Source organism: Streptomyces humicola (assembly GCF_024436035.1).
Lineage (GTDB): Bacteria > Actinomycetota > Actinomycetes > Streptomycetales > Streptomycetaceae > Streptantibioticus_B > Streptantibioticus_B humicola.
Window position 1 is genome coordinate 1 of the sequence record NZ_JANFNG010000001.1, and the last position, 727,573, is coordinate 727,573.

634 protein-coding genes and 38 pseudogenes are annotated in these 727,573 nt (G+C 68.9%); 364 read left to right on the forward strand and 308 right to left on the reverse strand.

Translation table 11 applies throughout. From position 1 onward, the window contains the following. Positions 1–180: 180 nt before the first annotated feature. On the reverse strand, positions 181–984 hold the full coding sequence (locus NGB36_RS00005; protein ID WP_255917902.1) for a DUF427 domain-containing protein: 804 nt from the start codon (positions 982–984) through the stop codon (positions 181–183). A gap of 592 nt (positions 985–1,576) precedes the next feature. Here NGB36_RS00005 and NGB36_RS00010 point away from each other — a divergent pair. The 3 genes from NGB36_RS00010 (at position 1,577) to NGB36_RS00020 (ending at position 4,029) form a co-directional block, all read left to right on the forward strand. Beyond that, positions 1,577–2,980 (forward strand): S53 family peptidase, encoded by a 1,404-nt coding sequence (locus tag NGB36_RS00010; RefSeq protein ID WP_255917903.1) that lies wholly within the window; start codon positions 1,577–1,579, stop codon positions 2,978–2,980. Positions 2,981–3,062: 82 nt separating this feature from the next. Next, positions 3,063–3,584, forward strand: coding sequence for a hypothetical protein (locus NGB36_RS00015; protein WP_255917904.1), 522 nt, complete (start codon positions 3,063–3,065; stop codon positions 3,582–3,584). Between the two features lie 214 nt (positions 3,585–3,798). Next, positions 3,799–4,029 carry a cytochrome P450 gene (locus NGB36_RS00020; protein WP_255918496.1) on the forward strand — a complete coding sequence of 77 codons (231 nt, stop codon included), beginning with the start codon at positions 3,799–3,801 and terminating at the stop codon, positions 4,027–4,029. Positions 4,030–4,376: 347 nt separating this feature from the next. Here the strand turns inward: NGB36_RS00020 and NGB36_RS00025 are convergent, their stop codons facing one another. Then, the gene (locus tag NGB36_RS00025) at positions 4,377–4,568 is read right to left on the reverse strand and encodes a ferredoxin (RefSeq protein ID WP_255917905.1); all 192 of its coding nucleotides are present in this window, start codon (positions 4,566–4,568) and stop codon (positions 4,377–4,379) included. A gap of 20 nt (positions 4,569–4,588) precedes the next feature. After that, positions 4,589–5,806, reverse strand: a complete 1,218-nt coding sequence (locus tag NGB36_RS00030; RefSeq protein WP_255917906.1) for a cytochrome P450 — start codon at positions 5,804–5,806, stop codon at positions 4,589–4,591. A 108-nt stretch (positions 5,807–5,914) separates the two neighbouring features. Here NGB36_RS00030 and NGB36_RS00035 point away from each other — a divergent pair, with 108 nt between their 5' ends. Continuing rightward, entirely contained in the window at positions 5,915–6,586 is a 672-nt protein-coding gene (locus NGB36_RS00035) for a TetR/AcrR family transcriptional regulator (protein WP_255917907.1), read from the forward strand. A gap of 11 nt (positions 6,587–6,597) precedes the next feature. On the opposite strand, the gene NGB36_RS00040 is transcribed toward NGB36_RS00035, so the two are convergent. Then, positions 6,598–6,912 carry a hypothetical protein gene (locus NGB36_RS00040; protein WP_255917908.1) on the reverse strand — a complete coding sequence of 105 codons (315 nt, stop codon included), beginning with the start codon at positions 6,910–6,912 and terminating at the stop codon, positions 6,598–6,600. Between the two features lie 455 nt (positions 6,913–7,367). Between NGB36_RS00040 and NGB36_RS00045 the strand changes: the two genes are divergently transcribed. From NGB36_RS00045 to NGB36_RS00055, 3 genes are all read left to right on the forward strand, one after another. Next, on the forward strand, positions 7,368–8,195 hold the full coding sequence (locus NGB36_RS00045) for a serine hydrolase (protein ID WP_255917909.1): 828 nt from the start codon (positions 7,368–7,370) through the stop codon (positions 8,193–8,195). Positions 8,196–8,266: 71 nt separating this feature from the next. Further along, a complete protein-coding gene (locus NGB36_RS00050) occupies positions 8,267–9,052 on the forward strand; it encodes an ABC transporter ATP-binding protein (RefSeq protein ID WP_255917910.1) in 786 nt (261 codons plus the stop codon). Beyond that, positions 9,049–10,692 (forward strand): transporter, encoded by a 1,644-nt coding sequence (locus NGB36_RS00055; protein ID WP_255917911.1) that lies wholly within the window; start codon positions 9,049–9,051, stop codon positions 10,690–10,692. Before NGB36_RS00050 ends, NGB36_RS00055 begins: the two co-directional genes overlap by 4 nt. Positions 10,693–10,953: 261 nt before the next feature. Here NGB36_RS00055 and NGB36_RS00060 read toward each other — a convergent pair whose 3' ends face one another. After that, positions 10,954–11,298, reverse strand: a complete 345-nt coding sequence (locus NGB36_RS00060) for a hypothetical protein (RefSeq protein WP_255917912.1) — start codon at positions 11,296–11,298, stop codon at positions 10,954–10,956. A 620-nt stretch (positions 11,299–11,918) separates the two neighbouring features. Here NGB36_RS00060 and NGB36_RS33580 point away from each other — a divergent pair. Continuing rightward, positions 11,919–12,050, forward strand: a pseudogene (locus NGB36_RS33580) (DUF4232 domain-containing protein); the annotation flags it as partial. Positions 12,051–12,093: 43 nt separating this feature from the next. On the opposite strand, the gene NGB36_RS00065 reads toward NGB36_RS33580, so the two are convergent. The 4 genes from NGB36_RS00065 to NGB36_RS00080 all read right to left on the reverse strand — a co-directional run bounded on the left by NGB36_RS00065 (position 12,094) and on the right by NGB36_RS00080 (position 16,078). Continuing rightward, the gene (locus tag NGB36_RS00065) at positions 12,094–13,518 is read right to left on the reverse strand and encodes an FAD/NAD(P)-binding protein (RefSeq protein ID WP_255917913.1); all 1,425 of its coding nucleotides are present in this window, start codon (positions 13,516–13,518) and stop codon (positions 12,094–12,096) included. Beyond that, positions 13,515–14,084: a cysteine dioxygenase family protein gene (locus tag NGB36_RS00070; RefSeq protein ID WP_255917914.1), complete on the reverse strand. Its 570-nt coding sequence runs from the start codon at positions 14,082–14,084 to the stop codon at positions 13,515–13,517. The genes NGB36_RS00065 and NGB36_RS00070 overlap by 4 nt, the downstream gene beginning before the upstream one ends. Positions 14,085–14,171: 87 nt before the next feature. Next, positions 14,172–15,077 carry a LysR family transcriptional regulator gene (locus NGB36_RS00075; RefSeq protein WP_255917915.1) on the reverse strand — a complete coding sequence of 302 codons (906 nt, stop codon included), beginning with the start codon at positions 15,075–15,077 and terminating at the stop codon, positions 14,172–14,174. A 170-nt stretch (positions 15,078–15,247) separates the two neighbouring features. Next, positions 15,248–16,078 carry a neprosin family prolyl endopeptidase gene (locus NGB36_RS00080; protein WP_255917916.1) on the reverse strand — a complete coding sequence of 277 codons (831 nt, stop codon included), beginning with the start codon at positions 16,076–16,078 and terminating at the stop codon, positions 15,248–15,250. Positions 16,079–16,267: 189 nt separating this feature from the next. Between NGB36_RS00080 and NGB36_RS00085 the strand changes: the two genes are divergently transcribed. The 4 genes from NGB36_RS00085 to NGB36_RS00100 all read left to right on the forward strand — a co-directional run bounded on the left by NGB36_RS00085 (position 16,268) and on the right by NGB36_RS00100 (position 21,912). Beyond that, entirely contained in the window at positions 16,268–17,662 is a 1,395-nt protein-coding gene (locus NGB36_RS00085; RefSeq protein WP_255918497.1) for a tetratricopeptide repeat protein, read from the forward strand. Between the two features lie 426 nt (positions 17,663–18,088). After that, positions 18,089–18,700, forward strand: coding sequence for a PadR family transcriptional regulator (locus NGB36_RS00090; protein ID WP_255917917.1), 612 nt, complete (start codon positions 18,089–18,091; stop codon positions 18,698–18,700). A 557-nt stretch (positions 18,701–19,257) separates the two neighbouring features. Continuing rightward, positions 19,258–20,934 (forward strand): glycoside hydrolase family 30 protein, encoded by a 1,677-nt coding sequence (locus NGB36_RS00095; protein ID WP_255917918.1) that lies wholly within the window; start codon positions 19,258–19,260, stop codon positions 20,932–20,934. A 75-nt stretch (positions 20,935–21,009) separates the two neighbouring features. After that, complete coding sequence (locus NGB36_RS00100) at positions 21,010–21,912, forward strand: glycoside hydrolase family 16 protein (protein ID WP_255917919.1); 903 nt, start codon at positions 21,010–21,012, stop codon at positions 21,910–21,912. A 194-nt stretch (positions 21,913–22,106) separates the two neighbouring features. On the opposite strand, the gene NGB36_RS33585 is transcribed toward NGB36_RS00100, so the two are convergent. The 9 genes and pseudogenes from NGB36_RS33585 to NGB36_RS00150 all read right to left on the reverse strand — a co-directional run bounded on the left by NGB36_RS33585 (position 22,107) and on the right by NGB36_RS00150 (position 36,706). Next, on the reverse strand, positions 22,107–23,093 hold the full coding sequence (locus NGB36_RS33585; protein WP_269469670.1) for a trypsin-like serine peptidase: 987 nt from the start codon (positions 23,091–23,093) through the stop codon (positions 22,107–22,109). A 468-nt stretch (positions 23,094–23,561) separates the two neighbouring features. Beyond that, positions 23,562–23,993, reverse strand: a complete 432-nt coding sequence (locus NGB36_RS00110) for a MarR family winged helix-turn-helix transcriptional regulator (protein WP_255917921.1) — start codon at positions 23,991–23,993, stop codon at positions 23,562–23,564. Positions 23,994–24,019: 26 nt separating this feature from the next. Further along, positions 24,020–25,864, reverse strand: coding sequence for an asparagine synthase (glutamine-hydrolyzing) (gene asnB, locus NGB36_RS00115; protein WP_255917922.1), 1,845 nt, complete (start codon positions 25,862–25,864; stop codon positions 24,020–24,022). Positions 25,865–26,201: 337 nt separating this feature from the next. Continuing rightward, a pseudogene (locus NGB36_RS33035) lies at positions 26,202–26,684 on the reverse strand (GMC family oxidoreductase N-terminal domain-containing protein); the annotation flags it as partial. Between the two features lie 143 nt (positions 26,685–26,827). After that, entirely contained in the window at positions 26,828–29,713 is a 2,886-nt protein-coding gene (locus tag NGB36_RS00130) for a SpoIIE family protein phosphatase (protein ID WP_255917923.1), read from the reverse strand. A 208-nt stretch (positions 29,714–29,921) separates the two neighbouring features. Next, entirely contained in the window at positions 29,922–32,030 is a 2,109-nt protein-coding gene (locus NGB36_RS00135; protein ID WP_255917924.1) for a SpoIIE family protein phosphatase, read from the reverse strand. Between the two features lie 659 nt (positions 32,031–32,689). Beyond that, positions 32,690–34,147 carry a M14 family zinc carboxypeptidase gene (locus NGB36_RS00140; RefSeq protein ID WP_255917925.1) on the reverse strand — a complete coding sequence of 486 codons (1,458 nt, stop codon included), beginning with the start codon at positions 34,145–34,147 and terminating at the stop codon, positions 32,690–32,692. Positions 34,148–34,625: 478 nt separating this feature from the next. Beyond that, the gene (locus tag NGB36_RS00145; RefSeq protein WP_255917926.1) at positions 34,626–35,642 is read right to left on the reverse strand and encodes a DNA-directed RNA polymerase subunit alpha; all 1,017 of its coding nucleotides are present in this window, start codon (positions 35,640–35,642) and stop codon (positions 34,626–34,628) included. A 458-nt stretch (positions 35,643–36,100) separates the two neighbouring features. Next, positions 36,101–36,706 (reverse strand): CGNR zinc finger domain-containing protein, encoded by a 606-nt coding sequence (locus tag NGB36_RS00150; RefSeq protein ID WP_255917927.1) that lies wholly within the window; start codon positions 36,704–36,706, stop codon positions 36,101–36,103. Positions 36,707–36,863: 157 nt separating this feature from the next. Between NGB36_RS00150 and NGB36_RS00155 the strand changes: the two genes are divergently transcribed. Beyond that, complete coding sequence (locus NGB36_RS00155) at positions 36,864–37,796, forward strand: ketopantoate reductase family protein (protein ID WP_255917928.1); 933 nt, start codon at positions 36,864–36,866, stop codon at positions 37,794–37,796. A gap of 103 nt (positions 37,797–37,899) precedes the next feature. On the opposite strand, the gene NGB36_RS00160 is transcribed toward NGB36_RS00155, so the two are convergent. After that, a complete protein-coding gene (locus tag NGB36_RS00160; protein ID WP_255917929.1) occupies positions 37,900–38,151 on the reverse strand; it encodes a DUF427 domain-containing protein in 252 nt (83 codons plus the stop codon). A 223-nt stretch (positions 38,152–38,374) separates the two neighbouring features. On the opposite strand from NGB36_RS00160, the gene NGB36_RS00165 reads away from it, so the two are divergent. Further along, a complete protein-coding gene (locus NGB36_RS00165) occupies positions 38,375–39,055 on the forward strand; it encodes a nucleotide-binding protein (RefSeq protein WP_255917930.1) in 681 nt (226 codons plus the stop codon). Further along, positions 39,052–39,297, forward strand: coding sequence for a hypothetical protein (locus tag NGB36_RS00170; RefSeq protein ID WP_255917931.1), 246 nt, complete (start codon positions 39,052–39,054; stop codon positions 39,295–39,297). The genes NGB36_RS00165 and NGB36_RS00170 overlap by 4 nt, the downstream gene beginning before the upstream one ends. Positions 39,298–39,372: 75 nt before the next feature. On the opposite strand, the gene NGB36_RS00175 is transcribed toward NGB36_RS00170, so the two are convergent. Then, a complete protein-coding gene (locus tag NGB36_RS00175; RefSeq protein WP_255917932.1) occupies positions 39,373–39,855 on the reverse strand; it encodes a hypothetical protein in 483 nt (160 codons plus the stop codon). 357 nt (positions 39,856–40,212) lie between these two features. Between NGB36_RS00175 and panD (NGB36_RS00180) the strand changes: the two genes are divergently transcribed. The 4 genes from panD (NGB36_RS00180) to NGB36_RS00195 all read left to right on the forward strand — a co-directional run bounded on the left by panD (NGB36_RS00180) (position 40,213) and on the right by NGB36_RS00195 (position 44,008). Continuing rightward, positions 40,213–40,632 (forward strand): aspartate 1-decarboxylase, encoded by a 420-nt coding sequence (gene panD / locus NGB36_RS00180; RefSeq protein ID WP_255917933.1) that lies wholly within the window; start codon positions 40,213–40,215, stop codon positions 40,630–40,632. A gap of 129 nt (positions 40,633–40,761) precedes the next feature. Further along, positions 40,762–42,129, forward strand: a complete 1,368-nt coding sequence (locus NGB36_RS00185; RefSeq protein WP_255917934.1) for a DUF6002 family protein — start codon at positions 40,762–40,764, stop codon at positions 42,127–42,129. Between the two features lie 41 nt (positions 42,130–42,170). Further along, complete coding sequence (locus tag NGB36_RS00190) at positions 42,171–42,923, forward strand: TauD/TfdA family dioxygenase (protein ID WP_255917935.1); 753 nt, start codon at positions 42,171–42,173, stop codon at positions 42,921–42,923. Then, positions 42,920–44,008 carry a hypothetical protein gene (locus NGB36_RS00195; RefSeq protein WP_255917936.1) on the forward strand — a complete coding sequence of 363 codons (1,089 nt, stop codon included), beginning with the start codon at positions 42,920–42,922 and terminating at the stop codon, positions 44,006–44,008. Before NGB36_RS00190 ends, NGB36_RS00195 begins: the two co-directional genes overlap by 4 nt. A gap of 336 nt (positions 44,009–44,344) precedes the next feature. On the opposite strand, the gene NGB36_RS00205 is transcribed toward NGB36_RS00195, so the two are convergent. Further along, positions 44,345–45,772 (reverse strand): alkaline phosphatase family protein, encoded by a 1,428-nt coding sequence (locus NGB36_RS00205; protein WP_255917937.1) that lies wholly within the window; start codon positions 45,770–45,772, stop codon positions 44,345–44,347. A gap of 301 nt (positions 45,773–46,073) precedes the next feature. Here NGB36_RS00205 and NGB36_RS00210 point away from each other — a divergent pair. Next, positions 46,074–46,175, forward strand: a pseudogene (locus NGB36_RS00210) (30S ribosomal protein S14); the annotation flags it as partial. Between the two features lie 116 nt (positions 46,176–46,291). Beyond that, positions 46,292–46,899: pseudogene (locus NGB36_RS00215) on the forward strand (helix-turn-helix domain-containing protein); the annotation flags it as partial. A 186-nt stretch (positions 46,900–47,085) separates the two neighbouring features. On the opposite strand, the gene NGB36_RS00220 reads toward NGB36_RS00215, so the two are convergent. Further along, the gene (locus NGB36_RS00220) at positions 47,086–48,291 is read right to left on the reverse strand and encodes an SPFH domain-containing protein (protein ID WP_255917938.1); all 1,206 of its coding nucleotides are present in this window, start codon (positions 48,289–48,291) and stop codon (positions 47,086–47,088) included. A 41-nt stretch (positions 48,292–48,332) separates the two neighbouring features. Then, complete coding sequence (locus NGB36_RS00225) at positions 48,333–48,551, reverse strand: NfeD C-terminal domain-containing protein (protein WP_255917939.1); 219 nt, start codon at positions 48,549–48,551, stop codon at positions 48,333–48,335. A gap of 176 nt (positions 48,552–48,727) precedes the next feature. Between NGB36_RS00225 and NGB36_RS00230 the strand changes: the two are divergent. The 3 genes and pseudogenes from NGB36_RS00230 to NGB36_RS00240 all read left to right on the forward strand — a co-directional run. After that, positions 48,728–48,862 (forward strand): annotated as a pseudogene (locus NGB36_RS00230) (IS982 family transposase); the annotation flags it as partial. A gap of 252 nt (positions 48,863–49,114) precedes the next feature. Next, entirely contained in the window at positions 49,115–49,237 is a 123-nt protein-coding gene (locus NGB36_RS00235) for a hypothetical protein (protein WP_255917940.1), read from the forward strand. A gap of 739 nt (positions 49,238–49,976) precedes the next feature. Further along, positions 49,977–51,063: pseudogene (locus NGB36_RS00240) on the forward strand (PP2C family protein-serine/threonine phosphatase). Between the two features lie 29 nt (positions 51,064–51,092). On the opposite strand, the pseudogene NGB36_RS34020 reads toward NGB36_RS00240, so the two are convergent. After that, a pseudogene (locus tag NGB36_RS34020) lies at positions 51,093–51,191 on the reverse strand (IS481 family transposase); the annotation flags it as partial. Between the two features lie 457 nt (positions 51,192–51,648). On the opposite strand from NGB36_RS34020, the gene NGB36_RS00245 reads away from it, so the two are divergent. Then, positions 51,649–52,446: an AAA family ATPase gene (locus tag NGB36_RS00245; RefSeq protein WP_255917941.1), complete on the forward strand. Its 798-nt coding sequence runs from the start codon at positions 51,649–51,651 to the stop codon at positions 52,444–52,446. Between the two features lie 111 nt (positions 52,447–52,557). Here the strand turns inward: NGB36_RS00245 and NGB36_RS00250 are convergent, their stop codons facing one another. Next, a complete protein-coding gene (locus NGB36_RS00250) occupies positions 52,558–53,103 on the reverse strand; it encodes a hypothetical protein (protein ID WP_255917942.1) in 546 nt (181 codons plus the stop codon). Positions 53,104–53,472: 369 nt separating this feature from the next. Here NGB36_RS00250 and NGB36_RS00255 point away from each other — a divergent pair, with 369 nt between their 5' ends. Continuing rightward, entirely contained in the window at positions 53,473–56,949 is a 3,477-nt protein-coding gene (locus NGB36_RS00255) for a S8 family serine peptidase (protein ID WP_255917943.1), read from the forward strand. A 322-nt stretch (positions 56,950–57,271) separates the two neighbouring features. Here NGB36_RS00255 and NGB36_RS00265 read toward each other — a convergent pair whose 3' ends face one another. Then, positions 57,272–58,600, reverse strand: coding sequence for a C1 family peptidase (locus NGB36_RS00265; protein WP_255917944.1), 1,329 nt, complete (start codon positions 58,598–58,600; stop codon positions 57,272–57,274). 196 nt (positions 58,601–58,796) lie between these two features. Further along, positions 58,797–58,955, reverse strand: a complete 159-nt coding sequence (locus tag NGB36_RS00270) for a hypothetical protein (RefSeq protein ID WP_255917945.1) — start codon at positions 58,953–58,955, stop codon at positions 58,797–58,799. Positions 58,956–59,120: 165 nt separating this feature from the next. Here NGB36_RS00270 and NGB36_RS00275 point away from each other — a divergent pair, with 165 nt between their 5' ends. The 3 genes from NGB36_RS00275 (at position 59,121) to NGB36_RS00285 (ending at position 61,715) form a co-directional block, all read left to right on the forward strand. Beyond that, positions 59,121–59,636, forward strand: coding sequence for a nitroreductase family protein (locus tag NGB36_RS00275; RefSeq protein WP_255917946.1), 516 nt, complete (start codon positions 59,121–59,123; stop codon positions 59,634–59,636). 199 nt (positions 59,637–59,835) lie between these two features. After that, positions 59,836–60,312 carry a carboxymuconolactone decarboxylase family protein gene (locus tag NGB36_RS33040; RefSeq protein ID WP_269469671.1) on the forward strand — a complete coding sequence of 159 codons (477 nt, stop codon included), beginning with the start codon at positions 59,836–59,838 and terminating at the stop codon, positions 60,310–60,312. Between the two features lie 173 nt (positions 60,313–60,485). Beyond that, on the forward strand, positions 60,486–61,715 hold the full coding sequence (locus NGB36_RS00285; RefSeq protein ID WP_255917947.1) for a bifunctional alpha/beta hydrolase/OsmC family protein: 1,230 nt from the start codon (positions 60,486–60,488) through the stop codon (positions 61,713–61,715). 88 nt (positions 61,716–61,803) lie between these two features. On the opposite strand, the gene NGB36_RS00290 is transcribed toward NGB36_RS00285, so the two are convergent. Together NGB36_RS00290 and NGB36_RS00295 are read right to left on the reverse strand one after the other, a co-directional pair. Beyond that, positions 61,804–62,712 (reverse strand): DMT family transporter, encoded by a 909-nt coding sequence (locus NGB36_RS00290; protein ID WP_255917948.1) that lies wholly within the window; start codon positions 62,710–62,712, stop codon positions 61,804–61,806. A gap of 303 nt (positions 62,713–63,015) precedes the next feature. Next, the gene (locus NGB36_RS00295) at positions 63,016–63,432 is read right to left on the reverse strand and encodes a hypothetical protein (protein ID WP_255917949.1); all 417 of its coding nucleotides are present in this window, start codon (positions 63,430–63,432) and stop codon (positions 63,016–63,018) included. Positions 63,433–63,999: 567 nt separating this feature from the next. On the opposite strand from NGB36_RS00295, the gene tkt reads away from it, so the two are divergent. From tkt to gnd, 3 genes are read left to right on the forward strand one after another with little or no spacing between them, the layout of a single operon-like run. Next, positions 64,000–66,048, forward strand: a complete 2,049-nt coding sequence (gene tkt / locus NGB36_RS00300; protein ID WP_255917950.1) for a transketolase — start codon at positions 64,000–64,002, stop codon at positions 66,046–66,048. Positions 66,049–66,057: 9 nt separating this feature from the next. Continuing rightward, positions 66,058–66,216 carry a hypothetical protein gene (locus tag NGB36_RS00305; protein WP_255917951.1) on the forward strand — a complete coding sequence of 53 codons (159 nt, stop codon included), beginning with the start codon at positions 66,058–66,060 and terminating at the stop codon, positions 66,214–66,216. A gap of 25 nt (positions 66,217–66,241) precedes the next feature. After that, positions 66,242–67,279 (forward strand): phosphogluconate dehydrogenase (NAD(+)-dependent, decarboxylating), encoded by a 1,038-nt coding sequence (gnd, locus tag NGB36_RS00310; RefSeq protein WP_255917952.1) that lies wholly within the window; start codon positions 66,242–66,244, stop codon positions 67,277–67,279. A gap of 111 nt (positions 67,280–67,390) precedes the next feature. On the opposite strand, the pseudogene NGB36_RS00315 reads toward gnd, so the two are convergent. Next, positions 67,391–67,672 (reverse strand): annotated as a pseudogene (locus NGB36_RS00315) (transposase); the annotation flags it as partial. A gap of 383 nt (positions 67,673–68,055) precedes the next feature. Here NGB36_RS00315 and NGB36_RS00320 point away from each other — a divergent pair. From NGB36_RS00320 to NGB36_RS33045, 21 genes and pseudogenes are all read left to right on the forward strand, one after another. Continuing rightward, entirely contained in the window at positions 68,056–69,531 is a 1,476-nt protein-coding gene (locus NGB36_RS00320; protein WP_255917953.1) for a YHS domain-containing protein, read from the forward strand. A 52-nt stretch (positions 69,532–69,583) separates the two neighbouring features. After that, a complete protein-coding gene (locus tag NGB36_RS00325) occupies positions 69,584–69,832 on the forward strand; it encodes a toluene-4-monooxygenase system B family protein (RefSeq protein WP_255917954.1) in 249 nt (82 codons plus the stop codon). Beyond that, on the forward strand, positions 69,829–70,182 hold the full coding sequence (locus NGB36_RS00330; protein WP_255917955.1) for a Rieske (2Fe-2S) protein: 354 nt from the start codon (positions 69,829–69,831) through the stop codon (positions 70,180–70,182). The genes NGB36_RS00325 and NGB36_RS00330 overlap by 4 nt, the downstream gene beginning before the upstream one ends. Continuing rightward, a complete protein-coding gene (locus NGB36_RS00335; protein ID WP_255917956.1) occupies positions 70,179–70,520 on the forward strand; it encodes an MmoB/DmpM family protein in 342 nt (113 codons plus the stop codon). The genes NGB36_RS00330 and NGB36_RS00335 overlap by 4 nt, the downstream gene beginning before the upstream one ends. Beyond that, positions 70,520–71,533: a ferritin family protein gene (locus NGB36_RS00340; protein ID WP_255917957.1), complete on the forward strand. Its 1,014-nt coding sequence runs from the start codon at positions 70,520–70,522 to the stop codon at positions 71,531–71,533. Before NGB36_RS00335 ends, NGB36_RS00340 begins: the two co-directional genes overlap by 1 nt. Positions 71,534–71,612: 79 nt before the next feature. Continuing rightward, the gene (locus tag NGB36_RS00345; RefSeq protein WP_255917958.1) at positions 71,613–72,023 is read left to right on the forward strand and encodes an SCP2 sterol-binding domain-containing protein; all 411 of its coding nucleotides are present in this window, start codon (positions 71,613–71,615) and stop codon (positions 72,021–72,023) included. A gap of 529 nt (positions 72,024–72,552) precedes the next feature. Next, the gene (locus NGB36_RS00350) at positions 72,553–73,005 is read left to right on the forward strand and encodes a hypothetical protein (RefSeq protein WP_255917959.1); all 453 of its coding nucleotides are present in this window, start codon (positions 72,553–72,555) and stop codon (positions 73,003–73,005) included. Positions 73,006–73,195: 190 nt separating this feature from the next. Then, a complete protein-coding gene (locus tag NGB36_RS00355) occupies positions 73,196–73,804 on the forward strand; it encodes a hypothetical protein (RefSeq protein ID WP_255917960.1) in 609 nt (202 codons plus the stop codon). Positions 73,805–73,815: 11 nt separating this feature from the next. Continuing rightward, positions 73,816–74,352, forward strand: coding sequence for a hypothetical protein (locus NGB36_RS00360; RefSeq protein ID WP_255917961.1), 537 nt, complete (start codon positions 73,816–73,818; stop codon positions 74,350–74,352). A gap of 98 nt (positions 74,353–74,450) precedes the next feature. Then, positions 74,451–74,972 (forward strand): hypothetical protein, encoded by a 522-nt coding sequence (locus NGB36_RS00365; RefSeq protein WP_255917962.1) that lies wholly within the window; start codon positions 74,451–74,453, stop codon positions 74,970–74,972. A 5-nt stretch (positions 74,973–74,977) separates the two neighbouring features. After that, positions 74,978–75,631 (forward strand): hypothetical protein, encoded by a 654-nt coding sequence (locus tag NGB36_RS00370; protein WP_255917963.1) that lies wholly within the window; start codon positions 74,978–74,980, stop codon positions 75,629–75,631. A gap of 36 nt (positions 75,632–75,667) precedes the next feature. Next, positions 75,668–76,195, forward strand: a complete 528-nt coding sequence (locus NGB36_RS00375) for a hypothetical protein (protein ID WP_255917964.1) — start codon at positions 75,668–75,670, stop codon at positions 76,193–76,195. A 151-nt stretch (positions 76,196–76,346) separates the two neighbouring features. Next, positions 76,347–76,790, forward strand: a pseudogene (locus tag NGB36_RS00380) (ISAzo13-like element transposase-related protein); the annotation flags it as partial. Positions 76,791–77,725: 935 nt separating this feature from the next. After that, complete coding sequence (locus NGB36_RS00385) at positions 77,726–78,484, forward strand: IclR family transcriptional regulator (RefSeq protein ID WP_255917965.1); 759 nt, start codon at positions 77,726–77,728, stop codon at positions 78,482–78,484. Between the two features lie 362 nt (positions 78,485–78,846). Beyond that, on the forward strand, positions 78,847–79,635 hold the full coding sequence (locus NGB36_RS00390) for a 2-keto-4-pentenoate hydratase (protein ID WP_255917966.1): 789 nt from the start codon (positions 78,847–78,849) through the stop codon (positions 79,633–79,635). 2 nt (positions 79,636–79,637) lie between these two features. After that, complete coding sequence (locus NGB36_RS00395; RefSeq protein ID WP_255917967.1) at positions 79,638–80,543, forward strand: acetaldehyde dehydrogenase (acetylating); 906 nt, start codon at positions 79,638–79,640, stop codon at positions 80,541–80,543. After that, positions 80,540–81,589 carry a 4-hydroxy-2-oxovalerate aldolase gene (dmpG, locus tag NGB36_RS00400; RefSeq protein WP_255917968.1) on the forward strand — a complete coding sequence of 350 codons (1,050 nt, stop codon included), beginning with the start codon at positions 80,540–80,542 and terminating at the stop codon, positions 81,587–81,589. Before NGB36_RS00395 ends, dmpG (NGB36_RS00400) begins: the two co-directional genes overlap by 4 nt. Beyond that, a complete protein-coding gene (locus tag NGB36_RS00405) occupies positions 81,589–82,371 on the forward strand; it encodes a 2-keto-4-pentenoate hydratase (RefSeq protein ID WP_255917969.1) in 783 nt (260 codons plus the stop codon). Before dmpG (NGB36_RS00400) ends, NGB36_RS00405 begins: the two co-directional genes overlap by 1 nt. A gap of 1 nt (position 82,372) precedes the next feature. Continuing rightward, a complete protein-coding gene (locus tag NGB36_RS00410) occupies positions 82,373–82,621 on the forward strand; it encodes a tautomerase family protein (protein WP_255917970.1) in 249 nt (82 codons plus the stop codon). Further along, positions 82,621–84,066 carry an aldehyde dehydrogenase gene (locus NGB36_RS00415; RefSeq protein ID WP_255917971.1) on the forward strand — a complete coding sequence of 482 codons (1,446 nt, stop codon included), beginning with the start codon at positions 82,621–82,623 and terminating at the stop codon, positions 84,064–84,066. The genes NGB36_RS00410 and NGB36_RS00415 overlap by 1 nt, the downstream gene beginning before the upstream one ends. A 577-nt stretch (positions 84,067–84,643) precedes the next feature. Then, positions 84,644–85,495, forward strand: coding sequence for an SCO1860 family LAETG-anchored protein (locus tag NGB36_RS33045; protein WP_269469673.1), 852 nt, complete (start codon positions 84,644–84,646; stop codon positions 85,493–85,495). Between the two features lie 575 nt (positions 85,496–86,070). Here the strand turns inward: NGB36_RS33045 and NGB36_RS00430 are convergent. From NGB36_RS00430 to NGB36_RS00505, 16 genes and pseudogenes are all read right to left on the reverse strand, one after another. Beyond that, on the reverse strand, positions 86,071–87,066 hold the full coding sequence (locus tag NGB36_RS00430) for a 2Fe-2S iron-sulfur cluster-binding protein (RefSeq protein WP_255917972.1): 996 nt from the start codon (positions 87,064–87,066) through the stop codon (positions 86,071–86,073). A gap of 5 nt (positions 87,067–87,071) precedes the next feature. Then, positions 87,072–87,350 carry a hypothetical protein gene (locus NGB36_RS00435; protein WP_255917973.1) on the reverse strand — a complete coding sequence of 93 codons (279 nt, stop codon included), beginning with the start codon at positions 87,348–87,350 and terminating at the stop codon, positions 87,072–87,074. Positions 87,351–87,776: 426 nt separating this feature from the next. After that, positions 87,777–87,953, reverse strand: a pseudogene (locus tag NGB36_RS00440) (IS256 family transposase); the annotation flags it as partial. A gap of 192 nt (positions 87,954–88,145) precedes the next feature. Beyond that, entirely contained in the window at positions 88,146–88,586 is a 441-nt protein-coding gene (locus tag NGB36_RS00445; protein ID WP_255917975.1) for a VOC family protein, read from the reverse strand. Positions 88,587–88,877: 291 nt separating this feature from the next. Further along, the gene (locus tag NGB36_RS00450; protein WP_255917976.1) at positions 88,878–89,660 is read right to left on the reverse strand and encodes a 2-keto-4-pentenoate hydratase; all 783 of its coding nucleotides are present in this window, start codon (positions 89,658–89,660) and stop codon (positions 88,878–88,880) included. A 224-nt stretch (positions 89,661–89,884) separates the two neighbouring features. Continuing rightward, the gene (locus NGB36_RS00455; RefSeq protein ID WP_255917977.1) at positions 89,885–90,331 is read right to left on the reverse strand and encodes a GlcG/HbpS family heme-binding protein; all 447 of its coding nucleotides are present in this window, start codon (positions 90,329–90,331) and stop codon (positions 89,885–89,887) included. A 19-nt stretch (positions 90,332–90,350) separates the two neighbouring features. Beyond that, positions 90,351–91,175, reverse strand: coding sequence for an alpha/beta fold hydrolase (locus tag NGB36_RS00460; protein WP_255917978.1), 825 nt, complete (start codon positions 91,173–91,175; stop codon positions 90,351–90,353). Positions 91,176–91,180: 5 nt separating this feature from the next. Next, on the reverse strand, positions 91,181–92,239 hold the full coding sequence (locus NGB36_RS00465) for an NADH:ubiquinone reductase (Na(+)-transporting) subunit F (protein WP_255917979.1): 1,059 nt from the start codon (positions 92,237–92,239) through the stop codon (positions 91,181–91,183). A 70-nt stretch (positions 92,240–92,309) separates the two neighbouring features. Beyond that, a complete protein-coding gene (locus NGB36_RS00470) occupies positions 92,310–93,224 on the reverse strand; it encodes a catechol 2,3-dioxygenase (protein WP_308288780.1) in 915 nt (304 codons plus the stop codon). Next, positions 93,224–93,676 carry a 2Fe-2S iron-sulfur cluster-binding protein gene (locus NGB36_RS00475; RefSeq protein WP_308288781.1) on the reverse strand — a complete coding sequence of 151 codons (453 nt, stop codon included), beginning with the start codon at positions 93,674–93,676 and terminating at the stop codon, positions 93,224–93,226. The genes NGB36_RS00470 and NGB36_RS00475 overlap by 1 nt, the downstream gene beginning before the upstream one ends. Then, complete coding sequence (locus tag NGB36_RS00480) at positions 93,591–93,965, reverse strand: phenol hydroxylase subunit P4 (protein ID WP_255917981.1); 375 nt, start codon at positions 93,963–93,965, stop codon at positions 93,591–93,593. Before NGB36_RS00480 ends, NGB36_RS00475 begins: the two co-directional genes overlap by 86 nt. After that, positions 93,917–95,449 (reverse strand): YHS domain-containing protein, encoded by a 1,533-nt coding sequence (locus tag NGB36_RS00485; protein WP_255917982.1) that lies wholly within the window; start codon positions 95,447–95,449, stop codon positions 93,917–93,919. The genes NGB36_RS00480 and NGB36_RS00485 overlap by 49 nt, the downstream gene beginning before the upstream one ends. A 14-nt stretch (positions 95,450–95,463) precedes the next feature. Next, a complete protein-coding gene (locus NGB36_RS00490; protein ID WP_255917983.1) occupies positions 95,464–95,760 on the reverse strand; it encodes an MmoB/DmpM family protein in 297 nt (98 codons plus the stop codon). Then, the gene (locus NGB36_RS00495) at positions 95,757–96,776 is read right to left on the reverse strand and encodes a ferritin family protein (protein WP_255917984.1); all 1,020 of its coding nucleotides are present in this window, start codon (positions 96,774–96,776) and stop codon (positions 95,757–95,759) included. The genes NGB36_RS00490 and NGB36_RS00495 overlap by 4 nt, the downstream gene beginning before the upstream one ends. Before the next feature lie 81 nt (positions 96,777–96,857). Next, entirely contained in the window at positions 96,858–97,196 is a 339-nt protein-coding gene (locus NGB36_RS00500; RefSeq protein WP_255917985.1) for a hypothetical protein, read from the reverse strand. Between the two features lie 261 nt (positions 97,197–97,457). Next, positions 97,458–98,258, reverse strand: a complete 801-nt coding sequence (locus NGB36_RS00505) for an IclR family transcriptional regulator (RefSeq protein WP_255917986.1) — start codon at positions 98,256–98,258, stop codon at positions 97,458–97,460. A 272-nt stretch (positions 98,259–98,530) separates the two neighbouring features. Here NGB36_RS00505 and NGB36_RS33590 point away from each other — a divergent pair, with 272 nt between their 5' ends. Both NGB36_RS33590 and NGB36_RS00510 read left to right on the forward strand, forming a co-directional pair. Continuing rightward, a complete protein-coding gene (locus tag NGB36_RS33590) occupies positions 98,531–98,671 on the forward strand; it encodes a group II intron maturase-specific domain-containing protein (protein ID WP_372509342.1) in 141 nt (46 codons plus the stop codon). Between the two features lie 579 nt (positions 98,672–99,250). Continuing rightward, positions 99,251–100,228, forward strand: a complete 978-nt coding sequence (locus tag NGB36_RS00510) for an AraC family transcriptional regulator (RefSeq protein WP_255917987.1) — start codon at positions 99,251–99,253, stop codon at positions 100,226–100,228. A gap of 185 nt (positions 100,229–100,413) precedes the next feature. Here NGB36_RS00510 and NGB36_RS00515 read toward each other — a convergent pair whose 3' ends face one another. Together NGB36_RS00515 and NGB36_RS00520 are read right to left on the reverse strand one after the other, a co-directional pair. Next, positions 100,414–101,106, reverse strand: coding sequence for an SDR family oxidoreductase (locus NGB36_RS00515; protein ID WP_255917988.1), 693 nt, complete (start codon positions 101,104–101,106; stop codon positions 100,414–100,416). Positions 101,107–101,695: 589 nt separating this feature from the next. Then, positions 101,696–102,508, reverse strand: coding sequence for an esterase/lipase family protein (locus NGB36_RS00520; protein WP_255917989.1), 813 nt, complete (start codon positions 102,506–102,508; stop codon positions 101,696–101,698). An 844-nt stretch (positions 102,509–103,352) separates the two neighbouring features. On the opposite strand from NGB36_RS00520, the gene NGB36_RS00525 reads away from it, so the two are divergent. Beyond that, complete coding sequence (locus tag NGB36_RS00525) at positions 103,353–104,627, forward strand: phosphodiester glycosidase family protein (RefSeq protein WP_255917990.1); 1,275 nt, start codon at positions 103,353–103,355, stop codon at positions 104,625–104,627. Positions 104,628–105,130: 503 nt separating this feature from the next. Here NGB36_RS00525 and NGB36_RS00530 read toward each other — a convergent pair. Beyond that, the gene (locus tag NGB36_RS00530; RefSeq protein ID WP_255917992.1) at positions 105,131–105,697 is read right to left on the reverse strand and encodes a MarR family winged helix-turn-helix transcriptional regulator; all 567 of its coding nucleotides are present in this window, start codon (positions 105,695–105,697) and stop codon (positions 105,131–105,133) included. Positions 105,698–106,115: 418 nt separating this feature from the next. On the opposite strand from NGB36_RS00530, the gene NGB36_RS00535 reads away from it, so the two are divergent. The 3 genes from NGB36_RS00535 to NGB36_RS00545 all read left to right on the forward strand — a co-directional run bounded on the left by NGB36_RS00535 (position 106,116) and on the right by NGB36_RS00545 (position 108,211). Continuing rightward, entirely contained in the window at positions 106,116–106,565 is a 450-nt protein-coding gene (locus NGB36_RS00535; protein ID WP_255917993.1) for an SPW repeat protein, read from the forward strand. A gap of 81 nt (positions 106,566–106,646) precedes the next feature. Beyond that, complete coding sequence (locus NGB36_RS00540; protein WP_255917994.1) at positions 106,647–106,976, forward strand: DUF3040 domain-containing protein; 330 nt, start codon at positions 106,647–106,649, stop codon at positions 106,974–106,976. A gap of 68 nt (positions 106,977–107,044) precedes the next feature. After that, positions 107,045–108,211, forward strand: coding sequence for a tellurite resistance/C4-dicarboxylate transporter family protein (locus tag NGB36_RS00545; RefSeq protein ID WP_255917996.1), 1,167 nt, complete (start codon positions 107,045–107,047; stop codon positions 108,209–108,211). A 30-nt stretch (positions 108,212–108,241) separates the two neighbouring features. On the opposite strand, the gene NGB36_RS00550 is transcribed toward NGB36_RS00545, so the two are convergent. Beyond that, positions 108,242–108,685, reverse strand: a complete 444-nt coding sequence (locus tag NGB36_RS00550; protein ID WP_255917997.1) for a MarR family winged helix-turn-helix transcriptional regulator — start codon at positions 108,683–108,685, stop codon at positions 108,242–108,244. Between the two features lie 769 nt (positions 108,686–109,454). Between NGB36_RS00550 and NGB36_RS00555 the strand changes: the two genes are divergently transcribed. The 3 genes from NGB36_RS00555 (at position 109,455) to NGB36_RS00565 (ending at position 113,354) form a co-directional block, all read left to right on the forward strand. Then, entirely contained in the window at positions 109,455–111,389 is a 1,935-nt protein-coding gene (locus NGB36_RS00555; protein ID WP_255917998.1) for a chloride channel protein, read from the forward strand. Between the two features lie 331 nt (positions 111,390–111,720). Beyond that, positions 111,721–112,794, forward strand: coding sequence for a 2-trimethylaminoethylphosphonate dioxygenase (gene tmpA / locus NGB36_RS00560; protein ID WP_255917999.1), 1,074 nt, complete (start codon positions 111,721–111,723; stop codon positions 112,792–112,794). Further along, a complete protein-coding gene (locus tag NGB36_RS00565) occupies positions 112,791–113,354 on the forward strand; it encodes a phosphonate degradation HD-domain oxygenase (RefSeq protein ID WP_255918000.1) in 564 nt (187 codons plus the stop codon). Before tmpA ends, NGB36_RS00565 begins: the two co-directional genes overlap by 4 nt. A gap of 454 nt (positions 113,355–113,808) precedes the next feature. Here the strand turns inward: NGB36_RS00565 and NGB36_RS00570 are convergent, their stop codons facing one another. The 3 genes from NGB36_RS00570 to NGB36_RS00580 form a co-directional block, all read right to left on the reverse strand. Then, on the reverse strand, positions 113,809–114,519 hold the full coding sequence (locus NGB36_RS00570; protein ID WP_255918500.1) for a dienelactone hydrolase family protein: 711 nt from the start codon (positions 114,517–114,519) through the stop codon (positions 113,809–113,811). 458 nt (positions 114,520–114,977) lie between these two features. After that, positions 114,978–115,514 (reverse strand): zinc-binding dehydrogenase, encoded by a 537-nt coding sequence (locus tag NGB36_RS00575; RefSeq protein WP_255918001.1) that lies wholly within the window; start codon positions 115,512–115,514, stop codon positions 114,978–114,980. A gap of 142 nt (positions 115,515–115,656) precedes the next feature. Continuing rightward, positions 115,657–115,959, reverse strand: a complete 303-nt coding sequence (locus NGB36_RS00580; protein WP_255918002.1) for a hypothetical protein — start codon at positions 115,957–115,959, stop codon at positions 115,657–115,659. 360 nt (positions 115,960–116,319) lie between these two features. Between NGB36_RS00580 and NGB36_RS00585 the strand changes: the two genes are divergently transcribed. Both NGB36_RS00585 and NGB36_RS00590 read left to right on the forward strand, forming a co-directional pair. Further along, entirely contained in the window at positions 116,320–117,405 is a 1,086-nt protein-coding gene (locus NGB36_RS00585) for a PP2C family protein-serine/threonine phosphatase (RefSeq protein WP_255918003.1), read from the forward strand. A gap of 447 nt (positions 117,406–117,852) precedes the next feature. Next, positions 117,853–117,996: a hypothetical protein gene (locus NGB36_RS00590; RefSeq protein WP_308288782.1), complete on the forward strand. Its 144-nt coding sequence runs from the start codon at positions 117,853–117,855 to the stop codon at positions 117,994–117,996. Between the two features lie 73 nt (positions 117,997–118,069). Here NGB36_RS00590 and NGB36_RS00595 read toward each other — a convergent pair whose 3' ends face one another. Together NGB36_RS00595 and NGB36_RS00600 are read right to left on the reverse strand one after the other, a co-directional pair. Continuing rightward, positions 118,070–118,864 carry an alpha/beta fold hydrolase gene (locus NGB36_RS00595; protein ID WP_308288783.1) on the reverse strand — a complete coding sequence of 265 codons (795 nt, stop codon included), beginning with the start codon at positions 118,862–118,864 and terminating at the stop codon, positions 118,070–118,072. Between the two features lie 248 nt (positions 118,865–119,112). Next, positions 119,113–119,298: pseudogene (locus NGB36_RS00600) on the reverse strand (integrase); the annotation flags it as partial. Positions 119,299–119,621: 323 nt separating this feature from the next. Here NGB36_RS00600 and NGB36_RS33595 point away from each other — a divergent pair. The 7 genes and pseudogenes from NGB36_RS33595 to NGB36_RS00640 all read left to right on the forward strand — a co-directional run. Continuing rightward, positions 119,622–119,894 (forward strand): annotated as a pseudogene (locus NGB36_RS33595) (PHP domain-containing protein); the annotation flags it as partial. Between the two features lie 515 nt (positions 119,895–120,409). Next, on the forward strand, positions 120,410–121,453 hold the full coding sequence (locus NGB36_RS00615) for a DNA polymerase Y family protein (RefSeq protein ID WP_255918004.1): 1,044 nt from the start codon (positions 120,410–120,412) through the stop codon (positions 121,451–121,453). Between the two features lie 611 nt (positions 121,454–122,064). Further along, entirely contained in the window at positions 122,065–123,849 is a 1,785-nt protein-coding gene (locus NGB36_RS00620; protein WP_255918005.1) for an ATP-binding protein, read from the forward strand. A gap of 33 nt (positions 123,850–123,882) precedes the next feature. Further along, a complete protein-coding gene (locus NGB36_RS00625; RefSeq protein ID WP_255918006.1) occupies positions 123,883–124,317 on the forward strand; it encodes a roadblock/LC7 domain-containing protein in 435 nt (144 codons plus the stop codon). 3 nt (positions 124,318–124,320) lie between these two features. Further along, positions 124,321–124,692, forward strand: a complete 372-nt coding sequence (locus NGB36_RS00630) for a DUF742 domain-containing protein (RefSeq protein ID WP_255918007.1) — start codon at positions 124,321–124,323, stop codon at positions 124,690–124,692. Then, a complete protein-coding gene (locus NGB36_RS00635; RefSeq protein WP_255918008.1) occupies positions 124,670–125,254 on the forward strand; it encodes a GTP-binding protein in 585 nt (194 codons plus the stop codon). Before NGB36_RS00630 ends, NGB36_RS00635 begins: the two co-directional genes overlap by 23 nt. 48 nt (positions 125,255–125,302) lie before the next feature. Then, positions 125,303–125,902: a GAF domain-containing protein gene (locus tag NGB36_RS00640; protein WP_255918009.1), complete on the forward strand. Its 600-nt coding sequence runs from the start codon at positions 125,303–125,305 to the stop codon at positions 125,900–125,902. A gap of 33 nt (positions 125,903–125,935) precedes the next feature. Here NGB36_RS00640 and NGB36_RS00645 read toward each other — a convergent pair whose 3' ends face one another. The 3 genes from NGB36_RS00645 to NGB36_RS00655 form a co-directional block, all read right to left on the reverse strand. Beyond that, complete coding sequence (locus tag NGB36_RS00645; protein WP_255918010.1) at positions 125,936–127,138, reverse strand: acyl-CoA dehydrogenase family protein; 1,203 nt, start codon at positions 127,136–127,138, stop codon at positions 125,936–125,938. A gap of 324 nt (positions 127,139–127,462) precedes the next feature. Next, positions 127,463–127,897: a putative Ig domain-containing protein gene (locus tag NGB36_RS00650; RefSeq protein WP_255918011.1), complete on the reverse strand. Its 435-nt coding sequence runs from the start codon at positions 127,895–127,897 to the stop codon at positions 127,463–127,465. Between the two features lie 44 nt (positions 127,898–127,941). Continuing rightward, entirely contained in the window at positions 127,942–129,420 is a 1,479-nt protein-coding gene (locus NGB36_RS00655) for a DHA2 family efflux MFS transporter permease subunit (RefSeq protein WP_255918012.1), read from the reverse strand. Between the two features lie 236 nt (positions 129,421–129,656). Between NGB36_RS00655 and NGB36_RS00660 the strand changes: the two genes are divergently transcribed. Both NGB36_RS00660 and NGB36_RS00665 read left to right on the forward strand, forming a co-directional pair. Further along, the gene (locus NGB36_RS00660; protein WP_255918013.1) at positions 129,657–130,082 is read left to right on the forward strand and encodes a MarR family winged helix-turn-helix transcriptional regulator; all 426 of its coding nucleotides are present in this window, start codon (positions 129,657–129,659) and stop codon (positions 130,080–130,082) included. Continuing rightward, positions 130,079–133,930 carry an ABC transporter ATP-binding protein gene (locus NGB36_RS00665; protein ID WP_255918014.1) on the forward strand — a complete coding sequence of 1,284 codons (3,852 nt, stop codon included), beginning with the start codon at positions 130,079–130,081 and terminating at the stop codon, positions 133,928–133,930. Before NGB36_RS00660 ends, NGB36_RS00665 begins: the two co-directional genes overlap by 4 nt. 219 nt (positions 133,931–134,149) lie before the next feature. Here NGB36_RS00665 and NGB36_RS00670 read toward each other — a convergent pair whose 3' ends face one another. Continuing rightward, positions 134,150–134,353 carry a hypothetical protein gene (locus NGB36_RS00670; RefSeq protein WP_255918015.1) on the reverse strand — a complete coding sequence of 68 codons (204 nt, stop codon included), beginning with the start codon at positions 134,351–134,353 and terminating at the stop codon, positions 134,150–134,152. A 99-nt stretch (positions 134,354–134,452) separates the two neighbouring features. Here NGB36_RS00670 and NGB36_RS00675 point away from each other — a divergent pair, with 99 nt between their 5' ends. The 3 genes from NGB36_RS00675 (at position 134,453) to NGB36_RS00685 (ending at position 137,637) form a co-directional block, all read left to right on the forward strand. Next, on the forward strand, positions 134,453–135,412 hold the full coding sequence (locus NGB36_RS00675; protein WP_255918016.1) for an alpha/beta fold hydrolase: 960 nt from the start codon (positions 134,453–134,455) through the stop codon (positions 135,410–135,412). Between the two features lie 383 nt (positions 135,413–135,795). Further along, a complete protein-coding gene (locus NGB36_RS00680) occupies positions 135,796–136,776 on the forward strand; it encodes a quinone oxidoreductase family protein (RefSeq protein WP_255918017.1) in 981 nt (326 codons plus the stop codon). Between the two features lie 102 nt (positions 136,777–136,878). After that, positions 136,879–137,637 (forward strand): enoyl-CoA hydratase/isomerase family protein, encoded by a 759-nt coding sequence (locus NGB36_RS00685; protein WP_255918018.1) that lies wholly within the window; start codon positions 136,879–136,881, stop codon positions 137,635–137,637. A gap of 233 nt (positions 137,638–137,870) precedes the next feature. Here NGB36_RS00685 and NGB36_RS00690 read toward each other — a convergent pair whose 3' ends face one another. The 3 genes from NGB36_RS00690 to NGB36_RS00700 form a co-directional block, all read right to left on the reverse strand. After that, a complete protein-coding gene (locus NGB36_RS00690) occupies positions 137,871–138,650 on the reverse strand; it encodes a FadR/GntR family transcriptional regulator (RefSeq protein ID WP_255918019.1) in 780 nt (259 codons plus the stop codon). Positions 138,651–138,818: 168 nt separating this feature from the next. Further along, positions 138,819–139,601, reverse strand: coding sequence for a FadR/GntR family transcriptional regulator (locus tag NGB36_RS00695; RefSeq protein ID WP_255918020.1), 783 nt, complete (start codon positions 139,599–139,601; stop codon positions 138,819–138,821). A 128-nt stretch (positions 139,602–139,729) separates the two neighbouring features. After that, positions 139,730–140,743, reverse strand: a complete 1,014-nt coding sequence (locus NGB36_RS00700; protein ID WP_255918021.1) for an LLM class flavin-dependent oxidoreductase — start codon at positions 140,741–140,743, stop codon at positions 139,730–139,732. A gap of 191 nt (positions 140,744–140,934) precedes the next feature. On the opposite strand from NGB36_RS00700, the gene NGB36_RS00705 reads away from it, so the two are divergent. The 16 genes from NGB36_RS00705 (at position 140,935) to NGB36_RS00780 (ending at position 158,049) form a co-directional block, all read left to right on the forward strand. After that, positions 140,935–141,867: an LLM class flavin-dependent oxidoreductase gene (locus NGB36_RS00705; protein WP_255918022.1), complete on the forward strand. Its 933-nt coding sequence runs from the start codon at positions 140,935–140,937 to the stop codon at positions 141,865–141,867. 121 nt (positions 141,868–141,988) lie between these two features. After that, a complete protein-coding gene (locus NGB36_RS00710; protein WP_255918023.1) occupies positions 141,989–143,164 on the forward strand; it encodes an acyl-CoA dehydrogenase family protein in 1,176 nt (391 codons plus the stop codon). A 1-nt stretch (position 143,165) separates the two neighbouring features. Continuing rightward, positions 143,166–145,100 (forward strand): AMP-binding protein, encoded by a 1,935-nt coding sequence (locus NGB36_RS00715; protein ID WP_308288785.1) that lies wholly within the window; start codon positions 143,166–143,168, stop codon positions 145,098–145,100. Positions 145,101–145,200: 100 nt separating this feature from the next. Further along, a complete protein-coding gene (locus NGB36_RS33315) occupies positions 145,201–146,268 on the forward strand; it encodes an acyl-CoA dehydrogenase family protein (protein WP_255918024.1) in 1,068 nt (355 codons plus the stop codon). A 46-nt stretch (positions 146,269–146,314) separates the two neighbouring features. Continuing rightward, positions 146,315–147,490, forward strand: a complete 1,176-nt coding sequence (locus NGB36_RS00725; RefSeq protein WP_255918026.1) for an acyl-CoA dehydrogenase family protein — start codon at positions 146,315–146,317, stop codon at positions 147,488–147,490. Next, positions 147,490–148,239, forward strand: coding sequence for an SDR family NAD(P)-dependent oxidoreductase (locus NGB36_RS00730; protein ID WP_255918027.1), 750 nt, complete (start codon positions 147,490–147,492; stop codon positions 148,237–148,239). Before NGB36_RS00725 ends, NGB36_RS00730 begins: the two co-directional genes overlap by 1 nt. Beyond that, positions 148,239–149,426 (forward strand): thiolase family protein, encoded by a 1,188-nt coding sequence (locus NGB36_RS00735; protein WP_255918028.1) that lies wholly within the window; start codon positions 148,239–148,241, stop codon positions 149,424–149,426. The genes NGB36_RS00730 and NGB36_RS00735 overlap by 1 nt, the downstream gene beginning before the upstream one ends. Next, positions 149,426–150,664 (forward strand): acetyl-CoA hydrolase/transferase family protein, encoded by a 1,239-nt coding sequence (locus tag NGB36_RS00740; protein WP_255918029.1) that lies wholly within the window; start codon positions 149,426–149,428, stop codon positions 150,662–150,664. The genes NGB36_RS00735 and NGB36_RS00740 overlap by 1 nt, the downstream gene beginning before the upstream one ends. Beyond that, positions 150,661–151,605, forward strand: a complete 945-nt coding sequence (locus NGB36_RS00745; protein ID WP_255918030.1) for a hydroxymethylglutaryl-CoA lyase — start codon at positions 150,661–150,663, stop codon at positions 151,603–151,605. The genes NGB36_RS00740 and NGB36_RS00745 overlap by 4 nt, the downstream gene beginning before the upstream one ends. A gap of 27 nt (positions 151,606–151,632) precedes the next feature. Beyond that, the gene (locus NGB36_RS00750) at positions 151,633–152,391 is read left to right on the forward strand and encodes an SDR family NAD(P)-dependent oxidoreductase (RefSeq protein ID WP_255918031.1); all 759 of its coding nucleotides are present in this window, start codon (positions 151,633–151,635) and stop codon (positions 152,389–152,391) included. 102 nt (positions 152,392–152,493) lie between these two features. Next, positions 152,494–153,282 carry an enoyl-CoA hydratase/isomerase family protein gene (locus tag NGB36_RS00755; RefSeq protein WP_255918032.1) on the forward strand — a complete coding sequence of 263 codons (789 nt, stop codon included), beginning with the start codon at positions 152,494–152,496 and terminating at the stop codon, positions 153,280–153,282. Between the two features lie 111 nt (positions 153,283–153,393). Beyond that, positions 153,394–154,221 (forward strand): PaaI family thioesterase, encoded by an 828-nt coding sequence (locus NGB36_RS00760; protein ID WP_255918033.1) that lies wholly within the window; start codon positions 153,394–153,396, stop codon positions 154,219–154,221. A gap of 79 nt (positions 154,222–154,300) precedes the next feature. After that, on the forward strand, positions 154,301–155,113 hold the full coding sequence (locus NGB36_RS00765) for an enoyl-CoA hydratase/isomerase family protein (RefSeq protein WP_255918034.1): 813 nt from the start codon (positions 154,301–154,303) through the stop codon (positions 155,111–155,113). Positions 155,114–155,145: 32 nt separating this feature from the next. Beyond that, complete coding sequence (locus tag NGB36_RS00770) at positions 155,146–155,961, forward strand: enoyl-CoA hydratase/isomerase family protein (protein ID WP_255918035.1); 816 nt, start codon at positions 155,146–155,148, stop codon at positions 155,959–155,961. A gap of 10 nt (positions 155,962–155,971) precedes the next feature. Then, a complete protein-coding gene (locus NGB36_RS00775) occupies positions 155,972–157,039 on the forward strand; it encodes a phosphotransferase family protein (RefSeq protein ID WP_255918036.1) in 1,068 nt (355 codons plus the stop codon). Then, entirely contained in the window at positions 157,036–158,049 is a 1,014-nt protein-coding gene (locus tag NGB36_RS00780) for an Rv3169 family protein (protein WP_255918037.1), read from the forward strand. Before NGB36_RS00775 ends, NGB36_RS00780 begins: the two co-directional genes overlap by 4 nt. 63 nt (positions 158,050–158,112) lie before the next feature. Here NGB36_RS00780 and NGB36_RS00785 read toward each other — a convergent pair whose 3' ends face one another. Further along, positions 158,113–159,297, reverse strand: coding sequence for a thiolase family protein (locus tag NGB36_RS00785; RefSeq protein WP_255918038.1), 1,185 nt, complete (start codon positions 159,295–159,297; stop codon positions 158,113–158,115). A 142-nt stretch (positions 159,298–159,439) separates the two neighbouring features. On the opposite strand from NGB36_RS00785, the gene NGB36_RS00790 reads away from it, so the two are divergent. The 3 genes from NGB36_RS00790 to NGB36_RS00800 all read left to right on the forward strand — a co-directional run bounded on the left by NGB36_RS00790 (position 159,440) and on the right by NGB36_RS00800 (position 162,317). Next, positions 159,440–160,204, forward strand: coding sequence for a helical backbone metal receptor (locus NGB36_RS00790; protein ID WP_255918039.1), 765 nt, complete (start codon positions 159,440–159,442; stop codon positions 160,202–160,204). 180 nt (positions 160,205–160,384) lie between these two features. Next, the gene (locus NGB36_RS00795) at positions 160,385–161,179 is read left to right on the forward strand and encodes an enoyl-CoA hydratase-related protein (protein WP_255918040.1); all 795 of its coding nucleotides are present in this window, start codon (positions 160,385–160,387) and stop codon (positions 161,177–161,179) included. Between the two features lies 1 nt (position 161,180). After that, the gene (locus tag NGB36_RS00800) at positions 161,181–162,317 is read left to right on the forward strand and encodes an acyl-CoA dehydrogenase family protein (RefSeq protein WP_255918041.1); all 1,137 of its coding nucleotides are present in this window, start codon (positions 161,181–161,183) and stop codon (positions 162,315–162,317) included. A 100-nt stretch (positions 162,318–162,417) separates the two neighbouring features. Here the strand turns inward: NGB36_RS00800 and NGB36_RS00805 are convergent, their stop codons facing one another. The 7 genes from NGB36_RS00805 to NGB36_RS00835 form a co-directional block, all read right to left on the reverse strand. Continuing rightward, positions 162,418–163,875, reverse strand: a complete 1,458-nt coding sequence (locus NGB36_RS00805; RefSeq protein WP_255918042.1) for an aldehyde dehydrogenase — start codon at positions 163,873–163,875, stop codon at positions 162,418–162,420. A 14-nt stretch (positions 163,876–163,889) separates the two neighbouring features. Continuing rightward, complete coding sequence (locus NGB36_RS00810) at positions 163,890–164,993, reverse strand: NAD(P)-dependent alcohol dehydrogenase (protein ID WP_255918043.1); 1,104 nt, start codon at positions 164,991–164,993, stop codon at positions 163,890–163,892. Between the two features lie 36 nt (positions 164,994–165,029). Continuing rightward, positions 165,030–165,347: a 2Fe-2S iron-sulfur cluster-binding protein gene (locus tag NGB36_RS00815; protein ID WP_255918044.1), complete on the reverse strand. Its 318-nt coding sequence runs from the start codon at positions 165,345–165,347 to the stop codon at positions 165,030–165,032. A 15-nt stretch (positions 165,348–165,362) separates the two neighbouring features. Next, complete coding sequence (locus tag NGB36_RS00820) at positions 165,363–166,574, reverse strand: NAD(P)/FAD-dependent oxidoreductase (protein ID WP_255918045.1); 1,212 nt, start codon at positions 166,572–166,574, stop codon at positions 165,363–165,365. After that, a complete protein-coding gene (locus NGB36_RS00825; protein WP_255918046.1) occupies positions 166,571–167,893 on the reverse strand; it encodes a cytochrome P450 in 1,323 nt (440 codons plus the stop codon). The genes NGB36_RS00820 and NGB36_RS00825 overlap by 4 nt, the downstream gene beginning before the upstream one ends. A gap of 131 nt (positions 167,894–168,024) precedes the next feature. After that, on the reverse strand, positions 168,025–169,215 hold the full coding sequence (locus tag NGB36_RS00830) for a LuxR C-terminal-related transcriptional regulator (RefSeq protein ID WP_255918047.1): 1,191 nt from the start codon (positions 169,213–169,215) through the stop codon (positions 168,025–168,027). Between the two features lie 289 nt (positions 169,216–169,504). Further along, complete coding sequence (locus NGB36_RS00835; RefSeq protein WP_255918048.1) at positions 169,505–171,208, reverse strand: AMP-binding protein; 1,704 nt, start codon at positions 171,206–171,208, stop codon at positions 169,505–169,507. A 465-nt stretch (positions 171,209–171,673) separates the two neighbouring features. Here NGB36_RS00835 and NGB36_RS00840 point away from each other — a divergent pair, with 465 nt between their 5' ends. Continuing rightward, positions 171,674–172,981: a cytochrome P450 gene (locus NGB36_RS00840; RefSeq protein ID WP_255918049.1), complete on the forward strand. Its 1,308-nt coding sequence runs from the start codon at positions 171,674–171,676 to the stop codon at positions 172,979–172,981. 92 nt (positions 172,982–173,073) lie between these two features. On the opposite strand, the gene NGB36_RS00845 is transcribed toward NGB36_RS00840, so the two are convergent. From NGB36_RS00845 to NGB36_RS00850, 3 genes are all read right to left on the reverse strand, one after another. Next, positions 173,074–174,291, reverse strand: a complete 1,218-nt coding sequence (locus NGB36_RS00845) for an NAD(P)/FAD-dependent oxidoreductase (RefSeq protein WP_255918050.1) — start codon at positions 174,289–174,291, stop codon at positions 173,074–173,076. Then, positions 174,291–174,569: a ferredoxin gene (locus tag NGB36_RS33320; RefSeq protein WP_308288786.1), complete on the reverse strand. Its 279-nt coding sequence runs from the start codon at positions 174,567–174,569 to the stop codon at positions 174,291–174,293. The genes NGB36_RS00845 and NGB36_RS33320 overlap by 1 nt, the downstream gene beginning before the upstream one ends. Positions 174,570–174,775: 206 nt before the next feature. Next, positions 174,776–175,636 (reverse strand): 3-hydroxybutyryl-CoA dehydrogenase, encoded by an 861-nt coding sequence (locus NGB36_RS00850; RefSeq protein WP_255918051.1) that lies wholly within the window; start codon positions 175,634–175,636, stop codon positions 174,776–174,778. Positions 175,637–176,004: 368 nt separating this feature from the next. Between NGB36_RS00850 and NGB36_RS00855 the strand changes: the two genes are divergently transcribed. The 23 genes from NGB36_RS00855 (at position 176,005) to NGB36_RS00965 (ending at position 201,723) form a co-directional block, all read left to right on the forward strand. Continuing rightward, positions 176,005–176,475 carry an SCP2 sterol-binding domain-containing protein gene (locus NGB36_RS00855; protein WP_255918052.1) on the forward strand — a complete coding sequence of 157 codons (471 nt, stop codon included), beginning with the start codon at positions 176,005–176,007 and terminating at the stop codon, positions 176,473–176,475. Positions 176,476–176,553: 78 nt separating this feature from the next. Next, positions 176,554–177,546 (forward strand): alcohol dehydrogenase catalytic domain-containing protein, encoded by a 993-nt coding sequence (locus tag NGB36_RS00860; protein ID WP_372509343.1) that lies wholly within the window; start codon positions 176,554–176,556, stop codon positions 177,544–177,546. Between the two features lie 6 nt (positions 177,547–177,552). Continuing rightward, positions 177,553–179,064, forward strand: a complete 1,512-nt coding sequence (locus NGB36_RS00865; protein WP_255918053.1) for an aldehyde dehydrogenase family protein — start codon at positions 177,553–177,555, stop codon at positions 179,062–179,064. 371 nt (positions 179,065–179,435) lie between these two features. After that, positions 179,436–179,822: a hypothetical protein gene (locus NGB36_RS00870; RefSeq protein ID WP_255918054.1), complete on the forward strand. Its 387-nt coding sequence runs from the start codon at positions 179,436–179,438 to the stop codon at positions 179,820–179,822. Further along, the gene (locus NGB36_RS00875) at positions 179,819–180,661 is read left to right on the forward strand and encodes an MlaE family ABC transporter permease (RefSeq protein ID WP_255918055.1); all 843 of its coding nucleotides are present in this window, start codon (positions 179,819–179,821) and stop codon (positions 180,659–180,661) included. The genes NGB36_RS00870 and NGB36_RS00875 overlap by 4 nt, the downstream gene beginning before the upstream one ends. A gap of 75 nt (positions 180,662–180,736) precedes the next feature. After that, complete coding sequence (locus NGB36_RS00880) at positions 180,737–181,540, forward strand: ABC transporter permease (RefSeq protein WP_255918056.1); 804 nt, start codon at positions 180,737–180,739, stop codon at positions 181,538–181,540. Between the two features lie 40 nt (positions 181,541–181,580). After that, positions 181,581–182,429, forward strand: coding sequence for an ABC transporter ATP-binding protein (locus NGB36_RS00885; RefSeq protein WP_255918057.1), 849 nt, complete (start codon positions 181,581–181,583; stop codon positions 182,427–182,429). 6 nt (positions 182,430–182,435) lie between these two features. Continuing rightward, complete coding sequence (locus tag NGB36_RS00890; RefSeq protein WP_255918058.1) at positions 182,436–183,668, forward strand: MlaD family protein; 1,233 nt, start codon at positions 182,436–182,438, stop codon at positions 183,666–183,668. Then, a complete protein-coding gene (locus NGB36_RS00895; protein ID WP_255918059.1) occupies positions 183,665–185,026 on the forward strand; it encodes an MlaD family protein in 1,362 nt (453 codons plus the stop codon). The genes NGB36_RS00890 and NGB36_RS00895 overlap by 4 nt, the downstream gene beginning before the upstream one ends. Continuing rightward, positions 185,023–186,312: an MlaD family protein gene (locus tag NGB36_RS00900; protein WP_255918060.1), complete on the forward strand. Its 1,290-nt coding sequence runs from the start codon at positions 185,023–185,025 to the stop codon at positions 186,310–186,312. The genes NGB36_RS00895 and NGB36_RS00900 overlap by 4 nt, the downstream gene beginning before the upstream one ends. Further along, positions 186,309–187,655: an MlaD family protein gene (locus NGB36_RS00905; protein WP_255918061.1), complete on the forward strand. Its 1,347-nt coding sequence runs from the start codon at positions 186,309–186,311 to the stop codon at positions 187,653–187,655. The genes NGB36_RS00900 and NGB36_RS00905 overlap by 4 nt, the downstream gene beginning before the upstream one ends. Continuing rightward, complete coding sequence (locus NGB36_RS00910) at positions 187,652–188,923, forward strand: MlaD family protein (RefSeq protein ID WP_255918062.1); 1,272 nt, start codon at positions 187,652–187,654, stop codon at positions 188,921–188,923. Before NGB36_RS00905 ends, NGB36_RS00910 begins: the two co-directional genes overlap by 4 nt. 11 nt (positions 188,924–188,934) lie before the next feature. Continuing rightward, complete coding sequence (locus NGB36_RS00915) at positions 188,935–190,230, forward strand: MlaD family protein (RefSeq protein ID WP_255918063.1); 1,296 nt, start codon at positions 188,935–188,937, stop codon at positions 190,228–190,230. After that, a complete protein-coding gene (locus NGB36_RS00920; RefSeq protein WP_255918064.1) occupies positions 190,227–192,608 on the forward strand; it encodes an RND transporter family protein in 2,382 nt (793 codons plus the stop codon). The genes NGB36_RS00915 and NGB36_RS00920 overlap by 4 nt, the downstream gene beginning before the upstream one ends. Beyond that, complete coding sequence (locus NGB36_RS00925; RefSeq protein ID WP_255918065.1) at positions 192,605–193,840, forward strand: peptidylprolyl isomerase; 1,236 nt, start codon at positions 192,605–192,607, stop codon at positions 193,838–193,840. The genes NGB36_RS00920 and NGB36_RS00925 overlap by 4 nt, the downstream gene beginning before the upstream one ends. A gap of 17 nt (positions 193,841–193,857) precedes the next feature. Continuing rightward, positions 193,858–194,073 (forward strand): hypothetical protein, encoded by a 216-nt coding sequence (locus NGB36_RS00930; protein WP_255918066.1) that lies wholly within the window; start codon positions 193,858–193,860, stop codon positions 194,071–194,073. A 256-nt stretch (positions 194,074–194,329) separates the two neighbouring features. After that, positions 194,330–195,388: an amidohydrolase family protein gene (locus NGB36_RS00935; protein WP_255918067.1), complete on the forward strand. Its 1,059-nt coding sequence runs from the start codon at positions 194,330–194,332 to the stop codon at positions 195,386–195,388. Positions 195,389–195,415: 27 nt separating this feature from the next. Further along, complete coding sequence (locus NGB36_RS00940) at positions 195,416–196,492, forward strand: DODA-type extradiol aromatic ring-opening family dioxygenase (RefSeq protein WP_255918068.1); 1,077 nt, start codon at positions 195,416–195,418, stop codon at positions 196,490–196,492. Further along, entirely contained in the window at positions 196,489–197,334 is an 846-nt protein-coding gene (locus NGB36_RS00945) for an alpha/beta fold hydrolase (protein WP_255918069.1), read from the forward strand. The genes NGB36_RS00940 and NGB36_RS00945 overlap by 4 nt, the downstream gene beginning before the upstream one ends. Before the next feature lie 21 nt (positions 197,335–197,355). Further along, positions 197,356–198,648: an aromatic ring-hydroxylating oxygenase subunit alpha gene (locus NGB36_RS00950; protein WP_255918070.1), complete on the forward strand. Its 1,293-nt coding sequence runs from the start codon at positions 197,356–197,358 to the stop codon at positions 198,646–198,648. Then, the gene (locus NGB36_RS00955) at positions 198,645–199,157 is read left to right on the forward strand and encodes an aromatic-ring-hydroxylating dioxygenase subunit beta (protein WP_255918071.1); all 513 of its coding nucleotides are present in this window, start codon (positions 198,645–198,647) and stop codon (positions 199,155–199,157) included. Before NGB36_RS00950 ends, NGB36_RS00955 begins: the two co-directional genes overlap by 4 nt. Further along, positions 199,157–199,936, forward strand: coding sequence for an SDR family NAD(P)-dependent oxidoreductase (locus NGB36_RS00960; RefSeq protein ID WP_255918072.1), 780 nt, complete (start codon positions 199,157–199,159; stop codon positions 199,934–199,936). Before NGB36_RS00955 ends, NGB36_RS00960 begins: the two co-directional genes overlap by 1 nt. A gap of 68 nt (positions 199,937–200,004) precedes the next feature. After that, entirely contained in the window at positions 200,005–201,723 is a 1,719-nt protein-coding gene (locus NGB36_RS00965) for an AMP-binding protein (protein WP_255918073.1), read from the forward strand. Between the two features lie 35 nt (positions 201,724–201,758). On the opposite strand, the gene NGB36_RS00970 is transcribed toward NGB36_RS00965, so the two are convergent. Next, a complete protein-coding gene (locus NGB36_RS00970; RefSeq protein ID WP_255918074.1) occupies positions 201,759–202,757 on the reverse strand; it encodes a LuxR C-terminal-related transcriptional regulator in 999 nt (332 codons plus the stop codon). A 513-nt stretch (positions 202,758–203,270) separates the two neighbouring features. Between NGB36_RS00970 and NGB36_RS00975 the strand changes: the two genes are divergently transcribed. The 4 genes from NGB36_RS00975 (at position 203,271) to dmpG (NGB36_RS00990) (ending at position 207,545) form a co-directional block, all read left to right on the forward strand. Next, the gene (locus tag NGB36_RS00975; protein ID WP_255918075.1) at positions 203,271–204,527 is read left to right on the forward strand and encodes an NAD(P)/FAD-dependent oxidoreductase; all 1,257 of its coding nucleotides are present in this window, start codon (positions 203,271–203,273) and stop codon (positions 204,525–204,527) included. A 176-nt stretch (positions 204,528–204,703) separates the two neighbouring features. Beyond that, positions 204,704–205,537 carry a 2-keto-4-pentenoate hydratase gene (mhpD, locus tag NGB36_RS00980; protein WP_255918076.1) on the forward strand — a complete coding sequence of 278 codons (834 nt, stop codon included), beginning with the start codon at positions 204,704–204,706 and terminating at the stop codon, positions 205,535–205,537. Then, entirely contained in the window at positions 205,534–206,505 is a 972-nt protein-coding gene (locus NGB36_RS00985; protein WP_255918077.1) for an acetaldehyde dehydrogenase (acetylating), read from the forward strand. The genes mhpD and NGB36_RS00985 overlap by 4 nt, the downstream gene beginning before the upstream one ends. Then, positions 206,502–207,545: a 4-hydroxy-2-oxovalerate aldolase gene (gene dmpG, locus NGB36_RS00990; protein WP_255918078.1), complete on the forward strand. Its 1,044-nt coding sequence runs from the start codon at positions 206,502–206,504 to the stop codon at positions 207,543–207,545. The genes NGB36_RS00985 and dmpG (NGB36_RS00990) overlap by 4 nt, the downstream gene beginning before the upstream one ends. Positions 207,546–207,814: 269 nt before the next feature. Here dmpG (NGB36_RS00990) and NGB36_RS00995 read toward each other — a convergent pair whose 3' ends face one another. Further along, positions 207,815–208,870: a lytic transglycosylase domain-containing protein gene (locus NGB36_RS00995; RefSeq protein ID WP_255918079.1), complete on the reverse strand. Its 1,056-nt coding sequence runs from the start codon at positions 208,868–208,870 to the stop codon at positions 207,815–207,817. A gap of 592 nt (positions 208,871–209,462) precedes the next feature. Here NGB36_RS00995 and NGB36_RS01000 point away from each other — a divergent pair. Beyond that, positions 209,463–209,783: a 2Fe-2S iron-sulfur cluster-binding protein gene (locus NGB36_RS01000; protein ID WP_255918080.1), complete on the forward strand. Its 321-nt coding sequence runs from the start codon at positions 209,463–209,465 to the stop codon at positions 209,781–209,783. 24 nt (positions 209,784–209,807) lie between these two features. Here the strand turns inward: NGB36_RS01000 and NGB36_RS01005 are convergent, their stop codons facing one another. Further along, entirely contained in the window at positions 209,808–211,256 is a 1,449-nt protein-coding gene (locus NGB36_RS01005) for an MFS transporter (protein ID WP_255918081.1), read from the reverse strand. An 89-nt stretch (positions 211,257–211,345) separates the two neighbouring features. Further along, positions 211,346–212,044 (reverse strand): LppX_LprAFG lipoprotein, encoded by a 699-nt coding sequence (locus NGB36_RS01010; RefSeq protein WP_255918082.1) that lies wholly within the window; start codon positions 212,042–212,044, stop codon positions 211,346–211,348. 297 nt (positions 212,045–212,341) lie between these two features. On the opposite strand from NGB36_RS01010, the gene icmF reads away from it, so the two are divergent. From icmF to NGB36_RS01025, 3 genes are all read left to right on the forward strand, one after another. Beyond that, entirely contained in the window at positions 212,342–215,593 is a 3,252-nt protein-coding gene (gene icmF / locus NGB36_RS01015; protein ID WP_255918083.1) for a fused isobutyryl-CoA mutase/GTPase IcmF, read from the forward strand. Positions 215,594–215,703: 110 nt separating this feature from the next. Continuing rightward, a complete protein-coding gene (locus NGB36_RS01020; RefSeq protein ID WP_255918084.1) occupies positions 215,704–216,489 on the forward strand; it encodes an electron transfer flavoprotein subunit beta/FixA family protein in 786 nt (261 codons plus the stop codon). Positions 216,490–216,557: 68 nt separating this feature from the next. Further along, positions 216,558–217,520 carry an electron transfer flavoprotein subunit alpha/FixB family protein gene (locus NGB36_RS01025; RefSeq protein ID WP_255918086.1) on the forward strand — a complete coding sequence of 321 codons (963 nt, stop codon included), beginning with the start codon at positions 216,558–216,560 and terminating at the stop codon, positions 217,518–217,520. On the opposite strand, the gene NGB36_RS33600 is transcribed toward NGB36_RS01025, so the two are convergent. From NGB36_RS33600 to NGB36_RS01040, 4 genes and pseudogenes are all read right to left on the reverse strand, one after another. Further along, entirely contained in the window at positions 217,484–217,663 is a 180-nt protein-coding gene (locus NGB36_RS33600) for an AraC family transcriptional regulator (RefSeq protein WP_372509344.1), read from the reverse strand. The genes NGB36_RS01025 and NGB36_RS33600 overlap by 37 nt on opposite strands. Positions 217,664–217,859: 196 nt before the next feature. Next, positions 217,860–218,321 (reverse strand): annotated as a pseudogene (locus tag NGB36_RS01030) (hypothetical protein); the annotation flags it as partial. 209 nt (positions 218,322–218,530) lie between these two features. After that, positions 218,531–218,944, reverse strand: a complete 414-nt coding sequence (locus NGB36_RS33605; RefSeq protein WP_269469681.1) for a chaplin — start codon at positions 218,942–218,944, stop codon at positions 218,531–218,533. Positions 218,945–219,124: 180 nt separating this feature from the next. Continuing rightward, positions 219,125–219,365, reverse strand: a pseudogene (locus NGB36_RS01040) (chaplin). A gap of 274 nt (positions 219,366–219,639) precedes the next feature. On the opposite strand from NGB36_RS01040, the pseudogene NGB36_RS01045 reads away from it, so the two are divergent. Further along, positions 219,640–219,955 (forward strand): annotated as a pseudogene (locus NGB36_RS01045) (IS5/IS1182 family transposase); the annotation flags it as partial. A 132-nt stretch (positions 219,956–220,087) separates the two neighbouring features. Here NGB36_RS01045 and NGB36_RS01050 read toward each other — a convergent pair. Beyond that, entirely contained in the window at positions 220,088–223,660 is a 3,573-nt protein-coding gene (locus NGB36_RS01050) for a choice-of-anchor D domain-containing protein (protein ID WP_255918087.1), read from the reverse strand. 565 nt (positions 223,661–224,225) lie between these two features. Between NGB36_RS01050 and NGB36_RS01055 the strand changes: the two genes are divergently transcribed. From NGB36_RS01055 to NGB36_RS01075, 5 genes are all read left to right on the forward strand, one after another. Beyond that, entirely contained in the window at positions 224,226–224,744 is a 519-nt protein-coding gene (locus NGB36_RS01055; protein WP_372509345.1) for a substrate-binding domain-containing protein, read from the forward strand. A gap of 48 nt (positions 224,745–224,792) precedes the next feature. Beyond that, complete coding sequence (locus NGB36_RS01060; RefSeq protein WP_255918088.1) at positions 224,793–226,154, forward strand: ABC transporter substrate-binding protein; 1,362 nt, start codon at positions 224,793–224,795, stop codon at positions 226,152–226,154. 68 nt (positions 226,155–226,222) lie between these two features. Further along, positions 226,223–227,164 (forward strand): carbohydrate ABC transporter permease, encoded by a 942-nt coding sequence (locus NGB36_RS01065; RefSeq protein WP_255918089.1) that lies wholly within the window; start codon positions 226,223–226,225, stop codon positions 227,162–227,164. Further along, on the forward strand, positions 227,161–228,027 hold the full coding sequence (locus tag NGB36_RS01070; protein ID WP_255918090.1) for a carbohydrate ABC transporter permease: 867 nt from the start codon (positions 227,161–227,163) through the stop codon (positions 228,025–228,027). The genes NGB36_RS01065 and NGB36_RS01070 overlap by 4 nt, the downstream gene beginning before the upstream one ends. Before the next feature lie 21 nt (positions 228,028–228,048). Then, positions 228,049–229,650, forward strand: a complete 1,602-nt coding sequence (locus NGB36_RS01075) for a glycoside hydrolase family 13 protein (protein WP_255918091.1) — start codon at positions 228,049–228,051, stop codon at positions 229,648–229,650. A 77-nt stretch (positions 229,651–229,727) separates the two neighbouring features. On the opposite strand, the gene NGB36_RS01080 is transcribed toward NGB36_RS01075, so the two are convergent. The 3 genes and pseudogenes from NGB36_RS01080 to NGB36_RS33610 all read right to left on the reverse strand — a co-directional run. Further along, on the reverse strand, positions 229,728–230,015 hold the full coding sequence (locus tag NGB36_RS01080) for a hypothetical protein (RefSeq protein WP_255918092.1): 288 nt from the start codon (positions 230,013–230,015) through the stop codon (positions 229,728–229,730). Positions 230,016–230,069: 54 nt separating this feature from the next. Then, on the reverse strand, positions 230,070–230,390 hold the full coding sequence (locus tag NGB36_RS01085; RefSeq protein ID WP_255918093.1) for a hypothetical protein: 321 nt from the start codon (positions 230,388–230,390) through the stop codon (positions 230,070–230,072). A gap of 61 nt (positions 230,391–230,451) precedes the next feature. Continuing rightward, positions 230,452–231,954, reverse strand: a pseudogene (locus NGB36_RS33610) (CoA transferase); the annotation flags it as partial. Positions 231,955–232,184: 230 nt separating this feature from the next. On the opposite strand from NGB36_RS33610, the gene NGB36_RS01100 reads away from it, so the two are divergent. Continuing rightward, positions 232,185–232,655, forward strand: coding sequence for a MarR family winged helix-turn-helix transcriptional regulator (locus NGB36_RS01100; protein WP_255918094.1), 471 nt, complete (start codon positions 232,185–232,187; stop codon positions 232,653–232,655). Positions 232,656–233,060: 405 nt separating this feature from the next. On the opposite strand, the gene NGB36_RS01105 is transcribed toward NGB36_RS01100, so the two are convergent. The 5 genes from NGB36_RS01105 to NGB36_RS01125 all read right to left on the reverse strand — a co-directional run bounded on the left by NGB36_RS01105 (position 233,061) and on the right by NGB36_RS01125 (position 240,194). Then, positions 233,061–234,470 carry an aromatic amino acid ammonia-lyase gene (locus NGB36_RS01105; RefSeq protein ID WP_255918095.1) on the reverse strand — a complete coding sequence of 470 codons (1,410 nt, stop codon included), beginning with the start codon at positions 234,468–234,470 and terminating at the stop codon, positions 233,061–233,063. Positions 234,471–234,505: 35 nt separating this feature from the next. After that, positions 234,506–235,864: an MFS transporter gene (locus tag NGB36_RS01110; RefSeq protein WP_255918096.1), complete on the reverse strand. Its 1,359-nt coding sequence runs from the start codon at positions 235,862–235,864 to the stop codon at positions 234,506–234,508. Between the two features lie 267 nt (positions 235,865–236,131). Beyond that, positions 236,132–237,484: an MFS transporter gene (locus NGB36_RS01115; protein WP_255918097.1), complete on the reverse strand. Its 1,353-nt coding sequence runs from the start codon at positions 237,482–237,484 to the stop codon at positions 236,132–236,134. Positions 237,485–237,651: 167 nt separating this feature from the next. Further along, positions 237,652–239,121, reverse strand: a complete 1,470-nt coding sequence (locus tag NGB36_RS01120; protein WP_255918098.1) for an NAD-dependent succinate-semialdehyde dehydrogenase — start codon at positions 239,119–239,121, stop codon at positions 237,652–237,654. Positions 239,122–239,363: 242 nt separating this feature from the next. Beyond that, positions 239,364–240,194: an IclR family transcriptional regulator gene (locus tag NGB36_RS01125; protein WP_255918099.1), complete on the reverse strand. Its 831-nt coding sequence runs from the start codon at positions 240,192–240,194 to the stop codon at positions 239,364–239,366. A gap of 245 nt (positions 240,195–240,439) precedes the next feature. Between NGB36_RS01125 and fae the strand changes: the two genes are divergently transcribed. From fae to NGB36_RS01150, 5 genes are all read left to right on the forward strand, one after another. Further along, positions 240,440–241,012 carry a formaldehyde-activating enzyme gene (gene fae, locus NGB36_RS01130; RefSeq protein WP_255918100.1) on the forward strand — a complete coding sequence of 191 codons (573 nt, stop codon included), beginning with the start codon at positions 240,440–240,442 and terminating at the stop codon, positions 241,010–241,012. Beyond that, positions 241,009–242,121 (forward strand): mandelate racemase/muconate lactonizing enzyme family protein, encoded by a 1,113-nt coding sequence (locus NGB36_RS01135; RefSeq protein ID WP_255918101.1) that lies wholly within the window; start codon positions 241,009–241,011, stop codon positions 242,119–242,121. The genes fae and NGB36_RS01135 overlap by 4 nt, the downstream gene beginning before the upstream one ends. After that, positions 242,118–243,653 carry an aldehyde dehydrogenase gene (locus NGB36_RS01140; RefSeq protein WP_255918102.1) on the forward strand — a complete coding sequence of 512 codons (1,536 nt, stop codon included), beginning with the start codon at positions 242,118–242,120 and terminating at the stop codon, positions 243,651–243,653. The genes NGB36_RS01135 and NGB36_RS01140 overlap by 4 nt, the downstream gene beginning before the upstream one ends. 66 nt (positions 243,654–243,719) lie before the next feature. Further along, on the forward strand, positions 243,720–244,658 hold the full coding sequence (locus NGB36_RS01145) for an NAD(P)-dependent oxidoreductase (RefSeq protein ID WP_255918103.1): 939 nt from the start codon (positions 243,720–243,722) through the stop codon (positions 244,656–244,658). 48 nt (positions 244,659–244,706) lie between these two features. Next, positions 244,707–245,870: an iron-containing alcohol dehydrogenase family protein gene (locus NGB36_RS01150; RefSeq protein ID WP_255918104.1), complete on the forward strand. Its 1,164-nt coding sequence runs from the start codon at positions 244,707–244,709 to the stop codon at positions 245,868–245,870. Between the two features lie 302 nt (positions 245,871–246,172). Here NGB36_RS01150 and NGB36_RS01155 read toward each other — a convergent pair whose 3' ends face one another. Beyond that, the gene (locus NGB36_RS01155; protein WP_255918105.1) at positions 246,173–246,406 is read right to left on the reverse strand and encodes a hypothetical protein; all 234 of its coding nucleotides are present in this window, start codon (positions 246,404–246,406) and stop codon (positions 246,173–246,175) included. A gap of 509 nt (positions 246,407–246,915) precedes the next feature. Between NGB36_RS01155 and NGB36_RS01160 the strand changes: the two genes are divergently transcribed. Both NGB36_RS01160 and NGB36_RS01165 read left to right on the forward strand, forming a co-directional pair. Beyond that, entirely contained in the window at positions 246,916–247,680 is a 765-nt protein-coding gene (locus tag NGB36_RS01160; RefSeq protein WP_255918106.1) for an SDR family NAD(P)-dependent oxidoreductase, read from the forward strand. A 549-nt stretch (positions 247,681–248,229) separates the two neighbouring features. Next, on the forward strand, positions 248,230–248,967 hold the full coding sequence (locus tag NGB36_RS01165; RefSeq protein WP_255918107.1) for a flavodoxin family protein: 738 nt from the start codon (positions 248,230–248,232) through the stop codon (positions 248,965–248,967). Between the two features lie 12 nt (positions 248,968–248,979). Here NGB36_RS01165 and NGB36_RS01170 read toward each other — a convergent pair whose 3' ends face one another. Then, the gene (locus tag NGB36_RS01170; protein ID WP_255918108.1) at positions 248,980–249,165 is read right to left on the reverse strand and encodes a hypothetical protein; all 186 of its coding nucleotides are present in this window, start codon (positions 249,163–249,165) and stop codon (positions 248,980–248,982) included. A gap of 446 nt (positions 249,166–249,611) precedes the next feature. On the opposite strand from NGB36_RS01170, the gene NGB36_RS01175 reads away from it, so the two are divergent. Next, positions 249,612–251,444: a glycoside hydrolase family 15 protein gene (locus NGB36_RS01175; RefSeq protein WP_255918109.1), complete on the forward strand. Its 1,833-nt coding sequence runs from the start codon at positions 249,612–249,614 to the stop codon at positions 251,442–251,444. A 34-nt stretch (positions 251,445–251,478) separates the two neighbouring features. On the opposite strand, the gene NGB36_RS33335 is transcribed toward NGB36_RS01175, so the two are convergent. Further along, entirely contained in the window at positions 251,479–251,685 is a 207-nt protein-coding gene (locus NGB36_RS33335) for a hypothetical protein (RefSeq protein ID WP_255918110.1), read from the reverse strand. On the opposite strand from NGB36_RS33335, the gene NGB36_RS01185 reads away from it, so the two are divergent. Together NGB36_RS01185 and NGB36_RS01190 are read left to right on the forward strand one after the other, a co-directional pair. Further along, the gene (locus NGB36_RS01185; RefSeq protein ID WP_255918111.1) at positions 251,642–252,535 is read left to right on the forward strand and encodes an NAD(P)/FAD-dependent oxidoreductase; all 894 of its coding nucleotides are present in this window, start codon (positions 251,642–251,644) and stop codon (positions 252,533–252,535) included. The two genes, NGB36_RS33335 and NGB36_RS01185, sit on opposite strands and share 44 nt — an antisense overlap. A gap of 215 nt (positions 252,536–252,750) precedes the next feature. Continuing rightward, a pseudogene (locus NGB36_RS01190) lies at positions 252,751–253,080 on the forward strand (amidohydrolase family protein); the annotation flags it as partial. A gap of 108 nt (positions 253,081–253,188) precedes the next feature. Here NGB36_RS01190 and NGB36_RS01195 read toward each other — a convergent pair. Further along, positions 253,189–255,270: a SpoIIE family protein phosphatase gene (locus NGB36_RS01195; RefSeq protein WP_308288787.1), complete on the reverse strand. Its 2,082-nt coding sequence runs from the start codon at positions 255,268–255,270 to the stop codon at positions 253,189–253,191. 216 nt (positions 255,271–255,486) lie between these two features. Then, positions 255,487–255,675, reverse strand: coding sequence for a hypothetical protein (locus NGB36_RS01205; RefSeq protein WP_255918112.1), 189 nt, complete (start codon positions 255,673–255,675; stop codon positions 255,487–255,489). 711 nt (positions 255,676–256,386) lie between these two features. On the opposite strand from NGB36_RS01205, the gene NGB36_RS01210 reads away from it, so the two are divergent. Beyond that, the gene (locus NGB36_RS01210; protein ID WP_255918113.1) at positions 256,387–257,616 is read left to right on the forward strand and encodes an MFS transporter; all 1,230 of its coding nucleotides are present in this window, start codon (positions 256,387–256,389) and stop codon (positions 257,614–257,616) included. A gap of 2 nt (positions 257,617–257,618) precedes the next feature. Continuing rightward, a complete protein-coding gene (locus NGB36_RS01215; RefSeq protein ID WP_255918505.1) occupies positions 257,619–258,635 on the forward strand; it encodes a sugar ABC transporter permease in 1,017 nt (338 codons plus the stop codon). A 6-nt stretch (positions 258,636–258,641) separates the two neighbouring features. Here the strand turns inward: NGB36_RS01215 and NGB36_RS01220 are convergent, their stop codons facing one another. Continuing rightward, complete coding sequence (locus NGB36_RS01220) at positions 258,642–259,841, reverse strand: acyl-CoA dehydrogenase family protein (protein WP_255918114.1); 1,200 nt, start codon at positions 259,839–259,841, stop codon at positions 258,642–258,644. 142 nt (positions 259,842–259,983) lie between these two features. Between NGB36_RS01220 and NGB36_RS01225 the strand changes: the two genes are divergently transcribed. Both NGB36_RS01225 and NGB36_RS01230 read left to right on the forward strand, forming a co-directional pair. Further along, entirely contained in the window at positions 259,984–261,750 is a 1,767-nt protein-coding gene (locus NGB36_RS01225) for a CoA transferase (protein WP_255918115.1), read from the forward strand. Continuing rightward, a complete protein-coding gene (locus NGB36_RS01230; RefSeq protein WP_255918116.1) occupies positions 261,747–263,411 on the forward strand; it encodes a class I adenylate-forming enzyme family protein in 1,665 nt (554 codons plus the stop codon). The genes NGB36_RS01225 and NGB36_RS01230 overlap by 4 nt, the downstream gene beginning before the upstream one ends. 84 nt (positions 263,412–263,495) lie before the next feature. On the opposite strand, the gene NGB36_RS01235 is transcribed toward NGB36_RS01230, so the two are convergent. Genes NGB36_RS01235 through NGB36_RS01245 form a run of 3 tightly spaced genes read right to left on the reverse strand, consistent with a single transcriptional unit; the run spans position 263,496 to position 265,695 of the window. Beyond that, on the reverse strand, positions 263,496–264,293 hold the full coding sequence (locus tag NGB36_RS01235; protein ID WP_255918118.1) for an ABC transporter substrate-binding protein: 798 nt from the start codon (positions 264,291–264,293) through the stop codon (positions 263,496–263,498). Continuing rightward, positions 264,251–265,114 carry a metal ABC transporter permease gene (locus tag NGB36_RS01240; RefSeq protein WP_255918119.1) on the reverse strand — a complete coding sequence of 288 codons (864 nt, stop codon included), beginning with the start codon at positions 265,112–265,114 and terminating at the stop codon, positions 264,251–264,253. Before NGB36_RS01240 ends, NGB36_RS01235 begins: the two co-directional genes overlap by 43 nt. Next, positions 265,111–265,695, reverse strand: a complete 585-nt coding sequence (locus tag NGB36_RS01245) for an ABC transporter ATP-binding protein (protein WP_255918506.1) — start codon at positions 265,693–265,695, stop codon at positions 265,111–265,113. Before NGB36_RS01245 ends, NGB36_RS01240 begins: the two co-directional genes overlap by 4 nt. A gap of 204 nt (positions 265,696–265,899) precedes the next feature. Here NGB36_RS01245 and NGB36_RS01250 point away from each other — a divergent pair, with 204 nt between their 5' ends. Then, on the forward strand, positions 265,900–266,676 hold the full coding sequence (locus tag NGB36_RS01250; protein WP_255918120.1) for a hypothetical protein: 777 nt from the start codon (positions 265,900–265,902) through the stop codon (positions 266,674–266,676). A 197-nt stretch (positions 266,677–266,873) separates the two neighbouring features. Next, entirely contained in the window at positions 266,874–267,548 is a 675-nt protein-coding gene (locus tag NGB36_RS01255) for a sigma-70 family RNA polymerase sigma factor (protein WP_255918122.1), read from the forward strand. Positions 267,549–267,720: 172 nt separating this feature from the next. Here NGB36_RS01255 and NGB36_RS01260 read toward each other — a convergent pair whose 3' ends face one another. From NGB36_RS01260 to NGB36_RS33615, 12 genes are all read right to left on the reverse strand, one after another. Continuing rightward, positions 267,721–268,113, reverse strand: coding sequence for a Fur family transcriptional regulator (locus tag NGB36_RS01260; RefSeq protein ID WP_255918123.1), 393 nt, complete (start codon positions 268,111–268,113; stop codon positions 267,721–267,723). Positions 268,114–268,224: 111 nt separating this feature from the next. Continuing rightward, the gene (locus NGB36_RS01265; RefSeq protein ID WP_255918124.1) at positions 268,225–269,061 is read right to left on the reverse strand and encodes a metal ABC transporter permease; all 837 of its coding nucleotides are present in this window, start codon (positions 269,059–269,061) and stop codon (positions 268,225–268,227) included. Between the two features lies 1 nt (position 269,062). Further along, on the reverse strand, positions 269,063–269,995 hold the full coding sequence (locus NGB36_RS01270) for a metal ABC transporter permease (RefSeq protein ID WP_255918126.1): 933 nt from the start codon (positions 269,993–269,995) through the stop codon (positions 269,063–269,065). Then, entirely contained in the window at positions 269,995–270,867 is an 873-nt protein-coding gene (locus NGB36_RS01275; RefSeq protein WP_255918127.1) for a metal ABC transporter ATP-binding protein, read from the reverse strand. The genes NGB36_RS01270 and NGB36_RS01275 overlap by 1 nt, the downstream gene beginning before the upstream one ends. After that, positions 270,867–271,829: a metal ABC transporter solute-binding protein, Zn/Mn family gene (locus NGB36_RS01280; RefSeq protein WP_255918128.1), complete on the reverse strand. Its 963-nt coding sequence runs from the start codon at positions 271,827–271,829 to the stop codon at positions 270,867–270,869. Before NGB36_RS01280 ends, NGB36_RS01275 begins: the two co-directional genes overlap by 1 nt. A 368-nt stretch (positions 271,830–272,197) precedes the next feature. Beyond that, positions 272,198–273,283: a hypothetical protein gene (locus tag NGB36_RS01285; protein WP_255918129.1), complete on the reverse strand. Its 1,086-nt coding sequence runs from the start codon at positions 273,281–273,283 to the stop codon at positions 272,198–272,200. A gap of 200 nt (positions 273,284–273,483) precedes the next feature. After that, on the reverse strand, positions 273,484–274,443 hold the full coding sequence (locus NGB36_RS01290; protein ID WP_255918130.1) for a glycosyl hydrolase family 18 protein: 960 nt from the start codon (positions 274,441–274,443) through the stop codon (positions 273,484–273,486). 307 nt (positions 274,444–274,750) lie between these two features. Next, positions 274,751–275,905 carry an LLM class flavin-dependent oxidoreductase gene (locus NGB36_RS01295; protein WP_255918131.1) on the reverse strand — a complete coding sequence of 385 codons (1,155 nt, stop codon included), beginning with the start codon at positions 275,903–275,905 and terminating at the stop codon, positions 274,751–274,753. A 30-nt stretch (positions 275,906–275,935) separates the two neighbouring features. Then, a complete protein-coding gene (locus NGB36_RS01300; protein ID WP_255918507.1) occupies positions 275,936–277,123 on the reverse strand; it encodes an SfnB family sulfur acquisition oxidoreductase in 1,188 nt (395 codons plus the stop codon). A 100-nt stretch (positions 277,124–277,223) separates the two neighbouring features. Continuing rightward, the gene (ssuE, locus tag NGB36_RS01305; protein WP_255918132.1) at positions 277,224–277,778 is read right to left on the reverse strand and encodes an NADPH-dependent FMN reductase; all 555 of its coding nucleotides are present in this window, start codon (positions 277,776–277,778) and stop codon (positions 277,224–277,226) included. Positions 277,779–277,880: 102 nt separating this feature from the next. After that, positions 277,881–279,014 (reverse strand): dimethylsulfone monooxygenase SfnG, encoded by a 1,134-nt coding sequence (gene sfnG / locus NGB36_RS01310; protein ID WP_255918133.1) that lies wholly within the window; start codon positions 279,012–279,014, stop codon positions 277,881–277,883. Positions 279,015–279,316: 302 nt separating this feature from the next. After that, positions 279,317–279,451 (reverse strand): putative leader peptide, encoded by a 135-nt coding sequence (locus NGB36_RS33615; protein ID WP_372509346.1) that lies wholly within the window; start codon positions 279,449–279,451, stop codon positions 279,317–279,319. Positions 279,452–279,500: 49 nt separating this feature from the next. Here NGB36_RS33615 and NGB36_RS01315 point away from each other — a divergent pair, with 49 nt between their 5' ends. Continuing rightward, complete coding sequence (locus tag NGB36_RS01315) at positions 279,501–280,457, forward strand: LysR family transcriptional regulator (protein WP_255918134.1); 957 nt, start codon at positions 279,501–279,503, stop codon at positions 280,455–280,457. Positions 280,458–280,672: 215 nt separating this feature from the next. Here the strand turns inward: NGB36_RS01315 and NGB36_RS01320 are convergent, their stop codons facing one another. Next, complete coding sequence (locus tag NGB36_RS01320) at positions 280,673–281,362, reverse strand: VC0807 family protein (RefSeq protein WP_255918135.1); 690 nt, start codon at positions 281,360–281,362, stop codon at positions 280,673–280,675. 763 nt (positions 281,363–282,125) lie between these two features. On the opposite strand from NGB36_RS01320, the gene NGB36_RS01325 reads away from it, so the two are divergent. The 3 genes from NGB36_RS01325 to NGB36_RS01335 are packed head-to-tail and all read left to right on the forward strand — an operon-like array spanning position 282,126 to position 284,612. Then, positions 282,126–282,761, forward strand: a complete 636-nt coding sequence (locus NGB36_RS01325; RefSeq protein WP_255918136.1) for a hypothetical protein — start codon at positions 282,126–282,128, stop codon at positions 282,759–282,761. Between the two features lie 19 nt (positions 282,762–282,780). Next, positions 282,781–283,941: a sensor histidine kinase gene (locus NGB36_RS01330; RefSeq protein ID WP_255918137.1), complete on the forward strand. Its 1,161-nt coding sequence runs from the start codon at positions 282,781–282,783 to the stop codon at positions 283,939–283,941. Continuing rightward, the gene (locus NGB36_RS01335; protein WP_255918138.1) at positions 283,938–284,612 is read left to right on the forward strand and encodes a response regulator; all 675 of its coding nucleotides are present in this window, start codon (positions 283,938–283,940) and stop codon (positions 284,610–284,612) included. Before NGB36_RS01330 ends, NGB36_RS01335 begins: the two co-directional genes overlap by 4 nt. Positions 284,613–284,910: 298 nt before the next feature. Here NGB36_RS01335 and NGB36_RS01340 read toward each other — a convergent pair whose 3' ends face one another. Both NGB36_RS01340 and NGB36_RS01345 read right to left on the reverse strand, forming a co-directional pair. Further along, positions 284,911–285,408, reverse strand: a complete 498-nt coding sequence (locus NGB36_RS01340; protein WP_255918139.1) for a VOC family protein — start codon at positions 285,406–285,408, stop codon at positions 284,911–284,913. Positions 285,409–285,526: 118 nt separating this feature from the next. Then, positions 285,527–285,844, reverse strand: a complete 318-nt coding sequence (locus NGB36_RS01345; protein ID WP_308288788.1) for a YceI family protein — start codon at positions 285,842–285,844, stop codon at positions 285,527–285,529. Between the two features lie 78 nt (positions 285,845–285,922). Here NGB36_RS01345 and NGB36_RS01350 point away from each other — a divergent pair, with 78 nt between their 5' ends. Further along, positions 285,923–286,330, forward strand: a complete 408-nt coding sequence (locus NGB36_RS01350; RefSeq protein ID WP_269469730.1) for a MarR family winged helix-turn-helix transcriptional regulator — start codon at positions 285,923–285,925, stop codon at positions 286,328–286,330. A gap of 324 nt (positions 286,331–286,654) precedes the next feature. Here NGB36_RS01350 and NGB36_RS01355 read toward each other — a convergent pair whose 3' ends face one another. The 8 genes from NGB36_RS01355 to NGB36_RS01395 all read right to left on the reverse strand — a co-directional run bounded on the left by NGB36_RS01355 (position 286,655) and on the right by NGB36_RS01395 (position 301,229). Beyond that, on the reverse strand, positions 286,655–289,636 hold the full coding sequence (locus tag NGB36_RS01355) for a pectate lyase-like domain-containing protein (protein ID WP_308288789.1): 2,982 nt from the start codon (positions 289,634–289,636) through the stop codon (positions 286,655–286,657). 1,242 nt (positions 289,637–290,878) lie between these two features. Further along, positions 290,879–292,099 carry an SGNH/GDSL hydrolase family protein gene (locus tag NGB36_RS01365; protein WP_255918141.1) on the reverse strand — a complete coding sequence of 407 codons (1,221 nt, stop codon included), beginning with the start codon at positions 292,097–292,099 and terminating at the stop codon, positions 290,879–290,881. 149 nt (positions 292,100–292,248) lie between these two features. Beyond that, positions 292,249–294,666, reverse strand: coding sequence for a glycosyl hydrolase family 95 catalytic domain-containing protein (locus NGB36_RS01370; RefSeq protein ID WP_255918142.1), 2,418 nt, complete (start codon positions 294,664–294,666; stop codon positions 292,249–292,251). A 185-nt stretch (positions 294,667–294,851) separates the two neighbouring features. After that, positions 294,852–296,729, reverse strand: coding sequence for an alpha-galactosidase D (locus NGB36_RS01375; protein ID WP_255918143.1), 1,878 nt, complete (start codon positions 296,727–296,729; stop codon positions 294,852–294,854). Between the two features lie 118 nt (positions 296,730–296,847). Continuing rightward, positions 296,848–297,669, reverse strand: coding sequence for a carbohydrate ABC transporter permease (locus NGB36_RS01380; protein ID WP_255918144.1), 822 nt, complete (start codon positions 297,667–297,669; stop codon positions 296,848–296,850). 98 nt (positions 297,670–297,767) lie between these two features. Beyond that, complete coding sequence (locus NGB36_RS01385) at positions 297,768–298,712, reverse strand: carbohydrate ABC transporter permease (RefSeq protein WP_269469685.1); 945 nt, start codon at positions 298,710–298,712, stop codon at positions 297,768–297,770. Positions 298,713–298,731: 19 nt separating this feature from the next. Then, positions 298,732–300,045 carry an ABC transporter substrate-binding protein gene (locus tag NGB36_RS01390; protein WP_255918146.1) on the reverse strand — a complete coding sequence of 438 codons (1,314 nt, stop codon included), beginning with the start codon at positions 300,043–300,045 and terminating at the stop codon, positions 298,732–298,734. A gap of 8 nt (positions 300,046–300,053) precedes the next feature. Then, positions 300,054–301,229 (reverse strand): ROK family transcriptional regulator, encoded by a 1,176-nt coding sequence (locus NGB36_RS01395; protein ID WP_255918147.1) that lies wholly within the window; start codon positions 301,227–301,229, stop codon positions 300,054–300,056. Between the two features lie 182 nt (positions 301,230–301,411). Between NGB36_RS01395 and NGB36_RS01400 the strand changes: the two genes are divergently transcribed. Then, positions 301,412–303,562 carry an alpha-galactosidase gene (locus NGB36_RS01400; protein ID WP_255918148.1) on the forward strand — a complete coding sequence of 717 codons (2,151 nt, stop codon included), beginning with the start codon at positions 301,412–301,414 and terminating at the stop codon, positions 303,560–303,562. Between the two features lie 23 nt (positions 303,563–303,585). Here the strand turns inward: NGB36_RS01400 and NGB36_RS01405 are convergent, their stop codons facing one another. From NGB36_RS01405 to gad (NGB36_RS01425), 5 genes and pseudogenes are all read right to left on the reverse strand, one after another. Further along, complete coding sequence (locus NGB36_RS01405) at positions 303,586–304,107, reverse strand: glucose-6-phosphate dehydrogenase (protein ID WP_308288790.1); 522 nt, start codon at positions 304,105–304,107, stop codon at positions 303,586–303,588. Further along, positions 304,104–304,610, reverse strand: coding sequence for a hypothetical protein (locus NGB36_RS01410; RefSeq protein WP_255918536.1), 507 nt, complete (start codon positions 304,608–304,610; stop codon positions 304,104–304,106). Before NGB36_RS01410 ends, NGB36_RS01405 begins: the two co-directional genes overlap by 4 nt. Before the next feature lie 3 nt (positions 304,611–304,613). Then, a pseudogene (locus NGB36_RS01415) lies at positions 304,614–304,987 on the reverse strand (thiamine pyrophosphate-binding protein); the annotation flags it as partial. A gap of 207 nt (positions 304,988–305,194) precedes the next feature. Beyond that, positions 305,195–305,437, reverse strand: coding sequence for a hypothetical protein (locus NGB36_RS01420; RefSeq protein ID WP_255918149.1), 243 nt, complete (start codon positions 305,435–305,437; stop codon positions 305,195–305,197). A 413-nt stretch (positions 305,438–305,850) separates the two neighbouring features. After that, a complete protein-coding gene (gene gad / locus NGB36_RS01425; protein ID WP_255918150.1) occupies positions 305,851–307,242 on the reverse strand; it encodes a glutamate decarboxylase in 1,392 nt (463 codons plus the stop codon). A 401-nt stretch (positions 307,243–307,643) separates the two neighbouring features. Here gad (NGB36_RS01425) and NGB36_RS01430 point away from each other — a divergent pair, with 401 nt between their 5' ends. Next, entirely contained in the window at positions 307,644–308,228 is a 585-nt protein-coding gene (locus NGB36_RS01430; RefSeq protein ID WP_255918151.1) for a thioredoxin domain-containing protein, read from the forward strand. A gap of 1,461 nt (positions 308,229–309,689) precedes the next feature. Here the strand turns inward: NGB36_RS01430 and NGB36_RS01435 are convergent. After that, positions 309,690–310,283, reverse strand: a complete 594-nt coding sequence (locus NGB36_RS01435; protein ID WP_255918152.1) for a TetR/AcrR family transcriptional regulator — start codon at positions 310,281–310,283, stop codon at positions 309,690–309,692. A gap of 136 nt (positions 310,284–310,419) precedes the next feature. Between NGB36_RS01435 and NGB36_RS01440 the strand changes: the two genes are divergently transcribed. After that, positions 310,420–311,166, forward strand: a complete 747-nt coding sequence (locus NGB36_RS01440) for an SDR family NAD(P)-dependent oxidoreductase (RefSeq protein WP_255918153.1) — start codon at positions 310,420–310,422, stop codon at positions 311,164–311,166. Between the two features lie 36 nt (positions 311,167–311,202). Continuing rightward, positions 311,203–311,535: a VOC family protein gene (locus NGB36_RS01445; RefSeq protein WP_255918154.1), complete on the forward strand. Its 333-nt coding sequence runs from the start codon at positions 311,203–311,205 to the stop codon at positions 311,533–311,535. A gap of 127 nt (positions 311,536–311,662) precedes the next feature. Here the strand turns inward: NGB36_RS01445 and NGB36_RS01450 are convergent, their stop codons facing one another. Beyond that, on the reverse strand, positions 311,663–312,595 hold the full coding sequence (locus tag NGB36_RS01450) for an NADP-dependent oxidoreductase (protein WP_255918155.1): 933 nt from the start codon (positions 312,593–312,595) through the stop codon (positions 311,663–311,665). Positions 312,596–312,734: 139 nt separating this feature from the next. On the opposite strand from NGB36_RS01450, the gene NGB36_RS01455 reads away from it, so the two are divergent. Then, positions 312,735–312,887, forward strand: coding sequence for a hypothetical protein (locus NGB36_RS01455; protein WP_255918156.1), 153 nt, complete (start codon positions 312,735–312,737; stop codon positions 312,885–312,887). Here the strand turns inward: NGB36_RS01455 and NGB36_RS01460 are convergent. Beyond that, positions 312,884–313,312: a PPOX class F420-dependent oxidoreductase gene (locus NGB36_RS01460; protein ID WP_255918157.1), complete on the reverse strand. Its 429-nt coding sequence runs from the start codon at positions 313,310–313,312 to the stop codon at positions 312,884–312,886. The genes NGB36_RS01455 and NGB36_RS01460 overlap by 4 nt on opposite strands. Positions 313,313–313,993: 681 nt before the next feature. Between NGB36_RS01460 and NGB36_RS01465 the strand changes: the two genes are divergently transcribed. Then, positions 313,994–315,052: a flavin-containing monooxygenase gene (locus tag NGB36_RS01465; protein WP_255918158.1), complete on the forward strand. Its 1,059-nt coding sequence runs from the start codon at positions 313,994–313,996 to the stop codon at positions 315,050–315,052. 58 nt (positions 315,053–315,110) lie between these two features. On the opposite strand, the pseudogene NGB36_RS01470 reads toward NGB36_RS01465, so the two are convergent. Together NGB36_RS01470 and NGB36_RS01475 are read right to left on the reverse strand one after the other, a co-directional pair. After that, positions 315,111–315,427, reverse strand: a pseudogene (locus tag NGB36_RS01470) (bifunctional 3,4-dihydroxy-2-butanone-4-phosphate synthase/GTP cyclohydrolase II); the annotation flags it as partial. Positions 315,428–315,793: 366 nt separating this feature from the next. Continuing rightward, the gene (locus NGB36_RS01475) at positions 315,794–315,973 is read right to left on the reverse strand and encodes a hypothetical protein (RefSeq protein ID WP_255918159.1); all 180 of its coding nucleotides are present in this window, start codon (positions 315,971–315,973) and stop codon (positions 315,794–315,796) included. A gap of 153 nt (positions 315,974–316,126) precedes the next feature. Between NGB36_RS01475 and NGB36_RS01480 the strand changes: the two genes are divergently transcribed. After that, positions 316,127–316,348, forward strand: a complete 222-nt coding sequence (locus tag NGB36_RS01480) for a DUF6458 family protein (RefSeq protein ID WP_255918160.1) — start codon at positions 316,127–316,129, stop codon at positions 316,346–316,348. Between the two features lie 454 nt (positions 316,349–316,802). Then, complete coding sequence (locus NGB36_RS01485) at positions 316,803–316,964, forward strand: YqaE/Pmp3 family membrane protein (protein ID WP_255918509.1); 162 nt, start codon at positions 316,803–316,805, stop codon at positions 316,962–316,964. A gap of 728 nt (positions 316,965–317,692) precedes the next feature. Here NGB36_RS01485 and NGB36_RS01495 read toward each other — a convergent pair. Further along, complete coding sequence (locus tag NGB36_RS01495; RefSeq protein ID WP_255918161.1) at positions 317,693–317,830, reverse strand: hypothetical protein; 138 nt, start codon at positions 317,828–317,830, stop codon at positions 317,693–317,695. A 118-nt stretch (positions 317,831–317,948) separates the two neighbouring features. On the opposite strand from NGB36_RS01495, the gene NGB36_RS01500 reads away from it, so the two are divergent. Continuing rightward, the gene (locus NGB36_RS01500) at positions 317,949–318,326 is read left to right on the forward strand and encodes a hypothetical protein (protein WP_255918162.1); all 378 of its coding nucleotides are present in this window, start codon (positions 317,949–317,951) and stop codon (positions 318,324–318,326) included. A 148-nt stretch (positions 318,327–318,474) separates the two neighbouring features. On the opposite strand, the gene NGB36_RS01505 is transcribed toward NGB36_RS01500, so the two are convergent. The 3 genes from NGB36_RS01505 to NGB36_RS01515 form a co-directional block, all read right to left on the reverse strand. Further along, a complete protein-coding gene (locus NGB36_RS01505) occupies positions 318,475–319,257 on the reverse strand; it encodes an Fpg/Nei family DNA glycosylase (RefSeq protein ID WP_255918163.1) in 783 nt (260 codons plus the stop codon). A gap of 180 nt (positions 319,258–319,437) precedes the next feature. Then, a complete protein-coding gene (locus tag NGB36_RS01510; protein ID WP_255918164.1) occupies positions 319,438–319,857 on the reverse strand; it encodes a CBS domain-containing protein in 420 nt (139 codons plus the stop codon). Between the two features lie 564 nt (positions 319,858–320,421). After that, a complete protein-coding gene (locus tag NGB36_RS01515; RefSeq protein ID WP_255918165.1) occupies positions 320,422–322,173 on the reverse strand; it encodes a penicillin-binding transpeptidase domain-containing protein in 1,752 nt (583 codons plus the stop codon). A gap of 467 nt (positions 322,174–322,640) precedes the next feature. Here NGB36_RS01515 and NGB36_RS01520 point away from each other — a divergent pair, with 467 nt between their 5' ends. Further along, positions 322,641–322,796, forward strand: coding sequence for a hypothetical protein (locus NGB36_RS01520; protein ID WP_255918166.1), 156 nt, complete (start codon positions 322,641–322,643; stop codon positions 322,794–322,796). Between the two features lie 25 nt (positions 322,797–322,821). Beyond that, positions 322,822–323,640: an ATP-dependent DNA ligase gene (locus NGB36_RS01525; RefSeq protein ID WP_255918510.1), complete on the forward strand. Its 819-nt coding sequence runs from the start codon at positions 322,822–322,824 to the stop codon at positions 323,638–323,640. Positions 323,641–323,644: 4 nt separating this feature from the next. On the opposite strand, the gene NGB36_RS01530 is transcribed toward NGB36_RS01525, so the two are convergent. The 13 genes from NGB36_RS01530 to NGB36_RS01590 form a co-directional block, all read right to left on the reverse strand. Beyond that, entirely contained in the window at positions 323,645–323,995 is a 351-nt protein-coding gene (locus tag NGB36_RS01530; RefSeq protein WP_255918167.1) for a hypothetical protein, read from the reverse strand. Positions 323,996–324,070: 75 nt separating this feature from the next. Then, positions 324,071–325,717, reverse strand: a complete 1,647-nt coding sequence (gene pgm, locus NGB36_RS01535; protein ID WP_255918168.1) for a phosphoglucomutase (alpha-D-glucose-1,6-bisphosphate-dependent) — start codon at positions 325,715–325,717, stop codon at positions 324,071–324,073. Positions 325,718–325,727: 10 nt separating this feature from the next. After that, positions 325,728–327,098, reverse strand: coding sequence for an FUSC family protein (locus NGB36_RS01540; protein ID WP_255918169.1), 1,371 nt, complete (start codon positions 327,096–327,098; stop codon positions 325,728–325,730). A gap of 53 nt (positions 327,099–327,151) precedes the next feature. Then, a complete protein-coding gene (locus NGB36_RS01545; protein WP_255918511.1) occupies positions 327,152–327,601 on the reverse strand; it encodes a DUF1931 family protein in 450 nt (149 codons plus the stop codon). A gap of 220 nt (positions 327,602–327,821) precedes the next feature. Continuing rightward, positions 327,822–328,301 carry a thioredoxin gene (gene trxA, locus NGB36_RS01550; protein WP_372509347.1) on the reverse strand — a complete coding sequence of 160 codons (480 nt, stop codon included), beginning with the start codon at positions 328,299–328,301 and terminating at the stop codon, positions 327,822–327,824. Between the two features lie 21 nt (positions 328,302–328,322). Further along, on the reverse strand, positions 328,323–330,956 hold the full coding sequence (clpB, locus tag NGB36_RS01555; RefSeq protein WP_255918170.1) for an ATP-dependent chaperone ClpB: 2,634 nt from the start codon (positions 330,954–330,956) through the stop codon (positions 328,323–328,325). 30 nt (positions 330,957–330,986) lie between these two features. Next, positions 330,987–331,343: a chaperone modulator CbpM gene (locus tag NGB36_RS01560; RefSeq protein WP_255918171.1), complete on the reverse strand. Its 357-nt coding sequence runs from the start codon at positions 331,341–331,343 to the stop codon at positions 330,987–330,989. 1 nt (position 331,344) lies between these two features. Further along, positions 331,345–332,310 (reverse strand): DnaJ C-terminal domain-containing protein, encoded by a 966-nt coding sequence (locus NGB36_RS01565; RefSeq protein ID WP_255918172.1) that lies wholly within the window; start codon positions 332,308–332,310, stop codon positions 331,345–331,347. 4 nt (positions 332,311–332,314) lie between these two features. Further along, positions 332,315–332,836: a nucleotide exchange factor GrpE gene (locus NGB36_RS01570; protein WP_255918173.1), complete on the reverse strand. Its 522-nt coding sequence runs from the start codon at positions 332,834–332,836 to the stop codon at positions 332,315–332,317. Positions 332,837–332,845: 9 nt separating this feature from the next. Continuing rightward, positions 332,846–334,759, reverse strand: a complete 1,914-nt coding sequence (dnaK, locus tag NGB36_RS01575; RefSeq protein ID WP_255918174.1) for a molecular chaperone DnaK — start codon at positions 334,757–334,759, stop codon at positions 332,846–332,848. A 246-nt stretch (positions 334,760–335,005) separates the two neighbouring features. Next, entirely contained in the window at positions 335,006–335,704 is a 699-nt protein-coding gene (locus NGB36_RS01580; protein WP_255918175.1) for an HAD family hydrolase, read from the reverse strand. A gap of 94 nt (positions 335,705–335,798) precedes the next feature. After that, positions 335,799–336,188: a hypothetical protein gene (locus tag NGB36_RS01585; RefSeq protein ID WP_255918176.1), complete on the reverse strand. Its 390-nt coding sequence runs from the start codon at positions 336,186–336,188 to the stop codon at positions 335,799–335,801. Positions 336,189–336,280: 92 nt separating this feature from the next. Next, positions 336,281–336,700 (reverse strand): Hsp20/alpha crystallin family protein, encoded by a 420-nt coding sequence (locus NGB36_RS01590; protein ID WP_255918177.1) that lies wholly within the window; start codon positions 336,698–336,700, stop codon positions 336,281–336,283. Between the two features lie 732 nt (positions 336,701–337,432). Here NGB36_RS01590 and NGB36_RS01595 point away from each other — a divergent pair. Then, on the forward strand, positions 337,433–338,626 hold the full coding sequence (locus tag NGB36_RS01595; RefSeq protein WP_255918179.1) for a PucR family transcriptional regulator: 1,194 nt from the start codon (positions 337,433–337,435) through the stop codon (positions 338,624–338,626). A gap of 66 nt (positions 338,627–338,692) precedes the next feature. Here NGB36_RS01595 and NGB36_RS01600 read toward each other — a convergent pair whose 3' ends face one another. The 3 genes from NGB36_RS01600 to NGB36_RS01610 all read right to left on the reverse strand — a co-directional run bounded on the left by NGB36_RS01600 (position 338,693) and on the right by NGB36_RS01610 (position 340,347). Continuing rightward, positions 338,693–338,830 (reverse strand): DUF6126 family protein, encoded by a 138-nt coding sequence (locus NGB36_RS01600; RefSeq protein WP_255918180.1) that lies wholly within the window; start codon positions 338,828–338,830, stop codon positions 338,693–338,695. Positions 338,831–338,919: 89 nt separating this feature from the next. Then, positions 338,920–339,546, reverse strand: coding sequence for a helix-turn-helix domain-containing protein (locus NGB36_RS01605; protein WP_255918181.1), 627 nt, complete (start codon positions 339,544–339,546; stop codon positions 338,920–338,922). Positions 339,547–339,630: 84 nt separating this feature from the next. After that, a complete protein-coding gene (locus tag NGB36_RS01610; protein ID WP_255918182.1) occupies positions 339,631–340,347 on the reverse strand; it encodes a cytochrome P450 in 717 nt (238 codons plus the stop codon). A 730-nt stretch (positions 340,348–341,077) separates the two neighbouring features. Here NGB36_RS01610 and NGB36_RS01615 point away from each other — a divergent pair. The 15 genes from NGB36_RS01615 to hypE all read left to right on the forward strand — a co-directional run bounded on the left by NGB36_RS01615 (position 341,078) and on the right by hypE (position 355,966). Further along, entirely contained in the window at positions 341,078–342,814 is a 1,737-nt protein-coding gene (locus NGB36_RS01615; protein ID WP_255918183.1) for a hydrogenase maturation protein, read from the forward strand. A 78-nt stretch (positions 342,815–342,892) separates the two neighbouring features. Next, complete coding sequence (locus NGB36_RS01620) at positions 342,893–343,975, forward strand: NADH-quinone oxidoreductase subunit B family protein (protein WP_255918184.1); 1,083 nt, start codon at positions 342,893–342,895, stop codon at positions 343,973–343,975. A gap of 99 nt (positions 343,976–344,074) precedes the next feature. Further along, complete coding sequence (locus NGB36_RS01625; protein ID WP_255918185.1) at positions 344,075–345,859, forward strand: nickel-dependent hydrogenase large subunit; 1,785 nt, start codon at positions 344,075–344,077, stop codon at positions 345,857–345,859. Further along, positions 345,856–346,428, forward strand: coding sequence for a NifU-related iron-sulfur-binding protein (locus NGB36_RS01630; RefSeq protein WP_255918186.1), 573 nt, complete (start codon positions 345,856–345,858; stop codon positions 346,426–346,428). The genes NGB36_RS01625 and NGB36_RS01630 overlap by 4 nt, the downstream gene beginning before the upstream one ends. After that, positions 346,425–347,078 carry a DUF5947 family protein gene (locus NGB36_RS01635; RefSeq protein ID WP_255918187.1) on the forward strand — a complete coding sequence of 218 codons (654 nt, stop codon included), beginning with the start codon at positions 346,425–346,427 and terminating at the stop codon, positions 347,076–347,078. Before NGB36_RS01630 ends, NGB36_RS01635 begins: the two co-directional genes overlap by 4 nt. Beyond that, a complete protein-coding gene (locus tag NGB36_RS01640; RefSeq protein WP_255918188.1) occupies positions 347,075–347,746 on the forward strand; it encodes a DUF6084 family protein in 672 nt (223 codons plus the stop codon). The genes NGB36_RS01635 and NGB36_RS01640 overlap by 4 nt, the downstream gene beginning before the upstream one ends. Continuing rightward, entirely contained in the window at positions 347,743–349,164 is a 1,422-nt protein-coding gene (locus tag NGB36_RS01645) for a hypothetical protein (RefSeq protein ID WP_372509348.1), read from the forward strand. The genes NGB36_RS01640 and NGB36_RS01645 overlap by 4 nt, the downstream gene beginning before the upstream one ends. Beyond that, positions 349,161–349,712, forward strand: a complete 552-nt coding sequence (locus NGB36_RS01650) for a hydrogenase maturation protease (RefSeq protein WP_255918189.1) — start codon at positions 349,161–349,163, stop codon at positions 349,710–349,712. The genes NGB36_RS01645 and NGB36_RS01650 overlap by 4 nt, the downstream gene beginning before the upstream one ends. Continuing rightward, complete coding sequence (locus tag NGB36_RS33620; RefSeq protein ID WP_372509349.1) at positions 349,709–349,813, forward strand: DUF6893 family small protein; 105 nt, start codon at positions 349,709–349,711, stop codon at positions 349,811–349,813. The genes NGB36_RS01650 and NGB36_RS33620 overlap by 4 nt, the downstream gene beginning before the upstream one ends. An 89-nt stretch (positions 349,814–349,902) precedes the next feature. Next, entirely contained in the window at positions 349,903–350,292 is a 390-nt protein-coding gene (locus tag NGB36_RS01655; protein ID WP_255918514.1) for a hydrogenase maturation nickel metallochaperone HypA/HybF, read from the forward strand. Between the two features lie 4 nt (positions 350,293–350,296). After that, a complete protein-coding gene (hypB, locus tag NGB36_RS01660; protein ID WP_255918190.1) occupies positions 350,297–350,998 on the forward strand; it encodes a hydrogenase nickel incorporation protein HypB in 702 nt (233 codons plus the stop codon). After that, positions 350,995–353,439, forward strand: a complete 2,445-nt coding sequence (gene hypF / locus NGB36_RS01665; RefSeq protein WP_372509350.1) for a carbamoyltransferase HypF — start codon at positions 350,995–350,997, stop codon at positions 353,437–353,439. Before hypB ends, hypF begins: the two co-directional genes overlap by 4 nt. A 19-nt stretch (positions 353,440–353,458) precedes the next feature. Beyond that, a complete protein-coding gene (locus NGB36_RS01670; protein WP_255918191.1) occupies positions 353,459–353,746 on the forward strand; it encodes a HypC/HybG/HupF family hydrogenase formation chaperone in 288 nt (95 codons plus the stop codon). Continuing rightward, on the forward strand, positions 353,743–354,879 hold the full coding sequence (gene hypD / locus NGB36_RS01675; RefSeq protein ID WP_255918192.1) for a hydrogenase formation protein HypD: 1,137 nt from the start codon (positions 353,743–353,745) through the stop codon (positions 354,877–354,879). The genes NGB36_RS01670 and hypD overlap by 4 nt, the downstream gene beginning before the upstream one ends. Next, positions 354,872–355,966, forward strand: a complete 1,095-nt coding sequence (gene hypE / locus NGB36_RS01680) for a hydrogenase expression/formation protein HypE (RefSeq protein ID WP_269469687.1) — start codon at positions 354,872–354,874, stop codon at positions 355,964–355,966. Before hypD ends, hypE begins: the two co-directional genes overlap by 8 nt. 89 nt (positions 355,967–356,055) lie before the next feature. Here the strand turns inward: hypE and NGB36_RS01685 are convergent, their stop codons facing one another. Together NGB36_RS01685 and NGB36_RS01690 are read right to left on the reverse strand one after the other, a co-directional pair. Continuing rightward, complete coding sequence (locus NGB36_RS01685) at positions 356,056–356,304, reverse strand: hypothetical protein (RefSeq protein WP_255918193.1); 249 nt, start codon at positions 356,302–356,304, stop codon at positions 356,056–356,058. Beyond that, positions 356,291–356,545: a DUF6400 family protein gene (locus tag NGB36_RS01690; protein WP_255918194.1), complete on the reverse strand. Its 255-nt coding sequence runs from the start codon at positions 356,543–356,545 to the stop codon at positions 356,291–356,293. The genes NGB36_RS01685 and NGB36_RS01690 overlap by 14 nt, the downstream gene beginning before the upstream one ends. 686 nt (positions 356,546–357,231) lie before the next feature. Between NGB36_RS01690 and NGB36_RS01695 the strand changes: the two genes are divergently transcribed. The 3 genes from NGB36_RS01695 to NGB36_RS01705 all read left to right on the forward strand — a co-directional run bounded on the left by NGB36_RS01695 (position 357,232) and on the right by NGB36_RS01705 (position 359,869). Next, positions 357,232–357,669, forward strand: a complete 438-nt coding sequence (locus NGB36_RS01695) for a DUF1360 domain-containing protein (protein ID WP_255918195.1) — start codon at positions 357,232–357,234, stop codon at positions 357,667–357,669. Between the two features lie 602 nt (positions 357,670–358,271). Continuing rightward, positions 358,272–359,000 carry a class I SAM-dependent methyltransferase gene (locus NGB36_RS01700; protein ID WP_255918196.1) on the forward strand — a complete coding sequence of 243 codons (729 nt, stop codon included), beginning with the start codon at positions 358,272–358,274 and terminating at the stop codon, positions 358,998–359,000. 191 nt (positions 359,001–359,191) lie between these two features. After that, positions 359,192–359,869 carry a hypothetical protein gene (locus NGB36_RS01705; RefSeq protein ID WP_255918198.1) on the forward strand — a complete coding sequence of 226 codons (678 nt, stop codon included), beginning with the start codon at positions 359,192–359,194 and terminating at the stop codon, positions 359,867–359,869. A gap of 235 nt (positions 359,870–360,104) precedes the next feature. Here NGB36_RS01705 and NGB36_RS01710 read toward each other — a convergent pair whose 3' ends face one another. Beyond that, positions 360,105–360,884 (reverse strand): glutathione S-transferase C-terminal domain-containing protein, encoded by a 780-nt coding sequence (locus tag NGB36_RS01710; RefSeq protein ID WP_255918199.1) that lies wholly within the window; start codon positions 360,882–360,884, stop codon positions 360,105–360,107. Positions 360,885–360,914: 30 nt separating this feature from the next. Between NGB36_RS01710 and NGB36_RS01715 the strand changes: the two are divergent. The 6 genes and pseudogenes from NGB36_RS01715 to NGB36_RS01740 all read left to right on the forward strand — a co-directional run. After that, positions 360,915–361,700, forward strand: a pseudogene (locus tag NGB36_RS01715) (ABC transporter substrate-binding protein); the annotation flags it as partial. A gap of 32 nt (positions 361,701–361,732) precedes the next feature. Further along, the gene (locus tag NGB36_RS01720) at positions 361,733–362,509 is read left to right on the forward strand and encodes a GNAT family N-acetyltransferase (RefSeq protein WP_255918200.1); all 777 of its coding nucleotides are present in this window, start codon (positions 361,733–361,735) and stop codon (positions 362,507–362,509) included. Between the two features lie 276 nt (positions 362,510–362,785). Next, positions 362,786–364,030, forward strand: coding sequence for an LLM class flavin-dependent oxidoreductase (locus tag NGB36_RS01725; RefSeq protein WP_255918201.1), 1,245 nt, complete (start codon positions 362,786–362,788; stop codon positions 364,028–364,030). Next, entirely contained in the window at positions 364,027–365,409 is a 1,383-nt protein-coding gene (locus NGB36_RS01730) for an NtaA/DmoA family FMN-dependent monooxygenase (protein WP_255918202.1), read from the forward strand. The genes NGB36_RS01725 and NGB36_RS01730 overlap by 4 nt, the downstream gene beginning before the upstream one ends. Then, positions 365,406–366,475, forward strand: a pseudogene (locus tag NGB36_RS01735) (LLM class flavin-dependent oxidoreductase). The gene NGB36_RS01730 and the pseudogene NGB36_RS01735 overlap by 4 nt, the downstream one beginning before the upstream one ends. A 14-nt stretch (positions 366,476–366,489) precedes the next feature. Continuing rightward, complete coding sequence (locus tag NGB36_RS01740; protein ID WP_255918203.1) at positions 366,490–367,617, forward strand: LLM class flavin-dependent oxidoreductase; 1,128 nt, start codon at positions 366,490–366,492, stop codon at positions 367,615–367,617. Positions 367,618–367,766: 149 nt separating this feature from the next. On the opposite strand, the gene NGB36_RS01745 is transcribed toward NGB36_RS01740, so the two are convergent. After that, positions 367,767–368,063 carry a hypothetical protein gene (locus NGB36_RS01745; protein WP_255918204.1) on the reverse strand — a complete coding sequence of 99 codons (297 nt, stop codon included), beginning with the start codon at positions 368,061–368,063 and terminating at the stop codon, positions 367,767–367,769. A 216-nt stretch (positions 368,064–368,279) separates the two neighbouring features. Between NGB36_RS01745 and NGB36_RS01750 the strand changes: the two genes are divergently transcribed. Both NGB36_RS01750 and NGB36_RS01755 read left to right on the forward strand, forming a co-directional pair. Continuing rightward, positions 368,280–369,779 (forward strand): DUF2079 domain-containing protein, encoded by a 1,500-nt coding sequence (locus NGB36_RS01750; protein ID WP_255918205.1) that lies wholly within the window; start codon positions 368,280–368,282, stop codon positions 369,777–369,779. 97 nt (positions 369,780–369,876) lie between these two features. Further along, positions 369,877–370,023 (forward strand): hypothetical protein, encoded by a 147-nt coding sequence (locus NGB36_RS01755; RefSeq protein WP_255918206.1) that lies wholly within the window; start codon positions 369,877–369,879, stop codon positions 370,021–370,023. A 186-nt stretch (positions 370,024–370,209) separates the two neighbouring features. Here the strand turns inward: NGB36_RS01755 and NGB36_RS01760 are convergent, their stop codons facing one another. Continuing rightward, positions 370,210–371,205, reverse strand: coding sequence for an aldo/keto reductase (locus NGB36_RS01760; protein WP_255918207.1), 996 nt, complete (start codon positions 371,203–371,205; stop codon positions 370,210–370,212). 884 nt (positions 371,206–372,089) lie between these two features. Between NGB36_RS01760 and NGB36_RS01765 the strand changes: the two genes are divergently transcribed. After that, the gene (locus tag NGB36_RS01765; protein ID WP_255918208.1) at positions 372,090–372,659 is read left to right on the forward strand and encodes an NADPH-dependent FMN reductase; all 570 of its coding nucleotides are present in this window, start codon (positions 372,090–372,092) and stop codon (positions 372,657–372,659) included. 197 nt (positions 372,660–372,856) lie between these two features. Here NGB36_RS01765 and NGB36_RS01770 read toward each other — a convergent pair whose 3' ends face one another. Further along, on the reverse strand, positions 372,857–373,204 hold the full coding sequence (locus tag NGB36_RS01770) for a winged helix-turn-helix transcriptional regulator (protein WP_308288791.1): 348 nt from the start codon (positions 373,202–373,204) through the stop codon (positions 372,857–372,859). Positions 373,205–373,281: 77 nt separating this feature from the next. Between NGB36_RS01770 and NGB36_RS01775 the strand changes: the two genes are divergently transcribed. Together NGB36_RS01775 and NGB36_RS01780 are read left to right on the forward strand one after the other, a co-directional pair. After that, on the forward strand, positions 373,282–374,343 hold the full coding sequence (locus tag NGB36_RS01775) for an NAD(P)H-dependent flavin oxidoreductase (RefSeq protein WP_255918211.1): 1,062 nt from the start codon (positions 373,282–373,284) through the stop codon (positions 374,341–374,343). A gap of 330 nt (positions 374,344–374,673) precedes the next feature. Beyond that, positions 374,674–375,264, forward strand: coding sequence for a carboxymuconolactone decarboxylase family protein (locus NGB36_RS01780; RefSeq protein ID WP_255918212.1), 591 nt, complete (start codon positions 374,674–374,676; stop codon positions 375,262–375,264). 154 nt (positions 375,265–375,418) lie between these two features. On the opposite strand, the gene NGB36_RS01785 is transcribed toward NGB36_RS01780, so the two are convergent. The 3 genes from NGB36_RS01785 to NGB36_RS01795 all read right to left on the reverse strand — a co-directional run bounded on the left by NGB36_RS01785 (position 375,419) and on the right by NGB36_RS01795 (position 377,560). Beyond that, on the reverse strand, positions 375,419–375,847 hold the full coding sequence (locus tag NGB36_RS01785) for an ATP-binding protein (protein ID WP_255918213.1): 429 nt from the start codon (positions 375,845–375,847) through the stop codon (positions 375,419–375,421). Between the two features lie 278 nt (positions 375,848–376,125). Next, positions 376,126–376,932 (reverse strand): zf-HC2 domain-containing protein, encoded by an 807-nt coding sequence (locus NGB36_RS01790; protein ID WP_255918214.1) that lies wholly within the window; start codon positions 376,930–376,932, stop codon positions 376,126–376,128. 25 nt (positions 376,933–376,957) lie between these two features. Then, positions 376,958–377,560 carry a sigma-70 family RNA polymerase sigma factor gene (locus NGB36_RS01795; protein WP_372509351.1) on the reverse strand — a complete coding sequence of 201 codons (603 nt, stop codon included), beginning with the start codon at positions 377,558–377,560 and terminating at the stop codon, positions 376,958–376,960. 587 nt (positions 377,561–378,147) lie between these two features. Here NGB36_RS01795 and NGB36_RS33340 point away from each other — a divergent pair. The 8 genes and pseudogenes from NGB36_RS33340 to NGB36_RS01835 all read left to right on the forward strand — a co-directional run. Beyond that, positions 378,148–378,681 (forward strand): COG4705 family protein, encoded by a 534-nt coding sequence (locus NGB36_RS33340; protein WP_255918216.1) that lies wholly within the window; start codon positions 378,148–378,150, stop codon positions 378,679–378,681. 1,309 nt (positions 378,682–379,990) lie between these two features. Further along, the gene (locus NGB36_RS01805) at positions 379,991–380,299 is read left to right on the forward strand and encodes a cupredoxin domain-containing protein (RefSeq protein ID WP_255918217.1); all 309 of its coding nucleotides are present in this window, start codon (positions 379,991–379,993) and stop codon (positions 380,297–380,299) included. After that, positions 380,296–381,288, forward strand: a complete 993-nt coding sequence (locus tag NGB36_RS01810; RefSeq protein WP_255918218.1) for a metallophosphoesterase family protein — start codon at positions 380,296–380,298, stop codon at positions 381,286–381,288. Before NGB36_RS01805 ends, NGB36_RS01810 begins: the two co-directional genes overlap by 4 nt. Next, complete coding sequence (locus NGB36_RS01815) at positions 381,285–381,785, forward strand: hypothetical protein (protein WP_255918219.1); 501 nt, start codon at positions 381,285–381,287, stop codon at positions 381,783–381,785. Before NGB36_RS01810 ends, NGB36_RS01815 begins: the two co-directional genes overlap by 4 nt. Before the next feature lie 212 nt (positions 381,786–381,997). Beyond that, positions 381,998–383,029: a DUF1611 domain-containing protein gene (locus NGB36_RS01820; protein WP_255918220.1), complete on the forward strand. Its 1,032-nt coding sequence runs from the start codon at positions 381,998–382,000 to the stop codon at positions 383,027–383,029. Then, positions 383,026–384,210, forward strand: coding sequence for a hypothetical protein (locus NGB36_RS01825; RefSeq protein WP_255918221.1), 1,185 nt, complete (start codon positions 383,026–383,028; stop codon positions 384,208–384,210). Before NGB36_RS01820 ends, NGB36_RS01825 begins: the two co-directional genes overlap by 4 nt. Then, a complete protein-coding gene (locus tag NGB36_RS01830) occupies positions 384,207–385,994 on the forward strand; it encodes an ABC transporter ATP-binding protein (RefSeq protein ID WP_255918222.1) in 1,788 nt (595 codons plus the stop codon). Before NGB36_RS01825 ends, NGB36_RS01830 begins: the two co-directional genes overlap by 4 nt. Positions 385,995–386,636: 642 nt before the next feature. Then, a pseudogene (locus NGB36_RS01835) lies at positions 386,637–387,041 on the forward strand (alpha/beta hydrolase fold domain-containing protein); the annotation flags it as partial. Positions 387,042–387,300: 259 nt separating this feature from the next. On the opposite strand, the gene NGB36_RS01840 reads toward NGB36_RS01835, so the two are convergent. Beyond that, positions 387,301–387,441: a hypothetical protein gene (locus tag NGB36_RS01840; RefSeq protein ID WP_255918223.1), complete on the reverse strand. Its 141-nt coding sequence runs from the start codon at positions 387,439–387,441 to the stop codon at positions 387,301–387,303. A 539-nt stretch (positions 387,442–387,980) separates the two neighbouring features. Between NGB36_RS01840 and NGB36_RS01845 the strand changes: the two genes are divergently transcribed. The 3 genes from NGB36_RS01845 (at position 387,981) to NGB36_RS01855 (ending at position 391,353) form a co-directional block, all read left to right on the forward strand. Beyond that, positions 387,981–389,282: a Dyp-type peroxidase gene (locus NGB36_RS01845; RefSeq protein WP_255918224.1), complete on the forward strand. Its 1,302-nt coding sequence runs from the start codon at positions 387,981–387,983 to the stop codon at positions 389,280–389,282. A 76-nt stretch (positions 389,283–389,358) separates the two neighbouring features. Next, positions 389,359–390,408: a YVTN family beta-propeller repeat protein gene (locus NGB36_RS01850; protein WP_269469689.1), complete on the forward strand. Its 1,050-nt coding sequence runs from the start codon at positions 389,359–389,361 to the stop codon at positions 390,406–390,408. A 567-nt stretch (positions 390,409–390,975) separates the two neighbouring features. Continuing rightward, the gene (locus tag NGB36_RS01855) at positions 390,976–391,353 is read left to right on the forward strand and encodes a hypothetical protein (RefSeq protein ID WP_255918226.1); all 378 of its coding nucleotides are present in this window, start codon (positions 390,976–390,978) and stop codon (positions 391,351–391,353) included. An 84-nt stretch (positions 391,354–391,437) separates the two neighbouring features. On the opposite strand, the gene NGB36_RS01860 is transcribed toward NGB36_RS01855, so the two are convergent. Further along, complete coding sequence (locus tag NGB36_RS01860) at positions 391,438–391,977, reverse strand: hypothetical protein (RefSeq protein WP_308288792.1); 540 nt, start codon at positions 391,975–391,977, stop codon at positions 391,438–391,440. A 397-nt stretch (positions 391,978–392,374) separates the two neighbouring features. Between NGB36_RS01860 and NGB36_RS01865 the strand changes: the two genes are divergently transcribed. Together NGB36_RS01865 and NGB36_RS01870 are read left to right on the forward strand one after the other, a co-directional pair. Continuing rightward, a complete protein-coding gene (locus tag NGB36_RS01865) occupies positions 392,375–392,536 on the forward strand; it encodes a hypothetical protein (RefSeq protein ID WP_255918227.1) in 162 nt (53 codons plus the stop codon). 315 nt (positions 392,537–392,851) lie between these two features. Beyond that, positions 392,852–394,492: a PucR family transcriptional regulator gene (locus tag NGB36_RS01870; protein WP_255918228.1), complete on the forward strand. Its 1,641-nt coding sequence runs from the start codon at positions 392,852–392,854 to the stop codon at positions 394,490–394,492. Between the two features lie 33 nt (positions 394,493–394,525). On the opposite strand, the gene NGB36_RS01875 is transcribed toward NGB36_RS01870, so the two are convergent. From NGB36_RS01875 to NGB36_RS01890, 4 genes are all read right to left on the reverse strand, one after another. Then, a complete protein-coding gene (locus NGB36_RS01875) occupies positions 394,526–396,073 on the reverse strand; it encodes an NCS1 family nucleobase:cation symporter-1 (protein WP_255918229.1) in 1,548 nt (515 codons plus the stop codon). 101 nt (positions 396,074–396,174) lie between these two features. Beyond that, positions 396,175–397,191, reverse strand: coding sequence for a TIGR03842 family LLM class F420-dependent oxidoreductase (locus tag NGB36_RS01880; RefSeq protein WP_255918230.1), 1,017 nt, complete (start codon positions 397,189–397,191; stop codon positions 396,175–396,177). A 21-nt stretch (positions 397,192–397,212) separates the two neighbouring features. Then, positions 397,213–398,613, reverse strand: coding sequence for a dihydropyrimidinase (gene hydA / locus NGB36_RS01885; protein ID WP_308288793.1), 1,401 nt, complete (start codon positions 398,611–398,613; stop codon positions 397,213–397,215). 20 nt (positions 398,614–398,633) lie between these two features. Further along, a complete protein-coding gene (locus NGB36_RS01890) occupies positions 398,634–399,476 on the reverse strand; it encodes a nitrilase-related carbon-nitrogen hydrolase (protein ID WP_255918231.1) in 843 nt (280 codons plus the stop codon). 98 nt (positions 399,477–399,574) lie between these two features. Here NGB36_RS01890 and NGB36_RS01895 point away from each other — a divergent pair, with 98 nt between their 5' ends. Beyond that, complete coding sequence (locus NGB36_RS01895) at positions 399,575–399,703, forward strand: hypothetical protein (RefSeq protein ID WP_255918232.1); 129 nt, start codon at positions 399,575–399,577, stop codon at positions 399,701–399,703. Positions 399,704–399,986: 283 nt separating this feature from the next. On the opposite strand, the gene NGB36_RS01900 is transcribed toward NGB36_RS01895, so the two are convergent. From NGB36_RS01900 to NGB36_RS01915, 4 genes are all read right to left on the reverse strand, one after another. Continuing rightward, positions 399,987–400,352 (reverse strand): Rossmann-fold NAD(P)-binding domain-containing protein, encoded by a 366-nt coding sequence (locus tag NGB36_RS01900; protein WP_255918233.1) that lies wholly within the window; start codon positions 400,350–400,352, stop codon positions 399,987–399,989. A 608-nt stretch (positions 400,353–400,960) separates the two neighbouring features. Then, on the reverse strand, positions 400,961–401,647 hold the full coding sequence (locus NGB36_RS01905) for a hypothetical protein (protein WP_255918234.1): 687 nt from the start codon (positions 401,645–401,647) through the stop codon (positions 400,961–400,963). 648 nt (positions 401,648–402,295) lie between these two features. Further along, positions 402,296–403,039: a hypothetical protein gene (locus NGB36_RS01910; protein WP_255918235.1), complete on the reverse strand. Its 744-nt coding sequence runs from the start codon at positions 403,037–403,039 to the stop codon at positions 402,296–402,298. Between the two features lie 66 nt (positions 403,040–403,105). Then, a complete protein-coding gene (locus NGB36_RS01915) occupies positions 403,106–403,471 on the reverse strand; it encodes a hypothetical protein (RefSeq protein WP_255918236.1) in 366 nt (121 codons plus the stop codon). On the opposite strand from NGB36_RS01915, the gene NGB36_RS01920 reads away from it, so the two are divergent. Both NGB36_RS01920 and NGB36_RS01925 read left to right on the forward strand, forming a co-directional pair. Further along, on the forward strand, positions 403,452–403,673 hold the full coding sequence (locus NGB36_RS01920; protein ID WP_308288794.1) for a sigma factor-like helix-turn-helix DNA-binding protein: 222 nt from the start codon (positions 403,452–403,454) through the stop codon (positions 403,671–403,673). The genes NGB36_RS01915 and NGB36_RS01920 overlap by 20 nt on opposite strands. A gap of 193 nt (positions 403,674–403,866) precedes the next feature. Continuing rightward, positions 403,867–404,082 carry a hypothetical protein gene (locus NGB36_RS01925; RefSeq protein WP_255918237.1) on the forward strand — a complete coding sequence of 72 codons (216 nt, stop codon included), beginning with the start codon at positions 403,867–403,869 and terminating at the stop codon, positions 404,080–404,082. Here the strand turns inward: NGB36_RS01925 and NGB36_RS33625 are convergent. Both NGB36_RS33625 and NGB36_RS01930 read right to left on the reverse strand, forming a co-directional pair. Further along, positions 403,995–404,300 carry a copper chaperone PCu(A)C gene (locus NGB36_RS33625; protein WP_372509355.1) on the reverse strand — a complete coding sequence of 102 codons (306 nt, stop codon included), beginning with the start codon at positions 404,298–404,300 and terminating at the stop codon, positions 403,995–403,997. The two genes, NGB36_RS01925 and NGB36_RS33625, sit on opposite strands and share 88 nt — an antisense overlap. Before the next feature lie 90 nt (positions 404,301–404,390). Continuing rightward, positions 404,391–405,221 (reverse strand): ferric reductase-like transmembrane domain-containing protein, encoded by an 831-nt coding sequence (locus NGB36_RS01930; protein ID WP_255918238.1) that lies wholly within the window; start codon positions 405,219–405,221, stop codon positions 404,391–404,393. Between the two features lie 306 nt (positions 405,222–405,527). On the opposite strand from NGB36_RS01930, the gene NGB36_RS01935 reads away from it, so the two are divergent. The 5 genes from NGB36_RS01935 to NGB36_RS01955 all read left to right on the forward strand — a co-directional run bounded on the left by NGB36_RS01935 (position 405,528) and on the right by NGB36_RS01955 (position 408,024). Further along, entirely contained in the window at positions 405,528–406,502 is a 975-nt protein-coding gene (locus NGB36_RS01935; RefSeq protein WP_255918239.1) for an ATP-binding protein, read from the forward strand. 52 nt (positions 406,503–406,554) lie between these two features. Then, a complete protein-coding gene (locus tag NGB36_RS01940; protein ID WP_255918240.1) occupies positions 406,555–406,947 on the forward strand; it encodes an SCO5389 family protein in 393 nt (130 codons plus the stop codon). 122 nt (positions 406,948–407,069) lie between these two features. Then, a complete protein-coding gene (locus NGB36_RS01945; protein ID WP_255918519.1) occupies positions 407,070–407,363 on the forward strand; it encodes a L28 family ribosomal protein in 294 nt (97 codons plus the stop codon). A gap of 60 nt (positions 407,364–407,423) precedes the next feature. Next, entirely contained in the window at positions 407,424–407,594 is a 171-nt protein-coding gene (gene rpmF / locus NGB36_RS01950; RefSeq protein ID WP_255918241.1) for a 50S ribosomal protein L32, read from the forward strand. A 115-nt stretch (positions 407,595–407,709) separates the two neighbouring features. Next, on the forward strand, positions 407,710–408,024 hold the full coding sequence (locus NGB36_RS01955) for a hypothetical protein (RefSeq protein ID WP_255918242.1): 315 nt from the start codon (positions 407,710–407,712) through the stop codon (positions 408,022–408,024). On the opposite strand, the gene NGB36_RS01960 is transcribed toward NGB36_RS01955, so the two are convergent. After that, on the reverse strand, positions 408,012–408,290 hold the full coding sequence (locus NGB36_RS01960) for a helix-turn-helix domain-containing protein (RefSeq protein WP_255918243.1): 279 nt from the start codon (positions 408,288–408,290) through the stop codon (positions 408,012–408,014). The genes NGB36_RS01955 and NGB36_RS01960 overlap by 13 nt on opposite strands. Here NGB36_RS01960 and NGB36_RS01965 point away from each other — a divergent pair. Beyond that, positions 408,256–408,591: pseudogene (locus NGB36_RS01965) on the forward strand (HoxN/HupN/NixA family nickel/cobalt transporter); the annotation flags it as partial. The gene NGB36_RS01960 and the pseudogene NGB36_RS01965 overlap by 35 nt on opposite strands. A gap of 48 nt (positions 408,592–408,639) precedes the next feature. Here NGB36_RS01965 and NGB36_RS01970 read toward each other — a convergent pair. The 3 genes from NGB36_RS01970 to NGB36_RS01980 form a co-directional block, all read right to left on the reverse strand. Further along, on the reverse strand, positions 408,640–409,137 hold the full coding sequence (locus NGB36_RS01970) for an ArsR/SmtB family transcription factor (RefSeq protein ID WP_255918244.1): 498 nt from the start codon (positions 409,135–409,137) through the stop codon (positions 408,640–408,642). Continuing rightward, positions 409,118–410,194, reverse strand: a complete 1,077-nt coding sequence (locus tag NGB36_RS01975; RefSeq protein WP_255918245.1) for a PP2C family protein-serine/threonine phosphatase — start codon at positions 410,192–410,194, stop codon at positions 409,118–409,120. Before NGB36_RS01975 ends, NGB36_RS01970 begins: the two co-directional genes overlap by 20 nt. 554 nt (positions 410,195–410,748) lie before the next feature. Next, positions 410,749–411,249 carry a winged helix-turn-helix transcriptional regulator gene (locus NGB36_RS01980; RefSeq protein ID WP_255918246.1) on the reverse strand — a complete coding sequence of 167 codons (501 nt, stop codon included), beginning with the start codon at positions 411,247–411,249 and terminating at the stop codon, positions 410,749–410,751. Between the two features lie 296 nt (positions 411,250–411,545). On the opposite strand from NGB36_RS01980, the gene NGB36_RS01985 reads away from it, so the two are divergent. After that, complete coding sequence (locus NGB36_RS01985) at positions 411,546–411,668, forward strand: hypothetical protein (RefSeq protein ID WP_255918248.1); 123 nt, start codon at positions 411,546–411,548, stop codon at positions 411,666–411,668. A 383-nt stretch (positions 411,669–412,051) separates the two neighbouring features. Here the strand turns inward: NGB36_RS01985 and poxB are convergent, their stop codons facing one another. Both poxB and NGB36_RS01995 read right to left on the reverse strand, forming a co-directional pair. Continuing rightward, positions 412,052–413,788 carry a ubiquinone-dependent pyruvate dehydrogenase gene (gene poxB / locus NGB36_RS01990; RefSeq protein WP_255918249.1) on the reverse strand — a complete coding sequence of 579 codons (1,737 nt, stop codon included), beginning with the start codon at positions 413,786–413,788 and terminating at the stop codon, positions 412,052–412,054. A 908-nt stretch (positions 413,789–414,696) separates the two neighbouring features. After that, complete coding sequence (locus tag NGB36_RS01995) at positions 414,697–415,194, reverse strand: hypothetical protein (protein ID WP_255918250.1); 498 nt, start codon at positions 415,192–415,194, stop codon at positions 414,697–414,699. A gap of 240 nt (positions 415,195–415,434) precedes the next feature. Between NGB36_RS01995 and NGB36_RS02000 the strand changes: the two are divergent. Together NGB36_RS02000 and NGB36_RS02005 are read left to right on the forward strand one after the other, a co-directional pair. Further along, positions 415,435–415,884: pseudogene (locus NGB36_RS02000) on the forward strand (IS110 family transposase); the annotation flags it as partial. A gap of 38 nt (positions 415,885–415,922) precedes the next feature. Next, positions 415,923–416,687: pseudogene (locus NGB36_RS02005) on the forward strand (FAD-dependent oxidoreductase); the annotation flags it as partial. A 289-nt stretch (positions 416,688–416,976) separates the two neighbouring features. On the opposite strand, the gene NGB36_RS02010 reads toward NGB36_RS02005, so the two are convergent. The 3 genes from NGB36_RS02010 to NGB36_RS02020 form a co-directional block, all read right to left on the reverse strand. Beyond that, positions 416,977–418,977: an oxidoreductase gene (locus NGB36_RS02010; RefSeq protein WP_255918251.1), complete on the reverse strand. Its 2,001-nt coding sequence runs from the start codon at positions 418,975–418,977 to the stop codon at positions 416,977–416,979. A 602-nt stretch (positions 418,978–419,579) separates the two neighbouring features. Further along, on the reverse strand, positions 419,580–421,055 hold the full coding sequence (locus tag NGB36_RS02015; protein ID WP_255918252.1) for an NCS2 family permease: 1,476 nt from the start codon (positions 421,053–421,055) through the stop codon (positions 419,580–419,582). 225 nt (positions 421,056–421,280) lie between these two features. After that, positions 421,281–422,171: an EamA family transporter gene (locus NGB36_RS02020; protein ID WP_255918253.1), complete on the reverse strand. Its 891-nt coding sequence runs from the start codon at positions 422,169–422,171 to the stop codon at positions 421,281–421,283. 880 nt (positions 422,172–423,051) lie between these two features. On the opposite strand from NGB36_RS02020, the pseudogene NGB36_RS02025 reads away from it, so the two are divergent. The 3 genes and pseudogenes from NGB36_RS02025 to NGB36_RS02035 all read left to right on the forward strand — a co-directional run. Continuing rightward, a pseudogene (locus tag NGB36_RS02025) lies at positions 423,052–423,216 on the forward strand (cupin domain-containing protein); the annotation flags it as partial. 26 nt (positions 423,217–423,242) lie between these two features. Beyond that, a complete protein-coding gene (locus NGB36_RS02030; protein WP_255918254.1) occupies positions 423,243–423,668 on the forward strand; it encodes an alpha/beta fold hydrolase in 426 nt (141 codons plus the stop codon). Between the two features lie 38 nt (positions 423,669–423,706). Further along, positions 423,707–424,033: an alpha/beta fold hydrolase gene (locus NGB36_RS02035; RefSeq protein ID WP_255918255.1), complete on the forward strand. Its 327-nt coding sequence runs from the start codon at positions 423,707–423,709 to the stop codon at positions 424,031–424,033. 239 nt (positions 424,034–424,272) lie between these two features. Here the strand turns inward: NGB36_RS02035 and NGB36_RS02040 are convergent, their stop codons facing one another. Beyond that, positions 424,273–424,863: a TetR/AcrR family transcriptional regulator gene (locus NGB36_RS02040; protein WP_255918256.1), complete on the reverse strand. Its 591-nt coding sequence runs from the start codon at positions 424,861–424,863 to the stop codon at positions 424,273–424,275. Between the two features lie 90 nt (positions 424,864–424,953). Between NGB36_RS02040 and NGB36_RS02045 the strand changes: the two genes are divergently transcribed. Next, the gene (locus NGB36_RS02045) at positions 424,954–425,865 is read left to right on the forward strand and encodes an aldo/keto reductase (protein WP_255918257.1); all 912 of its coding nucleotides are present in this window, start codon (positions 424,954–424,956) and stop codon (positions 425,863–425,865) included. A 227-nt stretch (positions 425,866–426,092) separates the two neighbouring features. Here NGB36_RS02045 and NGB36_RS02050 read toward each other — a convergent pair whose 3' ends face one another. From NGB36_RS02050 to mgrA, 3 genes and pseudogenes are all read right to left on the reverse strand, one after another. Further along, a complete protein-coding gene (locus tag NGB36_RS02050) occupies positions 426,093–426,659 on the reverse strand; it encodes a TetR family transcriptional regulator (protein ID WP_255918258.1) in 567 nt (188 codons plus the stop codon). Between the two features lie 120 nt (positions 426,660–426,779). After that, positions 426,780–427,145, reverse strand: a pseudogene (locus NGB36_RS02055) (cupin domain-containing protein); the annotation flags it as partial. A 130-nt stretch (positions 427,146–427,275) separates the two neighbouring features. Next, entirely contained in the window at positions 427,276–428,316 is a 1,041-nt protein-coding gene (gene mgrA, locus NGB36_RS02060; protein ID WP_255918259.1) for an L-glyceraldehyde 3-phosphate reductase, read from the reverse strand. A 48-nt stretch (positions 428,317–428,364) separates the two neighbouring features. Here mgrA and NGB36_RS02065 point away from each other — a divergent pair, with 48 nt between their 5' ends. Beyond that, the gene (locus tag NGB36_RS02065) at positions 428,365–428,841 is read left to right on the forward strand and encodes a hypothetical protein (protein WP_255918260.1); all 477 of its coding nucleotides are present in this window, start codon (positions 428,365–428,367) and stop codon (positions 428,839–428,841) included. Here NGB36_RS02065 and NGB36_RS02070 read toward each other — a convergent pair. Both NGB36_RS02070 and NGB36_RS02075 read right to left on the reverse strand, forming a co-directional pair. Continuing rightward, positions 428,816–429,016 carry a hypothetical protein gene (locus NGB36_RS02070; protein WP_255918261.1) on the reverse strand — a complete coding sequence of 67 codons (201 nt, stop codon included), beginning with the start codon at positions 429,014–429,016 and terminating at the stop codon, positions 428,816–428,818. The two genes, NGB36_RS02065 and NGB36_RS02070, sit on opposite strands and share 26 nt — an antisense overlap. A 230-nt stretch (positions 429,017–429,246) precedes the next feature. Then, positions 429,247–429,708: a MarR family winged helix-turn-helix transcriptional regulator gene (locus tag NGB36_RS02075; protein WP_255918262.1), complete on the reverse strand. Its 462-nt coding sequence runs from the start codon at positions 429,706–429,708 to the stop codon at positions 429,247–429,249. 50 nt (positions 429,709–429,758) lie between these two features. On the opposite strand from NGB36_RS02075, the gene NGB36_RS02080 reads away from it, so the two are divergent. From NGB36_RS02080 to NGB36_RS02095, 4 genes are all read left to right on the forward strand, one after another. Continuing rightward, on the forward strand, positions 429,759–430,637 hold the full coding sequence (locus tag NGB36_RS02080) for an SDR family NAD(P)-dependent oxidoreductase (RefSeq protein WP_255918263.1): 879 nt from the start codon (positions 429,759–429,761) through the stop codon (positions 430,635–430,637). 241 nt (positions 430,638–430,878) lie between these two features. After that, positions 430,879–431,385 carry an SRPBCC family protein gene (locus tag NGB36_RS02085; protein ID WP_255918264.1) on the forward strand — a complete coding sequence of 169 codons (507 nt, stop codon included), beginning with the start codon at positions 430,879–430,881 and terminating at the stop codon, positions 431,383–431,385. After that, positions 431,385–432,440, forward strand: coding sequence for an LLM class flavin-dependent oxidoreductase (locus tag NGB36_RS02090; protein ID WP_255918265.1), 1,056 nt, complete (start codon positions 431,385–431,387; stop codon positions 432,438–432,440). The genes NGB36_RS02085 and NGB36_RS02090 overlap by 1 nt, the downstream gene beginning before the upstream one ends. A 60-nt stretch (positions 432,441–432,500) precedes the next feature. Then, a complete protein-coding gene (locus NGB36_RS02095) occupies positions 432,501–433,001 on the forward strand; it encodes a winged helix-turn-helix transcriptional regulator (RefSeq protein WP_255918266.1) in 501 nt (166 codons plus the stop codon). 208 nt (positions 433,002–433,209) lie between these two features. On the opposite strand, the gene NGB36_RS02100 is transcribed toward NGB36_RS02095, so the two are convergent. From NGB36_RS02100 to NGB36_RS02170, 15 genes and pseudogenes are all read right to left on the reverse strand, one after another. Then, a complete protein-coding gene (locus NGB36_RS02100) occupies positions 433,210–433,686 on the reverse strand; it encodes a (2Fe-2S)-binding protein (protein WP_255918267.1) in 477 nt (158 codons plus the stop codon). 7 nt (positions 433,687–433,693) lie between these two features. Next, a complete protein-coding gene (locus tag NGB36_RS02105; protein WP_255918268.1) occupies positions 433,694–436,036 on the reverse strand; it encodes a xanthine dehydrogenase family protein molybdopterin-binding subunit in 2,343 nt (780 codons plus the stop codon). Between the two features lie 153 nt (positions 436,037–436,189). Beyond that, complete coding sequence (locus NGB36_RS02110; RefSeq protein ID WP_255918269.1) at positions 436,190–437,395, reverse strand: PucR family transcriptional regulator; 1,206 nt, start codon at positions 437,393–437,395, stop codon at positions 436,190–436,192. Between the two features lie 570 nt (positions 437,396–437,965). Next, positions 437,966–438,877, reverse strand: coding sequence for a TauD/TfdA dioxygenase family protein (locus tag NGB36_RS02115; protein WP_255918270.1), 912 nt, complete (start codon positions 438,875–438,877; stop codon positions 437,966–437,968). Between the two features lie 28 nt (positions 438,878–438,905). Then, complete coding sequence (locus tag NGB36_RS02120; protein ID WP_255918271.1) at positions 438,906–440,252, reverse strand: LLM class flavin-dependent oxidoreductase; 1,347 nt, start codon at positions 440,250–440,252, stop codon at positions 438,906–438,908. Beyond that, complete coding sequence (locus NGB36_RS02125; protein WP_255918272.1) at positions 440,249–440,995, reverse strand: ABC transporter ATP-binding protein; 747 nt, start codon at positions 440,993–440,995, stop codon at positions 440,249–440,251. Before NGB36_RS02125 ends, NGB36_RS02120 begins: the two co-directional genes overlap by 4 nt. Further along, positions 440,971–441,822, reverse strand: coding sequence for an ABC transporter permease (locus tag NGB36_RS02130; protein WP_255918520.1), 852 nt, complete (start codon positions 441,820–441,822; stop codon positions 440,971–440,973). Before NGB36_RS02130 ends, NGB36_RS02125 begins: the two co-directional genes overlap by 25 nt. A gap of 38 nt (positions 441,823–441,860) precedes the next feature. Continuing rightward, complete coding sequence (locus NGB36_RS02135; protein ID WP_255918273.1) at positions 441,861–442,928, reverse strand: ABC transporter substrate-binding protein; 1,068 nt, start codon at positions 442,926–442,928, stop codon at positions 441,861–441,863. A gap of 427 nt (positions 442,929–443,355) precedes the next feature. Continuing rightward, entirely contained in the window at positions 443,356–444,591 is a 1,236-nt protein-coding gene (locus tag NGB36_RS02140) for an ROK family protein (protein WP_255918274.1), read from the reverse strand. A 376-nt stretch (positions 444,592–444,967) separates the two neighbouring features. Next, on the reverse strand, positions 444,968–445,090 hold the full coding sequence (locus tag NGB36_RS02145) for a hypothetical protein (protein ID WP_255918275.1): 123 nt from the start codon (positions 445,088–445,090) through the stop codon (positions 444,968–444,970). A gap of 12 nt (positions 445,091–445,102) precedes the next feature. Then, a complete protein-coding gene (locus NGB36_RS02150) occupies positions 445,103–448,306 on the reverse strand; it encodes a lectin (RefSeq protein ID WP_255918276.1) in 3,204 nt (1,067 codons plus the stop codon). 458 nt (positions 448,307–448,764) lie between these two features. Next, positions 448,765–448,968, reverse strand: a complete 204-nt coding sequence (locus NGB36_RS02155) for a hypothetical protein (RefSeq protein WP_255918277.1) — start codon at positions 448,966–448,968, stop codon at positions 448,765–448,767. Between the two features lie 27 nt (positions 448,969–448,995). Then, entirely contained in the window at positions 448,996–450,807 is a 1,812-nt protein-coding gene (locus tag NGB36_RS02160) for a SpoIIE family protein phosphatase (RefSeq protein ID WP_255918278.1), read from the reverse strand. A gap of 456 nt (positions 450,808–451,263) precedes the next feature. Then, positions 451,264–451,473: pseudogene (locus tag NGB36_RS33630) on the reverse strand (ArsR family transcriptional regulator); the annotation flags it as partial. After that, positions 451,470–451,754, reverse strand: coding sequence for a hypothetical protein (locus NGB36_RS02170; protein ID WP_255918280.1), 285 nt, complete (start codon positions 451,752–451,754; stop codon positions 451,470–451,472). The gene NGB36_RS02170 and the pseudogene NGB36_RS33630, both read right to left, overlap by 4 nt. Positions 451,755–453,007: 1,253 nt before the next feature. On the opposite strand from NGB36_RS02170, the gene NGB36_RS02175 reads away from it, so the two are divergent. Beyond that, on the forward strand, positions 453,008–453,574 hold the full coding sequence (locus NGB36_RS02175; protein ID WP_255918281.1) for a hypothetical protein: 567 nt from the start codon (positions 453,008–453,010) through the stop codon (positions 453,572–453,574). 256 nt (positions 453,575–453,830) lie between these two features. Here NGB36_RS02175 and NGB36_RS02180 read toward each other — a convergent pair whose 3' ends face one another. Then, positions 453,831–454,670, reverse strand: a complete 840-nt coding sequence (locus NGB36_RS02180; RefSeq protein WP_255918282.1) for a helix-turn-helix transcriptional regulator — start codon at positions 454,668–454,670, stop codon at positions 453,831–453,833. 103 nt (positions 454,671–454,773) lie between these two features. Here NGB36_RS02180 and NGB36_RS02185 point away from each other — a divergent pair, with 103 nt between their 5' ends. From NGB36_RS02185 to NGB36_RS02200, 4 genes are all read left to right on the forward strand, one after another. Beyond that, positions 454,774–455,481, forward strand: a complete 708-nt coding sequence (locus NGB36_RS02185; RefSeq protein ID WP_255918283.1) for an SDR family NAD(P)-dependent oxidoreductase — start codon at positions 454,774–454,776, stop codon at positions 455,479–455,481. Between the two features lie 195 nt (positions 455,482–455,676). Then, positions 455,677–455,844: a hypothetical protein gene (locus NGB36_RS02190; protein ID WP_255918284.1), complete on the forward strand. Its 168-nt coding sequence runs from the start codon at positions 455,677–455,679 to the stop codon at positions 455,842–455,844. 227 nt (positions 455,845–456,071) lie between these two features. Next, positions 456,072–456,272, forward strand: coding sequence for a hypothetical protein (locus NGB36_RS02195; protein WP_255918285.1), 201 nt, complete (start codon positions 456,072–456,074; stop codon positions 456,270–456,272). An 829-nt stretch (positions 456,273–457,101) separates the two neighbouring features. Beyond that, complete coding sequence (locus NGB36_RS02200) at positions 457,102–461,331, forward strand: GH92 family glycosyl hydrolase (protein ID WP_255918286.1); 4,230 nt, start codon at positions 457,102–457,104, stop codon at positions 461,329–461,331. 496 nt (positions 461,332–461,827) lie between these two features. Here the strand turns inward: NGB36_RS02200 and NGB36_RS02205 are convergent, their stop codons facing one another. After that, positions 461,828–462,232: a DUF5997 family protein gene (locus NGB36_RS02205; RefSeq protein ID WP_255918287.1), complete on the reverse strand. Its 405-nt coding sequence runs from the start codon at positions 462,230–462,232 to the stop codon at positions 461,828–461,830. A 58-nt stretch (positions 462,233–462,290) separates the two neighbouring features. Between NGB36_RS02205 and NGB36_RS02210 the strand changes: the two genes are divergently transcribed. Together NGB36_RS02210 and NGB36_RS02215 are read left to right on the forward strand one after the other, a co-directional pair. Then, positions 462,291–463,055, forward strand: coding sequence for a LysR family substrate-binding domain-containing protein (locus NGB36_RS02210; RefSeq protein WP_255918288.1), 765 nt, complete (start codon positions 462,291–462,293; stop codon positions 463,053–463,055). Positions 463,056–463,321: 266 nt separating this feature from the next. Continuing rightward, positions 463,322–463,534 (forward strand): hypothetical protein, encoded by a 213-nt coding sequence (locus NGB36_RS02215; RefSeq protein WP_255918289.1) that lies wholly within the window; start codon positions 463,322–463,324, stop codon positions 463,532–463,534. 242 nt (positions 463,535–463,776) lie between these two features. On the opposite strand, the gene NGB36_RS33635 is transcribed toward NGB36_RS02215, so the two are convergent. Continuing rightward, positions 463,777–465,396: a phospholipase D-like domain-containing protein gene (locus tag NGB36_RS33635; RefSeq protein WP_443740699.1), complete on the reverse strand. Its 1,620-nt coding sequence runs from the start codon at positions 465,394–465,396 to the stop codon at positions 463,777–463,779. Positions 465,397–465,476: 80 nt separating this feature from the next. Here NGB36_RS33635 and NGB36_RS02230 point away from each other — a divergent pair, with 80 nt between their 5' ends. After that, positions 465,477–466,970 carry a hypothetical protein gene (locus NGB36_RS02230; RefSeq protein ID WP_255918290.1) on the forward strand — a complete coding sequence of 498 codons (1,494 nt, stop codon included), beginning with the start codon at positions 465,477–465,479 and terminating at the stop codon, positions 466,968–466,970. Between the two features lie 55 nt (positions 466,971–467,025). Here the strand turns inward: NGB36_RS02230 and NGB36_RS02235 are convergent, their stop codons facing one another. Then, positions 467,026–467,280 (reverse strand): type A2 lantipeptide, encoded by a 255-nt coding sequence (locus NGB36_RS02235; protein ID WP_255918291.1) that lies wholly within the window; start codon positions 467,278–467,280, stop codon positions 467,026–467,028. Positions 467,281–467,806: 526 nt separating this feature from the next. Further along, positions 467,807–469,687, reverse strand: a complete 1,881-nt coding sequence (locus tag NGB36_RS02240; RefSeq protein WP_255918292.1) for an RICIN domain-containing protein — start codon at positions 469,685–469,687, stop codon at positions 467,807–467,809. Positions 469,688–470,053: 366 nt separating this feature from the next. Here NGB36_RS02240 and NGB36_RS02245 point away from each other — a divergent pair, with 366 nt between their 5' ends. After that, entirely contained in the window at positions 470,054–471,442 is a 1,389-nt protein-coding gene (locus NGB36_RS02245; protein WP_255918293.1) for a DUF2079 domain-containing protein, read from the forward strand. Positions 471,443–471,459: 17 nt separating this feature from the next. On the opposite strand, the gene NGB36_RS02250 is transcribed toward NGB36_RS02245, so the two are convergent. From NGB36_RS02250 to NGB36_RS02260, 3 genes are read right to left on the reverse strand one after another with little or no spacing between them, the layout of a single operon-like run. Beyond that, complete coding sequence (locus tag NGB36_RS02250) at positions 471,460–471,870, reverse strand: DUF742 domain-containing protein (protein ID WP_255918294.1); 411 nt, start codon at positions 471,868–471,870, stop codon at positions 471,460–471,462. Beyond that, complete coding sequence (locus tag NGB36_RS02255; protein ID WP_255918295.1) at positions 471,867–472,289, reverse strand: roadblock/LC7 domain-containing protein; 423 nt, start codon at positions 472,287–472,289, stop codon at positions 471,867–471,869. Before NGB36_RS02255 ends, NGB36_RS02250 begins: the two co-directional genes overlap by 4 nt. Then, positions 472,286–474,427: a sensor histidine kinase gene (locus tag NGB36_RS02260; RefSeq protein WP_255918296.1), complete on the reverse strand. Its 2,142-nt coding sequence runs from the start codon at positions 474,425–474,427 to the stop codon at positions 472,286–472,288. Before NGB36_RS02260 ends, NGB36_RS02255 begins: the two co-directional genes overlap by 4 nt. A gap of 258 nt (positions 474,428–474,685) precedes the next feature. Here NGB36_RS02260 and NGB36_RS02265 point away from each other — a divergent pair, with 258 nt between their 5' ends. Then, the gene (locus NGB36_RS02265; RefSeq protein WP_255918297.1) at positions 474,686–475,384 is read left to right on the forward strand and encodes a DUF4360 domain-containing protein; all 699 of its coding nucleotides are present in this window, start codon (positions 474,686–474,688) and stop codon (positions 475,382–475,384) included. 57 nt (positions 475,385–475,441) lie between these two features. On the opposite strand, the gene NGB36_RS02270 is transcribed toward NGB36_RS02265, so the two are convergent. Then, a complete protein-coding gene (locus NGB36_RS02270; RefSeq protein ID WP_255918298.1) occupies positions 475,442–476,188 on the reverse strand; it encodes a CAP domain-containing protein in 747 nt (248 codons plus the stop codon). A 441-nt stretch (positions 476,189–476,629) separates the two neighbouring features. On the opposite strand from NGB36_RS02270, the gene NGB36_RS02275 reads away from it, so the two are divergent. From NGB36_RS02275 to NGB36_RS02290, 4 genes are all read left to right on the forward strand, one after another. Then, entirely contained in the window at positions 476,630–478,111 is a 1,482-nt protein-coding gene (locus NGB36_RS02275) for a hypothetical protein (RefSeq protein ID WP_255918299.1), read from the forward strand. A 207-nt stretch (positions 478,112–478,318) separates the two neighbouring features. Then, a complete protein-coding gene (locus tag NGB36_RS02280; RefSeq protein WP_255918300.1) occupies positions 478,319–478,813 on the forward strand; it encodes a SigE family RNA polymerase sigma factor in 495 nt (164 codons plus the stop codon). Beyond that, complete coding sequence (locus NGB36_RS02285; RefSeq protein WP_255918301.1) at positions 478,813–479,571, forward strand: hypothetical protein; 759 nt, start codon at positions 478,813–478,815, stop codon at positions 479,569–479,571. Before NGB36_RS02280 ends, NGB36_RS02285 begins: the two co-directional genes overlap by 1 nt. An 87-nt stretch (positions 479,572–479,658) precedes the next feature. Beyond that, positions 479,659–481,209 carry a CocE/NonD family hydrolase gene (locus tag NGB36_RS02290; protein WP_255918302.1) on the forward strand — a complete coding sequence of 517 codons (1,551 nt, stop codon included), beginning with the start codon at positions 479,659–479,661 and terminating at the stop codon, positions 481,207–481,209. A gap of 43 nt (positions 481,210–481,252) precedes the next feature. Here the strand turns inward: NGB36_RS02290 and tuf are convergent, their stop codons facing one another. Continuing rightward, entirely contained in the window at positions 481,253–482,425 is a 1,173-nt protein-coding gene (gene tuf / locus NGB36_RS02295) for an elongation factor Tu (protein WP_255918303.1), read from the reverse strand. Positions 482,426–482,969: 544 nt separating this feature from the next. Here tuf and NGB36_RS02300 point away from each other — a divergent pair. Further along, entirely contained in the window at positions 482,970–483,332 is a 363-nt protein-coding gene (locus tag NGB36_RS02300) for a cupin domain-containing protein (RefSeq protein ID WP_255918304.1), read from the forward strand. A 45-nt stretch (positions 483,333–483,377) separates the two neighbouring features. On the opposite strand, the gene crcB (NGB36_RS02305) is transcribed toward NGB36_RS02300, so the two are convergent. The 3 genes from crcB (NGB36_RS02305) to crcB (NGB36_RS02315) are packed head-to-tail and all read right to left on the reverse strand — an operon-like array spanning position 483,378 to position 484,779. After that, positions 483,378–483,746, reverse strand: a complete 369-nt coding sequence (gene crcB / locus NGB36_RS02305; RefSeq protein ID WP_255918305.1) for a fluoride efflux transporter CrcB — start codon at positions 483,744–483,746, stop codon at positions 483,378–483,380. Next, positions 483,746–484,192 (reverse strand): DUF190 domain-containing protein, encoded by a 447-nt coding sequence (locus tag NGB36_RS02310; RefSeq protein ID WP_255918306.1) that lies wholly within the window; start codon positions 484,190–484,192, stop codon positions 483,746–483,748. Before NGB36_RS02310 ends, crcB (NGB36_RS02305) begins: the two co-directional genes overlap by 1 nt. Continuing rightward, positions 484,189–484,779, reverse strand: coding sequence for a fluoride efflux transporter CrcB (gene crcB / locus NGB36_RS02315; RefSeq protein ID WP_255918307.1), 591 nt, complete (start codon positions 484,777–484,779; stop codon positions 484,189–484,191). The genes NGB36_RS02310 and crcB (NGB36_RS02315) overlap by 4 nt, the downstream gene beginning before the upstream one ends. A gap of 770 nt (positions 484,780–485,549) precedes the next feature. On the opposite strand from crcB (NGB36_RS02315), the gene NGB36_RS02320 reads away from it, so the two are divergent. Genes NGB36_RS02320 through NGB36_RS02340 form a run of 5 tightly spaced genes read left to right on the forward strand, consistent with a single transcriptional unit; the run spans position 485,550 to position 490,704 of the window. Next, positions 485,550–486,275 (forward strand): WXG100-like domain-containing protein, encoded by a 726-nt coding sequence (locus NGB36_RS02320; protein WP_255918308.1) that lies wholly within the window; start codon positions 485,550–485,552, stop codon positions 486,273–486,275. Positions 486,276–486,283: 8 nt separating this feature from the next. Beyond that, the gene (locus NGB36_RS02325; RefSeq protein WP_255918309.1) at positions 486,284–487,099 is read left to right on the forward strand and encodes a nucleic acid/nucleotide deaminase domain-containing protein; all 816 of its coding nucleotides are present in this window, start codon (positions 486,284–486,286) and stop codon (positions 487,097–487,099) included. 18 nt (positions 487,100–487,117) lie between these two features. Continuing rightward, complete coding sequence (locus NGB36_RS02330; protein WP_255918310.1) at positions 487,118–487,978, forward strand: nucleic acid/nucleotide deaminase domain-containing protein; 861 nt, start codon at positions 487,118–487,120, stop codon at positions 487,976–487,978. A gap of 37 nt (positions 487,979–488,015) precedes the next feature. Further along, the gene (locus NGB36_RS02335; RefSeq protein ID WP_255918311.1) at positions 488,016–488,573 is read left to right on the forward strand and encodes an SUKH-4 family immunity protein; all 558 of its coding nucleotides are present in this window, start codon (positions 488,016–488,018) and stop codon (positions 488,571–488,573) included. A 22-nt stretch (positions 488,574–488,595) separates the two neighbouring features. After that, positions 488,596–490,704 (forward strand): ATP-binding protein, encoded by a 2,109-nt coding sequence (locus NGB36_RS02340; protein ID WP_255918312.1) that lies wholly within the window; start codon positions 488,596–488,598, stop codon positions 490,702–490,704. Positions 490,705–490,774: 70 nt separating this feature from the next. Here the strand turns inward: NGB36_RS02340 and NGB36_RS02345 are convergent, their stop codons facing one another. Both NGB36_RS02345 and NGB36_RS02350 read right to left on the reverse strand, forming a co-directional pair. Beyond that, complete coding sequence (locus tag NGB36_RS02345; protein WP_255918313.1) at positions 490,775–492,094, reverse strand: carotenoid oxygenase family protein; 1,320 nt, start codon at positions 492,092–492,094, stop codon at positions 490,775–490,777. Next, complete coding sequence (locus tag NGB36_RS02350; protein WP_255918314.1) at positions 492,091–492,684, reverse strand: DUF3159 domain-containing protein; 594 nt, start codon at positions 492,682–492,684, stop codon at positions 492,091–492,093. Before NGB36_RS02350 ends, NGB36_RS02345 begins: the two co-directional genes overlap by 4 nt. Positions 492,685–492,758: 74 nt before the next feature. Here NGB36_RS02350 and NGB36_RS02355 point away from each other — a divergent pair, with 74 nt between their 5' ends. Next, positions 492,759–493,079 (forward strand): virulence activator alpha C-terminal domain-containing protein, encoded by a 321-nt coding sequence (locus NGB36_RS02355; RefSeq protein ID WP_255918315.1) that lies wholly within the window; start codon positions 492,759–492,761, stop codon positions 493,077–493,079. A 25-nt stretch (positions 493,080–493,104) separates the two neighbouring features. Here the strand turns inward: NGB36_RS02355 and NGB36_RS02360 are convergent, their stop codons facing one another. The 3 genes and pseudogenes from NGB36_RS02360 to NGB36_RS02370 all read right to left on the reverse strand — a co-directional run bounded on the left by NGB36_RS02360 (position 493,105) and on the right by NGB36_RS02370 (position 495,792). Then, positions 493,105–493,860: an SDR family oxidoreductase gene (locus NGB36_RS02360; protein WP_255918316.1), complete on the reverse strand. Its 756-nt coding sequence runs from the start codon at positions 493,858–493,860 to the stop codon at positions 493,105–493,107. Next, entirely contained in the window at positions 493,857–494,864 is a 1,008-nt protein-coding gene (locus NGB36_RS02365) for an NADP-dependent oxidoreductase (RefSeq protein WP_255918318.1), read from the reverse strand. Before NGB36_RS02365 ends, NGB36_RS02360 begins: the two co-directional genes overlap by 4 nt. Positions 494,865–494,972: 108 nt before the next feature. After that, positions 494,973–495,792, reverse strand: a pseudogene (locus NGB36_RS02370) (maleylpyruvate isomerase family mycothiol-dependent enzyme). Positions 495,793–496,358: 566 nt separating this feature from the next. On the opposite strand from NGB36_RS02370, the gene NGB36_RS02375 reads away from it, so the two are divergent. Further along, positions 496,359–497,180, forward strand: a complete 822-nt coding sequence (locus NGB36_RS02375; RefSeq protein ID WP_255918320.1) for a transglycosylase SLT domain-containing protein — start codon at positions 496,359–496,361, stop codon at positions 497,178–497,180. Between the two features lie 20 nt (positions 497,181–497,200). Here NGB36_RS02375 and NGB36_RS02380 read toward each other — a convergent pair whose 3' ends face one another. From NGB36_RS02380 to NGB36_RS02400, 5 genes are all read right to left on the reverse strand, one after another. Continuing rightward, complete coding sequence (locus NGB36_RS02380; RefSeq protein WP_255918521.1) at positions 497,201–498,265, reverse strand: PP2C family protein-serine/threonine phosphatase; 1,065 nt, start codon at positions 498,263–498,265, stop codon at positions 497,201–497,203. A gap of 224 nt (positions 498,266–498,489) precedes the next feature. After that, positions 498,490–499,623 (reverse strand): XdhC family protein, encoded by a 1,134-nt coding sequence (locus NGB36_RS02385; RefSeq protein WP_255918321.1) that lies wholly within the window; start codon positions 499,621–499,623, stop codon positions 498,490–498,492. 70 nt (positions 499,624–499,693) lie between these two features. Beyond that, the gene (locus NGB36_RS02390; protein WP_255918322.1) at positions 499,694–501,835 is read right to left on the reverse strand and encodes a xanthine dehydrogenase family protein molybdopterin-binding subunit; all 2,142 of its coding nucleotides are present in this window, start codon (positions 501,833–501,835) and stop codon (positions 499,694–499,696) included. Further along, positions 501,832–502,821 (reverse strand): FAD binding domain-containing protein, encoded by a 990-nt coding sequence (locus NGB36_RS02395; RefSeq protein WP_255918323.1) that lies wholly within the window; start codon positions 502,819–502,821, stop codon positions 501,832–501,834. The genes NGB36_RS02390 and NGB36_RS02395 overlap by 4 nt, the downstream gene beginning before the upstream one ends. After that, positions 502,818–503,357, reverse strand: coding sequence for a 2Fe-2S iron-sulfur cluster-binding protein (locus NGB36_RS02400; RefSeq protein WP_255918324.1), 540 nt, complete (start codon positions 503,355–503,357; stop codon positions 502,818–502,820). Before NGB36_RS02400 ends, NGB36_RS02395 begins: the two co-directional genes overlap by 4 nt. A gap of 312 nt (positions 503,358–503,669) precedes the next feature. Here NGB36_RS02400 and NGB36_RS02405 point away from each other — a divergent pair, with 312 nt between their 5' ends. The 3 genes from NGB36_RS02405 to NGB36_RS02415 all read left to right on the forward strand — a co-directional run bounded on the left by NGB36_RS02405 (position 503,670) and on the right by NGB36_RS02415 (position 505,917). Then, on the forward strand, positions 503,670–504,254 hold the full coding sequence (locus NGB36_RS02405; RefSeq protein ID WP_255918325.1) for a TetR/AcrR family transcriptional regulator: 585 nt from the start codon (positions 503,670–503,672) through the stop codon (positions 504,252–504,254). Between the two features lie 225 nt (positions 504,255–504,479). Further along, the gene (locus NGB36_RS02410; protein WP_255918326.1) at positions 504,480–504,977 is read left to right on the forward strand and encodes a TIGR00725 family protein; all 498 of its coding nucleotides are present in this window, start codon (positions 504,480–504,482) and stop codon (positions 504,975–504,977) included. 112 nt (positions 504,978–505,089) lie between these two features. Further along, complete coding sequence (locus NGB36_RS02415) at positions 505,090–505,917, forward strand: SAM-dependent methyltransferase (protein ID WP_255918327.1); 828 nt, start codon at positions 505,090–505,092, stop codon at positions 505,915–505,917. A 76-nt stretch (positions 505,918–505,993) separates the two neighbouring features. On the opposite strand, the gene NGB36_RS02420 is transcribed toward NGB36_RS02415, so the two are convergent. From NGB36_RS02420 to NGB36_RS02435, 4 genes are all read right to left on the reverse strand, one after another. After that, a complete protein-coding gene (locus NGB36_RS02420; RefSeq protein ID WP_255918328.1) occupies positions 505,994–506,545 on the reverse strand; it encodes a CchlQ in 552 nt (183 codons plus the stop codon). A gap of 363 nt (positions 506,546–506,908) precedes the next feature. Continuing rightward, on the reverse strand, positions 506,909–508,165 hold the full coding sequence (locus NGB36_RS02425; RefSeq protein WP_255918329.1) for an RNA polymerase sigma factor: 1,257 nt from the start codon (positions 508,163–508,165) through the stop codon (positions 506,909–506,911). A 60-nt stretch (positions 508,166–508,225) separates the two neighbouring features. Then, positions 508,226–508,582: a YciI family protein gene (locus tag NGB36_RS02430; RefSeq protein ID WP_255918330.1), complete on the reverse strand. Its 357-nt coding sequence runs from the start codon at positions 508,580–508,582 to the stop codon at positions 508,226–508,228. Positions 508,583–508,739: 157 nt separating this feature from the next. Next, a complete protein-coding gene (locus tag NGB36_RS02435; protein ID WP_255918331.1) occupies positions 508,740–509,591 on the reverse strand; it encodes a LacI family DNA-binding transcriptional regulator in 852 nt (283 codons plus the stop codon). Between the two features lie 12 nt (positions 509,592–509,603). On the opposite strand from NGB36_RS02435, the gene NGB36_RS02440 reads away from it, so the two are divergent. The 4 genes and pseudogenes from NGB36_RS02440 (at position 509,604) to ddaH (NGB36_RS02455) (ending at position 513,311) form a co-directional block, all read left to right on the forward strand. Next, complete coding sequence (locus NGB36_RS02440; protein WP_255918332.1) at positions 509,604–509,984, forward strand: hypothetical protein; 381 nt, start codon at positions 509,604–509,606, stop codon at positions 509,982–509,984. A gap of 268 nt (positions 509,985–510,252) precedes the next feature. Further along, positions 510,253–511,872 (forward strand): S53 family peptidase, encoded by a 1,620-nt coding sequence (locus NGB36_RS02445; protein ID WP_255918333.1) that lies wholly within the window; start codon positions 510,253–510,255, stop codon positions 511,870–511,872. 281 nt (positions 511,873–512,153) lie between these two features. Further along, a pseudogene (locus tag NGB36_RS02450) lies at positions 512,154–512,339 on the forward strand (keto-deoxy-phosphogluconate aldolase); the annotation flags it as partial. A gap of 114 nt (positions 512,340–512,453) precedes the next feature. Beyond that, positions 512,454–513,311, forward strand: coding sequence for a dimethylargininase (gene ddaH / locus NGB36_RS02455; RefSeq protein ID WP_255918334.1), 858 nt, complete (start codon positions 512,454–512,456; stop codon positions 513,309–513,311). A gap of 24 nt (positions 513,312–513,335) precedes the next feature. On the opposite strand, the gene NGB36_RS02460 is transcribed toward ddaH (NGB36_RS02455), so the two are convergent. After that, on the reverse strand, positions 513,336–514,568 hold the full coding sequence (locus tag NGB36_RS02460) for a glycoside hydrolase family 76 protein (protein ID WP_255918335.1): 1,233 nt from the start codon (positions 514,566–514,568) through the stop codon (positions 513,336–513,338). 794 nt (positions 514,569–515,362) lie between these two features. On the opposite strand from NGB36_RS02460, the pseudogene NGB36_RS33640 reads away from it, so the two are divergent. Together NGB36_RS33640 and NGB36_RS02470 are read left to right on the forward strand one after the other, a co-directional pair. Beyond that, positions 515,363–515,757 (forward strand): annotated as a pseudogene (locus NGB36_RS33640) (MFS transporter); the annotation flags it as partial. Between the two features lie 92 nt (positions 515,758–515,849). Then, entirely contained in the window at positions 515,850–516,434 is a 585-nt protein-coding gene (locus NGB36_RS02470) for an isochorismatase family protein (RefSeq protein WP_255918336.1), read from the forward strand. A gap of 25 nt (positions 516,435–516,459) precedes the next feature. Here the strand turns inward: NGB36_RS02470 and NGB36_RS02475 are convergent, their stop codons facing one another. Continuing rightward, on the reverse strand, positions 516,460–516,861 hold the full coding sequence (locus NGB36_RS02475; RefSeq protein ID WP_255918337.1) for a hypothetical protein: 402 nt from the start codon (positions 516,859–516,861) through the stop codon (positions 516,460–516,462). Between the two features lie 362 nt (positions 516,862–517,223). Between NGB36_RS02475 and NGB36_RS02480 the strand changes: the two are divergent. Then, positions 517,224–517,646 (forward strand): annotated as a pseudogene (locus NGB36_RS02480) (sterol desaturase family protein); the annotation flags it as partial. A 27-nt stretch (positions 517,647–517,673) separates the two neighbouring features. Here the strand turns inward: NGB36_RS02480 and NGB36_RS02485 are convergent. Then, complete coding sequence (locus tag NGB36_RS02485; protein WP_255918338.1) at positions 517,674–518,990, reverse strand: ricin-type beta-trefoil lectin domain protein; 1,317 nt, start codon at positions 518,988–518,990, stop codon at positions 517,674–517,676. A 228-nt stretch (positions 518,991–519,218) separates the two neighbouring features. Continuing rightward, positions 519,219–520,142: a phytoene/squalene synthase family protein gene (locus NGB36_RS02490; protein ID WP_255918339.1), complete on the reverse strand. Its 924-nt coding sequence runs from the start codon at positions 520,140–520,142 to the stop codon at positions 519,219–519,221. Between the two features lie 107 nt (positions 520,143–520,249). On the opposite strand from NGB36_RS02490, the gene NGB36_RS02495 reads away from it, so the two are divergent. Continuing rightward, complete coding sequence (locus NGB36_RS02495; RefSeq protein ID WP_255918340.1) at positions 520,250–520,885, forward strand: alpha-ketoglutarate-dependent dioxygenase AlkB; 636 nt, start codon at positions 520,250–520,252, stop codon at positions 520,883–520,885. Between the two features lie 39 nt (positions 520,886–520,924). On the opposite strand, the gene NGB36_RS02500 is transcribed toward NGB36_RS02495, so the two are convergent. The 6 genes from NGB36_RS02500 to NGB36_RS02525 form a co-directional block, all read right to left on the reverse strand. After that, positions 520,925–523,270 (reverse strand): glycoside hydrolase family 65 protein, encoded by a 2,346-nt coding sequence (locus NGB36_RS02500; protein WP_255918341.1) that lies wholly within the window; start codon positions 523,268–523,270, stop codon positions 520,925–520,927. Further along, a complete protein-coding gene (locus tag NGB36_RS02505) occupies positions 523,267–524,010 on the reverse strand; it encodes a beta-phosphoglucomutase family hydrolase (protein ID WP_255918342.1) in 744 nt (247 codons plus the stop codon). Before NGB36_RS02505 ends, NGB36_RS02500 begins: the two co-directional genes overlap by 4 nt. Positions 524,011–524,084: 74 nt before the next feature. Further along, positions 524,085–524,510 carry a lasso peptide biosynthesis B2 protein gene (locus NGB36_RS02510; RefSeq protein ID WP_255918343.1) on the reverse strand — a complete coding sequence of 142 codons (426 nt, stop codon included), beginning with the start codon at positions 524,508–524,510 and terminating at the stop codon, positions 524,085–524,087. Next, positions 524,507–524,761 carry a lasso peptide biosynthesis PqqD family chaperone gene (locus NGB36_RS02515; protein ID WP_255918344.1) on the reverse strand — a complete coding sequence of 85 codons (255 nt, stop codon included), beginning with the start codon at positions 524,759–524,761 and terminating at the stop codon, positions 524,507–524,509. The genes NGB36_RS02510 and NGB36_RS02515 overlap by 4 nt, the downstream gene beginning before the upstream one ends. Before the next feature lie 5 nt (positions 524,762–524,766). After that, on the reverse strand, positions 524,767–525,513 hold the full coding sequence (locus tag NGB36_RS02520) for an asparagine synthase-related protein (RefSeq protein WP_505016735.1): 747 nt from the start codon (positions 525,511–525,513) through the stop codon (positions 524,767–524,769). A gap of 185 nt (positions 525,514–525,698) precedes the next feature. Then, positions 525,699–525,833: a hypothetical protein gene (locus NGB36_RS02525; protein WP_255918345.1), complete on the reverse strand. Its 135-nt coding sequence runs from the start codon at positions 525,831–525,833 to the stop codon at positions 525,699–525,701. Between the two features lie 214 nt (positions 525,834–526,047). Here NGB36_RS02525 and NGB36_RS02530 point away from each other — a divergent pair, with 214 nt between their 5' ends. After that, positions 526,048–526,902, forward strand: coding sequence for a class I SAM-dependent methyltransferase (locus NGB36_RS02530; protein ID WP_255918346.1), 855 nt, complete (start codon positions 526,048–526,050; stop codon positions 526,900–526,902). Here NGB36_RS02530 and NGB36_RS02535 read toward each other — a convergent pair. Further along, positions 526,849–527,277: a protein-tyrosine phosphatase family protein gene (locus tag NGB36_RS02535; RefSeq protein WP_255918347.1), complete on the reverse strand. Its 429-nt coding sequence runs from the start codon at positions 527,275–527,277 to the stop codon at positions 526,849–526,851. The genes NGB36_RS02530 and NGB36_RS02535 overlap by 54 nt on opposite strands. 139 nt (positions 527,278–527,416) lie before the next feature. Between NGB36_RS02535 and NGB36_RS02540 the strand changes: the two genes are divergently transcribed. From NGB36_RS02540 to NGB36_RS02550, 3 genes are all read left to right on the forward strand, one after another. Further along, positions 527,417–528,286: a HalD/BesD family halogenase gene (locus NGB36_RS02540; RefSeq protein ID WP_308288795.1), complete on the forward strand. Its 870-nt coding sequence runs from the start codon at positions 527,417–527,419 to the stop codon at positions 528,284–528,286. Between the two features lie 68 nt (positions 528,287–528,354). Further along, positions 528,355–529,278: a class I SAM-dependent methyltransferase gene (locus tag NGB36_RS02545; RefSeq protein ID WP_255918349.1), complete on the forward strand. Its 924-nt coding sequence runs from the start codon at positions 528,355–528,357 to the stop codon at positions 529,276–529,278. A 2-nt stretch (positions 529,279–529,280) separates the two neighbouring features. Then, entirely contained in the window at positions 529,281–531,101 is a 1,821-nt protein-coding gene (locus tag NGB36_RS02550) for a choline/carnitine O-acyltransferase (RefSeq protein ID WP_255918350.1), read from the forward strand. A gap of 189 nt (positions 531,102–531,290) precedes the next feature. On the opposite strand, the gene NGB36_RS02555 is transcribed toward NGB36_RS02550, so the two are convergent. Beyond that, complete coding sequence (locus NGB36_RS02555) at positions 531,291–533,603, reverse strand: FdhF/YdeP family oxidoreductase (protein WP_255918351.1); 2,313 nt, start codon at positions 533,601–533,603, stop codon at positions 531,291–531,293. 288 nt (positions 533,604–533,891) lie between these two features. Further along, on the reverse strand, positions 533,892–534,173 hold the full coding sequence (locus tag NGB36_RS02560; protein ID WP_255918352.1) for a hypothetical protein: 282 nt from the start codon (positions 534,171–534,173) through the stop codon (positions 533,892–533,894). 119 nt (positions 534,174–534,292) lie between these two features. On the opposite strand from NGB36_RS02560, the gene NGB36_RS02565 reads away from it, so the two are divergent. Continuing rightward, positions 534,293–534,658 carry an arsenate reductase family protein gene (locus NGB36_RS02565; protein WP_255918353.1) on the forward strand — a complete coding sequence of 122 codons (366 nt, stop codon included), beginning with the start codon at positions 534,293–534,295 and terminating at the stop codon, positions 534,656–534,658. Between the two features lie 23 nt (positions 534,659–534,681). Here the strand turns inward: NGB36_RS02565 and NGB36_RS02570 are convergent, their stop codons facing one another. Genes NGB36_RS02570 through NGB36_RS02580 form a run of 3 tightly spaced genes read right to left on the reverse strand, consistent with a single transcriptional unit; the run spans position 534,682 to position 538,270 of the window. Continuing rightward, positions 534,682–536,985 (reverse strand): ABC transporter permease, encoded by a 2,304-nt coding sequence (locus tag NGB36_RS02570; protein WP_255918354.1) that lies wholly within the window; start codon positions 536,983–536,985, stop codon positions 534,682–534,684. 5 nt (positions 536,986–536,990) lie between these two features. Continuing rightward, positions 536,991–537,719 (reverse strand): ABC transporter ATP-binding protein, encoded by a 729-nt coding sequence (locus tag NGB36_RS02575; RefSeq protein WP_255918522.1) that lies wholly within the window; start codon positions 537,717–537,719, stop codon positions 536,991–536,993. 44 nt (positions 537,720–537,763) lie between these two features. Beyond that, positions 537,764–538,270, reverse strand: coding sequence for a PadR family transcriptional regulator (locus tag NGB36_RS02580; RefSeq protein WP_255918355.1), 507 nt, complete (start codon positions 538,268–538,270; stop codon positions 537,764–537,766). Positions 538,271–538,402: 132 nt separating this feature from the next. Between NGB36_RS02580 and NGB36_RS02585 the strand changes: the two genes are divergently transcribed. From NGB36_RS02585 to NGB36_RS02600, 4 genes are all read left to right on the forward strand, one after another. Beyond that, complete coding sequence (locus tag NGB36_RS02585) at positions 538,403–539,671, forward strand: ABC transporter substrate-binding protein (protein ID WP_255918523.1); 1,269 nt, start codon at positions 538,403–538,405, stop codon at positions 539,669–539,671. Between the two features lie 267 nt (positions 539,672–539,938). Continuing rightward, positions 539,939–541,708 carry a glycoside hydrolase family 13 protein gene (locus NGB36_RS02590; RefSeq protein WP_255918356.1) on the forward strand — a complete coding sequence of 590 codons (1,770 nt, stop codon included), beginning with the start codon at positions 539,939–539,941 and terminating at the stop codon, positions 541,706–541,708. Between the two features lie 199 nt (positions 541,709–541,907). Continuing rightward, positions 541,908–543,350 carry an MFS transporter gene (locus NGB36_RS02595; RefSeq protein ID WP_255918357.1) on the forward strand — a complete coding sequence of 481 codons (1,443 nt, stop codon included), beginning with the start codon at positions 541,908–541,910 and terminating at the stop codon, positions 543,348–543,350. Positions 543,351–543,518: 168 nt separating this feature from the next. Then, positions 543,519–543,800: a hypothetical protein gene (locus NGB36_RS02600; protein WP_255918358.1), complete on the forward strand. Its 282-nt coding sequence runs from the start codon at positions 543,519–543,521 to the stop codon at positions 543,798–543,800. Between the two features lie 10 nt (positions 543,801–543,810). On the opposite strand, the gene NGB36_RS02605 is transcribed toward NGB36_RS02600, so the two are convergent. After that, complete coding sequence (locus NGB36_RS02605; RefSeq protein ID WP_255918359.1) at positions 543,811–544,338, reverse strand: DUF488 domain-containing protein; 528 nt, start codon at positions 544,336–544,338, stop codon at positions 543,811–543,813. After that, positions 544,335–546,419, reverse strand: coding sequence for an ATP-binding SpoIIE family protein phosphatase (locus tag NGB36_RS02610; protein WP_255918360.1), 2,085 nt, complete (start codon positions 546,417–546,419; stop codon positions 544,335–544,337). The genes NGB36_RS02605 and NGB36_RS02610 overlap by 4 nt, the downstream gene beginning before the upstream one ends. 154 nt (positions 546,420–546,573) lie before the next feature. Here NGB36_RS02610 and NGB36_RS02615 point away from each other — a divergent pair, with 154 nt between their 5' ends. The 4 genes from NGB36_RS02615 to NGB36_RS02630 all read left to right on the forward strand — a co-directional run bounded on the left by NGB36_RS02615 (position 546,574) and on the right by NGB36_RS02630 (position 549,700). Beyond that, the gene (locus tag NGB36_RS02615; RefSeq protein WP_255918361.1) at positions 546,574–547,188 is read left to right on the forward strand and encodes a TetR/AcrR family transcriptional regulator; all 615 of its coding nucleotides are present in this window, start codon (positions 546,574–546,576) and stop codon (positions 547,186–547,188) included. Then, a complete protein-coding gene (locus NGB36_RS02620) occupies positions 547,185–547,880 on the forward strand; it encodes a mycothiol-dependent nitroreductase Rv2466c family protein (RefSeq protein WP_255918362.1) in 696 nt (231 codons plus the stop codon). The genes NGB36_RS02615 and NGB36_RS02620 overlap by 4 nt, the downstream gene beginning before the upstream one ends. Beyond that, the gene (locus NGB36_RS02625; RefSeq protein WP_255918364.1) at positions 547,877–548,689 is read left to right on the forward strand and encodes a maleylpyruvate isomerase family mycothiol-dependent enzyme; all 813 of its coding nucleotides are present in this window, start codon (positions 547,877–547,879) and stop codon (positions 548,687–548,689) included. Before NGB36_RS02620 ends, NGB36_RS02625 begins: the two co-directional genes overlap by 4 nt. A gap of 186 nt (positions 548,690–548,875) precedes the next feature. Further along, positions 548,876–549,700 carry an SAM-dependent methyltransferase gene (locus NGB36_RS02630; protein WP_255918365.1) on the forward strand — a complete coding sequence of 275 codons (825 nt, stop codon included), beginning with the start codon at positions 548,876–548,878 and terminating at the stop codon, positions 549,698–549,700. 82 nt (positions 549,701–549,782) lie between these two features. Here the strand turns inward: NGB36_RS02630 and NGB36_RS02635 are convergent, their stop codons facing one another. Both NGB36_RS02635 and NGB36_RS02640 read right to left on the reverse strand, forming a co-directional pair. Further along, positions 549,783–551,003, reverse strand: coding sequence for a S53 family peptidase (locus NGB36_RS02635; protein ID WP_255918366.1), 1,221 nt, complete (start codon positions 551,001–551,003; stop codon positions 549,783–549,785). Positions 551,004–551,343: 340 nt separating this feature from the next. Beyond that, positions 551,344–552,195: an SAM-dependent methyltransferase gene (locus NGB36_RS02640; protein WP_255918367.1), complete on the reverse strand. Its 852-nt coding sequence runs from the start codon at positions 552,193–552,195 to the stop codon at positions 551,344–551,346. Between the two features lie 258 nt (positions 552,196–552,453). Between NGB36_RS02640 and NGB36_RS02645 the strand changes: the two genes are divergently transcribed. Both NGB36_RS02645 and NGB36_RS02650 read left to right on the forward strand, forming a co-directional pair. Continuing rightward, positions 552,454–553,434 (forward strand): phospholipase D-like domain-containing protein, encoded by a 981-nt coding sequence (locus NGB36_RS02645; protein ID WP_255918368.1) that lies wholly within the window; start codon positions 552,454–552,456, stop codon positions 553,432–553,434. A gap of 209 nt (positions 553,435–553,643) precedes the next feature. Beyond that, on the forward strand, positions 553,644–554,750 hold the full coding sequence (locus NGB36_RS02650; protein ID WP_372509354.1) for a sugar ABC transporter substrate-binding protein: 1,107 nt from the start codon (positions 553,644–553,646) through the stop codon (positions 554,748–554,750). A 19-nt stretch (positions 554,751–554,769) separates the two neighbouring features. Here NGB36_RS02650 and NGB36_RS02655 read toward each other — a convergent pair whose 3' ends face one another. Further along, the gene (locus NGB36_RS02655; protein ID WP_255918369.1) at positions 554,770–555,120 is read right to left on the reverse strand and encodes a hypothetical protein; all 351 of its coding nucleotides are present in this window, start codon (positions 555,118–555,120) and stop codon (positions 554,770–554,772) included. A 95-nt stretch (positions 555,121–555,215) separates the two neighbouring features. After that, on the reverse strand, positions 555,216–555,728 hold the full coding sequence (locus tag NGB36_RS02660; RefSeq protein WP_255918370.1) for a flavodoxin family protein: 513 nt from the start codon (positions 555,726–555,728) through the stop codon (positions 555,216–555,218). 142 nt (positions 555,729–555,870) lie between these two features. On the opposite strand from NGB36_RS02660, the gene NGB36_RS02665 reads away from it, so the two are divergent. The 8 genes from NGB36_RS02665 to NGB36_RS02700 all read left to right on the forward strand — a co-directional run bounded on the left by NGB36_RS02665 (position 555,871) and on the right by NGB36_RS02700 (position 568,148). After that, complete coding sequence (locus tag NGB36_RS02665) at positions 555,871–556,242, forward strand: VOC family protein (RefSeq protein WP_255918371.1); 372 nt, start codon at positions 555,871–555,873, stop codon at positions 556,240–556,242. Positions 556,243–556,461: 219 nt separating this feature from the next. Next, the gene (locus tag NGB36_RS02670) at positions 556,462–557,439 is read left to right on the forward strand and encodes a L,D-transpeptidase (RefSeq protein ID WP_372509356.1); all 978 of its coding nucleotides are present in this window, start codon (positions 556,462–556,464) and stop codon (positions 557,437–557,439) included. A 96-nt stretch (positions 557,440–557,535) separates the two neighbouring features. Further along, a complete protein-coding gene (locus NGB36_RS02675) occupies positions 557,536–558,522 on the forward strand; it encodes an LLM class flavin-dependent oxidoreductase (protein WP_255918372.1) in 987 nt (328 codons plus the stop codon). Between the two features lie 101 nt (positions 558,523–558,623). Then, positions 558,624–561,404, forward strand: coding sequence for an ATP-binding protein (locus NGB36_RS02680; protein ID WP_255918373.1), 2,781 nt, complete (start codon positions 558,624–558,626; stop codon positions 561,402–561,404). A gap of 359 nt (positions 561,405–561,763) precedes the next feature. Then, positions 561,764–561,997, forward strand: coding sequence for a type A2 lantipeptide (locus NGB36_RS02685; RefSeq protein ID WP_255918374.1), 234 nt, complete (start codon positions 561,764–561,766; stop codon positions 561,995–561,997). Between the two features lie 220 nt (positions 561,998–562,217). Further along, positions 562,218–563,024 carry a biotin/lipoyl-containing protein gene (locus NGB36_RS02690; protein ID WP_255918375.1) on the forward strand — a complete coding sequence of 269 codons (807 nt, stop codon included), beginning with the start codon at positions 562,218–562,220 and terminating at the stop codon, positions 563,022–563,024. Continuing rightward, entirely contained in the window at positions 563,021–565,249 is a 2,229-nt protein-coding gene (locus tag NGB36_RS02695) for an NHLP family bacteriocin export ABC transporter peptidase/permease/ATPase subunit (RefSeq protein ID WP_255918376.1), read from the forward strand. Before NGB36_RS02690 ends, NGB36_RS02695 begins: the two co-directional genes overlap by 4 nt. 1 nt (position 565,250) lies before the next feature. Beyond that, positions 565,251–568,148, forward strand: coding sequence for an NHLP bacteriocin export ABC transporter permease/ATPase subunit (locus NGB36_RS02700; RefSeq protein WP_255918377.1), 2,898 nt, complete (start codon positions 565,251–565,253; stop codon positions 568,146–568,148). Between the two features lie 27 nt (positions 568,149–568,175). Here the strand turns inward: NGB36_RS02700 and NGB36_RS02705 are convergent, their stop codons facing one another. The 6 genes from NGB36_RS02705 to NGB36_RS02730 all read right to left on the reverse strand — a co-directional run bounded on the left by NGB36_RS02705 (position 568,176) and on the right by NGB36_RS02730 (position 576,349). After that, on the reverse strand, positions 568,176–568,931 hold the full coding sequence (locus NGB36_RS02705) for a TIGR00266 family protein (protein WP_255918378.1): 756 nt from the start codon (positions 568,929–568,931) through the stop codon (positions 568,176–568,178). A 39-nt stretch (positions 568,932–568,970) separates the two neighbouring features. Continuing rightward, complete coding sequence (locus NGB36_RS02710; protein ID WP_255918379.1) at positions 568,971–570,875, reverse strand: ArnT family glycosyltransferase; 1,905 nt, start codon at positions 570,873–570,875, stop codon at positions 568,971–568,973. A 68-nt stretch (positions 570,876–570,943) separates the two neighbouring features. Continuing rightward, entirely contained in the window at positions 570,944–572,029 is a 1,086-nt protein-coding gene (locus NGB36_RS02715) for an NlpC/P60 family protein (RefSeq protein ID WP_255918380.1), read from the reverse strand. 50 nt (positions 572,030–572,079) lie between these two features. Continuing rightward, positions 572,080–572,562, reverse strand: a complete 483-nt coding sequence (locus NGB36_RS02720) for a poly-gamma-glutamate biosynthesis protein PgsC/CapC (protein ID WP_255918381.1) — start codon at positions 572,560–572,562, stop codon at positions 572,080–572,082. Further along, positions 572,559–574,043, reverse strand: a complete 1,485-nt coding sequence (pgsB, locus tag NGB36_RS02725) for a poly-gamma-glutamate synthase PgsB (protein ID WP_255918382.1) — start codon at positions 574,041–574,043, stop codon at positions 572,559–572,561. Before pgsB ends, NGB36_RS02720 begins: the two co-directional genes overlap by 4 nt. 14 nt (positions 574,044–574,057) lie before the next feature. Then, positions 574,058–576,349, reverse strand: a complete 2,292-nt coding sequence (locus NGB36_RS02730) for a HAMP domain-containing protein (protein ID WP_255918383.1) — start codon at positions 576,347–576,349, stop codon at positions 574,058–574,060. A 395-nt stretch (positions 576,350–576,744) separates the two neighbouring features. Here NGB36_RS02730 and NGB36_RS02735 point away from each other — a divergent pair, with 395 nt between their 5' ends. The 3 genes from NGB36_RS02735 to NGB36_RS02745 are packed head-to-tail and all read left to right on the forward strand — an operon-like array spanning position 576,745 to position 580,492. Then, entirely contained in the window at positions 576,745–577,815 is a 1,071-nt protein-coding gene (locus NGB36_RS02735) for an extracellular solute-binding protein (RefSeq protein WP_255918384.1), read from the forward strand. Continuing rightward, on the forward strand, positions 577,815–579,404 hold the full coding sequence (locus NGB36_RS02740; protein WP_255918385.1) for an ABC transporter permease: 1,590 nt from the start codon (positions 577,815–577,817) through the stop codon (positions 579,402–579,404). The genes NGB36_RS02735 and NGB36_RS02740 overlap by 1 nt, the downstream gene beginning before the upstream one ends. Next, positions 579,401–580,492: an ABC transporter ATP-binding protein gene (locus tag NGB36_RS02745; RefSeq protein ID WP_255918386.1), complete on the forward strand. Its 1,092-nt coding sequence runs from the start codon at positions 579,401–579,403 to the stop codon at positions 580,490–580,492. The genes NGB36_RS02740 and NGB36_RS02745 overlap by 4 nt, the downstream gene beginning before the upstream one ends. Positions 580,493–580,562: 70 nt before the next feature. Here the strand turns inward: NGB36_RS02745 and NGB36_RS02750 are convergent, their stop codons facing one another. The 3 genes from NGB36_RS02750 to NGB36_RS02760 form a co-directional block, all read right to left on the reverse strand. Next, complete coding sequence (locus tag NGB36_RS02750; RefSeq protein ID WP_255918387.1) at positions 580,563–582,215, reverse strand: APC family permease; 1,653 nt, start codon at positions 582,213–582,215, stop codon at positions 580,563–580,565. Between the two features lie 520 nt (positions 582,216–582,735). Beyond that, positions 582,736–583,617 carry a diacylglycerol/lipid kinase family protein gene (locus tag NGB36_RS02755; protein ID WP_255918388.1) on the reverse strand — a complete coding sequence of 294 codons (882 nt, stop codon included), beginning with the start codon at positions 583,615–583,617 and terminating at the stop codon, positions 582,736–582,738. Continuing rightward, entirely contained in the window at positions 583,614–585,233 is a 1,620-nt protein-coding gene (locus tag NGB36_RS02760; RefSeq protein ID WP_255918389.1) for an FAD-binding oxidoreductase, read from the reverse strand. The genes NGB36_RS02755 and NGB36_RS02760 overlap by 4 nt, the downstream gene beginning before the upstream one ends. 17 nt (positions 585,234–585,250) lie before the next feature. On the opposite strand from NGB36_RS02760, the gene NGB36_RS02765 reads away from it, so the two are divergent. The 4 genes from NGB36_RS02765 to NGB36_RS02780 all read left to right on the forward strand — a co-directional run bounded on the left by NGB36_RS02765 (position 585,251) and on the right by NGB36_RS02780 (position 588,798). Further along, on the forward strand, positions 585,251–585,898 hold the full coding sequence (locus tag NGB36_RS02765; protein ID WP_255918390.1) for a TetR/AcrR family transcriptional regulator: 648 nt from the start codon (positions 585,251–585,253) through the stop codon (positions 585,896–585,898). After that, positions 585,895–587,469, forward strand: a complete 1,575-nt coding sequence (locus NGB36_RS02770) for a glycerol-3-phosphate dehydrogenase/oxidase (RefSeq protein WP_255918391.1) — start codon at positions 585,895–585,897, stop codon at positions 587,467–587,469. Before NGB36_RS02765 ends, NGB36_RS02770 begins: the two co-directional genes overlap by 4 nt. Then, positions 587,444–587,620, forward strand: a complete 177-nt coding sequence (locus NGB36_RS02775) for a hypothetical protein (RefSeq protein ID WP_255918392.1) — start codon at positions 587,444–587,446, stop codon at positions 587,618–587,620. Before NGB36_RS02770 ends, NGB36_RS02775 begins: the two co-directional genes overlap by 26 nt. Before the next feature lie 353 nt (positions 587,621–587,973). After that, positions 587,974–588,798 (forward strand): lysozyme, encoded by an 825-nt coding sequence (locus tag NGB36_RS02780; RefSeq protein ID WP_255918393.1) that lies wholly within the window; start codon positions 587,974–587,976, stop codon positions 588,796–588,798. Here NGB36_RS02780 and NGB36_RS02785 read toward each other — a convergent pair whose 3' ends face one another. Further along, a complete protein-coding gene (locus tag NGB36_RS02785) occupies positions 588,799–589,932 on the reverse strand; it encodes a glycoside hydrolase family 3 N-terminal domain-containing protein (RefSeq protein ID WP_255918394.1) in 1,134 nt (377 codons plus the stop codon). It lies immediately after the preceding gene. 20 nt (positions 589,933–589,952) lie between these two features. Beyond that, complete coding sequence (locus NGB36_RS02790) at positions 589,953–591,746, reverse strand: serine hydrolase (RefSeq protein ID WP_255918395.1); 1,794 nt, start codon at positions 591,744–591,746, stop codon at positions 589,953–589,955. A 216-nt stretch (positions 591,747–591,962) separates the two neighbouring features. On the opposite strand from NGB36_RS02790, the gene NGB36_RS02795 reads away from it, so the two are divergent. From NGB36_RS02795 to NGB36_RS02815, 5 genes are all read left to right on the forward strand, one after another. After that, entirely contained in the window at positions 591,963–592,085 is a 123-nt protein-coding gene (locus NGB36_RS02795) for a hypothetical protein (RefSeq protein ID WP_255918396.1), read from the forward strand. Between the two features lie 96 nt (positions 592,086–592,181). Beyond that, positions 592,182–592,958 carry a dimethylargininase gene (ddaH, locus tag NGB36_RS02800; RefSeq protein WP_255918397.1) on the forward strand — a complete coding sequence of 259 codons (777 nt, stop codon included), beginning with the start codon at positions 592,182–592,184 and terminating at the stop codon, positions 592,956–592,958. Positions 592,959–593,048: 90 nt separating this feature from the next. Next, on the forward strand, positions 593,049–593,579 hold the full coding sequence (locus NGB36_RS02805; RefSeq protein ID WP_255918398.1) for a GtrA family protein: 531 nt from the start codon (positions 593,049–593,051) through the stop codon (positions 593,577–593,579). A 35-nt stretch (positions 593,580–593,614) separates the two neighbouring features. Continuing rightward, positions 593,615–594,550, forward strand: a complete 936-nt coding sequence (locus NGB36_RS02810) for an NAD-dependent epimerase/dehydratase family protein (RefSeq protein WP_255918399.1) — start codon at positions 593,615–593,617, stop codon at positions 594,548–594,550. Beyond that, complete coding sequence (locus NGB36_RS02815) at positions 594,547–595,374, forward strand: glycosyltransferase family 2 protein (protein ID WP_255918400.1); 828 nt, start codon at positions 594,547–594,549, stop codon at positions 595,372–595,374. The genes NGB36_RS02810 and NGB36_RS02815 overlap by 4 nt, the downstream gene beginning before the upstream one ends. A gap of 22 nt (positions 595,375–595,396) precedes the next feature. Here the strand turns inward: NGB36_RS02815 and NGB36_RS02820 are convergent, their stop codons facing one another. Further along, positions 595,397–596,575, reverse strand: a complete 1,179-nt coding sequence (locus NGB36_RS02820; RefSeq protein WP_255918401.1) for an AZOBR_p60025 family cell surface glycopolymer formation protein — start codon at positions 596,573–596,575, stop codon at positions 595,397–595,399. 81 nt (positions 596,576–596,656) lie between these two features. Between NGB36_RS02820 and NGB36_RS02825 the strand changes: the two genes are divergently transcribed. Beyond that, positions 596,657–598,198 (forward strand): hypothetical protein, encoded by a 1,542-nt coding sequence (locus NGB36_RS02825; RefSeq protein WP_255918402.1) that lies wholly within the window; start codon positions 596,657–596,659, stop codon positions 598,196–598,198. Positions 598,199–598,319: 121 nt separating this feature from the next. Further along, positions 598,320–599,498 carry an NAD-dependent epimerase/dehydratase family protein gene (locus tag NGB36_RS02830; RefSeq protein ID WP_255918403.1) on the forward strand — a complete coding sequence of 393 codons (1,179 nt, stop codon included), beginning with the start codon at positions 598,320–598,322 and terminating at the stop codon, positions 599,496–599,498. A 32-nt stretch (positions 599,499–599,530) separates the two neighbouring features. Here the strand turns inward: NGB36_RS02830 and NGB36_RS02835 are convergent, their stop codons facing one another. Next, complete coding sequence (locus tag NGB36_RS02835) at positions 599,531–600,313, reverse strand: L,D-transpeptidase family protein (protein ID WP_255918404.1); 783 nt, start codon at positions 600,311–600,313, stop codon at positions 599,531–599,533. 136 nt (positions 600,314–600,449) lie between these two features. Between NGB36_RS02835 and NGB36_RS02840 the strand changes: the two genes are divergently transcribed. Together NGB36_RS02840 and NGB36_RS02845 are read left to right on the forward strand one after the other, a co-directional pair. Beyond that, complete coding sequence (locus tag NGB36_RS02840; protein ID WP_255918405.1) at positions 600,450–601,454, forward strand: aldo/keto reductase family protein; 1,005 nt, start codon at positions 600,450–600,452, stop codon at positions 601,452–601,454. A 400-nt stretch (positions 601,455–601,854) separates the two neighbouring features. Continuing rightward, on the forward strand, positions 601,855–602,058 hold the full coding sequence (locus tag NGB36_RS02845; protein WP_255918406.1) for a potassium channel family protein: 204 nt from the start codon (positions 601,855–601,857) through the stop codon (positions 602,056–602,058). 5 nt (positions 602,059–602,063) lie between these two features. On the opposite strand, the gene NGB36_RS02850 is transcribed toward NGB36_RS02845, so the two are convergent. The 3 genes from NGB36_RS02850 to NGB36_RS02860 form a co-directional block, all read right to left on the reverse strand. Beyond that, positions 602,064–603,218, reverse strand: a complete 1,155-nt coding sequence (locus NGB36_RS02850; protein ID WP_255918407.1) for a sensor histidine kinase — start codon at positions 603,216–603,218, stop codon at positions 602,064–602,066. 71 nt (positions 603,219–603,289) lie between these two features. Then, the gene (locus NGB36_RS02855) at positions 603,290–603,964 is read right to left on the reverse strand and encodes a response regulator (RefSeq protein WP_255918408.1); all 675 of its coding nucleotides are present in this window, start codon (positions 603,962–603,964) and stop codon (positions 603,290–603,292) included. 644 nt (positions 603,965–604,608) lie between these two features. Next, complete coding sequence (locus tag NGB36_RS02860) at positions 604,609–605,613, reverse strand: chitinase (RefSeq protein ID WP_255918409.1); 1,005 nt, start codon at positions 605,611–605,613, stop codon at positions 604,609–604,611. Between the two features lie 408 nt (positions 605,614–606,021). Here NGB36_RS02860 and argJ point away from each other — a divergent pair, with 408 nt between their 5' ends. Next, positions 606,022–607,197: a bifunctional glutamate N-acetyltransferase/amino-acid acetyltransferase ArgJ gene (gene argJ / locus NGB36_RS02865; protein ID WP_255918410.1), complete on the forward strand. Its 1,176-nt coding sequence runs from the start codon at positions 606,022–606,024 to the stop codon at positions 607,195–607,197. 148 nt (positions 607,198–607,345) lie between these two features. Here the strand turns inward: argJ and NGB36_RS02870 are convergent, their stop codons facing one another. The 3 genes from NGB36_RS02870 to NGB36_RS02880 form a co-directional block, all read right to left on the reverse strand. After that, positions 607,346–608,170 carry an LLM class F420-dependent oxidoreductase gene (locus NGB36_RS02870; protein ID WP_255918411.1) on the reverse strand — a complete coding sequence of 275 codons (825 nt, stop codon included), beginning with the start codon at positions 608,168–608,170 and terminating at the stop codon, positions 607,346–607,348. A gap of 52 nt (positions 608,171–608,222) precedes the next feature. Continuing rightward, positions 608,223–608,819: a hypothetical protein gene (locus NGB36_RS02875; protein WP_255918412.1), complete on the reverse strand. Its 597-nt coding sequence runs from the start codon at positions 608,817–608,819 to the stop codon at positions 608,223–608,225. 110 nt (positions 608,820–608,929) lie between these two features. Next, positions 608,930–610,579, reverse strand: coding sequence for an APC family permease (locus NGB36_RS02880; RefSeq protein ID WP_255918413.1), 1,650 nt, complete (start codon positions 610,577–610,579; stop codon positions 608,930–608,932). 480 nt (positions 610,580–611,059) lie between these two features. Between NGB36_RS02880 and NGB36_RS02885 the strand changes: the two genes are divergently transcribed. The 4 genes from NGB36_RS02885 to NGB36_RS02900 are packed head-to-tail and all read left to right on the forward strand — an operon-like array spanning position 611,060 to position 615,456. Further along, positions 611,060–612,022, forward strand: a complete 963-nt coding sequence (locus NGB36_RS02885; protein ID WP_255918414.1) for a DUF1611 domain-containing protein — start codon at positions 611,060–611,062, stop codon at positions 612,020–612,022. Next, positions 612,019–613,143, forward strand: coding sequence for a hypothetical protein (locus NGB36_RS02890; protein WP_255918415.1), 1,125 nt, complete (start codon positions 612,019–612,021; stop codon positions 613,141–613,143). The genes NGB36_RS02885 and NGB36_RS02890 overlap by 4 nt, the downstream gene beginning before the upstream one ends. After that, on the forward strand, positions 613,140–614,957 hold the full coding sequence (locus NGB36_RS02895; RefSeq protein ID WP_255918416.1) for an ABC transporter ATP-binding protein: 1,818 nt from the start codon (positions 613,140–613,142) through the stop codon (positions 614,955–614,957). The genes NGB36_RS02890 and NGB36_RS02895 overlap by 4 nt, the downstream gene beginning before the upstream one ends. A 46-nt stretch (positions 614,958–615,003) precedes the next feature. Further along, positions 615,004–615,456, forward strand: a complete 453-nt coding sequence (locus NGB36_RS02900; RefSeq protein ID WP_255918417.1) for an SRPBCC family protein — start codon at positions 615,004–615,006, stop codon at positions 615,454–615,456. Positions 615,457–615,653: 197 nt separating this feature from the next. On the opposite strand, the gene NGB36_RS02905 is transcribed toward NGB36_RS02900, so the two are convergent. From NGB36_RS02905 to NGB36_RS02930, 6 genes and pseudogenes are all read right to left on the reverse strand, one after another. Beyond that, entirely contained in the window at positions 615,654–616,265 is a 612-nt protein-coding gene (locus NGB36_RS02905; protein ID WP_255918418.1) for an SRPBCC family protein, read from the reverse strand. 14 nt (positions 616,266–616,279) lie between these two features. Next, on the reverse strand, positions 616,280–617,383 hold the full coding sequence (locus tag NGB36_RS02910) for an XdhC family protein (protein WP_255918419.1): 1,104 nt from the start codon (positions 617,381–617,383) through the stop codon (positions 616,280–616,282). After that, positions 617,359–617,571: pseudogene (locus NGB36_RS33070) on the reverse strand (VWA domain-containing protein); the annotation flags it as partial. The pseudogene NGB36_RS33070 and the gene NGB36_RS02910, both read right to left, overlap by 25 nt. Before the next feature lie 236 nt (positions 617,572–617,807). Further along, entirely contained in the window at positions 617,808–618,671 is an 864-nt protein-coding gene (locus tag NGB36_RS02920) for an FAD binding domain-containing protein (RefSeq protein ID WP_255918421.1), read from the reverse strand. Beyond that, complete coding sequence (locus tag NGB36_RS02925) at positions 618,668–621,073, reverse strand: xanthine dehydrogenase family protein molybdopterin-binding subunit (RefSeq protein WP_255918422.1); 2,406 nt, start codon at positions 621,071–621,073, stop codon at positions 618,668–618,670. The genes NGB36_RS02920 and NGB36_RS02925 overlap by 4 nt, the downstream gene beginning before the upstream one ends. Then, on the reverse strand, positions 621,070–621,627 hold the full coding sequence (locus NGB36_RS02930) for a (2Fe-2S)-binding protein (RefSeq protein ID WP_255918423.1): 558 nt from the start codon (positions 621,625–621,627) through the stop codon (positions 621,070–621,072). Before NGB36_RS02930 ends, NGB36_RS02925 begins: the two co-directional genes overlap by 4 nt. A 108-nt stretch (positions 621,628–621,735) precedes the next feature. On the opposite strand from NGB36_RS02930, the gene lpdA reads away from it, so the two are divergent. Then, complete coding sequence (gene lpdA, locus NGB36_RS02935) at positions 621,736–623,136, forward strand: dihydrolipoyl dehydrogenase (protein ID WP_255918424.1); 1,401 nt, start codon at positions 621,736–621,738, stop codon at positions 623,134–623,136. 319 nt (positions 623,137–623,455) lie between these two features. Here the strand turns inward: lpdA and NGB36_RS02940 are convergent, their stop codons facing one another. Then, positions 623,456–625,030 carry an amino acid permease gene (locus NGB36_RS02940; protein ID WP_255918425.1) on the reverse strand — a complete coding sequence of 525 codons (1,575 nt, stop codon included), beginning with the start codon at positions 625,028–625,030 and terminating at the stop codon, positions 623,456–623,458. A gap of 381 nt (positions 625,031–625,411) precedes the next feature. On the opposite strand from NGB36_RS02940, the gene NGB36_RS02945 reads away from it, so the two are divergent. The 4 genes from NGB36_RS02945 (at position 625,412) to NGB36_RS02960 (ending at position 629,479) form a co-directional block, all read left to right on the forward strand. Beyond that, positions 625,412–626,497, forward strand: a complete 1,086-nt coding sequence (locus tag NGB36_RS02945) for an S-(hydroxymethyl)mycothiol dehydrogenase (protein WP_255918426.1) — start codon at positions 625,412–625,414, stop codon at positions 626,495–626,497. A gap of 237 nt (positions 626,498–626,734) precedes the next feature. Continuing rightward, positions 626,735–627,097, forward strand: coding sequence for a bifunctional 3-phenylpropionate/cinnamic acid dioxygenase ferredoxin subunit (locus NGB36_RS02950; protein WP_255918427.1), 363 nt, complete (start codon positions 626,735–626,737; stop codon positions 627,095–627,097). Next, positions 627,094–628,260 carry an NAD(P)/FAD-dependent oxidoreductase gene (locus NGB36_RS02955; RefSeq protein WP_255918428.1) on the forward strand — a complete coding sequence of 389 codons (1,167 nt, stop codon included), beginning with the start codon at positions 627,094–627,096 and terminating at the stop codon, positions 628,258–628,260. Before NGB36_RS02950 ends, NGB36_RS02955 begins: the two co-directional genes overlap by 4 nt. A gap of 52 nt (positions 628,261–628,312) precedes the next feature. Continuing rightward, complete coding sequence (locus tag NGB36_RS02960; protein WP_255918429.1) at positions 628,313–629,479, forward strand: aromatic ring-hydroxylating oxygenase subunit alpha; 1,167 nt, start codon at positions 628,313–628,315, stop codon at positions 629,477–629,479. Here NGB36_RS02960 and NGB36_RS02965 read toward each other — a convergent pair. Further along, on the reverse strand, positions 629,451–630,263 hold the full coding sequence (locus tag NGB36_RS02965) for an IclR family transcriptional regulator (RefSeq protein WP_269469692.1): 813 nt from the start codon (positions 630,261–630,263) through the stop codon (positions 629,451–629,453). The genes NGB36_RS02960 and NGB36_RS02965 overlap by 29 nt on opposite strands. 249 nt (positions 630,264–630,512) lie before the next feature. Here NGB36_RS02965 and betA point away from each other — a divergent pair, with 249 nt between their 5' ends. From betA to NGB36_RS03005, 8 genes and pseudogenes are all read left to right on the forward strand, one after another. Then, positions 630,513–632,192, forward strand: coding sequence for a choline dehydrogenase (gene betA / locus NGB36_RS02970; protein ID WP_255918430.1), 1,680 nt, complete (start codon positions 630,513–630,515; stop codon positions 632,190–632,192). Further along, a complete protein-coding gene (locus NGB36_RS02975) occupies positions 632,192–634,630 on the forward strand; it encodes a GcvT family protein (protein WP_255918431.1) in 2,439 nt (812 codons plus the stop codon). Before betA ends, NGB36_RS02975 begins: the two co-directional genes overlap by 1 nt. A gap of 148 nt (positions 634,631–634,778) precedes the next feature. After that, on the forward strand, positions 634,779–636,011 hold the full coding sequence (locus tag NGB36_RS02980) for a sarcosine oxidase subunit beta family protein (protein WP_255918432.1): 1,233 nt from the start codon (positions 634,779–634,781) through the stop codon (positions 636,009–636,011). Positions 636,012–636,022: 11 nt separating this feature from the next. Further along, positions 636,023–639,165 (forward strand): annotated as a pseudogene (locus tag NGB36_RS02985) (sarcosine oxidase subunit delta family protein). Continuing rightward, complete coding sequence (locus NGB36_RS02990) at positions 639,158–639,769, forward strand: sarcosine oxidase subunit gamma (protein ID WP_255918433.1); 612 nt, start codon at positions 639,158–639,160, stop codon at positions 639,767–639,769. Before NGB36_RS02985 ends, NGB36_RS02990 begins: the two are co-directional and overlap by 8 nt. Before the next feature lie 8 nt (positions 639,770–639,777). Then, entirely contained in the window at positions 639,778–640,200 is a 423-nt protein-coding gene (locus NGB36_RS02995; protein ID WP_255918434.1) for an HIT family protein, read from the forward strand. Between the two features lie 286 nt (positions 640,201–640,486). Then, positions 640,487–640,774 (forward strand): hypothetical protein, encoded by a 288-nt coding sequence (locus NGB36_RS03000; protein ID WP_255918435.1) that lies wholly within the window; start codon positions 640,487–640,489, stop codon positions 640,772–640,774. 68 nt (positions 640,775–640,842) lie between these two features. Next, on the forward strand, positions 640,843–641,751 hold the full coding sequence (locus tag NGB36_RS03005; protein WP_255918436.1) for a GNAT family N-acetyltransferase: 909 nt from the start codon (positions 640,843–640,845) through the stop codon (positions 641,749–641,751). A gap of 167 nt (positions 641,752–641,918) precedes the next feature. On the opposite strand, the gene NGB36_RS03010 is transcribed toward NGB36_RS03005, so the two are convergent. Then, a complete protein-coding gene (locus NGB36_RS03010) occupies positions 641,919–642,914 on the reverse strand; it encodes a hypothetical protein (protein ID WP_255918437.1) in 996 nt (331 codons plus the stop codon). A gap of 493 nt (positions 642,915–643,407) precedes the next feature. On the opposite strand from NGB36_RS03010, the gene NGB36_RS03015 reads away from it, so the two are divergent. From NGB36_RS03015 to panD (NGB36_RS03075), 12 genes and pseudogenes are all read left to right on the forward strand, one after another. Further along, positions 643,408–644,364, forward strand: coding sequence for a patatin-like phospholipase family protein (locus NGB36_RS03015; protein WP_255918438.1), 957 nt, complete (start codon positions 643,408–643,410; stop codon positions 644,362–644,364). Between the two features lie 514 nt (positions 644,365–644,878). Then, positions 644,879–645,094 carry a hypothetical protein gene (locus NGB36_RS03020; RefSeq protein WP_255918439.1) on the forward strand — a complete coding sequence of 72 codons (216 nt, stop codon included), beginning with the start codon at positions 644,879–644,881 and terminating at the stop codon, positions 645,092–645,094. 261 nt (positions 645,095–645,355) lie between these two features. Next, positions 645,356–645,490, forward strand: coding sequence for a hypothetical protein (locus NGB36_RS03025; RefSeq protein ID WP_255918440.1), 135 nt, complete (start codon positions 645,356–645,358; stop codon positions 645,488–645,490). Between the two features lie 261 nt (positions 645,491–645,751). Then, a complete protein-coding gene (locus tag NGB36_RS03030; protein WP_255918441.1) occupies positions 645,752–646,057 on the forward strand; it encodes a hypothetical protein in 306 nt (101 codons plus the stop codon). A gap of 471 nt (positions 646,058–646,528) precedes the next feature. After that, on the forward strand, positions 646,529–647,068 hold the full coding sequence (locus NGB36_RS33350; protein ID WP_308288796.1) for a MarR family winged helix-turn-helix transcriptional regulator: 540 nt from the start codon (positions 646,529–646,531) through the stop codon (positions 647,066–647,068). Positions 647,069–647,306: 238 nt separating this feature from the next. After that, on the forward strand, positions 647,307–649,199 hold the full coding sequence (locus tag NGB36_RS03045) for a chloride channel protein (RefSeq protein WP_255918442.1): 1,893 nt from the start codon (positions 647,307–647,309) through the stop codon (positions 649,197–649,199). Between the two features lie 643 nt (positions 649,200–649,842). Next, positions 649,843–652,179: an FHA domain-containing protein gene (locus NGB36_RS03050; RefSeq protein WP_255918528.1), complete on the forward strand. Its 2,337-nt coding sequence runs from the start codon at positions 649,843–649,845 to the stop codon at positions 652,177–652,179. A 502-nt stretch (positions 652,180–652,681) separates the two neighbouring features. Further along, positions 652,682–654,037, forward strand: a complete 1,356-nt coding sequence (locus NGB36_RS03055; protein ID WP_255918443.1) for a wax ester/triacylglycerol synthase family O-acyltransferase — start codon at positions 652,682–652,684, stop codon at positions 654,035–654,037. A gap of 52 nt (positions 654,038–654,089) precedes the next feature. Continuing rightward, positions 654,090–654,299, forward strand: a pseudogene (locus NGB36_RS33645) (Glu/Leu/Phe/Val dehydrogenase dimerization domain-containing protein); the annotation flags it as partial. A gap of 149 nt (positions 654,300–654,448) precedes the next feature. Next, positions 654,449–655,117 (forward strand): annotated as a pseudogene (locus NGB36_RS03065) (hopanoid C-3 methylase HpnR); the annotation flags it as partial. Positions 655,118–655,290: 173 nt separating this feature from the next. Beyond that, positions 655,291–656,036 (forward strand): annotated as a pseudogene (locus NGB36_RS03070) (class I SAM-dependent methyltransferase). Between the two features lie 60 nt (positions 656,037–656,096). Then, positions 656,097–656,534 carry an aspartate 1-decarboxylase gene (gene panD, locus NGB36_RS03075; protein ID WP_255918444.1) on the forward strand — a complete coding sequence of 146 codons (438 nt, stop codon included), beginning with the start codon at positions 656,097–656,099 and terminating at the stop codon, positions 656,532–656,534. On the opposite strand, the gene NGB36_RS03080 is transcribed toward panD (NGB36_RS03075), so the two are convergent. The 4 genes from NGB36_RS03080 to NGB36_RS03095 all read right to left on the reverse strand — a co-directional run bounded on the left by NGB36_RS03080 (position 656,519) and on the right by NGB36_RS03095 (position 661,510). Continuing rightward, positions 656,519–657,091, reverse strand: a complete 573-nt coding sequence (locus tag NGB36_RS03080; RefSeq protein WP_255918445.1) for a nitroreductase family protein — start codon at positions 657,089–657,091, stop codon at positions 656,519–656,521. The two genes, panD (NGB36_RS03075) and NGB36_RS03080, sit on opposite strands and share 16 nt — an antisense overlap. A 307-nt stretch (positions 657,092–657,398) precedes the next feature. Further along, positions 657,399–657,830 (reverse strand): hypothetical protein, encoded by a 432-nt coding sequence (locus NGB36_RS33075; protein ID WP_308288797.1) that lies wholly within the window; start codon positions 657,828–657,830, stop codon positions 657,399–657,401. 76 nt (positions 657,831–657,906) lie between these two features. Further along, positions 657,907–660,447 (reverse strand): transglycosylase domain-containing protein, encoded by a 2,541-nt coding sequence (locus NGB36_RS03090; RefSeq protein ID WP_255918446.1) that lies wholly within the window; start codon positions 660,445–660,447, stop codon positions 657,907–657,909. Positions 660,448–660,652: 205 nt separating this feature from the next. Continuing rightward, positions 660,653–661,510 carry a hypothetical protein gene (locus NGB36_RS03095; RefSeq protein WP_255918447.1) on the reverse strand — a complete coding sequence of 286 codons (858 nt, stop codon included), beginning with the start codon at positions 661,508–661,510 and terminating at the stop codon, positions 660,653–660,655. 156 nt (positions 661,511–661,666) lie between these two features. On the opposite strand from NGB36_RS03095, the gene NGB36_RS03100 reads away from it, so the two are divergent. Then, positions 661,667–662,047, forward strand: coding sequence for a hypothetical protein (locus NGB36_RS03100; protein ID WP_255918448.1), 381 nt, complete (start codon positions 661,667–661,669; stop codon positions 662,045–662,047). Continuing rightward, positions 662,044–662,256, forward strand: coding sequence for a CAP-Gly domain-containing protein (locus tag NGB36_RS03105; protein ID WP_255918449.1), 213 nt, complete (start codon positions 662,044–662,046; stop codon positions 662,254–662,256). Before NGB36_RS03100 ends, NGB36_RS03105 begins: the two co-directional genes overlap by 4 nt. A gap of 59 nt (positions 662,257–662,315) precedes the next feature. On the opposite strand, the gene NGB36_RS03110 is transcribed toward NGB36_RS03105, so the two are convergent. The 3 genes from NGB36_RS03110 to NGB36_RS03120 form a co-directional block, all read right to left on the reverse strand. Then, on the reverse strand, positions 662,316–662,879 hold the full coding sequence (locus tag NGB36_RS03110; RefSeq protein WP_255918529.1) for a cupin domain-containing protein: 564 nt from the start codon (positions 662,877–662,879) through the stop codon (positions 662,316–662,318). A gap of 43 nt (positions 662,880–662,922) precedes the next feature. Continuing rightward, positions 662,923–664,137, reverse strand: a complete 1,215-nt coding sequence (locus NGB36_RS03115; protein WP_255918450.1) for a cytochrome P450 — start codon at positions 664,135–664,137, stop codon at positions 662,923–662,925. A gap of 74 nt (positions 664,138–664,211) precedes the next feature. After that, positions 664,212–665,282 carry a type III polyketide synthase gene (locus NGB36_RS03120; RefSeq protein WP_255918451.1) on the reverse strand — a complete coding sequence of 357 codons (1,071 nt, stop codon included), beginning with the start codon at positions 665,280–665,282 and terminating at the stop codon, positions 664,212–664,214. A gap of 493 nt (positions 665,283–665,775) precedes the next feature. Between NGB36_RS03120 and accD the strand changes: the two genes are divergently transcribed. From accD to NGB36_RS03140, 4 genes are all read left to right on the forward strand, one after another. Then, positions 665,776–667,563: an acetyl-CoA carboxylase, carboxyltransferase subunit beta gene (accD, locus tag NGB36_RS03125; protein ID WP_269469693.1), complete on the forward strand. Its 1,788-nt coding sequence runs from the start codon at positions 665,776–665,778 to the stop codon at positions 667,561–667,563. Continuing rightward, entirely contained in the window at positions 667,560–668,156 is a 597-nt protein-coding gene (gene accB, locus NGB36_RS03130) for an acetyl-CoA carboxylase biotin carboxyl carrier protein (protein ID WP_255918453.1), read from the forward strand. The genes accD and accB overlap by 4 nt, the downstream gene beginning before the upstream one ends. A gap of 68 nt (positions 668,157–668,224) precedes the next feature. Continuing rightward, positions 668,225–669,640 carry an acetyl-CoA carboxylase biotin carboxylase subunit gene (locus NGB36_RS03135; protein ID WP_255918530.1) on the forward strand — a complete coding sequence of 472 codons (1,416 nt, stop codon included), beginning with the start codon at positions 668,225–668,227 and terminating at the stop codon, positions 669,638–669,640. 99 nt (positions 669,641–669,739) lie between these two features. After that, on the forward strand, positions 669,740–670,663 hold the full coding sequence (locus tag NGB36_RS03140) for an SDR family oxidoreductase (protein ID WP_255918454.1): 924 nt from the start codon (positions 669,740–669,742) through the stop codon (positions 670,661–670,663). Between the two features lie 269 nt (positions 670,664–670,932). On the opposite strand, the gene kilB is transcribed toward NGB36_RS03140, so the two are convergent. Beyond that, complete coding sequence (gene kilB, locus NGB36_RS03150) at positions 670,933–671,367, reverse strand: plasmid transfer protein KilB (RefSeq protein ID WP_505016736.1); 435 nt, start codon at positions 671,365–671,367, stop codon at positions 670,933–670,935. A 199-nt stretch (positions 671,368–671,566) separates the two neighbouring features. Next, entirely contained in the window at positions 671,567–672,577 is a 1,011-nt protein-coding gene (gene ligD, locus NGB36_RS03155) for a non-homologous end-joining DNA ligase (RefSeq protein ID WP_255918456.1), read from the reverse strand. 66 nt (positions 672,578–672,643) lie between these two features. On the opposite strand from ligD, the gene NGB36_RS03160 reads away from it, so the two are divergent. Further along, positions 672,644–673,705, forward strand: a complete 1,062-nt coding sequence (locus tag NGB36_RS03160; RefSeq protein WP_255918457.1) for an ATP-dependent DNA ligase — start codon at positions 672,644–672,646, stop codon at positions 673,703–673,705. Positions 673,706–673,819: 114 nt separating this feature from the next. Here the strand turns inward: NGB36_RS03160 and NGB36_RS03165 are convergent, their stop codons facing one another. Next, a complete protein-coding gene (locus NGB36_RS03165) occupies positions 673,820–674,599 on the reverse strand; it encodes a G1 family glutamic endopeptidase (protein ID WP_255918458.1) in 780 nt (259 codons plus the stop codon). Between the two features lie 219 nt (positions 674,600–674,818). Here NGB36_RS03165 and NGB36_RS03170 point away from each other — a divergent pair, with 219 nt between their 5' ends. From NGB36_RS03170 to NGB36_RS03205, 8 genes are all read left to right on the forward strand, one after another. After that, complete coding sequence (locus NGB36_RS03170) at positions 674,819–676,315, forward strand: carboxylesterase/lipase family protein (protein ID WP_255918459.1); 1,497 nt, start codon at positions 674,819–674,821, stop codon at positions 676,313–676,315. Then, positions 676,312–677,283 (forward strand): MBL fold metallo-hydrolase, encoded by a 972-nt coding sequence (locus NGB36_RS03175; protein ID WP_255918460.1) that lies wholly within the window; start codon positions 676,312–676,314, stop codon positions 677,281–677,283. Before NGB36_RS03170 ends, NGB36_RS03175 begins: the two co-directional genes overlap by 4 nt. Before the next feature lie 106 nt (positions 677,284–677,389). Next, on the forward strand, positions 677,390–678,817 hold the full coding sequence (locus NGB36_RS03180) for a His/Gly/Thr/Pro-type tRNA ligase C-terminal domain-containing protein (RefSeq protein ID WP_255918531.1): 1,428 nt from the start codon (positions 677,390–677,392) through the stop codon (positions 678,815–678,817). Continuing rightward, positions 678,814–680,955 carry an AMP-binding protein gene (locus tag NGB36_RS03185; protein ID WP_255918461.1) on the forward strand — a complete coding sequence of 714 codons (2,142 nt, stop codon included), beginning with the start codon at positions 678,814–678,816 and terminating at the stop codon, positions 680,953–680,955. The genes NGB36_RS03180 and NGB36_RS03185 overlap by 4 nt, the downstream gene beginning before the upstream one ends. A gap of 93 nt (positions 680,956–681,048) precedes the next feature. Then, positions 681,049–681,624 carry a cupin domain-containing protein gene (locus tag NGB36_RS03190; protein WP_255918462.1) on the forward strand — a complete coding sequence of 192 codons (576 nt, stop codon included), beginning with the start codon at positions 681,049–681,051 and terminating at the stop codon, positions 681,622–681,624. Continuing rightward, on the forward strand, positions 681,621–683,009 hold the full coding sequence (locus NGB36_RS03195; protein WP_255918463.1) for an aldehyde dehydrogenase family protein: 1,389 nt from the start codon (positions 681,621–681,623) through the stop codon (positions 683,007–683,009). Before NGB36_RS03190 ends, NGB36_RS03195 begins: the two co-directional genes overlap by 4 nt. A gap of 24 nt (positions 683,010–683,033) precedes the next feature. Then, complete coding sequence (locus NGB36_RS03200) at positions 683,034–684,275, forward strand: ATP-grasp domain-containing protein (RefSeq protein WP_255918464.1); 1,242 nt, start codon at positions 683,034–683,036, stop codon at positions 684,273–684,275. Further along, positions 684,272–686,014 carry an MFS transporter gene (locus tag NGB36_RS03205; protein WP_255918465.1) on the forward strand — a complete coding sequence of 581 codons (1,743 nt, stop codon included), beginning with the start codon at positions 684,272–684,274 and terminating at the stop codon, positions 686,012–686,014. The genes NGB36_RS03200 and NGB36_RS03205 overlap by 4 nt, the downstream gene beginning before the upstream one ends. A 19-nt stretch (positions 686,015–686,033) precedes the next feature. Here NGB36_RS03205 and NGB36_RS03210 read toward each other — a convergent pair whose 3' ends face one another. Then, entirely contained in the window at positions 686,034–686,654 is a 621-nt protein-coding gene (locus NGB36_RS03210; RefSeq protein ID WP_255918532.1) for a Type 1 glutamine amidotransferase-like domain-containing protein, read from the reverse strand. 30 nt (positions 686,655–686,684) lie between these two features. Here NGB36_RS03210 and NGB36_RS03215 point away from each other — a divergent pair, with 30 nt between their 5' ends. After that, positions 686,685–688,013 carry an MFS transporter gene (locus NGB36_RS03215; RefSeq protein WP_255918466.1) on the forward strand — a complete coding sequence of 443 codons (1,329 nt, stop codon included), beginning with the start codon at positions 686,685–686,687 and terminating at the stop codon, positions 688,011–688,013. Here the strand turns inward: NGB36_RS03215 and NGB36_RS03220 are convergent. Both NGB36_RS03220 and NGB36_RS03225 read right to left on the reverse strand, forming a co-directional pair. Further along, entirely contained in the window at positions 688,006–689,460 is a 1,455-nt protein-coding gene (locus tag NGB36_RS03220) for a metallophosphoesterase family protein (protein ID WP_255918467.1), read from the reverse strand. The two genes, NGB36_RS03215 and NGB36_RS03220, sit on opposite strands and share 8 nt — an antisense overlap. Positions 689,461–689,550: 90 nt before the next feature. Then, positions 689,551–691,671: an alpha-galactosidase gene (locus tag NGB36_RS03225; protein WP_255918468.1), complete on the reverse strand. Its 2,121-nt coding sequence runs from the start codon at positions 691,669–691,671 to the stop codon at positions 689,551–689,553. A gap of 217 nt (positions 691,672–691,888) precedes the next feature. Between NGB36_RS03225 and NGB36_RS03230 the strand changes: the two genes are divergently transcribed. From NGB36_RS03230 to NGB36_RS03245, 4 genes are all read left to right on the forward strand, one after another. After that, positions 691,889–692,275 carry a hypothetical protein gene (locus tag NGB36_RS03230; RefSeq protein WP_255918469.1) on the forward strand — a complete coding sequence of 129 codons (387 nt, stop codon included), beginning with the start codon at positions 691,889–691,891 and terminating at the stop codon, positions 692,273–692,275. A 495-nt stretch (positions 692,276–692,770) separates the two neighbouring features. Continuing rightward, positions 692,771–694,231 carry a nucleobase:cation symporter-2 family protein gene (locus tag NGB36_RS03235; RefSeq protein ID WP_255918470.1) on the forward strand — a complete coding sequence of 487 codons (1,461 nt, stop codon included), beginning with the start codon at positions 692,771–692,773 and terminating at the stop codon, positions 694,229–694,231. A 117-nt stretch (positions 694,232–694,348) separates the two neighbouring features. Next, the gene (gene gad, locus NGB36_RS03240) at positions 694,349–695,803 is read left to right on the forward strand and encodes a glutamate decarboxylase (protein ID WP_255918471.1); all 1,455 of its coding nucleotides are present in this window, start codon (positions 694,349–694,351) and stop codon (positions 695,801–695,803) included. A 99-nt stretch (positions 695,804–695,902) separates the two neighbouring features. Beyond that, the gene (locus NGB36_RS03245; RefSeq protein WP_255918472.1) at positions 695,903–696,667 is read left to right on the forward strand and encodes a metallophosphoesterase family protein; all 765 of its coding nucleotides are present in this window, start codon (positions 695,903–695,905) and stop codon (positions 696,665–696,667) included. Positions 696,668–696,674: 7 nt separating this feature from the next. On the opposite strand, the gene NGB36_RS03250 is transcribed toward NGB36_RS03245, so the two are convergent. Both NGB36_RS03250 and NGB36_RS03255 read right to left on the reverse strand, forming a co-directional pair. Then, positions 696,675–698,123, reverse strand: coding sequence for a sugar porter family MFS transporter (locus tag NGB36_RS03250; protein ID WP_255918473.1), 1,449 nt, complete (start codon positions 698,121–698,123; stop codon positions 696,675–696,677). A 44-nt stretch (positions 698,124–698,167) separates the two neighbouring features. Beyond that, a complete protein-coding gene (locus tag NGB36_RS03255) occupies positions 698,168–699,748 on the reverse strand; it encodes an APC family permease (RefSeq protein WP_255918474.1) in 1,581 nt (526 codons plus the stop codon). A 368-nt stretch (positions 699,749–700,116) separates the two neighbouring features. Here NGB36_RS03255 and NGB36_RS03260 point away from each other — a divergent pair, with 368 nt between their 5' ends. Both NGB36_RS03260 and NGB36_RS03265 read left to right on the forward strand, forming a co-directional pair. Beyond that, positions 700,117–702,234 (forward strand): DUF6807 family protein, encoded by a 2,118-nt coding sequence (locus tag NGB36_RS03260; RefSeq protein ID WP_255918475.1) that lies wholly within the window; start codon positions 700,117–700,119, stop codon positions 702,232–702,234. After that, positions 702,231–702,959, forward strand: a complete 729-nt coding sequence (locus tag NGB36_RS03265; protein ID WP_255918476.1) for a cupin domain-containing protein — start codon at positions 702,231–702,233, stop codon at positions 702,957–702,959. The genes NGB36_RS03260 and NGB36_RS03265 overlap by 4 nt, the downstream gene beginning before the upstream one ends. A 297-nt stretch (positions 702,960–703,256) precedes the next feature. Here NGB36_RS03265 and NGB36_RS03270 read toward each other — a convergent pair whose 3' ends face one another. Then, positions 703,257–704,186, reverse strand: coding sequence for an ornithine cyclodeaminase family protein (locus NGB36_RS03270; protein WP_255918477.1), 930 nt, complete (start codon positions 704,184–704,186; stop codon positions 703,257–703,259). A gap of 199 nt (positions 704,187–704,385) precedes the next feature. Between NGB36_RS03270 and NGB36_RS03275 the strand changes: the two genes are divergently transcribed. Continuing rightward, a complete protein-coding gene (locus tag NGB36_RS03275; RefSeq protein ID WP_255918478.1) occupies positions 704,386–705,327 on the forward strand; it encodes a hypothetical protein in 942 nt (313 codons plus the stop codon). Positions 705,328–705,413: 86 nt separating this feature from the next. On the opposite strand, the gene NGB36_RS03280 is transcribed toward NGB36_RS03275, so the two are convergent. The 3 genes from NGB36_RS03280 to NGB36_RS03290 form a co-directional block, all read right to left on the reverse strand. Then, entirely contained in the window at positions 705,414–706,505 is a 1,092-nt protein-coding gene (locus NGB36_RS03280; RefSeq protein WP_255918479.1) for a PP2C family protein-serine/threonine phosphatase, read from the reverse strand. A gap of 295 nt (positions 706,506–706,800) precedes the next feature. Continuing rightward, positions 706,801–707,625: a M55 family metallopeptidase gene (locus NGB36_RS03285; RefSeq protein ID WP_255918480.1), complete on the reverse strand. Its 825-nt coding sequence runs from the start codon at positions 707,623–707,625 to the stop codon at positions 706,801–706,803. Further along, positions 707,622–708,569: a glycosylasparaginase gene (locus NGB36_RS03290; protein WP_255918481.1), complete on the reverse strand. Its 948-nt coding sequence runs from the start codon at positions 708,567–708,569 to the stop codon at positions 707,622–707,624. Before NGB36_RS03290 ends, NGB36_RS03285 begins: the two co-directional genes overlap by 4 nt. A 193-nt stretch (positions 708,570–708,762) precedes the next feature. Here NGB36_RS03290 and ctaD point away from each other — a divergent pair, with 193 nt between their 5' ends. The 5 genes and pseudogenes from ctaD to NGB36_RS03315 all read left to right on the forward strand — a co-directional run bounded on the left by ctaD (position 708,763) and on the right by NGB36_RS03315 (position 714,237). Further along, positions 708,763–710,541 (forward strand): aa3-type cytochrome oxidase subunit I, encoded by a 1,779-nt coding sequence (gene ctaD, locus NGB36_RS03295; RefSeq protein ID WP_255918482.1) that lies wholly within the window; start codon positions 708,763–708,765, stop codon positions 710,539–710,541. 4 nt (positions 710,542–710,545) lie between these two features. Continuing rightward, a complete protein-coding gene (locus NGB36_RS03300; RefSeq protein ID WP_255918483.1) occupies positions 710,546–710,908 on the forward strand; it encodes a hypothetical protein in 363 nt (120 codons plus the stop codon). Positions 710,909–711,044: 136 nt separating this feature from the next. Further along, on the forward strand, positions 711,045–711,707 hold the full coding sequence (locus NGB36_RS03305) for a TetR/AcrR family transcriptional regulator (RefSeq protein ID WP_255918484.1): 663 nt from the start codon (positions 711,045–711,047) through the stop codon (positions 711,705–711,707). Positions 711,708–711,825: 118 nt separating this feature from the next. Beyond that, positions 711,826–713,301: pseudogene (locus tag NGB36_RS03310) on the forward strand (MFS transporter); the annotation flags it as partial. A 192-nt stretch (positions 713,302–713,493) separates the two neighbouring features. Beyond that, positions 713,494–714,237 carry an MSCRAMM family protein gene (locus tag NGB36_RS03315; RefSeq protein ID WP_255918533.1) on the forward strand — a complete coding sequence of 248 codons (744 nt, stop codon included), beginning with the start codon at positions 713,494–713,496 and terminating at the stop codon, positions 714,235–714,237. A 76-nt stretch (positions 714,238–714,313) separates the two neighbouring features. On the opposite strand, the gene NGB36_RS03320 is transcribed toward NGB36_RS03315, so the two are convergent. Then, entirely contained in the window at positions 714,314–715,663 is a 1,350-nt protein-coding gene (locus tag NGB36_RS03320; RefSeq protein ID WP_443740766.1) for a S53 family peptidase, read from the reverse strand. Between the two features lie 276 nt (positions 715,664–715,939). Next, positions 715,940–716,179, reverse strand: coding sequence for a chaplin (locus tag NGB36_RS03325; RefSeq protein ID WP_255918486.1), 240 nt, complete (start codon positions 716,177–716,179; stop codon positions 715,940–715,942). Positions 716,180–716,600: 421 nt separating this feature from the next. Here NGB36_RS03325 and NGB36_RS03330 point away from each other — a divergent pair, with 421 nt between their 5' ends. Continuing rightward, positions 716,601–718,040: a lipase maturation factor family protein gene (locus NGB36_RS03330; protein ID WP_255918487.1), complete on the forward strand. Its 1,440-nt coding sequence runs from the start codon at positions 716,601–716,603 to the stop codon at positions 718,038–718,040. 36 nt (positions 718,041–718,076) lie between these two features. Then, positions 718,077–718,805 (forward strand): Mut7-C RNAse domain-containing protein, encoded by a 729-nt coding sequence (locus tag NGB36_RS03335; protein ID WP_255918488.1) that lies wholly within the window; start codon positions 718,077–718,079, stop codon positions 718,803–718,805. On the opposite strand, the gene NGB36_RS03340 is transcribed toward NGB36_RS03335, so the two are convergent. Further along, the gene (locus NGB36_RS03340; RefSeq protein WP_255918489.1) at positions 718,802–719,578 is read right to left on the reverse strand and encodes a DUF72 domain-containing protein; all 777 of its coding nucleotides are present in this window, start codon (positions 719,576–719,578) and stop codon (positions 718,802–718,804) included. The two genes, NGB36_RS03335 and NGB36_RS03340, sit on opposite strands and share 4 nt — an antisense overlap. An 84-nt stretch (positions 719,579–719,662) precedes the next feature. On the opposite strand from NGB36_RS03340, the gene polX reads away from it, so the two are divergent. Together polX and NGB36_RS03350 are read left to right on the forward strand one after the other, a co-directional pair. Continuing rightward, the gene (gene polX / locus NGB36_RS03345) at positions 719,663–721,441 is read left to right on the forward strand and encodes a DNA polymerase/3'-5' exonuclease PolX (protein WP_255918490.1); all 1,779 of its coding nucleotides are present in this window, start codon (positions 719,663–719,665) and stop codon (positions 721,439–721,441) included. Between the two features lie 9 nt (positions 721,442–721,450). Further along, positions 721,451–722,596, forward strand: coding sequence for a baeRF2 domain-containing protein (locus NGB36_RS03350; RefSeq protein ID WP_255918534.1), 1,146 nt, complete (start codon positions 721,451–721,453; stop codon positions 722,594–722,596). Positions 722,597–722,750: 154 nt separating this feature from the next. Here the strand turns inward: NGB36_RS03350 and NGB36_RS03355 are convergent, their stop codons facing one another. From NGB36_RS03355 to NGB36_RS03380, 6 genes are all read right to left on the reverse strand, one after another. Next, a complete protein-coding gene (locus NGB36_RS03355) occupies positions 722,751–723,959 on the reverse strand; it encodes a cytochrome P450 family protein (protein ID WP_255918491.1) in 1,209 nt (402 codons plus the stop codon). 102 nt (positions 723,960–724,061) lie between these two features. Further along, positions 724,062–725,246: an MAB_1171c family putative transporter gene (locus NGB36_RS03360; RefSeq protein WP_255918492.1), complete on the reverse strand. Its 1,185-nt coding sequence runs from the start codon at positions 725,244–725,246 to the stop codon at positions 724,062–724,064. After that, positions 725,239–725,823 (reverse strand): hypothetical protein, encoded by a 585-nt coding sequence (locus tag NGB36_RS03365; RefSeq protein ID WP_255918535.1) that lies wholly within the window; start codon positions 725,821–725,823, stop codon positions 725,239–725,241. Before NGB36_RS03365 ends, NGB36_RS03360 begins: the two co-directional genes overlap by 8 nt. Before the next feature lie 123 nt (positions 725,824–725,946). After that, positions 725,947–726,417: a helix-turn-helix domain-containing protein gene (locus NGB36_RS03370; protein ID WP_255918493.1), complete on the reverse strand. Its 471-nt coding sequence runs from the start codon at positions 726,415–726,417 to the stop codon at positions 725,947–725,949. A 141-nt stretch (positions 726,418–726,558) separates the two neighbouring features. Beyond that, the gene (locus NGB36_RS03375; protein ID WP_255918494.1) at positions 726,559–726,708 is read right to left on the reverse strand and encodes a hypothetical protein; all 150 of its coding nucleotides are present in this window, start codon (positions 726,706–726,708) and stop codon (positions 726,559–726,561) included. Between the two features lie 73 nt (positions 726,709–726,781). Next, positions 726,782–727,573 (reverse strand): IclR family transcriptional regulator domain-containing protein (locus NGB36_RS03380; protein ID WP_255918495.1); only part of this gene is annotated, 792 nt, incomplete at its 5' end.

A 727,573-nucleotide genomic window follows, 5' to 3' on the forward strand; every position in this document is an offset into this window, starting at 1 on the left:
CGACGACAACCCATGGGGGATACCACAGCACAGAGACGACTCGTGAAACTCTCGGTAGCCGCGACCTGGCGAATTTCATCGCGGGTCTTCCCGCGCCCGACGCCGCATAGAGCGATCGAGGGCTACAGCCGACGCGCGATCGCGCCGCACCCCCCGCCGTGCACTGCGGGCCATTGCGCGTCACGCAGGGTGTTGATTTTCCCAGATGGCCCTGGTGACGGGAGCGGGGCGGGGGAGCAGTCGGCCGTCGAGGTAGTGGTCGGCGTTCTCGTTGTAGAAGGCGACCAGTCCCGCGATGGGCGACACTTGCCGGGTGGGGAAGTCGTAGGCCCAGGCGAGGTCCGGATATGTGGCCTTGTCGGTCCTGACGGACCAGTAGCCGCTGGTTTTTCCTTTGTACGGGCAGCTGGTGACGGAGTCGGTGGGCTGCATGCGCGTCCAGTCGAGATGCACGCGGTCGAGGTAGTAACGCGTCGGCAGACCCGTCTCCAGCACCGTCACCGAGGAGGGTGCGTCGGCGAGCACGGCACCGTCGAGCATCACGCGGACGCTGCGGCCCGACCGGAGCGCGTCGACGCGGGTGTAGGGGTTGCGGGGGTGGACGAATACCTGCTCGTCCTCCTCGAACCATGCGTCGATGGCCTCCCAGCGGAAGCTGACACAGCCGACGATGTCCGAGGGTGCGTCGTCGCCCCACTCCCAAGCCGCACCCGGGCGGCTGACCGAGTCGAGCTGGAGGGTATGGCGGCGCGCCCTGCCGACCCTTAGTGCGAGGGTCCGGCCCTCGTCGAGGAGAGCGCCGTCAACGATGTCCTTGCGGGGAATGCAGTACTGCGGGTAGCCCGGCCACAGCCACACGTACCGTGCCCGCACGGTGTCGAAGACAAGACGGTCGGCCGCAAAGCCGCGGATGCGGCGCGGTACAGGTTCGACGTGCCCGACCGGGACGATCATCCCGGGGTAGTCCGGTGTGTAATGTTCCATGGTTACTTGCCCCTCGTGGCATTTCCTGCCTGTGCCGGGCGGGCCGGGGTCAGGCTCGCTCCGACGTCTCCAGGCAATCACCAGGGCCGCTGTCCGGCATCTAGGGGAGCCAACCGGAATACGCCGGGAACGTGCCGTAGGCGGTAGGGGTAAGGCTCTGGGCTTCGCCGGACGCGGGGTGCGTGGCGTGGAGTGCCTGTCCGGGTGAGCGAGCAGAAGAAGGCGCCGCAGTTCGTCCGTCGGGAGGTGGTGGAGCAGGCCGGTGAGCATAGGCGACGGTGCCTGCCCCCGGTCAGTGCGCGCCCGCTACGGCGACATCCCGCCCCGGACCCTCACCACCGAATGCCCTCCCGGACTGGACACGGTTCCACCCGCGATCGAGATTACCCGGCTGGCCGCCGAGCGTGACTGGGTCGCAGGACTGCTGACCGAGCTGGAGTCCTCGCCTGCAGGTTGGGATAAGAGGCGAAATCAGCGGCTCGCCGGTCTGTCAGACATCACGATTAGATGACATTCATGACATGCGCCAGACGCATCCAGTCGCATAGGACCGCAGCCGTCGAGGACGGTACCTCCACAACCAAGGACTCCTATGCGACGCAATCCTGCCACCCGGGGCGCAGCGCCCAGCCGGGCCATACGCACCACCGCCGTTGCGTTCACCGCCGGAGCCACCGCTCTGGCACTGGGCATGGCACCCACCAGCATCACGGCGAGCACGAAGGCACTCGCTGCTGACAGCGCGAGACCTGGGGCGATGATCCGCCCGATCTCCGTCGGCGAGCACATGGCCGGCGTGCACGCCGCACCTATCACCACCTCGCAGTGCGTCTCGCAGTTCGGCATCCACTGCTACTCGCCGCTCCAGTACCGCAACGCGTACAACCTCAACCCGCTCTACTCCAAGGGAATCACCGGGAAGGGCCGCACCATCGTCATCGTCGACTCCTTCGGGTCGCCGACCATTCAGAACGACCTGCACGTCTTCGACAAGCAGTGGGGCCTGCCAGATACCAACGTCGACGTAGTGAAGTGGGGCAGCGTCCCGCCCTTCAACCCCGGCGACTCCGACATGTCAGGCTGGGCCGGAGAGACCACTTTGGACGTGGAGTACGCTCACGCCATTGCCCCCGACGCCCGCATTGTCCTCGTTGAGACCGGTGTCTCGGAGACCGAGGGCACCCAGGGCTTCCCCGAGATGATGGACGCCGAGAAGGCCATGATCGACCACGGCGTTGGCGACGTGATCTCGCAGAGCTTCGGCGCCACCGAGAACACTTTCCCCGGCTCCGCACAAGGCGACTACTCGTCACTGACCAGTCTGCGCTACGCCTTCAAGGACGCGGCAGAGCACGGGGTGACCGTCCTCGGCGCATCGGGGGACAACGGCGCAACCGATGCCGAACTGGACGGGACGACGCTGTACCCCTACCGCGTCAACTCCTGGCCATCGTCCGACCCGCTGGTCACGTCCGTTGGCGGCAGCCAGCTGCTGCTGGACGATCAGGGCAACCGGCTCTCGCCCGACAAGGTCTGGAACGATGGATACGGCGCCGGTGGCGGCGGGGTCTCGGCGGTATTCCCACGACCGTCGTACCAGTCCGGGGTGAGCTCGGTGGTCGGCAGCCACCGCGGGACACCCGACATCAGCATGAGCGCCGCGGTCGATGGGGCGGCTTGGACGTATTCATCCTACGACCCGAGCCAGACCGGATGGGGCCTGGTCGGCGGCACCAGCGAGGCCACTCCCATCTTCTCCGGTGTCGTGGCGCTGGCCGACCAACTGGCCGGGCACCGGCTCGGCCTGATCAACCCGGCCCTCTACACACTGGCGCGCCTCCCCTCGCGAGTGAGCGGTCTGGTAGACATCGACAGCGGGAACAATTCCTTCGGCGGCGTCACCGGCTACACCGCAGGCCCCGGCTACGACCTGGCCTCCGGCCTGGGCACCGTGAACGGTGGGCAGTTCGTCCGGATGCTGGCCCGGCTGGGCTAGGCTGCCAACTCCGGCAGGGCGTCATGGCCTCTGCGACATCCCGCACCATGAGGTCGGGTTCGCAGGGGCCATACGTCCAACTATGGCCAAGGTGACCATCGAGGAGCTGCTGGCGGCGCAGGAGTGCTCCTTCGGCAACCGGGTGCCGGACGTGCCGTCGGCTGAGCAGTGGCCCATCCCGCGGACCCTCGCCGAGAAGATCACCTACATGATGACGACCTACCCGCCGGGCAAACAGCCCCCGCAGGAGGAGGAGATCGCCAAGGCCTTCAATGCCAAGGCCGGCCGGGGCTTGGTCACCGAGGACATCGTACGGACGCTGCGGACCGGTGAGGAGACCGCCGTCGACCCGCAGGACCCCGTGGTGCTTGAGGGCCTGGCCGAGGCTTTCTCCGTCCCCGTGATGTTCTTCCAGCCGAACGAGCAGGCCGCACGGCAGCTGACCGAGGTCGTCGAGCTGCTCAGAGCCATCAACGACCGAAGGATCCTGGCTTTGGCCGCTCGCGGCAATGAGGACAGCCTCTCGCCGGAGATGATCAGCGTCGTGACCAATCTGGCTGCCGGGATCCGCAAGGGCACCGTCCCGCGGACCGGCCGGAGGTAGGACCCGGCTGCTGAGGTCACATCAGCAGTACGCCCGCGGTGAGGGCGCCCAAGGAGGCGGGCCACGGTCTGCGCGACGGAGTGGTAAGTCAGCGCCACGCGGCTCCAGCCGGCCACCGTCTCCACCGCCGCCTCTGCGCCCGGGGTCGGCCCGGGCGCAGAGGCGGCGGGATCCGGACCATGCCCAGACAGGGGCCGAAGGGTCACGGCGCTTCATCACCTCGGACGGCCGGCCTACCCACCCGGGCGCCTTCTTCCCCTTCGGCATCGGTCCCCGTGCCTGCCTCGGTCTGCAATTCGCGCTCCGCGAATCGACCGTCCTGCTCGAACACCTGCTGCCTGCCCACACCCTTGCCTTCCACTCCACCCCCACGAAGGCGTTGTACGGCATCACCGTCCGCCCCGACGGCCCCACCCCCGCAACCTTGGAACCGCCCCTCAGCTGAAGCGTGCCATTGTGCGGCTGCACCACATCGGTGACGGTTCGAGCGATGTTCATACGGCGGGCTCCTGCTCGGCCTCGGCAAGCAACTGCTCGGCTTGTGTGCACACCGGGGTCCACTCAGAGTGACTTAGCGGAGCAGCTACGTCGATCCAGATCAACGCGATGCAGGCCGCCGTGTAGTTGGGAGTACCCGGTCGCTCGCGCTGCCAGGCCGGCTGCGATGCCGGCGGCGGAGCGCGCGGGCTCGGGGCCCTGTGCGGCGGCCGCCGGCACCACCGATGATCCAAGGCTGCGCCACCTTGCTATCGGCGAGCCGTTCAACTCGACCGGTGTGGTCGGGCAGCCGCTCTACTCGACCACGCGCACCGCGCCCGACGGGCAGAGCGTGCCCGCCTCACGCGCCGCGGCGCGGGCCTCGTCGCGGGGCTCGGCGGCCAGCACCATCACCACACCGTCGTCGTCCTGGTCGAACACCTCCGGCGCCGTCAACGCGCACAGGCCCGCCCCCACGCAGACCTCCCGGTCGGCCGTCACACGCATGGCTGCTCCTTTCGCCGCGGTCACCAGGTGACCGGAAGTTCATTGACGCCCTGGATCGTCGTACCCGGACGTAGTGTCAGCCGGCCCACCGGCACTGCCAGCCGCAGGCCCGGAAGCCGCTCGATCAACGCTGTGAGGATGACCTCCAGTTCGAGGCGGGCGAGGTTCTGGCCGAGACACTGGTGCACCCCGTAACCGAACGCCAGGTGGTGGCGCGCCGCGCGCCGCACGTCGAGGGTGTCGGGGTCCGCGAAGACCGAACCATCTCGGTTGGCGATGGAGTTGGTGACGATGACGCCCTCGCCCGCCCGGATGCACTCCCCGTCGACCTCGATGTCCGCTGTCGCGACGCGCCCCCCGGCGATGTCGGCGATCGCCAGGTAGCGCAGCAGCTCCTCTACCGCGCCCGGCACCAGCGACGGGTCGTCACGCAACACGGCGTATTGATCGGGGTGTTCGAGCAGGGTGATGACGCTGAGCGAGGTCATCGACGCCGTCGTCTCGTGGCCGGCCACCAGCAGCAGGATGGCGGTCGCCACCAGCTCCTCGCGGTCGATCGTGCCCTTCTCCATCTGCTCGGTGACCAGGGTGCTGAGCAGTCCCGGCCGGGGCGCGCCGCGCAGGGTGTCGACCAGGCCGCCGAGGTAGCCCTCCAAGTCGTCCCGAGCCGCACGGACCCCCGCCGCGTCCGGGGACTGGACCAGTCGCCTGCTGGCGTCCTGGAAGTAAGAGTGGTCGGCGTAGGGCACGCCGAGCAGGCGGCAGATCACCATGGACGGCACGGGCAGCGCGAACTGGCTGACGAGGTCGGCGGGCGGCCCGGCGGCGATCATCTCGTCCAGGAAGCCGTGCACGATCCGCTCGACGTCGGCCCGCATGCCCTTGATACGCCGGACGGTGAACTCGCTGATGGTCATGCGCCGCTTCGGCCCGTGCTCGGGCGGGTCCAGGCTGATGAATGCAGGCCGGCGGTCCCGGAAGCTCTCCACCCGCTCGGAGGTCGCGGGGAAGTCGACGTGCGTTCGATCGGATGACAGCCGGGGATCGGCCAGCAGCTTCCGCGCTGTCTCATACCCCGTCACCACCCACGCCTGGCGGCCGTCGTAGAGGGTGACCCGCTGCAGCGATCCCTCCCGCTCCCGAAGGTCGTTGTATCGGTCGGGCAGGTGGTAGGGGCAGGTGCGGTCGCTGGGGAAGGCGGGAGCGCCTGATGGGGGCGTCGCAACGGTCTCGGTCATCGGTACCTCGATGTGCTCGACGCTTAAAGAACTGTCAGTTCTCTAAATCGGAGGCTAGGCTAACTCACCCGAGGCCCACAACGGATGTTCGACAAATGGCCGGGAGTCATGCCTCCAACCAACGCGGATGCGCCGGACCGGTCGGCCGGCGACCATCGCAGAAACCCTCGCCGCCGAGGCGAGGCGCTGGAGCACGCCATCCTGACGGCGGTCCTCGAGGAACTCGCCGAGGTCGGTTACGCCGGACTGACAATGGAGCGCGTGGCCGTGCGTGCCCGCACCGGCAAGGCCACCCTGTACCGCCGGTGGCCCGGCCGCGCCGAACTCGTCGTCGACGCCTGCGCGGCCCACCGCCTCTCCGACGCCGACCTGCCCGACACCGGAGCCCTGCGCACCGACGTCATCGCGGCACTGCGGCAACTCTCCGCCAGATTGACCACCTCGCACGGCGACATCCTCCGCGGCCTGCTCACCGAGATCATGCACAACCCCGAGTTCGCCCGGCTGGTACGCGAACGCGTCCACACCGCCGGCCCGGGACCGATCCATGGCCTCCTGCAACGCGCCGTCCGCAGGGGCGAGATCGAGCCATGGGTCCCCGCCTCACGACGCGCCACCGTGGCGGTCGACCTGCTCCGCAACCACTACCTGCTCCACGGCGCCCCGATCCCGGAGGACGTCATCACTGAGATCGTCGACGACGTCTACCTCCCCCTCCTCCTCGCCCCACCGGGCACTCCCGCGGCCCCGCCCTCGAACGGCCCCGCCGGGGGCGCGTAGCCGACCACCCGTCAGAGTCCATGAAGCGCCCGAGGCGAGCGGGCGGCGACGATCACGAACAGGGCGTACAGGCGGTGCGGGCCGAGGGTGTCGATGGGGAACAGGTCGGTGGCGAGGAGGCCGTGAGCCTGGGACTTCCCGAACGCTGTCCACTCGCCGCGTGCGGGGTGGCGGCGCGGGGCGGGTCCGAGGTCGGCGCCGCGTAGGATGCGGCGGACGGTGGGCGGGCTGACCTTGTGCCCGAGGTGGCGGAGCTCACCGCGGATGCACCGGGATCCCCACCGGGGATTCTCGGTTCCGAGTCGGTTATCAAATCGTGCGTTCACCGGACCGCACGGACCACTCAACAACCAAGATCAGCCGCTAAGTTGACACACCCCTGTCAGGCAGTGCGCGAAGAAGTCCACCACCCCTCGCCTGCGCCGCAACGGTTGAAGATCAAGCTGGGCCAATTTCCGGCTATCAAGGGCTATTGCAAAGCCCTATGAATCGCAACCTTTCCTCATTGGTGTGACCGGGGTAATGGGGCGTGGATCGCTTCCCGGTGGATGGTGCGGGCCTTGCCCGTGTGGTGAGAGTCACGTTCGAAGTCAATTAGTAGGCGTCCCTACCATTGGTGTGCCCCTCGCGCGGCGATTGCACCGAGCTTGGCAGAGCTGAATACGTAATCGCTTAGTAGAAATAAGGAAAACGCCTCTTGGCTCGCCGGTTTTGAGCGGATAGAACTTGCGGGATTCCCGAGGGAAGAGGTAATCCTCGCATGCAGCGCCCCGCTAAGCCCATGAGCGGTCGTCTTGCCAAGGCCCGCACGCTCATTCTCGGCGGCATCGCCGCCATAGGCATGACCCTTCTGGTCGTCAACGTCGCGGCGCCGAGCGCCTCCGCAGCCACGGCATTGCGCGTGGGCGTAGGGGCGACGCCGGCACTGCAGGTCGGGCAGCAGCCGCGTACGAGTACTCCGGTCGCTGCCGCGACGGCGACCAACACGTCCAGGGCGGCGGCGACACCGAAGGCGGGGGAGAAGGAGGCGAGCCTGTCCAAGGTGCTCGGCGGCCTGCGTACCGACGGCGCCCGGATGTCGGTTGCGGTGCTCGACACCGCCACCGGCGCGGGCGGCTTTTACGGCAGCGGCTCCTACGACACTGCGAGCATCGTCAAGGTCGACATCCTTTCCACCCTCCTGCTGCAGGCCCAGGACGCCCGGCGCGCCCTGACCGATCAGGAGCAGGATTACGCAACCGCCATGATCGAGCACAGCGATAACAACGCCGCGACCGCCCTGTGGGACGAGATCGGTGCCGCCCCGGGCCTCGACGCGGCCAATAAGCGCCTCGGCCTGACCAACACGCAGGCAGGCCAGAACGGCTACTGGGGCCTGACTCAGAGCCGCAGGTCTTCCCCGTCCAGCTCTACGGGGACGCCGACCGGCAGGGTGAGGACCGGATCGGCGTGTCCGACAGCAGCGCGGGGCCGGAGCCAAGCGCCCGCGCCTGAGACCCCGCGTATCCCGTACACCCGCTCCCACCGTGCGGATGAGGTTTTCGGCAAGCGCGGCGTCGGGTCGGCGTTCAAAGAGGGTCGGGTCCGGCGATTCGCTCGTAGCCGGTGAAGTTTAGGGTGATCGCACGGAGGGGCACGACCGGCCCCTCGTGATCCGTCGATGGGGAACGAGGAACACCAGTGGAGCATGGCAGGGCACCAGCTGCCGTACGCATCGAAGGCCTGTGGAAGCAGTTCGGCCAGCAGGCGGCGGTCGCCGGGGTCGATCTCGAGCTGCCTGCGGGGCAGTTCATCGGGCTCGTCGGGCCGAACGGGGCCGGCAAGACCACCACCTTGTCGATGGTCACCGGACTGCTGCGCCCCGACTCGGGCCGGGTCGAGATCGGCGGCCACGACGTATGGAGCGACCCGGTCGCCGTCAAGTCGCGGATCGGTGTGCTGCCCGAGGGGCTGCGGCTGTTCGAGCGGCTTTCGGGGCGCGAGCTTCTCTCCTACACGGGACGGTTGCGGGGCCTGCCCGGCGACGAGGTGGACAGGCGGGCCACCCAACTGCTGGACGTACTCGATCTCGCGGGTGCGCAGCACAAGTTGGTGGTCGACTACTCCACTGGTATGCGCAAGAAGATCGGACTGGCGGCGGCGCTGCTCCACAATCCTGAGATTCTCTTCCTGGACGAGCCGTTCGAGGGCGTGGACCCCGTTTCGGCGCAGACCATCCGTGGGGTGCTGGAGCGCTACACCGCTTCCGGCGCGACCGTCGTCTTCTCCAGCCATGTGATGGAGCTGGTGGAATCCCTGTGCTCCTGGGTCGCGGTGATGGCCGCAGGCCGTATCCGCGCGTACGGGCCCGTCGCGGATGTACGGGGCACCGCTGCGAGCCTGCAAGCGGCGTTTCTGGAACTAGTAGGTGCCCAGCGCACCGCGTCCGGTGACAGCCTCGACTGGCTCGGCGGCGACGCCCGATGAACGACACGCACCAGGCAGCCACCGGACAGGTGGCCGTGCGGCCCGGCGCCGCGTCCCTCACCTCGGTCTTCGTCCGGCTCAAGCTCGCTCTCCTGCGTAACGGGCTGCGCCAGTCCTCGGGCCGCAGGGCCGTCTACGTCACCTCGATCGTCCTCGTCATGCTCGTCACCGCGCTCCAGATGCTCGGTCTGATCGCGCTCCGCGGCACCGCGCACTCCGCCGCCCTGACCACCCTCCTCGTGGTGGTACTCGCGCTCGGCTGGGCCGTCATGCCGCTGTTCTTCGCCAGCGGGGACGAGACCCTCGACCCGACCCGGCTGGTCATGCTCCCGCTGCGGCCCATCCCGCTGGTGATGGCGCTGCTGACGGCGTCCCTGGTCGGTATCGGGCCGGTGTTCACGCTCGCGATCATCGTCGGCTCGGTGATCGCCACGGCGCACGGCGCCGCGGCCACGGTCGTCGGGGGGCTCGCCACGGTGCTGACAGTGCTGGTCTGCCTGGCGCTGGCCCGGGCCGTCGCGACCGCCAACATCCGCCTGCTGACCAGCCGCAGGGGCCGCGACCTCGCGGTGCTCAGCGGCCTGATCATCGGCGTCGGCATGCAGTTCGTGAACCTCGGTGTGCGGCAGCTGGGTGCGGCAGGGGGCCTGCAGGCTTTGCAGCCGGTCGCCGACGTCCTGCGATGGGTGCCGCCGGGTTCGGCGATGGACGCGGTACGGGCCGCGAGCGACGGCAAGTACGGCATAGCCGTGGCTGAGCTCGGTATAACAACCACGGGACTTGTCCTGCTGCTGTGGTGGTGGCTGCGGTCCTTGACCCGGCTGATGACCTCCCCGGACTCCTCCACCCTGCAGGCCGCCGCCCAACCGGACACCGCACGCGGGGGCCGGGCGGGGATCGCAGGTCTGCTGCCTGCGGGCCGTACCGGCGCGGTGATGCTGCGGTCACTGCGCTACATCTGGCGGGACCCGAAGACAAAGACGGCGTGGATGTCCTCACTGACCCTCGGTCTGCTGGTGCCGATACTCAACGCGGCGCAGGGACACGGCTCCTTGTACTTCGCCTTCTTCGCGCCGGGATTGCTCGGCATGCAGATGTACAACCAGTTCGGCCAGGACACCTCCGCCTTCTGGATGGTGCTCCAGACCATCGCCTCCCCGGCGGACGCCTATGCGGAGCTGCGCGCCCGCGCCTTGACGATGTCTCTCATCGCGGTCCCGTATGTAGCGCTCGGCGTCACCGCAGTGGCCGCGGTCACTGGCGACTGGCGGGGACTGCCGGAGGTGCTTGGACTGTCCTTCGCTCTGCTCGGCACGCTCCTTGGCACGGGCGCCCTGACTTCGGCGCTGTTTCCGTACTCGATCCCGCAGGGCAGTGGCTTCAAGAACGTCGCCCCGGGGCAGGTCGGAATCGCCTGGCTCTCTCTCTTCGGCGGACTGGTCACGGGCGCCCTGTTCTGTTCGCCGCTGATCGCGCTGACGATCTGGCTGCATATCTCGGGCAGCTTCGGACTTGTGTGGACCCTGCTGCCGCTCGGCGCAGCGTATGGGTTCTGCGCAGCATGGGGCGGCCTGCGGCTCGCCGGGCCACGGGTCGCTGCACGACTGCCCGAGATTCTGCTGGCGGTCAGCAAAGGCTGAGCTTCGCCTTGTGACAAGCCGGGATCCTGAGGCCGCTATTCAATCGATGGGATGAATAGCGGCCTCAAAATGGATCGGTCTCCGCACTTCGCAGTCTTCCCATCGCGAACTGGGGGAGATCCAGCCGACAACGGTTGCATGCCCTGCCGGCGCAGCGACGGCCACAACTACACGTCCGGGGCTCCATGGCGATTACTCTTGTGCTTCGTTCCGGTCGTGGCCAGCGCGGACGCCCCCCAGCTCCGCTGCAGGAGACCGTGATCACTCCGTCCGATTGGTTGGCCTCAGCCGAGACCGGCGAGTGGTGAAGAGGTGCACGGTCGGCCCATCGAGCTGTGTGCCGGTGTCGATGTCAGATAGCTCGAAGCCGTAGCCGTACCCGGACTGCAGTGCTTCCACGAACGCGGTCCGTTCGTTCTCATCAGCCAGAAGGGTTTCGATGGCCTCTGCAGCCGCCGCCGACAGATGGACGCTGACACTGGAGGCACGCTCAAGCACCCACCGCAGCGCTGCCTCGGGATCCACAGCCTGATACGCCGCCAGCACGATGCGATGCTCGCCGCCCTGAGGCAGGATCACGACGTGCTCGCACCGGTATCCGGCCATACCGTCTCCTGCGGCGACATGGTTCTGGTGGTGTCCCACGGGACAGTTGATCCATTCAGTGACAGTGAGTGACAGTGACAGCGGACGCAGCCCCGCGGGGCCGCACCTGGTGTCGCCACAGCGCTACGCCGCCGGCAGCGGCTGGTCGAGACAAGCGCCGCGCAGACCAATCTCCCGACCCGACTTGGACCTCCCCAAGGGCGATAGTCATGATCCAACAATATCGGGGCTCACGCATTCGTGGTGCTCGTTGAGGCGGAGCAGTACGGCCGTGAGGTCAACCGGTGACGAGGCCGGCTGTTCGAGCTGATGCTGCGCTGGTCCCCGACTTCAGTGCGCCTGAATAAACGCACCTGCTGCGGGATGTGCGCTTCGATCAGCTCGTCGATCACGGTATCGGCGTCCCCGCGACGGCGCGCACGGCCGCAGCAGCTCCGCCCGCGATGCTCCGTCAGTCAGTTGAAGTTCTCGACTCACAGGGCCGTCGTCCCATGTGACGAAACCGTGATCCGACTGCGGCGGCTCGTCCGGCATCGTCTGGTACCGCCCCCGCCCCCACGACGAACACGACGGCACCCGCCGGTGCCGCCGCCTGCCCGACACGCTCGCTGGAGGCGAAGGTGGGCTTCAGCCAGGGCACCGCGGGCAGCACCTATACCGTGCTCGACTTCACGAACATCTCCCAGACGACCTGCACGCTCTACGGATATCCCGGGGTCTCGCTCGCCGGCGGGACACCGGCGACCCGGATCGGCCTCGCGGCCACCGAGAGCAAGACCACCCCACGCAGACCGGTCACCGTTGGAGGAGGGTCCGGGCCAGATCGTCGGCCTGGCAGCGGATTTCGGGAACCGCGGTCGTCTCCAGGAGGTTGCCGCGGCGAAGCGACCCGAGTGTCCACAACGGTGCGGGGACGCCGTGCGATGCGGGGCGGAGCTGTCCGGTGGGAGCGGTGTCGAAGCCACCGCCGATCGCCGCAGGGCGGCCCAGGCCGGACGCGAGCAGGCTTGCGACCAGGGGGTCGTCGACTCGGGTGAGATCGGTCTGTGAACCCGTGCAGTTCACCACAGCACCCACCTGCAAACAGCGGCCGTCGTCCAACCGGATGTGGAGATGATCCGCCGCGGGCCGGGCATCAGCCACCGTACCCTTGCCGATTACGACGAGGCCAGCTCCCATGGCTGTCTCAAGGGCCCTGGCGCTGACCGGCGGAATCCTGTGGCGGTGGGTCTCCCACAGGCGGAGGTGTTGGCTGAGGAAGCGGGCCCGGTCCGGTGGGGGTAGTTGCAGCCACAGGGTGACGGTGACGGGGCGGAGGCTGTCCATTCCAGGCCGCCAGTCGCCGTACATGCGGCGACAGCCGGCGATGTGGCGCAGGACCGCCCGGCGCAGGGCGGTCAGGCCGGATCGGGCGTCCAGGCACGGGACGGTGGGCATGGTCAGTGGGGATGCGGGCGATTCGGCGTGGGGTTGTGGAACCAGTCCGTTGCGTGAGACTGCGTGGACGACGCGTCCGGGGCGCTTGAGCGTGAGCGCCGCATCCACCATGGTGAGTCCGGTGCCGACGAGAAGGATGTCGCGGTCGTCCGGCACGGACGCCAAGGCGCCGGGTGCCCACGGGTCGGTGAAGAACCTGGGCGAAGTGCGCAGCGACGGTGGCGCCCAGCTCTGGTCGGGGGGGAAGTTTCCCAGGGCAAGGACGGCAGCGTCGACGTCGAGAGTCCGGCCTGCTCCGAGTTGCAGGCAGAGCGACGACCCGGCGCGTTCCGGACGGTGACTGATTCCGACAACGCGGTCGTGGGTGCGGACCAGGTGTGTCGTGCCACAGCGTTCGCTCGCGGCCTCCAGGCTTTCGGCGAGGTACCGCCCGTAGAGACCACGGGTTACGAAGTCCTGGCCGGTGCCGCGGTGGGCGAGCCAACGGACGAAATGGTCGGGATCGTCGCGGTGGGCGCTCATGCCGGCGGCCGGGACGTTCAGGAGGTGGTGGGATGCGTCGGTGGCGAAGGCGAGGCCCCGCCCCGTGGTGCCGGGATCGATGAGCCAGACGCGACAATGGTCTCCCTGCTCCGGCGAGTTGTGGAGCAGGCGCATCGCCGTCAAAGTGCCCGCCGCTCCCGCACCCACTACGGCGATGTTCCGGTAGGCACCGCTGTGGCGCCAGTCGGTGTGACCGACCGGTTCGTCACCGATTCGCTCGGTGTTCTCCGCCGGGCTCACCGATCACCCTCAGGCAGGTCGTAGACGCGACGAATGCTGGTGCCCAGCTGTGCTACGTTCGCGCCGTAGACGTGGACCGAGATCGCCTTGGACGAACCGCCGTTGCACACCTGGTGGATGTCGCCGGGCGGAGCGAATGCGACGACCGATCCGGTCGGGTTGTGCACCGTCTCGGTCGGGACCAGACGCGAGGTGCGTCCGTCAGTCATCAGCCGATAGCGGTGCTCGAGCTCCTGGCCCTCATGGACACCGGTCACGCACCAGCAGACATGGTCGTGGATCGGCGTTCGCTGCCCCGGTAGCCAGACCAGCGCGACGATCGAGAAACTTCCGTCCTCTTCGGCATGGAGAACATGCTGTCGGTAGCGATCCGGATGGCCCTCGTGCTGCTCAACGATGAGCAAATCACGAGCGCCGAGCGAAGACGCAAGACACCCGGCCACCAGATAGGCCGTCGACTCCGGTGGAAGTCCTCGTCGCACGGCCTCGCGTACCTGGACGATGAGGTCGTCGACTCGTTGAGTGACCTTTGCGACGACTACGCCGGAGCCAGTGAGAGATGTCATGATGCAAACGTCGACCCCGGATGGCTGCTGCGTCCAACGACAATCCTTAAGCCACCTTCAAAGCCGGGCTTATGGCCCGCGGCGGGATCAGCAGCCGTCGCGGGCGGCAGCCGCCGCCTTGAGCGCGTCCAGCACCAGTATCGTTGCCGGTACCCGGCAGTGCTCTCGGAGCACATAGGCCGACACCTTGCGTCTGGTATGCGGTTTCACCGCCCGTCCGGTCAGCTTGGCATGGCAGAGGAACGACAGGACCAGGGCAGGCACCAGCGCCACACCCGCGCCGGCCATGACCAGGCTCTGCACCGCGAGGTTGTCGTCGGTGCTGAACACGATGTCGGGCGTGAATCCCTCCTCCGCACACACGTGGAGGAAGTTCGCCCGGCAGCGTGGACAGCCGGCTATCCAGCGTTCGCCGGAGAGGTCGCTGAGACGCACGGCCTGGCGACGTGCCATTGGGTGGCCAGCTGGGAGGAGGACGGTCAGGAGGTCCTCTGTCAAAGGAAGTTCGACCACTTCGGTCGGGACCTCTACCTGCAGACCCGGGTAGCTGAACGTCAGTGCGATGTCGCACTCTCCGCGCACCAGCCGCTGCACGGACTCCGGCGGCTCGTCCTCCAGCAGCTCGATTCGGATGCCCGGGTGTTCGACAGTGAGTTGTGCGATCGCCTCGGGGAGCAAGGTGGCGTTCGCGCTCGGGAACGCACAGACCCTGACCCGTCCGGCGCGTAACCCGGCCAACCCCTTGAGCTGCTGCTGGGCTGCGGAAAGATTACCGAGGATGACCCCTGTGTGCCTGGACAGGGCCTCTCCCGCCTCGGTCAACTTCAGTCGTCGTCCGACCCGGACGAACAACGCCAGGCCGACGGTCCGTTCAAGCGCTTTCATCTGCTGGGTGACGGCCGGCTGGGTATACCCGAGCGCCCGAGCGGCCGCCGAGTAGGATCCGGTACGGACGACTTCGTGAAAGGTCGCAAGGTGACGCGAGTCCAGCATTCCGGCAGCATAAGCAGAATTTGGGCACAGAGACGAGGGTTCAAAGCCTCGACCTCACGTCCCCTCCTGGCCGGACGTGAGGCCGGCCAGGAGCCGACTGCTGCCTGGTGTCGTGCTCGCGGCTGCCGTCCGGGTGCTTGACCGCTCGTCGGCGGTATGCGGCGGAAGCATCAGCAAGCGCCCTTGCCAGGGCCGCCGAGGCGGAACGAGGTGGCGGTGACCTGCCCCGCGTCGTAGTACGCCGGGCTGGTTGTTGTGACGGTCAGGGATGGGGCGTTGGTGGTCCCGAAGAGGCGGTAGCCGGCAATCCAGGAGGACCGCGGGCGGCTGCCGTAGCGGCCGTTACCCATTTGGGTACAGGACGGCAGGTCGGTGGGGTTGAGCGCGTTCTCGCCGAATGCGGTGACGAGCTGGGCCCTGGTGTAGCTGTCGCCCCACAGCGAGCCCGGGAAGTAGCCGATCTTGAGGTTATCGAACAGGACCCACCAGTCGCCGTCGATGTTGCGCAGGCCGAACTCCGCGGGAACGTAGCTCTCGAGTGGCATGCCGGGGGTGATGGTGTGGGACACCTGGACGAAGCCACAGCCGTTGTAGCAGGTGGTCTGTCCGTTCACCCAGTGGTAGACGAACAGGTGTGGCAGGTAGTCACCGTTGAGTGGCTCGTCAACGGTCCAGCCGACTTCGACGGTTGACTGCTGTGCGCTGTCCTGCAGGGCCAGCTCCTGGAGCGAATGCTCGCCGTTCTGTGTGGGATCGACCACCGGATCGCCGACCAGCATGTCCACGCTTGCTCCGGCGGTGTCAGTCTGCTGGCGGCCGTAGACGTAGTCGTAGCAGGCATCGAACCAGCAGATCGGGTGTTCACTGCCCGAGGCGGCGGCTCTGGCCACGGGCGGAACCGTCGGAGTCACCCCGGAGACGGCCGCCTGGGCGGGCGGACCTGTCAGCAGTGCGGCGACGGTGGCCACGGCCCCGAGGCCGGCTATGAGTGGGGCGCGCATGCGCATGAGCTCTCCCCTCGTGGATGGCACGACGGTGATTGACGTAAGTAGCAATGTAAGAGCGATTACGCGATGACTTAACATAGGGTGGCGTGAGCGCGGAGGGCAATGGCCCGTCAGGAAGTAATCTGGCGGTAACTCCCGCCAGATGGAGGGGACTTGGTGGCGACAGGCGAGGGGCCGGTCAGGTTGGATGAGGGAAGGGCGATCGGGGCACGTGTCCAGAAGCTCCGTATTCAGCGGAAGCTGACTCAGCGCCAGTTGGCCGAGCCCAAGTACACGGCTGCCTACGTATCCACGCTGGAGGCCGGCAAGGTCCGCCCATCGGAGACCGCCCTGCGTTACCTGGCCGACAGGCTGGGCACCAGCTACGAGCAGTTGGTCACCGGCATTCCGGCCGAGTTGCGGACGGAGCTGCGCGAGGGTCTGGCCGAGGCCCGCACTCTCATGAGCCAGGGATCAGAGCCGCACCGCGTCGAGGGCCTTCTCAGCCGTCTGCTCGTGCGGGCAGAGCAGTACAATCTCGCCGATCTGCAGGCCGACCTGCACGTCGCGCTGGGTGACCAGCGGATCAATCAGGGTGAACTTGCCGAAGCCCGCGAGCATTTCGAACGGGCTGAGCGGCTGCTCGGGGACGAGCCTCTGCCCCGCCGGGTCCCGGCGCTGCGGGGCGTGGCCAGAGCCCACCACCTGGCTGGAGAGCTCCGATACGCCTGCTACCGGCTGGAGAGCGGCATCGACGAGCTGAACGGTACCGGACTGCCCGACCCGGAGGCACTGCTGCTGCTCTACACCGCCGTGATCACCCCCTACCTGGACATGGGCTCTTTCGAACGTGCTGGCAAGGCCGCCGCCCTTGCGCTCGAACTGGCACCCCAAGTTCGGGATCCGGTCGCGGTCGCCGCGCTGCACCGCTCGGTGGCCCGCACCCTGGCTGCTCAGGGTCGTTTTGAGGATGCCGAGACGTACCTGCTCCGCGCCCAATCGGTTTATCAGCAGTGGGAGATCCGCGCTGACCTCGCGCACTGCCATTGGATGCGCGGCTATCTGCACACCCAGCACGGCCTGTTGGCCGAGGCCGAGGACGAACTCCGGGCAGCAGGCGACATGCTCCGGGAGACGGGCGCCGAGCTCTACGCCGTGCAGGTCGAGGTCGAACTCGCCGACGTGCGATGGCGGCGCGGCCGGGCTGCGGACGCCGAGGAACTTCTCACCGCGCTGCTGGGCGGCCTTGGGCCGGGGCATGGCGCGGTGCATGCCGCCGCCGCGCACCGCCTTCTCGGGATGATCCGGGAGCAGCACGGTGACGACGAGGCGGCCGAGCGCCACTACCAGGCCGCCGTACTGCTCCAGGAGGAGGCGGACGTCACCGGAGATCTTGCCGACACCTCCCGGCTGCTGGGGGATCTGCTGTACCGCCGAGGCCGCACCGATGAAGCGGTGGAGGCATACCGTCACGGGTTGACCCGCCTCGCAAGGCCGGGAACCACCACGCTAGGCCCGTCCCCGGCGACCCCGCCCATCGCGACCCCGCCCCTGAGCGGTGGCCGGTCGGACCGGAGCAGCCCGGACTTGAACGGCTGATGACGCCCCGCCGGGCTGCAGGCTTGGCTTACGGCCGCTGTACCGGACGGAGCGCGTGCCATCGGCCCGCTCCGCCCCAGAGCGATTGCGTGCCGCGTCGTGGGACTGCCCGTGTGTCCCGAGTCGTCGATGCGCTGCCGATGGCCATCCCGGTTGCCGCCGGTCAGCGCGACGGCGAGCGGGTGCCACGCGCGCTGTATTCGCCGTTAGCTCGTGACCACGACAAAGTCCCAGGCGCGTCCGGCCCTGCGAGCCGTGGCCAGTTCCAAAAGGACCCAGGGCAGGAAGGGGCGGATGACGCCAGGCTCGGGATTCCCCCTGATCAGGGGCGGCAGGGCCGCGACGGATGCGACACTCCAATTGCGACATGTCGAAACTAGAAGCTCCGCGCTCAACATGTCAACAGTGGAATGTAGAATCATGGTCATGACCCTTCGACACGCGATGCTCGGACTGCTGGCCAACGGCCCGGCCAGCGGGTACGACCTGCTGAAGACCTTCGACCTGTCGCTGGCCAACGTCTGGCCGGCCACGCAGAGCCAGGTCTACACAGAGCTCGGCAAGCTCGCCGACAGCGGGCTGATCACGGTCTCCGCCGAAGGGCCGCGCGGCCGCAAGGAGTACACGATCACCGACGAAGGCCGCGCCGAACTGCGCCACTGGCTGACCGAGGTGGAACCGGAACTGCCGGGCCGCAATGGCGCCCTGCTGCGGGTCTTCTTCCTCGACCAGGTCGAGCGAAGGGAAGCACTCGGCTACCTCGGGGGCCGGGCGGAGCGGGCGGCCGAGGAGCACGCCAGGCTCACCGCCCTGCGCGAGGCCCTGACCGGCGAGGGCGAGAGCGGCCCGCTGACGACACACGGGCTGCTCGCCCTGGAGTACGGGATCCGGTTCACGGCGATGATCGAGGAGTGGGCCCGCTGGGCGGCGGACCAGCTCAACCAGGTGGAGCACGTCGGGGACCCGGCCGACTCGCCGGCGCAGCCCCCCGCCCCCGCGGACTCCACACCAACCGCACCCAGCGGAATCCCGATGTGATCAGCGGCCGATCGCCATCGGGGACGCCGGCACCCGAACTCCGGGGCTGGTCTTATTCCTGACAGCGTGCCGGTCCATGATTGTCGCGGGGCATGCGAGTCCGAAGGACGCCGAGGCGGCGGTTCCCTGGCCGGCGGACCCGTCCCGTACCGACCATGCGGCGCGTGTCTGCCGCTGACAGTTTCACGGTCTCCAGGGACGCCCAGGGTGAATGCGGGTGTGCGAGAGCTTCTCCCGTCTGCCGCAGGTGGTCGTCGGTCAACGCCGCGCTGCGAGAACTCCGGGAAGAGCCAGGCGGCGTGAGCCCTGCGGGGCAGTAACGGCGGCGACGTCGCCGCGAGCCATCCGGTCCGTGACGGACTGAACGCTCCCTGTGTCACCACCATTTGAAGACTGCCACACCTCTTGACGCTCCATCGCTTCACGAGTTGAATCACGGCGCGAACTAAGCCGTACATGAAGGCCGCCTTGAAGCGCCGTTCGCGCTCAGTCGGCCAGACCCATATTTCCGCCCACTCCCGCCCCCACATCCGGCTCCACTCCGGAAGGGAGATCCCATGGCACCGCCCCTCCCCGGTCGGCACCGCCAACGCCGCCCTCGTCGGCTCATAGCCGCGTTCGCGTCCGCAGTCCTGGCGTCCGCGGGCCTGCTACTCGCCGGCCCGAGCATCCTCGCGCATGCCGGCGCCGTCACCGTCAGGACTGCCGCCCCGGGCTCCCCGGCCGCCGGCGAGCCGGTGAACATCTGGCTTACCAGCACAGACGATTCCGCGGGACGGCACGTCACCCGCGGTCTGGAACAGCAGACACCGATATCGTTCTCCTCCGGAACGGGCAGCGCCGGGCAGACGGTGACGGTCGACGAGAACACCCGGTACCAGCAGTTCACCGGTGGCGGGGCGTCGTTCACCGACACCGCGGCGTGGCTGATGAACAGCAGCGGCGCGCTCAGCCCGGGCATCCGCAACCAGGTGATGCAGAAGCTGTTCGACCCCAAGTCGGGGATCGGTCTGGACTTCCTGCGCAATCCGATGGGCGCGTCCGACCTCGCGCGGTACGACTACACCTTCGACGACATGCCCGCAGGCCAAGCCGACCCGAACCTCGCCCATTTCTCTATCCAGCACGACCTCACCGACGTGCTGCCGCTCACCAAGCAGGCCGAGCAACTGAATCCGGAACTGAAGGTGCTGGGCACGCCCTGGACCGCCCCCGCATGGATGAAGGACAACGATGCCATGGACCAGGGGTGGCTGCAGGCCCAGTACTACGCGGCGTACGCCCAGTACTTCGTGAAGTACATCCAGGCCTACCAGGCCCAGGGCGTGCACATCGACTACGTGACGCCGCAGAATGAGCCGACCTGCTGCTCGGGCTACCCCTCGATGCAGTGGAACGGATCAGGTCTCCACTACTTCACTGGCACGGACCTGCTGCCGGCGCTGCACGCCGCGGGACTGTCGACCAAGGTACTGGTGCTCGACTGGAACTGGGACAGCTACGACTCCTACGGCGCCCCGACCGTCGACGACGCGGCCATCCGCAACGACCCCCTCTTCGGCGGCATCGCCTGGCACGGCTACAGCGGCGACGTCTCCGAGCAGACGACGGTCCACAACAAGTATCCGAGCGTCGATGCGTACGACACCGAGCACTCCGGCGGTACCTGGATCGCCAACCAGCAGCAGGAGGACATGAACAACATCATCGACTACACCCGCAACTGGGGTAAGTCGGTGGTCAAGTGGTCGCTCGCCGTCGACCAGAACATGGGCCCGCACAACGGCGGCTGCGGCACCTGCACCGGCCTGATCACCGTGCACAACGGCGACAGCCGCAGCGGCCAGGTCGACTACACCATCGAGTACTACGACATGGGACAGCTGACCAAGTTCGTGAAGCCGGGCGCATACCGCATCGACTCAACCGCCAACTCGACCATTTCGAACGTCGCGTGGCTCAACCCCGACGGCTCCAAGGCGCTCATCGCGTACAACGGCAGCGGCTCCGCACAGCAGTTCACGGTGAACTGGGTAGGCCAGACCTTCACGTACTCGATCCCCGCGCAGACGTCGGCGACCTTCACCTGGACCGGGTCACAAGGCAATCAGGCATCGGGTGCCCACGCGGCGGGTCTCCATCTCTCCTCCGGCGCCTCCGCCCAAGGCACGCACACCGCGTCGTTCCTCCCTGCCGTCGTTCCCACCCGGCACACGCGTCTCACCCTCAGCTGACGTGAGGCCGGCCTCCCCCCACACACACGGGGCCGGCGTCACGTCCCCATCCCCCCACACCACAGGAGTCCGTTCATGCCGCGTTCATCCCTCCTCCGCCGTTCCCGCGTCGGCGCCACTGTGGCCGCCGCCCTGCTCACCACCGGCTGGACCCTCGCCACCACCTCGTCGGCCGACGGCGCCCAGGTCAAGCCGTCGGCGCCGGCCGCCACGACCACCTTCTCCGACGATTTCAACGGCCCGGCGGGCAGCGCGGTCGACTCGAGCAAGTGGCGGTACGAAACCGGCGACAACGTCAACAATCACGAGCGGGAGTACTACACCTCGGGCACGAACAACGCGGCGCTCGACGGCCAGGGCGATCTCGTCATCACCGTGCGCAAGGAGAACCCGGCCAACTATCAGTGCTGGTACGGATCATGCCAGTACACCTCCGCGCGGCTCAGCACCGCGCAGACCTTCACCCAGGCGTACGGCCACTTCGAAGCGCGGATGAAGATCCCGCGCGGCCAGGGCATGTGGCCTGCCTTCTGGATGCTCGGTGACGACATCGGCAGCGTGGGCTGGCCGAACTGCGGCGAGATCGACATCATGGAGAACATCGGCAAGGAGCCCGGCACCGTGCACGGCACCATCCACGGACCGGGCTACTCCGGCTCCAACGGCCTCGGCGCCGCCTACACGCTGCCGAATGGCCAAGCCTTCGCAGACGGCTTCCACACCTTCGCCGTCGACTGGTCGCCGAACTCGGTCTCGTTCTCGGTGGACGGCAACGTATACGAGACCCGTACCCCAGCGGACGTGGGCAGCAACAAGTGGGTCTTCGACCACCCCTTCTACATCATCCTCAACCTTGCCGTCGGCGGTTACTGGCCGGGCGACCCCGACAGCAGTACGCAGTTCCCGCAGCAACTCGTCGTGGATTACGTGCACGTCACCAGCGGGAAAAGCGCGGCCGCCGTACGCGCGCACGGCTGAGGCTTCCCGCCCGCAGGACGTCAACCATCCACGCCTATGGCCAGACCGGGACCGGGCGGCGTGACGGCGGGCGATCAGGTCGCGGTGCCGGCCCAACACCGTGTCCGGCTGTACCAACAACCGCATCTGATCGTCCGATGCAACAGCATCTGCGCCGGGAGCCGGTTGTTCGGTGAGTGCGGCGTTCGCCTCGCTCAGTTCCCGTAGGACACGGCCTGGTCGTAGAACGTCTGCACGCTGGGGCCGAAGACCACGCTGTACGAGATGTCCGGGGTGTCGCCGCCCTCCTCGTAGCCGCCGATGACTCCAATGATCGTGCCCGGGCTGCCTCCGACGAGCCACGGGCTGCCGCTGGTGCCGCCGGTGAACCCGGTGCATGCGATCTCCAGTTGTGTGCTGCTGAAGGCGGAGATGCTGTTCGTGCACGTGATGGGTTCCTCGGAGGTCTCCGGGTAGCCGGTGATGGTGACCGGGGCGGCCGTGCCCTGGTCGATGCCGAGGGCGTAGCCGCCGGTCACCGATTGGATGTCGCGGCCGTTGAGGGGTGTCACTACGGCGAAGGCAACGTCGTAGTCCTGGTCGGAGTCCTGGGACCACTGCGCGGGGACGATGACGCGTTCCAGGTGCCAGACCCCGTAGGGGGCCACGCCGTCGTGGTATCCGGGGACGAAGACATCGGACGTCGACTCCAGGCAGTGCGCCGCCGTCACGATCAGGTCCTTGCCGGGACTGTCCACCACGCTGGCCGTGCAGTGGTGAGGTCCGCTCAGTCCGTCGCTGAACACTGCGCCCGTCTGCGGGGCCGTCTGGGAGGGCGGGACCGTCCGCGAGACGCCCGTCGGCCACGTTGGTGAAGGGGAGGTGGCAGGAGTGGTCGCCGGGGCCGACGCGGGCGCCGGGGGGTGGTGCGAGGCGGTCGCAGTCTGGGCAGCGTGCACCGGTGAGGGGCCAGGCGTCGCGGACGCGGTCGGCCTGCCCGGGGACCGGGGCCGCGGGGTGGCGCTGGATGACGGCCGGGGTATGCCGGTCGGGGACGGGAGGTTCGCGGCGGTGGGTTCGAGGGCCTGGCTGGCCGCGGCGCCGCCGGTGATCAACAGGGCGAACGCCGTGAGTAACACGGTGCCCCGGAGCGGACGCCGCCTCCCGGCATGCCTGTCGCGTCCCAACTGCCCATGCTTCATCGAGGAGTTCCTTTCCTCTTGCTGCCTGTGCGTTACCCGTGCGGTGATCGCACATGCAGCACGGTCACAGCTGCCGATGAGGTCCTGATGGCAGGAGGGTGAGAAAGGAATGATTCATGCTGTGAGCGGCGGAAGCGTCTGGTCGAACAGCCAGGCGCGGAAGACGTGGCCCAGGTCCCGCCCCGTGCGGTCGCCGATGAGTGCGAGGAACTGAGGTGTTCCGGCGCAGCCGTGTCGGTGGCAGTCGGCCCGCTGCGGCAGATCGCGGCGGACTGGACCCTCGGCCAGTACATCGACCGCATGCTGCTGGAACTCGGTCCGAGATTCTCCCCGGAGGACGTGTATGTGGCCGAACTGCTCGGCGCGATGCGCTCGACTGCGGCGCGGGCTTGGCTGACGACCGGGCCGCCGACGGTGGCGGCCCGGTCGTCAGCCAAGCCCGCACGCGCCTGTTCCTTGGCGGTGGTCTCAGTCGGGGTCGGTCAGCCTGCGCAGCAACCGGCCCGCCTCCAGCACCTTCTGCGCGTCCTGCGGCGACAGCGTGCCGAGGCGCTCGGCGAGTGCCCCGGCCTGGCTGTGCGCCACTGTGGACATCGTCCCTGAACTCGACTCGGTGATGACCACGCGAATGGCACGGCCGTCGGCCGGGTCGGGTTCACGGCGTACCAGCCCCGCGGACTCCAGGCTCGCGACGGCGGCGGTGACCGTCGGTTGCGAGCACGGGATCCGGTCGGCGATCACGCCGATACGCAAGGGACCGTACTGGGCGAGCAGGGCGAGGACGACGAGCTGGGTCGGTTGCAGGCGCGGATCAGGCCGCGCCTTGCGCAGGGTGCGCAGGAAGCGGTGCAAGGACACCAGGAGTTCCAGTGCCGCTTCCTCACTGACTGCCGCCGTCATTCGCTCCTCACACTGCCTCGGTCAGGTCAAGCGAGGGTAATCGTAGGCGAGTACAGGTCCATCCACAGCGCGAGATCGAGCGTGCGCTCCAGACCGTGCCGGGACGCCTGGTGGATCTGCGGAGTGTCGACCTTCACCGCCTGCTCCAGCCATGCGCGGTCGACCAGGTCGAAGACCGGGTGCGAGGGCTTGGCCAACAGGTCCTTGGCATTGTCTTGCAGCGCCAGGGCGTACTTGGGATCCTGCGTCGAGGGGTACGGGCTCTTGACCCGGTCGTAGACGGACTTGGGCAATACGTCCGCGGTGGCCTCGCGCAGCAGGCTCTTCTCCCTGCCGTCGAAGGACTTCAGTGCCCATGGGGTGTTGTAGACGTACTCCACCAGGCGGTGGTCGCAGAATGGGACCCGGACCTCCAGGCCGACCGCCATGCTGGCGCGGTCCTTGCGGTCGAGCAGGATCCGCACGAAGCGGGTCAGATGCAGGTAGCAGATGACGCGCATCCGGTACTCGAAGTCGCTCTCGCCGTCGAGGCGTTGGACACCGGAGACCGCCTTGGCGTAGCTGTCGCGGATGTAGCCGCCCAGGTCCAGGGAGTTGGTGACGGCAGCGGAGAGGATGTTGCCGTCGTCCCCGAAGTGCTGGGCGTACCGCACCAGCCAGGGGAATGTGTCCGCCTTGCGGGCGTCCTCGTCGAAGAACTGCTTGTAGCCGCCGAAGACCTCGTCCGCAGACTCGCCGGACAGGGCAACCGTTGAGTGCTGACGGATGGCTTTGAAGAGCAGGTAGAGGGAGGCGTCCATGTCGCCTAGGCCCGCGGGGATGTCACGGGCGCGGATGACCTTGGACCGCACCTCTGGGTCGGCGAGCTGGTCCGAGTCGAGGACGATGTCCTGGTGCTCGGTGCCGGAGTTGGCGGCGACGGCATGCACGAACGGGGTGTCGGGGGTGCCCCGCAGGTCGTCGGCGACGAAGTTCTCGGTCTGGCCGACGAAGTCCACCGCGAAACTGCGGACCGTCTTGCCCTCGGCGGCGAGCTGCTGCGCGGCGATCGCGGTCATGGCCGACGAGTCAAGGCCGCCGGAGAGCAGGGTGCAGCGCGGCACGTCGGCGACGAGCTGGCGGCGCACGATGTCGTCGAGGAGCGTGCGGACGTGCGCGATCGAGGTCTCCTTGTCGTCGGCGTGCTGCTGGGTCTCGAGCTTCCAGTAGACGTGGGTGCGTATGCCGCTCCGGCCTACAGTCACCACGGTCCCGGGCTCGACCTCGCGCATGCCCTCCCACACGGCGTGACCGGGCGTCTTGACGAACGCGAACAGCTCGCGCAGACCGTCCAGGGTGACGGTGCGTGCGGCGAGCGGGTTGGCGAGGATCGCCTTGGGCTCGGAGCCGAACAGCACCCCATCGTCGGTCGGGTAGTAGTAGAACGGCTTGATGCCCATCCGGTCGCGGATCATGACGAGCTTCTGCTCGCGGCTGTCCCAGATGGCGAACGCATACATCCCGTTGAGGCGGTCGGCGACCGCCTCGCCCCACTCCAGGTAGCCGTGGAGGACCACTTCGGTGTCGGAAGTGGTGGAGAAACGGTGCCCGCGCGCAGCCAGTTCCTTGCGCAGCTCGGTGAAGTTGTAGGCCTCCCCGGAGTACACCATGGCCACGCTGCCGCCACCGGGGGCTTCGACGGTCATCGGCTGGCGGCCGCCGGGCAGATCGATGATGGCAAGCCGTCGGTGGCCGAGCGCGGCCGGTCCGTCGACCCAGGTGCCGCGGTCGTCGGGGCCACGGCAGGCCATCGTTTCGGTCATGGCGTCCACGGCGGCTTGTTCGTTCCGCAGGTCACGCTGGAACGAGACCCATCCGGCGATTCCGCACATGTGTCGTCCTCCTACTGCACCGCAGTGTGTTCGTGTTTCCGTGGCGTTACGACCCCGTTGACGTGCGACGTCTCGTAGCGCCCTCTTCATGGAATGTAATTTGTATCGGGCACCTATGTAATTAGCATGCGTCCCCCGGCGCTGTTCGTCAACGCCGCTCGACGGCGTCCGAGATCTCGGGGCATGATTTCGGCCAAGCTGCTAAATCCCCCCTGGCCTACGGCGTGTCGCTGCGCGAGCGCCGTCGACGGGCTCTGCGGGAAACGGGAAACGGGCCGCGGTCCGGGCGCTCGTGCGAAGGGGGTGCGGGCGCGGGAGGGGCTGGATCTGATCGGCCCGCGCGGGTCCGTACCTCCAGATTGGGGCGGCTCATGGCGGGGTGCAGGTAGGCGCGGGCGGCGCTGAGTCGGCGCCCGCGGTGCACATTGCGGTCGAAGGCGGCAAAGCCCTCCTGGCGGTAGCCGTTGACATCGTCGGTCAGCGGGGTGACCCGCCCGCTGCACGGCTTGGAAGAAGGCGCCGTACAGCGGGTTGGTGGCCGGTCCACGTTCGAGTACGAGAGGTCCATGATGGCCACGGAAGACCCTCTCTCGTACTGCCAGTCGTAGAGCCGCTTGCCGATGGGGAAAGTCAGCGCCGCCGGCATGTGGATGAGGACATCCCACCGGTAGTCGGGGCGCCCCGCTTCCAGCACCAGCACCCGGTTAGCGGGGTGGGCACTGAACCGCGCCGCCAGTACGCAGCCGGCAGAACCCCCGCCGACGATAATGAAGTCGTCTGCCGCTCCGAAGCCATGGTCTCCTGCCGTAGCTATGGGCATCTGAGGTGCGATGCCTTTCTCTTCGGGCAGCTCAGCGCACACCATCTCCACCCGCACCGGGCCGCCGCCCGGCCCTTTGAGGCCGGACCGCCCCACCACCGGCACCCTCCTCGACGAGCACGGATCGGTACATGGACCGGCGGTCAGGCCGGAGGCAGCGGCTGCTCGGCCCAGATGACCTTGCCTTGAGCGGTGTAGCGGGCACCCCAGCGTTGGGCGAGCTGGGCGACGAGGAACAGGCCACGGCCGCCTTCGTCGGTTGCGGCGGCTTGGCGTAGGTGAGGGGAGGTGCAACTGGTGTCGGAGACCTCGCAGACAAGCGTCCGGTCGCGCAGCAGGCGCACCTGGATGGGGCCGGTTGCGTGGCGGATGGCGTTGGTGAGCAGCTCGCTGAGGATCAGTTCGGTGGTGAAACAGATCTCCTGCAGTTCCCAGATGGCGAGCTGCTGGGTGACCGCAGCACGAATGTCGGGCACGATGGCCGGGTCGGCGGGGAGGTCGTCCCAGCAGGCGATGTCGAACGGATCCAGACCGTGCGGTCGTACGACAAGCAAGGTGACGTCATCATCGCTTGGTTGGGACGACGGCAGCCCTTCGATAACGGCCAGGCAGGTCTCCTCCGGCGAGCGGTGAGGCCGGCCAAGAGTCCGGCGGAGATCCTCCAGAGCGATCTCTATGGATCGCTCGCGGTCCTCCACGAGCCCGTCGGTGTAAAGGACCAGTTGGCTGGCGTCCGGCAGTTCGATTTCGGCCGACTCGAACGGGAATCCACCCAGGCCGAGCGGCGGCCCGGCGGGAAGCTCGGGAAATGTCACCGTCCCGTCGGGCTCGACGAGCGCCGGCGGAAGGTGTCCCGCACGAGCCAGTCTGCAACGCCGGGACGTCGGATCGTAGATCGCGTAGAGGCAGGTGGCTCCCACGAACACGTCTGCCTCGCTCTCCTCCCTGGCCATCTGGTCGACCAGGTCGTCGAGGTGCGCGAGCAGTTCGTCCGGGGACAGTTCGAACGTCGAAAAGTTGCGCACGGCAGTGCGCAGACGCCCCATGGCCGCTGCGGCATGGACGCCGTGGCCGACCACGTCGCCGACGACCATGGCAACGCGGGTTCCCGACAGGGGTATGACATCGAACCAGTCACCACCGACTCCGGCGTGTGCGGGCAGGTAACGGTGAGCGACTTCCAAGGCATTCTGTTCGGGTAGGCCCCGGGGGAGCAGGCTGCGCTGAAGGGTGAGGGCCAAGGTGTGCTCGCGGGTATAGCGGCGCGCGTTGTCGATGCAGACGGCGGCGAAGGCGACCAGCTCCGACGCGACGCAGAGATCGTCGTCTTCGAAAGGTACCGAGCTTTGCGAACGGTAGAAACTGGCCACCCCCAGGGCCACTCCGCGCGCGCTCAGAGGGACGGCGATGAGGGAATGGAATCCCTGGTCGAGGATCGCTCCGGCGCGTATCAGGTCCTGGGCTGCCCAACCGCCCGCTGCCTTCAGGTCCGGCTCGATCGCCGGCGAACCGCACGCCAGGCACCTGGCCTGCGGTGTGCTGGGGGCGAAGCTGACCTGCTCACCCGCGGCATAGAAGAGGGAACTGTCCCGCCCGCCCACGGCAGCACGGTGCAACATCGCGATCGTGGCTGAGGGCTCGTCCCCGCAGAGCACGGAAGGGTACAGATCGACGGTGACGACATCGGCGAAGTTTTCGATCACCACCTCAGTCAGTTCTTCGGAGGTACGGGCCACATCCAGGGTGGTGCCGATATGGCGGACGGACTCGCGAAGCAGCTCCAGGCGGCTGCGAGCCGCGAGGACGAGCCTGCCGACGCCGGGCTCGCCAACGGCCAGCAGCGATCTGGAGTGGCGCCCAACGACCCCGTCGGCCACTGAGGCGACGGTGGGAGCGGAGGACGCAGACCCAGGGGCCCTGGCCGTCTCGTGCCCGTCGATCCTCGACAAGGGCGTCGATATGGAATCGGGCAAGTCACCCGTCGTGAATACTGTGGCGCAGGCAGGGATGACCACCTCGACCGAGACACCCTCGGATGCGTCCGCCACCGGCCGGGCCAGGAGGGTGGCCGCGCGACCGCCGGACAGCGGCACTTCGATGGCGGCCCTTCGACCAGAGGCGATCAGCTCTGCCGCCTTCTCCTCCACGATGAGCCGGTCGGAGCCGTTCGGTATGCCGTCGGTCGGGGCACCGAGGTCGATCCGCCTTCTCCCCTCGAAGGCGGATAGCCGCGCGCGGCGTTCGGCCTCCAGGTATGCCTGCAGCAGGGCACGCTCGCGATCCGTCGTCTGTGACAGCAACCTCCGTTCGATCGCGAGGCCTGCTTTCCGGGCCATGGCTTCCAACGTCGGGGCGAATTCGGTTCTCCGGGACGCAAAGTCCAGGACACCGACGATGCGTCCGCTCAGCGGGTCGTGCACCGGAACGGCCACGCAGCTTTCCACCGTCCATGCATCTGCGAAGTGCTCATGACCGTGGACGCGAGAAATGCTCCGCTCCACGAGTGCGAGGCCGATGGAATTGGTACCGGCGAGCGACTCGTGGAAGCTGAAGCCGGGTGCGCTACCGCCGACCTCCTCCAGATATTTGGTTACCCGCGGTTCGCCGGCCAGGCATCCGAGTACCACGCCATCGCCGTCGGTGAGGGTCACCGTCACCCACGCACCCGCAATCGCCGTTGCCAATGTGTCGAGCACAGGCTGCGCCGCGCGAACAAAATCGGTGTCCAGGTCGGGTTCTCCCTGGTAGGTGGACTCGACGCCTGCTGGCGTAAGACCCAGGGATTGGCAGCGGCGCCACGAAGACAAGATTGCGCTGCGCACCCGGGCGACTACCGGCTCACCCGCAAGGAACCGCTCACGGCCGCGCGCGACGAACTCGTCGCCCCGATTGTCGTGCGCCACATGGATCACTTCCCACTCGTGGAAGTTTCGGCGGTCGTACAGTCCAGCACTTAACAGGCGAGGACGCAGGTGAACGGCATTCCGGGCGAATATATCCCGTTCAATCGAACGGGGAAAGTCCTCCACCGATCAGGCGATCCTTCCTCTCACCTGCATGGATGGACTTTTCGGCCCCCACAACGTCGCGGGCGTCCGCAAGGCTCTCGTCGACCAGGGTTCAGCCGTCGCTGACCACGGTGCCGCTCTCGGCATCGAGTGGAGATCGTCGAGCCGAACCCGCAGCCGGTCGGCTTCGTGCCACAGCTTCGATGCGACAGGATCCGTGCGAATGTGGTCAGTTGGCTCGTCCCGGGGGGTGTCCTCCGCTGGGGGCGAAGGGTTGTGCGTGGGCGATGAGCAAGGCGACGTCGTCGTGGTCCTCGGGGCTTCGGAGTTCTCGAAGGAGCCGGTCACAGGTGTCCTCCAGGAGCCGGTCGGGGGCGTCGAGCAGGTGGAGGAGGGCTTCGAGGCGCTGGTCAATGGGGTGGTGGCGGGTTTCGACGAGGCCGTCGGTGTACAAGACGAGCCTGTCGCCGGGGTCGAGGCGGAAAGTGGTGGTCTCAAAGAGGACACCGCCCAGTCCCAGCGGCGCGCCGGTGGGAAGATCGAGCAGTTCGGGATCCTTGCCACCGCGTATGAGAGCGGGTGGCAGGTGTCCGGCGGTGGCGATGCGACACCTGGCGGTGTGTGGATCGTAGACGGAGTAGCAGCAGGTGGCGATGTAGTTCTCCAGACCTGTGGTGATCCTGTCCAGGTGATGGAGCACGTCGGCCGGGTCGAGATCGAGGTCGGCGAAGGCGCGGGTGGCAGTGCGCAGGCGTCCCATGGTGGCAGCGGCGTCGATGCCGCTGCCCATCACGTCGCCTACCACGAGGGCGGTCTTGTCTGCGTCGAGAGGGATGACGTCGTACCAATCGCCGCCGACCTCATAGGCGGCCTGCGCGGGCAAGTACCGTGAGGCGACTACCAGGCCAGGGTGACGAGGCGGATGTTCCGGAAGCAGGCTGCGCTGCAGGGTCTCGGCGGCGTTACGCACGCTCTGGTACCAGCGGGCGTTGTCGATGCACACCGCCGCGCGGGAGGCAAGCTCACATGCGAGGGTGAGATCGTCCTGGTCGAGCGGCCGCGGATTGCGGGCACGCGCGAGGCCGAGGAAGCCCAGGACCTCACCGCGGGCGATGAGCGGAACCGCCAGGTAGGAGTGAATCCCGGCTCGCGCAAGGAGGGCGGCGGCGTCGGAGTCACGGGCGATGCGGGCCAGGTCTCCGTCGTCGACATGGGAGATCAGAAACGGGCAGCCGGTACGGACACAGCGAGTGGCCAGGCGGTCGGGCTCGTATGCGGCGATGTGGCCTGGCGGATCGGCGGCCTGGACGGCTTCGGTGGAATAGGCCGCCTTCACCGCGAGCGCGCGGAACAGTGCCGGGCCGCCGCTGGGGGCAGGCGCGCGGTTGTCCAGGACAGAGTCGAGGACATCGACTGCTGCCATGTCGGCGAGTTCTGGCACGGTGACCTCGGCCAGCTCGCAAGCGGTCTGCTCCACTTCCAAGGTGGTGCCGATACGGGCGGAGCCGTCGGCGATCAGGGCCAGGCGTCGCCGAGCCCGGGCGGCCTCGGTGATCGCTTGGTATCGTTCAGTGACGTCAACGACCGAATCGGCCACCCCCAGCACGTTCCCGGCGGGGTCCTCCAGTCGGTAGAACGACAGCGACCAGGCGTGGTCGTGATCCGGGTCGATGGGCGGTCGGGCGATGGTGTAGCGATCGACCAGCGGCACGCCGGTCTCCAGGACCTTTCGCATCGCGGCCTCGAGCACGTCGACGGGCAGGCAAGGCAGGACATCGCGGTAGCGGCGGCCGAGGTGGTCCTTCGCCGGAAGGCCGTGAATCCGCTCGAGAGCGGGGTTGACGGCCACATAGCAGAGGTCGGTGTCAAGGACGGCCAGCCCGATCGGTGACTGGGAGACCAGCCGGGTGGACAACGCGAGGTCCCGCTCCACCTCGCGCAGGGTGGGCTCATCGGTGGCCAGCCCCAGGGCGTAGAAGTCCCCGCGATCATCCAGCAGCCGCATATTGCGGAATTCCACCAGGCGGGTGGTGCCGTCCTTGTGCCGGATGGGGAAGGCCCCGGCCCACGTCTCACCGCTCGCCATGACGTCGACGAACAACTTGATGATCAGATCCTGGTTCTTCTCGTGAACCAGCAACGGCGCCGCGTACTGGCCAAGCGCCTCACCGGCCGTGTAGCCGAGTAGCTCTTCGGCCTGCGGACTCCACAAGACGATGCGCCCATCAGCGTCCAACAGCACCGCGGCGACAGAGAGGAGATCCATCAGCCCGCTCGGCCGAGATGAGCCGTCCGCCGGCCGGCTGGTGTCAGTCGGACGCCTGTCGGTTGTGCTCATTGCAGGCACTCCCTTCGCCTGCCGGCAACATGCGAGCCCTCCGCCAGCTCCCTACCGCGACCTGCAGCTCAGCTGGCTTGCATCAGGTTCCATGGTCTCGCGGATCGGCCGAGCGCACAGCCCCCGGTCCAGCCGCGTCGCGCCGGAAGGCCCACCGCTCACCGTTGTGTCCTGCCGGTGGCGAGCCGCCCTTGCCGGAGCGTCTGCGCAGGACTGAGGGGTCAGCCCCAGTCCGACCCCTCCGACCCCTCAGTCCTGGGAGCTCAGTAATAGCTCTTGTGGCACCGCTTGCGGCGACGACGGTGCCTGCCGTCGAGCCATCCGAAGATGCCCATGTTCGACCTGCCTCCTGCGCATCACCCGGTCGAGAGGATCACCCTCGTCGCATATTCGCCTACCCGCTCTGCGCGTGTGCACCAGCCGAGCTGTCCGGCCCGCCCCGGCGAACAGAGCACCGCCGCGTCACGGCGACGGTGGGGCTTTCGGAGGCCCCTCAGACGTCGGCCGGGTGCCTGGATGCCGTCCGCGCAGTCGATGTTGCCCTTGCCCTTGGCGGCGGGACACGGTAGTGGAACTGCACGGCGATCGGGTCGTGGCCGCCTTTCGTCGGCAGGTTCGGTGCGGGACGACTCAACGTCCCACACCGGGCCGCCGAGTTGTCACCGCCGGTGTGCCGAGGCGGCTGTTGAGCTGGGCGTCGTTTGGTATGGCGCCGTGGCGTGCTGGGCTGCGTAGAGCAGCGCGGGCTTCATCTTCGGCCAGAAGTAGCTGTCCTGGCAGGAGTACGGCGGCGTGAATCCGTCGCAGCCGCGGTTGTCGACGTCGCCGATCTCGATGGTGAAGCTGGCGAGGCCGAGCTTGTCGTAGGTCCAGTCGTCGGTACCGCCGGACGCGTCGTAGAGGATCTCGCCGGCCTGGCCGTACTGGTAGCCGGTGATCGAGCCCAGCTGGGCGGCGATGCCGCGCAGCGCGCTGTCGTTCCCGGTGTGCACGGTGGAGTCGTACTCCCATGGGAACAGCACCATGCTGGCGTCGCTGTGCATGGTGATCATCATGCCCCGGGCGGTGTCCGGTGCCGGGTCGGTGACGCCGCTGCCGGTGCGCACCGCGGGGTACAGCTCGCGGAAGAGCCCCTCCAGCGCGGTGTTCTCGGTCTCGGAGTCCGCGGCGGGGCCGTCGTACTCCTGGTCGCACGGCTGGTGCGAGATTCCGGTGGTGTCCCAGTGGGTGCCCGCGTTGCGGTTGAGGTCGACGCCGATCTGGCTCTCCGCGCTCGCGCCGCAGGACGAGCCATTGGTGTCGTCGGCGTTCTTGCGCTGCAGAACGGGGTTGTCACCCCCCTGTGCGACCATGTCGACGCCGTCGGGATTGGCGTCGGGAACGACCCACATCTCGGTGGTGTCCATGAGCTTGGTGATGTCCGAGTCCTTGCCGTACTGACCCGTCAACTCGTCGATCCAGCGCCACGAGATCTCCCCGGTGGCGATCTCGCGCGCATGGATCTGGCTCATCAGGAAGAACCGCGGTTTGGCCGAGTTGGGGTTGAGCTGACAGTCCCCCTGCTGCATCTTCGTGATGCAGATGGCCTTGAGATCCTCACCGCCCTTCCCCTGCTTCTTCAGCCACGACTGCCCGTACGTCACGACTGTCGCGAGGTCCGGGTGCTGGCTGACGACCTGGTCCATGTGCGCGTACTGCGCGTCCACGGTGTGATAGCCGCCGTCGTATGTGTCGTCCACGCCGGTGGCATGGGGCTTGTCCAGCCTGAGGGGCTTCGGCTTGGGCATCGACTTGACGACCTTCGGCGAGAAGCCGAGCGTGCGCAAGCCGCTTGCGGCCGTCGAATCGCCCATCACGAACAGGTCGTTGCCCTGCCGGTGTTCCATCAGGTCGTACCCGTCGCGCATCAGCGTCTGGGCGTCCTGCTCAAGGTGGTGCGTCCGCACCCGGTAGACGAACACGGTGTTCTGGGTGGCGTTCTGGGCTGTGTCGCCGGCCGCCCGCGCGGGGTTGGCGTACGTGGTGACGTGGGCCGATGCGGCCTGGGGCAGTAGGGCCGCGGCGACCGCGACAACCGCTCCGGCGGCTATGCCCGCCGCCAGGCGTTTGCGTGGCATGGGTGGGGGACCTTCCGTGGGGGGACAGGTGCCCCGCAAATATGGCATGCCCGCGTCACGCGCGAGAATGTGTCGTCAAAGGAGACGCACAGCTTTCGGCCGTTCGCCGACGCCGCCGGTCGGCTACTCCAGCGGTTGGTCGGTCCGGATGACCTTGCCGGTCTCGGCGTAGCGGGTGCCCCAGCGCTCCGTGAACTGGGCAACCAGGACGAACCTTCGTGTTTCGGTTCGGGCTGACTGATCTGGGGGATCCCCGTGTTGGTGGCCGCGAGGCTGCTGTCGGAGGGCGGGCATGTCGAGGGCCCGGCGCCATGGCCGGGTGCTCCTGGGGATCCTCGGGTCGTGGGTGGTCGGTGGCGGGCTCGTCTCTCAAGTGGCCGGTCGGGGCAGTGCCGGCAGGCGGCTGAACGCCGCGTTCACGCGAGCGCCTCGCCGGGATTCCGGGGGCCGCAGGTCAGGCGGCCTGCGTGAGAGCGCCTCAGTACTGCTCGGTTTCGATGTACCCCGTGTCGTCGTCGGCGCCGAAGGCGCCCGCGGCAGCGGTGGTGTCGAATCCGGGCGGGCTGTCCTTGAAGGCCAGGCCCATACCGGCCAGCTTCGCCTTGACCTCGTCGATCGACTTCGCACCGAAGTTGCGGACGTCGAGCAGGTCGGCCTCGCTGCGCGCCACGAGCTCGCCCACGGAGTGGATGCCCTCGCGCTTGAGGCAGTTGTAGGAACGGACGGTCAGCTCGAGCTCCTCGATCGGCAGTGCGAGGTCAGAGGCTAGGGCGGCGTCCGTCGGGGACGGGCCCATGTCGATGCCCTCGGCGTCGATGTTGAGCTCGCGGGCGAGCCCGAAGAGCTCGACCAGCGTCTTACCGGCCGAGGCCATCGCGTCACGCGGGCGCATGGCCTGCTTGGTCTCGATGTCGAGGATCAGCTTGTCGAAGTCGGTGCGCTGCTCGACACGGGTCGCCTCGACCTTGTAGGTGACCTTGAGCGCCGGGCTGTAGATGGAGTCGACCGGGATCCGGCCGATCTCCTGGCCCTGCTGCTTGTTCTGGACCGCGGAGACGTAGCCGCGACCGCGCTCGACGGTCAGCTCCATCTCCAGCTTTCCCTTGCCGTTGAGGGTGGCGAGGACCAGGTCCGGGTTGTGCACCTCGACACCGGCCGGCGGGGCGATGTCGGCGGCGGTGACCAGACCGGGCCCCTGCTTGCGCAGGTACATCACGACCGGCTCGTCGTGCTCGGAGGAGACGACCAGGCTCTTGATGTTGAGGATGAGGTCGGTCACGTCCTCCTTGACGCCCGGCACGGTGGTGAACTCGTGCAGCACGCCGTCGATCCGGATGCTGGTGACGGCAGCGCCGGGGATGGAGGAGAGGAGAGTGCGACGCAGGGAGTTACCGAGGGTGTAGCCGAAGCCCGGCTCCAGCGGCTCGATGACGAACCGGGAGCGGTATGCGTCCACGACCTCTTCGGTGAGAGACGGACGCTGAGCGATCAGCATGAGGTATTGCCTCCAGTTTTCGGCGCCCGCTATGTGATGCCGGTCCACCGAGCGGTAGCCCGGTGTTGATACTGCAAGGCTACGGGCGTACGAGCTGAATAGCTTCGTACCACCCGTAATGGGGCGTGGCGAGCGCGCGACGATCTTCGTCAACCTGCGGCATCGATCGGAGTGCCAGGCGGTGGCGCGGCCGGAGCGCGATCTACCGGGCCGCCGCCCCGGGCGTCGAGGCTCATGTCCGGGTAGCGGACAGCGAACGACAAGTGGGGAGGCCATCGGCGTTCACTTCTGACTACCACGGTCACGCCTCAGTCACCGGACGCTGCTACGCGCGCAGCAGGGGGGCGTTTCATCCAGAGATGCAGGGAACGCAGAACGGCAGTCGACGATCGAAGCGTACGTTGTGCACGCCGGGCCGCACGTACCTACTGCGTCTCGGCTCGCCACCGGAATCGTGACTACTGAAAGCGGCCGCGATGCCGGGCGGCCTTGGCGCTGTTGCCGCAGCGTTGCATGGAGCACCACTTGCGGGGCTTTCCCTGAGCGGTGTCCAGATAGATCATGCGGCAGATCTCGGAGTCGCACTCTCGGAGCCGCCCTCGCAGGTCCGGGGCGGTGATCAGGGTGATCGCGTCGCGCGCGATCACGGAGAGCAGCGCGGGAGCCGCGAGGCGGGGGCTGCCACCCGATTCGGGGAGTCCGTCCCTGCCGATGCGCAGCCTGGGTGCCGGCGGCTCGACCTGGGCCAGGCGGTTGACCAGGTCCACCGATTCCGGCTGCGGCGTGCGGCTGTGGAGGTAGGCGACGACGACGTCGTACGCGGCGGAGCGGAGGTCGTGGAGTGCGGTGACGAGCGCCGGCGTGGCGTCGTCGGGGTCGAGGGCGAGGTTGACCCCTTCGCACCAGGCTCCCAGGCGGTCGAGGCCGTCGAGTCGTTCGATCGGGGAGCTGGGCCGGCGGCCGACCGTGGCGATGAGGTTGAGCGACAGCGTGCCGCCGTCGAAGCGCAGCTCGCGAAGGCGGGCCGTGTTCCGGGTGCGGGGGGTTGATACGCCGGCGCTCATGGCATGATAGTAACCTGAAGAACGGTTACTAAGGAAAGTGTGCGAAACCCTCACCCTGGCCGACGTCGGGGACGATCGCGGTCAGCGGGACATCCCATTGCCCCGACCACCTCGCGTGAGCCTCCTCATCCGCCTCGTTCAACCGGAAGGACGTGTCATGCGTATCGCTGTCGTGGGAGCCGGCGGTGTCGGAGGGTATTTCGGGACCCGTCTCGCCGAGGCAGGCAACGAGGTGACGTTCGTCGCCCGTGGCCGGCATCTTCGGGCCGTTCGCGAGCACGGCCTGCTGGTGCGCAGCCCGCTGGGAGAGTTCCGGGCACCGGCCGCGTCGTTCGTCCCGCGCATCGGGGACGTGGATCCCGTCGATGTGGTGCTGGTGGCGGTGAAGCTGTGGGACACCGAGGAGGTGGCCGCCCAGTTGCGGCCGCTGGTGGACGCCGGTGCCAGGGTGATCTCGTTGCAGAACGGCGCTCACAAGGACAGCGTCTTGCGCCGCTATCTGCCGCCGGAGGCGGTGTGGGGCGGTGTCTGCTACATCTCCGCGGTCATCGAGGAGCCCGGGGTCGTCTCCCATCGAGGGCAGATGCAAAAGCTGGTCTTCGGCACATACGGCGACCAGGAGGACGCCGGGGCACGGAACTTCCTCGATGCGTGCGTGAAGTCCGGTCTCCAGGCGGAGATCAGCGCGGACATCGCTCGGGCCATCTGGGAGAAGTTCGTTTTCCTGGTGGGGCTTTCGGCGACAACTACGGTGGTGCGGCAGCCGATTGGCGTCATCCGGCGTGACACCAGGACACGGGCGTTGCTGCGCGACGTGATGGCTGAGGCAGTCGCCGTCGGCCGAACGGCCGGGGTGAACCTCGACTCCGGATTCGCCGACGACCGGCTGGCGTTCTGCGACACCCTGCCGGAGTCGATGACCTCGTCCATGCACCACGACCTGGACCAAGGCAACCGGCTGGAACTGCCGTGGCTCAGTGGCGGTGTCGTCGACCTCGGCCGGGAGCTGGGCGTCGACACTCCCCGCAACCGGACGGTTGCCGACATCCTGGCCCCCTACACGTTCGGCCGGCCGGCCGTGAACGGTTGACGTTCACTCCCTTGGGTTGGCGGTGGTGACCTCCCACTAAGGATGAAGGCCAGCGGGTGCTGACTTCGTCGGTATCCAGACCGCGGTGAAGCAATCCGTCCCCTCAGCTCGCTGGCGTACTCCGGAAGGCGGGCCAGTTCCCACGCCGCCCGCTCAGTGGTGCGGCCGCCGGTCTGCACGGCGAACCAGGACGTCTCCCCGAGGTCCTTGTGCCGGTGATCCGGTCGCTCGCCGTGAGTGCGCAGGCATTTACGGCGGCGCGCGGGAAGTACGCCACCGGGTACCGGCCGGGCTCGTGCAGCAGGATCACGTCCTCGCTGTCGGCGATCCACTCGCCGTTGAAGAGCACACGCATCCGCCGACGCAGTCGCTCGGCGAACAGCAGCCGCTCGGGTAGCGGATCAGACGTCAGGAGCCGTCCAGTCGGCGGGTCCGAGGCCGCCCGTAACCCAGGATGCACTTCGGTGGGCCACCGCTCGACCCGTGCGTTATTTATGAATGTTGGCCGTCCAGCGCCGAGCCGGCTCTGATGCCGACGGCGGTGACTGCTTGTGGGTGAACGATGAGACTACGCCCTCGTGCCGACGACAACTCGTCGATCGGGCCCATTATGGTTGGTGTTTGTGCCGTTGAGCTGTGCGTTTGTGAACCTCAAACCCGGAGTGGGAAAGACGACCAGTGCTGTCTGGCTGGCCCATGCGCTGCACGAGTCGGGACTTTCGCCGCTGCTGGTCGACGGCGACCCCGCGGCCTCCGCGCTGCGCTGGAGCGAACTGGCCGAAGGCTTTCCGTTTCCCGTGATCGCCCTTCCGGTGGGGGACGTCCACCGGCGCGTGAACGACTTCCTCGGCGAACGGCAGGCCGTCGTGCTCGACGCGCCGCAGCTGGAGGACCACGCCCGCATCACCCGCAGCATCATGAGGTACGCGAGCGAGTGGATCGTGCCGGTGACCCCCGCGCCCATCGAACTGGACCGGATGGCCCCCATCCGCGGAGAGATGGAAGACGTGCAGTCCTTGCGCGCCGAGCCGGCCCGCACTGCGGTCCTGCTGAATCGCACCAATCGCCCCGATGCCACGCGCACCGGCCCCGATGCCGACGCTCGTGAGGCGCTCACCGAGTGGGGCTTCGACGTGCTGGACACCCAGATCGCGCGGCTCGACTTGTATGCCCAGTCGTTCGGGAGCGCGGTCGAAGTCACAGGCTCGGCGTACATGGACCTCGCGGATGAACTCATCAAGCGTCAGGAAGAGGCATGAACCAGCGCAAGGACAGCTACCGTGCGGCACTGCGGCGCGGACAGGACATCGCCGCACCCAGGCCCGCCAAGGTCACCACACTGGACAGCAGATACGTCCGGGTGACCATCGAGGTGGACCCGGACCTACGGCGCGACCTGACGCGATGGGCGGGCACGCCGGTCTCCGCGCTGGTGCTCACCGGTACCGCCCTTCTACGCACCGTCGCCAGGGTGGCCGGATCCGCCGACGCGGAGGCCTGACCAGGCCCGCCGGCGGGGTGCGGGCACGGGGGCAGCACATCAGCCCCGACGACACGGGTTTTCTGCTGTCGGGACTCAATAAGTGGACAGGGGGGCGAGACGGTGTCCGTGCCAGGGCCCGGGGTGAGCAAGACAGCGGCAGATTGGCTGGTTGGTCGTTACCGGGTGATCGAGCAAATCGGGCGGGGCGGTATGGGCGAGCCGCAGCACCAGGGCCTGGATGGACCGGATGGTCCGCGAGTGTCCTGGTCGCTTCGGCCTGCGCTGCTGGGCGTTGCCCTTGCCGCCGGACAGGCGTGTCAGGCTCATCGATCGGGCGGCATGCTGCACACCCTGCCGTTCCTGATCCCCAGTACCGCGGACGCGCCGGCCGTGGCGCTCGCCACGATCGCCTTCGAACTGGTGGCCCTGGCCTGGATCCGATGGCTTCGGTACCGGCTTCCTCCGCTCCTTCGCCGTCATCGCGATCGGTGGGTCGGTCATCACGAACGTCAGCGCCGTGCTCGGCGCGGTCAGCTGACCAGGCAGGTCCCCGCAGCAGCGCTGCCAGCGGCCCATGGCTCCAACAGTGCATGGCCCCGGCGCGGTCGGTGAGCACGGCTACGTGCCGTCTCACAGGGTCGCATGACGACGGATGCGCACGGTCGTTACGGGATCCAGCTTCGAGGGCCCCGACAAGCCCTGCAAAGAACCAGCAAAGGTGTGATGCCCGGCCTCGCCGGGCGCCACGGAAACCTCATCGCTGAGGTGTCCGCAGGAATGGCCCCTGCCTACGCTTTACAAGGCAAAGGGGCCCTTAGACCTTCGGATTCCGTTGACGCCAGGGGGTTGTGGCGACGTTTTAGCCATGGCACGCTCCACTGCGTCGCGACACCGAGATCACCGCCTGACCAAACGCAACCGCGAAGGGCCACCGTGTATTTCGAGACGCTCAAAGCCAAGATCCACCGTGCCACCGTCACCCAGTCGCACCTCAACTACGTCGGCTCCATCACGATCGACCTCGATCTGATGGAAGCGGCAGGCATCCGTCGCCACGAGAAGGTCGACCTGGTCAACGTCACCAACGGCGCCCGTCTGTCGACCTACGTCATCGAAGGACCCAGGGGATCTGGCGTCATCGGGGTCAACGGCCCATCCGCCCGGCAAGCCCAGGTCGGCGACCTCGTCCTGATCGTGTCGTACGCCTCGGTCACGCCGGAGGAGGCCGATGGGTTCGAGCCGAGGGTCGTCTTCGTCGACAGCAAGAACAAGATCACTGGCTTCGGCGGGGACGCAGCCGAAGTGCCGCCCGGGAGTGGCCTCGTGCGTGGCGACCAGATAGCCGGTGTCTGAGCGGATGGGCCCCGGGGCGCGCCGGGCCCGTCCGTATCACCCTGCTCCTCAGGCAGCCTCCCCCGCCTCCTCGGCGACATCTCGACCCCGAACGGGAATAAATTGACCTCCACGCTTTGCGCATCCACGGTGCTGAAGAACGCTCTCACGCACTACCACGCAGAACTGCAGGACGCTATGGCGGCCTTGGAAGGCGACCGCGTCGAAGGCGACGAAGCCTTCTCGCCCGCCTTCCGCCTGCCCGACCCCAGTGCCGCCCTCGAGCGGTTCTTCTCGGTGTCCGACATCGGCGTCACCGAACTGCCCGCCTATCATGGTCACGCCCTCCGCCTTCTCGACTTGATGCGGAACCCGGGAACGCATACCACCAAGACGCTCGCCTCGCTCACCATCATCGCCCGGGCCGTGCGGCACATCACCGAGACCGGTGAACGCATCATGATCGTCACCCCGTCGTCCGCGAACAAGGCCACAGCCCTGCGTGACGCGGTTCATCGAGCCATTAGCGCTGGACTGGTGACGGAGAATCAGCTGCAGATCACCAGTGTGGTGCCCGCGGTGTCCACCGCCAAGCTCTGGTCGTCACCGTTGAGCGAGCACGCTGAGCTACGACGTCGCAATCCGCTGGTGGTGCACGAATCGGAAGAGCCGGCCTCGGTCAAGGAACTGGCGTCCGCGTTCGCGGCCGAAAACGCCGAACGTCTCCAAAGACGGTACGGCGTCCGTATCTGGTACACGCTCGGGCTCGACAACTACCGGGCCGCGGACATGATCCGCGCGTTCGCCGAGCGGGACCTGCTGCCCGGAGCGGACAGCGGCACTCCAACCCGTACCCATGTCCACTCCGTCTCCAGCGCCTTCGGCCTGCTCGGTCATGACCTGGGGCACCGCAAGGTCACGGAAAACGGCTGCCGAACGCTGCCGCAGGCCCGCTATTTCCTCGTCCAGCACCTCGGCACTCCGGACATGGTGCTCAGTCTCCGCCATGGCACACACGACCGCGGAAACCTGCCCGTGTACCGCCTGGACCAGGCCGAGGGCCTGTACCGACAGGACGAGGACCCGCACTTCCCTGCGACGACGTTTGATCCCGAGGAACAGCTCGATCCCACTTTCTACACCCGCCGTCCGGTCACCTCTGCGCAGATGGATAGCATCATCGCCGCGCAGGGCGGAGGCGGCGTTGTCGTCTCGCTGCACGAGTGCCTGAGCCGGTACGCCGAAGTGCGCGCCCTGCTGGCCGATGCCGATGTCACGTTGCCCGTCGACCCCCGACGGCTGCGCGAGTGGTCGCTCGTGATGGCGGTCACCGGAACCCTGAACGCCGCCGACCGCGGGCTGCTGCCGGACAGTGGCGACGTGCTGATCCACGGCTCCGGCAGCTACAGCGACCGGGATTACCATCCAGTGCCTGCCCATCACCGTTTCACGGCGGCGGACATGACGGCTCTTGCAGGCCACGTCGAGGACGCAGTCCGCGCCGCAACCTCCCGCTGAACCCGCCGCGTCCGCCGGTAACCATACGAACAGGAGCAGTCATGCCCAGGCAACCGGACAGTCTGCTGTCCCTCACCGACTTCAACGGCACGCCATTGGCGGAAGAGATGGTGTGGAAGACGTTCCACGGCCTGATGGAGCGCCATGGCTATGTCTTCATGAGTAACGTGCCCGACGCGTTCGATCCGGTGGCCTTCTGCAAGAGGCTCGGCGACTTCGTCCCTCAGTACACCGGTGTGCTGGTCGGCGACGTCACCCCGGAGCCGGGAATGGAGGAATTCTATCACGCGGGAAACACCAAGCCCCTGTATCCGCATTCAGAAGGCTACGACTTCGAAGGTCTGCCTCCCCGCTACCTCGCCCTGTGGTGCGAGACCCCCAACACCGGCGCAGGCGGCGAGACGACGATCGCCGACGCCCGCGCCTGGACTGAGTCGCTGGCCGAGGCCGACCGCGCGTATCTGCGCGAGCGCATCTGGGCGTGGGAGACCACGGACGCGATGCGTCATCTCGGCCTCGACCTGCACCCCGAGCACCCGGTCATCGAGGACCACCCGGACGGCACCATCGTCCGCTACTCCTTCAACAACCTGGTGCGCGGCGGGGATGATCGGATCGGGCCGCTGCTCGACAGCGCGAAGGAGTACTTCGAACGCGAGCACGTGGCGATCCAGTACGAGCGGCGAGACATGCTCGTCTTCGACAACTGGCGCATGCTGCACGCCCGCAACGCGTTCACCGACACCGGGCGCCACCTGCGCCGTATCCAGATCGCCCACCGGATCACGGCATGACCGCTGCAGCACCGGCGGGCGTCGCCGTGGTGGGCGGCGGATCGCTGGCCCGCAGCATCTGTTACTCGCTGGCACTCGCAGTCGATCCGCCGCCCGGCACCGTGACCGTTCTCGCCCGTTCCGCACGGGCGGCGAGGGAGATCGCGTGCATCGCCAACACGCGAGCCGCGACCTCCGCGTCCCCCACTCGGTTCACAGCCGAGGTCCTGGACGCCTCGGACCACGGGACGGCTGCCCGCTTGCTGCAACGCATCCGACCGCGCGTCGTACTCCACTGCGCGTCACTGCAGTCACCTTGGGAGAGCACACGCGCTCCATCCGCCTGGACCAAGCTCCTAGCAGCCGGCGGGTTCGGCATCGCTCTACCGCTGCACGCGGTACTCGCCCGGGACATCGCCCGAGCAGTCCAACTCAGCGGTGTCCCCGCGATGTTCGTCAACGCCTGTTATCCGGACGCAGTCAACCCTCTTCTGCACGCCGAGGAACTGCCCGCGTTCTGCGGTGTGGGGAACTCCGCAACGCTGGCGGCCTCGCTCCACGCCGTACTGCAACCGCAGGCGGACGAGCGGCTGCGTATCCTCGCCCACCACGCCCATCTGCACGCTCCCGTAGATCCCTCGGACGAGGTCCGGGTGTGGCTCGGTGACAGGTCGGTGGAGCGGGTGGGTGAACTGCTCGCAAGCCACCGTGCCTGCTCCCGCGAGGAGTTGAATGCGGTGACGGGACACACGGCTGCCGTGCTCGCTTCCCGCCTGGCTGCCGGTACCGAGGTACGCGCCAACCTTCCCGGGCCGCTGGGACTGCCGGGCGGCTACCCCGTCCGCATCCAGGATGCCCGGGTCACGCTTGACCTGCCGAACGGCCTCACTCCGGAAGAGGCCGTCGCGTGGCAGCTGCGCATGGCCGAGCACGACGGCGTCGTGGTCACGCCTTCCGGCGATGCGCGCTTCGGCCAACGGGCCCAAGAGGCCCTGTCCGAACATCTGGCGGACGTACCGGAGTGCCACAGAGCACCGGAGGTGAAGGTGCTGGCGTTGCAACTACTGAGCCTGCGCGAGAAGTTGCGCAGAAAGCCGTCCGTGTGACGTCCGCTGCCCGCCGGGGTGCGGCGGTCGGGCACGGGCGAGGACAACGGCTCAACCTTGAAGGTGGCAGGCGAGCCGGCCGCCACGCCTGTTGGAGACAGCGGCGAGCCGTCCCGAGGCCCGCGTGCTGCTCGCCCTGGCCCCGACCCCGGCGCGGGCGGCCCGCCTGTCCATGGCACAGCTCCGGTCGGGTCTCGAGCGAGCGGGCCCCAGCCGCGGTATCGAGGCCGAAGCCGAGCGGCTGCGCGAGGTCTTCCGGGCCGACTACGCCCACGAATCAAGGGCGCCCCCTGCCGCCGCGGCGGAAGGGGGCGCCCTCGTACGCGTGCCGGTGGATCAACGCCGCTTGCGGGCGCCGCCCTCCTGGTGGGGCGGGGTCTGCTGCGTGCCCGGGAGCGTTGGCTTCGGTAGGGTCGCGACTTCCTGCTTGGCCTGCGCCAACTGCTGCGCGGTGTCGTCAGGCAGCTGTGGCGGGCGCGGCGCCGCATGCGAGAAGCCGAAGGCGGAGGTCAGGTCGCCGAAGGTGCGGCGCCGCCACTGGCTGATGTTGGGCTCCTCGACACCGGTGAAGCGCTCGAGGAACTGCAGCACCGAGGTGTGGTCGAAGGATTCACCGGCCGCCCAACCGCCCACCGTCCACGGCGAGATGATGATGCACGGCACCCGGAAGCCGCCGCCGATCGGCAGGCCGTCGACGAACTCGTCGGCCGTACCGGGGTTGGGGGTGGGCGGCGGTACGTGATCGAAAAGGCCGTCGTTCTCGTCGTAGTTGAGGATGAACGCCGTCTTCGCCCACACCTTCGGGTTACTGGCAATCGCCTCGATCTTGGAGGCGACGAAGTCGGCACCGGCGGCCGGCAGATAGTCCGGGTGTTCGGACTGGGTGCTGGTGGGGAGGATCCACGAGACCGCGGGGAGGCGGTCATTGCGCGCGTCGTCCTCGAAGGTGCCCTCCGGCTGGAAGGTCATGCCGTTGTCGTACAGCGGGTCGCCGGGCTTGGCGTCCTGGAACTGCTGGAACTCCGACAGCATGTTGGTGCCGTAGTTGTCGGTCTGCTGGTAGACCTTCCAGCTGATCCCGGCCGCCTGCAGCCGCTCCGCGTACGTCGTCCAGCGGTAGGGCTCGGGCGCGACGTTGGAGAGTACGGGCCCGCCCCTGGTGCCGGAGGGGTCAATCGTGCCGGTCATCCAGTACAGGCGGTTGGGCCAGGTCGGGCCCATGATCGAGCAGAAGTAGTTGTCGCAGATGGTGAAGTTCTCCGCGAGCGCGAACTGGAACGGTATGTCGTCGCGGGTGTAGTAGCCCATGACGTACGGGCCGTTGGCACCGTCGGCAGCCCGGTGCGCGGGCAGCCACTGGTCCATCTTGCCGCCGTTCCACGCCTGGTGCTGTACGGCCCAGGCGTGGCTGGTGGACGGGATCGACTGGGCGCTCGTGGTGTGCGTATCCAGGTGGAACGGCAGCAGGTAGCCGTCGGGGTTGACGGAGTCGGGCTGGTAGAAGACCGAGCGGCCTGTGCTGAGGCGCAGGGCGTCGGGGTCGCCGAAGCCGCGTACGCCGCGCAGCGTGCCGAAGTAGTGGTCGAAGGAACGGTTCTCCTGCATAAGCAGGACGACGTGCTCGACGTCCGCGAGCGAGCCGTGCGTCGCGGGTCCCGCCGCGACCGCCTGCTGGATGCTCGGCGGGAGCAGCGTCAGCGCGGCGGCCCCGCCGACCGCGCCCGCCGCCGCGCCGAGAAGTCTGCGTCGGGTCATGTCCGGCATGGATGTCTCTCCCTTGAATCGCTGAGATCCAGGCCCCGGGGACGGGCCGCAGTCGACTCTGCTGGCGGGTTCGAGTCAGAGGGAGGATGGATTGCGTGAACAACGCATCAACTGAAAGGGAATTAGTATTGAGTTGACGGGGTGGGTCGGCCGGACTGTGCGGCGGATGTGTCGTCCGGCCCGGTCATGCCGTTCTGGCCGCGGCGCAGCTGTTCCTCGAGCGACTGAAGAAATTCGGGGTTGTCGTCGGGGGCGACTCAGCCCGCCGGTGGTTCGGTGAGGGGCCTCCGGCCGCGAACACCGGCTCCGGGGCCACCTGCGTGCCTTCGGCATGTCCCGCGTCCGGCTGCGCGAGGTGGCGCATGCGGGGGAAATGCCGCGGGTGCGGCAGAGCCGCTTGTAGCCGCACAGACGTGGCGGTGAGGTTGCGGGTGCCGAAGACCCCCTCCGCATCCCGTGACCCACGTGTTCTCATGAGTGGCCGACGTTCGCCGGATGGGCGTGTCAGGCTGATCGATCGTGCTGCTGCGACTGCCCTACCTCGCCATGTCGATCGTGTTCGCCGTCATACGGCTGCTTCCGATGAGCGATGTAGACAAGGACATCCAGATATTGACGCTGCGCCACCAGCTGGCCGTCCTGCACCGGCAAATCGACAGGCACAGGTCGTCCCGGCGGACCGCGCCTTCCTCGCCGCGTTCCTTCACCGGCTGCCCCGCATTCTCCCCGGACACGATCCTGCGGTGGCGCCGCGACCTCATGCGCCGCCGCCACGCCGATACCTTCCGCCGCAAGCGGGCCGGCAGGCCGCCGACCCGCCGCGCCACCCAAGCCCTCGTCCTGCGCCTGGCCCGCGAGAACGCAGGCTGGGGCTACCGGCGCATCCACGGCGAACTCGCCGGCCTCGGCATCAAGGTCGCACCCTCCACCGTGTGGGAGATCCTCCGGGCGCAGGGGATCGAGCCGGCGCCCGAACGCGATCACCAGACCTGGGCCGCCTTCCTGCGAAGCCCGCCCACACGATCCTGGCCTGCGACTTTTTCACCGCCACCACGCTCAGCGGGGCGAGACTCTATGTCTTCGCCGTCATCGAGCACGCCAACCGCCGCGCTCGCCTCATCGGTTCCGACTGCGGACAACGCCCGTTGCCTGACGCGCTTCAGGCAAGGGGGGCGTAACGCTGATTTTCGACTTCATGCCGGAGCAACCGGATATGCCGACGTTTCGCCTGCCGAAAAACCTATCCAGTGACGTCAGGCGGATTGACTGTCCACGTCGCCTTGAGTGATGGCCAGCCGACTCACTGGAGTTGTTCATGCTTCTCGGGGAGCCGAGGCGGCGGGGGCCGGTGCGGAGACCGCTCCGTCCATGCTTGGTGCGAGGGTGGAGTTCCGCAGCGTCTCCAGGACTGCCAACCCCTGCGCGACAACCCCTGATGCGACCTCGTTGACACCCTCGGTGCCGTTGAGGATGGTCAGGCGGGACCCGGCGATACCTCGGGCTGCCGCCTCGGTGAGCACCGGCAGGTTTTCCACGACGCGATTCGCTGCGATGAGCTCCTGGTTGCCGTCTCTTAGTGACGCCGCCCGGGCGGTGTTGGCGTCGGCTTGCGCCTGCGCGATGGCCCGCTCGGTGTAGGCCCGCCCGTCCGCCTCGAACTTCGTCCGGTCGCGTTGGGCCTCGGCCAGGGTACGCTGCCGGTAGGCTTCCGCGTCTGCGGGGCGGCGTACTTCGGCTTCCAGCCGCTGTGCCGCGAGAGCTGCCTGACGCTGTGCCAAGGCAGTTTGTTCCTCGATGACTTCCTGGGACGCCCTGGCTTCGGCCAGCGGGCCCGCTTGGGCGGCACGGGCGTTGGACTGCTCGGTCTCGGCCAGGAATCCTGCCCGCTTGATCGCCGTGTCGCGTTCGTACTCGGCCTTCAGAGCAGCGGCCTGCTGTTCACGCTCGGCCGCTTCTTGGTCGGCCTTGGCCTGCGCGATCCGGGCCTGGCTGGCGACGGCCGCGGCATGCGGGGCCGCCAGGTTGTTGATGTAACCGGTTGCGTCTGAGATCTCTTGGATCTGCAGGGCGTCGACGACGATGCCCAGCTTTTCCATCTCGGTGTGGCTGGCCTCCTTGACCTCCTGCGCGACCCTGTCGCGTTCCCGGATGATCTGCTCGACCGTCAGACCGCCGACGATGGAGCGCAGATGCCCGGCGAAGATACGGCCGGAGAGTTCTTCCATGCGTTCCTGTTCGGTCAGGAAGCGCCGGGCTGCGTTGGCGATGGACACTGAGTCGTCGCCCACCTTGAACGCTGCGACGGCGCGGACGTTGAGCCGGATGCCTTGTTGCGTGACGCAGTCCTCGACGATCTCCGCCTCCCGTAGCGCGAGAGACAGCATGCGAGCCTTCTGTTTGATGGGGAGCACGAAGCTGCCGTGTCCGGTAACGATGCGGAACTGCGTGTCGTGCGCCGGACGCTTGGAGCCGGAGATGAGCATGGCCTCGTTGGGCGCGGGAACGTGCCAGAACAACATAGAGGCCTCCTGTCGGATCGATTACGGCGAGTCGATTGCGGCTATGGGAAGGGCGCGACAATGACAGAGCGAGCCGAGGTACAGTCCACGACGATCACGAGGGCGTGTTTGCCGATCGGCTTCTCGGACCAGGCCGCGAACGCCTCGGTCCCGCCGCGCACCGCGACCAGAACTTCGCCAGGCCCGTCCGGCGGGATCGAAACGGTCACCCGCCCGATGGCTCCGATCGGACTTTGGTCTGCCTTGTCCAGTGGCTCCATACATTTATCATCCCGCCCTCTGCTCCGACGGGCCCCCAGCCTGCGCGAACGGAACTCGCCCGCCCGGCGCTCGGTCTGTGGCCGGCTCCGGATACGCCCACGGACGGCTGCCGGGCGGGCCCCGGTACGCGGGGTGTCCTGGACAGCTCCACCGTACTCCCGGCGCGCTGCGCGGGCCCTGCTCGAAGGAGACCACCAAACGCTCCTACCTGGCCGGCTGGGCCGAGTACGGCTACTGCGCCAGCCACAGGCGCTACTTCTGGGGCCTGCGATTGCACCTGGTCTGCACCGGCCGGCCGCATCCGTACGTGCCGCGGGACGAGGGGTTCCCGGCCGACAGCTGTGGTTATGGCAATGCGTGCCCTTTGGGTAACTCATTGCGATTCACCAGACTTCGCCACTTCTTGACGATCCGAGCAGCCACTATCACTTCCCGACTTGGGTTATTGCGTCCGTAGTGCGAGCCTTGTAGATAGAGATCGTTGGGGCAAAGTTTGAGGCCCCAACCGGGTGCCGGTTCCCCCTGGCACCCCGGCCGCGATCAGCAGGAAGGAGGGTCGGACATGGCTATATTCGGAGCCTTCGGCCGCCATTACGGCCGCCACTTCGGGCGTCACTGGGACGGTGGCGACGGTGGCGACTGGGGCGACGACTGGGGATACGGATGGGGCGACTGGTGCGACTGAAGCACCCTTGACGATCCCTCGCCATGATCCTTCACGTACAAGTTAAAAGGGACTGCAAAAGGGGTCGGCGGTCTGCCCGTCGGCCCCTTTTCCCTGCATCCTGCGATCACAACGGGCGATCGAACGCTCTGCGAACGCGATCGAAGGCGTCATCCCCGTCATCTACGACCAGAACTCGTTCACCGCATCCAGGTCCTCAACACCCGTGCAGGTCGGTCACCTTCTCACCTACGATCCGGAACGCGATGGCCACCGATCTGGTCCAGCTTTTTGCCGCCTCGCTGGCCGTGATGTGGTGCACGCACATCACATGTCCCCTGCCATCCACCGAGCGCATGGACGGAGCCGCTTACCGGCGGGGGCTTTCGCACGCGCAGCGGACGCGACGGGCCGGGAACCGGCAGCAGCGGGCACCAGCATTGCTGATCAGTCGCGAGCGATGGCATGGGCCCCACTGGTTCACCTCGTGCGCCGCGCTTCACTACCTGGCTGACACGCGAGCCGAAGTGCAGTCTGGTCGCATCCGCCGGTTTCCCCACGGCCCCCGCAGTCCGGAAGTCCACGCCTGGGCCGCCCACCAACCGCGGCGTGTCGCGGACGGGCTGCGTGGGGAGGGAGGAGGCGCGGTGGGGCGGCGTCCTGGCTGGTCGGCGGCGCTGGGACGGTGCAGGGTGGAGACGTGGTGGCCTGGCAACGCGTTGCCGGTCCGCGGCAGCCATGGCAGGGAAGCCGTGCGCTGATGGCGCTGCCCCTCATGCTCATCGTGCTCATCACCGTGGTGGACGTCCATTCTCCCGCAGGCGTCCATCTGGGGCCGGCGCTGGTCATCGCGCCCGCGATCACTGCTTCCTTCGCCGGCCCCCGTCTGACGGGTTTCATCGGAATCCTGGCCCTGGCGGCCCAGGTGCTCATTGCCGTGTTCCATGGCGGCGTGATCACCACCAACCACATGGTGCAGATCGCCACCCTCGCCGTCCTCTCGGTCTTGATCGTGTCCTTCTGTGCGGTGCGCGAGCGGCGCGGACGGGAGCTGGCTCAGGTCCGGTCGGTGGCCGAGGCCGCGCAGCACGTCCTGTTGTGGCCGCTCCCGGAGAAGATTGGTCCGCTGCGGATCGCCTGCCTGTACCTGGCCGCCGAGGACGAGGCCCAGATCGGTGGCGACCTGTACGCCGCCAGCCGCACCGAGACCGGCGTCCGCGTGATGATCGGCGACGTGCGGGGGCAAGGGCCTGTCCGCCATCGGAGAGGCCGCCCTCCTGCTCGGATCCTTCCGCGAGGCCGCCCACCAGCACACGACCCTGCCCGCACTGGCCGCCGCCCTGGAACAAAGCGTTACCCGCTACCTGGCCGACTTCGAGCCGGCCGACGAGGCAGGGGAACGCTTCGCCACCACTTTGCTGCTGGAAATCCCCGACGACGGCCACATCACATCGATGACCAGCTGCGGCCACCCCCCGCCCCTGCTGCTCAGCCCCGGCAACGCCGTGCACCCCGCACCCCCGCTCGGCATCGGCGGCACAGGCCCGGAGGACTACGGTCTCGATGTGGTCTCCTTCGAGCCCGGAGACACCCTCCTGCTCTACACCGACGGTGTCGTCGAAGCCCGCGACGCCGACGGCGGCTTCTACCCGTTCACGGAGCGGGCCGCACAGTGGACCGACCACAGCCCCGAGGCACTTCTCCACCACCTCCGCCGCGATCTCCTCTCTCACGTCGGAGGACGCCTCGGCGACGACGCCGCACTCATCGCGCTCCACCGCACGCCGACCGTCCACCGGGACCGCCACCACGGAAAGATCACCCACGGGCTCCGCCACCGCCCCTGAGCTCCGCCACCGCCCCTGAACCTTGTCGGTCTGATGACTTCCACCTGGAACGGCAGGCGTTGGACGACGTAGTCGAGGAACTGGATAGCGGTGGCCTGGTTCAGCGTCGGGTAGATGCGGGCAGCACGCGCAGCCTTGTGCGACATGGCGTATGACCGCCCGGCGCCGCTTGGCCTCACGATCAAGCGGTGGTTCTTCGACATGGGTGATCTCCGTAGTGGCCGGAGACCCAGGCGCACGCGACCATGAACGCACCCCCGCCTACGCCGAACCCACCTCGCCTGGAGCGTCGTCACCTTCATGCTCCGACGCCTTGTCCGCACCAGCGTTCCAGCGGCCTGCTCGCCGCGTGAGCGGCGGGTTCAACGCGACCCTTCCCGAAGCCGCAGAACTCAGTCGGCGCAGTCCGGCCCGGGACCACTCTCCACCCAACCTGTCGGCGAGGACCTGTAGCGTGACCGCAGATGCCGCCTTTTCGCCTCACGGCCAGGACGTTCGGGAGCCCCACGTGGCCAAAGACGACGAACTTTCGCCACCAAGCAGGCACCAGGCCACGGTCCTGCATGCAAGCGTGGGGTGTGCCTCATGACCCCCGCTTACGGCACTTACGGCAGGTTCATCCAGCAGATCCGGCTGGCCTCCGGTGTCGACCACAGCCGGTACCCGTTCAGCCTTCCCGCTGTGAGGCAACTTGCCTGTTCAGGCGCACTCGCCCTGGCGCCGGGGGTCACGTTCCTCGTGGGTGAGAACGGCGCAGGCAAATCGACGCTGATCGAGGCGATCGCGGTGGCCGCAGGGTTCAATCCCGAGGGTGGTAGCCGGAACTTCCGGTTCGCCACCCGAGCCACCGAGTCCGTGCTGGGTGACCACCTGATCCTGACCCGGGGGATCCGCAAACCTCGTACCGACTTCTTCCTGCGCGCGGAGTCCTACTACAACGTGGCCAGTGAGATCGAACGACTCCATCGAGCCGGAGGCCCGCCACTGCTACGGGCCTACGGTGGCGTGTCCCCGCACGAGCGCTCCCACGGGCAGTCGTTTCTCGATCTGGCCACCCACCGCTTCGGACCCGAGGGACTGTACCTGCTGGACGAGCCGGAGGCCGCCCTGTCAGTCCAAAGTTGCCTCGCCCTGCTCTCCCGCATGCACGAACTGGTCGAACAAGGCAGCCAGTTTCTCGTCGCCACGCACTCGCCGATTCTCCTCGCTCTCCCCGGCGCGACGATCATGGAGATCTCCGACGAAGGCACGCTGGAGCAGGTCGACTTCGACCAGGCCCTCCCAGTGCGCCTGACACGCGAGTTCCTCGGAGCACCGGGCCGGTTCCTGAATAATCTTCTAGGGACCGGCGAGATCAACGGTACTCAAGGCAGTTGGCACTGAAGCAGGTATTGGAGAGCGCCCTCAGGCCCGCATTCTGCTGACCCGGCTCCATACCGAACACCCCGAAATCGCGCTGGTCCGGGGCGGACAACGCCTATGGCGGTGAGGAGTTCACCACCTGGGGCCGGTGGGCGTTGTGGTGCAGCTCGAACTGGCGGAGGGCGTGGCGCAGGTGGCGCTCGTTCCAGATGAGGGTGCGGTCCAGGAGTTCGTGGCGGCAGGTCTGGACCTAGCGCTCCCGTGCACCCTGCGGTAGCCCCACGATGGGTTCTCCCGGACCAGGTGCGGGATCAGGATGCGGATCGAGCGAACGGCGGACGGGCGGCCTGGCCCCTTCGGTCGGCAGGTGCGGGCGTGGCGCTGCTTGATCAGGTCGCGGTGCCATCGCAGCACGGTGTCGGGTTGGACCAGGAACCGGAGCCGGCGCAGAACCTGGCCCGGCAGCGGCACCAGCGGAGCGGCGAGGAAGGCCCGGCCTTCCGAGGCGGACTTCGCCCGGTCCGTATCGAGCTGCCGCTCAAGGGCCATGATCTGGTGGCGCATGGCGAGAATCTCCGCGTCCTTGACGCGGTCGCTCGTCGGTAGCAGCCGCAGCGCGGCGAACGCGCTGGTGACGGTCAGGTAGGCGAGCGGCGAGACGAAGCAACGAGTGCTCATCCTGCCGCAGCGCCGAACAAGCCCCTGAGCTGTATGGATGACATTCTCGGCAGGCGCACTGTGCTCGCGGGCGGGCAACTCTCAAGTCGCATCACGATAGCCCGGCGCTCCGGCGAAGGGCGCATCTCGGGGCCTGAGTTGATCTGCACGGAATCGTGAACCGGCCGGAAGGCAGGGTTCCAGCGAAGGCGAATGCTCCAATTGCCCCAGCTCGCGCACGCTGTTGTCCTGGCCCTCTTGTCTGGGTGCCGTCAAATGCGCTGGAATGCGTGAGCTTGTCGGGACGGGTGTTCCAAAAGCACACACGCGTCCAAGACCGGCATGCGCCCCTGCATGCCCCCTGACGTCTTACCAGACGAGAGGATGTCAATGTTCGGCTGGAGAAAATCCCAGCTCGTTGGTGTCACACTCACCGCCGCGTCCCTCGCCCTGGCCTTCGGGACCACGGCGAACGGCGCCCCGCTGCCTTCAGTGCCCAATGCCCAGGCGGTCGCGGACAGCAGAGCACCGGCACCGGTGATCGTGATTTTGAAGGACCAGATACCGGGCGTCCCCGCCGACGCCGCGCATCTGAAGGAGCGAGCGCAGAAGACCGCAGCGGCGCAGGCCCCGCTGCTGGCCAAGGTCAAAGCGGAGGGCGGCACCCGGATCAAGACCTTCGTGGTCGGCAACGCCTTCTCCGCGACGGTGAGTCCGGCGCTGCGGGCCGCGCTGCAGGCCGACCCGGCGGTGGCCTCCGTCGTGCCCGACGAGTCGGTGTCGGTCACCCCGACCAGCGGCACCGACACCACACAGGGGACCGCGAGCGCCGCAACGGCCCACGCGGCGGCAGCGCCCAAGGCGCACCGCACCTCCGGTAACGAGCTGCCCACCAACACGATTTGCCCGAGCAACCCGGCCAAGCCCCTGCTGGAGCCCGAGGCGCTCTACTCGACGCACGTCGAAGGCACCCCCGGATCGCCGGGCGCCCACGCCATCGCCACCGGCAAGGGCGTCAAGGTCGCCTACATAGCCGACGGCCTGGACCCCAACGACCCGGACTTCATCCGCCCCGACGGCTCGCACGCGGTCATCGACCACCAGGACTTCTCCGGTGACGGTTGGGACGCGCCGAGCGGTGCGGCGGAAGCCTTCGGCGACGCCTCGGCGATGGTCGCGCAGGGCACCCAGACCTACGACCTGTCGAAGTTCGTCAACCCCACGCACCCGCTGCCCGTCGGCTGCAACATCCGGATCGAGGGCGTGGCGCCCGGTGCCTCCCTGGTGGCCCTCAAGGCCGGCGGCACCCTCTTCCCCAACTCGGCGATCCTGCAGTCCATCGACTACGCCGTCTCGGTGGCTCACGTCAACGTGCTCAACGAGTCGTTCGGCAGCAACGTCACCCCGGACAGCGGCGCGCACGACACCATCTCGCTCTTCAACGACGAGGCGGTCGCCGCGGGTGTGACGGTGACGGTCTCCAGTGGGGACGCCGGAGTCAACAGCACCGTCGGCACTCCGTCGACCGACCCCAACGTGATCTCGGTGGGCGCCTCGACGGACAACGAGTCGTATCTGCAGACCGGTTACGCGGCCGCTCAGTTCTCCAACGGCACCTGGGCGGACAACAGGATCTCGGCGCTCTCCTCCGGCGGCTTCACGCAGGCGGGGCGCACCGTGGACCTGGTCGCCCCGGGTGAGGCGGACTGGGCGCTCTGTTCGCCCAAGATCACCGAGTTCACCGAGTGCACCAACTACAACGGCAGCGGCAGCCCGATCCAGCCGTTCGGCGGGACCAGCCAGGCCGCGCCGCTGACGGCCGGTGCGGCTGCCCTGGTGATCCAGGCGTACCGGGACGGCCACCACGGCCAGTCCCCGACCCCCGCGCTGGTCAAACAGTTCCTCACCGGCACTGCCCAGGACCTCGGCCTGCCGGCCCAGGAGCAGGGCGCGGGTCTGCTGAACGTGCGCGGCGCCGTCGAAGCCGCCCGCGGCTACCAGAGCCCGGCGGGCGCGCAGGCGAGCAGCACGGTCGCAGTCACCACCGGTCAGGTGGACATCACCGGCCGCCCCGGCTCGTTGCACACCGCGAACGTCACCGTGGTCAACACCGGCCACACCGCGCAGACGGTGACGGGCGCCACGCGCACCTTTGCCCCGCAGTCCAACGCGCAGCAGACGGTGGCGCTCAACTCCACCACCGACCCGCAGTTCCCGTACGCCACCAACGGCGCGCCTTGGGTGCATCACGATGTGAAGTTCACCGTCCCGCCGGGGGCCGACCGGCTCTCCGCGTCGATCGCCTGGCAGGGCAAGGCACAGCCGTCGGGGTCGTCCACGGTGACCCCGGTGGTCCGGATGACCCTGCTTGATCCGTCCGGCCGGCTGGAGACCAACACCCGGCCGCAGGGCGCCGCGGTCTCGCCGAACTTCGGCGTGGTCGACGTCCCGCACCCGGTCGCCGGCCAGTGGACCGCGATCCTCTACACCCCGGCCGGCAGCAACGGCTTCACCGGTCCGGTGCTGCTGGACACCGCCACCCAGCGCGCGGTGCAGGACGGCTTGGTGAGCCCGCAGGTGACCACCTTGGCCCCGGGCCGGAGCGCCACCCTGCACGTTCACCTCACCACCCCGGCGACCAGCGGTGACGCCGCCGAGTCGATCACCGTGGCGAGCTCAGGCGGCCACACCACCAGCGTTCCGGTCATCCTGCGCAGCCTCGTCGACCTCTCCGGGAAGAGCGGTGCCTTCAGCGGTGTCATCACCGGTGGCAACGCCCGCGACGCCTCGCCCGCGCAGCAGTTCACCTACGCGTTCGATGTGCCGGCCGGCCACCGCGACCTGCGGGCCGGGGTGGACCTCAGCGACTCCAACGTGGTGGTGCAGGCCGCGCTGATCAGCCCCAACGGCACCCCGATCGACATCGAGAGCAACGGGCTCTTCAACGCCGCTGGCGCCCTGACCGGCACCGGGCGTGGCGTGTCGGTCACCACCGTCAACCCGGCTGCCGGTCGCTGGCGCCTCGTGCTGGTGGTGGTCAACCCGGTGAGCGGCGCCGAGCTCAGCTCCCCGTTCCAGGGCACCATCGGCTTGGACCAGGACCAGGCGACCGTGCCCGGCCTGCCGAACAGCGCGGCCACCAAGCTCCCGGCCGGCAAGCCGACCACGCTCAACGTCTCTTACACCAACAACACCGCGGCCACTCAGCTGGTGCAGGCCGACGGCCGGCTCGCCACATACGTGGACCTGCCGTTGGTGCCGCAGGGCACCTCGGCCACCGTCACCCTGCCGCTCAGCGTGACCTCGGTGACCCCGGGCTTCCTCGTACCGCCGGGCACCGACAAGTTCACCGCCGTGGCATCCTCCTCGACCTCCGCGCAGCTGGAGATGAGCGGCGTGGCCGGATCGCCCGACCTGTTCGGTGACCTCACCTCCGCGCAGGCCGGCTCCACGATCTCGGTGGTCAAGGACGAGGGCAGCACCTCGCAGCCGATCGTGCCGGGCTTCTGGGGCAGCTACGTGCAGCAGATCGGCCCGTTCCCGGCCGCGGGCGCGCCAGCCGGCACCTCCACGCTCACCGCGAGCGCCCACACCCTGGCGTTCGACCCGGCGCTGACCTCCAGCACCAACGACCCCTTCGCCGCCGCGTGGAATGCCTCGGCACCGGCGGTCGCGCCGCTCGCCGTCAAGCCCGACGCCATGGGCACCCTGCGGATCACCATCACCCCGCAGGGCCCGAAGGGCAGCATCGTGCACGGCGTGCTGTACCTGGTGTCCGACCCGGAGGGCGTACTCACCGCCAACAACCAGTTCGGCACCACCGGTTCGGTGCTGGCGGCGATTCCGTACAGCTACACCGTGAGCTGACATCTGTCAGTGAACAGGCCGAGGCTGCCCCGCACCGGGGCGGCCTCGGCTGCTTATGGTCTGCCGCTCGAAAATACGAAGCGCTGGCACGCCACGACCTGCGTGCCGAAGCGTCGCTGGGCGCCCGCCCACCGTAGCCTCGATCCGCGCCCCGGTGCTGTGCCTGGCCCGGGAGAACAACCCGTGGGGATATCGCCGGATCCATGGTGAGCTCGCGGCGCTGGGGATCAATCACCCGGATCGCGAGTGGGGATGAGGCCCATGCCTTGGAGTGTCAGGGAGCTCGCGGGCCCGCGAGGTGCGGGCCGCCTGCCCGACATCCTCAGTCGGCGAGGGCGCCCATGGGGTCCCAGGCGGGGAGGACGATCGGCGGTTGGTCGAGGGCGGCAGCCAGCTCCGGCGGCAGCGCGGAGCGCCGGACCGCGATCTCGAAGACATGCTCACCGAACCACGAGTCGTTCATGGTCCAGAAGCCCTTGTCGGCCTTCTCCTCACCCCAGCTGTTCTCCACCCGCCAGCGGCGCGGGCTCCCGTCCACCACGTCGACGCCGGTGAACAGCATCGCGTGAGTCATCTGCGTGTCGTGGTGCAGCAGCCGGGCGGCCTTGTCCATGGTGAAAGGGGCGTCGTAGACGGCCGCGTAGTCGAAGAGCCCGGCGTCCCAGACACCGACGTCCGCGCGCATCATCTTGGCCACGTCGCAGCCGAACCACACCGGCTCTCCGCCGACGATCGCGTCCATGGCCAGCCGCTTCAGCAGCTCCATCTGCGCGTTGAGATAGACCACCGGCGGGGCGTCCACGATATTGCCCAGATACTCGACGGTGAAGGTGCGGCCCACCGGGCTCGACTCACGCGGATCGTGCACCAGGCAGACGTACTCGTCCAGCGGCAGCTGCACATACGAGGCGGCGAACTCTGCCGGGGTGAGCCAGCCGTCGCGGTGGAACTCCCTGTCCTTGTCCTCCCACTGCCACAGGAAACGCTGCGGAGGCGTGCCGAGGTGGATGCTGAGCACCCGGTGGACGGCGGCCAGCACCTCCCGCTTGCGCTCCCGCTGCGCTTCGACTCCCTCGGTGGCCTGCTCGCGCAGGTCGCGGGCGCCCTGGCGGAGCAGAGTTTGCAGGGCCCGGTTCATCGCCCGGGTCGCGGAGGAGCTGTCGGTCTCCGGCATGGCCGACTTGGGTACCAGGCCGTGCTTGGCGACCAACGCCACGAACATGTTCCACTGCCCGCCGTCACCGATGGGGTCCGCCAGCAGGTGCGCCACCGTGCGGTCGTCCACATCCCGGTCTGAGGTCTCGATGACCGCCTCGAAGAAGTGGTTCGCCCGTTCGAACTTGTCCCACCAGAGCAGGTAGTTCTGGGAGAACTCGAAGTCCTTCACGCCCAGCTTCCGCGCGGCGCCGACCCGGAGCAGGTTGAGCCCGGCGAACATCCAGCAGCGCCCACTCTGCTTCTGGTTGGTGACCTTCCAGTCGTCCAGGTGGTGGGAGACCGAGTGGTCGATGCCGGTGAGGACCCGCCGGTCCAGGGCGACATCGTCCACCGGTGTCTGAGTGACGGCGTTCTGCATCAGCTGGTTCACCGGCCGGGCGGCGAACTCCTTCTCGAAGAGCTTGAGCTGATCCGAGGTCAAACTGCGATCCATGGCCTGACGAGAGTCATCGTTTCCGAAGGTCACAGCGGTCTGCCTCCAGTTCCCAGTGGTTCTCGAGCAGTCATCGAGAGGGGCGCGGCCCTCACCGTCGCACGGCCGTTCAGCCGGAGTCAACGGAGTACCGAAGGTGAGCCGCCACCGCCGAGAAGTGCCGCTCGCCCACCGACTGGACGGGCAGCACGGGTGCTCAGCCGTAGGGGAAGCGGGCCGGGTCGGGGGCTGGGTGGCGCGGGCGTTCGCCGGCGGAGAGAGCGGCGGCGTACACGCCGGAGGCGGGGACGATCTTGAAGCCTTGCCGGAGAATCCCGTGGGACGCCCTCTTCGCCGCCCGGATCAACCTCAACATCCACGCCATCCGCGCCACCGCCGAGAGCCGACCGATCGTCGACCCCGGCTCGAGCGCCTGACTGAGAGACCCTGCACACGGCGCCGCCGCCGGGCGCGGGACCGGCGTCGCACGCTCGGAGCAGCGGAAGAGCGCGACTCGTCGAATGGGGGAATGGTGAGACCTATGGAGACATGGGATGCAATCACCTCGCGGCGCAACGTACGGGACTTCACCGACCGTCCGATCCCCGACGAGGACCTCAGACGAATCCTGGAAGCCGGGCGCCGCGCGCCCTCCTCGCGGAACTGGCAGCCGTGGGACTTCGTGGTCGTGACCGAGCACGCCCAGCTCGCCGAACTGTCGAAGGTGTGGCGGGGCGCGGGATACGTGGCAGGCTCGGCGGCGACGATCGCGCTCGTCGTCGGCGTCTACGACGGCGCCGACGAGCGGGAACGCGCCCAGTACGATCTGGGGCAGGCCACCATGGCGATCATGGTGACGGCAGCGGACCTCGGTGTCGGGAGCGGCCATGCGGCGGTCGCCGACCAGGACCTCGCACGCCAGGTCCTCGGCCTGCCCGCCGACCGGGAGTGCGCCTACCTGATCGCGCTGGGCTACCCGGCCGAACGACCGCTGAGCCCCCTGCAGCGTCCGGACCGTCGCCCGTTCGACGAGGTGGTCCACTGGGGCCGCTGGTAGGAGCGGGCCGCGCCCGTACCGCCCGCACGGGGACCGGCATCGCTGCACGGACTGCGCGGGATGGGATCTATGCGTTGGAGCGTCCGCGGGGATGCCGACGGGGGCTGAGGGACGTCAGCCCGTAAACCTGTGAGGCACGCTTGTCCGAGGAGGCGATTGGGACTCTGGCAGCCTGGTGCGGCTGCGTACGGGCGCCAACATGGCCGCTACATTGCGATATGGCTCGCTACTTAGAGTAGCGACATGCTGGCTCGCCCTGTCCAAGGCCCTGGGCGACGGCATCATCCCTGCACCCGTCCGCGAGCGGCTCTCCCTCGCCACCGCGGAGTCCAACGGCTGCGAGTACTGCCTGTCCGCCCACACCTTCCTCGCAGCCAAGATCGCCAAGCTCGACACCGAGGAGATCGAGCGCGCCCGCCACGCCGACTCCTCCGACCCCCACACCGCGGCGCGGCTCGCCCTTTCCGACGCCATCGCGCGCGGCCACGGCACCACCGACGAGATCACCCTCAAGAGCGCCCGGGCCGCCGGGGTCACCGACGCCGAGATCGCCGAAGTCGTCGGCAACCTCGCCCTGAACATCCTCACCAACTACTTCAACAACCTCGCCGACACCGACACCGACACCGACACCGACAACGAATACCCGCCGGTCCGCCCACACGCCCACAGCTGATACCGCCGCATTGTGGCTGCCCAACGCCACAACTCCGAGGTGCGAGCGAGAGGAGGAGCCGGTCCGCCGCTCACGAAATCGGTGGGCGGCGGGCCATTGGTAACGGGATCGAGAAAATGATGCACTGTTGAAATGTGGTGCGTCCGCGTTGAGATGGTTCGAGGGAGCTGATGATGCCGAGCGAGAAACTCACGTTCGTCGGATCGCAGGGTGCGCCGTTGGCCGGCCGGCTGGACCTGCCCGAGTCGGAACCAGGCGCCTACGCCCTGTTCGCGCACTGCTTCACGTGCAACAAGGACGTTGTGGCCGCGTCAAGGATCTCCCGGGCACTGGCCGGGCTCGGGATCGCGGTTCTGCGATTCGACTTCACAGGACTCGGCGAATCCGGCGGGGATTTCGGCAACACGGATTTCAGCTCCAACATCGACGATCTGGTGTGCGCGGCCGACTACCTTCGAAAGCACTTCGCTGCACCGACCCTTCTTGTCGGACACTCGCTCGGTGGCGCGGCCGTGATCGCTGCTGCGCACCGCGTCCCAGAGGTGCGGGCCGTGGCGACCATCGGTGCCCCTGCCGACGCGGGGCATGTGCTTCGCCTGCTGGGCCGCGGCCAGGCCGACTTCGAGCAGCGGGGTGAGGCCGAGGTGATCCTTGCCGGACGCTCCTTCCGCATCCGCCGGCAGTTTCTCGACGACGTCGCCGCGCAACCGCAGGCCGAGCGCATCGCCGATCTCGATGCGGCGCTGCTGGTACTGCACTCACCGAACGACGAGATCGTTGACGTGGACAACGCACGGCGCATCTTCGACGCCGCCCATCACCCCAAGTCCTACATCTCTCTCGACGGTGCCGACCACCTGCTCGGCAAACGCTCCGACGCACAGTTCGCGGCGACCGTACTCGCCGCCTGGGCCGCCCGCTATGCCATCGATCCGGCGGCCAGCCACCCGCAGCCTCAGCCGGAGCACACGCCGGCCGAGGGCTGCGTCGAGGTCGCCGAGAACAGCAACTCCCCGTTCGGGCAGCGCATCACGGCCGGTCGTCACGTCCTGGCCGCGGACGAACCCCGGCCGATCGGAGCCGGCAGCGGACCCGGTCCGTATGACCTGTTGTTGGCCGCACTCGGTGCCTGCACATCGATGACGGTTCGAATGTACGCCCAGCGCAAGCAGTGGCCGTTGGAGAAAGTGACGGTACGGCTGAGCCATTCACGTATTCATGCGCAGGACTGCGCCGACTGCGAGACGCGGACCGGAACACTGGATCGGGTCGAGCGCACGATCCACTTCGCCGGCAGCCTCGACGACGATCAGCGTCGGCACTTGCTTGAGATCGCGGATAAATGCCCTGTGCACCGCACGCTGTGCTCCGAGGTGCAGATAGAGACCACCGAGGCGTCCTGAGAGCATGCCGCGAGAAGCAGCCACCCGAGTAGCGAGGACACCTCTCGGATGCCGCCGAGGTACACCGCTCACGCTCGTCGGCCCCCAGTCAGGAGTCTGCGGCGGTCCTGGCGGCAGGCTGCCGCTGTCGCGGGTGGGCCACCACGGACTGGGCGAGCGGCTGGCTGGTGAGCAGCACCGCTCCACACAGCACGACCGCCGCGCCCAGCACCTCCGGCAGAAGCCACCATCCGCCGCGCACGTGCTCTCCGTAAAGCGTGACGCCCAGGGAGAGGCTCACCAATGCGTCCCCCAGGGTCAGGGCTGGCTGCGAAGCGGTGATGGGTCCTGACTGAACGGCGTTCTCCAGGAGGAACAGCGCGCTGACGCCTACCACGGCGAAGGCGTAGGTCTGCCAGGCGAGGAAGAACCCCGAGATGCCGCCGACCTGCCAGGCGTATGTGGCCTCCTTGATCAGAGCCGCGGTGAGGGCATACCCGATGGCCGACGCCGCCCCGAAGCCCGACGCCCGCACTGCGCCGGCTGGCCGGCGCAGTGCGACAGCCACGAGGGCGACGATGGCGGCGCAGCAACAGATCAAAACCAGCACCCACGGGCCCAGGCGCGGATGGCCGGTCCCGGGCGACGGCGCGGCTGCGGCCAGCCCCCCGCCCAGCCCGACCACGATGCACACCACCCCCGCCCAGCACCGGTGGGACAGCCGACGACCCAGCACCACACCGCCGATCAACAACGCGAACGGCAGCTCCAGCACGAAAATCGGCTGCACCACCGACAGCGCTCCCAACGACAACGCGACGGCTTGGAAGACGGCAGCTCCGATCACCCCTGCCATGCCGCCCAGCCAGACACGGCGGTGCAGCAGCGTGACGGCGAGTCCCAGTCGCAGATGCTCCGAGACCGGTACCGTGCGTGCCGCACGCCGCTGCAGCACCGTTGCCAGCGCGTTGCTAGCCGCCGCCAGCAACGCGAACACGATCGAAAGCGCACCCTCCACCGAGCGCCTCCCTGTTCATCGATGGGCTGGCCGTGTAATCCCGGGCGGCTGACATGTCAACGACCACTCCGTTGCCATCCCATCCACTGAGGAGAGGAGCCGCCTGCGCGCCATGGTGAGCCGATGATGGGTCAGAGGTACGGCCTTGATACATGTGGTGGTCAATTACATAGCGCGGTCAATCGACGAAGTCTTCTCCGTGCCCAGGCTTATGCGGCCTACCGGGCCCGGCAGGAAAGTGCGCATCGGAACCCGCCGCCGTGATGGGCACCGTCTGATGACTCGGTGATGCTAGGAGACGGATCACAGGTCCGGGAAAGGCTCGGCCAGCGATGCCAGCACATGGTCGGCCTTCGTGGCGCGCAGCTCCGGAACCGTGTAGTGACCGGTGGCCACCCCGATCGCGGTCGCGTTCGACGCGAGCGCTGCCTCGACCAGCACGCGATATTCCATCGAGGACCAGATGTCCTCCGACAGGTGACACAGGTACGCGGTGTACAAACGGCCCAGCTCGTCGCAGCTGGGCTCGCGGCCAAGTACTGCGCGGAACGTTTCCCGTCCGACCTGTGGATCGGTCTCTCCGGCTGAAGAGTGCTCTCCGATGTCGGCTGCCACACCATACAGGCGGTCGAATGCCCAGGCCCAGCTGCGCGCCCCTGAGCCCCCGGTGTGGACGAGGGTTTTGTCAATATCAAACAAAACCGCGATCGGACCCGACATCTTACCTTCTCCTCTGAATCACCGCCGGGCTGCCTGGACGGGCAGCGGTCTTCTCGCCAGCCAACGACACCACCTCCTGCTAGCCGCTATACGGGCACCGCGGACCCTTCGCCGATGAACAGCACCATGACGTGCCGGTGCAGCGTCCATTCTGCTGCCAATTCGCCCATGAGGCGCGGCGACACAGGCGGCGCCCGGCTCACCTTCGTTGCAGGCCTCGACCGTCGTCTTCGGCGTGCCGGCCGTGTTGCGCTCCAACGCGCTGACCACCGGGCGCAACGCCCTACGCGGCTCGCCCGGACGCCGCCCCGGGGCCCCACCTGATAGAAGCCGGGCTGGGGCCGGGCGAAATGTTGAGGGGGCGTATCGGCGGACCTAGGCTGGTGGGAGTGGGTCAGCGAGACGCCCCGCACTCGGCCAAGCAGCATCCTTCCTGGACAGGCGGTCCTGCCGGAACCGGTGACCTGCCTCATCGCGGCCGTGGCTCTACTTCGGCTTCTCGGTCAGGCTCGTCGACGCAGTGCACAAGCGTAGACATTCCTCGCGAGCATGGAGGGCGGCTAGCCGATGACCGATCTGGACACGCTGTCGGTGAACACGATTCGCGGGCTGTGTATGGACGCGATCCAGAAGGCCCAGTCTGGGCACCCGGGGACTCCGATGGGGATGGCACCCGTTGCCTACACGCTGTGGCAGCGTTTTCTGCGTTTCGATCCTGCCGATCCGATCTGGCCGAACCGCGACCGGTTCGTGCTTTCGGAGGGTCATGCCTCCGCCCTGCTGTGGTCGCTGTTGCACCTGACCGGCGTCCGCGCGGTCGATCCCGACTACGAGGTGCTGGGTCGCCCGTCGGTCGCACTTGATGACCTGAAGTCGTTCCGGCAGCTGAATTCCCGCTGTCCTGGCCACCCTGAGTACCGGTGGACGAGCGGTGTCGAGACGACCACCGGTCCGCTCGGACAGGGGGTGGCCACCTCGGTCGGCATGGCCATCGCCGGCCAGTGGCTGGCGGCGCGGTACAACCGTGACGACTTCACGCTCTTCGATTTCGACGTGTATGCGCTCGCCGGGGACGGCTGCATGATGGAGGGCATCTCCTCGGAGGCCGCTTCGCTCGCCGGACACTTGCAGCTGTCCAACCTGTGCTGGATCTACGACTCCAACCGCATCAGCATCGAGGGCTACACCGACATCACCTTCACCGAGGATGTCGCCGCCCGCTTCCTGGCCTACGGCTGGAACGTGACTGTCGTCGCCGATGCCAACGACCTCGATCAGATCAGCCGCGCCTTCCACACCTTCCGGGCCGAAACCGAGCGTCCGACCCTGGTCCTGGTCCACAGCCACATCGGCTACGGCTCGCCGGTCGAGGACTCACCGAAAGCACACGGGGCTCCGTTCGGGATCGAGGGGGTCAAAGCGACCAAGCGCTTCCTTGGGATGCCGCCGGACGCCGAGTTCTACATCCCCGATGGCATCTACGACTGGTTCGCACGGGGGATCGGGGCGAGGGGCGCCGAGCTGCGCAGTGGCTGGGAGAAGCAGTTCGTCGACTACCGCGGATTGCACCCCGATTGCGCCGACGAGTTGGAGCGGATCCAGCGCCGGGAGCTGCCCGAGGGCTGGGAGCAGGCGCTGCCTACCTTCCCGCCCGACCCGAAGGGTCTGGCGAGCCGCGATTCATCGGGTCAGGTGCTTCAGGCCGTTGCCAAGGCGGTGCCGTGGGTGCTCGGTGGATCCGCCGACCTGGCACCGTCGACCAAGACGCGGCTCGCCTTCGACGGAGCGGGTGATTTCCAGCCCGGCGAACGGTCCGGGCGCAACTTGCACTTCGGAGTCCGTGAGCACGCGGCGGCGGCCGTCGTGAACGGTATGGCGCTGACGAAGCTGCGGCCGTACTGGTCCGGGTTCCTGATCTTCTCCGACTACGCCAAGGGAGCCATACGCCTCTCCGCGCTGATGGAGATCCCGACCGTGCACATTTTCACCCATGACTCCATCGGGGTCGGTGAGGACGGACCCACCCACCAGCCCGTCGAGCAGCTCGCGGGGCTGCGTGCGACGCCCGGGCTACTCGTCTTCCGTCCTGCCGACGCGAACGAGGTGGTGGAGACCTGGCGGGTGGTCACTGCCCTACGCCGGGAGCCGGCGGCGCTGGTCCTCTCCCGCCAGGCCCTTCCCACCTTCGACCGCAGTCGGCTCGGGGCGGCCAGCGGGGTTGCGCGGGGTGCCTATGTGCTGGCCGATGCGCCCTCGGGCGAGCCGCAGGTGATCCTGCTCGCCACCGGCTCGGAGGTGTCGTTGGCCATGGCCGCGCATGAGGAGCTCACATCCGAGGGCATCGCGTCTCGGGTGGTGAGCATGCCGTGCTGGGAACTGTTCGACCGCCAACCGCGGGAGTACCGCGACCAGGTGCTGCCACCCGCGGTGACAGCCAGGGTCGCTGTCGAGGAGGCGTCCACGCTCGGCTGGGACCGGTACGTCGGCGACGGTGGTGCCATCGTCGGCATGCACACCTTCGGCGCCTCCGCGCCCCTCAAACAGCTGCTCAACAAGTTCGGCTTCACTCCCGAGCGCCTCGCCCAGGCAGCACGTGAGCTGGTGTCACAGGGCTAGGAGACAGACGTGAAAGCGACTCAATCCCTGCACGAACTGCAGAGCCTGTGGTTGGACAACATCACCCGCGGCATGCTCGACTCCGGGCAGCTCCAGCACTCCAGCTTCCTCGGACAAGTCCATGGAGGCGCGTCATCCCGTCGTGAGCCATCAAGCCGGATCAATTGACGACACGTGCTAGAGGAGAGCAGCCATGGCAACCGACACCCCCATGCAGCTCGGCGTGATCGGGCTCGGACGGATGGGCGCGAACATCGTCCGCAGACTCATGCGGGACGGCCATCACTGTGTGGTGTACGACCTGAACGAGACCGCCGTGAAAGAACTGGAGGGCGAGGGCGGCGTCGGTGCCAGTTCGCTCGAGGACTTCGTGGCCAAGCTGGAGCGGCCCCGCGCTGCCTGGCTCATGCTGCCTGCCGCCGTCGTACAGCGGACCCTCGACCAGCTGGTCGAACTGCTCGATCCGGACGATGCGGTCATCGACGGAGGCAACTCCTACTACCGGGACGACATCACCCGCTCCAAGCAGCTTGCTCCTCGCCGGATCCACTACCTGGACTGCGGGACCTCAGGCGGTGTCTGGGGACTGGAACGCGGCTACTGTCTCATGATCGGCGGAGAGCCCGAATCCGTTGCCCGACTCGACCCGATCTTCCGCACCATCGCGCCGGGTGCCGGCTCCGCGGAACCGACACCGAGCAGGACGCGGACCGACGGGACAGCGCCCGACGGATATCTGCACTGCGGACCGAGCGGTGCCGGTCACTTCGTGAAGATGGTCCACAACGGGATCGAGTACGGGATGATGGCCGCGATCGCCGAGGGACTGAGCATCATCAAGAACGCCGACGCCGGACTGCGCGACCGCACCGCCGACGCCGAGACCGCCCCGCTGCGCGAGCCGGAGGCCTACCAGTACCGGATCGACGTCGGCGAAGTCGCCGAGGTATGGCGCCGCGGCTCGGTCGTGGGGTCGTGGCTCGTCGACCTGACCGCCGACGCCCTCGCCCGATCGCCGCGGCTGGAGGAGTTCACCGGCCGCGTCTCGGACTCCGGCGAAGGCCGCTGGACGGTCCTCGCGGCAGTCGACGAAGGCGTACCCGCCGCCGTGATCACCACGGCGCTCACCGAGCGATTCGAATCCCGGGGCCTCGGCGAGTACGCCGACAGGGTCCTGTCCGCCATGCGCAGCGAATTCGGCGGCCACGCCGAGAAGAGGAGCCAGCCCTGACGCGTCCGGACGATCACGTGATCGCACTCTTCGGAGCCACCGGCGACCTCGCCAAACGCAAATTGATCCCAGGGAAAGCACCATCTCGTCGACACCGCACAGGCGCCGCTATCGCCTGCGCATGATCTGCGGCTCGAAGCTGCCCTCGCGATCGCGTGGCACGTCGACCTCGACCGGGCCGACCTCAGTGATGACGGTCTTCGACCGTGTTCCATCGCGTGAGTTCCCCGATCCAGCCCCGGGCTTGTCGCGCTTCTCGTAGCCAAGATGGCCGGTGCTCTCGCCCTCGAGGGCAGACTCCAGAACCCTTTTCGTCAGCTGTTGCAGCGGCCCACACCCGCCGGTCAGCTTGATGTCTTGGGCACGAGCACAGTCGACCAACTGTCCGGTCAACTCAACTGCTCGTCCAACGCGTCCGGCTTCTGCTCGATCCGCTGGACTTCCTCAACCGCCTCGGCAGATGCGATCACATCGCTCATCAGGTGTTCTTCCTTGATCGGGAGTTACACCGATGACCGTACAGTCTCCGGTTGACGAGCGGACTGTGGAGGATCTCTGAATGAACTGGGGGAGTTGTGTCGGTGGCCGATTGGCGACGATGCCGCCGCGGCCTCTTGACCTGCATAGCCGGGTGATCGACTTCCTTTGCATCGTACTTGTCGCCGCGGGCGCGTTCCACGATGAGGAACGGCCAACGGAGTGCGGCCTCGTGGGGGCAGACAATGCATTAACCCTCCTGACAGGCCAGGGACGGCAACACAGCAAAGGAGCGGGAAATGGCACTTCAGCGAGACGACTGGCTCGACGTAGCACGCAAGGTGGACTGGGAGTTCCGCTACGTCGATGAGCGCGAGGTGTATCCGGAGGTTGTCAGCGGTTCTCCGTGGTTGTCCCACGAGTCGTGGAAGAACTGGGAGGAGGCGTACCGGAACACCTACCGCGAGTATGTTCAAAACCAGCTCGTCAAGGACGACTCCGTATTCGCGGTCCGGGACGCGCTCGGCAAGGCTAAGATCACGGAGCGGTTGGACCCTGCGTGGGTGCAGCTGGCAAAGTTCCATAACGGAGCGATTGCCCTCGGGGAATACGCTGCATGTCTGGGCGAGCTGCGAATGGCGCGCTTCGGCAGGGATGGCGCGTGGCGGACGATGGCGAACCTGGGTGCGCTCGACGAGATCCGGCACACGCAGATTCCGCTGATGATCGGTCAGGACCTGCTGAAGTTCGACTCCAGGTTCGACTGGACGCATAAGGCGTACCACACCAACGAGTGGGCGATGATCGCTGCCCGTCACCTGTTCGACGACATGTTCACCGCTGCGAATGCGTTGGACACCGCGATTCAGCTCACGTTCGTCTTCGAGACCGGGTTTACGAACCTGCAGTTCATCGCTATGGCGGCGATGGCAGACGGTGCGGACGACCATGTGTTCGAGAAGATGCTGGCGAGCATCCAGACCGATGAGTCACGGCATGCTCAGCAGGGTCATCCTGTGCTGCGGACGCTGATCGAGAATGGCGGCAAGGAATACGGACAGTACCTGCTGGACAAGATGTGGTGGCGGTCGTGGCGGATTTTCCTCGCGCTCACCGGCACATCGATGGACTACCTGACTCCGGTTCATGCCCGTCGGCAGTCCTTCAAGGAGTTCATGGAGGAGTGGATCAACGACCAGTTCCTCAAGAACCTTGAGGAGTTCGGTCTGGAGAAGCCATGGTTCTGGGACCAGTTCGTGGAGGAGTTGGATCACGCCCATCACAGCTTCCAGCTCGGTTTGTACACCTACCGGCAGACTCTGTGGTTCGACGAGCCGGTGCCCAGCCCGGAAGAGCGGGCTTGGCTGGAGGAGAAGTACCCGGGCTGGACTGAGACGTACGGCTCCATCTGGGACAACATCGAGAAGATGTGGGATGAGCGCGGCGAACTGGGAACGCTGCCGTACTCGTTGCCGTCGCTGTGTAACCTGTGCCAGCTCCCGACGGCGTTCCGGGGGCCTGGCAAGAACACGGCATGCACTCTCGAGCACAACGGTCGGAAGTACCTTTTCTGCTCCGAGCCGTGCCGGTGGATCTTCCAGCAGCAGCCGGAACGTTTCGCGGAGCATCAGTCGGTCATCGACCGGATTTTCAAGGGCGACTGCCCCACGGACATCTACGCGGTACTGGACTGGATGGGCGTGGAGCAGCACGGAAAGGACCTCCACAACGGGGAACACCCGTGGCGGCAGAAGCGCGCGGCGGTGTCGGCGTGAGCATGTACTGGGATTTCCTGCTACCTGCTGAGCAAGAGCTGAAGGAGACGACGTGATTATCCCGCTGTACGGCTTCTTCGAAGGGGACTTTCTGGGTCTTGTGTTGATCGCGATGCCGGATCAGCCGGTCTCCACGCTGGCTGAGCAGCTTTCTGGTTGGGTGCTCGACCTGCGGGTGGATCGCACGGGTGGTGCGCTTGAGGTCCTGAACGAGGCCGGAGAGATTCTCGATCAGAGCAAGTCGATCGAAGAGGCGGGCCTAGGTTACGGCGACATGTTCCATGTGAGGCAGGCGGCGTGAGCACTCAAGTCAGCAGCACGTGGGTTCAGGTGACGACGCTGGATGAACTCTGGGAGGGCGAGATGCTCCCGGTCAGTGTCGATGAGACCGACGTGCTGGTCGTGAACGCCGGGGGGACAGTTGTCGCTTTCGAGGACAGCTGCCCCCACGTGGGCACCGCATTGTCCACGGGCACGTTCGACGGCAAAGAGATCATGTGCCCTTCGCATGAGTGGACCTTCACGGCGACCACGGGGAAGGGCATTAATCCGGCGGCTGCGTGTCTTCGTCGTTATGCGGTTCGGATCGAGGGCGAGGCCGTGTATATCAACCTGCACGACGTCCTGCAAGAGGAGAAGGGAATGGCATGACGGAAAACGCTGACGAGCGCCGGACACTCAGTCAGGTTATCGAGCGCGGCGTCGGACCGGTGCTGCAGTCGACACCGCTGGGCAAGGCGATCATCGCGGCCATCGAGGAAGAGAACGAAGAGGTCTTCGTCGAGGACGCCGGCGCCTACTTCCGGGTGTTCGTGCCGGACGAGTGTCGGGTGACCCGTGAGGCGATCGAAGGCAACTACGGCCGCAAGATCCGGTTTCCTGGCGATCTAGAGGTGATCATGTCCTCATTTGCCGGAGTCCTGTCTATGAGTCAGGACCGGGCTGTCTGGTCGCTTCCGCCACGGCACCTTTCCTCTTCAGGAGCGTGATGACAATGACCGAACGGAGCGAGAAGAAGCTCAAGACATACTCGATGCTCCAGACTGGTCGGAGGTTGCCGTCCAACTACGAGCTCGTGAGTTCGCGGCTGCACTACCACTACCCGCACAACTTCGAGCTCAGCAACGAGAACCCGGTCAGCAAGTGGTACTACCAGTACCGCGAGTCGTCGCCGTTGCAGGCCCATGACTGGGAGGCTTTCGCTGATCCCCGTAGCACGACCTACCGGGGTTACAACGAGCTGCAGAACGACAAAGAGACCGTTGTCGACGGGCTCCTGCGAGAGATCGACGAGAGCAACTACGACGACGAATTGGCAGCCGAGTGGGTTACCTTCCTGCATCGCTGGTATGGTGCGTGGCGCTTTCCGGTGCACGGGCTGGAGATGATCAGTGCCTACGTCGGGCAGATGGCTCCGGTGTCTCGTATCACGAACGCTGGTGCGTTCCAGTCTGCTGACGAGATGCGCCGGATCCAGCGAATCGCTTACCGTTCAGCGCAGCTGAATGCGCGTAGGGGAGGCTGTGAACCTGGCGAGCAGAAGGCGTTCTGGGAGGATGGCGAGCCGTTCCAGGCGGTGCGGGAGCTCATCGAACGGGCGCTGATCGCGTATGACTGGGGCGAGGCGTTCACCGTGCTGAACCTGGTCATCAAGCCACATCTCGATAGGTTGCTGAACGAGGAACTGGCAGGGGTGCTGGCTGCGACAAACGGCGACACCATGTTGCGTGAGATTCACTTCTCCCTCAACGAGGACGCGCTGTGGCATCGGGAATGGTCCCGCGAACTCGCGCGTGTCGCCATCGCTGACACTCCAGTGAATGCTGACCGGTTTGCTGCCTGGGTCGACGAGTGGCGACCGAGGGCTGTCGCGGCAGTCGAGAGCTATGTGTCGGTCTTCGAGCAGGCGCCGGTTCGGGTGGATGCGAATGGGGTGTTCGCGCGGATCACGGCGGCTGCCGAGGAGGACGTGAAGGCGGCTCTCGCGACGCCGGTCGGCTGAGCGGCGGAGTGTGGGCTGGAGGGTGAGCTCACGTCCGTAGATGTAACTCGAAACAATCTCAAGGAGAACGGAGAGAATTATGGCTGGAGAGCTGAAGTTCTTCTCGCCCGAATGGTGTGCTGCCGCGATTGAAGTGTGCAACGCGAGTGAGCGTATGTACCAGGGTTTCAAGGACCCGAAGAACTTCACACACAGGATGGAGTTCGGGTGTACGGACCGGGACCTGCCTACGCATGTGGAGTGGAGGGAAGGCCAGGTCGTGGCCTGGGGTCCTGCGCAGTACGAAGAGTCGGACCTGTGGCTGAAGATTCACGCGGACATCGACACATGGCGTGATGTGGCCGAGGGCAAGATCGAGGGTGGGAAGGCCCTGATGGCCGGCCGGATCAAGTTCGTCAAGGGACCGATGTCGGCGGCGATCGAGAATGGCGGGGCGTTCAACGGCTTCCTCGCGGCCTGGGGTGATGTCCCGACCGACTGGGACGTCTGAGCAGGAGTTCTGCACGAATAGGTGTGGGAATTGATGGAAGGCGGGTCGGTGTGCTGGTAGCTGGGGTGTTCATGTCGGCCGTGCTCGCAACTGGAGTCGGTGTGGCGGCTTGGCTTGACACTCGTCCACGTGCACAGACCCCGGGTGTTGATTCTGCAGCCGGATGCACCCCGGTCCGCCTTCCGTTCCCCAAGGGTCGACGGGCTGCACGTTGGTGACGATACTGCTGTGATCCTTCGTCCCAGTGCACGCCTTGCCGGGAACCTGGCAGCGGCAGGCCGATGCATTCCTGGAGGATCTGCAGATTTCACCCCGGGTGACGAACTGGCATCGGAAATATTCCGAGGGCGGTACGTGTCCTGCTGGCGGTGCTGCTCGGACTGGTTGCGTTTGAGTATGGCTGGTGTAGTCGTAGCGGCGGATGCGAGGCGGTCTTCTCCTACTCCAACTCGGTGTCCACCCCTTGAATGGGGCGAGGACGCCAGGTCGGATATCCCTAATGGCGCAGGATTCTTTTGAGGTGTCAACGATGAAAGCAGCAACGAAGAAGGACTATGGAGTCTCCCTCTACGACGGGGACCTTTCGAACGGTCTCGCCAATATTTTGGCAACGCTGCTGGCACAAAACTTCGAGAATTTCCCGGAGCGGGTGAAGATAGCTCGGCGCATGCCGCGGCCAGTGGCTGTTTACAGCACGGATACCGACAGCACTGCAACGATCGTGTTCGGTGCAGAGGAGGCCGTCATTTACAACGATCTGGTCGGCCGTCCCAGTGTGCTGGTGAAGGCCACCGTCGACCAGATTCTCGATGTCTCTCAGCTCAAAATGGTCGGTTCCGGTCTTGTCCCGGTCGGTTTCTTCACCAGGCGTGGTGTTCGTGTACTTGGTGAGATTGCCAAGCACCGGCTCGTCGTCAAGGGTCTGCTCACCCACACGGTGATGTCGCTGCAGCTTATCGCCCTGTTGTCCATCGCTGAATGAGAGAAGGCCGGAGGAGAAACGCCACAATTGCGAGGTGGCTTGCGAGGTGGCGGGGTACGCGGTTGCCGGCCGGACGAGAAGTATTTTATGCAGCAGTGTGTGGTGGAGCGCTGACAGCATGCGCTCAGTGCCTCGGGGTCGTGGCCGTCGATTGGTAAGGGCCTATAGTGCACGCGCGAAAGGACGCGATGTGAGTAGTCATGCGAAAGCCCAGTCCCTGTACAGCCGAACAGATGTGACGTTGCCGTTGCGGGTGAAGAGGGCGGGCCCGGTAACGCGGGTTCTTCAGGTAGTGGTCATCCTCGCCCTGATCCCGGTGGGCGCGTTCTATCTGTATCCCCGGATATATAATCTTGTGGCCACGCCGTATCGATTGGACAAGGCGGTGGTCTATGCAAACCGCTACAACCCTGGACTCTTCAAGATCGTGAACGAGGAACAGGTGACTTTGCAGGCATTCGGCGCTCTCGATCAGATGAACGCAGCCATCGCGAGGGTCCAGGGTGTCGATTCCCAGGTCGCGGACCAGCTGAGGACCTTGGTGGGGCAGATCAGGGGTGATCTGCAGGCGACCTTGAATTCGGCGGACGGGGACGTGAGCGGTCTTGTCAGCAGCCTCAACGCGTTGGACGCACGGTTGGAGGGACTCAATCCTCCCGTGGACGGAGCAACCAGCGCTGTGGCACGAGATCGGGCAACGCTTGCCGGGATCCTCGACGAGGCACGGGCTACCGCCGCGAAGGTGCATACCGCCCGGGAAGAAGCGGACGGCTCCGCTCAGAATGTTTCTGGGCATTAACTCGTAGGGAGATGACCGTGTTTTTCGGACGTGCACACGGCCCGGCCCGCATGATTTTGGCCATTGCCGCTGTTGGTGTACTTGGTCTACTCAGTTTCGTCGTGTTCAACCTGAACCACCGTCTGGACAACCAGCAACGCGCGAACTTGCAGACCTTGGCGGCATCGAAAGCGATCGTCGAAGTCAACGACAAGGTGACCGAACGCCTGGCCCAACTCACCGCACTCACAGGTACGGCGCGTCAGGCGGTGAGGCAAACCCAAGGGCTGGAACCGCTGTTGGAGCAGCTGAAGACGGCTGTCCAGCCCGCCGCGGCAGCGGTTTCCACCGGTAGCTCCGGCGCGCAGACCAGCAACCGTCAGCTCACAACGATCCAGAACGTACTCAACGAGGTACGCGACAAGGTCGTTCCCTTGGTCGATTCGGCGGGCAAGTTCGGCGACCAGGGAAAACAGCTCGTGTCGATCGTACAGGGACTCGTGTCCGACCTGCAGGGCGCTGTGGCCGACGCGAAGACGATTAACCAGTCACTGCCACTGCCCAGCTGACGGATCGATTTCCACCGCCGCGGGAACTGACACACAAGAGGTGAACCGTGAACAGGCGCACGGATATCCCAGACTCGGTGCTACGAAGCTCAAGCACCGTGGCTATCACCACCGAGTGGATGGGGAAGATTGCCGCCATCATCGCCATAGCACTTTTCTTCCTGGTGATGACGGCTATCCACAAGGGCCTGCTCGTGCAAAGCAGCGCACGATCGATTGTTCAGAACTTCCACACCACCAACAATTTTTTCGCCACCCGGGCGGACTTCAATGACCCGGCACTGGCAAAGCAGGAACTGCAAACGCTGGCCGGAGTGCTGACTCAACTCAATGGCACCACGGTGCAGGATGTGAATGACCTCGCAGCGACTCTGCCGAACGTCGCCCGTCTGCTGGATGCGGGCAAGGGCGATGTGGACATCGCCAAACAGATGCAGGGTGTGGCCGGCACGCTGCAGGGTTCGGCCAGCAGCTTGCACCGGATCGCCGGGGGTGCCGAGGGCAGCGTCTCCACCGTCAACAATTCGCTGGCCGCGGCTATCAACCTGGTCGGTCAACTCAACGCGCAGCTTGCCATTACTGAACAGAAACTGTCAGTACTGCCCGCGACAGGGAGGTAGAACCCGTGCTTACCAAGAAGGTCTGGTTCGCGACAGTGGCCACCCTGGGAGGCGGGGCGTGCATTGTCATCGGAATGCTCAACCGATTTGTTCCCCACCTGCAGGACCTCTCCGACCCGCTCGGTAGGCCCTCCGCACTGAGTCTTCAGGTCATCCACTCGGCCAGCCAGTTCGACAGCATCACCTCGGTGCTGGTACCCAAGCACCACGACTTGGGCCAGCGCATCCAGGTACTGCACACCGTCGCCGACGACCTGGACGGGCTGGTGAACAAGGCCGGCGGCCTGGTGCCTTCGGCGCAGGCGGTCAACGGCGATACCACCACCGTTCAGGGTGTTGCCACGCCGCTGCCGCCGCTGATCAACAAGGTGACCGGGCGGGCTCAACAGGCCACTCCGCAGGTGAATGCGCTCGGTAACGCGGTCTCTTCGGTGACGACACAACTGAACGCGGTTGACGTCAACATGACGGCCATTGCCACGGACCTCGGCGCGCTCGGTCCGCGTGCGCAGGAGATCGTCGCGATACTTCAGGAGATCGAAGCGGAGTCAGAACGCATCCGGCCTGTCGCTCCGCTGCTGCCGGTGCTCAGCACGGTGACCAACATCACCTCCAGCAACGGCCAACCGATCCTTGGACTGCTCGGCCCGCTGACGTGACCCGGACAACAACAGCCGTACAAGGGAGGCAGCTTTATGTTCCGGCTCTCCTGGGCCATTACCCTTATCTTCTCGCTCGGCATGCTGACGGGAATCCTGGTTGTCACACGGGACCTTGCCGAGACCAACGCCATCTTCAAAGACGGCGTCGTTCAAGCGGAGAAGGTCAACTCCACCACCGATACAGCGTTGGGTGCGACCGGCCAGCTGCCGCCCGCAGACAAGGCGATCGGCCAGGGACTGCCGCAGGTGGTCGATGTTCTCGGTTCGCTGAGCAAGGCGCAAACCACGCTCGGCACGCTGGGCAACCAGCTCGGTAATCTCGGCACCGTGCTCACCCGAGCGGATCCGCCGCTGGTGGGAATTATTGGTGCCGCACAGCAGTCAACCAATCAGGCCAATGCGGCCGCCGCTCCTGCCGCGTCGATCGTGCGGCTGCTCGCCCAGGCGGATCAGCGAGTACAGGCCCTGGCCCCGCTTTTGGACCAGACCGCGGCACGTGCCCGGAACATCAACTCCAAGCTCCACGTGTTGATGCTGCTGCCGGGCTCCGGAGGCGGCTGACTACGAACCGTCCTCCACTCTCGCTTGGAGAGTGGAGGACGAGTGGATGTTGCTGCGGATGAGGCTGGACTCGCAGTCCAAATGATCATTTCAAAATGAGATCGGCGTGGCGGTTGCGTAGGTGTACTCGTATCGAGCACCCTCACGCGGCGGCGGAGCCCGCCCCGTCGCAAACCCAGCCAGCTGTTCGCCAACCGCGCCTACACACGGGGATGCGCGAACTGGAAGGCGGTGGGGAATCGCTCGGCCGGGTGCGCAAGCCGGGTGGCCGGTCGTAAGCGGTCTCGGAGCGGGATGGGGGACTGCGAGCTCCACTGCTGGCCCTGGTCGAGCCCGACGAACGCGGGGACCGGATGTCGCCGCTGCGCTGGACGGTGAAGTCGATCCGACAGCTGGCTGTCGAGCTTTCCGGTCATGGCCACCGCGTCGGCCGCGACACCGATCGTGACCTACTGCGCGCTGAGGGCTTCAGCAGGCCAACGCCAAGGCTCTGGAGGGCAGGTAGCACCTGGCCCGCGACGCGCAGTTCCGCTACCTCATCGAGCAGGCCCGCGAGCGCCGCGATACCGGGAAGTCGGTCATCGGTACGGACACAGCCGCCGAAGCGGAGGAGATCATCCGGCGCTGAGGGAGCAGGTAGTCCATCGAACAGGCGATCACGGACGCGAAGGACCTTCCTCGGCACCGGCGGCGCGCGCAGCCGCACCGACCAGGCGCTGGAAGTCGCTGTTCCCTTTCAACTCGACTGTCGAACCGTGCTGGTGCTCTGGTACATCCGCGCCGGCAACGCTCAACGCGACGTCCGCGCCCGCCGCGCAGCGGCCCGTGGTACCGCCCCAAGCAGCACGTCTCCCTTCAAGGCAACGATCACCGCATTCCAGCGGGCCCGGATTACCGCAGCCGCCAGGCCAACCCGGCTTCGTGCTATTCCACAACGCCCCACTGACCCGTGCCGCTCCCGCCGCGTAACGGCGAAACTTTAGTTCCTCATTTGTCCTCACACCGCCGTTCCGCAGGAAGGAACGTCTCCTGCGGACAGGCCGAAGCCACAGTAAATACAACCGGAGATTTCTCTGTGGGTTGGGGTCGGTCGGGCCAGCGGTGCATGTGAGGAGGTAGCGCGTGTTCTCGTCGACGCTCTTGTGGATGTGCGTCCGGACCGCATCTGGAGATCGAGTCGAGGTACGGGCGGGCGTGAGATTTCGTCTTGGAGGGGGAGGGGCCTAAATCACGTACGTCGACGGTCAGGGGCCGTGCCGGGGCGCACCCTGCCCAGTGGATCGGCCGCAAATGTCAAGGCCAACCAGGCATCGAGGTGTCTTTTGTGTGCCTATCGGCCGTACTGCTTTGCGGGGGGGAAGCTGCCACGGGTAAGGCAGCGCAATCCGACAGGCGTGCATCAGGTCCAAAGTGGCGTACCGGCAGGGCCCACCCTCCGACCACCCTCGACCGGTGTGCTCCGTGTGGGGCTGTTGCACTACTGACGTACGTGGCGGGGAGACCGAGGTGCCCGATATGAGGGATGTGCCTGTGAACCGCTCCACTGTCGACGGAGGGCTGAAATCAGTATGGGCCGCGCTGGAACTGCTGGACTGTTTCGAGGCCGCCCATGAGCTTGGAGTCTCCGACATCGCCCGACAGTTGGGTGTCGCGAAGAGCACTGCTCACCGGCTGCTCACCACGTTGTGTGCCCGCGGGCTGGTTGAGAAGAACCCGCAAAGCGGGCAATACCACCTGGGTTTGCACTTGTTGGAGTTGGGCCTGCTGGTGGCGGGCCGCTTCCGGCTCCGTCAGGCCGCGCTGCCGTTGCTGGAAGAGCTGCGGCAGCGTACCGGCTGCACGGTCCACCTGTCGGTCCCAGAGGGTGCGGACGTTTTGTTTGTGGAGCGTCTCCAGTCGCTGAACGGAATGCATCTGCTGGCCAACGTCGGACGGCGGCTGCCGGCACACTGCACCAGCTCAGGTAAGGTGATGGCGGCCTTCGACGCCACCCTTGCCCGGCAGCGACGTGAGGCCGGATTCCCCGTCCTCACGTCTTCCACAATTCGCACTCCGGCCGTCTGGGATCGGGTTCTTGTCGAGACGCGACGGCGCGGGTTCGCAGTCAGCCGCGACGAGATGACGGTCGGGCTGACGTCATTGGCTGCACCGCTCCGCGACAACGCGGGGCGGGCCCGTGCAGCGATCTCCGTCGTCGGACCGACTCGGGAGGTCGGAGACAGCATTGAACGCTCGGCGCGACTGGTGACCGAGGCTGCGCGCAAGCTCAGCCGCCGCCTGTGCCTGTGATGAGGGCTGCGGGTCGGGAAGATGTGGTGCGTGGCCGCCGCCAGGTGAGTATGGACGCCTGTTCGGGAACGCTGTGAAGATCTGGGGGAGTGCAGGAGCCGGATCAATCGGCCATCGGGTTCCGAAGCGCGCTGACAGCGTCCGGAGCATCCGAGTACTGCGAAAGCCGGACGCAAGCCGGGCGATCCACCGTCGGTTACGACTTTCTGTGCGGCCCCTGCCTGCTGCCCGCCGCGATTGGCGGACGGCGCACCGAGGATTGGAGCGTTCCACGCTCAGGAACGTATGCACGATCGACATCGCCCCGTCTCTAGCTTCTACGACCAGTGGTCCGTTCCGTACGAGTCGAGGTGGTGTGATACGTGAACGCAGTCGCTCAGGCAGAGGCAGCCGATCTGCTTTTGTCTGCCTACGAGTCCCGGGTTCCGGTGGATCCGTTGGTGGAGAAGTACGGAGGGCTCACGCTGGACGATGCGTACGAGATCCAGCTGCTCCAGATCCGCCACCGGATGATGGCCGGAGCCACGGTGAAGGGGCACAAGGTGGGCCTGTCGTCACCCGCCATGCAGCGGCAGATGGGCGTCAGCCAGCCGGACTACGGCCATCTGCTCGATGACATGTTCTGGCTCGAACACCTACCGATCCCGGCCGACCGGTTCCTTCAGCCACGGGTCGAGCCGGAGGTCGCTTTCGTGCTCAAGCGTCCGTTGCAGGGACCCGGTGTGACGGTTGCCGAGGCAGCTGCGGCAGTCGACTTCGTCCTGCCCGCACTCGAGCTCATCGACAGCCGGATCCGGGACTGGAAGATCAGCATTTTCGACACCATCGCGGACAACGCGTCATCGGGCGGCGTGGTGCTCGGCAGCACCCTCACGCGTCTGTCTGCAGTGGATCTGCGTCTCGTTGGCTGCAACCTGCACAAGGACGGTGAGCTCGTTGCCACGGGCGCGGGCGGCGCGGTCCTGGGGTCGCCGCTGACGTCGCTGGTGTGGCTGGCCAACACGGTCGGCGCGCATGGCGTCGCACTGGAGGCAGGACACGTCGTGCTGCCCGGTTCTGTCACCGCGTCGATCCCGGTTCGCGGAGGCGACAGCGTGACCGCCGCCTTCGCCGGGCTCGGCAGCGTGACCGCGCGTTTCACGGAGGAGTGAGCATGACGAAGGCGACGGCCGCGATCGTCGGCCCGGGCAATATCGGCACCGACCTGTTGGCGAAGCTGCAGCGCAGCGAGCACGTCGAGGTGCGCTACATGGTGGGTGTCGACCCGACGTCGGACGGCCTGGAGCGGGCACGCAAGCGCGGCGTTGAAGCGTCGGCCGGCGGCGTCGATTGGCTGCTGGCCCAGGATGACTTGCCGGACATCGTGTTCGAGGCGACGTCGGCGAAGGCGCACCAGGCGAACGCCCCGCGGTACGCGGAGGCCGGGATCCAGGCGGTGGATCTGACACCGGCTGCGGTCGGTCCTCTGGTCTGCCCACCGGTCAATCTCAAGGAGCACCTGACTGCGTCTAACCTCAACATGATCACTTGCGGCGGGCAGGCCACGATCCCGATCGTGAGCGCGGTCTCGCGCGTCGTGCCGGTGCCGTATGCCGAGATCGTGGCGTCGATCGCGTCGCGGTCGGCGGGCCCCGGCACGCGGGCCAACATCGATGAGTTCACCGAGACCACGGCGCGGGCGATCGAGCGGGTCGGTGGCGCGCGGCGCGGCAAGGCCGTCATCATTCTCAACCCGGTCGAGCCGCCGATGATCATGCGGGACACGGTGTTCTGCGCGATCCCGGCGGATGCCGACCGTGCCTGCATCACCGAATCGATCGAGAAGATGGTCACCGACGTGGCTCGGTACGTGCCGGGCTACACGCTCCGTGCAGAACCGCAGTACGACGACCCGCGCGATATATGGGCCGGGCAGGCCCGAGTGGCGGTCTTCCTTGAAGTGCGGGGGAACGGCGACTACCTGCCCCCGTGGGCAGGCAACCTGGACATCATGACCGCCGCAGCGGCTCGCGTCGGCGAACTGCTGGCGGTCGCAAAGAAGACGGCGGTGGAGGCATGAGTACTAACGAGGCAACCCGTGACCTTCGCATCACGGACTCGACGCTGAGGGACGGCTCTCACGCCATGCGGCACCAGTTCACCGAGGAGCAGGTGCGTGGCGTGGTGCATGCCCTCGACGCTGCTGGTGTCGAGGTCATCGAGGTTGCCCACGGGGACGGGCTCGGCGGCTCGTCGTTCAACTACGGCTTCTCCAAGGTTGACGAGATCCAGCTCATCCGGGCCGCCGTCGACGAGGCGACGGCAGCGAAGATTGCGGTGCTGCTGCTGCCCGGCGTCGGCACGGTCGAGAACCTCAAGGCCGCGCACGAGGCCGGTGCGTCGGTGGCGCGTATCGCGACACACTGCACCGAGGCGGACGTGTCGATCCAGCACTTCGGTGCCGCGCGGGACCTCGGTATGGAGACCGTCGGGTTCCTGATGCTCTCGCACCGCATCGGGCCGGAAGCGCTGGCCAAGCAGGCGCGCATCATGGTCGATGCGGGTGCGCAGTGCGTCTATGTAGTGGACTCCGCCGGAGCACTCGTCCTCGCCGAGGCCCAGGCCCGCGTGCAGGCGCTGGTTCTGGAGATAGGGACGCAGGCTCAGGTCGGCTTCCACGGCCACCAGAACCTGTCCCTCGGCATCGCCAACTCGGTGCTGGCCTTCCAGGGAGGGGCGAGGCAGATCGATGGTGCGCTGTGCGCGCTCGGCGCGGGCGCGGGGAACTCGCCGACCGAGATCCTCGCCGCAACTTTCGAGCGGCTCGGGATCTCCACCGGTGTGGACGTGCAGGGTGCGATGGCCGCTGCCGAGGACGTGGTCAAGCCGTTCATCCCGCGCCTGCCGTGGATGGACCGCTCGTCGATCGTGCAGGGCTACGCGGGCGTCTATTCCTCGTTTCTGCTGCACGCCGAGCGGGCGTCGGAGCGGTACGGCGTACCAGCGCACGCGATCTTGGAGCGGGTCGGCGAGGCCGGCTACGTGGGCGGGCAGGAAGACATGATCATCGACATCGCGCTCCAGCTATCGCAGGAACGCGAACTCGCCGCTGAGGGGGCACGCTGATGAGCACGTGGGATATCGACCGGGCCGCCACCGTGCTGCTCGAAGCGGAGGATACGCGCACCGACCGCGCTGCGATCACAGAGGAGTGGCCCGGCCTCGACCTCACGACCGCCTACGCAGTGCAGGACGAAACGCTGCGACGTCGGCTCGAGCGCGGGGAGAAGCTGACCGGCGTCAAGCTGGGACTCACCTCGCGTGCCAAGCAACAGCGGATGAACGTCGCCTCACCGCTCACCGCGTGGCTCACCGACGCGATGGTCCTGCCCGCCGGTGACCCGGTCGCGCAGGACAGGCTCATCCACCCGCGCGCGGAACCGGAGATCGTCTTCGTGATGCGCGACCGGGTGGCCGGACCCGGTGTGACCGCGGCCGCCGCCCTCGCGGCTGTCGGTTCGGTGCACGCTGGTATCGAGGTCATCGACAGCCGCTACCGCGACTTCAAGTTCACACTCCCCGACGTGGTGGCCGACAATGCGTCATCCGGTTGCTACGTGACCGGCCCGGTTGGCCGACCGCCCGAGGCGCTGGACCTGGCGCTCGAGGCGTGCCTCGTCGAGGTCGACGGCCAGGTCGTCGACTCGGCCACTGGTGCCGCCGTACAGGGGCACCCCGCCGAGGCGCTCGCGCTCGCCGCGAACGACCTGGGCCGGCGCGGACACGCCATCGAACCGGGATGGGTCGTCCTCACAGGCGGCATGACAGACGCGGTCTTCGTACCGCCCGGGGCCAAGGTGGCCGCGCACTTCACCAACCTCGGTTCCGTCTTCCTCGCTGGAGGCTGACGTGCCGCTGATCGAAGTGACCCTGGTCAAGGGTCGCACACCGAAGCAGATCCGGTCGCTCATCCGCGAGCTGCATGAGGCGGTCGTCCGCGCGGTCGACGCACCGCCGGAGAACGTACGCGTCGTCGTCCGCGAGGTGCCGCCCACCCACTGGGCTGCGGGCAACGTGACGATTGCGGAGCGACGAGCCGGCGCAGAGCTCGCGGCGCAGGGGCGGAGCGCAGTCGACAACGGAGGGAGGCGCAGTTGATGGATTTCTACGGACACGTGATCGACGGCGAAGAGGTAGCGTCACTCGACGGTGCACGGTTCGACACGATCGACCCGTTCACGCGTCAGCCGTGGGCTCTGGTCGCCCTCGGCGGAAAGGGTGACGTCGACCGCGCGGTCGCTGCCGCGCGCAGCGCATTCGACGAAGGGCCCTGGCCACGGATGGGGTTCGTCGAGCGCGGCCGGATCCTGCACAGGCTCGCCGATCTGATCGAGCAGCACGCCGACGAGCTCGCCCTTGCCGACACCCGCGACATGGGCAAGCCGATCGCGCAGTCCAAGGACAACGACGTGCCGCGGGCAGCGCGCAACTTCCGGTTCTTTGCGGACCACGCGAGGTTGTCGACCGGTGAGGTGATGCCGATGGACACCGGCCATCACACGTACACGAGATTCGAGCCAGCCGGCGTGGTGGCGGCGATCGCGCCGTGGAACTTCCCGCTGATGCTGGAAAGCTGGAAGATCGCACCCGCACTCGCGTGGGGCAACACCGTCGTGCTCAAGCCGGCGGAGGACACTCCTGTCTCGGCAACGATCACCGCCCGGCTGGCCCTCGAAGCGGGTATGCCCCCCGGCGTGTTGAACGTCGTGCACGGCTATGGCCCCCGCTCGGCGGGGCAGGCTCTGACCGAGCACCCGGACGTTGATCGCATCACCTTCACCGGCGAATCCGGCACCGGCCGGATCATCGCGGCAGCGGCCTCGGCACACCTGGTGCCGGTCAGCCTGGAGCTCGGTGGCAAGGGCGCCAACGTCATCTTCGCTGACGCGGATTTGGACAACGCAGTGGAGTGGTCGATCCGCGCGATCTTCACCAACGCCGGGCAGGTCTGCCTGGCCGGCAGTCGGCTCTACGTACAGCGCGCCGTCTACGATGACTTCCTCTCCCGGTTCGTCGACGCCGCCGACGCCATGGTGACCGGCGATCCTCGGGATCCGCACACGCAGATCGGGCCGCTCGCGTCGGAGGAGCACTACCGCAAGGTGCGCGGCTACGTGGAGACCATCGAGTCCGAGGGCGGCAAGCTGCGTACCGGTGGACTCGGTGACGGCTGGTTGGTCCGGCCCACGGTGATCACTGACATGCCGTCGGACGCGCGACACTGCCGCGAGGAGATCTTCGGCCCCCTCGCCGTCATCACCCCGTTCGACACCGAGGGGGAAGCGGTGGCACTCGTAAACGACAGTTCCTACGGGCTCAATGCGATGCTGTTCACCGAGAACCTGCACCGCGCGCACCGGGTCTCGGCCGCGCTGAAGGCAGGCACCGTCTGGGTGAACTGCTTCTTCGTCCGCGATCTGCGCGCCCCCTTCGGCGGGGTCGGCGACTCCGGCATCGGCCGCGAGGGCGGCAACTTCAGCCGCGAGTTCTTCACCGAGCCCAAGGCCGTGGTCATGCAGATCACCGGCGAGGAGGAATGCTAGAGAGCGCTCCGGGCTGGTTGGAAGGAGACTCGAAGGTCCAAAAGAGCCGGGTCCGTCACGCGAAAGCCAGGATCGACGGATGGATGGGACGGGCGGCTCACGGCTGAACGTGTCAACGGGCGAGCGAGCAGGACCCGTCCCGTCGGATCTGGGGTCAGCGGGGCGGCCTTTCCGAATCCCAGTGGAACTCTGCCAAGGCCCGACAGCATTTCTCAGCATGGCGCTTGCCAGCACGGCCAAGACAGAAAGATCACAGATGGACTATTGTATCCCTTGCCGTCGACAACTCAATGGCCATTTATGTTGTCCCGGTTGCGGCATAGAAATCCAGAATATGGTTTCGCTCCCACCTCGCCGTAGCATCGCCTCGGCTGCGCTGGGGGTGACATCGGAGTGTGATTCGGAGTCCTTTCCTGACGTGGCGGCAACCATCGATATCGGCACGGCGGTGGCATCCGGTAGGGTCAGCATACTTTAGCAGGAGGCTGATCGTGACCTGCCCGCTGTGTCCTGTGCCGAAGACTATGTCGACCGCACCTCGAGCAGTAACGCAGTCCGTTACCAGCACGGGAAAGGAATGCAGCGTCACGCTTTCTTTGGTGTCACCGCCGCGTTGATAGGCGGTCTGGTCTCCAACGTTCCGGTGAACGCGGTGCTCGACGACGTGCACGCGCCCGCGGATGCCCGGCAGAACACGCTCAATGCCAAGGTTCAGGTGCCGGTCAGCGGCCAGCAGTTCAACATCCTGACCGCGGACGTCGCCACTGCCAGCGCCACCGCCGACCAGCAGAAGGCCGAGGGTTATGCGAACCTGGTCAACGTCAAGGTAGAGCTGCCCGGCTTGCCGGAGCCCGTGCTGCAGGCCAAGGCGCTGACCGCGCGGGCGACCTGCGTGGCGGGCGAGCAGCCGACGGCGAACGCTTCACTTCTCAAACTCGTCGTGCTGGGTAAGGCGCAGGAAGTCAAGGTGGGCCAGACCATCACGGTGCCCGTTCCGGGTGTCGGTCAGGTCAGCGTCGCCCTTACGACGACGACAAACACTGCTAGCGCCGCCGCCGCGACCGCTCTCGGCCTGCACGTCTTGGAGAATCCGCTGAAGGCGGGCTTCGCAGAGGTGAAGGGGGACATCACGCTCGCGCACGCGACGTGCGAGACGCCTTCAGGCGGCGGGACATCCACCGGCGGCTCGTCGGGTGGTGGCAGCGCGAACGGCGGGTCCACCAGTGGTTCGACGGCGGGTGGCAGCACCAGCGGCGGATCGCAGGGCGCCAGCAGCGGCACCACCGCAGGTACCGGCAAGCGTCTCGCCGAAACCGGTGCCAACTCGAATACACCGTACATTGCAGGTGGTGCGGCAGCCCTCATCGTCGCCGGCGGAGCCGTGGTCTACGCTACGCGGCGTCGCAAGTCGTCTGCGGCAAGGGACTGAGCCCCGGCTCACCGGCCGGCTACGTAGCGGGCCGGTGAGCGGCACGCATGTAAGGGTGCTCTCATGTAGAGAGATGAGGCAAGGACCCTGCTGCTTCCCGAGTTGACGTTGTCCGTGGAGTTGGTGGGGGACAAGGCAGTGAGCTGGACGCTGCGCAGGGAACTGTGCAAGGCTGTGGCCCGTTAGCCCAAGTGCATTGGGGGTCCTGGAAGGGGCTGTGGGGAATCCCCGGTGGAGGCGGACCATGGTTTGGCGGCGGCTGGCGCGTCTACGGCCGTGACAGCGAGCGTTGCGACTGCAGCCGCATGATCGACGTCGATTACATCCGCTCGGCCGTCGATGACTGCACTCGACTGGGCTACGGCAAGGCCTATCCCGATTAGAGGACCGCTACCTACGCCGGGCTGCGGTCTTCTTCGCTATGGTGGGCGACTTGAGCGGGGGTTCTCACCGCTGGTGTCATGGTCTACCGGCGGATTCCGACCCCGGTAGCACGCCCTGGCCCACCTTGCTGCGGTCGGTAGGCGCGGGTGCCCCTACCGACCGCAGACGCCTCCGTTTCACCATCGACGGTGTCAGCCGAAGCTGTCGTAGTGGATCCGGTCGAACTGGACACTGTGCTCACGCAACAGCACGCGAACGGCGTTCACCATGGGAGGCGGACCGGCCAAGTAGATGTCGCTGTCGGCCATGGCTTCCAAATACGGGGTCAAAGCGTCGGTGACCAACCCGGTGGTGCCTACCCAGGAATCTCCTCCCGTCAGCAATGCCCCGTGCAGACGACCGGAAGGCAAGCGATCGACCAGTGACGCGAGTTCATCCCAACAGACCAGCTGGTCCTGCGTGGTGGCGCCGTAGAAGACGCGCACCGGCCTTTGGTCACCGCTCTCCACCAGCTGCCTCACGAGCGCAAGAATCGGGGAGACACCAGTGCCTCCGGCGATAAGAACGACAGGTCGTAGGCCCTCGCGAAGCCACATGTCACCGTACGGCAGCTCCATATTGATGGAGCTGCCAACCGGAAGCCGGAACAGTTGCTCACTTCCCGGTCGGCCTTCGTACCGCTTCGCGATCAACTCGACAACCGGGGAACCGGGAAGATCCGACATCGAGTAGCAGCGTCGCAGTTTGGGTGCGAGTTCAAGGATGGCGTACTGTCCCGCACGGTAAACTGCCTCGCCCTCGAGCTGGAAGCGGAATCTGCAGATCTGCAAACCCAGCTCCTCGACCTCGACCAACTGTGCCTTGTGGTCCGCGGTTGGCAGCTCGGGGCGGGGTTCATCGCTCACCCACGTGGGCTTGATGACGAGATCCGACAATGGCCTACTCTGGCAGGTCACCATCCGTCGCCGCCTGGCGTCCCTTGCATCCATCGCTGGAGCCTCGGCGAACAGCAGGTCAGCCTCGCCCTCGACCACGGTCACTTTGCAGGTTCCGCAGCTACCCCAACCACATTCGAAGGGAAGCCAGACCCCCGCGCGCCTGGCGGCAGCAAGAATCCGGTCGCCTTCACCAACCTCGAACGTCTCACCCGTGTTTGCTAGGGTGACCCGATAGGTGCGCATCGTCATAGCAATCAGAGACCGCACGAGTCAAAGGTGTCACGGCACCGCTCTTCCACGGCGCCCACGAAGTCGTCCCTGGTGACGTTGTTCACCGAGAACCCCACCTGGTTATGGACGTACTCGCAGTAAGTGATCTTATGGGGCTCATCCCATCTCCACCACGCCTCAGCCGGAACACCGAAGCTGTTGGAGAGATCCTCAGGCCATGCCTGGTCCTCATCGACGTAGGAAACCTTCCCGTTCATGTCCCGAGTGAGGTCGTAGCACTCGGAACGGGCAAGACCCGGCATGAGTTCTCCCTTCTCGTCACCGACGGCATCGTCCCTTGTCCGCCGACGCTTGCGCCCGGCGGCGGGTCCGCGCCACCACGGGCTGTGCCCTTCGTGGCGGAATACAGCGTGGCGGATCCGCTGACGGGCCCGCAGGGGCCGTTCCCTCCTGCGGAACGACTGCGCACAAGACATCGTCTGCTGGAGGACGCACAGGCGAACACGTGGTTTCGCGGACCCGTGCCGAGCGGCACCCTGACTTGGTCATTGGCCTCGGGCGTCGAACGACACAGTGCCGGCTGCCGACATCCCCTGCTGGCTGCGGCCGGGAACGAAGAAGTCAACGAACCTACGACCACGCCGCGCAGGTTAAACAAAGACGTGCTCGACGCGGGCGCGGTCCGGCGGTGAGAGGCGTTGGGTTTCCTGCTGCCGGGGCGGCAGGTCGTGACGGCCGGGCTTGCGGCGGTGTGGGATGACCAGGCCGGTGCCGAGGTAGCCGTCGTCGGTGGCCTCGATCAACTTCTGCAGGATCCGCTGGGCCAGGACCCTGAGCAACTCGATTCCGTCGGCCGTGCCCAGTGACTCCATGAGGTGGCGTACATCAGATTGAGACAAGGCCATCGCGCACCTCTCACTTCAACGAGCCTCACCACGTGAGAGCCGCTTCGCACCTGGTGGCCATGCAGTTACACCCTCGGCGGACTCTGCTCACGGTAGTGGTGCGTACTTGCGCCGCCACTGCCGTGAGGGGAGTCCGGCCCGCTCACCGCTGTCTCGTGTGACCGCATGTCAGCCGCCGCGGGACAGGGGCCGTCAGCCGGTCAAGGTGAACAGCTCAAGCTGGATGCCATCGGGATCGCGGAAGACGAGCACCGAGTAACCGAATGGCTCGTGCATGTCGGTGACACCTGCATGCTCAACCCCCAGCTCGTCCAGCCAGGCCACCCAGGCTTCCAGTGTCGTTCTGCTCGACACCGACAAAGCGAGGTGATCGAGCCCGGTACGGGTCTCGTCGAACTGCTCGCCCATGTTGGCCCGGTGATGGTGGAGGCCGATGGCGAGGCCCGAGTTCGGATCGGTAAGCAGAATCGCATACCCGCTGTCTTCCGAGCCGTAGTGCGGGAAGGGCACCGGTACGCGCTCCAGCCCGAAGACACGCTGGTACCACTCGGCGCTTGCCTCTATGTCGGTGACGGTCGGCGAGAAATGGTGAATGCCATCAACCGTCGGCTGCTGGGTCTTTCTCTGAGTCATGTCTGCTCCCTAGTTCGTGTATGCATATGGCGAGCGTGTTCTCGGTACCACGATCTTGGAGGGTGTGCCGGCTACCCAGAAACGTCTTCAGGTGTACCTACTCGTTCCCGGGGCCGACCACGTCTCTCTCCCTGAGTCGGACGTCTTCTCGCTTCGCCGAGAAGACGTCTGGGGGCGTCGACCGGTGGCGATCGGCAAGCGGTCAAAGCAACTGCGCCAGGTGTAAGCTGCACACGCCCTCGCTGCTTGCCTCCCAGTAACCACAAGGACCCGACAAGCACGGCGAGCATTTCAAGCGCTTCGACGGCCGCTGCGGCTCACGCCTATGCCGAACAGCCCGCCGAAGGTTGCAGACACGGTGCCACCGGCGGGCAGCGGTACCGCGGCCGTTAGCCCGCCGGTGATGATGATGTCGCCAGGCTCGAGCCGACCACCGTGAGCAGCCAGTTCGGTCGCGAGCCAGGCCACTGCCTGCGCCGGGTGGCCCATCGCAGCCGCACCTGTCGCCTCGGCGACGGGCCGACCGTCGCACGCCAGCTCGACACGTAGACGCGAGAGGTCGCCGCATCCTTTGAGCTGAGGGCCGAGCACGACATAGGCAGCCGAGGAGCCGTCAGCGGTGTTGTCCTCGAGCCGAAACCTGTAGTCGCGCCACACCGGGTCTACCACCTCGAGAACGGCCCGGGGCTGCGCGCAGGCTGCCAGTACCTGTTCCGGCGTCGCTCCCGCAGAAACCGGTCTCGACAGAACGAGGGCAATCTCAGGCTCGACCCTGGGCTGTATAACCCGATCACTTATGATCTCTCCGTCGTGCATCACCATTCGGTTGGTGAGTGGCGCGAAGTTTGGTAGGTCAATGCCCATCTGCTCACGCATCGAGAGAGACGTGTAGCCGAGCTTCCACCCGATCCGCCGTTCCCCACGCTCGATACGAGCGGACAGCACCCTCGCCTGGATCGCGTACGCATCGTCGAGAGTCAATGGCACCTTGTCTGAGATCGGGTCCAGCAGCCAACCGTATCGCCGTGCCATGACAATGACGTCAGCCCAATGCTGCACGTCCGCCTCGTACATCGACTCGCTCCTCGGTTTAGGTATAGAACATCTTGGCGCGATCGTCAGAGGAGCACCCGCACCATGCATCCACGACATCCCAGTCGAAGCAGATCACCTCGCACAGGACATCCAGTACCAGGACAGATCTATGTCAAGGTGACGTCGTTATTGCACGAGGTTGACCCACTCAGGGACGCAGATGGCTTTGGACTGCTGGCGCAGAACGCCATCGAGGCGAACTGTCAGACCGTACGAGCCTGGCTGCTGTCTCGTATCGCCGCCGCCGCACCGCATTCGGCGACCAGCCGATCCTCTTCGGTGCTGCCGCCGGAGACGCCGACTGCCCCGACCAGCTCGCCATCGACGGTGACAGGCACACCACCGCCGAAAACCACAAGACGCTCGGTCTTGACAATGCCATGAAGCAAGGCCGTTTCATCCTTGATGAGGTTGAACCACTCATGGGTTGGCAGGCCGAATGCCGCCACCGTGTACGCCTTGTCCTGGGCCAGCTGTCCCGACAGGAGCGGAGCACCGTCCATCCGGCCGTACGCCAGCAGATGACCGGCTCTGTCAACCACCGCAACGCACACCACGACACCCAACGACGTGGCCTCGGCCACCGCGGCATCGACTGCGTTCCGGGCTGCCTCCCAACCGATGGTGCTGGCGTTGATCAGTGCCATCATGCTCCTCTCCATCGTGTGCTCAGGCGGCCAGGAAGTCGGACACCAGCTGGTTGAACGCCGTGCTCCACTCGATCTGAGTCCAGTGGCCGCACTGGCCGAAGACGTGCAGCCGTGACCTTTCGATGAGGTGGTGCAGCCGCAGCGAGGTCTCGAGGGGAATCACCTTGTCGTCGCGCCCATGTACCAAGAGCGTCTCGTGTGGGAGCCGCGCGATCTCATCATCCGGCGTGGCCAGGGCGTCCACCCAGCGTTGCCGCGGCGCTGGGAACATCGTTGCGAACGCTTCTTGAAAGCCTGGCTGGATGCTGGCTCGGTAGCGCACCTCGGCGAGTTCCTCGGTGAGTAGTTCCCGTGAGTGGGCGAACACGTCGAGAATGCGCCGCATATTGTCCACCGACGGCCGGTAACCCCACACTGCGTCGAGCCCCGGGGTGATCCGGAATGGCACACCCACGCTGCCCATGAGCACCAGACGTTCCACACGGTCGGGATACCTGGCAGCCACCCGCAGTGCGATCGCGCCACCGAAACTGTTGCCCACCAGTGAGACCCGCGGCAGATCCATCGCGTCGAGGAACCCGACGAGCTGGTTGATCCAGGTGGACAAGTCGTACGTAACGTCAGCCGGACGCTCGGTATAGCCGAAGCCGACCATGTCCGGGGCGATCACCCGAAAATGCTGTGCCAGTGCCGGCATCGTCAGCCGCCAGTTGGCATATGCCGTAACACCTGGCCCCGAACCGTGCACCAGCACGACCGGTGCACCCGAACCAGCCTGCAGATAGTTGGTCCGGATGCCATTGGCGACGGTCGACAAGCCGATCTCGGGCCGCTGCTCCTCCACCGTCGTCACCTCTTGAGCAGCGGACTCTTAAGACCGCCACTGGCCTTGTCGGACTCGTCGAAGAAGTCCTCGCGGTAGATGTCGCGAGGGAACAGCCGTTTGCCCATCAGCGTCTTGATTGCCGCATCGACCATTGGCGGGGGCCCACACACGTACGCGACATGGTCCCGGCAGCTGGCCATCTCCCGGTCAAGCACATCGGTAACCAGCCCAGTCTCGAAGCCGTCCACCTCCTGCGCCGACAGGCAAGGGCGGTAGCGGAACCGGCCGGGACGCTCCTCCTCGAGCGTGCGGAAGAAGTCGACGTCGTAGAGCATGTCCACGCTGCGGGCACCCTGGTAAAGGGTCATCTGCTGCTGGGCTTCACCGGCCAGCACATGTTGGACCATCGACTTGATCGGCGCCAGCCCGGTCCCGCCAGCAATGAGAAGGACGGGCTCGTTGCGCATCTCGTGGAAGAAGAACCGGCCGTAGGGCCCCGAGACCCGCAGCTCGTCACCGATAACAAGATTCTTAAAGATCCAGCCGTCGGTGGCGAGACCGCCTCGCACGCGGCGCACGTGCAACTCGATACGGCGTCGGTCGGAGGGGGGGTTGGCCATCGAGTAGGTCCTGGTCACTCGTGTACCCGGGACCGACACCTGGAGGTACTGACCTGGGTTGAACGCAATGTCGTCATCGAGATCCACCGTCAGTCGCCGAGTGTCGGTCGCGCAGTCCTCGATGGCGGCGACTGTCCCGGTGAAGTCGCGTACCGGGTGGGTGGTGACACCCTCCTCGACGTCCACGTCACCCTCGACGACAACGTCTGACCGGGGCCGGGCGCAGCACAGCAGAGCCTTGCCCTCGTCACGCTCGAACTCCATCAGCGCGAATGTCGAGGCTTCCCCATGGTCCACGTCCCCGTCCAGCACCTCTGCCTTGCAGGTGCCGCAGGTGCCATGAGTACAGGCATGTGGCAGCCACACGCCGGCGCGTAGACAGGCGTCGAGTATCGTCTGATCTCCTCGGCAGGAGACGCTCTTGCCGAGCGGCTCAACGGTAACGGTATATCTGGCAGACATCGCACCTCCTCCGGCGAAGGAACACGCGGCCGGGAGCGGGGGAGCGCCCCCGGCCACGCCAGCGGTTGGATCAGGTAAGGACGGTGGTGAACCGTTCGTTCAGTTCGCGGCTGATGTAGAAGATGCCCTTCGCCAGCTGGTCAGGGGTCCAAGTGATCGTCGGGAAGTCAGGGTATGTGATGTAACCGCCCGAGAAGACCTCGTTCCGGTTGCCCGACGGATCGAAGAAGTAGATGGTCTCGCCACGGGTAATACCGTGACGGGTTGGTCCCACGTCGACGGACACATCGTCCATGGCGAACAGGTCGCCGGCGTGGCGGATCTCATTCCAGTCGTTGAGCCAGTAGGCGAAGTGGTGAAGCTTACCGTTGGGGCCCTTGATGAACGCGATGTCGTGCGGGGTGTTCGTGCAGAACATCCATGAGCCGATCAGATCCGCGTCGCGGTCCAGCCCGGTGACCACCCGCTCGGACGGCTTGAAGTCGAGGCACTCGGCGAAAAACCGCTCGAGAGTTGCCGGGTCTTCACAGGTGACAAGCGTGTGGTCGATACGGGGCACGCCCACGCCGACGAGGTGCCGCGGGAACGGGTCGGGATTGAGTGACCCGGTCTCCGTACCGACGACATCGATCTCGGAGTACAACTCGAGCACATGCTCTGACGGCAATACGACGCGGATACCGTCGCCAACGGACAGGTTCTCGCCCTTGCTCATGCGCTCGGTGACCGCACCGAAGGACTGGATGCGGTTCTCGAAAGCCGCGATGTCGTCGGGTGTTCGGCACTTGTAGCCCAGCTTCACCAGCCCGACGCCGCCTTCTTCGAGGACCACCGAGTGATGGTCGTACTCGTCCCAGGCCTTGAGAAACAGCTTGCCCGGCTCCTCGGCAACGACCCGCATGCCCAGGGTGTCGACGTAGTGCTTCCGGGACTCCTCGAGGTCCGTGACGCGTGTGTGCACGTACCCCAGTCGCATGACGCCCATCAGTCTTTTCCCTTCTGTACAGAGGAGTTGCCGCTCGATCCGCCCCGCACCGCTGCCGCGAGGAACGGCGCGACGCAGCGCAACCGGTCGTCCTCGCGAAGCCGAATCACCGAGTCGGTGACAGGGACCGCTCGGCAGGACAAACACACACCAGCAGCACGCTCATCCGGAGCGAGAACCTCATCGGACACTGTTACCGGATAGTCGACCGCGCCCTCGACGAGGTCGACCTTGCATATCCCACAGCCGCCGCGCTTGCACCCGACGCGGTAGGCGTAGCCGGAGCGGAACAGTCCGCTGAGCATCGGCTCGCGATCATGGAGTTCCACGGTCACGTCCGCTCCGGCTACAGTCAACCACGTCATGTCATGCCTCGAAGGTGAGCAGGCTCTTGTGCCCGACGCCGAGACTGGCGAGTGACATACCCGGCTGCGGCGAGAAAGGGTCGTCATCGAGAATCCAGGCTTGAGTCGAACCTGGCACAAAGCTGGGGTCGGACGCTGCCCACGGCTCGACCATCCCGGCAGTGAATTCAGCCCAGGTCATGGCCCGTGGTGCTCGGAAGCAAGCCGCTGCGCAGAACATCTCGTTGTTTCGCCAGAGCACGTGAACAAGCTGGTCGTCGCCGTAAAGTTCCTGCCTGGACCTCGAGGGGAACTCGTACGTTCCGATCGATTGCACCGCCACTGCGATCAGCTCTCCTTGGTTGTCGAGGCCACTGCCGGCTCGCTCGCGTGCCATCGCCGCCAGTCGAGGTGGTCGAGGGACCCGGTGTATTCGCCGTTGTCGCCATCTTGGATCCCGTACCAGGCAAGGACCTCAGGCACCGACGGACCACCGCAGTTGCCCTGGTAGATCTGGTGCACCGGCATCCATGCCTGGACGTACTTCTCCGGCTCCCGATCGAAGATCCACTTGCAGCCGTCGGAGCAGAAGTCGAAGCGCTCGCCCCTGTAGACGCTGTGCCGCTGGCACAGCGTCGTGGGGTCGCCGGGTTCGGTGAACACCATCGGAATTTGACAGGTCTGGCACAGCTGTGGCAGGCCCTGGAAGAAGAAACGCCCACCACCGTCAATGATTGCTTGAGCCTTGTCCCAGCGGGGCTTGTAGAACGTGTTGAACGTATCCGGATACTGCTCGGCCAGCCAGGCCCGCTCGCCAGCCTCAGGCACGGTCGTCGTGAACGCCGCGGCAAAGGAGAACGAGTACAGCGTCCAGTAAACCTGGTGACTGAGCAGGTCCTTCTCCGCGATCGCGTGCTCGACGTGGCGTGGTGGGGTGATGCCGTAGAACTCCAGGTCCTTAAAAAGGCCGCCCAGCATCTGCTCCTCGAAGTAGAGCTCGAATGCCTCCTTCCAGCTCATCACCTTCCGGGGAAGCATGTAGTCGAGCATGCCGGCGACGAGCGCGGTGACCCGATACCCGCGCCAGAACCATTTGTCAATCCATCCCTGCACGATCGGGACGTTGCCCTCATCCTGCTCGAGCAGGAACTTGATGGCCTCAAGGCCGAGCGTCATGTGCCGGCTCTCGTCACTCTGCGCAGAGAAGCCGAAGGTCATCGACGGGAGGTCCCCGTTGAAGCTGGCACCGCTCATGAACGGGACGAAAAGCAGGTTGGTCAACAAGTACTCGAAGGAGAATCCAATCGCGATGAGGAACTCGAACGGCCCAGCCGAGATGGCGTCGTCGAAGAACGACTTGGGCACCGAGAGGTACCACACTCGGTCATGCATCTTGCTCCATGAATGCAGACCGCCATAGTACTTGTTGTAGTTCGACAGCGTGTGGATCTCGGTTTGCGTGTGCCGCAACTCGTCGATCGACTGACACAGCGCCGCGAACCGCGGGCCCGGGCCGTTCAAGTGCCGTGCGAGATAGCCGAAATGGCGGTGTGCCTGGTACTCCAGCGGCGTCACGCCCTGGAGGAACAGCTTCATCGCGTTCAGGTAGCGGGCGTCCGAGAGCGTGAGGTGCCCCTGTGACTGCGCGAAGCCGTCAAGCACGGCGTAAAGCCGCTTGTCCTTCTCCGCCTGGTACTTGCAGTATGCGTCGATGGTGAGCCGGAACGGATCCTCCCACTTCGCCCAGTCATGGATCTTGATGCCTTCGAACTTCGTGTGCGGGAAGAGCTCTTCCTCGCTCACATAGGATGACTCCCAGTCAAGATCACGAGTCAGCGCCGAGTACCGCTGCTTCATGGAGAGCTTTTTCGTGTTAGCCATTGTCGGTCGTCTCCTCAGTGGTCCCACTTGATGACGATTTCGTCGTCATCCCACTCAGCGATGTGGCCGTAGTACGAGACAATCGCGAGCTGGAACTCGTGGGTCTCCCACGGACGGCCGAGCAGGTCCTCGACTGTTTGCCTTCGCACCACCAGGCGCCCAGGCGCCTGAATCTTCACGAGTCCGGGCAGGTAGCTGACGGTGGCGTCCTCATTGTCGCGTTCGATTGCCTCGACGACGCGGCGGGTGTCCTCCGTCGCCTCCTGGAGGTCGACGCCGACCTTGCGGACGTCAGTGGCTTCGCTGGTCATGCCATCTCCTCCGTGTTCATCGTGGCATCCAACGCCGCGGTGAGCTCTTGGGCTTGGCGTCGTACGGCGTCGATGGCGCCTACGTCAATGGCCCCGTCGATAGCAGTGGCCACCGCGGTGACTGCCTCGATCGCCTGCGGCAGGCGTGCGGTCACGATGGCGCCAAGTGCTGAGCGGTTGGCCGCACCGTGCTGCTCGTCCGTGACCCACGCGGCGATCAGCGCGTCGATCCAGCGACGGTGGTCAGCGAACCAGCCGGTAAGGTGCTGCGCTACCAGGCTGTATGCGCCGGCGCCGCCCAAGAGCGCAGCCTCGTCGAGGTACCGGTACAGCAGCGGATACAGCATTCGGTCAACAAGATCGAAACCGACGACCCCGGTGGCCCAGTCCCGTTCGACGAGCAGTTCCTCTACCAGCCGGCGCAGCCCCTGCAGGCTGCCATCGTCGACCCAGGCCCGCTTCGCGTCGGCAAGGGCGTCCGCAGTGCCGCCCGCGGCTGTGATACCAACCCTGCTGAGTAGTTGTGCATTGCCGATGCGGTCGAACGCCGCGTACGACAGGCACTGCTCCACGGTCGTGCCGTAGGCGAACCTCGCGCCGTTTACGGTCACAAGCTGAGCACCTGACTCGTAGTGGCGCAGGGGCACCATCAGCTGCATCAGCACGGTGCGCCAGCCATCGGGAAGCCGGTCGAACAAGTCGCGGCTCTCGAGGTAACCCAGCGTCTTACCAAAGGACTCGTGCAGCTCCGCGCGCGAGGCAACGTACGGCGCGTAGTAATACTGCCGAGGATCGGTGAAGGTATACGGATCGGTCAGTTTCAGCGCCGAGTAATCCTGGTCGTACAGCTCATGCGCGGGATCCCACAGGGGACGGTAGTGAAAGTTCTCCGTCGCCTGAACGTCGATGGTCCCTTCCTCGTAGCGACTCGCTCCGCGGTCTCCGTACCGCTCGATCAGGTGCTGAAATGTCTTGCGCCGCGGCTCGATCACCTGCTGGCGTAGCTCATACTGCACGATTCCTCCTCGGGTTAACTGCGACTGTGCGCCGGTTCCAAGCGGTCTGCCGCGGTCGTTCCGCAATGGGGAACGACGTGCTTAGCCAGCGGGGCTGCTGGTGGCGTCTGGATCAGTAAGGAGCAGCAGGAGAAGCGTCTCCACCTCCTCCGGGCTGGTCAGCTCACAGGGCTGGCTGGTGCCCACTCCATCGCCGAGCAGCCGGCCCAAGGCACGGCCCCGCGTGAATCGCGTAACCACCCGAGCACAGCGGTCCCGGTAGGCCAGACGGAATCCGAGTCGGCCGTCAGCAAGTTCGTCCTCCAGCGTGATCACCTCTCCATGGTTGGCGAGCACGGCATTGGCCTCCGACACGAGCTGCTCAGCCAGAGATCTCATCAGCACGTGGTCGTCCGCCCCGACGCCCACGGGTTTCGGCATGCTGGGCCTGATCGCTGGTAGTAGCCCCCGGTCGGGAGGTCTGCCGACGATGTGGGCCACACGGGCCATAAAAGGTGTCATCGCGACCTCCTCGATAGCGCGGCGGCGGAGATCCGTCGCTGGAGACACGGTGCGCCCATTGACCGAGCATCGCTGGCTGCGTTCCGCGGCGCGGAACAGGGGCCCATGCCCGAGGGCGCAATCCGCAGCGGATGCGCACGGTGAGCGCTCCCCTCAGCAGCCCCCGCTCGCCTACGGGCGTTACAGGTAGGGGGAGGAAGTGAACGGCAGGCGGCCGGCCAACTTGTTCGCTGCAAGGATGACGAGTCGTGCATAACCTTCGGCGTGGTCCGCCACGCCGAGGCTCGGCCCGTCAATGGAGATCGCAGCGCGGGCCCGCCCGGTATGATCACGTACAGGTGCGGCAAGCGAGCTCAGGCCATCCGCAGCTTCATCCCGGCTGACTGCAACGCCACGTCGGCGCGTTTCGTCCAGTGCGCGATCCCAACTTGCGGGCGTCGTTATCGTCGATAAGGTCAAACCGGGAAACCCGGCGGCCAGGCGACGTTGGGCGAATTCGCGGTCGAAAGCAGCTATTGCCTTGCCGGAACTGGTGGAGTGCGCCGGCAACCGGAGTGGAGAGTTGGCGAACACCCGCATACCGTTGGGCGAATGGAGTCGCTCAACGTAAAGGACGTCCACGCCGTCAGGCACGGCCAGGTGCACCGTGTATCCGGTCCGCTCTCGTAGATCCTCAAGCAAGGGCAGAGCAGATTGGCTGAGCGGGAATCTACTTGCCGCTAGCTGACCCAGTTCCATCAGATGGAGTCCGAGGTGATACCGCCCCGTCTCGGGATTCTTCGCGACCAGTCCGCTCTTGGACAAAGTTGTCAGCAGCCGGTGTACCGTGCTTTTCGCCACACCAAGCCGTCGGGCGAGGTCCGAAACGCCCAGTTCGCGAGCACCTCTAAAGCACGCAAGCAACTCAAAAGCTGTCGAAACCGACTTCAATCCACCATCGACGGTAACACGCTCAACAGTACCTGTGGTTCGATTGTGCATCGGCACTCCCGTCCTCCAAGGGTATTGAAGCTCGAGATCGTTCTCAACAGGCCAGTTCCGCGCCGGGGATCGCGCCCATGGACCGACCGCACCGGAAATGGCGCTCCCATGGGGCTCGAACCCGAAAAAGTTGCAGTTCTTCCTATGTGATGCGGGCTACTTGAATCCTGGGAGAGTAGAAGGGGCGCCGCGCCACAACAATCCGCTTTGCGCGACAGCGGTCCGGATCCCGCGGTGATGGGATCGTGGAGCGATGTACACGCCGCGTTTACATGCGTGTTGATCGGGTGTCCGCGGGTGGAGGCGCGCGTGAAGGCGCGCTGACCGACAGGTCCACACGCTGGCGAATGTCAGGCCTGGCGCGCGGTCTCAACCCGATGCTGCGGGGTTGGTGCTCTTACTTGCGGCACTGACGTGTCCGCAGCAACCTTCCGATATCTGGGAGAGTGAGCCTGGCTGCGAGTCGTTGCCTGGCTCGGCAGGCGACACCAGGCGCATCGTAGCTATGCCCATCGGCGCCGCTACCTCCGGGGGTAGCAGCCGATGCCGGACCGACCGCCAGTTCGACCCCGGCTCGGTCGCGAGCAGCCGCAACCGCTACCGGGGCCGCCGGACCCCGAGGAGACCATCAGTCCCCTCGTTGCAAGACGGATTGTTCCGGTTTCGACGCCGGCGACCAGGCCACAGCCCTATGCCGCCGCCACTGGCGCGTCACCCGAAGTCGCGAAACCTTCGGGCAATGTGTCGGTATGTCAGTCAGTCCAACTCACAGAAAACGGGCCCTGGTCAGTGGGGATAGCACATTACTGCCGGAGGTGTCGCCGGGCTGCTCGACGTTCACTTGGTGGGGCGACGGTGTCAGCCCGCAGGCGAGCGGAGTAGCAGGTATCACCAGGTACGCCGAGAAGCGGGACGTACGTCGGGAGTCTTGCATCGGATGAACGGAACCGGTAAAAGCTAGCTACGTGACAGTGCGTGAAGGGTGATGTGCGATGCGCGAGGAGCCGCTCACCGAGTACGAACAGTTCCGCACCAGCGATCTTGACTTGATTCGTGAGGTCAGTGGGCGGGTTCTCGTTCCCCACCGCGTGGAAGCTTTGGGGCGGATGTCCTCCAATGCCCGTCTGAATGCGGCATCGCTGGGCAGCATCACTCTGGCGTATCTGCGCTACGAATCCGACATGCGGCTGGAGGCGCCGACGACTGAGGCGAGGTACTTCTTCACCGTGCCGCTCACCGGGAAGGCGGAGGGAGTGCGGGGAAAGGGGGAAGTCGCCTCATCGGCGCGCTGTTCGGGACTTGCCTACCAGGCGGATGACCGCGGTGTGATCACCCTCAGTCCTGACTACACCATGTTCTTCCTGCGTATCGAACGGCCCGCTCTCGAACGCCAGCTCGAGGGCTTGCTGGGTCGCGACGTCGTCGCACCGTTGCGCTTCGAGTTTGCCATGGACCTGTCCCAGCCTCCCCTGCGCAGGTGGGTCAACTCTGTTGGTTTGCTCAGGTCGGAACTCGAGCTGGGCCCGGAGGTCGATCAAGCGCCCCTCCTGAGGAACAGGATAGAGGAACTCGTCATAATGGGCCTCCTGCTCGGTCAACCGCACAACTATGCGGAGCTGTTGCACAACAGCCACCATCCGGCTCGGCCGCGCACAGTGAAGCGCGCGATCGATGTTATCGAGCAACAGCCCGAGCGACCCTGGTCCTTGGCAGATCTCGCACGGGTGACCGGGGTGAGCGGGCGAACCCTCCAGGAGGGGTTCCAACGCTATGTCGACATGACTCCCACCGCCTATCTCCGCGATGTCCGGCTGCAACGTGTACACGCGGATCTGACCCAGGCAGCTTCGCATACCTGCGTTTCCGAGACGGCGTACCGATGGGGCTTCTCGCACCTCGGGCGGTTCGCCTCCGCATACCGACGAAAGTTCGGCGAGTCACCGTCAGAGACACTGCGGCGCAGCGTCTAACTGAAGGACCTGCTCAAACGCCGCCATGCGGCGACCTGCACTCGGACTGTCGCGACCACACGGATGCGCACTTTGGAGTGATCCACCAACTTCTCGATCACCGGAAGGGTTCAATCGATCATCCGCGGGTGGCGGGCTGCCTTCTCCGGGACAGGCCCCCACATCTCGGCGGTCGACGCGAAACCTCACCTGCGGGGTTCGAGAGGTTGCGACAAGGCCTCCTTGACCTGTCTGGTCCGCTGGTCGGTGAGGACCTCGACGTGGTCGTTCGCCAGGGCTTCCATGGTCTGCTGCGCGACGTCGTCCGCGCTGATCTTCGGCGCGTCGGTGAAGGAGCTGAGGTCCGTCTCCACGAAACTGGCGTGGACGCCGACCACGAGCGTCCCCTGTTCGCGCAGGCCTTGCCGCAGCGCGCCCGTCAACGACCACTGGGCCGCCTTGGAAGCCGCATACCCGGGGTAGTCCGGACGTGAGGCCCAGGACGCCGTCGACAGCATGTTCACCAGTGCGCCGCCGCCGTTGCGGGCCAGGATCGGGGCGAAGGCGCGGGAGACGGCCCAGGTGCCGAAGTAGTTGACCTCCATCGCCTGGCGCGCGCCGTCGAAGGAACCCGTCAGGAGCTTGGTGCCGAAACCTCCGATGCCCGCGTTGTTGATCACAATGGTGACGTCACCTGCGGCGGCAGCTGCGTCGGCAACCTCCTCGGGCTGGGTGACATCCAGACGTAGCGGAGTAACGTCCTGATCGCTCACGCTTGCCGGATCACGGACGCCGGCGTAGACCTTGGACGCTCCGTGGTCGATCAGCGCGCGAGCGAACGCGCGGCCGATGCCGCGATTCGCCCCCGTCACCAGGGCAACTGATCCTTTGATCTCCATCCGCGCTTCCTCCCTGCCCGCCATGCCGTGCCCGGCAGGCACCCGGGATGAGTGATGCTCTCGCGACCGGGATCAGCCCGGCTTGCACCGCACCGGACACGCCTATGCCCATCCGCTGCGTGCACGGAGAGCGGGCCATCGACCCCAGGTTCGGTATGGGTTTCTTGGCCGCGTTTGAGGGCGATGCCGGGCGGACAGGCAGTCGTGCGCCTCGGCACACCCTGGAGCGTGTTTCCTCAACTTCAGCCTGCACCGGGTGCGGCGGCTTTGCATTCGAACAGACCCCGGTTTCTCACGGGAGCCACTTGGATAGCTCTACCCGCTGCGAAGGCCCGGTGCGCTACCACGCCGAGGCGGTCGTGGGGCTCGACCTGTTCGAGTCGTCCGTGGGCCACTGTGGCGGCTTACTCGGCGGGTGCCGGTCGCGGTGACGCGGGCGAAGAATCGCGCGGACAGCAGCGTACGGCACCGAGCTGGCGACTACGAGTGATCACCGTGTCGTGTGCCGGTCACCGAGGGCCAGGCGGTGGCCGCACGCGTCAATGCATCGACCCACCTTTGCTTGCTGACGTCGCCATCGAGAGCGTGGTCATCCCGCTGCCTGACCGGGTTGCCCCTTCGGGGGAACCGCACTGATGTCGGCCAGCAGTGTGCGGATCTCGTCAATGGCCGGCCTGTGGATGGGGAGGGACAGATGGCCGACTCCGCGTACGAGGACGTTGCGAACGTCCAGGTCCGGATGGTCGATGCGCGCCCTGCTGGTCGGGATGACGGCCTCGTCCAGATCGCTGTAGAAGGCGACGAACCGTGTGCGGCAGCCGACGGCCGGCTCGGCGAGCTCTCTCAGCACGTCGCTCCCGGGCCGCATCTGGCGCAGGTACGGGTGGGCAGGGACCCATGCCGCTGCCGTGGTGCCGCCGTGCGGTGTGCCCAGGGTGATCAGCAGCGTTACGTGCGCGTCTCCGCCGAGCCGCTGTACGTAGTAGCGGGCGATCAGCCCACCCAGGCTGTGACCTATGACACAGACGGGTCGGCCGCCGCTGTCGACGCGTGCCTGCTCGACCTGATCGCCCAGTGTCCGAGCCGCCTGGCGGATGTCGGGCAGCACTCCGTTGGTGACCGAGATCAACGCACCTGCGCCGCAGTCCCGCAACCCGCGGCGCAACGCCATGAAGACCGATGGCCGGTCCGCCAACCCGTGGACCAGCAGTACCGGCAGCCCCGGCCCGGCCGACGCTGCCACCTCGCACGACGTCGGCGGCCTCGGTGCCGACTGGCCCAGTCGCCCGGCCAGACGTCTCAGCCCACCGGCGGTCAGTTCCGCCGGGATCCCGGCCACCCGGACTGCAGCCCAGCCGGCTTCCAGGGCGGCACCACGTGCGATCACCCACAACGGCGTCATCGAGATCAACGCCTCTCTCAGAACGCGGGTGCTCTACCCGCACGACCTCCGGCGCCACTTGACGGGTCACACGCACACGCGGTGGCAGACCGCCGCACGTGACCGGCAGGCGCGTCGTCAGTCGATAGCGGAGCGAGGGTCCCTGAACCTCGCAGTGGTTGTGAGCGGACACGCTACGCACGCTTCGCGCCCCTGGAGGCCACCGAGTGACAACCCTCACACCCGCCCATGAGGAGGTTGGGCATGGGCGAACCCGTGCTCACGGGAGGTCGTCACTGGACGTTTTGGGAGTGTTCGTTCAACTTTGGGCCGCGGCTTGACGCCACTCCGTGCGGGTGCACGGGCGGGGCGTCGTCAACAAGCCGGGGACGGACTCGGCCAGGACGCTATGACCGACGAAGCGCTCGAGAGTGGCGCGGGTGTCATCGACCTGCTTCGGCTCCGACCCGGCGGACAGGGCCTGACGCGCGTCGTACCCACGACTTCGGTGGGTGCGGCGGGACAGCGTCCGTCCCCAGCTCCCGTCCCAGTTCGAGCGGCTGGTGCGCCGTGTGTTCGTCTGCATGACCAGTTGAAACCAACGTGCAGCCGCCGCCCACAGACCCTTCCGAGCAGGCAAGGCCTGGCCTGCCACCGCAATTCACCTATGGCATAGGGATCGGCCCGAACCTCGCCCGTGAGCCGGGCGGCACCGCCGGCCGGTGGATCCTTCGTCCGCGGTCGCGCGTGACCTCGTGAATTCCTCGAACGGTCAGCGGGTATATGCCAGTTGTCCGCTCGCGGTTGCCCGAGGGTGTGGTGCCATGCCGTGGTTGTCGGCTGATGGCGGACCGGTGGGGGAGCCATGACGCACCGCACGCATGCTCGTTCCGACCTGATCCGGCCGCGCCGCGTTGCTGTGGTGATGGCGGTGTTCGCCGCCACCGCGGCGCTGTTGGCAGGTGCCGGGACGGTGCACGCCGCGGCCGTCGAACGCTTACGGCTCGGCGCGGCGACCTGGATCGCGCCCGGGGTGGAGTACGAGTCGTTCTCGATCACCACCACGCGAGATGTCGCATACGGGCACCTGCTCACCGCCGACCTGAGCAACCGCCATGTCTCCGTCGACCTGTTGACCCCGGGAGCTGTCACCGCGCGTGAGCCGCTGAGCGAGATGGCCGACGCGCAAGGCGCCGTCGCGGGAGTCAACGGCGACTTCTTCGACATCACCGAGGCGCAGCATGCCGACGTGGCGGCCACCGGTGCCGCCGATGGTCCGGCGATCGGACACGGGGTACAACTCAAGGCGGCGGTACCGGACGGACAGCGCTTCGGCCCGGCGATGCCGCCCAGCGACTCGGCGCAGGACGTGATCGCGGTGGCGTACGACGGCGTCGCCCGCCTCGACCGGCTGGCGCTCGCAGGTTCCGCGTCCTGGCCGGGCGGATCGGTTCCATTGGGCGGCTTCAACCAGTACGCACTGCCCGTCGGCAGCGTCGGCGCCTACACCTCACAATGGGGGCAGGTCTCGCGGGAGCGCGCAGTGTGCGGCACCGACATTGACCGGGCTGCGCCATGCACATCGGACGCATATGAGGTGACGTTGCGTCAGGGGAGGGTGAGGGCCGTGTCGGCGCAGCCGGGGGCCGGCCCCATCGCACCGGGCACAGTGGTGCTGCTCGGCCGGGAGTCCGGCGCGCAGGTACTGCGCCGGCTGAGGGTGGGTGAGCCGGTCCGCGTCGGCGCGCACCTCATGGCGAGCGATCACGTGCCGCTGCGGTTCGCTGTCGGCGGCTTCCCGATCCTCCGGGGCGGCACGCCGCTCGCCGGACTCGACGATACGGCGGCGGCAACGCGCACGGCTGCCGGATACGGCAACGGCGGACGGCGCTTGTATCTGCTGGCGTTGGACGGCAGTGCGGAGAGCGGCGCCGGACTGACCGTTGCCGAACTCGCCGACGTCATGCACGGGCTCGGCGCGGTCGCGGCCGTGAACCTCGATGGCGGAGGCTCGACGACACTGGTCGCCCGTCCTCCCGGCAGCAGTCGGGTGACCGTGCGTAACCACCCGACGGGCGGCGCCGAACGCCCTGTCCCGGAAGGCATCGGGATCTTTTCGGGGGTCGCGGAAGGCCGCTGACGCTGAGCTGATCCGGGGGGTGCTCGCCGGGGGATGCATGCTCTCGTCCCGAGAGACGCGCAGAGACGCGCAGAGACGCGCAGGGTCCTCTCCCGGAGCAGTAGGGGGCGCGTTCCGGGAGAGGACGTCCGGTCACCGGGGCCGATGCCCCGGGCGGCAACGGAGTCGTCGCGTACGTGCCGTCAGGCCGGGAAATGCTCTGCCGGTGATGGCAGAGCTCGTGATGGATCACGGCCTGGACACCGGCGTGCCGGCTCCCTCGCGACTCGGCCGAACGCACCACGTTCGTTCCGTAGCGCTGTTCCAGACGTCGCACCTTCCACCAGGCCACGCTGCCCAGCCAGGCGACGAGGAAGATCGTCACAATGGCGTACCCGATCTTCGCGGCAGCAGCGTTCCGCAGTCGCGCGCTCGTGCTGCCCGGTGAGCGGCGTTCCGTCCTTCGAGTGTCTGGGCCGGGTTTTGTACGGGCATCTCGCTATGCCGTACCACGCCCCGCGCGGTCACGGGTGATCGATGAACAGATCGGGAGCGGATAGGGGGTCGATGGCCGGCTCGTCCGCAGCGGTGATGAGTGCCTGCAGCGCCTGGACGAGGCCAGTGCGCTGGTCGGCCGGGAGGCGCGCCACGATCGTGGCGATCTCCTGGTGCCTGCGCGTCATCACCTGCGCGACCAGGTTGCGGCCGTCCGCGGTCAGGCGGAGTACCACCTCGCGACGGTTGCCGGGATTGACCTGGCGGTCGACGAGGCCGAGCGCTTCCAGTTTGTCGACGGTTCGCATCGCGGTCGAGGGGTTGACTGTCAGGGCTGCTGCGAGCTCCGCCAGCTTGATCGGTCCTTGGGCCTCCAGGACGACAAGGGTCCGCAGCTGCTGCACGGTCAAGGCAGGAGTGATGTCGGCGAGTGCGCGCGCAGAAATCGCGACGAACAACCGGGACGCAGCCATTACCGCGGCTGCGACGTCCGCCACGGCCCCGTCCAGGTTCGCACGGCTCGCACGGCTCGCACGGCTCGCACGGTCCGCACGGTCCGCATCGGATGCGGGTGCGTCGTTGCTGTGCTGCCTCATGGCGTCCTTCTCCCCGTCTGGCCGCGGCCCACAGCGACCGAGCGATCAGCTCATACTCGCGAGAATGTACTGCATCATTGCTGGACGCAATAGTACAATAGGGAACGTGGCTCCGGACCGGCTTCGGGGGCGGCCGGAGCCATCCAAGGGGTGATGCTCATGGACACTGAACCATCCGCGAGGCGACTTCTTCACGTCCCCGCGGTGCGGGCAGGGATGGGAATACCAGACCGGACACGTCGCGCAGGCCGCTCGCCTGCACGTCTGCTGACGCCCAGGCGCATCACTTCGGGGCGTGCGCGGCGCACAGCGCATCTTCGACGCCCTCCGTCAACGTGATCCGGGCACATCAGGTTCGGGCACGCGACCAGATGAACTTCACAGCACGATCTAATGCATTTGAGAGGAAGCGAGCGGCATGTCTGACCTCTCCCATCGCCCCGACATTGCCGGTCACCCCGATGTGGCCGAGATGCGGGAACGCTATGCCCGGGTGGCGGGCGGCCGCCAGGCCGTCGCCGTCGACGGACTGATCCTGCTGACCGGGCTGTACGCGGCGATCTCACCGTGGGTCGTGCACTTCCACGCGCTGCCCGACATCACCGTGAACAACCTCATCGTCGGCATCACCCTGGCGATCATCGGCCTGGGCATGACCCTGGCAGGCGACAGAATGCTCCGGCTGAGCTGGACCGTCGCCGCCATGGGCGTCTGGGTGATCATCTCGCCGTGGGTCGTGACCGCCGGACACGGCGCCTCGCCGGGGATCGTCTGGAACAACTGCTGGATCGGCGGCATCGCCTGCGCCCTCGGACTGGCCACTCTGGCCATGGTGAGGGCGGCCGATCGCACCACCGGCAAGAAGTAGTGCCGAACCGGCGCGGCCCGGGCTCGCACCACCGCGGCCGGCCGCGCCCTGCGGCACGGGGATCGCCCCCGGGAGGTTCCCATGAGTCTTTCCATGCACGACCGGCGGGTCCTCGCCGACATAGAGGAGCGACTGACCGAGCACGACCCGCAGCTTGCGCTGATGCTCAGCTCCTTCGGCAAGGCGACACCCCTGCGCACAGGCCTCCCGCGCCTGCTCCTGCGCCGCCACGCCGTTCTCCTGGCCACCGCACTGTTTCTGCTCCTGGCCGCGCTGCTGCTGGTCGCCGCAGTCGCCGTTCGCAGTCCGGTGGTCTTCATCGCGGCGGTGAGCATGGCAGGTGCCTCCGCATCGCCGAAGCTGATCGGGTTCTGGCTGCGCCGCCCGCGCACCCGCCGCGCGGCCGGCTGACACCGGGACCGCCCCTTGCGGCGTCAGTCGTGAAAGCAGACCTCCATACCAGCGACCGGATGGAGCCCGTGACAGCACGTGTACGCATCGTCGCAGCGGCCAGGCGGCTGGCATTCGCCGAACCGCCCGGCGCCGCGGCGGCGGTGATGGCCGGCGGCGTGCTGTCACTGTGCTTCGGGATGACCGGGCCGCAGTGGCTCTCCGATGCCCTGCTGGCCGTGACCGCGACCGTATGGGTCGTCCTCATCACGGCGTTCGCCGCCTGCCCGGTCTTCGACCCGGCCCGATGGACCCGCGAGGCCGACCTGCCGCCGGCTCTCACTCTGGTCGCCGGCACAGCTGTGCTGGGATCCCGCACCCTGACGCTTGGCCAGGAAGCACTCGCCCAGGGCTTGCTGATCATCGCGACGCTGCTGTGGATCGTCCTGCTGCCGGGGGTTCTGCGGCACTGGCAGACCCCCGCCACGGGGTCAAGTTTCCTGGTCTGCGTCTCGACGCAATCGCTTGCTGTGCTGGCCGCCCAACTCGCACGGCGAACGGGCGATCGGTGGCTGGCGTTCCCGGCCGCTGCCGCCTTCGTGCTGGGGCTCGCCCTGTACGCCCTCGTCCTTGTCCGCTTCGATCTCCGGCACCTCGTACGGGGCCGCGGGGATCAGTGGGTCGTGGGCGGCGCCCTGGCGATCAGCGCTCTGGCGGGCGCCGCGCTGTTGAACGGCGTGAGCGCGGGCGGCAGTATCTGGAGCGCGGCGCAGCCTGCACTGCGCACCATTACGCAGGTGCTGTGGTGGGCCGCGGTCGCCGCCTACTTCCCGCTCGCCGCGAGCGAAGCGGGATGGCCTCGCCTGCACTACGACATCAGCCGTTGGTCCACCGCTTTCCCCCTCGGCATGCTGGCCCTGACAGGCCTTTCGCTGTCCCCGGTCATCCGCAGCCAGCCACTGCACGACGCCGCAAGCGCGCTGTCCTGGCTCGCCATGGCCGTCTGGCTGACCGTGGCGGCCGCGGCGCTGAGGCGAGCACGACCCACCGCCCGCCGCCGTCGCCGGTCCGGGAGCTGTCGGCGACATCATCTCTTCCCGCGAGTTGTACCCGTCGTTTACCCCAGGTACGGGCGAGATGGCGTGGACGTGCGGCAGGGCATGCTCGCCGGAGCATCTGCAGACGCTGCTGAAGACCTGCCAATGGCTCGCGTCCCGGGCGAGCTGACCGCCCGTCACGGGCGGCAGACGGACTGAGCTCCCTGCGACGGTGCGGAGCCTGCGAGCTCAGCAGCGTTCGAGGTGCGACGCCGGGTCGGTCAGCGGGTCGATGGCGGGTTCGTCCGCAGCGACGGTGAGGGAACGCAGCGCCTGCACGAGACCGGCGCGCTGGTCGGCGGGCAGACGGGCGACGATCGCGGCGATCTCCTCGTGCCGGCGGGCCTGCACTTGTTCGACGAGCCGGTGCCCCTGCGCGGTCAGGCGCAGGATGACCTCGCGACGGTTGCCGGGATTGACCTGGCGGTCGACGAGGCCGATCGCCTCAAGCTTGTCGACCATGCGCATCGCCGTGGACGGGTTGACCGCCAACGCGGTCGCCAGGACGGCGAGTTTGATCGGTCCCTGGTTCTCCAGGACGACCAGAGTGCGCAGTTGCGGCAGCGTGAGCGTGGCATCGATGTCGGCGAGCGCGCGGGCGGACAAGGCGACGAACAACCGGGACGCCGTCATGACCGCAGCAGTGACCTGTGCGACATCGTGATCGAGATCTGTACCGTCTGCACCCGGTGCACCCGGTGCATCCGCGTCGAGCGGCCGCCGACCGCTGCTCGCCTGGTGTCCCATAGGGCCTTTATATCGCGTGCCTGGACAGAGCATCGATCGTCGCGCACACACATCCCTATCTTCCTATCTTAATTATTGCGGACTGCAATGGTACAGTGGTCGCAGGCTGGTCCCGGCGTGGGCGCTGCCGGGACTGGAGAGGGGTGGTGACCGTGAACGGACAACAGCTGCACGAAGCGTATTCGTTCGTCTGTCTGCGCTGCGGGCATGGGTGGGAGCAGGAGTACGAGATCGTGCACTGCGTCGATCCGTCGCGACACGAGCACGTCCAATACTTCGTGGGCGCGCATTGCGTTCCCTCGCCTCTGACGCGGGCCACGTGCCCGTCCTGCGGCGGCCGGCAGATCCGGACACTGCGGTACGGGCGCATTGACTCGGCCCGCCTCTACCACGACTGATCGCCCGCCGAGGCAGCCATCCGGCTGCGGCGCGTGCAACGGAGCCCGCGCCGGTCACCGGGACACAGCTGCGGCGACTGGCCCGTGCGGGCCGCGATCGGCGGTCATCCGGCCCGTACGGGGCCTTATCCCATCACGGGCAGTGCCGCCCGTAACCCAAATGTCACAAAGGCAGGACAGTGCTGTCCGCACGGGGGCTTGAGCCCGGGCGGCTGTGACGACCGACCAATTAAGACAGCGAACAGCGGAGGTGTTCCGTGGCGCAGGCCCATGCTGCCCGGATCCGGAAGAAGGACAACGCGCGGCGGCCCATCGGCCATCGCCATCAACCGAAGGTGGCGCACCTGGGCGACTTCGACGTCTCGCCACGCGTGGTGGTGATATCCCTGCTTGCGCTGCCCATCGGCGCCGCCTCGGCACTGGTGGCGGCCGGCCTGCTCAAACTGATCGCCCTGTTCACCAACCTCGCCTTCCACTTCCGCTTCGGCTTCGCGACCAGCGCGCCCGGCGACACGCCGCACCGGTGGCTGATCCTGGTGATGCCGGTCATCGGCGGCCTGGTGATCGGGCTGATGGCCCGGTACGGATCGGAGAAGATCCGCGGGCACGGCATGCCCGAGGCCATCGAATCGATCCTCATCGGCGGCAGCAAGGTCCAGCCCCGCGTCGCCGTGCTCAAACCGCTCTCGTCCGCGATATCCATCGGCACCGGCGGGCCGTTCGGCGCCGAAGGGCCGATCATCATGACCGGCGGGGCCGTCGGCTCGATCGTCGCCCAGTTCCTGCGCGTGACCGCGGACGAACGCAAGACCCTGCTGGTAGCCGGGTCCGCCGCCGGGATGGCCGCGACCTTCAACGCCCCCCTGGCATCGATCCTGCTCGCCGTCGAACTGCTGCTGTTCGAGTGGCGGCCCCGCTCCTACCTCCCCGTGGCCGTCGCCGCAGTCACGGCGACCATCGTGCGCGGACCGATCCTGGGCACCAAGCCGATATTCGGCGGCGCGCACGTCCCGGTACACCTGCAGATGTCCGCATATGGACTGTGCATCGTCGCCGGAGTGGTCGCCGGACTGCTCGCCCTTCTCGCCACCGCGCTGGTGTATTTCTCCGAGGACACCTTCGCCAAGCTGCCGATCCACTGGATGTGGTGGCCCGCAATCGGCGGCGCGATCATTGGCGTCGGCGGGATGATCGAACCCCGCGCCCTCGGCGTCGGCTACGACGTCATCGGTCAACTCCTCACCGGCCAGGCAACAGTGGGCCTGATCATCGGCATCCTGGTCGTCAAGACCCTCATCTGGGGACTGTCACTCGGCTCCGGCACCTCCGGCGGCGTCCTCGCCCCCATATTCATGATCGGTGGTGCCCTCGGCGCAGCCGAGGGCCTGATCTTCCCTCATGTCAGCCCTGGCTTTTGGGCCCTGGTCTCGCTCGCCGGAGTGCTCGGCGGAGTGATGCGCTCACCACTGACAGGCATCGTGTTCTGCCTCGAACTCACCCACGAGATCAACGCCATCATCCCCATGGTCATCACCGCCTCGTCCGCCTACCTCCTCTCGGTGATCGTCCTCAAGCGGTCCGTGCTGACCGAGAAGATCGCCCGACGCGGCCTGCACCTGACACGCGAATACTCCGTGGACCCACTGGAAGTCCACCTGGTGCGCCACATCGAGACCCCCCACGTTGCCGCGTTCACTGCCGACCAAACTGCCGCCGAAGCCACCGCCATGCTTCAGACGGCACACCAGGGCAAGGACGCGGACGGACTGCTGGCCCAACGGCTCTACCCGGTCCTCAACCAGGACGGACGCCTGACTGGGGTGGTCACCCGCGCCGAACTCCTGCACGGCGACCCGCAAGACCTGCGACCACTGGCCGAACTCGCCCGGCCGGCCATCACCGTCCACTCCGAACACACCCTCCGCGAGGTCGCGTCCACCATGGCCAGGCACACCGTGACCCGAGTCCTGGTCGTTGCACAGGACGAACACCAAACTGTCCAAGGCGTCCTCAGCCTGAGGCAACTGCTCCACGCCCGCCGCATCGACCTGCACGAAGAGCACCACAGCGAACGGATCCTCACCCTCCGGCTGCCACGCAACCCCCGCCGAAGCACCACGGATCCCACCGGCAGCTCCGCCGCAACGCCGGAGCACGAGGCGCAGACCAGCAGGGTCGGATCCGCTGCCTGAGCACTGACCTCGTGCCGACCCTGCCCTTGCCGATAACCTAATGGGAGCAGCCGGGTCGTGGAGACTTGGTGCCGTAGCCGCCAGCACGGCCGTGATCGCCTGGAGCTGCAAAGCGCCTGATCCGAGATTGCGCGTGACTTTTGGCACCCGACAACGCTCTCCCGGGCCGGCTGGGACGATCCGGATTCGGTGGGCCTCGAACGGGGCGTCTTGGCCCACCGACGGGTGTTCAAACCGATCGAGCGAACTCAGTCGCGTCGGCCGAACAGGATCGTGCCGAAAGTTGTCTATACAACTTTTCATTCGGGGCTCGTCCAACCAGGAGGTCCTCATGTCCGCCCCCACGCTGCTGCCACCTCTGTGGCTGCGGGACAACTGCGGCTGCGCCGACTGCCGCGATCCGCGCAACGGGCAAAAGCTGTTCCAGATCGACGAGCTGCCGGAGGACCTGGCCGTGGCCGAGGCCAGGGAGCTCGACGGTGGTTGGGAGGTGCGCTGGGCGCCGGACGGTCACAGCTCCTTCTATCCACGTGAGTTCGCCTTCGCGCTCTCCGAGGCCCCGCCGGATCCACGCACCGAGACGGCCAAGCAGCTGTGGCAGGCTGCTGACCTGACGGGGTGTCTGCCGGAGGCCGAGTGGACTGCCTACCGGCAGGATCCGGCCGTGGCGGAGCGGGTGCTCGGCGATGTGGCCAGGCTCGGCTTCTGCCTGCTCCGGGGCGTACCCGCGACCAGCGGTAAGTCGCTGGAGGTCGCCGAGAGCTTCGGCTTCGTCCGCGAGACCAACTACGGGCGGCTGTTTGAGGTCCGGGTCGAGGAAAATCCGAACAACCTGGCCTTCACCAGTGCCCGAATCACCCCGCACACCGACAACCCCTACCGTGACCCTGTGCCCACCCTGCAGATCCTGCACTGCCTTGCCAACGAGGTGGAGGGTGGCGACTCGGGTCTGGTGGACGGCTTCGCCGCAGCCGCACTGCTGCGCGCCGAGGACCCCGAGGGCTTCGCCGTCCTCACCCGCACGCCCGTACCCTTCCGCTTCGCGGACCAAAACACCGAGTTGAGCGCGGAACACCCGCTGATCGCGGTGGACCCGCTCGGGCAGATCCGCGAGGTGCGTTTCAACAACCGCTCCACCGCGACGCTACGCCTACCCGCGGTCGAACTCGACGCCTTCTACCGCGCTTACCGGCGCTTCGCCGCGCTGCTGCTGCGCCCCGCACTCCGGCTCGACTTCAGGCTCGTTCCCGAGGACTGCCTGATCTTCGACAACACCCGCCTGCTGCACGCGCGAACTGCCTTTGACAGTGGTGGCCGACGCCTGCTGCAGGGCTGCTACGCCGACCTTGACGGACTGCTCAGCACACTGACCGTGCTCCGCCGTGACCGGCAGGACCACGCATGACCCTCGATGACAGTCGCCAGATCCTCGACATTATAGAACGACTATTCGAAGGGCCCGGCGCCGGGGAGTACCTCGGCGAGGAGGTCACCCAGGCGCAGCACATGCTCCAAGCGGGAGCGTTGGCCGAGGCCGCCGGGGCACCCGCCGCCTTGATAGCGGCCGCGCTCTTGCACGACGTCGGGCACTTCCGTGGCGAGATCAGTGGCGCGGAGCTGATGGCCGGAACGGACAATCGACACAGTCACACCGGCGCGGACTGGCTGGCCCAGTGGTTCGGCCCGGAGGTCACCGAACCGATCCGGCTGCACGTGGCCGCCAAGCGATACCTGTGCGCGGCCGAACCCGACTACTTCGGCCAGCTGTCGCCCGCATCCGTCCACACCCTGGTGGTCCAGGGCGGCCCGATGTCGGAAGCGGAGGCTGCCGCCTTCGCCGCCCACCGCTGGGGCGCGGACGCGGTGCGCCTGCGCCGCTGGGACGAGGCCGCCAAGGACCCGCAGGCACCCACGCCGCACTTCTCGCACTTCCGTCCCTTGCTCGCGCAACTGCTGAGCAGGTGATCGACGGGACTGACTGTATGCGGTTGCCACGACATGCCGCCGCTGCGGTCCGACCTGTCCGTGGTTGGAGTTGGAAGGCGTGGATCAAGGCCAGGTCGCCCTCGCCGGTAGTCTGACGTCATCCTCCATCTTGGCCTGCCTTTATGCGTGCGGGAGGAGAGTTCGGCGGCTTGCTTCGCGGCTCGTTCGGCCGCATGTTCTACTCGCTCCGTACATCCTTGGACGCTCTACCAGCTCAGCGCGCTCATCGCCGAGGTCAGCGATCCGTGCAATGGGGTTTGGCGCATCTGGGGGGGCGCGAAGTGCTGCGTGGAGGCCGGGGGAGTACGCGCGCAGGTGGGAGCGGAGTCCCGATGGCCGCTGCCCGCTACCGACTCAGGACACTAGGTTGGCCAGGCGCATCTCCAATGATGCGCGTGCCCCGGTCTTGAGCTGCTGGTCTGCGGTCTCGTGGTCAGCGGGTGGCGCCGAGTTGCGCCCAGAGGAATTCGAGAGTACGCCGCCAGGCCAGGGCGGCCTGCTCGGGGGCGTAGGTCCCGAGCAGGTTCTCGTCGTTGAAGAACGCGTGACCGGCCGGATAGAAGTAGAACTCCGGCTTGCGACCCGACTCCCGCTCGATGGCGGCAGCCATTTCGCGGACCTTTGTGGGCGGAAGGAATTCGTCGTACTCGCCGAAGTGCCCCTGCAACCGGGCGGACAATTTCGAGAACTCCGGACTCGGGCCGGGAACGATTCCGTAGAACGTCACCGCCGCGCCGATCCTGACTCCCTGCTTGGCGGCCAGGAGAAGTACGAAGCCGCCGCCCATGCAGAACCCGACAGTACCCGCCGTGCCGCCGGTGACCGCCTCGTGACCGAGCAGGAAGTCCACCGCGCCGGACAGGTCGCGGACGGCACGGTCAACCGGCAGCTGCCGCATGAGCGTGGCCGCCTCCTGGGCGTCATGGGTGGTTCTACCGCCGAACAGGTCGGGGGCGAGCGCGACGAACCCCTCGGCCGCCAGACGGTTGGCCACCTCGGCGATGTGGTCGGTCAGCCCCCACCACTCCTGGATGACGATGACGCCCGGGCCGCTGCCGGACTGCGGCAGTGCGAGGTAGCCGTGCGCGCTGGACCCGTTGCTGGGGAAGGTGACGTTCTGCCTGGGGTTGTCATCATTGACCATGTATCCGATCGCATCATGGGCGGCTGCCGATCGCATCTGATCCTTCATGGCGAGTGATGGTGCAGCGCCCGTTTGGTGTGATCGCCCACAAGGGTGATTGGCCGATGCCCCCATCGGGTCCATGGCCCACGTGTGTTGTCCTGCACCAGTCCCGTCGTGCCCCTTGGCCGGCACGGATGAATTCTCGGCACACGCACGACCCCATGTGCGGGCGATCAGTGCGGGTGGGCGCGGCTGACGACCGTACGCGCCAGGACGTCAGTGGCGTCCATGACGGGGCAGCGCACCAGGGCTCCCCTCAGTGAGCAGGAGTGGGATCTCGGTGCACGCGCCACCGCGATGTCGGCGACGGGCCGTGGCGAGCGCTTCCACGGCCTGTGAGATCCGGGCGCGGGCCGGTCCGGTTCGCCACCGCATGATGTCTTGCTTATTCCCTGTGGTTCTGGGTTGACGCATCTTCAGGCGCTGGGCCGAATTTGGATCTTGCGTCCGGAGCCGTCGCGGAACGTCTGCAGCGCCTGCTCGAACTCCTCCAGTGCGAAGCTGTGCGTGATCATGGTGTCGGCGTCCACGACGCCCTTGGCCATGAGATCGACGGCCCGGCCGAAGCTGTGCAGCACGGCCATGGAGCCCACAATGCTGATCTCGTCGTTGTACACCTTAAACGGCGAGAAGGTCGCGGTAGCGGCACTGGGTGCAACTCCGAATTGCTGGAAGGTGCCGCCGCGCCGGACGCGGCCGACCCCGTCCTCGATCGCGGCGACCACGCCCGTGCAGTCGATGACCGTCTCCCAGCCCTGGGGCCTGTCGAACGCGTCGGCATTGGTGGCCACCGAGTCGGCGCCGAGGCCCTGAGCGACTTTCAGCCTGTCCTCGTTGATGTCGACGACCGACAGCGACGCGGCGCCTGCGATCCTGGCGAGCTGCAGTATCAACAGGCCCATGGTGCCGGCGCCGTAGATCAGGTAATGGTCCCCGAGGCGACGCGGCAGCATATCGAAGCCGTGTACGGCGCATGCCAGTGGTTCGATCAGCGAGCCTTGGGCGAGGTCGAGGCTCTCCGGAAGCCGGTAGCAGTTGCCGCAAAGGGCGGGCCTGGGGCATCGCCCCCGGCCCGCCCTTGTCATGCCGTGTCCGTCAGTGGTCGTCCCAGTGGTGCTCGTGGCTGGCGTGGCGGTGTCCGTCGTGGATGTAGTCGACGTGGTCCTCGTGCGGCACGGCCACGTGGCCGCACCCCGCCCCGTGGCGGTGTTCGTGGTCCTGGTGGACCGCGTGTTCCCCGGATGCGCACTCGTCGACGTGGTCGCCGTGCACCCGGTGGATGTGGCTGTCGTGCACGTAGTCCACGTGATCACCGTGGGGGACCGCGACGTGCCCGCAGCCCTCGCCGTGGGTGTGGGGGTGGTCTTCGTGGGTGCGGTGCAGCGTTGCGGCAGACATCGGGGACTCCCTCTCGTGTGCCACACCTGCCGGAAGACGTGCATCAACGGCGGCACGGCTGTTCACTGCGTAGAGACATCAGTATATAGCAATGTCTGCATGTATTGGCAAGTGTGACATGCGTGACTGGTGGGCCTTCACGTCGCGGTGTCACCGTCTGGTCGTAGCCGTCGGGGTGGGGCGTGCGGAGATCAGCCGGCTGTGGCGCGACTTCCCGGCCGACTGGCCCCGGGGGCCCGGCGGGCCGGGGGCGCCGTGGATGACGCGCTTTTCCCCAACCCCGAAATCTCCTGGGCGCGAGATCATGGGCGGTAGACAGCGACAGTGAAACGTCGTTCATTTAACGAGGTGGGACCGCAGATGCCCGGCAGGATCCGCCGAACGTGGTGGGCCGACTATGCGCTGCTGGCACTCCCTTTGATATTGATCGGGGCCATCGTCACGGCCGATGTGCTCTCGCCGCAGGACATCCACCTGGGGCCGTTGCTGATCGTGGCTCCCGCCATCACCGCGTCGTTCGCCCGGCCGCGCGTCATTGCGGTGATCAGCGTCGTAACCGTGATGGCACTGGTGGCGATCGGGCTGTTGCGCGGGGTGCTGGCCACCCAGAACGTCGAGTCGCAGCTCGGCGCGGTCGTGGTGATCTCTACGGTGGTCACTGTCTTCAGCATCGTGCGGGAACGACGCGGCCGGGAGCTGGCCGAGGTCCGGACGGTGTCCGAGGCCGCTCAGCGGGCGCTGCTGCGGCCGCTGCCGCGTAGGATCGGCCCGCTGCGCGTTGCCTCGATGTATCTCGCCGCTCAGGACCAGGCGCAGATCGGCGGCGACCTTTACGCAGCCGTACGGACCACCGCCGGCACCCGAATCATCATCGGCGATGTCATGGGCAAGGGCCTGACGGCCATCAGCGACTCCGCACTGCTGCTCGGCGCGTTCCGCGAGGCCGCCCACCGCCAGTCCACCTTGCGGGAACTCGTGTCCTACCTGGAGGCCAGCGTCTGCTGGAACATGACCGAGCCGACCGAGCAGGAACGTGACGGTGAAATTTTCATCACCGCCCTGGTCCTCGACATCCCAGACAACTCCTGGACCGCCCAGATGGCCGTGTGCGGGCACCCGCCCCCGCTGCTGCTGCACAACCACCGGGTCACCGAGCTCTACGTCGCGCCCGCATTCCCGCTCGGCCTGTGCCTGACCACCCCGAACCCCGACGTCTGCGAGTTTCGCCTCGAACCCGGTGACGTCCTCGTGCTCTACACCGACGGCGTCACCGAGGCCCGCAACACCAACGGCGCCTTTTACCCGCTCGCCGACCGGATGGGCGCCTGGACCCCCCACCACAGCCCCCAGGCACTCATTCACCACCTTCGCAACGACCTGCTCAGCTACGCCGGCGGCCGACTCGCCGACGACGCTGCCGTCATCGCCCTTCAACGCACCGCCTAGAAGTGCGGTGACCACATACGTTCACCGGGATTGATCACGCGGCTTTCGCGGTCGCTCGCGTGATCAACCCGGCGAACGTTCTTGGTACCGCACCGATCAGTCGATGAAGGCGGCGCGATGGTTGTCGGGGCGCGTGCGGGCGAGTGGACGGGCTACTCGCTCGGCAGCGGGACGTGGCCCAGGCGCTGGCGGTCCACGAGTTTTTGGTCGACACTCAGCGGCCCGGACGTACCCAAAGCGCGGATGGCGCTGTAGCACGTCGACGACCCGGCCTGACCGTGCAGACGGTAGATGCGATGCAGCCCCGCTCCCGGGCACACCCCGGGGCGGAGACTTAGGGGTACCCCGTCCAGGTGCGCCCGACTGGTGGTCGCCGCAGGCTGGGGTATGGAGTATCCGCCGCTGGTCGTGCACCCGCCGCAGCACGGGGGGCGCCTGATGACGGTCATGGGTGAGCCCGTGGGCGTCGCCAAGTCGGTGGACGATGTTGAGGCGGTTCTGCGTCACGCTGGTCTCCACCTGGATGAGGTGGCGCTCGATGATCCGGGTCTGATCGAGTGGCGGGGCGGCGGCCCAGACGCGTGGGGCTAGCGGCTCGTCTCGCGTCGCCGGTTAATCGACGGTGATAGGGGCGCCCCGGGATAGGTATGACACTCCGTCAGTATCAGCTTTTGGCCGCGGCTTGAAGAATGAGCCTGCCGATCACTTCCGGGTGCGTCACGAGCGACAGGTGGCCTGCGTCGACCTCGATGGTCGTGGCGTTCATCCGCTGGGCCATGAAGCGCTCAAGCTCGGGATTGATGGTGCGGTCGTTCTTCGAGACCGCGTACCAAGACGGCTTCTGATGCCAGGCGGCGACGCTCGTGGTGGACGGTGCGGTCGATAGCGGCCCTTGGGCCGCGTACAGTTCGAGAGCCTCCTTCCTGGGCACGCCGTTCGCGAAGTCCTGGATGAACGCCGGCCGGCTCAGAAACTTGAAGCCACGCGAGGTGATGATTCCGGAGTTGACCGGCGGGTTGGGGAACTTCGCGGAGAGCGCGGTGAAGTCTTCGCCGGCTTCTGGGGCGCGGGCGGCAACGTAGACGAGCCCAGCGACGTTCGGGGCGAGCCCGGTCTGGGAGATGACGGTGCCGCCATAGGAGTGCGCGACCAGGACCGTGGGCCCATCCTGCCGAGCCAGTGCGAAGTTCGTGGCGGCGACATCGTCGGCGAGAGACGTGAGGGGGTTCTGCACCGCGATGACGTTCATTCCGGCCGCTTGCAGCAGCGGGATGACCTTCGCCCAGGAAGAGCCATCCGCGTAGGCACCGTGTACGAGTACGACATTGCGTACTGCGGGCTTTCGGCTACGGGTTGCTGCCCGGGCTGTCGGGGCCCCAGAAAGCGTGGTTGCTGCGACTCCCGCGCCGAGAACAGAAAACTGACGACGACTGATCACCATCATTACCGTCCCTTGCATGTACGCACATTTTTGCCTACGGGACAGCGGGCACCTTCAGGTGCGCGAACGAATGCAGCCCGTAGGCACATGACCTGCCTCGTCCAACGAGATCGACGGGACAGAAGGAGGGCGGATGACCGATGGGCATACAGGACACGTTCCGGCGCCATCGCCCGACACCGGATTGTCCTCGATAGGCAATTTACCCTGGGGCGGTGGTTGGCGCTTGGTGGCGACGATGCATACTCCAGCCGTAGATGTGATCACAGCAGGGCGTCGGCCCGCGAGTGCAGGAACGCAGCCCATGTCGTGTCCGTGCGCTGCGGCGCCGGGTCGATTCCCGTGGCGCGCAGGATCTCCCAGACCGTCGAGGCCGCGACACTGATCCCGAGCACCGCGAGCTCAGGGCCTCGCCCTCGTGCTCGTGTCCGGCGCTCGCACCAGGTCAGCAACGGTCGGACGCCAGCCCGCTCGGGGCCTCTTTTGCTGCCCAGGTATCCGCCTCCACCAGCAGGACGCCGGACAGGTCCCGGTGGGTTTCCATAGGTCCCGCACGGGCGCCCAGATGCGTGTTCGCCGGCCTCGACGAGAACCCGGCCCGCCACACCGAATAGGCCAGGTCGTCGGGCAATCAGGTGCATCGGCCACGCCCGGGAGTCTACGTCGGCGCGGTGCGCCGCTGCTCGCATGTTCGAATGTCTTTTCGATAACCTGAGTAATTGGAGGGCTCGAGAGACAGGCCGGGGAGGGGCGAACCACGAAGCAGGAGGTGCGTATGCCGGGCTTCACGCACCTGCACGCCACGTCCGGCTACTCCGCTCGGTACGGGGCATCGCTTACCGACCAGCTGGCGGTCGCGGCCGCCGAGCGGGACCTGGACGCACTCGCGCTGACCGACCGCGACACCGTCGGCGGGGTGGTGCGGTCCGCCAAGGCCTGCACGGCCGCGGGGATCCGCCCGCTGTTCGGGGCCTCGCTCGCCGTCCCCGAGACCACCCCGCCCGCGGCCGCCGAGCGGCGGCGCCGCACCCCGGTACGCGGCGGAGCTTCCGCCCGGATCGTCGCCGGCCGGCCCTACACGTCCCTCCGCGACCTGAGGCACCGCGCCCATCCCTCCCGTCCGGTCGTCGAGAACCTCATCAAGGTCGGCGCCTGCGATACCTTCCTCGCCTCGGGACTGACCCGGCGCGATCTGCTCCTGCAGACTGCCGAGCTGCACCGGGCCCGCCGGGCCGCGGCCGCCGACGGCCAACTGCCCCTCGGCGGCACCACACAGCAACCGACCGCCCCCTCCGGACTTCCCGAGACGATCAGCGTTGTCGGCAGCGCGGCCTGGAACCTTGCCGATCTGGCCCGCCTGCGCACCAAGCATGGCCGTAAGGCAGTCGCCGACCAGATCGCCCGTGGTCCGGGTGAACCCCGGCCCGTCGAGTCGAGCGACGACGGCCGGCGCATCCGGATGCCCACCGGCTACGAGATGAACCCACGGGCCGACCTCGAGCCCGCGGGTGACCGCACTGCCACCGGCCGCAAGCTGTGGCACTCCAGCCCCGGGAGCGCCGGATGAGCAATCACCGTGAGCCCCACGTGCTGTACGTCCAGGCCCGCCACCTGGTCGGCGAGCCATGGACCGACGAGGCATTCGCACAGCTCCTGGCCGTCCTCGCCGATATCACCCCACTCGTTGAAGCCCTCCCGCCCAACGCGGCCTTCGCCGAGGTCCGCGGCGGCCTGCGCTACTTCGGCCGCACCGCCGCCGAACTCGCCGCCATCATCAGACTGCGGGCGCTGGCCCTGCACTCCATCGACTGCACCATCGGCGTCGCCGCCAACCCGCAGCTCGCACGCATGCTCGTCCACCACGGGCCGCCCGGCGCCATCCGCACCCTCGGCAGCGACCCGCACACCACCGAGACCTTCCTGAGGCCACTGACGCCAGAAGCCCTGCCCGGCATCGGCCCGGCCACCGCACGCACCCTCGCCCAATACGGGCTCACCACCATCGGCCGCATCGCCGCAACCCCGCTCGGCACCCTGCAGCGCATCCTCGGCGCCACCGCCGGCCGCCAACTGCACGACCGCGCCCGCGGCATCGACCCCCACCACATCAGCCCCAACGCCCCGGCCCGATCCATCAACGCCCACCGGGAGTTCGACCACGACGAACTCGACCCCGACCAGCAACGCGCGGCGCTGCTGTCGATCGCCGAAGAACTCGGCGTACGTCTCCGCACGGAACGGCAGATCGCCACGTCCCTCACCCTCACCGTCCGCTACGCCGACCGAACAACCACCAGCCGCAGCCGACGACTGCACGAAGCCACCGCCCACGCCCCCGACCTGACCGAGGCCGCGTACGCCCTGCACCAGCACCTTGGCCTGCAACGCGCCCGCGTACGCGCCATCTCCTTGCGAGCAGAAGGCCTTCGGGACGCCGCAGGCGCCACCCACCAGCTCACGCTGGATGCGGCCGACGACAAGAAGCGCCAGCTGGAGGCCGCCGCGGACCGGGCACGACGACGTTTCGGCGCGCACGTGGTCCGCCCGGCAGCCCTGCATGGCACGGCGCGACGACACTGGAAATCCGGTCCCAGCGTGGCCACCTGACGGCCCGGGGCCTCGCCGCTCTCGCCCGCCTTTGAACCACAGCTCCTATGCCCCTGTCCTGACGAGTTTGGCGGCCGCCGCCAAAGCATCGCGAGCATCGCGTGCCTGGCCTTTTGGTGGCGTCGCGTCCCATGAAGTGGTGTAGGGGCAGCTCCGCCAGCAGCGCGGCCGCACACCGACATCTGGCCGACCGCGCATCAGAGAACGGGACGGCGGGACGGTTCGGGACGGGATGGGACGGTAGGCCGCGTCGCGCAGCGTGGGGGAAGCGTGGGGGAGGGGCGCGTTCGCGGCCGTGTCACGGTTCTCGCCGGCGGCCCTGGAACGGCACCGCCGGATTGGCCGATGTGGCTGTCGGTTGAGCATAGGCCAACGGTTGCCCGACAGTCGCATGAGCCGCTTTACTCTTCAACAGATCGTCATGTCGGGTTCGCATTTCGAGAGCGAGTGGCCGACAAGTAGCCGAATGTGCAAGGGTGCTGGCGCTCACTCATCCGGTGACGACGGCATATGCGAGGTGGATGGGTCAACACTGCTCGTTTCTGGCGACACCCGGCGAACGGATCGCCTAGCCTGTCATGTCTGCCGGTCCACATGTTCCGAGGACGCTCATGTCTGAACTCCCCGCTCCCGATGCACGTACCGGAACCGGTCGCCTGACCGTCCGACGCCACGGCAAACGTCCGGCTCGCGGCCTGAGCGCCGCCGGCGGACTCCGGTCGCGGCTCGTCACGATCTGCGTGCTCCCGGCCGCAACCGTCGCGGTGCTGGCAGCCGCCGCCACGACCTACCTGACCACCTCGGCATCCGCTCCTGAGTTCGGCGGGATGACGGCCGTGGTCCTCATCGTCGCCGCGGCTGCCTGCCTGGCCGTCATCGTCGCCGCGGCCAGGCAGGCCAGCGCCGTGGCGCGGGCGATACGCCTGCAGAGCGTCAACGCGGACTCCGAAGTGCAGCAGCGCATATCCCAGTTGCGATCCTCCGTCGCCGTCGGCGTGGAGGAGCTGCAAAGGCTGGCGGAGCAGGGCCAGCGCGGTCAGCACCTGACCCTGCCCGAGGAGACCGTCGTCACCGCGCCCGGGACTCCGTTCGCCCAGCTCGAACAGGATCTGCGGCAGATGCTCCGCGCCGCCCAGTCGGCCGTCGTGCGGGCGGCATCCCACCGGCAGGTGGAGGTCTCGATCAACCTGGCCCGGCGGCTGCAGACCCTGGTCGGCCGGGCGATCAAGGAGCTGGACGAGCTGGAGCGCGAGGTCGAGGACCCCGTGCTCCTCAAGGGCCTGTTCTCCGTCGACCACCTCGCCACCCGGGTCCGCCGTCAGGCCGAGAGCCTCGCGGTGCTCGGCGGCGCCGTGTCCCGGCGCTTCAGCAGCCCGGTCAACCTCTACACCGTGCTGCGTTCCGCGGTGGCCGAGGTCGAGCAGTACGCACGAGTCAAGGTGATCCCACCCGTCGAGGGTGCCGTCCGCGGCCACGCCGTCGCCGACGTGATCCATCTGATCGCCGAACTCGTCGAGAACGCCACGATGTTCTCCCCTCCCGAGACCCAGGTGTCGTTGCGCGCCCAGAAGGTCGCGGCGGGGCTCGCCCTGGAGATCGAGGATCGCGGCGTCGGCATGCCGCCGCAGGACCGGCAGCGGATGAACAACCTGCTCGTCGCGCCGGAACGGTTCGACATCGGAGACCTGCTCAAGGACGGTCGCATCGGACTGTTCGTGGTCTCGACGCTCGCCCGGCGCTACGGGATCGCCGTACAGCTCCAGAGCAACATCTACGGCGGCACTCAGGCCGTGGTCGTCCTGCCGCACGCCCTCCTCGGCGACGCCTCGGCCCCGGAGGGCTCCCAGGCGCAGCCGGACAAGCACCAGCCTGTCCAGCAGGGCCCGGAACCCGTCCGGGGCTCCCATGTCCCCGAGGCGCCCGCTGCCCATCGCACGCGCGTCGCCGCCCCGGCCCTGGACTCCCTGCCGTCCGCCACCACGACACACGCCGAGGTCCGGGAACCGATCGCGCCGCTGTCGGCGCCGGCCGAGCGGGCCGGCGTCCACGCCGCGGAGGCGGAGACCACCGACACATCACCGGCCAACGGTGACCACCCCTCCCGGCTGCCCACGCGGGAGCCCGGAGCACAGATGCCCGCAGCGCCCCCCACCGCCGCGACGCCGCCGAAGGCCGGCGACGATCCCGTCGGCCGTCCCGGCCCCGACCACGCCGCACGACCGCCGCTGCCGCACCGCAGCGGTTCGTACATGGCACCCGAACTGCGTCAGGCCCGCGAAGCCCGGCCGGAGCCGGTCGCCGGCCACACCCCCGGACTGTTGGCCGCCTTCAGGGACGGACTCAGCCGGGCCGATGAACAGAACGGCCCGTTGAGCGAGACCGATCGCACGAGCTGACTGAGTATGGAATCAAGGAGCGTCAACGCTGTCATGGTGAACCCGAGCCCGTACGGCCAACCCTCCGATCTCGACTGGCTGTTGACAAACTTCGCCAAGCAAGTTCCGCATGTTCGCAGCGCCCTGGTGGCCAGCGCGGACGGGCTGAAGAAGTACGTCCACGGCTTGGACCCCGACGGGGCGGACAAGCTGGCCGCGATCGCGTCCGGCCTGTGCTCGCTGGCGCGCAGCAGCAGTGTCACCTTCGGAGGCAGCCCCGTGGTGCGCCAGGTGATCGCCGAGCTCGACGACACGCTGCTGTTCGTCTCGTCGGCCGGCAGCGGGGCTTTGCTGGCGGTCATCGCCTCCAGCGAGGCGGACGCGGGTGTCATCGGCTACGAGATGGCGCAGTTGGTGCGTCGCGTGCCGTCCTACCTGGCGACGCCTCCCCGGTTCGAACCGGCCCCGCCCGGCAGCACGGTGCGGTGAGCCATGCCCTCTGGCGACGATCCGTGGATCGACGAGGATACGGGACGCCTGATCCGCCCGTACACGCTGACGGGAGGACGCACCCGGCCTCGGCACCAGCTGAATCTGCTGTCCCTGGTCAGGACCACGGAGACGGGGGTTCGCGAGCGCCTGGACCCCGAACACGTCCAGGTGCTCGACGTGTGCAGCGGCCCCCCCGTCTCGGTCGCGGAGGTCGCGGCCAGACTGAGACAGCCCGTGCAGGTCGCCAAGATCCTGCTCTCCGACCTGATCGACGTACGAGCCGTGACCACCCGGGCACCCGTCACAAACGCCGACCCCACCACCAGAGAAACCCTGGAGGCAGTGCTCGATGGCCTACAACAGCTCCTCTGAGCCGTTTCCCCAGGCGCTGAAGATGCTGATCGCAGGCGGCTTCGGCGTCGGCAAGACGACGTTCGTCGGCTCGGTGAGCGAGATCGAACCGCTGACCACGGAGGAGATCCTCACCACTGCAAGCGTTGGGATGGACAGCCTGGCGGGGGTGGAGAACAAAGCCACCACCACCGTGGCGATGGACTTCGGCCGTATCACCTTCACGCGGCAGAACATCGTGCTCTACCTCTTCGGCACCCCGGGCCAGCAGCGTTTCTGGTTCATGTGGGACGAGCTGTCCAACGGCGCGCTCGGCGCCGTCGTCCTCGCGGACACCCGGCGCCTGCAGGATTGTTTCGCCGCCGTCGAGTACTTCGAGCACCGCACCATCCCCTTCGTCGTCGCCGTCAACGAATTCGAAGGAGCCTTCCGCTACACGACCGAAGAAGTACGACAGGCGCTGGAGATCAAACCGGAGGTGCCGGTGCTGCTGTGCGACGCCCGCGACCGGGCCTCGGCGCGTGACGTACTACTGTCTCTGATCCAGCGAGCGCTGGTCGCCCTGCCGTCTCCGACCGCGTAGACCTGACCGGACCGTAGCCCTTCCACCGTAGGAATCCAGGAACCCGCCATGACGACCTATGATCCCCTGACAGGGCACCACCTGCTCACCCCCGTGGACCAGGAGGCACCGCGCCGCGTGGCGCGGCTACGCGAACTCGGACTGGGCGAGAAGCCCGACGTCGAATTCGACGTCTTCGCCGCCGATCTGGCCCGTACGGCGGGCGATCTGGCCGGCATCGCCGGTGCCCCGTACGCGATGGTCAACTTCATCAGCGAAGAGCGCCAGTACTTCGCGGGCCTCTATGTGCCGTCCGCCGGCCCCGCGCACGCGGGCCTGGACACGCCCGGCGCGCAGGAGACGGGCGTCAGCCGGGTGATGTCACGCGACCACGGCTACTGCCCGCATGTTGTGGTCCGGCGCAAGGCCCTGGTTCTCGACGACGTCTGCGACTACCCGCGGTTTGCGGGCAATCCGGTGGTCGACGAGATCGGCATCCGTTCGTACCTCGGAGCTCCGCTGATCGACCACACCGGCACCACCCTCGGCACGATCTGCGTGGTGGACACCGAGCCGCGGGAGTGGGGGCGCCCGGGGCTCGAACTCATCAAGGCCAGGGCGGATGAGCTGGTCAGGCTCATCCACCGTCGCGAGGGATATCGGGACTAATCGGGACTAGGTCGACGGGTTCGGACCCATGGGTCAGACCCAGGAGAGGGGCTCGGCCGCCATCTGCTCGGCCAGCCGCTGCGACCACTGACCCTTCGACCTGCCGAGCGCAACCTCGGCGAGGCGCAACAGTTGCACGTCGGAGGTGCCTGCAGGGGCGAAGATGTGGTGGGCGTCCCGCAGGTACCGTTCGATGGGCCGGTCGGTGAACAGCCCGCAGGCGGCATGCACCTCCATGGCCGTCCGGGCGGAGTCGAGGGCGGACTCGACGTTGACGAGCTTGGCGTTCATCAGTTCCGCGTCGCACGGCAGACCGCGGTCCAGGAGGTGCACCGCGTGATAGGCGGTCAGCCGTGCCGTCATCAGCCGGGACTGCATCTGCCCCAGCTTCTCTTTGACCGTGGGGAGTTCGCACAGCGGCTTGCCGTACCGGTGCTGCCGGGCGGCGAAGGCCACCGTCTCCTCCACCACCGCCTGGTGGATGCCGAGCGAGACGGCGGTCAGGTTGGGCCTGCCGTACAGGATGCTGGAGGAGTAGGCGACGGCCAGGCCGTCGCCTTCCTGGCCGAGCAGATTGTCGGCGGGCACCCGGCAGTCGTCGAAGACGAGTTCGCCGAAGCTGAATCCATGCAGGCCCATGGCGGGCTTGTGCACGCCGAGCGAGAAGCCCGGCCGGTCCGACTCGACCAGGAAGGCCGACAGGCCCTTCGAGCCGGGGCCGGTGCGCACCACGACGCCGTGCAGGTCGCCGACGTGGCTGTTGCCGACGAAGACCTTGCGTCCGTTGAGCAGGTAGTCGTCGCCCTCGCGCCGCGCGCTGGCCGTCATGCCCAGCACATGGCCGCCGGACTCCGCCTCGGTGACGGCGATCGTCGGCAGGCACGCGCCCGCCGCTATCGCCGGCAGCCAGATCTTCTTCTGCATCTCGTTGCCGAAGTGCAGGATCTTGGCCACGCCAAGCTGAGATGCCTGGACCATGGCGCCCATGGCCCCGCTGACGCGTGACAGTTCCTCGATGATGATGGTCTTGGCGAGATGCCCCAGGCCCATCCCGCCGTATGCCGCCCCGATCGTGACGCCGATCCAGCCCTGTCGTGCGATCAGACGGGACAGCTCGTGCTGCACTGACCGGGAATCTTCCATCTCCCCTATCCGCGGGCGCACTTCACGCTCGGCGAAGTCTCGCACCCGCTCCCGTAGGCGTTTGTGACGATCCGTGGCGAAGTAGCCGTCCATCGGCAGCCATTCCTCCCGCGTCTCCCGTCGGCCCGATACTGCGGGGACCGCACCGTTCGCGGACCCGCCATGGAACAGACCTACGGCAACACCGTCCAGAATATTCCCCCCACGTTGGCCAAGATCGCTCCGTGGCGTGGCTGAGACTAGCGCATGGATACGTGTAGTGGACACACCGCGCGCGAGTGGCCGGTTCTCCTCCTCCCCGGTCGTCCGCCCATGCATCTGGCATAGCAGGAGTCGGTAGGAATGGATAGTTCCGGTCAACCCCGAAGGGATCGTCTCACGGGTCAACGGCCGCCCTGGGCAGAGGTATTGACAAGTTCACTTCGAGGTATTCGCTTCGTGTGCAGGCACAACGGAAGACGTACGCCTGTCCCGCGCGAAAACCCACGCGTCCCATGTGCCGCTGTGGGCGGGCTGACCCTGGCAGCCGTACTGGCCGATCGCGCCCGGGCTGGCGGACCGGACGGTGTTGCCGGACTCGAAGCTGGGGTTGCCGAGCTTCTGGCCGGTGCTGGTGCAGTTGCCGCCGCCGGAGGGGTTGATCGTCCAGGTGGACGTGACGGAGCCGGTGGCGCCGGTGGTGTCGGTGTCGGTGTCGGTGTCGGCGTACGTGCCTGCGATGGTGGCCGTGCCGGAGATCTGGCCGGTGCCCGCGTCGATCGCCAGGCCGGGCGGCAGGCCAGTGGCGCTAGGTGAGGGTCGCTGACGAGGAGGAGTCGGTTGCCTTCCCTGGAGGTCGGCCGCATTACCCACCTGGGGCGGGAGGTTTTCGGCACCCACAACCCCGCGGGCCCGAGTCAGCGGGGCAGGAGCTGCGTGCCGTCACGGAGAAACGATTCCTGGACCCTGCGCCGCCACCCGTGCACCAGCATGAGGGCGGGCAGCACGCTCAGTCCGGCCATCGTGCTGAGCACGCGGTAGGCGACGTCGAAGGTGTGGGTCTGCGGTATGGGGTCGTGGCCGAGCGCATGGGGGATGCGGGCCAGGACCATGACGAGGATCGCTGTTCCCAATGAACCGCCGATGTGGTGCAGCGCGTTGAACTGGGTGCTCGCCTCGCTGGCCTGGCTGGGGGAGAGCGTCTGGTATGCGGCGGTCATCGCGGGTGTCATGGCGAGCCCGATGCCGATCCCCCGAATCAACGTCAGGGTGACCAGCCATCTGTACGAGGTCGTCGGGGTGAGGAAGGCAAACGGCACGGTGGCGGTCAGCAGGATGCTGGTGCCGGCGAGCACTGTCAGGGTGCCGATCCGCTCGAAGAGCCTGCCGGACAGCCAGGTCGCGGCGGCCACGCCCACGCCCTGCGGGGCGATGAGCAGACCGGTGCGCGAGAGGTTCTCTCCCCGTACGGTCTGCAGGTACAGCGGCAGCAGAATGGTTCCGCCAATGACCGCGGCACCGGTGACCAGCGCCGACTGCGCGGCGGCCCTGAACACCACGTGGCGGTAGAGCCGCACGTCCAGCAGCGGCCTGCGGTCCCGGACCGACCAGACGACGAAGGCCACGATCAGCGCCACCCCGGTGCACGTCGGCACCGCGACCATCGGGGAGTCGACGCCTCCGCCGTGGCCCGCGTTCGACACGCCGTAGGTCAAGCCGACCAGCCCTGGTGAGATGAGCACGAGACCGACCACATCGAGCGCCCGCTTGGGGCCGGACGGTCTCGGCCGCTCCAGACGGCGTGCGACGGTCATCGCGAGCAGGCCGATCGGGACGTTGATGAAGAAGATCGAGCGCCAGCCCCCATAGGTCAGCAGCTCCCCGGCGACCAGGGACCCCGCCACCGAGACGAGCATCACTGGGACCCCGAACGCCGCCATCACCCGTGGTAGCCGCCGCGGGCCGGAGGCGGTGACCAGCATCATCCGGCTCACCGATCCGAGCACCCCGCCCGCGGCCCCTTGCACCGCACGAGCGGCGATGAGTTGCCATGGCGCGTTGGACGCGCCGCACAACACGGAGGCGAGGGTGAACAGGCCGAGCGCGGGCAGGTACGCGCGCTCGGGTCCGAAGCGCTGCATCACCCACGTGCTCGTCGGAACGGCCGCCGCGAAGGCCAGCAGGTACGCCGTCACGGTCCACTGGGCGGTGGGCAGCGGCATCCTCAGGCCGGCCGCCAGCGGCCGCAGGGCGACGTGCATGATGGCGGAGTCGAGGAGGGGCATGACCTCTCCCGCCATGACGACGAACATCGTCATCCTCAGGCCGGCGGGCCATTTGTCGCCTCCGGGCGGGAGATCACCGTCCGTGGAAGTGCGCTGGGAGGCTTCGGCCATCGCCGCCCTCATCCCCCTCCGTCCGAGGCACCCGTCTTCAAGGGTGCCCATGTCCGCAAATACAGCGATCAAATAGGGCGATTTGCTGCGTATGCAGGCTTTCCGGGGGGAGGGTTGGTCATCCGGCACGCCGAACCGGATCACCCCAACGATCGAAAGGCCGGTGCGGCGGTTGACGTGAGAGACTGTCTCGTGATGGTTCGCTCGACGAACTACTCTGTGTTAGATTTTTTGCCATGAGCAACGAACTTCGGGAGGCCGTGCGCGCTCTCAGTCTGCTGACCCGGCTGTTGGAGCGCGCCTCGGGCGACATCAGCCTGGCGCACTACAGGGTGCTCGCGGCCATCGGCGAAGGGGACGAGCGTGCCTCCCGGTTGGCCGCCAAGCTCGCCCTGGGCAAGCCCACCATCAGCGCCAGCGTCGACATGCTCACCCGCAAGGGCCTGATCACGCGCGAAGGTGTTCCCGGAGACCAGCGCGCCAGTTCGCTGCGCCTCACTGAGCAGGGCGGCACCATGCTCGCCGCCGTTGAGGGTGAGATGAACGCCGTGCTGCGCGAGCTCACCGAGCGCACACCGGCCGCGCGCTCCGCCATCGCCTCGCTGGCCGCGCTGAGCGGTGCCATGGACAAGATACGCAGCGGGAAAGCCGCGACCCGGTGAGCGCCGGGCAGCCCGGCTGGGTGCGCCGGTTGTCGGTCTACGTGCTGCGTCACCGCCGCAACGTGCTGATATCCGTCGCCGCGGCCGTGCTCGGCAGCACTGTGCAGACACTCGTCCCGCTCATCGCCCGGCAGATCATCGACCACGTCATCGTCGCCAAGGACGCGCCGTTGTGGCCGTGGATCCTGGCCCTGGCCGCGGCCGGGATGCTCGTTTTCGCGATGTCCTTCCTCCGTCGCTACCTGGGCGCGAGGGCCGCGCTGGCCGTCCAGTTCGATCTGCGCAACGAGATGCACGACCACCTGCAGCGCATGGACATGCAGAACGTGGCGCGCATGGCTACCGGTCAGCTCGTGGCCCGCGCCAGCTCCGACTCCGCGCTCGTCCAGGGTCTGCTCAACTTCCTGCCGATCATGGGCGGCAACCTCCTGCTGATGGTGCTGTCCCTGGCGGTGATGGTCTGCCTCTCGCCGCTGCTCGCCGTCGTCAGCCTGATCGCCTTCCCGGCCCTGCTGATCGTCTCGTACCGGATGCGCCGCCGGGTCTTCCCGGCGACCTGGGACGCCCAGCAACGCGAGGGCGAACTGGCCCAGATCGTCGACGAGGACGTCAACGGCGTCCGCGTGGTGAAGGCCTTCGGACAGGAACGGCGCGAACTCGGCCGTCTGGTCGAGGCGGCCCGCTCGCTGTTCGGGGCGCGGATGCGCAGCGTTCGGCTGCAGGCGCGCTACCAGCCCGTGCTCGAGGCCATCCCGTCGCTGTCGCAGGTGGCGATCCTCGCCCTGGGCGGTTGGATGGCGCTGCGTCACCAGATCAGCCTGGGAACCTTCCTCGCCTTCTCCACCTACATCGCCCAGTTCGTGGCGCCGGCCAGGCAGCTCACCGGTGTGCTCACCATCGCCCAGCAGGCCCGTGCGGGGGTCGAGCGGATCTTCCAACTGCTCGATCTGCGACCTGCGATCCAGGAAGCATCGGACGCGATCGAACTGCCCGAGCTGCGTGGTGACATCGTCTTCGAAGACGTCCACTTCGGCTACGACGAGGATGCGCCCGTCCTGCGCGGCTTCGACCTGCACCTCACGCCTGGCGAGCGGGTCGCGATCGTCGGCTCCAGCGGCAGCGGCAAGTCCACGGTCGCCGCCCTCGTCGCCCGCATGTACGACCCCGATCAGGGAAGTGTGCTGGTGGACGGGCACGACGTACGCGACGTGACGCTGCACTCGTTGCGCGGCCAGGTCGGCGTCGCCTTCGAGGAGGCGTTCCTGTTCTCCGACACCGTGCGCGCCAACATCGCCTACGGACGGCCCGACGCCACCGATGCGGAGGTCGAGGCGGCGGCCCGGGCGGCCGTCGCGCACGAGTTCATCACCGCCCTGCCCGACGGTTACGACACGCGCGTCGGCGAGCGCGGGCTGACGCTCTCCGGCGGACAGCGGCAGCGGATCGCGTTCGCCCGGACCATCCTCACCGACCCGGCGATCCTCGTCCTGGACGATGCCACCAGCGCGGTCGACGCCACCACCGAGGTGGCGATCCACGACGCGCTGCGCGAGCAACTCACCGACCGCACGACGCTGCTGATCGCGCACCGGATGTCGACGCTGCACCTGGCCGACCGCATCGTCGTCCTGGACGGCGGGCGGATCGCGGCGTCCGGCACCCACGCCGAGCTGACGGCGAGCAGCATGCTGTACCGCACGCTGCTGTCCGGCCTTGAGCAGGAGGAAGCCGGGCAGGCCGGCGACAGCATCGAACAACTCGCGGCGCGCTGGTCGGTCTCGGACGGCGCCACCGCCTCGGCCTGGTCGGGCGCGCGCCGCCCGGTACGAGCCTCCGGTGGCGCAACGGTCATGGCGGCGATCAGCGCGCCCAGCCTCGGCGCCGGTCTTGGCGGCGGTGCCGGCGGCGGCTGGCGGCGCAACCTCCCCGCGACGCCCGAACTGCTGGCCCGGGTGGAGGCGCTGCCGCCGATCCGTGACACCGCCGAGATCGATGTCGAGCAGGAGGCGCGCCCGGAACCGCACTTCACCCTGGCCAAGCTGCTGCGGATGTTCCGTCGGCCGCTGCTGATCGGGCTCGTTCTCGTCGTACTCGACGCGCTGGCCGGCCTGGCCGGGCCGATCCTGGTCAAGATCGGGATCGACAGCGGCGTCGCCAAGAAGGACATGTTCGTCCTGTTCGCGGCGGCGGGGCTGCTGTTGGCCGTCACCCTTGCCGACCTGATCGTCGAGGTCGGCGAGACGTTCGTGACCGGCGGCGCCGCCGAGCGGATCATGCTGTCGCTGCGGGTGAAGATCTGGGCGCAGCTGCAACGGCTCTCGCTCGACTATTACGAGCACGAGATGGCCGGCCGGATCATGACCCGGATGACCACTGACGTCGACCAGTTCGAGTCACTGATCGAGAACGGTCTGCTCTCGGCACTGGTGTCGTTCGTGACCTTCGTCGGGGTCGGCTGCGCGCTGGTGGCGGTCAACGCCGAGCTCGGGCTGTGGACGCTGACGGTCGCGGTCCCGCTCGCCGTGGCGACGATGATCTTCCGCCGCAAGTCCCGGGTGCTGTACGACCTGGCCCGCGACCGGATCGCGGTCGTCAACGCCGCGTTCCAGGAGAGCCTGTCGGGCGTGCGCGAGTCGCAGGCGTTCACGCACGAGGACGAGACCTCACGCCACTTCCACGGTCTGGGGCGCGACTACCTTCGCGCCCGGGTCGCGGCCCAGCGGCTGGTGGCGATCTACTTCCCGTTCGTCCAGTTCCTGTCGGCCGCCGCGGACGCCATCGTCCTCGGCGTCGGCGTCCGGATGATCGCCTCGGGCCACCTGGCGGTCGGCACGCTGATCGCGTTCATCCTCTACATCGACCTGTTCTTCTCACCCATCCAGCAGTTGTCGCAGGTGTTCGACTCTTGGCAGCAGACCCGGGTCTCGGTCAACCGCATCTCTCAGCTGATGGCGCTTCGGACACTCACCCCCGATGCCCCCGACGCCCTCGTCCCGAGGCGGCTCAGCGGCGATGTGCGACTCACCGGCGTGCAGTTCTCCTACCCGCTGGCGCCCGACGGGTTCCGCGCGCAGCCGGTCGGGCCCGCGGACCCACGGCTGACTCGCTCCGCTGCCCCGGTACCCAAGCAGGAGGCGCTGCGCGGGCTGGACCTGCACGTCCGCGCGGGCGAGACGGTGGCGCTCGTCGGCGAGACCGGCGCAGGCAAGTCGACGGCGATCAAGCTGCTGGCCCGCTTCTACGACCCCGACAAGGGTGCGGTCACCATCGACGGGCACGACCTGCGCACGCTGGACCTGCATGCTTTCCGTACCCAGCTGGGATACGTGCCGCAGGAGGCATTCCTGTTCAGCGGCACCATCCGGCACAACATCGCCTACGGGCGGCCCGACGCCAGCGACGCGGAGGTCGAGGCCGCGACGCGGGCGGTCGGCGCGCACGACTTCGTCGCTGGCCTGCCCGGCGGCTACCTGCACATGCTCTCCGAGCGCGGCGCCTCGCTGTCGGCCGGGCAGCGGCAGCTGATCGCACTGGCACGAGCCGAACTGGTGGACCCGAGCGTGCTGCTGCTCGACGAGGCCACGGCCAACCTCGACCTGGTCACCGAGGCACGCGTGGCGGCGGCGATGCAGCACGTCTCGCGACGGAGGACCACCATCGTCATCGCCCACCGGCTGCAGACCGCCCGCATCGCCGACCGCATCGCCGTCCTCGACCGGGGCCGGATCATCGAGGTCGGCTCGCACGACGAACTGCTCTGCCGCGACGGGCGCTACGCGCGCATGTGGCAGGCGTACGAGGGGGCCTCGGCGCCCGATGCCGGCGGGCGAACCCAAAACGTCGGGTGACAAGATGGCCGGGCTTCGACGTTGCCCTTGCCGAAAACCCATCCGCCCTGGTGGGAGCCGTCGTGCTGGATGTCGACCGCGGGCGCTTGCGCCAGCGCTCTCGCGCGGCCGGCGATTGCCGCGACATGATGATCGGCCGTGCTGCTGCGATCGGCTGATGTGCGCGTCAGGACGCGTTCGCCATGCTGCGTCTGCTGCCGATGAGCGACAAGGACAAAGCTAGGCGGCGCGGCTGTTGTTGATGCCGCCGTAGACGTCGCCCTCGTCCGACTGCCCTCCGGACGAGCCGGAGCGATGGTGAACCGTGAACCAGCACGGCGCCGATCGGCTGCGCGGCGAGAACGCGACACTTACTTCCGTGAACTCGCACGTCATGGCGATCAGGTCTCCCCGCGGAGCGGTCTCGTTCGAGCGGAGCTCCACAGGACGTGTGCCGATGGTCGCTGCCCTCACCATCCACCACCGGGGCAGGCGCCGTCGCGTATTGTGACCTGGAGTCAGCCATCCGGGAGGGCACACGCCATGGTGGAGCACCGCACGGTCGAAACAAACGGCATCCGGCTGCACGTCGCCGAGGAAGGTGAAGGCCCCCTCGTTGTCCTGCTGCACGGCTTCCCCGAATGCTGGTACTCCTGGCGCCATCAGTTCGCGCCGCTCGCCGCCGCCGGATACCACGTCGTCGCCCCCGACCAGCGCGGCTACGCTCGCAGTGACCGCCCCGAGGCCATCGACGCCTACACCATCCTGCACCTGGTCGGCGACGTCATCGGCCTGATCCACGCGCTCGGCGAGGAACGAGCCGTCGTCATCGGCCACGACTGGGGCGCGCCCGTCGCCTGGCACACCGCGCTGCTGCGCCCCGACGTCGTACGCGGCGTGGCCGGCCTGAGCGTGCCGCCGCAGCCCCGCGGCTCCGTACCGCCGCTGCGTGCCATGCACGAGCGCTACAACGGCCAGTTTTACTGGAACTACTTCCAGACGCCCGGGGTCGCCGACGCCGAGCTCGCCGCCGACCCGCGCACCACCTTCCGCCGCACCCTCTACGCGGCCTCCGGCGACAATCCCCGCAATAATCCGCCGGCCCAGCCTCTGGTGCGCCCCGGCCGCGGCTTCCTCGACGCGGCCGAGGACCCCAAGGAACTCCCCTCCTGGCTCGATGAATCCGACATCGACGCGTTCGTCGCCGAATACCGCGAGGCGGGCTTCACCGGCGGCCTCAACTGGTACCGCAACCTGGACCGCAACTGGGAACTGACCGCCGCATGGGAGGGCGCGGCCCTGCGGGTACCCTCCCTCTACGTCACCGGCGACCGCGACCTGGTCTACGCCTTCCCCGGCATGGACCGGCTGATCCCCGCCCTGCCGCAGCTCGTTCCCGGAATCCGGCCGCCCATGATCCTCCCGGGCTGCGGCCACTGGACCCAGCAGGAACGCCCCGCCGAGGTCAACGCCGCGCTCCTGGACTTCATCGGCTCCCTGTAGCGGGAAGCTCCCCGAGCGCGTAGGCGCGCCGGGGATCACGTGGCGCAGTCGAACTCGGTGCGGCACAGCGCGCAACGGGCCGGCACGCGGATTCGCTGGTGGCAGGTCGGGCACCGAAACGAAGCCCGCAGCTGGGCGTTGCCCTCGAAGGCGTAGCCGCCGGAAACGGGTGGCGGCAGCCCGCGGCGGGTGCGGCGCTGCACGCGACCTGACCCTGTGTGGACGGGATTATCGGCAGGGGGCGCCGTTCACCCTGTTGCCTGTTGCCTGTTGCCTGTTGCCTGCGTCGCAGCGACGCCGGGCTTCGCAGCGAAAGAAGCACCCTTGCCTATGGTCAGGCCATGACGTATTTTTAATGGTACATCCTTTTGTCGGAGGTTGCGTTGCAGGCAGTCGTCTTGCGCGAGTTCGGCTCGGCGCGGAACTTGCTGTACGAGGAGCACCCCGACCCCGTCACACGACCGGGATGGACGACGGTGCGCCTCCGTGCCAGCGGGCTGAACTGGCATGACGTACTTGTCCGCCAGGGGAGGTACCGGTCTCCGCTGCCGCACGTCATCGGCGCCGACGGTGCGGGAGTCTGCACCGACACCGGTGAGGAAGTCCTGATCCTGCCGTCGCTGTGGTGGGGAGACGACCAGAGCGCGCCGGCACCCGAGTGGCGGATCCTCGGTGATCGCCACGCGGGGACGTACGCAGAGCTGGTGCAGGTACCGACCGAGTGCGTGCTGCCCAAGCCCACCGGGCTGAGCTGGACCGAGGCGGCTGCCCTGCCCCTGGTGGGTCTGACAACCTACCGCGCCCTGTTCACCCGCGGCCGACTGCGTGCGGGAGAGTCGGTGCTCGTGCTCGGGGCCGGCGGGGGCGTCGCCACGATGGCGGTCACGCTCGCCGCCGGCATCGGCGCCCGGGTCGTGGTCACCTCGTCCTCCATGGACAAGATCGCGCAGGCTCAGTGCCGTGGTGCCGCCGGAGGCGTTCTCTACACGGACGCCGACTGGGCCGAGTCGGCCAGGGAACTCTCCGTCGGAGGCCGTGGCTTCGATCTAGTGCTGGACTCGGCCGGGTGCTGGTCGGACTCCGTGCGGGCGCTGCGTCCGGGCGGGCGGCTGGTCGTGCTGGGCGCGTCCCGAGACGAACACCCGCTACTCGACGCGCGGAAGTTCTACTTCGGCCAGTACGACCTGCTCGGCAGCACCATGGGCAGTCCCCGCGACTTCCGCGGGCTCCTCTCCCTTCTCCACAGCCACAGCATTCCGCCGCCGGCGATCGACAGGGTCTTCCCGCTCGACCAGGCCGCAGCGGCGCACGAGTACATGGAACAGGGCAGCGGGTTCGGGAAGCTCGTTCTGACCCATGCCTGAGCGGGTTCGCCACGGGTTCACCACAGAGGAAGCGGACCAGGAGGGACCGGCCGCGATGCGGAAGGGGAGCGTCGGATGACGGAGAAGCGGGTCCGTTACGCGGTGGACGAGAAGGGAGCCGCCTTCGTCACCCTTGATCACCCTCAGACACGAAATGCCCTCAGCGACGAACTGCTCGACGACCTGCTGGGCGCGCTGGAGGAGGCGCAGCGGGACGAGGCGGTGCGAGTCGTCGTGCTCAGCTCCTCCCACGACCGCATCTTTTCCTCTGGCGGCAATCTCAAGGCGTTCGCGGATGTCCGGGCCGCGATCACAAAGTACGCCGGGCTGTATCGCTTCCCGCGCCTGTTCCGGCTGATCGGTGCTTTGGGGAAGCCGGTCATCTGCGCGGCCAACGGAGATGCCCTGGCGGGGGCGTTCGGTCTTGCCCTGGCCTGTGATCTCGTCATAGCGAAGGAGTCGGTGCGGTTCGGCTGCCCGGAGATCAACGTCGGCGTGTTCCCGTTCATGATCTCGGCCCTCATCTACCGGAACATCGGCCGAATGAAGGCCAACGAGCTCATGATGCTGGGAGAGCTGATCAGCGCCCGGGAGGCGCACGACCTGGGAATCGTCAACGCAGTCGTTCCGGACGAGGAGTTCGACGAAGCGGTCGTCAGGTGGGCGCACAAGGTTGCCGCTAAGTCGCCACTGCTGATGAAGCTGGGCAAGGATGCCATCAACGCCACCCGGGACCTCGCTCTTCACGAGGCGCTTGACGTGCTGCAGGCGCAACTCGCCCTTGCCTTCACGACCGAGGACATGGCCGAGGGTGTCAGTGCGTTCCAGGAGAAGCGCCAGCCGAACTGGCAGATGCGGTGAGAGCCGCGGATCCGGCTTGATCGGCTCTCGAGGCACCCCGGAGACATGGGTCACCCGGAGAATCGCATCCTCCCGGTGACCCACCGGACTGAAACGGTACGGCAGACGGGGTGACCACGGCCCGCGCGCTCGCCCGCACCACCGCCTCGCCACCGCGACCAACGCGGTCGCCGACAAGTTCACTGCTCAACCGGACTCCCTATGTGCGGGGGGATGCCTTGGCCGAGCACCTGTCATGCTCCGCCCGCGACCGAGATCTCGGTGCGCTTGTCCACCTTGAGGACCGCGGCGGCGTAGCTGTGCACGTGCCGGTTCATGCGGCGGACCGCCGCGTCGGGGTCCTGAGCCCGAATCGCCTTGGTGATCGAGCGGTGAGCGCGTACCGTCAGACGGCGCACTTCCTGGTCCACGAACCGCTCGTTCTCGGTGGCGGTGTAGATCGCTTGGGACAGGGCGGTCATGAAGCCGGTGAGGAGCTCGTTGTGGCTCGCGGTCGCGACGGCCACGTGCCAATCGACATTGGCCTGGAGGAATGCCGCCAACGGACTGCCGTCGTCGGCGATCGCGTCGTTCGCGGCATCGAGTGCGTCGAGGTCCTCGGCGGTCCGGTGCAGGGCGGCGAGCTGGGCGCAGTAGGGTTCGATCGCCTCGCGCGTCTCCAAAAGCGCGGACAGCCGGATCTGGCGTCCACGGATCAGCAGGCTCACGGAGCTTGCGACCGCGTCCTTGTTCGGACGCTGCACGAAGGCACCGCCGGCGCGACCCGTCTTGATTCGGACCAGGCCCTGCACTTCCAGGATGCGCAGAGCCTCCCGGATGGTGGCGCGACTCATCTGCGTCTGAACCACGAGTTCGCGCTCGGGGGGCAGAGCAGCGCCTTCCGCGAACTCGCCGCTCAGGATGCGTTCGCGCAGCTCTCTGGCAAGCACGTCCGAGGCCTTGGGCACCTCCATGGGCGCGAGCTGGATAGCGGACTGCCTGCTTCCGGACGAGCGGGCGGTTGCCTCAGGCACGGTCTCTCCCCGTGGTTCATTTGCTAATGGTCCGACCTAAGTCACCTCAATCTAACATACGCGATCGCGGCGGTCGCGAACGGATTGGAGCAAGAGCACCTTGGCGTTCCGGAGCCGACGACCGTCCCATCCAGCGATCACCCGCGCGCTGTCAGGCCCCGGCTTCGGTCATTCACTACCCGGAACCGCGATCTCGGTGCGCTCCTCGATCTTGAGGACCGCGGCGGCGTAGCTGTGCACGTGCCGGTTCATGCGGCGGACCGCCGCGTCGGGGTCCTGAGCCCGAATCGCCTTGGTGATCGAGCGGTGCGCCCGTGCCGTCAGGCGTCGTACCTCAGCGTCGACGAACCGCTCGTTTTCCGTGGCGGTGTAGATCGCGCGGGACAGGGAGGCCATGAAGCCGGCAAGGAGCTCGTTGCGGCTCGCGGTTGCGACGGCCACGTGCCAGTCGACGTTGGCCTGGAGGAATGCCGCAAGGTTTCCGTTCACCTCGTCGAGTGCCGCGTTCGCGGCCTCCAGGGCCACGAGGTCGTCGTCCGTTCGATTCACTGCGGCCAGCTTGGCGCAGTAGGGCTCGATCGCCTCGCGTGTCTCGAGGAGCGAGGAGAACCGGATCTGCTGGCCGCGGATCAACAGGCTCACGGAGCCCGCAACGGACTCCTTACCCGGGCGCTGCACGAAAGCGCCGCCTGCGCGACCCGTCTTGATCCGGACCAGGCCCTGGACCTCGAGGATGCGCAGGGCTTCCCTCACTGTGGCGCGGCTCATCTGTGTCTGGACGACGATCTCACGCTCGGGGGGTAGGGCGGAGCCTTCGGCGAATTCGCCGTTCAGTATGCGTTCACGCAGTTCGCCCGCGAGCACGTCCGAGGATTTTGGGACCTCCATGGGGGCGAGCTGGATCGCGGACTGCCTGTTGCCGGATCGGCGGGCAGGTGCGGCCTCAGGCATGGTTGCTGCTCCTGACACACTGGTGGTCTGACCTGAGTTACTGTAAGACCTCTAAACCACGATTGTGCCGTGTTGTTCCGCGAGTGGTACCCGGGTGATCCCGGCGGTGGTCCGCGCGATCAGGCGGTTCAACGGGCGAAGGCCTCGGTGATCGCCTCGGTGTTCTCCGCGACCCGCCCAGGGGGGAGGGTGAAGCTCGGCGAGTAGAGCGCGGCGTGGTCGTAGCGCTTCTCCAGCGCCGGCAGGGCATCGCGGACCTCGTCGACGGTGCCGGCCACGGCCATCTGCGCAAGCATCGCGTCCGAGACCGCGTCGACCATTCCCTGGTGGTCGCCGGCGCGGAATGCAGCCTGGATCGCGGCGGCCTCGGCCGCGAACCCGGAGACTTCCATCACCGGTCCGTACGCCTTGGGCGCGACGTAGAACGCGATTTGGGCAGCGGCCTCCCGGCGGGCGGTCGCGGTGTCATCGGCGATCGCACAGATGATGACGCCTTTGAGCTTGATCTCCTCGGGCGACCGGCCGGCCTTCTCGGCGCCGCGGGCGATCGCGGGCCGGGCGACGTCGTCGAGGTACCGGTCGGTGATGGTGGGGTGGCAGATCAGTCCGTCCGAGACCCGGCCGGCCACCTCGATCATCCGGGCGTTCACACCGGCGGTATAGACGGGGATCGAGGGGCGCAGCGGTGGCTGGATGTCGGCGGTGGGGTTGATGTCGACGGAGTAGAAGCGACCTTCGTGCCTGACCGGCCCCTCGTGCAGGCGCCAGAGCCGACGCAGCAGCGGGACGAGCTCCTCCATCCTGGTGGCCGGGCCGTCGGGGTCCTTGACGCCGTGCCAGCCCTGCATCATCCGGCGGGTGCCGGTGCCCAGCCCCAGCGTGAGCCGGCCGTCGCTCATCTCGTCCAGGAAGCGGGCGTCATTGGCAAGCACCAGGGGAGAGCGCCCCACGGCATAAGCGATCGCCGATCCCACGCCGATCCGGGTCGTGGCGGCGGCCATTGCCGCCACGGAGACGACGGCGGAGCGGTGCAGGAACTCCCCGGACCACGCCGCATCGAACCCGGCCGCCTCCGCGCGCCGGGTGATCTTCTGGGTCTCCTTGAGCCCGCCGGCAAGAACGGTGATGCCTCGAGTGGTCATGCCAACGCCTTTCACGCCCGCGCCCGGCCGCTACCGGGACTCCCGCCCCTGCAAGAATGAATGGTCAGACCTTATTATGCAACCCGGAGAGGCCGGTGCGATCCGACTCTCACGGTGTCCCGTTCGACTTTGGTCATACCGTAACCGGCGTAAGTGAGCCGGCTCGCTAGGGATTGGAAGGTGGCTGCTTCATGGCACCGCTCAAGCTGGGCATCTCGGACCAGGATGGCTTCACCACGCCCGACCCCCGGGTCCGACGGCGACTGCTCGACCGAGTCGTGGAGGCAGGGCTGGACCACGTGACCATGGGAGACCACATCAGCTTCCACGACGGGAGCGGCTTCGATGGCATGATCAGCGCGACCACCGTGCTGTCCTCGCACGACCGGTTGTCGGTGATCATCGGGGTTTACCTGCTGGGGCTGCGCCACCCGATGCTGGCCGCCCGGCAGTTGTCCACGCTGAGCCAGACGGCGCCCGGACGGCTCACGCTCGGTGTCGGCGTGGCCGGTGAGGACCGCCGCGAGGTCAGCAACTCCGGTGTCGATCCGAAGACCCGGGGTCGCCGCCTCGATGAGGCGCTGATGCTGGTCCGGCGGCTGCTGGACGGCGAGGAGGTCACGCACCACGGAGAGTTCTTCCGACTCGACGAGGCCCGGATCCTCCCGACGCCGGAGCCGAGGATCCCGATCGTCATCGGTGGCAAGGGCGATGTCGCGGTCCGTCGCACCGCCCAGTTCGGCGACGGCTGGTTGGGCATCTTCTGCTCCGCGCGCCGGTTCGCGGAGACTCGGCAGCGGATCCTCGAGGCGGCGGCGGGCCTCGATCGCGAAGCACCGTCGTGGTTCGGGGTGAACGTCTGGTGCGGATTGGACGCCGACGCGGCACAGGCCCGCGAGATGCTGGCCGCGAAGATGGAGGGCCTCTACCACGTGCCCTATGAGAAGTTCCAGTACATCGCCCCGGCCGGGACCCCGGAGCAGGTAGCGGAGTTGCTGCAGCCCTTCGCCGAGTCGGGAGCCGAGTACATCACGCTGATCCCTGTCGGCTCGTCCATCGAGGCGGAGATCGACGCGGTGGCGGAGGTGAAGGAGCGACTCGGGAAGGCCGTTGGCGCGACGTGAGACCGTGGCTGCGCGGTCGACCACGGCACCGATCGGCTCGGCCAAGAGCAGGCTTCCGACGGGCAACTGATTTGGTCTGACCTATAGTATGGTTTGAACTCAGACCGACGAGGTGGTGACCATGGACCTGTCCGACGATCCTGACGAGGCGCAGTTCCGGCACGACGTCCGGACCTGGCTCCACAACAGCCTCCCCAAGCTCCCTTGGCCGGAGCCGGCCGACCTTGGGGCGAAGGCGCCCTTTTGGCGGCAGTGGCAGCGGATGCTCTTCGATGCGGGCTACGCCGGTCTCACCTGGCCGAAGGAGTACGGCGGCCAGGGGCTCGACGAGCGGATGCGCGCAATCTTCACGGAGGAGTGCGATCACGCAGGTGCTCCGGAACGGTTGAACACCATCGGCGAGGATTTCGCCGGGCCCACCATCGCGCACTTCGGCACCGAGGCGCAGAAGGCGCGGTACCTGCGGCCGATCCTGACCGGCGAGGAGATCTGGTGCCAGCTGTTCTCCGAACCTGACTCCGGATCCGACCTCGCCTCACTGCGCACCAAGGCGACCAAGGCCGACGGCGGCTGGCGGATCCAGGGGCAGAAGATCTGGACCAGCCGCGCGCAACTGGCCGCCCACGCGATCCTGCTGGCGCGCACCGGCGGCGGGGAGCGCCACAAGGGCATCACCTACTTCCTCCTGCCCATGGACAGCGACGGCGTCACCGTCCGCCCTCTTGCCCACATGTTGGGTGAAGCGGAGTTCAACGAGGTGTTTCTCGACGAGGTCTTCGTATCCGACGACGCCGTGGTGGGCGAGGTCGATGGCGGCTGGAAGGTGGCCATGGCGACACTGGCCTTCGAGCGGGTCGCCATCGCCACCGGCCGCGTCAACACCACAAAGGCGATCGAGGACATCATCGCCGACATCCGCACCAGGAAGTCCGCCGATGGCAGCCCGCTCGGCGCCGACCCGCACGTGCGGCAGAAGGTCGCCGACCTGTGGGGGCGCGCGCTGGTGCACCGCACGATCAGCCAGCGGGTGATCTCCGGTGCGGAGTCCGACGAACTGCCCGGGCCGGTTACGTCGATTGGAAAGCTCTACTTCTGCCCGCTGGTGGAGGAGCTCGCCGACTTCCGCCTCTCCCTTGAGCCGCTGGGCGGCCAGTTCGCTCTGGACGACGAACGTGCCGAAGCGCAGAGGTGGCTGCGGCTCGCCAACCAGTCCCGGGGCACCGCGATCGCAGGTGGCTCGACCTTCATCCAGCGCAACATCGTCGCCGAGCGGATTCTCGGCATGCCGAGGAGCTGACGTGGTCTACACCTGGCACCCGTCGCGGGACTACCTGGAGAACTCCAACGTCGCCCGTCTCATGCGCACACTGGGCGTGGCCACCGCCGACGAACTGCGCGCCCGGTCGGTGGCCGACATCGGCGACTTCTGGGACCGGGTGGTCAAGGACCTCGGCATCCCGTTCCGCACGCCCTACACGGACGTGGTCGATCTCAGCCGCGGTGTCGAGTACCCCGAGTGGTTCGTCGGGGGCCGGATCAACATCGTCGACGCGGCGCTGACTCGTTGGGCTCGTCAGACCCCCGACGGCATCGCCATCGTGCACGAGAGCGAGGACGGCACAGTACGCCGGTTGACCTTCGCCGAGCTCGACGACCAGGTGGCCCGGGCCTGCGCCGGCCTCCGCGCACGGGGCGTCGGCAGGGGCGACGCCGTCGCGATCTACCTGCCCATGACGCCTGAGGCCGTCGTCGCGACGTACGCCGTGGCAAGCATTGGTGCGATGGCGGTGCCGCTGTTCTCCGGATTCGCGTCCGCCGCCATCTCCTCGCGCATCCGGGACGCGAACGCCAAGGCGGTCATCACCGCCGACGGCACCGTCCGCCGCCGCAGGACCGCGAGCATGCTCCCACAGATGCTGCAGGCGCTGACGTCGTGCCCCAGCGTGGAACTCGTCGTGGTCGTGGACAACCTCGGTGAGCCGCTCGCCCCGCAGGACGGCCGGGAGACCTCCTGGCAGCAACTCCTCGACATCGGGCCCGACTCGGAGGTCGAGGCCACCTCTGCCTCGGACACGCTGCTGCTCGCCTACACCTCCGGTACCACCGGCAAGCCCAAGGGAGCGCTGCACACCCACGCCGGTTTCCTGGTGAAGACCGCCAGCGAGGTGGCCTACGGATTCGAGATCACGCCCGGCCGGACGTTCTGCTGGATCACCGACATGGGCTGGATCATGGGCCCGCTGTCGATCTTCGGGACCCACGCCAACGGCGGCACGCTGCTGCTCTACGAAGGCTCACCCGACGTACCCGACACCAGCCGGCTGTGGCAGCTCGTCGAGCGGCACCAGGTGTCGATGCTCGGCGTGTCCCCGACGTTGATCCGCACGTTGCGGGCTGTGTCCCAGGACCCGCCGGCCGTGGACCTGTCCTCGGTGCGGGTCCTGGGCTCGACGGGGGAGCCGTGGGACCCGGACTCCTACGAGTGGCTCGCCCGCGACGTGTTCGGCAGCCAGGTTCCGGTCATCAACTTCTCCGGCGGCACGGAGGTCGGAGGATCGTTCCTGTGCCCCTACCCGGTGGAGGACATTCACAGCTGCTCTCTGGGCGGACCCGCGCTCGGCATGGACGTCGACGTGGTGGACGACAAGGCCCGGCCGATGCGCGGCAGCATCGGCGAGCTGGTGTGCCGTCAGCCGTGGCCGGCGATGACCCGGGGCGTGTGGAACGACGACGAGCGGTACCGCGAGGCCTACTGGTCCACCTTCCCCGGGCTGTGGCGTCACGGTGACTACGCCCTCGTCGACGAGAGCGGCAGCTGGTTCGTCCTCGGCCGCTCCGACGACGTGATGAATGTGGCCGGCAAGCGCGTTGCGCCGGCCGAGATCGAGTCGGTGCTCGCCGCGGACCCGGCGGTCGCCGAGTCCGCGGTCGTCGGCATCCCGGATGTCAAGAAGGGCGAGGCGGTGTGGGTGTTCTACGTCCCGCGGGCCGGTGCCGAGGACGACGAGACGGTCGCGGCGAGACTGCGTCAGCGCGTGGCCGAGGAGGTCGGCAAGCCGTTCGCGCCCGCTCGGGTGATCCGGGTCGGCCGGCTCCCCAAGACCCGGTCGGCGAAGATCCTTCGGCGTGCGGTCCGGGCGGCGGTGCTCGACTCGGACCCGGGTGACCTGTCGGGCGCGGAGAACCCGGACGCGGTCGAGGAGATCCACCTGCAGGTCAAGGGCCTCCGGTGAACGGTCGGCCTGGACCGGCACCGCTTTTTGGCCATACCTACCTAACAGATCGTCAGCCTCCGTCGGCCGGATCGGCGGTGGCCTCGGGAGAGGACGAGTCGTGCAGTGGAAGCTCTCTGAGGAGCAGGAGGCATACCAGAAGACGTTCCGGGGATGGCTTGCCGACGTGGCGCCCTCGGATAGGGTGCGCCGGTGGCTCGACGCCGGCGACGCCTCCGCCTTCGAGTCGCGTTTCATCGCCGACGGTTGGGCCGGAGTCGGACTCACCGAGAAGCTCGGTGGTCAGGGAGGCGGCCTGGTCGAGCTGGCGCTGACCGCCGAGGAGCTCGCCCGCGCGGCGGCTCCGTCGGCCTCTTGGCTGGCGACGGTGCTGGCCGTGACGGCTCTGGCGGGTCATCCCAAGCTGGTCGAGGCGGCGCTGGCGGGCGAGACGGTGTCCCTGCTGGTACCGGCCGAGGCGGTTCCCGACCGGGCCCCGTCACTGAGCGTCGACGCCGAGGGCATGGTTACCGGTACCGCGGCCCGGGTGCTGGCCGGGGACATCGCCACTCGGTTCGTCGTGCCGGTCGGGGCGGGCGGCGTCCGGGAGCTGCGGCTCGTCGAGGCGGCCGCCCCGGGCGTCAGCCGCACCGCGCGGCGTCTGCTGGACCGCTCCCGGTCGGTCGCCGATGTGACGCTGCATCAGGTGCCGTCGGTGCGGCTGGACGTCGACGCGGTCGACGTGCTGTGGCAGGCGTCGGCCATGGCCGCGGTCCTGGTCGCCGCCGACTCGTTGGGTGCCACCGAGCGCGTGCTCGATCTGGCCGTGGAGTACAGCAAGCAACGCCACCAGTTCGGGTTCCCGATCGGCTCGTTCCAGGCGGTCAAGCACGCGGCCGCCGCAATCCTGGTCAGTGTCGAGGCAGCCCGCTCCGTGGTCTACTTCGCCGCCGCGTCGGTGGACGGCGGTGCGCCGCAGGCGTTGCTGCACGCGGCGGCGGTGAAGGCGCAAGTCACCGCCGATGGCGTCCGCGGCGCCGACAGCGCGCTCACCATTCACGGTGCGATCGGCTACACCTGGGAGCACGACCTTCACCTGTTCTTCAAACGGGCGAAGCTCGACGAGAGGCTGTTCGGCGCCCCGGTGGTGTGGAACGAGCGCATCGCGGAAGGCCTTGCTCTCATTTAATTATGGTCAGTCCTTTGATAAGGTCCTACCAGAGTACGGAGAGGATGTGGGCACCGTGGACTTTGCGCTCACCGAGGATCAGGAGACCATCCGCAAGGCGGTACGCGAGCTGGCCGCCAAGTTCGACGACCAGTACTGGATGGAGAAGGACGCGGCGCACGAGTTCCCGACGGAGTTCTACAAAGCCTTCGCTGACGGCGGCTGGCTCGGCATCACGACTCCGGAGGAGTACGGTGGCCACGGCTTCGGTATCACCGAGGCGTCGCTGCTGCTCGAGGAGGTTGCCGCCTCCGGTGCGGGTATGAACGGCGCCAGCTCCATGCACCTGTCGATCTTCGGGATGCACCCGGTGATCGTGCATGGCTCGCAGGAGATGAAGAGGGAGAACCTTCCCCGGATCGTCAGCGGTGACCTGCACGTATGCTTCGGCGTCACCGAGCCGGGTGCCGGTCTCGACACCACTCGGATCACCACCTTCGCCAGGCGCGACGGCTCCGACTACGTCGTGAACGGCCGCAAGGTGTGGATCTCCAAGGCGGTGGAGTCAGAGAAGGTCCTGCTGCTGACCCGGACCGCGAAGTTCGAGGACTCGCCGAAAAAGACCGACGGGTTGACCCTCTTCTTCACCGACCTCGACCGCGACCACGTCGACATCCGGCCGATCAGGAAGATGGGCCGGAACGCGGTCACCTCGAACGAGCTCTTCATCGACGACCTGCGCATTCCCGCCGAGCACCGGGTCGGGGAGGAGGGCAAGGGCTTCACGTACATCCTCGACGGACTCAACCCGGAGCGGATGCTGGTGGCCGCGGAGGCCCTCGGCATCGGCCGCGCTGCACTGCGCCTGGCGGTCCGGTACGGCAACGAGCGCGAGGTCTTCGGCCGGCCCATCGGCATGAACCAGGGGCTGCAGTTCCCGCTGGCCGACTCACTGGCCCGGCTGGACGGCGCGGAGCTCGTGCTGCGCAAGGCGACGTGGCTCTACGACCACGGCAAGCCGTGCGCGCGCGAGGCGAACACCGCCAAGTACCTCTGCGCGGACGCCGGCTTCCAGGCTGCCGACCGCGCGCTGCAGACCCATGGCGGCATGGGGTACTCCGAGGAGTACCACGTCTCGCGCTACTTCCGTGAGGCGCGGCTGACCCGGATCGCCCCGCTCAGCCAGGAGATGGTCCTGAACTTCCTCGGCGAGCACGTTCTCGGACTTCCCAGGAGCTACTGATGTTCTCTCTGCAGGACCGCTCCGCTCTCGTCACCGGCGCGGGCAACGGCATCGGCGCAGCGGTCGCCAAGGCGTTCGCCCGGGCGGGAGCGACCGTTGTCGTCACCGACATCGACAAGGACGCCGCAGCGTCGGTGGCACAGGAGATCACGGAGGCCGGCGGCCGAGCGGAGTCGGCCGTGGTCGACGTCCGTAACGCCGAGCAGGCCGCCCAGGCCGCCGAGCAGGCCGCAGACCTCAACGGCGGCGTGCTCAACATCCTGGTCAACAATGCCGGCGCCATCGCGCCCGCGATGTTCCCGAAGATGACGGCTGACCAGTTCGATCTCGTGATAGGCGTTCACGTCGGCGGAACCTTCACCGTCAGCCAGGCTGCGCTTCCCTTCCTTCCCACGGACGGCACCGGACGGATCATCAACGTCACCTCGGCCGCCGGGCTGGTCGGCACGATCGGGCAGGTGAACTACGGAGCGGCCAAGGCCGGTATCGTGGGGATCACCAAGTCCCTGGCCAAGGAGCTGGCGAAGAAGCAGATCACCGTCAACGCCCTGGCCCCGCTGGCTGCGACCTCGATGACGGAGAACATCCGCAGCGACGAGAAGCTCGCCGCGATCACACTGTCCCGCATCCCACTGGGACGCTGGGCCTATCCGGACGAGATCGCGGGCAGCTTCGTGTTCTTCGCCTCCGACGCGGCGTCGTACATCACCGGCCAGGTGCTGCCGGTCGACGGCGGGACGGTCATCTGATGCCGGCGAACCCCTTCATCGGCAACGGCCGCGAGGTGCTGGTCGTGGAGGCGCTGCGTACCCCGATGGGCAAGTCGCATCCCGAACGTGGCTGGTTCCGCGACACCCACCCCAACGAGTTGCTCGGCGCCGTCTACACCGCGCTGCTCAAAAGCACTGGGCTGGCGCCCGAGGTGGTCGAGGACCTGGTCATCGGCTGCACGGCGCCGTTCGGCGAGCAGTCCCGCAACATCGCCCGCAATGCATGGCTGCAGGCCGGCTACCCGCCGCAGGTTCCGGCGACGGTACTGGACCGCCGCTGCGGTTCTGCTCAGACCGCGGTGGAGATGGCGGCCGCTCTGGTGTCATCCGGCACCCATGATGTGGTGATCGCCGGAGGGGTCGAACACATGGGACATGTGCCGATGAACTCCCCCGCGAGGATCTCCGAGCTGTACGGCGATCCCTGGCCGGCCGAGCTCCGGGCCCGCTACGACTTTGTGCCGCAGGGGGAGAGCGCCGAGCTGATCGCCGACCGCTGGGACATCTCCCGCGAGGAGATGGACCGGTTCGCGGTCCGCTCGCACCAACTGGCCACCGAGGCGGTCGACGCCAGCCGCTTCGATCGGGAGATGATTCCGCTGGAGCTCGCCGACGAAAAGCGGGACAGCGACCAGAGCATCCGCCCGGGAACCTCGATGGAGGCGCTGGCGGGACTCAAGCCCGTCTTCCGGGAGAACGGCCGGATCACCGCAGGAAGCTCCTCGCCGATCTCCGACGGTGCGGCCGGGGTGCTGCTGGCCTCCAGGGAGGCAGCCGACCGCTACGGCCTGCGGCCGCGCGCCCGGATCCTCGACCAGACCACGATCGGCGTCGACCCGGTCATCATGCTCACCGGTCCCATTCCGGCGACCCGGAAGCTGCTCGGGCGCAACGGCATGTCGATCGACGACATCGATTTGATCGAGATCAACGAGGCCTTCAGCTCCGTTGTCCTGGCCTGGGAGCGGGAGCTTCGCGCGGACATGGGCAAGGTCAACGTCAACGGTGGAGCGATCGCACTGGGCCACCCGGTGGGCGCCACCGGCTCCCGGCTGTTCGGCACGCTCATCTCCGAGATGGAGCGCCTGGACGTCGAGATCGGCCTGGTGACCATGTGCTGCGGTGGTGGGCTCGGCACCGCCACACTCGTGCAGCGGGTGGACTGATGCTCGACCTGACGCCATATATCCGGGCCGGCGACGGCGTCTGGTGGGGTCAGGGCGGTGCCGAGCCCGAGCCGCTGGTCAACGCCCTGCTCGACCAGGTCGACGGCATCGGTCCGGTGCGCGCCTTCTGTGGTCTCACCTGGAACGAGCGGCTCTCCGGCGATCTGCCGGAGTCGCTGACCGTGCTGTCCTACGGTGGCCTGGGCCGACTGCGCGAACTGAGCAGGCACGGACGGCTGGAGGTGGTGCCGTGCCACTACTCGGCGCTGCCGAGGATGTTCGCCCGGGGGCAGCTGCCCTGTGACATCGGTCTGCTGCAGGTGTCGCCGCCGGATGACGACGGCATGGTCTCGCTGGGGATCGGTGTGGAGTACGTCGCCGACGCGCTGCGTCAAACGCGGACTCTCATAGCCGAGATCAACCACCGGATGCCGCCGACCGTCGGCGCCGACCGATTGCCGTTGCGCGCTTTCGCGGCCACGGTGGAGACCGATCGTCCGCTGAGGGAAGCGCCCATGCGTGCTCCGGACGCCGTCGATCGTGCCATTGCCGAGCGGGTCGCCGGGCTCGTCGAGGACGGCGACACCCTGCAGATGGGCGTCGGTTCGTTGCCCAATGCGGTGCTTGAGTCGCTGTCCGGCCACGTTGATCTGGGTTTTCACACCGGGATGATCACAGACGGGGTGCTGGCCCTGATCGAGAAAGGTGTGGTGACCGGCGCCAGGAAGGAGATCGACCTGGGGCTGGTGGTCACGGGCGCGGCGCTCGGGAGCGTGTCGATGTACGACCGGTTGCACGAGTTCCCGGTCGAGTTCCGGGCGGCCAGCTACACGCACGACCCGGGGGTGTTGTCCCGGCTTCGCTCGCTGGTGTCGATCAACTCCGCCATCGAGGTCGACCTGCTCGGCCAGGTCGGTGCCGAGTTGAGCCGCGGGGTCCACATCGGCGCGGTAGGCGGCCAGGTCGACTTCAGCCGTGCGGCGTCGCTGACCGGTGCTCGGTCGATCATCGCGCTGCGGTCGGAGGCGGGCGGGGAGTCGACGATCAATTCGACGCTGCGCGGCGGCGCTGTCACCACGGCGCGAGTCGACGTCGACGCGGTGGTCACCGAGCACGGCGTGGCCATGCTTACCGGCTGCACTGTGGCGGAACGGGCCCGCCGCCTTATCGAGGTGGCCGCGCCCCAGCACAGGGAGAGGCTGGAGAGGAGCCTCGTGGACCAGGAGGTGTCGAGATGACGCAGGACAACCGCACCCCGGGGGAGACCCGGCGGGTGCACATTCGTGAGGTCGGCCCCCGCGACGGCTTCCAGAACGAGCCGGAGACAATCGCGACCGCCGACAAGATCCAGCTGATCAACGCACTCGGGCAGGCCGGCTTCACCCGGATCGAGGTGGCCAGCTTCGTGCGGTCGGACGTCATCCCGCAGCTCTCCGACGGCGTCGAGGTGCTCAGGGGCATCGACCTGCCCGGCAACGTCGAGCGTATGGTGCTGATCCCCAACAGCAAGGGGCTGGACAACGCGCTGAGGGTGCGTGACTTCTTTGAGGACGCCGCCTTGTTCGTCAGCGCCTCCCAGACCCACAACAAGAAGAACATCAACCGGACCATCGAGGAGACCATGGCCGACGTCAAGGCGATGGGCAAGCGGATCCTCGCCGAGGGGCTGAAGTTCTGCGCGGTGATCGCCACCTCCTTCGGATGTCCCTTCGAGGGCAAAGTGCCTATGAAGCGGGTGCTCGATCTCGCCGAGGAGTTCGCCGAGGCGGGTGCCACCGAGGTCGGATTCGGGGACACCACCGGGATGGCGAACCCGGCCTACGTGTCACAGTTCTTCACCGCCGCCCTGGAGCGGCTGCCGCAGGTGGATCTGACCGCGCACTTCCACAACACCCGCGGGCAGGGCCTGGCCAACGCCTATGCCGCCCTCGAGGCCGGCTGCACCAGCTTCGAGTCGAGCTTCGGCGAGCTCGGCGGCTGCCCGGTCCCGGCCGGCTCCACCGGCAACATCGCCACCGAGGATCTGGTGAACATGTTCCATGAGATGGGCGTCGAGACCGGCCTCGACCTCGAGAAGGTCATCGAGGCCGCGCGCGAGGCGCAGACGATCCTCGGTCGCAGACTGACCAGCCACTCGATCGTCGCCGGGCCCGTCCTGTGGACCCCGGTCGCCCACTGAACCACCACGCCTACAGGAGATTTCGCAATGAGCAACCGCGTCGCACTCGTCACCGGCGGTGCCCAGGGCATCGGCAAGGGCATCGCCACCACGCTCGGGTCGCAGGGGTTCAAGGTGGCGATCGCCGACATGAACCTCGACATCGCCACCCAGACCGCCAAGGAGATCACTGAGGCGGGGGGCACCGCCATCGCCGTCGAGGTCGACGTCACCGACACAGCCTCGGTCGAGGCCGCCGTGCGCAAGGTCGAGGACGAGCTCGGCCCCGTCGAGGTCGTGGTCAACAACGCCGGATGGGACGACTTCATGCCGTTCGTCAAGACGACCGAGGAGTTCTGGGACAGGGTCCTCGACGTCAACTTCAAGGGCGCGCTCCGCGTCACCAAGGCGGTCGTCCCGGGCATGATGGAGCGCGGCTTCGGCCGGGTCATCAACATCGGTTCGGACGCGGGCCGCGTGGGCTCCTCGCTGGAGGCCGTCTACTCCGGCGCCAAGGGCGGCATCATCGCCTTCACCAAGACCCTCGCGCGCGAGGTGGCCACCAAGGGCATCACCGCCAACACCGTCTGCCCCGGCCCCACGGACACCCCGGCCCTGCGCAAGTTCATCGACGGGGCCGGACAAGACGCCGAGAAGGTGATCGGCGGCATGACCCGCGCCGTCCCGATGAAGCGGCTCGGCACGCCCGAGGACATCGGCCCCGCTGCCGCCTTCTTTGCCTCCGACGCCGCCGGCTTCATCACCGGCCAGACCCTGTCGGTCAGCGGCGGACTCACCATGGCCTGACCGGCACACCTTCGTCCCGCGTGCCGGGCCATCCGCGGGAGGCTCGGCACGCCGCGCGACGATACGGTCAGACCATATGACTGGATCGAAAGGGAGGAACCCATGGCCGAGCCGAATCAGCCTCACGATGTCGTCACCTGGAAGATGGAAGCGCCGGGGATCATGCACGTGACCATGGCGAGGCCGCCGGCCAACGCCCTCGGCGTGCCGCTCCTCGAGGGCATGCACGCCGCGATCGACGCGGCCGTGGCGGCCGGGAGCGTCAAGGTCGTGATCGTTTCCTCGGCGCTCGACGGCTTCTTCGCGGCCGGTGCGGACATCAAGCACCTCTCGAGCGTCGACGCCGGGTCGTTCACGGCGTACGGCGACCAGATGCGGGCGGTGAACGACCGGCTCGCGTCAGCGTCGTTCCTTTCGATTGCCGCGGTCGACGGGCTGGCCCTCGGCGGCGGCCTCGAGTTGGCCATGGCGTGCACCATGCGGGTCTGCGGCCCCCGGGGGAAGTACGGCCTGCCCGAGGTGAAGATCGGCCTCATCCCGGGCGCCGGCGGCACGCAGCGCCTGCCGCGGCTGGTGGGCCGCGGTCGCGCGCTGGACATCATGCTCACCGCCCGTCAGGTGCCGGCGGCCGAGGCACTGGCCATCGGCCTTGTGGATCGGCTCACCGAGGGCGACGTGGTGAAGGAGGCGCTGGCGCTGGCCGAGGAACTGGTCGGCGCATCGCTGCCGGCGCAGCTCGCCGTCGTCCGCACCGTCGATGCGGCCTTCGACCTGCCGATCGAGGAGGGCTTCGGCTACGAGGTGGCGCAGGAGCAGTCGCTGTTCGAGGACGGCGAGGCGGCCGAGGGCATCACGGCCTTCGTCGAGAAGCGCCCCCCGAACTTCGCCTGACCTCGGCGGTATTCCCCCGGGAAGCCGAAGGACGATATATTTCGAATGGCCTGACCAAATGCCGCGGTGGGTGCCGCGGCTCGCACGAGACGGACGGCGGACTCAGTGACGATGACCGACAAGTTCGGGCAGCGGCAGGCTGTGCCTACCACGGAGAGCGGACCCGAACGCTCGTTCCGGGTTACGGGACTGGCCGCCGATGGAGATCTCGTCTCCGGTTCGATGCCGACGGGCTCATGGCTGAACGGCCCGGCAGGTCGGCCGACCGCCGGGGCGCTGGGTGTGCTCGTCGACGAGGTGCTGGGTCACGCCATCATGCTGGAACCCCCGGTGGATCACTGGTCGGTGAGTTCTGAGATATCGGTCGACATCTGCCGACAGATCCCGACCGACGGGACGCTGCTCTCTGCCCAGGCTCGCATCCTGCACGCCGACTCCCGTGGGGGGATCTCCTCCGGCTCGGTCGTCGACGACCGGGGCAGGCTCGTTTCCGGGTGCCGGCAGCACGGTCGGTGGGTGCGGGAGCTGCCCGCCCAGTTGCCCACGGACGGGGGCGCCACCGTCCCTGACCCGCGGCCGGGCGCGGAAGGCGTGTTGGGGCTGCTCGGCGCGCAGGTGAAGATCACCGGCGACGGTGCTGAGCTGCACCTCGTCGTGACGCCGGAACTGGTCAACCCACTCGGCAACCTGCACGGCGGTATCGCGCTGTGCGCCTCGGACGTCGTTGCTCACGCTGCGCTGGAGGCTGCCGGACGACCGTCCGACACGGCGTCCCTCCATATCGCCTATGCGCGTCCGATCCCCCTGGACACGGCGGTGCGGTTCGAAGCGTCGGTGGCGCACTCCGGGCGCAGTTTCGGGGTGGTGAGGGTGACAGGAACGAATGGGACCGGCAAGCCGTACACGATCGCAACTGTCACGACGGCTGCGCGTGCGTGAGCCCTGGGCCGCCGGCGCAGGGACCAGGGCCCGGCCCCCGGCCCGTGCCGACATGGCAACGCTTGAGCGAGGAGCACTGATGAAGAGCCTGGACACGTCGTACGAAACGATGAGCCTGGAGGAGCGCTCTTCCGGCGTCGTCGTGGTCACGTTGAACCGGCCGGACCGCTACAACGCGATGACGAACACGATGTTCGTCGAGCTCGAGCAACTGGCGATCGCGCTCGACGACGAGGACGACTGCCGGGTCGTGATCCTCACCGGGGCCGGCAAGGCGTTCTGTGCCGGCTACGACCTGGCCGACGCCGAGGAGTTGCCGAACCTCGGCGCGCTCGGCATGCTCGACCAGCAGGAGCGAGCGGCTCGCGCGCTGCTCGCGGTGCGTTCGATGCGGGTGCCGGTCATCGCCGCGGTCAACGGCGCGGCCGCGGGCGGCGGTCTGTCCCTCGCACTGGCCGCCGACATCCGGCTGGCCTCGATGAACGCCAAGTTCAACGCCGCCTTCGTCCGTATCGGTCTTTCCGCCGGGGACCTCGGGGCGTCCTGGCTGCTGACCCGGCTGATCGGGCCCGGTGCCACCAGCGAGATCTGCTTCACCGGCCGCTTCGTGTATCCGGACGAGGCGCTCAGGCTCGGGCTGGTGAACGGCGTCAGCGAGCCGGCCGCCCTCCTCGACGACGCCATCACGCTCGCCCGGTCGATCGTCGCCAACTCCCCAGGCGGCGTGCAGCTCTCCAAACGGGCGCTGCAGGCCAACATGGAGACCGCCTCCTATGCCGCGGCTCTCGAGCTGGAGAACCGCGGCCAGGCGCTGCTGACCAGGAGTTCGGACATGTCCGAGGCGCTGGCGGCCTTCAAGGAGAAGCGTGAGCCGGTCTTCACCGGGCGCTGACGGCGATGACGACGACGATCGAAGGACCCACCATGGCGACCTTGGACCTTCCCGAGCTGGAGACCCTGACGGTCGAGCTGCTCGACGGTGATGTGGCCGCGCTGCGGATGAACCGCCCGGAGCGGATGAACTCGCAGACGGTGAAGATGTTCACCGAGTACGGCACTGCCGCCCGCGCGCTGCGCGACAGCGGCCTGCGGGCACTGATCCTGACCGGGGCAGGGGAGCAGGCGTTCTGCGCCGGCTTCGACCTCGACGAGATCGAGGTCATCACCCGGATGGGTGTGCGCGAGTTTGTCAAGTTCGTGGAGACCGCCACCGGCGGCATCCAGGCGATCCGGCATCTGCCCTTCCCGGTCATCGCGGCCGTCCACGGTGCGGCCACCGGAGGCGGGATGGCCCTGGCCCTGGCCGCGGACATCCGCCTCGTCGCGCCGACGGCCAAGTTCAGCGCCGCCTTCGTGAAGGTGGGCCTGTCGATCGGCGAGCTGGGCACCTCGTACAACCTCAGTCGCCTCGTGGGTCCCGGACGCGCCGCCGAGATCGGCTACACCGGCCGACTCGTCGGCTCCGAGGAAGCCGTGCGGATCGGGCTGGCCAACCGGATGGTGCCGGCCGAGCGGCTGTTCGATGAGGCGGTCGCGACAGCCCGGCTGATCGCCACCAACTCGCCTGGCGGAGTGCGCATGTCCAAGCGGGCCATCCAGCGCAACCAGGAGATCACCTCCTACGCTGCTGCCCTCGAACTCGAGAACCGCGGTCAGGCGCTGCTGACGCGCACCGAGGACATGTCTGAGGCGCTGGCCGCCTTCAAGGAGAAGCGCGCGCCCCAGTTCACGGGAAGGTGAGGTCCGCGGCATGAACGCGGAGTGGACACCGGAGACTCTCGACGCTCTCGCCCGATTCTTGCGCGAACGCGGCCTGTGCGAGGGCGACCTCGACGTGAGGCGGATCGGCGAGGGTCACTCGAATCTCACGTTCCTGGTGTCAGACGGCGTTGGCCGGGTGGTGATGCGCCGGCCGCCGCCACCGCCGACGCCGCCGGGAGCGCACGACATGTTGCGTGAGGCACGGCTCGTGCACGCACTGCGGGACACCCAGGTGCCGGTGGCTCGGGTGCTGGCCACGGCCCGCGCAGGGGAGGTGCTCGACGTGCCGTTCTACGTCATGAGCTTCGCCGAGGGCCCCGTGGTAACCACGTCGACCCCTGCGACGCTCGACCGCCCCGAGATCCGGCGCCAGATCGGCGAGGCCCTCATCGACACCCTCGCCGACCTGCACGCGGTCGACTGGCGTGCCGCCGGCCTGGGTGACCTGGGTCGGCCGGAGGGCTTCAACGCGCGCCACCTGCGCCGGATGGCCCGGCTGGTCGCGGATGCGGACGGCAGTCCACCGCCGCACTTCGCTGTCGTCGAGGCCTGGCTCGCAGCGCACGTGCCACCGGAGTCCGGTGCCGCGATCGTGCACAACGACTACCGGATCGGCAACGTGGTCCTTGCCCCGAACCCGCCGGGGCGCGTCGCCGCAGTGCTCGACTGGGAGTTGGCCACCATCGGCGACCCGCTGTTCGACGTGGGGTACTTCCTGGCCTCGGTGCCCGAGGCGGACAGCCCGCGGACCCCGACGGAGGATCTCGGCACCGCGATGCTCGAGGACGGGTACCCGACCCGCAAGGAGCTCGCCGACCGGTACGCCGAGCGCACCGGACGCGACGTGTCGAACCTGGACTGGTACACCGCCCTCGCGTTCTGGAAGCTCGCGGCGCTCTACGAGTACAGCCGCCGCCGGACCCTGCGAGGGGTGGGCGACCCGTACTACGCCGACCCGGCGCTGGTGCGGTCCTTCCTCGAAGCGGCGCACCGGATCGCGGGGTTGGACGAGCCGCCGGCCGCACCCGAGGACCGGCCCACCGAGGAGACACGATGACGAAAACCTTCCACGACGCCCTGCTGGCGCCGGACACCCCGGGTCTCCCCGAGCGGTTCTTCGACCGGTTCGTGTTCAACCTCCACCCGGCGGACGCCTCGTCACCGTCCATCCTCTTCGGGCTCGGCACCTACCCACCGAAGGACGTGGTGGACGGCTTCGCGATCCTCGTCACCGGCACCGAGCAGCGGAACCTGCGCTTTTCCACCGAGCTCAGCGCCACCGACGGCACCAGCGCCGGACCGATCTCCTGGCACCTGGTCGAGCCGATGAGGACCTGGCGGGTCGTGCTGGGCCCGAACCCGACCGGGCTGGAATTCGACCTCACTTGGCGCGCCCGGACACCGGCGTGGACCGGTGAGGTGAGGGTGACCAACGACGACGGGACATCTTCGTCCTTCACGCACCTGTTCCAGTCCGGGCGCTACTCCGGCACGCTGAGCATCGACGGCCGGCGGCAGCGGATCGAGGGCTGGTACGGCCAGCGCGACCGCTCCCGGGGCGTGCGCACGATGTCCGGGGGCCAGGGGTTGCACATCTGGTACCAGGCCCAGTTCCCGGACCGCTCGATCGGCTTCCTGCTGGTGGAGACTCGGGAGCACGAGCGACTGCTCCTCGAAGGCGCCGTGATGCACGAGAGCGGCCGGCTCGACCGCATCGTGGACGTGCACCACGACCTGCGGTTCGACGAGCACCTGGATCTGAAGAGCGGCACGGTGGAGGTGACCACCGAACGGGGCGTCGTCTACGTGGTGGACACCGACGCCTCCGCCGCCGGTGGCTACATGTCCGGTGGCGGATACGGCGGTCACCACGGCCGGCCGATGGGGCGCGACCACATCGAGCACGACGTCTACCCGCTCGACGGGTCGGTGTCTCCTCGTACGCTGGACTCCGCCCTGACCGACCGGCTGGCGTCGTTCACCTGGAACGGCACGTCTGGGCGGGGGATCTTCGAGTTCGCGCTGACCCGCAGCCGCTCGTACACCTACCGTCCGACACTGCGCTGACTGCCGGGAGGCGCAAGGAAGCGCGGGGACCCTGCCCCGCCGGGCGGAGCAGGGCGCCATCGCTTACCCCACCCTGCGGAAGAGCGCGGCCAGCGCCTGCCCGCCGCCGATGCACATCGTGACGATCCCCAGCTCGAGGTCGCGGCGGACCAGGTCCTGGGCCACCCTCAGGGACAGGATCGCGCCGGTCGCGCCAACCGGGTGGCCGAGCGCGATCGCGCCGCCGTAGGGGTTGGTCTTCTCCGGGTCCAACTTGGCGTCGCGGATCACCGCGACCGCCTGGGAGGCGAACGCCTCGTTCAGCTCGATCGTGTCGATGTCGCCGGGTGTCGTGCCGGTCTGGGCGAACAGTTTCCGCAGCGCCCGCACCGGCGCATAACCCATCAGCTCGGGCTCCATCGCCGCCGTCGCCACGGCCTCGAGCGACACCAGGCCTGTCAGTCCGCGGTCCTTCGCCACGGACTCCCGGGCCAGCACGACCGCCGCACCGCCGTCGTTGATGCCCGAGGCGTTGCCGGCGGTGACGGTGCCGTCCTTGGCGAACGCCGGCCGCAGCTCGGCCAGCACCTCCAGCGTGGTACCGGGCTTGGGGTGCTCGTCCTCGGTCACCGCGAACGGCTTCCGGCCGCCGACCTCGACCGGCACGATCTCCTCGGCGAACGCCGCCTTCGCCGCCTGCGTCGCCGCGCGCCTCTGGGACTCCACCGCGAACTCGTCCTGCTGCCGGCGCGACACGTCGTACTTCGCGGCGACGTTCTCCGCGGTGACGCCCATGTGGATCTGGTGGAACGGGTCGGTGAGCATCAACACCGTGCCGTCCACCAGCTGACGGTTGCCGAGCTTGTAACCTGAGCGTGCGTCAAAGTCGTAGAACGGCATTCGAGTCATGGACTCGTCCCCGCCGGCCAGGGCGAAGTCCACCCCACCCCAGCGCATCTGCATCGCTGCGGACCAGATCGCCTGCAGACCACTCCCGCAGAGCCGGTTCACGGTATAGGCCGGAACCTTTGCCGGCAGCCCCGCCGCGATCGCCACCCGGCGGGCGTTGTAGGCATCCGAACCGACCTGGCCGATACAACCCATCACGACCTCGTCGATGTCCTCCGCGGCGACGCGGGCGCGCCTGAGCGCCTCCTTCGCGGCGGCCGCGCCCAGTTCAAAGCCGGCCACGTCCTTGAACACGCCGCCGAAGCTCCCCACCGGGGTCCGGGCTCCGTCGAGGATGACGATCTTCTCTGCATCAGCCATGTGTGCACCCAATCTTGCGCGCGCCGTAGGGCGAGAGTTGTCGGCGACGATGGTTCGACGGTCTCACGCGGGTTACACGAAATGGTAGGACGTCCTACTATCGGGCCGCCACGACGGATGCGTCACACCAAGGGAAGCAGCAATGCCGCCGCTGTACGACGACATGGGCACCCCCCTGAACCTCGCTCGCCCGCCACGACGGGTGGTCTCCCTCGTGCCGTCGCTGACGGAGGCGATCGCCGCCGGCCGCAGGGATGTCCTGGTAGGGGCGACCCAGTGGTGCACCCACCCCGGCGACCTTGACGTGGTACGGGTGCGAGGCACCAAGAACCCGGACCGTGACGCGATCATCGGACTGCGGCCGGACCTCGTCATCGCCAACAAGGAGGAGAACCGGGAGCTCGACGTCACCCGGTTGCGCGATGCGGGCGTGCCGGTGTGGGTGACCGTCATCGAGACCGTCCCGCAGGCATTGGACTCGCTCCAGCGGTTGTTCATCGAGGCGCTGGAGACGTCAATCCCCGACTGGCTCCGCGTGGCACGAGCGCTCTGGTCGGGTCCGCTTCCGGACGTCGCCGCGACCACCGCAGTCCCGGTCTGGCGGGATCCCTGGATCGTGGTCGGAAGGTCCACCTTCACCGGCGACCTGCTGCGCCGGGCCGGCCTCGCCAACGCCTTCGCCGGACACCGGGACCGCTACCCGCATGTGGCACTGGAGGAGATCGACCGGCCGGACGTGGACGTCGTGCTGCTGCCCGACGAGCCGTACGTGTTCACCGAGAGCGACGGCCCCGAGGCCTTCAACCGCGTGCCGAACCGACTGGTGAACGGCCGGCTGATCACCTGGTACGGCCCGTCCCTGGTGACTGCGCACGACGCGCTGCGGCAGCTCGTCGCGACGCTGTGAGCGCCGTCGCCGTCCCACCGCAGCGGCGTCGGCTGGGGCGTGCGTCACACCTGCCGGCGGCGACCGACAGTTGATAACGACCGTTCACGGCCCTAGAGTTCTTTTGAATGGTCAGGCCGAAACGTCGTTGTGCTCACCCACGCCGCCGGCGTCGGCCATCACCAGAAAGGACCGAGGCAAATGAGCGAGTTCACTGACATCACCTACAAGGTCGAGGACGGCCTGGCCTGGATCACCATCAACCGGCCTGAGCGGTACAACGCGTTCCGGGCGCGCACGGTCGACGAGCTCGTGACGGCCTTCAAGCGGGCCTGGGCCGGCGACGAGGTCGGCGTGGTTGCGCTCACCGGCGCCGGGGACAAGGCGTTCTGTGCCGGGGGTGACCAGAAGCAGCGCATGGAGACCGGCGACTATGGGCCTTCGCAGAGTGGTCTGTTCGAGGTCGACGCCCTGCACCGGGTGATCCGGGACACGCCCAAGCCGGTCATCGCAGCGGTGAACGGTCTGGCGATCGGCGGCGGCCACGTGCTGCACGTGTTGTGCGACCTGACCATCGCGGCGGACACCGCGCAGTTCGGCCAAAACGGCCCGCGTGTAGGGTCGTTCGACGCCGGTCTCGGCTCCGGCTACCTGGCTCGCGTGGTCGGCGAGAAGCGGGCCCGCGAGATCTGGTTCATGCTGCGCCGGATCAGCGCACAGGAAGCTCTGGAGTGGGGGCTGGTCAACAAGGTCGTCCCGGCCGACCAGCTGCGCGCCGAGGTGCGCGTGTGGGCCGACCAGATGCTGCAGTTCTCCCCGACCGCGCTGAAGGTGCTCAAGCAGTCGATGAACACCGACACCGAGCATTTCGTGAGCATCGGCTCGATGGCCTACACCACGCTCAAGCTGTTCGGTGAGACCCCCGAGGCCCAGGAAGGCATCACGTCGTTCAACGAGAAGCGCCGGCCCGACTTCTCCAAGTACCGGGGTGCCTGAGATGCAGCTGAGCAAGGAGCAGCAGCAGTTCGCCGAGGCTGTCCGCGAGTTCTGCCTGCGGGAGTGCGGCACACTGGCGCAGCGGGACGCCGTCACCGAGGGCGGTACGCTTTCCAACAGCCCGCAGATCCTCTCCAAGCTCGCCGCGCTTGGCTGGTTGGGCGTGTCCCTGCCGGCCGAGTACGGCGGCGGCGGTGCAGGCTTCGTCGACGAGTGCGTCTTCCTGGAGGCGACCTCCCGGGGGCTACTGCCCATCACGGGATACATGACTGGCCTGACCGCGGCGCAGACCTACCTGCGGTGGGGGTCGGAGGAGCAGAAGAAGACCATCGTGTCCAACCTGGTCGCCGGCAGGCTGGAGGCGATTGCGTTGAGCGAGCCGGGTGCGGGCTCCGACCTGGGCGGGGTGCGCGTGCGCTCCACGCGGGACGGCGACGAGTACGTGGTCAACGGCCAGAAGACGTGGATTTCCGCCGCGCACGTGGCGGAGCACATGCTGGTGCTCGCCCGTGAGGACAGCAGTGGCACCAAGCACGAGGGGCTCACCCTGCTCATGGTGCCCACGAACACGCCGGGCCTGGAGATCCGCGGCATCCAGACGATGGAGGCGCACACCGTCAACGATGTCTTCTTCACCGATGTTCGGTTGCCGGCGTCGGCCGTGGTGGGCCGGCCACGCAACGCCTGGAAGCAGCTGATGCGCGGGCTCGGTGTGGAACGGCTCATCATCGCCGCGATGAGCCTGGGCGCGGCTCAGCGTGCCCTCGACGACGTGATCGCCTACGTCGGGCAGCGTGAGCAGTTCGGACGTAAGATCGGCAGCTTCCAGGCGCTTCGCCACCGGATCGCCGACCTCGCCACCGACATCGAGCTCGCCCGGGCCTTCGTCTACGACGCCGCCGCTCGGGTCGACACCGGGCAGGAGGACGATCTGGCCCGCGAGAGCGCGATGGCGAAGATGCGCTGCACCGAGATCGCGAAGAACACCGCCCTGGAGGCCATGCAGATGATGGGTGGTTACGGCTACGCCCGCGAGTACGGCATGGAGGGCCAGGTCCGCAGGGCCCTGGTCCCGCCGATCTACGGCGGCACCAACGAGATCCAGCGCGAGATCATCGCCAAGAGCCTGGGGCTGTGAGCTGATCGCGGTCCACAGCCGGCGCAGCCACTCCTCCCCCGGCGCCAGGCGCGGGGGAGGGGGAACCTACGGACCGACCTACCTCGAAGCTGAGAGCCGATCACCCCTTGTGGTTGTCGAGGTAGATGGTCTTGAACACCTGGTAGGAGTGCAGGCCCTCGGGGCCCAGTTCGCGGCCGATACCGCTGGACTTGACTCCTCCGAAGGGCGCGGTCGGGTCGTTGGCGTAGGCGTTGATGCCGATGGTGCCCGACGCGACCCTGCGCGCGACCGCCTCTCCGCGGTCCGGATCCGCTGTCCAGACGGTGCCGCCCAACCCGTATTCACTCGCGTTGGCGATCGCGATCGCCTCCTCCTCGGAGGAATACGGGATGACCGACAGCACCGGGCCGAAGATCTCCTCCCGCGCGATCGTCTGGGTGTTCTCCACGTCGGCGAACACGGTCGGTTCCACGAACCAGCCGCGGTCGAAGCCCTTGGGCCTCCCGCCACCCGTGGTGAGGCGTGCCCCCTCGCCGAGGCCCTTGGAGATGTAGGACTCCACACGTTCGCGCTGACGACCCGAGACGAGCGGACCGACCTGCGTCGAGGGGTCCAGCGGATCACCGACCTGGAGCGACTCGGCCAGCCCGGTGACGGTGTCCACGACCTCCTGGTACCTGGAACGAGGCGCGAGCACCCTGGTGCCCAGCCAGCAGATCTGGCCGTTGTTGAGCAGGGTGGCCGCGAAGAAGCTCTCGATCGTGGACGACAGGTCCGCATCGTCGAGCACGATCGCGGCCGACTTGCCGCCGAGCTCCAACGTCACCGGGCGCAGAAGCCGGCCGCAGGTCTCGGCGATCGAGCGGCCCGCCGCCGTCGACCCCGTGAACGACACCTTGTCCACGCCGGGATGCGCGACCAGGTAGGCGCCGAGTTCGCGACCGCCCGGAATGACGCTCAACACCCCCTCGGGCAGCCCCGCCTCGGCGGCGGCCTCGCTCATCAGCATCGCGTCGAGCACGGTTTCCGGCGCGGGCTTGAGCACCACCGTGCACCCGCAGGCGAGCGCGGGGGCGAGTTTGAGGAAGGCGATGGCCTGCGGCACGTTCCACGGCACGATAGCCGCGACGACGCCGATCGGTTCGCGGACCACCCGGGAACGGCCGCCCAGCATTCCCGGCCGGGTCTCCTCCTGGGGCGATTGCGCCATCACGCCGGAGAAGTACCTCAGCAGCACTGCGGGAAAGCCTGCCTCGAACTGGTTCGCCAGCGTGATCGGCATGCCGTTCTGCATCGTGACCCGCCGCGCAGTCTCCGCGCCACGGTTCTCCAGCGCCACGGCGAAGCGCTCCAGCACTTCGGCCCGCTGTGCCGGATCCCAGCGGGACCACCCCGTGGCGCTGTCGAAGGCTCGCCGGGCGGCCGCGACGGCGTTGTCGACGTCGGCCTCGGAGCCTTCCGGGACGCTGCCGAGGAGCTCCTCCGTGCTGGCCGAGTGCACCGCGATCCGCTGCCTTGTGGCGGATTCCGCCCACCTGCCGGCCAGATACAGCTCGTTGTAGTCGATGGTGGTCATGGTGGCTCCTCGGTTCACTCGTGCACGAGCACGATCTTGACGGCCTCGCCGCGATGCTGGGCGGCCACGGCCTCGTTGATGTGCGAGAAGGGCATGGTGGTGACCAGCTTGTCGAACGGGAACCGGCCGGTGCGGTGCAGTTCGAGCAGCTGGGGGATGAACACGTCCGGGTCGCTGTCGCCCTCGACGATCCCGATCACCCGCACGCCGAGCACCTGCGCCTGGATGAGGTTCAGCGCGAGCGCGGCTTCGGGGTCGGCCGGCACGCCGATGATGCCCACGGTGGCGCGGTGCGCCACGGTGAGCATCGCCTGTTGCAGCACGTCGGCGATGCCGGTCGTGTCGATCGCGTAGTCCACGCCGCCGGGAACGATGGCTCGCACCTGGTCGGGCAGCGGTCCTGCCGCCGGGTCGATCACATGGGTGGCCCCCAGGGACAGCGCCAGGTCACGCCGGCCGGCGTGCGGTTCCACGACGATGATCCGTGCCAGTTCCCGTACGACACCGGCCAGCACCGCGGACAGGCCGACCGAGCCGCCGCCCAGGACGAGCAGCGTCGAGCCGGGCGCGCAGTCCAGCGAGTTCAGCACGGCACCGGCACCGGTCTGGACACCGCAGCCGAGTGGGCCCAGCAGGGCCAGCGGCGCATCGTTGCCGACCTTCACCACGTTGCGCTCGTGCGCGATGGCGTAGGTGGCGAACGAGGACTGGCCGAAGAACTCGGACCCGAGTGACTGCCCGTTGTGGTGCAGGGTGCTCGTGCTGTCCTGACGGGCGCCGCCGAAGTTGTAGGCCATGAACTCGTGGCAGTAGGCGGGTTCGTTCCTGCGGCACTCGGTGCAGCGGCCGCAGCTGTTGAAGCTGAGCACCACCTTGTCGCCGACGGCGACCTTGGTGACGGCACTTCCCACCGCGGCCACGACGCCGCTGCCCTCGTGACCGAAGACCCCAGGTAGCGGGAAGGGGAGGTGGCCGTCTCTGGCGGCCAGGTCGGTGTGGCACAGACCGACTCCGGCGATCTCCACGAGGATCTCGTCGGGAGCCGGGTCGTCGAGCGTGACCGTCTGCAGGGTGAAGGCGCCACCGATCTCGGTGGCCACCGCAGCGGTGATCTCCATGCGAACTCCTTTGTCGGGTGGAGAGGAAAGCAGGGCTCAGCCGTTGGTGCCGGGGACCGTCACGCGCACGGCCGCGCAGCCGTCGCTAATGATCAACTGGCACGACAGCCGCGAGTTCGGGCGCACTCCTTCGGCGAACTCGAGCAGCTCGCGCTCCTCGTCGGTAGGTTCGTCGAAGAAGGACTCTCCCGCTTCGAGGAACACATGGCAGGTGGCGCACGAGCAGCTGCCGCCGCATTCGGCCACGATGCCGGGCAGGTTGTTGCGGACGGAGCCGTCCATCACGCTCTGTCCGCAGGGGACATCGACGTCGTGCACGGTTCCGTCGGGCAGTTCGTAAGTGACCTTGGGCATGGTGGTGCTCCGTAGCTAGTGAAGAATGGCGTCGCGCAGCGGGGTCGTGTCGTCGGCCAGCCGCGCCGGGTCGATCCGCGTCCCTGACGCGATGAACTGCTTGCCCGCCATGAACTCGGCGGCCCGGTTCGCCGATTCGACGGCGATCAGGGTGCCGTTGTCGTGGTGGAAAAGGGCGAAGCGGCCAGCGGACGGGTCTCCTCGGACGACCGTCCGCGGCAGGGGTGGGACGAGCCCGGCAATCTTGAGCTTCAGATCGAACTGATCGGACCAGAACCAGGGGACCTCAGCCGCCGTGGGTACGTCGCCCATGATGGTGGCGACAGCCTGCCGCGCCTGTTCGGCAGCGCTCGGGATGCTTTCCAGGCGCACCAAGGTGCCGGTGCCCAGCGGGCGTCGGGTGACGTCACCGATCGCCAAGATGTGCGGATCGTTGGTGCGTGCCTGCGCGTCCACCACGATCCCCTGATCGCAGCGCAGTCCCGCCGCGGCCGCGAGCTCGTCGCGGGGGAGGGCGCCGATACCGACCAGCACCGCATCACTGGTGATCTCGGTGCCGTCGTCGAGCACGACGGCTCTGACCCGCCCGTCTGCGCCGCTCAGCCTGACAACCCTGGCCCCGGTGAGGATCCTGGTGCCCCGCGCGCGATGGTGAGCCGTGAGGATCTCCGAGAGCCGGGGACTGGCGACCCGGGCGAGTACCCGCTCTTCGCGTTCCACGACGGTGACCTCGACACCGTTGGCGCGCGCGACCGCGGCTACCTCCAGGCCGATGTACCCGCCACCGACGATGGCCAGGCGACGTCGCTCCGCAACGCACTTGCGCAGAATCCGGGCGTCGGCGAGCGTCCGGAGCGACACGGTCCCATCGAGGTCGGCCCCGGGCACAGGCAGCGGCCGTGGCCGGGCGCCGGTCGCCAGGACCAGGTGGTCGTAGTCGTAGGACTCGCCTGAGGCCACGTGCACGCGGCGCTCCGCCCGGTCGATAGCCACGACGCGATCGCCCAGCCGAACGGTGATGTCCTGGTCCTGGTAGAACTCCATGGGCCGGAGCCATTGCTCCAGCTCGCCCTCGGCGAACTTCTTTGACAGCGGCGGACGGTGGTAGGGAAGATCCAACTCGTCGCCGAAGAGCTCGATCGGGCCCGGGTGGCCGGCCTGCCGCAGCAGGCCGGCAAGGGTGGCGCCGGCGTGGCCGGCGCCGATGATCAGGACGCGCTCGGTCACGCCAGCTCCAGCCGGACCGGCAGTTTCTTCAGCCCGCCGACGAAGTTCGTCACCACGCACTTGCGCCGGCCGGTCACCTGAACGCTCTTGATGAGCGGCAGCAGCTCCTCGAACATGATGCGCAGCTCCAGCTTGGCGAGGTGCTGGCCGATGCACATGTGCGGGCCGTAGCCGAATGCGATCTGCTTGTTGGGCCTGCGGTCCAGCCGGAACACCTCAGGGTCGCCGAACACCTCGGCGTCCCGGTTGGCCGACTGATACAGCAGCATGAATCGGTCGCCCTTTCGGATCTCCCGCCCGCGCAAGGTGTAGTCCTGAGTCGCCATGCGGGTGAACTGCTTGACGGGGGACACCCACCGCAGACCCTCGGTGACCAGGTCAGGGATCAACTCGGGGTGCTGCTGCGCCTTCGCGAGCTGGTCGGGGAACTGCGTGAGCGCCTCGATGGTGCCCGCCATCGTGCTGGAGGTGGTGTCGTGACCCGCGGTGGATATCGCGATGAACCAGCCGTAGGCGAATGTCTTGCGGTGGTACTCACCGTTGGCGTCGCGGGCCTGGGCGATGATGGTCGCCAGGTCGTCGCGGGGAGTCGCGCGACGGTCCTCGACCAGTTGGTCGAAGTAGGCGTAGAAGTCGTTGATCGCGGCCGACCACTGCTGGGCTGCGGCCTCCGCGGTCAGCGGCTCGACGTCATCCCGCTGCGCGTCGGGATCGGCGGTGCCGAAGAAGTCCTGCGTCAGCGCCATCATGCGCGGTTCGTCCTCCTCGGGGACACCGAAGAGGCTCATGATCACGTGCAGGGGGTAGTAGAGCGCGAAGTCCTGGACGAAGTCGATGTCGTTGGTGCCGCTGCGCAGGTGCCTGCCGATGGCCTCCTTCGCCAGCGTCCGGATGATGTCTTCCCACTTCTTGAGGTTGGTGGGCCGGAACCAGTCGTTGGCGATGTCCTTGATCTCGGTGTGCTCGGGCGGATCGAGGTAGGTCAGGGTGTCCAGAATGCGAAGGCTGCCGCCGGTGAGCTGCTTGGTGAAGGCATCGCCGGCCTGGTTCTGGAGGATCGGGTTGTGCGATCCGGGCTCGTCCCCACCCCCGCTGGTGAACACATGTGGCTGGCGCTCGATTTCCATGATGTCGGCGTGCTTGGTCACCAGCCACACGGGGTCGTAGCCCTCGACGTGGGCCTGGCCCAGCGGGTTGTTCTCCCGCAGCCACCGGTAGGCCTCGAACAACGGGCCGTCGTCGCGGTGTCCCTCCGGCAGCACGACCCGCCGGGCGATCTCGTCCGGGATCGGGCGGCTCAGTTCGGGCGTGGTGGTCATGACATTCCCTCCGAAAGGTGGCGTCGTCGCAGGTGGTGGTCCAATCTTTGGACCACCACGATGAGTCGTGAATCACCCTCGGGGGAGAGTTTTCTCTACCCTGTGCCTCTCCCGGTCGGCCTCTCCGGGTCTCATCGGCTCCGTTGCATCACTGCGTGGTAGCGCGCGGTGGCCTCGGCACGGTTGGCGACGCCGAGCTTGCGCAGCACGTTCTTGACGTGCGTCTTTACGGTTCCGGGGGAGACGAAGAGCTCTGCGGCGATCTGGCTGTTGGTCTCCCCGCAGACGAGGTGCCGGAGCACTTCGAGCTCGCGGCGCGTCAATTCCGCGAACGGGCCCTCGAACCGGCGCAGCGGATCATCCGGGCGGGACTGCTCGGGTCGCGGTGCCGGCACGTCGCACCCAAGGTACCCGTTGATGAGATCGCCCACCGAGCGGGCCTGGTCCTGCAACTGCCGCCGAATCCCGTCGAGTTGCTCGAAGCACACCAGGCGCTCGAACACACAGCCCAGCCCTTCGGCGAACAGACCGAGCAACCGCCGGTCGAACTCGTCCACGCGGTCGGTATCCACCTGCTGGTCGGCGTGCAGCAGGCCGACGACCTCGCCGTGCCCGACCAGCGGGGCGACCACGTAGTCCCTGGTCCTGGCCAGGTTGATCAGCCGGTGGTGTACCCCCGGGTTGTGCTGCGCGTCCTCGACGAGCACCGGGGTCCGCTTGCGGACCACCTCGGTCTCCGGCAACTCCCTTCCGAGCTGCCCGGGGATGGCGGTACCCAGCCGGACGAGATCGTGCGCCAGTTGGGAATCGGCGTGAACGAACGCCGAGCGGGGGCTCCAGTTCGGCCCGGACAGACGGCAGAACAGCGAGCGCTTGTAGCCCAGGCGGTTGATCTCGACCGGTACCTGCTCGACCAGGTCCTCCAGGGAGGTTGCCGCCCGCAGCCGGGACAGGCAGCGGTGCAGGTCGGTGATGGCGGCCGATCTCGCGTTGAGCCTGCTGTCCCGGATCGCGGCGAGCGTGCCGCTCAGGAGGGCCAGTGTCGCCGCCAACTGCCCTCCGGCGGAGCCTCCGCCGGCATCGCCCCATGCCGCCAGCTTGCGCAGCGCGACGTGTTCCGCCGCCCGCAGCGCGGACTCGGCCGAATGGAGGTCACGGGGCCCGGTCTCCGTCGCGAGGCCCGGCTCCCCGGTCAGGGTCGCGACAATGTCAAGAATGTCCCGGGACCGCCGCAGCAACTCGTCGGCCGGCTCAAGACCGTGCCACCGCGGTTGCTCGTCGTGGCCGCGACGCACGGGGCCGCGTCGAACGTCATCGTTCATGGCCACCGCCTCCGCTCGCCCTCGTGCGAGGGTATCAACGGCTCATTTCCGTTCCATTGTCTCGTCCCGAAGCACGCCGGCCTTTGCCCTGTGGGGAGAAGCGTTCGGGCAACGGCCTCGCGCGCAGGGCCGGTCTCGGTGTGAACGCGGCGGCGCGCCGTCCGAGGCCAGGCGATCCCGGGTTCGTGGTTGGGCGTCCGCGGCACCGGTTGTGGCAGTCGTGACGTTGTGCTGCCGGGTCGTCGTTCGGCCCTGATCAGGGGTGTGGGGTGGTGGGATGTTAGGCGGGTTACGAGATGTCTGTGGTTTGGTCGATCTTGTGGGCGATGTCTTGTCGGAGGAGGTGTTTTTGGATCTTTCCGGTGGCGGTCATGGGCATGGTGTCGAGGATTTCGAGTCGCTCCGGGGTTTTCTGGATGGCGACTCCCTTGTCGTGGAGGTAGTGCTTGAGTGAGGTGAGGGTGGGGGGGCTGGTTGGGTCGGTGGGGACGATGTAGCAGCAGAGGCGTTCGCCGAGGCGTTGGTCGGGCATGCCCACGGCTGCTGCGGCGCGGATGGCCGGGTGGGCGGTGAGGAGGTCTTCGATTTCTCGGACGCTGATGTTCATGCCGCCGCGGATGACGATGTCTTTGGTGCGTCCGGTGACGCGGACGTATCCGTGGTGGTCCATGGTGCCCAGGTCGCCGGAGCGGGAGTATCCGTCGGGGGTGCACAGTTCGGCGGTTTCTTCGGGGCAGTTGAGGTAGCCGAGCATGTGGGAGGGGCCGCGGTAGGCGATGTCGCCTTCTGTGCCGGCTGTGAGCTTGTTGCCGTGTTCGTCGACGATGCGCACGTCGCTGAAGGGTTGTGCGGCGCCGTCGGAGGTCAGGGCGCGTTCGGGGTTGTCGTGGACGGTGCAGGTGGTGGTGGTGAGGTTCTCGCTGCGGCCGTAGAGGCTGAGGATCTTGGTGCCGGGCAGGAGGGTGCGTGCCCGCTCGACGACGGCCCGGGGGATGGGGGCACCGGCTGAGACCCATACCCGCAGGCTGGAGGCGTCGTGCCGGTGTGGGTCGTAGGTGTCCAGGAGCATTTGGATGAAGGTGGTGGCGGTGACGCTGACCGAGCAGCGGTACTGGGCGATCTCGGCGAGTCCTCGGGCCGGGTCCCATTCGGGCATGACGTGGGTGGCTGCACCGTGGAGGAGGGGTAGCAGGATGCTGGTGACCAGCCCGGTGGTGTGGGTGATGGGGGAGGGGCCGAACTGGACGTCGTTTTCGGTGTAGGCGAAGGCGGTGCCGAGCGTGCGTGCGCCGGACGAGTAGGTGTTGAAGGTGTGGACGCAGCCTTTGGGCCGGGCTGTGGTGCCCGAGGTGTAGACGATGACGAAGGGGTCGTCGGCGGTGACGGGTGTGGCGAGTTCGGCGTGTGTGGAGGCAGGGTCGACGTCGGCGGTCGCGGCGGTGAAACTGAGGATAGTGGTTTGGTCGCCGACGGCCTGGCCGTGGGCGGCCGCTGTCGAGGCTGCCTCGTCGTCACGCGCCACCACGATCGAGCGCAGCATGGGTCGGGTGCGTGCCAGCGCGCGGTACATCTGCAGGTAGTCGAACCCCTTGAAGACGGAGGGTATGACGACGGTGCTGACCTCGGCGTCGTCGAGGACGTGTCCGACTTCGTCCCGGCGGTAGATCGGCATGATCGGGACCATGATGGCGCCGAGTCGGGCGACGGCGGCGGTGATGAGGGCGAACTCGGCCCAGTTGGGCAGTTGCACGGCGATCCGGTCGCCGGGTCGTACGCCCAGGGTGCGCAGGCCGGCGGCGAGGCGGAGGGAGTCCTCGTGGAGAGCCCGGTAGCTGATCGAGGTGGTGCCGTCGGTGATGAAGGTCTTGGTGCCGAGCCTGGCGGACTGGCGGGCCAGGATGTCTGAGAGCGTCTCTGGAGTCCAGCAGCCCGAGGCGTAGTACTCCTTGATGTCGGCGGCCGAGTAGCGGTCGTTGACGGTGGGGATCTTCATCGATGGCCGTCCTGGGTCGTGGGGCTGCGGCAGCGCCGAACTCGGAACGAGGTGACAGCGGCGAGCGCGGCTGTCCGCCTTTCGGCCTGAAGTATGCAATGGTCTGGCCAAAAGGACAATGGTTCGCGCACCGTACCGCGACACGGTCAGCCGGCCCCGCACGGTGGCCACTGCGGGTGAAGCTACACACTTCGATGGTTACGTACAAAAGGTGAACAGCCCGTCTGATGCGAGCGCTCGGCGGCCTCCCCCACGAGCACCGGTGGTGTTCGACGTGCGCGGACGAGGTTTCCGGTGGGGACCACGTCAGCACTGCAGGACCCGGAGAGACCTGATGGCCGTCAGACCGCGGTGAGCCGTACGAGAGAAGCGAGCACCTCGTTCGGGAGATGGCACGAGCCGGCGCCGCCAATAGCCTCGGGCAAGGACCGTTGTAGCGGTAGCGCAGGGACGCAAGGAGGAACCATGACGAGCACTTCAAGCGCGGCACAGAACACGCGCGTACCAGACGATATCGCGCAGGCTGTGGTGTTGCCGGAGTCCTACGGCAACGAAACGGAGATCACGTATCCGGCGTTCGCTTGGCTTCGCCAGAACATGCCGGTCGGTCAGGCGTTCGTCGAGGGTTACGATCCGCTGTGGCTGATCACCAAGTTCGACGACATCATGACCGTCGAGAAGAACCACTCGCTGTTCAACGCCACGATGAACAATCCGATTCTCAACACTCAGGCGGGTGACACGTTCCTGCGCTCGCTGACTCCGGATGGTTCGATTCGCTACCTCGACGCGCTCCCGTTCCTCGACCCGCCGGAGCACACTCAGATCAAGGCCGCGACGAGCAACTGGTTCACGCCGAAGAACGTGGCCAAGTACACCGAACGCATTCGCGAGATCGCCAGGGAGGACGTCGAAAAGCTGCTCAGCTATGACGGTGAGTGCGACTGGGCGGCCGACTTCGCGCTGTACTACCCCCTCCGGGTGATCCTGGGCCTGTTCGGCATCCCCCAGGAGGACCTCGGTCTGATGTTGAAGCTGACCCAGGACTTCTTCGGCGCGAACGATCCGGACGAGAAGCGGGACGACATCGAGGTCAGCCCCGAGGCGGCCGCCCGCCAATTCCAGGCGGCCTTCGCCGACTTCTTCGCCTACTTCGACCAGTTCACCGAGGACCGACGGGCCAACCCCAAGGACGACCTCATGTCGGTCATCGCGAACGCCAAGGTCGACGGCGAGTTCCTGTCGCGCGGCATCGTCAACGGAAGCTACCTTCAGGTCGCCACCGCCGGGCACGACACCACTTCGTCGACGATCTCCGCCGCCGCGTTGGCCATGGCCCGCAACCCTGACCAGTGGCAGAAGGTGCGCGAGGACCACTCGCTCATCCCGAAGATGGTCGATGAGGCGGTGCGCTGGGGCTCGCCGGTCAAGCACTTCATGCGCAGCGCGTCGGAAGACACCGTGCTTCACGGGGTGCAGATCAAGAAGGGCGAGCGCGTGATGCTGAACTACCCTTCAGGCAACAGGGACGAGGACTACTTCACCAACGCAAACGAGTTCGACCTGGAGCGTTCGCCGAACAAGCACCTCGGCTTCGGATTCGGTGGCCACATGTGCATCGGGCAGCACATCGCCAGGCTGGAGATGAACATCCTCTTCGAGGAGCTTCTCCCCAAGATCAGGAAAATTGAGCTGGTCGGCGAGCCCAAGCCGATCAAGACGAACTTCGTCTCCAGCTACAAGAGCCTGCCTGTCAGGTTCACCAAGGCCTGACCAAAGGCGGCGGCCCCGGAGACCTTGCGGTATCCGGGGCCGATCGCATTGTCGCGAAATTGCGGTTCCTGTCAGTTCCGCACCTTCTCCTCTCAGTTCCGCACCTTCTCCTCGGCGAATTCTACAGCCTCCTGCCAGCTGGCCCGGCTCGCAATCATTCGCCGCAACTTCATGATCAGGGTCGGGCGGTTCACCGTAAGTGCGGCGACCAACCTGTCTGCCTTCCTGTACAGCGCAAGCAACTTGCCGTCTTCCCACTCCTTGTCGACGACCTGGATGTCGTCCGCGTGGGGCTCGCCCACAAACTGGATACGGCTGTCGTACCAGTCCGACCAGAAGTACGGGACAGTGTCATATGGCTTCGCATCGTCCAAGCTGAGAGCGTTGCGCGCAGCCAGCGACCCCTGCTCGGCGGCACTCGTCCAGTGCTCCAGTCGCAGACGCCCACGGAACAGGTCGCTGATCCAGTGACAGACGTCTCCCGCGGCGTACACACCCGGTGCGTTGACCGCCAGCGTGCTATCGCAGAGAACGCCCTTGTCACGGGGGTCGAGGTCGATTCCGCTGCCCTCCAGCCACCCCGTACACGGTGCAGCCCCGATGCCTACCACGACCAGATCGGCCGGGATCTCGGCGCCGTTGGTGAGCACGACGCTCTCGGCCGAACCGCTTCCGTCGATGCGTTGCACCCCCGCACCCAGGCGGAGATCGACACCCTGGCGACGGTGCAACTCCGCTAGGAGGCCCCCCATTTCGGAGCCCACCGAACGCGTGAGCGGCACTGTTGCCGCCTCGACGAGGGTGACGGGCAGGCCGCGCTTCCGGGCGGCGGACGCGACCTCCGATCCGATGAAGCCGGCTCCGACGATGACCGTGCGGGCTCCCGCGTCCAGCGCTTCACGCACCGACCTCGCGTCGTCGAGCGTGCGCAGAGCGTGGACGCCGCGAAGTCCGGCCGTGTCGGGGAGCGTACGCGCCTGCGCCCCCGTCGCGATGACGAGGGCGGAGTAGGACACCTCTTCGTCGCCGAGACGGACGACGCGCTGCCGACAGTCGAGCCCGGTAGCGTACCGTCCGAGGCGCAGGTCGACGCCAAGCTCCTCACGGAGCGCCCGCTCGGCCCGGAAGACCGGATCCACCGGTTCCCCGGATGCGAGGAACTCCTTGGACAAGGGAGGCCGGTCGTAGGGGAGGTGCTCCTCGGCACCGATGAGAGTGATCCTGCCGGAATATCCAAGCCTGCGCGCGGATTCGACCGCACGCAGTCCGGCCAGCGAAGCCCCTACGACGACCAGACCGTCTTTCTCCATCAGTCCTCTTCGATCCGAAGAGCCTCAGTCGGGCAGCCCTCAACCGCCTCCCGGGCGGCTGAACAGAGACTGCCCTCGGGGCGCTCGTTCAGGATGATCAGGGATCCGTCCTCCTGAACTTCGAACAATTCTGGCGCCAGAGACTCACAGACCCCCAGCGCGGTGCATTTACTACGGTCGACGGTAATTCTCATGAGAAGTTCTCCAAATACTTCGCGGGGGAACGCCGACACCCAGCGGCTGCGCTCCAGCGTAAGGACGTGAAACCGGCGGCTCATCGTCCGTCGGCGGTGCTCTTTTCCCTCGAGTGGGAGACGTCGAGGCCTGCGCCCACCCTCTGACGCCGTTGCAGTGACGAGCCGCAGTAGCCGTCTCTCTCCCCCGCTGCGTCAGGGCAGGTCCGCTACGTCGTTGAATCGCGTCCTGTTGGGTGAGATGACTGAGGACTCTTGCGCGCTTGCGCCCTCCGGCGGGATCGGCCGCGTCAGCCGTATGTGTAGAACCCCTGGCCGCTCTTGCGGCCAAGCCGGCCACCGGCAACCATGCGGCGCAGCAGGGCAGGCGGCGCGTACAGCGGCTCCTTGAACTCCTCGTACATCGATTCGGCGATGGCCTGGGCGGTGTCCAGGCCGATGAGGTCGAGGAGACGCAGCGGTCCCATGGGGTGGGCGCAGCCGAGTTCCATGCCGTGGTCGATGTCTTCGACGCCGGCCGCGACGTTCTCGACCATCCGGACGGCCGCCAGTAGGTACGGGATGAGCAGGGCGTTGACCACGAAGCCGGCGCGGTCAGGGGCTTGCACGACCTGCTTGCCCAGCTGCTCGGTGGCGAAGTGCCGGGCGCGCTCCAGGGTCTGCCGGCTGGTGGTGAGGGCGGGGATCAGCTCGACGAGCGGCTGCACCGGGACCGGGTTGAAGAAGTGCATGCCGAGCAGTTGCTCCGGCCGGGTGGTGACACTGGCAAGGTCGATGATGGGAATCGAGGACGTGTTGCTGGCCAGGATCGCCTGCGGATCGGTGACGGTTTTGTCGAGGGCCCGGAGAACCTCGGTCTTGAGGTCGCGGTTCTCGGCGATGGCCTCGATGACCAACTGGCGGTTGGCCAGATCGCCGCGGTCGTGGGTGAAGGCGAGCCGGGCCAGGGCCTGGTCGCGCAGCTCCTCCGTCAGCTTGCCCCGCCGCACTGCGCGGTCGAGGGAGGCAGTGATGCGCCGACGGCCGGCCTGGGCCGCGGCACGGGTGGCCTCGGCGACCAGGACGTCGAGGCCCCGGCACGCGGCGATCTCGGCGATGCCGGAGCCCATCAGGCCGCAGCCGACGACGCCGAGGCGGGTGATGGTGTCCATGGCGGGTCCTTTACTGGGGATGGCGGATGGGCCGCTGAGCGTCTCTACTAGTTACTCTGCGTTGATGTACTAGGAAGCCCTAGTACATACAGGAGGCTGACATGCCTACAAGTCCCTCAGGGCGGAGGTGGCTCACATCACGGTCGACGTCTGGCGGTTGGGCCGACCTGGACTGGTCCGCCGCCACTCCTCCCACCGGCCAGGTACGCCGCTGATGGCGGCACAGGGCCGCCTTTGTGCGGTTTCACGACGTGTCAATTGCTCATAGTCGCAGAAAGACAGGCTTTCCTCTCGCCTGCTTCCCCGATCAGGAGAGCGATGCACCCCCTGCGGAGGATGAATCACACTTCGCCGCCCCATAAGTTCTGGTGGTCAAGCGGCTCGTCGCTCCTGACGACGACGTGGTGATCAGGGAAGAAAAAGGAGAGGTTGCCGTGGGTTACTTCGCTAACTCCGCCGAAGTGGATAAGTACATCGGCGGCATGTTCCGGGCGGCTGCCGACCATCCTGAGGTCGGTCCGCAAATGAAGGCCGCGAACCTGGTGATGAACGTCGTCTATCAGGAGCCGGACTGTGTGCTGACGGTCGTCTTCAAGGAGCCGATGACCGTCACGATGGAGGGCGCCGAGTACAAGCCTGACATCACTCTGACGATGCGCGCCGACACGGCCGATCAGTACTGGCGAGGCAAGTACAACCTCGCCGTCGGTCTGGCCAAGGGTCAGGTCAAGGCCAAGGGGCCGGTCAGCAAGATTCTGAAGCTGGTGCCACTCACCAAGCCGCTGTTCCCCGTCTACAACGAGCTCGTCAAGGAAAAGGACGCGCAGGCGGCCTCCTGATCGCGGAAAGAGGCAGAACCAATGGCGACAATGAAAGCCGTTGTGCTCCAGGGACCGAACGAAGTTCGAGTCGAGGAGGTGCCCAAGCCCTCCGAGGTCGGACCCACCGACGCTCTGGTACGGATCGATCGAGCCGCGCTGTGCGGCACCGACCTGCACGCCTACGACCAGAGCATGCCGGTGGATCCGGGCACCATCATGGGCCACGAGTTCATCGGCACGATCGTGGAGGTCGGCAGCGCGGTGCAGCAGTTCGAGCCCGGTGACAAGGTCACCGGTGCTTGCATCGTGAGCTGTGGCACCTGCGCGTTGTGTCGTCGCGGCAAGTCCGGAAACTGCCCGGGCATGCGCGTCTACGGTCTCGGCGTGGCCTTCGGCGACCTGCCCGGCGTGCACGCCGAGTACGCGGTGACGCCGTTCGCGGACGTCACCCTACGCAAGATCAACAACGAAAAGAAGGCCGAGGACGTCCTGTTCGTCGGGGACATCCTGACGACCGGATACGAGGCGGTCCGTCGGAGTTACCAGCCCGGCGACGCGGTCGCGATCGTCGGCGCCGGGCCGGTGGGCCTCTGCGCGACCATGTCGGCGGTAGCGCTCGGCGCCGGAACCGTGGCCGTGATCGACCGGGTGCCCGAACGGCTCGCCGAGGCCGAACGGTTCGGCGCTATCGCCATCAATGCTGCGGAAACCGACCCGCAGGACGCCGTCTTCGACCTGACCGGTTGGCGGGGGGCCGATGTGGTGGTCGACGCGGTGGGCCATCCGTCCGCGCTCGAGACGGCGATCCGCGTGGCTTCGGCCGGCGCGTCCATCAATATCCCTGGGGTGTACATCCAGGAGTCGCTGGAACTGCCGATCGGAGAACTCTGGTTCAAGGGCATCTCCGTCAAGGGTGGTGGGTGCAACCTGCTCCGCTACATGGACGAGGTAATGGCGCTGGTCGAAGCGGGGCGGCTCAACCCGTCCTCGATGATCTCGCACCGGATGGGTCTGTCCGAGGCGGAGAAGGCGTACGAGATGTTCGCCAAGCGTGAAGCCATGAAGATCGTCTTCGATCCGACCAAGTGAGGCAGGATGTCTGACATTCCCACCTACGGGCTGCACATCGACGGCCAGCGGGTTGAGACCGGTCAGTGGATGGAGATTCGCAACCCTCAGAACAACGTCGTTGTGGCGAGGGTCGCGAAGGGCGGCTCGGAGCACATCGACCAGGCGGTCGCCGCCGCCAAGCGCTCGTTCGAGTCCGGCGTGTGGTCGCGGCTGGAACCGGTCGATCGCTCGCGCACCATGGCACAGATCGCCGCGCAACTCGCCGAGCAGATCGATACGCTGCTGGCGGCGGAGATCATGGCCAACGGCGCCACCGTTCGCCAAGCCGCCGGATTCCACGTCGGACTGGCCAGCGGGCATATGAACTACTTCGCCGAACTGGCCGCCCGATACGAGTTCGAGCGCGCGGTTCCTCCGGCCCTGTACCCGACGCTGGGCCAGAGCATCATCCGGCGGGAGCCCATCGGCGTGTGTGGTGCCATCACGCCGTGGAACTTCCCACTCGTGCTCACTCTGTGGAAGATCGGGCCCGCGATCGCTGCCGGGAACAGCATGGTGATCAAGCCGGACGAGAAGACGCCGCTGTCTCTCCTGGAGTTCGTCCGGATCGCCGAGGAGTGCGGGCTTCCGCCCGGCGTGATCAACGTGGTGCCGGGTGTCGGCGAGGAGGCGGGCGTTCGGCTCGTCGAGCATTCCGACGTCGGCAAGATCGCGTTCACCGGGTCCACGGCCGTGGGCCGGGAGATCATGAGCAGTGCCGCCGCAACAGTCAAGCGGGTCAGCCTGGAGCTGGGCGGCAAGTCGCCTTCCATCCTGCTGGATGACGCCGACCTGGACCTGGCAGCCGACGGCATCCTGTTCGGATGCTTCCTCTACTCGGGGCAGATGTGCGAGTCCGGCACCCGTGTCCTGGTCCCGCGCTCCCTGCACGACGAGTTCGTGGCCCGACTCGTCGACCGGGCAAAGACCATCAAGCTCGGAGCCATCGACGACTGGGAGACCGATCTCGGCCCGGTCATCTCGGGTGCTCAACAGGCCCGGATCATGGAGCTGATCAGGTCGGGTGTCGATGAGGGCGCGAAGCTGGTTCTCGGCGGCGGGGTACCGGAGGGCCCGGAGTTCGAACAGGGATTCTGGGTCGAGCCGACCATCTTCACCGAGGTGACCAACGATATGCGAATCGCCCGGGAAGAAATCTTCGGCCCGGTTCTTTCCGTCCTTGTCTACGACGACGAGGAGGAAATGCTGCGGATCGCGAACGACACGATCTACGGGCTCGCCGCAACCATCTGGAGCTCCGACAACGAGCGGGCTCTCGATCTCTCCAAGAAATTGCAGGCGGGCACGGTGTGGATCAACGACCACCACCAGGTCAATCCCTCCGCGCCGTTCGGGGGATTCAAGCAGAGCGGGCTGGGACGTGAGCTCGGCGTGGACTGCTTGGACGAGTACACCGAGCCCAAGCACGTCTATCTCGACCTCTCCGGCAAGCGGGAGAGCCGGCCGTACGACCTGCTGCTCAGCCACGTTGACTGATACAGCGGGTCACGCGAACCGGCGGCTGCCCACCCCAACCGGGTGATCACCGCCGGTTCGCCTGCGGAGGCTGAGTGGTCACGGTCCGGCATCCGCCGAACGGGGTGGTGAGGTACCCCCGGCAGGAGAGGTGACCGGCGGTGAGGTGCTGACACTCTGTACGGACGCGCAATCGCGAAGTCAAGAGCCATAGATCTGTTTCCGTTCGGCCAATTCGCATCATTGCAAGGGGATGCCATGTCGAAAATGAGCAGCCGGCTTCCAGCGCGACGCTGTTTCGGGCGAAACAGTGTCGCGGCGTGGGTGAGGGCCGACTGATGAGACCGCGTAGCGGCGTCGCGAAGCGCACGCGGAACGAGGAGACCGGCGCGTTGGGCCTGATGCGCGGTGCCTCGGCGGGCTTCAGCATCCTCGTGGTGGGTGGAGCCATCGCCCCCCTGGCCGGCGACCTTCCGTTGATTGGGCGGTTCTGGCTGACCGCGTCAGCGCTGATCGCGTTCCTGGTCGCCGGTCTGCGCGCCGGGGGCGACGGTCGGATGGGGCCGGGTGTGCTCGCGGCGCTGGGAGCTTACTTGCTGATGCTGCCCATCGTGTGGATGACTTCGCGCGGCTGGGACGTACAGCAGGTATCGGCCACAGCCGCCACCGCCGTTGTGGTCGGTGGTGGCGCGTCGCTCGTCTCCGGCCGCTGGAGCTGGATGAACGGCCTGCGATCCGACAGGGAAAGCCGGTCTTCACACCACCGGGAGGCGGCGTGAGCACCTCCGCGGCAATGAAGGAAGCATCCGCCGTGCGGCGCAGGAAGCCCTGGCTCGGTGCCAGGATCCAGGGACCGCTCGCCGAGGCGGGTGAGATGGTGCAACTGTTGGGCGAGGTGCTCTGGTCGGCGATTCGACACCCGATCGGCTACTGGCATGACGTACGTGACCAGATGTACAGCCTGCTCAAGTTGTGCTGGGCGCCCATGGCCATCTCGACCGTCGCGTTCGGTCTGGGCGCGCCGGGCATCCAGGGCGGCAACATCTTCCACCTGTTCGGCATTCCAGAGCGCCTCGGATCGTTCTTCATCATGGCCAGCGTCCGCGAGTTCGCCCCCTGGATCAACGCCATGGTCGTCGCCGGCGTCGTGGGCACTGCCATGACCGCCGACCTCGGCGCGCGTCGGATCCGTGAGGAGATCGATGCCATGGAGGTGCTCGGCGTCGACCCGATTCGGGACCTGATCCTGCCCCGCGTGATCGCTGTGACCATCATGACGGGCCTGATGGATCTGGTGGCCCTGGTGTTCGGCGTCGTCGGCGGCTACATCGCCGGCGTCTGGGTGCTCGGAGCCAACAGCGGAGCGTTCTTCAACAGCTTCTTCGACAACGCCACCACACCGGACATCTGGGGAAGCGTGGTGAAGACGACGATCTTCGGCCTCATCATCGGCGTGGTGTGCTGCTACAAGGGACTGCACGCCCGCGGCGGCCCGAACGGCGTGGGACGCGCGGTGAACCAGGCCGTCGTCAGCGCCTTCGCCGCCATCTGGGTGATCGACTATGTGTTCACCACCATCCTGCTCGGGCTCAACCCGCAAATGCAGGTCTACAGGTAGGGAAGGCCCTCAGCGATGGCGATGACGACGAAGCCCGGTGACACCGCGTCCGGCCGTGCACCAAAGCCTGAGGACGTGACGGTATCCCTCTCCTCGGTCGGGGCCCGGGTACGCGCCGCGATCGCCACGGGCGGTGAGGTGGCACGCTTCTCCGGGCAGACGATCCGCGCACTGCCGGAAGTGCGCAAGTACCTCACCGAGGCCGTTCACCAGGCGGGAATACTGGTTCTGTCCAGCGGCCTCATCATCTGGATGATGCAGTTCGTCATGGGCTCGGTGTGCGGGCTGGAAGCGAGCTACACCCTCAAGCAGATCGGCGCGCCCGTCTACAGCGGGATCTTCAACACCTACTGTGGCACCCGCGAGATGTCCCCCTACATGTGGGGCTACATCTTCGCGGCGAAGGTGGGATGCGGCCTGGTGGCCGAGATCGGCTCCATGCGGATTTCGGAAGAGATCGACGCCATGGAGGTGATGGGCGTCAAGTCACGTAGCTATCTGGTGGGTACCAGGGTCGTGGCGACGTGGCTGGCGATGCCGTTCCTGTTCACCGTGGGTCTCGGCGTCATGTACATCTCCATGTATCTGGTGACCGTTCTCCAGTTGGGTGGCGTCTCCTCCGGCGGCTACCTCTACGTGTTCTGGATCTACCAGAACCCGCTCGACTTCCTCTACGCACTGCTGAAGGCGATGGCGATGGGTACGGCCGTGGTGTTCGTCGGCTGCTACTACGGCTACACGGCATCCGGCGGACCGGTCGGCGTCGGCCGCAACACCGCGAAATCCATGATGCTGTCCCTCGTCCTGATACATGTGGTGGGGCTGCTTGGTACACAGCTGTTCTGGGGACTGAGTCCGAACGCGCCAATCGCAAACTAGCCGTTGCCCGAACCAGCCTGGCCACGACAAAGGAGACGACATGGATCCCGCCGCCGCCGAGGCAACCAAAGAGTTGACTGCCGTGCAGGCACGGCAGGCCGCACCCGATAAACCACACGATCCGGGTGGCCGTCCAGCACACACCATGGAAGTCCGCAACGTCCATAAGTCCTTCGGTCAGTTCAACGTCCTCCAGGGCATGTCGCTGAACTTCGCCAATGACGCGATCACCACAGTGCTGGGCCCCTCGGGCACCGGCAAGAGCGTACTCATCAAGCACCTGGTCGGTCTCCTGGAGCCCGACCAGGGCGAGATCCTGATATTCGGACAGGACATGTGGCGGATCAGCGAGCACGAGCGGTACGAACTGCGTACGCGTTTCGGCGTGCTGTTCCAGGACGGCGCGCTTTTCGGGTCGATGAACCTCTACGACAACGTCGCGTTCCCGCTGCGGAAACACACCGACATGTCGGAAGCGGACATCGAGGAAGTGGTCATGGCCAGGCTCAGTGAGGTCGGCCTGGAGGCGGCGCTGACGAAGTACCCGAGCGAGGTGTCCGGTGGTATGCGCAAGCGCGCCGGCTTCGCCCGTGCTCTGGTGATGAACCCCGAAATCGTGCTGTTCGACGAGCCCGACTCGGGGCTCGACCCCGTGCGCACCAGCCTGCTGTGCGACCTGATTCTGGAGATGCACGAGCGCCACAAGGGCACCTACCTCGTCGTCACCCATGACATCCGCAGCGCACGCAAGGTCAGCGATTACGTCGGACTGATATGGAAGGGCAAGGTCGTCCACTACGGCGAGGCCAAGGCGGCATTCGAGTCAGAAGACCCGTTCGTCCGGCAATTCCTGGCCGGAGAGTCAGACGGCCCGCTGGGAATGGACTGAAAGCACATGCGACGACTTCTGATCACCACCGTGGCGGTGTTGGCCATGGCGGGGGCCGCATTCGGAGCGTGGTCCGCCCTCCGGCCGAGCTACCACGCAAGCGTGCTACTCGCGTCGGCCGACAACCTGACCACGGGCGGCTGGGTGACGGTGAACGGCTTCAAGGCCGGAAAGATCGACAGCATCACGGTACAGGACGGCAAGGCCCTCGTCGGCTTCACCCTCGACAGCCGTGACGCTCCGCTGCATGACGGTGCGAAGGTGACCGTCGAGTGGGAGGCCCTGCTCGGCGAGCGATGGGTCGAGATCCAGGACGGACCCAAGTCCGATGCCACGATCCCGAGCGGAGGCATGATCCCCGGCCAGCAGGCGACACCCGTGAATCTCGACCAGGTCCTGAACGCGCTGGACCCACCCACCCGCCAGCGCCTCGCGTCCCTGGTCAACCAGTTGAACGACGCGGTTCGCGGCCACGAGGGCGACACCAATGCCACACTGCTGGCGGCCGGACCAGCACTCTCGTCGCTTGGCCAGGTGCTCAGCTCTCTGGGCTCGGACGGTCCGGCGATGCACGATCTGGTCTCCCAACTCAACAAGATGGTCGGCACGTTGTCCGCGCGAGACCAGGACATCCGGGGCGTCATCGACGATCTGTCCAAGACGACGTCGGCGACGGTCGGCCAGCGCCAGCAGCTGGCGGCGGCACTGCAGGCCCTGCCGTCGACCCTCGACACCGCCCAGAACACGTTGAACGACGTGCCGGGCGCCGCGAACAAGGCCGTGCCGCTCCTCAACGACCTTCGGCCCGCGACGAACCAATTGCCGACGGTGGCACAGCATCTCGAACCGGTGCTGACGAACCTGACACCACTGGTCGAAAGGCTGGGGCCGACGCTGACCGCGGCGCAGGCTCTGCTGCAGTACACGCCTGACCTCCTGGATTCGGCCAATGCCACGCTGCCCGGCATCACGAACACGACCAGCTACCTGCAACCGGCGCTCAACTACCTGCGCCCTTACACCCCCGAACTGGCCGGCTGGTTCTCGGAGTGGTCCGGAAACGGATCTCGCTACGACGCCAACGGGCACTTCGTCCGCTTCTACCCCCAGGAAGGCGCGACGACGTTCTCCGACAACCCGGGAGTCGTTCCCCCGGGATCCGTGTACGAGCCGTATCCGCTTCCGGGTCAGAACGTGAACCAGCCGTGGACCGACGCATGGGGAGGTACGGCACGATGAACGCGAGCGGAAAGCCGAGCGCGGCGTCCCGGCGCAGTCGGATCACGGTCGCGATGGTGGCGATTCTCGGCCTGGTGACTACCATCGCGATCACCGCGGGATACAGCCCCACGTCCGACAGGGTGGTGGTCGCGGAATTCAGCGACGCCAGCCCGCTGCTTGTCGGCAACGACGTGAAGGTCGACGGAGTCAAGGTAGGCAGCGTCACCGGCATGTCCGTCGTCGACGGTCATGCCAACGTGGCCTTCACGGTGAGCAACCAGGCGCTGCCGCTGCACATGGATGCACGGGTGGAGGTGCGCCCGGTGAGTCTGCTCGGCGAACGTTACCTGGACGTGTACCGCGGCAGTTCGTCCGCACCGGTTCTGCCGGTGGGCCACGTGATCCCGCTGTCGCAGACGAGCCAGAACACCGACCTCGACCAGGTGTTGAACGTGTTCGACAACCAGACCGGTGACGCGCTGGCCGCGCTGGTGACGGTGCTCGGTCAGGGGATGCAGGGCAACGGGGCGAACATGGCGGCCACGATCAAGGCGCTCGCTCCGGCGATGACCGACACCGACGGGTTGATGCGGATTCTCGACCAGCAGAATTCGACCTTGAACGACTTGGTCGACAACGTCGAACCTGTCGCCCAGGCGCTTGCCCACGACGACGGGAAGACCATGAACGCGCTGGTCGACTCGGCCGATCACCTGCTCGGCACCACGGCCGCCAACCAGCAGGCGCTGGAGTCGCTGCTGGCTCAGCTGCCGTCGACGCTGACAGTGGCGCGGCAGACCCTCGGTGATCTCACGGACACGGCGAACGCCGCCGTACCGACCCTGCGTGCCATCCGGCCCACCGTCGACAATCTGAACGCGATCAGCCATGAGATCGACGAGTTCTCCACTGCGGCCGACCCCGCGCTCGCGCACACGCAACCGGTACTGGACAAGGCGCAGGCGCTGCTGGACGCCGCCCGCCCCGTTGCCGACGAGCTGCTCAGGGCCGGACCGTCGCTGCAGTCCGACGCGGGGTCGCTCGCCCCGCTGGTGACGACGCTGAGCGGCAACATCGACCATGTCATGAACTTCATCCGCGGGTGGGCTTTGTGCACCAATGGCTCGGACGGGCTGTCCCACTACTTCCGGGCCATGGTCATCGTTACCCCGTCCATCGCCACCGGCCTCCTGCCCGCGGGTGGCTCCACACCAACCACAACGCCGCATGCCGCACCGGCTCCGACCCAACCGGGGCTGCCCGGTCTCCCTAGCGGGATCCTCCCCACCAACCCGGGACCGGGCGGTGGAGTCACCGGTCTGACCCCGCAACAAGAAAGCGGCGCACTTCAGTTCCTGCTGGGAGGCGGATCATGAGCAACCAACGCCGGAACGGACGCCGGCGTTCCACGCTGCTGGGCGCCGCGCTGGTAGCCGTGTTCGCGGCGGCGCTGTTCGTCGCCCTGAACGCGGCGAATGGTCTCCCCGACTCCTCGGGGACGGTCGTCAAGGCCGCTTTCAGTGACGTGAGCGGACTGCTGCCGGGCAACGACGTGCGTGTCGCCGGCACCCGGGTCGGCCGGGTGACGGCGATCGACCTCAGGGCAGGCCATCCGGTCGTCACCCTCGAACTGGACGACCACCGGCCGGTCTACCGGGATGCCTCGGCGACGATCGCCGACCAGTCGCCGCTGGGTGAGAAGTACGTCGAGCTGAGTCCTGGTGACGCGAGCTCCGGAACCATGGCGGCCAAGGACACCATCGCGGAGAGCCGGACGAGCCCGTCACAGAACCTGGCGGACCTGCTGCAGGTGCTGGACGGGCCGACCCGCGAGGCCCTGGGATCGACACTGCGGCAGGTCGGCGGGGGAACGGCGACCCACGCCCAGGACCTCCACGCAGCCGGTGCGGCCTTGCCTGCGGCACTGCCCGACCTGGGCACGATATCCAGGGCGCTGAGCGCCAACTCCGGGGCGGACACGACGCAGCTGCTGCATGCGGCCGACAACCTGGCCGGCTCGTTCGCCGGGCGCCAACAGCAGATCGCCGCGTTGCTGGGCAATCTGAACACCACGCTGGCCGCCCTTGACGTGAACAACGGAAAGCCACTGGCGGAGTCGATCGGCCAGGCGCCGACCGCGCTGTCCAACACGCGCAATGCGCTTCACAGCCTGCAGGCCCCGCTGGTGAACGCACGGGAAGCGCTGACCACACTGCAACCCGGGGCGACCGCACTCGGCAAGGCGACGCCAGACCTCCGAGGCGTGCTTCGAGGGAGCGTCCGTCCCATGCAGCGGCTGACGGGCGTGGCCGATCAGGCCGTGCCGGCGGTCGAATCGTTGACGACCACCCTTCGCGATGCCCGCCCGCTGGCTCCGCAGCTGGGGCAGGCCCTCCGAACCGCGACACACCCGCTCGCGGTCATCGCCCCGTACGCGCAGGACATCTCCCTGTTCTTCACCTACTTCTCGGACGCGATGAAGGACGGGGACGACGCCGGCCACTGGCTGCGGATCTATCCGCCGATCGACGCCCAGAGCGCCGCCGGCCTGTTGCCGATCCAGGATCCCACCGCGTCGCACGACGCCTACGCGCCGCCCGGGGTGGCCTACAAGGAGAAGAAGACGACATTGCTTGGTGGCCAGCAGGGAGGCGGACAGTGAGACTGATCTGGACGCTGTTCGGCCGGCGGGGCGCCGGCCCGACGGCACCGAGACTGTCACCGTTCAAGCTGGGCGTCGTGTGCATCGTGGTCGTGCTCGTCGCCGGAATCCTGGTCCTGAACCGGAACTACCTCAGCACGACGTTGCGGTCCGGGCAGACGTTCCGCATCCACTTCGCCCGCGACTACCGGCTGCAACCGGACCTCAGCCAGGTCAAGGTCAACTTCGTCCCGGTCGGGGTGGTCACGGACGTGCAACGCGAGCCGGACAACAGCGCCCTGGTCACGGTCAAGGTGGACAACGGCATCACCGAGAAGATCCGGACCGATCCGACAGCGGTCATCCGCCCCACCACACTGCTCGGGGGCAACTACTTCGTGGACCTCATCCCCGGAGGCGCACCCGGTGCGTTCTCCGGAACGATCCCCCAGGACCACACCAGGCTGCCGGTCGAGTTGGGTCAGGTCGCGCAGGCGCTGCCGCCCCCGGCGTTGTCCGGCCTCCAGCACACCGTGGGTGACCTGGACCAGACACTGCGGGACGGTGGCGGCACGGAGCTGGACAAGTTGCTGGCCGATGCACCCGGTGCGCTGCGCCCGGCCGGTCAGGTCCTGTCCGCAGCGCAGGGCACGCACCCCGACACGGACCTCACCAACCTGGTCAGCGGGCTGGAGACGACGGCGTCTGTGCTGACCGCGCGACAGGGGCAGCTCGACTCGGTGGTGACCAATCTGCACACGACCACGTCGGTGCTGTCGGACAACCGTGACGCGATCGCGCGTACGATCGCGGACCTGCCGAGCACCCTGAACACCGCCAGGACCGGGTTGCAGGACCTGGACACCACACTCGGCAAGCTACGCGACACCGCAGACTCCGCCCGCCCAGCGGTCCAGCAGCTCAACCCAACCCTGCAACACCTGGATCCCGTCCTGGTCCGCACGGCGCCGTTCGTTACCCGGCTCAATGGACTGCTGGTCGACGCCCAGCCGCTGGTCCAGCAACTGGTGCCGGCCAGCCAGCAGAGCACCTCGGTGCTCGACAACCTCCGTGGTCCGGTGCTCGACCGGGTGAACGGCCCGATCAAGCACTTCATTCTCTCGCCCTACAAGGGGACCGGGCCGTACGCGACCTCGACGACCGATCAACCGATGTACAAGGAACTCGCCGGTGCGGTGGCGAACTTGGACAAGACCTCCTCACTGCTCGACGCAAACGGCTACGCGATCGCGATCCAGGTCGGATTTGGGCTGGGCAGTGCGGGTGGCCTCCCCGTGAACCCGCAGGTCCTGCTCGACCACATCATCGGCCAGAGCGCGCCGAACCCACAGGAGGGACGATGACCAAGACAGTCGGTCGGTTCGGGCGCATCTGGCAACGAGTGCGTACCGAACCCAAGCTGGGACGTCACGTCACGGTCGTGGTTGCCCTCATCGTGCTGGCGGCCGTCGCCGGCGGCTCCATCCTGAGCAACGAGCGCTTCAGCTGGCCGTGGAACAAGACCTTCACCTTCTATGCGACGTTCCCCGGCAGCCCGGGCGTGAGCCCCGGACACGGTCAGGAGGTTCGTATCGCGGGCGTGCACGTCGGCGAGATCGAGGCCGTCGACGTGGACAAGCAGGGTCACGCGCGGCTGACGTTGTCCGTCGACCCCAAGTACCCGGTCTACCAGAACGCGACTCTCGTACTGCGGCCGAAGAGCCAGCTGAACGAGATGTACGTGGAGATGAACCCGGGAAGCCCCCCGGCCCAGCGGTTGGCCGCCGGCGACACGCTGCCGGTGACCAGCGCGCAGTCTCCGGTCCAGCTGGACCAGGTGCTCGGCCACCTGGATACGAACACCCGGGAGGCGCTGACCACGCTGCTCCAGCAGTCCGACGTGGCACTCGCCGACGCCGCCAACAACCTGCCGCAGGGACTGTCAGCCGGAGACGTCGTGATGCAGCACCTCCAGCCGGTGGTGACAGCCCTGCAGACCCGGAGGGGGACTCTCCAGAAGCTGGTGACCGCACTGTCGCAGATATCGACCGCGATCGGTGGGGACGACCAGCGCCTCACCGACCTGATCAACTCGCTGGAGGGGACCTTGCAGGCGGTGGGCGGTCACGGTGACGACCTGAGCTCGTCACTGGCCCAACTGCCCCAGGTCACCGCGCAGCTCAAGGACGCCACTTCGGCCGTGCAGACGCTGAGCGACCAGCTCAACCCCACCCTGGACGGCCTGCGGTCGGCATCCGGGTCGCTGCCCGGCGCACTGCGCAAGCTGCGCGGCACGGTGGACCAGGCGGGCAAGGTCGTCGACAGCGGAACACCGGTGGTGCAGCAGGCCGTACCGGTCGTGCAGGACCTGCGCCCTTTCGTGAACAACCTGGACAGCGCCCTGCCCGCCCTGCGCTCGGTGACGAGCCTGTTGAACAAGGACACCGCGGCACTCGTGCCCAGCCTTGACGACCTGGGCCCGTTCCTCATCAACACCCGTTCACTGACCAGTTTCAAGGACGGCAACGGCGGCATCCTGCGCGGCTTCCTCGTCCTCGCGCCATCCATGGTGTCCAGTCCCAACCTCCACTCGCTGTCCACCCCGACCCAGCCTTACCGATTCCCGCAGTAGGTGGTCGCACCATGAAGATCTCGCAAACAGCACTGCCGAGGATCCGGTTCAGCGTGCTGATCGCCTTCACCGCGCTCTGTGCCCTGATCTTCGGGTACCTGTGGGTGAACTCGGGCGGTCGCCTCCCGCTGATCAGCAGCGACGGGTACCGAGTCAGCTTCGACGTCCCCACGGTGGGCAACCTCGTGGACAACTCCGACGTCGTGATCGCCGGTGTCCGGGTGGGCAGAGTCGTCGGCTTGGACACGCAAGGTGGCCAGGCGCACGTCACCATGCAGCTGACCAGTCAGGCGCCGCTCCACCAGGGCGCTCATGTCCAGGTGCGAGAGAAGACGCTGATCGACGAGACGTTCCTCCAGATCGTCGACGGCCACGGCCCGGCACTACCCGGCGGTACCACACTGCCGTCCGGATCGGCGACGCCGGCGGTCGAACTCAACGACATCCTGTCCAGTCTTGACCCGCGCACCCGCAGCGCGCTCGCGTCGTCCGCACGCTCGCTCGGACTGGCCACCAACGGAACCCGGCAGAGCATCAGTCAGGCGCTCGACGGGCTCGGGGCCATCGGTCGGCAGGGCAAGGACACGCTCGACGCGCTCGCGGCGCAGTCCGCCGACCTGCGCGCCATGACAGGCAACACGGCGGCACTCCTGGCGGCGCTCAACACCAGGCAGGGGGAGATCGCCGAGCTGGTCACGGACGCCAACCAACTCGCCTCGGCGACTGCGAACAACACGAGTTCCATCAAGTCCACCATGACCGAGCTGCCCAACGTCATCAGGTCGGCCAACCAGGCCAGTTCCAGTATCACGGCCCTGTCGTCCGCTTTGCAGCCCGTCGCCGGCAACCTGAACGCCGCCGCGCCGGCACTCAGCCAGGCACTCCAGCAGCTTCCGCCAGCGGCGGCGGCGCTGCGCGCCCTGCTGCCGACCCTGGACAGCGTACTGGCCGAAGCGCCGGGCACGTTGGTCCGGGTCCCCGCAGTGGCGACCAACGCCGATCAGCTGATGCCGAGCCTTGAGCAGGACCTGCTCCAGCTCAACCCGATGCTCAGTTACCTGCAACCCTACGGGCAGGACATTGCTCACCTGTTCGTCAACTGGGGCGCCTCGCTGGCCACCGGAGACGGAAACGGACACGCACTGCGTCTGCTGCCAGTGATCAACCGGCAGGCCGTCACCGGTGTCCCGGCCAACACGAACATCGGCCCGCTCAACGAGCGCAACCCGTACCCGGCCGCCGGAACCGCGGATGATCCGCAGCCCTGGCAAGGCCAGTACCCGCGGGTGCAGGAGGCGCCGAAATGATCGTGCGGAACCCTGGATCCGCACGGCCGAGGCGGCGGCGCGTCGTCGGCCGCGCGACAACGGCCCTGCGCGCGGTCGCCGCTCACCGGCGGGGGTGGCACCTGGCCCACCCCTGCCGGTGGACCCGGCGCGGGATCGCGCTGGCCCTCGCACTGGTGCTGGTCTGCGCATGTGGCGCGGCAGGGTTGGCCAGGGTGAGGGTCGAGACGACCCTCGACTCGTTCCTTCCGGCCGGTGATTCCTCCCTCGCCCAGCTCGACCGCGTGGAGCAGAACTTCGGCGGGGACCCCATCGTGGTGTTGCTGGAGTCTTCGCAGCCTCAGCAGCTTCTCGACCCAGGGCACGTGTTGCCGGAACTGAGGCTGGAGGGGACACTCGCCAAGCTGCCGAACGTCGCCTCGGTGTACGGGCCCGCCACCGCACTGAACCAGATCGCCGGCCAGGCACAGGACGTGCTCGCAGAGTTGACCGGACGGCGCGACGCCGCCCGTGCCCTGGCGGTGGCGCAGGCCAAGCAGGCAGGCGACACCGACGCGCAGGCCAACGCGGCCGGGCAACACGCGCTCGAGCAATTCGACGCCCGCTACGGCCCGCTGATGATTCAGGCCATGCCGACCGGTCTGCCCACGCTGTCGAACGCCCGCTTCGTCAGCTCGGTGATCTACGACGGCGCCGGCGGCGTCCGGCCCCAGTGGCATTTCATCGTGCCGTCGGTCACTTCGGTGGCCATCCTGGTCCGGCCACGACAAGGCATGGACGCAGGGTCGATCCGCGGCCTGGTCGATGCCGTTCACCAGACGGTGTCGCAGTCTGCGATCGACGCGCAGCACGTCACGGTGTCCGGGGTACCCGTGATCGCGTCGTCGATCGGCGACGAGGTGGCCCGTGAGGTGCCACTGATCGGTGGGCTCGCAGTGCTGGCCGTCGGGGTCTGCTTCCTGCTGGTGCCCTGGTGCCGGTGGCGACGCCGGCTGCTGCCCGTGTGCACCACACTGATCGCCATCGCGTTGACGCTGGCCGTGTTCGGCTGGATCGGGCGGCCACTCTCCCTCGGTGTGGTCGCGTTCCTCTCCGTCCTGCTCGGTGTGGGGAGTTACTACCCGACGTACTTCGCCCAGCGAGCGCGGACGCGGACCGTCCTGTCGGTGGCCGGCGGCAGCGCCGCGAGTTTCGCGACGCTGCTGACATCTCCGCTGCCCTTCGTCCGGGACCTCGGGATGACGCTCTCACTGGGCGTGGTGATGTCGGCGCTGGTGGGGATGTTGCTGGTACGACGGTTCGCCCGGACCACGGACGAGGCTCGCGACGATGCTCCTGAGGCCGCACGGCCACGAGCCACCCGCTGGGTGGTGGTCGTCGGTGTGGTCGCAGTCGCCATGGCCGGGATCGGCTGGCGGGAACTTCCGACCATGCCGCTGCAGGCCAACGTGGAGAGCTTCGCGTCCGGTCTGCCTGCCCTGAAGGACGCACAGCACGTCGAGAGTGTGATGGGCTCTTCCGGGGAGGCGGACATCGTGCTGAGCGGGCCGGACGTCACCTCGCCGGCAGCGTTCGACTGGATGCGCCGCGCCCAGGACGTCGTCGTCAGCGCGTACGGCGACCGCATGAGGCCCGCGTTGTCACTGCCCACGTTGCTGATGTTCCTCGGGGACCATCCGAGCTCGGAGCAGCTCGCCTCCGGCCTGCGCCTGATACCGCCGTATCTGAGCACCGCGGTCGTCAGCGGTGACGATCACACGGGCGTAATGGTCTTCGGGGTCAGGATGGACGACCTTGAGGCACTGCACGTCCTGCGGGACGACGTGCTGCGCAGCCTGCCGCCCGCGCCCCAGGGCTACCAGGTGTCCCTCACCGGTCTGCCGATGGTGGCTGTGCGCGGCGAGGAGCTTGTGTCCGCCGGGCGAGTGCCCGGCAACCTGCTGGGCATTCTCGTTGCGGGGGCAGTGCTGGCCGTCGGGCTGCGCAGGCGAACCTACGCGCTGCGAGCCGTGGCGGCCGCGCTGATCGCGACCGGGTTGGGCCTGTGCGCCCTGTGGGCCACGCACATCCCGCTCAGCGCCATCACCGCCGCACTGGGACCGCTGACGGCGGCGGTGAGCTGCGAGTTCACCGTACTGCTGGCGGAGTCGAAGAGCTCCGGGAACATCTCGCTGCGCCGTTCGGTGCTCTTGGCCACCGCCACCTCCGCCGTCGGTTACCTGGTCCTGGTCGGCTCCGGACTGGCCGCAATCCAGCAGTTCGGTGTGCTGCTGGCAGGTGCCGTCGTGCTGGCCCTGGGATCGGCCGTCCTGGTCGTGCGGCTGACCGCACCACGCAGATCCGCGCGGATCGAACGCACCCACTCCGAAGAGAAAGTACTTACGGGAGTCAGCCAATGAAGTCGACACGCCTGGAGAGCATCACCGCGAGCACCGAGGACGTGCCCGCTGACCAAGCCGACATCCTTGATGCGCCCACCGGGAGCGAGCCATCCGACGAGACCCCCGCCGAGGGTTGGGCCCGGCGGCTGCGGCGCGCGGCGCGGATGCCCGTCAGCCGCTGGCGACGTGCCGTTCTGGTCGTGGTCGTGGTGCTCCTTCTGGGTGGCGGCACGGGAGGGTATTTCTGGTTGACCGCCGGGCGCTTGCCGTCCGGGGTGGCGCTACGGGTCGACGGCCAGGACGTGACGGTCTCGCAGCTTCAGGCGGAGGCAGCCCGGCTGCGCGCGCTCTACGGCGTCCAGCAGCCCACAGACAAATCCAAAGTCAACGGCTTCTGGCGGTCGATGGCTCAGGCCGAGGCGGTGCGCATCATTCTCGATCACACGGCGCACGATCGGAACGTCGTGATATCGGACAAGGCGGCCCAGGACGTGATCACCCGGTTCGTCACGCAGGAGTACGGTGACGGACAGGACGCGCAGGCCAAGTTCCTCGCCGCGCTGGGGAACGCCGGTACGTCGGAGACCGACGTGCTGGACGAGATCAAGCACATGCTCGCGGTGAACCAGCTGTTCAGCCAGGTCACTTCCGGCGTCACGGTCACAGATCCCGACGTGCGCCGAGCGTACGCCCAACGGCGCGACCAGCTGGGCACCCCGGAACGCCGAGACATCCACAACATCGTCGTCGGCAGCAAGGACGAGGCCATCAGCGTCGTCAACCAGTTGGCACACGGCGCATCGTTCTCGTCGCTCGCCCGACAGGTCAGCCTCGACGACAGTACCCGTGACTCGGGCGGCGACCTCGGCCAGGTCTCCGCTTCGCAGCTCGATTCCGGGTATGCGAAGGTCGCGTTCGCCGCACCGCTCAACGGCGTGTTCGGGCCGGTGCAGAGCCAGTACGGCTGGAACGTCGGACAGGTGACACAGATTCTGCCGCCGGTGCCCGCGTCGTTCGACACTGTGGCGGGACAGCTCAAGCAGGAACTGGTGTCCGAGAAAGCCATGAGTGTGTGGCGCAACTGGCTCAGCCAGCAGATCAGGGGCGCGCATGCCCAGTACGCGGCCACGTACCGGCCCAGCGATCCGAACGCGCTGCCGGCCAGCCCCCAGCCGGGAGGGGCGGGCGCCACACAGAGCGGTGGCAGTGATGCGCTGCCGGCCGCGCCATCGGTTCAGCCCGCACAATGAGAAGCCGGGAGCGAGCCATGCTGGTCGGCATCGTGTCACAGATGGCACTGGCGCTCGGCCTGATGCTGGTCGGCCGATGGGGGCGCCGCCGCGCGGCCGCCCTGGTGCCGGCCAGCCTCAGCGGTACCGATCGTGACCGGCGGATCGTGGCGATGCGCCGAGGCGCGCTGGCATGTAAGGCACTTGGGGTGTTGTTCGCCTTCGCGTCGATTCCGGCCATCGGGTGGCGTTGAACGTTCCCATCCGTCGCCACGGCACGGATGCGCAGATGAGAGGCATGAACACCCCGATCGAGAGATGCGTCCCCCGATGCCTTTCGACACGCTTGGTCACAGGTCAACAGCCCCAACGGATTGGTGGACCCATGGCTCACCGCGAGTCAGCTCGGCGCCGCGCGCGGCGCCTGCATGGACGGAACCTGATGTGGACGAGGACGGCGTGCGGAAGACGACGACGAGGCTCCCGGCAACTGCCCGGGCAGGTGCGGCGATGACGACAACAGTGGAAGGTGAGACCGCGGGGGGTGGCTCGCACGGCTCGCCAGGGCTCGTGGATGTACACACCCATGCCCTGCCACCCCAATTGCCGGACCTGGCCGCCTACCGGTGGGACAGGTGGCCCTCCGTCGAGCGCACGGCCGAGGACCGGGCGCGGATCCTGGTCGGTGGCAAGCCCTACCGGGGCGTGGACGACCGGTGCTGGTCGGCACGTCGACGGCTGGCCGACATGGACGAGGACGGCGTCGCCATCCAGGTCCTCTCGCCGGTGCCGGTGACCTTCTGCCATGACGCGCCGGCCGAGGGCGCGGCCGTGCTGGCCCGGGCGCAGAACGAGTTCCTGGCCGATCTGGTGGCGCAGGCCCCGGGCCGGTTCCGCGCGCTCGGCGCCGTGCCGTTGCAGGATCCGGCCCGCGCGACCGAGGAACTGATCCGTTGTGTCACCGAACTGTCCTTCGTGGGCGTCGAGATCGGAACGCGGGCGGGTGCTCTCGAACTCGGTGACCCGGCACTCGATCCCTTCTTCGACACCGCGGCCGGCCTGGACGCGCTGGTCCTGGTGCATCCCGCCGACACCACGCTCGATCCGCGGCTGGCGAAGCTGGGCATCGCCTTCGGCGCCGGCATGCCGTCGGAGACCGCGATCGCCGCCGCCGGCCTGCTCTCCGGAGCCAGCGCCGCACGGCGGTCGGCGGTGAGATTGTGCCTGGCCCACGGTGGTGGTTCGCTGCCTTCGCTGATACCCCGCCTGGACCGAGGCAAGCTGCTGCAGAGCGGTGGTGACCAGCGGCAGCCGCTGCCCAGTACCCTCGCCCGATCGCTGTACTGCGACTCGCTGACCTATGACGCGGACAGTCTGCTGCTCGCCATTCACCGGTTCGGCGCCGACCACGTCCTCCTCGGGACGGACTATCCCTTCGCGGCACGGGAGGCGCCGGCCGGCGCGGTACTGGCGGCCGCGGGCTCACAGCTGTCGGAACCGCTGCGCTCAGCGATCGGCCGCGACAACGCGCTTCGGCTGATGGCCGGCGCTGGATACCCCATTAGGTGAACACTCGCCCATTCAACGGAGGTGATCATGGCAGAATTCCTGGGTCTCGGACTGACCCACTATCCACTTCTGGCGGGGACCGACGAGCACATGGCGAGCCTGCTGCGCTGGACCCTGCAGGATCCGGACATCCCGGCCGAGCTCAAGGATCCGGCCTCATGGTCCGCGTCGATGCGGGCCGAGTGGTCCGACGACGGCGGCAGGGCGGCCGCGACCGGGCATCGTCGCCAGCTGCTGGAGGGCCTCGCACGCTGCCGGAAGACGTTGGACGCCTTCGCACCCGACGTACTCGTCGTCTGGGGCGACGACCAGTACGAGAACTTCCGGGAAGAGGTGGTCCCGCCGTTCTGCGTCCTCGCCTACGGTGACCTCGAGGTGCAGCCGTTCGAGCTGATGAACAAGCGGGGAAGCCCCAATGCCTGGGGGCGCCCAGAGGATATGACCTTCGTGCTGCACGGAGACCCGGCGACGGCCCGCGAACTGGCCGACGACGTGCTCTCCGCCGGTTTCGACATCGCCTACTCCTACCGCAAGCGTCAGGACGCGCCGTTCCCGCACGCCATCGTGAACACGCAACTGTTCCTCGACTACGACCATGCGGGAACCGAGTTCCCTTACCCGATCGTGCCGATCACGGTCAACTGTTACGGCCAGCACGCCATCGCCCGCAAGGGCGGACTGGCTCGCTTCGCCGAGATCGCCCGCGAACAGCTGGACCCGGCCGGGCCGTCCCCCGCTCGGTGCTTCGCGCTCGGCAAGGCGGTGGCTGCGGCGCTCCGCCGGACAGACAAGCGCGTGGCCCTCGTCGCGTCGTCGAGTTGGTCGCACGCCTTCCTCAACGACAAGGACTGGCACCTGCGCCCCGACACCGCGGCCGACCAGCTCCTCTATCAGGCTCTCGTCAGCGACGACTACGACACCTGGCTGCACCTGACCAGCACCGACGTCGTCGCCGCCGGCCAGCACGAGATGCTGAACTGGTTCTGCCTGCTGGGCGCGGTCACCGAACTCGACATGAAGCTCGACTGGTCGGCGCTCGTCACCACGGACGTTTTCAACTCCAACAAGTGCTTCGCAGTATTCAACGGGAAGGACCCCCGGTGACCCTCACAGCAGAATCGGGCGGGCGCCTCGTCGACGCCGGCGGAATCGCCACTCACTACCACGAAGCCGGCACCGGGGAACCGGTCCTGCTCCTGCACGGTTCGGGCCCCGGCGTCTCGGCCTGGGCCAACTGGCGCCTCACCATACCGACGCTGTCCCGGCACTTCCGGGTCCTCGCGCCGGACAGCGTCGGCTTCGGGTACACCGAGCGCCCGCAAGACGTGCGCTACTCGCTGCAGACCTGGATCGACCACGTGTGGACGTTCATGGACGCCCACGGCATCGCGCGCGCCGCCGTGGTGGGCAACTCGCTCGGTGGCAGGATCGCACTGGGCATGGCAGCGCAGCGCCCGGAGCGGGTGAGCCGGATGGTGCTGATGGGCGCCCCTGGGGTCGGCATGCGGATCACCGAGGGGCTGCGTGCGCTCCGCGCGTACGAACCGTCCCTCGAGTCCATGCGAGACCTGCTGGTCCGCTACTTCGCCGTCGACCCGTCGATCATCACCGACGACCTGGTCCGTGCCCGGTACGAGGCGAGCGTCGCCCCGGGTGCCTACGAGGCCTACCGCGCGATGTTCTTCGACCCCCGGCACGCCGGCAGCGACCTGGCCATCACCGAGGAGGAGGTCACCGGCATCACGACCCCAACTCTGCTGGTGCACGGCCGGGAGGACAAGGTCGTTCCGGTGGACGTCGCCTGGACCATGTCGCAGCTGCTGCCCACCGCGGATCTGCACGTGTTCGCCCGCTGTGGTCACTGGACGCAGATCGAACGGTCGGCGGAGTTCTGCGACGTGGTGCGCTCGTTCCTCGCGGCCCCGCCCGCCTGCCCCATGCGATGAGAACAGGAATGGGAGACAACGATGACTCTTGCACATGACCTTCCGGATGCCGCTACCGCGGTTCCCGCAGTCGACGAGGACCCGGCGGCGTGCCGATTCCGTGTGCATCGCTCCACCATGACCTCCGACCGGATCTACCGGCGGGAACTGGAACGGATTTTCGCGCACTCCTGGCTTTATGTCGGGCATGAGTCCGAGGTGCGCAACCCGGGTGACTATGTGCGCAGGCCGGTCGGTGGCCGGCCGGTGTTCATGGTGCGCGGCGCCAAGAGCGGCCAGGTGCATGTCTTCCACAACACCTGCACGCACCGTGGGGCGGTGGTGTGCCGCAAGGACGCCGGCAACGCGAAGGTGTTCTCCTGCTTCTACCACGCGTGGACCTTCGACTCCGAGGGACGCCTGATCGGGGTGCCGGACCGTGAGGCCTACGGCGCGGGACGGGATTTCTCCACCCTCGGGCTGAAATCCGTCGCCCGGGTGGCAAGCTACCGAGGCTTCGTGTTCGCCAGTTTTGACGCGGACATTGTGGACCTGGAGACCTACCTCGCTGGGGCACGGGAATACCTCGACCTGGTGATCGATGCCGCGGACGGCGAGATGGAGATCATCAAGGGAACCAATCAGTACTGCATCAACGCCAACTGGAAGCTGCTCGTGGAGAACAGCATCGACGGCTACCACGCGGTGTCCACCCACGACACCTACTTCAAGTACCTGCTGTCGCTCGGTACGGACCTCAGCACCGGCGTGAGCGGCTCCGCCACGGACCTCGGCAACGGCCACGCGGTGATCGAGTACCAGGCGCCGTGGGGCCGCCCGGTGGCCAAGTGGGAACCGCTCTTCGGGGAGCAGGCCAAAAAGGAGATCGAGCGACTGCGGCAGCAGCTCATCGCCCGGCACGGCGAGGAGCGCGGTCGGCGGATCGCCGACACCAACCGCAACCTGCTGATCTACCCCAACCTGGTCGTCAACGACATCATGGCGGTCACCGTCCGCACGTTCATGCCGCTCGCGCCGGACAGGATGGACATCACGGCCTGGGAAATGGCGCCTCGGGACGAGCTGCCCCAGCTTCGGCAGCGACGCCTGGACAGCTTCCTTACCTTCCTCGGGCCCGGAGGCTTCGCCACCCCCGACGACATCGAGGCGCTGGAGTCATGCCAGCAGGGCTTCTCCAGCGGGGGAGTGCAGTGGAACGACATTTCTCGGGGAATGGGCCGGGCTTCGCAGGCCAACGACGAGAAGCAGATGCGTGCGTTCTGGCGGCGGTGGCAGGAGCAGGTGGGCGCGACGGTGGAGGAGGACGAGCGATGACGGCGACGATCGGTTCGGCGCTGGACCTGGCGACGCTGCGCCGGGACCAGGTGGAGGACTTCTTGTTCCACGAGGCCGCCCTCCTCGACGACTGGGACCTCGACGAGTGGCTGGCTCTGTTCACCCCGGACGCCAGTTACGTGATTCCCTGCAACGACGACCCGGACGGTGACCCCGATCGCGACCTGGTGCTGGTCGACGACAACATGCTGCGGTTGTCCGCCCGCGTGGAGCGGCTGAACAGCCGGCGAGCACACCGGGAGTATCCACACTCACGAACGAACCACCAGGTGAGCAACGTTCGGTTGAGCCCACCGGACGGTGACGAACTCGCAGTAACCGCGCAGTTCACGGTCTGGAGGTTCCGCAACGGCCGGGCCACCAACTACGTCGGCCGTTACCACTACCGACTCGTCGTGGTCGATGGGCTGCTGCGGATTCGGGCCAAGCGCGTGGTGCTGGACATGACCACGCTGCGTCCCGCCGGAGACATGGCGATCATCCTGTGATGGGCGGTCGACTGGAGGGCCGTACGGCGATTGTCACCGGTGGCGCGACCGGAATCGGCCTGGCGATCAGCCGTCGGCTGCTGAGTGAGGATGCCCGCGTGGTCGTCGCCGCGCTGGCACAGGACGATCTCAAGGCGGCCTTCGAGGAGCTCTCGGGCGTCGGCCGTCACCGGCCTGCGGGATTCGTCGGCGACCTCGCCGCGCCCGGAACGGCGTCGGAGCTGTTGCGCACTGCCTGTACCGAGTTCGGGCAGGTGGACATCCTGGTCAACAACGCCGGGGGCGGTGTGATTCGTCCGACCCTCGAACACACCGAGGAGTCGCTGCGGGCGACGATCGACAACAACCTGTGGACGACCCTCCGGTGCATCCTCGCCGTACTGCCGCACATGGTGGAACGCCGGTACGGACGCATCGTCAACATCGGTGCGGAGTCGGTCCGAAACGGGCTGACCGACCACGCGATCTACAACGCGGCCAAGGGCGGCGTCCACGGTATGACCAGCGGCCTGGCTCGCGAGTTCGCCGAGTCGGGTATCACCGTGAACACGGTCGCCCCGTCCTACGTCGAGACGCCGGAGCTTCGGCACGCACAGTCCAGCGGCGCTCTGCCCCAGCGCCTGGCGTGCGTCATCGAGCGTGCGGTGGAGTTGATACCGATGGGCCGGCCGGGCGGGGTGGATGACATCGCGGGGGCCGTCGCCTATCTGGCGAGCCAGGAAGCTGCCTTCGTCACTGGTCAGGTGATAAGTATCAATGGAGGCAGCAGCATGGGCTGAGCGACCGGGACCGGACGCGTCCGGTCGTCACGTCGGGTAGTGAGGCACGTCTTATCGAAAGAGGGCACATGAGCGGGACAGCTCGTAGCGCAGGCGCGGCGTCGTTCGCCGCAGCACGGGATTATCTGCTGACGCACCGCGAGGACTACGGCAAGGCCAGGCTGGGTTTCCGCTGGCCGCGGCCGACCGAGTTCAACTGGGCGCTGGACTGGTTCGACACGATCGGGCAGCGCCACGATCGCCCGGCGCTGTGGATTGTCGAGGACGACGATTCGGAGCAGATATTGACCTTCGGGCAACTGTCCCGACGGTCGAACCAACTCGCGAACTGGCTGCGGAGTCACGGCGTCGCCCGCGGCGACCGGCTGCTGCTCATGCTCGGCAACCAGGTCGAGTTGTGGGAGTCGATCCTCGCCGCGATGAAGCTGGGGACGGTGATCATTCCGGCGACGCAGATGCTGGGGCCGGACGACCTGCGCGACCGCGTGGAGCGCGGCAAGGTCCGCCACGTGCTGACCACCGCCGACGACACGGGGAAGTTCGCTGAGGTGCCGGGTGACTACACCAGGATCGCGGTGGGCGGGCCGGTCACCGGGTGGCAGGACTACGCGGACAGCGCCGCCGCCGGCGAGGAGTTCACCCCGGACGGCACGACGCGCGCCGACGACACCCTGCTGCTGTACTTCACCTCCGGCACGACCGCCCGACCCAAACTCGTCGAGCACACACACATGAGCTACCCGGTGGGCCATCTGTCCACCATGTACTGGATCGGGCTGGAGCCGGGTGATGTGCACCTGAACATCTCCTCGCCCGGATGGGCGAAGCACGCATGGAGCAACTTCTTCGCTCCGTGGAACGCCGAGGCGACCGTCTTCGTCTACAACTACAAGCGGTTCGACGCCGAACGGTTGCTCCACCACATGGAGCGCTGCCGCATCACCAGCTTCTGCGCCCCGCCGACAGTGTGGCGGATGCTGATCCAGGCCGACCTGCGGACACTGCGCACCCCACCGAAGAAGGTGGTCGGCGCCGGCGAGCCGCTCAATCCCGAGGTCATCGAGCAGGTGCGCGAGGCCTGGGGAGTGACGATCCGGGACGGATTCGGCCAGACCGAGAGTTCCGTGCAGATCGCGAACACGCCCGGTCAGCCGGTCAAGCCCGGTTCCATGGGCCGGCCGCTCCCGGGTTTCGACGTCGAACTGATCGAACCCGTCACCGGAAAGCCCAGCGAGGAGGGCGAGATCTGCCTGAAGCTGGACCCGAGGCCGGTCGGGCTGATGGTCGGGTACGCCGACGACGCCGAACGCACCGCGGATGTCATGCGCGACGGCTACTACCACACCGGAGATGTCGGCTCCCGTGACGCCGACGGATACATCACCTACGTGGGCAGGGCGGACGACGTGTTCAAGGCCAGCGACTACCGCATCTCGCCGTTCGAGTTGGAGAGCGTGCTCCTGGAGCACGAGGCGGTGGCCGAGGCGGCCGTCGTGCCGTCGCCCCATCCTGTCCGCCTCGCGGTGCCCAAGGCATACGTCGTGCTGGCCCGCGGCTACGCACCGGACCGGGCGACAGCATTGTCCCTCCTGCGTTTCGCCCGTGAGCGGCTGGCGTCGTACAAGCGAGTTCGCCGGTTGGAATTCACCGACCTGCCGAAGACGATATCCGGCAAGATCCGGCGGGTGGAGTTGCGGAACAGGGAACGCGACTTGCACGACCACGGCGGCAACGGCAGCTCCGCCGAGTTCCGCGAGGAGGACTTCCCGGAGCTGAAGTCCTCCTGAGCGAACGCGGCGGACCGTCGACGCAGTCCAGCGACTCAGCGCCCCTGCTGTACCAGTACGTGGTAGTGGGCGACGGCCTGCGCTCGGTTCGCCGCGCCGAGCTTCCGCAGAATATGCTTCACGTGAGACTTCACGGTTCCCTCGGACAGCACAAGCCGGTTGGCGATCTGCGCGTTCGTCGCGCCGGAGGCCATGTGCCGGAGGATTTCCAACTCGCGGCGGGTCAGCGGACTCGCCGCCGGCGCGGCACTGAATCCCGGATCCAGGACGCGGGCCGGCCGTGGTGAGACGGGCTCGGCGCCCTCGCTGGCGGTGGAATGCAGCTCGACGTTGGCGCTGACGAACTCGTCGATCAGGTCGTTGACCCCTCGCGAGTAGTCGTGCAGCTGCCCCCGAATCGCCTGGAGACGCTCGTAGAACGCAGTGCGTTCGATGGCGTGTCCGACGCCCTCGGCGAACATGCCCAGCAGGTCGCGGCTGAACTCATCCATCGCGCTTCCGCCGAGGTACTCGTCGGCATGCAGGAAGCCGATCACGTGGTCGCCGGAGATGACGGGTGCCGCGACGTAACATCGCGTGTTCGTCGCCACCTTCAGTTTCTGGTGCATTCGGGGATTCTTCTGGGGATCCCTGACGATCATCGGTCGCCGCCTGCGGACCAGTTCGGTCTCCAGCAGCTGTGTGGTGAGACGGGAAGGTTCCTCACTGCCTGCCTGCACGAGGAGTTCGGCGAGTTCGTCGTCCCGGTCGACGAACGCGTACCGCGCGACCCAGACACCGTCGGTGACCCGGGACACGAGGGAGCGGCGGAATCCGAGCCGACCTATCTCGCCTGGCAGGCGTTGCGCGAGCTGCTCGACGGTGGTCACCGAGCGCAGCCGCTCCAGGGCCTCCCGTATGGTGACGACGGCGGCGCTTCGGTCCAGCAGTACGGCCTCACGCAGAAAGACACTGCTCTGGTGCAGCTGGTTGAGTATGACGAGGAGACGTTGCCAGGCCGCCTCGTTCCGCTCACTCCGAAGACGGTGCGTCACCGCCTCCTCGGCGGCCGCCAGGAGCGCTTGGCAACGCTGAAAGTCGAGGTCGCTCTCGGATGGCACGTCTGGCATCCCGAGCAGGGAATTCACGGTGGCGAGAAGCTGGCGAACACGTTTGCTCTCGTCAGCCACGTCGGCTGGCGTTCGGAACCGGCTCTGGACTCCCGTCCCACCGATCGAGGCGATGGAGGTGGTGAAGTCAGGCATGCATATTGCCCATTCTCGTTGAGTGGCGGCCGTCGCGAGACTCGGTGTTGGAGGCTTGCACATTGTGGGAACCCGTATAGCTGAGAGTCAAGATGTCGTAACTGATTGGCCGCCTTGTGTTCAGTGATGTTGTTGTGTGCTTTGAGTGTGGGCTGTGTGGTCACGGCATCCGAGCCGTCCGGATAGCTGCGGCCGCTGAGCCGAGACCGCGCTGGCAGCCACCTGGGTATACCCATAAAGAGGGAGCGACATCCCCTCGCGGGAAGATGCCCCGGGAGGGGAGACTGCGAAAAGATCGGTTGCGTGACGAGATCGGAGGAACAGCGCCGCGTAGTGATCGTGGGCGCCGGCCACGGGGGTGCGAATGCGGCTGCGCTGCTGCGGCAGAGCGGCTACGACGGTCAGGTCGTCCTCATCGGGGACGAGCCCGAGTTGCCGTACGATCGCCCACCACTGTCCAAGGACTACCTGATCGGCAAGGTCGAGCGGGACGAGATCAGCTTGTTCCCGGAGGATTTCTACCAGGAACAGGGGGTGACGATACGCACCGCTGAGCGTGTCGTGGCGGTGGATCCCGCTGCAGGATGCGTCGTGCTGGATCCTGGCGAAACGATCTACTATGACCAGTTGATTCTCGCGACAGGGGCGGCGGCGCGAACTTTGCCTGTACCCGGCAATGATCTGACGGGCATCCATACGCTGCGCACCGCCGCGGACGCACGGGCCGTGCGGTCCATAATGCGGCCCGGTGTTCGAATCGCGATAGTGGGTGGTGGATACATTGGCCTCGAAGTCGCCGCCTCGGCGGCTCTCCGCGGTGCCCAGGCAACTGTCCTGGAACGCGAGTCCCGCATTCTGGCAAGAGTTGCCAGCCCGACTCTCTCGGAATTCCTGACGCGCCATCACAGCGCCCAGGGCGTCAGTGTGCGACACTCCGTCCACATCGCCGCGTTCGAGGGCGACGCGGCCGGCCGGGTGGTGGTGGTCCGGTTGTCCGACGGCGAGGCGATCCCCTGCGACGCGGTACTCGTCGGGGTCGGCGCGGTGCCGCGTGACGAACTGGCGGTCGCCGCGGGCCTACGGTGCGACAACGGCGTGCTCGTGGACCCCAACGCGCGTACCAGTGTGCCGTCCATCTACGCGATCGGCGACGTGACACGACGTCCGCTGCACTATCGCGACGGTTCCTTCCGCCTCGAGAGCATCCCGAGCGCGCTGGAACAGGCCCGGCGCGCGGTCGCCGCGATCCTCGGCGCGCCGGAGCCGCGCCCGGAGATCCCGTGGTTCTGGTCGGATCAGTTCGACCTGAAGCTGCAGATCGCCGGACTGCTGGACGACGCCGAGCGCACCGTGGTTCGCGGCGACCCGTCGGCACCCAAGTTCGCGGTGTTCCACCTGAAAGGCGCCCGGATCCGGGCGGTTGAGGCGGTCAACTCGCCTGGTGAGTTCATGATGGGCCGTCGGCTGATGGAGCGGGCGATCGACATCGATCCCGGTCGCCTCGCGGACGAGAGCGTGCCGCTGCGACAGCTGGTCGCCCGTACCCCAACGGTGCCTTGACCCCGGTCGTAGCGGGCCACGGGCACGCCGACCGGCGGCCCATCCGTACTGCAGGCGTTGGCAGAGCCTTGGGCACAGCCGACGGATTCCACCCAGCCCGCCATCTGTTGTTCCGGAGGTTCCGACATGTCCGCTTCCTATGCTCTGCTGCCCCGAGCCTGCCGGCGGTGGTGGCGATGAACACTCCGTCGCTCCCCGAAGCGCTACGCAAGGTGGCCGACGTCCTCGCCCAGGCCGAACGGGCCGGCACCCCCTGCCCTCCGGTCCGCGACCAACTCGACGACGGCGACATCGCGGCGGCCTATGCCGTGCAGCAGGTCAACGTCCAACGCCGGCTCGCCCAGGGCCGTCGCGTCGTCGGTCGCAAGATCGGCCTCACCTCGCCGGCCGTTCAGCGTCAACTCGGTGTCGACCAGCCGGACTACGGTGCCCTGCTGTCCGACATGGCGGTGCCCAACGGCGGCGTGATCCCCGCCGGCCGGTTGCTCCAGCCCAAGGTCGAGGCCGAGGTCGCCCTGGTCCTGGCCGCCGACCTGCCGCACGCCGAAACGACGGTGGCAGATGTGCTGCGGGCCGTCGACTTCGCGCTGCCCGCCCTGGAGATCGTGGACAGCCGGATCGCCGACTGGGACATCAGCATCGTCGACACCGTCGCCGACAACGCGTCATCAGGCCTGTTCGTCCTGGGTGGCACCCCTGTGCCGCTCACCTCCGTCGACCTGCGCTCGGTACGGATGACTCTCACGAGGGGCGGCGAGAAGGTCTCCGAGGGCTCAGGCAGCGACTGTCTGGGCGGCCCGCTCAACGCCACGGTCTGGCTCGCCTCGACGCTCGCCGCCATGGGGAACCCCTTGCGCGCCGGCGACATCGTGCTGACCGGAGCGCTGGGCCCGATGGAGGCAGCCTCGCCCGGTGACACCTTCGAGGCCCGGATCTCCGGTCTCGGCTCCGTGCGGGTCGGCTTCGCCCCGCACGACCCCGCAACCCCGGCACAGGGAGACGAGAAGTGAGCAGCGCAGTGACCCGTGGCCGCACGAAGGTCGCCGTCATCGGCTCGGGCAACATCGGCACCGACCTCGTGATCAAGATTCTGCGGCTCTCCGAGAGCCTGGACGTGGTGGCGTTGGCCGGGATCGACCCCGCCTCGGAGGGGCTGGCCCGAGCCCAGCGTCTGAAGGTGGCCACCACCCACCAGGGCGTTGACGGCCTCGTGGAGATGGACGAGTTCGCCGATGTCGAAATCGTCTTCGATGCCACCTCGGCCGGCGCCCACCAGCGCCATGAGGAGGTGCTGCGCCCCCTGGGCCGCACCCTCGTCGACCTCACCCCGGCGGCCATCGGCCCGTATGTGGTACCCCCAGTCAACGGATACGCCCACCTGGACGCCGCGAACGTCAACATGGTCACCTGCGGCGGCCAGGCCACCATCCCGATCGTCGCCGCGGTCTCGGCCGTCACCCCGGTGCACTACGGGGAGATCGTCGCCTCCATCGCCTCCCGCTCCGCCGGCCCGGGCACCCGTGCGAACATCGACGAGTTCACCGAGACCACCGCCTCGGCTATCGAGAGGGTCGGCGGCGCCGCACGCGGCAAGGCGGTCATCATCCTCAACCCCGCCGAGCCCCCGCTGATCATGCGGGACACCGTGTACTGCCTGGTCTCCGACTGCGACCGGAAGGCCGTGCGGGCCTCGATCGAACAGATGGCCGACGCCGTTCGCGGCTATGTGCCCGGCTACCGCCTCAAGCAGCAGGTGCAGTTCGACGATGTCGCCGCCGACGACCCGCTACGGAGTCTTCTGCCCGCCGGTGCCGGTAGCGGCCCGGCCCTGAAGGTGTCGGTGTTCCTGGAGGTGGAGGGCGCCGCTCACTACCTGCCCGCCTACGCCGGCAACCTCGACATCATGACCTCGGCCGCGCTGCGCACGGCGGAGCGCATGGCCGCACACCGCTCGTCCCGTGAGGTGGCAGCCCGATGACCCCGCAAACCTCCAGCACACCGACGTTGTACGTCCAGGACGTCACCCTCCGGGACGGCATGCACGCCGTCCGCCACCGCTACACCGTCGAGCAGGCCTGCACCATCGCCGCCGCTCTGGACGCCGCAGGCGTGAACGCGATCGAGATCGCCCACGGCGACGGCCTGGCCGGCTCCAGCATCACCTACGGCGTGGGCGCCCACACCGACTGGGAGTGGATCGAGGCCGTCGTCGACGTCACTCGCCACGCCGTCCCCACCACGCTGCTGCTGCCGGGCATCGGCACCCTGCACGACCTGAAGCGGGCGAACGCCCTTGGCATCCAGTCCGTACGCATCGCCACCCACTGCACCGAGGCCGACATCTCGGCCCAGCACATCGCCGCCGCCCGCGAGTTGGGCATGGACGTCGCCGGGTTCCTGATGATGTCCCACATGGCCGAGCCCACAGAACTGGCCCGTCAGGCCAGGCTGATGGAGTCCTACGGCGCCAACTGCGTCTACGTCACCGACTCCGGCGGCCGGCTGACCATGGACGGCGTCCGTGACCGCCTCCGTGCGTACCGCGACGTCCTTGATCCGGCCACCGAACTCGGGATCCACGCACACCACAACCTCGCCCTCGGCGTGGCCAACACCGTGGTCGCTGTGGAGAACGGCGTCACCCGGGTGGACGCCTCCCTCGCCGGACAGGGCGCGGGGGCCGGGAACTGCCCGCTGGAGGCGTTCATCGCGGTCGCGGACCTGATGGGCTGGAAGCACGGCTGCGATCTGTTTTCCCTCATGGACGCCGCCGACGACCTCGTCCGCCCACTTCAGGACCGCGAGGTGCGGGTGGACCGCGAGACCCTCACCCTCGGCTATGCGGGCGTGTACTCGAGTTTCTTGCGCCACGCCGAGGCCGCCGCCGAGCGCTACGGCCTGGACACCCGCAGCGTCCTGGTCGAGGTCGGCCGCCGCAAGATGGTCGGCGGGCAGGAGGACATGATCGCGGATGTTGCTTTGGATCTGGTGGCCAGGGGCCAGAGCCCCGGGGTTTAACGACGGTAGGCAGTGCCGCCCGCTCAGCCTCGGGAGCATGCGGTCACGTGGTCCGCGCCCTTTGACTCCGATCTCGGTAAGCATCCGGAACCGGAGCCGGAGGGCGCGGACCACGTGACCGCGTCATGCTGCACGCGGCCGTGTGCCTGGCCACTCCGGCGTGGGAAAGCGTGAGGTGGTGGTGGGTTTTTTCCACCGCCCCCACCACCTGATCCGCACCGGTCAGGTAATCCCGACCGCCGCAGGCCCCTTCAGGAACCCGGGGAATTTCAGGGAAGCAGAGACGGGAGGGCCCCCTGCAGCGAGTTGACCGGAGCGAGGACCGCGGAGACGGATGCCAACGGCTTCGTCACCGGGAGCACCACCTGACCGACTGTGCTGACGACCGGACCGATCACAGGCACGATGGGCGTGGGCGGCGTGGGAGCAGGCCGCGGCTGGCGGGACACTGGCGAGGGCGAGGGCGAGGGCGAGGCCGGCCGGGGCGCCGAGTGGCTCGGTCGGCTGGTCGTCGAGGCGTCGGAGGACGGTCGGACGGTTTCCGACTGGCCAGTGCTCGACGGCGGAGTGAACCAGGTGAATTCAGCTGCACCAGGCTGGTCGGGCACGGGGACACCGCCGTTCTGGTACACCCGCATCCACTGCTCCACGGTCTCCACGTACTGCGCGGAGTGGTTGTAGGAGAAGATGGCGTTGTACTGCCCGGTCGGCGTACTCAGGTCGCCGCCCCCGGAGCACAGATAGCGTGCCGCCGCGAGGGACGCGTCGTAGACGTTCTCGGGGTTGGCCGTACCGTCCCCGTTGCCGTCCGCGCCCCAACGCTGCCAGGTGGACGGCAGGAACTGCATCGGTCCCACGGCGCGCGCCCACGCCCCGCTCTGGTCCCACTGCGGGCCGACGGTGTTCGGCACCGCGGCCGTGGCCTGCGATCCATTCAGGGCGGGCCCCAGAATCGGACGCAGTACATCGCCGTTGGAGCTCACGTCACCGTTCTCAGCGTGGTCGGACTCCACCTTTCCGATGCCCGCGAGCAACGTCCAGCTCAGGTGGCAGCTCGGGTCGCTGGTGGCCATCGCCATCGCGGAACGCCGGTAGGAGTCCAGTACCGTCGCCGGGATGCCGAACTGCGGACTGTTCGCGGAGAGACGCACCGTGCGCATCGGGTCGGAGGGCGAGTCAACAGCCGACGTGGTGGAACCGGGGGAGATCGCTGTCTGACCGGGCGGGTTCGCATGGGCCGCGGGCTCGGTCAGCGATATCGGCTCGGCTCCGGACAAGGCCAGCGCGCTGGCCAAAGCGACCGCAGGATACATCGTGCGACGCATCGGAAATCCGTTCCACTGCCAGGAGTTCAGCCAACGCCGGTGGTTGTCGTCACATCTGTGCTTCGCACACACGATGAAACCGTCCTTCCCTTGGAGATGTCGCGTCAGTGAGAGATTCGCTTGTGCGGAACCAGGCTCCGTGCAGGGGCGAAGTGCCAGACGCGAAGCAGTTGTGTGTCACCGCTCGACTCGGCCGGGGTCAGTCGGCGGGAAGTGCAGTCGTTTACGGCTATCTGCCAGGTGGCTGAAGGCTATTGGGCCGCGTGTGGCGGGCTCATCGCCCGCCAGGGGTGTATGTCTCTCCCCAATGGGACCATTGCTCACCACGACGGATATCAACCCGATACGAAGTCCCAACCGGCGCGTCCGCGGCACGTTTCGCCTGGCCATGTCGGGGGGGCACATAAGCCAAGGGAGAGAGGAAAGTCCTCCTAACGGGGGATGTCCTTCAGTTCGCGCCTTTCCTAGCCTGATCGAACGGCCCAGGACGCCTACGGTCTGATCGCTGGAACTCAGCCAGCGACTTGTGCCGCCGTCCGGCCGGCCGAAGAACCAGTCCGCGATATCAGTTGCTTTTTACCGAGGAAGTGCCATGCCCAAGATCACCTACGTGTTTCCGGACGGTTCCCAAAAGGAAGTGGATGTGCCGTGCGGGCAGACGGTGATGGACGGTTCGGTCCGTAACAACCTTCCAGGAATCGTTGCCGAATGCGGCGGAAGCTGCTCCTGTGCGACGTGCCACGTCTATGTGGATCCGGACAGTCTCGCCTGTTTCGACGAGCCCACGCACGAGGAGCGGGAGCTGCTGGAGTTCGCCGATGGGCTGCAGGAGAATTCACGGTTGTCGTGCCAGCTCGTACTGACCGAGATCTGCGAAGGAGTCCGAGTGACCGTCGCCGACGGCAACGGCTGACCCAACCCCGGCCCGCAGGGTACTTCATCGTCGACGCGTGCCGATGGCCAGTGACATGAGGGAGCCGGCCAGGCAGACCACTGAGGTGATCAGGAAGATTTCTCGGTATTCGGTCAGGAGCGCGGTGAAGACGGCTTGTCGGTACTCCGCCAGCTCGCGTGCTGCCTCCCCCAGTTGCCGGCCGATGGGAAACGGAAGTACGAGGTGGGCGGTGAGGCTGTGGAACCGATGCAGTCCCCATGCCGACAGTGCGGCAATGCCGAGAAGCATGCCGATCATCCGCGCCACCACCACCCCGGCCGAGGCGATGCCGTGCTTGGCCGCGGGTGTCACCCGCAGTGCCGTGGCGGACAGTGGGGCGATCACCAGGCCGAGACCGAGGCCGGCGATGGCCAGGTCGGTGTCGAGCTTCGGCACTGATACCGAGCCAACCGAATATCGGGCTGTCAACACGTGAAGCGACCAGTGCGACATGAGCAGGTAGCCCGATCCGGCTATGAGCATGCCCGCAGCCGCCACCCCACGCTCACCGAGCCGCCCGGCAAGGATGCCGCCGAGTAGTGCGCCGATCGGCAACGCCACCAGGAATCGGAGCAACAGCCCGACGCTGCCGGCATCGTCGCGCCCCAACAGGGTCTGCGAGAACAGGTCCACGTCCACCAGGGTGACCATGAGCGCCGCGCCGGCCGTGACGCTGGTGCCCAAGGCCGCCATCAGCTGACTCATGTGCACACCTGCCGGATCGAGCAGCTTGGTTCGAGCTCGGGACTCCCAGACGAAGAACAGGGCCAAGGCGGTTACGGCGGCCAGCAGCATCGGCACGCCCCACGGGGGCAGCACGGCGTGCCGCGGATCCGGGTTGTACAGCCCGGCCACAGCCAGGCCGAGCGCGGCCGCCAGCAGAGCGCCTCCGGCCACATCGACCTTGGGGGCCTCATCGCGCGCCCGGTCATGCCGCGGCACGCCGACCTGCACGGCGACCGCGGCGAGCACGGCCAACGGCACGTTGACCCAGAACACTGCGCGCCATCCCGCGAGCGCCGAAAGCCCGATCCCGTACAGGGGGCCCAGCACGCTGCCGAGCTCCTGAGCCGCGCCCAGGAATCCCAGCACGGTAGAGCGCCGGCGGCGTTCGCTCCACAGGTCGCCGGCCAGTGCCAGAGTCACCGGCAGCAGAGCGCCGCCGGCGATGCCTTGCAGGGCCCGGCCGCCCACCAACGTTGGGATGTCGTGAGCCAGCGCGGTGATGGCGGAACCGGCCACGAATCCGACGAGGCACGTCTGCAACACCACTTTGCGGCCGAACCGATCGGAGGCTCCGCCCAATAGGGGCATCGCAGCGACGTAACCGAGCAGATACCCGGTGACCACCGGGGTGACCTGGTCCAGCCTGTTCAACGGAACCTGAAGCGCCTCGACGATCTGCCTGAGCAGGCTGGTGACCACATAGGTATCCAGGGCACCCAGCAGCACGGCCAGCCCACCGGCGCCGATCGCGAGCCGTCGACCGCGGCCGGGGACCGTCAGCTCGCCAGTGGTGAGCGTTTCTTGGGATGGTGAAGTCATCGTAGAGCTGGTGCGGCGATGGTGACCGGCTTGTTCGCATTGGACAGAGTTATGTCCACCGAGGACGAGTGGGCGCCCTGCTTGTCCGACGGGAGCTGTATCAAAGCCCGTACCAGTTGGTGCGTACTGTCCGCGCGTACCCAAACCGTCACTTCAACACTGGAGTCGACCCCTGGCACGAGGCCCGCCACCACACCCTTGCCTGCCTCTCCCGTGACCCGGTAGGCAGCGATCCCGTTGATTGTCTCCTTCCCCTGGGTCCGGGCACCGGTGATGCCCGAGAGGACCCGGGCAGCGCCGGTGTTCGGGTTCAGGATCGCCGTCGGATCGTAAAGCCCGGTGCCACCCGGCACCGGACGGAAACCGCCGGTCGGCCCCTCGAGATAGAGCGCTTTGTCGACCAACACGAACTCGATCTGCAGGGGCTGCCCGAACTCATCGACGGTGGCGGTGCCCTTCGCCTTGCCGTCCCTGGTCAGATCGCCGTCCGCAGCGGTCAGCGGCAGGCCGGGCACTGTCCCGTTCACCTTCACGGTGAAGTGCGCGCTGTTCATCTGGCGAGTGGCGCCGGCCGCCTGGTGGAGCAGCGAGGAACCATCGGGCAGGCTGCTCACCGTGCTCGACGAAGCCGAACAGCCGGCCAGCAGGCAGAGAAGTCCACAGGAAACGAGCGCAACCCAACGGCGCATCAACATGCTGGCATCGTAGACGCCTCAGCAGTCAATGCATCAACTCCGGTAACACCGCGAACGAAGTGATCTGCGCCATGTCCGCGTGGACGGGGCTTGTGCAAGGCATGCGTCTCAGATTTACTAGGGCTTCCTAGTAAATCAACGTACGGTCACTACCTGGTCACGCCGGTGGCGGATGGCCGCTCGTGTGGTCCCGCGACGTGTTGCTCACTGTCTTGGTGTGGGGGCCACGGTCCGTTGTGGTTTCCAGGAGCTGGATGCGCCTACTGCCGTCGCGGCAGGGGCTGTTTGGAGGACACCGTGTCCGCTGCCGTCTCTGATGAGCCGTTGTATCGGTCGAAGCACCCAGTGCGGTTCGTCACTGCCTCTTCGCTGTTCGATGGGCACGACGCTGCCATCAACATCATGCGGCGGATCCTGCAGGCGCAGGGTGCTGAGGTGGTGCATCTGGGGCACAACCGCTCGGTTGATGAGGTGGTCACGGCAGCGTTGGAGGAGGATGTCCAGGGCGTGGCGGTGTCCTCCTACCAGGGCGGTCACGTGGAGTATTTCGAGTACCTGGTGGAGCTGCTGCGCGAGCGTGGCGCGGGGCATGTGCGTGTGTTCGGTGGCGGTGGTGGCGTCATCGTGGCTGAGGAGATCGAGCGGCTGGCCCGTTGCGGGGTGCGGATCTTCTCCCCGGAGGACGGTCAGCGTCTCGGCCTGGCCGGGATGATCAACTCGATGATCGAGGCGTGTGATGTCGCGTTGTGGCAGCAGGCGCCGGCTGATGTGTCGGCCGTGCTGGCGGGGGAGAGGCCGGCGCTGGCGCGGCTGATCACCGGCCTGGAGACCGGTGTGGTGCCGGAGGGGAACGTGGCCGTGGTGCGCGAGGCGGCGGCGGCGCGTGCGGTGCCGGTGCTCGGTATTACCGGCACTGGTGGGTCGGGGAAATCGTCGCTGACCGATGAGCTGGTGCGCCGGTTGCGTGTGGATCAGCAGGACAAGCTGAAGGTTGCGGTCCTGGCGGTGGATCCGACCCGGCGGCGCGGCGGCGGCGCGCTGCTGGGGGACCGGATACGGATGAACTGCCTGGACGGGGACCGGATCTTCTTCCGTTCGCTGGCCACGCGCGGTGGTCGGGAGGTTCCCGAGGGTCTGGCGGATGTGATCGCAGCCTGTGAGGCGGCCGGCTACGACCTGGTGATCGTGGAGACCCCGGGTATCGGGCAGGGGGATGCGGCCATCGTGCCGTATGTAGATGTCTCGCTGTATGTGATGACGCCGGAGTTCGGGGCGGCCTCGCAGTTGGAGAAGATCGACATGCTCGACTTCGCCGACGTGGTGGCGATCAACAAGTTCGAACGGCGAGGCGCCCAGGATGCGTTGCGGGACGTGGGCCGGCAGCTGGTGCGCAATCGAGGGGCGTTCGGCTCGCGTCCGGAAGAGATGCCGGTCTTCGGCACCAGCGCGGCGACCTTCAACGACGACGGCGCGACGGCTTTGTACCAGCACTTGCGGGGTCTCCTGGCAGAGCGTGGCTTGCCGGTGCAGGCCGGGACGCTGCCTGAGGTGCCGGTGCGGCACTCCAGCGGTGTGACCCAGATCGTGCTGTCCTCCCGGGTGCGCTACCTGGCCGAGATCGCCGAGACGGTGCGCCGTTACCACGCCACCACCGCCGAGCAGGCCGAGCAGGCCCGCCGCGTCCAGCGGCTGATCGCCGTCCGCGAGGAGCTGGCCGGTGCCGGGGCCGCCACTGCCGATGTCGAGCGGCTGCTCGACCAGGCCCGCGACCGCCTGGCCCCCCAGGCTCATCACCTGCTGGAGGAGTGGCCGGCCACCGTGCGTGCCTATTCGAGCGACGAGTTGGTGGTCACCGTCCGGGACCGTGAGCTGCGTACCGCTCTGACGCGCGAGTCGCTGTCCGGGAACCGGATCCCGCGGGTAGCGCTGCCCCGCTTCACCGACCACGGCGAGCTGCTGCGGTTCCTGCGGGCGGAGAACCTGCCCGGTCACTTCCCGTTCACCGCGGGGGTGTTCCCGTTCAAGCGGGAGGGTGAGGATCCGGCGCGGATGTTCGCCGGCGAGGGCGATCCGCAGCGCACCAACCGGCGCTTCCACTACCTGTCGAAGGACAGCCAGGCCGCCCGGCTGTCCACTGCGTTCGACTCCGTCACCCTCTACGGCCGCGACCCTGACGAACGCCCGGACATCTACGGCAAAGTCGGCACCTCGGGGGTGTCGGTGGCCACGTTGGAGGACATGAAGGAGCTGTACGCCGGGTTCGACCTGGTCGCCCCGACCACCTCGGTGTCCATGACGATCAACGGTCCGGCCCCGACGATCCTGGCCTTCTTCCTCAATACCGCCATTGACCAGCAGCTGGACGCCTTCCTCGCCGAGCACGGCCGTGGGCCGACGCCCGAGGAGGCGGCCGCGATTCGCGCCAGGACGCTGCGTACGGTGCGTGGCACCGTGCAGGCGGACATCCTCAAGGAGGACCAGGGCCAGAACACCTGCCTGTTCTCCACCGAGTTCAGCCTGCGGATGATGGCCGACATTCAGGAGTGGTTCATCCAGAACGAGGTCCGCAACTTCTACTCGGTGTCCATCTCCGGCTACCACATCGCCGAGGCAGGAGCGAACCCCATCAGTCAGCTCGCCTTCACTCTCGCCAACGGCTTCACCTACGTCGAGGCCTACCTCGCCCGCGGCATGAAGGTCGATGACTTCGCGCCCAACCTGTCCTTCTTCTTCTCCAACGGCATGGACCCCGAGTACTCGGTGCTCGGCCGTGTCGCGCGCCGCATCTGGGCCATTGCCATGCGCGACCGGTACGGGGCGAACGAGCGCAGCCAGAAGCTGAAGTACCACATCCAGACCTCCGGCCGATCCCTGCACGCCCAAGAGATGGACTTCAACGACATCCGCACCACTCTGCAGGCCCTCATAGCCATCTACGACAACTGCAACTCCCTGCACACCAACGCCTACGACGAGGCGATCACCACCCCCACCGAGGATTCGGTGCGCAGGGCGCTGGCCATCCAGCTGATCATCAACCGGGAGTGGGGGCTGGCGATGAACGAGAACCCCCTCCAGGGCTCGTTCATCATCGACGAGCTCACCGACCTGGTCGAGGAAGCCGTCCTGGCCGAGTTCGAGCGGATCACGGAGCGCGGCGGCGTGCTCGGCGCCATGGAGACCGGCTACCAGCGCGGCCGCATCCAGGACGAGTCCATGCTCTACGAGCAGCGCAAGCACGACGGCACTCTGCCCATCGTCGGCGTCAACACCTTCCGCAACCCCCGAGCCGACGCCGACCAGGCCACCACGGTGATCGAACTAGCCCGGGCCACCGAGGCCGAGAAGCAGTCCCAGCTCACGCGCGTCCGCGACTTCCAGGCCCGCCACCGCGACCAGGCCCACGCCGCCCTCGCCGACCTCAAGCGCGCCGCCTCCGGCGGCGAGAACGTCTTCGCCGTCCTGATGGACGCCGCCCGGGTCTGCACCCTGCAGCAGATCACCGAGGCGTTCTTCGAAGTCGGCGGACAGTACCGGCGCAACATCTGAACCCGGCCGGGCCCTCCGGCGCAAAGGAATGACAGGTTGAGTCCCAGTAGGGCTTCGAAGAGCGCCTTCCGAGGTGCCTGAGGTCGCGTGGGTTGACGAGGAGACACGCTGTGAGCTTGAGGATCGTTGTCTGCGTGAAGTACGTGCCCGATGCCACGGGTGACCGTCACTTCGCGGAGGACCTGACCACTGCCCGTGATGCGGTGGACGGCCTGCTGTCCGAGCTGGACGAGTACGCGGTGGAGCAGGCGCTGCAGATCGCGGAGGCGGCTGACGACGCGGAGGTCACGGTGTTGACCATGGGGCCGGAGGACGCTAGGGACGCGCTGCGCAAGGCGCTGTCGATGGGTGCGGACAAGGCCGTGCATGTGGAGGACGACGCGCTGCACGGCAGTGACGTGATGGGCACCTCGCTGGTGCTGGCCAGGGCCATCGAGCGGACCGGGTACGACCTGGTGGTGTGTGGCATGGCCTCGACCGACGGCACCATGGGCGTGCTCCCGGCGATCCTGGCCGAGCGGCTGGGTGTCCCGCAGGTCACGCTGCTGTCCGAGGTGGCGGTCGCCGGGGGGAACGTGCTCGGCCGCTGGGACGGGGACACGGCGTCCGAACGGGTGGAGGCGCAGCTGCCCGCGGTGGTCTCGGTCACCGACCAGTCGGGTGAGGCGCGTTATCCCTCCTTCAAGGGGATCATGGCGGCCAAGAAGAAGCCGGTGGAGTCGCTGGAGCTGTCGGATCTGGGTATCGACGCGGGCGAGGTGGGTCTGGCCGGTGCCCGGACGGCGGTAGAGGAGGCTGCCGAGCGCCCGGCGCGGAGTGCTGGAACGATCGTCAAGGACGAGGGCGAGGGCGGCAAGCAACTGGCCGCCTTTCTTGCGGAGAGCAAGTTCATCTGAACCGCGCACTCCTTCCGCCGCCCTGACCAACCCCCTTCACACGCCTTTATTCGCAGGAGAGCAATCCCATGGGTGCAGTCCTCGTCTACGTCGACCAGGTGGACGGTGCCGTCCGCAAGCCGACCCTTGAACTACTGACCTTGGCCCGGCGGATCGGTGAGCCGGTCGCCGTGCACCTCGGCCCGGGTGCCGAGGTGGCTGCCTTGGTGCTGGCCGAGCACGGCGCGGCCCGAGTGCTCGCCGCGGAGGCGCCGGAGTTCGCCGAGTACCTGGTGGTGCCGAAGGTGGACGCGCTGGAGGCGGCGGCCAAGGCCATGAACCCGGTGGCGGTTTTGGTCCCGTCCTCCGGTGAGGGTAAGGAGATTGCCGCCCGCCTGGCGGTGCGCCTGGGGTCCGGCATTATCACCGATGCCGTGGACCTGGAGGCCGGTGTTGACGGCCCCGTCGCGACCCAATCCGTCTTCGCTGCATCGTTCACCACCAAGTCCCGTGTCACCAAGGGCACTCCGGTGATCACGGTCAAGCCAAACTCGGCGACCCCGGAGCAGGCGCCGGCCGCCGGGGCCGTCGAGCCGCTGACGGTGGCCTTCGGCGATGCGGCGAGGGGCGCGAGGGTGGTGTCCCGCAGTCCGCGTGAGTCGACCGGGCGTCCGGAGTTGACCGAGGCCGCGATCGTGGTCTCCGGTGGGCGTGGTGTCGGCGGTGCGGAGAACTTCTCCGTCATCGAGAGGCTGGCGGATTCGCTCGGCGCGGCGGTGGGTGCCTCGCGCGCCGCGGTGGACGCTGGCTGGTATCCGCACAGCAACCAGGTGGGGCAGACGGGTAAGACGGTCTCGCCGCAACTGTATGTGGCCTGTGGTGTCTCGGGTGCGATTCAGCACCGGGCGGGCATGCAGACCTCCAAGACGATCGTGGCGGTCAACAAGGACCCGGAGGCCCCGATCTTCGACCTCGTCGACTACGGCGTGGTGGGTGACCTCTTCGAGGCCGTGCCTCAGCTGACCGAGGAGGTCAAGACCCGCAAGAATTGAACGCATCCGAGAGCGGACGTGATCCTTGTCGTGCCGAGTTCCCGGCGAAAGAGCCTGCTGAAGTGCCGTGTGCTGAAGCCGGCACGGCGGGCCATGGCATCCAGGCTCTGGGGGGCACGGGGATCGGCTGCCATGGCATCCATCACCTGCCCGTACTGCGGGTGCTTCGCCTGGCGCGGGCTCAGACGAGCGCTGAGCTGGGACTGCCCCCCCGGGGCGGGCCATGAAAACGACGAGCTGTCGTGCCACGCTGCGCGCCTTGTCAGCTCCGTGGTCCTTTTCGACCAGCGCGAGTGTCAGGTCGATGCCTGAGGTGACGCCGGCGGAGGTTGAGACGTTGCCGTCTGTGACGAACAACGGGTCGGCCTCGACCTGGACCTTCGGATAGGCCGTTTCCAGCTCCCGGGCCAGTTCCCGGTGCGTGGCGGCCCGCCGGCCGTCCAGCACACCGGTCTCGGCCGGCACAAACGCCCCGGAACACACGGAGATGACGCGCCTGCAACGCGGTGCCAGGCCCGCGGATGGCCGCCGGGGAGTACATCTCGATGCGCAGCCAGCGAGAGGCGTACGAACGCGAAATCGATTATGGGGCGCACCCACGCCCTGCGGGTGACAGGACGCGTTGGGTGACGCACTCGGAGCGGAAAACGCTGCGCAGTCCGCGATGAAGCCCCTGTCAGGCCACGTCAAGGGGGCTTCATCGCGTTCGGACGGCTGTCCCGGCTGATAGATGCCACCCGATGCCGGCCCCGCCTCATGCGGTCTGGATAGAGGCGAGGCCGTACAACACGATGAAAACATCGAGCTGCGCAGATCGGGGGCTGGGACACGCGGGGGCGTACCCGGGTGGCGGCTCGCGTGATGGTCTCGCACCCTCCGGGCGTGGTGAGGCCTGGTCGCGCGTTACGACGAGACGTCCGACGGCTACATGGCGGGGCTTCAGCTGCGCGGATCGAACAACTGGATGCGCAGCCTCCGCCCCGCCACCTGATCACGACTCCGAACCGGTCCTAGGTCCAGTGGCGCCGCGGGGGGCAGTGCTTGCGGTGCTGTGGCGGTTTGTGGTGCCGCGGGTGACAGGGGCACGTCGGCGTCGGCGTCGGTGTGCCCGTCGGTGTCGCTGTCACCGTCTCTGTCACCGTTGGCGTCGGCGTCGGCGTCGGCGTCGGTGTGCCCGTCGGGGTTCTGTTCGCGCAGGTGTTGCCGAAGGCGGGGTTGAAAACGCCGATAACGGTGACGGTGTTGCCGCACAGATTGAGCGGGATATGGACCGGTACCTGAATGACGTTTCCGGACAGCGCGCCCCGCGAGTTGGTGGCGGTTCCTTGCGCGCCGGAGTCTGCGACGGCGTAGCCGGCGACAGCAGCGAGAGCGCTGCCCGTTGCGGCCATCGTGATCACGGCCTTCTTCGCGATTTGTCTCATCGCATCAGTTCCGTTCTTTCTGGCCCTGCGGGATGGTTCTCGCAGGAGCGCTGCAATCGGGGACGACCATGAGCATGGACTGACTGTTCACCTGGTCGCCTGTCAGTCACCGGCCCTTGGCAGCTGGTGCCGAGCGTTGCGGGCACTTGGCACCAGCTCGTGACCGAGCCGGTCGCGGAGTCACTGGCTGGTGCAGGTGTTGCCGAAGGCGGGGTTGAACACGCCGATAACGCTGACAGTGTTTGCCGCACAGATTGAGCGGGATATGGACCGGCACCTGAATGACGTTTCCGGACAGCGCGCCCGGCGAGTTGGTGGCAGTCCCGTTGGCAGTGGCATCGGCCGAGGCTGCACCCGCGGTACCTGCCAAGGCTCCGCCTGTGGCAACGGTCACGACAACTGCTTTGGCAATACGTGGCATTACCGAGCTCCTTCCGAGCCTGAACGGCTTGCTGACCAGCAGCCCCAGAGCCGCAGGGCGCTCGAGCATGCATGCAGACCGACAGGCCCAGCGCCCGGCGCGACCCCAGGAACTATGATCATCGGCACGGCAGCGGCCCGGTTACCGCCCTGACACCTACTCAGGCCCCTAATATCACTATTTTGAGATGAACATCTCGCCCGAACAGCGGACAGCCCGTGGCCCCTGGCCGGCGGCACGGCCGGTAAGGCCCCCGGGAATACACTCCCCAATGGTCCACATGGCGGCGGACCGCCGCTGCCGCCCGCTGGCGATCGTGCTGCCTGCCGGGCAGGCCGCCGACATCCCTCGGTTCGTCGCGGTGCTGGAGAAGGTCACGGTGCGTGGGCCGGTCGGCCTCCACGTACCCGGCCGGACGCGGCCGCCGCCGATAAGACATCCTCCCGGGCCAATGGTGCCTATCTGCGCAAACGCCAGACAAGGCGGTGATGCCGGAGGAAGCCGACCAGGCCGCGGACCACAGGAAGCGCGGCAGCGCCGGCGGGCGGCCGGTCTCCCACGATGCCGACCAGTACAAGGAACGCAACACATCAGGCTGCGGGCCTGTTGGGCCACTCCTCCAGCACCCGCAGCGGGCTGGCCACGGCAGCTCGGCCTGCAGCACGAGATTCCACGGTGCCGCCACGTGCGGGACATGCGGCGGCACCGTGGGGTGGCTCAGCTCACGTGTTCCAGATCTGGAACTCCGAGACCTGGCCCGCCGGCCAGCCGGTGTTGGCGGTGATGTTGACCCGCCAGTACCGCTGGGTGCTTGCCGGGAAGGTGATGGTGACGGTGTTGTTGTCGGCATTCGGGTCGAAGGTGTAGGTGGCCGAGGGGACGACCGTGGTGAAGTGACTGCCGTCGGTGCTGCCCAGCAGAGAGAGCGTCTGGTTGCGGGCGCCCCAGCTGGTGCTCGCGGGCAGTTCCAGGACCGCCCGGCTGACGCTCTGCGCGGAGCCGAGGTCCACCTGCACCCACTGCGGCAGGTCGTTGTTGGCACTCTCCCAGTAGGTGCTCTGGTCGCCGTCCGTGACGTTGGAGGAGACGTAGTTCTGGGTATGGCTGGACTCGCTCGTGGCCTTGCCCAGGGCGAGGTTGCTGCTGGTGCTGCCGGTCCCGGTGCCGGTCAGCGCGACGGTGGTCGGGCTGTTGGACGCGCTACCGGTGATGGTGAGGCTACCGGTACGGGTGCCGGTCGCGGTCGGTGTGAAGGTGACGTTGACCGTGCATGACGCTCCCGCGCTGATCGAGCTGCCGCAGTTGTTGGTTTGCGCGAAGTCGCCCGTGGTCGCGATGGACGAGACGGACGCGGCGGCCGTCGCGGTGTTGGTGACGGTGACGGCCTGCGCGGCGCTGGCGGTGTTGACGGCCTGGCCGGCGAAGCTCAGCGATGTCGGGGCAACCGACAGTGTCGCGGAGGAGGAGCCGCTGCCGCTCGGGAAGACCTCGAAGTCGGAGATCTGACCAGCGGCCCAGCCGGTGTTGGCGGTGATGTTGACCCGTACGTAGCGGGTGGTGGTGGCGCTGAAGGTGATGGTGACGGTGTTGTTGTTGGCATTTGGGTCGAAGTTGTAGCCGGCCGAGCCGACGATGGTGGAGAAGTTGGTGCCGTCCGTGGACCCCAGCACCGAGAGGGTCTCGGTGCGGGCACCCCAGGCTGTCGAGGGCGGGAGCTTTAGCACCAGTTTGCCGATGCTGTAGCGCTGGCCGAGGTCCACCTGGGCCCACTGCGGGAAGGAGCCGTTGGCGCTCTCCCAGTAGGTCGACGGATCGGCGTCGGTCATGTTCGCCGGGATGTACTGACCGTTGCTTGAGCTGGCCGAGGCGGGCTGTCCAGCCGCGATGTTGGTAGTGCTGTCGACGGCGCCGCCGGTCAGTGCGACGGTGGTTGGGCTGTTGTTGGCGTTGCTGGTGACGGTCAGCGTGCCGGTGCGGGTGCCGGCTGTGGTGGGCTTGAAGGTGACGGTCACCGCGCAGGAGGCGCCAACGGCGACCGAGGAGCAGTTGTTGGTCTGGCTGAAGTCGCCGGTCACCGCCACGTTGGATACGGTTGCGGTGGTGGTGCCTGAGTTGGCCAGGGTCACGGTCTGTGCGGCGGCGGAGGCGCCGACGACCGTGCGTCCGAAGGAGAGGCTGCTCGGGTTGGTGCCCAGCACCGGGCCTGGTGCGGTGCCCGTGCCGGACAGGTTGACCGTGTTGGTGACGGCGCCGGCGGTCACGGTCAGGGTCCCTGTGCGGTTGCCCGTCGCGGTCGGTGAGAACGTGACGCTGACCCTGCAGGAGCCGTTCGCGGCGATGGAGTTGCCGCAGGTGTTCGTCTGGGCGAAGTCGCCGGTGGTGGCGATGGAGGAGACGGAGGCGGCCGAGCCGGTCGGGTTGGAGATCGTGACCGTCTGCGCCGTGCTGGTCGCGCCGGTTGCCACCGAGCCGAAGTCCAGCGCGCTGGGAGCGACCGTAACGCTGGTCGGCGGGTATGGCGGGTAGACGGGGGTGGGCCAGCCTCCGCAGTACGGGGCGCCGCTGATGCCGGAGTTGCCGCCGTCGTCAGTGACGGTGAAGTTGCCGCCTTCGCAACTGTAAACAGCGGCTGGGCCGTTGACACCGGCTGCGGTGACGTTGGTGAACGAGGCGCCGCCGCCGGTCTGCTCCTGCATGGCGAAGGTGCCGGTGCCGGAGATGGTGACGTTGTTGAGGTTGACCCCGCTGATCGTGCCCTCGACCCACTGGACGGCCTCGTAGGGGCTCTGCTCGATCAGCGCGTTGCTGACGTTGATCGGCCCGGTGATCGCGCCCTGGCTGCCGTCGAACCAAAGCGATCCGACGCCGAACTGCCAGTTCGGGTCGAGATCGCCGTTCCGGATCAGGGTGTTGTTCGAGATGGTCGTGGTGCCGACCGGCGTCGAGGAGAAGCGCTGGCCGACGTGGATGCCGCCGCCCTGGGTGATGCCGGTGTCCTCGACCAGATTGCCAGTGACGGTGTTGTCGTGCCCGCCGTAGATAGCGATGCCGTTGGCCAGCATCTGCAGTTGCACGGTGTTGTTGGAGATGGTGTCGTTGGCGTCCGCACCGATGCTGGAGTCGGCCCAGGTGGCGATGCCGTCGTCACCGGTGTTGCGGATGTCGCTGTTGGTGACCTTCGAGTTGGTGACGCCGCCGTGGAAGTTGATGCCGTCGGCGGTGGTGTCGCGGATTCGCATGCCGCTGAAGGTCAGACCGTCCATCGGCCCGTCCATCCAGGCGCCGACCTTGTCGTGCTCGATCCACAGGTTGGACACGGTGGAGTTGCTCATTGCGCCGCCGACGCCGTTGACCTGGGCGCTGTCGTTGCGGTCCTGGACGTTGCCGAAGATCGCGAAGTTCTGCAGATGCACATTGGTGCTCGGGTTCGGCGCCGAGTTGCCGTAGAAGCCCGGCGCCGAGCCGGTGACGGTCGAGTACCACATGCCCGCGCCGGCGATGGTCACGTTGTTGACGCTGACGTGGCCCGGGACGTTGTACGTGCCGGGCGGTATCCAGACCGTGCCACCCGGCCCGGCCGCAGTGATGGCGGCGTTGAAGGCGCTGGTCGCGTCGTTGACCCCGGTCGGATCGGCGCCCTCGCTGGTGACCGACACCGACCCCGACGGCTGCGTCAGCGGGGCTCCGACCTGCTCGAAGTCGGCGAAGTCGATGGAATAGGAGGAGGCGTTGTCGCCCGAGTCGACCTGAAGCTTGAAGGTGGTGCCCGCGGGGTAGGTAGTGCTGAAGAGCCGGTGGACCTCGTCGTAGAAGTGGTGCGGGTTACTGCCGGGCGTGTTGGTGAACGGGTAGCTGCCGTAGAACCAGCTGTAGGCGTTGGTGAGAGTGAAATTGCTCTGCTTGACGCCGTTGATGTAGAGCGAGAGCGGTGCGGTGTAGACGGAGCCGTCCGAGCTGTCGGGGATGCTGTAGCGGAAGTCGATCGAGTTGGTCGCCACTGGCGTGCTGAAACTGACGTACTGTCCGCTTCCGTTGCCCTGGAGGGTCACCGCCTTGCGGCCCGACGCCTCGTCGGCCAACTGGCCCTGGGTGTAACTGGGGCCGATCACGGTGCCGTTGGTAGCGGAGTTCTCCGCCTGCACCTCGGCGTAGGGAAGACTCGCACCGTTGCCGCCGGTGGCGGTGGCGGTGGCGTACGCGGGCTGGACCGTCAGAGCGACGGCTGCCGCGGATAGCAGGGCGGTACTGCCGCCGATGGCGACCGCCCGTCTGAGTGAGCGTAGGCGCTGGAACAAGGTCGCTCCTTGGGAACACGGATGGTTACCTGCGACATGCAGCCGCCGCGCGGGATGCCCTGGGACGGGTGGTGGGCACAAGCGGTCCCGGGCATGACAAATTGGCTTACTGGCCCGTGCCGGATGGGCGAAGTGGTGCAGGGACGGTGCGTGCGGTGCGCGTGGAGCGGTCTGGGCGGCTGCGCGTGGGAACCGTAATACATGCGACGTCAGAGCGCAATAAGTCGATAACATAGTGCATGGATTGCTACATCGACGAAAATATTCAGTGTGATGACGTGATCGTAACCGCATGTCCTCGGCTGAAGGGGAGGGGCCGCCGGGGCGGTCCGCTGTAGAGATCGAGCCGTAGAGATCGATTGGCTTGGGTCGCCGCGCCGGGCGCAGCCTGCGTCAACGCGTCCTCCCGGGGCCGCGGGCTATTCGGCTCGCTGCACGTGCTGATGTTTTTTGCGCGTCATAGCAAGAACGAGCAGACCCAGACCGCACTGGATGTACCCGGGTGCGAGCGACTGACCCAGCTGCGCGGCGAGCGCTCGGGGGCCTAGCGCTCTGCGAGAGGGAGGTGGAGCACGCCCTGCTCTCTCCGGAAGACGGCCAGGCGGCAGCCACCCGCCTGCTGCAGTGCGGCATCACGGCATCTGAGCTTCCGACCTCGCTGGCCCTCGGCGCGGTCCGGGCCGCGCGGCGACGGGGCCTCGATGTCCCGAAAGATCTGTCGGTCGTCGGCTACGACGATTCCTCGTTCATGACCTGCATCGATCCGGCGCTCACCATGATTCGCCGGCCCATCGAGTCAATGGGGCGCGCCGCCATCGAGCTGCTCGTGAGCGAGTTGGCCGGCGCCAAAGTCATGCACGACGAGCTGCTCTTCGAACCCGAGTTGGTCGTGCGCGCATCAACCGGGCCGGCTCGTGGCTGTCAGGTCCGCCCATTCGATCGCTCCGCGTCCGGAGCCGCAGAGGGCCGCACTCCCCTGGGTGCGGCCCTCTGCGATCAGAAGTTGCTACATCTCGACTCAGAGTTCGTTGCTTGCAGATTTTCGTCGACATCTTGCGTAGTTGCCTGGCCGCTGCTTAAGTGATGCCCGCCACACCCCACTCGCACTCCGCCCATGAAGGGTCACCTACCCATGCGCAGATCCGCAGCGCTGCTGATCGTCGGCGCCCTCACTGTGACCACCGCTGCCTGTTCCTCATCGACTAGCAACAAAGCCGGCGGCGACAGCGGCGGCAAGGTCACCATCTCCATCGACTGTGAACCGCCCACGAGCCGTCCGACACAGCGTCAGCAGTGGGCCGACGACATCACGGCCTTCGAGAAGCTGCACCCGAACATCACGGTGAAAAGCATCGACACCTTCCCGTGCGAGACCCCGGAGCTGTTCACTGCGGCGCTCAGGGGCCAGACCGAGGCCAATGTCTTCTACACCTATTTCACGGACAGGCAGCAGGTGCTCGACGCCGGCCAGGCCGCTGACATCACCCCGTACGTCACTGCGGAGAACCTGCCGGTCAAGGACGACATCTTGCCCTCCGTGTGGGACGCGATGAAGTCCGACGGGAAGATCTACGGCATTCCCCGCACCAACTACTCCATGGGCATGATTATCAACCGGAAGCTGTTCCAGCAGGCCGGACTCAGCCCTGACCAACCCCCACAGACCTGGTCCGACGTCGAGGCCGATGCGAAGAAGATCGCAGCCCTGGGTCATGGCATCGCCGGTTACGGCGACTACAGTGCGGGCAACAACGGCGGCTGGCACTTCACTGCCGAAATGTATGCCCAGGGCGGCAGGATGGTCAGCACCGACGGCAAGAAGGCGGCATTCAATAATGCCCAGGGCCTGTCCGTCCTGCAGAACCTGCACAAGCTTCGCTTCACCGACAACGTCATGGGCAGCACCCAGCTCTACAAGTGGGGCGATCTGCAAAAGCAGATGGCCGCCGGCAAACTCGGCATGTACATCGCCGCCCCCGACGACATCACGTACCTGGTGCAGAGCCTGGGGGCTCACTACGAGGACTTTGGCATGGGCCCGATCCCCGGCGCCGCCGGCCCCGGCGTCGGTACGCTCGCCGGCGGCGACGACTACATGTTCAACATCAAGGACACCCCCGCACAGATCACGGCAGGCATCCAGCTGCTCAGCTACCTGTGGCTGACAGAGGGCCAGGGGCAGCAGTACAACTACGCCCGTTCCAAGGCTTCCGGACAGGCTGTCGGCCTGCCGGAGCCGGAGCTTTTCCGGGGTGTCACGGCCGCCAAGGACGCTCAGCTCAAGGCCGCCAGCGCCACCATGCCAGTGCAGGACTTCGCACCGTTCGTCAACGCCAACGTGCCCGGCGTGACCGAGCCGCCCAACGCACAGGCGATCTACAAGGTCCTCGACACCACCATGGCCTCCGTCCTGACGGACCCGAACGCCGATCCGCACAAACTGCTGAACACCGCCGAGTCGCAGGTCAACCAGGTCCTGGCCAACGCGCAGTGAGCCTGATCGGCACCGCGGCGAACAGCCGTCCCTGACAGGTATGCCCCGAAGCTCCAAGGAGTCCCGAGATGGCGGTCCTCACCGCATCCTCCGGCACCGACTCGTCGCCCGCGAAGGCGTCGGGCCGGGCCGGGGCCCTGCACAGGAGCGTGCAGCGCAACCTCACCGCGCACGGCTTCCTGATCGGCGCAGTGCTCTGCTTCGCGCTCTTCTCCTGGTACCCGATGGTCCGCGAAGTGATCATAAGCTTCCAGAAGCAGAAGGCGGGCAAGACCACCTGGGTGGGCCTGCACAATCTCAACCAGATCGTGAACGATCCCAGCTTCTGGCCGGCCTGGCGCAACACCGCCGAGTTCACCGGGTTGGCGCTGCTGCTCGGCTTCGGCCTTCCCTTCGTCGTCGCCGTGTTCATGAACGAACTGCGTCACGCCCGCGGTTACCTGAGGGTCCTGGTCTATCTGCCAGTGATGCTTCCACCGGTTTCCTCGCTGGTGCTCTTCAAAGACCTCTACAACCCCAACTACGGGCTGATCAACAGAATCCTGCAGCTGCTGCACCTGCCGACCTCGGGATGGCTGCAGTCCCCGCACATGGCGATGCTCGCCGTGGTCATCGCCTCCACCTGGATGAACATGGGCAGCGCGACCCTGATCTACCTCGCCGCCCTGCAGAACGTCCCCGGCGACCTTTACGAGGCCGCCGAGCTCGACGGAGCCGGACTGCTGAGCCGCATCTGGCATGTGACGATCCCGCAGACCCGGCTGATCCTCTCGCTCATGCTCATGCTGCAGATCGTCGCCACCATGCAGGTCTTCGTCGAGCCCTTCGTGCTCACCAATGGCGGCCAGGGGGTCGACGGCTCCACCACGACCGTCGTCTACCTCATCTACCAGTACGCCTTCAACTTCAGCAACTACGGCGCCGCCTGCGCCCTCGGGCTGCTCCTGCTTCTGTGCCTCGCCGGCTTCTCAGTGCTGTACATCCGACTCAACCGGAGGACCGAGGCGTGAGCGACACCCGAACCCTGATCAACCCGGCACAGCTGAACCGCACTGTCTACCGGGTGGTGCTGGTCCTCGCGGTCACTGCCTTCACCCTGGCCTTTCTCGGGCCGCTGTACCTGCTGGTCACCGACGGCCTCAAGAGCACCGCCGAAGCCATCCAGACCCCGCCTACCTTCTACCCGCACCACCTCGAGCCGAGCAACTACAGCGATGCCTGGAATCGCCTCAACATCGCCCAACTCCTGCTGAACACCCTCTGGTACGCCTTCGGGGCCCTCGCCTTCCAGCTGGTACTGGATGTCGCCGCTGCCTATTCGCTGTCCAAGCTGCGCCCGGTGCTCGGCAATGTCGTCCTCGGCATGATGCTGGCCACCCTGATGATCCCGGCGATGGTGCTAGTCGTCCCGCAGTACCTGACCGTGCTGGACCTGCCACTGGTACACCTGAACCTGCTCAACTCGCCCTGGGCGATCTGGCTGCCCTCGGTGGCCAATGCTTTCAATATCTACCTCCTCAAGCGTTTCTTCGACTCAGTGCCGCAGGAACTGCTCGACTCCGCGTCCATGGACGGCGCCGGGCCGATGCGCACCCTGCTTTCCATCGTGCTGCCGATGTCTTGGCCCATCATCGCTGTGCTGTCCGTCTTCGCGCTCGTCAACGTGTGGAAGGACTTCCTGTGGCCCCTGCTGGCCGAGCCGGACCCCACCAAGCAGACCTTGAACGCGGGCATCTACTCCCTCTCCCTCGGCGTGCCCGAGAACGTGCTCATCGCGGCGGCGGCCATCTCCGCCATCCCTACCGTGCTCTTCTTCCTGATCTTCCAGCGCAACATCATGTCCGGTCTGACCGCAGGCAGCCTCAAGGGCTGACATTCCAAGGAGACTCCTACCTTGTTCCAAGCCGACAAATGGTGGCGCGGCGCCGCGATCTACCAGGTCTACGTGCGCAGCTTCGCCGACGCGGACGGCGATGGCGTAGGCGATCTGGCGGGAGTCCGCTCCCAGCTGCCCTACCTGGCCGAACTCGGCATCGACGCCCTCTGGTTCAACCCGTGGTATGCCTCGCCCATGGCCGACGGAGGCTACGACGTGGCCGACTACCGCGCCATCCACCCCACCTTCGGAACCCTGGCCGAGGCCGAGCGGCTGATCGCGGAGGCACTTGAGCACGGCATCCGTACCGTCGTCGACATCGTCCCCAACCACGTATCCGACCAGCACCGCTGGTTCCAGGAGGCCCTGGCCGCGCGACCCGGATCACCGGAACGGGAACGGTTCTGGTTCCGCGAAGGCCGCGGCGAGCACGGCGAACGTCCCCCCAACAACTGGACCTCCCAGTTCGGAGGCTCCGCCTGGACCCGGGTTCCCGACGGCCAGTGGTATCTGCACCGCTTCGCCCCCGGCCAGCCGGACCTCAACTGGCAGCATCCCGAGGTGCGCAAGGAGCACGAGGAGGTGCTTCGCTTCTGGTTCGATCGCGGTGCAGCCGGCGTCCGCATCGACTCCGCCGCCGAGCTCGTGAAGGACCCGGAGCTGCCCGACCTCGTCGAGAGCACCGAACCGCACCCCTACCTCGACCGCGACGAGATCCACGACGTCTACCGGTCCTGGCGAAAGCTCGCGGACTCCTACGCCCAGCCGCGCGCCCTGATCGGCGAGGTCTGGCTTGCCGACCCCGGACGCTTTGCCCGCTATCTGCGCCCCGACGAACTGCACACCGCCTTCAACTTCGGCTTCCTGACGTGCCCGTGGAACGCCGAGCGGCTCCGAGACGTCATCGCGACGACGCTGGCCGTGCACGCACCGGTCGGCGCCCCCGCGACCTGGGTTCTGGCCAACCACGACATCACCCGCACCGTCACCCGCTACGGGCGCGCCGACACGGGCTTCGACTTCGCGGCCAAGGCTCACGGCATCCCGACCGACCTGGGGCTCGGCACCCGCCGGGCCCGTGCCGCGGCGCTGCTGAGCCTCGCCCTTCCCGGTTCCGTCTACCTGTACCAGGGCGAGGAGCTCGCGCTGCCCGAGATCGAGGACCTGCCCGCCGAAGTCATCGAGGACCCGATGTTCCATCGCACGGGAGGCAGCGACCCCGGCCGTGACGGCTGCCGCGTGCCGCTGCCCTGGCGAGGGGACACGGCGCCCTTCGGTTTCAGCCCCGTGCCTGTCACCACCTGGCTGCCGCAGCCCGCTGACTGGGGCACGCTGACCGTCGAGCTCCAGCAGCGCGACCCGCAGTCGATGCTGAACCTGTACCGCGCGGCCTTGCGGCTGCGGCGCAGCGAACCTGCCCTCGGCGACGGGCAGCTGGCCTGGCTCCCCAGCGGCAGTCAGGCGCTGGCGTTCGCACGCTCGCCACGGTTTGCCTGCGTCGTCAACCTCGGTACCAGCCCCGTCTGTCTTCCCGCTCACGACCGGGTGCTTCTCTCCAGCGGGAAGCTTTTCGACGGACGGCTGCCCCCCGATACCGCAGTCTGGCTGCGCCTTGCCTGATGGGGCGCGGCCAGACCGCATGGGGCGCCCGCGCGTCCGTACAACTGACGCTTGAGTCAGCTCAAACTCCTCAAACGTCAGCGCGCGGTCGGCCCCTCCGGGCCGAACCGCACCTCGGTGGAGTCCTCGTCCGACCAGCCGACCCGCACCCCGTCCGGCAGCGCCTCCGCGGTGGCCATCCCGGCCAGCGCCGGCTGCTCCGGATCCGAGCTGAGACAGGCCAGCTCGGCGAGGGCCGAGCCGCCCGAGGACGTGATCTCCCCGGTCAGCCGCGGCACCAGCGCCCAGCCCCCGAACGCGGTGCCCTTGGGGCGACGACGAAGGCCCGCTGAGCCGAGCGCCCACCACAGGCCAAGCCACAGCATGCCCTACCGCTCCCGGCGGCGCATCACCTGCCGACCGGCCGCGCCCTACCACGCTCAACGAACGACGAGGCGCGGCGCCGCGCTTCGCGGGAGCCAGACGGGTTGGTTGCTGCCACGGGGAACCAGGACGGTCCGGAAGCGGCCGGGGGTGCGAGACATGACGACCTGGTCGGTGACGCCCTGGTAGTGGCCGCAGGGGGTGTCGGCGGTGAAGGTGTCGGGGTCGAGGTAGGCGTGCGCGGAGTCGCGTCCGCCGGTGCCGGCGATCTCGTGGGCGTAGGCGCGGTCGAAGACGCCGAGGCTGAGGATCCACGCGGAGACGCGGCTGAGGTTGAGGGTGACGCGGTAGCTGCCGCCTTCGGTGGCGCGGCGCATCAGTTGCGGCGATGATGCCGGTGGTGGCGAGCCAGGACAGTACGTAGTCGTTGACGACGCTGATGGCGGGCAGCGCGGGCACGCCGTTCTCGCCCTCGGCGAGCATGATGCCGCTGAGGGCCCCGGCGGTCTGGTCGAAGCCGACGCGCTTCGCCCAGGGGCCGGTCTCGCCCGCCAGGGAGATGCTGACGTGAATGATGCCGGGGCGGATGGCGGCGGCTTCCTCGGCGCTCAGGCCGATCTTTTCCAGGTAACCGGGGCGGCGGTTGGCGTGGAAGGTGTCCGCCTCGCGCAGCAGTTCGCGGATACGGGCTCGGCCCTCGGGGCCGTAAGGGTCGATGGTGGCAGAGCGGACGCCGACGTTGGCGGTGTAGTAGGTGACGTCGTGCTCCAGTTCGCCTGGTCGCCACAGGTTGAGCACGTCGGCGCCGTGGTAGGCGAGATCGCGGCCGATACCGGCACCGGCGATGACGTGGCCCATGCCCAGCGCGCGCACGCCGGACAGCGGTTGGGTGGCGCCGGCGGGCAGCGGCTCCGGCTCGCTGTCACCTATCTTGTCGATCTGGATCAGGGGCGCGTGGGCGATGTGGTCCTCATAGGCCGGTTCGGCCAGGAACTCCTCGGTGGTGCGCAACATCGGCATGACGACGCCGAGTTCATCGCCTGCCCGTTCCAGATCGGCCGCGTTCCACGTGCGGATGGCGGCGGCGACCGCCTCCTCCTCGGGCCAGGTGCGCAACAGCTTGTAGACCGCGTTCTTGATCTTCGGGTAGGGGTTGAGCGGCATGACCCAGCGGTCGTCGCGGGTCCGGTAGAACTGGAACCGCAGCGGGTGGCCTGGATCGGCGGGGGTGCCTTGGGGATAGCCGTTGAGCAGCTCCCATTTGTTGTCGTAGAGCGGGCACAGCCGATGCGGGGCCTTGCGCAGGTCCATGGTGATGTCCTGGCCCTCGCCGGTGCGGCTGCGCCACAGTGCGGCCAGGGCGGCGGACTTGGCAGTAATGCCGAGCGCCGGGACGGCGCCGAGGCGCATGACGCTGGGCACGATGGGGTCGGCGCCCAGGAAGGTGATCTTTCCGCCGGTGTCCTCGGGGCGCAGGCAGACCTCGGCGAGCACGTCGCGCAGGGCTTGGTGGATGTCGATGGCCGGGTTGTACTCGCCGCGCTCGCCCTCGTATTCGACGGCGGCGACGTGCCCGGCCTCGGTGTAGTCGCCGAGCCCCGTCACATCCGGCATGCGCATCACCTCGAACCGCACCAGCGGCTCGACCACCCGCAGGGGTTCCGGCACCAGGCGCGTGAGCGCCTCGGGGTCGGTTCGGTAGGTGATGTTCAGGTATTCACGATCTGTGAAGCGGTACCGACCCTTGGGGAAGGCCGGGGCCGCCAGCGGGGTCGTCGGGACGCGGACCACGTCCTCGGCTCGCATGGCTGTCACCTGCCTTGGTGCGGTGGTCCCACCGGATCCCGGTGAAGCCCCGCAGGTTGGTTTCACATCCGTACGAGTTGCATTTTGCAACCACGACGAGGGGGCACGTGCAAAGCTCTGTGATGAAAGCCTCATTCCTGGGCGAAACACCAGGTCATGGACTGCTACATGCAGGGCACACAGGGTGCCGGGCCGACCGCGCCCCCCGCATGAGCGCGCACCCACCCCGCCGTAGCAGCGCCGCAGGTCAGCCCGCGCCCGCGGAGGCGCTCTGTGTACGACGGCCGACCCCGTCTGGCACCGTTGAACAGCGGGAGCCCCTCCCGCCCTGCAACTAGTTGTCGAATGCACCCGAAGGAGCGAGCGTGAGCGCCGACCCAGACGTGACCCAAGGGGTGGTCCGGGAGCTGGTGAACCTCTCACGACGATTCCGGACCAACGCCGACCGACTCCACCCGGAGCTGGGCTTCGTCGACTACTCGCTGCTCACTCAGATGGCCCAGCCGGGCGGCGTCCGAGCGGGGGACCTGGTCCATCTGACCGGACTGAACAAGTCCACGATCAGCCGCCAGCTCGCCGCCCTCCAGCGTGCCGGGCTCGTCGTAAGGGAGTTGCACCCCCAGGACAACCGCGTTCAACTCCTGCGGCCGAGCGAGCGCGGACGACAGCTGCTGGCACTGGCGAACACCCGGATGGAACACGAAGTGTCCCATCGCACCCACGGCTGGACCTCGCAGGAGGTCGACACCTTCCGTACCCTTCTCGCTCGCTACAACGCGGCCACCTCCCCGGCAGCCGATCCACAGGAGAACGATCGTCACCGGCCTGGACGCTGAGCGCGCCGATTCGTGGGCGTGACGAAGGCTTCCGGACAGACGGACGGGAGCGGCGGGCCAAGTGCTGAACCGGCTGCGCCGGCGTGCAGTGGCGGCTGCCCCGCTCCGGAACGGCCGATGCCTGTCCCGGCTCAAGTGGGCCACCGTCTCAAGCAGTTCCGCGCCATCGCCACCCGGTCGACAGGCTCGTCACCCGCTAGCGTGCCGGGCTGCACGTGGCCGCACTGGTGGTGTGGCTGCGAGCCGACTGAGGCGCCGTGCCTCACTCCACCTCGTCTGGCGATGATCCCCCGTTCCACCAGCCGAGCATTGCTGCGAACGCCCACGCCGATCACAACGGCTGAGGCACCGACAAGATCAATTGTCAGACACGGTGTAGGCAGGATTCCACCGTGTAGGCGGGATTCAAGGAGTGGAGAGCAGCCGGGCCGCCGTCTCGACATCCGTGGTCAGCTGGCGGTCGGCGACCGAGGAGTCCAGCAGTTCGGTGGCTTGGTCGAAGAATGCGCGCAGTTCACCGTCGCCCGCCGGGACGAGACCGCGCATGCGCAGAGCGCGGACCGCCGCGACCAGTTCGCAGGCGAGCACCAGCCGGAAGTAGCCGACGGACTCCAGCAGGCGCCGCGCGCCGGTGGAGGCGAAGCTGGCGTGCTCCTCCACTCCGCGCGATATCACCGCATGGCCCAGCATGACGGGCTGGGCGGCACCGCGCAGCTCGGCCAGTGCCGACTGCGCGGCGTACTCGGTGATCATGACGCCGCTGCTGCCGTTCTCGCCGTCGGCGAGGAAGGGCGGCAGGCCGGTGAAGGCGGGTTCGACGAGAATACCGAGCCGGGTGGTGGACAGCTCCGCCGTGCCCAGCAGTCCCAGCCGGAACTGGTCGAGCGCCAGGGCCAGCCGGGCCAGGTGGAAGCCGCCGTGGTGGTGGTAGTCGGCCGCGTCCACGTTGACCAGCGGGTTCTCCGCGGCGGCGTTGATCTCGACAGTGAGTACCTGGTCGAGTGAGGACCAGGCGTCCAGCGCCGTACCATGAACCTGCGGCAGGCAACGCAGCCCGAACGGGTCCTGCACCAGTTGGGGCACCCAAGCCGCAGGAGCCATCAGCTCGCGCATCCGCGCGGCGAGCAACTGGGCCCCTGGATAGGGGCGTTGGGCGTGCACGTATTCGGCGAATGGCTCGAGTGAGCCCTGCAAGGCCGTGAGGGTCAGCCCGGCGACCAGGGGGACCCCGTCCAGCAGCAGCTTGAGATCGGTGATGGCGAGGGCGGCCTGACCGATCGTCAGTGCGTTGCTGGACATCAGCGGCAGTGCGTCCCAGCGGGTCAGCGTGACCGGCTCGGGGGCGGGGCCGGGGCCGCCTCGCCAGGGCAGCTCGCCGGCGAGGGTCAGGCCGAGTTCGGCGAGTGCGGACAGGTCGCCGGTGCCGATCGCGCCGAGCGAGTGGACGGTGGGCAGGTGTCCGCTGGTCAGGGCCTCGGCGATACGGTCGATTACGGCGGCGTTTATGGCGGTGCCCCCGTTGAGGAGTTGGTTGAGCCGGACGACGAGCATCGCCCGGGTCTCCTCGTCCGGTGCGATCGGGCCTATGCCGCCGCTGTGGCTTCGCAGCAGCCGCATGCCGAAGGTGTTCACGTCCGAGTCGGGAACCGCTGTCGTCCGGTTGGCGCCCACGCCTGTGGAGTAGCCGTAGACCGGGCGGCGCTCGATGGCGCGTTCGGCGATCTCCCGGGCCTCTCGGACCCGTCTGCGGGCTTTGGGGTCGACGAGGGCGAGGGCCTCGCGGCGGGCGAGGGAGGTGACCTGGTCCGAGCTCAAGGACCTGCCGTCAAGGATGAGGTGATTGCCTGCCATCAGTGGTGCCAGTCCTCCGCGGTGAGGGTGTTGCGGGTCTCCGGTGCCCACGCGAGGCTGACCAGCGTGCCGAGCAGCAGCACGGCCGCCATCCAGCCCATTGACCAGCCGACGCCGATCTGGTCGAGGCTGACGGGCAGGACGAAGGTGCCGATCGCGGAGGCGACCCGGCTGGTGCCGTTGAGGAAGCCGACGCCGGAGCCGCGCAGCGAGGTGGGGAAGAGTTCGGGCGGGTAGACCTGGGTGATGTTGGAGGCGCCGGCCATGACGAAGGTGTAGACGATGAAAGGAACCATGAGCGCCCAGCCGGAGGCGCTGTTGAGCAGTGCCATCGCGCCCAGACAGACTGCGAGGATTGCGAAGGTCCAGATGGTGAAGGGCCGGCGGCCCATCCGTTGCACCGGCCATAGTCCGATGATCCCTCCCAGCAGCAGTGCCAGATTGAGCACCAGGTTCTGGGTGTTGGCGTCGGAGACATGCAGGGTGCTGAGGATCTGTGCCATGAAGGTGTAGATGGCGAAGTAGGGCAGTACCTGGGCGCTGTAGAAGATGACGCCGAACCAGGTCTTGGTGGCCTGTCCGTGGGCGAAGAGCTCGCGGTAGCCGGCGGTGGGCGGCTGCTCGGCGGCCGCGGCCTCGGCCTCCTCAGCGGTGGCGGTGGTCTGTCCCAGGTGGGTGCGGCGGATCTCGGCGGCCTCGGCAGCCCTGCCGCGCGTGGCGAGCCAGCTGGGGGATTCGGGGATGCCGATGCGGAGCACCAGCACCAGCAGTGCGGGGAGTGCGCCGCTGGCGAGCAGCCAGTGGGCGGCATTGTCGGTGATGGGGATGTAGGTGCCCAGAATGTTGGCGAGCACGTAGCCGACGGTCCACAAGACGGTGAGCGAGCCGAGCAGGACGCCGCGCAGCCGCTGGGGGGCGAACTCAGAGAGCAGGGTGGGGCCGACGGCGTAGTCCGCGCCGAGTCCGAAGCCGATGACCAGGCGGAGCAGGAAGAGGATGAGCGGGGTATGGGCCCAGAACTGGGCGGCCGAGGCGACGGCGATGAGGGCGAAGTTGTACAGGTACAGCTTCTGGCGTCCGATCGCGTCGGCGACTCGGCCCAGGAGGATGCTGCCGAAGAACAGTCCGATCAGTGCGGAGGCGCCGAGCAGTCCTTGCCAGAGGCCGGATAGATGCATGGTCGTGCCGAGGACGGGGAGGACTGCGCCGATGATGCCGAGGGCGTAGCCGTCGGAGAAGTTGGCGCCGAAGGTGGTGGCGGTCACCCGCAGGTGGAAGGCGGTGAGGCGTTCGCGTTCGGTGGTGTCGGACGGGTTCGCCGAAGGCGGGCTGACGGCCCTGGCCGCGTTGGATGTCATACATGACTCCCGGCAGATGAGGTCCTGGGTGGCCGACAGCATGCATGAAATTCAACAGTCAAACAATAGGTTGATTGAAATATCTCATTCAGTGAACGGCGGCGAGGGCGCCGCTTCCGGCACCCCCGACTGAGGGCCGGTCGGGCGCGGTTCGAGCTCGGATGTGCGCCCGAGGCCCAAGAGAGCGTCGCGACACGGCCCACAGCCGGCGCGGCATAAGGCCGCACCGGCTGTTGAGGTACCGATTCCCGCGCGATCGAGGCGCGGTCAGCTGCGGGTGTGAGCGGCGCGGGCCGCTTGGGCGAGGTCGAGGTCGGTGGTCTCGGGGGCGAGGAAGTGGGAGACGAGGCCGCCGAGGGCCAGCACACCGGCCCCGACGAGGAGGACGAACTCGACGCCGAAGTGGCTCAGGCCCATGGGGAGCAGGAAGGTACCGATGGCGGCGCCGACGCGGCTCATGGCGGCCGCGAAGCCAACGCCCGTCGACCGCATGGAGGTGGGGAAGACCTCCAGGGGGTAGACGGCGGTCAGCGCGCTGGAGGCGGCGTTGAGGAAGATGAAGAAGAGGAAGCCGCCGACGATGACTGCCGTGGAGCGGGGCCACACGGCGACCAGGGCGAGGCAGGCGGCGGTGACCCAGAACGGTGGGACCAGCAGCTTGCGCCGGCCGATGCGGTCGACGATCAGGCAGCCGGCGGTGACGCCGAGCACCGCGGTGACCGAGTAGATCAGCAGTGCGGCGGTGGCGTTGCCACCCATGCCGAGGGCGTCGAAGACCTGCGTCCAGAAGGTGCCGATCGCGAAGTACGGCAGTACCAGGCAGGCCCAGAAGGTGCCGGCGAAGATCGTGCCGCGGATGTGCTTGCGGGCGAAGAGCGCACGCAGGCTGTTCTGCCGTTCGCCGTCGGCGAGTTCGGTCTCGACATCGACCTCGATGTCGTATCTGGCTATCAGCTCTTGGGCCTCCTCGCGGCGCCCTTTGCTGAGCAGCCAGCGGGCCGACTCGGGGACACCGCCGCGCAGCGCCACGCAGACGACCGCGATGACGGCGCTGCTCGCCAGCGACCAGCGCCAACCGCCGTGGACACCGGCGAACGCCGCGCCGACCACGGTGGCGAGCATGTAGCCGACGTACCAGCTGATCTCCAGACTGGCCAGCAGGCGACCGCGGTTGTGGCGTGGCGCGTATTCGGACAGCAGCGGCGCGCCGATGGCGTATTCGCCACCGATGGCTATTCCCATCATCAGGCGGATTGCGATGAGTTGCATGCCGTCGGTGACGAAGAACTGGACGAGGGAGCCGAGGAGGAAGATGAGCATGTCGACCAGGAAGACCGGACGCCGTCCGGTCCGGTCGGCGAGCCAGCCGAAGAGCGGTCCGCCGATGAAGATGCCGATCAGCGGTGAGGCGCCGACCAGGCCCTGATCCAGCGTGGACAGGTGCAGGTCGGCGGTGATGGCGGTCATGGCCATGCCGATGCCGCCGATGATGTAGCCGTCGATGCCCTCCCCGATCTGGGTGGCGAGCATGAGCTTGGTCTGCAGCCGCTTGCGTTCGCGGGCGGCGGCAGCCGGTTGTTGTTCGGGGAATCTGTCGCCGGTGACGGGCAGCGTTGCCATGTCGGTCCTTCTCTTTCGGCGTCCGCGCGGGGGAGCAGCGCGGCGGACGGGTCCGGGTGTGCCGGGACGGCGGCGGTCCTGTGAGGCGTCCGTCAGGAAGCCGCCGCCCGTCGTGCGGGCCGGTACGGGGAGCGGATGGGCGCGGGCTGGTGCGGGGCGGCCGGCGGTTACGAGGCGGGCCAGTCCAAGGCGATGTACTTGGTTTCGAGGAACGCCTCGATGCCGTCTCGGCCGCCCTCGCGCCCCAGGCCGGACTGCTTGACGCCGCCGAAGGGAGCCGCGGGATCGGAGATCAGCCCCCGGTTGAGGCCGACCATCCCGGCCTCAAGACGCTCGGCGATGCGCAGCGCCCGGGCGAGATCGCGGGAGAAGACATAGGAGGCGAGGCCATGCACCGTGCCGTTGGCACGGGCCAGCATCTCGTCCTCGTCCTTGTACGTGGTGATCGGTGCCACGGGACCGAAGACCTCGGTGTGCATGATGGCGGCGTCGGCGGGAACGTCGGCGAGGACAGTCGCGGGGTGGAACCAGCCGTCGCCCTTGGGGGTGGAGCCCTGCGCGGTGATCCGGGCCCCGCGCCCGACCGCGTCGGCGACCAGTTCGCGGATCTTCGCCACGGCGGCCGGATTGACCATCGGGCCGAGGGCGACTCCGTCGTCGAGACCGGGCCCGATCCGCACCGCGGCCATGGCGGCGCCGAACTTTTCGGTGAACTCCGCTGCCACGGATTCGTGGACGTAGAAGCGGTTGGCTGCGATGCACACTTCGCCACCGCCGCGCATCTTGGCGTCCATGGCGCCGCGTACGGCGGTGTCGATGTCGGCGTCCTCGCAGACGATGAAGGGAGCGTTGCCGCCCAGTTCCATCGTCACGTTGACGACGTTCTCCGCGGCCTGTCGCAGCAGCACCTTGCCGGTCGCCGTAGACCCGGTGAAGGAGAACTTGCGGACGCGGTCGTCGCTCAGCCAGACCGAGACGACCTCGGCCGCGCGGTCCGTCGGCAGGATGCCCAGCAGGCCGTCGGGGAGCCCGGCCGCCGACAGCAGCCCGCCCACCGCGAGGGCGGTCAGCGGGGTGTCGGGGGCCGGCTTGAGGAGCACCGGGCAACCGGCCGCCAGCGCCGGGGCGATCTTGCGGGTGGCCATGGCGGCCGGAAAGTTCCAGGGGGTGACGAAGGCGGAGAGGCCGACTGGCTGTTTGACCACGACATGCCGATAGCCGCCGGCCGGGGCGTCGCCGAAGCCGGAGCCAATACGGACCGCCTCCTCGGCGAACCAGCTGAAGAACTCCGCCGCGTACCCCACCTCGGCCACCGCGTCCCGGTACGCCTTTCCGTTCTCCACGGTGATCAGGCGGGCCAGCGCGTCGGCATTCTCCCGCATCAGCGTGTACGCCGCGTGCAACACCTCCGAGCGGCGGCGGGCCGGGGTGGCGCGCCACTGCTCGGCCGCGACCTGCGCCGCGTCGACTGCGGCCGCCGCGTCCCGCGCACCGGCCGCCGACACCTGGCGCACCAGGCCGCCGGTGGCCGGGTCGTGGACCGGGAACGTACGGCCGTCGGCCGCCGCGGTCCACTTTCCGCCGATGAGCAGATCGCCCTCCGCGACAGGGGCCTTGGCGAGGGTGTCGATATCCATGCGCTGCTCTTTCTTCCATGCCGGCGCGGGGTTTCCAGGTCCGGTTCGCGGTGAATTTACGAGCGCGCAACATGGCGGAACAAGAGAGGTTCGCGGATCGCAACCCCTGTTGCTCTCAGAACAACCGCCCCCCTGACCGGGCACCGATGGCGTCACGGATTGCGTCCCGACCCCGTCACGCCGCCAACTGCCGGCCGCCGGCCGCATCCGCACCCCGGCTCGCAGGCGAGAGCGCCCGATGATCAGGTGAGGCGCGCTGTCGGGAGGGGCGTACGGCGAGGCTCCCAGCCCAGCAGGGCCGAAACCTTTGCCGCCGCGGCTGCGGTGGCGCGGCCCGCGGTATCGAGGCGGTCGCCGAGGCGGTTTTTCGGCGCCGAGATGTTGATGGCGGCCACCACCCGCCCGCGGAAGTCCCGGATCGGGGCGGAAACCCCGACCAGGCCCGCCTCGAACTCCTCGCTCACCCGGGCGTAGCCGTCACGGCGGGCCTCCTGGATCCGCGCCCACAGCTCCTGCACCGGCACCGGAAGGTCTCCGCCGACCGCGAAGCGCACGTACAGCTCGTCGGGCGTGGCGTCCGTCAGCAGCACCCGGCCCGCCGAGGTGTGCCAGGCGGGCACGCCGCGCCCCTCCCAGCCGTGCACCCGGAAGGAGTGCCCCGACACCGACAGCAAGGTCAGCACCTCGCGGTCGCGCAGCACGCACAGATGGCTGGTCTCCTCCAGGTCCGCCGAAACCGCGTGCATCACCGGCTCGGCCATGCGGACCAGCCGGTTCTCCGAGGTCCTGGCCACCAGGGAGAACAGCCGCCATCCGAGCCGGTACTCCAGCGTGTCCGGGTCCCGCTCGACGATCCCCTCCTCCGCCAGCGCCTTCAGCGCCCGTGACACCTGGCTCTTCTCGCGGCCCACCAGCTGTGCCAGGCGGACCACCCCGAGCCCGCCGGCGTTCTGCGCCTCGGGCGAGGCCAGCGCTTCGAGGAGCGCGATGTCCCGGCGCAGTCCGTGCCCCTGGTGCCGAGCGGCGGGGTCGGGCGGGGAGCCGGAGGGGGAGGCGGGACCGGAGAGGGACACGCCGTCATCCTAGGTCGGCCGGGCACTGTGGAGAACGCCCAGGTCAACGACGGAGTTGTCGCCATCGCAACACGCGTTGCGATTCCCCCGACCGCCTTGCGGCGGGCTGTTCCGGGCTCCTAGATTCGCCGCGTCGGGCAGGAGGAACCGCGCGGTTTGCGCTGTTCCTGCGGAACGCCCCGTACGTTGGCCACCGCCCGGCCGACCGTCGCACAGCCCTCCCTCTCAGGAGCCAGGAGCCCCCCATGCCTTTCGCCCCGACCGCGCTCATCGGCGAATCCTTCGTCGGCGAAGGACCGAACGCCGCCCACACCAACATCGTGCTCGGGCGCAAGGGCGGCCCGGTGGAGACCGCGTGGGCCACCGCCCTGGCCACGCCGAGCGCCGGGCACGTCCCCTACGTGACCGTGGTGCGGCCGTCGGTGCCGGTCAAGCCGCTGACGCTGTTCGTCAACAAGGCAGCCGCGGAGGGCGAGTTGCACCAGCGGGCAACCTGGGGATCGGCCCAGGCGGGACTCGCCCAGGGCATCGCCGACGCCGTCGCCGCGGGGCTCATCCCCGCCGACGAGGCGGACGACCTGCTGATCATCGCCGCGGTCTGGGTCAACCCGGCGGTGGACGACCTGGACCACTCCTTCCGCAACCAGCGCACCGCCGCCTATCGCGCGGTCCGCGCGGCCGTACAAGCGACGCCGAGCGCCGGCGATGTCCTGACGGCTGCCGAGGCCGGTCCCGCGAACCCCTTCTACACCCCCGACGCCGAGCAACTCGCCGCCTCCGACCCCGCGGAGACAGGCCAGGAGGCCCTCGCCCGATGAAGATCACCGACATCACCCTGGACCGACTGCGGCTCGAACTCGACCCGCCGTTCCGCGCGGCCTGGGACCCCGAGCCCCGCCGCCACTTCGACGCCACCGTGGTCCGCGTCCACACCGACGAGGGCATCACCGGCATCGGCTCCGGCGACTCTATGGACGGCTTCGAGACCTACCAGCACCTCTTTGTCGGCGAGGACCCCCTCGACATCACCCGTCATGTCCGAGCCATCGAAACGGCCAACTTCCACGGGGCCTACTACTGGCCGCTGGAAGCCGCCCTGTGGGACATCATCGGCAAGGTGCACGGGCGTCCCGTCGCCGAGCTGTTCGGCAACGCCGCCAAGAAGCTCCCCGCGTACGCCTCCTCCGGCGAGCTCAAGTCGCCCGACGAGCGCGTCGCGACCGCGCTGAAGGTCCGCGAGGCGGGTTTCAGAGCCATGAAGATCCGTATCGACCGGGACCGTGTCGACGAGGGGATCGCCGCCGTGCGGGCCGTCCGCGAAGAGCTCGGCGACGACTTCGAGATCATGGTCGACCTCAACCAGTCATGGCGGATGGCCGGGGACACAGCGAACGCCTCCGACCTCGCCAAGACCCGCAAGACCATCGCGCGCCTCGCCGAACTCGACGTCTTCTGGGTCGAGGAACCACTGCCCTACGCCGACCTCGACGGCTTCAAACGGCTGCGTGCGGAGAACCCGGGGGTACGGATCGCCGCAGGCGAGATGCACCACTGCACGAGTGAGCTGCTGCGCTATCTCGAAGAGGACGCCCTCGACATCTACCAGATGGACGTCGTCCTCGCGATCGGCATGCATCGCGCCCGCACCCTGGCCGAATTGGCGCAACTGAAGCACCGTCACTTCACCCCGCACAGCTGGACCAATGGCATCGGCATCCTCGCCAACCTGCACGTCGCGGCCGGGGTCGGCGGCGGGCCGTACTTCGAATTCCCCTATGACCCGCCCGGCTGGACGCCCGAGCGACGCGACTTCATGCTCGCCGAGTCCGTACGGGTGGGCGCCGACGGCGACCTCGAAGTACCGAACAAGCCCGGCCTCGGTGTCGAACTCGACGAGGCCGCGATCGACCGCTGGAGGATCCTGTGACATTCCCCGACGCGACGGACACCGTCCAGGAGCTGCTGACGCGGTCGTACGAGGACTGGCTGGCCGCTGCCGCCAAACTCTCCTTCGAGACCCGGCTGTTCATCGACGGCGCCTTCATCCGCGCCACCTCCGGCGAGACCTATCAGAGCACCTCCCCGCGCGACGGCAGCGTCCTCGCCCAGGTGCAGTCCGCCGGTGCCGACGACGTCGACCGGGCGGTGCGCGCCGCCCGCACCGCCTTCGACGACGGCCGCTGGCGCGACCTGCCGCCCAAGGAGCGCAAGCGGATCCTGCTGCGCTGGGCGGAGCTGATCCTGGCGCACGCCGAGGAGCTCGCCCTGCTCGACACCCTGGAGATGGGCAAGCCGATCACCGAGTCGGTACGGATCGACGTGGCCAAGGCCGCCGAGACCATCGCGTGGTACGCCGAGGCCATCGACAAGACCTACGACGAGATAGCGCCCACCCCCGGCGACGCCCTCGCTCTCATCACCCGCGAACCGCTGGGCGTCGTCGGTGCCGTCGTCCCCTGGAACTACGCCCTGCTGATCGCCTCATGGAAGCTGGCCCCGGCGCTGGCCACCGGCAACAGCGTCGTCCTCAAGCCCGCCGAGCAGACCTCCCTCGCCGCCCTGCTGCTTGCCCGGCTGGCCACCGAGGCCGGAGTGCCCGACGGCGTGCTCAACGTCGTCCCCGGGCGTGGCGAGATCGCCGGTCAGGCACTCGGGCGCCACCCGGACGTCGACAAGATCGCCTTCACCGGTTCCGCCGAGGTCGCCCGGCTTTTCCAGGTCTACGCGGGCGAGTCCAACGGCAAGCAAGTCGCCGTGGAAGCGGGTGGCAAGTCCCCGCAACTGGTCCTGCCCGACGCCGACATCACCGCCGCCGCGTCCGCCGTTGCCTGGGGCATCTTCTACAACGCCGGTCAGACCTGCAACGCGGGATCCCGGGTCGTCGTCCACGCCTCCGTCAAGGAGCAGCTGCTCGCCGAGGTCGAGCGGATCACCACACAGACCTTCCGTGTCGGCGATCCGCTCGACCCGGCCACCGTGATGGGCCCGATCGTCGACGAGGCCCAACTCGCCAAGGTCCTGGGTTACATCGCCGACGGACAGCGGGAGGGCGCCACCGTGGTCCTCGGCGGCGGGCGCACCCGCACCGACTCCGGCGGCAGCTTCGTGCAGCCGACGGTCCTCGACGGCGTCGCCAACACCTCCGTCGTCGGTCAGGAGGAGATCTTCGGGCCGGTCCTCGCCGTCATCACCTATGAAGGGGAGACCGACGAGGGCATCCGGATCGCCAACGAGTCCGCCTTCGGCCTGGTTGCCTCCGTATGGACCCGGGACATTACCACGGCCCACCGGACCGCCAACCGGTTGCGCGCCGGAACGGTGTGGATCAACACCTTCGACGCCAGCGACGTGATCACGCCCTTCGGCGGCTTCAAGGCCACCGGTGCGGGCCGCGACAAGTCACTGCACGCCCTGGACGCCTACACGGCACTCAAGACCACCTGGATCAACCTGGCCTGAGCGCCAGGCCGCACACCGTCAAACCCTCCCATACTTCATACTTCTTCAGCCGTAGCGAGGACAACGATGAGGATCGGATTCATCGGCCTGGGCAACATGGGACGTCACATGGCCCGCCACCTGATCCACGCGGGACACCTGGTCACCGTGTACGACACCCGGCCCGAGGCCGCCGCCGAGCACCTGTCTCTCGGCGCCCGCTGGGCCGGCAGTCCCGCCGACTGCGCCGCCGACGCCGAGCTGTTGATCACCATGGTTCCCAACCCCCGCATCGTGGAGGACGTGCTGCTGCGCGGCGGGGCCGCCGAGGCGCTGCCGGAAGGCGCGCTGTGGATCGACATGTCGACATCCACCCCGGCGGCAGCCGAACGGGTCGCCGCCGAAGTGCTCGACCGGCGCGGCGTGCGCCGCCTGGACGCCCCCGTCAGCGGTATGGCCCGCGGCGCCGAGGCCGGCACGCTGCAGATATTCGTCGGAGGCGAGGTGGAGGACTTCCGCATCGCGCTGCCCGTCTTCGAGGCCATGGGCGACCCCGGCAAGGTGCTGCACGTCGGCCCGCTCGGCGCCGGATACACCGTCAAGCTCATGATCAACCTGCTGTGGTTCAGCCACCTGGTCGCGACATCCGAAGTCCTCGCCATGGGAGTGAGGGCCGGTGTCGACCTCGGCGTGCTCCGCAACGCCCTGCTCGCGAGCCCCGCCGCCTCCAACTTCCTTGAGAACGACATCATCTGCGTGCTCGCCGACGGTCACTACGACGACTCCTTCGCCATGGCGCTCGCTTGCAAGGACCTCGGACTGGCCGTGGACCTCGGTCGTGACCTGGGCGTCTCCACCGAACTGTCCGCGCTGGTCGAGCAGATCTACCGCCGTTCCAAAGCCCAGCACGGCGAACTCGCCGGCGAGATGAGCCCGATCCGCATCTACGAAGCGCTGGCAGGACAGGAGTTCCGGCTGCCCAGGCCCACCCACGCGCCGGAAGACGCGGCGCTCAGCGTCATCTGACCCCTCCACCATCCACCCGCCGCGCTTCCAGGCCCAGGAGCCGTGATCATGAGCGAGAGCCTCGCCACCGCCCCACTGTCCGTCGAGCCGACCTGCCGCATCGAATTCGGTCCCGGCCGCATCGAGCAACTCCCGGATCTGATCGCCGCGATCGGCCGCAGACGTGCCTTCGTCGTCACCGACCGCGGGCTGCGCGCCGCCGGGATCGTCGACCGCGTGCTGAAGGTACTCGACGGCGCGGGCATGGAATACGGCATCTACGACGAAGTAGGCCCGAACCCCTCGACGGGCAACGTCGACGAAGGCGCCGCCCGTGCCCGTGCCTTCGGCCCCGCAGCCGTCGTCGCCCTGGGCGGCGGCTCCGCACTCGACGCGGCCAAGGGCATCGCGCTTCTCGTGGGCAACCCCGATGCCATGGCCGCCGACGCCGACACGCTGTGGGAGGCCCTCGACGGCCTGCCGCTGGTCGCCGTCCCCACCACCTCCGGCACCGGCGCGGAGACCAACGGATTCGGAGTCATCGAGGACACCGCCGCCTGCCGCAAGGTCTACATCGGCCACCCTTCCGTCAAGCCCAGGATCGCCCTCCTGGACCCCGAACTCACCCTCGGTCTGCCCGCCCATGTCACCGCGGCGACCGGCATCGACGCCCTCGTCCACGGCGTCGAGTCCCTCGCCTCGCGCGGCGCGGACCCGGTCTCCGCCGCATATGCCACGCAGGCCGTGACCATGGTCGGCCGCTGGCTGCCCACCGCCTACCGGGACGGCTCCGATCTCGAAGCCCGCGCCCAGCTGATGCTCGGCGCACACCTCGCCGGGCAGGCCCTCACCCTCTCCGGCCTGGGCCTGGTCCACGGCATCGGCCACGCTCTCACCGCCCACACCGGCACCCCGCACGGCGTGGCGCTTGCCGCGGTCCTGGAGGAGGTCATGGAGTTCAGCGCCCCTGCCGCCCGCGGCGCCTACGAGCAGGCGGCCCGTGCGCTGCGCGTTCCCCCGCCGGCCAACGGCGACTGGTCCCGGGCTGCCATCGTCGCCGTCCGGGAGATCTCCGCCGCGATCGGGGTGAAGAAGCCACTGCGCGAGCTGCGTGTCACCCGAGAGCTGCTGCCGTCGATCGCCAGGGGCGCGGTCGCCGACGCGGTCACCCGCAACAGCCCGCTCCTGCCCACCGAAGAGCAGGTTCTCCAGATCCTGGAGTCGGTCTACTGACGTGACGGCTGACCCGCTGGTTCCTCAGATGGGCTGTGGCTCGAAGTCCGGGGGTGCCCCTATGGGCTTCGCCGATGAAATCGGGTCCGCGCGGGGGCAGCGCGCCGGGCAGGATGGCGTGGTGGCTGATCCGCTGTGGGATGACGTCAACTAACCAGGGAGCATGAGGGCCAGGAGCTGGCGCACCAGGTCCTCAAATGCTCGGTAGCTGACCAGACCCGCCCCATGCACCCGACTGCGGCCGGGAGCTCGGCTGTCGATCCGGCCCGCAGAGATCGTTGAGTTGCTGTGAGCAGGCCGTCCTACCCAAGCACACGATCAACCCCGTCAAGGACGCTCGAGAGTCCGCTCGCGGAGTCGATGGGGTCGCAGTGGTAGCCCCCGTCGCGCGGGTCGGTGTGGCAGACGCTGCCGACGGTGCCGGCCTCGGTGGCTGCGGAAGCCGACGGCGCCACAAGGCCCAGGCAGAGAACCGGAGCGGTGGTGAGCACCGCCGCGACTCGGGCGCAGGCCCGCTTGCAGGTGTGTCGCGACATCTTTGTCCTTTCGACAGGTTCGCGCTGATCAACACGCGTGGTGGGTCTTCCAGTCCGTCCAGTCCGTCACCGGCGCACCCAGCAGCCGCAGGAGGAGGAGTTGGCGGCAGGGGAGCAGCGCGGTGAGTCCTGGATTGCGAGCAGCGGGCTGGTCTCACCCGATCAACGACTCTCACCAGGTGGGGATACGCACCACCCAACCCCCGCTGCCCCATCCGTGAATCTCCACGTCTCAACGCGGGATCTGCATCGGGCCTGAGCCGCGCGCCGGTCAGCTGGTAGAGCAGGTAGGTGAGCGTCAGTGTCAGCCGCGCTGTCGGTGCGCGATACGGGTCATCACCTGCCGCCGTTCGACGGATGCGGTAATCGCATCCGATACGGCTGCCTCGGACCGGGACACCTTGCCTTCAGGGACGCACCTGCCGGAAGAGGAGCCCGGTGTCGTGTGGGTTCCCGGACTGCTTGCTTGCCTGCCGTTCATCTGTGTGTTTGCAGGAGGGACTCTCGACGTGGCTCCCATTGTCCTCATCACGGGCGCGCTCACCGGTATCGGCCGCGCCACCGCGTTGGCCTATGCCCGTGAGGGCGCGGACCTCGTCGTCTCCGGCCGCCACCAGGACGTCGGCGAGCAGCTCGCCAGTGAGCTCGGCGACCTCGGCGCCCAAGCCGAGTTCGTGCGTGCCGACGTCCGCTCCGACGCCGATGTAGGCAACCTCGTCGACCGCGCGGTCGGGCGGTTCGGACGCATCGATATCGCCTTGAACAACGCCGGAACCGAAGGGACGCCCGGGCCGGTCACCGAGGTGACCGACGAGAGTTATCAGGCCACCTTCGATACGAATGTCAAGGGCACGCTGCTGTGCCTGAAGCACGAATTCCGGGTCATGAGGGAGCAGGGCGGCGGCAGCATCATCAACGTCAGCTCCACCTTCGGTCTGATGGGTTACCCCGGCGCGAGCCTGTACGTCGGCAGCAAGCACGCGGTCGCTGGCATCACGAAGGCCGCCGCGCTTGAAGGCGCCGCTCACGGTATCCGGGTCAACGCCGTAGCCCCTGGCTACACCCGGACCGCGATGTACGAGCGATTCACCGGCAACGACGCCGCGCGTGACGCGGTCGATGCGGTGCTGCCCCTGCACCGGGCGGGCACCCCCGACGAGATCGCCGAAGCCGTCCAGTATCTGGGCTCGGACAAGGCGAGCTATGTCACCGGCCATGTCCTCACCGTCGACGGCGGGCTGACGGCGGGCGGACCCCTGTTTCCGGGCTCGTGAATCAGCCACAACCGAGGAGCGATCACGGAGGAGCGCTCGGGCATCGACGCGGTTCACACCTTCTGGGAGCAGGTGTGGCGGTCTCCCCAGAACTATGACGCCATCGACGGCCTTGTCGTCGGGGACTTGGTTCTCATCTCCGGAGGCCGCAGGATCCCCGCCGAGCCGGGCGGCTTCACCCGTATGCTCCTCCGGGGTGTTCTGCCCGCGGTACCACCCCAACGCAGCCATCACCCGCAGCGATCTGCTCTACCGTGGCCGGAGCCTTGCCCCGCATCTTCTTCTGCTCGCTCACCGGGGCAGTCAATCCACGCCACTCACCCCGCGTCCGGCGAAGCCCAGAGCCTTACCCCTACCGTCTACGGCACGTTCCCGGCGTATTCCGGTTACTCAGGGCAGGGCCGTGACCCGCCCGGGGGGTTGTTCGGCTGTCGGGGTGGTCGCCGACAGTTGACTGTGCCGCAGCGACCGCGACGGGCGCCGGGCCAGCACGATGTCAGCGTTGCGCCACCGTGAAGGGCACGGTGGCAGGACTCCCGGGAGGGCTCCTTGACCGCACAGTCGCCGACTGCCGACGCGCCGCCTGCCCGCTACGACGACCTGCGCGCCCTCGTCTTCAACTGCACGCTCAAGCGGTCGCCGGCACGCAGCAACACCCAGGGGCTGATCGACCGCAGCGTGGGCATCATGGAGGGGCAGGGGGTCCACGTCGACGTCGTGCGAGCCATCGATCACGACATCGCCACCGGCGTCTGGCCGGACATGACCGAACACGGATGGCAGATCGACGCCTGGCCGGGGCTGTACGAAAAGGTCCTGGCGGCCGACATTCTCGTGCTGGCGGGTCCGATCTGGCTGGGTGACAACAGCTCGGTGACCAAGCGAGTGATCGAACGCCTGTACGCCTGCTCCAGCCTCCTCAACGAAGCCGGGCAGTACGCCTACTACGGCCGGGTCGGCGGTTGCCTGATCACCGGCAACGAGGACGGCGTCAAGCACTGCGCCATGAACGTCCTCTACAGCCTGCAGCACCTCGGCTACACCATCCCCCCGCAGGCCGACGCCGGCTGGATCGGCGAGGCCGGCCCCGGCCCTTCGTACCTCGACCCGGGGTCTGGCGGCCCGCAGAACGACTTCACCAACCGCAACACCACGTTCATGACCTGGAACCTGCTCCACCTGGCCCGGATGCTCAAAAACGCCGGAGGCATCCCCGCCTACGGCAACCAGCGAACCGCCTGGGACGCCGGCTGCCGCCACGACTACGAGAACCCCGAACACCGGTAGCCGGCCGCGTCGTCACTGCTCGCCGAGCGAAGCCGGCAGACCCTCCTGCTCACCGACGGCAACATCGGCATCGGCGGCGACCCCCGTGCCCTGCTTCGCCGCCGCGCCCAACCCATCGCCCCGGCGGGTGTCCTGATCGTCGAGGTCGACCCCCACGACGTCGAGGAGCTCTGCGTCGCCTGGCTCGAAGACACTCATGGCCATGGCGGTCCGCCACGGCCATGGCGGTCCGCCGTTCCCCTGGGCACGCCTGCGGGCACCAGCGCTCCACAGGATCGCCGAGAACCTCGGCCTCAGCATCACGGACCATTGGACGGGCAGCCACCGGCACTTTTTCCCTCTCCGCCGCCGGGGCTCATCCCCGGGGGATGACAACTGAGGTGGGGCAGCCGATGCCACGGCGAGCGCACCAGCGGTGCGGGAGTGCGAGCAGGCGGCAGCACCAGGCCGTCCCACCCCGTCAGGGCAACCGCCGGCGGCCAGGACGTGCGGTCCGCGGATCGTGCTGTTTGAGTGAGGGTGAACCCGCTGCGCAGGGAGGCTGCGATGGATGACCCGCCAGCACCGCCAGCACCCGAAGCGCCTCGCGTGGGGGGCGACTGCTCAGGCGCATCGGCGGGCCGGGGACGGATGGGGTGTGGCCGGTGAGTGTGCGACCGATCAGTGACCATGCACTGCTGTCCGACTGCCGCTCGGCCGCCCTGGTGACCTCCGACGGCTCGGTGGACTGGCTGTGCCTTCCCCGCTTCGACAGCCCGGCGCTCTTCGCCCGGCTACTCGACGAAGACGCCGGCCACTGGTCCATCCGCCCCGCCGCACCAGCCGAGGTCAGCCGGCGCTACGTCGAGGAGACCCTTGTGCTGGAGACGACCTTCCGCACGACCGGAGGCACGGCGGTGCTGCGCGACGCGCTCGCCCTGGGGCGGCGGGAGCGCGGACACGCGCTCGGTGCCGCGTCCCCAGGAGTCCTCCTGCGGCAGATCACCTGCACCGAAGGACAGGTGCCCATCGAGATCGCCTATGCGCCGCGTCCGGAGTTCGGACTCGTCCACCCCCTCCTGACGCCCGTCCGGGGCGGGCTCGCCGGGTACGGGGGCGCCCACGTCCTGCTGCTGTCGACCTCCGTCGACCTGAGGGTGAGCGGTTCCACCGCGTACAGTCAGATCACGCTGCGGGCGCCGGACCGCCTCGGCTTCGCACTCCATGTCGGGCCGGCATGGGGAAACGAGCCGACACGCTGGCGAGCGGGGTGCATCCGGCGGCGCCTGAACGACACCGTCGAAGGCTGGCGCTCGTGGTCCCGGCTCCACCGCGGCTACGTCGGCCCCTGGCAACACGAGGTGGGCCACAGCGGACGCGTGCTGCGGGCACTGACCTTCGCCCCCACGGGGGCCATCGTCGCAGCGGCCACCACCTCTCTGCCCGAACGCGCGGGCGGCACACGCAACTGGGACTACCGCTACACCTGGGTCCGCGACGCCAGCTTCACCCTTCAGGCGCTGGCCACCGCCGCTTGCGAGAAGGAAAAAAACAAGTTCTTCGGCTTCGTCGCCCGAGCCGCGGCAACCCAGCTCCACCGCGGCGCGGATCTGCCGATCATGTACGGCATCGGCGGCGAACGCGACCTGAGCGAGCGCCCCCTGCCCCACCTGACCGGCTGGCGCGACAGCAACCCCGTGCGCACCGGCAACGACGCATGGCGCCAACGCCAACTCGACGTCTACGGCGAACTCCTCGACGCCGCCCATCAGACCATCCCATCGGGCGAGTGGCTGGACACGCCAACCCGCACCTTCCTGCTCCAAGCCGCCGATACAGCCGCCCGCCGGTGGACCGAACCGGACCAGGGCATCTGGGAGAGACGCGGACCGAGCAGACACTTCCTGCACTCGAAACTGATGTGCTGGGTCGCCTTGGACCGCGCCATCGCCATGGCCCCCGCCCTTCAGGCCGACGAATGCGTATCCCACTGGCAGCACGAGCGTGCCGAGATCCGACAAGCCATCGAACAGCGCGGATGGAACCCCCGCCTGGGCGCCTTCACCCAGGCGTTCGACAGCGACGACCTGGACGCCTCGGCACTGATGCTGCCCATCGTCGGCTTCCTGCCCCCGCAGGACCCCCGCGTCCAGTCCACCGTGCTGGCCGTTGCCACCGGCCTGACCGACCGCAACGGCCTGATCCGCCGCTACCTCGCCGACGAGATCGAGGAAGTGGAGGGCGCTTTCCTGTTGTGCACCTTCTGGCTCGCCCACGCCCTCGCCTTGACCGGCCACACCACCCACGCACGACAGGTGTTCCAAACTGCCATCGCGCGCGCAAACGACGTCGGCCTGCTGGCTGAGGAGACCGACTCCATCACGGGAGAGGCCCTCGGCAACTTCCCACAAGCCTTCAGCCACATCGGGCTCATCAACGCCGCCCGTGCCATCCGCGACGCCGAGCGGCAACCCGTACCGCAAGGAGCCGAACGCTAGGGGAGTGCTTGCCCCGCGGGTGGTGTGCATGGTGCTAGGACGCGGCGGGGATGGGGATGTAGCCCTCGCGGGCGAGCTTGGCCAGGACGCCGCCGGCCGCGAGGATGTCGAGGACCAGCGGTGGGAGGGCGCCGCCGGTGAGGCGGCTGCCGCTGGTGGTGTTCTCGATCCAGCCGTCGGCGAAGTCGAGGCCGGCGGTGTCAGTTGCACAGGAGCAGGGAGTTGAACTCGTCGGGCGCACGCTCGACGACGCGCTCGCCCTGTGCGCCGCGCTGCTCGCCGGGCCCCGGGTGGTCGTGGTGGGGGCCGGGTTCCTGGGTACCGAAGTCGCCGCGGCGGCCCGGACCATGGGCCTGCAGGTGACCCTGGTCGAGCCGGAGCCCGTCCCGGTGCGGCGCCCGTTCGGGGACCGCATCGGCGCACTCGTTGCCGATCTGCGTCGCGACCACGGAACCCGCCTGCGCTGCGGGGTGCCGGTACACCGGCTGCGTCACGCCGGCGGCCGGGTGACCGGGGTGGAACTCGGCGACGGCACCACGCTGCCGGCCGATGTGGTCGTCCTCGCTGTCGGATCGGCCCCCGCGACCGGCTGGGTGACCAGCTCGGGCCTGAGCCTGGGCAACGGGGTGGTGTGTGAGGCGCTTTGCCAGGCCGCTCCCGGTATCTACGCCGCCGGCGATGTCGCCTCCTGGCACAACCCGCACTTCGGCACCCGGATGCGGCTGGAGCACCGGATGAACGCCACCGAACAGGCCATGGCCGCAGTCGGCAACCTGCTCGGCGACTCCGTCCCCTTCGCTCCTGTGCCCTACTTCTGGACCGACCAGTACGACACCAGGATCCAGGCGTATGGCATCTTCCCGCCCGGCGCGGAGCTGCGGATCGTCTATGGCGACCCGCCGAGCGGTCACTTCGTCGCTGCCTACGACCACCACGGAGTGGTGGTCGGCGTGCTCGGCTGGAACAGCCCGCGCGAGGCACGCACGCTGCGCCGCCTGGTCGTCGAACGTGCGCCGCAGCAGAGCCGTATCGAACCGAGTCCGGCTCGGCCACCGCCTCCTGCGACCAGGCCCGCATGCTCGCCGCGGTGAAAGTCCCCGTGATGTTCGCTCACCACTTCCGGAACATCGATGAGGAGACGGGAAGGCTGCAGGGGCCATATCGGATCTCCAGGTACGGTACGTGCGTTCATGCGGTCGCGGCCTACTTGGCCTCGGCCCGACACCCGCAGCAAGGGGCGGGCGCCTCGCCGCCGAAGAACCGGCCACCGCCGCAGCCCGCCCGACAGGAAGAGAGCCACTTCCCCATGCAAACACCAGCGCTGATCGACGTACACGCGCACTTCGTGACCGAGAACTACATCGCTGAGGCGAAGGCTGCCGGGCATGAGCACCCCGACGGGATGCCCACCTGGCCCGAGTGGAGCGCCGAGGCGCATCTGGAACTCATGGACCGCGCTGGCATCCAGACGTCCGTGCTGTCGATTTCCTCGCCCGGCACACACTTCGGAGACGACCGGGCCGCACGGGCGCCCAGCCGCGAGGTCAACGAATTCGCCGCCCAGGTTCGCGAGAAGCACCCCACGCGCTTTGGTCACTTCGCCTCGCTTCCGCTGCCGGACGTCACGCGGACACTGCAATGGGCGGGAAGGATCACGACGGGCCCACGCCCTCCTGGGCCGTGGGACCGGAACCGCCGCGCGCCGAGCAGCCCTCGGACATGAACGGCGGGCGTCTGAGCATCCTCAAGGGCGCATCGGTGCCCGGTGGGACGCTCCCGTGGCGTCGCCAGGGAGACGGGGACGGGTAGGGGTGCGCAGCCCTAGGACGGCCATGTCATCGTGGCCATCGCTGGGATGGCGGTCGGCCAGGATCTGGAGCAACCGCTGCAAGGGCTGGTCTGCGTGAGCAGCGGCGGTGGCCGCGAGAACCTTCAGCCCTTCATCGAGAGAGCGGCGCGGGTGCTCGACCAGTCCGTCGGTGAAGAAGATCACGGTGGTGTCGGGGTGCAGTGGGTGGATGTGGTTCGGGCGGGGCTGCTCGGAGTCCACACACAGCGGCACGCCAGGGTCGGCGGCCAGGTACTCGGGTTCGCTGCCCGGGGCCAACAGAAGCGGAGGCGGGTGGCCTGCGTTGCTCCAGTGCAGCCTCCAGACCTCGCCTGCGGGTTCGACGCGGGCCAGGCAGGCAGTGGTGACCGGGTTCTCGGTGATGGCGTCCAGCGTGCGGTCTAGCTGGGTGAGTACCGCGCTGGGCGGGGTACTCAGGTCATACAGCAAGGCTCGTAGCATGTTGCGGGTCTGGGACATGGACGCCGCGGCTCGAAGGTCGTGCCCGACGACATCACCCACGACGACGGCGCAGGCGCCGTCGGGCAACCGGAAGGCGTCGTACCAGTCGCCTCCGAGATGGCCAGGCGTGGTGGCGGGCCGGTAGTCGGCGGCGACGGTGAAGGGGTGCAGGTCGGGAAGGCGCGGCAGCAACAGACGCTGGAACTGCTCGGAGCTGTTGCGTACCTGCTGGTAAAGGCGGGCGTTCTCGATGGAGACGGCCGCCTTGGCAGCGAGCTCCTCGGCGTCGGAAAGCTCGTCCTCCTCAAATGGCCTGGAACTTTGCGAACGCCAGAAGTTGACCGTTCCGAGGAGTGTTGTGCGGGCATGCAGCGGGACCGTGATCAGCGAATGGATACCGTAGTCGAGCAGTCGCCGGGACTCTTCCGGGCTGTGGTGCTGCCACGTGGTGGAGGTCTGCAGATCCGGCTCGATCGCTGCGGTCCCGATCCAGGGGCCCGGGGGGTGCGAGGGGGTGATCAGTGTGCCCACGGGGTGGAGCGGGCTGTCGCGCCGGACGCCACCGACGGCCACACGGCGCATTTCGGTGGTGCTGTCATCCGGCGTCTCCTTGCCCTGCAGGACGGGTACGGCCAGGTCGACGGTGGCGAAGTCGGCGAACCGCTGCTGCACTGCGACGTCCACCAGCTGCTGCGCGATCTCCTCGCCGTCGAGGGTGGTGCCGACAGCCACGCTCGCGTCGTACAGCAGCTTGAGGCGTTGGTGGGTCTCCTGTGCCCGTTCACGGCTCTTCTCGAGCGAGCCCCCCATCGTGTTGAAGGCGGCTTCGAGCTCGCCGATTTCGCCTGTACCGGTCTCGGGCATACGGGCGGTCAGGTCTCCGCCGGCGAGCCGAGCCGCAAAGGCGGCCGCCCGGCGAATCGGCCAGACGATCGCACGCGTCACGTAGCTGGCGAAAGCAACGATGAGGACAACCGAACCTGCGAGCCCCACTGACGCCAATTCGACCGCCCGCCGGGCTTTGGCTTCGGCAGCCATCCTGCCTGACGCGAGAATAGATCCCTCATCCATCTCGTAGCGGGCGAACTGCTTCCTCAGCGCGTCGACACGCCGCTTACCCTCTTGCGTAGCTGCCACGCTTCGCGCATAGGGGTTCCCTCGACTCGCCATTTCGACCAGTGGAACCGAATAATCGTTGATGAGGGAATTACCGGCCTGGGAAATCTGCTGGGCCAGATTCTTCTGGCCAGGAGTGCTGCTCATCTGTACGAGCTGCCGCGCCTGCCCGGGGAACGTAGAACGAGCGGTTCTCCACGGTTCAAGGAATTGAGCTTGCCGTGTGATGACGTAGCCGCGCTGCCCCGTCTCCAGGTCGAGGATGAGCCCCTCGACCTTGGTGGACTGCGTCAAAGTCGCCTGTGAATGCTGGGTGGCGGCGAGAGAGTCACGCATGTTGACGATCGACCACAGGAGCACCGCGAAAGCAAGGCCAATCAGCAGCGCGAGCAGGCCACTCGTCACGGCCGTAAGCCCCACCAGCCCCATGTTCGCCCGCCGCCGGGTCCTCCCGGACGCCCATTCGCGCATGCTCTGCCCCGTCGATTAGGTGGGATGCGGCATATAGCCATATATGACTCATAAGTGTAAGCGGGAAGGGCAGATCGCCCGCTCCCTGGAAGGCGCGTGGGATGCGGCCCGCGAGGGGCTCAAGGTGCCCGGGCCGGCCGCACCACCGGCTGTTCGCTCGCCGGCCTACGAACGTCCCCAGCTGCAGTCGGATGCGGTGTCGATCTCTCGCCGCTCGCTGACACCTCGTCCGGCAACATCGGGCTGGTCGGCGAACGGCTTGCCGGCCCACGACCCGTCCCACCCATAGGCGGGCCCGGTGTCGACTCCGGCGTCCTGCTTGCGCGGGACGCCCCAGCCCGCGCAACGCGGCATGTCAGCGGCCGATATGCCACCGCAGACCCAGGCGCGACTGCATAGAGGTGCATGAGGATGCCCCAATCCGCACACGACCGGCGCGCGGCCCCCCACCCCACGTACGCACGGGCATCCAATCGCCAGCCGTCTGCCCCTCCCAGACCCCATCAACCTCCTCGTGCGTCTTCCCCTCAGTGCTGACCAGTGCTTGAGGACGGGCCGGTACCACGCCGGGCGCGGCGGCACCCAGCCGAAGCCGAAGGTGCCGCCGCGCTGCCGGGGCCGCCTGTGAACCGGTCGTTGAATAACCGGACCACGACCGATCCGGTCGAGCACGCCTGAATTCATGACATACAGCGTCGTGAATTCGCGAGAATTCCAGCATTATCAGGCTGGGTTTGCGGCTCAATACGCCCGTGGGCAGAGCTGTATTTCAAGCGTTCCCGGGAGGCTGGGAACGAGAAATCCCGACAACGTCTTTTTTCGGGTAATTCCCGCAACGGGGAGGGTGCGGCCAAAAACAGGAGGTCTTTGGTGAATACGGTAATCGTGCCGATCGAGGACCGCGACACCATCGCCGAGTTCGTCACCAAAGCCACGGCAAGCCCGTCACCGCCCTCGCCCTCGGCAGTCCCTCGGTGCCCGGGAACCGGTGGGCCTCCGCGGCCGACTGACTGGACCGGGCCCGGAGCCGATGCCGGGCCTCAAGCAGCGGGAGGGAGAATGCGGGTGCGGACCGAGCGTGGCAGCGGATCGGAGGCAGCGATACGCGGCCGGGGGACGGCCGGGGGACCGGGGGCGGGGCCTGGCCTTGTCGTGGTGCTGACGTGTGCCATGGCGTTCTCGATGATGCAGCTCTTCATTCTTGGGGCGTTCGGGCCGCGCCTGGTGGGGCAATTGGGCATCTCCCGTACGGTGCTGGGGCTGACGACGACGGTCGGTTTCGGGCTGGCCGCGCTGCTGTCACCGGTCGCCGGGAGGCTGGTCGACCGCGTGGGGCCACGGCGCTGCATGGTGGGACTTTTTCTGTTGTCGGCGCTGGCGCTGGCGTTGATCGGGGCCGCGCCGGGGGCTGCGGTGCTGTTCATCGCGGTCGCGCTGGGCGGGGTGCCGCAGGCGCTGGCCAATCCGGCGACGAACAAGGTGATCCTGGCCGCCTACAGGCCGGACCGCCGAGGCGCGGTGACAGGTTTCAAGCAGTCGGGGGTGCAGTTCGGGGCGTTCGCGGCAGGGCTGCCACTGTCGTTGCTGGCTGCCGGGATCGGCTGGCGTGGGGCGGTGTGGGCGGCGGCGGGGATCGCGGTGCTGGCAGGCGTGTGGGCTGCCGTGGCGTTGCCACCGGATCGGGCTCAACTGCGGGCTGCTGTTCCTGGGACCACACATTCCCGGAGCGGTGTCGTGGGGCGGCTGGCGGTCTTCTCGCTGCTGCTCGGGTGCGGGATCGCCTCCGTCAACACGTATCTGGCGTTGTTCGGTGCGCAACGTCTCGGCCTGTCGTCGACCATGGCTGCCGCGTTGGTGGCGGTCCTGGGAGCCGCGGGCATCGGCGGGCGCGTGGCCTGGGCTCGTATCGCCGGCCGGCCGGGGTGGGCGGAGGTGCTGCCTGCGACGCTGGCGGCCGGGGCGGTGGGGGCTGCGGTGCTGCTCGGTCTGGCGGTCGTCGCCCATCCGTTGGCTTGGGCAGGGACGATCGCGGTTGCTGTGTTCGCGGTGTCGGCGAACGCCGTCTCGATGGTGCTGGTCATACAACGGGCCGCGCCTGGACGGGCGGGGATCGACTCCGCGCTGGTGTCGGCCGGATTCTTCGCCGGATTCGCGGTCGGCCCGCCGCTGTTCGGCGTGATGGTGTCGGCTGCCGGGTACGGGCCGGGGTGGCTGCTGGTGGCGGTGGAGTTCGCGGGTGCCGCGGTGGTCGCGCTGCCGCGCGGGTTGCGCGATGCGCGGGGTGCGTCCGCGTGACGATGTGGGCCGAGCGGGCCCTGACGGCGGTATTCGAAAGGGTCGGGACCACGGCGGACGAGGTGGGAGAGCGCTTCCCGCTGTATGCCGAACCGGGCACCGGCCGGTGGACCACGACGTCCCGGGGCTCGTGGACGGGCGGGTTCTGGGCGGGGATGCTGTGGCTGCGGGCGTTGGCGTCCGGTGCCGCGCATGACCACGAGGCAGCCGCCGTGTGCAGCGCACGGTTGGCGTACTGGGTCGAGCAGGACACCGCGGCCCGGGGGTTGGTGCTGTGGTACGGGACAGCGCCGGACGCCGGGCTGCGCGACCGGGCGGCACGGGCGTGCCTGGCGGCGTACGACCCGGCGCTGGGCATCGTGCCGTGGGGCAGTGCGTTCGGCGGGGAGCGGCTGCTGGCGCGGGCGGACGGGGTTCCGGGGCTGGTGCCGTTGTTGGCTTGTGCACCTGGCGGTGCGGTTGCGGCGTACCGCCATCTCGTCCGGCACCTGGAGCTGTGTCTGGCCGAAGAACCACCACGCCCGGCCTGGCGGGCGCTGCCGGGTGGCGGGTGGGCCGCGTACGACGAGCCCGCCCCGGGGTGGAGCCGCACGGTCGCGTGGTTGCTGCTGGGCGTGGCGGACGGCATCCACTGCCTGCCGCCGCAGAAGCGGGCGAACGGTCTGTGGGATGCGGTGGATCGACTGATCGGCATGCGGCTCGCCGACCGCACCCCGCTCATACCCCAACAACCGCTCGACACTTCAGCGGCCGCGATCGAGGCGGTGGCCGCTCTAAAACTGGCCACGCTCGTCAGGGAAGGGGGACGGGAAGATGTGTCCCGGCATCTGACACTCCGTGCCGAGGCAATCCTCCAACGGCTCGGCTCCGTACACCTTTCGCCCTCGGGCGGGCTCATCGATGGCTGCTACGACGCAGCGCACGGCGTGGCCGTTCGTCACGAGCTGGTGTGGGGAGACTTCTTCCTGGCGCTTGGTCTTGCGATCGTGACCGGGCTGGTCGGGCCGTTCGCCGTGTGACACGGATCAGTTCCGCAGGACTCGCCGCGCGACCGCCGCGACGTGCAACTCGTCCGGCCCGTCCAGGAGTCGGGCCGCGCGCCCGGCACGGAAGAGCGCGGGCAGCGGGGTGTCCGGACCGAGGCCTGCCGCCCCGTGGACCTGGATGGCGGCGTCGGCGACGTGCTGGAGCATCCGGGCCGCCGCGACCTTGGCCAGGCCGGTATCCACACGTGCGTCCTCACCCGCCTCCAGGCGTGCCACCGCCTCGTGGACCAGGGGCCGGGTGCTGCGGATGGCCAGCAGGGCGTCGAAAACCAGCTGCTGGACGAGTTGTCGGTCGGCCAGCGGACCGTGCGACTGATGACGCGTCCGGGCGCGGTCACGCATGAGGTCGAAGGCGCGGTTCGCCTGGCCGAGCCAGCGCAGGCAGCGCAGGAGGCGGCCGAGCCGGATCCGTTCGCCTGCGACCCGCAGCGCCTGTCCGCGCGGGCCGATCACATGGTCGGCCGGTACGCGCACGCCGTCGAGTTCGATCTCCCACTGGCCTCCGCCGCCAAGCACCGGCAGCTCGCGGACTACCCGGAAGCCCGGTGCAGTCGTGGGCACGAGCAGCAGGGACAGGCCCTCGGTCCCAGGTGCCCTGCCGTCCGTGCGGGCCATGACGGTGACCAGGTCGGCGTCGCCCGCGCCCGAGGTGAACCACTTGCGGCCGTGGAGGGTCCATAGGCCGTCGGGCCCGGCGACAGCGCGCGTGGTCGTCAAGGACGGGTCAGTTCCGGGGGTGTCCGGCTCGGTCATGGCATAGCAGGCGCGCAGCTCGCCCGCCGCGATCCGGTGCAGATACCGCTCACGCACGGCATCGGTGGCGTGGTCACTGAGCATGAGGACGTCCAGGAGCGCCGCCGAGCCGAGGGCAGCAGGCCCGTGGTCGCTCGCCCCTTCGGCCTCAGCCAGGTGCGCATAATACGACAATTTGAGCCCTTGGCCGCCGAGTTCGACGGGCAGCGGCAGCGCCCACAACCCCGCTCCTCGCGCTTCGCTCTGGAGCTCGCGCAGCCGAGCTGCCGCCTCCGGGCCGCCCGCGTCGAGCAGGGCTTCGTGCGGCATGACGCGATCCCGTACGAACGCCGTCACGCGGTCGCGCAGTTCTGACACCCCTGCCCGGCCGGCCGGCAGGCTGTGCAGGCCTGACAGGCACCCCTGTGCGTTATTGATCACGTTCATGGCTTTCCTCCGCATTCACCGGGAACTAGCAAGGAACGTCGCCCGACTTCCTCGCCGTGCAATTGGTCGGAGCCGAACGCCCTCCGGTTCCCCGCACATTCGTACGACCGGGGTGGTGGGTTGCCACCTGGAGAGGAGAGCCATGGGATCCCTGACCGCACTGCGGGCAGCGCGCCCGCTGGAGGATGTGGCGGTGCGTGTATCAGGACCGCTCGTACTGACCGCGTCCGCGATGGGTCACCTTCGCGAACTGGGGGCGACGGTGTGCCACGACGGCCCTGCGTGCGGCGGGCTCGCTCGATTCGCCCTCAATAGTTCGGGACTCGGCAAAGTCACCGCGAACGCGGCATGGGCGGGCGTGCTCCGCGATGCGGACGCGGCCGACGAGGCGACCGTCCAAGCCGCTACCGGCGTGATGGCCGTGCACGGCAGACGCGACGGAACACCCCGTGGCCTCGCCGTCGACTACGCGGCCACTTGCGCGTCGGTGCTCACGGTTGCGGGGCTGCTGGCCGCCCTCGTGGGGCATGCACGCGGCCGCGGCGCGGGGCACGTGTCCACCGGGGCCGACCGCGCCGCACTGCTGACGGTCTCGCAGTACCTGGCCGCCGCGAGCGCGCCGGAGGCCGAAACCGTACCCGTCGCGCCCGGCGGTCCGCCGTTCACGGCGGCTGACGGGACCCGTTTCGAGCTGGAAGCCCTGGAGCCAGGCGTCTGGGCCGGATTCTGGCGGGCACTGGGCGCTCTGCCGGAAGCGATACGGTCCGGCTGGCCGCCCTTCCAGTTCCGTTACGCCACGGCATGCGCGCCACTGCCCGAAGCCCTGCACGCCATCACCCGAGACGTCTCGTGGTCCCGAATACAGCAGGCTGCCGCCATCTCGGGGGCCGAGGTGTGCGCCGTCCACCGCCTGGACGTCGGCGGGGCCGATCCCGGGCCGCCGTGGCGCATAGAGGCCCGTACGACACAGTGGGCAGGGACAGCGGCAGGACCCACCCCCGAGCCGGGAGGCCCCTTGGCAGGGCTCACCGTGCTGGAAGCCGGCCGGCGCATCCAAGCTCCCCTTGCCGCGCACCTGCTGCGCCTGCTGGGTGCCGACGTAGTACGGATCGAGCCGCCGGGCGGAGATCCGTTGCGGGGCATGCCGCCGTGCTGCTTGGACGTCTCGGCCCGCTGGCTCGCACTCAACCGCCACAAGCGTGCCGTCGAGATCGACATCAAGTCCCCTGCTGGGCAAGCCGAGTTGCTTGAGCTGGCAGCCGGAGCGGATGTCTTCCTGCACAACTGGGCTCCGGGAAAGGCAGAGCAGCTCGGCTTGGACAACGAGACCCTCGGGGCGCTCAACCCTGGCTTGGTGTACGCGTACACCAGCGGCTGGGCCGGGAGGCTGCCCGATCCGCCGATCGGTACGGACTTCATGGTGCAGGCCCGCATGGGGATCGGCGAGGCGGTGCGCTCCGCCGACGAGCCGACCGCCCCTTCCCTGATGACCTTGATCGACGTGCTCGGCGGACTGCTGGGCGCGGAGGCGATCCTGGCCGGACTGCTGCTCCGCGAGCGGACCGGCACGGGCGTACAGGTGGAGTCCTCGTTGCTGGGCGCCGCCGAGACGCTGACCAAGGCCGCCGGGCACCAGCGCCGCCATGCTGGATTCCGGAAGCCCCTGCGAACGGCCGACGGATGGATCGCACCGACCGACCAGTCAGCCGCCGCGGCACAGGCCCACGCGCCGCAGCTCGCCGAGTTGCCGACCGATCAGGCGTTGACGGCTCTTCGCGAGAGCGGCTTGACCGCCACCGCCGTCACTACAGACTTGGCGTCGCTGCCCGCCGACCCGCGTTTGCGCGCAAGCCTCGGCCATGACGCGCACGGCTCCCTCACCGTCCCCTCGCCTTGGAGGTTCTCGTGACGATCCCAAGGTTCCCCGACCTGGTCCCGGCCGCGCTACGGCGTACCTGGGCGGCCGAAGGCCACTACCCCGACCTCGACCTGTACTCCCTGTTCCGCGCACACCGCATCGCCGGCCCGAAACGGATCGCCGTGATCGACTCCGAAGGAGCTGTTTCCTACGCGGAACTGGACCGCCAGGCCCGATGTCTGGCCGCCGGTCTGAGCGAAGCCGGGGTCTGTCCCGGGGACGTGGTCGGCGTGCAGCTGCCCAACGGCCGTGACGCGGTCGCCACCGACCTGGCCCTGGCGGCGCTCGGCGCGGTCGCGCTCCCGTTCCCCGTCGGGCGTGGCGGGCGGGAGGCGATGTCGCTGCTGGGCCGGTCCGGGGCGCGCGCGGTGATCGCGGCGATCGGCCATCGCGGCGTGGAGCATGCTCGTGAACTGGTCGACCTGGCCGACGAACTCCCCGGGCTCCGGCACGTGATCGCCACAGGCCCCGGCCCCGTACCCGGCGGATGCCTGTCCATGCAGGACCTGCTGCACGCTGATCCGGCCTCGTTCACGCCCGTGCGCCCCGACCCGGACACGGCGGCCCGGATCCTGGTGTCCTCCGGCTCCGAGGCCGAACCGAAAATGGTGGCCTACTCGCACAACGCACTCGCGGGCGGACGCGGCAACTTCCTCGCCGCCCTGCTGCCAGGCGGAACACCGCCACGCTGCCTGTTCCCGGTCCCGTTGGCCTCCGCCTTCGGCAGCAGCGGAACCGCGGTCACCCTCGCCCGGCACGGCGGCACCCTCGTGCTGCTCGACCGCTTCACGCCCGCCGCCACGCTGCAGGCCATCCGCGCCCACCGGCCGACCCACGTCCTGGGCGTTCCGACGATGGTCCGCATGATGCTCGAACAGGCGCAACGGGAGAGGCAGGCTTCCCAGGGCCTGACCGCCCTCGTACTGGGCGGCTCGCCACTCGACGACGCCACCCGCGAGGAGGCCGCCACAGCATTCGGCTGCGTCGTGGTCAACCTGTACGGGTCCGCCGACGGGGTCAACTGCCACTCCGGCCTCACCGGCGCGCTTCCCTCCGGCCACGGTCCCGGGACCGTGGCCGGCCGCCCGGACCCGGCGGTCTGCGACATCCGCATCGACCCCTCGCGCGGCAGCGATCCGGCGGCCGGCACCGGTGAGATCCTCGCGCGCGGCCCCATGACTCCGCTGTGCTACGTCGGCGCCCCCGAGCTGAACATGCGCTACCGCACCGCCGACGGCTGGGTCCGCACCGGGGACCTGGGCCTGCTCGACGCCCACGGCATGCTGCGGGTCGTCGGACGCCTCAAGGACATCGTGATACGCGGCGGCGCGAACATCAGCCCCGCCGAGGTCGACGGCGAACTGTCCTCGCACCCGGACGTGCGGGACGTGATGTGCGTCGGCGTGCCCGATCCCCTGATGGGCGAGCGACTCGCCGCCTGCGTGGTGCCGAAGGCCGGGCGCGCGCCGACGCTGGAGAGCCTGTGCGCCCACCTGGAAGCGCGCGGTCTGGAGCGGCGCAAGCACCCCGAACGGCTGCTGATCGTGAAGGACGAACTGCCGCTCACCCCGGCGGGCAAACCTGACCGCGCCGCGCTACGAGACCGACTTGCCGCTGCGTTCCGCGCCGAACGGGAACAGGACGCGGGCTGACAGGCGAAGGCGGGGCCGCCGCTCGTGGCCCCGCCTTTCGCCTTCAACTCGTGCTTCTGCTCAGGCCTCAGCTCAGGTCTCAGCTCAGGAACCGGCGAACGCCTTCTCCATCTGCTGCGCCGCATTGCGGTAAACGGCCATCAGGTCGAGATCTGCGCCAGGATAGTTGACGATCTCCAACTGCTTGGCGCCGGAGCCCGGCAGCACGGTCCCGGTGGACATGTTCTCGTTGTCCAGCACGAGCGCGGGCTTCTTCGCCGACAGGGTGGACAGCTGCGCCGGGGTGACCTCGGCCGGGCCGTAGGTACCGGCAGGCTGCACTCCGGCCAGCTTCGCCGCCCAGGTGGTGAACACCTCCGTCACCACGACCTGCGGCTTGCCGCCGGGCCAGGCGGACCTCACATTCTGCGCCAGGGTCTTCCACTGCGCGGAGAAATCCGCGTTCCACTTCGCGGCAGCCTGCTCGGTGCCGAACAGCTTGCCCAGTTTCGTCACGTCGGCCTGCGTGGTGGCCGGGTCGTTGTCGAGGTTCAGCTCGATCATCTTGGCCTTGGAGCCGGCCGCGTCCTTGATGCGGCCGGCGAAGGGTTCGAAGGAGGCGTAGAGCACGTAGTCGGCACCCGCGACCGCCGTCAGGTCGGACGGCTTGAGGTCGTAGTCCGGTGCGTGGCGGATCGAGGCCGGAACGATGTACCTGACGTTCTTCGCCCCGGCTGCCTTCGCCAGCGCCGCCTCCCACGTGGAGGTCGCCACGACCACGGGACCCGACGTCGCCTCGGTCGTCTTGTTTCCGGAACCGCCGGTGCCGCCGCAGGCGGTGAGCAGGAACAGACCCGCGCTCAGTGCGGTGAGGGAGCGGATGGGGAGGCGGGGACGCGCCATGAGGTGGTTCTCCGTTCGGGTATCAGGTGGGCGGCGAGGGCGAACGCGCCCGCCGCGAGGACGAGGATCGGCCCGGGCGGCAGGTCCCAGGCCAGCGAGATCAGGAAGCCGGCGGCGTTCACCACGGCGCCGATACCGATGGCCCATACGGTGATCGAGCCAAGCGAGCGTCCGAGGCGTCGGGCGGCGAGCGCGGGCAGCAGCGTGAGCGCGTCCACCAGGAGCGCGCCCGTCAGCCGAATCGCCCCAGCCACGGCGACCGCCACCAGGACCAACAGCAGCACCATGAGCCGCTGCACCGCCACGCCCGAGCACAAGGCCAGCTCCCGGTCGTGCAGCAGCAGCGCGAGATCCCGGCGACGCCAGATGAACAACGCGGGCACCGCCACCGCCAGCACGCCCAGCACACCGAGGTCGACAGGCCGCACAGCGAGGATCGATCCCCACAACAACGCGAAGGCCCCGTTGGCGTTCACCCCGGACAGCGCGAGCATCAGCAGCGCGGCGGCGATCGCCAGGCTCATCAACAGCCCCATCGCCCCGGACAGGCTGTCGGCCGTGCGGGCCAGCGGCGCCACCCCAGCCCCCGCCAGCCCGCAGGCCACCAGGGCGCACAGCACCGGATCGAGCCCGACGAGCTGGCCGATCGCAATGCCCAGCAGCGCGACGTGCATCATCGCGAACCGCACCGGCATGATGTCCAGCCCGACGATCAACACGCCGACGACCGGCAAACCAAGGGCGGCGAGCAGCAGTCCGATTCCCGCCCGCTGTACGGGAACGAGTTGCAGCAGACCCGTCACCTGGCCGAGAGTGCTCACCGGACCTCCCGCAAGCGCCCCGCCGCCATCTCCAGTACCCGGTCGCACCGCTCGGCCATCGCCCGGTCGTGGGTCACCACGAGCAGTGTCACCGGCAGCCCGCTGAGCACCTCGGCGGTCTCCTCCTGGCCCGCGAAGTCCAGCGCGGCGGTCGGCTCGTCGGCGAGCACGACCCCGGCCCCGGCGGCCACGCACCCCACCGCCCTGGCCAGATGCATCCGTTGCAACTGCCCGCCCGACAGGCTCGACAGCGGCCGGTCCGCCAGCTCGTCCACGCCCAGCTGCTCGGCGGCACGGGCAGCCTCCGCCGGGGCACCGCTGCTGGCGAGCAGCTCTCTGGCGAGCAAGGGGAAGCGCCCGGCGGCAGGTCGCTGCGGGATCCAGGCGCAGGCGCGGCGCCGCCACGCCCACTCGGCTGCGGTACGGCAGCCGCGGCCACCGACCAGGATCTCGCCGGAGGTCTGGCGATGCAGGCCCAGCACAGCCCGCAGCAGCGTGGTCTTGCCTGAGCCGTTTGTACCTGTCAGCGCGACCCGTTCACCGGCCACCACATCGAGGTCCACCCCTGCAACGGCCTCCAGGCGACCGTGCCGGCACCCGACCCTGCGCAGTCGCACGTCGAGGGCGACGACCGGGGTGTCCAACGGCGCCGCGGTCGAAGGGCCTTGCTGCCTCTTGCTGCCTTTCACGGGAAGGTGGTCGGACGCCGTACGCGACCGGTTCCCGCCATTCTTGCGTCGCCCCGGTGTCAGGGCACGAAACGTGGATGCAACGATGAGGCAGTTATGGATGTGGGGCAGGACTCTCGGGCGGCACGCGCTGCGATGTTCGCGGCCGTCTGTGTGCTGCTCTCCGCTCTCGGCCACGTGATGATGTCCGGGGTAGACATTCCGTGGTGGGCCCTGGCCGCCGCCTTCGCCGCCGCGGGGGCTGTGGGCTGGTGCTGTACGGGCCGCGAACGAGGACCGGTCTTCGTCACGACGTTCACCGTGGTGACCGAGTTCGTCCTGCACTCACTCTTCTCCCTCGGGCAGGTTGCGGCGGAGGGGACGTCGAGTGACGGCGAATCCCTGGCGCAGCAGTGGGCGAAGGTGCTGCTGTGCGGAAATGGTTCATCGGCGCCGCTGTCACCCGCTGCCGCTGAACGCCTCGTGCGGGCCGCGGGCCTCGGCCACCAGCTCAGCTCGCCTCCGCCCAGCATCGGCTCATTGGGCTCAATGAGTTCGATGCCTGGGATGGGCTCAATGGGTTTGATGCCCTCTATGGGCATGTCCCACATGGCCGGTCACGGGAGCACCTACGGCATGCTGGCGGCCCACCTGCTGGCCGCGCTGCTGAGCGGACTGTGGCTCGCCCACGGCGAACGTTCGGCTTTCCGGATCGGCCGTGCCCTGGCCGCCCGGCTGTTCGCCCCGCTCCTGCTCGTCATTCGGGTCGCCGAGCCGCCGCACCGGCCGCGGATCCGCGCCGACCGCCACTGGTCGACACGTCGCCTGCGGTCGCGCCTCCTCGTCCACGCCATCACCACCCGGGGACCGCCTCGCCGGATTGCTGTCGCCTGACAGCTGAAGCCACTGACGCCGTGCCACGCAGCGGCGTGCCCGTACGGGGCGCGCTGGCGCTGACGTGCGCCCGTGTCAGGTCCCGTGGCGGCCGCGAGGACGCACGCCGTCAGCGCGCGTGCGCCCTGACCGCGGCCGTAGCCCCATGTCACCGGGCCGCCTGAACGCTGCCCGGATCCAGCGAAGGACCTTGAGGGATGACCCCTGCCCTGACACCTGTCCCGACTGACCGATGCCGATCGCTCCCATCAGGCACGTGTGCACCGGGACGATCCGCTCAGGCGCGCGATGACGAGTCGACGACGGCACTGGCGCTCGCCGCACGCGACGGCGACCCCGACGCCGTCGAGCGCTTCGTCCGCGCCACCCGCCAGGACGTACGGCGCTACGTCGCGTACCTCAGCGCCGACCCGCAGGCCGCCGACGACCTGACCCAGGAGACATATCTGCGAGTACTGCGCAGCCTGCCCCGGTTCGAAGGCCGCTCCTCTGCCCGTACCTGGCTGCTGTCGATCGCACGGCGGACGGTGATAGACCGCATCCGCTTCGCCGCAGCCCGGCCCCGCCTGTCCGATACGGCCGACTGGCAACTGGCCGCCGAACTCGCACAACCCCGTGGACTGCCCGGCTTCGAGGAAGGCGTAGTGCTGGCCGAGCTGCTGGACGCGCTCCCCGACGAGCGCCGAGAGGCGTTCATCCTGACGGGCCTGCTCGGCCTGCCGTACGCGGAAGCCGCCGCCGCCACCGGATGTCCCGTCGGCACCGTACGCTCCCGGGTCGCCCGGGCCCGCATGTCACTGATCGACGCGATCGAGGCATCCGAACGGGAGAACAGCCGGGGGAGGGGCGCAGCAATCAAGCGCGCCGCCTGACCGCGGGGTTGAAAGGGGGTAGGCCGGTGCTTCCGGGCCGGCCTACCCAGCCGCCGGCACGCAATGCGCGAGGGTGCGAAGCCTTCCCAAGGGCGCCTGGACGGCGTACCGACTGCCTGACGCCCGGGGGCACGATCGTCGGCGCCACCGTGTCACATTGCGACGTGCGGTGTCACGCGGTGGCGTGGCAGGCCGCGCAGATGCCGGTCAGCTCCACGGTGTGCTGGACGTCTGCGAACCCGGTCGTCTTTGCGATCTGATCGGCCCAGGTCTCCACCGCGTCGGATTCCAGCGGGAGGCTCAGGCCGCACCGTCGGCAGACCAGGTAGTGGCGGTGATGGGAGTCCGGGCGGTAGCGGAAGAGCCGTTCGCCGTTGGAGTCGCGGACGACGTCCGCCCGGCCGGTGGCGGCGAGGGCGGTCAGGGTCCGGTAGACGGTGCTCAGGCCCACCCGCGCGCCACCCGCGACCAGGGCGGCGTGCAAGGTCTGGGCGCTGACCAAGTCCTCGCAGCGCATGAAGGCGTGGAGCACCTCGGAGCGCTGTGGAGTAGGGCGTCCCAGCAATTTGACGTCGTCGGGCCGTGGGGGAGCGGGGATTGGGCGTTTGGCATCAGTCACGTTCTCACTGCCCCGTGATGTGGTCAGGCCGCCGCCTGTCGGGCGGCGGTGAGCTGGTCATGCCGCGCTGCCGCCCGGAAGCGGCTTGCGGGCCCGGATCCTCGCATAGCCTTCGCGGGCCCAACGGAGCACGTGTGCCAGCGCGTAGCCGACGAAGGCGAAGGCGGTCACGAAGAAACCGATGGGCCAGTCGGTCTGGTACGCGGCGGCGATCGATGCCCAGACGGTCGCAAGGGCGATCCCGACCGACAGCGCCATGGTGCGCAGCGGCTCGTCGGTGATACAACGCGCCGCGGCCGGGGGCCCGATCATCAGGCTGAACATCAGCAGCGCGCCGACGACGGGCACGGCCGTGGTGGTCGCCAGGGCAACGATGGCAAGGAAGGCCATGTCGATGCGGTGGTTGCGGATTCCCCGTGCCGCTGCGATCTCCGGTACCACCGAGGTGAGCAGCAGCGGCCGGTAGAGTGCAGCGACCGCGGCCAGGCACAGCGCACCGAGCAGCGCGGTGATGCCTATCTCGTTGCTGCTGACGCCGAGGACCTCGCCGAACAGCAGCGAGTAGATCTCCGGTGCGTATTCGGTGCTCCAGCTGAGGAACAGAGATCCCATGCCGAGCATCAGCACCAGGGCCAGAGCGGTCACCACGTCATGTCGGCCCCGTCGTCCGAGCAGGCCGATGGAGAGTGAGGCACCCAGCGAGAACACTCCTAGCCCGACGACGGTGTTGAGCCCTATCAGGCTCGCTCCGGCCGCTCCGGCGAAGGCCGCCTCCGGCACGGCGTGGGCGACGAATGCCGAGCCGCGCAGGACGACGAAGAACCCGACGACAGGGGCGACGATGGCGACGATGGTGGCCACGTCCCAGGCGTTGACCATGTAGTCCGCGAACATGTCAGCTTGACCTCACCGTTGCCAGTGGTTGGGCCGCGGCCGGTGATCCGGTGCGGCGGTCGCGGGCGCGGGCGGCCTGTAGCCGGGTTCCGAGGTCGGCGACCAGGTACAGGGTGAAGATCACGGCCACCACGAAGAAACTCACTGGCCACCCCTTACCGGCCGGTGCCCAGTGGTAGCTGTCGTAGGCCAGGACGATCCCGGCCCAGGTTGAGATCACGCCGATGGCACCGGCCACGGCCATGGCCATGGCCGGTCGTCTGGTCAACCGCAGTGCAGTCGCGGCAGGGCCGATCAACAGCGCGGTGCTGAGGATGGTGCCCACGGCCACCGAGGACAGGGCGGCCGACAGCGCCATGAGCAGCAAAAAGGCCAGGCCCAGTGCCCGCACCGGGATGCCGCGGGCCGCTGCCAACTCGGCGCTGACCGAGCTGAGCAGCAGCGGGCGGTACAGCAGAGCGAGGACCGCCAGACAGACGAGGCTCAGCAGAATCATGGCCGGCACGGTGATGCCGCTGATCGCGAACAGGGAGCCGAACAGGATGGTGATGGTCACCCCCGTCGTGCTGTTGGCGATCGTGTCGAAGTACAGCAGCAGCGCTGACAGTCCGAGCGCGGTGCTCAGCACGAGACCGGTCGCCACGTCACGGCCGCGCCGCCGCTGCGTGCCGACGGCCTCCATTGCTCCCGCCACGACGACGCCGCTGGTGAGGAAACCCCACAGGGGACTGACACCGACCAGGAACGCGGCGGAGCCACCGAGGGTGCCCAGCGCGCTCAGGGCATGCCCGGCGAACGACTGTCCGCGCAGCACGGTGATCACCCCGACCGCGCCGGAGACGAGCGCGACGATGGCTCCGGCGATGAGCGCCGTGCGCACCGGGTCGCTGTGGAAGAACCCGGGAGCGAAGACGGCGTTGACGACGCCCCCCATCACACGTCACCACCGCCTCGGCGACCCGTTGCCTCGGCGGCCGGCCGTCCCGGCTGTGGCTGACGCGGGACCGCTTCGAGCGAGACGTCCGAACCGGAGACGACCAGGACACGTCCGTCGACCCGAAGGACATTGACCGGATGGCCATACAGCTTGCTCAACACCTCGGTGCGCACGACCTCATTGGTCGTCCCGGCCGCCACCCGGCCCCCGGCGACGTACACGACGCGGTCCATCACCGGCAGCAGCGGGTTCATGTCGTGCGCGGAGAGCAGGACGGCGATGTGCTGCTCGCACGCGATGCGTGCGAGCAGGTCGACGATCTCCTGACCGCTGCGGATGTCGAGGTTGGCCAGCGGCTCGTCCATCAGCAGCAGCCGCGGACGGCTGATGAGCGCGTGGGCGATCAGCACCCGCTGTTGCTCGCCGCCGGAGAGGTTGCCGACGCGGGCGTCGGCGAACCGTGCGGCGTCCACCGCCTCCAGCATCTCGTCGACCAGCTGCCGACGCCGCCGGGACGGGATACGTGGCCCCACCCGCTCACCGTCGAGCCCCAGGGCGACCAGGTCGCGGGCGCGCAGCGGGGCATCGGGGTCGATCAGCACCTTCTGCGGGACGTAGCCGACCGAGCGATTGCGCCGGCCCAGCCTGCGGCCGTCGACCAGGACCTTGCCTTCGGCCGGCTCCTGCAGCCCCATGATGATGCGCAGAATCGTCGTCTTCCCGGCGCCGTTGGAACCGATGAGACCGGCGAAATCACCCGGGGCGAGCGTGAATGACACCTCATCGAGGATCTGGCGTCCGCCCAACCACACGCTGACGCCCTCGAGGGCGAGGACGTCACCGCGTAGCGTCGTCTCGTCGCCGCTCATCACAGCGTCGGCGCCGACTGGCCGTGACCCAGCGCGCCGTTGAGCGCGGAGACCTCGGCGTTCATCCAGGACTGGTAGGTGTAACCCGGGGTCGGCATGGTCTCGTAGACCCCGACGACGGGGATGTTGTTCTGCTTGGCCAGCGTCAGCAGCGACTGGGTCAGTGTGTCGGTGACCTGCTGGTTGTAGACGAACGCCTTGACCTTGTGCTGGGTGAAAAGACTCTTCTCGGTAGCGACGTCCTGCGGTGAGGGGTCGGTGCCGTTCATCACGTCGGTCTGGAAGGCCCAGGGCGTCAGGTTCTTGATGCCGGCCGCGTCAAGCAGGTAGTCGGCCACCGGCTCGGTGGTCGCCACCGGTGCGCCGGGGTAGGCGGACTTGAGCTGCGTGATCGCCTGGTTCCAGGACTGCAGCGAGTCGTCGAACTTGGTGACGTTGGCCTGGTAGTACGCCTTGTGTGACGGGTCGATCGTCGCGAGGTCGTCGGCGATGGCCTTGGCCACTGCGGGCATCGTCGTCGGCTTGTACCACAGGTGCGGGTTCGGCGTGGAGTCGGGCAGGCCCAGCAGCTTCTGCACGTTGATCACCTGGCGGCTGGAACTCCCGGATGCCTGCTCGATCTTGCTCATGAAGTCGTCGTAGCCGATGCCGTTTTGGACGATGAGCTGGGCAGTGCTGACAGTGTGTGCGACCTTCGGGTCCGCCTCGAAGGTGTGCGGGTCGGTGTTGGGGTTGCTCATGATCCCTGTCACCGAGACGTACTGGCCGCCGATCTGGTTGATGACGTCCGCGTACTCGTTCTCCGCCCCGACCGCAACGATCTTCTTCCCCGAGCCGCCCGCGCTGCCGTTCGACGACGTGCTCGCGGACGAGTTCGAACACCCGGCGCTGAGCAGCACCGCCCCGACTATGGCGGCTCCGGCCGCGGCCCGGCGACCGCGTGACATCAAGCGAGTACCCATCCTGGAGTTTCCCTTCACCCGTGACGACCTGGCGGCGCATCTCGGCCGCAGGCGAAAGGGTAATCATTTTCATTTTCAAAGTCCAGGGAGTCCAGGGAGGCGGTGTCCGTCGTGGACGTAGTCGACGTGGTCATCGTGCGGCACCGCCACGTGACCGCATCCCGCCCCGTGGCGCGGACCCTGTGCCGGCTGGTCATCGGGTTCGGCCTGTACATGGCCCCTCCACCTTGGGCTGGACCTGACCGGGGGAAACGAACGCCGGAGTTCGCGCCCCTTCTCGGCACGACGTCCGGTCCCGGCGGGTGCCGGGCGCACACACTTTTTGCGCGGGCGGGAAGGACTCCCGTCCCCTTGTCGACCGAGTACACCTAGCCCACGGGACGACGGTCGACCGGGGTGAGCGGGGCGCGGATGGCCACCGGTGTGCGGCGTGCGCCGGACCACGGTGCTGGGACGGCGTCGATGTCCCGTGCCAGCCGGTAGGCGAGGGCTTCGTAGTTCACTCGCCAGCCGCGGAAGTGCGGCCATGCCTCCTGTGGCGTGCGCTGCAGCGGATAGCCTTGCTCCTCCATCCGTGCCACGCCCCGCAGGAAGTCCTCGTAGCTGAGTTCAATCGGGTCGTCCGGGTGGGGATCCTGGGCGTACGGGATGCCTTTCATGTCGGCAATGTCGCGCAGACAGACGAAACCCGCCCGCAGTGCCATCCGTACCTCGGTCTTCGGCAGCGAGGGGTTGAACGCCAGCCGCAGTGCAGCGGCGTCCATCACGGCGAGCAGGGCGATCAGCCAGTTGCGGGTCGCCTTGGGGGAGCGGAAGTGGACGAGGATGGGATATGTGGTGTGGCTCTCGCTCACCTGGGCGCTCCATCGCTCCCAGTTGCGGAAGAGGTCGGTGAGGACGTCCAGCAGCTCCACCTGGGCGTATCGCGCGAGGATCTCCGGCCCCCAGGGCGGGCTCCCGGCACGGGCCTGCAACAGCGTGACCTCGGTCTCGCGGCGCTGGTAGGCGCCGTACAGGGTGGGCAGATAGCCGACCTGTAGTCCGACGACGATCGGTCCGGTGGCTGCGGCGCAGAAGTCGACGACGGTGAGCGTCGTCCGTTTGCTGCTGGCGAACCCGAGCGTGAACAGCGAGGAGCCGGACTCCACCAGGGCATCCCTGATGCCGAACCCGCTGACCGCCGCCTCGAGCAGTGCATAGCCGACCACGAAGCACACCAGCCAACTGACCAGTGTGACGAGGATGGCGAGCGGTGCCACCGGGCCGAGGACCCGGTCCTTCGCCTCGGCGCTGCTCATCAGGTTGGCCAGTAGCTGGAACGGCCTGTGCACCAGGCGCTGCACGACCTGGGTGAAACCGGAACGCGTCGGCCGGGGGATCACCAGTGTCCGCAGCACTGAGGAGAAGATCCCGAGCACGATGACGGCCCCGGCGACGCCCTGCAATACCCGCACCGCAGCTCCGTTCCCTTCCGGCACCTGCCCTGACGAAGGAAGCGTACGGGGCGTGGAACCGCGATAGCCGGGAAGCACCTCGGACGGCCGATCATGCTCATCCCGATGGTCCGGGCCGGCTGCCGGCGGGGTTCGATGTCACCGGGCCCGAGAGCTGCCGGTGCGGCAGCGACACCCCTGCCGCCCCGAGGCGGGAGGGCTCAGCCCATCGCGTCCCTCACGTTCTGGTACCAGCTCGCCGGGCCGCCGCCATTCACGCCGACCGCGTTGAAGTACTCCCAGCCGGCCACGCCTGCGAAGTCCGGATGTTCACCGACGAGGGAGCGCACGGTGTCGGCCAGCGTCGTCGGGTCGACGTACCCGGAGCAGTTGGCGGAGTTGGTCACCGCGCCCGTGACCACGCGGGAAGGGCTGAAGCCGTTGGCCACCACGCTGTCGTAGTCCGTTGTGGAGGACAGATCGCCCCAGCCGCAGTAGAACTGCGCGTTGTACCAGTTGATCTGGGAGCCCATGTCGCTCTCCAGCGTGCGGTAGTCGAAGCCGCCGGAGAAGGTCGAGCCTCCCGACAGGTCGGTCGCCACCGGTGCCATGGTGATGATGAACCCGTTGCCGAAGTCGGCGCGCAACTGCGTGATGAGGTGCTCGGTGTCGGCGAGGGAGAAGGTCTCCTCGATGTCCAGGTCCACGCCGTCGAAGTGATACGTCTTCAGGGTGTCCCGGAGCAGGGGGTAGTACGTGTTGAAGTCGTTGTGCAGATTGGCGTACGTCCCTTGCGCCGCGCCGCCGAGCATCGCCTCAACGTGCACCCCCGATTGCTGGAGCGCAGCCAGGTCGGACCACATGGGGGCGAACTTCGCGGCCGACGGCGGGTCGTCGTTGAGGTGGACGGTGCCGTCGCTGTCGAGGTGGAAGGCGGCCACGTCGATGTCGGTGGCTATGCCGGACAACGATGTCGGCGAAACGTAGGAGCCATTGTCGTACTGCGTCTGGTAGTACGCCACGACATGCTGCGATGGGCTGATGGCGGGAGCGGCATGCGTACGCGCACTCGCCGCACTCGCCGCGCCCGTCGCGGCGTCGGCCGGGGCGGCAAGGCAGGCGATGGCGGCGGCCAGTGCAGCCAGGGCTGCCATCCAGGGGCGGCGCAGAGTGGGAACCATGGGCAATCCTCTCGGTCAGAAGACGCCGCGAGATCATGCCTGACGCGGCCTGTGCCTGACTAGAGGGCAGTCCGGGACTCCGTTCCCCCGCCCATGAAGTGACGCGGCATCAGCGTACCTCCGTCCGAGATTTCCACATGCACCCGCCCGGCGCCCAAGTCACGGCTCAATTCGAAGGTCATCGGCGCGGGCGTGCTCCACGGCGTTGGGGACGAGTTCGGAGACCGTCAGCAGCACCGACTCGGCCACCTCCTCGGGGGCTCTCCACCGGCGGCGATCCAGGTCCTTGGCGGAGTCGCGGGAGCGCTCAACGGGGAAGCCCTGCGGCGAAGGGCACCTCGGGGGCGGGCTCCTCGCGGTCGCTCTCCGGGTGCGACCAGAGCCCGGCCTGGGTCAGCAGCGGCAGGACCCCCTCGCCGAACCAGTAGGCCTCCTCCAGATGCGGATAACCGGACAGGACGAACTCGTCGATGCCGCTGCGGTGGTATTCGGTGATCCGTTCGGCGACCTCGGCGTGGCTGCCGACCAGCGCCGTCCCCGCACCGCCGCGGACCAGGCCGATCCCGGCCCACAGGTTCGGTGAGACCTCCAGGCGGTCGGCGCGCCCGCCGTGCAGGGCCAGCATGCGCCGCTGTCCTTCGGACTCGCTGCGGGCCAGGCCCTCTTGGACGGCGCGGACGTCCTGAGGGTCGAACCCGTCCAGCAGCCGTTGGGCCTCGGCCCAGGCGTGCGCGCTGGTGTCGCGCGAGATGACGTGCAGGCGGATGCCGAAGCGCACATTGCGGCCATGGCGCTGCGCCAGTTCGCGGATCCAGGCGACCTTCGCGGCGACCTGCTCGGGCGGTTCGCCCCAGGTCAGGTAGACGTCGCTGCGTCGGGCGGCGACCTCGCCGGCCGCGGGGGAGGAGCCGCCGAAGTAGATCGGCGGCACCGGCTCCGGGAGCCGGGACAGCTGTGCCTGCTCGACGCTGAGGTGCGTGCCGGAGAAATCGACGGACTTGCCCTCCCACAGCTGCCGCACGATCTGCAGGAACTCGTCGGTACGGGCGTAGCGGGCGTCCTTGTCCAGGAAGTCGCCGTACGCACGCTGCTCGTGGCTCTCGCCACCGGTCACCACGTTGAGCAGCAGCCGCCCCTGGGTGTGGCGCTGGAAGGTGGCGGCCATCTGGGCGGCCAGGGTGGGTACGACGAAGCCAGGCCGGAAGGCGACCAGGAATTTCAGCCGCTCGGTCTCGCGGCTGAGCATGGCCGTGGTCAGCCAGGCATCCTCGCACCAGGCGCCCGTGGGGGTGAGCGCGCCGACGAAGCCGAGCTGCTCGGCGGCGCGGCCGATCTGGGCGAGATAGGCGAGGGTGGCGTGGCGCTGTCCTCCGGCGGCGCCGGTCGGCACGCCGTGGCCGCCGCCGACTACATGGCGGCTGTCGCCGTTGGTGGGCAGAAACCAATGGAAGGTCAGACTCACGATGTCTCCTGGCGCCGGTGGGGTCGGGGGTCACAGCAGGCCGTGGCGCGGCGGGCGGGTGCCGTTCAGCACGTACCGCCCGATGTGCTGCACCTTCCAGCGGACAGGGTCGTGCAGAGTGTGCGTACGCGCGTCGCGCCAGTGGCGGCTCAGGTTCAGGCCGGCGAGGGCCGAGCGGGTGCCGCTCACCTCGAACAGCGCGTCGGAGATCTGCACGGCAGCGGTCGAGGTGAAGGCCTTGGCGGCGGCCACGGCGATGGAGGCTTGCGCCGCGGAGTCGTCGGTGAGGTCTGCTCGGGCCGCGTCCACGGCGCGGGCGGCGGCGTCGAGCAGTGCGTCGGCGGCCTGTGCCTGCAGGCCGAGCTCGCCGAAGCGTTGGATGAGCAGCGGGTCGTCGGCTGCTACTGCCACTCCGCTTTCGAACCAGGGCCGGCTTTTGGTGCGTACGAAGGCCACGGCCTCGGCAAGCGCCCCGGCCGCGATACCGGCGTCGATGGCCGCGTGCAGCAACTGGGCGAGCGCGCCGTGCAGTTGCGGCCCGGTGAAGGTCAGGTGATGCGCCACGATGTGCTCGGCCGGGACGCGTACGCGTACCAGCCGGACGGTTCCGCTGGCGGTGGTGCGCTGGCCCATGCCGTCCCAGTCGTCGACCACGGTCACTCCCGGCGCATTGCGGGGCACGTAGGCAACGTGCAGCTGTCCGACCTCGTCCCCTTCCTCCGACACGCGGGCCAGCACGGGGATCCAGTCCGCGAAGAGTGCGCCCGTGCAGTAGTGCTTGAGCCCGTTGAGCAGATACGACCCGTCGGGTTCGCGCTCCAGCCGGGTCCGGATGTCCTGGACGTGCTGGGTGCCGGCTTCGGACTGGGCGTTGCCGAACCGGCGGCCGGCCAGCACCTGCCCGAGGAAGAAGGCCTGCTGAAACGGACTTCCCTGCTCGCGCAGCACGTTGACGTAGGCGAAGTGGTTCTGCGGGATCTGCGCCAGGCTGGGGTCGGCCGTCGCCAGCAGCCGGATCACCCGGGCGAGGACCTGGGCGCTCACGTCCGCGCCGCCGTACTCGGCGGGGACGGTCACGGCGAGCAGGCCGCTTGCGGAGAGCCGATCCAGCTCCGCATGGGGCAGGGCGCGGTCGAGGTCGCGTTGCGAGGCTCCGGGCCGGAACTCCTCGCAGAGCTCGGCAGCGATGCCAAGGGCCTCGTCGCCGTCGCGGATCACGTGCGCGGAAGCGGCGGGCGGTGTGTTCGGGAAGCCGATCGCGGTCACGGGCGTACCTCCGGGGGCGGGCAGGAGTGGGATGCGCAGTTGCTGACGGAGCTCAGTTAGCTGCCAATGGCTGCGGGTTGCGGTCGAGGGCGGCGGAGAACTGGTCGACGGTCCGGTGCAGGGCCTCGGCCGTGGCGGGTTCCACGGTCACTGAGCCGTGGGTGTTGACGGTGATATGCCGGTCCAGGACGAACCAGCCCTGGACGATATGCGCGGCTCCCATCGAGGACAGCACTGGGCGCAGCGCGTAATCGATGGCCAGCACGTGTGCGGTGGTTCCGCCGGTCGCCAGAGGGAGCACGGTCTTGCCCTCGAGCGCGTACTGGGGGAGCAGGTCCAGCAGCGACTTCAACAGGCCCGAGTAGGCAGCCTTGTAGACGGGGGTGCCGATGACGACTCCGTCGGCGCGGGCGAACAGCTCGGCGGCCCGGACCAGCGCCGGGTGGGAGCCGTCGGCGCCCAGCAGCGCCTCCGAGGGGAGGGTGCGGACGTCGAGCGCGAGCACGGTGTGCCCCTGGGCCGAGAGCCGGACGTCGAGATGGCGCAGCAGACGGGCGGTGCGCGAGGTGGCGGAGGGGCTGCCGGAGACGGACAGGACGGTGGCCATGCGTGCCTCGTTTTCGGAACGGGAGGGGAATGCGGACCCGATGGGCCCGTTGCAGGACAGGGTGGGCATGGGCACACCGGGAGTGAGGTGGTGGGCGGGGCCTCAGGCCAGGGACGCGGCGGGCTCGGGCTCGGCGTCGGGCTGCTGGGCTTCCAGTTCGCGTACCAGAGGGAGGACCCTCTGGCCGAAGTACTCCACTTCTTCCAGGTAGTGCAGGAAGCCGAGCAGGAAGAGATCCACCCCCAGGTGCTTGTAGGCGACGATCCGCTCGGCGATCTGCTCGGGCGTGCCGATGAGGCCGGTGCGGAAGCCGTCGTTGTACTGCACCAGATCCTCGAAGGAGGAGTCCTGCCACATGCCCCTGCCGTCGGCCGTGGACTGGCCCGCCTGCTTCACGGCGGCGCCGAAACCGTGCACTGCCTCGGTGTCGGCCTTCGCAATGATCTCTCGCAGGGTGTCGCGGGCCTCGGCCTCGGTGTCGCGGGCGATGAGGAAGCCGTTGAGGCCGAAGCGGGGGGCCGTGCGGCCTGCCGCGGCGGCGGAGGAGCGCACGTCCTGGATCTGCTCGGTGGCCCCCGCGAAGTCTTTGCCGTTGCTGAAGTACCAGTCCGAGACCCGGCCGGCCATGGCCCGGGCTGCGGTCGAGTTGCCGCCTTGGAAGATCTCCGGGTGGGGGCGGTCAGGCGTGTTGAGCGGCTTGGGCTTGAGGGAGAAGTCGCGAATCCGGTAGAAGTCGCCGGCAAGTTCGGCGTGGTCCTCGGTCCAGATCGCGCGCAACGCGCGGATGAACTCCTCGGAACGGCGATAGCGCTCGTCGTGCTCCAGCCACGGCTCACCGAGAGCGGTGAACTCGCCCTTGAACCAACCGCTCACCACGTTCACGGCGAAGCGCCCGCCGGACAGGTGGTCCGCGGTGGCACCCAACTTGGCCAACACGCCGGGATGCCACAGACCCGGATGCACCGCGGCGATCACCTTCAGGCGCTCGGTGGCCAAGAGCAGCGCCAAGCTGAAGCTGGTCGACTCGTGCTGGTACTCGGCTCCGTAGCTGGCCATGTAGCGGACCTGGCTGAGTGCGTAGTCAAAGCCGCTGTTCTCGGCGAGCACGGCCAGCCGCCGGTTGTAGTCGTAGGTCCAGTCGGTGCGCTGCTCGATTTTGCTGGTGACCAGGCCCCCACTGACGTTGGGGACCCAGTAGGCGAAGCGGACCGGATCGGGAGCGTGGGCTTGGGACATGGCGAACTCCAGGGAACGGAAGGGGAAACGGGGACGAGAGGCAAGGGAGCGCTCTTGCTGCATCGGCACGCGGGGGGCGGTCCACGCGCGGTCAGACGGAGTGCAGGGCCACGAAGTGCCGGGAGACGGAGTGCCGGGAGACGGAGTGCGGCGAGATGGGGAGCATGGCCGGACCTGCCGGAACCCTGCGATCACGCGCGTAGCGGGCAGGGCTTGTCCAGTCCGAGGAGGACCAGTCCAGGACGTCGCGAGTGCACCGAAGGCTGTCGGCACGCAGGCCCGGCACTGGCCAGGCGGGCGTCTCAGGCCACGCGGCGACAGCGACAGACGGCGCTGGACACACGCACCAGGTCGACGTGGCGTCGACGCGTGAGTCCCAGTCGCTTCTTCATGTCCGTGAGGGTAGCCAAGGGGAGGTGGTCGGGTCGAGTAGGCATCTACGAGCGCCTGATAGGGTTTCCCTTACATCGAACGGAGTCTCTCGCGATGCGGATCGAACAGCTGGAGTACATCGAGGCGATCACCCGCCTCGGCTCGCTGCGCCGCGCTGCCGGGGAACTCCACCTCTCCCCACCGGCGTTGAGTGAGACCGTCCGCAACCTGGAGCGAGAACTGGGCGTCGAACTCCTGGACCGCAGGCGCTCCGTAGCCAAGATCAGCGATGAGGGCCGCGAGCTGCTGCCTCATATCACCGGCGTCTTGGAGGCGGTCGACCGGCTGCGCCGCGCAGCCCACGAACATCACCACACCACCCGCATGCTGCGCCTCGGCACGGTCAACGCGGCCACAGTGCCGTTGCTCGTCCCTGCTATCCGGGAGTTCCGGGCCGCGCATCCCATGACGCAGGTCGAAGTTGTCGCCTCGCAGCAGGCGGAGATCCATCAGTCCCTGCTGGATGGCAGTTTCGACCTGGGACTGGTCAACTACCTGCGCGGTGACGACTTTCCGCCCGAGCTGCAGACCACCGAACTGCTACGGGGGCGTCCCATCGCCTGCGTCCGGCCCGACAGCCCGCTGGCCGCGCTGGAGGTGCTGGGCGTGGACGATCTGCTCCGCGAGCCGCTGGTGGTGATGCGGTCGGGATACGTCATGCACCGATTCGTCCACCGCCTGTTGCAGGGCCGCTCGCCGTCCTTCTCCTATTCGACCGACGGTGCGGAGATGGGCAAGCTCATGGTCGCCGAGGGACTCGGCGTGACGGTGCTGCCAGACTTCAGCGTGCGGGACGATCCCCTGGAGCGCAGCGGCGCCATCACCTACCGGCCCATGGCGGACGACTCGACCGAAGTGCTGATGGTCATCCAGTACCGGCGCTTCGGGTCGGCCCCTCGAGCCGCCCGCGACCTTCACGACATCTTCGTCCACCGGGCACAGGAGCGCCGAAAGGCATTGGAGGACCCTCCAGCGCGTGTGGGCCGTGGTCAGCCGGTAATGCCATCGTAGCCGACCCGGAATTCCTCGGGTCCGGGCCGCAGCGTGTTCGGCCGGTACTTCGGCGGATCGACGATCAGGCGCAGGTTGCTCAGGCGGCCGGGCTCGCCGCCCTTCGTGATCTCGCTGCCGTACCTTGGGCGGAGAACCCGACTCCACCTGGGCTCCACGTCGGGTTGGAAAAACCGGCTCCGGCGGCACACCGGCCCCTGCGAGTACGGGGGTCGTCACAACTCGACCATGGTTTGCGGTGCGGCTTGCGCCTTCTTCGCCGAGTGGATGGTCCACAGGATGAGCAGGCCGTAGACGGCGATCATGAGTATCTGCGAGACGTTGGCGGCGAGTCCTATCGGCAGCAGGTAGATGGCCGCGATGCGCAGGCCGGCGTCGACCAGCAGCGAGATCCCCCAGACCAGGGAGGCGCGGAACCAGCGGGCCCGCATGGCAGTGGTCTTCGCGGTGGACTGGAATTCCTCGTGCTGCGCGTTGCCGGCCGAGCGGGCGAAGCGCTGGGCAGCGTAGTAGGCGAGTGGGCGTCTGATGATGCAGCTGCCGACGAGGACCAGGCCGGCGGCGCAGGACATCGTCGAGTCCTTGGCGAGAATGAAGCGGGGATCGCCGGTGACGAAGCTCAGCGCGAGGCCCGCACCGAACAGGGCGAGCAGGAACAGCGCGAATGGATCGAGCCTGCGTTGCCGGACCGCCACCCAGAGCATGCGCAGGCCGGAGACGACGGTGCCGACAAGCAGGGCGAGGTAGTTGCTCGCCCCGAGCAGTTCGGCGACGAAGTAGGCGTTCACCGAAAGGCCGATGTCGTAGAAGAGCGTGGTGACCATCGCACGCGAGGCCGGGTTGAGTCGCCGTCCGCGGGACCGGGTTTCGGTGGGGGTGGCCGGATCGGACGAGGTCTGTGGCATGTGAACTCCCAGTCGGTCGTGTGGCGGGAAACAGTTCGAACATGTTCCCGAGCCGCGAAATGATTCCGGTGACGGTCGGGAACATTTCCTTTTTCGATCGGGGACGACGTTACGTTCGGCGACGTTGATCGTCATGCGGCGATCGCCGTAGATTCGGGTGGACAGATGTCTCCACCCGACGGTCGGCGTGCTGGTATGCGCAGGGCGCGCACCGCAGGACAGCGGGCCGGGAATGGCCCTACGGAACGGGCTACTCGATGAGGTGAACGCCGTTTGTTTTCGTGCTCCCGTCCGATGAGGGGAATGGGAGTCCGATGAGTTGCTTGCGTGGTTTCGTGCCCTGGATCGCGCTTTCCCTCGTGTTTGGACACCGGCAAGGTCGGCTATTTCGGCGAGCTGCCTTTGTCGCGAGCATTCTGTTCAGGCTCGCCCACCAGCTCGTCGGATTCGGCGTTCCCGCGATGTTCACCGACCGGTACGCAGGCGGGTTCGCGCCCGCCGCGCCGCCGCTGTCCCGCTCGTGTCCTCGGTCGAGCCGGCCTGATCGCCGGCAACGGAGTTGAGGAGCGTGATGGTTGCCGACCCGGTGACCGGTCTCGCGCCCGCGGCACCGGCCGGAACGTCCCGAACGAGACGGCGCGCCGGAGTCGACCCGGGTGGAGACGGTCCTCCACCCGGAGATACAGCGCTCGCCGCACGACATCGACGTGGGTCAGCCGTACTTTTCCGGGCATCGGAACAACATCGAGTGGAGGTCATCGAGATGAGCGGTCCCGTTGAGATCGTGTTGATCCTGGCCGCGGTCGGCTACCTGCTGGTCCGGCGCGTGATGGGAGAGCCCGCACAGGCCAAGCGGATACTGATCCTGCCGGCCGTGCTGAGCCTGATCGGCCTGTCAGACGTGTCCGGACAGGTGAAGACGCCGCTTTCGCTGCTGTTCCTGGTCGCCACCGCCGCGATCAGCGTCGTCCTCGGTGCGCTGCGCGGTGCGAGCGTACACATCTCCCAGCGGGAGGGCCTCGCGTTCGTCCGCTACACCGGGGTCACGGTCGTGCTGTGGGTGGTGAACCTGGCGATCAAGTTCGGCGTGAACCTCGCACTCGGCGCTATCGACTCGAAGGACCCGGGCGCGGTTGGCAACAGCCTGCTGCTCACCCTCGGGCTCGGCATCCTCGCCGAAGGTCTCGTCGTGCTCTACCGCGCGCTGCGCAACAATCACCCGGTGATGTGGACCCAGGGCCAAGACGGCGCCCCGCACCAGATGTTCCCGTTCCTGAACGACCCGCAGCGCAGCCTGACCAACCGCGGTGACCACCCGTACGGTGACCACCCGTACGGTGACCACCGGGCGGCCGGATGGAACACTCGGCTCGACCAGCCTCGCGACTGCCGCCGATGAGGACGGGAATCCCAGGACCATGACCGTGACGGAACAGCGGCCGGCGGCTCGCCCCGAACGTTTCCGGGACGAGCTGATCCGGCCGTTCCTCGCGCTCGCCACGATCGTCGGCACCATTGCCCAGTGGCCCTACAGCCGCATCCTGTTCCCGCCGGTCGCGCTGCCTCTGTTCATCCTCGCCTCGATCGCCGCGGTCGGCACGCTGTTGCCGTGGACACGGCTGACCAGCCGTCAGCAACTCGCCGCGATGACCGCCTACGTGCTGCTCGGCTCGCTACTGTTGCCGCTCGCACATCAGACGACGACGGCGGCGTTCTTCCCTTACCTCGCCGCCTCGGCGGCGGGCGGGAAACTCGCCTCCCGCAAGGCCGCCATCGGTGTCGCCGTGGCCGGTGCGGTCGTCGCGTCCGGCGCTACCCGGCTCGTCGAGTTGCTTGCGCCCAACGCATCGCAATGGCCATGGTGGGTGGCGTTGACCGTCGGCCTGCCCGTCTACATCGGAATATCCCAACGGGACCGACTCGACGCCCTGCACAGCGCGCAGCTCGCGGCCGAGGAGGCCCAGCGCGCCACGGCATCCGAGGCGCGCGAGGCGGCGCTGATCGAACGCGGCCGGATCGCCCGTGAGATCCACGACGTGCTCGGCCACTCGCTGTCCGGCATCGCGCTGCAACTGGACATGGCCGACGCACTGCACGAGGGCGGTCACGAGTCAGAGGCGAGGGCGGCCATCCGCAAGGCCCGCGCACTCGCCGTGGACAGCATCAGCGAGACCCGCCGCGCCGTGCACGCGCTGCGCGAGGACACCCTGTCGCTGCCGGACACCCTGCGCCAACTCGCCGAACACAACGCGGTCGACTTCGCGATCGCCGGCGAGGTTGCCGCGGTCGGCGCCGAGGCGACGCACACGATGGTCCGGGCGGCGCAGGAGGCGTTGACCAACGCGGCCAAGTACGCACCGGGCGCGGAGCGCAGCATGCGCCTGGCCTTCACCGACGAGCGCGTCACCCTGACCCTGCGCAACGGGCCCGCGACGGAGGACCTGCGCACCGACCTGGCCGGCGGCACCGGGGTCGGCCTCGTCGGGATGCGCGAACGCGCCGCCCTGCTCGGTGGAACCCTGCAAGCCGAGCCGACCCGGGAGGGCGGCTGGACCGTGGAACTGGAGCTGCCCCGATGACCGAGGACCGCACGATCACCCTGGTCGTCGTCGACGACCAGGCAACCGTCCGCGAGGCGCTCGCGGTCATGCTCGGTCTCGCCGAGGACGTGACCGTCGTGGCCACCGCGACCAACGGCGCGGAAGCCGTGGAGGCCGCCGAGCGGTACCACCCGGACGTGCTGCTGATGGACCTCAACATGCCGGTCATGGACGGGGTCGAGGCGACCGGACGGATCCACCGGGCCGAACCGGACACCACCGTCCTCGTGCTGACCACCTTCGACGACGACGAGTCGATCCTTGCCGCGCTCCACGCGGGCGCGAGCGGCTACCTGACCAAGGAGGCCGGCCGCGCGACAATCTTGCACGCCGTGCGCACCGCCGCCCAGGGCCAGACCGTGCTCGCCCCCGCGGTGCAGCGCCGCCTGCTCACCCTGGCCTCTCGGCCCATGCCGGGCGCGCCGCCCGAGGACCGGGGCGTCGACCTGACCGCGCGGGAACGCGAGATCCTCGGGCTCATCGGCGAGGGCCTGCGCAACCCGCAAATCGCGGCGAAATTGGTGATCAGCGAGGCCACGGTGAAAACGCACATCAACAACCTGTTCGCCAAAGCCGGTTTCCATTCCCGCGCCGACGCGGTCCGCTACGCCCTGCGCAACCAGCGGTCCGGAGAGGCGTCTCAGCAATAGCGGCGGAGGCCGCCCCCCGCGGCGCCGCTGGCCACCGTCCCGCCGTCGCGCAGGCCCCATCGCGGGGATGTCGATCAGGACAGTTCGCCAGGCCGTACGCGGGCGGTACGCGGTCGCCATCGCGATGTCGCTCATGCTGCGGACGCAACGGCACCCGATCGACCCCATTGGGCTTCTCCACTCCGTTGCAGACCCCTGACGGTGTATCGGATTGCCGCGTCCCGGCAGGAGCGCCCGGAGGCACCGTCGGTTAACGCACCCCGTCGTCGTGCTTGAGCAGTTCTTGAGGACGCCGGGGTTACAGGACGGAGTTGCCGTACATCTCGCCGAGCGGGTCGGCGATCAGCTCGATGCGGGCGCCGTCGGGATCGCGGAAGTACACGGACACCTCGCTGTGCACGGTGTGGTCGACGCCGGCCTGCCGCAGATTCTCCACCAGCTGCCGCCACCGATCGGGCGTCACCGAGATGGCGACGTGGTGCAGCCCGCCGAGGACCTCGGCGTAGGGGTCGAGGTCGAGGCCGGGGAAATCGAAGAACGCCAGCAGGTTGCCGTGGCCGATGTCGAAGAAGAAGTGCGAGGAGCCGGGGTAGTCGCGGTTCTCGATCAACTCGGTCAGCGGGAACTCCAGCACTTCCTGGTAGAAGGCGATGGTGCGTTCCACGTCGCTGGAGATCAGCGCCGTGTGGTGCAGGCCGCGTGCGGTGCTGGCCGGGCGCTGCTCGGCGGGGCACAGATGCTTGGCGCGCAGCCGTGCGCGTTCCGCCGCCAGGGCGGCGGTGTCGACGGTGGGCATGCTCGCTCCTGATGGGGTCGGAAGCGTCAGGTCAGCCGAGGGCGGCGTGCATTTCGACGCGCGGACGGAGCGCGATGACGCTCGTGGTGGTGCCCTCCGTGGCTGGGTGTGGCCGTGATCAGACCTGCTTGATGGCCGAAACCTCGAACTCCAGCACGATCTTGTCGCTCACCAGCACGCCGCCGGTCTCCAGGGTGGCGTTCCAGGTGATGCCGAAGTCCTTGCGGTTGATGGTGGTCGAGCCCTCGAAGCCGAGGCGGCTGTCGCCGAACGGGTCGGTGGCCTGCCCTTCGAAGGTGACCGGCACAGTCACCTGTCGGGTCACGCCCTTGATGGTGAGGTCCCCGGTGAGCTCGAAGGCGTCCCGGTCGGTCCGGGTGACCTCGGTGGAGCGGAAGATGATCTCCGGTGTGGAGATAGGTGATGTGTCAACCACTTCGATGGACTTGCCGATGTGACCGAACCCCGTTGGCTCGACGACCGCCGGCAACGCTCCTGGCGCGCCTACCTGGCCATGAACTCCCAGCTCACCGCCCGCCTCCACCGTCAGCTCCAGGCCGACTCCGGACTGTCGCTGGCCGACTTCGACGTGCTGGTCCAGCTCACCGGTCGCCCCGACGGGCGTGTCCGCGTCCTCGAGCTGGCCCGTGCGCTGCAGTGGGAGAAGAGCCGACTGTCCCACCACATCGCTCGCATGCAGCGTCGCGGACTCGTCGCACGCGAGGACTGCCCCGACGATGCCCGGGGCGCTTACACCGTGCTCACCCCCCTTGGACGGCAGGCGATCGAACAAGCGGCGCCCCGCCACGTCGAGACCGTACGCGCACTGTTCTTCGATCAGCTCACCGCGGAGCACGTGGACGCACTGCAGGCCATCGCCCACCGCGTACTTTCCCGCCTGGAGGACAACGCGCAGCCGTAGCCCAGCGACCGAGGGCCGGTCGCTCAGCGGTGGAGCATGCCGGCGCGGTCGCAGCTCCTTCCGCGCGGCCCGATCCTGCGTGGACGCGGACATGATGGGCCAGGCGATGTAGCCGTCGGAGCGCACCAGCAGGCAGCCGTCCTCCTCGGTCTCACAGAGGCGGCGCCAGTGGCCGTACGCGTCGCGGGCCTCATCGGAGCCGAAGCGCACCACCCGCAGCGGAAGGCCCAGTTGCTCGGCGCAGGCGTGGGCGGCGCCCGCCGCCGTGTGGTCATGACGGTGCGGACGGAGCTCGATGGCTCCGTCCGCACCGATGGTGCCGGGTTATGGATAGCTGATCAGATCCGCCACACTAGTGTTCGAGTTGGACGGTCCTCCGGTGCTGTTGACGATGTGGCTGATCGTTCCCGTTCCACCGAGGGAGACGGTCACCATGTCGCTCAGCTGGACACCCGAGGTGTCGGGAACTTCGATGGCGCGGTCAGCGACCACGCTGGGGTTTGTGCTGAAGTAACAGTAGACGCCCAGCCCATATGCCTGGTGGCTGGTGACTGTATCGGCGACCTTGTAGGACGCATAGCCGTTGCTGCTGCCGTTCATCCAGCTGGACTGGTCCGGTGGATCGTAGGGCATTTCGCTCTGGTAGAAGTAGGTTCGGCCGCCGTTGCCGTTCCATGTCACCTGGTACTGCTGGTAGTGCTCGACGGCCAGGCCGTACATGGTGACGTCGGTACCGTTGACTATCAGGCCGTTCGCCGCGGTGTTCGACGTCCACCCGACGCCGTTGCCATGGTCTGCCCGCCATAGCCACATGTTGTCTCCGATGACGTTGTTGCTGTTCACCTGGAGCGTTTGCGTCGCCTGTCCCGGGGTCGCCCCGCCGATGCGGAAGTAGACGTCGGACAGGACGGTCGGGTCATCGGCGTGGTCCGAGGTGGAGCCGGCGGGGCCGACCTGCATCAGGACGGGGGAGTTGGTCGTGCCGGCGTCGACGATGAGGCCGGCGATCTTTACGCCGTTGACGTCCGCAACGGAGATCGCTGTGGTGCCGTTGTTCGCGACCAGGGTTGCCAGGCCGAGGCCGAGCACCACGGTGTCGGGATTGGTCACGTTGATGGTGCCGTCGAGCTGGTAGACGCCAGGAGTGAAGAGCAGGTCCTTGCCTGCGGCGAGGGCGGCGTTGATGGTGTCGGCGGTGTCGGAGGGGGTGGCGATATAGAAGTCGCCGATCGGCAGGGAGGTGCCTGCTGGGGGACCGCCTGACCAGTCGGTGCCCGTGGAGTTCGTCCGGTCGGCGGGGACGAAGACGTTGTAGTTCCCGGAACCGTCGATGTAGAGGAAGGGCTGCTCCGCACTGACCGGGGTTTGGCCGATCGTGGTGTAGGGCGGGTTGGGGAAGCTCTGTGCCGGGGCACCGGTGTCGCCGACGAAGACCATGTTCCAGTTGGATCCGGTCCAGCTGCCCAACTGGTCGTTCCGGGAAAGCCACTGCTGCTGGCTTCCGGAGTTGACCTGGCCGTCGACTTCGGAGTCGCCGAGAAAGCCACCGCTGGACCAGCCGCCGTTGTCGTCGAGCACCAGGTTGCCCTGGACATGCACCCGTCGGAGGGGAGCTGCCTGGGACACGGCCCACTTGGTGGTGCCGGAGGAGGGGGCCATGGTGAGGTTCTCCGCCGAGCGCCAGAAGTTCTCGGTCGCGTTACCCCCGTTCCAGCTGGCGTCGGCGTTGACTCCGCCGCCGGTGATCGTAGTGTCGTTCGGCGACAGGCCCAGGCCGAGCACCTGGGTGTAGAAGCCGACCGGAAGGTTGACGTTGTAGGTGCCCGGCGCGAACAGCAGTGCGTAGCGGCTGGTGCCGAACTGGTTGGACTGCTGTTGGCTGTAGACGTTGTTGATCTCATTCTGGATGGTCGCGCTGGGCATCGACGGATCGAAGGTCAGCACGTTCGGCCCGAGGTTGGGGGCGCTACCACTGCCCCCGCCGGATACGGTGGGCAGGGTCCACTTCTGGTTGGCGTTTCCGGTGCAGTCCCAGATTTGGAGCTGGGTTCCGGGGGTGGTGGACCAGTTGGTGTCGTCCAGGCATTTGCCTGATTGCGGGTTGAGCAGTGCGCCGTTGGATTGTGGTTGCCAGACCTGGGCGCCGGTGCCGTTGCAGTCGTACAGGTCTACGGTGGTGCCGTTTGTGGTGCCGCCGCCGTTGATGTCCATGCATTTGCCGAGCACTTGAAGTGTGTTGCCCGCGGCGACGGTCCATTGCTGGGCGCCGGTGCCGTTGCAGGTGTAGACCTGGATAGGGTTGAAGTTGGCCGTCGAGGCCCCACTGTCATCGACGCACAGACCGCCGTAGCCCGTGATCGGACCCGTGGCTGAGCCGCCCCCGGAACTGCTCCCGGTGATCTGGTTGAAGATCCGCGAGTAAGCGTAATTGACAGGCTTGTCATAGCCGTCGACTTCCCAGAAGGACAACTCCTGCACGCCGTTGGACGCGGCGAAGCTCTCGAGGGCCGAGGCGTCGGACTGGGAGAAGAACTCGTTGTCGTCGTTCTGCCCCGCGATGGGGGTGAGTCCCATCCTGGCATAGGCGGCGGAGGTGGAGATCCCGTAGAGGCTCGCCAGCTGTCCGGCAGTGGCCTGTGCGGCGGATTCGGCATCGCTCAGCGGATTCTGGCCGTCACCGAAGTCCATGGTCATGATGTTGACGAGGCTGACATTGACGCCCTGGCTCTTCGCGTCCTGCAGGACGCCCATCTCCTGTGAGGGCAGCCCGTCAGGGGCCACCGCGAGGGTGTAATCGACCTGTACGGAGGGGTTCTCGGCCTGGAGGGCCGCGAGGGCCTGGTCGCGGCGGGTGTTGGCGGCGGTGTCGCCCAGCACACTGCCTTCGATGTCGAAGTCGAGCCGGGTGACCCCGTAGGTATTCACCACGTTCGCATAAGCTGCGGTGAGGGCGGAGACCGAGGTGCAGGTCTGGGCGAGCTCGCCGCCGGAGGCACCGCCGAAGGAGATGATGACGTTGCCGCCGGCTGCTGTCAGAGAGTTGATCTGTGAGGCGAAGGCGCCCACAGCGGAGCCGTCATCCTCCCATTGAGCGGTGCAGCCGGATTGCGGGATCAAGAACGCAAGGGTGTAGTCCTTCAAGCCTGTGGCGTTCATGTCGGCGGACATGTCGCCGGCGTCGCTGCCCGCGATCTGCAAGTAGGGCGCGGCGTAGTGGGCCGGGAATCCGGTGGCGGCGTGGGCCGTGGCGGTGCTGCCGAGCGTGAGCGCCATCATCGCGACGGGAAGTGCGGCAGCGGCCGCCACTCTTCTTCCATGACGTAGGGTCATAACTGCCTTCACTGAAAGGGCGGTCGGGATACGGGTGGGGGGTATTCCCGGAGGCCTGGTGCCCGGAGAAGGGCGGCCGAGCACCAGGCAGATGCCATGCGGGCCAGGGACTCCGGTGCAGCGGGAATCTGCGGCCGGGATTCGGCCAGCGGCCCCCCAGGCCCTACGGGCCGTCAGGGGTCGCTGGGAGGGATGGTGTGGGGAGGAGTATCGGGTTCCGCCATCGCTTCCGGCACTGGGCGGGTGCGTAAGCAGAAGTGCTGGGGCACATCTCCGGACGGGACTCGCTGGAACTGCTGTGCTGCTGTGCTGCCGTGCTGCCGTGCTTGTGAACACGTGCGGACCGAGGTGACGGGTGGCTCGGCAACGACCCGTGTTCAAGAGATTGAACGGTCGGAGGCTTCTCCAACCTCCTTTGTTCAAGGCATGATTGAACTCCCACGCCATGGTCGCGTCAAGGGTATGGACCAATTCTTCAGGGTGCCTTGCCGTCATGGGGGCCGGGAGGCACGGACGGCCTGGCCCGCGCCTACCGGGTGCAGATCTTCCTCAACCGGATAGAACATGGCCAGTACTTGAACCGCCGCCGAGTCCACCGAACACGAACACCCTCGCGCCGGAGGTTGCGCCGCTCATTGCAATCTCCCTCAAGCACTGTGGGCATGGCTCGGCGATCCGCGCCCGGCGTTCCGGTTCTCTGGCGCGATTAAACGCGGATCCAGGGCCGGTCCCCCGGACCCGCGCCGCTCAGGGGTGCCGTTGTCGCCGCGGACCACCCCAGTGGCCCGTCGCCGCCTGGCGAGGGAGAGGTGAGGCAGGACTGCGGGGACTGCGTGCCTGCCCGGTGAGCGGCTACCCGAGCCGGGTCACGTTCCAGGACACCGGTTAGTACGAGCCGAGGACGCCGTCCCGGAGACCTGGTGGGGGTGGCCGCTCCGGTCGGCGAGAGTGTTCCCGGCGTCGGGGTCGGCGGCGAGCGCGCTGTCCTCGACGACCGACGTCAACTCCTGTACTCACACTGCGACTTCGAGGGACAGCGCCTCGCTGCGGCTGCGGCTGCGGCTGGGGCTGGGGCTGCGGTGACGGCGAAGACGCGCGTGCCACGCGACGGCCGGTGTGCAGACGGGCGCAGATCCTGCCTCGGCAGGGAGGCCTGCGCATCGCAACGACCGGAGCTGCACAGGGCGCTCCGGTAGTGCGCCCGCGGCTCGGCCTGCTTCACCAGCGCAGCAGGCCGAGATCGATCGCGTCGGCCATCGCCTTCATGCCCGCGTCGTTGGGGTGGATGTGGTCGCCCGAGTCGTAGGCAGGGTCGAGGGCGGCCGGGTTCGCGGGGTCGCGCATGGCGAGGTCGAAATCAATGACCCCGTCGAAGGCGCCGCTGGTACGGATCCACTGGTTGACGCTCTGGCGGAGGCTTTCGGCAGCGGCGGAGTAGTAACCGTTTCCCTCGTCAGGCATCAGGGTCGCGCCGATGATGTTGACGTGGGCGGCGTGTGCCTCGTTGATGAGGGTGCGGTAGCCGTTGATGAGGTCCTGGGCGGTCACCGGCCCGCCGTTGGGGCCCGCATTGTTCCCGATGTCGTTGATGCCTTCGAAGAGGATCACATCCTTGACGCCTGGCTGGCCGAGGGCGTCATGGCCGAAGCGCTTGAGGGCGCTGACGCCCTGCCAGAGGTTGGGGACATCGGTGAGGACCCGGTTGCCGCCGATCCCGGCGTCGACGACGCTCAGCTTTTGCGGGTGCGGTTCGGAGCCCAGACGGCGAGCGAGAAAGTCCGGCCACCGCGTGTAGGTGCCGGTCGAGGAATGGTAGCCGTCGGTGATCGAGTCGCCGAAGGCGACCACGGTGCCCTTCGCGGTGGGCGACACGACGTCCAGTCCTGCCAGGTAGTACCACGAGGTCGTGGTGGTGCCGAAGGCGTTCGCGTTGTCGTCACCGGCGTGATTGCCGGGGGCTATGTAGGTGGTGTCGAACGCGTCGGAGTGCCAGGTGGAGCTGCCCGTCGCGCCGGGCAGGTAGAGGCTGACCAGCAGGTTCTCCCCGGCGTTGACCGAGATCGGGATGACGTCGCTGACCGCCTCTTGACCGGCGGGGATGGTGAGGTGGTCGGAGTGGCCGAAGGTGACGTTGAGGGTGGTCCCGCGAACCGCGTCTGCTCCGCTCGTCTGGACGGCGACGTCCACTTCGCTGACATCGAGCGAGGTGTTGCTGTATCGGTTGGACAAAGTGATGCGTGCCTCTGAACCGGCGACGCTGCTGTGGGCCACCATCCGGATCGTCTGGTTGTCGAAGGCCGGGCCGGCGGTCGTCATGCTGGGCGACCAGGCGCTGACCCGGGTGCCCGTGCCATGGGGCGAAGGCTCGGCGGCGCTTGCCGCGCCCGCGGTGCTCAGAGGAACGACCGCGAGGGCCATGCACGCCAACGCACCAGCCATGGACAGCAAGACTCTGCGACGGGGCGGACAGCTCGCCGTCGGCAGCACTTCCTCATGGGGCATCGTCGATCTCTCCACTCTTTTCTATCCCGCAAGGGGCTTGAAAACCGGCGTCAGGGGTGACGTTGATGCGCTGCACGCGGGCGGCTCTACCCGAGGTTGCGCAGTGTGACGGACTCTCCGGGCCTGATACTGAGCTGCCGCGAGGTGCCGTTCGCATAGACGGTCGTGCCGAGGCCGCCGACGCTCTTCAGCGTCGCCTGGGTGACCTTGCCGTTCCTCCAGCTGAAATCGGCGACGAACCCGCCGCGGACGCCGACGCCGGATACCGATCCGGATGCTGCCCAGGCGGCGGGCAGCGCGGGCAGCAATTCCGCGTGTCCCGGTCGCGAATAGACGAGCATTTCGATGACTGCGGAGGAAGTGCCGAAGTTCGCTTCGATTTGGAAGATGCCGTTGCCCGGCGAGAGCTCGTAGATGTCGAAGAGGTTCACCGCCGTCCCGTTGCTGCCGTTGGCCGACGGCTTCAGGTTGTTGACGACGAGCTGGTAGGCCTTCTCCGCGTTCTTCAGCCTCGCCCAGCATAGGCTGCGCCAGGCGTTCGCCCAGCCGAAGCTGTTCATGCCGCGAGCGATGAGGAGGTTGGTCGCGCCGTCGAGGATGTCCTTCGCCGTGGAGTTGTCCGGCCGGATCCTGTCACCCGGGAACAGCCCGATGAGAGGGGAGAGGTGGCGGTGCTGGGGGTCGCCGAGGTTGTCCGGCGTCATCCACTCCTCCAGCCAGCCGGTCGTGGGACTGACCACAGGCAGGTACAGCCGCTCGCGCAGGCCGTCGACGGTTTTGCTGTAGTCGGTGTCCCGGCCGAGTACTTGGGTCGCCGTGAGGTAGTGGCCGAAGAGGTTCCACACCAGCTCCTGGGCATAGGTGATGCCCTTGGCGTCGAGCGGCCCCTGTTCGGGCGACCAGTCGCTGTCGGCGATCAGGACCTCGTACGAGGTGCCGGACGCGTCGGTGACCGTAGTGGTGATGAGGCGAGCCTCCCAGAACTCCACTGCGCCCTTGATGAGGGGGTAGACCTTGTCGAGGTAGGCGCGGTCCTGGGTGTACTCGTAGTGCTCGAACAGGTTCAGACACAGCCAGGCGTTGCCGGCCGGGTGCCACCACCAGCCGCCGCCGCCGTACGGGTTGGTGGAGATGGCGACGGTCCAGCCGGCGATCTTCCCGCTGGAGTTGCGGTATCTGTTGGTCGGGGTGTTGAACAGCCGCTGAGTGATGTCCGTCCAGGAGGGCAGTTGCGCCAGGCAGTAGTCGGCGAAGGCGTCGAAGCAGTCAGACAGACCTGCCCGGTCGGCCATCCAGTAGTTCATCTCGATGTTGATGTCGGTGTGGTAGTCGGCCATCCAGGCCGGGGCGTTGCCGTCCAGCCACAGGCCCTGGAGGTTGAGCGGCAGGCTGCCCCGCGATCCGGATACCATCAGGTAGCGACCGAACTGCACGTAGGCAGCCTCGAGTTCGGGGTCCGGCACGTTGTTCTGCCAGCGGGCCTGCACCCGTCCCCAGGTGTCCAGTCCTCGCTGCGCGGCGGAGGACGTGCCGAGGTCGAGGCCGAACTCGCCGAAGGCGGCCAGAAAGTCGGCGACGTGGGTGTGCAGCAGGGCGGTCACCGACTGCCTCGCCGCGGCGAGCGCCTTGCTCCGGGCCAGGGGCTCCGGGTCGACGGACGGGTCGCGGAAGTTCGCGGCGGCGTCGGGCAGATAGTTGGTTCCGCCGCTGACGACGACGGTGAGGTCCTTGCAGCCGTTGAAGGATAGGGACGTGCCGCTGAGGCCGACCTTGCCGGTGCTGCTGTAGGCGGTGACGGCGGCGCCGTACTTCAGTCCGTTGGCGAGGGAGGCGCCGAACGATGCGCACGGACCTGCGCTGTCGGCGGTGGTGGACTCACCGTGGGTGCCGGTGAGCGAGACGGTGCCGGTGTAGGAGCCGGCGCCCTGCTGGGAGAAGTGCAGGACGATGACGTCGTCGGGGCGGCTGGCGAAGATCTGCCGCTGGTAGGTGACGCCGGAGATCTCGTAGGAGGCGCTGACCAGGCCCTGTGCCATGTCGAGCGTGCGCCGGTAGTCGTTGGCGGAGCTGAGGTCGTGGCCGGGGATGTCGACGGTGAGCTGGGCCAGCAGGGTGAAGGTGCCGAAGTCGTCCTGGCTGTAGGGGAACTGGCCGTCGCTTTGCAGCGTGTCGTTTCGCCCGCCGGTCCACAGCGTGTCGTCGGTGATCATCAGGAGTTCGCCGGCGGGGTCGTTGCTCGTGAGTGCTCCCAGGCGCCCGTTCCCTACGGGCAGCCCCTGCTGGATCATCGAGGCGGAGGAGCCGGGAGCCTGCCACCACAGCTGGTTCTTCGCGGCCTGGGCCGCGGACAGCATGGGGTTCTCCGTGGGACGGAGGGGGGCGGCGGAGGCCGTGAAAGCGGGCAGACCGCCGAGTGCGGTGGCCGCGCCGGCTGCGGCGGTGAGGGCAAGGAAGCCCCTGCGGCTGAGGCGGTTGTCGAGTGATTCGGTGTGCTGGATGTCCACGGTTGTGCGCTCCGTACGTCTGGGGGATGGCGCGTGCGGGAACGACGGCTGCGTGCCGTCGACGGTTCGTGGGAAAGAGCACTCGAAAGGCGTGTGGGGCGCCCGGATGTACGGGGACCGGGTGGGGCCGGTCCCCGGGTGCGGGCCCGGACCGTGGCGGTCTGGCCGGCGCAGGGTTACATGCGTCAGCCGGAACGCGGGACGTCGATCTTGTCGATGTCGGGTGCGTATCCGCTGCCGCTGTCGAAGGTGATCGTGTTGGAGCCCGCCTTCAGGGGCAGCCGGATGCTGACGGTGTCGACGGTGTTCCAGTCGCCCGTGGAGGGGAAGTTGAGGCTGCTGCCGTTGCTGCTGTTGGAGTAGACGGTCACGGAGCGAGGATCGCCGCTGATGTAAGCAACGTTGATGGTGTAGATCCCGTCCTTCTTCACCGTGATGTCGTTGAATTGCAGTTTGCCGCCGAGGTAGAGGTTGCCGACCTTCTCATGGCCCGAGCAGGCGGCACAGCCGACGACGGTGGCACCACCGGTCAGCGTGTTGTCCGGGGACTCGGCCTCGTAGCTTGTGGTGGCCAGTTTGCTGCCGCCGGGCTTGATGGTGAACAACCGTGAGCCGTGCGCGGGCAGTGCCTCGGTGATGCTGTCCTTGTAGTTCCCGATGTCCTGGTGGTTCCACAGGTCGTGCACGGAGGCGTTGCCTTTGAAGCCGAGGGACGCCCAGTCGGCGGTGACGGAGGCGGGTGCGCCGGCGAGGTTGAACAGGGCGACGGTGTAGCTGCCGTCGGGGTTCTTGGTGGCCCAGACCTGTTGGTCGCCCATGGGGGTGACGGGACGGGCGACGGGCGAGTTGCTCTGGTCGACGGCGATGACTTCCTGGTTGGTGAGCAGGGAGAGGCCGTAGCTGTCCAGCTTGGTGAGGTCGTCACCGGTGAACAGCGGCGACTTGTTGATGGCCCAAAGGGTCATGTAGCTCTGTCGCTCGGCGTTGGTCAGGCCGTCCATCTGCCCGTTGCCGACGTCGAGCGAGTCGAGGTCGTTCCAGCCGCCCGGGCCGGCCTTGTCGCTCCACGCAGGGGCGTCGTTCCACCGTACCTTGACCGAGTTGTCCCAGGTGACCAGGGTGTTGCAGTAGCATTCGACGTCGGTGTCGATGCGCCAGCCGTTGGAGTACTGCTTCCAGTCGGCGGCATAGTTGATGTCCAGCGACCAGGAAAGCTCGAGGTGGATCGGGCGCCCGGTGGCGGCGATGGCCTTGTGCCATGCGGCGACGTCGGCGACGTTGTTGTAGTTGTCACCGGACTTGAAGGACCCGGGGCCCACGCCGTCCAGCTTGAGGAAGTCATAGCCCCAGTCGGCGAGCATCTGCGCCTGCGAGTCGATGTACTTCTGCGCGCAGGGGTTGTCGAAGTTCAGCTTGTAGGAGCTGTCCCAGCCGTTGGTGGTGCGGAGATCGGGGTAGACGATGTCGGCGGTGGTGCAGCCGGTAGCGTTCCAGATCGGCACCTTGCCGTCGCCGTACGCCTCCTTCTCCAGGCCGACAGGCAGGTAGATGCCGGCCTTGAGGCCCTTGGAGTGGATGTAGTCGGCGACCGGTTTCATCCCGTTGGGGAAACGGGCCGGGTCGGGCGTCTGTCTGCCGTACTGGTCGTACTCGGGCGTCCAGTTGTTGTCGCGCCACCAGCCGGCGTCGATGTTGACGTAGTCATAGCCGTAGTTCTTCAGTTTGGAGGCGAGGGCGTCCGTCTGCTTCAGGACGTTCGCCTCGGTGAGGTAGCTGTAGTTGCCGTTCGGGTTCAAGCCCGGGTACTGGGAGGACTGCATGCTCCAGCTGGACCAGCCCATGTAGGGCGTGGCGGCGATGTCGGAGGTGCTGCCCGCTGTGGTGGTCGTGGCCGGGGCCGTGGTGGTGGTTGTGGGAGCGGCGGCCGCCCTGGCCTGAGGGCTCGTGGTGGGGAGGGCCGTGGCGAGACCGGCGGTAACGGCCAGGACGAGCAAGGCCCTTATGGTCCGGCGTGCGCAGCGGGCGGTGGCTCCGGGCAGGAGTCGGGACGAGGATGACCGCATGGGTCGGACCTCCTGGTGTCGAAACCTCGGGGAAGGTGCGGGGGAAGCGGGCAGGGGACGTGCTTTCCCGATGCCGAGGACCGGACTTGGTGACCTGCCGTGGCGTCGGGTCTGAGGCTCAGCCCTTGCTCGAGCCGATGGTGAGCCCGCTGATGAACTGGCGCTGGAGCGCGAAGTACACCAGCAGCGTCGGGATCGCGGTCATGAGAGCACCTGCCGCGATGAGGTTCGGGTTGGTGAAGTACTGGCCCTGCAGGTTGGCCAAGGCAGATGTGATCGGACGCTTGTCGCCGGTCTGGATCAGGGTGAGGGACCAGAAGAAGTCGTTGTAGATCCAAATGGATTCCAAAGTCGCGAGCGCCGCGAACGCCGGGCGGCACAACGGCACCACGATCTGGAAGAACTGACGCCACACCGGGGCACCGTCGACGAGTGCGGCTTCGGAGATCTCCTTCGGGATCGTCTTCATGTAGTTGCTGAGGACGAAGGTGCAGAAGCCGCACTGGTAGGCGATGTGGATGAAGATGATGCCCCAGAGGGAGTTGTAGACGAGCAGGGAGTCGCTCATCCACGATGGCAGCGGTATCAGCAGGTAAAGCTTGTACAGGGGTGTGATCAACACCTGTGCCGGGAGCAGGTTTCCCGCGGTGAAGAGCATCAGCAGCACGATGTTCCAGCGGAAGTCGAACCGCGAGACGAAGAAGGCCACCGCCGAGGCGAAGAGCAGGGTGCCCAGGACCGCCGGAACCGTGATGAGCACCGAGTTCCAGAAGAAGTGCGGCATCCCGGACTGGCTCCAGGCGTCCGAGAAGTTCTGCAAGCTGATGCTGCGCGGCCAGGAAAGATAACCGTGCTTCGTGGTGTCCGAGTAGGGGCGCAGTGAGGTGTAGACGGCCCACAGCAGCGGCACGAGCCACAGCAACGCGATGCTGCCGAGCATGATGTGCCGTCCGGACTGTCGCTTCGGCCCTCTCGGGGAGCGGGCGGTACTCGTGAGCGGCGTGCGTGACCGGCGGACCGGTGGCGTGGCGGTCGCGGTCACTGGTCCTCCTTACGGAAAGTCTGGAACAGGAAGGTCCCGATCGCGGCAAGGGAGACCAGGAGCAGGATGACCGCGAGGGCGGAACCGTATCCGATATGGCTGGACTCGCCGGTGATGTTGTCGCTGATGAGCAGGGAGAGCAGTTCCATGCCGGGCTTGCTGCCCGTTCCGCCGCCGAGCACATAGACAATGTCGAAGGCGCGCAGGGACTCCATGACGGTGACGACCAGGATGATGATGTTGACCGGCTTCATGGCCGGCAGCACCACCTTCATGAAGGTCTGGCGTCCGTTGGCACCGTCGAGCGCGGCAGCCTCCTTCAGAGCGGGATCGAAGCCCTTCAGCCCCGCCAGGTAGAGGATCATGATGTAGCCGGTGTGCCGCCATCCTGAGGCGACCAGTACGGCCCACAGGTTCAGGTTGGGATCGCCCAGCCAGTCGATGGGGTGGCCGGACGACACGGTACTGATCACACCGTTCAGCAGGCCGTAGTCGGGGTTGTAGATGATGTCCCAGATGAGGCCGACGACCGCCAGGGACAGCACCATCGGTATGAAGATCGCTGTCTGGTAGACCCGGGTGAAGCGGATTTTGCGGTCCAGCTGGTAGGCCAGGAAGACACCGAACGGGGTGGGCAGCAACGCCGTGAACAGCAGCCAGATCACGTTGTGCGTGACGGCCGGCCAGAACGGCGGGTAGTCGGTGAAGATCTGTCGGTAGTTCTCCAGCCCGACCCAGTGGAGGTCGGACAGGGTCAGACCGTCCCAGCTGGTGAAGGACAAGCCGATGGAGGCCAGCGCCGGCAGCCACACGAAGACCAGCAGGGCAAGCAGTGGGATTCCGACGACAACCGTCAGGAAGAGGCGGTCACCAGGACCGAGTCGGCGGGGACGAGGGTGTGCGCGCGACGAGGCCCGAGGCGCGGTACGCACGGAGGACATGGTGAACCTCTCCGGTGGATCAGGCCGTGAAGAACCGCGAGCGCTGCGACTCGATGGTCCTGAGCAGGGACGAGCCGTCGTCGGGATGGTTCAGCCACTCGGTGAAGCCGGGCTCGACCACGGTGGATATGAATCCCGGGTCGCTGTCGCGGTCCCCGAACTGGGTGATGTACTTGGCACCGGCGATGAGTTCGGCGGACTTCTTCTGCAGGGCGTTGTACGAGCCGGTGCCGGCTGCGGAGTTGACTGCGACATTGCTCGGGTCGACGCTCATGTAGATGCTCTCGGCCTTGGCGCTGCCGAGGAACTCCAGGAACTTGTGCGCGCCGTCGGGATTCTTCGGACTGCGGCTGAGCATGAAACCGTCGGTGGGCGCCTCGACCGCGTCCTGACCGTACGTCGGGTCGATTTCCGGAAACGGGAAGAAGTCGACGTCGGACCGGAGGGAGTCGTCGGTGATCTGCTGGCCGAGGAAGAGCCCGATGACCGCCATGCCGGACTTCTTGTCGAGCAGCGACTGCGCGGCGTCCTGCCATGAGCGGCCGCCCCCGCCCGACTGGAGGTACGGGGCCAGCTCGCGCCACAGATCGATGGTCCCCACGACGCGCCGGTCGGTCCAAGGAGCCTGGCCCCGCATCAGGGACATATGGAAGTCATAGCCGTTGGCGCGAAGGTTGAGGTAGTCGAAGGTGCCGAGGATGCTCCAGCTGTCGCCGCCGCCGTAGCCGGAGGCGATCGGGGAGAGCCCGTCCTTTTGCATCTGCTTGGCCAACGCAGTGAACTGGCTCCAGTTCGCGGGGATCTGGTATCCGTGCTGCTTGAAGACGCTTTTACGGTAGAAGACGGCCCACGGGTAGTTGTAGAGGGGAACGAAATAGTACTTCCCGTCCTCTCCCTTGGACAGCTGCTTGGCCGCATCGCTGAAGCCGGCGCCTATCGTGGCCCACACGTCGTCGATGGGGCTGGCAAGGCCCTTCTTGGCGAAGTACTGCATGCGGTAGCCGGCGAACCAGGTGAAGACATCGTCCGGGGTGCCCTGCAGATAGGTGGAGATGCTCTTCTGGAACGTGTCGTGGTCGACGGTGTTCGTCTTGACGGTGAGCTTGCTGTCCTTCTCGAAGGCGGATGTCACCGCTGCGTAGGCCTTCTTCGGTGTGGCGTCCCCGCCGTTCGACCCGAAGGTCACCATGTTCGGGTCGGACGCCGCTCCTGCGCCGCAGGCGGTGAGGGAGGGCGTGGCCAGGGCGGCGGCGCCGAGGCCGAAGATTCCCTGGACCACCGTTCTGCGGTTCGGACCTGCCAAAGTCTTGAGGGCGCGGCCGTGCAGCGTCATTGCTACTCCTAATCCGTGTCTGATCCGATGAAGGACTGGATCGCAGTGGCCGCGGCCCCTCGCGCCCACTCCTCGAAGGACAGCGGACGGGTCATCACGTCGCACTCCGCGGCGGTTCCGAAGGCGGACGCGGCGAACGCGTTCCGAATCCCCTCCGCAAACAGGTCGTACGCGGCCAGCCCCTCCCCGGAGATGATCACTCGCTCCGGGCCGAGAAGGTTGACCACGGCACCGATGGCCCGGCCGATGGCCTCGCCGGCCCGCGCGTAGATTTCCCGCACCCCGGGATCTCCGCTGCGGGCGAGTTCCAGCGCCTCGGCAGCAGTGGTCACCGCCCTGCCGGTGACCTTGCGTACTGCGCGCAGGATCGCGGGGTCTGCAGCGATCGCCTCGACGCACCCGTTGTTGCCGCAGTGGCAGGGTGGGCCGAGCGGGTCGATGGACAGATGCCCGATCTCGCCGGCCACGCCATGCGCACCCGACACCACTTGTCCGTGCACCACCAGCCCACACCCGATGCCCGCTCCCACGGTCACCAGGGCGAAGTCGGAGAGCCCTACTCCGGCCCCGAACCACTGCTCGGCGACCGTCAGCGCCCGCACGTCGTTGTCCACCGTGACCGGCAGCCCGGTCGCGGTCTCGGCGATCCCAGCGAGCGGTACGTCCCGCCAATCCAGGAAGGGCGAGTAGCGGACCACACCGTCCGCGCGGTCCACGTCTCCTGAGACGGCGATGCCCAGCCCTCGCACCTGAACACCGAATCCTTCGGCCTCCAAGAGGAGTTCATGCACCAGGGAGGTCATCGAGGGGAGCACCGCCTCCGGCTCGCGGTGCGTGAGCCGTATGTGCCGAGCGACCCGGATCCGGCAGCACAGATCGGCCAGGACGGCGATGATCTCGTCTCCCGTCACCTTGACCCCGATGAAGAACGCCCTGCCCGCATTCACCCGTACGGGATTGGCCGGACGCCCGAGCGCGGACCGTGCGCCATCGTTGAGGTCTTCGACCAGGTAGCCGACCTCCATCAGGGGGCGCACCGCCTTGGTGACCGCGGCCGAGGACAGCATGGTCCGCCGTGCTATCTCGGTCCGTGTGAGCGGGCCGTGGGAGAGCACGGTCGTGAAGACCAGGGAAGCGGCCGGAGTCGTCGCCGGGACCGCCTCGTGAGACGAGGTCGAGCGCATGGCCGGAAACGTAGGGCTGTTCTTTTCCTCTGTCAATGAAAGAAGCAGGCTTCTCCTGAAGCTGCATGTGAAACCACCCTCAACCTGTAAAGGCAAGCTGAGGCACGGGTGTTGACAGTCAATCGAAGGCGAGGTTGGCTGCTGCTCACTGCTCCCTGTGGCGCAATCGAACGCGAGGATCTATGGCTGCGATCTCCTTCGCCCCGGACCCCGGGGTCTGGCTGCTGTCCACCGCACGCACGTCGTACGCCGTGCGGATCGACGACACGGGATCGCCCTGCCACCTCGTGTGGGGACCGCGGCTGACGCCCGCGGCGGCCGGGGAACTCGCGCCGTCTCCGGCCGCGGAGATCAGCAGCTTCGAAGGCCGCCCTCCGGCCGGCGAGGAGCTACCCGTCGACGGCGGGGCCCGGTACGGAGCACCGTCCCTGCGCGTACGCTTCGCCGACGGAACCCGCGCCTTCGAGTGGGAGCCACTAGGCCACCGTATCCACGAGCCCGCGGCCGGAACGGCCGAATTGGCCTTGGAGTTCCGCGACCGCCACTACCCGCTCTCGGTCACCCTGCACTACCGCGTACACGACGACACCGACGTCATGGAGCGTTGGACTGTGCTGCGGAACACCGGAGACGAACCGATCACCCTGCTGCGCGCGGACTCGGCGGCCTGGACGCTGCCTGCGCGCGACGACTACCGGATCAGCCACGTCACGGGACGCTGGTCGGCAGAGGGCCAGTTGCACCGTGAATCGGTGCCGCACGGCGAGATGGTCCTCACCAGCCGCCGCGGCATCACCAGCCACCATGCGAATCCCTGGGTGATGCTGGACGCCGGCGACGCCACCGAGGACCGGGGCGAAGTGTGGAGCGCGGCCTTGGCCTGGAGCGGAAGCTGGCACATCACCGTGCAACGCACCTCCGACGGACGCACGGCCTTCACCGGCGGAGCGTGGCACGACGGGACGTCACTGCCGCTCGGGCCGGGGGAGGAGCTTGCGACCCCGCACTTCGCGGCCGTTTACACCGACGGCGGTTTCGGCGCGGCGAGCCGCGCCTGGCATTCCTACGTGCTGGCCCGTGTGCTGCCATACCCCGACGAGCTGCGCCCCGTGCTGTTCAACTCCTGGGAGGCTACTGGGTTCGATGCCAACGAGACCGGACAGAAAGCACTTGCGCAACGGGCTGCACAGCTCGGGGTGGAGCTCTATGTCGTCGACGACGGCTGGTTCGGCGGGCGGCGCGACGACACGGCAGGGCTCGGCGACTGGACACCGGCTGCCAAGGGCTTCCCCGACGGGCTCTCCCCGCTGATCGACGAGGTCCACCGGCTCGGCATGCGCTTCGGACTGTGGGTCGAACCCGAAATGGTCAACCCGGACAGTGACTTGTACCGCGCGCACCCCGACTGGGTACTGCACTTCCGGCACCGCAGCCGCACCGAGCTGCGCAACCAGCTGGTGCTCAACTTTGCACGCGACGACGTGGCCGAGTGGGCCTACGGCTGGCTCACACGGCTGGTCGGGGACAACGGCGTCGACTTCCTCAAGTGGGACATGAACCGTGCCCTCAGCGAGGCCGGCTGGCCCAGCCGCGACGACGGGCAGGACCTGCTGTGGCCGCGGTACGTGCACAACCTCTACGACGTCATCGACCGGCTGCGGACGGAACACCCTGGGCTGCGCATCGAGACGTGCAGCGGGGGCGGCGGCCGTGTCGACCTCGGCATTCTCTCCCGTACGGACCAGGTGTGGCCGTCCGACAACACGGACGCGGCGGATCGGATCTGCATCCAGCACGGCTTCAGCCAGATCTATCCGGCACGAACGATGGCGGCCTGGGTGACGGATGTGCCCAACCAGCTCACCGGCCGCTCGGTGCCGCTGCGTTTCCGCTTCCATGTTGCGATGGCCGGGGTCCTTGCGCTGGGCGGCGATCTCACGCGCTGGTCGGCGGAGGAACTCGCGGAGGCGGCCGAGCTGGTGGCGGAGTACAAGAAGATCCGTCATATCGTGCAGCACGGCGCCCAGTACCGGCTGCGCGGTCCCGTCGACGACGGACTGTGCGCCGTGCAGTACACCACCAAAGACCGCCGCGAGGTCTTCGTGCTGGTGTGGCAGCAGGTCCGCCGCCACGGCACGCCGCGCCCCGTTCTCAGGCTCGCCGGCCTGGATCCCGACGCACGGTACCGGGACACCCGTACCGGTGCCGTGCACCATGCGTCGGTACTGACCGGGCACGGGATCGCGCCCGAGCTGCCGGCCGGGGATTGGTCGAGCGCCTCCCTGCACCTGATGAGGGTGGAGGACGAGGTCGCCAGGACCCGCGGAATGTGACTGGGGGTCAAGGGGCCGCAGGCTCAGATCCTGTCGTCCCGACCAGAGTTTTCGCAGGTCGAAGGCCGTCTCCGCGGGTAGCGGGAGCGGCCTTTGCCAGCTTCGTCGGCGACGCGCCCCCGCACCCGGCAGCCACGTAAGCCCAGGTGGCGATGCATGTCGATGGTGGGCCCGAACGCGGCGGGCGGAGGGGCCAGATGGAACAGTCGCCGTGGCCGCCCGCCGAGGGATTTCTCGGCCGCTCGCACCGCCGCGAGCAGCGGTTCGGGGTCGGTCGGGTCGGCCGCGCCGAAGGAGAGCGAGGCCTCAAAGGACTGCCACGCCTGCCCGGACGGCTCCGCCAGCCCGAAGGTGGCGATGGCGTCGTGCGCGTGTTTGCGGAAGGCTTCGTCACTGAGCGCGGAACGAGCTGAGCCCACGATGCGGTAGCGGTCCGGGAGCAGGCCCGCCCGTGCGAGGTGGAACAGCCCGGGGATTAGTTTGCGCTTGGCGAGGTCGCCGGTGGCGCCGAATAGTATGATCACGTGCTCGTCGGGGCGTTTCATGGCTGGCTCCGCTTCTCGGCGTGGCCGCCGAATTCGCTGTGCATGGCGGACAGGACCTTCTCGGCGAACTCGCCAAGGCCTCGGGATGCGAATCGTTCGGTGAGCGCCGTGGCGATGACGGCGGCGGGTACGCCTTCGTCGACCGCTGCGAGGACGGGTCCACCGGCCTTCGCCGGAGTCCGAGACGCGACCGGTGAACTCCTCGAGGGCCCTTCGCCCGGACTTCCTCCCCGGTCTTGCCGAAGGCGAGCGCCTGGGCGTGGGCGAAGATGTTGGACGACAGGATGCGAGCCGTGGTGGTCGCCGAGTGGGTTGAGATCCGCGGTGCGCTGGAGGTCTTCGATGGCCGGCTCGAAGAAGAGCTCCTCATCCGGTCGTCCGGCCGCGGACTTGGCGCGGATGGCGTCGTCGTACGAGCCGGGGGAGGTGGCCCGGTCGAAGATCGAGAGCGTGAAGCCGCCAGGGTTGAACCGCGCAGCTGGCCACTGGCCCGCGATTGCCATGCCGACCGAGGTGGCGACCCCCTGGCCGTACTCCGGGTGTCCAGGGCAGCGCGAGTCAAGTTGCCGGAATGACTTGAGGTCATCGCGGGTCACCGCCGGGCGGCCCAGCACCTCGCAGTCGGGATCGACCGCGCGGAAGCCTGTCAGGTGCAGCAGCGACCACAGCAGGGCGCAGGCGTGACCTCGGAGAGCACGAAGCGGTCGCGGTTCGGCCAGATCGGATCGGCGGGGCCGAAGCGCAGGAACCACTGCCACAGCGTGTACGCGACAGGTGTCATGCCCATCGGAGTCCCGGGATGCCCCGAATTCGCCTTTTGGATCGCGTCCACGCACAATCCGCGAATCGTATTCACCGACAGCGTGTCCAGGTCGGTCACCGCTCAGCCGCCCTCCGTGATCGCGATGGAGGTCTGCCCTTGTGCACTGCAACGACGAGCCTGGCCGAAGAGGCTGGAGAAAAGCGCGAGAAGCAAGCCGCCGTTCCGGCAGGACCACCCCTGCAGGCAAGATGCTTGGGCCCTTGGCCGAATGTGGGTCATTTCGATCACCCACGCTCACCAGCCTAGGTTTGCCCGTACCCACCCTCAACTTTTCACCACGCGCACACCGACCGTGCCTTCACCGAACTGCAGGTGTCCGGTCCGCTGCGTGTCGGGCTCTCCGTTCAGTGGACGATGTGCTCGGCCGTGCAGGTCCCCGAGTGCGCCGCTGGCCAGCATCAGGGAGGTGAGCGCCAGCGCGTAGCCGTCCACCACCCACTGCAGACCGGAGGCGCCGGCCGCGAGCCCGGTACCGATCCGCGGCAACGCAACGTTGACGATCGTCATGTTGAGCGACGCCAGGAAGCAGCCGACGCACATCACGCCGAGTTGCCGTTGGGGAGGCGTGGCACAGGCGCATGAAGGTGTGGATGCCGGGGTCGGTGGCTGCCCGGCGCACCATGTCGTGCCACTCCGACAGATGCGAGGGTTGTGGTGCGGTGGGTATTGCGCCGGGGCTGAGGGCCTCGTTGTAGGCGCGCAAGGCGCAGGCGGCGGCGTCGGTGGCGAGGAGTTCCAAGGCCTCGGGGTCGATGCCGGGCGCCGGGCCCTCACAGGCCCAGGCAAGTGCCTCCGAGGGTGGGTACGGTTCGATCACCGGTCATACTGCAGGATCCGCCATGCGCAGGCCACGGGATCTGCAGCTCTCGGGGCAGCCGCGAACTCAGGGCACACCCGAAGCGCGATCCACGGCTGGATTATCAGTGGTGGAAGCCGGAGCGGGCCTCGCCCGGCAGCGGCTGGGCGAATCGGTCGAGGTAGTGCACGCTCTCCTCGATATCCTTGAGCAGGGCACGGGCCAGATCCATGCTCAGCCCGTTGCGCACCACGATCCGCTGCACTGTCATGTCGGCCAGGTCGTCAGGCATCGGATAGGCGGGCACCAGCCAGCCCTTCTGGCGCAGCCGGTCCGACAGGTCGTACAGCGTCCAGTTCTCCGTGTGCCCCGAGGCCTGCCGCCAGGCGAACACGGGGATGTCGGACGCGTCGTTCCACAGTTCGAACGCGTCAATCGTGCCGATCCGCTCGGCCAGGAACTTGGCCACGTCCTGTGAGGCCTGTTGCACCTCGCGGTAGCCTTCGCGGCCGAGCCGCAGAAATTGGAAGTACTGCAAGAGGACTTGGGCGCCGGGGCGGGAGAAGTTCAGGGCGAAGGTCGGCATGTCACCGCCCAGGTAACTGACCTTGAAAACCAGGCTGTCGGGCAACAGGTCCCGGCTGCGCCACACCACCCAGCCCATGCCGGGGTAGACCAGTCCGTACTTGTGGCCGGAGGTGTTGATGGAGACGACCCGCGGTACGCGGAAATCCCAGGCCAGGTCAGGCTGGAGGAACGGAGCGACCATCCCCCCTGAGGCGCCGTCAACGTGGATGGGGATGTCCAGCCCGGTTTCACGCTGGATCTCGTCGAGTGCGGCGTTAAGCTGCGCGACGGGCTCGTACATGCCGGTGTAAGTGACCCCGAGAATGGAGACCACACCGATGGTGCCGTCGTCGACGTACGCCCGCAGATTGAACCCGTCGAGGGTCTTGTGCTGCTCACTGATGGGCACGAAGCGTGGTTCGACTTCCCAGTAGTTGCAGAACTTCTCCCACACGACCTGCACCGCCGAGCTCATCACAAGGTTCGGACGGTCGGCGGACTTGCCCTGGGCACGGCGCGCTTCCTGCCAGCGCCGCTTGAGTGCGAGCCCGCCGAGCATGCACGCCTCGGAGGAGCCAACGGTCGAGCATCCGATGCTCGCGGCGGGGTCCGGCGCGTGCCACAGATCCGCGGTGATCCTCCAGCAGCGCTCCTCGATGGCTGCGGTGCTCGGGTACTCGTCCTTGTCGATCATGTTCTTGTCGAAGGTCTCGGCATACAGACGCTTGGCCTCGTCGTCCATCCAGGTGCCGACGAAGGTCGCCAAGTTCAGCCGCGCGTTGCCGTCGAGCATCGCCTCGTCGTGCACGAGCTGGTACGCGGTCTCCGGCAGCATCGGCTGCTCGCCGAGCCGGAATCGCGGCCGGCTGCGAGCCTCGCCGGGACGCGCGAACAGCGGGTTGACGTTCAGGTCCTCGGCGGGCTCATCTGCACTGTGACGATGCGGCATAGTCTCCACCTCAATTTGCCTAACGCGACGGCTAGCGCGCGGGGCCGCCCGGATCGCAGATGACGCGGGCAAGCGTTCTATCAGCAGATTAAGGAATCTCAAGACGACGAGGCCAACGACGACACGCCCTGACGCCGGGCGCTGAGCGTCAGCGCAATGCCAGGCGTGCCTGGTCGTCAGGTCGGCGTGCGAGTCCTGCCGCGGCAGCTTTGCCGCCTCTCTGCCGTGTATACCGAGGCATATTCACGTGGAGCGTGATCGGTTAGACAATTCCGAGCATCAAACTTCGAGATCGCAAATCACCGAACTATTTGCGACGCCCGCTCATGAATTTCGGGTGTGAGGCGGACCTGCGGCCCTGTCGTCGTGCTCACTCGTGCCATCTATGCCATGCTCGTGTCATGATTCCCGCAAATACGACTGGCGTTGGTGGCGCCACGGTGTACTACGGCGCCCTGGACGCGCCTCACGTGCTCCAGGTGTTCGTCGAGCTGCGCGACCGGGCGAGCCACCGCGTGGCAGAAAGTCTTCTCGACACCATCCGCCAAGCCGCCGATGAGGGAAGGTTCGTCGTCAAGTTTCACTTCGCGGCAACGATCGACGACACGGCTGGCGGTAGCGGTTCTCGGCGTGCTCTAGGCGCACTGGCTGCGGCGAGCGACGTGGGACAGACACAGTTCCTTGACTACCTGGGGACGCTGTTCGCCTCTCAGCCGTTTCCCCCCGTTGATGATCAGTTCTCCGATCCCTCGGTGCTGCTGTCGCTAGCCGGCGCGGTAAACGGACTGAGGTCGGCTGACTTCGATCGAAAGGTCACAGATAATACGTACGCGGCCTGGGCTGGAGAAGTAGTCGGAAACTTCGAGTCCTTCGGTGTGGTGGGCGCGCCGGTCGTCTGGTATGACGAAGAGGTCATTCCCGTCGTGAAAATCGAGGGAGGTCCCGCCATCACCCCTCAGGAGTTTTTGGCCCAGCTCCAGGAATAAAGACGTGCTGCTGCCGCGTACACGACTTCAAGCAACTTCCGGCCCGGGAGATGTCCACGCGGCGGCCTGAACGGCCGAAGGACGTTGCCTAGCGTGACAGGGGGCGGGACACCACTCCCGCGACATCGCTGCGAACTGGTGGAAGTCCTACCCGCCGACGAAACCCTCCGCGACACGCTGGTCGAGCCGACCGGGCTGATCGCGATCTCGGTGACCCAGTCGTGCGGCAACTGCCCCCCACATCACAGAAGCTTTCATGCGATCCACGCCGAAGGAGGCGGGAGTCGGCCCGGTGGCAGGGGCATTGGTTTTGACGGTCTCGGCGCTTGTCCAGCCGTCGGTGCCGAACAGGACCGCCTGGAATCCTTGCTGTCGCCGGCGGCGAGGCATCGAATCGCCGCGGTGGCGTCCCGCATGGCATTGCCCCCGGCCCCGGGAGCGATGTACGGCGCGCCGCCGCCGGCCGGCTCGTCGGTGCCGTCCTGGACCGTCGGCTGCGGCATGCTGTCCCGCCATCCTTCCTTGGCACGCCGCACGGTCGGCGAAGGGCGCGCCCCGATTATGGGGAAGGGTGTTCCGCGAGCGGATCAAGCCCGGTGAGCCGGAAGGGGGCGGAGCTGGTCCCGACCCGGCCAGCGGCTGGTGAGGAGGCGTAGATCAGGACGGCAGTCTGCTCGCCGGCTCCGCACGCTGAGGTCCGCGGTTGGCCCTGTTTTCGGCGCATGGCGAACGTTGCCAGGCCAAAAGGCGTGCGGAACGCCGAACGGGCGTCAGCTTGCCGCATGTCAAATCAAAGTAAAACGGTCATAAAGTTCGAGCATCTGGTCACATTCGGACGCGAAACGGGCGAATATGGGCATAGTGCGCCGCACGAAGGCGTGTCTGAAGATCGATCCGAGGAGAGCCTCTTGATCCACGGAATGGCCGACGCCCCCGACCCCGCTCCCCGCGCCAATCCCGCCCTGGCCGTCGACTGCGACATATGCGGCGGCTGGGGAACCGTGATCACTTACCGGGGGAGTCACGAGCTCTGTCCGGCCTGCCAGCCTCATGGCGATCAGAGTTACTCCGACAGCAGCGCCACCCGGGCGGAGTGAGCAGGGTTCGGGATCGACGCTCTCCGGTCGTCACCGCGTTTCTCGGTGCTCCGTCACGGTGAGGGTGCGAAGCGTCACGGTCCAGCAACGGCGGCACCTTTCGCACACCGAACTGCCAGACTCGGCACGCAATTTCGTCTCCCGCTCACTCACGCGGGCGGACTCGGCATCTCGAATCCGTACTCCGACACCAAAGAGGCTCCGAGTCAGTTGCGCATACCCGACTCGGGGCCTCTGTTGCCCGGCTGCCCGCCTCGCCAGCAGGGCGTCGGGTGGTCAGGTCATGATGAATGACCGGAACCCAGCCGCCCGTACACCCTCACCGTTGCAGGCGGGGCACTTCACACGCGAAGCGCCGGCTGGTTCAGTCTGGGATGGCGGCGTCGACCAGGGCGGCGGCTGCGGTGCGGGCGGCTGTTTCGGCGCTGGGGTCGCGGTCCAGCCAGGCGCTGATCCCGGCGCCGTCGTAGAGCAGTACCAGTTGCTGGGCGAGTGATTTCGCGTCCTTGGCGCCTGCCTGCTGGGCGAGGCCGAAGAAGAGTTCGTGGAGCCAGGTGCGGTAGTCGTTCGCGGCCTGTTCGACGACGCCGCCGGGTGGGGCGTCGGCGCTCGCACTGATGAACGGGCAGCCACGGAACCCCGGCTCGCTGAACGAGAGCCCCTGCACCTCGAACGCGCCGACCAGGCGCTCCTTCGGGGTTTCGTAACGCGCTTCGAGCTCGCGTGTCATGTGCTCGACGGTCGCGGCGTGCCGTGCCTGTAGGTAGGCGCGGACCAGGCCGTCCTTGCTGCCGAAGGCGCTGTACAGCGTTGCCTTTGCGACCCCGGCGTGCTGGATGACCCGGTCGATCCCGACCGACTGGACACCCTCGGCGTAGAACAGCTCGTTGGCGGCGGCCAGCAGCCGCGCCCGCGCCGCCGCACTGCGTTCCCGCGGTGAGAGCACTTTCTCAGACATGCCCACAAGGTAGCAGACAGGTCTGTCTGTCTTCAATCGGCCTCCTATGGCCGTTGACATATCCAGACCGGTCTGTCTAGGTTGGAGGCGTTACCAGACAGACCGGTCTGGATAACAATTCCGGAAGGTGCATTCCATGTCCATGGAGCGCGAAGACAACCTCGACCTGCATCCCATTACCGCCCTGGTCACCGGGGCCACATCCGGCATCGGCCGGGCGGTCGCCAAGCGGCTCGCCGCCGACGGAATGTCTGTCGTCGTGACCGGCCGCAACGCCCGGCGTGGCGCCGAGACCGTCAACGAGATCACCGCGGCCGGCGGCCGCGCCCGGTTCGTCGAGACGGACCTGGAGGACTCGGCCGGCATCGACCGGCTCGCCGCGGAGGTCGGCGAAGTCGACGTCCTGGTCAACAACGCCGGGCAAGCCATCTGGGCACCGACAGAGGAGATGAAGGTCTCCGACTACGACGCGATGTTCGCCAGCAACGTCCGCGCAGCGTTCTTCCTCGTGGCCGCGTTCGCCCCGACGATGGCGGCGAAGGGATCGGGCAGCGTGATCAACATCGGCAGCATGGCCGGCAGTCTCGGCCTGGCCGCCGGCGCCGCCTACGGCGCGACCAAGGCCGCACTGGCGTCGCTGACACGAGGCTGGACGGCCGAGTACAGCGCCCGCGGCGTCCGCTTCAACACCGTCGCCCCCGGTCCGGTCTACACCAGGCCCGAGGCCCGCGACCTGTTCGACGCGCTCGCCGAGACCACCGCGTTGAGGCGCGCCGCCCAGCCCGCCGAGGTCGCCGAGGCCGTCGCATTCCTCGTCTCGCCGAAGGCCGGCTACATCACCGGCGCGACCGTCGCCGTCGACGGCGGCCGCACCGCCATCTGAACCTGTCTAATAACCTGCTACAAGAGGACAACATTCTTGAGCAACACCGTGTACGGCCTGAGAGTCGACGCCGCCGACGCCGCCGACGCCGAGAAACTCGCCAACTTCTGGGCCGAGGTACTCGGGAGGGACGTTGCGTCAGGCGCGAGCTCCGAATTCGCCACACTCGATACGGACCTGGCCACCCCTCGGCTGAGCTTCCATCGGGTCCCCGAGCCGAAGTCGGTGAAGAACCGGCTGCACCTCGACCTCATCGGCCCCGCCTTCGAGGCAGAGTCACAGCGGCTGCTCGCGCTCGGCGCCTCCCGGCCGCGGCCGCCCTCTTCCTCGCATCGGACGAGAGCAGCTTCTGTGCAGGCATGGACCTGAGCGTCGACGGCGGCATGGCTCAGGTCTGAGGCTGGAGTCTGAGAATCCGGGGAATCTCGTCTCCTCCACGAGGTGGCTCCTGCACTGCGGCGACGCCACGCTGAGCGCGCACGAACGCAGGCGGTGTTCAGTTACCGCTGTCGACCTCGAGCACGATCTTGCCGCGGGTCCGCCCGGCCATGCTGAGCCGGAACGCCTCGGCGGCGTCGGCAAGCGGCAGGGCGCGCTCGACGTGGACACCGAGCTTGCCGGCGTCGGCGAGTCGGGCGAGTTCGGCAAGGTCCGCGCTGTCCGGCCGCACCCACACATGGTGTCCGCCGCGCCGAGTGACGTCCGGGTCGACGATCGACGCGACGCGGGAGCGGTCCTTCAGCAGTTCCTGGGAGACGGCGACCGCGACACCGCCCACGTAGTCCACGGCCGCGTCGATGCCCTCCGGTGCCAGCCGGCGCACCCGGTCGGCCAGGCCCTCGCCGTAGGTGACGGGTTCGGCGCCCAGGGAGCGCAAGAAGTCGTGGTTGTGTTCGCCGGCTGTGCCGATCACCCGTGCCCCCTTGGCCACCGCGATCTGTACGGCGAAGGCCCCGACACCGCCGGCAGCCGCGTGGACCAGGACCGTGTCGCCCGCGGTGACCCCCACCCGGCCCAGTGACCGCCAGGCGGTGAGCCCTGCCAGCGGGACGCCGGCCGCTTGCTGCCAGCTCAGCGAGGCGGGCTTGCGTGCGAGGGCACGCACGGGCGCGTCGACGAGCTCCGCGTAGGTGCCGTGCTGCACCTCGTCCTTGCGGACGTAGCCGAAGACCTCGTCGCCCACCGAGAACTCGGGGGCGTCCAGGCCGACCGCCTCGACGACGCCCGCGACATCCCAGCCGGGTACGAGGGGGAAGTGGACGTACATGAGCGGGTCGAGATACCCGGCGACGATCTTCCAGTCGACCGGGTTGACCCCGACGGCCTTCACTCGCACGAGGACCGAGTCGGGACCGACCTTGGGATCGTCGGTCTCCGTCAGTTCCAGGGTCTCCGGGCCGCCATAGCGGTTCGCGGTAATTGCACGCATAGCGGACACAATAAGCCAGAGACCTTGGCCGTTCCGTGGCTCCGCCGCGACACGGTTTCCACCAGGTTGCCTGGATGGCCACGAGTCCGTCCGCAAGCGCGGCAAGACCATCGGCGGGACCAGCGTCGCCGATGGCCGGATGCTGTCCATGACCCTCCATCTGCGCGACCAGGAGATGAGCCTGCACGACATCGCCTCCCGGCTCGTCATCACCAGGGGCAAGAAGAAGGGCGGGCACCCTCACCCGCGACCGCCATGCGGATGCCGCGCGAGCGGCAAGCAGACGGCCTAGTCGGTGAGGCCCGAGATCGCGAGCACCTTGTCGATCTGCACCCGGACGAGCAGGGTGCCGGGGACGCCGTTGCGGGCGCCGTATTCCTCGGCGCGCTTGGCGCCCATATAGCGGGCCGCGATCCGGGTGGCCCACTCCCGGACCTGTGACAGGTCGTCCCTGAGCTCCGCGCGGCCCTGCAGCATCGCGAACGCGAACGGCGGACGCTCGTCGTCCACGCACAGCGCAACCCGGCTGTCCCGGGCAAGGTTGCGGCCCTTGACCGTGTTCTCGCCGGTGTTGAATACCAATGCATCGCCGTCGAGCACGAACCAGACGGGGGCGACGTGGGGGCTGCCGTCTGCGCGCACGGTGGAGAGCTTGCCCGTTCGGGTGCCGGACATGACGAATGCGCGCCATTCAGCGTCGCTCATCTTCTGTGCCATGATCGAATGTTGCATGACGATCGCACAGCTGACGGCCAGTGACGCGCGGGCTGGTCGCTCCCACCAGATGGCTGATCACTGCCTTCAGCGGCACGGCAGGGGACGACTTACGGAGAACGATTCACCCGTGCGGATCGCGTCATTCACGGAGCGCACGGTCTCGGCTGCAGACTGGCGCTGAGCCCATGCTGCTACGGCTGCCGTTGATCACACCGTCGGCACTGGATGCCGGGCAGCGCGGGCGGCCCGCGCCCAGTCGCGACAGGGCACTGACGGCAGCGAGGCGACGCACCGGGCCGCGCTGTGGCCGGGACCGGCCGCCCGCATGGGGACTTCCTGCACGCGGTCCAGCCCTCGTCTCCTTCGATATCCCCTAAACTGGTCTGCGGTCGTACAGTTCTTCTCTCCGATTCCGCGGAAGTATCGTCCATGGGCCGAACTCCCTGGGGCATGGTCCGGTCGGCTCGAACACCGAGTGGCGTTGTGCTTCCGCGGTCCCATTCCGCGCTCGGCGTCGCGTCGACGGCGCCGTCTGGGGGGCCTCATCACGGCACGCATGACGACCGGCTTCCCTCGAAGACAAGGCCCGACGCTTCCCGCCTGGAGCGCCGCTGAGCGGCAGCGAGTCGGAGCGCGGCAGGAGAGGCACTGCTGAACGAGTTCGTTGACGAGGAGGCGGCCATGACCGAACGACTGGACACAGTCGTGATCGGCGCCGGTCAGGCCGGACTCGCGGCGGGAGCGTACCTGGCCCGCTATGGGAGGGAATTCGTGATCTTCGACGCCCACGCGAGGATCGGCGAATCCTGGCGCCGCAGGTGGGACTCACTGCTGCTGTTCACACCCGCCGCCATCAGCGGCCTGCCCGGCCTGCCGTTCCCTGCCCCGCCCAGGGCCTTCCCCGGCAAGGAGCAGATGGCCGATTACCTGCAGACGTACGCCGAGACCTTCAACCTGCCGGTCCGTCTGGACACTTGTGTCCGTGAGCTCACCCGGCGTGACGGCAGATTCCTGCTGGACCTGGAGGACGGCAGCCTCGAGGCGGACAGCGTGATCGTGGCCACCGGAGCCCTGCGTGCCCCCCGCAGACCCGCATTCGCCGACGAGCTGGATTCGGCAATACAGCAGTTCACCGTGGCCGACTACCGCAACTCCACCCAGGTCGCCCCGGGGCCTGTACTGGTGGTCGGCGCCGGCAACTCTGGCGTGGAGATCGCAACCGAACTCGCCGCGACGCACCTTGTCTGGCTCGCCGGACGCCACCCGGGCCACTTCCCGTTCAACCCCACCGGCCCCGTCTTCTGGCGACTCGCGCACCACCTCCTGACCGTCGACAGCCCGGCGGGACGCTGGCTCCACGCTGCCACCAACGACAAGGGCACACCCGTGATCAGGAGCAGTCCGCGGAAACTGGCGAAGGCAGGAATCGAACGCCTACCCAGAGTGGAGGGGCACTCCCACGGTCTTCCTCTCCTCGCCGACGGGAGGACCCTGCGCCCCGCGGCCATCGTCTGGGCCACTGGCTTCGGACCGGAATACGACTGGATCAACCTGCCCGCCTTCGACCAGTCCGGCACACCCCGCCATACTCGCGGAGTATCCGTGATCCCTGGCCTTTACTTCGTCGGCCTGCCATTCCAGTACAGCTTCACCTCAGAATTGGGCTGCGGCGTCGGTCGAGATGCCGAATACGTCGTACGACACATCACTGGTCACGTCGGATCCGAGGTCACGGTGTGAAGACCGTGTGGGGCTCTGGGGGCGGCGCTCCCCAGCGTCAGGGCCTGGAGACCAATCGTTACTGGTCGGCAAAGGTACCGGCGCCGCCCGCGTCCAGCCACGGCAGGTCGTGGCCCATTCGGTCCGCTTGGTGCGCAGGTATCACAGGTTGTCCACCCCGGCCTTCACGGGCAGCGGCTCGCGGCCGATCACCCGCAGCCCGTGCCGCTTGAGCTCCGCGATCTTGTCAGGGTTGTTGGTCATCAGGCGGAGTGAGCGCACCCCGAGGTCGGGGAAGATCTGGGCGGCGACGCCGTAGTCGCGAGCGTCGGGGGGCAGGCCGAGCTCCACATTGGCGTCCAGGGTGTCGTGGCCGAGCTCCTGGAGCTCACACGCCACAGGTCGGCCCCACCTGGTCATCGGCACAGGTGGTGGCGACCGTGTCTGAAAGTCCGTTCGAGTCTGTGATGTGCCGGGCTGGCCAAGGCCCAGCCCGGCTGCAGCGCTGCGCATGCATGGTGGGGATCGTCGACGGAATCGCCGTGACTTGCTTGCTGCCGCCCGGCTCCCGCGCCTCCGCGGCCCGAGAGGCATGTTGAACATACACCTATCTTGGGGTAGCGTTCCTGTCGCGCGTGGAAGGGGGTCGTGGTCAGACCCGGCCGGTCATCGCTGTTCCCCCGTGGCGAGAACCGGGACGTACCCCGTGCATCTGGCCCCGCCGAGTGCATCCCCCGCGCCGGCGGGGCCTCCCCCTCGGGCTCATGCCCGGCCGCTGTTGTCATTGGCAGTGGGTCGGCCGACCACGACGCGGGCGATCCGCCGTTCGCTGGCCTGTACCGGCCGCAACGTCTGCATCACACCGTCGCGCTCGCACAGCCACGCGACCGCGGCAGCGGTCTCCTCGCGGTCGTCCCCGCGCGGCGTGAACCGGATCCCCATACGCCGATTGTGACGGGCAATCAGCCGGAACGTGGCCAGAACAGACTAGTACCTGGTTCCGTGTGCAGGGCCCATGTCCCGCATCTCCGTTGCCTCTTCGGGTAGGCGTAGCCCACGAGCCCGAACAGCCAATGAGCCTACGGAGGCGAATTCATGGGCATCGGCGGATGCATTGGTCTGATCGCGCTGGGAGCGATTCTCACCTTCGCGGTCGACTGGCACGTGAAGGGAGTCAACCTGGGCCTGGTCGGCCTCATCCTGATGGGCGTCGGCATCATCGGCCTGTCGGCCTACGTCAGCATCTTCCGGCGGCGCCGCGTACAGCCACCGCCCCCGGCCGCGCCAGTGATCGAGGACCACCGGTATTACGAGTGACCGGCGGTCAACCAACGGCACACCCATCAGGGGGTCAGCGTGAATGGGCAGCGAGCGGATGCGTACGCCGGTGCCGTGTTGGGCGGCGTTGGCGACGCCGGCCTGACCTCGCCCGGACGGATCGACGTCGTTGGTCCGCAGCGACCACAACTCTTCACGGCGAAGCGTCGCATCAGCACCTGCTTCACTCGGCCCCGGCCGGGATCCACGGTATTCCGGTCGCCCCGGAAGCGGATGAACTCCAGGCCGGCCGGCGGCGGGCGCCGTGCCGCGGGCGCGGGGTTGTGCAGGTGGGAGGCATCACGGTACTTCTGGGTCGGGATGGCGGGGAGGGGGCGGCGCGCGCCGCCCGGCCGACCATGGGAGAACGCCTGCGGAAGCCCGTTCTGCCCGTACGTGGCTGGGTACCCGTCTGGCGACGCCGGACGGCGTCATACGAGGAACGGAGGCCGTGATGATCAAGGTGCTGCTTGTGCTGCTTGCCCTGGTGCTGCCCTGGCTCGCCGTGCTGCTCAAGGACGGCCCCAGCATCAAGGTGCTGTGGGCCTTTCTGCTGCAGTTGTGCGGCCATGTCCCCGGCGTGATCTATGGCATCTACCAAGTCGTCCGGGACTGACCTCCTCGACGCGGTGGGCGCGGGGTCGCTCTGGCCCTCCAGAGCGGCCAGCACGCGCTTGGTCAGCTGCTGCGGGATGTCCGCTCTCACCGGCCGGCTGGAGCCCGCTCGCGCGGGCCCGGCCGACCAATTGCCCGATCGACTGGTCGTCCAGCAGGTCCGCCGACAGCTCGACCGGCCGGACCTCCTCAACCGCCTCGGCAGAGGCAGCTGGCCGGCCCAGGAGCGAGCGGTGCCGACAGCGGCAGCGTCAGACGGCAGGACCAGGCTCGCCACGTTCCCGGGGTTCAACATACGTGTGCCAGCCACGGGCAGGGCCGGCTTCACGGTCCCCAGACACGTCACGACGGACGCTCTCGAGGCGTGGACCCGTTCCGCGGTCGCGACCGGACCGGTGTGCGCGTCGTCGTCACCGCAGCTTTTCAGAAGCAGGACGCTGCCCGGGGGTACGTCGACCTCGGTGTTCTCGAAAGAGCGGCCATCGGCACCCAGAGGTGGGCGGAGGGCAAGGTCGGGTGCGCTGACGACCCCGTCCGTCACGCCTGATGCCGCCCATGACGCTGACGGTCCAGCCGCGTGCCGTCGGCGCAGGTAGGCGCGGAACGTGGGGGACGAGTCCGCACGATCGGCGATGACGTGGTCCGGGCGGGTGCACGGATGGCCACCGAGGCGGGCGACGCGGATGCGGTCCATGAAGACCGGGACCGCCCGCAGGCCTGCCTTCGGGGCTACTTCTCCAGGTGGTACTCGACCCGGGGGGAGCGGCCGGTGCTGGTCTCGTTGAGGAGCGCCTTATCCGTCGAACAGCAACCATATGAGAGGCACTCCGCCGCGATGTCGAGCAGTCCGTGCAACTGCCCAGCCACTGCCGTCGTCCCAGGCTCCGTGCCTTTGCCAGGAACAACTCTCCGGAAGCGGCCTGAGCTCGTGCACCGCAAGCCCGGCGTACCATCACGTCGAGCGCATCCCGGACAGGGGGAACCCATGACGATCAACCAGCCGACCGGCGCCGACCTATGGCTACCCGAACCTGAAGACCACGACTTCCCGGCAGCAGCCGACTACCTCGACCTGATCATGGGTGCGGAGCGTGTGGAACGCATCATCGCCGACCTCCAACGGGCCCCGACCCAGATCAAGATGGCCAAGGACATCCTCCGCGCCTCGGGCCTGCCGCTGCTGGGCGCGGACAACGTGCACGTCAAGCACGACATCCAGAAAGCCCGTGACGGGAAACGTCTCTCGCCGGTGCTTCTGGTCCGCGGCACGCCGCTGATCATCGCCGACGGCTACCACCGCGTCTGTGCCGCCTACCACCTCACCGAAGACCTCGTCATCCCCTGCCGCCTCGTCGACCGCTAGAATCACTCTGTCCAGGCGCCCCAAGCCGGTTGGATTGCCTCGCTGTTCACCAGATCCCTGGCACGAATCGCGATCGAGACGTTCTCGGCGAGTTCGGCGTCATCCGAGCCGGATATTCTCTGAGGCGGCTGCCCGGCGCGGTGGTCGGTCAGTCCGCCGGCTGGCACTGCGGGCACCACACCGTGCTGCGGCCGGCGACCCGGCCCCTGCGCAGCGGGCCGCCGCATCGCGGGCACTGCGGATGCGGGTCGTCGCGGTGGCCGGTCAGCCACGACGGCCGCCCGGGCACCCGTCCGGCGCGCACCGACTGGCGCAGGACGCGCCGGGTCTCGCCGTGGAGGCGGCGCAGCTCGTCGTCGGACAGCTCACGGGCGGGGCGCGACGGGTGCAGCCGGGAGCGCCAGAGGATCTCGTCGGCGAGGAGGTTGCCGAGGCCGGCGAGGACGGACTGGTCGATCAGCGCCGACTTCAGCCCGCCGCGGCGGACGCCGATCGCCTCGGCGAACTCCTGTCGGCCCACGTCGAGTGCGTCCGGACCCTGGTCGGCGAGGAGCCGCTCGACCGCCGCCTCATCGTCGGCGAGCCGGATGCCCTGCAGCTTGCGCTGGTCGCGGTAGCACAGCCGGCCGTGGTCGAGGACGAAGACGACGCGGTCGTGCGGATGGCGCTCCTCGGCCTGCGGCCCGCCGACCAGCTCGCCGGTCATTCCGAAGTGCATCAGGACCGCCGGGCCGTCGGTGCGGGCGATCAGCCACTTGCCGTGCCGACCGGGCGCGCGGAAGCGGCGGCCCCTGAGCGCCTGCCGCAGTCGGCGGGCCGTCACGCCGCGCAGCACCCCGGCGTCGTTCACCTCCACGTCCTCGATGCGTCGCCCGCGGCCGTGGGAGTCAAGCACATGGCGGAAGGACTCGACGTCCGGAAGCTCAGGCATGGTGTGTCACCGTCCGTCGCGGCAGGTCGGGGCGCTCGGATGCGGGCTGCGCGGGCAGATGCATCAGCGACCTCCACGGCTGGCTCCGGCGTGCGAACGAGGCCGACTGCACTGGCCGAACCCTGTCCGCCCGGGGCCCGGAGCTGCGCGATCCGGGCCCGTGCGGGTGCAGCCGAACTGTCAGGTATTGGGTTCGGCGGCGATGATGTCGGCGAGTGCGCAGTGTTCGTCGCGTTCGATGGCGAGGTCGCCGAGGGAGAGGATGCCGACGGGTTGGCCGCCGCGTACGACGGGCAGGCGGCGCAGGCTGTGTTTGCGCATCAGTTCGACGGCGGTGGAGACGGCGTGGTCGGGGGAGATGGTGACGACCTGGCTGCTGCAGACGTCGGTGACGGTGGTCTGTTCGGGGTTCTTGCCGTCGGCGGGGGCGCGTACGACCAGGTCGCGGTCGGTGACGAGGCCGCGCAGAGCATTGTCGTCGGCGACGAGGACGGCGCCGATGTCTTCGTCGCGCATGCGCCGGGCGACCTGGGCGATGGAGGTTTGCACCCCGACCTTGACCGGGGCGGTGGTCATGATCTCCTGGACCGTTTGCGGCATGGGTCCCTCCCTGGGGTCGGGCGGCACCGGTGGGCGCCGCCGCTCCTTCGGTGCTGTTTCGCGGGTACCCGGGGTCGGGCGAGTGAATCGTGGAGTGCGCTGGGTACCCGGACGGCTCCGGCAGGCAGCCGGGAACAGGGACACCGTCGGAACGATGCCGGAGAGCAACGACGCAGTCCTGCCGCGCAGGCACCAGCACGGCCAGATCCGGGCGGTGGCTGGACGCGGTGCTCGACGAGACGGAAGAGAGCCTGCAGCACGCAGACCCCAGTGACGAGAGCTCGTCCGAGGGGCCGTGTCGTACGGCCCCTCGGAACGCCTCTCGGAGGAGGTGCTCGGGTCGGCCGTCCTGGCCCGAGCACGGACGCGATGGAAGCGCACGACGCCCGTTCCTTCGCTGCATCCCCTCACAACGGCAAGCGACTGTGCATCAGTGAGGCGTGGCTTGTCGACCTGATGCCGCAGGACGGCGAGCTGGTGGCGCAACGTCAGAATCTCGATGTTCTTGTCGCCGCTCATGGGCAAGGATCACGTCGTCGACTCGCTGCCTCCACCCGGCCGCTTTCACCCGGCGGCCGCCTTCAGGATCGCCGCGACGATCGGGCCTGCGTACTGATAGCCCTCACCGCTGTTCGGGACGGTCGCGGCGGCGGCGACGTCCCCGTCGTACGCGACGAACCAGCTGTTGGGCTTGGTCTGCCCATCGACCTCCGCGGTACCGGTCTTCGCGCCGACATCGCCGCTGAGCCCGGCCATCGCCGGAGCCGCCGTACCGGACTGCGCCGTCAGCTGCATCATGGAGCGGACATCCGCCGCCACCGATGCGGGCAGCGACCGGAAGACCTGCGCGAACGTCCGGCCGTCGAGCGACTGCGGGACGATGAAGGGCTGGTGGAACGAACCGGCCTTGACGGTGGAGACCACCGACGCCATGGCCAGCGGGCTCATCACGTCGTTGCCCTGTCCGATGTACGACATGGCTTTCATCGCGCCGGTCGCGGCGGGGACGCTGCCGGCGTTGCTGGGAACGCCGACGTTCCAGTTCATACCGATCCCGAAGACGTCGTGCGCCTCGTTGGAGACGGCGTCGTCGGGCAGGAAGTTCGCCGTGGAGATGAAGGCCGTGTTGCAGGAGTCGGCGAAGTCCAACGCCATGTTGGGGTTCTGGAGCGAGAAGTTGTTCACGTTGTGAAAGGTCTGGCCCCCGTACTGCAGGTACTTCGGGCAGGGCAGCGGCTTGTCCGGGGCGACCTTGCCGGTCTCCAGCGCCGTCGACGCGGTGATCAGCTTGAAGGTCGAGCCCGGCGCGTAGTTGCCTGACATCGCCTTGTCGAAGCCGACTGCCGGCTGATTGGCGACGGCCAGGATCGCGCCGGTGCTCGGCTGGATCACCACCGTTGACGCGTCCGGTCCCTTGGTCGTGACCGCCTTCTCGGCGGCGGCCTGGATGCGGGCGTCGATCGTCGTCGTCAGCGGCTTGCCCGGCACGCCCTGCGACAGGACGCGCAGGACCTGGCCCGGCGTACCGTCCGCGCCCCTTACGCGGATCTCGGTTCCCGGCGTGCCGCCCGTCGCGGTGCCGTAGGCCTGTTGCAACTGGCTCAGTATCGAGCCGAGGGAGGGGTATTGAGACGCCGTGAGTACTGTCCCGTTGCGGTCGACGACCCGGAGCGGGGGCGGGACCGACCGGTCCGTCTCCAGGGTCTGCCCGGCGCTCAGCTTCGGATACACCACGGCGGGAGCCCACTTGACCACAGGGCGTCCGGTCGCAGCGTCACGCGTGACGGTCAGCGTGGAGTCATAGCTCCAGCTCGATGACCGGCCACCTTGATCGAAGCGTGCCTCGGCGGCGAACGGGACGCTGGTGCCGGTCGCAGGCTTGCCGGTGAGAGTGACCGAGGTGGCGTGCAGCTGGGTGCGGAACGCTGCGAGCCGGCCGGCGGCCTGCGATGCGTCGTCCGTCAGACCGGCCGCCTTCGCCGTGTCGCCGGAGGACCACGCGGCAAGGAAATCGCGCGCGGTGTTCGCCACGTCGGCGGCCGACAGGGCGGCGGTCGTCTTCGACGCGCGCGCCTGGGCCAGGGCGGGAGCCGCGGGGCCCGCGGAATCACCGTTCGGCGTGCCCTGCAGCAGGGCGTAGCCGCCGTAGCAGGCCGCGCCGAACGCCGCCGTGCAGGCCCCGCCTATGAGGGCGCCCTTGACGCCTCGTGGTATGCCCGTGTTCGTCTCGTAAGGCCTGTTCTTCCCTACCGGCCCGCGCCATGCCGAAGGGCGGCGATCGATCGGCCGCCGCGGCTTGCGTCGGTGCTCGCTCATGCTTCCAGCTCCTCGGGCAAACGGCTTCACACTCGGGACGACGACGTCCCTCCAGCGCCACATGGTTCCCGACGACCCCGATGTCGAACAACATCACAGCGTCAGATCCAGAGGAAGTCATATCTATCTGGGCAAAGCTGTCTTTACCTTGAAAGAGACAGGCAAGGGCTGTCGCCGAGCGGCAGGTGGGTCAGAACGCCGGAAGTGGTCACAATTCAGGCGTCGCCGACATGCTTCGAGGCCGAAAGCGTGAGGGAGCGGGAGGTCTCGACTCCCGCGGCGGTCTTGCGCATGGTCTGTGGGTTGCCGAGGGAGCCGGCCCGTTCGCAGGCGATACCCGTGCCCCGTACGTCGCGCCCGGAATGCGGCGCGAGCTCCGTGGGCGCACGCTGGGAGGGAGGGGTTTGGTGTGGGTGCCGTCCTGGAGGTACAAGGCTTCAGGCGGTCACCGGAATATCAGGGAACCCATGGTCAGCGCAATCGCGATGCTGGTCCCGGCGCCGTGCCACCTGAGCGCGAGGCGGTCCGGCTGGGCAGCAGCGGGTCGCGGCACGCTGGTCGAGGAGGCCCCGATGCCGAGGGCGCGCCGAGGCGGCGGCATGGAGGTGGGCGGCCGTGACTGACCCAATCCCACCACCCGTGAAGGTAATGCTGGCCCGGCCCGTCGACCATCTGCCGAGCAGTCGTGGTCCGCTACCGATGGAACCCAAATGGGACGGCTGGAGACTCGTCATCCTGACCGGCCCTGTGCGTCTGCAGACTCGTCCAGGCAGGTTCATCACGGACCGGTTCCCGGAGATCGCCGCTGCGGCGGAGGCCGTGCCCGCAGGCACGGTCTTGGATGGCGAGCTGGTCGTCTGGCGCAACAAGCGCCTCGATTTCGTGGCCTTGCAGTCCCGTGTCGTGGGTGTCGGGACGATGCTTCCGCCCGCCAGTTATGTGGCGTTCGACTTGCTGGCACTGCGTGACGGGGACATGCGTCAGGAGCCGTATGAGGCCCGGCGTGCGGCGTTGGTGGAGCTGCTGGCCCCTTTGGGGCCGCCGTTGCAGCCCACGTCGATGACGACGGATCCGGACGAGGCAGCGGATTGGTACGAGACGCTCTCCGAGTCGGGCATCGAGGGCCTGGTCATCAAGCGGTTCGGGCAGCCGTACATGCCGGACGAACCAGGCTGGATGAAGATCAGGCATGCGGTGCCGCAGGATGCGGTCGCCATGGGCATTATCGACCCACAGCGGTGCCCGGCCGCCCTGGTGATCGACTACGGTGACGGGCCGATCAGCGCGACCGTGGATCCCGCGCAGGCCCGACTCCTTGCTGAACTCGCCACACCGGGCGCCGAGGGGCAGTTGCCCGACGGCACCCACTACGTGACGCTTGTCGATCCGGTTCCGGTGGAGATCCGGCAAGGCGGCGCATCGGATGCTCGGACTGTCGTCACACGGGTCCGTGGCGATGCGGGCTGACTGGTCAGATGGCAACAGGACCGGTCCGGACCGCGTACCAGGAACCCCTGCAATCCCGGAGGGCGTCTCGCTCCTCGAACATTCCGGCGAGGCCGCAGACTCCACCTTGGTCGTCCAGGATGGCGAAGCCGTCATAGAACGTCCCGAAGACACGAGACGCACCGACGCCATGGGCAAGTTGGATGCTTTGTGTCGCGGCGCTGTAACGGCCCTCGACAGGATGATCGGCCAGCCGGGCATCCATCGTCCCGTCGGACAAGACCCTGAAAATGCTCAGAGGCATAGTCCCGGTGGTCCCGTCCAGCCGTCGGGCGCCGCCTGTTTGGAATGTGTAGTTGCCTCTCACGTCCACCATCTGTCGACCTCCTTCGCTGCGGCTCGGTTGGATGCGCGCCCAGACCCCCGTCCAGTGGACCGGGGCGGCTCAGAGCTACAGGGCGTTTCCCAGGGCGGCGGTCACGAGTGCCTTGGCTTCCTCCTGGACTCGGACGAGATGGTCAGGGCCGAGGAAGGACTCGGCATAGATCTTGTAGACGTTCTCCGTGCCGGAGGGGCGTGCGGCGAACCACGCGTGCTCGGTTGCCACCTTGATGCCGCCGATCGGAGCGTTGTTTCCGGGCGCTTTGGTGAGGACGGCGGTGACTGGTTCGCCCGCGAGGGTGTCGACCGCAATCTGCTCGGGCGACAGCTGGGCGAGGACCGCCTTTTGCTCGCGCATGGCGGGCTCGTCGACCCGGGCGTAGGCGGGTGCGCCGAAGCGTTCGGTGAGCGTTGCATAATGCTCGGACGGTGACTCGCTGGTCACGCCGGTGATCTCGGATGCGAGCAGGGCGAGAACGATCCCGTCCTTGTCGGTCGTCCAGACCGAGCCGTCCCGTTGCAAAAAGGATGCACCGGCGGACTCCTCGCCGCCGAAGCCGATCGATGCGTCCATCAGGCCGTCGACGAACCATTTGAAGCCGACCGGCACTTCCACGAGCTTGCGCTCCAGGTGCGCTGCCAGGCGGTCGATCATGCTTGAGGAGACCAGTGTCTTCCCGATTCCGGTGGTGCGTGGCCACTGGTCACGATGCGAGTACAGGTAGGAGATGGCCACGGCGAGGTAGTGGTTGGGGTTCATCAAGCCGGCATCCGGGGTGACGATGCCGTGCCGGTCCGCGTCGGCGTCGTTGCCGGTGGCCACGTCGTACATGTCGCGATGCGAGATCAGTGAGGCCATTGCGTGAGGTGAGGAGCAGTCCATGCGGATCTTGCCGTCCCAGTCCAGAGTCATGAAGCGCCAGGTCGGGTCGGTCAGTGGATTGACGACCGTCAGGTCCAGGTGGTGGCGCTCTGCGATTCGCCCCCAGTAGGCGACCGATGCGCCACCCATCGGGTCCGCTCCGATACGCACGCCTGCGGAGCGCACGGCGTCCAGGTCGACCACGGCGGGCAAGTCGCCGACGTAGCGGTCCAGGAAGTCGTACCGACCGGTGGTCGGCGTGGACAGGGCGCGGGCGTAGGGAAGCCGGCGCACGTCCTTCAGGCCGCCGGCGATCAGTTCGTTGGCGCGGTCCTGGATCCATGCGGTCGTCGCGGAGTCGGCGGGGCCGCCGTTCGGCGGGTTGTACTTGAAGCCACCGTCGGTGGGCGGGTTGTGGGACGGTGTGACCACCACGCCGTCCGCAAGGCCGTGGGAACGGCGGCGGTTGTGGGTGACGATGGCACGCGAGACGGCCGGTGTGGGCGTGTAACCATCGGCGTTGTCGATGAGCACGGGGACGTCATTGGCGGCGAAGACCTCCAGGGCGCTCACCTTTGCAGGTTCCGACAGAGCATGGGTGTCGGAACCGAGGAACAGCGGCCCATCCGTGCCTCGCATCGTGCGGATGTCGCAAATCGCCTGACTGGTCGCGGCGATGTGGTCCTCGTTGAATGTGGTGGACAGCGACGATCCCCGATGTCCGGAGGTGCCGAAGACAACGTGCTGGGACGGTTCGGTGGGATCCGGGTGCAGGGCGTAATACGCCGTCACCAGCCTGGCAACGTCCACCAAGTCCTCCGGTTTCGCCGGCTGCCCGGCTCGTTCGTGCGGCATCGTAGGCTCCTTACCGTTCGACCGGCTCGTCCTTGTCACTTGCAACCGCCGACCGGTCCGGCCGGATCCGGCACCTGTGTGCTCGCGGTCGGTGTTCGCTGCGCTCGGAGCCGGTGCCCGCTGCGTCTGCTGCGGATCTGGTGCCCCACCCGCTGCACGGTGCCCGGGGACGGGGCCTGCGGAGCTGGAGGCGGTCCCGTATTTCACCGCCACCCCAGCCGAGCCAAGGCAGTCGCTGTAGGACGGAATCGGCCGCCGGAGGGGCTTGTCCATCGCCATTCGCCTCGTCCCCGGTCGTCCGCGACCACCGGGCGGTCTCCAACTCCTCGATCATGCGAGCGGCGTTGGCCAGCAGCGTGCCGTGGGTTTCCCAGCTTCCCGGCTCCTTGGCTCTCAGTAGTCTCGCCAACCGCTCCCGCAGCTCACGCGCGTCGGCAAGCGATCTGCCGAGCCCCACGTTGATGCTGTCGGCTTCGGCGACCGCATGAGCCTTGGTCAGGAGACCGAATGCGTGGACGGCATCCGCGAGGTGGGTGAGCAGACGTGCCAGTGGAGCGGCCAGATCGGCGCTGTAGATCCGTTCGCCCCGCTCCCGGTCACGGCCGAGGTCGCTCAGCGAGCGGCAGAGCGAGCGCAGGCTCACCGAGCAGCGCTCCAATGTATCCAGTCCGCCGCGCAGCACCATCCCGGAATGGCGCAACGGACGGGCACGCGGATTGAACCGCAGGCTCTCCTCGGCCCTGTCCAGCTCCCGCTCCACGTGGATGATCTCCCGGTCCAGCCGGCGTGCCGCACGCAACCAGACCTCGGCGCGCTCCCGGGTGGCACCGGACTGCAGCTGGAGCGCCACGTCCCGCAGCAGTCTGCTCATCCGGCCCGCCAGGTCTTGGACCGCCTCTCCTGCCGGCTGTACGTACACCGGTGGCGGGATGAGTACGTTCACAACAACCCCCGCGGCTGCGCCGATGAGCGCCTCGGTCAGCCGGTTCAGCGCGTTGACGGCGGGATTGCTCACGCCGAGCACGAGCATCGCGCTGACCGCTACCTCCGGTACCAGCTCACCCAGCCGCAGCAGATGCCCCACCGTCAAGGAGGCGAGGATGAGTGCGCCCATGCTCCACCAGCTCAAGCCGACCAGGTCACTGAAGACGACGGCGACCAGCAACCCGGTGACAACGGTGGTGATCCGTTTGATGCTCGTGGTCAGTGTCGCGTAGAGCGAGACCTGTACGACGAGCACGGCCGTCAGCGGAGCGAGCAAGGGAAGCCGGTCGGGGGCGAGGCGGAGCGCCACGAGGTACGCCAGGACGGCAGCCGCGGTGGACCTCAGCGACTGCACGACCGGGTCGCGCCGGCGCCTCACCAAGTCGAGCACGGGCACGCTCAAGGGTGTCCGGAACATGGCCTACGCCGCTCTCGAGACGGCCGCGCATCTCATAGAAGCAGGTCGAACAAGCTGAGGACCTGCTCCCACTCCGGAGTGAGCGGATGGCGCCGATCCGGAGCGATGATCCGGAATGACTGTGCCATGGCAACGCTCAGCCCGCCTGCAATGGCCGGCAGTCTCTGCTTCGTCTGGTCGCTGATGGCCACGTCGAGTGCAGGGTGCGCGGCCAACTGGTCAAGCAGCGGCTGCAGCTCGATCTGCTGGTCGAGTTCCTTGAAAGCATGGATGCTTTCCTGCAGCCCCTTGGTGATCGGGAGGTCGTGCGGCTCGATGATGTCCCGACCACTGGCCTTGGCCGCGGCCTCGCCCACGAGGAACAAGTCATAGATCTTCTGGTCGATGAAGTCGGCGTAGCGCTTGAGGTCGTTCTTGTCGACGGCGAGGCCAGCCGCCGCGCGGAAGAAGCGTTCGAATTTGGTTACCCCCATGAACGGCATGCGGATCACCTCCTGAATTGAGTCGGACCTTGCGTCCCCACGCCGATCCCGAGGCACTCGTCGCGTCCGTCGGGGGTCCTCGGCTCGTTCCGCATCAGCCGGGGGCGGGTGCTCCCACCTCCGTCAGCTTCGCAGCGTCGCCTTGACGCGGGTGACGTGTCGAACGAGGGCCGGACGGGTTCGTGGACGACGGTCATGTTGTCTCCCATGACGAGGCGTGTCAGGCGGGCTGTGCGCGCCGGGCGATGGCCTTCTCTGCCCACTCCCGCAGCACGTGGGGTGGTGCGGCACCTGCTTGCCTGGCGATCTCGCGGCCCCGGTCGAGAATGAGCAAGGTGGGCACGGCCATGACGGTGAACCGCTGTTGCAACCGCTGGGACTTGTCCACGTCCACCTTGACCAGCTTGATCCGGCCGGCCATCTCCCGGGCGACGCGTTCGAGTGCCGGGCTGACCATCCGGCACGGGCCACACCAGGCAGCCCACAGGTCCACCAGGACGGGCAGAGTGGCCCGCTCGGCGACCTCGGTGAAGTCCTGCTCGTCGGCGTCGACAATCCATGGCAGTGGGCGGTGGCAGTTGCCGCATCGGGGAGTGCCCTCCGCCGCGACCGGGATCCGATTGGTCTTGCCACAGTGGTCGCAGCGGACGGTGAGCATCCGTGCGCGCGCAGCCGCCCCAGGGTGGTTGTAGCCGCTCATGATGCCTCCCGGCGAATGCGATCACGCAGCCTTGGCGTGCTGTGGAGGACCGGGAAGGTCGACGACCAGCTCGCCGTCGCGGGCGGTGACCACCACCGTGATGCCTTCCCGGATTTCGCCGCGGATCAGGGCACGGCCGATCTTGGTCTCCACCTCGTGCGAGATGAAGCGGCGCAACGGCCGGGCCCCGTAGACGGGGTCGAACCCCTCCTGGGCGATGAGTCGTCGGCCTTCCTCGGTCAGCTCCAAAGTGATCCGCTGGTCCGCCAGCCGCCGGCGCAGCTCGTCGAAGAGCAGATCGACGATCTGTTCGATTTGGGCGAGGCCGAGCGGCCGGAAGAGGACCACGTCATCCACCCGGTTGAGGAACTCGGGCCGGAAGTGGGCGTGCAGGTCGGCCATGACCATCTCCCGCACCTCGGGCTTGATCTCGCCGCCCGCGGTGGCGTCCTGCAGCAGGTACTGGGAACCGATGTTGGAGGTCATGATGATGACCGTGTTGCGGAAGTCGACAGTGTGCCCTTGGGCGTCGGTGATCCGGCCGTCGTCGAGCACCTGCAGCAGCGTGTTGAAGACGTCCGCGTGGGCTTTTTCGATCTCGTCGAAGAGAACCACGGAGTACGGCTTGCGGCGCACGGCCTCGGTCAACTGTCCGCCCTCTTCGTATCCGACGTAGCCGGGTGGTGCTCCGACGAGACGGCTGACGGTGTGCTTCTCCTGGTACTCGCTCATGTCGAGGCGAACAATGTTCTCCTCGCTGTCGAACAGCGCGGCGGCCAGCGTCTTGGCCAGCTCGGTCTTGCCCACGCCGGTCGGCCCCAGGAAGATGAACGAGCCGATGGGCCGACGCGGATCACGGATCCCGGAGCGGGCACGGATGACGGCGTCGGCGACGAGCTGGACGGCTTCGTCCTGGCCGATGACCCGCTCACGCAGGATCTCGTCGAGGCGCAGCAGCTTGTCCCTCTCGCCTTCCTTCAAACGGGCGACCGGGATGCCGGTCCAAGAGGCGACGATCTCGGCGATCTCGTCCTCGGTGACGACCTCCGGCAGTAGCCGTTGTTCGCCTTGTTTGGCGGCGAGTTGCTGCTCCTCGGCGGCAAGTTTGCGGTCCAGCTCGGTGATCTTTCCGTACCGGAGCTCCGCGGCCTTGTTCAAGTCGTAGTTCCGCTCGGCCTCTTCGGCTTCGTGGCGGGCCTGTTCCAGCTCCTGGCGCAGTTGCTGGACGCGCCGGATGGCCTGCCGTTCGGCATCCCACTGGGCGTGCTTGGCATCCGCCTCGGCCCGCAGGTCGGCCAGCTCGCGGCGGAGTTCGTCGAGTCGGGCCTTGCTGGCCGGGTCGTCCTCCTTGGCCAGTGCGGCTTCCTCGATCTCCAGCCGGGTGACGCGGCGGGTGAGCTCGTCCAGCTCGGCCGGCAGGGAGTCGATCTCCGTGCGCAGCCGGGCGCATGCCTCGTCGACGAGGTCGATGGCCTTGTCAGGGAGGAACCGGTCGGAGATGTAGCGGTGGCTGAGGGTTGCCGCGGCGACCAGGGCGGTGTCCTGGATCTTGACGCCGTGGAAGACCTCGAGGCGTTCGCGCAGCCCGCGCAGGATGGAGATGGTGTCCTCCACGCTGGGTTCGTCCACCAGCACCGGCTGGAAGCGTCGCTCCAGCGCCGCGTCGGATTCAACGTACTTGCGGTACTCATCCAGTGTGGTGGCACCGATCATGTGCAACTCGCCGCGGGCCAGCATCGGCTTGAGCATGTTGCCCGCGTCCATCGAGCCTTCGGCTGCGCCGGCTCCCACCACGGTGTGCAGTTCGTCCACGAAGAGCAGGATCCGCCCCTCGGCGGCCTTTACCTCCGCCAGCACCGCCTTGAGGCGCTCCTCGAACTCGCCCCGATACTTGGCACCTGCCACCAATGACCCCATGTCCAGCGCGAACACCGTCTTGTCGCGCAGACCCTCCGGTACGTCACCGCGGACGATGCGCTGCGCCAGACCTTCGACGATGGCCGTCTTGCCGACCCCGGGATCGCCGATGAGCACCGGGTTGTTCTTCGTCTTACGACTGAGGATCTGGATCACCCGGCGGATCTCCGCATCGCGGCCGATCACCGGATCGAGCTTTCCGGCCTGACCCTCGGCGACAAGGTCCCGGCCGTACTTCTCCAGTGCCTCGTAGGCGCCTTCCGGCGTCGCCGAGGTCACCCGTTGGTTGCCGCGTACCCGGGTCAGCGCGGCCAGGAAGGACTCCCTGGTGACTCCGTGCTCCTTCAGCATGCGTCCGGCCGCGGAGGCGCTGCCCTCGTCGATCAGCGCCAGGACCAGGTGTTCCACCGAGACGTATTCGTCCTTCAGCCGCCTGGCTTCGCGATCGGCGGCGTCGAGCAGCCGGGCGAGCCGCTGGGTGACGTATACCTGGCCGGGCGTGGCGCCCGGGCCGGTGACCTTGGGGCGTCGTGCCACCTCGCCTTCCACATCCGCCCGTAGCCGGGCGAGGTCGGCACCGCACTGCTCCAGCAAGCGCGGCACGAGGCCGTCGGCCTGGTCGGCCAAGGCGAGCAGCAGGTGCTCGCCGTCGACCTCGGTGTGGCCCATCCGCGACGCCGTGGTCTGTGCCTCCTGCAGTGCTTCCTGGGACTTCTGGGTGAGTCGGTTCATGTCCACGGTGGTCCACTCCTTGCCTGTCCTGGGGGCCTAGGCCTGCGGGTGGGTGGCGTTCGCGCGGCGCAGCGCGGTCTCCAGTGCCTCGATCCGGTCCAGCAGGTCCAGGACCAGTCCGACGGCGGCGTAGTTGAGGCTGAGCCCGGTCCGCAGCCGTTGGACGCGGGCGATCGTGGCCGGTGCACTCGTGGAGAACCACAGGTCTCCGGAGGCGTCCCGGATCGCGTCCACCATGCTGAGCGCGACGAAACGGCGGACGAGTTCGGGGTGGAGGCCGCAGCGGCGAGCGACGGTGTCCAGGCTCAGCCGGTACGGTCGCGCCAACGGGTAGCGGACCGCGACCGCTTCCGGGGTGCGCTGTGCGGCGGTCGGAGCGGGGCGGAGGCTCATCTCAGTGCCTCCTCGGGTCGTAGGTCGAGACATTGGCCAGCTCCTGCAGCAGCTCCTGCTCCTTTGGCGTCGGAGAGGGCGGGACCATCACGCGGATGTGTGCGTACAGGTCTCCGGGCGTGCCCTTCGAGCGGGGCATGCCCTCCCCGCGCAGTCGCAGCCGGCGGCCGGTGGACGATCCGGGAGGGACCGTGACCTTGGCCGTGCCGTTCGGGGTCGTCAGGGGCACGGTCGCGCCCAGCGCCGCCTCCCACGGGGTGACCGGCAGGTCGACGTGGATGTCGCGTCCGGACACCCGGTACCGGGGGTGGGGAAGAATCCGGACCTTCAGGTACAGGTCACCGGGGGGACCGTTCCCCAAGCCCCTGCCGCCTTGCCCGGCGAGCCGGATCCGCTGGCCGTCGACCACGCCGGGCGGAATGTTCACCTCGTAGCTGCGGGGGTGCTCCGGGCCTCCGAGGGTCACCCGTCGCTTACCGCCGCGGTACGCCTCCTCCACGGTGAGCTTGAGTTCGGCCTCCTGGTCGGCTCCCGGCATCGTGCCGCCCGCGCCGCGTCCGCCGAAGATGCCACCGAACAGATCCTCGATGTCGATCCCGGAACCTTCGAAGCCTCCGCCACCGGCCCAGACCCGCGACCTCCCCGGACCCGCCGCGCCGGAGGTGGACCAGCGGAACCGCCCGCCCGGCCCGCCACCGAATCCCGCACCCGCACCCGCAGCCGCCCGCTCGTCGACGTCCTCGGGGATCTGCCGGAAGTCCGGGCCGAAGCGGTCATAGCGTGCGCGCGTCTTCGGGTCGGACAGTACCTGGTACGCCTCGTTGATCTCTTTGAACCGTTCTTCGGAGGCCGGATCACGATTGATGTCCGGGTGGTGTTGGCGGGCGAGCTTGCGGAACGCCTGCTGGATCTCCTCCGCGCTCGCGCTGCGCGGGACGCCCAGGACCTCGTAGTAGTCGCGCGCCATGGCCTCACTCCTGCTTGCGGCTCACGACGACGGCAGCCGGCCGGAGCTGCCGACCGGGCTCGCCGTAGCCGGCCCGAAGCACACGGATCACGGTGCCCGGCGCGGTGTCCGGCTCGTCGACGACACTGACCACTTCATGCCGGTTGGGGTCGAACGGCACATCCGTCTCGTCGTCGCGCGGATACCCGAGATCCCGGAAGATCTGGACGGCCTGGTCGCGTACTGCCTTGACTCCCTCCACGACCGAGCCGGGTTCGGCCTGGGCGTGGGAGAGGGCCAGTTCGAGGTTGTCGACGACGGGGAGCCAGGCGGCGGCGACCCGGCTGCGTTCGGCTTCCCGCTCATGCTGCAACTCGCGGGCATGGCGCTTGCGCTGGTTGTCCAACTCCGCCATGGCGCGGCGCCAGCGGTCCTCCAGCTCCTCCAACTCCTTGACTGTGGGGGAGGGAGCCGAGCCGTCGCCCCGACCGGTCGCCTCGTCGTCCGCCTGTTCGTCCTGCGGGCGCTGATCCTCATGCTCGGACATGGCGCTGCCTCATCCCCGGTCGAACTCGGCGTCGACGACGTCCTCGTCGGACCCTCCGCCTGTGCCCGGTCCGCCCTCGTCGGCCGGAGTACCGCCGGTCGGCGGGACGCCTCCCGTGGGCGGGGTCCCGGGCTGGCGGGCGACGAGGCCGTGGTAGAGCTGCTGCAGCTCGGAGGTGAGGCTGCGTACTCGGTCCAGCGGCGCCTCTTCCTTGACCGCCTGGCGGGCCTCGGCGACCAGCATCTCGGTGCGCGCCTTTTCGTGTTGCGGAACTGCGTCGCCGAGTTCGCCGACGCGTCGTTCGACCTGGTAGGCGATGGCGTCGAGTTCGTTGAGGGCGTCTACGGCCTGGCGCAGGGACTGGTCCTCGGCGCGGTTGCGTTCGGCCTCGGCGACCATCCGGTCCACCTCGCTGCGGTCGAGGTTGGAGCTCTCGCTGATGGTGATCCCCTGCTCCGCGCCGGTGTCCTTGTCCTTGGCGCTGACGTTGAGGATGCCGTTGGCGTCGATGTCGAAGGTCACCTCGATCTGCGGTTCACCGCGCGCCGCGGGGCGGATGTTCTCCAGCCGGAAGCGGCCCAGGACCCGGTTGTCCGCCGCGCGTTCGCGCTCGCCTTGCAGCACCACGACGTCGACTGCGGGCTGGTTGTCCTCGGCGGTGGAGAAGGTCTCGGAGCGCCGGACCGGGATGGTGGTGTTCCGCTCGATGATCTTCGTCATGACGCCGCCGCGCGTCTCCACACCGAGGGACAGTGGGGTGACATCGAGCAGCAGGACGTCCTTGACCTCGCCCTTGAGTACCCCGGCCTGGACGGCTGCGCCGATCGCCACCACCTCGTCCGGGTTGACGCTCATGTTGGGGTCCTTGCCGCCGGTGAGCCGGCGCACCAGGGCCTGGACGGCAGGGATCCGGGTCGAGCCGCCGACGAGGATGACCTCGTCGATGTCGTTCTCGGTCACCTTGGCGTCGCTCATCGCCTGGCGCACCGGGTCCAGGCAGCGCTCCACCAGGTCGGCGGTGATCTGCTCGAAGGTGGAGCGCCGGACCGTTTCGGTGAGGTGCTTCGGGCCGGAGGCGTCGGCCGTGATGAACGGCAGATTGACCTGTGTCTGGGTGACCGAACTGAGCTCGGTTTTGGCCTTCTCGGCCGCTTCGAAGAGCCGTTGCAGGGCCTGTGGATCGCTGCGCAGGTCGATCCCGTTCTGCTGCTGGAAGTTATCCGCGAGGTGATCCACCAGCCGCCGGTCGAAGTCGTCGCCTCCCAGGTGGCTGTCGCCGGCCGTCGACCGGACCTCCACCACGCCGTCGCCGACGTCCAGCAGGCTGACGTCGAAGGTGCCGCCGCCGAGGTCGAAGACGAGCACCGTCTCGTGGCCCTTCTTGTCCAGCCCGTAGGCCAGGGCGGCCGCGGTCGGCTCGTTGATGATGCGCAGCACGTCCAGTCCGGCGATCTTCCCGGCGTCCTTGGTGGCCGTGCGCTGGGCATCGTTGAAGTATGCGGGCACGGTGATGACCGCCTCCGTCACCCGCTCACCCAACGTCTTGCCCGCGTCATCGGCAAGTTTCCGCAGCACCAGGGCGCTGATCTCCTCTGGCGCGTACTGCTTGCCGCGCACCTCGAAGCGGGCCACCCCGCCCGGCCCTTCCACGACGTCGAAGCCCACCGCCTTGGCTTCGTCCGAGATCTCATCGAAGCGCCGGCCGATGAAACGCTTCGCCGAGTAGATCGTCCCCTTGGGATTCAAGATCGCCTGGCGCCGGGCCAGCTGACCCACCAAGCGCTCCCCGGTGTCGGTGAACCCGACCACGGAGGGCGTGGTGCGCGAGCCCTCGGAATTGGGGATGACGGACGCCTCACCACCCTCCCACGCGGCGATCACGGAGTTGGTGGTACCCAGATCGATCCCGACTGCCTTGGCCATCTGGCACTCCTCGATGGGTTGCTCCCCCTTCATGGACGGTGCGAGCGATCCGGGCTCACGGGTATCTCGCCGCACCTTGTGTCAGCGTGCGCGGGCGGGTGCCTGGTGACATGGACCCGAGGGGACCAATTACGCGCCCGGTACCGACCCAGGAGGTCGACATGCGGCTCTGACCTGCGCCTTTCCGCCGTGCGCCGCTGGTCTGCGGTAGCGGCGCATTGGGTCCTGGGGGCCGGGGCCTGGCGTTCAATCGCCCTGAGCGCCGCGAATACCGAGTTCGTCGATGTGTGTGAGCAGATCCGCCGGATCGGCGTACACGCGGAACGCCTGGGCCCGCTCCAGCTCCTCTTGCCCGTAGCCTCCGGACAGCAGCCCCACGCCGAGGGCATCGGCTCGCCGGGCGGCAAGCAGGTCCCATACGCTGTCCCCAACCACGACGCAGTCACGAGGCGGGATGTCGAGCCGCGCCGCCCCGGCCAGGAACAGGTCGGGGTCGGGCTTGGCACGGGTGACCTCCTCCCGTGTGACCGTCGGGTGGTCGGGCGGCACCCCGAGCTTGGCAAGCATGGGCGTGGCGTCGTCGCGACGGGCACTGGTGGCGATCGTCCAGGGGATACCGCAGTTCGTCAGATGCCGTAGGAGCTCTGGCGCTCCGGGAAGCGGGCGAATGGTGTCGATCCAGTCGGCGAAGCGGCGGTGGTGGGCGTTCTGCAGGTGCTCGGTCTCCTCGGGCGTGAGCCGCTGGCCTGTCTCGCGCAGCATGGCCTGTACGAGCAGGCCGCCACTCATGCCGATCTTCCGGTGAATCCGCCAGATCGAGAGCCCGATGCCGATCTCGCTCAACGCCTGCTGCCACGAGATGACGTGCGCGTACACGCTGTCCACGAGCGTCCCGTCGAGGTCGAGCAGGAACGCCGCGGGCCGGTCGTGCATACGGTCGCTCATCTCTGCACCTGCCGGCGGAGGTCTTACCGGGCGCGCCGCGACGAGGAGAAGCAGTGCCGGCGGCCAGGGGATGGAAGGACCGGACGGGCGGCGTTCACGTCACAGCGGACGTGGGATCGGCCGGTGGTTCGGGCTGTTGGGGCTGTGCATGATCGGCGGCGCCGAGGAGAGGGGCGTCATGCCGGTCGGGCCGGTGGCCGGCTTCGTCGGTAATCTTCTGCCGGGGTGTGTCTGCCGGGCCGGGCGGCGCGGGGATGGGTCTGCGGGCGACGAGACGCCCGACCCAGCGGCGGCCGCACTGCGGGCAGGGCGGGGCGCCCTCGGGCACGTACGGTGAGGCCACAGCGACGCCGTCCCGGGAGAAGTACTCCCATTCATGGCCCTCGCCGTCCCGGTAGTGGAGGACGTCGTAGTCGATACTCCAGCGGTTCCAGCAATGCCCGCATGTGAATTCCACGCGTTCCACGGCCAGCTCGGTGATCATCGCCTGAGCCTCCCCGGTCGGTGAGCTGCGGTCTCGTCCGTCGCGTTGCCGGAGGCAGAAGCACGGCGGGTCACGCGCCTCGCCAGCCGTGTTCAGCTGGTGAGCCGCTTGGCTTCGCCCGTGTGGCCGATTTCGATCTTGCGCGGTTTCGCCTGCTCGGCAACGGGGATCCGCAAGGTGAGAACGCCTGCGTCGTAGCCGGCCTCGATTTTGTCGACATCGAGGGTGTCGCCCAGGAACACCTGTCGGCTGAATACGCCGGAAGGGCGCTCGGCCACAATCATCTCGCGGTCCTTGACGGGGGCGGGACGCTCGGCCCGCACGGTGAGGACGTTCTGTTCGACGTGCAGATCGATGGAGTCGGCGTTGGTTCCGGGAAGGTCGAATTGGATCACGAAGGCGCCATCGGTCTCATAGGCGTCCATCGGCATCGCAGCTGGCCGTGTGGCCGTGCCCAGAACTTGTTGCGTGAGCCGGTCCAGCTCGCGGAAAGGGTCGGTACGCATCAGCATCGTCGGTCACATCTCCTTGTTCGGGCTGTTCAGACCGTGACAGGAGGTCCCGTGCTTCCCTTGTCCCTTCGCGTCTGTGGAGAGCGCAGCCGACCGGGTGACGCAACAGGATCTCTTTTCTCGTGTCAGCCTGCGCGAGACGGGTAACCGAGGGCATGGGCCTGAGGTGACAAAAAGGATGTTCCGGATCACCCTCGCAGGCCGAGGCGGGCTTCGGAAGGAGACCGCATGAATGCCATCGTGTTTCCGTCATTGTCGGATGCCCGGTCCCAGAAGTGCCTGGGCGGGGCGGTCAGCCTTTGTGAGCTGGCGACGATGATGTTCAGCGGGCGGGACGCGAGCCACGTCCTGGATCTTGCCACTACCTGGATCGCCTCGGTGAGTACGTCTCTGACCGCCGTCGGGTATCTGGAAGATGAAGGGCGCCTGCTGCGTGGCGGGACCGCCGTATCCGGGCATGAGGCCCGGGCCATGGACGCCGGCGTACACACGCTGCACGGCGAAGACGCGGCGCTCGACCTGCCAGGATGCGGGTGGGCCCGCGCCTTGGCGTTGAACCACCGGGGCGCGTGCCGCGGCTACCTCGTGGTCACCTCGCCTGAGACTCCCGGGCATGACGACGTCTTCCTTGCAGCTCTCTTGGCGCGTCAGACGGCTGCCGCTCTGGATCATGTCCAGGTGTGTGAAGGAGAACGAGCGCACGCTCGGCGGCTGCGTCGGCTTGTCCATGGCATGACGGCACTGAACATCCGCTTGGGGACCGCTGTGGCTGAACTCCAGCGCCGGGTGGCGATACATGAGGCGCTGAACCGGGCCTCGTGCTCGGGCGGCGGCGAAGAGGACATCGTGCGCGTGCTGCACAAGCTGACGGGATTCCCCGTCCGGAGCGAGGACCGCTTCGGCAATCCGCGGGCCTGGGCTGGGCCCGACAGCTCGGTGCAGCCGGCTGGCGTGGCTCCTGCGCGCAGGGCGGACGTGCTGCGCCGCGCCGAGCGCGAGCGCGGGCCAGTGCGCGACCGTGACCTGTTGTTCCGCGTGGTGCGTCCGCACGGTGAGGTGCTGGGCGTACTGGTACTGGCCGATCCGGACCACCGGGTCAGCGAGACCGAAATGTTCGCCTTGGACCAGGCCGGAACAGCGCTCGCCGTCGAACTCTCCCATCAGCGCAACCTCGCAGACGCGGAGTTGCGCCTGCGCTGCGACCTGGTCGAGGACCTGGTGACCGGGACGGATGAGAGAAGCGCCCTTGCGCGGTGTGAAGCGGTGGGCCACAACCTCCACGGGCCCCACCGTGTGGTGATCGTCAAGTGGAGCGGGCCCTGGGGCGACGGGAAGGTCACCGACGCCGTCGGGCGGGCCGCAACGGCAGGCCGACTCGACTTTCTGCTGGGCCGCCGTTCAGGAGCGGCAGTGCTCGTTGTACGCGGCCCCGCTGTCGATGATGCGTTTTACGAGCAGGTGTCGAAGGAACTTGGCTCCCCGGACTGCGCGATCGGTGTAGGAGGCCCGTGCGATGCCACTGGCGACGTCCCGCACTCCTACCAGGAGGCTTTGCGCGCCCTGGAGATCCGGCAGAATTCCGTAAGACCCTACGGTCTGACCGCCTTCGATCGGCTCGGAATCTACCGGGTGCTGCGCACAGGTGATCACGATGCGCACACCGAGCAGTTCGTGCGCGAATGGCTTGGCTCTCTGATCGACTATGACCGGGCGCACCATGGCGAACTCGTGGCGACGCTCACCGCCTACCTGGAGAACGACAACTACGACTCCACGGCAGCCACACTCACGATTCACCGCAGCACACTCCGTTACCGGCTTCGCCGTATCCGCGAGATATCGGGCCTGGATCTCACGGATGTCGATGCCAGACTCAACCTGCACGTGGCGACCCGCATCTGGAACGTGACCACCGGAACGCATTGACCAGCGCCTCGGCCACTCGCAAGCCGAAGGGTGTCTGCGGCTGCGATTCCGTGAACCGGCCCGCCGTCAGTGCGAATGGTGCGCGCCGACCTCGAAGAGCAGGAAGAGGAAAGCGGCGAACACGTGGGCCCCGACCATGTAGAGGAAGAGACGGATGGCCAGGCCTCGGCTCATCCACTTGGAAGTGAGCGCCTTGATGGGCATGGTGATCTCACCTTTCCTGCGGTCTCGGCGGGGACGAGTAGGGGGTTGCGGGGATGCGTGGGGAGTTGTTGTCTGCCGACCACTCGGCTTCAGGGACCGCGATGCGGCGCGTCGATGCACAGCGTGCCCGCCGGGGCCTGCAACAGCGTGTGAACGAAGATCAATTCGACACCCTCGGCGGACGCGGCCGCGAGGCGATGCGGGGTGAGGGAGTCGAAGTGCGCGGCATCCTCGGGGTCGAGTACGTGGACGGCGTCGCCAAGGGTGAGCCGGAGGCGGCCGGAGACGACGTAAAGCCACTCCTCGCCCGGGTGCACTCGTACGACGGCGTCCTGGATCGCGGAGGGGGAGGGGATGCGGACCCGCAGTGCCTGCATCGCCCCGTGCGGCGCTCCTGCGCGCCGGTAGCTCCAGCCGCCCGCGCGTGCGGACTCCAGACTGCCGGAACGGATCACCGGGTCACGCGCCGGGGAAGCCTCGCCCAACAGCTCGGAGACGGTCGCTCCGTACGCGCGGGAAAGCCCAAGCAGCACAGGGAGCGAGGGCTGTCGCCGGTCGGTCTCCAGCCGGGACAGATACGCTGGCGAGAGTCTGACTCTGGCGGCGGCCGCCTCCAGCGTGAGACCGCTGCGTCGCCGCAGTTCGCGCAGCCGCGGGCCGAGGCCCGAGACCTCCGGAATGCCGGCGCCGCCTTGAGCGTCCGGAGAAGTGGTCATAGGACAAGTGGACACCTGATCATGCCCTGAAGGCAAAAAATTTGCCTCCTCGGCAAAATCGGCTCGTCGATCCTCCGTGCCCGCTCACCACAGGACGTGAAGCCGTTCGGGCACTCGCTTGATGTTTCCCGTCCGCCAGACCAACTGGTCCACGGGCAGGGCCAGCCGCAGCCCCGGCAGGCGTTCCACGAGCGCGCCGAGCGCCTCTGCGGCGTGGACGCGGGAGATCGTTGACGCGGGGCAGTAGTGGCGGCCGGCGCCGAAGGCCATGTGCGGATTGGGGGAGCGGTCGATGTCGAACCGCTCGAAATCGTCGAATTGTTCGGGGTCGAAGTTGGCTGCCTCCACACAGATCAGAACCAGCTCCCCGGATCGGACAAGAACGTCCTCCACCTGCACGTCGGCGAGAGCGATCCGGGGCAGTCCGTCTCCGATGGAGAGCGTGCAACGCATCAGCTCCTCCACGGCGCCCGGCATCAGCTCCGGCCGCTGCCGCAGCCGTTCCATCGCCTTCGGGTGCCGCACCAGGGTCAGCACGGCGTGCAGGAGGAACACATACGTGCTCATGGCGCCGGCTCCGAAAAGGGAGGTGATCACGGCCGCCAGCATCTCGTCGGTCAGGTCTCCTCCGTCACGCGTCGGGTCGTCTCTGAGCTCGCACAGCCTGCGGATCAGCCCCCGCTGGGAATCCCGGTCGGCGCGCACGTGCCCCAGCACGTAGGCGTAGTCCTTGTCCCAGTTGGCGGTGCACCCGTCGAACACGACGGGACTGGTGATGAAGCCGAGGTCCAGACCTGACATGAGCCGTCCCCGTCCTCGCGAGGCAAGCCGAGCACTCCGCAGACCAGGTCTGCGGAGTAGGGCTCGGCGAACCGCTCCCGCAGATCGACGGGTGGTCCTTCCCCGACCATGCTGTCGATCAGTTCGTTCGCCCGGTCGCGCATCCAGTCGGCCGATGCCGGGCCGGACCGGGGACCGAACGCTCTCAGCACCTCTTGGTGGAGGCCTGCGCTGTTGACGTTCCCCATGGTGTTGACGACCTCCGGCGGGATTGTCAGCGCGTACTGGCGCGGCACGTCCGGGGCGGCCGTCTCGCGCAGGCTGAAGCGTGTTCGTCCTCCAGGACCTGCCGAGCGAGCGCGTAGTTGGTGACCAGCCATGCGTCGTCACCGGTCAGCGTCCGCACCCGCGCGATCGGCTTTCCTTGCGCAGTCGCGCGCACTCGGCGGGCACCGCTGCGGCCGCGGCGCCGCGGCGCGGCGACACACCGACGCGCAGACCAGTGGCCTGCGTGGCCGGTATCGCTGCCAGGCTGGCCTTCCCTGTCTTGGCCGGGTCGTCCGGAGCACGGTCGGCCTTGACGAGCTCGACTGTCCGGCAACGGAGTTCCGGTGCGCTCTGCGCCGTTTGATGGGTGGGAGTTGCCGACAGAGTGATCTCCCGGGCGTGGCTCGGGCTCATGTGCGGGGCCAGGGGCGATCCTCCCGGTGGCTTGCCGTCTGTGTTGCTCAGGGTGACGGGGAGGATCGGGATGCGCATTCTGCTGATCGCGAGCGCGTTCAACAGCTTGACTCAGCGGGTCTTCGCCGAACTTGCTGACCGCGGACACACGGTGGCGGTGGAGCTGGCTCTGGGGGACGAAGCGTTGTGCACTGCCGTGGATCGGTACTCCCCTGACCTGATCATCGCGCCGATGCTGACGACCGCGATCCCGAGTGATGTCTGGTCGGAGCACACCTGCTTGATCGTCCACCCGGGACCGCCGGGCGATAGGGGACCGTCGTCACTGGACTGGGCGATTCGCGACGGCATCACCGAATGGGGCGTGACGGTCCTTCAGGCCGTCGCCGAGATGGACGCGGGGGACGTGTGGGCATCGGTTTCATGCCGATTGCCGCAGGTCGGGAAGAGTGATCTGTACCGGGGCGAGATCGCCGACGCGGCATGCGAGGCTGTGCTCCTCGCTGTGCAGCGGTACGCCTCGGGTTCGTACGTGCCCCGATCGCAAAGGAGCCTGGGCACGGAGATCCCGATCCGTGTCCGGCCGTACTTCGACCAGAGCCTCCGGCGCATTGACTGGTCGTCGGACTCCACCGAGACCGTGCTGCGCAAGCTGCGGGAAGCCGACTCGCAACCGGGCGTGCTGGACACGCTCCTCGGCGACGAGTGGTATCTGCATGGCGGCTTCCCGGAGGACACCCTGCGCGGGCGTCCGGGGGAACTCGTGGCGACCCGGGCGGGTGCGGTCTGCCGGGCGACGGTGGACGGCGCGGTGTGGATTCCCCAGCTGAGGCCCAGGCGTCGGCCCGGTGGGCCGGCGGGGATCAAGCTTCCGGCCGTCCTCGCCCTTGGCGATCTCCTGCCGCCGCTGCCTGAGGAACCCGCGCCCTTGTGGCTGCCGGGACAGCGGCACACCTGGGCGGACATGCGGTACCAGGAGCTCGGCGAAGTCGGCTTCCTTCGCTTCTCCTTCCCCGGCGGGGCGATGAGCACCACTCACTGTCAGCGCCTCCTCGACGCGTACCGCTATGCGTGTTCCCGGCCCACCTCCGTACTGGTGCTCGGCGGCGTCAGGGATTTCTTCTCCAACGGCATTCATCTGGGAGTGATCGAGGCGGCCGCCGACCCGGCCGAGGAGTCATGGGCCAACATCACGGCGATGGACGATCTCGTCGAGGCGGTCCTGACCACCCCCGATCGGCTGGTGGTCGCCGCGCTCGGCGGCAATGCGGCGGCCGGCGGTGTGATGCTGGCCCTCGCCGCGGACGAGGTGTGGTGCGCAGAAGGCGTCGTGCTCAACCCGCACTACCGGCTGATGGGGCTGTACGGTTCGGAGTACTGGACCTACACGCTGCCCCGCAGGGTGGGACGGGGTGCAGCGGATCGGCTGACGCAGCGCGCCCTGCCGGTGACGGCGGTGAAGGCCCGCGACCTCGGTCTCGTAGACCGTGTGGTGCGCTGCGGGCCGCAGGGCTTCGAGGCCGAGGTGGAGCGGCTGGCCTCCGCTGCGGCCGCGGCGCCGCGGGTCCAGCGGCGCATTGCCGAGAAGAAGGCGCTGCGGGAGCGGGATGAGGCCGCCAAGCCACTGCGCGCCTATCGCGACGAGGAACTTGCCCGGATGCGCCGGATCTTCTCCGATCCGCAGGAGCCCTACCACCGCCTGCGCAGGGCCTTCGCCCGCAAGGAGCGGCCCTCGTGCACTCCTCGGCATCTGCGTGGCGCAGGGGCGGAGTCCGCCGTCACCGGATTGGTCCCGCCCGACGCGTAGTGAGGCATCAGACCTGGTAAGAAAGAGCCGGATGACTGATTCGTCGCTTCTGTTCCCTATTCTCCCGGAGGCCTCCGTATGAGTGCAGCAACGGCTGTCGATGAAGGCCATGGGCGGGGGCAGGCGGGCGAAGAGCCTCCTCTCGTCCATCTCCTGTGGATCAATGCGGGCTTGAGCTGCGATGGCGATTCGGTGTCGTTGACGAACGCGATGCAGCCGAGCATCGAGGAGATCGCGCTGGGTGCGCTGCCTGGACTACCAAGGGTGGCGGTGCACTGGCCGCTGATCGACTTCGAGTGCGGTCCCGTGCAGGGCGCGGACACATTCATCGAGTGGTTCTTCAAGGGGGAGCGCGGCGAGATCGATCCGTTCGTGCTCGTCATCGAGGGTTCCATCCCGAACGAGAAGATCAAGGCGGAAGGGTACTGGTGCGGTTTCGGTGACGATCCCGACACCGGCCAGCCCATTACCACCAGCGAGTGGATCGACCGCCTGGCGCCCAAGGCCGTCGCCGTCGTCGCGGCCGGGACGTGCGCTACGTACGGTGGCATTCACGCGATGGCCGGGAATCCGACCGGTGCCATGGGCGTGCCCGACTACCTCGGCTGGGACTGGAAGTCCACGGCCGGCCTGCCGGTGGTGTGCGTGCCCGGCTGCCCTATCCAGCCGGACAACCTCTCCGAGACGCTCACCTACCTGCTCTACCAGCTCACCGGGGCCGCGCCGATGATTCCACTGGACGACAAGCTGCGGCCGGCCTGGCTGTTCGGCGCGACGGTGCACGAGGGCTGTGACCGGGCGGGCTATTACGAGCAGGGCCAGTTCGCTGAGGACTACAACTCGCCGCAGTGCCTGGTGAAGGTCGGCTGCTGGGGTCCCGTGGTCAAGTGCAATGTGCCCAAGCGCGGCTGGATGAACGGTATCGGCGGCTGCCCCAATGTCGGCGGGATCTGTATCGCCTGCACGATGCCTGGCTTTCCCGACAAGTTCATGCCGTTCATGGACGCGCCGCCCGGAAGCAAGGTCTCCAGCACGGTCAGTCACTCGTACGGCGGTGTGATGCGAAAGTTGCGCTCGATCACCGCAAGCACCGTGGACAAGGAGCCGAAGTGGCGTCACACCGGGCGCCGGATCACGACCGGGTACCGGCCGCCGTGGTGAGCCCGAACTGCCGTACTGCTCTGTGACGTTTGCAGGACCTCCCCGAACCACGACCGCCGGCGTGACCAAACCGGCTTGAGGAAGGGCACGAGACTCGCAATGGCTCCGACGAAGACAGTGGCCGGTGACGGCAGCGGCCTGGTGGAGATGTCCTGGGATCCGATCACCCGGATCGTGGGGAGCCTGGGCATTCACACGAAGATCGACTTCAAGCAGAAGCGCGTCGCCGAGTGCTACAGCACCTCGTCAGTGTTCCGTGGCTACAGCGTGTTCATGCGCGGCAAGGACCCCCGGGACGCGCACTTCATCACCAGCAGGATCTGCGGAATCTGCGGTGACAACCACGCCACCTGTTCGGTCTACACGCAGAACATGGCCTACGGCGTGAAGCCTCCTCACCTGGGTGAGTGGATCATCAACCTGGGCGAGTCCGCAGAGTACATGTTCGACCACAACATCTTCCAGGAAAACCTGGTCGGGGTCGACTACTGCGAGAAGATGGTGCGGGAGACCAACCCCGGCGTGCTGGAACAGGCCGAACGGACCGAGGCGCCGCACGCGGGGGAGCACGGCTACCGCACGATCGCCGACATCATGCGCTCCCTCAACCCGCTCGAGGGCGAGTTCTACCGGGAGGCCCTGCAGGTCAGCCGCTACACCCGGGAGATGTTCTGCCTGATGGAGGGACGCCACGTGCACCCCTCCACGCTCTACCCGGGTGGGGTCGGTACGGTCGCCTCGGTCCAGCTGTTCACCGACTATCTCAGCCGGCTGATGCGGTACGTGGAGTTCATGAAGCGGGTGGTTCCGCTCCATGACGACCTGTTCGACTTCTTCTACCAGGCGATGCCCGGATACGAGGAGGTCGGGCGGCGGCGGGTGCTGTTGGGCTGCTGGGGAAGCATGAACGATCCCGACCACTGTGACTTCACCTACCGGAACATGTCCGACTGGGGCCGGAGGATGTTCGTCACCCCGGGCATCATCGTCGACGGCAAGCTGGTCACCAACGACCTGACCGAGATCAACCTGGGGATCCGGATCCTGCTGGGCAGTTCCTACTACGACGACTGGGAGGGGCAGGAGCTGTTCGTACCGCACGACCCCCTCGGCAATCCGGTGGACCCACGCCACCCGTGGAATCAGCACACCATTCCCGCCCCCCAGAAGCGCGACTTCGACGGCAAGTACAGCTGGGTGATGTCGCCGCGCTGGTTCGACGGCACGGACCACCTGGCGCTGGACACCGGCGGCGGCCCGCTGGCCCGCCTGTGGTCCACCGCGCTGAACGGCCTGGTCGACATCGGCTACATCAAGGCCACAGGGAACAGCGTGGTCATCAACCTCCCGCGGTCGATGACCAAGCCCGAAACCACCTTCGAGTGGAAGATCCCGCAGTGGAGCAACGCCATTGAGCGCAACCGCGCGCGCACCTACTTCCAGGCCTACAGCGCCGCCATGGCGCTGTACTTCGCAGAGAAGGCCCTGGAGGAGGTACGTGCCGGCCGCACCCAGACCTGGGAGAAGTTCGAGGTGCCGGACGAGAGCATCGGCTGCGGATTCAGCGAGGCCGTGCGCGGTGTGCTCTCCCATCACATGGTGATCCGTGACGGGAAGATCGCCAACTACCACCCGTACCCGCCCACCCCCTGGAACGCCAGCGTCCGCGACAGTTACGGGACTCCCGGCCCGTACGAGGATGCCGTGCAGAACACCCCGATCTTCGAGGAAAATCCGCCGGAGAACTTCAAGGGCATCGACATCATGCGCACCGTGCGCAGCTTCGACCCCTGCCTGCCGTGCGGCGTCCACATGTATCTCGGGGGCGGCAGGTCGATGCAGACGATGCATGTTCCCACCGGGCTGAGCGGTCTGGCCGGATGAGCCCGGAGCAGACCGCGCGACGTCTTGAGGAGATCCTCGACCGCCTGTCCGAGACGGGCGACCCTGCGACGGTCGCAGCCGCCAACGAACTGGTGCGCGTGCTGATGGACTTCTACGGCGCGGGCCTGGCTCGGATCGTCGACCTGATCACCGGGCATCGAACCCGTGGCGAAGACGACCGGCTGCTGGCGGAAGTGCTCGATGACGAGTTGCTCGCGGGCTTTCTGGTACTGCATGGTCTGCACCCGCAGGACACCATGACCCGGATCGCGCGGGCCCTGGACGCCACTCCGGGACGGCCCTTCGAGACCGTCGGCTTCGACGCCGAATCCGGCACCTTGCGGCTGCGCCGGGCCGTGGGCTCCGGCTCGGGCTGCGGCTGTCAGAAGACCGCGCAGGCGGCACGGGAGAAGGCCGAGGCCGCTCTTGCCTGTCTGGCGCCGGAGGTAACCGAGGTACGTCTCGACCAGGAGGATGCCGCCGGCCCCGAGCCGGTTCTGCTGCAGATCGCCTCCGGGCCGCCCCGCCGGGGTACGGCAGCAGACGCCGCCCCCACGGAGTGTTCGTGAGCACTCGTCAGGAAACGCCGGTGTTGGGCATCACCCGGCTTCGCCGCTTTCTCGCGCCCGCGCCCGCCGAGCCCGAGCGGTGCGAGCTGTGCGGACAGCGCCTCACGGAGGACCACCGGCACGTGGTGGACACCGAACACCGCGCGCTGGCCTGCGCATGCACCCCCTGCGCTCTGCTGTTCGCCACGCCAGGGGCCGGCCACGGCCGGTTCCGCACCGTTCCCGACCGGTGCCTCGCCGATCCCTCGGATCAGGGTCTGCGCGACGACGTCTGGGAGAGGCTGCAGATTCCGGTCAGCGTCGCGTTCTTCTTCCGTAACGCGGCGCTCGACCGACTTGTGGCGATCTATCCGAGCCCGGCGGGTCCCACCGAGAGCGAGCTGGATCCAGCCGTTTGGCAGTCCGTCCTCGGTGACAACACCCTCGCCAGGCTTCTCGAACCGGATGTCGAGGCGCTGCTGGTGCACCGCGACGGCGACCGCACCGAGTGTTTCCTGGTGCCGATCGACGACTGCTACGAGCTCATCGGCCGCATGCGCCTGCACTGGAAGGGCTTCGACGGCGGTGCCGCGGCGCGGGCCGACCTGGCCACCTTCTTCCACGACCTCAGACAGCAGGCCCGCACACCGGGGAAGGATGAACGGCCGTGACGGAGTTGAGTTTTTCCTGCACCGACGTGCGAGCCGACCCGTACGCCGCCGGTCCCACACTGATCTTCCGCCTGCGGATCACCGCAGCCGCACCCGACCGCGTCCACGCGCTCGCCCTGCGCTGCCAGATCCGCATCGAACCTGCGCGCCGCCGCTACGAACCGGCCGAAGCCGACCGACTCGGCGACCTCTTCGGCGACCGCTCCCGCTGGGGCCACACCCTCCACCCTCTGCAGTTCGCCCACGCCTCCCTCGTCGTCCCCGGCTTCACCGGCCATACCGAGACCGACCTTGCGGTCCCCTGCACCTACGACATGGACATCTCCTCGGCCCGCTACTTGCGGGCGCTGGATGACGGCGAGGTACCGCTGCTCCTGCTCTTCTCCGGCACGGCCTTCACCGGCGAGGGCGGCTTCCGGGCCGAGCCGGTGCCCTGGGACCGGGAGGCCGCCTTCCGGATGCCGGTGCGGGTCTGGCGCGAGATGATCGAGCAGCACTTCCCCGGATGCGGCTGGATCCGCCTGGACCGCGGCACCATGGACGCGCTGCTGGAGTACCGCTCCCGCAACGCGCTTCCGTCCTGGGAAGAGACCGTTCGGGCACTGCTGCGATCGGCCGATCCGCCAGTCGCCACCCCCTCGCCGGGCGCAGGGGGGATCGCGCCATGACAGCGGCCGCGCGCGCCGAAGGACCCGCCCTCCCGTCGACCCCGGACATGGAGTCGCGTTTCACCGTGGCACGACAGGTCGCGGACGCCGTTTTGTTCGAGGGATACGTCCTCTATCCGTACCGGGCATCGGCGGCCAAGAACCAGCTGCGCTGGCAGTTCGGAGTACTCGTACCACCGTCCTGGGCCTCGAGCGGCGCCGAGCACTCCTCCCAGCGCACCGAGTGCCTGATGGAACCGCGCGCCGGAGCGGCCCTCAGCGTCGAGCTGCGCTTTCTGCGCGCGCAGCGGCGAACCGTCCAACGGGCCCTCGGTGACGGCACATTCGAGACGGTCGCGGAGCTGGATGTGGCCGATCGGGTCCTCGTCCCCTGGGTCGAGGGCGTCGAGGAACGGATTGCGCTGACGGTTCCGGTCGCCGACCTGGTCGCGCATGGCGTCGAGGTGCCGTTCTCGCGCCCCGCTCACCAGGAGACCGAGAGCGTGGTCGACGCGGATCGGACGGTCGGCCGACTCCTGCGGGCGCGCGAACGGGCCGACGGCGTGCTCCGGCTGTCGGCGACCGAGATCGACGGCCCGTACGCCGCCCTGCGACTGACCGCCGTGGTCGAGAACACCAGCGGCTGGTCGCCTGAGGGCGGCGAGGCGGACCGCGATGCCGCCCTGCTGCGTTCGCTGGTCTCGGCCCACCTCCTCCTCGGTTTGAGTGCGGGATCCTTCCTGTCGATGGCCGACCCGCCCGAATGGGCGAGGAGCGCCGCGTCCGCCTGCAGCAACGAGCACACCTGGCCCGTCCTGGCCGGGGAGTCCGGTGGGGCGAATGTGATCCTTTCCTCGCCCATCATCCTGGAGGACCATCCGCGCATCGCACCTGAGAGCCCCGGCGCCCTGTATGACGCCACCGAGATCGACGAGATCCTCACCCTGCGCACGGCGGCCCTCACCGAGCAGGAGAAGCGGGAGGCACGTGGCACCGACCCGCGGGCCGGGGCCGTCATCGACCTCGCCGAATCCCTCCCCGCCGAGGTGCTCGAACGGCTGCACGGCGCGGTGCGCTCCCTGCGCAGTGTCACCGGCCCAGCACCGGCGGAGGGTCCGGGTGACCGTCCGGCCCAGCCGTGGTGGGATCCCGCGGCAGACCCGGGCGTCGACCCGACTCGCGACCGGATCGCGGTCGACGGTCACTCGGTCGGCGCCGGCAGCCGGGTACGGCTGCGCCCCGGGGCCCGGCGTACCGATGCCCAGGACCTGTTCCTGACCGGCCGCACGGCACTCGTCGAAGCCGTGCTCCACGACGTCGACGGCGCCGTGCATCTCGCAGTGACGGTGGACGGCGACCCCGGCGCCGACCTGCGGCGCGAGCAGGGCCGCTTCCTGTACTTCCAGCCCGACGAAATCGAACCGCTGGAGGACGCATGAACTCCACTGGCCGTGACCTCGGCCAAGGGCATCGCACACTCGTCGCCGGAGTGGGCAACATCTTCCTCGGCGACGACGGCTTCGGCGTCGAAGTCGTGCGTCGGCTGGCGTCCCAGCCGCTCCCCGACGACGTCGAGGTCGTGGACAGCGGCGTGCGCGGGGTTCACCTCGCCTACCAACTCCTCGACGGCTACGAGACGGCGGTGCTGGTCGATGCGACCTCCCGCGGCGCGGCGCCGGGAACGATTCACCTGATCGACGCCTCGGCACGGCCGCCACGCGGTGACGCGCCCGCTCCCGTGGCGCCGGACGGGCACCACATGACCCCGGACGCGGTGCTCGCGCTGCTGGAGACGCTGCGCAACAGCGCCGGCGGCACCGGTCCGCGGCGTGTGCTGGTCGTCGGATGCGAACCGGCGAGTGTGGAAGAAGGCATCGGGCTCAGCGAGCCGGTCGCCGCTGTCGTGGACGAGGCGGTGCGATGCGTCCTGAGCGTCGTACGGGACGAGGCATGCCACGCATGCCCAGAAGGGATCAGCGAACCATGAAGAAATTCTGCGTCACGGCGGTCGTCGCGGCGGTGCTCGCCGCCGTCATCGTTCCCAACATCGCGGACATCAAGCGGTACCTGCGTATCCGGTCCATGTAGCCATGGCTCTGATACGAACGGCGGACGCCCGGGCGACCTGGCGGCGCGGCACCGGCCGCACGCTGCGGCCCCGGCCTGTAATGAGACCGATGCACGAGATGTCAGTAGCCCTGGCCGTCGTGGAACAGGTGGAGGAAGCGGCACGCGCAGCCGGTGCGGCCGGGGTCCGTCAGGTGCGGCTCCAGGTCGGCGAACTTGCCGGTGTGGTGCCGGACGCGCTGCACTTCTGCTTCGAACTCGCCTGCGCAGGGACCCTCCTGGAGGGGGCCGAGCTGGTGGCCGAGCCTGTATCCGCCCGCGCACGCTGCGATGCCTGTGGTGCCGAATGGGCGACGGGCATGCCGCCGCAGCTGTGCTGTCCGCGGTGCGACGCTCCGGCGGCCGGATTGCTGTGCGGACGTGAGCTGCACATTGCCGGGGTGCGCTGGCACGAGGACGTCAAGCACGCAGTGCCCGTACCCGTCCCCGAGGAAGGCTGATCGCATGTGCCGAGCCGACGACCTGCGGAAAGCCGTACTCAGCAGGAACGACGAGTGCGCCGCGGAGCTGCGCGCCGAGCTCACCGCCCGGGGGGCGGCCGTCGTCAACCTACTGTCCAGCCCCGGCAGCGGGAAGACCGCCCTGCTGCAGCTCGAACTCACCGCCGCCCGTCTGCGCCGCGTATCCGTGGCCGCGCTGACCGCGGACCTGGCAACGGAGAACGACGCTGTACGCCTGGCTCGCTCGGGCGCGCCGGTCAAACAGGTACTCACCGACGGCCTGTGCCATCTGGAGGCCAGGATGCTCCGCGGACATCTGGACGGCTGGCTGCCCAGCGACACCCGTCTGCTGTTCGTCGAGAACGTCGGGAATCTGGTCTGCCCGGCCTCATACGACCTGGGGGAGTCCCTGCGGGTGGTCCTGGCCTCCGTCACCGAAGGCGAGGACAAACCGCTGAAGTACCCCACCGCGTTCGGACTCGCGCACCTGGTCGTGGTGACGAAGACCGACATCGCGCAGGCCGTCGGATTCGACGAGGCCGCGTTCCGCGCCAACGTCGAGCAAGTCAACCCCGGTGTCGAGGTACTGCTGACCTCCGCCCGCACCGAACAGGGCGTCGGCTCTCTGACCGACCGGGCGCTCGCCGTACGCGACGGCAACCCGGCACACCAGCCCGTCATGGCTGCATCGCAGAGCCGCTCGTGACCGTCCAGCAGGGACGCCCGACACCACCGCACGCGTCCGCATCCGACGCCCCGGCGACGCTGCGTCGACGGGTCACCGTCCAGGGCGTGGTCCAAGGCGTAGGGTTCCGGCCCTTCGTCTTCACCCTCGCCACCGGCCTCGGCCTCTGCGGGCACGTGACGAACACCCCACACGGAGTCGTCGCCGAGGTGGAAGGGCTCCTGGGGGCCGTCACCGCGTTCTGTGAACGGATCCGTACGGACGCGCCGCCGCTGGCCGTCGTGGAATCCGTCGTCCACGCGGACATCCCCACCACGGGCGTCGCCGGCTTCGCGATCCTCCCCTCCCGCTCCGACGGACGGCCGCGCACCCTGGTCCCGCCCGATGTCGCCACCTGCGACGCCTGCCTCGCCGAGCTCGCCGACCCCGCGGACCGCCGCCACCGCCACCCGTTCATCACCTGCACGCATTGCGGCCCGCGTTTCACCATCGTCACCGGCCTGCCCTACGACCGCGCCAACACCACCATGGCCCGGTTCCCCATGTGCCCTTCCTGCGCACGCGAGTATCACGACCCCGCCGACCGGCGGTTCCACGCCCAGCCGGTCGCCTGCCATGACTGCGGTCCGCGCGTGCGCCTGCTCGTCCCCGGAAGCCCTGACTGCTCCGACGCGCAGGCCGTGGCCCGCGCCCGCCGCCTGCTTGCCGACGGTGCGATCCTCGCGGTCAAGGGACTGGGCGGCTACCACCTCGCATGCGACGCCACCGACACGGAGGCGGTCGCCAGATTGCGTCGCCGCAAGGGGCGCGGTGACAAACCGTTCGCCGTCATGGCGCGTGACACCGCAGACATCGAACGGCTGGCACACCTGTGCCCCGCAGAGCTGCAGTCGCTCACCGGCAGCGTCCGGCCGGTCGTCCTGCTGCGACGGCGCCGCGGAGCCGAACTTCCCGCCGACGCGCCGCCGCTCGCCGAGACCGTCGCCCCGGGCAGCCCGGACCTGGGCGTCATGCTCCCCTACACCCCACTGCACCATCTGCTGCTCGGCCTGCCGGGCGACGCTCCCCCGCAGCCCGAAGGGCGTGGGAGGTACCCCCTCGGCCCCCGGCTGCTCGTCATGACCAGCGGCAACCTGGCCGGAGAGCCGATCGTCACCGACGACGACGAAGCGCTCGAGCGCCTCGCCCCGCTCGTCGACGGCTGGCTCACCCACGACCGGCCGATCCATGTGCCGTGCGACGACTCGGTCATCCGGATCTGCGACGGCCAGGAACTCCCCGTGCGCCGCTCCCGCGGCTACGCCCCGCTGCCGCTGACGCTCCCAGTGCCGGTGAGGCCCGCCCTGGCCGTCGGCGGAGACCTGAAGAACACCTTCTGCATGGCCGAGGGGCGCCATGCATGGCTGTCCGCGCACATCGGTGACATGGACGACCTGGCCACCGTCAACGCCTTCGGCCGAGCCGAGCAGCAGCTGGAGGCCATCGCCGGCGTGAGACCCGGACTGCTCGTCGCCGACCGCCACCCCGGCTACCGGTCAGTGCGATGGGCGCGCCGCAACGCCGACGGCAGACCGCTCCACCATGTCCAGCACCACCACGCCCACATCGCCTCGGCCATGGCCGAGCACGGTCTGGACGGCAGCCACCCTGTCATCGGGGTCGCCTTCGACGGCACCGGCTACGGCGACGACGGCGCGGTGTGGGGCGGCGAGGTCCTGCTCGCCGACTACGCCGGATTCCACCGCTTCGCCCAGCTCGCCTACGTCCCGCTGCCCGGCGGCGACGCGGCCGTCCACCGGCCGTACCGGATGGCCCTGGCACACTTGCGCAGCGCGGACATCCCGTGGGGCGACGATCTGCCGTGCACGGCCGCCTGCCCGCCGACCGAACGGAACCTGCTGGCCCGTCAGCTCGAGCGGAACCTGGGCTGCGTCCCCACCTCCAGCATGGGGCGGCTGTTCGACGCCGTCTCCTCCCTCGCCGGAGTGTGCCACCACGCCGGCTACGAAGCTCAGGCGGCGATCGAGCTCGAGGCCGCTGCGATGGGCACGGACACGCCCGACGGGCCCGGCTACACCTTCGCCATCGGCAACGGCCGCCCCGGCCCGCACGCGGCCGAGCTGGTGGCCGAGCCCGCGCCCGTACTGGCCGCGACCGTCGCGGACCTGCGGTCGGGAGCCGGCCCACAGCTTATCGCCGCACGCTTCCACCACGCCGTGGCAGACCTCGTCCGGAGGCTGTGCGCCGCCGCTCGCGACCGCTATGGACTGAAGACGGTCGCGCTGAGCGGCGGGGTGTTCTGCAACGCCGTGCTGTCGGAGGCGTGCGTACGGGAATTGGGCCGGGATGGTTTCACGGTCCTGCGCCACCACCGCGTACCCCCGAACGACGGAGGCCTGGCCCTCGGCCAGCTGATGGTGGCCGCACGCACGACGCAGTCTGCCGGTCGGACAAACCCCTAGCAACAGCGAGGAGAACGCCATGTGCCTGGCCGTACCCGGCAGGGTAATGGAGATCGAGGAACGCGACGGGACCCGGATGGCCACCGTCGACTTCGGCGGTGTCGTCAAGGACGTCTGCCTGGAATACCTGCCGGACCTGGCGGTGGGGGACTATGCCATCGTCCACGTGGGGTTCGCGCTCCAGCGCCTGGACGAGGAATCGGCCAAGCGGACCCTCGCCCTGTTCGAGAACCTCGGGCTGTTGGAGGAAGAGTTCGGCGATCCGTGGCAGCAGGCTGCCGGAGCACCCCAGGAGGCACACAAATGAAGTACATCGAGGAGTTCCAGAACCCGGAGCTGGCGCGGCGCCTGCTTGACGACATCCACACCACGGCGACCCGGCCATGGGCCCTGATGGAGGTCTGCGGCGGACAGACGCACAGCATCATCCGGCATGGTATCGACCAACTCCTTCCGGAACAAGTGGAGTTGATCCACGGCCCGGGCTGCCCGGTCTGCGTGACCCCGCTGGAGGTCATCGACAAGGCGCTGGAGATCGCCTCCAGACCCGGAGTGATCTTCTGCTCGTTCGGCGACATGCTGCGCGTACCCGGCAGCGGTCGCGACCTGTTCCAGGTCAAGAGCGAAGGCGCGGATGTACGGGTGGTCTACTCACCGCTCGACGCGCTACGGATCGCACAGCAGAACCCGGACCGCGACGTGGTGTTCTTCGGCATCGGCTTCGAGACCACCGCGCCGCCGAACGCCATGACGGTCTACCAGGCACGCAAGCTCAAAATCCGCAACTTCAGCATGCTGGTCTCCCACGTCCTGGTACCGCCCGCCATCGAAGCGATCATGACTTCGCCGGACTGCCGTGTCCAGGCGTTCCTCGCCGCCGGACACGTCTGCAGCGTCATGGGCATCAGCGAATACCCGCCGCTGGCGGACCGTTTCAAGGTCCCCATCGTCGTCACCGGCTTCGAACCGCTCGACATCCTGGAGGGCGTACGCCGGGCCGTCCGCCAGCTCGAACGCGGCGAGCACACCGTGGAGAACGCTTACCCGCGGGCCGTCCGGCCGGAGGGCAACCCGGCGGCCCAAACGATGCTGCAAGACGTCTTCGAGGTCACCGACCGCGCCTGGCGCGGCATCGGCGTCATCCCGCACAGCGGATGGAAACTCTCCGACCGCTACCGCGACTACGACGCCGAGCACCGCTTCGCCGTCGGCGCGATCACCACCCAGGAGCCGGCCGCGTGCCGCAGCGGCGAGGTGCTGCAGGGCCTGCTCAAACCACACCAGTGCGAAGCGTTCGGTACCACCTGCACCCCGCGCAACCCCCTGGGAGCCACCATGGTCTCCAGCGAAGGCGCCTGCGCCGCCTACTACCTCTACCGCCGGCTCGGCACCCCCACGTCCTCCACCACCGCACCCAGAGAGACGACCCCCGTTGCCTGACACCCCCGACACCATCGACATCCCGTCGGGCCCGTCCCGCCCCGACCTCTCCTCCTGGACCTGCCCGGCGCCGCTGCGCGACCAGCCCACCGTGGTGATGGGCCACGGGGGCGGAGGCGTGATGTCGGCCGAGCTGGTACAGGACGTGTTCGCCCCCGCCTTCGGCGGCCCCGCCCTCGCCGCCCTGAGCGACTCGGCCGCCATCCGCATCGGTGGAGTGCGGCTGGCCTTCTCCACCGATTCCTTCGTCGTGCGTCCGCTGTTCTTCCCCGGCGGCAGCATCGGCGACCTCGCGGTCAACGGCACCGTCAACGACCTCGCCATGAGCGGGGCCCGGGCGGCCTATCTCTCCTGCGGATTCATCCTCGAGGAAGGCGTCGAGCTCTCGCTCGTCGGACGCGTGTCACAGGCACTCGGGAGCGCCGCCCGCGCCGCCGGGGTCGAGGTGGCCACCGGCGACACCAAGGTCGTCGAAGCCGGCCACGGAGACGGCATCTACATCAACACCGCAGGCATCGGGCTGATCCCGGACGGGGTCGACATCCGCCCGCAGCGCGTTGCGCCCGGCGACCTGGTGATCGTCAGCGGCGCCATCGGACTCCACGGGGTTGCGATCATGAGCGTCCGGGAAGGGCTGGAGTTCGGCGTGGAGATCCAGAGCGACTGCGCGGCTCTCGGCGGTCTCGTCGGGACCATGCTCGCCGTCACGCCCGACCTGCATGCGCTGCGCGACCCCACCCGTGGCGGCCTCGCGGCCGCGCTGAACGAAATCGCCACGGCCTCCGGTACCGGCATCGAGATCCGGGAACGCAACGTCCCCGTACCCCCGGAGGTCAGCAGCGCCTGCGCCTTCCTCGGCCTCGATCCGATGTATGTCGCGAACGAGGGCAAACTCGTTGCCTTCGTCCCCCGCCAAGATGCCGATGCGGTTCTCGAGGCGATGCACGCCCACCCGCTCGGCGGCCAGGCCGCCATCATCGGCGAATGCGTCGAGCACCACCCCGGAATGGTCGTGGCCCATACGGGACTCGGTGGCACCCGTGTCGTGGACCTGCCCATCGGCGAACAATTGCCACGCATTTGCTGACCCGTTGAGACGGCGGGTCGCCCAGGCCGCCGCGGTATCGTCTGCCGCGCAGACTCGGCGACCCGTCGAGCGCGGCGCGCCCAGGCAGCTCAGGGGAGTGGGGGACCGTGGTGGGAAGGGCCCGCCTGGGCCCCGAAACCCGAATCCCAAGACCACAGGTGAGCACAGTTGGGGCACTGCAGGTGCAGAAGGCGCCCCGTGTTCGACAACAGGTAACGCCAGTGGTCCGCGCAATTCCGACCGGCCTCGCACGTTCCGCAGCCCCGGTGATCCTCACAGGCCGGGCACGCCACCCAGGCCCTCCGTCCGATATCCGCGCTGGGATCAATCGGCAGCACGGTCGCCCCCCTCACCAGGCGGCAGCACGCCGGCGGCCACCAGCTTGCGATAGGTGGCCATCTGCTCTTCGTCGAGACCCGAGTACAGGAGGCGGTAAGCCTCCTGCTCGCCCTCGAACACCGCATGAGGGTCCCAGTGCTCCCCCAGCGCGGCGACGACCTCGGCCCGTCGCCGCGCCTCTTCGCGGGTGAGGTCGATCTCCATCGCATACAGATGCCCGGTGGATTCGTCGCTCGTCATGCTGCGCTTCCTGAATCAGTAAGTCCGTAAAACGTGCACGTCCAGCAAAAAGGCATCCACACGCCACGGCATAGGGCAGAGCGCAAAATGTGGTGAAGATCGCACTGAAGCCTTTACGGGGCGATTTGTGCAAAACCGATATATAGGGACATTTTTTTTGAAGTTGTATGGTTCGCCCCGGCGTACTCATATGCGCCGGCGCCCCTAAGGTGTTCGCGGACTCTGCAAAGAGCATGCACGTACTGACCTGGACGGCCGACCCAGCTGCCCAGGGTGCACAGGTTCATCGTTCCGGCAGACGCGTTCGCACGTCGAAGGCGGGCCGCCGCAAGAGCGTCGGCGGCAGCATCGCATTGCCGCCTCGCCGCCGCTCGCCTGGACATGCCGGGGACGATGCTCGGCCGCATACCGCTGCCGGAGGTGACGTTTGGCCCCGCGCTCGCCACGCCACCCCTGCATGCGGCCGGCCGCTCCGGTCTCTCTCGCCGCGGGGTCCATCAATCGAACGATGTACAGCTTCGGGAAGCGTTCTGCAGCATTCTGCGGCCAGGGCGCCCGATCTGCGTCACTCTCCCCTCGGCGGTGCTACGCGCCGAGAGGAGATCACCGGGTCTGCGCAGGACTGGTCTCGGACCTCAACATCGCCGCTACTGCTTCGATGACTGCTACTCCTGAGAGGAGATCACATGATGCCGGCTCCACGGAAGGACGACAACGCCCCGCGGCAGGTGCGCGCGGCCTACGCCGGTGAAGAGGAACGCCCGCTGGGCAGCTTCGCCGCCCTCATGGGCACGTACGCCGTGGTCGTGGCGGGCGTCGCAGCGGCAGCGCGTCTGACCGGACGCAAGATTCCGGAGCCGACGGCATGGGACGTTGTGTTGTGGGCGGGTGCCAACCACAGGCTGTCCCGTCTCATAGCCAAGGACCCGGTGACGAGTCCGCTGCGGGCTCCGTTCACCCGCTTCGAGGGGACGACCGGTCCGGCTGAGCTGGCCGAGCAGGTGCGGGGCCGGGGAACCCGCAAGGCTATCGGTGAGTTGCTGACCTGCCCGTTCTGCACCAGCCTGTGGGTCGCCACGGGTTCGCTGCGGGCACCGTCTTCGCTCCCGCGCCAACGCGGATGACGGCAACGATGCTCACGTCGCTGACCGCGTCGGACCTGCTGCATTTCGCGCGAACCCGCATCCACCAGGCCGCCGGCGAATAGCCTCGGCGGCGACCTGGTAGACAGTTGGACAGTCCTGGCGGAGAGGGGTCCGGCGATGGTCGGTGCGCCGTCAGCGGCCGGGTGCGGCCGATTCGACGCTTCGGGATCCCTACACGGCCCGAGGCCGGTGGCGGCGAGACGTTGTCGCTGTCCTTCTCGGGGGCCAGAAGGTGACGTTCGGTATCACGCAAGGTCGGAAGCGTCGACAGGCGGAGAATGTCCGCCCCGTGTAGCCACACCGAGCGCGGACAAGGCCGGGTACCTGCATGACGCGTCGGGCTCTGCCGCCGTCTCGGAGAGGAAGCGGACGCGCCTGGCCCGGTGGCGCAGTGCGACCGTGCGGGCCGCCACGAGCATCGATCGCTGCTGCTGAGCGTGCATGGCCGCCTTCCAAGCCGCCATTCCCCCAGTTGGACGCCTTCCAGCCTGACGTGGCCAGACCTGTAACGGACGTTCCGGATGTCGGGTGCGACAATCCATTGCGACCCGACATCCGGTGTATGGCCTGCGAATACGCGGATGGAATCGGTTCCGACCGCCAATGCTCTACGAGACCGCAGCAAGGGACCTTTCATGGGAGTAGTCCGCACCGTCTGCGACCGGATCCATCGCGGATTGTTCGACGTACCCTCCTTGCTCGGCCCGGAGAAGCAGGGAAGGCTGCTGCGCGCCTGCTTCGAACACAAGCACAGACTCCCCGATCCGTGGGGCCACGCAGCCAAGCCTTACGAAGCATTCAAGTACGCGAAGACCCTTGCCTGCGTGCCCTCCCGGCCGTATCAGCGGATTGTGGATATCGGGTGCAGCGAGGGTGCCTTCACGTGCCGGGTGGCCGACACCTACCCGGATGTGGACGTTGTGGGCATCGACATCTCCGAGCGGGCGCTCATGCGGGCAAGAAGCCGTGCCGCAGCCGCTGGGCAGAAGGTCAGATTCGAAGCTCTGGATATCCTCAACCGCAGCCCGCACGGTACGTTTGATCTTGTCTTCTGCTGCGAGCTGCTCTACTACCTGGGAAGAAACGATCGACTGTCGTTGGGCTGCGCGAGGATCGCCGCACTGATCGCGCCAGGGGGCTTGCTGGTGCTTGTCCACCCGTGGCCGGAGTCCCGCAGGCTGTACGGGCCTTTCGACGCCAACACAGCGCTTACCCGGCACTCCGAGCACATCGACACCACTTCACATCGCCCATTCGCCGTCACCGTGTATGAACGGCCGTGTGCTCCTGTGAACCCCATTGAACCGTGACTGCCGTGGCTGTGAATATCCGGGTGCGCTCGAGACTGCCCGGCCAGTGCCCGAGCCGTCCATGGAAGACGGTTTGCCCAGGCCGGAGCGGGAGGGCCGGTCTGCCCGGTGCCGTGGACCTGCCGCAGGCCTTGCGGAAGCGTTGCCGGTTCTCAGACGATTCTCATCTGCGGTCCCTACGGTCGCGCCCCATGGACACCATCAAGACTGACGAGCTGGCCGAGAACCCGATGAGCAGGACGACTGGCGAGACGACCGACGTCGATGCGCAGCCGGCACAGGAGGCCATTGCACAGGAGACGATTGCCCAGGGAGTCGCGGCCGAGAGCGCTGCTGAGCAGAGCGTTACCGAGGCGCCCGCAAGTGCCGAGGTGGGCTTCGACGAGCCCCTCGATGAGGACGAACGTGAGGGATCCGCCGCGGGCGGGTCGGGGGACACTGGAGGGACCACCTCCGGCATTTTCGACGGTGGTGCCGCGGTTGTCGGTGCGGGCCTTGGGCTTGCCTCGCTCACCGGCACGTGGCTCGGCACCGTGTTGTCGGCCCGCCAGCAGTTGATAGGCCAGATCAAGACCCAGTCCGGAACCGCCTCCAGCCAGGTCGCCGCCATCTACGGCGACCCTTGGCACACGACCGCTGTTCTCAATGGCACGTTCGCTCTGGTCGCCCTCCTGGTCGCCGGGACGGTGCTGGTGCGGCAGCGGCTTGGTTCGGGTCCGTCGGCCGCCCCGTGGGTCAAGGCTGTCGCCTGGGGAGGTCTGGTACTCGCAGTGATCGGCCTGCTCATCGCCGGGGCCATCTGGTCCGACCTGTTCACCTCCTTGCCGACGGTTCCCGCCTCTTCCGGAGCGAGCGGACCGACCGGCTGACGGAACCAGCCGAGGAGCAACAAACCCGGACCGGCCCTCGCAGGGTGAGAGGGCCGGTGAACGGGCGGCGCAGGGCTCTGACATCGGCCCGGTTCACGGGAAGGGAGACCAGCAGGCGCGGCAGATCGCCGACGCGCACAACGAGGCGGTGCGTCGACCGTTCGTCGAGAACGCCGCCACCGTCATCGCTCTGCCGACCGCGCCGCCGACCGGATCCGATCACTGCGGCAGCCTGTCAGGCCGCGCTGAGTCGGAGGATTCCCGGGAGCGGCACAGCAGCTCCGGAGGATTCCGGGCCGCGGCAGGTGGTGCGGTGGAGCCGGGCCACGTGGTCCTCCCGGAAGTTGTCGTGGAAGGCCGGGTGGCCGTGGAGGCGGCGTACGTGGGCCCAGAGACGGTCGTACTGGGAGATGGCGTGCACGGCGTCGGCGTCCAGGTGACGGCGGTGGACGGCGTTCAGATGAACGAGCGTGACCCAGAGGTCGACGTCCGCGGCCGTCAAGTCGTCGCCGAGCACGTACGGTCCTGATGCCAGCCGGCGGTCGAGCAGGTCCAGCGCCGCGAGCAGCGTCTCCAGCGGTTCTCCCCGGCGGCGGGCCTTCGGCGCCGCTCCTGCACGCTGGGCCGCTTCGGTGACGTCCTCGTCGAGGAGTTCGCGGATGGCGTCGATGTCCGCGGCGCGGGCCGGGGGACGCAGGCGAGGGAGGCCGGGGGCACAGGGGTCGCCGAGGTGGTCGGCGAGGTCGTGGAGGATGTCGGGGGTGTGGTTGCTGACGATGCGTCCGCTCCAGCGGTCACACAGTGCCGGCATGGTCAGCGGGCCGGTGTAGTGGTGTCGGGTGGCTTCGTAGGCTCTGCGCAGCGGGGTGAGGGCATCAGGGGTTTCGGCCGGGAGCGCGATCGCTGTGGTGGTGATCGAGTTCCCCAGCCCGAGCAGGTCGAGGGTGATCGAGACGCGCAGCGAGAGCGGACACCACCGGCCGCAGCGCGAGGGCGCGGGCCTGGGGCACCCCACCGCGATGCGAGGGTTGCCGGCCAGCCAGCCAGGAGCGGCGATCTCGTCATCGGCGTCGGCGCCCTGCCGGCCGGCTTCCCGCCCCTTGCGTACGTCGGCAGCGACCAGAAGACCCTCACCGGCTCCGAGCCCGATTTCGGCCGGCTGGTGGCGGCGGTCCTCGGTCTCAAGCCGGTCATACAGAACTCGACGTGGGAAAACCTCTTCGTCGGCATCGACAGCGGTCGGACCGACGTTGCCTTCTCCAACGTCACCGACACCGAAGAGCGCCAGAAGAAGTACGACTTCGCCTCCTACCGACAGGACAATCTCGCCTTCGAGGTGCTGACGAGCAGCACCTGGAACTTCGACGGCAACTACGAGAACCTCGCGGGAAAGACGGTCGCGGTCGGCGCCGGCACCAATCAGGAGAAGATCCTTCTGGAGTGGAAGGCGAAGCTTGCGGCGCAGGGCAAGACACTGACGGTCAAGTACTTCCCCGACAACAACAGCACCTACCTGGCGCTCGCCGGCAAGAAGATCGACGCCTACTTCGGCCCCAACCCGGACATCGCCTACCACATCAGGCAGGATGCGAACACCCCCAACCCCACCCGCAACGCGGGCAAGTACTCCGGAGCGGGCGCGACCCTGCAGGGCCTGATCGCCGCGACGTCGAAGAAGGGCAGCGGGCTGGCCAAGCCCATCGCCGACGCGATCAACTACCTGATCACGAACGGCCAGTACGCCAAGTGGCTGGCGGCCTGGAACCTGTCCAACGAGGCCGTCAGCACCTCGCAGCTCAACCCGCCAGGGCTGCCGCTCAGCAACTCCTGACGATCCGATCCGTACGGAGACCCGACAGTACGATGTCCACGTCCACCAGTTTCGGTGCGCCCGAGCCGCAGAGCCCTGAGCCGCCGCACGTCCTCGACAACCCCGCGTGGGCCTCACTGGCCGGCCCGCACGCCCGGTTCGCCGAGCGTGTCGGCCGCGCCGCCCGCTACCCCACCGACGTCTCGCCGTTCACTGCCCTCGCCGACCCGTCCGATTCCAGGGCCTGGGACGACCTGACGACCCTGGTCGGTCCCGGCGCCGACGCTGCCGTCCCGGGCGTGCCGACGCCGCCCGACGGGTGGGAGCTCGTGCAGAGCATCCAGGGCGTGCAACTGGTCGACAACGGGCTGCGCGCCGAAACCGCCCCCGAGGCGGTCGTGCTCGGTCCCGACGACGTTCCCGAGATCCTCGAACTGATCGCCCTGACCAAGCCGGGGCCCTTCCTGCCGCGTACCGTCGAACTCGGCACCTACCTCGGCATTCGGCACGGCGGACGGCTGATCGCCATGGCGGGCGAACGGCTGCGGCCACCCGGCTGGACGGAGATCAGCGCGGTGTGCACCCACCCGGCCAACCGTGGCCGGGGCCTGGCCACCCGGCTGATCCGCGCGGTCGCGGCGGGCATCAGGGAACGCGGGGACACGCCGTTCCTCCACACGTCCGCCGCCAACACCGGCGCGATCCGGCTGTACGAGTCGATCGGCTTCACCCTGCGCCGCCGGACGACCTTCAACCTGATCCGTAGCCCGGCCGGTCCACGGAGCGGCGCGGTCAGCATCCGTGCCGAACAGGCGGGACGGGCGGAATAGGAGGTGCGACCGCGCCGTTGTGCATCACGGCGTACCGCAGGCGCGGCCCCTGGACGGAAGGGCGGAGGTGACCGCGATGGACACCGTTTCCCGCCGGCGTGCGACGGTGCTCGCCCCGCGCGGTTGCGTCCGCCTGTACTGCCGGTCGCACATCGACTTGCTGCGTGTCGCCGGCGCGCTTTGTTGTTCCTGACCTATTCCTGACCTGTTCCCCCCGCTGAGGCCCCGCCGTGGGCCCGGCGATCACCTACGGCCGATCAGGAAGGCAGCCCCTTCATGTCCGCAACCCTTCCCCCGCTGCACCTCGCTGTCGCGCTCGACGGAGCGGGCTGGCATCCTGCTTCCTGGCGCGAGCCGCAGGCCCGTCCGCACGACCTGTTCACCGCCGACTACTGGGCCGGCGCCGTCGCCGAGGCCGAACGCGGTCTACTCGACTTCGTGACGTTCGAGGACGCACTGGGCCTGCAATCCTCACACCCGACGGAGCCGGACACTCGTACCGACCAAGTACGCGGGCGCCTGGACGCGGTGCTCATCGCCGCCCGCGTCGCGCCGCTGACCCACCACATCGGGCTCGTCCCCACCGTCATCGCCACCCACACCGAGCCGTTCCACATCTCCAAGGCCATCGCCACCCTCGACTACGTCAGCGCCGGGCGCGCGGGCGTGCGCGTGCAGATATCGGCAAAGGCGCACGAGGCCGCGCACTTCGGCCGCCGCACGTTCCCCCGCTTCGGTATCCAGGAGCTGGACGCCCCGGCCGTACGGGATGTGACCGCCGAGCTCTTCGAGGAGGCCGCCGATTACATCGAGGTGGCCCGGCGTCTGTGGGACAGCTGGGAGGACGACGCGGAGATCCGCGATGTCGCCACCGGGCGCTTCATCGACCGCGACAAGCTGCACTACATCGACTTCGAGGGCAAGCACTTCAGCGTCAAGGGTCCCTCGATCACTCCGCGTCCACCGCAGGGGCAGCCTGTCGTCAGCGCGCTGGCCCACCGGAGCGTGCCGTTCCAACTCGTGGCACACTCGGCCGACATCGGATACGTCACGGCGCGCGACGCCGACCAGGCACGGGCCGTCGTCGCCGAGATCCGCGCCGCACAGGAAGCGGCGGGACGGGCGGAGGAGCCGTTGCACGTCTTCGGCGACCTGGTGGTGTTCCTCGACGACGACCCGACCGCGGCGGCGACCCGCCTGGCCCGCCTCAACGTCTTGGCAGGGTACGAGTACACCAGCGACGCCAAGATCTTCACCGGAACCCCGATCCAACTTTCCGACTTTCTCCGGGAGTTGCAGCAGGCCGGGCTTTCCGGCTTCCGGCTGCGGCCCGGTGTGATCGGCTCCGACCTCCCGGCGATCACCCGGGGCCTGGTACCGGAACTCCAGCGCCGTGGTGCCTTCCGCCGTGCGTACGAAGCGGTCACCCTGCGCGGTCTGCTCGGGCTCACCCGCCCCGCCAACCGCTACGCCAACGCCAACATAGGACCGTCTGAGCCGGAAGGGACCGTAGGACCATGAGCAAGCCGCTGAAGCAGATCCATCTCGCGGCCCATTTCCCCGGCGTCAACAACACCACCGTGTGGAGCGAGCCGCGCGCGGGCAGCCACATCGAGTTCAGCTCGTTCGCGCACTTCGCGCGGACCGCCGAGCGTGCCAAGTTCGACTTCCTGTTCCTCGCCGAGGGGCTGCGGCTGCGCGAACAGGGCGGACAGATCTACGACCTCGACGTGGTGGGGCGGCCCGACATCTTCACCGTCCTGTCCGCCCTCGCTGCCGTCACCGAACGCCTCGGTCTCACCGGCACCATCAACTCCACCTTCAACGAGCCGTACGAGGTGGCCCGCCAGTTCGCCAGCCTCGACCACCTCTCGGGCGGGCGGGCCGCCTGGAACGTCGTGACCTCGTGGGATGCCTTCACCGGCGAGAACTTCCGCCGCGGCGGCTTCCTTCCGCAGGAGCAGCGGTATGCGCGGGCCAAAGAGTTCCTCGTCACCGCAACCGGGCTGTTCGACTCGTGGCGCGGCGGCGAGATCATCGCCGACCAGGCGACCGGCACCTTCCTGCGGGATGCGCGAGTCGGCGCGTTCGTCCACTCCGGCGAACAGTTCGACATCACCGGGCAGTTCAACGTTCCGCGCAGCCCCCAGGGACGTCCGGTGATCTTCCAGGCCGGCGACTCCGACGAGGGACGTGAATTCGCGGCCTCCAGCGCGGACGCCATCTTCAGCCGGCACGCCACCCTGGACGCCGGCCGCGACTTCTACGCCGACGTCAAAGAGCGCCTGGCACGGTACGGCCGCACCCACGACCAGCTGCAGATCCTGCCCGCGGCCACCTTCGTCCTCGGCGAGACCGACGCCGAGGCCCAGGAGATCTCCCACGAGGTACGCCGTCAGCAGGTCAGCGGCGCCACCGCGATCAAGTATCTCGAACACGTCTGGAACCGTGACCTGTCCGCCTACGACCCGGACGGCCCGCTGCCGGACATCGACCCGGCGCCCGGCGAGAACACCATCGCCCGCGGCCGGGCCAGCGTCCGGATGTTCCGGGACCCGCTGGCCACCGCCCGCCAGTGGCGTGAACGCGCGGCGGCGGAGAAGCTGTCGATCCGCGAACTGGTCATCGCCACCACCGCACGCCAGTCGTTCATCGGCTCCCCGGCCACAGTCGCCGACACGATCAACACCTTCGTCCAGGCCGACGCCGCCGACGGCTTCATCCTCGTGCCGCACATCACCCCAGGCGGTCTCGACAAGTTCGCCGACACCGTCGTCCCGCTGCTCCAGGAGCGCGGCGTGTTCCGCACGGAGTACGAGGGCACCACACTGCGGGACCACCTCGGACTGCGCCACCCCGACGCCGAGGCAGACCCGTCCGACCAGCGGGTGGCGTCGTGAAGTTCCTGGCCATCACTCTCATCGTGCACGCCCCTGACCCGGTGACCGGCGTGCAGAAACCGACCAGCGAGCGCTTCCGCGAGGTCATCGACAACGCACTGTTCGCCGAGGAGCTCGGCTTCGACGGCTTCGGCGTCGGCGAACGGCATGAGCGGCCGTTCATCTCCTCCTCACCGCCGGTGGTGCTCAGCCACATCGCAGCCCTCACCGCACGGATCCGGCTGTTCACGGCGGTGACGACGCTGAGCCTGCTCGACCCGGTACGCGCCTACGAGGACTATGCGACGTTGGACCACCTCTCCGGCGGCCGGCTTGAGCTGATCATCGGCAAGGGCAACGGCGCGGCCCAGCGCGAGCTGTTCCACGTCACCCCCGAGGACCAATGGGATCGCAACGCCGAGAGCTACGAGTTGTTCCGGCGGATCTGGCGCGAGCGCAAGGTGAGCGCCACCCCGCGCTTCCGCCCCGCGCTGACCGAGGCCGAAGTCTGGCCGAGGCCGCTCCAGCAGCCCATCCGGGTCTGGCACGGCAGCGCCACCAGCCGGGAGTCCGTCGACCTTGCCGCCCGCTACGGCGACCCCCTCTTCTCCGCCAATGTCACCAACCCCGTAGAGCCCTACGCCGAACTCATCCGCCACTACCGGGAACGCTGGGAGCACTACGGCCACGACCCCGCCCAGGCCGTGGTCGGCGCGGGAACGGCGGGCTACTACGCCGCCCGTACCTCGCAGGAGGCGATCGCCGCCTACCGGCCCGTTTACGACAGTTGGCGCTGCAGCGACGGATTGGTCTGCAGCAGGTGTTCCCCACCCTGGAGGACTTCGTGGAGCGCAGCTCGGCGCTCATCGGCAGCCCCCAGCAGATCATCGAAAAAGTGCACCGCTACCACGAGCAGTTCGGACACACCGTGCTCCACCTGCACGCAGACGCCGGCGGACTCACCGACGCCCAGCACCGCGCCTCGTTGGAGCTCTTCCAGTCCGACATCGCGCCCGTGCTGCGACGCGAGATACCTGACCCGCCGTTTGCATGGGCGCCGGTACTGCCCGCATCCGTACACAGCTGAGGAGAACCCCGACCATGTCCGGCATACCTCTCGGGGTCCTCGACCTCGTCCCGATAGCCTCCGGCTCCACCGCTGCCGAGGCGCTGCGCAACTCCATCGACCTCGCCCAGCAGACCGAGCGGTTCGGCTATGCGCGCTACTGGTTCGCCGAGCACCACCTCAACCCCGGTGTGGCCGGGACCTCTCCCGCCGTCGTCCTCGCCCTGACTGCCGCCGCGACTTCCACGATCCGGCTCGGGTCCGGGGCCGTGCAGCTCGGACACCGCACCGCCCTGTCCACGGTCGAGGAGTTCGGCCTCATCGACGCCCTGCACCCCGGCCGCCTCGACCTGGGTCTCGGCCGATCGGGCGGACGCCCCCCGGGCGGCACCACCGAACCCAGGCCGACGACCACCCCGGTCGTCGACGGGCAGACCCCGAACGGGCTGCTCATCCCTTCCCGCTTCACCTTCGAGCACCTGATCGGCTCACCCCGGATCGCCCTTCAACAGCGCCTGCTGCACCAGCCGGGCGCCCAACCACAGGAATACGGTGAGCAGATCGACGACATTCTCGCCCTGCTGCGTGGCGACTACCGTTCACCGGAGGGCACCGAAGCCCACGCCGTCCCCGGCGAGGGCGCCGGGGTCCAGGTATGGATCCTCGGCAGCAGCGGCGGCGAAAGCGCCCAGGTCGCGGGCCGGGGAGGACTGCGGTTCGCGGCCAACTACCACGTCAGCCCGGCCACAGTCCTGGAGGCGGCCGAAGGTTACCGCGCAGCGTTCCAGCCGTCCGCCGAGATCGACAAGCCGTACGTCGCCGTCTCCACGGACGTCGTCGTCGCCGAGGACGACTCCACGGCCCGGGATCTGGCCGCCGGCTACGGCCTGTGGGTCCGCAGCATCCGTACCGCGCAGGGCGCGATCCCGTTCCCCAGCCCCGCTGAGGCCCGCGCCCACGCCTGGACCGACGCGGACCGGGCACTGGTCGCCGACCGCGTGGACACCCAGTTCGCCGGCTCGCCCGGGCGCGTCGCCGACCAGCTCGAACAACTTCAAGAGGCCACCGGCGCCGATGAGCTGATCATCACGACCATCACCCACGCCCACGCGGACCGGGTGCGCTCGTATCAACTCCTGGCCGAGGAGTGGCAGCGCCGGTGAGCCGGCCCCGGCTCAGTGCGGTCGTCACCGTACAGCGTCCCGATCTCGGCGGCGTGAACGTCCTTGGGGAGGCCGCCGAGGCGATTGATGCCATGCGCCTTGGGGCCGCGCGGTTGCCGCCCGGCCCCAAGTGTGTTGTGCGTGAGGGTTCAGCCGAGCTCTGCGCTCAGGAAGTCGGCGCCGTTGCAGGAGCCCCAGCCGGTGACCATGTCGTAGCCGGAGCCGGCGTTGTAGGCGCCGTTTGCTGCCGCTGGTGATGTCGTGGAAAGCCGAGCCGTAGCTGGAGGACCTGGCCAGGTGTAGATGGCGGGATTGGCGTAGCCGAAGACCGGCTTGGACTTCGCCTTCGCCTCGTTGTCGTAGATGGCGGTGAATGCAGCCCAGTTGGGGGCTGCGGCGCTCGCGCCGCCGATCGCTCCAGCCGCCCTGGATGAACGCCTCCGCAAGGCCGTCGCCTGGCGACGCTTCCTCCGGTGGCACCAGCTGTGCCAAAGCAGTTGTTGTCAGTAGAAGGTGGGTGACTTGCTGTATCATCGCCACACTTTCATCACAAGCCACAGTGGGCATACCTGTCTCCCGACGCGAATTGAGCTGGAGCGTGGGGCGGCGCCAACGGTTGGCGACGTAGTGATACTGCGCTGCTTCGAGGAGATCCACCCGCCGTGCCTGCGACGAGCCCTGCCGACCACAGATACGTCACCCTGCCCGCCCAGCGCGGGCCCCATCGGTGGCGGCCTTCGTTCCCTGCCGTCTCCGCCGGGCGCGAGGTCCCGCGGGCGGCGTGTCCGCGCTGGGTTTGGGGCATGGCCGGACTGCTGTTCGCGGCGTATGCGGCGGTGTCGGTCCGGCTGCATGAGCGGCTACTGAGTTCCGGCTACGACCTGGGAATTTTCGAGCAGGCTGTGCGGTCGTACGCACACCTTCACCTGCCGGTGTCGGAGCTGAAGGGACCGGGCTTTCAGCTGCTGGGGGACCACTTCTCCCCGATCCTGGCCACGCTGGCGCCGTTTTATCGTCTGTGGCCCTCGCCGCTGACGCTGTTGCTGGCGCAGGCCGGCTTGCTTGCGGCCGCCGTCGTTCCCCTGGCTCGGTGGACCGAGCGGGCGGTGGGCCGTGGGGCGGCCGTCGTGGTCGCGGTGGCGTACGGGGCGTCCTGGGGTGTCGCGCAGACAGTGGGCTTCGATTTCCATGAGGTGTGCTTCGCCGTCCCGCTGTTGGCGTTCTCCCTCACGGCGCTGGGCGAGGGACGGCTGCGGGCGGCGGTCGCCTGGGCTGTTCCGTTGCTGCTGGTCAAGGAGGATCTCGGGCTGACGTTGGCGGTCATCGGCGCCTTGGTCACCTGGAAGGGGGCCCTACGACTGGGCCTGCTCGCCGCCTGCGTCGGGCTGCTCGGCACAGTGGTCGAGGTCCTGGTCGTCATCCCCGCATTCAACGCGGCCGGCAGTTTCACGTACTGGGACAAGCTCCCCGGCACGGGATCAGGCTCAGGAGCAACCCCCGGCACGGGCCAAGGCTCCGGGCTGGTGCATCTGCTGTATCAGGTGACGATCGGCATGATCACGCCGGATGTGAAGGCCATGACGCTGCTGACGCTCCTTGCCCCGACCGCTTTCCTCGCGCTGCGCTCGCCCCTGATGTGCGTAGCCGTGCCCACCCTCGCCTGGCGTTTCGTCTCCGACAACTCCATGTACTGGGGGACGGACTTCCATTACAGCGCGGTGCTGATGCCGATCGTCTTCGCGGCCTTCACCGACGCCCTCACCCGGTGGCCCGCCGCCGGGATGCGCCACGTGCTGGCCGTGTCAGGCGGGGTCACCGCGCTGCTGTTTCCGCAGGCCCCGCTCTATCAGCTGGTCCAGCGCAGCACCTGGAGCACTCCGCCGCGGGTCGCCGTCGCCTACCGCATTCTGGACAAGATCCCGGCCGCAGTCACGGTGGCCGCCACCGACCACTTGGTGCCGCAGCTGACCCACCGCGACACCGTGACCGTTTTCGGCTTCTCCGGCAGCCGCCCCAACCCCGAATACATCGTGGCCGACATGCGCGTCCTTGACTGGCCACTCACCCCGTCCCAGAAGTGGCAGCAGATCGACGCCGCCCGCAGTCACGGTTACCACACCATCGCCGACCAGGACGGCATCATCCTGCTGCACCGCGGCTGACCCCAGGTCCTACCTGCCAGGGTCGGGATCGCCGGACGGGTCCTCGAACCGCCACCGGGTCGCGCCATAGGGTTCGACGGTAGCGACGCCGAAGACGGTGCTGATCCGCATCCGGTACAGATGCCACGGCGGTGGCCCGGCGCTGGGAGCGTTGAAAAACGAGGTGATGATGCCCAACGCTCCGGCCCTCAGCGACGGCAGCCCGGAACGGGCGCGGGTCGATCAGGGGATTCTCGACGCGTAGTTCATACCCGACGAAGCCGGACAGCAGCGGAACCGATGCCGCGAAGGCGGCCAGGACGTGGGTCGACGTCCAGGCCATGGCCGGGCCTTTGATGATGCCGAACAGCAGGGCGACGACGACGCAGGTCTCCTACTGATGTGTGGCGGGGCCGGGGTCCGCTCCGGCCCCGCCACGGCCCGGGGGTGGTCAGCGTTCGCTGTCCAGGTGGTGCATCTGCGGGGCGGCGTAACGGGTTCCGGCGGCTGCCCCGGCAGGGATGGCCTGCTGGATGGCGGCGAGGTCGTCAGCGGTGAGCGTGACGGCTTCGGCGCCGAGGGCCTCCGTGAGGCGTTCGCGGCGCCGGGCTCCGACCAGAGGGACGATGTCGGAGCCCTGGGCCGCCACCCAGGCGATGGCGATCTGCGCGACGCTGGCGCCCTTGGCCTCGGCGACCTGGCGCAGGGCCTCGACCAGGGCCAGGTTGCGGTGCAGGTTCTCGCCCTGGAAGCGGGGGCTGATGCCGCGGAAGTCGCCGGCGGCCAGCTGCCGGTCGCGGTTCCAGTGGCCGGAGAGCAGGCCGCGGGAGAGCACGCCGTAGGCGGTGATGCCGATGCCCAGCTCGCGGGCGGTGGGCAGGATGCTCTCCTCGATGCCGCGGGAGAGCAGGGAGTACTCGATCTGCAGGTCGGCGATGGGGTGGACGGCCTGGGCGCGCCGTAGGGTGTCGGCGCCGACCTCGGACAGTCCGATGTGGCGGACATGTCCGGCCTTGATCATGTCGGCGACGGCTCCGACCGTCTCCTCGATCGGCACGTTCGGGTCGAGGCGGGCGGGGCGGTAGATGTCGATGTAGTCGGTGCCCAGCCGCCGCAGGGAGTAGGCGAGGAAGTTCTTCACCGCGTCGGGCCGGGCGTCGTAGCCGATCCAGCCGCCGTCGGCGTCGCGCAGGGCGCCGAACTTCACGCTGATGGCGGCGTTGTCCCGGTTGCGGCCGCGCAGGGCGTCGCGCAGCAGCATCTCGTTGTGGCCCATGCCGTAGAAATCGCCGGTGTCCAGCAGGGTGATCCCTGCGTCGAGGGCGGCGCGGACGGTGGCGATGGATTCGGCGTCGTCGGCCGGGCCGTACAGGTCGGACATGCCCATCAAGCCGAGGCCGAAGGAGGAGACGGCGGGGCCGGTGGTGCCAAGGTTGCGGGTGTTCACAGAGTGATCCCTTCACATGGTGGTAGCGGTGCCAACGCAATCGCGTTAGCGATGATATATCGACGCTAACAGAGACCGGATAGCTTTGATTCCCTCGTCGGCGGATTGACGCTCGACAACCCGATCCGCGTACCGGCGGACGCGCCGGCCCGCTACGGGGATACCCGGGTCACCTCCCTCCCGCGCCGGTCGGCCGGTGCCGAGGTCGGGCCGGCGGGCTCATTCGGGGGCGGGCAAGGCGCCGGCTGCCCCCTGGGACAAGCGTGACCGCCGATCAGGCGTGGCTCAGTGAAGGAGAGCGTCGACAGCCGGATCATGATCTTCCCGTGAAGGGAACCGAGAGAGGCCGATGACGTCTGAGCCGCCGGAGGCGGGCGACAGGCATGCTAGGCATGAACCAGTCGGCCAGACCGAAGCCGCACACCCAGCCGGCCCGGCTGACGGCCGTCGTGATCTTCGTTCATCACCTGGAGAAGTCGCTTTGCGCTTCATCGGTAGGCTCGGGGGCCACCCGATCGGCGGGGTGGGCATCGGTCGCATCGTCAGCCGCCTGCGTCCCGCACCTCCTCCCGGCCATCCCGCGCGGTCACTCCCACGCGGTCACTCCCGGGCGCAGCCCCCGGACGGTGTACGCCCGGTGGCCGACCACTGGACCGCGGGCTGCCACGCTCACCGGCCGCGCCCTCGCCGCCCGCCAAGCCGGGCGATCGTTCTCGAGGACCACCGCGGCCGGGCGTCCCCCTCACCGTCGGGAGGGGCTGGCGGAGGGCTGCCGTGACGCGCCGGAGCGGTCGCAAGGGCCTGCCGCCCGGGATACGTTGCGAACGGACCTCCGGCCCGGCAAGGCGGCCGGTCACTCCCTGGACGGAGGGCAGGGAACGCGTATGACCACGTACACGGTCGGCTACATCATCGGAAGCCTGTCGACGAAGTCGATCAACCGGATCCTCGCCAAGGCGCTGATGCGGGTCGCGCCGCCGGGAATGGAGTTCCGTGAGATTCCCATCAAGGACCTCCCGCTGTACAACCACGACCTCGACGTCGACTACCCGCCCGAGGGCAAAGCCCTCAAGGATGCCATCGCCGCTGTGGACGCGGTGCTCTTCGTCACCCCCGAGTACAACCGGTCCATCCCCGGCGCCCTGAAAAACGCCATCGACTGGGCGAGCCGGCCCTGGGGCACCAACTCCTTCACCCACAAGCCGTCCGCGGTGATCGGCACCTCCCCAGGCAAGATCGGCACCGCCGTCGCCCAGCAAAGCCTCCGGTCCGTCCTGAGCTATTGCAACTCCCCGCAGATGAACGCCCCCGAAGGCTACATCCAGTTCACCCCGGGCCTGTTCAGCGACGACGGCGAGGTCACCGACCCGACCACCCAGAAGTTCCTGAGCGACTTCATGACGGACTTCAAAGCCTTCATCGAACGCGTGCTCACCGTGCTGCCGCCGCGGTAGCCCGTCCGATCACGCCTGTCCAGGGGCCTCGCTGTTCCGGCCTGAACGGCGACGCCGCCCTGCGCAACGGCGTGGCAGGCGTTGCGCGAGCTCACCTGCCCGGCTGGGCTACGAGCGCGGCAGGCCGGCAGATCACCCACGCCCTCAATCCCACAACAAGGCCGAAGACCCATCCATCGCCAGCAGCCGACACCCGATCACCCACCGGTGGAGCCAGGCTTAGAAGTCTTTTCTGTTGGTGGTGGCGGGTCGTCGGTGCGGTCCGCCCCTTGCGGGTCCATCGCTGCGGCCCACCGGTCGGCCCACCGGACGAGCGGGCGAAGCGCCTGGTACGCCTCCTGCCCCAGCGGGGTGAGCGCATAGCGGCTGTCGGGCAGTTGGTGAACCACCTGCGCATCCAGCAGTTCGGTCAGGCGCTGCCGCATCACGCTGGAGGACATGTCGTCGCACTGCTTCTGCAAGGGACGGAATCCGAGGGGTCCCGTGCGCAACTCCCACAAGATGCGCAGACTCCACCGCCGTCCGAACAGATCGAGCGCGGCCATGAGGGGGCGACCGGTGCTCGAGCCGCGAACGGGCTTTCCAGGTCTTGGTGTGGCCATGGCGGGACGTCCAGCTCTCAATGCTTGGTGCTTCGAATTACGACACGCTACCATCGGCGATCGCTTCGGAAAACGATACGAAAGGGGCTGTTGTGCCGACTACCCTGATGACGCAGGTGTGCCGGATGCTGGGTATCTCGACACCGATCATCCAGGCGCCCATCGGATCGGCCACCACCGCGGAGTTGGCCGCCGCCGTAAGCGGGGCCGGCGGCCTGGGGACGCTCGCACTGACATGGGTCACGCCTCAGGAGGCGACGCGTCGCATACGTAGCACACGATGGTTCACCGATCGCCCTTTCGGGGTGAACCTGGTGCTGGACTTTCCCGTCGACCACGTCTTGGCGGCGTGTCTTGAGGAAGGTGTGCCGATCATTTCCACGTTCTGGGGCGACCCGGCCTCCGTGAACGAGCGGGTGCACGCCGCGGGCGCGTTGCATCTGCACACCGTCGGAAGTACCGACGAAGCGCGCCGTGCGGTCGACGCCGGAGTCGATGTCGTCGTCGCCCAGGGGTGGGAGGCCGGTGGCCATGTGCGGGGGCGGGTCGCCACGATGGCGCTGGTGCCCGCAGTGGTAGATACGGTGCACCCCGTCCCCGTGATCGCCGCAGGGGGCATCGGGGACGGGCGCGGCCTGGCCGCCGCCCTGGCTTTGGGCGCGCAGGCCGGGTGGCTCGGTACCCGATTCCTGGCCGCTCTCGAAGCGAACACGCACGAGAGCTACCGCGCGGGTGTACTACGCGCGACCGAGTCGGACACGGTGTACACGCGGTGCTTCGACGGCGGTTGGCCCAACGCACTGCACCGTGCGCTCCGCAATTCCACGATCACCGAATGGGAACGCGCGGGGCGACTGCCGAGTCCCCGTCGACCGGGTGAAGGAGAGGTGTTGGCCACCACCCGCGATGGCCGGAGCCACCTGCGCTACGACGACATGATCCCGACTGCGGACGCATCCGGTGATCTCGAAGCGATGGCCCTGTATGCAGGGCAGTCCACGGGGCTCGTGACGCGCACCGCGCCGGCTGCGGAGATCGTCAGGACGATCGCGGCACAGGCCGCCGACATCTTCGAGCATTGACCTGCCCGGCGTGTGCCATGAGGAACTCGGTGAGGCGCTGACGCAGGACGCTGAATGACACCCGGTCGCCACTGCCGCTGCAGGGAGCGGAACCCCAAGGCGTGGTCACGAAGTTTCCCGCATGATGCCCACAGTCCACCGTCGGCCGAACAAGTCCAGCGCGCCCATGGGCGGGTGACCGGTGGTAAACCGCTGACGGGGTGTCCTGATCCGGGGGGACGTCATCGCGCCGAGCGGTTCCCTCCGTACGGGGGCTGGCGCTTCGATTTTCGACACACTATCCTCCCGGTAGTGCTTTGAGAAGCGAAGCGCCGCCCCGGAGGAGGACCGATGACTGCCCGGATTCCGCCGCTGCAGGCCCCCTACCCTCCGGACGCCGCAGCGGTCCTGCGGCGCATGATGCCGGGCGACGAGCCGCCGATCGCCTTGTTCCGCACCTACGCGCACAACGTGGCCTTGGCCGAGGCGCTCCACGACTGGGGCTCATACCAGCTCAGCGGGCGGCTCAGCCTCACCCTGCGCGACCGTGAGATCGTCATCGACCGCACCTGCGCCCTGTGCGGTTGCGAGTACGAATGGGGCGTCCACGATGCGCGCTTCGCCAAGCGGGCCACTCTGACCACCGAGCAGATCCGCTCGCTGACGCACGGCAGCAGTGCCGACCCGTGCTGGACTGCCGGACGCGACCGGCTGCTCCTTGATGCCACCGATGCGCTGCACGCCCACCACGACCTCGACGACGCGCTGTGGGACCGACTCTCCACCCGCTTCAGACCGGAGCAGCTCCTGGACCTGATCATGCTGTGCGGCTGGTATCACGCGGTCAGCTTCACCGCCCGCGCCACCAGGCTCCCGGCGGAACCTGGCGCACCGCGCTTCCAGGTCTTCCCCTCCGCACCCTCTGACTCTGACCTCTGGTGAGGAGAATGGCGCATGTCAGGTACCGCCTCGGAATGGCATCTGGCCGACGGGCGGGTGGGATGTCCGGAGCCGAACGGTTCCGGCGCGGACGATGCGCCGGTCCGTATACGGCCCGCACCCGACGGTCGGGCTACAGGGGATCTCCCTGGAGCGGTCATGCCGAGCACTCAAGACAGGCGCGTACTTCCCGGCCGCCCAGAGTCTGGTGGACCTCGGTCGACTGTGCGAGGTACTCGACGATGCCGGTGCCGCGGCCGTGTTCGTCCGAGGCGATGTCACGACTGGGGCGGTCCACGGCGGTTCCGGAGTCGATGACCACAATGTGAAGGGTGCGGTGGTCGAGTGCCAGCAGCAGCGTCATGTCCTCGTGGCCGTAGCGGGCCGCGTTAGCGGCGAGTTCGTCGACGATAAGGACGGCGGAGTCCTTCTCCCTCTCCGGAACACTCCAGCACTCCAGCAGGTCCGCCGTGAAGTGACGGGCGGCGGAGACATGGGCCTCCTTCGCCGGCAGGGTGAGCTGCGCGTGGTGGCGGCATGGCGGTGGGAGCAGTGCGCCCTTGAAGGTTGATTCGGTCTCAAACATGGTCCGCTGCTCTTCTGTCGATGCGCGGAGGCAATGGGGCCGGACGGGAGCATCTCGGTCGTCCTCCGCGAAAGTCCGTGTTCAGTTACTTCCACGGCAGGCGGGTCTACGCGGTTCGGTAATTTTGTCTCACTCATCAGATTTCTTAGCAATTGCGCCCATTGGTCGGCGCTATGTCCTGGGCGTGCGCCACTCGCCGTCGCAGACGACGCCCTTAGTCAAGACGGCTTCCGCGATTGAGCCCTTGATGGAGCGTCCGCGGCCTGGGCCCGCCGGCCTCACGCCGAGATCGTGAGGAGTTTCTGGCCGTTGCCTGCGTAGATGTCGAAATGCCCGATCGCTCCGGGAGGCATGGGGACGGTCCCGGTGATGGTGGCTCCGCCCGGGTACTTGCCGGCCTGCCAGGTGGCGCCGATCGCCTTGTCACCCGTCATCCCGACCGCTTGCAGCCTGCAGGTGACTCCGGCGGGCGCCCCTTTGGCCGAGACCTGCAGGGTGCTGCCCCAGGCGGCGGGCGAGACCTTCACCGACGCGGAGACGCCGGTGGTGGGATCGCTTCCGGAGAAGGTGCGGACCGGAGCCGGGGAGGTCGCTCCGGGCTGCGCCACTTGACTGCTCGCGGACTCCACGGCCGCCAGCCACGTGCCGCCGGAGGCCGCCGCCGCGACGAACGCCAGGGTGGCTGCGGCACCGACCAGTTGCCGTCGCCAGGTCGTACGGCGTCGGGCCGCGGCCTGTTGCAGCAGCCGGTCGAGCAGACCGTCCTCGGCCCCTTGCGACACGGCGGGCACGGCGGGCACGGCGGGCTGCGCGGGCGGCTGAGCGATGGGGCGCGCGCTTTCCGCGGCCCGTTGCACGAGCCGGTCGGCCAGGTCCTCGCTGGGCGCGGGCGCCGCCTGGCCCGCGGCTTCGGCCTCGCTGATCGTCGCGAGCAGCGTGGGCAGTCCCGCCAATTTGGTGTGCTCCGCCCGGCACTCGGCGCACTCCGCGAGATGGGCGCGCACCTCCTGCGTTTCTGCGGGGGACAGCGTTCCCAGCACGTACCCGCCCAGGGACAGCCGGATGGCCTCATGGTCCACATTCATGCCGAGCACCTCCTCCACGCAGCCGTCACGGCTCGATGCCCCGTTCTTGGAGCGCCAGCCGCAGCGCCTGCAGGGCGTAGTACGTTCGCGACTTCACGGTGCCCAACGGGATTCCGAGCACTTCCGCGGCCTCGACCATCGTCCGGCCCCTGTAGTACGTCTCCAGCAGCACGGCGCGGTGGTCCGGGGACAAGGTCCGTATGGCATCGGCCACCGCCCAGCTCTGCAGCGCCTGCTCGATCTGATCCTCGCCGGGCGCCCGCTCGGCAATCTTTTCCAGGGCCTCCCCGTCGGCCTCCGGTGGCCTTGCTCGCCGGGCCCGGCGGGCGTCGATGACCAGATGCCGGGCAACCGTGCACAGCCATGCCCGGGCCGGACCGCGTGCCGGTTCGAAGGCGGCGGGGTGCTGCCACGCCCGCAGCAGCGTCTCCTGCACGATGTCCTCGGCCCATTGCCAGTCTCCTGAGGTCAATCGCAGGACGTAGCGGAACAGCGGCTCGGCATGCTCGGCGTAGAGCGTGCGGAGCAGCTCCTCGTCTGCACTCGAAATGGTCCCTTTATCAGAGACACGACTCCCGGAGCGATCCGGCTCAGTCACTGGACCGTGTTTCCGGAGACTCCATGGCATAGGGCGATGATGACGCTTTTCATGCCGTTTGTCGTGTTACGTAATGCGATTGCCCTGTCACGGACTGCGGCAAAAGTGCCGGGTGTGGAGAGAGTCCCGGCGTCGTCTCGACCCCGCCCCGTCTGGCAACGGTGCCATGCCGAGGCGGCCGCCCTCCGGCGGCCCGGACCAGGGACGCCATGCGACTCGGTGAGGTCGCGCTGGTGTGGACCGGGGGCGAGCTCCTCCGCTGACCGGTGCCGTTGCCAGGATTTCTTATAAAAGGTGCGCATCTGCCGAACCGTGGTGCGTGCGGCACCCGTGGAACTCGACAAGCGCTGGTGCCCGGGATCCCGCTCCTCCCAGCCACCCCGCGAGGAGTGAGCCGAGATGTCCGAGGTACTCCAATTGAACGAAGCACCCGTGGCGATTGCGACGTTCGTTGTAACGCCGTACACAGGAGCCTCCGCCGCCGAGGGACCCACGCGTGCTCGGCGCGAACAATACGTGCTGCGCCTCTACAAGGTGCTCGACGAGCAGGGCGGATTCACCGGCTGTGTCAGCGCGTTGTCTTCCTCGTGTGGTGGCGGACCGGGCAGACCTGTGACGTGGAGAACATCGCCAGCCGCAAGGGCGAGATCCTTTACTGGATCGCGATCCTGACCTCGAACACGTTGGGCAGGTTCAGCGGGGACTGGCTGTCCGACGACGCCGGCCTGGGGTTCCGCTACGCATTCCTCGTCATCGCCGGCATCATGCTGTTGCTCGTTGCGGCGCACTACTTGACCAGCATCAACGGCACCGCCTTGTTCTGGCTGGCGTTCGTCCTCACGCGCCCGCTGGGCGCGGGCGGCGGCGATTCGTTGACCAAACCTGCGGACGAAGGTGGCCTGGGCTGGGGCACCCTATGGGGTTCCGCGGCACTGTTTGCCCTGCTCGTGGTCCTGGTCGTCTACCAGACCCGGCTCGTCCACCGGCATCCTTACGCCCCCTTGCCCGCCCCGGTGAACCGGCGCACGGGAGCACCTCACGGCCCGACGGGGCCATTGCCGAAGCGGCAGCGGACGACGCCGCGTTGCAGCTGCAGCAAGACGGTCGCCGCTGATGCAGGCGGCGTCCGGCAGCCGGAGCAAGGCCGGTGACCCGAGGCGGTCGGCGCGCCCGCGGGGTCAATCGCAAAAAGGTGCATATCAGTCGAACCGTGTGGCTTCCGCCGGCCGTGGAAGTGGGCAAGCGCTGGTATTCACGGGGTGGCTCAAGGCCGCAGGCCACGACCCCCCTCTTCCCGTCACCCCGCAAGGAGTGAGCCAGATGAACGAGATTCACCATCCGGAGGAAGCAGGCGTGGCCCTTGCGGCCTTCGTCTCTACGCCTTACACCGAAGCCGCCGCCGGGCGGCCCGGGCATGCACGGTGCGGACACCACGTACTGCGCCTGTACGAGTCTCTCATCGAGCACAGCGAATTCGCGGCCCGCGCCAGCCTCGGCACACGTATCCACGCGCGCAACGGCTACGCCGTCGCAACCGGAGCCGACCGCGTCCGGCTGCCGGCGGACACGACCTTCGCCATGTTCAGCTACGCCGTCGGCATGCTGCTCAGCCGGCACCCCCGCGCGCGGGCGATCGGCGGCTGGGAGCACGAAGGCCACATCTACCTGGAGCCCGTGGAGCTTTACGATTCCCCGGAAGCGGCGCGGAACACCGGCCGGATGCTCGACCGCGTCACGAGGGACGATCCGGGGCCTGGCCAACCCGGGCCCGGCCGCGCGGCGCTCGCCGCGCGGGGACCGTCTGCTGCGAGTCGACCCCTGCAACTGCTCGTTCCCTGCGACCCCCGTGCGCCGCGCCCTGTGGCTTCGTCCGGGAGTGAGCCCGGAGGCTTGCCGGATCGATGGAACTCGGCACCAAGGATCTTTGCGCTGCCCGGCGACCAGCCGCCCCACGCCGGCCCCCTCGACCGGCGGCCATGCCTGCCTGCGCCGCGCCCTCCCGTGAGATCGGCCACCGCGGCTCCAGCGTGTGTCATGCGTACACGTGAGCGGATCGGGCGCCGGCACTGCGCCGGCCGGAGAGTGAGAAGCGCGAGGTGCGGGCGACAGCCATCGCTCGACTGCACGTCATATAGCCGCCGTTGACCGGCTCCGGCCTATGTCTTCGCTCCCGCGCATGTCGTTACAGAGCAATCCGATCAGTAAGGACCGAGAACCATGCACTCGAACGTTCGTCCATCTCCTCGGCGGTCGCGCGTCGCGGCCGGCCTGGCTGTCGCCGCCGTCGTCAGCACACTGGGGCTGCTCAGTGCGTGCGGCGGGCCGTCGCATTCCTCCTCTGTGGGGGTCGGCAGTACCGGCATCACGCCCGGCCCGGGCCAGAGCCAGGCCGGCATGCCCGGTGCCAGCGGGACGGGGGGAGCGTCGAGTTCCGCACCGGGCGCCTCTGCGATGCCCAGCATGAGCATGCCCGCGAGTTCTCCGGCCGGCGGTGCGCCGAACGTGCCGGTGGCCGGGAATGCCGTGTCGATCAAGAATTTCGCGTTCTCGCCGGCCGTGCTGAAGGTCAAGGTGGGCACGACGGTGACCTGGACCAACCAGGACGGCGATGCCCACACCGTCACCAGTGCTGGTTCGGGTGGGCCCTTGAAGTCGGCTCCGCTGACTACCGGCGCCACGTACAGCTACACGTTCACCAAGCCTGGCACTTACGCCTACTTCTGCAGCATCCATCCGTTCATGACTGCGACCGTGGAGGTGACCCGATGAACGAGTACCCCGATGCGCACGACGAGACACTGGACGTCGGCTTCGAGCAGCCGGCTGGCGAACATGGGATGACTCGACGTCAACTTATCAGGCATGCAGGATGGTTCGGCGGTGCCGTGGTCTTGACCGTGGCCGGGGGAGAGGTGATCAGCCATGTCGCCGGCACCCCGGGCACCGCTGCTGCGGCTGCCGCAGGGGGCAGCGGCAGCGCGCTGCGGTTTGTGCAGATCTCCGACAGTCATATCGGATTCCAGGGCCCGGCGAACATGAATGTGGCCGGGACGTTCGCCGAGGCGATCAACCAGGTCAACTCTCTCGGCTTCAGGCCTGACTTCGTTATGCACAGCGGTGATCTGACCCATCTTTCCACGGCGGGCCAGTTCGACCAGGTCAAGCAGATGATGACCGGACTGCGCACGGAACGGGTGTTCACCGTGCCGGGCGAGCACGACTCGATCGGCGACGCAGGCCGCGCCTACCGGCAACGGTTCGGCCAGGGCACGCTGGGCGACGGCTGGTACAGCTTCGACACCCATGGCGTGCACTTCATCGCGCTGGTCAACACCCTGAATCTGGAGGCACTCGGCCACCTCGGCAACGAGCAGATCGACTTCGTCCGCAAGGACGTCGCGGGCCTGTCGTCCGACACCCCCATCGTGGTGTTCAGCCACATTCCGCTCTTCGCCATGTATCCGCAGTGGGGCTGGAGCACGGACGACGCCCTGCAGGTGCTCGCGCTCATGCGCCGCTTCTCCTCGGTTACCTGTCTCAACGGGCACGTCCATCAGCTGTTCACCAAGACGGAGGGCAACGTCACCTTCCACTCCGCCACCACCACCGCCTACCCGCTGCCCAAGCCGGGGCAGGGCCCCGGCCCGGTCCCCCAGGTGCTCCCGGCCGGGAAGCTGAAGGGCGCGCTCGGTATCCGCTCCGTCGGCTTCCGGCAGGGCACCGAGGCGCTGGCGGTCAAGGACGAGAGGCTGGCATGAACACCATTAGAGCCGTAGCCATCGCACTGCGTCTGGCCATCGTCGCCACGCTCGCTGCGAGCGGGTACATCCACGCCCAGCTCTACCTCGGCGAGTACCGCTTCATCCACATCGTCGGCGATCTGTTCCTGCTCCAGGCAAGCGCCTCCTTCGCGGTCGCCGTTCTGATCCTGTTCGCGGCACCGCTGCTGCTGAGGGCTGCGGCGGCCGGGGTGGCGCTGGGCGCGCTCGCCGGGTTCACCGCCTCCCGCACCGTGGGCGTATTCGGATTCACCGAACACGGCCTCCAACCCGCCCCGCAGGCCCTCCTCAGCATCCTCACCGAGACCGGCACCCTGCTGCTCCTGGCGGCCTGGCAGGCAGCCGCGATGCGACAACGCAGCAGTGCCCAGCCGCAAGAGGACGTCCCATCACGGAGCGGCCCGGCACCGCAGCGACCTTTCCACCGGCCAGGGCCCAGACCGGGCCAGGCGAGCAGTACAAGGGGCGACCAGTGATCCTGCCGCCGCAACGCGCCTCCCGGCGGTGTCGGACCGGCGGCCGCAAGTGGCCACCACCGTCGTGCCGCAGGCCGCCGTCCGGCGTCGAGACGGCCACCGCCCCGACCATTACCGCCGCGACGGCCGCGTGCCGTCGCAGCCGACCCGACGATTCCGTCAACAACGAAGGGCTCCTCACCGCCGAGGCTGAGGGCCTGCTGGGAGTACCAATGAGGAACCTGTTCACCATGAAGTGGAGCTATGTCACCCGCACTGTGCCCAATCCGGGTCGGTGTCAGCTCGGCTGGCCGTCCGCGCCGCCCCGGCTCGGCGATCTGGTGGTGGCTCAGGTCACCAGCGTGGGGGCCCACGAGCATCTGGAGGACGCGCATGGCCGCAGGGTGAAGCTCCACCCTGGCGATCTGGTGGTGGGCGCGTGCGGCAACCGGTACGCCACCGATTTCTACGAGGGCTACCACCGGCCCGGGCCGAAGGCGCACCTGCTCACCGCGGGCGGAGTGATCGGCACCGCTGTCTCCTGGCACACCAACTGCCCGGTGCCGACCGAGCTGGAGGTCCTGGGACCGTTGACGGACGACAACGATCAGCCCGTGTCGCTGGACCACTTCGCACGGCCCAGGCCGCCGTCCTCGCCACAGTCGCTCTCCGGCAGCGAACCGTTGGCGGTCGCGGTGGTCGGCTCGTCGATGAATTCCGGGAAGACGACCACGGCGGCGGGGCTGATCAGCGGTTGGACACGCGCCGGTCTGGTCGCCGGGGCGGCGAAGGTCACCGGCTCCGGAAGTGGCAAGGACCGCTGGACCTACATCGACGCCGGTGCCCGGTATGTTGTGGACTTCCTCGACTTCGGGATGTCCTCGACGTTCGGCTATCCGCCTGAGCGGCTGCTGGGGACGATGGCGGCGATGCGCGATGCGCTCATCCAGGACGGTGCCGACGCGATCGTGCTGGAGATCGCGGACGGCTTGCTGCAGGCGGAGACACGCCGGCTGATCGGCCACCTGCCGACTGTCTGCCGTGGGGCGGTGCTCGCGGTGGGTGACGCGCTCGCCGCATGCTCCGGGGTCGACCTGCTCCGTGCGGCCGGGGTGCCGGTGCTGGCGGTCAGCGGGCTGATCACGGCAAGCCCGCTGGCGTCCCGGGAGGCGGCGGTGGTCACGGGACTTCCGGTGCTCTCGCCTTCCCAGCTGGCCGGTGGCGCGGCTTTGGATCTGTTCGCCGACCGGGTTCCGACGACATGATGAGGGTCGCCGCCTACCTGATGGGGGATCACCCCCGTACGGACCGCCGTACCGGGCCGGGACTGCTGGCCGAAGTGGACCTCGACGCGACCGTGACCGGGCCCGCTGAGCTGACGCTGGCCGGGCTGACTGTACGAGACGAACGTGGCGACGACCTCTTCGGCGGTGCCGGTACGCAGGCGTGCCTCTTCGGCCCGGCGGCGGGCGGGGGCCCGCTCGCCGGGCCCGAGGCGGAGCACCAGGCCCGCGGCTTCGGGGTGACCAACACTGCGTATCACGCGGCGCGCGCCCTGGGTCTGGCCGCCCGGCTGCTGGACCGGCCGCTTCCGCCCCTGCTGATCCGGATCGGCCCGCACTCCGTGTTCGGCCGAGGATGGGGAGGCGGGCACTACCGTCTGCCCGGAGCGGCGTCGCCGCCGGAGCCCGACCTGCCGGAGACGGGGGGCGAGATCCATCTGGGCACCGGTCGCCGCTTCATCGAGGACGGTGATCCCCGGCGGCCCCGCTACTTCCACGTGCCCACGCACAATCCGGCGATCATCTACCACGAGGTCGGTCACCACATCTGCCGTCACACCGCCGACTTCCGGGCGAACCGGCTGCGCCCGCCGCTCGACCAGCACAACGGCAAGGTCGCCCTCGACGAGGGCACGGCCGACTTCATCACCGCCGTACTGCTCGGCACGCCGGACATCTACGGCTGGCACCGCGGACACGTGCCGCCGTGGGACCCGCGCCGCCGACGTCTGGACGCCCGCTGGACCGCGGCCTGGCTGTGTCCGGGCGGCGGCCAGGCACACGCCAATGGCACCGTGTGGGCGTCCGCCCTGTGGACGGCACACGAGCGGGTACGCCAGGCCGACAGCGCCGATTTCACCCGCGCCCTGTTCACAGCGATGAACCGATTCGGCAGCCATGAGGGAGAGGTGACGGAGGAACAGCGACGGCGGTCCCGCTTCTCCCAGCTGCTGCGCGAGCTCCTCGCCGCCGATCCGGCCATCGCCCCGACGGTGACCGCCGCCATGGCCGACCATGGCATCCTCCCTTACGGCCGCAACTGCGAACTACGGGCGCGGATGCAGGGCCGCTCCACAGCGCTGCCTGCACAGACAGCGGACGGCGCGTCAGACGCCGGTCCGGCGCCCGGACCGGCGCCGACTCCGGCGGAGGTCCTGTCGTGACCCGGACCAGGACCCAGGGCATGCGGCGCGCGGACCAGAGGCAGGTACTGTGGCGGTTCCGCGGCTACAGCACGCCGTACCTCGGCATGCTCTCACTCGGCCTGGGCTTGCGGATCTGCGAGATGCTCGCCGACCTCGCCACGCCGTGGCCGATTGCCGCCGTCGTCGACCGGGTGCTCGGCGCGACCTCCGCACACAACCCGCTCACCCAACTGCTCGGCACCTTCGGCACCGGCAAGGCGGCCATGCTCGCCACCGCGGCCGGGGCAGTGCTGCTGACCGCCGCCGTCTCCGGGGCGTTCGACTACTCGGGCGACCGGGTGATGAACGGCATCGGCGAGCGGATGAGCGTGGCGATCCGCGCGGACGCCTACGCCCACTTGCAGCGTCTGCCGATGAGCTATCACGACAGGCAAGCAGTAGGCGAGTCGACCAGCCGGATCATCACCGACTGCGGCCGGATCAAGGACAGCCTGGTCGCCCTGTTCTCCACACTCTTTCCCGGAATGCTCTCGGTCGGCAGCTTCGCATTCGCGCTGCTGTGGCTGAACTGGCGGTTCGGCGTGATCGGCATCGGCTGCATGCCGCTGGTCTACCTGATCGGAGTACGCAACCGCAGACTCGGCCACCAGGCGGCACGCCGTGAACGCGAGGCGGAGGGCCACCTTGCCGCGCTCGTCACCGAAACCCTGCACGGCATCCGCACGGTCCACGCCTTCGGCCGCCAGGACCTGCACGACCACCGCTTCGCGGTGGAGAGCGAGGGCGCGTTGCAAGCAGGACTGGCCACGACCCGGGTCCAGGCGCTCCGGGTGCCGCTGCTGGAGCTGGCGACTGCGGGTGGCATCGCGCTGCTGCTGTGGACCGGTGGATCCGGGGTGCTGAACCATTGGTGGAGCGTCGGCCAGCTGGTGGTGGCGGTCAGCTATCTCAACAGCATGGTCTCGCCGATCAAGTCACTGTCCCGGCTCTCAGTCACCTTCGCCCAGGGTCAGGCCTCCGGCGAGCGCATCCTGGGAATCCTGGACGAGCCGTGCAGCCCGGCGCGGAGCGAGGCCGGGCTACCTGTCCGAGCCGCCGGCCGGATCGACTTCCAGGGCGTTTCGATGTGCTACGGATCCCGGCCCGCCCTGCACGGCCTCGACCTCACTGTCCTGCCGGGCGAACGGGTCGCGCTCATCGGCCCGAACGGCGCCGGGAAGTCCACCTCCCTCGCCTTGATCGCGGGCTTGTACCAGGCCACCCACGGCTCCGTGCTGATCGACGGCCGCGCGACCACGGAGCTTCCGGAGACCTGGCTGCACCGACAGGTCGCGGTCGTACTGCAGGACACCTACCTGTTCCCCGGCACCCTGGCCGACAACATCCGCTACTCGCGCCCCGACGCCGACGACGCAGAAGTGGCCGAGGCGGCCCGGGCCGCGCTCGTCACCGACTTCGCCCTGCACCTTCCCGACGGACTCGCCACCCGGCTCGGGGCCCGCGGCACCGGCCTGTCCGGCGGGCAGCGCCAACGGGTGGGCATCGCCCGCGCGATGCTCGCCGACGCACCGATCGTCCTGCTGGACGAGCCGACCTCGGGCCTGGACGCACACGCCGAGCGGCTCGTGATCGGCGCGCTGGAACGGCTGGTCGCGAGCCGGACGGTGGTCATGACCACGCACCGCCCGGCACTGCTCGACATGGCAACCCGCACTGTCCACCTCCCGGCCCGGGACACCGGTCGCCGCACCACCGGAGGGCGGGTGCCGGACGCCTGTCTGCCCGGCGGCCGGCCCGCCTGACACGGCCGATCCGGCCACTGTCAACCGGCTGAGATGAATCGGGAAAGTCCGGCGAATAGGGGCAGTTATCCGAGATCGAATATGGCAGTGAATGGCCAGGCACGGCTGTGACCTCGATTTCCGCGGGAAAAGTGGGCTCAGAAGCGGTTGGCACAGGCCTGCCGAGTTCCAGAACGGAGGTATTCCAGCAATTCCCCCCGGCAATCGACTCTTAACCACCAGTTCACGCGCACGGTGCCGCTACGGAGGTTTTCCATCCCTAAGGCGCATTCACCAGGCAGATTTCCTCGCCGCGATTCCGGCGACAGCGGCCGTGGGTATTGGCCATGGATATAGGGACGGGTCTGAAGGGCGGACGAGTCGGCCTGTGTGCCGGGGCAGTGCCAACGTTCGCGGGATGCAGAAGCGTGATGCCGCGGCGGAAGCGAAGTGCGAAGCGGCCGAGGCCGACTGGAGCTGTCCGTCAACCCGGACAATTCCGCGCACGGATGCCCGGTTCCCGGGTGCGGCCTTGCCGCGCCGCGGGTCGTGCCCGAACACAGCAGCAGGTGGCCGACACGAGATGCGGCTAAAATACCCATATAAGATTATTCAAGGCCTGAAGGTTGGACTCTGAGGGACTCAACTGATCGCGCGGGCGTGATGTACTACCCGGTCACGGATGCGGCGATGGACACCGACTCGTACGAGGATTTCGCGACCGGCTACTACCTCAGCCGCAAGCTGATGGAGTGGTTCTGGGACGCCTACACCACCGACCCGAAGCAACGCGCGGAGATCACCGCATCCCCCAACCACGCCACCGTCGAGCAACTCACCGGCCTGCCGCCCGCGCTGCTGATCGTCGACGAGGCCGACGTGCTGCGGGACGAGGGCGAGGCATACGCCGCCAAACTCCGCGCCGCGGGTGTACCGATCACCACGGTGCGCTATGACGGTACGGTCCACGACTTCATGATGCTCAACTCGCTCAGCCAGTCCAAAGCCGCCAGAGGAGCAATCGACCAGGCCACCGCATTCCTGCGCGACGCACTCGGGACCACCTGAAGACTCGTTTCTGACCGCCGGATCATCGAGCCCCATGGTCGTGCCGGCCGCGGCCGTGACGAAGGACGCCGTTCACCTGAGGTCGTCGTCCGGCCTGGGCGACCTGGAACACCACGGTGGCAGAACCCCGGCGGGAGTGCTCGCCCGCACCCGGCAACGTTTCCTCGCCCTCGCCCTCGCCGCCGTCGTCGGAGACGGACGGGGGACGGCGGGTCCGGCACGGCCGTCGCCCCACCGCAGAACGCGGCCGTCCCCGGACTCACTCCTCGGGCAGGCCTTCCTGCGGCTGGTAGGTCCTGCTGAACGTCGCGCCGCAGCGGCAGCGGGACATCTCGATCAGCTCGCCGTCCTCGGTCACGCCGAGACTGTGATTGACGCGTACGTGCACGTGCTCACCCATGACGGGGGTAACCTCCGCGTGATGGTTCCATCCGTTCCGCCGCAGGATGCGCCGGAACATCCCAGTCATGCGCAGATGGCGCGGTATGGCAATGACCTGCGTCACTCTTGAAGGCCGAGCACCCAACCGACCCCGGGCGCATGGAGGCGAGCGCCGGGGCCCGGGGGCGAGGGTGGTCTGGTCCGCTCAGCGGCGCTGCCACTCCTCGGCCGGCGGCTGGTAAGACCTTTGTCTCTTCGGTAGAGGTGTGGGGGCGCCGTCGGTGGTGGAGCCGCCGTGTCGGCGCCTGCACCACCAGCCCCACACTCGCCTGGCACACCCGGGATGCAGGTGAGCACTCACTGTGGTCGTATGTCGCTGTCGGTTATCCACACGTGCTCTAGGGGAGCCCCCGGCTCTTCCGACTGGGGTGCGGCCGGTCGCAGTCCGGACGCTGATGGGAGGCGACCGCCACCAGTCGTAGCCACACGGTTCGGTCGGGCGAGGCATCGTGCCAAGTCACAGGTGCACACCACCGTGCTCGTTGTGAGAGGGAGAACATGGGCGACGAGATAGGTTCTGCCCTGGCGGACGGGTGGACTGGCGAAGGGTGTCCGGCGGGTCTCTTCGCGCGACGATCGATCCTTCAGGGCACAGCCGCCGGTCTGGTCGGGGCGGCGGGCGGGAGCCTGCTTGGCAGCGATGAGGCTATCGCCCAGGGGGGAGGCGGCAGCGACCGGACGACCGGGCATCTGATTCCGTTTCACGGCTACCATCAGGCAGGCATCGCCACCCCGCCCCAGACGGTCGGGGCGTTCACCTCCTTCGACGCAACAGCCTCGGACCGCGCAGAACTCATCGAGCTCTTCCGTACCTTGACCGCGCGGGCCCGCTTGCTCACCGCAGGCCGCACCGAACCGAACGCGTCCCCGCTCGCGCCGCCGGCGGACAACGGCATCCTGGGACCCGGAGTCGTGCGGGACGATCTCACGATCACCGCCGCCGTCGGCGCGAGCTTGTTCAACTCGCGCTACGGCCTGCAGGCCCGCAAACCCGTCCAACTCAAGAGGATGAAGCCGTTTCTCCACGACGACCTGGACCCCGAACTGTCTAACGGCGACCTGTTGCTGCAAGTTTGCGCCGGACACCGCGACAGCACCGTGCACGCGATGCTCGACATCCTGACCCACACCAAGGGCATGCTGAAGCAGCGATGGAGCTTCCACTGCCAGCGCAACCCGCCTCGCCCCACCGGAATCCCCCGTGACTGGTTCGGTTTCAAGGACGGCATCGCCAACCCCGACATCACCAACACCGCCCAGCTGGACAAGGTGGTCTGGGTGCAGCCCAACACCGACGAGCCGGCCTGGACGGCGGGCGGGACGTACCAGGTGGTGCGCGTCGTCCACTTCTACCTCGAAGCATGGCAGAGGGTACCGCTTGCTCAGCAGGAACGGATCTTCGGACGCCGCAAGACCAGCGGCGCCCCCCTGTACGCCCTCTCCGACGACGCTCCGGACACGTTCGATCCCATTTACACCAACGACCCGCAGGGACTGATCACCCCGCTGAACTGCCATGTCCGCCTGGCCAATCCTCAGACCCCCCAGACCGCGTCGACCAGCACCATCCTGCGACGCAGCTACGACTACGAGCGCAGTCCCGACGTGAACGGCCGCCCGGATCTCGGGCACGTGTTCTGCTGCTTCCAGCGTGAGCTCAACACGTACATCGCCATGCAGACCAGGCTGGAAGCCGAGGCGCTCGTGCCGTACATCAGTCCGCGTGGAGGAGGTTACTTCTTCGCCCTTCCGGGAGTGCGCGACGACCAGGACTACTTCGCCCGCGGGCTGCTGACCTGACTGCTTCTTCCGGGCCGGTTGTGCGGGAGGCGGTCCGGCCACAGACCGACGATCCGCGAAGTGCCCAGGAGGCGAGATGCGTTTCCCCCGGCGAACCCCGACCCGAAACCACACCGACGGCCGCCCGCGCGCGAAGGCCCTCGTCGGCATCGGGCTGCTGCTGGCCTGCGGCCTCCTCACCGCGTGGCTCGTCCCGGCATCGCCGCCGCCGTCGCCCTCCGCCGCCCCGCTCGCGGGCGTCGTTGGCCGCGTGTACGTCACCAATCAGCTCGACAACACGGTCTCGGTGATCGATGCCGGTACCAACAAGGTCTTCGCGACCGTTCCGGCCGGCACGGCGCCCGAAGGCATTGCGATCACCCCGGATGGCAGGTACGCGTATATAGCCGACAACGGATCGGCCAAGATCTCGGTGCTCGACACCCGGACCAACAAGATCGCCGCCACCGTGCCGGTAGGGAACAAACCCACTGCTGTCCGCCTGAGCCCGGGCGGCGGCTCCCTCTATGTTGCCAACGGCGGTTCGGACAGCGTCTCGGTGATCGACACCCGAACCAACCAGGTGACCGCTTCGGTCCCGGTCGGCGTCTCCCCTGTGAGCGTCGCTATCAGCCGCGACGGTGCCACGGCCTACGTCGCCAACTCCGGATCGCGTAGCGTTTCGGTCATCGACACCCGTACGCAACGCGTCGTCCGCAGCGTGCCTGCCGGCCGCTCCCCGGTGGGCGTCGCCGTCACCCCGGACGGTGAATCGGCCTATGTGGCCAACGAGGCGGTAGCAACCGTCTCGGTCGTAGGACTCGGCGCACGGGCGGTTACCGCCACCGTCCCGGTCGGCGAAGGCCCCTTCGACGTAGCGCTGGCACCTGATGGCTCAAGGGCTTATGTCGCTGATCTCGGCCCAGGCAAGGTATCCGTGATCGACACCCGTAGCCACCACGTCTCGGCCACCGTTGCCGTGGGCCCCCCGGGCACCGACCCGTTCAACCTGGCGGTCACCTCTGGCGCGGTCTACGTCACGGAGCAGGGAGCGGGCATCCTTACGGTCATCAACCCCAAAAGCCTGAAGGTCGTCGCAACCGTGACGGTCGGCACCAGCCCCTATGGCGTGGCGGTGAGTCCGTGACCGCGGTGTCACCCGCTTCGAGCGGTCAATCCCGCACCTGGCGCAGGCCGGGTCGACAACAGCGTCCGGATCGGCACGTCCGTACGGATCACAGCCAGGTGCAGCGCTGCGCCCGGCCCGGCAAGGGCTGGACTGATCAGGACGGGGCACGCGGGCCGGTGCCGTCCGCACCTCGAGACTGGAATGGCCGCGATACTTCAGTTGCTGACGGCCGTGGACGAAGGCATCGGCGCGCTGTTTCGGGATCCATCCGGGGCACGTTCACCCTTTCAAGGACGCTGTCGGTGTCCCCGGCGAATTCGAGCCGATCGCCGCCATGGCGATCGGTTACGACGCCGAGGAGCGCGAGCGCGATCTGCGGGCCGGACGGCGGCCGCTGCAGAGCATGGTTCACTACGGCACGTGGAACGGGTGAAACCCACTCGAGCTCTGGTCCATCAGGGTGAAATATTTGGCCCGAGCGAGTGAATGGCGTGCGTGGCGTGGTATCTGTTCGACGGTTCCGGTTATATGCGGTGGCATGGGTGTGCCGTGCCCCGTGAATCCCCGAAATCGAGGAGCGTCAAAGTGAGAAATACCCTGCGCGCGAGCGCCTTGATAACCGGAGCGTGTGGCCTTTTGCTGGCCGCGGCCGGACCGTCGTTCGCCCAGACCCAGCGCGCACCCACTGGCGGCTTTGGCTCCGGCGGCTGGGGCGGCGGGTTGAAATCCATCGACAGCGACACGATCGCCGACTTCCGCATCTTCTTCCACTGCTCGTCGCCCTCCCGGACGTGCATCAACGGGCCGGTGAACAGCGGCAACCTCTGGGGTTCCCAGAACCTCTGGTGGAAGTCCGGCGCCGCCGACGACAGCGGCAGCCCCACCAACACCAACGGCAACACCAACGGCCACATCGAGACCCACGGTCCGCAGGGCCCCAAGGACATTCAAACCGTCCGCTAGGACGCAGGTCAGATACACCGCCGTGATCGCCTGGCCAGTCCTTCCGGGCGAGCACGGACGGCGTCCAAGGCGAGCGTGATCAGGTCAGTGGCGGCCCCTCGCCTTCTGCCGCACCTCCTGCGGCGGCTTGGCCGCACCCTGCGACAACCCCCCGGCGGGGGCGGCACCGCCGGGGGGCGGATCGGCGTGAGCGCCCATGACGGAGTCTCCACTGTTCGTGGAACCGTTCGTGTTCGCAAGGTTCCCGCTGCTGGTGGGGTTCCCCTGGTTGAGGAAGTTCCCGCTGTTCTGGCTGTTTCCGCTGTCTGCCGGACCGTTCACGTCCAAGATGTTACCGGTGTGATAGGGATTTCCCTGGTTGGAGAAATTCCCGCTGTTCAGGCGGTTGTCGCTGTGCGCCGGGCCGTTGATGCAGGGGTGTGGAGAACTGCTCACAGGTGATTTGTAGTTGTAGTCGACGAGGTGGTTGTTGCACAGTACGCCGGAGACCATCCTGCCCAGCGTGCCCACGTCGATACCCACCAGTGAGGAGAGCAGGGATTGTGGCGACGGCTGCGGCGCCGGTTGCGCGTGCGCGGTTCCGGCGCCACACATCACCAGCCCACAGGTGCCGACGACGGTCACGGCCTGCGCGACTCTTCTCACAAAGCTCACCATCCTCTGAATACGCTCCTGCGGGCCTAATCGTGCGGCATCTGCTACGGCTATGTGGTCGGTAACCCGCCGAAAAAAGCTGATCATCCGTCAAATTCATTCGCACGGCTCAGTCGCGGGCTCTCCGGCGTCCCATCTCGAGGGCGAATCAAAGGCGGGTTGACCTCTTCTCTGAGGGCCGGAAGATCGGCGAAGTGAAGTGCAAGGACATCTACACCAAGGGCCGCGAGGGCTGATGGCGGGCCACCCGCGCCAGTTCGGCCCCTGCGGCGCCTACGGCGTCCCCGGGGGAGGGAGCGCCTGCCCGGCAGCTCGACGAGCTGGTCACCGGCATCTCTTCCGCGGTGGAGACCGAGCCGCGGCCTGCATGCGCTACCTCACCACCGGCACTCACGGCTACGAGGCGAAGCGCACGCATCGGCTGGCGGCATCGTCCGGGCTGCGCTGGTGCGCTGACCTGCTGCACGCGATCATCGACTGCTTCGAGAAGCACGCCTGGATGGTCAGCGCGGAGAACCGATCCGCCTGAAGTTGGTCCTCTGGCTTGTCGCGCACTGGCGTAGCGGCCGGGCGACACGCTCGGGGAACCGTTCCGCAGACGCGCCGCACGCGCCGGCCGCGCTCCGCGAACTGGTCCACGCCGAGCTGCGCGAACGGATCATCGGCGGCCGCCCGCAACCCGGCAGCCGCCTGGTCGCGCCCTGCGCCACGTCCGGCTCAACCACGCGCCCGCCCTCCGTCTCCTCTTCGGGTCGGCGCCTCGCCCGCCGTCGGAGCATAAACTCCACGAGATCGGCACCATCGGCAACGCCGGACGCGGCCAGAACCAGCGAGGTCGTCCCACGTGAGCGAAGAGATCGGCATACCGCCCACCCACACATCGTCGCTGACCGTGCGCGATGTGCTGGACCTCGACGTGGTGACCCCATGGGGCCCCGAGGTGGTGGCCGGTGCGGGGAACCTGGGGCGCCGGGTGCGCTGGATTCACGTGGCCGAGGCGACCGACGTGGGGGTCATGCTCACCGGCGGGGAGATGCTGCTGACCACGGGCGTCCTGCTGGCCGGGGACGAGCAGGCCCAGGTGGCCTACGTCCAGTCGCTGCACCAGGCTGACGCTGCCGCCGTGCTGCTGGGCCTGGGGCGGGCGTTCCGGACCACGCCTCCCGCGATGCGGCGCGCAGCGGAGCATTGCGGGCTGCCCTTGATCGTCCTGCATCGACCGGCGCCGTTCGCCCGGCTCACCGAGGAGGTGCACTCCCGGCTGGTGCACGGCCGGTTCGCGGCGCTCAACCTGTCCGAGCGGATCCGTTCCTCGCTCACCGCGCTCAACCTCTCCGGCGCCTCGTTGCAGCAGCTGCTCGACGAGATCGCCTCGTACAGCGGTTGTCCGGCAGTGCTGGTGAACCTGGCGCACCGGGTGCTCGCCACCGCCGGGGAGAAGAACGCGCTGAGCGAGCTGCTGCGTGACTGGGACCGGGTCTCCCGGCAGGTGGCCGATCTGGTGCGCAACGAGCCGGTGACCGTCGGCCCGGACGGCTGGATTGTGGCGGCGCTGGAGGCGCGCGGCCGGCAGTGGGGGCGGCTGGTCCTCTTCGGCTACCAGGGCTCGGAGGAGTCCGGCCAGGTGCTGGCCCGGCGGGCTGCGGAGGCGCTGGCGATGCACCGCCTGCTCGGGGAGGGCGACCGTGGCTGGGAAGGGCATGCGGCGGAGTCGCTCCTCACCGACCTTGCCTCGGGGACGGCGAGGCCGGAGCAGCTGCTCACCCGGGTTCGGGCCGCCGGCCTTCCGGTGAACCGCCGCGTCTTCGTGCCCCTGGTGGTCCGGCTGCCGGGCAACCGGGGGACGGCCGGCCGGGAGCAGCTGCCGGAGCTGATCGACCGGATCCTCGGCGAGGAGCCCGCGGTGGCGGGCCTGGCGGGGCGCATCGGACCGGACGGCGCCGCGGTGCTGCTCAGCATCGCCTTCGACCACGACGTCGACGCCGCCGTGCAGCGGGTCGCGGTGCAGGTCCACGAGCGGCTGGCGGTCCGGGAGTCGGCGGCGGTGATCGGCGCGGGCTTCGGGTGTACGACCCTCGACGAGGTGCGGCGCTCCTTCGTCGAGGCGGTGCATGTCGCCGACGCCGCGGTGGCGGGCCCGCCGGCTGCTCCCGTGGCGCGGCTGCGGGACGTACGGCTGCGCGGGCTCGTGCGGCTGCTGCGCGACGAGCCGCAGTTGCAGGCGTTCATCGAACGCGAACTCGGGCCGCTGCTGGAGAAAAGGACGCTCCTTGGCGTGTTGCGCACCTATCTGGAGACGGGCCGCAACAAGTCGCTCGCCGCGCAGGCGCACCACATCAGCCGGCCCGCGCTCTACCGGCGTCTGGAGTCCATCGAGACGCTGCTCGGGATCGACTTGGACGACTGGGAGCAGGTGGCGTCGCTGTACGTCGCGTTGCTCGCCCACCAGGCGCAGCGGGCCGCCGGCCCCGAGTCCGCCCAGTGAACCGGACGGCCTGCGGCTCGCCGCGTGGTGCTGTCAACGCACGGCCGGGGTCGGCCCGCCCGCCATCTGCCCGGCCGGTGCCAGCCGTGTCAGACCGGTGTAGAGCACGAGTGCGCAGGCGAGTCCGACCGCCCAGCCGTAGTCGGCAAGCGGTTTGAGGAAGGAGATCATGCCGCCGGACGGGAACGGGCCGCCGTACGAGCCGCCGACGGCGAGCAGACCGCCGACGACGAAGGCCACAAGCGCCCGCCAGTTCCAGCCGGAGGCGTACCAGTAGCTGCCGCCGGGGGTGTAGAGCTGGTCCAGCTCCAGGCGGGTGCGGCGCACGATCCAGTAGTCGGCGATGAGGATGCCGGCGACAGTGCCGAGCAGACCGCCCACCACGCCCAGCCACGTGAAGATGTAGATGTGCGGGTTGGAGATCAGCTTCCACGGCATGATGGCGATGCCGACCACGCCGGTGATCAGTGCCCCGGTGCGGAAGGTGATCAGCTTGGGCAGCAGGTTGGCCAGGTCGTAGGCGGGGCTGACGACATTGGCGGCGATGTTCACCGACAGGGTGGCGATCAACACCGTGAACAGCGCGAAGAGGGTGCCCGCGACGCTGTTCATCTTGGCGGCGAGCGCGATCGGGTCCCAGATCGGGGTGTGGTAGACGGCCTGTGAGCCCGAGGTGACCAGCACCGAGAGCAGCGCGAAGAGTGTCATGGTGGTCGGCAGCCCGAGCGCCTGTCCGCGGATCTGGGAGCGCTGGCTGCCGCCGAACCGGGTGAAGTCCGGGATGTTGAGGGAGAGCGTCGACCAGAAGCCGATCATGCCCATCAGAGAGGGGAAGAAGACCTTCCAGAAGCTGCCGCCCCAGCCGAGCTTGGACGGCTGGTGGAGCAGTGGGCCGAAGCCGCCTGCCTTGACGGTGATCCACGCCAGCAGCGCCAGGGCGCCGACGATGACGAACGGCGCTGCCCAGTTCTCGAAGCGCCGCAGCGTCTCCATGCCGCGGTGGATGACGATGATCTCCAGAACCCAGAAGAGCAGGAAGGAGAGCCACTGCGTCCACGGGAAGCCGCCGACGGCGGAGGCGGTCTGCCAGCCGTGCCCGAAGAGCTTACCCGCGAGCAGGAAGATGCCCTCGCCGCCGATCCATGACTGGATGCCGAACCAGGCGCAGGCGACGGCCGCCCGTACCAGCGCGGGAAGGTTGGCGCCACGCAGCCCGAAGGAGGCGCGGGCGAACACAGGGAAGGGAATGCCGTACTTGGTGCCCGCATGGCCGGTGAGCAGCATCGGGATCAGGACGATGACGTTGGCCAGGGCGATGGTGAACACCGCCTGCTTCCAGTCCATTCCGATCGCCACAAGACCGGAGGCGAGGGTCCAGGAGGGGATGTTGTGGGCCATGCCGACCCACAGGGCCAGGAAGTTGTAGGTGGTCCAGTGCCTGCGCTCCACCGGGACCGGCCGCAGGTCGGCGTTGGCGAAGTCGGGGTCGCTGAGCGAGACGCCGTCAGCCAGTTCGACGCGGCCGTCGGGGTGGGTGAGTTGGGCCGCCGAAGGCGAGGGCACGGGAGTTGCAGCGGACATGTACGGCCACCTCGGTTCGCGAGATCTCGCACGGGGGACGGGAGGAAACCCGGCGTGCACGGCGCTGGGCCGCCGGAGGTGCTCCGCTCCGGCCGGAGCGGTCAGCCGAGTGCGGGGATGACGTGGGCGCCGTAGGCGTCGATGACCGGCTCCACGGCATCGTGCATGGCGTAGACCGCGAACTGGTCCACGCCCAGGTCGCGCAGCGCCTTCAACTGGGCGGTCTGTGCCTCGGGCGGACCGATGAGGCAGAACCGGTCCACGATCTCGTCGGGCACGAACGCGGTGTCCGGGTTCCCGGTGCGGCCGTGGTGACGGTAGTCGTACCCCTGCCGCTCCTTGATGTACGCGGTGAGCGCCTCCGGCACCCTCGCCGAGTGCTCGCCGTATCGCGCGACCAGGTCGGCGACGTGGTTGCCGACCATGCCGCCGAACCAGCGGCACTGCTCCCGGGCGTGTGCCAGGGCCCCGGGAGAGTCGTCGTCGGTGACGTACGCGGGCGCCGCCACGCAGATCGTCACCTCGTCCGGGTCCCGTCCGGCCTCGGCGGCCGCGTTCCGTACCGCCTTGACCATCCACTCCGTGAGGAAGGGGTCGGCGAGCTGAAGAATGAACCCGTCGGCCTGCCTCCCCGTCAGGGCCAGCGCCTTCGGCCCGTACGCCCCCATCCACACCGGCAGCGAGGCGCCCTCCCTCACCCACGGCAGGCGCATCGCGGTGCCGTCCACCACCGCTTCCCGGCCCTCCGCTAGCTCCTTGATCGCATGCATCGCCTCGGACAGCCGCCCCAGCGTCGCCGGTTTGCGGCCTGCCACGCGCATGGCCGAGTCGCCGCGCCCGATCCCGCACACCGTCCGGTTGCCGAACATGTCGCCCAACGTGGCGAACAGTGATGCCGTCACCTCCCAGGTGCGGGTCGATGGATTGGTCACCATCGGGCCGACGACCATCCGTTCGGTGGCCGCCAGGATCTGGCTGTAGATGACGAACGGTTCCTGCCACAGCACCGCCGAGTCGAAGGTCCAGCCATGGGTGAAGCCTGCCGACTCGGCGCGCTTCATCCGCTCGACCAGCAGCGAGGCGGGCGGGTCGGTCTGCAGCACAAGGCCGATGTCCATGGGAAACCTCCGGTTCTCGGGTCAGCTGAGGTACTGGCAGGTCGAGCGCGTCTGGTAGCGGCCGTGGCCGGACCGGCCCAGATAGGTGCCGTCGTCGATCACCACCGTGCCCCTGGAGAGCACGGTGGCAGACTTGCCGCGCACGCGCATGCCCTCGTACGCCGAGTAGTCGACGTTCATGTGATGGGTTGTCACGGACAGGATGTGCGTCACGTCCGGGTCGTAGATCACGATGTCGGCGTCGGAGCCGGGCGCGATGGTTCCCTTGCGGGGATAGAGCCCGAACATCCGCGCAGGCGTCGCCGAGGCGATCTCGACCCACCGCCGTCGTGAGATGCGGCCGTCCACCACTGCCTGGTGCAGCAGGTCCATCCGGTTCTCCACCCCAGGCAGGCCGTTGGGGATCTTCGAGAAGTCCCCCGTGCCCAGCTCCTTCTGACCCGCGAAACAGAACGGGCAGTGGTCCGTCGAGACCACCTGGAGGTCGTTGGTCCGCAACCCCTGCCACAGCGCCGCCTGGTGCTCCTTGGGCCGCAGCGGCGTGGAGCAGACGTACTTCGCTCCTTCGAACCCGGGCTCGGCGAGGTTGTCCGTCGACAGGAACAGGTACTGCGGACACGTCTCGCCGAAGACATTGAGTCCCCGGTCGCGGGCCGCCGCAAGCTCCGCCACCGCCGACTCGGCAGAGACGTGCACCACATACAGCGGCGCGCCCGCCACCTCCGCCAGCCGGATCGCCCGGTGCGTCGCCTCGGCCTCCAGCAGCTCGCGGCGCGCCTCACCGTGGTACCGCGGATCCGTCCGGCCGGCCGCCAGCGCCTGCTCGACGAGGACGTCGATGGCGATGCCGTTCTCGGCGTGCACCATCACCAGGCCGCCGCCCGCCGCACCCTGCTGCATCGCCCGCAGAATCTTCCCGTCGTCGCTGTAGAAGACCCCGGGGTAGGCCATGAACAGCTTGAAGGAGGTGACCCCCTCATCCACCAGGAGGTCCATCTCCTTCAGGCTGTCCTCGGTCACGTCTGCGAGGATCATGTGGAAGGCGTAGTCGATGGCGCAGTTGCCTTCCGCCTTGGCATGCCAGGCGTCGAGGCCCTCGCGCAGCGACCGCCCGACGCTCTGCACGGCGAAGTCCACGATGGTCGTCGTGCCGCCCCAGGCCGCCGCCCGGCTGCCGGTCTCGAAGGTGTCCGAGGCGTACGTTCCGCCGAACGGCAGCTCCATGTGCGTATGGGCGTCCACTCCGCCGGGGATGACGTACTTCCCCGATGCGTCGATCACCGTCTGCGCCGACCAGCCCTCCGCCACCGCACTGCCGGTGGTAGCCAGCGCCACCACCCGCTCACCTTCGATCAGGACGTCCGCCGCCATCTCCTCGGCTGCCGTGATCACCAGTCCGCCGCGTATCACCGTACGAGCCACTGCCAGTTCTCTCCTTCACGTCAGGATTCGGTGAGGGGGCTGTACGCCTCGGGGCGGCGGTCGCGGTAGAACGCCCACCGCCGGCGGACCTCGTCGATCACCGCGAAGTCCAGGTCGCGGACGAGGAGTTCCTCCTCCTTGTCGGAGGCGACGTCGCCGACGAACTGGCCACGCGGGTCGACGAAGTAGCTGGTGCCGTAGAAGTCGTTGTCGCCGTACTCCTCGACGCCCACCCGGTTGATGGCGGCGACGAAGTACTCGTTGGCGACCGCGGCCGCAGGCTGCTCCAGCTGCCACAGGTACCCGGACAGGCCGCGCGAGGTCGCGGACGGGTTGTAGACGAGCTGGGCGCCGGCGAGGCCGAGGGCACGCCAGCCCTCGGGGAAGTGCCGGTCGTAGCAGATGTAGACCCCGACCCTGCCGACGGCGGTGTCGAAGACCGGCCAGCCCAGGTTGCCCGGCTTGAAGTAGTACTTCTCCCAGAACCCCTTGACCTGCGGGATGTGGTGCTTGCGGTACTTGCCCAGGTAGCTTCCGTCCGCGTCGATCACGGCCGCGGTGTTGTAGTAGAAACCGGACTGCTCGATCTCGAAGACCGGGACGACGATCACCATGCGGAGCTCCTTGGCGAGCGCCTGCATCCGCTGAATCGTGGGTCCGTCCGGGACCGGCTCCGCCCAGTCGTAGTGCTCCGCCTCCTGCACCTGGCAGAAGTACGGGGCATTGAACACCTCCTGGAACCCGATGATCTGCGCACCTTGGCCGGCTGCCTCACGCACGTACCGCTCGTGCAGATCAATCATCGACTCCTTGTCACCCGTCCACTTCGTCTGGACAAGGGCGGCGCGCACCACACGACTCATCGGTCATCTCCCACGGAATATCGGATTTCCCCGTTGGCGGTGATTCCGCTGACATTAGGAGCCGGTACGACGTCAGGTGTAGTGCCACGGTGTAACGCGTGCTCACCTTTGCGTTCCACGGCGCCAACCCGAAAGTCACCGTGCCGCTGTATGTCAAGAACGGCGACGCGACCGGTGAATTCCTGGTCTCTTCGCGGGCGTCGGCGTTTCCGCCGCGTAACGGCTGACGTCCGGGCGCGGCACCGCCGGCCGTGGGCAGCCGGCCGCGCTGCTGCTGCATGCTGCCCGCGAACGGACGGTCGTCGACGTAGGGACCCCGCCCGGCAGACGGCACAAGCCGGAGGAGGTGGGTCGGGCAGCGCTGCGGGGGTGGCTGCCCGCCGCAGGGATCGACTGACTCGCGCGCTCTGCTCGCGTCGCGAGCACCGAACGGAGTGCTGCCGCTGCCGCTGTCGCTGACCGCACCGGGTCCGTGGGGGCCATGCACAGGGCAACCCCACGTGAGCTGCTTCAGCCGGTGAACAGGCCGGCGTTCTTGCGAACGAAATCGGCTACCCCTGAAGGGGGCCTCCCGGTGACCTGCTCCACGCCGTCCGCCGTGCGATCGTACCGGTTCTCCGCATGAAGCCGAGCCATGGTCGAGATGTGCTGGAAAACGTGGTCCGGAAGCCCGAGCGAACCGAGATCGTTGTCGAGCCATTCCTGCAGTGGAACGTCGGTATAGCTGACCGGCCTTCCCAGAGCCGCGGAAACCTCCGCCGCCATAGCGGCGATGTCGTCCGAGCGCGGGCCGGTCAGCTCGTAGATCCGGCCGATGTGCGGGGCCGGGTCGGCCAGGATCTCCTCCACGACTGCGGCGACGTCGTCAGCCTCCACCGGGGAGGTCTGCTGGTCCGAGGAATCGGGCGACAGAGTCCTCGTGGGACAACATCAGTTCGGTGCCGAGGTACCGGCTGATCTGGCGTGGCGGGCTCGGCGGTCCAGCTTGCCGGCAGCCGAAGTGCCTCAGCGGACGGTGACCAAGCTCGGCGGCGTAGATGCCGAGGACCTGCTCCGGGTCGCTGCCAGCAAGCCGGCCCCCACCAGCACGGGGTGCGCCGCGGCATCACCGCCCACGCCCTCGACGCGGACAAGGCCCCCACCTTGTGGTGGCTGTCCACGGAATTACTGGCCCTCTGAGGGAACGTCAAGGATCGTGACGGGTCGCCCGCGGACGGCCCCGTGCTGGGGAGGTCCAGCCCTGGCCAGCACTGCTCATCGCTGGTCGGACGCGCCTCAGCCCGGATCCGGACTGAGGCGCGTTCCGCGCCGCTCGTGGACGTTGTCCTCGTCCGGGGCGGCCACTGGATCCGTGTACGCCGGCCTTAGCGGCTGCGCAGTTGGCCTGGCCGCGGTTGCCGAGCACAGAGCGCCGCCGCCGTCTCACTTGTACGCATCCCGACGCCGAGCCGCTCACCAGGTGGATGAGCGGGAACGGCAGGTGCTCAGGTGGTCTGGTACAGACCGCGGCCGACGCGCTGGATGTCGTGGTTCACCACGAGCCGCTCCAGGGCAGTGCGTACCGAGTTCACACTGCCGTCGGTCTTCTCCCGGCCGAGAAGTTCATTGACCTCTCCGGCACGCAGGGGCTTTTTGGACTTGCCCAGCACTGCAACGATGGACTTCGACAGTCCCGGCGTCCTGGTGCGCTTCGTGGTTGCGGGGTTGTCCTGCTTGGCTGTTCCGGTGGCCTTTCGAGCTGCCCGAGTCTCGTTCTTCTTCGGCGTCGTCGTCTTCGGGGTCTTGTCGCGGCCGTCGGCGGCCGTTGAATTCTTCACCGCCCGCGGTGCTTTCGTGCCCTTCGCGCGACGCGGCGCGGGTACCGTTTTTGCGGACGCGGTGCTCGGCGTCTGCTCCTCGAGGGCAGATTCCGGCTCTGCGATGGCGGGTGCCGCGGCAGCCGCCGGCGTTGCCGGCGTTGTCGTCGTGGATGCCGGCTCGGGCAGCGGCGCGGGGGCACCGTTGAGGGCCTTCAAGCCGGCCACAGCGGTGCGGACGATCTCAAGGCGTTGGGTCACTGCCGCGAGGTCGTTCTCCAGCGACTTCTGCCGATGTTCGAGCTGGGGGAGTTCCGCCTCCAAGGCGGTGATGGTCGATGCAATGCCGCTATGCGTGCCAGTCGTTGTTGCCACCGTGTGTTCCTTCTTCTCTCAGATGGCCATAGCTACGCCGTACGCAGCTTGGGAGCGATCACACAGATCCTGTGCATGGCCGTTAGTGATCCCATTACGTTAACGCACGTGCTGGATGACGGCATCCAACCGGTGCATCACCGTGTGGTTCGACATCCTTACCAACGCCTGGACGCCTCGCAGGGAAGAGCCCGGTCACTAAGCCGGTAGCGATTGAACTTCCCTGTGTGGACGCGTACTTGGGCGATGCAGGCCAAGCCGGGGGACGGTATGTCGTTGACAGCGGCTGGTCAATACCTGCCGCGGCAACGGGGGAGCGCGCGCTGAGAATGCTCGCGTCCCCAATGATGACGGCATCGCACCGCTTGAGGCCGGCTTCCCATCCTCGGCCGCGCATCACGAAAGGTGCCGAGGGGGGTTGGGGCATACGGAGCACGCTTGGCAGATCCTGGCCTCGGGCGGTCCGTGGACCGTAGGGCACAGACCGGGATCGCGGCGAGAGTCAGGCGTGATCCCGGGCGGGCCCGAGCGCGCGTGCCAGTCGGCTCAAGGGGTGACAGCCGTCATGCTGCCTGCAGTGAGTCTGTCGCGGAGCGTGGCCACCGTGGGCGGCGCCGGTGCACCTCCCGGGCGGCACTTCCGCGGTGCTCAAGATGAGCCGGCACGCGGCCATGGCGATGCCCATTGCGAGATGTGCTGCGTCGATGTCCGGTTCGATCGTCCGACGGCGTAGTGGCGCCACTGCCAGGCGTCCGGCGCAGTAGAGGCGACGACGAGCATGATCACGGCGAATGAGTCGGTCAGCCATGCAGGCCCCATCGTGTTGCCGTCCTTCCGCGATGTGAATGGTGATGAGGTCGTCAGGCCGCGGCCGTATCGGGCACTGGTCGCGCGACTCGGCGGGGCCAGTAGGCGGCGGCCAGCAGTGCCAGCAGCGGTCCGGAGTTGGGGTCGGTGCCCTGGCCGGTGAGCATGCCTCCCAATGCTTCGCCGACCAGCCAGATCACCGCTGAGGGCGAGCAAGGCCAGCACCAGGACTGCGCGAGCGGCCGGAGCGGGGAGGAAGATTCCTGCCGCGACGACGGCGAGGATCACGGCGAGCGCGATCGAAGCGTCGAGTCCGCGGTGCGCGACCACTGTGGCCGAGTGGTTGAGGATCGTGGTCAGCCAGCGGGGTTGCCCGGAGGCCATCTGCGCGATCATGTCGTGCAGCCCTTGCGGGGCCCGATTCGCCCGCAGGACCGCGAAGTAGGCCAGGCTCCCCCACAGCACCAGCCACAGCAACCGTGCCGCCGTGGCGCCTACGGTTTGCGCGGCCACGAACGTATCGGCCCCGCTCTGCTCGCTGCCCGTCGGCCACAGCAGCACCGCCAGCAGTGCGTAGAGGATCACCGCGCCGGGTGCTCCCGAGACGGGGCTCGCGGTATCGGCGAGTACGCCGCCGAGGCCCTCGCCGAACTACCACACCGCCAGTGCCCAGCCGATCGAGGCGGCCAGTGCCCATTTCGTCGTCGGCCGCCAGGCGATCCCCAGGCCCACAGCGAGCTGGACGGTGGCGAAAACGGCGTTCGTCCACACCGGGTGACGTGCGACGATCCCGGCCGCCCAGGTGATCGAGTGCGCGATCCAGGCCGGGTTGCCCTGTGCCGTGACCGCGAGGGTCTGGCTGCCGAAGGCTTTGGTGAACATGTAGGGCTGGAACTGCAGGACTGCGTCGAGGACCCAGATCGCCGAGACCGAGGACTGGCAGACCGCGGCGGAGAGAGCCCAGCCCAGATGGGTACCGGGATTCGACGAGGGAGTGGTGCTGCGCGAGCTCCTCAACGCGCTGGACGAGACCCGCCGCGAGGCGTTTGTCCTCACCCAGATGATCGGACTGCCGTACGCGGACGCGGCAGCAGTCGTAGGGTGCCCGGCTGGCACCGTCCGCTCCCGCGTCGCCCGGGCCCGCGCGGATCTCAGCGGATGGCTGAGCACGGCCGAGGACGGTGCGTACGCGGTGGCCCCTGAGGTAGTCGCCGCATAGCTGTTGCCAGTTCCCGGTGATCTCGGTTGCGCTGAAGCACTGGAGGGGCGCGTTGGGGCACTGACGCCCTCGCTTTTGCCTCCGCGCCGGGATCGGTTCGCGCTTCCCCGCCCAGGTGTTCGGGTATCCCCCCTTCATCAGGGCGGGGACGCGCGAGGCCAACCGCCGTAGAGCGCTCGAAAGGTCGACAACGATGGCGGGGATGAAGGGTCTGGAGCCGGTGGCGACATTCTGCGGGAAGTGCAGCTGTGGCTGCCCGCAGCTCTTCGTGGACTCCGCGGCCGCCAGCGAGCGCCGAGTGGTGATCACCGACGACTTCGGTCAGCGCATACAGATGAGTGCCGACCAGTTCTCGTCGCTGATAGAGGAGGCGAAGGCCGGGCACCTGGACGGCGTCGCGACCGCCTGACGCCCGGGGGCACGATCGTCGGCGCCACCGTGGGTCCGGGTGAGCATCGTCGCACCGGTGACCGGCGATGTGACGCCTACGAGGTCGTCATCAGCGTCCCCGGTGTTGCTCACGGTGAACATGGCGGCGGTCGGCTCACCGTTGCAGGGGGGAGCAGTTCCGCATCGGTGACGCCGACGTCCGCCGGTCTGCCCGCCGATCCACTGACGACGGTCCAGGCGCGCTGGTACTGCTGCCCAAGCGGTACCGCGCCTCGCCCTTCGGTCGTCGTACGTCTGCTCAGCCGCCTCGGAAGACGGGTCTCGGGGTCACTGGATGCTGTGAACCACCGACGCATAGCTCCCGTTCGCGAGGATCACGACGATGCCGACCGCCGCGGCGGCGCTTGCACAGGCAAGTCCGTAGCGGACAGCCCCGGACCACACTCCGTTCCTGCTGCGAGCCGCGGGGTGCAGCAGCCTCCGGATGAAGAGGACGAGGAGCGGGATCTGGGCGACCCAGAGGAGCGGCCGTACCCAGTTGTAGTACTTGATGTCGGCACCGATGATCAGTGTGTGCCACACCGAAAGGACGTAGACGACCAGGGCGAATCGATGGGCCAGCCGCCACGTGCGGACTCCGATCGTGTCGCGCAGGTAGTAAGTGGGGCCGAGCAGCACCGCGAGGTAGAAGGCGAAGATCCCCAGGTTGTATGCGAGGACGGCTGCTTGCCAGCTCGCCTGCCATGGCACGAAAACCGATACGAGACTGTCGCCCATCGCGTCGAAGGCGGTCGCCAGCGCGTGGACCAGGATGAGCGCGATCACCAACACCGAAATCTGACGGTGCAACCGGTCCGTCTGCCGCCGGGACAGCGGGAGCCACCGCATCCTGCGGCCCGACCGGGTAAGACCCAGCGCCACACCGGCATAGGCCCAGACCAGGGCCGCCAACCCGGTGGCCTGAAGGACCGGGAACGCCCAGAAGACGCCCATCTGGTTCATGTGCATCGACGGCATACCGATCGCCGCGGCACTACTGTCACGGGACTGGAGCCGATAGATCCACACATAGAACGGCGCAGTCGTAAGGATGCCCAGCAGCCCCACAATCGCTGCTGAACGCCAGGCGCTCGTGCGGCCGCCATTCGAACTGTCCATCGGTCGGCCGGCCGCTAGATCCGGCCGCTGCTTGCTGAGTTCCACGGCACAGTAGTCGGACCGATTCCTCCGATGGTTCCCCGCGAAATCGCAGATGGATTCAGTGGCGCCCCCGGAACCTACGGGCTGGGAGGACAGCCGCCGGGCGTGGGGCAGACACGGGCGCCTCACCTGCCATCCCAGTGCTCTCCTGGTCCCTGGGCTCAAGCGGGTTGGAGTGGAGCCGGCTTGACATTGCGTCACGTGATGCGTGAGGCTGTGAGTAGATCAGAATGGTTTTCATGTTCGTTAGGGGATCCGGGCATCATGAAGATTGCCTTCGTGGGCAAGGGCGGCAGTGGCAAGACCACCCTGTCGGCGCTCTTCTCCCGTCATCTGGCGGCCTCGGGCGGCACTGTCGTCGCGGTGGACGCCGACATCAACCAGCACCTGGGGGTGGCGCTCGGGCTGTCGGAGGAGGAGGCGGCCTCGCTGCCGGGCATGGGCGGGCGGCTGGCGGAGATCAAAGAGTATCTGCGCGGGAGCAATCGGTTGATCAGCTCCGCAGCGGCCATGGTCAAGACGACGCCGCCCGGGCGTGGATCGCGACTGCTGCGGCCTGGTGGACCCGATCCCCTCCACGATGAATTGGCCCGCCACGTGGACGGAGTGCAGTTGCTGGCGGCGGGCGCCTTCACCGAGGAGGATCTGGGAGTTGCCTGCTACCACTCCAAGGTTGGCGCAGTGGAGCTGTACATGAACCATCTGGTCGATCTGCCCGGCGAGTACGTGGTGGTCGACATGACGGCCGGTGCCGACTCCTTCGCCTCCGGGATGTTCACCCGGTTCGATCTGACCTTCATCGTGGCCGAGCCGACACGTAAGGGCGTGTCGGTCTACCGCCAGTACCGGGACTATGCATCCGAGTACGGGGTCGCACTCGCCGTCGTCGGCAACAAGATCACCGGACCGGACGACGTGGCATTCCTGCAGGAGCAGGTGGGCGAGGATCTGCTGGCGTGCCTGGAGTTCTCGCCGTACGTCCGCGCCCAGGAACAGGGGCGGCACGCCACATTGGAGGAGCTGGAGTCGGCCAACCGTGCCGCACTGGACCGGTTGCACGCGGCGGTGGACGCCCGGCCGAAGAAATGGGCCGCCTTCCAGGCGCATGCGGTGCAGTTCCACCTGAAGAACGCCGCGGCCTGGGCGAACAGCGCCACGGGCGAGGACCTGACCGCCCAGATCGACCCGGACTTTGTTCACGGCCCCGACGCCCTTCGGGCTCAGGCCGGCCTGCACTGACCCCCGGCGCCGACTCAGCACCCCCAACCACGCGCCAACGATTGGAATTCGCATGTCCCTCGAGGTTTCTCCCACGCTCCTCGCTCAGGCGGAGCGTGGCGAGGTCGACGAAGCCGCCTTCGTCGACACCGTCCGCACCTCCCTGCCGTATGCGTACGGGCTGATCTCAGGTCTGGTCGATGAGCTGGAGCGCGGTTCGGCTCCGTTCGCGGACAACACGACCCCGCCGCCCTCGGAGGCCGAGCGCGGCCAGTTGCTGCGGGCCCTGGCGAGCGACGCGATCCGCGCCAGCCTGGAGCGGCACTTCGGGGTGCGCCTGGCCTTCCAGAACTGCCACCGGGTCGCCGCATTCCGCCCGCAGGAGGCGCAGGGCGACAGCTACGCCCGCTTCACCTCGCTGCGTGCCCAGGTACTCAACCAGTCGCCACAGCTACGCGACTGCTGACCCGCCACGCACGATGAATCACCCTCCGTCCGCCTGGTGCGGTCGGCGGAGAGTGAACCTGTTTGCGGCCGGTCCCGGCGGTGGATTTGAGCTTGATGATCGGGCGGAGTTCGTTGCGGGCCATGGCGCCACGATATAAAGAACTGGTTTTCATTTTCATCAAGCGTTACGGTGAGGAGGTGAGGACTTCTACCTCGACCGCCCACCGGAGGGAAACCGTGTCAGCCCATTGCCGGCTCACCGGCCGCAAGCCCGCAGTCGGCAACAGCATCTCCCACTCGCACCGGCATACCAGGCGCCGCTTCGTCGACGGTCGGCCCCGCGGCCACCTGCGCGCCTTCGGCATCTCCCGCATCCGGCTGTGCGAGATGGCGCGCGCGGGAGAACTGCTCGGCGTCCGCGAGAGCAGCTGGTAGCGGACGGCCGACCCGAGAAAAACCCAGAGCCGAGAGAGCCCCAGAGCAAGGAGGCAGGCCATGGCCGTGCCCAAGCGGAAGATGTCCCGCAGCAACACCCGTCATCGCCGTGCGCAGTGGAAGGCGAGCCGCCCCGATCTGGTGCCCATCACCATCGACGGCTCTGAGTACCTGGTGCCACGCAGGCTCGTGCGGGCCTACCAGCGCGGCTTGATCGAGCCCGAGAGCTGACGGTGCCATGAGGCGTCGGGCTGCGGGCGGCGGGCGGGCGTGGGCTCCGGGGGCGCGGCCGTTCACGCTCGTCGTGTGTCGCGCCGGATGCGACGGACCCGCCGCTGCGGAGATCATGGACGAGTTCCGGCGCACCGTACGGGCATGCAGGCACGGGGTCCTGGTATCGACCGGGTGCCTGCGCGGAGCGCTGCGCTGCGACGCCTTCGGACCGTACCGCAGCGGCGCCCGGGGGCTGTTCGCCGTGGCCCAGCCGTGCGATGCGCATCGCCGGCCGGTCGGCGGGGCGATCGCACTCGGGCCCGTCGCCGGTCGTGCGGATGCCTCAGCGGTGTGCCGATGGCTGCTTGCGGGCCTGCCCGACGACGGCAGCCTGCCGGCGCGACTGCTGGCCGCCCCGCCGCCGTGGAAGCTCGCTCACCTGAACTGATCCCGGTCGCGGTCGTCGCCGGCCTTGGTGAGGGCATCGAGCAGGGTGCCGATCTCCTCGTCGCGCAGGCTGTAGCGGACGATGCGGCCGTCCTTGTCTGCCCACACAGCGCCGGAGGCACGCAACAGACGCAGCGCCTGGGAGACGGCGGTGTCATTGATTCCGGTGGCGGTGGCCAGGTCGGAGACGGCGATGGGCCCGGCCCGGTGCACGGCGAGCAGCAGCGACAGGATGAGCCTGTTCGACACCCTCGACGGCACATTCATGAACTTCGCCTACCACTGGGCCTTCGCCAACCCGGTACGCAAGGTCTACTACAACCTCACCATCACCGGCCTGTCCATCGCCGTCGCCTTCATCATCGGCACCATCGAGCTGGTCGGCGTCCTGCACGACCAACTCGCCCTCCACGACCCGGTCACCGACTACATCAGCACCGTCAACCTCAACAACGTCGGCTTCCTCATCGTGGGCCTGTTCGCTGCGGTATGGGCGTGCGCCGTCACGTACTGGCGCCTTGCCAAGGTCGAACACCGTTGGCAGACACCCGCGAACGGCGACCGCTGAGCGCGTCGAGCGTCGGCGCCCAGCAACGTCGCGCAGTGTCGCGCTCGTTCAGCTCTCGGCGGCGTGGCGGATCGCGTCCAGGACGATGTGGGCGATGTGTTCGTCGGTGAGGGAGTATTCGATCTCACGGGCCTTGCGGTGGGCGGTGACGATCCGCGCGGTGCGCAGCACCCGCAGGTGCTGGGAGACCAGGGGTTGGCTCACCCTGAGGGCGTTGACGAGTTCGTGGACGCGCCGGTGCCCGCTGGAGAGCTCGCGCACGATCCCCAGGCGGACGGGTGCGGCCAGCGCGCGCAGGAGTTCGCCTGCGGCCTGCAGATCGGCTGGTGGTTCACCGGGTCGGTGCCGGGGTTGGTACTGAGGTCGGGATGCATCACCACATGCGTACTTTAGTACATGGCAATGGAAATCGATTGCCGTTCGGCGGGGTCGGGGGACGGGATGAGCGGTCGGCGGGTTCGGGCCGCCGAGGCACTTCGAGAGCGGAGCTTCGCCGGCTCGCCGACGGTAGTCGGAGACGGGCCCACTACGTCCCGTGGTCCTCATCGGGGAGTCGGTACGCGGCGAGGGCGGCGGTGTCGTCGTCGAGGGTGGCGTTGCTGTAGGCGAGCAGGTCCCGGTGCAGGCTGTCCAGGAGCTCGCGGGGAGGGAGACCGGCCCATGTGCGGATGCGCTGGGTGAGCGGGTAGAAGGCTCCGGTACGGTCGCGGGTTTCGGTCACGCCGTCGGTGTAAAGCAGTAGTTGGTCGCCGACTCGGAAGGGCTTTATGTCGACGTGGTAGTCGTTCCCGACCAGCATGCCGAGATTGAGAGGCGGTGACGGATCGGTCGGGACCAGCTCGCTGACCTGATCACGGTGGATAAGCAGGGGCGGGGGGTGGCCGCAATTGACGATGCGGACTACGGGTTCGTCGTCGGGAATCTCGGCGAGTACTGCTGTGATGAAGCGTTCATCGCTCCCCGGGAGCTGGGCTGCCCTGCGGCTCATGCTTGTTTCCAGTCGGCGCGCTACACCGGGCAGGTCGGGCTCATCGAAGGCCGCCTCGCGGAAGGCGCTGAGCATGGCCGCGGCTGATTCTACCGCGAGCAGGCCCTTGCCCCGGACGTCGCCGATGAGCAGGCGCACTCCGCGCGCAGTGCTCAGAGCCTCGTACAGGTCACCGCCGATCCGGGCCTCCGCGGCGGCGGACAGGTACAGGGTCTCGATGATGACGTGGCCGAGATGGTGCGGTACCGGGCGCAGCAGCACACGCTGCGCTGTCTCAGCCACGGAGCGCACAGTGGCGAGGGTGCGTTCTCGGCGCCTTCGGTGAGTGGCGAGAATGGTGCCGAGGACGCCGACCATGGCCGTGGATATGTAGGTGGCTACGTAATGGCGCTCCCACAGGTAACCCACGGACCGGCCTGCGCAGCATGGAGTGCCGGCCAGGACGCCTTCGAAGATCACAGCAAAAACCGTGATGGCGGCAACGCTGGCGGGGCCGTGGGCGTAGGCGGCGGCCACGGGAAGGGCGATGAGCAGAAAGCTCACTGGCCACTGCACGGGCGTAATCGGCTCGAGCACCAGGATCGCCGCGACATAGATGGCCGGCAGCCAGCGCATCCACGCTGGCGGAGCAGGCACCTGTAGGCCTGTGCTGCTCTCACGGTGTCTGTCGGTTTTGCCGCGGCTCGGCCGTTTCATTGCTTGCCCCGGTACAGGTGTAGTGGGCGTAGACGCCTCGGAGGACCGGACGAGCGGACGGAGTGCACCTTTCTGACCTGGCATCCTGCGGATCCATCCGGGTGAAACATGTCGATGGGGGTGAGACGTGCATACTCACTCATACGTTTCCTATCATGTCGAACTGCCCTGTGGCCTACACCTCCCAAACCGGAAAGCACGCGAGTGCGCAGGCCCTGAGACAGGTCAGGCCATGCTTGAGGCGAATCGATCCGTGCGGATGCTCGTAAGCCTGGTTCTCGATGAGCCAACCGAACTTGTCTGAGGCGCACGCCGCGGTCAACAAGCCGTCAGGAACCCCGCCCCACATTGAACGGAACGACCCAGCGAAGGGCTCGTCGTTCGACCCGCCGGACACGCCCTAGCCAGTCCTGGCCCGGGCTCCGACGGACGGGCCCTGACAGAGATCTATGCCGCAGGCGCTTCCGCCTCGGTCAACCGCGGCTCCAGCAGCCGGTGCGGCTTGCGCAGCGCGCGGCTGACGGGGTTTCGGGGATCCGACGGGCTGTGCGGACCGGGGCGCATCTCCACGTCCTCCGGTGGCACCAGCACGCCGCACCGCGGGCACACTCCCCGTACTCACCCAGATCGGTGCCGCACGCGACATGGCTGAAGACGTAGACGGGGCCGTTCCCGGTCAGCTCCTGTCCCTGCACGCTCAGCGCCCGCAGCGCGGGCCATAGCCCGTGCCCCTTCGGGGTGAGTACGTACTCCTCGCGCGGCGGCGATTCCTGGTAGCGCCGCTTCTCCAGCGCCCCGGCCTGGGTGAGGGACTGCAGCCGCGCGGCCTGCGCGGGGTCACCGACTGCGTGCTCGGCCAGCGCGGCGAGGCAGGCGCGGACGCGTTCGGCCTGCTCCAGCAGGTCGAGGTGGTGCAGTCGCACCACCTGGGGCAGCAGCGGATTGGGGTCGGCGAGACGGTCGGCGGCAGGCAAGGCAACGGGTGGCGGCGGGCCGACCGGCCCAGCGGCCAGGTCGTTGGCGTACGCGGCCAGGCTCCGGTAGGACGCAGCGCCGCGCGCTCCGGATCACCGCGCCGGAGCGCCCAGGAGACGGTGACAAGGCCCCTTGGAACAGCCCGCCGGCGACCACCAGACCGGCTCGCAGCGCGGCCTGTGACGGGCTCAGCGGAAGACCGACCGCGATCAGCAGCGCGACGGGCCACTGAAGGACTGCCGTGCTCAACCGCGGCCCCAGGCACATGGCAAGCCCGGTGGCGTACCCCCAGATGATGACGACGAGGACGAGCAGCCAAGGAGCGGCAGCCGCGGTGGTGGCGCCGACAAAGGCCGACACCGCCATGCCGGCACTGGCCGCCGCCACGGCCGCCACCTGGGTGCGTGTCACGCCCTGAAACGAGGCGAGCCCGGCAGGCAACGCCCCCAGTGACGCGAAGGCGCCGTAGTCCACATGCCCGCCGGCCGACCCCAGCGCGAGCGGAACCACCACCCCCACGGCCACTCGTACCGCACGCCAGGGTGCGACATCACCCCATCGGAACGGCCCGAACTGCAGCAGTTTTCCGCCACTGGAAACCGGCCCAGATAGCTGCCGGTCGCCCGCAGATCGCCGCGCGTTCGTCCAGGCTCATGATCGGCCATACTCGATGCCTATCGTAGAGCGATGCGTGTCATGGATCGATGCGTGCCCGGCGACGGGCGAGCACCTGTGATGGCACGTCGTGCGCCCCCTCAAGGAGTAGACCGCGGGGTGCCTTCGTGATCAGGTTGCGGTGGGTTACTCGAGGCTGAGTTGGCGAAGGTTGGTCCTGGTGAGCTCCAAGATCTCGTCTCCCTGACCGGAGAGGACGGTGCGGGTGGCGAACAGGGTGAAGCCTTTGAGCTGCTCGAGGGTGATCTTTGGCGGGAGTGAGAGCTCCTGCCGTTCGGTGGAGGCGTCGACCAGTGCGGGCCCGTCGTGCGCGAAGGCCGCTCGCAGGGCGTCCTCCAACTCGCCAGCACGTTCGACTCGGGAGGCGTACAGGCCGGCGGCGCGTGCCTGCGCGGCGAAGTCGGGGTTGTCCAGGCCGGTGCCGTAGTTGACGATGCCGGCGGCTTTCATCTCCAGCTCGACGAACGACAGCGCCGAGTTGTTGAAGACGACGATCTTCACCGGGAGGTCGAGCTGGCGCAGTGTGAGAAGCTCGCCAAGCAGCATGGCCAGGCCGCCGTCGCCGGCGAGCGCGACCACCTGTCGGCCGGGATGGCTGGCCTGGATCCCGATCGCGTGGGGTAGTGCGTTGGCCATGCTGCCGTGGTTGAAGGAGCCGATAAGCCGCCGCTCGCCATTCATGCGCAGGTAGCGGGCCGCCCACACGGTGGGGGTTCCGACATCGGCGGTGAAGGCCGCGTCGCGCGTCGCGAGCCGGTCGATGGCGGCGGCGACGTACTGGGGGTGCATGGGGGAGTCGGTGGGCTTGGCCTCGGCCAGCCGGTCCAGGCGGGAGCGCACCCGCCGGTAGTGGCCGGTCATCGTCCGGGCGAAGGCGTCATCGGTCCGCCGCTCCAGCAGCGGCAACAGGGCCTGAGCCGTGTCCTTGACCGTGCCGACCAGGGCGACGTCCACCGGCGTGCGACGGCCGATGTGCTCGCCGCGCATGTCGACCTGCACCACAGGCACGCTCTCGGGGTAGAACTGGCGGTAGGGGAAGTCCGTGCCGAGCATCAGCAGCCCGTCGCAGTGCTCCATCGCTCGGTAGCCGGAGCTGTAGCCGATAAGCCCGGTCAGACCCACGTCGTAGGGGTTGTCGTACTCGAGAAACTCCTTGCCCCGCAGCGAATGGACCATCGGCGCCTTCAGCACGTCGGCCAGTGCTACCGCCTCGTCGTGCGCGTCCTCGCAGCCGGCCCCTGCCAGGATCGTCACCCGACTGGCTGCGCCCAGGACCTGCGCCGCCCGGGCGAGGGAGGCGTCGTCCGGCCGAATATGGGAGGAGGCTTTCACCACCGGGCGCGGGGCGGCCCCCTTCGGTGCGTCGGCCAGGAACAGCCCGCCGGGGATGACGAGCACCGCCACCCCGCTGCGCTCGAGGGCGTGGCGCATGGCCGACTGCAGCAGCCGTGGCACCTGCTCGGCCAGGCTGGCCATCTCGCAGTAGACGCTGCATTCGCGGAACAGCTCTTGCGGGTGGGTCTCCTGGAAGTAGGAGCTGCCGATCTCCTCCTGCGGGATGTGTGCGGCGATGGCGAGTACCGGCACCCGGCTGCGCTGGGCGTCGAACAGGCCGTTGATCAGGTGCAGGTTCCCCGGTCCGCAGCTGCCTGCGCAGACCGCGAGCCGGCCGGTGACGCCGGCCTCCGCGGCGGCCGCGAACGCAGCGGCCTCCTCGTGCCGTACGTGTCCCCAAGCGATGCCGCCGTCGCGGCGCAGGGCGTCGGTGAAGCCGTTGAGGGAGTCTCCGGGCAGCCCGTAGATGCGCCGCACCCCGGACGCCTTGAGCGTGGCCACGATGACATCCGCGACTGTGCGGGCCATTCGTCCTCCTGACTCGGTCAGCGGTCACACCCACGCGCCCCAAGCCCCGGCCGGTTGCGGCTGCCCCGCAGCCGTATGCGCGAGCGCGGACTCTGCGAATGCCGGTACCTGATGCCGCCAGCGCCACCAGCATGGACCGGCTCCGGCGCTACCGCACCCGCTGGCCGCGGCGCAGCGATCGCCAGCCGGCAAGCGGGACGCCGGCGTGGTTGCCCGCTTTTCGTTCGACCGGTCGAGGCGAAGGCCAGGCCACGGGAGCCGGCAGAACCCACGGCCTCACCGGGACACCTGGACCAGGCCAAGGTCAGCGAGCGGGCGCATTCCGGTTCCGTCGCGTCCGTCGCCGCTGCCTCGCCTCGTACATGCGCCAGGTGAGCGCTTCGGCTGATATGAGCGGCATTGCGGACTGGCAGAGTCCGCTCCGGTCTGGGTGGTGGGACCGGCCTTGATCCCGCCCGGGCGGCGGGCGCTGCCTCTGGCGGCTTGTACAGACATGTTGAACCGTAAACCTACCTTGCAGTAATGTGCGCGGCGCGCGTGGACGGGGTCTTGATCGGACCCGTTCGGTTCCGCTGTTCCCCCGTGGCGAGAACCGGGATGTGCCGCGTGCATCGGGCCCCGCCTGGATCCCCCCGTTCAGGCGGGGCCTCCCCACCATCCGGTCGCGCCGCGATCTCAGGGGCACGGGCCGGCCGGGGCTCGGCCATCGCCGTTCACGCGAGGAGCCGGTCTCTTACCAGAGGCCGGAGGGTCCTTTTTGCATCATCTTGGATGGATAACGCTGATGGCAACGGGTGAGGTAGGTGCGTCGTGGCGGATGAGCGAACGGACTGGCCCTGCCGGCGAGCGGCGTCAACTGCTTCATCGACGTCGACGCCGACGAGGAGAGCGTGCATGGGCCTGCCCCCTCAGCGGCCCAAATCCACGGTCGCGGCTGAGTAACCTACCGCGACGCAGTACTCAAGCGTGGTGCGCAGCGTGGCCCGCCCGGTGCCGGCGGGGTCGCTGCCTCGTTCGCGGCGGTATGGGAGGGCGCCCAGGCGCAGCCCCCAGTCGGCATGGCGTTGGAGCTCTTCCGCCCGTTCGTCGTGCAGCCGCTGTCGGCGCGCCGGTTCGGCCGCCTGGTAGGCGGCGTATTCGGCTGGGTCATCGCTGGTGCCGTCGGACTCGATGTAGGCGCGCAGGAGTTCGTCGTCGCTGCGGTGGCCGGGCGTTGGCCGCTGTGCGTCCGGTGCCCGGACCGCCTCGGCGTGGGCGGCCAGCGCGGCGCTCAGTTCGTCGGAGAGGGTGCCGCCGGGTGCCGCCCCCACAGCCATCCGCACCATACTGGGATCGGCCCTGCGCAGCAGAATCGCCAGGAATTCCTGCGTGTTGGGGGAGGCGGCGTGCACATCATCGAACGCCACCGTCAGCGCACCACCATGTAGGTGGCACCGCTCGGGGGTCTGACCCTCCAACTGACTGACGCTTCGGCTGTCCTTATGTGGAATCGTCGGCCGTCCGGGGGGTGCCGCCATGCACGCGGCCGGTCGGGCGTCTGTGACCTCATAGGAGCCCGGCCAAAGGTCCCATCACAGTCTTGTCCTGCCGCCCGACCGGCGCGTGCCATCCCTCGCACGTCGCACGGAAGGACAGCAGTACCCAGCATGGCAGACGAGATAGCGGTGGTCGGCGGCGTGGATACCCACACCGACTTCCACCAGGCCGCCGTGATCGACTCCATCGGCCGACACCTGGCCACCGAGGCGTTCCCCACCAACCCCGACGGCTACCAGCGCCTGCTGGAGTGGCTGCGTTCGCACGGCGACCTCATGGCCGTCGGCGTCGAGGGCACCGGCGCCTACGGCTCCCAACTCGCCCGCCACCTGCGGGCGAATCAGGTAACCGTCATCGACGTGGACCGACCCGACCGCCGGGCCCGCCGAGCCAACGGCAAGTCCGACCCCGTCGACGCCTACGCCGCCGCCACCGCGGTGCTCTCGGGCCGAGCCGCCGGCATGCCAAAGACCCGCAACGGCATCGTCGAAGCCATCCGGTCCCTACGTGTGGTGCGCCGCTCGGCCATCAAGTCCCGTACCCAGACCATCAACCAGATCCGCAACCTCATCGTCACCGCCCCCGCCGAGGTGCGCGAGAAGCCACCGGCGCCCGGGCGCTGGGCGACGGCTCCCACGAGGTCACCTTCGCCGACGGCACCACCATCGCCACCGGCCTGCTCATCGGCGCGGATGGAGCCTGGTCGAGGGTCCGTCCGCTCGTCTCCGACGCCACGCCCGACTACACCGGCATCTCCTTCGTCGAGACGGACCTGCTGGATGCCGACACCCGCCATCCGGGAAGTGCCGCCCTCATCGGTGGCGGCTTCTTCATCAGCCTCGGTGAACGCAAAGGCTTCCTCGCCCACCGCGAGGCAGATGGCAGCCTGCACGTCTACACCGCGCTGAAGACCGGTGAGGACTGGCTCGGCAGCATCGACTTCACCGACGCCGACGCGGCCAAGAAAGCCGTCCTCACCCACTTCGAGGTCTGGGACGAGGGACTGCGGGCGCTGGTCGCCGACGCCGACGGCGTTCCGGCACCGCGCCGCATCCACGCCCTGCCTGTCGGCCACCGCTGGGACCGCACCCCCCCGGGGGTGACCCTGCTGGGTGACGCCGCGCACCTGATGTCCCCCTTCGCCGGCGAAGGCGCCAACCTCGCCATGTTCGACGGCGCCCAGTTCGGCCGGGCCATCGCCGACCACCCCGGCGACACCGAGGCCGCCCTGACCGCCTATGAGCACGCGCTCTTCCCGCGCAGCCAGACCTCGGCCGCCACGTCCGCCGCCAACCTCAAGCTGATGTTCGGCGACAACGCCCTGGAACGCCTGCTCGACCAGTTCACCTCCGGCCGCCCGTAAGACGACCAACCGGTCGCCTTGCACGCTCGATGCCGACCACCGACCTCGGGGTCATCGCGGGTCGCACCCGCCCTGGCGATCGAGCGACGGCCGGGCGAGGACCGAAACACCGGCCCGCCCACGGGACGTGTGGGCGCTGAACCTGCGACGCCATCAGCCTGTCCCACCGGACCGTTCGCCGATTCCGCTGTGCCATTCGCAACGGACTCTGCGGCCACGTCACCGGCCGCCCCAACAGCGGGGACAGAGGACCTCCGGCCGGCGCATCCATTCGGCACCCTCCATTCCGCTACACCGAGTGACCGGCCTTCATGCCCTCCAGTACAGCCTCCTCGACCGTGCGGGGGGCGACGCAGTCGCCGATCGCGCGTACGTCGCCCGGACAGTCCGCCAGCTCAGTCAGGAGTCCGTCGACCGGCTCCGGCGCGTGCGCCATGACGACAGCTGAGACCCCGTCCACGATGACAGGTTCCCGTGTGAGGGTGTGCTGGAGGTAGACAGTGTCGTCATCCACGCCGTAGATCCGCACGTTGGGCAGGATGCTGATCGAGGCGCGTGCCGCCCTCGCGAGCATGGCGTCGCGGACGTATTGCTGCAGGCGCTGGCCGGCTGTGTAGCCGTTGACTGCGAGTGTCACTGTGCGGCTCCTGTCCGCCAGCAGATGTGCGACCCCCAGGCCGACCCAGTCGCAGCGCCAGTCCGCGATGACGATGTGCCCTGATGGCACATCAGTGCCTCGCACGATGTCCCAGGCATCGATGATGGTCGGCTCGCCGAGAATTTCCAGATTGCTGCGGCGTGGCCGAGCCCCGGTCGCGACGAGGACCATGTCGGGCGACTCGTGCATGACGAATGCCGAGTCAGCCTTGGTACGGGTGAGGATTCGCGCACCGGCCCGCTCAAGTTCACTCGACAGGTTGGTGATGGCGCCACCGAACTCGGAACGGTCGGGTAGACGCTCGGCCAGCAGAACCTGACCGCCGAGCCGGCGCTCGGCTTCGACGAGGGTGACGTCGTGGCCGCGCTGGGCGCAGACGGCTGCCGCCTTCATGCCCGCCGGACCGCCGCCGATGACGAGCACCTTGCGCCGGCGGGTGGTGATGCGCAGGGTGCCGAAGGACAGTTCTCGCCCGGTCTCCGGGTGTTGGATGCAGGAGATCGGGTAGCCCGAGTGGAAGTGGCCGATGCACGCCTGGTTGCAGGCGATGCATGCCCGGATGTCGTCGGTCCGACCGGCCGCTGCCTTCGCCGGCATCTCCGGATCGCAGATCAGTGCGCGGGTCATGGCGCAGGCGTCAGCCTGTTCGGAGGTGATGATCTGCTCGGCCTCCTGCGGTTGGTTGATCCGACCGGCGACCATGACAGGCACCCGGACCTTCGCCTTGATGGCGGCGGCGAGCGGCGCAGTGTATGCGGTTCGTTCGGTCATCGGCGGTGCGATGTGGTCGGATCCGGCCGATGTGGCCGATGTGCCCGCGCAGACGCTGATGTAGTCCAGCCCGCCGTCGGCGTCGAGTTTCTCGCAGACTCCGGCCGTCTGACCGACGTCGAGTCCGGTGTCGTCGTATTCGGTGGCGGAGATTCGCAGCCCCACGACGAAGCCATCACCCACAGCTGCCCGCACCGCCTTGATCGTCTCGCGGAGGAAGCGCAGCCGGTTGTCCTCGGTGCCGCCGTAGCGGTCCTGGCGAAGGTTCACGGCGGGATCGAGGAACTGAGCAGGTAGGTAGCCGTGGCTGCCGACGATCTCGACGCCGTCCAGGCCCGCCGCCTGGATGCGCACGGCGGCATCTGCGTATCCGGCGATGATCTCGTGGATCAGGTCGGTCGTCAGGGCGCGCGGGACCACGTGGAACCGGTCGCTGGGAACAGCCGAGGGAGCCAACGCAACCGGCGCGGAGCCGTCCTGGGATTCCATGATCTCCCGACCCGGGTGGAAGAGCTGTGCGAACACAGCGCATCCGTGGGCGTGGACTGCCTCACCGAGGCGCCGGTAGCCGGGTATCGATGCGTCGTCGGTGGCCATCAGGAGATGGGCGGAGTAGCGCGCGGACTCGTGCACCCCGGATACCTGCAGGACGATCAGTCCGGCACCGCCCTTGGCGCGCGCCTCGTGATAGGCAATAAGCCGGTCGCCGATCACGCCGTCCTCGGCCATCACCGTGTCGTGCCCGGAGGAGAGCACCCGGTTCTTCAGCGTGACGGACCCGATTCGCAGCGGACTGAACAGGCGCGGGAAGCGCCCGGCGGCCCCGTCCGTGGGGAGTTGGTGATTGGCGGTCGTCGTCATCGCTTTCCCTTTCGTCCGGCTCCCGGTGCCGTGTCTGCGGGCCTTGCATCCGGCGGGAGCGCCGCCAGATCTGCCGGTGACACGCGAGCAGCACCGCGGCGGCGGCGAGTACGAGGGTGCCGAAGCGCCGCCCGTCCATCCACGCACTGCTGGTCGCCATCTCGCAGCCGTCGATCTCGACGGTCACGAATCGGCCACGTCGGCGGCGGGCAGCACAGGATGGAACACGCCCGATTGGATGCCCGCCCGACTCCGACCGTCCGTTCGCGCCATTGCTCTTGGACAGCAGCGACCGCGGGCCGCAGCCCTCGATGGCGTGCTGAGCTCGCACAGAACTCGGTCCAGGTCATCGATCGTGCGCACAGATCTCCTCGCATCATCAGCGACTCCGATCAGCGCCGTCAGCCGCTGCCAGGGATCCCGGTCCTCACGGGCAAGTCCCGTCCAGTGCGATACCAGTTCGCGAGTCGCCCAGGTGACCGCCTCGGCCTTGAGACCGTCGCGCGTCTCGGGCAATGCCTTCGTCGAAGTCGGCGGGGACGGTGACACACGTACACCTTGGTGGCAGAGGAGGCGCCGCAAGATCAAATACCGGACTCGGCCTAGCCGAACGCCCTGGAACCCAGCAGCTCTTTGATGGGGTCGAGCGCGAAGTAGACCGCGAAGAAGCCGGAGACCAGCCACATGAGGCCGTGAACCTCACGGATCTTGCCGACCGCCGCCTTGATCACCACGTACGAGATGAACCCCGCGCCGATACCGTCGGAGATCGAGTACGTGAAGGGCATCACGGCGATGGTGAGGAAGGACGGGACGGCGATGTCGAGGCTGGTCCAATCGATTTTGCGGACCTGCGCCATCAGCAGGAACCCGACGCCGACCAGCGCCGGGGTCGCGGCCTGGGACGGGACGATGGTGGCCAGCGGGGCGAGGAACAGCGCGACGGCGAACAGCGCTCCGGTGATGATGCTGGCGAGTCCGGTGCGCGCGCCCTCGGCAACGCCTGCGGCCGACTCCACGTAGGCGGTGTTGGACGAGGATGATGCCGCACCCCCTATGACGGCGGCCATGCCGTCGATGAACAGCGCTTGGCCGATGCGAGGAATCCGGCCCTGGTCGTCCATCAGTCCGGCCTCGCTGCTGACGCCCACGATCGTCCCCATGGCATCGAAGAAGTCGCTGAGAATCAGGGTGAAGACGAAGACGATGGCGGTGGTGAGGCCGGCGTGCGTGAAGCCGCCGAGCAGGCTGAAGTGGCCGATGAGCCCGAAATCGGGGCTGGCCACGAGGTGCACTGGCAGTTTCGGTACGGTCATGCCCCAGTCGGCGTCGGGCACGCCGGCTGCCGCGTTGATGGCGATAGCCAGCAGGGTCGTGGTCGCGATGCTGATGAGGATGGCGCCCTTCACCCGCCGGGTGAGCAGTGCAATCGTGAGCAGCACCCCCAGGCAGAACACCAGGAGGGGCCAGCCGGTCAGGGTGCCGTCGGCGCCGAGCTGTACAGGGGTGGTGGTCTTGGCGGAGTCTGGGACCCGGCTGACGAAACCGGAGTCGACGAAGCCGATGAAGGTGATGAGAAGGCCGATGCCCACGCTGACGGCTTGCTTGAGCGGCTGGGGGATCACGTCCATGACCGCCTGCCGGAACCCGGTGGCGACAAGCACGCAGATGCCCAGCCCTTCCAGGACGACCAGTCCCATGGCGTCCGGCCAGCTCATGACCGGGGCGATCTGGAAGGCGACGACTGCGTTGAGGCCCAGTCCGGTGCCGATGGCCAGCGGAAGGTTGCCGCCCAGCCCCATGAGCAGGGTCATCACGGCGGCGGCCAGGGCGGTAGCTGTCACCAGCTGGGCCGCCGAGAGGTGATTCCCGTATTTGTCCGTACTGCTGCCAAGAATAATGGGATTGAGCACCAGGATGTACGCCATGGTGAAGAAGGTGGCGACACCGCCGCGTATCTCCCGGCTGTACGTCGAGCCGCGCTCAAAGATCCGGAAGTAGCGGCCGATCGGACCGCTGTCGGCGATGGAGGGGGGCGGCGGGGGCTGCACCGTGGAGGAGGGTGCAAATCCGGACATGGTGCTCCTTGAGGGGTTCAACAAATGTTTGAAGCGTGGGGGGGAAGCCGCCAGTTGTACTCCATAGCCCGTGCTCACGGCGAGAGCCGTGCGGCAACAGGTCGGGCACAAAGGGCAGTCGTTCAGGGCAGGTTACGAGTGGTGCACTTCGTCTCGGTGGCCCTCATGCGCGATCCGTTGGCGCCGGGCGCAGCGGACGAGGAGTTGACGCACGCTCCGTCGGGGCTACTCGGACGATGTTCCGGTGCGCAGATGGTCTTGTGCGTTGCCGGGCGTACGGGTGGTGGTCGGTCGGGGAGCGCGGCCGGGGGTGCGGGTGGCGCCGATAGAGGCGAGGGCTACCGCGAGCACTCCGGCCCATTGCGCGGTGGTGAGGTGCTGGCCGATGAAGAGCAGACCGATGAGTGCTCCGACTGCGGGTTCAAGGCTCGTCAGGATGCCGAAGGTACGAGGTGGCAGCCGACGGAGGGCCTCGAGTTGGGCGGTGTAGGGCAGGATGCTGGAGAGGATGGCGACAGCGGCGGCGAGGACGAGTGTGCCGGGGGCCAGGAGCCGAGTGCCCGCTTGGGCGATGCCGTAGGGCAGGCTGAGAAGGGCGCCCCAACTGACGGCGAGGGCCAGGCCTCGGCCGTCGGGAACGCGTTCGGCGAGCCGTTTGGCGACGAGGATGTAGCCGCCCCAGCAGCACCCGGCGAGCGTGGCAAAAGCGAGTCCTGTGGCGTTGAGCGAAACGCCCGAATGGCTGAGCAGCACGACCCCTGCCGCGGCGAGGCAGGCCCACAGCAGGTCGGTGGCACGGCGTGAGGCGAACAAGGCGATGGCAAACGGTCCCAGGAACTCCATGGTGGTGGCGGCGCCGAGCGGGAGCCGGTCGACTGCCTCGTAGTAGCTGAGGTGGTGGACGGCGAGCAGGGTTCCGGCGGCGGCGGCGACCCTCAAGGTGGCCCGGTCCCACCGCATCCCCGGCCGCCACACCGTGATGAGCACCACTGCGGCGATACACAGACGCAGGGTGACCACTCCGGCCGGCCCCACGAGCGGATACATCCGGGTGGTGAGCGCGGCGCCGCATTGCAGACCGACCACGCCGCCCATGACGAGCCCGGGGGCGGGCACGGCGCCCAGCCCGCGACTGATCGCTTCGACGACGTGCTCACGACGGGCGTTGAGCTGACTGATGGGTGGACCTCCGTCATCTCGGGCATGCGACGATCGCCTGCCACCTTCAAGGTTGAGCCGTTGTCGTCGCCCGGGCCCGACCGCCGCACCCCGGCGGGCATTTGGGTGACGGTGGCACGGTGGATCTTGGCTTTGAGCGTCTCGAAATACACAGTGGCCCTTCGCGGTTGCGTTTGGTCGGGCGGTGATCTCGGCGTCGCGACGCAGTGGAGCGTGCCATGGCGAAAACGTCGCCACAACCCCGTGATGCCAACGGAATCCGAAGGTCTGACGCTCTCCTTGCTGTGTAAAGCGCAGGCAGGTGCCCTTGTCTGTGGAAACCTCCGCGATCAGGTTTCCGTGGTGCTCAGCGAGGCCCGCCATCACGGCTTTGCTGGTTCTTTGCAGGGCTCGTCCGTTCCTCAGCCCTCCGCCGCCTTGGTGGCCTTGCCCGGGCCGCGGCGTGCACTGTCAGGGCCTTGGCCGGGGCAGGACGCTCGGGGAGACCTTCCCGCCCGGTGTCCTTGGGCGACCTGCCGCGTGAACGGGCTGATCGCGTAGGCCTGTCGCCCGTCCTGCCGGTGTCGCGCTGTTCGACGTGTTACCGCGCATCGGAGGCCGTACGGGCCGAGCGCGTCGCCCATTGCGGCAGTTGCGCGCCGAGGCAATCATCAAACCTCACACGAGCGCACCCGTTTGCTCGAGCAATGTCAACGTGTCGGCGACGGCTCAGTGCGATGGGTAGTGGTCCGCTGCTCGGCCTCGAAGGCTATGCACCGTTCACCGAAGGCCGGCCTCCTGTGAGCGCAATGCGGCTTCGGTGAGGGCGGTGGCGGTCGGCGACGAGCCGGCCGTGATGCTCAACACCTTCACACCCGACCTGTACGTGAACTACTTCCGCGACCTGCGGGACATGATCGCCGGCGGCCAGGAGCTGACCGCGCAGGCGACCGTCGGCGCGATGAGCCGCTACGCCACCGTTCCCGCCACCGACTTCGCGTAAAGACCTCCACCAACGAGGAGCAATGAATGACCAGTACCCTCCACACCCTGACCCTCGCCCAGGGCGACCTGGAGATCACGGTCGACGACCAGGGCCAGGGCCGTACGTTCGTGCTGCTGCACGGCGGCGGCGGCCCGCAGACCGTCACCCCGTTCGCCCAACCCCTCGCCGAGCAGCGGCCCGCGAGGGTGATAACGCCCGTCCACCCCGGCTTCGGCGGCACCACCCGGCCCGACTGGCTGCACGACATCCCCACCCTCGCCCAGACCTATGCACGCCTGCTCGACGAGCTCGACCTGCACGACGTCACGGTCGTCGGCAACTCCATCGGCGGCTGGATCGCCTCCGAACTGGCACTGCTCGGCTCCGACCGGATCAGCGGCTTCGTCCTCGTCAACGCCGTCGGCATCCAGGTCCCCGGCCACCCCATCGCCGACATCTTCCCCCCCTGACGCCCGCCGAGCTGTCCAAGCTCTCCTTCCACGACCCCGTGAAGTTCGCCATCGACCCCGCAGCCCTTCCCGGGGCCGCGCGTGCGGTGATGGCCGCCAACCGCGCCGCCCTCGCGGTCTACCAGGGCCCGCACTCCACGGGCGACCCCTCCCTGCGCGAACGCCTGGCCAAGGTCACGCGACCGACGCTCGTCGTGTGGGGCGAGAGCGACCAGGTCGTCGACGCCGACTACGGACGAGCCTTCGCCGCCGCCATCCCCGAAGCCGGCTTCCAACTGCTGCACGACACCGGCCACCTGCCTCAGATCGAGACCCCCGACCAACTCCTCGCCGTAGTCTGGGACTTCACCGAGAACCACGCCTGAGCCAAGGAGTGCCAGATCAATGGGCACCCGGCCATCAGCATTCCCGGCGGTACGGCGCTCGCGGGAGATCGTAGGGGACCGGCTCGTCACGCGACGCCTCTCGGTCCGGGCTACGCACCACCAGCACCGCGCCCCATTGACGAAGCCGCCCGCTCCACGCGTAACTCGTCCAACAGGCCGCCCTGCCGCACCGACGGACGCACAGCGCAGCTCGCGCCGCTGCTGCGGGCGGCTTCAGCTCAGGGCTCCGCCCATGGGTTCGGGCGCCGGACGGCGTCCATCAGGAGGTCGAGCATGCGGCCCAGCTGCTGGCGCCCGCCGGCCAGTGAGGTCGCTGTGAACATGCCGACGAGGGTGGCGACGATGTCGTCGGCGCGGACGTCGTCGCGCAGCGTCCCGGCGGCGATTCCGGCATCAAGGATGGTCTGCACCGCGGCGGAGAGCTGCTCACGCGCCTGGGACACGGTCACGGCACCCGACGCGAGAACCGCCCGTAGCGCGTCGGCCATCTCTCGCTTTGTCGTCGCGTAGTCAGCAAAGCGGTCCATCCAGCTGCGCAGTGCACGGTCGGGGTCCTTTGCACCGAGGAGTTCCTCGGCGTCGGCGCACAGCTGGGCCAGTTCCTGCCGGTAGAGCGCCTCGACCAGGGCCTCTCGGGTGGGGAAGTGCCGGTAGAGCGTACCGATCCCGACACCCGCGTCCCGCGCGATCTGCTCCAGGGGCACCGCCGCTCGCCCGGACGCGAAGGCAACGCGCGCGGCATCGAGCAGACGGGCGCGGTTACGCGCTGCGTCTGCACGGATGGGCTTGGTCCTGTGGTGGCCCGACATGATTCGGAGGATCCTCCGGTTATGCTATGGTCGTAATAGCGGAGGGTCCTCCGCATGATGGAACCACTCTGCCACGACAGGAGCGCGCGGATGACGGCAACCGCACCGCTGACCGATCCGTCCAAGACCCCGCCGGGGGGTACCGCGAAGCTGGCGGGACGTACAGTCGCTCGCATCGGCTTCGGCGCGATGCAATTGGAGCGCACGACGGTCGGACGAGACGCTCTTCTTGCCCTGCTGCGCCAGGCGGTCCGATGCGGCGTCAACCACGTCGACACCGCACACTTCTACGGCGTCGGCACCTGCAACGGCCTCATCCGCGAGGCCCTGGCGCCCTACCCCGACAACGTGGTCCTCGTCAGCAAAGTGGGCGCGGACAACGACGCCCGCGGCGCACTGGTCCCCGGGCAGCGGCCTGAACAACTGCGTGCCCAGGTCGAGGCCAATCTCGCGACGCTCGGTGTCGAGCGGCTGGACGTCGTGAACCTGCGGCGTCTCGACGCGCCTCCCGGCCTGATCGCCGAGGGAGACCAGAAGGTCGACCTCGACAGCCAGCTCGGCGAACTGACCGCGCTGCGCGACGCCGGCAAGATCGGCGGCATCGGACTCAGCAACGTCTCCGCCGGCCAACTCCGACAGGTCCTGCCCGCCGGCGTCGCATGCGTGCAGAACGCCTACAGCGTCCTCGACCGGTCCACCGAACCGACGCTCGCCCTGTGCCGTGAGCATGGCATCGCGTGGGTGCCGTTCTTCCCGCTCGGATCGGCGTTTCCAAGCCGCCCGAGAGCAACCGAAAACCCCACCGTTGCCGCCATCGCCGGCGATCTCGCCGCAACGCCGGCTCAGGTGGCACTCGCCTGGCTACTGGCACGCTACGACCACATGCTCCTGATCCCGGGAACATCTGATCCATCCCATTTGGCCGAAAATATCGCAGCCGGCAGCCTTCGACTCCCCCCGGAGGCGGTCGTAGCACTGGACCAACTCGCCGCGGACAGCTGAGGCGGCTCCGAGCAGACAGCTCGCGTACTCCCCATCGATCTCGTCAAGTTCGGCATCATCTCGTTGCTCACCCCGGGCCCGGCTGCGACGTCCCACCGGTGGCCACTGGCCGCAGCCGTCCAAGCCGTCAACCGCGATCGGGTCCCAGGTCTTCGTCGTCAGGTGTGACTGGTGAAGCCGGCGGACCGGCAGCGGGCACGACGTCGCGGCCGGCCTGACGCCGGTGGTCATGTGCCCGCGGTCACGGCTTTGAGCTCGTCGAGCGACTCCCGGATGAGGTGCGACAGGTCCCGCTGGTTGGCTTCGTTGATCCAGCGTTCGAACGCGATCTTGAAGACGGCGATCCCCGCCTCGGCGGCCAGACTCGCGGTCGGCTCTGTGACGCCGCGCCGGCGCAACGCGTCGGCGAGCGCCGAGGCGAGCGATGCGAGCTTGATCAGTTCGCGTTCTTGGAGCTCCGCGTTCGCGGCGATGACGGCCTGACGCTGTCGGGCGTGTTCGCGCCGCTCCCGGAACAGCGCGGAAACGGCCTCGAGGGTCGCGGCGATCGCATCGATGGGCGCTGCCGAATCAGGAGTGCTGGCGAGGGTGCTCACGAAGAACTCCTGCAGTGAGCCCGCGCCCGCGAACAGCACCTCGCGCTTGTCGGCGAAGTGCCGGAAGAACGTCCGCTCCGTGAGCCCCGCCCGCTTGGCGATCTCCTCCACGGTGGTCTGGTCGAAGCCGCGCTCGCTGTAGAGCTCCAGCGCTGCCTGCTCCAGCCGCCCGCGCGCGTTTGGCTCCCATCGACTCATGTTCCCGATCGTACGTGATGACAGCAGCTGACATGGGCGGTTGCGGTGGATGTCAGGAACTGTCATCGGCCTATCTCTTCCCGCAACCCTGCAGCGAGGACGGCCGACCCACCTGGAGGCTTTCGGCAGCTCCGCCATGAGCGAGTGGACGCGGCTGCGGTCGAGCCGGTACTTGCCGCACCACACCTCCACCTCGCCGCAGGCGGCTTGGGGCCCGGGCCGCTGCGTCTGCTCCCGCCAGCTGTCGAAAGGCACTGCCCGCTTCACGGCTGCCGCATCGGCAGGGGAGTCGGCGAGTACATGCCCCGTGCCATGTGGCAGCAGCACCGCGTCTCCGGTGCTGAGCGAGACCGGGGCGCCGCCGTCGGGCAGCAGCCAGCAGCCGCCCTTCAGCACGACATGGAATCCTGCGCCGTCGTACGGCGCGAGCCGCGAGCTCCCGCCCACCCTCACCCGGTTGGACGAGGGTTGCCGCCCTCGGGCGATGGGCGGCTTACAGCACGGAGTCGAGGACGTCTCCGTCAGCTGGGCCTCCTCGTGGAGGCGCGCAATGCGCTGGCCGCGGCGGACGCCGCCCGGGGCGCCGTCGCCGCCGCGACCCCGGGCAGCCCCATGCTCACGCCTCGCTGCTGCGGGCCCAGATGTTCACGCCGGATTCCTGTGCGTAGGCATCGATCTCGGCGAGTTCGTCGTCGGCGAACGGCGGTGCGTCGATCGCGGCGACATTGGCCTCGAGCTGGGCGACGCTGGACGCGCCGATCAGGGCGGAGGTCATCCGCGGGTCGCGCAGCACCCAGGCGATGGCGAGCTGGGCGAGCGACTGGCCGCGCTTGCGGGCGATCTCGTTGAGTGCGCGCAGCCGGGTGAGCACCTCGTCGGAGAGCAGCTTCGGGTCGAGGGACTTGCCTTGGGCGGCGCGGGATCCCTGCGGAATGCCGGACAGGTACTTGTCGGTGAGCAATCCCTGTGCCAAGGGCGCGAAGGCGATGCAGCCCATGCCCTGCTCCTCCAGGGTGTCGAGCAGCTCGTCCTCCTCGATCCAACGGTTGATCATCGAGTAGGAGGGTTGGTGAATGAGTGCGGGCACGCCCATCTGCCGGAGCAGCTCCGCCGCCTCCCGGGTGCGTTCGGCGCCGTATGAGGAGATGCCGGCGTAGAGGGCTTTGCCCCGGTGGACGGCGGTGGCCAGGGCGCCCATGGTCTCTTCGAGCGGGGTGTCGGGGTCGTAGCGGTGGGAGTAGAAGATGTCGACGTAGTCCAGGCCCATGCGCGTCAGAGACTGGTCGAGGCTGGCGGTGAGGTATTTGCGCGAGCCCCATTCGCCGTAGGGGCCGGGCCACATGTCGTATCCGGCCTTGGTGGAGATGACCAGTTCGTCGCGGTAGGGGCGGAAGTCCTGGTCGAGCAGGCGCCCGAAGTTGGCCTCGGCGGCCCCGTAGGGCGGGCCGTAGTTGTTGGCGAGGTCGAAGTGGGTGACGCCCAGGTCGAAGGCGCGCCGCAGGATGGCGCGTTGGGATGCGAGGGTGCGGTCGTCGCCGAAGTTGTGCCACAGGCCTAGGGAGATCGCCGGAAGCTTCAGGCCGCTGCGGCCGGTGCGACGGTATTGCATTGACGCGTAGCGGTCGTCGGCGGCCCGGTAGAGGGATCGGATGTCCATGGGGATCTCCTATCATGCCTGTTCGACACACTGGTTGGTGCGTTCCGGGTGCGCGGCAGTGTGGTGGCGGCGGGTTGTACGGTCTCGGCAAGCGCCTGGTCAGGCCGCATCGAGGCGGCTCATTTCCTCGTCGGTCAGGTTGAGGTCGACCGCGCCGCGGACACCGCTCTTGCCGAACTGGAGGGTCCTGCCCGGCAGGTGCTCGACACCGGCGTACTACTGTTCCCCAACCCCATCGGCCTGCCCCGCCCCGTGCGAACCGGCGGGACCTCCGTTGACGGCCTGTTGCCCGCCCCGGCCGTCACCGCCGAGTGTCACGGCGACGACTCCGGCGCCGGTCTCCCCTCGGGGGAGTCGGCGGCGCCACCCGACTCGGCCTACGCCGGCGCAACCGACGTGCTAGGGGCCTGGGGTGGGCGGCCTGGGCAGTGTGTGCTGTGTCAGCCACTCGTCAAGGGCCTGGCGCTCGGTTTTCCGCTGCCTGAAATCTTCGGGAGCTTCACTTTTGCTGGTGAAACGCCCTGAGGGCGCGGTTCGAAGCCCACATCCGCACGCGGATCATGGTGATGCCGTTCAAGGTGCCGTTTGCATGCCATGCCTGGGATGCTGCGTTCGCCTTGTCCTGCTCTGTCAGATCAGGCCAGCGCTCGGCGTCTGCGACGAGCTCAACGAAGAACTGATCAATGAGGCGCTCGGCCAAGCTGGCACACCTCCTCGCCTGGTGGTGCTACTCCCAGGTTCTACCTGCGCATCAACCGTGCCGAGGGCCATTCGGCCCCCGATGGGACCTGATCGGGGCGGAGGGCTGAGCGGCTGTGCCCGCTCGTCGAGCGCCTGGGCACCGACCGGGGGAGTGTGAGGCTGTCTCTTGGTCTCGTGGCCGGTTGGAGGAGCTTGCCGTTCGGCAGGGCACCTCTGCGGAGTGGTAGGTCAGTCGCGGGGGCGTTGCTTGAGCTTGGTCCAGACGGTGTTCAGCGCCTCGATGTCCTCGTCGTCGAGGAGGTCGTCGAAGGGCTCGGCCAGGGCCTGGCGGCGGGTGGCGTCGGCCTCGGCGAACGCTCGGCGGCCGGCCTCGGTGAGTGCTATCAGCACCGAGCGGGCGTCGGAGCGGGAGGGGACGCGCTCGACCAGTCCTCGGGCTCGCAGAGCGTCGACGACCCGGGATACCTGGCTGCGGCTGAGCAGGGTCTTGGCGCCCAGTTCGGAGGCGGCGACCGGCTCGGTCCGGCCGTGCAGCCACAGCATCACCTCGAACCAGGACAGCGGCAGGTCGTGCGCTCGGACGAGGGCCTGGTCGACCTGGGCGGTCAGCGTCGAGCCTGCCCATACCAGGCCGTAGAAGGCGTGGTCGCGGGCGGGCAGTTCTCCCAGGGTGAGGTCGTCGCGGGCCATGACGTGCATCATACGCGGTTGCGTGTGTGTGCACACAAGTCATATGGTGTGTGTGCACACACGGAAATGCGAGCAGAGAAGAGACCGACATGGCCAAGACCGTCCTGATCACCGGTGCCTCCTCCGGCATCGGCCTGGCCGCCACCGTCGCCGCGGCCGAGGCGGGCTGGACCACCATCGCCACCATGCGCGACACCAGCAAGGCCGACGCCCTGCACAAGGCCGCCGCCGAGGCCGGCGTCGCCGACCGCGTCCACATCAAGCGCCTCGACGTGGTCGACCCCGAGCTGGTGACCGCCTGCATCGACGAGGCCATCACCGAGTTCGGGCAGCTGGACGCCCTGGTCAACAACGCCGGCGCCGGCCAGGTCGGCACCATCGAGCAGGGCACCGTCGAGGACGTCCGCGCCACCATGGAGGTCAACTTCTTCGGGGTGGTGAACACAACCCGGGCCGCAATGCGGCACCTGCGTGCCTCCGAAGGCCGGCTGATCACCGTCACCAGCGTCGGCGGCGTCGTCGGCCAGCCGTTCAACGAGGCTTACTGCGCTGCCAAGTTCGCGGTCGAAGGTTTCATGGAATCGCTGGCCCCTGTCGCCGCCACCGTCGGCGTCAGCGTCACCGTGGTCGAGCCCGGCGCCGTGGCCAGCGCGTTCGTCGCCAACGTGGGCCTGGACCTGCCCGCCATGCTGGCCGCCGCGGGCCCGTACGCCCCCGCCCTGCAGGCCTATATCGACCGCACCACCAAGTCCTTCGGCAACGCACAGACCCCCGCGCAAGCCGCTGCGCCGATCATCGAAGCACTCACCGCCGAGCAGCCCGCCTTCCGCGTCCAGACCTCCGACTGGGCCCGTCAGTTCGCCGGCACCAAGCTTGCCGACCTCGACGGTTCCGCCGTCCTCGCCCTCACCAACACCTGGGTGCGCTGACTGCAGGGCCTCCCCGCACGGCGCCGTCAGGACCACTCGAACAGTGCTGTCAGACCGCGCCGCCTCCGAAGTCGCCGCCGGCACCAAGGGCTTCCGGCACCAAGGGCTTCCGGCGCCGGACGGCGTCGGCGGAGCGGGCGGCGGCCGTGGCCGTGTGTGTGCACTGCTAAATGTTGACGGTGTCAGTCTATCTACGCAACTCTGATGGTCAGGGCAGTGAGTGGCGAGGAGGTGTCGTACGGTGGAGTGGACAGGTGCGCGTTACGCGGACAAGCCCACGGTGGAGGTGCGGATCTGGGTGGACGCACCGCCGGAGCGAGTGTGGGAGTTCGTCTCCGACGTGGAGCTGATGCCGGAGATGAGCGACGAACTCCAGACCGTCGAGTGGCTCGACGGAGCCACTCGACCCGCTCTGGGGGCCAGGTTCATCGGTCGCAGCAGGCATGCGGCCTTGGGGGAGTGGGCGACCACCTCGCACATCGTCGAGTGCGAACCTGGCAGGGTGCTCGCGTGGGCGGTGCAGGACCCGGCTCAGCCCAGCGCGATCTGGCGCTTCCGCCTCGAACCGAGGGACGGCGGAACCGAGCTGTCGCAGTGGATGCAGATGGGCCCCGGTCGCTCCGGCCTGTGTTCCGCCATCGACCGCATGCCGGACAAGGAGCAGAAGATCGTCTTCGTGCGGATGCGCGAGTTCGAGCGCAGCATGACCGTCACCCTGGCACACATCAAGACACTGGCGGAGGCCTGATGCGGACCGCGACGACGGTAGAGGCGTCCGGCTTCGGCTCCTGGACGGAACAGAGGGACTTCGTCGTCGAGGCGGAGAAGCTCGGCCTGGACATCTGCTGGGTGGCCGAGGCGTGGGGCTCCGACGCGCCCTCCGCCCTGGGCTACTACGCCGCCCGCACCGAGCGGATGCTCCTCGGCTCGGCTGTCATGCAGGTCGGCACGCGCACCCCGGTGGCTGTCGCGCAGACGGCGATCACCGTGTCCAACCTGTCCGGTGGGCGGTTCCTGCTGGGCCTGGGCGCTTCCGGGCCCCAGGTGATCGAGGGCCTGCACGGGGTGCGGTTCGCACGTCCCCTGACACGCGTCCGCGAGACCGTGGAGATCGTGCGGCGGGTGCTGGACGGCGGGAAGATCTCCTACTCGGGCACCGAGTTCCAGATTCCACTGCCCGGCGGCGAAGCGGTGCCCATGAGGCTGTCCCTCCACGCCGAGCACCCGATCCCGATCTACCTCGCCGCGCTTTCGCCGGCCATGCTCCGGCTCACCGGCGAGGTCGCGGACGGCTGGCTCGGCACCAGCTTCGTGCCCGAGGGCGCGGCCGATGCCTACTTCGCGCATCTGGACGCAGGGCTGGCCCGCAGCGGGCGTATTCGCGCAGACCTCGACGTCTGCCAGGGTGCCGAGGTGGCCTTCGCACCCGACGAGGACGCGCTGAGCGCGATGGTCGCCGGCCGCAAGAAGGAGCTGGCCTTCAGCCTGGGCGGCATGGGCTCGGCGTCGACCAACTTCTACAACCAGGCATACAGCCGCCAGGGCTGGGCTGAAGTGGCCGAGGAGGTGCGTCAGCGCTGGCAGGCAGGCGACCGTGACGGCGCGGTGGGGCTGGTGACCGACGAGATGGTACTGGCGACGACGTTGATCGGCACCGAGGACATGGTCCGGCGGCGGTTGCGCGTCTGGCGTGATGCCGGCGTGGACACCGTCCGGCTCTATCCGGCCGGGGAGAACCTGGACGCCCGGCTCACCACTTTGGCCAGGGCGATCGGGATGGTCCGGGATGTCGGACGGGTCTGACCCGGCTGCGCACGGCTGCCAGCAGCAGGGTTTCTCAATGAGACTCCGTATGCTCGAGGTATGAAGCGTACGTCGTTCGCGAGCTGGCCCTGCTCGATCGCACGCACCATGAATCTGCTGGGCGACTGGTGGACCCCGCTCGTCCTGCGGGAGGCGTTCTACGGGAGCCGTCGCTTCGATCAGTTCCAGAGGGAGTTGGGAATCGCCCGCAACACGCTCGCCGACCGGCTGCGCCGGCTGGTGGACGACGGACTGATGGAAAAGCGCCTCTACGAGAGCGAGCCGCGCCGCTGGGAGTACCTGCTGACGGAGAAAGGCCGGGACTTCTTCCCGGTCCTGGCCGCGATGTCGCGGTGGGGTGACCGGTGGCTCGCGGGGGAAGAAGGCGCTCCGGTCACCCTCCACCACGATGCGTGCGACCACGACGTCCACGCCGAGGTGGTCTGCTCCGCGTGCGGTGAGACGTTGCAGGCCGAGGACACGTCAATGAGGATGGGCCCCGGGTATCCAGAGCGGCTCAGGACACGGCCCGACGTGCAGCGCCGATTCATGCAGCCCTGACGTGTAGTTGACGAGGTCACGCATTGTAACTTCTCGCCGACGGACGGTCGCGAAAACGGCCTGGGACAGGAACAGCCTGCCGACGTGGCGTTCCAGGACGGCCATCTGGAACTTCACCAGCAGGATTTCTATGTCTTTGTCCCGCTCACTCAAGGCTGGCAGGCGTAGGAGCGTGCGAGTGGCGGCCAGCCCATCCCGGGATCCGCGGTCACATGTTCTTCGCGCCTGCCTTGATGGCTTCGCGGATGCGGGAGTAGGTCCCGCACCGGCAGATGTTGCGCAGTTCGTCGATGTCGGCGTCGCTGATCTCGCGGCCTGCCGCGCGGACCTGCTCGACCTTGGCGACGGCTGCCATGATCTGACCGGGCTGGCAGTAGCCGCACTGGGCAACGTCGTAGTCCAGCCAGGCCTGCTGCATCGGGTGGAGCTCCTGCCCGACGGTCGCGGGCAGGCCCTCGATGGTGGTGATCTCGTCGGTGGGCCCGATGTCCTTCACCTGTACCGAGCACGGGTTGAACGCCTTGCCGTTGATGTGGCACGTGCACGCCTTGCAGACGTCCAGTGCGCAGCCGTACTTCGGTCCGGTGACGCCGAGCAGGTCGCGCAGGACCCAGAGCAGCCGCACGTTGTCCTCGGCTTCGACGGTGATCTGCCGGCCATTGAGCATGAAAGTGTGAGTGGGCATGGGTCCCTCAGAAGGTTTGGTCGAGGCCGTCGGTGGGGGATTGCGGCGTGGACGGTTCCAGCGGAAGCGGCACGAAGCCGAGGGTGCCGTGGTTGATGGGGAAGCGAGTCGGCATCGTTCCGGTGGCCCGGGCGTAGGCACAGGCGACCGCGGCGAAGGATGGTGCCACGCCGAGTTCGCCGGCGCCGCTCGGGTTGTCGCTGGTGTTCGGCATGACGATCACCTGCAGATCCAGCGGGGAGTTCCACTCCCGGGTGTAGAAGTAGTCGTCCCAACTGCCTTCCAGTGGAATGCCGTTCTCGATGTGCAGGCTGGAGGTCAGGGCCAGCGCGATGCCGTCCTGCATGCCGCCGATCATCTGCGCTTCCAGCCCTCGGGGGTTGATGGCGAATCCGGCGTCGACCACGATCAGCGCCTTGGTCACTCGTGGGCCACTCACTCCGTCACGGATCGGACGGTTCACGGTCTCAGGTGTGCAGTCGATCTCTACGAGGGCTGCCGCCGCGCCCCGGTACTCCGCGTGCAGTCCAATGCCTTGGGCGATTCCGGCCGGCATCGCCCTGCCCCAGCCGCCTGCCTCGGCCGCCTTGTCGAGCACGGCGAGCAGCCGCTGGTCCTTGAGGAATTCGCGGCGGAACTGCACCGGGTCCTTCCCCATCTTCTCGGCCAGCCGGTCGACGACGAGTTCCTGCGCGCACACCACGTTCGGTGAGTAGATATTGCGCATGCTGCCGGTGTTGAACTGCAGCGGAACCTCGTTGAGGAGCTGTGTGGTGATGCCGAAATCGTAGGGGGAGGACTGGGTCAGTTCGAAGATGGTCTCCGCGAAGCTGAGGTTGCCGGCGACCGGCAGATGCGCTGCCGTCGCTGTGATCATTTCGCCGAGGCCGTGGCCGAAGTCGGTCTGGACGCTGGTGTGCCGCTGTTCGTAGCTGATCACGTTGCCCAGCGCGTAGGTGGCCCGGACCCGGGAGATGCACATCGGGTGGGTCCGGCCCTGGCGGAAGTTGTCGGTGCGGGACCAGGACAGCCTCACCGGCTTGCCCATCTTCTGCGAGGTCTCGGCCGCCTCGGCGGCCACGTCGTGGAAGAGATGCCTGCCGAACGAGCCACCGCCCTGGATGACGTGCACTTTCACTGCATCCACCGGCAGTCCGAGCTGCTTGGCGATCTCCTCCTGGGCGACGATCGGCACCTTGAGGCTGGCCCAGATCTCCGCGCTGTCGGACCGCACATCGGCGATCGCGTTGTCGGGTTCGAGCGGGCTGTTGCTGGCGAACGCGAAGGTGAACTCGGCGTCGATGGACTCGGTCAGCAGGGGCGGTACGGTCATGGGCAGTTGGGCCGCGCGGAGTTTGCTCTCGACGGTGGCGTCGGACTCGCCGTCCACCGTCCCCGGGCCCCAGGTCACATCCAGCACTTGGATGGCGTCGATGCACTGGCCGAACGTCTCTGCGCGCACCGCCACGCCGTGGGTGATGGCGGCGACGTCGGTGACGCCCGGCATGGCCCGCACAGTGTCGGCGTTGTTGACGGACACCACCGTGCCGTTGATCGTCGGCGGCCGGGCCACCATGGTGGGCTTCGCATTCGGGACCTGCATGTCCATCCCGAACTGCTTGCGGCCGGTGACGATGTCGTAGGCATCGATACGGTTCTGCGGCGTGCCGAGGACGGCGAACTCGGACGAGGGCTTGAGCCGGGCGGTCACCGCGACCGTCTGGGCGCTGGCCGCTGCCGCGGTGAGCGACCCGTAGTCGGCAGCCCTGCCGCCCGGGCCGGTGACGACGCCGCCCCGGGTGGTCAGCTCGGAGGCGGGGACGCCCCACTGAGCGGCCGCCGTGTCCACCAGTCGCTGCCGGGCGATGGCGGCGGCCGTGCGGACCGGGATGTACATGCTGCGCATCGAATTCGAGCCGCCGGTGAGCTGGTTCATCAGGAGCTCGGGCCGCGCGTCCGCCAGAGCGACGGACACCTTGTCCATCGGCAGGTCCAGCTCTTCGGCGACCATCATCGCAATCGCCGTGGTCATGCCCTGGCCGACCTCGGCACGGGGGACGGCGAAGTACGCAGTGCCGTCCGTGTTCACGCGGACAGCGATCAGGCCTGCGGTGGGCGCCGCGGCGAGGTTCTGCAGGTCCCCGAGGTCGAACAGGTCCTCCGGTTGGGGCAGGGACGGGACGGCAGCCTGTGCCTGTGGCGGGTCGGCCGCGCCGGCCGCCCAGTCGACGGCCACCGCGAGCGTGGGCGCGGCGAGCAGATATCCGAGAAAGCGGCGGCGGCCCGGTCGGCTGCCGCCGTCGGACGGCTCCTCGGCCCGATCCTGCGGCGAACGACTCTGCTCGGCCATGGGCGTTCCTCTCCCGCGGACACCTGGTTGCTCTGAGCTGCGGAGGAGAGTGCCACGCCGCTCAGCGCGCGGGGATGGCCGCGGTGCCCAGCTTTGTTCCGCTCGGTTGTGCCGCATGCACAACTGGAGGGAGCCCGACCGGTTGACTCCTCGTCAGGTGTCCTGAGCCGGTGGGAAAAGCCGTGCGGCGCGGAGCGCCAGCGCAAGGTCCACCTGGAATGCGGCACCGGTGAGGTCACGGCCGGTGATCTGATGGATCCGGTGCAACCGGTTGATAACGGTGTTGCGGTGGCAGTGCGCCAGCTCGGCGGTACGCCTGACCGAACCGGCCGCGGCCACCCAGGTCTCCAGCGTGTCGAGCAGCACTTGGCGTTCGGCGGCGGACACCTTGAGCAGCGGCGCGAGCCAGACTTGGACGAGCTGCGCGGCCAGTTCCGGAGAACTCAGTAGCAGCGCCTCGGGCAGCCGGTCCTCAAGCGACGCCACCTCGCTCCGGTCCGACGGCACGGCCCGCCGGGCCAGCGTCGCCTGTCGGTAGGCGACGTCCGCATCGGACAGTCCGGGTACCACACCGGACAGGCCGGCAGGAGCGTCCACCGCTCGCTGCAGCACGTCGAGCGCCGTATCCAGCGAGACGTTCCGGAGTGCGAGCAATCCGACGAGTGTGCTGGCGCGCACCTGCCAGGCAGAGTCGATGCGTGCGGCGGCGAGTCGTCGTTCCAGCAGAGCAGCGGTGTGGTGCTCCTCGGCACGGACATCGACGGTCACCACGGCGTACCGGCCGTCCACCGGAACGCCAAGGATCCTCGCAGCCTCGAAGGCGAACGCCGGGTCCTTCGCCCGACCGTGCAGCAGTCCCTCCCACAGCGCGGCTCGACGCTGTTCGTCGGCGCGAAGGAGCCGGCGCTCGGTGCGGTGATAGGCGACCGCAACCTCCGAGGAGATGGTGTCGACGATCTCCCAGACCTGGCTCGCCACGTTCAACAGGGCGTCCGCATCGTCCGTACCCTGCTCGCGGGCCTGCTCGATCAGAGCCTCCCAGACGAGTCGACCGCCGATACGGAACGACCGGAGCACATCGTCCAGCGGCATCCGCTGCTCGGCTCGACGCTGTCCCGTCGCATGAGCCGCGTCGAAGTAGTCCTCGATGGCGGACCGGCCGGAACCGGCAGCCCCACCGGCGACCATCTGCACAACGCGAGCGATGTTGTCGTGGCACGACTGCCACAAGTCATCGGCAGGAACCGCGGTCATCAGACGGTAGCCGGGGTTCTGCTCATAGATGGTGCGCACCAGCACGTCGGTCAAGGCGGGCACCCGCAACAGCACACTCGCGGCCAGCGATTCCGCGACCCGCATGCTCCCACGATCTACCGTGTCACCCATGGTCTGTACGTTCTCATACCGGCCTGCGCCCCTACAGATGAGAGTGAGGAGACCTCGGTCGCGGGCGAACTTGTGGACCTTTCGGATCTGCCGGATCAATGTGGCGCGGAGTGAAGACAACAGCGGGGTCGTACGGAATCACGACTCAGGTCGCCGACCGCCTCCTGCGCACGGGGGAGCGTCGGCTGACTCAGCGACGGGGTGCCGGTCAGCCCTAGTGCACCATCCTCCGAGAGCTGGGGGTTCGGGGCAGGCAACCTTGGGGGGAACGGCGCAGGGTCGCCGGAGGGGCTGCCGGAGAGGGTGAGGACGCGGGCGTTGCGGGGCACGGAGGGATTATTTCCGGCTGGGCCGGGGCGCGCGCCGGTCGGCGCTGGAAACGGTGGCTCAGGTCCCCTGGCCGGGGCTGATGATGTGGTGCGGGTCGAAGGCCGCCTGCAGCACGTACCGTTACCGGGCCGGCCATCGTTGGGCCCTGCTTGTTTCTCGGTCCCCGCTGCGGCCGCGACGGGGACCGACAAACAAGCGGAGCCCGCAGGGGATCTAAACGACCGTTGTGTAGTGCGAGGCGTCACCCGCGATCGAGTAGCTCGACTTGCCGTCGATGCCGACCGGGACGTCACCTGCGACCGTCACACGGTTCAGACGGCGTGGCCGGCCGTCGTAGTTGTCGATGGCGTAGTGCTGGGTGATCCGGTTGTCGAACAGCACGAGCTGGTTGGGCGACCAGCGCCACCGCAGGATGTTCTCCGGCCGGGTGACGCAGCTCTGCAGCAGGTCCAGGATCTTGCGCGATTCGGCTGTGGACAGGCCCACGATCCGCTGCGCGAACCCTCCGATGAACAGCCCGCGCTCACCGGTCAGCGGGTGCACCCTCACAACGGGGTGGGCGGTGCGGAAGGTGATGGAGGTGAACACCGCACGCTGTCGGGCCTTCTCCTCGTCGACGCTCTCCTCGGGCACCGCGTAGTCGTAGTCGTTGGTGTGTTCCGCCCACAGGGAGTCGGCGAGGAGACGCAGCGGCTCGGGCAGATCACGGTAGGCGCCGGCGGCGTTCGCGATCAGCGTTTCGCCGCCGTAGGGCGGAACGACGATGCTGCGCAGGGTGCTGGCCTGCGGAGGGTTGACGACGAAGGTGACGTCGGTGTGCCAGTGGTTCGCCCGGCCTCGCTCACTGTCGACGGGGAGGACGTTCGGGGTGCCCTCGACGGAGGGGACGGTCGGGTGCGCGGTGGTCAGTTCGCCGAAGTGCCGGGCGAAGCGCTGCTGGCCCTCGTCGTCGAGATCGACGTCGTCGAACACCAGCGCCTTGTGCTCGTTGAGGGCGGCGCGCAGGACGGCGACGGTCTCGCCGTCCAGCTCCTTGCCGATGTCGACGCCCGCCACCAGCGCGCCGATGCGAGCGGTGACCTTGCGGATCTCCAGACGGTTCTGGGTTTCGATACTCGTGGACATGCGGGTTTCTCTCCTTCTCGGCGGGTGCTCAGTGGGTGGCCAGTACCGGGACCGTGTACTGGTTGGCGGGGCGCGGCAGTCCGTACCGCTCGCGCAAGGTCTGTCGGGGGCCGTACTCGCTGCGCAGCAGTCCGCGGGTGCGCAGGACCGGCACGACGTGGTCGACAAAGAGTTCGAGACCCGAGGGCAGCACGGCGGGCATGATGTTGAACCCGTCGGCGGCGCCGTGGCGGAACCAGTCCTCGATGGCGTCGGCGACCTGTTCGGGTGTTCCGGTGAAAGTGCGGTGACCGCGGCCTCCGCCGAGCCGTCCGATCAGTTGGCGGACGGTGAGGTCGTCGCGCCGGGCGAGTTCCACGACGAGGGTGTAGCGGCTCTTCGCTCCTTCGATCGCGCTTTCCGGCGGAAGGCCGTCCGGCAGCCGGGAGTCCAGGTCGAGCGCGCCGGGCTCCACGTGCAGCAGGCGTTCGAGGCGGTGCAGGCTGTGCTCGTACACGATGTGCTCTTCGAGTTCGGCCTCACGGCGCCGCGCCTCCGCCTCGGTGTCGCCGATGACGGGGACGATCCCGGGAAGAATCTTGATCCCTTCCGGATCGCGTCCGCCCGCTCGGGTCCGGGCCTTGAGGTCCGCGTAGAACTCCTGCGCGTCGCGGAGCGTCTGCTGTGCGGTGAACACCGCCTCCGCGTGGCGCGCCGCGAACCGCCTGCCGTCCTCGGACGAACCCGCCTGCACCAGCAGCGGATAGCCCTGCGGCGAGCGCGGCACGTTGAGCGCACCCTCGACGCTGAAGTGGGTGCCCCGATGCTTGGGCGGGTGGAGTTTGGCGGTGTCGCCCCAGACGCCGGCGATCTTGTCCGCGACGATGAGGTCATCCTCCCAGCTGTCCCACAGCTTGAGCACCACATCCAGGAACTCGGCGGCGCGTTCGTACCGGGTGGCATGCGACGGCTCGTCGTCAAGGCCGAAGTTGCGGGCGGCTTCCGCGCCGGCGGTGGTGACGATGTTCCACCCGGCGCGCCCGCCACTGATGTGGTCGAGCGAGGCGAAGGCGCGGGCCAGGTTGTACGGGGCGTTGTAGGACGTCGACGCGGTGGCGATCAGGCCGATGTGCTCGGTGGCGGTGGCCAGCGCGGTGAGCAGCGTGATCGGTTCCAGCGAGCCGGACGGGCGCTGGCCGACGCTGTTGAAGAGCACCGGTCCATCGGCGAGGAAGAGCGAGTCGAAGGTGCCGCGCTCCGCGATGCGGGCGAGGTTGCGGTAGTGGTCGATCGCAACGCTCGCATACGGGTTGCTCTCCGGCAGCCGCCACGACGCCTCGTGGTGGCCGGTGTTCATCAGAAACGCGTTGAGGTGCAGCTGTCGGTGTCGGGTCACGTGGTGGCTCCTTGGACGTCTTCGGTCACGCCGAGAGCGGCAAACAGCCGCTCGCGGTACTCGCCGAGCAAGGGGTCGCGATAGGACCGCGGGTGGGGGACGTCGACGCTCACGTCGAGACCGATACGTCCCTGGTCGAGTACGAGGACACGGTCGGCGAGCACGATCGCCTCGTCCACGTCGTGGGTGACGAGCAGCACGGACGGCCTGTGGCGCTCCCACAGTTCACGCAGGAGGGTGTGCATCCGGATGCGCGTCAGCGCGTCCAGGGCGCCGAACGGCTCGTCGGCGAGGAGGAGCTCGGGGTCCCACACCAGGGACCGGGCCAGCGCGGCGCGCTGTGCCTCTCCGCCAGACAGCTCATTGGGCCAGGCGCGTTCCCGCCCGGCGAGGCCGACCTCGGTGAGGGCCGCCCGCCCCCGTTCAGCGGCGTCCTTCCCGCGGGTCCCGAGGATCACGTTGTCGAGCACACGGCGCCACGGCAGCAGCCGGGAGTCCTGGAAGACGACGGACAGGCGTTGCGGGGCGGCCAGTTCGCCACTGCCGGTGACCTGGTGGTCGAGGCCTGCAATGGCCCGCAGCAAGGTGCTCTTCCCGGAACCGCTGTGGCCGAGCAGGGCGACGAACTGCCCCGCCGGGATGTCGAGGTCGATCCCGTCGAGCACGTCGCGGGCGCCGAAGCTCCGGGTCAGGCCGCTGATCCGGACGGCGGGCGGGGTCAGTTGCTCAGCGTGCGTCGCCATGACAGCACCCTTCGTTCGATCAGGCGGACCGCGCTGTCGGAGACCAGGCCGAAGATCCCGTAGATCAGCAGGCCGACGATGATCACATCCGTACGGCCGTAGTTCTGGGCCTGGAACATCATGTAGCCGAGGCCGCTGGTCGCGTTGATCTGCTCCAGGACGACCAGGGACAGCCACGAACCGGTTACGCCGAGCCGCAGTCCGACGAAGAAGCCGGGTAGTGCGCCGGGGATGACGATTTGCCGGATGAACTGGACCCTGCTCAGCCCGAGGACCTCGCCCAGCTCCACGAAGCGGTTGTCGATGCCGGAGAGCGCGGAGTGCAGGTTGAGATAGATCGGGATGTAGACGACGATGGCGATGATGGTGATCTTGAAGGTTTCGCCGATGCCCAGCCAGAGGATGAACAGAGGTATCAGGCCGAGGGTGGGGATCGCCCGGTTGAGCTGGACCGTGCCGTCGATCAGCGCCTCGCCGACCCGGCTGAGCCCGGCGGCCAGGGCGAGCGCCACCCCGCCGACCAGGCCGATGGCGAAACCGTACCCGGCACGCCGCAGCGAGGTGGTGATGTCGGAGCCCAGTGTGCCGTCGGTCCACAGGTGGGCGGCGGTACGCAGGACCGTCCAGGGTGCCGGTATGGCCCCGGGGTCGAGCTGTCCGGCGGCGGAGGCGGCTGCCCAGAGCGCCAGGAAGAGCACGGGACCGGTCAGCCGCGAGGCGGGCAGCCGCCTGCCCGGGGCGAGCCCGCGGGTGCTGCGGCGCGTGACCGGCGCCCGCTCGTGCGCACGCCCGTGCTCGGGCTCGTGATCTGCAGGACGTGGCCGTATCGCGGTGCTGCCGTCAAGGACGCGTTCGGTCACGGGTATCACCTCCGATAGGTGGCAGGGACGGCGTTGGCTGCCAGGCTCTCGAACCGGCGGTCGAAGAGCGACGCGGCCTGGAAGGACTTCACGAAGCCGCCCTCGGCCAACAGGTCGGCCGTGTCCTGCTCCCAGGCGATGGCTTCGTTCCAACTCCGTGGGAACAGTGGCTTGTTGCCGAGCTCGGTGATCTCCCGGGCCTGGGCGAGGGCGATGTTCTGGGTCTTGACGTAGAACTGCTCGTTCCACTCATCAGGGTGTTCGTAGACCCAGACCAGGCCCTGGGCCCAGCGCGGGATGAACCCCGCGATCGCCGCAGCCTTGGAGGAGTCGGCCAGCACCTCGGCCGGGGCCCACAGCAGGCTGAGGAGGTCGACGACGTCGGTAGTGATCGTGTGCGCCCCCTTGGCTCCGTACTGGTTGAGGTAGGAGGGAACCTGGCTGATGGCGAGGGGTGCGATGTCCACCTGCCCGGCCTGCAGCGCGGTGAGGAACTGGTTGCTGGTCAGCGGCACCAGCTGGACGTCGGAGTACGTCAACCCGGCCTCCCTCAGGGCGCGGAGCAGGACGACACCTTGTGCCTGGCCCTGGGAGAACGCCAGTTTCCTGCCCTTGAAGCCCGCGACATCCTTGATGTCGCTGTGCGGTGCGGTGGCGAAGACATAGGAGGGTTTGCGGGTGAGGTTGACGGCCACGATCTTCGCGTCGTAGCCCTGGTAGTGCGCCTGGATGGGAGGGATGCCTGCATTGTTGGCCAGGTCCAGGGAGCGGGCGCGGAAGGCGTTGATGACGTCGGGTCCGGCGCCGATGTTGAGCCAGTTGGACACCGTGAAGGGAAGACGGTCCAGTCCGGCGAGCTTGAGCTGTAGCTGCTGGGAGCCCTGGTACGAGGCGATCGCGAGGCTGGTGCCGGAAGGGACGGTGGTGGGCAGTGGAGCGTTGGAGGACAGCGTCGGCTCGGCGGCGGAGCTGCTCGCGCAGCCACCCAGACCGAAGGCCGCAGCGGCTCCGAGCAGGGAGTGCAGGAACAGGCGCCGGTCGGGACCGGACGCCGGCAAGGCGGAGTTGGACATCGGAACACTCCGTGATTTCTCGCGTAGGGAATTCGGCACGGGAACGTCAGCCGGGGAGGGGGGAATGCACGCATTGCCGCGGGAGATGCCGGAAGAGCGTGCCGCGGAAACCCGCGCACGCATCACAGAGGCGGAAGCGTCACCGCTGTCCGGGGCGGCCCGGCCGGCATGTAAGCCCGGAAAACGCTGATATGTCAGCGCATGTCGATGTGTCGTCGAGTCAGCAACAGTGGCTGCGTCCGACCCGCATCAGGTCGATGACACGGCACTTGGTGAGGACGATCCGGCGAGACGGGCGCTGCGCGACACCAGAAGCGCGGTCACGGCTCTGCCGTGACCGGACTACCTGGGAAAATCCCTGCGCGTTGCTCACGAACAGGATGGTCCCTTTCGCGCGCAGCGCCTGTCAACATTCCGAGTTTCTGAATTAATTCGCCCCGGTCGGCACGCCCAGCGGGTCCCGGTACAGCACGTCCAGGGCCACCGATCCGCCCGCCGTGGCCAGCACCGAGTCGGGAAAGCTACTCGGTACCACCGCCTGCTCGACATCGGTCGCCATGGACGTGTGCGTCCTGGCCTCCGCCCGAAGTGCGGCGAGGCAGTCCTCGCGGTGGATGACGCCGAGTTCGGTGACGACGACGGTGTCGGGGTTGAGTACGTCCAGCAGCAGGCCCACCGCGCGGCCGACCAGCCGAGCACGCTCGACCAGCAGGTCCGCCGCAACCGGATCGCCATTGTTCGCGGCGGCAAGTACGAGCATCGGGTCCGGGGTGTCGATGACACCCGCTTCCCGGGCCCGGCGGCACAGCGTCTGCTCGCTCACCTCGGCCTGCAGGCATCCGGTCCGGCCGCAGCGGCATGGCCGGATACCGCCGTTCACCGGCAGGTGGGCGATGGCTCCGGCCTGCGACCGAGGCCCGTAGTGCACCTGGTCGTTGGTGGCGAAGGCGGCATCCACCACGTTGCCGATGAACAGGTGCAGCACGCTCTGGCCGCTCCGGGCGCGCCCGAACAGCCGCTCGCCATTGACCAGTGCCCTGGAGTGGCCGTCGACATGGACCGGCAGGCCCGTATGCCCGCCGAGCATGTCGCGGACGGGCACACCACGCCAGCCCAGTAGCGCGTGGTCGACGATGGTCCCGGAGCCACGATCCACCCAACCGCCGGCGGCCACGCCGACACCCAGCAGCGTGGTCCCCGGCGCGTGCTCGGCCAGCAAGGCGTGGAGCCCTTCGGCGGCCCGCGCCAGCACCCAACCGGGTTCGGTGCTGTCGTGGCTCCTACGCCGCTGCGCCACGATCCGGCCCCGCAGATCGAGGAGGGCGACCGTCGTGTACGGCACTGCAATGTGCACCCCACCGACCAGAAACCGGGAGACGTCCAGGTCGACCGGAAGATGCGGCCGCCCGACGCCGTTGGAACGCCGCGGCGCGTGCGCCTCCCGGATCAAGCCGAGCCCGATGAACTGGGCGCAGTAGTCGGTCACCGAGGCCGGGGACAGCCCGGTCAGCCGAGCGATGGTGCTCCGGGCCACCGGCCCGTGCTCCAGAACGGCCCGCAGCACGAAGCTGGCGCTGGTCCTTCGACGCGCGCTGCCGGAGGCTCGCCGTCCAGGAACGAAAACAGCGGCTGGTGCGGATGGTGCTGCTGGGTTGCTGGGCATAGGGGATCTTCCTCGGGAGCCGGTCCGACACTGCGCCATCTCAGTCGGCGAGCCGGATTCGCTCCGTCCGCCTCAAGCCGGGCAACAGGTGGCCGCACCCTGGCGTCCCAGATCGAGGTATCGACGCGACGAGAGTTTTTCGGCCTGGGCAACCATGCCTCGAAGCTAGCAAACCGCTCCGCTCCTGCACAGCCGCCCGCGCCCGGCGACCCGATACAAACGCGGCCGACTCGGCGGCGTCACCCTGCCCCGCCGCTGAGCGGTCCCGCTCCCGAGCGATCGATGAAGCTCTCTTCGAGGTTCCGCCGGACCATCACCGATGTCCGAGCCGGCCAGAGATCTCTGACCGCTGAGGTATCGGCGACGGTGCGGGCGCCTACTCCAGGAACGCCGCGGTGGTCGCCACGAACCGGTCGGCGCCCCGGCGATCCGCCAGGGCGGTGCCGCCCCGGGCGCGGCGGCGCCGTAGCGCAGCCCTGGCAGCGTCCGCTGTGACCATGACGGTCGCGATCTAGGGCAGCTGCCAGCTTTGGGCCTTCGTCCCGTTGCACGTGTAGATCTGCAGCTGGGTGCCCGGGGTCGTGGACGAGTTGGGGTCGTCCAGGCATTTGCCCGACTCGGGGTTGACCAGCGACGAGCTCGTTCCGGGTTTCCACTGCTGGGCGCCCGTGCCATTGCACTGATACCACTGGACCTTCGTGCCGTTCGCCGTACCGCTGCCGGTGACGTCCATGCAGCCACCCAGTGCTTGGATGGTTCCGTTCGTCGCGACCGTCCACAACTGGGCGTCCGTGCCGTTGCAGCCGTAGATCTGGATGGGGTTGCCGTTGGCGGTGGCGCTGTGGAGGTCGTCAACGCAGAGGGACGAGGAGATGCCGGAGACGATGGGGGCCGCGCCGGGACCGCTGCTGAAGCCGATGGCGAAGATGTGCATCCCCCCTGTGCTGACATCGGAGGGCAGCCGCACGTCGCGGACCGTCTTGCCCGAGGCCAGATCCACCGGTGCCGTGGCGAACAGATAGGTCTTGATGGTGTCGGGCGAGGCACCGGCGTGGTTGCGATAGGCGGTGGTAACGGCGATGGTGTTGCCCGCGGCGGGCGACGTGCTGCCGCCATTCAGCGTCCAGTCGGACAGCGTCAGCGGCACCGACTGGGTCGAACCGTCGGTGTAGACGACGGTGGCGGTACCCGACGACGGACCGTTGTTGGCCGAGCCGAGGAAGGTGATGGCACCGGTGCCCGACACCGGGACGGTCTGGCCGTTCGCCTCGTAGTTGTCGGACTGGCCGGAGGCGGCGGCCGGCCAGGTGAAGCCAGCGCCGTCCGCGGTGACGGTGGAGCCCGCAGTCACGCCCACCGCCGCCAGAGCGTTGCCCGAGTAGCTGTACCCTCCGCCGTCGAAGTCGGCTGAGCCGGACGCCGCATCACTGGAGACGCCCACGTCGGTGTAGGTGGGCGAACCGGCGTACGACGGCGGCGCGGCCGATGCGCCCGAAGCCCAGGCGGTGTTGGCTGAGCTGCCCAGGGTGTAGGCGAGCGTGCCCCCGCTGGTGATCGCACCCGGCGGTGCGTACGCGTTGTCCCATGGCGAACCGTTCCAGGTGGCCGATTGGACGTACGGCGCGTTGTCTGCCGCCCCTGTGCCGTCGATGGTCAGCGTGTTCCCGGAAGGCAGGGCGATCAGCGCCTGTGCGAACTGCGGGCTGCCGAGGGCCAGATCCGACGTACCGGGGGTTTCCGGATACATCCCGAGGGCGGACCACACATACCAGGAACTCATCTCGCCCAGATCGTCGTTGCCGGCGAGGCCGCCAGGGGCGTCGGTCCAGATCTGATCCTGGATCTGCCGTACGACGTGCTGGGTCTCGTACGGCTGGCCGATGTAGTCGTACTCCCACGGGATGTCCAGGCTGGGCTCGTTGCCGAGATCGGCGTACCCGTTCGCGCCGGTGAAGGAGGACAGATCGGTGTTCAAGTAGCGGGCCATGGCGGCATCGCCACCCATGGCGTCGGCCAGCCCGCGCAGGTTGAACGGGACCATCGGGGTGTACTTCCAGGAATCGCCCTCAACGAAGTCGGTGCCCGATGTGGCGGAGAAACCCGAGGTCCACGAGCCCGACTTGTCGCGCGGCTGAATGAATCCGCTGCCGAAGTCGAAGAGGTTGCGCCAGTCCTGCGCCCGGTTGACGAACGCGGTCTGGTCGGTGGAGTCGCCGAGCGCCCCGGCCAGGGCGGATACCGCGAAGTCGGCTGAGTCGTACTCGAGCGTGGTGGAGGCCGCACCGTAGAAGTTGCAGCAGCCGTAGCTGCCGTTGCTGGCCAGCCAGCCCATCTGCTCCAGATACTGCAGCCCCGGGCGGATGGTGTTCGGGTTGTCGGCCTCGGTGACCATGTCGGCCAGCGAGGTCGAGGTGTCGAAACTCCGAGCGCCGAACGCGTAGTAGTCGGCGAGGATCTCGTCGGCCGGGTCGCCGACCATGACGTATGTCTCGCCGTCGTTCTCCGACCACTTGGGGAATCGTCCGGTCTGGGCGAAGTCGTCGAGCATCGACTGTGCCGCGTCCGAGGCTGCCTGCGGATCGACCAGGGCTTCGAGTTGGGCCTGGGACCGGTAGACGTCCCAACCCGAGTAGTTGGCGTATGCGGCTGCATGCCCGGGATCGACTGTGTGGATCTTTCCGTCGAAGCCCGGGTACTCGCCGCCCGTGTCGCTGATGAGGTTGGGATGCAGCAGAGCGTGATACAGCGCCGTGTAGAAGACGGTCTGCTGGCCGGCGGTGCCACCGGCGACCTGGATGCGGCCGAGCAGTGTGTTCCACGTGTTCTGTGCGGCACTGCGCATACTGTCGAAGTCCCAGCCGGGGTTCTCGGCCGTGCGGTTGGCCGCCGCGTCGGCCACGGACACGTAGGAGAGACCGACCTTGGCCTGGACGACCGGGTTGCTGGTGGTGTCGAAGGTGACGTACCCGTCCGACGCGGCGGTCATGGGGGTGAAGGGCTTCGTCACGCTCGGGACGATGCCGTGCAGAGTCGGCCGGTTGGGCGCCTCCGGGGCGGTCGGCGGGACTCCTGTTCTGGGCGAAGGGGGTGCGTAGGTCGCGACGGCCGTGCCGTTGCCGCTGAACGGCTGGTCGAAGACCATGTCGAAGTAGACCGTGTAGGAGTTGCCAGAGCCGCAGAAGTTGCCACTGGTGACCTGCCCGCTCACTTCGGTGCTGCTGACCACGTCGAACTGGGTGTTGGTGTCGCCGCCCTGGCTTCCGGCCAGCTTGAAGATGAGGTTCGCCTGGGTGGTGGCGGGGAAGGTGAAACGGGCCATACCGCTGCGAGTGGTGGCCGTCAGCTCGGTCTTCACGCCGTTGTTGAGCGACACCGTGTACGCGCCGGCGCTCGCGGACTCGTTGGCGTGTGAGAAGGCGTCCGTCGCGCTGGTGCTGACCGCGCCGACGGTCGGCAGGATCGGGACGTCGCCCGCTGCCCGGCACCCCGGCCCCGAGAGGTGGGTGAGGCTGAAGCCGGTGATGGATGAGTCGATGTAGGCGTAGCCGCCGCCGTCCGGGCTGGACGGCGTGTCCGGACTCCACTGCACCATGCCGAACGGGACATCGGCACCGGGGAAGTCGTTGGCGCCGTTCGAGGTGCCGATGAAGGGGTTGACCAGCGATGCGGGCGAGGTGACGAGGGCGGAGGCCGCCGGTGCGGCGGGCGCGCTCATGCCCATGGCAGTGAGCGCGCCGACGGCGATGAGAGGGAGAACGCGTCTATGGCTTCTTCTCGGTCGTGCCATCGGTGCCCTTTCCCTCGTGCGGCAGCCGGCCGGACTCGCAGGGCAGCGTCGAGACAACGTTGCCGTGAGCAGGGTGGCGGTGTCGGCGGATGACTACGGTGCTGAATGGCGGCGCGCGGCATGCGACGTGCGCGTCATGTCGCCACCGGGACGAAGGGTGCCGGGCGGCGACAGAGAGCGGAAACGCGGAAGGGTGCCAAAAGCGGCTTTTCTTGGGAAGGTTGACGCCGACGTGGCACCCTGTCAAGCCTTCGCGTAGGCCGCTCTGGCCTGCCATGACCGTAAGTCGAACGCGACCGGCAGCCGACCCCGGCCGACCACGTCGCCAACGAGATCCTCGACGACGTCGTCCTGCCCTCGCTCAATGCCCCCTGACTGCACCGTGATCAGCTGCACGTATGGGTGACCGTGTGGCCCGGCTTGAGCGCCGCATAGGGCACGTGGGCCGTCCCGCCCGTCAAAGCAGGCTCCTCGCCCTGGATGGTGGCGAACTCCTTGCTGCCCACGTCGCACACCGCGCCTTGCGCGACGGGCGGCCTTGCCGGGCCGGCGGCGACCACGGCGAGCCCGGTGCGCCCCCAATCGGGCACACAAGCAGCCTCGCCAGGCACCGTCTACTAGCTGTGGGGTGCGGACTCACCGGCCACAGGCCGGGGCCGGACCCTTGCGGCGAGGATGGCGATGTCGTCCTCGACCGCATGCGGGACCAAGGTGCGCAGCACCTGGTCGATCAGATCGTCGAGATCGCCAACCAGCGGGAGCCGCAGCTTCGCCAGGCGTGCCAGCGATTGGTCGATGTCCTCGTCCCGCCGCTCGACCAGGCCGTCGGTGTAGAGCAGCAGGACCTGTCCGGGCTGCAGATCGCCGATGACCAGTTCGTACCCGCCGAATCCGGTGCCGAGCGGCGGACCGGTCGGCACGTCGATAAGTTCGGTGTCACTGTCCGGGCTGAAGATCGCGGGCGGCAGGTGGCCTGCGCTCGAGTACGTCCAGCGGGCCCGGGCGGGGTCGGCGAGGGCGAGCAGGCAGGTGGCCGGGCGGCGGGCGTACTCGCTCTCCTCGCAGATCATGGTGTCGAGCTGCCGGAGGATGCGGTGCGGAGGCAGGTCGGTGGCCGCCACGTAGCGCAGCACCGACCGGTAGTTGCTCATGTCGACGGCGGCCTCGATGCCGTGTCCCATGACGTCCCCGATGGCCAGCAGGGTGCGCCCGTACGGAAGGCGTATCGTCTCGAACCAGTCGCCGCCGACCACGGCGCTGGTGCCCGACGGCAGATAGCGGCAGGCCAACTCGACGTTGGGGTGCGGGCTGCCCGGCTCGGTGAGCAAGGCCCGCTGCAGCTCCAGGGCGATGTCTTGGGAGCGGGCGTAGCGGCGGGCGTTGTCGATGCTGATGGCGGCGCGGCCGGCGACGTCCTGGGTGAGCACCACGTCCTTGTCGGTGAACGGCGGGGACTCGCCTGTCCGCGCCAAGGTCACGGTCCCAATCGTGTGGCCACGGGCAGTGAGCGGCACGACGAGAACGGAGTGGATCCCAGCGGCCCGGTACGCGGCCGCACGCCGGGTGCCGGACGGGTAGTGGGTCAGCTCGCCCTCCGACAGCCGGTTCAGCACGACGGGCTGACCCGTCTGCAAGCACCGCTGGACAGGCGCCCCGTCGGGGTATCTCGCATACTCGCTCGTCATGTCGGCAACACGACTGCGCAGCGCCGGGACGCAGGCGACGGCGGTGCGGTGCAGCCGTACCGTGCCCGTCCTGGTCGTTCCGCCGCCCTGCGCCACATGGGATGGCACGACCTCGACGGCGGCCATGTCTGCCAGCTTCGCGACCGTCGAGATCACGAAGTCGGCCAGCTGCGCGCAGGTCGTCTCCACGTCGAGCGAGGTGCCGATCCGGGTGGCCACCTCGTCGAGCAGGGCGAGGCGGGCCCGGGTCCGCTCCAGGTCACGCCACTGCTGCACGGCCTCGGTGACCTCAAACACGATGCCGATGATCCCGGTCACCCGGCCCCCCACCTCCAACCGATGGTAGGTACCGCGCCACCACCGGCGCTCATGCGGCGCCTGCGGCGAGTCGAGACGCCCGAGGCCGCTGCTGACCGCTTCGCGTGGCTGCCCGTCGGCGAGCACCTGCCGGAGCACGTCGGCATTCCTGTTGATCCCCGGAAGCGTCTCGGCGAGGGTGCGGCCGACGACCTCGCCGGCGGGCACGCCCGTCATGCGCACGAAGGACGGATTGACGTAGCGGTACCGCAACTGCGGATCGAGCATGACGACAGCAGCGGCCGTGCCGTGCACCATGCCGCGCAGGAGTTCCTCGGCGCCGCCCGTCGACAGCGCAGCAGCCGCCGAGTCCATCAGGGCTTCGTCTTCCTGTCCGGAACCTTCCGGGCGCGCCTGGGCGCCCCGCCGTCCGGTAGGGAATTCCATAGTCGTAACCCTACGGCTCGGATCCGCACGCCCGGATCCACACACCAGTCTCCCGTGAAACGGCCTGAGCGGCCCTTCAAGGGACTGTGGAGCGGGTGGCCCGCGCCCAGGCCGGCACGGGCTGACTCTCTCCCAGCGGGATGAGGACGAGGTCAGGAAAGATCGCCTGTTCTCGTGATCGGCTCGACGGATCAAGGCGCTGCTCGTCGCGCCGTGCGGGGGTCCGGATCCTTCGCCGGCGTCGGACATGCCTGCCGGACCCGTGCGGGCGGGCCCATGATCGACCGCGCGGGCCAGGTGCGGGAAGCCAATACGTGCAGCGCGGCACGGTGCGGTGTCCAACGGCACAGCTGTGCGCCCAGTGGCGTAAGGCTGTGCTCGACCGCCCTGCCCTGGCCTGGTCTCCACCAGGCCGGCCGCACGGAGGGTCCTGGCGTGTTCGGAGGCGCTGGCCAGGCTGATGCCGAGTTCCCTGGCAAGCCCTGTGGTGGTGTACGGCCGCGTCAGAGCTCGGAGCACGGCGGCCCGGGTCGGGCCGAGCAGGTCGGCCAGCGGGGCGCCCGCCTGGGCCTGGGCCTCGGCCTCGGCGGCGACGAGCGGCAGCGGGTGAGCGCGGGGTAGAACAGCGGCCTGTCGTGTCCGGGTACCGCCCGAAGGGCGCCTCACCGGTCCAGAAGGCGCTCGGAAGCAGCGTCACCCCGCCGCCCACCGGGAACCGCCCTCGCGGCAGGACGGGAGAACGGGAGAACGAGGACCGTGCCCTCCCAGCGAGCGCCGGGCAGCAGGCCTGCCAGCATGGCGCCGAGGCCGCGCTCGGCAGCGACCCGGCGCCGCCAGTCCACGTCGGCACGGAATGCGGCGCACACCCGCTCCCACTCGGGGGCGAGCACCGCGTCGAACCCGGTCCTCAGGGCCCGCTCGACCTCGTCCCGCGGTTCGCGTTCCATGCGCCCCAGCGCTGCCGTCCACGCCGTGACGGCCGCTCCCCGCCGCAGACGCGCCGCAGCTCGCCACGCACCTGTTCGGGCGAGGCCGAGCGCACCGGCCGAGCCCCGTCTCGAGGTCCGGGAGGGCCGGGTGGGAAGAGCGGGCGGTGTGCCGCGGCTGAGCGCACTGCACGGCACGGTCGAGAACCTCTGCGGAACCCTGTCCAACTGAGGCGCCCCCGCAGGGGTCCTGCGCGGGTTCGGGGGAGTGCCGCGGTGTGCGATCCGGGCGATGGGTCCGCACTCCGCGGCACCCGAGGGCATGATCCACCGTCAGTTCCATCCGCCCGCCCTGGCGACGAGCAGCAGTTCCACGGCTCCTCAGTGATCGGTCTCAGGGTTCTCTCAGGCAGCAGGAGTAGGTGACGATCCGTCAGTTGGGGCAGTGCGGACAATCGGCGCACGAGGTTGGTGGCCCCGTGTTATGCCTGCGGTCTGCGGGAACCGAGCGTGCCGTGCAACCGTCTGAAGTCGAACACGCCTGACGCGTCGAGGTGGGGCAGTCGCAGCAGCACGACCGGCCGGACCTACCTGTCCGCCGACCGGCGGCCGTTCACCAGAACTGGCATGTCACGGACCATGGACGGGGTTTCCGACACCCGCAGGGCCACGGAAGGGGAGGCTTCCCCGCGGATGGGCGCGCGGCCCCGGCGAGGAGTCACCATCCCGGCGGGGCCCGATTGACGCTGGATAAGCCCTGCCCAGAGCGGAGACGCCACCAACTGCGTACGGGATTGACCGGATACCGCCTGTTCGCCCCTGAACCGACTGTCAAGCGCTCGCCCGTTGTCGGCGGCACCGCCCCTGGTGCGGGTGAACGGTTTCGCCAAGACGTGGCGCTGGGGGATGCCCTGACGTCGACCCACTCGCCTATGGGTGCCATCGTCTTCGGGTCCCAGGGAGTCGGACGCAAGGGACTGCTGTCGTTTCTGTCCAACCCCAGGTACTTGATCTGCCCGTTGGGGCGGCCAAGGCGGCTGCCACACCCGGGACGGAAGCCCGGTCACAGAAGCCCCATTCACTATCGCATCGACCGGGTCGGGCGGCGGATGGAGATGGGCCAACGGAGTGGCTATTCTCCCCTTTTAACTCTTTTGGCTGGCATTCGGGGTGTCCTTACGTGAATCTCATCTTACGTTCCTCTTAGCCCATCTGTGGCGATTCAGAGCGTGGATACAGAACCTCGCCGCCGCAGACGCACAGGAGGAACAGACATGCGCCGCACGCGCTTTACTATCGCCACACTCTCGATGGCGGCCTCCGCCATGGTGCTCGGGATGCCGGCCGCCACCGCCGCGTCCGTCTCCCCGACGTCCGACAACGGACAGGTGCGGGTGGTGGGTCGCCACCACCACCACCGTCATCACCACCACCACCGCACCGAGCACCGTCACCAGTACATACGCTGGCACCACCGCTGCGGTCCCGGATGGGACAGCGGCTGGGTCCACGCCTCGGAACGCGACCGGGGCTTCCGTCGCGGCGGTGGCCGCTGGATCCGCGGCTGGATCAGCACCTGCAGCTGGCGCCGCGGCGGCGAGGAGGGCGGCTACCGGAGCAGCCGTCGTGTCGTAACACGGTATGTGGCTCCCAGGGTTTACACCACCTCAAGGGTCAGAGGTTCCAGCACCACCACACGCCCCGTCGGTGGAGTCCGTGCTGGTGTGGGCGGCTCAGTGAACAGCCCGAACCTGCCGGAGCTCGCCCTCGGCGGTTCGCTGGCCGCACTCGGTCTCGCCGGTTTCGTCGGCGCAGCGCGTCGCCGGTCGTCCGCACGCTGACCTTCAGCAGACGGGCGTACTCGGGGCGTACTCGCTGCAGAACGGAACAGCTAACCCATGGTTGAGCCCCGCCGAGCACCGCCCGGCGGGGCTCAACCATGGCTCTCTGGGGTTCGCCGCTGCAGGAGGGTGCCGGGCGTCGACCCGTACTCCGGGATCGACGAAGGTGCTCGTTACGAAGGCCGTGTGCAGCCCGGTGAGGGGGCTGCGGGCTGGGCCTCGACCCCGATCGCCGCGGCTCTGTCGGCTGGGGCGGCTATTCGACGAGTGCCTGGGTACCGAGCACGGTGAGCAGGGCGAGGCGTTCGGCGTCCTCGGTGCCGGGCTCGGCCGTGTAGATCATGATGCGCAGGTCGCTGCCCGACACCGTGAGTACGTCGCAGTCGAGCGTGAGGGGGCCTACGTGTGGATGGTCGATGGTTTTGCGGGCGGCCTCGTGCCGGCCGACGGTGCCGGAGTCCCACAGTTCGGCGAACCGGTCACTGTTCGCGCGCAGTTCCGCGACCAGTTGTTGGAGCTGCTGGTCGGCCGGATAGCGGGTGGCGGCCGTGCGCAGGTCGGCCACGAGTGCGGCCTGGAACGCGCGCAGGGACTCCGGCGTGTGCCGGGCCCGGGTGCCCGGGCCGAGAAAATTCCGCCATACGCCGTTGCGCTCGTTGCCGCGCCATCCGGACGGATCGCCCATCAACGCCGCGTACGGCGGGTTGGCCATGAGCAGTGTCCAGGACGCGTCGTACACGGCAACGGGCGTCCCGGTCAGTCTGTCCAACAGCCGCTGCACGCTCGGGGTGATGTACGCGGGTACCGTTTCCGGGCCCGGCGGCACCAGCCCGGCCAACCGGAACAGGTGGGCGCGCTCGGTCGCCGACAGCCGCAGGGCCCTGGCCAGGGCCTCGACGATCTGCGCCGACGGATGGGATGCGCGGCCCTGCTCAAGACGGGTCACGTAGTCGACCGAGATCCCGGCCAGCATCGCCAGCTCCTCTCGGCGCAGTCCAGCCGCGCGCCGATGCCCTCCCACGGGCAGCCCGGCGGCCTCGGGCGAGACCCGGTCGCGCCAGCGGCGCACCGCCTGCCCGAATTCCGTCGTCACCATGCCCACCAGTGTGCACCGGCCGTCGACCGGCCTGCCTGGTACTGGCAGTCCCAGGAAGACAGGACCTCTGGCTGGCCACGCCGCTTGCCGGGAACCTGGAGGCATGACAACAACACTGATCACCGGAGCAAACAAGGGACTCGGCTTCGAGACCGCCCGCCGACTCATCGCAGCAGGCCACACCGTCTACGTCGGCAGCCGGGACGCAGACCGCGGGCGTCGGGCCGCCGAGCAGCTGGGCGCGCGCATGGTCCTCATCGATGTCACCGACGACGCGTCCGTCGCCGCGGCAGCGAAGGCGATCGAGGTCGACGGCGGACTGGATGTGCTGGTCAACAACGCCGGTATCGAAAGCCGCAGCGAAGGGAACGTGGTGGTCGGCGCCGCGGAGGTCACCGCCGACATGATGCGGACGGTCTTCGAGACGAACGTCTTCGGCGTGGTGCGCGTCACTCACGCGTTCTTGCCGCTGCTGCAGCGGTCCGCCGCCCCGGTCGTGGTCAACGTCAGCAGTGGCCTGGGTTCGATGACCCGCGTCACCGCCCCAGGCACCCCGGCGTATGCCTACCCGGGCGTCGCCTACCCGGCGTCGAAGGCCACGGTCAACATGATCACAGTGCAGTACGCGAAGGCGTTCCCGGGCATGCGGATCAATGCGGTGGAGCCTGGTTACACCGCAACTGACCTGAACGGGCGCACGGGCACGCAGACCGTCGAGGAGGGCGCCGAGATCATCGTCCGCATGGCGCAGGTGGGCCCAGACGGCCCGACCGGAGGCTACTTCGATGCCGAAGGCCCCCTCCCCTGGTAAAAGAAGGCATGTCACGACGTCCTGATGCAGGCGCCGTACCGTTCGGCGAGGACGAGGCCAAGGTTCCGTGCTTCCCGGCGCGGGTGTCCGCTGCTCGAACCGATCGCCCGTGCCCGGATACTGCTCGGCCTGACGACCTTGTCCGCCTGCGGACTGCTCGCATGCCTCCGCTCCAGGATCGCGCTCGGTGTCACGATGAGGCTCGTCACGACGATCGGCCGTGCAGCAGGTGCGGCCTACGTCCTCGTCCGCGACCGCCGTCCGCCTCGACCCGTACAGCACGGGGTGCACGACCCGCGTGCCCTGCGCTCCTCGGACTTCGACGCCCAGGGCCGCCGGGAGCTGCAGGAAGGGCAGAAGTGAAGTTCGACGGCGTGCAGAGACAGAGGGGCCCGCAGGAGGAGAAGACCCACCCCGCATAGTCGCGGCGCGTCGTGGCCGGACGCCGGACCTGCATGACGCAGGTCGAAGGACGTGCCCGGCCCGGCGCAGTCGTCAGCACCCGATCGGAGTAACGCAGCGGGCCGCTCGGTACTCCATGTGGTGGTGTTGGTCACGTCAGTTCGTGCAGCTACCGCAGGGAGGTTTCCGTGCGTGCTCAACGAATTCTTGGCGTGACGGTCGCGTCCGTCGCCCTGGCGATGACCGGTCTGGTCGGTCCCACCGCCGCCCAGGCCAGTGACTTCGGCCGCCACCACCATCGTCATCACCATCACCACCACCACTACCGGGACTGCTGGCGCCACCACCACTGGGTCCGGTGCCGGGGGCGAAGGGGCGACGGTCGGTGACCTCCGGGGTGCGGCGGTGATACCGCTGCCGCACGCTCAACGAGGTCAGAACTAGCCTCGCCCGCAACCCGGGAGGCGTACGAGGCGAAGGAGCCCCGAGCCGGCACGGACAGCCGGCTCGGGGCCTTCCGATGCCCGGGTGTCCGTCCTGCACCAGCAGGGGCTGGGTCTGCCCTGGTAGGCCTCTGGCCGGCACAGGGGAGAGTGGACGAAGTCGCTTGCCGCCGCCCGGCCTAGGCTTGGCGGTGCGGCGACGCTGTCGTGCTGTCGTGCTGTCGTGCTGTCGTGCTGAGCTCAACGCTGAGCGCCTCCACAGCTCTCAGGGCCCGATGAACGAGGGAACGCCACCTCGTCGTGCAGTTCCCCAAGCGGAGACCCCGGGGGATCATCAGCCTGTTCTCGTGACGTCCGCCGTCGGCGCCGGCCCGCAGACCTGACGAAGCGTTCACGCCCCGGCCGACCGTACTGCTCATACACGGCGTCCGCCTCCTCGACCGCACCCCACCACCGGCGCGAGCCTGCCTGCCTGTGCGTAGCCGGCGGCGGCACGAGGGCCTTCTCTAATCCCGCTAATCCTTCGAGCCGCTGCCTGGGCATCTCGACGCCGGAGACCGTGAACGGTCTCGCGCCGCCGGTCGGCGGCGTCCGGAGCTGCGGGCTGTCGCGTGGCCCATGCTGGGAACGAGTGCGCGAGGGCTTGACAGGGGCACCCCAACTCCTACATTGACAACGTTGTCTGTTCGGGTGTGGTCCCGGCGGAACGGTCGCGGGTGGAGGTGTCCTGATGGGGCGTCGGCGGACAAGAAGACGTAAAAGTGCGCGCGCGGATGTGCGCAGATGGTGGCGGGCGATCACCGCATGCGCCGCGCTGCTGGTGGCGGGAACGCTGCCGTCGCCCGCGCAGGCGGCCGGCGGCCCGGTGCTCGTGGGGGACCCCACGAGCCTGGTGAATCCGTTCATCGGCACCGGTTCGGGCGGCCAAGTAGTCGGCAGCATCGACGAGTTCCCGGGCGCGTCGATGCCCTTCGGGATGCTCTCCTGGAGCCCGGACACCCCGTCACGACCGGCGGCCGGCGGCTACTACTACAACGACAACTCCACGATCGGGCTCAGCGTCGCGCATGTGGCGGGGGCCGGCTGCGACATCGCCGGTGATCTGCCGATCCTGCCGACCGTCGGAGCCATCGGGTCGAACCCGGCGGCCACGACGGAACCCTTCAGTCACTCCAACGAGCAGGCGTCGCCGGGCTACTACGCCACGAAGCTGGGGTCCGACGCCTCGATCAGCGCCCAGGTGGCTGCGACGACGCGGACCGGCATCGGCCAGTTCGGCTTTCCGTCCACCACCCAGGCCAACATGCTCTTCAAGGCCGGCGACTCACAGGGCGGCAACTCCGCGGCCGGCGTCAGCATCGTCGGCAACAACGAGGTCGCCGGCTCCATCAGCGGCGGGCACTTCTGCGGTACGCAGAACACCGAGACCATCTACTTCACGGCCACCTTCAACCGCCCGTTCGCCTCGTACGGCACGTGGAACGGCACCTCGGTCACACCGGGTGCCCGCACGACGGCCACCCACGGGCCGCTTAGGACACCGCAGTTGGCGCCTGCGCCCGGCACCTCGCCGTCAGGTCACACCAACCCGCCACCGGGAGTCGAAGCGAAGGGATCGCAGAACCGCACCCAGGTCGCAGGCACCAGCGGACCCAAGTCGGGGGCATGGGTCACGTTCGACACCACCCAGCAGAGCCAGATCGGCATGAAGGTCGCGATCAGCTACGTCAGCCAGGCCAACGCCTCGGCCAACCTCGCGGCGGAGGACCCGGGATGGAGCGTCTCGGCGGTGGCTCACCAGACGCGCGCCGCATGGCGGCAACTGCTCTCCCGGATCCGGATCGGCGGCGGAACACACGATCAGCAGGTCGAGTTCTACACCGCGCTGTACCACGCCCTGCTCGGCCCGACCGTCTTCAGCGACGCCAACGGCCAGTACCTTGGCTTCGACAACAAGGTCCACACCCTGCCGAACGGGAAGACGCAGTACACGACCTTCTCCGGCTGGGACATCTACCGCTCCGAGGTGCCGCTGCTCGCAGCGCTGGCACCCGAGCAGACCAGTCAGATGATGGATTCGCTCGTCAACGACGAGGAGCAGGGCGGCTGGCTGCCCAAGTGGCCGGTGGCTAACGGGTACACGGGCGTGATGAACGGTGACGCCGCCGACCCCATTATCACTGAGGCCTACCGGTTCGGCGCCCGCGACTTCGACGCCAAGGCCGCCCTCGCTGCCATGATCAAGGGCGCGACCGTCGTACCGACCAGCAGTCAGCTCGGGCAGGGCTACTACACCGAGCGCCCACAGCTCGACCGGTACCAGCAGCTCGGTTACGTGCCCAACACCTCCGCCAGCTCCATATCTCCGGTCAACAACGGAGTCTCGGAGACGCTGGAGTATGCCACCGCCGACTTCTCCATCGGCGAGTTCGCCGACGCCCTGGGCCAGCACTCGACCGCCCAGACGTTCTGGAGGCGCTCGCAGAACTGGACCAACCTCTTCAACCCCGCCACCGGCTACCTGCAACCGAGGGACAACTCCGGCAACTTCCCCGTCGGTGACCCGCTGACGGTGGGCATGGGCAACTTCGGCCAGTCCGGATACCAGGAGGGCAATGCCGCCCAGTACAACTGGATGGTGCCGCAGAACCTCGGCGGCCTGATCGACGCCATGGGCGGGGAAGCGGCCGTGGACCATCGCCTGGACTCATTCTTCCAGCAGCTCAATGTCGGCCCCAACGAGCCATACTACTGGGCGGGTAACGAGATCGACCTGCTGGCTCCCTGGGTCTACGACTACGCCGGCGAGCCGTACAAGACGCAGGCCACCGTCCACAAGCTCCTCACCTCCGTCTACAGCGACAGCCCCGGCGGTGAGCCGGGCAACGACGACGTCGGCGCGATGAGCTCCTGGTTCGTGTGGGCCTCGCTCGGCATGTACCCGCAGACCCCGGGCGCCACGGCCCTCGCCCTGGGCGCCCCGATCTTCCCCGCCGCGCAGATCAGCCTGCCCGGCGGCGGCCACGTCTCGATCTCCGCACCCGGAGCCTCCACCAGCAGCTATGTGCAGTCCTTGAAGGTCAACGGCCGTACCTCCACCAAGGATTGGCTGCCCATCTCGGCGCTCACCTCCGGCTCCGGCGTGGACTTCACCCTCGGCTCGGCGCCCAACACCGGCTGGGGAGCGGCGCCGCAGGACGCACCGCCGTCCGCCGGCTACGGCGAGGTGCCCGCGATCGGCTTCCTGACCAGCATGCAGGCGACCGTCGCACCAGGCGGCGCCACCACCGTCACGATCGCGGCGCAGAACGTGACCGGCAGCCCGCAGACCGTCGAGGCCGGCCTGTCGGCGCCGCCCGGGATCACCGTGACACCGAGCAGCGGGTCCCTTCACCTCCCGGCAGCGGGCCAGGCGGAGCTCAGCGTGACGGTGCACGCCGACGCCTCGACCCCGCAGACGTTCTACGCCGTGCCGATCAAGCTCACCGCCGGCGGAAGTACGCTTCCCGGGCTGACACTGACGGTGAAGGTGGTCCGGCCCGGCACCCTGCTCGACGCGTTCAACAACGCCGGCATCTCCAACGACACCGCCGTGAGCGCCGCCAACTTCGACAACGACGGCAACAGCTACTCCGCCCAAGCACTGGCGACGGCAGGGGTGACCGCCGGCCACACCGTGACCGTCGGCGGCCTCGCCTACTCCTGGCCGCTGCCCGACCCGGGCTACCCGGACAACGCGAGCGCCGCGGGCCAGCAGGTCACGCTGAACGCTCCAACCGGAACCCAGCAGATCGGCTTCCTCGGCTCGGCAACCGACGGCCCCAGCCAGGGAATTGCCACCCTCACGTACGCGGACGGCAGCACCGCGCGCTACTGGGTGGGCCTGTCCGACTGGACGCTCAACGCAGGGAAGGCAAAACCGTCCTTCGGCAACCAGATCGCCGCGACGCTGCCCTACCGCAACTGCTCCGGGTGCAGCACGGGCCGTGACAACGCCACCACCTACGTCTACTCCACGTCCCTCCCGGTCGACCCGGCGAAGACGCTGAGCAGCGTGATGCTCCCGCCGACGGCGACCCAGGGCCAGTTGCACATCTTCGCGATCGCCACGTCGACGCAACCGCTCACCGGCGCGGTTCTGGCGTCCGTCATCCCGGCGACCGCCTCGGCCGGCCAGCAGGTGACCGTCACCGGATCAGGATTCGGCACCAGCCAGGGCAGCGGATACCTGACCTTCAGCGACCTTGGCACCACTTGGGGCGCGCCGGGCAGCAACGCTCTCACTCTCGACTCCTGGAGCGACTCGAAGATCACGTTCACGGTGCCGCAGGCCGGCGCCCAGGCACGCGTCTGGGCCGGAACCCCGGCATCGGTGACGGTGACGAACGCCTCCGGGCAGGCAACCGACACTGCCGCGCTGGAGATCACCCCCACCGCTTCCATGAGCGACTACTACGACAACACCGCGATCAGCCCGGACGACAACCAGTCCTGCGCCAACATGGACGGTCAGGGATACAGCCTGTCGGCCGACGCCCTGGCCACGGCGGGCGCCTCCCCGGGCAGCACCGTCACCTCCGGCGGGGTGACCTTCACCTGGCCGAACGTACCGTCGTGCCAGGCGGACAACGTCCTCGCCGCGGGACAGACGATCCTGCTGCCGCAGCACTCCGGCGCCGGCAACGTCGGACTCCTCGTCACCTCGACCAACGGCGCTTCCCAAGGCACCGTCACCGTCACGTACACCGACGGCACCACCGTCACCGCGCCCGTGGCCGTCACCGACTGGGCGGGGACCGCGACGCCGCCGGAGAACACCGCCATCACCATCCCGTACCGCAACTCGGCAGGCGGCACGTCCCAGCAGCTGCCCGTGTCGGTGTTCGAGATCAACGTGCCGGTCAACCCGGCAAAGAATGTCGCCTCCGTCACCCTGCCGGACGTCGGCACCAGGCTGGCAACCGGCAGCAGCGCCATGCACGTCTTCGCCGTCGGCCTCGGCTGACAGCCCGACGGTGAACAACGGCCCCGGCGGGCGAACCGCCGGGACCGTCGCCGTCGGCGAACGATTCGTTCGCGACGTGTTTCAGCACGGCGGGGGAGGAGCGCCCGTCGGCAGTCATGGGCAACGCCCAGCAGGGATCGTGGGGAGATGGGCTGCGAGCATGAGGGCACCTCCGGAACGCGGGGCGGTCGGGCGATGCGTCCCGTATAGGCGCGGTGTCGGCGGAGCGGCAGAACCCCTGTTCCGTCCAGCGGAACGCAGGTGGGAGGCGTGACGACGCCCCACGCGGACTCCGCAACCGCCGTGGGTGTCGGTGCCGCCTTCGCCACGTCGGCACCGGCGTTGCCGGGCGGCAGCCCTGGTGACTACTCAGCGGCCTCTTCCACGAGTAGGAGCGGGCAGCCCAACCGAAAGCGGACGAACGGCCGGATCAACGGGCCGAACCAGGGCTTCCCGTAGGACAGTCGACGAACTCGGCATCCCTGGTCGACACAGATCAGGAACGCGGCCGGCGGGATTCGTCGCCTCGCTCCGCGTTCTTCTCCTTGATGCGCACCGCTTCCCTCCGAACCTCGGCCTGGGTGGCGCGTTCCTTCTGCAGCCACTCGGGAGGTTCCCTCTTCAGGGCGTCGATCTGGTCCGTGGTGAGAGGTTCGGTGACTCCGCCGCGCGCGAGACCCGAAATGGAGATGCCCAGCTTCGCGGCGACCACCGGCCGGGGGTGCGGGCCGTTGCGGCGCAGCTCCCGGAGCCACTCGGGCGGGTCGGCCTGCAGCGCATTCAATTCGTCGCGCGAGACGACACCCTCCTGGAACGCGGCGGGAGTGGCCTCGAGGTACACACCCAGCTTCTTCGCCGCGGTTGCGGGCTTCATCGTCTGGGTGCTGCGGTGCGACGTCATGGCATCAAGGATATCGAGCGTTTGCACCGGCTCCGACCACGCCCGGTAACCTGGCCGCGTGACAGGCTCGGAAGCACCCTCTTCGTTCCGGCTCGCGTATGTCCCGGGGGTGACACCCGCCAAGTGGGTACGGATCTGGCAGGAGCGACTGCCCGACATCCCACTGAACCTCGTCGCGGTGACCGCCGCCGAAGCACCCGAGGTGTTGCGCCGCGGCGGCGCAGACGCGGGCTTCGTACGGCTGCCCATCGACCGGACGGACCTGAGCGTCATCCCCCTCTACACCGAGACGACGGTGGTCGTGATCCCGAAGGATCACATCGTGACAGCGGTCGATGAGGTGTCTGCCGAGGACCTGGCTGACGAGATCGTGTTCCATCCCCTCGACGACACGCTCGAGTGGGAGCATCCGCCGGGACGGCCCGCGATCGAGCGCCCCGCCACGACGGCGGATGCCATCGAGCTGGTGGCAGCAGGGGTGGGACTGCTCGTGGTCCCGCAGTCGCTCGCCCGCCTCCACCACCGCAGGGATCTCACGTACCGGACGGTCACGGACGCTCCTCAGTCGCGCGTCGCGCTCTCGTGGCCCGAGGAAGAGACCACCGACCTGGTGGAGGACTTCATCGGAATCGTCCGGGGGCGGACCGTCAACAGCTCACGGGGGCGCTCCCCAGCCCCGGCGGCCCAGCCGAAGAGCAAGCGCCCCGATACAGGCGGCGCACGGCGGAAGCCTGCGGGCGGCAAGTCGACCGGCAAAAGCTCACGGAGCGGTTCCGGCGGCTTGAAGCGCAGCAAGCGCGGCAAACCTCGCCGCCGGTCGTAGCTGCCCGGTGTCTGGCGGCGGTGGCCGGTCGGGGGGTGTAGGGGTGGGTGTCGAAGGCGTGGGTGGAGCGGCCGGCGCCGCCGATGGTCGTAGACGATCATCGGCGACGATGCCCACCCGCTGACCGCGACCCGGCAGCACGGGCCGGGCCGGACGTCCGGTCTCAGCCCGCCCGCCGCGTGCACTGCCTGCACTGACGGTGGGCCGCATGATCGCGGTGCCCGTCCGAGTAGCCGCAGCCCAGGGGTAGGGCGCAGGCTGGATGTGTGGGTGAGCAGCATCCGTTGGTGGTGGTGCACTCGCCGGGTCTGGCAGGACGGCGGGTGACGGTCAACGGTGAGTACGTCGGCCGGGCGCATCGGCCCCGGGAGCTGCGGACGCTGCTGCGCCGGGAGGGAATCGATACGAGCGAGATCAGGCTCGATGATCCGAAGGTGATCGAGTGGCGGGGAGGCGGCCCGGAGGTGTGGCCGACCTGAGACCGTGTCCTTGTGCCATCAGGCGGTGCTGGAACAGCCGCGGTCAGGACTGCGTTGCCACTGGGCCCCACGGCACGATCGTCCTGCGGGCGTCCTGACCGGGTGCGGTCACGACAGCCCCGCGTCAGCACCGCTGATCATCGAGGGTTTCACGGTGTGCTCCTGCGCGATCCGGTCACGGCGCAGCTCCCCGCCTCGCAGCCGCGCGGGGAGCTGTTCGATCGCTTCCGTGGCCGGAATGATCAGCTGATGTTGATGGCCGTGTCGTCGATGACGAACGAGGTCTGCAACTCGTAGTCCTCGCTGCCGGTGAATCTCAGCGTGACGTTCTGTCCGGCATAGGCCGACAGATCGAAGGTGTGCTGGGCGTACCCGGTGATGTGGTCAAGGTTCGAGTAGGTGGCCAGTGTGCCGAGCACCGTGCCGGAGCTGTTCAGGATCTGCACGCTCAGGGTGTCGTAGGCGGAGGTGGTGGTGGTTTCGGCCGTGTCGATGTGCAGCCAGAAGCTCAGCTGGTAGCTGGAGCAGCCGCTGGGGATGGTGACGGCCTGGGAGAGGGTGTCGGTGTGCGTGGTTCCGTAGCCGTCGAGCCAGGCGTCCCACGATCCGCTGTGCGGCGGCTCGCTGCTGCTGGAGTTGATCACTCCGGACGATGCGGACCACGGTGCCGCACTGCCGGTCTCGAAGCCGGGATTGCCGAGTAGCTGATTCGGCGTGCACTTGCCGGAGGACGGGTTGACGTTCCAGGTGAAGGTGGTGCTGCCGTTGGCGCCGGTGGTGTCGGTGGCGGCCTCTTCCTCGACGTCGAGGCTGTGCTGCGCGCCGTTGATCAGGGACAGCAGGTGGCTTTGCGAGTCGGTGGGCGACCAGACCAGGTCGGTGCCGACGGACGGGGTGATCGCGGTCTTCGCGTAGTCGGCATTGAAGACCTGCTCGATCGCGGCGACATCGGCGCTGTCGGAGTCGAAGACGCCGTAGTCACGTGAGGTGGAGTAGTAGGTGGTGTCGAAGTTGCCGGTGCTGATGTAGGACTTGGTGCCGTCAACGGTGATTGTCTTCTGGTGGGTGTAGACGTAGGCCGAGTTCTGGTGGGTGTAGACGTAGGCCGAGGACGAATAGGTGACCCCGACACCGCCCGCGGACAGCGTGCTGTAGGCGGCGCCGTTGACGGAGGTGTGCTGGGCGTTCAGGATGACGCGGACCTGAACACCCGCCTTCTCCTTGTTCACCAGGTCGTTGACGAGCGTGGTGTCGCGCAGTTCGTAGATGGTCATGTCGATCGACTTCGTCGCCGAGTTGACGAAGTTGTATATCGCGCTCTCACCCTGATCCGGCAGGATCACCAGGGAGTAGGAGCGGCGGCGTGGGCGGTAGCGGGCACGATCGCGGTGGCCGCAGACATGGCTCCTGCAGCCAGGGTGCGTAACAGACGACGGGTGACGCTCATCCGAGCCTCCTGACGACGTAGGGCAGGGACAACGCGCGTAGCGCCCACAAGTAAGGCACAGTGTTGACCCCTCGTGAAGCCCTTGTGAATGACGGAAGGCTGAACAGGAGGTGGCGGTGGTCGGACGCGGCGGTGCTCGGCATGTGGAGGAACCGCCCGATACCGCCTGGCCGAGGGCTTCAGTCGCCCCTGTCCGCTGAGGGCTTGGACTCTGTGCCCTGGACAGCCTGTGAACGGCAGCAGTGAACCTCGCACGGCGGTCATGCGTGTGTGAAGTGGCTTGCGCCCGCCGCCGGATGAGGGCGTGCGGTGGCGGGCCCGGCTCAGTCAGACATATCTCGTCCCTGTCGTTCGCGGCCCGGGGCGGCGCCCCTGGCGCGGTAGTCGGCGATGGGTGAGAACGATGGGAGTTCATCGGTGTCCCACATACGCACGGAACGAACGCGTAGGTCCCTGCGCCGTCAGCGGGTACGACGGCGCAGGTTCTCCAAGCTGATGCTCGCGCTTACGGGCGTGCCGCTGATCATGGGAGTAGTGGTCGGGACAGTGTTCGCCGCCGTGAGCGGGCGCCAGCACCCTGTGGCACCCGCAGCCGCCGCATCCCCCGGGGCGAACGCAGGCGGCGCGGCACAGGCGGCTGCGGCCGCCAATGCGAACCCGAATTGCACGCTGGTCGTGCCGGCCAACCCGTTGAGCGCCCAAGGGCTGGCCACCCCGTACCAGTTGACGGCCACCAACCCGGCGATGGGGCCGTGCCATGAGGCCAACGCCAACCAGTCGGCGTTCGTCGAGGCGGCCGTTCTCGGCCCCAACGGTCAGCTGTCGCTCTACGACCCGCTCGTGGTCGACAAGGGCACCCAACCGGCCGCCGCCCCTGCCCCAGCGCAGGTGCCCGCCGGATCGACGGTCGGGATCTGGTTCGGATTCAACGGGACGAACCTGACGTTGCGGTCAGCGGCCGGGGCCAACAGCCTCACCCAGGGGATGTGCGTCAACGGGCGGAACGGCTCGGTCTTCGGGCAGTTCGCCTACTGCAACGCGCCGGCTTTCTTCCAGGCGGCCAACACACAGATCGCCAACAACCAGCTGCAGATACCGGCGGTGGGCACCGCCAAGGACGGTATGCCGTGCCCCACGACCCGGGACTTCTCCGTGGTGGACCAGGACCAGAGCGACAACGTCGTGACCCACTATCTGGCCAACGGCAACGGGCAGATCGCACAGAACAGCACCGCGGGCAAGGCCGCGGTGCCCAACGCCACAGACTTGGCCAACGCGAGTGACAACCTCCTGCTGAGCGCGTTCATGGACCCGGCCCTGGGCTGCGCTCCGTTGACCGAACCCGACCAGTCGAGCGGCGGGATGCCGAGCGCTGCGCTGCCGCTGGACGAACTGTCCGCCGCCGCCAACCAGCAGGCGCCCATCGCCCTTGTGCCGCTGAACGATCCGATGACGCTGAACAACGCAAATGCCAGCGCCACGAAGACCAACCTCTACCGGGCGGGAGTGGACCAGGCCCCGCTCGGCGCAGCCGACAACGGCAATGGCACCACCTACTGCCAGAACCTCTTCGGCAACGCCGCGGGCATCCAGCGGGTCTTCAAGGACCAGGCGCTGTTCGCCAATGCCCCCTCCCCGGACGCGGCCATGGCCACCAATTTGTTCACCTTCCTCGGGATGCGGGGGAACCAGAGCTTCACCAACCTGGGCTGCGGAAAGCTCCTGAACGCACCCAATCCGATCACCCTGACGACCAACGGCAACGGTGTGGTGACCGCAGCGACCTTCACTCCACTCGGCCAGACCCCTCCAGCGGCCGGCACCGGCGCCACTGCCACTGCCTCGGCTACCCCGAGCGCACCCGCCGGCACAGGAAGCGCGACACCCACGGCCAGCGCAACCGCCCCGGCCGCCGGTAGCACGACCAGCACCAGCCCTGCGCCGACCCCGACCGGATCCTGTCGCCCCCCCAAGAAGGTCCGCTGGTAGACGGCGCCGACGGCCACGGCGGGAAACGCCGTGGCCGCGGTGCGCACACATCGTGTCAGCCGGCGAAACCAGCAAGACCAGCCTGGCCCGGGATGGGGCCCGTGGCCTGGAGGCCCGCTGCACCGGAGATCGATTCAACGGGCAGACCACCCGAGAGAGAGGGAAGGCCACCCGAAACCGACGGAACGGGCAGCATCGACTCGACGTTCTGGGCGAGGGACCCGAACCCGAAATTGCCGCCGGAAACATTCTCCAGGTCGCTGTCGGCTATCTCGCAGGTTTCGATCTCTTGTGTGGAGTCCTTACGCATAACTGGCCCTTCCCTTCGTTGCTGCAGGCGTTCCGGCGTGGGTATCGGTAGGCTCAGGGGGCCGGTTTCAGCCGGTTCGAAGGCTGCCTGATACCCGGAAGGACGGAAGCCCAACTCCTCTTGGTCGCGAGATCAAACCACGTCGACGAGCGCCCGGCGACCGTGACTCGTCCGATATTTCTGCAGACATGGTTGTATCGCAACATGCCGGCGCACGGAATCGTCCACCGGGTGGTGACAAATCCTTCACCGAATTTTATGTGCTCAACGCCCGCGGGTGGACCCGATGATGAACGTCATTCGGGCATGTCGGCCCATAAAGACGACGGGAGTACCGCAAGCCGAAGCTTCTGTGGGGAGCCTATGACCCTGCTGGGTAGACAATGCGCCGGTTGCCGGCCCTGACCCTCGGGCGCCGAGCCGGCGGCTTCAGTTGCGCGCACCGGCCCCGCGACGTGGCAGCCGCCGCGGGGCCGGTTGTCTGGACGCGCAGGCAGTACCGCACCAGCGGCCCGGGGGTGCCGGACTACCGGACGGGTCCGGCCGGGAGGGTCACCGTCGCGTGCAAGGGGAGGTCGGCCGACGGGTCGCCGAGCAACGCCTTGCCGACGGCCGTCATGGTCAGGGTCTGCTCGGCGGCGGTGCGGTCGCCGCCCACGCTGTTGCCGGTGGTGTTGGTCCAGTACCGGGCCGGTGTGGTCTGCGCGATGCCGCCGTTGCCGGCGGACAGGCCGATGACCAGCCCGCTGTAGCGGTTGACCAGCCGGTAGCTGCCGGGCGTTCCGGTGACGGGGATGATGAACCACTGCTGACCGACGGTCGGTCCGCCCGAGCCTGCCGCGGAGACGGTCGGGCTGGTCCCCCATGCCCGGCTCGCCGTGCGGCTGGAGTCGACCCCGAGCAGCTGTCCGGTGGCCGCGTTGGTGATCCGGTAGGAGCCGTCGCCGTTGCTGGTGAAGGACCACGCCTCCAGGTTCGAACCGGTCGGCGCCGCCGGCGAGGTGGTCGCGGAGCTGCCGGAGACCTGGGCCAGGATCCGGCCGTCGCCGTCGGCGATCCGGTAGGTCCTGGCCGGGTTGAACGGGGGAGCGGCCGGGGCGGTCGAGTCCACCGTGACGTTGGCGTACTCGCCGTCCGAGCCGGCGCAGCTGATCGCGCAGTAGGAGCGGAAGGACTTTCCGACGATCGTGGAGCTGGTCAGGTTGGCGCTGTCGAGGAACCAGCGGTACCAGGAGCTGGACCGGTAGCTGCCCGAGTCGCCGATGAGGTACCACTTCTGCGTCGACAGGTCGTCGGTGACGTAGAACTGCTGCGGCGCGGTGCCGGAGACGACTTCGGGTTCACCGATGTACAGCCCGAGATACGCGTCGTAGGTGATGTTCATGATGAACAGACTCGACTTTGACGGCAGCACGCCCGCGGCGATCTGCTGGTCCACGGTGCCGGTGTTGGACGGGCTGTAGTCCTTGTCGACCGGGGTGTACCCGTTAGGGTCGGACGAGGTGGCCGGGACCATGTTGCTCTCCAGGCCGCCGACCCCCGGCTGGGACCAGGAGCCGTTGTACCACTTCTGCCAGGTGCCGGTTGCCATCTTGCCCGAGATCGGCGCGCGGGCGACGTGCGCGAGGCCGTCGGTGCTGCCGCCCACACCGCCCTTGGGGACGATCCGGGAGCCGTAGTAGACGTAGAAGTAGCCCGAGGCGGTGTCCACGAACAGGCGCGGGTCGCCGTCGCCGTAGTCGTAGGTCTGGTTCGGGAACGCGTTCGTGTCGCCGCGCTCGGTGCTGTAAGGGGAGGTGATGGCGTGCCCCTTGATCGTCCACACCTTGCCCTGGTCCGTGGAGACCGCGTAGTCGATCGCGTCGTAGTGCAGTCCGTCGCCGAACGGCTCAGGCGTGAACTCGTTGTGCACCAGCCCGTACCAGTTGCCCGTGTCCGGATCGACCCAGACACCGATCAGGTCGCAGTAGTCGGGCTCCGCATATCCCGAACCGGACGGCGCCGGGGTCGCGGTGGCGCCGGTCGGGCTGTTGTTGCAGCGCCAGGTCGTGTCGTTGTTCCTGTCCTGGGAGTTCGCCGGGTTCACCGCGTTGTCGAGCGCGCCCGACGCGGTGGCGCTGTCGAAGTTCTTGCCGGTGTAGAACTCCCACTGCCGTGAGTCCGTCGCGCCGTAGAGCGAATGGGACTGCTGGAAGTAGAACCTGCCGTCCTTGTCGATGTACGAGCCGGCCGGCGTGTCGTCCGGATACGCGTACGTCCCGGTCGAACCGATGCTGATCGTGTAGCCGGCCGATGGCGGCGTGGCCGACGTCGCTGAGGCGGCCGGCGTACCGACCGCGCTGCCGACGCCCAGGGCCAGGGCAATGACGGCTATGCTGCCGACCAGCCTGCGTCGCAGAGCTCTCACGGTGACTGACTCCTTCGTCATCCGTCGGATGCGCCGTGTGGCGGACCCGTCACGAACCGGCGCCGCTCGCAGCGCCGGTGGGACTGGGACGCCCCTCCCACGCGCTCGGCTTGCTGGGAAGGGTCGTTCAGCCTTCGATCCTCCGGCGCGTTGGACGGTACGGTCCGTTGGAGCGGCAAAACAAGATGCGGGCGGGAACGGAACCCGGCGCCGCAGCTTCTGCGCGAGTCGCTCGCGTAACCTGGCGCACACGTGAGGGGCTGGGCGAACTCCCGTGCGGGGCTGATTGCTTCACGGTATAAGCTCCTCCTCCACTGACCACGTCACCGCCGTTTAGCGGGGTTTTTCTCGGGAGGGGAACGCTTGGTGACCAGTACGCTCGCAGAACCACACAGACCCAGCGTCGAGGTCGTCGAGGACGACGACACCAGCTGTAGACGGTCGATATCCCCGTGGATCCTCGCCGGTCTCGTCTTCATCCTCTACAGCATGATGGCGATACAGCGGGACCGTGTCGGGATAACCTCTGGTTACGACTTGGGGATATTCGAAGAGGCGATACGTAACTACGCCCACGGACACCTTCCATGGGCCCCGCTGAAGGGGGCACACTTCGACCTTCTCGGCGACCACTTTCATCCGATTCTCATTCTCCTCGCGCCGCTGTACCGCTTCTGGCCGCTGGGACCGGCCCGGTACAGCCTGCTGATCTCCCAAGCCGCTCTCTTCGCCCTCGGTCTGGTGCCCCTGATGCGCTGGGCCGAGAAAATCGGTCGGTGGGCGATGTGGTGTACCGGGGCCGGGATGGCCGTCTCCTGGGGCCTGGTGAACGCCGACACCTTCGACTTCCACGAGATCGCCTTCGCCGTTCCGCTGATCTCGTTCTCAGCCGCCGCCCTCGGCCAGGGCAGATACCGTGCCGCACTGTGGTGGGCCGTGCCGTTGGTCCTGGTGAAGGAAGACCTGGGGCTCACCGTCGCCGTGATCGGCATCCTGCTCTGGAGGAAGGGCCATCGGCCGGGGCTCCGGCTCGCATGGTTCGGTGTCGCCGCCACAGTGGTGGAGACGCAGCTGATCATCCCCGCGATTCACGGACACTACGAGTACAGCAACAACCTCCAGCCCGGAATTTTTCTCCAGAACGGCATGGAGAAGATGTCGACGGTCGCGGTGCTGTTCGCGCCGGTCGCTTTCATCGCCTTCCGTTCCTCCCTGTGCTGGCTGGTCGTCCCCACCCTGCTGTGGCGGTTCATGGGCACCAACCCCTTCTACTGGGGGCTGGATCTCCACTACAGCGCGGTGCTCGAGCCGATGATCTACGCCGCGGCCATCGACGCCTTCAGCCGCGTCGGCCACCCGCACGTCGAGCGCCGTCTTCTGATCGGCTGCACCGTGGGGGCCGTGCTCAGTGCATGGGGAGGACCGATCGGAAGCGCCTTCGACCCGAGCACCTGGACGATTCCGCACCATCAACGTGTCCTCGATGCGATGGTGAAGAAGATTCCTTCGAACGTCACCGTAGGAACCACGGTGCGTGCCGCGGCACAACTGACGGGGAAGGACGCGGTGTCGTTCGCCTGCGACGCCTCATTCATGCATCCGACGTGGCTTCTGCTGGACTCCCACGATCCATCGACGGATCCTCAGGCCCCAGGGGGCGACTGCACCTCGAAGGATGTCACGAACATGAAGAGATGGCGTCACTACCGCGTCGTCTCCGACTGGGACGGGATCTGGGTGCTGCGGAAGACCTAGACGGACGCAGCTGTCGGTCAGAGGCGGCGCAGGCCGTCGATGACCTCGCGGAGGAGGGCCGCGTCCGGCCCGCGCGCCGTCGAGGCGCTGGACTCGATGGTGACGAGTCCGGCGTCCAGCAGATCGCCGAGCAGCACCCGTAGCGCCCCGACCGGCAGGCCCGCGTCGGCGGCCAGTTCGGCGACCGGACGCGGCCGACGGCCGACCGACTCCAGCAGGGAGCTGCGGGCGTGGTCGAGAGCGGTCGGCGGATGGACGCCGGACACCGGCGCGACCGTCGCCATCAGGTCGAACTCGTGCTCGCGGGCCGGCCGGGTGCGGCCCCGGGTCACGGTGTAGGGGCGGACCAGCGGTTCGGAATCGTCCTCGTACCAGTGTGTCTCGTGCGTCGCGGACCCGGTCCGATGGTCGGCGTCGTCGGTGTTCATGCGCTTCTCGACGGTGTGCCCAGGTGCCGTCCGGCGCGCTTGACGAGGAGCGCCATCTCGTAGGCGAGCTGGCCGACGTCCGTCCCGGCGTCGGAGAGCACGGCCAGGCAGCTGCCGTCCCCGGCGGGGGTGACGAACAGGTAGGCCTCGTCGAGCATCACCATGGTCTGCCGTACGCCGCCCACCGAGAAATGCCGGCCGATGCCCTTGGCCAGGCTGTGGAAGCCGGAGCAGACGGCGGCCAGGTGTTCGATGTCCTTCTCGCCGAGCCCCTGCGAGGCGGCGGTGGCCAGTCCGTCGGAGGAGAGCAGCACCGCCTGGCGGACGTCACCGGTGCGCGCGACCAGGTCGTCGAGCAGCCAGTCCAGCGCGGCCGGTCCGTCGGCCGGCTGCGGGCCTGTCCCGTCGGTCGCCGTCATCGGTCGCTCCCTTCCTCGGTTCCGTTCCGTCCTCGGGCGAGTCCACGCTGGAACGAGCCGAAGATCGCGGCCATCTGTTCCGGCGTCACCTCGTCCTCGGTGGCCGACTGGTCGGCCCGCTGCTCCGGCTGGGACGCGAGGCTCGTCTGCGGCACCCGTTTCGGCAGGGCCGCATGCTCCGGCCGCGGCGCTGCCACGACGGCCGCGGGTTCGGTCCGCTCCGTACTCCTGTCCCGGCCGGCGTCGGCGATGACGGCGGAGGGCAGCAGGACCACGGCCGTTGTGCCCCCGTACGGGGAACGGCAGAGCGTGACGTCGATTCCGTGCCGCCGGGCGAGCCGGCTGACGATGAACAGGCCCAGCCGCTCGGTCTGTTCGAGGTCGAAGTCCTGGATTCCCGCCAGCGTGCGGTTGGCCTCGGCGAGCTGGTCCGGATCCATGCCGAGCCCACGGTCGTCGATCTCCAGCACGAAGCCGTGCGCGGCCTCGCCCGCCCGCATGGTCACCTGGGTCTGCGGGGGCGAGAACGCGGTGGCATTCTCGACCAGTTCGGCGATCAGGTGCACGACGTCCGCCACGGCCTCGGCGGCGATACCGACTGCGGGCATCGGAGGCACCTCGACGCGCGCGTACTCCTCGACCTCGCCGACCGCCGCGCCGACGACCTCGACCACAGGCACGGGGTTGCGCCACATCCGGCCGGGTGCCGCACCCGAGAGGATGATCAGGCCCTCCGCATGGCGGCGCATCCGGGTGGTCAAGTGGTCGATGCGGAAGAGATCGGCCAGCTCGTCGGGGTCGGTGGTGCGCCGCTCCATGGCATCGACCAGCTTCAGCTGGCGGTGGAGGAGGGCCTGGCTGCGACGGGCGATGTTGAGGAACACAGCCGAGACCCCGCGGCGCATCCTGGCCTGCCCGACCGCCGCTTCGAAGGCGGCGCGGCGTGCTTCGTTGAAGGCACGGCCGACCTGACCGATCTCGTCGTCGCCGAAGGAGAGTGGCGGCGCCTCCGCCGCGGCGTCGACCTGCTCGCCCGCACTCAGCCTGCCGACCACGTCGGGCAGTTGGTGGGTGGCCAGCAGCCCTGCCGCGTCCCGCAGGTTCGCAAGCCTGCGGGAGATGTGGCGGCCGGTGCGGACGGAGAACCAGATCGACAGGCCGACGGCGAGCAGACCGACGCCGCCCGCGACGCCGGCGCGGATCAGTTCGGCCCGGGCGAAGCTGCGGCCGCGTGCGGCCGCGTTCCCGGCCGCGTCGGTGCACGTCACCATGTAGCTGTGGACGGCGTTGTCCATGGTGGTGCGCCAGGACGCGGTGCCGGCGGCGCCGGGGACGCTGTGCGGGCCCGCGCTCAGCACCGCGTTCTCCGCGCTGACGAGTGCGGTGTACTGGGGACTTCGGGAGAAGTTCTCGAACAGCTCGCGTGAGTCCGCGGGGAGGTCGGGCACATAGGTCCGGAAGAAGACCCGCCGGTCCTCGACGGTATCGGCGAAGGCACGGTACTGGTCCGTGGTGAAGCCGCCCGCCGCACGGGCCGCGGAGCCCATCGCATCCTCGCGGGAGACGAACTCCCGGTCCTGGACGAGGTCGATGACGGTCTGCGACTCGCGGGCGAGCCGCCCGGCCTGCAGAGCGGTCAGTGCGGACTCGACCCGGAACGACGGCTCGACGATCGCGGTGTACGCGTCGACCGCCCGGTCCCAGGAGAGCTGCCGGGCGAGGACCTGCTTGCGCAGGGTGGCGAGCCCGTCGGCCGCCGTGAGCATGTCCGACAGGGTGCTCCGCTGTGCGGAGGTGAGGTCGCCTTGTCTTCCCCGGTCGGCCGCGGCGGCACGCATGGCCTGTACCGCCTCGTCGGTCGCGCGCTCCTGCGTCGTCAGTCCGACCAGGGCCGGGGCGCTCCCGCGGGAGGCGAGGTACTCGGCGGCCAGTCGGCGCTCGATCTGTATCTGGCCGACGGCGGTGTCCACCGGTGTGCCGAAGTGGTCGTAGACGCTCTCCACCCGGATCAGGGCACGCAGATCGCCGGTCATGGAGACCATGGCGAAGGCCCACAGTCCCATCAGGCCGACGAGTGGGAGCAGGACCATGCCGATGATCCGGGTGCGGATGGTGGGACCGCCGAGGCGGAGTCGCATGGTCATTCCCCTGGGACGCCGAGTTGCGCGAGAACGGGCACCTGCCCACAGCGAGTCCTCGAACACATGCGCCGAGGCTCGAACGGCAGAACCGTATCGGCAACAGGCCCCGTAGTCACCGCGTCAAGGGCCGATTCGGGTGCGGTTCGCGTCACAACCGCCCCCGGCGGTTTGGCTGGTCCGAACCTGTACCGAACGCTCCGCAAGGAGTGGCATGGACCTGCCATGCATTGCTTCACCTAGCGGAAAGGGCTCGTCATGGCCGGACCCCTCAGATCCATCAGATCCGTCACGTCTCTCAGACCCGTACTCGTCACGGCCGCCGCGGCGTTACTGTGCGGCACGGCGGCGGTTGCCCCGGCGTCGGCCGACGACGGCACCACGCCACCGTCGGGACAGATCACCATCAACCTGGTGACCGTCAACGGCTCGGGGTGCGCACCCGACACGGCCGCCGTTGCCATCTCGCCCGACAACACCGCGTTCACCGTCACCTACAGCTCCTACCTCGCACAAGCGGGCGGCAGCTCCAACCCGGTGGACTTCCGGAAGAACTGCCAGCTGGTGCTGAACGTCCACGTACCGCAGGGCTTCACCTACGCCATCGCCGAGGCCGACTACCGCGGCTTCGCCTCCCTGGCCGCCGGCGCGAGCGCCGAGGAACGAGCCAACTACTACTTCCAGGGCATGCCGGAAACAGCCTATGTCCCCCACGACTTCACCGGCCCCTTGAGCGACGACTGGGAGAACAACGACAGCACCTCCGTGGCCTCCCTCGTCTACGCCCCCTGCGGTGAGGACCGCGACTTCAACATCAACACCGAGCTGCGCGTCGCCGCCGGAACGCAGAACCCGTCCACGACGAGCTTCATCACCATGGACTCCACCGACGGCAGCATCACCACCACGTACCACTTCACCTGGAAGCAGTGCCCGACTTCGACGACCCGGCGCTGAACGGAACGTTGCGACATCCGCCCCCGTCCCCGCTGTGGAGGGGACGGGGGCGGCGGGTCAGCCGGAGAAGTCCTGCGTCAGCCAGACCGTGCCGTCCGCGTCCCGGTGGACGGCTATCCCGATGTGGCTGAAGGACGTGCTGAGGATGTTCTGCCGATGGCCGTCGTCCGGCGGCTGCTCGCCGAGCATGCTGTGGGTCAGGCCGACAGCCGCCGACGCGATCTCCTGCGTGCTCGACCCGATTCCCGAAGCCTGCCCGATGTTCTCTCCCGCCGAGCTCCACTGCACGCCCTGCGCGGTCTCGCGGTCCCCCAACGCCGCCTCGCCCGGGCACTGGTGGGAGAGCCCGCAACCGCCGGCCATCACCGCGTTGTGGGCTGCCGCGCTCCGGATCAGCCCGTCCGACATGGCGTACGGCGGCAGGCCCTGGGCGGCACGTGCCTGGTTGATGAGGGCGAGCACCTGCAAGGCGGGGGTCGGTGCGGACGGGCGCGGGGACGTCGAGGACGAAGGAGGCACCGACCCCGAACGAGACGGAGACGCGGACGGGGGCGATGGCGGCGCCGGGGCCGCGCTACGGGTCACCGGGGTGCTGCGTGGCCGCGCGGAAACGACAACCCCGTGCCTGTGCCCCGGTATCGCAGATCCCGACGACAGCTCGGCCGCCGGGTGAGTCGTCGGCTGCTCCGTCTCCGTCAACTGCCGGGCGGGGAAGGCCGAGTTGCTTGCCTGCTGCTCCGGCTCGTTGACATAGGCGAGGCTCACGCCACCACCGAGCGCCGCCAGAGCCGCACTGGCGGTCATGGCGCCGCGCAACCCCGCCTTGCGGCGTGCGTGACGCCGCCGCGGGCGGGGGGTTCGTACGCCGCGTATGTGAGCCGTATCGGACTGATCACCCGAATCCATCGCAACCGCACCCTCTGATACGTCCCGGAATCGAACCCCAGCGTGAGTCGAAGCGGAATCGACAGTAAGAGGGCCGGACAGCGCACAGGGACCCCAGGGTCGGCCTTAATGCTCCCTTAAGGCCCGCCTAAGGCCACGTTGCGGCTAATTCGGGCTCATCGTGATGAACAGAAGAGGGCAGTACGCAAGGTTCGTGATCCAGATCACAGGAAAACCTGCCCGGGAGATGTAACCCGGCGGGTTCTCCGGTGCGTAGAGGGCTTGAATCGTCCCCCCACCCCGATGCCCTCCCCGCATCGGCGTTGCATTTTTACGTCCGAAACTGAGGTCTTACCCACCATGGCTTCTCACAAGCGGGTCAAGCCCCTTGCCGAGTCCCCCCTCACGCGTCGTGCGGTAGCCGTCGCTGCGACCGCCACCGGCATCTGGGCCCTGAGCAGCGTCGCCGCCAACGCCGCCAGCCTGCCCGGTGGCACCGGCGGGGGCGACACGGTCGGCTCCGTCACCGATGACGCGAGCAGCGCCCTCGGAACGGTCGCCGGTAGCACCTCGTCGCTTACGACCGCGGGTGCCACGGGCTCGGCCACCAGCCTCGTGACCGGCACCGTCACCCACGCCGTCTCCAATGTGCAGGGCGGGACGAGCTCCCTGCCGTCGGCCGGCTCGGTGACCGGCACACTGGGGGGTACCCTGCAGTCCGTCGAGGGCCTGACCGGCGGCGTGGACGGCTCCGGGAAGCAGATGCACCCGAGTGTCCAATCCCTTGACACCGCAAGGCACTTGACTGACGGGCACTCGCTGCCGTCCGTGCCCGCCGCCCCGGCCGGTGTGCTGTCCCACCTCACCCATGCCGAGCACGGCCTGAACGCCGGTGGCGTGACGAGCTCGCTGCAGCATGTCGGCCATGTCCCGACTGTCCCCTCCGTCCCCTCACTGCCGGATGAGGGCCAGGCGACCGACGTGGCCAACGGCGTGCTCGCCGTGGCCTCGCGCCTCGACCTGCTGGGCAAGGTGCACAAGGCGCTGCCCGCCGACGGCACCCCCATGGGCCTGCCCGACCTGCCGTCCGTGCCTGCCGGCATCCCGACCTCCGTGCCGGCCGGCAGCCTGCCGAGCCTGCCGGCCGTCGAACTGCCCGCCGGCGACATGTCGATGGCCACCGGTGCCGTGACCTCCGCGACGGGCGAGGGAACGCTCGTCGTCGACCAGGCCTCCGCCACGGTGCTGCCCCCGGTTGCCGCGAGCACCACCGATCACGCGATGTTCTCCGCCCAGGCCGCCGTCACCGTCGACACCGCGCTGGCGGCGCACGGCGTCATGCAGGCGCAGCCGTTCGTGAACGGTGTGGCCGGCCAGGCGCAGGCCTTCGCGCACGGCGTGGCCGGCCAGGCCGTTCCGTTCGCGCACGGCGCGGCAAACAATGTTCAGCCGTTCGTCCAGGAAGAGACCGCCCCGGTCGCGCCGTTCGCCGAGGGTGTCGCGAGCCAGGCCGTTCCGTTCGGGCATGGCGTCGCGAACGAGGTTGAGCCGCTCGCGTACGGAGTCGCCGCCCAGGCGCAGCCGTTCACGCAAAATGTCGCGTTCACCGCTGAGGGCACGGTCACGGCGACCGCCCACGTCGCCGCATCCGCCGAGGTCACGGCGACCGCTGCCGGCCGCAGCCTCGCCGCCTCCACCTCGCCCGTCGTGGCCTCTCTGCCGGATGGCTCCTTGGCCTACGACCTGGCCGGCCCGGCGTCCATCCCGGGTGTCCCGGCGACTCCGTCGCTCCCGTCCGTTCCGTCGGTTCCCTCCGTTCCGTCCCTGCCGACCCTCGGCTGACGCTCGGGCGGGCCGGGCGGGTACGGTGAGCCCCGCCCGGCCCGTCCGCCCGCGTCGTCAAGGGGCGGCGGGGGCCAAGGCAGTACGTAGTACGTGGCGGATAGAGCGGATAGAGTGCGCAGCCGGCGGGGCTGCGCCCGGTGCTCGGCGTGCCCCCTGCAGCAGGGGATACGCCATCGAACGGACCGGAGCAGGGAGCAGGAGCGCTTGTCGCCTGACGAGTTCGACGACTTCTATGCCGACAGCTGGTCGCGGCTGGTGGGCCAGCTCTACGCGATGACCGGCAACCTTGCCGAGGCGCAGGACGTCGTCCAGGAGGCCTTCATGCGCGCCTGGGGGAGGCGGGAGCAGCTCTCCGCCGCGCAGGCCCCCGAGGCCTGGGTGCGGACGGTGGCATGGCGGCTGGCGGTCAGCCGCTGGCGGCGTGCGCGCTCCACGCTGCAGGCGTTCTTCCGCCACGGGGCCCCGCCGGATGCCTCCGGGCCGGGGCCCGAGTCCGCCGCGCTGGTGGCAGCGCTGCGCAAGATACCCGAGGAGCAGCGTCGAGTGATTGTCCTGCACTACCTGTGCGACATGCCCGTCGCGGAGGTCGCCGCCGAGACCGGCGCGCCGGTCGGCACGGTCAAGGTGCGGCTCTCCCGGGCCCGCGCCGCTCTCGCCAAGCACCTGTCCGACGACGAACTGATGGAAATGTACGCGTGATGAGCGACGGGGACGAGCCGTACCGGCGGGCGCTGCGCGCGCTCGCCGACAGCGCGCGCAACGCGGCAGGCGAGCCGCCGCGCAGCGGCGCCGAGGTACGCGCGCTCGCCGAGCGCCGCCGTCGTCGTCGGCGCGCGCTGGGGGTGCCCGCGGTGACCGTATCCGGCCTGCTGGTCGGCGGTACCGCGTTCGCACTGGGCGGCGCGTTCCATGCGGCGCCGCGTCCGGCCGCGCCGTCGGCCGTCTCCGTCTCGCCATCCGCGTCCGCCACCCCCGCCATCCCGCACGCGTCCGCCTCCGGCCCCCCCGCGGCCACCGGGGGTGCCGGCGCTGCGGCCGGCACCCCCGGGGGGGCTGCGGTGACCACCGGGCCGACGGCCTCCTCTCGGGTGATGCCCTCGGGCACGGGCGCAGCGGCCTGGTGTGCCTCCGTCAGGGCGGGGGAGACGCTCGAATCGCTGCGCGCGCTGACCGTCCCGGACGGTTTGACCTCTTCCGGCATCGGAACCGTCGTGTTCGCCGTGCCGCTCTCCTGTGTGCAGGGCCACTTGCTTTCGAGCGGCGCCGGTGAGTGGATTCCGGTCGCCCCCGGCGCCGTGGTGACGACGACGGCGCCACTCAGCACCGGCTCCACGTCGTCGCCGTCCACGCTCCAGAAGCTGGCGGCAGGGCTGGCCCGCCACCCGGACCAGGTGTTCGGCGTGCGCCGGGAGAGCACAGGACAAGTGGTCCGCATGGACCAGGTGTACCAGAGCTGATCCGGCGCCAGCCGCACAACTACTGGCCAGTAGGTTTGGCTGATCGTCGTCTCATCGCTCCCGGCCGACTGCCTCTACCCTCCGATCATGACGCGAACCCATCGGCGGACGGCAAGTGCCGTCGTTTTAGCCGTACTTGCGGCCGCAGCCGCCATTCCCGCGCCCCCTGCCGCCGCGGCAGCGCCCTCCCTCCGCCTGGCCGACATCCCCATGAAGGACGGCGTCGTCCTGAAGGCCGACGTGTTCACCCCCGCGCCTGGCACACCTGGGGCGGACGCCCACGGCCGTTATCCGGCGGTCGTCCAGCCGGCCGCCTGGGGCCAGAACGATCTGGAGTACATCGCCGAGGGCAGAAAGCTCGCCGACGACGGCTATGTCGCCGTCACTTACACCGTGCGCGGCTTCTGGCTCTCGGGCGGCCGGATCGATGTCGCGGGCCCCAGGGACGTGGCCGACATCTCCTCGGTCATCGACTGGGCCCTCGCGCACACACCGGCCGACCCCCAGCGGCTGGGCATGATGGGCCTGTCGTTGGGCGGTGGCCTCACCTTGATGGGCGCCGCGTTCGATCCCCGGCTCAAGGCGGTGGCCTCGCTGAGCGGTTGGGGCGATCTCGTCGACTCCCTTGACGGCGGGGACACCCGCCATCTGCAAGCGGCGGCCGCTCTCAGCGCCATCCAGGCCCCGACGGGCCGCCAAAGCCCGCAGGTGCGGCAGACGCTCTCGGACCTGTTCACCGACCACGACATGGCCGAGGTCATCGCCTGGGCCCGGACCAGATCACCGGTCACCTATGCCGACCGGATCAACGCCCACGGCACTGCCGTCCTGCTGGAGAACGCGTGGGGCGACAGCATCTTCAATCCCAGTGAGATCATTTCCTTCTACCAGAAGCTGACCGTCCCCAAACGCCTGGAACTGCGGCCCGGTGACCATGCCACGCAGGAGCTGACGGGCCTGGCCGGTCTGCCCAACGCCGCCTGGTCGAGCGCCTTCGCCTGGCTCGACCACTACCTCAAGGGCCGGCCCGGCGACGGCGGCAGCTGCGTCCGGCTGGAGGTGCGCCCCTCCGGGGAGCAGGAGCAGTACCCGAGCTGGCAAGCCGTCAGCACCCGCAGCGAACGCCTGCCGCTCGACGGGGTGCAGACGATCCAGGGGGGCATCGACTCGGGCGCAGACGCCGGCATCGTCGAGGTGTCCGGCCTGCTCGACCAGATCACGGGCCTGCCGCCCCTCGCCGAGATCCCCCTGCTGCCCCGCAGCGCCGCCGCGGTCTGGCAGTCGCCCGACTACGCCGCCGGCCTGCGCATCCGCGGCATCCCGCACCTGCGCACGACGCTCACTTCGTCCTCGCCCGAAGGCACGCTGATCGCGTACCTCTACGACGTCAACACCCTTGGCACCGGAAAGCTCATCACCCACGCACCGCAGAGCTGGTCCGGTCGCACGCCGGGGCGCCCCTTCCCCCTCGACGTCTCCCTCTTCGCCACGGCCTACGACCTCCCGGCAGGCCACCACCTGGCCGTCGTCCTCGACACCGAGGACCCGCTCTACGCCGGTCTCACGCCGCTGGGAAGCACCATCTCCTTCAGCTCGCCGTCCACCGACCCGTCCCAACTGGCCCTGCCCGTGAGCTGACATGCGCCTGCCCTCCCACGTGTGCGGGAGGGCAGGCAACTCGTCAGGTGTGGAGGGCCGTCACCGTTCCGGCGCCGACGGTGCGGCCGCCCTCGCGGATGGCGAAGCCCAGACCCGGCTCGAGCGGCACCGGCCTGCCCAGACTCACCGTCATCTCCACGGTGCTCCCGGGCACGGCGACCGCGGAATCACCGAGGTCGACGTCGCCGACCACATCCGCCGTGCGGATGTAGAACTGCGGACGGTAGCCAGTGCTGATCGGCGTGCGGCGACCGCCGTGCGCGGCGGGAATCACGTACACCCGCGCCGCGAAGCGACCGATGGGCACGAGACTGCCCGGCGCCGCGACGACATGCCCGCGCCGCACGGCGTCCCGCTGCACACCGCGCAGCAGCAACGCGACGTTGTCCCCGGCCTCGGCGGACTCCATCGGTTTGCCGAAGGTCTCCAGACCGGTCACGACCGTCTCCAGTCCCGCCCCGAGCACCTCGACCCGGTCGCCGACGCGCAGTGTGCCGCGCTCGATCGCCCCGGTGACCACCGTGCCGCGCCCGCTGATGGTGAGCACGTTCTCCACCGGGAGCAGGAACGGCGCGTCGGTGTAACGAGCCGGGACGGGTACATAGGTGTCCACCGCGTCGAGCAGCGCCTCGATCGCCCGCGTCCACCGCGCGTCACCCTCCAGCGCGCGAAGCCCCGAGACACGCACCACCGGGAGCGCATCCCCCGGATAGCCGTGCGCGCAGAGCAGTTCGCGCACCTCCAGCTCGACCAGGTCGGTCAGCTCCGGGTCACCGGTGTCGGCCTTGTTGAGCGCGACGACGATGTGCTCGACGCCGACCTGACGGGCGAGCAGCACGTGCTCGGCAGTCTGCGGCATCACTCCGTCGAGTGCGGACACGACCAGCAGCGCGCCGTCCAGCTGCGCTGCACCCGTGATCATGTTCTTGACGTAGTCGGCGTGACCCGGCATGTCGACATGTGCGTAGTGGCGGGTCTCCGTCTCGTACTCCACGTGCGCGATGTTGATGGTGATGCCGCGGGCGGACTCCTCCGGAGCCCGGTCGATGCGGTCGAACGGGACGTACGCGCCGGTGCCGCGCGCGCTGAGCACCTTGGTGATCGCGGCGGTCAGCGTGGTCTTGCCGTGATCGACATGCCCCATGGTGCCGATGTTCAGATGCGGCTTGGTGCGCACGTAGGCCTGCTTGGCCATGATGCCTTCCCCGGTGATGGTGTGAATCGCTCCCGTCCATGTGCGGGAACGGCGAACCCCTCAGGCCCGGCCGACCCTCCCCCTGCGGGGTTCGCGGAGTATCCGGGAAGGGTCAGACTCGGGCGCCGCCGGCAGGCTGGACCGGCGAGGAATCGACGGCAGCCTTCAGCGCGCCTGCGACTGCAGACGAGGTGAGGAAGGCGTGCCGGAACATGAGCCCAGCATGCCCGCATGCCAGGGAGGTTGGCGAGTGAATTACCGGCGACGGCCCGGCGTGCCAGTCCTCCTCGCGTGACCTGCCCTACGCCGGGCCGGCCGGCACTCGGCTCTCGTGTGCACGGCATCCGTCGTCCGCCGCCGCACCGCGCCCAGCCGTCCGGGGCCGTGCATAGGAGTGCATAGGAGTGCATAGGAGACTGTCCTCGCCGCGGAGCAGGCAGTCGCCGCGGCCCTGGCCGCGCAGACCGCGGTGCCGGTTCGTGGACCCGTGGCGTGTGTGACCATGGAGGAGAGACCAGATCCTCGACGCTTGGGAGCGTGTGCCATGGCTGGTCTGACACGAAAGAACTTCGATTCGCCCGACGAGGTTCGGCCGTTTGAAGAGGACAAGGGCAGACTCCAGCTCATCACCTTCGAAAAGGGACCGGTAGGTCGCGCGATCTTCGAGCCGGGATGGCAGTGGTCCAAACACGTCAAGCCGATTGCCAGGACCGGGAGCTGCGAAGCTGCGCACATCAGGTACTTCGTCTCCGGGCACATGAAGATCGTCATGGACGACGGTGAGGAGATGGAGTTCGGGCCGGGCGACTTGATGACGGCCGAGCCCGGCCACGACGCATGGGTGGTGGGCGATGAACCGTGTGTCGTGATCGACTGGCAGGGTTACGGCGACTACGCCAAACGGTAGCCCGGTGACGCGATGCGCCGTCAAGTACCGGTTGACGGAATGGGGCTACAGCCAGGTCAGAAGTGCATAACCGGCGATGGCGGCGGCGACGCCGGTCAGCAGGCTGCCGAGCGCGTTGAGTCCGGCCTCGGCGAGGGAGCCGTCCTCCAGCAGGCGCACGGTCTCGTAGCCGAAGGTGCTGAAGGTGGTGAGCGCCCCGCACACCCCGGTGCCGAGCAGCAGCGTGGCGCTGTGGGGCAGGGCGTGGGCTGCGGCGGCGCCGGTGAGGGCGCCGAGAACGAAAGCGCCGCAGATGTTGACGGTGAAGGTGCCCCAGGGGAAGACGCTGTCGTGGCGGGCCTGGATCGTCTTGTCGGCGAGGTAGCGCAGGGGCGCGCCGATCATGCCGCCCAGGAAGACCAGCAGGACGGGCATTATCGGGTTCCTTCCTCGGGGGCACGCGCAACGCTGTCCGCGGTTTCCGGTGCGGCGAGCGCGACGGCTTCCACGTGCTCCATGGTGATCAGGGCGTCCGGGGCCATCTCGCGCAGCTGCGGGAGAAAGCCGCGGGCCCGCTCCTCGGAGTCGATGATCACGACCGCGACGGGCAGGTCCTCGGCGAGGTCGAGGAGGCGGGAGGTGTGGATCACGGACCCGGCGCCGAAGCCCTCGATGCCGCGGAAGACGCTGGCGCCGGCGAGGCCGGCGTGGTGGGCGCGGTGGACGATCTCGGCGTACAGCGGCCGGTGGTGGAACTGGTCGCTCTCGCCGAGGTGGACGGTCAGCCGCACGGCCGGGCCTTGCAGCGGCTGCCTCGGCTCACGGGGCGTGGTGGGCTCGTCGGCGTCTCGCTGGTCCCGGTGCGGAAGGTGCGCTCTCATGACGGGCGTCCTCGGGTCGGTGCGGCGCCTGCTGCCGCGGGCTGCTTCGGTGCGCGTCCGGCTTCGCTGCGGCGGCGCGGGCCGCGCCGTACCGGCAGGCCACTGGTGCGCCGGGCGACGACGATGCCGGTCCATACGGCGGCGAATCCCGCGACGATGCTGGTCAGGGCATAGGCGTCGGCAGTCGACCAGTGGCCGAGGGCGAGCATCCCGCGCAGCTCGACGGTGTACGTGGAGAACGTGGTGAAGCCGCCGAGGACGCCCACGCCGAGGAACGGCCGCACATAACGGGAGGGCGGCCACACCTCGAGGACGTAGACCATGAGCAGGCCGAGCAGGAAGCAGCCGGAGACGTTGGTGAGGAAGGTCGCCCAGGGGAAGCCGCCCGCCGGGGTAGGCAGGGCTTTGGCGAGGCCGTAGCGCGCGATGCTGCCGAGCCCGCCACCGAGGGCGATCACCGCCTGGATGTCCCACTGACGGCTGCGGGCGCGGGGCCGATAGGTCCGCGTCGCGACCGCAGGGCGGGGTTCGGCGTCGGGATCGACCGGCAGCGTCTCGGCAGGCTTCCCGGCCTGCGATCGCTCCATGGATCCTCCCGTGGACGGCACTGGCACTCCCTCGCTGTCGCTGATGTGGCTGCTGTGGCTGTCGTCGGTGTTTGTCGCGCCATGCGGATATGTACCACGGTCGTCTCGTGCCACGGGCCTCAGGGCGCTGGGGTGACGATGTCCCGCGGGGCCTGGTCCTCCCACCTGTCGTCGATGACTGCGCGGCACGTGCGGTGCGTGCGCGCGCAGATGTCAGGCAGGGACTGTTGGCGACCGGCGTTGGTCGCGGTTGTCGGCGAGCCCCACCGCCGTCTTTGTCCCCAGCCTACCGGGCGGGTCCCGGGCGGCCGTCCCACTCTCGCCGGGCCCCGCTCAGCTGCGGCTTTGGCTCCGAATGGCTCCTTCGTAACGGGCCTTCGTACACCTCGTCGGCCGACTGTGCCCGGAGCGCCACCGCGCGGGGCGCCGCCCGGGACGTCGCATCCTGGTGGGCTGGGACGCAGCCCCGCGGGCGCCCGGGCGGCCCCGGACGCTGGACGGCTCTCACCGACCACGACGGCGGGCCGCTCGTCGCCCCTGCGAGAGCACCCGCGCCCGGGCCCGCGCACACGTGCTCGCTGCCGTGCCGTCGGCCGTGATGCGGGGAACGGCAGCCCTGCGACGGCGCCCCAGTGCACAACTCCCTTGTCACAGCCTTGTCATGAACAGATGGGCGCTCAACTCCAGGACTGGAGCTGCAGGTTAACCGTTCCATATGATGACCCTTTGGATACATGACAGGGCCGTCGTTCAGCGGGGGGCGCGTTCACATGGCAATCAATCTGCCGCACTGGCTCGTTGAGATCGTCGGAGTCCTCGGCTTCAACTGGCCGGAGATAGACGAGGATCAGCTGCGCGAGGCCGCAAAGCACCTGCGGAGCTACGCGGACGAGTGCGAGCGGTCGCACGACAAGACGCACGGCGTCATCACCGGCGACCTGCCGCAGGTCTACAAGGCCCAGTCGTACACCGCGCTGGCGCAGGTGTGGAGCGAGCAGAGTTCCGGCCACATGAAGGACATGATCGAAGCGTGCCGCCTGTTCGCGGATGGGCTGGAGATCGCCGCCGTCGGCGTCGAGGGGATGAAGGGCGAGGTCATCGCCCAACTCGTCATCGCGGCCGCTGAGTTCGTGGCGGACCAGGCCGCCGCGGTGGTGACCTTCGGCATCGCGGAGGCGGCCGAAGTGGTGTTCCTCGAGGCGCAGAACAAGATCCTCAACGCGATCATGCAGCGCTTCGAGTCGGAGGTGATCGGCAAGCTGGTGAACGCGACTCTCGGCCCGGCGGAGGAGCAGGTCGAACGGGCGGCGCAGAGGCTGATGTTCATGGAGGCCGGCCAGCTCGCGGTCGGCGGACCACCGCCCGCCCTGGCACTGGACACCGACGCGATACGCGCCCACGGCGAAACGCTCAAGGGCGAGGCGGACGCGAACATGGAGGGCGGCCGTTCCTTCGCCAACAAGGTCGGCGCCCTCACTTTCACGACGGGGGGCTGAGCTGCACCATGGGCGGGATAGAAGAGAAAATAGCCAGGCCGGTCGTACGGACTCTGGAGAAATTCAGCGAGAAGATCCCCAAGGGGATGGCTCAGCGCTTCCACGACCTCGGCCAGGCGACCCGCAAGGCGGCCGACCACTTCGACAAGGCCGAGGGTGAGATCGCCGGCCGGGTTCCGGTGTACAAGGTCGAAGCCGATGGCACCGTCATGAAGCTGGTCGGAGGCAAGTTCCATCCGCTGCACGACGTCGAGACGGAAGCCGACAAGGGATCCGGGATCAAGGAGATCCTGGGCGAGGACGGCAAAGCCTCCACATGGGAAAAGGGCAAGTACACCCTCGACGCCGAGCCGAACGAGAAGGTCCCGGGAGATCTCGGGCCGAAGGTCCGGAACCCGGTGGATTCCACCAAGGTCGACCCCGGCAGCACCCCACTCTCCATGGCGACCGCACAGGCCCGCCGGGCGGATGGCGAGGCCGCCTACGGCCGCAACTACGTGGCATTCCACTATCGCGACGAAGGCAGCGGCCACAACTTCATCCTGGTCGGCAGGAGCATCCCGTACAAGGCCCATTCCGAGCAGTACGCCGGCATCCCGTTCCTCGAGAAGGGAATAGGGGGAAACGTCAAAGCGGTCTACACGGAAAGAGCTCCATGCGACTTCGGCCGCAATTGCCAGTCATGGCTGGGAAGGTATTTCAACAACGGTCAACCCGAGGTCAGCCATTCGTTCAATTATGCAAAGGACAAGGACGTAAGGGAGCACGGGGAACTGTCCAGCTACCTCCTTGGCCTGTTCGACCAACCGCTTCCCTCGAGTTGAGGGGAGTAGGATGAGGCCATGATCGACGACCTGGCAGGCAGGCTCACGGCGCGTTTCGGCGCATCCGGTCTGCGGCGGACGGAAGGCGCGGAAGACCTGCCTCTGCCCCCCGAGCAGATCGCGTTGCTCAGGGATTGCGGAATACCTCGACAAGTCGGGCCATATTTCACGACGGCGGACGGCGACCCCGTCCGGCTCGGCGCCTACGCCGAGCGGCTGGACTGCGAACTCACCGGCGACCAGCAGGCGTCGTGGTACCGCATCGGATCGGATCGGGGTGCCGAGATCTGCCTCGACGAATCCGGCGCGGTACGGGCCGCGTTCATCGGCCTCGGAATGTCGGGCGCGTTCATCAACGAGAGCCTGCCCCTGTTCCTGGAGTCGCTGATCGCGCTGGACGAAGCCCTGTCGCTGATCGCGGCCGCCAAGAGCGTGCCGGAGAGCGCCTCGCACATCCGCATCCTGCTCAAGCAGCTCGCGAACGTCGAGGTGGAGACGGTCCAGTCCGGCGACACCTGGTGGTCGCGGGTGCTGGAGGACATCCGGCACACCGCCTCGCACTCCGCCTACGCGGCGTTCGAGATCACGGACGCACGGGGGGAGCAGCAGATCGTCACCAAGTCCGGTGCGCTGTGCGTGCATCCGGAGGAGAGGCTCTGGAGTGAACTGCGCGCCGCGGGGGTCTCGTCCTCCCAGGTGAAGAAGGTGCACACCGAACTCCAGCCGTGCTTCATGCCGGGCCACTACTGCTCTTTGTGGATGGCGACGGAGTTCCCGGAAGCGGAGTTCACCCACAATTTCGACTACGGCAGCACCGCCGAATCCCGCGAGCAGGGTTTCGTGGAGCTGCTGCGCCACGCGGCCTCGTCCCGAGGCTGAACCGTCCACACCACAAGCCGTACCACCGAGGAATCACATGACGTTCGCCATCTCACGCGAGGCGATGGAAAAAGAGTTCGGCGCCGACAACCTGGTCACGGCACCGGCGGACCGACTCAACCCGGCCATCACCCACGCCCCGACGGTCCAGTTCCTCTCGGAAGTCGGCATGCCCGACGTGGACGAGTTCGTCTACACGGTCGACGACGATCTGGCATCCGGTCTGGTCGGAGCCCTGGAACGCCAGCCCAACCTTGGCGACTACACCGACAAACCCCTCGACAACTGGGTCGTCCTCGGGTGGTTCGTCGACGACAAGTACCTGCTCGACGGCGCCACCGGGGAGGTCTGGATCAAAGTCGACGGAGACGAGACGGTCAAGTTCATGAACACTCGTGTCGATTTCTTCGCGCGTTTCCTCGCCTCGTTCCACCGCGACTACGAACTCCTCCACCCGGACTACGCCATGCCCGACGAGATCGAAACCGCGATGAACAATCTGATCACGGAAGTGCGCGGCCTCGACCCCTTCGGCGTCGGCCATGAGCAGGGCTACTGGCACGAGTTGGCCGACCGCATCGCCTGGCAGTACTGAGCCATTCCGGCAAGGAGTAACCGTGACCGACAGGCTGTCTCTCGCGCGCTTCCCGGACGTGGAGGCCGGGCGCACCCCCGCGTGCCAGGCGCTGCTGGACTGGGTGCAGGACCGGGAGGCGGAGCGACTGTGTCTTGTGAGCGGTGCGGCGGGAGCGGGTAAGAGTCACCTGCTTGCCTGGTCGATGGGTCCCGTACGGTTTGACGCGATGGTGCCGGGCGAAGGGCTTCGCCTGGCCGAGGCGGTGTGGGGGATCTCCGGGCAACTCTGCTACGACGGCTGGTCAGTGGACGACCTGCTGCGCCATGTCACCCAGGACGAACGCCCGTTGTGCATCGTCGTGGCAGACGCGCACAAGCTCGACAACCGCGGCAGGGCGCCGGGGACCATGCTCGTGCCCGAGGTGCTGGAGCCGTTGCTGGAGCTGCCGTGGGTGAGGGTGCTCGCGGAGGTCAGGGACGCCAAGGCCAGTCCGTTCACCAAGCCCGCCCGGGTCATCGACCTGGACGACCCGGCGATGACGGACGAAGGCGAGTACACCCGCTGGTACAACGAGCTGGCCGGTGGCAGGCCCTCGGTTCCGGTGGGCGAGGTGTTCCCGCACCCGGTGTCCGGGCAGCTGGCCGCCTCGCTGCCGGACAGCCTCCCCGAGGGCAAGGATGTCTGCACCGCCTGGTGGGAGAGCCTGGGCGCGCCAGTGCGCGGAGCCATGCGGACCCTGGCGCTGGCCCGGGGATGGATGGGGGTCGCCACCTGGCGGCTGCTGCACGCCGGACTCCACCCGCACGACCCGGATGCCGCCGACGCGGTGGACGAGGCGGCGGCCCGGCTCACCCGCCGCACCGTGGAGTACCGGTTGCCGCTGCCCCGGCTGGTCTCCCTCGCACGGCGGGAGGACGACTCCGGCGAGCAGGTCCCCGACCCGGAGCGGGTGTTCGAGATCCTGCTCGGCCTCGTTCCCCGCGACCGCAACGGCCGTCCCGACTGGGAGCACGCGCCGCGCTATGTGCTGGACCACATCCTGGCGCATGCGCCGGAACCCCGGATGGCCGGGGAATTGATCAGCGACCCGGGGTTCCTCGTCCACGCCGAGGCGGGTGCCATCACCCGGGCGCTGGAGGACGCCAAGGTGCCGACGCCGCCGTCGCTGCGCGCCGCCTGGTACCCAGCGGCCCCCACCCTGTACGGGGAGGCCTACGACGCGCCACGCACGGAAGCGCAACGAGCCGCGGTGCTGCGCACCAGCGCGCTGGCGAACGCACCACGGCTGGCGGATCTGCTGGCGCCCGCCGCGCGGGGGAGCGGGTTCATCGCCCGGTGGTCGCTGCCCCGGCGGTCCCTGCCTGTGCTCGACGGCCCCGTGCCGGAGGCCAGTTGGCCCGGCGCGGTGGCCGCCATGGCACCCGGCGCCGAGGGGACGGTGATCGCGGCCGACACGCTGGGGCAACTGCGCAGGCTGAGCACGGCCGACGGCACGGTCGCCGGCCGGACGGTCAACACACCGGCCACCGGCGCCTCGGGGCTGGTCCGAATCGGAGACGACACCTTCGTGCTGCTGGACACCAGCGGCACGCTCCGTGCCGTCGGCCCGGTCGATCCCGCGCTCCAGGCCGCGTTGGCGCACCACAACTCTCCTGCCGGCGGCACCCGGGCGGTCTGCCTGGGCGGCGACCCGGGCGGACGGACGCTGGTGGTGGGTGATGCCGCCGGCACGGTCCATCTGCACGAGGCCGGGGGCGGAGAGCCGGTCACCGTGCGGATCTCCGAGGTCCCGCTGACCGCGGTGGGCTGCCTGCGGCTGGGCAACGGTGCCGACCTGGTGCTCGTCGGGAGTGCCGACGGCCATCTGAGCGTATGGGCACCGCCCAGGCCTCCGCTGGACCAGGCATTCATGATGGACGGCTCTCCCCCGACTGCCATCGCGCTTGCTGAGACCCGGGTCGGGGTCGTGTACGCGGCCGCGTACACGCATCGCGTCATATCGGTCGGGCGGGTGGAGTACGGATCCAGCCGCAAGATCCACGTTCCCCACGACATCGCCGCGCTCGTCCTCACCCCCGACGGCATGCTGGCCGCGGCCGGCTACGACGGCATCACCTGCTGGCGGTGCGACCTGGGCGCCCTCCCGTGAGGGTGCGGCCGCCGATCAGGCGTCTCAGCCCTCACGCTGATCGTCGGGTGTCTTTGGCGTCCCAGGTGTCTCAGATGTCGGGCAGCCAGTTGCCGTGGAAGCCCGCGGGCACGCGCTGGGGCAGGTCGACGGAGGCCATCCGCGTCAGATCGGTGGCGTCGAGAACGACCAACGCGGATCCGCGGCCGGCGCGGTCGGAGACGATGGTCAGCAGCCATCCGTCGTCCTCCGCCCCGCCGTCCTCGGTGGGGACGAAGACGGCCTCCCCGGGCGCTTGTCCGGGGCCCGCGTCATAGCACCGGCCGGCTCCGCTGTGCAGATCGTACTTGACCAGCCCGTCCCCGTGCACGGCGTAGCGGTAGCGACTCGGCCGTCCGACCAACGTCTCGTTGAGGGTGGGGAACTCCACTCGGCGGTCGTCCAGGGGCTGTTCGCTGACGCGTCCACTGCGGGGGTCGAGCGTCCATTGATGCAGCTGGGCATGGCCGGTGGCGTTCTGCGCGCGCGGAGAGCCCGCTGCGCCCATCGCCGCCCAGGAGTTGACGAACGCTTCCCTGTTGTAGCGGACGGCGTCCAGGATGATGCGGCCCTCGGCATCTTCGCGGGCGTTGCCGACGTGGAAGACGTAGCCGGGGTCGACCTCGAACCAGCGGACCGGGGCGGACCCGCGCTGGGGCATCACGCCGATCCGGGCGCGGTAGGTGTCGTCCCAGCGGTAGGGCATGCCCTTTCTCAGGAGGGCGCGGTCGAAGACGACGGGAAGGTCGAGCCAGACCACATGGCGCTCGGTGATGGCGAAGTCGTGCATCATCGTCGGCCCGCCGACCGGGATCTCCCGGCTCTCGACAAGAGCGCCGTTCGCGGTGGCGCGGTGGTAGGTGAGGAAGGGCGCAAGGGCGCTGTAGCCGAAGAAGTGCAAATCCCCGGTGACGGGGTCCTCCTTGGGATGGGCGGTCATCGCGGTGGTCAGCCGGCCGTCGAAGTCGTAGGCGCCGCGGGTGTCCAGTTCGTCGGACACCTCGTACGGCAGGCCGTTCTCCACCAGCGCGAGGATGCGGCCGCCATGGCGGATGACGCTGGTGTTCGCGGTGACCGCCGAGAGGTCAGGGCGGCCGTCGGGCCCGCGCCCGGGAGCACCGGCCAGGGCGGCGGTGCGGACCCAGCGGTTGCGGTACCAGCGGGCGCGCCCGGCGTGCAGGCGGATCCCGTGCAGCATCCCGTGGCCGGTGAACCAGTGTCCGGGATCCTGGCCGGGGCTCGGGTTGGGGCCGTTGCGGAAGTACCGGCCGTTCAGCTCGGGCGGCAGCGCCCCGGTCACCGGCAGGTCGTGGCCGTCGACTTCCTCGGCGACCGGTGCCAGGTGGCCGCTCAGGTACAGCGGCGCGGTCATGCCTCGGCCCCCTGCGGCTGCGCGGCGCGGGCGGCGTCGCGGCGGCGTGCGTCCTGGTACCGGACGGTGAAGGCGGCCGGGACGAGGTAGCCCGCGGTCTGGATCAGCGTGGTCGCGGTGCCGCTGTGCGAGACGGCGTAGTCGAGCGTGCCGGTGGCCGCCGCGGTCACGGTGAAGCTCGCCGCCCACGCCGTGGTGATGACCACGTTGGCCCGTCGGAACTGCGGCGTCCCCCAGAAGGCCTGAGGCACGGAGCGGCGGGCGATCCCCATGGTGAAGGGCCGTGAGATCGCCAGCGATCCCCAGGCCGTCAGGGCCAGCCAGCCCGAGGAAAGCGCCCCTATCGCTTCGCGCAGGGCCGAGTGCGGTTCCAGGCAGGCGACCACGGCGATCACCGCGAAGAACACCGTCGCGCTCAGCTCGATGACGTTCTCATCCAGGCCGTGGCCGGTGCGGATGTTGCGCACCAGCAGCACGACGCTGAGCGCGCCGGCCGTGAGCGCACCGATCTGCCATCCCGATGTGCCGCTGAGCACGGCGAAGGCGATCCAGGGGATGAATCCCCGCAGCGAGCCGACCATTGCCCCCATTGCCCCTCCATTGACCTGTCGATGTTGACATGCCGAATGTAGAAGGTCCTGGAGTGACGTGTCAATGCTGGAACGTGCGGCGGTACTCCGACCGCGAGCCGGCGCAACGACATGCTGTTGCGAGTGTTCTTCCCGGGCTGGTCCCGCCCCAGCGGGCGCTGGAGTTCCTCCACGCCAGGGCGGCGGCCTCCGCGGAGCTGCACGAACACCTTCGGCAGGTCCACAAGGCCGTCGCCTCGGAGCGGGGCCCGTTGGCCGACTACGGCCGTCTGGCGCTGGAGTGGGGCCTGAGGTTCAGTGCGATGCAGCGGGAATGGGCGGAGTGGGCCGCCTGCCAACTCGGCGCGACGCACGTCGCATCCAGCGGGGACAGCGGCACCGCGGGTGCCGAATGATCCCCCGGCCCTGACCGGCGGATCGTCAATCCCCGCCCGGGCCGGGCACGTTGCGAAATCGGAACGGCTGCGGATCACGGCCGGGCTGGACGAACCAGCATTCCCCCGCAGCGTCACCGGTGACGATCCGCAGCACCGTGTCGGCCACCACCTCGGCCGGGATCAGCTTCACGCCCTGCTCGGAGAGCATGCCGCGGATCGGGTCGACGATCTTCGACTCGGCGTAGCCCGGGCAGATCGCGTTGACGCGGATTCCCTCCGGCGCCAGAGCCGGGCCCAGCGAGCGTGCCAGGCCCACCACGGCGTGCTTGTTGGCCGAGTAGAGCGGGTCGAGCGGCACCCCGGTCAGGCCGGCCAGGGACGCGGTCGCCACGATCGCCCCGCCGCCGCGGGCCCGTAGCGCGGGCAGTACCGCATGCGCGCCGAAGACGACTCCGTCGAGGTTGGCGCCCATCGCGCGCCGGTACAACGCCGGGTCGAAGTCGTCACCGATACCGCAGCCCGTCGCCACGCCTGCGTTGAGGAACGCGATGTCGACACCGCCGCAGCGCTCCACGGCGAAGTCCACCAGAGTCCGGTTGGCCGCCAGGTCGGAGACATCGCAGCCCCGGGAGTGACCGCCGGTCAGCTCGGCGACATCTCGGGCGCCCGTCTCGTCGAGGTCGGCGACGACCACCTCTGCGCCCGCCTCCGCCAGCGCCAGCGCCGTCGCGCGGCCCAGGCCGCTGGCGCCTCCGGTGACGATCGCGACCTTGCCGTGCAGCTGCGCCCCGGCGGTCACGCCAGCTCCAGAACGAGCTTGCCGATGTTGTCGCCGCGGAAGAGCATCTGCAGCGTCTCCGGGAAGTCGTCCACGGTGCCCTTGACGAGGTGTTCCTTGACCTTGATGCGGCCCGCACCGATCCAGCCGGCGATCTCCTGCGCCGCCTCGGCATAGCGCTTGGCGTAGTCGAAGACCACGAAGCCCTCCATCCGCGCGCGCCGCACCAGCAGGGAGATGTAGTTGGACGGGCCCTGGAACGGCGTCGCGTTGTTGTACTGGCTGATCGCGCCGCAGATCACCACGCGGGCGTGCATCGCCAGCCGGGTGAGCGCCGCGTCGAGGATCTCCCCTCCGACGTTGTCGAAGTAGACGTCGATGCCGTCCGGCGTCTGCTCGCGCAAGGCCCGTTTGACGCCTCCGGCCCGGTAGTCGACGGCCGCGTCGAAGCCCAGTTCATCGGTGAGCAGGGCGCACTTCTCCGGACCGCCGGCGATGCCCACGACCCGGCACCCCTTCACCTTGGCGATCTGCCCGGCCATCGTCCCGACCGCACCCGCCGCGCCGGAGACGACGACGGTCTCGCCCTCCCTCAGCGCCCCGACGTCCAGCAGGCCGAAGTACGCGGTCATGCCCGGCATGCCCAGCGCGCCCAGGAACGTCGAGGGCGGGGCGAGCGACGTGTCGATCTTCATCGCTCCCTTGCCGTCGGAGACGACATGCTCCTGGACGCCGAAGGTGCCGACGACGTGGTCACCAGGGTGGAAGCCGGGATGGTTCGAGGCGGTGACCTCGATCACCGACCCCGCCCGCATGACCTCGCCGATCCCGACGGGTGGGAGATAGGAGGGCCGGTCGTCGAGCCAGCCGCGCATCGCGGGGTCCAGCGAGATGAAGCGCGTACGGCCGGCGAACTGGCCTTCTCCTGGCTCCTGTGCGGGCTCTGCGACGTGCTCCCAGTCCTCCGGTTCGACCTCACCCACGGGACGGGCTGTCAGGCGGATCTGGCGGTTGATCGCGGACATCATGCCTCCTGTCGCTGGTGACAGGCAGCACCGTACCGACTAGTTGGTATGGCCTGCTCGGTGATATGCACCACATCGCGCCCTCACGATCCGTCTGCCGCCGGGTCGTCAGAAGGCCGAGTACGCAAGCCAGTGGTCGAGCAGCTTCCGGTCTCCGGAGACGTCGAGGGACGCATCGTCGCGCGACAGCCTGCCGTACAGCAGCAGGAGCAGATCCGCCGCCCCTCCCTGGACCGTCACCTGATCCCGAGCGTGTCCCTGGCGGGTGCCGGAATCCGCACCGGTATTCGTCCGCGGCTCGAGCCCGAAGCCGTCCCGGTTCAGCCGGACGTTCCACTGCTCGCCGGCGTGGCCTGCCTCGTCAGCGCAACGGAACGCGATGACCTCGCCGTTCCCTCGCAGTTTCGCCACACCCGGAGCGAAGAACCCGGCAGAGGGCAGGTTGACCAGGAACTCGTCCACACCGTCAGCGGCGAGCGCGGTGTCGATGCCGGACGGCAGGCCCAGCGCCCGCTCGGCGTCCGTGCGGTGCAGCAGCGTCTCGAAGAGCATCCGCCGCGCCCAGAACCGCGCATGCTGGTCGGGTCCCCAGGCCCACATACGCGCGTGCGGATCGGTGGCGCGCAGTACGGCCGAGACCTGGGCCACCCCCGAGTCAAGCCAGTCGGCGTAGGCGCTCTCGCGATCCGGCAGCCCCAACTCGACGTCCCGACTGCGCGGCGGCTCTTGGACGCGTCGGGTCAACAGAGCGCAACCACCGCTGCACCGCGCCGGTGTGCCTGACCAACTCGGCGAGCGTCCATCCCGGGCAGGACGGAACGGCGATCGCCGGATCCATGCCCCTGACCACCTCGGGATACCGCACCGTCTCCCGTTCGATCGCCTCCCGGTAGACCTCGTACGGAAGTGGATGCTCCGGCCTGCTCATCGACTCCTCCTGTCCCTGCCCCTGCGGGCCGATCAGCCCTTGGGCAGTCTCGGACCTGGAGCGCGCTCAAAGTCAAGTGTGTCGGCCCGCGCGGCCTCAAGTGCGCAGTGCAGCCGCTCCGCACTCGTCCGGTAGCGCTCGAGGGACGCCGGCACGCACCAGTAGAGCCCAGGACCACGGGTGCGGTGCTGCGGCGGCCTGTGACACTGGTCGGATCCGGCCGCTTTTGAACCAAATAAATTGCGATTCCCGATTAATCCGGGATTATGATCCCTTCCTGCTCCATACCGGACAGAATCACGTGTGAGCCGTGCCATATGACAGAGTTCACTTACGGTCCCGTTTAGTTGGATCGGGAATCCTCGTGACCTGGAGCTCGCCCGCGCGCACCACATCGGAAGCCGATCCGGTTGCCGCACTCCAACGAATATGAATAGTAGTCGGCGGATTGTCAGGATTTTTATGGCCCGCTAGACATTGCCTGCCGCAGGGCGCCGCGAATGGAAGCGCGGCGCTCACCTTGTACCGGTGACCGCGGCAAGGTAATCGGAAAGGTCGGCTCGGCCATGGCCAGACACGCCCGTACTCGCTTCACCCGAAAGCAAAGAATCTCCGCGATCGCTGTTGTCACGGCCGGAGCGGCGGCCCTGGCGTTCGCCTCATTGCAGGAGCCGTCGGCGGTCGCGCAGAACGCCGCCAAGGGCGTGCAGCACCGGCAGAGCGCGAGCCCGGCCACGGCGCTGGACGCGATGGCCCTGCCGGTGAACGGCGCCACCCCCGAGCAGGCAAACATCTCACGGCAGTTGACCGCAGCGGTCCAGCGCGCCCAGGCCCAAGCTCAGGCCGAGGCTCAGGCCCAGCGTCGGGCGGAAGCCGCCAGGGAGGCTCGGCGGCGACGGCGGGAGGCTGCCGAGCGGGCCGCGGAACTGGCTGCGAAGCAGGCGGCACAGCGGGCCGAGGTGGCCCGGCAGGCCGCAACCCCGTTGCCCGCGCCGACGCCCATCGCCGCCGCGCCGGTCGCGGCGCAGGCCCCGGTGCCGGCCCCGAGTGCGGCACCGGTCACGTACGCCGACAACCTTGACGGCTGGATCGAGCACGCGCTGGCGATCATGCAGCAGAACGGTATTCCCGGTACGTACGACGGCATTTACCGCAACATCATGCGCGAGTCGAGCGGCAATCCGGACGCCGTCAACAACTGGGACTCCAACGCGGCGGCAGGTACCCCTTCCGAGGGCCTGCTCCAGGTGATCCAGCCGACCTTCGACGCCTATCACGTGGCCGGGACGTCGTGGAACATCACCGACCCGGTGGCAAACATCGTTGCCGCGTGCAACTATGCGGCGCACAAATACGGTTCGATCGACAACGTGTATTCGGCGTACTGACAGTGCCGGTCCGCCGGTCGTCAGGCGCCACCTAGGGCGGATGCCCGGGGGTCTTCGCGGTCCGGGTATTCGCGCAAGCGCAGGGCGAGGGCCGCGATGTCGTCGTTGAGTCCTCCGCTGCTGTACCGGACGAGGTCCCGGTGAAGCCTGTCCAGCAGCTCGCGGGGCGGTACCGAGGTCTGTTGCTGCATCCAGTCCGGTAGCGGGAAGAAGTCGCCGCTGTGGTTGCGGGTCTCGGTGACGCCGTCGGTGTAGAGAAGCAGCCGGTCGCCGGTGGTGAAGGCGACGCTATCGATGCTGTAGCGGTCGCCGATGAGTGCCGCGAGGTTGAGAAGCGGCGAGGGGGCAGTGGGCCGCAGGACGCGAAGCTCCCTGTGGTGCATGAGCAGTGGCGGGGGATGTCCGCAGTTGAGGATTCTGATGCGACCGCTGCCGTGCGGGATCTCGGCGAGCAGGGCGGTGGCGAAGCGCTCCGGCAGGTCATGCGCGGGGAACGAGGCGCTGTAGCGGGTGATGCTGGCCTCGAGGCGCCGGGCGATGCCGCTCAGGTCGGGCTGGTCGTAAGCGGCCTCTCTGAAGGAGTTGACCACCGCCGAGGCCGCCGCCACCGCAGACAGCCCTTTGCCTCGCACATCGCCGATGAGCAGCCGCACCCCGTAGGGCGTGTCGACCGCCTCGTAGAAGTCGCCGCCGATGCGGGCCTGCGCTGCGGCTGCCAGATACAGCGACTCGATCTCGACGCATCCGACACGGCGGGGGATGGGGCGCAAGAGCACACGCTGCGCGGCGTCTGCGACGAGCCGGACCTGGAGGAGGGTCTGCTCGCGCTGGAGGCGGACATAGCTTGCGTACGCGGCGGCGCCGGTGCCTGCCACGATGGCCGCGGCCGTCCACCATGTCCCCAGGTCCGGGTAGACGATGCCGAGGCCGATCATGATCGCAAGGCAGACCATCCCCAGCAGAACGGTGGGCAGCACGGGCCACACGGAGGCGGCGACGGCCGGTGCGACAGGCAGCATGCGGCTGAAGGCGACATCCCTCGGCGTGGCGAACGCCAGGCCGGCGATGACGGCGGTCAGGACCATCGGCGACAGCAGGACGGCTTCCCACCGGCCTCCGGGAGAACGACGGCGCCGTAGCCGTGCGGTCCTGATCACAAAGCACAGCATATAGATACAAAACCGACACATACCTGCGGTGACCGGAGCCCGTCCTGCCCGCGCCGGGGGATCGGCTGACGAGTGAAAGTGGCGGACGCGATGGCGACGGAGCGCGGTGAACGCACATCCCGCGCGTTCACCGGGTCGGATCACGCTGCCACGCGCGCGCCGGCGTCGTGGTGAATCGGTGTCCGCGAGCCGGTCAGCGGAAGGCCCGTACCACCGTGCCGCGCCGCGACGATCTCGGCCGCGATGGACACGGCGGTCTCCTCGGGCGTACGGGCGCCGAGGTCGAGGCCGATGGGGGAGTGGAGCCGGGCAAGCTCGGGTTCGGTGACACCGGCCTCGCGGAGGCTGAGGTTGCGCTCCTCATGGGTGCGGCGCGAGCCCATCGCGCCGACGAACGCCACCGGCAGCCGCAGAGCCGCCTGCAGCAGGGGGATGTCGAACTTGACGTCGTGGGTGAGCACGCACAGGACCGTTCGGCTGTCGGTACGCGTGTGCTGGAGGTAGCGGTGCGGCCAGTCGACCACGATCTCGTCGGCCTCGGGGAAGCGGGCCCTTGTGGCGAAGACGGGGCGGGCGTCGCACACGGTCACGTGGTAACCAAGGAGCTTGCCCATCCGCACCAGCGCCGCGGCGAAGTCGATGGCACCGAAGACGATCATGCGGGGCGGGGGCACGCTCGACTCGACGAACAGCGTCAGGGGGGTCCCGCAGTGCGATCCGCTCTCCGAGACCTCGAACGTGCCGGTGCGTCCCGCGGCCAGCAGACCGCGGGACTCGGCCAGCACCGTCCGGTCCAGCTCCGGATGCCCGCCGAGTCCGCCCTCATGCGATCCGTCGGCCCGCACGAGCAGAGCCCTGCCCAGCAGTTCGGCGGGGCCCCGGGACACCCGGGCGAGCGCCGCCGCCTCTCCTCGGGCGGCGGCCGGCAGCGCCGCCACGAACACATTCCCGCCCGGCGCGTCCGCGGCCACCGGCGTGACCAGGACGTCGATGACTCCGCCGCAGGTGAGCCCTACCGCGAAGGCGTCCTCGGCGCTGTAGCCGAAGCGTTCGAGCACCGTCGTGCGGTCCTGGAGCGCCCGGGCGCACAGGTCGTACACCGCCGCTTCCACACAGCCGCCGGAGACCGAGCCGATGGCCTCGCCGTGGCTGTCGACGGCAAGAGCGGCGCCGGGACTGCGCGGCGCGCTGCCGCCGACGGCCACGACGGTGGCGACGGCGAACTCCCGGCCCTGCTCGATCCATGCCGTCAACTCGTCGGCGATGTCCAGCATCTCGGTCTCCTCGTGGTCGCGGGCCGGTCGTGGGGCGGGACGTGGGCCGATCCCGGGGCGCCGGTGCGGCTCACCCCGCCCCGCCCGTCCCGCCAACGGCCAGGAGCACCCGGTCGGGCCGGATCGGCAGATGCCGGTGGCGGACACCGGTCGCATGCCAGACCGCGTTGGCGATGGCCGCCGCGGCTCCCACGATCCCGATCTCGCCGATCCCCTTGATGCCGATCGGATCGTCGTTGTCCGTGTCGTCCACCCAGTCCGCCTCGATCAGCGGTACATCGGCGTTCGCGGCAAAGTGATAGCCTGCCAGGTCGGCGCCGACAAGGGCCCCCGAAGCCTGGTCCCGGACCGCCTCCTCGTGCAGCGCCATGGAAAGACCCCAGGTCATTCCGCCGATGAACTGGCTGCGCGCGGTCAGCGGGTTGACGATCCGGCCGGCGGCGAAGATGCCGAGCATCCGCCGTACGCGCACCTCACCGCTGGAGACGTCCACGGCGACCTCGGCGAACTGCGCCCCGAAGGAGTGCCGTTCCCGCATCGCCAGCGCACCGACGGCCTCGGTGGTGTCCGACCGTACCGTGATCCCCTCCGGCGGGATGCCACCGCCGAGGGCGAGGCGCTCCCGCAGCTCGCCCGCCGCAGTGGTGATCGCCCAGGCCCAGGAACGCGTGCCCATCGAGCCGCCGGCGACCATCGCCTGACCGAAGTCGCTGTCCGCGATCCGCATCCGGATGTGCTCCGGTGCCACGTGCAGCGCGTCGGCGGCGATCAGCGTCAGCGCGGTCCGTGCCCCGGTCCCGACGTCCGCCGCGGTGATCCGTACGGTGAAGGTGCCATCCGCCTCCGCCGTCACGGCCGCGGTGGACGGGGCGACCCCCGAGGGGAACGTGGCTGCCGCCGTACCCGTCCCGAGCAGCCAGCGCCCCTCGCGGCGCAGGCCGGGACGCGGATCCCGGTCCGCCCAGCCGAACCTGCGGGCGCCCTCCCGGAAGCAGGCGAGCAGATTGCGGCTGCTGAACGGCAGCCCGGAGACGGGACCGCGGTCGGGTTCGTTGCGTTCGCGCAGCGCGATGGGGTCCATGCCGCACTTCTCGGCGAGTTCGTCGAGCGCGGACTCCAGCGCGAACGAGCCCGGGGCCTCGCCCGGAGCGCGCATCCAGGTCGGTGTGGGCACATCGAGTGCCACGACCCGGTCGACGGTGTGGTGTGCGTCGGCGTCGTACATCACCCGCCCGTACGCGGCACTGCGCTCGACGAATTCATGAACGGTGGAGGTCAGGTTCTGCGCCTGGTGGTCGACGGCGCGCAACCGCCCGTCGGCGTCCGCGCCGAGCCTGACCCGCTGCGCCGTGGGGCTCCGGTAGCCGACGAGCGAGAACATCTGACGGCGAGTCAGGACAACACGGACCGGGCGGTGGAGGACGGTCGCCGCCATCACGGCGCACACCTGGTGCGGGCGGACCCCCTTGGACCCGAAGGCGCCGCCGACGTGCTCGGACCGCACCCGTACCGAGGCCGGATCGAGGGAGAACAGCTGCGCCAGGTCCTCCGCCACCCACCGGCTGCCCTGATTGGAGTCGACGACCTCGAGGCGGCCGCCGTCCCAGTGCGCCATCGCCGCGTGTGGCTCCAGCGAGGTGTGGTGCTCTTCCGGCGTGGTGTACTCCGCGTCCACGACGACGGCGGAGGCGGCGAGTTCGGCCTCCACGTCGCCCTTGCGGGTCTCCGCCTGCAGCCTGGGGGAGCTCTCCGGCGTGTACGTACCGGGGCGGCCGGCAGAGAAGGCCACGTCGTGCGGTTCATCGTCGTACCGGACCACCAGCGCTGCGGCGGCCTCCCTGGCCTGCTCGGAGGTCTCGGCCACGACCAGCGCCACCGGCCAGCCCGCACAGGGCACGCGGTCGTGCTGGAAGACCGCGACGGTCGGGTCGGGCCGACCGAGCAGGCCCGTGTAGTCCGTGGTTACGCGCGGTGCGTTCCCGTGGTGCAGGACGGCGAGGATGCCGGGCATCGACATGACCGGGCCGGATTCCACGGAGCGGATACGGCCGCGGGCGATGGTGGACAACACCAGCCAGCCGTGGGCGAGTTCGGCGAAGGGGATCTCGCCGGCATAGCGGGCCGCTCCAGTGACCTTGGCCCTGCCCTCCACGCGGGTGTGCCCGGTGCCGACGGCCGCCGCCGTTGCGGTGGTTCCCGTCATCGTGGTCATCGGGCGGCCTCCTCGGCGAGCTCGGTCAGCATGGCGACGACGAGGTTCCGCACCAGCGCCACCTTGTACCGGTTGTGGGGCAGCACCTCGGCGGCTGCCAGTTCGGTGTCCGCGGCGTCGGCGAACGCATGGGGGGTCGCGGGTCCCCCGGTCAGCACCCGCTCGGCTTCCCGGGCCCGCCACGGCCGGGACGCGACCGCCCCGAAGGCGAGGCGGACCTCGCGGACGGCTCCGTCCCGGACGTCGAGGGCGGCGGCGACCGAGCCGATGGCGAATGCGTACGACGCGCGCTCGCGCACCTTGCGATAGCGGGAGTCGGCGGCGACCGGTGCCGGCGGCAGGGTGATGCCGGTGATCAGGGCGCCGGACGGCAGCGCGGTCTCCAGGTGCGGGGTGTCGCCCACCGGCAGGTAGAACTCCGCGAGCGGCAACTCGCCCGGTCCGTCGGCGGTTTCGTAATGGACGACGGCGTCGAAGGCGGCCAGCGCCACCGACATGTCCGAGGGGTGGACGGCCACACAGTGCTCGGAGGCGCCGAGGATCGCGTGGTTGCGGTGCTCGCCCTTGATGGCGGGGCAGCCACTGCCGGGGATCCGCTTGTTGCACGGCTGTGAGGAGTCCGTGAAGTAGCCGCAGCGCGTGCGCTGGAGCAGGTTCCCGCCGACCGTGGCCATGTTGCGCAGCTGGCCTGAGGCGCCGGCGAGCACGGCCTGCGCCAACGCCGGGTAACGGCGGCGCACTTCGGGATGGGCGGCGAGATCGCTATTGGTGACGGTCGCCCCGATGCGCAGGCCCCCGCTGTCCGTGGCCTCGATCCGGTCGAGCGGGAGTTCACGCACGTCGACCAGGAGCGCGGGCCTGTCCACGCCGGTCTTCATCAGATCGACGAGATTGGTGCCGCCCCCGAGGTAACGCGCCTCGGGATCGGCGCCGAAGGCGAGCGCATCCGGGACGTCGAACACGCGCTGATAACCGAATTCCCTCATGCTGCTCCCTCCGCGTCCGCCGCCTGCGCGACCGCCTGCACGATTGACACATACGCACCGCAGCGGCACAGGTTGCCGCTCATCCGTTCCCGGATCTCGTCGGCGGTGAGCGGTGGCGGACCTGCCTCGGGCCGAACATCGGCGGTGGCGGCGCTCGGCCAGCCCGCAGCGTGCTCCTCGATCACCGCGATGGCCGAACAGATCTGCCCCGGTGTGCAGTAGCCGCACTGATAGCCGTCGAGGTCGAGGAACGCCTGCTGTACCGGATGCAGCCGCTCACCGTCCGACACGCCCTCGATGGTGGTGATCTCGCGCCCCTCGGCGGCCACCGCGAGCTGCAGGCAGGAGACGGCTCGGCGTCCGTCGAGCAGCACCGTACAGGCGCCGCACTGGCCCAGGTCGCAACCCTTCTTGGTGCCCGTCAGGTCGAGACGCTCGCGGAGCGCGTCGAGCAGGGTGGTGCGGTGGTCGACGGGCAGTGTGTGCTTCTCTCCGTTGACGGTGAGGGTGATGACGCCGGCCGTCGAATGGGCCATGCTCAGCCTTCTTTCGCGTGGGTGATGCGCTGCGGGCGGCGGGGCACGGCCCCGATGCCGACCTGGTGGACCGGGAGCGCAGGCGTCGAACGAGTCTGGCCCGGCCTCGGTCCGGGAGCGGGGGACGCCGCCTCCCGCGCCGACGGCATGTGCGGTGACCGCACCAGGTGTCTCCAGCGGCTGCACGTGCCGCTATGGTGAACCTAACCGGACAGCTGTCCACCGACCTCGAACCTACCGGACAAGTGTCCGGTTAGCAAGACCCGGCCCGGCCGTGATTCCCGGAAGCCGTGACTCCTGGAAGGGGGACGAGTGCAGCACAAGGAAAAGGAAGGTGCACCACTGCGCTCGGACGCGCAGCGGAATCGCGAGCGCATCCTGGAGGTGGCACTGGCGGAGCTGACGCGCTCGGCCGACACCCCGCTGAGCTCGATCGCCAAGAAGGCCGGCGTCGGACAGGGGACGTTCTACCGCAACTTCCCCAACCGCGAGTCGCTCGTGCTGGAGGTCTACCGCCACGAGGTGCAGCAGGTCGCCGACGCCGCGCCCCAGCTGCTCAGCACCCGCGCACCCGACCAGGCGCTGCGCGAGTGGATGGACCGTCTCGCCCAGTACGCCATGGCCAAGGCGGGCCTGGCCGACGCGATGCGCAGGGCCACCATCGCACGCGGCACCCTGGCCGGGCTGGGACACGGACCGTTGACCTCGGCCGTCGCGCTCCTGCTGCACGCGAACGAGGTGGCCGGCACGATTCGCCCGGGAGTGACGCCCGAGGACTTCCTGCTCGCCATCGCGGGCCTCTGGCAGATCGATCCGCGCGGCGAGTGGCGGCCATGCGCCGGACGGCTTCTGGACCTCGTCATGGCCGGCCTTCGCGCCGGCGCCCCGGGGCGGTGACGGCGGAGCTGCCCATGGCTGACTGCAGGTCACGTCAGCCGTGTGGTGGCGTGGGCTGAAGGCATGCGGCCCTTGATGCGCCGGCGCCCACAGCGAGTCGTCCCGCCAAAGCCCGGCACGGTCAACGGGGCGACGTGACACGTGCGCGGAGAGAGGCGTCATCGGGTGCCGTCGGCCACGATGACCACGATGAACGGTGAGCGGAACCCATGACGAGGAGCAGGTGTGGTTTTCCAGGTTGCCGTGTGCGGTCCGGGCGAGTGCTCGGCGCAGGAGCGCGGGCAGGCGTACCGGGTGGGCGAGCTCCTCGCGGAGCACGGCTCAGTGGTGGTGTGCGGGGGAGGGGCCGGGGTGATGGCCGCGGTGGCGGAGGGCGCGCGGTCGCGTGGTGGGCTGGTGATCGGCATCCGCCCCGACCGGGACCGTGGCACGGCATCCCCCCACCTGTCGGCGGTGGTCCTGACCGGCATGGGAGAGGCACGCAACGCCGTCATCGTCGCGAGCGCGGACGCGGTCATTGCCGTCGGGGGCTCCTGGGGAACGCTCAGCGAGATCGCCCTCGCCAAGCGCCGCGGCGGGATCCCCGTCGTCTCCCTCACCGGCTGGCACCTGACCGACGCCCAGGGCGCCCCCGTCAGCGGAATCACCTACGTGGCGACCGCGGAGGAGGCCGTCGCCGAAGCTCTCGCGGCACAAGCGTCGCGGGGAGGGCGCGGCGCCTGACCGCAGTTCGCATCCCGGTGCCAACTCACAGGAATTACTGATCAGTTGGCAGGTGAACGGGGAGTACTCTCGCTGTCGGAGTCTGGGTGAACGAGCCGGAGGGCGGAAGCGGATGGGTGACCAGGCGGGCAGTGGGTCGGCGCCGGGGATGATCGACTCGACGGTGGCGCACCCGGCGCGGGTGTACAACGCATGGCTGGGTGGCAAGGACAACTACGCCGTCGACCGGGAGGCGGCCGAGCTGGCAGCAGCTGCCAATCCGGACATCATCCCGGCCGTCCGGGCCAACCGGGCGTTCCTCGGGCGGGCGGTGCGGCAGTTGGCCGGGGAGGCCGGGATCCGGCAGTTCCTGGACATCGGGACCGGGATACCCGCCGCGGACAACACCCACGAGGTGGCCCAGGGGACCGCACCGACCTCGCGCGTGGTGTACGTCGACAACGACCCCATCGTGTTGACGCACGCCAGAGCGCTGCTCGTCAGCTCCCCGGAAGGCACGACCGACTACATCCACGCCGACCTTCGTGACGCCGAGAAGATCCTCGCCGCGGCCGAGCGCACGTTGGACCTGTCGCAACCCGTCGTGCTCATGCTCGTGGCGATCCTGCAGTACATCCCGGACTCCGACGACCCGCACGGCGTCACTGCCCGCCTCCTGGACGCGCTCGCGCCCGGCAGCCACCTCGTTCTGTCGCACCCGGCGTCGGACATCGGCGCCGACGAAGTGGCCGAGTCGATGCGTGTGTACAACGCCCGCGCCGCCAAGCACTCTGCCGCCACGCCGCGTACCAAGGCCGAGGTGTCACGGTTCTTCGACGGCACGCAGCTGTTGGATCCCGGAGTCGTGTCCCTGCCCGAATGGCGTCCCGACTCGCAGGACGACGCCGGCGGGAGGGTTCCGATGTGGTGCGGGGTCGGGCGCAAGCCTTCCCTGGCCTGATCGCCTGACCATGCCGGGGGGGCGATTCCCTCGGAGCGGTTGCCGGTCAGGGGCGCGGCGCCGGCGTCGCCTCGGCTCAGCTGTGCGCAGCCAGCACCGACTGGCGGCACTGGGGGCACCGCTCCCTCCCGCCCCATGCGGTCCAGCCGAAGTCCGCGGGAGTCAGGGACCTCCCCTCCAACTCGTCGCGGACCGCGACCCGGTAGGCCCACACGGCCTCGATGTACGGATGGTAGGCGTCATGGAAGGCGGGTGATGAGGTGGACGCACCCGCGGCGACCTCACGGCGCAGCGCGCGAAGCCTTTCGAACATCACCTGGCCGGCGCCGGCAACCGGCGCGCTGGCATCGATGAACAGCCGCTCGCGCACCTCGTAGAGCCTGGCCTCGACCAGAGCCGCGCGGCTGGCCGCCTCCAGCTCCGTGGCGGCGTCGGGGGACTGCGCGAGCTCGCGCAGCCGGGTGTGCGCGGTGCCTGCGGCGGCGATGAAATCGATGTACACCTCGCGCCGCCGCGCGCCGAGGCCGCGGTCGTCGTCGTGCCGCGCACGCAAATGGTCGGCCAGAACTGTGCCGGATATCGCGATCACGGCGCCGCCGAGCGTGGCGACCAACGTCCCCCAGTCCACGTCCACTCCCACCCCGCCTGCCGACTGTGATGGCACGGTAGCACTCGGCCGCACTCCCGCCGTGCGTCAACCAGTCGGATTCCGGTGCGCGCGCCGACACACCGCCGAGACAATGGCTCGGCATCCGGGCGCCGCAGCCAATCACAACCAGCACCTGGTGCCCTATGTGTTGCTCGGTGCTTGGTGCCTGGCCGGCACTGCCGCCTTCATCGTGTGGCGCGGACGCCCCCCAGGCGTCCGGGAGACCGCGGCACCCGCCGCACCAGCGGCACCAGCCGCATGACGCCCGGGCGCGTCACCGACCGGCACGAACAGAACCCATGAGCAGCGCCGTCCCGCCCGGGGGGAGGCCATGGACGCCAGTCAATCAGCCCCCGTTCGGGTTTGGTCGGCCCCGGCGTGTGAAGCCCTTTGCAGGAGCATCCGGCGCTCGCGCGCGTTGTGGGTCAGGGAGGCCGCGCGCTCGAACTCCCGGCGTGCCTCGTCACGTCGCCCGAGCTGTCCGAGGAGATCCCCTCGCACGCTCGGCAGCAAGTGGTAGTCCCTGAGAGCACGTTCCGTCGCCAGGGCGTCCACCAGCTTCAGGCCGGCCGCCGGTCCCTGCGACTTCGAGACGGCGACCGCTCGGTTGAGCTCGACCACCGGGGACGGGGCCACCGCCATCAGTTGGCCGTACAGCGCGGCGATCGTCGTCCAGTCCGTGTCCTCGTAGCGGATCGCCTGTGCGTGGCAGGCGGCGATCGCGGCCTGGATCGAGTACGGGCCGCGGCCCGCGCGGTGCAGGGCCTCGATGCCGCGGCGGACGAGCATGCGGTTCCACTTGGAGCGGTTCTGGTCGGCGAGCAGCACCGGTGCGCCGTCGGGGTCCGTGCGGGCGGCGATACGGGAGGCCTGGAACTCCAGGAGCGCGGCCAGGCCGTGGACTTCGGGCTCCTTGGGCATCAGGCCGGCCAGGACGCGAGCCAGTCGGAGCGCGTCCTCGCACAGGGCGGGGCGCACGAGGTCGTCGCCGGCCGTCGCGGAATACCCTTCGTTGAAGATGAGGTAGATGACTTCGAGCACCGACGAGACGCGGGCCGCCCGGTCGGAGCCGTAAGGGACATCGAAGGGGACTGCGGCTTTGGCGAGTGCGCGTTTCGCGCGGACGATGCGCTGGGCGACCGTCGGCTCCGGGGTCAGGAAGGCGCGGGCGATCTCCTGTGTCGTCAGCCCGCCCAGCAATCGCAGGGTGAGCGCAATCCGGGCGTCCCCCGACAGCACGGGATGGCACGCGGTGAAGATCAGCCGCAGCAGATCGTCGTCGATGTCGTCGGTGTCCGCAGGTTCCGGCGGCGGCACGTCGTCCAGCGTCCGACCGACCTCGGCGAGCTTGCGCCGGTACGTCTCCTTGCGGCGTACGAGATCGATGGCACGGTGCTTGGCGGTGGCCATGAGCCAGGCGCCGGGCTTGTCCGGGACGCCCGACTCCGGCCATTGCTCAAGCGCGGCGACCAGGGCGTCCTGCGCGAGTTCCTCGGCGATGCCCACGTCCCGCACGATGCGGGCGGCACCTGCGATGATCCGCGCGGAATCGATCCTGAAGGCCGCTTCGACCGTTTCGGTCACGTTTGCTGCCGTCACGGTCACCCATCAGAGCAGCCGCACGGGGAGCGAGCAAGCGGGACCTGGTCAGGGGCGGGCTCAGGGCTCCGCAATCTCGCGGACCTCCGCGGTGACGGTCCAGTAGTCCTCGTGGACCTGCAGGAACCGCTTGGTCCACTCCAGGGCCTCCGCCTTGTCCTTCGCCTGGAGGATGGCATAGCCGCCGACGACCTCCTTGCTCTCTGTGAAGGGCCCGTCGGTGTAGCTGAGCTTGCCGCCGGACCAGGTGATCCGGGTGCCCTGGGAGGTCGGCGTGAGCCCGGCCGTGTCGAGCATGACTCCGGCCTTGGTGATCTCTTCCAGAAGGGCGCCCATGCGCTCCATGAGCTCGGGGCTCGGGCCCTCGGCGGGGGCGTTCTGCTCGTCGATGCGGATCAGCGAAAGGTAGCGCGGCATGGCGACTCCTCGGTCAGGAGGGCTGGGGCTTTCCCTGCCTCTCGCCCCTTGTGTCGAATGGGAGACGGCCGGATCGACACCTGCCCCGGAAATTCTTCTGAGAATGTTCCGCGGTGGCCATCGCGGTGGTCCGGCCGCGGTTCGGGGGGGCCGCGCGTCACGGAGCCGCGGCCGTGGTGCCGCGGACGATCAGGTGCGGGGCGAGGACGATCTCGCGGGGGGCGGAGCGTTCGCCGTCGAGGCGTTCGACGGCCGCTGCCACGGCGTGGTGGGCCTGCTGCCGGGCGTTCTGGCTGACGGTGGTGAGGTCGAAACAAGCGAGCCGGGAGAGGACGCTGTCGTCGTAACCGACCACGGAGACCGCGCCGGGCACGTCCACGCCCGAGCGGATCAGTGCACTGAGGAGTCCCACCGCACAGCGGTCGTTGGAGGCGACCACCGCGCTCGGCAGTCCGTCCTCCGCCAGCAGCTGGTGCGCGGCCCGGGTACCCGCCTCCTCGGTGTGGTCACCGGACAGGATCCGGATCTGCGAGGCGAGACGGCGGCGCCGCATCGCCGTACGGTATCCGCGGCGCCGGTCCGACGCGATGGTTCCCTTGCCGCCGTCGATGAAGGCGATGGACCGGTGCCCCAGCTCCACGAGGTGGTCGACGACCTGGCCGAGCCCTTCGTCGTCGGAGGCGCGCACGACGTTCAGTTGCGCGGTGGAAATCCGACGGACGACGACGACGACCGGCAGTTGGCGGTCGAGTGAGGCGAGGCGGGCGGCGGGGGCCTCGGCCCCCAGCAGGATCAGTGCTTCGGCGCGCGAATCGAGGAGCGTCTCGACGGCCTGCTTCTCGTCCCGGGTACGGGTCAGGGTGCTGAGCGCGAGATCGTAGCCGAGGCGCTCGGCCTCGGCGTAGAGGTCCTCGACCCTCGCAGCGGAGAATCCGCCCGGGTGGAGACCGACGACGTCCGGCGCGGCTCCTGGTCCCCCTACACGTATGCGGGCCTGATGCTCCGGCACACCGTCGTGCCGATGGCGACTGCGCTGCTGCTGTCACTGGCGTCCGGATGCGTCGTCGTGCTGCTCGGTGGCGGGGTACGTGCCGTGCTCGCCCCTGCGGCCGTGCCCGCGCTGGTGGCGGCGGCACTGGTCAACGCCTGTCGCGGGGCCGCCAAGCAGCATCTGATGCTGTCGCCGGCCCAGACACCGGTGGGCGGCGCGGGCCCTGCGGTGTTTCTGCTGTGGTACGCGGCCGGACCGCTGACCGCACTGGCAGCGCTGGCCGTTCCGTTCATGGTTGCGCTGCAGGCGGGGACGGCTGCGGCGGTGGGCGGCGCGGCGGCGGTGAGCGTCGCAGCCGCGAGCGGGCTGCTGCGCTGGGCGTACGTACGGGCCGGGAAGCTCACGCCCTGACCCGACCGCCTCGGGCGCTGACGGAACGTCGACCACGAGCGCGACCCTTAGGACCTGCGGTCACCCGCATTCTGGTCAAGCTCGACCTGCGGGATCGCACCCAGGCCGCGGTCTACGCGTAGGAGGAGGGCGCCTTGTGCCCGGGAGGCGCGTCGTTCCGCGGCCGGGCGTAGGGTTTCCGGCAACCTCCGTGCTGCAGCGGGGGGTTGACGCACACGCACCGGTTCGCATGCGGGCCGTACGTTCTCGTCCGCCTTGGAGGCGCCTGATGCCGGACACAGCACCCGCGGCAGGAGCCGCCGCGGACAACAACACGCCGATGGTCCCCCTGCCGGGAAGCGAACGGGCAGCTCTGGTCGGCGCGCGTGCCGTCGGCCCCGTGGGTGACGCCGAAGAGGTCGAGGTCACCCTCATCCTGCGTCGCCGGGCCGAGATCCCCTCCCGCCTCATCGAGGGCCCGGACACCATCGCGCGAGACGAACTGGCTGCACGCCATGGCGCAGACCCGTCCGACATCGACCTGGTGCGCCGTACTGCCGAGGAGCACGGCCTGCGCGTGACCGAGGCGCATGCGGCAACCCGCCGCGTCAGGCTCGCCGGGACGCTCGGCCGGCTGCGCGCAGTGGTCGAACCGGGGTCCCTCCAATGGGTCGAGAGCCCGGATCCCCACACGGGAGCATCCGTGCGTCACCGGCAGCGCGAGGGGGCCCTGCGGCTCCGCACCGGTCTGCGCGAGGTGGTAGTCGGCGTCCTCGGTCTGGACGACCGCCCGCAAGCCCGCAGTCACCTGCGCCGTCGCGCCGCCTCCGCGGCGAACCCCACCGCCTACACGCCGCCGGAACTCGGCACCGTCTATACCTTCCCGCCGGGTACGGACGGCACCGGCGAGACCCTTGCCATCATCGAGCTCGGCGGCGGCTTCGCCCAGAGCGACCTGGACACCTACTTCGCGGGGCTGTCCGTCCAGCCCGCGCCGACCGTCGTCGCCGTCGGCGTCGGCGGTGGTACCAACTCCCCACAGGGCGACCCCAGCAGCGCCGACGGCGAGGTGCTTCTCGACATCGAGGTGGCCGGGGCGCTGGCGCCCGGCGCCCGGCAGGTCGTCTACTTCGCGCCCAACACCGACCAGGGCTTCGTCGACGCCGTGACCACGGCCGTGCATGCCTCCCCCACCCCGGCGGCCGTCAGCATCAGCTGGGGCGGCAACGAGGACGGCTGGACCGCTCAGGGGCGCAGCGCGCTCAACTCGGCGCTCGCCGACGCCGCCGCACTCGGCGTCACGGTGTGCGTGGCCGCGGGGGACAACGGCAGCGGTGACGGCGCGACCGACGGACGCCCGCATGTCGACTTCCCCGCCTCCAGCCCATACGCCCTCGCCTGCGGCGGGACCCGGCTGAACGCCTCTGCCGGAGGCGCCGTCACCTCGGAGGCCGTGTGGGACAGCAACGGCGGCGGCACGGGCGGCGGCGTCAGTGATGTCTTCGCGCTGCCTTCCTGGCAGGCCGGAGTGGGTGTGCCCTCCAGCCCGTCGGGCAGCAGCGGGCGAGGCGTGCCGGACGTCGCCGCGGACGCGGACCCGGCCACCGGGTACAAGGTCTTCGTCGACGGGCAGGCTGAAGTGGTCGGCGGCACCAGCGCCGTGGCGCCGCTGTGGGCCGCGCTCACCTGCCGGCTCGTCCAGGCCCTCGGCCGCCGCCTCGGCCTCCTCCAGCCGCTGCTCTACGCGGGTGCCACGGCGGGCAGGACCGCGGAGGGCTTCCGGGACATCACCCAGGGCAGCAACGGCGTGTACCGGGCCGCCGCCGGGTGGGACCCCTGCACCGGTCTCGGCGTTCCGGACGGTGCGGCGCTGCTGGCCCGCCTGAAGAGCGGTAACCCGCAGGCCTAGTCCCGCGCTGCGGTGGCTCTTGATGTGGTCATGTGGTCTACCCCAATTTGATCCAGGCCACATGATTTCGGCGGCTTGCCCGAACCTCACGCCGGGAGGCACCCTGACATGCCTCGTATCGCCCACCGAAGTTCCCCGACCTCGGCGGCAGTTGCCGCCCTCGCCCTCACGGCGCGCTGGCCGCGGCCGGCCTGATCGCAGTGAGCGGCGGAGCACGCGCCGCCACCGCCAACCTCCTCGCCAACGGCGACTTCGAGAGCGGCAGTCTGTCGGGGTAGAGCTGTCCGACCGGCGAGGCGACCCCGGCGAACGCGGCCACTTGCCTCGCGCTGCCCAACGCCGCCTGCATCGGGGGAAGTTGGATGCTCCCGCCGGATGCCGTGCGGGACGGCGACTGGACCGTGGTCGAGGGCCTGGCCCGCCAGGCGGCAGCCCTTGGGGTCCCTGGCGAAACGAACAGACGCTGAGGGGCTCCGGGACGCAACAACGTTGCGCATGCGCGCAATTTATCTTTCTTGTCCTTCGCCTCCCCTCTTCTCTACGTTTGGGGCACCCCCCGGACGGATCGAGAGGACACCTCCGTGCCACCGAAGCGTGCCCAGCGCCAGCGGCGCTACCTCGCCTGTGAGCCCTGGTACTTCGACGTGCAGTACGCCATCAACGCCTGGATGCGCGAGGGCGTGTCGGTCGACACCGCCCTCGCGCAGGCCCAGTGGCGGAGGCTGATCCAGACATACCGCGACCTCGGGCATACGGTGGAGATCCTGCAGCCGACCGCGGGCCTGCCGGACATGGTCTTCGCCGCCAACGCGGCCCTCGTCGTGGAGGGCAAGGTTTTCGGGTCACGTTTCCACGCCGAGCAGCGTCAACCGGAAGCGGCCGCGTACGCGGCCTGGTTCAAGGCGGCGGGGTTCGACGTGCGGGAGACCGAGTCGGTGTGCGAGGGTGAGGGGGATTTCGTCCCGGTCGGTGACCACCTCCTGGCCGGGACCGGTTTTCGTACCTCGGTATCGGCGCATCAGGAAGCGCAGGAGTTCTTCGGGCTGCCGACGATCACCCTGCGCCTGGTGGACCCGCACTTCTACCACCTGGACACCGCTCTGTTCGCCCTGGACGACGAGAACATCGCCTACTATCCGGGAGCGTTCTCGCCCGGGAGCCGTGAGGCCCTCGCGCGGCTCTTCCCCGATGCCGTGATCGCGGCCCGGGAGGACGCCATGGCGTTCGGGCTGAATTCCGTCTCCGACGGATGCCACGTCGTCATCGCCCCGCAGGCAGCCGGTCTCATCGGCCAGTTGAAGCAGCGCGGATACGTTCCCGTGCCCGTCGACCTGAGCGAGTTCCACAAGGCCGGCGGCGGTGCGAAGTGCTGCACTCAGGAGATACGTCCCGGCGGCTACCAGCCGTCCGCCGACGGCAGCACCATGACCGGCCGGTAACCGGACGGGACGCGGCTTCCCGGGTCAGCTGATCCTGGCGTAGCCCGCTGGTTGCCAGGCCAGGAGGGAGAAGAGCTGGACGACGGCGGACTGAGTGAGTGTCTGCACGGGCAGGGCCGGGTCGGGAGCCCCGCCGTGATCCGCATTGAACTGGAACAGTCCGGTGGCCGGGTCGAGGTTGTCGGCCCACAACCGTTCCGCATATGCCTGGAGGAGCGCCAGACACCGCGGGTCGTGGTGGACGGAGTCCAGGAGGAGCAGGTCCTGGAAGAAATAGGCGTTGAAGATGACGGGCTGCTCGTACAGGCGGTCGCCCTGGGACCAGTAGGCGAGTGCCCCGTCGGCGTCGCTGATCGCGTTGTCCAGGAACCGCTGGTCGCCGGTGGCGTGGTACAGCTGCACCGCCGTCCCGATCATCGCACCGGAGTTGTAGCTCCAGAGCGTGGGGTCCACGGTGCCGTCGTCGCCGCGGCCGTTCCGGTAGAGCCCGGCCGACTGCATCAAGCAGGTGCGGTTCCACTGGTATGCGCGTTCCGCCCAGTGGAGATAGGTTCGCTGCCCTGTTGTCTGGTACAGCTCGACGGACAGCAGGGCGGCCAGGCCGGTGGAGTTGGCCACGCGTCCTTTGTTGCCGCTGTTCTCGATCCAGCGCTCCCCGCCGGGACAGGTGTCGCTCGGGTCGGTGTCCCAGCCGCGGGCATCTGCGGCGAAGGCCGTGCGCGCGCGGCCGATCAGGTTCCGGTCACCGGTTGCGTGGTATGCGCTGACCAGGGACAGGCCGACTTCCGCATTGTCGTCGTAGTAGAGGTCGCCGCCCTTGCCGAGAGGCGGCGGCACATAGGAGTTGTAGCCGGGGCGCGCGGGGTTGGTGGAGACGTACTGCTGCAGCGCGGCGAATCGTGAGGCGACATCAGGGCGGAAGGTGCTCTGGTTGCCGGGTATGTTCTGCAGATCAAGCGTTGCCTGGCCGGCCTCACGGAACTCCCACACGTAGGAGTAGGGATTGTGTCCCGGCGGCGTGGGGGTGGTCTCCCGGTAGAGGTCATGACCGGCGGAGCCGAGGTAGAGGTACTGCTGTAGTGCGTCGTACGAAGCGGCGGCGCGTTTCGCCCACAGTTGCGGCGTTTCGGCGGCGGAGTAGAGAGCCGGGTCGGCTGCCCTCCCTGCCCAGGCCGGAAGAGCAGCCGAGCCGCCAAGGAGTGGGGACAGCGCGGCCAGTACGACGATGATGCGTTGCGCGCGGCGACGCACTGTCATCCCACTCTCCTTGCGCAGAAAACCCCCGGCTTCAGCCGGGGGAGGAAACGCATCGTGGGCGCCGTGCGCAGAGCACCGGAGGGGCGCTCCGAATGCTCACCGGTCGATGCGTTGCGTGTCGCTGCACGCGGCCGGACACCTTGCAGTGGATACGGCCGAAAATCGAAACTAACGATAATCATTCCGAACGGCAAGGTGCGTGGGCGTGATATCAACAACACCGCGCTTCTGAAAGTGGTGAGTTGTCTGGTTTGTGCTGGCCTTGTCGAAGCGTGCGACTTCGGTAGCGGCCGGCCATCACGTCCGCGACCAAAGGGAATTCGCAGGCGGCTCCCATTCGGCGATGCCGCCTTGCCGTACCTGCGAGGCCGGTCCCGGGAATTGACGGGGATCGGGGGAGGCGTCATCCGGGCTTCGGTGTGTCGCAACGGCTGACGGGATCAGCGTGCGCTGGCCGGGAGGGCGGGGGCTTCGCGCTGCGCTCGCAGGAACGCCGCGAACGACTGCGGCGGACGCCCGCTGAGGCGCTCGGGCCCGTGAGGCCTGGCTGGCGCGGGCGCTGCAGGAGCGGTGCACCGAGGAGCAGCGCCGCACGGTCATCGAGGCGATGACGCTGCTGGACGGGGTGGCGCAGTCATGACGGTGCTCTCCGCGCGGCTGCGGGCGCAGCGGCGCACCGCGGGTCGCGGCGGATTCGACCGGAAGCTGATCGCGCCGATGATCTTGGGTTCGATCCTGAACCCGATCAACTCCTCCATGCTCGCGGTAGCCCTGATCCCGATCGGCAAAGCGTTCGGCGCTCCGCCGTCAAGCCGGTCGTCGGCGCCCTCGTCCAGATCACCGGCTGCGCCGCACTGTTGCTGGTCGGCTCCTGCAGTCCCGTCTGGATGCTCGCAACCGTCGGCGCGGTCATCGGGATCCCCCAGGGACTGAACGGGCTGGCCAACCAGAACGCCCTCTACGCCCAGGCCGATCCGTCCCGTATGGGGTCCTCGGCCGGCCTGCTGCGTACCTTCCTGTACCTCGGCGCACTTGTCGCCTCCGCCGCCAACGCCACTTTTACCGGCACGGCGCCACCACAGGCGGCCTGCATCAGCTCAGCCGGCTCCTGCTCGCCGTCGCCGCCCTGTTCCTGGTGGCGGCCCTCGCCGACCGCTCGCTGCGCCGCATCGGCCGCACCGAGCACTGACACGGCCCGTACCCAGCCCGTACCCAGCCCGCACCCAGACCATTGCCTCTCTTTTCCTCCCGTATCACGTCACACCAGAAAGGGGCGCAGCCATGGCTGTCACCACCCTCGACCCGAAGACCGCGCTCGTCGTCATCGACCTGCAGAACGGCGTCGTCGCGGCTCCCGGCACGCCGCACGCCACCACCGACGTCATCGCACGGACGGTCGAGCTCGCCGACGCCTTCCGCGCCCGACGGCTGCCCGTCGTCCTCGTCCGCGTCACCGCCGCCCCCGACGGCTCCGACAGGACCCCGGGACGCAATGAGTTCCCCCGGTCCGCTCACACCCCGCCCGCCGGCTGGGACGAGATCATCGACGACCTCGCCGGCCACCGTGAGGACATCACCGTCACCAAGCGCAACTGGTCGGCCTTCTACGGCACCGACCTCGACCTGCATCTGCGCCGCCGGGGCATCACCCAGATCGTGCTCACCGGGGTCGCCACCAGCATCGGGGTGGAGTCCACCGCCCGCGCCGCCCACGAACACGGCTACCACCTCACGCTGGCCATCGACGCCATGACGGACGTGGATGCCGACGCCCACCGCAACAGCGCCGAGAGGATCTTCCCCCGCATCGGCGAGAGCGGCACCACCGCCGACATCCTGGACCTGCTCGCCAAGACCCACCCCTGAGCCCTGCCTCCGCTGCGAGTGGGCGTCAGCGGGACCACCGGCGGTGTCCGCGCCGATGCTGCGGCTGGGGTTGCTGGGGTTGCTGGGGTTGCTGGGGGAGCGGCGGCGGCGCCGAGGGCGCGCCGTCGCTGTCCGCCGGCGGGTGGAGGCCCTCCTCGGAATAGGTCGCCGTGGCGATGGCGTCCACGATTTGTTCCTCGGTGAACTCCGCCGATCCGGGGATGTGCGGGACATAGCCGATGAGCACGCCGTCGCTGACGACTTCCGCATCGAGACCCGCCGTGCCGTCGGTGTCCCAGAGCGCCTCGGCATCCTCGTCGAGCACGACACGGATTCCGAACTCGTAGACGCCCACCTCTGCCAAGTGCGCCATCACGCCGCGGGCGCGCAGCGCCGACACCAGTCGCTTGGCGCGTTCCGAGTCCATGGCGGCCCTCCTGTACCTCATACCGTAAGCCCCGGTTCCGGCCGGCGAAACTCCTGCCGTCCTGCTCGGGGCATGCCGGGCGGCCGCCTTCGAGGCCCCGTCGCCGCGATACGGTCGCTGCGTGGCTGGCGCCCGGTTGACCACGCCCTCGTTCCTCGTGCTCGGCATCATCGACACGCTGGGCGAGGCCAGCCCGTACGACGTGAAGGTCGAGGCCGCCCGCACGGTGGCGCCGTTCTGGTCGGTGCCGCACGCGCAGGTCTACGCGCAGTGCCACCGCCTCGTCGAGGCAGGCATGCTGTCGGAGGCGCGGCAGACGGGCGGGCGGAACCGGAGGACCGACCTCACCTTCGGCGTGTTTATATCTGCCGCTGATCCTGCTGGGCGTTTCGCCGACCGCCGTGGCGTTCTGTTCCTCGGCCAATCTGGTCTACCAGTTCTGGATCCACACCGAGCGGATCCACAGGCTGCCCCGGCTCGTCGAAGCGATCTTCAACACCCCGTCGCACCACCGGGTTCACCATGCCTCCCAAGGCGGTTACCTGGACCGCAACTTCGGCGGCATCCTGATCGTCTGGGACCGGTTGTTCCGCAGCTTCGCCCCCGAGACCTACCAGCCCGTCTTCGGACTGACCAAGAACACCTCCACCTACAACCCGCTTCGCGTCGCCGCAAGAACCTGGGGCGAACGCTGGTGCTATCTCTTCCGCTGCCCGGGCTGGCGCCCCTCCGACCTGGTCGCCGATGCCAGTGGCGTGACCGGCGTCGGGCCGGTCACGCCGTGACGAATGCGCCGTGATGTGCGAGAGAGGTCAGGACGGGAGGTTCCAGACCTGGTTGGCGGCGCCGGTGCAGTCCCAGATCTGCACCTGGGTGCCGGGTGTCGTCGACCAGTTGGTGTCGTCCAGGCACTTGTTGGACTGCGGGTTGTACAACGACCCGTTGGACTGCGGTATCCAGACCTGCGATCCGGTGTTGTTGCAGTCGTAGAGGTCCACGGGTGTGCCGTCGGCGGTGCCGGCCGCGTAGACGTCCAGGCACTTGCCCAGCACATGCAGCGTCGTGCCTGCCTGGACGAACGTCCACTGCTGCGCGTTGCTGCCGTTGCAGGTGTAGACCTGGATCGGGTTGTAGTTGGCGCTGCTCGCAGAGCGGTCGTCCAGACACAGTCCGGCGTAGCCGGTGATGGGGCCGGTCGGCCCGGTGGTGCCGCCGCCGCTGCCGTTGGTCGTGTACGCCGCGACATATCCGACGCTCATCGTCCCGCCGGAGGTGGTGGAGCCGCTCGGCGTGGTGCAGCCGCACTGGCCGTTCGGGAAACCGCCGCCCATGGCGAGGTCGAAGATGATCGACATGTTGTGGTCGAAGGCCTGCTGCCAGGTGGAGGCGCCGACTTGGCTCTCGTTCACGCTGAAGTACTGCGTGCCGTCGAGGTAGAAGGTGATGGACTCGGCGGAGGTGTTCGTCCGGTCGAGGATCATCGAGTAGGTGTGGTAGCCGGTCTGGCAGCCGGGGCACGCCTGCAGGCCGCTGCCGATGCCGTTGCCCTCGTTGCACGGGCCGCCCGGATACGTGCCGCAGTGGATGGTGCCGGCGACGTCGGAGAGCGCGTTGACGTCCTCCATGATGTCGATCTCGCCGTTCTCCGGCCACTGGCCGGGTCCCAGCATCCAGAATGCGGGCCAGTAGCCGGAGCCGTTGGCCGGGTCGGGCTGCTGGATCGAGGCGGTCACCTCCAGCTTGCCGCCGGCCGGAGCACCGACATTGGCGCTTGTGGTCTGTATGCGCCCGGAGGTCCAGTTGCCGCCGTTGTTCAGGGCGGTGATGTCCAGGTGGCCGTTGCCGTCGAGGTACACGTTGCTGGTCGAGTTGGTCATGGTCTCGATCTCGCCCGTTCCGAAGTTCGAGCCGGGACCGGTGTCGTACATCCAGTTCGACGAGGAGGGCTGGCTGCCCGCCGAGCCGGAGAAGTCGTCACTGAAGACCGTGGACCACCCCGATGGCGGTGGTGGGACGGTCACGGCGTCCGCCGTGGTGGGGAAGGCCGCGAAGACGGTGAGCAGGCCCACCGCGACGAGCGCTGCTTCCCGGCGGCATTGTCCGGCGAACGAGCGCACGCGCCGGGGCACGCGCAGTCTCGCGGTATGTGCAGTATGCGGTGCCGTGTGTGGCAGCGAACCGGCCGAACCAGCCGATATACGTGGGTTCCCCTGCCGACGTCTGCTCTTCATCCCTGCTCCTCGCATCCGGTGAGCCGAGTATGGTCTGAACCATTCATGGTGCGACGTGAGTGTGGTCCTGCGCTGACGCGTCGTCAAGACGTGAATGCACGATCGTTTTGCCGGAGGCGGCAGGGGTCAAGATGTGAACGCACGCGTGAACACCCGTGCAGCGCGGTGTTCGCGGGCCAGCACGCGGAGCGAGGCGACGACGGATGGCCCGGCGGATCCTCGGACAAGCCCAGCGCCCTTCTCCTCCACCGCGCGCAGCCGGAGTTCCTGGATCGTGACGAGTGCACGGATGAACGGCCTGTTCCGCGCCTCCACCAGGTCCACGAGGCCGTATGACGCGGTGAGCCCCGTACGGATCTGCGCCGCCCGTTCCCGTACGAGCTCCCCGAGCGCCTCGCAGGCGACGCCCGCGCGGAGGGCGCCGAGGGTGACACCGTGCCGGGTGAGGGCGTCCTCGGGGATGCCGAGGCGTCCGGTGCGCAGATCCTCGGCGAGGTCGGCGAGGAAATCCAGACGCTGGCTCGCCTCGATGAAGGTCCGGCAGCCGGCGGCATAGGAATCGGCCGAGGCGCGGGGTGCGAGCAGGCAGGCGATCAGCATGAAGGCCGGGTGCGAGTAGGCGTCGACGTAGCGCCGCAGATCGCTCTCGGTTGCGAAGCCCTCCCAGTGAACCTCCTCGGGCGCACCGTCGAGATAGGTCTCGACCTGCCGTCGCAGCTGCGGGTGGCGCGTGATGGCGTCGAGCAGGGCGTGCAGGACGGGCAGGTCGGCGGAGCCGCCGTCCAGGGCTGCCCGCACCCGGCTCTCCCACGCGGTGAACGCCGCCGCGCGCTCGCTTGCCGATCCCTGGTCGATGAGGTTGTCGCTGTGATGCATGAAGGCGGTGGCGGCGATGATGTCGGGCACGCAAGGCGCCGGGAGCAGCAGGCGCACCGCCGCGTACTCGGCGCGGGCGAACCGCGCCACCAGGCGTCGCTGTTCGCTGAAGTCGCTGCGCAGCCGGGGAGCCGTGATCCCTGCCTGGTCGAGACTCCGCGACCAGCTGGTCATTCGCCTGCCCCCTCGCCTGTTGTCGATCACGCGACTCTAGCCGACCCGCCGACATGCTTTGGCCGACTCGTTCGCTTGTGTGTTCGATATTGGCGTAGTCTGGGCGCATGAGCGTCCACCTGCAGGCGTCGCTGTTCGACTCCGCCGAGGCCGCACCGCTGCGGCTCCGGGAGCTGGCAGCGCTGCGCCGCACCGAGCTGACCCACGGCGCGTGGATCGACCTGCTGCCGGGCTGGCTCACCGGCTCGGACGCGCTGTTCGAACGCTTGGCGGCGTGCGTCCCATGGAGAGCCGAGCGGCGTCAGATGTACGACAACGTCGTGAGCGTGCCCCGGCTGCTGGCGCACTACGGCGAGGGCGAGCCGCTCCCGCACCCCGTGCTCGGTGAGGCCCGCGATGCGCTCAGCGCCCATTACGCAGAGGAACTCGGCGAGCCCTTCACCACGGCCGGGCTGTGCTTCTACCGCGACGGCCGGGACAGCGTCGCCTGGCACGGCGACCGCTTCGGGCGCGGCAGCACCCAGGACACGATGGTGGCCATCCTCTCCGTCGGCGAACCCCGCCCGCTCCTCCTCCGCCCCCGATACGGCGACGCACCCCATGTGCGCCTCCCGCTCGGCCATGGCGACCTCGTGGTCATGGGCGGCAGCTGCCAGCGCACCTGGGAGCACGCCGTCCCGAAGACCGCCCGCGGCGCGGGGCCGCGCATCAGCATCCAGTTCCGCCCCCACGGTGTTCAGTAGGGCAAGGGCAGTGAGGCAGTAGTGCAGTAGGGGCGGTCGTCAGCGGAGGTGGCCGGGGCGGCGGCCCGCCGGTTGTGCGGGCTCGGGAAGGGCCGTCGGCGGTTTGACGGGGCGTGTTTGCGGGGTGTTCCTGGACACGGTCATGGTCTCTCCGTCGTGGCTGATCCGGAGGGGCTCGCCCTCCGTCAGCGCGTAGGTGACGCGGGAGTTGGTGATGTCGACGTGCAGGCACCGCCCGCGGACGAGCATGGAGAAGGCCAGCCGATTGAGCCTCTCCGGAAGTCGGGGGGCGAAATGCAGGACGTCGGCGTAGTCGCGCATGCCGCCGAAGCCGGCGACCAGCCCCATCCAGGTGCCGGCGAGGGAGGCGATGTGCAGGCCGTCACGGGTGTTCCGCTCCAGGTCCTCCAGGTCCATCAGCGCGGCCTCCCCCAGGTAGTCGTAGGCCAGCCGCAGATGGCCCACCTCGGCGGCCATGACGCACTGGACGCAGGCAGACAGGGAGGAGTCCCGGACGGTCAGCGGTTCGTAGTAGGCGAAGTTCCGGGCCTTCTGGTCGTGTTCGAATGCATCGCCGCACAGGTACATCGCCAGCACCAGATCCGCTTGTTTGATCACCTGCTTCCGGTACAGGTCGACGTAGGGGAAGTGCAGCATCAGCGGGTACTCCTCGGGCAGCGTGCCGGCGAAGTCCCAGACCTGGTGGCGGGTGAAGCCCGCCGACTGCTCATGGATGCCCAGCGCGCTGTTGTACGCCACGGTCATCGCCTTCGCCGCGTCCCGCCAGCGGGCGGTCTCCTCCTGGTCGACGCCCAGCGCCGCGGCCTCGCCGGCGTGGCGTTCGGCCGCATCGGCCGCGGCCTGCAGATTCGCCCGGGCCATCAGGTTGGTGTAGACGTTGTCGTCCGCCAGCGCGCTGTACTCGTCGGGTCCGGTGACGCCGTCGATGTGGAAGCGGCCGTGGGAGTCGTGGTGCCCCAGGGAGTGCCACAGCCGGGCCGTCTCCACCAGCAGCTCCACCCCCGTCTCCCGTTCGAAGTCCTCGTCCCCGGTGGCCGAGACATAGCGCACGACGGCGGCGGCGATGTCAGCGTTGATGTGGAAGGCGGCGGTGCCGGCCGGCCAGTAGCCCGAGCACTCGGACCCCTCGATCGTCCGCCAGGGGAAGGTCGCCCCCTTCAGCCCCAGCTGACGGGCGCGCGCACGCGCCGCCGGCAGGGTGCCCTGACGCCAGCGCAGTGCCTCGGCGACCGGCTCCGGTGAGGTGTAGGTCAGCAGCGGCAGGACGAACGTCTCGGTGTCCCAGAAGCAGTGCCCGTCGTATCCGGAGCCGGTCAGCCCCTTCGCCGGGAGTGGCCGCTGCTCGGCGCGGGCTCCGGCCTGCAGCACATGGAAAAGGGCGAAGCGGACGGCCTGCTGGATCTCGGCGTCGCCGTCGACCTCGACATCGGCGTGCCTCCAGAAGTCGTCGAGGAACTCCCGCTGCTGGTCGACCAGGCCCTGCCAGCCGGTGCTGCGCGCCCCGGCGAGCGCGGCCTCCACCTGGTCCCGGACTGCCGGGAGCGAGCGCACACCGGACCAGCCGTAGGAGACCAGCTTCTCCAGCCGGAACGTCTCGCCGGGGCCGAGGACGGTGGTGACCGTGAGGCGGCCCACGTCGTTGCTGCTCTCGCTGGAGGTCCGGGTGGGCTCCGGCCCCTGCACCACATGGTCGGCCGCGGCCGCGAGACGCAGATCGCTGCTCGCGGTGCAGTGCACCAGGCGCAGTCGCGTGCCCACGGCGGTGTGCTCTTCGGGTTGGAGCGGGGATTCCAGGGCCGCCGCGACCCGGGGGTCGCCGGTGAGCTCGGGCAGTTGCTCGTCGGCGACGAGTTCCGACTGGACGACGAGATTGACCTGGCCGTCCAGCGGCTCGACCTCGTAGGCGATCGCGGCGATGGCCCGGTGGGTGAAGGAGACCAGACGGGTGGAGCGCACACGCACCGTCCGTCCGGCCGGTGACGTCCACTCGCACACGCGATGCAGCAGCCCGGCGCGCAGGTCGAGCACCCGTTCATGTGAGCGGAGCCGCCCGTAGCGCACGTCGAACGGCTCGTCGTCGACGAGCAGCCGGATGAGTTTTCCGTTGGTCACGTTGATGACCGTCTGACCGGACTCGGGGAACCCGTAGCCGGCCTCCGCGTACGGCAGCGGATGCAGTTCGTGCACGCCGTTGAGGTAGCAGCCGGGCAGGCCGTGCGGCTCGCCCTCATCGAGGTTGCCCCGCCAGCCGACGTGCCCGTTCGACAGGGCGAAGACAGATTCGCTCTGCGCCAGGACGTCCAGATGGAGCCCCGTCTCGCGCAGGCACCAGGGCTCAACCGCATAGGCGGAGTGGCTGATCACGGCCCGGCCTCCAGCAGCTCTGCGAGGTCCTGGACGACGATGTCGGCACCGTGGGCGCGCAAGGCATCGGCCTGGCCCACACGGTCGACACCCACCACGGCCCCGAACCGGCCGGCCCGGCCGGCGTCCATACCGGCCAGGGCGTCCTCGAAAACGGCCGCCGCCGCGGGCTCGACACCGAGGTCGTGAGCGGCTTCCAGAAAGGTGTCCGGATGCGGTTTGCCCGGCAGCCTGCGCTCGGCAGCCACCACCCCGTCGATCCGCACGTCGAAGAGCTCCTCGATGCCCGCGGAAGCCAGCACGTCGCGGCAGTTGGCGCTGGAGGAGACCACCGCCGTGCTCATTCCGGCCGCTCGCACGGTCTCGACGTACCGCACCGATCCCGGATACGCCTCGACACCCTGTGTGCGGATCTTCTCCAGCACCAGGAGGTTCTTGCGGTTGCCGAGCCCGCGCACCGTCTGCAGCTGTGGCGGCTCGTCGTCGGACCCCTCGGGCAGCTCGATTCCCCTCGAGGCGAGAAAAGTGCGCACCCCGTCGGCGCGGGGACGGCCGTCGACGTACTCGTCGTAGTCGGCCACCGCATCGAAGGGGCGGAAGCCAGGACCGTCCCGCTGCCGCAGGAAGTCGTCGAAGGTCTCCTTCCACGCCGCCGCGTGGACGACGGCGGTCTTGGTCAGCACCCCGTCGAGATCGAACAGACATGCTGTGATCACGCCCGGGAGACCGAATCTCGTCATGGCCGCCACGACACATCATGGTAATTCGGGCGACGCGGGCATGCTTGTCGAGCGGGCCGTGCGCACGATCCCGTTCAGCGTGCGTGGCCGAGAGGCGGGACCGTCAGGAGCGGCCTGTAGTGGCCCTTGGGGCACGGCTCGCCGATCGGCTGGTCGTCGGCTTCGACCCAGGCATGGGCGGCGAACGGGTGGGTCCGTACGCCGGTGCACCAGGTCGGCCAGGCGTGGCGGGCCCGGCACAGCAGTGCGGTGGCGATGGAACGTTGCAGACAGTTCTGTCCCGCGCAGCGCAGGCTCACGGAGACGACCTCCTCGCGGGCGGTTCGTGCCTGTTCGGCGGTGGCCGGCGGTGCGCCGCGGCGGGCGAACTCCAGCACGCTGAGCAGCCGTGCCGGCCTGAGCCGGGCGAGCGGGCGGGCGACGCCGACGGCCAGCAGGGGCAGCAGGCGCCGCCGCAGCGGTAGTCGCCGCCTCTCGTCGAGGGCGACGGGAACACTCATGGGGCCACCACCACTTCGGCGGCGCGCAGTTGGTGGATGACGGCGCTGACATCGTGCTCGGCCCGTTGCGGTGCGATGCCGTGGGCTGCAGCGAAGGCGGTGGCGATGGTCTCGGGCGATTCCCCGTCGAGGAGCCGGTGCAGCACCTGTCTGCCGGTGATGTTGAGTTGCCAGTAACGGCCGGTGCGCTGGTGCAGCAGCACGGTTCCGTCGTCGGTGTCCGTCATGGATACGTCAGGATGGAGCCGCATGCGTGTCACACCTCCGAGGGGGCGGCGCCGGGTGCGCGGCGAGTGGCCGTGGCTGTGGCCGTGCGCAGCCAGGTTTCGCAGCCGAGCAGGTTTTCCAGCGTTTGGGTTGTCGTGTTGTCCGGTTGGGGAGCGGTCAGCCGCGCGCGGAGCGTGGCGGGCGCGATCAGTCCGCGGTCCGCCAGCGCGGAGTCGGCGAACGTCTGCAGGATCGCGGGGAGGTTGCGGCGCAGCCCCCTGCGGATGTCCTTGCCGAATTCGCCCTTCGTGGACCGCCGCAGCACCTCCTCGGGCACGATGCCGCGCATCGCATCGGCCAGCAGCGGCTTGAACCGCCACGGTCCCGCGTGTTCGTGCGCCGCGACGCGCAGGGTTGCTTCGAGCACGCCGTCGTCCAGGTACGGCATGTCCAGTTCCACACCGGACTCGGCGTACAGCTGCCCCAGCAGCCGATAGCTGGCGGTGTTGGAACGGACCATGAGCAGCACCTGATGCGTCGCCAGATCATCGGCGAGCGGCTGCGCCTGCCCGGCGGTACGGCGCAGCGCCTCGCGGACGCCGACCGGGCAGTGCCCGATCACCGCCAGCCGTGTGGGACCCGCCGCAGCCACCAACACCCGCTCGGGCGGCCACTCACCCACCAGCCACGGCCTCCCGGACGCATGCGCCAGCATCCGAGGGTTCCCGAACGGCACGAGCGCCTGAACTTCCGCGGCGTCGGCGGTGTCCGGCAGGACCACGAACCCAGCACTCACCTTTGCCATTTCCCCCGCCGCCGGTTCGATTTCGGCAGTCAATGAGAGTCAATAGAGTCAATGATAGTCAATGAGAGAAGGGTCAATAAGAGTCGGTGAGAATCAATGATGTTCGGTGAGGACCGGGCTTCGCGTGCCGAAGCCCGGTCCTCACTGCTGATTGCTGCGCACCTTCTGCGCGTCGGTCACCAGTAGTAGCTGATGAACCAGTCAGGCGCCGTGCCATTCCAGCTGCCCAACGTGTCCTCGATGAACTCTCCGACGGTGACCGGCGCCGGCGGCATGTACTCCGCGGGCAACTGCTCCGACTTCTCGTCCATCACAACCTCCCCCTACGGTGAACGTGGGTTAAACACGCGCCGCAATCTAGCATCGGATGTCTCCAAGGTCAGGTGATGTGCGTCACATCCATTCATTGGCGGCTCGGAAGAGGTATTCGCGGCATGTCAAGGTATGCATCCAGCCATACTGGTGACGGCAGAAAACATGGCACCATGGCCGGTGAACCGTTGAACAGGGGAAGCAGGGGGAAGAGTGAGCACACATCATTCCGCACACACCGACCGGTACAGCACTGGCCTGCTGAGCAAGGATTCTCCGAAGGAACGCGCGCGCCTGGAGTCCATCCAGCGGAACGTGGACGCCTACACCACCGCCGTCCTCCGGGATCTTCCCATAGCGCCGTCCGGCCGCTGCCTTGAGCTGGGTGCGGGCGCCGGTTCCATCGCCTACTGGCTCGCCGGCCACTTTCCCGACGGCCATGTGGTGGCCGCCGACATCGACACCCGCTATCTCGACGCGAGCCGGGCCACCAACCTCGACGTGCACGAAATCGACGTCACCCGCGACGACTACATGCCGGGCAGCTTCGACCTCATCCACGCGCGCTATCTCTTCTGCCATCTGCCCGCGCGGGACGAGGTGATGGCGCGTGCCGTCGAATGGCTCGCCCCAGGAGGCTGGCTTGTCGTCGAGGAGCCGTATCTGCTGCCGGCGAGCACCTCTCCCTTCCCTTTGGTGCAACGTCTCATGGCCGCCTATCAGCACAAGTACGCCGAGCACGGGGCCGACATGACATGGGCGCGCGGTGTTCCCGCGCTGCTTTCCCGCAACGGCCTGACCGATGTGGCGTTCTCGGGGAATCTCGGCTGCATGGGATGCCTCGGCAAGGACCGCTGGTCCCCGCTCATCAGTCAGGCGGGTCCGTCCCTCGTCGCCGACGGCCTCATCACGGAAACCGAGCTCACCGAGTTCTTCGAGCTGCTGAGCGACCCGGCCTTCGTCGACATCCCCCAGGTCACCATCGCCGCGTGGGGCCGACGCCCGTCCGGCCGACTACCGGAAGCGGGAGACGAACCGGCGTTGCCAGGCAGTCTCCACGGCGCGTGACGCGTAGTGCTCCCGGATGTAGGCGATCGCCTCACGGCCGGGCAAGCCGTCGAGAACGACGAGGCATGCCAGCGCCGTGCCGGTCCGTCCATACCCGCCGCCGCAGGCGATCTCGACGCGTTCGGTTGCAGCGCGCGCCCATGCCTCGTGCAGCGCATCCGCGGCAGCCGTCGGGTCGGACGGCAGCCAGATGTCCGGCCAGCGAACCCACAGGGCCTCCCAGCCGACGGGGGGTGGGCGGTGTCCGAGCAGATACAGCGCGAAGGTGGGCGCCGGCCCTTCCGGGAGGGGGCGGCGCAGTCCCCGGCCGCGAACTCGCCGGCCCGAGGGCAGTTGCAGCACACCCGCCGTCGTGGGCTCCCAGGTACCGGTCACGGCGCCGAGCGTAGCGATCAGCCGAACCCACCTGTGAGGAGCCGTGGCACCGGCGCCGGAGTGTGACGAATCACAGACAACGTGTGCTGGGCTTTAGGTAGCGTCAACTGCATTACTGGCCAGTCAAGTTGGGGATCAGATGAGCACTCTGCAAGCCGTGACCCTTGACCGCGTGGTCGACATGGCCCAATACCCCTTGTCGGAGCCCGACAGCGCCGAGGGGCAGGCCGTCATCGCCCGGGCCCGGCGCGAACTGTCGACGCTCGGCTGTACCGTGCTGCCGGACTTCATCCGCTCTTCGTTCCGCGATGTCCTGCGGCAGGAGTGCGCCGCATTCGCCCCACGGGCCCACTTCGACGTCGAAACGGTCAACGTCTACAACATCGCCGTGGACTCGGAGCTCCCCGACGACCACCCTGGCCGCAGAAGCTTCGAGCGGGGAAACGCCTTCGTCGCCCGCGACCACATCCCCGCGGACTGCATCATCAGCCTGCTCTACTCCCACGAACCGTTCCAGAGCTTCGTCGCCCGCTGCTTCGGCCTACCGCAGCTGCACCGGCTGGCGGACCCACTCTCCGGACTCGTCCTCAACGTCGTCGCCCCCGGCAGGGAGCACCCCTGGCACTTCGACACCAACGAGTTCACCGTGAGCATGCTCACCCAGGAGGCCGAATCCGGCGGCGTCTTCGAGTACTGCCCGAACATCAGGAGCGGGGCGTGCGAGAACTTCGACGACGTACGGGCCGTACTGGACGGCAAGGGAGACCGGTTGACCCGTCGCCTCGCCCTGAAGCCGGGCGACCTCCAGCTGTTCAAGGGCCGGTACTCGCTGCACCGGGTGAGCCCCGTGCGAGGCGAGATCGCCCGCCACTCGGCGATATTCGCCTACAGCGAGCGCCCCGGCGTCATCGGGAGCGCGGCACGGACCCAGCAGCTCTTCGGCCGCGTACTGCCCGAACACCTTCAGGCCGAGGGCCGTGCCGTGCGCGGGGACGCGCTGCTCGACTAGGACCTGGCGTAACACTCGGTCGCCGTAGGCCGTTTCCCCACTGTGCGTTCCACGGAGGAGCAACCCCCTTGCGTTTCGACTCGACCGGAAAAGTCTCGCTCGACCACATCTACACCCAGCCCGATCCGCGCGCGTACTTCACCGTGCTGCGCGGGCTCGACTACGGCGTTCCGCAGCGCGCGAAGCCCTACTTCGCCAAGCTGATCGAGGAGTACCGGGAGTCGCAGCGCGTACCGGTCCCGAAAGTGCTCGACATCGGCTGCTCGTACGGGATCAACGCCGCCCTGCTGAAATACGACGCGACGATGGACGAACTGTACGACCGCTACGGGAATGGAGGTGCGAACGGTGGCGCGAGCGGCGGCATCGACGCGAGGACGCGCGAGGCACTGCTCGCCCACGACCGGGAGCTGTCCCGCTCGCGCCGGCCCGCACTGCGTACCCGCTTCGTCGGTCTCGACGCCTCCGCAAGCGCGCTGGCGTATGCGCTCGAAGCGGGGTTTCTCGACGACGCGATCCACGCCGACCTGGAGGAGCACGACCCCACCCCGCTTCAGCGTGCCCGGCTCGCCGGAACGGACCTGGTGATCTCGACGGGCTGCCTCGGATACGTCACGGAACGGACGCTCACCCGCGTCGTCAGAGCCCAGAGCGGCGGCCGGCCCTGGATGGCCCACTTCCTGCTGCGGATGTTCCCCATCGACCCCGTCGACCGGGCCCTGGCCAGGCTCGGATATCGCACCGTCCCCGTGGGAGAGGCGGTCAGGCAGCGGCGGTTCGCCTCCGCGGAGGAGCAGGAGCTCGTCCTCGGGACGATGTCGTCGGCCGGGGTGGATGCGAAGGGCATGGAGGAGGAAGGCTGGCTGTACGCACAGCTCTACATATCCCGGCCGTCAGGCCCTGAGGACACCCCAGGACCCCACCGCCCCCACGATCTCCACGATCTCCACGACCTCCACGACCCCCACGATCCGAATCGGGAACAGAATTGATCATGAGCCAGGGAACGGCAGCCACCCCGACCTTCGCCCTCGAGGACACCCTGCCGCGCGTGCCGCTGCCCACGCTGGAGGAGAGCTGTGAGAGGTTCCTCGCCTGGTGCGCGCCGCTGCTGACCGAGGCGGAGCTGGCGGCGACCGAGGCGGAGGTCGCCGCCTTCCTGCGGCCCGGCGGCCCCGGCCGGATGCTGCACGCGGCGCTGGAGGAGTACGACGCCACCGAAGGCGTGCACAGCTGGCTCGACACCTTCTGGCCCTACCGATACCTGGGCCGCCGGGACAGGATCGCGCTCAACGCCAACTTCTTCTTCCTGTTCCGCGACTCGGACCTGCCACAGGTCGAACGGGCCGCTGGGCTCATCGCCGCGGCCGTCCACTACAAGCGCCGGCTCGACCGGGAGCTCATCGAGCCGGTGGTGCAGCGCGGGCAGCCCCAGTCGATGGAGCAGAACAAGTTCCTCTTCTCCACCACACGGATTCCCGGGACGGAACAGGACACCGTCCGCGCCCCCTACACCGATCAGTGGCCCGGCCCCTCCGAAGCGCGGCACATCGTGGTGTTCTTCCGCGGCGCCATGTTCCGGATGGACGTGCTCGGCCCCGACGGCGTGCCGCACAGCCTGGCCGACCTCGAAGCGGGACTGCGCGCCGTGATGAAGGCCGCAGCCGAGCGGCCCGTCGCCGCGGATGCCCCGGTGGGCCACCTGACCACCATGGCCCGCGCGCAGTGGGCGGCCGCACGACAGTCCCTGCTCGCCTGCGACCCCGGCAACGCGGAGGCGCTGGACGCGGTCGAGACCGCGCTGTTCTGCCTCTGCCTGGAGGACTGCGCGCCTGCCGACACTCAGCAGGCCTGCGACCAGCTGCTCTACGGTGACGGCGGCAACCGCTGGTTCGACAAGGCCCTCTCCCTGATCGTGTTCGGCGACGGCCGGGCGGGCATCAACGTGGAGCACTGCGGCCTCGACGGAACCACCATCCTCGGCTTCGTCGACGCCCTGCTCGACACCCCCGCCGAGGAGCAGTCCCGACGGTCAGGGGCCCGCACTCAGGGCCCGCCGAAGCCGTCGCCCGTCGTCTTCGAGCTCGACGAGGCCCTGCGGGCGCACGTGCGCTCCGCCGCCGACGCCTTCGCCGCGTACGGGAAGAACACCGCCACCGCCATCGTGTCGTTCGAGGACTTCGGCAGCAACACAGCCAAGGCGCTCGGTGTCTCGCCCGACGCGTTCGTTCAGTGCGCCTACCAGCTCGCCCACCGGCGCGCCAAAGGCCACCTGGGTGCCACGTACGAGTCGATCGCCACTCGGCAGTGGCGGCGCGGGCGGACCGAGGCGATGCGTGTCGTCACCGCCGAGATGCAGCGGTTCGCGGCGGCTATGGACGATCCGGCGGCGCACGCGGACGCCCGGCGCTCCGCGTTCCGGGCCGCCGCCGAGAAACATGTGGCGCGCGCGAAGGAGTGCCAGGCCGGGCAGGCGCCCGAGCAGCACCTGTGGGAGCTGGAGCTGATCCAGCGCAGGCGCGGAACGGAGCTGGGGGTGACCGAACAACCCGCCCTGTACCGCAGCCCGGGCTGGCTCACGATGCGCGACGACTATCTGAGCACCAGTTCCGCGCCGTCCGCCAACATCCAGTACTTCGGCTTCGGTTCGACCAGCAGCCGCTGCATCGGCGTCGCTTATGTACTGCTGCCCGAGCGGCTCAACCTCTACCTGAGCACGCCGCTGCCGGTGGCGGGCGAGATGCGCGCGTTCGCCGACAGCCTCCGCGCGGCGGTCGGCGAACTGTGTGAGCTGATGGCGGCGGATCACGGATAGCGGGTCAGGTCCGCCACAGTGCTGCTGGAGCCGGACGGAGCGCCGGTGCCGTTGACGACATGGTTGATCGTCCCCCTTCTTCGGAGGGAGACGGTCACCATGTCGTGCAGCTGGACACCGGAGCGTCGTTCCTAACCTCCACGTCCACTTGGTTTGCGTCACAACCGCGGGGACGACGGGACACCGGGCTCAGGTCGCGGGTTCCAGCCGGACCACGACGGACTTGTTCGTCGGCGTGTTGCTGACCTCGGCTGTGGAGTCCAGCGGCACCAGGACGTTCACCTCGGGGTAGTACGCCGCCACGCAGCCGCGCGGGGTGGGGTACCGCACAGTGCGGAAGCTCCGGGCGCGGCGCTCGCCGTCGGTGAAGACGCTGACGATGTCGACGAGGTCGCCGTCGTGCAGGCCGTGGGCCCGAAGGTCCGCCGCGTTGACGAACAGGACGCGTCGCCCGCCCTTGATCCCGCGGTAGCGGTCGTCCAGCCCATAGACGGTCGTGTTGAACTGGTCGTGGGCGCGTACGGTCGTCAGCAGCAGGTGCCCGTCCGGCACCTCCACCGCGGTCGGCGGGTTGACGGTGAAGCGTGCCTTGCCGGTGGCCGTGGGGAAGGTGCGCGAATCGTACGGGCCCCTCGGCAACATGAAGCCGCCGGGTTGCGCGACGCGCTCCTCGTACGCGTGGAAGCCGGGAACGACATGCTCGATGTGCTTGCGGATCCTCGCGTAGTCGTCACCCATCGCGCGCCAGTCGACGACGTCGTCGTCGCCGAACAGTGCGCGGCCGAGGCCGGTGACGATGGCGACCTCACTGCGCAGCTGCGGTGATCCCGGTATGAGCCGTCCACGGGAGGCGTGCACCATGCTCATCGAGTCCTCGACGGTCACGAACTGCTCTCCGCGGGCCTGGATGTCGCGTTCGGTGCGGCCCAGGCAGGGCAGGATCAGCGCTTCCTTCCCATGACACAGGTGGGAGCGGTTGAGCTTGGTGGCCACATGGACGGTGAGCGCACAGTTGGCCATCGCGGACTCGGTGACCTCGGTGTCGGGCGTCGCGGCGACGAAGTTCCCCCCGAGGGCGAAGAAGACGTCGGCCTTTCCGTCGCGCATGGCGCGGATCGAGTCCACGGTGTCCCAGCCGTGCTTGCTCGGTGGGTCGAAGCCGAACTCGTCGCGCAGCCTGTCGAGGAACGCATCGGGCATCTTCTCCCAGATGCCCATCGTGCGGTCGCCCTGCACGTTGCTGTGGCCACGGATCGGCGACGGCCCGGCGCCGGGACGCCCGATGTTGCCGCGCAGCAGCAGGAAGTTGACGATCTCGCGAATGGTGGCGACGGCGTTGCGGTGCTGGGTGAGCCCCATCGCCCAGCAGACGACGACGCTGCGCGCCGCGAGCACGTCCGTGGCGAGATTGCCGATCTGCTTGCGGGACAGGCCGCTCAGCGTCTCGAGCGTCGGCCAGTCGAGCGCACGCCACGCGGCCGCCGCGGCCGCGAAGCCGTCGCAGTGGCGCGCGATGAAGTCGTGGTCGAGCACGGTGCCCGGGCGCGCGTCCTCGCGTTCGACGAGTGTTCGGTTGAGCGCGGCGAACAGTGCGAGATCGCCGTTGACGCGCACCGGCAGGTACCGGTCGGCGAGCTTGGTGCCGGGGCCCGCAAGACCGCGTGGTGTCTGCGGGTTGTGAAAACGGCCGAAACCGGCCTCCGGCAGCGGGTTGACGGCGGCGATGCGTGCGCCGCGCCGCTTGGCCTGTTCCAGCGCGGTGAGCATCCGGGGATGGCAGGTACCGGGATTCTGGCCGACGATGATGATCAACTCGGCGTGGTCGGTGATGTCGGTGAGCGAGACCACGCCCTTGCTGATGCCGATCGTCTCGGAGAGCGCCGCGCCGCTGGATTCGTGGCACATGTTGGAGCAGTCGGGCAGGTTGTTGGTGCCGAACCGGCGCGCCAGCAACTGGTAGACGAACGCCGCCTCGTTGCTCGTCCTGCCGCTGGTGTAGAACACGGCGCGGTTCGGATCGTCCAGTGCCTTCAGCCGGTCGCCGATGAGCGCGGTCGCTTCGTCCCACCCGATCGGCGTGTAGTGCGTCGCACCGGGGGCGAGGTGCATCGGCTCGGTGAGCCGGCCGTTGTGCTCCAGCCAGTGGTGGTCCTGGGCCCGCAGCTCGGCGACGGAGTGCGCGGCGAAGAACTCCGCGCCGACGCGCTTGCGCGTCGCCTCCCACGCGACGGCTTTCGCTCCGTTCTCGCAGAACTCCGCCTTCTTGCGGTGTTCGGGACCTGGATCGGCCCAGGCGCAGCTGGGGCAGTCGAAACCGTCGGTCTGGTTAACCTTCAGCAGTGTCTGCAGGCTGCGCTTCGGGCCCATCTCGGCGAGCGAGTACCGCACCGACTCCGCGATGCCGCGCACGCCGACGCTGGACGTCTTCGGAGGGCCGACTTGAGGATTGTGTTCCGGCTTCGGTTCCGGGTTCTGTTGTGCGGGCGGCGGTGGGCCGGCCATGTTCGCCTCTGTACGTCTATACGGGCCAGTGGAAACCGAGGGAGAAGTTGACCGCGACCGCGAACGCCAGGTAGTCGAACAGCTCCTGCAGCCCGTACATCAGGTATCCGGTGCCGAGACCGAAGAAGCCGAGAGCGGCCGCGGGGCCGCGGCCGCATCAGTGCTCCCGCCGTTGCCCCTTTTAGGGTCTTTGGGGTGATCGTACCCCCGCTGGCGCGGCCCGCGGCTTGGCTACGTGATGTGCCCGTCCGGCCGCCGAGAGTGCATGCCGGCGGCCGGACGGTGCGGTCAGCGGCTGTAGCGCATGAACGCGCGCACCATGTGGCACGTCGTGTCGGAGGGCGGATGCACTCCGATCCGGGCGGCCGTGGTCCGTATCGTGCGGTTCGGTGCCTGCTCGGGACGGTGGAAGCCGGTGTCGAGCAGGGCGATGGCCAGGCGCATGGCCTTGAGCCGGCGATTGTGGGTTATGTACCACTCACGTGGGCGTCCGGGAGGCAGGGGCTTCTTCTGCAGCGGTGTCGTCGTCGGGGGCGTTGTCGCAGGGTTCGCGGGTACGGCAGCGGCCATCGGCGTCCTCCTGAGGCGGTCCGGGACGTTCTCGGACTGCTTCGATTTTACTGTCGGGTACTGACAATGGCCGCTGGCCCGACGGCACTTGAGGCGCCCGCGGCGGTACGGTGAGCGGCATGGAGATCTGGATCAACCCGGCGTGCTCGAAGTGCCGCAGCGCGATCGAGCTGCTCGATGCGGAGGGCGCCGAATACACCGTGCGGCGTTACCTCGACGACGTTCCCAGCGAGGAGGAGATCCGCGCGGTGCTCGACCGGCTCGGGCTCGAACCGTGGGAGATCACGCGCACTCAGGAGGCGGACGCGAAGGCGCTCGGGCTGAAGGAGTGGGCCCGCGACGAGGCCTCCCGCGACCGGTGGATTGCGGCGCTCGCCGGGCACCCGAAGCTCATCCAGCGTCCGATCATCACCGCGGACGACGGAACGGCGGTGGTGGCCCGTACCGGGGAGGCGGTCCACGACGCGCTCAAGCGCACCGCCTGACGGCCGGCCACCGACGCTGCGGCTCAGAACGTGCTCAGTGCGCTCGTCACGGGAGCCCGGGCGGCGCGCCGGGCCGGCACGACGCAGACGCAGACCGCCGCGGCGACCGCCAGGGCTCCGGCCAGCAGCAGCGTCCACGGTGACGGCGTCTGGGCGATTCCGGCGCCGACGCCGCTCGCGCGGCCCTGCAGATTGATCAGGGCGTCCGAGGCCACGACCCCGAGGCCGGTCCCCACGACCACGGCCACCAGGGTGAGCAGACCCGTGCCGGTCACGACGACGGTGGCGATCTGTCGTGGCGTCAGTCCCATGGCCCGCAGCACGCCGACGTCCCGGGTGTGATCGCGCAGCGCGTGGCTGGTCGCCGTGACCAGTTCGACCAGACCGATCAGCGCGAGGACGGCGACGAGCCCGACGACGACCACGCGAACCGGCCCGAGCTGGTCGGCCGGGTCGGCGGTCGGACGGACGTCGAGCCGCCCGTGCGAGGCCGCGGTCAGGCCGGCGCGCACCGCGTCGGCGTTGGCACCCGGCCGCAACACCAGGGCGTAGTACTGAGGGCGCGGCAGGCCGCCGGGGCCTTCGAGGGCGTCGAGGTTCACCGAGAGCATGTCGCCGTTGTGATCGGGTTCGATGCTGCGGCCGACGATGTGCAGGATGTGCGGGGTTCCGCCGGCCATGACGCGCACCCACTGCCCGACCGAGACATGCATCAGGTCGAGCGCTCCCTGGCCCGCCACCGCCTCGTCCGTGTCGCGGATGCCACGGCCTTCGGCGACAGCGAAGGGGTAGGGGTGCGCGGACGTGCCGAGGGCGCGCATGGTGATGCTCGTCGTCTCCCCGGGCACCAGCGCCTGGATCTCGACGCCGGGATACGCGGCGGCGACGCCGGGCCGGCGGTTCAGCAGCCGCTGCGCCGAGGCGTCGTCCAGGCCGGTCGGCCTGGCGGTCAGCGGTGCGGCGAGGCCCACGCGTTGCGGGTGCTGCTGGAAACCGTCGAGCGTGGCCCAGCCGCCCAGCGCCACCGTGATCATCAGCACCGGTATCGCCAGCCGCGACACCGTCAGTGAGGCACGCAGTGGCCGGTGGAAGGCGTCACGGGCGCCGAGGACGAGGGCGGGAGGCAGCCGCAGCAACAGAGCGAGGCGGGCCAGGCGGGACATGCGGCCCGCGGGGCGGTCGGAGCGCACGGTGGGCACGGCCGGCACGCGTCCGGCCCGCCACGCAGGAAGGGCCGTGGCCAGGCCGATGCTCAGCACCACCCCGAATCCCGTCGCGACGATCGCATCCAGGTGGTCCGGCTGGCCCTGCCACAGCACCATCGACTGTCCCAGCGGACCGGGCAGCAGCGGGCCGAGCAGGCTCGCCGCCGCCGAACCGAGGGCGAACCCGGCGACCGCGAGGGCCGTGTGCTCGTAGAGGAACAACCGGACGATCTGGGCCGGAGTGAACCCGACGGCCTTGAGCATCGCGATGTCCTGCACCTGGGCGAGCACGCGGCCGCCCGCTCCGCCGGCCATGGCCAGCGCTGCTGCCAGCAACGCCACGAGCCCGAAGACCCCGAGCATCAGTCCGAGCAGCCGGTTGCCGAGGTCCATCGCGCTGCGCACCTGTTGCCAGGTGGACACCTCGGCGACCTGGGCGCTGCCGAGTGCGTTGACGGCTTCCTGGGCGGTGAAATCCGTGGCGGCGGGGTCGGCGAGGCGCAGGCCGATGGCCTGCTGGGTACGCGCGGGGTCGGGCTCGATCCGGTCAAGGGTGGCGGGAAGCACCCAGCCGATGCCGGGCGTCCAGTCGGGATAGGGGCCCTGGTCGGCGGTATCGGCGGTGCCGAGCACCCGCAGGGTGTGGGTGGTGCCGTCGACGCTGCGGACGGTGACGTCGTCGCCGACGCCGGCCCATACCGAGTGGGCGAGCGAACTCTCCAGCACGACCCCGTCGGTGACCGACGGGGTCAGCCACCGGCCGGTCTGCACCAGCGGCCGGGAGACGGCCGGCAGGGCGGGGCCGACGGCCCGCAGTTCGAGTGAGACCTTCTCCGCGCTGCGCACCAGGGTGCTGGGCGCGGTCCGGTACGGTCCGGCGACCGCAGTGACGCCGTCGAGGCGGGCGAGGGGAGAGGTGTTGACTCCCGGGCGCACGTGCAGCCACACGTGGCTGCCGTGCGACTGCTTGAAGATCCGTTGCCAGGGGTTGGTGGCATCGACCAGGAGCGCGTCGGCCAGGATCAGGGAGACCGCGACGACTGCGGTGACCAGCACCATCAGCGCGGCCTGAGCCCGGTGTGCACGGAGGTCGGCGAGCTCCCAGCGGAGGACTGCACGCATCCGGGTCAGCTTTCCAGCCGCAGCACGTCGGCGACGCCGTTCGAGGTGCCGGACGGCGGTCCGACCGCGGTGTCGTCGGCTATCTCGCCGTCGAACAGGCTGATGACGCGGTCCGCCGTGCTGGCGACGCGGGCGTCGTGGGTGACCAGGACGATGGTCTGGCCGCGCTCGTGGAACCGGGAGAGCAGTCGCAGCACATCGCGGGTGTTGCGGCTGTCCAGGCTTCCCGTCGGTTCGTCGGCGAGCAGCAGCCCGGGCTCGTTGACCAGGGCCCGGGCGAGGGCGACGCGTTGCTGTTCGCCTCCGGCGAGTCCGGCGGGCGTGCTGCCGGCCTTGTCCTCGATGCCGAGCTCCGCGAACAGCTCCTCGCGCCGGGCGCGGGCCTGACGCGGCGGTATCCCGGCCAGCAGCGCGGGCAGTTCCACGTTGTCGGCCGCGGTCATGTTGGCGACGAGATTGGAGAACTGGAAGACGAAACCGACGGACCGCCGGCGCAGCACGGCCCAGCGGGACTCGGGGAGGCCGTCGACCCGCCGCCCGTCCAGCCAGATCTCCCCACTGTCGGGCCGGTCGAGCCCGCCGAGCAGGTGCAGCAGCGTCGACTTCCCGGCCCCGGACGGGCCCATGACGGCGACGAACTCGCCGCGGTCGACCTGCAGATCGACATGGCGCACGGCATGGGAGGGGACACCCTGGGCGCGATGGACCTTGACCAGGTCCTTGACCCAGAGCATGGCATCCGGCGGCGGAACGGCCGCCACGGACGGGCCCGGTCGGCTCACTCGAGTTCCTCCTGACAGCGCTCGAGCCAGTCGAGATCGGCCTGCAGATGCAGCATGGCCCCCTCGATGAGCAGGTGTGCGATGCGGTTGTCCCGGTCCTCCGCGGCGGCGAGCCGTGACAGGCCCCGCATGATGTTGAGGTAGTGGCGGCGCTGCTTGTTGATCAGTGCGACCCGGTCGGCCGCACCGGTGCCGGGGGCCAGTGCGAGCTTGGTGAAGAAGTCGTCCCGCACCCGGGGGCCCTCGGTCGGCTCGTCGAACCACCCGGCGAGAGCGGCGCGCCCGGCCTCGGTGATCTCGTACACCCTTTTGTTGGGCCGGCTCGACTGGCTGACGTCCTGTCCCTGGATCAGGCCGTTCTGTTCGAGTCGTCCCAAAGTGACGTAGATCTGGCCGATGTTCGGCTGAGGGTACGCTGCACCGAAAGTCTGTTCAAGGGCCTGCTTGAGCTCGTAGCCGTGCGCGGGTTCCTTCGCGAGAAGCGCCAGTAGGGCCAGGCGCACGGGTCCCGCCTCCTCGTTCCACCATCTGGTTCCTGGCCTACATATCAGCTATACATATCCGCAATGTTAACGCGTCGCCCGCGCCCGCCGCAGGCGGTGGCGGCGAACCCCTCGGAGGAGGAAGAGGAACGGATGCGTTGGGGCAGGGTGGCGTGCTGGCTGTCCGCCGCTGCCCTGCTGCTCACCGGATGCGGCCTGCACACCGTCCCGGCCGCGAGCGCCGGTACGGACGGCACCGGTCCGGTGACGCTCGTCACCGGGCAGGATCTTACGGGTTACCTGCGCGGACGTCTGCAGGTGTGGAACGCTGCCCACCCCTCGCAGCGGGCCACGTTGATCCAGCTGCCCGCGGCCTCCGATGACGTGCGCGCCCAGATGATCAGCAACCTCCAGGCGAAGAGCGACAGATACGACGTGCTCAACCTGGACGTGGTCTGGACGGCGGAGTTCGCGGCCAACGGCTGGATCACGCCCCTCGACGCCCGCCAGTACCCGCTGGAGAAGTTCCTCAAGCCCGTTGTCTCCACGGCGATGTACCGCGGGCAGCTGTATGCGGTCCCCTATGTGACCAATGCCGGGATGCTCTACTACCGCAAGGACGTCCTCGACCGCGCGCACGCGGCGCCGCCGCGGACCTGGGCCGATCTGGAGCGCCTCGCGACGACCGTGGCGCCCGGGTACGGGCTCAAGGGATACGCGGGCCAGTTCCTGCCCTACGAGGGGCTGACGGTCAACTATGCGGAGGCGGTGCAGTCCGCCGGCGGAGAGATCCTCTCCGACCATGCGACCAGGGCCGCCGTCGACTCGCCGGCGGCCCGGCGGGCGCTCGACTTCCTCGTCGACGGCGTGCGCAAGGGCTGGATCCCGCAGGAGGCGCTCACCTTCGACGAGGAGGGCTCGCGCAAGGCCTTCGAGGACGGCCGGTATCTCTTCCTGCGCAACTGGCCGTACGTGTACGACCTGGCGGAGTCGAAGGACTCGAAGATCGCAGGGAAGTTCGCGGTGGCGCCGCTGCCGGGACCCGACGGGCCGGGGTCCAGCTCGCTCGGCGGCTCCGACCTCGCCGTCAGCAGCTATTCGCGGCATCAGAAGACAGCGCGGGCGCTGATCCAGTTCCTCACCAGCCTGGGCAACGAGCGCCAGGTGCTGCTCAAGGGCTCGCTGCCTCCGGTGTGGGCGCAGTTGTACACCGACCCGGCACTGGTCAGGCGGTTCCCCTATCTGCCGGTGCTGCGGCAGAGCATCTTGTCGGCCCAGCCCCGTCCGGAGACCCCCGACTACGACCAGGTGAGCCTGGCCGTGGCGGAGGCGCTGCACGACGCGCTCACCCTGACGCGGTCACCGGACGAGACGGCCGCGCGTCTGACGAACGAGCTCAACGCCATCGTCGGCAACCCCTGACGACGTCCGTTCGCAGCGCTTCCGTAACGCCGCCCGCACCTACCCGTCATGCACGCTGCGCATTCACGCCTGTGACCAGGGCTTTGGTGCTGCCGGGAAAACTCCGTCAACACCGTTGACACCTCCCCGTCGGCTATACATAACATGCATGCATTGCTTTGGCGCGGCCTGCCGCTCCGTCGTGAGTCGGCGGCGATGGGCGCCACATTTGGACAATTGCCCTTCTTTTCGTGCATAGTTCGCACGGCGCTCCAGGATGGGGACGGAATGCTCGGCGTACCGCTTGACGACGACCCGCTGACAAGCACGGCGCGGGTCAACACGGTTCCAGGGCCGCGGTCCGGGGACCGGCTGTCTTCGCCCGAGCGGTGGTGGCGGGACGCGGTGATCTACCAGGTCTACATCCGCAGCTTCCTGGACAGCACCGGTGACGGCATCGGCGACCTCGCGGGCGTCAGCGCCGGCCTGCCGTACCTCAAGCGGCTGGGAGTCGACGGCATCTGGCTGACCCCTTTCTACCCCTCGCCACAGCACGACCACGGGTACGACGTCGCCGACTACTGCGACGTCGACCCCGTCTACGGGGACCTGGAGTCATTCGACCGGCTCGTGCGCGACGCACACCGGCTGGGCCTGAAGTGCCTCATCGACATCGTTCCCAACCACTGCTCCAGCCGGCACCCGTGGTTCCGGCAGGCGCTCGCCGACGGTCCCGGCAGCCCGGCGCGTGCACGGTTCCACTTCGCGCCGGGCCGCGGGGAGCACGGCGAGTTGCCGCCGAACAACTGGCGCGCGATGTTCGGCGGGCCCGCGTGGAGCCGCATCGTCGAGGCGGACGGCACGCCGGGGGAGTGGTATCTGCACCTGTTCACCCCGGAGCAGCCGGACTGGAACTGGCGCAACCCCGATGTCGCCGCCCACTTCGAGCACGTGGTGCGCTTCTGGCTGGACTGCGGGGCCGACGGCTTCCGCATCGACGTGGCGGCGGGACTGTTCAAACACCCCGATCTGCCGGACTCGCCTGACCCCGAGGCGGACGAGCGCGCCCGCGACTCGGTCAATCCGCTCGCCTGGAACCAGCCCGAGGTCCACCGGATCTGGCGCAGTTGGCGGGCGATCTGCGACCAGTACGCCGCACGGGACGGGCGCGACCGCCTCCTGGTCGGCGAGGTGTCGGTGCCGACCCCTGCCGACCAGGCCCAGTACGTCCGCCCCGACGAACTCCACCAGGCCTTCTTCTTCCACCTGTTGAACGCCCCCTGGGATGCCGGCATCTTCCAGAAGGTCATCGACGAGGCGCTGCGCGACATCGCAGGCACCGGGTCGACGATCACCTGGGTGCTCAACAACCACGACCAGGTAAGGGCGGTCACCCGCTACGCGGCGCCCACGCCCGCGGACGACGCGGACCTGCCCGACCCCGGCGGTGCGAGGGCGCGCGCCGCGGCCCTGCTGATGCTCGCCCTGCCGGGAGCGGCCTACGTCTACCAAGGTGAGGAGCTGGGACTCCCGGAGGTCGTCGACCTGCCGGACCATGTGCTCACCGACCCGATCTTCCGGCGGACCGGCAGCCGGCTGCGGGTCCGCGACGGCTGCCGGATTCCGCTGCCGTGGTCTGGGCACGCCTCGCCGTTCGGCTTCAGTACGGGCGACGGAGCGGGCCGGCCCTGGCTGCCGCAGCCGGAGTGGTTCGCCAACCACACCACCGAGCGGGCGCTGTCCGACACCGGTTCGTTCTGGCACCTGTACCGCGAGGCGCTGCATCTGCGCCGGAGCCTTCCGCAGCTCGGCGAGGGCCCGCTGCGCTGGCTGGAGTCGCCGCCGCAGGTGCTGGCCTTCGTGCGCGGGGACGGGCTCGTGTGCGCGATCAACTTCGGCGACCACCCGGTACCCGCTCCGGTCGACGGCGTCCCGTTGCTGTCCAGCCGATCCTGCCCCGCGGGGACGCTGCCGGGCAACACGGCCGCGTGGTGGGTCGGCGACCACCCGGCGGCCTCGGACACGAAAGGGGGAACAGACGCGAACAGCGGCAGTTGACCGTTCCGCGGCGGCACCCCGGGGGAGTGCACATGACCGACCAAGTTTGACCAACCGTCAGATCAGAGAGGTGGCCATGTCATCATCCATACCAGCAGGAGCGGACAGAGCGGACAGTCAGGGGACTCCAGGCGCCATCAGGAGTCTCATCCCGGCGAGAATCGACCGCCTGCCGTGGTCCTCGTTCCACACCAGGCTGGTGCTTGCGCTCGGTGTGGCGTGGATCCTCGACGGTCTGGAGATCACCCTCGCCAGCGTCGTCAGCGACGCCCTGACCAAGCCGAACACCCTGAACCTGTCGGCGACCGCGTCCGCGGCGACCGCGACGGTGTACCTGATCGGCGAGGTCGTCGGTGCGCTGGTCTTCGGCCGGATGTCGGACCGGCTCGGCCGCAAGAACCTGTTCATGCTCACCCTGGGCGTGTACCTGGTGGGCAGCGGCCTGACGGCGGCGACCGCGGGCGCCGGCACCGGGTGGGTGATCTTCCTGTACTTGACCAGGTTCATCGCCGGCACGGGCATCGGTGGCGAGTACGCCGCCATCAACTCGGCCATCGACGAGCTGATCCCGGCCCGCTACCGCGGCCGGGTGGACATCGGGATCAACGGTACGTACTGGGCGGGTGCGATCATCGGCACGCTGGTGCAGCTGGCGATCTACAACCAGTTCATCGCCGACAGCCCGGGTCTTGCCTGGCGGATCGGTTTCCTCGTCGGCCCGGTGCTCGGCCTGGTCATCATCTTCGTCCGGCGCAACCTGCCCGAGAGCCCTCGCTGGCAGATCATGCACGGCCGCGCCGACGAGGCCGAGGCGACCATCTCCTACATCGAGGAGCAGGTCCGGGCCTCAGGACGGACGCTGGAGCCGGTCGACGAAAGCAAGCTGCTGGAGATCAAGCCGGCCGAACACGCCGGCTACATCACCCTGGTGCGGCTGCTGTTCAGCCGCTACCCGGGGCGCTCGGTCTACGCGCTCGGGCTGATGGTCACGCAGTCGTTCCTCTACAACGCGATCTACTTCACGTACTCGATCGTGCTGGGCGTCTTCTTCAAGGTTCCCGACGCCGGCATCCCGCTGTACGGGCTGGCGTTCGCGGTCGGGAACCTGATCGGCCCGCTGGCGCTGGGCTGGATGTTCGACACCGTAGGCCGCAAGAAGATGATCGCGGGAACCTACCTCGTCTCCGGGGTGCTGCTGCTGATCAGCGGTTTCCTCTTCAAGGCCGGTGCGCTGACGGCGTTCACCCAGACCGCGGCGTGGGTGGTTATCTTCTTCTTCGCCTCGGCGGGCGCCAGCGCCGGCTACCTGACCGTCAGCGAGATCTTCCCACTGGAGGTCCGCGGGCAGGCGATTGCGGTGTTCTTCTCCATTGCGCAGATCGTCGGCGCCCTCGCGCCGCTGTTCTACGGCTCGCTGATCGACACCAACCACCCCGATCCGAGCCACCTGTTCATCGGGTACATCGTGGGCGCGGTGCTGATGATCGTCGGCGGTCTTGTCGCAGCGGTCCTCGGCGTGCCCGCCGAAGGCAAGTCTCTCGAGGACGTCGCCACGCCGCTTTCCGTCGTGCGCAAGGCCACCGAGCAGGTCGCCGGGTACCGGGCCCCCGCGCCGAGGTCGACTCCGACGCCGGGCAGTTGAACCCGGCGGCGGGGCCTGCCTGCGGTGCGCAGGCAGGCCCCGCCCCCTCCCGCCACGGCGACGAGTCCCTGTGCACGGCCCAGCCCGGCGAGGATTGGATCCGCACCCGCCCGGCGTCCGGTCCCGCCAGCTCGGCCAGCTCGGCCAGCTCCGCGGAGAGAAGGCGAGATGGGCACCCTCCACCGGACCGTGCGTGCCACGTTCGCGGGGTGGATCCTCAAGAGGCTGGCCGGGGCGGGCGCGCCCATGACGCCCGCGGTGTCGATGTCCGTCGCCGGCTGGCTGGCGTACACGGAGGAGGTCGTGCTCAGCTGGCTGGACCAGCGGCAGATGCCCCGGGCGGAGCTGATCGACCTCTGCGAACGCAGCTGCTACCAACTGGTGGCGGCCGCCATGGACGACCCCTCGCGCTTCGAGGAGGTCAGGGCCGCCGTCGAGCGGAGGCCCTGACCCCGGGAGATCACACGCGGTCGTACACGAGGAGCCCGTCCTCGCGCAGCCGGGCACCCGTCGTCGGACGGTGTTCGGTGAGCCGCCCGTCGTGTGCCAGGTGCAGCACCTGCGCGTGGCGTACCAGAACGGCGAAGTCGGCGATGATCCGCCGGTGGCAGTGCCACCACACGGACTCGCCGCACATCACGGCCGTACGGACGGCGGCCGCCTGCCGCAGCAGATCGTCCATGGCCGCGAGGAATTCCGGGTCGCGGGTGTGGCCGGCGTATCCGCGGAAGGCGGCGTTCTCCCAGAACACGTCGGGCGAGTCACGGGCCGCCTTGCGGAAACCCCCCAGCCGTCGCTCCCACCGGTAGTCGATCCCTGCCGCAGGCAGCCACTCCCGGAGCACCTCCTTGCCCACATCCGGGTTGTGCCTGCTGCCGGGCGCGGTCCGTACGTCGACGACGGCCCGTACACCGGCGCCGCGAAGGAGCGCGGTCAACTGCTCGCGTCCGGCGGTGCCGTGCCCGAACGTCAGCAGTGCCCGCCTCATGGCAGGGCCTGCTCGGCCCAGATGGTCTTGCCGCCGTGCTCATAGTGCACGCCCCAGCGTCGGGTGAGCTGGGCGACGAGGAACAGGCCGCGGCCGCCTTCATCCGTGGTACGGGCGTGGCGCAGGTGCGGAGCGCTGCTGCTGCCGTCCGACACCTCGCAGGTGAGGGCACGGTCCCGGATGAGGCGCAGACGAATGGGACCTCGGGCATGCCGGATTGCGTTGGTGACGAGTTCGCTCACGACCAGCTCCGTGGTGAATCCCGCTTCGTCCAGTCCCCACAAGGCCAGTTGCGGCCCCGTCAGGGCGCGCGCCGTGCTGACCACGGCGGGGTCGGCCGGCAGGTCCCACGTGACCACGTGTTCGTGCGGAAGCGCGCGGGTGCGGGCAACGAGGAGGGCGGCGCTCTCGCCGGCCGCCGGGCCTTGTCGCGGCAGCAGCGCCCGGGTGACGGCGCCGCAGGCCTGTGCCGCGGAGTCGTACGGGTCGGCGAGGACGCGTTCCAGCTCGGTCAGCCCGGAGCGGGGATCCCCGCCACCGGCTCTGAGCAGGCTGTTGGTGCAGAGGGCCAGCAGGCTCCCCTCGGGCAGTTCCACCTCGGCTTTCCGGAACGGCTCCTCACCCACGCCGAGCGCCGGACCAGCAGGGCAGTCGAGGATCTCCGGCACCCCGGCGGGGCGGACGACGACGGGAGCCGGGTGGCCCGCCCGGGCCACGGTGCACTGGCGGGAGACCGGGTCGAGGACGAGGTAAAGGCAGGTCGAGCCCGCCACCTTCTCGACCTTCTCGCCCGCGGCCGGCCCGGCCTGCCCTTCCGCGTCAAGGCGGGCCACCAGGTCGCCCAGCCGCGCGAGGATTTCGTCCGGGGGCAGGTCGAGATCGGCCAGGGTGGACAGAGCGGCCCGCAGCTTGGCCATGCCTGCGGCGGCATGCAGGCCGCGCCCCGCCGTCTCACCGACCGCCATCGCCACCCGGGCCCCCGGCAGCGGAATGACGTCGAACCACGCCCCACTGGCGTCCGAGGGTGTGTAGCTGTGAGCGATATCCGCCGCGCTGTGCGCTGGCAGGTCGCGGACGTGCAGGCCGCGCTGCAGGGCGAGCGCGGCGTTGCGTTCCCGCGTGTACCGCAGGGCGTTGTCCAGGCAGAGGGCGGTACGGGCAGCCAACTCCTGTGCCAGTGCCAGGTCTTCCTCGTGGTAGGCGCCGTGCTCGCGCGAGCTTCGGTAAAAACTGACCAGCCCCAGCACCGCCCCCCGGGCGCACATCGGCACCACCATCAGGGAGTGGATGCCCTCCTCGATGATCCGCTTGGCGCGGACAGGGTCTTGCGCCAGCCATCCGGTGTTCGCGTCGAGCGCACTGACCACACGCGGCTGCAGGTCCGCCAGGCATCGCGTGTGCGGGGTCGGAGCGCCGGACGGCAGGCCGGTCGGTTCGCCTATGGGATAGGCCGTGGACGATGCCTTCCGGGTGGACCGGGAGGCGGCACGGCGCAGCAACGGGTTCGCGTACGCCGGTCCCTGGGTGGGATCGCCGCCGCACAGCACTGAATCCGTCACGTCCACGCACACGCTGTCGGCGAGCCGGGGCACTGCCACATCGGCGAGCTCCCGGGCCGTGCTCATCACGTCCAGACGTGTACCGATACGGATGCCTGCTTCGGCGAGCAGCGACAGACGCTCCTGGTGCCGGCAGCGGTCGGCTTCACCAGTCGCCGTCAGCGCCGCCCCGGGGGGCCCGACCTCCTGAGACGGCCGATCCACGGGGGTGAGGACAACGGTCCAGCGTGGACCGTCGCCGGCTGCTTCCGACGGACGCAAGCGCAGGCCGCAGGCGACCGTGCCGCCGTTGCGATGCCGGACCTGGACGCTCCCCGAGGGGTCCGTCCCCACCGCCCTGGCCAGCAGGGACATCGCGGGGCAGTTCAATGCTTCCGCTCGTGGGTAGCCCAGGAGCTGCTCAGCCTCGCGGCTCCACTCGATCACCCTGCCGCGAGCGTCCACCACCACCGTGGCCACCGGCGCCGCCGGAGACACCGGGTGTTCGTTGTGCGGGTGTACGCGGCTCTGGAGACCGACCATCACTACCTCCCGGGGCAGGACAGGTCGGACATTTTCCGAATAACGGAAAATGTATTTCGAATCATGACGTTATACATCACAAGCCTTCGCGTCAAGGGCATCTTGTGGCTTGGATAAGTTGACCGGTCAACCAAGATCCCTTAGGGTCGTGCCTATGCAGCAGGAGGCGGGTACGCGGGAGCGCATCGTGAGGTCGGCGGCGCGGCTGTTCCTCTCTCGCAGTTACACCTCCGTCGGCATCGCCGACGTCTGTGCCGCCGCGGACGTGCGCAAGGGCAGCTTTTACCACTTCTTCCCGGCCAAGGCCGATCTCGCCAAGGCCGTCATCGACCTGCACGCCGGCGAGCTGGAGCGGCGCTTCGACCTGCACGTGGGCGAGGGCGGGACCGAGCGCGCCCGGCTGTATGCCCTCGTCGACGCGGTCGCAGACATCCACGAGCGGTTCGAGGAACAGTTCGGCCGGATCGTCGGGTGCCCGTTCGGCAACTTCGCCGCCGAACTGGCCACGCTCGACGACGACGTGCGGGCGCATGTCGCCGCTGTGCTCCAGCGATGGGAGGAGCGCCTCGCCGAGGGGTGCCACCGGGCGGCGCAGGCCGGGGTGTTGCGGCCGGGGGTCGATCCGGCGCAGCTCGCCCGTACCCTCCTCGCCCAGGTCCAGGGCCTGATCCTGCTCGCCAAGGTCCGCCGCGGCCCCGCGGAGTCGATCCCCGCCGATCTGCGCGGACTGATCGGTCACTACATGAACGAGGAGGCCGCACTGCCGTGATCAGGGACCGCGTCGATTTCCACTTCGATCCGATGTGCCCGTTCGCCTACGAGGCCTCGGTGTGGATACGCAACGTCCGCGACGAAACCGGCCTGGAGGTGAGCTGGCGGTTCTTCAGCCTCGAAGAGGCCAACCGCGCCGACGGCAAGAAGCACCCCTGGGAACGCGACTGGTCCTACGGCTGGTCGCTCATGCGGATCGGTGCCGCACTGCGCCGCCGCGACATGGCGCTGCTCGATGAGTGGTATGCCGTGACGGGCCGGCTCCTGCACCGCGACGGAGGCAAGCCGCACGACCCCGACGTGGCCCGGCGGCTGCTCGCCGGAATGGGCGTCGGTGCGGACGTGCTCGACGAGGCCATCGGCGACCCCTCGACCCACGAGGACGTCAGGGCCGATCACCAACGGGTCCTGGACGCGGAAGGGTTCGGCGTCCCGACGCTGTGCTTCCCGGACGGCGAATGGCTCTTCGGCCCGGTTCTGATCGACGCTCCGGCCGGTGAGAAGGCGCTCGCCCTGTGGAACGTGGTGACCGGCATGGCCGACCTGCCGGACGTCTACGAACTCCAGCGCCCCAAGTCCGCGGCGCACCAGGAACGCATCCTGCGCCACCTCCAGCCGTACCTGCGGGGCCGGGACTGGGTCAGTATCGACCGCGGCCAGGTCATCGAACTCGACGGGAGCCTCTCGTGATCGACAAGGACACCGTGGTCGACGCCCTCGCCCAGGAGTGGGCCGCGATCGACCATCTCGTCGCCGGTCTCGACGACGACCAGTGGGCCGCCGCGAGCCCTTGTCCCGGCTGGACGGTGCAGGACGTGGTCGCCCACATCATCGGCACCGAGCTCGGGTTGAGCGGCGGACAGCCGGATCCTGCCACCGCGGACGTCCACAGCCTGCCCCACGTCCGCAATGACATCGGCGCGTTCAATGAAGCGTGGGTGGCCTGCTTCCGCGACCGCAGCCCGGCCCAGGTGCTCGACCGGTTCCGTGCCGTCACCGGGCAGCGCACCGAGGCGCTCGCCGAGATGCCGGCCGAGGAGTTCCACGCTCCGTCCTGGACCCCTGCCGGACACGCCACTTACGCGCGGTTCATGCAGATCAGGGTCTTCGACTGCTGGATGCATGAGCAGGACATCCGGGACGCCGTCGGACGCCCCGGCAACGAGGACGGTCCCGGCGCCGCGATCAGCATCGACGAGATCACGCAGGCGCTCGGATACGTCGTCGGCAAGCGCGGCAAGGCACCGGACGGATCGTCGCTCACCTTCGACCTCACCGGGCCGCTGCGGCGGCAGCTGCACGTCACGGTCGACGGCAGGGCGAGGGTGGTCGACGGACTTGCCCGGCCCGCGGATGTCGCGATCTCGCTGCCCCTCGGGGTGTTCACCCGGCTGTGCGGCGGCCGGGCCCGTCCGCAGGACGTGGCCGATTCGATCGCGTTCGAGGGCGACCGGGAGCTCGGCCGCCAGATCGTGAGCTCACTGGCGTTCACCATCTGACACCATGTGCGCGGCTCACATGGGCCCGTGCCCAGGAGGGGGCGCCGCGCACGTGTCGGGGGACGCCGTACCGCTCGTACGTTGCGCGCATCAATTGCGCGTCACCGTACGATCCACATCCCGTAGTGGGTGATGACACGTCAGGGCTAGAGTGGCGGTGAGCTGCACCAGAGTTGGGGACCGGAGATGAGTGAGCCTGTGGACGTCGACGACCTGCTGCGGAAGCCGAGCATTGCTCGCATGTACGACTACTTCCTCGGCGGCAAGGACAATTACGCGATCGACCGGGACACCGCAGAGGCCGCCTTGGAGGCCTATCCCGGCGCCAAGGCCTTCGCCCGTGCCAACAGGACGTTCCTGAGCAACGCCGTGCACTACCTTGCCGGGGAGGCCGGGATCCGGCAGTTCCTCGACATCGGGGCGGGGATTCCGACGTCGCCGAACACCTTCGAGGCCGCCCAGGGAGTGGCCCCGGAATGCCGGGTCGTCTACGTCGACAACGATCCCATCGCTCTCGCCCACGGCCGCGCGTTCATCAACAGCGATCCGCGCGGGAGGACTGCATGGATCCAGGAGGATCTGCGCAATCCGGACGCCATTCTCGCCGATCACACGCTGTCGGGGCCGGATGCCGTGCTGGACCTGAGCCGGCCGGTGGCGCTGATGCTGATCGCCATCATGCACTTCATCACCGACGAGGAAGGCCCGTACGACCTGGTGAGGACGCTGATCGATGCGCTGCCGTCGGGAAGTTACCTGATGCTGTCCCACGTCACGCCGGACTACAACCCGGTGCAGATCGCACGGGCCGTCGCCGCATACGAGAAGAGCGGAGTCCGTGCCCAGGTACGTACGCGCGCGCAGGTGGAACGGTTCCTGGAAGGGCTCGAACCGGTCGGCCCGGGCATCGACCTGGTCTCGCGGTGGAATGCGGCCGGGGCCAGCACCGTGCACAGCTCCCTGACCGATGAGGAGGTCTCCTGCTACGGGGTGGTCGCCCGCAAGCCGTGAACGCGACGGAACGGGCCCCGGCCGCGCGATGCGACCGGGGGCCCGGTGGTGCTTGCTGTCGGCGCTGCTGATGCGGCGTGCGTCAGCCGGTGAAGGCTGCCGTGCCGTTCGGTGTGCCGAGGCCGGTCGGGCCGTCATAGCCCTGTCCGGCGTTGCACAGGTAGCTGGGCGAGCAACTGCCGTTGGAGCCGGAGGTGACGTCGTTCAGCGCCGAGGGGTTGTTGTAGGGGAAGGAGGCGGGGTTGCTGCCGGACGATGGCGTCCCGGCGTCCGCGTAGACGCTGGCGATGATCGGCGACGAGGCGCTGGTGCCGCCGTACACGTCCCAACCGGAGGCGCCGTAGGTGTCGTAGACCGCGACGCCGGTGTTCGGGTCGGCGACGGCCGCGACATCGGCGACGGTTCGGTTGGAGCAGCCGGAGTCGGTCTGCCAGCTGGGCTTGGGCTCGTACTGCGAGCACCCGGAACCGGTGCCCTCCCCGCCTGAGCTGGAGCCCCACACCGTCTCCGACCAGCCGCGCGAGCTGCTGTCCTGGGTCAACGAGGTGCCGCCGACCGCTGTGACACCCGGGGAGGCCGCCGGGTACTCCACGCCGTAGCCGGAGTCACCGGCGGATGCGGTGATCACGACGCCCGGGTGGTTGAAGTAGCTGCTGTCGGCGGAGGTGTCCGAGGGGTCCTCGGAGCCGCCGTAGCTGTTGGAGACGAAGCCGGCGCCCTGGCTGACCGCCTGGTTCACGGCCGTGCCGAGATCGCTCATATCGGCCGAGTTGGCCTCGACGAGGACGATGTGGGCGTTGGGCGCGATCGCCGAGACCATGTCCAGGTCGAGGGAGATCTCACCGGCCCAGCCGGAGTCGGCGCTTGGGTAGTTGGTGCCGCCGTTCTGGTCGATCTTCTTGAAGCAGCCGTTGTCGGTGGTGCAGGCCGGCAGGCCGTACTGCGAACGGTACGTCGCCAGGTCCGACTCGGCGTTGGGGTCGTCCTGCGCGTCCACGATCGCGACGGTCTGGCCGGAACCGCCGTCGGAGGGCAGGTTGTACGCGCTCTGCAGGTCGGACGGCCCGTAACCGGAGGGTGTGGCGTTGGGCGACAGCGCACGCTTTTGCATGACGTTGGTGCGTTCCAGGGCGTTGCACGCCATCTCGCCGGCCCTCTTCGGCACCGAGCACAGACGCTTGAAGTCGGGCTGGTGGGCGGTGGTGGCCGCGTTTGCCGGAGTCGACAGGGTGAGGGCGCCGACGACGAGAGCTGACGCGGAGGCGCTTGCGAGCAGGGCCGTGCGGAGTCTTCGGCGCCGCACGGGGGATTCGGATCGATCGGATATAGCCAACGAACGGCCCTCCCTGGGGGGATGGGGACGGCGCGAGGAGGCACCCTTGTGAGGTGCCGGGCCGCTGCGCAGTCCCGGAGGTGTGGGAACTCGTACGTGGTGCTGCCCGGCGGGATCAGGGCCCCGCGCGGGGTTCCGGCGGGGAGACGCATGCGTGCAGATCATGCACATGTCAGATCTGCCAATTGCCACCCCGCCGAGTGGTGTCTATGCGGTGAGGAAACTAGCGGACGCCTGTTCGCCCGACAAGACAAAGTCGGGCAGGAAACACAGGATCCACACAGTGACGCGGGTGGCGGCCGGCGGCCGGCTATGGCTTCACGGCGAGACCGGCCACGATCAGCTGCTCCCAGACGGTCAGTTCGCGGTCCGCGCCGCCGGTGCTTCCGGTGCCATCCGCGCCGCTGCCGATACGGGGGACGTCCTTCACCGTGTCGGGCCGCCAGGACGCCGCCGGCACTACCCCGGGGTCCTGGATCTCCAGGCCGGCGAACAGGTCACGGATCTCCTCGTCGCTGCGCCACCTTCCCCGGCCGAACGTCGCCTGGAGCACCCGCTCCGCCTCCGTCGTCTCCTTGTTGTGCCCCGTGCGGAAGTGGCTGATGAAGACGCAGCTTTTGGACGGCACCTGGTCGCGCCAGTAGCGGACGACGGCGGCGGGGTCCTCGTCGTCGTTGAGGTGGTGCAGGATCGCGCTGAGAATCACCGCGACCGGCCGGTCGAAGTCGATCAGCGCAGTGGTGTCCGGGTGGTGGCGGATGACCTCCGGTTCGCGGACGTCCGCCTTGATGACCGTGGTCCGGTCGTTCTCCACCAGCAGCGCCCGGCCGTGCGCGAGGACGATGGGGTCGCTGTCCACGTAGACCACCCGGGAGTCGTGCGCATGGCGCTGGGCAACCTGGTGGACGTTGTCGGCCGTCGGCAGGCCGCTTCCCATGTCGATGAACTGCCGTATCCCGGTCTGCACCGCGATGTCGCGTACCGCGCGCACCAGCGCCTGGCGGTTGGAGTAGGCGATGGCGACCGAGCCGGGCATGTCGTTGATGAACCGGTCGCCGATTGCTCGGTCCACCGCGTAGTTGTCCTTGCCGCCGAGCAGATAGTCGTAGACGCGGGCGATGCTCGGCTTGCTCACGTCCACTCCGGAAACGCCGTCGGCCATGACAACTTCCCTTCCTGCACACGGTTCTGCGCTCGGTGCTGTGATCAGCAATCCTAGGAGAGTCCCGGTCCGCGCGCCCCCGGCTTGCCCCGACGGGGGAGGTCTCCGTCGATGCCGGCGAGGAATGCCTCCGTCCGCTTTATGTGCATGACATGTTCACCGTCATGAGCCTTCCGCGTTGTCTACGCGCGTGGTGTTCTGCTGCGCACCGGCCACAACCTCATGGCCGACGACCAGTCAACTCAATGGGGGCCACTCATGGTTCGACCAACCCTCCGGCGCGCAGTCGTCGCCGGCACCTGCGCCGTCGCGCTCGCCTGTGCCGCGCCGGCCCACGCCGCCGGGAGCTACTCGGCGTTCGCCTTCACCCTGGGCAACAGCGAGCCGACGATCTACGACTTCATCAATTCCGCCACCACGTCACTTGACATGACCATGTACGAACTCAGCGACTCGACCGCGGTGTCCGACCTGATCAAGCGGAAACAGGCCGGGGTCAAGGTGCGGGTGATCCTCGACGGAACCAGGACCTCGGTCAACGACTCGGCGTACAACGCCCTCAAGAACGCAGGGGTTGGGGTCGTCTGGTCGTCCTCCCGGTTCGTCTACACCCACCAGAAGACCATCACCGTGGACGGCACCGAGTCGCTCATCCTCAGCGGCAACCTCACCTCCCAGTACTACCCGACCAGCCGCGACTACGGGGTCTTCGACAGCGACAGCAAGGACGTCAACGCCATCGAGCAGGTCTTCGACGCGGACTACACCGACGCGTCGATCACGCCGAGCGACGGCGACAACCTGCTCTGGTCGCCCACGGACTCCCAGTCCCGGCTGCTCTCCTTCATCAACTCCGCCACCAAGAGCCTCGACGTCGAGGAGGAGGAGTTCAGCGACAGCGCCATCGTCAAGGCGATCGCTCAGAAGGCTCAGGAGGGCGTGACCGTACGCGTGGTGGTGGAGGATCCGTCCTCCTACGCCTCGGAGATATCCGAGATAAAGAACGCCGGTGGCACGGTGGTGGGCTACTCGTCGAGCACCGGCTTCTACATCCACGCCAAGGCGATGGTCGCCGACTACGGAACGTCGACCGCCGCCGTCGAGGTCGGGTCGATGAACATCAGCAGCAACTCGCTCAGCAGCAACCGCGAACTGGGGATCACCCTCCACGACACCGGTGTGGAGTCCGTCGTGGAGAACGCGTTCACCAGCGACTACGACGGGGGCACTCCCGCCTGACCCGGCCCGGCTGCGTCCAGCCGCCGCCCGCCGCCTCCCCCCGCAAGGGAGGCGGCGGCCGGCCACCGGTCACTCCGCACAGCCTTCGATGATCACTCAGGGCACTGTTGTCATCTCGTTAAGTGTCCACTTCTTGACGGCACCCCGATACGGGGATTGACTCACGCCACCTTCGGCCGCGGCCTCGCGGCGACTCCCGGGAGGTCTGCGTGACGACCATGTGGCGGTGCGCCGCGTCTGCGGCGATGGCGGTGGCGATGTCGATCGACCTGGCGGCCTGCGCCGGCAAGCCCGTCTATGGCACGCCCAGGACCGACGCGGCGAGCGTCGCCGAAGGCTTCGCGGTGGGCCTGGCACTGCCGGAGACCCAGACCACCCGCTACGACGCGGTCGACCGTCCCACCATCAGGAAGAAACTGCAGGAGTTGTGCCCGAAGTGCACGTTGGACTACAAGAACGCCGGAGGTGACGCCAACGTCCAGCGGCAGCAGATCGATGCCCTCATACGCGACGGGGTGAAGGTCATCATCCTTGACGCCGTCGACTACCGGGCGATCCGTCCCTCGGTCGACAAGGCGCACGCTCTGGGTATCAAGGTCGTCGCCTACGACCGGCTGGCGCAGGGCGCGGTCGACGCTTACGCGTCGTTCGACAACACCGAGATCGGCAAGCAGCAGGGCGAGGGCCTGCTGCAGGCGCTCGGCTCCCGGGCCACGCCGGCCAGCCGGATCGTCATGATCGACGGCGACCGGGACGACCCCAACGCGGCCCAGTTCAAGGCCGGCGCGCACAGCGCTCTGGACGGGAAGGTCACCATCGCCGCCGAGTACGACACCGACGGCTGGCTCGCCGACAACGCGAACAAAGAGGTGGCCGATGCGATCGCCCGGCTCGGCAAGGACAACATCGCCGCCGTCTACTCGGCCAACGACGGCATGGCCACCGGTGTCATCAGCGCTCTGCAGTCCGCCGGGATCGCACCGCTGCCACCGGTGAGCGGCCAGGACGCACAACTCGACGCCGTCCAGCGCGTGATCGCAGGCACCCAGGCCTTCACGATCTACAAGCCGTATGTGGTGGAGGCGGAGACGGCCGCGGAGATGGCGATCGACGTCGCCACCGGAACGCCCATCGACATCGCCAACACGACCGTCTCCAACGGGACCGACAACGCCGTCCCCGCCAGGCTGGTCGACACGGCGATCCTCGACGCCAGCGACATCAGACAGACGGTGGTCGCCGACGGGCTCTACACGATCGACCAGATCTGCACCCCGCAATACGCGCAGGCCTGCGCAAAGGCAGGCCTGAAGTAGACCCTCGGGGCGGCCAGGGTCAGCCCGTGGCACGCGTCGGATCGGGCGTCCTGCCGGTCACGGAGGAAATCCTGGCAGGCGGGTCGAAGGGGCCCCGGCTCTCGCTTCGCGCCTCGCCGGCCGAGGAGGTCAGCGCGGTGTTGGCAGGGGGCGCCGGAGTGATGGATCGGGTGCTCAGCCTGTGACTGGCCGCCTCGTCCAGGCTCACCGGTCGCCGCAACGTGGCGGCCAGCCGGCCCGCTTCACGGCCGAGGGCGGCGATGTCGTCCCACCGGAGGGTGAGGACGACGTGAAGGGCGGCATCCCCGTCCGGGAGGGCATGGAGGGGAAGACTGCCGGCGGTGCTGCTCGGATTGCTCGGATCGCTCATCGGGTGATCCTCCACGGTAATGGCGGCATGGGGAGCTCTGCGCGTGACCGGCGCCGCTCTGCATGGAGTCAATACGGGCGTGTCCGCGGAACGGTTCACCCGGACCCGGACCCGGACTCGGGCACGGACCCGGACTCCGACTCGGACTCGGGCACGGACTCGCTGAGCACGGCGGCCATCGTGGCGCCGAGCTCCCAGCACGCCTGGAGGTCGGCCTTGCCCGGCTCGCCGGTGACCGCGACCTCGGCGGCCGCCTGCTGCCAGCCCATCCCGGTGGTGATCGAGACGATCCCGCGCACCGTTCCGGTGACGTCGCTGCCGCCGTGCACGTAGTAGCCGAACGGCCTGCCGCGGGTGGTGTCCAGGCACGGGTAGTAGACCTGGTCGAAGAAGTGCTTGAGCGCTCCGGACATGTAGCCGAGGTTCGCGGTGGTGCCGAGCAGATAGCCGTCGGCGGCGAGTACGTCGGGGACGGTCGCGGCGAGCGCCGGCCGTCGTACGACCTCTACCCCTTCGATCTCGTCGGTGGTCGCACCAGAGACGACGGCTTCGAACATCGCCTGCAGGTTGGGTGACGGAGTGTGATGCACGATCAGCAAGGTGGGCACAGCAGCCGAGCCTGCCCGCTCGCCGGCGCCGCTGGCAAGCAGGCGCCGCCGCGCACTGGTCCTGGTGCGACCGCCGCAGCACCATGGAAGGGAGCAGCCGAGGAGCGAGCAGCCCGGCGCCGAAGAGCCGAGGAGGAGTGCGATGAGCGTCGAACTGAACCACACCATCGTGCGGGCGCACGACAAGAAGGCCTCCGCCGAATTCCTCGCGGGCATTCTGGGGCTGCCCGTCGGGCCGCCGACCGGACCGTTCGTGCCGGTCGAGCTCGGCAACGGCGTCACCCTCGACTATGCCGAGTCCGACGAGATCGTTCCGCAGCACTACGCGTTCCTGGTGGGTGAGGAGGAGTTCGACGCGGCGTTCACCCGCATCCGTGACGCCGGGATCGAGTACTACGCGGACCCCGGCCACCACGAACGCGGCGAGATCAACCACCGTTGGGGCGGCCGCGGCGTGTACTTCGACGACGTCAACGGCCACAACATGGAGTTGCTGACCCGCACCGCTCAGTAATCGATCCTGTGCATCGCGTGCCTTCGCATCTCACGCGGTGTGAGCTCTGTATCGCCCTGAGGTGCGAATCGGGCCGTACGGGGCGCGGCCGGGGCGGTGTGACACGGTCGCGGCCCATTCTTGGTCTGGGCTTTACAAGCCTCCTGCAACCACTTGTGTAGATTCCGTGTCTTTGGGGATACCGGATCATCTGATGAAGTGACTGAGTGGAGCATGGGCGTGGGGCGGATCAAGGGGAATATCGGTATCGCGCTGGTGGCGTGCGCAGTGGTCGCCGGCGCCAGCGCGTGCGGCGGCAATGCATCGGCGTCGGCCACCGCCTCGAAGTCGCCGAACCCGAAGGCGAGCGTGACCGCGCACCCGTCACCGACGGGCCCCTCCGGCCCGCCGATGCTGCTGGACACCATCGTCCCCGAGGACGGGTCGACGGTCGGGGTGGCCATGCCGATATCCGTGGTGTTCACCGACCCCGTAGCGGTCTCGGCGCGGGCCGCGATCGAGCAGCGCCTTAAGGTGACCACCTCGGTCCCGGTCACCGGTGCATGGCACTGGTTCAGCAGCACGCGGGTCGACTGGCGCCCGGAGAAGTACTGGCCGTCCGGGACCAAGGTGACACTCGACGCCGATCTGAACGGCGTCGGTGACGGCAACGGCGAATACGGCGTCCACAGCTACCAGCACACCTTCACCATCGGCCCGGACACGGAGGCCACCGTCTCCGTCCCCGGCCACACGATGAAGGTCTACCGCAACGGCTCGCTGGTGCGCACCATGCCGATCGACGCCGGCAGCCCCAGCTTCCCGTCCTGGGACGGCACCATGGCCGTCATCGACAAGCAGCGCGAGGTGCGGATGACCTCCTGCAGCGTCGGCATAACCTGCGACAAGAGCAACCCCAACTACTATGACCTGACGCTGCCGTGGGACGTTCAGCTCACCACCTCGGGCACGTACGTCCACTACTCCACCGGCGACCCGTACCCCGGCCACAGCTACGGTTCGCACGGCTGCGTCCACCTGTCGATGTCCGATGCCCAGTGGTTCTACAACTACGTCGAGCAGGGCGACCCGATCACCATCACCGGTTCGCCGCGCGGCGACGCCGCCGGGGACAACGGCTACGCGGCCTTCAACCTCACCTGGTCGCAGTGGCTCGCGGGAAGCACCACCGGCGCGCAGACGACCAGCACCTCCTGACGAAGCGCCTCCCGAAGAGCCGGCAATACGGGTGCGGCGGCCCCTGTGGCCGCCGCACCCTATTGATCTGATGGGGCGTCAGCTAGCCTTCGCCTCATGCCCGTCACGGTCGTGCGCTTCAACCTCGTCGATCCCTCACCCACCCCCGAGTCGCTGGCCGCCCGCTACCGCGCCGCCGTCGAGATGGCCGCCTTCGCGGACGAACGCGGCATCACGACCGTCCAGACCGAGGAGCACCATGCAACCGACAACGGCTGGATGCCCTCACCGCTCGCCTTCGCCGGAGCGGTCTTCGGCGCGACGCGCCGCATCACCGTCACCGTCTCGGCGCTGATCGGTCCGCTCCACGACCCGCTCCGCCTCGCCGAGGACATCGCCGTCCTCGACCTGATCGGAGCAGGCCGCCTCGTCACCGTCGCAGGTCTCGGCTACCGGCCCGAGGAGTACGCGGCGCACGGCAAGGAATGGAAGCGGCGCGGCGCACTGCAGGACGAGACGCTGGAGGCGCTGCTGACCGCGTGGCGGGGCGAGCCCTTCGTCCACCAGGGCCGTACGGTCCAGGTGACGCCGCGTCCGTACACCAGGCCCCATCCGCTCCTGCTCGTCGGAGGCAGCTCGAAGGCTGCCGCGCGCCGCGCCGCCCGCCTCGGTCTGCCCTTCTTCCCCAGCGCGCGCCTGCCCGAGCTGGAGTCGTACTACCACGAGCGCCGCGCCGAATACGGCACCGAGGGCTGGGTGCTGCAGCCCCCGGCCCGCACCTGCCTGCTGCACATCGCCGAGGATCCGGACCGCGCCTGGCACCGCTACGGCTCCCACCTGCTGTACGAGGCGCTCACCTACGCCTCCTGGCAGTCGTCCGGCATCCACTCCGCCGTCCGCTCCACCGCCGGAGACGTCGAGGAGCTGCGCCGGGAGGGCGTCTACCGCATCGTCACCCCCGACCAGTGCCTGCGCATCGCCGAAGAGGCGGGCCCCGAGAGCTCGTTGATACTCCACCCGCTGTGCGGTGGCATGCCGGTCGACGAGGGCTGGCGCTCCCTGCACCTGTTCGCGGAGCGTGTCCTGCCGCGGCTGCCCGCCTGACGTGCCTGACCCCGTGCCTCCATGGGGGCCGTGACCAGTACAGTTACCCGCGGGTACCGCGGGGTACTCGCCGCAGGGGGACGGCCGGAAGAGGATGGTGCATGAAGACGGCCCCGATGCCGCTGCTCGGACGCGACCGGGAGATCGCCGCGGTCGAGGCGATGCTGGCCGGGGCGGTCGACGGCACCGGAAGCGTGCTGGTGGTCAGCGCCGGCGCGGGGCTAGGAAAGACGGCCTTGCTGGACGCGGCGGCCGAGCTGGCGCGGCGCAGCGGGTTCACTGTGCTCAAGGCGCGCGGCAGCCCGCCCGAGCGCGATCTGCCATTCGGCCTGGCGACCAGGGTGTTCGAGCCTGCCCGCGCGGAACTGGTGGCCGCGGGGCTCGACACCGGCGAGGCGGGGCAGCCCCAGCCGGCCGCCCTGCACCGGGCTCTCGCCCATCTGGCGTCCCGAACGTCCGTCCTCGTGGCCGTCGACGACCTCCACTGCCTCGACCGGCAGTCGCTGCGCTGGCTGAGCACCCTGCCGCACCGCGTCGACCATGCGCCGGTGGCCGTGATGCTCACCGTGTGCCCCGGCGAGCCGCCCGCGGACCCCGCCGTCCTCGACGAGCTGCTGGCGGCGAGCGCGGCGGAGCTCCACCCGGCCCGCGTCGGCGCCGAGGCCGTATCGGCACTCCTCGAACGCACACTGGCCAGCACACCCGACGAGCCCTTCACCGCCGCCGTCCTGCGCGAGACGGGCGGCAACCCCCTCCTTGTCACCGAACTCGCCGCCGCCATACGGGACCACGGGATCGCACCGTCCGCGGACTCGGCGGCCGAGGTGGCCGGCCTCGCCGTCCCCCGGCTCGCCTCCGCGCTCCACGCCCGGCTGCGCCGCATATCGCCCCACGCCCTCGACGTCGCTCGGGCCGCCGCCGTACTCGGCGAGGAAGCGGACCTCCAGCGGGTCACCGCTGTCTGCAGCGCCCGCGGACTCGATCCGCACGTGGTCTTGGAGGTGCTCACGGCGCTGAGCCGGGCGGACGTACTGCCCGTGACGGAGCTTGCCATCGCCTTCGCCCAGCCCTTGCTGCGCACCACCGTGCTGCGCAACACTCCGTTCGGGCAGCTGCAGAGCCTGCACGCCGAGGCGGCGCGGACCCTGCGGTCGACGGGCGCACCCGAAACCCGCGTCGCGGAACACCTCCTCGCCACCCCGGCTACGGCCGGACCGTGGGCAGTCGCCGTGCTGCGCGAAGCGGCGGCGACCGCACTCGGGCGCGGCGAGCCGGAGATGGCCGCCGCTCACCTGGCCAGGGCGCTGAGCGAACCGGTGCCGGACGCCGACCGCACCCGGCTGCTGACCCAACTCGGCCGGTCCGAGGCGTACATCGGCTTCGACTCCGCGATCCGGCATCTCACCGAGGCGTCGCGGACCCCCGCGCCACCCGGCCACCGCGCCGAGGCGGTACGGGAGCTGGCGGAACTGCTCGCGCTGACCGGACGGCACCGGGCCGCCGTCGACCTTCTCGGCGCACCGGACGACGACACCGGCGCCGATCGGGCACTCGCACGCATCGAGCTGCGGCTCGACCATGAGGCCACGGCGGAGGAGGCGGCGGAGCTGCTCGGCCGGCTGCCCAAACCCGTGGCCTCGGGCGAATCGGAGGAGGGCCGCCACCTGAGCCTGCTCGCCATGCGTGCCGCATGGGCGGGCCGGTCCCGGACCCGCGCCGCAGCCCTCGCCCAGCAGGCGCTGGCCGCCCTCCCCGTCACCCCGCGCTCGGTCCGCCCCATCCTGCGCTGCGTCCAGGTGCTCGGCCAGGCGGGCCTCGCCGAGGACGGGTACGAACGCTGCGACGCTCTCGTCGGCCACGCCGAACGGTGGTCGCACCGGCCCTGCCTGGCCGCGGCCCGCTCCCTGCGCGGCACGATGGCCCACCGGCTCGGCCGGATATGGGAGGCCGCCGAGGACAGCCGCGCCGCGCTCGGCCTGCTCGTCGCCTGCGGGGCGCCACGCGGCAGCGGCACGGCGACGGAGTTCCTGGCCCGGCTGGTGGAGATCCTCACCGATCTCGGTGAACTCGACGAGGCGGCGGGGCTCGTCGAGCAGGCGGAGCTCTCCGGTGACGTGCCGGAGACATGGGCCGGTACGGCGCTGCTGCTCGCACGCGGCCGGCTGCGCGTCGCCTGCGGGCGGTCCGCCGAAGGGCTGCGGGACCTGCTGTCCGCGGGCAACAGGTTTCCGACCTGGGCCGTGGAGAATCCCGCCGTCGCACCGTGGCGCTCCGAAGCGGCCATGGCGTTGCTGGCGCTCGGTGAGACCACGGAGGCGCGCCGCCATGCCGCCGACGCGGTCGAGCAGGCGCGCCGGTGGGGTGCGCCGGGCCCGCTGGGCGGCGCGCTGCGCATGCTCGGGGCCGTCCAGGGCGGCTCCCGCGGACTTGCCAGGCTCGAGGAGTCGGTCAACGTTCTGGAGCGCTCCTCCGCCAGGTTGGAACTGGCGCGGTCGCTGAGCGAGTACGGGTCGGCGCTCGGCCGGGCCAAGCGCCCGACGCCGGCCAGGCGGGCGCTGCGTGCGGCGCTCGACGTGGCGGAGGAATGCGGCTGCGCGGACCTGGCGCGGCGCACGCGCATCGAGCTGGCCGCGTCGGGCGGGCGCCCGCCCAAGTCGCCGGGGACGGAGGGCGTCGCCGCCCTGACCGCGGCCGAACTGCGTACCGCGATGCTCGCCGCCAAGGGCAAGACCAACCGCGAGCTCGCCGAGATCCTGCTGGTCCAGTTGCGGACCGTCGAGGTCCATCTCACCAATGCCTACCGAAAGCTGGGCATAGACGGACGCGACCAGCTTGCGTCCGTTCTGCACGGGCGTACACCGACCCGTACCGGGTCACAGTGAGCTGACAACTCCCGCTCCCTGCCTACCCTTTCACTTCCCTCACTCCGTTCACGTTTCTCCACACCACGTGCGTACCAGGCGCACAGCCGCCGCGCGGTGCCGCTTCCGCCGTGTCTTCGCCTGCCCCTAAACGCGGATTTGTCCGACCGAGGCCCAAGGGGGCGGGTGCAGCAGTGGTAAATGCGCCACCGCAGCGATGTGAAGAACTCGTCGATATTCGGTGGGTAATGCGTCACGGAAGCCCGTTGCGGTACCGAAACGTTGACCGAAACATTCACCGTCCACAGGTGGCCCGGCGCTCCGCTGACGTGGTTTTCTCCTAACCCGAACCCCACAAGCACTGAAGGGAAGCGCGCCTCATGCGTAACGACTTCACGCCGATCGAGACCCGCGAGATCGACGACGCCGACCTGGACAACGTCTCCGGTGGCGTTCTCGGCCTCGACCTCGCCGGCGTCACCGGCACCGTTGCCGGTACCGTCGCCGGCACCACCGCCACCGTCGAGGGTGCCCTGCCCGCGCCGGTGAACGGCCTGGCCGCCCCGGTCAACGGCGTCGTGCAGAACGTCACCGGCACCATCGCCGGCCTCTGACGACTGCATTTGCTCAATCGACCGGCACAGCATCGGGCTACCGGTACAGCTACCGGTACAGTTGATAAATACCGGTTTGGTTGACCATGGGCCCCGGGATTCTCTGCCCGGGGCCCATGAATGCTGTCGGTGGACGGCCGGCTGCGCACTACTGCGCCTGTGTTACGGTCAAGTCCTTCTGTGACCGACCGAGATGAACGCAGTTTGAGGGAATAGTTCTGTGCAGTTCCGGCAAAAGGCGCTTGCCAAGGTGCAATCGCCTGAGGAGCTCGACATTCCGGTGCGACTCGCCCGGCCGCAGGGCTGGTTCGTCCTGGCCGTCACGATGGCCGTCGTGGCCGTCGCGTGCTTCTGGGCCGTGACCGGTACCGTGACCTCCACCCTGACCGCCCCCGGGATCCTCACCCATGCCGAGGGCAGTTACATCCTGCAGAGCCCCGTCGCGGGTCAGGTCACCGCAGTCTTCGCCAACGAGGGCGACACCCTGCGCAGCGGCGCGCCCTTGCTGAGTATCCGCACGGACCAGAGGACCGAGACCGTACGGACCGTGGCCGCGGGCCGGGTGACCACGCTGTCGGCGAAGATAGGCGCGGTGGTGGCCACCGGCGCGGACCTGGCGAGCGTCGAACGGATCGACAACCCCGACGAACCCCTGATCGCCATGGTGTACGCACAGGGCGACAGCAGTGCGACGATCCCGGTCGGCGCACCCGTGGACCTGACCGTTCAATCGGTGCCTGCCCAGCAGTACGGCGTACTGCGCGGCCATGTCGAGGCAGTCGGCCAAATCCCCGAGACACAGCAGCAGATCGCCGACTTCCTCGGCAGCAGCCAGCTGGGGGAGGAGTTCTCGGCGCAGGGGCAGCCCGTCGCGGTGGTCGTCCGGCTCGACCCGTCGTCAGGCACCCCTTCCGGCTACGCATGGTCGACGGCGCACGGACCGCCGCACACCATCGAGTCCACCACACTGGTGAGCGGATCCATCCACCTCGCCTCCCAGCACCCCGTCGACTGGATCCTCCCGTGACCGGGCAGCGAGGGCGTCACCGCCCGGCCGGCGCGCGCACCGGGCCGGCGCCGAAGCCGCGCGCGGGGAGGAAGCAGAAGACCGTCCGCACCCCCACCGTCCTGCAGATGGAGGCGGTGGAGTGCGGAGCGGCCGCACTTGCCATGGTGCTCGCCCACTACGGACGCCATGTGCCGCTCGAAGAGCTGCGCATCGCCTGCGGCGTCTCCCGTGACGGTTCGCGCGCCAGCAACCTGCTCAAGGCTGCCCGCAGCTACGGCCTGACCGCTAAGGGCATGCAGATGGAACCGGCTGCACTCGCCGAGGTACGGCCCCCGGCCATCCTCTTCTGGGAGTTCAACCACTTCGTCGTCCACGACGGCCTGGGCCGGCGCCTCGGCCGCCGCGGCGTCCACCTCAACGACCCCGCCCGCGGCCGCCGTTTCGTGCCGATGGAGGAGTTCGACTCCAGCTTCACCGGCGTCGTGCTCACCTTCGAGCCCGGCACCACCTTCCGCCGCGGCGGTCGCAAGCCCGGGATCATGGGCGCCCTGCCCGCACGGCTGCGCGGCACCACCGGCACCATGCTCGCCGCACTGATCGCCAGCTTCCTGCTGGTCGTCGTCGGCGCCGCAGTGCCGGCCCTCAGCCGCACGTACATCGACATGTTCCTCTTCGGCAACCAGACGTCGCTGCTGCCGGTGCTCTTCGCGTCGATGGCCACGACGGTGGTGCTGACCGCCGTGCTCACCGCCCTGCAGCAGGCCAATCTGCTGCGCGGTCGCATCATCTCGTCCACGCTGAGCAGCGCCCGGTTCCTGCGCCATCTGTTCAGGCTGCCCGTCACCTTCTTCGCCCAGCGCAATCCGGCCGACCTCGTCCAGCGCCTGCAGTCCAACGACACCGTCGCCGAGACGCTGGCCAGGGACCTCGCCGCCGCGGCCGTGGACGCCGTGGTCGTCGTCGTGTACGCGGTGCTGCTGTGGACGTACGACCCCCAACTGACCGTCATCGGGGTGCTGCTCGCCCTGTTCAACGTGGTTGCCCTGCGGCTGGTCATCCGGCTCCGGAGCACCGGCGTGCAGAAGTTGCGTGCCGACACCGCCCGGCTCACCAACACCTCCTACAGCGGCCTGCAGTTGATCGAGACCATGAAGGCCACCGGCGGTGAGAACGGCTACTTCCGCCGCTGGGCCGGCCAGCATGCGACCACCCTCGACCTGCAGCAGCGGCTCGGCGTGCCGAGCGCGGCGCTTGCCGTGGTCGCACCGACCCTCGCGGCGCTCAACAGCGCGCTGATCCTGCTGATCGGCGGATTGCGCGCAGTCGAAGGACATGTCTCGATCGGCCTGCTCGTCGCCTTCCAGGCGCTGGTGACCAGTTTCACCGCCCCCGTCACCCGGCTCAACGGCGTGGCCGGCCGCGTCCAGGACTTCGCCGCCGACGTGGCCCGGCTCAAGGACGTCGAGAGTTTCCCAGGGGATGCGCGGCTCGCCGGCGCGGAGAGCGACCCACGAGTGCGCAGGCTCAGCGGGCACGTGACGCTGGAGTCCATCACCTTCGGCTACAACCCGCTTGACAAGCCACTGCTCACCGACTTCTCGCTCTCCGTCGGGCCGGGTCGGCAGGTAGCCCTCGTCGGCGGCTCCGGCAGCGGCAAGTCCACCGTCTCCCGGCTGGTCGCCGGCCTGTACAAGCCGTGGGAGGGCGAGATCCGCATCGACGGGCAGCGTCTGGAGGAGATCTCGCGCAGTTCGCTGTCCGCCTCGGTCTCCTTCGTCGACCAGGACATCTTCCTCTTCGAGGGCACCGTCCGCGACAACGTGGCGCTGTGGGACCCGTCGATACCGGACGAGGCGGTCGTGGCCGCGCTGAAGGACGCCGCCGTCCTCGACGTGGTCACCCGGCGCCCCGGCGGCATCCACAGCCGGGTCGAGCAGGACGGCCGCAACTTCTCCGGCGGCCAGCGGCAACGGCTGGAGATCGCACGGGCATTGGTCCGCCAGCCGAGCGTCCTCGTCCTCGACGAGGTGACCAGCGCCCTCGACGCCGAGACCGAGCAGGTGATCATCGACAACCTGCGGCGGCGCGGCTGCGCCTGCGTCGTGATCGCGCACCGGCTGAGCACCGTGCGCGACAGCGACGAGATCGTCGTCCTCGACCACGGCTCCGTCGTGGAGCGCGGCCGTCACGAGGAGCTCATCGCCGCCGGTGGCACCTACGCCGAGCTGGTCAGGGAGCACTGACGTGACATCCGTCCACCCTTCGGCGGCCACCGGCGCGGCCCATGGCGACGTGGTCGTCGCCGCCCTGGGCGGCCTCGGCACGCCGGTCGACTGCGCGAGCGTGCGGGCCCTGCCGCTGGAGGGACCGCATGTGCTGTGGCTCGTCGTCGACGGTGCGATGGACCTGTTCGCCGTCGACGCGGTCCAGCAGGGGCGATGGCACTTCCTGGGCCGTCTCGAAGCGGGGACTGTGCTGCTCGGCCCGGTCGAGGGGCCGCAGCACACGCTGCTGGGCAGGCCCTTGCAGGGATGCGTCCTCCGGCGGATCCAGTTGCGCGAGCTGCTCCGGCCCCAGCCCCCGTACGGCGATCAGCAGTACGGTCACCAGTACGGCGGCCCGTACACCGACCCCTGGTCTTACAACAGCCCCGAAGCGGCACTGAGTCCGCTGGAGGACGCGTTCGCCCGTGGCATCGGCCGCAGCCTGCGGGTGCTCTCCGAAGCTCCGTTGAACGGCACGTCGGGGCCGGGTGCCGCGTACGAACCGGCCGACGAGAGCATCCTGTGGATGCCGGTCGCCCCCGGCAGCCTGCAGTACGGGGCCGTCTACGGCGCGGAAGCGGCACAGGACCTGCTGATCGACGGCGCCATGTGGCAGCTCATGCTCGACCAGCAGGCACGCCTGCTCCACGCGCTCGACGGATGGATCAACCGCCTCGAACGCGCCCACGAGGATCGCACGGCGGCCGGCATCAAGGCAGGCGAGGCCGTCCGCGCCCAGGCCGACCAGGCGCTGCTCGCCTCCATCGACAGAAACGACAGGGCGGGGCGCGGCGCCGCAGGCACCACCGAAGGGGCCGACGGCACCACCCTCGCCGCCTGCCGTCTGGTCGGCGCCGCGGCCGGCGTCGAGGTCTCCGCGCCCCCGGCGGGCGGGGCCGCGGACGAGCGTACCAACCCGGTCGAGCGGATCGCGCTCCACTCGCGGTTCCGCACCCGCGTCGTCAGACTCACCGGCGCCTGGTGGCGGGAGCACACCGGCCCCCTGCTCGGCCACCGCGCCGGGACCGGGTCTCCGGTGGCCCTGCTGTGGCGCCGCGGCGGTTACGAAGCGGTGAACCCGACCACCGGCAGGCGGACGAGGATCGGCAAGGCCAACGCAGACGAGTTCGAGCCCCGCGCCGTGATGTTCTACCGTCCGCTGCCCGAAGAGCCGCTGTCCGCCTGGGGACTGCTGCGTTTCAGCCTGCGCGGCACCGGCAAGGACGTGCGCAACCTGGTGCTCGGCGCCGTCGTCGCCGTCGCGCTCGGGGCGCTGGTGCCGATCGCGACCGGCCAGGTGCTCGGCGTCTACGTGCCGAATGCCGAGCACGACCTCATCGTCCAGACGGCACTGGCGCTGGTGGCCACCACCGTCGTCTCCGCCGCGTTCATGCTGCTGGAGAACGTCGCCATCCTGCGCATGGAGGGCCGCATCGAGGCCACACTCCAACCGGCCGTCTGGGACCGGCTGCTGCGCCTGCCGACGAAGTTCTTCGCCGGGCGCTCCACCGGCGAGCTGGCCAGTGCGGCGATGGGCATCAGCGCGATACGCCGTGTGCTCTCCGGCATCAGCTCGGTGGCGGCCCAGGCCTGCACTGTCGGTGCGGTGAACTTCGCCCTGCTGATGTTCTACAGCCCGTCGCTGACCCTGGTGGCGCTGGGCGTGCTGCTCGTCAGCGCCGCGGTGTTCCTCGGCATGGGGCTGTGGCAGCTGCGTTACCAGCGCAGACTGATCGCGCTCAGCAACAAGCTCAACAACCAGGCCTTCCAGTCGTTGCGCGGGCTGCCGAAGCTGCGGGTGGCGGCGGCCGAGAGCTTCGCCTACGCGGCCTGGGCGCGCGAGTTCGCCGAAAGCCGCGAACTGCAGCAGCGCGTCGGCCGGATCAAGAACCTCAACACCGTGTTCAACGCGGTCTACCTGCCGTTCTGCACGCTGCTGATGTTCGCGCTGCTCGCCGGACCGGCCCGCGGCGCGCTTTCGGCGAGCGGATTTCTCACGTTCAACACCGCGGTGACGATGATGCTCACCTCGGCGACGCAGCTCACCGGCGCGCTCATCTCCGCCGCATCCGTGCTGCCGCTGTTCGAGCAGCTCAAGCCGGTGCTCGACGAGACTCCCGAAGTGCCCGGCGGCAATGTGGCGCCCGGGCAGCTCGCGGGGGAGATCGAGGCCAGGCACCTTTCGTACCGGTACTCCGACGAAGCGCCGCTGGTGCTCGACGACGTCTCATTCACGGTGCGGCCCGGTGAGTTCGTGGCGATCGTCGGGAACAGCGGCTGCGGCAAGTCGACCCTGCTGCGGCTGCTCATCGGCTTCGACCGGCCGACCGGCGGCAGCGTGCTCTACGACGGCCAGGACCTGGCGGCGCTCGACCAGACCGCGGTGCGCCGCCAGTGCGGAGTCGTCCTGCAGAACGCGCAGCCGCACTCGGGCTCGATCCTGGACAGCATCTGCGGCTCGGAAATGTACTCCCTCGACGAGGCGTGGGAGGCGGCCGCGATGGCGGGCCTCGCCGAGGACATCAAGCGCATGCCGATGGGGATGCACACCGTGCTCTCCGACGGCGGCAGCACCATCTCCGGAGGTCAGCGGCAACGCCTGATGATCGCCCAGGCCCTGATCCGGCGCCCGCGCATCCTGTTCTTCGACGAGGCCACGAGCGCGTTGGACAACGAGACCCAGCGCGTCGTGATCGACAGCACCCGCCAACTGCGGGCCACGCGCATCGTGATCGCCCACCGGCTGTCCACCGTCATGGACGCGGACCGGGTGATTGTCATGGCGGACGGCCGGATCGCCCAGCAGGGGCCGCCCGCCGAACTGCTCGCCGACGCGGGCGGCCTCTTCCACGCGCTGGTCCGCCGCCAGTTGCAGTGACGCCGGCGGCCTCGGCGCCCGTCTCCTTCAGCTGCGCAGCATGCCGCCGACGATGGAGCCGATGCCGGCGCCCTCGGCGCTGCTCGCGCCGGCCTCGCGGGTGATGTACGGCTCGAGCGCGTGGGCCAGGTTCGGCAGTGGCATGCTCTGGAGCCAGATCTGGCCGGGTCCGGTCAGTGCGACCAGGTGGTAGCCGTCGCCGCCGAAGATCTTGTTGGCGACGCCCGGAACGGTGGTGATGTTGAACTGCACCTGCTCCTCGAACATGCCCACATGTCCGGGGTGGACGAGCATGGTCTGCCCGGGACCGAGCATGTACTGGGTCAGCTCCCCCGACAGCTCGATCCAGGCGCGCCCCTGGCCCTCCAGCCGCTGCAGCACAAAACCGTCGCCGCCCCACAGACCGCCGCGGAAGGACTGCTGCAGACCGACGGTCGGGCTGACGCCCAGCGTGCCGCACAACCAGCCGTGGCGGTGGACCAGAAAGCCGCGGCCCGGCGCGATGTCGACGGGCACGATGTGGCCGGGCACCTTCGCCGCAAAGGCCACCAGGCCGGGACCGTCCTGTGCCTGATACTGCGTCAGGAACAGCCCGCCGCCGCCCACCGCGCGCTTGAGGGTGTTCATGAACCCGCCGCCGCCCCCGCCCGACCTGGTGGTCTGCGACATCCGCACGTTCGCCGACATCCACGACAGCTCACCGTGCGTCGACACCACTGTTTCTCCCGGCGCGAGCTGGACCTCCAGCACCGGCATCGTGCTGCCCTTGATGTCCGCCTGCATAGTGCATCCTCCCCCTGCTGCATGAATCGACGGCTCATGCTACCGACGCGCGGCCCCGCAGTCGTAGAGGGTGAAGCTGCCGGCCGACGTACGTCCGAATGCGCTGGGCGGGATGCGGGTGCAGTGCGCCGTGACCCAGGCGGTGTCCGGAGTGGACGGGCGCGCGGTGGTGAGCAGGGCATAGCGCAGCCTTCCGGCGGAGACCAGATCGCTCAGCTGCTCCACGGTCGGGAACGGGGTGACGCCGGTGAACCCTCCCATCACGAGCATCGGCTGCGAGGTGGCCCGCAGCAGCGGCTCCGCGCTGTAGGCGGCCTGCGTGGCGAGAAGGTACTGCGCGCCGTCGCGGTGGGCGGTGAGGTAACCGAGCAGCGCGGCGTCCCGGGCCGACGGGGTGTGCAGGCCCACGTATCCGCCGGAGCCGTGGTGGAGCATGCTGAGATAGCTGCTGCCCACCGGCCCGGCCAGCGGCGAGGTCGATGCACCGGCGTAGAGCGGGTCGAGCGAGGAAACCGCCCAGACCGCCGGTGCGGTCAGTACCGCTGCCACACCGGTGGCGAAGGCGGCCCGCACCGCCCGCTCGCTCGTCCGCGGTCCGCTCGACCACAACCCGAGCGCCCCGCAAAGGCCCAGCAGTACCGGTACCGGGAGCAGCCAGGCGGCGAATGCGGTGTGCCCGCTGTCGAGGATCGCGGCCCACACCGCGGTCAGGCCGATCGCGACGGGCAGCACCGCCCGTCGCGCGCCGCCCTCCTCGTACGCGGACCGGAAGACGGCAAGGCCTCCGCCGGCCAGCGCGGCCAGCGCGGGCGCGAACACCGCTGTGTAGTAGCCGTGGTTGCCGTTGGAGGAGCTGAACACCACCGCGTGCACCGCCAGCCATCCGCCCCACAGCAGGTATCCGGCGCGCAGCGCGTCGGTGCGGGGCTGCCCCTTGCGCCACACCACGCCGAGCACCGCCGCCATCACAGCGAGCGGAAGGAGCCAGGCGATCTGCGGGCCCACGGTGTGGTTGACCAGCATCGTCCAGCCGGTGTTGCCCGTGGTGCGGCTGGCGGCGGTGCCGGAGACGGCGCCGAGCGCGCTCGGATCCTTGCCGAAACGGCTCAGCCCGTTGTAGCCGAAGACCAGGGTGAACGGGTTGTTGTTGGTCGTGCCGTCGAGGTAGGGACGGTCCGCCGCCGGCGTCACCCACACCAGCAGCAGCCAGGAGCAGGAGACGGCGAGCGCCGTGATCCCGCCCGCCAGCACCTGCAGCCCCCGCCGCACCACCGAGCCGGGCGCGCCCAGCAGGTGGACGACGGCGAAGACCGGCAGCACCAGCCAGGCCTGCAGCATCTTCGCCTGGAAGGCCAGCCCCACCCACACCCCGCAGACGAGCAGCGGCAGCAGCCGCCCGGTCCGCGCCGCCTTCTGCAGCGACCCGGCGGCGAGCACCAGCAGCAGGGTGAGCAGCGTGTCCGGGATGGTGTTGCGGGTGAGGACGACGGTGACGGGCGTGAGCGTGAGCACCAGCGCGGCGAGCAGGCCGGCCAATTGCCCGGCCCAGGCACGGACGATCCGGTACAGCATCCAGACGGTGAGCAGCCCTTCGATCACCTGGGGGAGTGCCACCGCCCAGTTGTGGGGGCCGAACAACCAGACGCTCGCCGCCTGCGGCCACAGCGCACCGGGGATCTTGTCGACCGTGATCGAACCGCCGGGGTCGAGACCGCCGTAGAGGAAGGCGCGCCAGCTGGTGGACATCGACCGCACGGCCGCGCTGTAGAACGGGTGGATCGAGGCGTGGCCGATGCCCCAGGTGTACAGGACCGTGGCGAGCGTGAGCACCAGCAGCAGCGCCGGCAACTCCCAGGCCGGGCGCGAGCCCTGGCGGGGAGTGGCTCTCCTTGAGGAGCGGCGGCGGTGCGTGGCGGGTTCCCTGGTGACGGGGATGGTGGCCATGGCGGGGTCTCTCGTGGCGGGATGGTGTCGGTCGGACGGCGCCGAGCGCGTCGTCGGTGTCGTCGCAGTCACAGGCGCCGGGCCGTTCGCAGCCCCTGGGCGTAGAAGCCGTTGCCGTCCAGGGTGGCGACGCCGGCCAGGTCGCCCATGGTCGGTCCGTCGGCGGCCGAGCGGCTGGAGTAGAAGCGGGGGCGGCCGCCGTTGTCCAGGCCCATGTACATGCCGCAGTGGTCGATGGCGTGCGGTCTGCCGATGTTGATGGAGAAGAAGACGAGGTCGCCGGGTTGCAGCATGCTGATGTCGGTGGGCCGTTGGTTGGTGTCGGGAATCAGCAGCACACCAGGTGCGTACGCGGAGATGGCGTATGCCCGACGGGGCAGGCCGATGCCAGGGGTGTCGGTGTCGTGCATGGGGTAACCCATGCGGTAGCCCCAGACGAGACGTTGGAACCCCGAGCAGTCCACGTCGCCGTAGCGGGCCTGCTGCGGGGTGACCCGCGTGCCGTCCGGGAACGTCCACGGGATGCCGAGGTAGTCGTAGAAGTCGGACTTCTCGTCGTGGTAATGGAAGTCGAGCGGCGAGGCGACACCGGGCACGTGCGGGCCGAAATGGGCTCGACCGGCATAGCGCAGGCCGGACTTGGTGTACAGGTCCGGGGCCCCGTCGCCGTACTGGAACGCCACGGCGAGCACGTCCGGGCTGCGGTCGGCGAGCGTCCGGGGGAACCACTGCCGGAACCAGGACGTCGACTCCTCGCCCTGCCGCCACACAGACGGGAGCAACCGTATCCACGCCGTGCTGTGCACCACGGCGCTGGTCGTACGCGGCTCGCTGAAGGTGCGGGCCGGGCCGGTCAGAACGGCCGTGCGTGCGCCATCGGTGAAGGTGGCGAGCGCGCTGCCGTCGGTGGTCCGCACCACCGTGCGGGCCGGGCCGGTGAGCCGCTCGAAGGCGTAGCCGCCGGACGGCACCGCGGTGGGCGCCCCGGCCGCGCCGCCCGCGCCGCCCGCGCCGCCCGCGCCGCCCGTGCCGTCGCCGCGGCCGAACCGGTCCCAGGCATACCCCCCGGCCGCGCCGGCCGCGGCGATCCCGGCGAGGGCGCCGAGGACCTGACGGCGGTTCGGCGTGCGGCGCGGGCGGCGGTCGGGGTGCATGACGGGCCTCATCTGGGGTGCGTACGGGCGGAACAGAGGTGGCGGGCCGGTCAGCCGGTAGGCAGCGCACCGAGCAGCAGCGCGGCGAGGAGCACCACGTAGGTGGCCACGGTCACCGCGGCGGTGGAGATGGTGGTGGCGGCCAGCGGCTGCCGCACGAGCTGATAGGCGATCAGACCCGGCACGATGAAGCCCAGGGTCTGGGTCGTGTACAGCAGGGGGAACTCCTGCTGGAGGATGAGCATCACCGTGGTCTGCATCAGTACGGCCGACAGCACCACTGCGGCGAACAGCCGTTTCCCGTACAGGATCACGTTGCGCTGCAGCACCTTGGTGACGGCGAAGGTGAGCGCCGAGACGCCGACCATCATCGCGGCCATCCCCAGATCGGTGATCATGGTCAGCGCGAGCCAGCCGGGGGTGATCATGCCGCCGGGGGAGAGGTTGGTGGTCAGGTAGCAGACCAAGGAGAAGACCAGGCCCAGGGCGATTCCCAGTGCGGCGGCCTGCGGGGTGACGGTAGCGGGGATCACAGGGGCTTCCTCATCGCGTGGTACGGGTCGGCGGGCAAGGGCTCTTCGGCCAGGGGCTGTTCCGGCAGGGGCCGTTCGGGCAGGGCTTCCGGTACGGAATGCGTGCGCGCCGCCTGGCGTGCGGCGGCGCGTCGCGCCAGCTCGCGCTGCCCTGGAATGTGCAGCCCGAATGCCGGGGTCTCCAGCGGCGCCACCCAGCTGTACGGCTCGGGCTGGGGCGGGCGCGCCACCGCGATCTGGAGGGTGTCCTCGTTGCTGCGGCCGTCACCGGCGGGCTGATGAGTCAGCGGCTCCTCGGTGTCGTCGAGATCGAGTTCGGCCAGGCACTCCAGGAACAGCTCCCCCTGGCCGTGGATGTTGCCGATCGCCACCAGCGAGGAGACCGGGCCCAGTTCGCCCAGGATGTCGCGGGTCAGCTCCTCCGGGTCGCGCCGGTCGCCGCCGAGGTCCACCACGCGGCCCTGCCAGTCGGCCGGGATGCCGTCCCTGGCGCTCTTGGTCGGGTGCCCGATGAGGAAGACGGTCTCCGGTGCCAGGCCGGGGACGATCGCCCCCATCTGCCCGTTGCGCTCCACCCGGTCCGGACGGCAGTTGACGACCACGTGCAGCGGCTGCCGGATCGCGCCGAGCTCCTCCAGTTGGCGGACGTTCATCAGCGTGGATTCGGGGTCATTGGCGGCGAAGACGTTGGCGAAGCGCAGCCGCTTGCCGTCCTCGGTCCGGTATCGCTCCACGGAGAGCACACCCGGGTCGGGCGGCGCATCCCACATGCCGCGCAGGGCCGTCTGCCGGTCCACGCCCATCAGTTCGGCCACCGCCAGTGCGATGGCCACGTTCTCCTTGAAGGTGAACCAGCTGAAGCCGCGCAGTTCCTCGTCGGTCACCGACTCGGGATCGACCGCGATCAGGCGGCAGTTCCGCTTGTCGGCCTCCTCCTGAAGGATGTGCAGCCGCTCCCGTTCGGCGGTGACGCAGACCCCGTCGACCGGCATCGAGCGGCACAGCGAGCGGGCGACGTCGTCCAACGTCGGTCCCATCTCGGCGAGATGGTCCTCGCGCACGTTGCACAGCACGCCGATGGTGGAGCGGATCAGCTTCTCCTGGTTGATCTCCTGCAGTGCGGGCATCACCGCCATGCACTCGATCACCAGCGCGTCGGGCCGGTATGTCGCCGCGCGGCGCACGATGCCGATCTGCTCGACGACGTTGGCGAGGCCGAACTTGCGGTAGACCGGCTCCTCGGTGGCGTCGGGGTGGATGAACCGGGCCGCGGTGCCGGTGGTCTTGGCGACGGTAACGACGCCGCCGCCGCGCAGCGCCCCGGCGCACAGCCGGGTGATCGAGCTCTTGCCGCGGATGCCGTTGACCAGCACTCGCGTGGGGATCTGCTCCAGCGACGCGTAGTGGCGCCGCTGCTCCAGGACTCCGGCGACCAGCAGCACACCGCAGGTGAGCAGCAGCACGACATAAAGGAAAAGCACGTCAGTTCGCCCTTCTACCGCCACTGCGCGGTCTCGGCCCGGGAGACCTGGGCGGGAATGTGGACGCGAGCCTGCCCGCCCAGGCGTTCCCGCTCGGCCAGCGCCTGCCGGAGCAGTTCGAGTCCGCGTGTCACCGAACCGGTCTCGTCGTGGTTGACCGGGTACAGCACGGTCCTGCGGTCTCCGCCCGCCAGCCGCTCGGCGAGCCGGGTCAGGGCGCGCAGCGGCCGGATCACCACGATGTGCAGCCAGGCCAGGCAGGCGACGCCGAGGGCCAGCGCGAGCAGTCCGGCGAGCATGGTGCGCCACTGGGCCTGGTACGCGGTCAGATTGAGCGCCTGGGCGGGTTCGGCGGCCACCACCCGCCAGCCGAGCCCGGCGGCCGGTCCGGTCAGCGCGAGCGGTGCCGCGGCCGCCACGGAGGGGCCGGACGATGCGGACGCCCCCGTGGGCAGGACCGCCGACACCGCGATGCCCGCGGTCCCGGGCGCGCCCTCGCTGTCCGCCGCGAGGCGGGTGAATCCGGAGGCGGGCAGTGCCTGGAAGGCGCGGAAGCCGACGCTTGCCGCGAGCACCTTGTGGTGGTCGTCGGCCAGCCACACGCTGCCGAGGCCGGGTGCGGGCAGCAGGCTGTCCAGCGCTTTGACGTCGATCTCGCCGAAGAGCACGGCCGCGGCGCCGGAACCCTTCACCCGAGGGATGCGGGAGTAGGCGGCGATCGCCGGTATTCGGCCGGAGGTGTTGACGCGGGTGATGCCGCTGCCCGTCGGTGCGTGGACGAGGGTGCGCAGAGGTGTCTCGCCCACCCGCAGCAGGATCTTCCCGGTGCCGTCCAGGAGGTACAGCGACCGGAACTGGCGGTGGTCGGTGAGCGTGCGCCGGAGCGTCCTGCGTTCGTCCGCCGGGGACTTGCCCGCGATGAGGGAGGCCACGTCGGTGAGATCGGTGGAGGACGCGTCCAGCGACTGGCGGACCCGGTCGGCGGCCGCCTCGGTGCGCGCCTGCTGGTCGGTGACGACGGTGGCGGGCACCGCCGTCGCCGGATCCGCACGGTTGTCGACGAACAGCATCGGTCCCGCCCACGCGGCGACCAGCAGGGTGCAGACGACGACCACGCACCGGGTGCCGGGCCCGCGCCGAGTCAGCGGCTCCTGCGGCCCGGCCTCGCCGAGCAGTTGTTGCCGTACCGACTCCAATGCCCGGCCGATTCGGGCGGGTTCGCCGAATGCGGGGACCGGGACGGGCCGGGCCAGCTCGTCCTCCGCCTCCGGACCGCCCTGGATGCCGCGGGCGAGCCGGGCGGCGGAGAGGTGCAGGCGGAGCACGGGGCGCTGCACGGTGGCCCACAGCAGCAGGCAGACCAGCACCGCGATTCCCGCCAGGGCCGCGGCCGCGACGAGGGCGAACCGGCCGTATCCGGTGGTGTCGGCGGTGAGCGGCACGGCGGCGGAGGTGAGCACGGTCAGGCCGAGCTCGGCGGTGTCGCCCGTGCCGCCGGCCTGGGCGACGGAGGCCCACCCGGCCACGGTGCGCTGCCCGCCCGCCGTACCGCCGAGGAGGGTCCCGGAGGCGCCGGCGGCTTGGGCGTCGGCCGAGCCCGCCGCGGCGGCCGCCAGCGAGCGGCCACCGTCTCCGGGGAGCGGGGCTGTGCTCGGGGCCGTCGTGGCGAGCACGTTCCCGTCCCGGTCCACGAGCTGCGCGGTACGGCCGGCGCCGTGCACGGGGGGAGCGGTGAGTGTCTCGGAGGCGGCGAGCAGCCACTGCTTCCGGCTCTGGCTCTGCGTCAGGTCCTGCCCCTGGTCCTGGTTGGCGTCCTGGGTCTGGCCACCCGAGGGAAGGGTCACGAAGGCGAAGAGCAGCAGGCGCGGCCCGCCGTTGCCGGAGGACACAAGACGGGGCGGGATGGCGTCAGTGCCGCTGCCCGCCATCGCCGCCACGTCCACACCGGTGAGCGGCACGGCCTCGCCTGTCGCTGCCAGAACGCTGCCCGTCTTCGGGTCGAGCAGCGCACCGCCGCGCACCGAACCCCGCGTGGGGAGCAAGGACTTGACCACCGTGGCGGGAGTGGAGCGGGTCGTGGGCGCATACGCGGCGGCGGTTCTGCGCAGCGTCGTGGCCTGCGCGGTCAGGGAGGTGCGGACCGAGACGGCGGTGTCGGCGGCGATCCGCCCCTCCTCGTCGCGTACCGCCTGCGGGACTTGCTGCCCACGGATGGTGCCGAGACCGAGTGCGGTGAATCCGGCCACCGCGAGCAGCAGACACAGGAGCGCGGCGATCGGCGGGCGGACGCCGCCGAGGAGGGGCATGTCAGCGCGGCGCCGGATGCGGTGCCTGCGCGGCGCGCGGTCGACCGTGGGCAGGGCAGGGTCCTCTCGATGCGGCGCGTGGCGCCGGGAAGGGGTGGGAAGGGGAAGCACCAGGCAGAGAGCGCACAAGATACCTGAAATATGCTTACACACCTATCACATGAATCGCGATCGGCGCCGTGGCGGCGCTTGTCGGCCATGCCCACATCGATGAGAGTTATGAAACGATTTAGGTGATTTAAGGAATTTCGGGCGGCTGGGGCGATTGAACCGACCCCCTCTTGCGGCCGTTCAGGGGCGGAGAGATAAGGTATGCCTCGGTTAAGTTAGGCTGACCTAAGTCGCTGGCCCGCGTCGAGGTCGGCCGTTGAACGAAGTTGAACGAAGGGGTCTTCATGCGCCGCCCGCTCCTCGCCGTCGTCGTGCCCGTCTGTGCCATCGCTGTCGGTGCCACAGGCTGCAGCGCCCTCGGCGGCTCCACGGGCGGTTCCTCCGCCGACGGCAAAACCACCACGATCACCCTCTACAACGGGCAGCACGAGCAGACCACGCAGGATCTGGTCGCCGCCTTCGAGAAGCAGAACCCGTCGATCAAGGTGAACATCCGCAGCGACGACGAGGACGCCCTCGCCCAGCAGATTCGGCAGGAGGGCGCGAAGTCCCCGGCCGACGTCTTCTACACCGAGAACTCCCCGGCCCTCGAGTCGCTTCAGGCGAGCGGCCTGCTCGCGCCCGCCTCCGGCGCCGCGCTCGCAGCCGTCCCCGCCAAGTACGACTCGCCGGCAGGCGGCTCCGGCGGGCGCGACTGGGTGGGCGTCTCGGCCCGGGTGTCGGTGATGGTGGTGAACACCGGCCAGGTCCCGGCCGGCCAGACGCCGACCACCGTCCTGCAGCTCGCCGACCCCAAGTGGAAGGGCAGGATCGCTCTTGCCGGCGGCGAGACCGACCTCCAGCCGGTGGTCACCTCGGTCGCCAAGGCCTACGGAACGGCCAGGGCCGACCAGTGGCTCGCGGCGCTCAAGGCCAACGCCGCCAGTCACATGGTGCCCGACAACGAGACGGTCACCTCCGACGTCGACAGGGGGCAGGCCGCGATCGGCCTGGTCGACAACTACTACTGGTACCGGCAGGCCGTGCAGGACGGCGGCATCGGCAAGACCCACTCCAAGGTGGCCTACTTCGCCGCGGGCGACCCGGGCTATGTGCTCGACGTCTCCGGCGCGGCCGTGCTGAAGTCCTCGACACACAAGGCAGCAGCCGAGAAGTTCCAGGAGTTCCTCACCTCCGACACCGCACAGAAGATCATCGCCACCTCCGACAGCTTCGAGTACCCCATCCGTCCCGGCGTCGCGGCCAACTCCGAGCTCCCGCCGCTCGACACGCTGCACCCCAACTCCATCACCGTCGCCGACCTTGGTGACGGCTCCACCGCCGTCTCCCTGCTGCAGAAGGCACAGCTGCTGTGATGGACGCCGCCGTCGCACCGGTCGCAGGAGCGTCGCAGCCGTCGCGGATACGTCCGCGGCGGCCGCCGGCTGTGCTGCTCGCGCTCGCATGCGCCGTGGCGGCGGCGGTCCTGCTGCCCGTGGTCTTCCTCGGTATCGAGGCGGCGCACACAGGGTGGCCGCAGGTCAGCCGCGTGCTCTTCCGTTCCCTGACCGCGCGGCTTCTCACCGACACCGTGGAACTCGCCCTGTGCGTCACGGCGTTGTGCGCGGTCCTCGGGACCGCGGCCGCGTACACCACCGAACGCACCGATCTGCCGCTGCGCCGGATGTGGTCGACGCTCATCGTCGTGCCGCTCGCCATCCCCGACTTCATCGTCGGCTACACCTGGTCCTCGATCGCACCCTCGCTGCACGGCCTCACCGGTGCGGTGCTGGTGATGACGCTCAGCCTCAACCCGCTGGTCTACCTGCCGGTGGCCGCGGCGCTGCGCAACACCGACCCCGGGCTCGAAGAGGCCGCCCGTTCGCTGGGACTCGGGCCGTGGGCCGTCTTCCGTAGGGTGACGCTCCGTCAGGTCCGTCCCGCACTGCTCGGCGGCTGCCTGATGGTGTGCCTTGCGCTGCTCGCCGAGTACGGCGCATTCGAGATCATGCGGTTCCAGACCTTCACCACGGAGATCTTCACGCAGTTCGAGGTCGGCTTCTCCGCCTCGACGGCCTGTGCCCTGTCGATCGTCCTCGTCCTGCTGGCACTCGCCGTGCTCGCCGGGCAGCACTACGCCAACGGCCGCGCCCGCGTCGCGCGCGCCTCCGGCACCCGGCGCCCGCCCGTCCGGCACCGGCTGGGCCTGCACGCCGTGTGGGTCACGCTCGGCGCCGCGGCCCTCGCGGTGCTGTCGCTCGGCGTGCCGGTGGCCACCCTCGGCTACTGGCTCGGACAGCCCGACACCACCACACTGCCCGCGATCGCCTCCGTGCCGTCCGCCACCGTCACCACCTTGCTGTACGCGCTGCTCGCCGCCGCCGCGGCCACCGTGCTCGCCGTCCCCGTCGCGCTTCTCGTCGAGCGGCACCGCAGCCCGGTCGCCGTCCTGCTGGAGCGGGGCACCCTGATCGTTCAGGGGCTTCCCGGGATGGTGATCGCGATGTCGCTGGTCTTCTTCGCCGAACGGTTCGCCTTCGGGCTCTACCAGAGCCCGGTGCTGATGATCGCGGCGTACGCCGTGCTCTTCTTCCCCCTGGCCCTGGTCAGCGTGCGGGCCTCCGCGGCGCAGGCACCGGCCCGTCTCGAACAGCTGGGCCGCTCGCTCGGCAGACGACCGGCCGCGGTGCTGCTGCGGGTCACCCTGCCGCTCCTCGCACCCGGCATCGCTGCGGGCTTCTGCGTGGTGTTCCTCTCCGTCGTCACCGAACTCACCGCGACGCTGGTGCTGTTGCCGGCCGGTGTACGGACGCTGGCCACCCAGTTCTGGGCGTTCCAGAACGACGAGTCGTATGCTGCCGCGGCGCCGTACGCGGCGGCCATGGTCGCGCTCGCCGTGATTCCCGGCTATCTGCTGGGGACATGGTTCGACAGGCGGAGTTCCGACAACAGGAGTGCGGTATGAGCGAGACACCGGCCAGTCCCGTGGTCGCGGTCCGGATCACGGGCGTCCGCAAGGCGTACGGCCGTACCCCCGTGCTGCACGGCGTGGACCTGACTGTCGAGAAGGGAACCATCACCGCGCTCCTCGGCCCGTCCGGCAGCGGCAAGACCACCCTGCTGCGCGTGATCGCCGGGTTCGAGCGCGCCGACGTGGGCACGGTGGAGCTCGGGCACGTCGTCGCCGACAACGGCAAACGCACCCTCGCCCCGGAGAAGCGCCGCATCGGCTACGTGCCCCAGGACGGCGCACTCTTCCCGCACCTGAGCGTGCGCGCCAACATCGGCTTCGCGCTGAGCCGCGCCGCGCGCCGCGACGGCCGCGTCGACCAGCTGCTGGAGCTGACCGGCCTGACCAGCCTCGCCGAACGCCACCCGCACCAGCTCTCCGGGGGACAGCAGCAACGCGTCGCCCTCGCGAGGGCGCTCGCGCACAACCCGTCGGTCGTCCTGCTCGACGAACCGTTCTCCGCCCTCGACACCGCGCTGCGCGCCAGCGTCCGCTCCGACATCCTCGCCATCCTGCGTACCACCGGGACCACCGCGATCCTCGTCACCCACGACCAGGACGAGGCGCTGTCCACTGCCGACCGGATCGCGGTGCTGCGCGACGGGCTCATCGCCCAGCACGGCACCGCACAGGAGCTTTACGACACCCCGAACGACCCGACGCTCGCCGCCTTCGTCGGCGACGCCAACCTCCTCACCGCCACCCTCACCGGCGACGGCACCGCCGACGCCGGACCGCTGGGGCGGCTGACGCTGCGCGAATCCGCCGGCGTGGCGGGCAGCGGCACGGTCCTGATCCGTCCCGAGCAGCTGGCCCTGGCGGGCGAGCGCGGGCCGGGGGACGGGGTGCTCGAAGCGCGCGTCGAGGCCTGCGAGTACTTCGGCCACGACACGATGCTCACCGTCCGCCCGCAGACCACCGGCGACCACCTCCCCGAACTGCTGCGCGCCCGGCTGCCCGAGGGGGTGCGGCTGGCGAGCGGGACGACCGTCCGCCTCACCGTCCGCGGCCCGGTGACGGCCTGGCCCGCACCGGCGTCGTAGTCCGCAGCGGACCCGCAGAAGAACACCGGCCATCCCGTGGCGGGGTGGCCGGTGCGCACTGCTCGTCCGTTCAGTCGGTGGCGACGACCTCCACCGAGCCGATGTATTCCTGGGTCTCCTCGTCCGGCAGCCGGACTGCCTGCGCCCAGTAGTAGATGACCAGGCTGAACACCGCGATGATCACGATGTCCCACCACAGCGGAATCCGGTCGGTGGCACCGCAGGACACCGACGAGGCCGGGCCGGAGCTGCAGAAGCCGCCCTGCCAGGAGATGACGCCCATGCCGAGGAGGTAAACCGGCAGCCACTGCGCGGACTTCCAGTCCATGTGCGGCACCTTCGGGTTGAGCTTGAACAGCGCCGAGCCGCCGAGCAGCAGATAGCCGAGCACGATGGCGAGGCCGAGCCGCCACAGCGTGTCCCAGCCGGACCAGTAGATGATCAGGTTGGCGACGACGAACGCTACCGGAGCCCAGAACCAGCTACCCGGCAGCCGGTACGGGCGTGGCCGGTCCGGGTCCTGCTTGCGCAGGCAGCCGATGGCGAGCGGTGCACCCGCGTACATCAGCACGCTCGCGGAGGTCACGAAGCCGACCAGTTTCTGCCAGGTCGGAAACGGCAGGAAGACCACAAGACCCATCACGAAGGCGAAGAGCAGCCCGAACCACGGCACACCGCGCTTGCTGGTGCGCTCGAAGATTGCCGGGACGTACCCGTTGCGGGACAGGCCGTAGGAGACGCGGGAGGTGGCGGTCGCGTAGATCAAGCCGGTTCCGCTGGGGGAGATGACCGCGTCGATGTAGAGGAGTGTGGCCAGCCAGCCGAGGCCGACGGTGGTGGCGAGGCCGGCGAACGGCCCTGCCTTGGCGGTGAAGGCGAGGTTGGCCCAGCCGTGCGCGAAGGCACTGTGCGGCAGCGCCGCGATGAACACCACCTGCAGCGCGACGTAGATCACCGCACCGAGGAGGATGGAGCCGATGACGGCACGCGGAATGTCCCTCGCCGGATTGCGGCTCTCGCCCGCGAGCTGGTCCGCCTGTTCGAAGCCGAGCAGCGCGAAGATGATGCCGCTGGTGCTCACCGCCGACAGGACTCCCTTGGTACCGAACGGCGCAAAGCCGCCGACCCCGAAGTTGCTGCCGTGGAAGTGGGTGAAGGCGAGGACGAGGACGGTGAAGACCGGGACGGCCACCTTCCACCACGTCGCCGCGCTGTTGGTGTGCGCCAGGAACTTGATGCCGTACCAGTTGACGATGACGAAAACCGCCATGAACACCACGGCGAGGGCGTAGCCGCGCGCCGTGAGGTGGTCCTTGCTCGACTCGACCCAGCTCGCGTGGACGCTGAGGTAGTCGACGGACGCCATGACCTCGATCGGGGCGACGGTGACCGCCTGCAGCCAGGAGAACCAGCCGAACGAGGCGCCCGCGGCGCTGCCGAAGGCGTAGTGCGGGAAGCGGGCGGTGCCGCCCGCCACCGGGTACATCGCCCCCAGTTCGGCGTGGACGAAGGCGAGAATGATGATGGCGGCCGCCCCGATCACCCAGGAGATCAGAGCGGCTGTTCCGGCGGCCTGGGCCGCGAACAGCGCCCCGAACAGCCAGCCCGATCCGATGATGGACCCTTCTGAGGTCCATATGAGGCCGATCAGGCCGATGTCCCGTTTGAGACCGGGGTTCTTGGGCGTTACAGGAGCGACTGCTGCGGTCTGCGACGCGTCCATGGTGCACCTCTTGTTCCGGCGAGGACGAGGTGGGGGGAGCTGCACGAGCTGCGCCCGGAAGATCGCGACATGAGGCGATGAAGATCGCGACATGGGGTAATGGGCTCCGGGCAAGGGCATCGTAAAGATTCCGCTAATGGCCGGGAAGTAGCTGCGCGCGCACCTTTGCAGGAGTGTTATGGGGCCGCCACCGCCCTGAAGGGCGTTGACCTACGGACGATCACTGGTGGAGCGGCGAGGCGCCGGCACCTTCTGCCGGTCGCCCCAGTCGGCCGGCCAGGGCGGGCGCGAGGCCAACTGTGCCCACTCGTCGTCCCACTCGCCGGGCAGACACCGGCCCTCGTCCCGCCAATGGCGGAGCAGAGTCGCGTAGATCGGTGTCTCCGGCGTCGGCGGCGCGGGCGGAGGATGTCCCGCGGGCGCCGGACGCCAGAGCACCTGAGTCTGCGGTGTCGCAGTCATATGCGTCTCAACGAGCCGATGGGCGCAGGGACACTCAGCAGATTATGGAGAACAGCATTCAGTACAGGACGGTGAGCGCGCCCGGCAACACGCGGGCGGTCACCGGCAAGGTGGCGTCGACCTCGCCGTCGGCGCCGTAGGGCAGGTCGCGGTCCGCCTCGATCCTGACCTCCTTGCCGCGCAGGATCTCCACCTGCGGGCGCCTGATGTGGCTGCCGGTCTTGAGCTCGTTCATCACGGTGAAGAACAGGCGTTTGGGGGCGTGGTTGATGACGACCACGTCGAGGAGCCCGTCGTCCAGCCGGGCGTCGGGTGCGATGAGGCGGCCGAAGCCGTAGAACGCCGAGTTGGCCACCACCGTGGTGTAGCCGCGCCGTTCGTACGGTGTGCCGTCCACGGTGATCCGGTAGGAGGCGGGGCGCCAGGAGAGCACCGCCCGCAGCCCTCCCACGTAGTAGGCGGCCGCGCCGGGCAGCGCCCGGGAGCGGTTGGCGTGGCGATTGGCGACGGCGTCGACCCCCGCGTACACACTGCCCAGGACCGCCGTCCCGTGATGGATGGCCGATTCCACCGCGATGGCGTCGACGGCCTTCGGCTCACCGTGCAGCAGGATGTCGGCGAGACGGTCGGGATCGGACGGCAGCCCGAGCGCTCTGGCGAAGTCGTTGCCCCGGCCCGCCGGTACGAGCCCGAGAAGCGCCTGCGTACCGGCGAGCGCACCGCCCACACAGCCGGCCATGCCGTCGCCGCCGACCCCGAGCACGACGCGCCCGCGCTCCCCGGAGCGCCGGGCCAGCTCGCGGGCGTGGTCCAGGTCGCGGCTGTACTCCACCTCGACCTCGGCCCCGGCCGCCCGCAGCGTCCGGGCGAGCGGGATCAACGCAGCCACCCCGGCCGAGCCGCCTGCGGTGGGGTTGACGACGGCGGTGAACTGTCTCATCGGTCATCCTCCGAACGAGGCACGAGAATCCCGGGGTTGAGAATCCCCGCCGGATCGAGCGTCGCCTTCACCGCACGCAGCACCTCCGCGCCGATCGGGCCGATCTCCCGGGTGTACCAGGGCAGATGGTCGGTGCCGACGCCGTGGTGGTGGCTGATCGTGCCGCCGTGCTGGAGGATCGCCTCGCACGCCGCCTGCTTCGCGGGTGCCCAGTGGGCCACCGGGTCGTCGCCCTGCGCCGACACCACCGTGAAGTAGAGGGAGGCACCAGCCGGGTAGACGTGCGAGATGTGACACATCACCAGGGGCGGCGTCCCCGCTTCGGTGAGCGTGGTGGTGACCGCCTGCCGCACCGCCTCGTACAGCTCGGGGAGCCCGGACCAGAAGGTGGCCGTCTCCAGCGTCTCGGCGAAGGCCCCGGCGTCGAGCAGCGCGTCGCGCAGATAGGGGGCGGAATAGCGGCCGTGCGCCCAACTGCTGCCCGGCTCCTCACCCAGGTACTCGCCACCGCAGGCACGAAGCACTTCGTGGACGCGGGCCTGGCGCTGTGCCGTCTCCGCCGCCTCGCCCTCGTACCCGGCGACGGCCAGGCATCCGGCCGCCCCCAGGCCGTCGCCCGCCCCGCCCCCGTCGCCGATGGCCTGGGGCTTCGCCAGGCCCACCATGGTCTCGGTCTCGTCGGACAGCCGCAGCACGGTGGGCGTCGGCCCGTCCTGGGTGAGTGTGCGCAGCGCCGTCGCACCCGCGTCGAACGACGGGAACCGCCAGCCCTCGTAGAGCCTCGTCCCAGGCGCCGGGCGCACCCGTACCGTCACCGAGGTGATCACGCCGAAGGCCCCTTCGGAGCCGAGGACGAGCTGACGCAGGTCGGGCCCGGCGGCCGAGCGGGGCGCGCGGCCCAGCTGCAGCGTGCCCTTCGGCGTGGCGACCGTCAGCCCCACCACCATCTCGTCGAACCTGCCGTAGCCGGAGGATGCCTGGCCGCTGGAGCGGGCGGCGGCGAATCCGCCGATGGTGGCCCACTCGAACGACTGCGGGAAGTGGCCGAGGGTGAAGCCTCGTTCGTTCAGCAGCTGCTCGGCCCGCGGACCCCGAAGTCCGGGCTGGAGCGTTGCGGTGCGCGAGACGTCGTCCAGCTCCACGAGACGGTCGAGGCGGCGCAGATCCAGCGCGACGAACGGGCCGTGCGGGCGCGGCGCCAGCCCGCCGACCACCGAGGTGCCGCCGCCGAACGGCACGACCGCGATCCCGTTCCCGGTGCAGACGCGCAGCACGGCGAGCACCTCGTCGTGGCTCCCCGGCAGGACGACGGCGTCCGGCGCATCCCCCACCTCGCCGCCGCGGATCCGCAGCAGGTCGGGCGTCGACTTGCCACGCGTGTGGCGGATGCGGCTCTCGGCGTCGCTCCGTACGTACTGTGCGCCGCCGACGGCCACGGCGAGCTCGTCATGGGCTGCGGCGTCGAGCCGTGACGGGGCGACGGCGACCGAGTCGAGGCCGACGGGCGCGGCGGCGCACGGCTTCACCCCGAGCAGGTCGCGCAGCAGGCCCACCACCGGCTCCGGCAACGGCGCCGCCTTGGCCGGGTCGCCCCAGCCGCTCCACAACATGTCCATGCACTACACTGTGACACATGACGTCCAATCGTCACAACAGTCGGGGCGCTACGACGTCCGACAACGACGCCGTGCTCGACGCGGTGCGGGACTGCGTGCTGGCCGTGGGCGTCCGCCGGACGACCCTCACCGACGTCGCGCGCCGCGCCGGGGTCTCCCGGATGACGCTCTACCGGCGCTGGCCCGATCTGCGCACCCTCGTCGGCGATCTGATGACCCGTGAGTGGGTCGCCGTCGGTGTCGGTGTGATGCCCGAGGCCTGGCCCGACGGCGGCTCCGACGGCACCGGTGCGCGCCCGGCGCGGGAGCTGCTCGTCGACGGCCTGGTGGAGGGCGTGCGCACGCTGCGCGACCACCCGCTCTTCCGCAAGATCGTGGACGTCGACCCCGAACTGCTGCTCCCGTACGTGCTCGACCGCCGCGGGGCCAGCCAGAACGCCCTGCTCGAACTGATCATCGACGCCCTGCGCAGGGGCCACGCCGACGGTTCCGTCCGCCGCGACCACGCCGTCCGGCAGGCCCGCACCCTGCTGCTCGTCGTCCAGTCGTTCGTGCTCTCCCTGCGGACGATGACCGACGACGCCCCCGATGCGGACCCCGCCCTCACCACCGAGGCCTTCGACGACGAACTGCGGCACCTGCTGGAGAGGACCCTGGCCCCATGACCGGTAACAGCCCGACGGGCAGCAGCTCACTGACGGCGGAGCGCCGCGCCCGCGACCTCGCGGAACTGGCAGTCGGCGCCGACGTCGACGTCCTGGTGGTCGGCCTGGGCGCCACGGGCGCGGGAGTCGCCCTCGACGCCGCGTCCCGAGGCCTGACGGTCGCCGCGGTCGACGCCCACGACATCGCCTTCGGCACCTCGCGCTGGAGCTCGAAGCTGATCCACGGAGGCCTGCGCTACCTAGCATCCGGCCACGTGGACGTCGCCTACGAGAGCGCCGTCGAGCGCGGCGTGCTGATGGAACGCACCGCACCGCACTTGGTCCACGCCCAACCGTTCGTCATGCCGCTCACCCCGCTGACCGCACGTCACCAGGCCGCCCTGGCCTGGGCCGGGCTGGAGGCCGGCGACCTGCTGCGCTCCGCGGCCCGTACCGCGCGCAGCACCCTTCCGAAGCCCCGCCGCCTCTCCGCCGTCGAGACGCTCCGGCTCGCCCCGGCCCTGCGCCCGTACGGGCTGCGCGGCGGCCTGCTCTCCTGGGACGGCCAACTCACCGACGACGCCCGGCTGGTGACCGCCATCGCCAGAACCGCCGCTGCCCACGGCGCCCGCATCCTCACCCGGGTCCGGGCACTGTCGATCGACGGCTCGGGCGGTCTCGTCCGCGACGAACTGACCGGTGAGAGCTTCGAGCTGAGGGCCCGGGCCGTGATCAACGCCACGGGAGTCTGGGCGGGCGGGCTCGTCGACGACGTACGGCTGCGCCCGTCCCGCGGAACCCACCTGGTGCTGCGGTCGGAGAGCCTCAGCGGCCTGGCCGCCGGAGTCCACGTCCCGATCCCGGGCGAGACCAGCCGCTTCGTGCTGGTGCTGCCGCAGGGCGACGGCAGGGTGTACGTGGGCCTCACCGACGAGCCGGTCGACGGGCCGATCCCGGACGAACCTCAGGTCCCGGAGGCCGACATCGGCTTCCTTCTCGACATCCTCGGCTCGGCCTTCCGCGTACCGCTCCACCGCGACGACGTGGTGGGCGCCTTCGCCGGCCTGCGCCCGCTCCTCGACACGGGGGAGGCCGACCGGACCTCGGACATCTCCCGCCGCCACGCGGTGCTGACATCGTCCGACGGTGTGACCACCGTCGTCGGCGGCAAACTCACCACGTACCGCCGGATGGCGCAGGACGCGGTGGACGCCGCCGTCACCGCCCGCGGCCTGACGCCCGCCGGCCCGTGCCGCACGACCCGGCTCCCGCTCGTCGGCGCCGCCCCGCCGAGCCGTCTGGCGCACCTCGATGCCCCGCGCCACCTCGTCCACCGCTACGGCACCGAGGCCCTGGCCGTCCGGGCCCTCACCGACGTCGCCCCCGGCCTCGCCGAGCCGGTGCTGCCCGGATACCCGGTCACCATGGCCGAACTCGTCTGGGCCGTACGCCACGAGGGCGCCCTCGACGAAGACGACCTCCTCGACCGCCGCACCCGCATCGGCCTGATCCCTGCCGACCGCGCCGCGGCGCTGCCGGCCGCCCGAGTGGCGCGGGAGGCGGCTGTTGGGCCGGTACCGCCAACTCGGTAAGATCGAAGCCGAGGACACCGCGCAGGTGATCACCGCCGTCTCCGGTCTCGTCACGGCCTCCGGCGGCGCGTGCGGCGGCGTCGCCGCACTCCTCATGGCCCGCAACACGCGCCGCTCGGACCGGCAGCCCACGCCCCCCGCGGCGGAGTAACGGCGCTTTCAGGCCGGCAGGTCCACCCCACTCCGCTCCTCACGGTGCCGGAACGGCCGGTGGAGCGCTGTGCAGCTGTACCTGCTGCTCGGCGTCGGCGAAGCCGAGCGCACGGTAGATCCGTATCGCTTGGTAGCCGGGGTCGGCGACGATGACGAGCGTGCGAGCGCCTGGCCATACCTCCCCGCGCGGGTCATGGCGATGCCGAATTCGCCGCGTCGCGTTACCACCATTGGCCCGGCCAATGATGGTTTGTCGCGAGGGTTCCGCACGGCCGATCCCCGCGCGACAGTCGGATACGTGGCTGTCATGGCCATACCACGGTATCCCCCACAGGCCTTCGGAGGTGTCCCATGCCCCGACACAGAACCGGACCAACCGCCGTCCTCGCAGCGCTGGTCGCCGCCCTCGCCGTGCTGCTCGGCGCGCCCGCGGCCGGCGCCGCCACACCCCGGAACCGCGTCACGCACCCCCAACTCGACTGGGCAGGCTCGACGATCCCGTCCCACGAGCGCGGCAACCCCAGGAACCACCCCGTCGTCCCGTTCGTCACACAGACGCCCGGAATGGACGTCAGCGCCTACCAGGGCGACGTCGACTGGACGACCGCCTGGAACAACGGCGCCCGGTTCGCCTACATCAAGGCCACCGAGTCCACCACCTACACCAACCCGTACTTCGCCCAGCAGTACGACGGCTCGTACGACGTCGGCATGATCCGCGGCGCGTACCACTTCGCCACCCCCGACACTTCCAGCGGCACCGCGCAGGCCGACTACTTCGTCGACAACGGCGGCGGCTGGTCCGCGGACGGCAAGACGCTGCCACCCGCGCTCGACATCGAGTACAACCCCTACGGCGCCGAGTGCTACGGGCTCAGCCAGAGCGGCATGGTCGGCTGGATCTCCGACTTCAGCAACGAAGTGCACGCCAGGACCGGACGTTACCCCGTGATCTACTCGACCACCGACTGGTGGACCACCTGCACCGGCAACAGCAGCGCCTTCGGAGCGGACAACCCCCTGTGGATCGCGTCGTACACCTCCACGCCCGGCACCCTGCCCGCCGGGTGGGGCTACCAGACGTTCTGGCAGTACGCCGACTCCGGCACCTTCCCCGGCGACCAGGACTACTTCAACGGGGACTACTCACAGCTGCAGGCCCTCGCCGACGGGTGATCAGCCGACCCATGCGCGCAGCGCCGTCACGCGCTGCACCGCGGCGCCGAAGGCGGCCGGGCCGAGCGTGCCGTCCTCCAGCGCGCTGGTGAGGCCCGACACCGCCTCCTCGCCCTGGCTCACATCGCGCGCCGAGCACAGGATCAGATCCATCCCGGCACCGGCCGCGAGGACCGCGCGCTGTGCGGTGGTGTACGAGGAGCCGATCGCCCCCGCTTCGAGCGCGTCGGTGATGGTGACACCGGCGAACCCCAGGCGGCCGCGCAGTTCGCGCTGGACGACCACCGGTGAAAGACCGGCGGGACGTTCCCCGTCCAGCGCCGGGTAGACCGCCCACGAGACCATCACCAGCTGGACGCCCGCCGGTACCGCCGTCTTGTACGGCAGTTCGTCCACGCCACGCAGCTCCGACAGGGGCTGCGTGAGCGTCACCGGACCCTCGTCCGTGTTCTGGTCGGTGGTGGCGGCGCCGAGGCCGGGGAAGTGCTTGGCGGTCGCCGCCACCCCGGTCTGCTGCTGGGCGGTGATGAACGCCCTGCCGAGCGCGGCGACGTCGTCCGGATCCATGCCGTACGACCGCTGGTACTGGTCGATGAAGTTCCCCGGCTGCTGGTAGACGTCGAGCACGGGCGCCAGATTCACGTTCATGCCGACGCCGGCGAGGTTCTCGCCGGCACCGGTGCCTGCCTGCGAGGCCGCGGCCACCGGGTCGGAGGACTCGCCGATCTGCTTCTCCGACAGCACCGGCTCGCCGGGGAGCCGGCGCACCAGGCCGCCCTCCTGGTCGGTCATCAGCAGCAGCGGCGCCTGCACCGGGCTGTCGGCGTTCGCCTTGTTCAACTCGTCGATGACGGAGGCGATCTGGGCCTCGCTGCTGATGTTCTCGCCGAAGAAGATGACACCGGCCACCTCGCCGCCGCTGATCCTCTCCAGCAGGCTCTGCGGCGGTGTGAGGCCGGGGTAGGAGTAGATCACCCGTTGTCCCGCATACTGACGCGGCGCCAGGACCGGATGTGAGCGGTCATCAGCGCGGGTCGGCGTACCCACGGCGAGGCTTGCGGCTGCCAGACCTGCCCCCGCGATCAGGGTGCGGCGCCGGACCAGCGGATCGACCTGTCCGTTCGGTCTGTCCATGTGTTCTTCTCCCGACTGGCTCAGCGCAGGGTCAGGGTCCAGTTCTGCGGGGTGAAGGCTTCCGGGCTCCGGTTTCCGTCGAGCAGCAGACCGCGGGAGTCGTACACGCGCACGTTGGCGACGTTGACTCCGCGTCCGGTGTACTCGGGGTCGGTCGTGTAGCGCCATCGCAGCAGCAGCCGGCCGCCGTTGACGGTCGGCTGCGCCGAGACCCGCCACCATGAACGCATCCCGCCGGACAGCGTTGTCACCGAGCCCTGCGGCGCACCCGGGCCGGTGGCCGTGACCGGCACCGCCTGCCAGCTCGTGCCGTCGTCCTCGCTCGACTCCAGGTAGCTGAAGTCGGAGCCGGCCTCGGTGTCGACGAAGGTGTCGTACCGCACCTCGACCGGCCCGCCCCTGGGGGTGAGCGCGGTGGTGAGCGTGGCCGTCATCGCGTCGCCGATGCCGGAGTACCAGGAGGGGACACCGCCCGGTGCGCGGACCGCCATGGCGTTTGCCAGGCCGCCGGCCGCGGCGCGGCGGGCCGGGTTGGTCGAGCCCCAATTGCGCGTCGGATGGCAGCGGTTGCTGAACTGCAGGGCGATGGAGCGGGATTCGGGGTCGACGACCATGGTGGTGCCGGTGAATCCGGTGTGTCCTGCGGTCGCGGGGCTGTCCAGACGCCCCATGTACCAGCGCTGGTCGAGTTCGAAGCCGAGTCCGTGGGCGTCGCCCGGGAAACGGGAGTTGTAGTCGGTGAGCATCTGCCGTACGGACTGCTCGGTGAGGATGCGGTGCCCGCGGTAGGCCCCGCCGCCCAGGACCGTCTGGGCCAGCACCGCCATGTCGGCGACGGTGGAGAAGACCCCGGCGTGCCCGGCGACGCCGCCCATCGCCCAGGCGTTCTCGTCGTGCACCTGACCCCAGACGAGACCGCGCTGCGGTTCGCCCGGCCCCACCTCGTACTCCTCTGCTGCGATACGGGGCTTGAGGGAGGCGGGCGGGTTGTACATGGTGTCGCGCATTCCGAGCGGCGCGGTGATCCCCCCGCGTACCAGCACGTCGAGCGGCTTGCCGGTGATGTGTTCCAGGACCTGCTGTAGCGACAGCATGTTCAGGTCGGAGTAGAGATACGTCGACCCGGCCGGGTACTGGGGTGTGGTGTCGAGGATCGCCTTGATGCGCGAGGGCATGTCCGGGTACTGCCACAACGGCGGGCTCGGGTCCGGCGGCAGTCCGGAGGTGTGGGTGAGCAGTTGCTCGATGGTGATCGATCCCTTGCCGTTGACGGCGAACTCCGGCAGGTAGCCGGCCACTGTGGCGTACAGGCCGAGTCGGCCCGCCTGGATCTGCTGAACGGCAACGATCGAAGTGAACAGTTTGGAGAGCGAAGCGAGATCGAAGATCGTGTCCGTGCGCATTTCGATCCATTGATCGGGCGGCAGCAGATCGCCCTGCTGGTCGGCGTAGCGCAACGCGTAGCCGCTCGCATGGTCGGCCACCACGATCCCGTCGTGCGCCAGGAGCGTCACCTGCCCGGAGAACATGGGGTGTCCTGTGGCCGGATCCGGACGCGTCCAGGCGTCCTCCGCGGCCAGTGCGGCGGCGATCGGGGCGGGGTCGAGCCCCGCCTGCTCGGGGCTGCCGTACCGCAGCAGCGTCCCCGGCGGCGCAAAGCCGTGCTGCGGCTGGTCGAAACGGCCGACGGGGGGACCGGACAGCGCGATTGGGGCGACTGAAGCGGCTGGAGTTGCGGCCCCGGCTGTCCGCCCTGCGGTGACGGCGACTGCGGCCCCCGTGAAGACGGTGAGGGCGGCGCGACGAGTGATCATGTGCGGCTTCCCCTTCGCGAAGTCGAGCCTGACGTCTTCTCCTCACGCACGCACAAGCGTTGGCACCGTACGCGGCCCCGGGGCCGGGGTCAACGCTCCGCGCGCGGACGCGAACGGGACCTTCGCCCCCGGCGATGACCGACGGACGTCCTGGCCATCGGCGCATGAATCACCTCCCAATGGACACAGGTTCGTGATCGAGAGGTGATACACGCCATGCACGCTTCCAGCGAGATGCCGGCGCAGTGGGCTATCTCCGTCGTCGCCGTGGTGCGGGCGAGCAAGGGAAGGGCGACCGCGTATTCGGCGCTCCCGGTGATCCCGCTCGTGCGTGGCTGATCAATTCATCGATCGTCCGATCATGGGATCATCGGGAGCATCCATACGGAGCACAGGAGCCGCTCGCACCGCGGAACCGCTGCCAGGAGGTTGACCATGACCAGTCGCAAGGCGCTCGTCCGGCGCCCCGGTCCGCGCCTTGCGGAAGGGCTGGTCACGCACATCGAACGCGAACCGGTCGACGCGCGGCTCGCCGAGCGGCAGTGGGAGGGATATGTCGAGGCGCTGCGAGCGCATGGCTGGCAGACCATCGAGGTCGCCCCGGCCGACTACTGCCCGGACAGCGTGTTCGTCGAGGACACCGTGGTCGTCCACCGCAATGTGGCGCTGATCTGCCGGCCCGGAGCCGAAACGCGCAGGGCGGAGACGCCAGGCACCGAAGAGGCGGTGACCGCGCTCGGGTGCTCGGTCAACCGGATCCGGGAGCCGGGCACCCTGGACGGCGGCGACGTGCTCAAGATCGGCGACACCATCTACGTCGGGCGTGGCGGGCGGACCAACGCCGACGGCGTACGGCAGTTGCGCGCCGTGTTCGAGCCGCTCGGCGCGCGGGTGGTCGCGGTGCCGGTCAGCAAGGTGCTGCACCTGAAGTCGGCGGTCACCGCCCTCCCCGACTCCACCGTGATCGGCCATCCGCCGCTCGTCGACGACCCGGCGCTCTTCCCGTCCTTCCGCGCCGTCCCGGAGGAGCCGGGCGCGCATGTCGTGCTGCTCGGCGGTGACCGGCTGCTGATGGCGGCGAGCGCACCCCGGAGCGCGCAGCTGCTGTCCGGACTCGGCTATGAGCCGGTCCTCGTCGACATCAGCGAGTTCGAGAAGCTGGAAGGGTGCGTCACCTGCCTGTCGGTGCGGTTGCGGGAACTCGCCGGCTGATCGGGTGGATCCCACCGATCGGTTCGATTACGCCGATCACAGGCGATCGGTGGCCGTGGCCTCACAGTAACCGCGCGTACGCTCCCACCCATGCAGACCGTGACGGGCGATCCCGCTCCGCCCCGCGACCGCGCGATATCGCCCGGTCGCGGGCGGGTGTGGCTGCGGTTCGCCGCCGGCTCGGTCGTCGCCACCGTGCTGAGCCAGATCGCGTTCACCGTGACCTTCGGGTTGCTGAACGCGCCCGCCGCGGTCGCCAGCGTGGTGGCGTTCTTCGCCGGGGCCGTCCCCAACTACCTGCTCAGCACCGCCTGGGCGTGGGGCGACCGCGGGAGCGCCGGTAAGCGAACGGCCATCGTGCCGTACCTCGTGGTCATCCTCGTCACCAACCTGCTGGCGATCGGTGCCACCACGCTCGCCGATGCCTGGGTGCGAGGCCATGTCGCCTCGCACACCACCCGCACCCTGCTTGTCGATCTCGCCTATCTCGCCGCCTACGGCGCCATGTTCGCGCTTAAATTCCTGCTCTTCGACGGCCTGGTCTTCAAAGAATCTTCTCATCAACCATCAAGGCGGCTTTTGCCGGCTGTTCATCGTCGTCGACCTAGGGTGAAGCTTTGAGGCGCGTTCCCTTGAGGTGAAAGAGGTCGACCACGGTGCAGGGTGAGTACGTTCTGGTCACCGGGGGGTGCGGATTCGTCGGGCGGACCATCGTCAGAGCCCTGACGGAGGCCGGAGCACGGGTCCGTGTCGCCGACCTGACGCCACCGTCCGCCCATCCCGCGGTCGACAGCGTCGTCGGTGATCTGCACGACCCACGCATCCAGGCCGCCGCTGTGACACCCGAGGTGACGGGCATCATCCACCTCGCGGCCCGCACCTCGGTGCTGGAGTCCGTCGCCGACCCGGCCGGGGTCCACGCCGCGAACGTCACGATCACGGCCGGGCTCCTCGACCTCGCGCGGCGTGCCGGTGTCAGCCGGTTCCTGCTCGCCTCGACCAATGCTGTCGTGGGCGATGTCGGCGAGACGCGCATACACGAGGACATACCCTTGCGGCCGCTCACACCGTACGGAGCGACTAAGGCCGCCTGCGAGATGCTGCTCGCCGGGTACGCGGGTTCGTACTCCATGACTACCTGCGCGGTGCGCCTCACCAACATCTACGGCCCCGGCATGGCACACAAGGACAGCTTCGTGCCGCGTCTGATGAGGGCCGCCCGCGACGGCGAAGGGGTGAGCGTCTACGGCGACGGATCGCAGCGCCGCGACCTGGTCCATGTCGAGGACGTCGCCAGAGGGTTCCTGACCGCGTGGGCAAGCCGGTTCACCGGGAGTGTCATCGTCGGCTCCGGCCGCTCGGTGACCGTCAACGAACTCGTCGAAGCCGCCCGCAGGGCCACCGGGCGGCTGATCCCCGTCGACCACGTCCCGGCGAAGCAGGGGGAGATGCCGGCCGTCGTCGTCGACATCTCGCGGGCGCTCTCCCTCGGATACCGGCCGCGGCTGGGGCTGGAGGAGGGCCTGGCCGGGGTGTGGAAGGAGTTCGCGGGAAGCGCCGCGGAAGCCGGAACCGCCGGAGGCGAGCAGTGACCATCGCGCTGAGCCCGCGCACCCGGCGGCGCACCCCGCTGCTCACGCCCTACCCGGACGAGACCGATACGGCCGCGGCGGAGGACTTCCGGCGCGAGTACGGCGACGACGTGACGTTCGCCCCGGTCACGGTGGTGATGGCCGCCTTCAACGAGGAGCACACGATCGGCCCGGTGCTGCGGCGGATCCCCGCATCGGCCCTCGGCATGCCCGTCAGCGCCCTCGTGGTCGTCGACGGCGCCCGCGACGGCACCGCCGACGCGGCACGCGAAGACGGCAGGGCGTACGTGTGCGACGCAGCGGTCAACCGTGGCCAGGGCGCCGCACTGCGCCTCGGTTATGAGCTGGCGCGCGCGGGCGGTGCCCGGTACATCGTCACGACGGACGCCGACGGCCAGTACGACATAGAAGAGCTCGACCGGCTGCTGAAGCCGCTCGTCGACGGTCGCGCCGACTTCGTCACCGGGTCGCGGACACTCGGCCGCCAGGAGACGAACGACGTCATGCGCCGCGCCGGCGTCCACGTCTTCGCAGGCCTGGTCAGCCTGCTCACCGGACACAGGGTCACCGACACATCGTTCGGGTTGCGCGCGATGCGCGCGCAGGTCACCGCCGCCGTCACCCTGGAGCAGCCGCAGTACCAGTCCTCCGAGCTGCTGATCAGCACCTTGGCCCGTGGTTTCCGGGTCGCCGAGCTCCCCATGCTGATGCGCGTGCGTGCCGCCGGGAAGAGCAAGAAGGGCAACAACGTGGTGTACGGCGCCCGCTATTGCAGGGTGGTGCTGCGCACCTGGTGGCGGGAGCGCCGACTGCGTGCGACGTGACCCCGCCGTCACCCCGCCGCTGTCACATGTAGAGGATTCTGCGGCGGACGACGACGGCGAGGGCCGGCAGGGCGCAGGCCGCCAGCGCGCCCAGCCGCCGCCGCAGTCGTGGTGTGCCCAGCAGGACGATGAGCGAGAGCAGGTACACGTCGAGGAACGGCCGCAGCTCGCCGAAGGACGTGGACCAGATCTCGTTGGACGCGATGCCCGCCTCGATCGCGTAGAGCACGAAGGCCAGGCGTTCATGGACCGGCACGGTCGTCGCGCGCAGCGACAGCAGGGCGGCGATGACGAAAACACCGATGGTGGCGGCCTCGAGAAGCGAGATGTCGGCGAGGCCGAGATGGCCGAAGGTGAGATGGCCGACGTCGTAGCCGATGGTGTGGACGAGCGCGCCGAAGGGAAGGCCCGTGTTCCTGCTGCCGTCCGAGAACAGCGGCAGCGCGCCGGTGCGTTGGCTGATCACGAGCTGCCATGCGACGAACGCGGCCGCCGGAGCGATCCAGACGAGATCCTGCCGTCCCGGCCTGATGCGACGACGGACCATTCCGATCAGCCGCACGACGGCGATGGCCGCGGGAACGGCCAGGGCGGTCTCCCTGGTGAGCGCGGCACAGCAGAGGAGCGCCGTGGCGAGGAACGGGCGGCGGTCCCGGTAGGCGAGCATCCCGCCGAGCAGGCAGGCGTCGGCGACGGGTTCGGCAGTGTCCCTGCCGACGCTGACGGCCAGCCCGAAGTACGCGGCGAACAGCAGCCCCCACAGTGCGTGGCGGCCCGACCTGCGGGCGAACACGCCGCCGAGCGCGGCGATGGCGGCCACGGCCGCGAGGTTGACGCCGACGAGCGCGTACGGCACGGCCACGTGCTGACCGAGCGAGACCACCCAGGTCAGGGCCGGATAGCCGATGCGGGTGAACCGGTACGGCTGGTCCATGGTGATGCCGAACGCCGTCTGGTGCAGGTCCAGCGGATCGAGAGCAAGCCGGTAGAAGAACTGGCCGTCGTAGCCCGCGGCCTGCGTGAGAGGGAAGCCATGCGGAAGCTGCGCGGGGTGCGTGTAGAGCTGCCCGGCCATGACGAATCGGCGGATATCGCCCCGGGCCCAGAACTGCAGGCGCGCTGCCACGTAGCCGAGCCAGCCGAGGAAGGCGAGCAGTCCGGGGACGGCGGGCCGGTCGATCCGCGACAGGAACGGTCGCACTCGCTCCTCCTTCGTCGCATCTCGCAATGGTCCCCAGCGCACGGTGAGCCTAACGTTCCGGGTCTGCCGGTCGTTCCTGCGGTGGCGGTCGTTCCTGCGGTGGCGGTCGTGCTGTTCTTCGCCTACTTGCGACTGTCGTGGACGTATCCACTGAACTCGGACTCGGCCAACATCGAGCTGATGGCGTGGGACATGCTGCACGGGAACGTGCTGCTCCACGGCTGGTCGATGTCGGACGTGTCGTTCTACACGACGGAGCTTCCCCAGTACGCGCTGCTCGAAGCCGTGCTGGGGCTCAGTCCGGGGACGGCGCACGTGGCGGCGGCTATGACGTACACCCTGGTCGTGGTGGTCGCGATGCTGCTGGCCAAGGGGCGGACGAGCGGGGCGGAAGCCCTCGCAGGGGTGCTGCTCGTTGCCGGGATCATGCTGGCACCGCAACTGGGGACCGGTATCTTCGCCCTGGTGCTGTCCGTAGGGCACATCGGCACCGCTGTGCCCGTCATGCTCACCTGGCTGCTGATCGACCGGGCGCGGCCGCGATGGTACGTACCTCTGGCCGTCTCGGCGATGCTCGCCTGGACTCTCATCGCGGACTCGCTGGTGCTCGTCGTGGGCGTGGCGCCCCTGGGGGCCGTGTGCGGTGTGCGGGCCGCACGGGCGGGATGGCATGCCAGAAGCGGGGGTGCGGCGGCCGTACGTCGTGCACTGGCGACGCGGTGGTACGAACTGTCCCTCGCCGGGGCGGGCCTGGCCGCGGTCGTCGTGTCGTGGGCGATTGACCGGACGCTGCGCGCGATGGGCGGGTACCAGCTGCACGGCGTCCCCTATGCACTTGCGGGCTGGGCCCCGCTGGGCAGACATCTGCAACTGACCGCGGAAGGGCTGCTTGCGCTCTTCGGCGCCGACTTCGTGGGCGCACGGGGCGCGAACCTGCTGTTCGCGGTGGTGCACTTGGCCGGGGTGGCGCTTGCGTTGTGGGCGATGGCGCTGGTGCTGCGGCGCTTCTTCACCGGGGCCGGCCTCATCGACCAGGTGCTGTGGGTCGCGGTGGTGCTGAACGTGGCGTTGTACCTGCCGAGCACGCTGGTGACGTTGCTGAACTCGCGGGAACTCGCGGTGGTGCTGCCGTTTGCCGCGGTCCTCACTGCACGGGCCCTGGCCGGGTGGCGGCCGCCGGCAGCCGCGCCCGCGGCAGTGCTGACGGCAGCGCTGGCAGTGGTCGCCGCCGGCTACGCGCTGGGTCTTGCGATTGAGGAGCTGCACCCGTCGCAACCGCCGGCGAATGCGCGCCTGGCGGCGTGGCTGGTCCGTCATCACCTCACCGACGGCCTGGGCGGCTACTGGGAGGCGGGCATCGTCACGGTCGACAGCGGCCGGCAGGTGAGGATCAGAGCGCTGGCGCCGAACCTCGAGCGGTACACGTGGGAGTCGAAGGACTCGTGGTACGACCCGGAGCGGGACCACGCCGACTTCCTGGTGACCGACAGCGCGTCCGGGTTCTTCAACCACTGGGAGCCCGCCCACGACGCCGTCCTGGCGAGGTTCGGGCCTCCGGTGCGGACGTATCACGTCGGTCAGTACACCGTGTACGTGTGGGACAAGGCGTTGAACGTCAAATGAAAGATGAGAGGGGAAGGTTGCCTTTGTTGCGGGTTTCTCATCAGACGTTCATAGAACCGAGATACACCTGGGTCGGTGCCGAGTCTGCCTCGGCTGTATGACGTCGGTTGAAGACCAAGCGATGGGAACCCGAATGCGCATCCTCGTACTGGGCGGAGACGGCTACCTGGGCTGGCCGACGGCGCTGTACCTCTCGGACCGGGGCCATGAGGTCGGCATCGTCGACAACTTTGCACGCCGCGGCTACGACCATGAGCTCGGCGTCGAGAGCCTGGTGCCGATCGAGCCCATGCCGGTCAGGACACGGGCCTGGCGTGAACTCACCGGCAAGGAGATTTCCTGTTACGTCGGGGACCTGTGCGATGCCGACTTCACGACCTCGACGCTCAGGGAGTTCAGGCCGGACGCCGTCGTCCACTTCGCCGAGCAGCGCGCCGCACCGTACTCGATGATCGACCGCAAGCACGCGGTCTACACCCAGACCAACAACGTCGTCGGCACGCTCAACCTGCTCTACGCCATAGCCGACGCCGACCGCGACATCCACCTGGTCAAGCTCGGCACGATGGGCGAGTACGGGCAGCCGAACATCGACATCGAAGAAGGCTGGATCGACATCACCCACAAGGGCCGCACCGACCGCATGCTCTACCCCAAGCGGCCCGGTTCCTTCTACCACCTGTCCAAGGTCCACGACAGCCACAACATCGAGTTCGCCTGCCGTGCCTGGGGTATCAGGGCAACCGACCTCAACCAGGGCATCGTCTACGGGCAGCAGACCGAGCAGACGGCACGCGACCCGCGACTGGCCACCCGGTTCGACTACGAGGCCGTCTTCGGCACCGTCCTCAATCGCTTCGTCATCCAGGCGGCGGTGGGCGAGCCGCTGACGGTGTACGGCTCGGGCACCCAGACCAGGGGGCTGATCGACATCAGGGACACCGTCGAATGCATCAGGATCGCCTGTGAGAACCCCGCCGACCGCGGTGAGTTCCGGGTCTTCAATCAGATGACCCAGTCACTGTCGCTGACCGCGATAGCGAAGACGGTGGCCGACACCTACCCCGGCGGAGTGGAGATCGTCCATCTCGACAACCCCAGGGTCGAGGTCTGCGACCACTACTACAACGTGGTCCACACCCGCCTCGTCGAACTCGGCCTGAAGCCGCACCTGCTGTCGGACACGCTGATCGGCTCCATGTACGCCATCGTCGAACAGTACAAGGACCGCGTCGACCCCGCCGCGCTCCGCCCGTACGTCGACTGGCGCCGCACGAGCAATCCGGTGACGGCCGGGTGAGTGCCGGGTGAGTGCGGCGGCCGGACGTCCGGTCAACTCTCCAGCGCGTCCTTGTCACCCATGACGATCACCGGGTGCTGCGCTGGGTCGAGGGTGCGCAGCAGCGTGAGCATGGCGACGCGCGGCAGGGTCACGCAGCCGTGGGAGGGGCCGCCGTGGTCGAGGTGGAGCCAGATGCCGCCGCCGTGCGAGTCCCCCTCCGGCTTGCGCGGGTCCAGCGGGGACGTGCCCGGCACGCGGTTGTAGTTGATGGCGATCACGTAGTCGAAGACCCCGTCGAGCGGTTCGCCCTCGAATCCGGTGCCGGGGTCGGTGAACCGGTAGGACTGGTGGTAGGGGAGTCGTGAACCGGGATCGGGGAGCAGACCGCCCGCGTCGGTGAGCGTGAACACCCCTTCGGGGGAGCGCAGGTCGCCTTCGTGGTGGTCGGCGGTCCAGCCGTGCAGCGCGTTGTGGGCCGTCCACGAGCCCTGCGCCTGCCAGTCGCCGTCGTCGGTGCGCTGGTAGAGCACGGCCGTGGAGTCCGAGGAGCTCGGGCCGGCCCCGGTGACCAGGAGTATCTGGCGTGTCACGGAGGGGATGTGACGAGCCGTCGACGCCCCTATACCCGGCGGATAGTTGCTGCTCGGGTCGGACGGTGAAGCGGAGGGGGGCGCCGACGCGGCCGTGGTGGCGGCCGTGGTGGCGTTGGTCGAGGTGTCCTTGGACACCTCGACGGGTGCCTTGCCGAACGCCTGGGTGCACCCGACGGCGGACAGGGCGAGGAGAAGCGCCGTACCCGACAGGGCTGCGCCTCGTGCGGTGCGTACCTTCATATCTGTTCTTGATAGTGCTTACCCAGCCCTTGGTTGGCACTTGGAGTACGTGATACCTGCCACAGCATCGCACCGTGCGGGTGCAGGGAAAGTCGGTGTTTCCCGCCGGTAGGTTCCGCAACTAGATTGAACGTTCATGGAATACCGTCACCTTGGCAGCAGCGGCCTGCTCATCAGCGAGATCGCCTACGGCAATTGGCTCACCCACGGATCCCAGGTGGAGGAGGAGGCGGCGACCGCCTGCGTGCGTGCGGCTCTCGACGCCGGGATCACCACGTTCGACACCGCCGACGTCTATGCCGAGACCCGCGCGGAGGCGGTGCTCGGCCGGGCGTTGAAGGGCGAGCGCCGCGCGGGCCTGGAGATCTTCACCAAGGTCTACTGGCCGACCGGGCCCGGCAGGAACGACCGCGGCCTGTCGCGCAAGCACATCATGGAGTCGATCGACGGGTCACTGCGCCGGCTGCAGACCGACTACGTCGACCTCTACCAGGCCCACCGCTACGACCGTTTCACCCCGCTCGAAGAGACCATGGAGGCCTTCGCTGACGTGGTGCACTCCGGCAAGGCCCACTACATCGGCGTCTCGGAGTGGACGGCGGACCAGATCCGCCGCGCCCACGCGCTTGCCCGTGAACTGCGGATCCCGCTTGTCTCCAGCCAGCCGCAGTACTCGATGCTCTGGCGTGTCATCGAGGCGGAAGTGGTGCCCGCCTGCGAGGAGCTGGGGATCGGCCAGATCGTATGGTCGCCGATCGCGCAGGGCGTGCTCACCGGCAAGTACCTGCCGGGCGCGCAGCCGCCCGCCGGATCGCGCGCCACGGACGACAAGGGCGGCGCCAACTTCATCCGCCGCTTCCTCCGTGACGAGGTGCTGGAACGAGTCCAGCTGCTGCACCCGCTCGCGGCAGAGGCAGGGCTCACGCTCGCGCAGCTCGCCGTCGCCTGGACGCTGCAGAACCCGAACGTCTCCGCCGCGATCGTCGGGGCGTCCCGCCCCGAGCAGGTCGGCGAGAACGCCAAGGCCTCAGGGGTGCGGCTTGACCCCGGGCTGATGGCGCGCATCGAGGAGATCCTCGCGCCGGTCGCCGTCACCGACCCGCTGCAGACCCATGCGCAGACGCCCGCGCAGCGTCCGTGAGGTGACGCAGACAATCCTCGCTCGGGGAATGACGATCGGGCGCGGCATTCGATGCAGGAATGGCAAAGGTGGGCGAACTCGGGTAATTCGGTTCACGGCAATGGTGACGGGCGGCGCTCGCGACACTGTGACTGCTGCTGATCTCCGCCGGTCTGGTGGTCGTGTACTACGTGATCCCCATGGACCGCAGGATGACCGTCGGATCAGCGGTCATCCTGCTGCTCGCCTTTCTCGGGGCGGTGGCGGTCTTCGCCCTCCAGATCCATGCGATCGCCCACTCCCGCTACCCGGTGCACGCGCGGTCGAGTTGCTCGGCACGGTGCTGCCGCTGTTCCTGCTGTTCTTCGCCACGGCCTAATACGTCATGGAACGGGGTGATCCCGGCGCGTTAGCTCAGCCGATGACCAGGATCGATGCCCTGTATCTCTCGATGACTGTGTTCACCACGGCCGGGTTCGGGGACATCACCGCCGTCACGCAGGCCGCCCGCATCGTGACGACGGTGCAGATGTTCGGCGGTCTGCTGCTGGTGGGGGTCGCCGCACGCGTCGTCGTCATGGCGATGAAGGCGGGCCTGCGGCGTCGGGACAGCGGCGGCGGCTGAGCGCGTCAGGGCGTGGTGAGCCGCAGGTGGAGACGGACGACGAATCCCCCGTCGGTGTCCGGCCCCGCCGTCAGCGTCCCGCCGAGCAGGCTCGCGCGTTCGCTCAGGCCCACCAGGCCGTGCTCGCCGCCCGGCAGGTCGGGGTGCGGGGTGTGGACGTCGGGCGGCCCGTTGCGTACGCACACGCGCAGCGCATCGTCGTCGACCTCGACCGTCACGGCTGTGGCTGCCCCCGGCGCATGCTTGCGGACGTTGGTCAACGCCTCCTGCACCGTGCGGTATGCGGTCCTTTCCACCGGTTCGGGGAGGCTTCTGCCGTCCGCGCCATCGATCGTGAGCGTCGCGTCGACCTCGGAGGCGGCGACCAGACCGGGCAGATCGGCGAGCGTGGGCTGCGGGGCGAGCTCCGTCGGGCCCGCACCGGCCGCGCGCAGCACCAGGATCATGCTGCGCAGTTCCTCCAGGGTGGCGACGGCCAGTCCGCGCAGCGTGCCCGCGACCTGCTTGACCTCGGGGTCGCGCGCGGTGATCTCCAGCGCGCCCGCCTGGACGGCGATCAGCCCTGCCTGGTGGGAGACCACGTCGTGCATCTCGCGGGCGATGCGCGCCCGTTCCTTGGCGATGACGGTCTGGGCGTGCAGGGCGCGTTCGTGGTCGCGGAGCGTGGCCAGTTCGGCGACCCGGGCCGACAGGTCCTTCCTCGTCTGAGCGAGCAGGCCGAGCACCACAGGCCCGGTCCCCAGCAGCACCGCGTAGATCAGCTGTTGGGTGATGTCGCTGACGGACTCCTTGGCGAAGGCGCTGATGGGCCAGGGGATGAACGCTCCAACGATCACCGCGAGCGTGGCGAGCACCTTGTGGAGCATCGGGCGGCCGGTCCTGGCGACCGTGTACGCCGCGGCCATGGCCGCGATGAGCGCGTTGCCGGCGTAGAGGCCGGGGAGCGTCGCCAGCAGGACGGTGAGGGGGATGCGTCGCCGGAGGACCAGCACGCCGGCGGCGGCGAGGGAGACGGTGAAGTGCCAGTCGCGAGCAGGGAGGTTGAGCACGGCGTCGAGGCCGGCGAGAGCGACGATGGCGACGTCGATGACCCACAGTTGCCAGCGCGCATGGGTCTGCCAAAGAAAGTTGAGAAATGTCGCATTCTGGCTGTTTTGCAATGTTTGCGACCTTCGCGACTCTCGTGACTTCCGTGGCTCCCGCGACCCTCGCGCCGCCGGCCATGCCGCCGTCACGGCCGCCCCTCCCCGACCAGTCCCACTCGGTCCGCCAGCACCGCGGCCTGGATGCGGTTGGCCACCCCCAACTTGGACACCACGGCCTTGACGTAGTCCTTCACGGTGGCGACCCCTATGTGCATGCGGGCGCCGATCTCGGCGTTGGACAGCCCCTCGCCGACGTAGGCGAGCACCTCGCGCTCGCGCGGCGTCAGCTCACTGACCGCCTTTGCGGCCTGCGTTGCCGCCGCCGGCGGACGGTGCTGCTGCAGCCGCCGTACAACGGAGGAGGACAGGCACCCCGCGCCGGTCGCCACCGCGCGAACGGACCGCACCAGCACGTCGGGATCGGTGTCCTTGAGCAGGAAGCCGGCCGCGCCGAGCCGCAACGCCTCACCCAGGTATTCATCGGTGTCGAACGTGGTCAGGATGGCCACTTGAGGCGGACGCGACAGTTGTCTGAGGCGGCGCAGCACGGTGAGGCCGTCGACGTCGGGCATCCGGACGTCGAGCAGGACGACGTGCGGCCGCGTCTCCCGGACCGCCGACACCGCCTCCGCACCCCCGCAGGTCGCGACGACGGTGATGTCGGGGGCCGAGCCGAGGATCATGGCGAGCCCTGAGCGGATCAGGGCCTCGTCGTCGACGATCAGTACCCTCAGACGGGGGGTTGCTTCCGCTGGGGTCATAGGACGTTTCCCGTCTTTGTTCTCTGGCCTGCGTGTGAACAACCTTGCGAAAGGCTGTGCGCGACGCTACCGCAGCCCGAATCGCCCGAGAAGAGCAGTTCCGTAGTGGCCCGTATGCGGTCAGTCAAGGGTGCGTTCCGACGAGATCCCCCCGGCAGAGGTGGCCATTCCCTCCCAGCAGGGGTGCCGTGCGGCCGGAATGCGGCAGCACCATTCGCTCATGGTCACGATCAGTGAGGGAAAGGGGGATCCGATGCTGCGCAACCCGTCCGTCGTGACGCTGTTCGCCGCAGTGGTCGCCGTCGTAGGCGGCGCCTGCGCCTGCCTGTTGCTGGGTTGAGGATTGACGCACTGTCGGGAGCGGTCCGGCGGATCACCCCCTGAAGGGGGTGCAGATACCGCCGACCGGTGGGTGTTTGCGGGTACCGGGCGCTGGCAGTGTTGTCGACCAGCCGACGGGCAGCCCGATCGGCAGTGGCGCGGCAACCCGCCTTTGCGTCGCGGTACGCCATATCCCCCCACGCGCAGGGCGGATCCGGCGGCGGGCGGCGGGGGTGCCAGGCCAGGAACCGGGGCGGGGATGCGTGCATCCCCGCCCCGGCAGCCTGGTGGGGGAACCGGAAAAGAGGGACGGGCGGAGCCGGTCAGAAGCCGGCGAACGCGTCGGTGAACGCGAGCGGGTTCTGCGACACGCCGCTGCAGGTGGGCGATGCGGCCCCGCCCGACCCTCCGGAGCACGCCTGGTCACGGTTGACCGACCAGAACGACAGGCGTCCCACGCCGTTGCTCGCGGCCCAGCTCTCCACCGCCGAGGCGTTGTCGAGGGTGAACGTCGAACCGTCGTCATTGACGCCGACCATGGGGGTGATGCCGAGGTTGGCGTAGCTGTAGCTGGAGTCGACGGACTGCATCTGGGCGAGGGTGCTCTGCGCCGCCTGGATGGCGGCCTGCCCCATGTCCTGGGAGCCCTGGTAGTAGTCCATCGTCATGATGTTGACGGTGTCGATCTTCACTCCGGCGTCCTTGGCGGCCTTGAGGATGTTGACGCCGTCCGAGGTGAGACCGCTGGGGAGCACGGGAAGCGTCACCGAGAAGGTCAGGCCGGGGTTGGCCGCCTGAAGGTCTTTCATCGCGGTGAAGTTGCGGGTCGCGGCAGCGGTGTCGGCGACCGCGGCGCCCTCGACGTCGAAGTCGAGCGACGTGGTGCCGTATGCGTTGATGATCTTCTGGTAGCCGGAGTCGATCGCGCTCTGGTCCGTACACGTCCAGGCGAGCGGCTCACCGGCCGCACCGCCGGAGGAGACGATGACGGAGGCGCCCTCGGACTTGGCCTTGCTGATCTCCGGGTCGGTGTAGGGGTCGGAGCCCACAGGCTCGGTGTCGCCCCATATCTGGTTGCATCCGCTGCCGATGACGAAGCCGGCGGTGAAGGTCTTCACCCCGTGCTGGGTGATGGCGGTATCCAGCTGCGATTCCTGGGAGTTGGACATGTCGGTGTAGGGCGCGAACGTGCCGGCGCCCGCCGCCGCTGCGGGGGTGGTCGTCGCCGTGGCCGCGGCCACGACTGCGATCGCCGCGGCTGCGAGGCCCGCAGCGGCCTTGGGGCGTGTGATCGGGTGACGTGTCGAGGTGGGGGGACGTCGCCTCATGCCTGGTCTGTCCTTTCGGTCAGCGTTGATCAGTGTTGACGCTGTACAGTCAAGACAATGGACTAGACCAAGTGTGGCGTCAAGGGTGGTGCCGAGACTTCGTCCGCGTCAACTGGTATGACAGGACGGGGTCATTGGGGGTCTTCGGGAGCGGAGCGGAAGAGGGTGAGGCTGAAAACCCCGCGCAACAAGGATCCAGCAGCGGCAGCAGCAATCGGTGGCGGGCCGGCAGGCGGTCGCGCAACGACCGCGGCGGACGGCTGATCGGGGTCTCCCGGGGGCTGCGGCCTTTGGGCACGGTATTCGCCGAGCCGCTCACCGAGTTGGGGTAGCCGGCTACGGCCCGCGGCACGGCCGGGCATGAAAAGTCGGTGGACGGCTGGCGCTCCCGTGGGAAATATATGCGGCATGTCGAATGACTATTCATTGAGGTGGCCGACCGGATTCCGCGCATACACCGGGCACGGCGGACTGCGCGAGCACGGCGACGACATATCGGTCGTCGCGTCGGATCGTCCGTCGGTCAGTGCCGCCATGTTCACCAAGAGCCTCTTCGCAGGCCCGGCCGTGGTGCTCAGCCGAACCCACGCCGCGGGGCGGGGCCTGCGTGCGGTGACGACCCTGGCCCAGAACGCGAACGTGGCCACCGGGCGGCAGGGCGCCGAGAACGCCGCCGAGGTCGTCCGCCGGGTCGCCGGGATGCTGGGCATACCGGACGGCGAGGTGCTCATCGGCTCCACCGGCGTCATCGGACGGCCGCTGCCGATGGACACGATCCGTGCGCATTTCGACGCGGCCGCCGAGGGCGCTCTCACGGCGTTCGACGCCGGACCACTCGATGTGGCCCGGGCGATGATGACCACCGATACCCGGCCGAAGACCGCGGCCCGCACGGTCGGCCGGACCCGCCTCGTCGGTGTCGCCAAGGGCGTCGGCATGCTGGAGCCCAATATGGCCACCATGCTGGCCTATGTCTTCACCGACGCGGAGATCTCCCCGGACGGATTGGACGGCGCACTGCGCGCAGCGGTGAATCGCACGTTCAACTGCCTGAGCGTCGACACCGACACCTCCACCTCCGACACCGTGGCCGTCATCGCCAACGGCGCGACCGGACCGGTCGATCCGGCAGAGTTCTCCGCCGCCCTCTACGACCTGTGTCTCGACCTCACCCGGCAACTGGCCAGTGACGGCGAAGGCGCCACCAAACTCCTGCGTGTCACGGTCGGTCAGGCCGCCGACCACGGGCAAGCCAAGCGCATCGCCAAAAGCGTGGTGAACTCCCCGCTGGTCAAGACGGCCGTCCACGGAGCCGACCCCAACTGGGGGCGCGTCCTGATGGCCATCGGCAAGAACACCGACGACACCGACATCACCCCGGGCGATGTCACCGTCAGGTTCGGCGACATCGAGGTGTACCCCGAAGAGCCCGCGGCCGACACCCTCGACGCGCTCACCGCCGTCATGCGGAGGGACGAGGTCGACATCGTCATCACGCTCGGCCTCGGGAAGGGCGAAGCCACGGTCTACGGCTGCGACCTGTCCGCCGACTACGTCCGTGTCAACGCGGACTACACGACGTGATGGAGACCCGTTCCGGAGCCCTGCTTCATCCCGTCCCGGGTTCCGCTCGACACGGCGACCGGCACCGTCGGCAAAGCGCCGGCGGCCAGGGACTGTTTCCGCCGGCCGTCGCCCTCACCCCCGTCCCGGTGCCGCAGGAACCCTCGGGTCAGCGGAACCGGGCGGCGACTTCGGCCAGCCGGTCGAGCACGTCGAGGGTTTCGCCTTCCGGCTTGGTCGGCAGGTAGAGGCACAGCCGCTCGACGTCCAGCTGCGCATAGCCCTCGATCACCTCCGGCTTGCCGGACACCCCATACACCGTCACCGGCACGTCACGGCCCGCCGTCTTGCGCATCTGCTCGATCAACGGGCCGAGCGTGTCGGGCGGCAGGCTGTTGGCAAGCCAGGCGTCTCCCAGCTCCGCGATCCGCGGGAACGCCGCCTCGCCGCCGCCGACATAGATCGGCGGGTGCGGCCGCTGCACCGGCTTGGGCCAGGCGTAAACGGGATCGAAGTCGACGAACTCCCCATGGAATTCCGCCTGTTCCTTCATCCACAGTTCGCGCATGGCGCGCAGCCGCTCGTTGACCAGCCGCCCCCGGGTCGCCGGATTGGTGCCGTGGTTCTCCATCTCCTCCCGGTTCCAGCCGACACCGATGCCGAAAATGGCACGGCCGTTGGAGACCAGGTCGAGGGAGGCCACCTCCTTAGCCGTCACGATCGGATCGCGCTGCGCCACCAGCGCGATCCCGGTGCCGACCAGCAGCCGCTCGGTGACGGTCGCGGCTGCGGTGAGCGCGACGAACGGGTCGAGCGTGCGGTAGTAGATCTCCGGCAGCTCGCCGCCGCCGGGGTAGGGGGAGCGGCGCTCCACGGGGATGTGGGTGTGCTCCGCGATGAAGAGTGAGTCGAACGAGCGTTCCTCCACTGCGCGCCCGAGCGCGGCCGGTCCGATGCCCTGATCGGTGATGAACGTCGCGATCCCGAATTTCACGTCTGCTCCTCCGGCAGCTGGATGGCGGATTTCGTTGGATGATGACAGTCCATCACTTCTGCGCCGGATCGAGGAGAGCGTCGACGGCACCGAGGAACGCGGTGTCGTCGGCGGGCAGCCGGTGATGGTGCCGGTGGACGCCGCCGGGCGTCCACTCGGTGAGTACCGCCCTCAAGTGGTAGCCGCCCACGGCCGGATCGGCCGGGGCGCGCTCCAGCAGCAGATAGCGGACTGCACGTTTGGGCCGTGCGGCGACGAGTGCGCAGTAGGCCTCGCCGGGATGGAGCGGCTCGGGGAGGGTGACCAGCAGCATCCCGTTCCCGACCGTCCTCGCGCCGAGGCCCTCGGCCTGACGCTGCCGCCGCGGCGCGGTCTCGTCGGCCGCGGCCGCCCACATCCGTGCGAGGACGGCCTGCTCGCGCCCGTCACGTGCGGCGGCGAGCAGCCGGTACGGCACCTCCAGCGCCCGGTCCCGCAGCACGCGGTGCGCAAAGCGGTAACTGTGCTGACGTTCAGGGCACGACCAGGGGTCCGCCGCTGCGGCCTGCGCCCGGCGCGCCGCAACTGCCGGGGTGTCGCGCACCCGGGCGTGGGGGCGCAGCAGGTCGGTGAATCGGGGCAGCGGTTGGTCCACGGCTACGATGTTCATATCGGTGTACCTCTATCAACGGGCTGGCCGCCGCTGCCGCCCGGCGCGCGCATCGTCGCGAACGCATACGCCAAAGCCACCCGAACGGGCGGCATTTGACGGTGACCGGATCAGGCGGCCGGAGGGCGCGGCTCGGATTCGCCCTCCGCCTCGGCGGTGACGGCGGCGTCCACCGCGTCAGCGCTCACCGCCATCCGCACCGCGGCGTAGTAGATGACCAGACTGAAGACGATCACGATCAGCAGATCCCACCACTCCGGGAGGGATCGGACACCGCCGTAGCGACCGAACCGGCCGATGAGGACCAGCCCGGCGAGCCAGGGCCACACCCACAGGGCCGGCCTCCAGCGCAGCGCCCTGCGCTCGGTCGCCGGGGTGGCGAGCCTGCTCCCGGCGAAGACGGCGAGGCCGAGCACGATCGTGAACCCCAGCTTCCAGTCCGCCTCGTACCCGGACCAGTAGAAGATCAGATCGGCGAAGACGAACCCCGCCGGGCCCAGCACGCGCCAGGCGGGAAGGCGGTACGGGCGCGGCCTGTCCCCGTCCCGCACCCTCAGGGCGTACAAAGCCACCGGCGCGTACGCGTACATCACCGCGGCGGCAGAGGTCACCAGGCTCACCAGCGCCTTCCAGCTGGGGAACGGCAGGAAGGCGATCTCGCCGACCACGAAGGCGAGGAGGACGGAGACGACCGGAATGCCGCGGCGGCTGACCCGGGCCATGGGCCTGGGCAGCAGCTGCTCGCGTCCCATGGCGTAGGCCAGGCGGGTGGCACCGGCCAGGTAGACCAGGCCGGTGCCGGCCGGAGAGACGACCGCGTCGACGTAGAGGATGCTCGCCAGCCATCCCGCTCCCACGGCGGTCGCCAGCGTGGCGTACGGGCCGAAGTCGCCCTTCCCGACGGGGTTGGCCCAGCCGTGGGCGACCGCCGCCGGATCGAGTGCGGCGATGAAGGCGATCTCCAGCAGCAGATAGACTGCGGTGCCGATGGCCATGGCGACGATCACCGCCCGGGAGACGTCCCGCTGCGGGTCGCGTGCCTCACCTGCCAGTTGAATCGCCTGCTCGAAGCCGAGGAAGGCGAAGACCACACCGGCGGGCAGCGCGGCGAAGACGCCGTGTGCCCCGTACGGCGCGAAGCCGCCGCCCGCGGTGAAGTTCGATGCGTGGAAGACGAGGGAGAGCAGAACCGCCACAGTCAGCAGCGGCACGGCCGTCTTGAAGACGACGGTGATCGAATTGGTCGCTGCCAGCAGCTTTACACCGACGATGTTGATGAGCGTGAAGAGCAGCATGAAGCAGCTTGCGATCAGAAGTCCCCAGGCGGTGAGAGTGCCATCCGGGTGGAGGATGCGGACCTGGTCACGGACCCAGCCGATGCGGTCGCAGTACGACAGCGTGGCCTCGACCTCGATCGGGGCGATCAGGACCGACCGCAGCCACGACATCCATCCCGCGGTGAAGCCGACGACCGGTCCGAACGCGAAGAAGGGGAACCGCGCGGTGCCTCCCGCGACGGGATACGCGGCGCCCAGCTCCGCGTGGACGAGCGCGAGCACGGCCAGCATCACCGAGGCGAGCACCCAGGAGACGAGCGACGCCGGTCCGGCGATCACGGCGGTGGTGAGTGCGCCCAGCAGCCAGCCGGACCCGATGATCGACCCGAGGGAGATGAACATCAGCCCCCAGAAGCCGACCGCCCGGCGCAGCCGTCCGAGCCCGGCACCCCTTGCATCATCAGCCGCATTGGTCTTCGTCATGGGCGCTACCGCTCTCCCCACCCATCCTCGGGGCGCTGGGCGCGGCTCGCATGTCGGCTCGCATGTCCGTCTGTGATGAGTCTCTGTCCGTGATGAGCTGGTCGGCCCCCGACGGGGACCCCTCGGCCCCCTTTCACGGCGCGCGGAATATCTGATCATTGCCACGGGTTCACCTGTCAACGAAACCGGGACCGCCGCCACAGCGGCCGGCGGACCGACAGCCACAGGCAGAGCCCCATGGCGGGGTCGGTCCGCAACTCTCTTGCCCCTGCGGCCGGCTGCGGCGGGCCACGTCTGGGCCGTGCATTGGTGACGCAGGCGGGTGCACTCAGTTGTCGGCCTTTTCCACAACGCACACCCGAGGTACATGTGATGAAGGGGTTTGCTGCGGCAAAGTGGTCTTACGTCACGCGCAGGGTCACCGAGCGCGATCGGACCGTGCCCGGCGGATTCGTTCGCGGACCACGACTGGGTGATCTGGTGGTCGCCACTGTCGTGAAGGTGGGCGCACACGATCATCTGGAGGACGTGCACGGCCGCCGCGTCCGCCTGTATCCCGATGACATCGTGGTCGGTGCCTACGGCAACCGGTATGCCACGGACTTCTTCGAGGGTTATCTGCCGACCGGCCCCCATGTGCACCTGCTGACCGCCGGGGGCCTGGTGGGCACGGTCGCCTCCGCGCACTCACGCCGTCTTCCGCCCACCGAACTGAAGGTGATCGGTGCGCTCGACGACCGCTCCGGAAGGCCGCTGTCGGTGGAGCACTTCGCCCGGCCGGCTCCGCCGCACGCGGCGGCGGAGTGGGGGACCACGGTGGTCGTCGGCTCCTCGATGAACTCCGGCAAGACGACGACGGCATCGGCCCTGGTGCGCGGCTGGGCGCGAGCGGGGCTGTCTCCCGGAGCGGGTAAGGTAACCGGTTCCGGCAGCGGCAAGGACCGCTGGATGTATGTCGACGCGGGCGCCGGCCCGGTGGCCGATTTTCTCGACTTCGGCATGTCCTCGACGTTCGGGCATCCCATCGGGCGTCTACGGACCACGGCCGTCGCCATTCGTGACGCCCTCGTCGACGACGGCGCGGACGTGGTGGTCCTGGAGATCGCCGATGGGCTCCTGCAGTCCGAGACGCGCGCGCTCGCGGAGTGCCTGCCGCATTACGCGGACGGTGTCGTGCTGACGGCGGCCAACGCACTGGACGCGGTGGCCGGGGTGGCCATCCTGGACGGCCTGGGGGTCGACGTCCGCGCGATCAGCGGTCTGGTGACGGCCAGCCCCCTCGCCTCCGAGGAGGCACACGCCGCCACCGGTCTGGACGTGGTCTCCCCCGCGCAACTGGTGGACGGCGGCGCGGTGGATCTGCTGCCGGGGCCGGGGAGACGGGCGGCCCCCTGGGACTTCTCGCAAGCCGGCGCCTCCCGCTGCGGAGATGCTGTCGCATGATTCCGGCGTTGGTGTATCTGCCGGACGGGCGAGCGGGGCCCGGACGGTTGGCGGAGGCAGCCCTCGATGTGATCGAGGTGAACCCGGCGGAGCTGGTGCTGCCGGAGGTCACCGTCAGGGACGAGCGCAGTGGGTACCTGCTGGACGGCGCCGCGATGACATTCGATCCGGCCGCCGGGGGCGGGCCCCTGGCCGATCCCGCTGCGGAACGGCAGGCCAGAGCCTTCGGCGTCGCCAACACCGCCTTCCACGCACAGCGCGCGTTGCGGTTCGCCGCCGCCGTGCTGGGCCGCAGCCTTCCCCGCCTGGTGATCAGAATCGGGATGCACGACCAGCCCCGCCACTGGCACGGCGGCCACTACCGGCTTCCCGCTCCGTCATCCGAGGGTGAGGAGCCACCCGATGTCAGCGCGGACGGCGAGGTCCATCTGGGCGGCGGTGCGGGATTCATCACCATGCCGGGCGCAGACCGCTACTTCAACGTCCCCGCGCACAACTGCGCGATCATCTGTCACGAGGTGGGCCACCACATCTGCCGCCACACTGCGGACTTCCGCCTCAACCGGCTTCGCCCTGCGACGAGTCAGAGCAACGGGAAGACCGCCATCGACGAGGGCACGGCGGACGCCATCACCGCCATCCTGCTGGGCACCCCGGACATCTACGCCTGGCACCGTGGCTTCATCGCCGAGTGGGACCAGCGGCGGCGCAAGCTGCACCCCCGCTGGACAATGGCTCAGTTCAGGGGCGGGCACGACCAGGATCCGCACGCCGACGGCACCGTGTGGGCCTCCGCGTGCTGGTCGGCGCGTGAGCGGGTTGCCGCCGCCGGTGTCGATGCGGCACGTTTTGACGCCGCGCTGCTGCGGGGCCTGGAGTCGGCGGACGACGACGCCGCGGCGCTGACCGAGGACGCGCTGCGCAAGCGCCGGCACTTCTCCCGGTTGCTGACCGCTATCACCCGCGCCGACCCGGCGCTCGCGCCCCTGGTCCTGGCCGCCATGGCCGAGCACGGCATCCGCCCCGGTGCGAGCAACGCGACGCTGCGCGACGCGGCTCGCGCGCACCTGGCAAGGGCGGACCGGGCACAGGCGGATCCGGCAAGGGCGGTGTACCCATGAGGATCCGACGGAGGGACTTCGGGCTGCTGCGGCATCTGTGGCGATTCCGCTCCTACGGCCGCCCGCACCTGGGCACACTCCTGCTCGGCGTGGGGCTTCGCATCGCCGAGCTCATCGCCGATCTGGCGGCGCCCTGGCCACTGGCGCTCGTCATCGACGACGTACTGCGGGGGCGCACCGGAGGCCCGCTAGCCGGCCTTGCCGCCGTGGTCGGGAAGTCCCCGATCGCCATGATGACCGTGGCCGCCGTCGCCTTGTTGCTGATCACCTTCGCCTCCGGCGCCTTCGACTACCTGGGCGACCGGGTGATGAACGGCGCCGGGGAACGCATCACCGCGGCCATCCGCTCGGACGTCTTCGCCTATATGCAGCGGCTCCCCATGAGCTACCACGACCGGCAGGCGGTGGGGGAGCTGACCAGCCGCATATCGATCGACACCAGCCGCATCGAGGATGCGCTGGTCGACCTGTTCTCCACCCTGCTGCCCGGGCTGCTGGCCGTCGCCGGCTACGCCACCGTCATCCTCTGGGTCGACTGGCGGCTGGGACTGATCGCGATCGCGGGAGCCCCACTGGTCTTCGCCACCGCCGCCCGCTACACCAGGCTCACCCGCCAGTCACAACGCCGACGCCGCGCCGCCGAAGGACACCTGGCAAGCCAGGTCGCCGAGTCCCTGCAGGGCATCCGCACCATCCACGTCTTCGGCCGCCACGACCTGCACGACGCCCGCTTCGCCAGCAGCAACGACGCCACCCTCGCGGCCGGACTGCAGGCGGTCGAACTGCGCGCCCGCTTCACCCCGCTTCTGGAGGCCGTCGCAGCCGTGGGCACTGCAGCGCTGCTGTGGATGGGCGGCTTCGGCGTCCTCCATCACTGGTGGACGATCGGGCTTCTCGTCGTGGTGACCAGCTACCTCAGCAACATGGTCAAGCCCATGCGGTCGCTCTCCCGGCTCTCGATCACCTTCCCCCAGGGCGCTGCCTCGGCGGAACGCGTCGCCGCCATCCTCGACCAGCCGGCCGCGCCGGCCGCGCCTGACCGTCCGCTGCCCCACCGCCTCACCGGCCGGATCGAGTTGTGCGGTATCACCTTCGACTACGGCCGCGGGCCCGTACTGCGCCACTTCGACCTCACCGTCGACGCCGGCGACCGCGTCGCCCTGCTCGGGCCCAACGGGACCGGCAAGTCGACCGTGCTCTCCCTCATCGCCGGGCTCTACCCACCCACTCGAGGCCATCTGCGGCTGGACGGGCTGCCCGTCACCGAGTTGCCCGCCTCCTGGCTGCACAGCCAGGTCGCGATGGTGCTGCAGGACACCTTCCTCTTCTCCGGCACCCTCGCCGACAACATCCGCTACGCGCGGCCGGACGCCACCCCGCTCGAAGTGAGCCGGGCGGCACAGGCAGCCCTGGTCACCGAGTTCACCGACCGCCTCCCCGACGGCCTCGCCACTCGGCTCACCGACCGCGGGACCGGCCTGTCCGGAGGACAGCGCCAACGCGTCGCCATTGCGCGCGCCCTGCTCGCGGACGCCCCCGTCGTGCTGCTGGACGAGCCCACCACCGGTCTGGACACCGACGCCGAAGAGCTGGTCATCCGGGCGCTCGGCCGCCTCGTCGAGGGCCGCACCGTCATCATGACGACTCATCAGCCCGCCCTCACCCGCCTGGCCACCCGCACCATCCACCTCGCCGCCGACGGCGCGGAGCGCCATGAGCGCCCGTCGCCGGGCTCGCACAACGGGCAGCGGCCGCGGCGAGGGGATCCCGCAGCCTTGTGGTCTCGTCGCGCCGGGTCTGTCCCCCGCAGATAATTCACTCTATGATGAATTAAGCGGCCGAGGACAAGGAGCAGGCGGGATGTCATCCATCGTGTGCACGATCGAGATCGCCCGGCCGCCGGGCGAGGTCTTCGCGTATGCCACCGATCCCTCACGGTTCGCCGAGTGGCAGCGTGATGTCGTGAGCGTACGGAATGCGGGGGATGGTCCGAACGGCGCGTACGGCAAAGGCTCACGATTCACCACCGTCCGGCGGATCGGTGGTTCCGAGCGGACGATGACCCAGGAGATCACGGAGGTCACCCCCTCTCGTAGCTGGGCCGCTCATGGCGTCGACGGGCCGATCAGGCCGAACGCGGGTGTCAGCGTCGAGCCCGTCGACGACGGCGCGGGATCGAGGGCCACGTTCACCTTCGACTTCGAGGGTGAGGGGATCGGCGTCCTGCTGCTGCCTCTCGTCCGGAAGATGACAGCGAAAGGTGCTCCTGCCAGCCTCCGTAACCTGAAGGCGCTGCTGGAAAGCGGCGACTAGCCAGCCTAGCCCCGTACTTCGCAGGTCACCCGATCGTGACGATCGACAGGTCGGAGTCGATCGCCTGGCGGGCGGGATCGGTCAGGAGCCGCCGACAAGGGGCCGACCTGGTCGCTCTCGGACGCCAAGAGGCCGCTGCGGCGAACCTTTTCAGCGACCTGCGAAGTACGGGCCTAGCCAGCCGTCCGTACAGTGCGTCAGCGCCTGTGCCGCCGCCGTGCCAGCACGACGGCCAAGACGGCCAGTGCCACCAACACCCCCGCCGCGGCCACGCGCTTCGCGACCGATGGGCCCGCCGTGCGCAGGAGGTCCAGGGGCTCGGGCTCGGGCCTGGGCTCGGCGTGCGTCTGCGCCTCCGGCTCCGGTCGACTGGTGAACTGCTCGGCGAGGCACGCCGCGAACCGGCCGACCAGCTTGTCGCTCACCTCCGCCATGACCCCGCGCCCGAACTGCGCCGGGCGCCCGGTGACGGACAGGTCGGTGACGACGGCGACCGCCGTGCCCCCGTCCTGCTCGCGCAGCATCCCCGTCACCGTGGCCTTTGCCGTGCCCTGGCCGCGGATTTCCTTGCCGCGTGCCGACAGGACCAGGCGGTGCGTGTCCGCGTCCTTCTTCGTGAACGTCGCCGTGCCGCGGTATGTGAGCGTAACCGGGCCGACCTTCACCTTCACCGAACCGGAGACGTCGTCACCCTCCACGCCGTCCACGGTCGCGCCCGGCATACACGGCGCGACGCGTTCGATGTCGAGCAGCGCCTGCCACGCCTCCTCGACGGGTACCGGAACGGTGAACTCGTGGCGCAACTCCATGCCTTCGCCCTCCTTCACCCTTCGTGCGGATGGACGGCACCCGTCGTTCCGCTCAGCGGCGCGCCGCTGCCGCCCCATCGCAGCGCGACGATCTCCGCCGCGATCGAGACGGCGACCTCTTCGGGGGTGCGCGCACCGAGGTCCAGGCCGACGGGGGCGCGCAGCCGCGCGAGCGCGACGTCGTCGATCCCGGACTCCTTCAGCCGTGCGACGCGGTCGGAGTGCGTACGACGGCTGCCCATCACGCCGATGTACGACGCCGGAGTGCGCAATGCCACCTCGAGCAGCGGGACGTCGAACTTCGGGTCGTGGGTCAGCACGCAGATGACCGTACGGGCGTCGACGGCCGTGGCCGCCAGGTAGCGGTGCGGCCAGTCGACGACGACCTCGACGGCGTCCGGGAAGCGCTTGGGCGTGGCGAAGACCGGGCGGGCGTCGCACACCGTCACCCGGTAGCCGAGGAAACCGCCGATGCGGGCCACCGCGGCGGCGAAGTCGATCGCGCCGAAGACCAGCATCCGTGGCGGCGGCGCGAAGGAGTGCAGGAAGACGGTGACGTCGTCCTCGCGGCGTTCCCCGTGGGCGCCGTAGTGGCGCCGTCCCGTCGCGCCCAAGGCCAGCTCGCCGCGCGCGTCGGCGGTGACGGCGGCGTCGAGCCCTTCGGAGCCCAGGGTGCCCGAGACCCTGTCCGGCCAGACCGCGAGCACCGCGCCGCGCGGCGCCGGGCCGTCGGTCACCGTTGCCACCGTCACCGGACGGTGGTCGCGCACCGAGGCGGCGACGTCGGCGAAGGCCGGGTCGGTCGCGGGGGAGACGGGGCGCACCAGCAGCGTGATCTCACCACCGCAGGTCAGCCCGACGGAGAAGGCGTCCTCGTCGCTGTAGCCGAAGGTCTCCAGCCGCGGCTCACCGCTCTGCACGACCTCCTTCGCCGCCTCGAAGACCGCGCCCTCCACGCAGCCGCCGGAGACGCTGCCCACCACCTCGTCACCGGGCCCGACCGCCATCGCCGCGCCGGGGCCGCGCGGTGCACTGCGGCTCACCGACACCACCGTGGCGAGCCCGAACGGCGTCCCTGCCTCGTACCAACGGCTCAGCGTCGGAAGGATCTCACGCACCGGCCGCACCCCTCCGCTGATAGATGTTCAAGAGCGGCGAGGCCGTGCCCTTCGACGAAGGCGTCGACGCCGGGCAGGGCCGCGGCCATGCCGGCCGCGAGCGGCTGGTAACCGGGCCTGGCCTTGAGCAGGTTGGCCCACACCACCCGGCGGGCGAGCCGGTGCAGCCGCCGCATCCGGGAGGCGAGCAAGCACCGCAGTTGGGCGCGTTCCGCCGCCGAGAGTTCGGCGACGTCGCGATGGCGCAGCACTTCGGCGGGGCTGGCGAGCGCGCCGACGTCCGCGTCGCCCTCGCAGAGGATCGGCCGGTGACGTCGAAGGGCGAGGAAACACACGATGGCAAGGCCCTCGTCGACGAGGTAGCCGGTCTCCTCGAGCCGCTGCCGCATCACCTCGGGAGCGTCGGGCGGTGAGCTCACCGGCGTCACCGCACGTCCAGGTCGGTCGCGGCGAGCACCGCGCGCCGGGTGAGGACGCGGGCCAGGTGCTCGCGGTACTCGGACGAGGCGGACAGGTCGGACGCCGGCCGGGTGGACTCGGCAGCGGAGTCGGCGGCCTGCGCCACCGCCTCGGTCGACGCATCCGCCCCCGCGAGCGCCGCCTCGCACGCGCTCGCGCGCAGGGGAGTGGTCCCCATGTTGGTCAGGCCGATACGCGCCTCGGCGATGTGCCCGTCGTCGCGCCGCACCGCGGCTGCCACGCCGACGACGGCCCAGGCCTGGGCGACACGGTTGAACTTCTCGTAGCGGAAACCCCAGTCGGCCATCTTGGGCACCCGCACCTCGACGAGGAGTTCGTCCGGCCTCAGCGCCGTCTGCAGGTAGTCGACGAAGAAGTCCCGCGCCGCGATGGTGCGCCGGCCCTGCGGACCCCGGGCGACCAGCTCCGCGTCGAGGGCGAGGATCACCGACGGCAGGTCGCCCGCCGGGTCGCCGTGGGAGAGCGAGCCACCGATGGTTCCGCGGTGGCGCACCGCCGGGTCGGCGACGGTCGCCGTCGCGGCGGAGAGCAGCCCCGCGTGACGGCGGATCAGCGGGTCGTGGATGACGTCGTGGTGCGAGACCATCGCGCCGATCGCGAGCATCTCGCCGTCCTCGCGGATCACGCGCAGCTCCGGCACCCGGCCGACGTCGACCAGCAGTTCGGGAAACGCGAGGCGCAGTTTCAGCATCGGCAGCAGGCTCTGGCCCCCGGCGAGCACCTTCGCCTCCTCGCCGCCCTCCGCAAGGGCGCGCACCGCCTCGTCGACCGTCGTCGGCCGGGCGTAGTCGAACGCCGCCGGAATCATTGCGCTCCCTCCTCGGCCTCCTGCGCGTCCATCACGGCCCGCCAGATCCGCTCCGGCGTGCACGGCATGGGCACGTCCGTGATGCCCAGCGGTCGCAGCGCGTCGACGACGGCGTTGACCACGGCCGGGGTGGAGGCGATCGTCCCGGCCTCGCCGACGCCCTTGACGCCGAGCGGGTTGGTGGTCGCCGGGGTCTCGGTGCGGTCGGTGACGAAGTCCGGCAGGTCGGCCGCGGAGGGCACCAGGTAGTCGGCCATCGTGCCGGAGATCAGGTTGCCGTCGGCGTCGTACACCGCCTCCTCGTACAGCGCCTGCGCGATGCCCTGGGCGATCCCGCCGTGCACCTGCCCCTCGACGATCATCGGGTTGACCACCTTGCCGACGTCGTCGACGCAGACGTAACTGCGGATGCGGGCGCGACCGGTCTCGGTGTCCACCTCGACCGCGCACAGGTGAGTGCCGTGCGGGAAGGAGAAGTTCTCCGGGTCGAGCACGCACTCGGCGTTGATCGTCGGCTCCATGCCCTCGGGCAGGTCGTGCGAGGCGAAGGCCGCGAACGCCACCTCCTGAATGGTCCTGCGCGCCTCCGGGGAGCCCTTCACCGAGAAGGTGCCCTGTGCGAACTGCAGGTCGTCCTCGTCGGCTTCGAGCAGGTGGGCTGCGATCTTACGGGCCTTGGCCACCACCCGCCGCGCCGCCTGGTGGACGGCGATCCCACCGACGACCAGCGAGCGCGACCCGTAGGTGTCCATGCCCTGCGGCGCGGTCCTGGTGTCGCCGTGCACCACCTCGACGTCCTCGAACGGCACCCCCAGCACGTCGGCGGCGATCTGGCTCCAGCAGGTGACATGGCCCTGGCCGTGCGGGCTGGTGCCGGTGACCACCTCGACGGTGCCGGTGGGCAGCATCCGCACCGACGCCGCCTCCCAGCCGCCCGCCGCGTAGCGCAGTTCGCCGAGCAGCCGGCTCGGCGCCAGGCCGCACATCTCGGTGTACGTCGACATCCCGATGCCGAGCCGCACCCGGTCGCCCATCGCATTTCGTTGCCGCTGCTCGGCGCGCAGGTCGTCGTAGCCGAAGAGGGCGAGGGCGCGATCGGTGGCCGCGTCGTAGTCACCGCTGTCGTAGGTCAGGCCTGCGATCGTGGTGTACGGGAACTCCTCGCGGCCGATCCAGTTGCGGCGCCGCAGCTCCACCGGGTCGAGGCCCAGCTCGGCGGCGAGTTCGTCCATGGTCCGTTCGATCGCGAAGGTCGCCTCGGGGCGGCCGGCGCCGCGGTAGGCGTCCGTCGGCGTCCTGGTGGTGAACACGCCCGTGCACCGGAAGGCGTAGGCGTCCATCTTGTAGATGCCCGGGTACATGAAGGCGCCGAGCAGCGGCACGCCCGGCGTGACCAGCATCAGATACGCGCCCATGTCGGCGAGCAGATCCACCTTCAGGCCGAGCAGCTTGCCCTCCTTGGTCGCGGCGATCTCGATGTCCTGGATCTGGCCGCGGCCGTGGTGGGTGGCCTGGTAGCCCTCGGAGCGGGACTCGGTCCACTTCACCGGCCGCCCGAGGCGCCTGGCCAGCACAAGGGCGAGCGCCTCCTCGCCGTAGACCTGCAGCTTGGAGCCGAAACCGCCGCCGACGTCGGGGGCGATCACCCGGATCTTCTGCTCGGGGACCCTGGTGACCTGCGACAGCATGATGCGCAGGATGTGCGGGACCTGGGTCGCCGAGTACACGGTGTACTCGTCTGCGGCGGATCCGGCGGATCCCGTGGACGGCGGGGTGACGACCACGGCTCTCGGTTCCATGGCGTTGGGGATGAGCCGCTGCTGGGTGTAGCGGCGGCGCAGCACGACATCGGCGCGTGCCATGGCGCCCTCGTAGTCGCCCTCGGTGAGCGGCCATGTGTAGCAGCGGTTGGTGCCCGCGTCGGAGTGGACGAGCGGAGAGTCCTCGGCGAGTGCTGCCTCCAGGTCGAGCACGGGCGGCAGCGGCTCGTAGTCGACCTCCACCGCCTCCAGCGCGTCGGCCGCCGCGTAGCGGTCGCGCGCCACCACCACGGCCACCGGATCTCCGGCGTACCGCACCTCGTCCACGGCGAGCGGTGGGTGATCGGGGTGCACCATGTCGGCGGTGACGGGCCAGGCACACGGCAGCGAACCGAGCTCGTCGGCGAGGTCGCGGCCGCTGAAGGCGGCGATCACTCCGGGCCGCTCGCCGGCGGGCCCGACGTCGATGTGTTCGATCCGGGCGTGCGCCATCGGGCTGCGCAGGATCGCCATGTGCAGCAGGCCCGGAGCGGTGATGTTGTCGGTCCAGGTGGTGCGGCCGGTGACGAGGCGGGCGTCCTCCTTACGAGTGCGGGGGCGGCCGACCTCACGGGTCTCGCGCGCCGCCAGCTGCTCGGTCATCGCCGCGGCCCCCGTCCGCCCGCTGTGCCGGCCGCTGTGCCGGCCGCGCCCGCGGGCTGCCGCACCGCTCCCGGCTCGTGGATGGTGCGCCGCCGCATCTCGGCGGCAGCGGCGAGCACCGCGCGCACGATGTTCTGGTAGCCGGTGCACCGGCACAGATTGCCTTCGAGGGCGTGCCGCACCTCCTCGGGTGTCGGGTCGGGATTCTCCCGCAGCAGATCGCGGGCGGCCATGATCATGCCCGGGGTGCAGTAGCCGCACTGGAGGGCGTGCTGTTCGTGGAACGCCTTCTGCAGCGGGTGCCACTCGCCGTCCCCGGTCAGCCCCTGCACCGTCGTCACTGCGCACCCGTCGGCCTGCACGGCCAGCACGGAGCAGCTCTTGACGCTCTCGCCGTCCAGGTCGACCGTGCAGGCCCCGCAGTTGCCGGTGTCGCATCCGATGGGGGTGCCGGTCAGGCCGAGGCGGTCACGCAGATAGTGGACGAGGAGGAGGCGCGGTTCGACGTCGTCGTCGTAGACCGTGCCGTCCACGGTCACCGAGATGTGGGCCATACGCCCTCCTACGTCCCTTTTCTTCAGATATTACGAACTGTAGGCGTCGGCCCCCGCGGCCGCGACCCGCTGTCGTGCGGGGGGACCCGCGGCCATATCGTGGCGTGCATGAGTGGACACTTCGACGTCGTCGTCCTCGGCGCCGGCCCCGGCGGATACACCGCCGCCGTGCGCTGCGCCCAGCTCGGTCTGTCCGTGGCAGTGATCGAGGAGAAGTACTGGGGCGGGGTCTGCCTCAACGTGGGCTGCATCCCCTCGAAGGCGCTGCTGCGCAACGCCGAGTTGGCCCAGATCTTCACCCGTGAGGCCAAGACGTTCGGCATCCGCGTCGACGGCCAGGTCACCTTCGACTACGGCGAGGCGCACGCGCGCAGCCGCCGGGTGGCCGACGGGCGCGTCAAGGGCGTGCACTACCTGATGAAGAAGAACGGCATCACCGAGTACACCGGTGTCGGCACCTTCACCGACGCCCACACCCTGTCGGTGGCCACCGCCGACGGCGCCGTCCAGACCGTCACCTTCGACCACTGCATCATCGCCGCGGGCGCCACCACCAAGCTGCTGCCGGGCACCTCGCTCAGCGAGCGCGTGGTGACGTACGAGGAGCAGATCCTCGATGCCAGGCTGCCGCGCTCCATCGTCATCGCGGGTGCGGGCGCCATCGGTGTCGAGTTCGCGTACGTGCTGAACAGCTACGGCGTGCAGGTGACGCTCGTGGAGTTCCTCGACCGGGTGGTGCCGCTGGAGGACGAGGAGGTCTCGGCCGAGCTGGCACGCCGCTACCGCAAGCTGGGCATCAACGTCCTCACCTCCACCCGCGTCGAGTCGATCATCGACAACGGTGACGGCGTCGAGGTGCACGTCTCCACCGGCGGCCAGCGCCAGACCCTGCAGGCCGACAAGGTGCTGCAGGCCATCGGCTTCCAGCCGCGGGTGACCGGCTACGGCCTGGAGAAGACCGGGGTCGAACTCACCGTTCGCGGCGCCATCGACGTCGACGGCCGCTGCCGCACCAGCGTCCCGCACATCTTCGCCATCGGGGACGTCACCGCGAAGCTGATGCTCGCGCACGCCGCCGAGGCGATGGGCGTCATCGCCGCCGAGACCATCGCCGACGCCGAGACGATGGAGCTCGACTACGTGATGATCCCGCGCGCCACCTACTGCCAGCCGCAGATCGCCAGCTTCGGCTGGACCGAGGCCCAGTCGCGCGAGCAGGGCTACGACGTCCAGGTGCAGAAGTTCCCGTTCACGGCGAACGGCAAGGCCCACGGCCTCGCCGACACCGGCGGCTTCGTCAAGCTCCTCAGCGACGCCCGCTACGGCGAGCTGCTCGGCGCCCACCTGATCGGGCCGGACGTCACCGAGCTGCTGCCGGAGCTGACCCTGGCGCAGCAGTGGGACCTGACGGTCCACGAGGTCGCCCGCAACGTGCATGCCCACCCGACGCTGGGCGAGGCCGTGAAGGAGGCGGTGCACGGTCTGGCCGGCCACATGATCAACATGTAGCGGTGCGGCCCTCGGCCGCTCCCTACGACCACGTCGCGGACACCGCACGCACCCCGGCGTCGCAGCGCAGCTGGACGCCCAGGGGCGTGCGGTGCACCGAGGAGCCGGGGAGCCAGGTCGTGGCCCGGAGTACTACAGGACCCCGGACGGCGGTTGCCGCCCGGGGTCCTGTTCTGCGCGGAGGGCAAGAGCTGTGACATGAGCGGCAGTTGGGCGTAACGCGCCCGCCGCGCGATCGCGCACGGGCACGCGGCAAAGCTGCAGGGCGCGCCCCCGGGGGGATGGGGGCGCCCTGCCGGCGTGCGGCAATCGGCTCGCGTCAGGCCTCGGAGGGGAGGTCTGGCGTGACGGGCTGCTCGGTGCCGCGGCGGCGGTGCAGCAGGTAGAGGCCCGCGCCCACCGCGACGATGACCGCGGTGAAGACGACCGCACCCCACTGGTAGTACCAGTGGTCCTTGCCGTAGACGTCGGCGCGCGGCCACGCGAGGTTGACGGTCATGGCCGCCCCGTACACCACGGCGAAGATGTTCACCGGCAGGCCCCAGCGGCCCAGGTTGAAGTACGGGCCGTGGTCGGGGCGCGGCCACTGGCCGCGCAGGCGGCGCAGCAGCATCGGGCCGGTGACCATGAGGTAGGGGATGTAGAAGAGGATGATGGCGACCGAGGTGAGGATGTAGAACGCCCGCTGGTTGCCGATGTTGACCAGCAGCAGGGCGAGCGTGAGCACACCGGTGAGCACAGCTGGCACGACCGGGGTCTTCGAGCGCGGCGAGACCTTGGCGATGGCGTGGCCGAAGGGGAGGCGGCCGTCGCGTGCCATGGCGAAGATGAGCCGGATGGCGGCGGTCTGCACCGCCAGGCAGCACACCGTGATGGCGACCGCGGAACAGACCAGGAAGACGTTGCCGAGCGTGTCCCCCAGCGTCGACTTCACCAGGTAGGGCAGGCCCAGCGTGCCGAGCTGCTGGGAGTTGATGTTGCCGACGGCCATCATGCCGAAGAGCATGAGCAACCCGCCCGCGGCGAACGCCGCGGTGAGCGCGCGCAGGATGGCGTACGGGGCGTGGCGGCGCGGCTCCCTGGTCTCCTCGGCGAGCGCGCCTGCGGTGTCGAAGCCGTAGAAGACGTAGGCGCTCATGATCGAGGCGACGAGGAAGGCCCCGAAGTAGCCCCAGGAGTGGCCCGCACCGGTGCCGGCGGTGTGCAGGACGACCTGCGGCCCGCGCTTGATGTGCATGGCGAGCAGGATGATCAGCAGGGTCACGCCGGTGAGCTCGGCCGCCACACCGATGTTGTTGATCTTCGCCATCAGCCGCACGCCGACGATGTTGACGATGGTGGTGAAGATCACCAGGCCGAGGGCGAGCAGGATCGCGTTCTCGGCGCCCTTGGGGGTGGAGGTCTGTCCGGCGTCGGAGGAGCCGCCGACGATCTCGAATGCGAGCGAGACCTGGGGAAGGATCACCTGGTAGGCGACGGCCACCGCGGCGGCGGTGACGACGGCGCCGATGGCCATGATCCAGCCCGAGAACCACGAGGTCAGCGGCCGTGCGATGTGCTTCGACCACTGGTAGACGGAGCCGGCGAGCGGGAACTGTCCCGCCATCTCGGCGAAGCACAGCGCCACGGCGCCCTGGCCGATGAAAACCAGCGGCCAGGTCCATATGAAGGCCGGGCCTCCGGAGGAGAAGCCGAAGCCGAAGAGCTCGAAGACGCCGGTCATGATCGAGATGTAGCTGAAACCGGCGGCGAAGCTGGAGAAGGAGCCGAGCGAGCGCTCCAGCTCCTGGCGGTAGCCGAAGCGCGCCAGATCGCGGGAGTCGTCGCCCGGGGTGCCGGAGACGGGGGCGGTGGCGGTATCGCCGGCCGGGCCGGCACTGCCTGTATGGCTCATGGTTGCTCCAGAGGCGTTGTCACTACAGGGCGGGCAGGGGGATATGGGCTGCCTCGGCCGTCCTGAGTACGGCGCCATCGGCCACCGCGCGCGGGTGCGTGGTTGCGCAATGCGAGACGTCATGCCGCTCTTGCAACTCGTGTCGCTCAGCATGGGAGCCGCCCATGCCTGCGTCAAGAGAGCTGCTGGCCTTCGCTACCCAGGACCCGGAAACGTAACCAGGGTCGTGACCTGCTCGTAACAGCGGCCGCTTCCCGGCTCTTGACCGCCGGTGTGCCCTGCGCCGAGGCTGTGTGTGTTGCGTCACTTGGTGTAGATGGCGCATTTCGCAACACGCGCCACTGCCCGCACCACATCCGCTCCGGAACGAGGGAGTACCCCATGGCTCACCAGGTCCGTGCCGTCGTCGCCCGCGAGAAGAACGCCCCCGTGACCCTGGACACGATCGTCGTGCCGGACCCCGGCCCAGGTGAGGCGCTGGTGAAGGTCGAGGCTTGCGGCGTGTGTCACACCGACCTCCACTACCGGGACGGCGGCATCAACGACGACTTCCCGTTCCTGCTTGGACACGAGGCGGCGGGACGGGTCGAGGCGGTCGGCGCCGGAGTCACCGATGTCGCGCCCGGCGACTTCGTCATCCTCAACTGGCGGGCAGTCTGCGGCCAGTGCCGTGCGTGCCGCCGGGGACGCCCCTGGTACTGCTTTGCCACCCACAACGCCGCACAGCGGATGACCCTGCTCGACGGCACTCCGCTCGCCCCCGCACTCGGCATCGGAGCCTTCGCCGAGAAGACGCTGGTCGCCGCGGGGCAGTGCACCAAGGTGGACCCCGCGGCGTCGGCCGCGGCCGCGGGACTGCTGGGCTGCGGTGTCATGGCGGGGTTCGGCGCCGCGGTCAACACCGCCGGCGTCGGGCGCGGCGACTCGGTGGCCGTCATCGGATGCGGCGGTGTCGGTGCGGCGGCGATCGCCGGAGCACGCATCGCCGGGGCGACCACGATCGTCGCGGTGGACGTCGACGAGCGAAAGCTGCAGCGGGCGGCGGGCATGGGGGCCACGCACACGGTGGACGCCTCGACCGCCGACGTCGTCGAAGCCGTGCGCGAGCTCACCGGGGGATACGGGGCAGACGTGGTCATCGACGCCGTCGGCCGCCCCGAGACCTTCCGGCAGGCCTTCTACGCGCGCGATCTCGCCGGGATCGCTGTCCTCGTCGGCGTCCCGACCCCCGAGATGCGGCTGGAGCTGCCGCTGCTCGACGTCTTCGCGCGCGGGGGAGCGGTCAAGTCCAGCTGGTACGGCGACTGTCTGCCCTCGCGCGACTTCCCCATGCTCATCGACCTGTATCTGCAAGGGCGTTTCGACCTCGACGCGTTCGTCTCGGAGACCATCGGCCTCGGGGATGTGGAGAAGGCGTTCGAGGAGATGCACCACGGCGAGGTGCTGCGCTCGGTCGTCGTGCTCTGACCGTCCTCCGGCCGTCGTCCTGCGCCGCACACGACCACGACGGGCCGCCCGACAAGCGCGTGAACAGGCCGCTTTCGGGCGGCCTCCGCCGTCTCCATTCCGCGCTTGACACCGCTCAGGGCCGCACCCACACTGGCGTTGCGCGACTCGCAATTGTTGCTCTATACGCACCTCCTCTGTTGTTCGCTTCTCCGCCCGCGCGGCGCACGTGCGGCATCCAACGCATCCGAGGTGTCCATGTTGATTCCTGTCTGCCCGCTTGCGGATCTGCCGCGTGGCGAGGCGTTCCGGCTCGAACTCGACCCGCCCGTAGCCGTGTTCCACACCGAGGACGGCGACATCCTCGCCATCGACGACACCTGCACCCATCAGGACGCCTCGCTCGCGGACGGCTGGCTGGAGGGGTGCCAGGTCGAATGCCCGCTGCACTCCTCGGCGTTCGACCTGCGAACGGGTGCGCCGAGTGCGCCCCCGGCGAGGCTCCCGGTCCGCACCCACCGGGTCGTCGTCAAGGACGGCACGGTCCATGTGATGCTCTGCGACGCACCGCCCAACCTGCCGCCGTGCCCCGCTGCACGCCTCGCCGGGGATCCGACATGAGGACGGTGACGGTCGTCGGCGCCTCGCTCGCCGGGCTGTGGGCAGCCCGCTCGCTGCGCGCCCAGGGATACGACGGGCGTCTGCTCATCATCGGCGAGGAGACCCACCGCCCCTATGACAGGCCGCCGTTGTCGAAGGAGTTCCTCGCCGGAACCGCCGGCGAACCGGCGCTCGCGCTCGAGGCCGACGGTGAGGATCTGGACGCCGAGTGGCTCCTCGGCGCGAGTGCCGTCGGGCTTGACCGACGCGAGCGTGCCGTGCAGCTTCGGGACGGACGCACCATCCCCGCGGACGGCGTCGTGATCGCCACCGGAGCGGCCGCGCGTCGGCTTCCCGGCAGCAATGGCATGGCGGGGATGCATGTGCTGCGCACCCTCGACGACGCCCGCGCCCTGCGCGCCGACCTGGCCCGCGGCGGGCGGCTCACGGTCATCGGCGGCGGCTTCATAGGTGCCGAAGTCGCCTCGACCGCATACGCGTTGGGCCTGGACGTGACGGTGGTCGAGGCGGCGCCTGTGCCTCTGGCCGGGGCGCTCGGCACGCCCATGGCCGGTGTCGTCGCGTCACTCCACGCCGACCACGGCGTCCGGCTGCTGTGCGGGACGGGCGTGCGCGCAATACGCGGCGGCAGCCGGGTCGGCGCCGTCGTCCTCGACGACGGGCGCAGCATCCCCGCGGACACGGTGGTCGTCGGGGTGGGCGCCCGCCCGTGCACCGAATGGCTCGAGGGCTCCGGTGTCGCGCTGCACGCCGGTGTGACCTGCGACGCGGACGGCAGCACCAGCCTGCCGGGCGTCGTCGCGGTCGGCGACTGCGCCTCCTGGTACGACCCCGCGGTCGGCATGCACGTGAGGGCCGAGCACTGGACGGGCGCGCGGGAACGTCCGCAGACGGCCGTGGCGGCACTGCTCTGCGGTGGCACCGCCGCACCACGGCCGGCACGCCCCCCCTACTTCTGGTCCGACCAGTACGGAGTCCGGATCCAGTTCGCCGGCCATGCCGCGGGTGCCGACAGCGTCACCGTCGAGGAGGGCGACCCGGCCGACCGAAGTTTCCTCGCGGTCTACCGGCGGGCTGGTACCGCGGTGGCCGTCCTCGCCATGAACCGCGCACGCTCGTTCACCCGCCGGCGTCGGCAGCTCGGTACCGTCGCCGCCTCCTGACGACGAGGAACAGCCCTCCCGCTCACCCCACACCTCCCGTGAGGAGTGCACTGTGACCACAAGCAGCCTGCCCGAGAGCCTCATCGCGACCCTTCCCGGCGACCACTACACCTCGCAGGAGCTCTTCCGCCTGGAGCAGGAACACATCTTCGAGTCGATGTGGTTCTGCGTGGCGCGCTCGGCCGATCTCGACCGGCCCGGTAGGTACCGGACCTTCCAGGTCGGGCGTGAGAGCGTGCTCGTGACCCGGTCGCGCGACCGCACCGTGCGCGCCTTCTTCAACGTGTGCCGTCACCGCGGCGCGCAGCTGTGCACGCAGCCTTCGGGCGAGGTGAAGCGGGCCTTCCAGTGCCCCTACCACGCCTGGACCTACGACCTGGAGGGCAAGCTCGTCGCGGCGCCCAACCTCACCAAGATGCCGGACATCGGGCGGACCGAGTTCGGCCTGGTGCCGGTGCAGGTGCGCGAGTGGCTCGGCTATGTGTGGGTCTGCCTCGCCGACGACCCGCCCTCCTTCGAGGAACAGGTCGTCGGCGACGTCGTGGCGCGGCTCGGCGACGCCGAGGTGATCGAGCGCTACTCGATCGAGGAGCTCGACGTCGGCAGGCGGATCGTCTATGACGTGGCCGCCAACTGGAAGCTGATCGTCGAGAACTTCATGGAGTGCTACCACTGCGCCACGATCCATCCCGAACTCACCGAGGTGCTCCCGGAGTTCGCCGACGGCTACGCGGCGCAGTACTTCGTCGGGCACGGCGCCGAGTTCGGGGCGGACGTCAAGGGCTTCACCGTCGACGGCTCGGAGGGCCTCGACCGCATCCCCACTGTCACACCGGCGCAGGACCGCCGCTACTACGCGATCACCATCAGGCCGCAGGTCTTCGTGAACCTCGTGCCGGACCATGTGATCCTGCACAGGATGTATCCCGTCGCGGCCGACCGGACGATCGTGGAGTGCGACTGGCTCTACCTGAAGGACGTCGTCGCCAGGGACGAGGACATCAGCCGCTCCGTCGAGCTGTTCCACCGCGTCAACACCCAGGACTTCGCCGCCTGTGAGCGCTGCCAGCCGGCGATGGGTTCACGTCTCTATGCCGGGGGAGGGGTTCTCGTCCCCAGCGAGCACCACATCGCCGCCTTCCATGAGTGGGTCCTCGACCGGCTCGGGCCCCCCTCCGGCCGGGCCGGCGTCAGCCGAGGTAGCCGAGGCGATGGCTGACCTCGTCCGCCCCCGCGACGAGCACGGGCGCGAGCTCGTGCATCCGTTCCTCGCTGAACCGGTAACCGGGACCGGAGGCGCTGATGGCCGCGACGACCTCGCCGTCGCGGGAGCGCACGGGCGCGGCCATTGCGTGCAGGCCGATCTCGAACTCCTCCAGGGTGATGGCGTAGCCGCGCTCACGCGCCTGCGTCAGGTCCTTCCCCAGCCGTGCCTTGGAGGTGATGGTGTGCGGGGTCAGCTTCTCCAGGCCGCCGGAGGTCGTCAGCCGGTCGAGGAGTTCGGTGCGCTCCTGCGCGTCGAGCTGGGCCAGCAGGATCTTGCCGCTGGAGGTCGCGTGGAGCGGGGTGAGCTGTCCGACCCAGTTGTGCGCAGTGACCGCGCCCGGGCCCCGGACCTGGAAGAGGTTGATCGCATAGACCGATTCGAGGACGGCGACGTTGACCGTCTCGCCGATCTGCTCGGCGAGCCGCTCGCAGACCGGGCGGCTCTGCTGGGTGATGTCGATTCGGCCAGTGACGGCACCGGCCAGCCGCACGATCCCGAAGCCGAGGCGGTACTTGCCGCGGTCGCCTGCCTGCTCGACGAGCCCGCGCGCCTCCAACGCGCCGAGCAGGCGGAACGCCGTGGACTTGTGGACCTCGATCTCCGCCGCCACCTCACTGACCCCTGCCTCGCCGCGCTGGGCGAGGATCTCCAGGACGCTGATGGCGCGGTCGACGGACTGCACCCCGCCGGCCGACTGCCCGGCGGCGTCCGGGGCTGCCGCACTGAAGTTGCTCATGGCGGAACTATAGGCGCAGATAACAACGCAGGTAGCGGCCGCGTGGAGACCGCGACCCCACTTCCGTTTCGCGACAAGTTGCGCTGTCGGCAACCTGGTGCGCATAGCGGTACCCGTACTAGCATTCCCGCGTCATCGACTCCACTGACTCCATCGACGCCCTAGCGACAGGTCGACTGATCGATACCTCTACAGATCGACAGGTCGGCAGATCGACTGGCGAAACCCCACGAGCGAGACGAGGTAGCCATGGCCACCGAGCAGTTCGACTTCATCATCGTCGGCGGCGGATCGGCCGGGAGCGCACTGGCCAACCGGCTGTCGGCCGACCCTTCCACCCGTGTGCTGGTGCTCGAAGCGGGCCGTCCCGACTACCGGTGGGACATCTTCATCCACATGCCGGCCGCGCTCACCTTCCCGATCGGCAGCCGCTTCTACGACTGGAAGTACGAGTCGGAGCCCGAGCCGCACATGAACGGCCGCCGCATCTACCACGCCCGCGGCAAGGTGCTCGGCGGGTCGAGCAGCATCAACGGCATGATCTTCCAGCGCGGCAATCCCATGGACTACGAGCGCTGGGCCGCCGACCCGGGGATGGAGAGCTGGGACTACGCGCACTGCCTGCCGTACTTCAACCGGATGGAGTCTTGTCTGGCCGCCGACCCCGACGACGAGCTCCGCGGCCATGCCGGTCCGCTCGTCCTCGAACGCGGCCCGGCCTCCAGCCCGCTCTTCCCGGCATTCCTGGAGGCGACCGAACAGGCGGGGTACCCGCGCACCGGCGACGTCAACGGCTACCGGCAGGAAGGCTTCGCGCCCTTCGACCGCAACGTCCACCGCGGCCGCAGGCTCTCCGCCGCCCGTGCCTACCTCCATCCCGTCATGCACCGGCCCAACCTCCAGGTGCGCACCCGCGCCCTGGTCACCCGGCTGCTCTTCGAGCGCCGGCGGGCGGTCGGCGTGGAGTACCAACGCGGCACGGGTGGAGGGGCGCGCCAGGTACGCGCCGGCGAGGTGATCCTTTGCGGCGGAGCCATCAACTCCCCCCAGCTGCTGCAGCTTTCGGGCATCGGCAACGCCGAAGAGCTGCGGGCGCTCGGCATCGATGTCCTGCACCACCTGCCTGGCGTCGGCGAGAACCTCCAGGACCACCTGGAGGTCTACGTCCAGCACGCGTGCAAGCAGCCCGTCTCCGTCCAGCCCTACCTGAAGTGGCGCTACCGGCCGTGGATCGGGCTGCAGTGGCTGTTGCGCACCGGCCCGGGCGCGACCAACCACTTCGAGGCGGGCGGCTTCGTCCGCAGCAATGAGGACGTCGACTATCCCAACCTGATGTTCCACTTCCTGCCCATCGCGGTGCGGTACGACGGGTCGTCCCCGGCGGGCGGCCACGGCTATCAGGTGCACATCGGGCCGATGTACTCCGACGCACGCGGCTCGGTGAAGATCAGGAGCCGGGACCCGCGCTCCAAGCCGGCCCTGCGTTTCAACTACCTCTCCACCGAACAGGACCGCCGCGAATGGGTCGAGGCGATCCGCACCGCACGCCGCATCCTTCAGCAGCCCGCGCTCGACCCGTACAACGGCGGTGAGATATCGCCGGGGCCCGGGGTGAGCACCGACGAGGAGATCCTGGAGTGGGTGCGCCGGGACGGCGAGACCGCCCTGCATCCCTCATGCACCTGTGCGATGGGCACGGGTGAGTCGTCCGTCCTCGACCCGGAAACCATGCGCGTCCACGGCCTCGACGGGCTGCGCATCGTCGACGCCTCGGTGATGCCGTACATCACCAACGGCAACATCTACGCCCCGGTGATGATGGTCGCCGAGAAGTCCGCCGACATCATCCTGGGCAACACCCCGCTGCCGCCCTCGAAGGCGGAGTTCTACCGGCACCGTACCGCCGGGACACGAGGAGGTCTGGTGTGATGACAACTCCGCGCGTGGTCGTCATCGGAGCGGGAGTCGTGGGGGCCGCGCTGGCCGACGAACTCTCGGCCGCAGGCTGGACGGACGTCACGGTCGTCGACCAGGGCCCGCTCCCGGCCACCGGAGGATCGTCCTCCCACGCCCCGGGCCTCGTCTTCCAGACCAACCCCTCCAAGACCATGACCGAGCTGGCCCGCTACACGGTGCGCAAGTTCGGCTCGCTCCAGCTCGACGGCGCTTCCTGCTTCCTGCCCGTCGGAGGCCTGGAAGTCGCCACGACCGAGGCGCGGCTGACGGAGCTTCAGCGACGACACGGCTGGCTCACCGCCTGGGGCGTCGGGGGCCGGCTTGTCGACGCCGACGAATGCGCCGCGCTCCACCCGCTGGTCGACCGCGCACGCGTGCTCGGCGGCCTGCACGTACCGACCGACGGCCTTGCCAAGGCGGTGAACGCCGTCGAGGCGCAGATCCGGCTCGCCACGGCGCGTGGTGTGCGCTTCCTCGCCCGCCACGAAGTCCTCGACATCCGCACCGAGGGCGACCGCGTCGCCGCCGTCGTCACCGACCGCGGCGAACTCCCCGCGGACATTGTCGTCTGCTGCGCCGGCATCTGGGGACCGAAGATCGCCCGCATGGCCGGGATGAGCCTGCCGCTGACGCCGCTGGCCCACCAACTCGCCTGGACCGGGCCGGTGCCCGCGCTCGCCGGGCAGGACACCGAGGCCGTCCGGCCGATCCTCCGCCACCAGGACGCGGACCTGTACTTCCGTGACCGTTTCGACCGCCTCGGCATCGGTTCCTACGGACACCGGCCGATGCCCGTCGACGTGGACGACATCCCCTCCGTGGACGCCGCCGACGTCATGCCGTCCGTCCTCGCCTTCACCGAGGCGGACTTCGCCGAGGCCTGGGCACAGACCCAGTCGCTCCTCCCCGCCACCCGCGACGCCAAGATCGAGGAGGGCATCAACGGCCTGTTCTCCTTCACCACCGACGGCATGCCGCTGCTCGGCGAGTCGCCGGACGTCAAGGGGTTCTGGGTGGCGGAAGCGGTGTGGGTGACCCACTCCGCCGGAGTCGGCCGAGCGATGGCCGAATGGCTCACTGACGGCTACTGCTCCTCGTTCGACCTCCACGAATGCGACGTCAACCGCTTCGAACCGCACCAACTCGCGCCCGCCTACGTCCTCGAACGCGACTGCCGCAACTTCATCGAGGTCTACGACATCATCCACCCGCTCCAGCCCGCCGGAGCTCCCCGCCCGATCCGCACCAGCCCGTTCCACCCCCGCCAGCGCGAACTCGGCGCCGTCTTCCTGGAGGCCGCCGGCTGGGAGCGGCCCCAGTGGTACGAGGCCAACGCACCGCTCCTCGACGGCCGCGACATTCCGGTGCCGGGCGACTGGGCGGCACGCCACTGGTCGCCGGTCGTCGGCGCCGAGGCCCAGTTCACCCGGGAGAGCGTGGCCCTGTACGACATGACCGCACTCAAGCGCATCGAGGTGACAGGACCGGGAGCCGTCACGTACCTGCAGCGCCTCACCACCACCGACATCGACAAGTCGACCGGCTCGGTGACCTACACCCTCATGCTGGACGAGAACGCCGGCATCCGCGGCGACATCACCGTCGCCCGCCTCGGCCGCGACCACTTCCAGGTCGGCGCGAGCGGCAACCTCGACCTGGACTGGATGGCCCGGCACCTGCCCGACGACGGCTCGGCCGCCGTACGCGACATCACCGCAGGCACCTGCTGCATCGGCCTGTGGGGACCACGGGCGCGCGAGGTGCTCCAGCCGCTCGCCGACGAGGACTTCTCCAACGACGCGCTGCGCTACTTCCGGGCCAGGCCCGCCCACATCGGGCCGGTCCCGGTCACCGCGATGCGCCTGTCCTACGTCGGCGAACTCGGCTGGGAGCTGTACACCACCGCCGACATGGGACTGAAACTGTGGGACACGCTGTGGGAGGCGGCCCAGCCATACGGCGGCATCGCGGCCGGCCGCGGAGCCTTCAACAGCCTGCGCCTGGAGAAGGGTTACCGCTCCTTCGGCACCGACATGACCTTCGAACACGACCCGTACGAGGCCGGTCTCGCATTCGCCGTCAAGCCCGGCAAGGTCGACTTCATCGGCCGCGAGGCGCTGCAGCGGCGTGCCGCGTCCGTACGCCGCCGCCTGACCTGCCTGACCATCGACGACCCGCGCTTCGTGGTGATGGGCAAGGAGCCGGTGTACAACGGCGCCAACCCCGTCGGCTACGTCACCAGCGCCGCCTACGGACACACCATCGGCAAGGGCATCGCCTACGCCTGGCTGCCCGCCGCCCTGGCCACGCCGGGACGCCCGCTGCGCATCGGCTACTTCGACGAACGCGTACCCGCCGTCGTCGCCGACGAGCCGCTCTTCGACCCCGCTATGACGCGTCTGCGCGGATGACCCTCTCTCGATCGCCGACCCTGTCCCTCCGTTCGCTTCTCCGCCCGCTCGCAGGCTCCGCGGACGGCCTCGTCCCTCGGCCGGCCTCCCCGCCTCGCGGGGGACCCCCTCCGCCTGCTCGCGCACGTCGCTCACAAGGAGAGATGCGATGAACCCCCGTCCCCCCGGCGCCGACCTGCCCGAACACCCCGACCATCTGTGGCGTGACCCCGAGCCCGGGCGCAGCTACGACGTGGTGATCGTCGGCGGCGGCGGACACGGCCTCGCCACCGCGCACTACCTGGCGCGCAACCACGGCATCACCGACGTCGCCGTGCTCGAACGCGGCTGGCTCGCCGGCGGCAACATGGCCCGCAACACCACCATCATCCGCTCCAACTACCTGTGGGACGAGAGCGCCGGGATCTACGAGCACGCGCTGAAGCTATGGGAGGGGCTGGAGGAAGAGCTCGACTACCCCCTGCTCTTCTCGCAGCGCGGCGTGCTCAACCTCGCCCACAGCCTGCAGGACGTCCGCGACAGCGTGCGCCGCGTCGAGGCCAACCGGCTGAACGGGGTCGACGCCGAATGGCTCGACCCGCAGCAGGTCAAGGAGGTCTGCCCGATCGTCGAGATCTCGCCCGACGTGCGCTATCCGGTCCTCGGCGCGACGTACCAGCCGCGCGCCGGCATCGCCAAACACGACCATGTCGCCTGGGGGCTGGCCCGCTCCGCCGACGCCGCCGGCATCGACATCGTGCAGAACTGCGAGGTCACCGGCATCGACGTGAGCGGCGGCCGGGTCACCGGCGTGCGCACCTCCCGTGGGACGATCGCCGCGGGCAAGGTCGCCCTGTGCGCGGCCGGCCACTCCTCCGTCCTCGCCGACATGGCCGGAATCCCGCTGCCGTTGCAGAGCCACCCGCTGCAGGCGCTCGTCTCCGAACTGCTGGAGCCCGTCCACCCGACCGTCGTCATGTCCAACGCGGTACACGTCTACGTCAGCCAGGCCCACAAGGGCGAACTGGTGATGGGCGCGGGCATCGACGCGTACACCTCCTACACCCAGCGCGGCGCCTTCCACATCATCGAACGCCAGATGGCCGCCGCCCTCGAACTCTTCCCCATCTTCGCCCGCGCCCACGTCCTGCGCACCTGGGGCGGGATCGTCGACGTCACCCCCGACGCCTCACCCATCATCTCCCTCACCCCGGTCAAGAACCTCTACCTCAACTGCGGCTGGGGGACGGGCGGTTTCAAGGCCACCCCCGGAGCCGGATGGGTCTACGCCCACACCATCGCCCACGACACACCCCACCCGCTGGCCGCCCCCTTCACCCTCGACCGCTTCACCACCGGCGCGCTCGTCGACGAGCACGGTGCCGCCGCGGTGGCCCACTGAGGAGCGAGACGATGCTGCTCATCCCCTGCCCCTGGTGCGGGCCTCGCGACGAGGCCGAATACACCTACGGAGGCCAGGCACACGTGCCGTACCCGCAGGACCCGGCGTCCCTGCCCGACGAGGAATGGGGCCGCTACCTCTTCCACCGCGCCAACCCCAAGGGTCCGCACGCCGAACGCTGGTGCCACACGGCCGGCTGCCGCCGCTGGTTCAACGCCGTCCGCGACACCGCGACCAATCAGCTCCTCGCGGTGTACCGCGCCGGCGAACCGAGGCTCGCGGGCGGAGAAGCGAACGGGAGGGATCTGTTCGCATGAGCGAGACGACTGGCCAGCCCTTCCGCCTGCCCGAAGGCGGCCGCATCCACCGCGACGAGCCGCTCCGCTTCCGCTTCGACGACGCGGAGTACACCGGATTCCGCGGCGACACCCTCGCCTCCGCGCTGTTGGCGGGCGGCGTGCACCGCACCGGCACCAGCGTCAGACTCGGCCGCCCGCGCGGCATCTTCGCCGCCGGCAGCGAGGAGCCGAACGCCGTCCACCAGATCGAGGAACCCTTCCCCGAGCCGATGCTCACCGCGACCACCGTCGAGCTGTACGACGGTCTCGTGGCCCGCTCGCTGCCCGGCCGCGGACGGCTCGCCGACCGGCCCGACCCCGCCCGGTACGACGCACGCCACGCCCACTGCGACCTGCTGGTCGTGGGAGCCGGCCCTGCCGGGCTCGCCGCGGCGGCGACCGCCGCACGCGCCGGCGCGCGCGTCATCCTCGCCGACGAACAGCCCGAGCTCGGCGGATCCCTGCTCGCCGGCCGGGAACTGCCCGGCTGGACGAGGGAGATCGGCGAGGAGCTCGACGCGGCCCCCGAGGTACGGGTGCTGCGCCGCACCACCGTCTTCGGTCACTACGACGACAACTATCTGCTCGCCGTCGAGCGTCGCACCAACCACCTCGGCGCTCACGCCCCCGCCCACCTCTCGCGCGAACGCATCTGGCGGATCCGCGCCCGTCACGTCATCCTCGCCACCGGCGCCCATGAGCGGTCCCTGGCCTTCGCCGGGAACGACCGGCCCGGTGTAATGCTCGCCGGCGCCGCTCGCACCTACGCAGTCAGGTATGCGGTCGTACCCGGCCGCCGCGCCGTCGTCCTCACCACCAACGACAGCGCATACGCCGCCGCTCTCGACCTCGCCGCCGCCGGCCTGGAGATCGCCGCCGTCGTCGACACCCGGCCGCAGCCGGGCACATGGGCCCAACGCGCCGAACAAGCCGGGATCGAGGTGCTCCCCGGGCACGCCGTGGTCGGCACGCGCGGTGATACGCACGTCACCTCGGTGACCGTCGCCGGGTACGCCGAGGGCCGACTCACCTCGTCCGCACGGCAGTTCACCGCCGATCTACTGCTCGTCTCGGGCGGCTGGAACCCCGTACTCCAGCTCTACAGCCAGGCGGGCGGGCGGCTGCGCTTCGACGACGCACTCGGCTGCTTCGTACCGGACGGCTGCCGGCAGGCCGTGGAGGCCGTCGGCTCGGCGAACGGCACCTTCGGCCTGGGCCGGTGCCTCGCCGAGGGCACTGCCGCGGCCGCCCGCGCCATCGCCGCGGATCCGATCCCGTTGCCCTCGTTCACGGACGAGCCGTCGTCACCAGCGATACAGGTGTTCGTTGTCCCCGGTACCGACGCAGACGGAGACGGGGACCACACGCACTTCGTCGACCTGCAGCGCGACGTCACGGTCGCCGACCTCGACCGTGCCACGGGCGCAGGCCTCGGCTCGGTCGAACACCTCAAGCGATACACCACCGCGGGCACCGCACACGACCAGGGCAAGACCTCGGGCGTGCTGACGAGCGGCGTCGCCGCCCATCTCATGGGAGCCCGCATCGCGGAACTCGGCACGACGACCTTCCGTCCCCCGTACACCCCCGTCTCCTTCGCCGCGCTCGCCGGGCGCGACCGCGGCGCGCTCCACGACCCGGTCCGCGTCACCCCCCTCCACGACTGGCATGCCGCGCACGGCGCCGTCTTCGAGAACGTCGGTCAGTGGAAGCGCCCGTGGTACTACCCGCAGGACGGCGAGTCCATGGACGCCGCCGTGCAGCGCGAGTGCCGCGCCGCCCGCGAAGGCGTCGCGTTCATGGACGCCTCCACCCTGGGCAAGATCGACGTCCAGGGCCCGGACGCGGCCACCTTCCTCGACCGCCTCTACACCAACATGATGAGCACGCTGAAGACCGGCATGATCCGCTACGGGGTGATGTGCCGCGCCGACGGCATGGTCTTCGACGACGGCACCGTCGCGCGCATCGCCGAGGACCGCTTCCTCGCCACGACCACCACCGGCAACGCCGCCGCCGTCCTGGAGTGGATGGAGGAGTGGCTGCAGACCGAATGGCCCGAGCTGCGCGTCCACCTGACCTCGGTCACCGAACAGTGGGCCACGGTGGCCCTCGCCGGCCCGCTCTCGCGCGAGCTGCTCGCCGGTCTCGCGCCGCGCCTCGCCGTGGACGCCGAGAGCTTCCCGTTCATGGCCTGGCGCGACACGAAGGTGGCCGGCATCCCGGCGCGCGTGTGCCGGATCAGCTTCTCCGGCGAACTCGCCTACGAGATCAATGTCCTTGGCTGGCACGCCCCGGCGCTGTGGGACGCGCTGTACGCGGCCGGCCGGCCGCTCGGCCTCACCCCGTACGGCACCGAGACGATGCACGTCCTGCGCGCGGAGAAGGGCTACCCCATCGTCGGCCAGGACACCGACGGCACGGTCACCCCGCAGGACCTCGGCATGGGCTGGGTGGTGTCGAAGAAGAAGCCCGACTACATGGGCAAGCGCTCGCACGCCCGGGCCGAGTCGCGCAGGCCCGATCGCAAGCATCTCGTCGGCCTGTTGCCGGACGACCCGGCCGTGGTTCTGCCCGAGGGCACGCAGCTGGTGGCGGGATCCCGGTTGCCGGAGCCGCCCGTGCCTATGCTCGGCCACATCACCTCCAGCTACCGCAGCGCCGCCCTCGGGCGCGGCTTCGCCCTGGGCCTGGTCCGGGGCGGGCGCGACCGCATGGGGGAGCGGCTCTACGCGCCAGTGGGCGGCGAGCTGGTGCCGGTGACGGTCGCAAGCCCCGTCCTCTACGACCCCGAGGGAGCACGCCGCGATGGCTGACACCGAGACCAGCGTGAGTGCACGCAGCCCGCTCGCGGGCCACGCCGCCCGATTCGCCGCTGCCACCCGCCGTTCCGGCGGTGCGGTGCGGCTCGCCGAACTCCCGTACCTCGCCCAGATCGACGTCCGCCTCGACCCCAAGGGCCCGGCCGCCGACGCCGTCGGTCTCGCGCTCGGATTCCCGCTGCCGACGCAGCCCAATACCGTCGTGCACGGCGGTGGAAGCTCCGCCCTGTGGCTCGGGCCCGATGAATGGCTGGTCGTGGGCCGCCCGGGGACGCGGGCGGAGCTGGAGGGGCGGCTGCGGGAGGCCGTCGGCGACGAGCCCGCCGCCGTGGTGGACATCTCCGCCCAGCGCACCGCGCTCCTCGTCGCCGGGCCGCGCTCCCGCGACCTGCTCTCCCATGGCTGCGCCCTCGACCTGCACCCTCGCTCCTTCGGGGCGGGCCGGTGCGCGCAGACCCTGCTCGCCCGCGCCCAGGTGGTTCTGGCGGTCCGGGATGAGCTCAAGCCTGGCTTCTGGGTCCTGGTGCGTTCGTCGTTCGCCGGATATCTGGGCGACTGGCTGCTCGACGCCGCGACCGAGTACACGGGAGCCGTTTGACTGGAGCCATGCCGTGCACCTTCTGCGCCATCATCGCCGGTGAGTCACCGAGCCACCGGGTCTTCGAGGACGCCACCGCCGTGGCCTTCCTCGACGAGCGGCCGCTCTTCCCCGGCCATGTGCTCGTGGTCACGCGCGACCACATCGAGACCCTGACCGATCTGCCGGGCGAGGCCGTCGGGCCGTTCTTCTCCCGGGTGCAGCGGATCACCGCGGCCGTGGAGCGCGCCATGGACGCGGCCGGGTCGTTCGTCGCCGCGAACAACCGCATCAGCCAGTCCGTGCCCCACCTCCACGTGCACGTCGTGCCCCGCAACCGCAAGGACGGCCTGCGCGGCTTCTTCTGGCCGCGCACCCGCTACCGCGACGCGGCGCAGGCGGAGGAGGTGGCGGTCCGGCTGCGTGCCGTGCTCGCCGAGCTCGATGGCTGACAGCCGAGGCTGACGCACGTCACAGCGCGGTGCGTCGAGGTGTGACTACCATGCCCTCGTCGGCGCGCGCCCCGCCCGGGGGCGCGACCCAGAGGGCGGGGACACCTACCTGCGGATCCGGGTTAGAGGGATACCAGTGGAACTGCCGGGTCCCCGCAGGGCACCGTCCACCCTGCCCGCGACGGTGGGTAGCCGCTGTGGTGGGGAGGAATCGCATCCTGCGCCTGAAGCGTTCTCCTGACAGATGGTGATGAACGGGGCGAGCAGGAGGTGGACGGCGACGAGCGTGTTCAGGCTGCAGTTGTCGGTCCCAGGACTGGCAGCGCTGCGCGGCGTCGGGGTCGAGGCGGGCTGGGCGGTGGTGCGCCTGGCGCGGCTCCCGCTGCAGGCGGCTGCGGGCGGTGTCGGGCAGCTGGCCGGGCGGCTGCCTCGCGTGGTGCCCCGCCGCGTCCACGGCGTCGGACATCTGGCGCTACCCGTTCACCGGTCGGTCATCGAGGAGGTGGGCTTCCTGGTCGCCGAAGCCCAGCAGATGCCGCCCGGCGAGAGGCATCTTTTGCCGGATGCGGGGTGACAGGACTGCGCGGGGTGAGCAACGCTGGGAGTTGTTCCCCGATCCGGGAGTCGGCAGAGTCCAGCGCCATGCCCAAGGCCTCTTCAGCCCGCGCCGAAGGGCGGTCGGCCGTCCGCCGGTACCGCCTCCAGGACGAGTCGGCGGTGCGGGAGTTGCTCGACGCCGACCGGCTGCCGGGTCAGCCCCGCTGCACCCCGCAGGCGCTGGCTGCCGCGCCGCGGGGGCCCACCTGCTTCCCTGGCTGGACGAGACCGGCCCGGCCGCGGGTTAGCGTCTTGACCGACGCTGCCGACCGGCCGCGTGGCGTCATCGCGATCCTGGTGTGGAGTGATGTGCACGCCGGCCTGATCAGCGGCCTGCACGCTCGCGAGGACCCGGCCGCCCTGCGTGCTCTGCTCGGCCACGCCCTGGCCGTGCTTGCCGACTGCCCGTTGATCGAGGCCTTCGTCGGCGGTCCACCGGGCCCGCTGGGTCCTGGCGGACTGCCGCGCGCCCACCGACCGGCCACCCACCAGGCGCTGCAGCAGGCCGGCTTCGCCGGACGCCCCGAGGGCGTCTACCTGCATCGCCTGCTGCCCGAGTCAGCGGCTGCCGAGCCGCTGCCCGCCAAGCTGGTCGCCGACGTCTTCCCCCACGACTGGCCCCCCGGCCACCGGCTCATCCTGCGCGAGGCGGGCCTACCCGTGGCCGAGGCACTGGTCGGCGTGGCGCCCGACCACACCGCAACCGTGTGCTGGATCGAGACGCTGCCCAACCACCGCGGCCAGGGCTTGGGTCGCGCACTGCTGGCCCAGGCCCTGGCGCTGCTGGCCGAGCAGGGCGCCCGAGAGGTCGCCTTGGTCGTCGACGACCCCGGGCAGCAGGCGTGTGGCGGCCATGCTCCCGACCTCTTCGCATCCTTCGGTTTCTCCTTCGTCGACCAGCTGTGGAGCTACGAATACCGGCGACCCGCCCCGAGGGAACGGCCGACCGCGTGACGATCGAAGGGAGCCGGTCAGCGTTGCCGTGCGCACCCAGGTAGACCGCGGTAGGGCGGCCTTGGCTCTGAGTAGGGAATGGGTGCTCTCGGCGCGCCCGGTACACGTGCTGTGCTGGCGTGGCGGTCAGGCTGCTTCCGGCAGGGGTTGAAACCTGCCGGAAGGCGTCAGGTGTCGGCATGCGCGGCGGCGGCTTCCATCACAGTGGAACGCCTGCGGTGGTGGCGCTCGTAGTCGAGTGCGTGTCGGGCCAGGCCGGCCTCCGCGCCGCGCAGGCGCTGCCGGATCTCGTCCGCGTGCATGCTGTCGTAGCCCGGCCAGGGCACGTTGCCGCGCAATTCGGCGGCCCTGTGCAGGATCGTGACCCGGCCGGCGTGAGCCCGCTCGTAGGCTTCCACCACAGTCAGATCCTCCTGGGACAGCCGCGGCAGCAACTCGATGACCTGGTGGGCAGCCAGCTGGCCATAGTCGGGGATCGGCAGCTCGTCTTCCGACACCATGGCGCCCTCCCAAGTGCCCCTGGCTCGCTCGGCCGCCTGCTGGGTCTGCCGCCACCAGCGTTCACCGGTGCCGAGTACCTGCTCCGCCCGGCCGCGGACCGCTCCCACGACACCCGTGCGCCCGGCAGGGATGACGAGCGTCGCGGCCGCCACCGCCTCGGCGCGCTGCTCCAGGCCGCGACCCAAATCGTCCAGCAGTGCCTCGTCGTCCCGGCGGATGTCGCCAAGCAGTCGCGCGCTGACCTCGTCGCCGGCCTCGTGGGCGATGGCCTCGCCGGCCCGGCAGGCCGCCACAGCGTATGCCGCTGCAGCGCAGTTCTCCTTGGCGTTCTTCAGCATCTGCTGCCCCGTGGCCTTGCCTCGCAGCACTGTGGTCGGGATTCCTACGGCGACTTCCAGCGGCAGCAAGGCTGCCTGCCCAGTGAGGGACAACGCGTGGCCGAACCTGGCGTACAACGGCTTACTGGGCTGCAGCCGTGCCAGTCGCTCGTCGATCCGGCGCATATGGCCCCGAGCGTCGACGAGGTGGCGTTGCATCGTCTCGAGGTCGTCCCCGTCGCGGGTGGCCGTAGTCTGCGCCCGCAGCCGGTCGGCGACCGCCGCCTCGGCTCCGCGTGCCTCCTGCAGCGCGGGTATGATCACATCTGTCGCTGCTGCTGCCATCACACTCTCCTTGGCTGCTGTGATGCGACGAACGGCGCCCCGACGGCGGCGCCGAGCGACGACCGGCTTCGGGCCCCTTCTCCAGGCTGACCCCGCCGGGTCCTGCCCGCATCTCCCGGCGTCTGCGCGGCGCGGGCGACGGCATCCATCGTTTGGGCAACCGCCGTGGCCGTGTGACGTCGGCCCGGCGGACGGCCTGGCTGCCTGCGAGTCGTCGCGTCCCCAGCACGCCGGTGACCTGGCGGACGAGCCGGTCGCACGACCGCGCCCGGTGAACCCGGCGGGCGACGAGGTGCCAGGCCCCGGTTGTGGCGCTTACGGTGGCACCCGTAGGTGTGGCACGGCTTCGTCGGTCCTCCTCGGCTGCGCCCCCACCGCGTGCGGCCGTCGTTGTCCAAGCGACCGGGCACGACGATGCTGGCAGCGGGTGCTGGTATCTGCGTGCCCGGTGTGATCATCTGGGACGACGGGACATTGATCCGCGAGGTCTGCGATGACGACGGCGTTTGTGTTGTGGGGCGGCGGCAGCATGGGCGCCGCCCAGGTGGGGATGTTGCGCGGCCTCACCGCGCGGGGCATCCGTCCCGATCTTGTCATCGGTGCCTCGGTGGGCGCTCTGAATGCGGCCTACTATGCGGCCCTCCCCGACACGCAAGGAGTCGAGGAGCTCGCCGAGTTGTGGCTGCGCGTCAGCGAACACGACGTGTACCCGCTCAACTCGTCGCAGGTACTGCACACGCTCGCGGACAGCCTCCCCGGCCGACCGCTGCGCGGCGTGCTGCGAGCGCTCGGCGGTCTGAACTACATCTTCCCCATCAACCCGTTGATGATCGGGCTGGCGGCCGCGGGCAGGACCAACCACCTCTTCGACAATCACCGCTTCCGCCGCTATGTCGAGAACGTGCTGCCCCTGGAACGCCTGGAGCAGGCCCGGCTCCCTGTGAAGATCCTTGCCACCGATGTGTGCAACGGGGAAGGAGTGCTCCTCTCGCGCGGGGAGGCGGTGCCGGCCCTGATGGCCAGCACCGCAGTCCCGGGGTTCTACCCATCCGTGGAGATCGGCGGCCGCCATCTCATGGACGGTTCGGTGTCCAGCAACACCACACTCGACCATGCGATCGAGCTCGGAGCGGACGAGGTGTACTTGCTCACCCCGGGCTACTCCTGCCCCCTGCCCGCTCCTCCGTCCACAGTGCTGGCCATCGCGGTCCACACCTACAACCTGCTCGGAGAACAACGCATGGCCGCCTCGATCGCGAACGCGCGCACGCAGGTGCGGCTGTATCCGCTGCCCGCGTTGTGCCCGATGGAAGTCCTGCCCATCGACTTCCGGCAGACCGCGCGACTCATCGAGCAGGCCACCGAATCGACCCTGTACTGGCTCGACAATGATCGCCAAGCACAGCCGGGCGCCGCCCGTGCCCTGGGCGACTTCCGCACCCTCTCCTGACTGGGCCCCGTGCCGGCGGGCTGCCGACCATCTCCACGGGCGCGACATTGACTCCTGACGACCAGATGCAGGAGGCGTCGTCGACCTCGGCCCGGCTGTATTCAACAGGTTGTTCGGGCCAGTCCAGCACTGAGATTGGGGGCCGGCTTATGCGCGCCGACGCGCGCCAATGCCGTCGGCCACGGCAGAACGGGCGGCCGAGACCGCCCCGCACGAGTCGTGACCCAGTACCACCGGTCGTGCGCGAGAGAACGTGGTGCGCGGAGCACGAGGCCCCGGCCTGCGCAAGCATGGCGTCAGTCCGGGCCGGGGCCTCTCGCCGTGCGCCCTCGCCACTGGAAGTGGGCAGAGTCGTGTCTTGACGTGTTCCAGCGCGTAGCGCCCTTTTCGCAGCTCGCGATCTGCGTTCACCCGAGCGGTCCTCACTCCTATGCCCCCAGCGCGAGGATCGTCTCGCTGATCTGCTGCCGCTTCCAAAGCTGCAAGGTCCGCTTGCGAGGGGCAAGCTGTGGGCATGCCTGATCGCCCAAATGCGGTAGTCGTGCACCCTGTGCTGTACGGGTCCCGGCGCGTGACGGTCGCCGGGAAAGACATCGGCCGCGCCTACTGCACTTCCGATCTGGTGGAGCTGCTGCTGCAGGCCGGCCTCGGCGAGCAAGTGCTCTCGCTGGATGAGTGCGACCTGATCGAATGGATCGGCGGCGGGCCCAACGTCTGGCACAGCTCATAGCCGGAGGCACCGACCAGTCGTAACCCGGGGCGGGCACACGCCGTTGCTCTGTGCGATGGAATGCCTTGGGGGTGCGCTCGACGTGGCACGCTGGCGGCTCTGCCGCTGCTGTCGTCCGCCGGCCAGTCGGACAGCACAACCTAGGCAGTTACCGGGGCCCGTGCGGGCCCACACCACCCACGGCCAACCGGCGCCGCACAGCCGCCAGGATCGTCAGCGGCTTCCCCCTCCCCTGGGCGTCTCCCCGCTGCTGGGCGTTCGGTGACGTCGAGACCGCCGCTGATCAGTCCGGCCGCCGTCACCGTCCGGGCGCGCGGTCGCGTCGCCACTGCCGAGGCCGAGCCGGGCCAGCAGCAGGCCCTCGACCGTCTGCCGCAGCCTTTCATCACCGCCTGACGGCGCCCCGACATCCACACGGTCGGTATACCGACTCGGCCACTGCGCCCGGCCCACCGGCCGCGGCGTGTCGCACTCACCGCAGCGCGGGTGCGCCGACCTCGCGCGTGACGGCAGCTGCGGCACCACGATGAGCGCGCCTTGATACGGATTGACGAAGAGGGCCGTTCGGCCTGAAGACCGGGTGCCGAACAGCACTCGGCATGACCGCGATGAGGGGGTTAACGCTGGGGGCAAGCAGCGTTCTGGAGGAGGTGCGTTGTGTCCGATGAGGGCATGGCCGAGCGCCTTATTGATCAGTTCTTCGTCGAACTCGTCGCCGACGCCGAACGCCACTCCGACGCAGCCGATCGGGACAAAGTACGGGCGGCATCCCGCGCATGGAACGCCGATGGGACCCTGGACGCCTTTACCGTGATCCGGGTGCGGATGTGGGCCGCGAACCGCGCACTGACCGCGTACAAGGGCCACAAGGCTGACGCTTTCAGTCAGCGGCAGTCAGAGCGTCTGGAAATCGCCGAATGGCTGGCCATGCACAGCAGGCGGCCCAAACCGCCTGCGCCTTGACCACGTAGTCGGCCGAGCCTGGTCGCCGACGGCTGTTGCCGCGGCAAGGGCCAGCGACCTGGGTACGTCCGCGGCACGTGCCCACTTGGTGAGTCGATGACCGGGCCGAGGGCGAATGCGGCGATGAGGACGATCCACGCAGCGGCGGAGGTCGCCAGCAGCGTGTCGGAGAACCACTGCGGTCCGATCACACCGAAACACAGCGACAGCACGCCGCCGGCCATCACTGCCGCAGCGGCGCCGGGTGGCTCGGCTAAGGCAGGCCGCCGGGCCGCTGCGACGATCCTCGCGCGTACGGTCACGGTGTCCACCCGACCGAGGATGGAAGATCAGCTCGTGGCCGCGCGGGGATGATGACCAGGCACTGTCAGCGCGCCGCTTGTCGAGTGCGCAGGCGGCGCCGCCCGTAGCCGATCAGCTTGGGGAGTGGGGAGGCGGCCGCCGTGGCGGCTGCTGCGATACACACCGCGTTTGGCGGCGGCGCTGGCGGTGAACCCCTCGACTGCGATGCGGACGGTCGACAAACTCGAGTCGCTCGGACTCGTCGACCGCCAGATCAACCCGGCCAACCGTCGCGAGGTGATCCTTCGGTTGACAGCGGTCGGCCGTGGCCTGGTCCAGCAGGTGCTCGCTCGCATCGCGAACGGCAGGACAGATTTTCCGTCATTCAATCGTTTCTTAATTATTGCGCGCTGCAATGATACAGTATCTCAGGCGGCCAGTTCCGGCGTGGACGCTGCCGGGACTGTAAGAAGGGTGGTGACCGTGGGCACCGATTCCGTACACGAGGCGTATTCATTTGTGTGTCTGCGCTGCGGGCGCGGATGGGAGCAGGAGTACCGGATCGTCCGCTCGGTCGACCTGTCGGGCCGACCGCAGGTCCAGTACCTCGTGGACGGGGTGCGTGTTCCCTCGCCGCTGACGCAGGCCGCGTGCCCGTCGTGCGACGGCCGGAAGATCCGCACACTGCGGTTCGGCCGCGTTGACTCGGCCCACCTCCACCACGACTGACCAAACTCGCAGCTCACCTGCTGCAGGCGTGCGACGAAGCACCGCACGGCCTCGAGGGCACGCTCGCCCGCGCCCTCGTCGGCCCGCATTTCAGTCCGGGCTGTACGAGCCCCTCACATCACGGGCAGCGTCGCCCGTAACCGAAAGTCACGGCGGCAGGACAGTGCTGGCCGCCCGGTGTCCTGGCCGGGCGGGTGTGACGAGTGACCGAGCAGACAACGAACAGCGGAGGTGTTCCGTGGCGCAGGCCCATGCTGCGCGGCTCAAGGGAAAAGCGGCGCTTCTGGGGGACTTCGACGTCTCCCCGAGGGTCGTGGCGATCTCCGCTCTGGCGGTGCCCATCGGGGCCGCGGCGGCGCTCGTCGCGGCAGGCCTGCTCAAGCTGATCGCCCTGTTCACCAACCTCGCCTTCCACTCCCGCTTCGACTTCGCCACCGCCACCCCGGCCGGTACGCCACACCGCTGGCTGATCCTCGTCATGCCGGTCGTGGGCGGCCTGGTGATCGGGCTGATGGCCCGCTACGGCTCGGAGAAGATCCGCGGCCACGGTATGCCGGAGGCTATCGAATCGATCCTCACCGGCGGCAGCAAGGTCCAGCCCCGCGTCGCCGTGCTCAAACCCCTCTCAGCGGCGATATCCATAGGCACCGGCGGACCATTCGGCGCCGAGGGCCCGATCATCATGACCGGCGGCGCCGTCGGATCCATCGTCGCCCAGTTCCTCCGGGTCACCGCTGACGAACGCAAAACCCTTCTCGTGGCCGGCTCCGCCGCCGGCATGGCCGCCACCTTCAACGCACCGCTCGCCTCGATCTTGCTCGCCGTCGAACTGCTGCTGTTCGAATGGCGGCCACGCTCCTACCTCCCTGTCGCCGTCAGCGCCGTCACCGCGACCATCGTCCGCGGCCCGATCCTGGGCAGCGCACCGATCTTCGGAGGTGCACACGTACCGGTACACCTCCCGACGTCCGCGTACGGACTGTGCGTCGTTGCGGGCATTGTCGCCGGACTGCTCGCTCTCCTAGCCACTGCGTTGGTGTACTTCTCCGAAGACACCTTCGCCAAGCTGACGATCCACTGGATGTGGTGGCCCGTGATCGGCGGCGCGATCATCGGGCTCGGCGGGCTGATCGAGCCGAGGGCCCTCGGCGTCGGCTACGACGTCATCGGCCAACTCCTCACCGGCCGCGCGACGGTGGGCCTGATCATCGGCATCCTCATCGTCAAGACCCTGATCTGGGGACTGTCCCTCGGCTCCGGCACATCTGGTGGCGTCCTCGCCCCCATGTTCATGATCGGCGGCGCACTCGGCGCGGCCGAAGGGCTGTTCTTCCCGCACGTGAGTCCCGGCTTCTGGGCGCTGGTCTCGCTCGCAGGAGTGCTCGGCGGAGTGATGCGCTCACCGCTGACGGGCATCGTGTTCTGCCTGGAACTCACCCACGAGATCAACGCCATCATCCCCATGGTCATCACGGCCTCGTCCGCATACCTCCTGTCGGTGATCGTTCTCAAGCGGTCGGTGCTCACCGAGAAGATCGCCCGCCGTGGCCTCCATCTGACCCGCGAGTACTCTGTCGACCCGCTCGAAGTCCACCTGGTGCGTCACCTCGAGGCCTCGCTCACCACGGGTTTCGCCACCAATCAGACCGCTGCCGAGGTCACTGCCATGCTGCAAGCGGCGCACCAGGGCAAGGACGCCTCGGGACTGCTCGCTCAGCGGCTCTACCCGGTGCTCGACAGCGACGGACGCCTCGCCGGGGTGGTCACCCGCGCCGAACTCCTCCACGGCGACCTGGAGGACGTCCGGCCACTGGCCGAACTGGCCCGCCCCGCCATCACCGTCCGCCCCGACCAGACGCTTCGCCACGTCGCCTCGATCATGGCCAAGCACCACATCACCCGCGTCCTCGTGGTCAGCGATGACGAAAACCTCCGTGTCGAAGGGACGCTGAGCCTGCGGCACCTGCTGCACGCCCGGCGCATCGACCTTCACGAGGAACACCACAGCGAGCGTATCCTCACCCTGCGTCCGCGCCGCCGCCCCACCCGAATCGACGCTCAACCCGATGGCACCGCATTGACCGGACACACGACGGAGACGGAAGCAGACAAGGCAGAATCTGTGGCCTGAGTGAGGGCCGAGGCGCATGCCAGCCACTCGTCGACAAGACGGTGGGCCCCGACTGCCGCGAACGGTAACGCCGCGCCGGGCCGACGGCGTGGAAGCCGTACAGGAAAGGCGGGCTGCGCCCGGGCCCGCCGACGACGCCTCCAGCGACCGCGATCCCGATCACTCTGCTGGCCCGGAGCACGGTACTGCTGAGTCCGGCCTGCTCTCCCGGCACCGCGTGTCGGCCAAGCCCCCGATCCCGATCCGCGGAGGTCGAAGGAAGGCCACGTTTGAGGCGACGCCTCGCGGGCACGGCTGCGAAGCGTATGTTCACGTTCTTGCGGCCGACCGCCGAACTGGTCGGTGCTCCCCGCACGTGGGCTGGGAGCACCGCAACGTCCATTTTAGTTTCGGGTTGCGAAAGCACCCCGTCGCATGTGATGCGCATCACATGTGCACCCCGGGTCGGCGCGGTCGCGCAGGTCAGAGCGAATGTTAGCGCTCGCGAAGCACATCGCCGAACTGGTCATGTCGCGCGATGCTGAAGCAGGAAACAGCGCGATCACCGTGACCGGTCGTCTACCAGTGGTCAAGGACGTCGGTGACCGAAACCGTCCGGCTTTCACCCAGGCGTGCCAGGGCTGCCGACCGTAAAATTGAGCTCATGGGCTGGCGAATTTTCGCTTCCTCCGCGCCTGAATTGGTTCTTGAGACCAAAGGCGATTCCCAGGTCATCATTCCGAGCCGCTCTTACCGCTTCGGGCGCGACCCGATGGGCGAAGTTGTGTGTGCGGATCCCAGAGTCTCCTGGCATCATGCGGTGCTCCGGTCAGGCAGGGGCGGCTGGACGCTGGATGACGTCGGCAGTACGAATGGAACATACGCCGACGGCCGTCGTGTGCGGCATGTGCAGGTAGGGCCGGGCAGCGTCATACGATTCGGAAACCCTGTGGACGGTCCGTGGGCAACGCTCAGCAGCATGCCGGCCCCGGAGAGCCAGACGGCGCCGGTGGAGGTGCCATCGGAGACAGGAGAGTTCCGCAGCCCGATCTTGATCCGGCCACTGCCAGTGCGCACGATCACGATCGGTCGTTCACCGGACAACGACCTCGTCGTCGAGGATCTCCTGGTCTCCCGTAACCACGCGCAACTCAGCGCGCGGCTCGACGGCAGCTACGAGATCGTCGATCTAGGCAGTCACAACGGTACGTACCTCAACGGACAGCCAGTCTTGCGGGCGGTGGTCCATCAGGGCGACATCGTCGGCATCGGCCACGCGGACTTCCGCCTCGTTGGGAACGAGCTCCTGGAGTTCGTGGATATCGGGGAGGTGTCGCTGAGCGTCCAGGACCTGGAGGTCCAGGTGGACGACGGCCGCAAGACGCTCATTGAGCGCCTCTCGTTTCCCGTGGGGGAGAAGTGCCTGCTGGCGGTCGTCGGTCCGAGCGGCTCAGGCAAGTCCACCCTTCTCAACGCGCTCACCGGACTGCGTCCGGCGGACCGCGGCACGGTCTTGTACGACGGCCGTGATCTCTACCGGGACTACGCGGAGCTGCGCCAACGCATCGGCCTGGTACCGCAGGAGGACATCTTGCACTCCCAGCTGTCCGTGCGCCGAGCTCTGGGCTACGCCGCCGAGCTGCGCTTCCCGGCGGACACAGACAAGACCGAGAGGCAGTCGCGGGTGGACGAGGTGATCAGCGAACTCGGCCTGGATGCCCGGGTCGACCAGAGGATTCACAGCCTGTCGGGGGGCCAGCGCAAAAGAGTCAGCGTCGCTCTCGAACTGCTGATCAAGCCGTCACTTCTCTTCCTCGACGAGCCGACCTCGGGCCTTGACCCCGGCATGGACCGCTCAGTGATGAACATGCTGCGCGGCCTCGCGGACGGCGGCCGCACCGTCATCGTCGTCACCCATAGCGTGCTCAATCTCGATGTGTGCGACCGGCTCCTCGTCCTCGCCCCCGGTGGGAGGGTCGCCTACTACGGTCCGCCAGACAAGACTTTGTCCTTCCTCGGGTTCACCCACTGGCCCGAGGCGTTCGAAGCATTCGAGGACGACAAAGAGCGCGACTGGGTCGCGGAATACCGAGCTTCGCCCCTACACAGTGAGTACGTCATCGAGGCCATGGAACAGCCCGGCCCCAGAGTCCCTTCTGGACACGCGACCGTCCAGCTGCCCAAGCCGCAGAGCTGGGCCTCTCAGCTCGGTACGCTGATCCGCCGCTACGCGGCCGTACTCGCATCCGACCGGACCTTCTTGACGATCATGGTCGCGTTGCCGTTCGTCATGGGGGCGATGGCTCGCGCGCTCGCGGGGAGCAGGCTCAATCAGAACACGGCGCTGAACGCGCTGCTCATCCTGTGCGTCGGAGGGGTGCTGACGGGGGCGGCCAACGCCGTGCGCGAGCTGGTCAAGGAACGGGCGATCTACCAGCGGGAGCGGGCAGTGGGGCTGTCTCGCTCTGCCTACCTGTTCTCCAAGATCATGGTGCTCGGTGCCATCACGGTGGGTCAGGCCGTGGTCCTCACCTTGGTCGGGCTTTCGGGAGTCGATCTTGGGGTTCATGGCCGGGGTGCGGTGTCTCTTCCGCCGCTCCTCGAGATCAGCTTCGCTGTGGCGCTGCTCTCTTTCACTTCCATGATGCTGGGACTGGTTGTCTCCGCGTTGGTGCGGAGGGAGGAGGGCACCATGCCGCTGCTGGTCCTTCTCACCATCGTCCAGGTCGTGTTCTGTGGCGCGCTGCTCAAGCTCAATGGGGTGCTCGGGCTGGAGCAGATTTCCTGGTTGGTGGCGTCGCGCTGGGCGTTCGGAGCCGTCGCCGGGACGGTCGACCTGCATACCATTGCCCCCTCGACCAACACTTCGGATCCGCTCTTCACACACTCGCCGGGCGCTTGGGGTCTCAATATGGGCATGATGCTCGTGCTGTCTGTAATTGAGGGCGTCCTCGTGTTGAGGATGTTGCGTCGGCACGAGCCTGCCATCATGCGGAAGTAGCCAACACAGGGCCGCCGCGTTTTCGCGACTGTCGGTGACGCAGGAGGTCACCTTCTTAAGCACACCGCCAAGGGCCGGGCCCACTCGAACCGCGCCTGTCTGGAGACGCGGACCAAGGGGCCCGAGGTCAACAACTTAGCGGCACGCGGCCACGAGACAGCCCCGGGCACTCGCGTCGCGCCCCGACGCACGCCAGACGTCACCCGATAGAAGGTGACTTCCGTTCGGGCGTACAAGGACCTCAGGCACGCCCTCCCGTTCCTGTTGCCGTTCATGTGCCGCCGCTTCCCGCAGGGGCGGCGTGTCTCCATCCGGCCGATTCAGCTCGCCACTCACCGTTGTCTCCTGCCACGATCGGTGATGTTGGTTCGAGTCGATGGCAGCAAGATGCCGAGCCGTGAGCGATGGTGTGCCGAAGCGGCCGCGGCCCCTGGCAATTGGCGGAGTCCGGCAGCGCTTGATGACGGCGCTATGAGGATGGTCTGGACGGAGGAGAGCGAGCGTGGAGCAGCTGAGCTGGCTGGATGCGGCCTTTTGGCACCTGGAATCGCCGACGGCGCCGCTGCACCTGGGCGCCCTGGCTGTCTTCGAACTCCCTCAGCCGCTGACCTCGGCGCACTTGGTGCCGCTGATCAGCGAGCGCGCCTCACGTATCCCCACTTTGCGCCGCCGGGTGGTTACCGGCGGCTGGGGCCCGCTGGCGTCGCCGAGGTGGGAATCCGACGCCGTCTTCGACCCCGGGCGCCACATGCACCTGCACGAGCTGCACGACGACGGCGACCAGGCGCTGGCCAGGGCCGCGGCGGATTGGATGGCGGTCCCCCTAAACCCGCACCTGCCGCCGTGGGAGATCCACCTGCTCACCCCAGCACGCAGTCTTACCGGTGGGCAGAACCGCTTCGCGATCCTGTTCAAGGCGCACCACGCCATGGCCGACGGGCTGCGCACGGTGGAACTGGGAGCACAGCTGCTGGACCAGTGGTGTGCCACCGACCCCCCGGCAGCAGGTGCGGCGCCGCACCCGCAACCGGCCGCGCCCGCGGCCCGGTCGACCGGGCCGCGGCGGCTTCTTGGGGCGCTGACCGACCGTTCCGGGCAGCTGGCGCGCACTGCCCGCCTGGCTGGCAGCGTCGCGACCGCCTCGCTGGCGGGCGCCCTGAAACCCGGAGCGCACCCGCTGCATACGCCATCGGCGGGCCGCAGCCGCCTCGCCCTGCCGCTGCTGGACCTGGACGACGTCCACCACGTCCGCAAGCAGCACGGCGCCACGGTCAACGACGTCCTGCTGGCCGTCATCACGGCCGCGTTGCGTATCTGGCTGACCGACCACGGCCACTGCCCCGCCCCCGGTATGGCCCGGGTCCTGGTGCCGGTCAGCAGCCGCCATGCCGCCGGCGACGGTGGCGGCGGTAACCGCCTGTCCGGCTACCTCCTCGACCTGCCCCTCGGCGAGGCCGACCCGATCGCCCGGCTGCGCACTGTCCGGGACGCCATGCGCACGGCCAAGGACCGCGGGCCTCAGCGCGGAGCTGGCGCTGTCGCGCTGCTCGCAGACGTCGTGCCTCCCGCCGCCCAGCGAGTGTGTTCCCCACTGCTGCGGCGGGCCACCCCGCTGCTGTTCGACGCGCTGGTCACCAACGTGCCTCTTCCGGACGTGCCGCTGTCGCTGGCAGGCGCCCCGCTGCGCGCGCTGTATCCGATTGCACCGCTGGCGCCCGGCCAGGCTATGGCGATCGCCATGACCACCTACCGCAACACCGTCCACCTGGGCATCCGTGCGGCTGGCGATGTCGATCCGGCATTCATTGGCCAGGCGGCACACCACGCACTCGCCGAACTGCTCGACACCTCCGGTTGACCTTCAGCGCATGTCGATGGTCTTCCACCGGCCGTGCGCGGGCGGCCACCCGCGATTGTGCGAGCCGGAGCGGCAACTGGTCCTCCGCGTCCCCTGGGTCGACGATACGGGACGGGTACAGGTCAACCGCGGTTTCCGGGTGAAATTCAACTCCGCGCTCGGACCCTACAAAGGCGGCCTGCGTTTCGACCTGGAGCTGATGGAGGACGTCAAACTGCACCGCCGCGGCCGTATCCAATGCCGCGAGACCAGACCTGCCTGAGCCGCAATCCTGGCGCGGCCATCCGCAGGAGGGGCAGCCGCCGCTCGGGCGACCTCGCCCCGCCTGCGGTTTACTCCTACGTGCTTACGGACACGTGCGGGTGGGCAGCCCCACAGCCCGGAGGTTCACGCATGCGCCTGCTGCTCGTCCTGGGGCTTCAGTACATGTTCCTCGGCATGGAGGCCATCGACGCCGAGGGCCTGGACCTGTACCGCAAGCGCATCAGCCCCGATGAGAACTTCCACGCCCTGGAAGTCGCCCGCAAACTGGGCATCGATGTCGCCATCAACCTGATCGTCGACCCCGCATGGGACAAGGAACGCTTCCGCATCGTGCGCGAGTTCGCGCTGTCCGTGCCGGAGATCGTGCACCTGACAGTGATGACCCCCTACCCGGGCACCGAGATCTGGCACACCGAATCCCGCCGACTGACCACCCTCGACTACCGGCTCTTCGACATCCAGCACGCCGTCGTCCCCACCACCTTGCCACTGGAGGACTTCTACCACGAACTGGTGCAAACCCAAGCCGTCATCAACCGCAAACACCTCGGACTGCGCACCGGACTGGGGACCGCCCGCGTCCTGGCCGGCAACCTCGCCCGCGGACAGACGAACTTCCTCCGCATGCTGTGGCGCTTCAACCACGTCTACAATCCCCAACGGCAGCTCGCCGACCATGCCCGCCCGGTCGCCTATGAACTCCCGCTGCCGCAGCACCTCGACGTCAGCAACCGGGGCCAGTTGTACATCCATACCCGTCCGGTCGAGCGCCGCGACCACGACACGGCGAACAAGGTGACGGAAGCGCCCGAATAGAAGCTGACCAGGAGAAGCACGTGCCGCCGTGGCCAGCCAGATGCCCACCGGCACCGTTGGCGTCTACCGGTACTTGGCCCGATCCGAGCGCCCCCGACGTAACAGCGAGCTACCGGCCAGCGGGGCTGTCCACGAGGGAGGGGGAGGATCGTTGTGACCGGCACACACCACCAGTGGGACATCGTCTCCGGTGCGGTGCCGTCGCGGTGCGGTCGCGGTCCTTCGACGAGTACTTCGCCACCGCGAGCCGCTCGGGTATTAATCAGATCGTGCTGCTCGCCGCCGGACTCGATGCGCGGGCGTACCGTTTGAGTTGGCCGCCGCGGTGCCGACTTTACGAGGTGGACCAGTCCAAGGTGTTGCCCTACGGCCACTCGGGTTCGATCCGGGCAGGCCCACCGCGTGGCTGGCCGAGGGACTGCTCCCTTACCTGACCGCCGCGGCGAGGAGTACCTGTGACCAGGTCGACCAGATGTCCGCAGCTGGCAGCCGGATCGTTCTCGACTACGTCGCCGACGTGGCGGCCGTCATGGATCTTCCCCTGTCCGACGAGGAGCGGAGCCAGTTCGGGGTCGACGTCCCGGAGTTGTGGAACCGCGAAGCCCGCCGTGCACCTGACGAGCATCTGCGCGCGGACGGGTGGGTACTGGCCAGCGAGCCCGTAGGCGCGGATCGCCCGCCGCTTCGGACGAGAATGCGGGGGGAGCGCGGGCCGTCCCCGCTGACGGCGATTCTTGAAAATGGCTCTGGCCGCGGTTGCGTGAAGGGCCGGTGTCCTGTGCCAACGGACCCTGATCGGCTGCCGGGGCGTTCGCGTGAAGGTCTGATTTCACCTGGCAGGGAGTGGGGAAGCTCAGCAATTCGGTCAGCACTGGGCTCGGACTACTGGTGTGTACAGCCGGGAAACGAGCCGTTGTAGGGTAAGGGAAAGCCCTTGACCTGCATAAGCAGGCAGGGAGCCGAACTCTGGGAGCGCTGAATGCTGCGTACTCTGTTCAAGTCCAAGATCCACCGGGCCACGGTGACCGAGGCCGACCTGCACTACGTGGGCTCTGTCACCATCGACGCCGACCTCATGGAGGCGGCGGACCTGCTCCCCGGTGAGCTGGTCCACATCGTCGACATCACCAACGGCGCCCGCCTGGAGACCTATGTCATCGAGGGCCGGGGCGGCTCGGGCGTCATCGGGATCAACGGAGCCGCTGCGCACCTCGTCCACCCCGGCGACCTGGTGATCCTCATCAGCTACGCGCAGGTGGACGACGCCGAGGCCCGCACGCTGCGCCCACGCGTAGTGCACGTCGACGCGGACAACCGCATCGTCGCCACCGGCGCGGACGCCGCCGAGCCCGTCCCGGGCAGCGCGACCACCGCGAGCCCTCATGCCGTCACCGCGGGCGCTCACCAGCGTCCGTAATGGATGACGTCGTCCTCGGGACGGCGCCGACCGGACAGGTCCCGCCGCTCGGTCTCCGCGCTGTACCCGAGGGCAATCGCCCCGATGGGCTCGTGATCGTCCGGCACTCCGAAGGCCTCGCGGAACGGCGCCACCGCCTCCGGGACGATGCCGAAGAACAGCGCACCGAGCTCCTCGTCGACCACCGTGAGCAGCATGTTCATCGCGGCCATCGCGGTGTCGATGTGCCAGAAGGGCACCGGCCAGCGAGCCTCGTCGCGGTCGGTCCAGCCCTTGTCCGGCTGCGCGTAGCGGTCGAGGTAGGTCCGCTTGCAGGAGAGCGGGACGATCACCGCGGGGGCGGTGGTGACGCTCTCCTGGACGGCCGCGTCGGCGATCTCCCAGAACCGCTTGAGGTCGTCGCCCTGCAGCACCAGGAACGCCTGGCCCTGCGAGAAACCGGCCGACGGTGCGCGCGTGCCGTTGTGCAGGACTCGCTCCAGCACCTCCTGCGGAACGGGATCGGGGCGGAAGGTGCGGCACATACGGCGGTGGTCGATGACGTGTTGCAGATCCATTCGGCGACCCTAAACAGTTGAATAGCTCTCTGCGGAAGGCGCTCAACCTGTGAGTACCGGCTGTGGGTTCCGGTTGTGAGTACCGGCCGTGAGTTCCGGTCACGGGCGCATCGCGATCCGGCAACACGAAGTAGTAGAGCAGCCCGATCGCGACCAGGTATCCGAGCAGCATCAGCATCCACCTCAGGTTGTAGCTGATGGCCTGTCCTTCGCTGCGGACCATCCCACGAGATTCACCGGCAGCGGTGCGCTACGCGACGGACGGCCCGGCGCGTCGTGTGCCGGGCCGCCCGTCGCGCTGGTCGGCTCAGAAGTCGAAGAAGCCGCCCCCGTTGTCGTCGTTGCGGCCGTCGAAGCCGCCGCGGTCCTCGTAGACGTTGTTCTCGATGACCTCGCGCGGCTCGTCGCGGTCGCTGAGCATCTCGTCGAGGAGCGCGCCGCCCACCAGGCCGGCCACACCGGCGCCGACGACGGCGCCGGTGCTGTGGCCGTGCCGCTGCTGCGGGTATCCGGGCTGCGGATACCCCTGTTGTGGGTACCCCTGCTGGGGATAGCCCGCCTGCTGCGGGTAGCCGGCGGCCTGCGGCGCACCCTGCGGCATGTAGTACGGCGGTGCCGTGGTCTGCACGCGCTGGGCACACGGGCCGCAGGCCTGGATCGGCCGCGGCACGCCCCATTGCGGTGCCCACAACACGCTGGCGCTGCCCGGGGCGTGCGACGGATCGAAGAAGCAGGTCACAGGAACTCCCTGAAGATCGACGGCGGTTGTCGCCGTCAGAAGCGTACCTGTGTGCGATCTCCTTCGGTCGGTGCGGCTATCCCCCCGGCTGCTTGGGCGAGGGACTGGTGGTGGTCCCGCCTGTCGTACCTCCGTTGGTGGTCCCGGAGGTTGTTCCCGATGTGTTGCCGCCGCCGGTGGTTCCGCTGCTGGTGCCGCCGAAGAAGCCTCCGGTGAAGCCGCCGGTGGTCGAGGTCGACGTGTCGGTCGGCGACGGGCTCGCGCAGCCCCTCTTCCGCTGGAAGCAGGGCGTCAGCGTCGGGCTCGGCGTGGCCGACGCAGTCGCCGTGGCGGTCGGCGTCGTGGTCGGCGTGGGGCTCGCCGTGGGGGCACCGTTCTCGTTCGCTCCCTGGCCGGTCGGCGGGGCGGGCGGGAACTGCTGGACGGGCTGGCCGGCCAGCGCCGCGGTCATGTAGTCGGTCCACACCTCGGTCGGCATGTCCGCGCCGAAGACCTTGCTGTAGCCGCCGACGCCGACCATCGACTGCAGGCCGACGTTGTTCGGATCCTCCTTGAACATGGAGACCGCGGTGGTCAGCTGCGGCGTGTAGCCGATGAACCAGGCGGACTTGTAGTCGTCGGTGGTACCGGTCTTGCCGGCCGCGGGACGGCCCAGCGCCTTGGCGTTGGTACCGGTGCCCTGCTGGACCACGCCTTGGAGGACGTTGGTGACGGTGTTGGCGGTCGAGGCCGGCATCGCATAGTTCCCGGTGGGGGCGTCGAAGCCGGGCAGCTGCTCGGAGCCGTTCGAGTCGGCGTGGAGGACCCTGGTCACCGAGTACGGGTCGTGCTCGACACCGGCGTCATCGAAGGTGCTGTACGCGTCGGCCATCCGGATCGCGGACGGTGTCGAGGTGCCGATGAAGAAGCCCGCGGTGTTGTACTGCAGGCTGCTTCTCAGCAGCCCGGCCTTGATCGCCTCCTGCTCCACGGTGTCGTATCCGACGTATTCGCCGAGCTGGACGTACGGGGTGTTGACCGACTGCTGCATCGCCAGGCTCAGCGGGATGTAACCCCACTTCTGGTTGGTGTCGTTGTGCTGGTGCAGCAGGCCGGTCGGGTCGGTGGAGTCGGTGATGTAGTTGCCGTTCTGGTCCTTGATCTCGATGCCGTCGTCACCGTTGAACTTGCTCGACGGCGTGATCTGCGACGGTTGCTGGCCTGGTGAGAGCACCGCGCCGTGGTCGATGGCGGCGGCGAGGTCGAAGGGCTTGAAGGTGGAGCCGACGGGAACCCCGGTCGCGTCGGCGTTGTCGGTGTAATGCCCCTTGTCATAGCCCGGGCCACCGTAGAGAGCGACGATCGCACCGGTCTTGGGGTCGACCGAGGCGGCCCCGACCTGGACGTTCTTATCCGCCGACCGGTTCTGCGGGTCGAGATGGTTCTTGCTCATCTTGGCGACGGCTGTGCTGAGTTCACTGACCTTGTTCTTGTCGAAGGTCGTGTAGATCTGGTAGCCGCCCTTGTTGAACTGCTGGTCGGTGATGTTCGCGTGGGACTCCACGTACTTCGTGGCGGCATCGACCAGATAGCCGACCTGACCGCTCATCCCGCTGTCGGTCGCCATCGGCTTCGGCGTCGGGAAACCGGCCGCCTTCCACTTGGCCTCGTCGGTCGCACTGAGCTGGCCGATCTTGACCATGCGGTCGAGGACGTACGTCCAGCGCGCCTCCGCGGTCTGCCTCGCTACCGGGTCGGTGTCCGCGTTCATCATCAGGCTCGGCTCGTTGACCGTGGCGGTGAGGAACGCGCCCTGGCTGACATTCAGTTTGTTGGCAGGGATGCCGTAGTAGGCCTCGGCGGCGGCCTGGATCCCGTACGCACCGCGTCCGTAGTAGTTGGTGTTGAGGTACCCCTGAAGGATCTGTTCCTTGCTGTACTTCGTGCCGATCTTCAGCGAGATCATGATCTCGTCGAGCTTGCGGGTGATGGTCTGGTTCTGGTTGAGGTAGTAGTTCTTGACGAACTGCTGGGTGATGGTCGAGCCGGACTGTACGTCACCGCCCGAGGCCATGTGGTAGACCGCGCGCAGGATCCCCTGCGGGTCGACGCCGGGGTCGGTGTAGAAGGAGGAGTTCTCCGCCGCGAGGAAGTCCCACTGCACAGGGGGCGGGATTTCGCTCAGATTGACGTTTTGCCGGTCGACCTGGCCGACGCTGGCCATCTGCGTACCGTCGGCCCAGTAGAAGACGTTGTTCTGCAGCTGTGTGCTCGGGTTGGGGCTGGGTATGGAGACCGTGGCGTAGGCGAACGCCACTGCCCCCAGCATGCCGCCGAAGCCGATCACGAAGACGCTGAGCACTTGCTTCCACGACGGCAGCCACCGCCGAAGACCCCGCTTGCCGGAGCGCGGATAGTCGATGAAGCGCCTCTTGCCGCTCGGCGTACCCCGGCCCGCATCGACCCGCCGGCCGTCAGATCTGCGGCGCCCCGAGCGGCGGTTCGCGGCCTGAGCAGCCTTGCGCATCTCGGCGCGCGTCATCCGCGGCTGTTCGCCGCCGGGCCCCATGCCGTCCGGGCGCCCGCCGGGCTGCCCACCTCCGATCGGCCGTGAGGGTTTGCGTCGGTGTTCGCTCATTCTCTCGCTGCTTTCGATCAGGTATGTCGCCCGGTCGCGGCTGTTGTGGGATGCGCGGAGGATAGCCCGGAAACATGGGAAGGCCATACGGCAGGGTGATTGGTCCCCCTTGTTCTGGTTGTCGCATTCCGGTATGGCATGTCATGCCATGTCCCGCCTCGCATCCGCTGCGGGAGTAAAGCTTAGTCCTACGCTCTGTAGTAGCTCAGGGGCGCACCAGGGGCAGGCTCTGCAGTCGCAGCGCCTGGCAGACCGCGTACGTCGAGGCGGCGAACGGTGGATAGCCCAGGTAGCCGAGGAGTGGCATCCGGAACAGGTGGGGCGCCGTCTGCAGGTGCGGGATCGTGTAGACCCAGTGGTAACCGGCCGAACCGCCGTTCCACAGCTCCCAGAAGAAGCCGGCGGTCAGGCCGGCCAGCGCCAGTGCCGCCGCCGTTCCCCACCGCCCTTCGGCCGCCTCACCCAGCAGGCTGGGCCGCCCGGCGCGGTAGTTGAGCGGATCGAGGAGCAGGAAAGGGATGAACCAGAGCAAAGGGAACGCCTCGCGCGGAAAGGCGAGCGTCAACGCCAGCGCCACGACACCGGCGAACGGCAGAACCACCGACGCGGGCCCGACATGAGGGAGACGGCCGCCGCTCAATCGCCGCACGCGCCTCACGGAGCGGTACAGGTCGAGGGTCTCATAGAGCGCGGGGATTACGATGCTTGCCGTGATGCCCTGGGCGACATCCCAGTGCAGCCGTCCGTGGCGGGCAGGCGCCGCGTAGTACCAGTTGCGGATGACGTGGTTGACGAGCTCGTGCAGCGCCCAATAGGCGGAGGAGGCCGGGAAGAGCGCGAGGAACGCCCACGGCCGGCGGGTCATGAAGGAGCTGGCGGTGCGCAGCTGCACCAAGCCGTCGACGGTGAGGATGTAACCCAGCCACAGCGGCAGGAAGACCTCCTGCGAATACGCGCTCGTCCAGCTCCAGTACACGGACCAGAAGACGGCGACGAGAACGAGACCCGCCACCAGCTGCCAGGGCGTACGGGCCCGCCGACGGAGTCGGCCGATGTGGCGCATACAGGCCCTTCCCGTTGATCCCTTTCGTCAATTCTTCTGTTCAAAATAGATGACGTGGGGCCTTTCGTCCCTTGCTGAGGTGACCTAAGACGCCCCCGCGCCCCAGTCGCCCGTGTTTGCCGTGGAACCACCCGGAAACGGGCGAAAGAGCAAGGAATGAAGTTCACTGACCGAACGAGCGCGGAGGGTATCGCCGCCGAGGTGCGGTGCGACGGCTACAAGGACGACCGCTGTTTGTGCACATGCACACTGCGGCACGACTGGGCGGCAGTGCCCAAGCAGGAGTTCTACACCGTGCTGCGCGGCCCCGAGCGCATGCCGGTCGCCGCGAAATTCCTCGGGGCCGTCCTGGTGGAGGCCGCCCGCATGGAGAAGGCGCGGGGCGATTTCTTCGCCTGGTGCGACGACACCGGGTTTTCTCCCGCCGATGAGGAGGCGCACGTGATGTTCCGGCTGGTGCGGAACCAGACCGGCACGCTCAAGCGCTTCCTCGCGGACAAATACGAGGTATACGTACGACTGTCCGAGGATATATGATCAAGGGCTGCAACGGTCGGCTGCTGGCGGTCGGTGACCGGGTACGTACCGACGGCGGCGTGGGCACCGTCATGCACGCCGGCATGTTCAAGGGGGCGCCCGGGGTGTGGGTGCGCCAGCCCCTGGCCGTTCCCTTCAACGGCCAGGACACCGTGACGGAGATCCTCAGGCCGTGGCTGGTCGAGGCCGTCGAGGCGGTGGCCGGCTGACACCCGCGGACCGGCCGGCCACCGCCTCCCGCGGCGTCACCCCACGCGGGGTCACCCCACTATGGGGCCGCTGTGCGCAGCGGGGTGATCTGCTGGATGTCGTAGCGCTCGCGCAGCGCCGCGATGGCCGAGAGATCCGGCGGCCCGCCGGCGGAGAAGATCTCCAGCAGCTCCTCGAAGTACCGCTCGTGGGCGGGCGGCGGAGCGGCCTGCACCAACATCCGGGCCGGTGTGTCGGTCGGGTTGGCGAACGCGTGGGGGCACCCCGGTGGCACGTGGGCCACGGTGCCGGCGGTCGCCCTGACCGGGCGCGCGCCCGAAGCGGACTCCCACGACCGCCAGTTGTCGGGCGTGCGGGTCCGGGGTTCGAAGGCGAGCAGCTCGAGCTCGCCCTCGATCACGTAGAACAGCTCCTCGCTGTTGGCGTGCGCATGCGCGCCCACGTCGAACCCCGGCGGCACGACCACCTCGAAGACCGAGCCCACGGTGGTGCGGTCACCGGTCACCTTGAAGGTGACCTCGTGTGCGTGCGTCACCAGTCTGCGGCCCTGGCCAGGCGGCACCACGAGCCCGTCCGTCACCTTCGTCGCGCTGTTCGCGCTGTTCGCGCTCAGCGCGCCCATCGCATCCAGTGCAGTCATCGCCGGCTCACCTCACTCACCACGTTCACCATGTCACGGGAAGGGCTTCGGGGCCGCGGATCAGCTCGCCGCGCCGCCATGCGATCTGCTCGGGCGGTACGGCGAGGCGAAGCCGCGGGAAACGGTCGATCAGGCTGCCGATCATCACCTGGCACTCCATCCGGGCCAGCCACGGTCCGACGCAGTAGTGCGGCCCGTTGCCGAACGCCAGATGCGCGTTGCCGGTGCGGTCGAAGTCGATGCGGTGCGGGTCCTCGAACCGCTCCGGATCCCGGCTGGCCGCCACGTACGAGACGTAGACGGTGTCGCCGCGCCGGATCGTGATGCCGCCGTACGGGACGTCCTCGGTCGCGACCCTGGCCATGCCCACCGCGTTGCGGTGCGGCACATAGCGGAGCAGCTCTTCGACGGCCTGCGGCAGCACCTCCGGCTCGGCGCGCAGCCTCGCCAGGTGCTCGGGGTGGGTCAGCAGCAGGTAGACCATGTTGGAGCTGTTGAACCGCACCGAGTTGGTGCCGCTGATCTCCATCAGCACCGCCATCGCCACGAGCTCCTTGCGGGTGAGCTCACCGTCGAGCTCGGCGGCGGCCATGGCGCTGACCACGTCGTCCCGCGGGTCGTCGGTCCGCGCGGTCGCCAACGCGTCGAAGTACGCGCCGATCTCCTCCTTGGCCCGTTCGCTCACCGCCCGCCCGTGCGAGGCGGAGATGACCCTGCGGGCCCAGTGAGCGATCTTCGGCCAGTCCTCCTCGGGCACGCCCATCAGCTCACTGATACCGGCGAGCGAGAAGGGGGTGTTGAGGTGCTCCATGACGTCCGTGGGCGGTCCCGCCTGCTCCATCCCGTCGAGCATGCGGTCGGCGATCTGCTGGGCGCGCGGCCTCAGTTGCTCAACGCGGCGTGCGGTGAACATCTTCGCCACCGTCTTGCGCAGCCTGGTGTGCTCCGGCGGATCGGTGAACCCCACCGCGTCGTCGAGCGGGATGAAGTGCGGCGCAAGCCGTGTCACGTCGCGTCCGACCAGTGCCTCCCGGCTGAACCGGGGGTCGGTGGTGACGAACCTGACGTCCTCGTACTTGGCCGCGACCCACGCGTCGCCCTCGCCGTGAGGGAGCTTGATGCGGGTCATCGAGTCCTCGTGGAGCAGCTCTTCCATCACCGGGTCGAAGTCCATCGCGTCGACGTCGTCGACGCTCCAAAAGCGTGCCGGTGGCTGCTGCTCCTTCGGCTGCGTGGTCATAGTGCCTCCTCTGCTTCTGCTGCGCCTGAACGGGTCCTGAACCGTTCCTGAACCGGTCCTGGACCGGTCCTGAGCTAGGCGGCTGCCGCCTCGGGCGGCGACGAGGTCCAGCTGCCCAGGCAGATCTCCGCGGTGATCCCGGGCCCGAATCCGGCCAGCAGCCCCTTGTGGGAGTCGACGGCAGACGCCTCGTCGAACATCCGGGCAAGAGCGTCGAGCACCACGGCGCTCGCGATGTTGCCGTACTCGGTGAGCGTGGCCCGGCTGAAGCGGAACGCCTCCGGCGGAACGAGCAGGAAGCGGCACAGGTCGTCAAGGATGCGTGGACCGCCCGCGTGGATGATGTAGAAGTCCAGGTCGGACGCGTCCCAGCGGTGCTCGGCCGCGACCGCCTTGAGCGCGGGGGCGAGCGGCTCCATGGTCCCCGGCACCCGCTTGTCGAGCTGGAAGTGGAACCCCGTGGGCCGGACCGCGTAGGAGATCCAGTCCTCGGTGTTCGGGATCAGGTAGGACCCGTTGCGCTCCAGCCGGACTCCGGTGCCGCCCCGGCCCCGGACGACGGCGGCCGCGATGCCGTCGCCGAACAGGCCGTTGGAGAGCAGCGATCCCACGCCGAGGTCGGTGGGCTGGTAGCACAGCGAGCAGAACTCGCATGCCACGACCAGCGCATTGGCCTCGGGGTAGGCGGTGCAGAAGTCGTGGGCACGGTTGATGGCGGCTCCGCCCGCCGCGCAGCCGAGCTGGGCGATCGGCATCTGCCGGGTCTCCGACCGGAAGCCGAGGGTGTTGATGAGCCAGGCTGTCAGCGACGGCATCATGAACCCGGTGCAGGAGACGTAGATGATCAGGTCGATCTCCTCCGGCTCCACTCCGGCGTTGTCGAGCGCCCGGAGCACCACGGCCGGGACGCGGGCCTTGGCCTCTTCCTCATACGTCTCGCTGCGCGCATCGAAGCCGGGGTGCTTCAGCACGTCCTCGATCGGCTGGATCAGGTGTCTCTTGGCCACGCCTGTGTTCCTGATGAGCCTCAGGACGAGCCCGAGTTGGGGGTGATCGACGTGAGTGGTCCGCGCCAGTTCCAGGGTGTCGTCCATGGTGATGACGTGTTCGGGAACCGCGACTGCTGGCTTGCACAGAACCGCCATGGATCTCTCCTCGCAGACTGTGTTGTCGCCGACTGTGTGTTCGCACGGAATGCGACCCGGGCTGCGAAAGGGGCCTGCGCGGGCTTGCGGAGTGCAAGCCGCCGCGGGTCCCGTGCGGTGTGCCGATGCGGTTGTCGATCTCGTCCCAACGCTACGGCAGGGGTTCCGACCCTGCATGTCGAGACCGTGAACCTTTGGCCATAGATACTTCTGAGCTGCACTCATGGAGGCCTGAAGCGGGGCGGACGGTGCTCCGGTTGCGGCCCGTAACCCACCGGCGCACCATCGACACAAGCGGTCCCGGTGACCACTGCCGCCGCCTCGCCCTTCATCCGACTCCGTCGGCGGGCAGGCACGGTGAGCCATCGTCAGGAGGATCGCTACATCTGCGGTTGCACTCAACAGCGACATCAGCCGACGTACGTCGGCGGGACATCAGCCGGCTCACGCTGGCGGACTCATCCGCGATTCCGCGGCGACCGCTGGAGGTCCGATGCCTGACCGATCACGGAACTCCCGCCCTCCGGATCCGGCGCCGCATCCCGCGGACGCCCCGGAACCCGGGGGAGTCGAGTGGGTGCAGTGCCGCTCATGCCAGGTGATCGTCTATGGCCGGCGCTTCGAGCGCGTGGCGAGGACGTGCCCCGAGTGCGGCTGGCATGCACCGTTGACCGCCCGTGAGCGACTCGTCCAGCTGCTCCACCACGACAGCGCCGAACCCGTGGTGCCGGGCCCGACCCCCGACGACCCGCTCGGCTTCACCGACTCCAAGCCCTACCCGCAGCGGCTCGCCGAGGCCCGCGAGACCACCGGCATGCACTCCGCCGTGCTCGTCGCGGTCGGCCGGATCGAGGAGAGCCCGGTAGTGGTCGCGGCGATGGACTTCCGCTTCATGGGCGGCAGCATGGGCAGCGCGGAGGGGGAGGCGATCACGGCCGCCGCCGAAGTCGCCCTGGAGCGCCGGGTGCCGTTGGTGCTCGCCATCGCCTCGGGCGGCGCGCGCATGCAGGAGGGCGTCTTCTCCCTGATGCAGATGGCCAAGACGGCACAGGCGCTCGCCGCCCTCGACGAGGCCGGCGTGCTGACCGTCGCCCTGGTCTCCGACCCGACCTACGGCGGTGTGGCGGCCTCCTTCGCCACCCTCGCCGACGTCATCATCGCCGAACCCGGCGCACGCATGGGGTTCGCAGGACCCCGCGTCATCGAGCAGACCATCCATGAACGGCTGCCGGAGGGTTTCCAGACCGCCGAGTTCCTCCTCGCCCACGGTCTGGTCGACGCGGTGCTTCCCCGCTCCCGCCAGCGCGCCGCCCTCGGTGTCCTGCTGCGCGCCGCCACCCGGCCGGTGCGCGCGGTGGCCGCGGCCGGCGACGAGCAGACCCCCGGCCGTGGTCCTGTCGTCACCGACCACCGCGACGTACCGGAGCGCCCCGCATGGGACGTCGTCGAGACGGCTCGCGACGTGGGCCGACCGACCACGATCGATCATCTCGGCTATCTGCTGGAGGAGTTCGTCGAGCTGCACGGCGACAGGATGAGCGGCGACTGCCCTGCGGTCGTCTGCGGGCTGGGGTTGCTCGACGGAAGCCCGATCGCGGTCATCGGCCACCAGAAGGGCCACACCACAAGGGAGTTGGCCGACCGTAACTTCGGCCTCGCCACGCCCGACGGCTACCGCAAGGCCGCCCGCGTGATGCGCCTCGCGGCCAAGCTCGGCATCCCCGTCCTGACGTTGATCGACACCCCGGGAGCCTACCCGGGCGTCGACGCCGAGCAGCACGGGCAGGCGGGCGCCATCGCCGACAACCTGCGGCTGATGTCCGCGCTGCCCGTCCCGACGGTCGCAGTGGTGCTCGGTGAGGGTGGCAGCGGGGGCGCGCTCGCGCTCGCCGTCGCCGACCGGGTGCTGGTGAGCGAGAATGCGATGTACTCGGTGATCAGCCCGGAGGGGTGTGCCGCCATTCTCTGGCACGACCGGGCCGCGGCGCCCGAGGCCGCCGAGGCACTCAGGCTCGACGCCCGTTCGTTGATGGAACATCAGCTGGTGGACGGCATCGTCCCGGAGCCGCAGTGGGGCGCGCACAGCGACCACGACGAGGCGGCGGCGCTGCTGCGCGCCGCGGTGACCGGATGCCTGAGCGAACTCATCGGCAAGGACAGCCAGTCGCTGGTACGGGAGCGCCGCCGCCGATTCCGGCAGTTCGGCACCACCGCCCCGTCGGCCCAGCCGCCGGACCCGACCCATCTGTCGGTCTCATTCCAACTGGAGGGAACGGCATGACAGTCAAGCACTACGCGATGGAGCTCGAGCCACTTCACGACAGCTTCGACGGCGCCGCCGACCTGGCGCCCGCCGCTGCGGCCGAGTACCTCGCGCGGACCGCGACACGGCTGGTCAGAACCGTGGACCGGCCGCCGGTCCGGGTCCGGGTCCAGCAGGGCGACACCGTCGTGGAACTGGAGTGGCCGCAGGAACCCACTGCGGCGGCGCAGCCCGCGCCGTCGCAGGCTGACGCCGGCCTGCCGTTCCCGTCCGACCAGCGGCTCGACGCCAGGCACGTCAACGGCGCCGCGGCTGCGGACGGGTCCGAGCAACGGCTCGTCCACATCACCGCGCCAATGGTCGGCACCTTCTACCACGCCCCCGAACCCGGCGCCGCACCCTTCGTCCGGGTGGGCGACCTGGTGGAGAAGGGACAGCACATCGGGATCGTCGAGGCGATGAAGCTGATGAACCCCATCCAGGCCGAGCAGGCCGGTCGCGTCGTCGACGTGCTCGTCGGCAACGGGCAGGCCGTCGAGTACGACCAGCCGCTCATCGCGCTCGAGCCGCTGGAATCCGCTGACCTGCACGAGGCGGAGGCTGCCGATTAGGCCCGCATGAGACGGCGGGCCGGAGGGGGCCGGGGAAGGAAGCGGGGAGTGACATGGCCGGACGTGAGATGTTCAAGAGGGTCCTGATCGCGAACCGGGGCGAGATCGCGGTACGTGTGGCGCGTGCCTGCCGGGAGCTCGGCATCCGCAGCATCGCGGTCCACTCCACCGCCGACCGCGACTCCGAGGCGCTGAGACTGGCCGACGAGGCCGTCCAGATCGGGCCGGCGCCGGCCCGCCGCAGCTACCTCGACCCGGCGGCGGTCATCTCAGCGGCGCTGAAGGCGGGCGCGGACGCCATCCACCCCGGATACGGGTTCCTCTCCGAGGACCCGGACTTCGCCGAGATCTGCGGGGCGTACGACATCACCTTCATCGGCCCGCCCGCACCCCTGATGCGCGAACTCGGCGACAAGGCGCGGGCCCGCGCGATGATGGCGCAGGCCGGCCTGCCGACGCTCGCGGGCAGCGACGGTGCCGTCCTCGACGAGGCCACCGCCGAGGAGGTCGCGGCGCGGATCGGCTTCCCGCTGATCATCAAGGCAGTGGCGGGCGGCGGCGGCCGCGGCATGACGGTGGTCCGGGAGCCGGGCGACCTGCTGACCGCCTACCGCAGGACGCGGGCCGACGCCCTCGCGCTCTTCGGCGACGGCCGGGTGTACATGGAGCGCTATGTGGCGGCCGCCCGCCATGTCGAGGTGCAGGTGATCGCCGACGGCCACGGACGCGCCGTGCACCTGGGTGAACGCGACTGCTCGGTGCAGCGGCGCCACCAAAAGCTCCTCGAGGAGACGCCGGCACCCAACCTTCCGCGTCAACTCACCGGCAAGATGAGCGAGATGGCGGTGCACGGCGCCCGCGCCCTGGGCTATGTCGGCGCGGGCACCTTCGAGTTCCTCGTCGACGACGAGGGCCGGTTCACCTTCATGGAGATCAACTGCCGGATCCAGGTCGAGCACCCGGTCACCGAGGAGGTCACCGGCATCGACCTGGTCCAGGAGCAGATCAAGGTGGCCGCGGGGATGCCGCTGTCGATCGCCCAGACGGACGTGGAGCGGCGTGGCGTCTCCATCGAGTGCCGGGTCAACACCGAGGACCCGGAGCGGGGTTTCGCGCCCACCGCGGGCACCCTCACCGATTTCCGGCCGCCCGGCGGGCCGTTCACCCGAGTGGACTCCCACGCCTTCACGGGCTGGCGAGTGCCCCCCGACTACGACTCGCTGCTGGCGAAGGTCGTCGTCTGGGCCCCCGACCGGCAGCGGGCGCTGGCCCGCATGGACCGGGCGCTCGCCGAGATGGTGGTCGAAGGTCCCGGGGTCCGCACCACGGCCGGCTTCCTGCGCAGGGTGCTGGCGGACGAGACCTTCCGCAAGGGTGACCACACCACCTCCATCGTCGCCGAGATGTCGGAGTCCGAGGTGTCCGGGCCCGAGGACAGGGCCCGAAAGCAGGGCCTGGAGAACGGGCCTGGAGGGCGGGCCTAGAGCCCCTCGGGTGGATCACGCTCGGCGTGATGACAGCCGATGACATCAGATGCTATCCTAGATGTCAGTTGCTGACATCAACAGTTTGGGGATTCTCCCATGCGCATCTTTGTAACCGGCGCGTCCGGCTGGATCGGCTCCGCCGTCGTTCCCGACCTCATCGGTGCTGGGCACCAGGTCGTCGGGCTCGCCCGCTCCGACGCCTCCGCGGCTGCCCTCACCGCCGCCGGGGTTGAGGTGGTCCGGGGCACCGTCGACGACCTCGATGTCCTGGGCAGTACCGCTGCCGCGTCGGACGGGGTGATCCATCTCGCTTTCAAGCACGACATCGCTTTCACTGGCGACTTCCAGGGCGCCGCCGAGGCCGATCGCCGCGCCGTCGACACCTTCGGCGACGCGCTGGCCGGAACCGACCGCCCCTTCGTCCTCGCCTCCGGGGTGGCCGGCCTCAAGCCGGGGCATCTGGTGACCGAGCGGGACATGCCCACGATCGACGGCTCGCCGATATCGATCCGAGTGGCCACCGCCCAGGCGGTGCTCGCGCTCGCCTCGCGCGGCGTGCGCTCATCCGTGGTGCGACTGTCTCCGACCTGCCACGGCGAAGGAGACCACGGCTTTATGGCGACCCTGGTCGCCATAGCCCGAGCCAAGGGTGTCTCCGGCTACATCGGCGACGGCACCAACCGCTGGCCGGCCGTGCACCGCTTCGACGCCGCACGGCTGTTCCGCCTGGCGGCCGAGAATGCCCCAGCGGGATCGGTGCTGCACGGCGTCGCGGAGGAGGGAGTCGCGATCCGCGACATCGCCGAGGTGGTCGGCCGTCACCTCGACGTGCCGGTGACCTCCGTGGCCCCCGAGTCCGCGGCCGAGCACTTCGCCTGGCTGGGCGCCTTCCTCGGCCTCGACGCCCCGGCGTCGAACACCCTGACCCGCGAACTGCTGGACTGGCAGCCGGTCCACCCCGGTCTGCTCGAAGACCTCGACAAGGGCCACTACTTCCACACCCCTGCCACCACCTCCTAATGACCAGCCGCGGAGACGCCACCTGCGCGGTGCGCGCCCCTTCTCACGCAGATGGCGTTTCCGCTCGCCGCACACATTCCCGGGGCCGGCCTTCGGATCATCCCCGGCGCAGGCCACGTTGTTCAGGAGGATGCTCCTGCCGAACTCGCTGCGAAGGTATTGAACTTCCTTGCATGAGCTTCACGAAACGCCGGGCAGAGCCGATCCGAATGTCGCCATGAAAGCTTCGGACTCAACCTCGGAGGTTCGTGACAGCGGGCACGTTCAGTTCAACAAACCAGCGGCGAAGCATGGAATACGAACGCCTCAATGGCCCGCCTCGCCCGGGCATCCCGCGAGTCCCGGTCCGCTTGGTCCTGTGCGTTCGACACATCCCACGTGCGCTGGTAGGCCCGCTCAGCCGCGAGCATCACCGCTCGGTCATCGGTGAGCAGTTTGACCCGATAGAGCGCCTGCCGGGCCACTGTCCGGAGCCGGTGTGCCTCATCCCGCGCCGTCATGAACGCCTCGCCGTCCGGGTCCTGCTGCTTGCGGTACCAGCGGCTCGCCTGACCATGACGGTAGTCCTCCACAACTGCAGCGAACGCGCTGTACGCAGCTATGCGTTCCTGCCGGAGCGCCTCAGACCGCGAGAACAGCTCACTGCGCCTGGACGCGAGGTGCTGGAAGGCATGCGTCATCACGGACCCCAGCAGCGTGCCCACGACAGCTACGACACTTGTCCAGATAGCTCCCACGGCACCAGCCGACCACAAAAGGAGCGAGTGCACTGGTGGATCGAGACGATCAAGCCGTAGTAGTGCCGATCGGCGGGACAACACAAGCCGCCGGGAGCGAAGGGCCCCCGCTTCAGCGATGCGTCACGAACAAGGAGGGGCCCGGACGAGTGCCGTATCGGCTGAACTAATCGCGCCGCCGCGCCCGGCTCGGCTGGACGCGGGGCGGCTCGCCCGGCATCTTCGGGTGGTCCGGCGGGTACGGCAGATCGCCTCCCCCGCTGTCCGCTGCCTGCCGCTCGGCGAGTTCGAGCAGCGGTTCAAGTCCGTAGGCGTACAGCTCCATCTCCGCGTGGACGTCGCCGAGTTCGGCGAAGCGCGCGGGCACGGTCCGCAGATCGAAGTCCTCCGGCTCGGCCTGGGCGAGCTCCTCCCAGCTCAGCGGTGTGGAGACGGTGGCACGCGGCTGTGCGCGCAGTGAGTAGGGGGAGGCGATGGTACGGTCCCGGGCCATCTGGTTGTAGTCCACAAAGATCTTCTCGCCGCGCTGCTCCTTCCACCACGCAACGGTGATCCGCTCCGGCATCCGCCGCTCCAGCTCACGCCCGAGCGCGATCAGCGCCCGGCGCGCCTGGGTGAAGGTCCACCGCGGCTCCAGCGGCACGTAGACGTGCACGCCTCGGCCTCCCGACGTCTTCGGCCAGCCGCGCAGCCCGTGCTCCTCCAGCAGCTCCCGCAGTTCGTACGCGGCGCGCACGGCCTGGGCGAAGCCGGTGCCCGGCTGGGGGTCGAGGTCGATCCGCAGCTCGTCGGGGTGGTTGGTGTCAGCGCGCCGCACCGGCCAGGGGTGGAAGGTCAGACAGCCCAGATTGGCCGCCCAGAGCACGGCGGCCGGCTCGGTGGGACAGATCTCGTCGGCGAACCGGCTGCTGGGGAAGGCGATCCGTGCGGTCGGCAGCCAGTCGGGCAGCCCCTTCGGCGCACGCTTCTGGTAGAAGAACTCGCCCGCGACGCCGTCGGGGAAGCGCTGCAGTGTCGTCGGGCGGTCCCGCAGGCCGCGCAGCACGCCGTCGGCGACCGCGAGGTAGTACTGGGCGACGTCGAGCTTGGTGAAGCCGCGCTCCGGGTAGTAGATCTTGTCCGGATTGGACAGCCGGACCGTGCGACCCGCGACGTCCAGTTCCACAGCGCCCGCCATGCCTCCACGCTAGAGTCGCGGGCCCTCCGGCGCGCGCCGTGGCCGCCCGGGCGGGAGCATCGGAGTATGGACCTTCCGGTGATGCCGCCCGTGGAGCCGATGCTTGCCAAGAGCGTCCGGGAGATCCCGCCGGGCATGCAGTACGAGGCCAAGTGGGACGGCTTCCGGGCGATCGTGTTCCGGGACGGCGACGAGGTGGAGATCGGCAGCCGTACCGGCAAGCCGCTCACCCGCTACTTCCCCGAAGTGGTCGAGGCGGTGCGGGCCGAGCTGCCGCCGCGGTGCGTGATGGACGGCGAGATCGTCATCGCCCACGACGGGCGGCTGCACTTCGAGGAACTGCTGGAGCGTATACACCCGGCCGCCTCGCGGGTGCGCACCCTCGCCGGGCGCACCCCGGCGTCCCTCGTCGCCTTCGACCTGCTCGCCTCGGGAAACGACTCGCTGATGGACACGCCGCAGGCACAGCGGCGCGAGGCGCTGGTCGCCGCGCTCGCCGGGGCGGCGGCGCCGGTGCACACCGCACCGGCCACCACCGACCGGGAGGTGGCCCGCGACTGGTTCGCCCACTTCGAGGGCGCTGGGCTCGACGGTGTGGTGGCCAAGCCGCTCGACCTGCCGTACCGGCCGGGGGAGCGGGTGATGGCGAAGGTCAAGCACGAGCGCACCGCCGACTGCGTGGTCGCCGGATACCGGTTCCACAAGAGCGGCCCGGTGATCGGTTCCCTGCTGCTCGGGCTCTACGACGAGACGGGCCGGCTGCAGCACGTCGGGGTCTGCGCGTCGTTCCCGATGGCGCGCCGGCGCGCACTCGTCGACGAGCTGGGGCCGCTGCGGATGGCCGATGCCACCGGTCATCCGTGGGCCGAGTGGGCCGACGAGGCGGCGCATGCGAACGCGCGGATGCCGGGCGGCCCGAGCCGCTGGAGCGGGGGCAAGGACCTGTCCTGGGAGCCGCTCGTCCCGGAGCGGGTGTGTGAGGTCGCCTACGACCACATGGAGGGATCCCGGTTCCGGCACACCGCGCGGTTCCGCCGCTGGCGGCCCGACCGGACGCCCGAGAGCTGCACCTACCGGCAATTGGAGGAGCCCGTCGGCTACGACTTGGCGCAGGTGCTCGGCGCCTGAGCCTTCGGCAGCCATCTGCGGTAGCCGCGCGGGAGGCGATGAGTGCGCCCTCGCCCGGGGTCCGGTGCCGCCGGGCGAGGGCGCTACCAGGGTGTCAGCGGCGCCGGCGATGCGTCAGCTGCTCGCCTTCCAGGTGTCGGAGAAGTCGGTTCCGTTGCTCAGCGAGGACGCGGTGGCCAAAGTGGTGCCGCCGGAGGCCATGGTGATGTTGTCCGGATTGTAGGTCCCGATGGCCTGGCCGTTGGCCTCCGCATTGGTGAAGTTCACCGTGCCGAAGTCGGTCAGCGGTAGCGGCCCGCTGGAGTCCGACGGCGCCTCGGCGATGACCTCCGCCGAGGCGAGCGAGGGATTGCTCAGCGTCTTGTTGACGGTGTGGCTCCAGCCTCTGGTGGTGTCCGACAGCACGAGCGTGAACGCGCCGTTCCCGTTGTAGGTGACGGAGGCGTTGAAGTGGTCGCCCGGCTCGACGGTGTCGCTGAAGTTGACCGGCGCCGAGGGGTACATTTCGTACCAGGAGTAGTACTGCGGGCTGCCGCCCGAGCAGTCGACCTCGGTGCCCGTCTGCTCCACGGAGTTGCTCCCGTCGCCGTCGAGGCCGACCCAGAAGCTGGAGTAGGTGTCGGTGGAGCTGCAGTTTCCGGTGGGCTCCACCCAACTGGCGGAGACACTGTTGAAGGTGGACCCGGTGGCGGCGTAACCGGACCAGTTGGAGCTGGTGCTGTTGAGGATGCGGCCGTGCGGTGCGGTCCGGTGCGCGGATATGCCCGGGCCGGAGACGGTGTCCAGTGGCGCGTCGACGACGGCGGGGCCGCCGGCTGCCACGGCCGGGCCGACGCCGGCCAGAACGGCCAGCAGGGAGGCGGATACAGCGGTGGTTCGACGTGCGATCGACATGCTGCTCCTTCGTGTGGGGGGTGAGCCACCGAACTTGTCGGCGCTCCGTCAAGATTGGAATTTCCCGCCCGGAATCGACGAAGCTCCGCAACTTCTTCCGCTGCTCTTCCGCAGACCTTCACAACCTTCCGGCGAACCGGAGGCGGACGGGTAGAGGATGGCGTGAGCGAGAAGCGGCCGGCCAGGGCCGCGGAAGCCGATGAAGGGGGTCGACGACGAGTGACGACGCAGCCGATGGTCAGCACGCGCTCGGGGTCCGTACGCGGCATCAGCACCGGCACCGTCGCCGTGTTCAAGGGCATCCCGTACGCCCAACCACCGGTCGGTGCACGCCGTTTCGCGCCCCCGCAGCCCGCCGTGCCCTGGGACGGGATCCGCGACGCCACCGTCTACGGCCCGACCGCTCCCAAGGCCCCTTACGTCCCGCCCTACGACCAGCTCGTCCCCGAGGCCGGCACTCCCGGCGACGACTACCTCAACCTCAACATCTGGACGCCCGATCCGGCCGGCTCCGGGCTGCCGGTGATGGTCTTCATCCACGGCGGCGCGTTCACCAACGGCTCGGGCGCGGTCCCCGCCTACGACGGCAGCCGGTTCGCCCGCGACGGCGTCGTCTGCGTCACCCTCAACTACCGCCTGGGCGCCGACGGCTTCCTCGTCCTCGGCGACAACCCCGCCAACCTCGGCCTCCTCGACCAGATCGCCGCCCTCACCTGGGTTAGCGAGAACATCGCCTCCTTCGGCGGCGACCCCGGCAACGTCACCGTCTTCGGCGAGTCGGCGGGCGCCATGAGCATTGCCGTGCTTCTCGCCATGGACGCCGCCCGGGGACTGTTCCGCCGGGCGATCCTGGAAAGCGGCGCCGGACACCACGCCCTGACCCCCGGCACCGCCCGCCTCATCGGCACCCGGCTCGCCGAAAAGCTGGGCGTCGAACCCACACTGGCAGGGATCGCGGACGTGCCCGTCGACCGCGTCACCCGCGCACAGCAGGAGCTGCGCGCCGAGATCGTGGCCCGCCCCGACCCTGCGTTGTGGGGCCAGGCGGCGCTCAACCAGGTCCCGTTCCTCCCCGTCATCGACGGCGAGACCCTCACCGCGCTGCCGGCCGAACGCATCGCCGCCGGAGCCGGAGCCGGTGTGGACATCCTCATCGGCCACAACACCGACGAGTTCCGCTTCTATCTCGTACCGACCGGAGCGATCGACCTGGTGGAGGAGTGGCAACTGCGCCGCTCCGCCGCCGCGTACGGGCTCCTGGTGGACGAGGCGCTCGCGGTCTACCGTGCGGGGCGGCCCGGTGCCACCCCCGGCGACCTGCTCGCCGCCGTCACCACCGACTGGTTCTTCGCCATCCCCGCCCTGCGCCTCGCCGAAGCCCACGCGGCATGTGGGGCGGCCAGGACATACCTGTACGAATTCGCCTGGCAATCGCCCGCGTTCGACGGCCGCATCGGCGCCTGCCACGTCGCCGAGCTGGGCTTCGTCTTCGACAACCTGCACGACAAGGGCCTCGCCCCGCTCATCGGCGAGCGGCCTCCCCAGCAGCTCGCCGATACCATGCATGCCGCCTGGGTGGCCTTCGCGACCAGCGGCGACCCCGGGTGGGCCGGATACGGCGCCGACCACCGGACCGTGATGCGCTTCGACACCGTCTCGCGGACGGTGACCGACCCCCGACCGATGGAACGCGCCCTGTGGGAGGGACTGCGGTGACCGAGCACGCGACGACACACCTCACCCGTATCGCCGACGGCGTCCATGTGTGGGCACCCGACGGAGCGGGCACCTGGGGCCTGGCCAACTGCGTCCTGGTCTCCTCCGGCACCCGCGCCGCGCTCGTCGACACCCCCTACACCACCGCGCTCGCCGAGCAACTGCTCACGGCCGCGCGCCGCGTGCTGCCCACCGGCGCGACGTTCGACACAGTGATCAACACGCACGCCAACGGTGATCACTGCTACTCCAACGCCTTCTTCACCGGCGCCGAGATCATCGCCACCGAGTCGTGCCGCGAGCACGCCTGCTTCGAACCCGCCCCGGACCTGCTCCACCAGCTCGTCCACGGCTCCGACCCCGGGCAGCCGCTCGGCCGCTATCTGCGGCGGCACTTCGGCCGCTACGACTACCGCGGGATACAACTCGCCCCGCCGACCCGGACGTTCACCGCCGAGCTCACCGTGCACCCGGGCGACGAGGACGAACTGCACCTGATCGAGGTCGGGCCCGCCCACACCGCCGGCGACCTGATCGTCCACCTGCCGCGGCAACGGGTGGTGTGCACCGGCGACGTGTTCTTCGCCGGCGACCACCCTGTGCACTGGGCCGGCCCGCTGGAACGCGTCATGGACGCCTGCCGGCGCATCCTCGACCTGCGGCCGCAGACCGTCGTACCCGGCCACGGCCCGGTCGTCGGACCGGCCGCCCTGCGCGAACACCTCGACTACCTCGCCGATCTGCGCGGCCGCATCCACACACTCCACGCACGCGGCCTGGACGAGCGCAAGGCGACGTCCGAGCTGCTCCGCGAGAACCGCCACCCGCACCTGGGACTGCCGGAACGCCTGGCCATCCTCACCGCCGTCGAGTACCGCCACCTCGGCGGCGTCACCGAGCCGCCGGACCTGCTCGCCTTCATGGCCGAGGCGGCGCGCCACGCCCAGGAGGCCGAACAGGCCCGTTAGCCCGGCAGGTCGAGCCGTCCGCGAAGCAGCCTCGAGCGGGCTTCCCACCCTGGGGGAGAGCGCAGGCCAGGTCAGGCCATGCCCCTGGGAGGTTCCGTTGACGCGCGTGCGAGTTGTGGACGTCCGTGTCCTGGACGACTCGGGCTCAGTGGTGTGGTCGGGCCCGGAGGAGGAGTATCCAGTCGTCGCCGCGACGCTCGACCCGGGCAACTCAGCGCTGCGGATGTCGGCGGGCGAGGCCGGAACGGGTGACGGCGGCGCGGACGGCAGCGTGACCCGCTGCCGCCGCAATGATGTCATGACGACCGCCGAGACCCTCGGCCTGGTCAGCCGCCGCGGCGTGCCCCGCGGCTTCCTGACGACGCTGCCGCACGGCGCCGTCTTCGAGGCGGGCGTCGAGGCGTTCAACAACGAGCACCTGGCCGCCCTCGACGTCAACGCCGTCCACTTCCCGCTGGTCTTCGACAACTCCGCGCCCGCCACCGCCGAGCTGACGGCCCAGTACGCCGCACAGAACCGGATGTTCGCCCTCGCCGGCCACGACGACCGGCTGCGGCTCGCTTACGCGGCCGACCCCAACCTGTTCGCCTGGCTCGCCGACAGTGTCCTCGACACGGCCCGGCTTCCGTACGCCATGTACAGCCCGCAGCCTGTCTTCCGCAACTTCCGCTCCGGCGAGGTGAACATCCAGCGCCGCCTGCAGTTCACCGTCCCCGACGTGCACATCTGGACCCGTCCGGCGGACGCCGCCGAGCAGTACCTGCACGCGCTCGCTCTCGCCGCCGAATCGACCTCCTTCTGGTTCGGGGGCGACTACCTGCACGTGCTGGACTCCGTCGCCGGCACCCCCCACGACGACGACGGGTTCTACCGCCAGGTCGCCAAGGCCGCCCGGGGCCTGACCGTGGTCCGAAGGCTGAGCGCCCACCCGAAGTACTACGCGCAGAAGACCGCGATCCTGGTGTCGGCCGGCTATGACAACGTGATGCTGCACAACCTGCAGCTGGACGAGGTGAACGCCGAACGCTTCAACATCCGCACCGACGACGGCGGCCACCCCGTCGTCATCCACGCCTGCGTGGCGATGGGCGGCTCCCGGATGCTGCCGCTGGTCATCGGACGCGGACTGGCCGGCCTCACGCCGCAGCTGCTTCCGCCCGAACTCGCCGCCATCCAGCTGCAGTTCCTCCCGCTGCACGAACGCCACACCGACCGGGCCAACGCTCTCGCCGAGCCACTGCGCGAGCAGGGCGTGCGTACCGCCGTCGACTGCGACTTCCACCGCTCCACGGGGGCCCGGATCGCCCGCCTGCGCCGTGCCTGGCAGCCACTGGTCTGCGTCGTCGGCGACCGTGAACTAACCGATGCGCCGCGCATCCAGACCTCCGCCGGGCGGTCGGTCCACACGGACTACCACGCCTTCCTCGCCGACCGGATGCCGCGCTGGCAGCGGTGCCGTCCGGCCACCCCGAACCGGGCCGCCGCACCCCCCGTCGTCAAGACCCTGCGCCCGCGGAACAGGGGTGCGCGGTGAGCGCGTGGCAGGGCGCCCTCGCCGCGCTGCCGGCCGGCGCGCGCGTCGTGCTCCGCTGCGCAGGCGGCCCGGCATCGGCGGATGCCCTCGGCACCGCGATGGACCTGGGCCTGGTCTGCGTACCGCTCGCACCGCGCAGCACCGACCGTGAACTCGCCTCCGTCGCCGACCGGTCAGGTGCCTCCCTCCTCCTCGACGGACCAGGGCTCACCCCCCGCCCGCTGCCCGGCGACCCGGCGCACCCGGAGGCCGACGGTCTCGCCCTGCTGCTGTTCACCTCCGGATCCACCGGGCAGCCCAAGGGCGTCAAGCTCGGCCGCGACGCCGTGCTCGGCAACGCCCTCAAGACCGCCGAGCTGCACCGCTTCTCCCCGGACCGGCCGCACGGCACGTGCCTGCCCCTCCACCACTGCAACGCCATCGTGCTGTCGCTCATCGGCACCCGGGCCACGGGCACCCCGCTGATCCTCAGCCACCCCTTCGACCCGCACCGTTACCTCAAGGAGCTGGACACCCACCGCGCCCGCACCGCCTCCATCGCCCCCGCGCTGCTGCACGAGCTGGTCGAGGCCCGTCCGCCGTGGCCCGAGACGCTGGACTACCTCGTCACCGCGTCCGCCCCGCTCACCAGCGACCTGGCGCGCCGCTTCCACCGCCACTACGGGCCCCGGCTGCGCCAGGGGTACGGCCTGACCGAGGCCGTCAACTTCAGCTTCACCATGCCGCGGCTGGACGAGGCCGACTTCCGTGACCAGTACCTGGACCGCAGGCCGCCCGTCGGCCTCCCCCTGCCGGGCACCGAACTGCACCTGGAGGACGGCGAGGTGTGGATCCGCACCCCCGACAGGATGCGCGGCTACTGGGACGACCCGCAGGCCACCGCGCGCGTCCTCACCGACGACGGCTGGCTGCGCACCGGCGACCTGGGTGAACTGCGCGACGGCTTCCTGGTGCTCAGCGGCCGCGCGGACGAACGCGTCAACCGCGGCGGCGAGAAATACCACCCCGTCGACATCGAACAGCGCTGGCGGGAGCGCGGGCTTACGGGGAAGGCGGCCGCCGTCGCCGTGCAGGAGCCGGTGTACGGGCAGGACTTCGGCCTGGTCGCCCCGGGCGCCTCCGCCGAACGGCTGCGCGCCGTGTACGAGGGCGGCTTCCCGCGCCCGCTGGCCGTCGCCACCGGCGGCTATCTCGCCACCGGAACCGGCAAGCCGCAGCGCACCGCCATGGGCCGCGGCCTCGCCGCGCTGCGCGACAGCCCACAACGCTACGACGACCTCCTGCGCTACGCGGCCGGTGCCGCCCGCGCCATGCTCGCCTCCGGTGTCCGGCCTGCCACCGCACAGGCCGCCTGTCTGTACCGGCAGTCCCTGGCGCTGGCGCAGGCCGCGCCCGGCGACACCACCGGCCATGGCACCGGCACCGCCACGAGCGGGAGCGCACCTCGTACCGCCGCGCACGACGCCCTCGACGCGCTGGTGGAGGCATGGCCGCAGCTGGCCGCGGGGGCCCTCGCAGGCGACGAGGTGATGCAGCGTCACCGAGGCCTGTGGAAGCGGCTGATGTGCGAATGGCCGATGGGCCGTTACGCGGAACTCGTGGAGCGGGTGCTCGACGCGGGCGGGCTGCTGTCGGGCCGGGTTCTGGAGGTGGGATCGGGCGTGGGCAACACGACCGCCCGCATCGCCGAACGGGTCGGCGGCGAGTTCGTCTGGTCCGACCGCGTCCCCCAGCTGGTGGCCCGGGGCGGATGGCCAGGACGCGGCATCGTCCTCGACCTCGACCACGAACCCCCCTCCGGCCTGGGCGGGTTCGACACCGTCGTGGCCACCAACGTCGTGCACTGCGTGGCCGACAAGCCCGCCGCGCTGCGGAACCTGTACGGCCTGCTGAGACCCGGCGGCCGGCTGGTGCTCGCGGAAGGCACGAGCCCCACCGCGCCCGACGGGACCCCGTGGGCGCTCGACCCGCTCTTCTGCCTCTTCGACGGCTGGTGGGACCGCGGTGGCTTCCGCAGCCGCTGGGAGTGGCTCGCCCTCTTCGAAGCGGCAGGCCTGCGCGACCTGGGATTCTCCGCACTCCGCGCCGGGCCGCACGACCTGGGCGGCGTCGTATGGGGCAGCCGGCCCTCCGGCTGAGCACGACCGCGGGCCGACGCCCGCATACTCCGGCGGCACCGGACCCCACGGGCCGCGCCACACCGAGTGCGACATCGAGGAAGGACGAACGACATGACGAACGTCATGCCACAGGCCGTCGGGAACGAGCTCGCCGAACTGACCATCGTCGACTGGGCGAAGAGCTTCATCGAGCCCGACTCGACGCTGCTCCTCGTCGACCACGGGGAACGACCGGCCAACGTGCACGGCGCGGACGCCACAGGGCAGGCGCTGGTCTCCAACGGCGCCCTCGGCGCGGACGTGCTCCGGCTGCCCGCCGGCGCCGGCTTCTCCCCGCACACCCACCCCGGCCACCACATCCTGATCGTCGTCGGCGGTGAGGGCACCATCACCTACGACGGGCGCATCCACCACACCCGCGCCGGCCAGGTCTACCTCGTCGAGGGTGAAGTGCCGCACGCGGTCGGCGCCATCACCGACCACGTGATCCTCGCCGTGGGCTCGCCGCACAAGGCCATCGACGCCGAGGACCGGATGGCTCCCGTGCCCTACGAGGAGGTCATCGCCCCGGACGGCGACCTCACCTGCCTGATCTGCGACGTCTCCGCTTTCGCGCCGCACCGGCTGCACACGTCGGGGTGCCCGCACTGTCCGTGCCGCGACTGCGTCACCGGGAGCGCGCGGTGACCACACAGGCGCCCGGCGACCCGGCGGAGGCCCTGCTGCTGCGCGACCCGCGCACCGGACGGGTCCGCGGCCGGTCCCCGAACGGCCGTGCCCCGCAGGTCGCCGCCACAGTGGTGGCGGCCCGCCGGGCGTCCGCCGCGTGGCGGGCCCGCACCCCCCGCGAACGCGCCGACCGGCTGCAGGGGCTGGCGGACGCCCTCGACGGGCACGCCGGCGCCTACATCGCCCGCGAGCGGGCCGGCACCGGCAAGCCGGAGGCCGAGATCGCCCATGAGGTCGCCGAGGCGGCCGACCTGTTCCGCTTCTACGCCGGGGCCGCGCGCGCCGGCACCGCCCCGGCCGCGGGCGGACTGCTGCCCGGCCACGAGAGTTGGGTGCGCTGGGAACCGTACGGCACCGTCGCCGTGATCGTGCCCTGGAACTACCCGCTGATGATGGCCGCCTGGCGGTGTGCCCCCGCACTCGCCGCAGGCAACAGCGTCGTCGTCAAACCGGCCCAGACCACCCCCGACTCGGCGGTCCTGCTCGCCGAGCACGCCCAGGAGGCCCTGGGGGAGGGGGTGCTGCAGTGCCTGCCGGGAGACAGGGAGACCGGCCGCCTGCTGGTGGACAGCGCCGTCGACATGATCGCCTTCACCGGCAGCGCTCGGGCCGGCGCCCAGGTCGCCGCACGCGCCGGAACCCGCCACACCAGCCTCGAACTCGGCGGCAACAGCCCCGTCGTCGTGCTGCCGGACGCGCCCGAGAACACCTGGGCCGACCTCGCCGCCGCCTGCACCTACAACGCCGGCCAGAGCTGCGCAGCGCCCGCCCGCGTGATCACCCTGGCCGGCCACTACCACGACGCCGTGGACGCGCTCGGCGAGGCCATGGCCGCGCGCCGCGCCGGGCGGGAGTTCGGCCCCCTCAACAACGCCGACCAGGCGGCCCGTTACGACCGTATCGTGGCAGCCTCCGGCGCCGGCCGCACCGAGACGGCTCCCCCCGCCACGGCCCCCGGCGAGGAGAACGGCTACTGGCGGGGTGCCACCGTCCTCGCCGACCTGCCCGAGGACAGTCCCGCGCTCGCCGAGGAGGTCTTCGGCCCGCTGCTGACGGTCCAACAAGCCAAGGACGAGGAGCACGCGGTGCAGCTCGCCGGCTCGGTGGAGCAGGCCCTGGCCGCGAGCGTGTGGACCGCAGACCTGGACCGGGGCCTCGCCCTTGCCCGCCGCCTGGACGCCGGAGAGGTGTGGCTCAACTGCCACCTCGCCCAGACCGCAGAGCTTCCGCACGGCGGCCGCGGCGCCTCCGGCCAGGGCACCGACCTGAGCATCCTGGCGCTCCGCGACTACCGGCGCCCCAAGACGATCACGGCCCGCCTGCGGTGGCCCTCTACGCCATGACCCGTACGACGAAGGACGACCCCCATGAGAATCGGCATCGTTGACGGCTTCTCGACCGCCCGGTTCCTGGTCGAGGAGCTGAGGCGGCGCGGAGCATCCTGCATCCACATCCGCAGCCAGAAGAACCCGCCCAAGGTGTACGCCCGCGCCTTCAAGGCCGCCGCCTACACCTACGACCTGGGCTGGTCGTCGGCGGTGCTGCAGGAGACCGCCACCAAGCTCGCCGAGTTGTCGGTGGACCGGGTCGTAGCCGGCACCGAGTCCGGCGTGGTCCTCGCCGATCAGCTCAACCACCTCCTCGAGCTGCCCGGCAACCGCATCGCCCTGGCCCACGCCCGGCGCGTCAAGGCTGCCATGGCCCGCGCGCTGCGCGCCGCCGGTCTCGCCACCGCCGAGGACATCTCCGCGGCCACCCCGCAGGAAGCGGTGGCCTGGTTCACCAGCCGCTCCGAACGTCCGGTCGTGGTCAAGCCGCAGTCGAGTGCCGGCACCGACAACGTACGGATCTGCCGGACGGCCACCGAGGTGGCCGCCGCCTGCCAGGCCGTGCTCGACGAGCCGAACTTCTTCGGCGAGCCCAACCGCACCGCGCTCGTGCAGGAGTACCTCGACGGCGAGGAGTACTACGTCAACACCGTGTCCCTGGGCGGCGTCCACAAGGTCGCCGAGATCTGGCGCTCGGTGCGCCGCACCGGCCCCGACGGTGCCCCGCTGTACGACTACCAGGAGCCCGTCCCCGTCGACGATCCCGTCGCCGTCGCAGCCGCCCCGTACATCAAGGATGTCCTGACCGCTCTCGGCATCGCCAACGGCGCCGCCCACAGCGAACTGCGCGTCACCGAACGAGGTCCCGTCCTCCTCGAGACCGGCGCTCGGCTCGGCGGCGGCGTGCTGCCCCGCATCTCGCGCGACTACGCCGGTGTCTCCCACGTCCACCTGCTCGCCGACTCCCTCACCGACCCGGACGCGTTCGACGCCTTCGACGACACCGCCGTCACCTGGTCGAAGAACATCCGCTACGTCTCGCTCATCAGCCACCACCCGGGCACCGCAGCCGCCGCCACGTGGCAGGACACCATGCGCTCCCTGACCACCTTCGACGGTCTCATCAGCCGGATCTCCGCCGGCGGCGCGGTGCCCCGCACCATCGACCTCGCCTCCTCCCCGGGCGTGGTCTACCTGGTCGCCGACTCCGCAGGACCCGTCGAGGACGACTACGCGCACATCCGCACCCTGGAGCGCGACAAGGGGCTGTACCTGTCATGAGCCTCCTCAGCCGGTTCAGCACGATGCCGCCCGCCGGGCCGGGCCGGGCGTTCGCGGTGGTGTCGCTGCTGGACTCCATCGGCACCGGGCTCTACCTCGCCGGCGCCACGGTGTACTTCGTACGCGGCGTCGGCCTGACCGCCACTCAACTGGGCATCGGGCTCGCCGTGGCCGGCTGCGCCGGCTTCCTCACCACCGTGCCCATCGGGCTGCTGGGCGACCGCTGCGGCGCCCGCCGGGTCCTCATCGGCCTGCAGCTGTGGCTCGCCGTCCAGTTCACCCTGCTCGCCTACGTGCACGGACCGGTCGCCTTCACGGCCGTGTGCTCCCTACTGGCCGTCGCCGAGCGTTCCGCCCCGCCCATGATCCAGGCCGTGGTGGCCGATCTGATGCGCGGCAGCGCCCAGGTCAAGGCCATGGCCGCGATCCGCACTGTGCGCAACGCCGGGTACGCCTGCGGCGCGCTGCTTGCCACGGCACTCCTCGCCGGCCAGGCGCTGTGGATGCTGCGGGCGATGCTGCTCGGCAACGCCGTCTCGTTCGTCGTCGCCGCGCTGCTGCTGCGGCGTCTGCCCGGAGCCACGCCGCGGCCCGCGACTGCGGCTCCGCGCCGCACCTGGCTGCCCCGTGGCCTGGGCGACGGCCGCTTCCTCGTCGTCACCGGGCTCAACGCCGTCCTGGTGCTGCACACCACGCTGCTGTCAGTGGGGCTGCCGCTGTGGATCGTCCAGCACACGCGCGCCCCGCTGGTGCTCGTACCGCTGCTGTTCGCGCTCAACACCGTGCTCGCGGTGGGCCTGCAGGTGTGGCTCGCCCGCGGCGCCGAGCAGCGGGGCCGTACCCGCCGCGTGATGCGCTGGGCGGCGGCCTCGCTCACCGGGTGCTGTGTGCTGCTGGCCGTCACCGGGCACCTGGGGCGGGCGGGCGCGGTCGTCCTGCTGGTAGCCGCCATGGTGCTGCTCACCGGCGGCGAGCTGTGGCAGTCGATCGCCGCCTGGGGGCTGCCGGTCGACCACGCTCCGCAGGGCAGGCGGGCCGAGTACCTGGCGGTGTTCAACCTGGGTGTCACCGCGCAGAGCATCCTGGGCCCGCTGCTGATCACCGCCCTGCTGCAGTTGAAGGACGCCGGCTGGCTGGTGCTCGCCGCACTGTTCACCGTGTGCGGGCTGCTCGCCGCTCCCGTGCTGCGCTCCCTGGAACGGCACCGTGGCCCCGCCGAACCGCCTGCTCCGGCAGCCGTGCCTGCACCGGCGCCGGCTGAGCCGCAGGTGCCGCTGCCGCACCTGCCCGATCACCCCGCGTGCTTCGCCTGCGGCACCCGGGCCTCGTCCGGGCTGCGGCTGCGCACCACGCATGCCGACGAACATGGCATCACCGCCGAACTGACGTTGCATCAGGACCATCAGGGGGCGCCCGGCATCGCCCACGGCGGCATCGTCGCCGCGGTCCTCGACGAGGCGACCAGCCTCGCCGTGTGGCGGGCCCACCGGCGACCGAACGTGACCGGCCGGCTTGAGGTGGAGTACCTGGCTCCGGTGCGGCTCAGCATCCCCGTCCACGTACGGGCGAGCTGCACTAGCACCCAGGGCCGGCGCATCCACGTCGCCGCCGAGCTCCGGGTGGGCGCGCCGGACGCGCCGGTCGCCGCGCGGGCATCGGCCGTCTTCGTCATGGTGCCCGCCGAACACTTCCTCGTCCGCGCCGGGACCACGGAGGACGAGGATGCCGCCGTGCGGTAGTGCCGTCGCCGATGCCCGATCAGGATGTGGTGTCGACGACGATCTCCTCGCCGTCCCGCAGCGTCCGGTGCGCAACTCCGTCGCCGGCCAGCCGGCGCACCACCAGTTCGATGCGCTCGCTCTCCGGGTGCGCGGAGCGGTGGTGCGGCACGATCATGTAGTCGAGCAGCCCGAGCCCGTCCCACCGCGGTTCGGCGCCGAACCGCTTGCGAACCTGCTCCGGATCGTCCACCAGTTCCAGACCGCGCAGGCTGGGTGCCAGCACGCAGCAGCCGGCGCTGTAGCCGGAGTACACCAGCGCATCGGAAGCCATCGCCTCGGCGAGCACCGCTTCCGCGCCGCTGCGGGCCATCGCGTGACGCAGCACGAAGACGTTTCCGCCGCGGACCCACATCATCCGGTAGTGCTGCAGCCGGTCCGCCAGCCGTTCGGGCCGCCCGGCGTAGTCGCCGAGGTCGAGCACGTCGGAATCGATGCCCAGCCCGCGCAGCGCCGCCACCTCGCGGGCGATGCCCTCCTCGCGGACCGGCTCCGGCTCGGCGTCAAGGGCGTTGGGCACGACGGCGGCCGGCCCACCGTCCGGCAGCAGCTCCAGCAGGCGTTCCGGGCGCAGACCAAGCCGCCACGACGAGAGATACATGCGCACGCAAACGCCCCTAGGGAGGATTGAGTGGACTCCACCGCCAGACGCGTCGCCATTGCCGGCATGATCGGCAGTGCCGTCGAGTGGTACGACTTCTACCTCTGCGGCACCGCCGCAGCCTTGGTGTTCAATCAGCTATTTTACTCACAACTCCCTGCAGCGGCCGCCGTCGTGGCCTCCTTCGGCACGTACGCGGTGGGGTTCGTCGCCCGGCCGCTGGGCGCCGCCGTCGCCGGTCATCTCGGGGACCGGGTGGGCCGCAAGCCCGTCCTCGTCGTGACGCTCTTCCTCATGGGACTCGGCTCCGCTCTCGTCGGTGTCCTGCCGACGTACCGTCAGGCCGGGCTGGCCGCTCCGGCACTGCTGGTGGCGCTCCGTCTGGTGCAGGGGTTCGCGGTCGGCGGGGAGCAGGGCGGCGCCTCCGTGCTCACGGTGGAGATTGCCGGGGCGGGGCGGCGCGGCCTGTGGGGGAGCGTGGTGAACTCCGGCTCCTCGCTCGGCCTGTTGCTCTCCTCCGGCGGGTTCGCTCTCACGCAGGCGCTGCTCGATCGGCATGCGTTCCTGGTCTGGGGATGGCGGGTGCTCTTCCTCGCGGGCCTCGTCCTGATCGCGGTCGGCCTCGTGATCCGCTCCACCGTGCCGGAACCGCCGCTCTACCGGGCCGCCGAGCGGACGGCGCGGCCGCTGCGGACCGTCGTACGCCACCACCGTGCGGCGCTGCTGCAGGCCGTGGGGATGCGCATCTCCCAGACCGCGGCCTCCTATTTCTACACCGTCTTCGTGCTGTACTACCTGACGCTGCGGCGGGTACCCGGCGCAGCGACCGTCGGCGTCCTGGCCGTCAGCGTCAGTGCCGCCCTGAGCCTGCTGACCACCCCGGCCTGGGGAGCGCTGTCGGACCGTGTGGGCCGGCGGCCGGTCTTCCTCTTCGGCGCACTCGGCAGCGCGCTGTACATCGCACCGTTCTTCCTGCTGGTCGAGGCGCGTTCGCCGGCGGTGATCGTGCTGGGCGTGGTCGTCGGCGTGAACGTCTTCCACGACGCGATGTTCGGGCCGCTGGCAGCGTGGTTCAGCGAGCTGTTCCGTACCGACGTCCGCTTCAGCGGCGCAGCCCTCGGCTACCAGGCCGGTGCCGTACTCGGCGGTGGCCTGCTGCCGCTGCTCGCCGCGTCCTTGTGCCTGGCGGCGGGGGGACAACCGTGGCTGGTGTGCGGCTACTTCCTGGTGCTGTCCGCGCTCACCGTGACAGCGGCGGTGCGCGCACCCGAGACGCTGGGGCAGAGCCTGGAGGACCCGCGGGCCCCGGCGGGCAGCCCCCTGCAGGCCGCCGACGTCACCGCCGGGGCGCTCACCTAGGTCGCAGAGCTGTCAGGCCGGACAGGTCGCGGACGACGGTGTGGTTGCGGTCGGCGATGGTGCCGAGGGTGTAGTGGGGCCAGATCCCGTAGTATTCGCCGCGGGTGCGCTGGCTCCACTGCCGGGCGAGGTCGGCGCGGGTTTTGTAGAAGTTCACCTGGTAGCCGCCGGTGAAGACCCGCACCAGGGAGCAGCCGCCCGGGTACTCCTTGGTGGCCGCCACCTCCAGGAACTCCACCGACTGGCTCTCCTCCATGAAGGTGCGCTTGTTGCGGTGGGTGTGCCCGCTGTGGTGGAGGAAGACGCCGGGGGTGCGGTGGTAGAGCGCCTCCAACTGCCGTGCCTTCGTCTGGTCGAGGTCGAACGCCGGTCCGGCCGCCGTCGTGACCGCTGACTCGTAGGTGACGGGGTGGTGGCCGAAGAGGAGCGTGGGCCGGTCCTTGTCGCGGCGCAGTTCGGCGGCGAGGTCGGCGAGCTGGCCGTCGTCGAGCGTTCCGCCGGCCGCGTCGAGCGTGGTGGTGTCGAGACCGACGATGCGCAGTCCGCCGACCTGGTGCACCGACAGCGTCTGCCGCGGGTACGGGAAGACGTCGCCCCAGCAGTCGTGATGGTCGGTGGCGTACGGTATCGGCGTGCACGCCGCGTAGTCGGCCCCGACGTGCGGCCGGTCGTGGTTGCCGCGTGCCACGAAGTAGTCGGTGCCCAACGTGCCCCAGCCGTCGAGTAGTTGGCGGACCCGTGCCACGTCCCCCGGCTTCGCCTCGGACGTCAGGTCGCCCGCGACCAGCAGCACCTCAGCCCCGCGGTCGGGCTTGCGCAGATCGTCGAGCAGCGCCTCCAGCATGACCTCGGGGTAGGGGGGCAGGCCCGGGTCCTGCTGGAAGGCGGGCGGCCAGTTGCCGGTGATGATGCCGGCGGTCTGCTCGCCCATGTGCAGGTCGTTGGAGAGCGCGAGGGTGAACAGGTAGCGCCCGGGCGGGGGTTGGAGCGTGGTGAAGACCCCGGGCGCGTCCGACGAGCCGCCGGTGCCGGGGAACTGCAGCGTGGACTGCTGGGCGTCCTGGCCGGCCGACCGGGCGGTGAATGCATAGGTGCGCCCGGGGTCCAGGCCGTGCACCTCCGCGTGGTGGAAGGCCGTGGGTGCGGTGTCGTGGTACACCGTCCGCGTCGAGCCGGGGTTGCCCGGTTCACCGAGCAGCAGCTCGGTGTCGGCGGGGACGGGTGCAGGCGCGCCGTAGCGGTCGGTCTGCGTCGCCGAGCCGGTGAACCAAGTGATCACCACGCTGCTGTCGGTGACGGTCACCACCTCGGCGTCCGTCACCAGCAGCGCATCCTTCGGCATGGCAGCGGCCGCAGCGCCGGGCTCCGCGGCGGCGAAGGCGAGCGGCGCGGCCGCGACTCCGGCCCACAGCAGGGCCTGACGGCGGGAGGGCGAGCAGCAGTCCATGTCCGCTGAGTATGCGACGGCCAGGTGAACACCGGAAGGCCGCCGCCCGCCGTTACGGCGACAATCGCCCGGCCCGAGGCCGACCGGCGGTCACCCCTGCGCAACCTCGATCTCAAACACCAGTGCGTCGGCCGGGTCCAGCCGGGGAACGGCGAGCCCGACCGCCGCCAGTACCCGGCCGGGCAGCGTGACGGCGCCGTCCACGAGGGGGCCCGTCACCTTCTCGGGCACGGGCAGCTCGGGGCAGAGCGCGATCCGGTAGTCGAGGTCGTCGCGGAGCCCGGGCAACCGCAGCCGCGCCGGCGAGCTCGCCACCGGGCTGTCCAGCTGGAGGTAGCCGAAGACCGCGCGGCGGCCGTCCTCGGCGACGACACCGTGCAGCACAGCGGCCGGGTCGGGGTGGTCGGCGCGCACCGTCCGCCCGGAGTGCAGCAGCCCGCGCAGCCTCCGGTAGGCCGTCGCCCACCCCTTGAGCTCGATGAGCTCCTCAGTCGAGCACTGTGTCAGGTCCCACTCGATGCCGGCGTGCCCGAACAGCGCCGTCGCGCTGCGGAAGCTCAGCCGGGTGGTGCGCCGGGTGACATGGGCGGTCGCCGGCCCGATGTGGCTGCCGATCAGCTCGGGCGGCAGCAGCAGGCCCGTCCAGCGCTGGATGTGCTGACGGTCGATCGGGTCGTTGGTGTCGGAGGCCCACACCCGGTCGGTGTGCTCGATGATCCCCAGGTCGACGCGCCCGCCGCCCGAGGAGCAGGATTCGATCTCCAGACCGGGGTGGGCCGCCCTGAGCTGGTCCATCAGCGCGTAGACGGCCCTTGTCTGCCGGTGCACGCCGGCCGCGCCGTCGTGGACCGCCTCGACGAGCGGCCGGTTGTGGTCCCACTTGAGGTAGGTGATCGGATACTCCGTGAGCAGCGCGTCGAGCCGTTCGCGGATGTGGGCGAAGGCCTCGGGCCGGGCCAGGTCCAGCACGTGCTGATTGCGGTGGGGCGCGGGGAGCCGGCCCTCGGCCGCGAGCAGCCACTCCGGGTGACGGCGTGCCAGTTCCGAGTCCAGGTTGACCATTTCGGGTTCCACCCACAGGCCGAACTCCATGCCGAGCGAGCGGACGTGGTCCACCAGCGGATGGAGACCGTCGGGCCACACCTTCTCGTCCACGTACCAGTCGCCGAGGCCCGCCGTGTCGTCGCGCCGGCCGCGGAACCAGCCGTCGTCGAGGACGAAACGCTCGACGCCGACCTGCTGGGCCCGGTCGGCGAGCTGCCGCAGCCGGGCGAGGTCCTGGTCGAAGTAGACCGCCTCCCAGGTGTTGAGGACGACCGGGCGCGGCCCGCGCGGGTGGTTCGGGCGGGCGCGCAACAGGCGGTGGAGGCGGTCGCTGACGCCGTCGAGCCCGTGGTCGGAGTGGACGAAGTACACCCACGGCGACGTGTGGCGCTCGCCCGGGCCCAGCCGGATCTCACCGGAGGCCGGCAGTTCACCGCCGCCCAGGACGCCCGTGGTGTCCGGGAACCGTTCCGCGTAGTGCTCGGTGTCGCCGCTCCAGGCCACATGCGCCGCCCACACCTGCCCGTGGCGGAAGCCGAATCCGGGCGTGCCCGCGACGAGCACGGTCGCCGCGTCATGGCCGGGACGTCCCTTCCGACTCTCACGGGAGCGGGTGCCGAAGCCGAACGCCGTGCGCTGCGGCACCCGTTCCAAGCCCCAGCGGCCGGTGAGGTCGAGCAGCTCCGCCGCCTCCTCGGGGACGGGCAGGATGCCGCGCACCGCGCCGACCGTCCATGAGCCGGGCCCGTTGTTGGTGACGGTGTGCCGGATGCGCACGACGCCTTCGGGGGTCAGGCGCAGCTCGGTGCGGACGGCGACCCCGGCCTCCTCGTCGGCGGCATGCACGGTGAGGACCGCACCGCCGCCGGCAGGGGCCGCGTGTTCAATGGCCGTGGTGAGCCGCAGCCGCAGGTGCGGCCACATCCCGGCGCGGTCGCCAGCGATGCCCGGCCGCCCCGCCCAGCCGTCGCCCTGGAGCGGCAGCAGCGTCAGCGATCCGTCGGGCGTCCCGGCGCTCACCGCGTCGAAGGCGGCTGCCGAGTGCGGTCCCGTGGTTCCCAAGTCGGAACCCCAGTAGAGGACTCGGGGCAGCGCCGGTCCGCTGGTGTCGAGAACGAGGCTGGTGCCGCCTGCTGTGAGGATCAGCGGGGCGTGGTGCTGCGTCATGGTGTCCTCGTGATGGTGGTGGGCGGTGACGTGAGGAGGCGCCAGCCGCGCAGCATATCGGGGAGCGCTACGTAGTCCATTGGTGCTTGTGGCGTACCACCCTCCGAGTGGTAATGGCTGGGAGTTTTCCAAACCCCCGCATGCGCTGCGGAATCCGGTGACCGTGCGGGGGTTCCCTGTGAACGTGCCGGATCGACCGGCGCGGAAAGGAAACGCAATGTCGAGCACCCTCCTCAGGAAGGCGGCCGTCACCGGCGCCGCTGCGGTCGCCGTACTCTTCGGCTCGGCGGCGGCCGCGAGCGCGCAGGCTCCCGCCGATGCCGCGAGCAGCGCCATCGCCGTCGCGGACCACGGCTACTGGTTCTGCCACCCTGGCTGGGAGCACGGCGGCCCGGGCTGGCGTGACCACTGCCGCCGCTTCCACCACTGCCGCCGCTTCCACCACGGGTGGTGCCGCGGGTACCGCCACCGCGACCACGGTTACGACCACCGCGACCATGGTTACGAGCCCCGCGACCATGGTTACGAGCCCCGCGATCATGGTTACGACCACGGCTACCACCGCGGCTTCCACCCCCGGTCCGGCTTCGTAGCCTGGCGGTGAGGGAGCCTCTCGGGGCGGTGTGACGCCCGTCGTCGGTACGAGCAGGGCCCGGACATCGATGTCCGGGCCCTGCGCCGTTGCTGCGCTGTTACCGTTCTCCTACATTTTGTTGAACCCTACAAGAACGAGGGGTAGGCGCGGGCAGATTCATGTGCGAATCCACAATGGCACTCGCTGTTGACCTGGGGCTTTACTTTCTGTCACATCACAGGTCGGATTCCGGCCGCATGGTCACCACCGAGCCCGGATGTCGGCACCCCGCTGCAGCGGGGAACAACGCCCCCCGCACCCGATGGTCACGCTTCGACTCGGTGCCAACGACGACACCACCCTGTCCGAGGCCACACCCGCCCCCGCCCCCTTCCCCTTCTCCGTTTCGCCGTACCGGTTTCTCCCCCCGCGGCGCCCGCACCACCCCTCCGCAGGCCGTGGCCCCTGCGTGCGGGTCCTTCCGACATGTTCTCGTAGCTCAATCCTCAATCGCCGGAGGAAACGATGCGGTTGCCACAGTCGTCCAGTACGGGCGAGATCCACCCCGTTGACGAGGTCCCCCCGCCTCCTCGGCTCGCCATCCTCAGCCTGCAGCACGTCTTCATCATGTACGCGGGCGCCGTGGCCGTTCCGTTCATCGTGGGCAGCGCGCTCAAGCTGAGCAATGAGACCATCGCGCTGCTGGTCAACGCGGACCTGCTGGTCGCCGGTATCGCCACCATCATCCAGGCCGTCGGCATCTCGAAGATCTTCGGTGTACGGCTGCCGGTCGTCGCGGGCGCGACGTTCACCGTGGTCAGCCCGATGATCACCATCGCAGCCAAGCACGGTCTTCCGACGGTTTACGGGGCCATGCTCGCCTCCGGGGTCTTCGGCCTGATCATCGCCAAGCCGTTCTCCAAGATGATCAAGTACTTCCCGCCGCTGGTCTCCGGCACCGTGATCACCATCATCGGCCTGTCGCTGATAGGCCCAGGCGCCGGGATGATCGCGGGCGAGGACACCGGCGCCAAGGACTACGGCCAGATCTCGCACATTGCGCTCGGCTTCGGCGTGATCGCCATGATCGTCGTCTTCAGCAAGGCGCTGCGAGGTTTCTTCGGCCAGATCGCCCCGCTGCTCGCGATCGTGGTCGGCAGCATCATCGCCATCCCGATGCACCTGTTCCAGCTGCAGGGGGTCTCCAGCGCACCGTGGTTCGGCATTTCCTCGCCGTTCCACTTCGGCGCGCCGCGGTTCGACGCCGCCGCGATCATCTCGATGTGCATCGTGATGCTGGTGACGTACACCGAGTCCACCGCCGACATGCTCGCGGTGGCCGAGATGACGGACCGCAGGATCACCGAAGCCGACATCGCCCGCGGCCTTGCCACCGACGGCCTTTCGGCGGTGCTCGGCGGCTGCATGAACTCCTTCCCCGACACCGCCTACGCCGAGAATGTCGGCCTGGTGCAGATGACGGGCGTGCGCAGCCGCTGGGTGGTCGCCGGTGCGGGCGTCGTCCTGCTGGTCATGGGACTTGTGCCGAAGGTCGGCGCGTTCGTTGCCGCCGTGCCGCAGATGGTGGTCGGCGGCGCGGCACTGGTGATGTTCGCCATGGTCACCGCCGTCGGCATCCAGACCCTGAAGAAGGTCGACTTCCGGGGCAACCACAACCTGCTGGTGGTCGCGGTCTCGCTCGGCGTGGGCATGCTGCCGGCAGTCGCCACCGACCAGTTCGGCAACGAGGTGTTCTTCAAGAACTTCCCCGGCTGGACGCAGACCATCTTCGGCAGCCCCATCACCATCACCGTGATCCTCGCCTTCACGCTCAACCTCCTCTTCAACCACCTCGGGGTGGGAATGCCCCGCGAGGAGCGCGAGGAGCGCGAGGACGAGGACAAGGAGGAGGGCGAGGAGAAGGATAAGGCCCTCACCTCGGTGTCCGGGGACGATGCTCAGACAGAGGCCCCCGCGACGTCGTAGCGGCAGGGCCTATGGTGAGCGGTGCGCGCAGCCGTCGTGGCCGACAGGCAATCCGCATGTCGGCCACGACGGCCGCCGAAGACCCTGTTCGGCATCACCGAAAAGGACATATCGCCCATGCCGCTCAAGCGCCCGCATCACCACCGCGACGCCAGCACTCACCTGAGGGTGAACCCGGTCTTCAGCCGGGAGCCGATCCATGTTCCCCGGTTCGAGCTGCCGGACGACGGCATGGACCCGGAGACGGCGTACCAGATCGTCCACGACGAACTCATGCTCGACGGCAACGCACGGCTGAACCTCGCCACCTTCGTCAGCACCTGGGCCGAGCCCCAGGCCCAGCAGCTGATGGCCGAGTGCGCCGAGAAGAACATGATCGACAAGGACGAGTACCCGCAGACCGCCGAGGTCGAGGCGCGGTGCGTGCACATGCTCGCCGAGCTGTGGAACGCACCCGATGCACACGCGGCAGTGGGCTGCTCCACCACCGGCTCCAGCGAGGCGGCGATGCTCGCGGGTCTGGCGCTCAAGCGCCGCTGGCAGCACCGCAGGCGCGCCGAGGGCAAGCCGGCCGACCGCCCCAACGTCGTGATGGGCATCAACGTCCAGGTGTGCTGGGAGAAGTTCGCCGACTACTTCGAGGTCGAGCCGCGGTACGTCCCGATGGAGGGCAACCGTTACCACATGTCGGCCGAGGGCGCGGCCGCCCTGTGCGACGAGAACACCATCGGCGTGATCGCGGTACTCGGCTCGACGTTCGACGGGAGCTACGAGCCGGTCGCCGAGATATCCGCCGCGCTCGACGAACTGCAGGAGCGCACCGGCGTCGACGTCCCCGTCCACGTCGACGGAGCTTCGGGCGCGATGATCGCCCCCTTCCTCGACCCCGACCTCGCCTGGGACTTCCGCCTGCCGCGGGTCGCCTCCATCAACACCTCCGGGCACAAGTACGGCCTGGTGATGCCGGGCGTCGGCTGGGCGCTGTGGCGCGACGCGGAGGCGCTCCCCGACGACCTCGTCTTCCACGTCAACTACCTCGGCGGCGACATGCCGACCTTCGCCCTCAACTTCTCCCGGCCCGGTGCCCAGGTGATCGCGCAGTACTACAACTTCCTGCGCCTCGGCTTCGAGGGCTACCGCCGCGTCCAGCAGACCTGCCGTGACGTCGCCGTGCGCCTCGCCAAGGAGATCGCCGAGATCGGTCCGTTCACCCTCCTCACCGACGGCAGCGAGCTTCCCGTCTTCGCCTTCACCGTCAACGACGACATCACCAACTTCTCCGTCTTCGACGTCTCCGCGGCCCTGCGCGAGCGCGGCTGGCTCGTCCCGGCGTACACCTTCCCCGACAACCGCACCGACCTCGCCGCGCTGCGCGTCGTCATCCGCAATGGCTTCGGACACGACCTCGCCGACCTCTTCCTCGAGGATCTGCGCCGCGTCCTGCCCCGCCTGCAGGCACAGGCGCAGCCGCACCGCGACGTCACCGACGCCGGTGCCTTCGCGCACGGCACCGAGGCCGCCACCACGGAGCGCCGCACCGACGCCAAGCCCGCCGCCCCGGCGAGCGCCTGAGCTCCCCGCTGCGCCGTCGCGCCGGAGGTCGGCGCGACGGCGTTACGCGGTCGGCGAAAGAGGGCGCCCGGGGCACGGCCCGGATCCGACAGTGGATCCATGCTCAACAGCGTCGCCGTGCTCTCCGACATCCACGGTGTGCTGCCTGCCCTGGAGGCGGTGCTCGCCGAACCCGACGTCGCGGCGGCCGACCGCCTCGTGCTCACCGGCGACATCGCCGCCGGCCCCCAGCCGGTCCAGGTCCTCGACCTGCTGACCGGGCTGGGCGAGCGCGTCGTGTGGGTCAAGGGCAATGCCGACCGTGAGCTGGTCGAGTACCGCCGTACAGGGCGCACCTCGATCCCCGACCCCATCGCCCCCTGGGCCGCGGAGCAACTGCGCGAGGACCACCTCGACCTGCTCGCCGCTCTGCCCGCCTCACTCACCCTGCCGGTGCGCGGCCTCGGCGAGGTGCTGTTCTGCCACGCAACGCCCCGCGACGACGAAGAAGTCGTCCTCGTCGACTCCCGCCTCGACCGATGGCAGGACGTGCTCGACGGGCTCGAGACCGAAGTCCGTACGGTGGTCTGCGGCCATACGCACATGCCGTTCGTCCGCCTCGCGCTCGGCAGACTGATCGTCAATCCCGGGAGCATCGGCATGCCGTACGGGCGGGCCGGTGCGCACTGGGCACTGCTCGGCCCAGGCGCTCAGCTGCGCACCACGCCGTTCGACCTCGATTCCGCCGTCGACCGGATCGCAGCGGAGTGCACCTACTCCGGTGCCGCCGAGTGGGCGGAGTACTACCTGCGTTCCCGCGCCACCGACCGCGAGGCCCTGGAGGCGTTCGGCCCGCGCGACGGCCGTGACACGCAGATCTGCTGACTTTCCGTCACATCACGCCGCCGGTGCCACGCGCCTGACGCTCGTAGAGATGGACGATCTCCTCCACGGGCAGGCCCTTGGTCTCGGGCAGGAACTTGGCCACGAAGACGATGGCCACGACGCACAGACCGGCGAAGCAGACCAGCACCCAGGCCAGGCCGATGCCCGTCTGCCAGGTGGGGAAGACCTCGATCAGCGCGAAGTTGGCCAGCCAGTCCACGGTCGCGCCGATGGACGCCGCCCGACCGCGCACCTCGGTCGGGAACGTCTCGCCCTGGATCAGCCAGCCGGTGCCGCCGACCCCGATGGCGAATGCCGCGATGAACACGTCGAGACCGATCATCACCACGACGATTTCGGTCGTGCCGGAGAGGAAAGTGAGACCGGCAGCCGCGACCAGCATGGCGATCGTCATTCCCGTATAGCCGCCCATCGCGATGCGGCGGCGCCCCCAGCGGTCGATGTACTTGAAACCGAAATACGTGGCACCGACGTTGACCGCGCTCATGATGGCGGTGACTTCGACGCCGGCGATCGCCGCATCCACCTTCGATCCGTGCGCGCTCTGGAAGAGCGGTGCGAGAAGATGCGGCCCGTAGTAGAGCGGCACGTTGATGCCGGTGATCTGCTGGAAGATGAAGAACACGCTCACGACGATCACGGCCCGCCGCACGCCCGGCGTCCATTGGCTGATGCCTTCGCGTCCCTTTCGCTGTTCCTCGATCGCCGCGATCTCCGCGGCGGTCCGTTCCACTTGGTCGATCGTCACATCGACGCCGAGTTTGGCGAGCGCCCGCTTGACGTCCGCGTAGCGGCCCCTGCCCAGCAGCCACCGCGGCGACTCCGGCATGCGGGTGCGCAGCACGAGTCCCGCGAACGCCGGTACCGCGCCGAGACCGAACATCAGCCGCCAGTCCGCACCGCGCGCATGATGCGGCAGCGACCAGAGGATCACCATTGCGACCAGGTAGGAGACGAGAATTCCCACGGTGATCATCCACTGCTGGAGCATGGCCAGCGCCCCGCGCCGCTCTCGCGGTGCGTACTCCGAGATGTAGGCGGTCGCGATCGCCGAGTCGGCGCCGATCGCGAGGCCGATGAGGGTACGGGCGCCCAGCAGCACGTACGAGTTCCAGGTGAACGCGGACAGCAGCGCACCCACCATGTAGATGCCGGCGTCCACGATCAGCAGGGACTTGCGGCCGAAATGGTCGGTGAGCGGACCGGCGAGGATCGCACCGACCGCGGCGCCCACGGAGGCCCCGGCCACCAGATAGCCGAGCGCGAACCCGCTCAGCGGATACGGAATGAAGTTCAGTGCGGAACCGATATTCGCCGTGTCGTAGCCGAACAGAAAGCCGCCGATGGTCGCCAGCAGCGTCAGCGACCAGTAGAACGTCGTCGGGGCCCGGCGGTCCAATTGCGACAGTACGTTCTCGTTCTGAGTGGGATTCACGCTCACGACGCCCATTCTGCTCCAGCAGTGGGCGCCATTCGTGGCTATACGCGCGGCAGCGGGTGCGTGGCGAGATGACGCCCGGAGTCGTGGACGCCGCGAAGATAGGCGGCCAGACCCATCACGGCCACCACGACGGAGTCCCACGGCGCCGGAAGGATCCCGGAGCCCCCGAAGCTGCCCGCCGCGGAAAGGACCAGCAGCGCGACCAGATAGCCGACGAGCCAGGCGCCGGCCGCGAGATCGGCCGGATCGCGATCGCGGCGGAGCTGCTGATAGGCGTAGACGAGCGCGGAGACGAAGAGCACGGGCAATGCGACGCGCAGCTCGTGCCAGCCGGCCCAGTAGAAGATCAGAGTCGCTATGACGAAGGCCACCGGCGCGATCAGCCGGGTGCCGCGCACCCAGTCCGCCATGCGCCCGGGGTCGGCGCGCCGCACCGAGGCCTCCGAGACGACACTGATCGAGTAGGCGAACAGCCCGAGCACGCTGGTGGCCGCCACGATCGACTGCCAGTTGCCGAACGGCAGCAGGAACGCGGCGCCGATCACGAAGTTCACCGCGAGGGCCCGGCGCGGCACGCCGGAGCCCGGGTGCACCTTGACCACCGCTTCGGGCAGCAGCCCGTTCTTACCGAGCGCGTAGGCCTCCCGGCTGGTCTCGGCCGTGAAGACCAGTGCCGATCCGCCCGGTGAAGCGATGGCGTCGGCGTACAGGATCCAGGTGAGCCATGTGAGGTTGAGCGAGGTGGCCAGCTCGGCAAAGGGCGAGCTGAAGTTGACTCCGTGCCAGCCCGCGCCGAGGGACTTCGCCGGAACCGCGGCGATGAACGCCACCTGCAACGCGAGATAGAGCACCATCGACAGCAGCAGCGCCGTGAGCACCGCCCGCGGGATGTCCCGCCGCGGGTCGCGGGCCTCGCCGGCCAGGTCGATCGGGCCCTGGAACCCGGTGTACGCGTAGACGATCCCGGCGGTGGCGATCGCGGACAGCGGTGCGGAGTACCCGTAGGGCGCGAACCCGCCGTGGCCGGAGAAGTTGTGGGCGTCGAACCCCGATGCGAGCAGCGCGATCACCGTGATCGTGGGAACGGCGAACTTCGCGATCGTCACCGCCAGATTGACGTGGGCGAACAGCTGCACGCCGAACCAGTTCAGCGCCACCAGCAACGCCATGATCATCAGGCCGAGCAGCACCCCACTGGTGGTGAGCCGGGTGCCGTGGAAGAGCCCCGGGACGTACTTGCTCGCGTACTGCAGGATCGCCGCCGACTCGCTCGGCGGATTGGTCGCGTACGCCACCCAGATGCCCCAACCGACCAGCGTCGCCACCAGCCGCCCCGAGGTGTACAGCGGCCACCGGACCAGCCCGCCGGCCTCCGGCATCGACGCGCCGAGCTCGACCATCACCAGCGCTATCAGCACCAGCGCCAGGCCGCCGACCACCCAGGTGATCAGCGAGGCGGGGCCGGCGATGCGCGCCGCGTGCATCGGGCTGAGCAGCCACCCGGAGCCGATCACGCCGCCGAAGGCGACGGCGGTCAGCTGCCAGAAGCCCAGACGCCGGCGCAGCCGCTGGTCCTCGGACCTGCTGCGGTCGTCGTCGACGGCGACACGGATCGTCATTTCGGCGCTCCCCTCCGCGACGGGCCTGCTCCGTGGCCCGCGGAGGAACGCCTACCGCAAAGGGGAGCCGGTCAACCCTGGAAGGGACGCTTCCGGCCGATTCGGGTGATCGCGAGCACCCGGTGAGGGCTCAGGCCGCCCCGCGCCGGGGAAGGGCGCCGGAGGGTAGGGGACGGGTCGCGCCATGGCTGCCGTTGCTGATGGATCTCCGTCGGACCGTACCTCGCGCTTTCGGAAACTTTCCGTCCCGCTGAAATGCGGCGTATTCCGTGAATCGGCCAGTAGTGTTGGGAGTGTTGACCCGTATGTTCCACATACATACCGTCACCGGATATCGGAAGCGCGCCGATTGTTTCGGAGATGCTCACGTGGAGACCTTCCGTATCGCCATCGTCGGCACCGGCGGCATAGCCGCCACGCACGCCCGCAACCTCGCCCCCCTCGGCGGCCGCGCGCAGCTGGTGGCCGCCGCCGACATCGACGCCGGCCGCCTCGAAGACTTCTGCCACCGCTGGAAGATCCCCGGCCGCTACCACGACCTCGGCGCGCTGCTCGCCGCCGAACGGCCCGACCTCGTCCACCTGTGCACGCCGCCGGGCCTGCACAAGGAACAGGCCGCCGAGTGCCTCACCGCCGGCGTCAACGTGCTCTGCGAGAAGCCGCCTGCGCTCAGCCTCGCCGACATGGACGAGATCGCCGCCGCCGAAGCCGCGGGCGGCGCGCACTTCGCCACCGTCTTCCAGCAACGCTTCGGCTCCGCGGCCGAGCGGCTGCGCGGCGCCCTTGCCTCGGGGGCGCTGGGACGCCCGCTGGTGGCGGTGTGCAACACCCTCTGGTACCGGGCCGACGACTACTTCGCCGTGCCGTGGCGCGGCAAGTGGGAGGTCGAAGGCGGCGGCCCGACCATGGGCCACGGCATCCACCAGTTCGACCTGCTGTTGTCGGTGCTCGGTCAGTGGCGGGAGGTGACGGCGGTCGCGGCGCGCCAGGCGAGGCCGACCGACACCGAGGATCTCTCCTGCGCCATCGCGACGTTCGAGGGCGGCGCCATCGCCACCGTCACCAACTCACTGCTGTCCCCGCGCGAGACGACCTATCTGCGCTTCGACTTCGAGCACGCAACGGTCGAGGTGGAACACCTCTACGGCTATGAGGACGACAGCTGGACGGTCACCCCGCTGCCCGGACGGGAGGACGAGGTGCGTGCCGCCTGGGCTGCGGGCCCCGCGGGCCGCGCCTGCGGCCACGGCGTCCAGTTCGCCGCCGTCCTCGACGCCCTGGAGGCGGACGACGCACCACCCGTGACGCTCCGCCAGGCCCGCGACACCCTCGAATTTGCCGCCGCCACCTACGCCTCCGCCTTCGGACGGCGTCCGGTACGACGCGGCGAGATCGGCACCGGCCACCCCTTCCACCATCGGATGAACGGCGACGGCGCTCCGTGGTCGGGCACCCCCGTGCCCGCACCCGCACCCGCGCCCGCCTCCGCCCCCGGCGCTGACGGCCTCGGCCTGCTCCCCGACGACGTCACCTCGCTGCGCATCACCGCGCACGGCCGGGAGCTCACCCGCTACGTCCACCGCCCCTGGGACGGGCAACTGGAGTCCCCGCGGCCGTACTTCCACCCCCTGCACACCCTCGGCGGCGACCGGGTCAGCCTCTACCGGCCGCATGACCACGTCTGGCACAAGGGCATTGCCTGGTCGCTGCCGAACGTGGAGACCGAGAACTTCTGGGGCGGGCCGACCTACCGGCGCGGCGTCGGCTACGCCCAGTACGACAACGACGGGTCGATGGACCACGAGGCCTACGAGCACGTCTCGTTGCGCGACGGCGTCGTGCGCGTCGCCGAGCGGCTGCGCTGGCACACCCAGGGCGGAGCGGCGTGGTTCACCGAGCAGCGGCGCTTCGCCGTGACCCTGCTGCCGGGCGATGCCGACGCGTGGGCGCTCGTCTTCGAATCGGTGATGACCAATGTGCGCGGGCGTCCCACCGTGATCGGCAGCCCCACCACCGAAGGCCGCGAGAACGCCGGTTACGGCGGCCTGTTCTGGCGCGGCCCGCGCTCGTTCACCGGCGGACGCGTCCACACGCCCGACGCCAGCGGGGGCGACGAGCTGATGGGGGTGCGCGCACCCTGGCTGGCCTTCACCGGCAGCCACGACGACCATGGACGCGCCTCCACCCTCGCCTTCGTCGACGCACCCGGCAACGACGCCCGGAACCCGCAACTGCCCACCAAGTGGTTCGTCCGCAGCACGCCCTTCGCCTGTGTCTGCCCGGCGCCCTTCTTCGACGAGGAGATCACGGTCGGGGACGGCGAGCGGCTCACTCGCCGCTACGCCGTCGTCATCGCCGACGGTGACCGCGGCCGCAGCGGCGTGGAGAAGCTCGCCCAGGCGGGCGGCGAGGCGCTCGGGTTGCTGGGCCACAAGTGGCAGCAAGAGTGGCAGCAGGAGTGGCGGATGCCGGGGGAGCAGCGGTGAACGCCGGCTTCCCGGGGGCGACCGCCGTCTCCCACCTGCGGGTCTACGACTGGCCCGCGGCGGACGGCCTGCGTGGCGGAAGCCCGCACCTGCACACGGTCTCCGCCGAGGGCTACGTCGTGCTCGGCGGCGAGGGCGAGTTGGAGACGCTAGGCTCGCACGGCTACGCGCGCACCGAGTTGCGCCACGGCACCCTGCTGTGGTTCACCCCCGGCACCGTCCACCGGCTGGTCAACGTCAGCGGGGACCTGGAGATCCTCGTCGTAATGCAGAACGCGGGGCTCCCGGAGGCCGGGGACGCGGTGCTGACCTTCCCGGCCGACGTGCTCGCCGACCCCGGGCGCTACGCCGAGGCAGTGGCCCTCCCCGCAACCGCGGCCGACCATGCGGCGGCCGCCCGGCGCCGCCGCGACCTGGCCGTCGAGGGCTATCTGGAGCTGCGCGAACGCGTCGTCAAGGACGGCCCCGAGCAACTGCGGCCACTCCATGAGGCGGCGGCCCGTCTCGTGGCCCCCAGGGCCGAGGACTGGCGCGGGCTGTGGCGGCGCGGCGCGGCCGCCCAGGCCGAGCGCACCGGCGCCCGGCTGGACGCGCTGGCGCAGGGCCACGCCCCGCACCTCGCCGAGGCGGCTTTGACCACCGCGGAGCAGGCGCCTGCGCTGCGTTACGGGATGTGCGGACGCCTGCAGGTATGGGACCTGGAAGGTGCTCGGATGATCCGGTGAAACAGCTCATGGCAGGATGCGCGGGATGCGGCGCGGGATCCGCAGCCCCGGGCGCGCACCGCTCTGCGGCGATGGCCATCAGGATGCTCCTGCGGCACTTCAGGACAGGGGAGTTCGACAACCCGCGCATGGAGCTCGCGACGAAGGTCGTGGTACGGGGCAGCGCGCCGCCGCCCCGCCACTGAGGCCCGCGGTCCGGCCCCGAACCGACGGACCCACCGGCGAGCCGGCCGTGGGCCTCGCCGCCAACGAGTCCTTCCGCACCGGACAGCTCGTGCGGAGGCGGGAGTTGCCGGGTCAGGCCTGGTAGGCGGCCGCGGCGATGACGAGATCCTCCCAAGCCATGCCCACGCTCTTGAAGAGCCGCGGGCGGGACGGATCGACCGCGGCGCGGCCGCACACCAGATCGGCCATGCCGACGAGCGCGTCGCCGCTCACCCCGGCGCGGACGGCCTGGATGATGTCACCCGCCTCGCGCAGGGCCGCCGACCGCGCCTCGACCACCACCGTCGAACGGCGCACGGTCTCGTCGTCGACCTCACGCGCGTCCGGTTCATGGGAGCCGACGGCGACGACCGTGGCGTGCGCGGGGAGGGCGGCGCCGTCGAAGAGCGGGGTGCGCGCCGTCGTACAGCAGACCACGACGTCCGCGCCGCCGATCGCCTCCGTCCCGCCGGCCTCGACGGTGAACGGGAGCCCCGCCGCTGGGCGGTAGTGACCGACGAACTCCTTCAGCCGCCGCTGGTCGCGCCCGACGACGGTGACCTGCCGGACCGGGCGGATCGCCGCCAGTGCCTCCAGATGGCTGTGCGCCTGCGGTCCGGTGCCGAAGACGACGACGCGCGACGCGTCCGGTACGGCGAGCAGATCCGCGGCCGCCGCCGAGACCGCCGCAGTGCGGATCGCGGTGAGCGCCACGCCGTCCAGCACGGCGAGCGGCGTCAGGGTCCGTGCGTCGAGGAGCAGATAGCTGCCCTGGATGCGCGGATGCCCGAGCGCCGGGTTCTCCGGGGCCACGGACGCCACCTTCACGCCCACGTACTCGTGCGACTGAGCGGGCATCAGCAGCAGGTGGCCCCGCTCGACGGGCACCACCGAGCGTGCCGGATCGGCCTCGGGGTCGAGCCCCGCGCGCAGCGCGTCCTGGACGGCGGCCACCGCGGCCGCCATCGGAACCGCCGCCCGTACCTCCTCCGCGCCGATCTCCCGCATCGCCGGCCCCGCCATCCGCCGTCAATCCTTCCGCGCTCCGTCCCCGTGGCTGCCGCCGCCAACGCTATCCGCCGCCGTGCTCACCAGCGGACGGCCTCGCCGCCGCGCCCCCTCACCCGCTGAGCGCATCGCGGACGTATATGGCCTACACCACTGATAACGATCCAGTCGTAGTGGCTGTGCGACGCTCCGCATTCCCTCTAAGCTCCCGGCCATGCCGATCTTTGGATCCCGACGGGCCGCCGCACCGCGACTCGCGCCTGAACTCGACGACACCAAGCTCGGCAGGGTGCGCAAGCAACTCGAAGCGCCGTCGCGGCCCGGTCTGGGGGACATCCGCGTCGACCAGGTGGAGCAGGTGCTGCGCGACGCGGGTCACGACTGGGACCGGCGCACCCACCGGTTCATGGTGCTCGCCGCCGTGGCCCCGCAGGGCGTGGCGCGGCTGTGGCTGCGGCGCCGCTCGCGCGACCCGGACGCGCTGCTCTTCCAGGCATGGATGGACCTCGTCCACGGCCGCTGGGACGGAGAGCTGGCCGACGCCGCGGCGACGATCGACCTGTGCCACCGCGCCGCGGACCTGACTCCGGCCGACCCTGTGCCGTGGCTGGTCGTGCTCAGCGTGTTGCGGCTGCTGCGGCGGCCGCCGCGCGAGGTCTTCCCGGTATGGCGCGAGGTGACCAGCAGGGACCCCTGGCACCGCGAGGCCTACCTGGAGATGCTCCACTACCTCTCGCCGGAGGAGTGCGGATCCCACGCCCAGACGCTCGACTTCGTCGACGCCGCCAAGTCCGGCATGCCGCCGCAGTCACCTGCCATCGGCCTGGAGATGGTGGCCATGCTCGGCCGCTACCGCAGGACGCTGTCGGCCGGCGGCGTCGACGCACTGATGTCGAGCAGGATCTGGACCCAGCCGCCCGCGGAGGCCGCCCTGGACCGGGCCCTGGAGGACTGGCCACGCCCCGGGTACCTGCGCCACGCGGCGGCTCTCGCCGATCTCAACCTGCTTGCATACGCGCTCATACAGGCCAAGCGGCTGACGGATGCGGCGCAGGTGTTCCAGGCGGTCGGGCCCACGGTGACCCCGTGGCCGTGGGAGCTGGACGGCGATCCGCTGCAGCAGTTCACGCACTGGCAGGCACGCGCGCTGAGGTGACGCGTATCGGGATGAGCGGCTCCGCCAGTGGTCTGGTCCTGTTCGGCGGCAGCCTCGTTTACAGTTCACACTTCACAGCTCACAGCTCACAGCTCACGGCGGACGGCGACGAGTGCGGCGTCGTCGTCCAGGCCGCCGTGCACGTAGTGGCGGACGTCCTCGACGAGCCGGTCGAGCAGTGCGTCGGGATCGTCCTGCGGCATTCCCGTGAGGCGCTCGGCGAGCGGGTAGAAGCGGCTCTCGGCGTCGCGCGCCTCGGAGAGGCCGTCGGTGTAGAAGAGCAGCAGGTCACCGCGGGTCAGGGGCACCGGCCGTGCGGTGTATCCGCCGCCCACCATAGCGAGCAGTGCCAACGGCGGTGCGAAGGACGGAGGTTCCACCTCTGCCGCGCTTCCGGCGTGCAGCAGCATGGGCGGGGGATGGCCGCAGTTGACCACCACCGCGGAGTCACCGTCGTCGGGGAGGGTGGCGAGCACCGCGGTGACGAACTCCTCACCCGCGCCCCGCAGGGCCAGGGCTGCGTCGAGGCGGTCGGCGACGGCCGCCAGGTCGGGTTCGGCGCGTGCGGCGTCCCGGAACACCCCGAGCACGTCGACGGCGGCCTCCACGGCGGCCAGCCCCTTGCCCCGCACATCGCCGAGGAGCAGCCGGGTCCCGTGTTCCGTGGGCAGCACCTCGTACAGATCACCGCCGATCCTCGCCTCGGCCGCCGCGGCCAGATAGCGCACGGCGATCCGGAACGGGCCGATGCGCCGCGGCACGGCGCGCAGCAGCGCCTTCTGCGCCGTTTCGGCGACCGAACGGACCTGTGCCAGCTCACGCTCGCGCGCCGCCACGAGGATGACGGTGGCGGTGCTGGTGAAGGTCACGGCGAGTACGGTGACCGCGGACGTGGCGTGCACGATCGCCGGCACGCCCTGATTGGCGAGCGACAGCAGCCCTACGCAGATCAGGCCCGCCAGTCCGGCGAGCAGCGGGACGCGCGCCTTGCGGGTGGCGATGGCGGCGAGCACGGGCACGGCCGCGAGGATCGGGGAGAAGGTGGACCTCGGCCCCGTCGCGAGGTCGAGCACGACGACCGCGGCGATGAGCAGATACGCGCCGACGACGAACCGGCGCGCACGCGGTGACAGACGCGGCGGCGGCAGCCGCGTCTCCTGCGCCCGACCGTCGGCCATGTGCGCCTCCTGGCCGTTTCATGCAGCACCCGCATCCATTGTCACGCGTCCTGGGCTGCGCGTCCTGGTGTGGCCCGACGGGACCCGGCCGCAGGCCGCGGGGGATTGGGGGCCCGTGCCGGGGCGGGACGTGGGACACACCGCCGCGGCACGGGACACCGATGAGCGCCCGATCGTCGAGGAGAACTCAACAGGGGTGAGGAAGACGGCCGTTGGCGCGCTCAGTAACACGCCCACTAAATTGGCCTGGACCATTAGCCGCCGTCAAGACACCGGTCCGAAGAAGTTCTCACGGTCACTCGGCGATCCCGCGGGTCAGCAACACCATCGTGATGAAGGTGCGGTACAGCCGCACGGGGTCGTCGTCGGTGATGTGCACGGTCCGGTCGTCGTCGCGTACGACGCCGTTGATCCACGTCGCCATCTCAGCCAGATCGGCGTTGCGGAACTGGACGGTGAGCGTGGCGGGCAGCTCGATGCGCGGCGGTGCGGCGTCCTTCACGCGGCGCACTGCGGTCTCGGCGGCCGCGCGGATGGTCTCGCACGCCTCCTGAGGGTGCATGCTGTCGGCGGCGAACCGCGACACGGAGGTCTTGACCACGGCGCTGGTGACGCCGGGACAGAACGCCTGCGTCTCGGACGCCGTGGTGTCGTCCCCGGTGACCAGCACTACCGGCACCCCGTGCCCGAGCGCCACCAGCGCGTTGATGCCGCTCTCGCCGGTGACCACACCGTTCAGCCGCACCTCGCTGATGGCCAGCGGGTTGTAGGTGTGCGACAGCGTGGAGGCCCGGCTCGACATCGAGCCGTGGTAGGAGACGAAGAAGACGGCGTCGAAGGAGGAGTCGAGGCCCTGCATCATGTACAGCGGCTTGTGACGGCCCGACAGATACCGGGCGCGGTGCGCGAGCGCATCGGGACGCAGATTGACCATCTTCGAGTGTGAGTCGTTGACCAGGAAAGCGGTCGCACCCGCGGCGGCCGCACCCTCGATCGACGCGTTCACCTCCTGCTGCAGCAGGCCGCGGTAGTAGGCGTACTCGGGCTCCGGCGCCCGGCACTGGGACCAGTCGACGACCCCCGCGGTGCCCTCCATGTCGGAGGAGATGAAGATCTTCACAGTGCACTCCTCGGGTGGACCTCCACGCCGGTGGACGAGACGGTCATGACGTTGTACGTGCTGCCCTGCTGGCCCGCCGCGCCGCCGTGCCGTCCGTCGGGCGTCAGGGCGAGCGCCCGCAGCTCCGCGCGGAACTCGTCCGGCAGCGCCGCCGTCTCGTGCAGCGCGGCCAGGCACGCCTCGGCCGGGTCCGTGCCGGCCGCCAGGCGGTCGACGATCGTACGGGCGGTGCCGCCGCGCATGCTCAGCTCGCCGCGCCCGGTGCACGCCGCCCCTCCGGCCCGCAGATCGCACCAGTTGCCCGCACCGGGCAGCGCCGAATCACCCACCCTGCCGGGATACTTGTAGGGGTAGCCGGAGGTCGACACCCCCACGCACATCTCACCCGAGGCGTCGAGCGCGATGATGTTGATGGTGCCCCACGGCCCGTCGTGAGGTGTGAGACGCCGGATGATGTCCAGTGCGGCCGCGCGGTACCGGTGGTCGCCGTCGGTCGCGGCGGTGTTCTCGCCCTCGACCGCTTCGGCCGACGCCTCGACCTGCTTGCGCCACATCGCCCGCGACTCGTCGGTCAGCAGCTCGGCGGTGGCGAAGCCGCACTCCTCGGCGAAGAGTGCCGCCCCCTCGCCCACCAGCAGACAGTGCTGCGGCAGCTTCTCCAACACCGCCCGCGCGACGGAGATGGGGTTGGGGTAGTCGCGCAGCGCGCCCACCGCACCGAAGCGGCGGCTCGACCCGAGCATGACCGAGGCGTCGAGCTCCACCACGCCCCGCGCGTTGGGCAGGCCCGAGGTGCCGACGTAGTGGTCGGCAACGTTGTCTTCACAGCGGCGCATGGCCGCCTCCACGGCGTCGAGCGCCGTGCCGCCCCGGCGCAGCACCTCCATGCCGGTCGGCAGCCCGGCCTCGCTGCGTTCGCTGCCGATGATGATTGCCTCCGTCACAGACCCTCCTCAAGCGCCGATGATCGTACGACCGCGCAGTCTCGCACCCCTGTCTGTGGCCCCCCGGGTGCCCGTGGCCCTGTGTCCGGCCGGGTTCTGTCGCACCGCCGAGATAGAGTACGGTGCGTAATAGGGTGAATACGTAGAGTGTCCATCCGGTGTCAGGTCACGGTGTCAAGTGCGGGGAGTCGGAATGTCTGGGTCCGATCTGGTCGCGAGGCCGCAGGTGCCTCGCCAGGCTGTGCCGGAGCGGCGCAAGCGGCCGGGCATGGTGGTGGTGCAGTGGTTGACGACCACCGATCACAAGACGATCGGCACGCTGTACCTGGGGACGTCGTTCGCGTTCTTCCTCATCGGCGGCATCATGGCGCTGCTGATGCGTGCCGAGCTCGCCCGCCCCGGCCTGCAGATCATGGACAATGAGCAGTTCAACCAGGCGTTCACGATGCACGGCACGATCATGCTGCTGATGTTCGCGACGCCGCTGTTCGCCGGGTTCACCAACTGGATCATGCCGCTGCAGATCGGCGCGCCCGATGTGGCGTTCCCGCGGCTGAACATGTTCGCCTACTGGCTCTACCTGTTCGGCTCGCTGATCGCGGTGGGCGGCTTCCTCACCCCGCAGGGCGCCGCGGACTTCGGCTGGTTCGCCTACTCCCCGCTCACCGACGCCGTGCGCACGCCGGGCATCGGCGGCGATATGTGGATCATGGGTCTGGCCTTCTCCGGCTTCGGCACCATCCTCGGCTCGGTCAACTTCATCACCACGATCATCTGCATGCGCGCCCCCGGCATGACGATGTTCCGCATGCCGATCTTCTGCTGGAACGTGCTGCTCACCGGTGTGCTGGTGCTCTTCGCCTTCCCGGTGCTCGCCGGTGCGCTGCTGTGCCTCGAAGCGGACCGCAAGTTCGGGGCGCACGTCTTCGATACCGCCAACGGCGGCGCGCTGCTGTGGCAGCACCTGTTCTGGTTCTTCGGCCATCCCGAGGTCTACATCATCGCGTTGCCGTTCTTCGGCATCATCAGCGAGATCGTCCCGGTCTTCAGCCGTAAGCCGATGTTCGGCTACATCGGCCTGATCGGGGCCACCATCGCCATCGCCGGGCTCTCCATCACCGTGTGGGCGCACCACATGTACGTCACGGGTGGCGTGCTCCTGCCGTTCTTCGCCTTCATGACCATGCTCATCGCGGTGCCGACCGGCGTGAAGTTCTTCAACTGGATCGGCACCATGTGGCGCGGATCCCTGTCGTTCGAGACACCCATGCTCTGGTCGATCGGCTTCCTGGTCACCTTCGTCTTCGGCGGGCTCACGGGCGTCATCCTGGCTGCACCGCCACTGGACTTCGAAGTCTCCGACTCGTACTTCGTCGTCGCCCACTTCCACTACGTGGTCTTCGGCACCGTTGTCTTCGCAATGTTCGCCGGCTTCCACTTCTGGTGGCCGAAGATGAGCGGGAGGATGCTCGACGAGCGGCTCGGCAAGATCACCTTCTGGACACTCTTCATCGGCTTCCACACCACCTTCCTCGTCCAGCACTGGCTGGGCGTCGAGGGCATGCCGCGCCGCTACGCCGACTACCTCGCCGCCGACGGCTTCACCACCCTCAACACGGTCTCGTCCATCGGGGCGTTCCTGCTCGGCCTGTCGATGCTGCCGTTCCTCTACAACGTGTGGAAAACGGCCAAGTACGGCAAGAAGATCGAGGTCGACGACCCCTGGGGCTACGGCCGTTCGCTGGAGTGGGCGACCTCCTGCCCGCCGCCGCGCCACAACTTCCTCGCGCTGCCGCGGATCCGCTCCGAGTCTCCGGCGTTCGACCTCCACCACCCCGATTTCTCGGAGCTGCAGGAGGTCGGCTACGCGGCCGCGCCGGCCGGCGTCACGGAAGGCGCGGAGGGCGAAGAGGGCGAAGAGGGCGAAGAGGGCACGCCGGGATCGCCCGGCGGCGAACCCGGGGAGGAGTGAGGCGATGACGGCTGCCGATGCACGCGGCCCCGGTGAGGCGGCCGTCGGCATCAACCAGCTCGAGGGCTATCTGCTCTGGCAGGCGGAGACCGATCGGGCGCGCGACAGCGCCCGTGAGTTCTCCGCAAGCCTGCCCTGGCTGACCATCGCCCAGCGCGAGGAGGTCGAGCACGCCTACACCCAGGACAGGCTGGAGCAGTCCAAGGTGTATCTGGTGCGGATCGCGGGCCGCTGCCGCGAGCTCCAGCACGAATACCAGCAGCGCTATGACGCGCTGCGGCGCCGCCTCGCCATCGCCTTCGTCGTCGGCAGCTGCCTCACGCTGACCCTCGCCGTCCTGCTCGGCGCCCTGCTCACCGCGGGCTGAACCGCCCCGGGACGACCCCGGCCGTTCCGGGCCGCGGCGTGTCGTTACGCTGGGTACAGCGAAACGGGGAATGATTCCCTGCTTGGGTTGGTTCTCTTACTGACGGCGCGCACGAGAGAGAGGGGAGGCCGCCGACATGGGACACACGGACACGGCGACGCCCCACCTGCGCGCCGACGCACGCCGCAATCGCGAGCGCATCCTCGTCGCGGCGCGTGACATCTTCACCGAGCAGGGCCCCGATGCGCCGCTGGACGAAATCGCGCGACGCGCAGGGGTCGGCAACGCTACTCTCTACCGGCACTTCGGCGATCGCGAGGACCTGATCCGCGAGGTCACCCTTCACGTCATCGGCGGGATCGCGGACGACGCAGAGGCCGCGCTCGCCGGGGAGAACGACCCGTTCGAGGCCCTGCGCCGTTTCCTGCACGCAGCTGCGGACCGCCGCATCGGCGCGGTGCTGCCTTCGGTACGCGGGCGATTTGCGGAGAACGAGAGCTTCTGGACGGAACGGGCAAGGGGGATTGCCGCAGTGACCGAGATCATGCACAGGGCAAGGGCCAGCGGGCAGCTTCGCCCCGACGTCGAACTCGGTGACATCTGGGTCGTCCTCACCCAGCTCACCCGGCCGCTTCCGGGCAGCGACTGCACCACGTTCGCGGGCCACGTGGGCCGTCACGTCGAGCTCTTCGCCGCCGGACTGCGCGCGCCCGCACCGCACCCCCTCCCCGGCTCCTCCTACACCCTGTCCGATCCCGCGTCGGCACACCGGAACGAACGGCCGCCCTGCAACCTGTGACGCACACCGCGCCGCGCCTCACCTCGCTTCACTTCATCGCGCAACCACCTCATCACGCACTGCGGACCGCCCCGAGGGCCGCACCCGGACTCACCAGCTACGTGGAGACACCTTTCTCATGGCGACGACCGCCCCAACCACTGCACCAGCGCCCGGCGCCGTCGATCCGCGGCGCTGGACAGCACTGACCTTCATAGCCCTGGCACAGCTGATGGTCGTCCTCGACGCGACCATCGTGAACATCGCTCTCCCATCCGCCCAGCGCGCGCTGCACATCTCCGACGCCGACCGTCAGTGGGTCATCACCGCGTACACCCTCGCCTTCGGCGGGCTGCTGCTCTTCGGCGGGCGCCTTGCCGACCTCCTCGGTCGCAAGCGCACCTTCCTGATCGGACTGATCGGCTTCGCCGGCTCATCGGCCATCGGCGGCGCCGCGGTCAACAGCGGCATGCTGCTCGGCGCACGCGCGATGCAGGGCGCCTTCGGCGCGCTGCTCGCACCCTCCGCACTCTCCATGCTCGCGGTGATGTTCACCGAGCCCAAGGAGCGGGGCAAGGCATTCGGCATCTACGGTGCCATCGCCGGTGGCGGCAGCGCCGTCGGCCTGATCCTCGGCGGCGTGCTCACCCAGTACCTGAACTGGCGCTGGGCGCTGTACGTGAACGTCCCGATCGCCGTCATCGCGTTCATCGGTGCCACGGTCTTCGTCAGCAGCACGCTGTCCAAGCGCCACCCGACACGGCTCGACATCCCGGGTGTGGTGCTGATCACCGCCGGGCTCGTCTCGCTGGTCTACGGGTTCACCCACGCCGAGTCCAACGGCTGGCGGGACCACATCACGCTCTCGGCGTTCGGCGCCTCCGCCGTGCTGATCATCGCCTTCGTGGTCGTCGAACGGCTCACCAAGGCGCCGCTGCTGCCCTTCCGCGTCGTCCTCAACCGCAACCGCGGCGGCGCGTATCTGGCCGTCGGCCTGTCCGTCATCGCGATGTTCGGGCTGTTCCTCTTCCTCACCTATTACCTGCAGACGGTCAAGGACTACTCGCCGGTCAGATCGGGGCTCGCGTTCCTGCCCATGACCGCCGGCATGATCATCGGTTCCACGCAGATCTCCGCGCGGCTGATGCACCGCGTCGCACCGCGCGTGCTGATGGTGCCGGGCCTGCTGGTCGCGGCGGCCGGCATCGGACTGCTCACCCAGCTGAAGGTCGACAGCCCCTACACCCAGCTGGTGCTTCCCGCGGAGATCCTGCTCGGCCTGGGCCTCGGTTCGACATTCATGCCGGCGATGAACCTCGCCACCAACGGCGTCAGTCCCAAGGACGCCGGTGTGGCCTCGGCGATGGTCAACACCTCCCAGCAGGTGGGCGGCTCCATCGGCACCGCGCTGCTCAACACCATCGCGGCCACCGCGGCGACCAACTACATCAAGGACCACGCCCTCGGGCGGCCCACCCCGCAGCTGCTCGCCACCGGCGAGGTGCACGGCTTCACCGTGGCCATCTGGTGGGGTGTGGGCATCCTGCTGCTGGCGGTGGTGCTCGTCCTGCTGCTGATCAATGCCAAGGCGCAGCACACGGCAACCCCCGTGGCCCGCGACGCGCAGCGCGCAGACGCACCGCAGAAGACCGAGGAGGCCGCAGAGCTCGCCGTCGTCGGCGCGCGCACCGAGCCCCTCCTCGGCCGGGATGGCCTGGCGGCGGCGCCCGCCGCACTCGTCTCGTCCGCCGGCGGCGGAGTCGGCGCAGGCTTTGCGCCTGTCTCGGGCACGGAGATCCGCGGATACGTGAACGGAGGCGAGGGCGCGCCCGTCCCGCGCGCCACGCTCACTCTGATCGATCTGAATGGCCGTCAGGTCGGTCGGGCGTCTGCCCAGGCCGACGGCGGCTACGCGCTGACCGCACCCGGGTCCGGCTCGTATGTACTGATTGCCGCGGCCGACGGGCACCAGCCGCAGGCTGCCACCGTCGTCGTGGGCGACCAGCCGCTCTCGTACGACCTGGTGCTCTCGGGCACCGCGGGGCTCGCCGGTGCGGTGCGTGACGCGGCAGCCGCGACCCCGGTCGCGGGCGCGATGGTCGTGGTGACGGACGTCCGCGGCGAGGTCGTGGCGTCCGCGACCACCGGTGGGGACGGCACGTTCGGCCTGCAGGAGCTGGTCGCGGGAGCGTTCACTCTCGCGGTGAGCGCCCCGGGGTACCGGCCGACGGCCGTCCCGGTCGAGGTCGCGGCCTCCGGCACCACCCGGTGCGAGGTGGAACTCCGTGCGGGTGCCCGGCTGCTGGGCGTCGTCCGGGCGGGCGGCGCCGGAACCCCGCTCGCCGACGCACGGGTCACCCTGGTCGACGCGGCGGGCAACGTGGTCGCGGCCACCACCACGGCTGACGACGGCGGGTACACCTTCACCGACCTCGCCGAGGGGGACTACACCGTGATCGCCAGCGGCTACCCGCCGGTCGCGACGTCCGTGACGCTCGACGGCACCGGCGAATCCGGCTTCGACATGACCCTCGTCCACCCCGAGGACTGACCGGAAGAACAGGGGCCGGGCCCGCGCCGCACTTCTGCGGTACGGGCCCGGCCCTCGTCCGTCGGCGCGGCGCCGGTCAGAACGCGCCGGTGCCGTTGGGCGTGCCGAGACCGGTCGGGCCGTCGTAGCCGGGGCCCGCGGTGCACAGATAGCTGCCGCCGCAGGAGCCGTTGCTGCCCGACGTGACGTCGTTCAGCGCGGCGGTGTGGCTGTACGGGTAAGAGCCGTAGGTGACCTGGGCGGTGTTCCCGGCGAGCGCGTAGACGCTCGCGATGATCGGCGACGAGGCACTGGTGCCGCCGACCTGGACCCATCCGTCCGCTCCCTGCGCGAGCCCGAGTTCGAGCTCGATGTCGCAGAACGAGCCGCCGCCGCAGCTGTTGTACGTGTCGTAGACCGCGACCCCGGTGTTGGGGTCGGCGACCGCGGACACATCGGCGACGGTGCGCTTGGCACACCCGGAGTCGTGCTGCCAGGACGGCTTCGCCTCGTAAGCCGAGCAGCCCGAGCCCGCGCTGCTCCAGGCCGTCTCGCTCCAGCCGCGGGAGTTCGACGCCTTGCTCAGCGAAGTGCCGCCCACGGCGGTGACGTACGGCGAGGAGGCAGGCCAGGAGACGCCGTAGCCGGAGTCGCCCGAGCTCGCGGTGATGGCGACGCCGGGGTGGTTGAAGTGGGAGTCGGACGAGGTGATGGTGGAGTCCTCGGAGCCGCCCCAGCTGTTGGAGACGGAGACGACACCGGAGGTGGAGGCCGCCGTGTCCTCGGCCGTCGTCAGGTCCGAGGTGTTCGCCGAGTTGGCCTCGACCAGCAGGATGTGGCAGCTGGGGCAGACGGCGGAGACCATGTCGAGGTCGAGGCTGATCTCCTCGGCCCACCCGTAGTCGCCGGACGGCAGCGGTGAGGCCTGGCCGCTCTGGTTCACCTTGCGGAAGCAGCCGTTGGCGGTGGTGCACGACGGCAGGCCGTAGGCGCTGCGGTACGTCGCCAGGTTGGACTCGGCGTTCGGGTCGTCCTGGGCGTCGACGATTGCAACGGTGCGCCCGGATGCCGAGGTGCCGCTCAGTTTGTAGGCGGACTGCAGATCGGACGGCATGTATCCGACGGTGGTCGGGGATCCGGTGGTGAACGGGGACATGCGACCCGTGGCGGTGCGACGGGCCTTCATGATGCCGAAGCAGCGGGCCTGTCCCGGTGCTTCGGGATGGGCACAGCCGAATGCCGTTATGCTCGGCGATGCGTAGCCGCTGTGCGCGGAGGAGGGGGCGGTGGCCTGGGCGCCGGTGGCCAGGCCGGTGATGAGGGCGGTGACGGCGAGGGTGAGCAGCGCGGTGACGGCCGCTGCCATCCGCCGGAGCCGGCGTCTTGGTCGGCGGTGCGGAATCGCGGGGGATCGGGTGGATATATCGGGTATCTCGCGACGGTGCATAGGGCCTCCGTACGGTCTCAGGCGGTTTGCAAGGGCCGGATGACGAAGAGCAGAGTGTGCCGACGGCGCGTCAGGTCACCGCCTGCCACGGCACGTCAGGTCACCGCGTGCCACGTACGGTTCACGATGGCGCCGTGCTCCCGTACTGGTCAAGACCATGTCAAGCACAGGTCTTGTGAGGCTGCTGCGGTAGGTGAGTGAACCGGACGCCGCACAGCACAGCACCGCCCGGACCATGAGGGTCCGGGCGGTGCGTGCTGTGCGGCCGAAGAAGGCCTACTTGTTGACGCAGGGGTTGCCGAAGGCCGGGTTGAGAGCGCCGATGACGTTGACCGAGTTGCCGCAGAGGTTGATCGGGATGTGGATCGGCACCTGGATCAGGTTTCCGGAGATGGCACCCGGCGATTTGGTCGCGGCCCCCTCAACACCCGCGTTGGCGACGGCTGCACCGGCGGACCCGGCGACGGCTGCACCGGCGGCGGCCGTGAGAACGACCGCCTTGGCGATACGCGACATGAATGAGGTCCCTTCGAGTCTGGCGAATTGCTGATCAGCATCCCCGCGTCTGATGGCCCCGGGGATGCTGATCAACGGCCCAGCGGCCGCCAGGTTGCGTCCGGCCGCTCATTCAGGTGATCCTTGGCACCTGAATACGCCCGAACGCCGCAGCTGAAGTCCGGGGCCCCGCGCGGCTTCAGGGCCCCGGAACGGCTTTGGAACCGCGGAGGAACTCCGGTCCCAGAGCCTTGGTACCGCTGACGACGCGCGTCCGCGGCTGCTGCCACCGTGCTCAACGCGGAAAGCCCCTCCGCGACACGGAAGGCCAATCAATGGGGGCCCAGAAGAGTGAGCCTGGAAAGGGAATTGGGCCATCCGAGGGTGGTCGCCATCGGGTGCGCGGTCCCGAACGCGATGACGGGGCGCCAGAATGCAGGTCATGGAGTGGTTCACGGCGAACGGTTACTGGCTGAGCCGCATCGTCTTCCAGCGGGCGCTCGCCGCCGTCTACCTCATCGCCTTCATCGCCGCCGCGAACCAGTTCCGTGCGCTGCTCGGAGAGCATGGACTGCTGCCGATCCCGCGCTTCACCGCGCGCGTGCCCTTCCGCGAGTCGCCCAGTATCTTCCACTTCCACTACTCCGACCGGTTCTTCGCCGCCGTCGCCTGGAGCGGAGCCGCCGTCTCGGCGGCGATCGTGGCCGGCGCCGCCGACGCCGTACCGCTGTGGGCGTCGATGCTGTTGTGGCTGGCGCCCTGGCTGCTGTACATGTCGATCGTCAACGTCGGCCAGACCTGGTACGGCTTCGGATGGGAGTCCCTGCTCCTGGAGACGGGATTCCTCGCCGTCTTCCTCGGCAACGCCCGTACCGGACCACCCGTGCTCGTCCTGTGGCTGCTGCGCTGGCTGGTCTTCCGTGTCGAATTCGGCGCGGGCCTGATCAAGATGCGCGGCGACCCGTGCTGGCGCGACCTGACCTGCTTGTACTACCACCATGAGACCCAGCCGATGCCGGGCCCGCTCAGCTGGTTCTTCCACCATCTGCCCAAGCCGCTGCACCGGGTCGAGGTGGGCGCCAACCATGTCGCCCAACTCGCCGTGCCCGTCCTGCTGTTCACCCCGCAGCCGGTGGCGAGCGTCGCCGCCGGGATCATCGTCGTCACCCAGCTGTGGCTCGTGCTCTCCGGCAACTTCGCCTGGCTCAACTGGCTGACGATCGTGCTCGCCCTCCCGGCCGTCGACGGCTCGCTCGCCGCCTCCGTGCTGCCGCTGCCGCGGCCCCCGGCGCTCCCGGCCGCCCCGCTCTGGTACGAGGTCGTCGTGCTCGCCGTCACCGTCTTCGTCGTGGGGCTGAGCTATTACCCGGCGCGCAATCTCGTCTCCCGCCGCCAGCTGATGAACTACTCCTTCAACAGGCTGCATCTCGTCAACGCCTACGGCGCCTTCGGCAGCATCAACCGGTTCCGCTACGAAGTGGTGGTGGAAGGCACCGACGAGGACGAGATCACCTCGGAGACCGTCTGGCGGGAGTACGGATTCAAGGGGAAACCGGGCGATCCGCGGCGGCTGCCCCGCCAGTTCGCGCCCTACCACCTCCGGCTCGACTGGCTGATGTGGTTCGTCGCCATCTCGCCGCTCTACGCCGATCCGTGGTTCGTCCCCTTCGTCGCCAAACTGCTGGAGAACGACCCGGCGATCCTCAAGTTGCTGCGTACCAATCCCTTCCCCACCATTCCGCCCACCCATGTCCGCGCGCGCCTCTACCACTACCGCTTCACCGACTGGCGGCGGCTGCGCACGACGGGGGAGTGGTGGGAGCGCACACTCGTCCGCGAATTCCTGCCGCCCATCAGCCGGGACCGTGTCCGGCTGTGGTGAGACTGTGCTGCGAGCGGCCGGTGGCATGCTGAGGGAGTGGACGGATCGGAGCTGCGCATTCGTGTCCCCGACGAGCTGCGGCTGTTCCTGGCCGCCCGCCACCGGGCGACCGAGGAGCTTCGCACCGGCTACGACGGCACCTCGTCGCTCGGCCACGTGGTCCAGTCGCTCGGAGTGCCGCTGACCGAGGTGGGCCGACTGCTCGTCGACGGTCGGGAGGTCCCCGCCTCGTACCGGCCGGCCGACGGTGACGTGATCCAGGTGCGCGGGATCGAGCGGCCCCAGCCGCTGCCGCCGGGCCCACCGCGCTTCGTCCTCGACGTCCATCTCGGCACTCTGGCGCGGCGGCTGCGGCTGCTCGGCGTCGACGCCGCCTACGGCAACGATCTCGACGACGACACGCTGATCGAGCAGGCCAACACCGAACGCCGGGTGCTGCTCACCCAGGACCGCGGCCTGCTCGGCCGCAGGGCCCTGTGGCTGGGCGCGTACGTACGCGGCAGCCGCGCCGACGAGCAGCTCGCCGACGTCCTCGGACGGTTCGCCCCGCCGCTGGCCCCGTGGACGCGCTGCACGGCGTGCAACGGACGAGTGGCGCCGGTGGCCAAGGGCGAGGTGGCGCACCTGCTGCAACCCGGGACCCGCCGCACGTACGACGACTTCGCCCGCTGCCCGGCCTGCGGCTACCTTTACTGGCGAGGCGCCCACCACCGGCGGCTGCAGGCCATCGTCGACGACGCCACCCGCACCGTGGCGGGGGCCTAAACGGTCTCGGGAATATCGATGCGGTCGGGGCCGACCGCAGTGCGCCCCGCCGCCCGCACCGCGCGCACGAAAACGGTGGCGTCGAGCACGGCGGCCCCGCCCGGATCGTTGTTGAAATACGCATACACCCCGGCGTCGTCCGGCCAGCTCTCGGCGACCCGTCCGGCCCAGGTGGCCAGCGCCTGCCTGCCGTACCGCGGCCAGGGCCGGGCGATGCCCTCGTGGAAGCGCAGATAGCCCCAGTCCGTGGTGCGCCACAGCGGCGTCGTCGGCCGCGCCCGCGCATCGGCCCAGCACAGCGCGGCACCCCGCCGTTCCAGCACGGCACGGACCTCGTCCGTCCACCATGAGTCGTGCCGCGGCTCGACGGCGACGAGCGTGCCGGACGGGAAGCACTCCAGGCACGCGTCGAGCAGCCCGGCATCGGCCCGCAGCGTCGGCGGGAGCTGAAGCAGCACCGGCCCCAGCCGGACACCGAGGCCGGCGGCGTGCTCCATCAGCCGCCCCACCGGCTCCGCGGGATCCTTCAGCCGCTTGATGTGGGTGAGGAAGCGACTCGCCTTGAGCGCCATGACGAAGCCCTCCGGCGTGCGGTCGCGCCAGGCCGCGAACGTGTCCCGCTCCGGCAGCCGGTAGAAGGCGTTGTTGCTCTCCACGGTGGAGAAGTGCCGGGCGTATTCCTCGAGCCACAGCCGCTGCGGCCGGCCGGCCGGATAGAGCACGCCCCGCCAGTCCTTGTACTGCCATCCCGAGGTTCCGACGAGCACGGGCATGTATCGATCCGTACCACCGAGGGCCGCCCCGGGCCACTCCGGCCACCCCGCGCACGCCCGTACGCCGCGGCCTAAACTGACTCCATGGCTCGGCCGAACAAAGAGGTCGAAGCCCTGCTGCAGGAGTACGCCGACCTCGTATCGATCACCGGCGGAGACGCGTACAGGGCACGCGCCTACGAAAAGGCCGCCCGTGCCATCGGCGGCTATCCCACGGATGTCTCCCGCCTCGACGCCAAGCACCTGCGCGAGATCCCGAACGTCGGCAAGTCGATCGCCGACAAGGTCGAGGAGTACCTGCGCACGGGGCACATGGCCGCGGTGGAGGACGTCCGGGCGCAGATCCCCGCCGGTGTGCGCGAGCTGATCGCCATCCCCACGCTCGGTCCCAAGAAGGCGATGTCGCTCTACCAGGAGCTGCACATCAGCTCGGTCGACGAGCTCGCCGACGCCATCCAGGCGGAGAAGCTGCGCAACCTGAAGGGGTTCGGCCCCAAGACCGAGGAGAACATTCTGCACGGCATCAAGCTGATGCAGTCGGCCGGCGACCGGGTGCAGATCGGCGTGGCGATGGAGCTCGCCGAGGACGTCGTCGCCGCCATGGAGCGGGTGGCGGGGTGCGAGCAGTGCACGTACGCCGGGTCGCTGCGCCGGATGAAGGAGACGATCGGGGACATCGACGTCCTGGTGGCGGCCGCGGACTCGGCGCCGTTCATGGAGGCGGTCACCCGGTTGCCGTACCTGAGCGAGGTCATCGCGCACGGCGAGAAGAAGACCTCCATCCGTACCAACCGCGGCCTGCAGGTGGATCTGCGGGTGGTGCCGCCCGACTCGTGGGGCGCCGCCCTGCAGTACTTCACCGGCTCCAAGGCGCACAACATCCGCACCCGCGAACTCGCGGTCCACCAGAAGCTCAAGCTCTCCGAGTACGGCCTGTTCCACGCCGGGAGCGGACGGAAGATCGTCTCCAGGACCGAGGACGAGGTCTACGCGAGGCTCGGCCTGCCCTGGATCCCTCCCACGCTGCGCGAGGACCGCGGCGAGATAGCAGCAGGGCTGCGCGGAGAGCTCCCGGAGCTGGTCACCGACGCCGACATGCGAGGCGACCTGCACACCCACACCGACCTCACCGACGGCATGGCCACCCTGGAACAGATGATCGCCGCAGCGGCCGAGCGCGGCTATGCGTACTACGCGATCACCGATCACGCGCCCGACCTGTACATGCAGCGCATGACCGACGACAAGATTCTCCAGCAGCGGGATGCCGTGCGTCACCTCGACGGCAAGCACAAACGGATGCGGCTGCTCCATGGAACCGAGCTCAACATCGGCCCCAGCGGCGACGTCGACTGGCCCGAGGACTTCCTCGCCGACTTCGACTTGTGCGTCGCCTCGATCCATTCACACTTCAACCAGGACCGTGATGCGCTCACCCGCAGGCTGATCCGCGCCTGCGCGCACCCTTGCGTCAACATCATCGGCCACCCGACGACCCGGCACATCGGCAAGCGCCCGCCCCTCGACATCGACCTCGACGAGGTGTTCGCCGCCTGCGCCCGCACCGGGACGGCCCTGGAGATCAACGGCCAGCCGGAACGGCTCGACCTGTCGGACGAGAACATCATGCGGGCGAAACGGCACGGCGTGAAGTTCGCCATCGACAGCGACGCGCACTCCACGCTTCATCTGGACTACCTGCGTTATGGCGTGGGAACGGCCCAGCGCGCCTGGCTGACCGCCGAGGACGTGATCAACACCTGGCCGCTCGGGCGGTTGCGGCGCTTCTTGGACAAGGACCGTCCGCGCAAGGGCCGTCCGGGCGAGGGCCGTACCTCACGGCCCGCGGGAGGAAGGGAGTAATTGGTGACCATGGAACTCGATTTCCTCAAACCGCTCTTCGACCGTCCGGGCCCGTGGGCCTCCGTCTACCTGGACACCTCACGCACCACCGAGGACGCGGCACAGCGCCAGCAGTTGCTGCGCCGCGCCGCCGCGGGACAGCTCATCGACCTGGGTGCGGACGGCCGCACCTGCCGTGCGGTGGTCGACCACCTCGCGCACCAGCCGGTCTCCGGGGCCCCGCCCGGACGTGCGCTGTTCGCGACGGACGGCGAGGTCGTCCTCGACGTCCCGCTGGGCTGCTCGCCGACGGATGTGGAGACCTCCTGGTCGGTCCTGCCGCACGTCGCGCCACTGATCGGTCTCTGCGGCGACGGGCCGCGCTGCATGGTGGCCTACATCGACCGCACCGGCGCCGACTTCGAGCTGCGTGACGCGCACCGCCGCGAGACGGCGGGCCACGCGGAGGGCAACCAGTGGCAGGGCAGGGGCCACCGCTCCATCCCGGCCGACCGGTACGAATGGCACTACCGCAACAAGGTGGAGAACACCTGGAACCAGAACGCCGAAATCATCGCCGGCGAGATCGCACGGGCCTGGCCCGACAGCGGTGCCAATCTGCTGGTCCTGGCGGGCGATCCGCGCGAACGCCGGGCGGTCCACCACCATCTGCCCGAACCGCTGCGCGCCCACACCGTCGAAACGGAACGCGGCAGCAGGTCCCCCGGCGGCTCCACCAGGCTGCTCGACGAGCAGATCGCCGCGGCGCGTGAGGACTACGCACGACGCCGGCTCGACTCCGTCCTCGACCTCTTCCACGCCGCACGCGGGCGGCCGGGCGAGCACGGCCCGCGCGGGGTCGACGCGCCGGTCGGCGAGGCGGTGGAGGGCGTACCCGCGGTGGTGGACGCGGCGCGCAGTCACCAAGTAGCCACGCTGCTACTGGGGTTGGAGGGATCCGATCCGCGGCGCGAGGTGTGGATCGGGCCCGGTAGCGACCAACTCGGCGTTCAACGCTCCCACGTGCAGGCGATGTCGTGTCCTAAGCCGGTGAAGGCCCGCGCCGATGACGCGTTGCTTCGCTCCGCGGCGGCTGCGCACGCCGAAGTGCTGCTGGTTCCCGAGGGAGTTCAGGGCCCGGCGGGCGGTCTCGGCGCCGTGCTGCGCTGGAGCTGACGACAGGAATACCCGAACAGGCGAATAGGCGAACAGCGGCTCAAGGAGCCGACGGCCTGCCCGGTGCGACGGGGGATGCACACCGGGCAGGCACAGGAACCTTCTTACCGCATCCGGGCCCGGTTGCGCATCAAAAGCGTGTGCGTTTTCCCGCTCACCAGGTGACCGGGAGCGAGATCAAGCCACGTGCGCGCATCGACGGACGCCACTGAAGCTCCTCGTGAGGGACGGCGAGGGCCAGGCCCGGAAGCCTGCGCAGCAGCGTCTCCAGAGCGATTTCGGTCTCCGTCCTGCCCAGGGAGGCGCCGAGGCAGTAGTGGATCCCGTGGCCCAGCCAGAGGTTGCCGCTGCGGTCGCGGCGCGGGTCGAGGCGGTCCGGGTCGGGGAAGTGCGCCGGATCGCGGTTGGCCGAGGCGATGGAGAGCAGCACCGTCTCACCCGCCGGAACGGTCACGCCGCCGATCTCCACGTCCTCCAGCGGGAACCGGCGGATCGCCAGCGGCGCCGGGCCGTCGAAGCGGGCGAACTCCTCGACGGCGGCGGGGATCGCCGTCGGGTCGTCGCGCAACTCCCGCATCAGATGCGGTCGTTCGAGGAGGGCCAGCACGGAGTTGCCGATGAGATGGACGACGTTCTCGTAACCCGCGAAGAGGATCAGGAACGCCAGGGAGGTCAGTTCGTCCCCGGAGAGCCCGGCTTCTCCCTCCTCCTGGACCGTGACGAGGTCCGAGAGCAGGTCGTCGGCGGGCTCGGCGCGTTTGCTGTCGATCAGGCCGGTGTAGAAGCGCAGCATGTGGCCGACGGCATCCTTCGCCAGGTGCGGCTTGGCCGGATCGGGTGCCACGAGGGCGTCGGTCCAGGCGCGGAAGTCGTGCCTGTCCTCCTTCGGGACGCCCAGCAGATCGCAGATGACCGTCACCGGGACCCGGCCCGCGTAGGAGGCGATCAGATCGGCGCGGCCCTGCGGCTCGATCGCGTCGAGCAGTTCCTCGCACAGCTGCCGTATGGGCTCGCGCAGCTTCTCCACGCGTCCGGGCGTGAACGCCTTCACCACCAGGCGGCGGATGCGGGTGTGGTCCGGCGGATCCATGTTGAGCAGGTTCGCGTCGAGGGCGGGTGGCAGCGGGAAACCGGCGTAGTTGCCCGGCAGCGCGTTGCGCTTGTCCAGGGAGAGCCGCGGATCGGCGAGCGCCTCCCGTACATCGGAGTAGCGGGTGACCAGCCAGGCGGGTCGCCCGTCGTGACCGGTGACCCGGTGGACGGGACCGGACTCGCGCAGCGCCGCGTATGTGCCGTACGGGTCGGCGATCAGCGCGGCCGTGTCGACAGGGGGCGGGGAGCCGGGCGTCGTGGTGATCTCCATGCACACGACTCTAAGGACAGCGGTACGGAGGCGGCGACGGGGGTCTCGCCCCGGCGCCGCCTCCGTGCGGGTGGCCCTGACCCCCGTCCGGGGCCACCACGTTCATGGGTGCCGCGCGGAGCTCCTCATCCGCAGCTCGCTGAGGACCTCGTCGACCAGCGGCAGGTGGTAGACGTCGGCGACGCGCGCAAGGTGTTCGTGCTCCTCGGCCAGTTCGGTGGAGTCCGTCACCACCACGGTGTCCGCGACGGGCTCCGGCACATGTCCGACGGCCTGGTTCTGCAGGCCGCGGCGGAGAGCGGCGGCCTCGACAACGGCGGAAAGCCCCTCCCCCTCGTACCCGGCGGCGCGCCCCTTCTCGCGGGCGATGTCGAGCGTCGCCGCCTCCACGTAGCGGCGGATCGAGCGCTGCACGTCACGGATCTCGGCCATCTGGCGGTTGGCCCGCCACTCCAGGTCGGCCAGCGGCCACCACGCCGTCCACCGTGACTGCTCCATCGTCACCTCGGGCGCCTCGGCGGTGACGGCCCGCCACAGCGGCTTCAGGCGGCGCAGCCTGCGCCACGCCGAGACGCGGGGACCGACGGCCGGCAGGGCGAACCCGGTGAGGACAAGCAGCGCCGCGACCGACGCGCTCATCGGGGCCACCCCGTTGGACAGCAGCCGCGGGTCCATACCAGCCCAGGAGAGGACGAAACCCACCAGCTTGCAGGCGCAGTAGACGAGGCCCAGCCAGCAGCCGGAGGCGAGCACCCGCAGGCCGCGGGCCAGCCACGAGGTGCCCAGGCGTGCCGCGTAGCGCGGGCAGAGAGTGCCGAGACCGGCGAGGGAGGCGCCGAAGATGACCAGATACAGCACCAGGAAGGTGACGACGCCGGGCGCGGAGGCGTACGCCGTGCTCAGATCGCGCGGATGCTCGACGGCGTCAGGGCGCCCCAGCAGGAAGGAGACGACCGCGACCGCCCAAGCCGCGGCGATCGCCGCGACCACACCCCGGGCGTGCCGTGCCCGGCCGGTCCACCGCAGCAGCAGCACCAGTGCGCCGGTGGCGAACACCACCACCGAGGAGTACAGGAACACCATGGCCAGGTTGGCCACGCCCGTCAGCCTGTCGAACCGGCGGTAGAGGCTGGGCGCGGAGAAGAGGAAGACGGTGGCGACACCGGCGGTCATCACGCACGTCAGCCCGAGATCCGCGTTGCTGCGGTCCCGGAACCAGGCGCGCGCCTTGTATCCGACGATCGCCCATGCGGCGACGCCGAAGCACAGGTACACCACGTCAAACACGGGCGTGTCCTTTGCCTGCGCCTGCGCCTTCGGCGCGTTCGCGGCGCACGTGCTGCAGCGCGGGGCCGAGCGACGCGGCGAGTTCGGCGGCCTGCCCCTGCAGCGGCAGGCCGTGGTCGGGCGCCGAGGGCACCACGTACTCCATCAGCAGCGTGCCCAGCACCTCGGTCTCGCGCTCGGCCGGATTGTCGTAGCAGTGGTGACGCGCCAGGCCCATCGTGAGTCCCATGCGCCGCATCGCGGTCGCCACGTCGACCGAGGGCGTCCACATCCGCAGCGCGTCCTCGGTGACGGCGGGGTCCTGGTCGTGGCCGAGCAGCAGATGGCTCAGCTCGTGGAGCACGATGTGCGCCTGGTGCCACGGGGAAGTCTTCAGCTCGTAGAAGACCCAGAAACCGTCGTCGGTCGTGGCCGTCATGCCGGAGACGACGCCGTCGAGGCTCATCGGGACCAGGTGGACCGGCCGGCCGACGCGCGCTGCCACGACTTCGCACATGCCCTGCATGTCGGTGGAGGAGGGCAGGCCGAGCTCCTGGATGAGCCGCTTGCACCGCCGGCGTATCGGCCCCACGCGCATGCCCGCACCGTCCTCGATCCCGGTCCAACGCCACGAATAGAAGACCCCGTTGACCCCGTTGATTCCGTTTGCCCCGTTGACGCCCTTGGCCCCGTTCTCCGCGTCACCGTTCATGGCTCGCCCTCACCGCTCATGCCCGTCCTCGGGCGGGAGGTTCATCTGCCTGCGGAACTGGGAGATGATCGTGGTGAGGCTGTCCTGGACGTCCGGCGGCAGGCCGACGGAGCGCAGCGCGATGGCCCGCACCCGCTGGTCGCGCATGGCGACGAGGAAGCGGACCTCCTCCTCGACGCGCTCCGCCTGTGCCGGGGAGAGGTCGCCCAGCAGATATCCGACGGGCACCGCGAAGAACTTGGCGAGCGCGCGCAGCACGTCCGGACTGGGGTTGGCGCGCTTTCCGTTGCGGAGCATCGACAGGTACTGCTCGGTGAGGCGGACCCCGCCGTACTCCTCCGTGCTGCCGCTGATCTCGGCGGCCACATGAGCGTTGGTGTATGGAGCGCCCGGCGGGTGCATGGCCGAGAACAGGTAGTTGAGCCGTTCTGCGAGCGGGCTGCCTGCGGCGTCCGGCGATCTGTCCTGCCGCTCACTCATGCTGCACCACCCCTCCCGCATCTGCCCCTCGGGTCACGGCCAGTTAAGGCGCGTGACCACCGCGTGGGGACATCCTGCCACGGCTGCGCCGCCGTACACCAGTCCACCACGGTGAGCTGCAACGATGCCGGTATCAGGGACTTAACCATTGGTGAAGCCTGCGCGGGCCGGGGTGCGGCCCCGCGCGGGCTCGGTGGGTGGTGCTGTCTCGGTCAACGAGGCGGCGGCGTTGGCCCGTCCGGTGGTCGTCGGTGCGGCGAACGCGTCCGCGGCGAGGACTGCGGTCAGCACGTTCGGGGGAAAGGGGATGCTGCCACCGATCTTGACGCTGTGCGGGCAACCGCACGGCGATGCGACCGTGCGGCTAGGCCACGGGCACGCGGGTGTAGCGGCCGGCCACATGCAGATCGCGCTCGATGGCCAGCGCCGCCTCGCGCAACGGCGGGAGCAGGGCGTGGCGCGACTGCTGGGGGGTGGCGCGGGCCGCGTGCATGGAGACGTTGACGGCGGCGACGACACGCTCTTGAAGATCGCGCACCGGCACGGCGAGCGACCGGAGCCCCTCCTCCAACTCCTCGTTCACCAGGGCGTACCCGTCCCGTTCGACCTGGTCGAGCACGGCGGCAAGGCACTGCGGAGAGGTGATGGTGTGACGGGTGAGGGCGTCGAGCGCCGTCGCGCCGAGCCGCGCGGTGCGCTCGTCCCGTGGCAGCCCGGCGAGCAGGACGCGGCCCATCGACGTCGCATACGCCGGGAAGCGCGTCCCCAGGGTGATGTTGACGCTCATGATGCGGACGGTGGGCACGCGCGCCACGTACTGGATGTCGTCGCCCGCGAGCACTGCCATCGATGCCGACTCGTGCACCCGCTCCACCAGCCCGGCCAGGTGCGGCTGGGCGATCTGAGGGAGCGTCAGCCCGGCCAGCCGGGCGAAACCCAACTCCAGCACGCGCGGGGTCGGCGCGAAGAGCTTGCCGCGGGTGGTGACATAGCCGAGGTGGTCGAGGGTGAGCAGCGCCCGCCGGGCAGTGGCACGTGCGAGACCGGCGGCCTCCGCCACCGCGGTGAGCGGGAGTTCGCCGCGGTCTCGGCCGAAGGCGGTGAGCACGGCGAGGCCCCGGGCGAGCGATTCGACGAACACCGGGTGGGTGGGAGG

Excerpts from the sequence above, each read along its gene's own strand:
- NGB36_RS01220 (WP_255918114.1), bottom strand. The coding sequence starts at position 259,841 with ATGAACGTGATCAATAACGCACAGGGGTGCCTGTCAGGCCTGCACAGC.
- betA (WP_255918430.1), top strand. The coding sequence starts at position 630,513 with ATGGCCACCGAGCAGTTCGACTTCATCATCGTCGGCGGCGGATCGGCC.
- NGB36_RS01235 (WP_255918118.1), bottom strand. The coding sequence starts at position 264,293 with ATGGCGCGTCCCCGCCTCCCCATCCGCTCCCTCACCGCACTGAGCGCG.
- NGB36_RS01010 (WP_255918082.1), bottom strand. The coding sequence starts at position 212,044 with ATGTTGATGCGCCGTTGGGTTGCGCTCGTTTCCTGTGGACTTCTCTGC.
- NGB36_RS00345 (WP_255917958.1), top strand. The coding sequence starts at position 71,613 with ATGGCTGGAGAGCTGAAGTTCTTCTCGCCCGAATGGTGTGCTGCCGCG.
- NGB36_RS00525 (WP_255917990.1), top strand. The coding sequence starts at position 103,353 with ATGACGCACCGCACGCATGCTCGTTCCGACCTGATCCGGCCGCGCCGC.
- NGB36_RS02845 (WP_255918406.1), top strand. The coding sequence starts at position 601,855 with ATGACCAGGATCGATGCCCTGTATCTCTCGATGACTGTGTTCACCACG.
- NGB36_RS01970 (WP_255918244.1), bottom strand. The coding sequence starts at position 409,137 with ATGAGGACCACGGGACGTAGTGGGCCCGTCTCCGACTACCGTCGGCGA.
- NGB36_RS03015 (WP_255918438.1), top strand. The coding sequence starts at position 643,408 with ATGACGACGGCGTTTGTGTTGTGGGGCGGCGGCAGCATGGGCGCCGCC.
- NGB36_RS02600 (WP_255918358.1), top strand. The coding sequence starts at position 543,519 with ATGGGCACCCTCCACCGGACCGTGCGTGCCACGTTCGCGGGGTGGATC.
- NGB36_RS00010 (WP_255917903.1), top strand. The coding sequence starts at position 1,577 with ATGCGACGCAATCCTGCCACCCGGGGCGCAGCGCCCAGCCGGGCCATA.
- NGB36_RS00815 (WP_255918044.1), bottom strand. The coding sequence starts at position 165,347 with ATGCCCAAGGTCACTTACGAACTGCCCGACGGAACCGTGCACGACGTC.
- NGB36_RS00780 (WP_255918037.1), top strand. The coding sequence starts at position 157,036 with ATGACGAAAACCTTCCACGACGCCCTGCTGGCGCCGGACACCCCGGGT.
- NGB36_RS01600 (WP_255918180.1), bottom strand. The coding sequence starts at position 338,830 with ATGCCCATCAAGGCGCTCACTTCCAAGTGGATGAGCCGAGGCCTGGCC.
- NGB36_RS00500 (WP_255917985.1), bottom strand. The coding sequence starts at position 97,196 with ATGCCGAAACCCGTGGGCGTCGGGGCGGACGACCACGTGCTGATGAGA.
- NGB36_RS03090 (WP_255918446.1), bottom strand. The coding sequence starts at position 660,447 with ATGAGCGAACACCGACGCAAACCCTCACGGCCGATCGGAGGTGGGCAG.
- NGB36_RS02090 (WP_255918265.1), top strand. The coding sequence starts at position 431,385 with ATGCGGACCGCGACGACGGTAGAGGCGTCCGGCTTCGGCTCCTGGACG.
- NGB36_RS02265 (WP_255918297.1), top strand. The coding sequence starts at position 474,686 with ATGGCCGGACCCCTCAGATCCATCAGATCCGTCACGTCTCTCAGACCC.
- NGB36_RS01215 (WP_255918505.1), top strand. The coding sequence starts at position 257,619 with ATGTGGGCCGAGCGGGCCCTGACGGCGGTATTCGAAAGGGTCGGGACC.
- NGB36_RS01510 (WP_255918164.1), bottom strand. The coding sequence starts at position 319,857 with ATGCCGCAAACGGTCCAGGAGATCATGACCACCGCCCCGGTCAAGGTC.
- NGB36_RS02715 (WP_255918380.1), bottom strand. The coding sequence starts at position 572,029 with ATGCACCCCGACCGCCGCCCGCGCCGCACGCCGAACCGCCGTCAGGTC.
- NGB36_RS01155 (WP_255918105.1), bottom strand. The coding sequence starts at position 246,406 with ATGTCGCGACACACCTGCAAGCGGGCCTGCGCCCGAGTCGCGGCGGTG.
- NGB36_RS01820 (WP_255918220.1), top strand. The coding sequence starts at position 381,998 with ATGAGGAACCTGTTCACCATGAAGTGGAGCTATGTCACCCGCACTGTG.
- NGB36_RS02840 (WP_255918405.1), top strand. The coding sequence starts at position 600,450 with ATGGAATACCGTCACCTTGGCAGCAGCGGCCTGCTCATCAGCGAGATC.
- NGB36_RS00100 (WP_255917919.1), top strand. The coding sequence starts at position 21,010 with ATGCCGCGTTCATCCCTCCTCCGCCGTTCCCGCGTCGGCGCCACTGTG.
- NGB36_RS02175 (WP_255918281.1), top strand. The coding sequence starts at position 453,008 with ATGCGCCGCACGCGCTTTACTATCGCCACACTCTCGATGGCGGCCTCC.
- NGB36_RS02180 (WP_255918282.1), bottom strand. The coding sequence starts at position 454,670 with ATGGTGACGACGGAATTCGGGCAGGCGGTGCGCCGCTGGCGCGACCGG.
- NGB36_RS00430 (WP_255917972.1), bottom strand. The coding sequence starts at position 87,066 with ATGACGATGCGCACCTATCGGGTCACCCTAGCAAACACGGGTGAGACG.
- NGB36_RS02525 (WP_255918345.1), bottom strand. The coding sequence starts at position 525,833 with ATGGACGAGAAGTCGGAGCAGTTGCCCGCGGAGTACATGCCGCCGGCG.
- NGB36_RS02350 (WP_255918314.1), bottom strand. The coding sequence starts at position 492,684 with ATGGGGGCAATGGTCGGCTCGCTGCGGGGATTCATCCCCTGGATCGCC.
- NGB36_RS03280 (WP_255918479.1), bottom strand. The coding sequence starts at position 706,505 with ATGGCCGACGGTCGGGCGCAGGAGACGCGGCTGCCGCCGCCGCGTCTG.
- NGB36_RS02100 (WP_255918267.1), bottom strand. The coding sequence starts at position 433,686 with ATGCCCACTCACACTTTCATGCTCAATGGCCGGCAGATCACCGTCGAA.
- NGB36_RS01025 (WP_255918086.1), top strand. The coding sequence starts at position 216,558 with ATGGGTGCAGTCCTCGTCTACGTCGACCAGGTGGACGGTGCCGTCCGC.
- NGB36_RS02115 (WP_255918270.1), bottom strand. The coding sequence starts at position 438,877 with ATGTCCACGAGTATCGAAACCCAGAACCGTCTGGAGATCCGCAAGGTC.
- NGB36_RS02050 (WP_255918258.1), bottom strand. The coding sequence starts at position 426,659 with ATGAGTCGATGGGAGCCAAACGCGCGCGGGCGGCTGGAGCAGGCAGCG.
- NGB36_RS02755 (WP_255918388.1), bottom strand. The coding sequence starts at position 583,617 with ATGAGACAGTTCACCGCCGTCGTCAACCCCACCGCAGGCGGCTCGGCC.
- NGB36_RS01485 (WP_255918509.1), top strand. The coding sequence starts at position 316,803 with ATGATCAAGGTGCTGCTTGTGCTGCTTGCCCTGGTGCTGCCCTGGCTC.
- NGB36_RS02990 (WP_255918433.1), top strand. The coding sequence starts at position 639,158 with ATGGCTGACACCGAGACCAGCGTGAGTGCACGCAGCCCGCTCGCGGGC.
- NGB36_RS00045 (WP_255917909.1), top strand. The coding sequence starts at position 7,368 with ATGAGCGGTCGTCTTGCCAAGGCCCGCACGCTCATTCTCGGCGGCATC.
- gad (WP_255918471.1), top strand. The coding sequence starts at position 694,349 with ATGCCGCTCAAGCGCCCGCATCACCACCGCGACGCCAGCACTCACCTG.
- NGB36_RS02105 (WP_255918268.1), bottom strand. The coding sequence starts at position 436,036 with ATGGCCGAGCAGAGTCGTTCGCCGCAGGATCGGGCCGAGGAGCCGTCC.
- NGB36_RS00335 (WP_255917956.1), top strand. The coding sequence starts at position 70,179 with ATGACGGAAAACGCTGACGAGCGCCGGACACTCAGTCAGGTTATCGAG.
- NGB36_RS00730 (WP_255918027.1), top strand. The coding sequence starts at position 147,490 with ATGTTCTCTCTGCAGGACCGCTCCGCTCTCGTCACCGGCGCGGGCAAC.
- NGB36_RS01700 (WP_255918196.1), top strand. The coding sequence starts at position 358,272 with ATGGAATCGGTTCCGACCGCCAATGCTCTACGAGACCGCAGCAAGGGA.
- NGB36_RS02995 (WP_255918434.1), top strand. The coding sequence starts at position 639,778 with ATGCCGTGCACCTTCTGCGCCATCATCGCCGGTGAGTCACCGAGCCAC.
- NGB36_RS03050 (WP_255918528.1), top strand. The coding sequence starts at position 649,843 with ATGGGCTGGCGAATTTTCGCTTCCTCCGCGCCTGAATTGGTTCTTGAG.
- NGB36_RS00270 (WP_255917945.1), bottom strand. The coding sequence starts at position 58,955 with ATGTTGAGGTTGATCCGGGCGGCGAAGAGGGCGTCCCACGGGATTCTC.
- NGB36_RS00395 (WP_255917967.1), top strand. The coding sequence starts at position 79,638 with ATGACGAAGGCGACGGCCGCGATCGTCGGCCCGGGCAATATCGGCACC.
- NGB36_RS03165 (WP_255918458.1), bottom strand. The coding sequence starts at position 674,599 with ATGTCGATCGCACGTCGAACCACCGCTGTATCCGCCTCCCTGCTGGCC.
- NGB36_RS01775 (WP_255918211.1), top strand. The coding sequence starts at position 373,282 with ATGCTTGGTGCTTCGAATTACGACACGCTACCATCGGCGATCGCTTCG.
- NGB36_RS01975 (WP_255918245.1), bottom strand. The coding sequence starts at position 410,194 with ATGCGCTGGCTGCCGGCCATCTATGTCGCGGCGATCCTGGTGCTCGAG.
- NGB36_RS33320 (WP_308288786.1), bottom strand. The coding sequence starts at position 174,569 with ATGAGCCGCCGGTTTCACGTCCTTACGCTGGAGCGCAGCCGCTGGGTG.
- NGB36_RS03255 (WP_255918474.1), bottom strand. The coding sequence starts at position 699,748 with ATGACGATCCGTGTCGCCGTCGACGACGACCGCAGCAGGTCCGAGGAC.
- NGB36_RS02630 (WP_255918365.1), top strand. The coding sequence starts at position 548,876 with ATGAGTGAGCCTGTGGACGTCGACGACCTGCTGCGGAAGCCGAGCATT.
- tmpA (WP_255917999.1), top strand. The coding sequence starts at position 111,721 with ATGTCCGCCCCCACGCTGCTGCCACCTCTGTGGCTGCGGGACAACTGC.
- NGB36_RS00140 (WP_255917925.1), bottom strand. The coding sequence starts at position 34,147 with ATGCCACGCAAACGCCTGGCGGCGGGCATAGCCGCCGGAGCGGTTGTC.
- rpmF (WP_255918241.1), top strand. The coding sequence starts at position 407,424 with ATGGCCGTGCCCAAGCGGAAGATGTCCCGCAGCAACACCCGTCATCGC.
- accD (WP_269469693.1), top strand. The coding sequence starts at position 665,776 with ATGCCTGACCGATCACGGAACTCCCGCCCTCCGGATCCGGCGCCGCAT.
- NGB36_RS02345 (WP_255918313.1), bottom strand. The coding sequence starts at position 492,094 with ATGACCGCGCCGCTGTACCTGAGCGGCCACCTGGCACCGGTCGCCGAG.
- NGB36_RS00660 (WP_255918013.1), top strand. The coding sequence starts at position 129,657 with ATGAGCAACGAACTTCGGGAGGCCGTGCGCGCTCTCAGTCTGCTGACC.
- NGB36_RS01330 (WP_255918137.1), top strand. The coding sequence starts at position 282,781 with ATGACCGTGACGGAACAGCGGCCGGCGGCTCGCCCCGAACGTTTCCGG.
- NGB36_RS01725 (WP_255918201.1), top strand. The coding sequence starts at position 362,786 with ATGTCCGCAACCCTTCCCCCGCTGCACCTCGCTGTCGCGCTCGACGGA.
- NGB36_RS02300 (WP_255918304.1), top strand. The coding sequence starts at position 482,970 with ATGGCTGGTCTGACACGAAAGAACTTCGATTCGCCCGACGAGGTTCGG.
- NGB36_RS00925 (WP_255918065.1), top strand. The coding sequence starts at position 192,605 with ATGAAGTCGACACGCCTGGAGAGCATCACCGCGAGCACCGAGGACGTG.
- poxB (WP_255918249.1), bottom strand. The coding sequence starts at position 413,788 with ATGGCCCGCACAGTCGCGGATGTCATCGTGGCCACGCTCAAGGCGTCC.
- dmpG (WP_255917968.1), top strand. The coding sequence starts at position 80,540 with ATGAGTACTAACGAGGCAACCCGTGACCTTCGCATCACGGACTCGACG.
- NGB36_RS03235 (WP_255918470.1), top strand. The coding sequence starts at position 692,771 with ATGCGGTTGCCACAGTCGTCCAGTACGGGCGAGATCCACCCCGTTGAC.
- NGB36_RS00935 (WP_255918067.1), top strand. The coding sequence starts at position 194,330 with ATGACGACAACAGTGGAAGGTGAGACCGCGGGGGGTGGCTCGCACGGC.
- NGB36_RS02510 (WP_255918343.1), bottom strand. The coding sequence starts at position 524,510 with ATGAGTGTTCCCGTCGCCCTCGACGAGAGGCGGCGACTACCGCTGCGG.
- NGB36_RS00320 (WP_255917953.1), top strand. The coding sequence starts at position 68,056 with ATGGCACTTCAGCGAGACGACTGGCTCGACGTAGCACGCAAGGTGGAC.
- gad (WP_255918150.1), bottom strand. The coding sequence starts at position 307,242 with ATGCCGCATCGTCACAGTGCAGATGAGCCCGCCGAGGACCTGAACGTC.
- NGB36_RS01505 (WP_255918163.1), bottom strand. The coding sequence starts at position 319,257 with ATGCCTGAGCTTCCGGACGTCGAGTCCTTCCGCCATGTGCTTGACTCC.
- NGB36_RS00640 (WP_255918009.1), top strand. The coding sequence starts at position 125,303 with ATGACGACCTATGATCCCCTGACAGGGCACCACCTGCTCACCCCCGTG.
- NGB36_RS02750 (WP_255918387.1), bottom strand. The coding sequence starts at position 582,215 with ATGGACGCGTCGCAGACCGCAGCAGTCGCTCCTGTAACGCCCAAGAAC.
- NGB36_RS00590 (WP_308288782.1), top strand. The coding sequence starts at position 117,853 with ATGGGTGAGCCCGTGGGCGTCGCCAAGTCGGTGGACGATGTTGAGGCG.
- NGB36_RS02730 (WP_255918383.1), bottom strand. The coding sequence starts at position 576,349 with ATGCCCCTCCTCGGCGGCGTCCGCCCGCCGATCGCCGCGCTCCTGTGT.
- dnaK (WP_255918174.1), bottom strand. The coding sequence starts at position 334,759 with ATGGCCAAGGCAGTCGGGATCGATCTGGGTACCACCAACTCCGTGATC.
- NGB36_RS00080 (WP_255917916.1), bottom strand. The coding sequence starts at position 16,078 with ATGCGCGCCCCACTCATAGCCGGCCTCGGGGCCGTGGCCACCGTCGCC.
- NGB36_RS01265 (WP_255918124.1), bottom strand. The coding sequence starts at position 269,061 with ATGTTCGCGGACTACATGGTCAACGCCTGGGACGTGGCCACCATCGTC.
- NGB36_RS01925 (WP_255918237.1), top strand. The coding sequence starts at position 403,867 with ATGGCGGGGATGAAGGGTCTGGAGCCGGTGGCGACATTCTGCGGGAAG.
- NGB36_RS01630 (WP_255918186.1), top strand. The coding sequence starts at position 345,856 with ATGAGCCCGGAGCAGACCGCGCGACGTCTTGAGGAGATCCTCGACCGC.
- NGB36_RS02505 (WP_255918342.1), bottom strand. The coding sequence starts at position 524,010 with ATGACGAGATTCGGTCTCCCGGGCGTGATCACAGCATGTCTGTTCGAT.
- NGB36_RS00235 (WP_255917940.1), top strand. The coding sequence starts at position 49,115 with ATGGCTATATTCGGAGCCTTCGGCCGCCATTACGGCCGCCACTTCGGG.
- NGB36_RS00360 (WP_255917961.1), top strand. The coding sequence starts at position 73,816 with ATGACCGTGTTTTTCGGACGTGCACACGGCCCGGCCCGCATGATTTTG.
- NGB36_RS00785 (WP_255918038.1), bottom strand. The coding sequence starts at position 159,297 with ATGGCTGATGCAGAGAAGATCGTCATCCTCGACGGAGCCCGGACCCCG.
- NGB36_RS00960 (WP_255918072.1), top strand. The coding sequence starts at position 199,157 with ATGGGCGGTCGACTGGAGGGCCGTACGGCGATTGTCACCGGTGGCGCG.
- NGB36_RS03140 (WP_255918454.1), top strand. The coding sequence starts at position 669,740 with ATGCGCATCTTTGTAACCGGCGCGTCCGGCTGGATCGGCTCCGCCGTC.
- NGB36_RS01790 (WP_255918214.1), bottom strand. The coding sequence starts at position 376,932 with ATGAATGTGGACCATGAGGCCATCCGGCTGTCCCTGGGCGGGTACGTG.
- NGB36_RS02075 (WP_255918262.1), bottom strand. The coding sequence starts at position 429,708 with ATGGCCCGCGACGACCTCACCCTGGGAGAACTGCCCGCCCGCGACCAC.
- NGB36_RS02335 (WP_255918311.1), top strand. The coding sequence starts at position 488,016 with ATGACGTTCGCCATCTCACGCGAGGCGATGGAAAAAGAGTTCGGCGCC.
- NGB36_RS02160 (WP_255918278.1), bottom strand. The coding sequence starts at position 450,807 with ATGGAATTCCCTACCGGACGGCGGGGCGCCCAGGCGCGCCCGGAAGGT.
- NGB36_RS00570 (WP_255918500.1), bottom strand. The coding sequence starts at position 114,519 with ATGGTCAATGATGACAACCCCAGGCAGAACGTCACCTTCCCCAGCAAC.
- NGB36_RS00150 (WP_255917927.1), bottom strand. The coding sequence starts at position 36,706 with ATGAGCGCCGGCGTATCAACCCCCCGCACCCGGAACACGGCCCGCCTT.
- NGB36_RS00415 (WP_255917971.1), top strand. The coding sequence starts at position 82,621 with ATGGATTTCTACGGACACGTGATCGACGGCGAAGAGGTAGCGTCACTC.
- lpdA (WP_255918424.1), top strand. The coding sequence starts at position 621,736 with ATGAGTGGACACTTCGACGTCGTCGTCCTCGGCGCCGGCCCCGGCGGA.
- NGB36_RS02290 (WP_255918302.1), top strand. The coding sequence starts at position 479,659 with ATGACGCGAACCCATCGGCGGACGGCAAGTGCCGTCGTTTTAGCCGTA.
- NGB36_RS33045 (WP_269469673.1), top strand. The coding sequence starts at position 84,644 with ATGCAGCGTCACGCTTTCTTTGGTGTCACCGCCGCGTTGATAGGCGGT.
- NGB36_RS01250 (WP_255918120.1), top strand. The coding sequence starts at position 265,900 with ATGGATGTGGGGCAGGACTCTCGGGCGGCACGCGCTGCGATGTTCGCG.
- asnB (WP_255917922.1), bottom strand. The coding sequence starts at position 25,864 with ATGTGCGGAATCGCCGGATGGGTCTCGTTCCAGCGTGACCTGCGGAAC.
- NGB36_RS02740 (WP_255918385.1), top strand. The coding sequence starts at position 577,815 with ATGGACGCCGCCGTCGCACCGGTCGCAGGAGCGTCGCAGCCGTCGCGG.
- NGB36_RS02015 (WP_255918252.1), bottom strand. The coding sequence starts at position 421,055 with ATGTCCGGATTTGCACCCTCCTCCACGGTGCAGCCCCCGCCGCCCCCC.
- NGB36_RS00550 (WP_255917997.1), bottom strand. The coding sequence starts at position 108,685 with ATGACGGCGTCCCGGTTGTTCGTCGCCTTGTCCGCCCGCGCGCTCGCC.
- NGB36_RS02235 (WP_255918291.1), bottom strand. The coding sequence starts at position 467,280 with ATGCGTAAGGACTCCACACAAGAGATCGAAACCTGCGAGATAGCCGAC.
- NGB36_RS01450 (WP_255918155.1), bottom strand. The coding sequence starts at position 312,595 with ATGCGTGCAATTACCGCGAACCGCTATGGCGGCCCGGAGACCCTGGAA.
- NGB36_RS02830 (WP_255918403.1), top strand. The coding sequence starts at position 598,320 with ATGGGAACCCGAATGCGCATCCTCGTACTGGGCGGAGACGGCTACCTG.
- NGB36_RS00160 (WP_255917929.1), bottom strand. The coding sequence starts at position 38,151 with ATGCGTGTGCTCTTCAACGGCGAGTGGATCGCCGACAGCGAGGACGTG.
- NGB36_RS01335 (WP_255918138.1), top strand. The coding sequence starts at position 283,938 with ATGACCGAGGACCGCACGATCACCCTGGTCGTCGTCGACGACCAGGCA.
- NGB36_RS02375 (WP_255918320.1), top strand. The coding sequence starts at position 496,359 with ATGGCCAGACACGCCCGTACTCGCTTCACCCGAAAGCAAAGAATCTCC.
- NGB36_RS00060 (WP_255917912.1), bottom strand. The coding sequence starts at position 11,298 with ATGGCCGGATACCGGTGCGAGCACGTCGTGATCCTGCCTCAGGGCGGC.
- NGB36_RS02475 (WP_255918337.1), bottom strand. The coding sequence starts at position 516,861 with ATGGACTCGGAACGCGCCAAGCGACTGGTGTCGGCGCTGCGCGCCCGC.
- NGB36_RS02400 (WP_255918324.1), bottom strand. The coding sequence starts at position 503,357 with ATGGCCCATTCGACGGCCGGCGTCATCACCCTCACCGTCAACGGAGAG.
- NGB36_RS01825 (WP_255918221.1), top strand. The coding sequence starts at position 383,026 with ATGATGAGGGTCGCCGCCTACCTGATGGGGGATCACCCCCGTACGGAC.
- ssuE (WP_255918132.1), bottom strand. The coding sequence starts at position 277,778 with ATGGCCACCGTCCTGTCCGTCTCCGGCAGCCCCTCCGCCACCTCGCGC.
- NGB36_RS01225 (WP_255918115.1), top strand. The coding sequence starts at position 259,984 with ATGGGATCCCTGACCGCACTGCGGGCAGCGCGCCCGCTGGAGGATGTG.
- argJ (WP_255918410.1), top strand. The coding sequence starts at position 606,022 with ATGTCGAATGACTATTCATTGAGGTGGCCGACCGGATTCCGCGCATAC.
- NGB36_RS03330 (WP_255918487.1), top strand. The coding sequence starts at position 716,601 with ATGGAGTGGTTCACGGCGAACGGTTACTGGCTGAGCCGCATCGTCTTC.
- NGB36_RS00445 (WP_255917975.1), bottom strand. The coding sequence starts at position 88,586 with ATGACTCAGAGAAAGACCCAGCAGCCGACGGTTGATGGCATTCACCAT.
- NGB36_RS00245 (WP_255917941.1), top strand. The coding sequence starts at position 51,649 with ATGACCCCCGCTTACGGCACTTACGGCAGGTTCATCCAGCAGATCCGG.
- NGB36_RS01000 (WP_255918080.1), top strand. The coding sequence starts at position 209,463 with ATGCCCAAGATCACCTACGTGTTTCCGGACGGTTCCCAAAAGGAAGTG.
- NGB36_RS00755 (WP_255918032.1), top strand. The coding sequence starts at position 152,494 with ATGGCCGAGCCGAATCAGCCTCACGATGTCGTCACCTGGAAGATGGAA.
- NGB36_RS00145 (WP_255917926.1), bottom strand. The coding sequence starts at position 35,642 with ATGCTGATCGCTCAGCGTCCGTCTCTCACCGAAGAGGTCGTGGACGCA.
- NGB36_RS00700 (WP_255918021.1), bottom strand. The coding sequence starts at position 140,743 with ATGACCACTCGAGGCATCACCGTTCTTGCCGGCGGGCTCAAGGAGACC.
- NGB36_RS00250 (WP_255917942.1), bottom strand. The coding sequence starts at position 53,103 with ATGAGCACTCGTTGCTTCGTCTCGCCGCTCGCCTACCTGACCGTCACC.
- NGB36_RS02610 (WP_255918360.1), bottom strand. The coding sequence starts at position 546,419 with ATGGTCGGTCTCCAGAGCCGCGTACACCCGCACAACGAACACCCGGTG.
- NGB36_RS02745 (WP_255918386.1), top strand. The coding sequence starts at position 579,401 with ATGAGCGAGACACCGGCCAGTCCCGTGGTCGCGGTCCGGATCACGGGC.
- NGB36_RS03020 (WP_255918439.1), top strand. The coding sequence starts at position 644,879 with ATGCCTGATCGCCCAAATGCGGTAGTCGTGCACCCTGTGCTGTACGGG.
- NGB36_RS00485 (WP_255917982.1), bottom strand. The coding sequence starts at position 95,449 with ATGGCTAACACGAAAAAGCTCTCCATGAAGCAGCGGTACTCGGCGCTG.
- NGB36_RS00090 (WP_255917917.1), top strand. The coding sequence starts at position 18,089 with ATGACCCTTCGACACGCGATGCTCGGACTGCTGGCCAACGGCCCGGCC.
- NGB36_RS33040 (WP_269469671.1), top strand. The coding sequence starts at position 59,836 with ATGGCCGCTACATTGCGATATGGCTCGCTACTTAGAGTAGCGACATGC.
- NGB36_RS01935 (WP_255918239.1), top strand. The coding sequence starts at position 405,528 with ATGAAGATTGCCTTCGTGGGCAAGGGCGGCAGTGGCAAGACCACCCTG.
- pgm (WP_255918168.1), bottom strand. The coding sequence starts at position 325,717 with ATGCCGCACGAACGAGCCGGGCAGCCGGCGAAACCGGAGGACTTGGTG.
- NGB36_RS02260 (WP_255918296.1), bottom strand. The coding sequence starts at position 474,427 with ATGCGACTCCGCCTCGGCGGTCCCACCATCCGCACCCGGATCATCGGC.
- accB (WP_255918453.1), top strand. The coding sequence starts at position 667,560 with ATGACAGTCAAGCACTACGCGATGGAGCTCGAGCCACTTCACGACAGC.
- NGB36_RS02805 (WP_255918398.1), top strand. The coding sequence starts at position 593,049 with ATGCAGACCGTGACGGGCGATCCCGCTCCGCCCCGCGACCGCGCGATA.
- NGB36_RS00030 (WP_255917906.1), bottom strand. The coding sequence starts at position 5,806 with ATGACCGAGACCGTTGCGACGCCCCCATCAGGCGCTCCCGCCTTCCCC.
- NGB36_RS02565 (WP_255918353.1), top strand. The coding sequence starts at position 534,293 with ATGGAGATCTGGATCAACCCGGCGTGCTCGAAGTGCCGCAGCGCGATC.
- NGB36_RS00285 (WP_255917947.1), top strand. The coding sequence starts at position 60,486 with ATGCCGAGCGAGAAACTCACGTTCGTCGGATCGCAGGGTGCGCCGTTG.
- NGB36_RS03355 (WP_255918491.1), bottom strand. The coding sequence starts at position 723,959 with ATGGAGATCACCACGACGCCCGGCTCCCCGCCCCCTGTCGACACGGCC.
- NGB36_RS01960 (WP_255918243.1), bottom strand. The coding sequence starts at position 408,290 with ATGAATGTGCCGTCGAGGGTGTCGAACAGGCTCATCCTGTCGCTGCTG.
- NGB36_RS01805 (WP_255918217.1), top strand. The coding sequence starts at position 379,991 with ATGAGCATGCCCGCGAGTTCTCCGGCCGGCGGTGCGCCGAACGTGCCG.
- NGB36_RS33605 (WP_269469681.1), bottom strand. The coding sequence starts at position 218,944 with ATGAGACAAATCGCGAAGAAGGCCGTGATCACGATGGCCGCAACGGGC.
- ctaD (WP_255918482.1), top strand. The coding sequence starts at position 708,763 with ATGTCTGGGTCCGATCTGGTCGCGAGGCCGCAGGTGCCTCGCCAGGCT.
- NGB36_RS02955 (WP_255918428.1), top strand. The coding sequence starts at position 627,094 with ATGAGGACGGTGACGGTCGTCGGCGCCTCGCTCGCCGGGCTGTGGGCA.
- NGB36_RS00790 (WP_255918039.1), top strand. The coding sequence starts at position 159,440 with ATGCCGCCGCTGTACGACGACATGGGCACCCCCCTGAACCTCGCTCGC.
- NGB36_RS02760 (WP_255918389.1), bottom strand. The coding sequence starts at position 585,233 with ATGGACATGTTGTGGAGCGGCTGGGGCGACCCGGCCAAGGCGGCGCCG.
- NGB36_RS00825 (WP_255918046.1), bottom strand. The coding sequence starts at position 167,893 with ATGACCACCACGCCCGAACTGAGCCGCCCGATCCCGGACGAGATCGCC.
- NGB36_RS00910 (WP_255918062.1), top strand. The coding sequence starts at position 187,652 with ATGACCAAGACAGTCGGTCGGTTCGGGCGCATCTGGCAACGAGTGCGT.
- NGB36_RS02445 (WP_255918333.1), top strand. The coding sequence starts at position 510,253 with ATGCCGGACACAGCACCCGCGGCAGGAGCCGCCGCGGACAACAACACG.
- NGB36_RS03005 (WP_255918436.1), top strand. The coding sequence starts at position 640,843 with ATGCCCAAGGCCTCTTCAGCCCGCGCCGAAGGGCGGTCGGCCGTCCGC.
- NGB36_RS02285 (WP_255918301.1), top strand. The coding sequence starts at position 478,813 with ATGAGCGACGGGGACGAGCCGTACCGGCGGGCGCTGCGCGCGCTCGCC.
- NGB36_RS01570 (WP_255918173.1), bottom strand. The coding sequence starts at position 332,836 with ATGTCCGAGCATGAGGATCAGCGCCCGCAGGACGAACAGGCGGACGAC.
- NGB36_RS00190 (WP_255917935.1), top strand. The coding sequence starts at position 42,171 with ATGCCCAGGCAACCGGACAGTCTGCTGTCCCTCACCGACTTCAACGGC.
- NGB36_RS02205 (WP_255918287.1), bottom strand. The coding sequence starts at position 462,232 with ATGACGTCGCACCGCAGCACCCAGACGATGAAGCCCGCAACCGCGGCG.
- NGB36_RS02470 (WP_255918336.1), top strand. The coding sequence starts at position 515,850 with ATGGCTGTCACCACCCTCGACCCGAAGACCGCGCTCGTCGTCATCGAC.
- NGB36_RS01530 (WP_255918167.1), bottom strand. The coding sequence starts at position 323,995 with ATGGTGGACGTGAGAGGCAACTACACATTCCAAACAGGCGGCGCCCGA.
- NGB36_RS02790 (WP_255918395.1), bottom strand. The coding sequence starts at position 591,746 with ATGATCACTCGTCGCGCCGCCCTCACCGTCTTCACGGGGGCCGCAGTC.
- NGB36_RS00615 (WP_255918004.1), top strand. The coding sequence starts at position 120,410 with ATGAGCAATCACCGTGAGCCCCACGTGCTGTACGTCCAGGCCCGCCAC.
- NGB36_RS00170 (WP_255917931.1), top strand. The coding sequence starts at position 39,052 with ATGAACCAGCGCAAGGACAGCTACCGTGCGGCACTGCGGCGCGGACAG.
- NGB36_RS03115 (WP_255918450.1), bottom strand. The coding sequence starts at position 664,137 with ATGACCACGCAGCCGAAGGAGCAGCAGCCACCGGCACGCTTTTGGAGC.
- NGB36_RS02655 (WP_255918369.1), bottom strand. The coding sequence starts at position 555,120 with ATGAGCGATCCGAGCAATCCGAGCAGCACCGCCGGCAGTCTTCCCCTC.
- crcB (WP_255918307.1), bottom strand. The coding sequence starts at position 484,779 with ATGGAGCGATCGCAGGCCGGGAAGCCTGCCGAGACGCTGCCGGTCGAT.
- NGB36_RS01525 (WP_255918510.1), top strand. The coding sequence starts at position 322,822 with ATGCTGGCCCGGCCCGTCGACCATCTGCCGAGCAGTCGTGGTCCGCTA.
- NGB36_RS00705 (WP_255918022.1), top strand. The coding sequence starts at position 140,935 with ATGGCACCGCTCAAGCTGGGCATCTCGGACCAGGATGGCTTCACCACG.
- NGB36_RS00470 (WP_308288780.1), bottom strand. The coding sequence starts at position 93,224 with ATGGGCGTCATGCGACTGGGGTACGTGCACACACGCGTCACGGACCTC.
- NGB36_RS00710 (WP_255918023.1), top strand. The coding sequence starts at position 141,989 with ATGGACCTGTCCGACGATCCTGACGAGGCGCAGTTCCGGCACGACGTC.
- NGB36_RS00375 (WP_255917964.1), top strand. The coding sequence starts at position 75,668 with ATGTTCCGGCTCTCCTGGGCCATTACCCTTATCTTCTCGCTCGGCATG.
- NGB36_RS02585 (WP_255918523.1), top strand. The coding sequence starts at position 538,403 with ATGCGTTGGGGCAGGGTGGCGTGCTGGCTGTCCGCCGCTGCCCTGCTG.
- NGB36_RS01375 (WP_255918143.1), bottom strand. The coding sequence starts at position 296,729 with ATGCGGTCATCCTCGTCCCGACTCCTGCCCGGAGCCACCGCCCGCTGC.
- NGB36_RS01655 (WP_255918514.1), top strand. The coding sequence starts at position 349,903 with ATGCACGAGATGTCAGTAGCCCTGGCCGTCGTGGAACAGGTGGAGGAA.
- hypB (WP_255918190.1), top strand. The coding sequence starts at position 350,297 with ATGTGCCGAGCCGACGACCTGCGGAAAGCCGTACTCAGCAGGAACGAC.
- NGB36_RS01430 (WP_255918151.1), top strand. The coding sequence starts at position 307,644 with ATGATTCCCGCAAATACGACTGGCGTTGGTGGCGCCACGGTGTACTAC.
- NGB36_RS00015 (WP_255917904.1), top strand. The coding sequence starts at position 3,063 with ATGGCCAAGGTGACCATCGAGGAGCTGCTGGCGGCGCAGGAGTGCTCC.
- NGB36_RS00900 (WP_255918060.1), top strand. The coding sequence starts at position 185,023 with ATGAGCAACCAACGCCGGAACGGACGCCGGCGTTCCACGCTGCTGGGC.
- NGB36_RS01435 (WP_255918152.1), bottom strand. The coding sequence starts at position 310,283 with ATGTCTGAGAAAGTGCTCTCACCGCGGGAACGCAGTGCGGCGGCGCGG.
- NGB36_RS00655 (WP_255918012.1), bottom strand. The coding sequence starts at position 129,420 with ATGGCCGAAGCCTCCCAGCGCACTTCCACGGACGGTGATCTCCCGCCC.
- NGB36_RS01325 (WP_255918136.1), top strand. The coding sequence starts at position 282,126 with ATGAGCGGTCCCGTTGAGATCGTGTTGATCCTGGCCGCGGTCGGCTAC.
- NGB36_RS03225 (WP_255918468.1), bottom strand. The coding sequence starts at position 691,671 with ATGACGCAGCACCACGCCCCGCTGATCCTCACAGCAGGCGGCACCAGC.
- NGB36_RS01110 (WP_255918096.1), bottom strand. The coding sequence starts at position 235,864 with ATGACATCCAACGCGGCCAGGGCCGTCAGCCCGCCTTCGGCGAACCCG.
- NGB36_RS01615 (WP_255918183.1), top strand. The coding sequence starts at position 341,078 with ATGCGCATTCTGCTGATCGCGAGCGCGTTCAACAGCTTGACTCAGCGG.
- NGB36_RS00770 (WP_255918035.1), top strand. The coding sequence starts at position 155,146 with ATGGCGACCTTGGACCTTCCCGAGCTGGAGACCCTGACGGTCGAGCTG.
- NGB36_RS02110 (WP_255918269.1), bottom strand. The coding sequence starts at position 437,395 with ATGCGGGTCGCGGAATCGCTGGCCGCGAGTGTGCTGTTGCGGGTGCCC.
- NGB36_RS00765 (WP_255918034.1), top strand. The coding sequence starts at position 154,301 with ATGAAGAGCCTGGACACGTCGTACGAAACGATGAGCCTGGAGGAGCGC.
- NGB36_RS33600 (WP_372509344.1), bottom strand. The coding sequence starts at position 217,663 with ATGGATGCCATGGCAGCCGATCCCCGTGCCCCCCAGAGCCTGGATGCC.
- polX (WP_255918490.1), top strand. The coding sequence starts at position 719,663 with ATGGCTCGGCCGAACAAAGAGGTCGAAGCCCTGCTGCAGGAGTACGCC.
- NGB36_RS01670 (WP_255918191.1), top strand. The coding sequence starts at position 353,459 with ATGTGCCTGGCCGTACCCGGCAGGGTAATGGAGATCGAGGAACGCGAC.
- NGB36_RS01410 (WP_255918536.1), bottom strand. The coding sequence starts at position 304,610 with ATGGCAATCGCGGGCCAGTGGCCAGCTGCGCGGTTCAACCCTGGCGGC.
- NGB36_RS00750 (WP_255918031.1), top strand. The coding sequence starts at position 151,633 with ATGAGCAACCGCGTCGCACTCGTCACCGGCGGTGCCCAGGGCATCGGC.
- NGB36_RS00775 (WP_255918036.1), top strand. The coding sequence starts at position 155,972 with ATGAACGCGGAGTGGACACCGGAGACTCTCGACGCTCTCGCCCGATTC.
- NGB36_RS02685 (WP_255918374.1), top strand. The coding sequence starts at position 561,764 with ATGCGTAACGACTTCACGCCGATCGAGACCCGCGAGATCGACGACGCC.
- NGB36_RS00340 (WP_255917957.1), top strand. The coding sequence starts at position 70,520 with ATGACAATGACCGAACGGAGCGAGAAGAAGCTCAAGACATACTCGATG.
- NGB36_RS01875 (WP_255918229.1), bottom strand. The coding sequence starts at position 396,073 with ATGTCCGCTGCAACTCCCGTGCCCTCGCCTTCGGCGGCCCAACTCACC.
- NGB36_RS01785 (WP_255918213.1), bottom strand. The coding sequence starts at position 375,847 with ATGTTTGAGACCGAATCAACCTTCAAGGGCGCACTGCTCCCACCGCCA.
- NGB36_RS01115 (WP_255918097.1), bottom strand. The coding sequence starts at position 237,484 with ATGGCAACGCTGCCCGTCACCGGCGACAGATTCCCCGAACAACAACCG.
- NGB36_RS00915 (WP_255918063.1), top strand. The coding sequence starts at position 188,935 with ATGAAGATCTCGCAAACAGCACTGCCGAGGATCCGGTTCAGCGTGCTG.
- NGB36_RS00930 (WP_255918066.1), top strand. The coding sequence starts at position 193,858 with ATGCTGGTCGGCATCGTGTCACAGATGGCACTGGCGCTCGGCCTGATG.
- NGB36_RS02185 (WP_255918283.1), top strand. The coding sequence starts at position 454,774 with ATGACAACAACACTGATCACCGGAGCAAACAAGGGACTCGGCTTCGAG.
- NGB36_RS02765 (WP_255918390.1), top strand. The coding sequence starts at position 585,251 with ATGACGTCCAATCGTCACAACAGTCGGGGCGCTACGACGTCCGACAAC.
- NGB36_RS02320 (WP_255918308.1), top strand. The coding sequence starts at position 485,550 with ATGGCAATCAATCTGCCGCACTGGCTCGTTGAGATCGTCGGAGTCCTC.
- NGB36_RS01275 (WP_255918127.1), bottom strand. The coding sequence starts at position 270,867 with ATGAGCGGCGACGAGACGACGCTACGCGGTGACGTCCTCGCCCTCGAG.
- NGB36_RS00265 (WP_255917944.1), bottom strand. The coding sequence starts at position 58,600 with ATGGATCGCAGTTTGACCTCGGATCAGCTCAAGCTCTTCGAGAAGGAG.
- NGB36_RS01150 (WP_255918104.1), top strand. The coding sequence starts at position 244,707 with ATGAGCGAGAGCCTCGCCACCGCCCCACTGTCCGTCGAGCCGACCTGC.
- NGB36_RS00515 (WP_255917988.1), bottom strand. The coding sequence starts at position 101,106 with ATGGAGATCAAAGGATCAGTTGCCCTGGTGACGGGGGCGAATCGCGGC.
- NGB36_RS01840 (WP_255918223.1), bottom strand. The coding sequence starts at position 387,441 with ATGGGTGAGCACGTGCACGTACGCGTCAATCACAGTCTCGGCGTGACC.
- NGB36_RS02045 (WP_255918257.1), top strand. The coding sequence starts at position 424,954 with ATGACGGCAACCGCACCGCTGACCGATCCGTCCAAGACCCCGCCGGGG.
- NGB36_RS00835 (WP_255918048.1), bottom strand. The coding sequence starts at position 171,208 with ATGAAGATCCCCACCGTCAACGACCGCTACTCGGCCGCCGACATCAAG.
- NGB36_RS00575 (WP_255918001.1), bottom strand. The coding sequence starts at position 115,514 with ATGCTGCCGCGTCGCCTCGGGGACCATTACCTGATCTACGGCGCCGGC.
- NGB36_RS02795 (WP_255918396.1), top strand. The coding sequence starts at position 591,963 with ATGCACGCTTCCAGCGAGATGCCGGCGCAGTGGGCTATCTCCGTCGTC.
- NGB36_RS02390 (WP_255918322.1), bottom strand. The coding sequence starts at position 501,835 with ATGACCACGATGACGGGAACCACCGCAACGGCGGCGGCCGTCGGCACC.
- NGB36_RS03245 (WP_255918472.1), top strand. The coding sequence starts at position 695,903 with ATGCTCAACAGCGTCGCCGTGCTCTCCGACATCCACGGTGTGCTGCCT.
- NGB36_RS02230 (WP_255918290.1), top strand. The coding sequence starts at position 465,477 with ATGCTCGCGCTTACGGGCGTGCCGCTGATCATGGGAGTAGTGGTCGGG.
- NGB36_RS00695 (WP_255918020.1), bottom strand. The coding sequence starts at position 139,601 with ATGCCTGAGGCCGCACCTGCCCGCCGATCCGGCAACAGGCAGTCCGCG.
- NGB36_RS00830 (WP_255918047.1), bottom strand. The coding sequence starts at position 169,215 with ATGAACGATGACGTTCGACGCGGCCCCGTGCGTCGCGGCCACGACGAG.
- NGB36_RS01390 (WP_255918146.1), bottom strand. The coding sequence starts at position 300,045 with ATGACGCTGCACGGCCGCGCCCTCAAGACTTTGGCAGGTCCGAACCGC.
- NGB36_RS01580 (WP_255918175.1), bottom strand. The coding sequence starts at position 335,704 with ATGAGCGACCGTATGCACGACCGGCCCGCGGCGTTCCTGCTCGACCTC.
- NGB36_RS00070 (WP_255917914.1), bottom strand. The coding sequence starts at position 14,084 with ATGACATCTCTCACTGGCTCCGGCGTAGTCGTCGCAAAGGTCACTCAA.
- NGB36_RS00760 (WP_255918033.1), top strand. The coding sequence starts at position 153,394 with ATGACCGACAAGTTCGGGCAGCGGCAGGCTGTGCCTACCACGGAGAGC.
- NGB36_RS01060 (WP_255918088.1), top strand. The coding sequence starts at position 224,793 with ATGCGCAGATCCGCAGCGCTGCTGATCGTCGGCGCCCTCACTGTGACC.
- NGB36_RS02605 (WP_255918359.1), bottom strand. The coding sequence starts at position 544,338 with ATGAGGCGGGCACTGCTGACGTTCGGGCACGGCACCGCCGGACGCGAG.
- NGB36_RS01590 (WP_255918177.1), bottom strand. The coding sequence starts at position 336,700 with ATGCTGATGCGTACCGACCCTTTCCGCGAGCTGGACCGGCTCACGCAA.
- NGB36_RS02255 (WP_255918295.1), bottom strand. The coding sequence starts at position 472,289 with ATGACGGCGACCGACGGGACAGGCCCGCAGCCGGCCGACGGACCGGCC.
- NGB36_RS00745 (WP_255918030.1), top strand. The coding sequence starts at position 150,661 with ATGACGCAGGACAACCGCACCCCGGGGGAGACCCGGCGGGTGCACATT.
- NGB36_RS01065 (WP_255918089.1), top strand. The coding sequence starts at position 226,223 with ATGGCGGTCCTCACCGCATCCTCCGGCACCGACTCGTCGCCCGCGAAG.
- NGB36_RS01845 (WP_255918224.1), top strand. The coding sequence starts at position 387,981 with ATGGGCGACGAGATAGGTTCTGCCCTGGCGGACGGGTGGACTGGCGAA.
- NGB36_RS03080 (WP_255918445.1), bottom strand. The coding sequence starts at position 657,091 with ATGGATCTGCAACACGTCATCGACCACCGCCGTATGTGCCGCACCTTC.
- NGB36_RS01145 (WP_255918103.1), top strand. The coding sequence starts at position 243,720 with ATGAGGATCGGATTCATCGGCCTGGGCAACATGGGACGTCACATGGCC.
- NGB36_RS00465 (WP_255917979.1), bottom strand. The coding sequence starts at position 92,239 with ATGTCTGCCAGATATACCGTTACCGTTGAGCCGCTCGGCAAGAGCGTC.
- NGB36_RS00805 (WP_255918042.1), bottom strand. The coding sequence starts at position 163,875 with ATGACCACCATCGACTACAACGAGCTGTATCTGGCCGGCAGGTGGGCG.
- NGB36_RS02270 (WP_255918298.1), bottom strand. The coding sequence starts at position 476,188 with ATGACCGCCAGTGCGGCTCTGGCGGCGCTCGGTGGTGGCGTGAGCCTC.
- NGB36_RS01420 (WP_255918149.1), bottom strand. The coding sequence starts at position 305,437 with ATGACGATCGTCAACGTTGCGTTGCCGCGGATCGGTACCGGGCTCGCG.
- NGB36_RS03320 (WP_443740766.1), bottom strand. The coding sequence starts at position 715,663 with ATGCACCGTCGCGAGATACCCGATATATCCACCCGATCCCCCGCGATT.
- NGB36_RS00535 (WP_255917993.1), top strand. The coding sequence starts at position 106,116 with ATGTCTGACCTCTCCCATCGCCCCGACATTGCCGGTCACCCCGATGTG.
- NGB36_RS01620 (WP_255918184.1), top strand. The coding sequence starts at position 342,893 with ATGAGTGCAGCAACGGCTGTCGATGAAGGCCATGGGCGGGGGCAGGCG.
- NGB36_RS00510 (WP_255917987.1), top strand. The coding sequence starts at position 99,251 with ATGCGCGAGGAGCCGCTCACCGAGTACGAACAGTTCCGCACCAGCGAT.
- NGB36_RS02920 (WP_255918421.1), bottom strand. The coding sequence starts at position 618,671 with ATGATTCCGGCGGCGTTCGACTACGCCCGGCCGACGACGGTCGACGAG.
- NGB36_RS00645 (WP_255918010.1), bottom strand. The coding sequence starts at position 127,138 with ATGGACGGCTACTTCGCCACGGATCGTCACAAACGCCTACGGGAGCGG.
- NGB36_RS02590 (WP_255918356.1), top strand. The coding sequence starts at position 539,939 with ATGCTCGGCGTACCGCTTGACGACGACCCGCTGACAAGCACGGCGCGG.
- NGB36_RS01255 (WP_255918122.1), top strand. The coding sequence starts at position 266,874 with ATGACCCCTGCCCTGACACCTGTCCCGACTGACCGATGCCGATCGCTC.
- NGB36_RS01695 (WP_255918195.1), top strand. The coding sequence starts at position 357,232 with ATGATGCCGGCTCCACGGAAGGACGACAACGCCCCGCGGCAGGTGCGC.
- NGB36_RS02365 (WP_255918318.1), bottom strand. The coding sequence starts at position 494,864 with ATGTCCGCGATCAACCGCCAGATCCGCCTGACAGCCCGTCCCGTGGGT.
- mgrA (WP_255918259.1), bottom strand. The coding sequence starts at position 428,316 with ATGGACATCCGATCCCTCTACCGGGCCGCCGACGACCGCTACGCGTCA.
- NGB36_RS00295 (WP_255917949.1), bottom strand. The coding sequence starts at position 63,432 with ATGTCGGGTCCGATCGCGGTTTTGTTTGATATTGACAAAACCCTCGTC.
- NGB36_RS01290 (WP_255918130.1), bottom strand. The coding sequence starts at position 274,443 with ATGGTTCCCACTCTGCGCCGCCCCTGGATGGCAGCCCTGGCTGCACTG.
- NGB36_RS03275 (WP_255918478.1), top strand. The coding sequence starts at position 704,386 with ATGCCGATCTTTGGATCCCGACGGGCCGCCGCACCGCGACTCGCGCCT.
- NGB36_RS00110 (WP_255917921.1), bottom strand. The coding sequence starts at position 23,993 with ATGACGGCGGCAGTCAGTGAGGAAGCGGCACTGGAACTCCTGGTGTCC.
- NGB36_RS01740 (WP_255918203.1), top strand. The coding sequence starts at position 366,490 with ATGTCCGGCATACCTCTCGGGGTCCTCGACCTCGTCCCGATAGCCTCC.
- NGB36_RS03095 (WP_255918447.1), bottom strand. The coding sequence starts at position 661,510 with ATGCGCCACATCGGCCGACTCCGTCGGCGGGCCCGTACGCCCTGGCAG.
- NGB36_RS01455 (WP_255918156.1), top strand. The coding sequence starts at position 312,735 with ATGCTGTCCATGACCCTCCATCTGCGCGACCAGGAGATGAGCCTGCAC.
- NGB36_RS03370 (WP_255918493.1), bottom strand. The coding sequence starts at position 726,417 with ATGAGTGAGCGGCAGGACAGATCGCCGGACGCCGCAGGCAGCCCGCTC.
- NGB36_RS01545 (WP_255918511.1), bottom strand. The coding sequence starts at position 327,601 with ATGCCGTTCATGGGGGTAACCAAATTCGAACGCTTCTTCCGCGCGGCG.
- NGB36_RS02905 (WP_255918418.1), bottom strand. The coding sequence starts at position 616,265 with ATGGAGTTGCGCCACGAGTTCACCGTTCCGGTACCCGTCGAGGAGGCG.
- NGB36_RS02555 (WP_255918351.1), bottom strand. The coding sequence starts at position 533,603 with ATGGCCGGCCCACCGCCGCCCGCACAACAGAACCCGGAACCGAAGCCG.
- crcB (WP_255918305.1), bottom strand. The coding sequence starts at position 483,746 with ATGCCCGTCCTGCTGGTCTTCCTGGGCGGCATGATCGGCGCGCCCCTG.
- NGB36_RS00450 (WP_255917976.1), bottom strand. The coding sequence starts at position 89,660 with ATGTACGAGGCGGACGTGCAGCATTGGGCTGACGTCATTGTCATGGCA.
- NGB36_RS00595 (WP_308288783.1), bottom strand. The coding sequence starts at position 118,864 with ATGCAAGGGACGGTAATGATGGTGATCAGTCGTCGTCAGTTTTCTGTT.
- NGB36_RS00580 (WP_255918002.1), bottom strand. The coding sequence starts at position 115,959 with ATGTCTGCCGCAACGCTGCACCGCACCCACGAAGACCACCCCCACACC.
- NGB36_RS00955 (WP_255918071.1), top strand. The coding sequence starts at position 198,645 with ATGACGGCGACGATCGGTTCGGCGCTGGACCTGGCGACGCTGCGCCGG.
- NGB36_RS02770 (WP_255918391.1), top strand. The coding sequence starts at position 585,895 with ATGACCGGTAACAGCCCGACGGGCAGCAGCTCACTGACGGCGGAGCGC.
- NGB36_RS03205 (WP_255918465.1), top strand. The coding sequence starts at position 684,272 with ATGAGCCTCCTCAGCCGGTTCAGCACGATGCCGCCCGCCGGGCCGGGC.
- NGB36_RS01595 (WP_255918179.1), top strand. The coding sequence starts at position 337,433 with ATGACGGCACTGAACATCCGCTTGGGGACCGCTGTGGCTGAACTCCAG.
- NGB36_RS02880 (WP_255918413.1), bottom strand. The coding sequence starts at position 610,579 with ATGACGAAGACCAATGCGGCTGATGATGCAAGGGGTGCCGGGCTCGGA.
- NGB36_RS33635 (WP_443740699.1), bottom strand. The coding sequence starts at position 465,396 with ATGAACTCCCATCGTTCTCACCCATCGCCGACTACCGCGCCAGGGGCG.
- NGB36_RS33585 (WP_269469670.1), bottom strand. The coding sequence starts at position 23,093 with ATGAAGCATGGGCAGTTGGGACGCGACAGGCATGCCGGGAGGCGGCGT.
- NGB36_RS02440 (WP_255918332.1), top strand. The coding sequence starts at position 509,604 with ATGGCGACTGCGCTGCTGCTGTCACTGGCGTCCGGATGCGTCGTCGTG.
- NGB36_RS01880 (WP_255918230.1), bottom strand. The coding sequence starts at position 397,191 with ATGGACATCGGCCTTGTGCTGCAGACCGACCCGCCCGCCTCGCTGCTG.
- NGB36_RS02860 (WP_255918409.1), bottom strand. The coding sequence starts at position 605,613 with ATGAGGCGACGTCCCCCCACCTCGACACGTCACCCGATCACACGCCCC.
- NGB36_RS00675 (WP_255918016.1), top strand. The coding sequence starts at position 134,453 with ATGGTGGAGCACCGCACGGTCGAAACAAACGGCATCCGGCTGCACGTC.
- NGB36_RS01945 (WP_255918519.1), top strand. The coding sequence starts at position 407,070 with ATGGCGCCACGATATAAAGAACTGGTTTTCATTTTCATCAAGCGTTAC.
- NGB36_RS03325 (WP_255918486.1), bottom strand. The coding sequence starts at position 716,179 with ATGTCGCGTATCGCCAAGGCGGTCGTTCTCACGGCCGCCGCCGGTGCA.
- gnd (WP_255917952.1), top strand. The coding sequence starts at position 66,242 with ATGGCAACCGACACCCCCATGCAGCTCGGCGTGATCGGGCTCGGACGG.
- NGB36_RS00135 (WP_255917924.1), bottom strand. The coding sequence starts at position 32,030 with ATGAGCACAACCGACAGGCGTCCGACTGACACCAGCCGGCCGGCGGAC.
- NGB36_RS01440 (WP_255918153.1), top strand. The coding sequence starts at position 310,420 with ATGTCCATGGAGCGCGAAGACAACCTCGACCTGCATCCCATTACCGCC.
- NGB36_RS02430 (WP_255918330.1), bottom strand. The coding sequence starts at position 508,582 with ATGCCGCGCTACCTTTCGCTGATCCGCATCGACGAGCAGAACGCCCCC.
- NGB36_RS02895 (WP_255918416.1), top strand. The coding sequence starts at position 613,140 with ATGAGGATCCGACGGAGGGACTTCGGGCTGCTGCGGCATCTGTGGCGA.
- NGB36_RS01365 (WP_255918141.1), bottom strand. The coding sequence starts at position 292,099 with ATGGCTGGTGCGTTGGCGTGCATGGCCCTCGCGGTCGTTCCTCTGAGC.
- NGB36_RS01625 (WP_255918185.1), top strand. The coding sequence starts at position 344,075 with ATGGCTCCGACGAAGACAGTGGCCGGTGACGGCAGCGGCCTGGTGGAG.
- NGB36_RS03340 (WP_255918489.1), bottom strand. The coding sequence starts at position 719,578 with ATGCCCGTGCTCGTCGGAACCTCGGGATGGCAGTACAAGGACTGGCGG.
- NGB36_RS01385 (WP_269469685.1), bottom strand. The coding sequence starts at position 298,712 with ATGTCCTCCGTGCGTACCGCGCCTCGGGCCTCGTCGCGCGCACACCCT.
- NGB36_RS33590 (WP_372509342.1), top strand. The coding sequence starts at position 98,531 with ATGCGTGTTGATCGGGTGTCCGCGGGTGGAGGCGCGCGTGAAGGCGCG.
- NGB36_RS00810 (WP_255918043.1), bottom strand. The coding sequence starts at position 164,993 with ATGGAGATCACCGCTGCGGTGGCCACCGAGATCGGTGGCGCCTTCACC.
- NGB36_RS02030 (WP_255918254.1), top strand. The coding sequence starts at position 423,243 with ATGACCAGTACCCTCCACACCCTGACCCTCGCCCAGGGCGACCTGGAG.
- NGB36_RS02190 (WP_255918284.1), top strand. The coding sequence starts at position 455,677 with ATGAGGCTCGTCACGACGATCGGCCGTGCAGCAGGTGCGGCCTACGTC.
- tuf (WP_255918303.1), bottom strand. The coding sequence starts at position 482,425 with ATGGCCAAGCAGGCCTACGTGCGCACCAAGCCGCATCTGAACATCGGC.
- hypD (WP_255918192.1), top strand. The coding sequence starts at position 353,743 with ATGAAGTACATCGAGGAGTTCCAGAACCCGGAGCTGGCGCGGCGCCTG.
- NGB36_RS00920 (WP_255918064.1), top strand. The coding sequence starts at position 190,227 with ATGATCGTGCGGAACCCTGGATCCGCACGGCCGAGGCGGCGGCGCGTC.
- NGB36_RS00895 (WP_255918059.1), top strand. The coding sequence starts at position 183,665 with ATGAACGCGAGCGGAAAGCCGAGCGCGGCGTCCCGGCGCAGTCGGATC.
- NGB36_RS02275 (WP_255918299.1), top strand. The coding sequence starts at position 476,630 with ATGGCTTCTCACAAGCGGGTCAAGCCCCTTGCCGAGTCCCCCCTCACG.
- NGB36_RS00490 (WP_255917983.1), bottom strand. The coding sequence starts at position 95,760 with ATGACCAGCGAAGCCACTGACGTCCGCAAGGTCGGCGTCGACCTCCAG.
- NGB36_RS02150 (WP_255918276.1), bottom strand. The coding sequence starts at position 448,306 with ATGAGCGCGCCCGCCGCACCGGCGGCCTCCGCCCTCGTCACCTCGCCC.
- NGB36_RS03210 (WP_255918532.1), bottom strand. The coding sequence starts at position 686,654 with ATGTATCTCTCGTCGTGGCGGCTTGGTCTGCGCCCGGAACGCCTGCTG.
- NGB36_RS02490 (WP_255918339.1), bottom strand. The coding sequence starts at position 520,142 with ATGACCAGCTGGTCGCGGAGTCTCGACCAGGCAGGGATCACGGCTCCC.
- NGB36_RS01500 (WP_255918162.1), top strand. The coding sequence starts at position 317,949 with ATGACGATCAACCAGCCGACCGGCGCCGACCTATGGCTACCCGAACCT.
- NGB36_RS00075 (WP_255917915.1), bottom strand. The coding sequence starts at position 15,077 with ATGCTGGACTCGCGTCACCTTGCGACCTTTCACGAAGTCGTCCGTACC.
- NGB36_RS02925 (WP_255918422.1), bottom strand. The coding sequence starts at position 621,073 with ATGACCGAGCAGCTGGCGGCGCGCGAGACCCGTGAGGTCGGCCGCCCC.
- NGB36_RS02675 (WP_255918372.1), top strand. The coding sequence starts at position 557,536 with ATGCCCGTCACGGTCGTGCGCTTCAACCTCGTCGATCCCTCACCCACC.
- NGB36_RS02395 (WP_255918323.1), bottom strand. The coding sequence starts at position 502,821 with ATGAGGGAATTCGGTTATCAGCGCGTGTTCGACGTCCCGGATGCGCTC.
- NGB36_RS01270 (WP_255918126.1), bottom strand. The coding sequence starts at position 269,995 with ATGGGGGGCGTCGTCAACGCCGTCTTCGCTCCCGGGTTCTTCCACAGC.
- NGB36_RS33615 (WP_372509346.1), bottom strand. The coding sequence starts at position 279,451 with ATGCCTACTCGACCCGACCACCTCCCCTTGGCTACCCTCACGGACATG.
- NGB36_RS03105 (WP_255918449.1), top strand. The coding sequence starts at position 662,044 with ATGATCAAGGGCTGCAACGGTCGGCTGCTGGCGGTCGGTGACCGGGTA.
- NGB36_RS00435 (WP_255917973.1), bottom strand. The coding sequence starts at position 87,350 with ATGCCGGGTCTTGCCCGTTCCGAGTGCTACGACCTCACTCGGGACATG.
- NGB36_RS01380 (WP_255918144.1), bottom strand. The coding sequence starts at position 297,669 with ATGCTCGGCAGCATCGCGTTGCTGTGGCTCGTGCCGCTGCTGTGGGCC.
- NGB36_RS02780 (WP_255918393.1), top strand. The coding sequence starts at position 587,974 with ATGCCCCGACACAGAACCGGACCAACCGCCGTCCTCGCAGCGCTGGTC.
- NGB36_RS03230 (WP_255918469.1), top strand. The coding sequence starts at position 691,889 with ATGTCGAGCACCCTCCTCAGGAAGGCGGCCGTCACCGGCGCCGCTGCG.
- NGB36_RS00630 (WP_255918007.1), top strand. The coding sequence starts at position 124,321 with ATGCCCTCTGGCGACGATCCGTGGATCGACGAGGATACGGGACGCCTG.
- NGB36_RS03305 (WP_255918484.1), top strand. The coding sequence starts at position 711,045 with ATGGGACACACGGACACGGCGACGCCCCACCTGCGCGCCGACGCACGC.
- NGB36_RS02380 (WP_255918521.1), bottom strand. The coding sequence starts at position 498,265 with ATGGTCCTGACCGCCGTCATCGCCGGCCTGGCGTTCGCCACGCCGAGG.
- NGB36_RS02835 (WP_255918404.1), bottom strand. The coding sequence starts at position 600,313 with ATGAAGGTACGCACCGCACGAGGCGCAGCCCTGTCGGGTACGGCGCTT.
- NGB36_RS01890 (WP_255918231.1), bottom strand. The coding sequence starts at position 399,476 with ATGAGTCGTGTGGTGCGCGCCGCCCTTGTCCAGACGAAGTGGACGGGT.
- dmpG (WP_255918078.1), top strand. The coding sequence starts at position 206,502 with ATGACCCCGCAAACCTCCAGCACACCGACGTTGTACGTCCAGGACGTC.
- NGB36_RS00540 (WP_255917994.1), top strand. The coding sequence starts at position 106,647 with ATGAGTCTTTCCATGCACGACCGGCGGGTCCTCGCCGACATAGAGGAG.
- NGB36_RS03010 (WP_255918437.1), bottom strand. The coding sequence starts at position 642,914 with ATGGCAGCAGCAGCGACAGATGTGATCATACCCGCGCTGCAGGAGGCA.
- NGB36_RS00455 (WP_255917977.1), bottom strand. The coding sequence starts at position 90,331 with ATGATGGCACTGATCAACGCCAGCACCATCGGTTGGGAGGCAGCCCGG.
- NGB36_RS01585 (WP_255918176.1), bottom strand. The coding sequence starts at position 336,188 with ATGATCACCGAGCTGGCCGTGGAACGCGTGGAATTCACATGCGGGCAT.
- NGB36_RS02615 (WP_255918361.1), top strand. The coding sequence starts at position 546,574 with ATGCAGCAGGAGGCGGGTACGCGGGAGCGCATCGTGAGGTCGGCGGCG.
- NGB36_RS00475 (WP_308288781.1), bottom strand. The coding sequence starts at position 93,676 with ATGACGACCCTTTCTCGCCGCAGCCGGGTATGTCACTCGCCAGTCTCG.
- NGB36_RS02460 (WP_255918335.1), bottom strand. The coding sequence starts at position 514,568 with ATGACAGTGCGTCGCCGCGCGCAACGCATCATCGTCGTACTGGCCGCG.
- NGB36_RS02250 (WP_255918294.1), bottom strand. The coding sequence starts at position 471,870 with ATGAACACCGACGACGCCGACCATCGGACCGGGTCCGCGACGCACGAG.
- NGB36_RS00585 (WP_255918003.1), top strand. The coding sequence starts at position 116,320 with ATGCCCGGCAGGATCCGCCGAACGTGGTGGGCCGACTATGCGCTGCTG.
- NGB36_RS00005 (WP_255917902.1), bottom strand. The coding sequence starts at position 984 with ATGGAACATTACACACCGGACTACCCCGGGATGATCGTCCCGGTCGGG.
- NGB36_RS01795 (WP_372509351.1), bottom strand. The coding sequence starts at position 377,560 with ATGCCATGGAGTCTCCGGAAACACGGTCCAGTGACTGAGCCGGATCGC.
- NGB36_RS00735 (WP_255918028.1), top strand. The coding sequence starts at position 148,239 with ATGCCGGCGAACCCCTTCATCGGCAACGGCCGCGAGGTGCTGGTCGTG.
- NGB36_RS02325 (WP_255918309.1), top strand. The coding sequence starts at position 486,284 with ATGGGCGGGATAGAAGAGAAAATAGCCAGGCCGGTCGTACGGACTCTG.
- NGB36_RS01605 (WP_255918181.1), bottom strand. The coding sequence starts at position 339,546 with ATGACCACTTCTCCGGACGCTCAAGGCGGCGCCGGCATTCCGGAGGTC.
- NGB36_RS01460 (WP_255918157.1), bottom strand. The coding sequence starts at position 313,312 with ATGGCACAGAAGATGAGCGACGCTGAATGGCGCGCATTCGTCATGTCC.
- NGB36_RS01560 (WP_255918171.1), bottom strand. The coding sequence starts at position 331,343 with ATGAGCCTCCGCCCCGCTCCGACCGCCGCACAGCGCACCCCGGAAGCG.
- NGB36_RS02705 (WP_255918378.1), bottom strand. The coding sequence starts at position 568,931 with ATGCAGGCGGACATCAAGGGCAGCACGATGCCGGTGCTGGAGGTCCAG.
- NGB36_RS01135 (WP_255918101.1), top strand. The coding sequence starts at position 241,009 with ATGAAGATCACCGACATCACCCTGGACCGACTGCGGCTCGAACTCGAC.
- NGB36_RS00995 (WP_255918079.1), bottom strand. The coding sequence starts at position 208,870 with ATGCGTCGCACGATGTATCCTGCGGTCGCTTTGGCCAGCGCGCTGGCC.
- fae (WP_255918100.1), top strand. The coding sequence starts at position 240,440 with ATGCCTTTCGCCCCGACCGCGCTCATCGGCGAATCCTTCGTCGGCGAA.
- NGB36_RS01350 (WP_269469730.1), top strand. The coding sequence starts at position 285,923 with ATGAACTCCCAGCTCACCGCCCGCCTCCACCGTCAGCTCCAGGCCGAC.
- NGB36_RS03200 (WP_255918464.1), top strand. The coding sequence starts at position 683,034 with ATGAGAATCGGCATCGTTGACGGCTTCTCGACCGCCCGGTTCCTGGTC.
- NGB36_RS02140 (WP_255918274.1), bottom strand. The coding sequence starts at position 444,591 with ATGCCCAGCAACCCAGCAGCACCATCCGCACCAGCCGCTGTTTTCGTT.
- NGB36_RS01315 (WP_255918134.1), top strand. The coding sequence starts at position 279,501 with ATGCGGATCGAACAGCTGGAGTACATCGAGGCGATCACCCGCCTCGGC.
- NGB36_RS00965 (WP_255918073.1), top strand. The coding sequence starts at position 200,005 with ATGAGCGGGACAGCTCGTAGCGCAGGCGCGGCGTCGTTCGCCGCAGCA.
- NGB36_RS00890 (WP_255918058.1), top strand. The coding sequence starts at position 182,436 with ATGCGACGACTTCTGATCACCACCGTGGCGGTGTTGGCCATGGCGGGG.
- NGB36_RS03190 (WP_255918462.1), top strand. The coding sequence starts at position 681,049 with ATGACGAACGTCATGCCACAGGCCGTCGGGAACGAGCTCGCCGAACTG.
- NGB36_RS02975 (WP_255918431.1), top strand. The coding sequence starts at position 632,192 with ATGACAACTCCGCGCGTGGTCGTCATCGGAGCGGGAGTCGTGGGGGCC.
- NGB36_RS02415 (WP_255918327.1), top strand. The coding sequence starts at position 505,090 with ATGGGTGACCAGGCGGGCAGTGGGTCGGCGCCGGGGATGATCGACTCG.
- NGB36_RS02095 (WP_255918266.1), top strand. The coding sequence starts at position 432,501 with ATGAAGCGTACGTCGTTCGCGAGCTGGCCCTGCTCGATCGCACGCACC.
- NGB36_RS00195 (WP_255917936.1), top strand. The coding sequence starts at position 42,920 with ATGACCGCTGCAGCACCGGCGGGCGTCGCCGTGGTGGGCGGCGGATCG.
- NGB36_RS02310 (WP_255918306.1), bottom strand. The coding sequence starts at position 484,192 with ATGAGAGCGCACCTTCCGCACCGGGACCAGCGAGACGCCGACGAGCCC.
- NGB36_RS01085 (WP_255918093.1), bottom strand. The coding sequence starts at position 230,390 with ATGCGCCGCGCCACCGAAGGCGGCAGCTACCGCGTCACCCTCAACCTC.
- NGB36_RS01610 (WP_255918182.1), bottom strand. The coding sequence starts at position 340,347 with ATGTCAGGTCTGGACCTCGGCTTCATCACCAGTCCCGTCGTGTTCGAC.
- NGB36_RS01405 (WP_308288790.1), bottom strand. The coding sequence starts at position 304,107 with ATGAAACGCCCCGACGAGCACGTGATCATACTATTCGGCGCCACCGGC.
- NGB36_RS01205 (WP_255918112.1), bottom strand. The coding sequence starts at position 255,675 with ATGCCGCGTTGCGCGGGCTGGGGCGTCCCGCGCAAGCAGGACGCCGGA.
- NGB36_RS01120 (WP_255918098.1), bottom strand. The coding sequence starts at position 239,121 with ATGGATATCGACACCCTCGCCAAGGCCCCTGTCGCGGAGGGCGATCTG.
- NGB36_RS02570 (WP_255918354.1), bottom strand. The coding sequence starts at position 536,985 with ATGCGTGCAGTCCTCCGCTGGGAGCTCGCCGACCTCCGTGCACACCGG.
- NGB36_RS03350 (WP_255918534.1), top strand. The coding sequence starts at position 721,451 with ATGGAACTCGATTTCCTCAAACCGCTCTTCGACCGTCCGGGCCCGTGG.
- NGB36_RS02125 (WP_255918272.1), bottom strand. The coding sequence starts at position 440,995 with ATGGCGACGCACGCTGAGCAACTGACCCCGCCCGCCGTCCGGATCAGC.
- NGB36_RS00055 (WP_255917911.1), top strand. The coding sequence starts at position 9,049 with ATGAACGACACGCACCAGGCAGCCACCGGACAGGTGGCCGTGCGGCCC.
- NGB36_RS03135 (WP_255918530.1), top strand. The coding sequence starts at position 668,225 with ATGTTCAAGAGGGTCCTGATCGCGAACCGGGGCGAGATCGCGGTACGT.
- NGB36_RS01475 (WP_255918159.1), bottom strand. The coding sequence starts at position 315,973 with ATGGGGATCCGGTTCACGCCGCGCGGGGACGACCGCGAGGAGACCGCT.
- NGB36_RS00175 (WP_255917932.1), bottom strand. The coding sequence starts at position 39,855 with ATGGGCCGCTGGCAGCGCTGCTGCGGGGACCTGCCTGGTCAGCTGACC.
- NGB36_RS02855 (WP_255918408.1), bottom strand. The coding sequence starts at position 603,964 with ATGACCCCAGCGGAAGCAACCCCCCGTCTGAGGGTACTGATCGTCGAC.
- NGB36_RS02710 (WP_255918379.1), bottom strand. The coding sequence starts at position 570,875 with ATGGCCACCATCCCCGTCACCAGGGAACCCGCCACGCACCGCCGCCGC.
- NGB36_RS01850 (WP_269469689.1), top strand. The coding sequence starts at position 389,359 with ATGCGTTTCCCCCGGCGAACCCCGACCCGAAACCACACCGACGGCCGC.
- NGB36_RS01400 (WP_255918148.1), top strand. The coding sequence starts at position 301,412 with ATGGCTGCGATCTCCTTCGCCCCGGACCCCGGGGTCTGGCTGCTGTCC.
- NGB36_RS00480 (WP_255917981.1), bottom strand. The coding sequence starts at position 93,965 with ATGGCACGCGAGCGAGCCGGCAGTGGCCTCGACAACCAAGGAGAGCTG.
- NGB36_RS01480 (WP_255918160.1), top strand. The coding sequence starts at position 316,127 with ATGGGCATCGGCGGATGCATTGGTCTGATCGCGCTGGGAGCGATTCTC.
- NGB36_RS02680 (WP_255918373.1), top strand. The coding sequence starts at position 558,624 with ATGAAGACGGCCCCGATGCCGCTGCTCGGACGCGACCGGGAGATCGCC.
- NGB36_RS00885 (WP_255918057.1), top strand. The coding sequence starts at position 181,581 with ATGGATCCCGCCGCCGCCGAGGCAACCAAAGAGTTGACTGCCGTGCAG.
- NGB36_RS03120 (WP_255918451.1), bottom strand. The coding sequence starts at position 665,282 with ATGGCGGTTCTGTGCAAGCCAGCAGTCGCGGTTCCCGAACACGTCATC.
- NGB36_RS00220 (WP_255917938.1), bottom strand. The coding sequence starts at position 48,291 with ATGTTGTTCTGGCACGTTCCCGCGCCCAACGAGGCCATGCTCATCTCC.
- NGB36_RS02575 (WP_255918522.1), bottom strand. The coding sequence starts at position 537,719 with ATGCTCTGGGTCAAGGACCTGGTCAAGGTCCATCGCGCCCAGGGTGTC.
- NGB36_RS01730 (WP_255918202.1), top strand. The coding sequence starts at position 364,027 with ATGAGCAAGCCGCTGAAGCAGATCCATCTCGCGGCCCATTTCCCCGGC.
- NGB36_RS02645 (WP_255918368.1), top strand. The coding sequence starts at position 552,454 with ATGGTTCGACCAACCCTCCGGCGCGCAGTCGTCGCCGGCACCTGCGCC.
- NGB36_RS00840 (WP_255918049.1), top strand. The coding sequence starts at position 171,674 with ATGACGAGCACTTCAAGCGCGGCACAGAACACGCGCGTACCAGACGAT.
- NGB36_RS02890 (WP_255918415.1), top strand. The coding sequence starts at position 612,019 with ATGATTCCGGCGTTGGTGTATCTGCCGGACGGGCGAGCGGGGCCCGGA.
- NGB36_RS02900 (WP_255918417.1), top strand. The coding sequence starts at position 615,004 with ATGTCATCCATCGTGTGCACGATCGAGATCGCCCGGCCGCCGGGCGAG.
- NGB36_RS01465 (WP_255918158.1), top strand. The coding sequence starts at position 313,994 with ATGACCGAACGACTGGACACAGTCGTGATCGGCGCCGGTCAGGCCGGA.
- NGB36_RS00025 (WP_255917905.1), bottom strand. The coding sequence starts at position 4,568 with ATGCGTGTGACGGCCGACCGGGAGGTCTGCGTGGGGGCGGGCCTGTGC.
- NGB36_RS00940 (WP_255918068.1), top strand. The coding sequence starts at position 195,416 with ATGGCAGAATTCCTGGGTCTCGGACTGACCCACTATCCACTTCTGGCG.
- NGB36_RS00155 (WP_255917928.1), top strand. The coding sequence starts at position 36,864 with ATGCGTATCGCTGTCGTGGGAGCCGGCGGTGTCGGAGGGTATTTCGGG.
- NGB36_RS02495 (WP_255918340.1), top strand. The coding sequence starts at position 520,250 with ATGAGCGTCCACCTGCAGGCGTCGCTGTTCGACTCCGCCGAGGCCGCA.
- NGB36_RS00845 (WP_255918050.1), bottom strand. The coding sequence starts at position 174,291 with ATGGAGAAAGACGGTCTGGTCGTCGTAGGGGCTTCGCTGGCCGGACTG.
- NGB36_RS00635 (WP_255918008.1), top strand. The coding sequence starts at position 124,670 with ATGGCCTACAACAGCTCCTCTGAGCCGTTTCCCCAGGCGCTGAAGATG.
- NGB36_RS02965 (WP_269469692.1), bottom strand. The coding sequence starts at position 630,263 with ATGAGCAACTTCAGTGCGGCAGCCCCGGACGCCGCCGGGCAGTCGGCC.
- NGB36_RS02550 (WP_255918350.1), top strand. The coding sequence starts at position 529,281 with ATGAGCCAGGGAACGGCAGCCACCCCGACCTTCGCCCTCGAGGACACC.
- NGB36_RS01650 (WP_255918189.1), top strand. The coding sequence starts at position 349,161 with ATGAACTCCACTGGCCGTGACCTCGGCCAAGGGCATCGCACACTCGTC.
- NGB36_RS00505 (WP_255917986.1), bottom strand. The coding sequence starts at position 98,258 with ATGCACAATCGAACCACAGGTACTGTTGAGCGTGTTACCGTCGATGGT.
- NGB36_RS00275 (WP_255917946.1), top strand. The coding sequence starts at position 59,121 with ATGGAGACATGGGATGCAATCACCTCGCGGCGCAACGTACGGGACTTC.
- NGB36_RS00205 (WP_255917937.1), bottom strand. The coding sequence starts at position 45,772 with ATGCCGGACATGACCCGACGCAGACTTCTCGGCGCGGCGGCGGGCGCG.
- NGB36_RS03110 (WP_255918529.1), bottom strand. The coding sequence starts at position 662,879 with ATGGGCGCGCTGAGCGCGAACAGCGCGAACAGCGCGACGAAGGTGACG.
- NGB36_RS03160 (WP_255918457.1), top strand. The coding sequence starts at position 672,644 with ATGGACCTTCCGGTGATGCCGCCCGTGGAGCCGATGCTTGCCAAGAGC.
- NGB36_RS01520 (WP_255918166.1), top strand. The coding sequence starts at position 322,641 with ATGGTCAGCGCAATCGCGATGCTGGTCCCGGCGCCGTGCCACCTGAGC.
- panD (WP_255918444.1), top strand. The coding sequence starts at position 656,097 with ATGCTGCGTACTCTGTTCAAGTCCAAGATCCACCGGGCCACGGTGACC.
- NGB36_RS01340 (WP_255918139.1), bottom strand. The coding sequence starts at position 285,408 with ATGCCCACCGTCGACACCGCCGCCCTGGCGGCGGAACGCGCACGGCTG.
- NGB36_RS01985 (WP_255918248.1), top strand. The coding sequence starts at position 411,546 with ATGACGACGAGGACGAGCAGCCAAGGAGCGGCAGCCGCGGTGGTGGCG.
- NGB36_RS02980 (WP_255918432.1), top strand. The coding sequence starts at position 634,779 with ATGAACCCCCGTCCCCCCGGCGCCGACCTGCCCGAACACCCCGACCAT.
- ligD (WP_255918456.1), bottom strand. The coding sequence starts at position 672,577 with ATGGCGGGCGCTGTGGAACTGGACGTCGCGGGTCGCACGGTCCGGCTG.
- NGB36_RS00095 (WP_255917918.1), top strand. The coding sequence starts at position 19,258 with ATGGCACCGCCCCTCCCCGGTCGGCACCGCCAACGCCGCCCTCGTCGG.
- NGB36_RS02330 (WP_255918310.1), top strand. The coding sequence starts at position 487,118 with ATGATCGACGACCTGGCAGGCAGGCTCACGGCGCGTTTCGGCGCATCC.
- NGB36_RS01865 (WP_255918227.1), top strand. The coding sequence starts at position 392,375 with ATGCGCTACCTCACCACCGGCACTCACGGCTACGAGGCGAAGCGCACG.
- NGB36_RS03365 (WP_255918535.1), bottom strand. The coding sequence starts at position 725,823 with ATGCGCGTGGGGCCGATACGCCGGCGGTGCAAGCGGCTCATCCAGGAG.
- NGB36_RS00950 (WP_255918070.1), top strand. The coding sequence starts at position 197,356 with ATGACTCTTGCACATGACCTTCCGGATGCCGCTACCGCGGTTCCCGCA.
- NGB36_RS01940 (WP_255918240.1), top strand. The coding sequence starts at position 406,555 with ATGTCCCTCGAGGTTTCTCCCACGCTCCTCGCTCAGGCGGAGCGTGGC.
- NGB36_RS03270 (WP_255918477.1), bottom strand. The coding sequence starts at position 704,186 with ATGGCGGGGCCGGCGATGCGGGAGATCGGCGCGGAGGAGGTACGGGCG.
- NGB36_RS03220 (WP_255918467.1), bottom strand. The coding sequence starts at position 689,460 with ATGGACTGCTGCTCGCCCTCCCGCCGTCAGGCCCTGCTGTGGGCCGGA.
- NGB36_RS02170 (WP_255918280.1), bottom strand. The coding sequence starts at position 451,754 with ATGGAACGCGAACCGCGGGACGAGGTCGAGCGGGCCCTGAGGACCGGG.
- NGB36_RS02940 (WP_255918425.1), bottom strand. The coding sequence starts at position 625,030 with ATGAGCCATACAGGCAGTGCCGGCCCGGCCGGCGATACCGCCACCGCC.
- NGB36_RS01815 (WP_255918219.1), top strand. The coding sequence starts at position 381,285 with ATGAACACCATTAGAGCCGTAGCCATCGCACTGCGTCTGGCCATCGTC.
- NGB36_RS02040 (WP_255918256.1), bottom strand. The coding sequence starts at position 424,863 with ATGTCGGGCCACCACAGGACCAAGCCCATCCGTGCAGACGCAGCGCGT.
- NGB36_RS33620 (WP_372509349.1), top strand. The coding sequence starts at position 349,709 with ATGAAGAAATTCTGCGTCACGGCGGTCGTCGCGGCGGTGCTCGCCGCC.
- NGB36_RS02515 (WP_255918344.1), bottom strand. The coding sequence starts at position 524,761 with ATGCGGCTCCATCCTGACGTATCCATGACGGACACCGACGACGGAACC.
- NGB36_RS00350 (WP_255917959.1), top strand. The coding sequence starts at position 72,553 with ATGAAAGCAGCAACGAAGAAGGACTATGGAGTCTCCCTCTACGACGGG.
- NGB36_RS02560 (WP_255918352.1), bottom strand. The coding sequence starts at position 534,173 with ATGGCCGCTGCCGTACCCGCGAACCCTGCGACAACGCCCCCGACGACG.
- NGB36_RS00740 (WP_255918029.1), top strand. The coding sequence starts at position 149,426 with ATGCTCGACCTGACGCCATATATCCGGGCCGGCGACGGCGTCTGGTGG.
- NGB36_RS01720 (WP_255918200.1), top strand. The coding sequence starts at position 361,733 with ATGTCCACGTCCACCAGTTTCGGTGCGCCCGAGCCGCAGAGCCCTGAG.
- NGB36_RS01320 (WP_255918135.1), bottom strand. The coding sequence starts at position 281,362 with ATGCCACAGACCTCGTCCGATCCGGCCACCCCCACCGAAACCCGGTCC.
- NGB36_RS01810 (WP_255918218.1), top strand. The coding sequence starts at position 380,296 with ATGAACGAGTACCCCGATGCGCACGACGAGACACTGGACGTCGGCTTC.
- NGB36_RS01170 (WP_255918108.1), bottom strand. The coding sequence starts at position 249,165 with ATGAGTGTCTTCGAGCCAGGCGACGCAGAGCTCCTCGACGTCGTGGGG.
- NGB36_RS01515 (WP_255918165.1), bottom strand. The coding sequence starts at position 322,173 with ATGAGCGAGCACCGACGCAAGCCGCGGCGGCCGATCGATCGCCGCCCT.
- NGB36_RS02135 (WP_255918273.1), bottom strand. The coding sequence starts at position 442,928 with ATGTCCAACTCCGCCTTGCCGGCGTCCGGTCCCGACCGGCGCCTGTTC.
- NGB36_RS02540 (WP_308288795.1), top strand. The coding sequence starts at position 527,417 with ATGAGCACTCTGCAAGCCGTGACCCTTGACCGCGTGGTCGACATGGCC.
- NGB36_RS02950 (WP_255918427.1), top strand. The coding sequence starts at position 626,735 with ATGTTGATTCCTGTCTGCCCGCTTGCGGATCTGCCGCGTGGCGAGGCG.
- NGB36_RS01765 (WP_255918208.1), top strand. The coding sequence starts at position 372,090 with ATGACCACGTACACGGTCGGCTACATCATCGGAAGCCTGTCGACGAAG.
- sfnG (WP_255918133.1), bottom strand. The coding sequence starts at position 279,014 with ATGTCCCAAGCCCACGCTCCCGATCCGGTCCGCTTCGCCTACTGGGTC.
- NGB36_RS02385 (WP_255918321.1), bottom strand. The coding sequence starts at position 499,623 with ATGCTGGACATCGCCGACGAGTTGACGGCATGGATCGAGCAGGGCCGG.
- NGB36_RS00565 (WP_255918000.1), top strand. The coding sequence starts at position 112,791 with ATGACCCTCGATGACAGTCGCCAGATCCTCGACATTATAGAACGACTA.
- NGB36_RS00225 (WP_255917939.1), bottom strand. The coding sequence starts at position 48,551 with ATGGAGCCACTGGACAAGGCAGACCAAAGTCCGATCGGAGCCATCGGG.
- NGB36_RS03100 (WP_255918448.1), top strand. The coding sequence starts at position 661,667 with ATGAAGTTCACTGACCGAACGAGCGCGGAGGGTATCGCCGCCGAGGTG.
- NGB36_RS02145 (WP_255918275.1), bottom strand. The coding sequence starts at position 445,090 with ATGGTCACAGCGGACGCTGCCAGGGCTGCGCTACGGCGCCGCCGCGCC.
- NGB36_RS00520 (WP_255917989.1), bottom strand. The coding sequence starts at position 102,508 with ATGACGCCGTTGTGGGTGATCGCACGTGGTGCCGCCCTGGAAGCCGGC.
- NGB36_RS02785 (WP_255918394.1), bottom strand. The coding sequence starts at position 589,932 with ATGGACAGACCGAACGGACAGGTCGATCCGCTGGTCCGGCGCCGCACC.
- NGB36_RS00865 (WP_255918053.1), top strand. The coding sequence starts at position 177,553 with ATGTCTGACATTCCCACCTACGGGCTGCACATCGACGGCCAGCGGGTT.
- NGB36_RS02665 (WP_255918371.1), top strand. The coding sequence starts at position 555,871 with ATGAGCGTCGAACTGAACCACACCATCGTGCGGGCGCACGACAAGAAG.
- NGB36_RS00035 (WP_255917907.1), top strand. The coding sequence starts at position 5,915 with ATGCCTCCAACCAACGCGGATGCGCCGGACCGGTCGGCCGGCGACCAT.
- NGB36_RS01780 (WP_255918212.1), top strand. The coding sequence starts at position 374,674 with ATGACTGCCCGGATTCCGCCGCTGCAGGCCCCCTACCCTCCGGACGCC.
- NGB36_RS00800 (WP_255918041.1), top strand. The coding sequence starts at position 161,181 with ATGCAGCTGAGCAAGGAGCAGCAGCAGTTCGCCGAGGCTGTCCGCGAG.
- NGB36_RS01395 (WP_255918147.1), bottom strand. The coding sequence starts at position 301,229 with ATGCGCTCGACCTCGTCTCACGAGGCGGTCCCGGCGACGACTCCGGCC.
- NGB36_RS01280 (WP_255918128.1), bottom strand. The coding sequence starts at position 271,829 with ATGGGTACTCGCTTGATGTCACGCGGTCGCCGGGCCGCGGCCGGAGCC.
- mhpD (WP_255918076.1), top strand. The coding sequence starts at position 204,704 with ATGAACACTCCGTCGCTCCCCGAAGCGCTACGCAAGGTGGCCGACGTC.
- NGB36_RS01955 (WP_255918242.1), top strand. The coding sequence starts at position 407,710 with ATGGACGAGTTCCGGCGCACCGTACGGGCATGCAGGCACGGGGTCCTG.
- NGB36_RS00795 (WP_255918040.1), top strand. The coding sequence starts at position 160,385 with ATGAGCGAGTTCACTGACATCACCTACAAGGTCGAGGACGGCCTGGCC.
- NGB36_RS02930 (WP_255918423.1), bottom strand. The coding sequence starts at position 621,627 with ATGGCCCACATCTCGGTGACCGTGGACGGCACGGTCTACGACGACGAC.
- NGB36_RS00850 (WP_255918051.1), bottom strand. The coding sequence starts at position 175,636 with ATGGACACCATCACCCGCCTCGGCGTCGTCGGCTGCGGCCTGATGGGC.
- NGB36_RS00405 (WP_255917969.1), top strand. The coding sequence starts at position 81,589 with ATGAGCACGTGGGATATCGACCGGGCCGCCACCGTGCTGCTCGAAGCG.
- NGB36_RS01565 (WP_255918172.1), bottom strand. The coding sequence starts at position 332,310 with ATGGCGCGCGACTACTACGAGGTCCTGGGCGTCCCGCGCAGCGCGAGC.
- NGB36_RS02010 (WP_255918251.1), bottom strand. The coding sequence starts at position 418,977 with ATGACGACGACCGCCAATCACCAACTCCCCACGGACGGGGCCGCCGGG.
- NGB36_RS02735 (WP_255918384.1), top strand. The coding sequence starts at position 576,745 with ATGCGCCGCCCGCTCCTCGCCGTCGTCGTGCCCGTCTGTGCCATCGCT.
- NGB36_RS02945 (WP_255918426.1), top strand. The coding sequence starts at position 625,412 with ATGGCTCACCAGGTCCGTGCCGTCGTCGCCCGCGAGAAGAACGCCCCC.
- NGB36_RS01770 (WP_308288791.1), bottom strand. The coding sequence starts at position 373,204 with ATGGCCGCGCTCGATCTGTTCGGACGGCGGTGGAGTCTGCGCATCTTG.
- NGB36_RS03300 (WP_255918483.1), top strand. The coding sequence starts at position 710,546 with ATGACGGCTGCCGATGCACGCGGCCCCGGTGAGGCGGCCGTCGGCATC.
- NGB36_RS01705 (WP_255918198.1), top strand. The coding sequence starts at position 359,192 with ATGGACACCATCAAGACTGACGAGCTGGCCGAGAACCCGATGAGCAGG.
- NGB36_RS00530 (WP_255917992.1), bottom strand. The coding sequence starts at position 105,697 with ATGAGGCAGCACAGCAACGACGCACCCGCATCCGATGCGGACCGTGCG.
- NGB36_RS02875 (WP_255918412.1), bottom strand. The coding sequence starts at position 608,819 with ATGAACATCGTAGCCGTGGACCAACCGCTGCCCCGATTCACCGACCTG.
- NGB36_RS01690 (WP_255918194.1), bottom strand. The coding sequence starts at position 356,545 with ATGACGAGCGACGAATCCACCGGGCATCTGTATGCGATGGAGATCGAC.
- NGB36_RS01080 (WP_255918092.1), bottom strand. The coding sequence starts at position 230,015 with ATGCTGTGGCTTGGCCTGTGGTGGGCGCTCGGCTCAGCGGGCCTTCGT.
- NGB36_RS00620 (WP_255918005.1), top strand. The coding sequence starts at position 122,065 with ATGTCTGAACTCCCCGCTCCCGATGCACGTACCGGAACCGGTCGCCTG.
- tkt (WP_255917950.1), top strand. The coding sequence starts at position 64,000 with ATGACCGATCTGGACACGCTGTCGGTGAACACGATTCGCGGGCTGTGT.
- NGB36_RS02640 (WP_255918367.1), bottom strand. The coding sequence starts at position 552,195 with ATGGCCGACGGCGTTTCCGGAGTGGACGTGAGCAAGCCGAGCATCGCC.
- trxA (WP_372509347.1), bottom strand. The coding sequence starts at position 328,301 with ATGAGCGGCTACAACCACCCTGGGGCGGCTGCGCGCGCACGGATGCTC.
- NGB36_RS00625 (WP_255918006.1), top strand. The coding sequence starts at position 123,883 with ATGGTGAACCCGAGCCCGTACGGCCAACCCTCCGATCTCGACTGGCTG.
- ddaH (WP_255918397.1), top strand. The coding sequence starts at position 592,182 with ATGACCAGTCGCAAGGCGCTCGTCCGGCGCCCCGGTCCGCGCCTTGCG.
- NGB36_RS01645 (WP_372509348.1), top strand. The coding sequence starts at position 347,743 with ATGACAGCGGCCGCGCGCGCCGAAGGACCCGCCCTCCCGTCGACCCCG.
- NGB36_RS00255 (WP_255917943.1), top strand. The coding sequence starts at position 53,473 with ATGTTCGGCTGGAGAAAATCCCAGCTCGTTGGTGTCACACTCACCGCC.
- NGB36_RS01930 (WP_255918238.1), bottom strand. The coding sequence starts at position 405,221 with ATGGACAGTTCGAATGGCGGCCGCACGAGCGCCTGGCGTTCAGCAGCG.